Source organism: Pseudomonas sp. SCA2728.1_7 (assembly GCF_018138145.1).
GTDB classification, from domain to species: Bacteria; Pseudomonadota; Gammaproteobacteria; order Pseudomonadales; family Pseudomonadaceae; genus Aquipseudomonas; species Aquipseudomonas koreensis_A.
In genome coordinates this window covers 3,079,575-4,002,320 of sequence record NZ_CP073104.1, presented here as the reverse complement: position 1 = coordinate 4,002,320, position 922,746 = coordinate 3,079,575, and the positions used below count along the sequence as shown (strand labels likewise).

Annotated in this window: 763 protein-coding genes, 10 tRNA genes, 3 rRNA genes, 1 other RNA gene, 7 pseudogenes and 1 riboswitch (2 of these 785 running past the window's edge); of the genes and pseudogenes, 439 read left to right on the top strand and 345 right to left on the bottom strand. The window is 59.4% G+C overall.

The genetic code is table 11. From position 1 onward, the window contains the following. Nucleotides 1–12,167 carry the 5' portion of an immunoglobulin-like domain-containing protein gene (locus KBP52_RS17760; protein ID WP_212620657.1) on the bottom strand. The gene continues 5,872 nt to the left of window position 1, outside the view, so the window shows 12,167 of its 18,039 coding nt (coding positions 1–12,167); the start codon lies at nucleotides 12,165–12,167; its stop codon lies beyond the left edge, outside the window. A gap of 360 nt (nucleotides 12,168–12,527) precedes the next feature. On the opposite strand from KBP52_RS17760, the gene KBP52_RS17755 reads away from it, so the two are divergent. The 11 genes from KBP52_RS17755 (at nucleotide 12,528) to KBP52_RS17705 (ending at nucleotide 27,672) form a co-directional block, all read left to right on the top strand. Continuing rightward, nucleotides 12,528–13,877 (top strand): TolC family outer membrane protein, encoded by a 1,350-nt coding sequence (locus tag KBP52_RS17755; protein WP_016985554.1) that lies wholly within the window; start codon nucleotides 12,528–12,530, stop codon nucleotides 13,875–13,877. A 34-nt stretch (nucleotides 13,878–13,911) separates the two neighbouring features. Next, on the top strand, nucleotides 13,912–16,068 hold the full coding sequence (locus KBP52_RS17750; RefSeq protein WP_116029368.1) for a type I secretion system permease/ATPase: 2,157 nt from the start codon (nucleotides 13,912–13,914) through the stop codon (nucleotides 16,066–16,068). Further along, the gene (locus tag KBP52_RS17745; RefSeq protein WP_007918311.1) at nucleotides 16,058–17,425 is read left to right on the top strand and encodes an HlyD family type I secretion periplasmic adaptor subunit; all 1,368 of its coding nucleotides are present in this window, start codon (nucleotides 16,058–16,060) and stop codon (nucleotides 17,423–17,425) included. The genes KBP52_RS17750 and KBP52_RS17745 overlap by 11 nt, the downstream gene beginning before the upstream one ends. A 361-nt stretch (nucleotides 17,426–17,786) precedes the next feature. Next, nucleotides 17,787–18,683 (top strand): TauD/TfdA family dioxygenase, encoded by an 897-nt coding sequence (locus tag KBP52_RS17740; RefSeq protein ID WP_127925366.1) that lies wholly within the window; start codon nucleotides 17,787–17,789, stop codon nucleotides 18,681–18,683. Nucleotides 18,684–18,705: 22 nt separating this feature from the next. Further along, a complete protein-coding gene (locus KBP52_RS17735) occupies nucleotides 18,706–19,566 on the top strand; it encodes an ABC transporter ATP-binding protein (RefSeq protein ID WP_116029366.1) in 861 nt (286 codons plus the stop codon). 20 nt (nucleotides 19,567–19,586) lie between these two features. Next, the gene (locus KBP52_RS17730; protein WP_212620656.1) at nucleotides 19,587–20,453 is read left to right on the top strand and encodes an ABC transporter permease; all 867 of its coding nucleotides are present in this window, start codon (nucleotides 19,587–19,589) and stop codon (nucleotides 20,451–20,453) included. Between the two features lie 202 nt (nucleotides 20,454–20,655). Continuing rightward, complete coding sequence (locus KBP52_RS17725; protein ID WP_116029364.1) at nucleotides 20,656–21,573, top strand: LysR family transcriptional regulator; 918 nt, start codon at nucleotides 20,656–20,658, stop codon at nucleotides 21,571–21,573. A 223-nt stretch (nucleotides 21,574–21,796) separates the two neighbouring features. Continuing rightward, complete coding sequence (locus tag KBP52_RS17720) at nucleotides 21,797–23,335, top strand: MFS transporter (RefSeq protein ID WP_212620655.1); 1,539 nt, start codon at nucleotides 21,797–21,799, stop codon at nucleotides 23,333–23,335. A gap of 26 nt (nucleotides 23,336–23,361) precedes the next feature. Continuing rightward, nucleotides 23,362–24,432 carry an HlyD family secretion protein gene (locus tag KBP52_RS17715; RefSeq protein ID WP_212620654.1) on the top strand — a complete coding sequence of 357 codons (1,071 nt, stop codon included), beginning with the start codon at nucleotides 23,362–23,364 and terminating at the stop codon, nucleotides 24,430–24,432. Next, nucleotides 24,429–26,036 carry an efflux transporter outer membrane subunit gene (locus KBP52_RS17710; RefSeq protein WP_249122193.1) on the top strand — a complete coding sequence of 536 codons (1,608 nt, stop codon included), beginning with the start codon at nucleotides 24,429–24,431 and terminating at the stop codon, nucleotides 26,034–26,036. Before KBP52_RS17715 ends, KBP52_RS17710 begins: the two co-directional genes overlap by 4 nt. 55 nt (nucleotides 26,037–26,091) lie before the next feature. Next, a complete protein-coding gene (locus KBP52_RS17705; RefSeq protein ID WP_212620653.1) occupies nucleotides 26,092–27,672 on the top strand; it encodes a glycosyltransferase family 39 protein in 1,581 nt (526 codons plus the stop codon). Between the two features lie 5 nt (nucleotides 27,673–27,677). On the opposite strand, the gene KBP52_RS17700 is transcribed toward KBP52_RS17705, so the two are convergent. Further along, nucleotides 27,678–28,436 (bottom strand): slipin family protein, encoded by a 759-nt coding sequence (locus tag KBP52_RS17700; protein WP_212620652.1) that lies wholly within the window; start codon nucleotides 28,434–28,436, stop codon nucleotides 27,678–27,680. A 2-nt stretch (nucleotides 28,437–28,438) separates the two neighbouring features. After that, complete coding sequence (locus KBP52_RS17695) at nucleotides 28,439–28,987, bottom strand: NfeD family protein (protein WP_212620651.1); 549 nt, start codon at nucleotides 28,985–28,987, stop codon at nucleotides 28,439–28,441. A gap of 153 nt (nucleotides 28,988–29,140) precedes the next feature. On the opposite strand from KBP52_RS17695, the gene KBP52_RS17690 reads away from it, so the two are divergent. From KBP52_RS17690 to pgaD, 14 genes are all read left to right on the top strand, one after another. Beyond that, nucleotides 29,141–29,602, top strand: coding sequence for a YbaK/EbsC family protein (locus KBP52_RS17690; RefSeq protein WP_093440296.1), 462 nt, complete (start codon nucleotides 29,141–29,143; stop codon nucleotides 29,600–29,602). Nucleotides 29,603–29,730: 128 nt separating this feature from the next. Then, complete coding sequence (locus KBP52_RS17685) at nucleotides 29,731–29,976, top strand: DUF2789 domain-containing protein (protein ID WP_212620650.1); 246 nt, start codon at nucleotides 29,731–29,733, stop codon at nucleotides 29,974–29,976. Nucleotides 29,977–30,062: 86 nt separating this feature from the next. Further along, nucleotides 30,063–31,553 (top strand): Fic family protein, encoded by a 1,491-nt coding sequence (locus KBP52_RS17680; RefSeq protein WP_249122192.1) that lies wholly within the window; start codon nucleotides 30,063–30,065, stop codon nucleotides 31,551–31,553. A 117-nt stretch (nucleotides 31,554–31,670) separates the two neighbouring features. Then, nucleotides 31,671–32,099 carry a MarR family transcriptional regulator gene (locus tag KBP52_RS17675; protein ID WP_038367319.1) on the top strand — a complete coding sequence of 143 codons (429 nt, stop codon included), beginning with the start codon at nucleotides 31,671–31,673 and terminating at the stop codon, nucleotides 32,097–32,099. After that, complete coding sequence (locus KBP52_RS17670) at nucleotides 32,096–34,159, top strand: FUSC family protein (protein WP_212620649.1); 2,064 nt, start codon at nucleotides 32,096–32,098, stop codon at nucleotides 34,157–34,159. The genes KBP52_RS17675 and KBP52_RS17670 overlap by 4 nt, the downstream gene beginning before the upstream one ends. Continuing rightward, nucleotides 34,156–34,365: a DUF1656 domain-containing protein gene (locus KBP52_RS17665; protein ID WP_007917703.1), complete on the top strand. Its 210-nt coding sequence runs from the start codon at nucleotides 34,156–34,158 to the stop codon at nucleotides 34,363–34,365. The genes KBP52_RS17670 and KBP52_RS17665 overlap by 4 nt, the downstream gene beginning before the upstream one ends. Beyond that, entirely contained in the window at nucleotides 34,362–35,264 is a 903-nt protein-coding gene (locus tag KBP52_RS17660; protein WP_137219072.1) for an HlyD family secretion protein, read from the top strand. Before KBP52_RS17665 ends, KBP52_RS17660 begins: the two co-directional genes overlap by 4 nt. Next, entirely contained in the window at nucleotides 35,261–36,703 is a 1,443-nt protein-coding gene (locus KBP52_RS17655; protein WP_212620648.1) for an efflux transporter outer membrane subunit, read from the top strand. Before KBP52_RS17660 ends, KBP52_RS17655 begins: the two co-directional genes overlap by 4 nt. A 93-nt stretch (nucleotides 36,704–36,796) precedes the next feature. Further along, the gene (locus KBP52_RS17650; RefSeq protein WP_077570085.1) at nucleotides 36,797–37,432 is read left to right on the top strand and encodes an NADH:ubiquinone oxidoreductase subunit N; all 636 of its coding nucleotides are present in this window, start codon (nucleotides 36,797–36,799) and stop codon (nucleotides 37,430–37,432) included. Between the two features lie 292 nt (nucleotides 37,433–37,724). Beyond that, on the top strand, nucleotides 37,725–39,230 hold the full coding sequence (locus KBP52_RS17645) for a YdgA family protein (protein ID WP_212620647.1): 1,506 nt from the start codon (nucleotides 37,725–37,727) through the stop codon (nucleotides 39,228–39,230). A gap of 258 nt (nucleotides 39,231–39,488) precedes the next feature. Further along, entirely contained in the window at nucleotides 39,489–41,969 is a 2,481-nt protein-coding gene (gene pgaA, locus KBP52_RS17640; RefSeq protein ID WP_212620646.1) for a poly-beta-1,6 N-acetyl-D-glucosamine export porin PgaA, read from the top strand. Nucleotides 41,970–41,981: 12 nt separating this feature from the next. Next, nucleotides 41,982–43,979: a poly-beta-1,6-N-acetyl-D-glucosamine N-deacetylase PgaB gene (gene pgaB, locus KBP52_RS17635; protein ID WP_212620645.1), complete on the top strand. Its 1,998-nt coding sequence runs from the start codon at nucleotides 41,982–41,984 to the stop codon at nucleotides 43,977–43,979. Between the two features lies 1 nt (nucleotide 43,980). Beyond that, on the top strand, nucleotides 43,981–45,336 hold the full coding sequence (gene pgaC / locus KBP52_RS17630) for a poly-beta-1,6-N-acetyl-D-glucosamine synthase (protein ID WP_077570093.1): 1,356 nt from the start codon (nucleotides 43,981–43,983) through the stop codon (nucleotides 45,334–45,336). Continuing rightward, complete coding sequence (pgaD, locus tag KBP52_RS17625; protein WP_212620644.1) at nucleotides 45,333–45,866, top strand: poly-beta-1,6-N-acetyl-D-glucosamine biosynthesis protein PgaD; 534 nt, start codon at nucleotides 45,333–45,335, stop codon at nucleotides 45,864–45,866. Before pgaC ends, pgaD begins: the two co-directional genes overlap by 4 nt. Nucleotides 45,867–45,964: 98 nt before the next feature. Here the strand turns inward: pgaD and KBP52_RS17620 are convergent, their stop codons facing one another. Then, the gene (locus KBP52_RS17620) at nucleotides 45,965–47,488 is read right to left on the bottom strand and encodes an FAD-dependent oxidoreductase (RefSeq protein ID WP_212620643.1); all 1,524 of its coding nucleotides are present in this window, start codon (nucleotides 47,486–47,488) and stop codon (nucleotides 45,965–45,967) included. A gap of 139 nt (nucleotides 47,489–47,627) precedes the next feature. On the opposite strand from KBP52_RS17620, the gene KBP52_RS17615 reads away from it, so the two are divergent. From KBP52_RS17615 to KBP52_RS17595, 5 genes are all read left to right on the top strand, one after another. Beyond that, the gene (locus KBP52_RS17615) at nucleotides 47,628–48,188 is read left to right on the top strand and encodes a YbhB/YbcL family Raf kinase inhibitor-like protein (RefSeq protein ID WP_077570099.1); all 561 of its coding nucleotides are present in this window, start codon (nucleotides 47,628–47,630) and stop codon (nucleotides 48,186–48,188) included. A gap of 85 nt (nucleotides 48,189–48,273) precedes the next feature. Next, nucleotides 48,274–49,953, top strand: coding sequence for a VWA domain-containing protein (locus KBP52_RS17610; protein WP_212620642.1), 1,680 nt, complete (start codon nucleotides 48,274–48,276; stop codon nucleotides 49,951–49,953). Next, a complete protein-coding gene (locus tag KBP52_RS17605) occupies nucleotides 49,954–50,565 on the top strand; it encodes an RNA polymerase sigma factor (RefSeq protein WP_282961170.1) in 612 nt (203 codons plus the stop codon). Next, nucleotides 50,562–51,158, top strand: coding sequence for a hypothetical protein (locus tag KBP52_RS17600; RefSeq protein ID WP_212620641.1), 597 nt, complete (start codon nucleotides 50,562–50,564; stop codon nucleotides 51,156–51,158). Before KBP52_RS17605 ends, KBP52_RS17600 begins: the two co-directional genes overlap by 4 nt. 20 nt (nucleotides 51,159–51,178) lie before the next feature. Next, nucleotides 51,179–51,445 carry a hypothetical protein gene (locus tag KBP52_RS17595; protein ID WP_249122191.1) on the top strand — a complete coding sequence of 89 codons (267 nt, stop codon included), beginning with the start codon at nucleotides 51,179–51,181 and terminating at the stop codon, nucleotides 51,443–51,445. A gap of 77 nt (nucleotides 51,446–51,522) precedes the next feature. Here the strand turns inward: KBP52_RS17595 and KBP52_RS17590 are convergent. After that, nucleotides 51,523–51,599 (bottom strand) — tRNA-Arg (locus KBP52_RS17590). A 442-nt stretch (nucleotides 51,600–52,041) separates the two neighbouring features. Here KBP52_RS17590 and gabD point away from each other — a divergent pair. The 3 genes from gabD to KBP52_RS17575 all read left to right on the top strand — a co-directional run bounded on the left by gabD (nucleotide 52,042) and on the right by KBP52_RS17575 (nucleotide 56,300). Continuing rightward, nucleotides 52,042–53,484 (top strand): NADP-dependent succinate-semialdehyde dehydrogenase, encoded by a 1,443-nt coding sequence (gabD, locus tag KBP52_RS17585; protein WP_077570107.1) that lies wholly within the window; start codon nucleotides 52,042–52,044, stop codon nucleotides 53,482–53,484. 185 nt (nucleotides 53,485–53,669) lie between these two features. Further along, nucleotides 53,670–54,947 (top strand): 4-aminobutyrate--2-oxoglutarate transaminase, encoded by a 1,278-nt coding sequence (gene gabT / locus KBP52_RS17580; protein ID WP_007917687.1) that lies wholly within the window; start codon nucleotides 53,670–53,672, stop codon nucleotides 54,945–54,947. 141 nt (nucleotides 54,948–55,088) lie between these two features. Further along, nucleotides 55,089–56,300 carry a response regulator gene (locus tag KBP52_RS17575; protein WP_077570109.1) on the top strand — a complete coding sequence of 404 codons (1,212 nt, stop codon included), beginning with the start codon at nucleotides 55,089–55,091 and terminating at the stop codon, nucleotides 56,298–56,300. Nucleotides 56,301–56,436: 136 nt separating this feature from the next. Here KBP52_RS17575 and KBP52_RS17570 read toward each other — a convergent pair whose 3' ends face one another. Both KBP52_RS17570 and desA read right to left on the bottom strand, forming a co-directional pair. Next, nucleotides 56,437–57,426 carry a sensor domain-containing diguanylate cyclase gene (locus KBP52_RS17570; RefSeq protein ID WP_212620640.1) on the bottom strand — a complete coding sequence of 330 codons (990 nt, stop codon included), beginning with the start codon at nucleotides 57,424–57,426 and terminating at the stop codon, nucleotides 56,437–56,439. 143 nt (nucleotides 57,427–57,569) lie between these two features. Next, nucleotides 57,570–58,754, bottom strand: coding sequence for a delta-9 fatty acid desaturase DesA (desA, locus tag KBP52_RS17565; protein ID WP_116029347.1), 1,185 nt, complete (start codon nucleotides 58,752–58,754; stop codon nucleotides 57,570–57,572). 146 nt (nucleotides 58,755–58,900) lie between these two features. Here desA and dibA point away from each other — a divergent pair, with 146 nt between their 5' ends. From dibA to KBP52_RS17535, 6 genes are all read left to right on the top strand, one after another. Then, on the top strand, nucleotides 58,901–60,820 hold the full coding sequence (dibA, locus tag KBP52_RS17560; RefSeq protein WP_212620639.1) for a phosphodiesterase DibA: 1,920 nt from the start codon (nucleotides 58,901–58,903) through the stop codon (nucleotides 60,818–60,820). Between the two features lie 239 nt (nucleotides 60,821–61,059). Beyond that, complete coding sequence (gene oscA, locus KBP52_RS17555; RefSeq protein WP_007917682.1) at nucleotides 61,060–61,242, top strand: sulfur starvation response protein OscA; 183 nt, start codon at nucleotides 61,060–61,062, stop codon at nucleotides 61,240–61,242. A gap of 147 nt (nucleotides 61,243–61,389) precedes the next feature. Next, complete coding sequence (locus KBP52_RS17550) at nucleotides 61,390–62,403, top strand: sulfate ABC transporter substrate-binding protein (protein WP_038367242.1); 1,014 nt, start codon at nucleotides 61,390–61,392, stop codon at nucleotides 62,401–62,403. Nucleotides 62,404–62,573: 170 nt separating this feature from the next. After that, complete coding sequence (gene cysT, locus KBP52_RS17545) at nucleotides 62,574–63,392, top strand: sulfate ABC transporter permease subunit CysT (protein ID WP_008080019.1); 819 nt, start codon at nucleotides 62,574–62,576, stop codon at nucleotides 63,390–63,392. 12 nt (nucleotides 63,393–63,404) lie between these two features. Beyond that, nucleotides 63,405–64,277 carry a sulfate ABC transporter permease subunit CysW gene (cysW, locus tag KBP52_RS17540; protein WP_038367233.1) on the top strand — a complete coding sequence of 291 codons (873 nt, stop codon included), beginning with the start codon at nucleotides 63,405–63,407 and terminating at the stop codon, nucleotides 64,275–64,277. Between the two features lie 3 nt (nucleotides 64,278–64,280). Next, on the top strand, nucleotides 64,281–65,270 hold the full coding sequence (locus KBP52_RS17535; RefSeq protein WP_007963490.1) for a sulfate ABC transporter ATP-binding protein: 990 nt from the start codon (nucleotides 64,281–64,283) through the stop codon (nucleotides 65,268–65,270). A 108-nt stretch (nucleotides 65,271–65,378) separates the two neighbouring features. Here the strand turns inward: KBP52_RS17535 and KBP52_RS17530 are convergent, their stop codons facing one another. Continuing rightward, on the bottom strand, nucleotides 65,379–65,903 hold the full coding sequence (locus KBP52_RS17530; protein ID WP_077570120.1) for an Mpo1-like protein: 525 nt from the start codon (nucleotides 65,901–65,903) through the stop codon (nucleotides 65,379–65,381). A gap of 84 nt (nucleotides 65,904–65,987) precedes the next feature. Here KBP52_RS17530 and KBP52_RS17525 point away from each other — a divergent pair, with 84 nt between their 5' ends. Next, nucleotides 65,988–66,665: a Crp/Fnr family transcriptional regulator gene (locus KBP52_RS17525; RefSeq protein WP_212620638.1), complete on the top strand. Its 678-nt coding sequence runs from the start codon at nucleotides 65,988–65,990 to the stop codon at nucleotides 66,663–66,665. Between the two features lie 125 nt (nucleotides 66,666–66,790). Here KBP52_RS17525 and uraH read toward each other — a convergent pair whose 3' ends face one another. Together uraH and KBP52_RS17515 are read right to left on the bottom strand one after the other, a co-directional pair. Continuing rightward, nucleotides 66,791–67,201 (bottom strand): hydroxyisourate hydrolase, encoded by a 411-nt coding sequence (uraH, locus tag KBP52_RS17520; RefSeq protein WP_116029342.1) that lies wholly within the window; start codon nucleotides 67,199–67,201, stop codon nucleotides 66,791–66,793. 15 nt (nucleotides 67,202–67,216) lie between these two features. Next, nucleotides 67,217–67,699, bottom strand: coding sequence for a heme-binding protein (locus KBP52_RS17515; protein WP_212620637.1), 483 nt, complete (start codon nucleotides 67,697–67,699; stop codon nucleotides 67,217–67,219). Between the two features lie 136 nt (nucleotides 67,700–67,835). Here KBP52_RS17515 and KBP52_RS17510 point away from each other — a divergent pair, with 136 nt between their 5' ends. Next, nucleotides 67,836–68,516 carry a heavy metal response regulator transcription factor gene (locus KBP52_RS17510; protein WP_212620636.1) on the top strand — a complete coding sequence of 227 codons (681 nt, stop codon included), beginning with the start codon at nucleotides 67,836–67,838 and terminating at the stop codon, nucleotides 68,514–68,516. Then, nucleotides 68,506–69,891 carry a heavy metal sensor histidine kinase gene (locus KBP52_RS17505; RefSeq protein WP_212620635.1) on the top strand — a complete coding sequence of 462 codons (1,386 nt, stop codon included), beginning with the start codon at nucleotides 68,506–68,508 and terminating at the stop codon, nucleotides 69,889–69,891. The genes KBP52_RS17510 and KBP52_RS17505 overlap by 11 nt, the downstream gene beginning before the upstream one ends. Nucleotides 69,892–69,994: 103 nt before the next feature. Here KBP52_RS17505 and KBP52_RS17500 read toward each other — a convergent pair whose 3' ends face one another. After that, complete coding sequence (locus KBP52_RS17500) at nucleotides 69,995–70,999, bottom strand: AraC family transcriptional regulator (protein ID WP_016987596.1); 1,005 nt, start codon at nucleotides 70,997–70,999, stop codon at nucleotides 69,995–69,997. Between the two features lie 100 nt (nucleotides 71,000–71,099). Here KBP52_RS17500 and KBP52_RS17495 point away from each other — a divergent pair, with 100 nt between their 5' ends. Beyond that, entirely contained in the window at nucleotides 71,100–72,170 is a 1,071-nt protein-coding gene (locus tag KBP52_RS17495; protein WP_212620634.1) for a fatty acid desaturase, read from the top strand. 200 nt (nucleotides 72,171–72,370) lie between these two features. Here KBP52_RS17495 and KBP52_RS17490 read toward each other — a convergent pair whose 3' ends face one another. Genes KBP52_RS17490 through KBP52_RS17480 form a run of 3 tightly spaced genes read right to left on the bottom strand, consistent with a single transcriptional unit; the run spans nucleotide 72,371 to nucleotide 76,406 of the window. After that, nucleotides 72,371–73,981: an arylsulfatase gene (locus KBP52_RS17490; protein WP_212620633.1), complete on the bottom strand. Its 1,611-nt coding sequence runs from the start codon at nucleotides 73,979–73,981 to the stop codon at nucleotides 72,371–72,373. A gap of 14 nt (nucleotides 73,982–73,995) precedes the next feature. Continuing rightward, nucleotides 73,996–74,811 carry an ABC transporter ATP-binding protein gene (locus KBP52_RS17485; protein ID WP_123592903.1) on the bottom strand — a complete coding sequence of 272 codons (816 nt, stop codon included), beginning with the start codon at nucleotides 74,809–74,811 and terminating at the stop codon, nucleotides 73,996–73,998. Continuing rightward, a complete protein-coding gene (locus tag KBP52_RS17480) occupies nucleotides 74,808–76,406 on the bottom strand; it encodes an ABC transporter permease (RefSeq protein WP_077570140.1) in 1,599 nt (532 codons plus the stop codon). The genes KBP52_RS17485 and KBP52_RS17480 overlap by 4 nt, the downstream gene beginning before the upstream one ends. 391 nt (nucleotides 76,407–76,797) lie before the next feature. Between KBP52_RS17480 and KBP52_RS17475 the strand changes: the two genes are divergently transcribed. After that, the gene (locus KBP52_RS17475; protein WP_077570142.1) at nucleotides 76,798–77,811 is read left to right on the top strand and encodes an ABC transporter substrate-binding protein; all 1,014 of its coding nucleotides are present in this window, start codon (nucleotides 76,798–76,800) and stop codon (nucleotides 77,809–77,811) included. 95 nt (nucleotides 77,812–77,906) lie between these two features. Here the strand turns inward: KBP52_RS17475 and KBP52_RS17470 are convergent, their stop codons facing one another. After that, nucleotides 77,907–78,827: a LysR family transcriptional regulator gene (locus tag KBP52_RS17470; protein ID WP_064117472.1), complete on the bottom strand. Its 921-nt coding sequence runs from the start codon at nucleotides 78,825–78,827 to the stop codon at nucleotides 77,907–77,909. 181 nt (nucleotides 78,828–79,008) lie between these two features. Between KBP52_RS17470 and KBP52_RS17465 the strand changes: the two genes are divergently transcribed. Then, nucleotides 79,009–79,917: a TauD/TfdA family dioxygenase gene (locus KBP52_RS17465; protein WP_095113908.1), complete on the top strand. Its 909-nt coding sequence runs from the start codon at nucleotides 79,009–79,011 to the stop codon at nucleotides 79,915–79,917. Nucleotides 79,918–80,114: 197 nt separating this feature from the next. Here KBP52_RS17465 and KBP52_RS17460 read toward each other — a convergent pair whose 3' ends face one another. Both KBP52_RS17460 and KBP52_RS17455 read right to left on the bottom strand, forming a co-directional pair. Continuing rightward, nucleotides 80,115–81,731, bottom strand: a complete 1,617-nt coding sequence (locus KBP52_RS17460) for an alkaline phosphatase family protein (protein ID WP_212620632.1) — start codon at nucleotides 81,729–81,731, stop codon at nucleotides 80,115–80,117. Between the two features lie 190 nt (nucleotides 81,732–81,921). After that, nucleotides 81,922–82,866 carry a LysR family transcriptional regulator gene (locus tag KBP52_RS17455; protein ID WP_212620631.1) on the bottom strand — a complete coding sequence of 315 codons (945 nt, stop codon included), beginning with the start codon at nucleotides 82,864–82,866 and terminating at the stop codon, nucleotides 81,922–81,924. Nucleotides 82,867–83,031: 165 nt separating this feature from the next. On the opposite strand from KBP52_RS17455, the gene KBP52_RS17450 reads away from it, so the two are divergent. The 13 genes from KBP52_RS17450 (at nucleotide 83,032) to KBP52_RS17390 (ending at nucleotide 96,421) form a co-directional block, all read left to right on the top strand. Further along, a complete protein-coding gene (locus KBP52_RS17450; protein ID WP_212620630.1) occupies nucleotides 83,032–85,392 on the top strand; it encodes a TonB-dependent receptor in 2,361 nt (786 codons plus the stop codon). A gap of 23 nt (nucleotides 85,393–85,415) precedes the next feature. After that, nucleotides 85,416–86,759 carry an aryl-sulfate sulfotransferase gene (locus KBP52_RS17445; RefSeq protein WP_212620629.1) on the top strand — a complete coding sequence of 448 codons (1,344 nt, stop codon included), beginning with the start codon at nucleotides 85,416–85,418 and terminating at the stop codon, nucleotides 86,757–86,759. 189 nt (nucleotides 86,760–86,948) lie between these two features. After that, complete coding sequence (locus KBP52_RS17440; protein ID WP_137218308.1) at nucleotides 86,949–87,275, top strand: hypothetical protein; 327 nt, start codon at nucleotides 86,949–86,951, stop codon at nucleotides 87,273–87,275. A 379-nt stretch (nucleotides 87,276–87,654) separates the two neighbouring features. Next, a complete protein-coding gene (locus tag KBP52_RS17435; protein WP_212620628.1) occupies nucleotides 87,655–88,464 on the top strand; it encodes an energy transducer TonB in 810 nt (269 codons plus the stop codon). A 45-nt stretch (nucleotides 88,465–88,509) separates the two neighbouring features. After that, nucleotides 88,510–89,235, top strand: a complete 726-nt coding sequence (locus tag KBP52_RS17430) for a MotA/TolQ/ExbB proton channel family protein (RefSeq protein WP_123592911.1) — start codon at nucleotides 88,510–88,512, stop codon at nucleotides 89,233–89,235. Between the two features lies 1 nt (nucleotide 89,236). Continuing rightward, nucleotides 89,237–89,638: a biopolymer transporter ExbD gene (locus tag KBP52_RS17425; RefSeq protein WP_003220570.1), complete on the top strand. Its 402-nt coding sequence runs from the start codon at nucleotides 89,237–89,239 to the stop codon at nucleotides 89,636–89,638. Nucleotides 89,639–90,004: 366 nt separating this feature from the next. Then, nucleotides 90,005–90,586 (top strand): alpha/beta hydrolase, encoded by a 582-nt coding sequence (locus tag KBP52_RS17420; protein WP_212620627.1) that lies wholly within the window; start codon nucleotides 90,005–90,007, stop codon nucleotides 90,584–90,586. Nucleotides 90,587–90,640: 54 nt separating this feature from the next. Then, entirely contained in the window at nucleotides 90,641–91,573 is a 933-nt protein-coding gene (locus tag KBP52_RS17415; RefSeq protein ID WP_110720868.1) for a sigma 54-interacting transcriptional regulator, read from the top strand. 166 nt (nucleotides 91,574–91,739) lie between these two features. Next, nucleotides 91,740–92,537, top strand: a complete 798-nt coding sequence (locus tag KBP52_RS17410) for a MetQ/NlpA family ABC transporter substrate-binding protein (protein ID WP_007918708.1) — start codon at nucleotides 91,740–91,742, stop codon at nucleotides 92,535–92,537. A gap of 930 nt (nucleotides 92,538–93,467) precedes the next feature. Then, nucleotides 93,468–94,133 carry an amino acid ABC transporter permease gene (locus KBP52_RS17405; RefSeq protein WP_008083580.1) on the top strand — a complete coding sequence of 222 codons (666 nt, stop codon included), beginning with the start codon at nucleotides 93,468–93,470 and terminating at the stop codon, nucleotides 94,131–94,133. Continuing rightward, nucleotides 94,114–94,773, top strand: coding sequence for an amino acid ABC transporter permease (locus tag KBP52_RS17400; protein WP_007918714.1), 660 nt, complete (start codon nucleotides 94,114–94,116; stop codon nucleotides 94,771–94,773). Before KBP52_RS17405 ends, KBP52_RS17400 begins: the two co-directional genes overlap by 20 nt. Beyond that, complete coding sequence (locus KBP52_RS17395) at nucleotides 94,770–95,552, top strand: amino acid ABC transporter ATP-binding protein (protein WP_212620626.1); 783 nt, start codon at nucleotides 94,770–94,772, stop codon at nucleotides 95,550–95,552. The genes KBP52_RS17400 and KBP52_RS17395 overlap by 4 nt, the downstream gene beginning before the upstream one ends. Then, nucleotides 95,549–96,421, top strand: a complete 873-nt coding sequence (locus KBP52_RS17390) for a transporter substrate-binding domain-containing protein (protein WP_212620625.1) — start codon at nucleotides 95,549–95,551, stop codon at nucleotides 96,419–96,421. Before KBP52_RS17395 ends, KBP52_RS17390 begins: the two co-directional genes overlap by 4 nt. 262 nt (nucleotides 96,422–96,683) lie before the next feature. Here KBP52_RS17390 and KBP52_RS17385 read toward each other — a convergent pair whose 3' ends face one another. Beyond that, a complete protein-coding gene (locus tag KBP52_RS17385; protein ID WP_116029327.1) occupies nucleotides 96,684–97,880 on the bottom strand; it encodes an AAA family ATPase in 1,197 nt (398 codons plus the stop codon). Nucleotides 97,881–98,017: 137 nt separating this feature from the next. Between KBP52_RS17385 and KBP52_RS17380 the strand changes: the two genes are divergently transcribed. From KBP52_RS17380 to KBP52_RS17370, 3 genes are read left to right on the top strand one after another with little or no spacing between them, the layout of a single operon-like run. Continuing rightward, on the top strand, nucleotides 98,018–99,121 hold the full coding sequence (locus KBP52_RS17380; protein ID WP_123592915.1) for an efflux RND transporter periplasmic adaptor subunit: 1,104 nt from the start codon (nucleotides 98,018–98,020) through the stop codon (nucleotides 99,119–99,121). After that, a complete protein-coding gene (locus tag KBP52_RS17375) occupies nucleotides 99,118–100,182 on the top strand; it encodes an efflux RND transporter periplasmic adaptor subunit (RefSeq protein WP_127925420.1) in 1,065 nt (354 codons plus the stop codon). Before KBP52_RS17380 ends, KBP52_RS17375 begins: the two co-directional genes overlap by 4 nt. Beyond that, a complete protein-coding gene (locus KBP52_RS17370; RefSeq protein ID WP_212620624.1) occupies nucleotides 100,179–103,226 on the top strand; it encodes an efflux RND transporter permease subunit in 3,048 nt (1,015 codons plus the stop codon). Before KBP52_RS17375 ends, KBP52_RS17370 begins: the two co-directional genes overlap by 4 nt. Nucleotides 103,227–103,424: 198 nt before the next feature. Here KBP52_RS17370 and KBP52_RS17365 read toward each other — a convergent pair whose 3' ends face one another. The 12 genes from KBP52_RS17365 to KBP52_RS17310 all read right to left on the bottom strand — a co-directional run bounded on the left by KBP52_RS17365 (nucleotide 103,425) and on the right by KBP52_RS17310 (nucleotide 115,800). Beyond that, nucleotides 103,425–104,051 (bottom strand): class I SAM-dependent methyltransferase, encoded by a 627-nt coding sequence (locus tag KBP52_RS17365; protein ID WP_212620623.1) that lies wholly within the window; start codon nucleotides 104,049–104,051, stop codon nucleotides 103,425–103,427. Between the two features lie 170 nt (nucleotides 104,052–104,221). Next, a complete protein-coding gene (locus tag KBP52_RS17360; RefSeq protein WP_034151854.1) occupies nucleotides 104,222–104,866 on the bottom strand; it encodes a methionine ABC transporter permease in 645 nt (214 codons plus the stop codon). Further along, the gene (locus tag KBP52_RS17355; RefSeq protein WP_212620622.1) at nucleotides 104,856–105,977 is read right to left on the bottom strand and encodes an ATP-binding cassette domain-containing protein; all 1,122 of its coding nucleotides are present in this window, start codon (nucleotides 105,975–105,977) and stop codon (nucleotides 104,856–104,858) included. Before KBP52_RS17355 ends, KBP52_RS17360 begins: the two co-directional genes overlap by 11 nt. A 2-nt stretch (nucleotides 105,978–105,979) precedes the next feature. Next, a complete protein-coding gene (locus tag KBP52_RS17350; RefSeq protein ID WP_099757704.1) occupies nucleotides 105,980–106,789 on the bottom strand; it encodes a MetQ/NlpA family ABC transporter substrate-binding protein in 810 nt (269 codons plus the stop codon). A 118-nt stretch (nucleotides 106,790–106,907) separates the two neighbouring features. Further along, a complete protein-coding gene (locus tag KBP52_RS17345) occupies nucleotides 106,908–108,266 on the bottom strand; it encodes an LLM class flavin-dependent oxidoreductase (protein WP_212620621.1) in 1,359 nt (452 codons plus the stop codon). Beyond that, nucleotides 108,266–109,459 (bottom strand): SfnB family sulfur acquisition oxidoreductase, encoded by a 1,194-nt coding sequence (locus KBP52_RS17340; protein WP_077570180.1) that lies wholly within the window; start codon nucleotides 109,457–109,459, stop codon nucleotides 108,266–108,268. Before KBP52_RS17340 ends, KBP52_RS17345 begins: the two co-directional genes overlap by 1 nt. 25 nt (nucleotides 109,460–109,484) lie before the next feature. Next, nucleotides 109,485–110,726, bottom strand: coding sequence for an SfnB family sulfur acquisition oxidoreductase (locus tag KBP52_RS17335; protein ID WP_212620620.1), 1,242 nt, complete (start codon nucleotides 110,724–110,726; stop codon nucleotides 109,485–109,487). 268 nt (nucleotides 110,727–110,994) lie between these two features. Continuing rightward, complete coding sequence (locus KBP52_RS17330; protein ID WP_077570185.1) at nucleotides 110,995–111,759, bottom strand: hypothetical protein; 765 nt, start codon at nucleotides 111,757–111,759, stop codon at nucleotides 110,995–110,997. A gap of 471 nt (nucleotides 111,760–112,230) precedes the next feature. After that, entirely contained in the window at nucleotides 112,231–112,980 is a 750-nt protein-coding gene (tcyN, locus tag KBP52_RS17325; RefSeq protein WP_150692893.1) for an L-cystine ABC transporter ATP-binding protein TcyN, read from the bottom strand. 2 nt (nucleotides 112,981–112,982) lie between these two features. Further along, on the bottom strand, nucleotides 112,983–113,699 hold the full coding sequence (gene tcyL, locus KBP52_RS17320) for a cystine ABC transporter permease (RefSeq protein ID WP_249122190.1): 717 nt from the start codon (nucleotides 113,697–113,699) through the stop codon (nucleotides 112,983–112,985). Beyond that, a complete protein-coding gene (gene tcyJ / locus KBP52_RS17315; protein WP_077570189.1) occupies nucleotides 113,699–114,499 on the bottom strand; it encodes a cystine ABC transporter substrate-binding protein in 801 nt (266 codons plus the stop codon). Before tcyJ ends, tcyL begins: the two co-directional genes overlap by 1 nt. A 308-nt stretch (nucleotides 114,500–114,807) precedes the next feature. Continuing rightward, a complete protein-coding gene (locus KBP52_RS17310; RefSeq protein WP_212620619.1) occupies nucleotides 114,808–115,800 on the bottom strand; it encodes a D-cysteine desulfhydrase in 993 nt (330 codons plus the stop codon). Between the two features lie 189 nt (nucleotides 115,801–115,989). Here KBP52_RS17310 and epsC point away from each other — a divergent pair, with 189 nt between their 5' ends. After that, on the top strand, nucleotides 115,990–116,916 hold the full coding sequence (gene epsC, locus KBP52_RS17305) for a serine O-acetyltransferase EpsC (RefSeq protein ID WP_016983653.1): 927 nt from the start codon (nucleotides 115,990–115,992) through the stop codon (nucleotides 116,914–116,916). Nucleotides 116,917–117,383: 467 nt separating this feature from the next. Continuing rightward, nucleotides 117,384–119,345, top strand: coding sequence for a choline transporter BetT (gene betT, locus KBP52_RS17300; protein WP_176470116.1), 1,962 nt, complete (start codon nucleotides 117,384–117,386; stop codon nucleotides 119,343–119,345). Nucleotides 119,346–119,369: 24 nt separating this feature from the next. Here the strand turns inward: betT and KBP52_RS17295 are convergent, their stop codons facing one another. Beyond that, nucleotides 119,370–119,630 carry a hypothetical protein gene (locus tag KBP52_RS17295; RefSeq protein WP_077570197.1) on the bottom strand — a complete coding sequence of 87 codons (261 nt, stop codon included), beginning with the start codon at nucleotides 119,628–119,630 and terminating at the stop codon, nucleotides 119,370–119,372. Nucleotides 119,631–120,018: 388 nt separating this feature from the next. Here KBP52_RS17295 and KBP52_RS17290 point away from each other — a divergent pair, with 388 nt between their 5' ends. Together KBP52_RS17290 and KBP52_RS17285 are read left to right on the top strand one after the other, a co-directional pair. Further along, on the top strand, nucleotides 120,019–120,201 hold the full coding sequence (locus KBP52_RS17290; protein ID WP_026000492.1) for a type II toxin-antitoxin system HicA family toxin: 183 nt from the start codon (nucleotides 120,019–120,021) through the stop codon (nucleotides 120,199–120,201). A 59-nt stretch (nucleotides 120,202–120,260) separates the two neighbouring features. Next, a complete protein-coding gene (locus tag KBP52_RS17285) occupies nucleotides 120,261–120,662 on the top strand; it encodes a type II toxin-antitoxin system HicB family antitoxin (RefSeq protein WP_049802102.1) in 402 nt (133 codons plus the stop codon). A 5-nt stretch (nucleotides 120,663–120,667) separates the two neighbouring features. Here KBP52_RS17285 and KBP52_RS17280 read toward each other — a convergent pair whose 3' ends face one another. Further along, nucleotides 120,668–121,705 carry a LacI family DNA-binding transcriptional regulator gene (locus KBP52_RS17280; protein ID WP_212620618.1) on the bottom strand — a complete coding sequence of 346 codons (1,038 nt, stop codon included), beginning with the start codon at nucleotides 121,703–121,705 and terminating at the stop codon, nucleotides 120,668–120,670. A gap of 205 nt (nucleotides 121,706–121,910) precedes the next feature. On the opposite strand from KBP52_RS17280, the gene KBP52_RS17275 reads away from it, so the two are divergent. From KBP52_RS17275 to mgrA, 3 genes are all read left to right on the top strand, one after another. Continuing rightward, nucleotides 121,911–124,136, top strand: coding sequence for a TonB-dependent receptor (locus tag KBP52_RS17275; RefSeq protein ID WP_116029317.1), 2,226 nt, complete (start codon nucleotides 121,911–121,913; stop codon nucleotides 124,134–124,136). Nucleotide 124,137: 1 nt separating this feature from the next. After that, a complete protein-coding gene (locus KBP52_RS17270; RefSeq protein WP_212620617.1) occupies nucleotides 124,138–125,457 on the top strand; it encodes an LLM class flavin-dependent oxidoreductase in 1,320 nt (439 codons plus the stop codon). A gap of 110 nt (nucleotides 125,458–125,567) precedes the next feature. Further along, nucleotides 125,568–126,605, top strand: a complete 1,038-nt coding sequence (gene mgrA / locus KBP52_RS17265) for an L-glyceraldehyde 3-phosphate reductase (protein WP_123592928.1) — start codon at nucleotides 125,568–125,570, stop codon at nucleotides 126,603–126,605. Between the two features lie 228 nt (nucleotides 126,606–126,833). Here the strand turns inward: mgrA and tauD are convergent, their stop codons facing one another. The 7 genes from tauD to KBP52_RS17230 form a co-directional block, all read right to left on the bottom strand. Further along, nucleotides 126,834–127,676, bottom strand: coding sequence for a taurine dioxygenase (tauD, locus tag KBP52_RS17260; protein ID WP_212620616.1), 843 nt, complete (start codon nucleotides 127,674–127,676; stop codon nucleotides 126,834–126,836). Between the two features lie 142 nt (nucleotides 127,677–127,818). Then, nucleotides 127,819–128,658, bottom strand: a complete 840-nt coding sequence (tauC, locus tag KBP52_RS17255) for a taurine ABC transporter permease TauC (RefSeq protein ID WP_212620615.1) — start codon at nucleotides 128,656–128,658, stop codon at nucleotides 127,819–127,821. Then, a complete protein-coding gene (gene tauB, locus KBP52_RS17250) occupies nucleotides 128,655–129,449 on the bottom strand; it encodes a taurine ABC transporter ATP-binding subunit (protein ID WP_212620614.1) in 795 nt (264 codons plus the stop codon). The genes tauC and tauB overlap by 4 nt, the downstream gene beginning before the upstream one ends. Before the next feature lie 16 nt (nucleotides 129,450–129,465). Beyond that, entirely contained in the window at nucleotides 129,466–130,443 is a 978-nt protein-coding gene (gene tauA / locus KBP52_RS17245) for a taurine ABC transporter substrate-binding protein (protein ID WP_123592931.1), read from the bottom strand. 445 nt (nucleotides 130,444–130,888) lie between these two features. Beyond that, nucleotides 130,889–132,472, bottom strand: a complete 1,584-nt coding sequence (gene gshA / locus KBP52_RS17240; RefSeq protein ID WP_127925443.1) for a glutamate--cysteine ligase — start codon at nucleotides 132,470–132,472, stop codon at nucleotides 130,889–130,891. 269 nt (nucleotides 132,473–132,741) lie between these two features. Then, on the bottom strand, nucleotides 132,742–133,125 hold the full coding sequence (locus KBP52_RS17235) for a PaaI family thioesterase (protein WP_212620613.1): 384 nt from the start codon (nucleotides 133,123–133,125) through the stop codon (nucleotides 132,742–132,744). Beyond that, entirely contained in the window at nucleotides 133,125–135,449 is a 2,325-nt protein-coding gene (locus KBP52_RS17230; protein ID WP_016986272.1) for a Tex family protein, read from the bottom strand. Before KBP52_RS17230 ends, KBP52_RS17235 begins: the two co-directional genes overlap by 1 nt. 358 nt (nucleotides 135,450–135,807) lie before the next feature. Between KBP52_RS17230 and ompR the strand changes: the two genes are divergently transcribed. After that, nucleotides 135,808–136,548, top strand: coding sequence for a two-component system response regulator OmpR (gene ompR / locus KBP52_RS17225; RefSeq protein WP_064388985.1), 741 nt, complete (start codon nucleotides 135,808–135,810; stop codon nucleotides 136,546–136,548). Nucleotides 136,549–136,662: 114 nt separating this feature from the next. Continuing rightward, nucleotides 136,663–137,976, top strand: a complete 1,314-nt coding sequence (locus KBP52_RS17220) for an ATP-binding protein (protein WP_007917930.1) — start codon at nucleotides 136,663–136,665, stop codon at nucleotides 137,974–137,976. Nucleotides 137,977–138,322: 346 nt separating this feature from the next. Here KBP52_RS17220 and rimK read toward each other — a convergent pair whose 3' ends face one another. The 3 genes from rimK to KBP52_RS17205 are packed head-to-tail and all read right to left on the bottom strand — an operon-like array spanning nucleotide 138,323 to nucleotide 140,500. Next, nucleotides 138,323–139,228, bottom strand: coding sequence for a 30S ribosomal protein S6--L-glutamate ligase (gene rimK / locus KBP52_RS17215; protein ID WP_007949201.1), 906 nt, complete (start codon nucleotides 139,226–139,228; stop codon nucleotides 138,323–138,325). Further along, nucleotides 139,225–139,686 carry an ATP-dependent zinc protease gene (locus KBP52_RS17210; RefSeq protein WP_172604528.1) on the bottom strand — a complete coding sequence of 154 codons (462 nt, stop codon included), beginning with the start codon at nucleotides 139,684–139,686 and terminating at the stop codon, nucleotides 139,225–139,227. The genes rimK and KBP52_RS17210 overlap by 4 nt, the downstream gene beginning before the upstream one ends. Before the next feature lie 34 nt (nucleotides 139,687–139,720). Continuing rightward, nucleotides 139,721–140,500 (bottom strand): EAL domain-containing protein, encoded by a 780-nt coding sequence (locus tag KBP52_RS17205; protein ID WP_212623138.1) that lies wholly within the window; start codon nucleotides 140,498–140,500, stop codon nucleotides 139,721–139,723. Nucleotides 140,501–140,616: 116 nt separating this feature from the next. Between KBP52_RS17205 and KBP52_RS17200 the strand changes: the two genes are divergently transcribed. Beyond that, complete coding sequence (locus KBP52_RS17200) at nucleotides 140,617–141,024, top strand: S4 domain-containing protein (RefSeq protein ID WP_116029311.1); 408 nt, start codon at nucleotides 140,617–140,619, stop codon at nucleotides 141,022–141,024. Nucleotides 141,025–141,156: 132 nt separating this feature from the next. Here KBP52_RS17200 and KBP52_RS17195 read toward each other — a convergent pair whose 3' ends face one another. Then, nucleotides 141,157–141,957: a phosphatase PAP2 family protein gene (locus tag KBP52_RS17195; protein WP_077570224.1), complete on the bottom strand. Its 801-nt coding sequence runs from the start codon at nucleotides 141,955–141,957 to the stop codon at nucleotides 141,157–141,159. Between the two features lie 105 nt (nucleotides 141,958–142,062). Here KBP52_RS17195 and hslO point away from each other — a divergent pair, with 105 nt between their 5' ends. Continuing rightward, nucleotides 142,063–142,965: an Hsp33 family molecular chaperone HslO gene (gene hslO, locus KBP52_RS17190; RefSeq protein WP_077570226.1), complete on the top strand. Its 903-nt coding sequence runs from the start codon at nucleotides 142,063–142,065 to the stop codon at nucleotides 142,963–142,965. 181 nt (nucleotides 142,966–143,146) lie between these two features. Then, on the top strand, nucleotides 143,147–144,688 hold the full coding sequence (locus KBP52_RS17185; RefSeq protein WP_007917942.1) for a phosphoenolpyruvate carboxykinase: 1,542 nt from the start codon (nucleotides 143,147–143,149) through the stop codon (nucleotides 144,686–144,688). 117 nt (nucleotides 144,689–144,805) lie between these two features. On the opposite strand, the gene KBP52_RS17180 is transcribed toward KBP52_RS17185, so the two are convergent. The 7 genes and pseudogenes from KBP52_RS17180 to KBP52_RS17150 all read right to left on the bottom strand — a co-directional run bounded on the left by KBP52_RS17180 (nucleotide 144,806) and on the right by KBP52_RS17150 (nucleotide 148,234). Further along, the gene (locus KBP52_RS17180; protein WP_116029310.1) at nucleotides 144,806–145,405 is read right to left on the bottom strand and encodes a Fic family protein; all 600 of its coding nucleotides are present in this window, start codon (nucleotides 145,403–145,405) and stop codon (nucleotides 144,806–144,808) included. Further along, the gene (locus KBP52_RS17175; protein WP_007917944.1) at nucleotides 145,405–145,575 is read right to left on the bottom strand and encodes a YhfG family protein; all 171 of its coding nucleotides are present in this window, start codon (nucleotides 145,573–145,575) and stop codon (nucleotides 145,405–145,407) included. Before KBP52_RS17175 ends, KBP52_RS17180 begins: the two co-directional genes overlap by 1 nt. 137 nt (nucleotides 145,576–145,712) lie before the next feature. Further along, a pseudogene (locus KBP52_RS30760) lies at nucleotides 145,713–145,793 on the bottom strand (transcriptional regulator); the annotation flags it as partial. 75 nt (nucleotides 145,794–145,868) lie between these two features. Then, nucleotides 145,869–146,168 (bottom strand): hypothetical protein, encoded by a 300-nt coding sequence (locus tag KBP52_RS17165; protein ID WP_116029308.1) that lies wholly within the window; start codon nucleotides 146,166–146,168, stop codon nucleotides 145,869–145,871. A 323-nt stretch (nucleotides 146,169–146,491) separates the two neighbouring features. After that, complete coding sequence (locus tag KBP52_RS17160; protein ID WP_038359839.1) at nucleotides 146,492–146,674, bottom strand: hypothetical protein; 183 nt, start codon at nucleotides 146,672–146,674, stop codon at nucleotides 146,492–146,494. Nucleotides 146,675–146,721: 47 nt separating this feature from the next. Beyond that, complete coding sequence (locus KBP52_RS17155) at nucleotides 146,722–147,864, bottom strand: hypothetical protein (protein ID WP_212620612.1); 1,143 nt, start codon at nucleotides 147,862–147,864, stop codon at nucleotides 146,722–146,724. Nucleotides 147,865–147,958: 94 nt separating this feature from the next. Then, entirely contained in the window at nucleotides 147,959–148,234 is a 276-nt protein-coding gene (locus KBP52_RS17150; RefSeq protein WP_122599488.1) for a hypothetical protein, read from the bottom strand. A gap of 303 nt (nucleotides 148,235–148,537) precedes the next feature. Here KBP52_RS17150 and KBP52_RS17145 point away from each other — a divergent pair, with 303 nt between their 5' ends. The 4 genes from KBP52_RS17145 (at nucleotide 148,538) to KBP52_RS17130 (ending at nucleotide 153,155) form a co-directional block, all read left to right on the top strand. After that, nucleotides 148,538–149,041 (top strand): polysaccharide deacetylase, encoded by a 504-nt coding sequence (locus tag KBP52_RS17145; RefSeq protein ID WP_116029305.1) that lies wholly within the window; start codon nucleotides 148,538–148,540, stop codon nucleotides 149,039–149,041. Nucleotides 149,042–149,221: 180 nt separating this feature from the next. Then, nucleotides 149,222–151,156 carry an ATP-dependent DNA helicase RecQ gene (locus KBP52_RS17140; protein WP_212620611.1) on the top strand — a complete coding sequence of 645 codons (1,935 nt, stop codon included), beginning with the start codon at nucleotides 149,222–149,224 and terminating at the stop codon, nucleotides 151,154–151,156. Nucleotides 151,157–151,284: 128 nt separating this feature from the next. Further along, on the top strand, nucleotides 151,285–152,511 hold the full coding sequence (locus KBP52_RS17135; protein ID WP_212620610.1) for a 3-hydroxyacyl-CoA dehydrogenase: 1,227 nt from the start codon (nucleotides 151,285–151,287) through the stop codon (nucleotides 152,509–152,511). 218 nt (nucleotides 152,512–152,729) lie between these two features. Continuing rightward, nucleotides 152,730–153,155, top strand: coding sequence for a thioesterase family protein (locus tag KBP52_RS17130; protein WP_093429993.1), 426 nt, complete (start codon nucleotides 152,730–152,732; stop codon nucleotides 153,153–153,155). A 67-nt stretch (nucleotides 153,156–153,222) separates the two neighbouring features. On the opposite strand, the gene KBP52_RS17125 is transcribed toward KBP52_RS17130, so the two are convergent. From KBP52_RS17125 to KBP52_RS17110, 4 genes are all read right to left on the bottom strand, one after another. After that, nucleotides 153,223–153,705 carry a glycine zipper domain-containing protein gene (locus tag KBP52_RS17125; protein ID WP_077570246.1) on the bottom strand — a complete coding sequence of 161 codons (483 nt, stop codon included), beginning with the start codon at nucleotides 153,703–153,705 and terminating at the stop codon, nucleotides 153,223–153,225. 327 nt (nucleotides 153,706–154,032) lie between these two features. After that, nucleotides 154,033–156,381, bottom strand: a complete 2,349-nt coding sequence (locus KBP52_RS17120; RefSeq protein ID WP_034151893.1) for an FdhF/YdeP family oxidoreductase — start codon at nucleotides 156,379–156,381, stop codon at nucleotides 154,033–154,035. Further along, nucleotides 156,378–157,217 (bottom strand): formate dehydrogenase accessory sulfurtransferase FdhD, encoded by an 840-nt coding sequence (gene fdhD, locus KBP52_RS17115; protein ID WP_077570250.1) that lies wholly within the window; start codon nucleotides 157,215–157,217, stop codon nucleotides 156,378–156,380. The genes KBP52_RS17120 and fdhD overlap by 4 nt, the downstream gene beginning before the upstream one ends. A gap of 92 nt (nucleotides 157,218–157,309) precedes the next feature. Beyond that, the gene (locus KBP52_RS17110) at nucleotides 157,310–158,197 is read right to left on the bottom strand and encodes a LysR family transcriptional regulator (protein WP_077570252.1); all 888 of its coding nucleotides are present in this window, start codon (nucleotides 158,195–158,197) and stop codon (nucleotides 157,310–157,312) included. 136 nt (nucleotides 158,198–158,333) lie between these two features. On the opposite strand from KBP52_RS17110, the gene lysM reads away from it, so the two are divergent. After that, a complete protein-coding gene (gene lysM, locus KBP52_RS17105; RefSeq protein ID WP_016986405.1) occupies nucleotides 158,334–158,774 on the top strand; it encodes a peptidoglycan-binding protein LysM in 441 nt (146 codons plus the stop codon). Nucleotides 158,775–158,881: 107 nt separating this feature from the next. Here lysM and yrfG read toward each other — a convergent pair whose 3' ends face one another. Continuing rightward, complete coding sequence (gene yrfG / locus KBP52_RS17100) at nucleotides 158,882–159,544, bottom strand: GMP/IMP nucleotidase (protein WP_095120804.1); 663 nt, start codon at nucleotides 159,542–159,544, stop codon at nucleotides 158,882–158,884. A gap of 88 nt (nucleotides 159,545–159,632) precedes the next feature. Here yrfG and nudE point away from each other — a divergent pair, with 88 nt between their 5' ends. Both nudE and cysQ read left to right on the top strand, forming a co-directional pair. Next, nucleotides 159,633–160,199 (top strand): ADP compounds hydrolase NudE, encoded by a 567-nt coding sequence (nudE, locus tag KBP52_RS17095; RefSeq protein WP_077570256.1) that lies wholly within the window; start codon nucleotides 159,633–159,635, stop codon nucleotides 160,197–160,199. 11 nt (nucleotides 160,200–160,210) lie between these two features. After that, on the top strand, nucleotides 160,211–161,038 hold the full coding sequence (gene cysQ, locus KBP52_RS17090; RefSeq protein WP_212623137.1) for a 3'(2'),5'-bisphosphate nucleotidase CysQ: 828 nt from the start codon (nucleotides 160,211–160,213) through the stop codon (nucleotides 161,036–161,038). A gap of 204 nt (nucleotides 161,039–161,242) precedes the next feature. Here cysQ and KBP52_RS17085 read toward each other — a convergent pair whose 3' ends face one another. Genes KBP52_RS17085 through rfbC form a run of 4 tightly spaced genes read right to left on the bottom strand, consistent with a single transcriptional unit; the run spans nucleotide 161,243 to nucleotide 165,473 of the window. Then, nucleotides 161,243–161,698: a YiiD C-terminal domain-containing protein gene (locus KBP52_RS17085; protein WP_077570258.1), complete on the bottom strand. Its 456-nt coding sequence runs from the start codon at nucleotides 161,696–161,698 to the stop codon at nucleotides 161,243–161,245. Continuing rightward, the gene (locus KBP52_RS17080; protein WP_116029299.1) at nucleotides 161,695–163,080 is read right to left on the bottom strand and encodes a sigma-54 dependent transcriptional regulator; all 1,386 of its coding nucleotides are present in this window, start codon (nucleotides 163,078–163,080) and stop codon (nucleotides 161,695–161,697) included. Before KBP52_RS17080 ends, KBP52_RS17085 begins: the two co-directional genes overlap by 4 nt. Next, nucleotides 163,077–164,885 (bottom strand): ATP-binding protein, encoded by a 1,809-nt coding sequence (locus KBP52_RS17075; protein WP_077570262.1) that lies wholly within the window; start codon nucleotides 164,883–164,885, stop codon nucleotides 163,077–163,079. Before KBP52_RS17075 ends, KBP52_RS17080 begins: the two co-directional genes overlap by 4 nt. 42 nt (nucleotides 164,886–164,927) lie before the next feature. Next, nucleotides 164,928–165,473: a dTDP-4-dehydrorhamnose 3,5-epimerase gene (rfbC, locus tag KBP52_RS17070; protein ID WP_077570264.1), complete on the bottom strand. Its 546-nt coding sequence runs from the start codon at nucleotides 165,471–165,473 to the stop codon at nucleotides 164,928–164,930. 166 nt (nucleotides 165,474–165,639) lie between these two features. On the opposite strand from rfbC, the gene KBP52_RS17065 reads away from it, so the two are divergent. From KBP52_RS17065 to KBP52_RS17050, 4 genes are all read left to right on the top strand, one after another. Continuing rightward, nucleotides 165,640–168,552: an aminotransferase gene (locus tag KBP52_RS17065; protein WP_212620609.1), complete on the top strand. Its 2,913-nt coding sequence runs from the start codon at nucleotides 165,640–165,642 to the stop codon at nucleotides 168,550–168,552. Nucleotides 168,553–168,860: 308 nt separating this feature from the next. Beyond that, the gene (aguB, locus tag KBP52_RS17060) at nucleotides 168,861–169,739 is read left to right on the top strand and encodes an N-carbamoylputrescine amidase (protein ID WP_007909107.1); all 879 of its coding nucleotides are present in this window, start codon (nucleotides 168,861–168,863) and stop codon (nucleotides 169,737–169,739) included. Between the two features lie 5 nt (nucleotides 169,740–169,744). Then, on the top strand, nucleotides 169,745–170,851 hold the full coding sequence (aguA, locus tag KBP52_RS17055) for an agmatine deiminase (protein ID WP_134176225.1): 1,107 nt from the start codon (nucleotides 169,745–169,747) through the stop codon (nucleotides 170,849–170,851). Nucleotides 170,852–171,096: 245 nt separating this feature from the next. Continuing rightward, entirely contained in the window at nucleotides 171,097–171,309 is a 213-nt protein-coding gene (locus KBP52_RS17050) for a hypothetical protein (RefSeq protein ID WP_016986304.1), read from the top strand. 175 nt (nucleotides 171,310–171,484) lie between these two features. Here the strand turns inward: KBP52_RS17050 and KBP52_RS17045 are convergent, their stop codons facing one another. Further along, on the bottom strand, nucleotides 171,485–173,578 hold the full coding sequence (locus tag KBP52_RS17045; protein ID WP_212620608.1) for a TonB-dependent siderophore receptor: 2,094 nt from the start codon (nucleotides 173,576–173,578) through the stop codon (nucleotides 171,485–171,487). A gap of 252 nt (nucleotides 173,579–173,830) precedes the next feature. On the opposite strand from KBP52_RS17045, the gene KBP52_RS17040 reads away from it, so the two are divergent. The 6 genes from KBP52_RS17040 (at nucleotide 173,831) to KBP52_RS17015 (ending at nucleotide 178,546) form a co-directional block, all read left to right on the top strand. Next, nucleotides 173,831–174,499 (top strand): DsbA family protein, encoded by a 669-nt coding sequence (locus tag KBP52_RS17040; protein ID WP_212620607.1) that lies wholly within the window; start codon nucleotides 173,831–173,833, stop codon nucleotides 174,497–174,499. Between the two features lie 297 nt (nucleotides 174,500–174,796). Continuing rightward, the gene (locus KBP52_RS17035) at nucleotides 174,797–176,101 is read left to right on the top strand and encodes an OprD family porin (protein ID WP_077570275.1); all 1,305 of its coding nucleotides are present in this window, start codon (nucleotides 174,797–174,799) and stop codon (nucleotides 176,099–176,101) included. Between the two features lie 232 nt (nucleotides 176,102–176,333). Further along, nucleotides 176,334–177,080: a 2OG-Fe dioxygenase family protein gene (locus KBP52_RS17030; protein WP_034151909.1), complete on the top strand. Its 747-nt coding sequence runs from the start codon at nucleotides 176,334–176,336 to the stop codon at nucleotides 177,078–177,080. 79 nt (nucleotides 177,081–177,159) lie between these two features. Next, a complete protein-coding gene (locus KBP52_RS17025) occupies nucleotides 177,160–177,537 on the top strand; it encodes a GNAT family N-acetyltransferase (RefSeq protein WP_008080517.1) in 378 nt (125 codons plus the stop codon). After that, nucleotides 177,534–178,250 carry an AzlC family ABC transporter permease gene (locus KBP52_RS17020; RefSeq protein ID WP_077570277.1) on the top strand — a complete coding sequence of 239 codons (717 nt, stop codon included), beginning with the start codon at nucleotides 177,534–177,536 and terminating at the stop codon, nucleotides 178,248–178,250. Before KBP52_RS17025 ends, KBP52_RS17020 begins: the two co-directional genes overlap by 4 nt. After that, nucleotides 178,229–178,546, top strand: coding sequence for an AzlD domain-containing protein (locus tag KBP52_RS17015; RefSeq protein WP_007952614.1), 318 nt, complete (start codon nucleotides 178,229–178,231; stop codon nucleotides 178,544–178,546). Before KBP52_RS17020 ends, KBP52_RS17015 begins: the two co-directional genes overlap by 22 nt. On the opposite strand, the gene KBP52_RS17010 is transcribed toward KBP52_RS17015, so the two are convergent. Next, nucleotides 178,463–179,389 (bottom strand): LysR family transcriptional regulator, encoded by a 927-nt coding sequence (locus KBP52_RS17010; protein WP_077570279.1) that lies wholly within the window; start codon nucleotides 179,387–179,389, stop codon nucleotides 178,463–178,465. The two genes, KBP52_RS17015 and KBP52_RS17010, sit on opposite strands and share 84 nt — an antisense overlap. Nucleotides 179,390–179,752: 363 nt before the next feature. Between KBP52_RS17010 and KBP52_RS17005 the strand changes: the two genes are divergently transcribed. From KBP52_RS17005 to KBP52_RS16995, 3 genes are all read left to right on the top strand, one after another. After that, entirely contained in the window at nucleotides 179,753–179,965 is a 213-nt protein-coding gene (locus tag KBP52_RS17005) for a hypothetical protein (protein ID WP_212620606.1), read from the top strand. Nucleotides 179,966–180,247: 282 nt separating this feature from the next. Further along, nucleotides 180,248–180,655 (top strand): MbcA/ParS/Xre antitoxin family protein, encoded by a 408-nt coding sequence (locus KBP52_RS17000; RefSeq protein ID WP_212620605.1) that lies wholly within the window; start codon nucleotides 180,248–180,250, stop codon nucleotides 180,653–180,655. Beyond that, nucleotides 180,652–181,332, top strand: a complete 681-nt coding sequence (locus KBP52_RS16995; RefSeq protein ID WP_249122188.1) for an RES family NAD+ phosphorylase — start codon at nucleotides 180,652–180,654, stop codon at nucleotides 181,330–181,332. The genes KBP52_RS17000 and KBP52_RS16995 overlap by 4 nt, the downstream gene beginning before the upstream one ends. A gap of 43 nt (nucleotides 181,333–181,375) precedes the next feature. Here KBP52_RS16995 and KBP52_RS16990 read toward each other — a convergent pair whose 3' ends face one another. Next, nucleotides 181,376–181,657: a DUF3077 domain-containing protein gene (locus KBP52_RS16990; RefSeq protein ID WP_064388945.1), complete on the bottom strand. Its 282-nt coding sequence runs from the start codon at nucleotides 181,655–181,657 to the stop codon at nucleotides 181,376–181,378. 437 nt (nucleotides 181,658–182,094) lie between these two features. Between KBP52_RS16990 and KBP52_RS16985 the strand changes: the two genes are divergently transcribed. Further along, nucleotides 182,095–182,277, top strand: a complete 183-nt coding sequence (locus KBP52_RS16985; RefSeq protein WP_095190108.1) for a type II toxin-antitoxin system HicA family toxin — start codon at nucleotides 182,095–182,097, stop codon at nucleotides 182,275–182,277. A 31-nt stretch (nucleotides 182,278–182,308) separates the two neighbouring features. Then, nucleotides 182,309–182,734: a type II toxin-antitoxin system HicB family antitoxin gene (locus KBP52_RS16980; protein ID WP_212620604.1), complete on the top strand. Its 426-nt coding sequence runs from the start codon at nucleotides 182,309–182,311 to the stop codon at nucleotides 182,732–182,734. Nucleotides 182,735–182,944: 210 nt separating this feature from the next. On the opposite strand, the gene KBP52_RS16975 is transcribed toward KBP52_RS16980, so the two are convergent. The 10 genes from KBP52_RS16975 to KBP52_RS16930 all read right to left on the bottom strand — a co-directional run bounded on the left by KBP52_RS16975 (nucleotide 182,945) and on the right by KBP52_RS16930 (nucleotide 194,101). Further along, nucleotides 182,945–185,059 carry an alpha-ketoglutarate-dependent dioxygenase AlkB gene (locus KBP52_RS16975; RefSeq protein WP_212620603.1) on the bottom strand — a complete coding sequence of 705 codons (2,115 nt, stop codon included), beginning with the start codon at nucleotides 185,057–185,059 and terminating at the stop codon, nucleotides 182,945–182,947. 32 nt (nucleotides 185,060–185,091) lie between these two features. Further along, nucleotides 185,092–186,186, bottom strand: coding sequence for an AAA family ATPase (locus KBP52_RS16970; protein WP_212620602.1), 1,095 nt, complete (start codon nucleotides 186,184–186,186; stop codon nucleotides 185,092–185,094). Beyond that, on the bottom strand, nucleotides 186,183–187,001 hold the full coding sequence (locus tag KBP52_RS16965) for a hypothetical protein (protein WP_212620601.1): 819 nt from the start codon (nucleotides 186,999–187,001) through the stop codon (nucleotides 186,183–186,185). Before KBP52_RS16965 ends, KBP52_RS16970 begins: the two co-directional genes overlap by 4 nt. Before the next feature lie 987 nt (nucleotides 187,002–187,988). Beyond that, a complete protein-coding gene (locus KBP52_RS16960; RefSeq protein WP_212620600.1) occupies nucleotides 187,989–189,146 on the bottom strand; it encodes an AAA family ATPase in 1,158 nt (385 codons plus the stop codon). A 237-nt stretch (nucleotides 189,147–189,383) separates the two neighbouring features. Beyond that, nucleotides 189,384–189,459: transfer RNA gene (locus KBP52_RS16955), tRNA-Thr, on the bottom strand. Between the two features lie 429 nt (nucleotides 189,460–189,888). Then, complete coding sequence (locus tag KBP52_RS16950; RefSeq protein ID WP_077570289.1) at nucleotides 189,889–191,124, bottom strand: methyltransferase; 1,236 nt, start codon at nucleotides 191,122–191,124, stop codon at nucleotides 189,889–189,891. Next, nucleotides 191,105–191,794 (bottom strand): ABC transporter permease, encoded by a 690-nt coding sequence (locus tag KBP52_RS16945; RefSeq protein ID WP_007909164.1) that lies wholly within the window; start codon nucleotides 191,792–191,794, stop codon nucleotides 191,105–191,107. The genes KBP52_RS16950 and KBP52_RS16945 overlap by 20 nt, the downstream gene beginning before the upstream one ends. Beyond that, entirely contained in the window at nucleotides 191,791–192,486 is a 696-nt protein-coding gene (locus KBP52_RS16940; protein WP_077570291.1) for an ABC transporter permease, read from the bottom strand. Before KBP52_RS16940 ends, KBP52_RS16945 begins: the two co-directional genes overlap by 4 nt. 78 nt (nucleotides 192,487–192,564) lie before the next feature. After that, complete coding sequence (locus KBP52_RS16935) at nucleotides 192,565–193,314, bottom strand: ABC transporter substrate-binding protein (RefSeq protein ID WP_034153033.1); 750 nt, start codon at nucleotides 193,312–193,314, stop codon at nucleotides 192,565–192,567. A 13-nt stretch (nucleotides 193,315–193,327) separates the two neighbouring features. Further along, entirely contained in the window at nucleotides 193,328–194,101 is a 774-nt protein-coding gene (locus KBP52_RS16930) for an ABC transporter ATP-binding protein (RefSeq protein ID WP_007909167.1), read from the bottom strand. A 554-nt stretch (nucleotides 194,102–194,655) separates the two neighbouring features. Here KBP52_RS16930 and gabP point away from each other — a divergent pair. Then, entirely contained in the window at nucleotides 194,656–196,047 is a 1,392-nt protein-coding gene (gabP, locus tag KBP52_RS16925) for a GABA permease (protein WP_212620599.1), read from the top strand. 70 nt (nucleotides 196,048–196,117) lie between these two features. On the opposite strand, the gene KBP52_RS16920 is transcribed toward gabP, so the two are convergent. From KBP52_RS16920 to KBP52_RS16905, 4 genes are all read right to left on the bottom strand, one after another. Continuing rightward, nucleotides 196,118–196,570, bottom strand: a complete 453-nt coding sequence (locus KBP52_RS16920) for a hypothetical protein (protein ID WP_123592953.1) — start codon at nucleotides 196,568–196,570, stop codon at nucleotides 196,118–196,120. A gap of 6 nt (nucleotides 196,571–196,576) precedes the next feature. Then, complete coding sequence (locus tag KBP52_RS16915; RefSeq protein WP_212620598.1) at nucleotides 196,577–197,002, bottom strand: hypothetical protein; 426 nt, start codon at nucleotides 197,000–197,002, stop codon at nucleotides 196,577–196,579. Between the two features lie 28 nt (nucleotides 197,003–197,030). Beyond that, complete coding sequence (locus KBP52_RS16910) at nucleotides 197,031–197,972, bottom strand: alpha/beta fold hydrolase (RefSeq protein ID WP_212620597.1); 942 nt, start codon at nucleotides 197,970–197,972, stop codon at nucleotides 197,031–197,033. Between the two features lie 101 nt (nucleotides 197,973–198,073). Then, nucleotides 198,074–199,132, bottom strand: coding sequence for a PDDEXK nuclease domain-containing protein (locus KBP52_RS16905; protein ID WP_212620596.1), 1,059 nt, complete (start codon nucleotides 199,130–199,132; stop codon nucleotides 198,074–198,076). A gap of 259 nt (nucleotides 199,133–199,391) precedes the next feature. On the opposite strand from KBP52_RS16905, the gene KBP52_RS16900 reads away from it, so the two are divergent. Both KBP52_RS16900 and KBP52_RS16895 read left to right on the top strand, forming a co-directional pair. After that, nucleotides 199,392–199,841, top strand: coding sequence for a carboxypeptidase regulatory-like domain-containing protein (locus tag KBP52_RS16900; RefSeq protein WP_116029284.1), 450 nt, complete (start codon nucleotides 199,392–199,394; stop codon nucleotides 199,839–199,841). A 75-nt stretch (nucleotides 199,842–199,916) separates the two neighbouring features. Continuing rightward, a complete protein-coding gene (locus tag KBP52_RS16895; RefSeq protein WP_077570303.1) occupies nucleotides 199,917–200,207 on the top strand; it encodes a YceK/YidQ family lipoprotein in 291 nt (96 codons plus the stop codon). On the opposite strand, the gene KBP52_RS16890 is transcribed toward KBP52_RS16895, so the two are convergent. The 9 genes from KBP52_RS16890 to KBP52_RS16850 form a co-directional block, all read right to left on the bottom strand. Next, nucleotides 200,204–200,557, bottom strand: a complete 354-nt coding sequence (locus KBP52_RS16890) for a hypothetical protein (RefSeq protein ID WP_212620595.1) — start codon at nucleotides 200,555–200,557, stop codon at nucleotides 200,204–200,206. The genes KBP52_RS16895 and KBP52_RS16890 overlap by 4 nt on opposite strands. Then, nucleotides 200,554–201,435, bottom strand: a complete 882-nt coding sequence (locus KBP52_RS16885; RefSeq protein ID WP_212620594.1) for an alpha/beta hydrolase — start codon at nucleotides 201,433–201,435, stop codon at nucleotides 200,554–200,556. Before KBP52_RS16885 ends, KBP52_RS16890 begins: the two co-directional genes overlap by 4 nt. Then, on the bottom strand, nucleotides 201,432–202,223 hold the full coding sequence (locus tag KBP52_RS16880) for a TSUP family transporter (protein WP_007909181.1): 792 nt from the start codon (nucleotides 202,221–202,223) through the stop codon (nucleotides 201,432–201,434). Before KBP52_RS16880 ends, KBP52_RS16885 begins: the two co-directional genes overlap by 4 nt. Before the next feature lie 76 nt (nucleotides 202,224–202,299). Next, a complete protein-coding gene (locus KBP52_RS16875) occupies nucleotides 202,300–203,379 on the bottom strand; it encodes a hypothetical protein (RefSeq protein WP_212620593.1) in 1,080 nt (359 codons plus the stop codon). 580 nt (nucleotides 203,380–203,959) lie between these two features. After that, nucleotides 203,960–204,035: transfer RNA gene (locus KBP52_RS16870), tRNA-Phe, on the bottom strand. Nucleotides 204,036–204,139: 104 nt separating this feature from the next. Further along, a complete protein-coding gene (locus KBP52_RS16865) occupies nucleotides 204,140–204,412 on the bottom strand; it encodes an oxidative damage protection protein (protein ID WP_016986336.1) in 273 nt (90 codons plus the stop codon). Next, nucleotides 204,409–205,476: an A/G-specific adenine glycosylase gene (mutY, locus tag KBP52_RS16860; RefSeq protein ID WP_160054970.1), complete on the bottom strand. Its 1,068-nt coding sequence runs from the start codon at nucleotides 205,474–205,476 to the stop codon at nucleotides 204,409–204,411. The genes KBP52_RS16865 and mutY overlap by 4 nt, the downstream gene beginning before the upstream one ends. Then, nucleotides 205,473–207,698 carry an AsmA family protein gene (locus tag KBP52_RS16855; RefSeq protein WP_212620592.1) on the bottom strand — a complete coding sequence of 742 codons (2,226 nt, stop codon included), beginning with the start codon at nucleotides 207,696–207,698 and terminating at the stop codon, nucleotides 205,473–205,475. The genes mutY and KBP52_RS16855 overlap by 4 nt, the downstream gene beginning before the upstream one ends. Nucleotides 207,699–207,776: 78 nt before the next feature. After that, nucleotides 207,777–208,181 (bottom strand): acetyl-CoA sensor PanZ family protein, encoded by a 405-nt coding sequence (locus tag KBP52_RS16850; protein WP_077570315.1) that lies wholly within the window; start codon nucleotides 208,179–208,181, stop codon nucleotides 207,777–207,779. A gap of 224 nt (nucleotides 208,182–208,405) precedes the next feature. Between KBP52_RS16850 and KBP52_RS16845 the strand changes: the two genes are divergently transcribed. The 6 genes from KBP52_RS16845 to hisF all read left to right on the top strand — a co-directional run bounded on the left by KBP52_RS16845 (nucleotide 208,406) and on the right by hisF (nucleotide 213,396). After that, nucleotides 208,406–210,070: an OFA family MFS transporter gene (locus tag KBP52_RS16845; RefSeq protein WP_212620591.1), complete on the top strand. Its 1,665-nt coding sequence runs from the start codon at nucleotides 208,406–208,408 to the stop codon at nucleotides 210,068–210,070. 273 nt (nucleotides 210,071–210,343) lie between these two features. Then, nucleotides 210,344–210,937, top strand: coding sequence for an imidazoleglycerol-phosphate dehydratase HisB (gene hisB, locus KBP52_RS16840; RefSeq protein ID WP_007909204.1), 594 nt, complete (start codon nucleotides 210,344–210,346; stop codon nucleotides 210,935–210,937). Next, nucleotides 210,937–211,575, top strand: a complete 639-nt coding sequence (hisH, locus tag KBP52_RS16835; RefSeq protein WP_102899557.1) for an imidazole glycerol phosphate synthase subunit HisH — start codon at nucleotides 210,937–210,939, stop codon at nucleotides 211,573–211,575. Before hisB ends, hisH begins: the two co-directional genes overlap by 1 nt. Then, nucleotides 211,576–211,836: a DUF2164 domain-containing protein gene (locus KBP52_RS16830; protein WP_212620590.1), complete on the top strand. Its 261-nt coding sequence runs from the start codon at nucleotides 211,576–211,578 to the stop codon at nucleotides 211,834–211,836. 42 nt (nucleotides 211,837–211,878) lie between these two features. Further along, nucleotides 211,879–212,616 (top strand): 1-(5-phosphoribosyl)-5-[(5-phosphoribosylamino)methylideneamino]imidazole-4-carboxamide isomerase, encoded by a 738-nt coding sequence (gene hisA / locus KBP52_RS16825; protein WP_007909210.1) that lies wholly within the window; start codon nucleotides 211,879–211,881, stop codon nucleotides 212,614–212,616. 9 nt (nucleotides 212,617–212,625) lie between these two features. Beyond that, a complete protein-coding gene (gene hisF / locus KBP52_RS16820) occupies nucleotides 212,626–213,396 on the top strand; it encodes an imidazole glycerol phosphate synthase subunit HisF (protein ID WP_007909211.1) in 771 nt (256 codons plus the stop codon). A gap of 76 nt (nucleotides 213,397–213,472) precedes the next feature. Here the strand turns inward: hisF and KBP52_RS16815 are convergent, their stop codons facing one another. Then, the gene (locus KBP52_RS16815; RefSeq protein WP_212620589.1) at nucleotides 213,473–214,960 is read right to left on the bottom strand and encodes a serine protease; all 1,488 of its coding nucleotides are present in this window, start codon (nucleotides 214,958–214,960) and stop codon (nucleotides 213,473–213,475) included. Nucleotides 214,961–215,009: 49 nt separating this feature from the next. Next, nucleotides 215,010–215,273 carry a hypothetical protein gene (locus KBP52_RS16810; RefSeq protein WP_212623180.1) on the bottom strand — a complete coding sequence of 88 codons (264 nt, stop codon included), beginning with the start codon at nucleotides 215,271–215,273 and terminating at the stop codon, nucleotides 215,010–215,012. Between KBP52_RS16810 and KBP52_RS16805 the strand changes: the two genes are divergently transcribed. Further along, nucleotides 215,224–215,979, top strand: coding sequence for an ABC transporter substrate-binding protein (locus KBP52_RS16805; protein ID WP_077570321.1), 756 nt, complete (start codon nucleotides 215,224–215,226; stop codon nucleotides 215,977–215,979). The genes KBP52_RS16810 and KBP52_RS16805 overlap by 50 nt on opposite strands. Here KBP52_RS16805 and KBP52_RS16800 read toward each other — a convergent pair. The 5 genes from KBP52_RS16800 to gpmI form a co-directional block, all read right to left on the bottom strand. After that, a complete protein-coding gene (locus KBP52_RS16800) occupies nucleotides 215,960–217,336 on the bottom strand; it encodes a Vps62-related protein (RefSeq protein ID WP_212620588.1) in 1,377 nt (458 codons plus the stop codon). The two genes, KBP52_RS16805 and KBP52_RS16800, sit on opposite strands and share 20 nt — an antisense overlap. 117 nt (nucleotides 217,337–217,453) lie before the next feature. Continuing rightward, the gene (locus tag KBP52_RS16795; protein WP_212620587.1) at nucleotides 217,454–218,230 is read right to left on the bottom strand and encodes a divergent polysaccharide deacetylase family protein; all 777 of its coding nucleotides are present in this window, start codon (nucleotides 218,228–218,230) and stop codon (nucleotides 217,454–217,456) included. A gap of 2 nt (nucleotides 218,231–218,232) precedes the next feature. Continuing rightward, on the bottom strand, nucleotides 218,233–219,552 hold the full coding sequence (locus KBP52_RS16790; protein WP_016986344.1) for a S41 family peptidase: 1,320 nt from the start codon (nucleotides 219,550–219,552) through the stop codon (nucleotides 218,233–218,235). A gap of 31 nt (nucleotides 219,553–219,583) precedes the next feature. Beyond that, nucleotides 219,584–220,870: a murein hydrolase activator EnvC gene (locus KBP52_RS16785; RefSeq protein WP_077570329.1), complete on the bottom strand. Its 1,287-nt coding sequence runs from the start codon at nucleotides 220,868–220,870 to the stop codon at nucleotides 219,584–219,586. Between the two features lie 230 nt (nucleotides 220,871–221,100). Next, nucleotides 221,101–222,630 (bottom strand): 2,3-bisphosphoglycerate-independent phosphoglycerate mutase, encoded by a 1,530-nt coding sequence (gene gpmI, locus KBP52_RS16780; RefSeq protein ID WP_212620586.1) that lies wholly within the window; start codon nucleotides 222,628–222,630, stop codon nucleotides 221,101–221,103. A 153-nt stretch (nucleotides 222,631–222,783) separates the two neighbouring features. Here gpmI and KBP52_RS16775 point away from each other — a divergent pair, with 153 nt between their 5' ends. From KBP52_RS16775 to secB, 3 genes are read left to right on the top strand one after another with little or no spacing between them, the layout of a single operon-like run. Then, nucleotides 222,784–223,197, top strand: coding sequence for a rhodanese-like domain-containing protein (locus KBP52_RS16775; protein WP_077570333.1), 414 nt, complete (start codon nucleotides 222,784–222,786; stop codon nucleotides 223,195–223,197). Between the two features lies 1 nt (nucleotide 223,198). Continuing rightward, on the top strand, nucleotides 223,199–223,453 hold the full coding sequence (gene grxC, locus KBP52_RS16770; protein ID WP_038359971.1) for a glutaredoxin 3: 255 nt from the start codon (nucleotides 223,199–223,201) through the stop codon (nucleotides 223,451–223,453). A 57-nt stretch (nucleotides 223,454–223,510) separates the two neighbouring features. Beyond that, nucleotides 223,511–223,996 carry a protein-export chaperone SecB gene (gene secB / locus KBP52_RS16765; RefSeq protein WP_007909233.1) on the top strand — a complete coding sequence of 162 codons (486 nt, stop codon included), beginning with the start codon at nucleotides 223,511–223,513 and terminating at the stop codon, nucleotides 223,994–223,996. A 123-nt stretch (nucleotides 223,997–224,119) separates the two neighbouring features. Here secB and KBP52_RS16760 read toward each other — a convergent pair whose 3' ends face one another. Next, a complete protein-coding gene (locus KBP52_RS16760; RefSeq protein WP_007909235.1) occupies nucleotides 224,120–224,575 on the bottom strand; it encodes a tRNA (cytidine(34)-2'-O)-methyltransferase in 456 nt (151 codons plus the stop codon). Between KBP52_RS16760 and KBP52_RS16755 the strand changes: the two genes are divergently transcribed. Both KBP52_RS16755 and KBP52_RS16750 read left to right on the top strand, forming a co-directional pair. Continuing rightward, nucleotides 224,574–225,014: a hypothetical protein gene (locus KBP52_RS16755; protein WP_212620585.1), complete on the top strand. Its 441-nt coding sequence runs from the start codon at nucleotides 224,574–224,576 to the stop codon at nucleotides 225,012–225,014. The genes KBP52_RS16760 and KBP52_RS16755 overlap by 2 nt on opposite strands. A 190-nt stretch (nucleotides 225,015–225,204) precedes the next feature. Beyond that, a complete protein-coding gene (locus KBP52_RS16750) occupies nucleotides 225,205–227,193 on the top strand; it encodes a leucine-rich repeat domain-containing protein (protein WP_249122187.1) in 1,989 nt (662 codons plus the stop codon). A 975-nt stretch (nucleotides 227,194–228,168) separates the two neighbouring features. Here KBP52_RS16750 and ntrC read toward each other — a convergent pair. The 5 genes from ntrC to glnA all read right to left on the bottom strand — a co-directional run bounded on the left by ntrC (nucleotide 228,169) and on the right by glnA (nucleotide 233,737). After that, nucleotides 228,169–229,605, bottom strand: coding sequence for a nitrogen regulation protein NR(I) (gene ntrC / locus KBP52_RS16745; RefSeq protein WP_007909238.1), 1,437 nt, complete (start codon nucleotides 229,603–229,605; stop codon nucleotides 228,169–228,171). Further along, complete coding sequence (gene glnL, locus KBP52_RS16740; protein ID WP_007909240.1) at nucleotides 229,602–230,687, bottom strand: nitrogen regulation protein NR(II); 1,086 nt, start codon at nucleotides 230,685–230,687, stop codon at nucleotides 229,602–229,604. Before glnL ends, ntrC begins: the two co-directional genes overlap by 4 nt. Before the next feature lie 231 nt (nucleotides 230,688–230,918). Then, nucleotides 230,919–231,539, bottom strand: a complete 621-nt coding sequence (locus KBP52_RS16735; protein ID WP_212620584.1) for a DUF4124 domain-containing protein — start codon at nucleotides 231,537–231,539, stop codon at nucleotides 230,919–230,921. Continuing rightward, entirely contained in the window at nucleotides 231,536–232,048 is a 513-nt protein-coding gene (locus KBP52_RS16730; protein WP_212620583.1) for a DUF4124 domain-containing protein, read from the bottom strand. The genes KBP52_RS16735 and KBP52_RS16730 overlap by 4 nt, the downstream gene beginning before the upstream one ends. Before the next feature lie 282 nt (nucleotides 232,049–232,330). Next, nucleotides 232,331–233,737, bottom strand: a complete 1,407-nt coding sequence (gene glnA / locus KBP52_RS16725) for a type I glutamate--ammonia ligase (RefSeq protein ID WP_007909254.1) — start codon at nucleotides 233,735–233,737, stop codon at nucleotides 232,331–232,333. A gap of 328 nt (nucleotides 233,738–234,065) precedes the next feature. Between glnA and thiI the strand changes: the two genes are divergently transcribed. Continuing rightward, nucleotides 234,066–235,520: a tRNA uracil 4-sulfurtransferase ThiI gene (gene thiI / locus KBP52_RS16720; RefSeq protein WP_077570341.1), complete on the top strand. Its 1,455-nt coding sequence runs from the start codon at nucleotides 234,066–234,068 to the stop codon at nucleotides 235,518–235,520. Nucleotides 235,521–235,659: 139 nt separating this feature from the next. After that, the gene (typA, locus tag KBP52_RS16715) at nucleotides 235,660–237,480 is read left to right on the top strand and encodes a translational GTPase TypA (RefSeq protein ID WP_077570343.1); all 1,821 of its coding nucleotides are present in this window, start codon (nucleotides 235,660–235,662) and stop codon (nucleotides 237,478–237,480) included. Nucleotides 237,481–237,790: 310 nt separating this feature from the next. Here the strand turns inward: typA and KBP52_RS16710 are convergent, their stop codons facing one another. Continuing rightward, the gene (locus tag KBP52_RS16710) at nucleotides 237,791–238,228 is read right to left on the bottom strand and encodes a YkgJ family cysteine cluster protein (protein ID WP_038359983.1); all 438 of its coding nucleotides are present in this window, start codon (nucleotides 238,226–238,228) and stop codon (nucleotides 237,791–237,793) included. A gap of 260 nt (nucleotides 238,229–238,488) precedes the next feature. Between KBP52_RS16710 and KBP52_RS16705 the strand changes: the two genes are divergently transcribed. From KBP52_RS16705 to KBP52_RS16685, 5 genes are all read left to right on the top strand, one after another. Continuing rightward, nucleotides 238,489–240,939 (top strand): glycogen/starch/alpha-glucan phosphorylase, encoded by a 2,451-nt coding sequence (locus KBP52_RS16705; protein WP_034153001.1) that lies wholly within the window; start codon nucleotides 238,489–238,491, stop codon nucleotides 240,937–240,939. 254 nt (nucleotides 240,940–241,193) lie between these two features. Further along, complete coding sequence (locus KBP52_RS16700) at nucleotides 241,194–244,778, top strand: DUF2339 domain-containing protein (RefSeq protein WP_212620582.1); 3,585 nt, start codon at nucleotides 241,194–241,196, stop codon at nucleotides 244,776–244,778. Beyond that, nucleotides 244,775–246,139, top strand: a complete 1,365-nt coding sequence (locus KBP52_RS16695) for a DUF3999 domain-containing protein (protein ID WP_212620581.1) — start codon at nucleotides 244,775–244,777, stop codon at nucleotides 246,137–246,139. The genes KBP52_RS16700 and KBP52_RS16695 overlap by 4 nt, the downstream gene beginning before the upstream one ends. A gap of 331 nt (nucleotides 246,140–246,470) precedes the next feature. Next, nucleotides 246,471–247,481 (top strand): class 1 fructose-bisphosphatase, encoded by a 1,011-nt coding sequence (locus KBP52_RS16690; protein ID WP_007909265.1) that lies wholly within the window; start codon nucleotides 246,471–246,473, stop codon nucleotides 247,479–247,481. A gap of 3 nt (nucleotides 247,482–247,484) precedes the next feature. Further along, nucleotides 247,485–248,087: a DUF924 family protein gene (locus tag KBP52_RS16685; RefSeq protein WP_212620580.1), complete on the top strand. Its 603-nt coding sequence runs from the start codon at nucleotides 247,485–247,487 to the stop codon at nucleotides 248,085–248,087. A 182-nt stretch (nucleotides 248,088–248,269) separates the two neighbouring features. On the opposite strand, the gene KBP52_RS16680 is transcribed toward KBP52_RS16685, so the two are convergent. Further along, on the bottom strand, nucleotides 248,270–250,162 hold the full coding sequence (locus KBP52_RS16680) for a methyl-accepting chemotaxis protein (protein ID WP_212620579.1): 1,893 nt from the start codon (nucleotides 250,160–250,162) through the stop codon (nucleotides 248,270–248,272). Nucleotides 250,163–250,443: 281 nt separating this feature from the next. Between KBP52_RS16680 and KBP52_RS16675 the strand changes: the two genes are divergently transcribed. Both KBP52_RS16675 and KBP52_RS16670 read left to right on the top strand, forming a co-directional pair. Continuing rightward, on the top strand, nucleotides 250,444–250,698 hold the full coding sequence (locus KBP52_RS16675) for a hypothetical protein (RefSeq protein WP_003220802.1): 255 nt from the start codon (nucleotides 250,444–250,446) through the stop codon (nucleotides 250,696–250,698). A gap of 30 nt (nucleotides 250,699–250,728) precedes the next feature. Beyond that, the gene (locus KBP52_RS16670; protein WP_212620578.1) at nucleotides 250,729–251,298 is read left to right on the top strand and encodes a lipocalin family protein; all 570 of its coding nucleotides are present in this window, start codon (nucleotides 250,729–250,731) and stop codon (nucleotides 251,296–251,298) included. Between the two features lie 112 nt (nucleotides 251,299–251,410). On the opposite strand, the gene KBP52_RS16665 is transcribed toward KBP52_RS16670, so the two are convergent. Then, nucleotides 251,411–252,781, bottom strand: coding sequence for a formimidoylglutamate deiminase (locus KBP52_RS16665; RefSeq protein WP_123592969.1), 1,371 nt, complete (start codon nucleotides 252,779–252,781; stop codon nucleotides 251,411–251,413). Between the two features lie 146 nt (nucleotides 252,782–252,927). Between KBP52_RS16665 and hutC the strand changes: the two genes are divergently transcribed. From hutC to KBP52_RS16575, 18 genes and pseudogenes are all read left to right on the top strand, one after another. Beyond that, on the top strand, nucleotides 252,928–253,638 hold the full coding sequence (gene hutC, locus KBP52_RS16660) for a histidine utilization repressor (protein WP_212623134.1): 711 nt from the start codon (nucleotides 252,928–252,930) through the stop codon (nucleotides 253,636–253,638). 9 nt (nucleotides 253,639–253,647) lie between these two features. Continuing rightward, nucleotides 253,648–254,217 carry a HutD family protein gene (locus KBP52_RS16655; protein ID WP_077570359.1) on the top strand — a complete coding sequence of 190 codons (570 nt, stop codon included), beginning with the start codon at nucleotides 253,648–253,650 and terminating at the stop codon, nucleotides 254,215–254,217. Between the two features lie 461 nt (nucleotides 254,218–254,678). After that, nucleotides 254,679–256,346 (top strand): urocanate hydratase, encoded by a 1,668-nt coding sequence (gene hutU / locus KBP52_RS16650; protein WP_212620577.1) that lies wholly within the window; start codon nucleotides 254,679–254,681, stop codon nucleotides 256,344–256,346. 155 nt (nucleotides 256,347–256,501) lie between these two features. Continuing rightward, nucleotides 256,502–257,974 (top strand): cytosine permease, encoded by a 1,473-nt coding sequence (locus KBP52_RS16645; protein WP_212620576.1) that lies wholly within the window; start codon nucleotides 256,502–256,504, stop codon nucleotides 257,972–257,974. Between the two features lie 70 nt (nucleotides 257,975–258,044). Further along, nucleotides 258,045–259,013 carry an ABC transporter substrate-binding protein gene (locus KBP52_RS16640; RefSeq protein ID WP_116029262.1) on the top strand — a complete coding sequence of 323 codons (969 nt, stop codon included), beginning with the start codon at nucleotides 258,045–258,047 and terminating at the stop codon, nucleotides 259,011–259,013. 83 nt (nucleotides 259,014–259,096) lie between these two features. Then, a complete protein-coding gene (locus KBP52_RS16635) occupies nucleotides 259,097–259,948 on the top strand; it encodes a proline/glycine betaine ABC transporter permease (protein ID WP_007949591.1) in 852 nt (283 codons plus the stop codon). Continuing rightward, entirely contained in the window at nucleotides 259,945–260,775 is an 831-nt protein-coding gene (locus KBP52_RS16630) for a glycine betaine/L-proline ABC transporter ATP-binding protein (protein WP_150707971.1), read from the top strand. Before KBP52_RS16635 ends, KBP52_RS16630 begins: the two co-directional genes overlap by 4 nt. A 134-nt stretch (nucleotides 260,776–260,909) precedes the next feature. After that, nucleotides 260,910–262,433, top strand: coding sequence for a histidine ammonia-lyase (gene hutH / locus KBP52_RS16625; RefSeq protein ID WP_212620575.1), 1,524 nt, complete (start codon nucleotides 260,910–260,912; stop codon nucleotides 262,431–262,433). Between the two features lie 118 nt (nucleotides 262,434–262,551). Beyond that, nucleotides 262,552–264,084 carry a histidine ammonia-lyase gene (gene hutH, locus KBP52_RS16620; RefSeq protein ID WP_212620574.1) on the top strand — a complete coding sequence of 511 codons (1,533 nt, stop codon included), beginning with the start codon at nucleotides 262,552–262,554 and terminating at the stop codon, nucleotides 264,082–264,084. Between the two features lie 354 nt (nucleotides 264,085–264,438). Further along, on the top strand, nucleotides 264,439–265,644 hold the full coding sequence (hutI, locus tag KBP52_RS16615) for an imidazolonepropionase (protein ID WP_137218593.1): 1,206 nt from the start codon (nucleotides 264,439–264,441) through the stop codon (nucleotides 265,642–265,644). 10 nt (nucleotides 265,645–265,654) lie between these two features. Next, nucleotides 265,655–266,458, top strand: a complete 804-nt coding sequence (hutG, locus tag KBP52_RS16610; RefSeq protein WP_212620573.1) for an N-formylglutamate deformylase — start codon at nucleotides 265,655–265,657, stop codon at nucleotides 266,456–266,458. Nucleotides 266,459–266,699: 241 nt separating this feature from the next. After that, the gene (pip, locus tag KBP52_RS16605; RefSeq protein WP_008080611.1) at nucleotides 266,700–267,671 is read left to right on the top strand and encodes a prolyl aminopeptidase; all 972 of its coding nucleotides are present in this window, start codon (nucleotides 266,700–266,702) and stop codon (nucleotides 267,669–267,671) included. Further along, nucleotides 267,668–268,105: a D-aminoacyl-tRNA deacylase gene (gene dtd / locus KBP52_RS16600; protein WP_007909321.1), complete on the top strand. Its 438-nt coding sequence runs from the start codon at nucleotides 267,668–267,670 to the stop codon at nucleotides 268,103–268,105. The genes pip and dtd overlap by 4 nt, the downstream gene beginning before the upstream one ends. Nucleotides 268,106–268,379: 274 nt before the next feature. Further along, entirely contained in the window at nucleotides 268,380–270,191 is a 1,812-nt protein-coding gene (locus KBP52_RS16595; RefSeq protein WP_116029257.1) for a glucan biosynthesis protein G, read from the top strand. After that, nucleotides 270,184–272,798: pseudogene (mdoH, locus tag KBP52_RS16590) on the top strand (glucans biosynthesis glucosyltransferase MdoH). Before KBP52_RS16595 ends, mdoH begins: the two are co-directional and overlap by 8 nt. 316 nt (nucleotides 272,799–273,114) lie before the next feature. Further along, a complete protein-coding gene (locus tag KBP52_RS16585) occupies nucleotides 273,115–273,912 on the top strand; it encodes a transporter substrate-binding domain-containing protein (protein WP_034152980.1) in 798 nt (265 codons plus the stop codon). A gap of 125 nt (nucleotides 273,913–274,037) precedes the next feature. Further along, a complete protein-coding gene (locus tag KBP52_RS16580) occupies nucleotides 274,038–274,997 on the top strand; it encodes an amino acid ABC transporter permease (protein WP_077570383.1) in 960 nt (319 codons plus the stop codon). Beyond that, nucleotides 274,990–275,724, top strand: a complete 735-nt coding sequence (locus tag KBP52_RS16575; protein ID WP_077570385.1) for an amino acid ABC transporter ATP-binding protein — start codon at nucleotides 274,990–274,992, stop codon at nucleotides 275,722–275,724. Before KBP52_RS16580 ends, KBP52_RS16575 begins: the two co-directional genes overlap by 8 nt. 132 nt (nucleotides 275,725–275,856) lie before the next feature. Here KBP52_RS16575 and KBP52_RS16570 read toward each other — a convergent pair whose 3' ends face one another. The 10 genes and pseudogenes from KBP52_RS16570 to ubiE form a co-directional block, all read right to left on the bottom strand. Beyond that, nucleotides 275,857–277,773, bottom strand: coding sequence for a methyl-accepting chemotaxis protein (locus tag KBP52_RS16570; protein ID WP_212620571.1), 1,917 nt, complete (start codon nucleotides 277,771–277,773; stop codon nucleotides 275,857–275,859). A gap of 90 nt (nucleotides 277,774–277,863) precedes the next feature. Further along, nucleotides 277,864–278,571 (bottom strand): 16S rRNA (uracil(1498)-N(3))-methyltransferase, encoded by a 708-nt coding sequence (locus KBP52_RS16565; protein WP_212620570.1) that lies wholly within the window; start codon nucleotides 278,569–278,571, stop codon nucleotides 277,864–277,866. Beyond that, nucleotides 278,568–279,360: pseudogene (gene tatC / locus KBP52_RS16560) on the bottom strand (twin-arginine translocase subunit TatC). The gene KBP52_RS16565 and the pseudogene tatC overlap by 4 nt, the downstream one beginning before the upstream one ends. Further along, the gene (tatB, locus tag KBP52_RS16555; RefSeq protein WP_116029252.1) at nucleotides 279,357–279,830 is read right to left on the bottom strand and encodes a Sec-independent protein translocase protein TatB; all 474 of its coding nucleotides are present in this window, start codon (nucleotides 279,828–279,830) and stop codon (nucleotides 279,357–279,359) included. The pseudogene tatC and the gene tatB overlap by 4 nt, the downstream one beginning before the upstream one ends. 10 nt (nucleotides 279,831–279,840) lie before the next feature. Then, nucleotides 279,841–280,122: a twin-arginine translocase TatA/TatE family subunit gene (locus KBP52_RS16550; protein ID WP_003220847.1), complete on the bottom strand. Its 282-nt coding sequence runs from the start codon at nucleotides 280,120–280,122 to the stop codon at nucleotides 279,841–279,843. A 25-nt stretch (nucleotides 280,123–280,147) separates the two neighbouring features. After that, nucleotides 280,148–280,480, bottom strand: coding sequence for a phosphoribosyl-ATP diphosphatase (locus KBP52_RS16545; RefSeq protein ID WP_003220849.1), 333 nt, complete (start codon nucleotides 280,478–280,480; stop codon nucleotides 280,148–280,150). Next, a complete protein-coding gene (hisI, locus tag KBP52_RS16540) occupies nucleotides 280,473–280,874 on the bottom strand; it encodes a phosphoribosyl-AMP cyclohydrolase (protein WP_007909357.1) in 402 nt (133 codons plus the stop codon). Before hisI ends, KBP52_RS16545 begins: the two co-directional genes overlap by 8 nt. A gap of 81 nt (nucleotides 280,875–280,955) precedes the next feature. Then, the gene (gene ubiB / locus KBP52_RS16535; RefSeq protein WP_034152974.1) at nucleotides 280,956–282,560 is read right to left on the bottom strand and encodes a ubiquinone biosynthesis regulatory protein kinase UbiB; all 1,605 of its coding nucleotides are present in this window, start codon (nucleotides 282,558–282,560) and stop codon (nucleotides 280,956–280,958) included. Next, a complete protein-coding gene (locus tag KBP52_RS16530; RefSeq protein ID WP_034152973.1) occupies nucleotides 282,557–283,180 on the bottom strand; it encodes an SCP2 domain-containing protein in 624 nt (207 codons plus the stop codon). The genes ubiB and KBP52_RS16530 overlap by 4 nt, the downstream gene beginning before the upstream one ends. Then, nucleotides 283,180–283,950, bottom strand: coding sequence for a bifunctional demethylmenaquinone methyltransferase/2-methoxy-6-polyprenyl-1,4-benzoquinol methylase UbiE (gene ubiE / locus KBP52_RS16525; RefSeq protein ID WP_008080626.1), 771 nt, complete (start codon nucleotides 283,948–283,950; stop codon nucleotides 283,180–283,182). Before ubiE ends, KBP52_RS16530 begins: the two co-directional genes overlap by 1 nt. A gap of 166 nt (nucleotides 283,951–284,116) precedes the next feature. Between ubiE and KBP52_RS16520 the strand changes: the two genes are divergently transcribed. The 3 genes from KBP52_RS16520 (at nucleotide 284,117) to KBP52_RS16510 (ending at nucleotide 285,992) form a co-directional block, all read left to right on the top strand. Continuing rightward, nucleotides 284,117–284,392, top strand: a complete 276-nt coding sequence (locus tag KBP52_RS16520; protein ID WP_077570393.1) for a polyhydroxyalkanoic acid system family protein — start codon at nucleotides 284,117–284,119, stop codon at nucleotides 284,390–284,392. Nucleotides 284,393–284,635: 243 nt separating this feature from the next. Next, nucleotides 284,636–285,058 (top strand): phasin family protein, encoded by a 423-nt coding sequence (locus tag KBP52_RS16515; RefSeq protein ID WP_025110281.1) that lies wholly within the window; start codon nucleotides 284,636–284,638, stop codon nucleotides 285,056–285,058. A 10-nt stretch (nucleotides 285,059–285,068) separates the two neighbouring features. Beyond that, nucleotides 285,069–285,992, top strand: a complete 924-nt coding sequence (locus KBP52_RS16510) for a phasin family protein (RefSeq protein WP_212620569.1) — start codon at nucleotides 285,069–285,071, stop codon at nucleotides 285,990–285,992. A 257-nt stretch (nucleotides 285,993–286,249) separates the two neighbouring features. Here KBP52_RS16510 and KBP52_RS16505 read toward each other — a convergent pair whose 3' ends face one another. The 9 genes from KBP52_RS16505 to argS form a co-directional block, all read right to left on the bottom strand. Then, complete coding sequence (locus KBP52_RS16505) at nucleotides 286,250–286,870, bottom strand: TetR/AcrR family transcriptional regulator (RefSeq protein ID WP_212620568.1); 621 nt, start codon at nucleotides 286,868–286,870, stop codon at nucleotides 286,250–286,252. 30 nt (nucleotides 286,871–286,900) lie between these two features. Beyond that, entirely contained in the window at nucleotides 286,901–288,583 is a 1,683-nt protein-coding gene (gene phaC, locus KBP52_RS16500) for a class II poly(R)-hydroxyalkanoic acid synthase (RefSeq protein WP_077570401.1), read from the bottom strand. Nucleotides 288,584–288,722: 139 nt separating this feature from the next. After that, the gene (gene phaZ / locus KBP52_RS16495) at nucleotides 288,723–289,577 is read right to left on the bottom strand and encodes a poly(3-hydroxyalkanoate) depolymerase (RefSeq protein WP_034152967.1); all 855 of its coding nucleotides are present in this window, start codon (nucleotides 289,575–289,577) and stop codon (nucleotides 288,723–288,725) included. A 147-nt stretch (nucleotides 289,578–289,724) separates the two neighbouring features. After that, nucleotides 289,725–291,404, bottom strand: coding sequence for a class II poly(R)-hydroxyalkanoic acid synthase (gene phaC, locus KBP52_RS16490; RefSeq protein ID WP_102899527.1), 1,680 nt, complete (start codon nucleotides 291,402–291,404; stop codon nucleotides 289,725–289,727). 258 nt (nucleotides 291,405–291,662) lie between these two features. Then, nucleotides 291,663–292,034 (bottom strand): DUF971 domain-containing protein, encoded by a 372-nt coding sequence (locus tag KBP52_RS16485; protein WP_077570405.1) that lies wholly within the window; start codon nucleotides 292,032–292,034, stop codon nucleotides 291,663–291,665. Between the two features lie 143 nt (nucleotides 292,035–292,177). Then, the gene (gene hslU / locus KBP52_RS16480; protein ID WP_095120730.1) at nucleotides 292,178–293,515 is read right to left on the bottom strand and encodes an ATP-dependent protease ATPase subunit HslU; all 1,338 of its coding nucleotides are present in this window, start codon (nucleotides 293,513–293,515) and stop codon (nucleotides 292,178–292,180) included. 54 nt (nucleotides 293,516–293,569) lie between these two features. Next, complete coding sequence (gene hslV / locus KBP52_RS16475; RefSeq protein WP_016984593.1) at nucleotides 293,570–294,100, bottom strand: ATP-dependent protease subunit HslV; 531 nt, start codon at nucleotides 294,098–294,100, stop codon at nucleotides 293,570–293,572. 233 nt (nucleotides 294,101–294,333) lie between these two features. After that, nucleotides 294,334–295,050 (bottom strand): SPOR domain-containing protein, encoded by a 717-nt coding sequence (locus KBP52_RS16470; protein WP_007909385.1) that lies wholly within the window; start codon nucleotides 295,048–295,050, stop codon nucleotides 294,334–294,336. A 1-nt stretch (nucleotide 295,051) separates the two neighbouring features. Beyond that, a complete protein-coding gene (gene argS, locus KBP52_RS16465) occupies nucleotides 295,052–296,788 on the bottom strand; it encodes an arginine--tRNA ligase (RefSeq protein WP_212620567.1) in 1,737 nt (578 codons plus the stop codon). Here argS and KBP52_RS30700 point away from each other — a divergent pair. Next, on the top strand, nucleotides 296,787–296,909 hold the full coding sequence (locus KBP52_RS30700; protein ID WP_256579857.1) for a hypothetical protein: 123 nt from the start codon (nucleotides 296,787–296,789) through the stop codon (nucleotides 296,907–296,909). The two genes, argS and KBP52_RS30700, sit on opposite strands and share 2 nt — an antisense overlap. Nucleotides 296,910–296,999: 90 nt before the next feature. Here the strand turns inward: KBP52_RS30700 and KBP52_RS16460 are convergent, their stop codons facing one another. After that, nucleotides 297,000–299,219 (bottom strand): primosomal protein N', encoded by a 2,220-nt coding sequence (locus tag KBP52_RS16460; RefSeq protein ID WP_212620566.1) that lies wholly within the window; start codon nucleotides 299,217–299,219, stop codon nucleotides 297,000–297,002. Nucleotides 299,220–299,506: 287 nt separating this feature from the next. Between KBP52_RS16460 and rpmE the strand changes: the two genes are divergently transcribed. The 3 genes from rpmE (at nucleotide 299,507) to KBP52_RS16445 (ending at nucleotide 302,002) form a co-directional block, all read left to right on the top strand. Next, the gene (rpmE, locus tag KBP52_RS16455) at nucleotides 299,507–299,734 is read left to right on the top strand and encodes a 50S ribosomal protein L31 (protein ID WP_016984589.1); all 228 of its coding nucleotides are present in this window, start codon (nucleotides 299,507–299,509) and stop codon (nucleotides 299,732–299,734) included. 14 nt (nucleotides 299,735–299,748) lie between these two features. Continuing rightward, nucleotides 299,749–300,549, top strand: coding sequence for a thermonuclease family protein (locus KBP52_RS16450; protein WP_212620565.1), 801 nt, complete (start codon nucleotides 299,749–299,751; stop codon nucleotides 300,547–300,549). Between the two features lie 184 nt (nucleotides 300,550–300,733). Further along, complete coding sequence (locus tag KBP52_RS16445; protein ID WP_038360054.1) at nucleotides 300,734–302,002, top strand: malic enzyme-like NAD(P)-binding protein; 1,269 nt, start codon at nucleotides 300,734–300,736, stop codon at nucleotides 302,000–302,002. A 609-nt stretch (nucleotides 302,003–302,611) separates the two neighbouring features. On the opposite strand, the gene KBP52_RS16440 is transcribed toward KBP52_RS16445, so the two are convergent. Further along, nucleotides 302,612–305,059, bottom strand: a complete 2,448-nt coding sequence (locus KBP52_RS16440; protein ID WP_212620564.1) for a penicillin-binding protein 1A — start codon at nucleotides 305,057–305,059, stop codon at nucleotides 302,612–302,614. A 216-nt stretch (nucleotides 305,060–305,275) separates the two neighbouring features. On the opposite strand from KBP52_RS16440, the gene KBP52_RS16435 reads away from it, so the two are divergent. From KBP52_RS16435 to hemE, 11 genes are all read left to right on the top strand, one after another. Beyond that, nucleotides 305,276–306,340, top strand: a complete 1,065-nt coding sequence (locus KBP52_RS16435; RefSeq protein ID WP_077570415.1) for a pilus assembly protein PilM — start codon at nucleotides 305,276–305,278, stop codon at nucleotides 306,338–306,340. Continuing rightward, nucleotides 306,340–306,906 carry a PilN domain-containing protein gene (locus KBP52_RS16430; RefSeq protein WP_116029243.1) on the top strand — a complete coding sequence of 189 codons (567 nt, stop codon included), beginning with the start codon at nucleotides 306,340–306,342 and terminating at the stop codon, nucleotides 306,904–306,906. The genes KBP52_RS16435 and KBP52_RS16430 overlap by 1 nt, the downstream gene beginning before the upstream one ends. Further along, nucleotides 306,903–307,526: a type 4a pilus biogenesis protein PilO gene (gene pilO, locus KBP52_RS16425; protein WP_212620563.1), complete on the top strand. Its 624-nt coding sequence runs from the start codon at nucleotides 306,903–306,905 to the stop codon at nucleotides 307,524–307,526. The genes KBP52_RS16430 and pilO overlap by 4 nt, the downstream gene beginning before the upstream one ends. Further along, complete coding sequence (locus KBP52_RS16420; protein WP_137218565.1) at nucleotides 307,523–308,050, top strand: pilus assembly protein PilP; 528 nt, start codon at nucleotides 307,523–307,525, stop codon at nucleotides 308,048–308,050. The genes pilO and KBP52_RS16420 overlap by 4 nt, the downstream gene beginning before the upstream one ends. 13 nt (nucleotides 308,051–308,063) lie before the next feature. Continuing rightward, nucleotides 308,064–310,106, top strand: coding sequence for a type IV pilus secretin PilQ family protein (locus tag KBP52_RS16415; RefSeq protein WP_212620562.1), 2,043 nt, complete (start codon nucleotides 308,064–308,066; stop codon nucleotides 310,104–310,106). 4 nt (nucleotides 310,107–310,110) lie between these two features. Further along, entirely contained in the window at nucleotides 310,111–310,629 is a 519-nt protein-coding gene (aroK, locus tag KBP52_RS16410; protein WP_011332081.1) for a shikimate kinase AroK, read from the top strand. Nucleotides 310,630–310,781: 152 nt separating this feature from the next. After that, nucleotides 310,782–311,882 carry a 3-dehydroquinate synthase gene (aroB, locus tag KBP52_RS16405; RefSeq protein ID WP_212620561.1) on the top strand — a complete coding sequence of 367 codons (1,101 nt, stop codon included), beginning with the start codon at nucleotides 310,782–310,784 and terminating at the stop codon, nucleotides 311,880–311,882. 10 nt (nucleotides 311,883–311,892) lie between these two features. Then, nucleotides 311,893–313,485 carry an AAA family ATPase gene (locus KBP52_RS16400; protein ID WP_077570428.1) on the top strand — a complete coding sequence of 531 codons (1,593 nt, stop codon included), beginning with the start codon at nucleotides 311,893–311,895 and terminating at the stop codon, nucleotides 313,483–313,485. A 349-nt stretch (nucleotides 313,486–313,834) separates the two neighbouring features. Then, complete coding sequence (gltB, locus tag KBP52_RS16395; RefSeq protein ID WP_212620560.1) at nucleotides 313,835–318,280, top strand: glutamate synthase large subunit; 4,446 nt, start codon at nucleotides 313,835–313,837, stop codon at nucleotides 318,278–318,280. A gap of 33 nt (nucleotides 318,281–318,313) precedes the next feature. Next, a complete protein-coding gene (locus KBP52_RS16390; protein WP_007909438.1) occupies nucleotides 318,314–319,732 on the top strand; it encodes an FAD-dependent oxidoreductase in 1,419 nt (472 codons plus the stop codon). Between the two features lie 241 nt (nucleotides 319,733–319,973). Beyond that, nucleotides 319,974–321,041 (top strand): uroporphyrinogen decarboxylase, encoded by a 1,068-nt coding sequence (gene hemE / locus KBP52_RS16385; RefSeq protein ID WP_077570432.1) that lies wholly within the window; start codon nucleotides 319,974–319,976, stop codon nucleotides 321,039–321,041. Between the two features lie 178 nt (nucleotides 321,042–321,219). On the opposite strand, the gene KBP52_RS16380 is transcribed toward hemE, so the two are convergent. Beyond that, a complete protein-coding gene (locus KBP52_RS16380) occupies nucleotides 321,220–322,494 on the bottom strand; it encodes an MFS transporter (RefSeq protein ID WP_095047211.1) in 1,275 nt (424 codons plus the stop codon). A gap of 118 nt (nucleotides 322,495–322,612) precedes the next feature. On the opposite strand from KBP52_RS16380, the gene KBP52_RS16375 reads away from it, so the two are divergent. Continuing rightward, nucleotides 322,613–323,515 (top strand): LysR family transcriptional regulator, encoded by a 903-nt coding sequence (locus tag KBP52_RS16375; protein WP_099757784.1) that lies wholly within the window; start codon nucleotides 322,613–322,615, stop codon nucleotides 323,513–323,515. Between the two features lie 104 nt (nucleotides 323,516–323,619). Here the strand turns inward: KBP52_RS16375 and KBP52_RS16370 are convergent, their stop codons facing one another. Then, nucleotides 323,620–324,057: an excinuclease gene (locus KBP52_RS16370; RefSeq protein ID WP_212620559.1), complete on the bottom strand. Its 438-nt coding sequence runs from the start codon at nucleotides 324,055–324,057 to the stop codon at nucleotides 323,620–323,622. Nucleotides 324,058–324,353: 296 nt separating this feature from the next. Between KBP52_RS16370 and KBP52_RS16365 the strand changes: the two genes are divergently transcribed. Continuing rightward, the gene (locus tag KBP52_RS16365) at nucleotides 324,354–324,557 is read left to right on the top strand and encodes a transcriptional regulator (protein ID WP_116029237.1); all 204 of its coding nucleotides are present in this window, start codon (nucleotides 324,354–324,356) and stop codon (nucleotides 324,555–324,557) included. A 110-nt stretch (nucleotides 324,558–324,667) separates the two neighbouring features. On the opposite strand, the gene KBP52_RS16360 is transcribed toward KBP52_RS16365, so the two are convergent. From KBP52_RS16360 to KBP52_RS16260, 21 genes are all read right to left on the bottom strand, one after another. Continuing rightward, nucleotides 324,668–325,471, bottom strand: coding sequence for a hypothetical protein (locus KBP52_RS16360; protein ID WP_038360091.1), 804 nt, complete (start codon nucleotides 325,469–325,471; stop codon nucleotides 324,668–324,670). Nucleotides 325,472–325,496: 25 nt separating this feature from the next. Next, nucleotides 325,497–326,723: a beta-ketoacyl-ACP synthase gene (locus tag KBP52_RS16355; protein ID WP_016983866.1), complete on the bottom strand. Its 1,227-nt coding sequence runs from the start codon at nucleotides 326,721–326,723 to the stop codon at nucleotides 325,497–325,499. Next, a complete protein-coding gene (gene fabG, locus KBP52_RS16350; protein WP_212620558.1) occupies nucleotides 326,723–327,451 on the bottom strand; it encodes a 3-oxoacyl-ACP reductase FabG in 729 nt (242 codons plus the stop codon). The genes KBP52_RS16355 and fabG overlap by 1 nt, the downstream gene beginning before the upstream one ends. Beyond that, the gene (locus KBP52_RS16345; protein ID WP_077570446.1) at nucleotides 327,444–327,908 is read right to left on the bottom strand and encodes a hotdog family protein; all 465 of its coding nucleotides are present in this window, start codon (nucleotides 327,906–327,908) and stop codon (nucleotides 327,444–327,446) included. The genes fabG and KBP52_RS16345 overlap by 8 nt, the downstream gene beginning before the upstream one ends. Continuing rightward, nucleotides 327,905–329,101: a beta-ketoacyl-[acyl-carrier-protein] synthase family protein gene (locus KBP52_RS16340; RefSeq protein WP_077570448.1), complete on the bottom strand. Its 1,197-nt coding sequence runs from the start codon at nucleotides 329,099–329,101 to the stop codon at nucleotides 327,905–327,907. Before KBP52_RS16340 ends, KBP52_RS16345 begins: the two co-directional genes overlap by 4 nt. Beyond that, nucleotides 329,098–329,694, bottom strand: a complete 597-nt coding sequence (locus tag KBP52_RS16335) for a hypothetical protein (protein WP_249122186.1) — start codon at nucleotides 329,692–329,694, stop codon at nucleotides 329,098–329,100. The genes KBP52_RS16340 and KBP52_RS16335 overlap by 4 nt, the downstream gene beginning before the upstream one ends. Then, a complete protein-coding gene (locus KBP52_RS16330; protein WP_212620556.1) occupies nucleotides 329,694–330,419 on the bottom strand; it encodes a class I SAM-dependent methyltransferase in 726 nt (241 codons plus the stop codon). Before KBP52_RS16330 ends, KBP52_RS16335 begins: the two co-directional genes overlap by 1 nt. Further along, nucleotides 330,416–331,663: an NAD(P)/FAD-dependent oxidoreductase gene (locus KBP52_RS16325; RefSeq protein WP_077570452.1), complete on the bottom strand. Its 1,248-nt coding sequence runs from the start codon at nucleotides 331,661–331,663 to the stop codon at nucleotides 330,416–330,418. Before KBP52_RS16325 ends, KBP52_RS16330 begins: the two co-directional genes overlap by 4 nt. Beyond that, nucleotides 331,650–332,813, bottom strand: coding sequence for a sodium:proton antiporter (locus tag KBP52_RS16320; RefSeq protein ID WP_077570454.1), 1,164 nt, complete (start codon nucleotides 332,811–332,813; stop codon nucleotides 331,650–331,652). Before KBP52_RS16320 ends, KBP52_RS16325 begins: the two co-directional genes overlap by 14 nt. Beyond that, nucleotides 332,810–335,149 (bottom strand): MMPL family transporter, encoded by a 2,340-nt coding sequence (locus tag KBP52_RS16315; protein ID WP_077570456.1) that lies wholly within the window; start codon nucleotides 335,147–335,149, stop codon nucleotides 332,810–332,812. Before KBP52_RS16315 ends, KBP52_RS16320 begins: the two co-directional genes overlap by 4 nt. Further along, the gene (locus tag KBP52_RS16310) at nucleotides 335,133–335,735 is read right to left on the bottom strand and encodes an outer membrane lipoprotein carrier protein LolA (protein ID WP_212620555.1); all 603 of its coding nucleotides are present in this window, start codon (nucleotides 335,733–335,735) and stop codon (nucleotides 335,133–335,135) included. The genes KBP52_RS16315 and KBP52_RS16310 overlap by 17 nt, the downstream gene beginning before the upstream one ends. After that, nucleotides 335,732–336,157: an acyl-CoA thioesterase gene (locus KBP52_RS16305; RefSeq protein WP_137218546.1), complete on the bottom strand. Its 426-nt coding sequence runs from the start codon at nucleotides 336,155–336,157 to the stop codon at nucleotides 335,732–335,734. The genes KBP52_RS16310 and KBP52_RS16305 overlap by 4 nt, the downstream gene beginning before the upstream one ends. Continuing rightward, nucleotides 336,150–337,694, bottom strand: coding sequence for an aromatic amino acid ammonia-lyase (locus KBP52_RS16300; RefSeq protein ID WP_077570462.1), 1,545 nt, complete (start codon nucleotides 337,692–337,694; stop codon nucleotides 336,150–336,152). The genes KBP52_RS16305 and KBP52_RS16300 overlap by 8 nt, the downstream gene beginning before the upstream one ends. Then, a complete protein-coding gene (locus KBP52_RS16295; RefSeq protein WP_212620554.1) occupies nucleotides 337,675–338,622 on the bottom strand; it encodes a glycosyl transferase in 948 nt (315 codons plus the stop codon). Before KBP52_RS16295 ends, KBP52_RS16300 begins: the two co-directional genes overlap by 20 nt. Then, nucleotides 338,619–339,353 (bottom strand): glycosyltransferase family 2 protein, encoded by a 735-nt coding sequence (locus tag KBP52_RS16290; protein WP_212620553.1) that lies wholly within the window; start codon nucleotides 339,351–339,353, stop codon nucleotides 338,619–338,621. The genes KBP52_RS16295 and KBP52_RS16290 overlap by 4 nt, the downstream gene beginning before the upstream one ends. 77 nt (nucleotides 339,354–339,430) lie before the next feature. Further along, nucleotides 339,431–341,110 (bottom strand): acyl-CoA synthetase family protein, encoded by a 1,680-nt coding sequence (locus KBP52_RS16285; protein WP_212620552.1) that lies wholly within the window; start codon nucleotides 341,108–341,110, stop codon nucleotides 339,431–339,433. Continuing rightward, entirely contained in the window at nucleotides 341,107–341,652 is a 546-nt protein-coding gene (locus KBP52_RS16280; protein WP_077570470.1) for a hypothetical protein, read from the bottom strand. The genes KBP52_RS16285 and KBP52_RS16280 overlap by 4 nt, the downstream gene beginning before the upstream one ends. Further along, nucleotides 341,649–341,903 carry an acyl carrier protein gene (locus KBP52_RS16275; RefSeq protein WP_007909503.1) on the bottom strand — a complete coding sequence of 85 codons (255 nt, stop codon included), beginning with the start codon at nucleotides 341,901–341,903 and terminating at the stop codon, nucleotides 341,649–341,651. The genes KBP52_RS16280 and KBP52_RS16275 overlap by 4 nt, the downstream gene beginning before the upstream one ends. A 9-nt stretch (nucleotides 341,904–341,912) precedes the next feature. Continuing rightward, nucleotides 341,913–342,188 (bottom strand): phosphopantetheine-binding protein, encoded by a 276-nt coding sequence (locus KBP52_RS16270; protein WP_116029224.1) that lies wholly within the window; start codon nucleotides 342,186–342,188, stop codon nucleotides 341,913–341,915. After that, nucleotides 342,166–342,978, bottom strand: a complete 813-nt coding sequence (locus KBP52_RS16265) for a lysophospholipid acyltransferase family protein (RefSeq protein WP_123593002.1) — start codon at nucleotides 342,976–342,978, stop codon at nucleotides 342,166–342,168. Before KBP52_RS16265 ends, KBP52_RS16270 begins: the two co-directional genes overlap by 23 nt. Continuing rightward, nucleotides 342,954–343,679, bottom strand: a complete 726-nt coding sequence (locus KBP52_RS16260; protein ID WP_077570476.1) for a beta-ketoacyl synthase chain length factor — start codon at nucleotides 343,677–343,679, stop codon at nucleotides 342,954–342,956. The genes KBP52_RS16265 and KBP52_RS16260 overlap by 25 nt, the downstream gene beginning before the upstream one ends. Before the next feature lie 356 nt (nucleotides 343,680–344,035). On the opposite strand from KBP52_RS16260, the gene KBP52_RS16255 reads away from it, so the two are divergent. After that, nucleotides 344,036–344,806 (top strand): ParA family protein, encoded by a 771-nt coding sequence (locus KBP52_RS16255; RefSeq protein WP_212620551.1) that lies wholly within the window; start codon nucleotides 344,036–344,038, stop codon nucleotides 344,804–344,806. Nucleotides 344,807–344,935: 129 nt separating this feature from the next. Here the strand turns inward: KBP52_RS16255 and trxC are convergent, their stop codons facing one another. The 5 genes from trxC to KBP52_RS16230 all read right to left on the bottom strand — a co-directional run bounded on the left by trxC (nucleotide 344,936) and on the right by KBP52_RS16230 (nucleotide 354,267). Beyond that, the gene (gene trxC / locus KBP52_RS16250) at nucleotides 344,936–345,370 is read right to left on the bottom strand and encodes a thioredoxin TrxC (RefSeq protein ID WP_212620550.1); all 435 of its coding nucleotides are present in this window, start codon (nucleotides 345,368–345,370) and stop codon (nucleotides 344,936–344,938) included. An 80-nt stretch (nucleotides 345,371–345,450) separates the two neighbouring features. Next, nucleotides 345,451–346,914 (bottom strand): protein adenylyltransferase SelO, encoded by a 1,464-nt coding sequence (selO, locus tag KBP52_RS16245; RefSeq protein ID WP_212620549.1) that lies wholly within the window; start codon nucleotides 346,912–346,914, stop codon nucleotides 345,451–345,453. A 48-nt stretch (nucleotides 346,915–346,962) separates the two neighbouring features. Further along, a complete protein-coding gene (mscK, locus tag KBP52_RS16240) occupies nucleotides 346,963–350,316 on the bottom strand; it encodes a mechanosensitive channel MscK (protein WP_212620548.1) in 3,354 nt (1,117 codons plus the stop codon). Nucleotides 350,317–350,350: 34 nt separating this feature from the next. Further along, entirely contained in the window at nucleotides 350,351–352,093 is a 1,743-nt protein-coding gene (locus KBP52_RS16235) for a potassium/proton antiporter (RefSeq protein WP_137218538.1), read from the bottom strand. A gap of 548 nt (nucleotides 352,094–352,641) precedes the next feature. Then, a complete protein-coding gene (locus tag KBP52_RS16230) occupies nucleotides 352,642–354,267 on the bottom strand; it encodes a methyl-accepting chemotaxis protein (RefSeq protein WP_123593006.1) in 1,626 nt (541 codons plus the stop codon). 279 nt (nucleotides 354,268–354,546) lie between these two features. Here KBP52_RS16230 and KBP52_RS16225 point away from each other — a divergent pair, with 279 nt between their 5' ends. From KBP52_RS16225 to KBP52_RS16215, 3 genes are all read left to right on the top strand, one after another. Then, nucleotides 354,547–354,777 carry a hypothetical protein gene (locus tag KBP52_RS16225; RefSeq protein WP_016987570.1) on the top strand — a complete coding sequence of 77 codons (231 nt, stop codon included), beginning with the start codon at nucleotides 354,547–354,549 and terminating at the stop codon, nucleotides 354,775–354,777. Further along, complete coding sequence (locus KBP52_RS16220) at nucleotides 354,774–355,076, top strand: cell division protein ZapA (RefSeq protein WP_064117128.1); 303 nt, start codon at nucleotides 354,774–354,776, stop codon at nucleotides 355,074–355,076. Before KBP52_RS16225 ends, KBP52_RS16220 begins: the two co-directional genes overlap by 4 nt. A gap of 99 nt (nucleotides 355,077–355,175) precedes the next feature. Further along, nucleotides 355,176–357,128: a methyl-accepting chemotaxis protein gene (locus KBP52_RS16215; RefSeq protein WP_123593007.1), complete on the top strand. Its 1,953-nt coding sequence runs from the start codon at nucleotides 355,176–355,178 to the stop codon at nucleotides 357,126–357,128. A 206-nt stretch (nucleotides 357,129–357,334) separates the two neighbouring features. Here the strand turns inward: KBP52_RS16215 and KBP52_RS16210 are convergent, their stop codons facing one another. Both KBP52_RS16210 and putA read right to left on the bottom strand, forming a co-directional pair. Next, nucleotides 357,335–359,137 (bottom strand): acyl-CoA dehydrogenase, encoded by a 1,803-nt coding sequence (locus tag KBP52_RS16210; RefSeq protein WP_212620547.1) that lies wholly within the window; start codon nucleotides 359,135–359,137, stop codon nucleotides 357,335–357,337. Between the two features lie 244 nt (nucleotides 359,138–359,381). Beyond that, complete coding sequence (gene putA, locus KBP52_RS16205) at nucleotides 359,382–363,335, bottom strand: trifunctional transcriptional regulator/proline dehydrogenase/L-glutamate gamma-semialdehyde dehydrogenase (protein ID WP_212620546.1); 3,954 nt, start codon at nucleotides 363,333–363,335, stop codon at nucleotides 359,382–359,384. A gap of 457 nt (nucleotides 363,336–363,792) precedes the next feature. On the opposite strand from putA, the gene putP reads away from it, so the two are divergent. From putP to rlmJ, 5 genes are all read left to right on the top strand, one after another. Continuing rightward, on the top strand, nucleotides 363,793–365,277 hold the full coding sequence (gene putP, locus KBP52_RS16200; protein ID WP_212620545.1) for a sodium/proline symporter PutP: 1,485 nt from the start codon (nucleotides 363,793–363,795) through the stop codon (nucleotides 365,275–365,277). Between the two features lie 350 nt (nucleotides 365,278–365,627). Further along, nucleotides 365,628–367,643 (top strand): type VI secretion system tip protein VgrG, encoded by a 2,016-nt coding sequence (locus tag KBP52_RS16195; RefSeq protein WP_212620544.1) that lies wholly within the window; start codon nucleotides 365,628–365,630, stop codon nucleotides 367,641–367,643. Continuing rightward, entirely contained in the window at nucleotides 367,633–368,346 is a 714-nt protein-coding gene (locus KBP52_RS16190) for a DUF4123 domain-containing protein (protein WP_212620543.1), read from the top strand. Before KBP52_RS16195 ends, KBP52_RS16190 begins: the two co-directional genes overlap by 11 nt. A 320-nt stretch (nucleotides 368,347–368,666) precedes the next feature. Next, nucleotides 368,667–368,984, top strand: a complete 318-nt coding sequence (locus KBP52_RS16185) for a hypothetical protein (RefSeq protein WP_180698663.1) — start codon at nucleotides 368,667–368,669, stop codon at nucleotides 368,982–368,984. Nucleotides 368,985–369,467: 483 nt separating this feature from the next. Continuing rightward, nucleotides 369,468–370,307, top strand: a complete 840-nt coding sequence (gene rlmJ / locus KBP52_RS16180) for a 23S rRNA (adenine(2030)-N(6))-methyltransferase RlmJ (RefSeq protein WP_064117137.1) — start codon at nucleotides 369,468–369,470, stop codon at nucleotides 370,305–370,307. Nucleotides 370,308–370,436: 129 nt separating this feature from the next. On the opposite strand, the gene msrA is transcribed toward rlmJ, so the two are convergent. From msrA to aceE, 5 genes are all read right to left on the bottom strand, one after another. Next, nucleotides 370,437–371,102: a peptide-methionine (S)-S-oxide reductase MsrA gene (msrA, locus tag KBP52_RS16175; RefSeq protein ID WP_105705958.1), complete on the bottom strand. Its 666-nt coding sequence runs from the start codon at nucleotides 371,100–371,102 to the stop codon at nucleotides 370,437–370,439. 209 nt (nucleotides 371,103–371,311) lie between these two features. Further along, nucleotides 371,312–374,008, bottom strand: a complete 2,697-nt coding sequence (locus KBP52_RS16170; protein ID WP_077570503.1) for a GGDEF and EAL domain-containing protein — start codon at nucleotides 374,006–374,008, stop codon at nucleotides 371,312–371,314. A 252-nt stretch (nucleotides 374,009–374,260) separates the two neighbouring features. Further along, nucleotides 374,261–375,658 carry an alkaline phosphatase D family protein gene (locus tag KBP52_RS16165; RefSeq protein WP_123593015.1) on the bottom strand — a complete coding sequence of 466 codons (1,398 nt, stop codon included), beginning with the start codon at nucleotides 375,656–375,658 and terminating at the stop codon, nucleotides 374,261–374,263. 275 nt (nucleotides 375,659–375,933) lie between these two features. Continuing rightward, nucleotides 375,934–377,898 carry a dihydrolipoyllysine-residue acetyltransferase gene (gene aceF, locus KBP52_RS16160; protein ID WP_212620542.1) on the bottom strand — a complete coding sequence of 655 codons (1,965 nt, stop codon included), beginning with the start codon at nucleotides 377,896–377,898 and terminating at the stop codon, nucleotides 375,934–375,936. Between the two features lie 11 nt (nucleotides 377,899–377,909). Beyond that, nucleotides 377,910–380,555, bottom strand: coding sequence for a pyruvate dehydrogenase (acetyl-transferring), homodimeric type (gene aceE, locus KBP52_RS16155; RefSeq protein ID WP_007915682.1), 2,646 nt, complete (start codon nucleotides 380,553–380,555; stop codon nucleotides 377,910–377,912). A 384-nt stretch (nucleotides 380,556–380,939) separates the two neighbouring features. Here aceE and glnE point away from each other — a divergent pair, with 384 nt between their 5' ends. From glnE to KBP52_RS16095, 12 genes are all read left to right on the top strand, one after another. Continuing rightward, entirely contained in the window at nucleotides 380,940–383,879 is a 2,940-nt protein-coding gene (glnE, locus tag KBP52_RS16150; protein ID WP_212620541.1) for a bifunctional [glutamate--ammonia ligase]-adenylyl-L-tyrosine phosphorylase/[glutamate--ammonia-ligase] adenylyltransferase, read from the top strand. Between the two features lie 444 nt (nucleotides 383,880–384,323). Next, entirely contained in the window at nucleotides 384,324–385,358 is a 1,035-nt protein-coding gene (gene waaF, locus KBP52_RS16145; RefSeq protein WP_077570511.1) for a lipopolysaccharide heptosyltransferase II, read from the top strand. 1 nt (nucleotide 385,359) lies between these two features. Beyond that, entirely contained in the window at nucleotides 385,360–386,421 is a 1,062-nt protein-coding gene (waaC, locus tag KBP52_RS16140) for a lipopolysaccharide heptosyltransferase I (RefSeq protein ID WP_212620540.1), read from the top strand. Continuing rightward, entirely contained in the window at nucleotides 386,421–387,542 is a 1,122-nt protein-coding gene (locus KBP52_RS16135) for a glycosyltransferase family 4 protein (RefSeq protein ID WP_212620539.1), read from the top strand. The genes waaC and KBP52_RS16135 overlap by 1 nt, the downstream gene beginning before the upstream one ends. Next, complete coding sequence (gene rfaP / locus KBP52_RS16130) at nucleotides 387,542–388,348, top strand: lipopolysaccharide core heptose(I) kinase RfaP (protein ID WP_212620538.1); 807 nt, start codon at nucleotides 387,542–387,544, stop codon at nucleotides 388,346–388,348. Before KBP52_RS16135 ends, rfaP begins: the two co-directional genes overlap by 1 nt. Beyond that, the gene (locus KBP52_RS16125; RefSeq protein WP_116032047.1) at nucleotides 388,348–389,082 is read left to right on the top strand and encodes a lipopolysaccharide kinase InaA family protein; all 735 of its coding nucleotides are present in this window, start codon (nucleotides 388,348–388,350) and stop codon (nucleotides 389,080–389,082) included. The genes rfaP and KBP52_RS16125 overlap by 1 nt, the downstream gene beginning before the upstream one ends. Then, complete coding sequence (locus KBP52_RS16120; RefSeq protein WP_123593020.1) at nucleotides 389,079–389,831, top strand: lipopolysaccharide kinase InaA family protein; 753 nt, start codon at nucleotides 389,079–389,081, stop codon at nucleotides 389,829–389,831. The genes KBP52_RS16125 and KBP52_RS16120 overlap by 4 nt, the downstream gene beginning before the upstream one ends. Then, nucleotides 389,831–391,282: a lipopolysaccharide kinase InaA family protein gene (locus tag KBP52_RS16115; RefSeq protein ID WP_212620537.1), complete on the top strand. Its 1,452-nt coding sequence runs from the start codon at nucleotides 389,831–389,833 to the stop codon at nucleotides 391,280–391,282. Before KBP52_RS16120 ends, KBP52_RS16115 begins: the two co-directional genes overlap by 1 nt. A gap of 115 nt (nucleotides 391,283–391,397) precedes the next feature. Next, the gene (locus KBP52_RS16110) at nucleotides 391,398–391,733 is read left to right on the top strand and encodes a YceK/YidQ family lipoprotein (protein WP_077570527.1); all 336 of its coding nucleotides are present in this window, start codon (nucleotides 391,398–391,400) and stop codon (nucleotides 391,731–391,733) included. A gap of 171 nt (nucleotides 391,734–391,904) precedes the next feature. Continuing rightward, a complete protein-coding gene (locus KBP52_RS16105; protein WP_077570529.1) occupies nucleotides 391,905–393,659 on the top strand; it encodes a carbamoyltransferase in 1,755 nt (584 codons plus the stop codon). Next, a complete protein-coding gene (locus tag KBP52_RS16100; protein WP_212620536.1) occupies nucleotides 393,652–394,560 on the top strand; it encodes a glycosyltransferase family A protein in 909 nt (302 codons plus the stop codon). Before KBP52_RS16105 ends, KBP52_RS16100 begins: the two co-directional genes overlap by 8 nt. Nucleotides 394,561–394,698: 138 nt before the next feature. Next, nucleotides 394,699–396,075: a hypothetical protein gene (locus KBP52_RS16095; RefSeq protein WP_249122288.1), complete on the top strand. Its 1,377-nt coding sequence runs from the start codon at nucleotides 394,699–394,701 to the stop codon at nucleotides 396,073–396,075. Between the two features lie 3 nt (nucleotides 396,076–396,078). Here KBP52_RS16095 and KBP52_RS16090 read toward each other — a convergent pair whose 3' ends face one another. Beyond that, nucleotides 396,079–396,732, bottom strand: a complete 654-nt coding sequence (locus KBP52_RS16090) for a toluene tolerance protein (RefSeq protein ID WP_077570535.1) — start codon at nucleotides 396,730–396,732, stop codon at nucleotides 396,079–396,081. A 125-nt stretch (nucleotides 396,733–396,857) separates the two neighbouring features. Here KBP52_RS16090 and msbA point away from each other — a divergent pair, with 125 nt between their 5' ends. From msbA to KBP52_RS16055, 7 genes are all read left to right on the top strand, one after another. Next, entirely contained in the window at nucleotides 396,858–398,684 is a 1,827-nt protein-coding gene (gene msbA / locus KBP52_RS16085) for a lipid A export permease/ATP-binding protein MsbA (RefSeq protein WP_077570537.1), read from the top strand. Next, nucleotides 398,678–399,574, top strand: coding sequence for a GNAT family N-acetyltransferase (locus KBP52_RS16080; protein WP_116032040.1), 897 nt, complete (start codon nucleotides 398,678–398,680; stop codon nucleotides 399,572–399,574). The genes msbA and KBP52_RS16080 overlap by 7 nt, the downstream gene beginning before the upstream one ends. Nucleotides 399,575–399,578: 4 nt before the next feature. Next, on the top strand, nucleotides 399,579–400,979 hold the full coding sequence (locus tag KBP52_RS16075) for a PIG-L family deacetylase (protein WP_212620535.1): 1,401 nt from the start codon (nucleotides 399,579–399,581) through the stop codon (nucleotides 400,977–400,979). 64 nt (nucleotides 400,980–401,043) lie between these two features. Beyond that, nucleotides 401,044–402,465: a bifunctional D-glycero-beta-D-manno-heptose-7-phosphate kinase/D-glycero-beta-D-manno-heptose 1-phosphate adenylyltransferase HldE gene (gene hldE / locus KBP52_RS16070; protein ID WP_212620534.1), complete on the top strand. Its 1,422-nt coding sequence runs from the start codon at nucleotides 401,044–401,046 to the stop codon at nucleotides 402,463–402,465. Between the two features lie 130 nt (nucleotides 402,466–402,595). Continuing rightward, nucleotides 402,596–403,570 carry a glycosyltransferase gene (locus tag KBP52_RS16065; RefSeq protein WP_077570545.1) on the top strand — a complete coding sequence of 325 codons (975 nt, stop codon included), beginning with the start codon at nucleotides 402,596–402,598 and terminating at the stop codon, nucleotides 403,568–403,570. Then, entirely contained in the window at nucleotides 403,571–404,278 is a 708-nt protein-coding gene (locus KBP52_RS16060) for a hypothetical protein (RefSeq protein ID WP_077570548.1), read from the top strand. A 58-nt stretch (nucleotides 404,279–404,336) separates the two neighbouring features. Next, a complete protein-coding gene (locus KBP52_RS16055; RefSeq protein WP_212620533.1) occupies nucleotides 404,337–405,137 on the top strand; it encodes a hypothetical protein in 801 nt (266 codons plus the stop codon). Nucleotides 405,138–405,141: 4 nt separating this feature from the next. On the opposite strand, the gene KBP52_RS16050 is transcribed toward KBP52_RS16055, so the two are convergent. From KBP52_RS16050 to KBP52_RS16035, 4 genes are all read right to left on the bottom strand, one after another. After that, entirely contained in the window at nucleotides 405,142–406,104 is a 963-nt protein-coding gene (locus KBP52_RS16050; protein ID WP_077570552.1) for a metal ABC transporter ATPase, read from the bottom strand. A 31-nt stretch (nucleotides 406,105–406,135) separates the two neighbouring features. Beyond that, nucleotides 406,136–406,948, bottom strand: coding sequence for an aldo/keto reductase (locus KBP52_RS16045; RefSeq protein WP_212620532.1), 813 nt, complete (start codon nucleotides 406,946–406,948; stop codon nucleotides 406,136–406,138). Beyond that, entirely contained in the window at nucleotides 406,945–408,120 is a 1,176-nt protein-coding gene (locus KBP52_RS16040) for an FAD-dependent oxidoreductase (RefSeq protein ID WP_077570556.1), read from the bottom strand. The genes KBP52_RS16045 and KBP52_RS16040 overlap by 4 nt, the downstream gene beginning before the upstream one ends. 198 nt (nucleotides 408,121–408,318) lie before the next feature. Then, nucleotides 408,319–408,651 carry an SMR family transporter gene (locus KBP52_RS16035; RefSeq protein ID WP_007915730.1) on the bottom strand — a complete coding sequence of 111 codons (333 nt, stop codon included), beginning with the start codon at nucleotides 408,649–408,651 and terminating at the stop codon, nucleotides 408,319–408,321. Between the two features lie 109 nt (nucleotides 408,652–408,760). On the opposite strand from KBP52_RS16035, the gene KBP52_RS16030 reads away from it, so the two are divergent. Both KBP52_RS16030 and waaA read left to right on the top strand, forming a co-directional pair. Further along, nucleotides 408,761–409,657, top strand: a complete 897-nt coding sequence (locus tag KBP52_RS16030; RefSeq protein WP_212620531.1) for a LysR family transcriptional regulator — start codon at nucleotides 408,761–408,763, stop codon at nucleotides 409,655–409,657. Between the two features lie 11 nt (nucleotides 409,658–409,668). Then, the gene (gene waaA, locus KBP52_RS16025) at nucleotides 409,669–410,943 is read left to right on the top strand and encodes a lipid IV(A) 3-deoxy-D-manno-octulosonic acid transferase (protein WP_116032008.1); all 1,275 of its coding nucleotides are present in this window, start codon (nucleotides 409,669–409,671) and stop codon (nucleotides 410,941–410,943) included. A gap of 90 nt (nucleotides 410,944–411,033) precedes the next feature. Here the strand turns inward: waaA and KBP52_RS16020 are convergent, their stop codons facing one another. Further along, nucleotides 411,034–412,467, bottom strand: a complete 1,434-nt coding sequence (locus tag KBP52_RS16020) for a TolC family outer membrane protein (RefSeq protein WP_038360286.1) — start codon at nucleotides 412,465–412,467, stop codon at nucleotides 411,034–411,036. Between the two features lie 206 nt (nucleotides 412,468–412,673). Next, a riboswitch (TPP riboswitch) is annotated at nucleotides 412,674–412,779 on the top strand. A gap of 146 nt (nucleotides 412,780–412,925) precedes the next feature. Between KBP52_RS16020 and thiC the strand changes: the two genes are divergently transcribed. After that, on the top strand, nucleotides 412,926–414,815 hold the full coding sequence (gene thiC, locus KBP52_RS16015; RefSeq protein WP_116032005.1) for a phosphomethylpyrimidine synthase ThiC: 1,890 nt from the start codon (nucleotides 412,926–412,928) through the stop codon (nucleotides 414,813–414,815). Nucleotides 414,816–414,954: 139 nt separating this feature from the next. Continuing rightward, on the top strand, nucleotides 414,955–416,247 hold the full coding sequence (gene cytX / locus KBP52_RS16010; RefSeq protein ID WP_212620530.1) for a putative hydroxymethylpyrimidine transporter CytX: 1,293 nt from the start codon (nucleotides 414,955–414,957) through the stop codon (nucleotides 416,245–416,247). Here cytX and KBP52_RS16005 read toward each other — a convergent pair. Further along, nucleotides 416,216–416,962 (bottom strand): RsiV family protein, encoded by a 747-nt coding sequence (locus KBP52_RS16005; RefSeq protein WP_212620529.1) that lies wholly within the window; start codon nucleotides 416,960–416,962, stop codon nucleotides 416,216–416,218. The two genes, cytX and KBP52_RS16005, sit on opposite strands and share 32 nt — an antisense overlap. A gap of 228 nt (nucleotides 416,963–417,190) precedes the next feature. Here KBP52_RS16005 and KBP52_RS16000 point away from each other — a divergent pair, with 228 nt between their 5' ends. From KBP52_RS16000 to KBP52_RS15960, 9 genes are all read left to right on the top strand, one after another. Next, a complete protein-coding gene (locus KBP52_RS16000) occupies nucleotides 417,191–417,808 on the top strand; it encodes an NUDIX domain-containing protein (RefSeq protein WP_077570568.1) in 618 nt (205 codons plus the stop codon). Then, nucleotides 417,799–418,251 carry a DUF1249 domain-containing protein gene (locus KBP52_RS15995; RefSeq protein ID WP_016985685.1) on the top strand — a complete coding sequence of 151 codons (453 nt, stop codon included), beginning with the start codon at nucleotides 417,799–417,801 and terminating at the stop codon, nucleotides 418,249–418,251. The genes KBP52_RS16000 and KBP52_RS15995 overlap by 10 nt, the downstream gene beginning before the upstream one ends. A gap of 99 nt (nucleotides 418,252–418,350) precedes the next feature. Then, nucleotides 418,351–419,166, top strand: a complete 816-nt coding sequence (gene cpdA / locus KBP52_RS15990; protein WP_212620528.1) for a 3',5'-cyclic-AMP phosphodiesterase — start codon at nucleotides 418,351–418,353, stop codon at nucleotides 419,164–419,166. A 304-nt stretch (nucleotides 419,167–419,470) separates the two neighbouring features. After that, nucleotides 419,471–420,079, top strand: coding sequence for a YqiA/YcfP family alpha/beta fold hydrolase (locus tag KBP52_RS15985; protein WP_077570573.1), 609 nt, complete (start codon nucleotides 419,471–419,473; stop codon nucleotides 420,077–420,079). Between the two features lie 41 nt (nucleotides 420,080–420,120). Continuing rightward, nucleotides 420,121–422,028 (top strand): DNA topoisomerase IV subunit B, encoded by a 1,908-nt coding sequence (gene parE / locus KBP52_RS15980; protein ID WP_212620527.1) that lies wholly within the window; start codon nucleotides 420,121–420,123, stop codon nucleotides 422,026–422,028. Beyond that, nucleotides 422,028–423,017, top strand: a complete 990-nt coding sequence (locus KBP52_RS15975; RefSeq protein ID WP_077570577.1) for an esterase-like activity of phytase family protein — start codon at nucleotides 422,028–422,030, stop codon at nucleotides 423,015–423,017. Before parE ends, KBP52_RS15975 begins: the two co-directional genes overlap by 1 nt. Beyond that, entirely contained in the window at nucleotides 423,014–423,538 is a 525-nt protein-coding gene (locus KBP52_RS15970; protein ID WP_034151665.1) for a TIGR02281 family clan AA aspartic protease, read from the top strand. The genes KBP52_RS15975 and KBP52_RS15970 overlap by 4 nt, the downstream gene beginning before the upstream one ends. A gap of 7 nt (nucleotides 423,539–423,545) precedes the next feature. Further along, on the top strand, nucleotides 423,546–425,810 hold the full coding sequence (parC, locus tag KBP52_RS15965) for a DNA topoisomerase IV subunit A (protein WP_077570581.1): 2,265 nt from the start codon (nucleotides 423,546–423,548) through the stop codon (nucleotides 425,808–425,810). Between the two features lie 177 nt (nucleotides 425,811–425,987). Next, nucleotides 425,988–426,698 carry an ABC-type transport auxiliary lipoprotein family protein gene (locus KBP52_RS15960; protein WP_077570583.1) on the top strand — a complete coding sequence of 237 codons (711 nt, stop codon included), beginning with the start codon at nucleotides 425,988–425,990 and terminating at the stop codon, nucleotides 426,696–426,698. Nucleotides 426,699–427,375: 677 nt separating this feature from the next. On the opposite strand, the gene KBP52_RS15955 is transcribed toward KBP52_RS15960, so the two are convergent. Next, nucleotides 427,376–428,881 carry an AhpA/YtjB family protein gene (locus tag KBP52_RS15955; RefSeq protein ID WP_007915782.1) on the bottom strand — a complete coding sequence of 502 codons (1,506 nt, stop codon included), beginning with the start codon at nucleotides 428,879–428,881 and terminating at the stop codon, nucleotides 427,376–427,378. 134 nt (nucleotides 428,882–429,015) lie between these two features. On the opposite strand from KBP52_RS15955, the gene serB reads away from it, so the two are divergent. Next, the gene (serB, locus tag KBP52_RS15950) at nucleotides 429,016–430,230 is read left to right on the top strand and encodes a phosphoserine phosphatase SerB (protein WP_008079219.1); all 1,215 of its coding nucleotides are present in this window, start codon (nucleotides 429,016–429,018) and stop codon (nucleotides 430,228–430,230) included. A gap of 119 nt (nucleotides 430,231–430,349) precedes the next feature. On the opposite strand, the gene KBP52_RS15945 is transcribed toward serB, so the two are convergent. Further along, entirely contained in the window at nucleotides 430,350–432,104 is a 1,755-nt protein-coding gene (locus KBP52_RS15945; RefSeq protein WP_212620526.1) for a molecular chaperone, read from the bottom strand. 220 nt (nucleotides 432,105–432,324) lie between these two features. Between KBP52_RS15945 and KBP52_RS15940 the strand changes: the two genes are divergently transcribed. Next, a complete protein-coding gene (locus tag KBP52_RS15940; RefSeq protein ID WP_016985694.1) occupies nucleotides 432,325–432,726 on the top strand; it encodes a hypothetical protein in 402 nt (133 codons plus the stop codon). A gap of 67 nt (nucleotides 432,727–432,793) precedes the next feature. On the opposite strand, the gene asd is transcribed toward KBP52_RS15940, so the two are convergent. From asd to KBP52_RS15925, 3 genes are read right to left on the bottom strand one after another with little or no spacing between them, the layout of a single operon-like run. Then, on the bottom strand, nucleotides 432,794–433,654 hold the full coding sequence (asd, locus tag KBP52_RS15935; protein ID WP_141127346.1) for an archaetidylserine decarboxylase: 861 nt from the start codon (nucleotides 433,652–433,654) through the stop codon (nucleotides 432,794–432,796). A gap of 9 nt (nucleotides 433,655–433,663) precedes the next feature. Beyond that, nucleotides 433,664–434,488: a thiosulfate sulfurtransferase gene (gene rhdA, locus KBP52_RS15930; protein WP_137217702.1), complete on the bottom strand. Its 825-nt coding sequence runs from the start codon at nucleotides 434,486–434,488 to the stop codon at nucleotides 433,664–433,666. A gap of 42 nt (nucleotides 434,489–434,530) precedes the next feature. Then, the gene (locus KBP52_RS15925; protein ID WP_212620525.1) at nucleotides 434,531–436,069 is read right to left on the bottom strand and encodes an HDOD domain-containing protein; all 1,539 of its coding nucleotides are present in this window, start codon (nucleotides 436,067–436,069) and stop codon (nucleotides 434,531–434,533) included. Between the two features lie 166 nt (nucleotides 436,070–436,235). Here KBP52_RS15925 and motA point away from each other — a divergent pair, with 166 nt between their 5' ends. The 3 genes from motA to KBP52_RS15910 all read left to right on the top strand — a co-directional run bounded on the left by motA (nucleotide 436,236) and on the right by KBP52_RS15910 (nucleotide 439,422). Continuing rightward, entirely contained in the window at nucleotides 436,236–437,087 is an 852-nt protein-coding gene (motA, locus tag KBP52_RS15920; protein WP_007952169.1) for a flagellar motor stator protein MotA, read from the top strand. Between the two features lie 3 nt (nucleotides 437,088–437,090). Then, complete coding sequence (gene motB / locus KBP52_RS15915; RefSeq protein ID WP_212620524.1) at nucleotides 437,091–438,167, top strand: flagellar motor protein MotB; 1,077 nt, start codon at nucleotides 437,091–437,093, stop codon at nucleotides 438,165–438,167. A gap of 91 nt (nucleotides 438,168–438,258) precedes the next feature. Further along, nucleotides 438,259–439,422: a sterol desaturase family protein gene (locus KBP52_RS15910; protein WP_212620523.1), complete on the top strand. Its 1,164-nt coding sequence runs from the start codon at nucleotides 438,259–438,261 to the stop codon at nucleotides 439,420–439,422. 43 nt (nucleotides 439,423–439,465) lie between these two features. Here the strand turns inward: KBP52_RS15910 and KBP52_RS15905 are convergent, their stop codons facing one another. From KBP52_RS15905 to rsgA, 4 genes are all read right to left on the bottom strand, one after another. Continuing rightward, entirely contained in the window at nucleotides 439,466–439,951 is a 486-nt protein-coding gene (locus KBP52_RS15905; RefSeq protein WP_093430168.1) for a toll/interleukin-1 receptor domain-containing protein, read from the bottom strand. After that, the gene (locus tag KBP52_RS15900; protein ID WP_212620522.1) at nucleotides 439,951–440,910 is read right to left on the bottom strand and encodes a caspase family protein; all 960 of its coding nucleotides are present in this window, start codon (nucleotides 440,908–440,910) and stop codon (nucleotides 439,951–439,953) included. Before KBP52_RS15900 ends, KBP52_RS15905 begins: the two co-directional genes overlap by 1 nt. A gap of 2 nt (nucleotides 440,911–440,912) precedes the next feature. Then, the gene (locus KBP52_RS15895) at nucleotides 440,913–441,320 is read right to left on the bottom strand and encodes a TIR domain-containing protein (protein ID WP_077570603.1); all 408 of its coding nucleotides are present in this window, start codon (nucleotides 441,318–441,320) and stop codon (nucleotides 440,913–440,915) included. A gap of 212 nt (nucleotides 441,321–441,532) precedes the next feature. Next, entirely contained in the window at nucleotides 441,533–442,564 is a 1,032-nt protein-coding gene (gene rsgA, locus KBP52_RS15890; protein WP_034151654.1) for a small ribosomal subunit biogenesis GTPase RsgA, read from the bottom strand. Nucleotides 442,565–442,671: 107 nt separating this feature from the next. On the opposite strand from rsgA, the gene orn reads away from it, so the two are divergent. From orn to KBP52_RS15850, 8 genes are all read left to right on the top strand, one after another. Further along, a complete protein-coding gene (gene orn, locus KBP52_RS15885) occupies nucleotides 442,672–443,214 on the top strand; it encodes an oligoribonuclease (RefSeq protein WP_064593092.1) in 543 nt (180 codons plus the stop codon). 505 nt (nucleotides 443,215–443,719) lie between these two features. After that, nucleotides 443,720–444,739, top strand: coding sequence for a hypothetical protein (locus KBP52_RS15880; RefSeq protein ID WP_212620521.1), 1,020 nt, complete (start codon nucleotides 443,720–443,722; stop codon nucleotides 444,737–444,739). Between the two features lie 249 nt (nucleotides 444,740–444,988). Beyond that, nucleotides 444,989–445,600 (top strand): trimeric intracellular cation channel family protein, encoded by a 612-nt coding sequence (locus KBP52_RS15875; RefSeq protein ID WP_077570612.1) that lies wholly within the window; start codon nucleotides 444,989–444,991, stop codon nucleotides 445,598–445,600. 174 nt (nucleotides 445,601–445,774) lie between these two features. Next, nucleotides 445,775–446,806 (top strand): hypothetical protein, encoded by a 1,032-nt coding sequence (locus tag KBP52_RS15870; RefSeq protein ID WP_212620520.1) that lies wholly within the window; start codon nucleotides 445,775–445,777, stop codon nucleotides 446,804–446,806. A 186-nt stretch (nucleotides 446,807–446,992) separates the two neighbouring features. After that, entirely contained in the window at nucleotides 446,993–448,462 is a 1,470-nt protein-coding gene (locus tag KBP52_RS15865; protein ID WP_212620519.1) for a DUF6543 domain-containing protein, read from the top strand. Nucleotides 448,463–448,490: 28 nt separating this feature from the next. After that, nucleotides 448,491–449,423, top strand: a complete 933-nt coding sequence (locus KBP52_RS15860) for a leucine-rich repeat domain-containing protein (RefSeq protein WP_212620518.1) — start codon at nucleotides 448,491–448,493, stop codon at nucleotides 449,421–449,423. Between the two features lie 340 nt (nucleotides 449,424–449,763). Then, a complete protein-coding gene (locus tag KBP52_RS15855; RefSeq protein WP_116031941.1) occupies nucleotides 449,764–450,750 on the top strand; it encodes a hypothetical protein in 987 nt (328 codons plus the stop codon). Nucleotides 450,751–450,832: 82 nt separating this feature from the next. Beyond that, a complete protein-coding gene (locus KBP52_RS15850) occupies nucleotides 450,833–455,605 on the top strand; it encodes an RHS repeat-associated core domain-containing protein (RefSeq protein ID WP_212620517.1) in 4,773 nt (1,590 codons plus the stop codon). Between the two features lie 25 nt (nucleotides 455,606–455,630). Here the strand turns inward: KBP52_RS15850 and queG are convergent, their stop codons facing one another. Next, nucleotides 455,631–456,704 (bottom strand): tRNA epoxyqueuosine(34) reductase QueG, encoded by a 1,074-nt coding sequence (queG, locus tag KBP52_RS15845; RefSeq protein ID WP_077570622.1) that lies wholly within the window; start codon nucleotides 456,702–456,704, stop codon nucleotides 455,631–455,633. Between the two features lie 63 nt (nucleotides 456,705–456,767). Here queG and KBP52_RS15840 point away from each other — a divergent pair, with 63 nt between their 5' ends. The 12 genes from KBP52_RS15840 (at nucleotide 456,768) to KBP52_RS15785 (ending at nucleotide 471,764) form a co-directional block, all read left to right on the top strand. Next, entirely contained in the window at nucleotides 456,768–458,267 is a 1,500-nt protein-coding gene (locus KBP52_RS15840; protein WP_212620516.1) for an NAD(P)H-hydrate dehydratase, read from the top strand. Further along, nucleotides 458,255–458,725 (top strand): tRNA (adenosine(37)-N6)-threonylcarbamoyltransferase complex ATPase subunit type 1 TsaE, encoded by a 471-nt coding sequence (tsaE, locus tag KBP52_RS15835; protein ID WP_116031930.1) that lies wholly within the window; start codon nucleotides 458,255–458,257, stop codon nucleotides 458,723–458,725. Before KBP52_RS15840 ends, tsaE begins: the two co-directional genes overlap by 13 nt. Continuing rightward, nucleotides 458,726–460,156, top strand: a complete 1,431-nt coding sequence (locus tag KBP52_RS15830) for an N-acetylmuramoyl-L-alanine amidase (RefSeq protein ID WP_007915807.1) — start codon at nucleotides 458,726–458,728, stop codon at nucleotides 460,154–460,156. An 8-nt stretch (nucleotides 460,157–460,164) separates the two neighbouring features. After that, the gene (mutL, locus tag KBP52_RS15825) at nucleotides 460,165–462,066 is read left to right on the top strand and encodes a DNA mismatch repair endonuclease MutL (protein WP_175559558.1); all 1,902 of its coding nucleotides are present in this window, start codon (nucleotides 460,165–460,167) and stop codon (nucleotides 462,064–462,066) included. Further along, nucleotides 462,066–463,037, top strand: coding sequence for a tRNA (adenosine(37)-N6)-dimethylallyltransferase MiaA (gene miaA, locus KBP52_RS15820; protein WP_212620515.1), 972 nt, complete (start codon nucleotides 462,066–462,068; stop codon nucleotides 463,035–463,037). The genes mutL and miaA overlap by 1 nt, the downstream gene beginning before the upstream one ends. Before the next feature lie 94 nt (nucleotides 463,038–463,131). Further along, the gene (gene hfq / locus KBP52_RS15815) at nucleotides 463,132–463,392 is read left to right on the top strand and encodes an RNA chaperone Hfq (RefSeq protein WP_007902656.1); all 261 of its coding nucleotides are present in this window, start codon (nucleotides 463,132–463,134) and stop codon (nucleotides 463,390–463,392) included. 12 nt (nucleotides 463,393–463,404) lie between these two features. Continuing rightward, nucleotides 463,405–464,706 (top strand): ribosome rescue GTPase HflX, encoded by a 1,302-nt coding sequence (gene hflX / locus KBP52_RS15810; protein WP_077570632.1) that lies wholly within the window; start codon nucleotides 463,405–463,407, stop codon nucleotides 464,704–464,706. A gap of 96 nt (nucleotides 464,707–464,802) precedes the next feature. After that, nucleotides 464,803–465,975 carry an FtsH protease activity modulator HflK gene (hflK, locus tag KBP52_RS15805; RefSeq protein WP_077570634.1) on the top strand — a complete coding sequence of 391 codons (1,173 nt, stop codon included), beginning with the start codon at nucleotides 464,803–464,805 and terminating at the stop codon, nucleotides 465,973–465,975. Continuing rightward, nucleotides 465,975–466,844 (top strand): protease modulator HflC, encoded by an 870-nt coding sequence (gene hflC / locus KBP52_RS15800; RefSeq protein ID WP_077570635.1) that lies wholly within the window; start codon nucleotides 465,975–465,977, stop codon nucleotides 466,842–466,844. Before hflK ends, hflC begins: the two co-directional genes overlap by 1 nt. A 313-nt stretch (nucleotides 466,845–467,157) precedes the next feature. Further along, on the top strand, nucleotides 467,158–468,345 hold the full coding sequence (locus tag KBP52_RS15795; RefSeq protein ID WP_007915833.1) for an ATP phosphoribosyltransferase regulatory subunit: 1,188 nt from the start codon (nucleotides 467,158–467,160) through the stop codon (nucleotides 468,343–468,345). A 54-nt stretch (nucleotides 468,346–468,399) separates the two neighbouring features. Beyond that, nucleotides 468,400–469,689 carry an adenylosuccinate synthase gene (locus KBP52_RS15790; protein WP_007915835.1) on the top strand — a complete coding sequence of 430 codons (1,290 nt, stop codon included), beginning with the start codon at nucleotides 468,400–468,402 and terminating at the stop codon, nucleotides 469,687–469,689. Between the two features lie 140 nt (nucleotides 469,690–469,829). Continuing rightward, on the top strand, nucleotides 469,830–471,764 hold the full coding sequence (locus KBP52_RS15785; RefSeq protein WP_212620514.1) for a methyl-accepting chemotaxis protein: 1,935 nt from the start codon (nucleotides 469,830–469,832) through the stop codon (nucleotides 471,762–471,764). 91 nt (nucleotides 471,765–471,855) lie between these two features. Here the strand turns inward: KBP52_RS15785 and KBP52_RS15780 are convergent, their stop codons facing one another. From KBP52_RS15780 to KBP52_RS15765, 4 genes are all read right to left on the bottom strand, one after another. Next, a complete protein-coding gene (locus KBP52_RS15780) occupies nucleotides 471,856–473,421 on the bottom strand; it encodes an iron ABC transporter permease (protein ID WP_116031913.1) in 1,566 nt (521 codons plus the stop codon). Beyond that, a complete protein-coding gene (locus KBP52_RS15775) occupies nucleotides 473,421–474,431 on the bottom strand; it encodes an extracellular solute-binding protein (RefSeq protein WP_038360376.1) in 1,011 nt (336 codons plus the stop codon). The genes KBP52_RS15780 and KBP52_RS15775 overlap by 1 nt, the downstream gene beginning before the upstream one ends. A 180-nt stretch (nucleotides 474,432–474,611) precedes the next feature. After that, nucleotides 474,612–474,698: transfer RNA gene (locus KBP52_RS15770), tRNA-Leu, on the bottom strand. A 180-nt stretch (nucleotides 474,699–474,878) separates the two neighbouring features. Beyond that, nucleotides 474,879–474,965, bottom strand: a tRNA-Leu gene (locus KBP52_RS15765). 225 nt (nucleotides 474,966–475,190) lie between these two features. Here KBP52_RS15765 and rnr point away from each other — a divergent pair. The 7 genes from rnr to dnaB all read left to right on the top strand — a co-directional run bounded on the left by rnr (nucleotide 475,191) and on the right by dnaB (nucleotide 482,485). Next, nucleotides 475,191–477,821 carry a ribonuclease R gene (gene rnr / locus KBP52_RS15760; RefSeq protein WP_137217687.1) on the top strand — a complete coding sequence of 877 codons (2,631 nt, stop codon included), beginning with the start codon at nucleotides 475,191–475,193 and terminating at the stop codon, nucleotides 477,819–477,821. Continuing rightward, the gene (gene rlmB, locus KBP52_RS15755; RefSeq protein WP_016983783.1) at nucleotides 477,818–478,585 is read left to right on the top strand and encodes a 23S rRNA (guanosine(2251)-2'-O)-methyltransferase RlmB; all 768 of its coding nucleotides are present in this window, start codon (nucleotides 477,818–477,820) and stop codon (nucleotides 478,583–478,585) included. Before rnr ends, rlmB begins: the two co-directional genes overlap by 4 nt. A 306-nt stretch (nucleotides 478,586–478,891) precedes the next feature. After that, a complete protein-coding gene (gene rpsF, locus KBP52_RS15750; RefSeq protein ID WP_007915844.1) occupies nucleotides 478,892–479,311 on the top strand; it encodes a 30S ribosomal protein S6 in 420 nt (139 codons plus the stop codon). A 29-nt stretch (nucleotides 479,312–479,340) separates the two neighbouring features. Next, nucleotides 479,341–479,571: a 30S ribosomal protein S18 gene (gene rpsR, locus KBP52_RS15745; protein ID WP_002551829.1), complete on the top strand. Its 231-nt coding sequence runs from the start codon at nucleotides 479,341–479,343 to the stop codon at nucleotides 479,569–479,571. 36 nt (nucleotides 479,572–479,607) lie between these two features. Beyond that, a complete protein-coding gene (locus KBP52_RS15740; RefSeq protein ID WP_016983782.1) occupies nucleotides 479,608–480,501 on the top strand; it encodes a hypothetical protein in 894 nt (297 codons plus the stop codon). 19 nt (nucleotides 480,502–480,520) lie between these two features. Further along, nucleotides 480,521–480,967, top strand: a complete 447-nt coding sequence (gene rplI, locus KBP52_RS15735; protein WP_003186385.1) for a 50S ribosomal protein L9 — start codon at nucleotides 480,521–480,523, stop codon at nucleotides 480,965–480,967. Nucleotides 480,968–481,087: 120 nt separating this feature from the next. Continuing rightward, complete coding sequence (dnaB, locus tag KBP52_RS15730) at nucleotides 481,088–482,485, top strand: replicative DNA helicase (RefSeq protein WP_008078305.1); 1,398 nt, start codon at nucleotides 481,088–481,090, stop codon at nucleotides 482,483–482,485. A 42-nt stretch (nucleotides 482,486–482,527) separates the two neighbouring features. Here dnaB and KBP52_RS15725 read toward each other — a convergent pair whose 3' ends face one another. The 4 genes from KBP52_RS15725 to KBP52_RS15710 form a co-directional block, all read right to left on the bottom strand. Beyond that, nucleotides 482,528–486,949, bottom strand: a complete 4,422-nt coding sequence (locus tag KBP52_RS15725; RefSeq protein WP_249122185.1) for an NEL-type E3 ubiquitin ligase domain-containing protein — start codon at nucleotides 486,947–486,949, stop codon at nucleotides 482,528–482,530. A 347-nt stretch (nucleotides 486,950–487,296) separates the two neighbouring features. Beyond that, entirely contained in the window at nucleotides 487,297–489,894 is a 2,598-nt protein-coding gene (locus tag KBP52_RS15720; protein WP_249122184.1) for a hypothetical protein, read from the bottom strand. A 53-nt stretch (nucleotides 489,895–489,947) separates the two neighbouring features. Then, nucleotides 489,948–492,524, bottom strand: coding sequence for a hypothetical protein (locus tag KBP52_RS15715; protein WP_212620513.1), 2,577 nt, complete (start codon nucleotides 492,522–492,524; stop codon nucleotides 489,948–489,950). 47 nt (nucleotides 492,525–492,571) lie between these two features. Then, nucleotides 492,572–494,782, bottom strand: a complete 2,211-nt coding sequence (locus KBP52_RS15710; protein WP_212620512.1) for a hypothetical protein — start codon at nucleotides 494,780–494,782, stop codon at nucleotides 492,572–492,574. Between the two features lie 207 nt (nucleotides 494,783–494,989). On the opposite strand from KBP52_RS15710, the gene KBP52_RS15705 reads away from it, so the two are divergent. Beyond that, nucleotides 494,990–497,302, top strand: coding sequence for a YgiQ family radical SAM protein (locus tag KBP52_RS15705; RefSeq protein WP_064388640.1), 2,313 nt, complete (start codon nucleotides 494,990–494,992; stop codon nucleotides 497,300–497,302). Nucleotides 497,303–497,579: 277 nt separating this feature from the next. On the opposite strand, the gene KBP52_RS15700 is transcribed toward KBP52_RS15705, so the two are convergent. Then, nucleotides 497,580–498,721 (bottom strand): IS3 family transposase gene (locus KBP52_RS15700; RefSeq protein ID WP_212620511.1). Its coding sequence is split into 2 segments (ribosomal slippage): nucleotides 497,580–498,469 and nucleotides 498,469–498,721, totalling 1,143 coding nucleotides; the frame shifts between segments, so codons are not numbered across the junction. A gap of 485 nt (nucleotides 498,722–499,206) precedes the next feature. Between KBP52_RS15700 and KBP52_RS15695 the strand changes: the two genes are divergently transcribed. The 3 genes from KBP52_RS15695 to KBP52_RS15685 all read left to right on the top strand — a co-directional run bounded on the left by KBP52_RS15695 (nucleotide 499,207) and on the right by KBP52_RS15685 (nucleotide 505,947). Then, on the top strand, nucleotides 499,207–502,482 hold the full coding sequence (locus KBP52_RS15695; RefSeq protein WP_212620510.1) for a transglutaminase family protein: 3,276 nt from the start codon (nucleotides 499,207–499,209) through the stop codon (nucleotides 502,480–502,482). Between the two features lie 88 nt (nucleotides 502,483–502,570). After that, the gene (locus tag KBP52_RS15690) at nucleotides 502,571–505,057 is read left to right on the top strand and encodes a circularly permuted type 2 ATP-grasp protein (RefSeq protein WP_212620509.1); all 2,487 of its coding nucleotides are present in this window, start codon (nucleotides 502,571–502,573) and stop codon (nucleotides 505,055–505,057) included. Beyond that, nucleotides 505,057–505,947, top strand: coding sequence for a transglutaminase family protein (locus tag KBP52_RS15685; RefSeq protein ID WP_212620508.1), 891 nt, complete (start codon nucleotides 505,057–505,059; stop codon nucleotides 505,945–505,947). Before KBP52_RS15690 ends, KBP52_RS15685 begins: the two co-directional genes overlap by 1 nt. A gap of 205 nt (nucleotides 505,948–506,152) precedes the next feature. Here KBP52_RS15685 and KBP52_RS15680 read toward each other — a convergent pair whose 3' ends face one another. Together KBP52_RS15680 and KBP52_RS15675 are read right to left on the bottom strand one after the other, a co-directional pair. Beyond that, nucleotides 506,153–506,341, bottom strand: a complete 189-nt coding sequence (locus KBP52_RS15680) for a hypothetical protein (RefSeq protein ID WP_077570658.1) — start codon at nucleotides 506,339–506,341, stop codon at nucleotides 506,153–506,155. A gap of 67 nt (nucleotides 506,342–506,408) precedes the next feature. Next, entirely contained in the window at nucleotides 506,409–506,996 is a 588-nt protein-coding gene (locus KBP52_RS15675) for a TIGR00730 family Rossman fold protein (RefSeq protein WP_212620507.1), read from the bottom strand. A gap of 340 nt (nucleotides 506,997–507,336) precedes the next feature. Here KBP52_RS15675 and azu point away from each other — a divergent pair, with 340 nt between their 5' ends. Together azu and KBP52_RS15665 are read left to right on the top strand one after the other, a co-directional pair. Further along, nucleotides 507,337–507,783 (top strand): azurin, encoded by a 447-nt coding sequence (gene azu / locus KBP52_RS15670; protein WP_077570662.1) that lies wholly within the window; start codon nucleotides 507,337–507,339, stop codon nucleotides 507,781–507,783. 185 nt (nucleotides 507,784–507,968) lie between these two features. Continuing rightward, nucleotides 507,969–509,132, top strand: coding sequence for a hypothetical protein (locus tag KBP52_RS15665; RefSeq protein ID WP_212620506.1), 1,164 nt, complete (start codon nucleotides 507,969–507,971; stop codon nucleotides 509,130–509,132). A 109-nt stretch (nucleotides 509,133–509,241) separates the two neighbouring features. On the opposite strand, the gene nadE is transcribed toward KBP52_RS15665, so the two are convergent. The 3 genes from nadE to KBP52_RS15650 all read right to left on the bottom strand — a co-directional run bounded on the left by nadE (nucleotide 509,242) and on the right by KBP52_RS15650 (nucleotide 512,410). Further along, entirely contained in the window at nucleotides 509,242–510,069 is an 828-nt protein-coding gene (gene nadE / locus KBP52_RS15660) for an ammonia-dependent NAD(+) synthetase (RefSeq protein WP_212620505.1), read from the bottom strand. 4 nt (nucleotides 510,070–510,073) lie between these two features. Further along, nucleotides 510,074–511,294 carry a nicotinate phosphoribosyltransferase gene (gene pncB, locus KBP52_RS15655; RefSeq protein ID WP_077570668.1) on the bottom strand — a complete coding sequence of 407 codons (1,221 nt, stop codon included), beginning with the start codon at nucleotides 511,292–511,294 and terminating at the stop codon, nucleotides 510,074–510,076. Between the two features lie 213 nt (nucleotides 511,295–511,507). Beyond that, nucleotides 511,508–512,410, bottom strand: coding sequence for a LysR family transcriptional regulator (locus KBP52_RS15650; protein ID WP_077570670.1), 903 nt, complete (start codon nucleotides 512,408–512,410; stop codon nucleotides 511,508–511,510). A gap of 163 nt (nucleotides 512,411–512,573) precedes the next feature. Here KBP52_RS15650 and KBP52_RS15645 point away from each other — a divergent pair, with 163 nt between their 5' ends. The 9 genes from KBP52_RS15645 to KBP52_RS15605 all read left to right on the top strand — a co-directional run bounded on the left by KBP52_RS15645 (nucleotide 512,574) and on the right by KBP52_RS15605 (nucleotide 523,734). Continuing rightward, on the top strand, nucleotides 512,574–514,064 hold the full coding sequence (locus KBP52_RS15645) for an aldehyde dehydrogenase family protein (RefSeq protein ID WP_095121854.1): 1,491 nt from the start codon (nucleotides 512,574–512,576) through the stop codon (nucleotides 514,062–514,064). Nucleotides 514,065–514,221: 157 nt separating this feature from the next. After that, the gene (locus KBP52_RS15640; protein ID WP_212620504.1) at nucleotides 514,222–515,505 is read left to right on the top strand and encodes an FAD-binding oxidoreductase; all 1,284 of its coding nucleotides are present in this window, start codon (nucleotides 514,222–514,224) and stop codon (nucleotides 515,503–515,505) included. A 368-nt stretch (nucleotides 515,506–515,873) separates the two neighbouring features. Continuing rightward, a complete protein-coding gene (locus KBP52_RS15635; RefSeq protein ID WP_038360427.1) occupies nucleotides 515,874–517,007 on the top strand; it encodes an ABC transporter substrate-binding protein in 1,134 nt (377 codons plus the stop codon). Between the two features lie 240 nt (nucleotides 517,008–517,247). Then, nucleotides 517,248–518,162, top strand: coding sequence for a branched-chain amino acid ABC transporter permease LivH (locus tag KBP52_RS15630; protein WP_212620503.1), 915 nt, complete (start codon nucleotides 517,248–517,250; stop codon nucleotides 518,160–518,162). 3 nt (nucleotides 518,163–518,165) lie between these two features. Further along, nucleotides 518,166–519,467 carry a high-affinity branched-chain amino acid ABC transporter permease LivM gene (livM, locus tag KBP52_RS15625; RefSeq protein ID WP_123448415.1) on the top strand — a complete coding sequence of 434 codons (1,302 nt, stop codon included), beginning with the start codon at nucleotides 518,166–518,168 and terminating at the stop codon, nucleotides 519,465–519,467. Beyond that, nucleotides 519,464–520,336: an ATP-binding cassette domain-containing protein gene (locus tag KBP52_RS15620; protein WP_034151617.1), complete on the top strand. Its 873-nt coding sequence runs from the start codon at nucleotides 519,464–519,466 to the stop codon at nucleotides 520,334–520,336. Before livM ends, KBP52_RS15620 begins: the two co-directional genes overlap by 4 nt. Further along, nucleotides 520,333–521,049, top strand: a complete 717-nt coding sequence (locus KBP52_RS15615) for an ABC transporter ATP-binding protein (protein WP_007950655.1) — start codon at nucleotides 520,333–520,335, stop codon at nucleotides 521,047–521,049. The genes KBP52_RS15620 and KBP52_RS15615 overlap by 4 nt, the downstream gene beginning before the upstream one ends. A gap of 839 nt (nucleotides 521,050–521,888) precedes the next feature. Then, nucleotides 521,889–522,653: an SDR family oxidoreductase gene (locus KBP52_RS15610; RefSeq protein WP_116031839.1), complete on the top strand. Its 765-nt coding sequence runs from the start codon at nucleotides 521,889–521,891 to the stop codon at nucleotides 522,651–522,653. A 175-nt stretch (nucleotides 522,654–522,828) separates the two neighbouring features. Then, a complete protein-coding gene (locus KBP52_RS15605; RefSeq protein ID WP_077570685.1) occupies nucleotides 522,829–523,734 on the top strand; it encodes a cation diffusion facilitator family transporter in 906 nt (301 codons plus the stop codon). A 136-nt stretch (nucleotides 523,735–523,870) separates the two neighbouring features. Here KBP52_RS15605 and KBP52_RS15600 read toward each other — a convergent pair whose 3' ends face one another. The 7 genes from KBP52_RS15600 to KBP52_RS15570 form a co-directional block, all read right to left on the bottom strand. Next, nucleotides 523,871–525,004: an AGE family epimerase/isomerase gene (locus tag KBP52_RS15600; RefSeq protein ID WP_212620502.1), complete on the bottom strand. Its 1,134-nt coding sequence runs from the start codon at nucleotides 525,002–525,004 to the stop codon at nucleotides 523,871–523,873. Between the two features lie 183 nt (nucleotides 525,005–525,187). Continuing rightward, nucleotides 525,188–525,760 (bottom strand): HupE/UreJ family protein, encoded by a 573-nt coding sequence (locus KBP52_RS15595; RefSeq protein ID WP_116031833.1) that lies wholly within the window; start codon nucleotides 525,758–525,760, stop codon nucleotides 525,188–525,190. Nucleotides 525,761–525,787: 27 nt separating this feature from the next. Beyond that, nucleotides 525,788–526,402, bottom strand: coding sequence for an urease accessory protein UreG (ureG, locus tag KBP52_RS15590; protein WP_077570691.1), 615 nt, complete (start codon nucleotides 526,400–526,402; stop codon nucleotides 525,788–525,790). 12 nt (nucleotides 526,403–526,414) lie between these two features. After that, nucleotides 526,415–527,089, bottom strand: a complete 675-nt coding sequence (locus KBP52_RS15585) for an urease accessory protein UreF (RefSeq protein ID WP_212620501.1) — start codon at nucleotides 527,087–527,089, stop codon at nucleotides 526,415–526,417. Continuing rightward, on the bottom strand, nucleotides 527,086–527,586 hold the full coding sequence (gene ureE / locus KBP52_RS15580) for an urease accessory protein UreE (RefSeq protein ID WP_212620500.1): 501 nt from the start codon (nucleotides 527,584–527,586) through the stop codon (nucleotides 527,086–527,088). The genes KBP52_RS15585 and ureE overlap by 4 nt, the downstream gene beginning before the upstream one ends. Nucleotides 527,587–527,886: 300 nt before the next feature. Beyond that, on the bottom strand, nucleotides 527,887–528,519 hold the full coding sequence (locus KBP52_RS15575) for a TetR family transcriptional regulator (RefSeq protein WP_077570695.1): 633 nt from the start codon (nucleotides 528,517–528,519) through the stop codon (nucleotides 527,887–527,889). A 155-nt stretch (nucleotides 528,520–528,674) separates the two neighbouring features. After that, nucleotides 528,675–529,142 carry a hypothetical protein gene (locus tag KBP52_RS15570; protein WP_212620499.1) on the bottom strand — a complete coding sequence of 156 codons (468 nt, stop codon included), beginning with the start codon at nucleotides 529,140–529,142 and terminating at the stop codon, nucleotides 528,675–528,677. A gap of 384 nt (nucleotides 529,143–529,526) precedes the next feature. Here KBP52_RS15570 and KBP52_RS15565 point away from each other — a divergent pair, with 384 nt between their 5' ends. Beyond that, nucleotides 529,527–531,602, top strand: coding sequence for an AsmA family protein (locus tag KBP52_RS15565; protein WP_212620498.1), 2,076 nt, complete (start codon nucleotides 529,527–529,529; stop codon nucleotides 531,600–531,602). 93 nt (nucleotides 531,603–531,695) lie between these two features. On the opposite strand, the gene KBP52_RS15560 is transcribed toward KBP52_RS15565, so the two are convergent. Next, a complete protein-coding gene (locus KBP52_RS15560; protein WP_034151608.1) occupies nucleotides 531,696–532,229 on the bottom strand; it encodes a ferritin-like domain-containing protein in 534 nt (177 codons plus the stop codon). Between the two features lie 98 nt (nucleotides 532,230–532,327). Beyond that, nucleotides 532,328–533,275, bottom strand: coding sequence for a LysR substrate-binding domain-containing protein (locus KBP52_RS15555; protein ID WP_176091678.1), 948 nt, complete (start codon nucleotides 533,273–533,275; stop codon nucleotides 532,328–532,330). 108 nt (nucleotides 533,276–533,383) lie between these two features. Here KBP52_RS15555 and KBP52_RS15550 point away from each other — a divergent pair, with 108 nt between their 5' ends. The 3 genes from KBP52_RS15550 to KBP52_RS15540 all read left to right on the top strand — a co-directional run bounded on the left by KBP52_RS15550 (nucleotide 533,384) and on the right by KBP52_RS15540 (nucleotide 535,298). Then, nucleotides 533,384–534,022: an NAD(P)H-dependent oxidoreductase gene (locus KBP52_RS15550; protein WP_064388683.1), complete on the top strand. Its 639-nt coding sequence runs from the start codon at nucleotides 533,384–533,386 to the stop codon at nucleotides 534,020–534,022. Then, nucleotides 534,023–534,328 carry a multidrug efflux SMR transporter gene (locus tag KBP52_RS15545; protein ID WP_212620497.1) on the top strand — a complete coding sequence of 102 codons (306 nt, stop codon included), beginning with the start codon at nucleotides 534,023–534,025 and terminating at the stop codon, nucleotides 534,326–534,328. A 91-nt stretch (nucleotides 534,329–534,419) separates the two neighbouring features. Continuing rightward, the gene (locus KBP52_RS15540) at nucleotides 534,420–535,298 is read left to right on the top strand and encodes a triacylglycerol lipase (protein ID WP_137217663.1); all 879 of its coding nucleotides are present in this window, start codon (nucleotides 534,420–534,422) and stop codon (nucleotides 535,296–535,298) included. Nucleotides 535,299–535,412: 114 nt separating this feature from the next. Here the strand turns inward: KBP52_RS15540 and KBP52_RS15535 are convergent, their stop codons facing one another. Continuing rightward, nucleotides 535,413–536,300, bottom strand: a complete 888-nt coding sequence (locus KBP52_RS15535; RefSeq protein WP_034151603.1) for a DMT family transporter — start codon at nucleotides 536,298–536,300, stop codon at nucleotides 535,413–535,415. 96 nt (nucleotides 536,301–536,396) lie between these two features. Between KBP52_RS15535 and KBP52_RS15530 the strand changes: the two genes are divergently transcribed. The 3 genes from KBP52_RS15530 (at nucleotide 536,397) to KBP52_RS15520 (ending at nucleotide 539,034) form a co-directional block, all read left to right on the top strand. Next, nucleotides 536,397–537,191 carry a helix-turn-helix transcriptional regulator gene (locus tag KBP52_RS15530; RefSeq protein ID WP_123593074.1) on the top strand — a complete coding sequence of 265 codons (795 nt, stop codon included), beginning with the start codon at nucleotides 536,397–536,399 and terminating at the stop codon, nucleotides 537,189–537,191. A gap of 64 nt (nucleotides 537,192–537,255) precedes the next feature. Then, nucleotides 537,256–537,561, top strand: coding sequence for a PsiF family protein (locus KBP52_RS15525; protein ID WP_077570711.1), 306 nt, complete (start codon nucleotides 537,256–537,258; stop codon nucleotides 537,559–537,561). 459 nt (nucleotides 537,562–538,020) lie between these two features. Further along, complete coding sequence (locus KBP52_RS15520) at nucleotides 538,021–539,034, top strand: hypothetical protein (protein WP_077570713.1); 1,014 nt, start codon at nucleotides 538,021–538,023, stop codon at nucleotides 539,032–539,034. A 135-nt stretch (nucleotides 539,035–539,169) separates the two neighbouring features. On the opposite strand, the gene KBP52_RS15515 is transcribed toward KBP52_RS15520, so the two are convergent. Next, the gene (locus tag KBP52_RS15515) at nucleotides 539,170–540,444 is read right to left on the bottom strand and encodes an Hsp70 family protein (protein ID WP_077570716.1); all 1,275 of its coding nucleotides are present in this window, start codon (nucleotides 540,442–540,444) and stop codon (nucleotides 539,170–539,172) included. Nucleotides 540,445–540,735: 291 nt separating this feature from the next. Here KBP52_RS15515 and KBP52_RS15510 point away from each other — a divergent pair, with 291 nt between their 5' ends. Next, nucleotides 540,736–541,686 carry a DnaJ C-terminal domain-containing protein gene (locus KBP52_RS15510; RefSeq protein ID WP_116031808.1) on the top strand — a complete coding sequence of 317 codons (951 nt, stop codon included), beginning with the start codon at nucleotides 540,736–540,738 and terminating at the stop codon, nucleotides 541,684–541,686. Between the two features lie 23 nt (nucleotides 541,687–541,709). Continuing rightward, nucleotides 541,710–542,015, top strand: a complete 306-nt coding sequence (locus KBP52_RS15505; protein WP_212620496.1) for a chaperone modulator CbpM — start codon at nucleotides 541,710–541,712, stop codon at nucleotides 542,013–542,015. A 168-nt stretch (nucleotides 542,016–542,183) separates the two neighbouring features. Here KBP52_RS15505 and ureC read toward each other — a convergent pair whose 3' ends face one another. The 21 genes from ureC to cbiE form a co-directional block, all read right to left on the bottom strand. Then, nucleotides 542,184–543,884 (bottom strand): urease subunit alpha, encoded by a 1,701-nt coding sequence (gene ureC / locus KBP52_RS15500; protein WP_212620495.1) that lies wholly within the window; start codon nucleotides 543,882–543,884, stop codon nucleotides 542,184–542,186. A 203-nt stretch (nucleotides 543,885–544,087) separates the two neighbouring features. Beyond that, complete coding sequence (locus tag KBP52_RS15495) at nucleotides 544,088–544,393, bottom strand: urease subunit beta (RefSeq protein ID WP_127925651.1); 306 nt, start codon at nucleotides 544,391–544,393, stop codon at nucleotides 544,088–544,090. Then, nucleotides 544,393–544,926 carry a GNAT family N-acetyltransferase gene (locus KBP52_RS15490; protein ID WP_077570724.1) on the bottom strand — a complete coding sequence of 178 codons (534 nt, stop codon included), beginning with the start codon at nucleotides 544,924–544,926 and terminating at the stop codon, nucleotides 544,393–544,395. Before KBP52_RS15490 ends, KBP52_RS15495 begins: the two co-directional genes overlap by 1 nt. Nucleotides 544,927–544,931: 5 nt before the next feature. Then, complete coding sequence (locus KBP52_RS15485) at nucleotides 544,932–545,465, bottom strand: GNAT family N-acetyltransferase (protein ID WP_116031801.1); 534 nt, start codon at nucleotides 545,463–545,465, stop codon at nucleotides 544,932–544,934. A gap of 9 nt (nucleotides 545,466–545,474) precedes the next feature. Then, nucleotides 545,475–545,777 (bottom strand): urease subunit gamma, encoded by a 303-nt coding sequence (locus tag KBP52_RS15480; RefSeq protein WP_116031797.1) that lies wholly within the window; start codon nucleotides 545,775–545,777, stop codon nucleotides 545,475–545,477. 545 nt (nucleotides 545,778–546,322) lie between these two features. Beyond that, complete coding sequence (locus KBP52_RS15475) at nucleotides 546,323–547,162, bottom strand: urease accessory protein UreD (protein WP_212620494.1); 840 nt, start codon at nucleotides 547,160–547,162, stop codon at nucleotides 546,323–546,325. A gap of 43 nt (nucleotides 547,163–547,205) precedes the next feature. Then, the gene (gene urtE, locus KBP52_RS15470) at nucleotides 547,206–547,904 is read right to left on the bottom strand and encodes an urea ABC transporter ATP-binding subunit UrtE (protein WP_077570731.1); all 699 of its coding nucleotides are present in this window, start codon (nucleotides 547,902–547,904) and stop codon (nucleotides 547,206–547,208) included. 135 nt (nucleotides 547,905–548,039) lie between these two features. After that, a complete protein-coding gene (gene urtD, locus KBP52_RS15465; protein ID WP_007918913.1) occupies nucleotides 548,040–548,909 on the bottom strand; it encodes an urea ABC transporter ATP-binding protein UrtD in 870 nt (289 codons plus the stop codon). Continuing rightward, entirely contained in the window at nucleotides 548,906–549,985 is a 1,080-nt protein-coding gene (gene urtC / locus KBP52_RS15460; RefSeq protein WP_110719601.1) for an urea ABC transporter permease subunit UrtC, read from the bottom strand. The genes urtD and urtC overlap by 4 nt, the downstream gene beginning before the upstream one ends. Then, nucleotides 549,985–551,487, bottom strand: coding sequence for an urea ABC transporter permease subunit UrtB (gene urtB / locus KBP52_RS15455; RefSeq protein ID WP_123593080.1), 1,503 nt, complete (start codon nucleotides 551,485–551,487; stop codon nucleotides 549,985–549,987). The genes urtC and urtB overlap by 1 nt, the downstream gene beginning before the upstream one ends. 330 nt (nucleotides 551,488–551,817) lie before the next feature. Beyond that, nucleotides 551,818–553,083 carry an urea ABC transporter substrate-binding protein gene (gene urtA / locus KBP52_RS15450; protein WP_007914554.1) on the bottom strand — a complete coding sequence of 422 codons (1,266 nt, stop codon included), beginning with the start codon at nucleotides 553,081–553,083 and terminating at the stop codon, nucleotides 551,818–551,820. A 256-nt stretch (nucleotides 553,084–553,339) separates the two neighbouring features. Then, nucleotides 553,340–554,719, bottom strand: coding sequence for a PepSY domain-containing protein (locus KBP52_RS15445; protein WP_212620493.1), 1,380 nt, complete (start codon nucleotides 554,717–554,719; stop codon nucleotides 553,340–553,342). A gap of 165 nt (nucleotides 554,720–554,884) precedes the next feature. Then, nucleotides 554,885–557,005: a TonB-dependent copper receptor gene (locus tag KBP52_RS15440; protein WP_212620492.1), complete on the bottom strand. Its 2,121-nt coding sequence runs from the start codon at nucleotides 557,003–557,005 to the stop codon at nucleotides 554,885–554,887. A gap of 84 nt (nucleotides 557,006–557,089) precedes the next feature. Further along, on the bottom strand, nucleotides 557,090–557,536 hold the full coding sequence (locus KBP52_RS15435) for a DUF2946 domain-containing protein (protein WP_123593084.1): 447 nt from the start codon (nucleotides 557,534–557,536) through the stop codon (nucleotides 557,090–557,092). 21 nt (nucleotides 557,537–557,557) lie between these two features. Further along, nucleotides 557,558–558,037, bottom strand: a complete 480-nt coding sequence (locus KBP52_RS15430; RefSeq protein ID WP_123593085.1) for a copper chaperone PCu(A)C — start codon at nucleotides 558,035–558,037, stop codon at nucleotides 557,558–557,560. Between the two features lie 48 nt (nucleotides 558,038–558,085). Continuing rightward, on the bottom strand, nucleotides 558,086–558,484 hold the full coding sequence (locus KBP52_RS15425; RefSeq protein WP_123593086.1) for a DUF2946 domain-containing protein: 399 nt from the start codon (nucleotides 558,482–558,484) through the stop codon (nucleotides 558,086–558,088). Nucleotides 558,485–558,581: 97 nt separating this feature from the next. Beyond that, entirely contained in the window at nucleotides 558,582–558,872 is a 291-nt protein-coding gene (locus KBP52_RS15420; protein WP_007914567.1) for an addiction module antidote protein, read from the bottom strand. Between the two features lie 3 nt (nucleotides 558,873–558,875). Beyond that, complete coding sequence (locus tag KBP52_RS15415; RefSeq protein ID WP_122606498.1) at nucleotides 558,876–559,178, bottom strand: type II toxin-antitoxin system RelE/ParE family toxin; 303 nt, start codon at nucleotides 559,176–559,178, stop codon at nucleotides 558,876–558,878. 159 nt (nucleotides 559,179–559,337) lie between these two features. Continuing rightward, nucleotides 559,338–560,066 (bottom strand): cobalt-precorrin-6A reductase, encoded by a 729-nt coding sequence (locus KBP52_RS15410; protein ID WP_212620491.1) that lies wholly within the window; start codon nucleotides 560,064–560,066, stop codon nucleotides 559,338–559,340. After that, on the bottom strand, nucleotides 560,063–561,160 hold the full coding sequence (locus KBP52_RS15405) for a cobalt-precorrin-5B (C(1))-methyltransferase (protein WP_116031763.1): 1,098 nt from the start codon (nucleotides 561,158–561,160) through the stop codon (nucleotides 560,063–560,065). The genes KBP52_RS15410 and KBP52_RS15405 overlap by 4 nt, the downstream gene beginning before the upstream one ends. Beyond that, on the bottom strand, nucleotides 561,153–562,364 hold the full coding sequence (cbiE, locus tag KBP52_RS15400; RefSeq protein ID WP_123593089.1) for a precorrin-6y C5,15-methyltransferase (decarboxylating) subunit CbiE: 1,212 nt from the start codon (nucleotides 562,362–562,364) through the stop codon (nucleotides 561,153–561,155). The genes KBP52_RS15405 and cbiE overlap by 8 nt, the downstream gene beginning before the upstream one ends. A gap of 132 nt (nucleotides 562,365–562,496) precedes the next feature. Between cbiE and cobG the strand changes: the two genes are divergently transcribed. From cobG to KBP52_RS15375, 5 genes are all read left to right on the top strand, one after another. Then, nucleotides 562,497–563,792, top strand: coding sequence for a precorrin-3B synthase (cobG, locus tag KBP52_RS15395; protein WP_282961160.1), 1,296 nt, complete (start codon nucleotides 562,497–562,499; stop codon nucleotides 563,790–563,792). Then, entirely contained in the window at nucleotides 563,785–564,411 is a 627-nt protein-coding gene (locus KBP52_RS15390; RefSeq protein WP_077570758.1) for a precorrin-8X methylmutase, read from the top strand. The genes cobG and KBP52_RS15390 overlap by 8 nt, the downstream gene beginning before the upstream one ends. Further along, nucleotides 564,411–565,142 (top strand): precorrin-2 C(20)-methyltransferase, encoded by a 732-nt coding sequence (locus KBP52_RS15385; RefSeq protein ID WP_212623131.1) that lies wholly within the window; start codon nucleotides 564,411–564,413, stop codon nucleotides 565,140–565,142. The genes KBP52_RS15390 and KBP52_RS15385 overlap by 1 nt, the downstream gene beginning before the upstream one ends. Further along, the gene (gene cobJ / locus KBP52_RS15380; RefSeq protein WP_212620490.1) at nucleotides 565,142–566,842 is read left to right on the top strand and encodes a precorrin-3B C(17)-methyltransferase; all 1,701 of its coding nucleotides are present in this window, start codon (nucleotides 565,142–565,144) and stop codon (nucleotides 566,840–566,842) included. Before KBP52_RS15385 ends, cobJ begins: the two co-directional genes overlap by 1 nt. Before the next feature lie 493 nt (nucleotides 566,843–567,335). Next, the gene (locus tag KBP52_RS15375; RefSeq protein WP_249122183.1) at nucleotides 567,336–574,295 is read left to right on the top strand and encodes a TcdA/TcdB pore-forming domain-containing protein; all 6,960 of its coding nucleotides are present in this window, start codon (nucleotides 567,336–567,338) and stop codon (nucleotides 574,293–574,295) included. Between the two features lie 85 nt (nucleotides 574,296–574,380). Here the strand turns inward: KBP52_RS15375 and KBP52_RS15370 are convergent, their stop codons facing one another. Further along, nucleotides 574,381–574,977, bottom strand: a complete 597-nt coding sequence (locus KBP52_RS15370) for a MarC family protein (RefSeq protein ID WP_077571434.1) — start codon at nucleotides 574,975–574,977, stop codon at nucleotides 574,381–574,383. A 234-nt stretch (nucleotides 574,978–575,211) separates the two neighbouring features. On the opposite strand from KBP52_RS15370, the gene KBP52_RS15365 reads away from it, so the two are divergent. The 3 genes from KBP52_RS15365 to KBP52_RS15355 are packed head-to-tail and all read left to right on the top strand — an operon-like array spanning nucleotide 575,212 to nucleotide 577,404. Then, entirely contained in the window at nucleotides 575,212–576,012 is an 801-nt protein-coding gene (locus tag KBP52_RS15365) for a hypothetical protein (protein WP_077571435.1), read from the top strand. Between the two features lie 52 nt (nucleotides 576,013–576,064). Further along, nucleotides 576,065–576,766 carry a hypothetical protein gene (locus KBP52_RS15360; protein WP_123593093.1) on the top strand — a complete coding sequence of 234 codons (702 nt, stop codon included), beginning with the start codon at nucleotides 576,065–576,067 and terminating at the stop codon, nucleotides 576,764–576,766. Continuing rightward, nucleotides 576,763–577,404, top strand: a complete 642-nt coding sequence (locus KBP52_RS15355) for a hypothetical protein (protein WP_123593094.1) — start codon at nucleotides 576,763–576,765, stop codon at nucleotides 577,402–577,404. The genes KBP52_RS15360 and KBP52_RS15355 overlap by 4 nt, the downstream gene beginning before the upstream one ends. A 22-nt stretch (nucleotides 577,405–577,426) precedes the next feature. Here KBP52_RS15355 and KBP52_RS15350 read toward each other — a convergent pair whose 3' ends face one another. The 12 genes from KBP52_RS15350 to gcbA all read right to left on the bottom strand — a co-directional run bounded on the left by KBP52_RS15350 (nucleotide 577,427) and on the right by gcbA (nucleotide 593,650). After that, complete coding sequence (locus tag KBP52_RS15350) at nucleotides 577,427–580,201, bottom strand: hybrid sensor histidine kinase/response regulator (RefSeq protein WP_123593095.1); 2,775 nt, start codon at nucleotides 580,199–580,201, stop codon at nucleotides 577,427–577,429. Nucleotides 580,202–580,300: 99 nt separating this feature from the next. Next, nucleotides 580,301–581,596: a phosphoribosylamine--glycine ligase gene (gene purD / locus KBP52_RS15345; RefSeq protein WP_123593096.1), complete on the bottom strand. Its 1,296-nt coding sequence runs from the start codon at nucleotides 581,594–581,596 to the stop codon at nucleotides 580,301–580,303. A 155-nt stretch (nucleotides 581,597–581,751) separates the two neighbouring features. Then, the gene (gene purH / locus KBP52_RS15340; protein WP_212620488.1) at nucleotides 581,752–583,359 is read right to left on the bottom strand and encodes a bifunctional phosphoribosylaminoimidazolecarboxamide formyltransferase/IMP cyclohydrolase; all 1,608 of its coding nucleotides are present in this window, start codon (nucleotides 583,357–583,359) and stop codon (nucleotides 581,752–581,754) included. Nucleotides 583,360–583,442: 83 nt separating this feature from the next. Beyond that, a complete protein-coding gene (fis, locus tag KBP52_RS15335) occupies nucleotides 583,443–583,763 on the bottom strand; it encodes a DNA-binding transcriptional regulator Fis (RefSeq protein WP_002555375.1) in 321 nt (106 codons plus the stop codon). Then, nucleotides 583,760–584,770: a tRNA dihydrouridine synthase DusB gene (gene dusB, locus KBP52_RS15330; protein ID WP_123593098.1), complete on the bottom strand. Its 1,011-nt coding sequence runs from the start codon at nucleotides 584,768–584,770 to the stop codon at nucleotides 583,760–583,762. Before dusB ends, fis begins: the two co-directional genes overlap by 4 nt. A gap of 185 nt (nucleotides 584,771–584,955) precedes the next feature. After that, a complete protein-coding gene (locus tag KBP52_RS15325; RefSeq protein ID WP_116031732.1) occupies nucleotides 584,956–586,224 on the bottom strand; it encodes a DUF3426 domain-containing protein in 1,269 nt (422 codons plus the stop codon). A 30-nt stretch (nucleotides 586,225–586,254) separates the two neighbouring features. Next, a complete protein-coding gene (gene prmA / locus KBP52_RS15320) occupies nucleotides 586,255–587,133 on the bottom strand; it encodes a 50S ribosomal protein L11 methyltransferase (protein ID WP_212620487.1) in 879 nt (292 codons plus the stop codon). A gap of 268 nt (nucleotides 587,134–587,401) precedes the next feature. After that, nucleotides 587,402–588,760, bottom strand: coding sequence for an acetyl-CoA carboxylase biotin carboxylase subunit (accC, locus tag KBP52_RS15315; RefSeq protein ID WP_077570780.1), 1,359 nt, complete (start codon nucleotides 588,758–588,760; stop codon nucleotides 587,402–587,404). A 17-nt stretch (nucleotides 588,761–588,777) separates the two neighbouring features. Then, nucleotides 588,778–589,239: an acetyl-CoA carboxylase biotin carboxyl carrier protein gene (accB, locus tag KBP52_RS15310; RefSeq protein WP_116031728.1), complete on the bottom strand. Its 462-nt coding sequence runs from the start codon at nucleotides 589,237–589,239 to the stop codon at nucleotides 588,778–588,780. Nucleotides 589,240–589,287: 48 nt separating this feature from the next. Continuing rightward, nucleotides 589,288–589,740 carry a type II 3-dehydroquinate dehydratase gene (aroQ, locus tag KBP52_RS15305; protein ID WP_007914604.1) on the bottom strand — a complete coding sequence of 151 codons (453 nt, stop codon included), beginning with the start codon at nucleotides 589,738–589,740 and terminating at the stop codon, nucleotides 589,288–589,290. Nucleotides 589,741–589,981: 241 nt separating this feature from the next. Beyond that, complete coding sequence (locus KBP52_RS15300; RefSeq protein WP_212620486.1) at nucleotides 589,982–591,928, bottom strand: methyl-accepting chemotaxis protein; 1,947 nt, start codon at nucleotides 591,926–591,928, stop codon at nucleotides 589,982–589,984. Nucleotides 591,929–591,979: 51 nt separating this feature from the next. Then, the gene (gene gcbA / locus KBP52_RS15295; protein ID WP_127925682.1) at nucleotides 591,980–593,650 is read right to left on the bottom strand and encodes a diguanylate cyclase GcbA; all 1,671 of its coding nucleotides are present in this window, start codon (nucleotides 593,648–593,650) and stop codon (nucleotides 591,980–591,982) included. 435 nt (nucleotides 593,651–594,085) lie between these two features. Here gcbA and KBP52_RS15290 point away from each other — a divergent pair, with 435 nt between their 5' ends. From KBP52_RS15290 to KBP52_RS15260, 7 genes are all read left to right on the top strand, one after another. Continuing rightward, nucleotides 594,086–595,153: a DUF2333 family protein gene (locus KBP52_RS15290; RefSeq protein WP_016984927.1), complete on the top strand. Its 1,068-nt coding sequence runs from the start codon at nucleotides 594,086–594,088 to the stop codon at nucleotides 595,151–595,153. 3 nt (nucleotides 595,154–595,156) lie between these two features. After that, on the top strand, nucleotides 595,157–595,714 hold the full coding sequence (locus tag KBP52_RS15285; protein WP_123593101.1) for an NUDIX hydrolase: 558 nt from the start codon (nucleotides 595,157–595,159) through the stop codon (nucleotides 595,712–595,714). Nucleotides 595,715–595,902: 188 nt separating this feature from the next. Further along, the gene (locus KBP52_RS15280; protein ID WP_007914613.1) at nucleotides 595,903–596,274 is read left to right on the top strand and encodes a translation initiation factor Sui1; all 372 of its coding nucleotides are present in this window, start codon (nucleotides 595,903–595,905) and stop codon (nucleotides 596,272–596,274) included. Between the two features lie 219 nt (nucleotides 596,275–596,493). Next, a complete protein-coding gene (gene speA / locus KBP52_RS15275; protein ID WP_034151560.1) occupies nucleotides 596,494–598,407 on the top strand; it encodes an arginine decarboxylase in 1,914 nt (637 codons plus the stop codon). A gap of 233 nt (nucleotides 598,408–598,640) precedes the next feature. After that, nucleotides 598,641–599,984, top strand: a complete 1,344-nt coding sequence (locus tag KBP52_RS15270; protein ID WP_212620485.1) for a contractile injection system protein, VgrG/Pvc8 family — start codon at nucleotides 598,641–598,643, stop codon at nucleotides 599,982–599,984. After that, nucleotides 599,981–600,775, top strand: a complete 795-nt coding sequence (locus tag KBP52_RS15265; protein WP_077570793.1) for a DUF4123 domain-containing protein — start codon at nucleotides 599,981–599,983, stop codon at nucleotides 600,773–600,775. Before KBP52_RS15270 ends, KBP52_RS15265 begins: the two co-directional genes overlap by 4 nt. Before the next feature lie 17 nt (nucleotides 600,776–600,792). Then, the gene (locus KBP52_RS15260) at nucleotides 600,793–601,656 is read left to right on the top strand and encodes an alpha/beta hydrolase (protein ID WP_212620484.1); all 864 of its coding nucleotides are present in this window, start codon (nucleotides 600,793–600,795) and stop codon (nucleotides 601,654–601,656) included. On the opposite strand, the gene KBP52_RS15255 is transcribed toward KBP52_RS15260, so the two are convergent. Together KBP52_RS15255 and KBP52_RS15250 are read right to left on the bottom strand one after the other, a co-directional pair. Then, nucleotides 601,650–602,999 carry an MATE family efflux transporter gene (locus KBP52_RS15255; RefSeq protein WP_212620483.1) on the bottom strand — a complete coding sequence of 450 codons (1,350 nt, stop codon included), beginning with the start codon at nucleotides 602,997–602,999 and terminating at the stop codon, nucleotides 601,650–601,652. The genes KBP52_RS15260 and KBP52_RS15255 overlap by 7 nt on opposite strands. A 241-nt stretch (nucleotides 603,000–603,240) precedes the next feature. Then, on the bottom strand, nucleotides 603,241–603,534 hold the full coding sequence (locus tag KBP52_RS15250) for a hypothetical protein (protein WP_064388791.1): 294 nt from the start codon (nucleotides 603,532–603,534) through the stop codon (nucleotides 603,241–603,243). 235 nt (nucleotides 603,535–603,769) lie between these two features. Between KBP52_RS15250 and KBP52_RS15245 the strand changes: the two genes are divergently transcribed. The 5 genes from KBP52_RS15245 to KBP52_RS15225 all read left to right on the top strand — a co-directional run bounded on the left by KBP52_RS15245 (nucleotide 603,770) and on the right by KBP52_RS15225 (nucleotide 608,289). Then, on the top strand, nucleotides 603,770–604,072 hold the full coding sequence (locus KBP52_RS15245) for a MazG-like family protein (protein WP_007951009.1): 303 nt from the start codon (nucleotides 603,770–603,772) through the stop codon (nucleotides 604,070–604,072). Continuing rightward, nucleotides 604,072–604,821 carry a methyltransferase gene (locus tag KBP52_RS15240; protein ID WP_123593105.1) on the top strand — a complete coding sequence of 250 codons (750 nt, stop codon included), beginning with the start codon at nucleotides 604,072–604,074 and terminating at the stop codon, nucleotides 604,819–604,821. The genes KBP52_RS15245 and KBP52_RS15240 overlap by 1 nt, the downstream gene beginning before the upstream one ends. A 12-nt stretch (nucleotides 604,822–604,833) precedes the next feature. Next, the gene (locus KBP52_RS15235) at nucleotides 604,834–605,448 is read left to right on the top strand and encodes a DUF4136 domain-containing protein (protein ID WP_123593106.1); all 615 of its coding nucleotides are present in this window, start codon (nucleotides 604,834–604,836) and stop codon (nucleotides 605,446–605,448) included. A 54-nt stretch (nucleotides 605,449–605,502) separates the two neighbouring features. Continuing rightward, nucleotides 605,503–606,060 (top strand): DUF4136 domain-containing protein, encoded by a 558-nt coding sequence (locus KBP52_RS15230; RefSeq protein ID WP_212620482.1) that lies wholly within the window; start codon nucleotides 605,503–605,505, stop codon nucleotides 606,058–606,060. Between the two features lie 237 nt (nucleotides 606,061–606,297). Beyond that, nucleotides 606,298–608,289, top strand: a complete 1,992-nt coding sequence (locus KBP52_RS15225; RefSeq protein ID WP_212620481.1) for a pilus assembly protein TadG-related protein — start codon at nucleotides 606,298–606,300, stop codon at nucleotides 608,287–608,289. Here KBP52_RS15225 and KBP52_RS15220 read toward each other — a convergent pair. Together KBP52_RS15220 and KBP52_RS15215 are read right to left on the bottom strand one after the other, a co-directional pair. Next, complete coding sequence (locus KBP52_RS15220; protein ID WP_212623077.1) at nucleotides 608,286–611,021, bottom strand: ATP-binding protein; 2,736 nt, start codon at nucleotides 611,019–611,021, stop codon at nucleotides 608,286–608,288. The two genes, KBP52_RS15225 and KBP52_RS15220, sit on opposite strands and share 4 nt — an antisense overlap. Further along, complete coding sequence (locus KBP52_RS15215; RefSeq protein WP_212623076.1) at nucleotides 611,018–611,458, bottom strand: TadE/TadG family type IV pilus assembly protein; 441 nt, start codon at nucleotides 611,456–611,458, stop codon at nucleotides 611,018–611,020. Before KBP52_RS15215 ends, KBP52_RS15220 begins: the two co-directional genes overlap by 4 nt. A 75-nt stretch (nucleotides 611,459–611,533) precedes the next feature. Between KBP52_RS15215 and KBP52_RS15210 the strand changes: the two genes are divergently transcribed. Further along, on the top strand, nucleotides 611,534–612,004 hold the full coding sequence (locus tag KBP52_RS15210; RefSeq protein WP_212623075.1) for a prepilin peptidase: 471 nt from the start codon (nucleotides 611,534–611,536) through the stop codon (nucleotides 612,002–612,004). 124 nt (nucleotides 612,005–612,128) lie between these two features. Then, nucleotides 612,129–612,902: a response regulator transcription factor gene (locus KBP52_RS15205; RefSeq protein WP_077571436.1), complete on the top strand. Its 774-nt coding sequence runs from the start codon at nucleotides 612,129–612,131 to the stop codon at nucleotides 612,900–612,902. A gap of 32 nt (nucleotides 612,903–612,934) precedes the next feature. Here the strand turns inward: KBP52_RS15205 and KBP52_RS15200 are convergent, their stop codons facing one another. Together KBP52_RS15200 and KBP52_RS15195 are read right to left on the bottom strand one after the other, a co-directional pair. After that, a complete protein-coding gene (locus KBP52_RS15200; RefSeq protein ID WP_077570810.1) occupies nucleotides 612,935–613,351 on the bottom strand; it encodes a response regulator in 417 nt (138 codons plus the stop codon). 71 nt (nucleotides 613,352–613,422) lie between these two features. Beyond that, nucleotides 613,423–613,632: a Flp family type IVb pilin gene (locus KBP52_RS15195; protein ID WP_077570812.1), complete on the bottom strand. Its 210-nt coding sequence runs from the start codon at nucleotides 613,630–613,632 to the stop codon at nucleotides 613,423–613,425. A gap of 338 nt (nucleotides 613,633–613,970) precedes the next feature. Here KBP52_RS15195 and cpaB point away from each other — a divergent pair, with 338 nt between their 5' ends. The 9 genes from cpaB to KBP52_RS15150 all read left to right on the top strand — a co-directional run bounded on the left by cpaB (nucleotide 613,971) and on the right by KBP52_RS15150 (nucleotide 624,000). After that, complete coding sequence (gene cpaB / locus KBP52_RS15190; RefSeq protein WP_077570814.1) at nucleotides 613,971–614,918, top strand: Flp pilus assembly protein CpaB; 948 nt, start codon at nucleotides 613,971–613,973, stop codon at nucleotides 614,916–614,918. A 21-nt stretch (nucleotides 614,919–614,939) separates the two neighbouring features. Then, nucleotides 614,940–616,190: a type II and III secretion system protein family protein gene (locus KBP52_RS15185; RefSeq protein ID WP_077570816.1), complete on the top strand. Its 1,251-nt coding sequence runs from the start codon at nucleotides 614,940–614,942 to the stop codon at nucleotides 616,188–616,190. Beyond that, a complete protein-coding gene (locus tag KBP52_RS15180) occupies nucleotides 616,187–617,377 on the top strand; it encodes a pilus assembly protein (RefSeq protein WP_077570818.1) in 1,191 nt (396 codons plus the stop codon). The genes KBP52_RS15185 and KBP52_RS15180 overlap by 4 nt, the downstream gene beginning before the upstream one ends. Beyond that, nucleotides 617,374–618,645: a CpaF family protein gene (locus KBP52_RS15175; RefSeq protein ID WP_077570820.1), complete on the top strand. Its 1,272-nt coding sequence runs from the start codon at nucleotides 617,374–617,376 to the stop codon at nucleotides 618,643–618,645. The genes KBP52_RS15180 and KBP52_RS15175 overlap by 4 nt, the downstream gene beginning before the upstream one ends. A gap of 10 nt (nucleotides 618,646–618,655) precedes the next feature. Then, nucleotides 618,656–619,540, top strand: a complete 885-nt coding sequence (locus KBP52_RS15170; protein ID WP_077570822.1) for a type II secretion system F family protein — start codon at nucleotides 618,656–618,658, stop codon at nucleotides 619,538–619,540. Beyond that, a complete protein-coding gene (locus tag KBP52_RS15165) occupies nucleotides 619,537–620,427 on the top strand; it encodes a type II secretion system F family protein (RefSeq protein WP_077570824.1) in 891 nt (296 codons plus the stop codon). The genes KBP52_RS15170 and KBP52_RS15165 overlap by 4 nt, the downstream gene beginning before the upstream one ends. A 10-nt stretch (nucleotides 620,428–620,437) precedes the next feature. Next, the gene (locus KBP52_RS15160) at nucleotides 620,438–621,127 is read left to right on the top strand and encodes a tetratricopeptide repeat protein (RefSeq protein ID WP_212623073.1); all 690 of its coding nucleotides are present in this window, start codon (nucleotides 620,438–620,440) and stop codon (nucleotides 621,125–621,127) included. Between the two features lie 11 nt (nucleotides 621,128–621,138). Beyond that, entirely contained in the window at nucleotides 621,139–621,417 is a 279-nt protein-coding gene (locus KBP52_RS15155) for a DUF3613 domain-containing protein (protein ID WP_212623072.1), read from the top strand. 183 nt (nucleotides 621,418–621,600) lie between these two features. Next, a complete protein-coding gene (locus KBP52_RS15150; RefSeq protein ID WP_212623071.1) occupies nucleotides 621,601–624,000 on the top strand; it encodes an autotransporter outer membrane beta-barrel domain-containing protein in 2,400 nt (799 codons plus the stop codon). Nucleotides 624,001–624,144: 144 nt separating this feature from the next. On the opposite strand, the gene KBP52_RS15145 is transcribed toward KBP52_RS15150, so the two are convergent. The 4 genes from KBP52_RS15145 to KBP52_RS15130 form a co-directional block, all read right to left on the bottom strand. After that, nucleotides 624,145–625,815, bottom strand: coding sequence for a POTRA domain-containing protein (locus tag KBP52_RS15145; protein WP_116031685.1), 1,671 nt, complete (start codon nucleotides 625,813–625,815; stop codon nucleotides 624,145–624,147). A gap of 134 nt (nucleotides 625,816–625,949) precedes the next feature. Next, entirely contained in the window at nucleotides 625,950–627,587 is a 1,638-nt protein-coding gene (locus tag KBP52_RS15140; protein ID WP_212623070.1) for a collagen-like triple helix repeat-containing protein, read from the bottom strand. A 299-nt stretch (nucleotides 627,588–627,886) separates the two neighbouring features. Further along, the gene (locus KBP52_RS15135; RefSeq protein ID WP_212623069.1) at nucleotides 627,887–628,741 is read right to left on the bottom strand and encodes a MaoC/PaaZ C-terminal domain-containing protein; all 855 of its coding nucleotides are present in this window, start codon (nucleotides 628,739–628,741) and stop codon (nucleotides 627,887–627,889) included. Nucleotides 628,742–628,743: 2 nt separating this feature from the next. Continuing rightward, nucleotides 628,744–630,096: a 3-oxoacyl-ACP reductase gene (locus tag KBP52_RS15130; RefSeq protein WP_212623068.1), complete on the bottom strand. Its 1,353-nt coding sequence runs from the start codon at nucleotides 630,094–630,096 to the stop codon at nucleotides 628,744–628,746. Between the two features lie 284 nt (nucleotides 630,097–630,380). Here KBP52_RS15130 and KBP52_RS15125 point away from each other — a divergent pair, with 284 nt between their 5' ends. From KBP52_RS15125 to KBP52_RS15115, 3 genes are all read left to right on the top strand, one after another. Then, complete coding sequence (locus tag KBP52_RS15125; protein ID WP_212623067.1) at nucleotides 630,381–631,658, top strand: acetyl-CoA C-acetyltransferase; 1,278 nt, start codon at nucleotides 630,381–630,383, stop codon at nucleotides 631,656–631,658. 490 nt (nucleotides 631,659–632,148) lie between these two features. After that, the gene (locus tag KBP52_RS15120; RefSeq protein WP_007914672.1) at nucleotides 632,149–633,045 is read left to right on the top strand and encodes a PA4780 family RIO1-like protein kinase; all 897 of its coding nucleotides are present in this window, start codon (nucleotides 632,149–632,151) and stop codon (nucleotides 633,043–633,045) included. Between the two features lie 505 nt (nucleotides 633,046–633,550). Further along, nucleotides 633,551–634,759 (top strand): MFS transporter, encoded by a 1,209-nt coding sequence (locus tag KBP52_RS15115; protein ID WP_212623066.1) that lies wholly within the window; start codon nucleotides 633,551–633,553, stop codon nucleotides 634,757–634,759. Here the strand turns inward: KBP52_RS15115 and cueR are convergent. Beyond that, a complete protein-coding gene (gene cueR, locus KBP52_RS15110) occupies nucleotides 634,713–635,126 on the bottom strand; it encodes a Cu(I)-responsive transcriptional regulator (RefSeq protein WP_007914676.1) in 414 nt (137 codons plus the stop codon). The two genes, KBP52_RS15115 and cueR, sit on opposite strands and share 47 nt — an antisense overlap. Beyond that, nucleotides 635,123–637,516: a heavy metal translocating P-type ATPase gene (locus KBP52_RS15105; RefSeq protein ID WP_212623065.1), complete on the bottom strand. Its 2,394-nt coding sequence runs from the start codon at nucleotides 637,514–637,516 to the stop codon at nucleotides 635,123–635,125. Before KBP52_RS15105 ends, cueR begins: the two co-directional genes overlap by 4 nt. A 93-nt stretch (nucleotides 637,517–637,609) precedes the next feature. Here KBP52_RS15105 and KBP52_RS30565 point away from each other — a divergent pair. Then, nucleotides 637,610–637,702: pseudogene (locus tag KBP52_RS30565) on the top strand (metal ABC transporter ATP-binding protein); the annotation flags it as partial. A gap of 9 nt (nucleotides 637,703–637,711) precedes the next feature. Here the strand turns inward: KBP52_RS30565 and KBP52_RS15100 are convergent. Continuing rightward, on the bottom strand, nucleotides 637,712–638,095 hold the full coding sequence (locus tag KBP52_RS15100) for a hypothetical protein (protein WP_122606389.1): 384 nt from the start codon (nucleotides 638,093–638,095) through the stop codon (nucleotides 637,712–637,714). A gap of 147 nt (nucleotides 638,096–638,242) precedes the next feature. On the opposite strand from KBP52_RS15100, the gene KBP52_RS15095 reads away from it, so the two are divergent. Beyond that, nucleotides 638,243–638,440 (top strand): cation transporter, encoded by a 198-nt coding sequence (locus KBP52_RS15095; protein ID WP_034154772.1) that lies wholly within the window; start codon nucleotides 638,243–638,245, stop codon nucleotides 638,438–638,440. Nucleotides 638,441–638,529: 89 nt separating this feature from the next. After that, on the top strand, nucleotides 638,530–639,732 hold the full coding sequence (locus tag KBP52_RS15090) for a multidrug effflux MFS transporter (RefSeq protein ID WP_212623064.1): 1,203 nt from the start codon (nucleotides 638,530–638,532) through the stop codon (nucleotides 639,730–639,732). 6 nt (nucleotides 639,733–639,738) lie between these two features. Here the strand turns inward: KBP52_RS15090 and KBP52_RS15085 are convergent, their stop codons facing one another. The 3 genes from KBP52_RS15085 to KBP52_RS15075 form a co-directional block, all read right to left on the bottom strand. Beyond that, a complete protein-coding gene (locus tag KBP52_RS15085) occupies nucleotides 639,739–639,912 on the bottom strand; it encodes a hypothetical protein (RefSeq protein WP_007914687.1) in 174 nt (57 codons plus the stop codon). 160 nt (nucleotides 639,913–640,072) lie between these two features. Then, complete coding sequence (locus KBP52_RS15080) at nucleotides 640,073–641,086, bottom strand: zinc-binding alcohol dehydrogenase family protein (RefSeq protein ID WP_212623063.1); 1,014 nt, start codon at nucleotides 641,084–641,086, stop codon at nucleotides 640,073–640,075. A gap of 30 nt (nucleotides 641,087–641,116) precedes the next feature. After that, nucleotides 641,117–641,410 (bottom strand): putative quinol monooxygenase, encoded by a 294-nt coding sequence (locus KBP52_RS15075; protein WP_137217615.1) that lies wholly within the window; start codon nucleotides 641,408–641,410, stop codon nucleotides 641,117–641,119. Nucleotides 641,411–641,530: 120 nt separating this feature from the next. Here KBP52_RS15075 and KBP52_RS15070 point away from each other — a divergent pair, with 120 nt between their 5' ends. From KBP52_RS15070 to KBP52_RS15060, 3 genes are all read left to right on the top strand, one after another. Continuing rightward, nucleotides 641,531–642,460 (top strand): LysR family transcriptional regulator, encoded by a 930-nt coding sequence (locus KBP52_RS15070; RefSeq protein ID WP_077570859.1) that lies wholly within the window; start codon nucleotides 641,531–641,533, stop codon nucleotides 642,458–642,460. A gap of 317 nt (nucleotides 642,461–642,777) precedes the next feature. Next, the gene (locus KBP52_RS15065) at nucleotides 642,778–643,512 is read left to right on the top strand and encodes a helix-turn-helix transcriptional regulator (RefSeq protein WP_077570861.1); all 735 of its coding nucleotides are present in this window, start codon (nucleotides 642,778–642,780) and stop codon (nucleotides 643,510–643,512) included. Between the two features lie 125 nt (nucleotides 643,513–643,637). Then, nucleotides 643,638–645,020 (top strand): MFS transporter, encoded by a 1,383-nt coding sequence (locus KBP52_RS15060; RefSeq protein WP_212623062.1) that lies wholly within the window; start codon nucleotides 643,638–643,640, stop codon nucleotides 645,018–645,020. Nucleotides 645,021–645,138: 118 nt separating this feature from the next. On the opposite strand, the gene KBP52_RS15055 is transcribed toward KBP52_RS15060, so the two are convergent. The 3 genes from KBP52_RS15055 to KBP52_RS15045 form a co-directional block, all read right to left on the bottom strand. Next, a complete protein-coding gene (locus KBP52_RS15055) occupies nucleotides 645,139–646,092 on the bottom strand; it encodes an adenosine deaminase (RefSeq protein ID WP_008082147.1) in 954 nt (317 codons plus the stop codon). Between the two features lie 80 nt (nucleotides 646,093–646,172). Next, entirely contained in the window at nucleotides 646,173–647,138 is a 966-nt protein-coding gene (locus KBP52_RS15050) for a 2-oxoglutarate and iron-dependent oxygenase domain-containing protein (RefSeq protein ID WP_212623061.1), read from the bottom strand. Nucleotides 647,139–647,280: 142 nt separating this feature from the next. Then, complete coding sequence (locus KBP52_RS15045; protein ID WP_123594068.1) at nucleotides 647,281–648,354, bottom strand: BMP family ABC transporter substrate-binding protein; 1,074 nt, start codon at nucleotides 648,352–648,354, stop codon at nucleotides 647,281–647,283. A gap of 286 nt (nucleotides 648,355–648,640) precedes the next feature. On the opposite strand from KBP52_RS15045, the gene KBP52_RS15040 reads away from it, so the two are divergent. Next, the gene (locus KBP52_RS15040) at nucleotides 648,641–649,732 is read left to right on the top strand and encodes a calcium:proton antiporter (RefSeq protein ID WP_212623060.1); all 1,092 of its coding nucleotides are present in this window, start codon (nucleotides 648,641–648,643) and stop codon (nucleotides 649,730–649,732) included. A gap of 124 nt (nucleotides 649,733–649,856) precedes the next feature. Here KBP52_RS15040 and KBP52_RS15035 read toward each other — a convergent pair whose 3' ends face one another. From KBP52_RS15035 to KBP52_RS15025, 3 genes are all read right to left on the bottom strand, one after another. Beyond that, nucleotides 649,857–651,215 (bottom strand): 8-oxoguanine deaminase, encoded by a 1,359-nt coding sequence (locus tag KBP52_RS15035; protein ID WP_212623059.1) that lies wholly within the window; start codon nucleotides 651,213–651,215, stop codon nucleotides 649,857–649,859. 253 nt (nucleotides 651,216–651,468) lie between these two features. Further along, entirely contained in the window at nucleotides 651,469–652,152 is a 684-nt protein-coding gene (locus KBP52_RS15030; RefSeq protein WP_160038175.1) for an SDR family oxidoreductase, read from the bottom strand. Between the two features lie 25 nt (nucleotides 652,153–652,177). Continuing rightward, the gene (locus tag KBP52_RS15025) at nucleotides 652,178–652,528 is read right to left on the bottom strand and encodes a MerR family transcriptional regulator (protein WP_212623058.1); all 351 of its coding nucleotides are present in this window, start codon (nucleotides 652,526–652,528) and stop codon (nucleotides 652,178–652,180) included. 83 nt (nucleotides 652,529–652,611) lie between these two features. Here KBP52_RS15025 and KBP52_RS15020 point away from each other — a divergent pair, with 83 nt between their 5' ends. Continuing rightward, entirely contained in the window at nucleotides 652,612–653,028 is a 417-nt protein-coding gene (locus KBP52_RS15020) for a hypothetical protein (RefSeq protein ID WP_212623057.1), read from the top strand. A 59-nt stretch (nucleotides 653,029–653,087) separates the two neighbouring features. Here the strand turns inward: KBP52_RS15020 and KBP52_RS15015 are convergent, their stop codons facing one another. The 7 genes from KBP52_RS15015 to KBP52_RS14985 form a co-directional block, all read right to left on the bottom strand. After that, nucleotides 653,088–654,014, bottom strand: a complete 927-nt coding sequence (locus tag KBP52_RS15015; protein WP_077570879.1) for an ABC transporter permease — start codon at nucleotides 654,012–654,014, stop codon at nucleotides 653,088–653,090. Beyond that, on the bottom strand, nucleotides 654,014–655,120 hold the full coding sequence (locus tag KBP52_RS15010) for an ABC transporter permease (RefSeq protein WP_212623056.1): 1,107 nt from the start codon (nucleotides 655,118–655,120) through the stop codon (nucleotides 654,014–654,016). Before KBP52_RS15010 ends, KBP52_RS15015 begins: the two co-directional genes overlap by 1 nt. 13 nt (nucleotides 655,121–655,133) lie before the next feature. Next, on the bottom strand, nucleotides 655,134–656,681 hold the full coding sequence (locus tag KBP52_RS15005; protein WP_212623055.1) for an ABC transporter ATP-binding protein: 1,548 nt from the start codon (nucleotides 656,679–656,681) through the stop codon (nucleotides 655,134–655,136). A 618-nt stretch (nucleotides 656,682–657,299) separates the two neighbouring features. After that, nucleotides 657,300–657,881, bottom strand: coding sequence for a YigZ family protein (locus KBP52_RS15000; RefSeq protein ID WP_077570882.1), 582 nt, complete (start codon nucleotides 657,879–657,881; stop codon nucleotides 657,300–657,302). A 7-nt stretch (nucleotides 657,882–657,888) separates the two neighbouring features. Further along, entirely contained in the window at nucleotides 657,889–658,539 is a 651-nt protein-coding gene (locus KBP52_RS14995) for a TetR/AcrR family transcriptional regulator (protein ID WP_007914719.1), read from the bottom strand. A gap of 88 nt (nucleotides 658,540–658,627) precedes the next feature. Beyond that, nucleotides 658,628–660,016 (bottom strand): nucleobase:cation symporter-2 family protein, encoded by a 1,389-nt coding sequence (locus KBP52_RS14990; RefSeq protein ID WP_212623054.1) that lies wholly within the window; start codon nucleotides 660,014–660,016, stop codon nucleotides 658,628–658,630. 131 nt (nucleotides 660,017–660,147) lie between these two features. Further along, nucleotides 660,148–661,068: a LysR family transcriptional regulator gene (locus KBP52_RS14985; protein WP_064387741.1), complete on the bottom strand. Its 921-nt coding sequence runs from the start codon at nucleotides 661,066–661,068 to the stop codon at nucleotides 660,148–660,150. A gap of 138 nt (nucleotides 661,069–661,206) precedes the next feature. On the opposite strand from KBP52_RS14985, the gene KBP52_RS14980 reads away from it, so the two are divergent. From KBP52_RS14980 to KBP52_RS14920, 13 genes are all read left to right on the top strand, one after another. Next, on the top strand, nucleotides 661,207–662,556 hold the full coding sequence (locus KBP52_RS14980) for an aspartate aminotransferase family protein (protein ID WP_160038183.1): 1,350 nt from the start codon (nucleotides 661,207–661,209) through the stop codon (nucleotides 662,554–662,556). A gap of 76 nt (nucleotides 662,557–662,632) precedes the next feature. After that, nucleotides 662,633–664,126 carry a CoA-acylating methylmalonate-semialdehyde dehydrogenase gene (locus KBP52_RS14975; RefSeq protein WP_038360740.1) on the top strand — a complete coding sequence of 498 codons (1,494 nt, stop codon included), beginning with the start codon at nucleotides 662,633–662,635 and terminating at the stop codon, nucleotides 664,124–664,126. Nucleotides 664,127–664,703: 577 nt separating this feature from the next. Next, nucleotides 664,704–666,240 (top strand): 16S ribosomal RNA (locus tag KBP52_RS14970). A gap of 81 nt (nucleotides 666,241–666,321) precedes the next feature. Continuing rightward, nucleotides 666,322–666,398 (top strand) — tRNA-Ile (locus KBP52_RS14965). 30 nt (nucleotides 666,399–666,428) lie between these two features. Next, a tRNA-Ala gene (locus KBP52_RS14960) sits at nucleotides 666,429–666,504 on the top strand. Nucleotides 666,505–666,751: 247 nt separating this feature from the next. Then, a 23S ribosomal RNA gene (locus KBP52_RS14955) occupies nucleotides 666,752–669,645 on the top strand. A 165-nt stretch (nucleotides 669,646–669,810) separates the two neighbouring features. Then, nucleotides 669,811–669,926, top strand: a 5S ribosomal RNA gene (gene rrf, locus KBP52_RS14950). The 16S, 23S and 5S rRNA genes sit together here with 2 tRNA genes alongside, the layout of an rRNA operon. Nucleotides 669,927–670,080: 154 nt before the next feature. Beyond that, nucleotides 670,081–673,533: an exodeoxyribonuclease V subunit gamma gene (recC, locus tag KBP52_RS14945; protein ID WP_212623053.1), complete on the top strand. Its 3,453-nt coding sequence runs from the start codon at nucleotides 670,081–670,083 to the stop codon at nucleotides 673,531–673,533. Then, nucleotides 673,530–677,219, top strand: coding sequence for an exodeoxyribonuclease V subunit beta (recB, locus tag KBP52_RS14940; RefSeq protein WP_212623052.1), 3,690 nt, complete (start codon nucleotides 673,530–673,532; stop codon nucleotides 677,217–677,219). The genes recC and recB overlap by 4 nt, the downstream gene beginning before the upstream one ends. Then, nucleotides 677,216–679,324, top strand: a complete 2,109-nt coding sequence (recD, locus tag KBP52_RS14935; RefSeq protein WP_212623051.1) for an exodeoxyribonuclease V subunit alpha — start codon at nucleotides 677,216–677,218, stop codon at nucleotides 679,322–679,324. The genes recB and recD overlap by 4 nt, the downstream gene beginning before the upstream one ends. Before the next feature lie 119 nt (nucleotides 679,325–679,443). Next, on the top strand, nucleotides 679,444–680,019 hold the full coding sequence (locus KBP52_RS14930; RefSeq protein ID WP_212623050.1) for a YfiR family protein: 576 nt from the start codon (nucleotides 679,444–679,446) through the stop codon (nucleotides 680,017–680,019). Beyond that, nucleotides 680,016–681,284 (top strand): diguanylate cyclase, encoded by a 1,269-nt coding sequence (locus tag KBP52_RS14925; RefSeq protein ID WP_137218877.1) that lies wholly within the window; start codon nucleotides 680,016–680,018, stop codon nucleotides 681,282–681,284. The genes KBP52_RS14930 and KBP52_RS14925 overlap by 4 nt, the downstream gene beginning before the upstream one ends. Before the next feature lie 5 nt (nucleotides 681,285–681,289). Continuing rightward, a complete protein-coding gene (locus tag KBP52_RS14920; protein ID WP_077570902.1) occupies nucleotides 681,290–681,784 on the top strand; it encodes an OmpA family protein in 495 nt (164 codons plus the stop codon). Here KBP52_RS14920 and KBP52_RS14915 read toward each other — a convergent pair. Next, complete coding sequence (locus KBP52_RS14915; RefSeq protein WP_077570904.1) at nucleotides 681,781–682,728, bottom strand: LysR family transcriptional regulator; 948 nt, start codon at nucleotides 682,726–682,728, stop codon at nucleotides 681,781–681,783. The two genes, KBP52_RS14920 and KBP52_RS14915, sit on opposite strands and share 4 nt — an antisense overlap. A 149-nt stretch (nucleotides 682,729–682,877) precedes the next feature. On the opposite strand from KBP52_RS14915, the gene KBP52_RS14910 reads away from it, so the two are divergent. Both KBP52_RS14910 and mmsB read left to right on the top strand, forming a co-directional pair. Further along, the gene (locus tag KBP52_RS14910) at nucleotides 682,878–684,404 is read left to right on the top strand and encodes a CoA-acylating methylmalonate-semialdehyde dehydrogenase (protein ID WP_122843069.1); all 1,527 of its coding nucleotides are present in this window, start codon (nucleotides 682,878–682,880) and stop codon (nucleotides 684,402–684,404) included. A gap of 10 nt (nucleotides 684,405–684,414) precedes the next feature. Beyond that, nucleotides 684,415–685,317 (top strand): 3-hydroxyisobutyrate dehydrogenase, encoded by a 903-nt coding sequence (gene mmsB, locus KBP52_RS14905; protein WP_077570908.1) that lies wholly within the window; start codon nucleotides 684,415–684,417, stop codon nucleotides 685,315–685,317. 162 nt (nucleotides 685,318–685,479) lie between these two features. Here mmsB and KBP52_RS14900 read toward each other — a convergent pair whose 3' ends face one another. Continuing rightward, complete coding sequence (locus KBP52_RS14900; protein WP_003177747.1) at nucleotides 685,480–685,824, bottom strand: cupin domain-containing protein; 345 nt, start codon at nucleotides 685,822–685,824, stop codon at nucleotides 685,480–685,482. Nucleotides 685,825–686,336: 512 nt separating this feature from the next. Here KBP52_RS14900 and KBP52_RS14895 point away from each other — a divergent pair. Genes KBP52_RS14895 through KBP52_RS14845 form a run of 11 tightly spaced genes read left to right on the top strand, consistent with a single transcriptional unit; the run spans nucleotide 686,337 to nucleotide 701,025 of the window. Beyond that, complete coding sequence (locus KBP52_RS14895; RefSeq protein WP_077570911.1) at nucleotides 686,337–686,906, top strand: acyl carrier protein; 570 nt, start codon at nucleotides 686,337–686,339, stop codon at nucleotides 686,904–686,906. Between the two features lie 8 nt (nucleotides 686,907–686,914). Next, complete coding sequence (locus tag KBP52_RS14890; protein WP_212623049.1) at nucleotides 686,915–688,189, top strand: beta-ketoacyl-[acyl-carrier-protein] synthase family protein; 1,275 nt, start codon at nucleotides 686,915–686,917, stop codon at nucleotides 688,187–688,189. A gap of 1 nt (nucleotide 688,190) precedes the next feature. Then, nucleotides 688,191–689,249: a beta-ketoacyl synthase gene (locus KBP52_RS14885; RefSeq protein WP_212623048.1), complete on the top strand. Its 1,059-nt coding sequence runs from the start codon at nucleotides 688,191–688,193 to the stop codon at nucleotides 689,247–689,249. Then, entirely contained in the window at nucleotides 689,246–690,541 is a 1,296-nt protein-coding gene (locus KBP52_RS14880) for a beta-ketoacyl-[acyl-carrier-protein] synthase family protein (protein WP_212623047.1), read from the top strand. Before KBP52_RS14885 ends, KBP52_RS14880 begins: the two co-directional genes overlap by 4 nt. Beyond that, nucleotides 690,538–691,746, top strand: a complete 1,209-nt coding sequence (locus KBP52_RS14875) for a beta-ketoacyl synthase N-terminal-like domain-containing protein (protein ID WP_212623046.1) — start codon at nucleotides 690,538–690,540, stop codon at nucleotides 691,744–691,746. The genes KBP52_RS14880 and KBP52_RS14875 overlap by 4 nt, the downstream gene beginning before the upstream one ends. Nucleotides 691,747–691,800: 54 nt before the next feature. Beyond that, a complete protein-coding gene (locus KBP52_RS14870; protein ID WP_212623045.1) occupies nucleotides 691,801–694,671 on the top strand; it encodes an aminotransferase class III-fold pyridoxal phosphate-dependent enzyme in 2,871 nt (956 codons plus the stop codon). 9 nt (nucleotides 694,672–694,680) lie between these two features. Continuing rightward, nucleotides 694,681–695,418 carry a 3-oxoacyl-ACP reductase family protein gene (locus tag KBP52_RS14865; protein WP_212623044.1) on the top strand — a complete coding sequence of 246 codons (738 nt, stop codon included), beginning with the start codon at nucleotides 694,681–694,683 and terminating at the stop codon, nucleotides 695,416–695,418. Beyond that, nucleotides 695,415–696,179 (top strand): SDR family NAD(P)-dependent oxidoreductase, encoded by a 765-nt coding sequence (locus KBP52_RS14860; protein WP_212623043.1) that lies wholly within the window; start codon nucleotides 695,415–695,417, stop codon nucleotides 696,177–696,179. The genes KBP52_RS14865 and KBP52_RS14860 overlap by 4 nt, the downstream gene beginning before the upstream one ends. 2 nt (nucleotides 696,180–696,181) lie before the next feature. Further along, nucleotides 696,182–697,480: a DUF1302 family protein gene (locus KBP52_RS14855; protein ID WP_212623042.1), complete on the top strand. Its 1,299-nt coding sequence runs from the start codon at nucleotides 696,182–696,184 to the stop codon at nucleotides 697,478–697,480. Nucleotides 697,481–697,539: 59 nt separating this feature from the next. Beyond that, complete coding sequence (locus KBP52_RS14850) at nucleotides 697,540–698,376, top strand: outer membrane lipoprotein-sorting protein (protein ID WP_093442334.1); 837 nt, start codon at nucleotides 697,540–697,542, stop codon at nucleotides 698,374–698,376. A gap of 33 nt (nucleotides 698,377–698,409) precedes the next feature. Continuing rightward, complete coding sequence (locus KBP52_RS14845; protein WP_212623041.1) at nucleotides 698,410–701,025, top strand: MMPL family transporter; 2,616 nt, start codon at nucleotides 698,410–698,412, stop codon at nucleotides 701,023–701,025. A 69-nt stretch (nucleotides 701,026–701,094) separates the two neighbouring features. Here KBP52_RS14845 and KBP52_RS14840 read toward each other — a convergent pair whose 3' ends face one another. From KBP52_RS14840 to KBP52_RS14830, 3 genes are all read right to left on the bottom strand, one after another. Further along, entirely contained in the window at nucleotides 701,095–701,505 is a 411-nt protein-coding gene (locus tag KBP52_RS14840; protein WP_077570934.1) for a MerR family transcriptional regulator, read from the bottom strand. Nucleotides 701,506–701,704: 199 nt separating this feature from the next. Next, nucleotides 701,705–702,280, bottom strand: a complete 576-nt coding sequence (locus tag KBP52_RS14835; protein ID WP_212623040.1) for an NAD(P)H-dependent oxidoreductase — start codon at nucleotides 702,278–702,280, stop codon at nucleotides 701,705–701,707. 55 nt (nucleotides 702,281–702,335) lie between these two features. Next, nucleotides 702,336–703,217 carry a LysR substrate-binding domain-containing protein gene (locus tag KBP52_RS14830; protein ID WP_212623039.1) on the bottom strand — a complete coding sequence of 294 codons (882 nt, stop codon included), beginning with the start codon at nucleotides 703,215–703,217 and terminating at the stop codon, nucleotides 702,336–702,338. A gap of 216 nt (nucleotides 703,218–703,433) precedes the next feature. Between KBP52_RS14830 and KBP52_RS14825 the strand changes: the two genes are divergently transcribed. Further along, the gene (locus tag KBP52_RS14825) at nucleotides 703,434–704,198 is read left to right on the top strand and encodes a sulfite exporter TauE/SafE family protein (RefSeq protein ID WP_212623038.1); all 765 of its coding nucleotides are present in this window, start codon (nucleotides 703,434–703,436) and stop codon (nucleotides 704,196–704,198) included. On the opposite strand, the gene KBP52_RS14820 is transcribed toward KBP52_RS14825, so the two are convergent. Beyond that, nucleotides 704,188–704,502: a putative quinol monooxygenase gene (locus KBP52_RS14820; RefSeq protein WP_077570942.1), complete on the bottom strand. Its 315-nt coding sequence runs from the start codon at nucleotides 704,500–704,502 to the stop codon at nucleotides 704,188–704,190. The genes KBP52_RS14825 and KBP52_RS14820 overlap by 11 nt on opposite strands. Before the next feature lie 184 nt (nucleotides 704,503–704,686). Here KBP52_RS14820 and KBP52_RS14815 point away from each other — a divergent pair, with 184 nt between their 5' ends. The 7 genes from KBP52_RS14815 (at nucleotide 704,687) to KBP52_RS14785 (ending at nucleotide 711,806) form a co-directional block, all read left to right on the top strand. Beyond that, on the top strand, nucleotides 704,687–705,277 hold the full coding sequence (locus tag KBP52_RS14815) for an NAD(P)H-dependent oxidoreductase (RefSeq protein WP_077570944.1): 591 nt from the start codon (nucleotides 704,687–704,689) through the stop codon (nucleotides 705,275–705,277). Nucleotides 705,278–705,385: 108 nt separating this feature from the next. After that, nucleotides 705,386–706,297, top strand: coding sequence for a LysR family transcriptional regulator (locus KBP52_RS14810; protein WP_212623037.1), 912 nt, complete (start codon nucleotides 705,386–705,388; stop codon nucleotides 706,295–706,297). 103 nt (nucleotides 706,298–706,400) lie between these two features. After that, nucleotides 706,401–707,294 carry an NAD-dependent epimerase/dehydratase family protein gene (locus KBP52_RS14805; protein ID WP_212623036.1) on the top strand — a complete coding sequence of 298 codons (894 nt, stop codon included), beginning with the start codon at nucleotides 706,401–706,403 and terminating at the stop codon, nucleotides 707,292–707,294. Nucleotides 707,295–707,633: 339 nt separating this feature from the next. Further along, nucleotides 707,634–708,983, top strand: a complete 1,350-nt coding sequence (locus KBP52_RS14800) for a gluconate:H+ symporter (protein WP_212623035.1) — start codon at nucleotides 707,634–707,636, stop codon at nucleotides 708,981–708,983. 16 nt (nucleotides 708,984–708,999) lie between these two features. Continuing rightward, nucleotides 709,000–709,860, top strand: coding sequence for a MurR/RpiR family transcriptional regulator (locus KBP52_RS14795; RefSeq protein WP_212623034.1), 861 nt, complete (start codon nucleotides 709,000–709,002; stop codon nucleotides 709,858–709,860). Nucleotide 709,861: 1 nt separating this feature from the next. Beyond that, on the top strand, nucleotides 709,862–711,319 hold the full coding sequence (locus KBP52_RS14790) for a D-aminoacylase (RefSeq protein WP_212623033.1): 1,458 nt from the start codon (nucleotides 709,862–709,864) through the stop codon (nucleotides 711,317–711,319). A 118-nt stretch (nucleotides 711,320–711,437) separates the two neighbouring features. Next, nucleotides 711,438–711,806: a glyoxalase superfamily protein gene (locus KBP52_RS14785; RefSeq protein ID WP_077570955.1), complete on the top strand. Its 369-nt coding sequence runs from the start codon at nucleotides 711,438–711,440 to the stop codon at nucleotides 711,804–711,806. Between the two features lie 407 nt (nucleotides 711,807–712,213). On the opposite strand, the gene KBP52_RS14780 is transcribed toward KBP52_RS14785, so the two are convergent. Further along, nucleotides 712,214–712,579 carry a hypothetical protein gene (locus KBP52_RS14780; protein WP_212623032.1) on the bottom strand — a complete coding sequence of 122 codons (366 nt, stop codon included), beginning with the start codon at nucleotides 712,577–712,579 and terminating at the stop codon, nucleotides 712,214–712,216. Nucleotides 712,580–713,096: 517 nt separating this feature from the next. Further along, the gene (locus KBP52_RS14775) at nucleotides 713,097–714,113 is read right to left on the bottom strand and encodes an AraC family transcriptional regulator (RefSeq protein WP_212623031.1); all 1,017 of its coding nucleotides are present in this window, start codon (nucleotides 714,111–714,113) and stop codon (nucleotides 713,097–713,099) included. Between the two features lie 210 nt (nucleotides 714,114–714,323). On the opposite strand from KBP52_RS14775, the gene KBP52_RS14770 reads away from it, so the two are divergent. The 8 genes from KBP52_RS14770 (at nucleotide 714,324) to KBP52_RS14735 (ending at nucleotide 725,219) form a co-directional block, all read left to right on the top strand. Then, nucleotides 714,324–715,919, top strand: coding sequence for an FAD-binding oxidoreductase (locus KBP52_RS14770; protein ID WP_212623030.1), 1,596 nt, complete (start codon nucleotides 714,324–714,326; stop codon nucleotides 715,917–715,919). A gap of 5 nt (nucleotides 715,920–715,924) precedes the next feature. Further along, complete coding sequence (locus KBP52_RS14765) at nucleotides 715,925–717,517, top strand: glycerol-3-phosphate dehydrogenase/oxidase (protein WP_212623029.1); 1,593 nt, start codon at nucleotides 715,925–715,927, stop codon at nucleotides 717,515–717,517. Between the two features lie 20 nt (nucleotides 717,518–717,537). Continuing rightward, nucleotides 717,538–719,106, top strand: a complete 1,569-nt coding sequence (locus tag KBP52_RS14760; RefSeq protein WP_212623028.1) for an FGGY-family carbohydrate kinase — start codon at nucleotides 717,538–717,540, stop codon at nucleotides 719,104–719,106. Between the two features lie 241 nt (nucleotides 719,107–719,347). Continuing rightward, nucleotides 719,348–720,637 carry a phospholipase gene (locus KBP52_RS14755; protein ID WP_212623027.1) on the top strand — a complete coding sequence of 430 codons (1,290 nt, stop codon included), beginning with the start codon at nucleotides 719,348–719,350 and terminating at the stop codon, nucleotides 720,635–720,637. Between the two features lie 48 nt (nucleotides 720,638–720,685). Next, nucleotides 720,686–722,644, top strand: coding sequence for a DUF1302 domain-containing protein (locus tag KBP52_RS14750; RefSeq protein ID WP_212623026.1), 1,959 nt, complete (start codon nucleotides 720,686–720,688; stop codon nucleotides 722,642–722,644). A 163-nt stretch (nucleotides 722,645–722,807) separates the two neighbouring features. Next, complete coding sequence (locus KBP52_RS14745) at nucleotides 722,808–724,181, top strand: DUF1329 domain-containing protein (RefSeq protein WP_212623025.1); 1,374 nt, start codon at nucleotides 722,808–722,810, stop codon at nucleotides 724,179–724,181. A 157-nt stretch (nucleotides 724,182–724,338) separates the two neighbouring features. Continuing rightward, nucleotides 724,339–724,692, top strand: a complete 354-nt coding sequence (locus tag KBP52_RS14740; RefSeq protein WP_228759094.1) for a type II toxin-antitoxin system HigB family toxin — start codon at nucleotides 724,339–724,341, stop codon at nucleotides 724,690–724,692. Nucleotides 724,693–724,745: 53 nt separating this feature from the next. After that, nucleotides 724,746–725,219, top strand: a complete 474-nt coding sequence (locus tag KBP52_RS14735) for a transcriptional regulator (RefSeq protein ID WP_100846304.1) — start codon at nucleotides 724,746–724,748, stop codon at nucleotides 725,217–725,219. A 147-nt stretch (nucleotides 725,220–725,366) separates the two neighbouring features. Here the strand turns inward: KBP52_RS14735 and KBP52_RS14730 are convergent, their stop codons facing one another. Further along, entirely contained in the window at nucleotides 725,367–727,286 is a 1,920-nt protein-coding gene (locus KBP52_RS14730) for a methyl-accepting chemotaxis protein (RefSeq protein ID WP_212623024.1), read from the bottom strand. Nucleotides 727,287–727,539: 253 nt separating this feature from the next. Here KBP52_RS14730 and KBP52_RS14725 point away from each other — a divergent pair, with 253 nt between their 5' ends. Further along, nucleotides 727,540–728,211 (top strand): histidine phosphatase family protein, encoded by a 672-nt coding sequence (locus KBP52_RS14725; protein ID WP_212623023.1) that lies wholly within the window; start codon nucleotides 727,540–727,542, stop codon nucleotides 728,209–728,211. Continuing rightward, nucleotides 728,208–729,029, top strand: coding sequence for a phosphatase PAP2 family protein (locus tag KBP52_RS14720; RefSeq protein WP_212623022.1), 822 nt, complete (start codon nucleotides 728,208–728,210; stop codon nucleotides 729,027–729,029). The genes KBP52_RS14725 and KBP52_RS14720 overlap by 4 nt, the downstream gene beginning before the upstream one ends. A gap of 66 nt (nucleotides 729,030–729,095) precedes the next feature. Here the strand turns inward: KBP52_RS14720 and KBP52_RS14715 are convergent, their stop codons facing one another. The 3 genes from KBP52_RS14715 to KBP52_RS14705 all read right to left on the bottom strand — a co-directional run bounded on the left by KBP52_RS14715 (nucleotide 729,096) and on the right by KBP52_RS14705 (nucleotide 731,824). Further along, entirely contained in the window at nucleotides 729,096–730,535 is a 1,440-nt protein-coding gene (locus tag KBP52_RS14715; RefSeq protein WP_212623130.1) for a glycosyltransferase family 39 protein, read from the bottom strand. A gap of 69 nt (nucleotides 730,536–730,604) precedes the next feature. Next, on the bottom strand, nucleotides 730,605–731,192 hold the full coding sequence (rimJ, locus tag KBP52_RS14710) for a ribosomal protein S5-alanine N-acetyltransferase (protein WP_212623021.1): 588 nt from the start codon (nucleotides 731,190–731,192) through the stop codon (nucleotides 730,605–730,607). Nucleotides 731,193–731,452: 260 nt separating this feature from the next. Then, on the bottom strand, nucleotides 731,453–731,824 hold the full coding sequence (locus KBP52_RS14705; RefSeq protein WP_212623020.1) for a hypothetical protein: 372 nt from the start codon (nucleotides 731,822–731,824) through the stop codon (nucleotides 731,453–731,455). 325 nt (nucleotides 731,825–732,149) lie between these two features. On the opposite strand from KBP52_RS14705, the gene KBP52_RS14700 reads away from it, so the two are divergent. After that, complete coding sequence (locus tag KBP52_RS14700; protein WP_077570988.1) at nucleotides 732,150–732,836, top strand: hypothetical protein; 687 nt, start codon at nucleotides 732,150–732,152, stop codon at nucleotides 732,834–732,836. Nucleotides 732,837–732,865: 29 nt separating this feature from the next. Here the strand turns inward: KBP52_RS14700 and KBP52_RS14695 are convergent, their stop codons facing one another. Then, complete coding sequence (locus KBP52_RS14695; protein ID WP_212623019.1) at nucleotides 732,866–734,272, bottom strand: DUF2252 domain-containing protein; 1,407 nt, start codon at nucleotides 734,270–734,272, stop codon at nucleotides 732,866–732,868. A 273-nt stretch (nucleotides 734,273–734,545) separates the two neighbouring features. Here KBP52_RS14695 and KBP52_RS14690 point away from each other — a divergent pair, with 273 nt between their 5' ends. The 6 genes from KBP52_RS14690 (at nucleotide 734,546) to KBP52_RS14665 (ending at nucleotide 741,170) form a co-directional block, all read left to right on the top strand. Beyond that, on the top strand, nucleotides 734,546–735,586 hold the full coding sequence (locus KBP52_RS14690) for a DMT family transporter (RefSeq protein ID WP_212623018.1): 1,041 nt from the start codon (nucleotides 734,546–734,548) through the stop codon (nucleotides 735,584–735,586). Nucleotides 735,587–737,031: 1,445 nt separating this feature from the next. Continuing rightward, a complete protein-coding gene (locus KBP52_RS14685) occupies nucleotides 737,032–737,403 on the top strand; it encodes a hypothetical protein (protein ID WP_212623017.1) in 372 nt (123 codons plus the stop codon). After that, on the top strand, nucleotides 737,396–738,076 hold the full coding sequence (locus KBP52_RS14680) for a hypothetical protein (RefSeq protein WP_212623016.1): 681 nt from the start codon (nucleotides 737,396–737,398) through the stop codon (nucleotides 738,074–738,076). Before KBP52_RS14685 ends, KBP52_RS14680 begins: the two co-directional genes overlap by 8 nt. Before the next feature lie 62 nt (nucleotides 738,077–738,138). Beyond that, the gene (locus KBP52_RS14675; RefSeq protein ID WP_249122287.1) at nucleotides 738,139–738,945 is read left to right on the top strand and encodes a radical SAM protein; all 807 of its coding nucleotides are present in this window, start codon (nucleotides 738,139–738,141) and stop codon (nucleotides 738,943–738,945) included. Continuing rightward, nucleotides 738,942–739,232, top strand: coding sequence for a hypothetical protein (locus KBP52_RS14670; protein WP_212623014.1), 291 nt, complete (start codon nucleotides 738,942–738,944; stop codon nucleotides 739,230–739,232). The genes KBP52_RS14675 and KBP52_RS14670 overlap by 4 nt, the downstream gene beginning before the upstream one ends. Nucleotides 739,233–739,256: 24 nt before the next feature. Next, nucleotides 739,257–741,170 (top strand): caspase family protein, encoded by a 1,914-nt coding sequence (locus KBP52_RS14665; protein ID WP_212623013.1) that lies wholly within the window; start codon nucleotides 739,257–739,259, stop codon nucleotides 741,168–741,170. Nucleotides 741,171–741,340: 170 nt separating this feature from the next. On the opposite strand, the pseudogene KBP52_RS14660 reads toward KBP52_RS14665, so the two are convergent. From KBP52_RS14660 to KBP52_RS14645, 4 genes and pseudogenes are all read right to left on the bottom strand, one after another. Continuing rightward, nucleotides 741,341–741,460: pseudogene (locus KBP52_RS14660) on the bottom strand (IS5/IS1182 family transposase); the annotation flags it as partial. A gap of 425 nt (nucleotides 741,461–741,885) precedes the next feature. Then, a complete protein-coding gene (locus KBP52_RS14655; RefSeq protein WP_212623012.1) occupies nucleotides 741,886–742,473 on the bottom strand; it encodes a hypothetical protein in 588 nt (195 codons plus the stop codon). 89 nt (nucleotides 742,474–742,562) lie between these two features. Further along, nucleotides 742,563–743,690, bottom strand: a complete 1,128-nt coding sequence (locus KBP52_RS14650; RefSeq protein ID WP_048512733.1) for a hypothetical protein — start codon at nucleotides 743,688–743,690, stop codon at nucleotides 742,563–742,565. After that, nucleotides 743,687–744,664 (bottom strand): hypothetical protein, encoded by a 978-nt coding sequence (locus KBP52_RS14645; protein WP_212623011.1) that lies wholly within the window; start codon nucleotides 744,662–744,664, stop codon nucleotides 743,687–743,689. Before KBP52_RS14645 ends, KBP52_RS14650 begins: the two co-directional genes overlap by 4 nt. A 246-nt stretch (nucleotides 744,665–744,910) precedes the next feature. On the opposite strand from KBP52_RS14645, the gene KBP52_RS14640 reads away from it, so the two are divergent. Next, nucleotides 744,911–746,221 carry a hypothetical protein gene (locus KBP52_RS14640; protein WP_212623010.1) on the top strand — a complete coding sequence of 437 codons (1,311 nt, stop codon included), beginning with the start codon at nucleotides 744,911–744,913 and terminating at the stop codon, nucleotides 746,219–746,221. A gap of 396 nt (nucleotides 746,222–746,617) precedes the next feature. Further along, nucleotides 746,618–747,079, top strand: a complete 462-nt coding sequence (mobI, locus tag KBP52_RS14635) for a conjugative transfer protein MobI(A/C) (RefSeq protein ID WP_034074007.1) — start codon at nucleotides 746,618–746,620, stop codon at nucleotides 747,077–747,079. A gap of 380 nt (nucleotides 747,080–747,459) precedes the next feature. On the opposite strand, the gene KBP52_RS14630 is transcribed toward mobI, so the two are convergent. Together KBP52_RS14630 and KBP52_RS14625 are read right to left on the bottom strand one after the other, a co-directional pair. Beyond that, nucleotides 747,460–747,825 (bottom strand): hypothetical protein, encoded by a 366-nt coding sequence (locus KBP52_RS14630; protein WP_042926707.1) that lies wholly within the window; start codon nucleotides 747,823–747,825, stop codon nucleotides 747,460–747,462. Between the two features lie 541 nt (nucleotides 747,826–748,366). Next, nucleotides 748,367–749,335, bottom strand: coding sequence for an integrase (locus tag KBP52_RS14625; RefSeq protein WP_212623009.1), 969 nt, complete (start codon nucleotides 749,333–749,335; stop codon nucleotides 748,367–748,369). A gap of 226 nt (nucleotides 749,336–749,561) precedes the next feature. Between KBP52_RS14625 and KBP52_RS14620 the strand changes: the two genes are divergently transcribed. The 3 genes from KBP52_RS14620 (at nucleotide 749,562) to KBP52_RS14610 (ending at nucleotide 754,995) form a co-directional block, all read left to right on the top strand. Beyond that, entirely contained in the window at nucleotides 749,562–750,137 is a 576-nt protein-coding gene (locus tag KBP52_RS14620) for a recombinase family protein (RefSeq protein ID WP_212623008.1), read from the top strand. A 128-nt stretch (nucleotides 750,138–750,265) separates the two neighbouring features. Next, a complete protein-coding gene (locus tag KBP52_RS14615; RefSeq protein ID WP_212623007.1) occupies nucleotides 750,266–751,099 on the top strand; it encodes a hypothetical protein in 834 nt (277 codons plus the stop codon). Nucleotides 751,100–751,197: 98 nt separating this feature from the next. Further along, nucleotides 751,198–754,995, top strand: coding sequence for a hypothetical protein (locus KBP52_RS14610; protein ID WP_212623006.1), 3,798 nt, complete (start codon nucleotides 751,198–751,200; stop codon nucleotides 754,993–754,995). A 6-nt stretch (nucleotides 754,996–755,001) separates the two neighbouring features. Here KBP52_RS14610 and KBP52_RS14605 read toward each other — a convergent pair whose 3' ends face one another. From KBP52_RS14605 to KBP52_RS14555, 11 genes are all read right to left on the bottom strand, one after another. Further along, on the bottom strand, nucleotides 755,002–755,223 hold the full coding sequence (locus tag KBP52_RS14605) for a hypothetical protein (RefSeq protein WP_212623005.1): 222 nt from the start codon (nucleotides 755,221–755,223) through the stop codon (nucleotides 755,002–755,004). Nucleotides 755,224–755,371: 148 nt separating this feature from the next. Beyond that, on the bottom strand, nucleotides 755,372–756,427 hold the full coding sequence (locus KBP52_RS14600; RefSeq protein ID WP_212623004.1) for an AAA family ATPase: 1,056 nt from the start codon (nucleotides 756,425–756,427) through the stop codon (nucleotides 755,372–755,374). Next, entirely contained in the window at nucleotides 756,427–756,636 is a 210-nt protein-coding gene (locus KBP52_RS14595) for an AlpA family transcriptional regulator (RefSeq protein WP_249122286.1), read from the bottom strand. The genes KBP52_RS14600 and KBP52_RS14595 overlap by 1 nt, the downstream gene beginning before the upstream one ends. 468 nt (nucleotides 756,637–757,104) lie before the next feature. Next, nucleotides 757,105–758,310, bottom strand: coding sequence for an integrase arm-type DNA-binding domain-containing protein (locus KBP52_RS14590; protein WP_212623002.1), 1,206 nt, complete (start codon nucleotides 758,308–758,310; stop codon nucleotides 757,105–757,107). 173 nt (nucleotides 758,311–758,483) lie between these two features. Continuing rightward, nucleotides 758,484–758,872: a transfer-messenger RNA gene (gene ssrA, locus KBP52_RS14585) on the bottom strand. Nucleotides 758,873–758,968: 96 nt separating this feature from the next. Continuing rightward, on the bottom strand, nucleotides 758,969–759,247 hold the full coding sequence (locus KBP52_RS14580; RefSeq protein WP_095119546.1) for a hypothetical protein: 279 nt from the start codon (nucleotides 759,245–759,247) through the stop codon (nucleotides 758,969–758,971). A gap of 130 nt (nucleotides 759,248–759,377) precedes the next feature. Beyond that, a complete protein-coding gene (locus KBP52_RS14575; RefSeq protein ID WP_212623001.1) occupies nucleotides 759,378–762,188 on the bottom strand; it encodes an FAD-binding and (Fe-S)-binding domain-containing protein in 2,811 nt (936 codons plus the stop codon). Beyond that, nucleotides 762,185–762,856, bottom strand: a complete 672-nt coding sequence (locus tag KBP52_RS14570) for a lactate utilization protein (protein WP_212623000.1) — start codon at nucleotides 762,854–762,856, stop codon at nucleotides 762,185–762,187. The genes KBP52_RS14575 and KBP52_RS14570 overlap by 4 nt, the downstream gene beginning before the upstream one ends. Continuing rightward, complete coding sequence (locus tag KBP52_RS14565) at nucleotides 762,856–764,310, bottom strand: LutB/LldF family L-lactate oxidation iron-sulfur protein (RefSeq protein ID WP_212622999.1); 1,455 nt, start codon at nucleotides 764,308–764,310, stop codon at nucleotides 762,856–762,858. Before KBP52_RS14565 ends, KBP52_RS14570 begins: the two co-directional genes overlap by 1 nt. Beyond that, on the bottom strand, nucleotides 764,307–765,131 hold the full coding sequence (locus KBP52_RS14560) for a (Fe-S)-binding protein (RefSeq protein ID WP_099757966.1): 825 nt from the start codon (nucleotides 765,129–765,131) through the stop codon (nucleotides 764,307–764,309). The genes KBP52_RS14565 and KBP52_RS14560 overlap by 4 nt, the downstream gene beginning before the upstream one ends. A 161-nt stretch (nucleotides 765,132–765,292) precedes the next feature. Further along, a complete protein-coding gene (locus KBP52_RS14555; protein WP_212622998.1) occupies nucleotides 765,293–766,987 on the bottom strand; it encodes a lactate permease LctP family transporter in 1,695 nt (564 codons plus the stop codon). A gap of 262 nt (nucleotides 766,988–767,249) precedes the next feature. On the opposite strand from KBP52_RS14555, the gene KBP52_RS14550 reads away from it, so the two are divergent. Then, nucleotides 767,250–768,017 carry an FCD domain-containing protein gene (locus KBP52_RS14550; RefSeq protein ID WP_007915207.1) on the top strand — a complete coding sequence of 256 codons (768 nt, stop codon included), beginning with the start codon at nucleotides 767,250–767,252 and terminating at the stop codon, nucleotides 768,015–768,017. Between the two features lie 134 nt (nucleotides 768,018–768,151). On the opposite strand, the gene smpB is transcribed toward KBP52_RS14550, so the two are convergent. Continuing rightward, nucleotides 768,152–768,634, bottom strand: a complete 483-nt coding sequence (gene smpB, locus KBP52_RS14545) for an SsrA-binding protein SmpB (RefSeq protein WP_008088297.1) — start codon at nucleotides 768,632–768,634, stop codon at nucleotides 768,152–768,154. 118 nt (nucleotides 768,635–768,752) lie between these two features. Between smpB and KBP52_RS14540 the strand changes: the two genes are divergently transcribed. From KBP52_RS14540 to KBP52_RS14530, 3 genes are read left to right on the top strand one after another with little or no spacing between them, the layout of a single operon-like run. Next, entirely contained in the window at nucleotides 768,753–770,156 is a 1,404-nt protein-coding gene (locus KBP52_RS14540) for a sodium-dependent transporter (RefSeq protein WP_077571017.1), read from the top strand. 7 nt (nucleotides 770,157–770,163) lie between these two features. Continuing rightward, a complete protein-coding gene (locus tag KBP52_RS14535; RefSeq protein WP_016986510.1) occupies nucleotides 770,164–770,598 on the top strand; it encodes a type II toxin-antitoxin system RatA family toxin in 435 nt (144 codons plus the stop codon). Next, a complete protein-coding gene (locus KBP52_RS14530; RefSeq protein ID WP_212622997.1) occupies nucleotides 770,591–770,905 on the top strand; it encodes an RnfH family protein in 315 nt (104 codons plus the stop codon). The genes KBP52_RS14535 and KBP52_RS14530 overlap by 8 nt, the downstream gene beginning before the upstream one ends. Before the next feature lie 60 nt (nucleotides 770,906–770,965). Here the strand turns inward: KBP52_RS14530 and KBP52_RS14525 are convergent, their stop codons facing one another. Continuing rightward, nucleotides 770,966–771,493 (bottom strand): outer membrane protein assembly factor BamE, encoded by a 528-nt coding sequence (locus KBP52_RS14525; RefSeq protein WP_212622996.1) that lies wholly within the window; start codon nucleotides 771,491–771,493, stop codon nucleotides 770,966–770,968. A 97-nt stretch (nucleotides 771,494–771,590) separates the two neighbouring features. Between KBP52_RS14525 and fur the strand changes: the two genes are divergently transcribed. Continuing rightward, complete coding sequence (gene fur, locus KBP52_RS14520) at nucleotides 771,591–771,995, top strand: ferric iron uptake transcriptional regulator (RefSeq protein ID WP_003221515.1); 405 nt, start codon at nucleotides 771,591–771,593, stop codon at nucleotides 771,993–771,995. A gap of 75 nt (nucleotides 771,996–772,070) precedes the next feature. Here the strand turns inward: fur and recN are convergent, their stop codons facing one another. Further along, complete coding sequence (recN, locus tag KBP52_RS14515; protein ID WP_077571023.1) at nucleotides 772,071–773,744, bottom strand: DNA repair protein RecN; 1,674 nt, start codon at nucleotides 773,742–773,744, stop codon at nucleotides 772,071–772,073. Nucleotides 773,745–773,984: 240 nt separating this feature from the next. On the opposite strand from recN, the gene grpE reads away from it, so the two are divergent. The 8 genes from grpE (at nucleotide 773,985) to KBP52_RS14475 (ending at nucleotide 784,455) form a co-directional block, all read left to right on the top strand. Then, nucleotides 773,985–774,551: a nucleotide exchange factor GrpE gene (grpE, locus tag KBP52_RS14510; protein WP_007915219.1), complete on the top strand. Its 567-nt coding sequence runs from the start codon at nucleotides 773,985–773,987 to the stop codon at nucleotides 774,549–774,551. A 102-nt stretch (nucleotides 774,552–774,653) separates the two neighbouring features. Continuing rightward, nucleotides 774,654–776,570, top strand: a complete 1,917-nt coding sequence (gene dnaK, locus KBP52_RS14505; protein WP_007915221.1) for a molecular chaperone DnaK — start codon at nucleotides 774,654–774,656, stop codon at nucleotides 776,568–776,570. 297 nt (nucleotides 776,571–776,867) lie between these two features. Further along, on the top strand, nucleotides 776,868–777,992 hold the full coding sequence (dnaJ, locus tag KBP52_RS14500; RefSeq protein ID WP_016986506.1) for a molecular chaperone DnaJ: 1,125 nt from the start codon (nucleotides 776,868–776,870) through the stop codon (nucleotides 777,990–777,992). A gap of 9 nt (nucleotides 777,993–778,001) precedes the next feature. Next, the gene (gene dapB / locus KBP52_RS14495) at nucleotides 778,002–778,808 is read left to right on the top strand and encodes a 4-hydroxy-tetrahydrodipicolinate reductase (RefSeq protein ID WP_008088318.1); all 807 of its coding nucleotides are present in this window, start codon (nucleotides 778,002–778,004) and stop codon (nucleotides 778,806–778,808) included. A gap of 257 nt (nucleotides 778,809–779,065) precedes the next feature. Continuing rightward, nucleotides 779,066–780,202, top strand: a complete 1,137-nt coding sequence (carA, locus tag KBP52_RS14490; RefSeq protein ID WP_212622995.1) for a glutamine-hydrolyzing carbamoyl-phosphate synthase small subunit — start codon at nucleotides 779,066–779,068, stop codon at nucleotides 780,200–780,202. Between the two features lie 125 nt (nucleotides 780,203–780,327). Next, complete coding sequence (carB, locus tag KBP52_RS14485) at nucleotides 780,328–783,549, top strand: carbamoyl-phosphate synthase large subunit (RefSeq protein ID WP_077571025.1); 3,222 nt, start codon at nucleotides 780,328–780,330, stop codon at nucleotides 783,547–783,549. Next, entirely contained in the window at nucleotides 783,546–784,022 is a 477-nt protein-coding gene (greA, locus tag KBP52_RS14480) for a transcription elongation factor GreA (RefSeq protein WP_064119469.1), read from the top strand. The genes carB and greA overlap by 4 nt, the downstream gene beginning before the upstream one ends. 28 nt (nucleotides 784,023–784,050) lie before the next feature. After that, the gene (locus KBP52_RS14475; protein WP_077571027.1) at nucleotides 784,051–784,455 is read left to right on the top strand and encodes an MFS transporter; all 405 of its coding nucleotides are present in this window, start codon (nucleotides 784,051–784,053) and stop codon (nucleotides 784,453–784,455) included. Between the two features lie 9 nt (nucleotides 784,456–784,464). Here KBP52_RS14475 and KBP52_RS14470 read toward each other — a convergent pair whose 3' ends face one another. Next, complete coding sequence (locus tag KBP52_RS14470; protein WP_016771761.1) at nucleotides 784,465–784,773, bottom strand: YhbY family RNA-binding protein; 309 nt, start codon at nucleotides 784,771–784,773, stop codon at nucleotides 784,465–784,467. 101 nt (nucleotides 784,774–784,874) lie between these two features. Between KBP52_RS14470 and rlmE the strand changes: the two genes are divergently transcribed. The 16 genes from rlmE to KBP52_RS14390 all read left to right on the top strand — a co-directional run bounded on the left by rlmE (nucleotide 784,875) and on the right by KBP52_RS14390 (nucleotide 800,408). Continuing rightward, nucleotides 784,875–785,504 (top strand): 23S rRNA (uridine(2552)-2'-O)-methyltransferase RlmE, encoded by a 630-nt coding sequence (gene rlmE / locus KBP52_RS14465; protein WP_008088328.1) that lies wholly within the window; start codon nucleotides 784,875–784,877, stop codon nucleotides 785,502–785,504. Nucleotides 785,505–785,706: 202 nt separating this feature from the next. Continuing rightward, nucleotides 785,707–787,614 carry an ATP-dependent zinc metalloprotease FtsH gene (gene ftsH / locus KBP52_RS14460; protein WP_016986501.1) on the top strand — a complete coding sequence of 636 codons (1,908 nt, stop codon included), beginning with the start codon at nucleotides 785,707–785,709 and terminating at the stop codon, nucleotides 787,612–787,614. A gap of 8 nt (nucleotides 787,615–787,622) precedes the next feature. Beyond that, complete coding sequence (gene folP, locus KBP52_RS14455) at nucleotides 787,623–788,474, top strand: dihydropteroate synthase (protein ID WP_077571029.1); 852 nt, start codon at nucleotides 787,623–787,625, stop codon at nucleotides 788,472–788,474. Between the two features lie 16 nt (nucleotides 788,475–788,490). Beyond that, on the top strand, nucleotides 788,491–789,828 hold the full coding sequence (gene glmM / locus KBP52_RS14450) for a phosphoglucosamine mutase (protein ID WP_212622994.1): 1,338 nt from the start codon (nucleotides 788,491–788,493) through the stop codon (nucleotides 789,826–789,828). 65 nt (nucleotides 789,829–789,893) lie between these two features. Then, nucleotides 789,894–790,649 carry a triose-phosphate isomerase gene (gene tpiA / locus KBP52_RS14445; RefSeq protein WP_077571033.1) on the top strand — a complete coding sequence of 252 codons (756 nt, stop codon included), beginning with the start codon at nucleotides 789,894–789,896 and terminating at the stop codon, nucleotides 790,647–790,649. Between the two features lie 4 nt (nucleotides 790,650–790,653). Further along, nucleotides 790,654–791,040, top strand: coding sequence for a preprotein translocase subunit SecG (gene secG, locus KBP52_RS14440; RefSeq protein WP_016986497.1), 387 nt, complete (start codon nucleotides 790,654–790,656; stop codon nucleotides 791,038–791,040). Nucleotides 791,041–791,062: 22 nt separating this feature from the next. After that, nucleotides 791,063–791,148, top strand: a tRNA-Leu gene (locus tag KBP52_RS14435). A gap of 97 nt (nucleotides 791,149–791,245) precedes the next feature. Next, nucleotides 791,246–791,322: transfer RNA gene (locus KBP52_RS14430), tRNA-Met, on the top strand. Nucleotides 791,323–791,461: 139 nt separating this feature from the next. Beyond that, nucleotides 791,462–791,920: a ribosome maturation factor RimP gene (gene rimP, locus KBP52_RS14425; protein WP_077571035.1), complete on the top strand. Its 459-nt coding sequence runs from the start codon at nucleotides 791,462–791,464 to the stop codon at nucleotides 791,918–791,920. A 47-nt stretch (nucleotides 791,921–791,967) separates the two neighbouring features. After that, nucleotides 791,968–793,449, top strand: coding sequence for a transcription termination factor NusA (gene nusA / locus KBP52_RS14420; protein WP_077571038.1), 1,482 nt, complete (start codon nucleotides 791,968–791,970; stop codon nucleotides 793,447–793,449). Between the two features lie 27 nt (nucleotides 793,450–793,476). Next, nucleotides 793,477–796,008: a translation initiation factor IF-2 gene (gene infB / locus KBP52_RS14415; protein WP_077571040.1), complete on the top strand. Its 2,532-nt coding sequence runs from the start codon at nucleotides 793,477–793,479 to the stop codon at nucleotides 796,006–796,008. Nucleotides 796,009–796,168: 160 nt separating this feature from the next. Further along, complete coding sequence (gene rbfA, locus KBP52_RS14410; RefSeq protein ID WP_007915259.1) at nucleotides 796,169–796,570, top strand: 30S ribosome-binding factor RbfA; 402 nt, start codon at nucleotides 796,169–796,171, stop codon at nucleotides 796,568–796,570. Between the two features lie 4 nt (nucleotides 796,571–796,574). Beyond that, nucleotides 796,575–797,492, top strand: coding sequence for a tRNA pseudouridine(55) synthase TruB (gene truB, locus KBP52_RS14405; RefSeq protein ID WP_034154423.1), 918 nt, complete (start codon nucleotides 796,575–796,577; stop codon nucleotides 797,490–797,492). A gap of 142 nt (nucleotides 797,493–797,634) precedes the next feature. Next, nucleotides 797,635–797,904, top strand: a complete 270-nt coding sequence (gene rpsO / locus KBP52_RS14400) for a 30S ribosomal protein S15 (protein WP_003177875.1) — start codon at nucleotides 797,635–797,637, stop codon at nucleotides 797,902–797,904. A gap of 193 nt (nucleotides 797,905–798,097) precedes the next feature. Further along, nucleotides 798,098–800,203 carry a polyribonucleotide nucleotidyltransferase gene (pnp, locus tag KBP52_RS14395; RefSeq protein ID WP_053117036.1) on the top strand — a complete coding sequence of 702 codons (2,106 nt, stop codon included), beginning with the start codon at nucleotides 798,098–798,100 and terminating at the stop codon, nucleotides 800,201–800,203. A 129-nt stretch (nucleotides 800,204–800,332) separates the two neighbouring features. After that, nucleotides 800,333–800,408: transfer RNA gene (locus KBP52_RS14390), tRNA-Thr, on the top strand. 6 nt (nucleotides 800,409–800,414) lie between these two features. Here the strand turns inward: KBP52_RS14390 and KBP52_RS14385 are convergent. After that, nucleotides 800,415–800,909 (bottom strand): hypothetical protein, encoded by a 495-nt coding sequence (locus KBP52_RS14385; protein WP_123594497.1) that lies wholly within the window; start codon nucleotides 800,907–800,909, stop codon nucleotides 800,415–800,417. Nucleotides 800,910–801,184: 275 nt separating this feature from the next. Here KBP52_RS14385 and KBP52_RS14380 point away from each other — a divergent pair, with 275 nt between their 5' ends. Beyond that, on the top strand, nucleotides 801,185–801,484 hold the full coding sequence (locus tag KBP52_RS14380; RefSeq protein WP_034154593.1) for a DUF6388 family protein: 300 nt from the start codon (nucleotides 801,185–801,187) through the stop codon (nucleotides 801,482–801,484). Between the two features lie 89 nt (nucleotides 801,485–801,573). Here the strand turns inward: KBP52_RS14380 and nadC are convergent, their stop codons facing one another. Beyond that, a complete protein-coding gene (nadC, locus tag KBP52_RS14375) occupies nucleotides 801,574–802,422 on the bottom strand; it encodes a carboxylating nicotinate-nucleotide diphosphorylase (RefSeq protein WP_016986492.1) in 849 nt (282 codons plus the stop codon). Nucleotides 802,423–802,794: 372 nt separating this feature from the next. Here nadC and KBP52_RS14370 point away from each other — a divergent pair, with 372 nt between their 5' ends. The 5 genes from KBP52_RS14370 to KBP52_RS14350 all read left to right on the top strand — a co-directional run bounded on the left by KBP52_RS14370 (nucleotide 802,795) and on the right by KBP52_RS14350 (nucleotide 809,333). Continuing rightward, nucleotides 802,795–804,975, top strand: coding sequence for a DUF1631 domain-containing protein (locus KBP52_RS14370; protein ID WP_212622993.1), 2,181 nt, complete (start codon nucleotides 802,795–802,797; stop codon nucleotides 804,973–804,975). Nucleotides 804,976–805,039: 64 nt separating this feature from the next. Continuing rightward, complete coding sequence (gene ampD / locus KBP52_RS14365; RefSeq protein WP_077571048.1) at nucleotides 805,040–805,600, top strand: 1,6-anhydro-N-acetylmuramyl-L-alanine amidase AmpD; 561 nt, start codon at nucleotides 805,040–805,042, stop codon at nucleotides 805,598–805,600. After that, nucleotides 805,597–806,436 carry a regulatory signaling modulator protein AmpE gene (gene ampE, locus KBP52_RS14360; RefSeq protein WP_116029442.1) on the top strand — a complete coding sequence of 280 codons (840 nt, stop codon included), beginning with the start codon at nucleotides 805,597–805,599 and terminating at the stop codon, nucleotides 806,434–806,436. The genes ampD and ampE overlap by 4 nt, the downstream gene beginning before the upstream one ends. 228 nt (nucleotides 806,437–806,664) lie before the next feature. Next, a complete protein-coding gene (locus KBP52_RS14355; protein WP_212622992.1) occupies nucleotides 806,665–808,695 on the top strand; it encodes a methyl-accepting chemotaxis protein in 2,031 nt (676 codons plus the stop codon). 248 nt (nucleotides 808,696–808,943) lie between these two features. Then, nucleotides 808,944–809,333 carry a hypothetical protein gene (locus KBP52_RS14350; protein ID WP_077571054.1) on the top strand — a complete coding sequence of 130 codons (390 nt, stop codon included), beginning with the start codon at nucleotides 808,944–808,946 and terminating at the stop codon, nucleotides 809,331–809,333. A 7-nt stretch (nucleotides 809,334–809,340) separates the two neighbouring features. On the opposite strand, the gene KBP52_RS14345 is transcribed toward KBP52_RS14350, so the two are convergent. Together KBP52_RS14345 and cra are read right to left on the bottom strand one after the other, a co-directional pair. Then, complete coding sequence (locus KBP52_RS14345; RefSeq protein ID WP_212622991.1) at nucleotides 809,341–810,117, bottom strand: TatD family hydrolase; 777 nt, start codon at nucleotides 810,115–810,117, stop codon at nucleotides 809,341–809,343. 3 nt (nucleotides 810,118–810,120) lie between these two features. Next, nucleotides 810,121–811,116, bottom strand: a complete 996-nt coding sequence (gene cra / locus KBP52_RS14340) for a catabolite repressor/activator (protein ID WP_077571058.1) — start codon at nucleotides 811,114–811,116, stop codon at nucleotides 810,121–810,123. Between the two features lie 308 nt (nucleotides 811,117–811,424). Between cra and ptsP the strand changes: the two genes are divergently transcribed. From ptsP to KBP52_RS14320, 4 genes are all read left to right on the top strand, one after another. After that, the gene (gene ptsP, locus KBP52_RS14335; protein ID WP_212622990.1) at nucleotides 811,425–814,286 is read left to right on the top strand and encodes a phosphoenolpyruvate--protein phosphotransferase; all 2,862 of its coding nucleotides are present in this window, start codon (nucleotides 811,425–811,427) and stop codon (nucleotides 814,284–814,286) included. Next, complete coding sequence (gene pfkB, locus KBP52_RS14330; protein WP_212622989.1) at nucleotides 814,286–815,227, top strand: 1-phosphofructokinase; 942 nt, start codon at nucleotides 814,286–814,288, stop codon at nucleotides 815,225–815,227. The genes ptsP and pfkB overlap by 1 nt, the downstream gene beginning before the upstream one ends. Nucleotides 815,228–815,238: 11 nt before the next feature. Beyond that, on the top strand, nucleotides 815,239–816,972 hold the full coding sequence (locus tag KBP52_RS14325) for a PTS fructose-like transporter subunit IIB (RefSeq protein ID WP_212622988.1): 1,734 nt from the start codon (nucleotides 815,239–815,241) through the stop codon (nucleotides 816,970–816,972). A gap of 185 nt (nucleotides 816,973–817,157) precedes the next feature. Continuing rightward, complete coding sequence (locus KBP52_RS14320) at nucleotides 817,158–818,699, top strand: alkaline phosphatase D family protein (protein ID WP_212622987.1); 1,542 nt, start codon at nucleotides 817,158–817,160, stop codon at nucleotides 818,697–818,699. A gap of 383 nt (nucleotides 818,700–819,082) precedes the next feature. Here the strand turns inward: KBP52_RS14320 and KBP52_RS14315 are convergent, their stop codons facing one another. Continuing rightward, nucleotides 819,083–821,611: a sulfite reductase flavoprotein subunit alpha gene (locus KBP52_RS14315; protein ID WP_212623129.1), complete on the bottom strand. Its 2,529-nt coding sequence runs from the start codon at nucleotides 821,609–821,611 to the stop codon at nucleotides 819,083–819,085. Between the two features lie 236 nt (nucleotides 821,612–821,847). Next, nucleotides 821,848–824,166 carry a TonB-dependent siderophore receptor gene (locus KBP52_RS14310; RefSeq protein ID WP_212622986.1) on the bottom strand — a complete coding sequence of 773 codons (2,319 nt, stop codon included), beginning with the start codon at nucleotides 824,164–824,166 and terminating at the stop codon, nucleotides 821,848–821,850. Nucleotides 824,167–824,373: 207 nt separating this feature from the next. Between KBP52_RS14310 and KBP52_RS14305 the strand changes: the two genes are divergently transcribed. Beyond that, nucleotides 824,374–825,054, top strand: a complete 681-nt coding sequence (locus KBP52_RS14305) for a Fe2+-dependent dioxygenase (RefSeq protein WP_077571070.1) — start codon at nucleotides 824,374–824,376, stop codon at nucleotides 825,052–825,054. Beyond that, nucleotides 825,051–825,812 (top strand): tetratricopeptide repeat protein, encoded by a 762-nt coding sequence (locus KBP52_RS14300; RefSeq protein ID WP_212622985.1) that lies wholly within the window; start codon nucleotides 825,051–825,053, stop codon nucleotides 825,810–825,812. The genes KBP52_RS14305 and KBP52_RS14300 overlap by 4 nt, the downstream gene beginning before the upstream one ends. A 264-nt stretch (nucleotides 825,813–826,076) precedes the next feature. Here KBP52_RS14300 and KBP52_RS14295 read toward each other — a convergent pair whose 3' ends face one another. From KBP52_RS14295 to KBP52_RS14275, 5 genes are all read right to left on the bottom strand, one after another. Beyond that, nucleotides 826,077–827,240 carry a type III PLP-dependent enzyme gene (locus KBP52_RS14295; RefSeq protein WP_122598545.1) on the bottom strand — a complete coding sequence of 388 codons (1,164 nt, stop codon included), beginning with the start codon at nucleotides 827,238–827,240 and terminating at the stop codon, nucleotides 826,077–826,079. Nucleotides 827,241–827,886: 646 nt separating this feature from the next. After that, nucleotides 827,887–829,044, bottom strand: coding sequence for an ABC transporter ATP-binding protein (locus KBP52_RS14290; protein ID WP_034154441.1), 1,158 nt, complete (start codon nucleotides 829,042–829,044; stop codon nucleotides 827,887–827,889). Beyond that, on the bottom strand, nucleotides 829,041–829,694 hold the full coding sequence (locus tag KBP52_RS14285; RefSeq protein WP_007915307.1) for an ABC transporter permease: 654 nt from the start codon (nucleotides 829,692–829,694) through the stop codon (nucleotides 829,041–829,043). Before KBP52_RS14285 ends, KBP52_RS14290 begins: the two co-directional genes overlap by 4 nt. Nucleotides 829,695–829,707: 13 nt before the next feature. Continuing rightward, the gene (locus tag KBP52_RS14280) at nucleotides 829,708–830,613 is read right to left on the bottom strand and encodes a glycine betaine ABC transporter substrate-binding protein (RefSeq protein ID WP_077571073.1); all 906 of its coding nucleotides are present in this window, start codon (nucleotides 830,611–830,613) and stop codon (nucleotides 829,708–829,710) included. 21 nt (nucleotides 830,614–830,634) lie between these two features. Next, nucleotides 830,635–831,324, bottom strand: a complete 690-nt coding sequence (locus tag KBP52_RS14275; RefSeq protein WP_169844036.1) for an ABC transporter permease — start codon at nucleotides 831,322–831,324, stop codon at nucleotides 830,635–830,637. A 518-nt stretch (nucleotides 831,325–831,842) separates the two neighbouring features. Between KBP52_RS14275 and KBP52_RS14270 the strand changes: the two genes are divergently transcribed. From KBP52_RS14270 to KBP52_RS14255, 4 genes are all read left to right on the top strand, one after another. Beyond that, the gene (locus KBP52_RS14270; RefSeq protein WP_077571077.1) at nucleotides 831,843–833,426 is read left to right on the top strand and encodes a peptide chain release factor 3; all 1,584 of its coding nucleotides are present in this window, start codon (nucleotides 831,843–831,845) and stop codon (nucleotides 833,424–833,426) included. Nucleotides 833,427–834,519: 1,093 nt separating this feature from the next. Then, nucleotides 834,520–835,716 carry an MFS transporter gene (locus KBP52_RS14265; RefSeq protein ID WP_212622984.1) on the top strand — a complete coding sequence of 399 codons (1,197 nt, stop codon included), beginning with the start codon at nucleotides 834,520–834,522 and terminating at the stop codon, nucleotides 835,714–835,716. 160 nt (nucleotides 835,717–835,876) lie between these two features. Continuing rightward, a complete protein-coding gene (locus tag KBP52_RS14260; RefSeq protein WP_077571081.1) occupies nucleotides 835,877–836,137 on the top strand; it encodes a hypothetical protein in 261 nt (86 codons plus the stop codon). A 260-nt stretch (nucleotides 836,138–836,397) separates the two neighbouring features. Continuing rightward, nucleotides 836,398–836,850, top strand: a complete 453-nt coding sequence (locus KBP52_RS14255; protein ID WP_212622983.1) for a hypothetical protein — start codon at nucleotides 836,398–836,400, stop codon at nucleotides 836,848–836,850. A 161-nt stretch (nucleotides 836,851–837,011) separates the two neighbouring features. Here the strand turns inward: KBP52_RS14255 and KBP52_RS14250 are convergent, their stop codons facing one another. The 9 genes from KBP52_RS14250 to KBP52_RS14210 form a co-directional block, all read right to left on the bottom strand. Further along, nucleotides 837,012–837,992, bottom strand: a complete 981-nt coding sequence (locus KBP52_RS14250; RefSeq protein ID WP_127925811.1) for a peptide ABC transporter ATP-binding protein — start codon at nucleotides 837,990–837,992, stop codon at nucleotides 837,012–837,014. Then, the gene (locus KBP52_RS14245; protein WP_077571086.1) at nucleotides 837,992–838,960 is read right to left on the bottom strand and encodes an ABC transporter ATP-binding protein; all 969 of its coding nucleotides are present in this window, start codon (nucleotides 838,958–838,960) and stop codon (nucleotides 837,992–837,994) included. Before KBP52_RS14245 ends, KBP52_RS14250 begins: the two co-directional genes overlap by 1 nt. 10 nt (nucleotides 838,961–838,970) lie before the next feature. Continuing rightward, on the bottom strand, nucleotides 838,971–839,894 hold the full coding sequence (locus tag KBP52_RS14240) for an ABC transporter permease subunit (RefSeq protein ID WP_034154447.1): 924 nt from the start codon (nucleotides 839,892–839,894) through the stop codon (nucleotides 838,971–838,973). Between the two features lie 10 nt (nucleotides 839,895–839,904). Continuing rightward, entirely contained in the window at nucleotides 839,905–840,915 is a 1,011-nt protein-coding gene (locus KBP52_RS14235; RefSeq protein WP_008085273.1) for an ABC transporter permease subunit, read from the bottom strand. A 73-nt stretch (nucleotides 840,916–840,988) separates the two neighbouring features. Next, nucleotides 840,989–842,584, bottom strand: a complete 1,596-nt coding sequence (locus KBP52_RS14230) for an ABC transporter substrate-binding protein (protein ID WP_123594509.1) — start codon at nucleotides 842,582–842,584, stop codon at nucleotides 840,989–840,991. A 78-nt stretch (nucleotides 842,585–842,662) separates the two neighbouring features. Beyond that, nucleotides 842,663–844,099, bottom strand: a complete 1,437-nt coding sequence (locus KBP52_RS14225) for an OprD family porin (RefSeq protein WP_077571090.1) — start codon at nucleotides 844,097–844,099, stop codon at nucleotides 842,663–842,665. 176 nt (nucleotides 844,100–844,275) lie between these two features. Next, nucleotides 844,276–845,874 carry an ABC transporter substrate-binding protein gene (locus tag KBP52_RS14220; protein ID WP_077571092.1) on the bottom strand — a complete coding sequence of 533 codons (1,599 nt, stop codon included), beginning with the start codon at nucleotides 845,872–845,874 and terminating at the stop codon, nucleotides 844,276–844,278. 300 nt (nucleotides 845,875–846,174) lie between these two features. Next, the gene (locus KBP52_RS14215) at nucleotides 846,175–847,800 is read right to left on the bottom strand and encodes an ABC transporter substrate-binding protein (RefSeq protein ID WP_077571094.1); all 1,626 of its coding nucleotides are present in this window, start codon (nucleotides 847,798–847,800) and stop codon (nucleotides 846,175–846,177) included. Nucleotides 847,801–848,060: 260 nt separating this feature from the next. Then, entirely contained in the window at nucleotides 848,061–849,662 is a 1,602-nt protein-coding gene (locus KBP52_RS14210) for an ABC transporter substrate-binding protein (RefSeq protein ID WP_212622982.1), read from the bottom strand. Nucleotides 849,663–849,939: 277 nt separating this feature from the next. Here KBP52_RS14210 and KBP52_RS14205 point away from each other — a divergent pair, with 277 nt between their 5' ends. Continuing rightward, nucleotides 849,940–851,241, top strand: a complete 1,302-nt coding sequence (locus tag KBP52_RS14205; RefSeq protein ID WP_077571455.1) for an IS4 family transposase — start codon at nucleotides 849,940–849,942, stop codon at nucleotides 851,239–851,241. Nucleotides 851,242–852,169: 928 nt separating this feature from the next. Continuing rightward, nucleotides 852,170–852,526, top strand: coding sequence for a DUF6124 family protein (locus KBP52_RS14200; protein ID WP_123594939.1), 357 nt, complete (start codon nucleotides 852,170–852,172; stop codon nucleotides 852,524–852,526). A 172-nt stretch (nucleotides 852,527–852,698) separates the two neighbouring features. Here the strand turns inward: KBP52_RS14200 and KBP52_RS14195 are convergent, their stop codons facing one another. Next, a complete protein-coding gene (locus KBP52_RS14195; RefSeq protein ID WP_077571098.1) occupies nucleotides 852,699–853,415 on the bottom strand; it encodes an SIMPL domain-containing protein in 717 nt (238 codons plus the stop codon). A gap of 315 nt (nucleotides 853,416–853,730) precedes the next feature. On the opposite strand from KBP52_RS14195, the gene KBP52_RS14190 reads away from it, so the two are divergent. From KBP52_RS14190 to KBP52_RS14175, 4 genes are all read left to right on the top strand, one after another. Beyond that, a complete protein-coding gene (locus KBP52_RS14190; RefSeq protein ID WP_007915316.1) occupies nucleotides 853,731–854,993 on the top strand; it encodes an ATP-binding protein in 1,263 nt (420 codons plus the stop codon). Continuing rightward, on the top strand, nucleotides 854,986–855,546 hold the full coding sequence (locus KBP52_RS14185) for a response regulator transcription factor (RefSeq protein ID WP_003221630.1): 561 nt from the start codon (nucleotides 854,986–854,988) through the stop codon (nucleotides 855,544–855,546). Before KBP52_RS14190 ends, KBP52_RS14185 begins: the two co-directional genes overlap by 8 nt. A gap of 96 nt (nucleotides 855,547–855,642) precedes the next feature. Next, nucleotides 855,643–857,370 carry an ABC transporter ATP-binding protein/permease gene (locus KBP52_RS14180; RefSeq protein ID WP_212622981.1) on the top strand — a complete coding sequence of 576 codons (1,728 nt, stop codon included), beginning with the start codon at nucleotides 855,643–855,645 and terminating at the stop codon, nucleotides 857,368–857,370. 190 nt (nucleotides 857,371–857,560) lie between these two features. After that, complete coding sequence (locus KBP52_RS14175) at nucleotides 857,561–858,307, top strand: FadR/GntR family transcriptional regulator (protein WP_016984324.1); 747 nt, start codon at nucleotides 857,561–857,563, stop codon at nucleotides 858,305–858,307. Between the two features lie 7 nt (nucleotides 858,308–858,314). Here the strand turns inward: KBP52_RS14175 and KBP52_RS14170 are convergent, their stop codons facing one another. After that, nucleotides 858,315–858,662, bottom strand: coding sequence for a hypothetical protein (locus KBP52_RS14170; protein ID WP_139353565.1), 348 nt, complete (start codon nucleotides 858,660–858,662; stop codon nucleotides 858,315–858,317). Nucleotides 858,663–858,835: 173 nt separating this feature from the next. Continuing rightward, on the bottom strand, nucleotides 858,836–859,216 hold the full coding sequence (locus KBP52_RS14165) for a hypothetical protein (RefSeq protein WP_077571104.1): 381 nt from the start codon (nucleotides 859,214–859,216) through the stop codon (nucleotides 858,836–858,838). Nucleotides 859,217–859,513: 297 nt separating this feature from the next. Between KBP52_RS14165 and kdgD the strand changes: the two genes are divergently transcribed. The 5 genes from kdgD to KBP52_RS14140 all read left to right on the top strand — a co-directional run bounded on the left by kdgD (nucleotide 859,514) and on the right by KBP52_RS14140 (nucleotide 866,374). Further along, nucleotides 859,514–860,425: a 5-dehydro-4-deoxyglucarate dehydratase gene (kdgD, locus tag KBP52_RS14160; protein ID WP_016984321.1), complete on the top strand. Its 912-nt coding sequence runs from the start codon at nucleotides 859,514–859,516 to the stop codon at nucleotides 860,423–860,425. Between the two features lie 75 nt (nucleotides 860,426–860,500). After that, a complete protein-coding gene (locus tag KBP52_RS14155; protein WP_034154458.1) occupies nucleotides 860,501–861,946 on the top strand; it encodes an aldehyde dehydrogenase family protein in 1,446 nt (481 codons plus the stop codon). Nucleotides 861,947–862,093: 147 nt separating this feature from the next. Beyond that, a complete protein-coding gene (locus tag KBP52_RS14150; RefSeq protein WP_116029461.1) occupies nucleotides 862,094–863,458 on the top strand; it encodes an MFS transporter in 1,365 nt (454 codons plus the stop codon). Nucleotides 863,459–863,469: 11 nt separating this feature from the next. Beyond that, nucleotides 863,470–865,023, top strand: a complete 1,554-nt coding sequence (garD, locus tag KBP52_RS14145; RefSeq protein WP_137219254.1) for a galactarate dehydratase — start codon at nucleotides 863,470–863,472, stop codon at nucleotides 865,021–865,023. A 409-nt stretch (nucleotides 865,024–865,432) separates the two neighbouring features. Further along, entirely contained in the window at nucleotides 865,433–866,374 is a 942-nt protein-coding gene (locus KBP52_RS14140) for an AEC family transporter (protein WP_116029462.1), read from the top strand. Between the two features lie 108 nt (nucleotides 866,375–866,482). Here KBP52_RS14140 and KBP52_RS14135 read toward each other — a convergent pair whose 3' ends face one another. The 6 genes from KBP52_RS14135 to gatC all read right to left on the bottom strand — a co-directional run bounded on the left by KBP52_RS14135 (nucleotide 866,483) and on the right by gatC (nucleotide 871,702). Continuing rightward, entirely contained in the window at nucleotides 866,483–866,863 is a 381-nt protein-coding gene (locus KBP52_RS14135) for a carboxymuconolactone decarboxylase family protein (RefSeq protein WP_016984177.1), read from the bottom strand. Beyond that, nucleotides 866,860–867,921, bottom strand: a complete 1,062-nt coding sequence (locus tag KBP52_RS14130; RefSeq protein WP_212622980.1) for a calcium/sodium antiporter — start codon at nucleotides 867,919–867,921, stop codon at nucleotides 866,860–866,862. Before KBP52_RS14130 ends, KBP52_RS14135 begins: the two co-directional genes overlap by 4 nt. Nucleotides 867,922–867,967: 46 nt before the next feature. After that, nucleotides 867,968–868,342: a septal ring lytic transglycosylase RlpA family protein gene (locus KBP52_RS14125; protein WP_077571111.1), complete on the bottom strand. Its 375-nt coding sequence runs from the start codon at nucleotides 868,340–868,342 to the stop codon at nucleotides 867,968–867,970. Between the two features lie 148 nt (nucleotides 868,343–868,490). Continuing rightward, complete coding sequence (gene gatB / locus KBP52_RS14120) at nucleotides 868,491–869,936, bottom strand: Asp-tRNA(Asn)/Glu-tRNA(Gln) amidotransferase subunit GatB (protein WP_008085412.1); 1,446 nt, start codon at nucleotides 869,934–869,936, stop codon at nucleotides 868,491–868,493. Nucleotides 869,937–869,946: 10 nt separating this feature from the next. Further along, the gene (gatA, locus tag KBP52_RS14115) at nucleotides 869,947–871,398 is read right to left on the bottom strand and encodes an Asp-tRNA(Asn)/Glu-tRNA(Gln) amidotransferase subunit GatA (RefSeq protein ID WP_025109475.1); all 1,452 of its coding nucleotides are present in this window, start codon (nucleotides 871,396–871,398) and stop codon (nucleotides 869,947–869,949) included. Between the two features lie 16 nt (nucleotides 871,399–871,414). Next, nucleotides 871,415–871,702, bottom strand: a complete 288-nt coding sequence (gatC, locus tag KBP52_RS14110) for an Asp-tRNA(Asn)/Glu-tRNA(Gln) amidotransferase subunit GatC (protein WP_007915356.1) — start codon at nucleotides 871,700–871,702, stop codon at nucleotides 871,415–871,417. A gap of 211 nt (nucleotides 871,703–871,913) precedes the next feature. Between gatC and mreB the strand changes: the two genes are divergently transcribed. The 8 genes from mreB (at nucleotide 871,914) to tldD (ending at nucleotide 883,124) form a co-directional block, all read left to right on the top strand. Then, on the top strand, nucleotides 871,914–872,951 hold the full coding sequence (gene mreB, locus KBP52_RS14105; RefSeq protein WP_002555108.1) for a rod shape-determining protein MreB: 1,038 nt from the start codon (nucleotides 871,914–871,916) through the stop codon (nucleotides 872,949–872,951). Between the two features lie 141 nt (nucleotides 872,952–873,092). Then, entirely contained in the window at nucleotides 873,093–874,235 is a 1,143-nt protein-coding gene (gene mreC, locus KBP52_RS14100; RefSeq protein WP_077571116.1) for a rod shape-determining protein MreC, read from the top strand. Continuing rightward, on the top strand, nucleotides 874,235–874,726 hold the full coding sequence (gene mreD, locus KBP52_RS14095) for a rod shape-determining protein MreD (RefSeq protein WP_077571118.1): 492 nt from the start codon (nucleotides 874,235–874,237) through the stop codon (nucleotides 874,724–874,726). The genes mreC and mreD overlap by 1 nt, the downstream gene beginning before the upstream one ends. 37 nt (nucleotides 874,727–874,763) lie before the next feature. Next, a complete protein-coding gene (locus KBP52_RS14090) occupies nucleotides 874,764–875,360 on the top strand; it encodes a Maf family protein (protein WP_116029468.1) in 597 nt (198 codons plus the stop codon). Nucleotides 875,361–875,418: 58 nt separating this feature from the next. Next, entirely contained in the window at nucleotides 875,419–876,876 is a 1,458-nt protein-coding gene (rng, locus tag KBP52_RS14085; protein ID WP_034154470.1) for a ribonuclease G, read from the top strand. A gap of 75 nt (nucleotides 876,877–876,951) precedes the next feature. Then, nucleotides 876,952–880,758, top strand: a complete 3,807-nt coding sequence (locus KBP52_RS14080; RefSeq protein WP_212622979.1) for a YhdP family protein — start codon at nucleotides 876,952–876,954, stop codon at nucleotides 880,756–880,758. 58 nt (nucleotides 880,759–880,816) lie between these two features. Further along, a complete protein-coding gene (locus KBP52_RS14075) occupies nucleotides 880,817–881,677 on the top strand; it encodes a carbon-nitrogen hydrolase family protein (RefSeq protein ID WP_212622978.1) in 861 nt (286 codons plus the stop codon). Between the two features lie 4 nt (nucleotides 881,678–881,681). Continuing rightward, complete coding sequence (tldD, locus tag KBP52_RS14070; protein ID WP_034154473.1) at nucleotides 881,682–883,124, top strand: metalloprotease TldD; 1,443 nt, start codon at nucleotides 881,682–881,684, stop codon at nucleotides 883,122–883,124. Between the two features lie 51 nt (nucleotides 883,125–883,175). On the opposite strand, the gene yjgA is transcribed toward tldD, so the two are convergent. Further along, nucleotides 883,176–883,700: a ribosome biogenesis factor YjgA gene (gene yjgA / locus KBP52_RS14065; protein ID WP_007915377.1), complete on the bottom strand. Its 525-nt coding sequence runs from the start codon at nucleotides 883,698–883,700 to the stop codon at nucleotides 883,176–883,178. A gap of 102 nt (nucleotides 883,701–883,802) precedes the next feature. Here yjgA and pmbA point away from each other — a divergent pair, with 102 nt between their 5' ends. From pmbA to KBP52_RS14035, 6 genes are all read left to right on the top strand, one after another. Beyond that, nucleotides 883,803–885,155, top strand: coding sequence for a metalloprotease PmbA (pmbA, locus tag KBP52_RS14060; RefSeq protein ID WP_185057880.1), 1,353 nt, complete (start codon nucleotides 883,803–883,805; stop codon nucleotides 885,153–885,155). Between the two features lie 250 nt (nucleotides 885,156–885,405). Next, complete coding sequence (locus tag KBP52_RS14055) at nucleotides 885,406–885,801, top strand: FagA protein (RefSeq protein ID WP_077571124.1); 396 nt, start codon at nucleotides 885,406–885,408, stop codon at nucleotides 885,799–885,801. A gap of 253 nt (nucleotides 885,802–886,054) precedes the next feature. Next, nucleotides 886,055–887,437, top strand: coding sequence for a class II fumarate hydratase (locus tag KBP52_RS14050; RefSeq protein WP_212622977.1), 1,383 nt, complete (start codon nucleotides 886,055–886,057; stop codon nucleotides 887,435–887,437). Between the two features lie 27 nt (nucleotides 887,438–887,464). Further along, nucleotides 887,465–887,905: a hypothetical protein gene (locus tag KBP52_RS14045; RefSeq protein ID WP_016984162.1), complete on the top strand. Its 441-nt coding sequence runs from the start codon at nucleotides 887,465–887,467 to the stop codon at nucleotides 887,903–887,905. Between the two features lies 1 nt (nucleotide 887,906). Continuing rightward, entirely contained in the window at nucleotides 887,907–888,518 is a 612-nt protein-coding gene (locus KBP52_RS14040; protein ID WP_116029474.1) for a superoxide dismutase, read from the top strand. A gap of 30 nt (nucleotides 888,519–888,548) precedes the next feature. Beyond that, nucleotides 888,549–889,442, top strand: coding sequence for a ZIP family metal transporter (locus tag KBP52_RS14035; RefSeq protein ID WP_212622976.1), 894 nt, complete (start codon nucleotides 888,549–888,551; stop codon nucleotides 889,440–889,442). 94 nt (nucleotides 889,443–889,536) lie between these two features. Here the strand turns inward: KBP52_RS14035 and KBP52_RS14030 are convergent, their stop codons facing one another. The 10 genes from KBP52_RS14030 to KBP52_RS13985 form a co-directional block, all read right to left on the bottom strand. Then, on the bottom strand, nucleotides 889,537–889,812 hold the full coding sequence (locus tag KBP52_RS14030; protein WP_110719040.1) for an HPr family phosphocarrier protein: 276 nt from the start codon (nucleotides 889,810–889,812) through the stop codon (nucleotides 889,537–889,539). A 15-nt stretch (nucleotides 889,813–889,827) separates the two neighbouring features. Then, nucleotides 889,828–890,685 carry an RNase adapter RapZ gene (gene rapZ / locus KBP52_RS14025; RefSeq protein ID WP_038357533.1) on the bottom strand — a complete coding sequence of 286 codons (858 nt, stop codon included), beginning with the start codon at nucleotides 890,683–890,685 and terminating at the stop codon, nucleotides 889,828–889,830. 2 nt (nucleotides 890,686–890,687) lie between these two features. Beyond that, complete coding sequence (ptsN, locus tag KBP52_RS14020) at nucleotides 890,688–891,152, bottom strand: PTS IIA-like nitrogen regulatory protein PtsN (RefSeq protein ID WP_077571129.1); 465 nt, start codon at nucleotides 891,150–891,152, stop codon at nucleotides 890,688–890,690. An 11-nt stretch (nucleotides 891,153–891,163) separates the two neighbouring features. After that, nucleotides 891,164–891,472, bottom strand: coding sequence for a ribosome-associated translation inhibitor RaiA (gene raiA / locus KBP52_RS14015; RefSeq protein WP_077571130.1), 309 nt, complete (start codon nucleotides 891,470–891,472; stop codon nucleotides 891,164–891,166). Between the two features lie 73 nt (nucleotides 891,473–891,545). After that, entirely contained in the window at nucleotides 891,546–893,036 is a 1,491-nt protein-coding gene (locus KBP52_RS14010) for an RNA polymerase factor sigma-54 (RefSeq protein WP_077571131.1), read from the bottom strand. 187 nt (nucleotides 893,037–893,223) lie between these two features. Beyond that, on the bottom strand, nucleotides 893,224–893,949 hold the full coding sequence (gene lptB / locus KBP52_RS14005) for an LPS export ABC transporter ATP-binding protein (protein ID WP_008085069.1): 726 nt from the start codon (nucleotides 893,947–893,949) through the stop codon (nucleotides 893,224–893,226). Beyond that, nucleotides 893,949–894,494, bottom strand: coding sequence for a lipopolysaccharide transport periplasmic protein LptA (lptA, locus tag KBP52_RS14000; RefSeq protein ID WP_034154485.1), 546 nt, complete (start codon nucleotides 894,492–894,494; stop codon nucleotides 893,949–893,951). The genes lptB and lptA overlap by 1 nt, the downstream gene beginning before the upstream one ends. After that, a complete protein-coding gene (gene lptC, locus KBP52_RS13995) occupies nucleotides 894,481–895,053 on the bottom strand; it encodes an LPS export ABC transporter periplasmic protein LptC (RefSeq protein ID WP_038357537.1) in 573 nt (190 codons plus the stop codon). The genes lptA and lptC overlap by 14 nt, the downstream gene beginning before the upstream one ends. 8 nt (nucleotides 895,054–895,061) lie before the next feature. After that, nucleotides 895,062–895,586 (bottom strand): HAD family hydrolase, encoded by a 525-nt coding sequence (locus KBP52_RS13990; RefSeq protein WP_077571132.1) that lies wholly within the window; start codon nucleotides 895,584–895,586, stop codon nucleotides 895,062–895,064. Next, nucleotides 895,586–896,560 (bottom strand): KpsF/GutQ family sugar-phosphate isomerase, encoded by a 975-nt coding sequence (locus tag KBP52_RS13985; RefSeq protein WP_212622975.1) that lies wholly within the window; start codon nucleotides 896,558–896,560, stop codon nucleotides 895,586–895,588. The genes KBP52_RS13990 and KBP52_RS13985 overlap by 1 nt, the downstream gene beginning before the upstream one ends. A 275-nt stretch (nucleotides 896,561–896,835) precedes the next feature. Here KBP52_RS13985 and KBP52_RS13980 point away from each other — a divergent pair, with 275 nt between their 5' ends. The 10 genes from KBP52_RS13980 (at nucleotide 896,836) to hisC (ending at nucleotide 904,789) form a co-directional block, all read left to right on the top strand. Further along, on the top strand, nucleotides 896,836–897,645 hold the full coding sequence (locus KBP52_RS13980) for an ATP-binding cassette domain-containing protein (RefSeq protein ID WP_007912403.1): 810 nt from the start codon (nucleotides 896,836–896,838) through the stop codon (nucleotides 897,643–897,645). Then, nucleotides 897,645–898,442 (top strand): lipid asymmetry maintenance ABC transporter permease subunit MlaE, encoded by a 798-nt coding sequence (gene mlaE / locus KBP52_RS13975; RefSeq protein WP_007912402.1) that lies wholly within the window; start codon nucleotides 897,645–897,647, stop codon nucleotides 898,440–898,442. The genes KBP52_RS13980 and mlaE overlap by 1 nt, the downstream gene beginning before the upstream one ends. Further along, nucleotides 898,442–898,909 carry an outer membrane lipid asymmetry maintenance protein MlaD gene (mlaD, locus tag KBP52_RS13970; protein ID WP_007912400.1) on the top strand — a complete coding sequence of 156 codons (468 nt, stop codon included), beginning with the start codon at nucleotides 898,442–898,444 and terminating at the stop codon, nucleotides 898,907–898,909. Before mlaE ends, mlaD begins: the two co-directional genes overlap by 1 nt. 11 nt (nucleotides 898,910–898,920) lie before the next feature. After that, nucleotides 898,921–899,565, top strand: coding sequence for an ABC transporter substrate-binding protein (locus tag KBP52_RS13965; RefSeq protein WP_077571134.1), 645 nt, complete (start codon nucleotides 898,921–898,923; stop codon nucleotides 899,563–899,565). Next, a complete protein-coding gene (locus KBP52_RS13960; RefSeq protein ID WP_123594955.1) occupies nucleotides 899,562–899,867 on the top strand; it encodes an STAS domain-containing protein in 306 nt (101 codons plus the stop codon). The genes KBP52_RS13965 and KBP52_RS13960 overlap by 4 nt, the downstream gene beginning before the upstream one ends. Before the next feature lie 115 nt (nucleotides 899,868–899,982). After that, a complete protein-coding gene (locus tag KBP52_RS13955; RefSeq protein ID WP_016771670.1) occupies nucleotides 899,983–900,222 on the top strand; it encodes a BolA family protein in 240 nt (79 codons plus the stop codon). A gap of 22 nt (nucleotides 900,223–900,244) precedes the next feature. Then, entirely contained in the window at nucleotides 900,245–901,510 is a 1,266-nt protein-coding gene (gene murA, locus KBP52_RS13950; protein ID WP_007912385.1) for a UDP-N-acetylglucosamine 1-carboxyvinyltransferase, read from the top strand. Between the two features lie 124 nt (nucleotides 901,511–901,634). After that, the gene (hisG, locus tag KBP52_RS13945; RefSeq protein ID WP_007912384.1) at nucleotides 901,635–902,270 is read left to right on the top strand and encodes an ATP phosphoribosyltransferase; all 636 of its coding nucleotides are present in this window, start codon (nucleotides 901,635–901,637) and stop codon (nucleotides 902,268–902,270) included. A gap of 125 nt (nucleotides 902,271–902,395) precedes the next feature. Continuing rightward, the gene (gene hisD, locus KBP52_RS13940) at nucleotides 902,396–903,733 is read left to right on the top strand and encodes a histidinol dehydrogenase (RefSeq protein WP_212622974.1); all 1,338 of its coding nucleotides are present in this window, start codon (nucleotides 902,396–902,398) and stop codon (nucleotides 903,731–903,733) included. 3 nt (nucleotides 903,734–903,736) lie between these two features. After that, entirely contained in the window at nucleotides 903,737–904,789 is a 1,053-nt protein-coding gene (gene hisC, locus KBP52_RS13935) for a histidinol-phosphate transaminase (protein WP_212622973.1), read from the top strand. A gap of 206 nt (nucleotides 904,790–904,995) precedes the next feature. Here hisC and KBP52_RS13930 read toward each other — a convergent pair whose 3' ends face one another. The 3 genes from KBP52_RS13930 to algW all read right to left on the bottom strand — a co-directional run bounded on the left by KBP52_RS13930 (nucleotide 904,996) and on the right by algW (nucleotide 909,079). Then, nucleotides 904,996–905,715: a DUF4198 domain-containing protein gene (locus KBP52_RS13930; protein ID WP_212622972.1), complete on the bottom strand. Its 720-nt coding sequence runs from the start codon at nucleotides 905,713–905,715 to the stop codon at nucleotides 904,996–904,998. Between the two features lie 12 nt (nucleotides 905,716–905,727). Then, entirely contained in the window at nucleotides 905,728–907,833 is a 2,106-nt protein-coding gene (locus KBP52_RS13925) for a TonB-dependent siderophore receptor (RefSeq protein WP_212622971.1), read from the bottom strand. Nucleotides 907,834–907,921: 88 nt separating this feature from the next. Continuing rightward, the gene (gene algW, locus KBP52_RS13920) at nucleotides 907,922–909,079 is read right to left on the bottom strand and encodes a Do family serine endopeptidase AlgW (RefSeq protein WP_064387994.1); all 1,158 of its coding nucleotides are present in this window, start codon (nucleotides 909,077–909,079) and stop codon (nucleotides 907,922–907,924) included. Nucleotides 909,080–909,182: 103 nt separating this feature from the next. Between algW and KBP52_RS13915 the strand changes: the two genes are divergently transcribed. From KBP52_RS13915 to cysN, 3 genes are all read left to right on the top strand, one after another. Next, nucleotides 909,183–909,941: a Nif3-like dinuclear metal center hexameric protein gene (locus KBP52_RS13915; protein ID WP_077571140.1), complete on the top strand. Its 759-nt coding sequence runs from the start codon at nucleotides 909,183–909,185 to the stop codon at nucleotides 909,939–909,941. 249 nt (nucleotides 909,942–910,190) lie between these two features. Next, nucleotides 910,191–911,108 carry a sulfate adenylyltransferase subunit CysD gene (gene cysD / locus KBP52_RS13910; RefSeq protein ID WP_007912374.1) on the top strand — a complete coding sequence of 306 codons (918 nt, stop codon included), beginning with the start codon at nucleotides 910,191–910,193 and terminating at the stop codon, nucleotides 911,106–911,108. Between the two features lie 9 nt (nucleotides 911,109–911,117). Continuing rightward, nucleotides 911,118–913,016 (top strand): sulfate adenylyltransferase subunit CysN, encoded by a 1,899-nt coding sequence (gene cysN, locus KBP52_RS13905; RefSeq protein ID WP_137219263.1) that lies wholly within the window; start codon nucleotides 911,118–911,120, stop codon nucleotides 913,014–913,016. A gap of 198 nt (nucleotides 913,017–913,214) precedes the next feature. On the opposite strand, the gene KBP52_RS13900 is transcribed toward cysN, so the two are convergent. From KBP52_RS13900 to KBP52_RS13890, 3 genes are read right to left on the bottom strand one after another with little or no spacing between them, the layout of a single operon-like run. Further along, on the bottom strand, nucleotides 913,215–914,120 hold the full coding sequence (locus KBP52_RS13900; RefSeq protein ID WP_116029488.1) for an acyltransferase: 906 nt from the start codon (nucleotides 914,118–914,120) through the stop codon (nucleotides 913,215–913,217). Beyond that, the gene (gene pta / locus KBP52_RS13895; RefSeq protein ID WP_116029489.1) at nucleotides 914,121–916,220 is read right to left on the bottom strand and encodes a phosphate acetyltransferase; all 2,100 of its coding nucleotides are present in this window, start codon (nucleotides 916,218–916,220) and stop codon (nucleotides 914,121–914,123) included. A gap of 60 nt (nucleotides 916,221–916,280) precedes the next feature. After that, entirely contained in the window at nucleotides 916,281–916,607 is a 327-nt protein-coding gene (locus KBP52_RS13890; RefSeq protein ID WP_077571443.1) for a DUF3565 domain-containing protein, read from the bottom strand. On the opposite strand from KBP52_RS13890, the gene KBP52_RS13885 reads away from it, so the two are divergent. The 3 genes from KBP52_RS13885 (at nucleotide 916,576) to KBP52_RS13875 (ending at nucleotide 918,945) form a co-directional block, all read left to right on the top strand. Then, on the top strand, nucleotides 916,576–917,061 hold the full coding sequence (locus KBP52_RS13885; protein WP_007912368.1) for a peptidylprolyl isomerase: 486 nt from the start codon (nucleotides 916,576–916,578) through the stop codon (nucleotides 917,059–917,061). The two genes, KBP52_RS13890 and KBP52_RS13885, sit on opposite strands and share 32 nt — an antisense overlap. 123 nt (nucleotides 917,062–917,184) lie before the next feature. Beyond that, nucleotides 917,185–917,667 (top strand): glutathione peroxidase, encoded by a 483-nt coding sequence (locus tag KBP52_RS13880; RefSeq protein ID WP_064387988.1) that lies wholly within the window; start codon nucleotides 917,185–917,187, stop codon nucleotides 917,665–917,667. A 174-nt stretch (nucleotides 917,668–917,841) separates the two neighbouring features. Continuing rightward, on the top strand, nucleotides 917,842–918,945 hold the full coding sequence (locus tag KBP52_RS13875; protein WP_212622970.1) for an NADH:flavin oxidoreductase: 1,104 nt from the start codon (nucleotides 917,842–917,844) through the stop codon (nucleotides 918,943–918,945). Nucleotides 918,946–919,054: 109 nt separating this feature from the next. On the opposite strand, the gene KBP52_RS13870 is transcribed toward KBP52_RS13875, so the two are convergent. Both KBP52_RS13870 and cysZ read right to left on the bottom strand, forming a co-directional pair. Then, nucleotides 919,055–920,254, bottom strand: a complete 1,200-nt coding sequence (locus tag KBP52_RS13870; protein ID WP_212622969.1) for a glycosyltransferase family 1 protein — start codon at nucleotides 920,252–920,254, stop codon at nucleotides 919,055–919,057. Nucleotides 920,255–920,296: 42 nt separating this feature from the next. Then, complete coding sequence (cysZ, locus tag KBP52_RS13865) at nucleotides 920,297–921,049, bottom strand: sulfate transporter CysZ (RefSeq protein ID WP_007912358.1); 753 nt, start codon at nucleotides 921,047–921,049, stop codon at nucleotides 920,297–920,299. Between the two features lie 358 nt (nucleotides 921,050–921,407). Here cysZ and KBP52_RS30755 point away from each other — a divergent pair. Then, nucleotides 921,408–922,405 (top strand): annotated as a pseudogene (locus tag KBP52_RS30755) (site-specific integrase). A gap of 109 nt (nucleotides 922,406–922,514) precedes the next feature. Here KBP52_RS30755 and KBP52_RS13855 read toward each other — a convergent pair. Beyond that, nucleotides 922,515–922,746 (bottom strand): annotated as a pseudogene (locus tag KBP52_RS13855) (IS3 family transposase) (its annotated part continues 798 nt past the right edge of the window); the annotation flags it as partial.

The window sequence follows — 922,746 nt, the reverse complement described above, 5'->3', positions numbered from 1 at the left end:
TTTTCGTAGTTGCCGCCGGTCACGTTGGTGATCGCGTTGGTCAGTGGCGCATGACCGGTCAATGCATCGTTTGGCGCTGCGGTGGTTGCGGTGCCGGTGGTCTGGCCGACGCCAATGGTGATGGTCTGACCGTTCGACAGGGTGACCACGACTGGCGAGCCCGTCACTGGCGCGCCGACAGTTGCGGTGTAGACGACATTGCCGCCTTCAGCGGCAGTGGCGGTGGCAGTCAGCTTCACGGTGGTGGTGTCGATGGTATCGGTAACGCTGGTGATAGCCGGAGTCGTGCTCGGCACCAGATTCTCGAAGTTGCCACCGATGGCGGTGCTGATCGTCGCCTGCACGGTGCCGGCGTCTTTGTAGACGTCGTCGGCTGGCGCTGGAACGGTCACGGTGCCGGTGGTTTTGCCGGCGTCGATGGTAATCACGGCGCCGTTCGACAGGGTGACGGTCACTGGCGAGCCAGCGGCATTGGTCAATGTCGCCGTATAGACGATCGAGCCACCTTCAGCCACAGAGCCGGTCGCGCTCAGCGACAGGTTGGTGGTGTCGACGGTGTCGGTCACGTTGGTGCTGACTGGCGTCTTGTCGGCCACGAGGTTTTCGTAGTTGCCGCCGGTCACGTTGGTGATCGCGTTGGTCAGTGGCGCATGACCGGTCAATGCATCGTTTGGCGCTGCGGTGGTTGCGGTGCCTGTGGTCTGGCCGACACCGATGGTGATGGTTTGACCATTGGCCAAATTCACGACAACTGGCGAGCCAGTTACCGGTGCGCCGACAGTCGCGGTGTAGACAACATTGCCGCCTTCAGCCGCCGACTCGGTGGCCGTCAGTTTGACGGTGGTGGTGTCGATGGTGTCGGTGACGCTAGTCACGGCTGGCGTCGTGCTCGGCACCAGATTTTCGAAGTTGCCACCGGTGGCGTTGCTGATTGTGGCCTGCACGGTGCCGGCGTCTTTGTAAACGTCGTCGGCTGGTGCTGGAACGGTCACGGTGCCAGTGGTTTTACCCGCGTCGATAGTGATCACGGCGCCGTTGCTCAGCGTCACGGTGACTGGCGAACCAGCGGCGTTGGTCAGCGTGGCGGTGTAAACAATCGAACCGCCCTCAGCCACAGAACCGGTCGCACTGAGCGACAGGTTGGTGGTGTCGACAGTGTCGGTCACGTTGGTGCTGACCGGGGTTTTGTCAGCCACGAGGTTTTCGTAGTTGCCGCCGGTCACGTTGGTGATCGCGTTGGTCAGTGGCGCATGACCGGTCAATGCATCGTTTGGCGCTGCGGTGGTTGCGGTGCCTGTGGTCTGGCCGACACCGATGGTGATGGTCTGACCGTTGGCCAGCGTCACGACGACAGGCGAGCCGGTGACGGCTGCACCAACAGTGGCGGTGTAGGTGACCGTGCCACCCTCAGTTGCCGACTCGGTCGCAGTGAGTTTGACGGTGGTAGTGTCGATGGTGTCGGTGACATTGGTCACGGCCGGCACGGTGCTCGGTACCAAATTCTCGAAGTTGCCGCCGGTCGCGGTCGAAATGGTTGCTTCGACTTTGCCTGCATCTTTGTATACGTCATCCGCCGGTGCAGCGACGGTGACGGTGCCAGTGGTTTTACCCGCCTCGATGGTGATCACGGCGCCGTTGGACAGCGTCACGGTCACTGGCGAGCCTGCGGCGTTGGTCAGCGTGGCGGTGTAAACAATCGAACCGCCTTCGGCCACAGAGCCGGTCGCACTGAGCGACAGATTGGTGGTGTCGACGGTATCGGTGACCGTGGTCGAAACCGGTGTCTTGTCGGCTACGAGATTCTCGTAATTGCCGCCGGTTACACCGGTGATCGAGTTGGTCAGTGGTGCCTGACCGGTCAGTGCATCGTTAGGTGCCGTGGTGGTCACGGTACCGGTGGTTTTGCCGACTTCGATGGAGATGTTCTGGCCGTTGGCCAAGGTCACCACGACAGGCGAGCCGGTCACTGGAGCGCCGACAGTGGCGGTGTAAGTGACGGTGCCGCCTTCAGCGACCGACGTATCAGCCGTCAGTTTGACGGTCGAGGTGTCGATGGTGTCAGTCACTTCGGTCACGGCCGGAACAGTGCTCGGCACCAGGTTTTCGAAGTTGCCGCCGGTGGCGGTGGAAATCGTCGCTTCGACTTTGCCGGCGTCTTTGTAGACGTCATCAGCCGGAGCAGGAACGGACACGGTGCCAGTGGTTTTACCCGCCTCGATGGTGATCACGGCGCCGTTGGACAGGGTCACGGTGACTGGTGAGCCAGCCGCGTTGGTCAGCGTCGCGGTGTAGACGATCGAGCCCCCTTCAGCGACCGAGCCAGTCGCGCTCAGCGACAGGTTGGTGGTGTCGACGGTATCGGTGACGTTAGTCGAAACCGGAGACTTGTCAGCCACCAAGTTCTCGTAATTGCCGCCGGTAACACCGGTAATCGAGTTGGTCAGCGGCGCGTGGCCGGTCAGGGCATCGTTCGGTGCGGTGAAGGTCACGGTGCCGGTGGTTTTGCCGACTTCGATGGTGATGTTCTGGCCGTTGGCCAGGGTCACGGTGACCGGCGAACCGGTCACTGGAGCGCCAACAGTGGCGGTGTAAGTGACGGTGCCGCCTTCAGCCACGGAGGTATCGGCCGTCAGTTTGACGGTCGAGGTGTCGATGGTGTCAGTCACTTCGGTCACGGCCGGAACAGTGCTCGGCACCAGGTTTTCGAAGTTGCCGCCGGTGGCGGTGGAAATCGTCGCTTCGACTTTGCCGGCGTCTTTGTAGACGTCATCGGCTGGCGCTGGAACGGTTACGGTGCCAGTGGTTTTACCGGCCTCGATGGTAATCACCGCGCCGTTCGACAGGGTCACGGTGACTGGCGAGCCAGCTGCGTTGGTCAATGTCGCGGTGTAGATGATCGAACCACCTTCGGCCACAGAACCGGTCGCGCTAAGCGACAGGTTGGTGGTGTCGACAGTATCGGTGACGTTGGTCGAAACCGGTGTCTTGTCGGCCACGAGGTTTTCGTAATTGCCGCCGGTAACGCCGGTGATCGAGTTGGTCAGTGGCGCCTGACCGGTCAGCGCATCGTTCGGTGCGGTGAAGGTCACGGTGCCGGTGGTTTTGCCGACTTCGATGGTGATGTTCTGACCGTTGGCCAAGGTCACCACGACTGGCGAGCCGGTCACTGGAGCGCCCACAGTGGCGGTGTAAGTGACGGTGCCGCCTTCAGCCACGGAAGTATCAGCCGTCAGTTTGACGGTCGAGGTGTCGATGGTGTCAGTCACTTCGGTGACGGCTGGAACCGTGCTCGGCACCAGGTTCTCGAAGTTGCCACCGGTAGCGGTGGAGATCGTCGCTTCGACTTTGCCCGCGTCTTTGTAGACGTCATCGGCCGGAGCTGGAACGGTCACAGTGCCAGTGGTTTTACCGGCTTCGATGGTGATTACCGCGCCATTAGACAGCGTCACGGTGACTGGCGAGCCAGCCGCGTTGGTCAGCGTCGCGGTGTAGATGATCGAACCACCTTCCGCAACAGTGCCGGTCGCAGTCAGCGACAGGTCAGTGGTGTCGACGGTGTCGGTGACATTGGTCGAAACCGGCGTCTTGTCCGCCACCAGATTTTCGAAGTTGCCGCCGCTTACCTCGGTGATCGCATTGGTGATCGGCGCGTGGCCGGTCAATGCATCGTTCGGCGCGATGGTGGTCGCGGTGCCGGTGGTCTGGCCAACACCAATGGTGATGGTCTGACCGTTAGCCAGGGTCACGACCACAGGCGAACCGGTCACTGGCGCGCCGACGGTTGCGGTGTAAGTCACGCTGCCACCCTCGGCCGCCGATTCGGTCGCGGTGAGTTTGACGGTGGTGGTGTCGATGGTGTCGGTGACGTTGGTCACGGCCGGCACGGTGCTCGGCACCAGGTTCTCGAAGTTGCCGCCCGTTGCATCCTTGATCGTCACTTCGACTTTGCCGGCGTCTTTGTAGACGTCATCGGCCGGCGCAGCAACGGTCACGGTGCCGGTAGTTTTGCCAGCCTCGATGGTGATTACCGAGCCGTTGCTCAGGGTCACGGTTACCGGCGTGCCGGCCGGGTTGGTCAGCGTCGCGGTGTAAACGATCGAACCGCCTTCAGCCACCGAATCGGTTGCGGTCAGGTTCAGGTTGGTGGTGTCGGTAGTGTCCGAAACCACGGTGTCGGCGGACTTGCCGTCGACCGCGAGTTTTTCGTAGTTGCCGCCGGTGGCGCCGTCGATGGTGACGCTCAGCGAGCTGCCGCCGGCCAATGGGCTGTTCGGTGCAACGAAGTTCACCGAGCCGGTGGTTTCACCGACAGCGATGGTGATGGTCTGGCCGTTGGACAGGGTCACGACAACCGGTGAGCCAGTCACTGGCGCGGTCACGGTCGCGGTGTAGACCACGGTTTCGCCTTCGGCGACGTTCGCCGTGGCAGTCAGCGACACGGTGGAGGTGTCGATGGTGTCGTTGACGGTGGTGACGGCCGGGGCAGTGCTGGTGACGAGGTTTTCGAAGTCGCCACCGGTCGCGCCCTTGATGGTCGCTTCTACGGTGCCGGCGTCTTTGTAGACGTCGTCTTTCGGTGCGTCGACGGTCACGGTGCCGGTGGTTTTGCCAGCGTCGATGGTGATCACGGCACCGTTCGACAGGGTCACGGTGACCGGCGAGCCAGCAGCGTTGGTCAGGGTCGCGGTGTAAGTGATCTGGCCGCCTTCGTCCACCGCGCCGGTCGCGGTCAGCGACAGATTGGTGGTGTCGACGGTATCGGTCACGGTGGTGCTGACCGGAGTTTTGTCGGCCACGAGGTTTTCGTAATTGCCGCCGGAAACGTCGGTGATCGCGTTGGTCAGCGGTGCATGGCCAGTCAGCGCATCATTCGGTGCGGTGGTGGTCACGGTGCCGGTGGTTTTACCCACTTCGATGGTGATGTTCTGACCGTTGGCCAGGGTCACCACAACTGGCGAGCCAGTGACTGGCGCACCGACCGTGGCGGTGTAGGTGATGGTGCCGCCTTCAGCTGCAGACTCGGTGGCGGTCAGTTTGACCGTCGAAGTGTCGATGGTGTCAGTGACGTCGGTGACGGCTGGCGTGGTGCTCGGAACCAGGTTCTCGAAGTTGCCGCCGGTGGCGTCCTTGATGGTGACTTCGACTTTGCCGGCGTCTTTGTAGACGTCATCGGCCGGTGCAGCGACGGTGACGGTGCCGGTGGTCTTGCCCGCTTCGATGGTGATCACCGAGCCATTGCTCAGGGTTACAGTCACCGGGGTGCCGGCCGGGTTGGTCAGGGTTGCGGTGTAAACGATCGAGCCGCCTTCCGCCACGGTGCCGGTCGCGGTCAGCGACAGGTTGGTGGTGTCGACGGTGTCAGTGACGGTGGTCGAAACCGGGGTTTTGTCGGCAACGAGGTTCTCGTAATTGCCGCCGCTCACGTCGGTGATCGCGTTGGTCAGCGGCGTATGGCCGTTCAGCGCGTCGTTCGGTGCGGTGGTGGTGACGGTGCCGGTGGTTTTGCCGATTTCGATGGTGATGTTCTGGCCGTTCGCCAGGGTCACGACGACCGGCGAACCGGTGACTGGCGCGCCGACAGTGGCGGTGTAGGTGACGGTGCCACCTTCAGCCGCAGATTCGGTGGCGGTCAGTTTGACCGTCGAGGTGTCGATGGTGTCGGTGACTTCAGTCACGGCCGGAACAGTGCTCGGCACCAGGTTCTCGAAGTTGCCGCCGGTAGCGTCCTTGATGGTGACTTCGACTTTGCCGGCGTCTTTGTAGACGTCATCGGCAGGCGCCGCAACGGTGACGGTGCCAGTGGTCTTGCCCGCTTCAATGGTGATCACCGAACCGTTGCTCAGGGTCACGGTCACCGGCGTACCGGCGGGATTGCTCAGGGTCGCGGTGTAGATGATCGAACCGCCCTCGGCGACCGAATTGGTAGCGCTGAGCGACAGATCAGTGGTGTCGACGGTGTCAGTGACCGTGGTCGACACCGGGGTCTTGTCGGCCACCAGGTTTTCGAAGTTGCCGCCGGAAACGTTGGTGATCGAGTTGCCCAGCGACGCCTGACCGTTCAATGCGTCATTCGGCGCGGTGGTGGTCACGGTGCCGGTGGTTTTGCCGACTTCAATGGTGATGCTCTGGCCGTTAGCCAGAGTGACCACGACAGGCGAACCCGTGACCGGCGCGCCAACCGTGGCGGTGTAAGTGACGGTGCCGCCTTCAGCGACAGTGGTGTCGGCCGTCAGCTTCACGGTCGAAGTGTCGATGGTGTCAGTCACCTCGGTCACGGCTGGCGTCGTGCTTGGCACCAGGTTTTCGAAGTTGCCGCCCGTGGCGTCCTTGATCGTGACTTCGACTTTGCCGGCGTCCTTGTAGACGTCATCGGCCGGGGCCGCAACGGTCACGGACCCCGTGGTCTTGCCCGCTTCGATGGTGATCACCGAGCCATTGCTCAGGGTCACAGTCACCGGGGTGCCGGCCGGGTTGGTCAGCGTAGCGGTGTAGACAATCGAACCACCCTCAGCCACGGTGCCAGTCGCGCTCAGCGACAGGTTGGTGGTGTCGACGGTGTCGGTCACCGACGTCACGGCCGGAGTTTTGTCGGCCACAAGGTTCTCGTAATTGCCGCCGCTGGCGCCGTCGATTTTCACGCTCAGCGTATTGCCGCCAGCGAGTGCATCGTTCGGTGCGGTGAAGTTGACGCTGCCGCTGCTGGCGCCGACCGGAATGGTGATGGTCTGGCCGTTGGACAAGGTCACGACAACCGGCGAACCGGTCACCGGCGCGGTGACGGAGGCGGTGTAAACCACCACGCCGCCTTCAACGGTGCTGGCGGTAGCGGTCAGCGAAACGGTGCTGTTGTCGATGGTGTCGGTCACGTCGGTGACCGCCGGGGTCTTGTCGACCACCAGGTTCTCGAAGTTGCCGCCGGTGGTCTTGGTGATGCTCGCATCGACCTTGCCAGCGTCTTTGTAGACGTCATCGGCCGGCGCTGCGACGGTTGCGGTGCCAGTGGTCGCGCCCTTGGCGATGTTGATCACCGCGCCGTTGCTCAGGGTCACGGTCATCGCCGTGCCTGCCGGGTTGGTCAGGCTCGCGGTGTAGACGATCGAGCCGCCCTCGGCGACCGAAGCGGTGGCGCTCAGGCTGATATTGGTGGTGTCGACCGTGTCGGTCACGGTGGTGACCACCGCGGAACGGTTGGCATCGACCTGCTCGAAGTTGCCGCCGCTGTGGCTGGCAATCGCCGTCTGTACTTTGCCGCCGTCGATGTACGGGGTGTTCGCAGGGGCAGCGAAGTTCACCGAGCCGCTGGTGGCGCCAGCGGCGATGTTGATCACCGCGCCGTTGGCCAGGGTCACGGTCATGGCGGTGCCGGCCGGATTGCTCAGGGTCGCGGTGTAGGTGATCTGGCCACCTTCGCTGACGGTGTCGCTGGCGCTGAGGGTCAGCGTGGTTTTGTCGATGGTGTCATTGACGGTGGTGCTGACCGGAGTCTTGCTGACGTCGAGTTTCTCGAAGTTGCCGCCAGTGGCATCGGTCATGGTCACGGTGAGCTTGCTGACGTCTTTGTAGACGTCGTCGCTCGGCGCAGCGATGGTCACCGAACCGCTGGTTTTGCCAGCTTCGATGGTGATGGTCTGGCCGTTGCTCAGGTTGACGGTGACCGGCGTTTGCGCGGCGTTGGTCAGGGTCGCGGTGTACGTGATCGAGGTGCCTTCGAGCACATAGCTTTCAGCGCTGAGTGTCAGGTGCGTGGTGTTGATGGTGTCGGCGACGTTGGTCACCGCTGGCGTCGGATTGGCTACCAGGTTTTCGAAATTGCCGCCGTCGGTGCCCTTGATGGTCACTTCGACTTTGCCGGCGTCTTTGTAGACGTCATCGGCCGGGGCTGGGACGGTCACGGTGCCGGTGGTCTTGCCGGCGTCGATGGTGATGGTCGAACCGTTGCTCAGGGTCACGGTCACCGGGGTGCCGGCCGGGTTGGTCAGCGTCGCGGTGTAAACGATCGAACCGCCTTCGTTGACGTTGCCGGTGGCGGTCAGCGAAACGGTGGTGGTGTCGACGGTGTCGGTCACGGTGGTGCTGACCGGGGTTTTGTCGGCGACCAGGTTTTCGTAGTTGCCACCGGTAACGTTAGTGATCGAGTTGGTCAGCGGTGCATGGCCGGCCAGTACGTCGTTTGGTGCGGTGGTCGACACGGTGCCGGTGGTTTGGCCGACAGCGATGGTGATGCTTTGGCCGTTAGCCAGGGTGACTACGACTGGCGAGCCGGTCACTGGCGCGCCAACAGTGGCGGTGTAAGTGACGGTGCCGCCTTCAGCAGCAGTTTCGGTGGCAGTCAGCTTCACCGTCGAGGTGTCGATGGTGTCAGTGACGTCGGTCACGGCTGCAACGGTGCTTGGCACCAGGTTCTCGAAGTCGCCGCCGGTGGCGTCCTTGATGCTCACTTCAACTTTGCCGGCGTCCTTGTAGACGTCATCGGCAGGTGCAGGGACGGTCACGGTGCCGGTGGTTTTGCCCGCTTCGATGGTGATTACCGAGCCATTGCTCAGGGTCACGGTGACGGGCGAGCCTGCTGCGTTGGTCAGGGTCGCGGTGTAAACGATCGAACCGCCTTCAGCCACGGTACCGGTGGCGCTGAGCGTCAGGTTGGTGGTGTCGTTGGTGTCGGTCACGGTGGTGCTGACCGGGGTTTTGTCAGCGACCAGATTTTCGTAATTGCCGCCGCTGACCGCGGTGATTGAGTTGGTCAGTGGAGCATGACCGGTCAGCGCATCGTTCGGTGCGGTGGCAGTCGCGGTGCCGGTGGTCTGGCCGACGGCGATGGTAATGGTCTGACCGTTGGCCAGGCTCACGATGACCGGCGAGCCGGTGACTGGCGCGCCGACGCTCGCGGTGTAAGTGACGGTGCCACCTTCAGCAGCGGTCTCGGTCGCGGTCAGTTTTACCGTCGAGGTGTCGATGGTGTCGGTCACGTCGGTGACGGCTGGCGTGGTGCTCGGAACAAGGTTCTCGAAGTCGCCGCCGGTGGCGTCCTTGATGGTCACTTCGACTTTACCGGCGTCTTTGTAGACGTCATCGGCAGGTGCGGCAACGGTCACGGTGCCGGTGGTTTTACCGGCCTCGATGGTGATCACGGCGCCGTTCGACAAGGTTACGGTGACGGGTGAGCCGGCTGCGTTGGTCAGGGTCGCGGTGTAAACGATCGAACCGCCTTCAGCCACGGTACCGGTGGCGCTGAGGGACAGATTGGTGGTGTCGGTGGTGTCGGTGACGGTGGTGCTGACCGGAGTTTTGTCAGCCACCAGATTTTCGTAGTTACCGCCGGAAACCTCAGTGATCGAAGTGGTCAGCGGCGCATGGCCGGTCAGCGCATCGTTCGGTGCAGTGGCGGTTACGGTGCCGGTGGTCTGGCCGACCGCGATGGTGATGGTTTGGCCATTGGCCAAGGTCACGACGACAGGCGAACCGGTGACCGGCGCGCCAACGGTCGCGGTGTAGGTGACGGTGCCGCCTTCAGCCACGGTGGTGTCAGCGGTCAGTTTGACGGTCGACGTGTCGAGGGTGTCGGTCACTTCGGTAACAGCCGGAACGGTGCTTGGCACCAGGTTCTCGAAGTTGCCGCCAGTGGCGTTGTCGATGGTGACTTCGACTTTGCCGGCGTCTTTATAGACGTCATCAGCGGGTGCCGCGACGGTCACGGTGCCGGTGGTTTTGCCCGCTTCGATGGTGATCACCGAGCCGTTCGACAGGGTCACAGTCACCGGAGTGCCGGCCGGGTTGGTCAGGGTCGCGGTGTAAACGATCGAACCGCCTTCAGCCACAGAGCCGGTGGCGCTGAGCGAAAGGTTGGTGGTGTCGGCAACGTCAGTGACGTTGGTGGAGACCGGGGTTTTATCGGCGACCAGATTTTCGTAGTTGCCGCCCGAAACGCCAGTGATCGAGTTGCTCAACGGCGCGTTGCCGGCTAGCGCGTCGTTAGGCGCGGTGGTGGTCACGGTGCCGGTGGTTTGGCCGACGGCGATGGTGATGTTCTGGCCGTTGGCCAGGGTCACGACAACCGGCGAGCCGGTGACTGGCGCGCCGACGGTTGCGGTGTAAGTGACGGTGCCGCCTTCAGCCACCGAGGTGTCAGCCGTCAATTTCACGGTCGAGGTGTCGACGGTGTCGGTCACTTCGGTGACAGCCGGAACGGTGCTCGGCACCAGGTTCTCGAAATTGCCGCCGGTGACGTTATTGATGCTGACTTCGACTTGGCCGGCGTCTTTATAGACGTCATCGGCCGGTGCTGGAACGGTCACGGTGCCGGTAGTCTTGCCGGCGTCGATGGTGATCACCGAGCCATTGCTCAGGGTCACGGTCACTGGCGTGCCGGCCGGATTGGTCAGGGTCGCGGTGTAAACGATCGAGCCGCCTTCAGCAACGCTGCCGGTCGCTGACAACGACAGATTGGTGGTGTCGATCGAATCGGTAATGGTGGTGGTCGCTGGCGTGGTGTTCGGCACCAGATTTTCGAAGTTGCCACCGGTTGCGCCGGTAATCGTGGTGCTGACCGTGCTGCCATTGTTGTAGACGTCGTTGGCCGCTGTCGGCACGTTGACGGTGCCGGTGGTTTTGCCGGCTTCAATGGTGATGGTCGAACCGTTCGACAGGGTGATCGTCACCGGCGTTTGCGCGGCGTTGGTCAGGGTCGCGGTATAGGTGATCTGGCCACCTTCGACGACGGTGCCGGTGGCGGTGAGGCTGACGTTGGTCGTGTCGACCGAATCAGTAATGGTGGTCACTGCTGGCGTCGGGTTCGGCACCAGGTTTTCAAAGTTGCCACCGGTGGTACCGGTAATCGTAGTGCTGACGGTGCTGCCGTTGTTGTAGACGTCATTGGCCGGGGTCGGCACGTTGACGACGCCAGTGGTCTGGCCGGCTTCGATGGTGATGGTCGAACCGTTCGACAGGGTGACGGTCACCGGGGTTTGCGCCGGATTAGTCAGGGTCGCGGTGTAAGTGATCTGGCCGCCTTCGGTGACGGTCGAGCCAGCGGTCAGCGTGACCGTGGTGGTGTCGATCGAATCGGTGATGGTAGTCACCGCTGGTGTCGGGTTCGGCACCAGGTTTTCGAAGTTGCCGCCGCTGGCGCCGGTAATCGTGGTGGTGACGGTGCTGCCGTTGTTATAGACGTCGTTGGCCGGGGTCGGCACGTTGACGGTGCCGGTAGTCTGGCCGGCGCCGATGGTGATCGTCGAGCCGTTCGACAGGGTGACAGTCACCGGAGTTTGGGCCGGGTTGGTCAGGGTCGCGGTGTAAGTGATCTGGCCGCCTTCGGTGACACTCGGCCCTGCCGTCAGGGTGACGGTGGTGGTATCGATGGTGTCGGTGACCTGGGTCGTGGCCGGGTTGGTCGGCGGCGTCACGGTGATGCCATTGCCGCCGGTGGTGCCGGTGACGGTCACGTCGATCTGGCTCGGGTCGTTATAAACGGTGTCGTTCGGCGCCAGCGGCACGTTGACGGTGCCCGTGGTGGAGCCGGCTGGAATCACAATCACCGCGCCGTTGGAGAGGGTGATGGTCAGGTCGGTCAGCGGCGCCTGGGTCAGGGTCGCGGTGTACACCAGCACGCCGCCGGCTTCGGTGATGGTCGGCGTGGCGCTGAGGCTCAGGGTCGATTCACGCAGGGCGTTGGTGGTGGTATCGGTGGTCTGGCCGCCGGTAATATTTTGCGCGGCTTGACCGGCAGCGTTGATGCCTGCGGTCGGGAAACCAATGGTCGGGTCAACACGGCCAGCGGTGGCGTCGAGCATCACGAAACTGTGACCGCCACCGGCGGCACCGCCCGTGCCTGCGGCGCTCGGGCCGGCAGCGGTGGCGTCAAGCGCGGTAGTCGGGTCGACACCGGCGGCGATGGCTTGCTGCAGTTCGGCTACCGACGGCGCAGCCTGCGCGGTGGCCTCAGCCAGGTCCGTGCTGGAGTCGGGCGCGGTGGCGCTCCACTGGGTTTCGCGACCCAGATCGAGAGTGCGGCCATCTGTCAATTCCAGCGACACGGCGCCGGAGAGGCCGGTGTCGATCTGGTCGCCGACAAACAGGCGATCGCCTTCAACGAGTACGCGACGTACACCCTCAGGGGAGACTACAAATACCTGACCGACAATGCTTTTGACGATGGCAACAACACTGCTCATTGAAGACTCTCCGGGGGTGTCACGTTCAGTTGACTTCCATAGACCTGATGGCTTTTGGCGCCGACTCAGTCTGGACGTACTTTTAAAATTTGCGAATCAAGTTTGACGCGTCATTTCGTCAATAATTTGGCTAGATTCTTTCGCTATTAACTTTATGCCAAACTATTGACCTTCTGGGTGCCATCCTAAACAATCGCCCCACTAATGTCACATTGATATTTCCGCGGCGACCTGTCCTTCAGCGTGTGATCCAGTTCCTGTTTTGAACTTTCCGACATACGGTCAATCTGGTTGCCATCATCCGACGCAGCGCCACGTTTTGCTGTGATTCAAGACAAGAAGTTCTGGGAAATTCCTATCATGCGTTCGCCCCTGCTTTTCGCCGTACCCTTCGCTCTCGCCGCCTCTTTTGTACAAGCACAATCCTTACCAGAAGCCATGCAGCAGGCACTGGATGTCCATCCGGAAATCCAGGCGGGGGTCAACAGTCGTTTGGCGGCGGATTATCAATTAAGAGCGGCAAAAGGTGGATACCTGCCGAAGGTCGATCTGCTCGGCGGTTATGGCCGTGAAGGCACCGACAGCGTCACCACCCGCGCCAATTCCGGTAACCACTACGAAACCCTGAACCGCAGCGAGTCAAGTTTACGTCTCTCGCAAATGGTCTTCGACGGTTTTGCGACGTCCAGCGAAGTCGGGCGTCAACAAGCCACCGTTAACTCTCGCGCTTACTCGTTGCTCGGTACTTCCGAGCGCACCGCGCTGACCGTCGCCCAGGTTTATCTGGACGTGCTGACCCGCCGCGAATTCGTGCGTCTGGCCGAGGACAACCTCAAGAGCCACCAGCGCATCTACGACCAGATCCAGTTGCGCACCCAGCGCGGTGTCGGCAGCGGTGCCGACCTCGATCAGGCCGAAGCGCGGATGGCTCAGGCCCGTAACAACCTGATCACCGAGCAGACCAATCTGGCCGACTCGGAAACCAACTTCCTCAGCGCCGTTGGCCAGATGCCCGATCAACTCGAGCGTCCGGCGCCGTTCATGGCGATGATGCCGGCCAACCTCAATGAAGCGCGCCAGCAGATGCTGGAAAACAGTCCGATCCTGCGTTCGGCCGAGTCCGACATCGCCGCCGCCGAGAAGCAATACGAAACCGCCAAATCGACCTTCTACCCACGTTTCGACGCCGAACTGGGCCGTACCGCCGACAACGATCTCGACGGCCAGAATGGCCACAACAACGAATGGCAGGCGATGTTGCGCATGCGCTTCAACCTCTATTCCGGTGGCAGCAACAAGGCTGATCTGGAATCCAAGTCGTACCTGTCGAACCAGGCGTTGGACATCCGCAACAACGCTTTGCGTCAGTTGAACGAAGAGCTCGGCCTGGCCTGGAACGCCTTGAACAACGCCAACGCGCAGGTGCCGATCGCGCAGCAATACGTCGATCACAGCACCTCGGTGCGCACCGCCTACCAGCGTCAGTTCAGCCTCGGCGAACGCACCCTGCTCGATTTGCTCGACAGCGAAAACGAGTTGTTCACCGCTTCGCGGCGTTTGGCGGAAATCAAAAACATTCAGTTATTTACTCAGTACCGAATCAAGGCGACCATGGGCGAGTTGCTCAGAAGCCAGGGAGTGGTCGCACCGTTGGCATCCGTTGTGCAAAACGACGTCAAGCCCAAGGTCCAGCTGCCTGGGATGAATTGAGTTATCCCTTTTCAACTGTCAAAGAGTGTCGAGCGTGGAATCAGAAGTCAGTCGAGTTCAACTCAGTCATGATCCACGCGCGTTGCACGACGATCCGTTACTGGACGGCCTGCTCGCCCTTTGCATGCTGCATCAGAAACCCGCCAGCGCGGCGATGCTGACCACCGGCCTGCCGCTGCCCAAACAACGCCTGAGTGTCGAGTTGCTGCCCCGCGCGGCGGCTCGCGCCGGCCTGCAAGGTCGGGTGCTACAGCGCAAGCTGGAAGAGATTCCGGCGATCGCCATGCCGGCGTTGCTGCTGCTCAAGGATGGCCGCAGCGCCGTCCTGCTCGGCTGGCAGGGTGACAACGAAGCGCGGGTGCTGCTCAGTGAAACCGACGGTGGCGAGTCCATCGTCAGCCGTGAGCTGCTCGCCGACGACTACACCGGCAAAGTCTTCTTCGCCCAGCCGCAGCACAAATTCGACGTCAACCACGGCACGCTGATTCCACGTGCGCGTTCGTGGTTCCGCGACACCCTCAAGCGTTCGCGCTGGCTGTACGCCGATGCCATCGCCGCGAGTTTCCTGATCAACATCATCGCCATGGCCGCGCCGCTGTTCGTGATGAACGTCTACGACCGCGTGGTGCCGAACCAGGCCGAAGCGACCCTGTGGGTGCTGGCGCTGGGCATCACCGGCGCCTACCTCTTTGACCTGATCCTCAAGAGCCTGCGCAGTCTGTGCCTGGATCTGGCCGGGAAGAAAACCGACCTGATCATTTCGGCGACGCTGTTCGAACGCATCGTCGGCATGTCGATGAAATACCGCCCGGCGCGGGTCGGCAGCTTTGCGCAGAACATCCACGAGTTTCAGAGCCTGCGCGACTTCCTCGCCTCGCTGACCCTGACCAGCCTGATCGACCTGCCGTTCACCATCCTGATCTTTATTGTTATCGCCATTCTCGGCGGGCATTTGGTGTGGATTCCGGTGCTGGCATTCCCGATTGCCCTGCTGATCGGCTACGCCTTGCAGAAGCCGCTGGTGGCAACCATGGAGCGCACCATGGCCCTCGGTGCCGAGCGCCAGTCGAGCCTGATCGAAACCCTCGCCGGCCTTGACGCGGTCAAGGTCAACAACGCCGAAAGCGAACGTCAGTATCAGTGGGAACAGACCATCGGCACCCTCAGCCGCCTCGAGCTGCGAGTGAAAATGCTCTCCGGTCTGGCGATGAACATCACCCTGCTGATCCAGCAACTGGCCGGGGTGATCATGATTGTCTTCGGCGTGTATCAGATCATCGCCGGCAACCTGAGCATGGGCGGTCTGATTGCCTGCTACATGCTCAGCGGCCGCGCCCTCAGCCCGCTGGCGTCGCTGTCCGGTCTGCTGACCCGTTATCAACAAGCCCGGGTGACCATGACCTCGGTCGACCAGATGATGGAGCTGCCGCAAGAGCGCAATTTCGAAGAACGCCCGCTGAGCCGCAAGGTTCTGCAGGGTGCGATCGAATGCCGCCAACTCAGCTTCACCTACCCGGAACAACAGAATCCGGCGCTGAAGAACATCAACCTGGTGATTCGCCCCGGCGAGAAAATCGGCATCATCGGCCGTAGCGGCTCGGGCAAAAGCTCCCTCGCCAAATTGCTGGTTGGCCTGTATCAGCCGGATGACGGCGCCTTGCTGGTCGACGGTGTGGATATCCGCCAGATTGACGTCAGCGAGCTGCGCTACAACATTGGTTACGTGCCGCAGGACATTCAACTGCTGGCCGGTACCCTGCGTGACAACCTTGTCTCCGGCGCACGCTATGTAGAAGACGAGCTTGTCCTGCAGGCGGCCGAACTGGCCGGCGTCCACGAATTCGCCCGTCTGCACCCGCAAGGTTATGAGCTGCAAGTCGGCGAGCGTGGGCAGAACCTCTCCGGTGGCCAACGGCAGAACGTCGCGCTGGCCCGGGCGCTGTTGCTCAATCCACCGATCCTGCTGATGGACGAGCCAACCAGTGCGATGGACAACACCGGTGAAGAACGCCTCAAGCAACGCCTCGCCGCCGTGATCGAAAACAAGACCGTGGTGCTGGTCACGCACCGGGCTTCACTGTTGTCGCTGGTCGATCGTCTGCTGGTGATCGACCGTGGACAAATTCTCGCCGATGGCCCGAAAGCCGCCGTGATGGAAGCGTTGAAGAAGGGGCAGATCAGTGTTGCTTAAGTCGGGTTTCAAGGATTCGATCCGTCGCTACTTCAAGGGCTCGGCATCGCTGCAGGGCCAGCCGCTGCCGGAGGTCAACAAAGCGCTGATCGAAGACGCCCCGCGCGTCGTGCGCCTGACCATCTGGGCGATCATCGGCTTCTTTATCTTCCTGCTGCTGTGGGCCAACTTCGCCGTGATCGACGAAGTGACCAAGGGCGACGGCAAGGCGATTCCGTCGTCGAAGATTCAGAAAATCCAGAACCTTGAGGGCGGGATCATCTCTGAGCTGTTCGTCAAGGAAGGCCAGATCGTCGAAGCCGGCGCACCGCTGATTCGTCTCGACGACACGCGATTTGCTTCTAACGTTGGCGAAACCGAAGCTGATCGTCTGTCGATGCTGTTGCGCGTAGAGCGCCTCAGCGCTGAGGTTGACGACCGGCCGCTGAATTTCCCCGAGGACGTGCTCAAAGCCGTGCCGGGTCAGGCAAAAAGCGAAGAATCGCTGTACATCAGCCGTCGTCAGCAACTGCACGACGAGATCGGTGGTTTGCAGGAGCAGTTGATTCAGCGTCAGCAAGAGCTGCGCGAATTCGCCTCCAAGCAGGCGCAGTATCGTCAGCAACTGGGCCTGCAGCGCCAGGAAATCAACATGTCCGAGCCGCTGGTCGCTCAGGGCGCTGTGTCCCCGGTGGAAGTGCTACGTCTGAAGCGTGCCGAGGTGGAAACCCGTGGTCAGCTGGATGCAACGACGCTGGCCATCCCGCGTGCCGAATCGGCGATCAAGGAAGTGCAGCGCAAGATCGACGAGACGCGCGGCAAATTCCGCAGCGAAGCGTTGACCCAACTCAATGAAGCGCGCACCGACCTGAACAAGGCCAGCGCGACCGGCAAGGCGCTGGAAGACCGCGTCAGCCGCACGCTGGTTACCTCGCCGGTGCGCGGCATCGTCAACAAGTTGCTGGTCAACACCATCGGCGGCGTGATCCAGCCAGGCAGCGACATGGTCGAAATCGTACCGCTGGATGACACCTTGCTGGTCGAAGCGAAGATCCGTCCGCAGGACATCGCCTTCCTGCACCCGGGGCAGGAAGCGATCGTCAAGTTCACCGCGTACGACTACACCATTTACGGCGGGCTCAAAGCCAAGCTTGAGCAGATCGGTGCCGACACCATCACCGACGAAGACAAGAAAACCACCTACTACATCATCAAGGTGCGCACTGAGCGCAGCCACTTGGGCACCGATGAAAAGCCGTTGCTGATCATCCCGGGGATGGTTGCGTCGGTGGACATCATTACCGGCAAGAAGTCAGTGTTGAGTTATCTGCTCAAGCCGATCATTCGTGCGCGGGCAGAGGCGCTGCACGAGCGTTGATTTTTTAGTGACCTCACTGGCCTCATCGCGAGCAGGCTCACTCCTACAGTAATCGCATTTCTCCAGATGGAATGCGATTACTGTAGGAGTGAGCCTGCTCGCGATGGCGGCAGCCCAAACACCACATCTCTGTCAATAAGTGACAAAAACCGTCACTCAACACTCAGTCCATTCCTCACCAATCGCCATATCGTTATTCATTAACGGTATTTAATTTCCGATTCTTATAGCTATAAAGTCATCCCCCTGCGTACCTGCCGACCAATCGGCGCGCCGCACGACCTGAACCAACACGCAATCCAGCGTGAGTGTCTGATCGACGAGCGCGCCCGTGAGCGTGGCGTGCGTGGGAGATGGAAAGATGTCCGCAGCTACTGCTTCCCCAAGCGCCGCGACCGCCGCGCCGCAATCCTTTGAAATCCGCCCGTTCAGCGGTGCCGTCGGCGCCGAGATCATTGGCCTCGACCTCACCCGGCCGATCAATGATCAAGACTTCGCGCGCATCCATCGCGCGCACCTGGATCACCACGTCGTGGTGTTCCGCGACCAGCAAATCACCCCGCAACAGCAAATCGACTTCAGCCGCCGCTTCGGCGTGTTGCAGATCCATGTGCTCAAGCAGTTCCTGCTGGCCAATCACCCGGAAATCCTCATCGTTTCCAACATCGTCGAAAACGGCCAGAACATCGGCCTCGGCGATGCCGGCAAGTTCTGGCACTCCGACCTCTCCTATAAAGAGCTGCCAAGTCTCGGCTCGATGCTCCACGCGCAAGAGCTGCCGTCCGAGGGCGGTGACACGCTGTTCGCCGATATGCACAAAGCCTGGGACAACCTGCCCGAAGCATTGCGCAAAGCAGTCGAAGGTCGTAGCGCCGCGCATTCCTACACCGCCCGCTACAGCGAAACCAAATTCGAAGGCAACTGGCGCCCGACCCTGACCCCGGAGCAACTGGCTCAGGTCGCGGAAGTGGTGCACCCGGTGGTGCGCACGCACCCGGAAAACGGCCGCAAGGCGCTGTTCGTCAGCGAAGGTTTCACCACGCGCATCGTCGGCCTGCCGGAAGACGAGAGCCAGCAACTGCTGAGCGAGCTGTACGCCCACAGCGTGCTGCCGCAAAACATCTACCGCCATCAGTGGCAGCCCCACGATCTGGTGTTCTGGGACAACCGTTCGCTGATCCATCTCGCCGCCGGCTGCCCCGCGCACCTGCGCCGCAAGCTGTATCGCACGACCATTCAGGGCGACGCGCCTTTCTGATTCGCCGGAGATTGATCAAAAAATGAACGCTCCCTTGCAAGGCCACGCGGCCAGCAACCCGATCGCTCGCAGCGAAGCGCTGCTCGCGGTCGATCATGTCAGCCTCGAATACCGCACCCCGCAACGCGTGGTGCGTGCCACCCACCAAGTCAGTTTTGAAATCGACCCGGCCGATCGCTACGTGCTGCTCGGTCCATCCGGGTGCGGTAAGTCCACCTTGCTCAAAGCAGTGGCCGGCTTCATTCAACCGTGCGAAGGCGAGATCCGTCTGCAAGGCCAGCGCGTCGACGCGCCGGGTCCGGACCGGATTGTGGTGTTTCAGGAATTCGATCAGCTGCCACCGTGGAAAACCGTCAAACAGAACGTGATGTTTCCGCTGCTCGCTTCGCGCACGCTGAAGAAAAAAGAAGCCGAAGAACGCGCGCTGCACTATCTGGAAAAAGTCGGGCTGGCAGCGTTCGCCGATGCTTACCCGCACACCCTGTCCGGCGGCATGAAAGCGCGCGTGGCGATTGCCCGGGCGTTGGCGATGCAGCCGAAAATCCTCTTGATGGACGAACCGTTCGCCGCCCTTGATGCACTGACCCGACGCAAGATGCAGGAAGAATTGCTGCTGCTCTGGGAAGAGGTGCGCTTCACTCTGCTGTTCGTCACCCACTCGATTGAAGAGGCGCTGGTGGTCGGCAATCGCATCCTGCTGTTGTCGCCGCATCCCGGCCGAGTGCGCGCCGAAGTGCACAGCCATCAATACGACTTGCACAGCTTGGGTGGCGTAGCGTTTCAGGAGTCGGCGCGGCGCATTCATCGTCTGCTGTTCGACGAAGGCCAGTCGCCGGAAACCGAGCGTGACCACGACTTCAACGACATTCGCATCGCCTATTGAGCGGCCAGGAGGACTACCCGATGAGCCATTCATCATCTGTGCGTAAAGAATTCGAAATTGTGCTGGAGCCGTTGACCGAAGTGCCGGTCGAGCGTGAGTTGTCGCTGGGTACGCGGCTGTGGCAACAGGGCTGGTTGCGTAAAGGCCTGATCCTGATTGTGCTGGCGGTGTTGTGGGAAGTGGTTGCGCGGATCCAGAACAATGACCTGATGCTGCCGAGTTTCTTGCAGACCAGCCACGCGCTGTTCGAGGGGCTGCTCAGTGGTGAGCTGCTGGCCAAAGTGTGGATCTCGCTGGTGGTGCTGATCAAGGGTTACCTGATCGGCATCGTTCTGGCGTTTGCCCTGACCACGCTGGCGGTGTCGACGCAATTGGGTCGCGATCTGCTGAGCACGATGACCTCGATGTTCAACCCGTTGCCGGCGATTGCCCTGCTGCCGCTGGCGCTGCTGTGGTTTGGTCTGGGGCAGAACAGCCTGATTTTTGTGCTGGTGCATTCGGTGTTGTGGGCGTTGGCGTTGAACACTTATGCGGGGTTTCTCGGCGTTTCCGAAACCCTACGCATGGCTGGGCGCAACTATGGTCTGAAGGGTTTGCGACTGGTGCTGTTCATCCTGATCCCGGCCGCGCTGCCGTCGATTCTGGCCGGGTTGAAGATCGGCTGGGCGTTTGCCTGGCGCACGTTGATCGCCGCTGAATTGGTGTTTGGCGCTACCAGTGGCAAGGGCGGGTTGGGTTGGTACATCTTCCAGAATCGTAATGAGCTGTACACCGACAAGGTGTTTGCCGGGTTGGCGGTGGTGATTCTGATCGGGTTGCTGGTGGAGAATCTGGTGTTCGATACGCTGGAGCGGGTGACCGTCAAGCGTTGGGGTATGCAGCGGTAATTCTGTGGCGTTGCGGCTGGCCTCATCGCGAGCAGGCTCACTCCTACAGGGGATCTGCGTAGGACACAAAATCTGTAGGCACTGAAGATCTAATGTAGGAGTGAGCCTGCTCGCGATAGCGTCAGTCATGCCACCGCAATACTTGAAGAATGTTTGCTAGCATTGCGCCCAGATCAATCCTGATCAGCCATGAGTGCTCAGCATGCAACTCCCGGACATGAACCTTCTGGTCGCCCTCGACGCTTTGCTCGACGAGGGCAGTGTGGTCGGCGCTGCACGGCGGATGAACCTCAGCCCGGCGGCCATGAGCCGCACCCTGACGCGAATCCGCGAAGCCATCGGCGATCCGATTCTGGTGCGCGCCGGTCGGGGGCTGGTGCCGACTCCCAAGGCATTGGAATTGCGCGAACAGGTGCGCGATGTGGTCGAACAGGCTGCGCTTTTGTTCCGCTCGGCGGACACCGTGGAGTTGAGCAGTTTGCGCCGCCGCTTCAGCATCCGCGCCAACGACTTTTTCATCGGTGTCTACGGCGGCAAGCTGTTCGACACCCTCGACCAACTGGCGCCGCACTGCGAACTGCGTTTCGTTCCGGAAGGCGATGGCGATGATGAAGCCCTGCGAGAAGGGCGCATCGATCTGAGCGTCAGCAACACCCGCCCCATCACCCCTGAAGTCAAAGTGCAGAACCTGTTCTCGACGCACTTCGTGGGACTGGTGCGCGAAGATCATCCCTTGCTCGACGGCGAAATCACTGCCGAGCGCTATGCCGGGTTTTCCCACATCAGCATGTCGCGCCGTGGCATCGCCCGTGGACCCATCGATACGGCGCTGAATGCCTTGGGCCTGGAGCGGCGTGTGGCAGTGATTGCGCCGAGTTTTCATGCGGCGATGTTTGCCTTGCCGGATTCCGACCTGATCCTACCAGTGCCCAAGGAAGCGTTGCTCAGCGTCCGCCGGCTCGGGCTGAAACTGCGCTCGTTCGACCTGCCGATCCCATTGCCGACCTTGATGCTGACCCAAGCCTGGCACCCGCGTTTCGACAAAGATCCGGCGCACCGCTGGCTGCGCGAAACCCTCAAGGCCTGCTGCGACGAAACCTGGCTGGCTGCCCAGCCTTAATCTCCCAACCAGCACAAAACCCTTGTAGGAGTGAGCCTGCTCGCGATGGCGGTGTGTCATTCAATACATGCATCGACTGACACATCGCCATCGCGAGCAGGCTCACTCCTACAGGGGTTGATCGTTGTGTCTGGCGCACTTATAACCTGCCAATAAGTCAATTTTCGTCATTGCCAAGCCCGACTAAGATGCTCCGGTATTTTTCCCTCCGGAGTGTGTATTCATGACATCCCTGACGGCGGCAGCGCCCATCGCTGCGGCCAGCCCGGCGACGGCGGCCACGCCACCGGTGTTCGGGGCGCGGATCATCATTGGCCTGGTCGGCGTGCTGCTGGCGGTGCTGGTATCGGGCCTCAACGAGATGGTCACCAAGGTGGCCCTGGCCGACATCCGTGGCGCGCTGAGCATCGGTTACGACGAAGGCACCTGGCTGGTCGCCAGCTACACCGCCACCTCGGTCGCAGCCATGGCCTTCGCGCCGTGGTGTTCGGTGACCTTCTCGTTGCGCTGCTTCACCCTTTGCGCGATCGGTCTGTTCACGTTGCTCGGCGTGCTGTGTCCATTCGCGCCGAACTACGAAAGTCTGCTGCTGATGCGCATCCTGCAAGGTCTGGCGGGCGGTGCGTTGCCGCCAATGCTGATGACCGTCGCCCTGCGCTTTTTGCCGGCGAACATCAAACTCTACGGTCTGGCCGGCTACGCACTGACGGCGACATTCGGCCCCGGCCTCGGCACGCCGCTGGCCGGTTTGTGGACCGAATACGTCGGTTGGCAGTGGACGTTCTGGCAGATCATCGTGCCTTGCCTGATCGCCATGGCGATGGTCGCGTGGGGCATTCCGCAGGACCCGCTGCGTTTGGAACGCCTCAAATCGTTCAACTGGAAAGGTCTGCTGCTGGGCTTTCCGGCGATCTGCATGTTGGTGATCGGTTTGCTGCAAGGCAATCGACTGGACTGGTTCGAGTCGAGTCTGATTTGTGGATTGCTCGGTGCCGGTTCGTTGTTGCTGGTGGCGTTTCTGATCAACGAATGGTCGCAGCCGATTCCGTTTTTCAAATTGCAGATGCTCGGTATCCGTAACCTGTCGTTCGCCTTGATGACCCTGGCCGGCGTGTTGGTGGTGTTGTTGGCGGTGGTGCTGATTCCGTCGAGTTATCTGGCGCAGGTGCAGGGTTATCGCCCGGTGCAGACCGCGCCGATCATGCTCATCGCCGCGCTGCCGCAGTTGATCGCGCTGCCACTGGTGGCGGCGCTATGCAATCTGCGTTGGGTCGATTGTCGCTGGGTACTCGGGATTGGGCTGAGCATGTTGGCGCTGTCGTGCCTGGGTGGATCGCAGCTGACTTCGCAGTGGATTCGCGACGACTTCTACGTCCTGCAATGGCTGCAGATTTTCGGTCAGCCGATGGCGGTGCTGCCGTTGTTGATGCTTTCGACCGGCAGCATCACACCGCTGGACGGTCCCTTCGCATCGGCATGGTTCAACACCGTGAAAGGGCTGTCGGCCGTGGTCGCCACCGGGGTGATCGAGGCGCTGACCACTGCGCGTCTGCATTTCCACTCAAGCATGTTGGTCGACAGCCTCGGCAATTCGCCGCTGGCCGACCGCAGCGATCCGGGCCTCGCCCATCGCCTGCACGAGCAGGCCGTGGTGCTGACCTCTTCCGATCTCTACGTGTGCATGGCCGGCGTCGCGGTGGCGTTGATCCTGCTGATTTTCTGGCTGCCGACGCGGATCTATCCGCCGCGCGCGCCGACCTGATCGCTGTACTGAAACAGAAGGTTTTTATGACGACTCAAGCAAAGCAAAAACTCGCGGTGGCTGTGGCGGCCGCGCTGGCTGTAGGCGTGCTGGTGTATCTGGCGCTGCCCGGCGTGTTTGGCAAACGTACGCAGCAAAACACCAACGACGCTTTCGTCTCCGCCGACTACACCCTGGTGGTGCCGCGCGTGGCCGGTTTCATCAAGGAAGTGCTGGTGGAAGACAACCAGCAAGTGAAGGCAGGACAGTTGCTGGCGCTGATCGATGATCGTGATCTGCGTGCTTCAGCCGAGGCGGCGGATGCGCAAACCCTGGTGGCGCGAGCGCAGTTGCAGAACGCCAAAGCGACGCTGGAACGCCAGACGTCGGTGATCGCCCAGGCGCAGGCTTCGGTGGTGTCGGCCAAAGCTGAAATGGCTTTCGCTCAGCAGGAGTTGAATCGCTACAACCATTTGGCCGGCGTTGGTGCCGGCACTGTGCAGAACGCGCAACAGGCGCGCACGCGCATCGATCAGGCCACGGCTCATCTCGACACCGCCACCGCGAAACTGGCGGCAGAGCGCAAGCAGGTCGACATTCTTACCGCTCAACGAGATGCGGCCGAAGGCAGTTTGAAACACGCGCAAGCGGCGTTGGAAATCGCCAGTTTCGAACTCTCCTACACACGTATCACCGCGCCGCAGGACGGCATGATCGGCGAACGGGCCGTGCGCGTTGGCGCCTATGTGACGCCGGGCAGCAAGCTGCTGGCGGTGGTGCCGTTGCAGCAGGCGTATGTAGTGGCGAATTTTCAGGAAACGCAACTGACGGACGTACAGCCTGGGCAGGAAGTGCAAGTGCGTGTCGACAGCCTCGGCGGTGAGGCATTGAGCGGTCGCGTCGAAAGTATTGCCCCGGCGACGGGCGTGACCTTTGCGGCGGTGAAGCCGGACAACGCCACCGGCAACTTCACCAAGGTGGTGCAGCGGATTCCGGTGAAAATCATGCTTGAGCCTGGCCAGCCGCTGGCTGGACGATTGCGCGTGGGCATGTCGGTGGAGGCGAGCATTGATACCAAAAGCTCGGCGACATCGGTGCGTGAGGTGACTCAGCGATGAGCCGTGTTGATCGAACCGACACCTTCGCGAGCAGGCTCGCTCCCACAGGGAAAACGCAATCCAAAATGTGGGAGCGAGCCTGCTCGCGAAGAGGCGCGTGGCAGCCAATCACCTTGAGTGCCTTGCTCGCAGTAACTCTCACCGCTTGCACAGTAGGCCCTGACTTCCAAAAGCCTCAAGCCACACAAATCGCCGACTGGGCCAAACCCGCCAAGTCCGCCCCCAGCCAAGCCGTCAGCGAACCCCTGAACGAACGTTGGTGGGAAGTCTTCCACGACCCGCAACTGTCCGCGATCACTCAACGTGCGGTGCAGAGCAACCTCGATCTGCAACTGGCCAGCAGCCGTCTGCAACAAAGCCGCGCGGCTCGCCAGGTGATAACCGCTGACCGTTATCCGAGCACCGCCGCCACGGGCAGTTACGCGCGCAAACGCAACAGCGGCGAGGGCCTGAACGACCCGTCCGGGCACAACGGCGATTCCGCGTTCAACCTGTGGGACGCCGGTTTCTCCGCTTCATGGGAACTGGATTTCTGGGGCCGCGTGCGCCGCGAAACCGAAGCCGCCGACGCCAACCTCGAAGTCGCCGAAAATGACCGTCGCGGGGTGCTGCTGGCCGTGCTCGCCGACACCGCACAAAACTACATTCAACTGCGCGGCGTGCAGAACACCCGCGCCGTCACCGAGCAGAACCTCGACGTCGCCCGGCACAGTCTGAAACTCTCACAACTGCGCCTGGCCGACGGCGTTGCGACTGACCTCGACGTCGCCGAAGCCGCCGCGCAAGTCGCGGCCATCGAATCGCGCTTGCCGGCGCTGGAACAACGCCAATCGCAACTGATCAACGCGATCAGCCTGCTGATGGGCGAACCGCCGCAGGCATTGGCCAAAGAGTTATCCACAGACGCCGCCGTGCCGCAGTCGCCGCTGCAAGTCGCTATCGGCTTGCCGTCGCAACTGGCTGAACGCCGTCCGGACATCCGTCAGGCCGAAGCGCGCTTGCACGCCGCGACTGCCAATATCGGTGTGGCCAAGGGCGATTTCTATCCGCGTATTACCCTGTCGGGCAACCTCGGCTCGCAAGCCATGCAACTCAGCGATTTCGGCTCGTGGAGCTCGCGCGCCTTCGGCATCGGCCCACAATTCAGCCTGCCGTTGTTCGACGGCGGACGCCTGCGCGGCATGCTGCAACTGCGCGAAGCGCAACAACAGGAAGCCGCCGTCGCCTATCAGCAAACCGTGCTGCGCGCCTGGCATGAAATCGACGATCAACTGACCGCCTACAACGCCAGCCAGCGCCGCCGCGACAGCCTCGCCGAAGCCGTCCGCCAGAACCAGATCGCCCTGCGCACCGCGCAACAGCAATACGTCGAAGGCGTGGTTGATTTCGTCAACGTCCTCACCGTGCAAGGCGCGCTGCTGGCGACGCAGGAGCAGTGGGTGGAGAGTTCGACCGGCGTTTCGTTGGCGATGGTCGGGTTGTACAAGGCATTGGGCGGCGGTTGGGAGTCGGTGTATCCAGAGGCAAAAGTCGCCGTCGGGTTGCCGGGTGTCGTGAAAGCGCCAACCGGCATCGACGGTTCCGCCGTGGCTGACCTAAAGTGATGGGCAGGTTGGCGCGTCATACTCTCGTGGCGCTGCGGCGCGGCAAGAGGAAGCGATGGCGGTCAACAGAGTCACGCCAATGGGCGACACGCAAGACCCGTATGCCGCGCCCGGTTCCTGGTTCGGCAGCCTGCGCTGGGTGCGCTGGGTAAAAGATCACTGGCTGTGGCCAATTCTGGTGCTGGCCGCGTTCGTGCGTTTTTATGACCTGACGGCGGCGGCGATCTGGGGCGATGAAGGCTCCAGCCTGCTGCTGGCGCGCTATTCGCTGAGTGAAATCTGGCAGCACGCTGCATTTGATGTGCATCCGCCGCTGTACTTCATGGTCTTGCATGGCTGGATCGGGTTGTTCGGGGACGGCATCTTTGCGCTCCGCTGTCTCAGTGCGCTGGCCGGCATTGCGGCGGTCGGGCTGGGCGTGTGGCTGGTGGATCGCCTGGCCACTCGCCGCGCCGCGTTCATCGCCGGATTGTTACTCGCACTGTTACCGACGGCAGTGCGCTACAGCCAGGAAGTGCGCATGTACGCGCTGCTCGGTGCGCTGCTGCTCGCCGCGAGCCTGGCGCTGGTCTACTGGATCCGGCGCCCGCAACGCCGTGACTATCTCGTGGTTTACGTGGTGTTGATGAGTGCGGCGTTCTACACCCATTATTTCGCCGTGCTGGCCGCACTGTGTCACTGGGTTTATCTGCTCGGCATTCGCGTGCAGCGCGGTTATCGCTTCCGGCATATCCAGCGTGCGGACTGGTGGCTGGCAAATCTGGCCATCGGCGTGCTGTATCTGCCCTGGTTGCCAAAGTTGCTTGATTTGATGCAGCACATGCAACAACTCGAAGTCGGCGGCGATGTCGGTTGGGAGCCAGCGGTGACGTTGGGGTCGTTGCCGTCGATGATCTGGTCATGGCTGATTCAGGACGATGGCGAGAGTCTGCCGCTGCTGGTCTTTGGCGCGCTGCCGTTGGCACTGCTGGTGCTGGCAGTTGTGGCCGTCATGCGCGATCGCAGTGTGTCGCGCGGCAGCATTCTGCTGGCGCTGTACACCGGTCTTCCGCTGCTGCTGGTGTTCGCGGTGTCGTTCATCACGCCGGTATTCATTGAGCGATATCTGACGGCATTCGCCCTCGGTTTACCGATGCTCGCGGCGTTGGCCATTGATCGTTTGTATAGCCGCGTTCGCATGCTTGCTTTGGCGGTGCTGGTAGCGCTGGTCGGCGTGGAACTGGTCGGTGTGAGCAACAACGCCACGGTCGACACTCACGATCAGCTCGACACGGTCGTGAAGTACGTCAACCAGCATTTCCTTCCCGGTGACCGCATCGTCACCAGCGACATGCTCTGGTATCTGAGCTACGTCTACTACGATCGCAGCGGGGCGCAGGTGCGCCTCTTCACCCCACCGAAAGCCGATGGCCAATCGACGCGGCCAAATGAGTACGGGTTCGGCACGCTGGTGACGAGTGATGTCTATCTGAATAGCCTGACGGAGCTGCCAGCCGGAGGCCGGGTCTGGCTGGTCGGAACCGTCGACGAGCCACAAGAGTTCTCAGCGCTACCCGCAACCTGGCAGGCCAGCGCTGAAGTCCATGCGGGCGGGATGCAAGCACGCTTGTTCGTGCCCAAACCTGCGGGTGAATAGGCGGGTCATGACTTGCCGGACAAATCCGCCATACCCTTGAGCAATTCAATCGGCAACGGAAAGACAATCGTCGAACTCTTGTCCCCGGCAATCGAACTCAAGGTCTGCATATAGCGCAACTGCATTGCCCCAGGCTGGCGGCCGAGCATTTCCGCGGCTTGCATGAGTTTTTCCGAGGCCTGCAATTCGCCTTCGGCGTGGATCACCTTGGCCCGACGTTCGCGCTCGGCTTCCGCCTGTTTGGCGATGGCGCGGACCATCGATTCGTTGAGATCGACATGCTTGATCTCGACGTTGGCGACCTTGATCCCCCAGGCGTCGGTCTGCGCATCGAGCACCTGCTGAATGTCGATACTCAACTGTTCGCGTTCGGCCAGCAGTTCATCCAGTTCGTGCTTGCCGAGCACCGCGCGCAAGGTGGTCTGGGCCAGTTGGCTGGTGGCCGAGAGAAAATCCTCGACCTGAATGATCGCTTTCTGTGGGTCGAGCACGCGGAAATACAGCACGGCGTTGACCTTCACCGACACGTTGTCGCGGGTGATCACGTCCTGCGGCGGCACATCGAGGACGACCGTGCGCAGGTCGACCCGGACCATTTGCTGAACCACCGGAATCAGCAGAATCAAGCCGGGACCTTTGACTTGCCAGAAGCGGCCAAGCTGAAACACCACGCCGCGCTCGTACTCCCGCAGGATGCGAAACGTCGAACCGGCCAAGGCAATGACCAGCAACAGCAGCGCAACAAAACCGATTTGCAGACCCATGATCACTCTCCGAGCGGTGCCGCGTCAGTCGCGGCCACTTGCAGCAACAATCCCTTGCGCGCCACCACGCGTACCGGTTGCCCGGTGTGCAGCGGCGTGGCGCTGAGCACTTGCCAGCGTTCACCTTGCAGTTGCACCCAGCCATTACGGGCATCGCCCGGTTGCACCGTGGTGATCGCGGTCACGCTGCCGAGCAGGCCGGCGTCGCCACTGACAGCGTGGCGGGGGCGGGTTTTCAGGGCGCGGATCAGCAGCGCGAGCAACAGCAGGGCGCTGATCAGACCGAGGCCGATCATCATCGGCACCGGCAACTCGGCGTTGCTCAGAATCAGCGCGCCGATCACGAACATGATGATCCCACCCAGGCCAATGACGCCGTAATTGGGCAGTGCAGCTTCAGCGATCAGAAACACGATACCCAAGGTGATCAGCCACAAACCGGCCGGACTCATCGGCGGCAATGACGTGTCGGCGGCGGCTGAACCGCTGATCAGCAGGAGCAAGGCAAGCGCACAACATCGGCTGTTCACGTGACCCTCCGCGAGCGTCATGTCTGGTTCTTACAGTCTAGTTGAGGGTTGCAGTGGTTGAATTTTGATCAGTGTGAGGATGTGTCCGATGGGCGGAATTCTCTGCGCCACCCCCTCGCCGAACTAGACTCAAAGACACGGCAACCACCGTTCAGCGCAACACCGAGGTGCATCATGCGTATGGCAAGAAAGGTGCAGAGCAGCCTGAACCGGGCGCACTGCGAATACGACATCGTCGCTCACCGTCACTCGTCCAGCAGCCTGGAAACCGCACGGGTCGCCGGGGTGCCCGCCGAGCGCGTGGCCAAATCGATCATCCTCGACGACCACCACGGTCATTACCTGATGGCCGTGCTGCCGGCCAGTCGTCACCTGGACCTGAGCAAGGTGCGCACCAGCGGCGAATGGCAACTGACCCGCGAAAGCAATCTGGCGCACATCTTTGACGACTGTGAACGCGGCGCGGTGCCGCCGCTGGGTGATTCCTACGGGCTGGACATGGTCATCGACCCGTTGCTGACGCGGCAGAAGGATATTTATCTGGAGGCGGGCAACCACAATTATCTGCTGCATATGAGCATGCCCGAGTTTCTGAAAATGGTGCCGCATGCCGAGGTGCGGGAGTTGAGCGATTAGGCTTTGTGGCGCCGGCACTGACACCTTCGTGAGCAGGCTCGCTCCCACAGGTTGATCGCATTCCCCTGTGGGAGCGAGCCTGCTCGCGAATAATCTTCCAAACACCCCATTTTTGAAGGAACTCAGCAATGGAGCAACCAACCCACACTCTCCCATCCCTGTTCAAACAACTCGGCCTCGACAACGACCCGACCAGCATCGACCAATTCATCACCACCCATTCCCCGCTCAAACCCGAACTGCATTTGGCTGACGCGTTTTTCTGGACGAAGAGCCAAGCGGAGTTTTTGCGTGACGAGATTCTGGATGACGCCGACTGGGCGGAGGTAGTGGATCAGTTGGATGTGTTGTTGCGTAAGGGCAGAAAAGTGTAAAAAAAATTGTAGGAAAAGGCTGAAATGTAAAAAAAACATGCGCGATGTAAAAAAAACTGGGCTTTAATCGTCGCAGTGAATTTTTTATGTGGACGATGACGATGCCAACTGTTGGATATGCCCACCTGCGTGATGCGCTGAAGCTTAATGCATTTGCCCCCAAGCGCATTGCGATGATCAAACCGGTTACCCGGATTACCTTGATCGGTGAGTGTCTAGCGGTTCCAAACGGCGTCGCGCCGGCACAGGGTTCGACACTTGAGCACATCTTGTTTGCTCTGAAGCATGAGGGAATAAACCTGTGCATTCTTGCTCAGGCGCTTGAAACCGTTGAAGCGGACGAGTTGCTAGGTGAGTTGAGCCGATCACCTAACGGGGTATTTATCCGCAAAGCCTGTTTTCTTTGGGAAAGTTTCACGGGCAAACAGCTGGAATATTCCGTACCGGTTCGGGGCAACGTTGTCGCTTTGTTTGATCCCAAGCGTTATGTCACCGGGCCTGCAATTCGAAATAGTCGTTGGCGGGTAGATTTTAACGGGTTGGGGTCAATGCGTTACTGCGCCACAGTCGAGCGTACGACGGAGCTGCAGGCGCTGCTTGATCTGGACATCCTTGGTCGAGCCCAGGCTTTTATGGCGACGTTGCCGCCGGAAATGATGGATCGGGCAATCAATTGGGCCTATCTGCATGAGACCCGCGATTCTTTCGCTATTGAGAAAGAAGAGCCCAACGAAGAAAAGTCGCGTCGTTTTGTTCGGCTTCTCCGCCAAGCCCATGAGCGAACAGAGTTGAGCGAAGACTATTTGGTCGAGTTGCAGAACAGTACGGTTTCCAATCCTTTCGATAAAGCTGTGCTTTTCCGTCATGAACAGAACCATTTACACAACGGCTTGAGAGGCGCAGCTGGCGTCAGCTATGTCCCGCCTCCACCGCAATTGTGCAGGGAGTTGATGGACGAGTTGATGAGTTTTGCCAATCACTCAGCCAAGCAGGTTGATCCGTTGATAGCTGCAGCGGTTGTGGCTTTCGGGTTTGTCTTTCTTCACCCGTTCATGGATGGCAATGGTCGACTTTCACGTTTCCTGATTCACCAGACGCTTTGCCACTCTGGCGCTCTAAAAAATGGTTTGTTATTACCGGTTTCCGTAGCGATGAAACATGAAGAGTCTGGCTATCTCGAAGCGTTAAAGGAGTTCTCGAAACCAGCAAGAGAGTTCTGGAATGTCACTTGGCTGGACGCTGATCAGATGGCTTTCGATTTTATTGGGCACGACTCGATCTATCGATTCTGGGACGGGACTCAATGTGCAGAATTTACCTTGCAGATGGCCTTGCGAGCATTGGAAGTGGAGCTGCGCAAGGAGACCGATTTTCTTGAAAAATACGACTACGTCATCAAAGAGGTGAATGGGCGTTTTGACGTACGGGGGAGCGACCTCTCGAAATTGGTAATGATGTGTCTGGAAAACGGTGACAAAGTTTCAACGCATCGACGTAAGCAGTTCCAGTTCAGCGTGCCGGAGGAGGTTTTCGATTTCATTGAGCAGATTGCGGGTGATTTCGATTCGGTAGGCTAACCCTGAACAGGCAATTTGTTTCAAAACTTGACTGAAATTCCCCTCCAATGCAATATTGATAGTTAGCAAACTAACAGTGTGCATTTCCCCGTGCCGAACGAACTCGACGCTCTCCAGATGAACATCAGCAGTGCCATGGTGGTTGCCGCCAGGCATTGGCGGAAGATCTGCCAGACCACGCTGGTCAACTACGGAATCTCCGAAGCCTGCGCCGTGCCGCTGTTGATGATCGGCCGCTTGGGCGAGGGCGTGCGCCAGGTGCAAGTGGCGCAGGCGGCCGGGATGGAGAGTCCGTCGCTGGTGCGTCTGCTCGATCAGCTCTGCCATTCCGGCTACGTCTGCCGCACCGAAGATGCCCAGGATCGCCGCGCCAAATGCCTGAGCCTGACCGACACCGGGCGTGAACTGGTGCAAGCGGTGGAGATCGAACTGGTGCGCTTGCGTCACGAGGTGCTCGAAGGCATCGAGCAAAGCGATCTGGAAGCTACGCTTCGGGTACTCAGAGCTTTTGAGGCGGCCAACCCGCCATGGGTGGTTAATTCTTGAACGGTTTTTTCTCCGGCATTCCGCCAGCCCGCGACTGGTTCTACGGGGTGCGGACTTTTGCAGCGTCGATGATTGCGCTGTACATCGCCTTGCTCATGCAAATGCCGCGTCCGTATTGGGCGATGGCCACGGTGTATATCGTCTCCAGCCCGTTTCTCGGGCCGACCAGTTCCAAGGCGTTGTACCGTGCCATCGGTACTTTTCTCGGTGCGGCAGCGGCGGTTTTTTTCGTGCCGATGTTCGTCCAGAGCCCGTATGTGCTAGTGGTGGTCATCGCGCTGTGGACGGGGATTTTGCTGTTCCTGTCCCTGCAACTGCGCACGGCCAACAACTACGCATTGATGCTCGCCGGTTACACCTTGCCGCTGATTGCCTTGCCAGTGGTGGATAACCCGCTGGCGGTGTGGGACGTAGCGGAAGCGCGTACCGAAGAGATTTTCCTCGGCATCGCTGTCGCCGCCGTGGTTGGTGCGATGTTCTGGCCGCGTCGCTTGGCGCCAGTGTTCAACGACGCGGTGAGCAAGTGGTTCGCCGACGCAACGACCTACAGCCTGAAATTCCTCAGCCGCGATGTGCAGCCAGAAGAAGTCACTGCTCTGCGCATGGCCATGGTCGCCAACTTCAACAGCCTTGAATTGATGATCGGCCAGTTGCCCCACGAAGGCGCGCGACCGCAAACCGTGCGCAACACCAAGGAATTGCGCGGGCGCATGATTCATCTGTTGCCGGTGATCGATGCGCTGGAAGATTCGCTCTACGCCCTCGAACGGCGCACGCCGGAACTGGTGGAAAAATTCGCACCGCTGCTGGCCGCGACCCGCGAATGGCTCGCTCATCAGGACGCCGATCTCGATCGCTGGCAAGCCCTGAAAGATCAGCTCGAAGCCCAGCAGCCGAGCATCGAGGCACTTGAGGATCGCAGGCAGTTGCTGTTCTCAAATTCGATTTATCGCCTCGGCGAATTCATCGATCTGTGGCAAGACTGCCGCAGTTTGCAGGACGCGATTCTTTGCGAACGCCAGGACAGCTGGCGCGCGGTGTATCGCCACTGGCGCCTGGGTCGGCTCACCCCGTTTATCGATCGTGGGCTGATGCTCTACTCGGCGGCCTCGACCGTTCTGGCGATCATCACTGCCTCGGTGCTGTGGATTCTGCTCGGCTGGCCGGACGGCGGTAGCGCAGTGATTCTCGCCGCGGTGGCCTGTAGCTTTTTCGCCTCGATGGACGACCCGGCACCGCAGATTTACCGGTTCTTTTTCTGGACCGGCATGTCGGTGTTGTTCGCCAGCCTTTATCTGTTTCTGATTCTGCCCAACCTGCATGACTTCCCGATGCTGGTGCTGGCGTTTTCCATTCCGTTCATCTGCGTCGGCACGTTGACGGTACAGCCGCGGTTCTTCCTCGGCATGCTGCTGACGCTGGTCAACACCTCGTCGTTCATCAGCATTCAGGGCGCTTACGATGCGGATTTTTTCGCCTTCGTGAACTCCAACCTGGCGGGTCCGTTAGGGCTGTTGTTCGCGTTTATCTGGACGCTGGTCGCACGCCCGTTCGGTGCCGAACTGGCGGCGAAACGCCTGACCCGCTTCAGTTGGAAAGACATCGTCGACATGACCGAGCCGGCCAACCTTGCCGAACACCGCAAATTGGGCGTGCAGTTGCTCGATCGACTGATGCAGCACCTGCCGCGTCTGGCCCTCACCGGCCAGGACACCGGCATTGCCATGCGCGAAGTGCGTGTGGGCCTGAACCTGCTCGATTTGCTCGCCTACACCCCACGGGTGACCGGCGCGCCGAACGCGCTGTTGCAGCAAGTGGTCAGTGAAGTCGGCGAGTATTTCCGCGCCTGCCTCAAGGCGGGCGAACGCTTGCCGGCGCCAGCGCCGTTATTGATGACCCTCGATCGCACTCGCCGCGCACTCAATGGCCACGGCGACGATGAAACCCGTCTGAACCTGTTGCATGCCTTGAGCGGTTTGCGTCTGGCGTTGTTGCCCGGCGTCGAATTCGTCTCCAGTGCCGACTCCGAAGAACCGCTGCCCGATGGAGCGCCCCTATGATCGGTGATCTGGACATCAGCGGCATTTTCCTGCCGACCCTGCTGGTGTTGATGGGCATCACTTATGTGCTGTTTTTGCTGGTGCATGCCGTGCTTACGCGCGTGCACTTTTACCGTCTGGTCTGGCACCGGGCATTGTTCAACGTGGCCCTCTACGCGGTACTGCTGTACGGCGTGGACTCACTCAGTCGATACCTGATGACATGAAAAAACCGTTTTTGACCATCGGTCGCGTGGTACTGACCCTGCTGATCGTGACTTTTGCCGTTGTTCTCGTCTGGCGCATGGTGATGTATTACATGTTTGCGCCGTGGACCCGTGACGGCCACATTCGCGCCGACATCATCCAGATCGCTCCGGACGTTTCCGGGTTGATCCAACAGGTTGAAGTGAAAGACAACCAGTTGATCAAGCGTGGCCAGGTGCTGTTCAGCATCGACCAGGATCGCTTCAAACTGGCCCTGCGTCAGGCCAAAGCGGCTGTCGCCGATCGCGAAGAAACCCTCGCCCAGGCCCAGCGCGAAGCCAAACGTAACCGTGGCCTCGGCAACCTGGTGCCGGCCGAACAGCTGGAAGAAAGCCAATCGAAGGTTGCCCGCGCGCAATCGGCACTGGCCGAAGCCATGGTCACCGTGGACAGTGCTCAGCTCAACCTCGACCGCTCAGTGATTCGCAGCCCGGTGGACGGTTACGTCAACGACCGCGCGCCGCGTCCACAGGAATTCGTTACCGCCGGGCGCCCGGTGTTGTCGGTGGTCGACAGCAACTCGTTCCACATCGACGGCTATTTCGAAGAGACCAAACTCGACGGCATTCATGTTGGCCAGTCGGTGGATATCCGCGTGATCGGCGACCGCGCCAAACTGCGTGGGCATGTCGAAAGCATCGTCGCTGGTATCGAAGACCGTGACCGTACCAGCGGCAGCAACCTGTTGCCGAACGTCAACCCGGCGTTCAGCTGGGTGCGGCTGGCGCAGCGGATTCCGGTGCGGATTGCTTTTGACGATGTGCCGGAAGACTTCCGCATGATCGCCGGGCGCACTGCCACGGTATCCATTATCGATGACGCAAAAATCGACGATAAAAAGCAGGAGCCCGCGCAATGAGCAGGGCGCTGATGATCGCCGGGTTGGGCGTGATGCTCTCGGCCTGTCAGATGGTCGGGCCGGACTATCACGTGCCTGAGGATGCGGCGGTGCAGCGCAAGGATTTTCAGGGTGAACTGGCCGTGGCCGGCAAACCTGTAGTTTCGGCGCCGGTGCCGGCGGACTGGTGGCGGCTGTATAAAGATGCGCGGCTGGATCAACTGGTGCAGCAGGCCATGGCCTCCAACACCGATTTGCGCGTCGCGGCGGCGAACCTGCAACGGGCTCGCGCTCAGGTCGATGAGGCCGAAGCCGCGGGCGGCTGGAGCGCAGGTGTGAAGATGGGCGCGCAGCGTTTGCAAGAGTCTGGTCAGGCATTCTTGCTGCCGGAAAAAGTCCCGGTCGATAACGTCGGCGACATCGGCATCAGCGCTTCTTATCAGTTCGATCTGTGGGGCACCTTGCAGCGTGGCATCGAAGGCGCAAAGGCCAATGCCGACGCGACCCAGGCCGCGGCAGACACGGCGCGGATCACCTTGGTGGCGGATGTTGTTCGCGCTTACACCCAAGTCTGCGCGGCCAACGAAGAACGGGAGATCGCCCAGCACTCTCTCGACCTGCAATCGCAAAGCACCACGCTGATCCAGCGACTGCGCGACGCCGGCCGTGGCGATGAAACCCAGGTGACTCGCTCGCAAACCCAATTCAAATCCCTGCGCGCCGACTTGCCGCGTTATGAAGCCGCGCGTCAGGCCGGGCTGTTCCGTTTGTCGATGTTGCTGGCGAAACCGGTTGATCAGTTGCCCGCCGGCACCGCGACCTGCGCCGAGTTGCCGAAAATCGCCCAATTGGTGCCAGTCGGCGATGGCGCCGCGCTGCTCAAACGTCGCCCGGACATTCGTCAGGCCGAACGTCGTCTGGCCGCTTCGACCGCCGGGATCGGCGTCGCCACGGGCGAGTTGTATCCGGACATCAGTATCGGCGCGACCATCGGCACTGTTGGTCTCATCGATGACCTGGGTGATCCGTCGACCAACCGCTGGGGCTTTGGCCCATCGCTGAGCTGGAAAGTGCCGACCAACGGCGCCCGTGCGCGTATCCGCGAGGCTGAAGCCAGCACCCAAGGCGCACTGGCGCACTTCGACGGCGTGGTGCTCAACGCCATTCGCGAAACCCAGACCGGCCTGGCCCAGTACAGCGCGCTGTTGCAACGCCGCGATGCGCTGGCCGATGCCGAGCAGTCGGCGAAACTGGCCGCCGACCAGACTCACCGCTTCTTCCAGGCCGGCCGCGAGTCGTTCCTGGCTGACCTGCAAGCGACGCGCACCTACACCGATGTCACCGCGCAACTGGCCGCCGCCAACACCCAGGTTGCGATGAGCCAGATCGATTTGTTCCTCGCTTTGGGCGGCGGTTGGGAAAGCGGACGAACGAACGCTGCAAGCGCCAGCAAACCCTGAGGCCGTTGCTATGCTTTGAAGTGTTGGAAGGGCGCCCCGTGCAAAGCACCCTTCCAGCGCACATTGCTAGCGCTGGTCTAGGGGAAACCAATAATGAAAAACCCTTACGCTCTCGGCTTCTGGTGCGCCTTGGTAGCGTTGGTGCTGCTCTCGGCCACTTATTTCTACGGCATCATGCTGGCTCACCAGATCGACAAGGCCATGGTTTTCCTCGACAGCGCCGTCGCGCTGATTGCGGTCATGGCAATCGTCGTGGTCGCTTGGGCGTCGATCCAGGTGCAGCGTGTCAAGAAACGGCAACTTGAACAGGGCAAGACTCTGGTGCTGATCTGGGACACCAAAGTCGCTCTGCGCCGGGTCGAAACCGTGTTCGACCGGTATTTCTGGGGCAGTTACTGGCAGCCGGGGCGAACCTTCGCTGAAGTCATGGGCGAACTCACCGGCACGCCGTTGGAAAAGAGCCTCGAAGCGCTGAAAAAGCAGTGCCTGGAACTCGACAAGCAGATTGATGGCGAGGGCTGGCACTGGCTCAACAATGCCCGGGAGTTGTCCGATGTCGCCACAGCGATGGCTCGTGAACGCTATCAACTGGATTTCTGCGATCCGCGCGCCGACGGGGCGGGCGGGGCGGTGATCGATCGGGACTTCGAAGTGCTGGTGTACACCTGGACCGCGCGGCTGAAAAGCTTTGATCATCAACTGGATGAGATTGAGGTTCAGTATTCCTGAATCTCGGCTGAATCATCTGGCCCCTTCGCGAGCAGGCTCGCTCCCACAGGTACAGCGTTGTCCTTGTGGGAGCGAGCCTGCTCGCGAAGGCGGACTGAAAAACACCGAAACTCTTCCTGCCCGACCACTGTCCACAATTCCCATAGACACTCTTTAACCTTTAAACATTGGGCCAGCTCACGCGCCCGGTGCTAATCTCCACCGCTGAATTCAGCGGAGTCGAGCCGCGACCCGGTCACGGGTTCAGGGAAGACGACGACACTCACAGCCACGGAAATCGATCAGGTCATTCATGAATAAATCAGCAGGCGTGCTTCTCGGAATTGTTGTTGCCATCGGCGCGATCAGCGCAGGCGGGGCCTGGTACACCGGGACCAAGATCGAAGGCGTGCTGAACAACGCCGTCAGCAACGCCAACCAGGAGCTGCAAACCGCCATGGCCGGCTCCAACGGCACCGCGTCGCTGGAACTGGTGTCGCTGGAACGCCACACCTTCACCAGCACCGCGCACTATCGCCTCAAGGGTGAAGGCGAGATGTTTGGCGACAAACCAGTCGAATTGCTGTTCGTTGATCACATCGAACATGGCCCGCTGCCGTTCTCGCGTCTGGTTTCGCTGAAATGGCTGCCGGTCATGGCCACCAGCAACTATGAGCTGGAAAAGAATCCGGCCACCGAAAAATGGTTCGCCGCCACCAAGGGCGCCGCGCCGCTCAAAGGCGTGACCAGCATCGGCTACGACGAATCCACCACCAGCACCCTCGATCTGCTGCCGTTCGAAACTGCACTGGATGAGCAGTCGAGTCTGAAGTTTTCCGGCCTGACCATGAACATTTCTGCCAACGCCAAAGCGCAGAAGGTCAAGGCGGACGGCTACATGGACAACCTGAAACTGGTCACCGTTGCTGAAGATCAGGCTCCGGTGCAGGTCGAACTCAACGGTCTGACGCTGGCCAGCAACCTCGCCAAGAGCAGCTACGGCTACTACACCGGGGAAAACACCCTGGTGCTGACCAACAGCAAAACCACCTTCGGCACCAAGCAATCGGTGCTTGGCGTGAAGAACTTCGAAATGAAGAACCTCACCGAAGAAAACGGCAGCAATGCCTCGGGTCGTGCTGATTACAAAATTGGCGAAGTCAGCCTCAACGACAAGAAAGTCGGCTCGGCGAACATGGCCATGAGCCTGAAAAACCTCGACATCCCGTCGACCATGTCGCTGATGCAGGTCTACCAGACCAAATTGCAGCCGTACGAAAAAGCAGCCGCCGAAGCCGCAGCCCAAGGCTTGCCAGCGCCGGAGCTGAACCTCACCGAAGCGGAAAACGCCCAGGTCAAAGCCGACCTGCAGAAACTGCTGGCTGCCGGCCCGCAGTTTGCGTTGGAAAACCTCTCGTTCAACACCGCCAACGGCGAGAGCAAAGCCAATCTGGTGATCGACCTGACCAAGCCGCAATCGATGGACTTGCCGCCGGATCAACTGGGCAAACAACTGATCGCATTGCTGGATCTGAATATCCAGGTGTCCAAGCCGATGCTGGTCGATCTGCTCAGCGTGCAGGCACAGCTGGATGGTCAGACCGATGCCAAAGCCATCGTCGATCAATCCAAGGAAGCGGCCGACATGTTCGCCGGCATGGCCGTCGGTTCGCAGTTGGCAGTCGTCGACGGCAGCAACGTGGTGACCAAGTTGCATTACGCCGCCAATCAGGTCGAATTCAACGGCCAGAAGATGACCGTCGAGCAGTTCATCGGCTTCCTGATGAGCAAGTTCGCAGGCGTCACGCAAGTGCAGTAATTCTGCATTCTTGATAGCAACGCCCGGCCTCTGTATCGCACAGACGCCGGGCGTTTTGCTGTCTGGCGTTCGGGTTTTCGGTGTGCCGGCGGAGCCGCCAGCACGATTCTGAACAATTATTGTGTTCCGGAGATCGGTCTGCGCTTGCGTGCAAAACTGCCTGACTAAGCTTGGCCGTTGCATCTGTATTGGCGGCCACCGTTACGAAAGGGCAAGGAGGGCATTGCGACCCGGCTGGCCATGTAAGGATGCTGACGAATGCCGCGTATTGATGTTCCTGTATTACATCGTGGTTTACGCCCTTTGTTCCGAGTCGCGCTGTGCAGCCAATTGCTCTGGCCGGCACTGGCGTTTGCCGATACACCCTACGATCAGATGGTGCGTGACGCCCGTGCCGGGCAAACCACGCCGGCGCTGACGGTTTTGCGTCAGGTGCCTCCTGGCCAGTCGACCACCGGGCAGATCAGCGATCACCTGCAAATTGCCAGTTGGGCCGGCCTCGATGCCGAAGTGGCGCAGGTCTATGAAACCCAGGGCCGCGACCGCGTCCTGCCGGTTCAGGCGCTGACCGCCACCGCCCGTGCCTATCGCAACCTCAAGCGTTGGGATCAAGCCACGCAGGTCTACAACAAGGCCTTGGCGCTGGAGCCGGATAACGCCGACCTGCAACTGGGCCTGGCCCTGACCCAGGCGGATGCCGGTAAACCCGACGAAGCGGCGAGCCGCGCAAAGGCGCTGGTGGCGGCCAAACCTGATGATCCGTCGCGCCGTCTCGCCTTGGGCTACGCCCTGACCCGTGACAACAAACCTTACGATGCTCTGTTCGAATACGATCAGGCCTTCAAGCGCGCCGGCAGCAAACCGGAAGTCGCTCGCGAATACGTGGTTGCTCTGCAAAAGGCGCGTCTGCCGGAACCGGCGTTGCGTCTGGCCAATCAGCGTCCGGGCCTGATCGATCCGGTCACGTTGCGTCGCCTCGAAGGTGATCTGGCCGCCGAGCGCGTGCGTCTCGCCGAACTCGCCACCCGCAGTGAAAAAGAACGCTACGTCATCGCCGACCGCGCACTGGCCGACTACGACAAACTGCTCGCCACCTGGACACCGGACGCCACGGCTCACGACGACGTGATTCGCTGGCGCATCGACCGCATGGGCGCGCTCAAGGCCCGGGCGCGCACCGCCGACGTCATCACTGAATCCCAAAAGCTGCAAGCCGAAGGCGTGAAGATTCCGACCTACGCACTGCGTTGGGTAGCGGCGTCTTATCTGGATCAGCGTCAGCCAGAAATCGCTACCGACCTCTATCGCCAAGTGCTGGCGGCGCCGGATGCCGATGTCGGCGACCGACTCGTAGACACCACTGCGCTGTACTACTCGCTGCTGGAAAGCGACCGCGCTGACGAGGCGCGCAAAGTCGCCGAGGACGCCGCCAAGTCCCAGCGTCCGCGTGTCGAACTCAAGGGCTTGCCGATCGGCAACCCCAATGATGAATGGATGGACGCCCAGCAACTGGCTGCGCAGGCCGGCACTTACAGCGCTGACTTGCCCCATGGCGAGGAGCGCTTGCAGACGCTGGTCGATCAGGCGCCGGGTAACGTCGGTTTGCGTCTGGCTCAGGCCGATTTATACCTGGCCCGTAACTGGCCGCGCCGCGCAGAAATGCAGCTCAAGGAAACCGAGAGCATGGTGCCACGCGCCATGGGCCTGGAAATTGGCCAGGCCCACACCGCGATGGAATTGCAGGAATGGCGGCAAATGGATGCGCTGACCGACAACGTCGTCGCACGCTATCCGGATAACCGCCAGGTGCAGCGTCTGGCCCGTGAGCGCGAAGTGCATGACATGTCCGAGCTGCGCGTCGAAGCCTACGGCGGCAAGGCCAATGGTGGCGGTAGCGGCGATGCCGGAGCCGTCAGTGGCAGCCGCGATTTTGGCATCCAGACCACCCTGTACAGCCCGCCGATCGATGAAGACTGGCGCGTGTTCGCCGGGGCCGGGTATGCCACCGGCGACTTCGCCGAAGGCACCGGGCACCACCGCTTTCAGCGTGTTGGCCTGGAACGCCGCACTCGTGACATGACCCTTGAAGCCGAAGTGTCCAATCACGATTACGGTTTCGGCGACAAACAGGGCGCGCGGCTGGCGATCGCCCGTGACATCAACGATCACTGGCAGTACGGCGGCAGCCTCGAATACCTCTCGGCCGAGACGCCGTTGCGCGCGCTCAACAGTGACATCAAGGCCAATGGCGGCAGCGGTTTCATTCGCTGGCGCGCCAACGAAAGCCGCGAGTGGCGTCTGTCGGTCAGCCCGTCGCACTTCAGCGACGGCAACAACCGCGTCGAAGCCTTGCTCACCGGCCGCGAGGGCGTCTACAGCGCGCCGAACGTGCAGGTTGATGCGGGACTGGAAGTCGGCACCAGCCACAACTCCAAGTCCGATGACGTGCCGTACTTCAACCCCAAATCCGACTTCAGTGTGATGCCGCTGGTCAACGTCAATCACGTGCTCTACCACCGCTACGAAACGGCCTGGAGCCAACAATTCCAGGCCGGCGCGGGGACGTACAGCCAGCGTGAGCACGGCACCGGCGGCATGGCGTTGCTCGGTTACGGCCAGCGCTATGCCTGGAACGACGTGTTCGAGGTGGGCGGTTTGCTCAGTGTGATCAACCGGCCCTACGACGGGGATCGGGAGACCGATCTGCGTCTGCTCGTCGACCTCACTTTCCGCTTCTAGAAGAGTTTGAAGATGCCTTTGATTTCGCGTTTCATCCTTCTGCTGGGAGCGCTGCTGATCAGCGCCTGCGCCCAGCAAGCTCCGGCCTTCGCGCCGCCGTCCGAGCGTCCGCTGGCGGCCAGCGAAAAACCCTGGCCGAAAAATCACGTGCTCGGCATTGCCTATCACGACGTCGAAGACCGCGATCCTGATCAGGCCGTAGTTGCGGTGCGCACCGAGCGCATGATCGAGCAACTCGCCTGGCTGCGCGAGAACGGCTACAAACCGGTCACCGTCGACCAGATCATGGCCGCGCGCAAGGGTGGTTCGGAACTGCCGGCGAAAGCGATTCTGCTCAGTTTCGACGACGGTTATTCGAGTTTCTACACCCGCGTCCTGCCGGTACTGCGCGCCTATAACTGGCATGCGTTGCTGGCGCCGGTCGGCAGCTGGATCGACACGCCACTCAATCAACCGGTGGATTTCGCCGGTGCTCCGCGTGCGCGTTCCGACTTTCTGACCTGGGATCAGATCCGCGAAATCTCACGCTCCGGGCTGGTGGAAATCGCTGCTCACACCGACGCCAATCACAAAGGTATTCTGGCCAACCCGCAGGGCAACCTGCAGCCTGCGGCGGCCACCCGGCGTTATGACCCAGTGACCAAGCGTTATGAATCCGAGGCTGATTTCCAGGCGCGGATCCGCACTGACGTGAACAACATCTCGGAAAAAATCCGCAAGCTCACCGGCAACAAACCACGCGTCTGGGTCTGGCCGTATGGCGCGGCGGACGGCACATCGCTGACGGTAGTCGGCGAGGCGGGCTACGAAATGGCCCTGACCCTCGAAGACGGTCTCGACGCCCTCGACAATCTGATGAGCAGCCCGCGCTTTCTCGTCGCTTCGGATCCTGACGGCGAGCGTTTCGCCAACAGCATCGTCGACGTGCAGTCGGATTTCGTCATGCGCGTTGTGCATGTTGATCTGGACAACGTTTACGACCCGGATCCGGCGCAGCAGGACATCAACCTCGGAAAACTGGTGCAGCGCATCGCTGACTTGGGCGCCAACACGGTGTTCCTGCAAGCCTTCGCCGATCCCAAGGGCGATGGCCTGGTGCATTCGCTGTACTTCCCCAACCGTCACTTGCCGGTGCGTGCGGATATTTTCAACCGCGTCGCCTGGCAACTGCGTACCCGCGCTAACGTGAAGGTCTTCGCGTGGATGCCGGTGCTGAGTTTTGGTCTCGACTCGAAACTGCCGCGCGTGACCCGTTGGGACCCGAAAACCGGCATCACCTCGGTGGATCCGGATCAGTACCAACGCTTGTCGCCGTTCGATCCTGAAGTGCGACGGATCATCGGTGAAATCTACGAAGACGTGGCGCGCCTGACCTCGGTCAACGGCATTCTCTATCACGACGACGCGGTACTGTCGGATTTCGAAGATGCCGGTCCTGAAGCCTTGAAAGCCTACGCTGCCCACGGTTTGCCAGGTTCGATTGGCGCATTGCGCGACGATCCGGCAGCGATGCAGCGCTGGACGCGCTTCAAGAGCCAATACCTCATCGACTTCACCAACGAGCTGACCGCCAAAGTCCGTGCGATTCGCGGTCCGCAAGTGCAGACCGCGCGCAACATCTTCGCCGAGCCGATGCTCAACCCCGAGAGCGAAGCATGGTACGCACAGAACCTCGATGACTTCCTCGTGACCTACGACTGGACGGCACCGATGGCCATGCCGCTGATGGAAAAGCAGACCCAGGCAGAGTCCGGCCCGTGGCTGGAAGCGCTGGTGGCCACGGTCAAAAAGCGCCCCGGCGCGCTGGATCGTACGGTGTTCGAATTGCAGGCACGCGACTGGACGAAAAAGGATCAGGCCGACATCGACGGTGCCCTTCTGGCGGACTGGATGGGTCGCCTCAAGCGTCAGGGCGCGACCAGTTTCGGTTACTACCCGGACAACTTCCTCGACAACCTGCCGGACCTGAAAACCGTAAGGCCTGCACTCTCCAACAAATGGAATCCATAACATGCTGGATAGACTGTTAGCCCTGCTTGTTCTGGCGATCGTCCTCGGCGTACCGCTGGGGCTGATCTTCCTGGTGACCGGGCAGTTCCTGATGGACTTCGTGTTCTTCTACCCGTTGTTCATGTCCGGCTTGTGGATTGCCGGCGGCCTGTATTTCTGGCTGCACTGGGAGCGCCACTGGCCGTGGCAGGACGACACCTTGCCGCCACCATTGGAAGGCGAGCCGCTGATCTCGATCCTGATCCCTTGCTACAACGAAGGTGACAACGCCGCCGACACCATCCATGCGGCGCTGGCCCAGCATTATCCGAACATCGAAGTCATCGCGATCAACGACGGCTCCAAGGACAACACCGCCGAAGTGCTCGATGCGCTGGCCAAGGAAGACCCACGTCTGCGCGTGCTGCATCTGGCGGAAAACCAGGGCAAAGCTGTGGCCCTGCGCATGGGCGCCATCGCGGCACGCAGTGAGTATCTGGTGTGCATCGACGGTGATGCGCTGCTGGCGCCGAACACCGCAGCCTATCTGGTGGCACCGATGCTGGATAACGCACGCCTCGGCGCGGTGACCGGTAACCCACGGATTCGTACGCGTTCGACGCTGGTCGGGCGAGTGCAGGTCGGTGAGTTCTCGTCGATCATCGGGCTCATTAAGCGTACGCAACGGGTGTTCGGGCGGATTTTCACCGTCTCCGGCGTGATCGTCGCGTTCCGTCGTACCGCGCTGAACCGCGTCGGTTACTGGAGCCCGGACATGATCACCGAAGACATCGATATCAGCTGGAAGCTGCAACTCGATCACTGGAGCATCTTCTACGAGCCGCGCGCGCTGTGCTGGATCCTCATGCCGGAAACCCTCGGTGGGCTATGGAAGCAACGACTGCGCTGGGCGCAGGGCGGTGCCGAAGTGCTGTTCAAGAATATTCGTGGCATCTGGCAGTACCGCCATCGTTACCTGTGGCCGCTGCTCTTCGAATACTGCCTGTCGACCGGGTGGGCATTCACCTTCCTGTTGTCGGTGATTTTCTGGGCCGTCGGCAAGTTTGTGGTCATGCCGGAAGCCATCGCGGTGGATCATCTGATGCCGCCGGCGTTTACCGGATTGCTGCTGGCATTTGTCTGTCTGGTGCAGTTCGCGGTCAGCATCGTCATCGACCGGCGCTATGAGCCGGGGTTGGGCCGCACGATGTTCTGGGTGGTCTGGTATCCGTTGGTGTTCTGGCTTATCAGCCTGCTGACCACGTTGGTCAGCTTCCCCAAAGTGCTGTTCGGCCAACATCAGAAACGTGCGCGTTGGGTCAGTCCTGATCGGGGCATTAAACCGATCGGCGATGACGAAGAGGAGGTCATCAAATGAAAATCATCCGGACTCGCCAGCGGCCCTTTCTGGTAGTGATCGATGTGATCCTCACCGTGCTGGCCTGGGTTGGCCTGCTGTTTCTGCTGATCCGTGGCTTGTGGCCGCTGGTCGACACTCATGCGGGCGGGCCGCTGATCGATAAATCGGCGTTCGACGCGCTGGGTACCCTGCAGATTTATCTGTGGATTGCCTTGGTCAACGCGGTGATTCTGATTTCCTGGGCGCGTTATCAGCAGCGCAAGAGTCGCAGTTTTTCCCAGCGCAGGCTGCCGTCGCCGGTGATCGACGATGAAGGGCTGAGCAAGAGCTTCAAGCTTTGTGATGACCGCTTTCAAAAGCTGCGCACGCCCGGGGTGATGACCATTCACAACGATCAGGAAGGCGACATCAGCCATGTGGTGACGCATTTCTGGCCGGTGCAAAAGGAAGAATTGCCACCGCCGCTGGCACCGCTGGAGCACCCGTGCGTGATCTTTCTGCATGCTGAAGATGACGATAATCGCGAACCGGTAAACCGGCTTACCTGAGTGGCAAAGTCCCTGTAGGAGCTGCCGAAGGCTGCGATCTCTTGACGTTGAAGATCAAAAGATCGCAGCCTTCGGCAGCTCCTACATAGGGGTTTGTGTCAGTCGCGAACCAGCGCCCAGGCCTCTTCCATCAGCAGCGGCTGTTTCATATGCTCGGCGAGCATCGCCATCGCCCGTTCCTTCTCGCAAGCGACTGCAGCGACCAGAATGCCGTTTTTACCGAACAGACCAATAAATGGCGGATGTTCAGGCTCGCCAAGAAACTCCACCTCATCCCAGTGTTCGGCGTGGCCAAGGTAGTCGTAATTCTTGCCGAAATGCCAGGTCCAGAAGAACGGCACGTCGAGGTAATGTTCGTCGCCACCGAGCATATTGGCAGCGGCGATACGCGCGTGTTGTTGAGCCAGGCGCCAGTGCTCGATGCGTTGCAACTGGCCGTTCAACGGGAACGTGGCGATGTCGCCGATGGCCCACAGATTTTCGCTCACACGCAGGCCGTCATCGACGCGCAATGACTGATCCTTTTCCCTCGGCAGTGACGCGAAAGCTTCGGTGGCCGGGTGCACACCGATCCCGGCCAGTACCAGATCCGCAGAAAGCCGCAGGCCATTGTCCAGCAGCACCGCCTCGACTTTGCCGTCGCCGATGATCTCGGTGGCCTCGTGTTCGGTGATGAATTTCACCCCGTTCTTTTCGTGCAACGTGCGAATCGTTTTGCCCACGGCTTCGCCGAACTGGGCAGCGAAGGGAATCGCGTGCCGAGCCAGCACCGTGACGTCGAGGCCATATTGGCGCAGGGCCGAGGCGCATTCGAGAGCGATGAAACTGTCGCCGATGATCACCGCGCGTTGCTCGGGTTTGGCGGCATTCATTATTTGCTCTGCCTGGGCTTTTGAGCGCAGGACGAAGACCTGCGGCAGGTCGGCGCCGGGCAATTCCAAGGAATTGGGTTCACCGCCGGTGGCGAGCACGGCCGCGTCATAGCGCAGGGACTGACCGTCGCTCAGATGCAACGTCTGGTTTGCAGCATCCAGCGAGGTGATTTGGTTTTCCAGTCGCTCGATGCGCTGCTCTTTATAGAAAGTTTCATCTCGCAGCGGCGGCGCTTCCTCGGGTGGCATTTCCCCGGCGAGGACAAATTTGCTCAGCACCGTGCGGTCGTAACCGGCATCGGCCTCGCGGTCGATCATGACGATGCGGCCACCGAAACCCTTTTCCCGCAGCGCCGCTGCACACGCGGTGCCTGCCGCCCCGGCACCGACGATTACAAAAGTCCGCGAATCATCCGCTGGAGGTGCATGCGGATCCGGCAACGGCTGATCGTCGACCCAGACCTCCTCACCACGCAGTTCCAGCGGATAGCGCTTGAGGCCGTCGAGCGCCGGCGGTTCGCACAACGCGCCGTCCTCCGCGCGAAACGCAGCCTTGTGCCACGGGCAGATCAGGCGTCCGTGACACAACGCACCGTCAGCCAGCGGCGCCCCGGCATGTGGGCATTCGCCCTGAAACGCACGTAATTGCCCGCCAGCGCGCAGCAGCACAATCTTGCTCTCGCCGATTTCAACTTGCAGGCCACGGTCTTCAGGGACATCGGCAATACAGGCGACACGGTGCAGGGGCATGGTCGGCTTCCTCGCGGGCATTTCTCTTGTGAGTTTGCGCGGTAGTGCGAGGTTCAGCCATTTGCCACTGCCACGGCACGAACGGTACAGCTATAGTTTGCAGGCCGACGACGGCCCCACTGCACAAGGTGCTCCCGGAATGACCCGATTGACCTCTCTTAACCCATGGCTGGCGGCCCTCGCCGTCACCCTTTGCGTGCAGTTTCCGGCGCAGGCCCAGGAGCGTTTCACCCTGAACATTCCGGGTGTTTCCGATAACCGCCTGTTCACCTCGGCCGCGGCCAGCGATGCAGCCGGCTGCGGTGGCAAGAACCAGTCGCCGGCCCTGAGCTGGAACGCAGGTCCTGCCGGTACCCAGAGTTATGCGATCGTCATGCACGACCCGGACGGCCAGAAAGGCCTGGGCGTCGATCACTGGATTCATTACGGCATCAAATCCACCACGCGCCAGATCGCCGCGGGCGTCGGCGCCAAATCCGCGTTCGAAGGTGTCGGCGGCACCAACAGCAAGGGCAATACCCATTACATGGGGCCGTGCCCGCCAGTGGGCGACAGTGCGCACCACTACATCATCCAGATCTACGCACTGGATCTGGCCCCGGATGCCTTGCCGGCCGGTCTGACCCGCGCTGAGCTGATGGAAAAAATCAAAGGCCATGTGCTGCGTAACAGCAGTGCGGTGCGGCGTTATCACCGCTGAAATTTTTTCGCGGCGTTTAACCCGAACTGAAAGGGCTGCCCGTCTCAGTGGATGAATGATCAATTTCATCCCGAGGTCAGCCCCCATGTCTCATCCTCTCTTGCGTCCTGTTGCGGTTGCTGTGTTGCTGGCGCTCGCCGGTTGCGGTGCGTCGTCCACACCCGATTCCGCCGCTGTGCCAGCGCCGGCGCAGCCTGAGGTGCTGGTTCAGCAGGAAGCGGTCATGGCTGACACCTCAATGGCCAAGCGCGCGCTGTACAAGATGCCCAACGCGGGCAGCGCGCCGATGCCGTTGAGTGAAAGTTATCCACAGGGCTATCGCGATACGCAGCGCGAGCAGTATCAGGCGTTGGCCGACAACCCGATCCATAGCGTCGTCGAAACCCCGGTTTCAACGTTCAGTGCCGACGTCGACACGGGCGCTTATGCCAACGTCCGTCGCCTGCTCAATCAAGGCCGATTGCCGCCGGAAGGCGCGGTACGGCTGGAGGAAATGGTCAATTACTTCCCTTATGACTACGCGTTGCCGAGCGACGGCTCGCCGTTTGGCGTGACCACCGAACTGGCCGCTTCGCCATGGAATCCGCGCACCCGCTTGCTGCGCATCGGTATCAAGGCTTCCGACCGCGCCGCGGCGGAACTGGCCCCGGCCAATCTGGTGTTTCTGGTCGATGTCTCCGGCTCGATGGATCGCCGCGAAGGCTTGCCGATGGTCAAAAGCACGCTGAAATTGCTGGTCGATCAATTGCGCGATCAGGATCGCGTTTCGCTGGTGGTGTATGCCGGCGAATCGCGAGTGGTGCTGAAGCCGACTTCCGGACGCGAGAAAGCGAGAATTCGTACGGCCATTGAACAATTGACTGCGGGCGGTTCGACCGCCGGCGCTTCAGGTATTGAACTGGCTTACCAAATGGCGCAGCAGGCCTTCATCCCCAAAGGCATCAACCGCATCCTCTTGGCCACCGACGGTGATTTCAACGTCGGCGTTAGCGACTTCGACAGCCTCAAACAAATGGCTGTGGATAAACGCAAAACCGGGATTTCGCTGACGACCCTGGGTTTTGGTGTGGATAACTACAATGAACACTTGATGGAACAACTGGCCGACGCCGGCGACGGCAACTACGCCTACATCGACAACCTGCGCGAGGCGCGCAAAGTGCTGGTGGATCAGTTGAGTTCGACCCTCGCCGTGGTGGCAAAAAACGTCAAACTGCAGGTGGAGTTCAACCCGGCACAGGTCAGCGAGTATCGCCTGCTTGGCTATGAAAACCGAGCGTTGAAGCGTGAGGATTTCAGCAATGACAAAGTCGATGCCGGCGAAATCGGCGCAGGACACACGGTGACCGCGCTGTACGAAATTGTTCCGGCGGGCGAGAAGGGCTGGCTGGAGCCGCTGCGTTACGGCAAGTCGGAGCCAGTTGTTTCCGGGAAAAGCGGAGAATTGGCGATGCTGCGTGTGCGTTATCAACGTCCTGAGGGTGGGAAAAGTCTGCTGATCGAGCGGCCGATAGCCAATCAGACCGCGCCGGCTAGCGAGGATCTGCGTTTTGCTGCTGCCGTTGCCGCGTTTTCCCAGCAGCTCAAGGATGGCCGTTACACCGGCGACTTCAGCCTGAAAGACACGGAGACACTGGCCCGTGGCGCTCGTGGCGATGATCGCTTCGGTTTGCGCAATGAGTTCGTGCAACTGGTCGAACTGGCGCAGAGCTTGCGCAACTCAACCGCGTCGAACGCGTTGGCCACTGAACAACGGATTGAATAAGTGAGTCGTCTGAAAGGCTTCATCAGTCAGCTGTTTGCCTCGGCAGACAGCTCAACCGCCAGCAGCGATGAATCGCTGCTGGCGCGTTATCGCGAGGGCGACGGCGCCGCGTTCGAGATCTTGTACGCGCGCCATCGCCAAGGCCTGTACCGGTTTCTGCTCGGCTTGAGCGGCAAACCGGAACTGGCCGACGAAGTATTTCAGGAAACCTGGCTGAGCCTGATTCGCAGCGCCAGTCAGCTACAAGGCCGGGCGACATTTCGTACATGGCTGTTCCAGATCGCGCGCAATCGCCTGATCGATCACTGGCGCAAGCATGGCGCCCAGCAACCGCTGCACGACAGTTATGACGAACAAGCGCATGCCGTCAGCGACGAGGCGAACGATCCCGAACAACTGCTCAGCCTCAGCCGTGACAACCTGCGTCTGGAAAGCGCCCTGCAAACCCTGCCCGCCGACCAGCGCGAAGTGTTCCTGCTGCGCGCCCACGGCGACCTCGACCTGGCACAAATCGCCAGCCTCACCGAAGCACCGCTGGAAACCGTCAAAAGCCGCTTGCGCTACGCCCAGCATAAACTGCGTCGGCTGCTGGCCGAGGAGGTACTGACATGACTGACGCCCGCCAGACACCCGAAGATCCGCTGATCAAACATGTGCGCGAACAGCACAACGCCGAACCACCAGCGCACCTCGATGCGTTCATCCTCAACGCCGCGCAGCGTCAAACCCCTGCGCCGAAACCTAGCCTGTGGCAACGCTGGCTGGATATATGCCGCAAACCACGCTGGCAAGTTGCGTTCGCCAGTCTGGTTGGTGTGGCATTGATGCTGTCGCTGGTACAGCGTGCTCCTGAGCCGCTGCGTCAGTACGACTACATTCCTGCCCCCGAGCTAGCAGTGCCCATGACCGACACGGACTCAGCGCAACTGCACCGATTGTCGGCCCCGGCCGGCGCCATGCCTGCACCTGTGCCGATGATGGAAATGGCCGCGCCGATGCAAGATCAGGCCATCAGCGCCGATGAAGCCAAATTCAGCAAACGCGCCGCTGTCACGGCCAACGGCCTCGACGCGCAACTGCACGAAGTCCTGCGCCTGCGCGAATCCGGCCAGTCGCAAGCCGCCGACAGCCTGTTCAACAACCTGCACAAACGCTACCCGAACGCCGATCTCGATGCCCGACTTGAGCAGTTGCGGAAAAAATGACCACTTGATCCTCCAGCCATTTGGCATTGCCCCGCAAAAACGCGCACTATCGAGGCATTGCCGATGCGCTGGAGGACAACGTGGCAGCAAAAATTGACCGCATCGCCCAACTGCTCAACTGCCCGGAGAAGGGCGATGAGATGCGGCGAGCGATTACCGAGACGCGTAAGGAGTTTCTGCTTAATCAGTCGGAAGAGGATGTCGTCGATGAAGGCGACGTTTTTGAGGAGGTTGAGGAGGAAGACGACGACGATGATTACGACGAGTTCGACTGGACGACGGAGTGACGTCGTTCGAGAACCAGCGCATCGCCCACAAAAAAGCCCCGGACCATCACAGTCCGGGGCTTTCTCGTTTAAATCAATGGTGCACCAGGCGGGATTCGAACCCACGACCCCTGCCTTCGGAGGGCAGTACTCTATCCAGCTGAGCTACTGGTGCAGCGGGCGACATCATACCTAGGTCGACTCGGGGCGTCCATGCCGGGTTTTGGCGGGTATTGTCAGTGCGCATGTCCGCGCAAATCGCGGTATTCCATAAAGCGGTAACGTCCTGCAAAACCCTCGCTTGGCGCTTTCTCGGGACTGTTCTATGGTTTTGTTGCGGCTGAGGCTTTTGGCGCGTTGATCTGAAAAATTCCACAAACACGCCGTTTTTGTTCTTTTTTTCGAACGACCTATTGTCCTTTACCCCCTTTGATCCTACGATCCGTTTGAGATTTCAAACGCTCGTTGACTGGGCGTTGAAGCGCCGGTGTTTCGAATCGTGCACTGTCGATGCGCCACACCCGGTCACTGATTTCCCTGACGGCAGCCTTGCGAGGCGCCTTTCTACAATCATAATTTGCTCCGCGCAGGCCGCGGTGCTGTTAAGGAAAGCCGACATGCAGCTTAAAGACACCCTGTTGTTCCGCCAGCAAGCCTTCATTGATGGCGCTTGGGTCGATGCGGACAACGGTCAGACGATCAAGGTCAATAACCCGGCCACCGGCGAAATCCTCGGTACTGTGCCGAAAATGGGCGCTGCCGAAACCCGCCGTGCCATTGAAGCCGCTGACAAAGCGCTGCCGGCCTGGCGTGCACTGACCGCCAAAGAGCGCGCCGGCAAGCTGCGTCGCTGGTTCGAACTGATGATCGAGAACCAGGATGACCTCGCGCGCCTGATGACCCTTGAGCAGGGCAAGCCGCTGGCCGAAGCCAAGGGCGAAATCGTTTACGCCGCTTCGTTCATCGAGTGGTTCGCCGAAGAGGCCAAGCGCATCTACGGTGATGTGATTCCGGGCCACCAGCCAGACAAGCGCTTGATCGTGATCAAGCAGCCAATCGGCGTGACCGCGGCAATTACCCCGTGGAACTTCCCGGCGGCGATGATCACCCGCAAGGCCGGTCCAGCACTGGCTGCCGGTTGCACCATGGTGCTCAAGCCTGCTTCGCAAACGCCATTCTCCGCTTTCGCACTGGCCGAACTGGCCCAGCGCGCGGGCATTCCTGCGGGCGTGTTCAGCGTGGTGTCCGGCAGCGCCGGCGACATCGGCAGCGAGCTGACCAGCAACCCGATCGTGCGCAAGCTGTCCTTCACCGGTTCGACCGAAATCGGTCGTCAGCTGATGGCTGAATGCGCCAAGGACATCAAGAAAGTTTCGCTGGAACTGGGCGGCAACGCGCCGTTCATCGTGTTCGACGACGCGGACCTGGATAAGGCCGTCGAAGGCGCGATCATTTCCAAGTACCGCAACAACGGCCAGACCTGCGTCTGCGCCAACCGTCTGTACATTCAGGATTCGGTCTACGACGCGTTCGCCGAGAAGCTGAAAGTGGCTGTGGCCAAACTGAAGATCGGCAACGGTCTGGAAGACGGCACCACCACCGGTCCGCTGATTGACGAAAAAGCCGTGGCCAAGGTGCAAGAGCACATCGCTGACGCCGTAGCCAAAGGCGCCACCGTGCTGGCTGGCGGCAAGGCGATGGAAGGCAACTTCTTCGAGCCGACCATCCTCACCAACGTGCCGAAAAACGCCGCCGTGGCCAAGGAAGAAACTTTCGGTCCACTGGCGCCGCTGTTCCGTTTCAAAGACGAAGCCGAAGTGATCGCGATGTCCAACGACACCGAGTTCGGTCTGGCTTCGTACTTCTATGCTCGCGACCTCGGTCGTGTGTTCCGTGTCGCGGAAGCGCTGGAATACGGCATGGTTGGCGTCAACACCGGGCTGATCTCCAACGAAGTCGCGCCATTCGGCGGCATCAAGGCCTCGGGCCTGGGCCGTGAAGGCTCCAAGTACGGCATCGAAGATTACCTGGAAATCAAATACCTCTGCCTGGGCATCTAAGCCGGGAAAGGGATCGCTGCAAACGCAAAGGGCACGAGAGCGCTGTCCCTTTGCGTGGTTTCAAACCGGAATTTTCTCTGCGGCCAGGAACGCCGTGGCAGTCGATCATCGCATGCTGCCACCGTCGATTTCTCCCGCTTAATCCTTGAACCACGCCGCCCGATGAGCGGCGAATGAGGACTGTAATGAGCAAGACTAACGCTGAACTGATGGCCCGTCGTACCGCAGCTGTTCCACGTGGTGTTGGCCAGATTCACCCGATCTTCGCTGAATCGGCAAAAAACGCTACCGTGACTGACGTTGAAGGTCGTGAGTTCATCGACTTCGCCGGCGGCATCGCTGTACTGAACACCGGCCACGTGCACCCGAAAATCATCGCGGCCGTGACCGAACAGCTGAACAAGCTGACCCACACCTGCTTCCAGGTACTGGCTTACGAGCCGTACGTTGAGCTGTGTGAAAAAATCAACGCCAAGGTGCCAGGTGATTTCGCCAAGAAAACCCTGCTGGTCACCACCGGTTCCGAAGCCGTGGAAAACGCCGTGAAGATCGCCCGTGCCGCCACCGGCCGCGCTGGCGTGATCGCCTTCACCGGCGCCTACCACGGTCGCACCATGATGACCCTGGGTCTGACCGGTAAAGTCGTGCCGTACTCGGCCGGCATGGGCCTGATGCCAGGCGGCATCTTCCGCGCGCTGTACCCGAACGAACTGCACGGCGTGAGCATCGACGATTCGATCGCTTCGATCGAACGCATCTTCAAGAACGACGCCGAGCCGAAAGACATCGCCGCAATCATCATCGAGCCGGTTCAGGGTGAAGGTGGTTTCTACGTTGCGCCGAAGGAATTCATGAAGCGTCTGCGCGCGCTGTGCGACCAACACGGCATCCTGCTGATCGCTGACGAAGTACAGACCGGCGCTGGCCGTACCGGCACTTTCTTCGCCATGGAACAGATGGGCGTTGCTGCCGACCTGACCACCTTCGCCAAATCCATCGCTGGCGGCTTCCCGCTGGCCGGTGTTTGCGGCAAGGCCGAATACATGGACGCCATCGCGCCAGGCGGTCTGGGCGGCACCTACGCCGGTAGCCCGATTGCTTGCGCCGCTGCACTGGCGGTGATGGAAGTGTTCGAAGAAGAGCAACTGCTGGACCGCTGCAAGGCTGTTGGCGAGCGTCTGGTCACTGGCCTGAAAGCTATCCAGGCCAAGTACCCGGTGATCGGCGAAGTCCGTGCCCTGGGCGCGATGATCGCGGTTGAACTGTTCGAAAACGGCGACAGCCACAAGCCTAACGCTGCTGCTGTAGCGTCGGTGGTGGCCAAGGCGCGTGACAAGGGTCTGATCCTGCTGTCCTGCGGCACCTACGGCAACGTTCTGCGCGTCCTCGTACCGCTGACCTCGCCGGACGAGCAACTGGACAAAGGTCTGGCGATCATCGAAGAGTGCTTCTCGGAGCTGTAAGCCGCGCACTGTGTGATCGGATAGACAAAAAAACCCGCTTCGGCGGGTTTTTTTACGCCCCTTGAAACACATCGGAGGCTTTAGCGCTGTATCGAATGGCCAGCATTGGCTAAGGTTCAGGCATTGCAAGGGAGAGCGCGCATGACTGCCGTTGATTTACCCGCCGTACCCCGAGTGCTGATTGCCGAGGCTGATCCGTGGTCTCGCGATCTGCTCAAACAAGTGTTGCTGAACGTGCGTTGCGATGCGCGACTGGATCTGTGTGCCGATGGCCAGCAAGCCATGTCGATGCTCAGTGAGGTGCCGTATGACCTCGCTATCGTCGATTGGGAGTTGCCCGGCGTCGATGGTTTGAATGTGCTGCGCAGCGTGCGTCAGCGCAAACGCAATCCGCCGCTGCCGTTCATTCTGATGAGCAGCCGCAACGACAGCGCCAGTGTGCGCGAAGCGATTCCGTTGGCGCCGACGGCGTATCTGACCAAACCACTGAACATGGAAAACCTGACTGAGCGTCTACAGGGCTTGTTGCTGAATGCCGGTGAAGAGGTGTTCTGTGAAGTGCCGGCATTGGCCCCGGGCATGACCTTGTCGGTGTTTCTCGAGCGCCGCCGCGAGCAGGCCGACGGCGCACCGTTGATGACCGATGTGCAAGTGGCGGTCAAACGCAGTCTCAATCCCAACGGGCTGGATTTGAAGCTGCTGGAAGACGAGATCAAAACCGATCCACAAATCACTGCCGTGTTGATTGCTGCGGCCAACAGCGCGGCGCAGCACCATGGCGCGCCGGTGCAAACATTGGCGCAAGCCCTGCATCGCTTGGGCACCGGACAGAGCATGAACCTGATTCTGGGGTTGGCCCTCAAGCGCAGCGCCAAGCTCAGTGATCCGTGTCTGGCTGATTACGCCGAGCGTTACTGGGGGCTGTCGCTGCACACCGCTGAATATGCGCGCACCCTCGCGCGGCTGCTCGATCTCGATCAGGAGCGCTGTTACTGCGCGGGCATGCTGCATCGCTTGGGTGATCTGGCGTTGCTGCGTTGTCTGCAGGAATGGCAGCAGGCGGGTGGTGAGCTGGATGAGCTGGAGGAAGTTGGCGAGGCGTTGGCCGAGTTTGGCGCGGCGTATGGTTCGGCCCTGCGTACTCGCTGGCGATTGCCGCTGGAGCTGCGTGAGCTGATTGCGTCGGTCTATCAGCTCGGCGGTGGCGTGTATTCACGTGAGGCGCTGGTGATGAACATGGCGGCGCAGATGGCGCATCTGACTGAGCATGAAGGCGTTGAGGAACTGGCGAAGAGCCGCACGGCGCGGTTGCTCAAGATCGGCTTGCCGGAGTTGATGCGGATGCGCAAATAAACGACGTACACATTTCCAATGTAGGAGTGAGCCTGCTCGCGATAGCGGAGTGTCATACAACAATTGTTCGTTTGACACTCCGCTATCGCGAGCAGGCTCACTCCTACAATTGATCTCTGTGTGGTTGAAATAGGGGTCAGGCAGGAATGATGCGGTTCTTGCCCTGTCGTTTGGCCTCATACATGGCCGCATCCGCGCGGGCGAACAGGCTGTCGAGGCTTTCGTCTGCCTCGGTCAGACTGGTCAATCCCTGGCTGACAGTGATGCCGTACGTCTGCCCGTCATGGCTGAAGCTCAACCGCTGAATCTCCTGCTGCAGCCGTTCAGCCACTTGCATGGCCATGTCCGGTGCGCAACCCGGAAACACCGCCGCAAACTCTTCCCCGCCAATCCGCCCGAACAGATCACCGCGACGTAACGAGCCGCGCCCGCACTCGGCGATCCGCTGCAAGACGTTGTCGCCTTCGGGATGGCCGTAACTGTCGTTGATCACTTTAAAGTCATCGATATCGAGCAGCAAAAACGCCATGGGCGAACCCTGCACACGCGCCTCTTCGAACTCGCGGTTGGCGCACTCGAAAAAGTGTCGGCGGTTGCTGCTTTGCGTCAGCACGTCGGTGGTCGCCAAGCGATGCAGCTCGGTTTCCATCTGCTTCTTGTCGGTGATGTCCTCGGCGATGCCGACGATGATCACCGGTTGCCCCGGCTCGTCCTGACGGTTGATGAAGCACTTATCGCTGAGCCAGCGCACCTGACCGTCGGCGGCGATGATGCGGTATTCGCGATCCTCCACCGCGCCTTTGTGCAGGACTTCGGCGAGGCTGCGTTCGGCGTATTCCAGGTCGTCGGGGTAGATGCTGTCGCGCCATTGGTTGTAGTCGGCGAGCAGGAGGCCGGCGGAGCGACCGAAAATCCGTTCGTAGGCGGGGCTGACGTACAGCACCTGACGGGTTTCCCAGTTGAAAGCCCAGAGCACGGCATTGACGCTGACCAGCAATGAGCTGAACAGCTGCTCGCGTTCGCTCAAACGGGCGACCTCGCCTTGGGCGTGCATCAACGCCATGAGGGTTTGCGCGGCCTCGGGCCACTGCGGGAGGGATGAGTCTTTTTGATTGTTGTTGACCATCGGCACAGATCTCAAAGGACGTGCCGCAATTCGACAACGGCCACAGTACAGCCCGCCGGGATGGCGAAGTGTCTTTGAGATAGGCGATTTTTAGCGAAGTTCCGAAGGGTGCACCCGGGAGCCGGGTGCACCGATCAACGGTCTCAGACCGCCGCAGGGCGCAGCGAGTAGGTTTTCAGCTGGTCAGCGAATTCACGCAGGGACTGGATACCACTGGCTTCTGCCTCGTGAATCCATTCCTTGATGGCGGCGAGCATGTCGTGGCCATTTGCGCTGGTCTTGACCCAGATCTGCTGCAGGGCCAGGCGTTTTTCGTAAATTACCTTCAGCGCCTGACTGTGCTCGAGCATGGTCTGGATGCGCAAGTGATGCCGGTCTTCCAGCAGGCTGGTTTCCCGCGACAGCAGACGTTTGGCGCGGTGGAATTGGTGACGCACCGAATGATCGACCTTGGCCAGCTCTTGCTTGACCAGCGGGCCGATCACCAATTTGCGGTACTGGGCCATGATCTGAAAGCGGTTGTTGAGGATGGCCATGGCGGTGTCCATGTCCAGATTGCCCTTGCCTTCGACACGGTGGGCGATCGGCGCTACACGCTGAACCTTGGCCAGACGCAGGAAGCTGAAGACTTTGATCCACGCCCAACCGAGGTCGAATTCCCACTTTTTCACCGACAGCTTGGCCGAGTTAGGGTAGGTGTGATGGTTGTTGTGCAGTTCTTCGCCGCCGATCAGGATGCCCCAAGGCACCAGATTGGTTGCCGCGTCGCGGCATTCGAAGTTGCGATAGCCAACGGCATGGCCCAGACCGTTGATCACGCCGGCAGCCCACACCGGGATCCACATCATCTGGATCGCCCAGATGGTGATGCCGATGGTGCCAAACAACAGCAGATCGATAACGCCCATGATCGCCACGCCCAGCAGCGGGTAGCGGCTGTAGACGTTGCGTTCGATCCAGTCTTCGGGGCAGTTCTTGCCGTAGATGCGCAGGGTTTCCGGATTCTGCGCTTCGGCGCGGTACAGCTCGGCACCGGTACGCAGCACAGTGGAAAGACCTTTGATGACCGGACTGTGCGGGTCGTCTTCGGTTTCGCATTTGGCGTGGTGTTTACGGTGGATGGCGGTCCACTCGCGGGTGTTCTGCGCCGTGGTCAGCCACAGCCAGAAACGGAAAAAGTGCTTCAGACCGGCATTCAGCTCCAGCGAGCGATGGGCCGAGTAGCGGTGCAGATAGACCGTGACGGCAACAATCGTCACGTGGGTCATCAGCAGGGTGACTGCGACCAGAGACCAGGCCGACAAGCCAAGAAAACCTTCGTACCACATAGGCTATAGGGCCCTCGATAAAGATAAAAACAGCCGTTGCATTATCACCAAGCACACAGATAAAACCAGTCGCCCTTTCAGATAAGAGTCGCTGGATGTTTCTTGACCTATAATTCCAACCTTTTTGTAGGGACATGGACAGCCGAATGCCTGCCACTTACCGCGATGCATTGCGTGCAGCGCTGCTCTATCTCGTGCTTGCCGCTGTCTGGCTGCAAGGTACTGATCATTTATTAAACAATTTCTTCGATAACTCCGTCGATCTTGCCCGATGGCAACTGATCAACGGTTACGTCTTTGCGGCGCTCAGCGCCGGGCTGATTTTTCTGGCGCGGGCGCGCTTGTGTGAGTTTCTCGGGATTGGCGCGCGTTTGCGCGAGCGCCACGCTGATCGCGAACGCCTGCGTCAGGCCGCGGCGGTCTTCGATTGCACCCGCGAAGGGGTGTTGGTCACCAACCATCAAGGGCTGATCGTGCACGTCAATCGTGCGTTCATCGAGATCACCGGTTATCAACGCGAGGAAGTGCTCGGGCAGCAGCCGAGTCTGTTCAAATCCGGCCACCATCCGCCAGGGTTCTATCAGGCGATGTTCGCTACCCTTGAGTCGCAGGGCGAATGGAGCGGCGAGATCTGGAACCGGCGCAAAAGCGGCGAGATTTATCCACAGTGGCAGACCATCCGGGTCATTCACGATGATCAGGGCCGGCTCAGCCATTACGTTGCGGTGTTCTCCGACATCAGCGCGATCAAGGATTCCGAGCATGAACTCAAACACCTCGCACACCACGATCCGCTGACCGATCTGCCCAATCGTCTGCTGTTCAGCGATCGCGCCGAGCAGGCGCTGGCCTCGGCGCAAAACCACAAGCGCGGCTGTGCATTGCTGATGCTCGATCTCGATCACTTCAAGATGATCAACGACAGCCTCGGCCATAACGTCGGCGATCGCTTGCTCAAGGCCGTGGCGGCGCGTTTGCAAGCGCTGTTCGGCCCCGGCATTTCCCTGGCGCGGCTCGGCGGCGATGAGTTCGCGGTACTGGCGGAAAGTTGTCCACAGCCGGTGCAGGCGGCGGCGCTGGCGCAACGGATTCTCGATGCGCTGAAGGAGCCGTTCAGCATTGATGGCAATCAGTTGTTCATCAACGCCAGCCTCGGCATCAGCCTGTTCCCCAGCGATGCGCTAAGCGCCGAGCAACTGTTGCGCAATGCCGATGCGGCGCTGTTCAAGGCCAAGAGCAGCGGCCGTAACGGTTATGCCTTGTATACCGAAGAACTTACCGCCCACGCCCAGCAACGTGTGGAGATCGCATTCGAGCTGCGCCGCGCGCTGGAGCAGCAGGAACTGCGGGTTTACTACCAACCCGTGCATGACTTGAAAACCAGTCGCCTGATTGGCGTCGAAGCCTTGGTGCGTTGGCAGCATCCGCAACGCGGCCTGGTCTCGCCGGCGGAATTCATCCCTATTGCCGAGCGCACCGGGCTGATCGCCGAAATCGACGCTTGGGTCATGCAGCAGGCGTGTCGACAAATGTGCCAGTGGCAGCAGACCGGGCTGGTGCTGTCGTTTGTCGCGGTGAATGTTTCGTCACGATTGTTCGCTCGTCGTGAGTTGTACCAACAGGTTGCGCAGGTGCTGCACGACACCGGGCTGGATCCGGCGTATCTGGAGCTGGAAGTCACTGAAAGCGCGGTGATGGATGATCCGGAAGTGGCGCTGGAGCAGATGCACCGTTTGCGCGAGTTGGGTATTCGCCTGGCCATCGATGATTTCGGCACGGGCTATTCGTCGCTGTTACGGCTCAAGCGCTTGCCGGTGCAGAAACTGAAGATCGATCAGGGTTTCGTCGCCGGGTTGCCGTGGGATGAGGACGACGCGGCGATTGTTCGGGTGATTATCGCGTTGGCCCGGAGCATGGGCATGCAGGTGCACGCCGAGGGTATCGAACAGGTTGAGCAGGCGGCGTTTCTGCTTGAGCAGGAATGCGATCTGGGGCAGGGGTATTGGTTTGGGCGGCCGGTTCCGGAGCAGGAGATTGATTGGGCGAGAACTCCGGTGATTGGCTGAATTTGTTCCTTCATTTCGCGTGGGAATACCGCCCGGGGCGCTCCGCGTCCACAGCAAAATCGCGGCGCAGAGCGCCGCCGGCGGCATTCCTTTGCTGCGCGTGGGAACGATCAGTTTTTCAGTTATATAAACATTCTTAAATAGTCTTTTTAAGAATATCCGCGCCTCTCTTATATTGCTCCTACGCCGAACGCAGTGCCGCCCACTGCCAGGCAAATCCCATTCAAAGGAGCAGCACCATGAGCGCATCCCTTCGCAGCGTTGACGGTCAGGACGAAAGCACCATCTTGCGTGAAATCCAGAGCGCCCTGCGCGATCTGCGTTTCGGCGCGGTGGAGATCACTGTGCACAACGCGCAGGTCGTGCAGATCGAACGCAAAGAGAAATTCCGTTTGCAGCAACCGGGCAAACAACCGGGCTGAGTTGAAGATCAAAAGATCGCAGCCTGCGGCAGCTCCTACAGGGGGCTGTGCGTAGGAGCTGTCGAAGGCTGCGATCTTTGAACCGGCAACACGATTTCCGAAATACATAAGAAAAAGCCACCACCAAGAATTCCAGGAGCTTTCACCATGTCGTCGATTCGCCGTTACGCTTTGGCCGCCCTGGCCAGCGCTGTGTTTGCCGGTTCCGCGGTTGCCAAGGATTACGAACTGCTCAATGTGTCGTATGACCCGACGCGCGAGCTGTATCAGGACTACAACGCTGAGTTCATCAAGTTCTGGCAGAAAGATCATGCTGGCGACACCGTGAAAATCCAGCAATCCCACGGTGGTTCGGGCAAGCAGGGCCGTGCGGTGATCGACGGTCTGCGCGCTGACGTCGTGACCCTGGCATTGGCCGGTGACATCGACGAAATCGCCAAACTCGGCAAGACCCTGCCGGCCGACTGGCAGAAGCGTCTGCCGGAAGCGAGCACGCCGTACACCTCGACCATCGTCTTCCTGGTGCGCAAGGGCAACCCGAAAGGCATCAAGGACTGGGGCGATCTGGTCAAGAATGACGTCTCGGTGATCACCCCGAACCCGAAAACCTCCGGCGGCGCCCGCTGGAACTTCCTTGCCGCGTGGGCCTACGGCCTGAAAGCCAACGGCGGTGACGAAGCCAAAGCCAAAGAATATGTGCAGACCCTGTTCAAGCACGTGCCGATCCTCGACACCGGTGCACGCGGTTCGACCATTACCTTCGTCAACAACGGTCAGGGTGACGTGTTGCTGGCCTGGGAAAACGAAGCGTTCCTGGCTCTGAAAGAAGATGGCGGCGCCGACAAGTTCGACATTGTCGTGCCTTCGCTGTCGATCCTCGCCGAGCCGCCAGTGGCGGTGGTCGACAAGAACGCCGAGAAGAAAGGCAACGAGCAGATCGCCGAAGCCTACCTGAAGCACCTGTACAGCCCGGCCGGTCAGGAGATCGCGGCGAAGAACTTCTACCGTCCGCGTGACAAGGACGTAGCTGCCAAGTACGCCCAGCAGTTCCCGAAACTGGACCTGGTGACCATCGACAAGGACTTCGGCGGCTGGAAAACCGCGCAGCCGAAATTCTTCAATGACGGTGGCGTGTTCGACCAGATTTATCAGGCGCAGTAATCTGACCCACAACGAGCCTACTGTTTAGGCACACCACATGTGGGAGCGACGGTGCGACGATTCGACCTGCTCGCGAAGGCGGTATTTCAGGCGACAGGGATGTTGACTGATACTCCCTCTTCGCGAGCAGGCTCGCTCCCACATTGATGCGTTTTTAACCAAGGACTTTTATGTCGCGTCGTATCTCCCCCGTCATACCCGGCTTCGGGCTGACGCTGGGCTACACCTTGGTGTACCTCAGCCTGATTGTGCTTATCCCGCTGGCGGCGATGTTCGTCCACGCCGCCCAACTCACCTGGGATCAGTTCTGGGCGATCATCTCCGCACCGCGGGTGCTTGCGGCCTTGAAGCTGAGCTTCGGCACCGCGCTGTGTGCCGCGATCATCAACGGCATCATCGGCACGCTGCTGGCCTGGGTGCTGGTGCGCTACACCTTCCCGGGGCGCAAGGTGATCGACGCGATGATCGATCTGCCGTTCGCCCTGCCGACCGCGGTGGCCGGTATTGCGCTGACTGCGTTGTACGCGCCGGCTGGACTGGTCGGCCAGTTCGCTGCCGACCTCGGTTTCAAAATCGCCTACACCCCGCTCGGTATCACTCTGGCGCTGACCTTCGTCACCCTGCCGTTCGTGGTGCGCACGGTGCAGCCGGTGCTGGCCGACATTCCCCGTGAAGTCGAAGAAGCTGCCGCGTGCCTCGGCGCGAAACCGTTGCAGGTGTTCCGCCACATCCTCGTACCTGCGCTGCTGCCAGCCTGGCTCACCGGTTTTGCCCTGGCGTTTGCGCGTGGCGTCGGCGAGTACGGTTCGGTGATATTCATTGCCGGCAACATGCCGATGAAAACCGAGATCCTGCCGCTGCTGATCATGGTCAAACTTGACCAATACGATTACACCGGCGCTACCGCCATCGGCGTGCTGATGCTGGTGGTTTCCTTCGTCCTGTTGCTGCTGATCAACTTGCTGCAGCGGCGCATCGAAACCCCATAAGGAGGCGCGAACATGTCCCAATCGTCTATTGCGGCCGCCTCTTCGGCCAACGCTGCACGCCGTGGCAGTGCCACTTCGCGCAGAATCCTGATCGGCCTTGGCTGGCTGGTCTTTTTCCTGTTTCTGCTGCTGCCGTTGTTCATTGTGGTATCGCAGGGTTTGAAGAATGGCCTCGGTGCGTTCTTCACCGCGATCTTTGAACCGGATGCACTGTCGGCACTGAAACTCACCGTATTCGCCGTGTTGATTTCTGTGCCGTTGAACCTGGTGTTCGGCGTCAGCGCCGCGTGGTGCGTGAGCAAGTACTCGTTCCGCGGCAAGAGCATGCTGGTGACCCTGATTGACTTGCCGTTCTCGGTATCGCCGGTAATCGCCGGTCTGGTCTACGTGCTGATGTTTGGCGCGCAGGGCCTGTTCGGGCCTTGGCTGCAGGATCACGACATCCAGATCGTCTTCGCCCTGCCGGGCATCGTGCTGGCGACGATCTTCGTCACCGTGCCGTTCGTGGCCCGTGAGCTGATCCCGCTGATGCAGGAACAAGGCACACAGGAAGAGGAGGCCGCGCGTTTGCTCGGCGCCAATGGCTGGCAGATGTTCTGGCACGTCACCGTCCCCAACATCAAATGGGGCCTGATCTATGGCGTGGTGCTGTGTACCGCGCGGGCCATGGGTGAATTCGGTGCGGTGTCGGTGGTGTCCGGGCACATTCGCGGGGTGACCAACACCTTGCCGTTGCACGTCGAGATCCTCTACAACGAATACAACCACGTGGCCGCGTTCGCTGTGGCGAGCCTGTTGCTGATCCTGGCGCTCTTCATCCTGCTGCTCAAGCAGTGGAGCGAAAACCGTATCAACCGCCTGCGCGCCAGCGCCGCGGAGGAATAATTCATGTCGATCGAAGTGCGTAACGTCAGCAAGAATTTCAATGCCTTCAAGGCGCTGGACAACATCAGCCTGGACATCCACAGCGGTGAACTGGTCGCGCTGCTCGGCCCGTCGGGCTGCGGCAAGACCACGCTATTGCGGATCATCGCCGGTCTGGAAACCCCGGATAACGGCAATATCGTTTTCCACGGTGAAGACGTTTCCGGCCACGACGTGCGTGATCGCAACGTCGGTTTCGTGTTCCAGCACTACGCCTTGTTCCGCCACATGACCGTGTTCGACAACGTTGCCTTCGGCCTGCGCATGAAGCCGAAGAACCAGCGCCCGAGCGAAAGCCAGATCGCGACCAAGGTTCACGAACTGCTGAACATGGTGCAGCTGGACTGGCTGTCGGATCGTTATCCGGAGCAGTTGTCCGGTGGTCAGCGTCAGCGTATCGCCCTGGCCCGGGCCTTGGCGGTCGAGCCGAAAGTGTTGCTGCTGGATGAGCCGTTCGGTGCGCTCGATGCCAAGGTGCGTAAAGAACTGCGCCGCTGGTTGGCGCGTCTGCACGAAGACATCAACCTGACCTCGGTGTTCGTGACCCACGACCAGGAAGAGGCGATGGAAGTTGCTGACCGCATTGTGGTGATGAACAAGGGTGTGATCGAGCAGATCGGCTCACCAGGCGACGTCTACGAAAACCCGGCCAGCGATTTCGTTTATCACTTCCTCGGCGATTCGAACCGCTTGCTGTTGAGCGACGACAACCACGTGCTGTTCCGCCCGCATGAAGTGTCGTTGTCCAAGCATGAGCTGGAAGATCACCATGCTGCTGAGGTGCGTGATATCCGGCCGTTGGGCGCGACCACGCGGGTGACGTTGAAGGTAGAAGGGCAGACTGATCTGATCGAGGCCGAAGTGGTGAAAGATCACGACAGCCTGATCGGCTTGGCCAAGGGTGAAACCTTGTTCTTCAAGCCGAAGGTCTGGCAGAAAGTCGCCAGCCTTTAAGATCAAAAGCTTCGCGAGCAGGCTCGCTCCCACAGGGAATTCGGTCGGACATGAATTTTGTGTTCAGCACCAGTCCACTGTGGGAGCGAGCTTGCTCGCGAAAGCGATTCAGACAGCCGCACGATTCGGATTGACCCGCACCACCCCCGCCCGCGCCTCGATCTGCTCTTTCAACTCATGCCGCATCCCGAGCATGAACGCCAACTCGGCCACCACAAACAACGGCCCGACAATCAGCCCGCTGACATCGTCGACAAACGCCGGTTTGCGCCCTTCATAGTGATGCCCGACAAACTGGATCACCCAGCCAACGACAAACATCGCCAGCCCGCTGCTCAACCAGACCATGGTGCTCTGCTGCGCCAATACATGCCCGGCCCAGACCGACAGGCCCATCAGCACTGTCATCAATACCCCGAGCTTCAATTCCAGACGCAGGTAAAACCACGCCGAGGCCAGCGCCAACACAACCGCTGGCGATATCCACAACCCGCCCAGCGACCATTCTGGCCGCGACAACAAAACCGCCACCGCCACCACAATCAGCGGAATGCCGATAAAGTGGCTGGCGATGTTGCGCGGGTCACGGTGGTAGGCGGCGTATTGACTGAGATGGTCGACGAGGCTTTTCATTGTTGTTCCTCCGTTAGGGTTGATCGCATCATCCCTCGGGATCAGGGTTCGCTCTGTCAGGCAGGCGACAATCCAGGAGTGTTTATGCAAATGCGTTCGCGATTGATGAGTGGCCAATGGTTCAGTCATCTACCGGTGTCCTTTCAGGATAGTCTGCTCGCGGCGGCCCGGGAGCGGCGGCTGACGGCAGGGCAGCGCTTGTTTCAGCGTGGTGATGCGCCGTGCGGTTTGTACGCGGTGCTTGATGGCGCCGTGCGCATCGGTGCGGTGAGTGAGCAGGGTAAGGAAGCGTTGCTGAGTCTGGTGGAAGCGCCGCACTGGTTTGGTGAAATCTGCCTGTTCGATGGCCAGCCGCGCACCCATGACGCCTATGCGGTCGGGCCGTGCACACTGCTCAATATCCCGCAGGCAACTTTGCTGAAGTTGCTGGATGAGAACCCCGGGTACTGGCGGCATCTGGCGTTACTGATGAGCCACAAACTGCGCCTGACCTTTATCAACCTCGAACAACTGAGCCTGCTGCCAGCCCCGGCGCGTCTGGCTCATCGCTTGCTGATGATCGCCGAAGGCTACGGCGAACTCGACGCGCCACGCCGGGTACTGCAACTGCCGCAGGAGCAGTTGGCATCGATGCTGTCGCTGTCGCGGCAGACCACCAACCAGATTCTCAAGGATTTTCAGGGGCAGGGGATTATCGGGCTCGGGTATGGCGAGATCGAAATCCTCGACGCCGCACGATTGCGCGCCCTGGCCACGATCTAGGATCCAACGCCGAACCATTGTAGGAGTGAGCCTGCTCGCGATAGCAATCTGTCAGTTGATCAATCTGTGACTGACAGATTGCTATCGCGAGCAGGCTCACTCCTACAGGGGGATTTGTGTAGGGCTCAGGAACCGCGATAGGTCGAGAAACCGTACGGGCTGAGCAGCAGCGGGATGTGGTAGTGCTGATCGGTCTGCTTCACTTCAAAAATCACCGGGATTTCCGGGAAGAACGTATCGTGCTTGATCTTCTTGAAGTACTCGCCGGTCTTGAACACTACGCGGTATTCACCCGCTTCAAAAGGCTGTTTGGCCGGGAACAGTTCGGCAATCCGCCCCTGTTCATTGGTGGTGCCTTGGGCCAACGGCTGCCAGTTCTGGCCAACGTGTTTTTCCAGGGTCACGTCGATGCCCGGCGACGGCAGGCCATTTTCCAGATTGAGCACGTGCACGCTCAACGGATTACCGGCGGCGAGTGCAAGGCTTGAAAACGCGCTCAGGCCGAGCGCGGCAAGGGTCATGCGCATAGTCGTCATGAATGAAACTCCTTATTAGGAACGGGTTATGGCCAGACCGGTTTTCTCGGCAGCCTTGATCGCACAGTTTTCGTCTTGCTCACCGCCGCCGGAACCGGCCACGCCCATCGCGCCCACCAGTTCAGTGCCGAGGAACAGCGGGATACCGCCGCCAAGCAGCAGCAATTCATCGAGGGTGTTGAGGTTGGCGGTTTCCGGGTTGCTGCGAGCGCGTTCGGCGAACAATCGGGTCGCGGTTTTCGTCGACAGCGCGGTGTAAGCCTTGCGCTGGCTGGCAACAGTGTTGTGCGGGCCTACGCCATCGCCGCGCAGGGTCACTAGCAGATTGCCGCCCCGATCGAGCACCGACACCGTGCCGGTGCAATTGGCCATTGCCGTGTCGGCGAGAAGGCGTGCGGTTTTCAGGTCGAGGTCGGCGTGACGCGGTAGCTCAGGGCTGGCGACAGCGGCACCACTGAGGCCGATCATCAGGCTTGCAACGAGGAATTTAACGGTCATGGACAGCCTCCAAAAGCGAAGGTCGCCACCTTAATCGTCGATCCTCGTCAGAACCTCGTCAGTCTGATTACAAGTTTGTAATGGGCAACGCCGCCGAAGGCGCCTAGCCTGTGTGTCTGAATAATCGAGGTGTGCCATGCGTTTGCTGGTCGTAGAAGATGAAGCCAAAACCGCGAATTTCCTCGCCAAAGGCCTGGGCGAGTCGGGTTTCGCCGTGGACGTGGCGCTCAATGGCCTCGATGGTCGCTACTTTATCGAGCAGCAGGCATACGACCTGATCATCCTCGACGTGATGCTCCCCGGGCTCAACGGCTGGCAATTGCTGCAACTGATCCGCCAGCGCGGCGCCACGCCGGTATTGTTCCTGACCGCCAAGGACGCCATCGAAGACCGCGTGCGCGGGCTCGAACTGGGCGCCGACGATTACTTGCTCAAACCCTTCGCCTTCGCCGAACTGCTCGCGCGCGTGCGCACCTTGCTGCGGCGCGGGCCGATGCGCGAAGCCGAGTCGTACACCATCGCCGATCTGGAAATCGACGTACTGCGCCGCCGCGTCAGTCGCGGTGGCCAGCGCATTGCCCTGACCAACAAGGAGTTCGCCCTGCTGCAATTGCTCGCCAGTCGCCAGGGCGAAGTGCTGTCGCGCACGCTGATCGCCTCGCAGGTGTGGAACCTGAATTTCGACAGCGACACCAACATGGTCGAAGTCGCGGTGCGCCGTTTGCGCGCGAAAATCGATGACCCGTACATGCCGAAACTGATCCACACCGTGCGCGGCGTCGGTTATCAGCTGGAAGCCCCTGAAGATGCGCTCTAGGTCGATCGCCTGGCGCCTGGCGCTGGCGTTCGCATTGGTCTGCGCTTTGGTGTTGAGTGCGATTGGTGTGTTTCTCTATCGCTCGCTGGCCTCGGAAATCGCCTACCGCGACGACCTCGCGTTGCTCGGTCGACTGGAGCAAGTGCGCGCCTTGCTCGCCGACAGCGACAGCCTGGGGGCTTTGCAGGCACGCCCCCGGCTGTATCAGAACATGCTCGGCAATCTCGACAGCCTGTTGCTGGTGCGCCGCGCCGACGGTTCCAGCGTGATCGCCATCAATCCACGGCAACGCGAATTGCCGACGCTGAACGCGATCCCCCGCGAGCAAACCCCGCAGCGCCGCGACGTGTTGACGTGGCAAGCGCCGGACGGTGCCGAGCTGGCACTGTTGTCCGGCGAAGCGCAGGGGCCGAACGGCGAGCCGCTGACCGTCATCGCCGGCAAGGTGTTGAGCGAGCGCGAGCAGATGCTCGGTAGCTATCGCTTGCGCTTATATCTGTCGGTTGGACTCGGCGCTTTGCTCGCTTTTGCTTTGGGTTTACTGCTGCTACGACGGGGCCTGCAACCGCTACGTCAGTTGAGCGAAGCGGTACGCGGCATCGATCTGCGTAGCCTCGATCAACGCCTGCCCGCCAACGGCACGCCGGCAGAACTGCTTGAACCGGTACAGGCACTCAACGGCATGCTGGCACGACTGGACGACAGCGTGCAGCGCCTGTCGCAGTTCTCCGCTGACCTCGCCCATGAAATTCGCACGCCGCTGCACACCTTGTTGGCGAGCAACGGGCAGGCGCTGAATCATCCGCGCAGCACCGAGGAGTATCAGGAAGTACTGGCGTCGAACATGGAAGAGTTCGAGCGACTCAAACGCATGGCGGAGAACCTGATGTTCCTCGCTCGTGCGGAGCAGGCAGAACGTGCGCTCAATCTGCAATTGCTGGATCTGCACAGCGTTGGCGGCGAACTGTGTGATTACTTTGAAGCCTTGGCCGATGACCGAGATCTGCGGCTGGACAACCAACTGCAGGGTGAATTGCTTGCCGATCAGCAATTGCTGCAACGGGCGCTCGGGAATTTATTGGCGAATGCCGTGCGCCACGCTGACTCCGGAACCGTGATCAGCTTGCGCCGCCGCGACGAGTCGGGTTGGTGCCGGTTACAAGTGCACAACCATGGCCCGGCCATTGCCTCGGAGCATCTGGGCAAACTGTTCGACCGTTTCTACCGCGTTGATCCTTCGCGCGCGGAGCCGGGGGATTCGGGTGGGTTGGGATTGGCGATCGTACAGTCGATCATGCAGTTGCATGGTGGGCAGGTGTGGGTGAACAGTGATGCTGACGGCACCGTTTTTGAGCTGGGTTTTGCGTTGAATTAAAGGGCCCCTTCGCGAGCAGGCTCGCTCCCACATTTGGAATGCGTTCCCCCTGTAGGAGTGAGCCTGCTCGCGATGGCGCCAGATCAGGCAAACTGATTCTGGATCAGCGCAACCCATCACGAAACTGCCCCGGCGTCATCCCGGTCCAGCGCTTGAACGCGCGGCTGAAACTGCTGGTATCAGCAAAGCCCAGCAAATAACTCACCTCACTCAACGAACACTGCGGATCGCGCAGGTGCAGCAGCGCCAGATTTTCGCGGCTCTCATTCAGCAACGTATCAAATCGACAACCCTCATCCGCCAAGTGCCTTTGCAAACTGCGCAAACTCAAATGCAACGCCTGGGCAATGCGTTCAGCACTCGGCTCACCTTCCGGCAGTTGTTCTTCAATCGCATCGCGAACCTTGCGCTCCCAAGTCAGCGGCTGGAGCTGGGCCATGGTGCGTTTGAGCACTGCTTCATTGTGTTCAGCGAGTTCCGGGTTGGCGTCGTCGAGGTGGCTGTCGAAGTCGGCGAGGGCGAATTCCAGGCGATCTTCGGCACAGCCGAAATGCACCGGAGCGCGGAAGACCTTGTGCCATTGGTGCGCATCGCTCGGTTCCGGGCGGCGCAGGTACACGGCCAGCGGTGCGTAGTCGCGGCCGAGGCGATTGCGGCAGGTGCGCACGTAGATCGCGGTAAACGCATCAATGGCTTCGAAGGCTGGCGCCGGATTGCCTGACGGAATTTTCAGACGAAATTGATAGCGGTCGTCGCCACGACTCAGCTCCAGTTCCAGCGCATCGCTGACCACCGGGTGATAGCGCACGATACGTTCGAACACCTCACGCAGGCTGCCACTGGCGACCAGCGCATAACCGAGCGCATGGAACGTGGTCGGGCTGACAAAGCGAGACACGCGCAGACCAATCGCCGGGTCGCCACTGACCTGCACGGCAATTTCCCACAGGCGCGTGGTGCCGGACAGTGGATAGCGCGCGTTGGGGTCGTCCATCAAATTCGGGTCGAGCCCGGCCTGCTGGCACAGGGCAATGCTGTCCAGTCCCAACGCATCGAGTTGTTTGCGCAAGGCACGGGTCCAGCTGGCGAGGGAGGTCGGTTCCTTCATGCTGATTGGCGCTTCCGGTCAACAGGTTGGCGTTCTCGGCTACCGCAATTGAAGCCTTGGCGAGGCACGATGCGAACATCATAAACCCGAGGATGGAAGCATGGACGGTACTTCTGCAAGTCCCCAACGACACAATGCGGCCCAGCGATCAGCGCATATTCGCCAAGTGGTGCTGGCCAAAGGCGTCGAACTGCGCGAGCGCTACCCGATTCTCAAGCATCAGGATGCGCTGGGCGCGGGGATTCTGGCCTTTGCCCTGATCGGGATGATTGGCTCGGCGGCGCTGTACATCACCGGCCATATGGCGTGGTGGGTGTGCCTGTTGCTCAACGCGTTTTTTGCTTCGCTGACCCATGAGCTGGAACATGACCTGATCCACAGCATGTATTTTCGCAAGCAGCGTGTGCCGCACAATTTGATGATGGGCCTGGTGTGGCTGGCGCGGCCGAGCACGATCAATCCATGGATTCGTCGGCATCTGCACCTCAATCACCACAAGGTCTCCGGCACTGAAACCGACATGGAAGAACGCGCGATCACCAACGGTGAGCCGTGGGGGTTTGCGCGGTTGTTGATGGTCGGCGACAACATGATGTCGGCCTTCATCCGCTTGCTGCGGGCGCCGACCTGGGCGCACAAGTGGAGCATTCTGAAACGGGTTTTCAAAGTCTATGCACCGCTTGCGCTGGTGCATTGGGGCGCGTGGTATGTGTTTCTCGGTTTTCATGCAGCCAATGGCATCGCCTATCTGCTGGGCGCGCCGATCGAATGGTCAGCGACCACATTCTCGGTGATGCAGGTGATCGATATCGCCGCTGTGGTGATTATCGGCCCGAACGTGTTGCGCACGTTTTGCCTGCACTTCATCAGCTCGAACATGCATTACTACGGCGACGTCGAGCTGGGCAATGTGCTGCAGCAGTGCCAGGTGCTCAACCCTTGGTGGTTGTGGCCGTTGCAGGCGTTCTGCTTCAATTTTGGCAGCAGCCACGGGATCCATCACTTTGTCGTGAAGGAGCCGTTTTATATTCGTCAGATGACGGTGCCGGTGGCGCATAAGGTGATGCGTGAGATGGGGGTGCGGTTTAATGATTTTGGGACGTTTGGGCGGGCGAACCGGTTTGTTCGTCGGGATGAGGTTGTGGTGGCAGGGGAGGCGGTGGAGGCCTGACAGAAGGCGCCCTCACCCTAGCCCTCTCCCGGAGGGAGAGGGGACCGATTGGGGGATATTGGGGAAGTACGCCGACCTGAATGTTCCTCATTGAATCCATAATCGACCCGATTTTTCAGGTCGATGTTTGACGAAAGACACCTCGGTCAGTCCCCTCTCCCTCCGGGAGAGGGTTAGGGTGAGGGGCTCTTGATCCTGTATCAATCCGGCTGAAACGGCGACTCACTCAAAATCACCCCGGTCTCCTCGACATACTGCTGCCAATGCCCGATCAACGCGCTGAGCTTCTGCGGCTGACTCACCGCCAGATCATGAATCTCTCCCGGATCGCTGGCCAAATCATAAAGCTGCCAAGTCGCCGGCCCGACCGGTCCCGGGATCCACACCGCTTTCCAAGACCCTTGCCGAATCGCCCTTCGGCCAAACAATTCCCAACCCGTCACCGTGTGCTCGTCATGCACCTGCGCAGTCTCGCCGGACAAGAATCCCAACCACGATTTGCCACGCAACGGCGCCACCGGTTTACCGTGCCACAGCTTGCCCGGATGACGCACGCCAGCCAGATCGAGAATGGTTGGCGTGATATCCATCACCGTGCCGAAGCCATGGCTGATCTGTCCTTTGATCGCCAATTGCGGATAGTGCAACAGCGCCGGCACGCGAATCCCGCCCTCGGTGGTAAAAGCCTTGAACAGCCGCGACGGTGCGGTAGCCACTTGCGCCCAGTTCGGCCCGTACCAGACGTAAGAATTGGCCCGGCCAATGTTGTCGAGGCTGTTGTCGTAATGCTGGCTGAGGTACGTCACCAGTTCCGGGCCGAATTTGGGGAACGCTTCAAGCAGCGCACCTTCGGCACCGTTGTCAGACATGAACAGGATGAACGTGTTGTCGAGCTGCCCCTGCTGGCGCAGATAATCGACAACCCTGCCAATGTTCCAGTCCATGCGCTCGACCATCGCCGCGTAGACCTCCATCGCCCGCGCGGAAATCTGTTTTTGTTCCTCGCTCAATGCGTCCCACTGCTGGGTCAACTGAATCAAAGGATGCGGCTCGACGTCTGGCTCAATCAGGCCGAGGGCTTTGAGTTTTTCCAGTCGCTCCAAGCGCAGCACTTCAGGGCCGGCGTCATAGCGCCCAAGGTATTTCTCAACGATCTCGGCAGGCGCCTGCAACGGCCAGTGCGGCGCGGAGAACGGCAAATAGGCGAAGAACGGCCGGGTCTGGTCACGTTCCTTGAGGTACTGCAGCAACTTGTCGCCGAAGGCATCGGAGGAATAAAAGTCCTTCGGCAACTCATCAAGGAAAGTATCGTCCTCGATGTACAGCGCCGGAGTGGATTTCAGCAGACCGGGCGTTTGCTCATCGTAGGTCGGCTCGAAACCATAGTGATTGGCCGCGCCTGGCAGCAGCGAAAACGAGCGCTCGAAACCCCGCGCATGGGGCGCCAGTTCAGCCTTCAAACCGAGGTGCCATTTGCCGCTCATCAAGGTTTGATAACCGGCCTCGCGCAGCAACTCCGGCAGCGCCACCACGCGGTCGTTGAGGTAGCCCTCATAACCCGGTTTACCGATCAGTTCCGGCGTCAGCGTTTCGGCCATGGTGCCGATGCCGGCGATGTGGTGATCGGTGCCGGTGAGCAACATCGAGCGGGTCGGCGAGCAGGTCGGTGCGGTATGAAAATCGGTGAGGCGCAGGCCATTGTTGGCCAGGGCATCAAGGTGCGGCGTGGCGATTTCGCCGCCGAACGCGCCGATGTCGGAGAAGCCAAGATCGTCGGCCAGAATCACCAGAAAATTGGGACGTTGCGGCATCGCAAAACTCCTGTTCAGCAGGCAATGAACGTCAACGGCAGATCGCGGATCTGTACCGGTACGCTCGGTTGGTAATGGTCGTCACTGGTCAGTTCGTGCAGCAGCTCTTCACGCAACTGATGGAAGTCGAAACTGCTGCGCTGGCGCGGATGGGGCAGGGCGATGTCGACCACTTGCTTGATCCGCCCCGGGCGCGGCTCCATCACCACCACGCGGTCGGCGAGGAAGATCGCTTCTTCGACGTCATGGGTGACGAGGATCGTGGTGATTTTTGCGCGGTCGCGAATCGCCAGCAGTTCGTCCTGCATTTGCTGGCGGGTCAGCGCATCAAGCGCGCCGAACGGTTCGTCGAGCAGCAGAATTCTTGGACTGGCAACCAGGCCGCGAGCAATAGCCACACGCTGCGCCATGCCACCGGAGAGTTGGTGCGGATAAGCGCGGGTGAAGTCGCGCAGGCCCACCAGATCGATGAAGTCGTTGATCCGCTGCTGCTTTTGCGCAGTGCTCAGCGGCTCGTTGACCAGACCCAGACCGATGTTGTCGGCGACGGTCAGCCACGGGAATAAACGGTGTTCCTGAAAGACGATGCCGCGCTCGCCGCCAATGCCGCTGACGGCTTTGCCATCCACGGTGATCTGCCCGCGAAACTGCGTATCAAGACCCACCAGCAAACGCAGCAAGGTAGATTTGCCGCAACCGCTGGAACCGACAATGGCGACGAATTCGCCCTCGGCGATGTCCAGATTGAATTCGCGAATCGCCTCCAGTTCGAAACCGTCGACATCGAAGGATTTGCCTACGTGGGTGAAGCTGACAATCGGTGCGTTCATGCGTGTCTCCAGCGGGTCGCGCGAATTTCCAGGCGTTGGCCAATGAGGTTGAGCAGGGCGCCGGTGAGACCGACGAAAAGCATGCCGGCCATGATCAGATCCATGCGCAACAACTGTTGTGCGCCGATCATCTGGCTGCCGATGCCGCCGTTGGACGGCATGAAATATTCAGCACCGATGGTGCCGAGCCAGGCGTAGATCAGGCTCAGCCTGAGCCCTGCAAAAATCCCCGGCGCAGCGCCCGGCAACACCAGTCGACGCAGGCGTTGGCCGAGGCTGAGGCGCAGGACTTGAGCGGCTTCGTTGAGTTGTGGCGAGAGGTTGGCGACGCTGCGTTGCGTGGCGATAAACAGCGGAAAGAACGCGGCGAGGGCGACGAACACCCACTTGGCCAATTCGCCGAGACCGAACCATGCGGTAAGCAGCGGCACCCAGGCGAAAATGGCGATCTGGCGGAGGGCGGCGAGGGTCGGACCGAGCAGGCGTTCGCTGGTGCGCGACAAGCCCAGCAGCAAGCCGAGGGCGAAACCGAGTCCGCCGCCCAACAGCAAACCGCCGAGGGTGCGACTGAGGCTGAGCGCCATGCCGCTGATCAACGTGCCATCAAGCAGACCGTCCCATGCCGTGCTCAAAACGGCCAACGGGCTGACCAGAATGTTGGCATCGACCCACTGCAGTTCGTTTGCCAATTGCCACAGCGCCAACAAGCCCAGCGGCAGCAGCCACGGTTGCAGACGCTGCCAGCCTGCATAGCGCGGGCCGCGACGAATTTCGGCGGTGGCCGGATGCGGCCAGTGCACCAGTTTCTTGTCCAGCAGGCCGATGCCGCGATCCATCGCCACACCAATCAAACCGATCACCACGATGCAGACGAACACGATGTCGAGCATGAACAACTGCCGCGCCCAGACCATCAGGTAACCGATGCCTTCACTGGAGGCCAACAGTTCGACCGCCAGCAACGAAGTCCATCCGGCGGCCAGTGCCAGACGCACGCCAGCCATGAACGCGGGGAGGGCGGCGGGCAAGACCAGGCGGCGCACTAGCAAGTGCGGCGGCAGACGCAGAACCGCGGCGGCTTCACGCAACTTCGGTTGGGCGTCGCGTACGCCGACCAGCGTATGCAGGGTCACCGGCACCACTACCGCTTTGATCAGCACCACCAGTTTCAACACCTCGCCGATGCCGAAAAACACCATGAACAACGGAATCCAGGCCAGCGTCGGTATTTGCGAAAGTCCGGCGAAGGTCGGGAAGATCAGGCGTTCGAGACGTCGGCTAAAACCCAGCGCAGCACCCAGTACCGCGCCCGCCGAAATCCCTGCGAGCAAACCCCAGAACAAGCGTTGCAGGCTGATCCACAAATGGCTCCACAATTCGCCTTGCGACAACTCGACAGCGCTGTTCCACACCAGTGACGGCGCGGGCAGGATCTGTTCGCTCATCCACTCATTACGCGCGGCCAGCCACCACAGCGCGAACAGACTCAGCGGCAGCAGCCACGGCAACAGGCGTTGGTTCAGGCTGGGCCAGGTGCGGCGGCTTTTCAGCGGCGGCGCGGGGAGTGGGAGACTGAGCAAGGATTGGCGGGCCATGGGTGACCTCCGTTGTCGGGTTGGCTCAAGATCAAAAGATCGCAGCCTTCGGCAGCTCCTACGGGGGGAATGCGTCCTTGAATTGACCCCTGTAGGAGCTGCCGAAGGCTGCGATCTCTTGCGATATTAACTAAGAGCTAATGGTTATAAGTAATCTGTAATAAGTTGTTTTTAGAGATAAGCAGCGCCATTTAAGGCTTCCAGACCACACGCATCCAATGCATTCGAAGAATATTTTCGATGCTGTTAATGCATACGCCGCTGCAAGCCCCGTTAATGCTTGCTTAGCGTTAAAAGCTATAAAAATGTGCATTTATAGTATTTAAGCGAAGGTATTCATTCGGCCTACTTTCGGCTCCTCAACGCCCGTCGTGATCAAGGAGCTGCACCCATGAACCTCCCCTTCAAACGTGTTTTCAGTCTGTTTGCCGTTCCTGCACTGGCGGGCCTGCTGGCGTTCACCGCTCACGCTGATGAACTCAAGGAAATCAGAATCGCCGTGCCCGACCTGAGCGCCGGCACCCAGCACAGCGGCGGCGGTGTGGTCGACGTGTTGCGTGATCAGCAGATCTTCGAAAAAGCCTTCGCCGATCAGGGCATCAAGATTCAGTGGAGTTTCTTCAAAGGTGCCGGGCCGGTGATCAACGAGGCATTTGCCAATGGTCAGGTTGATTTGGCGTATCTGGGCGATCTGGCGGCAATCATCGGCAAGTCCAATGGCCTCGATACCCGCTTGCTCAGCGCCAGTGCCCGTGGCGTGAAGCAGTATCTGGGCGTGGTGCCGGGTTCGGGGATCAAGACTCTCCAGGATCTCAAAGGCAAGCGTGTGGCGATTTTCCGCGGTACCGCGACACAGCTCTCGTTTGACGCGGCGCTGGCCAGTCAGGGCTTGAGCGAGAAGGATCTGAAAGTCATCAACCTCGACTTCACCGGCGCAACCGCTGCGCTGGCAGCGAAGCAGATCGATGCATCGTGGGGCAGTTCCGGATTGGCGGCGCTACAGATCAAAGGCTTGGCCGAGTTGCCGCTGAACACCAAGGATCTCGGTGGTGCGGGCAGTGTGCAGTCGGTTCTGGTCGGCACCGGCAAGTTTGTCGATGCGCACCCGGAGGCGGTGGCGAAATTGCTCAAGGCGCAGCAGCAGGCGGTGGAGTGGCTGACCCAGGACAGCAACAAGGCTGCCTACGTGCAATTGGTCTCGGGGCTGGCGAGTTATCCGCCGGTGATCCTCACCGAGGATCTGAAGGATCAGAAATTGAGCGAAGTGTTCCCGTCGACGCTGGATCCGGTGTTCCTTGGCAGCTTGCAGGACAAAGTGGATCTGGCGGCGCAGCAGAAGCTGATTCGCAAACCGTTCAAGGTCAATGATTGGGTGGCGCCTGAACTGGCAGCGGCCAAACTCTGAATCTCTAGCGTTTGACCCGGTGCCATCGCGAGCAGGCTCACTCCTACATTTGGAATGCGTTCCCCTGTAGGAGTGAGCCTGCTCGCGATAGCGTACTAAACAGCGACACTGACTTCCTGCCGATCCACCGCCACCAATGTCTCAATCAGCGCCCGCGCCGCCGGCGACAGGCGAAACCCGGTGCGACTGACAATCCCGCAGCGCGCATTCATGCTCTCCAGGTTCTGCGGCAAATTGCGCCAGTGCAGCAACACCAGCGAACCCTTGGCAATGTCCTCGACAAACGCCTCTTCCGTACCGACGCCAATCGCATTCGATTGCAGCACCACTTTCACCAGTGCCGGAAAGTGCTCGGTCTCGATGGTCGGGGAAAAATCGATGCGCCCACTGAGGTTCGCCAATAATTTGCGAATCCCCGGCGGGATCAGCGTCGTCGCCAACGGGTAGTCGAACATGTCGTTGGTCGACAGGCTTTCCTTGGCCAATAACGGATGCCCCGGCCGGCAGAAAAATACCCCGCGCTTGGGCGTCAGGGCCTGGGTCTGGAAGTTCGGATCGGACTCGAAATGGCGGATGTCGGCAATGAAGAATTCGATCTCTTCACGGCTCAACGCGCGGCTGAGTTTTTCCCAGTTATCCACCTGAAAACAGGTGCGCACTTTCGGGTGCGCATTGATGAATTGCGCCACCGCATCCGGCACCAGTTTTACCGCCGGCGCCGGGCCGCAACCGAAGTGCACTTCACCGGCATCGAGCTTGGTCATCTGCGTCACTTCGGCACTGAGCAGCGCGGCGCCTTGCACCAGGCTCAGGGCGTGTTGCAGCACCACCTGGCCCTCAGGCGTGGGGCGCAAATCCTTGTTGCCGCGATCCACCAGCACGCAGCCGAACTCCTGCTCAAGCCCCTGAATGCTGCGGCTGAACGCCGGTTGAGTAATGCCCATCGCGTCCGCCGCGCGGACAAAACTGCGGTGTTCGTTGAGGGCGATGAAGTAACGCAACTGGCGAAGATCCATATGCTTTTCCGGCATCCTAAAAATAGCTCGAAGGCATTTGCGACGAGGGTTGTTAGAGGTTTTAAATGCAAGCTCTTATTCCGTCAACGAAGCATGTGAATATCTATTAGATGTAAATGGAATATAGATAGAGCGTTGTTTCGCTGCCGTCCAACCGTAAGCAGTCGATGAGGGCCTACCCATGAGCAATGCCGCACTCGCAGTAAAACCCGCTGTCCACGCGCTGGAAATTCATCCGGTGGCCGGTCGTATCGGCGCCGAGATTCGTGGCGTGCATTTGTCCGGTGAGCTGGACGCCGCCACGGTCGAAGCGATTCAGCAGGCGCTGGTTCAGTACAAAGTTGTGTTCTTCCGTGAGCAGACTCAGCTTGATGATCAGCGTCAGGAAGCCTTCGCCCATCTGCTCGGCGAACCGGTGGCGCACCCGACCGTGCCGTCGCGTGAAGGCACGCGTTATCTGCTCGAACTGGACGGCGCTGAAGGCCAGCGCGCCAACTCCTGGCACACCGACGTGACCTTCGTCGACGCCTACCCGAAAGCTTCGATCCTGCGCTCGGTGGTGGCCCCGGCCTTCGGCGGCGACACCCTGTGGGCGAACACCGCGACGGCGTACAACGGCTTGCCAACCGAACTGCGTGAACTGGCCGACAAACTGGTTGCCGTGCACAGCAACGAATACGACTACGCCAGCGCGAAGCCGGACGTCTCGGCAGAGAAGCTTGAGCGCTATCGCAAGGTCTTCACCTCCACCGTTTACGAGACTGAGCACCCGGTGGTCCGCGTGCATCCGATCAGTGGCGAAAAGAGCTTGCTGCTGGGGCATTTCGTCAAACGTATCAAGGGTTATTCGCAGGCGGATTCGGCGCACCTGTTCGGGCTGTTGCAGAGTCATGTGATCCGCCAGGAAAACACCGTGCGCTGGCGCTGGAAGGCCGGTGATGTGGCGATCTGGGATAACCGTTCGACGCAGCATTATGCGATTGATGATTACGGCACTCAGGATCGGGTGGTGCGTCGGGTGACGTTGAAGGGGGAAGTGCCGGTGGGCGCGAATGGGCAGCGTAGTCAGACCATCAAGGGTCGTGACTGAAGATCAACAGCCCCTCACCCCAGCCCTTTCCCAGAGGGAGAGGGAGCCGACCGAGTTGTCTTTCGGGATGCATCGACCTGAACAATCCGTTCGATGTTGGATTCGGCAAAGCAGAATCAGGTCGGCGTATAGCTAAAAAACAACTCGGTCAGTCCCCTCTCCCTCTGGGAGAGGGTTAGGGTGAGGGGCTCTTAAAGCTACCAAACACCAATCTGAACAACCTTCTCGGACTCCGGCTCTCCATAACGAAACCGTTGCCCACGCAAATCAATCTCCTGATGACTGATCGTCGTCCGTCGCTTCAACCCGCGCACCCACTCAAACAAATACCCCGAATGCTCCTCGCGCACCGCCGCATACGCCGGATCCTCGCCCAAATCCCGCAACTCCTGCGGATCATTCAACAGGTCAAACAACTGCGGCCGAAAGCCGTCGTACGCCAGGTATTTCCAGCGCTCGCTACGCACCATGGTCATGCGGCAACGATCAATCGGCTGGCCCAGACGCTCACGCGCCGGCGCTTGGAAGGCGTAGTCGTATTCGCTGATCGCATAGCGGCGCCAGTCCGGATGTTCACCGTGCAGAAGCGGGATCAACGAACGCCCTTCAAGCCGATGCTCCGCCCCCGGCAATCCCAATGCCTGAAGAAACGTCGGCAACGCATCAATGGTTTCCGCCAGTCGATCATCCACCGTTCCGCGCGTGACATCCGCCGCCGCCCGAGGATCGCGCACGATCAACGGCACGCCCACCGCCTGCTCCAGCAAAAACTCCTTCTCGCCTAACCAGTGGTCACCGAGGAAGTCGCCGTGATCGCTGGTGAACACGATCAACGTGTCATCCCAGCGACCGTTGCTCTGCAGAAAATCGAACAGCCGTCCGAGTTGATCATCCACCTGCTTGATCAGACCCATGTACGTAGGGATTACAGTCAATCGTACTGAATCGCGGGAAAAGTTGAGGCTTTCCTCATGCTGGCGAAAGGCAGTGTATACGGGGTGTTTGCTGGCTTCGGAGGGCGTCGCGCGGACCGCTTCAAGAATCGATTTCGTACTGTACAAGGCGTGGTACGGCGCTGGTACGATGTAGGGCCAGTGCGGTTTGATATAGGAAAGGTGTAAACACCACGATTTCTCGCCTTGCTCGGTGATGAAGTCGATGGCTCGATTTGTAGTGTAGACAGTCTCTGAGTGCTGCTCGGGAATTCGTGCTGGCAAATTCGCATGACGCATTTGCCAGCCGCTGAGGATTTCACCATTGGCGCCTTCGGCGGCGTTGGCCCAGTCGTGCCAGGGGTTTTTGCCGTCGAAGCCGTGTTCACGCAGGTAATGGGTATAGGGCGCGGATTCGCGTTTGTCATCGAACAGCGGGTCGTCGGGATAGATGCCGTCATGGCGCATGTACGGTTCGAAGCCGACTTCGTTGAGGATTTCGGCCTGTTCGCTTTCGGGATTGATCGCCAGGCGTTGCAAGGCATCGACATTCGCCGTGGCGTGGGTCTTGCCGACCAGCGCGGTACGAATGCCGTGCGGGCGCAGATAGTCGCCGATGGTCAGTTCTTCCAGCGGCAACGGCACGGCGTTCCACGCGACTTGATGGCTGCTGACATAGCGTCCGGTGTAAGCCGACATCCGCGACGGGCCGCAGATCGTGCCTTGGGTGTAGGCGTGGCTGAAACGTACGCCGGCGGCAGCGAGTCGATCGATGTTGGGTGTATGCAGATGCGGATGGCCGTAGCAGGACAGGTAATCGCGGCGCAGTTGATCGCACATGATGTACAGCACGTTGCGCACGGGGTTTGGCGGGGTGGGCATGGGGTTCACCGGTCAGAAGGACAGGCGAGGGTTTTCGCTTTCGGCGGGGGTGTTCGGCAAGTGCATTTGGGGAATGGGTTTTATGCAGGAAATGCATGGGTGGCTGTACTGGCGCTATCGCGAGCAGGCTCACTCCTACAGGGGAATGCATTTCAAATGTAGGAGTGAGCCTGCTCGCGATAGCGGTCGATCAGACGGCAAGTCTATCCAGCGAACACACCTCCTCATCCACCGCATCAATCGCCTTGATCTGCTCAATCATCGCCTCCGCCAACGGCGACAACCGATACCCCGCGCGGCTGACAATCCCATAACGCGTGTACAACTCCTCAAGATCATCCGCCAACCCTTCAATGCGCAAACACACCAACTCACCCTTCGCTTGATGCAGTGCATCGGAATATGCCCCGACAATCCCGATCGCATCTGAACGCAGCACCACACTGAGCAAACTGGAGCTGTTTTCACACTCCACATTCGGCGTGAAATCCGGCCGCCCACTGAGGTCGACAATGACCTTGCGCAGGTTCGGCGGACGAATACTCACCGCCAGCGGATAGCTCATCAATTGCTCGGCCGTGACCCGCTCAAACCCGGCCAAAGGGTGGCCGGCACGGCAGCAGAAATGCCACTTGCGCGGTCGCAACCGGTGGGTCAGGTAATCCGGATCTGCCTCGAAGTGCCGAGTGTCCGCGACAAAAAATTCAAACTCTTCGCTGAGTAACCGCTTGCTCAGACTCTGCCAGTCATCGACCTGAAACTGCACCCGCGCTTTCGGATAGCGCCCGATGAAGCAGCCAATCGCCCGAGGAATCAAACCCGCCGCCGGCGCTGGCCCACAACCGAAGCGCAATTCCCCAGCCTCAAGCCCGTTGAACTGGCTGATCTCGTTGGCCATCTGCTGCGCGCCACTGACCAGTCGCCGCGCGTGCTCGAGCAGCACCTGGCCCTGTTTGGTCGGCGGTAATTCCTTGCGCCCGCGATCAACCAACTGACAGCCGACGCTGTGTTCCAGCGCCTGAATGCTGCGGCTGAACGCTGACTGCGACAGGTTCACCGCCTGCGCGCCGGCGACGAAGCTGCGTTGTTCAGCCAGGGCGATGAAGTGACGAAGTTGGCGCAAGTCGATATGCATTTTTCACATAAAAAATATCCGGGAAATGCATTGGATATGCATTAGGTCGACTCCTTATAAAGGCAATCTCTTATGCAGTAAATATCTGTAAACACATAAATAAATAACTTAAAAGAATATGCAGCGCTAAAGATGTCTGTGTGTTTTTTGACCAGGAGCCGCGCCATGAGTCCGTTGAACCTTGCGTCACCCCTAACGCCACGACGGCTGAAACGCCTGCCTCTGGCCCTGTTGCTGGCAGGGAGCGCGAGCTGGACTCACGGCTACGCCGCCGATTCTGAAACCCCGGCGCCAGTGCCGGCTGGCAAGCCTGCCGCCAACAGTTCGCAACTGGAAACCGTGACCGTCACCACCCGCCGCCGCGAGGAAAGTTCGCAGGATGTACCGACGCCAATGAGCGTGGTCAGCGGGCAGAATCTGGAGACGCAGCGGGTCTACCGGATTCAGGATTTGCAGCAATTGGTGCCCAGCGTCAACGTCGCCTACATGCACGCACGCCAGTCCAGCGTGTCGATCCGCGGCCTCGGTAATAACCCGGCCAGCGATGGCCTGGAAGGCAGCGTTGGCTTGTACATCGATAACGTTTATCTGGGCCGTCCGGGGATGGCGGTGTTTGACTTGATGGACATCGAACAGCTCGAAGTCTTGCGTGGGCCGCAGGGCACCCTGTTCGGCAAAAACACCACCGCTGGGGTGATCAACATCAGCACCCGCGCGCCAAGCTTCACCCCTGAACGCAGCATAGAAACCTCGGTCGGCGAGGACGGTTATTTCCAGACCAAGGGCACGATTTCCGGCCCGCTCAACGATCAACTGGCCGGGCGTTTTTCGGCCTACCGCACCCGTAGCGACGGCGACATCAAAAACGAATACGACGGCCATGATTTGAATGGCGGCTCGCGCGAGGGCTTCCGCGCGCAACTGCTGTTCAAGCCCAACGAAGATTTCAACCTGCGCTGGATCGGCGACTACAACGAAGAGGATTCCAGCGCGGGCACCCGTGTGCTCTACAACACCGGGCCGACCATCAACGGCGTCAACCTGTACCAGTCGCGCGCCAACGCGGCCGGGGCAACGTTGGTCAACGGTTCGCACCGCAAGGTCAATCTGGACAACGACCAGCATGTCACCGTGCATCAGGGTGGCACCTCGGTGGAGGCTAACTGGACGCTTCCGAGCGATTTCACGCTGACCTCGATCAGCTCCTATCGCTTCTGGAATTTCACCCCGCGCAACGACGACGGCCTCAACGTGCCGGCGAGCTACAACGCCGGGGTGTCGGTGGAAGATAAACAGTACTCGCAGGAATTTCGCCTGGCCTCGCCCAAGGGCGAGTTCTTCGATTACGTCGTCGGCGCCTACTACTTCGGTTCGGATCTGGACAATAAATCCTTCGCTTATTACGGCCCGCAAGCCGATATCTGGAATGGCACCGCGCGCGGTGCGCTGGCCAACGTCACCAGCATTGGCAACGGCCATATCAAGACCGACAGTTTTGCGCTGTTCGCCCAAGGCACATGGCACCTCAGCGAACGCCTGGATTTCACCGCCGGGGTGCGTGGCACTTATGAAGAAAAATCCGCTTGGGTCACGAGGGATGCGCCGATTGGTGGCGCTGCTGTAACAGGCGCGGCGGCCACCGCACGACGTGGTCGTGCCGGCGCTTACGATTCCGGCGATTTGAATCAGTACAGCTCCAGTCCCTCCGGGCTGCTCAACCTCAGCTATCGCATCACCGATGATGTATTGGGTTATGCAACATTGTCCCACGGCGAGAAATCCGGCGGGGTTAACCTCGCCGTCGGTTCTGCGCCGGTGGCCGGCGCCGATTCGCTACTGATCGGCACTGAACGCGCGAACAACGCCGAACTCGGCTTCAAGAGCACGCTGTGGGATCACCGTCTGCAACTCAACGCCAACGTCTTCTGGACCCAGGTCAACGCCTACCAGACCAACGCCTACGACGCGGAAAACCGCGTGCAATACCTGACCAACGCCGGCTCCGTGCGTTCGCGCGGCGTCGAGTTCGAAAGTACGGTGATCCCGTTGCGCGGCCTGACTCTGAACATCAACGGCTCCTACAACGACGTCAGTTACCTCTCGTACAAAGATGCCCCGTGCCCGCCGGAAGTCAGTCAGGCGCCGGGTGCTCCAGCGTCTTGCGACCTTAGCGGCCATCAAGTGGTCGGCGCCTCGAAATGGATCGGCAACGCCAACGGCGAATACAAATGGAATCTGGATAACGGCTTCGAACCTTACGTCACCGCCAGCTATGCGTTCCGCTCCAAAGCCGTCGGTACGGTCGAGGATTCCGACTACGGCCAGATCCCGAGTTACGCCGTGGTCAACTTCTCCACCGGCCTGCGTGGCGACTTCAATCAGGGCCAGTGGGACGTGTCGCTGTGGCTGAAAAACGCTTTCGACAAAACCTATTACACAACCCTGTGGACGGGCGGCAATGGCGGCTATGAAGGCTTGCTCGGCACGCCGCGCACGTTGGGCGTCACCGGTCGCTACGACTTCTGATTCGTCACTCAAGGAGCTGCATCATGTTGCGTATCAAAACCGCTTTGCCGGTGTTGCTGTCCGGCGCAGTGCTCAGTGCCGGCGCCTTCGCCGCACCGAGTGTTTACCCGACGGGTGTCACCCGTTACGACCCGAACAAGGCGTTCAACCAGTACGTGATTTTCAGCGGCGCCGACAAACAGACGCACTTGATCGACATGAACGGCAACGAGGTGAAAACCTGGCCACAGGCAGGTTTCCCGTCAGCGATCATCGATCCAAAACTGGTCGGCGGCGAGCGCGGGCATGTGTTGCTGCAACTGAGTGACAAGGATCCCGGAAAACTCGGTTCGGCCGGCAATGGTCTGGGCAATCAGAGCGTCGGCGAGCTGGACTGGAGCGGCAAAGTCGTCTGGCAGTGGGGCGACAAGGCGCCCGGTGGCGCGGCGCAACAGCACCATGATCAGCGCCGTTTGAGCAACGGCAACACCGTGGTGCTGGCGAACAAGGTGCACAAGGTCAAAGGCTTCAAAGTGCCCGAGGTGATCGACGATGCGATCTATGAAGTCAGCCCCGACGGCGCGGTGAAATGGCAGTGGCTGGCCTCGGAGCATCTCAATGAATTCGGCTTCACCGCCGAGCAGTTGAAGCTGGTCCGTGCCAGTGAGAATCCGGACTACCTGCACATCAACAACCTCAGTCTGGTCGGGCCGAACAAGTGGTTCGATGCCGGTGACAAGCGCTTCAATCCGGACAATCTGCTGATCGATTCACGCAACGCGAACTTCATCGCGATCATCGATAAAAACAGCGGCAAAGTGGTCTGGCGTCTTGGCCCGAATTTGCCGCTGATCAACCCGAAAACCGCGCAGAAATTGCCGCGTCCGGTGGATCAGTTTGTCGGTCAGCATGATGCGCACATCATTCCGGCCGGATTGCCTGGAGCCGGCAACGTACTGGTGTTCGATAACCAGGGTTCGGCGGGTTACCCGAACGTCGCCCTTGGACTGATTTCCGGTTCGCGGGTATTGGAAATCGACCCGGTGAAAAACGAAATCGTCTGGCAGTACAGCGCGGCAAATTCGAAGCAGCCGGGCTGGGCGTTTTACAGCTCGTTTATCAGCAGTGCGCGGCGCTTGCCCAACGGCAACACGCTGATCGACGAAGGTATGAATGGACGGTTTTTCCAAGTGACAGCCAGCGGTGAAAACGTCTGGGAATACGTCAGCCCCTATCTCGGCAAGGCGCCAGGCAGCGACGCGATCAGCAACTGGGTGTATCGGGCACTGCCTGTGAGTTATGACTGGGTGCCAACGGGTACGCCACGCTCCGAGACGGCGGTTAATGCCCCGGTTGTCGGTGTGCAGCAAACCAATGCCAGTCGTTAGTGGAATTGGAATTAATGCTCGAACGAACGGCGATAAGTTATGAGCGAGTTGAACAGTGCTTATTGCAATTTGGTTAGTAACTCGCGTGGACAATAATTGAATGTCCAACCATCCTGACTGTCGTGAGTTTCCAGGAGGAAACTTGCTCTCATCGGAAGACACTTATCCAACGATAAAGGAAATCTCGTTATGTCGAGCATTAATGGCAATTATGTAAACGCTAACGCTGGCGCCAAACTGACGATTACCGATGGCAACGATTCCAACGGCACCTTCAGCGGAAAATTCAGCCAGAATGGCGTGAATTACGACATCGCTTATGGTCACTACCATTTCCAGAACAGCACCGGGCAGCCTACGATCATCACGTTCGCGGCGTTGAATGAAGGCACAGGCTATCAGTCCTGGACATTGTTCTCGCCGGATCACAATTACTCGAAAGTTCGTGCGGTTGGCTCGCGCACCAACTTTGACGGTGATGTTGTTGGCCTGGCAGGGGAGTTCCTCAAGCAATAACAGTTGATTAAACAAAAAGGCCGGTGCACGAAAGTGCCCGGCCTTTTTGCTGTTTCTGGAAAATAATAATCAATTATCTACTTGGTATTAGTCGTCCTGCAAAACCGGGTCAGGCGAATTTGATGCGTTGCATGAATACTTTCAATGCCTGAAAAGCATGCTCTTTTTCACGCATCGCTGCAGCCCGCGTGGCGCGTGGCTTTGGCAGAATTGATCAATTTTTATATTCCATAAAGACCTATGCATAACGTTAAAGATTACTTTCGGAGATAAGCGTCAAGCCCAATGATTCACCCATCGATTCGCCGTGGGGGATTCAACAAAACGGTTGATCGGCAGTTTTTGTAGAGAACGCAAAAAGACCGCAGGGAGTGAATCAATGGGCAATGTCCAGACCGCCGCCAGCGCAGAGGAATTGCTGTGGCGTCAGACGCCGGGTGGCGAGTTGGTCGATCTCGGCCGGCCGCATCGTGTGCCGTTGGGGCAGTTGCGTTTGCAGCGTGCGCCCAAGGGCATTCTGAGTCGGCGCGAAACAATTCTGCTCGGCGTGCTCGCGCTGGTGGTGCATGGCGCGGTGATCTACTGGATCAGCCAGAAGCCGACGCCAGTGCTGCCGATCGTGCCACCGGAAATTCCGCCGATGACCATCGAGTTCTCGCGCCCGGCACCGCCAGCGCCACCGGTAGTCGAGCCGCCGCCACCTGCGCCAGTGGTTGAACCACCACCGCCCGTGGAAGACGAACTCGCGGTAAAACCGCCGCCGCCCAAACCCGTTCCGAAACCTAAACCGGTGGTTAAACAGGCACCCAAACCAGCACCGAAAGCGGTTAAGCAACCACCGGCGCCGCCACAACCGGCAGCCCCGGTTGCAGCGCCAGCGCCACCTGCACCTCCCGCGCCGGCACCGGTAACCCCGGCCTCAGCGAATGCCGCGTACCTGAAAAACCCGGCACCGGAATACCCGTCACTGGCCCAGCGTCGCGGTTGGGAAGGCACGGTGTTGCTGCGCGTGCATGTGTTGGCCAGCGGCAAACCGGGTGAGATCCAGATAGCCAAAAGCAGCGGCCGGCAGCAGCTCGACGACGCGGCGCTGAACGCCGTGAAACGTTGGAGTTTCGTCCCGGCCAAGCAGGGTGATGTGGCCCAGGACGGCTGGGTCAGCGTGCCCATCGATTTCAAGATTCATTAAACCGAAACCAAATTCGCGCGAAACGTTTACACGAGGGAATACATCATGACGTTACTGGCATCTCCACTGGAATCCATCGAAAGCGCGGTGATCTGGCTGCTGGTGGTTTTTTCCGTCGCCACCTGGGGTCTGGCATTGCTCAAGGCTGTGCAGTTCGGTCGTCTGAAGGCACAGGATCGCAAGTTTCATAAACGTTTCTGGGCGGCGTCGAGTCTCGATTCCGCCGCTGAATTGAGCGAAACCCAACCCGGCGCTGCGGCCCGGGTGGCACAGGCCGGTTACGCAGCGATTCAAGTAGGTGAGGCGCCACAGGCCACGGATTTGAGCCAGGCGATCAACCATCAGGATCGACTGGAGCGCGCCCTGCGTCAGCAAATTGTCCGCGAACGCCGTTCGCTGGAAACCGGTCTGGCAGTGGTCGCCAGTATTGGCAGTACGTCGCCGTTCATTGGTTTGTTCGGCACGGTATGGGGAATCATGGAGGCGTTGAAAGGCATCAGCGCGGCTGGCTCGGCGAGCCTGGAAACGGTGGCCGGCCCGATCGGTGCGGCACTGGTCGCAACGGGCGTGGGTATCGCCGTCGCGGTGCCGGCGGTGCTGGTTTACAACTACTTTTTGCGCCGGTTGAAACTGACGGCGGCGGATCTGGATGACTTCGCCCACGACTTCTACAGCCTGGCGCAGAAGAGTGCGTTCCGCGTGTTGATTCATCCGACCGCGCACAAGGTCGCGGCAACCGGCAACGCGGCAAAAGTGAAGGAGGCGTCCTGATATGGCCTTCTCCACGCAAGACAGTGATGAGGTACTCAGCGAGATCAACGTGACGCCGCTGGTGGACGTGATGCTGGTGCTGCTGGTGGTGTTTATCGTCACCGCGCCGCTGCTGACCAATGCGATCCCGATCAATCTGCCGAAGACCGAAGCGGTGGCGCCGGTCGAGCAGAAGGATCCGCTGGTGGTGAGCATTGATGGTGCCGGCAAACTGTTTATCAACAAGGATGAGATTCAGCCGGACTTGCTGGAATTCAACCTCAAGTCGGCCAAGGCCAAGGACCCGGAAGTGCGCGTGCAATTGCAGGCCGATGACGGGGTGAACTACGGCGAAGTGGCGCGGGCGATGGCTTCGATTGAACGAGCGGGGATTACCAAGTTGTCGGTGATTACTGCGCGGTGACAGATTTAACGTTTTTCCGGGGCCGTCTCCTTGGCAGGGTGCGGCCCTTTTTTTATTTCTGGCAGGGAGAAAAGCCCCTCACCCTAGCCCTCTCCCGGAGGGAGAGGGGACTGACCGCGTTGTTTGGCCGCTATACGCCGATCTGAAATATCCAGTCGAACTCCAAATCTGAAAACCGCATAGATCGGCTCCCTTTCCCCCTCGCCCCCTTGGGGGAGAGGGCTGGGGTGAGGGGGAAAGGATCTAAAGTCATACACAATACTCATATTCATTTCAGATCTTAATAAATAGCTTCTTATTCCTTAACGAATATAAATCCCCTCCCTATACTCGTTCAGGAACAGACACGACGCAGGAGAGCTCCCCATGCGCAACGAATCAATCCGCTACCTGATTGTGCCGGGCTGGCAAGGATCGCCAGAAGATCATTGGCAAAGCCACTGGCAGAACAGCCTGCCGAACAGCGCGCGAGTCGAGCAGGACGATTGGCTGACGCCGCGTCGTGAAGACTGGGTCGCGGCATTGGCCGAAGCGATTGCTGCCGACAGCACGCCAGTGATCCTTATCGCCCACAGCCTGGGCTGCGTCACGGTTGCCCATTGGGCGGCCACGGCGCCGTTGCAATACCTGCGTCAGGTACGCGGCGCCTTGCTGGTTGCGCCGGCCGATGTCGAGCGCCCAGCGTGCGCGCCGGCGCTGCGCAATTTCGCACCGATTCCGACCGATCTGCTGCCATTTCCAAGCCAGGTGGTCAGCTCCGATAACGATGCTGCCGTCAGTGCACCGCGAGCGCTGGAGCTGGCGCGCAACTGGGGCGCCGAGGCGGGGATTCTCGCCGGTGCCGGACACATCAACGTCAAGTCCGGGCATCAGCGCTGGGAGCAGGGTTTTGCTTATCTCTATCGCCTGCAAAACCGCATGGAACACCACGCTCGCCGCCGCGCCTGATTTTTATTTCTTTCAACGCCCCCGTCTCCCGGCGGTTTTGGGCGGGAGTCTGCCATGAGTTTCGAAACCTTCGGTCAGCCATTGCTGACCTTTCCTGACGCGGAAAAAAGCCCCCTGAGCATTCGCGCCAAGGCATTGGTGTTTGTCGACCCACGCTCACGTCAGTTACGTGAAGAGCTGGAGCAATTGGCGCCGCGCTCGACCTCGGTATTGATCCGTGGCGAGACCGGTACGGGTAAAGAATTGCTCGCTCGCCACATCCATCGCGCCAGTGACCGCAGCGGCCTGTTCGTTTCGGTCAATTGCGGTGCGATCAGCCCGACCTACGCCGATGCCGAACTGTTCGGCTATGCCGCCGGCAGTTACAGCGGCTCGGCCAGCAGCCGTGCAGGCTGGTTCGGTTCGGCCAACGGCGGCACGCTGTACCTCGATGAAATCGGCGATTTGCCGCTGCCGATCCAGATCAAACTGCTCGCCGCCCTGGAGAACCACGAAGTCACCCGTGTCGGTGCGCATCAGCCGAGCCCGGTGGATGTGCGCCTGGTCGCGGCGACCAGCATCGATCTTGCGCAAGCAGTGGACGCCGGGAAATTCCACGAGCGGCTTTATCACTACCTCAGCGAAGGTCATCTCGAGTTGCCGGCGTTGCGCGCGCGTATCGGCGATATCCTCTCGTTGGCCGAGTACTTCCTTGGCATCTATAGCCAGCGCCTCGACCTGCCTGTGCCGCTGATCAGCGAAGCAGCGCAGCACGTGCTCGAACAACACAGCTGGCCGGGCAACACCCGCGAGCTGGAAAACGTCATTCACTTTGCCCTGCTGGTGAGTACCGGTGACGAAATTCTGCCGGAGCACCTGAATCTGCCCGAGGTGTCTGGGCCGCAGCTTCAGATCGAGCGACTGGTTGCACAAATCAACATCGGCGGCAGCGTCGATGAGCGTAAGGCATTGAAAGATTTGCTGATTCGTTTGGGTGAGGCGTTGTAACCGTTTCGTTCAACATGAACAAAATGGAATATGAAGCTGAATAAACGTTATTGTCCGGGAATAAAAAATCCCGGTATTGTCCGACCCACGCCAGCGATATCACTTCACTGGCACACGTATTAATGCCGTCGTCGATGACGACCGTGATTTTCGATAAGGACACTGCATGAAAAAGGTTCTGTTGTTTACCGCATTGGCGGCTGCTCTGACTGCTTCCCTGGCCAATGCCGGCGAGAAACTGGTGGTTGCCGCGACCCCGGTGCCGCACGCTGAAATCCTTGAGCTGATCAAACCGACCCTGGCCAAAGAAGGCGTGGATCTGGAAATCAAGGTGTTCACCGACTACGTTCAGCCGAACGTACAGGTTGGCGAGAAGCGTCTGGACGCCAACTACTTCCAGACCCTGCCGTACCTGAACAGCTTCAACCAGGGCAAATACAAGGACGACAAGTCCAAGTACCTGGTGACCGTGCAGGGCGTTCACGTTGAACCGTTCGGTGGTTATTCGAGCAAGTACAAGACCCTGGCTGAACTGCCGGACGGCGCCACCATCGCCATCCCGAACGAAGGCAGCAACAGCGGCCGCGCCCTGATCCTGCTGCAGAAGGCTGGCCTGATCGAACTGAAAGACCCGAAAAACGCTCTGGCAACGCCAAAAGACATCGCCAAGAACCCGCACAACTTCAAGTTCAAGGAACTGGAATCGGCCCTGCTGCCACGCGTTCTGAAAGAAGTTGACCTGGACATGATCAACACCAACTACGCGCTGGAAGCCAAACTGAACCCGCAGAAAGATGCGCTGGTGATTGAAGGCGCTGACTCGCCGTACGTGAACTTCCTGGTGGCCCGTGAGGACAACAAGAACAGCGACGCGATCCAGAAGTTGGCCAAAGCCCTGACCAGCCCGGAAGTCAAAGCGTTCATCGAGAAGAAGTACAACGGCGCGGTACTGCCGGCGTTCTGATCTGACGCTTGAGTGAACCCCTTCAAGGTGTGAAAACGCCGATGGCCAGTGATGGGCATCGGCGTTTTTGTGTGTGCGTTGAAAAAGCCCCTCACCCTAGCCCTCTCCCGAAGGGAGAGGGGACTGATTGGGGGATGCTGTAGAGGTACGCCGACGTGAAAGATCTCTGCTGAATTCATAATCGACTCGATGATTCAGGTCGACGTAATACGCCATACACCTCGGTCGGCTCCCTCTCCCTCCGGGAGAGGGCTGGGGTGAGGGGACTGATTGGGGGATGCTGTAGAGGTACGCCGATGTGAAAGATTTCTGCCGAATCCATAATCGACTCAGTCTTTCAGGTCGATGCAAAACGCCAGACACCTCACCCCAGCCCTCTCCCTTCGGGAGAGGGCTGGGGTGAGGGGACTGATTGGGGGATGCTGTAGAAGTACGCCGATGTGAAAGATCTCTGCTGAATTCATAATCGACTCGGTCTTTCAGGTCGATGTATGACGCAAGACACCTCGGTTAGCTCCCTCTCCCTCCGGGAGAGGGCTGGGGTGAGGGGCTTTTGACTTACGCTGCAGCCTTCAACGCCCGCCTCAACGCCACCAACAATTTCACAATCTCCTGCGGATCCAGTCGCTGCGGCACTTTTACGTCCATGTTTTCTTCCTTGTTATGGGTTTGGCCGGGGGAGTCTGGCCAAAAGCTGTTCGTCCTTGGAGGGCTTTCGTGAAAAAAAGATCCGTCCTACAGCGCAAAGGAAAATAGCCTTCTTATTCCTTCCCGGCAAACCCACAGGATAGTTTTTTGGGTGATATCAATATGCTTTAACGGTATTTAAATTCTTGTTTTTATACCTATAAAGTCGGTGCTTGCCGGACAGCCATCCGCTGTCCACGGACTGCACCACCGTCGCTTACCGAGCGGCGTCCAGGACGTTTCATGACTTTCGATTACGCATTTATCCTCAGCACCCTGCCGGCGTTTCTTAAGGCCGTGGGCGTGACGCTGCAGGTGGGTTTTATCGCCATTGGCACCTCGTTGCTGGTGGCGCTGCTCAACGCGACGATTCTGGTGTTCCGCACGCCATACCTGCAAAAACTGGTCGGCCTGTATGTGGAACTGGCGCGCAACACGCCGCTGTTGATCCAGTTGTTTTTCGTCTACTTCGCCTTGCCGGCAGTGGGGATCCAGGTTTCCGGTTTCACCGCCGCAATCATCACCATGACCTTTCTCGGCGGCGCCTACCTCACCGAAGTGCTGCGCGCCGGCGTCGATGCGGTGCCGCAGGCGCAACTGGAATCAGGGCGCTCTATCGGTCTGTCCCACGGCCAGTTGCTGCGCTATGTGATCCTGCCGCAAGCGGGGATCCTCAGCCTGCCGTCGCTGTTCGCCAATTTCATTTTCCTGCTCAAGGAAACCACCGTGGTCTCGGCGGTGGCGGTGCCGGAAATCCTCTACACCACCAAGAGCTACATCGCGCTGTATTACAAAACCTACGAAATGCTCGCCGTGCTGACGCTGATCTGCGTGCTGTTGTTCTTGCCGCTGTCGCTGCTGCTCAGCCGTCTGGAAAGGAGGCTCCAGCATGGCCAGTTCGGGTCTTGAATTGCTTTGGGTGTCGTTGCCGCAATTGGCCAAAGGCGCCGGGCAAACTCTGTCGATCTCTTTTCTGAGCATCGCCATCAGCACTGTCGGCGGCGTGCTCTACGGGGTGTTGCGCACGTTGAACGTGACGTGGTTGAACGCGATTCTGCGGGTGTACCTGGAGCTATTCCGGGCGATCCCGGTGCTGGTCTGGTTGTATCTGTTGTTCTTCGGTCTGCCGATTTTCTTTGGTCTGAGCATTCCGAGTTTCTGGTGCGCGGTGCTGGTGCTGTCCCTGTGGGGCGCCAGCGAGGTGGGCGAAGTGGCGCGCGGTGCGCTGCATTCGTTACCACGCGGCCAGCGTGAAGCGGGGCTGTCGATTGGTTTGAACGCCGCGCAACTCTACGGTTACGTGCTGCTGCCGCAAGCGCTGAAACGCATGACGCCGCCGACCATCAACGTCTACACACGGATCATCAAGACCAGCTCGCTGGCGGTGCTCATCGGTGTGGTCGACGTGATCAAAGTCGGCCAGCAGATCATCGAACGCACCTACGAATCGGTGCTGATCTACGGCGCGCTGTTCCTGTTTTTCTTTTTCATCTGCTACCCGTTGTCGGCCGCCTCGCGCGTGCTGGAGCGGCGCTGGACGCAAGCATGAGCGCATTGATCGAGTTTCACGGTTTCAACAAATTCTATGGCGAGCAGCAAGTGCTCAACGGCATCGACCTGCAAGTGCAGAGCGGTGAAGTGATCGTCATCCTCGGCCCCAGCGGCTGCGGCAAAAGCACCTTGCTGCGTTGCCTCAATGGTCTGGAGGAGGCGCACAGCGGCAGCCTGAAATTCCTCGGCCGTGAGCTGCTGGATAAGGCCACCGACTGGCGCGAGATCCGTCAGCAGATCGGTATGGTGTTCCAGAGTTATCACCTGTTCCCGCACATGAGCGTGCTCGACAACCTGCTGCTCGGCCCGCTCAAGGTGCAGAATCGTCAGCGCCGTGAAGCCCAGCAACAAGCCGAAGCGCTGCTTGAACGCGTGGGACTTTTGGACAAGCGCGATGCCTTCCCGCGTCAGCTCTCCGGCGGCCAGCAGCAACGCATCGCCATCGTCCGCTCGTTGTGCATGAACCCGCGGGTGATGCTCTTCGACGAAGTCACCGCCGCCCTCGATCCGGAGATGGTCAAGGAAGTTTTGCAGGTCATTCAGGGCCTCGCTCGCGAAGGCATGACCCTGTTGATCGTCACCCATGAAATGGCCTTCGCCCGCGCGGTGGCCGACCGCATCGTGTTCATGGATGCCGGGCGCATCCTTGAACAGAACCCGCCCGAGATTTTCTTTACGAACCCGCAAACCGCACGCGCGCAGCAGTTTCTGGAGAAGTTCTCCTTCGTGGCAACACTGCCAAAAACGAATCCGACAAAGGAACTGGAACTGTTATGAAAACTGCCGCTTTTTTACTGCCTCTACTGAGCCTCGCCTTGCTTGCCGGTTGCAGCAAAACCGAAGAACCGCCGAAGCCGAAAGTCGCCAGTGAAAGCACTGCGCCGGCCGGTTACCTGGACAAGATCAAGGCTCGCGACAAACTGATCGTTGGCGTCTTTACCGATAAGCCGCCATTCGGTTTTGTCGATGAGGCCGGGCGCTACGTCGGTTTCGATACCGACATTGGCCGGCGTTTCGCCAAGGATCTGCTCGGCGATGAAAACAAGGTCGAGTTCGTTGCCGTCGAGCCGGCAAGCCGTATTCCGTTTCTGCAAAGCGACAAGGTCGACCTGATCCTCGCCAACATGACCGTCACGCCTGAGCGCAAGGAAGCGGTGGAGTTCACCAACCCAAACCTCAAGGTCGCGGTGCAGGCGTTGGTGCCGCAAAGCAGCTCGGTGAAAAAACTCGATGATCTGGCAACCCGCACCACCATCGTCACCACTGGCACCACCGCTGATATCTGGCTTACCAAGAATCATCCGGACTGGAAACTGCTGAAATTCGAGAAAAACTCCGAATCGCTGCAAGCTTTGGCCAACGGTCGTGGCGATGCTTATGCACAGGACAACCTGGTGTTGTTCAGCTGGGCCAAGCAGAACCCGGGCTATCGCGTGCTCGATGAAAAGCTCGGTGCCGAAGCGCCGATTGCGCCGGCGGTGAAGAAGGGCAATATCGAGCTGCGCGACTGGGTGAATACTGAGCTGGCCAAACTGGGTGAGGAGAAATATCTGCTCAAGCTGTACGACCAATATGTGCGTAAAGAGCTGAGCGATGACACCAAGCCTGAGAGTGTGATTGTTGAAGGCGGCAAGTGGCAGGGGTGATTGTCTGTCAGGTCGGTGGTGAGGCCTGCCCCTCACCCCAGCCCTCTCCCGAGGGAGAGGGAGCCGACCGAGGTGTCTTGCATCAGACATCGACCTGACAAACCGAGTCGATTATGGATTCACAGACGCATTTCGCGTCGGCGTCACTTCGACTTTGGATTCACAGATGCATTTTCACGTCGGCGTCACTCTTGAGCATCCCCCAATCAGTCCCCTCTCCCTCTGGGAGAGGGTTAGGGTGAGGGGCTTTTGGCTTGAACGCTCAATCCGGCCAGTTCCACGCCGGCTCATCCAGCACCCGCTGCCCGACAATCCCGGTCTGCCCCAGTGTCTTCTCCAGCACAATGCAGTTGCACTCCGGATCTTCCTGCAACGCCGAAATCAACCGCCGTGCATGCGACACCACCCACACCTGACACTGCTCCGAGGCACGGACAATCAACCGCGCCAACGCTGGCAGCAGATCCGGATGCAGACTGGTTTCCGGTTCGTTCAGCACCATCAGCGACGGTGGCCGTGGCGTTAGTAATGCCGCGACGAGCAGCAGATAGCGCAACGTCCCGTCCGACAGCTCCGCCGCCGATAACGGTCGCAACAAACCTTCCTGATAAAACTCGATGGCAAACCGTCCACCGGCCTGCGCTTCGATATGCACCCGCGCGCCAGGAAACGCATCGGTAATCGCCGCACGCATCGCATCCCCATCGCCAATCTCGATGATCGTCTGCAACGCCGCCGCCAGATCACGGCCGTCGTGATGCAGCACCGGCGTGCGTGTGCCCAATTGCGGCTGGCGCACCGGTGCATCGGCATCGCTGCGAAAGTGATCGTAAAAGCGCCAACGGCGAATGAACTCGCGCATCTGAAACACTTCCGGCGAACTGCGCAGGCTGCCGACCTGATCGAACAGGCTGTCAAAGTTCGGCGTGTGCTGCGCCAGCACATCCCATTGGCGCTCGTTGCGTGTGCGGATCATCGGGCCGTCACGATCCACCAGCAGGCTGGCGGGGCGGTAAAGCGGGCCGGCCCAGATGCACTCGCGCTTGATCTGCGGGTCGAGGCTGAAGCGCGAGGGAATCGGTTGCGAATGCTCGGGCAGCATGAAGTGCCCGTTGGAGTCGGGCAGGCCGAGGCTGATCGAATAGCTGAAATCTTCCCCGGCGAACCCCAGGCGTAGACGCTTTACACCTCGGCGTACTGTCGACTGGATCGGCACCTCGCCGTTACGCATGCGCCGGCTGATGGTTTCCGGCCCGGCCCAGAAGGTTGACTCCAGCCCGCCTTCACGGGCCAGCGCATTGACCACGCCACCCTGAGCGGTTTCCGCCAACAGGCGCAAGGCCCGGTAGAGGTTGGACTTGCCGCTGCCGTTGGGGCCGGTGATCAGGTTCAGCCGGCCCAGCGGGATCACCAGTTTGTTGATCGAGCGGTAATTGGCCACTGCCAGAGTGTTGAGCATGGAATTCCTTCTCTTGAGACGCCTATTGTAGGTGCTGCCGCAGGAAAACATGGGGGACGAACGGGCGAACGTTGAACCCTGTTCTAAGCTCACAGTCGTATCGTCACTTGCACGTTCGTACACAGGAAGGAGTCTGCATGGCGAGTCCCGGTTTGAAAACAGCGGTCATGCTGAGTCTGTTCACTTTGCTGACCGCATGCGGCGAGAAAAAAGCTCCTGAGGAATACCTGCCCAGGGTCTTCGTACAGGAAGTGAAACCCACGGATTACGCGGCTTCGGTGACATTGACCGGTGACGTGCAGGCGCGCGTGCAGACCGAACTGTCGTTCCGCGTCGGCGGCAAGATCATCCAGCGCATGGTCGACGTCGGCGACCGGGTTACCGCCAAACAGGTGCTGGCCAAACTCGACCCCAAGGATTTACAGACCAACGTCGATTCGGCTCAAGCCCAGGTCGTTGCTGAACAAGCCCGGGTGAAACAGAGCGCTGCGGCCTTCGTGCGCCAGCAAAAACTCCTGCCCAAGGGCTACACCAGCCAGAGCGAATACGATTCCGCCCAAGCCGCGTTACGCAGCAGCCAGAGCGCCTTGAGCGCGGCGCAGGCGCAATTGGCCAATGCCAAAGATCAGTTGAGCTACACCGCGTTGATTGCCGATGCTCCGGGGGTGATCACCGAGCGCCAAGCCGAAGTCGGCCAGGTCGTGCAGGCCACTGCGCCGATTTTCAGTCTGGCTCGCGATGGCGACCGTGACGCGGTGTTCAACGTATACGAGTCGCTGCTGGCCGAGCGTCCTGCGGATCCCTCGATCGTCGTCAGCCTGCTCGATAACCCTGCCATCAAAACCACCGGCACGGTGCGTGAAATCACCCCGGCGGTGTCGGCGCAGTCCGGCACGGTGCAAGTAAAAGTCAGCCTCGACAGCCTGCCACAGGGGATGCAGCTGGGCTCGGTGGTCAGCGCCACCGCCAAGGGCAGCGGCAAGTCGGCAGTCGAACTGCCGTGGTCAGCGCTGACGAAAAACATCAGTGATCCGGCGGTGTGGATGGTCGACGATAAAGGTGAGGCGCAGTTGCACAACGTGACCGTCGGCCGCTACCTGATCGGCAAGGTCATCATCAGCGAAGGCCTCAAGGGCGGGGAGAAAGTCATTGTCGCCGGTGGGCAGTTGTTGCATCCCGGCATGAAAGTCGAAATCGCTGAAAACACCTACAAGGGTCTGCAACCGGGAGCACAGCCATGAAGCGTCTGGGGCTGTTATCCGTGGGTGTGTTGCTGGCGGCGTGCTCGAAAAGCGAGCCACCTCCGGAGCCGGTACGTCCGGTGTTATCGGTCAAGGTTCAAGCGTTGAGCGAGGAAAGCCTCGGGCGGTTCGCCGGCAGCATCCAGGCGCGCTATGAAAGCAACACCGGTTTCCGCGTCGGTGGCCGCATCGCCAGCCGCAACGTCGATGTCGGAACCGAAGTGCAAAAGGGCACGCTGCTCGCCACCCTCGATCCGTCTGATCAGCAGAACCAATTGCGTTCGGCCCAGGGCGACCTGGCCAAGGTTCAGGCGCAACTGATCAATGCCCAGGCCAATGCCCGCCGTCAGCAGGCACTGTTCGATCGTGGCGTAGGGGCGCAGGCACAACTGGACATCGCCACCACGGACTTGAAAACCACCCAGGCCTCGCTGGACCAGGCACGGGCGGCGGTCAATCAAAGCAAGGACCAGCTCGGCTACACCGAACTGCGTTCCGACCATAAAGCCGTGGTCACCGCGTGGAACGCCGAAGCCGGGCAAGTGGTGACGGCGGGCCAGCAGGTCGTGACTCTGGCGCAACCGGACATCAAGGAAGCGGTGATCGATCTGCCCGACACCCTGGTCGATCAGATTCCCTCCGACGTGGTGTTTCTGGTGGCCGGGCAACTCGACCCGAGCATCAACACCACGGCAACCCTTCGCGAGATCGAGCCGCAGGCGCAAAGCGCCACGCGTACTCGTCGCGCACGCCTGACGCTGGCCGAGACACCGGACGGTTTCCGCCTCGGCACGGCGATCAGCGTAACCCTCAGTTCAGCGATCAAACCGCGCATCGAATTGCCGGCTACCGCTGTGCAGGAGGTCGACGGCAAACCACGGATCTGGGTCATCGACACCCAGAGCAAAACCGTCAGCCCCCGCGACGTCAGCGTGATCAGCCGCACCGACAGCAGTGTGGTGCTTGCGGGCGGCGTGAAGAATGGCGAGCGCGTGGTCAGCGCCGGCGTCAACAGCCTCAAACCCGGACAATCGGTAAAACTTGACGAGGACAGTCAATGAAAGGCTCTTTCAACCTCTCCGAATGGGCCCTCAAGCATCAGTCATTCGTCTGGTACCTGATGTTCGTCGCGTTGCTGATGGGTGTGTTCTCGTACTTCAATCTGGGCCGCGAAGAAGACCCGTCGTTCACCATCAAAACCATGGTGATCCAGACCAAATGGCCGGGCGCGACCCAGGAAGAAACCCTCGCGCAGGTCACCGACCGCATCGAGAAAAAACTCGAAGAACTGGACTCCCTCGACTACGTGAAAAGTTACACGCGCCCCGGCGAATCGACGGTGTACGTGTACCTGCGCGACACCACCAGCGCCAAGGACATCCCGGAAATCTGGTACCAGGTGCGCAAGAAGATCGACGACATTCGCGGGCAGTTCCCCAAAGGTATTCAGGGGCCCGGGTTCAACGACGAGTTCGGTGATGTTTTCGGCTCGGTCTACGCCTTCACCGCCGACGGCCTGACCATGCGCCAGTTGCGCGATTACGTAGAACAGGCGCGGGCCGAGATCCGCAATGTACCGGGGCTGGGCAAGATCGAAATGATCGGCCAGCAGGACGAAGTGATTTATCTGAACTTCTCTACCCGCAAACTGGCGGCGTTGGGTATCGATCAGCGTCAGGTTGTGCAGAGCCTGCAATCGCAGAACGCCGTGACCCCGGCCGGTGTGATCGAGGCCGGTCCTGAGCGGATTTCCGTGCGCACTTCGGGGCAATTCGCCTCGGAAAAAGATCTCGCCGAGGTCAATCTCAAGCTCAACGACCGTTTCTATCGTTTGGCTGACATCGCCGACATCACTCGCGGTTACACCGATCCGGCTACCCCGGAATTCCGCTTTGACGGCAAACCGGCCATCGGTCTGGCGATTGCCATGCAGAAGGGCGGCAACGTTCAGGAATTCGGCAAGGCGTTGCACCAGCGCATCGATGAACTGACCGCAGACTTGCCGGTTGGCGTGGGTGTGCACACCGTGTCCGATCAGGCGGTGGTGGTGGAGGAGGCCGTTGGTGGCTTTACCAGCGCGCTGTTCGAAGCCGTGATCATCGTGCTGGTGGTGAGTTTTATCAGCCTCGGCGTGCGCGCCGGCCTGGTGGTGGCGTGCTCGATTCCGCTGGTGTTGGCGATGGTGTTTGTGTTCATGGAATACAGTGGCATCACCATGCAGCGGATTTCTCTCGGCGCATTGATCATCGCCCTCGGCCTGTTGGTCGACGATGCGATGATCACCGTGGAGATGATGGTCACGCGCCTGGAAATGGGCGAGAGCAAGGAGGAGGCCGCGACGTACGCCTACACCTCGACGGCGTTCCCGATGCTCACCGGGACGCTGGTAACGGTCGCCGGTTTCGTGCCGATCGGTCTCAACGCCAGTTCCGCCGGTGAGTACACCTACACGCTGTTTGCGGTGATTGCCGTGGCCATGATTGTGTCGTGGATTGTCGCGGTGTTCTTCGCGCCGGTGATCGGCGTGCACATTCTCAGCGCCAACGTGAAACCCCATGACGCCGAGCCGGGCCGCGTCGGGCGTGCGTTCAATGGCGGCCTGTTGTGGGCGATGCGCAATCGCTGGTGGGCGATCGGTATCACCGTGCTGCTGTTTGCCCTGTCGATTTTTTGCATGCGCTTTGTGCAGAATCAGTTCTTCCCGGCATCGGACCGCCCGGAAATTCTCGTCGACCTGAACCTGCCACAGAACGCCTCCATCGACGAAACACGCAAAGCCGTCGACAAGCTGGAAGAAACCCTCAAAGGCGACCCGGACATTGTGCGCTGGAGCACCTACATCGGTCAGGGCGCGATCCGTTTCTACCTGCCGCTCGACCAGCAATTGCAAAACCCGTACTACGCACAACTGGTGATCGTCAGCAAAGACTTCGAGGCCCGTGAGGCACTGAGTCAGCGTCTGCGCGAGCGCTTGCACAAGGACTTCGTCGGCATCGGCAGTTACGTCCAGGCGCTGGAAATGGGCCCGCCGGTTGGGCGGCCAATCCAGTACCGGGTCAGTGGCAAGGACATCGATCAAGTGCGCAAGCACGCCATCGATCTCGCCACCGAACTGGACAAGAACTCGCACATCGGCGAGATCATTTATGACTGGAACGAGCCGGGCAAAGTCCTGCGCATCGACATCGCCCAAGACAAGGCGCGGCAGCTCGGGCTGTCGTCCGAAGACGTCGCCAACCTGATGAACAGCATCGTCAGCGGCGCGCCGCTGACCCAGGTCAACGACGACATCTACCTGATCAATGTGGTCGGCCGGGCGGTGAATTCGGAGCGTGGTACGCCGGAAACCCTGCAGAATCTGCAGATCGTTACGCCCAACGGCACATCGATACCGTTACTGGCGTTCGCCACTGTGCGCTATGAGCTGGAACAGCCGCTGGTGTGGCGTCGCGACCGCTTGCCGACCATCACCATCAAGGCCTCGGTGCGCGACGAGATCCAGCCGACCGATCTGGTGAAACTGCTCAAACCGTCTATTGATGCCTTCGCTGACAAACTGCCAGTGGGCTACAAAGTCGCCACCGGCGGTACGGTCGAGGAGAGCGGCAAGGCGCAGGGGCCGATCGCCAAGGTTTTGCCGTTGATGCTGTTTTTGATGGCGACCTTTCTGATGATCCAGTTGCACAGCGTGCAGAAGATGTTCCTCGTCGCCAGTGTCGCGCCGCTGGGGCTGATCGGCGTGGTGCTGGCGCTGGTGCCGACCGGCACGCCGATGGGTTTCGTGGCGATTCTGGGCATTCTGGCGCTGATCGGCATCATCATCCGTAACTCGGTGATTCTGGTGACGCAGATCGATGAGTTCGAGAAGAAGGGCTACGCGCCGTGGGATGCAGTGGTCGAGGCGACCGAGCATCGACGTCGGCCGATCCTGCTGACTGCCGCTGCGGCGAGCATGGGCATGATCCCGATCGCCCGGGAAGTGTTCTGGGGGCCGATGGCGTACGCGATGATTGGCGGGATCGTGGTGGCGACGTTGCTGACGTTGCTGTTCCTGCCGGCGCTGTATGTGGCCTGGTACAAGATTCGCGAGCCGAAGAAGGATTGAGTCAACAGCGGCCCTAACCCTCTCCCAAAGGGAGAGGGGACTGATTGGGGGATGCCTTGGAGATACGCCGACCCGAAATATCTTCGCTGAATCCATAATCGACTCGGTCTCTCAGGTCGATGTATGAAGCGAGACACCTCGGTCGGCTCCCTCTCCCTGTGGGAGAGGGCTGGGGTGAGGGGCTTTTCCTGACTCAACTCAGTCCTTGCGCCAGACACTGGCCAACCAAGGCTGCTGCTCTCGCGGCAGCCCCGCCGGCCGGTAGTAATGCTCAAGCTCGACAAACCCCGCGTCCGTCAGCAACCCTTGCCACGCCTCAAGATCGTGATACGAGCCATAGCGCGGCCCGTTCCAGCCCTCACGGTTATCCCCGCGCGGATTTGAGCTGAAGAGCACGCCACCGGGCTTCAGGGCGCCATGCAATTGCTTGAGCACCCGCGGCAATTCCTGCAACGGCACATGAAAAAGCACCGCATTGGCAAAGATCCCGTCGAAGCGTTCAGCCGGCAGGTCGAGCTTCAGAAAGTCCTGTTGCAGCACCTCGCAACCACTGTCCTCACGGGCCATTCGCGCAAACTCTTGCGAACCATCCAGCCCGACGGCGATGTGCCCCATACGTGTAAACGTCTGCAAATCCCGCCCCGGCCCGCAGCCGAAATCCAGAATCGTGAGGGGCGCTGAACCGTGAATATGCCGCAACAAGGCATCGATGTTCTGGCTGACATCGTGGTCGCGGGTGCCTTCACGGAAGTCTTCAGCCACCGAGTTGTAGTGGCCGAGGGTGGTGGCGGTGATCTGTTCGAGATCGGTGGGGGTCTGCTTCATGGTGGGGATACGCGGGCAATTGGGGTTTGCCGAATATACGCCATCGAGTTCGGGGCTGCTGCGCAGCCATTCGCGAGCAGGCTCGCTCCCACAGGGGAACGCATTCCAAATGTGGGAGCAAGCCTGCTCGCGAAAGCGGTTTCAGAGGCACGGCATGATTCCGGATGAGCTCAGCGCTTGTTCAACCCCCGTGCCAACCGGTCCCCACCCAACTGAATCACCGCCACCAACGCCACCAGCAACACGATCACCGTCAACATGATCTGACTGTCAAAGCGCTGATAGCCGTAGCGATAGGCGATATCCCCCAATCCACCTGCGCCAATTGCCCCGGCCATCGCCGACGAGTTGATCATCGTCACCAGCGTAATGGTGAAACCACCGACAATCCCCGGCAGCGCCTCAGGCAGCAACACATGCCAGACAATGTGCCAACGCCGGCAGCCCATCGCTTGCGCCGCTTCGATCAAACCATGATCAACCTCACGCAGACTCACTTCGGCAATCCGCGCGAAAAACGGCGTCGCCGCAATCGTCAGCGGCACGACGGCAGCCCAGACACCGTACGTAGTACCGACAATCAACCGGGTAAACGGAATCAGCGCGACCATCAGAATCAGAAACGGGATCGAGCGGAACAGGTTCACGAACGCGCCCAAGGCACGGTTCAACACCGGCGCTTCGTAGATCCCGCCCTTGTCGCTGGTGACCAGGATCACCGCCATCGGAATCCCCACCAGCAACGCTATCAGCGACGACACGCCGACCATCAGGAACGTGTCGATAAAGCCCTGCAACAAGCGATCAAACCACATAACCCACTACCTCCACGCGTTGCGCCCACGGTGCAGCGCGCTCACGCAATTGCTCGGCGCTGAGCGCTGAGCCGCTGACGGCCAATAACAGTTGCCCCAACGCGTGACCCTGAATCCGTTCCACGCCACCCTGCAGCAATTTCACCCGACCGCCGAGCGCTGTGAAAAGCGCGGCCAGATCCGGTTCATCACTGGCGCTGCCGGTGAACTGCAAGCGCAGCACCACAGCGGCGTCGGAGGACGGCGCTTGGGCTTGCAAGCGGCTCTGCAATTCCTCCGGCAATGCATGTTGCAGCGGCGCGAGCAAGGTCCGGCTGACTTCGTGCTGCGGATTGCCGAACACTTCCCAGACCGGGCCTTGTTCGACCACCCGACCGTGCTCAAGCACGACAACGCGATCGCAGATTTCGCGGATTACCGCCATCTCGTGAGTGATCAGGACGATGGTCAGGCCCAGGCGTTTGTTGATCTCGCGCAGCAGGCCAAGGATCGACTGGGTGGTCTCTGGATCGAGCGCCGAAGTGGCTTCGTCGCAAAGCAAAATATCCGGGTCATGCACCAGCGCGCGGGCGATGCCGACGCGCTGTTTCTGCCCACCGGAAAGTTGCGCCGGATAGGCTTTGTGCTTTTCTTGCAGGCCAACCAGTTCGAGCAGTTCGCGCACCTTTTTTTCGCGTTGTTCTTTCGGCACACCCGCGACTTTCAGCGGCAGTTCGACGTTCTGCCACACGGTCTTGGCCGACATCAGATTGAAGTGCTGAAAGATCATGCCGATGCGTCGGCGCAAAGCGACGAGACGGTCTTCATCGAACTCGCCAATGTCGACCTGATCGATCAACACCCGCCCCGACGTCGGTTGCTCCAGACGATTGATGGTGCGAATCAACGACGACTTGCCGGCGCCGCTGCGACCAATGATGCCGAACACTTCGCCGCGCTGAATCGCCAGATCAATGCCCTGCAAAGCCGCGACCGGACCTTGCCGGCCGTTGTAGGTTTTGCCCAGACCGATGAAACGCACGTGGGCGCGATTCAACTCCGGGTGCAGCTCGGTTTTTTCAGCATTGTGTGGCTCTGGAATCTCCAGTCGCCGTTGGATCGCGGCCGTCATGCTCAGCTTTCCCAACCGGCTTGATACAGCTTGCCGTGGGCCTTATCCAGCGCCGCGCGAACGACCGGCGAGTGTTGGTAGATGTCGACGAATTTGATCAGGCGCGGATCGGTTTTGCTCTTCGGCTGGATGACGAACTGGATCACGTATTCTTTGTGGTCGAGACCGTCGAACAGCAGTGCCGAACCGGCATCGAAGGTCTTCGCCAGACGAATGTAGGCCGGGTAGCCCTGTACCAGGTCGGCGTCGTCATAGGCGCGCACCAATTGCACGGCTTCGACCTGGAGGATTTTGATCTTCTTCGGGTTGGCGACAATGTCATCTTCGGTGGCTTTGTAGCCAACACCCGGTTTCAGCGTGATCAAACCGGCCTTGGCCAGCAGCTGCAAACCGCGACCGCTGTTGATCGGATCGTTGGCGATGGCGACGCTGGCGCCTTCGGGCAGCTCATCGAAGCTTTTGTATTTTTTCGAGTAGAGGCCGACGTTGTTGATGATCCCCGGGGCGAACGGCACCAGGTCAAAACCGGCGGCGGCCTTGGCGTTTTCGAGGAACGGGATGTGCTGGAAGTAGTTCACGTCGATGTCGCCGGCAGCGAGGCTGACGTTGGGTGCGATCCAGTCGGTGAACTCCACCAGTTCGACTTTCAGGCCTTGTTTGGAGGCCTCTTCGACGGCGGCTTCCAGCGGAATGGCGAAGGCGGCGGTGGTGCCGATTTTCAACGGGGCGTCGGCGGCGAAGATGGCCGAGCTGAACAGGCCGAGGGCCAGGGCCAGTGCTTTGACTGGGTGGGACAGGCGTTTTTTGGTCATGATGGGTTTTCCAGTCAGTGCATAAATTTGTGGTGTTTGTTATGGCCTCATCGCGAGCAGGCTCACTCCTACATTTGGAATGCGTTCCCCTGTAGGAGTGAGCCTGCTCGCGATGCTTTTAGCGGCGAAACGCGGAGCCGGTGTGTTGCTCGGGCAACTGCGCCTCACCGTGAAACAGCTTCTCGCGCAAGCTGCCGCTGTCATACGCGGTCTTGTACGACCCACGCCGCTGCAGCTCGGGAATCACCAGCTCGATAAAATCGACATAGCTCTCCGGCGTAACAATCCGCGTCAGGTTGAAACCGTCGAGGCCGGTCTCGGCGATCCACGATTCCAGCTCATCCGCCACTTGCTCAGGCGAGCCAACCACCGTGATATAGCGACCACCGAGGGCGTGCTGGTCGAGCAATTTGCGCCGAGTCCAGTCGTTGTTCTGCAGGTTCTTGGTCGCCGACTGAATCGCATTGCTCTTCACGTACTGGATCGGTTCGTCGATCTCGTACTGGGAAAAATCGATGCCGGTCGACGCGGAGAAATGCGCCACGCCAGCCTCGGCGCTGGCGTAACTCAGGTACTCGGCGTGCTTGGCCCATGCCGCCTCTTCGGTCGCGCCGACAATCACATTCAGGCCCATGAACACCTTGATGTCGTCAGGATTACGCCCGGCTTCGACGGCACTGGCGCGGACCTTGTCGACTTGAACTTTGGTCGACGGCTTGTTCTGGCCACTGATGAACACGCACTCGGCGTGACGCCCGGCGAACAGCAAACCGCGATCGGAACTGCCGGCCTGAAACAGCACCGGCGTGCGCTGTGGCGAAGGCTCGCAAAGGTGATAACCCTCGACCTGATAGAACTCGCCCTTGTGCTCGACCTTGTGTACCTTTTCCGGGTCGGCGTAGATCCGTTGCTCGCGGTCGTTGAGTACGGCGCCGTTTTCCCAACTGCCTTCCCAGAGTTTGTAGAGCACTTCCAGGTACTCGTCGGCCTGATCGTAGCGACGGTCGTGTTCGACCTGTTCGCTGAGGCCCATGGCTTTCGCAGCGCTGTCGAGGTAACCGGTGACGATGTTCCAGCCGACGCGACCACGGCTCAAATGATCGAGCGTCGACATGCGTCGGGCGAACAGATACGGCGGCTCATAAGTGAGATTCGCGGTCAGACCGAAACCAAGATTTTTGGTCACGGCAGCCATGGCTGAAACCAGCAGCAGCGGATCGTTGACCGGCAACTGGATCGACTCTTTCAGCGGGACATTGACCGAGTTCTGATAGACGTCATACACGCCGACGATGTCGGCGATGAACAGCCCGTCGAACAGCCCACGCTCCAGCAATTGCGCCAGTTCCGTCCAGTATTCGAGGGTGTTGTAGCGCGTCGAGGTGTCGCGCGGATGCGTCCACAGGCCATGGTTGATGTGGCCAATGCAGTTCATGTTGAACGCGTTGAGCAGGATCTTCTTTTTCGCCGCGCTCATCAGATCGTCCCTCGCAACGGAGGGTTTTCGTCATTGAGGTAGTAGTTGCCCACCGCGTGATATTTCCAGCGCACCGGGTCATGCAGCGTGTGTACGCGGGCATTGCGCCAGTGACGGTCGAGACCGTGTTCGATCAGGGTCGCCTGGCTGCCGGCCAGTTCGAACAGCGTGCTGCCGGCGGCCAAAGAGATTTCAGTGCTGATCGCCCGTGCTTCGGCGACGGCAATCGAAGCCGCGGCGACGGTTTCTGCATTAGTCTCGGCTTGTGCGGCGTCGAGGAATTCGCCGGCCCGTTCAAGCAAGGCTTCGGTGGCGTGCAGACGAATACTCAAGTGGCCGAAGCTTTTCAGCGTCAGTGGGTCTTCGGTGGCTTTGTCGTTGCCGGAATCGATCCATGGGCGGGTTTTGCTGCGCACGAAGTGCAGGGCGTCTTCGTAAGCGGCGCGGGCGATGCCGGTGTCGATGGCGGCGTGAAGGATTTGTGCCAACGGGCCGACCGTGGTTGGCCGTTCGAAGGCGCTTTGGAAGGGCAGCACGTCTTCAGCCGCGACGAATACGTCTTCGAACACAACGGAGCCGCTGCCGGTGGTGCGCTGGCCGAAGCCGCTCCAGTCGTCGATCACGGTCAGGCCTTTGCTGTCACGCGGGACGAAGGCCAGTTGCTGCACACCGTTTTCATCGACCACGGAAGTCGGAATGCGCTGGGCGTAAATCGCCCCGGTCGAGTAAAACTTGCGGCCATTGATGCGATAGCCGTCACCGTCGCGCTTGAGGCTGGTGACGCGGTCGTGGGCGGTTTTTGTGCCCAATTCCGCCAAGGCATTGCCGAAGCGTTGGCCGGCGAGTACTTCGGCGTATAGCCGTTGTTTTTGCGCGTGGCTGCCGTTCACCCGCAGCACTTCCAATGCATAAAAATGGTTCTGCGGAATCTGTCCGAGCGAGCCGTCGGCCTGAGCGATCAGGGCGATGACGTTGGCCAGGGTTACGTTGGACACACCCGCGCCGCCGTATTCCTTGGGCACGCTGATGCCCCATAGACCGGAGCGGGAAAATACATCGAGTTCCGGCAGTGGCAAGCGACGTTCACGGTCGCGCAGGGCGCTGTCGCGCTTGAAGTCTTCGGCCAGGTCGCTGGCGACGATCAGGGCTTGCTCATCGCTGGTGATGACCGCGACGTGATGGGAAAAAGTCATAGGTTTCTCCAGATGTCTGGTCGTCTCAGATCCAGGAATGGCGAGCAGGCAAAGTGCCGTTGAGGCGATAGGCGCCGACCGCGTGATATTTCCAGCGCACCGGGTCGTGCAGCGTGTGCACGCGGGCGTTGCGCCAATGGCGGTCGAGATTGAATTCGGCGAGGGTCGCGCGGCTGCCGGCCAGTTCGAACAGCTTTTCGCTGGCGAGCAGTGAAATTTCGGTGGTCAACACTTTCGCTTCGGCCACAGCAATCGAGGCGCGGGCGGCAGAGTCGGCAGTGAGCGGCGCGGCGTGCACTTGATCCAGGACTTTGCCAGCCTTGCGCAACAACGCTTCGGCGGCGTGCAGTTCGATTTTCAGCTTGCCGATGTCAGCGATCACGTAAAGGTCATCGCTGGCCCGTTCGACCTTGGCGTCGATCCATGGCCGCGCACGGGTTTTGACGAACTCGATGGCTTCGTCAATGGCACCACGGGCGATGCCGGCGTCGATCGCGGCTTGAATCAGCTGTGATACCGCGCCTTGGGTATTCGGGGAGTCGTTGATCTTCCAGTTGTCGACGACCAGGCTCGACTCGACGCGCACGTTATTGAGCAGAATCGTACCGCTGGCGGTGGTGCGCTGACCGAAGCCCGACCAGTCATCAACGATGCGCAGCCCCGGCGTACCGCGACGGACGAAGGCCAGCACTTGCTTGCCGTCATCGTTGAGTGCCTTGACCGCCACCCAGTGCGCGAACAGCGCACCGGTGGAATAAAATTTCTGGCCATTGATCACGTAATCGTCGCCGTCGGCGGTGATTCGCGCTTTCAGTTCCAGGGTGTTTTTGGTGCCGCGTTCCGGGCCGGCATTGCCGATGCGCCAGCCTTCCAGAACACTTTGGAACAGCTGCTTTTTCTGCTCCTCGGTGGCGCTGCCGAGCACCAGATTGATGATGCCGAACTGGTTCTGCGGAATTTGCCCCAACGCCGGATCGGCGGCGGAAATGATCGCAAACACCTCGGCCAAAGTGACAAAGGAAACCTGCGGGCCACCGTATTCGCGCGGGATGGCGATGCTGCCTAATCCGCTGCGGGTGAACTGTTCGATTTCCGACCACGGCAGCTTGCGCTGGCGGTCGCGTTTAGCGGCCTGCACGCGGGCGACTTGCGCCAGCTCATGGGCAGCCTTGATGGCTTGGGCGTCGTTGCGCAAGACCTGCGCGGGCAACAACAACGGGGCGATGTCCAGATCCGACTGGACATTTGCGTCTGCCAGACTGGACATCAGTGCCGCTCCTTGGCTGCACGCAATGCCCTGGCGATCTGCACTGGGGTGATTGTGTTCCGGACCATACTACCTACCTCACATCTCATGAAAAACGCCGCAAAAGTGCGGCGAACGAAAGAATGTCCGGTGGTCCGGTTCATATACCCTAAGCGTGTATAAAAATTAAATAAACTAACTTTTAGGAATATGTATAGAAGGGGTGATGGTCTGATTGGTTAAGAGTTTTCAGGTGAGGGGGATAACCCCCCACCCTCGGCCAGACACATCAATCCTTGCGCGATTCGGCCGCCTTGAGTTCCTGCCTCAGAGGGACTTTCAGATAAGGATTTACACAGCCGATCTTCAAGGTACGTGGCGGCGCCCAGCGTGAGTTGTTACCGACTCGATCAAGGATGCAATACGTCACGTCCAGGCGCAGATCCTCGCCCGCTTCGACAATCACCGACGGTGGGACCCAGACCTGAATCGGCAAGCCGATATCCGCGGCGGTGACCGGCGCCAGATCCATGCGCACATCACCCCAGCGCAAGGTGATGGCGTCGTCCTCGGCCATGTTCAGGTACGGCTCGATGGTCAGCGGCACACCGCGTTTGATCTGGTTTGGATTTACACCCTGACGGCGAATGGTGTCGGGAATGGTCACCGGGGCCAGTTGCTGGTTTTCATCTGCGCTCAGTGTCGAGGGTTGCCCACCGGGGCAGTCAAGTTTGACCTGCACGCGTGTCGCTGCCGACAGCGCCGGACCCTGACCGACCTGCATCACCCGGTAGTGAATGCGCGCGGTACCGCTGGCGATGAAACTCTCCGGCACCCGTAGGCGCACTGCCGTGCCGATGTCATCCGCCGTCAGCACCCTGGAGGCGACATAGCATTTGTTCCAGAACAGCTCGATGAGGTCTCCGCTGTCCATATCGGGGTAGGGCGACACCTCGACCAGAAAATGTGCGGCGGCGCTCAGATTGATGCCGGTTTTTTGCGCAGGCGCCAGGATCGGCGCTGCCAGTTCGGGGGGATGCGAAGTGCGGGTCATCGATTTCTCTCCTTGAAGCCTTGCAGCGAAGTCCGTTTCTGGAAGAACAAAAGGCGTGAATAAACTGGCAATAAAGCTTTGAACTTTCATTCAGGTTGAATACGGGTTTATTGAACTAAGTGGTGCCAGTTGTCGACTAGATAAGAGTGTGCGTGATGGGGTGTCAATAGACGATATTAGCTAATCCGTGAATTACGAATTAATCAGAAGTTTCCTACGCTGCTGTGGTCATGTGCCTAGGCGGTCAGGAGAAATGAGCCACGGAACTCAGGGCTTTTTGGCGGGTTTTGCGCGGATTTATTCGAGCGTTGTCATGTCGGGTGGTGCGGGATTGAGGCCGGCATTATCTGTTGCAGAACATATATATGTACCGCTTCGGATATGTTTTGTATGGATAGGGTGTTGCTGAGGCGAGGCTTTAACAAAGGTAACTTCCATCCATGGAAGTTGCCGGTATAGCAATGAAAGCTCTCAGGCGTGATTCAAGAACTTGCTGAGAAACTGTTGAGTACGTTGTTCTTTCGGGTTGGCAAACAACGCTTTCGCTTCACCTTGCTCGACAATCACGCCTTTGTCGAAAAACACCACACGGTTGGCCACGTCGCGAGCAAACCCCATCTCATGGGTGACGATCACCATGGTGCGTTTCTCTTCAGCCAGGCCACGAATGGTCGCCAGCACTTCGCCGACCAGTTCCGGGTCGAGCGCCGAAGTCGGTTCGTCGAACAGAATCACTTCCGGCTCCATCGCCAGCGCTCTGGCTATCGCCACGCGCTGTTGCTGACCACCGGAGAGACGACGCGGATAAGCGTCTTCCTTACCGGCGAGGCCGACCTTGGCCAGCAGCTTTTTGCCCAATGCAACTGCCTCGTCGCGCGGCATCTTCTTGACCACGATCGGGCCTTCGATGACGTTCTCCAGTGCGGTGCGATGGGGGAACAGGTTGAAATTCTGAAACACGAAGCCAACGTGCTGGCGCAGGTTGCGCACCAGACTCTGCTGCTGGTTCAGCGGGCGACTGGTATCGATTTCGATATCGCCGACCTTGATCCGGCCGCTGGTGGGTTGTTCAAGGAAATTCAGGCAGCGCAGAAACGTCGTTTTCCCTGAACCACTGGGGCCGATGATCGCGACGACTTCGCCTTCCTTGACCTCCAGGTCGATGCCGTTGAGCACGACCTGACCCTTGAATTGCTTGGTCAGTTTTTCCACGACAATCATCGTCAGGACTCCTGGTCGTGCCGATTGACCCGCTCTTCCAACTTGTTCTGGAAGTGCGAAAGCACTGTGGCCAGAATCCAGTAGATCAGCGCGGCGGCAAGATACATGGTGAAGACTTCGAAAGTCCGGGCGGTAATCAGTTGCGCCTGACGGAACAGCTCCGGCACCTGAATGGTGGCGGCCAGTGCCGTGTCTTTGACCAGCGAAATGAAGCTGTTGCCCAGCGGCGGCAACGCCGTGCGCATCGCTTGCGGCAGGATGGCCCGGCGCAGGGTTTGCGCGCGGGTCATGCCAATACTCGCAGCAGCTTCCCACTGACCACGCTCGATCGAACCGATCGCGGCGCGCAGAATTTCACAGGCGTACGCGGCCATGTTCAGCGAGAAGCCGATCAGCGCTGCTGGTAACGGATCCAGTTCGATTCCCAATTGCGGGAAGCCGTAATAGATCACGAACAACTGCACCAGCAACGGCGTGCCGCGAAAGAACGACACGTAGACGCGCGCAAGCCAGCTCACTGATTTGAAGCGCGACAGGCGCATCAACGCCAGGCCGAAGCCCAGCAGCAAGCCGAAGAACATCCCGCCGAGGCTGAGGACTACCGTGTAGTACGCGCCCTTGAGCAGAAAGGGCGCGGAGTCCAGCAACAGCGCCGTGGTTTCGGCGAGTTGCTGGCTCAACTGCGGGAAGTGCGCTTCGAATTGAAATCCAGCTTCCATTATTTAGTGACGTCTGCGTTGAAGTACTTCTCGGACAGCTTCTTCAAAGTGCCGTCTGCACGCAGTTCGTCGATGGCCTTGTTCACCGCAGCCAGCAGTTCAGGTTCGCCTTTGCGCAGAGCAACACCGGCTTCCTGACGGGAGAAAGCTTCACCGGCAGCAACGGTTTTCGGGGCTTTCTTGGCATATTCAAGTGCAGCCAGACGGTCGATCAGGATGGCGTCGGTGCGGCCGTTGTTCAGGTCGGCGAACTTGGTCGGATCATCATCGTAGGTGCGCACGTCAGCGCCCGGCACGTTGGCGCGGACCCATTGCTCGTAGTTGGTGCCCAGGCCCACACCGACTTTTTTGCCGGACAGGTCATTGGCAGTCTTGATGTTCAGCGCCGCTTCTTTGCTCTTCAGTACCAATGCCTGAATACCGGAAACGGTGTACGGCTCGGAGAAGTCATACTTCTTCTTGCGCTCGTCGGAGATGGTCACCTGATTGACTACAACGTCCAGACGCTTGGATTCCAGCGCCGCGAGGATGCCGTCCCACTTGGTCGGCTGAATCTTGGCTTTGACGCCGAGTTTTTGCGCCAGCGCTTCAGAGAGTTCAACTTCGAAACCGGACAGTTTGCCGTCGGCATCGACGAAGCTGAACGGTGGGTAAGTGCCTTCCAGGCCGACGTTGATAACGCCTTTGTCCTTGATCTGTTGCAGCTGCTCACCGGCCACTGCCTGACCGATCAGACCGGCGCTCAGCGCCAGGCCCAGCGAACCCACCAGCAGATTGCGACGTAGTGCGGAAAAATTCATGACAAGCCCCTGTGTTTTCTTATGGAAGACGCTTAAGGAAAGTTGGCGAATGGGTGATTCGACGACAGCGCTATCCTGCCTTAAAGCAGCTTATGCGTCTTGCGCGAAATTCGCCTGCGGCGAGACTATAAGATGTCTGCTTTAGACTTGAAAATACTTAATATTTGAAATGTTATTCTTTATTGGAATATGAGGTTCGTTCCCACGCTCTGCGTGGGAATGCCTCTAGGGACGCTCCGCGTTCCAGCTCTCGAAGGGACGCAGAGCGTCCCGGGCTGCATTCCCACGCAGAGCGTGGGAACGATCAGTCAGAGGAAATTCTTGTAGGCAAATAGCGCTGGCGCCCCACCGGTGTGCAGGAAGATGATCGGGCCTTCATCAAAACGCTGACGACCAATCCCATCAAGCAAACCCGCCATGGCCTTGCCGGTGTACACCGGATCGAGCAACACCGCTTCCTGACTCGCCAGCAATTTCACCGCCGCCAACGTCCCGGCATTCGGCTCGCCATAACGCGGGCCAAAGTATTCGTCCCACAACTCGACCTTGAAACTGGCTGGCAGTTCGACGCCGAGCAGCTCTGCCGTGCGTTCCGCCAGACCCTGTACCTTCGGCCGCTGGTCTTCTTCGCTGCGCGAAACCGTCATGCCAATCACCGGTAATTGCGGCAGCACTTCGCTCAACGCCAACGCCAGACCACTGTGAGTGCCTGCACTGCCCGAGGCCAGAACCACCGCGGCAAACTCCAGCCCGGTGTCCTTGATCTGCTCGGCCAGTTCAAGCCCAGCGCGCACGTAACCCAAAGCACCGAGAGCATTCGAACCGCCCACCGGCACCAGATACGGCTTCTTGCCGTTGCTGCGCAAACGCACGGCGAGGGCGGCCAGTTGTTCGTCGGCGTTGTCGAGGTTGTCGACCAGTTCGACTTTGGTGTCGAACAGATCCAGCAGCAGGCGATTGCCGTTGCCGGTGTAATTGCTGTCGTCGCTGCCCAGCGGATTTTCCAGCAGCGCCACACAGCCCAGGCCGAGTTTGGCGGCCAGTGCAGCGGTCTGGCGGACGTGGTTCGATTGCAGCGCACCGGCGGTGATCAGCGTGTCGGCGCCTTGCGCCAAGGCGTCGGCGGCGAGGTATTCGAGCTTGCGCAGTTTGTTGCCGCCCATGGCCAGCGGCGTCAGGTCATCGCGCTTGATGTACACCTCGCGGCCGAGCCAGGTGGACAGGCGTTCGAGTTTTTCCAGCGGCGTCGGGTGGTTGAGCAGATCGAGGCGGGTAAAGCGGTCCAGCTGTTGTTTGATCATGAGTCCGTACTGGCTTGGAAGATGAAAGGACTATAGGCACGTGCTTTTGCAGGGGCAACCGCCAATCGCTTATAGCTAAATCGACTGAGCCCAGCACTATCGGTTCTTAATTCGCCCTCGCAGCCTTGCCGTAAAGTAGTCGCCGTTGACGCGGCCAGACAGTCCGGCCGCCCCTGAGGAGTCTTTACCGTGAGCGAGCGTTCCAGCCATTGGCAATTGCAGACCATCGTCAGTCAACTGCGCAGCGCGCGGGATCAGTGGCGGGCACAGAACGGCCGGGCGTCCGGCGAGCAGGGTGGTCGCGAGTTGCCGTCGCGGGCAGCGATGGCGGAGATTCTTGAAGCGCTGTGTGGCGCGCTGTTCCCGATGCGTCTGGGACCGGTGGATTTGCGTGAAGAGAGTGAAGACTTCTACGTCGGTCATACCCTTGATGTCGCACTGAATGCCTTGTTGGCGCAGACCCGTCTGGAACTGCGCTACGTCGCCCGCCATAGCGCGCAGGCCGACACCGAAGTCGAAGCCCGCGCGATTCAGATCGTGCAGGATTTCGCCCTCGCATTGCCGGGCCTGCGCACGCTGCTCGACACCGATGTGCTGGCGGCCTATCACGGTGATCCGGCGGCGCGCAGTGTTGATGAAGTGCTGCTGTGCTACCCGGGGATTCTGGCGGTGATTCACCATCGTCTGGCGCATCATTTGTATCGCGCGGGTTTGCCGTTGCTGGCGCGAATCAGCGCGGAAATCGCTCATTCGGCGACCGGCATTGATATCCATCCGGGCGCGCAAATCGGCCGCAGTTTCTTTATCGATCACGGCACGGGTGTGGTGATCGGCGAGACGGCGATCATTGGTGAGCGCGTGCGGATTTATCAGGCGGTGACGTTGGGCGCCAAGCGCTTCCCGGCGGATGAAGACGGCCAGTTGCAGAAGGGTCATCCGCGTCATCCGATCGTTGAAGACGATGTGGTGATTTATGCCGGAGCGACGATTCTCGGGCGGATCACCATTGGCAAGGGTTCGACCATTGGCGGCAATGTGTGGCTGACGCGCAGCGTGCCGGCGGGGTGCAATTTGACCCAGGCGAATTTGCAGCATGATGACGGGACGCAGAAGTAGGGCTTTAACGGCTTACCCTCATCGGAACGCCGCCCGCCCAGCCCTCTCCCAGAGGGAGAGGGGGCCGACCGAGGTGTTTTGGGTTATCCATCGACCTGAAATACCGAGTCGATTATGGATTCGGTACAGCAGGATCATGTCGGCGTATCTCCCCAATATCCCCCAATCAGTCCCCTCTCCCCTTGGGAGAGGGTTAGGGTGAGGGGCTATTGAACGAATCCCCCCAAACCCGCGTCATACCCATCCTTGAGCTAGCGTAGGAAAACTACCGCCTAGCCGTACGATTAGTCCTTACCCCCCCATCCATGTTTAACTTGAACGTTCATTCAAGTTAAACCGGTGGTTCGCTGCCCGCTCACAACAGGAGGCTTGCCTTTGCTGAGTCCGATCATTTCAGCCACGTTTCAACCCCTCGAGGTGCACGTTTCATGAGTGCATCGTCAACTCCCGCCAGCGGTCTGGTACGCATGAATCCGCCGGTGTTCTATTTCGCCGCGACGGTCATTCTGCTGTTTGGTCTCGTTGTTATCGCCATGCCTGAGCAGGCCGGCGCCTGGCTGCTGGAAGCGCAAAACTGGGCGGCCAATACGGTCGGCTGGTACTACATGCTCGCGATGACCCTGTATCTGGTCTTCGTGGTGGTCACCGCCTTATCCGGCTACGGCAAGATAAAACTCGGTGCCGACCACGACGAGCCCGAATTCAGTTACCTGTCCTGGGCCGGCATGCTGTTCGCCGCCGGGATCAGCATCACGCTGTTCTTTTTCTGCGTCTCTGAACCGCTGACCCACATGCTCCAACCGCCGCAAGGCGAGGCGGGCACGGCGGACGCGGCGCGTCAGGCAATGCAGATTCTGTTTCTGCACTGGGGCCTGCATGGCTGGGGCGTGTTCGCCTTTGTCGGTATGGCGCTGGCCTATTTCGCCTATCGCCACAACCTGCCGCTGGCGCTGCGTTCGGCGCTGTATCCGCTGATTGGCAAACGCATCAACGGCCCGATCGGTTACGCGGTGGACGGCTTCGGCATCATCGCTACGGTGTTCGGTCTGGGTGCCGACATGGGTTTTGGTGTGCTGCACCTCAACTCCGGTCTCGATTACCTGTTCGGCATCGCTCACACCCAGTGGATTCAGGTCGGCCTGATCACGCTGATGATGGGCGCGGCGATCATCGTTGCCGTTTCCGGCGTCGATAAAGGCGTGCGGGTGATGTCCGACATCAACATGCTGCTGGCTTGTGCGCTGCTGCTGTTCGTGTTGTTCGCCGGGCCTACCCAGCACCTGCTCAACACCTTGATCCAGAACCTTGGCGACTACCTCGGCGCCTTGCCGATGAAGAGTTTCGACCTCTACGCCTACGACAAACCGAGCGACTGGCTCGGCGGCTGGACCGTGTTCTACTGGGCCTGGTGGATTGCATGGTCGCCGTTCGTGGGCCTGTTCATCGCACGGATTTCCCGTGGCCGCACCATCCGTGAGTTCGTTTTCGGCGTGCTGTTGATTCCGCTCGGTTTTACTCTCGCGTGGATGTCGATCTTCGGCAACAGCGCCATCGATCAGGTCCTCAACCACGGCATGAGCGCGCTGGGCATGTCGGCCATCGACAACCCGTCGATGAGCATTTACCTGCTGCTGGAAACTTATCCATGGAGCAAAACCGTCATCGCCGTGACGGTGTTTATCAGCTTTGTGTTCTTCGTCACCTCTGCCGATTCCGGCACTGTGGTGCTCTCGACGCTGTCGGCCAAGGGCGGTAGCCCGGACGAAGACGGGCCGAAATGGCTGCGGGTGTTCTGGGGCGCGATGACCGCGCTGATCACCAGTGCGCTGCTGTTCTCCGGCAGCATTGATGCGCTGAAGTCAGCGGTAGTGCTGACCTCGTTGCCGTTCTCGCTGATTCTGCTGCTGATGATGTGGGGTCTGCACAAGGCGTTCTATCTCGAGTCGCAGAAGCAGATCGCTCAGTTGCATTCGCTGGCACCGGTCTCCGGTTCTCGGCGCGGCACGGGCGGCTGGCGACAGCGCTTGAGTCAGGCTGTGCATTTCCCGTCGCGGGACGAGGTGTACCGCTTCATGGACACCACGGTGCGCCCGGCGATTGAAGAAGTGACGGCGGTGTTCGTCGAAAAAGGCCTCAACGTGGTCACCCAACCGGACCCGGCGAATGACAGCGTCAGCCTCGAAATCGGTCATGGTGATGCGCATCCGTTCATCTATCAGGTGCAGATGCGCGGCTACTTCACGCCGTCGTTCGCGCGTGGCGGCATGGGTTCCAAGCAGCTCAACAATCGTCGTTACTATCGCGCCGAAGTGCACTTGAGCGAGGGCAGTCAGGACTACGATCTGGTCGGCTACACCAAAGAGCAGATCATCAACGACATCCTCGATCAGTACGAGCGGCACATGCAGTTCCTGCATCTGGTGCGTTGATCGGCGACTGGGCGCCGGGACGTTTTACGACTCGGCGCTCAGCACCATGAACAACACCATCGCCGCCACCGGCACGCCGAATACCGCACTGCCAATGGCTATTTCCGATCCCACGGACTGTCCGGCATGCACCACGCCCACCGCACCATTGATCACCGTCAACGCCAACCACAGCGCGGCGAAGCCGTAGCCCATGGTCTGGCGGCTGAAGCCGATGCGCTCGCCGATGTACAGCATCAGCGCGAGCAGGATCAGGCCGAAGAAGATGATGATGGCGGTGTGCATGGCGGGTTCTGCCTGATGAATGAGTATCGCCTGAAAGACCGCTATCGCGAGCAGGCTCGCTCCCACAATGGATCCCGGCTGGACATAAATTTCATGTACACAGGAAATCCCTGTGGGAGCGAGCCTGCTCGCGAAGGGGCCACCTCGGTGTTCTTTAGAGCATAGCCAATCCAGTCCCGCCACATCTCCACTGGACATATTTTGCGACCCTTACAGAGAGTCTGGCCGGCGACGTGTTTTTCTTGCTGGCCCAAGCCTGCCGTTGATCTGCCCCATAACCGAGCGATTGTTCAGTGAGCTAATATTTATCTGAGTGTGTATCGTGTGTATCAAAGGCTCCTGCGCCCTCTAGAGTAAATGGCTCTAGCTGTCGAACAGGGCAAAGGAAATGCGCAGTCGGGAAATGATCAGGATGATCGAAGACGACGGTTGGTATCTCGTGGCGGTGAAAGGCAGCCACCACCAATACAAGCATCCGCACAAGCCAGGAAGGGTGACGATCAAGCACCCTGATTCGGATCTGCCCAAGGGCACGATCAACAGCATTTTGAAACAGGCGGGCTTGAAATGAGGCCCGTTATTGGAAACGAAGGCCGTTTTATGGGCCTGTCAGAGGAAGGACTCACTCATATGAAATTCCCGGTCGTTCTGCACAAGGATGCCGACTCAGACTACGGAGTGATCATCCCGGATGTCCCGGGTTGTTTCTCCGCAGGCACTACGGTCGCTGAGGCGTTTGAAAATACTCAGGAGGCATTGGCGCTTCACTATGAGGGGTTGGTCGCCGACAGCGCGCCGTTACCGCAAGTGCGGGACATTGATGCTCATCTCGATAACCCGGATTACGCGGGAGGGATCTGGGGCGTGGTCGATTTTGATATCACCCCGTATTTCGGCAAGTCAGTGCGTTTTAACGCCACGCTGCCGGAGCAGTTGCTTGAGCGTATTGACCAGACAGTCCGCCGTGACCAGCGCTATCGATCCCGTTCCGGATTTCTCGCGGCGGCCGCCTTGCGCGAACTGTCGGTATAGCGAAGTCAGGTGCTTTCCCGTTCGATGACTTGGCACTGCAGCAGGTTCAGCCGCTGCACCTCGTCGCTCGGCAACACGCCAAGGCTTTCCAGCACGCGTGTTGCGGCGAGTACACCGATCTCCAGCGCCGGTGGTTTGATCGTGCTGAGGCTCGGCAAAAGCATCTCGGCGAACGGGTAGTCGCCAAAGCCAAGAACGGCGCAGTCTTCGGGGATTTTCAAACCCGCGCGTTGCCCGGCGAGCAGGCCGCCGGCGGCGAGGTTGTCGTTGGCGAAGATGATCGCGTCGGGGCGCGGTGAGGTGTTCATCAGGGCGTCCATTGCCTGTTTGCCGGCCTCGAATGGTGCGCGATCAGCGTCAGGGGCGTAGACCCAGGGTTCCAGGCCGGATTCTTTTAAAGTCGCCGCGTAACCGTCGCGGCGCTCCAGTGCGCTGAAGTCCCCCGGCGCGCTGTTCTGCACGAACGCGATGCGTCGGTAGCCTTTTCCCAGCAGATGTTTTGCCGCCGTCACGCCCACTTCAAAATGCGAAAAACCGATCTGCATCGGCTCGCGATCCGGTTGGTAATCCCACGTCTCGATCACCGGCACATCGGCCTCGGCGATCATCTTTTCCGTACCCGCACTGTGAAAGTGACTGGTCAACACCAGCGCCGCCGGCGACCAGCCGAGAAACGCCCGCACCGCATTTTCCTCCTGCTCGGTGCTGAAGTAACTCGACGCCAGCAACAGCTGATAACCGTGACGGCTGAGCGTGTCGCTGAAGCCTTGAATGGTATTGGCGAAGATCGGCCCGGAGATGTTCGGGATCACCATGCCGACGATTTTCCCCCGTGCCGAGGCCAGCCCGCCGGCCACCAGGTTCGGCACGTAACCCAACTCAGCCACCACCGCCGCAATCCGCTCGCGACGCTCGGGCGAAACCTGCTCGGGCTGATTGAAATAGCGCGACACGGTAATCGCAGAAACCCCGGCCTCACGCGCCACGGCATTCAGGGTCACACGTCCGGCGCCACGGCGTTTGCGCGGTTTTTCTTCGCTCAAGGCTCGATCCTTCTTAAAAACCAAATCGCATATAAAAGTAATTTTTCAGTATTGGACGCTCTATGTGCAGCTTGCCAATACTGTCGATGGTAGCGCTAACAAAGCGCGCTGTCTGCTACTCGCTCGAGCGAATGCCCAAGACACCGATTCAGGCGCTGTCGTCGCAGAACGGCAGCGGTTAAGGGCCAATTTCGAGTGGGCAAACATGCACAACATTCCTGGGGCGACACACACACTGACGCAATCGATCCGTGCGGCGGGCTGGTTATTCACGGGGTTGGCGGCACTGCCGCTGCCTAACGCATTCGCTGCCGAGAGCAGTGATCAGGAGCCAACACTCAAATCGGTGACCGTCACCGCCACCCGCCGCGAGGAGTCGCTACAAAAAGTGCCGGTCGCGGTGTCGGTGATCGACGGCGAGCAGCTCGAACGGGATAACCGCAACGGCGTGGCGAGCATTGTTCAGCAGGTGCCATCGCTGAACTTTCGCACCGGCGCATCGAACAAGGACACCTCGTTGTTCGTGCGCGGCGTCGGCACGATTTCCACCTCGCCGGGCGTCGAACCGACCGTGGCGACGGTGATCGATGGTGTGGTCTACGCACGTCCTGGCCAATCCACTCTCGACTTACTGGATCTGGAACGCGTCGAAGTATTGCGCGGGCCGCAAGGCACGCTGTTTGGCAAAAACGCCTCGGCCGGTGTACTCAACATCACCAGCAAAGCACCGACCGCCGAGACCCACGGCTACATCGATCAGTCGTACTACAGCGGTAACGAAAGTCGTACCCGTTTCGGCATTGGCGGCAGCCTGATTCCGGATACGTTGAAAGGCTCGATCAGCACGCTGTTCGGCACCTACGACGGCAACGTCGACAACCAGCACAACGGCCAGGAGGTCAACGGCTACAACCATCGCGGCGTGCGCGGCAAACTCGAATTCACGCCGAATGACGACGTCACTTTCACCCTGATTGCCGACTACATGCAGTCCCACGACGACGGCCCCAACGGCGTTGTCAGTAAATCGCTGACCCCGGCCTTCGCCAATGCGCTGAGCCCGGTCAATGCGAGCAGCCACAACCGCGACATCAACACCGACACCCGCTCCCATGTCGAAGACACCAACAAAGGTCTGTCCGGCCAGCTCGACTGGCAACTGGGCGATTACACCCTGACGTCGATTACCGCGTGGCGTGGCTGGGACAATACGCAGTATCAGGACGGCGACCGTCTCGGTACGGTGACGGCGGCGTTCCCCGGCACGGCGGACAAGGGCGATCTGGCCTTCGATCAATATTCGCAAGAGCTGCGTTTGGCCTCGCCGAAGGGTGAATTCCTCGAATACGTCGGCGGCCTGTTCTACATGCACGGCAAGGACGACGAGACCTATCAGCGCACGCTGACAACGACCACGCGCACCGACCGTGGTGTCGCCGATTACAGCACCACCAGCGACAGCTATGCGGTGTTCGGTGAGAGCACGCTGAACTTCACCTCGGACTTTCGCGGCATCGCCGGCCTGCGCTACACCCACGATGATCTCGAATACGATCACCGCCGCGTCTCGACTTCGGCGACCACCGTCAGCGGCATCCAACCGGCGACCAGCAGTTCCGGTTCGGTGGACGAAGACGGCTGGTCCGGCCGCCTCGGTGTGCAATACGACTTGAGCGATACGGTCACCACTTACCTGACCTACTCGCGCGGCTACAAAGGCCCGGCCTACAACGTGTTCTTCAACATGCAGCCGCGCGACACCGAAGCACTCAAGCCGGAGACCTCGAACACCTGGGAAGCGGGCATCAAAGCCACTTCCTGGAACAATCGCCTGACCACCAACCTCGCGGTGTTCCACAGCGATTACGACAACTATCAGGCGAACTTCTTCGACACCGTCGCCGGGCAAGTGGTGACGCGTTTGATCAACGCTGGCAGCGTCAGCACCGAAGGTGTCGAACTCGATTACGCCTTGCAAGCGACCCAGCAACTGAAACTGTCCGGCGCACTGGCCTACACCCGCGCACGGATCGACGAATTCGCCTGCCCGGCGGGCGCGGCGGCGTCGTGCAACGTCAACGGCAAACCGCTGCCGTTCAGTCCTGACTGGAAAAGCTACGTGCGCGCCGACTACAGCATCCCGCTGGATAACGGTCTGGATATCGAACTGGGCACCGACTACAGCTGGCAGAGCGAAGTGCAGTACGACATCAGCCAGAACGCCGACACCAAGCAGGGTGCCTACGGCCTGTGGAACGCTAGCGTCGCGCTGGCCGATTACAGCAATGGCTGGCGCGTGGCGCTGCTGGGCAAGAACCTTACCGACAAATCCTATTCGCCGTTGCTGGCCAGCGGTGGCAATTACATCTATCGCGCCGTGCCACGGGATGACGAGCGCTACTTCGGCGTGCAACTGCGCAAGGATTTCTGAGATGAGCAGACAGTTGAAACTCGGCGCGTTCCTTATGGCCACCGGGCACCACGTGGCGGCGTGGCGTCATCCGGATGTACCGGCGAATGCGGGACTGGATTTCGCCCATTACAAGCGGCTGGCGCAGATTGCCGAGGCGGCGAAGTTCGATGCGTTGTTTGTCGCTGACAGCGTCGCCGCGCCGACTCAGGACATCGCCAGCCGCATGGCGCGCTCTGATCACTTCGAACCGCTGACACTGCTCTCGGCGCTGAGTGCGGTGACCGAGCACATCGGCCTGATCGCCACGGCGACCACCAGTTACAACGAACCGTATCACGTGGCGCGCAAATTCGCTTCGCTCGATCATCTCTCGGGTGGGCGCGCGGGGTGGAATCTGGTGACCTCGGACAACGCCGCTGAGGCGCTGAATTTCGGGCGAGACGAACACATCGGTCACGCCGAACGCTACAGCCGCGCTCGGGAATTTCATCAGGTGGTCACCGGGCTTTGGGACAGTTGGGAGGATGATGCGTTTGCGCGCGACAAGGCCAGCGGGGCGTATTACGACCCTGCAAAGCTGCACGTGTTGGACCACGTCGGCGAGCACTTCCGGGTCAAAGGCCCACTGAACGTCGCGCGCTCGCCGCAGGGGCAACCGGTGATTGTTCAGGCCGGCTCTTCGGAAACCGGACGCGAGTTGGCGGCGCAGACGGCTGAAGTGGTATTCACCGCGCAGACTTCCCTGGCCAGTGCCCAGGCGTTTTACGCCGACCTCAAAGGACGCTTGCCCAAGTACGGGCGCAGCGCCGATTCGTTGAAAATCATGCCCGGAGTTTTTGTCGTCGTCGGCGGCACCGAAGCCGAGGCGCAGGAAAAGTGTGAAACGTTTCAGCAATTAGTCGAACCCGAGGTTGGCGTCGCCTTGCTTGGGCGTATGCTGGGCAACTTCGATTTGTCGAAGTACCCGCTGGATGGGCCGTTGCCTGAGCTACCGCTGACGGAAAGCGGTCAGCAGAGCCGGCAGAAATTGCTGACGGAATTGGCAGGGCGGGAGAACCTGAGCCTTGCGCAATTGGGTCGCAAGATTGCTGGCGGGCGCGGGCATTACAGCCTGGTCGGTACGCCCGAGCAGATCGCTGATCGCTTGCAGGAATGGTTCGAACAGGGCGCGGCGGACGGTTTCAACGTGCTGGTGCCGCACTTGCCCGGCGGGCTCGAAGACTTCGCCAATGGCGTGGTCCCGGAACTGCAACGGCGTGGGTTGTTCAGAACTGAATACGAAGGCCGGACGTTGCGCGAGAACCTTGGCCTGGCTCGACCCGGCAATCGATTTGTGTAACACCCTTCGCGAGCAGACTCGCTCCCACAGGGAAATGCATTCCAAAGGTGGGAGCGAGCGTGCTCGCGAAGCAGTCGACACCCATTTCAAGACAGACAAGAGAGGATTCGATGACTTACACCGCTGCCGAAAACCGCTACGACTCCATCCCTTACCGCCGCGTCGGGCGCAGCGGTCTGGTGCTGCCGGCGCTGTCGCTGGGCCTGTGGCACAACTTCGGTGACAGCACGCCGATCGACACCCAGCGCGCCTTGCTGCGCACCGCGTTCGATCTGGGCATCAACCACTTCGACCTGGCCAACAACTACGGCCCGCCGTACGGCAGTGCCGAGATCAATTTCGGCCGTCTGCTGCGCGAAGACTTCAAGCAGTACCGCGATGAACTGATCATCTCCAGCAAGGCCGGTTGGGACATGTGGCCCGGCCCTTACGGTCAGGGCGGTGGCTCGCGCAAATACGTGTTGGCCAGCCTCGACCAGAGCCTGCAACGCCTGGGGCTCGACTATGTGGATATCTTCTATTCGCACCGCTTCGACCCGGACACCCCGCTGGAAGAAACCGCCAGCGCCCTCGCCACCGCCGTGCAACAGGGCAAGGCGTTGTACATCGGTATCTCGTCGTATTCCGGGGTGAAAACCCGCGAGATCGCTTCGCTGTTGAAAGAGTGGAAAGTGCCGTTGTTGATCCATCAACCGGCCTACAACCTGCTCAATCGTTGGGTGGAAAAAGATCTGCTGGATACCACCGATGAACTCGGCACGGGCGTGATCGCTTTCACGCCGCTGGCGCAAGGTCTGCTCACCGACAAATACCTCAACGGCGTGCCGGCGGATGCGCGGGTCAATCGTCCTGGCGGTGGTTCGTTGCAGGCTTCGCACTTGTCCGAGGCCAACATTGCTCATGTGCGGGCGTTGAATGAAATTGCCAAGCGTCGCGGTCAGAGCCTGGCGCAACTGGCGCTGGCGTGGACGCTGCGCGATCCGCGGGTGACCTCGGCACTGATTGGTGCGAGCCGGCCGGAGCAGATTATCGAGAACGTTGGGGCGTTGAAGAATCTGAGCTTTAGTGCTGAGGAGCTGGCGGAGATTGACCGGTTTGCTCAAGAGGGCGGGATCAATCTTTGGGAGAGGCCTTCGACGGCGGAGTAATGAAGGTCGGGTTGGGTCAGCAAGATCCACCCCCCTCACCCCAGCCCTCTCCCGGAGGGAGAGGGAGCCGACCGAGTTGTCTTGCGCCATACATCGACCTGAAATACCGAGTCGATTATGGATTCAGCAAAGCAATATCAGGTCGGCGTACCTCTGAAGCATCCCCCAATCAGTCCCCTCTCCCTCGGGGAGAGGGTTAGGGTGAGGGGCTTTTGGCTGTAAAACGGCTCAACGAAAAAACGGCACATCCCCCAACACCGTCGCCCGCTGCATCACCCGCCGCTCCGGTCGGTAGTCATCTACCGCGTAATGCTGCGTCACGCGGTTATCCCAGAACGCAATATCGTCCTGCTGCCAACGCCAGCGAATGGTGAATTCCGGCCGCGTCGCATGGGCGAACAGAAACTTCAGAATCGCTTCGCTCTCGGTTTCCGACAGCTCATTGATCTTCGACGTGAAGCCTTCATTGACGAACAATGACCGCCGCCCGCTGACCGGGTGCGTACGAATCACCGGGTGCGACAGCGGTGGATTCTTGCGTCGTGCCTCTTCCCACTGCGCCAATGCTTCAGGCGTGTTGCCATAGCGCTCCAGCGGAAACGAGCGGGTGAAATCGTGAGTCGCGGTCAGCCCTTCGAGCAAGCCTTTCAGCGGCGCCGACAGCGCTTCATACGCAGCAATGCCGCTGGCCCACAACGTGTCGCCACCAAACTCCGGCAGCAACTTGGCGCTGAGCACCGCGCCCATCGCCGGGGTCGGCAGGAAGGTCACGTCGGTGTGCCAGATCGCGTTGTCACGCACGTCGGTGACGGCGGTGTCGAGGATCAGCACTTCCGGTTGTTCCGGCACGTTCGGGTAGATCGGGTGAATGTGCAGGTCGCCGAAGTAAGCGGCGAAACGAGCCTGTTGTGACGGCTCGATTGGCTGGTTGCGGAAGAACAGCACTTGATATTTGAGCAGCGCCTGCTCGATGGCGTCGCGGTGTTCCAGACTCAGCGGCTGGCTGATGTCGACGCCGCTGATCTGTGCGCCGAGGGCTGAGCTTAATGGGGTGATGTTGAGGCTGCTCATGGTCTTTCTCTTCGAATTCGGGGTTCAAGCTTTTGTAGGAGTGAGCCTGCTCGCGATTGCAGACTGGCAGTCAATGCTGTGGTGAATGACACACCGCAATCGCGAGCAGGCTCATTCCTACAGGGGGTTCATATGAAAGTTGTCAGTGGGCCTGGCCGTGCCACGGCACCAGTTTGCGCTGCAGGGCGCGCAGGCCCATTTCCATGGCGAAGGCGATCAGGGCGATGATCAGAATCCCTAGCACCACCACGTCGGTGACCAGGAATTGCGCGGCCGACTGCACCATGAAGCCCAAGCCACTGGTGGCGGCGATCAATTCCGCCGCGACCAATGTCGACCAACCCACCCCCAGACCAATGCGCACGCCCGTGAGAATGTCCGGCAACGCGCTCGGCAAAATCACATGACGAATCAGCTGCACGCGAGTCGCGCCCAGCGACTGCGCGGCACGCAATTTCGCTGGATCAACTGTGCGCACGCCGGTAGCGGTAGCAATGGCAATCGGCGCGAAAATCGCCAGATAAATCAGCAGCACTTTCGACAACTCACCGATGCCGCACCAGATCACGATCAACGGCAGATAAGCCAGCGGTGGAATAGGGCGGTAGAACTCGATCAGCGGATCGAGCACGCCACGGGCGATGCGGTTGGCGCCGATGGCAATGCCCACCGGCACAGCGGTCAGAATCGCAAAAACGAGGCCCAGACCGATGCGGCTCAGGCTTGCGCCGAGGTGCTGCCACAGCGTCGAATCCATGTACCCGGTAGTCGCCAGCAACCAGCCTTTTTGCAGCACGGCGGAGGGTGGCGGCAGGAACAGCGGCTCGATCAATCCGGTGGCGGTGACCGCCCACCAGATGGCCAACAAAGCGAACAGCGTCAGCAAGCTGATCCAGCGTGTGCTAAGGCTGCGGCGTACGGGAATCGCCGCCGATGCGCTGACCGGTTTTACCGCAGCCGAGGAAACGTCGTAACTGCTCATGCGCGCTCCTGCCGTTGCCCGGCGCTGCGTTGTGAGAACACTTTGCTCAATACGTGTTCGCGGGTTTCGATAAAACGCGGATCGGATTTGATCGCGCGGGCGGATTCGCCGGCGGCATAACGCTGACCGAAGTCTAGATGCAGGCGCTCAACGATCTGCCCCGGATTCGGCGCGAGCAGAATCAGGTCAGTGGCGAGGAACACCGCTTCTTCAATGTCATGGGTAATCAGGAAAACCGGCTTGGCCGTGCGCTGCCAGACTTGCAGCAACAGCTCCTGCATCTGTTCGCGGGTGAACGCGTCGAGGGCGCCGAAGGGTTCGTCCATCAGCAACACGCGCGGGTCAGCGGCGAGCGCGCGGGCGAGGCCGACGCGCTGTTTCTGGCCACCGGAGAGTTGCCAGATACGACGGTTTTCGAAACCAGAGAGATCAACCAGCGCGAGCATTTCCCGGGCGATTTTTTCGCGTTTGTCTTTGGCAACACCGGCCAGTTCCAGACCGAACGCGACATTGGCCAATACATCCTGCCAGGGCAGCAAAGCATCGTCCTGGAACACCACGCCACGTTCGGCGCTCGGGCCTTTGACCGGTACGCCGTCGAGGGTGATGCGCCCGGCACTCGGTTCGACGAAACCGGCAATCAGGTTCAACAGCGAAGTCTTGCCACTGCCGGACGGGCCGAGGGCGACCAGCAATTGCTGGGGCCCCAAGGTCAGAGAAATATCCGCCAGCACCGGCTCGGGGCTGCCCGGGTACTGTGCGCTGATGCGCTCCAGCTGTAGCAAGGCCATCGCAGTTAACTCCCGATCAGTTGGTGATGAATTTGGCGCTGACGTACGGCGCGTAGTCCGGCAGAACGGCTTCGACCTTGCCTTGCTCCTTGAGGAACGCGGCGGTGTCAGTGATGGCTTTGGTGGTCGGCGCGCCGAGGCTGACGACCTGATCAGCCGCGAGCGGGTAGACGTTGCCTTGCAGCAACAGCGGAATGTCGCTGGCCTTGGCGCCGGAAAGTTTCACCAGCTTGTCGACGTTGGACTGATTGGCGAGCCAGGCTTTCGGGTCTTTGCGGTAGTCGGCGTAGGCGTCGAGGGTGACCTTGGCGAACGCGGTGACGATTTCCGGGTGCTTCTCGGCGAAGTCTTTGCGCACGATCCACGCATCGAAGGTCGGTGCACCGAACTTGGCCAGTTCGCCGGAGGTGATCAGCACTTTGCCGTTTTCCTTGGCCACGCCCAGCGCCGGATCCCACACGTAAGTGGCGTCGATGTCACCGCGTTTCCACGCGGCGATGATCGCTGGCGGGGCGAGGTTGAGCACGGTGACTTTCGATGGGTCGATGTTCCAGTGCTTCAGCGCCGCGAGCAGGCTGTAGTGACCGGTGGAAACGAACGGCACGGCGATTTTCTTGCCGATCAGATCTTGCGGAGTCTTGATGCCGGAACCGTCACGGGCGACCAGTGCTTCGGCAGCGCCGATCTGGGTGGCGATGAGGAAGGTTTCGACCGGGACTTTGCGGGTGATCGCAGCGGTCAGCGGACTCGAGCCGAGGTAGCCGATCTGCACGTCACCGGAGGCGATGGCGGCAATGATGTCGGCGCCGTTGTCGAACTTGCGCCAGGCGATATCGGCTTTGGTGGCTTTTTCGTAAGCGCCGTCAGCCTGGGCGACTTTCGCCGGGTCAACGGTGGTTTGGTAGGCGACAGTGAGGTCGGCGGCCTGAGCCAGAAAACTCGCGGCAGCCAAGGAGGCTACGGCGAGCAGGCGAAGCGGGAAATTCAGTTTCATTGAACAGCTCCATATCAGGCGACCGAGCGTCGGCGTGAAAGGAGACTAAATGATCTAAGAATCGGTAAATAAATAACTTTTTCGAATGAGCTTATGAGCGGAAAAATCTAAGAGCGGGGGGAGTTTGTGGGCGTTTCGGATTTATTCGTTCGACGTTAGATCTTTGCCCCCTCACCCCAGCCCTCTCCCCCAAGGGGGCGAGGGGGAAAGGGAGCCGATCTGTGTGCTTTTCAAGGCCTGAGTTCGGCTCGGTATTTCACGTCAGCGTACTTCGCACCAACAACCCGGTCAGTCCCCTCTCCCCCAAGGGGGCGATGGGGAAAGGGAGCCGATCTCTGTGCTTTTCAAGGCCTGAGTTCGGCTCGGTATTTCACGTCAGCGTAACTTTCATGAGCACCTGGATCAGTCCCCTCTCCCTCTGGGAGAGGGTTAGGGTGAGGGGCTTTTAGTTACTGATCGCCAAAATACTCGCCTGATACGAACCGACAAATACATCAAAATCCCCAACCTCGTTCTGCTCCAGCTCAGCCTGCGCAGCCAAAGAAGTACGTGCCAACTCCTCAAACTTCGCCTGCTCATCCGCCGCCAATGGCTCGCTGCGGAAGAACTCGGCATGCGCCTGGCTCTGACGCAGGGAGAACTGCGCAAAGCTTTCCTTGTGCTCAGCCATCGCCGCCAACACCTGTGCGGATGGCGTCAGGGACGGATCACTGACCTTGGCCAGTTGCGCATCGAGCGCCTTGCTGTGCGCATCGCCGCCATGGCTCTGATCCAGCAACGCCGCCAATGGAGCAATCTGTTCCAGCAGCTCGGCCGCCCAAGTCTTCATCTCGACCGATTCACCGTCACGCTGCAATTGCAGACCCGGACGACGACCTTCCTTGACCACGCTGAGGAAGTTCGACGTCGCGTTGCCGCACGAAGTGTTGGTCAGCAACGGGCTGTCGTTCAACGCGCAGTACAGCAGAAACGCGTCGAGGAAGCGTGATTCAGTGAGATCGATGCCCATCGGCAGGAACGGGTTGATGTCCAGGCAACGCACTTCAACGTACTGAATGCCACGGGCCACCAGCGCCTGAATCGGCCGCTCGCCGGTGTAGGTCACGCGTTTCGGGCGGATGTTGGAGTAGTACTCGTTTTCGATCTGCAGGATGTTGGTGTTGAGCTGCACCCACTCGCCATCCTTGTGCGTGCCGACTTCAACGTACGGCGCGTACGGCGTGGCCACGGCTTTGCGCAGGCTGTCGGTGTAGCTCGCCAGATCGTTGTAGCACGGCGTCAGACCGGCCTGGGCGTTGCTCTGGTAACCGAGGTCACTCATGCGCAGGCTGGTCGCGTACGGCAGATACAAGGTGTCCGGATCAAGCTGTTCCAGCTGATGCGAACGACCACGCAGGAAACCGGCATCCAGCGCTGGCGACGCACCGAACAGGTACATCAGCAGCCAGCTGTAGCGACGGAAATTGCGGATCAGTGCGATGTAGGAAAACGACTGAAAATCGCGATCGGTGCCGACAAACCCTTCGGTCTCGCGCAGCAGCGGCCAGAGCTTTTCCGGCAGGGAGAAGTTGTAGTGGATCCCGGCAATGCACTGCATGGTCTTGCCGTACCGCAGGGCCAGGCCCTTGCGGTAGACGTACTTGAGCTGACCGATGTTGGAGGTGCCGTAATAGGCAATCGGGATATCTTCCTCGGCCGGCAACGGGCACGGCATCGATGGACTCCACAGGTACTCGTTGCCGAGCTTGCTGTAGGCAAAACGATGAATCTTGTCCAGGCTCGCCAGCGTATCGGCCGGATCCGGCAGGGCAGGCGTAATGAATTCCAGCAGCGACTCGGAGTAGTCGGTGGTGATCTGTTCGTTGGTCAGCGCGGAACCCAAGGCTTCGGGGTGCGGCGTTTGCGCCAGGCGACCTTCGCTGGTCACGCGCAGGCATTCACGTTCGATACCGTGCAGGCACTGCTCGAGCAGAGAGAGGTTAGCGCGCTCGCCGAGCAGAGCCAGGCGGCGGTTGAGAAGTTCGCTCAATTTGGATTCCTTCACGCGTCAGTCGCCCCAATATGGGGGTGGGCAGGACGGTCTACAAGGGTGAAGTTGAAACTGGCGTTTTCGCCTGGTTTTGTAGCGGCAGGCCATTTGCCGGTCAGTCAGGAACTGCACAATCCCTGTGGGAGCGAGCCTGCTCGCGAAGGCGGTGTGTCAGCCAACATCTGCATTGCTGATACACCCTCTTCGCGAGCAGGCTCGCTCCCACAGGATTCGTTGCGCCGAAATTAACTCAAATTGATGACCACAAGCTACAGGACAGCGAACGTGCCTTGCGCTTTTGCGACCAGTTTGTCGCCCTGCATCACGTCGGCTTCGACCACCAACGTGCGCCGGCCCGGGTGAATCACCCGCGCCGTGCACATCACCTCGCCGTCGGAAACGGCGCGGATATAGTTGATCTTGCACTCGATGGTCGCGCTCTGCTGATCGAAGCCGTGGGTGCTGGAACAGGCCAGCCCCATGGCGATGTCGACCAGACTGAACAGCGCGCCACCGTGCAATTTGCCGCCGCGGTTGCGCAGTTTCGGTTCCAGCACCAGGGCGACTTGCGCCACCCCGGTTTCCAGGCTGTGCAGGCGGCAGCCCAACAGCTTGAAAAACGCGCTCTCGACGAGCCCGGCTGGAATTTCCATCAGCGTTTCTTCAACTGCTTGGCATTGGCGAACAGCGAGGCCATCGCGTTGTTCACTGGTGCGGCGGTCGCGGTTTCCTTGCGTGGCGCGTTGTTCGAAGGCTGGCGCTGGGCCGAGCCCGGACGCGAGCCACGGGCGCCGTCGATTTTCTCGCCCGGGGTGTCGCCCATGCGCATCGACAGGCCAACGCGTTTGCGGGGAATGTCGACTTCCATGACCTTCACTTTCACCACATCACCGGCCTTCACCGCTTCGCGCGGATCCTTGATGAACTTCTCCGACAGCGCCGAGATGTGCACCAGACCGTCCTGATGCACGCCGATGTCGACGAATGCGCCGAACGCGGTCACGTTGGTCACCACGCCTTCGAGGATCATCCCCAGTTGCAGGTCTTTCAGATCTTCGACGCCTTCCTGGAATTCGGCGGTCTTGAACTCAGGACGCGGGTCGCGGCCCGGTTTTTCCAGTTCCTGGATGATGTCGGTCACGGTTGGCAGACCGAAGGTCTCGTCGGTGAATTTCTTCGGATCCAGACGCTTGAGGAAGCTTGCATCGCCGATCAACGAACGGATATCACGGTCGGTTTCAGCGGCAATGCGCTGCACCAGCGGATAGGCTTCCGGGTGCACCGCCGAGGAATCCAGCGGGTTGTCGCCGTTCATCACGCGCAAGAAACCGGCGGCCTGTTCGAAGGTTTTTTCGCCCAGACGTGCGACTTTCTTCAGCGCTGCACGGGTTTTGAACGCGCCGTGTTCGTCGCGGTGAGCGACGATGTTTTGCGCCAGCGTTGCGTTGAGGCCGGAGATCCGCGCCAGCAGCGCCACCGAAGCGGTGTTCACATCAACGCCGACGGCGTTCACGCAGTCCTCGACCACAGCGTCCAGACCACGCGCCAGTTTCAGCTGCGAGACGTCATGCTGGTACTGGCCGACACCGATGGATTTCGGGTCGATTTTCACCAACTCGGCGAGTGGATCCTGCAAGCGACGGGCGATGGACACCGCGCCACGGATCGACACGTCCAGATCCGGGAATTCCTTGGCCGCCAGTTCCGATGCCGAGTACACCGATGCACCGGCCTCGGAGACCATGACTTTGGTCATTTTCATCGCTGGGTATTTTTTGATCAGCTCGATCGCCAGTTTGTCGGTCTCGCGGCTGGCAGTGCCGTTGCCGATGGCGATCAGGTCAACCGAATGCTTGGCGCACAGGGCGGCCAGGATGGCGATGGTCTGATCCCATTTGTTGTGCGGCACGTGCGGGTAAACCGTGGCGTGATCGAGCAGTTTGCCAGTGGAGTCGACCACGGCGACCTTGCAGCCGGTACGCAGGCCCGGGTCGAGGCCCAGGGTGGCGCGCGGGCCTGCCGGCGCGGCCAGCAGCAAGTCGTGCAGGTTGTGCGCGAACACGTTGATCGCCTCGGTTTCGGCACCGTCACGCAGTTCGCCGAGCAGGTCGGTTTCCAGGTGCGTGTAGAGCTTGACCTTCCAGGTCCAGCGCACCACTTCGCCGAGCCATTTGTCGGCCGGGCGGTTCTGATTCTGGATGTTGAATTGCTGGCCGATCATGCCTTCGCACGGGTGCATGGTGCCCGGCAGCTCGTCGCCGACTTTCAGCGCGGAGCTGAGGATGCCTTCGTTGCGGCCACGGAAAATCGCCAGCGCGCGGTGCGACGGCATGCTTTTCAGCGGTTCGTCGTGTTCGAAGTAATCGCGGAACTTGGCGCCTTCCTCTTCCTTGCCGGCGATGACGCGGGCACTGAGGGTGGCTTCCTGCTTGAGGTAGTTGCGCAGTTTTTCCAGCAGGCTGGCGTCTTCGGCGAAGCGCTCCATGAGGATGTACTTGGCGCCTTCCAGCGCGGCTTTCACATCGGCCACGCCTTTTTCGGCGTCGACGAAGCGCGCGGCTTCGGTTTCCGGGGCCAGGTTCGGGTCGTTGAACAGGCCATCCGCCAGGTCGCCGAGGCCGGCTTCCAGGGCGATCTGACCCTTGGTGCGGCGCTTCTGCTTGTACGGCAGGTACAAGTCTTCGAGGCGGGTCTTGGTGTCGGCGAGTTTGATGTCGCGCTCGAGGGCAGGGGTGAGTTTGCCTTGCTCTTCGATGCTGGCGAGGATGCTGATGCGCCGTTCGTCGAGTTCTCGCAGGTAGCGCAGGCGCTCTTCCAGATGACGCAACTGGGTGTCATCGAGGCTGCCGGTGACTTCTTTCCGGTAACGGGCGATGAAGGGAACGGTAGAGCCTTCATCGAGTAGCGCGACGGCCGCTTCGACCTGTTGTGGGCGTACGCCGAGTTCCTCGGCAATGCGGCTGTTGATGCTGTCCATAAAACCACCTGACATAGTGTGAAATCAGGCTCGCAGGCACGGAAATAAAGGCCCGGAGTCTGGTTGAGCGGCTAGAAAATTGCCGCTGCCTGGGTCAAAAGGCAGCCCATTGACCCGTGAAATCGAACAATTACTGCGCACGACAGGAAAAAAAGCCTGCCACCTGCGGTAACGATTCAGACGTTGCCTGGCACAAAACGCCGCGCATTATAACCAGCGTTCTGTCATTCGGGGGCGTTGCAGTCTGTAGGCATAAACCCCGGTTTTCTGGCAGTGAAGGAAAAATCTGCTAACAATGCACACGGTGCGTATAACGGCAGCTACGCCATAATGCGCGCCGAGCTAAAAGGAGCATCCAATGAGCAGCACTGCACAAACTGCTGAAGGCGAAAAAATTCTCATCGTTGACGACGATCCGGGGCTGAGCAGCCTGCTGGAACGTTTTTTCGTCAGCAAGGGCTACCGTGCCCGTACCGTACCGAACACCGAACAGATGGATCGTCTGCTGTCGCGTGAAGTTTTCAATCTGGTCGTCCTCGACCTGATGCTGCCCGGCGAAGACGGTCTGACCGCCTGCCGCCGCCTGCGTGGCGCGAACAACCAGATTCCGATCATCATGCTCACCGCCAAGGGCGACGAGCTGAGCCGCATCAAGGGCCTGGAACTGGGCGCTGACGATTATCTGGCCAAGCCGTTCAACCCGGACGAGCTGATGGCCCGGGTCAAAGCCGTCCTGCGTCGTCAAGCCGCACCGGTACCGGGCGCGCCGGGCAGTGAAGATGAAAATGTCACCTTCGGTGATTACGTGTTGTCGCTGGCCACCCGCGAACTGAAGCGCGGCGACGAAGTGCACATGCTCACCACCGGTGAGTTTGCGGTACTCAAGGCCCTGGTGATGAACGCGCGTCAGCCGCTGACCCGCGACAAACTGATGAACCTGGCCCGTGGCCGCGAGTGGGATGCCCTCGAGCGTTCCATCGACGTGCAGATTTCCCGTCTGCGCCGCATGATCGAGCCTGATCCATCGAAACCACGTTACATCCAGACTGTCTGGGGCGTGGGCTACGTGTTTGTACCGGATGGCGCCGCCACCAAGTGATCGGCGATTTGTAGGAGCGGGTCTGTCGGGCCCGGGTTGAATGACCCGCCCCGCAGACTCGCAATCCGCAATATGCGAGCATTGCTCGCTCCTGCAAGTGTGTAGCGGTTATAGATGAAAACCCCTGTCTGGTTCCCCCAAAGTTTTTTCTCCCGCACCCTCTGGCTGGTGCTTATCGTCGTGCTGTTTTCCAAGGCGCTGACCCTGGTTTATCTGTTGATGAACGAGGACGTGCTGGTGGACCGCCAATACAGCCACGGCGTCGCCCTGACGCTGCGTGCCTATTGGGCCGCCGATGAAGAAAACCGCGCGAAGATCGCTGATGCCGCCACCCTGATTCGGGTCGTGGGCGCCGGTGTGCCGGAAGGCGAGCAGCATTGGCCGTACAGCGAAATCTACCAGCGACAGATGCAGGCGGAGTTGGGCGCCGACACCGAAGTACGCTTACGCATGCACTCGCCGCCGGCGTTGTGGGTCCGCGCGCCGAGCCTCGGTGACGGCTGGCTGAAAGTGCCGCTGTATCCGCATCCGTTGCGCGGCCAGAAAATCTGGAACGTGCTCGGCTGGTTCCTCGCCATTGGCTTGTTGTCGACGGCGTCGGCATGGATTTTCGTCAGCCAGCTCAACCAGCCATTGAAACGCTTGGTCTACGCCGCCCGGCAGCTCGGTCAGGGTCGCAGTGTGCGTCTGCCGATCAGCGATACACCGAGTGAGATGACCGAGGTGTATCGCGCTTTTAACCAGATGGCCGAAGACGTCGAGCAGGCCGGACGCGAGCGCGAGTTGATGTTGGCCGGCGTGTCCCATGACTTGCGTACACCGTTGACCCGCTTGCGGCTTTCGCTGGAGCTGATGGGCGATCGCAATGACCTGACCGATGACATGGTCCGCGATATCGAAGACATGGACGCGATTCTCGACCAGTTCCTCGCGTTCATCCGCGACGGTCGTGACGAGTCGGTGGAAGAGGTGGATCTGACTGACCTGGTGCGCGAGGTCGCGGCGCCGTACAACCAGAATGAAGAGAAAGTGCGTTTGCGTCTGGAGCCGATCCAGCCGTTTCCGCTGCGTCGGGTATCGATGAAACGCTTGCTGAACAACCTGATCGGCAACGCCTTGAACCATGCCGGCGGTCACGTTGAAGTCGCGGCTTATGTGTCCGGTGACGTCAGTGCGCCGTATGTGGTGCTGAGCGTGATGGACCGTGGTGCGGGGATTGATCCTTCGGAGCTGGAGGCGATCTTCAACCCGTTTACCCGTGGCGATCGTGCCCGAGGCGGCAAGGGCACAGGGTTGGGTTTGGCGATTGTGAAGCGGATTGCTTCGATGCATGGCGGCAATGTTGAATTGCGTAACCGGTCCGGGGGAGGGCTGGAGGCGCGGGTGAGGTTGCCGCTGGGGTTGATGTTACCAAGAGACGCCGTCTAACCCCCAAAAGCCCCTCATCGGAACGCCGCCCGCCCAGCCCTCTCCCGGAGGGAGAGGGGGCCGACCGAGGTGTTTTGCGTCATACATCGACCTGAAAGACTGAGTCGATTATGGATCCGGTAAAGCAAGATCAAGTCGGCGTATCTCTTAACCATCCCCCAATCGGCCCCTCTCCCGGAGGGAGAGGGGCAGACCGAGGTGTCTTGCGTTATACATCGACCTGAATGACCGAGTCGATTATGGATTCGGCACAGCAGGATCAGGTCGGCGTAGTTCTCCAATATCCCCCAATCAGTCCCCTCTCCCTTCGGGAGAGGGTTAGGGTGAGGGGCTCTTGCTCTTCGCTTTAGCCCTTGCCTTTGGTGCGGGTCATATTCGGCCCGCCATTCTTCTCAAGATGCTCAATGATGATCCCCGCCACATTCTTGCCGGTGGTGGTCTCGATCCCTTCCAGCCCCGGCGACGAGTTCACTTCCATCACCAGCGGCCCGTGGTTCGAGCGCAGGATATCCACACCCGCCACCGCGAGGCCCATGACCTTGGCCGCACGCAACGCGGTCATGCGTTCTTCCGGGGTGATCTTGATCAGGCTGGCGCTTCCGCCGCGATGCAGATTTGAACGGAACTCACCCGGTTTGGCCTGGCGCTTCATTGCTGCGATGACTTTGTCACCGACCACGAAACAACGAATATCCGCGCCGCCCGCTTCCTTGATGTATTCCTGAACCATGATGTTCTGCTTCAGACCCATGAACGCCTCGATCACCGACTCTGCCGCCGTGGCGGTTTCGCACAGCACCACGCCGATGCCCTGGGTGCCTTCCAGTACTTTGATCACCAGCGGCGCGCCGTTGACCATGTCGATCAAATCGGGAATGTCATCCGGCGAGTGGGCAAACCCGGTCACCGGCAGACCGATGCCGCGCCGCGACAGCAGTTGCAGCGAACGCAACTTGTCCCGCGAGCGAGCAATCGCCACCGATTCGTTGAGCGGGAACACCCCCATCATTTCGAACTGGCGCAACACCGCGCAACCATAAAACGTCACCGACGCGCCGATCCGCGGGATCACCGCATCAAAGCCTTCCAGCGGTTTGCCGCGATAGTGGATCTGCGGCTTGTGGCTGGCGATGTTCATGTAGGCGCGCAAGGTGTCGATCACTACCATTTCGTGCCCGCGCTCGGTTCCGGCTTCGACCAGACGGCGGGTGGAATACAGACGCGGGTTCCGCGACAGCACAGCGATCTTCATGCAACACCTGTGGAGGAGGTAGATACCGGGAACACCGGCTTGTCTTGTACATACTTGATGCCCGGATTGACGACCAGTTGGCCATCGATCAGGGCTTTGGAACCGAGCAGCAGGCGATAGCGCATGGATTTGCGGCAGGCGAGGGTGAACTCGATCGGCCAGACCCGATCACCCAAAGCCAGAGTGGTGCTGATCACATAGCGCTCCTGGGCATGGCCGTTGGAGCTTTTGATGGTTTTGCGCGTCACCAGTGGCGCTTCGCAGCGGCGGTGACGCAACTGCACCACCGTGCCCAGGTGCGCGGTGAAACGCACCCATTTCTCGCCGTCGCGTTCGAACGGCTCGATGTCGGTGGCATGCAGGCTGGAGGTGCTGGCGCCGGTGTCGATTTTCGCTCGCAGGCCCGCGACTCCCAGATCAGGGAGCGCCACCCACTCGCGCAGACCGACAACGGTCAAATGATCAAATGTCTTCAATAGAAAAAACCAACGATTAACGTGTCCAGGCCTCAGGTGAAACCTGGGCCAACGCTTTGAATGCAGGTTTGGCGAACCAGTAGCCCTGCATCAGAAATATTCCACAGTCCGCCAGGAAATCTCGTTCACCGGCGCTCTCAATGCCTTCGGCAATGACTGTAACGTCCAACTCCGCACAGATTGTGACAATCCCCCGAACGATCGCCTGACGAACACGGTCTTGATCGACATCGCGGATCAGCGCCATGTCGAGTTTGATCAGGTCCGGTTGGAAATCAGCCAGCAGATTGAGCCCCGAATAACCGGCACCGAAATCGTCGATGGCGGTCTTGAAGCCGAATTCGCGGTATTCACGCAGAATATTGGTCAAATGGCGATAGTTATCTACGTGCTCGCTTTCCAGGGTTTCGAAAATCAGCCGGTCGATAGGGAAATGATGTTTTTTTGCCGCCTCGAGCGTACTGCGAATACACAGCTCTGGACGATAGACCGCGTTGGGCATGAAGTTGATCGACAAGTGTGTCTGCATATTTAGATTGGCCGCGCCTTCGATGGCGCGGGTCCGGCAGAGCTGGTCGAAACGGTAGCGGTTATCTTCTGTAACCTGATCCAGCACACTGAGTGCGCCTTCACCGGCCACACCTCGAACCAACGCTTCGTGGGCGAAAACCGACTGGTCGCGCAGATCGACGATGGGTTGGTAGGCGAAGGCAAAATCGAAGCCCAGCGGCTCGCTTTGCTGGCAGCCCTGGCAACCGGCCTTGGGCGAGATTAATGAAGATGGAAATTTAGTCACTCGATCACTCCATGCCGATGCACCGGCCAAGATCACAGTCTATCTGGAGGGCTGAGTTCTTGCGCCCGACAGAAACGGTAGTACAGTTCCGACTACTGGCTGAACGAGGAATTCACATGGCGCAAAAACAGGAAGAGGACGACAAGGTTCGTCTCGACAAATGGCTGTGGGCTGCGCGTTTTTACAAAACCCGTGCCCTCGCCAAAGCAGCGATCGAGAGTGGCAAGGTGCATTGTCGTGGTGAGCGCTGCAAGCCTGGCAAAGAGCCACGCATCGGCGATGAGTTCGAGATTCGTACCGGATTTGAAGTGCGCTCGGTGAAGGTTGAGGCGTTGTCGATTGTGCGACGCGGCGCACCGGAGGCGCAGACGTTGTATGCGGAGACCGAGGCAAGTATTGCCAAGCGTGAAGCGGCTGCGGCAATGCGCAAGGCAGGGGCGCTGGGCGTTACCACGGATGGCAAACCGAGCAAAAAACAGCGGCGGGATTTGTTCAAGTTTCGAGGCGGCAGTAACGACGAGTAAGCGAGGCGTTTTTGCGTTGTTGGTGCTGGCCTCTTCGCGAGCAGGCTCGCTCCCACAGGAGATTGCATTCCAATGTGGGAGCGAGCCTGCTCGCGAATCGAGGGCGCAGCCCTCGCCGAAGACAGCTCGGAATCAGGCGCTACGCACCACACTCATCCGCGAAACCAGCGGCAACTTGCCCAGCAGCGCAAAGATCGGCGCTGTCACTTTCAGCCAAAAGTTCGACGCATGGTAGGCAAACGGCGTGTAGTAACCCCAACCCAACGCCCACACCGCCAGCAGCACACCGCCGATGTAATCGTCCTGACCCCAATGCGCGCCGGCCACCAGGCGCGGCAGCATGAACAACAGCGCCAGGCCCCAGATCGTCACAAACTGGCCAACCGTGCGACTGAACACCCCCATGAACAATGCCCAGATCAGCAACACCGAAGCGTGGTCACCCGGGAAACTCTGGCCCGAGCGATCCTTCAGCTCCCAGGTTTTCTCCAAGTGCGGGAAGTAATCGCTGATATGCACCGCGCCTTCCAGCACCATCGACGGGCTGCTGTGCTGCCAGTCCATATGGTCGGCGAACTTGGAAAACAGCGCGCGGATCACCACCATCAACAGCAGGATCGAGAAAAAACCGAAAAACGCGCGACGCACGTCAATGGCCTTGAACACCCAGTCGCCCTTGATCAGCAGCGTCAACAGAATCAGGCCGACGACGATGTCGAACGGACGCAGACTTGCAATTGCCCAGATGTGGAGCCATATCGGGTTGCTGGCCAGCGGTGCATTGAGCGAGCGGAACAGCCACTCGTCGAAAATCACACACAGCGCGTTGCCCGTAGGCCATAACCAGAAAGCCAGTAGCGCCAACGGCACTACGTTGCACAGAACCAGCCGGCCGAGGTTCCACCTAGATTGGAACAAACCCGGATTGTTCATAAAATGCCTCCCATGGCAGAGCAGTCGGCACCAAAAAGAGTGCCAAGAAGCGCAAATTTTCACGTCTTGTAACCATTTTGTCACCACATTCAGATACCCAAAATTATGACCGAGCTAGCGGATACCGATTTCACCCAACGTTTCATCTTCGATGACAGCGATACGCGCGGCGAACTGGTTGCGCTTGAGCGCAGCTACGCCGAAGTCCTTGCCAAGCACCCGTACCCGGAGCCGGTAGCGCAACTGCTCGGCGAATTGATGGCGGCGGCCTCGTTGCTGGTGGGCACCCTGAAGTTCGATGGTTTGCTGATTCTGCAGGCACGTTCGGAAGGCCCGATCCCGATGCTGATGATCGAGTGCTCCAGCGAGCGCGACATCCGTGGCCTGGCGCGTTACGACGCCGAGCAGATCATGCCGGACGCGACCCTCGCTGACCTGATGCCGAATGGCGTTCTGGCCCTGACTGTCGACCCGACTGTTGGCCAGCGTTATCAGGGCATCGTCGACCTCGACGGCGAAACCCTCTCCGACTGCTTCACCAACTATTTCGTCATGTCGCAACAGGTCGGCACTCGCTTCAAGCTGTTTGCCGACGGCCGTCGCGCCCGTGGCCTGCTGCTGCAGCAATTGCCGGCTGACCGTCTGAAAGACGAAGAAGATCGCGCCGCCAGCTGGCAGCACATCACCGCGCTGGCCACCACCCTGACCGCCGATGAATTGCTCAGCCTGGACAACGAAACCGTCCTGCATCGCCTCTACCATGAAGAGCAGGTTCGTCTGTTCGATGTGCAGAAACTGCGCTTTCGTTGCAGCTGCTCGCGGGAACGCTCCGGCAATGCGTTGGTCAGTCTCGGTCTGGAAGATGCGCAGCAATTGGTGGTCGAACACGGTGGCAACATCGAGGTTGATTGCCAGTTCTGTAACGAGCGCTACCTGTTCGATGCCACGGATGTTGCTCAATTGTTCGCTGGCGCAGGCGTCGACACGCCGTCAGATACCCGGCACTAAAACGGTTCAGCGCAGGTAAATTCACTGCGTAACGACGGAATTTCGCCGTTACGACGGGAGGACCCTACTCTTTTTGGGCTTTTCTGGCATAATCCGGCCCACTTTTTTCGCGGTAGTAGTGCACGACTTTCTACTACAAAACGTTTGGAGCACACTCGGCCACTGGCCGACGGGGAACCTCATGACGCAAGCCAATAACGCCGTGTACACCGATCTGAGTGTTGATGATCTGGTAAAAGAAGCCCTGAACCGCGGTGAGGGCGAGCTTGCCGATACCGGCGCTCTGGTTGTTCGCACTGGTCACCGCACCGGTCGTTCGCCTGTTGACCGTTTCATCGTTGAAGAGCCTTCCACCCAGGCCGCTATCGCCTGGGGCCCGATCAACCGCAAGTTCCCGGCCGACAAGTTCGACGCGCTGTGGGCTCGCGTTGAGGCGTTCAACAACGCGCAAGAGCACTTTGTGTCCCACGTGCATGTAGGCGCGGCGGAAGATCACTACCTGGCCGTGAAAATGACCACCCAGACTGCCTGGCAGAATCTGTTCGGTCGTTGCCTGTTCATCAACCCGGCCCAGTACAACCCGGCCGGTCGTGAAGAGTGGCAAGTGCTCAACGTGGCCAACTTCGAGTGCGTGCCTGAGCGTGACGGCACCAACTCCGACGGTTGCGTGATCCTCAACTTCGCACAGAAAAAAGTGCTGATCGCTGGCATGCGTTACGCCGGTGAGATGAAGAAAGCCATGTTCTCCGTGCAGAACTTCCTGCTGCCGGCCGCTGACGTGCTGCCAATGCACTGCGCTGCCAACATCGGCGAAGAAGGCGACGTGACCCTGTTCTTCGGTCTGTCGGGCACCGGTAAAACCACCCTGTCGGCTGACGAAAGCCGTTACCTGATCGGTGACGACGAACACGGCTGGGGCGAAGGCGTGGTGTTCAACATCGAAGGCGGTTGCTATGCCAAGTGCATCGACCTCTCCGAGAAGAACGAGCCGGTTATCTGGAAAGCGATCAAGCACGGCGCTGTGCTGGAAAACGTTGTCATCGACGACGCCAAGCACGCCGACTACGCCGATGTCAGCCTGACCCAGAACAGCCGCGCCGCGTACCCGCTGGAGCACGTTGCCAAGCGTTCCGAGCACAACCTCGGTGGCGAGCCAAACGCTGTGATCTTCCTGACCTGCGACCTGACCGGCGTCCTGCCGCCAGTGTCGATCCTCAACGAAGAACAAGCGGCCTACCACTTCCTGTCCGGCTACACCGCACTGGTGGGCTCGACTGAAATGGGTTCGGGCAGCGGCATCAAGTCGACCTTCTCCACCTGCTTCGGCGCACCGTTCTTCCCGCGTCCGGCTGGCGAATACGCCGAGCTGCTGATCAAGCGCATCCGCGGTTTCGGCTCCAAGGTCTACCTGGTCAACACCGGCTGGACCGGCGGCGGCTACGGCGTCGGCAAACGCTTCAACATCCCGACCACCCGCGCGGTGATCGCAGCGATCCAGAGCGGCGCGTTGATCGGTGCAGCCACCGAACACCTCGACACCATTAACCTCGACGTGCCACTGGCCGTACCGGGCGTTGAAACCAACCTGCTCAACCCACGCAACACCTGGGCTGACAAGGCTGCGTACGACGAGGCCGCGAAAGCACTGGCCGGTCTGTTCATCGAGAACTTCAAGAAGTTCGAAGTGAGCGACGCGATCAAGGCTGCAGGGCCGAAGTTGTAAGATTGGTTTGTAGCGAATGAAAAAGCCGCCCTTTGGGGCGGCTTTTTTGTGGGCGAAAACAAGACTAACTGGCAATATTCCCGCAGAAAATGGCCTTAACTACCAGAATACTGCCACTTAAAGAGCCAGCTTTTCGCCAATGCAGCGCTCAAAGATCGCCACTAGCCCCCGATAATCACATGACACAGCATCAATGTTTGCTGGGACCCAAGCGTCATCTTTAACCAGCCACCAATCGACTGGGAAGCCTGCGTTAATAATGATTTGTTCAAATAATAGGCGTTGCGCTCGGCCATTACCTTCGCGAAAAGGATGGATGACATTCAAATCGCCATAAGCCTCAGCGATGTTCACCACAAGTTCTGGTTTGCCCATTCCCGCGAACCACGCCGAGCGCTCCATCACGCTAAAGATTTTTTGCGCTTCTGGAAGAATTCGCTCTGCAGTGCAGAAAAATGTTTGTCCCTTTTTGATGTTAACGGTACGCAACTGCCCGGCCCAATCGTAAACATCGCAAAAAAGAGTTTTATGGGCGTGCTGCAGGACACTTAAATCATAAGGAGGGGGGAGAAGACGAAATCGACTGATCGCGATTTCCGAGAGCTCTCGCTCTGCTTTTTGCAGTTCTTCTTCAGAGTGGATGTCGAGCAAGTTACGCAGAACATCACTATGAGGGTAGCAATAGGGGTCTTGTCCGACCCCATATTTGTCCGTCATTAACGTGCAGTCTGACGATATTTTTCAATGACCGATTCCCTTGATGGAAGCGGTTTCTCGGCATCGGCACGGCTGGTATCGAAACCTTCCAGACGTAAGCTCGCCAGATAGTTTGACCGGCGTACTTTGTCGTAATAAGCCTGCTTCTGCTGGAACGTCAATTCGCTCATTTCATAGGCCTCTTGGTGCAGGACTCCAGTGTAGCGCAATCGTGTGGAGTGATAGGTCGGGATTTTCGATCCTTAAAGCGAGGCTGTTCATCGAGAGTCTGTTGGTTTTTTTGAATCATTTTGCCAGCCTTGGATATACGCGATGGTGCACATTCACCACGCAGAATTTCGTCCATTTCTCGCACGCTTTCCATCAGCTCATCAAAGAATTTGCTCATGGTTGCTCCCATGGTTGATTACCGTTTTTTTGATCGCTCTTACAGAGTGTAAAAGAGCGATACGATCACTCGATTTCAGGCTGGAGCCTTCCAGTTGAGCATCTGCTGCTGTGCGACTTGCAGCAGGTCACAGCCATCCTGCGTCAGCAGATAGAGGGCGTGGGTGATGTGGGGGATGTCTTCGACGTCGGCTTGTTTGAAGCTGAGGCAGTAGAGGGTGCGTAGCAGATCGGCGGAGGCGCGCAGGCGCTGGACGGCGCATTCGAGGATGTCTTGGGGGTTGACCTGGGTGTCGATGAGCAGAGGCTTGGTGTCGGTGAGGTTGGATTCGAGTGGGCGGTAGCGATCGGTGGTGAATTGATTCCATGTTTTCATTATTTTTGCCTCGTTTTTTGCGTCATGAGAATCCGCACCCACCGTGACCAAGCGATAGGTGGCGGACTGCGTTCGGGTTGGTCAACCGATGAGGCATTCACAACCGGCACGCCCGAAGGCGTCCCGAACACAGCCGCCATTAAGCGTGCTGACACAAAAAAGCGCCAGCAGCATACAACGACTGTGAATGCACATCTAATACGGGTGACCAAGCCCGAGTCGCTGAATTGGCAGCGACAGTCACGACTATAGAGACGAGCTACACGACGGCGATAGAAGACAAGGAGTCTGTCCTTGTAGGAACAGGACGTAGATTCAATAGGTCATTGCTGACAATCCTTCAGACGTCTTAAACGAGCGCGTTTATCTGCCATCAGTTTCCTGCTTACTTCATCGGAAATGCTTGGCCGAGGATCATCAATGCTGGCTTGGACCTGCCTGATGAACCATGCCTCGTAGGTTTCCTCGTCGCTAGCCTGCTCCGATTCATCGCTCGTACTGTTCATCGTTCTATTTCCTTCTTGGTTAAAAACCTATCGGTCGCCGCTCCGCCTCAACCAATAACCCGATACGCCGCCACATCCAGCACACTCGTCGTTAGCCCCGTAGCCGGCGCGTAGATCGCGCCTTTCACCGCCGAAAACGGCACGCCTTTGCTGCCCAGCGAAACATAGCGCTCACCTTTATCCAGTTCGGTGAAGTAGGTGTAGGAAATGCTGTGCATCTGCTTGTAGCGCGCTTCGTCGGCGACGATGGCGCCCGTCAGGCGCAGCAGATCTGTTTCGCTCAGGTTCAGGGTTTTGTTTAGTTGTACGCCCCAGCGCTTGAGGCAGGTTTCGGCGAGGTGGCGGACGATGCGGCCAGGTTCGACCAGCGCTTTCAGGTCGCCGCTGTTGGTGGGTACGCCACCGTCAGCTGTGGCGTTGCCGGCCATGGTCGCGTGGCGGCCGGCCATCGGGTAGACGCAGGTTTTGGTGCCGGTGGCGGTTTGCGGAATGACACAACTGAAACCTTTGGAGCGTTCATCGCGGGCATAGAAGGCGACATATTCTTTGACGTTGGCGCCGAGTTTGACGCGCGCATCCTGGAAGTTGCCGATTCCCGGGACTGGATCAAGGGCGAATATATTCACCGGGATATTGTTAAGTTGAGGATCATTTAACATCGCATTGGCCAGCATATGGCAACTTATCCCGCCGCGACTCCACCCCACTAGATTGACCTGAGTGGGAATAACGCCATCCTTGCGAAATGTCTTGATGATCTGCTCCTGTAATTTCTGTTGGGTCACGCTGCGATCACCGTAGTTATATTTACGCCAGAACCACGAACCCTCGACTTTTACATCTTCAATAGGAATGCCGGCGGCTTTGAGGCGGTTGTATTCTGCCTCGGTCAGTTGCTCGCGCTGCCAGTCGCATTTGCCCTTGATGACATTTAGGGCATGCGCCACGTTTTCTTCCCAGCCTTTGCCGAACAGTGTGCCGGACAGACCGTACTCCTTGGTCTTGGTGAACAGGTCGTCAGCTTGCAGGTTACCGCTGCCGGGTCCGTCGACGACGATCCATTCGGCGAACTCGCGGCCGGTATGGTTGGAAGCCAGCGTGGAAACCAGTTCGCCGTCCCAGAAATTTTCATGGGCGGTATCGAACTTGTTGGAACCCGTACCGCAAAAAAATATAGTTAAAACTGTCATGGTGTTGCTCTCGTTTAGTTGTAAGAGCAAACAAGTTAGTGTGAGTTTCATATATAAATAAAGAGTTCTGGTGTTTCCGAGTTTGTAGCAAATTTTAGTTATATGTTGTTTGTGGTGGTTTTTGTTTGGCAACTTCAAGCAAGTCGCAACTGTCCTGTACCAGTAAATAAAGGGCGTTGACGATGTTGGGGATATCCTTCACGTCAGCCTGTTTGAAACATAAGCAGTAGAGCGTTTCCAGCAAATCACCGGCCGCGCGTAAACGCTGATCGGCGGCATTGATCAGGTCGGTCTGGCTGGAGTGGCTGTCGATAAGCAGTACCGGGTTTTCGCTGTAGCAAGTCTTGAGTGGGCGATAGCGGTTGATCATGGTGAGGCGTGTCCTGTTCGAAGGCGCTGGGGCGGGCCGGTGCAGTGTATGCAGCCGCGGCGGCCACTATAGAAGGGCGTTTCTCTGTGGGACAAGACAGCCGCAATGGACAGTATTCGTAGGGGGTTTTCCGTGTTTTGAGGAAATGCCCTACGTGTTTTCGCAGCTTTTTCAGGCCAAAACCCTTAGGCGTAATAATTCCTACGTGATTGTCAGGCGATTCGCGGTAAACCGCTGTATCGTGCGCGCCAGAATCTGTAGGGCGTTTCCAAACGTCTGACACGCGCTTAAAGGGAATTAGGTATGCACTGGCTACGAATGGCCGCAATTTTATTGCTCGGGCTGGGCACTTGCCGTTTGGCCATGGCCTCGGACGTTGGCAATGCGTGGGTGCTGGATCGCCTCGATCGCACCGATTGGCCGGAGGCACTCATCAGCCAGGCGAGCGTGGACACGGCGTCGCGTGGTGAAGTGTTGATGTTCGCCAAAGCGCTGTTGGCCAGCGAAGCGCTGGATGAAGAGGGGCTTGAGCAGCGACTCGGTGTGCCCCACGTGCAGCTGAAGTCGATTCGCCACGTGCGCGACGGCCTCTGGGAGGGATTGCTGAGCACCTATCGCAACGCCAGTCAGAACTGTGATGAGCAACTGTTCTGTCCGCGTGTGCGCAGCGTCGCTGATCTGCGTCAGTTGGCGGCGGCATTCACCGGCGACATCAGCCCGGCCCATGCGTTGTGGGCGAGCAAGAGTCAGGGCGTGCATGAGCAGATGCTGAATGAGCAGTTGCGGGTGGCGGTGTTGCGCCCCTGAACTTCAGGATTTTGTATTGTTCTGAGTGGCCTCTTCGCGAGCAGGCTCGCTCCCACAGGGACCGTGGTGTTCAAGTAATCGCTGTATCATTCCGAATCGATTTGGCCCCGACCTTTTCTCGACTCGCTGCGATCGCCCGCTAGGCTGTTGGCATGGCAGCAGTCAATGGAGTGACAGCGAATGCACAACACCCTGGAACAGGTTTTTGGTTTTCCACAGTTTCGACCCGGGCAAGAAGCCGCGATCAGTGCGGTGCTGTCCGGGCGTTCGGCGGCGGCGATTTTTCCTACCGGTTCCGGCAAGTCGATTTGCTATCAATTGCCGGCGCTGCTGCTGCCGCACCTGACGTTGGTGGTCTCACCGTTACTGGCGTTGATGCAGGATCAACTGGCCTTCTTGCAGCGTCATGGCATATCCGCAGGCAGTATCGATTCGGCGCAGAGTCGCGATGATGCCAATGACGTGATGGCCCGCGCCCGTTCGGGTGAATTGAAGATTTTGATGATCTCGGTGGAGCGCTTGAAGAACGAGCGTTTCCGCAACTTTCTGCAGCAGGTGCCGATCTCGCTGCTGGTGGTGGACGAGGCGCATTGCATCTCGGAATGGGGCCACAACTTCCGCCCCGACTACCTGAAGTTGCCGGACTATCAGCGCCAGTTCAACATCCCGCAAACCTTGCTGCTGACCGCTACGGCAACACCGAAGGTCATCGCTGACATGCAGGCCAAATTTTCTATTGCTGCCGACGATGTGGTGACTACCGGTTTCTACCGGCCTAACCTCAATCTGTTAGTCGAACCGGTGCGCGGCCAGGACAAGCGCCGGCGTCTGGTGGAGTGGATGGCCGAGCGGCCGGGGCAACCGAGCATCGTCTACGTGACCTTGCAAAAGACCGCTGAGCACATCGCTGAACACCTTGAGCGCAACGGCATTCAGGCAGAGGCGTATCACGCGGGTTTAGCCCACGACAAACGCGAAGCGATCCAGAAACGCTTCATGGCCGGGCAATCCAATTGCATCGTCGCGACCATCGCGTTCGGCATGGGCATCGACAAGAGTGACATCCGCAATGTCGTGCACTTCGACCTGCCCAAATCCATCGAAAACTACAGTCAGGAAATCGGCCGCGCCGGCCGTGACGGGCAGCCGTCGGACTGCCTGGTATTGGCCAATCGCGACAGCCTCAATGTGCTGGAAAACTTTGTATACGGTGATACGCCGGAGCGTGATGGCATTCGCTATGTACTCGACGAACTGAAGGCCTCGGTGCCGGAAGGGCAGTGGGAGTTTCTGCTCGGGCCGCTGGCGGATCAGAGCAATATTCGCGCATTGCCGCTGAAGACCTTGCTGGTACAACTGGAACTGCGCGGCTTGATCGCGCCGCGCTACGCCTATTACGCCGAATACCGTTTCAAATACCTGCTGGAACCCGAAGCGCTGCTCGAGCGCTTCGACGGTGAGCGCAGGGATTTTGTCGGCGCGATCATTCAGACCTCGCCTCGTGCGCGCACCTGGGCCACGGTGAATTTCGAGGCGATGTATTCGCAATATTCCGCCGAACGCAATCGAGTGGTGAAGGCGCTGGATTACTTTCAGGAAAAGGGCTGGGTCGAGCTGGAAAGCAAGCAGATGACCGAGGTCTACAGCCTGCTGAATAGTGACTTTGACAGTGATGCCCTGAGCGCTGAGCTGCATGACTATTTCACCCGGCATGAGCAGGCCGAAGTGGCGCGCATCCACGCGATGCTTGAGGTTTTTGCCACCGAGCGTTGTCTGGGTTATCGCCTGGCCGAGTATTTCGGGGATCGCAATGCGCCTGAGCGGTGTGGGCATTGCTCGGTGTGTCATGGCCAGGTTGCACGGTTGCCGGCACCACCGGAGTTGCCAGCGCTTGTGGATAAAAACTTCGCGACGCTGTGTGGTGATTTTATCCACAGGCATGAGCAGCACACCGGGGTGATTCCGTCGGCGGAGCGGGTGACGCGGTTCCTGTGCGGGATCAGCGTGCCGTTGTTCACCAAGCTCAAGGCGCGCGCTATTCCCGGGTTTGCTGCGTTGGAGGAATATCCCTACGCCGAAGTCCGCAGATGGGCTGATGATCATTTGCTCGGTTGAGCAAGAGCCCACAAAAGCGGGGCTTTATCCATCCGCTGAATGTCGATCATCACGGTAATAAACTTCAAAAACCGTCGTTGGCTGACTATGGTTGAGGTCTGTCTTTGGATCGCCAACAAGAGAACAACATGAGCCAGACATCCTTCGATATTCAGCAGGCTGCGGTGATCGGCGCGGGCACCATGGGTCGGGGCATTGTCATGTGCCTGGCCAATGCCGGGGTGAGCGTGCAGTGGGTGGATAACAATCCACAGATGCTTGAACAGGCACTCGCCAGCGTGGCCGAGACTTATGCACATAACGTGCGCCAAGGCCGGATTGATCAGGCCGAGGCGGATGCGCGTATCGCACGGGTCAGTGCGGCGGCGGATTACGCGGCGATTCGCAATGTCGATCTGGTGATCGAGGCGGTGTACGAAAATCTTGAGCTGAAGCAGAAGATCTTTCGTGAACTCGATGGCTTGCTCAAGCCTGAGGCATTGTTGGCGAGTAATACCTCGGCGCTGGACATCGATGCGATTGCTGCCGCGACAAGGCGTCCGGAGCAAGTGTTGGGGCTGCATTTCTTCAGCCCGGCGCACATCATGAAACTGCTGGAAATCGTGCGCGGTGCGCAGACTTCGGCGGCGGTGCTGGAAGCGGCGCTGGCTCTGGGCAAGCGCATGGGCAAGGTCAGTGTGGTGTCGGGCAACTGTCACGGTTTTATCGGCAACCGCATGCTGCATCCGTATGTGCTGGAGGCGCGCAAGATGTTGCTGGAAGGCGCTTATCCACAGCAGGTCGATGCGGCGCTGCAAGGTTTCGGTTTTGCCATGGGGCCGTTTCGCATGTATGACGTGGTCGGCATCGATCTGGAATGGCGTGCGCGCGAATTGGCCGGCAAGGGTCAGGATGCGCCAGAGGTGCAGGTGGACAACCGCTTGTGCGAGCTGGGCCGGTTCGGGCAGAAGTCCGGCAATGGCTATTACCATTACGAGCCGGGCAGTCGTCAGGCTGAGCACGATCCTGAGGTTGATGCGCTGGTCCTGCAGGTCAGCGAAGGGCTGGGCTTCCAGCGCCGCGAGATCGGTCCGGAGGAGATTCTGGAGCGCAGTTTGCTGGCGTTGGTCAATGAAGGCGCGAAGATTTTGCAGGAAGGCATTGCCGAGTCTGCGCATGACATTGATCTGGTGTATCTGAACGGCTACGGCTTCCCGGCGGACAAGGGCGGGCCGATGGCCTGGGCGGATCAGCAAGGGCTGGCGGATATTCATCAGCGCTTGCTGGCGCTGGAAACGCGGCAGGGTGATCAGTGGAAACCGGCGCGGTTGATTGGTGAGTTGGTGGCGCAGGATAAGGGGTTTGCTCAAGTGTAATGTCGCGGCCAAAATCGTTCCCCCTCACCCCAGCCCTCTCCCCCAGGGGGAGAGGGGGAAGGGAGCCGATCTGCGTGGGTTTCAGCATCTGAGTTCGACTCGAAGGATCAGGTCGGTGTATTTCGAGAGAACACCTCGGTCAGTCCCCTCTACCTTTGGGAGAGGGCTAGGGTGACGGCAAGCGGCCTCACTGAAAACACAAGAGAATCAGCCCAACCATGTCCACCCCTCAGCGCACCGACTACCCCCACTTCCAGCCCATCACCACGCGCTGGCACGACAACGACGCCTACGGTCACGTCAACAATGTCACCTACTACAGCTTCTTCGACACGGCGGTGAACACCTACCTGATTCAGGTCGGTGGTCTGGATATCCATGACGGTGAGGTGGTGGGGTTTGTGGTCAGTTCGGCGTGTGATTACTTTGCCTCGATCGCCTTTCCGGATCTGATCGAGATCGGTCTGCGGGTCGGCAAGCTGGGCAACAGTTCGGTGCAGTACGAATTGGCGGTGTTCAAGGTCGGTGAAAGCGAGGCGTGTGCGGCCGGGCGCTTCGTTCACGTATTCGTCGATCGGGCGAGTAATCAGCCGGTGCCGATTCCTGCCGAACTGCGCCAGGCACTGGAATACCTGGTGGTGTAAACGGCAAAAAAAATCGCAGCCCTTGGGCTGCGATTTTGCTTTACCGGCCAGCGAGGTGTTTGAGACCTCAGTCGCGATAGTGCTTGTGATGTTTGCGGTGGCCATAAGCGTGGCCGCGGCCCGGGTGACGGTCGCGGTAATAACCACGGTCACGGTCACGACCGCGGTCGTAATGACGATCGTCGTCATCGCTTTTGTTACCCATATAGTTGCCCAGCGCGCCACCGGCGCCGCCACCTGCTGCGGAGCCGATCAGGCTGCCGGTGGTGCCGCCCATGCTGCGGCCGACTACGTTACCGCCGGCTGCGCCCAGCGCACCACCGATGGCGGCTTCGCCACGGCTGCGCTTGTCGGCGCCGACCGCACTACCACCCGCGCCGCCCAAGGCTGCGCCAATGGTGGAACCTGTATTGCCGCCTAAGGACTGACCGACGACCGAGCCAAGAACCCCGCCCAATGCGCCGCCCACACCTGCTTCGGTGGTGCCGCCTGCAGACGCCAAACCACTGACCAGGCCAAGGGACAACAAGAGAATCGAGGAGAACTTCATAGATGAGCCTCAAAGGGATGACGGCGCCGATCCTGAGGCTGTGTGACAAGCGTGACAATCGAAATCCGACGAATAACACGACTTGTATACAACTTTGCAAGTTGCTGTTTTTTCACCGGAACTTAACTGTTTTTTGCCGGTCTTTAGCTACTTCGGACAGGCCGCTTTTGTGAAAAAGCGGCCTTTTTTGTGGGCGGTTGAAAGCGTTTGAGCTTAGAAAGGTATTGTCTGAACCAACGCCTTCGCGAGCAGGCTCGCTCCCACATTTGAAATGCATTCCAATGTGGGAGCGAGCTTGCTCGCGAAGTGGCCGGTTCTGACATCGCGTTACGCGGATTTGGCCATGATCAACCCGGTCTCACTCGCCGCTTCCAACCGAATCGCAATGAACTTCGACGTCGGTGTATGGCTGCCATCCCCGGTGCTTTCCAGCGGCACCAGCGGATTCACTTCCGGGTAATAAGCTGCCGCTTGTCCCGCCGGAATATCAAATGCCAGCAGCGTGAAGCCCTTTACCCGACGCTCGCGGCCATCATCCCACAGCGAAACAATGTCAGCCTTCTGCCCCGGACGGAAGCCCAGACGAATGATGTCCGCCTCATTGGCGAACAGCACATCACGCTGGCCCTTGACCCCGCGATAACGGTCGTCGAGACCATAAATCGTCGTGTTGTACTGATCGTGGGAGCGCATCGATTGCAGGATCAGGTCCGGCAGTTGTCCGGTCGCGCGGGTGCGCTCGTGCACAAGATCTTTCGGCAGCATATTGGCGCGGAAATTGGCCCGGCCCGATGGCGTGTTCCACTTGCGTGCGCCGGCGCTGTTGCCGAGGTAGAAACCGCCCGGGTTTTTGATCTTCTCGTTGAATTCTTTGAAGTTGGGAATGGTGTCGGCGATCAGTTCGCGGATGCGCCCGTAATCGGCCACCAGCCAGTTCCAGTCCACCGGTTTGCTGCCCAGCGTGGCGGCAGCGATACCGGCGATGATCGACGGCTCGGAGCGCATCTGGTTCGACAGCGGCTGCAACTGACCGTTAGAGGCGTGCACCATGCTGAACGAGTCTTCCACGGTGACCGCTTGCGGGCCTTCGGTCTGGATGTCGATGTCGGTACGACCGAGGCACGGCAGGATCAGCGCGTCTTTACCGTGAGCGAGGTGGCTGCGGTTGAGCTTGGTGCTGATCTGCACGGTGAGGTCGCAATTGCTCAGCGCTTCGAACGTGCGCGGACTGTCCGGCGTGGCTTGGGCGAAGTTGCCGCCCAGACCGATGAAGACTTTGGCGCGACCTTCGGCCATCGCATGGATCGCCTCGACCACGTTGTGGCCGTTGTGGCGCGGCACCTTGAACTGGAAGCGTCGTTCCAGCGAATCAAGGAACGCCACCGGCGGACGCTCGTTGATGCCCATCGTGCGGTCGCCCTGCACGTTACTGTGGCCGCGCACCGGGCACAGGCCTGCGCCCGGTTTGCCGATGTTGCCGCGCAGCAGCATCAGGTTGGCGATTTCCTGAATGGTCGGCACCGAGTGGCGATGCTGGGTGATGCCCATCGCCCAGCACATGATCACGTTCTTGCCTTTGGCGTACATGCGCGCGGCTTGCTCGATCTCGACAAGAGTCAGGCCGGATTGCTCGACGATCTGTTCCCACGGTGTGTCATCGACCACGCCGAGATACTCCAGCACGTTGGCGCTGTGGGCATTGAGGAAGTCGTGATCGAACACGGCGGGTTCGCCAGCCTTCTGCGCGTCGCGCTCCCACTGCAGGAGGAACTTGGCCATGCCGCGCAGCAGCGCCATATCGCCACCGAGGGCCGGGCGGAAATAGGCGGTGTTGGTCGGCTTGTCACCGTTGGTGAGCATTTCGATCGGGTGTTGCGGGTGCTGGAAACGTTCCAGACCGCGTTCTTTCAACGGGTTGATGCACACCACTTGCGCACCGCGCTTCACCGCTTCACGCAGGGGTTCGAGCATGCGTGGGTGGTTGGTACCCGGGTTCTGGCCCCAGACGAAAATCGCGTCGGCGTGTTCGAAATCGTCGAAGGTCACGGTGCCTTTACCGACGCCAACGCTTTGCGCCAACGCCACACCGCTGGCCTCGTGGCACATGTTCGAGCAATCAGGGAAGTTGTTGGTGCCGTAAGCGCGCACGAACAGTTGATACAGGTACGCCGCCTCGTTGCTGGCGCGACCCGAGGTGTAGAACTCGGCCAGATCCGGGCTCGGCAGGCTTTGCAGGTGTTTGGCGATCAGCGTGTAGGCGTCGTCCCAACTGATCGGTTTGTAGCGATCGGTTTCGGCGTCATACACCATCGGCTCAGTCAGGCGACCCTGATACTCCAGCCAGTAGTCGCTCTGCTCCAGCAACGAAGTGACGCTGTGCTTGGCGAAGAACTTGGCGTCTACGCGGCGCTTGGTGGCTTCCCAGTTCACCGCTTTTGCGCCGTTCTCGCAGAACTTGACCATGCCGCTTTCCGGCGAATCGCCCCACGCGCAACCCGGACAGTCGAAGCCGCCGTTCTGGTTGGTCTTGAGCATCATGCGCAGGTTTTTCAGCGCGTTATCGCTGGTCAACCATGCCTGAGCCACACTGATCAGGGCACCCCAGCCGCCGGCGGCACCTTTGTAAGGCTTGTAGCGCGGGACAGGTTTCTGGTCGGCTTGATGATGTTGGCTCACGCTTGATTCTCCATCGCGGGGCTATACACCCGCGGCGCACTTTTCTGCGGCAGGTGGATGAGATTGAGGTTGTGTCGACGGGCCCATTGCACGGCAAGGCCCGTGGGCGCGGACAGGCTGACTAAAGTCTGGATGCCGGCGCGCAAGACTTTCTGGATCAATTCGAGGCTGCAACGGCTGGTGACAATCGCCAGGCCGCCTTCTGTGGATATCTTTTGCCGGATCAGTCCGCCGATCAGCTTGTCGAGGGCGTTGTGCCGGCCGATGTCTTCGCGGCCGAGCAGCAATTCGCCGCTGGCATTCATGAACACTGCCGCGTGCACCGCGCCGCAATGTTGACCGAGCGGTTGGAACGCACCGATGCGCTGGCGCAAACCGTCGAGCCATTCGATCGGTGGTAACGCTGCGCCGGCCAGGACTTTGAGATCTGGCAGCGCTTGCTCCACCGCTTCCACACCGCACAACCCGCAACCGCTGGTGCCAGCCATTTGCCGACGCTGTTGCTTGAGGTTCCAGAACGCACGGTTGGCGATGGTCACTTGCGCGTATTGCGCAGATCCAGCGCCGGTCAGTTGCAAGTCATAGATGTCGGTCGCGTCCTCGATGATGCCGCTGCCGAGGCTGAAGCCGACGATGAAGTCTTCAAGGTCGGTCGGTGTCACCAGCATCACCGCCTGACTGATGCCGTTGTAGGCGATCGCCAACGCGACTTCCTCGGCGAGCGCAGTGCTGGCCGATTCCTCGCGGGGCAAATCGCTGTAACTGTAGGTCTGGCTGGCGGCAGGCGCGGGCGTTTCAATTGCAGGCGCCGCGCAGGCTGGGCGCTTGGCGTTCATGGCATCACCGACGGTTTGATCAACGTTAAGACTAGGCGCGGCAAGTTGTCGCGTCTAATCGCTAGTGTCGATCTATCGATAGATGCCGTCGATCAAGAGGCTGTTGGTGATTCTCGATACAGCGCGAAACAGGCCTCCGCCAGCGCCGAGCGTGGCGCTCCGCGACGCATGATCAGGCCCAGCGGGGCGAGGGTTTGAGCGTTTTCGATGGGTTGCAGGCGCAGGTGGTCGGTGAGTTTTTCCAGACCACCGTCGAGCGGCATGATCGCGCAGCAGAACCCACCGTGCACGGCTTGTAACAATTGATGCACGGCGTCGGTTTGCAGCAAGGGTTGCGGGGTCAGACCACGGCTGTGGAAGTTGTGGTCGATGGACTGACGAAAATGCATGCCGCTGGTGAGCATGCCCAGCGGCAGCTCGATCAGTGACTCCCAACTCAACGGAGCATCGCCGAAGGTAAAGGTGCGCTGATCGTAGAGCAGGCCCATGCGCGTTTCACTGAAGGCCAGGGATTCGAAGCGCTCGTTATCCAGTCGATCAAGATAAGACACGCCGAGATCGATGCGGTTGTTCGCCAAATGCTCAAGAATTTGCTCGGAACTCAGCGCCGACATTTCAAAACGCAGATTCGGGTGGGCGCTGTGCAGGCGTTGCATCAACGGCAGCGGATCGAAACTCGACAGTGGCACCACGCCGAGTCGCAGCGTGCCGATCAGGTTGCCGCGACACGCTGCCGCTTCGGCGTGCAAGCCGTCATAGGCCGCCATCACCGAACGTGCCCACGCCAGCACCCGCTCGCCCGGCGCGGTGAAGCCTTCGAAACGCTGGCCCCGGTTGACCAGTGGCAGGTCGAGCTCTTCTTCAAGGCTGCGCAGGCGCATCGACAGGGTAGGCTGGGTGATATGACAACGCGCGGCGGCCTGGCCGAAGTGGCGGGTTTCGTCGAGGGCGATGAGGAATTTCAGCTGCTTGATGTCCATCTTCGCTCCGGGCGCTGGCAGGGGTGGGCGATTCTACCGCTTGCGCGGCGGCAGGGTCATTGGTCGGCTTGGAACCGGGTTTGTCCGTCGTGGTCTAGGCTTGGACGTCTGGAACCCAAATCAAGGAGTGTGCGCTATGAGTCTTTTGAGCTTTGTGAAAGAAGCCGGTGAGAAGCTGATCGATCTGCTAACCCCGGGCAACGCCAATGCCAGTGAGCAGTTGAAGGAACACATCAGCAAGGTCGGTCTGGGCAATCCGAATGTTCAGGCGACGGTGGATGGCGACAAAGTGACCGTCACCGGTGAGGTTGCGAGTCAGGAAGAGAAAGAGAAGATTCTGCTGGCGGTGGGCAATATTGCCGGGGTTGGCAGCGTGGATGATCAGATCACCGTGAGCGGGCCAGTTGTCACTGCCGCACAATTTGTCGTGGTCAAGTCGGGTGACACCCTTAGCGCGATTTCTCTGCGTGTGTATGGGGATGCCAACAAGTATCAGAAAATTTTCGATGCCAACAAACCGATGCTCAAGGATGTGAACAAAATCTATCCGGGGCAGACACTGCGTATTCCTGAGTAACCGATAAAACGCTTTCGTCGGAACGCCGCCCGGAGCAGGCTCGCTCCCACATTGGATCGCATTCCAAATGTGGGAGCGAGCCTGCTCGCGAATGGGGCAACTCGGAATCAAAGCCCTGCAATCAAATCCCGATAATCCTCAACCGCCGCAAACTCAGCCGTGTCCTTCGGCCCCTTGCGGCTGTCCGGCTCTTTCACCGCCAACAAATGCGCCACACCAAAATCCCGCGCACTGCGCAGAATCGGCAACGTATCGTCGATAAACAGACTGCGGGCCGGATCGAAGCCGATGTCCGCCTGCAAGGCATCCCAGAACTGCGGGTTCTCCTTGGGAAACCCGTAATCATGCGAGCTGATCAGCCGTTCGAAATACGGCGCCAGCTCAATCCGCTCAAGCTTCAGCGACAGTGAATCGCGGTGCGCGTTGGTGATCATGATCACCCGTTTACCGGCGCGTTTGATCGCTGCCAGAAACGTATCGGCATCCGGCCGCAGGGCGATCAGGTGCGCGGTTTCCAGCTTCAATTCCCGCACCGACAACTTCAGTTCGGCACTCCAGAAATCCAGGCAATACCACTGCAGCTGGCCGGCGTGGCGTTCGAACAACGGCTGCAATTCCATCTCGGCCATGGCCCGGCTGACCCCGTGCAGTTCGGCGTAGCGCTGCGGCAGGTGTTCCAGCCAGAAGTGATTGTCGAAGTGCAGATCCAGCAGCGTGCCGTCCATGTCGAGCAGAACGGTATCGATGTCGGACCACGGTAATGAAGGCATGGCAACGTCTCGAACGGTAGAAAGATATCCGACATAAACAATCGGGAAAGCCGCGTTATAGTAGCGCGTTCACGCCAAGGAGCTTTGCATGCGCCAGAAACCCACCGTACTTGCCCGCGAGATCGTCGCCACCAGTCGTCTGTTTTGCGTCGAAGAACTCAAGCTGCGCTTTTCCAACGGCGTGGAACGCACTTACGAGCGTCTGGTCGGCAAAGGTGCGGGCTACGGCGCGGTAATGATTGTGGCGATGCTGGATGCTGAACACGCAGTGCTGGTCGAGGAATACTGCGGCGGTACCGATGAGTACGAACTGTCCTTGCCTAAAGGTTTGATCGAACCGGGCGAAGACGTATTGGCAGCCGCCGAGCGCGAACTCAAGGAAGAAGCTGGTTTTGGCGCGCGGCAACTGGAACATCTGACCGAGCTGTCGCTGTCGCCCGGTTACATGAGCCAGAAGATCCAGGTCGTTCTGGCTACCGATTTGTACGAAGAGCGGCTGGAAGGCGACGAGCCCGAGCCGATGCGTGTCGATAAAGTGAACCTGCGCGAACTGTCGTCGCTGGCGCTCAATCCGCAATTTTCCGAAGGTCGCGCCCTGGCCGCCCTGTATTTGACCCGCGATCTGCTGACCCAGCGCGGATTCTTCCCAGCATGAGTGAAGTGTCGATGAATTTTCCCCACCCGTTGATGGCGCCGGTCGTTGAGCTGGCATTGCAGGCTGGCGAGGTGACTTTGCCGTTCTGGCGCTCCAGCGTTGAAGTCACGGCCAAGTCCGATGACTCGCCCGTGACGGCGGCGGATCTGGCCGCGCATCACCTGATTGTCGCCGGTCTGACGGCGCTGGATGCGAGCATTCCAGTGTTATCGGAAGAGGACGCCAACATTCCCCAGAGCGTACGCGCCGGCTGGCAGCGCTGGTGGTTGGTCGATCCGCTGGATGGCACCAAGGAATTCATCAGCGGCAGTGAAGAGTTCACCGTCAACATCGCGTTGATCGAAGACGGTCGAGTGGTGTTTGGCGTGGTGTCGATGCCGACCAATGGTCGTTTCTACGTTGGCGGTGCCGGGCTTGGCGCATGGCGCTGCGACAAGGGCGGCACGCCGGTTGCGATTCAGGTACGCGATGTGCCGGGGCCGGGTGAGGCGTTTACCGTGGTCGCCAGCCGTCGGCATTCGAGTCCCGAGCAGGAGCGTCTGCTGGCCGGGCTGAATGCGAGCCTGGGCGAGTTGCAATTGGCGAATATTGGCAGCTCGCTGAAATTTTGCCTGCTGGCTGAAGGCGCGGCGGATTGCTATCCGCGACTGGCGCCGACTTCGCAGTGGGACACGGCGGCGGCGCAAGGTGTGCTGGAAGGTGCGGGCGGTGAAGTGTTGGATCTGCGCGGGGAAGCGTTCAGTTATCCGGCGCGGGAATCGCTGCGCAATGAGTTCTTTTTGGCGCTGCCGGCGAGGGCAGCCTGGCGTTCGCGATTGTTGGAGTTGGCTCGCGGTTAAGTCGGCTGATCCGGCATCCCCTCACCCCAGCCCTCTCCCCCAGGAGAGGGAGCCGACCGAGTTGTCTTGCGTCATACATCGACCTGAAAGATGAGGTCGATTATGGATTCAGCAAAGCGCCATCAGGTCGGTGTACGTCTGAAGCATCCCCCAATCAGTCCCCTCTCCCTCGGGGAGCGGGCTAGGGTGAGGGGCTTTTGATCTTCAGCGGTGTAAAACATACTGCCCGGTAAATGTCACGGCGTCCTCGTTGCTGCCCTGATTGACGATCCGCGTATCGAGCACCAACCGCGCCCGCCCATAACGCTGATACATCGCCAGAAACTTCTTCCACACCTTCGCATCGGGCGCCGGGCAAATTGCTACGGCATCGCCGGTCACGGGCAGTGGATAACGGATCTGTCCCTCCTGAATCACAATGTGCCCGTCGGTGATTCCTTCTTCTTTCAGACGCAAATGCAACCAGCCCCAACCGGCCAGCACCGCGCCGCAGTAAAGGCTGCCGCCGAACATGGTGCTCTTGTGATTGACGTTCGGATCCAGCGGTAAATGCAGACTCAATTGCTGCTCGCGCCAGTCGAGCACTTTGAGGCCCATGTCGCGGGTCAGTGGAATATCGTGATGGAGCACGGACTCCAGATAGTGACTGTCGGTGCTCATTCGTTCTCGTCCCCAGGATTGCTGTCGCCAAAGTTGAGGCCATGCTTGCGCAACTTGTCATGCAGGGTCTTGCGCGGAATGCCCAGGGCTTCGGCGAGGCTGCGCACCGAACTGTGGGAGCGCGCCAGTTCGGCCGCGATCAAGGATTTTTCGAAGTTTTCCACTTGCTCGCTGAGGCCGCCGTTGATGACTTCGACTGTGGTGTTACCCCCACCTTCGGCGCCAGCGTTATCCAGCGCCAGTTCCAGGCCAAGGGCGAAACGTTCGGCGGCATTCTGCAGTTCGCGCACGTTGCCCGGCCAGGTGTGACGCAGCAGCAAGGCGCGTTGTGCCGGTTGCAGTTCGTGAGGCGGCAGGCCGTGGCGGGCGCTGGCTTCATCGGCGTAATGCTGGAACAGCACCAGCGCATCTTCGCCGCGTTCGCGCAGCGGCGGAATGCGCAGCGGCGCAACGTTGAGGCGGTAATACAAGTCGGCGCGGAAGCGGCCCTGATCGGCGGCCTGGCGCAGGTCTTCCTTGGTCGCGGCGATCACGCGGATGTCCAGCGGGATCAGTTGATTGCCACCCAGACGCTCGACCACGCGCTCCTGCAGCATGCGCAGCAACTTCACCTGCACGTCCATGCTCATGCTTTCGATTTCATCAAGAAACAGCGTGCCGCCATTGGCGAATTCGAATTTGCCGATGCGGCGTTTTTGCGCGCCGGTGAACGCGCCCGGTTCGTGGCCGAACAGTTCGCTTTCCACCACCGACTCGGCCAGTGCGCCGGCGTTGATCGCCACGAACGGGCCGTTACGGCGGCTGGATAAATCGTGCAGCGCACGGGCGACCACTTCTTTGCCGGCGCCGGTTTCGCCGAGGATCAGCACGTCCGCCTTGGTCGCGGCCAGCGCACCGATCTGCTCACGCAAGCGCAGCATCGGCGTCGAATGGCCGACCAGCCGCGCACTCAGTTCATTGCGGTCGCTCAGGGCCAGGCGCAGGCTGCGGTTGTCCAGCACCAGTCGGCGCAGGGCCAGTGCGCGACGCACGCTGTCGAGCAGCGCGTCGCTGGCAAACGGTTTTTCAAGAAAGTCATAAGCGCCGGCACGCATGGCCTGCACCGCCAGCGGCACGTCGCCGTGGCCGGTGATCAGCAGCACCGGTAGTTCGGGATCCTGCGCGTGCAGTTCGCTGAGCAATTCGAGGCCATCCATGCCTGGCATGCGAATGTCGCTGACCACCACACCCGGCCAGTCACGCTCAAGCTGTGCGGCCAGGCCTTTGGCTTCGGACAGCGGCAGAATTTTCAGCCCTGCCAGATCCAGTGTCTGACCAAGGGCCTGACGCAGGTGCGGATCGTCGTCGATCAACACCACCTGAATGCGATTGTCGATGGTCATGCACTTCGATCCTCGGACGGTTGCAGGCTGACCCCGGGCGCACCGGCGCGCAGCCGCAGGGTAATCAAGGCGCCACCTTGCTTGTGGTTGGCGAACGACAGTTCACCGCCGAAGGCGCGCATCAGCGTTTCACAAATGGCCAGACCCAGCCCCAGGCCCTGAGTGCGGGTCTTGGTGGTGTAGAAAGGCTCACTGGCGCGGCCGAGGGCTTCCATGCAGAACCCCGGGCCGTTGTCGCGAATGTACAGATTGACGCCCTCGGTGGTGGATTCGGCACTCAACCACAATTTGCGCGGCGGGCCTTTTTCGGTAAGGGCATCGAGAGCGTTGGCGAGCAGGTTGCCGAGCACTTGGCGCAGACGCGTTTCCCCGGCCTCGACCCACAGGGTGGCGGCCGGCAGATCGCGGATCAGCTCGACTTCCATGCTCCGGCGCCGTTTGGCCAGCAGTGCCAAGGCATCGTCGAGCGCCGGTTGCAGGGCAACGCTTTCCGGCGCGTGGCGATCACGGCGGGCAAAGGCGCGCAGATGGGCGATGATCGAGGCCATGCGCCCGGTCAGTTCGCTGATCAGTTTGAGGTTGCCGCGCGCATCGTCGGTGCGCTGATGATCGAGCAACACCTCGGCGTTTTCCGCGTAGCTGCGGATCGCTGCCAGCGGCTGATTGAGTTCGTGGCTGATGCTTGCGGACATCGTCCCCAGCGCCGACAGCTTGCCGGCCTGAACCAAATCATCCTGGGCGCGCACCAGCTCTTGCTGGGCCTGTTCACGCTCCAGCACTTCCTCCTTCAGGCGCCGGTTGAGGCCTTCGAGGTCGCTGGTGCGTTCCGCCACGCGGCCTTCCAGTTCTCGGCGTGCCTTGGCTTCAAAGGCAATGCGTTCGAGATAGTGGCGGCGGCGCTGCATCATCAGACCGAGCAACAACATCACCACCAGCAGCGTGGCGCCGCCGATCGCAACCACGGTGCGCACCGGACGGTCGATCAGCGTACGCGGCGCGAGGATGCTCACGCTCCAGCCGGTTTCGGCGATGTCGTGGGTCTGGATCAGCCACGCGCTGGGGCTGAGGTTCAATGGACGTGGCTCACGGGTAGGGTAAGGCTGGATGGCGGTGATCGCTGAGCGTTCGCCGTCGCTCAAGTTACGGGTCGAGCGAAAGCGCCATTCCGGACGCGAGGTGAGAATGACCACGCCGTTGTGGTCGGTCACCAGCAGTTGTTCCGGAGTTTTGCCCCACAGGCTTTCGGTGTGGTCGAGGTCGACCTTGATCACCAGCACGCCGATGATTTTTTCGCCGTTGCGCACGGCGGCGGCGAAGAAGTAACCACGCTTGGCCGAGGTGGTGCCGAGACCGAAAAAGCGCCCGAGGCGTCCGGCCATGGCTTCACTGAAATACGGGCGGAAGGAGAAGTTGCGACCGACAAAACTGTCGTGCTTGTCCCAATTCGACGCTGCCAGCGTCTGGCCGCTGGTGTCCATCAGGTACATGACTTCGGCGCCGGTCTGCGCAGCGATGTTCTTCAGCAGACGGTTGGCATTGCCTTGGGTGACGCCGTCGTCCGGTGCGCCGAGGACCGAGCGCAGGGCCGGCAGGTCGCCGAGAATCTGTGGTAACACTTCGTAGCGGTGCAGGGTGCCCAACAGGTTGGCGACGTACAGGTCGAGGGTCTGACGGTTCTGGCCGGCCAGTTCGCTGCGGTAATAGCGCTCGGCCAGATGTTCTAGCGGCCACAACAGCGGCGCCAGACACAGGGCCAGCAGGGCGAGGCTGCGCCAACGAGGTCTGCGGGGAAGGGTTGGTTTCATGAGCCGGATGCGCCTGAGATGTCAGGCGCATTATGCCTAGGCTCAGGCGAAGACGTCAGCGTCCTTGAGCAGCGCTGCGGCTTGATCCTTGGCGGACAGCTTCGGCGCTTCGTCCAGCTGCCAGTCGATGCCCAGAGCGGGATCATCCCAGCGAATGCTGCGCTCGGACGATGGGTCGTAGTAGTTGGTGGTCTTGTAGAGGAATTCAGCGAACTCGCTCAGCACCACGAAACCATGGGCGAAACCTTCCGGTACCCACAGTTGGCGATGATTGTCGGCAGAAAGACGTACCGCTACGGATTTGCCGAAGTGCGGCGAGCTGCGGCGAATATCCACGGCCACATCCAATACTTCGCCAACGGTCACGCGGACCAGTTTGCCCTGGGTGTTTTGCAGTTGGTAATGCAGGCCACGCAACACGCCTTTTTGCGAACGCGAGTGGTTGTCCTGGACGAATTGCGTGTCCAGACCGGTGGCGTCCTGGAACGCTTTGGCATTGAAGCTCTCGTAGAAAAAACCGCGCTCGTCACCAAACACCTTCGGTTCGATGATCAGGACACCGGGCAGGTCGGTGGTGATTACATTCATGAGGATTTCCATAGGCAGGTGTGAATGGCCGACATTCTTGCGCAAAGTGTCCAAGGGTGCGAGTGCCGGAAGAGAAATAGCCCCGATACCTTTACGCGGTTGGGGGTTGCGGATCCTGTGAAGCAATGGCGATATAGGCGCCTAATAAAATTTCAGGGGTCGTTTCATGCCGCTCGCCACGTTGATTCATCGCGCCAGTTTGCCCAGCCCGCAGGTTTCTGCGGAGCAGGCCCTGCAATGGTTGGCGGAGCATTACGGACTCAGCGGCACGTTGCAGGCCCTTGGCAGTCAGCAGGATCTGAACTTTCGCGTCGACAGCCCGCGCGGGCGGTTTGTGCTGAAAATCTGCCGTGGCGATTACGCCCTGGTGGAGCTGCAAGCCCAACACGCCGGTCTCAAATACCTGGCCGAGCATTCTGCGGTGACGGTGCCGCGGGTGATCGCGGCCAATAATGGCGAGGATCTGCTGTCGCTGGAAGTCGGCGGCGAAGCGGTTCATGTGCGGCTGCTGGATTACATCGAGGGCCAGCCGCTGACGCATCTCGATCACTTGGGTCGTGATGTGGTGGCGGGGTTCGGCCGGCTCTGCGGTGAGATGGATCTGGCGCTGGCCGGGTTCGACCATCCGGGCCTTGAGCGCACGTTGCAGTGGGATGCGCGCCACGCCAGCGCACTGATCAGCCATCTGCTGCCGGTGATCAAGGATGAGCAGCAACGCGCATTGATTGCCGATGCGGCAGAACAGGCCGAGCGCCGCTTGCAACCGTTGCAGGGCAAACTGCCGGTGCAGGCGATCCACATGGACATCACCGATGACAACGCTGTCTGGGCGCGCGATGCCCAGCGGCACTGGCAATTGCAGGGCGTGATCGACTTTGGCGATCTGGTACGCACCTGGCGCATCAGCGATCTGTCGGTGACTTGTGCGGCGTTGTTGCATCACGCTGGTGGTGATCCGTTTGTCATCCTGCCGGCGGTTCAGGCTTACCACGCGGTCAACCCGTTGCAACACGAAGAGTTGCAAGCGCTGTGGCCATTGATCGTCGCGCGTGCGGCGGTGCTGGTGCTCAGTGGTGAGCAACAGGTCAGCATCGACCCGACGAATATTTACAGCCGCGACAACCTCACCCATGAGTGGGAAATCTTCCGCGTGGCCACTTCGGTGCCGCAGGCGCTGATGGAAGCGGCGATCCTCACGGCCGTCGGTCACAGCTTGCCGGCGATCGACGGCGAAGGTTTTGCGCCCTTGCTGCCCGGTCTGGTCGGGCGTGAATTTGCCCTGATCGATCTCGGTGTCCTCAGCCCGCATTTCGAGGCCGGCAACTGGGAGCAGGCAGGCATCGATCAGCACCTGTTGAACGAAGCGGCAGCTGCCCATGGTTTGGCGGCAAGCCGTTACGGTCAGTACCGTTTGTCGCGCACTCGTCCCGACAGTGCCGTAGAGCCGGACACGTTCCCGCTGCACGTGGAATTGCGCGTGCCCGATGGCAGCACCGTGGAGGCGCCATTCGCTGGCGTCGTACATCAAGCCGCAGACGGTGTGCTGCAACTGGATGGCCCGCAACTCAGCGTGCGCCTGTGGGGCGTAACACCGTCGCTGCACAGTGGCGCGGCGCTGGTCAAAGGTCAGGTGCTGGGCGCGGTCAGCGGCCCGTTGCGGGTGCAGTTGTGCCGTGGCGCGCAACTCAATGCGCCGTTGTTTTGCACCCCTGCGCTTGCAGCGGCGTGGCAGGCCCTGTGCCCGTCGCCAGCGGCGTTGTTAGGACTGGCCTGCGATGCCGAGCCGGAGCTGGACGCGAAAACCCTGCTCGAACGCCGCGACGCCAGTTTCGCTCGCACGCAAAAGCACTACTACGTCGACCCGCCGCGCATCGAACGTGGCTGGCGCAATCACCTGATCGACATGCAGGGCCGTTCCTATCTGGACATGCTCAACAACGTGGCAGTGCTCGGTCACGGTCACCCGCGCATGGCAGCGGTCGCGGCTCGCCAGTGGTCGTTGCTCAACACCAACTCGCGGTTCAACTATGCGGCGGTGGCGGAGTTTTCCGAGCGCTTGCTGAAATTGGCGCCGGAAGGCATGAATCGAGTGTTTCTGGTCAACAGCGGCAGCGAGGCCAATGACCTGGCGATTCGTCTGGCGTGGGCCTATAGCGGCGGGCGCGACATGATCAGCGTGCTTGAGGCCTATCACGGCTGGACGGTCGGTGCCGATGCGGTATCGACGTCAATCGCCGACAACCCGAAAGCCTTGGAAAGCCGCCCGGACTGGGTGCATCCGGTACCTGCGCCAAACACGTATCGCGGTGAATTCCGCGGTCTCGATTCAGCGCCGGATTATGTGCGCAGCGTTGAGCACCACCTGGAAAAACTCGCCGAGCAGAAGCGCCAATTGGCCGGGTTTATCTGCGAGCCGGTGTATGGCAATGCCGGCGGTATCTCGCTGCCGCCGGGATATTTGAAACAGGTGTACGGGTTGGTGCGCGCGCAGGGCGGCGTGTGCATCGCCGACGAAGTGCAGGTCGGGTACGGGCGCATGGGGCATTTCTTCTGGGGCTTTGAAGAGCAGGGCGTGGTGCCGGACATCATCTGCATGGCCAAGGGCATGGGCAACGGTCAACCGCTGGGTGCGGTCATCACGCGGCGGGAAATTGCCGAGGCGCTGGAGGCCGAGGGTTATTTCTTTTCGTCGGCGGGCGGTAGTCCGGTCAGTTGCCAGATCGGCATGGCGGTGCTCGATGTGATGGAAGAAGAAAAACTCTGGGAGAACGCGCAGGTGGTCGGTGGCCACTTCAAGGTGCGACTCGAAGCGTTGATCGATAAACATCCGCTGGTGGGCGCGGTGCACGGCTCCGGGTTTTATCTGGGGCTTGAGTTGATCCGCAACCGCGAGACGCTGGAGGCGGCGACCGAAGAAACTGCGTTGCTGTGCGATCGCCTGCGCGAGTTGGGGATTTTCATGCAGCCGACCGGCGATGATCTGAACATTCTCAAGATCAAGCCACCGATGGTGACGTCGCGTCAGAGTGTGGATTTCTTTGTCGACATGCTTGATCGGGTCCTCAGCGAAGGCCTGTAAGCCCTCACGCTGACCTCCTGTGGGAGCGAGCCTGCTCGCGAAAGCGGTTTCTCATTCAACAACTGTGTTGATTGATCAATCGCCTTCGCGAGCAGGCTCGCTCCCACATTTGTTTTGGGTTTCTAATTCGATTTGTATCGGTATTTATTGAATTTATTTAGACGAAAGGCATTTAACAAGCTTCTAAAGCCGATATTTATCGGCTATAAAGTCGCCATTGCTCCGGCATGGCGATCTCATGTTCGGTGCGCGCGTTTTTCTTTTCGGTCGAATTGTCGACCGTCAAAGCACTTGCCCGGAGATGATTCATGAGCCGTATCGTTACCGTTGCCGCCACTCAGATGGCCTGTTCCTGGGATCTGCAAGCCAACCTCGAAATCGCTGAAAGGCTGGTGCGCGAAGCCGCCGCCAAAGGCGCGCAGATCATCCTGATTCAGGAGCTGTTCGAGGCGCCGTACTTCTGCCAGAAGCCAAACCCGGACTACCTGCAACTGGCGACGACGGTGGAAGAAAACGTCGCGATCAAACATTTCCAGAAAATCGCCAAAGAGCTGCAAGTGGTGCTGCCGATCAGCTTCTACGAATTGGCCGGCCGTGCGCGTTTCAACAGCATCGCGATCATCGACGCCGACGGCAGCAACCTCGGGATTTATCGTAAAAGCCACATCCCGGACGGCCCGGGTTACCACGAGAAGTACTACTTCAACCCGGGCGACACCGGTTTCAAAGTGTGGAACACCCGTTACGCGAAGATCGGCGTGGGCATCTGCTGGGATCAGTGGTTCCCGGAAGCTGCACGCAGCATGGCCTTGCAAGGCGCTGAAATACTCTTTTATCCAACCGCAATCGGCAGCGAGCCGCACGACAAAACCATCTCCTCGCGCGATCACTGGCAGCGCGTGCAGCAGGGTCATGCCGGCGCCAACCTGATGCCGTTGATCGCCAGTAACCGCATCGGCAACGAAGAACAGGACGGCTACGACATCACGTTCTACGGCTCTTCGTTCATCGCCAACCAGTTTGGCGAAAAAGTGCAGGAGCTGAATAAAACCGAAGAAGGTATTCTTGTGCACACTTTCAACCTCGACGAGCTCGAACACATTCGCAGCGCGTGGGGTTCATTCCGTGACCGCCGTCCGAACCTGTACGGCGCGTTGAAAACCCTCGACGGTTCCCTGGAGTCCTGATCCCGATGACCACCTTGAAAAGTACCCCGCGCGCCGACGGCTTTCACATGCCGGCCGAGTGGGCGCCGCAGACGCAGACCTGGATGATCTGGCCCGAGCGCCCGGACAACTGGCGTCTGGGCGGCAAACCGGCGCAAGCCGCACACGCAGCGGTGGCCAAAGCCATCGCGCGTTTTGAACCGGTGACCGTGGCCGTGTCCGCCGGCCAATACGAAAACGCCCGCGCGCGCCTCGACGTGCCGAATATCCGCGTGGTCGAGATGTCCAGCGATGACGCCTGGGTACGCGACAGCGGCCCGACCTTCGTCATCAACAACAGCGGCGAAGTGCGCGGTGTGAACTGGGACTTCAACGCCTGGGGCGGTTTCGACGGCGGTCTGTACTCGCCGTGGAATCGTGATTCGCAGGTCGGCGGCAAGATCCTCGAGATCGAGCGCAGCCCGCGTTATCGCACAGAAGGTTTCGTGCTCGAAGGCGGTTCGATTCACGTCGACGGCGAAGGCACACTGATTACCACCGAAGAATGCCTGCTCAACCGCAATCGCAACCCGCATCTGGGCCGCGAAGAAATCGAAGCGGTGCTCAGCGCCAATCTGGCTGTGGATAAAATCATCTGGCTGCCGGACGGTTTGTTCAACGACGAAACCGACGGCCATGTGGATAACTTCTGCTGCTACGTGCGTCCGGGCGAAGTGCTGCTGGCGTGGACCGACGATCCGCAGGATCCGAACTACCCGCGCTGCCAGGCGGCGATGAAAGTCCTGCAAAGCAGCACCGACGCCAAGGGTCGCCCATTCACGGTGCACAAAATGCCGATTCCGGGGCCGCTGTACGCGACCGAAGAAGAGTGCGCCGGTGTCGATCCGGTGGACGGCACCCAGGAGCGCAATCCGTCCGTGCGTCTGGCTGGTTCCTACGTGAACTTCCTGATCGTCAACGGCGGCATCATCGCGCCGAGCTTCGACGATCCGATGGACGCGCCGGCGAAAGAGATTCTGCAGAAGCTGTTCCCGCAGCACGAAGTGGTGCTGGTGCCGGGCCGCGAACTGTTACTGGGTGGCGGCAATATCCACTGCCTTACCCAACAGCAACCCGCGCCGCACAAAGAGTGAGTTGAGTCGTAACAGCTTGAGTTGTTTAACAAATCAGCCGGGCAGTGATTAGCTCGCTATACATCAACTGAGGCCCGCAGCCCGACAGGACTGCGGGCTTCTTTGTATCCGCTTGTCGACAAATGAGAAACCTTGGCATAGGTCTTGTATCCGACTAAGGGCACTAGGGAGGGGGAAGAACTTCAACAGTTCTGTCATAAACCTTGGATAACGTAGCCGCTCACGAACGGGGAGAGAGCGCTGAAATGAACGCCGAAGTGAACGTAGTCAGCGAGCGGACGTTGCATCCCATGGCCGTTAACGGCGAATCGCTCCAGATTGTCGCGCACTGGTTGAAGTCCAATGGAACGCGTCAGATCAGGCAACCTGATCCGCGCCGGATGATGATCGAGCGTTACCCCGCTGACCTGTTCAGCGAGGCCGAACTGGACGCGTTGTGGGCTGTGATGGAAGGATAAGAAGAACAACAGGGATTGGTAAAAGCGCTGCCGGGATGGCGGCGCTTTTTTATGCACGACACAAAACCCATTGTAGGAGTGAGCCTGCTCGCGATAGCGGTGCGTCAGTCGCCATCAACATTCACTGGCACACCGCTATCGCGAGCAGGCTCACTCCTACAGGTTTTGCGTTGAATCAGAAGGAATAGGTGCCGGTCATCACGACGCTACGTGGCGCACCCGGCTGGATTTGATACTGGCTGGTCGCCGACGCGTAATACTCACGATCGGTGATGTTGTTCAGCGCCGTACGCAAATCCCAATCCTTGAAGCGGTAGCCGACCAGCGCATCCCAACGGCCATAACCCGGCAACACGGTGGTGTTGGCGTTATCGGCATAGCGCTGGCCAACCAGGGTCAGACCGGTTTCGCCATACCAGCCCATCTCCGGTTTCCAGGTCAGGAACAGGCTGCCGTTGTGCTTGGCGACGTTATTGATGCGTTTGCCTTCCAGGCCGTTGTTGTCCTTCTCGATCTTCGCGTCCTGCATGCCGACGCCACCGCGCATGTACCAGTTGCCGACAATGTTGCCAGTGGCCGTCAACTCGATCCCGCGCGAGCGCTGCAGACCGGACATCACGGTCAAGGTCGGGTCGTTTGGATCGGTGGTGCGGCGGTTGTAGAGTTCCAGGTCATAGATCGCCAGCGTGGTACTCAAGCGGTCATCGAACCAGTCGCTCTTCACGCCGATCTCTTTCTGCTTGGTCAATTCGGGGCTGAGGTCGTTGGTGTTGCCGGCCGCGCCTGGGGTGATGCCGATCAAGCCGCCGCCCACTGGCGAAAACGTTTTGGACCATGAGGCGTAGAACGAATGGTTCTGCAGCGGCGTCCAGACCAGGCCGACGCGCGGGCTGGTGCTGTGGCTGTCGCGGTCTTCCGAGATGTTGCGCAGCTTGTTGGTCGACTCGATATCGAAGGTGTCGTAGCGTAAACCGGCGAGCAGTTGCCATTGGTCGTTCAGGCGCAACTGATCCTGCACGTACACCGCGCGGCTTTCGACTTCGGTGTGGCTGCTGCTGGAAACCTGCATGCTGCCGGTGTGGCGCAGATCGCGATTCGGGTTGTACAGGTCGAGCGACGGCACAGGCTGAGCGCCCGGGGTTCTGCCGGTGGCGGCGTTGTACAGCGTCGGATCGCGGCGCTGACTGCCGATCTCGATGCCGGTCAGCAGACGATGTTCAAGGCCGAAGGTATCGAATCCGCCCTCGAGTTCAACGTTGTTATAGACGTTGCGAGTGGTCAGATCCTGCTGCCAGTGCTGACGCGTGACCTTGTTGGTCGCCGGCGTGTAACCGGTGAGGTAGGTGTTGTCGAAATCGCTGTCGAGCTTGAACACGCCGAGGGTCTGGCGCAGTTGCCAGTTGTCGTTGATTTCGTAGGTGAGTTTCGAGCGCAGCGATTGCGACTTGTCATCAATGAAGTCGTGATCGTTGCCGTAGGTGGTGTCGCGACCTACGTCGGCCGGACGCCCGTTGACCCCAGGGATGCCGCGATCCGGGGTGCGGTTGTAGCGGCTGTATTCGTACTGCACCAGCCAGTTCAGATCCGGCGTCAGTTGCCAGCTCATCGACGGCGCGAATAGCTGGCGATTGCCGCTGACGCCGTCACGGAAACTGTTTTCATCCATGTTGCCCATGTTCAGTCGCAGGCTGATGTTTTCGCTCGGGTCGGTGCTGAGGTCGGCATAAAGACTGCGCAAATCTTCGCTGCCACCCTGCGCTTCGATGGTCGAGCGGCGGCCGAACTCGGGCATCTTGCTCACGCGGTTGACGATCCCGCCCTGACTGCCGCGGCCGTACAGCACGGCGGCCGGGCCTTTGAGTACTTCGACGCGTTCGATGTTGTGCAGGTCGCGCTTGTATTGGCTGTCGTCGCGGATGCCGTCGAGATAGAAATCGTTGCTGGCATCGAAGCCGCGAATGCGCAGGCTGTCGAAGCGAGTGTCGGCGCTGCTGCTGACGTTGGGCATGCCGCTCAAGGCGTCGGCGATGTCATTGGTGCCGTAGTTGGCGACGTTCGAGGTCTTGATCGAATCGATCGTCTGCGGCACATAGCGCACGGGTGTCGAGGTGCGGGTCGCGGTGCTGCTGAGCTTTACCCGTGGGTCATCGGCTTGCGCTTCGGCGCTGATCGCGGTGGCGGGTAACTCGGTCGCGGAGTAGGCAAAGCCGCTGGACAGAAAAGCAGAAAGCCCAAGAGTGACGGGCGTAAGACGGAACGGGGCAGGCATTGAACAGCGCATCCGAAAGGGTGGAAGAATTCGATCGCACGAATGGTAATGCTTTGCATTTACTTCCGTTAATTATTCCTTATAAGTTCCCTTGTCTGATTGTTTCAATTTGTGTCCATGTCGACACAATCTGACCGGTCGGCCCATTCGACCGATTCATGAAACAGACTGAAAGCCTTTCCAGCGTTTTTCCCCATGAGTGCAGGGACTAATCTGCCGCCATCGATTCCTCAGTTTTGCTGGAGCTTCCCCATGATTCTTCATTACGTCTACGACCCGTTGTGCGGTTGGTGCTATGGCGCCAAGCCGCTGATTGAAGCCGCACAACAGGTGCTGCCAGTGCTCGCCCATGCCGGGGGCATGATGAGTGGCGCCAACCGCCAGCCGGTCTCCTCGCAACTGCGCAATTACGTCATGCCCCACGACCGACGCATTGCCGAGTACACCGGCCAGCCTTTTGGCGAATCTTATTTCGACGGACTGCTGCGCGATCACTCTGCGGTGTTCGATTCGACGCCACCGATTGCGGCGGTCATGGCGGCCGAAGCCATCGACCGAGGCGGTTTGCGCATGCTGGGGCGGTTGCAGACAGCGCACTATGTGGAAGGGCGACGCATTGCCGATTCAGCCGTGCTGTTGGAATTGGCCATGCAGATGGGCTATGCGCAGGAAGATTTCCACATTGCGTTTGAGTCCGTTGATAGCGAGGGGCATATAAAAGCCAGTCGCCAGTTTTTGGCTCAATTGGGCGGTCAGGGTTTTCCAACGATTGCTCTGGAGCAGAACGGCACGTTCCAGTTGATCGACATCAGCCCCTGGCTGGGCAAACCGCAGGCATTTGCCGATTGGTTGCAGCAGGCAATCGTCCTCGATGAAACCGGTAAAACTTCTGCATTTTGTTCTATCGATGGTTGCGCCTGATACGCGCTGGATTCACTGGCTGTTTGCATTTCCCAGCAAGGACTCAGCGCAAAATTTACGTTTCTTAGACGATTTTTACCTATTTAAAGACGATTCTTGAAATTGACACATTGTTGAGGGCGCGGCTACGATTCGGCCCAACGCCTGTGGCCAACCGCCATGACTCAAAACAAGGAGCAGGCCCGCCATCACGTTATCGTGGGCGGGCCTTTTTGTTTCGGGGTGAATAAAAGAGTGCAAAAGCGCCGTTTCCGCCGTTCGACACAGCGCGTTTCAACCCGTAATAAGGAAAACAAAATGTTGAACAAGCGAATCAGTCTGATCGCACTGGGGATGTTGAGTGCCACTCAGGCCATGGCTAACGACCAGGCCGAGTCCAAGGGTTTTGTTGAGGACAGCAGCCTCAAAGTGCTGCTGCGCAATGCCTACATCAATCGTGATTACAAAGACGGCAACAAAGACAAAGCCGAGTGGGGCCAAGCGGCCATCGGTACGTTCTCGTCCGGCTTCACCCAAGGCACCGTGGGTGTCGGTGTCGACGCTTTCGGTCTGTACGCGCTGCGTCTGGATGGCGGCAAGGGCCGCAGCGGCGCCGGTGGTATCGATTTCTTCAAGCAGGAAAATGACGGTCGCGCGAACCATGACATAGCGAAGGGCGGTGCCGCAGTTAAGTTCCGCTTCTCCAACACCGTGTTGACCTACGGCGACCAGATGCCGGCCCTGCCGGTGCTGAACTACGACAACTCCCGCCTGCTGCCGGAAAGCTACACCGGTACCCTGATCACTTCCAAAGAGATCAAAGGCCTGGAACTGAACGCCGGTCGTTTCACCGCTGAATCGCGCAAGAGCGATGAAGGCCGTGACAGCGGTGGTCTGAAGTCGATCAACGTGTTGGGCGGTAGCTACCAGTTCACCGAGAACTTCAAAGGTGCGTTGTACGCTTCCGACGTCGAAGACGTATTGAAGAAACAATACGTGAACGCCAACTACGTGCTGCCGTTCAACAAGGATCAGTCGCTGACCCTGGACTTCAACGGTTACCGCACCAAGCTCGACAGCTCGTACGTTCGCGAAAACACCATTCCCGGCGAAAGCATCGTGACCGGTCGCGACAACAAGATCTGGAGCCTGGCTGCAACGTTCGCCACTGGCCCACACTCGTTCACCGTGGCCCACCAGCGTTCCACCGGCGACAGCAACCTCGGCTACGCCTACGGTGGTTACCAGAAAGATCAACATCGCGTTGGCGACGGTGGTAACACCATCTACCTGGCCAACTCCTACTGGTCCGACTTCAACGCTGAAGACGAACGCAGCTGGCAGTTGGGCTACGGCCTCGACTTCGGCGCTTTCGGCGTACCGGGTCTGAGCTACAACTTCGCTTACGTGCGTGGCGACAACATCACCACTTCCACCAGCGAAGGCGGCACCGAGCGCGAGATCTTCAACCAGTTCAAATACGTCGTGCAATCTGGCCCGGCCAAAGACCTGAGCGTGAAATTGCGCAGCTCGATCCTGCGTGTTTCGCAGAAATCCAGCGAGTACAACGTCAGCGGTAACGAACTGCGTGTATTCGTGGACTACCCGATCAACATCTTCTGATGCCTGATCAAGTGTAAGAAACATGAGAAAAACCCCGACTGGTTCGGGGTTTTTTTTCGACGGTTTTTCGATGAAAACCGGAAAAAACCCGTGTTTTTGTCATGTAAAAGTTGTTTTTGAGGCGCTGCAAACTCCGTTTCAAACAGGGCTTTAAATGCCTGAAATTCTTTCTCATGGACGCAAATTCTCCACCTAATAGATTAGGCCGCTCAACGCAGCGGAGAATTTGGTAATGATCGTTTTGAACAGAGAAGTGGGCGAATCGCTACGGCGCGACAAATATGTCAACGTCCAGGGTGGTGACTTCAATCTCTACGGTCATTTTGCCGACTTCGTCAGACTGACCAAAAGTTGGGAAAACATGGAGCCTGACAGCTACTACGGTCAGGCCGAAGCCGGCATGCGTTACCGTCGTTACAGCGACTTCGAGTACAACCCCAAGACTCGCGAGCTGAAGCAGCTCGAACATCGCGCCTACGTGCAGTCGAAAGAGAACAACGCTTATGTTGGCGGCCTGGTACGGCACTTCCAGGACTTCTCCGATGAAGTGATTACTTCACCGGTGATGCGCAGCCTGATCGACACCGATTTCGAAGTGTACAAAAGCGTGCTGCCGGAAGAGCTGCACGATGAAATCTGGCAGTGCCAGATTCATCAGATCCGCATCGAGATCAAACCCGGCAAACAGCTGGAAATCACCCCTGAAGGGATTCACTGCGACGGTTATCCGTTCAGCGGTGTGCACTTCTGGGGCCGCAATAACGTCGAGGGTGCGGAGAGTCGCTTGTACGACATCCACGAGCATCAACTGGCGTCGACCACCTACCAGGAAATTCTCGACACCACTTACTTCCTCGACCGCGACATGCGCCACTACGTGACCCCGGCGCGTAACACCCACACGCATGCCATGGCGTATCGGCAGATTCTGGCGATTTCCTTCTCGCGGCCCGGGACCGCTTTCGACATTGTTCGCTAATCAGATCACCCCAATCGACGGCGTCGAGTGCTCGACGCCGGTGGTGCTGCGACGCGCCACGGCCAAGGATGCGCAGCGCATGGAGCGCTTCTTCCGCCAGTTCGACGAAGTGTCCTTCTGCGAATGGCAGGACGCCAAGTGCCTGCGCGGCGTGCTGATCCAGAAAACCACCACGGCCTATCTCGCCTTCGACGTCGCTGGCGAAATCGTCGGTGCGGTGCTTGGTGGCATGCTCGGCAGTCGCGGCACCATCAACCACTTGGCCGTCAGCCCGCGCTATCGCAGCCAAGGCGTCGGTCAACGACTGGTTGAAGCGGCGTCGTCGGACATGAAACGTGTCGGTGTGTTACGGATGTTTCTGTTCGTCGACGATGCTAACCTCGCGGGCAAGCGTTTTTGGACTGCCCAGGGTTTTTGCGAGCCCCACGGCGAACGGACATTTGAGAGGGATCTATGAATGAAACGTCCGGCAGTGCGCCGCTGATGGCTGCCCATCAGCCATCGCGCACATTTGCCGAAGCCAGCCCGGTCGTCGCCGGTTACTTCACGGTGTCATTCGTGTTCGGGCTGATGGCCGTCAACGCCGGGCTGCCGATGTGGCTGCCGGTGGCGATGTGTCTGTTCGTGTATGCCGGCGCTTCGCAATTCGCCGCGCTGGCGCTGATCTCCAGCGGCGCCTCGCTGACCACCATTGTTCTGACCACGTTCCTGATCAACGCGCGGCATATGTTGATGTCGGTTTATATGGCCAAGGCCCTGCGCGCACTCGGTTTGAGCCGGATGGAGCGCTGGGCTTACGCCGGTGGCCTGACGGATGAATCCTTCGCTTTCCACAGCGTTAAACTCGGCACTGGCGCACCGGTCAACGTGCGTTATCTGATCGGCTTCAATCTGTTCTGCCACACCTCGTGGGTGCTCGGCGGTTTGCTCGGCGCGGTTTGCGCGCAGTACGCGGCGCACCTGATCAAATATCAGCTCGACTACGCCCTGACGGCGATGATGCTCTACGTGCTGGTGTCGCTGTGCAATACGCGCAACAAACTCATCGCCGCCGCCGCTGCCGTGGTCTGCATGGGCGCACTGAGTCTGGTCGGCAGTTCGCCGTTCAATGTGTTTATCGCCACGTTTGTGGGCTGCGGAGTGGGTGTATGCCTGACCAAACGTTCCTGATTCTGGTGGTCGCGCTGATGATGGCGGTGACTTTCCTGCCACGCGCGCTGCCACTGCAAGTCAACACTGAGCACTGGCCGCCGTTCGTTGCGCGGGCGCTGGAGTACCTGCCGGTGGCGATCGTCGCTGCGATCAGCCTGACACCCTTGTTGATCAAGGATCAGCACATACAGCTCGATCGCCCGGAATTTTATGCCGCGATTCCGACGTTGTTATGTGCGTATTTCAGCAAAAACCTCTTTCTCAGTGTGGCGGTTGGGACGGCTGCGTACATTGCGCTCGGCTCGTTCATGTAACGGCAGGTCAACAACGTCGCTGAGCGCCTGGTTCGACAACTCCGGATTGTTCACCGCCAGGCGCACTTCGAGGAAATCCTCGAAACCGGGGAAAATCGTCAGGCCGTTCTTCTGCGCGGCCTCCCGCGAAACCATGCCGACCGCGTCCATCTGCGTGATCAGCGACAGCGTCAGGGTCTCGCTGCACGAATAGACCATGCGCTGGCCGTTCTCGTGATTGCCCAGCCCGGCGTCGAGAAAACGCAAAAAGCTGTGGGAATACGGACAATCTTCCGCAGGACGAACCTGAAACTTGTTGCCCAGCAACGTCAGCGGATCGTTCTCCTGCCCGCAATGCGCACCGACGACTTGTACCTGCACCTCCGGCAAGACAATGCTCGGCAGCCCCGGCCGCTGCGGACCGATCAGCACCGCCAGGTCGAAGTCTTCATTCTTCAGCTTGCTGAGATTTTCCATCGACTCGGCGTAGCTGAATTCCATCTGATAATCGGGAAACACCTCGATCAGGCGTCCGATCATTCGCCGATTGAAATCAGGCGACAGGGTGTTGTTCAACGCAACCTTCAACGTGCGCTGCCCCGGCACTTTCAATGCCTCGACTTTCTCTTCCATCTGTCGCGTGGCAATCAGCACTTTGTCCATATACGGCGTCAGCTCGGTGCCTTGCGGCGTCAGCGTCAGACCTTTGTTGGAACGTCGAAACAAGCGGAAACCGAACTGCTCTTCGACCTTGTTCAACTGCGCGGCCAACGCCTGCACAGTCAGGCACGAATGCTCGGCTGCGGCCGACAACGAGCCGGTCTGCACGATGCGCATGAGGTTGCGTAAGGTTCTGCTATCCATGGGTAATGCCCTCTGAAGTGGGCTGGGTATTGTTGTTTACGAGACTGCCGGTCAGGCGCCATATGCTGGCTATATTCCTGCACCTGAGCATAGTTGTCGCGGGTTTAGTAGCGAATTGATGTCCTCGCCGATGGCTGGAGGCTGACACAGAATCGGGGTTTTTGGTGACGTGGGGGTGATGGGGGTCAAAAAAAGTGCGTGGTTTTGGTGCGAGGGGGCGATTTTTCACGGGGAAAAGGCTGACAACGTTAGTGGTTTTGGCCTGCGAAAAACGTGGATGCGTCTTAGGCTAACTTGCGACCGAGCTGATAGCGGCGACTCGTCAAAGCAGATGAAGTAGCAGTGGGAAGGCATCAAGCCTATATGGCTGCGGATCTGAATGAGGTGGGCGAATTGAGTGCATCACAAGAAGCGGTTGATCTGGACTGCCCAAATGGCACCCGGCAGCACCAGGTTATTGAGATTCGAGAGCGGCCTTCCGTTGCACGAATCCCTACGGATAAGACAGCTCAAACGATGTTGGAAGCACTGAATATTCTGCAGCGGTTTGAGTCGGTCGACGGAATGCTCAAATAATTGAGGCAATAAAAAACCGACATCGCTGTCGGTCTTTTTTTACTCCCCAAATAGGGAGAGAGGTCTCACCCGGACACTGATCCTCAGGTCATCAGTGGGGTTCCTAACGCCGACTATCGCCACCTGATAGCAGTCGGTTTCGCGCTCTTGGGCCGATTCTCGGCATCGCGAGTTAAGCTGTCAATCTGGGTTTGGATTATTGTCTCTACGCTTGCGAATCAGATTTATAAATTGGTTCATATCTGTACTAGTATGAAAGCAAATCAAATCAGGAGAGGCGCAATGACTACCTCATCCCCAGCCCTCATCCCACGTGAACAACTTGATGCCCCCGAAGCGGGCCGCGTCGCGCTGAAGTTCTTCTTCAACCTTATGGAGCGCTGGGGCTGTAGCGCCGAGCAGCAACGCACATTACTCGGCGGCGTCGGCAACACAACTTTCTATAAATACAAACATCTGCCGAACATACGTCTGCCTAACGACACCCTTGAGCGCATCTCCTACCTGATGGGTATTCACAAGGCGCTGAGTATCATCTTCAGCAACAGCCGCGAGCGCGCTTACACATGGGTCAGCAGCCCTAACACGGCGGCGCCGTTCAATGGGCAAACGGCGCTGGATTACATGCTGGCCGGACGCGTGGTCGATATCGCCGATGTACGCCGCTACCTTGATGGGGTGCGCGGTTGAAGGCGCCCGATTTGGTTGATGTGCCGTGGCCGCGAGCCTACCGGATCGTCAACAGCAGCTTCCCGCCGATTGCGTTGTTCGAAGACGTGCTCGATCCCGAAGACCTGGAAGTTGCCTACGCGATTGAAGCGCTGACCAACGATCGCCTGATCGAACAGGCCGGGGTTCTCGCCCGAGTGCGTCCCGAAGATCGACTTTCCGGCCCCGGATCGACTCCGGTGATGGCTGCATTTACTCATATCGGCAAACGCAGTCGTTTCTGCGACGGCACCTTCGGCGTTTACTACGCCGCGAGCAGTCAGGCTGCTGCCATCGCCGAGACCTGTTATCACCAGGAACGATTTCTTGTGGCGACTCAGGAAGCGGATCTTGAGTTGACCATGCGCACTTACGTCAATCGCGTGGTTAAACCGTTACACGATATCCGCCACGATCTCCCCGAGTTGCACAATCCGGATCCTGAGGCTTACGGACCGTCTCAGCTATTCGCCCGGCAACTGCGCGAAACCGAGTCGTGGGGACTGCTCTACAACAGCGTTCGCCTGCCGGGCCATGAATGCGTCGCCGCATTTCGACCTCCAGCGGTATCGATTCCGAAGCAGGGCAAGCATTTGCGGTATGTGTGGAGTGCGAGTCAGCAGAAGATTTCGTTTGTGTTTGAGATCAGTCAGGTCTGAAACGCAAAAAGCCCTCGTATCGGCGAGGGCTTCACGTGGCTGATTACATCAACGGCTTGTCCGGCGGCGCATCCATCACTTTCACGACATCATCGATCAACGCCTTGCTTAACTCCTGCAAATACTGCGAGGCATAAGCGTGAAGATCAGGATCGCGCGAGACTGACGTGTCCGCGGTGAGCAGTCGTGAAATGTGAAGCAAGTGCGAGGCGTGGGAAAGGGCGGCGATTACCGGTACACCACGGTTGGTGCGGAACATCGCTTGATTGGAGTGGAAGGAAAAGTGGGTGAGGCCGAGGGTTTTCAGATCTTGAGAATGGGTCATTTCGGTTCACCTGCCGTTCGAGATGGACGGACTTGAAGTGACCGGTGTGCTGACGGATCAATGCCTTTCATTTGTTAACTCCCTGTATCAAATGAGAGCTGCCATTTCGTTCTCAGGCGAAAAGGTGGCAGCTATGCGCAGGCTGAGAAACCGGAGATACAGGAACCCGGCAGACCCGAAGGTCTCCCACGCACAGCCGCCATTGCACGTGAATGCGGACACTCGTGGTTTGGGGCGCTGGTGCGCCTGCATCTTACGCGGGTTCTCAGGCCCGGTCGCTGAATTGGCAGCGACGGGTTTGACGGTAGCTTGGGGAGGACGGATGCGCAATCGTGGCCAGGTGGTGGCTGCTGGTGTTTCTTTGCAGTGCAACACTTATGTTGCATGTGCAGCAAATATGTTGCACATTCGCTTTACCGAAACGGCGAGTGATGCACATGAAGTACAGCGAGTTTCGGCGATGGTTGAAAGCCCAAGGCGTAGAGTTCCAAAACGGCAAGGGTAGCCACTTCAAGGTTTCCTTGAACGGCAAATCAACTGTGTTTCCCGACCACGGAGCCAAGGAAATGGGCGAAGGGTTGAGAAAATCGATAATCAAACAGCTGGGCCTCAAGGATTGAGGCCCAGCTGTACCCCATGAGAGGAATCGTGATGTTCGAATATGCGTTGGAAGTTCACGAAGAGCCGGACAGTGTCTGGTTGTCCTGCGCAGAAATTCCAGAGATGCACGCCGTTGGCGACACCCTTGAACAGGCGCTCGACAGTGCTATCGATGCCATCGAGACCGCCCTGTCGATATACGTCGATGATCGTCGATTGATTCCGACGGGTGATGCGGGGGAGCAGGAAAGTGACGCGGTGTTGCGGCTGCCTGCACTGACTGCGGCAAAGGTTGCGTTGTGGAATACGCTTCTGGAGTCTGGGGTCAGCAAAGCTGAACTGGCACGACGCTTGGGTGTACAACGGCCTCAGGTAGATCGGTTAGTCGATTTCCTGCATCACTCCAAGATCGAGAATGTCGAGCGTGCTTTGCAGCAGCTTGGGCGTCGGATTTTGCTTTCGGTTGAGGCTGCGTAGGATTGTAGAAAGCCCCCGACAGCGATTGCGTGCCTGCATCATGTCGGGTTCTCAAGCCCGGTCACTGAATTGGCAGCGACGGGAGGAGGTTTGCACCTGAGGTATAAATCATTATGCCTGTCAGAAAAGTCGTTTCTCGAAGAACATTTTTGACCGATCCAGAAAGCAACCCACTGACGGATTTTCTGGGCAGTAGGCTGGTTTTTGAAATCAGCTAATGTCAACTTTGCGAAAGGTCAAAGATATCCGCCGACCTCGAAGTTGTTTTCCCTCAGTTTTTCGCTGTGGAATTTCGTGCGTCCAGTCGTACCTTGACGATCCGTTCATGCATGCGGCGCTTCGACGCGGTAATAGCGTTTCATATTTCTCGTTGCGGCGACGGAATATCATTGACCAAGTTTCAATTAGGCTTATGGTTACGATAGTTCCTCTAAAGCAACTTGGACAATCTACGTGTTTGCTGATGCCTTGTCCTTCGATATATTCGTTGACTATTACCTGATCCGGTTTTTCAGAAACTAATCCGTGATCAACTAGGCGGGATGCCAAATTGTCTGCCCACTCTGGCAAAGGTCCTAGATAAGAAGAAGGTTGGATAGAGCGCGAGCGATAATCGTATTTCCATCCATAATGCTGGACGCGTCGACGGAGATCCCCTAGCCAATCGCTACTGTCAACGAGATTGATAAGTTTTTGTTCCTCATCCGTGCTGATGAATTCAGGAATAAGGCTTAAGCCCTGTGGGTTGCTATGGTTAGTTGGTACTTCAGCGTGAATCTCTCGTGGAGGATCTGTTAGCCTTTCTGAAATGGAACCTGAAGCAATCCAATTTTTGAAGCGCAAAACATCCAATGCGCGAGTTGCTTTAACATGTCCGATATCAATCAGTACTTTGCCTCTAGCGCTTACAGTCTTATTTTCAGAACTAACCATCAGTCTGCCGCTACCGCTGTAGGCGATGGTCAAGTCTGTGATATCTACATAGGAGCGCAGGGCTTCAGGATATTGTCTTTCAGCGATATCCTGAGCTATCTGTAATACATTTGAATCCTCATAATCGGCAGCAAACCAAAGACCTCGACTGCTGAGAGGGCGATCAATAATTACATCCTCACCAATCTGCAACCGTACGTTTGCCTGCTTGATATCGAGCTCTAGGGGAGATGATGTCGCACCCCATAACGGAAAACTCTTTGGTTTTTTTTCCGAGCGTTGCCATATTTGTAAGGCTGCAAGTCTAGAGGCAGCGATGCCGCCGCGAAAACGGATGTCTAGATTACGATAGCCTACAATCAATCCGCTGAGGATCGCGGCGGACCACCAAACAGCTGGTGGGATACTACGTAGATCGTTTTTCCAGGTGATAAATTGTTCAGGCTTAGGACGTAACAGTACTAGTTGCAGAGCCAGCCCTAGTGGATCTCGTTGCGATAGTGCTGAGTCGATGACACCGCGGTCATCTAAAATCGCAGCGGTATCCAAAAGTAAAGAGTCTAAAGATTCTGGATCTACACCAAAAATACGCGCTTTATCACATATTGACTCTAGGAGGTCGCTAGATTGCCAAGATTCCCGAATATTGCATTGCATGAAGACCTCAAGCATTGCACGCCAGAGCAGAGTATCTCGTGAGTCGCTTTCGCTGATCATCGTGAAGCACACCCAAGGAGCTTTTTCGAGCCAAGGCGCCCAAGGCATGGGTGTGGATTTCGTTTCACCGAACCATTCGCTGACCTTTTCAAGCCACGGGGTGATCTTTGGAACTGCCCACAGAGCCATTGCGGCGGCGCCACGCAGTGCGTTCCAATACTCAGGAGGTTGCAGAGGGAATTTCGGGGTCTTTTCCTTCAGATCTCGCGGGTGTAATCCGGAGTGCTCTTCTATAAAAATTTCTTGTTCCGGCAGTGCTAAGTTTGCAAAGCCTTGCGCCATACCTTGTAGGCGCACCTTCTGATCCTGCGAAGTAACCGAGAAGTGAGTAATTGCAAAAAGCGGAACTGGGCCAGGCCAAACCAGCTGTTTATCCTTAGGTTTTAAAGTGCCTAAGGCGGCATTGACCCATTCACTCTTACGCCAGATCATGACTTTTGCGTCGCTGGGCAGCTTTTGAGGATCGACCCAGGCAAGCACCTCTATTCGATCATCAGCTATAGGCGTCTGCACTGGTTGGTCTATACCAAATCGGACCCAAACTAAATCTCTTCTTATAGGCCACCACTCCTCCGCCAGCAAGCTAAGCCAGGCCCGATGGTCCATTGAGAAAGCAAGCCTCATAGGCGCAGCAGGTGTGGTTTCCGTCGAGTGCGGCTCATTTTCGAACTGCAAGGGTAAGGTCAAGCTGGGCTGCGATGGTTGGGTCATCGTGAGAGTAGAGTCGAGTCAGGAAGGCTTGAGAGTTGGGCTGTTGTCAGCGGCGACGGTTCATTCAATAGTATCAACGAGTCACGAGCCCTTGCGCAAAGCATATACATGCGACGGCATTGATCTTTGTCAACGCTCGGTAGGGAGCGCGAAAGATCCTGCAGGTAGACGCTGTCGAACTCTAGGCCGATAGCTGACTCGCCAGTCAATACTGTGATTCCTGCCTTCATTGGGTGGATATTCTGTTCAGCTCCCTTTGGCATTCGGTGGGTGTAAAGATCTACTCGGGTCTCAGGCGGCAGCGCAGATTTCAGCATCTGATGCACCGCTTGCGCTTTCGACACTGGATAGACGATAACGCCAATTGAGCCGCCCCGGTTGGTCAAGCGATTTGCAATAGAAGATATTGCGTCACTCCATTGTGTAAATGTTACAAGGCGTGGCATATCTCCGCTACGTGGCCTTTGTACCACGGCAGGTGGGAGAGTGCTTGATCTGTGAAAGTGTTCGGCCAACGCAGCTATTTCGCGAGTGTTCCGGTGGTTGGCTGATAGTCGGATCGGATCGGGCATAGGAGCAGCGAGAATATCCTCGATAGAAGCTCTTTGGCTATCGGTGGTTTGGTCCTCGTCCGCGAACACACTGACAGTTTTTGCACCATAACGTACAGCCCATGCGAAGAATCCAGCGGGTAGGTTCTGACCTTCATCAATCACCAAATGATCCCACTGTGGTTCAATATTGGCCCGTTCGTAGTTGGATAGCAGCGTAGGCCAATCGTATATGAATGGCCCATAAGGCTCGGGTGCGAAACAGCCAATTCTTTGCGAGTGATCGCTGCTAATAAAGGAGTGCATGGTGGTTACGTTGAGGGCTTGATTCCCAAGCTGTGAACCCAAAGAAGCTAGCAATCGATTTTTTGTAATGAGCAGGCACGAATGTCCTAGCGAGCGTAACAACTGCATCCGGAGTACTGCCAGAGAAGTTTTACCCGACCCTGGTGGTCCCAAGACAAACAATGGGGTCTCGGGATCAGCATCGTAGATATCCAATTGCTCATGAATAAGGTCATCTAGCAACGGAAGTTTCATAGGGCTTTGTCTCGTCGAATACTAAAATTCGCAGGCTTGAAGAAAAGAGCGTAGTGGACATCCGTGGGCGCTTTGACTGTTTCTGTGAACCTGTCGATATGGTCGATCACTAAATTAAACCCTGCTTCGATGAGAAGCTTTTTAAATTCTGGGAATTTGGCTCTGGCCTCTGCGCGGGCACTATTAGTATATAGCACAGCGGCAGGTCCCAAACTTGCCCTGGTGTGGGCGTTAACCATGTCTCGTACCAAATTTCCAATGTTGAGATTTGGGCTCGCTAGCAAATAAGATGCGACGAACAGAGTAAGGCTTCCTCGGATCGGGCCGAAATTTACCTGATTCAAATCTTGCAGGAATTGGTACTTCGTACGATCGTGCAACCCGCCATGAGCCCGAGTGGCGTTAGCTAATCGCAGGCCAAGATCTCTCATCGATTGGTAGTGGTCTACGCCGTAGTAATCAAATACGTCGTTTTTGCCTAGCGTTGCCGCTAGAGATAGCCCGGCTGTGAAAGGGCCACAGCCGAGATCGATCATCAAAGGGTCGCCATAGCTCTGCCCTGGTTGAAATAGCTGACGGAAAGCGTGTTTCAATTCGTCTAAGTGTCTAACTTGATTGTACTTTGCATAGAGTAACGCCCTATCAGCGCCACTGAGGTGTCCGATTGGTGCGTCAAAATCCGCTTGTCCACCCTCTATGACGTCGGTAAAAACAGTCTGTCTTGGCCAACCTAAAAATGTTGTTGGAGTGGTTCGGTCGTCAGAAGAAATTTGATCGTTAATTTCAACGTCCAGCACGGTTTGCAGCCATGGCATAAGCATCCCTCTAAGCTCTGCTGTCGACTATTCGGCATCAAAGAGTCGGAGTAGAACAGTCCATTTATTGGATTCAAGTTAGTGATTTCAAAGTGCCATGAATTGCTTGGCGACGTCAATGTCAGCTTGTCATTTGTCTTGCACCGAAGGCGGAGGGAGGGGAATCTTGAAAAAAGAGGAGGGGTTTTTCTATTTTGAGCGAAATTCGAGCGTTTGAAAAAAGGTGCAGAGGTGAGAGGTTGATTGCCGAACGCATGATCAGGAGCGTTAGGGTTGTCCACTTACGCGGGACTGACGGCTCCTTACGACCGGGAGCTTGGGCATCTCATGATCTGGCCTCCTGAACACCTCCGAAGAAGTGGGCGGGTAGAGGCTGCACTGGCTGACGAGACCAATGCCGCGAGAGCCTGAGTCGGGTGAAGGCAGTGAAGCGATGACCGGGGCATGCCTGACTGTCAGCCAGGTGCAGCCCATTCCCTGGACTGTGGCACCATCATCTGCATCGCTGTTGTTGATTACTTCGGTGTTTGTCACGCCGATTGTCACGGGGTGGAATGCCGCAAAGCCTCGTACGGGTTGGGCTGCAGCAGCGGTAGGAGCGCCCGTCTCTTTCCGGGAGAAAGAGACGGGCGCAGGTTGGCGCAATGAAATGGCCAAGCGGATAGGTTGCTGCAGGGCAGCTATGAAAGGGGATGAGTTGCCGCAGTGGGCACACTGATAAAAGTAGGCATTCATCACATCGCTGTGACCGTGCGAGCCGCCGGACGCTAATCGCACTTTGGGAGAACCATCACTGTGTTGCGTAGCCTTAAAGGTTCTGGCTACCTGGGTTGCTGTCGGCGACAGCGCTTTGCCCGATCTTTTCTGCGTCTGTGGATAGTTCGTCATCTTGACGGAGGAGTGACGTTCGCCCCGAACTGGCTCACTTACATGATTGCGTTAACTGCACGGCAGAAATGCCGTACTGAATCAAAATCAGCCTGCAGCCTAACTCCCCTCAATCAAAGCCCGCTCTTCCAACCAGATCTCTTGAACAAACTGATCTGTAATCGCGTAGATCCCATGCCCGCGTCGCATGATGATGTTCTCGGCAACCAGTGCAATTACCACCGGTTGAATCTCTTCGACCCGCACCTCTCGCCCGACTGACTTTGAATACTCAGCCGCTGCGTCAGTGGAGAAAATTCCGCGAGCATCGCCTTCTGTAGAGGCGATCTTGTTGAAAACGGCTTGAGCCAGGCTACCCAGTTGCTCGACTTTTTCCAGCTCGATGCTCGCCGCGGCCGAGCGTAATGTGCTGGCTATTACGGGTAGGAAAACATCGGGCTCGCCCTCTTGCTGCAAGAGTTGGCGTAGGGCCTTCAACATTTCTTCAGGGCGATTTCCCAAAGTGTTGAACGCTTCGACAGCGGCTTCGAGGGACGGCAACTTGTCCTTCTTCACTGTCATTGCGAGTCGGTTGAGCAGGAATTCAACGTAATCGCCTTTCAGCAATGGATAGGCTGCTGACGTGGCTCCGGAAAAGGCGTGGTTGCGTTTGGCGGTCAGTTCGCTGACTTGTGCTCTGTGCGAACCTGTTCCGATAAATAGAAAGTATCCCGGCGTTCTCGGACGAGGGTTGATTGCATCGCGGGCGGCCTTGAGTGCCAGGAGCAGCTGATTGCCGTCGTCTGAGGAAATGGCGTGCTGCACCTCGTCAATGATCAACACCAGATCCGTCTTGGCTTGATCTACGACTTCGGTGAGTGCTTGCGCCAGTGTTGGGCCGTCGACGTTGCCAATGCTGTCGAGTTTGAAGCCGAACTTGAATCCAGCGGCGCCGATTTCAACATTGCTGACTCGCTTGAATGTTTCCAAGGCAGAGGAGCCCGGCGTTTGCAGATCTTTCAGGGTTTCCCGGATGGCGTTGTGCACAAGCGTTGCCGGGTTGGCCAGAGTGTCGCTCCATAAGTCGACGTAGATGACCAAAGCACCTGCTTCTTCCAAGGCCGGGATAAGGTCGTTCCTCAGAAACGTCGTTTTGCCTGTGCGGCGCAGGCCAGATAGAAATAAACCTGAGCGCAGACCTTCGTCGAGCACACCTGGATTGAGAAGCTGGTTAGCCATTGACTCGGCCAGTTCTGGGCGCTGAAAAATGCTGCTCATACGATTACACCTTTTTATGTGTACACCATAATTATTGCTATTTCATAATTTAGCATAAAGATGGAAATGTGAACCGTTGGTTCAAAGTCCGCGCTTTCGAAGTGTGTAAGAGGAAGTGTGGCTAATCGCGCGAAGTGCGGGGGGAGAAGCTATTTTCACCGAGGGTAAAACTGCCAGGAATATAAACATCCCATAAACAACAAAGCCCCTGCATTTCTGCAGGGGCTTCGTTTTGTATGGTGCCGGCACCAGGAGTCGAACCCGGGACCTACTGATTACAAGTCAGTTGCTCTACCAACTGAGCTATACCGGCGTGTGGGCGACGATTATAGCGATTGGGAAGATCCTGTAAACCCCTGAATTCAGACTATTTTTGCATCGCAGCAAATTAAGCCCTGCGCAATGCGCAACGTAGGATTTGCGCCTTACGTACGATAGGGCTGTTTGACAGGGTGCACAGTTGAATTTCAGCTTTCTCGAGCGCCGCAATTATTCGCTCGGTAAGCCCATTATTCGGCGGTTATGTCGTTTTGATTGGCAGCTTATGCACAACTGAGAGCCACGAAATCGGACTCAGGCGGGGTTTTGTGAAGCCATTCTCATTTTGTTCGCAAATCCCTGTTTTACAGGTTTTTTATTCATGTGAACAAAAAATGACCAGCGCTGTTAACGCAGCGAAACAGGCGCAGATATTGGATCCATGGGAAAACCATCAACAGAGTTATCCACAGGCTGTGATGTTTTAAACGCGTTCGGCCAGTAGCAGCAAATTACGCGGAGTCAGCGGGGTGTCGCAGAAGGTGCCGAGGCGTACGGTGTAGCCCTGTTGTTCAAGGAAAAGCGCCCGATCCAGATTCAGCCAAAGCTCCAGCGGCCGTCGGAACAATCCGCGAAGCAATTCGAGGTTGCGAACTTCGGCCAATCGCTGCCAACCGGCTGCTTCGAGTGCGGACCAATCTGGCGAGCCGATTGTGGATAACTCTTTCAGCGCTGCCAGATCGCGGCAGTAATCGGCGAAGGTTTTGTCCAACCAGGCGCTGGGCAGAGAGGGCGTTGGCAGGTATTCGTCGACGCCACGCACTTGCCGTTGCAGCAGGTCGAAGGCCAGACGACGGGCCATCGAGGTGTCACGCTGGCGTCGGACGCGTGCCCCGGCGGTGACGGTTTCGCTCATCGGCAGCGCCAGATCTTCTACCGAGAGCTGTAGGAGCGATACCGATCCTTCGCAGGACAATGCCTGATATTCGCTGCGACTGATGCGGTTGTAGCAGCAGGGCGCAATCGCCATTTGCTGGCAACCTGCAGCGCTGGCCAGTTGCATCAAACGTACATGCAGATCCCCGCAGGCGTGGAGAGCGACGGGTGTATGGGTGGCGTTCAATACGGCTGGGGCGTCCGCCGCAAGCACATCCTGTTCGACATGCAGTGCATGTAAGTGATGACGCTGACTCAAGGTCTGACCGCTGGCGACCAACAGAGGGTCGTATTCAACGCAAGTCAGTTGTTGCCCCGAGTCCAACAAGCGCCGACCCAAATGACCCTTGCCCGAACACCAATCCAGCCAATGCGTCGGCTGCGAGGCAAAGGACAAACGACTGGCAAATGCCTCGATCTGCCGCCACTTGCGTCCCGGCACATCGACATTCAACCGATGCCCCGCAGCTTCCAGCGCATGCCCCGGCAACTCACCAACAGCACTCAGTTCAGCCGACAATGCCGCCAATGTAGCAAACGGCTCCGGCGCATCAACAAGATCAGCAGGTTGGTTGTGAGCGTTTTCCGCCTCTTCCAGCGACCGCCCGCGTAGCCACAAGGCCAGTTCCGGGTAGGACGCTTCCCAAGCAAGCGAAAGATGAGTGAACGGTCGAGGTTTCCACAGTGCCTGATGCTCAATCAAAAAAGCATCCAGCGCCGTGAAGCGGGCGAGTAAGTCCTCGCCCGTCAGCACGTAGGAAGTATCAACGCCCTTGGCAGGCATCGACGCGCAGCCAGCGCTCCAGCAGCTTGAAGCCGCGTACCAGCACGTAAGCCATCAACAGATAGAACACGCCCGCCGCGAAGAAGATCTCCACCGGCAGATAGGTGCGGGCAATGATCGTGCGCGCCATGCCGGTCAGTTCCAGCAAAGTCACGGTGCTGGCCAGCGCGCTGGCCTTAAGCATCAGGATCACTTCGTTGCTGTAGGCCGGAAGGCCGATGCGCGCGGCACGCGGGAGGATGATGTAGAACATCGCTTTCGGCTTGGACATGCCCAAGGCTCGTGCCGCTTCGATTTCGCCCGGCGGAATTGCTTGAATCGCCCCGCGCAAAATCTCGGCGATATACGCAGCGGTGTGCAGCGTCATGGTCACTGTCGCGCACCAGAACGGATCGCGCAGGTACGGCCACAACGCGCTTTCACGCACCGCGTCGAACTGCGCCAGTCCGTAATAAACCAGGAACAGCTGAACCAGCAACGGCGTGCCACGGAAAAAGAAGATGTAGGCGTAAGGCAGCGAGCGCACGTACCACAGCTTCGAAGAGCGGGCGATGCCCAGCGGAATTGCCAACAACAGACCGGCAATCACGGCGATGGCCACCAGCTCCAGGGTCAGGGTCGCGCCCTGCGCCAGTTTCGGCAGCCACTTGATGATCACTTCCCAGTTCATGAAGCGCTCCTCGCAAAGCCGCGAGCGGCGCGTTTTTCCAGGAAGTGCATGCCGGTCATGGCCAGCACGGTCAGGCCCAGGTACATGATCGCGGCGACCATATAGAAGGTGAACGGTTGTTTCGACACGGTCACGCCGATTTGCGCGTGACGCATGATTTCTTCCAGACCGATCACCGAGACCAGCGCAGTGTCTTTCATCAGGATCATGAACAGATTGCCCAGGCCGGGCAGGGCGATGCGCCACATCTGCGGCATGATCAGCCGGGTGAAGATCCGCCATTTCGACAGGCCCAGGGCCTGGCCGGCCTCACGGTGGCCTTTGGGAATGGCGAGGATCGCGCCGCGAAACACTTCCGTGGCGTAGGCGCCGAAGCACAGGCCGAGGGCGATCACACCGGCGGCGAAGGCGTTGAGTTGCAGGTCGGGGTTGCCGAAGTACTCACCGAGGGCGCGCATCAGGTTGACCGTACCGAAGTAGATCAACAGCACCCAGAGCAATTCCGGGACGCCGCGCACAAGGGTCGAATAGGTGCCGCCAAGCCATTGCAGCGGCTTGTACGGGGAAGTCTTGGCCAAGGCGCCGAGCAGGCCGAGCACCAGACCCAGGCATAGGGCGGTGAGGGCCAGTTGGACGGTCATCAGCGCGCCGGCAGCGAGCGCCGGGCCGAATCCGTAGAGGTCGATAATCATGGGTTTCTGTTCAAATTGCGGCAGGCAAAGTCGGGAGCCGGCGCCGTTGCATCACGGCGCCAGTCCCACAGGTCAGGATCAGTAGATGCTGAACGGGAAGTACTTGTCGTTGATCTTCTTGTAGGTACCGTCGGCGACGATTTCCTTCAGAGCAGCGTTCAACTTCTCACGCAGGGGGTCGCCTTTGCGCACAGCGATGCCGATCTTGTCGCTTTCTACGACCGGGTCACCTTTGAACTCGTAGTTCTTGCCAGCGTCGCTTTTCAGCCAGTCATAGTTGGCGTACTTGTCGGCGAGGATCGCGTCGACACGACCGGAAGTCAGGTCGAGGTAGGCGTTTTCCTGGGTGTCGTAGAGGCTGACTTTGATGTCATCGGCGTAGGTGTCTTCCAGCCAGGTACCGGCCAGAGTGGCGCGCTGAGTACCGATGGTCTTGCCTTTCAGCGAGTCCTTGTCGGTTTTGAAGTCGACGTTTTTCGGGGCGATGAACTGCAGCTTGTTCGAGTAGTACGGGTCGGTGAAGTCGACCGCGCCTTTGCGCTCTTCGGTGATCGACAGCGAGGAGATCAGGAAGTCGAACTTCTTCGCGTTCAGGGCCGGGATGATGCCGTCCCAGTCGGAAGTGACTACGGTGCACTCGACTTTCATCTTCGCGCACAGAGCGTCGCCGATGTCTTTGTCGAAGCCGACCACGTTGCCGCTGGCATCTTTGTTGTTGAACGGCGGGTAGGCCGCTTCGATGCCCATCTTCAGGGTTTCAGCCATGGCCCCGGCGCTGAACGCGAGGGTGACGGCGGCGGCCAGGAAGACCTTCTTGAAATTCTGCATGCATGTTGCTCCGTTAGCGGTTGCTGGACATGAATTGTTTGCAGCGCGCCGAAAGCGGGTTTTCGAACACCTGCTGAGGCGATCCTTGCTCTTCTATCAGGCCCTGATGAAGGAACACCACTTCGCTGGAGACCTGACGGGCGAAGCCCATTTCGTGGGTCACGAGCAGCATGGTGCGGCCTTCTTCGGCCAATGCGCGGATGACACTAAGTACTTCCTGAACCATTTCCGGGTCAAGCGCCGAGGTGGGCTCGTCGAACAGGATAACCTTCGGTTGCATCGCCAGCGTACGGGCGATTGCCGCGCGCTGTTGTTGACCACCGGACAATTGCGCCGGGTAGGCGTGGCGCTTGTCGGCGATGCCGACCTTGGCCAGCAGCGCTTCGGCGACTTCGATGGCTTCGGCTTTGCTCTGGCCGAGCACGCGGCGCGGTGCCTCGATGATGTTGTCGAGGATGCTCATGTGCGGCCACAGATTAAAGTTTTGAAACACAAAACCAATCTCGGAGCGCAAGCGGTTGATCTGCTTGCCATCGGCGGCAACCAGTTCGCCATTTTTGGCGGCCTTGAGCTTGAGTTCTTCACCGGCTACGAGAATCTGGCCCTGGTGCGGGTTTTCCAGCAGGTTGATGCAACGCAGGAACGTGGACTTGCCGGAACCGGAGGAACCGAGGATCGAGATCACATCGCCGTCGCGGGCGGTCAGCGAGATGCCTTTAAGCACCTCAAGCTGTCCGTAGCGTTTGTGCAAGTTGCGGATTTCAAGCGCGGGCGTGGCCTCAGCCATGTGCGTTCCTCATATATGTTGCGCTCCAGCTGTTGGATGGCCGTCCTGGCGAGGCGGCCAAGCTAGCATAGCGTTTCAATGGCAGCCAACAGCGCTACGAGCGGTTAACGGGTGGCATGTGGCAGGTTGTCGCATCGGCACAGCAGACTGTCGCCCCATCAACAACCGAACGGGTGTTTGATCGTGCAAACCCGCGGGTGTCGCGTAAAAAAAGGCGCGATGTTGCCAGCTTTGGCGGGGTGTTGGAAGCGCTATCCGGCCGAACGTTCCTGAATCGCCCTTTTATTGTGCATCCCACACTTTTTCAGTGTGTTTCTGGTGCGCGAATTCGTCCTGAAAGTGAGTCGCAGGGTAACGCTCTGGCGAATAGCCATTAATCTCAATGACTTGCGATGACTGTCCGGTCTCGCGCAAAACCGCAGCCCAGAAGAGTTTGAAACATTTTGGCGCATTTATTGCGTGCAGAATCCGGAACGCCCCGTTGGTTTCTTTTTACGAGAAAGAAAATTCCAGACGGGCCGGACGCAATCGCTTTCCTCGCAAAGGTAGTTTCGATGAGCAGTACCCCAAGCTCCAATGGCCTCGAACAGGGGCTCAAACCGCGTCATGTGACCATGTTGTCGATCGCCGGTGTAATCGGCGCCGGTCTGTTCGTTGGCTCCGGCCACGCCATCGCTGCCGCCGGCCCTGCCGTGCTGCTGGCTTACGCCGCCGCCGGTACCCTGGTGGTGTTGGTGATGCGCATGCTCGGCGAAATGGCCGTTGCCTCGCCGGACACCGGTTCGTTCTCGACTTACGCCGACCGTGCCATCGGGCACTGGGCCGGTTTCACCATCGGCTGGTTGTACTGGTGGTTCTGGGTCTTGGTGATTCCACTGGAAGCCAACGCCGCGGCAACCATCCTGCACGCCTGGTTCCCTGATGTTGGCATCTGGGCGTTCGCGCTGATCATCACCATGCTGCTGACTATCACCAACCTGTTCAGCGTGAAGAACTATGGTGAATTCGAATTCTGGTTTGCCCTGATCAAAGTGCTGGCGATCATTGGCTTCATCATCCTCGGTCTGGCGGCGATCTTCGGCTTCCTGCCGAACAGCCAGGTCAGTGGCGTTTCGCACCTGTTCGACAGCGGCGGCTTCCTGCCTAACGGCATGGGCGCGGTATTGGGCGCAATCCTGACTACCATGTTCTCCTTCATGGGTACCGAGATCGTGACCATCGCGGCCGCGGAATCGAAGAACCCGGGCAAGCAGATCTCCAAGGCCACCAATTCGGTGATCTGGCGGATCGGCCTGTTCTACCTCGTATCGATCTTCATCGTTGTGGCCTTGGTGCCTTGGAACGATCCTACGCTGGCCAACCTCGGTTCCTACCAGACCGTGCTTGAGCGCATGGGCATTCCTAACGCCAAGATGATCGTCGACATTGTGGTTCTGGTCGCGGTGACCAGCTGCCTGAACTCGGCGCTGTACACCTCGTCGCGCATGCTCTTCTCCCTCGGCAAGCGTGGCGATGCACCGGCCATGTCGACTCGCACCAACAAAAGCGGTACGCCTTACTGGGCGGTGATGCTGTCCACCGGCGCAGCGTTCCTGTGCACCTTCGCCAACTACGTGGCCCCGGCCGCCGTGTTCGAATTCCTGCTGGCCAGTTCCGGCGCGATCGCACTGCTGGTGTACCTGGTGATCGCTTTCTCGCAACTGCGCATGCGCAAACAGCGTATGGCGCGCGGCGAGAAAATCGTCTTCAGCATGTGGCTGTTCCCGGGCCTGACCTACGCGGTGATCATCTTCATCGTCGCGGCCCTGACCATCATGCTGTTCCAGGAAGCCCATCGCGTGGAAATCCTCGCGACTGGCCTGCTGAGCCTGATGGTGGTGGCAGCCGGTTTGCTGGTAGCACGTCGTCGCAAGCTGGAAAAACGTGGCGCGGTGGTGTTGAACTGATCCGTTACGCGTAATGCAAAACGGCCGCTGTCAGTGATGACGAGCGGCCGTTTTTGTTTACGAGCGTTGTTTATTCGCTCTTGCCTTCCCGTGCTTCCACCGACTTGCCATAAGCATCCAGCGCAATCCCGAAATCGGTGATGAACTGCGGTTCGCTCAGCCAGGCCTGGGCCTCTTCGATCGTTACGCCTTCGGCCCACATGCGGTAGTCGATCAACATGTCGGCGGCCAGGTGGGTGGCGGCCATGCCTTCGTTGTCGGCGTTTTCCATGTCCAGCAGCTCTGGATGGTCAACGATGACGAACGCCAGTTCGCGCAGCAGGGTCAGCAGCATTTCGTTGCGGCTGATGGCTTCGGCGTCGCGCATTTTGCTGAACATCGCCAGGGTGTATTCCGGGATCGGCTCGGCGAGGTGGTCGAGGTCTTCGTCCTGCTCCAGTGGCTTGCGGCCGACCATACGGATTTGCTTGGCTTTGGCCTTGGCGCGTTTGGCGCGTTTCTGTTGCTTGTTCAGGGATGCCATGGGAACTCAGTTCTTCTGTTGGGTTTGTGCGGCAATCGCGTCGGACGCCGCCACATAGTCGGCCTGGAAGGCCGGGGATTCGATCCACGCCAGCGCGCCGGCCTCGTCGGTTTCCTGCGACCACTGGCGATACTCGATCAGCGCGGCGAGGATGAAATCCATCGCGCCTTCTTCGCCTTCCTGTTCGTAAACCAGTTCCAGCAGCGGGTCTTCGAGGAACGCGCTGCACAGGGCCTGCTGGCTGATCTTCTCGGCGTCGATCATTTTCTTGAACAGTTCGGTCAGATCCACCGATTCGAAGTCGATGCGATCATCGTTCGGGTCCAACTCGACCGGCGCTTCGGCGCGTTTGGTGCGATTCTGCTTGGCCTTGGCCTTGGCCTTGGCTTTGGCCCGGGTGGCGCGTTTTTGCTGCTTGTTGGCGGAGGCCATGATGTGTTCCGTCGTGCGTTGAGAGGGCTCAGCTGCGCGGGACTTGCCGCCCCGGTGTGTCGGGTGCCAGTGCGCCGGTTTGCAGCCAGGTCAGAGCGATGGGCCATAGTGTGGCTTGGTATGCGCTGCGAAAAAAGGCGAAATGTCCGACTTGTTGTTCGCCGATGTCCTGCGGCTCGATGCGCAGATGGGTTTTTGCAGCGTTATTGAAGTAGTCGAGCAGGCGTTCGATGGCCGGAATCGTGCCGTAGGGATCGTCGCTGATGCTGATCGCCAGTGTCTGTGCGCGGACGTTGGCGAAGGGCAGGGCGCCGATCTTGTTCATCAGTGCGCGACCACTGGGGCGCAGTTCGTAACGTGCAGCAGGCGTGCTCCAATCGTGCACAACGCCTTTCGGCGTATCTTCCAGCCAGCCGAGTCGCTTGCCGGGGAAAAAGCCGCAGAACAGCGTCAGCAACGGCATCAGCACATGCCATTTGCCGAACATGCGCCAGCGCTGGTCGGGGGCGTAATCGCGCCAGAAGGCGAACTGCGCGCCAACGGTGACCAGCCGTCGGATAACCCGCCCGGATTCGCCGAGCCCTGCCGCGCAACCGCCAAAACTGTGGCCGACGACGTCAATTGGCTGACCGGGAAACTCCCGTTGCGCGCGTTTGAGCATCGCTTCGAAATCCAGTGCGCCCCAATCTGTCCACGAGGCGTTCAAGCCTTTGATCGACGCGGATCGTGATTCGCCGATGCCGCGGTAGTCGTAGGTCATCACGTCGAAGCCGTTTGCGAACAGATAAGCCGCGAAACGCGAGTAGTGGCGGCAATGTACCGACGTGGCGGCGCTGATGATCACTACTGGGCGTTGGCTATCAGGCAAGAACTGACGCCAAGTGAAACCGCCAAGTGCAAAACCGTCGGCGGCAGCTTCTTTGAAAGGCTCACCTTGCTCGGCAGTCAAGGTTGGCGACCCTGACTGCATGTCTTGCCTTGTGGGCGTGTCCTAACAGCTCATGACGCTCGACCTTGAAGAGTAAGCTGACAACGATAGTCTCAGCGCCGCCCGGCAACAATCCGCAAGTTTTACTCGGTGGATTGAGTGAGCCTGCGCTCCTCGATCAACGCCTGTTCGCGATTGAGTTCTGCACGCAGCTCTTCTTCACTCGGCAGGATCGTCTTGTAACTGCTGGCAAACAGTTGCTCATTGCCCTTGAGCATTGAGTAGCGCGCCACCGAGTCGTTGCTCTCGGCAGACAGAATAATCCCGACTGTCGGCTTGTCGCCCTCGCTGCGCATGAGTTCGTCGTACATGCGCACATACATGTCCATCTGCCCGACATCGCGGGCGCTGAGCTTGCCGCGTTTGAGATCAATGATCACAAAGCATTTGAGCAGGTAGTTGTAGAACACCAGATCGATGTACAGATCGACGCCGTCGGTACTGATGCGTTGTTGGCGGGCGACAAAGGAAAAGCCTTTGCCCAGCTCAAGCAGAAAGCCTTGCAAATGGTCGATAAGAGCTTGTTCGAGACCGCTTTCCCTGACCTTGCCTGCCGAGGGCAGACCGAGAAATTCGAGCATGACGGGATCGCGAATGAATTCACGCGGGTTGCATTTCAGCGCTTCGATGTTGGTGGTGGCTTCTTCGATCACATCGGCTTTGTCGCGACTCATGAGAAGCCGCTCGTAGTAGAGCGTGAGGATCTGGCGGTCGAGGGCGCGGCTCGACCAGTTCAGGTTGGCGCATTCATCCATGTACCAATGGCGGGCTTTTTCATTGGTTATTCCCAAAAGCCGACGATAGTGGGTCCAACTCAATTCGTGACGCAGTGCGTCACGAATTGGAAACGCCTGATAAAAGAGGCGCATATAACGCAGGTTGGAAGCGTCAAAACCCTTTCCGAATTGCGCCGTCAGATCTTTCGCCAACAACACGAGCAACTGTTTTCCATAGCCCGCACGCTGGGCTCCCTCTTGTTCAAACTCGACAATATGCCTGCCGATCTGCCAGCAGGTCTGCACTTGAATCGTATCCACCGCACGCAGCACTTTTTGCCGCGCCTGGCGAATCAGTTCGCCCAGCTCCCCCAGCAACGAATCGATTTTCGGGTCTTGCGTGTCAGCAGGTTTTAGCGGGCTCATCGGCTCTTCCACATCGTTGGATACAGGCGTCAAAGCATGCCAAGAGTCGCCGCGTGGGTATGTCGGGCGAGCCGGTTAAATGGGACGGAAGAAGGGATTGATGTTGCAGGACGTTGCCGCTGAAAGAGGCGTCAGAGAGTAATGGCCTGTAGTCCATTTCGTACACGTGCCAAGTTCCAAACAATCTAAAACCCGCCCCGATACGAAAAATCTAAAAGGAGTAACGGTTGGGTTCTGCAAGAACCCGGGAGTCGTGATCATGAAACGCGTTCTTTCATTCATGCTGCCCATCGCCGCCGTCGCTGCATTGCTGTTTCCGGTGATGTTGCAGGCAGCCAGTCTTGACCCTGTCGACAGTGCCGGGGTGCAAGTTCAGCAGCAACAACAGAACGGCGTCACTTATCTGGCCGGCGGGATCGGTGAGGATGAGGCGAAGGCCATTCAACAAACCGGCGGTTACAACCTGCACATGACGTTCGCTGTGGGCGCGCAAGACGAGTACACCGCTGATGTCGATGTGATGATTGAAAAGTCGCCAGGGCAAACCCTACTGACGCTTAACCAGACGGGCCCGTTGGTATACGTGCAACTACCGCCCGGCAAGTACACGGTGGTGGCCACGCGTAAAGGCGAAACGCGGCGCGACGTGACAGACGTTGGTGCAGGCGTTCCGCGCAATCTGGTGTTCCACTGGAATGACGCTGGATAGCGATGGATGTGATGGCGAAGCCGAGGCGCGCGTACAATCCCGCGCCTCATCTTTGTGACGTAAGGAAACGCTGGTTTGAAAGGGATTTTGCGTGCGGTTTGTGTCATCGGCCTGGTATTGCAGTTGAGCGGCTGCGGAACGTTTATCGGGCGCTTGAATGACGGCCTGTCCGATGCCCAGTATTACCGAGGGGTTGATGGCAGCCTTCACCTGCTGGGTGTGCGTGGTGGTGGTAGCGATGGCATGCCGGCGGCGATCGTCTGTTACATGATGATTGTCTGTCCGGTTATCACCGTCGTATCCCTGCCAGTGGATGCCGCTCTGGACACGGTTTTGCTGCCGGTGGATTACATCAATACGCTTTAGGTTTTCTTTGCGCGGCGCTTGCTCTTCGGCGTGTGCACGGGCTCTTGCACTTTGCGATAGATCCACACGCCGAACACTCCCACTGCCAGCAGAAACACTGTGCCAACGCTCTGCCAGAAAAACTCGAACCAGAACCGCCGAGGCTGCAGGGCCAGGGTGTAAGTGCTGCGCGGGCCGCGATTGTTGGTGGTGATAGAGCCGGTGATCCAGCTGTCGATCAGCATCCAGATCGACAACCCAATGGCGACAGTAATCAGCAGAGCAACGAGAACAGTCAGCCAGTAAGTCACCCGACTTGGGCGATAGGGCGGCGGGTGGGGCAGGGGGACGCGGGTTTTCCTTTGGTTCATGACGCTTGGGACCTGTTTCCGGTATTGATGAACTGCGCTATCTGGCTCGCCAATTCCATTGCGCGTGGCGGGTTTTCCCTGAGCCACGTCGATACAGCGTGGTCACACCCCGGCAGCACGATTTTTCTGAGCTGGTGGGGGGCCAGGCTCTTTTCAACGGCTTGGATGACTTCATACGGAATCGCGCTGTTGATCGCGCGCGCGCCCATTTGCTGCGCCCCGGCAGACGTCCCGGCGATCCCGCCAAAAGCAGTTGCCTGAAGACCGTCGTACTCGCCGATCACCAGCAAGACCTCGCCGTCGAACGTGCGCAGGAACTCCAGCGATGTCGAGTCGAGAAAACCGTAAGGCACAGAAATGGCACGTTTGAACGGTGGACCAAACGGTTGCTGCCAGGCCGCCTCCGCGTACAGGGCCGGACAGACCAGCACGATGCGCCTGACTGAAGCGCGATGCGCTTGCGCCACCTTGAGCGCGAGTGCGCCCCCCAGACTATGGCCGATCACCGTGCTGAGTTCGCCGCCAAGATGACCGGCAAACTGCAAAGCCTCCTGAAGGTTGTGCGTCAGTGAAGTCTCCTCCAGGGCGAGCTCAGCGCTTGGACCGTGGCCGGAAAGATTGAAGCTCAGGCTGGCAATTCCCTGCGCCTGCAAGGGATACAGGATGGCGTTGAGTCGCGAATAGTCAGAGCGGGCACCGTGAATGGCCAGCACCTTCGGTGTTGACGCTTGCGCGGCGGAGCCGGCCAATACGCGACCTTCCAATTGGTAGCCGGCGAAGGTTTGCGCAAAGAAAAACTCAGGGCCGGTTGGCGCCTCGTCAAACTGCAACCGAGAGCGAAGTCGCGACGCGCCGGTCAGCGCCAACCGATTGATCACAGGGCTGCCAGGGTGTGCAGGACCGCAACGCGCAATGGATTGGTCTCCACGCTCAGCAGCTTGATCGCCAGGGCGCAGCAGACCACGATCAACATGGGTTTGATCAAGCGTGGGCCGACGCGGACGGCCGCTCTTGCGCCCAGTTGTGCACCGAGGAAAGCTGCCAGAGCCATGGCAATTGCGATCGGCCAGATGATCACGCCTTTGGTGATGAAGACAGACAGCGAACCCAGATTGCAGGAGGCATTGGCCAGTTTGGTGAAACTCATGGCCCGCATCATGCCAAGCCCGCAGAGCAGCACGAAACCAACGATAAAGAACGAGCCTACACCCGGGCCGAAGATACCGTCGTAGAAGCCCAGGATCGGCGCCACGGTGAACGAGAAGAGCAGAATGCCGATTCTCTTGCGTCGATCCTCATTGGCCAGTTTCGGCGAGAGCGCAAAGTAGATCGCCACCAGAATAAGCATCACGGGTACGCACACTTCCAGATAGCGCTTATCAATAGAACTGACCAAGAGTGCCCCGCTGGCGCCACCCAGGAACGCGCAGATAACCAGGAAGCGCCCCTCGCGCCACTCAATCATGCCTTTGCGAGCGAACGTGACCGTGGCTGAAATAGTCGCCGACGCGGCCTGAAACTTGTTTGTGGCAATCGCACTGATCGGGTCGACACCGGCCAGAAACAAGGCAGGCAAAGTAATCAATCCACCACCCCCGGCAATCGCATCAAAAAAACCGGCGCAAAAAGCCACAAGCGCCAACATGCCAATTACATCCCAAGCCATTACATTTTCCCTTTTATAGTTATTGGCCAGACATCCACATGACTGGCCATGCTGCAGCTTCGACGTGCGCTAAGTATCAGCCCTGAATCAGCAGCGGATCGTCTGAGATGACAATGGGGGATGAGAACTTCGACAGGCCGAAGATGCGCACCAATACACGTCGGTTGTCTTTGATGACATCGCGACAGTGCAGCGCCCGGACGTTATTGATCACCATGGCCGACTCTTGCGTCAGTGTGTATTGCACCGGTGTTGCTTTACCCACGCTTTGGCAAAGCGCGGAGTACGCCTCTTTGACAAAGTCCGAGGCGTTGTCGTTGACCGAAAAACGGTACGAGTTGAATCGCGCGGCGAATCCGACGTTGTCATCGAACTCCAGAATCGAAACATTACGGCCATCCTCGCCCTTGCCACTGACGAAAGAGTCGCTGCGGGTGAACTGGAAGCTGCCCGTTGTGAGTGCGAGGCATCCGGTGACGCCGATTTCATCCAGCAGGGGTGGCAATGGAATCACCGAGGTGGGCTCCAGGCTTGGATTCCATAGCGCCGACAGGATCAACGACGAGGGCGAGGGCGAATGCCCGTCCTGCGCGTTCACAGCGCACCAGTACGGCGCTTCGGTGTGCGGGCCGAGCGCGAGACCGGAGTGAGAACTCAGCTCTTTGATTTCCGGTTCGTCATTGATTTTGGTCAGTCCGCCGCCCTTGAAGTTAGCGACGAGTCGGACCAGTTTGCCTTCGTTGTCCATGTCGTAGGCAAAGGAGCTGTTATCCACCAGTTTCAACAGAATCTGATTACGTGCCGCCAGACACAGTACGTCGTGACGATTCTCCAGAGCGACCAGCTCGGGAAGTTCATCCGGTGGGCTGGTCTCGGTGAATGTTTGCATCCCCTCAAAAATCAGCAGGGAAACCAAGCCGTCGGAATAAGCGCCAAGCAGTTCACATTGACCTTTGGAAAACGAAAACTTCAACTCGGTCGCTGCCAGCGAGGCCTTGGACTTGGCACCGGCGACTTGTGGCCCGCCCATGGCTGCCAGTTCTTCAGAGAAGGTGTGCAGCAGCTTGGCTTGTTGCGTGTCAAAACTGAAAGTTCTGACTTCCTGTTCAACTAAAGACTCAACGGTTTTATTGGTTTGTTGTAGGACTTCGGTCATTGGTTACATCCCTGTCGTATCGGCTCCCGTTATATTTTTTGTGGGAGCTGTTGGCTGTTTCGATGATTCAATGCGTGCCGAGCGCGCGCACAGATCCGGACGTGGGCGAGTTGATACAGGTCTGGTTTTTTCGGGAGGGCACAGGGCGCTGTGACGCGACAGTTCACACAAGTGTTGAATGCCGGGTCAATGTTTGCTGTCGCTTGCCTGACAGTTGAAACAACAGCAGATGACCTGCGCTGAGGTCTTGTCCTCCATGACAACTTGATGAGGGGGCTTGGTTCTGCGAGCGATCCTGCTCGCAGACGCAACTCTCCTGCTGCCTGCAATAACCTCGGTAGGTTCCGAGGGTTCCGGGCGCGGAGTGCGTTATTCGGGTAATGCGTTAAATGCCGGTCGTCAGGACTGAAGTACTCGGCGATTATTTTCGACAGTCAGCAATGACCTGCCGGAAAAAGCTGACGGAGCCTAACATCAAAATAATGGCCAGCAAAAGTACTGGAAGAGGAGGTGAGGTGCGGCTTATCAAATCGCAGGCATAAAAAAACCCTGAATCTTGCGATTCAGGGTTTTCGGTATTTGGTGCCCAGAGACGGAATCGAACCGCCGACACGGGGATTTTCAATCCCCTGCTCTACCGACTGAGCTATCTGGGCAACGGGGCGCATTAAAAGGGTTTTTCGGATTTACGTCAACGACTTTTTTAAAATTTCTTAAATTAATTCCGTCGCTTACGATCCGACCCCCGATTTTGCGGGGTTTACTCTGCAGGCGGAACGTAGCCTTCGGCCTTGGCGTATTCCTCGCCGGAGAAGTACTTGTCCATTTCGCCCTGAAGATATTTGCGGTCTTCGGCGTTCATCATGTTCAGACGCTTTTCGTTGATCAGCAGGGTCTGGTGTTTCTGCCAGTCAGCCCAGGCCTTGGCCGAGACGTGGTCGAAAATATCCTGACCTTTGGCGCCCGGGAAAGGAGCGCGGTCCAGCGCGGGCAGTTCTTCTTTGTACTTACGGCACATTACGGTGCGGGTCATGGTGACTCTCCTGCATTCAAGACGGCGGCCGCGCGTTCGAGCAAGGTTTTGACCGGGGCGGCGAGGCCCAGGCGCGGCGGGGTGGCGAGGTTATACCAGAGCCAGTCGGCCTCGGCCACGTGATGGGCGGCCTCCTGCACCTGAACCAGCCAGGGTTCGATGGACAGCTGGAAATGGCTGAAGGTGTGGACAAGGCTCGGCAGCGCCTGCTGCTCGCCCATGGTCAGCGAGTGCTGATCGGCGAGATGTTGCAGGTCGTCGAGGTCGTCGAGTTCCGGCAGGCTCCACAGGCCGCCCCACAAACCTGTTGAGGGTCGGCGGTAAAGCAGAATCGCGCCGTCGCCGTTGGCGAGCATCGGCATCAGCGTGCGCTTCTGCGGGATGGCTTTGCGCGGCTTGGGAATCGGGTAGCGAGTTTCGAGGCCGAGCATGTGCGCTTCGCAGCCACGCTCCAGCGGGCACAGCAGACAGCTCGGCTTGCTGCGGGTGCAGAGTGTTGCGCCAAGATCCATCATCGCCTGGGTATAGGCATTGACCCGATCGTGCGGCGTAAAGCGCTCAGCGTTGGCCCACAGCTGTTTGGCGACCTTCGGCTCGCCGGGGTAACCCTCTTGCGCAGTAAAACGCGCCAGCACGCGTTTGACGTTGCCGTCGAGAATCGGCGCGCGCAGGCCCATGCTGATGCTGGCGATGGCGCCAGCGGTGGACAGGCCAATGCCCGGCAGATCGGTGAGCTTTTCAACGTCACGCGGAAACTCGCCGCCGTACTGGCTGACGACGATCTTCGCGGTCTTCTGCAAATTGCGTGCGCGGGTGTAGTAACCGAGCCCGGTCCACAGATGCAGCACTTCATCTTCGGGGGCTTCGGCCAGCGCTTCGACCGTCGGCAGCGCGGCCATGAAACGGTCGAAATAGTTGAGCACGGTGCTGACCTGGGTCTGCTGCAACATGATCTCCGACACCCACACCCGGTACGGGTTGATGTCCTGCTGCCAAGGCAGATCGTGGCGGCCGTGGCGGTCGAACCAATCCAGCACCGCCGTGGAAAATTGCTCCGCTCTCATCGCTTGAACAGCCCCTTCAATGCGTTTTTCAATTCCGGGCTGACCTTGTCACCGAGTTTCTCGTCGATCTTCTCACTGAGCTTGTCGCCGGCCAGTTTGGTTGCGACCTGACCGAGGCGATCGTTGTCGACGCGGCAGGCCTTGGCGCCCAGCTCCAGCGGGCCACGGCAGCGCAGCGGCCATTCGACACCGACGAATTTTTCGCCGACCTGACACGCCGGATCCGGCATGGCGCTGGTGTCGCCCTCGACGATGATGCCGACGCGGTAGTCCATGCCGAGCACGCGCAGGTCGATGTCGCCGTCACCGTTGACGGTCATGCCGGGGATGCGCACTTTCAGGTCAGGGTTGCTGGCAATGCCGTTGCGAAAGGTCAGGTTGCCCTTGAGTTCCTGGAACGGCGTGTCTTTGCCGCGTGGCTCGCCGCTGAGGGTTTTGCGGTTGAGCGTGGCGATGCCTTTGCACAGTTGCTGCTCAAGGTTGGCGTTGAGCAGCACACCATTGTTGATCACGAAACCGGCGTTGCCGTTCAGCGTGTCGATCAATGCCTGCTGACTATTGCCGCTGCCGGTCACGTTGCTGGTGAGGGTCACCAGACCTTTGACGGGAGGGTTCTTGCCTTGGCTTTCGAGGATTTTTTCTACAGGCACGCGATTGAGCTTGGTCTGCAGGTTCAGTACCGGAGCGCTTGGGCGTACATCGAGGGTGCCGTTGGCTGCAAAACCACCGTTGTACAACTCGCCGCTCAGGTTGGTCAGGGTCAGCAAGCCGCCCTGGCCGCTAGCCTTGAGCGCTGCGTTCTGGATTGGCAGTTTGTCGAGGGTCAGTTGGCCAAAGGTCAGATCGGCATCGACGTCGAGTTTGGCCAGGCGTTCAACCGGCAACAGGCGCTCGGTACTCCAGGCGGTTTTGCTTGGTTTGTCCGGCAGAGGCGTGGAGCCGGCACCAACCATCGCATCGGCTTCGGTGCTGGCGACTTCGGCCTGGCGCGTTTGTGTGGCGTTGACGGCTTTTTCCGATTTTGGTGGCAGGTAACGGTCAGCGTTGAACGTGTCAGCCTTGAGGATCGCCCGCAACGATTGCTTGGCGAAGTCTTCGACGGCGATGCGGCCGCTGAAGCTGCTGTCGTCGAGTTTCAGGTTGATGTTGTCGAAGGCGATGCTGGTTGGCGTGGCCGCTACGCGGCTGACCAGTTCGACCTTGCTCAGACTGCCTTCGGCCATGGCCGGGAGCTTCTGGCCAACGCTGTCGACGAACTTCGCCAGATCGAACTGGGCGATGGAGATGCCGCCGGTGATCTGCGGGGTCTTGTCGAGGTCGTTGGCTTTCAGCTCGCCCAATGCGCGCAACTGGTTGGCGGAGATCTTGATGCCAGTCCATTCGGCGACGTTCGCAGCTTTATCGAGCAACAACTGCCCTTGAGCGGCGAAGGTCATGGTCTTGCCTTGCAACGGATCGCCAGCCAGTTCGCCGGAAAGCTTCAGGTCTTCAAACTTGTAGCGTTGCAGGGCGCGTTCGATACGCAGCTCGCCGGTGAGTTCGGTACGCACGCGCAGAACCGGCTGATTGGTACCGAGGAAGGCAGTGGCTTTCACCGGGATATTCGTCGAATCGTGTACCGGGCCGGTGCTCAGCTGGATACTTTCGGCACTGAATTGCTTGCCGGTCTTCTCGTCGTTGTACTCAACACGGGCGTTGTTGACGGTCAGGCTGTCGATGTCGAGGCGGATCGGCTGCGGCGGTTTTTCCACTGCAACAGGGGCTTCGCTGGCCGGCTGGCCCGGGGTAGCAGCTGGCGGCGTCGCACCGGCGGGTGCGGGCACCTTGCCGATGTCTTCCCAGTTGCCGTGGCCGTCCTTGTCGCGGTTCAGGCGCAGGTTCAGGCCTTCGACGCGCACGTCGCTCATCTGCACTTCGCGGCGCAGCAGCGGCAGCACGCGCACGGACAGACCGAGCATCTGCAAATCGGCAAACGGTTCGGCAGGTTTGACCAGGGTGGCGACGCTGGCCTCGTGCAATTCCAGGCCAAGCCATGGGAACAGGCTCCAGCCGATATCGCCATTGAGCGTCAGCTCGATGTGGGCCTTGTCGCGGGCTATCTGGCGGATCTCGTCTTTGTAGTCGTTGGGATCGAAGAGGTGGGTCAGGGCAAAGCCTGCCGCCACAATGATCAGCAACAGCCCGAGAAGTACCAGACCCAGGATTTTGCCGAACGCTTTCATGGGCGAGTCCTTGTAGTTAGTCGAATTCGTAATTTAGCCGGGGAGTATAGCGCTGCAACCACCCGGTTCGCTGTGACGTCATGTTGCCAGGACCTCCAGCGGCACCTGCAATTTGGCGGCGAGTGCCTGAGCCTCAAATTGTCCAATAGGAGCCAGCAAACGCAGTTCGGCCCCCGATTGCGACGCCATTTTCCGCGCTTGGTTCACCAGCCGCTCGGCTACCCCACGGCGGCGGGTAACTTTTCGTACGCATAAATGGGACAAGTACCAAACGTCGTGGTGCTTTTGCAGACGCGCTGCGCCAAGCAGGCGATCGTTGAAGCGTCCGGCAATCAAAGTCCCGTCTGCGAGGGCGCTTTCGATCAGTTCAGCCTCCCCGGAAAACGGCGCGAGCAGCCATTCCGGGGCATCGCGATAAATCTTCTGCAAATCCTGCTGATCCTGATAACTGGCGTCTTTCAGGGCTTGGACAACGATCGGCATGGCGTCTTCCTGAGTGGTACGAGAACAGATGACATAAAAAAGGTGATATCAGTTTGGTTTTTCTGTCACGTGCAAATGGTAACCTTCGCCCGTTCGTCCGTCCTTCTGCGACTTAACGTCGCGCCTTCAAGGAGCTTCACCCAAAAAAACGGTCATGCCTGCGTGCATAAAGGCCGGGGGTGAACAGTGGCTGGCGAACCATACTAATAATTGGGGGATACACAATGAGCACGAGCATCACGGCGGACGGCCTCAAAGCCGATCAGCCCGCGTTCCTGTCCAAGGAACGCATCATCGCCAAGCCCGGTTTCAACCGTTGGCTAGTCCCACCGGCCGCTCTGGCCATCCACCTGTGCATCGGCATGGCCTACGGCTTCTCGGTGTTCTGGTTGCCGCTGTCCAAGGCGCTGGGCGTTACTGCTCCGGTGGCTTGCGCACCGGACATGAGCTTCATCGCACAAGTGTTCTCGTCGCAATGCGACTGGCCGATCTCGATGCTCGGCTGGATCTACACGCTGTTCTTCATCTTCCTCGGCTGCTCGGCAGCGATCTGGGGTGGCTGGCTGGAACACGCAGGGCCACGCAAGGCCGGTGTGGTATCGGCACTGTGCTGGTGCGGCGGTCTGCTGATTTCGGCGCTGGGTATTTATACCCACCAGATCTGGCTGATGTGGATCGGCTCCGGCGTGATCGGTGGTATCGGTCTGGGTCTGGGCTATATCTCGCCGGTTTCGACCCTGATCAAGTGGTTCCCGGACAAGCGCGGCATGGCCACCGGCATGGCGATCATGGGCTTCGGTGGCGGCGCGATGGTCGGTGCACCGCTGGCAACCGCGCTGATGAGCCACTTTGGCTCGGCTGAAGGTGTTGGCGTCTGGCAGAGCTTCGTGGCCATGGCTGCTATCTACTTTGTGTTCATGATCGGCGGCGCTCTGGCTTACCGCGTGCCGCCAACCGGCTGGAAACCTGAAGGCTGGACCGCTCCGGCGAAAAAGGCTTCCAATTCGATGATCACTCATCGCCACGTGCACGTGAATGTGGCGTGGAAAACCCCGCAGTTCCGTCTGGTCTGGCTGGTGCTGTGCCTGAACGTCTCCGCCGGTATCGGCATCCTCGGCATGGCTTCGCCACTGCTGCAGGAGGTGTTTGGCGGCAAGCTGCTGGGTGTTGATGTGCCGTTTGGCCAGCTCGATGCCGGGCAACTGGCCTCGATCGCCGCGATTGCTGCCGGTTTCACCGGTCTGCTGAGCCTGTTCAACATCGGTGGCCGCTTCTTCTGGGCCTCGTTCTCGGACTACCTGGGGCGCAAAAACACCTACTTCGTGTTCTTCGCCCTGGGTTTTGCCCTGTACGCGCTGATTCCGAACATGGGCCATTTGGGCAACGTTGCGCTGTTCGTGGCGGCGTTCTGCATCATTCTGTCGATGTACGGCGGCGGTTTTGCCACTGTGCCGGCTTATCTGGCGGACCTGTTCGGTACACAGATGGTTGGTGCGATCCACGGTCGCCTGCTGACTGCCTGGGCTGCCGCTGGCGTGCTCGGTCCGGTGTTGGTGAACTACTTGCGTGAATATCAGTTGAGTATCGGCGTAGAACGCGCTGCCGCTTACGACATCACCTTGTACATCCTCGCCGGCCTGCTGGTGCTGGGCTTCCTGTGCAACCTGCTGGTGCGTCCGGTGGCCGACAAGTACTTCATGACCGACGCGGAACTGGCCGCCGAACAGGCGCTGGGTCACGACAAAGGTGCTGATGCCAGCACCGTTCTGGAGTGGAACGCCGCGCCGGGCAGCAAGCCGCTGGCAATCGCCGCGTGGTTGGCAGTGGGTATTCCGTTGGCGTGGGGTGTGTGGGTGACCCTGCAGAAGACGGCGGTACTGTTTCACTAAGGTGTTAGCTGAATAAACACCGAACCTGTGGGAGCGAGCCTGCTCGCGAAGACGGAGTGTCAGTCGACATAAATGTTGGCTGACCCACCGCATTCGCGAGCAGGCTCGCTCCCACATTTGTTTTTGCGCTGCCTGTAATGGCTTGTATGGACATGTCTACCCGCGACAGCCGGGCGTTCTATCCGTCAGCCATCTCACCTCTCGTGTTTCTGTTTCGGCCCCGCGTGCCTATAATGGCTGCCTTTTTCGCCCAATGATTTTGCGGAGCTGGTGATGGCCGAACGTAAGGCGTCTGTCGAGCGCGACACTCTGGAAACCCAGATCAAAGCCTCGATCAACCTTGATGGCACCGGAAAGGCCCGATTTGATATCGGTGTTCCTTTTCTTGAGCACATGCTGGATCAGATCGCCCGTCACGGGTTGATCGACCTGGATATTGAATGCAAGGGCGATCTGCATATCGACGACCACCATACGGTGGAAGACGTCGGTATCACCCTCGGCCAGGCATTTGCCAAAGCCATCGGCGATAAAAAAGGCATCCGTCGCTACGGTCACGCCTACGTGCCGCTCGATGAAGCGCTGTCGCGCGTGGTGATCGACTTCTCCGGTCGTCCAGGCCTGCAGATGCACGTGCCGTACACCCGCGCCACCGTGGGCGGCTTCGACGTTGATCTGTTCCAGGAATTCTTCCAGGGCTTCGTCAACCACGCACTGGTCAGCCTGCACATCGACAACCTGCGTGGCACCAACACCCACCACCAGATCGAAACCGTGTTCAAGGCTTTCGGCCGCGCGCTGCGCATGGCCGTCGAGCTGGATGAGCGCATGGCCGGGCAAATGCCATCGACCAAAGGCGTTCTGTAATGCAGACGGTTGCAGTTATCGATTACGGCATGGGTAACCTGCACTCGGTGGCCAAGGCTCTGGAGCACGTCGGCGCCGGTAAAGTGCTGATCACCAGCGATGCGGCGGTGATTCGCGAAGCTGACCGCGTGGTGTTCCCCGGTGTTGGCGCGATCCGCGACTGCATGGCGGAGATCCGTCGCCTCGGCTTCGATTCGCTGGTGCGTGAAGTCAGTCAGGATCGTCCGTTCCTCGGTATCTGTGTCGGCATGCAAGCGTTGCTCGACACCAGCGAAGAGAACGACGGCGTCGACTGCATCGGCCTGTTCCCGGGCGCGGTGAAGTTCTTCGGCAAAGACCTGCATGAAGACGGCGAGCACCTGAAAGTCCCGCACATGGGCTGGAACGAAGTGCAGCAGAAAGTCAGCCATCCGCTGTGGCATGACATTCCGGACATGGCGCGTTTCTACTTTGTGCACAGCTACTACATTGCCGCCGCCAACGCGCGGCAGGTGGTCGGTGGCGGTCATTACGGCGTCGATTTCGCTGCGGCGCTGGCCGATGGTTCGCGTTTCGCCGTGCAGTTCCATCCGGAGAAGAGCCATACCCATGGCCTGCAATTGCTGCAGAACTTCGCCGCGTGGGACGGTCGCTGGTAAATGGCTGCCAAGAAATCCAAACCGCCGATCCTGACCCTCACTCCCGAACAGGAGAACGAGGCCAATCGCAAGATTCAGCGGTTCATGGAAGACCGTTTCGAACTGGACCTGGGTTCGTTCGAAGCGGCGGAAATTCTTGAGCTGTTTACCCGCGAAATTGCTCCGCACTATTACAACAGGGCGATTTTCGATGTGCAGACCAACCTCAAAGAGCGGTTTGAAAGCATCGAAAGCGACCTGTGGGCGCTCGAGAAAAACTGATTTCCGAGCCAAGCTGAACATTCAAATTTGAAGGTTTGCCAGATGCTGATTATTCCCGCTATCGATCTCAAGGACGGTGCCTGCGTACGTCTGCGCCAGGGCCGCATGGAAGATTCCACAGTGTTCTCCGATGACCCGGTGAGCATGGCTGCCAAGTGGGTGGAGGGCGGTTGCCGCCGTCTGCATCTGGTCGATCTGAACGGCGCTTTCGAAGGCCAGCCAGTCAACGGCGAAGTGGTCACCGCAATCGCCAAACGCTACCCGACCCTGCCGATCCAGATCGGTGGCGGCATCCGTTCGCTGGAAACCATCGAGCACTACGTCAAGGCAGGCGTGAGCTACGTGATCATCGGCACCAAAGCCGTTAAAGATCCGGCGTTCGTCGCTGAAGCGTGCCGTGCGTTCCCGGGCAAGATCATCGTCGGTCTGGACGCCAAAGACGGTTTCGTCGCCACCGATGGCTGGGCTGAAATCAGCACCGTACAAGTCATTGATCTGGCCAAGCAATTTGAAGCCGACGGCGTGTCCTCGATCGTTTATACCGACATCGCCAAAGACGGCATGATGCAAGGCTGCAACGTACCGTTCACCGCTGCCCTGGCCGCAGCCACCAAGATTCCGGTGATCGCTTCCGGCGGTATCCACAATCTGGGTGACATCAAGTCGCTGCTCGACGCCAAGGCGCCGGGCATCATCGGCGCCATCACGGGCCGGGCGATTTACGAAGGCACCCTCGACGTCGCCGAAGCGCAAGCTTTCTGCGATTCGTACAAAGGCTGAGGACTGACCATGGCGCTGGCCAAACGCATCATCCCTTGCCTGGACGTGGACAACGGCCGGGTCGTCAAAGGTGTGAAGTTCGAAAACATCCGCGACGCCGGTGACCCGGTGGAAATCGCCCGTCGCTACGACGAGCAGGGTGCCGACGAGATTACTTTTCTCGACATCACCGCCAGCGTCGATGGCCGCGACACCACGCTGCATACCGTCGAGCGCATGGCCAGTCAGGTGTTCATTCCGCTGACCGTCGGCGGTGGCGTGCGTACCGTGCAGGACATTCGTAACCTGCTGAATGCCGGTGCGGACAAGGTGTCGATCAACACTGCGGCCGTGTTCAACCCGGAATTCGTTGGCGAAGCCGCGCAGCATTTTGGCTCGCAGTGCATCGTCGTCGCCATCGATGCCAAGAAGGTCTCCGGCCCTGGCGAAACCCCGCGATGGGAAATCTTCACCCACGGCGGGCGCAAGCCGACCGGCCTCGACGCGGTCGAGTGGGCGAAAAAAATGGAAGGCCTCGGTGCCGGCGAGATCCTGCTGACCAGCATGGATCAGGACGGCATGAAAAACGGTTTCGACCTCGGCGTCACCCGCGCGATCAGCGATGCGCTGGGCATTCCGGTGATTGCTTCCGGTGGCGTTGGCAATTTGCAGCATCTGGCTGACGGTATTCTCGAAGGCCACGCCAGCGCTGTGTTGGCGGCGAGTATTTTCCACTTCGGCGAATACACCGTGCAGGAAGCCAAGGCTTACATGGCCAAACGCGGCATCGTCATGCGCTGATCAGGCTGAGTTTGCGTACTACCGGGCGGAACTCCATGAGGGTTATTCACCGCCCGGCTTGTTGACGCGCGACGGCTCAAGGTTTTTGCAGTGTATCTGTACGCACAGTTGACGTATTGAAATCGCGATCCATGGTGTAGCTGCACAGCGTCAGTGGCAGGGCATCGTTGGGTACCAGAAAACTGTCGTCTATCTTGCTGTAACTTCTGGAATCGATGGCGGCACAGTCCGTTGAGTTCACAGCCCCAACGTATATCTGAGTCCAGATATTGCGATCTGTGGTTCCACGGTATTCGATCAACAGATCTTCAGTACCAGGTTTAATGTGCGGGGTTGGTTCAGGCAGTCGAATTCCTCCCGGATTGACCAATCGTGCCGGCAGAATTTGTGCATTGCGCAGTTTTCCCTCGATAATTTCTTGATCGACTGAGTCGACACCCATCAGGCACAGATAATATAAACCCGCTTCGCTGCCGATCGTTTTATTAATAAGGCCGGCACTGATATTAATCGGGTCGCTGTAGTGTTCTGGTAAGTAGCAGGCCTGTGCATCGCGCACATTTTTAAAACGAAAGAAGTCGGTGTTCATTGAAAACCTGACGTCCCAGGTTGGCCCATTTTCATGGCCTTTGTCCGGGGTTTTATAAAGAGTAACGTCTGCGTTGTTTCTGGCTCTGAAGTTAAAGTCGGGCTTTAGCGTACAGGCAGTTGCGTCCCTGTTGAAGCGACCCGCCGAGAAGCAGGACATCAGGTAATCGATGGGAAAACTTTGACTGGCCTGGTCAGGCAATATGGATTGACGGGGAGGGTTTGCACAGAGTCCATGCCAGAAGCACAAATCGTCTGCTGTGATGCCGTAGGTGGTTCCCGACATCACACCGGTGACTTCCCGTGTTGCGATGTCCATGACCGGGGAGCCGGATGAGCCCGGTTCGATGCCTTTGCAATCCTGCTTCTGATAATCGGTATGGACGGTCAGGTACTTGATCAGCGTGGTGTTTGCCGGCTCTTGTGTACAGGACGAAAGCCTGAGGCCCGGGGCGCTCAAGGGGGCGCCGATGACATTGACCGGCCCGGGTTTTTCAGGCGCGTTGCGTCCCAGCTTGAGTGGATTGATGCCGTCGTCGATCACCGCTTGCAGCGAAGTGTTCAATTCCATGACCGCGACATCGGTGCCGGCGAGGCTTGCCCACTTGACCTGATGAATGTCGTAAAGCCTGACATCGAGCAGAGTGTCCTGAAAATAGTTGAATTGCATTTGGCCCTGATAGGCCATATCAGCGGCTGTTCCAATCCAGATTGAGGCGCAATGTCCGTTGGTCAGGATATACGCCGGGCCGTTCGAGTTATTGTCAGAGTCGCGGGTGTCGATAAGAAAAGCGGTGCAATAGCGACGGTCTCCTTTGATGATCTGCCCGATGCCATTTAAATGATTGTTCTGGCCGTCAGCATTATTCAAAATAACAGGCTCCGCGGCTTCCGGAAAACTGTATGCGCAAGACGTCAGCGTGAATGTAATTGTTAGCAGTGCGAGAGTTGTTGTCAGTTTTGATTTGTAACTCATGACCGATCCTTGGTCTAGACTGAAAGTTATGTTGGTTGTTATTGAAACTTTAATTTAATTCGTTTTTTTGGTGTTGTTGGCGCTGTAGCAAAATGTGAGTTGCAGGCTCTTCAAAACTGGCTTTATTGGTTGAAAAACAACTGAAAAAATCGTCCTGCTGACGCTTGTCACTCGAGCGCAGTGCATTGACTCCGTACAGGCCAGTGGACAGCATGGCGCACCCAAGGCACTCTTGGGCACGCCATGGATTCCGGTAGCCCGACATGATCAAACGCCTGCTTCTTGTTTTCGCCAGTGCATCGATGTTGCTCATCAACACGGCCCGCGCCGAAACCAGTCCCGACACCGATCTGGTGCTCCTCACCGAAAACTTTCCGCCGTACAACATGGCGAAAGATGGCAAGAACTTCGCCAAAGGCGAGAACATCAATGGCATCGCCGCCGATATCGTGCGCGAAATGTTCAAGCGTGCCGGCGTCACTTATAGCCTGACCCTGCGTTTTCCATGGGAGCGAGTCTATAAACTCGCGCTGGAAAATCCCGGTTATGGCGCTTTTGTGATGGCGCGCCTGCCGGACCGCGAAAAACTCTTCAAATGGGTTGGTCCCATCGGCCCTGATGACTGGATCATGCTGGCCAAGGCTGACAGCAAGATCACCCTCGAGACTGTCAACGACGCACGCAAGTACAAGGTTGGCGCCTATAAGGGCGATGCGATTGCCGAGACGTTGGCCAAACAAGGCCTGAAGCCGATTGTGGTGCTGCGCGATCAGGACAACGCGAAGAAACTGGTCAATGGTCAGATTGATCTGTGGGCCACCGGTGATCCTGCCGGGCGCTATCTGGCGCGGCAGGATGGGGTCACCGGCCTGAAAACCGTGCTGCGCTTCAACAGTGCCGAGTTGTACCTGGCGCTGAACAAGGACGTCTCCGATGAAGTCGTCGCCAGGCTTCAGGCTGCGCTGGATCAGTTGCGCAAGGAAGGTGTGGTCGACGAAATCATGGCGCGCTATCTATAGCAACCGGCAGGTCCGGGGCTGGCTGTGCGCTAACGTTGGCGCCATCGATGTCCGGTTCTGCCGGGGTGTCTGTCGTCAGTGGCGGACATGCGCTGACGACCTCGACGGACTCCGGCGGATATTGCGTCAGCAGCACGCTTGAATCATCGGTGTAACCAAAGTCGACTGCCACTTGAGTGCCGTCTTCCCGTACCAACTCGTAATGGCTTTGCAGCTGATAAACCGCGACGGCTGTTTGCTTCGGCGCCATGCCAATTACCACTTGAGGTCGTAGCTCGTTCCAGCCGCTGGAAGACGTCTCGGTGCGGGTCAAACTCTTCGGCAGGCAGGCTGAGAATTTTGTCAGGCGGATATCGCTGAGGGGCATGGTCGGCCAGGCTTTGACGATTTCCATGGCGGTAAAACCATGGAACATGCGCATCGTCAGCGCGTTTTGCGCGCGCGACGCCATCCATTTAACGGCCCGATACTTGTCCGATTCATTGTGCTCGTGACCAATGAGCACGTATTCGTCAGTCCTTTTCAGTTCGTAGTAGGGCGAATTGCGAAATTGTTCGCCGGGATGAGCATGGTCTCGCACTACAAACCAAGGCAGGCGGGCAATCTGGGTGACAGTGGCAGGTTCGTTTACTACGGGCTTCGCGTACCCGGTCAGAGTCGGAATTGGCGGCGGTGCGCTGACTTGTAGCGGGATTTGCAGGCGCAGGCTGTACGCCGTCGGAGGTGCTACAGGCTTGCTATAACCCTGGATGCCAACGAAGGTGCAGGGCGCAAAATGGATGTCGCCTGCGGCGGCAGTCGGCGGTTCGATGCCAAAGGCGCTGAAACTGAGCTTGGCGCCGCTGCCCTTGTCATTCCAGATCAACTCGCCGACGTTCGCTGCGATCACCAGGTCGAGCCTGACGCAGCGCACCGAGTTCAACGAAGGTTTGCAGTGATCGTTGGAGCACACGAGCCCCAGAGCGACGTAACCGACAGGGGCCAAAGGTCGCCAGATCGACATGGGCGTGACACTGGGCGCCCCGGTTTCTTTCCAGACAAGTTCAAAGTCGACAGGGCGGGCCAGTGCCTTTCCTTTAGTGCTCTGGGCCCCTTCCATATCTTTCTCGCAGACCACGGCTGCGACCATTTCGCCATTGATATTGGTGCCGCCGGGAATGAGCACGTCGCCCAGCGGAAAGTAGCCTGGCAATGCATCCGGAGCAGGGGTGGGGCGCCAGAATGTGGCGGGTTTTGCTTTGGAACCGTTGGTGCTCCAGACCCGGTGAAACTCCGTGGTGAAGTTGATCAGCAGATTGTCCTGCGTGATCGGTTCCATCTGTTTGGGGTGGGCTGCGGTGTTGTCTTCGATAGTCATGATGATTCCTGATAGTTGAAAGCGACGCGAGGGCGTCACGACCTGTTGCAGGTCGCACTATCGGGAACGCAGATGGTTATCGGGTGGTAACTATGTATGTGTCAGTGTCACAAAGTGCTACCGATACACGCCGTCCTTGCCATGGCCTGCCATGGCGCGATTGCTGCGCAGGCTGATCATCTGTCTGATATCGATCCACTCGATGCCCTGAGCCTTCAACTTCGGCAGTTCGCGCTCGAGCACCGCCAGCGTTTGCGGATACGGATGGCCGATCATCACCGCCGAACCCTGTTTGCGCGCCAGGCTGATCGCAGTCTGCAGTTGCGTGTAGATCGCGGCTTCAGTGCGTTCGTCATCCAGAAATACATCGCGTGACACACTCGCCAGATCGATCTTCTGCGCCTGCTGCGCGGCGACGGTCTGGGCGCTGGTGCGGCTGTCGATGAAGAACTTGTGCCGGCGCTGCAATTCGCCCATCAACCATGCCATCGCCACTGGCTGCGCGGTCATGCGGCTGCCCATGTGATTGTTGATGCCTGCGGTATAGGGGACCATTTTGAACGCGGCGTTCAGGCGTTTTTCCAGTTCTTCGATGGGCAGTTCGGGGTGCCAGGCGTAGGGCCCGGTGGCCGGATCCATTGGCATGTGCAGGATGACGATTTTGCCGGCGCGGTGAGCCTCGCGGGCAAATTCAGTGGCGTGCGGGGTGTCGGGCATGATCGCCGTTGTCACCGGGCCGGGCAGGGCCAGCACGCGGCGATCCCGGGGCAGGTTCTGCCCCAGGTCATCGATGATCAGTGTCAGGTAGGCTTTGTGCGGCGTTGAGCTGGCGGGCTCCGCATGAGCAGCACCCGCCAGACAGCACAGCAGAACGAAGACGAAACGCAGAGACATCCTCAGCGGCCGGACGTAATGCTCAGCCCTTTGAGCAGGCTCAGGGCCTGGGCCAATTGGTAATCGTCATCCTGCGGCATGGCTTTGGGCTTGGCGCCGGAGCCGGTCGGTTTGTCCGCGCCGCCGTTGCCGTTGCCCAAGTGACCTTGCAGGTCGGCTTCCTTGAAGTAATCGCCATCGGCCTCGTTGGTGATCTTGGCCTTGCGTACTTCGATATCCGGAACGATGCCCTGTGCCTGAATCGAGCGGCCGTTCGGTGTGAAGTACAGCGCTGTGGTGATCTTCAGTGCGCGGTCGTTGTTCAGCGGCAGCACGGTTTGCACCGAGCCTTTGCCGAAACTGGTGGTGCCCATGACCACGGCGCGTTTCTGATCCTGCAGGGCGCCGGCAACGATTTCCGAGGCCGAGGCGCTGCCACCGTTGATCAGCACCACCATTGGCACCGCTTCGCTTTCGTCTTTGCCGGTGGCAGAGAAACGCAGTTCGGAGTTGGCGATCCGGCCTTTGGTGTAAACGATCAGACCTTTGGTGATGAAGTGGTCGACCACTTCCACCGCCGCCTGCAACACGCCGCCCGGGTTGTTGCGCAGGTCGAGAATGATGCCGTTGAGCTTCTTGCCGTTGTCCTTGCGCAGCTTGGCCAGGGCCTTGGAGACCTCTTCGCCGGTCTTGACCTGGAACTGGGTGATGCGGATGTACGCGTAGCCGGTTTCCAGCAGCTGCGCCTTGACGCTCTTCACCTGAATCACCGCACGGGCCAGGGTCACGTCGAATGGCGTGCCGCCATCGCGCACCAGGGTCAGGGTGATTTTCTGGCCAATCTTGCCGCGCATCTTGTCTACGGCTTCGGTCATGGTCTGGCCGCGCGTCGGTGCGCCGTTGATCTTGACGATGAAGTCGCCGGCCTGAATGCCGGCCTTCGACGCCGGGGTGTCATCGATTGGCGAGACAACCTTGATGAAGCCGTCTTCGGCGCCGACTTCGATGCCCAGGCCGCCGAATTCACCGCTGGTGCTTTCCTGCAGCTCGGTGAAGTCTTCCGGGCCAAGGTAGGCCGAGTGCGGATCAAGGTTGCTGAGCATGCCCTTGATCGCGTTTTCCAGCAGGGTCTTGTCGTCCACCGGCTCGACGTAGGCGGCTTTGATCCGGTCCATGACCTCGGCAAAGGTGCGCAACTCTTCCAGCGGCAACGGTGCCTTGGAGGTTGCGGCTGTGCCTGCCGGAGCGACGGCCGGGGCCGGTTGCGCGGCGAACGCCAGAGGCGCGCCGATCACCAGGGCGATCGTCAGGGCCAGCGAGGTAAGGCGGGACAAATGCAGCATGTCGAACGAACTCCTGAATTAGGCGGCACGCTTATCCTTGCGCGCGGCACCATTGCGCCGGATCACTCGGGTGACCCTGCTGACGAATTGCGAAATACAGCGCTGATGTGTCCTGACCGCCACTGTTACCGACAGTGGAAATGGACTCACCGGCTTTAACCACATCACCGGCCGACTTGAGCAGCGTCTGGTTGTGACCGTAAAGACTCAGAAAACCGTTGCCGTGATCAAGGATCACCAGCAACCCGGCACCGCGCAGCCAGTCGGCGAACACCACGCGACCACCGTGTACGGCATGCACCTGACTGCCAGCGGAGGCGCTGATCATCACGCCGTCCCACTTGGTCCGGGCATCGTCGCCACGGCTTTCGCCGAAGCGTGCCAGCAGTCGACCATCAACCGGCCAAGGAAGTTTTCCCCGGGTTGCAGCAAAAGGGCCACCGAAGGTCTCCCCGCTGCTGGAGACCAGCGCGCCGGGAGTGGATTTGACCGGTTTCCGTGGGGCGTCGCTGTTTTCAGCCTGCGCCTCACGCAAACGCTTTTTTTCCGCTTCCTGCTGGGCGATCAGCGCTTTCTGCCGCGCTTCTTCTGCCTCACGGGCTTGGCGGGCCAGGGTTTCTTCAATGGTTTTAAGGACTTTAGACAGGTCTGCCTGATCCTGCTCGCGGGCGGCCAGTTTCTGGTCGCGGGCTTTTACGTCATCGTTGAGCTTGGCGAGGACCTGCTGACGTTCCTTGCGGACATTTTCCAGTTCATCGCGCTGGGTATCGAGGCTGCTTTTCTGCACCAGCAATTGCGCCTGCTGGGCGGCAATGTCTTTTTCGACGTTGGCCAGCTGGCGCAGGGTTTCGTTGAAGTTCTTCAACTGCTCCAGGCGCGCCTGGCTCAGGTAATCGTAATAGGTGAGGGTGCGGGCGAATTTCTCGGGGTTCTGCTGGTTGAGCAGCAGCTTGAGGTATTCCTGGCGACCGTTCTGATAAGCCGCACGGGCCTGAATGGCGATCAGTCGCTGCTGTTCAGTGCGCGCGCTCTGGAGTTTTTTTTTCTCTGCATCGAGTCGCTGCAGCTCGGATTCGCTTTTCTGCAGTTCTTTCTGCAGTGCGTCGACCTGCTTCTGCAACTTGCCCAGCTCGGTTTCAGTGCCCTTGAGCTCTTTCTGTACGCCGGATTTTTCTTCCTGGACTTTGCTCAGCAGCTTTTTCAGCTCGGCAATGTCCTGACGCGTGGCGTCCAACTGCTGTTGGGTTTGCGCGCGCTCGTCAGCGAAGGCCGGTTGGAGCAGGCAGGTCAGAGCGAGGGCGATCAGGACGCGGAGCATAGAGGCGGGCGGCACCAGGGTAATGGACGGCCTAGTATGCCCGCCCGAGGCTGCAAAAAAAACGCCCAATTGGGGCTGTGTGATAACTGGCCTGAAAAACACCACAAACCAATGTAGGAGTGAGCCTGCTCGCGATGGCGTACTCACATTCAACAGAGTAGTCGACTGTCAGATGGCTATCGCGAGCAGGCTCACTCCTACAGGGTTTTGCGGTGTTTTCTGGACTCGGGTCAGATCAGAATCGAGGTGCCGGTCATTTCCGCCGGTTTTTCCAGGCCCAACAGCTTGAGCATGGTCGGGGCCACATCCGCCAGCACGCCGCCTTCACGGACTTTCAAATCACGCTTGCCGACATAAATGAACGGCACCGGCTCGGTGGTGTGCGCGGTGTGCGCTTGCCCGGTGGATTCATCGGCCATCTGCTCGACGTTGCCGTGGTCAGCGGTGATCAGCGCTTCGCCGCCAACCTTTTCCAGTGCATCAACGATGCGACCGACGCAGGTGTCGAGGCATTCAACGGCTTTCACCGCCGCATCGAACACGCCGCTGTGGCCAACCATGTCACCGTTGGCGTAGTTGACCACGATCACGTCGTAACGCTGGTTTTCGATGGCGTCAACGATGCGGTCGGTGACTTCTGGCGCGCTCATTTCCGGCTGCAAGTCGTAGGTGGCGACTTTTGGCGACGGGATCAGGATGCGTTCTTCGCCCGGGAACGGTTCTTCACGACCGCCGGAGAAGAAGAACGTCACGTGCGCGTATTTCTCGGTTTCAGCGATGCGCAGTTGGGTTTTGCCGTTCTTCGCCAGATAGTCGCCCAGCACGTTTTCCAGGCTGCCCGGGGCGAATGCCGACGGTGCCGGAATGCTGGCCGCGTATTGGGTCAGCATGACAAAACCGGCCAGTTTCGGCTGGCGTGCGCGTTCGAAGTCCTTGAAGTCATCTTCGACGAACACGCGAGTCAGCTCGCGGGCACGGTCGGCGCGGAAGTTCATGAACACCACGGCGTCGCCATCTTCAACTTTCACTGGCTCGCCGATGGAGGTGGCTTTAACGAATTCGTCGCTTTCGCCACGCGCGTAAGCGGCCTCGAGACCTTCCTGCGCGGTGGCGGCGTTGAACTCGCTGTTGCCGTCGACGATCAGGTTGTACGCCTGAGCGACGCGATCCCAGCGGTTGTCACGGTCCATGGCGAAGTAGCGGCCGATGATGCTGGCGATGCGGCCCTTGCCCAGTGCCTGGAAGGTCGCGTCGAGCAGTTCGATCGACGAAGTAGCGCTTTTCGGTGGGGTGTCGCGGCCGTCCAGGAAAGCGTGCAGGTAGATTTTTTCGGCGCCACGCTTGAAGGCCAGTTCGGCCATGGCGATCAGGTGATCCTGGTGGCTGTGCACGCCACCATCGGACAGCAGGCCCATGAAGTGCACGGCTTTGCCGGCAGCCACGGCTTTATCCACAGCGGCGCAGATGGTTGGGTTCTCGAAGAACTCACCGTCGCGGATCGACTTGGTCACGCGGGTGAAGTCCTGATAGACCACGCGGCCGGCGCCGAGGTTCATGTGGCCGACCTCGGAGTTGCCCATCTGGCCGTCCGGCAGGCCGACGTCCATGCCGCTGCCCGAGATCAAGCCGTTCGGCACGGTGGCCCAGAGGCGATCGAGAACAGGCTTCTTCGCCGCAAAAACGGCGTTGGATTCGGGGCTGTCGCTGTGACCGAAGCCGTCGAGAATCATCAGGACCAAAGGTTTAGGCGTGGTAGTCATGGAATCCACTCGTGGCTAATAAAGAAGAGGGCGATGGAAAAGGGAGTTGGAGTTTAAAGCTAAGTTCCGACCGCGTCACCGCCGGACGGGGTTTGGCCGACCATAGTGGCTGTGTATACTGGCCGACATTTTAACGCCCTGGAACCTCCTTCGATGGTTGCTCACCTGATTGAATTTGCCACTAACCACTACATTCTTGTCGGTATCTTCGTCGTACTGCTGGCTCTGCTGCTGGCGCACACGATGCAGGGCGGCGGTAAAAGCCTGAGCACCGGCGAACTGACTGCGCTGGTCAATAAAGATGCAGGCGTGGTGGTGGACATCCGTCCGGCCAAGGATTTCGCTGCCGGCCACATCGTTGGCGCGATCAACATTCCCCAGGACAAACTGGCTGCGCGCGTCGCCGAGCTGGAAAAGCACAAGGCCAAGACCATCATTCTGGTCGACGCCCTGGGCCAGACCGCCGGCACCCACGCCCGCGAACTGATGAAATCCGGCTTCACCGCCGCCAAGCTGTCCGGCGGGATCTCCAGCTGGAAAGGCGACAACCTGCCGCTGGTGAAGTGATATGAGCGAAGTCATCGTCTACTCCAGCGATTACTGCCCTTATTGCTCGCGAGCCAAGTACCTGCTCGAGAACAAAGGCGTGGCCTTCAAAGAGATCAAGGTCGATGGCAAGCCGCAGGTGCGCGCCGAAATGACCCAGAAAGCCGGGCGCACGTCCGTGCCGCAGATCTGGATCGGCAGCAAGCACATTGGCGGTTGTGATGATTTGTATGCCCTGGAGCGCGCCGGCAAGCTCGACGCGCTGCTCAAGGCCTGAACGGCTGCACCCACGTACAGCACTCCCTAAAAGACCCAAGATCGATAAGGATCTGAGATGACTGACCAACAGAACACTGCAGCCAGCGAAGAAGAAACCGCACCGCAATTCTCCTTGCAGCGCATCTACGTACGCGACCTGTCCTTCGAAGCCCCGAAAAGCCCGGCGATCTTCCGCCAGCAGTGGGATCCGGCGGTCGCGCTGGATCTGAACACTCGCCAGAAAGCACTGGAAGGTGATTTCTACGAAGTCGTGCTGACCCTGTCGGTTACCGTGAAAAACGGTGAAGAAGTCGCCTTCATCGCTGAAGTGCAACAGGCCGGTATCTTCCTGATCAAGAACCTTGATGCGGCTTCGATGAGCCACACCCTGGGTGCGTTCTGCCCGAACATCCTGTTCCCGTACGCGCGCGAAACCCTGGACAGCCTGGTGACCCGTGGTTCGTTCCCGGCGCTGATGCTGGCTCCGGTGAACTTCGACGCTCTGTACGCGCAAGAATTGCAGCGCATGCAGGAAAGCGGCGAGACGCCAACCGTTCAGTAAGACGGTTTAGCAACACCCCGTGTGGGAGCGAGCCTGCTCGCGATAGCGGTCTGTCAGACACATCAAAGTTGACTGACACTCCGTAATCGCGAGCAGGCTCGCTCCCACATTTGTTTTATGGTGTTACTTGAAGTCGTTCTGGCGCCAGGCTTCGTATACAGCGACGGCCACGGTGTTGGACAGGTTCAGGCTGCGGCAGCCTTCGCGCATCGGCAGGCGCAGGCGCTGTTCCGGCGGCAGCGCGTCGAGCACTTCCGGCGGCAGACCACGGCTTTCCGGGCCGAAGATAAACGCATCGCCAGGAACAAACGCGGCATCATGAAACGGCCGTGAGCCTTTGGTGGTGAACGCGAACAGCCGTGGATTGCCCAGGCTTTCCAGGCAACTGGCCAGGTCCGCGTGACGCTGCAGCGTGGCATATTCGTGGTAATCGAGACCGGCACGGCGCAAGCGCTTGTCGTCCATCTCGAAACCCAGCGGTTCGATCAAATGCAGGTGGCAGCCGCTGTTGGCGCACAGCCTGATAACGTTGCCGGTATTCGGCGGAATTTCTGGTTGAAAAAGGATGACGTGAAACATGCACGGCTCCGAAGGTAAAGATGAGCGGCATTCTACGCCGCCTGTGGACAACCGTTCGAAACTATTGCCGCGAGTCATCGGTTCGCTGGCGATTGTCGGCATGATGATCGGTTTGATGATCGGTCGACTGACCACGCCGGATCCGACGGTGTTGCAGCAGGTTGAAGTGACCAATGGTGGTTTGCTGGTGTGGTTCAACAATGAGCCGAAGCTGCACGGCGAGATCATCGACGGCACGGTGGCGCTGCTGTTTCAGGCCGAAGGCTCAGCACTGAAGGGGCAGCTCAAGCTCAACGGCAAGGACGTGAACTGGCGCACGCGCAGGAGCGACGGCGGGTTGCTGCTGACGGTGCTGGCGGCGCGACCGCTACAGGGGGAGTGGGCCGGCAGCAAGGTCGACGACCGCTGGCGGCTGGAGATTCGACTGCAAGCGAACTGAGCGGGGACCTACCGTCCTGCTGGTTCACTCCCACGCTTATTGACGTCTTTTCCCACTTCACAAGTCTGCCTTTCCGCTCTCCTTCATCGCCTGCGCACGCTATCGTGCGCTCCTCTTCAAACCGGCAGGATGCCGAAACCATCGTCCCTTGCGCGACAGCCAGGGGGCGAGTTCTTCAAGGATGAAAAACATGCCAGTAAAACCACCTCGTGGTGGCAGTGCCCACGTGGATGTTCCCGGAAGTCCGAGCCGATCGGTAGATGCGGACACTTCGCTCCCCGGCGCATCGGGCCGCCGAGGCGCCGATTCAGGTAATTCACTCGATAATTCACATCCGCAAGCTGGATCATCGGGCGACACAAGCGCCGATGCCATCCTGCCGGCTCCGGTCGTCGTGGTTCACGCGATCCCCGAGGGGGCTCGCCCTCCCGCAACCCCGCCATCGCTGGACAATTACGTAACCAACGCCCGGGCGATACTTCCACAGATCAACAGTGAAGGTTTACGGGTGATCAGCCGGCGCACTTACGCTGACCTGTCCGATGGCGACCTTGTTCTTGTTGCCGTGGATTCGGCTACGGGATTGTATCGAGCCCGACGGCCAAGCGAGTTGCTGCCTTCAGGCCCGGTACTGTTGCGCAACCCCGAAAGCGGCCTGTGGTACCCGCGCGAGGTCATTGAGCCAACCACCCGGGCGCATGTCCGGAAATACCTTCCGGAAGCGACCGATCAGGACGCGGATGCCTTCATCGCCCGGTTCAATGACAAGGACGTAGCAGAGCTTGAACTCAAGCGTATTCAGCTAGGACTTCCTCAGTTGGACACCCAACAAGTCAGCATCCCGCATCATCAACTTCGTGAGGCGCAGTCCCATGAGATTCAAGGGACGTTTGATATGTGGCGCACCCTGCGCCAATTGTACAAGTGGCAAGGTCAGCCTGATCAGCGGGTCTACCGTGATGGGCGACTATCGGGTTTCAAGCTGGATATCAATCTCACACTATGGCCTGTCGATAGGCTGCTTTCATTGAAATTCAAGTCGGTGGTTTCTCTTACTTTAAGAGGGCATGCGCCGCTGGACCCGGAGGTGTTTTTTGCGCAGTTTCCCAACATTGAAAGTCTGACGATAGCCAGCCAGGTGATCACCAGAAGAAACTCAGGGGGCGGACTGTTCCTTATGGACATGACTTATTCAAGACTCAGGGTGGATTCGCGCTTTACCGAGCAATTAAAGAGGCTCCCCCATTTACGAGAACTGAACCTGCAGGATTGTGACTTACAGGCTGATTTTTCGGTGAGAGGCATGACCAGACTGCAGGTGTTGAGGCTTGCTAATACACAGGGGCCAGCGGTGAATGATTTGCCCGGTGCGTTGCGGTTTGGGGTACCTGTTCAACGCCAGAACGATTTTTTGCAAACGGATCCTGATATTTCCGGAATGACCGAGTTGCGTGTGCTGGATCTGACAGGAACCGGAATACGCCGAATCCCTCTCGGGCTCGATGCCGACAACGGCCGGTCAAGCCTGGAAATACTGAGGCTTGGCAACAATGCGCTTTCTGTCGCACCTTCACTCAAAGCAATGACTGCGTTGCAGGAGCTGGATCTTTCCAACATGGGGTTAGACGGATTTCCGGAGGGCATCACCAACGAGATTCCCGGGAAAGTGCTGAATCTGGCGAACAATCGAATTACCTCGATCCCAGAATCCATTGAACTCCGTGCGGGCTTCAATCTCATCGGCAATCCAATAACGGATCCGGCCTCACTCCGGCGGCTGATACGTGCACGGATAACAACCGACTCCGATATGTGGTTGGGAGCAGAAAGCAATGATGTGTCGGCAAATCTTTGGCTGCAGCATGTGCCGGCAGAAGAAGTGCCTAAAAAACTGGAACTCTGGGACAGCGTTGCTCATCTTTCGAGCAGGCTCCGCAAACTGAGTCGTACGCCTGAGTTTCACGTTGAGTATCCGCTTCTGCAGCGGCGGGTCTGGTGGTTTCTCGAGGTCTACGTCAAAGCTGACGCCAGCGAAAAGGCACGGATGACAGACATTCTGATCAATGAACCCAGCCCCGGAAAGATGCTGGACAGACTGGAAGCGGCAATACGGGAATATGATGCAGGGCGGCAAAACCAGCCCCTGCACCATTTACCCAAACGTCCGAGGCTTGATTAACGCCGGGCTGAACGCCTCGGCGAGCGGTGTAAAAGCGGGAATCCCTGACCTGCCTGTATCAGGGTTCCCAAAACGGCTGGACTGCGCTGTGAGCGTCGGTCCGATATAAAGAGGGAACCCCCGGCCTGCCTGTACCAAGGATCCCAAAAGGGTGGGCGCATCGCTTGGCGATCTGCGCCCGGTGTAAAGAGGGGAATCCCCGGCCTGCCTGTACCAAGGTCCCCGAAACGGGTGGTGAAACGAATCACCTGCAAGAGGTATTGCAGGGGGCGTGCCAGGTTTTAATCTGCTGAAACAAAAAAGTTGGTCAGAAACACGAAAGCCCCGCAAATCGGGGCTTTCGTGTATTTGGATAATGGTTTTGTCGGTGTTTTCAGAATGAAGGGTGCAGATGCGGCTGTGCGCGATCGCGGGTCATTGTGCATTGATGCGGTGCACGGCGGCCCCTCACCCTAACCCTCTCCCTGAGGGAGAGGGGACTGACCGAGTTGCCCGGTCAAGTTACGCCGACCTGAAATACCGAGCCGAACTCAGTCCTTTAACATCACACAAATCGGCTCCCTTCCCCCTCTTCCATTGGGAGAGGGGACTGACCGAGTTGCCTGGTCAAGTTACGCCGACCTGAAATACCGAGCCGAACTCAGGCCTTTAACATCACACAAATCGGCTCCCTTCCCCCTCTTCCATTGGGAGAGGGGACTGACCGAGTTGGCCGGTCAAGTTACGCCGACCTGAAATACCGAGCCGAACTCAGGCCTTTAACATCACACAAGTCGGCTCCCTTCCCCCTCTTCCATTGGGAGAGGGGACTGACCGAGTTGCCCGGTCAAAATTACATCGACCTGAATACCCCGCCGAACTCAGGTCTTGAAAATCATACAAATCGGCTCCCTTTCCCCCTCTCCCCCATGGGGGAGAGGGCTGGGGTGAGGGGGATGGATCCTGAGTACACAACCACTCTCAAGCGAACAAGGTTTAACCCTCATCCCCCTCATCATCATCGCCACCATCCACCTTCATTCCCAATTCCTTGATCTTGCGCGTCAGGGTATTACGCCCCCAACCCAGCAATACTGCGGCATCACGCCGACGCCCGGCCGTATGCTTCAGCGCCGTCTCGATCATGATCCGCTCAAACGCCGGCACCGCACTGTCGAGCAAACTCGACTGACCACGCGCCAAGGCCTGATCGGCCCACTGACGCAACGCTTGCTCCCAGTTGGTCACCGGTGCCGAATCCTGCGGCAGGTTCAGCAGTTCTGGCGGCAGGTCGCTGATGTGCACTTCGCGCCCGGAAGCCATCACGGTGATCCAGCGGCAGGTGTTCTCCAGCTGACGCACGTTGCCGCCCCACGGCAGGTTCTTCAGGTATTCCTCGGTCTCGCTCTTCAACAGCTTCGGCTCGACCGCCAGCTCTTGCGCGGCGCGGCTGAGGAAGTGCTTGGCCAGGGTCGGGATGTCTTCGCGACGGTCCGACAGGCGCGGGATGTGGATGCGGATTACGTTGAGGCGATGGAACAAGTCCTCACGGAATTTACCGGCGTGTACCAGGGTTTCCAGATTCTGGTGGGTCGCGGCGATGATGCGTACATCGACCTTCACCGGTACATGACCGCCCACGCGATAGAACTCGCCATCGGCCAATACCCGCAGCAGGCGCGTCTGGGTGTCGGCCGGCATGTCGCCGATTTCATCGAGGAACAGCGTGCCGCCGTCAGCCTGTTCAAAACGCCCGCGACGCAGATTCGCCGCGCCAGTGAACGCGCCTTTCTCATGGCCGAACAGTTCGGACTCCATCAGATCCTTGGGGATCGCCGCCATGTTCAGCGCGATGAACGGCGAGGCCGCGCGCGGGCTGTGGCGGTGCAGGGCGTGAGCGACCAGCTCTTTACCGGTGCCGGACTCGCCGTTGATCAGCACGGTGATGTTGGAGTGGCTCAAGCGCCCGATGGCGCGAAACACTTCCTGCATCGCCGGCGCTTCGCCGATGATTTCCGGGGTGCGCGTCAGTGCTGGCACGACTTCCAGGCCTTGCTGTTCTTGTGCGTGCTGATTGGCGCGCTTGACCAGCGACACCGCTTCATCAACGTCGAACGGCTTCGGCAAATACTCAAACGCACCGCCCTGATAGGAGGCGACAGCGCTGTCCAGATCGGAGTGAGCGGTCATGATGATGACCGGCAACCGTGGGTGCTGCTCGCGAATCCGCGCCAACAGGTCCAGACCACTGGCACCGGGCATGCGGATGTCGGAAATGATCACGTCAGGCTGCTGACGGGCCAGGCGACTCATCACGCCATCGGCGCTGTCGAAGCTCTGGGTGGTCATGCCTTCCTGCTGCAAGGCCTTTTCCAGAACCCAACGGATAGAACGGTCGTCATCGACGATCCACACGGTTTCACTACGGCTCATGTCGATGTGGCTCCTTGTTCCAGTGGCAGAAAGATCGAGAAGGTGGTGTGGCCTGGATGGCTGTCACACTCGATCAGACCCTGGTGCTGGCTGATGATGTTCTGGGTAATGGCCAGGCCGAGTCCGGTACCGTCCGGACGACCGCTGACCATGGGAAAGAAAATGGTTTCCTGAAGTTCCGCCGGGATCCCGGGGCCGTTGTCGATGATCTCGATCTTGGTCACCAGACGATGGCGGACGTGGCCGATGGTGAACTGGCGCATGGTTCGGGTGCGCAGGCTGATGCGGCCCAGGCGCAGCTCGTTCTGGCTGCTGATCGCCTGCATCGCGTTGCGCACGATGTTCAACACCGCTTGAATCATTTGCTCGCGGTCGATCAGCACGTCGGGAATGCTTGGGTCGTAATCGCGCACCAGGGTGATGCAGCCCTGGCTTTCGGCTTCGACCAGTTGGCAAACGCGCTCGAGCACTTCGTGGACGTTGCACATCGCCAGCGACGGCAGTTTGTTCGAGCCGAGCATGCGGTCGACCAGATTGCGCAGACGGTCGGCCTCTTCAATGATCACGTTGGTGTAATCGCGCAGGCTGTCTTCCGGCAGCTCGCGAGCCAGCAGTTGCGCGGCGCCACGGATGCCGCCGAGCGGATTCTTGATTTCGTGAGCGAGGCCGCGCACCAGCATTTTGCTGGTTTCCTGTTTGGACAGTTGCGCCTCTTCCTTGGTGATCCGCAGCAGGCGGTCACGTGGATGAACCTCGAGCAGCAACATTGTCGCGCCGTTGCTGAGGATTGGCGTCACCGCGTAATCCACGGTCAGCGTCTGGCCGGTCAGTGCGGTGAGCATCGCTTCGCGTTTGGTAAACGGATGCGCCTGTTCCACCGCCTGGCGCAGGGAATTGAGCGCCTCGGTGGATTCGGTGAACAGCTCGCTGATGAATTGCCCATGGCTGCGCTGCCCGCTGATGGCGAGCAGCATCTCCGCCGCCGGGTTCATGTACTCAAGGCGCAATTCGGCGTCGAGCAGGATGGTGGCGGTGGTCAGGTTGTCGAGCAGCAAACGGTGGATTGCGTCGCTAATGGTCATCGGAGCCTCTTTTGGGGGCGGAGCGTGCGCAACAAGCAAGCGTCGGTATCGTGAAAATGCAAAAACCAAACCAAGGCTCCGAAAAGAAGCGCTTAACCCGTGAAACAGGCGTTTGACGCTCGTTTGCGTGGCACAGGGCCAGCTCTCGCGGGTAGTTTCGAACCAAAATGGGTTGGATTGTGGGTACGGTGCAGCCTGTTGCACCAATATAGTGCGCAAAGCTGAGCGGCGTTAGAAGAAACGCAGGAAGGGGTTTTTCGGTTCTTCAGGTTTGTCTTTCAAAGGGCATTCCGGGCGCACGCCGTAATCGTCCTTGGTGCAAGGTTTGACCTGGCGTTTCTGCGCGAGGGATATGCGCAGCATGTGGAAAGGCTGGTTGGCGGTGCGTTCGACGGTGCGGCCATCGGCATCAAGGATTTCCACGGACAGGTTGTGACTGCCACGGTCGATGTTGCTCAGCGGGAACACCGGACTTAGCCCAGGTTCGCCGGTGGCTTGGCCATCCAGCAGCAGGCGATAGCGGTGACCGCGTTGCAGACCGGGTTCGCTGGTGACGCTGACGATGATTTCGCCGGCGCTGCTGCGAATGGTTGCATCGGGTTCGGGCACCAGAATGCGCAGCATGTCGTAGTGGAACAGCGGTTGTTCCGTGGATTTTTTCGCGGTGTTGATCGGCGCGGCGGCGGGGTTGGCGGACATGCGATTGCTGGTCGCGATGGGCACTCGCTTGGCGTTGCTTCGGGGCTGGTCGGTGTAGACGCGATTGCCTTGTGCGTCGGTATAGGTGAAGACCTCGGCTGAGGCTTGCAGCGACATCAGCGCCGACAGGACGAACAACCACGCGCGGATCATGGCTTGTGCACCCGCTGCACGCTGAGGGCGACTGGCGGGCTTTGCTGGATGATTGTTTGCCCGTCAATCACCTGCACGGCGAGTCGGTGTTCGCCGCGATCGACGTTCACCAGTTGCAGGATCGGCACGTTGCTCGGTTGGCCGTAGGGCACATCGTCCAATACCAGCCTTAATTGATGCGGCGGTTGCAGGCGCGGCTTGATCAGCACTTGCACGGTGAACGTGCCGTTATTGGCGCGCAGGGCTTCTTCGGTTGGTAGGCCGGCCAGTTCAAGAATGTCGTAGGCGTTGCGCGCAGGCTCACGGGTTTCGGTGCTGGATGCTGGCGGTGTGCTCGGTGTTTGCGGCTCGACACGGTTGAGCGGCGGCAACTCCACCGGCTGCGCCTGCACGCCATCGGGCGAGTGATCGCTGTAGACCGTGTTGCCGTTGGCGTCAGTGTACTTGTAGATCTGCGCGGCGGCGGGCAGGGCGATCAGCAGCAGAATGTAGAGAAAGGTGCGACCCATGAAATCGACCGGGATTGAAAGCGATGGGGTGCAGCATAGGCCAGACGCGGCGGTTGGCCCAACTCGGTAAACATTCAGAGATCATTCAGACACCACAAATCCCCTGTAGGAGTGAGCCTGCTCGCGATGGCGTAGTGTCAGTCAGCATCACCTTCAATGATCCACCGCTATCGCGAGCAGGCTCACTCCTACAGGGATTTGCGTCGAGCCATAAATCGCAATAAAAAAGGCCTCCCGAAGGAGGCCTCTTTCACTCACGCCACGTAACGCGGCGCTACCGGATCAGCAGCTGTAGTACAGCTCATATTCCAGTGGGTGTACGAAGGTGCGAACCTTGATTTCTTCTTCCGATTTCAGCGCGATGTAAGCGTCGATGAAGTCGTCGGAGAACACGCCGCCCTTGGTCAGGAACGCGCGGCCCTTGTCCAGCTCTTCCAGGGCTTCTTTCAGGCTGCCGCAAACTTGCGGGATCTCTTTCGCCTCTTCAGGCGGCAGGTCGTACAGGTTTTTGTCGGCAGCGTCGCCTGGGTGGATCTTGTTCTGGATACCGTCCAGACCGGCCATCAGCAGTGCAGCGAAGGCCAGGTACGGGTTGGCAGCCGGATCCGGGAAGCGTGCTTCGATACGGCGGGCTTTCGGGCTCGACACGTAAGGAATACGGATCGAAGCGGAACGGTTGCGAGCCGAGTAGGCCAGCATTACCGGAGCTTCGAAGCCTGGCACCAGACGCTTGTAGGAGTTGGTCGCCGGGTTGGTGAAGCCGTTCAGGGCCTTACCGTGTTTGATGATGCCGCCGATGAAGTACAGAGCGGTATCGGACAGGCCGGCATAGCCTTCACCTGCGAAGGTGTTCTTGCCGTCTTTCCAGATCGACATGTGTACGTGCATGCCCGAACCGTTGTCGCCGTACAGTGGCTTCGGCATGAAGGTCGCGGTGCGGCCGTAAGCGTCAGCAACGTTGTGCACAACGTACTTCAGGGTTTGGGTTTCGTCGGCTTTCTTCACCAGGGTGTTGAACTTGACGCCGATTTCGTTCTGGCCGGCAGTCGCCACTTCGTGGTGGTGAACTTCAACGGTCAGGCCCATTTCTTCCAATGCGTTGCACATGGAGGTACGGATTTCGTGGTCGTGGTCGAACGGTGGCACCGGGAAGTAGCCGCCTTTGACGCCTGGACGGTGACCTTTGTTGCCGCCTTCGATGTCCTGGTCGGACATCCACGAACCTTGCTCGGAGTAGATCTTGAACATCGAGCCGGAGATGTCCGACTTGAATTTCACCGAGTCAAAGATGAAGAACTCAGGCTCTGGACCAGCGAACACGGTGTCACCGATACCGGTGGCTTTCAGGTGTTCTTCGGCACGCTTGGCGATCGCACGTGGGTCGCGGTCGTAGCCTTGCATGCTCGAAGGTTCGATGATGTCGCACACCAGGATCAGGGTGGCGTCTTCGGTGAACGGGTCGAGAACGGCAGTTTCGTCAACCGGCATCAGGATCATGTCGGAGGCTTCGATGCCTTTCCAGCCAGCGATGGAGGAACCGTCGAACATCTTGCCGACTTCGAAGAAGTCTTCATCCAGCGCATCGCGAGCTGGCATGGTCACGTGGTGCTGAGTGCCTTTGGTGTCCGTGAAGCGCAGATCAATCCACTTGACGTCATGATCTTTGATGAGTTGAACCGTCTTCGACATATGTCCTCCGGGTGGCTTCGGGCTTGGTAGTGGATGCCCTTGAATTTGGGTGATGCCGGCGCGAATACTCTGCCAAGGCAACCTGCCTCACAAGGGAGCAAATTGCATGCCAGTGCCCCAGCATGGGTTTTTTGCCCCAAATTCACGCTTATTAAGGCTTCAAACGCCTGAATGCTGAAAATCTCGCCCTCTAATGTAGCGTCTTGATTCGAAAATGACCTGTTTTGGTGCGTGCAAAACCTTCTGCACATTAACTGGTTAAACCTTGAGCAATTTCCGCTATAATCCGCGCCCCCCTTTTTCGGCTGGCCGTTCGCGCGCTGTTTTCATGAAACTAATCGTAAAAGTCTTCCCCGAGATCACCATCAAAAGCCGACCTGTCCGGACGAAATTCATCCGCCAGTTGGCCAAGAACATCCGCACCGTGCTCCGTGACCTGGACCCGGCCGTGGTGGTGAACGGTGTGTGGGATAATCTCGAGCTGGAAACCCGCGTTACCGACGCCAAAGCCTTGAAAGAGATGGGTGAGCGCCTGACCTGCATGCCGGGCATCGCGCACTTTCTGCAGATCGACGAGTACCCGCTGGGCGACTTCGACGACATCACCGAGAAGTGCAAAGAGCACTACGGCGCTGCGCTGGCCGGGAAGATTTTCTCGGTGCGCTGCAAGCGTGCCGGCAAGCACACGTTCAGCTCGATGGACGTCGAAAAATACGTCGGCAGCAAGCTGCGCCGTGAGTGCGGTGCTGCCGGTATCGACCTGAAAACGCCGGAAATCGAAGTCCGTATCGAAGTTCGCGACAAACGGTTGTTCGTCATTCATAGCCAGCACAACGGCATCGGCGGCTACCCGCTCGGCGCCCTGGAGCAGACGCTGGTATTGATGTCCGGCGGCTTTGACTCGACCGTTGCGGCCTACCAGATCATTCGTCGCGGCCTGATGACGCACTTCTGCTTTTTCAACCTGGGCGGTCGTGCCCACGAATTGGGCGTGATGGAAGTCGCGCATTTCATCTGGAAGAAGTACGGCAGCTCGCAACGCGTGCTATTTGTCAGTGTTCCGTTCGAAGAAGTGTTGGGCGAAATTCTCGGCAAAGTCGATAACAGTCATATGGGCGTCGTATTGAAGCGTATGATGTTGCGCGCGGCCTCCAACATCGCCGACCGTCTGCACATCGAGGCGCTGGTCACCGGCGAGGCGATCTCCCAGGTGTCGAGCCAGACGCTGCCGAACCTGTCGGTGATCGACTGCGTGACCGACAAGCTGGTCCTGCGTCCGCTGATCGTGGCGCACAAGCAGGACATCATCGACACGGCCAACGAGATTGGCACCGCCGATTTCGCCCGGCACATGCCGGAATACTGCGGGGTCATTTCGGTCAACCCGAAAACTGCCGCCAAACGCGGTCGCGTTGAGCACGAAGAGAAAGAATTCGACATGGCAGTCCTCGAGCGTGCGCTCGAAAACGCCAAACTGGTGCCGATCGATCGGGTGATCGACGAATTGGGCCAGGACGTACAGATTGAAGAAGTCAGCGAAGCACTGGCCGGCCAGATCGTGATCGACATCCGTCACCCGGATGCCGCCGAGGATGAGCCGCTGGAACTCGCTGGCGTAGAAGTACAGACGATGCCGTTCTACGCAGTGAACGCTCGTTTCAAGGAGCTGGATCCGACTCGCCAGTACCTGCTGTATTGCGACAAAGGCGTGATGAGTCGCCTGCATGCTCACCATTTGCTCAGTGAGGGGCATGCCAATGTGCGCGTTTATCGACCGAGCTAAGTGCCCGGGGCTGTTTGCCTGTGGCCTGCGTCACCGGCCCCCCGACACCGCCGTCAAGCTGTAACGGCCATGCCGGACACTACTGCTAATCGCTGCCAAGACTTGTCAGCAAACCGAATCCTCTGATCGAGATACACAAGTGATCGAAAATCTACGCAACATCGCCATCATTGCCCACGTTGACCATGGTAAAACCACCCTGGTAGACAAACTCCTGCGTCAATCCGGCACTCTGGAGCGCAACGAGCTCAACGACGAGCGCGTGATGGACTCCAACGACCAGGAAAAAGAGCGCGGTATTACCATTCTGGCGAAAAACACCGCCATCAACTGGAACGGCTACCACATCAACATCGTGGACACCCCGGGCCACGCCGACTTCGGCGGCGAAGTTGAACGTGTAATGTCGATGGTTGACTCCGTTCTGCTGCTGGTTGACGCTCAAGACGGCCCTATGCCGCAAACCCGTTTCGTGACCAAGAAGGCTTTCGAAGCCGGCCTGCGTCCAATCGTGGTAATCAACAAGGTTGACCGTCCAGGCGCGCGTCCGGACTGGGTTCTGGACCAGATCTTCGACCTGTTCGACAACCTCGGTGCTACCGAAGAACAACTGGACTTCCAGGTTGTTTACGCCTCGGCCCTGAACGGTATTGCCGGTCTGGATCACACCGCCATGGCGGAAGACATGACTCCGCTGTACCAAGCGGTAGTCGACCACGTTCCGCCTCCGGCTGTTGACCGTGATGGCGCGTTCCAGATGCAGATCTCCGCTCTGGACTACAACAGCTTCCTGGGTGTTATCGGCGTTGGCCGTATCGCTCGTGGCCGCGTCAAGCCGAACACCCCGGTTGTGGCGATCGGTGCCGACGGCAAGCGCCGTAACGGCCGTATCCTGAAACTGATGGGTCACCACGGTCTGCACCGCATCGACGTTGAAGAAGCTGCAGCAGGCGATATCGTTTGCATCAGCGGTATGGACTCGCTGTTCATCTCCGACACCCTGTGCCACCCGGACACTGTCGAGGCGATGAAGCCTCTGACCGTTGACGAGCCAACCGTTTCGATGACCTTCCAGGTAAACGACTCGCCATTCTGCGGTAAAGAAGGCAAGTTCGTGACGTCCCGTAACATCAAGGACCGTCTGGACAAAGAGCTGCTGTACAACGTTGCACTGCGCGTTGAAGAAGGCGACACCGCTGATAAGTTCAAGGTTTCCGGCCGTGGTGAGCTGCACCTCTCGGTACTGATCGAAACCATGCGTCGCGAAGGCTTCGAAATCGCTCTGGGGCGTCCGGAAGTGATCATTCGTGAAGTTGACGGCGTCAAGCAAGAACCGTTCGAAAACGTCACCATCGACATCCCTGAAGAAGCTCAGGGCAAGGTCATGGAAGAGATGGGTCTGCGTAAAGGCGACCTGAGCAACATGGTTCCTGATGGCAAGGGCCGTGTTCGTCTGGAATACAACATCCCTGCTCGCGGTCTGATCGGTTTCCGTAACCAGTTCCTGACCCTGACCAACGGTGCTGGCATCCTGACCTCGATCTTCGATCGCTACGACACCGTCAAGTCGGGCCACATGTCCGGCCGTCAGAACGGCGTTCTGGTTTCGGTTGAAACCGGCAAGGCACTGACCTACTCGCTGGAAACCCTGCAGGCTCGTGGCAAGCTGTTCGTAGAACACGGCCAGGAGATCTACAACGGTCAAATCGTTGGTCAGAACAGCCGCGACAACGACCTGGGTGTAAACCCAACCAAAGGCAAGAAGCTCGACAACATGCGTGCTTCGGGTAAAGACGAAACCATCGCTCTGGTTCCACCTGTTCGCTTCACCCTGGAACAGGCTCTGGAATACATCCAGGAAGACGAGCTGTGCGAAGTTACTCCTAAGTCCATCCGTCTTCGCAAGAAGATCCTGGACGAAAGCGAGCGTACCCGCGCTGCCAAGAAAGCCAAGGCGTAACTTAGCCCGCGCTTGAAAAAACGCCCCCGGTCGAGAGACCGGGGGCGTTTTTGTTTGTCTGGGGGATGTGCAGATTGGGCCTTGAAGATCAAAAGCCCCTCACCCTAGCCCTCTCCCAGAGGGAGAGGGGACCGAATGGGGGATATTCATGAGATGCATCGACTTGAAAGAATTCTGCTGAATCCATAATCGATTTGGTGGGGCTGTACCGAATCCATAATCGACTGGGTGTTTCAGGTCGATGTATGGCGCCAGGCACCTCGGTCGGCTCCCTCTCCCTCCGGGAGAGGGCTGGGGTGAGGGTAAGCGTTTAAAATTTCTCAATCGCACGGAAATTCTGCTCGCGCACCACTTCCTTCGGCTTGTAGGCGCAATACCCCGGACGCGGGCCGATCTTCGGGTGATTGCGGCAGGTATCCGGGCGCTTGTCATAAATGGTGCACAGGCGGCTCTTACGATCCAGGTAGTAGCAATCGTTGTTGCTCATGCGCTGCAGGGTGAAGATGCCGGACTTCTGATTGAAGCGTTCAACCAGACCTTCCTTCTGCAAACGCTTGGCGATGTTCTTTGGCGGATCGCCCAGTTCGAACTCGTCGACCACGCCGATACGCACCAGATCCTTGATCTTCACCTCAACCGGCAGCGTGCAGCAGCTGGACACGCAGGAACCGCACATCGGGGCTGAGTATTTCGCCCACGTATCGAGACGATCGATCTCGGCGGCGGCAATCAGGTTGGGCTTCATCATCGGGAGTTACCAGGTGTGTATGCATCAGGGCGCGCGATCATACCGGGACTGGTGGATTTTTGAACAACCTTTCGCCAGATTTTTTCTGCGTGCAGGCACATTGCCGGGCAATTCGGCACGGCCCCTGCATTCATTAGCTCACTCGCCAAGGTAATGCCGGGCTATCTCACAGTCTCGGGAAAAACTGCCGAACCAGAGCCGCTACCGTCGGTCAGACCGTCTAGGCTCAGACAATTCCCCGCTCGCTCGAGGTCCTATCGATGACTCAAGAACCACTAGTTCGCGAAGCAGAGGTGGCCGCATTCCGCGACGCCGTCCTGACCAAACTCACCTATGCGGTGGGCAAAGACCCCGATCACGCCTTCGACCATGACTGGTTCGAAGCCATCGCTTTGGCTGCGCGTGATCACATGGTCGAACACTGGATGGACCACACCCGGCAGATCTACCGTAAAGGCCAGAAGCGGGTGTATTACCTTTCGCTGGAATTCCTCATCGGCCGTTTGCTCTACGACAGCCTCAGCAACCTCGGTCTGCTCGACGTCGCCCGTGAAGCGTTGACCGAACTCGGTGTCGACCTGGAGCGTATTCGTTTACTGGAGCCCGATGCTGCGCTTGGCAACGGCGGCCTCGGTCGTCTGGCCGCATGCTTCATGGAAAGCATGTCGACCCTCGGCATCGCTGGACACGGATACGGCATCCGCTATGAGCACGGTTTGTTCCGCCAGGCCATTGTCGATGGCTGGCAGCAGGAGCAGACCGAGCACTGGCTGGATTTCGGCAACCCGTGGGAGTTTGAACGGCCGGAAGTCGTCTACTCCATCGGCTTCGGCGGCAGCGTTGAAACCGTCACCGACGTTTCCGGCAAGTCCAAACAAGTCTGGTCGCCGGCAGAGACCGTCCGCGCGATTGCTTACGACACACCGGTGGTCGGCTGGCGCGGGGCGAGCGTCAACACCTTGCGCCTGTGGCGTGCTCGCGCCATGGAAGATTTGCACCTAGAGCGCTTCAACGCCGGTGACCACTTGGGCGCCGTCGCCGAAGTGGCCCGCGCCGAAAGCATCTCCCGCGTGCTTTACCCGGCGGACAGCACCGAAGCAGGGCAAGAGCTGCGCCTGCGTCAGGAATACTTCTTCGTCGCCGCCTCGCTGCAGGATCTGCTGCGCCGCCATCGCAACATGCACACCTCGGTGCTGACCCTTGGCGATCACGCAGCCATCCAGCTCAACGACACCCACCCTTCGATTGCCGTCGCTGAACTGATGCGGCAATTGGTCGACGTCTACGATGTGGCGTGGGATGCGGCGTGGCAAGTCACCGTCGACACGCTGTCATACACCAACCACACGCTGCTGCCAGAAGCGCTGGAGACCTGGCCGGTGGGTTTGATGGAACGCATGCTGCCGCGACACATGCAGATCATTTACCTGATCAACGCTCAGCACATTGATTCGCTGCGGGCCAAAGGCATTCACGATTTCGACGTGCTGCGTGCGGTGTCGCTGATCGAAGAAGACAACGGTCGCCGCGTGCGCATGGGCAACCTCGCGTTCCTCGGTTCGCACAGCGTCAATGGCGTATCCGGACTGCACACGCAGTTGATGCGCAAAACCGTGTTCGCCGAACTGCACAAGCTCTACCCGGAGCGGATCAACAACAAAACCAACGGCATTACCTTCCGCCGCTGGCTGTATCAGGCCAACTCCGAACTGACTTCGATGCTGGTCGACGCGCTCGGCCCGGATCTATTGGATAACCCCGAAGAGCGTCTGCTCGATCTCGAGCCGTTCGCCGAAAAAACCGCATTCCGCAAAGCTTTTGCCGAACAACGGCTGCACAGCAAAAAAGCGCTGGCCTATCTGATTCACGAACGGCTGGGCATCGCGGTCAACCCGGCGGCTATGTTTGATGTGCAGGTCAAACGGATCCACGAATACAAACGCCAGTTGCTCAACCTGATGCACACCGTGGCGCTGTATCAGGCGATTCGCGCCGAACCGGAAGTCGACTGGGTGCCACGGGTGAAGATCTTCGCCGGTAAAGCGGCGGCGAGTTATCACCAGGCCAAACTGATCATCAAGCTGACCAACGACATCGCCCGGGTGGTGAACAACGACCCGACCGTGCGCGGCCTGCTGAAAGTGGTGTTCCTGCCCAACTACAACGTCAGCCTCGCGGAGAGCATCATTCCGGCGGCGGACTTGTCCGAGCAGATTTCCACTGCCGGCTTCGAAGCCTCGGGCACCAGTAACATGAAGTTCGGCCTCAACGGCGCGCTGACCATTGGCACACTGGACGGCGCCAACGTGGAAATGTGCGAACGCATCGGGGCCGAGCACATGTTTATCTTCGGTCTCAGCGCCCAGCAGGTGGAAGCGCGCAAACAGAACCACGAGTTCAGCGCGTTGCCGGACATCGCCGCGTCGCATCGTTTGAACGATGTGCTGCAAGCGATTCGCAGCGGGGTGTTCTCGCCGGATGACACCTCGCGTTATACCGGGCTGATCGATTCGCTGGTGGATTACGACCGCTTCCTGGTCTGCGCCGATTTCGACTCCTACTGGGAAGCGCAGAAGCGTGTTGAAGCGCACTGGCATGATTCCAACAACTGGTGGCGTTCGGCAGTGCTTAACACGGCGCGGATGGGCTGGTTCTCGTCTGACCGGACGATTCGTGAGTACGCCACGGATATCTGGAAAGCGTTGGAGTAATTTTCCGCCACAAATGTGCGTAAGGCCCAACGTTTGTTGGGCCGGATCGATATACTGAGCGCCGGTTACCGGTAGCTCCAGTCACCACCAATCCAATGTGGGAGCGAGCCTGCTCGCGAAGCGGTTGTCTTGTTAAACAGAAATGTTGGCTGACAAACCGCTTTCGCGAGCAGGCTCGCTCCCACAGGGTTTGTGCCTAGACTGAAGCAATCGCCGGACTCGCCCCGTCTTGGGGCTGCTTAGGGATATCGACCATGCAATGGATGTTCATGTTGATCGGGCTGGTGCTCGGCTGGCTGCTCGACGAGTCGTTCAGTGATGCGCTGTTGGGCGCGTTGCTGGGGCTGGCAATCGGGCAGGCGATCCGCATCGCTCGGCTTGGCTCGCAAGCGGCTGAGCAACAGCAGCAACTTGAACAGGCGAAAGTCGCGTTACAGGGCGTTGAGCAGCGGCTGTTTCTGCTGGAAGGCGCGCCGGTTCGTGCCGCGTCACCACCGAGTTCGGCGCCGGTTACCGAGCCTGTCGTCGAATCTATCAAAGCCGCCGAAGAAGCCCCGGCCCCCGAACTGGTCTGGGAACTGCCGCCCGAACTCGAACCGATTTCCGCCGTCGCCAGTGAAACCAGTCAACCGCTGCCCGCTGATGTCTGGCGCCTCGACGCCGTCACGCCCGAACCATCAAAACCCGCCGAACCCCGTGGCTCGAACCTGATCGAACGCGGCATCAGTGCTGCGCGCAACTGGTTGTTCGGCGGCAACACCGTGCTGCGTGTCGGCGTGGTGTTGTTGTTTTTCGGCTTGGCGTTCCTGTTGCGCTATGCCACCGAAGGCATGGTCGTGCCGATCGAATTGCGTTACGCCGGTGTCGCGGCGGCCGCGTTGGGCCTGCTCGCGCTGGGTTGGTGGCTGCGTCGGCGCAACAGCAATTACGCGTTGATGCTGCAAGGCACCGGGATCGCGGTGTTGTACCTGACGGTGTTTGCGGCGATGCGTCTGCACCCGTTGCTTGATCCATCGGCCGCGCTCGGCCTGCTGGTGGCGGTCACCGTTTTCTCGGCGATCCTCGCCATCACTCAGGATGCTTTAGGGCTGGCGGCTGCAGCGGCATTGGGCGGTTTCGCCGCGCCGATCCTGACCTCGACCGGCGCCGGTAACCATGTCGCGCTGTTCAGCTATTTCGCGCTGCTCAACGCCGGCATTCTCGCCATCGCCTGGTTCAAGGCCTGGCGCCTGCTCAACCTGATTGGCTTCGTCGGCACCTTCGGCATCGGTTTCGCCTGGGGCCTGCGTTCGTATGCGCCGGAGCTGTTGTGGAGCACCGAGCCGTTCCTGATTCTGTTCTTCCTGATGTACCTCGCTATCGGCCTGCTGTTTGCCCGGCGCAAATTGCTCGATATGTCTGATGCGCCGGCAGACAGCGACCGTGATGCCTTGCTGCACTGGTCAGCGCGCAAGGGCGATTACGTCGATGGGACGATGCTGTTCGGCCCGCCGATCATTGGCTTCGGTTTGCAGTTTGCGCTGGTCCAGCATCTGGAGTTTGCCGCCGCGTTCAGCGCGCTGGCACTCGGCATGATTTACATGGCGCTGGCCAAGGTGTTGATGGGCGGGCGCGCGATGTTGCTGGGCGAAACCTGTCTGGCGCTCGGGGTGATTTTTGCCAGCCTGGCGATTCCGCTGGGACTGGATGCGCGCTGGACGTCGGCGGCGTGGGCGGTGGAAGGTGCGGGGATTTTCTGGCTGGGGTTGCGTCAGCATCGGCCGTTCGCCCGGGCCTTTGCCTTGCTGCTACAACTCGGTTCCGCGCTGGCGTTCCTCAGTCAGTTGCGGGTTGGCGAGAGCAGTCTGCTCGACGGTGCTCCGCTGGGCGCGCTGATGCTGGGTATTGCCCTGCTGTTCAGTTTCGATCAATTGCGCAAGGCCGCGCCGGAACAGGCATCGCCTTGGGAGCGACAAGGTCTGCCGGTGTTGGCGTCTCTGGGCCTGACCTTCCTCTATCTGCTGGCACCGCTATTTTTCTTCGTTCAGGCCACGGCAATCAGTTGGGCGCTGGCCGGGCTGGCGACTCTGTTTGTCGGTCTGCGGATTCAATCGCGTACGTTCCTGTTCAGCGCATTTGCCGTGCAGCTGCTCGGCGGCGCTTTGTTCCTGCTACGTCTGCAAGGTGCAGGGGAAGATTCCGCCGCAGTGTTCAGCGCTGGCTGGAGCGGTTTGCTCAGTGCGGCGTTGATCGGTCTGACGTTGATCGCCGGCATGCTGTTGGCGGCTCGCGACGAGATGGTGCGTGGCGATGTGCGTCTGCTGCGCGGTTTGTCGGTGGTGTTGTTGGCCGGTCTGGTGCTGATCAATCTGGCGGTGCTGTTTGTGCTGCCGTGGCAAACCGCGAGTGCGGTGTGGGCGGCGAGTGGTTTGCTGATCATCTGGCTGAGCCTGTACCTCAAGCAGCGCGTGAGCTTTGTTTTCGGTCTGCTATTGCAGGTGATTGGTGGCGCGGCGTTTTTGCTGGCCGGCCCCGAGTTGCTTGGGCCGCTGTCCAGCGAAGGTCTGAAGCCTTTCGCCCATGGCGGATTCTGGACGCCGCTGGTGTTGGGGCTGGCGGCGATGATCGGTGCGTGGCGCCTGCAACTGGGCAATCATGCCTCGGCATTCGATGCGTTGAGTTTGCAGCGTTTGTCAGAAGTGTTGCTGGTGTGGGGCGCCGGTTGGTGGGCGTTGGCGTGGGTCAGCGAGGTGCTGCGCTTTGCATCGCCGACTCTGCAAGGCACCTTATTGCTGTTGGTCGCCGCCGTCAGCGTGGCGTTGTGGACTGTGTTGTCGCTACGTTTGAAATGGCCGGCGCTGGGCTTGCTCTGCACTTTGCTGATTCCGGCTGCCGGACTTGTCCTGATCGCCGCGTGGCACTCGCGTTATCACCCGGCGGCCGATTTCGGTTGGCTGGCGTGGGCAGCCGTGTTCGCCGTGCATTTCTTCAGCCTGCGACGTTTGGCGCCGATGCTGCCGGCGCGCGTCTTGAGCACGGCGCATGTGCTCGGCTGCTGGCTGCTGATCGGCGTGCTGGCGCTGGAGTTGCGCTACGGTCTGCTGCTGTTGTCCGAGCAATACAACGCCTGGCGCTGGCTGGGCTGGGCGATTCTGCCGAGCGTTTATCTGTTGCTGGCAGCGGCACCGCGCACTTGGCCATGGCCGGTCGCCACGTTTGCCCGCGAATACCGCTTATATGCCGCTGCGCCGTTGGCGGTGTTGATGCTGGCGTGGTTCTGGCTGGCGAATGGTGTCAGTGATGGCAATGCCGAACCGTTGCCGTACGTGCCCCTCTTGAATCCGCTGGAGCTGGGCCTGCTGTTCGCATTGTTCGGCGTCTATGTGTGGTCGCGCAGTGCGATTTCGCAGTTGTCGATCCGTCAGGACTACGCCGATTACGGCACACAGCTGATCGCCGGGATATCGCTGTTCGCCTTCTGCACTGCGCTGGTCACCCGCGCAGCGCACCATTGGGCCGGGATCCCGTTCGAGCTGGATACGCTGCTCGCCTCGATGCTGGTGCAGGCTGGCTTGTCGATCGTCTGGACGCTGATGGCGCTCGGGCTGATGATCGGCGGGCATCTGCGCCATCGCCGCGAGGTCTGGCTGATCGGCGCGGCGCTGATTGCGCTGGTGGTGGCCAAACTGATTTTTGTCGAACTGAGCAACCGTGGTGGCCTCGCCCGGATCGTCTCGTTTATCGGCGTTGGCGTGTTGCTGCTGGTGGTCGGCTATTTCGCGCCGCTGCCGCCCAAACGCGTTGAAGCTGAGCCGGCGGCGGACAAACCGGCCCCGGACACCGAAGGAGTTTCATCTTGAGTCGCATGCGAAATCTGGGTTGGTTGGCGTTGGGCGTGGTGATGGTGGCCGGCGCACAGGACAAACCGGCGGACTTTGCCACGCAGGTGCCGTTGTCGGTCAGCGGCAACGGTCCGTGGTACCGCCTCGAATTGCCGCTGAGCGTGCAATTGCAGGCGCGCCAGACCGATCTCAGTGATCTGCGTGTGTTCAACGCCGCCGGCGAAGCGCAGGCTTACGCCTTGGCACGCGAATCGGCACAGACCCGCGACGACGGTCAGTTGCACGAGGTGAAGTGGTTCCCGCTGTACAACGCCGCCGACGCCAGTGAACGCGCGCCGAACGTGCGCGTGCAATCGACCACCAACGGCACGCTGGTCGAGGTGCAGCCGTCCAGCCAGTTGGAGGCGGGTGAAGAGGTTCTGCGCGGCTGGTTGTTGGATGCGAGCGCGATCAAGGCGCCATTGCAGCAGTTGATCCTCGATTGGACCAGCGAGCGCGACGGCTTTCAGCGTTTCAGTATCGAGGCCAGCGATGACTTGCAGCACTGGCAGCCGTGGGGCGAAGGGCAGGTGGCACGGCTGACCTTTTCCGATGAGCGCATCGAGCAGCACGAGGTGACGTTGCCGGGACAATCGGCGCGCTACGTGCGGTTGCTGTGGGAGTCGCCGAACTCGGCGCCGATCCTGACGGCGGCCCAATTGAAAAGCAGTGATCCGCGCAATGTTCCGCTGCCGTTGGTCTGGTCGCAAGAGTTGGCCGGCAGCAGCGCCAAGGCCGGGGAGTACACCTGGCAATTGCCGATGGGGCTGAATGTCGAGCGGGTGCAGGTCGAAATCAAACAACCGAACAGTCTGGCACCGGTGACATTGGCGGGCCGACGTGAGAGCAGCTTGCCGTGGCAGGCGCTGAGCAGCGGTTTGCTCTATCGCCTGACCCAGAATGGTCAGGACGTGGTGCAGAACGAATTGCAGCTCTACGGGCAGACTGTGCAGCAGTTGAAGCTGACGGTGGATGAGCGTGGCGGTGGTCTGGGCGAGCAGGCGCCAAGCGTGAAATATGCGGTGCGGGCGACCCAAGTGATTTTCCTTGCGCGCGGGGAGGGGCCGTACAGTCTGGCGTTGGGCAACCCGAGTGTGAAGACAGCGAATCTGCCGTTGGCGACGCTGATTCCGGATTTCAAACCGGAGAAACTGGCGGCGTTGGGCAAGGCGTCGGTGCAGGGTGAGGCGGTGGTTACGCAGACTTCGACGGCGACCACGGCGGCGGTGGCTGAGACCAATTGGAAGAAGATCGGGTTGTGGGCGGTATTGTTGCTCAGTGTGGTGTTCCTTGGGGCGATGGCGTTTAGCTTGTTGCGCAAGCCTCCCGCTAAATCCTGAAAGGGCGGGTGCTGCGCACCCGATCGTGAGCAGGCTCACTCCTACAGTTGATCGCATTCCATCTGGAGAAATGCAATCAACTGTAGGAGTGAGCCTGCTCGCGATAGCGGCCTACCAGCCAATAAAAATACTCAAACTGCCGCTTCACTTAGCCACCACCCGTCCCGAACCGGTCTACGCTAAACCCGCTACCTGAACTCTCCACCCACATTCACGTCTCATGCAGGCAATTACACCCCAACGCACGTTACCGGGCGTCTTCGCTCGCTACGTTTTCAGACTCCCTGTAAACTGCGCGGGTTTTTAGCCCCCCATTCCACCGGAGCCGTCCATGTCCCGCGTTACCCTGAGTCGCTATTTGATTGAGCAGACCCGCAGCAATAACACTCCTGCCGATCTGCGTTTCCTGATCGAAGTGGTGGCGCGTGCTTGCAAAGAAATCAGCCACGCCGTGTCCAAAGGCGCCCTGGGTGGTGTTCTGGGCAGCATGGGCACTGAAAACGTCCAAGGCGAAGTGCAGAAGAAGCTCGACGTGATCTCCAACGAAATCCTGCTCGAAGCCAACGAATGGGGCGGTCACCTGGCCGGCATGGCGTCCGAAGAAATGGACAATGCCTACCAGATCCCGGGCAAATACCCGAAAGGCGCGTACCTGCTGGTATTCGACCCACTGGACGGCTCGTCGAACATCGACATCAACGCCCCGGTCGGCACTATCTTCTCGGTACTGCGTTGCCCGAACGAATACCTGAGCCAGAACGAGCCGCTGAACGAGAAAGCGTTCCTGCAGCCAGGCACTCAGCAGGTTGCCGCCGGTTACGCGATCTACGGCCCGCAGACCATGCTGGTACTGACCTTGGGCGACGGCGTGAAAGGTTTCACCCTCGACCGCGAAATGGGCAGCTTCGTGCTGACTCACGAAGACATCACCATTCCTGAATCGACCCAGGAATTCGCCATCAACATGTCCAACCAGCGTCACTGGGAAGCCCCGGTACAACGCTACGTGGGCGAGCTGCTGGCCGGTGAAGAAGGTCCGCTGAAAAAGAACTACAACATGCGTTGGGTCGCGGCGATGGTTGCCGACGTACACCGCATCCTGACCCGTGGCGGTCTGTTCATGTACCCGCGCGACAGCCGTGAGCCTTCCAAGCCAGGCAAACTGCGTCTGATGTACGAAGCCAACCCGATGTCGTTCCTGGTGGAACAAGCGGGCGGCGCGTCCACCGACGGTCACCAGCGCATTCTCGACATCCAGCCTGAAGGCCTGCACCAGCGTGTAGCGGTGTTCCTCGGCTCGAAAGAAGAAGTCGCACGCGCTACGGCCTACCACAAGGAATAAACCATGACCGCGCCCTGGCAGCCGTTGCTCGATTGGTGGTTCGGACAAGCCGAGTCCCCCGACGAGATATCGGCTGACAAGGGCAAGTTGTGGTTCGGTAAGCGAGACAGCCAAGACCTCGAAGCGCGTGAGCGTTTCGGGGTCTTTGTCGATCAGGCCCTGGCCGGCGAATTGACCGCGTGGACGCAACGTCCCGAAGGTTGGCTGGCGGTAGTGCTACTGCTCGATCAACTGCCGCGAATGATCTTTCGCGATACTCCCAAAGCGTTTTCCGGTGATCTGCGCGCGCAGAAACTCGTCGCCCAAGGCATTGCGGCGGATTTCGATCGGCAGTTGAAACCGATCCAGCGAGTGTTCATTTATCTGGTGTTCGAACACTGCGAAAACCTCGCGGTGCAGAACGAGGCCGTTTCCAGATTTATTGAGTTGGTGGTTGAGCAGCCAGAGTCGGAGCGGGCGGTGTTTGCCGACAATCTGGATTATGCCGAGCGACATCAGAAAGTGATTGCGCGGTTTGGCCGGTTTCCGCATCGCAATGCGGTGTTGGGGCGGGAGTCTACGGCTGAGGAGTTGGTGTTTCTTTCTGAGCCGGGGTCGCGGTTTTAAGGGCTTACCCTCACCCTAGCCCTCTCCCAGGGGGAGAGGGGACTGACCGAGGTGTCTGGGCTTGATACATCGACCTGAAATATCGAGTCGAACTCAGGTTTGAACAGCATGAAGATCGGCTCCCTTTCCCCCTCGCCCCCTTGGGGGAGAGGGTTGGGGTGAGGGGGTAAAGATCTTGATCTTTAAATCCTGAAACTACCCACCAATTGCTTCAACCGCGCCGCCTGCTGCTCCAGATCCGAACACGCCCGCAACGTCGCCTGCAAGTTCTCCACACCTTCCTGATTCAGCGTGTTGATCTCATTGATATCCACGTTGATCGACTCAACCACCGCCGTCTGCTCTTCGGTCGCCGTGGCCACCGACTGGTTCATCCCGTCGATCTCACCGATGCGCTGGGTCACGCTGCCCAACCGCTCGCCGGCCTGATTGGCGATGCCGACGCTGCTTTCGCTCTCGCGCTGGCTCTCGGTCATGATGCTCACCGCCTGACGCGCACCGACCTGCAGCTCTTCGATCATCTTCTGCACCTGCTGCGCCGAATCCTGAGTGCGGTGGGCGAGGTTGCGCACTTCATCGGCAACCACGGCGAAACCACGACCGGCTTCACCGGCACGCGCCGCTTCGATCGCGGCGTTGAGTGCGAGCAAGTTGGTCTGCTGGGAAATGCTGGTGATCACTTCAAGAATCTGACCGATGTTCACCGTGTTGCTGTTCAAGGTTTCGATGTTGCCGCACGAATCACTGATCTTCGCCGACAACTGCTGCATCGCGTGGATGGTTTTATCCACAACCTGCTGACCGTCGACCGCGAGGCTGCGCGCGTCGCTGGAATGCTGCGACGCGAGGGCGGCGTTCTGGGCGATTTCCTGTGCGGCGGCGCCGAGTTGGTTGATCGCCGCGGCCACGCTGTTGGTGCGCGAGGCTTGCTGATCGGAGTTGTACATCGACGAGTTTGACGCCGCGACCACGCGCAGGGCGACTTCGTTGACCTGGCCGGTGGCCGAGGATACTTCGCGGATCGAGGTGTGGATGCGCTCAACAAAACGGTTGAACGAAGTGCCCAGTGCGCCGAACTCGTCGTTGCCGTGAATCACCAAGCGTTTGGTCAGGTCGCCTTCACCTTCAGCGATGTCGTGCATGGCGCGGCCCATGGTCAGCAGCGGCTGCATCAACACACGGATGAGCATGCCGAGCAGGGCGATGATGATCACCACGGCAATGACCATGGCGATCAGCGCTGAGGTGCGGAATTCGCTGAGCATGGCGAATGCGGTGTCTTTATCCAGCACCAGCGCTACGTACCAGTCGGCCGACGGCACGCCGTTGATGTGGGTGAAGGAGATCAGTTGGGTCTTGCCGTCGAACTCGACTTCTTTCAGGCCCGGACTGACTTTCGGCGCACCGTTGGGGTAGGCCTCGGCGAGGGTCTTGAGCACCAGTTTGCTGTCCGGGTGGATCAGGATCTTGCCTTCGCTGCTGACGATGAACGCGTGGCCATGGCCGCCGAAGTTCAGCGAGTTGATGATCGCGCTGACGCTGGTCAGGTCGATGTCGGCACCGGCGACGCCGAGCATCTGGCCCTGACGCTGTACCGGGGTGGCAACGGTGATCACCAGTTTGCCCGAGGAGGCGGCGATGTACGGTTCGGTGACGATGGTCTGCTGCGCGCTGTTCGCTGCTTTGTACCAGCCGCGTGCACGTGGATCGTAGTCCGGCGCGCGGTTGCCGGCCGGTACCGAGAACATCACGCCGTCAGCTCCGCCGAAATAGCTGAGCTGGAAATTACCGGTATAGGCGGGCAGGTCGATGATGCGTTTCAGGCTGGCGGGGGCGTTGCCGTCGACCGCGACTTGCTGAGAGAGCGATTGCAGCAACTGAATGCGGCTTTCCAGCCAGGTCTGGATGTTGCTGGTGGTCAGGCTGCCCAGTTCCTGCATCGAGGCTTCGGTGCTCGTGCTCAGGGCTTCGCGCTGTCGATAGTCGTTGAAGAAAATGAAACAGGCGAACGCAACGGCCACCACAAGGGCGGCAGCCAACAAGATCTTGTGGCTGAATTTCATGTTTCTGGTCATCGAATGAACTACCGCGAAGGGGCTGGTCAAGAAAGGGCGGCAATTTGCCACACTCGGGGGCTTTGCGCTGCTCTTATTTCGACCGCGGCGCGCCAAAGATTAGGCGTCTTTGGTGAAAGGCGACGAAATGCTCAATAGCCCTACAAAGTGTCTGATTTACCGGCAAATGCCAGACGGGTGGGCTAATAAATAGCCGTTCCTCCACGGAACCAGATGAGGGTTTTCTCTTCTAAGCTTCTGGTTGGCACCATGCCATCCCCCCTCGTTCCAGGAGTTACACCATGTCGCTGCGATCTATCGCCCTTCTGACGTTTTGCGTGCTGTTGGCCGCATGCAGCAAGGTCAATCAGGAAAACTACTCGAAGCTCTCGGCCGGTATGGCCAAGGCCGAAGTCGAGACTCTGCTCGGCAAGCCCACCGATTGCTCGGGCGCGCTCGGCATGTCCAGTTGCACCTGGGGCGACAAGAACAGCTTTATCAGCGTGCAGTACGCCGGTGACAAAGTGCTGATGTTTTCCGGCCAAGGCCTGAAGTAAACCGGGGCTTCGCGCCCACGGAGAAGAAAAATGAAGCGGTTATTGCTGATCCTTTTTGCCGGCCTGGTACTGGCCGGCTGCGCCAGTTCCGGCGTCGACCCGTTGGCGCCGAAAACCGTCAACAGCGTCAATCTCAAGCGCTATCAGGGCACCTGGTACGAGCTGGCGCGCTTGCCGATGTACTTCCAGCGCAATTGCGCGCAGTCCGAAGCGCATTACACCCTCAAGCCTGACGGCAATGTCGCGGTGCTCAATCGCTGCCTGACGCCGGACTGGCAGTGGGAAGAGGCCAAGGGCACGGCTTATCCACAGGTGCCGGGCAAGACCGACAAGCTTTGGGTGGAGTTCGACACCTGGTTCTCGCGGCTGATTCCGGGTGTGGCGAAAGGCGAATATTGGGTGCTGTACGTCAGCGATGACTACAAGACCGCCATCGTCGGCGACCCGACCCGCAAGTACATGTGGTTGCTGTCACGCACGCCGACCGTCAACGGGGTGGTGCGTGAAGAACTGTTGAGCAAGGCGCGTCAGCAGGGCTATGACACTACGCGACTGATCTGGCGCGCGTCGGATCGGCAGATGGCCAAGACCTCAAATTAAGCATCGCCACAAATCAAATGTGGGAGCGAGCCTGCTCGCGATAGCGTTGTGTCAGAGCACAAATAAGTGACTGACACACTGCTATCGCGAGCAGGCTCACTCCTACATTTGGTTATGCGTCGCCCAGGAGGTCGCGCAGGACTTGGGTGAACGCGCGAGCACTGTCCTCTTCCCCGGCATGTCGACCATCGCGCACAACCCACTGGCCATTGACCAGCACATCGCGCACCTGACGATCGCCGCCGGCAAACAACCAGCGATTCAAAATCCCGTCACCGCTCGCCGTCGCCAGATACGGATCGTTGCCATCGAGCACAATCCAGTCGGCCCGCTTGCCCACCTCCAGCGCGCCAACCGGCTGCCCCATCGCCTGCGCACCGCCATCCAGCGCCGCGTCATACAACGTACGCCCGACCATCGGTTGATCCGCACCATACAAACGGTTACGTCGCTGATCACGTAGGCGCTGGCCGTATTCCAGCCAACGCAATTCCTCGACCACGCTGAGCGAGACATGGCTGTCGGAACCGATGCCCATGCGTCCGCCCTGGGCGAGAAAGTCCACCGCCGGGAAAATCCCGTCACCCAGGTTCGCTTCAGTGGTCAGGCACAGCCCGGCGATGGCGCGACTCTTGGCCATCAGCGTGACTTCTTCCGGGTTGGCGTGGGTCGCATGGACCAGGCACCAGCGCTGATCGACTTCGGTATTTTCGTAGAGCCATTGCAGCGGCCGACGACCGCTCCAGCTCAGGCAGTCGTCGACTTCCTTCTGCTGTTCGGCGATGTGGATGTGCACCGGGCATTGTTTGTCGCTGGCGGCCAGTACTTCGCTGATCTGCTGCGGCGTTACCGCGCGCAACGAGTGGAAGCACAGGCCCAGCGATTGCGCCTTTTGCTGCGCCAACACTGGCTGCAAACGCGATTGCAGATTCAGGTAATTTTCGGTGCTGTTGATGAAGCGGCGCTGGCCGTCATTCGGCGTCTGGCCGCCAAAACCGGAGTGGCTGTAGAGCACCGGCAACAGGGTCAGACCGATGCCGCTTTCACTCGCCGCCTGACTGATGCGCAACGCCAGTTCAGCCGGATCGGCATAAGGCTGGCCATTGCTGTCGTGGTGCACGTAATGAAATTCGGCCACCGAAGTGTAACCGGCCTTGAGCATTTCGATGTACAGCTGACGGGCAATCACGCCGAGCTGATCGGGGCTGATTTTTCCGACGAGCCGATACATCAGATCACGCCACGTCCAGAAACTGTCATTCGGATTACCGGCCACTTCGGCCAGTCCCGCCATCGCCCGCTGGAACGCGTGGGAGTGCAGATTCGGCATGCCCGGCAGCAGCGGGCCGCTCAGCCGTTCGGCGCCATCTGCGGTGGAATCGGCCTGGATTTGGGTCAGCAGGCCATCGGCGCTGACTTCAAGACGTACATTGTTGGCCCATCCGTTAGGCAGCAGCGCGCGTTCGGCAAAGAAGGCGGACATGGTTCAGCACCCCATCGTGTGTTATTTGTATATACATATACAGACGTTTGCCTGCTCGGTAAACTCCGGCAAGCTAGCCACTTTCATCCAAAGAACAGGGATCAACCGTGCCGACTCCGCCTCCAGTCTCCCCGTTGGCCGCGAACATGGGCGACAGTCCGGCGCCCTTGTACGCCCGCGTCAAACAGATGATCACCCAGCAGATCGACAGCGGAAACTGGCCGCCGCACTACCGCGTGCCGTCCGAGAGCGAACTGGTCAATCAACTCGGTTTCAGCCGCATGACCATCAACCGCGCGCTGCGCGAGATGACCGCTGACGGACTGTTGGTGCGCATGCAGGGCGTCGGCACCTTCGTCGCCGAACCGAAGAGCCAGTCCGCGCTGTTCGAAGTGCATAACATCGCCGACGAAATCGCTTCCCGTGGCCATCGCCACACTTGCCAGGTGGTCACCCTCGAAGAAGAGGCCGCTGGTTCCGAACGCGCGCTGGCGCTGGACATGCGCGAAGGGCAGAAAGTATTTCACTCGCTGATCGTGCATTACGAAAACGATATTCCGGTGCAAATTGAAGACCGTTTCGTCAACGCATTGGTCGCCCCGGAATACCTCAAGCAGGACTTCACTCTGCAAACGCCGTACGCGTATCTCAATCAGGTGGCGCCGCTGACCGAAGGCGAGCATGTGGTTGAAGCTATCCTTGCTGAGTCGTCCGAATGCAAGTTGCTGCAGATTGAAAAAGGCGAGCCGTGCCTGTTGATTCGTCGCCGCACGTGGTCGGGGCGTCAGCCGGTGACGGCTGCGCGTTTGATTCATCCGGGTTCTCGTCATCGTCTGGAAGGTCGATTCCATAAATAGAGAGCATAAATGAGTGCACTTAAGGTTTTACGCGCTGAAGGCTACCCGCGCATGCCGTGGAAAAACGGTGGCGGCAGCACTGAAGAAATCACCCGTGATGCCGGTGCAGGGCTGGACGGTTTTGGCTGGCGTCTGTCGATTGCCGATATCGCCGAGTCGGGCGGCTTTTCGACCTTCGCCGGTTACCAGCGGGTGATCACCGTGTTGCAGGGGGATGGCATGACCCTGTGCGTTGACGGCGACGACACGCGCGCGCTGTTACCGCTCGACCCGTTTGCCTTCAGTGGTGAAAGCCAGGTTTCGTGCACGCTGCTCGGTGGCGCGATTCGCGACTTCAACCTGATTTACGCGCCACAGCGTTACAGCGCGCGTTTGCAGTGGCTGGACGGCGAGCAGCGGTTCTTCAGTTCGGCGGGGACGGTGCTGGTGTTCGGTGTCAGCGAGTTGCTGGAAGTCCGGATCGGTGACAGTGTTTCGCAGTTGGGGCGACATGATTGCCTGCAACTGGACGGCAACAATGGCTTGGTTGAAGTGTCCGTCAATGCGGGTTGCTGCGTCATTGAACTGACTGCACGCTGATTCCGAAATCTTAAAAGATCGCAGCCTTCGGCAGCTCCAGGGTGTACATCAAACCCCGTGCAGGAGCTGCCGAAGGCTGCGATCTTTTGCTTTTGGGGTGTTCCCAACCCACGCACCAACTTGTTACCGAACGCCCCAGCGTGGCGCAAAACCACGCTCACGTAACAAAGTCCCGTCGCCCTAAATCATCCCCACGAAAAAATTCATCCACGCCCGAACCCTTGATTCAGGCGCTCTCCAGCCGTGCCCGTAATTTTTCTTGAATACCCCTCCAACAAGTTGGCCGCTTGATTGCATATGCTTGTATGTACAAGTAAAGACGTATGCGTATGAGTCGCTCGAGACTCTCCGCAGCGTCCACTGATTCGCTTGTCGCGCAGCGAAGCGCACAGGCTGCTTGCCCACTGCCAGGGTTGGTTTGAATTGATCGCTGAGGAGTCTCTTTCGTGACTGATAACAAAATGACTAAGTTTCGCGACGTCGAAATCCGTGCCGCACGCGGTAACAAGCTGACCGCCAAGAGCTGGCTGACCGAAGCGCCGCTGCGCATGCTGATGAACAACCTCGACCCGGAAGTCGCCGAGAACCCGAAAGAACTGGTGGTTTACGGTGGTATCGGTCGCGCCGCGCGTAACTGGGAGTGCTACGACAAGATCGTCGAGAGCCTGACCAACCTGAACGACGACGAGACCCTGCTGGTGCAATCCGGCAAGCCGGTCGGCGTGTTCAAGACTCACAGCAACGCCCCGCGTGTACTGATCGCTAACTCCAACCTCGTCCCGCACTGGGCGAGCTGGGAGCATTTCAACGAACTCGACGCCAAAGGCCTGGCCATGTACGGCCAGATGACCGCCGGCAGCTGGATCTACATCGGCAGCCAGGGCATCGTTCAAGGCACCTACGAAACCTTCGTTGAGGCCGGTCGCCAGCACTACAACGACAACCTCACCGGCAAGTGGGTATTGACCGCCGGCCTCGGTGGCATGGGCGGCGCACAGCCTCTGGCCGCAACCCTCGCTGGCGCATGCTCGCTGAACATCGAATGCCAACAGGTCAGCATCGATTTCCGCCTGAAAAGCCGTTACGTCGACGAGCAAGCCAAAGACCTCGACGACGCCTTGGCGCGCATCGACAAATACACCAAGGAAGGCAAAGCGATCTCCATCGCCCTGCTGGGTAACGCCGCAGAAATTCTGCCGGAACTGGTCAAGCGTGGCGTGCGCCCGGACATGGTCACCGACCAGACCAGCGCCCACGACCCGCTCAACGGTTACCTGCCAGCCGGTTGGACCTGGGACGAGTACCGCGCCCGCGCCAAGACCGAGCCGGCCGCTGTAATCAAAGCCGCCAAACAGTCGATGGCCGTACACGTCAAAGCCATGCTGGAATTCCAGAAGCAAGGCATTCCGACCTTCGACTACGGCAACAACATCCGTCAGATGGCGCAAGAAGAAGGCGTCGAAAACGCCTTCGACTTCCCGGGCTTCGTACCGGCTTACATCCGTCCACTGTTCTGCCGTGGTATCGGCCCGTTCCGTTGGGCGGCGCTGTCGGGCGATCCGCAAGACATCTACAAAACCGACGCCAAGGTCAAAGAGCTGATCCCGGACGACGCGCACCTGCACAACTGGCTGGACATGGCTCGCGAGCGCATCAGCTTCCAGGGTCTGCCGGCACGTATCTGCTGGGTCGGTCTGGGCCTGCGCGCCAAGCTCGGTCTGGCGTTCAACGAAATGGTCCGCAGCGGTGAATTGTCCGCACCGATCGTGATCGGTCGCGACCACCTCGACTCCGGCTCGGTGGCCAGCCCGAACCGCGAAACCGAATCGATGCAGGACGGTTCTGACGCCGTGTCCGACTGGCCACTGCTCAACGCTTTGCTCAACACCGCGAGCGGCGCGACCTGGGTTTCCCTGCACCACGGCGGCGGCGTCGGCATGGGCTTCTCGCAGCACTCGGGGATGGTGATTGTCTGTGACGGTACTGACGAAGCGGCCGAGCGCATTGCGCGGGTGCTGCACAACGACCCGGCCACCGGCGTCATGCGTCACGCCGATGCCGGTTACCAGATCGCCATCGACTGCGCCAGGGAACAGGGCCTGAACCTGCCGATGATTACTGGCAAATAAATGCAAAACCCCTGTAGGAGTGAGCCTGCTCGCGATGAGGCCGGCACAGTCAGCAAATTTGCTGACTGACACACCGCAATCGCGAGCAGGCTCACTCCTACAAAAGCAAAAGCCAAAAAAGAACAAAACCCGGAACAATCCACAGAGGTTGAATCATGGCTGTCAACACCGATCGTGCAGGCAACAAACCGTTGATCGAAAGGCGTTCGATCGACTACATCCCGGAAGCGGAAAGACACGGTCGTCTGTTTAGCCAGTTCACCCTGTGGATGGGTGCCAACCTGCAAATCACTGCGATTGTCACCGGGGCCTTGGCCGTGGTGTTGGGCGGTGATGTGTTCTGGTCGCTGATCGGTCTGTTGATCGGTCAACTGCTCGGCGGTGGCGTGATGGCGCTGCACGCGGCGCAAGGGCCGAAACTCGGTCTGCCGCAGATGATCTCCAGCCGCGTGCAGTTTGGCGTCTATGGTGCGGCAATCCCTATCGTCTTGGTATGCCTGATGTACCTGGGTTTCACCGCGACCGGCACCGTGCTTTCCGGTCAGGCGTTAGGCCAGCTATTCAATGTCAGCGACAGCGTCGGCATCCTGATTTTCGCCAGCGTTATCGTGCTGGTCACGGTGCTCGGTTATCGGGTGATCCACTGGATCGGCCGTGTTGCCAGCGTGATTGGCGTGATCGCTTTCGTCTTCCTGTTCTGGCGCCTGATGAGCCAGACCGACGTCGGCGCACTTCTGCAGATCCGTCACTTCAGCTGGAGCAGCTTCCTCCTCGCAGTGTCGCTCGCGGCCTCCTGGCAGATCGCTTTCGGCCCGTACGTGGCTGACTATTCCCGTTACCTGCCGAGCAACACCTCGGCGGTGAAAACCTTCTTCGCCGCCGGTGCCGGTTCAGTGGTCGGCGCGCAGGTGGCGATGATCCTCGGTGTGTTCGCCGCCGCTTCGGCCAACGGCCAGTTCGCCGGTCATGAAGTCGCCTACATCGTCGGTCTGGGCGGCACCGGTGCCACCGCTGCGCTGCTGTACTTCAGCATCGCGTTCGGCAAGGTGACCATCTCGACGCTGAACTCCTACGGCAGCTTCATGTGCATCGCGACCATCATCAGTGGTTTCAAAGGTCACCTGACCGTTACGCGTATGCAGCGTCTGGTGTTTGTGTTGGTGATCGTCGGCGCGGCGACCCTGATCGCGCTGCTCGGTCAGCACTCGTTCCTCGGTGCGTTCAAGTCTTTCATCCTCTTCCTGCTGGCGTTCTTCACACCGTGGAGCGCGATCAACCTGGTGGATTACTACTGCATCACCCGCGAGCGCTATGACGTGCCAGCTCTGGCCAATCCGAACGGTCGCTACGGTCGCTGGAACCTGCTCGGCATCAGCGTCTATGTGTTCGGTGTACTGGTGCAGCTGCCGTTCATCTCCACCAAGTTCTATACCGGTCCGCTGGTGGCCCCCCTCGGTGATGTGGACATTTCCTGGATCATCGGCCTCGTGCTGCCGGCCGTCGTCTATTACGTGTGCGCGAAAAAATGGCACAGCGCGGTACCCGATCAACTGATTCTGCCGGTCGAGCAGAACAGCGTTGTACAACCTAAAACAAGCGGGGCCGGTCGCGCTGCGGCGCAGGCCTGATTTGGACGTGGACAGGGCTGGATGCCTCTTGACTGCCGTAAGCCAATTCATGATTAGGAGCGTCACAACAATGAAATCGAACAAGACCCTGCTGACCACATTGCTGTCCATGGGCCTGTTGGCCAGTGCCGGTGCGACGCAAGCCGCCGGCTGGTGCGAATCAGGCAAACCGGTGAAATTCGCCGGGCTGAACTGGGAAAGCGGCATGCTGCTGACCGACGTCCTGCAAGTGGTGCTGGAGAAAGGCTACGACTGCAAGACCGACAGTTTGCCGGGCAACTCCATCACCATGGAAAACGCCCTGAGCAGCAACGATATTCAAGTGTTCGCCGAAGAGTGGGTCGGCCGCAGCGAGGTCTGGAACAAGGCCGAGAAGGCCGGCAAGGTCGTCGGTGTCGGCGCTCCTGTCGTAGGCGCTGTCGAAGGCTGGTACGTGCCGCGTTACGTGATCGAAGGCGACGCCAAGCGCAAGCTTGAGCCGAAAGCCCCGGACCTGAAAAACATCGCTGATCTGGGCAAATACGCTGCCGTGTTCAAGGACGCCGAAGAGCCGTCCAAGGGCCGTTTCTACAACTGCCCGGCCGGCTGGACCTGCGAACTCGATAACAGCGAAATGCTGAAAAGCTATGGCCTCGAAAGCAGCTACACCAATTTCCGCCCGGGCACCGGCCCGGCGCTGGATGCGGCGGTGTTGTCGAGCTACAAGCGCGGCGAGCCGATCCTGTTCTACTACTGGTCGCCAACTCCGCTGATGGGGCAGGTGGATCTGGTCAAACTCGAAGAAAAACCGGGCGTCGACAAGACCGTAAGCATCAAGGTCGGCCTGTCCAAGACCTTCCACGACGAAGCCCCGGAACTGGTCGCCGTGCTGGAAAAGGTCAACCTGCCGATCGACCTGTTGAACCAGAACCTGGGCCGCATGGCCAAGGAACGTATCGAGTCGCCAAAACTGGCGAAAATCTTCCTCAAGGAACATCCTGAGGTCTGGCATGCGTGGGTCAGTGCAGACGCAGCCAGGAAAATCGACGCGGCGCTGTAGGTCGATACCTCCCGGTCAACCGTGAGGCTGGCCGGGAGATATGCCGTAAACGCTTGATTGAGATTTCTGATTGAGAGCCGCTTATGTTTCCCGAAAGCTTTACCTTTTCCATCGCCGACTGGGTCAACGGTTGGGTCGATTCGCTGGTGACCAACTACGGTGATGTGTTCCGCCACATCTCGGACACCCTGCTCTGGGCCATCGTCAACCTCGAAGGCCTGCTGCGTGCGGCACCGTGGTGGTTGATGCTGGCGATCGTCGGTGTCGTCGCCTGGCACGCCACGCGCAAAGTCGTGACCACGGCGGTCATCGTCGGTCTGTTGTTCCTGGTCGGCGCCGTTGGCCTGTGGGACAAGCTTATGCAGACGCTCGCGCTGATGATGGTCGCGACGATCATTTCGGTGCTGATCGGCATCCCGCTGGGGATTCTTTCGGCACGCAGCAATCGCCTGCGTTCGGTGCTGATGCCGCTGCTCGACATCATGCAGACCATGCCCAGTTTCGTGTACCTGATCCCGGTGCTGATGCTGTTCGGTCTCGGCAAGGTGCCGGCGATTTTCGCCACGGTGATCTACGCCGCGCCGCCGCTGATTCGCCTGACTGATCTGGGCATTCGCCAGGTCGACGGCGAAGTGATGGAAGCGATCAACGCCTTCGGCGCCAACCGCTGGCAGCAACTGTTCGGCGTGCAACTGCCGCTGGCCCTGCCGAGCATCATGGCCGGGATCAACCAGACCACGATGATGGCCCTGTCGATGGTGGTGATCGCCTCGATGATCGGTGCCCGTGGCCTCGGTGAAGATGTGTTGGTGGGGATTCAGACCCTCAACGTCGGACGTGGCCTCGAGGCCGGTCTGGCGATCGTGATTCTCGCAGTGGTCATCGACCGCATTACTCAGGCGTACGGTCGGCCACGGCATGAGGTGAGCAAATGAGCAACGCAACCGTGAGCAAGATCGAAGTCAAAAACGTCTTCAAGATTTTCGGCAACCGCGCCAAGGATGCCTTGGCCATGGTTGGCCAAGGCAAAACCAAGGATCAGGTGCTGAGCGAAACCGGTTGCGTGGTCGGCGTTAACGACCTGTCGCTGAGCATCGGCACCGGCGAGATCTTCGTGATCATGGGCCTGTCCGGCTCGGGCAAATCGACGCTGGTGCGCCACTTCAACCGGCTGATCGACCCGACCAGCGGCGCAATCCTCGTCGATGGTGTCGACATCCTGCAATACGACATGGACGCCCTGCGCGAATTTCGCCGACACAAGATCAGCATGGTGTTTCAGAGCTTCGGCCTGTTGCCACACAAGACTGTGCTCGACAACGTCGCCTACGGCTTGAAGGTGCGTGGCGAGAGCAAGCAAATGTGCGCGGAACGCGCGCTGCACTGGATCAACACCGTCGGCCTCAAAGGCTATGAAAACAAATACCCGCACCAGCTCTCCGGCGGCATGCGTCAGCGTGTCGGTTTGGCCCGTGCTTTGGCGGCGGACACCGACATCATCCTCATGGATGAGGCGTTCAGTGCCCTGGATCCGTTGATCCGCGCCGAGATGCAGGACCAGTTGCTGGAGCTGCAAAAGACTTTGCACAAGACCATCGTCTTCATCACTCACGATCTCGACGAGGCGGTGCGTATTGGTAACCGCATTGCAATTCTCAAGGATGGGAAGTTGATTCAGGTTGGTACGCCGAGAGAGATCCTGCATTCGCCAGCGGATGAGTATGTTGACCGGTTTGTGCAGCGGCGGGCTGCGGTGGTTTAGGTAGATTTTTGTTGGCTGGGCGGGCCTCATCGCGAGCAGGCTCACTCCTACAGTTGGAATGCGTACCCCTGTAGGAGTGAGCCTGCTCGCGATAGCGTCGGTGAAGCTGCATCAATGTTCGGATGAGGTTAATGATGTCCCAGGCTGAAAAAATCGTTATCACCGGCGCCCCTCTGCGTTGGCAGGACGTGGTCGCCGTCGCCCGTCACGGCGCTCAACTCGAGCTGTCCAGCGACACCTGGGCGCGCATCGAAAACGCCCAAGGCATCGTTCAGCGCATCGTCGAAAGCGGTGAGCGCGCCTATGGCGTCAACACCGGCCTGGGCGGTTTGTCCAACGTTTCCCTGAAAGACGAACAGCTCAGCCAGCTCTCGCGCAACACCTTGCTCAGCCATGCCTGCGGCGTCGGCCCGGTACTCGCCGACGAGCAGACTCGCGCGATCATCTGCGCGGCAATCCACAACTACAGCCACGGCAAATCCGGCATTCATCGCCGTGTCGTCGAAGCGCTGCTGGCACTGCTCAATCGCGCCATCACCCCGCAAGTGCCGTCGCAAGGTTCGGTGGGTTATCTGACCCACATGGCGCACATCGGCATCGCGTTGCTCGGCGTCGGCAATGTCAGCTATCGCGGGCAGATCACCTCGGCGCAACAGGCGCTGGCCGAAGAAGGCCTGCAACCCGTGCAACTCGGCGCGAAGGACGGTTTGTGCCTGGTCAACGGCACGCCGTGCATGACCGGCCTCAGCTGTCTGGCGATTGCCGACGCAACGCGATTGGTGCAATGGGCCGACGTCATCGGTGCCATGAGTTTCGAAGCCCAGCGCGGCCAGATCGATGCGTTCGATGCGGAAATCATCGCGCTGAAACCGCACCCGGGCATGCAGCAGGTTGGCGTCAATCTGCGCGCCTTGCTCGATGGCAGTGAAGTGATCGCGTCGAGCAAAGGCATACGCACTCAGGATGCGCTGAGTATTCGCTCGATCCCGCAGGTACACGGTGCCGCGCGCGATCAACTCGATCATGCGATCAAACAGGTCGAAGCCGAACTCAATGGCTGCACCGATAACCCGCTGTTGCTGGGTACGCCGGACAACTTCCGGGTGATGTCGCAAGCCAACCCGCACGGGCAGTCGGTGGCGATGGCGGCGGATCTGCTGGCGATTGCCATGGCCGAAATCGGCTCGATCGCCGAGCGTCGCCTCGATCGTTTGGTGAACCCGCACGTCAGCGGATTGCCGGCGTTTCTGGTGGCCAATCCGGGGGTGAACTCCGGGATGATGATTGTCCAATACGTCGCCGCATCGCTGTGTGCGGAAAACCGCCAATTGGCGCAACCGGCGGTGCTCGACAACTACATCACTTCCGGCTTGCAGGAAGATCATCTGAGCATGGGCACCAACGCCGCGCTCAAGCTGCATCGCGCCCTGGAAAACTGCACGCAGATCCTCGCCATCGAATATCTACTGGCGGCGCAGGCGTTTGAGTTCCTCAAGGAACAACGCTTCGGCGCTGGCACCGATGTCGCTTGGCGACTGCTGCGTGAAACCGTCCCGGCCTACGATCAGGATCGCTGGCTGGCGCCGGATATCGCCGCCGCCGCGAGCGTATTGAAAAACCCGAATCTGCTGCACAACGTTCTATCGAATTTGCACTGAAAAACTACCCTGCCAGCGTGCCAAGGCGCCGGATGCCCACAAGGCTGAAAGCGACGGATAACGGAATGCTCCGGAGCGAATGGCAAGTTAATAACAAACTCTCAAAAGGAGCATTTAAATGACTGCGTTGAACCTGATTCCCGGCCAACTGAGCCTGGCCCAACTGCGTGACGTCTATCAGAACCCGGTCAAGCTGACGCTCGACAACAGCGCATCGCAGCAGATCGAAGCCAGCGTCGCCTGCGTCGAGCAGATCCTCGCCGAGAACCGCACCGCTTACGGCATCAACACCGGTTTCGGCCTGCTGGCCTCGACACGCATCGCCAGTGAAGACCTGGAAAACCTCCAGCGCTCGCTGGTGTTGTCCCACGCCGCCGGCGTTGGCCAGCCGATCAGCGATGAGCTGGTGCGGCTGATCATGGTGCTCAAGGTCAACAGCCTCAGCCGTGGTTTCTCCGGTATTCGCCGCGTAGTGATCGATGCGCTGATCGCGCTGATCAATGCCGAGGTCTACCCGCACATTCCGCTGAAAGGTTCGGTGGGCGCTTCGGGCGATCTGGCGCCGTTGGCGCACATGTCGCTGGTGCTGCTGGGCGAGGGCAAGGCGCGCTACAAGGGCGAGTGGATGGAAGCTGTCGAGGCGCTGAAAGTGGCCGGCCTGACGCCGCTGACGCTGGCGGCGAAAGAAGGTCTGGCGCTGCTCAACGGGACTCAGGTTTCCACGGCGTTCGCGCTGCGTGGGTTGTTTGAAGGTGAAGATTTGTTCGCCGGCGCACTGGCCCTGGGCGGTCTGACGGTTGAAGCGGTATTGGGTTCGCGTTCGCCATTCGATGCACGCATTCACGCGGCGCGTGGCCAGAAAGGTCAGATCGACGCGGCTGCCGCTTACCGCGATCTGCTCGGTGAGCGCAGCGAAGTTTCCGACTCGCACCAGAACTGCGAGAAGGTCCAGGATCCGTACTCGCTGCGTTGCCAGCCGCAAGTCATGGGCGCTTGCCTGACCCAGTTCCGTCAGGCTTCTGAAGTGCTCGCAGTTGAAGCCAACGCCGTTTCCGATAACCCGCTGGTGTTTGCCGCTGAAGGCGACGTGATTTCCGGCGGCAACTTCCACGCCGAACCGGTGGCCATGGCTGCTGACAACATGGCGCTGGCCATCGCCGAAATCGGCTCGCTGAGCGAACGCCGCATCTCGCTGATGATGGACAAGCACATGTCGCAACTGCCGCCGTTCCTCGTCGCCAATGGTGGGGTGAACTCCGGCTTCATGATTGCTCAGGTTACTGCAGCGGCATTGGCTAGCGAGAACAAGGCGTTGTCGCATCCGCATTCTGTCGACAGTCTGCCGACTTCGGCTAACCAGGAAGACCACGTGTCGATGGCGCCTGCTGCGGGCAAGCGTTTGTGGGAAATGGCCGAAAACACGCGCGGCATTCTCGCGGTGGAATGGCTGGCGGCGGTGCAGGGTCTGGATCTGCGTAACGGTCTGAAGACTTCGGCGAAGCTGGAACAGGCGCGGGCGATTTTGCGTAAGGAAGTGCCGTTTTATGAGAAGGATCGGTTCTTTGCGCCGGACATTAACGCGGCGACTGAGCTGTTGGCGTCGCGGTGTTTGACTGGGTTGGTTTCGGCGAAATTGCTGCCTAGTTTGTAAGTGTGTTTTCAGGGGGAGTTTTGTTGTTAGTGAAATCGATCCCCCTCACCCCAGCCCTCTCCCCCAGGGGGGAGAGGGGGAAGGGAGCCGATCTTCGTGGTTTTCAGAGCCTGAGTTCGGCTCAAGATTTTCAGGTCGATGTACCTCGACAGAACAACACGGTCAGTCCTGCTTCTTCCAGGCGAGAGCAGGGAGCCGATCTTCAAGGTTTTCAGAACCTGAGTTCGGCTCAAGACGTTCAGGTCGATGTATCTCGACAGAACAACCCGGTCAGTCCCCTCTCCCTCCGGGAGAGGGCTAGGGTGAGGGGCTTTTCAGGGCCGCCCACCAAACCAACCCCAACGGAGGCCAACAGTGAAAACCCTCTGGCAACACTGCCACGTCGCAACGATGGCGCAAGGCGTCTACTCGATCATCGAAGATGCGGCCATCGTGACGTCCGGTGCGCACATCGAGTGGATCGGCCCGCGCAATCAATTGCCCTCCGGCGAATACCCGGCGGTCAACGACCTGCAAGGTGCATGGGTCACGCCCGGCCTGATCGATTGCCACACCCACACGGTGTTCGGCGGCAACCGCAGCGGCGAATTCGAAAAGCGCCTGCAAGGCGTCAGCTATGCGGAAATCGCAGCGTCCGGTGGTGGCATCGCCAGCACCGTGCGCGCGACTCGCGAAGCCACTGAAGACGAGCTGTTCGCCAGCGCCGCCAAGCGTCTGAAAAGCCTGATGCGCGACGGCGTGACCACAGTCGAGATGAAATCCGGCTATGGCCTCGATCTGGCCAATGAACGCAAGATCCTCCGGGTCATCCGGCGCTTGGCCAAAGAGCTGCCGATCAGCGTGCGCAGCACTTGTCTGGCTGCCCACGCGTTGCCACCGGAGTACAAGGATCGCGCCGACGATTACATCGATCTGATTTGCTCCGAGATGCTCCCGGCCCTAGCGGCTGAAGGTCTGGTCGATGCCGTGGATGCCTTCTGCGAATACCTGGCGTTCTCCCCTGAGCAAGTCGAACGCGTGTTCATCGCCGCACAAAAACTCGGCCTGCCAGTGAAGCTGCACGCCGAACAATTGTCGTCGCTGCATGGCTCCAGCCTCGCCGCGCGCTATAAGGCGCTGTCCGCCGATCACCTGGAATTCATGGACGAAGCCGACGCCATCGCCATGGCCGAAGCAGACACCGTCGCGGTGCTGCTGCCGGGCGCGTTCTACTTTCTGCGCGAAACCCAGTTGCCGCCTATGGACGCCCTGCGCAAGCACAAGGTGAAGATCGCCATCGCCAGCGACCTCAACCCCGGCACCTCGCCGGCGCTGTCGTTGCGGCTGATGCTGAACATGGCCTGCACCTGTTTGCGCATGACCCCGGAAGAAGCCTTGGCCGGCGCCACCATCCACGCCGCGCAGGCGTTGGGCATGGCCGACACCCACGGTTCGCTGGAAGTCGGCAAGGTCGCGGATTTCGTTGCCTGGCATATCGATCGTCCGGCGGACCTGGCCTATTGGCTCGGCGGTGATCTGGACAAACGCGTCGTGCGTCACGGCGTCGAATCAAATCTGTAGGAGGGCGGTTGTGGATAAGGTTCTGAACTTCAAACAAGGGCGCGTGCCGTTGTTGATCAGCATGCCGCATGCCGGTGTGCGCCTGACCCCAGCGGTGGAAACCGGGTTGATCGCGGACGCGAAAAGCCTGCCGGACACCGACTGGCACATTCCGCAGCTGTACGACTTCGCCGAAGAATTGGGTGCGAGCACTTTGGCTGCCGAGTACTCGCGGTTCGTCATCGATTTGAATCGTCCGTCTGACGACAAACCGCTGTACGCCGGGGCGACCACCGGGCTGTACCCGGCGACGTTGTTCGATGGCATTCCGTTGTTCCGCGAAGGGCACGAGCCGTCGAAAGAAGAGCGCGCGACTTATCTGGAGCAGATCTGGACGCCATATCACCGCACGCTTCAGGAAGAGCTGGCGCGGTTGAAAGCCGAATTCGGTTACGCGCTATTGTTCGATGCGCACTCGATCCGTTCGATCATCCCGCACCTGTTCGACGGCAAGCTGCCGGACTTCAACCTCGGCACCTTCAACGGCGCCAGTTGTGATCCGCAACTGGCCAGTCAGCTCGAAGCAATCTGCGCCGGCCACAGCCACTACAGCCACGTGCTCAACGGACGCTTCAAGGGCGGCCACATCACCCGCCATTACGGCAACCCGGCCGAGAACATCCACGCGGTGCAGCTGGAGTTGTGCCAGAGCACCTACATGGAAGAGTTCGAACCGTTCCGCTATCGCGCCGACCTGGCCGAGCCGACGCGGGTAGTGCTCAAAGAGTTGCTGCAGGGCTATCTGGCGTGGGCAAAGTCTCGCTACACCGCATAACCCCTGTGGGAGCGAGCCTGCTCGCGAAGGCGTCCGGTCAGCCAACATCCACGTTGAATGACACACCGCATTCGCGAGCAGGCTCGCTCCCACAGGATGGTGTACACCCTGCGAAGTTCATGGCTGACAAACGGTGACTGCTCTGGAGCATGCTCATTGACGTAAATCGGGTTTATGATGCCCAACGGCAGAATAATAGAAGTCCCCCCAGGGATGACCTCGACCCCTTACGGAGCGCGCAATGCAGACTTTGTTTCCGCAGATCAAACCTCACGCCCGGCACGATCTGGCTGTCGATGACACCCATACGCTATACGTCGACGAAAGCGGTTCGCCGGAGGGTTTGCCGGTTGTGTTCATCCACGGCGGCCCCGGCGCCGGTTGCGACGCGCAGAGCCGTCGCTATTTCGATCCGAACCTGTATCGCATTGTCACCTTCGACCAGCGCGGCTGCGGACGCTCCACGCCGCACGCGAGCCTGGAAAACAACACCACCTGGGATCTGGTCGCTGACCTTGAGCGCATCCGCAAACACCTGGGCATCGACAAATGGGTGCTGTTCGGCGGCTCGTGGGGTTCGACCCTGGCGCTGGCTTACGCACAAACCCACCCGGAGCGTGTTCACGGTCTGATCCTGCGCGGGATCTTTCTCTGCCGTCCGCAGGAAATCGAGTGGTTCTATCAGGCCGGTGCCAGCCGTCTGTTCCCTGATTACTGGCAGGACTACATCGCGCCGATTCCGCTGGACGAACGCGACGACCTGCTCAGCGCTTTCCACAAGCGTCTGACCGGCAACGACCAGATCGCCCAGATGCACGCGGCCAAAGCCTGGTCGACCTGGGAAGGACGCACCGCGACCCTGCGGCCGAACCCGCTGGTGGTCGATAGGTTCTCCGAGCCGCAACGCGCGCTGTCGATTGCGCGGATCGAATGCCATTACTTCACCAACAACGCCTTCCTTGAGCCGAACCAGCTGATTCGTGACATGGGCAAGATTGCCCATCTGCCGGGCGTGATCATTCACGGTCGTTACGATGTGATCTGCCCGCTCGACAATGCCTGGGAATTGCATCAGGCGTGGCCGAACAGCGAACTGCAGGTGATCCGCGATGCCGGCCACGCGGCCTCTGAACCGGGCATTACCGATGCACTGGTGCGCGCCGCGGGCAACATGGCCCGGCGCCTGCTCGACCTGCCGCCCGAAGAAGCATGAAGGGGCTTTTACAGCGCGTTCGTGGTGCGCGGGTCGAAGTCGCGGGTGAGGTGGTAGGCGCGGTAGATCACGGTTTGCTGGTGCTGGTGGCGGTCGAACCCGACGACACGCGTACCAGCGCCGACAAACTTCTGCATAAACTGCTTAACTATCGGGTATTCAGTGATGCGGAGGGCAAGATGAACTTGTCCCTCGCCGATGTCGGTGGCGGGTTGCTGCTGGTCTCGCAGTTCACCCTCGCGGCCGACACCAAAAGCGGGTTGCGCCCGAGCTTTTCGACGGCCGCGCCACCTGCGTTGGGCGAGGAATTGTTCGACTATCTATTAAGCAGTGCGAAACAGGTGCATGGCACTGTGGCATCAGGTAGATTCGGCGCCGATATGCAGGTGCATTTGGTCAACGATGGCCCGGTTACCTTTTTGTTACAGACCTGAAAGCGCTTGAAACACCTTTTTGGGAAATTTCGACTGTTTTTAGGGTGTTTTCGCGATAAATACTTTGTTACCCCTGATGCGTTGTCATGCGGGCTACTAGATAATCGCGCGCACTGGGATCAGCGTTCGCTGATCCATTTTCACTTAGGTAGAGACTTGTCCGGATCCGATTGGGGAATCATTTTGCCCCAGCGGAGTCGGAACAATGCTCGCCAACCTGGCATATAGATAGCTGGCCGTTGGTTTTTTGATCTGTTTTCGGCGAGGGTTGCTCGTGATTGTTAGTCCCTGTAATGCAGCAAAAATGTCTGCCAAACGCATGCGAAGTGCCCTGGTAGCGGGTTCGGCGCTCCTGTGCCTGCTCAGCGCCGGTCAGCTTTGGGCGTTCAATCTTGACGATGTATCGGCGAAAGCTAAAGAACTGGCCGGGCAGAAGTTCGAAGCCCCGCGCAGCAATCTGCCGAACGAATTCCGCGACATGAAGTTCGCGGACTATCAGAAAATCCGCTTCCTCACCGAAAAGGCTGAGTGGGCTGATCAGAAGACCCCGTTCAAGCTGTCTTTCTATCACCAGGGTATGCACTTCGATACGCCGGTGAAAATCAACGAAATCACAGCGAACACCGTCGAAGAGATCAAATACGATCCGACGCGCTTCGATTTCGGCGACCTGAAATTCGATCCGAAAGCCACTGAACAACTGGGTTATGCCGGTTTCCGTGTGCTGTACCCGATCAACAAGGCCGACAAACAAGACGAAATCATGACCATGCTCGGCGCGAGTTACTTCCGCGTTGTCGGCAAGGGCCACACCTACGGCCTCTCGGCGCGTGGTCTGGCGATTGATACCGCGCTGCCGTCGGGCGAAGAATTCCCGCGTTTCCGCGAGTTCTGGATTCAACAGCCGAAGCCGGGCGACAAGCACCTGGTGATCTTCGCTCTGCTGGATTCGCCGCGTGCTACTGGTGCCTACCGTCTGATCCTGCGTCCGGGCAGCGACACCATTGTCGACGTCAAAGCGCAGATGTTCCTGCGTGACAAGGTTGGCAAACTGGGCATCGCGCCGCTGACCAGCATGTTCCTGTTCGGCGCCAACCAGCCGTCGAAAGTCCTCAACTACCGTCGTGAACTGCACGACTCCAGCGGTCTGTCGATCCATGCCGGTAACGGCGAGTGGATCTGGCGCCCGTTGAACAACCCGAAACACCTGGCCGTGAGCAACTTCAGCATCGAGAACCCGCGTGGTTTCGGTCTGCTGCAACGTGGCCGCGACTTCAGCCACTACGAAGACCTCGACGACCGCTACGACAAGCGCCCAAGCGCCTGGATCGAGCCGAAGGGCGAGTGGGGCAAAGGCACCGTTGATCTGGTAGAAATTCCGACCGCCGACGAAACCAACGACAACATCGTTGCGTTCTGGAGCCCGGAAAAAATGCCGGAGCCGGGTCAGCCGCTGGACTTCGCTTACCGCATGCACTGGACCATGGACGAAGCGGCGATTCATGCGCCGGACAGCGCTTGGGTTTCGCAGACTCTGCGTTCGACCGGTGACGTCAAGCAATCGAACCTGATCCGTCAGCCGGATGGCAGCGTTGCTTATCTGGTCGACTTCGAAGGTCCATCGCTGGCCGCGCTGACCCCGGATGCCGACGTACGCAGCCAGGTCAGTGTCGGCGACAACGCCGAACTGGTCGAGAACAGCGTGCGTTACAACCCGGAAACCAAGGGCTGGCGCTTGACCCTGCGCATGAAGATCAAGGACGCGAGCAAGTCGACCGAGATGCGTGCCGCTCTGGTTCAGCCAGTCGTGACCGCTGATCTGGCGAAATCGGTACCGGCGTCCAACTCGTCCGTTGCCAAGGCCGACAAGGTTGCCGCCAAGCAGCAAGAGAAGCTCGACAAGGAAGCCAAGGCCGCCGAAGCCAAACAGGCCGACGCCAAGCCAGCCGCAGATGCCAAGGACAAGGCCAACAAAGACGCCAAGCAGCCAGTGGCTGCGGACGCGGCCCCAGCCACACCGGAATCGGCACCGACTGAAGAAGTCCTGACCGAGACCTGGAGCTATCAGTTGCCTGCCGATGAGTAACTCTCAAGTACAGCCAGAGACTCTGTCCGAGTATCTGGCGCATCTGCCGATGACCGACGAGCAGCGCGCGGAACTCGCGGGCTGCCAGTCGTTCAGCGAGCTGCATGAACGCCTGTCGTCTTCAGCGTTCGACGCACCTGCCGAGGCCGCCCAGGCTTCGGTGGGCAAGCGCCTGACCCTGAGCACCGCCGAAGAACTTGAAGACGCGGAGATGCTGGTGCTCGACGCCAGTGGCCGCGTCAGCATGAAGGCGACGCCGCCGATCCGTCGGACCAAGGTCGTGCCGGAGCCGTGGCGCACCAATATTCTGGTGCGCGGCTGGCGCCGTATGACCGGTCGCACCAACCCGCCGCAGCCGCCGAAGGACGAAAACGTCTTGCCAGCCGCGCGCTGGCGCACCGTCGGTTCGATCCGTCGCTATATTCTGTTGCTGCTGATGCTGGGCCAGACCATCGTCGCTGGCTGGTACATGAAAGGCATCATGCCGTACCAGGGCTGGTCGTTCGTTGATCTCGAAGAAGTTCTGCATCAACCGCTGCTGCAAACCGCTACGCAAGTGCTGCCGTATGCGCTGCAAACCAGCATCCTGATTCTGTTCGGGATTCTGTTCTGCTGGGTGTCGGCCGGTTTCTGGACGGCGCTGATGGGCTTCCTCGAGTTGCTCACCGGTCACGATAAATACCGTATCTCCGGCAAAAGCGCCGGCAACGAGCCGATTGCCAAAGACGCACGTACCGCGCTGGTGATGCCGATCTGCAACGAAGACGTACCGCGCGTGTTCGCCGGTCTGCGCGCAACGTTCGAGTCGGTCGCCGCCACTGGTGATCTGGATCGTTTCGACTTCTTCGTTCTCAGCGACAGTAACGACACCGATATCTGCGTGGCCGAGCAACAGGCCTGGCTGGACGTCTGCCGCGAAGCCAAGGGCTTCGGCAAGATCTTCTATCGCCGCCGCCGCCGTCGTGTGAAGCGCAAGAGCGGCAACCTCGACGACTTCTGCCGTCGCTGGGGCGGTGACTATAAATACATGGTCGTTCTCGACGCCGACTCGGTGATGAGCGGTGAGTGCCTGACCAGTCTGGTGCGCTTGATGGAAGCCACGCCGGACGCCGGGATCATCCAGACCGCGCCGCGTGCGTCGGGCATGGACACGCTGTATGCGCGCATGCAGCAGTTCGCGACCCGTGTTTACGGCCCGCTGTTTACCGCCGGTCTGCACTTCTGGCAGTTGGGTGAATCCCACTACTGGGGTCACAACGCGATCATCCGCATGAAGCCGTTTATCGACCACTGCGCCTTGGCGCCGTTGCCGGGCAAAGGCGCGTTCTCCGGTGCGATTCTGTCTCACGACTTCGTTGAAGCCGCGCTGATGCGTCGTGCCGGTTGGGGCGTGTGGATTGCCTACGACTTGCCGGGCAGCTACGAAGAACTGCCGCCGAACCTGCTCGACGAACTCAAGCGTGACCGTCGTTGGTGCCACGGTAACCTGATGAACTTCCGCCTGTTCCTGGTGAAGGGCATGCACCCGGTGCACCGTGCGGTGTTCCTGACGGGCGTGATGTCGTACCTGTCGGCGCCGTTGTGGTTCTTCTTTCTGGTGCTGTCGACCGCGCTGCTGGCGGTGAACACGCTGATGGAGCCGCAGTACTTCCTCGAACCGCGTCAGCTCTATCCGTTGTGGCCACAATGGCACCCGGACAAGGCGATCGCGCTGTTCTCGACGACCATCGTGCTGCTGTTCCTGCCGAAACTGTTGAGCATCATCCTGATCTGGGCCAAGGGCGCGAAAGAGTTCGGCGGCAAGTTCAAGGTGACCCTGTCGATGCTGCTGGAGATGCTGTTCTCCATGCTGCTGGCGCCGGTGCGGATGATTTTCCACACCCGTTTCGTCCTCGCCGCGTTCCTCGGCTGGGCGGCGACCTGGAATTCCCCGCAGCGTGACGACGACTCGACGCCTTGGAGCGAAGCGGTCAAACGCCACGGCCCGCAGACTCTGTTGGGCTTCTGCTGGGCGCTGCTGGTGATCTGGCTGAACCCGAGCTTCCTCTGGTGGCTGGTGCCGATCGTCGGTTCGCTGATGCTGTCGATCCCGGTATCGGTGATCTCCAGCCGTGTCGGTCTGGGCCTGAAGTCCCGTGACGAGAGCCTGTTCCTCATCCCTGAGGAATACAATCCGCCACAGGCGCTGCTGGCGACTGATCAGTACACCCACGAAAATCGTTACCATGCGCTGAACGACGGCTTTGTCCGTGCAGTGGTCGATCCTCAGCAGAACGCTTTGGCGTGCTCGCTGGCGACCTCGCGTCACGGTCAGGCCGAGCCGATTGAATGGCTGCGTCAGGAACGTGTGCGTCACGCGATCAAGGTCGGCCCGGCCGGGCTGAACAACCATGATCGTCTGCAATTGCTGAGCGACCCTGTGGCGCTGGCGCGTCTGCATGAGCAGGTTTGGGCTGAAGGTCTCGCTGAGTGGCTGGATGCCTGGCGGGCTTCGGTGAAAGCCGATCCGCATGCGCCGCTGTTGCCGTTGCGACCGGTGAGCTTGCAGGCTCAGCCGGCCTGATAAAGAAACCCCGCGATGTTGCGGGGTTTTTTTTGACCTGCTGAAAAGCCCCTCACCCTAACCCTCTCCCAGAGGGAGAGGGGACCGACCGCGTTGAATATTCGAGATACGCCGACCTGAGATATCGAGTCGAACTCAAGTTTTGAATATTCCCCGATCTGCTCCCTTTCCCCCTCGCCCCCTTGGGGGGAGAGGGCTGGGGTGAGGGGGGAGCTCTTGATTGTTAAACAAATCGTCCATTAAACCTTGTGCAAAAAAACGAGTGCGTTAGCATCCGTCCCCGAATTGGCGCACCCGGGCTTTTTTGCCCGTCACTGTTGGTTTTCGCGCCGCACACGCAATGGTTTTGGGGACTTGAAGATGAAGAAGTATCTGTCGATGCTGCTGGTCGGCGTCACGGCACTGGTTGCAGTCAATGCGGCGCAGGCTGGCGCAATCGATGACGCGGTCAAGCGCGGCACGTTGAAAGTCGGTATGGATCCGACCTACATGCCGTTCGAAATGACCAACAAGCGCGGCGAAATCATCGGTTTCGAAGTCGACATCCTCAAAGCCATGTCCAAGGCCATGGGCGTCAAACTGGAACTGGTTTCGACCGGCTACGACGGCATCATCCCGGCGCTGATGACCGACAAGTTCGACATGATCGGCAGCGGCATGACCCTGACTCAGGAACGCAACCTGCGCCTGAACTTCAGCGAACCGTTCATCGTGGTCGGCCAGACCCTGCTGATCCGCAAGGAGCTGGAAGGCACCATCAAGTCCTACAAAGACCTGAACACTGCGGACTACCGCATCACCTCCAAGCTCGGCACTACCGGCGAAATGGTCGCCAAGAAGCTGATCTCCAAAGCCAAGTACCACGGCTACGACAACGAGCAGGAAGCCGTGCTCGACGTGGTCAACGGCAAGGCTGACGCCTTCATCTACGACGCGCCTTACAACGTGGTTGCGGTGACCAAGGTCGGCGCCGGCAAACTGGTGTTCCTCGACAAGCCGTTCACCTACGAGCCTTTGGCGTTTGGTCTGAAGAAGGGTGATTACGACAGCCTCAACTTCATCAACAACTTCCTGCACCAGATCCACGAAGACGGCACCTACGATCGCATCCATGACAAGTGGTTCAAGAGCACCGAGTGGCTCAAGGACATGGAATAAGCCCGGTCGCATAGACCGAGTCGCCCCATTCGCGAGCAGGCTCCCACATTGGAATGCATTCTCCTGTGGGAGTGAGCCTGCTCGCGAAGAGGCCCTCCAGAGCAACACAAAATCCGGAACCTGCAATGAAACATAAAAAAGCCCAATGGCCCTGGCACGTCCTCACCGTGCTGGTGCTGGTCGGCCTCGCGGGCGCGTTGTATTACGCGACGTCGCTGATGTCTTACGAATGGCGCTGGAACCGCGTGCCGCAGTACTTCGCCTATCAGGCTGAAGAAACCCAGCGTGCCACGGACATTTCCACCGTCACTGAACTGGTGCGCAAGGGCAGCAGCGCGCAAGTCACTTTGCGCAACGACGCCGGTGACGAGCAGCACCTGACCGTCGACGAAAACAGCCTGCAATTCGCTCAGGGCGACGATGTCGCCGAAGGTGACGTCGTGGGCGTCACTCGGCATTGGGCGGCAGGACCGTTGTTGTGGGGCCTGTGGACGACGCTTTGGCTGTCAGTTGTTTCCGGTGTCCTGGGTTTGCTGATCGGCCTGGTCACTGGCCTGTGCCGTCTGTCGAACAACCCGACCCTGCGCGACCTCTCGACGATCTACGTCGAACTGGTGCGCGGCACGCCGCTGCTGGTGCAGATCTTCATTTTCTATTTCTTCATCGGCACGGTGATGAACCTGTCCCGCGAATTCGCCGGGATCGCCGCGCTGTCGCTGTTCACCGGTGCCTACGTAGCGGAGATCATCCGTTCCGGCGTGCAATCGATTGCCCGTGGCCAGAACGAAGCGGCGCGTTCGCTCGGTCTGAGTGCCGGCCAGTCGATGCGCCACGTGGTGTTGCCGCAAGCGCTGAAACGCGTGCTGCCGCCGCTGGCCGGGCAGTTCATCAGTCTGGTCAAGGACACCTCGCTGGTGTCGGTGATCGCCATCACCGAGCTGCTGAAAAGCGGCCGTGAAGTCATCACCACGTCGTTCTCGCCGTTCGAGATTCTGTTCTGCGTCGCCGGTCTGTACCTGTTGATTAACCTGCCGCTGTCGAAAATCGCCAGCCGGCTTGAGCGGAGGCTCGCGCAAAGTGATTGAAGTCCGCGATCTGGTAAAAGTCTTCGACACCCGTGGGCAAGTGGTGCGTGCGGTGGATAACGTCAGCACCACAGTCGCAAAGGGCGAAGTGCTGGTGGTGATCGGCCCGTCGGGTTCCGGTAAGTCGACCTTCCTGCGCTGCCTCAATGGCCTGGAAGAATTCGATTCCGGTTCGGTGAGCATCGATGGCCTGCAACTGGCCGACCCGAAAACCGACGTTAACGCCTATCGTCGCGAAGTCGGCATGGTGTTTCAGCATTTCAACCTGTTCCCGCACATGACCGTGCTGGAAAACCTCTGTCTGGCGCAGAAAGTCGTGCGCAAGCGCGGCAAGAAAGAGCGCGAGGCCAAGGCGATGGAGTTGCTGAAAAAGGTCGGGATTGCACAGAAGGCCAACGAGTTTCCATCACGCCTGTCCGGCGGTCAGCAACAGCGCGTGGCGATTGCCCGGGCGTTGGCGATGGAGCCGAAGGTCATGCTGTTCGATGAGCCGACCTCGGCGCTCGACCCGGAAATGGTCGGCGAGGTGCTGGACGTGATGAAGAACCTGGCCGTGGAAGGCATGACCATGGTCTGCGTGACCCACGAGATGGGTTTTGCCCGGGAAGTGGCGGATCGGGTGTTGTTTTTCGATCACGGCAAGCTGCTGGAAGATGCGTCCCCGGCGGAATTCTTCGATGCGCCGAAGGATCCGCGCGCGCAGGCCTTCTTGCGTCAGGTCTTGTAATTTCAGCGTCTCCCAGGACGCCTTCGCGAGCAGGCTCGCTCCCACAGTTGACCGAGTTGTCCAATGTGGGAGCGAGCCTGCTCGCGAATGGCATCACCCGGGTCCACAGTGAACCGAGGCCGATGAATCACTTCAAACCTTGAATCGACCGACCAGCATCTGTAGATGCGTGCCAAGGCGCGCCAGCTCAACGCTGGACGCCGCCGTCTCTTCACTCGCCGCCGATGTCTGATCCGAGACATCCCGCACATTCAGCACGCTACGGTTGATCTCTTCAGCCACCGCGCTCTGCTGCTCGGCTGCTGCCGCAATCTGCTGGTTCATCGCCTGAATCGCCGACACGGTGCGCGTAATGCTTTCCAGCGAACCACCGGCACGACGGGTCAGCTCGACGCTGCTGTCGGTCAGGGTGCGGCTGTTGTCCATGATCGTCGCCACTTGCTGGGTGCCGTTTTGCAGGCCGACGATCAGCTCTTCGATCTCTTCGGTGGATTTTTGCGTGCGCTGGGCGAGGCTGCGCACCTCGTCGGCAACTACCGCGAAACCACGCCCGGCTTCACCGGCACGTGCCGCTTCGATGGCCGCGTTGAGGGCCAGCAGGTTGGTTTGCTGGGCCACGGATTTGATCACGTCGAGGACGCTGCCGATCTTGTCGCTTTCGCGCTTGAGTTCGCCCATGGCCTCGGTGGAGTGGCCGACTTCAAGCGCCAGACGCTCGATCTGCGCGATCGCTTCGCCCACCACTTTGTCGCCTTCGCGGGCCTGCTGGTCAGCGGCGACGGCGGCTTCGGACGCTTCCTCGGCGTTACGCGCGACTTCCTGCACGGTGGCGGCCATTTCGTTCATGGCGGTGGCGACCTGATCGGTCTCGATTTTCTGATTGTTGACCCCGGCGCTGGTCTGCTCGGTCACGGCCGACAGTTCTTCGGCAGCGCTGGCGATCTGGGTGACACCATCGCTGATGCCGCCCACCAGTTCACGCAGACCCTGGGTCATGCTCTGCATCGAGCGTTGCAGTTGGCCCAATTCGTCACGACGCAGGGACACCAGATTGTGGGTCAGGTCACCAGCAGCGACGCGCTCGGCGACTTTCAAGGTCTGGTTCAGCGGGATGATGATCTGGCGGGTGATCGCCCAAGCGGCCAACAATCCGAAGGCCACGGCCAGCAGGGTGGCGATGATCAGCATGTTTTTGGCGTGAGCGGCATCGGTGTCACGCACCACGGTTTGCGATTCAGTGAGTTTCTTGCTGACGTCGATGAGGATGTCGCCCTGCGTCGACATGCGCGCGGCGGCCTTGGCGTTGTTGACCTGGGAGTCGCGGAACTGTGCAACGGCGGCACGATAGGCTTTGATCGAATCAGTGGCCTGTTGCAGGTTGGCAATGTGCTGTTCCGGCAATTTGGCCGGCAGGCTGTCGAGGTTTTTCAGGGCGTTGTCGATGGCGTCGAGCGCCGGTTGCTCGGCTTCGGCCTTACCGCTGTAGGTGTAGCCGCGCACTTGGTAGCGGGCCTGCTGCAGCAGTTTGCTCAGCTCTATCACGCTGTTGAATTGCGCGACGCTATCACCCGCCAGCATGGATTTTTCCACTTCCGCGACTTTGGCCACGGCGTTGTCGGCACTCGCGCCAAGCTTGCTGCGGGCGTCTTCGCGCTGCACGGTGGCCTGGGTCATGTCGGCAAAAGCGCGCTTGTATTCGGCAACGGCGGCCAGTTGTTGATCGACCATCGCCGCGTCGGACGGCTGTTCAATCAGGCTGCGTGCGGTTTGCAGGCCGCTGTCGAGTTTGTTCAGCAGATCGGTGACCGCGCCCGGGCCTTGTTCGCCTCGGCGTGCTTCGTAGTCCAGACGCGCCAGGCGCAGGTCCTTGGTCAGCTCGTTAAGGCTGGAGATAAAGCCGAGTTTGTCACCACGGCTGATGATGCCGTTCATGCCGGTCCAGCCGGTGAAGGTGATCAACAGTGTCAGCAACAGCACCAGGCCGAAACCGATTCCCAGCTTGCGTTTGACGCTGACGTTTCCAAGATTCTCGGCTAACCAACGGTACATGCGACGACTCCCCGACCACTAATTGGACTTATGGAGAGGGTATCGGCCGAATGATGGCAATCTGTAACACCATTTATCTGGTGCGGAGAATCAGAACAGGCGGGCGAGCAGGGCGGTGACGGCGGTTTCGACGCGCAGGATGCGTTCGCCGAGTTGTACCGGTTGCAGGCCGGACTTGGCCAGCAGATCAATTTCGTAGGGGATCCAGCCACCTTCGGGACCGATGGCCAGGGTCACGGGTTCGTTGAGGGCGCGTGGGCACGGCGGATAGTTGCCGGGATGACCGACCAGGCCGAGGGTGCCCACGGTAATCGCTGGCAGCCGATCCTCAACGAAAGGCTTGAAGCGCTTCTCAATGATGATTTCCGGCAGCACGGTGTCGCGCGCCTGTTCGAGGCCGAGGATCAAATTTTCGCGAATCGCTTCAGGCTCAAGAAACGGTGTCTGCCAGAAACTCTTCTCGACCCGATAGCTGTTGACCAGAATCACCTTCGGCACGCCCATGGTCGCCACGGTCTGGAACACCCGGCGAAGCATTTTCGGACGCGGTAGGGCGAGTACCAGAGTCAACGGTAATTTGGCCGGTGGCGGCTGATCGAGGCTGACGCGCAGTTCGGCTTCACCCGCTTCCAGGCGCAGCAACTCGGCCGAACCCATCAACCCATCGATGCGCCCGACGCGCAGGCTGTCACCGACTTCCGAGCGGTGAACCTCCTGCATGTGCGTCAGGCGCCGATCACGCAGCACCACGCGGTCGGCCGCAATGAAATCGGCCTCTTCGAGCAACAGCAGATTCATGCCTGGGTCGCTGGCGGCTGGTCGTTGTGGTCGTCGGCCGGGTTCTCGTCCGGGCGTTCGCGCTTACTGATCAAGCCACCGAACAGAATGCCGATTTCATACAACATCCACATCGGCACGGCCAGCAGGGTCTGCGAGAAGATGTCCGGCGGCGTCAGGATCATGCCGACCACGAAGCAGCCGATGATCACGTACGGGCGGATTTTCTTCAGGTATTTGACGTCGACCACGCCAATCCACACCAGCAGCACCACAGCCACCGGGATTTCGAACGCCACGCCGAAGGCGAAGAACAGCGTCATGACGAAATCGAGGTAACTGGCGATGTCGGTCATCATTTCCACGCCGGCCGGGGTGGCCGCGGCGAAGAACTTGAAGATCAGCGGGAACACGAAGTAATAGGCGAACGCCATGCCGGTGTAGAACAGCAGAATGCTCGACACCAACAATGGCACCGCGATGCGCTTCTCATGCTTGTACAGGCCCGGCGCGATAAAGCCCCAGAATCTGATGCAGGATCACCGGGATCGCGAGGAACAGCGAGACCATCATCGTCAGCTTCAGCGGCGTCAGGAACGGCGACGACACGTCGGTGGCGATCATCGTCGCGCCGACTGGCAGGTACTGGCGCAGCGGCGTCGAGACGAAGGTGTAGATCTGCTGGGTGAACGCAAACAGCCCGGCGAAGATGATGAAGATCGCCGCCACACAACGCAGCAGGCGGGTGCGCAACTCGGTGAGGTGCGAAACCAGCGGCATGTGCTGGTCGTTTTCGGGGAGATCGCTCATGGGGCTCGCGGCGGCAGAGTGGAGTCGTGAGGCGCAGGTGTGGTCGGCGCGGCGTTTGGCGCAACGTGTTCAACAGAATGTTCCGCAACGGATGGCGCCGGTTCTGTCGATGCTACAACGGCAGCCGGTGCTGGTGCTGGTGCTGGTGCTGGTGTTGGAGCAGGTGCGGCAGGCGCATGAATCGTCTGCTGACCCACATGCTCAACCGGCGTCGGTTCCTGTTGAACCGGGCTGAAAATCTTCCGCGCCTCTTGCTCCAGCGACAGAATGTGCTCGTTGTGCAGTTGCCGACGGATCTCGTCGGCACCGATTTCACGTTCAACTTCCTGTTTGATCGCGTTGAAGCTGCGCTTCAACCGTCCGACCCACAGGCCGGCAGTGCGCGCAGCGCCCGGCAGACGCTCGGGGCCCAGCACCAGCAGGGCCACGAGGCCGACGAGCAGCAGTTCAGAGAAGCTGATACCAAACATTAGTCAGTGCTCACACGTCTTTGCGGATCGGCTCTTCGACTTTCTGCGCCTGCACGTCGATGGTGTGCGGCGGGTTGGCCTGAGCGGTGGCTTGCGGCTGCACCGGTGGCACCGGCTGCGCAGGCGTCACGGTTGGATCGGCAGCCGGTTTTTCATCGTCGTTCATGGCTTTGCGGAAGCCCTTGATCGACTCGCCGACGTCGGTGCCGAGGTTTTTCAGTTTCTTGGTGCCGAACACCAGCACCACGACAACCAGAATGACGATCCAGTGTTTCCAGTCAAAAATGCCCATGTTGCTGTTCCTCTCTAGAAATTGTTCAGGCGGACGGACGCGAGGCTTTCTCGACGTGTCCGGACAGGCCGAAGCGGCGATCCAGTTCATCCAGCACGGCCTGCGGATGCTGCCCCAGTTGGGCGAGCATGACCATGCTGTGGAACCACAGGTCGGCGGTCTCGTAGATCACATCGCTGCAGTCACCGCTGATGGCGGCGTCCTTGGCGGCAATAATGGTTTCGACCGACTCTTCGCCGACTTTCTCCAGAATCTTGTTCAAACCCTTGTGATACAGACTAGCCACATACGAGCTGTCGGCGGCTGCGCCCTTGCGCTCTTCAAGCACCTGAGCGAGGCGGGTCAGGGTGTCACTCATGTTTGTGTCCTGCGGAATAAATGGCGTGCGGGTCTTTCAGAACCGGGTCGACTGTCTTCCAGTCGCCGTTTTCGAAGACACGGTAAAAGCAGCTTTGACGGCCGGTATGGCAAGCGATGTCGCCGATCTGTTCAACCATCAGGATGATCACGTCGGCGTCACAGTCCAGACGCATTTCATGCAGCGTCTGCACATGGCCGGACTCTTCGCCCTTGCGCCACAGCTTGCCACGGGAACGTGACCAGTAGATTGCACGGTTTTCCGCAGCGGTCAGTTCGAGCGCCTCGCGGTTCATCCAGGCCATCATCAGCACGCGTCCGGTCTTGTGATCCTGGGCAATCGCCGGCACCAGGCCATCAGCGTCCCACTTGATCTCGTCCAGCCAGTTTTTCATCTTCGACTCCGACAGCGAACCCCACACTTCAATAGTCGGGTTCAGGCATTGAAACAGTGTGCCAGCCGATCACGAAACTGGCTATCGGCGAACGACCAGATACAAGCCGACTGCCACCATGATTCCCGCCGGCCAATGCCCCAATTCGTGCAGCGGGCCACCGAGGGCGAGGATCACCCCGCCGGCCAGATGCGCGCAACCGAGCAGGCGCAGGAACCAGTCATCCTTGCGTTTGTGCCACGGTGGTGGCGGGTCGTAGGCGTGCGGCTGGGACATGCGTTCGAGCAGATCGCGAGCCATGTTGGCCAAGTGCGGCAGTTGTTCGAACTGGCTCTGCACGTTGCCGAGCAAGGCTTTCGGGCTGACGCGCTCGCGCATCCAGCGCTCCAGGAACGGCTGCGCGGTGTTCCACAGATCCAGATCCGGGTACAGCTGACGGCCGAGGCCTTCGATGTTCAGCAAGGTTTTTTGCAGCAGAACGAGCTGCGGCTGCACTTCCATGTTGAAGCGACGCGCAGTCTGGAACAGGCGCATCAGCACCTGGCCAAATGAAATATCTTTTAACGGTTTTTCGAAGATCGGTTCGCACACGGTACGGATCGCCGCTTCGAATTCGTTGAGTTTGGTTTCCGCCGGCACCCAGCCCGAATCAATGTGCAGTTGTGCCACGCGACGGTAGTCACGCTTGAAGAAGGCGAACAGGTTGCGCGCCAGATAATCCTGATCTTCCGGGGTCAGGCTGCCGACGATGCCGCAATCGATCGCAATGTACTGCGGGCTCCACGGATTGACGGTGCTGACGAAGATGTTGCCCGGGTGCATATCGGCGTGGAAGAAACTGTCGCGGAATACTTGGGTGAAGAAGATCTCCACACCGCGTTCGGCAAGCATTTTCATGTCGGTGCGCTGGTCGGCGAGGGTCGCCAGATCGGTCACCTGAATGCCGTAGATACGTTCCATCACCAGTACTTTCGGCCGGCACCAGTCCCAGTAGACCTGCGGCACGTAGAGCAGCGGCGAACCTTCGAAGTTGCGTTTCAACTGGCTGGCGTTGGCCGCCTCGCGCAGCAGATCGAGCTCGTCGTAGATGGTTTTTTCGTAGTCCTGGACCACGTCGACCGGGTGCAGCAGCCGCGCGTCGGCGGAGAGTTTTTCGGCGGCGCGGGCAAGAATGAACAGCCACGCCAGATCCTGCGCGATGATCGGCTTCAGGCCCGGACGGATCACCTTGACCACGACTTCTTCGCCGGTTTTCAGCTGCGCGGCATGTACCTGCGCCACCGAGGCCGAAGCCAGCGGTTCGACGTCAAAGCGGCTGAACACGTCGCTGATTTTCTTGCCCAGCTGTTCTTCGATCAATTTGATCGACAGCTGCGAATCGAACGGCGGCACGCGGTCCTGCAGCAGCATCAGCTCATCGGCGATGTCTTCCGGCAGCAGGTCGCGGCGGGTCGAAAGAATCTGCCCGAACTTGATGAAAATCGGCCCGAGATCCTGCAACGCCAGACGCAAACGTGCGCCCCGGCTCAGGTCCAGCGGCTTGCGCGGGAACCAGCGCCATGGCAGCACATAGCGCAGCGCCAGGAGAAACCAGGGCAGCGGCAGATCGAACAGCAGGTCATCGAGGCGGTAGCGGATCACGACAGACTGGATGCGCAGCAGACGGCGGACGGCGAGCAGCTTCATGCGTTATCGCTTGGGTCGAGGGATCGGGAGAGGCGCTCGAAACGCGCCTCGAGACGTTCCAGATCAAGTTTGATCCGGTCCAGTTCGCTGAACCGCGCTTCGGCTTCGCGCTGCCCGACGAGGGTGCGCGATTCTTCGGCGAGGTATTCGGCGAGGTTCTGGTTGAGGCTGGCAAATCCTTGTTGATACCAGCGTGCGCGGCTGCGCAGGTGGCCACCGACCAGTTGCGTGGCAACCGGGCCGAGCCAGCGCGAGAGTTCGTACTCCCAGTCCAGCTCAAGGTCCTGCAGCACGCCGGCCAGCTCCAGCAGCACGCCGCTGTCGCCATCGAGCTCGACTTCCGGGGCGTGCAACACCGCGGTCTTGTCTTTGCTCACGGCCAGTTTGATCAAGCTCGAGGCCGGCGCACGCAGGGTGCAGTCGACAGCGGTTTCCCAGTGCGAGGCCAGCATCAGACCTTCGTCGCTCGGCAGGATGAACAGTTGCAGCGCCGGGCTGCGGCAGTCGACGGCAATCACCTTGCCGGTCAAATGCGCCAGTCGCGGCAGCGCCGTGCTGTCGAGACGCAGCACCCGGTTGAGGCCGAGTTCAACGCTGGCGAGCAGCCCGGTGAGCAACATCAGGGCTTGATGCCGCGATGCAGGGCGACAATGCCTGCGGTCATGTTGTGATAGGTCACGCGGTCGAAACCGGCGTCGACCATCATCGACTTCAGGGTTTCCTGATTCGGGTGCATGCGGATCGATTCGGCCAGGTAGCGATAGCTTTCCGAGTCATTGGTGATCAGCTTGCCCATCAGTGGCATGAAGGCGAACGAATAGGCGTCGTAGGCTTTCGACATCAGCGCGTTGGTTGGCTTGGAAAATTCCAGCACCAGCAGACGACCGCCAGGCTTGAGCACGCGCAGCATCGAGCGCAGAGCGTCTTCTTTGTGCGTCACGTTGCGCAGGCCGAAGGCGATGGTCACGCAATCGAAATGGTTGTCCGGGAACGGCAGTTTTTCCGCGTCCGCCTGAACGAACTCGACGTTGCCGGCGACACCCAGATCGAGCAGACGATCACGGCCGACCTTGAGCATCGATTCGTTGATGTCGGCCAACACGACCTGACCGGTCGGGCCGACCAGGTGCGAGAATTTTTTGGTCAGGTCACCGGTACCTCCGGCGATGTCGAGCACGCGGTTACCGCTGCGCACGCCCGACAGTTCGATCGCGAAACGCTTCCACAAACGGTGCATGCCGCCCGACAGAAGGTCGTTCATCAGGTCGTACTTGGCGGCTACCGAGTGGAAAACCTCAGCGACTTTTTCCGCTTTCTGGCTTTCCGGAACGTTTTTGAAGCCGAAGTGAGTGGTGGGTTCGGCATCGCTGCCTTTGCGCTGATCAGTCATATCGCTGTCACCAAAAGAGAATGCGCGACATTCTAATCCCCAAGCCATGCTTTGTCTTGGAATGGCTAAAGGTAAGATGGGCAACCCTCGGGACGATTTGCCGCAGCGGCGGTCAAGATTTACCGATACCTATTTATCGCCCCATTCAAAAAGCAGGAGTCAATCAATGGCCAAAATCACTGTTGAGCGTGCCCACAATCTGGGTAAGGAAGCCGCCCGCGAGAAGGCCGACAAGCTGGCGCAAAAACTCTCCGAACAATATGGCCTGGAGCCGCAATGGTCCGGCGACACCCTGAACCTCAAGCGCTCGGGCGTGAAAGGCGCGGTGCATGTGGCGGACGATTCGATCAAGGTCGACGTGGAACTGGGCATCATGATGTCGGCCATGAGCGGCATGATCAAAGCCGAGATCGAAAAAGCCCTCGATAAAGCCCTGGTCTGATTTCCGCCTGAAATACGATCCCCTGTAGGAGTGAGCCTGCTCGCGATAGCGGTCTGTCAGTCGACATCATTTTTGACTGATACACCGCTATCGCGAGCAGGCTCACTCCTACATTTGTTTTGTGTACGGCCTGAGGTTCATGTCAGTTGTTAGGGTGCCGTTTCTAATTTTTCTGCCTACTTTGTGCCTGAGCCCGACACTTTCGCGGGCAGTTCCTCAAACCTTCTGCGCGTGAGGTGCACCATGGCCAAAGTAATTTTGAAGAAAAAAATCGACGCTTCGACTTCTGCTCTGAGCGACGTCAAATCCTATGCCCGCAAGATCTGGCTGGCAGGCCTGGGTGCCTACGCCAAGGTCGGCCAAGAGGGCAGCGAGTACTTTCAGGAGTTGATCAAGGCTGGTCAAACTGTTGAAAAGAAAGGCAAAAAAGCCGTCACCGAAAAACTCGAAGCGGCCAACGCCGAGATCGATGAAGCCAAGAGCGAAGTGAGTTCTTTCAAAGGTCGTGTCGAAGTTCAACTCGACAAGGTCGAGAAGGCGTTCGACTCCCGCGTAGCAAGCGCCTTGAATCGTATCGGCATTCCGTCTAAACATGACGTTGAGACACTCTCTGCTAAGCTCGATGAGCTGACGGCATTGCTCGAACGCGTCGCGCGTAAATCTTAAGGAGAACGGGATGGCTGGTAAAAAGAACACCGATAAAGAAGGCAGCTCGTGGATCGGGAAAGTCGAAGACTACTCCCGAAAAATCTGGCTGGCTGGTTTAGGCGTGTACTCGAAGATCGACACTGACGGCAGCAAGCTCTTCGATACATTGGTCAAAGACGGCGAGAAAGCCGAGAAGCTCACCAAGTCTGCAGTCGGCAAAAAAGTCGATGCCGCCAAGGACTCCGCTTCTTCGGCCAAGTCGCGCATCAGCGGCGTGAAAGATCGCGCCCTGGGCAAATGGGACGAGCTGGAAGGGGCTTTCGACAAGCGCCTGAACAGCGCGATTTCGCGCCTGGGCGTACCGAGCCGCAATGAGGTCAAAGCACTGCATAGCAAGGTGGAAACCTTGACCAAGCAGATCGAAAAACTCACCGGTCTGAAAACCCAGCCTGTGGCGGCCAAAACCGCTGCGGCAAAACCGGCAGCGAAAACGGCTGCGGCCAAACCAGCGGCCAAGTCTGCTGCCAAGCCACTGGCCAAAGCGGCAGCTAAACCTGCTGCAAAAGCCGCGGCTAAACCAGCTGCGAAAACCGCCGCCGCCAAGCCGGCCGCAAAAGCTGCAGCCAAACCGGTTGCCGCCAAAGCCGCTGCCAAACCGGCAGCTAAACCTGCGGCCAAAACCGCAGCAAAACCTGCCGCCAAGCCAGCCGCGAAAACCGCTGCCGCCAAACCGGCTGCCAAGCCTGCGGCCAAACCGGCTGTGGCGAAGAAGCCAGCAGTGAAAAAACCGGCCGCGCCGAAAGCCGCTGCGCCGAAGCCAGCAGCACCTGCTGCAGCCAAGCCGGCCACTCCGGCGGCCCCGGTGAGCGCGTCGAACTCCGCCGCGGCACCGACTCCGGTGGCTACCCCGACTGTTGCATCGACGCCGTCGACGCCAACCAGTCAGTCCTGATTTTTCAGGGCAAAATAAAGCGCCCGGCCTGTGAAGGTCGGGCGTTTTTGTTTGTGCCGTTTTTAAAGCTTACCCTCACCCCAGCCCTCTCCCGGAGGGAGAGGGAGCCGACCGCAATGTCTTGCGTCATGCATCGACCTGAAAAACCGAGTCGATTATGGATTCAACAGAGAAATTTCAGGTCGGCGTAGCTCATCAGCATCCCCGGATCAGTCCCCTCTCCCTCCGGGAGAGGGCTAGGGTGAGGGGCTCTTGATTCACTCGTGATCTTCAAGGTATTGCAAAGCCATCCTTTCGGTCGCGACCTTCACCGGCGGCAGCAGATGCGGCGCCACCAGCATCATGATCTGGTACACAACCAACCTGACCTCACCCTCACGATCCAGAATCCGCTGATAATCCAGCGAAAACAGCAACGTCATGGTGATCTGCTCCACCAACTGCCCCAGCGCCTGCGTATCACTGACCAACTGCCCCGAAGCCTTCAACCGCGCCAGCAACGACGCCAGCGTGCGCTTCAGCGCATTGAGCAGATGTCGAATGCCCTTGGCCAGTTTCGGCAAGCGTCCGGCGAGGTTCGACAGGTCCTGAAACAGAAAGCGGTACTGCGCCAGCCGCTCGACGATCAAATGCAAAAACAGCCAGTAATCCTCGGGCGCCAGTTCCACATCCGCCGGCGGATCGAGCAGTGGCGCCAGTTCATTCTGGAAGCGTTCGAACAACCCGAGAATCAGCGGTTCCTTGCCGTGAAAGTGGTAGTAGAGGTTGCCCGGGCTGATGCCCATTTCGTTGGCCACCTCCATAGTGGAGACGTTCGGCTCGCCCTTTTCGTTGAACAGTTGCAAAGCACATTCGAGAATCCGGTCGCGGGTTTTCATCCAGTCTTCTTAGAAAAGTTCGGTTAAGCGTCAGCGCACACGCACGTAAGTACCGGGCGCTGCCTCCATCGGTGGATAGTTCGGATTGCCGAGGGTGAACGAGGTTTCGTGCTGCGCCCCCGAGCGTTGCTGAATCCACTCCAGCCACTGCGGCCACCAGCTGCCGTCAACGTGCTTGCCGTCGTAGTACCAGGCGCGCGGGTCGCTGCTCATCTTGGCGTTCTCGACGTACGCGGCTTTAGGGTTGCTCGGCGGGTTGAGAATGCTCTGCACATGGCCGCTGTTGGACAGCACGAAACGCCGTTCGCCACCGAGCAGCAGGGTCGAGCGATACACCGCATCCCACGGCGTGATGTGGTCGTTCATGCCGGCGACGCTGAAGCTGTCGACGGTGACTTTCTGCAGATCGATCGGCGTGCCACAGACTTCCAGTCCACCCGGATGGGTCAGCGGGTTGTGCTTGAAGAAGTCCAGCAGGTCACCGTGAAATGCCGCCGGCAGTCGGGTGTTGTCGTTGTTCCAGTAGAGGATGTCGAAGGCCGGCGGCTCTTTGCCCAGCAGGTAGTTGTTGACGAAGTAACTCCAGATCAGATCGTTGGGACGCATCCAGGCGAAGACTTTGGCCATGTCGCGACCGTCGAGCACGCCCTTTTGATACGAGCGGCGCTTGGCCGCTTCGAGGGTTTGTTCGTCGGCGAACAGCGTCGCCGAGGTTTCGATTTCACTGTCGAGCAGGCTGACCAGATACGTCGCGCTGGAGACGCGGCGCAGTTGCCGCTTGGCCTGCAAATGCCCTTGCAGCGCGGCGATGGTCAGCCCGCCAGCGCAAGCGCCCATCAGATTGACCTCGCGGGCGCCAGTGATCGCCCGGCAGATGTTCATCGCTTCTTCCACCGCTTCGACGTAGGTCGACAGGCCCCATTCACGATGGCGTACATCCGGGTTGCGCCAACTGATCATGAACGTCTGCAAGCCGTTCTTCAGGGCGTACTGGACGAAGCTGTTATGTGGGCTGAGGTCGAAAATGTAGTACTTGTTGATTTGCGGCGGCACCACCAGCAGCGGCTTGGCGTACTGCTTTTCGCTCATCGGCTTGTACTGGATCAACTCCAGCAGATCGTTGCGGAACACCACCGAGCCGGTGGTGGTGGCGACGGTCTTGCCGACCTCGAAAGCCTGTTTGGTCACCTGACGTGGCAGGCCGTCGTTGTGCAGCAAATCATCGAACAAATGGCTGAGACCGCGCACCAGACTGTGCCCACCGGAGTTGAACAGCTCCTTGACTGCCAGCGGGTTGAGCAGGGTGTTGGACGGCGCCACGGCGTCGTTGAGCAGGGTGAAGGCGAAGTGCGCACGGGCGCGATCGTCCGGGCTCATGTTGCTTTCATCGATCCAGCTTTTGACCTGTTTTTGCCAGGCCAGATAGGCCTGCAGGCTACGCCGGTAGAACGGGTTGAGGCTCCACGCCGGATCGGCGAAGCGGTTGTCGTTCGGGTTGGTCGGGTGCAGGGTTTCGCCGAGCAGCACGCGGCCCAGTTGGCCACCAAGTTTCAACGCGTGCTTCGCACTGTGGATTGGGTTGCGCAGGCCATGGGCGGCGACGCTGCGCAAGGTCGAAATCAAATCCCGCCCACGCAGGCCGGTGATCGCACTTTGTGCGTTGATGAACACGGCGGGGCTGGGCACAACGCCCGTCGCTGGTTTGTCGCGCATGACTCAACACTCCTTCGTCTTCAGGCCAAAAACAAACTCACCGAACCAGAACACCATAGACGCTGTTGCGGGTTGCTGCCTGCGCGGCGTCCTGCCGCGCACTCTTTGCCAAAGGCCTGCATAAAGCCTGCCGCCGGGATTAACCGCCGAGCGGTGTCGGATGCGGGTGCATCACCGCGCGCTGCCGTTCCTCCTGGAGAAATTTCATGATGATCGGCGCCACCGCTTCAGCGCGGGTAATCAGGAACAGATGACCGTCGTCGATGATGTGCAGTTGGGCGTTGGGAATGCGCCAGGCGAGCATGCGCATGTTGATCAGCGGGATCAGCGGATCGTCGTCACCGGCCAGCACCAGCGTCGGCTGATGGATCTTGTGCAGCCAGTGAATGCTGGTCCAGCCGAGGCCGGCGAACAGTTGCCAGTAGTAACCGAGCTTGCCGGCCGAACGCACTTTCGCGGCGTGGCTGGCGGCCAGGGTCGGATCGCGTCGGAACGAGCCGCCGTAGATCAGCGGCGCGATGCGGATCACATGGGAAGGCTGAATGTAGCGCCGCGGACTGGCCATCATCCACAGCACTTTCGGTTTGCCCGGCACCATCACGGCACCGGCCGCGGTCGCCGCCAGCACCAGTTTCTTGCAGCGCTCGGGGTAGTCGTAGGCGAACTGCTGCGCGAGCGCGCCGCCCCACGACACGCCAATGACGTTGACCTGACCGTAGTCGAGGTAATCGAGCATGCGCGAGGTCAGCTTGGCCAGACCGGGAAAGCGATATGGCCGGTTCGGCGTGGACGAGCCGCCGACACCGGGCACGTCGAAGGCGATCACTTCCAGATCCGGGTCCAGCGCCGCGACAAACGGAAACACCAGCTCCAGGTTGGCGCCGATGCCGTTGAAAATCAGCAAGGGCGTCAAGTGAGGCTTGCCGGGGCGTACCGCCGTGCGGAGGGTCTGGCCATCCAGATCGACGGTACGGAATATGAACGGTTGCGGCATGCTTCAGGCCCTGTGGATTAATTCATCCCCGATCCCTGTAGGAGTGAGCCTGCTCGCGATAGCGGACGTTCAGTCAACAGATTCGTTGAATATGCCGCCGTCATCGCGAGCAGGCTCACTCCTACAGATGGAATCGGGTGGTGTCAGTTACCGCTCGTGAACGTAAGTGCCCGGCGAGGCTTCACCGGCCGGATACGCCTTGTTGCCCAGTTTCACCGGGGCCTTTTTCAGGTTGCCCGAGCGCTCGGCCTGCCACGTCTGCCAGTACAGCCACCAGGAATCGGTGTGCTTGGTCGAGTTCTCTTGCCATTCATCGGCATTGGCAGCCACTTCTTCGCTGGTCATGTAGCGCGATTTCGGGTTGCCCGGCGGGTTCAGGATGCTCTGGATATGCCCGCTGCTCGACAGCACGAACTCGACCTTGCCACCAAACAACTGCGCCGACTTGTAGCAGGACTTCCACGGGGTGATGTGGTCGTTGGTGCCGGCCAGCGAGAAGATGTCGGCCGTGACCTGCTTGAGGTCGATCGGCGTGCCGCACACTTCCAGTGCATTCGGGCGAATCAGTGGGTTGTTTTTGAACATCTCGATCAGGTCACCGTGGAACGCCGCTGGCAACCGTGTGGTGTCGTTGTTCCAGAACAGGATGTCGAACACCGGCGGCTCGTTGCCGAGCAGGTAGTTGTTGACCCAGTAGTTCCAGATCAGGTCGTTCGGGCGCATCCAGGCAAAGACCTTGGCCATGTCTTTGCCTTCGAGCACGCCGGCCTGATACGAATGACGCTTGGCGGTCTCCAGAGTCTGCTCGTCGACGAATAGCGCGACGTCGCTGTCCAGCGTGGTGTCGAGCACGCTGACCAGCAGCGTGAGGGCATTGACCTTCTTCTCGCCGATCGCCGCGTAGTGGCCGAGAAGGGCGGTGCAGGTGATGCCACCGGAGCAGGCGCCGAGCATGTTCACATCTTTGCTGCCGGTGATCGCGGTGACCACGTCGACGGCTTCTTTCAGCGCGTCGATGTAAGTCGATAGACCCCACTCGCGCTGCGCCTTGGTCGGGTTGCGCCAGCTGACGATGAACGTCTGCACGTTATTGCGCAGGCAAAAGCGCGCCAGACTCTTGTCCGGGCTCAAATCGAATACGTAGAACTTGTTGATCTGTGGCGGCACCACCAGCAGTGGGCGCTCGTGGACCTGCTCGGTGATCGGCTTGTACTGGATCAGCTCCAGCACGTCGTTGCGAAACACCACCGCGCCTTCGGTGACACCGAGGCTCTTGCCGACCTCGAACGCGCCCATGTTGACCTGGCTCGGCATGCCGCCGTTATGCACCAGATCCTTGGCCAGATGCGAGAGGCCATCGAGCAGGCTTTTGCCGCCGGTTTCGAAGAAGCGTTTTACCGCGGCCGGGTTGGCGGCGGTGTTGGTCGGGGCCATGGCTTCGGTCATCAGGTTGATGACGAAGTGGCCGCGCGCGATGTCTTTGGGCGACAGGCTGCTGTCATCGATCCAGGCATGGAGTTCCTTGCGCCACGCCAGGTAGGTTTGCAGATAGCGTTTGTAGAGCGGGTTCTGGCTCCACGCAGGATCGGCGAAGCGACGGTCATCGCCAGCCGGTTGCAGTTCGGATTTGCCGAACAGCACGTTCTTCAGTTCGAGGCCGAAATGGGTGACGTGCTTGACGCTATGGATCGGTTGTCTGATGGCCTGTTTCAGCACCATACGAGCAGAGGCCAGCAGATCCTTTCCGCGTAGCCCAACGACGGGATTAAGCCCCAGGGTGTTTTCCGAGGCTTGGTACTTCAGGTCATCGTTATTCTTGTTACTCATCTACGACGCTCCATTGTCCTGAGACGAGTACCCGGTTTTCTGCTGTGCAGTTCCACAGCCAATGCCAGGTACTACTGCTCGGGTGACCGTTAATTCTGCATAGCTGCTTTACAGTCGTAGAGCATTGCAGGGAACTTGCCAGCTCCATTGGTTACCCGAGTTTAATTTTTTTCGCAAGCAGGCCGATCCTCGGCCACACAGCGGAGCATTCAAACAGATGAATTTAGAAAATGCCCTCTAATGAGCGCAAGGCACGGGCTAGAGCATCAGCTTGACGACTGACTCGTTCGGATCGCGGGTCTTGCCCGCCGCTTTGAGCTCGGCCAGATAATCGGCCCAGAGTGCGTCATAACGTCGCCCCAGCTCGTAGAGATAATCCCAGGTAAACAAGCCACTGTCGTGACCGTCGTCGAAGGTCAGTTTCAGTGCGTAGTGACCGGCCGGTTCCAGCTTGCTCAGACCGACGTTGAGCTTGCCGAATTGCAGGATCGGTTTGCCGTGGCCCTGGACCTCGGCGGAGGGGGAGTGCACGCGCAGAAACTCGGCGGGCAGGGTGTATTCCTCGCCGGACGCGTAGGTGAGCGTCAGGGTTTTCGAGGCTTTGTGCAGTTTGATGTCGGTGGGGATCATGAGCAGGTATCCGTCTGGTGCGGAACCTTGTGGGAGCGAGCCTGCTCGCGAAAGCGGTGGTTCAGTCAACACAAGGGTTGAATGTACTGCCGTCTTCGCGAGCAGGCTCGCTCCCACAGTTCCATTACATCTGTAAGTATGGCTTACAGGATATAACGGGACAGGTCTTCGTTCTGCGCCAATTCGCCGAGGTGGCTGTTGACGTATTCGGCGTCGATCAGAATCGGCTGCTCATCGTGGGTGCTGGCCAGATCGCCGGCGCTGAACGACACCTCTTCAAGCAGACGCTCAAGCAGGGTGTGCAGGCGACGGGCACCGATGTTCTCGGTCTTCTCGTTGACCTGCCAGGCGATCTCGGCCAGACGCTTGATACCTTCCGGCTGGAACTGGATGTTCAGGCCTTCGGTTTTCAGCAGCGCGCAGTATTGTTCGGTGAGCGAAGCGTGCGGTTCGCTGAGGATGCGCTCGAAGTCCGACGGGCTCAGGGCCTTGAGTTCAACGCGAATCGGCAGACGACCTTGCAGCTCAGGCACCAGATCGCTTGGCTTGCTCAGATGGAACGCACCGGACGCGATGAACAGGATGTGGTCAGTCTTGACCATGCCCAGCTTGGTGTTGACGGTGCAGCCTTCGATCAGCGGCAGCAGGTCGCGCTGTACGCCTTCACGGGAGACATCGGCGCCGCCGACATTGCCGCGCTTGGCGACTTTGTCGATCTCGTCGATGAACACGATGCCGTGCTGTTCAACCGCTTCCAGCGCCTTGGCTTTCAGCTCTTCTTCGTTGACCAGACGCCCGGCTTCTTCGTCGCGCACCAGCTTCAGCGCTTCTTTGACCTTGAGCTTGCGCGCCTTCTTCTTGCCCTTGCCCATGTTGGCGAACAAGGACTGCAACTGGTTGGTCATCTCTTCCATGCCAGGCGGCGTGGCGATCTCGATGCCGGCCACTTCGGCGACTTCGATTTCGATTTCCTTGTCATCCAGCTGACCTTCGCGCAGGCGCTTGCGGAACAGCTGACGGGTGTTGGAATCAGAGCTCGGCGCTTCTTCGTTGCTGAAACCCATGCGGGCCGGCGGCAGCAGTGCATCGAGGATGCGATCCTCGGCAGCGTCTTCGGCGCGATGGCGCACGCGGGTCATTTCCTGCTCGCGGAGCATTTTGATCGCCGCGTCGGCGAGATCACGGATGATCGATTCGACGTCACGGCCAACGTAGCCGACTTCGGTGAACTTGGTCGCTTCGACTTTGATGAACGGCGCGTTGGCCAGTTTCGCCAGACGACGGGCAATTTCGGTTTTACCGACACCGGTCGGGCCGATCATCAGGATGTTCTTCGGCGTCACTTCAACGCGCAGCTCTTCAGGCAGCTGCATGCGGCGCCAGCGGTTGCGCAGGGCAATCGCGACGGCGCGCTTGGCATCGTCCTGGCCGATGATGTGGCGGTTAAGTTCGTGGACGATTTCGCGGGGAGTCATGGACATAGTAATTGACGGTCCTCAAGCAGAAACAAGCCGTGGCACAGGGCCGCGTCAGGCTTATTCAGCGAGATCCTGCTCCTCAATGGTCTGGGTGTGGTTGGTGAATACACAGATGTCGCCAGCGATGCCGAGGGCAGTTTCGACGATTTCACGGGCCGACAGGTCGGTCTTTTTCAGCAGCGCGCTGGCCGCGGCTTGCGCATAGCCGCCGCCGGAACCCATGGCGATCAGGCCATCTTCAGGTTCGACCACGTCACCGTTGCCGGTGATGATCAGCGAGGCGTCTTTGTTGGCGACCGCGAGCATTGCTTCGAGGCGGCTCAGGGAGCGGTCGGTGCGCCATTCTTTGGCGAGTTCGACAGCGGCGCGCACCAAGTGGCCCTGATGTTTTTCAAGCTGGCCTTCGAAACGTTCGAAGAGGGTGAAGGCGTCGGCGGTGGCACCGGCAAAACCGGCGATGACCTGGCCGTGGTACAGGCGACGAACTTTTTTCGCGTTGCCTTTCATCACGGTATTGCCGAGAGAAACCTGGCCGTCGCCGCCCATGACGACTTTGCCGTGACGGCGGACTGAAACGATGGTGGTCAAGGGAAGAGTCTCCACACAGCGGGGCGAAAGTGCCTTATGCCCATTCATATGGGGGTGCTGGAGAGGATTTCAACCGGGGAGGGTGCGGAGGGACGAACGGCGGGGACTGATCAGGGGTATGTGGTGTTGCAAACATTGCCTTCGCGAGCAGGCTCGCTCCCACAGGGACAGCGCATATCCTGTGGGAGCGAGCCTGCTCGCGAATGAACGATGACGCGGTACTACTGGTGGAATCAGCGGCTCTGGCGTTGTTGTAACAACAGGTTGCTGAAGCCGGCGCCGGCCAGTTGTTTCTGCGCAGTAGTCAGTTGTTCACGGTTGCTGAACGGGCCGACCAAAACGCGGTACCAGGTTTCATCCTTCACTGTGCCGGACTCAACCGCCACCGCCTGACCGAGCAGAATGATCTGCGCACGGACCTTGTCGGCATCGGTTTCCTTGCGGAACGAACCCGCCTGCAAGAAGAACTTGGTCACCGGCGCGGCTTTGCTCACCGGTGGCGCTGGCGGCGGGGTAATCCCGGCCAAGGCTGCCTGCGCGCGCGCGGTGTCGATCTTCGCCGCTTCTGCCGGGGTCACCGGCGTGGTCGGGATGGCCGGCACTTGTGGCGTCGGCAGGGTCTTCTCCGGGACGGCGTCCGGCGGCACGATCACTTCCGATTCCGGCAGCAGCGTGTAGAAGTCGTACTTCGGCTTCACCGGTTGCGTCGGGCTCGGCGGGGTCTTGTTGGCCTCGGCGATCTTCGACGCTTTCTGCTGTTGCGCCTGTTCGACCTTCTCACGCTTGACCGTGTCGCTGCCCTTGCCCGGCTCCAGCTTCATCAGAAACACGATGAACGCGCCGACCGTCAGGCCGATGGCCATCCACAGCCAACCCGGAATCGGTTGCTTCGCAGGAGCTTGGTAACGGCTGGCGCCACGCTTGGGTGCAGGTTTTTTCTTGGCAGCCAACTTACATACGCTCCAGAGTTTCCAGACCTAACAGCTCCAGGCCTTGCTTGAGGGTGCGACCGGTCAGCGCGGCCAGGCGCAGACGGCTCTGCATCTGGGCCGGGGTGTCGGCGGCGAGGATCGGGCAGTTCTCATAGAAGCTGGAGAACAGACCGGCAACGTCGTACAGGTAGGTGCAGAGAATGTGCGGCGTGCCTTTGTCGGAGACGTTGTTCAGCACTTCGCCGAACTGCGCCAGTTTTGCTGCCAGCTCTTGCTCATGTGCGGCTTCCAGCACGATCTGGCCATCGACTTCGTTGAAGTCCTTGCCCAGTTTGCGGAACACACCGGCGACGCGGGTATAAGCGTAAAGCAGGTACGGCGCGGTGTTGCCTTCGAAATTCAGCATCAGGTCGAAGTTGAAGCTGTAGTCGCTGGTGCGGTGCTTCGACAGGTCGGCGTACTTCACCGCGCCGATGCCGACGACTTTGGCGATGTTGCGCAGTTCGTCTTCGGCCAGTTCCGGGTTCTTCTCTTTCACCAGGCTGTAGGCGCGTTCCTGCGCTTCGGTCAGCAGATCGATCAGCTTCACGGTGCCGCCGTCACGGGTCTTGAACGGACGGCCGTCGGCGCCGTTCATGGTGCCGAAGCCCATGTGCTCCATTTCCATCGGATGGGTGACGAACCCAGCCTTGCGCGCCACGGCGAACACTTGCTGGAAGTGCAGAGCCTGACGCTGGTCAACGAAGTACAGCGCACGATCAGCTTTCAGCTTGCCGCTGCGGTAGCGCACGGCCGCCAGGTCAGTGGTGGCGTACAGGTAACCGCCGTCAGCCTTGACGATAATCACCGGCAACGGGTCGCCGTCGGCATTCTTGAACTCGTCGAGGAATACGCATTGTGCGCCGTTGCTCTCGACCAGCATGCCAGCGGCTTTCAGGTCGTTGACCACGTTGATCAGGTCGTCGTTGTAGGCGCTTTCGCCCATCACGTCGGCCATGGTCAGTTTGACGTTGAGCAGTTCGTAGATCTTCTGGCAGTGCGACAGCGAGATGTCCTTGAACTTGGTCCATAGCGCCAGGCACTCGGCATCGCCGGCCTGCAGCTTGACCACCAGGCCACGGGCGCGGTCGGCAAAGTCTGCGGATTCATCGAAACGTTGTTTGGCGGCGCGGTAGAAGTTTTCCAGGTCAGACAGCTCGTCGCTGGTGATCGGGTTTTCCTGCAGATACGCCATCAGCATGCCGAACTGGGTGCCCCAGTCGCCGACGTGGTTCTGACGGATCACTTCGTCGCCAAGGAACTCGAGGACGCGGGCCACGCCGTCGCCAATGATGGTCGAGCGCAAATGGCCGACGTGCATCTCTTTGGCCAGGTTCGGCGCCGACAGGTCGACCACGGTGCGCTGCGCCGGGCCAGCCTTGCGTACGCCAATGTGCGCGTCGGCCAGCGCAGCGTCGAGGCGCGAGGCCAAAGCCTGAGTGTTCTGGAAGAAGTTGATGAAGCCCGGGCCAGCGATTTCGGCTTTGGTGACGTTTTCGTCAGCCGGCAGCGCGGCGATGATTTTTTCCGCCAGATCGCGCGGTTTCATGCCCGCAGGCTTGGCCAGCATCATCGCGATGTTGCTGGCGAAGTCGCCGTGGGTCTTGTCACGGGCGTTCTCCACCTGAATCGCCGGCGACAGGCCTTCAGGCAACACACCTTCGTTGACGAGTTGGGTGAGGGCTTGTTGGATCAGCTGGCGAATGGTGTCTTTCATGGTCTTCTCTTTCGACCGCAAGCGCGGCGGGCGCATCGATGCGCGGGTGGAAAAACTGGGCATTATCCGTTGCGAAGACGGGCTTGCCAACCTTAGCAGGCAGCTTATGGATATGTGGTGACAAATAGATCATTTTCGCGAGCAGGCTCGCTCTCACAGGTACAGCGCAGTCCTTGTGGGAGCGAGCCTGCTCGCGAAGGCGATCTCTCCATCAATACAAATCTACAGGGTCGACATCCAGCGACCAGCGCACCGCCCGCCCGCTCGGCATCTGCTCCAGCGCCAACAACCAACTGGTCAACAGCCGGTGCAATGGCGCCCGTGCCGACGCTTGCAACAACAGTTGCGCACGATAACGCCCGGCCCGTCGCTCCATCGGCGCCGGCACTGGCCCAAGCAGTTCAATCCCGCTCAGATTCTGCTCGGTCAGCAAGCGCTCAGCTTCGCTGCACGCCTCATCGAGAAAGCCCTCCGCCTGCCCCGGCTTGTGCGCTTCGGCACGCAACAACGCCAGGTGCGCAAACGGCGGTAACCCGGCAGCCCGGCGCTCGCTCAAGGCCTGCTCAGCAAAGGCGAAATAGCCTTGTTCGGTGAGTTGCACCAATAAAGGATGGTCGGCGAGGTGGGTCTGAATGATCACCTTGCCTGGCTCCTCGGCACGCCCGGCACGCCCGGCCACCTGCACGATCAATTGGGCCATGCGCTCGCTGGCGCGGAAGTCGCCGGAGAACAGGCCTCCGTCAGCGTCGAGGATCGACACCAGCGTCACCCGCGGAAAGTGGTGCCCTTTGGCCAACATTTGCGTGCCGACCAGAATGCACGGCTGACCTTTCTGAATCGTCGCGAACAACTGATTCATCGCGTCTTTGCGCGACGTGCTGTCGCGGTCGACGCGCAGCACCGGGTAATCGGGGAACAGAATCGCCAAGCGTTCTTCGGCGCGTTCGGTGCCTGCACCGACGGGGCGCAAATCAACCTTGTTGCACTTCGGGCACTGGCGCGGCGTGCGTTCGACGTAGCCACAGTGGTGGCAGCGAAGTTCACCGTAACGCTGGTGCACGGTCATCCGCGCGTCGCAGCGTGAGCATTCGGACATCCAGCCGCAATCGTGGCACAGCAGCGTCGGCGCAAAACCGCGACGATTGAGGAACACCAAAACCTGTTGCCCATTCGCCAGTGTCTGACCGATGGCTTGCTGCATCGGCCCGGAAATCCCGCTGTCCAGCGGACGGCTTTTCACGTCCAGACGCAGGAAGCGCGGTTGCTTGGCGCCACCGGCGCGCTCGTTCAGGCGCAGGAGGCCGTAACGACCGGTGTAGGCGTTGTGCAGGCTTTCCAGCGATGGCGTCGCGGAACCGAGCACGATCGGGATGTTTTCCTGCCGTGCACGGACCAACGCCAGATCGCGGGCGTGGTAGCGCAAACCTTCCTGCTGTTTATAAGAGCCGTCGTGCTCTTCATCGATGATGATCAGCCCGGGATTCTTCATCGGCGTAAACAGCGCCGAGCGGGTACCGATAATAATGTCGGCCTCGCCATCACGGGCGGCGAGCCAGGCTTCGAGGCGCTCGCGATCATTGACCGCCGAGTGCAGCAGGGCGATGCGTGCGTTGAAACGCTGTTCGAAACGCGCCAGGGTCTGCGGGCCGAGGTTGATCTCCGGGATCAGTACCAAGGCCTGCTTGCCGGCTTCGAGGGTTTCACGGATCAGTTGCAAATAGACTTCGGTCTTGCCGCTGCCGGTGACGCCGGCCAGGAGGAACGCGTGATAACTGTCGAACCCGGCACGGATCGCTTCGTAGGCGGCACGTTGCTCGGCGTTAAGTGGCAACTCCGGTTGTGCCAGCCAATGTTCGTGGCGCGCGCCTGGGGCATGGCGGCGGATTTCCACTTGCACCAGACCTTTGGCCAGCAGCAGGTCGAGGCTGTCCTTGCTCAGCATCAGTTTGCTCAGCAACTGATGGGCGACGCCGTGTGGATGCTGGGCCAGCGTGGCGAGTGCTTCACGCTGACGCGGCGCTCGAGCAATGCGCGGGTCTTCAAGGCTGGCGCCGGGCGTGGCTGACCAGAAACGCTCCTGCCGGGCCTCGGCCAGTTCGCCTTGGCGCAGCAGTACTGGCAGCGCCCAGCTCAGGGTGTCGCCGAGGCTGTGCTGATAATACTGCGACGTCCACAGGCACAACTTGAACAGCGCTGGTGGCAGCGGCGGCGTGGCATCAAGCAGGGCCAGCGCCGGTTTGAGTTTTTCCACCGGCACTTCGCTGGTGTCGGTGACCTCGACCAGAATGCCGATCATCTCGCGTCGGCCAAACGGTACGCGCAAACGCATACCCGGCTGCAATTGCTCGCGCAGCACGCCGGCCGGCGCTCGGTAGTCGAACAGGCGGCGCAAGGGTGAAGGCAGGGCTAGGCGCAGAATGGCGTCGGGCACGCGGGGGGATCTCTATAAACAGAACAAGGACATGACACATATCCAATGTAGGAGTGAGCCTGCTCGCGATAGCGGTGTGTCATTCAGCATTTATTTCTTCTGACACACCGCTATCGCGAGCAGGCTCACTCCTACAAGGGAATCGCGCAATGGGCCGGGAGCCTAGCAGACGGTCGGTCTCGGTGACAGCTTGCGTGTTTGAAAAGGTCTGGTAGAATCCGCGGCCTAATTACGTGCGGTATTCAACAATAGTGTTGGGTGGCGGCACGCTAGCTGAGGAAGACACCATGAAAGCTGATATTCACCCGAATTACCCAGTCATCGCTGTTACCTGCAGCTGTGGCAACAAGTTCGAAACTCGTTCGACTTTCGGCAAAGCTCTGCCAATCGACGTTTGCAACGAATGCCACCCGTTCTACACCGGTAAGCAGAAGACTCTGGACACTGGCGGCCGCGTTCAGCGCTTCGCAGACCGTTTCGGTGCTTTCGGCAAGAAACCTGCTGCTGCAGAGTAAGGTTGAAGGGCCCGGTGGGCTTTTCCTCGTTGCTGAAAAAGGCGTCCCTCGCGGGCGCCTTTTTTGTGTCTGCGATTTGGCTGTCCGGGGCGCAAGCCTTCTGCCCGGCACCTGCGGGGCTGACCAGCGTCACGGTGCAGCGCGTGGTCGATGGCGACACGCTGCGCCTGAGCGATGGTCGCAGCGTACGCATGATTGGCCTCAACACACCTGAACTGGGCAGGCAGGGCCGCAGCGACGAACCCTTCTCCGTGGCGGCACGCCAACACCTGCAAGCGCTGGTCGATGCCAGCGGCGGCCGTGTCGGATTACGTCCCGGCAAGCAAGCCAAAGACCATTACGGGCGTACGCTCGCGCATATTTACAGCGCCAGCGGCGCCAATCTCGAAGCGCAAATGCTCGCCGATGGCCTCGGTTTCCAGGTCGCGGTCGCGCCGAATGTCGATCTTGTTGCCTGTCAGCAAGCCGCCGAACGCAGTGCGCGATTGGCCGGGCTGGGCCTCTGGCGGCAGTCGCCTGTACTGAAAGCGGAGCAGATCCAACGCTCGGGTTTCGCCGTGATCAGTGGCCGTGTGAGCAAGGTTCAGCGCAATCGCGGCGGAATCTGGATCGAGTTAAAGGACGCACTTGTATTGCGCGTTGCACCCAATCTGGTCGGACAATTTGACAATGCACGGTTGCAGGCGCTGAAAGGCAAGCAGATCGAGGCTCGCGGCTGGATCGTTGATCGTTCGCGGCGCGGTGGATTGCAATCCGGACAGTCACGCTGGCTACTTCCGCTGAGCGATCCATCGATGTTGCAAACGCCGCGCTGAAGAAAAAATTGTAGACATTTTTTCTGTCGATTGTGAACAGTCCAGCCCTTGTGCGCCGTGGCTCTTGGCCCAAAGTCGTAGGGCAGGGCGCTTGACAGGGGTGACCGCTCAGTCTTGTGGGGACTTTGCGAGGCGCGTATCCTCGCTGACCAGTCTGTCCAACAGTAAAAAGCGGAATGCCAAAATGTCTGATCTGAAAACTGCCGCTCTCGAATATCATGCCAATCCTCGTCCAGGGAAGCTGAGTGTCGAGCTCACCAAGGCCACTGCTACCGCTCGCGACTTGTCGCTGGCCTACAGCCCCGGCGTAGCTGAACCAGTGCGTGAGATCGCTCGCGATCCTGAACTGGCCTACAAATACACCGGCAAGGGCAACCTGGTTGCAGTCATTTCCGATGGCACCGCGATTCTCGGTCTGGGCAACCTCGGCCCATTGGCCTCCAAGCCAGTGATGGAAGGTAAAGGCGTACTGTTCAAGCGCTTCGCCGGCATCGACGTTTTCGACATCGAAGTCGACTCCGAAAGCCCGCAAGCCTTCATCGACACCGTAAAACGCATCTCCATCACCTTCGGTGGCATCAACCTGGAAGACATCAAGGCGCCAGAGTGCTTTGAGATCGAGCGCGCTCTGATCGAGCAGTGCGACATTCCGGTGTTCCACGATGACCAGCACGGCACCGCGATCGTGACCGCTGCGGGCATGATCAACGCTCTGGAAATCGCTGGCAAAACCCTGCCGGACGCCAAGATCGTCTGCCTGGGCGCCGGCGCTGCTGCCATCTCCTGCATGAAACTGCTGGTGAGCATGGGCGCACGCATCGAAAACATCTTCATGGTTGACCGTACCGGCGTGATCCACTCCGGCCGTGACGACCTGAACCAGTACAAAGCAGTATTCGCTCACGCTACCGACAAGCGCAGCCTGGCTGACGCACTGGCGGGCGCTGACGTGTTCGTCGGTCTGTCCGGCCCGAACCTGCTGAGCGCTGAAGGTCTGCTGTCGATGGCGGCCAACCCGATCGTGTTCGCCTGCTCGAACCCGGATCCGGAAATCTCCCCGGAACTGGCGCACGCTACCCGTAGCGACGTGATCATGGCCACCGGCCGTTCGGACTACCCGAACCAGGTCAACAACGTACTGGGCTTCCCTTTCATCTTCCGTGGCGCCCTGGACGTTCGCGCCAAGCGCATCAACGAAGAAATGAAAGTGGCTGCCGCCAACGCCCTGCGTGAACTGGCCAAGCTGCCTGTTCCACAGGACGTGTGCGATGCCTACGGCGGTGCTCCGCTGGAATTCGGCCGTGAGTACATCATTCCGAAGCCAATGGACAAGCGCTTGATCACCCTGATCTCCGACGCTGTGGCCAAAGCCGCAATCGAGACCGGTGTGGCGACCCTGCCGTATCCGAAGAACTACCCGCTGAAAAGCGTGGATGACGTGTTCAACGGCTAAGTCGTTGTAGCGCTTCAAACAGAAGCCCCGGCTCGTGAGAGTCGGGGCTTTTTTGTTTTCGGGAATTCTCAGGATCGCATTTCATTTCGACGAGGGCCCTCACCCTAACCCTCTCCCAGGGGGAGAGGGGACTGATTGGGGGATGCTGGAGAGTGACGCCGACCTGAAAGTGTTGTGTTGAATCCATAGGCGCTGATGCGCTTTCAGGTCGGTGTAACTCGCGAATCTCCCGCGGTCAGTCCGCTCTCCCAGGGGGAGAGGGGACTGATTGGGGGATGCTGGAGAGTGACGCCGACCTGAAAGTGTTGTGTTGAATCTATAGGCGCTGATGCGCTTTCAGGTCGGTGTAACTCGCGAATCTCCCGCGGTCAGTCCGCTCTCCCAGGGGGAGAGGGGACTGATTGGGGGATGCTGGAGAGTGACGCCGACCTGAAAGTGTTGTGTTGAATCCATAGGCGCTGATGCGCTTTCAGGTCGACGTATCTCGCGAATTTCCCACGGTCAGTCCCCTCTCCCTCCGGGAGAGGGTTAGGGTGAGGGGCTCTTGATCTTCAGCCATAAAAAAGCCCCGCACTTCAATCGAAGGCGGGGCTTTTCAGTGTCAGCGGATCAGAACAAATCGATCGGCGCCTGTTCATCCGCCGGTAGCGGGCTGCCCGGCGCAGTGCCGTTGCCCAGCTCATTCACCGACGGTGGCGTATCTTCAGACTTGAACAGCTCGAAGTACGCGCCCGGCGTGCTCGGTGTCGCCGCACGGCCACTGACCGGATCCACACGCAGGCTCAGCAGGCCTTCCGGCTCAGGCTGAACATGTGGCGGCTTGTCCTTCAGCGCAGCCGACATGTAGTTCATCCAGATCGGCAGCGCCACAGTACCGCCGAATTCACGACGACCAAGGCTTTCCGGCTGGTCGAAGCCAGTCCACACCGTGGTCACGTAGTCGGCGTTGTAACCGGAGAACCAGGCATCTTTCGATTCGTTGGTGGTACCGGTTTTACCGGCGATATCGCTACGACCCATGGCCAGCGCGCGACGGCCAGTACCAAGCTTGATCACGTCCTGCAACATGCTGTTGAGGATGTACGTGGTGCGACCATCGACAATCCGCTCAGCCACTGCCGGCGTTTGTGGCACGGCTGCGTTGCCCGGTACTTCACCTGCAACCGGTGTGGCGTTGATCGTAAACGAATCGGTGTGCGGCGCGGCGATACCATCCGTCGCCGAACCACCCTGCGGCACGGTCGGTGGATTGGCGACGAACAACGTGTCGCCATTACGGCTTTCGATCTTGTCGATGATGTACGGGGTGATCTTGTAGCCGCCGTTGGCGAACGTACTCCAGCCGGTGGCAATCTCCATCGGCGTCAGCGTTGCGGTGCCCAGCGCCAGCGACAGGTTTGGCGGCAGATCCTGCTTGTTGAAGCCGAAGCGAGTGATGTAGTCGATGGTCTTGCCCACGCCCATCGCCTGCAGTAAGCGGATCGACACCAGGTTGCGCGACTTGTACAGCGCCTCACGCAAGCGGATCGGGCCGAGGAAGGTGTTGGTGTCGTTCTTCGGGCGCCAGACCTTGTCCAAGTATTCGTCGACGAACACGATTGGCGCATCGTTGACCAGCGTCGCAGCGGTGTAGCCGCTGTCCAGCGCAGCGCTGTAGACAAACGGTTTGAAGCTCGAACCCGGCTGACGCTTGGCCTGCATGGCGCGGTTGTAGTTGCTCTGCTCAAAGGCGAAACCGCCGACCAGCGAGCGAATCGCGCCGTTCTGCGGATCCAGCGATACCAGCGCACCTTGTGCTTGCGGGATCTGGCTGAACTTCAGCGAGTTGTCTTTCTGACGCTGCACGCGCACCAAGTCGCCTACCGCCGCGACATCCGACGGCTGACGCGGATTGGCGCCCATGCTGTTGGTGTTGAGGAACGGACGCGCCCATTTCATGGTGTCCCAGGCGACGTGTTCCTCGCCAGTGCGGGTCAGCACTTGCAGGCCGTTCTTGTCGACCTGGGTAACGATGGCCGGTTCGAGGCTGCTGATCGTGCGCTGCTTGGTCAGTTCGCTGGCCCAGGCCTCGCGGGTTTTGCCCGGCAGGCGCGACTCTGGGCCACGGTAGCCGTGACGCTGGTCGTAGGTCATCAGGCCTTCGTGCAGAGCGGTGTTGGCCATTTCCTGCAGGTTGCTCGGCACCGTGGTGGTGACGCGGAAACCTTCGGTATAGGCATCGCTGCCATAACGGCCGACCATTTCCGCACGGGCCATTTCGGCGATATACGGTGCATTCACTTCCGGGGTCGGCACGTGATAGCTGGCGTTCAGCGGCTCATTGATGGCGGCGGTGTAATCCGCCTCGCTGATCTTGCCGAGCTTGTACATGCGCCCGAGGATCCAGTCGCGGCGCTCTTTGCTGCGTGCGGGGTTGGCCAGCGGGTTGAAGCGCGACGGCGCTTTCGGCAGGCCGGCGATCATCGCCATTTGCGCCAGGCTGACGTCACGGATCGACTTGCCGTAATACACCTGCGCCGCCGCTTCGATGCCGTAGGCACGGTTACCCAGGTAGATCTTGTTCACGTACAGCTCAAGGATCTCGTCCTTGGTCAGCTGTCGTTCGATCTGCAGGGCCAGCAGAATTTCGGTGGTTTTGCGCGAGAAGCTGCGTTCGCTGGTCAGGAAGAAATTCTTCGCCACCTGCATGGTGATGGTGCTGCCGCCGGACTGAATGTGTCCGCTTTTGACCAGTTGGGTCGCGGCGCGCATCAGGCTGCTTGGGTCGACGCCATAGTGGTTGGCGAAATTGTCGTCTTCAGCACTTAGTAACGCATTAATGAAATTGGGCGGAATGTCGGCGAAACGGATCGGTGTACGGCGCATTTCGCCAAATTCTGCGATCAACTTGTTATCGCTGGAGTAGACCCGCAGGGGAATCTGCAACTGAATGCTTCGCAGAGCCTCCACAGACGGCAAACCCGGACTAAGGTAAAGAAACGCGCCGCTGAGACCTAAAAGCAGTCCGCAGAAAACGGCGACGATGGACCAACCGAAAAATTTCAGCAGACGAATCAAGGCGTTTGGACATCCAGGGCAAAGAATGAATTTGGCGACGGGGCTCCGGCTACACACAGAACCATCCGCGCTTGCAGTAAAAAGCAGAAAAAAACGCTGGGCATTATAAGCACTTTTCTGTTGGGGGCGTCATTTGCGCTTCTGTCAAGACGGGGTGAAGGAACGCAATGCGTATTACAGAGTCCGTAACTCACGGAAAGTCATAGGGAATTGGTAGTGCTGGGACTCTTCAATAAAAAAGCCAAACCGTTACTGGGGATCGACATCAGCTCCACGTCAGTGAAGCTGCTGGAACTGAGCCGTCAGGGTGATCGCTACCGGGTCGAGGCATACGCGGTAGAGCCATTGCCGGTCAACGCCGTGGTCGAAAAGAACATCGCCGAGCTGGAAGGCGTCGGTCAGGCCCTGAGCCGCGTGCTGGTCAAGGCGCGCACCGGGCTCAAGAGCGTGGCAGTGGCGGTGGCCGGTTCCGCCGTGATCACCAAAGTCATCGAAATGGACGCCGGGCTGTCCGACGACGAACTGGAAAACCAGCTCAAGATCGAAGCCGACCAATACATTCCCTATCCGCTGGACGAAGTCGCCATCGACTTCGAAGTCCAGGGCATATCACCGCGCAATCCCGAGCGGGTCAACGTGTTGCTCGCCGCCTGTCGCAAGGAAAACGTCGAAGTCCGCGAAGCGGCGTTGGCTCTGGCCGGGCTGACCGCGCGGGTAGTCGATGTCGAGGCCTATGCACTGGAGCGCTCATTCGGTTTGCTCGCGACGCAACTGGCCGCCTCGCAGGAGCGCCTGACCGTCGCGGTGGTCGACATCGGCGCGACCATGACCACTCTCAGCGTCCTGCACAACGGCAAGATCATCTACACCCGCGAACAATTGTTCGGCGGTCGGCAATTGACCGAAGAAATCCAGCGCCGCTATGGCCTGACCCTCGAGCAGGCCGGGCTGGCAAAAAAACAGGGCGGTCTGCCCGATGATTACATCAGCGAGGTCTTGCAACCCTTTCGCGAGGCACTGGTACAACAGGTGTCGCGCTCATTGCAGTTCTTCTTCGCCTCCGGCCAATACAACGCGGTCGATCACATTCTGTTGGCCGGCGGCACGGCGTCGGTGCCAGGGCTGGACCGCTTGATCGAGCAACGCCTGAAGACGCCAACGCAAGTGGCCAACCCGTTTGCCAACATGGCCTTGAGCAGCAAAGTCAACGCTGGAGCGCTGGCCAGCGATGCGCCGGCGCTGATGATCGCCTGCGGGCTCGCGCTCAGGAGTTTCGACTGATGGCGCGGATCAACCTCCTGCCCTGGCGCGAAGAGCGCCGCGAAGAACGGCGCAAACGCTTTCTGCTGGCCTTGATCGGCGTGTTGGTCGGCTCGGTGGGCGCGGTGCTGATTGCTGATCAGGTCATCAGCGCGGCCATTGAGCGGCAAGTGGCGCGCAACGACTACATCGGCAAGCAGATCGCCGTGGTTGACGAGCGGATCAAGCAGATCAGCGAACTCAAAGCGCACCGCCAGCAACTGGTCGAGCGCATGCGCATCATCCAGGACCTGCAGGGCAACCGGCAGGTCAGCGGGCGAATCTTTGATCAGCTGGCGCGTACGCTGCCGGACGGCGTGTATTTCACAGAAGTGAAAATGACCGGCAAAACCCTGTCGATCAGTGGCGCCGCAGAATCCAACAACCGCGTTTCGGACCTGATGCGCAATCTCGAGGCATCGGACTGGTTCGATGCGCCGAGTCTCAACGAAGTCAAGGCGACGACCGCCGGCCAAGTGGACCAGACCAACACGTTTGAACTGACCGTACGGCAGACCCAGCCGCATGCCGTGGAGGACGAGCAATGAAGCCGTCCGAATGGCTGCAAAGTCTGCGCGACATCGATTTCAACGATCTCGACACCAGCAATATCGGTTCCTGGCCGGCGGCGGTGAAATTTATCGCCGGAGCGCTGTTGATGGTGCTGGTGTTGGCGCTTGGCTATAACTTTTTCACCAGTGATCTGGAAAACCAGCTGGAGGCCAAGCGCGAAGAAGAGGCCATGCTCAAGGAGCAGTTCGCCAGCAAGGCGCGTCTTTCAGCCAACCTTGAGCTGTACACCCAGCAAATGAAGGAGATGGAAAACACCTTCGGCGTGTTGCTGCGACAATTGCCCAGTGATACCGAAGTGCCGGGGCTGCTCGAAGACATCACCCGTACCGGTCTGGGCAGTGGTCTGGAGTTCGAAGAGATCAAACTGCTGCCGGAGGTCACCCAGCAGTTCTACATAGAACTGCCGATTCAGATCACCGTCACCGGGGCCTATCACGATCTCGCCACCTTCGTCAGCGGCGTGGCTGGACTGCCGCGCATCGTCACCCTGCATGATTTCGAACTCGCTCCTGCCGATAAAGAAGGCGGGCCGAAGCTGCGCATGAGCATCCTTGCCAAGACCTACCGCTATAACGACAAGGGGCTGCAGAAATGACCCCGATTCGTTGTATCGCGTTGGCGATGACGCTGCTCGCGTTGAACGGTTGTGGTGGCAATGACGACTTCAGCGATCTCGACGCCTACCTGAATGAAGTGCGCCTGCGCCCGGCAGGCAAGATTGAACCAACCCCGACATTCCGGTCTTACCCAACATTCACTTACAGCGCGGCCAACCTGCGCAGTCCGTTCTCGCGCCAGGTGCGCGTTGATCTGGCCGGGCAGAAACACGGGTCACGCAACGTCAAACCCGACCCCAATCGGGTCAAGCAATACCTCGAAGGTTTCAACATCGAGCAGTTCGAGATGGTCGGCACGATTGCCAATGCTTCCGGCTCCTTCGCGCTGCTGCGCGGTGCTGGCGGCGTGCATCGGTTGAAAGTCGGCGATTACCTGGGGCGCAACGACGGTCGCATCGTCGCCATCAGTGCCACCCAGGTCGATGTGGTCGAGATCGTTCCCGACGGCGAAGGCGCCTGGTTGGAGCGTCCGCGCACCATTCCTTTGAAAGAGCACTCATAGTGGAAGTCGAACAATGAACAGGATTTTCTCCACCCTCGGTTTTTCGCTATGGATAGCGCTGATGTCGCCGATGGTACTCGCGGCCAATCTGAAGACGCTGGATGTGGCAGCGTTGCCGGGTGATCGCGTCGAGCTGAAGTTGTCGTTCGACGGCCCGCCGCCGCAAGCCAAGGGTTACACCACTGAGTCACCGGCGCGAATTGCGCTGGATCTGCCCGGTGTCGCCAGTCAGTTGGCCAGCAAGAATCTTGATCTGGGCAGTGGTAATGCGCGCACGGCCACGGTGGTCGAGGCCAAGGAGCGGACGCGGCTGATTGTCAGTCTCACGCAGCTGGCGCCTTACACCACGCGGGTCGAAGGCAATAACCTGTTCGTGGTGGTTGGTCAGGGCGCACCGGCAGCGGCGCCGCGTCCTGCACCCGCCAAGGCCTTTGTGCCGAAAAACCGCGCGATTCGCGGTGTGGACTTCCAGCGCGGTACGGCAGGTGAAGGCAATGTCGTCATCGATCTGTCCGACCCGACCATTGCCCCGGATATTCAGGAACATGACGGCAAGATCATCCTCAGCTTTGCCCGCACGCAGCTGCCGGACAAGCTGCGGGTACGCCTCGACGTCAAGGATTTCGCCACGCCGGTGCAGTTCGTCAATGCCGGGGTGACCGCTGATCGCACGGTTATTACCGTAGAACCCAGTGGTACTTACGAGTACTCGACCTTCCAGACCGACAACAAACTGACCGTCAGCATCCGCCCAATGACGGTCGATGACCTGCAAAAACGCAACGCTGACCGTCAGGCGTACGTTGGCGAAAAGCTTTCGCTGAACTTCCAGGACATTGATGTGCGCTCGGTGCTGCAACTGATCGCCGACTTCACCAATCTCAATCTGGTCGCCAGCGACACGGTGCAGGGTGGCATTACCTTGCGCCTGCAAAACGTGCCGTGGGATCAGGCGCTGGATCTGGTGTTGAAAACCAAAGGCCTGGATAAACGCAAGATCGGCAACGTGCTGCTGGTGGCGCCGGCCGATGAAATCGCTGCCCGCGAGCGTCAGGAACTGGAGTCGCAGAAACAGATCGCCGAGCTGGCGCCGTTGCGCCGTGAGCTGCTGCAAGTGAACTACGCGAAGGCGGCGGACATCGCCAAGCTGTTTCAGTCGGTGACAAGCGCCGAAGCAAAAATCGATGAACGTGGTTCGATCACCGTCGATGAGCGAACCAACAACATCATTGCCTACCAGACTCAGGATCGTCTCGACGAACTGCGGCGGATCGTGGCGCAACTGGATATTCCAGTGCGTCAGGTGATGATCGAAGCGCGAATTGTCGAAGCCAACGTCGATTATGACAAAAGCCTCGGCGTGCGCTGGGGCGGTTCGATCCAGAACAAGGGCAACTGGAACGCTTCCGGGGTCAACGGTTCATCGACGACCATCGGTACGCCAGGCAGCACCAGTACCAACTCACCGTTCGTCGACATGGGCACAGTGGGCAATACTTCAGGGATCGGCATCGCCTTCATCACCGACAACGTGCTGCTCGATCTCGAACTGACCGCGATGGAGAAGACCGGTAACGGCGAAATCGTCTCGCAGCCGAAGGTGGTCACCTCCGACAAGGAAACCGCAAAAATCCTCAAAGGCACCGAAATTCCGTATCAGGAAGCCAGCTCCAGCGGTGCAACCTCGGTGTCGTTCAAGGAGGCTTCGCTGTCGCTGGAAGTCACCCCGCAGATCACCCCGGACAACCGGATCATCATGGAGGTCAAGGTCACCAAGGACGAACCGGATTACCTGAACAAAGTGCAGGATGTGCCGCCGATCAAGAAAAACGAGGTCAACGCCAAGGTGCTGGTCAACGACGGCGAAACCATCGTGATTGGCGGTGTTTTCTCAAATACTCAAAGCAAGGTCGTAGATAAGGTGCCATTTCTTGGCGATGTGCCGTATCTTGGCCGCCTTTTCCGGCGTGATGTGGTTTCGGAGAAAAAATCCGAGCTGCTGGTATTTCTCACACCACGTATCATGAATAACCAGGCGATTGCTGTGAGTCGTTGATTCTGTGCGAAATTTGATTCTTGTAGGACCGATGGGTGCTGGCAAAAGCACCATCGGCCGGTTACTGGCCAAAGAGCTGCGCCTGCCGTTCAAAGATTCCGACAAGGAAATTGAACTGCGCACGGGCGCCAATATCCCGTGGATCTTCGACAAGGAAGGCGAACCCGGCTTTCGCGACCGTGAGCAGGCGATGATTGCCGAGCTGTGCGCGTTCGATGGCGTGGTGTTGGCGACCGGCGGTGGCGCAGTCATGCGCGATGCCAATCGCAAGGCCCTGCATGAGGGGGGGCGAGTGGTGTATCTGCACGCCTCCGTCGAACAGCAGGTCGGCCGCACTTCGCGTGACCGCAATCGACCGTTGCTGCGCACTGCCAATCCGGAGAAAACCCTGCGTGACCTGCTGGCGATCCGTGATCCGCTGTATCGGGAAATCGCCGATCTGGTGGTGGAAACCGACGAACGGCCGCCACGCATGGTGGTGCTCGACATTCTCGATCGTCTGGCGCAACTTCCTCCCCGTTAAAGCAGCGCTCGAAATGCGCTATCCTCGGCGTCCTGTCACAGCCCGTCGAGGTTGTGGCGGATGGCGTGCGAGCGGCGTCATACCCGCTATAGGCCGCAGATAACCAATAATTCAGGGCAGGACGCCTGCTTCCATCTTCACTGTGGGGACACATGCAGACACTCAAGGTCGATCTAGGCGAGCGCAGCTACCCGATTCATATTGGCGAAGGTTTGTTGGATCAGCCCGAGTTGCTGGCACCGCATATCCATGGGCGGCAGGTGGCAATCATCTCCAACGAGATCGTTGCGCCGCTCTATCTTGAGCGTCTGACTCGCAGCCTGGCGCAGTTCTCGGTGATCTCCGTGGTGCTGCCGGACGGCGAGGCCTTCAAGAACTGGGAAACCCTGCAACTGATCTTCGACGGTCTGCTGACCGCCCGTCATGACCGCCGCACCACCGTGATCGCCCTCGGCGGCGGGGTGATCGGCGACATGGCCGGCTTCGCCGCTGCCTGCTACCAGCGCGGTGTCGACTTTATCCAGATCCCTACGACGTTGCTGTCCCAGGTCGATTCGTCGGTGGGCGGCAAGACCGGCATCAACCATCCGTTGGGCAAGAACATGGTCGGCGCGTTCTATCAGCCGAACGTGGTGCTGATCGATACGGCGTCCCTGAAAACCCTGCCAGAGCGCGAGCTGTCCGCCGGTCTGGCCGAAGTCATCAAATACGGGCTTATCTGTGACGAGCCGTTCCTGACCTGGCTCGAAGAAAACGTCGATGCCCTGCGTGGGCTGGATCAGAAAGCCCTGACTTACGCGATCGAGCGCTCCTGCGCAGCCAAGGCTGCGGTGGTCGGCGCCGATGAGAAGGAAACCGGCGTACGTGCCACGCTCAACCTTGGCCACACCTTCGGCCACGCCATCGAGACCCACATGGGCTATGGTGTCTGGTTGCACGGGGAGGCGGTGGCGGCTGGCACCGTGATGGCGCTGGAGATGTCTGCGCGTCTGGGCTGGATCAGCGAGCAGGAGCGTGATCGCGGCATTCGTCTGTTCCAGCGCGCCGGTCTGCCGGTGATCCCGCCGACGGAAATGACCGAAGCCGATTTCCTGGAACACATGGCAATTGATAAAAAAGTGATCGACGGTCGTCTGCGCCTGGTGCTGCTGCGCCGGATGGGCGAAGCGGTAGTGACCGACGATTATCCGAAAGAGGTTCTACAGGCCACGCTGGGAGCGGATTACCGCGCCCTGGCTCAGCTTAAAGGTTAATAAGATTCCGATGACTAGTTTGCATGCCGACGAGGCGTTCCTCGGCCATTTCCAGTTAAGTCACGACCCGTTCGCGCCACGCGTGCCGGGCTTCAAGTTCTTCCCGGCCCAGCGCAAACCGGTACTGGGTCAACTGCACCATCTGGCGCGTTACAGCCAATTGCTGCTGGTGGTCACCGGGCCGCAGGGCAGTGGCAAGACGTTGTTGCGTCAGGCGCTGGTCGCCAGCACCAACAAACAGTCGGTGCAGAGCGTGGTGGTTTCCGCCCGTGGTGCCGGTGATGCCGCTGGCGTGCTGCGCCAGGTTGCGCAGGCACTGAACGTCGCTCAGGCCGAAGTTGGCGCGATTCTGGATCAAGTGGTGCAACTCGCGCTGACCGGCCAGGAAGTCTATCTGTTGGTGGATGACGCCGAGCAGCTCGATGAATCCGCCCTCGAAGCGCTGATGGCACTGGGTGCCGGCGCACCGGAAGGTCGCCCGCACGTGTTCCTGTTCGGTGAATCGTCGCTGATTGCTCAGCTCGAGGCTTTGCACCTTGAGGAAGAGCGTTTCCACGTCATTGAATTGCAGCCGTACACCGAAGAAGAAACCCGCGAGTATCTCGACCAACGGCTCGAAGGTGCTGGCCGGGGTGTCGAACTTTTCAGCGCGGATCAGATCTCTGATATTCACGAAAGTGCCGAGGGTTGGCCGGGCAACATCAACCAGGTCGCTCGCGATGCTCTGATCGAAGTCATGATTGCCAGCCGCTCAGCGGTCAAGCGTCCAAGTATGGGGTTCAACATGCCGAAGAAACACGTATTGGCGATTTCCGCCGTCGTTGTGGTCGCGGTCGCTGCCGCCTGGCTGATGCCGGGTCGCAACAAGGCGCCGACCACCGGTGCACCGGCCAATGAACAGGCACAGTTGCCATTGGGCCAGGGCGCAGCCAATGGCGGCGCACCGAACGTCGAGTTCGCCGGTAATACACAGCCGATGCCGCTGCCGCTGGTCGGCAACTCGCAACCGGTAATGCGCGGTCCGTTGGCCGAAGCGGCCGGTGGCATTACCGAAGGCGACGATGGCGTACCGCTGGAAGGTTCCAGCGACACCCCGCCGACCGTTACTACCTCCGCACCGCCTGCGGGCGTTCCGGCCGGCCCTGCGCCGACACCGGTTCCGTTGCCAGCGGCCAAGCCGACGCCGGCGCCGACGCAAGTTGCCACCGCCAAGCCTGCTCCGGCCGCGCCAGTCGCCAAACCAGCTCCAGCGCCAGCCAAGCCAGCCGCGGCTGCCAAACCGGCCGAGAAGCCGGTGACCGTCGCCAAGGCTGCTGGTGGCAGCTGGTACGCCGGCCAGCCGACCGGCAACTATGTGGTGCAGATCCTCGGCACCAGCTCCGAAGCCGCTGCGCAAAACTTCGTCAAAGAGCAGGGCGGCGAGTACCGTTATTTCAAGAAAGTTCTCAACGGCAAACCGCTTTACGTGATCACCTACGGCAACTTCGCCAATCGTGATGCAGCCGTTTCTGCCATCAAGGCCTTGCCAGCGAAGGTTCAGGCTGGTAAACCTTGGCCTCGCACTGTCGCCAGCGTCCAACAGGAACTGGCAACAACTCGCTGAAGATTCGGCGGCCTTACCCAGGCCGCCTCTCCAAGCACCTCAAAATTTCTACGAGTGCGCGCTTCCTTCCAGGTCGCGTGCCTTGTGGTGTCTGCGTCACAGTAGTCTTTGAGTCGTTGCGGTCAAAATTAAAAAAGTTTTGACTAGCACAGCAGATCGCTTTAAACCTTTCACAAATGCGACATGAATTTGCGACATTTCGTCGTCAAATTTGTGAGCCTCTGTGTCGCTGTGTACAATGACCACCCTTTTGCCCCTGCTAAGCTGGCGTACGTTCGGCGCGGGATGCAAGTGGTTGAATTGAAAAGAAATTTGCCTCGAAAAGAGGCAGCCTGGTGAGAAAGTGTCTATGAAAGCAGGTCTGTACCAACCAGATGAATTCAAGGATAACTGCGGTTTCGGCCTGATAGCCCACATGCAGGGCGAGCCCAGTCATACCCTTTTGCAAACGGCCATCGAGGCCCTGACCTGCATGACCCACCGCGGTGGGATTAATGCCGACGGCAAGACCGGTGACGGTTGCGGTCTGCTGATTCAAAAACCTGACGCGTTCCTGCGAGCCATTGCCCAGGAAACCTTCAGCGTCGAGCTGCCCAAGCAATATGCAGTGGGCATGGTCTTCTTCAACCAGGATCCGGCCAAGGCCGAAGCCGCTCGCGAGAACATGAACCGCGAGATCCTCGCTGAAGGCCTGCAACTGATCGGCTGGCGCAAAGTGCCAATCGACACCAGCGTCCTCGGCCGCCTCGCCCTTGAGCGCCTGCCGCAGATCGAGCAGGTGTACATCGGCGGCGAAGGCCTGAGTGATCAGGACATGGCCGTGAAGCTGTTCAGTGCGCGTCGCCGTTCGTCGGTGGCCAACGCAGTCGATTCCGACCACTACATCTGCAGCTTTTCGCACAAGACCATCATCTATAAAGGCCTGATGATGCCGGCCGACCTGGCCGCATTTTATCCAGACCTGAGCGACGAGCGCCTGCAAACCGCGATCTGCGTGTTCCACCAGCGCTTCTCCACCAACACCCTGCCGAAATGGCCGCTGGCCCAGCCATTCCGCTTCCTCGCCCACAACGGCGAGATCAACACCATCACCGGTAACCGCAACTGGGCACAGGCTCGTCGGACCAAGTTCACCAATGATCTGATGGATCTGGAAGAACTCGGCCCGCTGGTCAACCGTGTTGGCTCCGACTCCTCGAGCATGGACAACATGCTCGAACTGATGGTCACCGGTGGCATCGACCTGTTCCGTGGCGTGCGGATGATCATTCCGCCGGCGTGGCAGAACGTTGAAACCATGGACCCGGATCTGCGTGCGTTCTACGAGTACAACTCGATGCACATGGAGCCGTGGGACGGCCCGGCCGGCGTGGTGATGACCGACGGTCGTTACGCGGTGTGCCTGCTCGACCGTAACGGTCTGCGCCCGGCGCGCTGGGTCACCACCACCAACGGTTTCATCACCCTCGCCTCGGAAATCGGTGTGTGGGACTACAAGCCTGAAGACGTGATTGCCAAAGGCCGTGTCGGCCCTGGCCAGATCTTCGCCGTGGACACCGAAACCGGGCAGATCCTCGACACCGATGCGATCGACAACCGTCTGAAATCCCGTCATCCATACAAGCAATGGCTGCGCAAGAATGCCCTGCGCATTCAGGCGACCATGGAAGACAACGACCACGGTTCGGCGTTTTACGACGTCGATCAGCTCAAGCAATACATGAAGATGTATCAGGTCACGTTCGAAGAGCGCGATCAGGTCCTGCGCCCACTCGGCGAGCAAGGCTACGAAGCCGTTGGTTCGATGGGCGACGACACACCGATGGCTGTGCTGTCGCAGCGCGTGCGTACGCCGTACGACTATTTCCGTCAGCAGTTCGCGCAGGTCACCAACCCGCCGATCGACCCGCTGCGTGAAGCGATCGTGATGTCGCTGGAAATCTGCCTCGGTGCCGAGCGCAACATTTTCCAGGAGTCGCCGGAACACGCCTCGCGCGTGATCCTCAGCTCGCCGGTGATCTCGCCGGCCAAGTGGCGCTCGCTGATGAACCTCGACCGTCCGGGTTTCGAACGGGCGATCATCGACCTCAACTACGACGAAAGCGTCGGCCTCGAAGCGGCGATCCGCAATGTCGCCGATCAGGCTGAAGAAGCCGTGCGCGGCGGGCGTACCCAGATCGTCCTGAGCGACCGTCATATCGCCCCGGGCAAGCTGCCGATCCACGCTTCGCTGGCGACCGGTGCCGTACACCATCGCCTGACCGAAAAAGGCCTGCGTTGCGATTCCAACATCCTCGTTGAAACCGCGACCGCCCGTGACCCGCATCACTTTGCGGTGCTGATCGGTTTCGGCGCCTCGGCGGTGTATCCGTTCCTGGCCTACGAAGTGCTGGGCGACCTGATCCGTACCGGTGAAGTGCTGGGCGACCTCTATGAGGTGTTCAAGAACTACCGCAAAGGCATCACCAAAGGTCTGCTGAAGATCCTGTCGAAGATGGGCATTTCGACCATCGCTTCCTACCGCGGAGCACAATTGTTCGAAGCGATCGGCCTGTCCGAAGAAGTCTGCGATCTGAGCTTCCGTGGCGTGCCGAGCCGCATCAAGGGTGCGCGTTTCGTCGACATCGAAGCCGAGCAGAAAGCACTGGCCACCGAAGCCTGGAGTCCGCGCAAGCCGATCCAGCAGGGCGGTCTGCTGAAGTTCGTCCACGGTGGCGAATATCACGCCTATAACCCGGACGTGGTCAACACCCTGCAAGCCGCCGTGCAGCAGGGCGACTACGCCAAGTTCAAGGAATACACCTCGCTGGTGGACAACCGTCCGGTGTCGATGATCCGCGACCTGTTCAAGGTCAAGACCCTCGACACGCCGCTGGACATCAGTGAAATCGAGCCGCTGGAATCGGTGCTCAAGCGCTTTGACTCCGCCGGTATCTCGCTGGGCGCACTGTCGCCGGAAGCTCACGAAGCCTTGGCCGAAGCCATGAACCGCCTCGGTGCGCGTTCGAACTCCGGCGAAGGCGGTGAAGACCCTGCGCGTTACGGCACCATCAAGAGCTCGAAAATCAAGCAGGTCGCGACGGGTCGTTTCGGTGTAACCCCTGAATACCTGGTCAACGCCGAAGTGCTGCAGATCAAGGTCGCGCAAGGCGCCAAGCCGGGCGAAGGCGGGCAACTGCCGGGTGGCAAGGTCAACGGGCTGATCGCCAAGCTGCGTTACGCAGTGCCGGGCGTGACCCTGATTTCGCCGCCGCCGCACCACGACATCTATTCGATCGAAGACTTGTCGCAGCTGATTTTCGACCTGAAACAGGTCAACCCGAAGGCGCTGGTTTCGGTGAAACTCGTCGCCGAAGCGGGCGTCGGCACCATCGCCGCCGGTGTGGCCAAGGCCTATGCGGACTTGATCACCATTTCCGGTTACGACGGTGGTACCGGTGCTTCGCCGCTGACCTCGATCAAATACGCTGGCGCACCGTGGGAACTCGGCCTCGCCGAAACTCACCAGACCCTGCGCGGCAACGACCTGCGTGGCAAAGTCCGGGTGCAGACCGACGGCGGCCTGAAAACCGGCCTCGACGTGATCAAGGCTGCAATTCTCGGCGCCGAGAGCTTCGGCTTCGGTACTGCGCCAATGATCGCGCTGGGTTGCAAATACCTGCGTATCTGCCACCTGAACAACTGCGCCACCGGCGTTGCGACGCAGAACGAGAAGCTGCGCAAGGATCACTACATCGGTACCGTCGACATGGTGGTGAACTTCTTCACCTACGTCGCCGAAGAAACCCGTGAGTGGCTGGCCAAGCTCGGCGTGCGCTCCCTCGAAGAGCTGATCGGTCGTACCGATCTGCTGGAAATCCTCGAGGGCCAGACCGCCAAGCAAAACCATCTGGACCTGACGCCGCTGTTGGGCAGCGATCACATCCCGGCGGACAAGCCACAATTCTGCGGCGTTGAGCGTAACCCGCCGTTCGACCAAGGCCTGCTGGCCGAGAAAATGGTCGAAATGGCGTCGTCGGCGATCAACGACATGAGCGGCGCCGAGTTCGATCTGGACATCTGCAACTGCGATCGTTCGATCGGCGCGCGGATCTCTGGCGAAATCGCCCGCAAGCACGGCAACCAGGGCATGGCGAAAGCGCCGATCACCTTCCGCTTCAAAGGCACTGCCGGGCAGAGCTTCGGCGTGTGGAACGCCGGCGGTCTGAACATGTACCTCGAAGGCGACGCCAACGACTACGTCGGCAAAGGCATGACCGGTGGCAAGCTGACCATCGTGCCGCCGAAGGGCAGCGTTTACAAAACTCAGGAAAGCGCCATCATCGGCAACACCTGCCTGTACGGCGCCACGGGCGGCAAGCTGTTCGCCGCCGGCACCGCAGGCGAGCGTTTCGCCGTGCGCAACTCCGGTGCCCACACGGTTGTGGAAGGCACTGGCGATCACTGCTGTGAGTACATGACCGGTGGTTTTGTCTGCGTTCTGGGCAAGACCGGTTACAACTTCGGCTCTGGCATGACCGGTGGTTTCGCCTACGTGCTCGATCAGGACAACACCTTCGTTGACCGGGTCAACCACGAACTGGTGGAAATCCAGCGGATCAGCGGTGAGGCGATGGAAGCCTATCGCAGCCACCTGCAAAACGTGCTGAACGAGTACGTCGCGGAAACCGACAGCGAGTGGGGTCGTGAACTCGCCGAAAACCTCGATGACTACTTGCGCCGTTTCTGGCTGGTCAAGCCCAAGGCTGCCAACCTGAAATCGTTGCTTTCCAGCACTCGTGCCAACCCGCAGTGATATGCGCCTGAAGAGTTTGATGAGGTTTTAACAATGGCTGAACGTCTGAATAACGACTTCCAGTTCATCGATGTCGGGCGCAAAGATCCGAAGAAGAAACTGTTGCGTCAACGCAAGAAAGAGTTCGTCGAAATCTACGAACCGTTCAAACCCCAGCAGTCGGCCGATCAGGCCCACCGCTGTCTGGGTTGCGGCAACCCGTATTGCGAATGGAAGTGCCCGGTGCACAACTTCATTCCCAACTGGTTGAAGCTGGTGGCCGAGGGCAACATCCTTCAGGCCGCCGAGCTGTCGCACCAGACCAACACCCTGCCGGAAGTCTGCGGCCGGGTGTGCCCGCAGGATCGTCTGTGCGAGGGTGCCTGCACCCTTAACGACGGCTTCGGCGCGGTGACCATCGGTTCGGTCGAGAAGTACATCACCGACACCGCGTTCGCCATGGGCTGGCGCCCGGACATGTCCAAGGTCAAACCGACCGGCAAACGTGTCGCGATCATCGGCGCAGGCCCGGCGGGTCTCGGTTGTGCCGACGTGCTGGTGCGTGGCGGCGTGACCCCGGTGGTGTTCGACAAGAACCCGGAAATCGGTGGTCTGCTGACCTTCGGTATCCCCGAGTTCAAGCTGGAAAAGACCGTGCTGAGCAATCGTCGCGAAGTCTTCACCGGCATGGGCATCGAGTTCCGTCTGAATACCGAAGTCGGCAAAGACGTGACCATGGAACAACTGCTCGCCGAATACGATGCGGTGTTCATGGGCATGGGCACTTACACCTACATGAAGGGCGGCTTCGCCGGTGAGGATCTGCCGGGCGTGTATGACGCACTGGATTTCCTCATCGCCAACGTCAACCGCAACCTGGGCTTTGAAAAGTCGCCGGAAGATTTCGTCGACATGAAAGGCAAAAAGGTTGTGGTTCTTGGTGGCGGCGACACGGCGATGGACTGCAACCGCACGTCGATCCGTCAGGGTGCCAAGTCGGTGACCTGCGCTTATCGTCGTGACGAAGCGAACATGCCCGGCTCGCGCAAAGAGGTGAAGAACGCCAAGGAAGAAGGCGTGAAATTCCTCTACAACCGCCAGCCGATCGCTATCGTCGGCGAAGACAAGGTTGAGGGCGTGAAAGTGGTCGAGACCCGTCTCGGCGAACCGGACGCCCGTGGCCGTCGCAGCCCTGAGCCGATCCCGGGTTCCGAAGAGATCATCCCGGCCGACGCCGTGGTCATCGCGTTCGGTTTCCGCCCGAGCCCGGCGCCGTGGTTCGAACAGTTCGAGATCCAGACCGACAGCCAGGGCCGCGTCGTTGCGCCTGAGCAAGGTCAGTACAAGCACCAGACCAGCAACCCGAAAATCTTTGCCGGTGGCGACATGGTGCGCGGTTCCGACCTGGTGGTGACGGCCATCTTCGAAGGCCGCAATGCCGCCGAAGGGATCCTCGATTACCTGGGCGTCTAAACAAGCGACGCAATACCCTGTAGGAGTGAGCCTGCTCGCGATAGCGGTAGATCAGTCACCAGATCCATTGACTGACATTCCGCTATCGCGAGCAGGCTCACTCCCACAGTTGTTTTTTGGGGGCTGCAAACTCTGCATTCCAGCGCAATAAATTGACCCGATAGATAAAAGGCTGACCTGCATCCGTGCCTTTTGCGCCGCGCTCTGAGAAAATGCCCGCACTTTTTTTCCGGATGCCGACATGACTGCCCTGAAGAACGACCGTTTCCTCCGCGCCCTGCTCAAGCAACCCGTAGACGTCACCCCGGTGTGGATGATGCGCCAGGCCGGCCGCTACCTGCCGGAATACCGCGCCAGCCGCGCCAAGGCCGGTGATTTCATGAGCCTGTGCATGAATCCGGAATTCGCCTGCGAAGTCACGATGCAACCGCTCGACCGCTATCCACAACTGGACGCGGCGATCCTGTTTTCCGACATCCTCACCATCCCCGATGCCATGGGCCAGGGCCTGTACTTCGAGACCGGTGAAGGTCCGCGCTTCAAGAAAGTCGTCAGCACCCTCGCTGACATCGAAGCCTTGCCAATCCCTGATCCGCACAAAGACCTCGGCTATGTGATGGACGCAGTCAGCACCATCCGTCGCGAGCTCAACGGTCGTGTGCCGCTGATCGGTTTCTCCGGCAGCCCGTGGACCCTGGCGACCTACATGGTTGAAGGCGGCTCGTCGAAAGACTTCCGCAAGACCAAAGCGATGCTCTACGACAACCCGCAAGCCATGCACCTGCTGCTGGATAAACTGGCGCAGTCGGTGACCTCGTACCTCAACGGCCAGATCATGGCTGGCGCGCAAGCGGTGCAGATTTTCGACACCTGGGGCGGCAACCTGTCGGCGGCGGCGTATCAGGAGTTCTCGCTGGCTTACATGAAGAAAATCGTCAGCGGCCTGATCCGCGAACACGACGGGCGCAAAGTACCGGTGATCCTCTTCACCAAAAACGGCGGCCTGTGGCTGGAAAGCATCGCCGACGCTGGCGCCGACGCCTTGGGTCTGGACTGGACCTGCGACATCGGCAACGCCCGCGCCCGCGTTGGCGACAAGGTTGCCCTGCAAGGCAACATGGACCCGACCGTGCTCTACGCCAAACCGGAAGCGATCCGCACTGAAGTCGGACGCATTCTGGCCAGCTACGGCAAGGGCAGCGGGCACGTGTTCAATCTGGGTCATGGCATCACGCCAGAGGTTGATCCGGAGCATGCGGGTGCGTTCCTGCGTGCGGTGCATGAGCTGTCGGCGCAGTATCACGAGTGATCGCCACATCATAAAAAACGCCCGGTTAAATGCCGGGCGTTTTTGTTTGCACGATTCAATGTCGGCCGCGGACCAATTGTAGGAGTGAGCCTGTTCGCGATAGCGGTGAGTCAGTCGCTGAATGTACTGGCTGACACTCCGCTATCGCGAGCAGGCTCACTCCTACATGGGTTACGCGTCAGGCTTTGACACCGCTGAGAGGCGGCAACTTCGCCAGCTTCAATGCGACCAGCAGCGCGATCAGTAACAGCGCGCCGATAAACAAGCCGATGCCATTCCAGCCGCCGAGATGCCAGAACACCCCGCCCGCCGTGCCGGCAATGCTCGACCCGGCGTAATAACTGAACAGGTACAACGATGACGCCTGCCCCTTGGCCTTGGTCGCCCGCCGACCAATCCAGCTGCTCGCCACCGAGTGCGCGCCAAAAAAGCCAAAGGTGAAAATCAACATGCCGACAATCACCAGCAACAGCGGCGTAAACATGGTCAACGCCAGTCCGGCGAACATCAGCGCAATCGTCGCCCACAGCACTTTGCGTCGCCCCAGTTTGTCCGCCAGCGAACCGATCTTCGCCGAGCTGTAGATCCCCGACAGATACACCACCGACAGCAGACCCACGAACACCTGATCGAGGTTGTACGGCGCGGCTAGCAAGCGATAACCGATGTAGTTGAACAGGGTGACGAATGCACCCATCAGCACGAATGCCTCCAGAAACAGCAGCGGCAGACCGGCATCGCGAAAGTGCATGGTGAAGCCATCGAGCAAACTGCGCGGGTGCAGTGAGCGTGAACGGAAGTTGCGCGACTCCGGAAGAATCTTCCAGAACACCGCGGCGGCAATCATCGCCAGACCACCGATCACCAGCATCGCCGTGTGCCAGCTGACGAAGTCGATCAGCACGCCGGTGATCAAGCGCCCGCTCATCCCGCCAATCGCGTTGCCGCCGATGTATAAACCCATCGCCAGACCGATGTGTTGCGGATGGATCTCTTCACTCAGATAGGTCATTGCCACCGCCGCCAGCCCACTCAGCGACAGTCCGATCAGCGCACGCATGATCAGCACGCCTTCCCAACTCGGCATCATCGCGCTGGCCATGGTGCACAGCGCCGCTGCGAAAAGAGCAGTCACCATCACCGGTTTGCGCCCGACCCGATCGGAAATCGGCCCGGTGATCAACAGGCCGATAGCGAGCATGCCGGTGGCCACCGAGAGGATCAGGCTGCTTTGCGCCGCATTGATCCCGTACTCGTGGGACAGCAGCGGCATCATCGGCTGCACGCAGTAGAGCAGGGCAAACGTCGCGAAGCCGCCGCTGAACAGCGCCAGCACCGTGCGCATGAACATCGGCGTGCCTTTTTCGATGTAGATCTCTTGCAGCTCGGCGACGACATCGTCCGCCGCAGCAGGCGGGACTTCATGGGCAAGGGGCGCGACAGCAGTTTTCACTTCAGACCTCGGAGGGCACGGCCAGGCAGGCAATGAAAAAATCATATAGCTGGCTAATGTTTCTATCCAATATATTGTTCGACCTGTTTGATAGCTTTAACGACCTAATGGGGTTTCCATGGAATTGCGTCATCTGCGCTACTTCATCGCCGTCGCCGAAGAGCTGCATTTTGGCCGCGCCGCACAGGTGCTGGGGATTTCTCAGCCACCGCTGAGCCAGCAGATTCAGGCGCTGGAGCAAGAGGTTGGCGCGCGGCTGTTTGAACGGACCAATCGTCGGGTCGAGCTGAGTGAGGCCGGGCGGTTGTTTCTCGAAGAGGCGCGGCTGGTGCTGGCGCAGGTCGACAAAGCGGCGGACGTCGCCCGGCGTGCGCAGCTCGGTGAACTGGGCGAGTTGAAGATTGGTTTCACCTCGTCGGCACCGTTCAACTCAACTATTCCCCAGGCAATCTTTGCCTTTCGTCAGCGTTTTCCGGCGGTGCACCTCAACCTTCGCGAGATGAGTAGCACGCAAGTTGCTGAGGGCCTGGTGGATGAGTCGATCGAGGTTGGCATCATGCGCCCGCTGGGTTTGCCGGATTCGCTGAGTGTGGTGGAGTTGATGCGAGAGCCGCTGGTCGCCGTGCTCGGTTCCAAGCATCCATTGGCGCAGGGCAGTGAAGAAGGGCTGTTCCTCTCGGCGCTGGCGCTGGAGCCCTTCGTGTTCTTTCCGCGCAGTTACGGCAGCGGGCTGTATGCGCAATTGCTGAGTCTGGCGCGCGATGCCGGGTTCAGCCCGCACTTTGCGCAAGAGGCGGGGGAGGCGATGACCATCATCGGCCTGGTCGCAGCGGGGTTGGGGGTTTCGGTGCTGCCGGCGTCCTATCAGCGGATGCGCATCGACGGCGTGGTCTATCGCCCGTTGCTCGATCCGGAAGCGGTGTCGGCGGTGTGGCTGGTGCAGCGCAAGGATCAGAAATCGCCGATGGCCAAGGCTTTCGTAGATTTGCTCACGCGCAAAGTCGAACCTTCAAAGGCGTGATTGCTGCGCAATCAAATCGCGAGCAGGCTCACTCCCACAGGGGAACGCATTCCAAGGTGGGAGCGAGCCTGCTCGCGAAGGCGTCGGCCCAAACATCACAGATTTCAGGGCAACCGCACCAAATCCCCCTTCAACGCCACCCGCGTGACAAAAATCCCTGCCCGGCATTCATACGTATTCAAATCCTTGCGCACATGCTGGTCGTAGTAACTGACGATATTGACCACCGCATTCGCCCCGACCCGCTTGGCATCGGCCTGTAACTTGATCAGATTCGATTGCAGCACCCACTCGCAGGAATCGTGATCACTCTTGTTGAATCCGTTGGTCTTCAAATCACTGACCACCCCGCTGCGCAACAACTGCTGAGTCCCCTGTGGCCCATTACCGAGCAGATAGAACTTCACACTGCCATCCAGCCGCCCGGCGCGAACGGCGTCCGACAGCACGGTTTCGAAGGGCATATACATGAGATTGGTGGCGTGGCTGGCGCTGGGCAGTAGCGCGAAAAGCGCAGCGGCGATCAGGGCTTTCACTTGCATGGTCATCTCCTTGACGGTGAAAGAGAACCGCGAGTGCAGGGCTGATGGGCTCGCCGTTCCACCAGGCGCGGTGCGACGGCCTGTCAGGACGAGTGTAGATGCTGAAACGAGCAGGGCGCCGAATGGTGCCCTTGTGGCGAGAAAATTTATCCTCGCGTTATCGCGGATTTAAGGTGATTGCGATCTGGACTACACAAGGTCAGTGCATTCCCTACGAAAACTTCAGAAGTGAGTGCCTTGGATGAATAACCTAAGGACGCTAATTTTCTTAACGCCAGAAAACATCAAGAAAAAACATGATCGAAAAATTTACGAAATGGGACTCTATCGATTATTTGAAAACTGATGAGGACTTGGTGACCTATCTTGAGGTTTGCCTGGATCAGGCAGGGGACGATCTTCAGTTCATCGCCAAAGTGTACGGGACGATTACCCGTGCCCGCCTCAGGATGTTGGGCGACGCCCCAAAATGTTCCCGCAAGGGGCTTGTGAGACTCTGAGGATCCTGGATAACCAGCCATCGCAGAGCCAGACAGGTAATCGGCGATGACAAGCCAACCTGTTTGTGAAAGGGCGCCGAATGGCGCCCTTTGTCGTTTCTACAATCCCATCAATCCACGTGCGCCAGATCCCCGCGCAACGCCACACTCGACACCACCAGCCCGGCACGGCACTGGAATTTTTCGGTGTCTTTGTACAGATCACGCTGGTCGACGCTGGCGATGTTGATCACCGCGTTGGCGTCGGCTTTTTTTGCGGCGTTCTGCAGGGTTGCCAGCGCCGATTGCAGGGCCCAGAAGCAGGCGTCCTCGTCGGATTTGTTCGAGCCGTTGGTCTTGCGGCTGCTGCTCACGGTGTCGAGTTTGCGTACCTGTTTGGGCAGGGTTTCGCCGGCCAGGTAGAACTTCACGCTGCCGTCGAGCAGGCCGGCGTCGGTGGCGCGTTTGACGCCTTCACGGAAGCTCAGGTAAGTCGGCTCGTCGGCACCCTGTTTGATGATGCCGAGGTTGTTGACGGCTTCGATGTCCGGGTTGATCGACAGCTCTTTGAGCACGTTGTCGCGCAGGCGGTTGACCCAGCGGTTGTAGTTGCCGTGGATCTTGCCGTCCTTGGCGTCGAGGCCGTAGCTGCTGCGGTAGTCGATTTCGAACGAGGTCGGGGTGAACGGAATATCGACTTCGGCGTGATGGCGACCGCGTACAGTAATCGCCGCTTTGATCATGCCCGGACGTACCGATTGCACGACCCATTGGCGATCGTTCAGCGCAGTGACGATGGCGCGGCTCATCTGTTGCTGGGTGAAACCGAGGTTGGGCGAGAACTCTTCCTTGGCGTTGTAAACCGGTTTGCTGGTGCAACCGCCGAGCACAAAAGCCAGTGCCAACAGAGCGGCGATGCGGTGAAACTGAGTCATTCCCTTCACTCCAAACGTGTTGCGGTCAGTGCCAGCGGCGGAAAATCAACGAGGTATTGACGCCACCAAAAGCGAAATTGTTGTTCATCACGTAGTCGTGATGCATCTGGCGGAATTCGCCGCGCAGGTAATCGAGTTTGCCGCAGTGCGGATCGACCTCGTCGAGGTTGAACGTGTGCACGTACAGGTCGCGATTCATCATCTCGATGCTGAACCACGACTCCAGTGCGCCGCAGGCGCCGAGTGTGTGGCCGAGGAAGCTTTTCTGCGAACTGATCGGCATGCGCTCGCCGAACAAACTGCTGGTTGCCAGTGTTTCGGCAATGTCGCCCTGTTCTGTAGCGGTGCCGTGGCCATTGACGTAACCGATGGCGTCCGGCGTCAGGCCGGCGTCTTCCAGCGCCAGTTCCATTGCACGACGCATGGTCACTTGTTCCGGGCGCGTGGTGTGCTGGCCGTCGGCGTTGCTGCCGAAGCCGACGATCTCGGCGTGGATGTGCGCACCACGGGCGAGGGCGTGTTCCAGCTCTTCGAGCACGAGCATGCCGCCACCTTCACCGATCACCAGACCATCGCGGCCCTTGTCGTACGGGCGTGGACTGGTCTGTGGCGCATCGTTTTTCAGGCTGGTGGCGTAGAGCGCATCGAAGACCATGGCCTCGGTCGGGCACAGCTCTTCGGCGCCGCCGGCGAGCATCAACGGCAGACGCCCGAACTTGATCGCCTCGTAGGCGTAACCGATGCCCTGACTGCCGCTGGTGCAGGCGCTGGACGTCGGGATCAAGCGACCGGTGAGGCCAAAGAAGATGCTGATGTTGGCGGCGGTGGTGTGCGGCATCATCCGCACGTAGGAGTTGGCATTGAGGCCTTCGGCGACCGAGTTGAGCAGCATGTTGCCGAACGCTTTGATCTCGTCGGTGCTGCCGGTGGACGAGCCGCAAGCGACGCCCATCCGCCCATCCTTGATCGATTCGTCACCGAGCAAACCGGCGTCAGCCAGGGCGTTTTCTGCCGCACGAACCGCCAGCCGCGATACCCGGCCCATGCTGCGCAATTGCTTGCGCGTCCAGTGCGCCGGCACTGCAAAATCATCGATCGGCCCGGCCAGGCGCGTGTTGAGTTCGCTGAAGCGATCCCACTCGTCCATCCGGCGGATGCCGCTGCGGTTGGCCGCGAAATTGCCGGCGATGGTCTCCCAGTCGCTGCCCAGCGAGGTGATGCCGGCCATGCCGGTGACGACGACGCGCTTCATCAGCACAAGCCTCCGTTGACCGCCAGGACCTGGCGGGTGATGTACGAGGCTTCCGCCGACATCAGGAAATTCACCGCACTGGCCACCTCTTCCGGGGTGCCCATGCGTTGCGCGGGGATCATTTTCATCAATTCTTCCACCGGCACGTTTTCGTCGAGCATCGCCGTGTCGATCAGGCCCGGTGCGACGCAGTTAACCGTGATTTTGCGCTTGCCCAGCTCGATCGCCAACGCCTTTGCCGCGCCAATCACGCCGGCCTTGGAGGCGCTGTAATTGACCTGGCCACGGTTGCCGATCAGCCCCGACACCGAGGTGATGCAGACAATGCGACCCGCGGCGCGACGGCGGATCATCGGCATCATCACCGGGTGCAGCACGTTATAGAAACCGTCGAGGTTGGTGCGCAACACCACGTCCCAATCGTCGTCGCTCAGCGCCGGAAAGGCACCGTCGCGGGTCAGCCCGGCGTTCAACACCACGCCGTAATAGGCGCCATGGCTTTCGACGTCGGCTTCCAGAATGGTTTTGCAGGTTGCGCGATCGGCAACGTCGAATTGCAGGATCCGCGCCTTGCGCCCCAAGGCTTCGATTTCACCCTGAACGCTTTGCGCTTCGGTCACGCCGCTGCGGCAATGCAGGACGATATCGTGCCCGGCCTGCGCCAGACGCAAGGCAATGGCGCGGCCAATGCCACGGCTGGAGCCGGTGACCAGTACGGATTCAGTCATCGTTCGACTCCTGTGTCTGTTGCAGATATTGAGTGACCTGGGGTGGGCGGAACACGTTCAGCCGCGCGCTGGCATGGATGCCGGCGCCGTGGATATGACATTCGAATACGCCCATGCCGTTGTCGTCTTCCAGCGAACGCAGACCATGAATGGTCAGATCGCTACCGGCGGGGAACGCTTCGACGTTGCACTCGAACTTGCGTGTGCCGAGCAGGAACCCCAGCTCCACCGGATTGCCTTTGAGTCGCGCGTGGCAACCGGCAAACGCGGCGACGCTCTGTGCCATCAGTTCGACGCCGACCCATGCCGGCAGGCTGCCGTCGGGCAGGCTGAACAAGCCTTCGGGCTTGACCGTGAGGCGGGTGAAAATCTGCTCCTCGTCAAAGCTGAGGATGCTGTCGATCAGAATCATGTCGCCCGCGTGGGGCAGCAGTTCGGCGAGCGGCCAGGCCGTCATGGGGCGTCTCCGATAATCAGGCTGACGTTGTTGCCGCCGAAGGCAAACGAGTTGCTCATCAGGTAGCGGGGTGCAATGGACGTCAGGCGTTCGCTCGCGGTCACCCACTTCAGCGGCGGCAGCGCGGGATCGGGCTGAGCGTCCCAGACATGTGGCGGCAAGGCGTGGTCGGGGTTGTCGGTGCTCAGGCTCAACCAGCAAAACGCTGCTTCCAGTGCGCCGGCCGCACCGAGGGTGTGGCCGGTCATCGGTTTGGTCGATGAGCAGGCGACGCCCTCGGGAAACAGTTCGGCGACCGCCAGACTTTCCATCGCGTCGTTGTGTTGAGTGGCGGTGCCGTGCAGGTTCAGATAGCTGATTTGCGTGGCATGCAGGTGCGCGCGGTTCAAGGCCTTGTGCATTGCTTGCAGCGCGCCGCGCCCGGTCGGCTCAGGGGCGGAAATGTGATGCGCGTCGGAACTGGCGCCGGCGCCGAGCAGGGCAATGGCCGGGCCTTCGCCTTGCTGTTTGCTCATGACGAACAGCACCGCCGCTTCGCCGATGTTGATACCGCTGCGGTTGGCCGAGAACGGATTGCAGCGCTCGTCCGACACTGCTTCCAGCGACGAAAAACCGTTAAGCGTCAGCTTGCACAAACTGTCGACGCCACCGCACAGCACGGCGTCGCACAAGCCCAGATCGAGCAGGCGCTGAGCGCTCATCAGGGCGCGGGCGCTGGAAGTGCAAGCGGTGGAAATCACGTAGGCCGGGCCGCTCAGTTGCAGCCAGTCAGCGAGGAAATTTGCGGGCGCGCCGAGTTCCTGCTGACGGTAATCGTATTCCACCGGGAACTGCTGCTCGCGAATGTAATGCGCCAGACCACGGCTGGCCTCGTCGATGCCCGAGGTGCTGGTGCCGAGCACGACACCGATGCGGTCGCGGCCGTAGGTCTGGATCGCTTGATCAATGTCATCGCGAATCTGCAACGCCGCCTCCAGCAACAGCTGATTATTTCGACTGCGCTGATCGGCGAGTTCTGCCGGGATCGGCGCCAGTTCGCCGTGGACGGCGGCCACCGGCAACTCACGTTCCGCCACCCAGCCAGACTCGCGGCGCATGCCCGAGCAGTCGCCGGCGAACAGGTTGCGGGCGATTTCCGACTTGTCGCGACCCAGCGCGCAAATCACCCCGAGGGCATTCAGGTAAGCGGTCATGGCGTCGGTTCACCCAGCGGAGAAACACGATAGTGCGGGCCTTGAGGCAAGTTCAATTCGAAGCTCAACGGTTGTGCATAACGGATGTCCCAATGCGCCGGCAGAGAGCGTTGCTGGCCCTGTTGCTGCGCGGTGGGGTAATTGCGCAGCAGCTCGCCGGATGGGGTCAGGGCGAACAGCAGCGCAGCAAACAACTCGCGGGCTTCCAGGTTCGGCGGCAGCAGCCCATCAGCTTGCCAGTGGCCGTCGATCAGTTGCTGACGTGCCTGGGGAATGCCCAGCGGATCCATCATCGACCAGCGGATGCCCGGGCCTTCGCGCTGGATCACCAGCAGCCAGTCCTGGCGTTGTTCGGCTTGTTGGCGTTCGATGTGCAGTTGCAACGGCAGGGGCAAAGTCGGGTTGCCCGCAGGCAGCGGCGCCTGGCTGGCGCAGGCACTCAACAGAAGCACCATGCCAAACACAAAAAAACGCCACACCGCGGACACTGTAGGAGTGAGCCTGCTCGCGATAGCGGTCGCACATTCAAAATACAGGTTGGCTGACCCACCGCTATCGCGAGCAGGCTCACTCCTACAAGGATTTGTGTACATCAGGAAACCTCTGCCAGAGGCTTGCGCGCAACGACATTCACCAACGTCTCTTCGCGCTGCCCGAACGGCTTGGGTTTGAGTAAGCCAAACCGCTCCAGCAAACCAAAATCCTTCGACCGGCTCCACCACAGATACGGGTAGGAAACATTGCGTTCGCCAAACTCAAACCCCTGCCCGCGAATCATCTGCAGATACTGCGCCGCACTCTTCTGCACGTGCATCGGATGACGGAACAGCCAGCGAATCACCCACGTATCAATGTATGCCTCGGTGGACTCGGCGAACAGCAGATAGCCACCCGGTTTCAGTACCCGATAAAACTCGGCCAGGGCCTTTTCCTGCTCGACCAGATGATGAAAAGTCTGGTGGCAGAACAGCAGGTCAACACTGGCGTCCGGCACATTGAGCGTCGCACAATCGCTGCCGATCAGTTCCACGTCCAGATCCAGACGCGTCGCTTCTGCGCCGCTCAATTCAAGGCTGTGCGGGTCAGCATCGACGCCGATCAAACGCTGGGGCGCGAAGGTCTGGCGCAGATGACCGAACGACTTACCTTGCCCGCAACCGGCGTCCAGCAACACCGGATGTTCCGGCGGCACTTCACTGAACAGTCCGCGCAGATCATTGATCGCCACCCGCAGCACATGGTGCTGCCAGGTGTGGCTGCGCAGGAACCAGAAGCCGAAGCGGGTTTCCTCGACGTAGCTGTCGCTCAAGTAATTCATGTGGCGTCCTTTGCACAGAGTTCGGAAATCATCTTCAAGCGGCGGCGCGCTTCGCTGACGAACGGATTGCGCTCATCCCAGGCGTAGCCGGCGAGGATCGAACAGATCATCCGACGGATTTCCGCTTGGCTGTCTTCATAGAAAATCACGTCCTGAAAGGTGCCGGCGTACCAGCCCTCGACGTAGCAGCGGAAGGTGTCGACGCCGCGCTTGAGCGGCTCGGCGAATTCGCTCTGCCAGTCGACTGTTTGGCCCTGCAACTGACGGTGCAAAACCGCTGCTGCCATGCTCGCCGAACGCATGGCGATGGTCACACCGGAGGAGAACACCGGGTCAAGAAATTCTGCCGCGTTGCCGAGCAAGGCAAAGCCTGGCCCGTGCAGGCTTTTCACATTGGCCGCGTAACCGCCGAGCGTGCGCGCCGGGATGTCCCACACAGCATTGTTGAGTACGCCGGCAAGGCTCGGGGTTTCGGCGATGAAACCGCGCAGACAGGCATCCAGATCGCTGTCGCGATCCTTGAAATGTTCTTCAGCGGCGACCACGCCCACCGAGCAGCGGCCGTTGCTGAACGGGATCGTCCAGAACCAGATATCGCGATGTTCGGGATGCGTGGTGACGAGGATTTTTTCGCGGTCGAACGCCGGGTTGTCGATGTGATCTTCAACGTGGGTGAACACCGCTTGGCGCACCGGGAAATTCGACGGTGCTTCCAGATCCAGCAGTCGCGATAACACGCGGCCGTAGCCGCTGGCATCGAGGACGAAACCCGCTTCGACGCGGTACTCACTGCCGTCCTCGCGGCGTACGTCGAGCAACGGTTTTGTCCGCTCGAAATCGACGCTGACGATGGCATCGCCGTAGCGGATTTCCGCGCCCTGCAACGCCGCTTGATCAGCCAGCAGTTTGTCGAAGTCGGCACGTTGCACCTGGAACGTGGTCGGTTTGCCGCCGGTAAAGGTGTCACCGAAATCGAAGGCGCTGTAACGCTCGCCCCAGGCGAATGCGGCGCCGGTCTTGCGCTGGAAGCCGGCGGCATTGACGGCGTCGAGCATGCCAGCCTCTTCGACGAAATCCAGGCAATGGCTGAGCAGGCTTTCGCCGATCGAAAAGCGCGGAAAGTGCTGGCGCTCGAGCACCAGCACATCGTGGCCCTTGCGTTTGAGCAGCGCGGCGGCGATGGCGCCGGACGGGCCGGCACCGATGATCACGACCTGACGGGATTCCATTTCAACGATTGGCACGTGAACTCCGGGGCAAAGGATGTTGCAGATTCAATGGCGCGCGATGCAGGCCGATCAGGGCCGGTAGCAGCGTCGCGATCAGGCCCATCAGCATCAGCGCGAAGTACAGCGCCGGGGTGATGAGTTGTTGTTGCAAGAGCAGATTGAGAAAGACGATTTCGCTGAGGCCACGAATGTTCAGCAGCACGCTTTCACGCCAGCGGCTGGCGCCTTCGAACGAAGCGCCGGCCCAGCCGAGACCGAGCCAGTTGCCGAGCAGTTTACTGGCAATCGGCAACAGCAGCAGCGCCGCCCATTGCGCCGCGCCGAGGCTGGCGAGGGCGCTGTGTACATCGATCTGCACAATGCCGAACGTGAGGATCAGCGGAATCGCCAGCCACGTCTGCAAACGGTTCATCCAGCGCGCCGGCAACGGCAGCACCAGCGGTACTTTCAGCGCGGCCATGCACAGCAGATAACCGATGCCGAAGATCAGCGCGTTGAGTTTGTAATGCTCGGCCATCACCAGCAGCGCAAAGAACCCGAGGCTGTAGGTCAGTGGTCGGCGTACACCGATGACGCGCAGCAACAGCGGCACACAGGCGAGGCCCAGCGGCAGCAACAGACTGCTCAGGTGCAGACTGCCCTGGGCGAGGCCGAACAGTGTCCAGCAGGTCAGATCAATGAGGATCGCGGTTTGCACCAGACGCCGGGTGGCGGCGGGCGGGTAATCGATGTGGCGCAGATACAGGTACAGCACCGGGATCGCAGTGATCGCGAACACCAGGCCGATGGCCAGCGAGTTGAGCCACGGTTGCGTTGGCAGTAGCCAGTAAGCCGCCGCCAAGCCGCAAGTGAACGGCACGGCAAAACTCGGCACGGCGATTTTCACGCTCTGGCGATCGAGTTTCAGATCAATTACATCACTGAGGATATGTCCGAGCAGCAAGGCAAAACTCAGGCTGTAGAGGTTTTTCAGCCAGTCTGGCGCGATCAGTTCGGCGCCGCTGAGCTGCCAGCCCGGTTCGATCCAGAAGTACATCAGCAGCGGCAAGCCGAAGCTCGCCAGGAGCAACTGGCTGACAATCGGGATCAGGCCGAAGTGGCGCCCTATGCGCGTGGCCACGGCGAACAACGCCAAGGCCAGCAGCCAGAAACCGACGACCATCATGCTGCTGGCTCCGCGACTGTCGCGGTGTGTTCGTGGCGTCCGGCCCACGGTGCGAGCATGAAGCTGAACGCCAGACCAAGGCTCACCGACAGACCGAAGTTGCTCACCGCAGGTGTGCTGGAGACCGCCAGCAAACCAAACGACAGCCACGTCGTCACAGCGGCCAGCAAGGTGCCAAGCAGGCTCACCGCCGCGCCACCGACTTGTTCACGCATGAGAATCGCGTAATCGACGCTGATTGCCGTCACCAGCAGCAGGCCGAACAGGCTGAACAGAGTCAGCGGCTGACCGAGCCAGCCCAGACTGGCGAGGCTGCACAACGCGGCGAGCAACGGCAGGGCAACGATACGCAGCGCCCCGCCGAGACCGAACGGCAACATCAGCACCAGCACGATCAATGCGCAGGAAGCGAGTTTCAGTTCAGCAGCGCTGATCTGCGTCGCGGCAAACACTTCATTCAATTCCCCGAGGCGATCGACCAGCATTACCCCCGGCAAGTCCAGCGCTTGCACGCGCAACAGCGCCGGGTTGTTCAAACCTTGCAGGCTGGTCATCGCCGCCACGCCGTCTTCGCTCGGGCCGAGCCAGAGCGTGCGATAAGGCTCGCCGAGCGGGCCGGCCAATGCCGCGTCGATGTCTTCGGCGGGCACGGTCTGCAGCTGTTGCAGTTCGCTTTGCAGCGCGGCGAGCGGTACACCGAGGTCGAGCAGTGGCTGCCAGTATTGCGGCAGTCTGTTCAGCGCCTCGCGCACCTGTTCTTGCTGGTTCGGCGGGCTGACCAGTTGATCGAGGGCCAGATAACCTTGCAGCTTGTCGAGGTTGACCAGTTGCTGCAGACGCTCGCTCAGCGCGGCCTGCCGCTCGAGCAATTGCTGCTGATTGTCGGCGCGCACGAGGAAAAACTGGCTGGTCGGCTGATAGCCGGTGATGCGCGCGATGGCTTGCGCTTCGTCGGTCAGATGTTGCGGTGCGCCGACCCATTGGCGGATGTCATTTTTGCTTTGCAACTGCACCAGACCGCCCACACAGAAGGCGATCAGTAGCGCCAGCAACACTGGCGTGCGTACGCGTTCGAGGAGTTTTTCGCGCAGGTTGAGCATTCGCTCGGCCAACCGCAGCGGCCATTGCGCGGGGCGCAGTTCGACGTTTTTCAACAGCGCCGGCAACAGGCATACCGCCGACAAATACGCGCCGAGCAGGCCGGCGGCAGAGAACACGGCGATTTGCGTCAGTGCCGGGAACGGCGTCCACGCCAGCGCCAGATAACCGATGGCGCTGGTGATCAGACTCAGGGTCAATCCGGACAAGGTCAGGCGCAAGGCTGGCCAACTGCGCCACGGCTTCAGGCTCCAGCTCTTCGACAAATAGTGCAGCGGGTAATCCACCGCCACGCCGATCAGGCTGGAGCCGAGCACCAGCGTCATCACATGCATATGGCCGAACAGCGCCACACAGGCCACCGCGCCAAACAACATGCCGACCAGTACCGGCACGAACGCCAGCAACACGCGCCAGCGGCGGAAAGCGAGCAACAGCAACAACAGAATGCCGACAGTGGCGCCGCCGCCAACCCAGGTCATTTCACGAGTCGCTTGCTGCTGACCGTTGGCCGCGTACAGCAAGCCGCTGGCGGCGAGCAGTTGCACGTCGGATTTCGCGGCTTGATCACGGCTTTGTTGCAGCAGTGCCGCGACTTGCAGTGGCAGGTTCATGTCGAAGGCATTGCCGGTGGTGCGTGCGCGCAGCAGCACCCAGCTCTTGCCGTCGGCATCGGCAATCAACGCGCCGCTGCCGATGTCCAGTTGCACCGAACCGTGCTGCGGCTGGCTGTTCTGAATGCGCCCGGTCAGGCCCAGCCAGTCGTCCTGACTCGGCACCAGACTGAAACCGCTGAACGGGTCGAACAGGGCTTGTACACGTTGCTGAATGAACGCGTCGGGGTGCTCGATCAGCAGTTGCCGGTCATCCGCCGAGAGCATCGCCAGTCGCCCTTGCAGCAGTTGCGTGCGCAGGGCCGGCAGGTCTGCTTGCAGGTTCCACTGCACCTTTTCGAACAACCCGCTGGCCTGCCATTGCTCACCCAGGGTCTGCGCCATGGTGACGGCCTGCTGGCGATCGGCGTGGCCGACCAGCACCAGCATTTCGCGGTTGAGCGGTTCCTGCATACGCTGCTCGGCGCGCTGTTCAAGGGCGTCCGGGTGGGTGCCGGGCACCAGTTCCATCAGGTTCGCTGATAGCGGCGCACCGTCGCGCCATTGCCAACCGGCCAGCGCGACGACTGCCAGCAGCAGGATCAGAAACAGCCAGGGCAGCCTGCGTTCACTCGGCAAAGTCATGTTGCTCCGCGTCGCTCAACGGTTGACTGGCGTTGCTGTCCTGCATGCGCAGCACAGTGCTGTCGCCTTGGGTTTCCAGCAGTTCGATGGTCTGCACCAGCGCGCCGCCGTCGATGTTGATCTGGTTGAACACTTGCTTGAGCAGCAGCGAGCGCGGGGTCAGGGTGAGTTTCCACTGTTGTGCATCGCCGCTCAGCGCCAATTCGAAATCCCGTTGCAGGCCACTGCTGTCGCCTTGCAGCACGGCGAGAAACAAGCGGTTCTGCTCGGCACCGGCACTCTTGTTCGGCAGCAATTGCCAGCCGTTATCGTCGCGGCGGGCGATGCCTTTGGCGCTGATGCGGTAGTCCTGCTGCAGCGGGGTTTTCAGCAGCCAGAGCAGTCCGTGATTTTTGGCGAGAACAAAACTGCCCTTGCTGATCAGCGGCTGGGGCAGGGCGCGCAGGTGTTTTTCCTGGACGAACTGACCGTGGATCACCTCCGGTTTCGCCAGTTGTGCGCTGAGTTGTTGCAGGTCGAAGGCGTTGGCCAGCGCCGACAGCGTCAGCAGCGCCAACACGCTCAGGCTTTTAACAAATACATTCATCGCAGCATCCTTTCCACGGCATTGGTGAAGACCTTCGGCGAAGCCAGCTGCATCTCGCGACTGCTCACTTCAACGGCGACCTGCACCGAGCTGGCGCGGGTCAGGCGCTCGCCGCTGTGCAGGTCGGTGATCAGGTAATTGATCTTCAGCCGGTTTTCCCACTCGACCAGACTGGCGCGCACATTCAGCCGTTGACCGAACACCGCGCCGCGCACATAGCGCAGTTGCAGGTCGATGATCGGCCAGGCGAAGCCTGACTCGACCATCTGCGTGTAGTTGTGGCCGATCTTGTCCAGCAGCGCACAACGGGCGACTTCGAGGTATTTGACGTAATGGCCGTGCCAGACGACGTGCATGGTATCGACGTCGAAAAACGGCACGAGGATTTCGGTGTCGGCGTGAAGCACTCCGGCGCTACGCATGCAGCCTCCAGTGTTGCGCGGCGATGCGTTGCAGGCACAGGCGCAATTCGCCTTCCAGCGCGCGGTCTTCGATCACCGGCGGGAAGTCCTTGGCGAGTTCTTCGTGCATTGCCGCCAGTGACGGTGGCAGCGGTCGCGCGTCTTCAGCCTGAGCGCGCAGCCATACGCCTTGATTGGCGGCCAGCAGGGTGGCGGCGGCGACCTGTTCGGTCAGCTCCAGCACACGAATTGCATCGCGGGCGGCGATGGTGCCCATGCTCACCTTGTCCTGGTTGTGGCACTCGGTGGAGCGCGAGAACACGCTGGCCGGCATGGTGTTTTTCAGCGCTTCGGCGGTCCAGGCGCTGGTGCCGATCTGCACGGCTTTGAAGCCGTGGTTAATCATTGCGCGATCCGCCGGGGCACCGGAAAGGTTGCTCGGCAGACCGTGGTTGTAACGCTCATCCACCAGCAAGGCGAGCTGCCGGTCGAGCAGGTCGGCGACGTTCGCCACCAGGTTTTTCAGGCTGTCCATAGCGAACGCGATATGGCCGCCGTAGAAGTGCCCGCCGTGCAACACGCGCTCGGCTTCGGCGTCGATGATCGGGTTGTCGTTGGCGCTGTTCAGTTCGGTCTCGATGAACGAACGCAGCCAGTTCAGGCTGTCGGCCAACACGCCGAGCACGTGTGGTGCGCAGCGCAGCGAATAGCGATCCTGCAGGCGATGCAGCGGTGCGGTCGGCGCGTCGATCGCCAGATCCTTGCGCAGCCACGCGGCGACCTGCATTTGCCCAGGATGCGGTTTGGCGGCGAACAGGCGCTCGTCGAAGTGCTCCGGGTTGCCTTGCAGTGCGACCACATTGAGCGCAGTGATGCGCGTGGCCAGTTGCAGCAGATAGTCGGCGCGGGCGAAGGCCAGGCAGGCGAGGCCGGTCATCACCGCGGTGCCGTTCATCAGTGCCAAGGCTTCTTTCGGGCGCAGCACCAAAGGCGTCCAGCCCAGTTCGCGATGCACATCGGCCGCCTGACGGCGCTCACCTCGAAACATCACTTCACGCTCGCCGGACAAGGTCGCGGCGACGTAAGACAGCGGCGTCAGATCGCCGCTGGCACCGACCGAGCCTTCTTCGGGAATCAGCGGCAGGATGTCGTATTCGAGAAACGCGTGCAGACGCTCGAGCAGTTCCACGCGTACTCCGGAAACGCCGTGGCACAACGACTGCAACCGTGCCGCGAGCACCGCGCGAGTGGCTTGCGCATCAAGCAGCTTGCCCAACCCGCAACCGTGGAAGGTGTAGAGATGACGCGGCAACGCTTCGACGTGATGCAACGGCACCGCGACCACGCAGGAGTCGCCGTAACCGGTGGTGACGCCGTAGATCACGCCTTCCTTGTCCAGCAGCGAATCAAGGAACCGCGCGCCCTTGGCGATGCGCTCGCGATAGTCGGCGTCGCTCTGCAACTGCACGGGCGCCTGACGGTTGGCCAGGGCCAGCACGTCTTCGATGCGCAGTGGGCGTTCGCCGAAGGTTACCGGCTCATGGGTTGGCGTCGTCATCGGTTTTCCAGAAAGGATAAAAGTTGAACCATTGTTGCGGCGCTTCGAGGCAATAGTGACTCAGGCGTTGCGCATAGCGGGTGGCCCACTGATGAATGACCTGCTCGCGCTCGCTACGCTTCCACACCACGGCGTCGGCGAAGGGCTCGAGGGTCAGGCGATAGTGGCCGTCTGGTTGCTTGAGGCACATCAGCAGATTGACCGGGCATTTCAGCAGGCCGGCGAGCAGCCACGGGCCTTGCGGGAACGGCGCTGGACGGCCGAGAAAGTCCACGGTCACGCTACGCCCGCCGTGCAGCGGCACACGGTCGCCGGCAATCGCCAGCCACTCGCCGCGCTCCAGCCGTTCATGCAGTTGCAGCATGATCACCGGGTCGAGTTCGCTGACCTGAATCAGGCGCAGATTGGTCGCCCCGGCCTCGCCCAGCAAACGGTTGAATTGCTCGGCGTGCTTGGTGTGCACCAGCACATTCATGGTGACTTTTTCGCCGATCTCCGCCAGTGCGCGACAGACTTCGAGATTGCCCAGGTGAGCGCCGACCAGCAGTTGCCCGCGACTGCCGCGTAACTGATTGCGCAGCAGCGCCGGGTCGATGATTTCGATTTGTTCGATACGCAGCTTGCCGTTCCACACGTCAAGCTTGTCGAGCATCGAGTCGGCGAAGGCCATGAACTGACCGAACACGCGCCAATGCGTCGGGCGCAACGCGTCGCGCTGACTCCATGCGGCCAGGCGTTGCTGGTATTGCCAGGCACTGCGCCGTGCGGTGCGGCCGAACAGGAAAAAGTACAGAACGATGCCGTACAGCAATGGGCTGAGCAGGCGTCGGCCAAGGACCTTGGCGGCGAGCGCGGTGAATTTCATCAGCAGGAAACTGCCGCGTTCCTCGCGGTCAGCCCAGTGCTTCTTGTCAGTCTCGCTGGTCATGCGCGCCACCGCCGCCAGAGGATTAGCGGAAAGCGCAGCAACATGCCGAGAAACAGCCGTGTGTGCATGCTGGAAATCAGTGCGTTGTCGTGGAACAGACGGAAGTGCGACACACCGTCCAGCGGGTAGTGCACGCTGGTTTGCAGCCAGCGCATCGGCTGATTGCGCCACGACAGGCGCACGAGAATGTCCGAGTCGAAATCCATGCGCTTACCGACTTTCGCCGAGTCGATCACTGCCAGTGTCGGGGCCAGCGGATAGACGCGAAACCCGCACATCGAATCGCGGATCTGCAGCGACAGCGTGTTGATCCAGACCATCACGTGGGTCAGGTAGCGCGCGTACAAACGGCCTTTCGGCACACTCTCGTCGAACAGCGGATAACCGCAGATCATCGCCTCGGGATGCGCACGGGATTCCTCGACGAAACGCGCCACGTCGTGCAAGTCGTGCTGGCCGTCGGCGTCGACCTGCAATGCATGGGTGAAACCCAACAGCGAAGCTTCGCGCAAACCGGTCATTACCGCGCCGCCCTTGCCCTGATTGGCGGTGAGACGGACGAGATGCACGTTGTCACGCTCGGCCAGTGCGTCGAGCACTCTGGCGCAAGATGTCGTGCTGGCGTCGTCCACCAGAATGCACGGCAGGCCTTGCGCGAGCAAAGCGTCGACCACCGTGGTGATCGCGGTTTCGTGGTTATAAACCGGGATCACCGCGCAAGGGTTATGCATAACAGTTCTCCATTGGAAAACCGCGATCCCTGTAGGAGTGAGCCTGCTCGCGATTGAGTGCGCAGCACTCACCAAGGTCAACCATGCTCAATACCCAAAAGAATCCGCCCACTGGAACAGGTCGCCGTGTCATTGCGATAAGCGAAATACAACTTGCGGCGCTCAGGATCAAAGCGCAGGTGCAGCTGAATTTCATCTCCCGGCCGCACCAGTTGCTGGAACTTCAGCACTTCCATCCCGGCAAACGGGCCGGTCAGATTCAGCAACTGCCGCCCAAGGTTCAGCGCCCATTCCACCTGCACCACGCCGGGCAATACCGGGGCTTTAGGGAAGTGGCCGCTGAAATAAGCCAGATCCGGCGGCACGCTCAACTGCAGACTCCATTCACCCTCAGTTTCGACCTGTTCCAGCACTTCCGGCGCTTTCGCTCGCGGGGCAATCAGCAACGCTTCGATATCGGCCTGCGGCAGCTTGCCTTGGCTGTTCAACGGCAATTGCCGCACCAGTCGCCAGCGTCGGGGCAGGGCCAGGGCTTCGCAGTGTTGGCGCAAATGCTGGCGCAGGGTTTCAGTCAGGCTGCGACGGCCGTGCTCACGCAAGGCAAACAGGCCGTCCTCGCTGAGCACCAGCAACGCACCGAGGGAAGCACGGTTTTCCTGAACCACACCCAAGCGTGCTTCAGCGACCCATTCGTGGGCAACCAAGGCTTGTTCGAGCATGGGCAGCGAGATGCGTTTTTCTTCCAGTTTAACGATGCGGTCCAGCCGTCCGAGCAGTTCGAAGCGGCCATCGGCGGCGATGCGCGCAGCGTCAGCGGTGTGTTCGACGTGCCCGGCGGGCAGGTAAGGTGAAGCGATCAGCAGGGCGCCTTCACTGTCTTGGCTCAGTACGACATCGGCGAACGGTTGCCACAGTTGTTCGCCCTGACGCCAGGCAATGCCGCCGGTTTCCGAACTGCCGAGGATTTCCGTCGGCCATTGCTGCAAGCGTTGTTGCAGGCTCTGCGCAGCTTCAAAGGGCAACGCGCCACCGGAGGAAAACACCCGGCGCACGGCGCTGAGGGCCGGCCAGTCGAGGTTGTCGCCCATGCGTTTGAGCAGCGCCGGGCTGGCGATCCAGGCGAAAGCCGGATGTTCGCGGCTGGCACGCTGCAAGTCCTCGGGAAAAGCCAGTTGCTTGCGCACGAACGGGCGCCCGGCGCACAGCGGCCACAGCACGCGAAACAGCAAACCGTAAATATGTTGGGTGGCGACGCTGCCGATGATGCAGGCCTCGCCGAGATCCGCGCCCCACAGTTGCTCCAGCGCTTGGACTTCGTTGGCCAGTTGGCGCAGGGTCTTGTCGATGCGCTTGGGCTCGCCGCTGGAACCGGACGTGCACAGGCTCAGACGGCACTGGTCGAGGTCCAGTTCGGCGCCGGCGAGCGGCTGCTGCTGAACCTCGCTCAGTTGCGCGTCATCGGCTTGATCCGTCAGCCACAGATCGACTTCAGCGGACCAGCGCTGGCGGGTTTGTGCTTGCAGATCCGAAGGCAGCAGAACGCTGACGCCGGCACGCCATGCGCCCAGCAAAGCGATGGCCAGTTCGGCGGCATCTTCCAGGTGCACAGCCAGGCGCTTCACGCCTTGCGCTTGCAGACCGGCAGCAACGCTCAGCGCCTGTTCGCACAGCTGCGCGTGATCGAGGGCCGGTGCGTGGCTGATGGCCCGCGCCGGCAGAGGCTTGAGCAACAGCTGCTCAAGTTTTATCCAGTTCATGTACGGCCTCTTACCCGTTGTCGTATCAGCCATTCAATGGCAAACATCAGGCCGATCAATCCATAGGAGATCAGGCCGGTGTACAACATCCACCAATTCAGCGGCGCCCACAGGGTCAGCAGGGCGGCGCACAAACCGTTGCAGAAGAAAAACACGCTCCAGGCCACGGTGACCTTTCGTGTGTAACGAATAGCGTTTTCCGGTAGTTCTGGCTCACGCAACCGCGCCATACGTTCGACCATCGGCGGGCCGTATTTCAGGCTCAGGCTGAACAGCACCAGCATGAAGCCGCTGATCAGCACCGGGTACCAACGCAGCAACAGCGGACTGTCGAACAGCGCCAGCAGCAGGCAAAAGGCGATCGCCACACAGGCCATCCACAGGCTGCCGGGCTTGCGCTCGCCGGTCAGTGCCCGCGCCAGCCACAAACTGCCCAGCAGCAGTCCGAACTGCCACGGGGCAAAATGCTCCATGCCGAAATACACCGCAAAGGGGTACAGCAGACCGGCCAGCAGCAGGCCGAGGCCGATCAGTCGGCTCATGCGGCCGGTTGAACCAGACGGTAGACCGCCTCGACCACGTCACCGACCGTGCGCACCGATTTGAACTCTTCGGCGGCGATTTTCTTGCCGGTCTGGCGCTTGATGTGATCGATCAGATCGACCGCGTCGATGCTGTCGATTTCCAGATCCTGATACAGGTTGGACTCCAGGCTCACACGGGCCGGATCCAGTTCGAACAGCTCGACCAAGGCATCGCGCAGGGTGTTGAAAATATCGTCACGAGTTTGCATGGTCCGGTCTCAAGCTGCCTGTTTTGCCGTGACGAATGCCGCAAGGCTGGCCACGTTGGTGAAATGGTTACGGGTGTCTTTGGCGTCGGCGTCGATCTTGATGCCGTATTTTTTCTGGATCGCCAGACCCAGTTCCAGCGCGTCGACGGAATCCAAGCCCAGGCCTTCGCCGAACAGCGTCTGCTCGTCGCCAATGTCGTCGGCGCTGATGTCTTCAAGGCCAAGGGCATCGATGATCAGCAGTTTGATGTCACGCACCAGGCTAGGGGTGTTCAGATCGCTCATCTTCGGCGAGCTCCTTAATAAAGTAAGAGTGCAAATAATCGTTGAGCTTGCGCGAGGCTTGCGGTGCAGGCCCCTGCGCGGCGAAGGCTTGTGGGTCTATATCGGCCCCGACGCGAAAACTGAAGTGCACGCGGCGGCTGGGAATCCGATACCAGGGTTCGGCTTTGGTCAGCGTGGTCGGGCTGACCTTGATAATCACCGGCGTGAGAATTTTCGCACCGCGCAGGGCAATCGACGCAGCACCCCGATGAAAGGCTGGCGCCTGGCCCGGCTGGGTGCGCGTACCTTCGGGGAAAATGATCAGTGTCTGGCCGTTTTGCAGGGACTGCGCGGCGGCATCGAGCATGTCCATGCTGCCGTCGTTGCTGATGTATTCGGTGCTGCGCAACGGGCCACGGGTGAAGGGGTTTTCCCACAGGCTTTTCTTCACCACGCAATTGGCCTGGCGCACCAGTCCGATCAGGAACACCACGTCGATCAGTGACGGGTGGTTGGCGATGATCATCTGCCCGGAACGACCGAGACGTTCGGCGCCTTGAATGTCGTAGGTCAGCACGCCCGCGCGGGCCATGAAACGCACGAAAAACCAGAACAACCGGCTGACGGTCTGTCGCGCGCGTCGACGGTGCGCAAGGGCGTCACCCGGCAGGCAGCCCAGCAGCGGAAACACCAACACACGCAGGCACAGCCCGCCCAGCCCGAACAGGGCGAAACTTGCGGCAGTGGCCAGCAGGCGCCAGTAATAGGCGTCGCGGTTTTTCTCGGTCACGGGTTGCGTTGCCAGGTCCATACACGATTTTTCCAGGCATGTTGGCAATGGGTTTGCTGGCCGAGCAGGGTTTGCAACAGATTCAGCGCGTGGGGCCAGTGCGCTTTTGACCGTGTTTCTGTGGTGCTGTTCAGGGTCAGCCGCCAGTCGGTACCGGGGGTCAGCAAGAGACCGAGCGCGTAGGGAAACGGCACATCGTCAATCCACGCTGAGTACGCTTCGGGTGGTTGTTCTTCGGTAATGATCAGCAGCACCGCCGGTGCGCCTTCATCGAGCAGGGCGGCGGCTTCGAGCATGCCGTGTTCGAGGCCGTCGCCGGCAGCGGCAAGCGCGCTCATTTCACTGGTTTCGCCACGCATGATCGACCACAGGCCAATGATCGCGTTGTGCACCGACAGACTGAACTGCGTCGGTGACAGCGGCTGCTCGGTCGCCAGATCGCTGAGGATCTCGTAAGTGCGCGGGGTTTCGCCGTGACGTGAAACAAACACTAGCGGCAGATTCTCCCGTCCGTCGGCGAGTGGCCAGCCGACGCTGAACGCCATGCGTGCCAGTCGGCTGAGGCGGCGGCGTTGCATGGCCGGCAAAAACGACACATCGGGCGCGGCATCACTGCTCTGGAGCACGACCGGTTGTCGGCTCCAGGCCTGCCAGGCGTCCACGCTGTCGAGGCCAGGGGCCCACGCGCGCCATTGGGCGATGTTGAAGTTGATCACGGACATTCATCCCGCCCCTGCGGGCTTGTGTTGACGCGTTTGGATGCCAAAGCTGCAGCAGGCCTGACGTGGCGCTTGGCGCCGGGTGGCGCGCATTATCCCGGTGCGACGAGTGTGTAGCAAATGCTGGTTACATTTTGTGCAATGAAATGTACCGAGTGGTTCGCAAGAAAACTGTCACTTGGCCATTATCCAGATTGTCAGCGGCTTGTCTGTCGGGCTTCTCGCCGATCAATGGCGGTTATTGCGCTATCTGTCCGTGGATATTTGCACCTGACTTTGTAGTCCGTGTCCATGAAGGTAGCGAAGCAAGGTCGCGCACATCTACACTCGGTCATTCTTTGATACACGGAGGTTTGGTCATGCGGCGCGTGGTGTTCAATCAGAAAGGTGGCGTAGGCAAGTCGAGCATTGCCTGCAATCTGGCGGCGGTCAGCGCCAGCGAGGGTTATCGCACGTTGTTGGTGGACCTTGATGCCCAGGCCAACTCCACTCAGTATCTGACCGGGCTCACCGGCAACGACATCCCGATGGGCATTGCCGACTTCTTCAAGCAGACGCTGTCCTCGGGGCCGTTCTCGAAGAAGAATCAGGCCGATATCTACGAAACCCCGTTCGACAACCTGCACATCATTACCGCCACCGCCGAGCTGGCCGACTTGCAGCCCAAGCTCGAGGCCAAGCACAAGATCAACAAGCTGCGAAAGTTGCTCGATGAGCTGTCCGAGGATTACGACCGGATCTACCTCGATACGCCGCCAGCGTTGAATTTCTATGCGGTATCGGCGCTGATTGCCGCTGATCGTGTGCTGATTCCTTTTGATTGCGACAGCTTCTCGCGTCAGGCTCTGTACGGCCTGATCGCCGAAATCGAAGAGCTGAAGGACGACCACAACGAAGGTCTGGAAGTAGAAGGCATTGTGGTCAATCAGTTTCAGGCCCGGGCAAGCCTGCCTCAGCAGATGCTCGATGAGTTGATTGCTGAAGGTTTGCCGGTATTGCCGGTGTATCTGAGCAGTTCGGTGCGCATGCGCGAATCGCATCAGGCCAGCATGCCGCTGATCCACCTCGACCCGCGACACAAGCTGACCCAGCAGTTCGTCGAACTGCATAACTTGCTCGAAGATCACTGATCTCCCGAGCTACGCAGACCCCCTGTAGGAGTGAGCCTGCTCGCGATAGCGCCCTGTCAGCCACCACTTGAGTGACTGAAAGGAAGCTATCGCGAGCAGGCTCACTCCTACAATTGGATTTGTGTTGGGTCAGATACCCTGACTGCGCAACCACGCCATCAACTGCGGCAACGGAAACGCACCACTCTGTCGCGCCACTTCCTTGCCGTTCTTGAACAGAATCAAACTCGGAATCGAGCGAATCCCCAGCTGCGCCGACAACTGCTGATTGGCCTCGCTATCAAGCTTGGCCAAGCGGCACTTGCCGGCCAGCTGCGCCGCCGCCTGCTCGAACACCGGCGCAAACGACTTGCACGGCCCGCACCACTCCGCCCAGACATCCACCAGCAACGGCAGATCACCCTTGATCTGGCTGGCGTAATCGCCTTGCTTGAGTTCGAACGGTTTGCTCAGCAGCACGGCGGATTTGCAGCGTCCGCACTTGGGCTGATCCGCAAGGCGCTCGGCAGGGATGCGGTTGAGGCCGTTGCAGGAGGGGCAGGGGATGAGGAGTGGGTCGGTCATATTCGGCTCGTTGGCGTTCAGCGTTTCGTACGACTTATCTGGAGCCGTACGAACTGGTTATCAAGATGAGGCATTGGCACTCAGGAAGAACAACTGATCTCCAAATGCTTGCCCCACTCCGGCGGCCGCTCTGCATAAGCCTCCATCCCTGGTTGCTGCTCAAACGGTTTGCTCAACACCGCGTGCAGCCGGCGTACCTCCGAGTAATCCCCTTGCTCAGCCGCATCGATGGCTTTTTGCGCCAGATAATTGCGCAGGATGTACAGCGGATTGACCGCATGCATGCGGGTGCGGCGTTGTTCCTGATCGGCGTCGCCATCGCGTGCAACCCGGGCGACATAGCGTTCGCCCCAGGCGTCGAAGCCTTTGATGTCGACGAAATCGTCGCGCAAACGGGCGACGGCTTGTTCGGCGGATTCTTCACCGAGTCGACGGAAGAACAGCGTGTAATCAACACCGCTGTTTTGCATCAGTTGCAGCAGATCCTCCAGCAGTTTCTGGTCTTCGTCTTCAGCGGTAGTGAAGCCGAGGCGGCGGCGCATCAGGTCGAGGTAGTGCGCCTGGAACAATGGCAGGTACAAGCCGAGGGTTTCGCGCAAGGCTTCGACGCTGATGAACGGCGTCAACGCTTGAGCCAATGCACTCAGGTTCCACTGGCCCACCGGCACCTGATTGCTGAACGAGTAGCGGCCCTGATCATCCGAGTGATTGCAGATGAAGTTGGCGTCGAAATCATCGAGGAAGGCAAACGGGCCGAAGTCGAAGGTGATGCCGAGGATCGACATGTTGTCGGTGTTCATTACGCCGTGACAGAAGCCATAGGCCTGCCACTTGGCGATCAGTTCGGCGTTGCGCTCGACGATCTCGCGGAACATCGCCAGATACGGTTCCGGTTGCTCCAGGCACTCAGGGAAATGCATCGCCAACACGTGCTCGCCGAGCTGCTTTTGCTGCTCGGGGCGTTTGGTGTAGTAGAAATATTCGAAGTGGCCAAAGCGGATGTGGCTCGGCGCCAGACGCAGCACCATCGCTGCGCGTTCCTGCTTTTCACGCCAGACCGGGGTGTCGGAGCCGATCACGCACGCCGCGCGCGACGAAGGGATGTTCAGCGCGTATAGCGCCTCGGAGGCAAGGAACTCGCGGATCGACGAACGCAGCACCGCACGGCCATCACCCATGCGCGAAAACGGCGTCTGCCCGGCGCCCTTGAGGTGCAAGTCCCAATGCTCGCCGGCCGCGTTGTACACCTCGCCGAGCAGCAAGCCACGACCGTCACCCAATTGCGGCGTGTAGCCGCCGAACTGATGCCCGGAATAGACCATTGCCCGCGGTTCGGCATCGGCCCACAGCTTGTGGCCGCCGAACAGTTCGGCAAATTCCTGAGTTTCAGCGGTCGCCGGGTCGAGATCCAGCAAGGCCAGGGCCGCCGGGCTGGCGACGACCAGACGCGGATTGTCGATCGGCTCGGGCAGCACGTGAGCAGAGAACGCATCGCCCAGGCGGGCGAAGCGATTATCGAAGGTCAGTTCGTCGAGGGCTTTCAAGGGCCGGCTCCAGCAGAATGTCCGAGCATTCTGCTGGGTATAGACCGGTTAGTCGAGTTTGGCCGGCGGCGGCTCTTGCAGCGGTTTCTGATCGTCGGCGATCGGCACGATGGTTTTGGTTTCCGGCTCGATCGGCACCATTTTGTATTCCTGACCGTGAAGGTTCTTCAGGTAAACCTCCATCTGGCGGAACGAGATGTTGATGTGCTGCTTCTTGAACTCGCGGTTGATAAAGCGGTTGACCTCATCCAGCACCGGGTTGCGGTCACCGAGGTCGCGCACGTGCATGCGCAACTCGTGGTCGAGGGTGCTTTCGCCGAAGTTGAGGAAATACACATGTGGCTCAGGCTCCTTGAGCACGCGTGGGTTCTCGCGGGCAGCCTTGAGCAGCAGTTCCTTGACCAGATCCAGATCCGAGCCGTAATCAACGCCGAGTTTCAGCGTCACGCGGGTGATGGTGTCGGTCAGCGACCAGTTGATCAGTTGCCCGGTGATGAACGTCTTGTTCGGGACAATGATGTCCTTGCGGTCGAAGTCGGTGATGGTCGTGGCGCGGATGCGGATCTTGCTCACCGTGCCCGACAGGTTGCCGATGGTGATGGTGTCACCGATCCGTACCGGGCGTTCGAAGAGGATCATGATGCCGGAGATGAAGTTCGCAAAGATCTCCTGCATGCCGAAACCGAGGCCGACCGACAGCGCCGCCACCAGCCATTGCAACTTGTCCCAGCTGACGCCGAGGGTCGACAGGGTCGAGACGAAACCGACGCCGGCGATCACGTAGGACAGCAACGTGGTGGTCGCATAAGCGCTACCCTGGGCCAGATTGAGCTTGGACAGCACAAACACTTCCAGCAGGCCGGGCAAGTTGCGCGCGAGGGCGAAGGTAATGCCGATGATGATCAGCGCGCCAAGCATGTCGCCGATGCTGATCGGCACCATGCTCATGTTGGCGCCGGTGCCGCTGGTGTATTCGTAGAGGGTGATGTTGTCGAGGTACGAGAACACCGAAATCAGGTCCGACCAGACCCAGTACAGCGCGGCAATGAAACCGCCGAGCAGGGCCAGACGGATCAGGCGCAGGGACTGCTCGTTGACCTTTTCAATGTCCAGCGTCGGCTCTTCGATCACCGCTTCGCCGTCGCCGGCTTCTTTCGCGGCCTGACGTTTGGCCAGGGCACGCTGGTAGGCCAGACGTCGTGCGGCAACGCTCAGACCGCGGACGAAGGTGGCTTCGATCACCAGCCAGAACATCAGCAGGTACAGGGTGTTGATCAGTCGGTCGCTGAGTTTCAGCGCGGTGTAGTAGTAGCCGAAGCACACTGCCACAAACAGGGCGATCGGCAGCAAGGTGAACATCACGCCGACCGCTTTACGGAACAGCGAAGTATTCTCGTGGGCCGGGCTGCTGATCAGCAGGCGGCTGAGCAGCCACGCCATCAAGGCGTAGCAGGTCAGCACCACCGGCATGCCGAGCACATCGTCGGCGAGTGCGGCTGGTTGCAGTTCGGCCACGGCGACAATGGTCACCAGCGCCATGACCACCAGACCCAGTCGACGGATCCAGCCCTGGAGGAATTCAACCTGCGGCTTTTCCCAGCGGAAGTGCAGTTCTGCCACACCACCCGGCGCGAGAATCCGGTAAGCGGTATAGAACACCAGCCACGCCTGACCCATTTGCAGCAGCGCCGCGCCCATATTGGCGTTCTGCCCGCGCGCGTCGATCTGCAACGCCAGACCACACAAGGCCAGGCCCAACGCGACCGGCATCGCCAACAGAATATTGATCAGAATCGCCTGCGGCGTGTGCCACTGGCTGTCACGTTTGAAGTGACCGATGTCCTGGTGAACCTTGTTCAGCCGCGCGTACAGATTCTTGCGCCGCCACAGCAGCGCGCCGATCAGCAGTGCCAGCGGCAGGAACAGCAACGGGCGCTGGGTCAGACCGTCGGTCAGCTCGCTGAGGCTGGACGCCCATGGCAGGGTGTCGACCTGACGCTTCAGGCGCTCCGGCACCGCGCGCATCCATTCCAGATCCAGCGGCTTGTTGCTTGGAATCCAGAACATCTGCTCATCGAGCGTCGCACGCAGACCTTGCGCGGTGCTCAGCAGTTGTTTCTGGTTGAGTTGCAGGGTGATCGACTCGTTGAGCATGGCGCTCAGTTCGCGGTTCAACCGTTCCAGCAGATCGGCGCGGGTGTTGGCCAGATCCAGCAGGTTTTTGCGCAATTGCGGCGTGACCTGTTCCGGCGGCTGCGTGGATAGCAGGTTGTCGACATAGGCGGCCGGATTACTCAGCTGCTCACGCTGCTGGCTGACGTCGAATTGCCACAAGCGAATGTCGGCGATCTGATCCGCCAGGTCGCGGTCGACCTTGAGGCGCGGCAGGGCTTGTTTCTGTTTGTAGAGAATCTTCGACAGCAGCAGGCTGCCCTTGAGCACGCTGATCTGCTCGTCCAGCGCTGAATCGCTTTGGGTCAGGCTGTCGAGTTGCTGTTTGGTCTGCAGATTCTGCTGGGTGACTTCGTTGAGGCGGTCAGTGCTTTTGAGCAGATAGTCGGAGAGCTTGAGGTTGGCCGTGCTTTCGATGGCCAGCAGACTGCTGCTCCCGGCCTTCTGCGCTTCGATCGACTGCTGGGTAACGGTTTCCTGCGATTGCGCCAGACGCTTCTGGTTGATCAGGGTTTGCAGTTCCTGAATCTCGCGGTCGAGGCGATCGGACTTCTCCGAGAGCAGGTCATGCTGAGCGTTGCCCAGATCCTGCAACTGGCTGTTGCCGGCCAGTTCCTGACGGCGCAGCGGAATCAGCGCATTCAGCGCCGCCAGTTCGGCGTTCAACTGGTCGCGCTGCTCGGCGGTGACGGTTTTGCCCGCGTCCTTGCCGGACTTGAGGGTGTTGTTGATCTGCTGAATGCGCGTCTGGCTGGCGGAAATCTCTGCCTGAGCACGCTCGGGGCGCGTCTGTGCGGTGATGATCAGGCTGTTGGCGTCGGCGAGGGTTTTTTGCAGATCACTTTGCTGGGTCGAGCGATCGGTGAGGATCTGCTCCAACTGCTGGATCGACTCCTTGGGGAAGCGCTGCGCCACCGGCACCGCGGCCGTAGCCTTGAGGCGGGTCAATTCGCGGGTGCTTTCAATGGTCTGCTTGGGCGCAGTGGCCAGCTGCTGCTTGAGATCGATCAGCTTCTGCTCGTAATCACGCTGGTTGTTCAGCTGATTGAGCGTGTTCTGCAGGACGGTCTGCAGGGTCTTCTTATCGGCATCCGGCAGTTTGCTGTCGGCGAGTTTGTCGAGGCTGGCCTGCACGGCGTCGCTGGACGGTGGTTCGGCGGCGTAGATCGGGCCGACAGTGAGACTCAGGCCCAGCAGGGCCGCGACGAAAAAGGAGCGCAGGGTAGGCATAGAGACCGGTCAAGCAAGTGAGAGTGGACGCAGTTTAGAGGAAGAGCCCGGGGCCCGGGCGACTTCCTTCGGGGAATCTGACGCCCACTTTGCCGATCTTGTTCCCGTCCATGACCGCAACCGTCCAGTGGGTGTTGTTCCACTCCACCTGGTCACCGACGATGGGCGCACCGCCGACTTTCTGCGCGATGAAGGCGCCCAGGGTCATGTCCGGATCAATACCATCGGCGGGTAGGCCATAGAGCGCCGCAACCGCTTTAAGCTGGGCGTCTCCTTCAAGCACGAAATCACCGAAGAAGCGTAGATCGAGGCCGCGTTGCGGCGCCTGGCTGAAGAGTTTTCCGAGGGCACCGAGGTTGTGTTCATGGCCGATAACACACAGCAAATCATCGACTTCCAGCACCGTACTACCCGACGGATGGAGCAATTGCTGGCCGCGAAACAGTGCGGCGATACGTGTGCCTTCGGGCATTTTCAGCTCACGCAGGGGCGAACCGATGCACCATTTCTCCGCGCCGAGCTTGTAAACGAACAACTCCCACTCGCTGGTGACGTGGACTTCCAGTGCCGCCCGGGAAATCGGCGCCGGCTCCGGCGGTACGGTCACCTTCAACAGCTTGGCCACCCACGGCAGGCTCGTGCCCTGCACCAGCAATGACACCAGCACGATAAAGAACGCGAGGTTGAAGTACAGCTGCGCATTCGGCAGCCCGGCCATCAGCGGGAACACCGCGAGAATGATCGGCACCGCGCCGCGCAGGCCGACCCAGGAAATAAACGCTTTCTCGCGGCCATGGAACGCTTTGAACGGCAGCAGGCCAACCATCACCGACAATGGCCGCGCAAACAGAATCATCCACAGTGCCAGACCGAGAGCGGGCAGGGCGATCGGCAGCAAATCGTGCGGCGTGACCAGCAGGCCGAGCACAAGGAACATGCCGATCTGCGCCAGCCATGCCATGCCGTCGAGCATGTGCAGAATGCCGTGGCGGCTGCGCACTGGGCGGTTGCCGATGACCAGACCGCACAGGTAAACGGCGAGGAAGCCGCTGCCATGCAGGGCGTTGGTCAGGGCGAACACCACCAGACCGCCGGCGATCACCAGAATCGGATACAGCCCGGCGGCCAGATTGATGCGGTTGACCAGTTGCAGCATCAACCAACCGCCACCGAGGCCGATCACGCCGCCGATGCCGAACTCGCGGATCAGGTGGGTCAACAGGCTCCAGTGCAAACCGGTCTGGCCGCTGGCGAGCATGTCGATCAGGGTCACGGTGAGAAACACCGCCATCGGGTCGTTGCTGCCGGATTCGATTTCCAGGCTGGCGGTAACCCGCTCGTTCAGGCCTTTGCCGCCGAGCAGCGAGAACACCGCTGCAGCGTCGGTCGAGCCAACGATGGCACCGATCAACAAGCCTTGAATCAGATTCAGATCGAACAGCCAGGCAGCGGCCATGCCGGTCAGCCCGGTGGTAATCAACACCCCGACCGTGGCCAGCGATAACGCCGGCCATAACGCCACGCGGAAACTCGACACCCGCGTACGCAAGCCGCCGTCGAGGAGAATCACTGCGAGTGCGAGGTTGCCGACCAGATAGGCCGTCGGGTAGTTATCGAAAATAATCCCGCCGCCATCGACCCCGGCGGCCATGCCGACCGCAAGAATAATGACCAGAATCGGAATGCCGAGACGGGAAGAAAGAGAACTGACAAGAATGCTTGCGCCTACCAGCAACGCGCCGATCAAGAACAGGCTGTTGATGGTCGTCGCATTCAAAGGCAGTACTCCAGAAGCGTAAAGACGGGCACAAACTGACCATGCAGTCTGCGTGCCAGCGATTCTAACCTGTTGAAATGTGATGCTGTCAAAAAGGTTTTTACGCTGGCGTGTTCGGAATTTTAGTTCGGCGGAAGATTGCAGCCCTCACCCTAGCCCTCTCCCGGAGGGAGAGGGGACTGATCGAGGTGTTTGTGCGAGGTACGCCGACCTGAAATTCCGAGTCGAGCGCAGGTTTTGAAAAACACGAAGATCTGCCCCCTTTCCCCCCCTCTCCCGGAGGGAGAGGGGACTGATCGCGGTGTTTGTTCAAGTTGCACCGACCTGAAATTTCGAGTCGAGCACAGGTTTTGAAAAACACGAAGATCTGCCCCCTTTCCCCCCTCTCCCGGAGGGAGAGGGGACTGATCGAGGAGTTTGTTCAAGTTGCACCGACCTGAAATTCCGGGTCGAACTCAGGTTTTGAAAAACACGAAGATCTGCTCCCTTTCCCCCTCTCCCTCTGGGAGAGGGCTGGGGTGAGGGGCTTTTGATCTTGATCTAAAAATTTACAGGCTGAACCGCCCAACCATGTTGTTCAGGTCCAGCGCCAACCGCGACAGTTCATTACTCGCCGCACTGGTCTGATTCGCGCCGGTCGCCGATTGCACCGACAAATCACGAATATTCACCAGATTGCGATCCACTTCCCGCGCCACCTGCGCCTGCTCTTCAGCCGCGCTGGCGATCACCAGGTTGCGCTCGTTGATCTCGACGATGGCGGTGTTGATGGTGTCCAGCGACATCCCGGCGCCGCGGGCGATGTTCAGGGTCGACTCGGCGCGCTCGGTGCTGTTGCGCATCGAATCCACGGCGTGTTCGGTACCGCTCTGAATGCTGCCGATCATCCGCTCGATTTCGCTGGTCGACTGTTGAGTGCGGTGCGCCAAGGCACGTACTTCGTCTGCCACCACGGCAAACCCGCGACCCGCTTCACCGGCACGCGCCGCTTCAATCGCCGCGTTCAGTGCCAGCAGATTGGTTTGGTCGGCCAGACCACGAATCACGTCGAGCACTTTACCGATATCACGGGATTCATTGGCCAGATCACCGATCAACGACGCAGTGCTCTGCACATCGGCGCTCATGCGTTCGATGGCGCTGACGGTTTCCTGCACCAGGTCACGACCGTCGCCGGCGGAAGTGGTGGCGTTTTTCGAGGCTTCCGAAGTGCTCACGGCGTTGCGTGCGACTTCCTCCACAGCGCTGGTCATCTCGTTGACGGCAGTGGCCGCCTGTTCGATTTCATTGTTCTGCTGAGTCAGGCCACGCGCGCTTTCGTCGGTGACACTGTTCAGTTCTTCAGCGGCCGAAGCCAGCTGAGTGGCCGAACCGGAAATGCGCTGCAAGGTGTCACGCAGCTTCGATTGCATCTTCGCCATTGCCGCCAGCAGGCGACCGGCTTCGTCCGTGCCATCAACATGGATCGGCTGGGTCAGATTACCTTCGGCGATGGTTTCCGCCGCTTCCAGTGCTTTCGAAATCGGTTTGGTGATGCTGGTGGTCAGCAGCCAGGCGAACAGGAAGGTCAGGCCAGTGGCGATTACCAGGAGAGTCACGACCAGATCAAACGCCGAAGAGTACTGATCGGCCGCTTGCTGATTGGTCTCGCTGATCTGCTCGCCGTTGATCTGCATCAGACGGTTGAGCACGCTGTTCACTGCTTCGGAGTTGTTCAGCAACTCGGTGTTGAGCAGGGTGCGCAACTCATCGACTTGATTGTTGCGCGACAGGCTCTTCATGCGGTCTTCGATCTGGCGGTATTGGCCGAGCAACTGCACGTACTGGTCGTACGCTGCACGTTCCTCAGGGCTGCCGATCAGTGGCTCGTAGGCCGTTTGAGCCGCGCGAATCTGCTGGTTGCGCATGTCCAGCAACTCAACGGTTTTCTGCTGCACGTCCGGTTCACGGTTGACCAGCAAGCGGTACGACAGCACGCGCAGGCGCAGGGTCAGCTGGGTGAACTCGTCGAGGTTCTTGATGCTCGGCACGCTGCTGGACGAAATGTCTTCGGCGGCGCCGCGGATTTTGCTCATCTGGTTCAGGGCGAACACACCGAGAATCAGCATCAGGCCGCCGATCAGGGCGAAGCCGGTAAACGCCCGTGGGGCGATATTCATATTGCGAAGGGACATGGGGCGGATACCAAGAGAGGGCCGCTTCCATGCGGGCTGAGACTGCGATATGGATGACTTATCGGTCATACGACTAAAGTCTTGAGGCACTGTGCGTATTTGTCGCAGAAGGGCCGGGGCGACGAAGTGCAGGAACCAGATCGGCAGATCACAGTCTTTAAAACTCGCAGGAACGATCCGCCACCAGGAAAATCAAGGCTTTGCGCCGGTTTAACCCTGGCATCCGTGGTGACTTTTCTTTATCGTACGCGCCCTTTGAAAAACGCTTGGAAGATCAAAATGTTGGAAGCATCCCTCAGCCAATTGGAACAGCTCGTCAGCGACCTGGTGCAACAGAACCAGAGCCTTGCGCAAACCAACCAGACCCTGTCCACGGAACTGGCCCAGGCCAAGGATGAAAACGAAAGCCTGCAACTGAACCTGATGGAGCAGGAAGAAAAGCACGGCGCCACCGCAGCCCGCATTCAGGCACTGGTTGATCGCGTCAACGCAGGTCCGGTCAGCGCATGAACCACCACACAGCAGGGGTAAAAGTCGTCTCCATTCTCGGGGAGGACTATTCGATCAAGGCACCGGCCGGGGAAGAACAGACCCTGCTGGACGCGGCCATGATGCTCAAGGCAGCGCTGGATGACACCAAGCGCAAATACCCGACACTGATCGGTGACCGCTTGCTGGTGCTGGCGGCGATGAATCTGTGCTCGCAGCAGATTGAAATGAAGAAGCAGCACAAAGAAGAACTCGACCGTTACCAAGAGCAAGTCAGCGCCACGGTCGACACAATTGCCAAGACCATCAATCAGGGTTGATGAAGCTGCGCACAACCAAAGAATAGATTGTCGACTGGGTTGTATACAATCGGCACGGCTGTTGCATTGTTTCGGCCACTTATTCTTTGGGGGTGCTCCATGCAGTTGTGGCGACGCAGTATTCAATGGCAGCTGATTCTCAGCATGGGCACCGCCCTGCTGGTCAGTATCCTGATCGTGGTTGGCATTTATACCCTGGTGGTCAACCGTCTCGCCCAGAGCTATCTGGTCGAACAAGCACTGCCGTCGAGCATCGAAGCGACGCGCAACGATATCGAGCGCATCCTCGTGCAACCGCTGACGGCGGCCAAAGATATCGCCAGCAATACGATGGTCCGCGACTGGCTCGCCTCAGGCGAAGACAGCAGCAAAACAGCGGGCTTCGCGCAGTATCTGGAAGGCATCCGCGCCGAACATAAAGCCTTCACCGCTTTGATCATCGGCACCGAATCCAATCATTACATCACCGAAAAAGGCCTGGATCGCACCCTCAGCCGTTCAAAACCGGCTGACGCGTGGTTCTATTCCTTCCTCGACAGCGATCAGCCGCGCACTCTGAATATCGACAACGACGGGGCGACCGGAGAGTTGGCGCTGTTCATCGATTTGAAGGTCGAGCAGGCCGGCAAAGTGGTCGGTGTGGCCGGGCTCGGTTTGAGCATGAAAGAGCTGTCGGAGCTGATCCACAATTTTAGCTTTGGTGAGCGCGGCAAGGTCTATCTCGTGCGTTCCGACGGTTTGATCCAGGTGCATCCCGAGGCGCAGTTCAGCGGCAAACGCACCTTGAGCGAGCAGATCGGCGCCAATGCAGCGCAGGCCGTCATGGGCCAGCTCTCTACCTCAAAGGCTGCCGCCGTCAGCAGCAGCTTCCAACGGGATGGCGAAGACTTCCTCGCCTTCAGCCTGCCGTTGCGTGGTCTAGGCTGGACCCTCGTGGCCGAAGTGCCGCAATCGCAGATCTACGCCGAGGCGCGCAAAGCCATGTGGATGAGCGGCGGTATCGGTCTGGCCGTGGCATTGGTTTGCCTCGCTTTGGTGGTGTGGCTGGCGCAAGGTTTGGTGCGACCGATTCGCCAGGTAACAGCTGCGCTGGTAGCAATCGGTAGCGGCGGTGGAGATTTGACCCACCGGTTAGATTCCAGCCGTGCCGATGAGCTGGGCGACCTCGCTCGCGGCTTCAACCGTTTCCTCGATAGCCAGCGCGGCATGATCGGTGAAGTGCTGACCACCAGCGAGCGTCTGCGCACGGCCGTGGGGCAAGTGGCGAAAGTGGTGGAGAACACCGCTGAACGTTCCGGCCGTCAGCAGGAGATGACCGACATGGTCGCGACCGCTGTTCACGAAATGGGTCTGACGGTTCAGGAGATTGCGCAGAACGCTGGTAATGCGGCGCTGGCCTCGCAAACCGCGCGGGATGAAGCGATGCAGGCGCGGGAAGTGGTCGGTGGCTCGATCAAGCATATTGAAAGCATGTCCGATGAGATTGGTGTGGCGGCGGGGGCAGTGGGTGAGTTGGCGCATCAAGTCGCGTCGATTGATTCGGTGCTGGCGGTGATTCGCGGCGTGTCCGAGCAGACCAATCTGTTGGCGCTCAATGCCGCCATCGAAGCGGCGCGAGCCGGGGATATGGGTCGCGGCTTTGCGGTTGTTGCTGATGAAGTGCGTACTTTGGCGCGACGCACTCAAGCGTCTACTGACGAGATTCAACAGATGATCGGCAGCCTCAAGCAAGGTGCGGAAAACGCCGTGTCGTCTATGCGCACCGGTCAAGCCGCAACCGGCACCGGGGTTGAGTCGAGCCAGCGTACCGGGGCGTCGTTGACCGCGATTACGGGGCAGGTCGAGCGCATCAGCGACATGAACCATCAGGTGGCGACGGCGACGGAAGAGCAGTCGGCGGTGACTGAAGAGATCAACCGTAATGTGCAGGGGATTTCTGATTTGGCGCGGGCGACGGCGGGGGAGGTTCGGGCGTGTCGTGAGGATTGTCAGATGTTGCAGAAGCTGGCGGATGATCTGGCGCGGCAGATGGGTGGGTTCAAGTTGAGTTGAGTTGAGTGTTGAGCCAGAAAAGCCCCTCACCCTAGCCCTCTCCCGGAGGGAGAGGGGACTGACCGAGGTGTCTTTCGCTATACATTGACCTGAAAACGCCAGTCGATTATGGATTCGGTGAACCTCTTTCAGGTCGATGAAGTATTCAAGCATCCCCCGGTCGGCCCCCTCTCCCTCCGGGAGAGGGCTGGGGTGAGGGTCGGCTTTCAGAACCACGCATCCTGCATCGCCAGGCACGTATCATCCCGCGCCTCCAGCAACGTCAGTTCATGGTGGCAAGCCGGCACTTCCCACGTCAGAAAATACCGCGCCGCCTGCAGCTTGCCCTTATAGAAGTCAGCATCCGCCAAATTGCCCTTGGCCAACCCTTCCTCAGCACGAATCGCCTGCTCCAGCCAGCGCCAGCCAATCACCGTGTGCCCGAACACCTTCAGGTACAACGCCGAGTTCGCCAGACTGCTATTGACCTTGCCCTGTGCCAGATCGGTCAACAAACCAATGGTCACCGTTTGCAGGCGCGCCACCAGTTTCTCCAGTGGCTCACGCAATGCAGTCAGCGAGTCGTACGCCGTTGCGCGCTCGGCCGTGCTGGCGATCAGTCGAATCAATTGTTTCAGGCCAGCACCACCGTTCTGCGCCAGTTTGCGCCCGAGCAAGTCCAGCGACTGAATGCCGTGAGTGCCTTCGTGAATCGGGTTCAAGCGGTTGTCGCGATAGTACTGTTCCACCGGATATTCGCGGGTGTAGCCGTGACCGCCAAGAATCTGGATCGCCAGTTCGTTGGCCTTCAGGCAGAACTCCGATGGCCAGGATTTGACGATCGGTGTCAGCAGATCCAGCAATTCATGCGCCTGTTTACGCTCGGCTTCGCTCTCAAGTGTCGTGGTGTCATCGAACAAGCGCGCCGCGTAAAGGCCGAGGTCAAATGCACCTTCAACGTAGGACTTCTGCGTCAACAGCATACGTCTGACATCGGCGTGCTGAATGATCGCCACCGGTGCGGTGGTCGGATCCTTGCTGTCCGGCACCCGCCCTTGTGGACGCTCGCGAGCATACTCCAGCGAATACAGATAACCGGCATAACCGAGCATCACTGCACCCATGCCAACGCCGATCCGCGCCTCGTTCATCATCTGGAACATGTAGCTCAAGCCACGGTGCGGCTCGCCGACCAGATAGCCGACGCACTCACCGTTATCGCCGAAGTTCAACGCCGTGGAGGTGGTGCCGCGCCAGCCCATCTTGTGGAACAGCCCCGCCAGCAGCACGTCGTTGCGTTGGCCCAAGCTCCCGTCATCGTTGACGAGAAATTTCGGCACGATAAACAGCGAAATGCCTTTAACGCCCGCAGGTGCGTCGGGCAGCTTGGCCAGCACCATGTGCACGATGTTCTCCGACAGCGGGTGATCGCCGCCGGAAATGAAGATCTTGTTGCCCTTCAGACGATAGGTGCCGTCGGACGCAGGCTCGGCGCGCGTACGAATATCCGACAGGGACGAACCGGCATGGGGTTCGGTCAGGGCCATGGTGCCGAAGAAGCGGCCATCGATCATCGGTTGCAGGAAGCGTTGTTTCTGCTCCTCAGTGCCGAAGCTCTCGATCAGGTTCGCCGCGCCCATGGTCAGGAACGGGTAGGACGTCGAAGCGGCGTTGGCTGACTGGAAATGCGCGAAGCAGGCTTGCGATAGCAGCGTAGGAAGTTGCATGCCGCCGGCGTCGAAACTTCTCGCGGCGTTGAGGAATCCGGCTTCAAGGAAGGCATCCACCGCTGGTTTCACTTCAGGAATCAGAATCGCCTGACCGTCCTCGTAGCGCGGCTCGTTCTCGTCGCCCTTGCGGTTGTGCGGCGCAAAGTACTTCTCGGCAATGTTGCGCGCGGTGCCGATGGCGGCGTCGAAGGTCTCGCGGTTGTGCTCGGCAAAGCGCTCACGCCGGGTCAGGCCCTCGGCATCGAGGACTTCATACAGCTCGAAAGCCAGATTGCGGGAACTGAGCAGCGTCTCGGACATGGCGGCCTACCTGAAATTGGGGTTGGGCCGAGTCTAGGCGTGCTGATAAAGGCTGAACAGGATGATTGATGAGAGTGATGCAGAGGTGAGGGCGACACTAATCAAATGTAGGAGTGAGCCTGCTCGCGATAGCGGTCTGTCAGACACATTTATTTTGACTGACAGACCGCTATCGCGAGCAGGCTCACTCCTACAGGGAAGTGCATTCCAGGCGACCGTTGCGGTCGCCTGGAGTTACAGCGGTTTAGCCGATGGTCATCAAGCTCGCATTACCACCCGCCGCAGCCGTGTTAACGCTCAACGCCCGCTCAATCACCAGGCGCTCCAAGGCAATGTTGGTCTCGCCCTGGGACAAGCCCTGAACCCCAACGATTGCGCCGGCACGCTTGGCAATCTGCTGGCAAACGCCGCGCAACTGGTCGGAATGGCCGTGATGCAGAACCGCATCGAACACCACCTCATCCTTGTTCCAGTCAGCAACCAGCTTGATCCGCGCCTGAATCTCCTTCGGCAAGCGTGCGAACAGTGCCTTGCTGATGTCGGATTCCGGCCATACCGCCGAACCGCCTACCGCCAGCACCGCAGCCAGTTGCGTCAGCAGATCACCTTCAACCTCGGCCAGGCAGAGCACGTGCTCGCGCGGCAGGATGGCGTAGCTGTTCTTCTCGCCGGTCGGGCCGGCCAGCACGCGGGTGATGCCGCTCTGCGATTGCGCAGCGTACTGCACGCACAGCGTGCTCAGGTCGGCGTACTTGTTGCTTTCAGCCCAGGCTTTCAAGGCATTCAGCGGTTTGCTCATGGCGTCGCGCAAACGAACGTCCGGAGCGATAACGGCATCACCGCGAGCGAAGGATTGTTCGATGGCGTCGGTAGGGCGTGTCGCCAGCAAACGGTACAGGTACAGCGGGCCACCGGCTTTCGGGCCAGTACCCGAAAGGCCTTCGCCGCCGAATGGCTGCACGCCGACCACGGCGCCGACGATGTTGCGGTTAACGTAGACGTTACCGGCATTGACGTTGTCGATCACCTTGGCGATGGTCTCGTCGATGCGCGTGTGTACGCCCAGCGTCAGGCCATAACCGGAAGCGTTGATCTGAGCGATCAGTTGATCGATCTCTTTGCGCTTGTAGCGCACCACGTGCAGCACCGGGCCGAAGATCTCGCGTTGCAGCTCGTCGAAGCTTTCCAGTTCGATCAGGGTCGGCATGACGAAGGTGCCGCGTTTGACTTCTTCGGTGTCAGCGATGGCCACTTGGTAGACGTTGCGACCTTTGTCGCGCATGCCCTGGATGTGCTTGTCGATGCCCGCCTTGGCTTCGGCGTCGATCACCGGGCCGATGTCCACGGACAGGCGCTCCGGGTTGCCGAGACGGCTTTCGGCCATGGCACCTTTGAGCATTTCGATGACGCGATCAGCGGAATCTTCCTGCAGGCACAGTACCCGCAGCGCCGAGCAACGCTGGCCGGCGCTGTCGAAGGCCGAGGACACTACGTCGATGACGACTTGTTCGGTCAGTGCCGAGGAATCGACGATCATCGCGTTCTGCCCGCCGGTTTCGGCGATCAGCGGAATCGGACGGCCCTGGCTGTCGAGACGGCCAGCGATGTTGCGTTGCAGCAGACGCGCGACTTCGGTAGAACCGGTGAACATCACGCCTTTGACGCGCTCATCGCCAACCAGGCCGGCGCCGACGGTTTCACCTCGACCCGGCAGCAGTTGCAGCACGCCTTCCGGAATCCCGGCTTCGAGCAGTAAGCGCACGGCTTGAGCCGCCACCAGCGGAGTTTGCTCGGCAGGCTTGGCCAATACCGGGTTACCGGCAGCCAGAGCGGCAGCGACTTGACCGCTGAAGATCGCCAGCGGGAAGTTCCACGGGCTGATGCACACCACCGGACCCAGTGGGCGGTGGGCGTCGTTGCTGAAATCGTTGCGCGCCTGCACTGCGTAATAACGCAGGAAGTCGACCGCTTCACGGACTTCGGCAATGGCGTTGGCGAAAGTCTTGCCGGCTTCGCGAGCCAGCAGGCCCATCAGCGGCTGAATCTCGCCTTCCATCAAGTCAGCGGCACGCTCCAGAATCGCGGCGCGTTCGGCGGGCGGGGTGGCCTGCCAGATCGGTGCGGCGTTCAGCGCGCATTGAATGGCGTTGTCGACGTCTTCGACGGTGGCTTCTTGAACGTGGCCGACCACATCACGGTGATCTGCCGGGTTCAGCACCGCTGCCGGCGTTTCATTGCTGGAAGCGCAACCGAGCATCGGCGCGGCTTTCCAGTCGTTGTGCGCGGTGGCGAGCAGGGCGCAGGACAGCGAAGCCAGGCGATGTTCGTTGGCCATGTCGATGCCGCTGGAGTTGGCGCGTTCGGCACCGTACAGGTCACGCGGCAGCGGAATGCGCGGGTGCGGCAGGCCGAAGCCACCTTCCACAGTCGCCATCTGCTCGATCTGCGCCACCGGATCGGCCACCAGCTCCTGAATCGAAATCGACTGGTCGGCGATGCGGTTGACGAACGAGGTGTTCGCACCGTTTTCCAGCAAGCGACGTACGAGGTACGCCAGCAGGGTTTCGTGGGTGCCGACCGGTGCGTACACGCGGCACGGACGGTTCAGCTTGCCGTCGGCAACTTTGCCTACAACTTGTTCGTAAAGCGGTTCGCCCATGCCGTGCAGGCACTGGAATTCGTACTGGCCGGGGTAATAGTTCTGACCGGCAATGTGGTAAATCGCCGACAGGGTGTGGGCGTTGTGCGTGGCGAACTGCGGGTAGATGACTTCCGGCACCGACAGCAGTTTGCGGGCGCAAGCGATGTAGGAAACGTCGGTGTACACCTTGCGGGTGTAGACCGGATAGCCTTCGAGGCCTTCGACCTGGGCGCGCTTGATTTCGCTGTCCCAGTACGCGCCCTTCACCAGACGGATCATCAGGCGATGACGGCTGCGGCGAGCCAGGTCGATCACGTAGTCGATCACGTACGGGCAACGCTTCTGGTACGCCTGGATGACGAAACCGATGCCGTTCCAGCCAGTCAGTTGTGGCTCGAAGCACAGGCGCTCAAGCAGATCCAGCGACAGTTCGAGACGGTCGGCTTCTTCGGCGTCGATGTTCAGGCCGATGTCGTATTGCTTGGCCAGCAGGGTCAGCGACAGCAGGCGCGGGTACAGCTCGTCCATCACACGCTCGTACTGCGCACGGCTGTAACGCGGGTGCAGTGCCGAGAGCTTGATGGAAATGCCCGGGCCTTCATAAATCCCACGGCCGTGGGACGCTTTGCCGATCGAGTGAATGGCTTGTTCGTACGACGCCAGGTACTTCTGCGCATCGTGTTCGGTCAGTGCCGCTTCACCGAGCATGTCGTAGGAGTAACGGAAGCCCTTGGCTTCGAACTTGCTCGCGTTGGCCAAGGCTTCGGCGATGGTTTCACCGGTGACGAACTGCTCGCCCATCAGGCGCATGGCCATGTCGACGCCCTTGCGGATCATCGGCTCGCCGCTCTTGCCGATGATGCGGCTCAGCGAAGAGGTCAGGCCCGCTTCGTTGTGCGTCGAGACCAGTTTGCCGGTCAGCAGCAGGCCCCAAGTGGCGGCGTTGACGAACAGCGACGGGCTGTTGCCCAAGTGCGGATGCCAGTTGCCGGTGCTGATCTTGTCGCGGATCAGGGCATCGCGAGTGCCCTTGTCCGGGATACGCAGCAGTGCTTCGGCCAGGCACATCAGTGCCACACCTTCCTGGGACGACAGGGAAAATTCCTGCAGCAGGCCCTGAACAATGCCTGCGCGACCGCCGGCACTTTTCTGGTTACGCAGTTTTTCCGCGATGGAGGCGGCGAGTTTGTTGGTGGCTTCAGCCATGGCTACCGGCAGGCGAGCCTGTTCGATCAGCATTGGCACCACTTCCGGCTCAGGGCGACGGTAGGCAGCGGTGATCGAGGCGCGCAGAACTGACTGCGGCAGGATGCTTTCAGCGAATTCGAGGAAGCATTGGTGGGCGTGATCGGTGTGGACTTCGCCCGCCTCATCGGCGTCCTTGGCGGTCAAACCGTTCAGCTCGGTCAGGGTTGCACCACCCTCGAGTTTTTCCAGGTAATTGAAAATTGCCTGCTTGATCAGCCAGTGCGGTGTGCGATCAATCGAGGTCGCGGCCGCCTTCAGGCGCTCGCGGGTCGGGTCATCGAGTTTGACCCCAAGGGTGGTGGTAGCCATATTTTTATCCTCATGGTTGCCACAGTTGCGTGGCATCAGCTGGCGGCAAGATTAGCCGTGCGCTGAGAGAGGTGCAACCGGGTGCAACCCTTTTTTTGTCGGAAAAATAAACGCTTCGTCAGGAATTATTTTCTGGTACGCAAATGCCGCACTTGCTTGGTGCTTTTACTTCTAGCAACACCCTCTGACTGCGCTAAAAGGGAGCAAAAACTGCCTGTTTCTCGGAATATCCGACTAGGTGCAACTAATTCGCGCGAAACTGGTTGCACCTTTTTTGGTTTGTTGCATAGCATTCGCGCCCTAGGTGCAACCGGGATAACCCGGTGCATCGGCTGGTGGCTTTCCTGGGGAAACATCAGTCCTAAATGCGCGGGATCTGAAATCGTCTGCCAAACGTCGTCGTTTGCGCGCGGTTCATCACCGCTGCTACATAAAAACAAAGCCAGGGCGTAACTTAATGAGCGTAAGCAATCCAACACTGATCACGTTCGTGATCTACATCGCAGCAATGGTGCTGATCGGCTTCATGGCCTATCGCTCCACCAATAACCTGTCTGACTATATTCTTGGCGGCCGTAGCCTGGGCAGCGTCGTCACCGCGCTGTCTGCCGGTGCTTCCGACATGAGCGGCTGGCTGTTGATGGGCCTGCCGGGCGCCATCTACATGTCCGGTCTGTCCGAAAGCTGGATCGCCATCGGCCTGATCGTCGGTGCTTATCTGAACTGGCTGTTCGTCGCCGGCCGTCTGCGTGTGCAGACCGAGCACAACGGCGATGCCCTGACCCTGCCGGACTACTTCTCCAGCCGTTTCGAAGACAAAAGCGGCCTGCTGCGCATCATTTCGGCGATCGTGATTCTGGTGTTCTTCACCATTTACTGCGCATCCGGCATCGTCGCTGGCGCGCGTCTGTTCGAAAGCACCTTCGGCATGTCCTACGAGACAGCGCTGTGGGCCGGTGCTGCAGCGACGATTGCCTACACCTTCGTTGGCGGTTTCCTCGCGGTGAGCTGGACTGACACCGTACAAGCCACGCTGATGATTTTCGCGCTGATCCTCACGCCGATCATCGTCCTGCTGGCTACCGGCGGCGTCGACACCACGTTCCTCGCCATTGAAGCCAATGACCCAAGCAACTTCGACATGCTCAAAGGCACCACTTTCATCGGCATCATCTCGCTGATGGGCTGGGGTCTGGGCTACTTCGGTCAACCGCACATCCTCGCCCGATTCATGGCGGCGGATTCGGTGAAATCGATCGCCAAGGCGCGTCGCATTTCCATGACCTGGATGATCCTGTGCCTGGGTGGCACCGTGGCCGTGGGCTTCTTCGGTATCGCGTACTTCTCGGCGCACCCGGAAGTTGCCGGTCCCGTGACCGAGAACCACGAGCGTGTGTTCATCGAACTGGCCAAGATCCTCTTCAACCCATGGATTGCCGGCGTGCTGCTGTCGGCCATTCTGGCCGCTGTGATGAGTACTTTGAGCTGCCAGTTGCTGGTGTGCTCGAGCGCCCTGACCGAAGACTTCTACAAAACCTTCCTGCGTAAATCCGCTTCGCAACTGGAGCTGGTCTGGGTCGGCCGCGCCATGGTGCTGTTGGTTGCACTGATCGCGATCGCCCTGGCGGCCAACCCGGAAAACCGCGTACTGGGTCTGGTGTCCTACGCTTGGGCCGGTTTCGGTGCTGCGTTCGGTCCGGTTGTGCTGATCTCGGTTATCTGGAAAGAAATGACCCGCGACGGCGCACTGGCCGGTATCCTGGTCGGCGCGATCACCGTGGTGGTGTGGAAGCATTTCGAGGTGATGGGTCTGTACGAAATCATCCCGGGCTTCATCTTCGCCAGCCTGGCCATCTACATCGTCAGCAAGATGGGCGAGCCGACCAGAGGCATGGTGCAGCGCTTCGAAGCAGCGGAAAAAGATTTCCACTTGAACAAGTGATTGTTCTGAGCTGAAGCTCACCCGAAAACGGCCCGTTTCCTACAGGAGACGGGCCGTTTTTTTGTGCCCATGTTTTCTCTGATTCACCGCGCTCCCCTGTAGGAGTGAGCCTGCTCGCGATAGCGGTGTATCAGTAACGAAAATGTTGACTGTCACACTGCTATCGCGAGCAGGCTCACTCCTACAAGGTTCGGTGGTGGTTTTGGAGACTTGTCTGTAGTTGAAGGCGCCGCTTTTTGCAGGTTTTTTCGTCAATGAGGGTAGGGCAAATCTGATTTTCCCGTCACCCATTCATCACCCCTTGCCCCTCATGCAGAATCGCCCGCCCTCACACTGCAGAGAGACATCGGATGTTCGCGCCTGCCAATCAACCGCGTTTCACGTTGACCCTCGAAGGCGCCCAACATGACCTCAAAGTCCTTGAGTTCACGGGCAAGGAAGCCATCAGCCAACCCTTTCGTTTCGAGCTGGAACTGGTCAGTGAGCGACCGGACCTTGACCTCGAAAGCCTGCTGCACTGTCAGGCGTTTCTGAGTTTTGATGCTCAGGGTTCTGGTGTTCATGGTCAGATTTATCAGGTCGGGCAGGGCGATTCGGGGAAACGTCTGACGCGCTATCACTTAAGCCTCGTGCCACGTCTGACGTATCTGGGACACCGCATCAATCAGCGGATTTTCCAGCATCAGAGCGTGCCGCAAATTGTTGCGCAGGTGCTTAAGGATCACGCGATCCTTCGGGATGCTTTCGAGTTTCGGTTAGGCAGCGAATACCCGGTTCGCGAGTATTGCGTGCAGTACGCCGAGAGCGATCTGGCGTTTATCCAGCGTCTGTGTGCCGAGGTCGGCATTCATTACCACTTTCAGCACAGCCCGCAAGGTCACCTATTGGTGTTCGGCGATGACCAGACCGTGTTCCCGCGTCTCGCCGAGTCGACGGTGTATCTGCCGGGCAGTGGCATGTCCGCTGGTGCGCCGGCAATCCAGCGTTTCAATGTTCGCGTGGAAACCCGCACCAGCGTGGTCAGCCGGCGCGATTACAATTTCATCAAGCCGCGACTGCAGTTGGAAAGTCGTGTCGACGCTGAGCAACGCCCAGTGCTGGAGGACTATCACTTCCCCGGACAATTCAACGATCGTGAAACCGGCAAGCATCTCGCCCAGCGGGCACTTGAGCGACATGTCGCCGATTACCGTCAGGCCGAAGGCATCAGCGACGAATCCGCACTGGTTTGCGGACATTTCCTGCAACTGACCGAGCATCCGCGCCACGACTGGAATGACCTGTGGCTGCTGACTGCCGTTGAACACCATGGCCGCCAGCCGCAAGTGCTGGAGGAATCGGTGACCAGCGATGGCGAGGGATTTCAGGGCTACCGGAATAGCTTTCTCGCCACGCCGTGGGACGTGTTCTTTCGCCCGACGCTGGGGCCGGAAAAACCACGCATGCCCGGTTATCAACCAGCGGTTGTGACCGGGCCGAAAGACACCGAAATCCACTGCGATGAGTACGGCCGGGTCAAGGTGCAACTGGCCTGGGATCGCGACGGTGAATTGAACGAGCATTCCAGTTGCTGGCTGCGCGTTGCCAGCGGTTGGGCCCATGACCGTTACGGCAGTGTGTTGATTCCGCGCGTGGGAATGGAAGTGCTGGTCGGTTTCATCGATGCCGACGCCGACAAACCTTTGGTCGTGGGCTGTCTGCCTAACGCCGCGACGCCGATCCCGCTGGATCTGCCGGCGGACAAGACTCGTAGTATTTTCCGCAGTCAGAGCAGCCCTGGCGGTGGTGGCTACAACGAACTGCGCATTGAGGATCGCAAGGGCGCCGAAGAAATCTACCTGCGCGCCCAGCGCAACTGGACGCAGCATGTGCTGAATGATCAACAGGTGCAGGTCGACAACCAGCGCAGCATCGTCGTCACCGGCACCGCCCGCCACGAGTTGAAGGCTGATGAGCAACGCATCACTCATGGTCAGCGGCAGACCGAAGTGAGGCAGGACGATCATCTGAGCGTGATCGGCGATCGGCATATTCGCGTGAGCAATCAGGCGATCAGCGCCAATGGGCAATTCCACGTCAGCGCCGGTCAGCAAGTGGTCATCGACGGTGGTGCGAGTGCGACGATTCAGGCGGGCGGGCAGTGGATCAACATCGGCCCCGGCGGCATTTTCAGCAGCGTGCCGATTGTTGTGGGTGGTGCGCCGATGGCGGCGATGAGTGCCGCGCCGGTTGTACCGGGATTGCCGGAGAAACTCGCCGCCGCGCCGGCTGCCATGCTCACCGCTGCACAAATCATGAGTTTCAAGGGTGATGCGCCATTCTGCGAAGAGTGTGAGCGTTGCAAGGACGGTCTCTGTGCAGCCTGATTTTCTTTTGCCTGCCGATTGGTTGGCGCGCGAACCTTTGCAAGCATCCGAGCAATTGTTCGCGGTATTCAGCAATGCCAGCGAGGCGAAGCCGCTTGAGGGTTGGCCAGACATGGCGAGTCCGATCTGGGCCGAGACGATCTATGCCGAGTGGGATGCGGTGATGCCTTACGTGGGAATTGTCGCTACTGACAGTGAGTTACTGCATTGGGTCGCCACTACCGAATCGCGGGATTGGGGATGGTTGGCGGTGTCTTCGGCGAGTCTTGAAGAGGTGCTGGCGCACTTTCGCAGCCTGACCCAAGTGCTGATGCCGGACGGCAAAACGGTGTTTTTTCGTTTTTGGGATGGGCGGTTTCTGTTGCCGATTTTGCAGGCCGATGAGGTGGGCGCGGCGCAGCTGTTCCCGCTGATCGGGCGTTGTTTGATCAATGGGCAGGCGCTGGAGGTTGGTGGCAGGGCGCAGGTTTCGGGGCGGATATTTCCTTGGTGGCAGGTGCCGGAATCGGTGTTGGCGCAGCAGGGTAATGACGTTCGAACGGCTAATGCGTTGCAGTGGTTGAGCGAAGAATATCCGGTTCTTTTCGAGGCCTTTCCCGAGGCGGTTTTGCGTTGCAAGGTGAGGCGGTTTTTTCAGGTTTCAATGTCGGAAGATTCGTCGCAATCGGCGTTACTGGCGTTTTTGCTGGCAGAGTCGGAGTGAGTTTTCGGGGCGAAGGTCTCGGACGATTCCTTCGAGTTGCGGCGGTTCATGACTGGTGGGGTTGCAGGGATAGTCTTTTCGTTGTCACTGCGAGAGTGGTGACAGGGTGTAGGAGCCCTCTACCTATGGTGCATCAGCGCTGTTGTTTGAATTGCGGCACGTAACTTGTGTGAGCAATGTCGTCAGCGGCGGCTGTGTGCGGGACACGCTTCGGCGTGGCCGAATTCCATGGGTCGGTTTCCTACTCCCGTGCACGGCTGCCACCCAATCCCGTAGGAAGGAATGCGGCAGTTCACTTTTACACTCTATGGAAGATAGAAATGACGACAATACGAACGGCTCCACCCTACGAAAAAATCATCCCCCATCCCGACAACCGCTTCATGGCCCTGACCGGCAATTGCAGCGACATGCCCACCCTGTTCATCGACACCCACGTGCCCCTCGACATCCTCATGGACGCCGCCAACCACCGCTTGCGCGCCGTGATCCAGGTGCTGGAAAACATGTGCATGCGCGGCTCGGTCGAATGCGACTCCGTCATCCTCAGCGACTTCGCCCAGCTCTGCGTGATCCCCTTGCGCGACGGCTGTGATGTGCTTGATGTCATCGGCAGGCGCCTGCGCAGCATGCCCTAAAAGCAAAGCCCCTCACCCTAGCCCTCTCCCAGAGGGAGAGGGGACTGACCGAGTTGTCTGGCTGATCTACGCCGACCTGCGACTTCAGTGGTGAACTTGGCTTGGCCAAGCCTGGGTGGTGGTGTTTTTTCGGGGGGGGGACTGACCGAGGTGTCTGGGTGATGTGCGCCGACTTGCGACTTCAGTGGTGAACTTGGCTTGGCCAAGCGTGGATATGCGTTGTTGTTTCGGGGGGGGGGGGGGGCTGGCCGAGTTGTCTGGGTGATGTACGCCGACTTGCGACTTTTGCGCTGATCTTCGCTTGGCCAAACCTGAGATCACGCCGATCTTTCAGGTCGATGTAACTCGCAAGATCACCACCGTCAGTCCCCTCTCCCTCCGGGAGAGGGCTAGGGTGAGGGAAAGGCTTTTGTCCGCTCAGCCGCCAACCCCTGACTTGCCGCCCGGTAAAAGGTAAACTTTGCGCCCTTCGCAGGAGCAGCCATGAATTATCGTCACGCCTTCCATGCCGGCAATCACGCCGATGTGTTCAAACACCTGACCTTGACCCGCCTCATCGCCCTGATGTCGCGCAAGGAGCAGCCGTTTGCCTATCTCGACACGCACGCCGGCATCGGTCTGTATGACTTGCAGGGCGATCAGGCGAATCGCACCGGCGAGTACCTGGAAGGCATCGCGCGCTTGTGGGAGCAGCCGGATCTGCCGGCGCTGACCGCCGACTACATGAAGGTGCTGCACGAGATGAACCCGGACGGCCAGTTGCGCTACTACCCGGGTTCGCCGGAGCTGGCGCGGCGCCTGACCCGCCCGCAGGATCGGGTGATGCTCAACGAGAAGCACCCGGAAGACGGCGTGCTGCTCAAGGACAACATGGCCGGTGATCGTCGGGTCAAGGTTCATCTCGGCGAAGGCTGGCACGTCGCGCGGGCGATGTTGCCGGTGCAGGAAAAGCGCGCGGTGATGTTGATTGATCCGCCGTTCGAACAGCTCGATGAAATGCAGCGTTGCGCGGCATCGTTGAAAGAAGCGATTGGCCGCATGCGCCAAACCGTGGCGGCGATCTGGTATCCGGTAAAGGACCAGCGCGCGTTGCGTCGGTTCTATCAGGATCTGGCCGGCACCGGTGCGCCGAAGTTGCTGCGTGTGGAATTGCTGGTGCATCCGCTGGATACGCCGAACAGCCTGAACGGCTCGGGCATGGCGATTGCCAATCCGCCGTGGGGGCTGGAGGAAGAATTGCGTGAGCTGCTGCCGTGGTTGTCGAAGAAGCTGGGGCAGACCCAGGGCGGCTGGCAGATGGATTGGCTGATTGCCGAGAGCTGATCAACGGCAAGATCAAAAGATCGCAGCCTGCGGCAGCTCCTACACTGTTCGGCGTCGTCCACCAATGTGCGGACGATCACTGATCTCCTGTAGGAGCGGCCGAAGGCTGCGATCTTTTGCTTTCAGGATTTAATTGCCTGCCAGGCTCGGTGGCATGCACACGCCGGTGCCGCCAATCCCGCAGTAACCCTCAGGATTCTTCGCCAGATACTGCTGGTGATACGTCTCGGCGAAGTACACGGTCGGCGCCTGTTCGATCTCGGTGCTGATCTCGCCCAGACCGGCTTTCGACAGCTCGGCCTGATAGGTCGCCTTGCTCTTCAGCGCCGCATCCAGATGCTCAGGCGAGGTCGCGTAGATCACCGAGCGGTACTGCGTGCCGATGTCATTGCCCTGACGCATGCCTTGCGTCGGGTTGTGCAGTTCCCAGAACATCGCCAGCAACTCTTCGTAGCTGACTTTTGCCTTGTCATACACCACCAGCACCACTTCCGCGTGGCCGGTCAGGCCCGAGCAGACTTCTTCGTAGGTCGGGTTCGGCGTGAAGCCGCCGGCATAACCGACGACCGTGCTGACCACGCCTTCACGCTGCCAGAAACGGCGCTCGGCGCCCCAGAAACAGCCCAGACCGAAGATCGCAAAATCGACGTCCTGGAAAAACGGGCCAAGCAGCGGGGTTTCTTCGAAGACGAAGTGCTTTTCAGGCAGGGTCATCGCGGTTTCGCGGCCGGGCAGAGCTTGTTCTTTAGTCGGGAGCACGTTTTTGTTCACCAGAATTTCCGAGCGCAGAACCATGATCGTTCCTCTCAGTCAGGATGGGATGTAAAAAGTCAGACCGCCAGTGTGCCGAATGATGCCCGGTTAATCACTACCCAAAATGTGCGGGTACTCGCACAACATTGTAGGAGTGAGCCTGCTCGCGATAGCGGTGGGTCAGTCAGAGGGTTTGTTGCTGACACACCGCTATCGCGAGCAGGCGAAGGCCTACAAGGGATTTGCGGTGTTTATAGGCACAACGGGCCGCGCGGGTAGCGCTTCAGCGCCTGGATCAGTTCGCCGCCGGGGATCGGCCGGTCAAACAGGTAACCCTGTCCGACATCGCAACGGTGGCGACGCAGGAACGCCAGTTGTTCGGCGGTCTCGATGCCTTCGGCCACGACCTTGAGTTTCAGGTTGTGCGCCATGGCGATCACCGCCGAGGTGATTTCCATGTCGTCCTGGTTATCGGGAATTTCGTGGATGAAGCTGCGATCGATCTTGATGATGTCGATCGGGAATTTCTTCAGATAGCTCAGCGACGAATAACCGGTGCCGAAGTCGTCCATGGCCAGGGTCAGGCCGAGACGCTTGAGCTGGTCGAGTTGCAAGTGCGTGTCTTCGGTGGCTTCCAGCAGCAGGCCTTCGGTCAGTTCCAGTTCGAGCAGATAGGCCGGCAGCGCTTCTTCCTTGAGGATGTTGGCGATGGAGGCGACCAGATCCGGGTCGGAGAATTGCTTGGGCGACAGGTTGATCGCCACTTGCAGATTGCCCATCCCGGCAGCAGTCAGCGCTTTGCTCATGCGGCAGGCCTGACGGGCGATCCACTTGCCGATCGGAATGATCAGACCGGTTTCTTCGGCGACGCTGATGAACTGGTCCGGGCGGATCATGCCGCGTTCCGGGTGATTCCAGCGCAACAATGCTTCCATGCCCAGCAGACGACCGCTGCGCAGGCACAGCTTGGGCTGGTAGAACACGTCCAGTTCGTTCTGGGTCAGGGCGCGGCGCAGGTTGTTCTCGACGAACAGTTTGTAACTGGCCTCGGCATTCAACGCTTCGGTGAAGACCTGCACCTGATGTTTGCCGTTGGCCTTGGCCTTGTGCAGTGCCAGACCGGCGTTGCGCATCAGCGTTTGCGGGTCGCGACCGTGCAGCGGCGCGCAGGCCAAGCCGACCGAACCGGTGACGCTGATCAACTGGTTGTCGACGAACATCGGCTTGTCGAGGGTCGCCAGCAACTGGTTGGCGATCTGCTGGCCGGTCGCCAGATCGGTATCGTCGAGCAACACCGCAAACTCGTTACTGGCGAACCGCGCGAGGCTGCCGCTCGGACTCAGGCTGTTGCGCAAACGCCGAGCGAGGCTGATCAGCAATTTGTCGCCAGTCTGGTGACCGAGGCTGTCGTTGATCCGCTTGAAGTTGTCGATGTCCACCAGCAACAGGCTGATCGGCGTATCGCTATCGCGGGCGAAGCGTTCGTCGAGATTGCGGATAAACGCCGGCCGGTTGCCGAGGTTGGTCAGGTTGTCGGTGTAGGCCAGACGCTCGATGCGCTGTTGCGCCAGTTTGGTCTGGGTGATGTCTTCGTAGATGCCGATGTAGTGCGTCAGCTCACGGTTATCGCCATAGACCTTGGAGATCGACAGCTGACCCCAGTACGGTTCGAGATTCTTGCGGCGGCTTTTGAATTCGCCCTGCCAGCTGTTGCTCTTGGCCAGCGCCGAAGGCGCGTCGAACAGCAGTTCACTGAGGTTTTCCAACGCCGGCAGCTCGGACAGGCGCTGGCCGTGAACTTCTTCGGTGGTGTACTGGGTGATCGCGGTGAAGCTCGGGTTGACGTACTCGACCACGCCGTCGCAATTGACCAGCAAAAACGCGTTGGCGCTTTGCTCGACTGCACGCTGGAACAGGTGCAGGGCGCTGGTGGCGGTGCGGCGGTTGTGGTTGTTGATGACTTGTGCGAACTGGTCGGCCAGCTCGCCGGCAAAGGCGATTTCGTCGGACTGCCAGGCGCGGGTGACGCCGGTCTGTTCCAGACACAGCACGCCGACCACTTGGCCATCGACGCGAATACTCGCATCGAGCATCGCGTTGACGTCGCGCGGGCGCAGGGCTTCGGCCATCTCGCGAGTGCGCGGATCGCGCATCGCGTTGTGTGCGTCGATGGCGCGGCTGCTGTGCAGCGCTTCCATGTAGTCGGGGAAACTGCTGATGTCGATCACGTCCGGTAGGATGTATTCCTGGGTCGCGCGGTGGTACGCGGAAATCGGCACCAGATGCTGGCCTTCGAGGTTCCACAGGCTGGCGCAGTCGATCTCATAGATATCGCAGGCGCAGCGGGTGATCAGCTCGGCGGCTTCCTGCAGCGAGTTGTGCGTGCTGTAACGCTGACGAGCGAGCAACAGAATCAAGTCCTGCTGGGCGCGTACGCGTTCCAAATGCTGCAGTTGTTCCTGCTGCGCCCGTTGGTTGAGTTCAAGGGCGATTTGCAGGCGCGAATTCTGCGTTTCGAGGTCAACGGAGGGCAGTGGCGGTGCTTCGTCGAAGACGTGATCGACCGCCAGCAGATAGCCGCGCAGCAGATGACGGTTGTGTTGTTTGTAGGCTTCGCCCAGTTCCAGAATGTTCAGCGCACCGGCAGCCGTGTGCAGGGTGTATCGCACCAGATAATGCGGGCTGGCGGTCAACTGTTGCTGGATCGCGTCGTGCAGTTGATAACGCGCTTCGGGTTCCATCAGGCTGGCGTAGGGTGAGCCGACCAGCGCGCAAAGCTCGACGGCCGGCTGACCGAACTGGCGTTCGCAGTTGGGATCGAGAAACAGCATGGCCCAACTGGCTTCATTCAAGCGCTCGAAACGCAGCATGCCGAGCCGCGAGGGCACAGGCAACTGCGTCACTACCTCGGCCGCCATACGGCTGGCGGCATCGGGTTGGCTCTTCATGAAGGGAACTCGCTTGGAAATATGCTGAACGCGCCGGGCTCGCGCCCTCTTTACTGTTGCCTGCGGCAAGGTTGCATCATTGCGGCACCGACTGACAAGAGAGATGAAGGCCAAGTGCTATAAGAATATGTCGGCTGCACTGAACATTTCTCCAGCCCGTGGCTGAAAAGAGCCAAAGATCGCAGCCTTCGCCAATATCTACAGGGCAATGCGCCCTCTGCAGGAGCTGCCGAAGGCTGCGATCTTCAAGGCTTAGCGCAGTTTTATGGCGATCGACTGCAGCTGTTTGCCATCGCGGTCGTGGTAATTGACCTGAATCTGCCCGGCCTCGACCACCAGGTGGGCGAAATTGTCTTCACTGACCACCGTGCTGCTCAGCTCATGTCGATAATCGCCGGCCGCCGTACGCACCAGCGGCTGATCAAGAATGAACGTGGACGCTTTGGCATACGGCAGCAGTTTGCTGTTGCACAGCGGTGAGGAGACCACGGTGTGGACTTCGAAATCCGGGTCTTCACTGTGACTCAGGCGAGCCGTCAGCGAGCCATGCACGTCCCCGGAGATGAACACGACATTCTTGATGCGCCGGGTGCGGATGGTTTCCAGCAGGCGCAGGCGCTGCTCGGGGAAGGCTTTCCAGGCGTCATCGCCGTTAAGTTTGCGATCCGGATAGAACATCACGCTGGTGACCACGAACTTGACCCGCGCCGTGCTGTGACTCAGCCATTTGAGCAGGGCCTGTTCCTGTGCCTCGTCGAGGATCCGTCGATCATCGCCTGACAAGTGGCGGCGGGTGCGACTGTCAGTGACAAACCATTCGATATCGCCGTCGCTGAATTGATACCAGTAATGCTCAAGTGTCGAGTGATCTACTTCGCCGTTAGTTGTCAGTGGGTGTGCCGGGCTGTGACTGGCCTGATACAACTCATAAGCGGCCATGGCGTTGCGATATAAATCGCCGTCGGACTTGCTCGCATTGGCGGGCCAGTTATCTTCGATTTCGTGATCGTCGAGAATCATGTAAGTCGAAGTGCCGGACATCAGTCGTTTTATATTCGGCTGGGAAAAAGCCGCGCGATACTTGCTTAGGATATCTTTATAGTCGCGATCCGGTGCAAGTAGATTCAAATCGTCGACGTAAATTTGATCGCCGGTCATCAATACCGCGCTGATCGGCGGTTGTATGCCTTCGATCACCTGATTGATGGACGCGAAGATACGATCGCCCAATTGCGGCAGGACGGCGACACCGGCGGTCATGCGCAGGTAGCGGCAGGAGCCGACGATATAGGCTCTGGGCTGCAGGACCTTGCTGGAGCGGGTGCGCAAGCGGTAGATCTCTCGCGGCCATTGCAGCGGCAGTTCAGCGACGCTGTCCGGCGTGTGCACCGGATTCATCGGACTGAACCAGCCGGCCTGATATTCATATTCGGTGTCGCTGCTCAAGTTGTTCAGGGCGAATACTTGCGACATATCGCGTAATTCGCTCAGGCGTGCGAAGTTGCCGTTCGACCATTGTTGTGTGCCGGAACTGCGAAAACGCACCCCGGCAAATACCGGCGCATTGTTGCGCCGCTCGCCACGCATGAATATGCGCGCATGATTAGTTGTAACGTGGCCGACAATCGGGCCGATAGTGGGTTTTAACATGTCGAATCCATTCGAATGAATTTTAATGAGTATGAGTTTTCGCGAAGTTTGCTTAGTTAAATTGGCTGCGCTTAGGTTAGTTGCGTGACGAATAAAAAAGATCGGCGCCAAGTCGACCAGGCTTGTGGCCGATATCAGCGCAACATGTGGGAAAAAGACCGGAAGGATTTTTCAGGCAAAAAAAAGCCCCGCCAAACTGACGGGGTTGAGGTACGAGCGTGTGGCGCTCGAAAGGGTGCAGCAATCGGCCCTCCGTTGCCGGAGGGCCGATCGAGTTACAGCAGGATCGTGCGGATGTCCGCCAGCAGGCTGCCCAGACGCTGGGTGAAGCGTGCGGCAGCGGCGCCGTTGATCACACGGTGATCGTAGGACAGCGACAGTGGCAGCATCAGTTTCGGCTGGAAGGCTTTGCCGTCCCAGACTGGCTGGATGGTTGCCTTGGAAACACCGAGAATCGCCACTTCCGGCGCGTTGACGATCGGCGTGAAGCCGGTGCCGCCAATGTGGCCGAGGCTGGAAATGGTGAAGCAGGCGCCCTGCATGTCGTCAGCGGTGAGCTTCTTGTCGCGGGCTTTGGCGGCCAACGCAGCCGCCTCAGCCGCAAGCTGCAGAAGGCTCTTCTGGTCGACGTTCTTGATGACCGGTACCAGCAGGCCATCCGGAGTGTCGACGGCGAAGCCGATGTTGACGTATTTCTTGCGGATGATCGCTTTGCCGCTTGGCGCCAGCGAACTGTTGAAGTCCGGCAGTTCCTTGAGCATGTGCGCGCAGGACTTGAGCAGCAGCGGCAGGATGGTCAGCTTGACGCCGGCCTTCTCTGCAACGGCTTTCTGCGCGACGCGGAAGGCTTCCAGCTCGGTGATATCAGCCGAATCGAACTGAGTCACGTGCGGGATGTTCAGCCAGCTGCGGTGCAGGCTCGACGCGCCGATCTGCATCAGACGAGTCATCGGCACTTCTTCGATTTCGCCGAAACGGCTGAAGTCGACGACCGGAATCGGCGGGATGCCCGCGCCACCGGTTGCGCCAGCAGCAGCGGCCGGTGCTTCCTTGGCCTTCTGCATCATCGCTTTGACGTAAACCTGCACGTCTTCTTTCAAGATACGACCGTGCGGGCCGCTGGCGCCGACCGCGTTCAGCTCGACGCCGAACTCACGGGCCAGTTGACGCACGGCTGGGCCGGCGTGAACTTTCGCGCCCGGCTTGGCCGGTGCGGCGGCTGGAGCGGCAGCAGGTGCAGCGGCAGCCGGAGCAGCAGCGGCAGGTGCCGGAGCGCTCGGAGCAGCAGCGGCGGCAGCTGGAGCCGGGGTAGCAGCAGGCGCTGCGCCTTTGACTTTCAGCTTGAGGATCAGGTCGCCGGTACCGACTTCGTCATCCAGCTTGATGGAAACGCTTTCCACCACGCCAGCGGCAGGCGATGGGATTTCCATGCTCGCCTTGTCGGATTCCAGGGTGATCAGCGACTGGTCGGCTTCAACGCTGTCGCCAGCCTTGACCAACACTTCGATGATCTTGGCTTTGCCGGCCGAACCGATGTCCGGAACGTGGATGTCCTGAACGCTGTCAGCCACCGGTGCAGCTGGAGCGGCTGCCGGAGCAGGCGCAGCGGCAGCAGCCGGAGCAGCAGCTTGAGCTGGAGCGGCCGCAGCAGGGGCCGCAGCACCCGCCACTTCCAGATCCAGAATCAGGTCGCCAGTGCCGACTTCGTCGTTGAGCTTGACGCTGATGGCCTTGACCACGCCAGCGGCAGGCGACGGGATTTCCATGCTCGCCTTGTCGGATTCGAGGGTGATCAACGATTGATCAGCTTCGACGGTGTCGCCGACCTTGACCTGAATCTCGATGATCTGCGCCTTGCCCGACGAACCGATGTCCGGCACGTGCACTTGCTGAACCGAAGCGGCAGCAGGGGCAGCAGCTGGCGCGGCAGCTGCAGGAGCGGCAGCCGGTTTGGCTTCAGCTTTTGCAGCCGGCGCAGCAGCCGGAGCAGGGGCCGCTTCAGCGGCGCCCTCGACTTCCAGCTCAAGCAGTTCGTCGCCTTCTTTCAGACGGTCGCCCAGCTTCACTTTCAGGCTCTTGATGACACCGGCTTTCGGGGCCGGCACTTCCATGCTGGCCTTGTCCGATTCCAGGGTCAGGATGCTCTGGTCGGCTTCGATACGGTCGCCGACCTTCACAAACAGTTCAATTACTTCACCTTCACCGCTGCCGATGTCAGGTACGCGAATGAGTTCGCTCACAAAATGTCTCCTCAGCAGTCCAGTGGGTTGCGTTTTTCCGGGTCGATGCCGAACTTGACGATGGCCTCAGCCACCACCTTAGGTTCGATATCACCACGGTCAGCCAGTGCTTCCAAGGCTGCCAACACCACGAAATGACGGTCGACTTCGAAGAAATGACGCAGTTTCTTGCGGCTGTCGCTGCGGCCGAAACCGTCGGTGCCGAGGACTTTGAATTCCTTCGACGGTACCCACTGACGGATCTGCTCGGCGAACAGTTTCATGTAGTCGGTAGAGGCGATGACCGGACCTTTACGGCCGTTCAGGCACTCTTCGACGTAGCTCAGCTTAGGCTTCTGGCCCGGCTTCAGACGGTTGCTGCGCTCTACAGCGAGGCCGTCGCGACGCAGTTCGTTGAAGCTGGTAACGCTCCAGACGTCAGCGCCAACGTTGAACTCTTCACGTAGAATCTTCGCCGCTTCACGGACTTCACGCAGGATGGTGCCGGAGCCCATCAGCTGGACGTGATGCGCCGCATCGCGAGTGTCTTCTTCGAGCAAGTACATGCCTTTCTTGATGCCTTCTTCGGCACCGGCCGGCATGGCTGGCTGCTGGTACGACTCGTTCATCACGGTGATGTAGTAGAAGATGTCCTGTTGCTCTTCGGTCATCTTCTTCATGCCGTCCTGAATGATCACCGCCAGCTCGTAGCCGTAGGTTGGATCGTAGGTGCGGCAGTTCGGGATGGTTGCAGCCAGCAGGTGGCTGTGACCGTCTTCGTGTTGCAGACCTTCACCGTTCAGGGTGGTCCGGCCGGCGGTGCCGCCGATCAGGAAGCCACGGGTACGGCTGTCACCAGCGGCCCAAGCCAGGTCGCCAATACGCTGGAAGCCGAACATCGAGTAGAAGATGTAGAACGGCAGCATCGGCTGGTTGTGGCTGGAGTACGAAGTACCGGCAGCGATGAACGAGCTCATGGCGCCTGCTTCGTTGATGCCTTCTTCAAGGATCTGACCTTTCTGGTCTTCCTTGTAGAACATCACCTGGTCTTTATCGACTGGCTCGTAGAGCTGGCCGACGGACGAGTAGATGCCGAGCTGACGGAACATGCCTTCCATACCGAAGGTACGGGCTTCGTCCGGGATGATCGGAACGATGCGCGGGCCGATTTCCTTGTCCTTCACCAGTTGCGCGAGGATTCGCACGAACGCCATGGTGGTGGAAATTTCACGGTCGCCGGAACCGTCAAGGATGGCCTTGAGGGTGTCCAGATCCGGAGTCGGCACGCTGAAGCTTTGTGCGCGGCGCTGAGGCACGAAACCGCCCAATGCAGTGCGACGCTCGCTGAGGTAGCGGGCTTCGGCGCTGTTTGGCTCTGGCTTGAAGAACGGCAGGTTCTCCAGCTCTTCGTCCTTGACCGGGATGTCGAAACGATCGCGGAACAACTTCAGGCTGTCGACATCGACTTTCTTGGTGTTGTGCGCAGTGTTTTTCGCTTCGCCGGCACCGGTGCCATAACCCTTGATGGTCTTGGCCAGAATGACGGTTGGTTGTTCTTTGTGGTTGACCGCTTCGTGGTAAGCCGCATAGACCTTGTACGGGTCGTGGCCGCCACGGTTGAGTTTCCAGATCTCGTCGTCGGACAGATCAGCAACCATCGCCTTGAGTTCTGGCGTGTTGAAGAAGTGTTCACGGACGAACGCGCCGTCTTTGGCTTTGTAGTTCTGGTACTCGCCGTCGATGACTTCGTCCATACGACGTTGCAGGATGCCGTCGACGTCTTTGGCCAGCAGTGGGTCCCAGAAACGGCCCCAGATGACTTTGGTCACGTTCCACTGAGCACCGCGGAACACGCCTTCGAGTTCCTGGATGATCTTGCCGTTGCCGCGAACCGGGCCGTCGAGGCGCTGCAGGTTGCAGTTGATGACGAAGATCAGGTTGTCGAGCTTCTCGCGGCCGGCCAGGGAGATGGCGCCCAGGGATTCCGGCTCGTCGCACTCGCCGTCGCCCAGGAAGCACCAGACTTTCTGTTTGCCCGGCTGGATGAAACCGCGGTGTTCCAGGTACTTCATGAAGCGTGCCTGGTAGATCGCCTGGATCGGGCCCAGACCCATCGATACGGTCGGGAACTGCCAGAAGTCAGGCATCAGCCAAGGGTGTGGGTAGGACGACAGGCCCTGACCGTCGACTTCCTGGCGGAAGTTGTTCATCTGGTCTTCGGTGATGCGGCCTTCCATGAACGCACGGGCGTAAACGCCTGGCGAGGTGTGGCCCTGGAAGTAGATCAGGTCGCCGCCGTGTTCGTCGGTCGGGGCCTGGAAGAAGTAGTTGAAGCCGATGTCATACAGGGTCGCACTGGAAGCGAAGCTGGAGATGTGACCACCCAGGTCAGAATCTTTCAGGTTCGTACGCATTACCATGGCCATCGCGTTCCAGCGTACCAGCGAGCGAATGCGGCGTTCCATGAACAGGTCGCCAGGCATGCGTGCTTCGTGGGTTACCGGGATGGTGTTGCGGTAAGGCGTGGTGATGGCGTAAGGGAGCTGCGAGCCGCTGCGGGTCGCGAGTTCGCCCATACGGGTCATCAGATAGTGAGCACGGTCTTCGCCTTCTTTGTCGAGAACCGATTCCAGGGCGTCCAGCCATTCCTGGGTTTCGACGGGATCGAGGTCTTGCATGGCTTGCTCCAGGGCGGAAAGGCTTCCAGAATCGGTTGCCTGAGTTTGCGACTGGCCTTGTGGGCAGACGATTTAAAATTCTTGGATTGCCGATAGGTTGTTCCGGCGGCGTGTAGTTTTACTACAAATCTTCCGGCATTTCAGCCTTTCGAATGTATAGACGAGTAGTAAAACTACAGAAGAATGGCTTGTGGCCTCCGGCTGCGTTGTGAGAATAATCGTTAAGGTTGGTCTTTTACCATCCGAAAAAGGTGAAACTTTGATGTTCGCTGCCAAAGAGAAAGAAATTTCAGCTATTTCTAACTTTTGTTCGACAGTCCTCCGGGTAGCGGCTTTTCACCAATCACTACAAGCGGCCATTTACACGCCGATCAAGGATAGACCATGACCCTGCCCGTGCTTGCCGAACTGCCCGCCATTCTCCTGCCGTTGGTCACTCGATCCGAGCAGTCGTTCCGTACGGCTGTCGCCGCGCTGGAAGACGATCACGGCTTGGCGAACTGGACGCCAGAGCGCTGGGCGCAGTTCGCCCGCGTCACCGCTGCCAGCGAATTCGTCATTGAACAGAGCGTTCGTGACCCTTTGATGTTGCTTGCGCTGGTGCAGTCCGGCGAACTCGACCGGGCCTTTGCGCCGGGTGAATTGTGCGCGCAGATTGCCGCCGCGGTGAACGCCGCCCAGAGTGAAGACGAACTCGGTCGCGCCTTGCGTCGTCAGCGTGCTCGCCATCAAGTGCGAATCATCTGGCGTGACCTCACGCGTCAGGCCGATCTGGTGCAGACCTGCCGCGATCTTTCGGACATGGCCGACGCGACCATCGACCAGGCTTATCAATGGTTGTACAGCCGCCATTGCGAACAGTTCGGTACGCCGACCGGCCGCCGCAGCGGTGAGCCGCAGCAAATGGTTATCCTCGGCATGGGCAAGCTCGGCGCCGTCGAGTTGAACCTGTCTTCCGACATCGATTTGATCTTCGCTTACCCCGAGGGCGGTGAAACGGTGGGCGTGAAGCGCTCGCTGGATAATCAGGAATTTTTCATTCGCCTCGGCCAGCGCCTGATCAAGGCGCTGGACCCGATGACCGTTGACGGTTTCGTCTTCCGTGTCGACATGCGCCTGCGCCCGTACGGCTCGTCCGGCGCGCTGGTGCTGAGCTTCAATGCGCTGGAGCAGTATTACCAGGATCAGGGCCGCGACTGGGAACGCTACGCGATGATCAAGGCGCGGGTGGTGGCCGGCGATCAGGTGGCGGGCGCGCAGTTGCTCGACATGCTGCGCCCGTTCGTTTACCGCCGTTACCTCGACTTCTCGGCGATCGAAGCGCTGCGCACCATGAAGCAGTTGATCCAGCAGGAAGTGCGGCGCAAGGGCATGGCCGACAACATCAAACTTGGCTCGGGTGGCATCCGTGAGGTCGAGTTCATCGCTCAGGCCTTTCAGTTGATCCACGGTGGCCGCGACTTGAGCCTGCAACAGCGTCCTCTATTAAAGGTGCTGAGTACGCTGGAAGGGCAGGGCTATCTGCCGCCGGCAGTGATCAGTGAATTGCGCGAGGGCTACGAATTTCTCCGTTACACCGAGCACGCCATTCAGGCGATCGCCGACCGCCAAACGCAGATGCTGCCGGATGGCGCGCAGGATCAGGCGCGCATCGCCTTCATGCTCGGCTTCGTCGGTTGGGATGCTTTCCACGAAAAACTGATGTTCTGGCGCGGTCGTGTCGCTTGGCACTTCGCTCAGGTGATCGCCGATCCCGATGAAGATGAAGGCGCCGAAAGTGAAGTGGTGGTCGGCGGTGAATGGCTGCCACTGTGGGAAGAGGCGCAGGACGAAGAAGCGGCGTGCCGGCAGTTGGAGGAGGGTGGTTTTGCTGACGCGAGCAAAGCCCTGAAAGCGCTGGCCGGATTGCGCAGCAGCCCGCAATTGCGCGCGATGCAGCGGTTGGGGCGTGAGCGGCTCGATGCGTTTATTCCGCGTCTGTTGGCGCAGGCAGTTGAGCACGCCAACCCGGATCTGGTACTTGAACGTGTGCTGCCGCTGGTTGAAGCAGTGGCTCGGCGTTCGGCTTATCTGGTCTTGTTGACGGAGAACCCCGGTGCGCTGCGGCGCTTGCTGACGTTATGCGCGGCGAGCCCGTGGATCGCAGAGCAGATCACTCGCTTCCCGCTGCTGATGGATGAATTGCTTAACGAAGGGCGTTTGTTCAAACCGCCCTTGGCGCCAGAGCTGGCCGCTGAATTGCGCGAGCGGCTGACGCGGATTCCCGAAGATGACCTCGAACAACAAATGGAAGCCCTGCGCCATTTCAAACTGGCGCACCGCTTGCGCGTCGCTGCTTCGGAAATCGCCGGCAGTCTGCCGCTGATGAAAGTCAGCGATTACCTGACCTGGCTGGCCGAGGCGATTCTTGAGCAAGTGCTGGCTCTGGCCTGGCGCCAGACCGTGGCCAAGTACGGTACGCCGCTGCGCACCGACGGCACATTGTGCGATCCCGGCTTCATCATTGTCGGTTATGGCAAGGTCGGCGGTCTGGAACTGGGGCATGGTTCGGACCTGGACCTGGTGTTTATCCACGACGGCGATCCGCAGGCGGAAACCGATGGGCCGAAGTCGATCGATGGCGCGCAGTTCTTCACGCGACTCGGGCAGCGGATCATTCACCTGCTGACGGCGCAGACCAACTCCGGTCAGCTCTATGAAGTGGACATGCGTCTGCGCCCATCCGGTGCTTCAGGGCTGTTGGTGAGTTCGCTCGGCGCGTTTGCCCGCTATCAGGAAAATGAAGCCTGGACGTGGGAGCATCAGGCTTTGGTGCGTGCGCGGGTGCTGGTCGGCAGTCAGGATGTCGGTCAGGCGTTCGAGAAGGTTCGTGCCCAGGTGCTGGGCAAGCCGCGTGATCTGGCGAAGCTGCAACAGGAAGTCAGCGAGATGCGCGCAAAGATGCGCGACAACCTCGGCACCAAGAGCACCGCAGCCGGGACGGCAGCAAATGCCTTCGACGCCACGGCGCCATTCGACCTCAAGCAGGACGCCGGTGGTATCGTCGATATTGAATTTATGGTGCAATACGCGGCTCTGGCGTGGTCGCAAAGCCACCCGCCACTGCTGCGCTGGACCGATAACATCCGCATTCTGGAAGAGCTGGAGCACGAAGGGCTGATGCCTGCCGAAGATGCCAGCCTGTTGCGCGAGGCCTATAAAGCCTACCGCTCCGCCGCCCACCGGCAGGCCTTGCAGAAGGATGCCGGGGTGATACCGGGCGATCAGTTTGTCGAAGAACGGCGGCAGGTTTTGCGGATCTGGCGTGAGTTGGGGCTAAGCTGATAGCGCGCCAATGAAGGCAATGAGATTCAAAGGTGGGAGCGAGCCTGCTCGCGAAAGCGAAGTGTCAGTCAACATCAATGTTGAATGTGCCGGCCCCTTCGCGAGCAGGCTCGCTCCCACAGTGATCTGTGGTGAGTCGCAGATGTTGGAGTGAATGCAAAACCTGTAGGAGCGAGCCTGCTCGCGATAGCGGAGTATCAGACGACAACAATGTTGAATGTAACGACCCCATCGCGAGCAGGCTCACTCCTACAATGGATCTGTGGTGAGTCGCAGATATGTGAACAGATGCAAAACAATGTGGTAGCGAGCCTGCTCGCGATAGCGGAGTGACAGTCGACAGTCATGTTGAAGGTAATGACCCATCGCCAGCAATGCCGCTCCCTCAGTGATTATCGAGGCGGGGAGGCGTAATTGCCTCCCCGGTTCGTTTATGGAAACCACATGAATATTCTGATCGTTGGGCCCAGTTGGGTCGGTGACATGGTGATGGCGCAGACACTGTTTCAGTGTCTCAAACAGCGCCACCCGCAATGCGAAATCGACGTGCTGGCCCCAGAGTGGAGCCGGCCGATCCTTGAGCGCATGCCCGAAGTACGCAAGGCTTTGAGCTTCCCGCTCGGCCACGGCGCGCTGGAATTGGCGACGCGTCGGCGCATCGGCAAATCCCTGCGCGGCCAGTACGATCAGGCGATCCTGCTGCCCAACTCGCTGAAGTCGGCGCTGGTGCCGTTTTTTGCCGGCATCCCGAAGCGCACCGGCTGGCGCGGCGAATTCCGCTACGGCTTGCTCAATGATGTGCGCACTCTCGACAAAGAACGTTATCCGCTGATGATCGAGCGTTTCATGGCTTTGGCCTACGAAGCGAACGCCGAGCTGCCGAAACCGTATCCACGTCCGAGCCTGCAAATCGACCCGGTGACCCGCGAAGCGGCGCTGGCCAAATTTGCTCTGACCCTCGATCGTCCGGTGTTGGCCCTGTGCCCCGGCGCCGAGTTCGGCGAGTCCAAGCGCTGGCCGTCCGAGCATTACGCCAAAGTCGCCGAGGCGCGCATTCGCGAAGGCTGGCAGGTGTGGCTGTTCGGCTCGAAAAACGATCACGCCGTCGGCGAAGATATACGCGCACGTTTGATCCCGGGCCTGCGTGAAGAATCGGTCAACCTCAGTGGCGGCACCTCGCTGGCCGAGGCCATCGACTTGATGTCCTGCGCTGACGCGGTGGTCTCCAACGATTCCGGTCTGATGCACGTTGCCGCCGCGCTGAACCGGCCACTGGTCGCCGTCTACGGCTCGACCTCGCCGGGTTTCACTCCGCCGCTGGCCGAGCACGTTGAAGTCGTCCGTCTGGGCCTCGATTGCAGCCCGTGCTTCGACCGTACCTGCCGCTTCGGCCATTACAACTGCCTGCGCCAGCTGATGCCGGACGCGGTCAACGATGCCTTGCAGAAGTTGCAGGGCTCTGTGGTCGAGGTTCATTAAGTTGCGGGTACTGCTGATCAAGACTTCATCGCTGGGCGACGTGATTCATGCGTTGCCGGCGCTGACCGACGCCGCCCGGGCCATCCCCGGGATCAAGTTCGACTGGGTTGTGGAAGAAGGCTTCGCCGAGATCCCGACCTGGCACCCGGCCGTTGGAAAAGTGATTCCGGTGGCGATCCGCCGCTGGCGCAAAAACATCTGGAAAACCATCACCAGCGGCGAATGGAAACGCTTCAAGCAAAGCGTGCGCGCGAACAAATACGATTTGGTGATAGACGCCCAAGGCCTGCTGAAAAGCGCCTGGCTGACCCGTTACGTCAAAGCGCCGGTGGCCGGTCTCGACAAAGGTTCGGCCCGTGAGCCGATGGCTTCGCGTTTCTATGATCGCAAACTGGCTGTCGCCCGTGGTCAGCACGCCGTCGAGCGCGTGCGGCAGTTATTCGCCATCGCCCTCGGTTATGACCTGCCCAAAGGCCTTGGCGATTACGGTCTGAACGTCGAGCGTCTGGTCGAGCTGCCGCGCAGAAACGCCTTTGTGGTGTTCCTGCACGGCACCACGTGGGACACCAAACACTGGCCTGAAAGTTACTGGCGCGAACTGACTGAACGCGTCGGTTATCTCGGCGTCGGTGTGAAACTGCCGTGGGGCAACCCGCAGGAAAAGGCCCGCGCCGAACGCATCGCCGCGGGTTTCAAACACGCCGAAGTGCTGCCGAAACTGAATCTGGCCGGCGTCGGCAAAGTTCTCGCCGGAGCGCAGGCTTGCGTGGCGGTGGACACCGGTCTCGGCCACTTGGCCGCGGCGCTGGATGTGCCGACCATTTCGCTGTTCGGCCCGACCAATCCGGGCCTGACCGGCGCCTACGGCAAATTGCAGATTCACCTGGCCAGCGATTTCCCGTGCGCGCCGTGCCTGCAAAAGAAATGTACCTATCAACCGACCGCGCAGGATGCCCGTCAGTTTGACCTGAAGCGTGAACAGCCATTGTGCTTCACGCGTCTGAACCCCGAGCGTGTCGCCAGCCGACTGAGCACGTTGTTAATGGCTGAGGAGCTGCGCTGATGCAATTGGCATTCGTCCTGTACAAATATTTCCCGTTCGGCGGTTTGCAGCGCGATTTCATGCGCATCGCCCTCGAATGCCAGAAGCGCGGGCATCAGATTCGCGTCTACACGCTGATCTGGGAAGGCGACGTGCCGCCCGGTTTTGAGGTGCTGGTGGCGCCGGTCAAGGCATTCTTCAACCATCGTCGCAATGAAAAACTCAGTGCGTGGATGGAAGCGGATCTGGCCAAACGCCCAGTCGATCGCCTGATCGGTTTCAACAAGATGCCAGGGCTGGACGTCTATTACGCCGCCGACGGCTGCTTCGAAGACAAGGCGCAAAACCTGCGTAACTCGCTGTACCGCCGCTGGGGCCGTTATCGTCACTTCGCCGAGTACGAGCGCGCGGTGTTCGCCAAAGACGCGAAGACCGAAGTGTTGATGATTTCCGAAGTGCAGCAACCGCTGTTCATCAAGCATTACGACACGCCACTTGAGCGTTTCCATCTGCTGCCGCCAGGCATCGCCCAGGATCGTCGCCGCCCGGCGGATGCCGATGAGATTCGCGCCGGTTTTCGCGCTGAATTCAACCTCAAGGACGACGAACTGCTGCTGGTGCAGATCGGTTCGGGCTTCAAAACCAAAGGCGTCGATCGCAGCCTGAAAGCGCTGGCCGCATTGCCCGCTGAACTGAGAAAGCGTACCCGGCTGTTTGTAATCGGCCAGGATGACCCCAAATTGTTCCAGATGCAGAGCGCCACTTTGGGTCTGGGCGATAACGTCACGTTCCTGAAAGGGCGCAGCGATATCCCGCGCTTCCTGCTCGGCGCCGATCTGTTGATCCACCCGGCCTACAACGAAAATACCGGCACGGTGTTGCTCGAAGCGCTGGTCGCCGGTTTGCCGGTGCTGGTCAGCGCGGTCTGCGGTTACGCCCATTACATCGCCGAGGCGGACGCCGGGCGAGTGCTGGACGAGCCGTTTGATCAGGCGCAGCTGACGCAATACCTGACTGAAATGTTGAATGATGACGCTGCACGCGCGGCCTGGAGCCGCAATGGTCTGGCCTTCGCCGAGACGGCCGACCTCTACAGCATGCCGCAGCACGCGGCCGATGTGATTCTGGCGGAGCACGCTTAATGAAGTTGATGCTGGCTGAACCGTTCAAAAGCCTTTGGGCCGGGCGCGATCCGTTCGCCGAGGTCGAAGGCTTGCAGGGCGAGGTATACCGCGAGCTGGAAGCACGCCGGACACTGCGCACGGAAGTCGACGGCAACGGGTTTTTCGTCAAGATCCACCGTGGCATCGGCTGGGGCGAAATCTTCAAGAACCTGCTGACCGCCAAGCTGCCGGTACTCGGCGCGGGTCAAGAGTGGAAAGCCATCCAGCGTCTGCAGGAAGTCGGCGTGCCGACCATGACTGCCGTTGCGTACGGCGAGAAAGGCAGCAACCCGGCAGATCAGCACTCGTTCATCGTCACCGAAGAACTGGCGCCGACCATCAGCCTGGAAGACTTCAGCATCGACTGGATCAAGCAGCCGCCCGAGCCCAAGCTCAAGCGCGCGCTGATCGCCGAAGTCGCACGCATGACCGGCATGATGCACCGCGCCGGTGTCAATCACCGCGACTGCTACATCTGCCACTTCCTGCTGCACACCGATAAACCGGTGACGCCGGAAGATTTCAAACTCTCGGTGATCGACCTGCACCGTGCCCAGACCCGCGCGAAGATCACTCAGCGCTGGCGCAACAAGGATCTGGCGGCGCTGTATTTCTCCGCGCTGGACATCGGCCTGACCCGCCGCGACAAGCTGCGCTTTCTCAAGGGCTATTTCCAGCAGCCGCTGCGCCAGATCCTGGCGGAAGAAGCGCCGCTGCTGAACTGGCTCGAAGGCAAAGCCAACAAGCTCTATGAACGTAAGCAGCGTTACGGGGATGCGCTCTGATGGCGGGTTGGACTCTCGAGCCGCAATACAGCGAGCTCGCCGAAGACTTCGGCAGCCTCGAAGCGGTATTTGCGTTGCAGGGCGAACGCCTGACCCGTGACCCGCTGTCGGAAGTGATTCGCGTGCAGCGCAACGGCGTCAACTATTACGTCAAGCGCTATGTCGGCGCCGGTAAAGGCTTGCGCCGCTACCTCGGCAAGCCGCGAGTGAAGATGGAGTGGCAGAACCTCAAGCGCTTTGCCAAGTGGGGCATTCCCACCGCTGAAGTGGTGGCCTGGGGCCTGGAACGACGCGGTGCGGCGTATGACCGTGGCGCGATGATCACCCGCGAACTGCCGCACACCGAAGACCTCTCGGCGCTCGCTGAGCGCAAGGATCCGAAACTCAAGGATCGCGCCTGGGTCGACGCTGTCAGTCGGCAACTGGCCGGTTATACCCGGACGATGCATGATCAGCGATTTACCCATAACGATCTGAAATGGCGCAACCTGTTGATCGATGACCAGGCGCGGATATTTCTGATCGATTGCCCCAACGGCGAGTTCTGGCGCGGCTTCTGGCTCAAGTATCGGATCACCAAGGATCTGGCCTGTCTCGATAAACTCGCCAAATACCACCTGTCCAATACCCAACGCCTGCGCTTTTATAAGCAATACCGCCAGTGCGATCGGCTTGATAGCGCTGACAAGAAACGGATCCGGCACGTGGTGAGATTTTTCGAGGGACGCGAATGACTGATTTTCTCGCCGCTGAAGACCGCGCACTGCTTGAGCGCCATGGTCTCGGCACTTTCGACGCATTGTGGGCTAAACAGCTTGAAGCTGTGGATGAACCCAATACCGCCCGTGGTGGCTGGAGTAGCGTCTTCCGTCTGGACCTGGAGGGGCAGGGGTATTACCTCAAGCGCCAGAGCAATTACCTGACGCGCACTTTGCACGCGCCTTTCGGCGAGCCCAGTTTTGCCCGTGAGTTTCGTAACATCAGCCGCTATCGCAAGCTCGGCATACCGGCGCTGCAAGCGGCGTTCTTCGGTGAGCGCAAAGTCGACGGCGAAGTCCGCGCGATCCTGCTGACCCGGGCGCTCGATGGCTGGAGCGATCTGGAATCGCTGTTGCAGCGTTGGGCGCAACTCAGTGCTGCACAGCATTCAGCCATCCTCAAGGCTTGTGGCTTGCTGGCTCGGCATCTGCACGGTGTGCGTCAGGTGCACGGCTGTTTCTACCCCAAGCATATTTTTCTGCGGGCCACCGGTGACGGATATCAGGCGCAATTGATCGACCTGGAAAAAACCCGTCCTTTATTGTTCGGCATGCGTGACCGGATCAAGGATCTGGAGCCGCTGCAACGCCGCGCGCCGGAATGGAACGAGGCGCAGCTGCGTGAATTGCTCGCGGCTTATCTCGACCAGCCAAGCGATAGCTCGCTGCTCGACAGCTGGCTCGCCCGGCTGACCGCGCGCCGCAGTCACAAGGAGACGCGCTGATGCAATTGTCCGAGCTGGCCGGTGTCGGGCGAACCCCGCAACTGCCGCTGACGGTGACTCTGGCCGATGCCGCTGGCAGTGCGGATCTGCAATTGCTCAGTCTGCTGCGAGTCCTGCCGGGGCAGCGTTACGTCGGCGCCGGTATCTGGCGCGGGCGTCCGGTGCTGGCCAAATTGCTGGTGGGCGGCAAGGCCGCGCGGCATTTTCAGCGTGAGCTGGAAGGCGTGCGCTTGCTGGCGGCGCAAGGTATGACGACACCGCTGCTGCTGGCCGATGGTTTGCAGAATGGCGAAGGTGGCTGGCTGCTGTTCGATTTCCTTGAAGGTGCCGAAAGCCTTGGTGATGCCTGGGCGAAAGTCGAGTCGCTGCCGGTACTGGCCGACGAGCAATCGGCGGTGTTGGCCGAGGCGCTGGGCGCCATTGCCCAGTTGCACGGCAAAGGGCTTTGGCAGGAAGACCTGCATCTGGACAATCTGCTGCGTCACGGCGGCCAGTTGTACTTGATTGATGGTGCCGGTATTTGTGCCGAGACCGCCGGTCAGCCGCTATCGCGGCAAAAAGTCCTGGAAAACCTCGGAGTGTTTTTCGCCCAGTTACCCAAGGCGCTCGAGCCGTACACTGAAGAATTGCTGGTGTATTACCTGTTGAGCAACAGCGAGCACGCGCTGCCGCTGGAAGCCTTGCAGAAGCAGATCGACAAAGTGCGCCGCTGGCGTTTGAAAGACTTTCTGATCAAGGTCGGTCGCGAATGCACGCTGTTCAGCGTGCAGCGTGGAGCGTTCGGACTGCGCGCGATTCGTCGCGAAGAAGAACCGGCCATGCTGCCGGTGCTTGCGCAGGCCGATGCGTTGCTTGATCAGGGGCATCTGTACAAGACCGGTGGTGCGGCGAGCGTCGGCAAGGTTCAGGCCGGTGCGCGTACGCTGGTGATCAAGCGCTACAACATCAAGGGCTTTGCCCATTGGCTCAAGCGTTTCTGGCGCCCGAGTCGCGCCTGGCATTCATGGCGCGAAGGCAATCGCCTGGCGTTTCTCGGTATCGCCACACCGAAACCGCTGGCGGTACTGGAGAAACGCTTTTTCTGGCTGCGCAGTCGGGCGTATCTGGTGACCGAGTACCTCCCCGGGCCGGACATCATCGAGCGTTTTGCGCCGTACGTTGAGAACGGTGACGCACCAGAAATGGAGCTGCAGGCGCTGGACCGATTGTTCGCGCGCTTGATTGACGAGCGCATCAGCCATGGCGACTTCAAGGGCCACAATCTGTTCTGGCAGCAGGATCGCTGGGCGCTGATCGATCTGGATTCGATGTGCCAGCATGGGTCTGTGGGCGGTTTTGCCCCGGCCTATGCCCGTGACCGTGCGCGATTCATGCGTAACTGGCCGGAAAGCAGCGCGTTGTATCAGGTTATTGATCAGCGTTTGCCGAAAGACATTTCCAGCGCGGCCTGAATAAAACTCCGGAGGACAAGATTTAGCGACTTGTCCTACGGCTTCTACAGAAACCGTGAACTGTGCCCTGTCCAGTCCCGATGCTAATTTGCCCAACGACCTTGGAGGGCGAATCTTGACCATCAAACAGGCTGCAACGCTGGGTATATTTTCATGGGTTCTGGCTGGCTGCGGCAGCGCCATGACCGTCTTGCAAGACGATGCCGACGTCGCTCGGGACATGCGCAAACAAAAAACCTACTGCCAATCCATTCCGCGTATTTACAGCGGTCTGGCCTTCGACTTCTGCGTGTTGAACGCGCCTCCCGATCCCAGCGGATTTCTTGTACCGTTCGTGCTGCTGGATCTGCCATTGTCCGGTGTATTCGATACAGTGGCGTTGCCCTATACGGTTTATCGTCAGGTCACCGACGGTAATCTTGGTATTTACTGGCGCAAGGGCGGTTATTGAGTCGTAGGGCCAGGTTTCTTCAAACCATTCACCCTGGGGCAATCGCGCAGGGTAATTCCCCACTCGTTTACGCTATAATCCCGCCCTTTAGCTGTCACTCGCCCTGTGCGAGGGCACATCAATATTCAAGGCGCATCGCGCCTGCACGCAGACTAAAGAGGCTAGACCCCTGTGGCATTGACGATTCTTGGCCTGTCCGGCGCCCTTAGCCATGACCCTTCAGCAGCCTTGTACATCGACGGCAAGCTGGTGGCGGCGGCTGAAGAAGAGCGTTTCGTACGTGATAAGCATGCAAAGAACCGCATGCCCTACGAATCGGCGAAGTTCTGTCTTGAACAGGCCGGCATCAAGCCGTCCGATGTTGACGTGGTTGCGATTCCATTTGCCCCGATCAGCCTGTTCGGCAAGGCGCGCTGGCACTACGCCAAGCGTTACTGGTACGCGCCGGATCGTGCCCTCGATGCGATCCTGATGGGCAACCGTCGCTACAAGCGCTATCGCAACAAGATCGTCTGGTGCCTTGAGCAACTGGGTTTCGATCCGAAAAAAATCAAGATCGAGCCGGTCGAACACCACTTGGCTCACGCCTCCAGCGCTTACCACTGCTCCGGTTTCAAAGAAAAAACCGCGATCCTCGGTATCGACGGCAAAGGTGAGTACGCCACGACCTTTTTCGGCTACGGCGAAAACGGCAAGATCCACAAGATCAAGGAATTCTTCGATCCTGACTCGCTCGGCGGCCTGTACGGCGCGATCACCGAGTTCCTCGGTTTCGAGATGCTCGACGGTGAGTTCAAGGTCATGGGCATGGCGCCGTACGGCGATGCCAGCAAGTACGATTTCTCGCGTCTGGCCTCGTTCGAGAACGGCGAACTGGTGATCAACACCGACTACGCCAACGTCATCGGCCTGCGTCGCTACAAAGAGAAGGGCAAAGGCTTCTACTTCTCGCCCAAGCTGATCGAGTGGCTGGGGCCGAAGCGCGAAGGCGACATCGCTGACGAACCGTACATTCACTACGCCGCGAGCATGCAAGCGCTGTTCGAGAAACTGGCGTTGCAGATGATCGACCACTACCTGGGCGATGTGCTCAAGGAAACCGGCAAGCTGGCATTCGCCGGTGGCTGTGCGTTGAACGTCAAACTGAACCAGAAAATCATCGCCCGCGACGACATCAAAGAGCTGTTCGTGCAGCCTGCGTCCGGCGATGCCGGCACTGCGGTCGGCGCCGCTGCCTACGTGTCTCACGCTCGTGGCGTACCGGTCGAGAAGATGGAACATGTCTACCTCGGCCCGTCGTACAGCAACGAAGACGTCATCGCCGCGTGCGCCCGTCACGAGAGCAAGCCGACCTGGCGCAAGCTCGACAACATGCCGGAGCAGATCGCCAAGATCATGGTCGATGGCAACCCGGTGGCCTGGTTCCAGGGGCGCATGGAATTCGGTCCGCGTGCATTGGGTGGTCGTTCGATCATCGGTTGCCCGAGCGTGGCCGGTGTGGCTGACCGGATCAATCACCAGATCAAGTTCCGCGAGCGCTGGAGGCCTTTCTGCCCGTCGATGCTCGACACCGTTGCGCCACAGATGATCAAGATCGATCACCCGGCGCCGTTCATGACCTTCACCTTCGAAGTGGCGGAAGAGTGGAAGACCCGCGTGCCGGAAGTTGTCCATGAAGATGGCACCTCTCGCGCCCAGGTGCTCAAGCGCGAATACAACCCGCGCTACTACGACATGATGAAGGCGCTGGAAAATCTGACCGGTAATGGTGTATCGCTGAACACCTCGCTTAACCGTCGTGGCGAACCGATGATCTGCTCGCCGACCGACGCGTTGAACATGTTTTTCGGTTCGGACCTGGAATACCTGATCATGGAAGATATTCTGGTCGTAAAAGAGGGTGTAAAAGGATACGAACTTGACTGAAACACTGATCAGCGTCGTCATTCCGGTTTACAACTATGCGCGAACCCTGCCACGAGCAGTGGAGTCGGTATTGGCGCAACTGGATGAGGCGACGGCGGATCTGCTGGTCATCGACGACGGGTCGACGGACGATACGCCAGAGGTAGTGGAACAGCTCCTGCTCAAGCATGGCGGGCGTTTTCGCGCACTGCGAAAAAGCAACGGCGGTTTGTCTTCGGTACGCAATCGTGGCCTTGAAGAAACAACCGGGCAGTATCTGGTGTTCCTCGACTCTGACGACGAAATGGCCCCCGGTGCATTGGCTGAGCTTTCACAGCACATTGCGAGTCATCCGCAAAGCCTGATGGTGATCGGCGCGCACTGGTCGGTTTTCGCTGACGGGCGACGCAGCTTGCAGGCGGCCAGGCCTTTGCCTGTGACCCCTCGCCAGCGCCTGCAGGGTTACCTGCTGAACAAGACGGTGTCGATTTCAAACGGTGCCTGCGCAATGCATCGCGATGTGTTCGTTTTGGGTAATTACCCGGAACATTTGCGTAATGTCGAAGACCTGCCGGTGTTTGCTCAAGTGCTGGCGCGTTACCCTTGCAGCGTTCTGGACAAGCCTTTGGCGTTGATCTACAAGCATGCCGATAGCATGCGCCATGATTTACGCCAAAGTCTTGCCGCCGGTACGGAGCAGGTCGTCAGCGAAGTTTTCTCCGCACGACGCATGCCCGAGGAAATGGGGGATCTGCGTCAGGCGTTCCTGGCGCAGCGCTGTCTATCGTTGTTTCGCGACTGTTATTCCCATGGTGAGTACAAGCTGGCCAAGTCGTTCTATTTTCAGGCCTTGCGTGCTGACTGGCGTACGTTTTCACGCTGGTCATATACCCGCAAGGCTTTGCGGTTGCTGTTTCGGTAAGCGGGTCGCGGCGACGTGCGCGGACCTTGTAACGGATGTCGGTGAGGTGGCTGGGTGAAAGGTACGGGCGGTAGCGTGGCAACTCGAGTCTCCAGAATCATCGACGAATACCCGGTCTGGCTGGCGTTTTTGGGCAGTGTGCTGCTATCGCTGATAGCGGTATTGGGCACCGCGACAGTGGGGCGTGATGCCGCGCTGTACATTGATATTGCGCAACAGGTCACCGAGCACGGGCCCAATGTGGCCTGGGCTGCTTTCGACTGGCCCTGGTTTTCCTTTCTGCTTGCCGGTACGCATACCGTCCTGCATTTGCCGCTCGAACTGAGCGCCTATCTTTGGTGCGCGCTCTTTCTGGCCGGCACCAGCGCGCTGATGGTGGACTGCGTTCGCCAGCGATCTGCGCAGATCACCCGTTGGGCGTGTCTGGTGGTATTGGCCATGCCGGCGGTGAATGCCTTTCGAAATGACATCATCCGTGAATGCGGTTTCTGGTTCTTCTGCACACTGACGCTCTGGCTCGCGCTGCGCTGGCAGGCTCGGGGTGGCTGGCTGCGGGCGGCATTCATTCACCTGGCCATCGTCGCGGCAGCCTTGTTCCGGCTGGAAGCCTTGCTGTTGGTGCCGGCGTTAGCCCTGTGGCAGTTGCCCAATCTGTGGTCGTCGACCCGACGGATACAATTCTTCCAGTTTTCCCTGCTACCGATTTTGGGGCTGCTGGCCGTTTCGGTCTCAGGCGTGCTCATGTCGGCGCGCGTGATGCTGTATCTGGACATGATTGCGCCGCACAGTGTGTTTGCCTCCTTTCAGATGCTCTGTGATCAGTTTGCCAGCACGCTTGTCAACAAGTACTCCCAGGATGAAGCCGGGCGGATCATTTTCTTTGGCATCCTGGGGACCATGGCCATCAGTTTCGTGAAGTTGATGGGACCATTCGTCGTTCCCTTCTTCCTGCGGCGCAACTGGGGGGTTCTGGGTATCTACTGGCGCGACTATCGTCCTTTTGCCTGGGCGGCGTTGCTGTATCTGGTGGTGCTGGTGCTGTTTTTCATCAAGCAGCAGTTCATGAACGCGCGCTATCTGAGCTTTCTGAATCTGTTATTTGTGCCCGTGCTGGCGATGGGGCTGGCGGCGTTCGTTCGCGAGTTTCCGCGTTGGGGCCGGTGGCTGGTGATTCTGGGGCTGTTGGTGATGCTGTCGAACGTCATTTCCACCGGGGCCGGCAAAACGCATTACATCGAGGCAGGCCGCTGGTTATCCACCCATGTCGAGCCAGGAGCGAACACCTATTTCGAGGATGGGCGGATCAGCTATTACGCCGGTCGCGGCTACGTGATGCCGGTACTGACCGCAGAGGAAGCGATGTCGGCTGCCCACGCTGACGACTATCAGTATTTCCTCATCGAGGCCAAAGGCGACGAGCCGTGGCTGAGTGATTGGTTGGCGGCGCACAAGTTGCGCATCATTGAACATTTCGCCAATCGCAAAGGTGCCACCGTAGTGGTCATCGGCCCCTGAGGATTAACCGAGCAGCGGACGCAGGCGTGAGATCAGCGGCGCTTGTCGATTGCTCGGCAAGGCCTGCCGGTAACCTTCGATAAACGCGTCGCCGGCGTCATCGCCGAGCAGCCATTGGCGGTCTTCCTTGTAGCGCAGCAAGTGCGCGAAGTTGCGCAGGCGTTTGCTGTCGCTGAGCGCGCGCTTCTGGCAGCGCAGGTCGGCGATATCGATCAGGCCCAAATGGCTGTCCGGGGTGAGCACGACATTGCCGAAGTGCAGCGATCGAAAGTACACACCTTTTTCGTGCAGCAGTGCGAAGTACCCGCCCAGCTGGAATCGCAGTGAGTCAGCCTCTTCGCCAGTGCTTTGTAACTGACGCACCGTATTGCCTTGCAGCGGGCTGTAATACACGCAGTCACGTTCGATGCTCGGGATGCGATACACCGCGATCACTTTCGGGCAGAGAATGCCGCGTTGTTCGAGTGCCCGGGTGTTGTCGGCAAAGCGTTGTGCATAGGGGTAGAACAGCGCCGAACTGAGCAGCCGCTTGCGGCGGAACAGTTTGAGCATGCGTCCATCGGCCAATCTGAGCACCTTGTCGCCGGAACCGTCGGCCTCCAATACGTGTGCACCTTTGCGCAGTGCCTCGTAAGTGCTGTGATCAATCGCTTGCATGTCCGGCTCCCCATCATTAGCGGGGTATCTTAACCGACTTGGTCGAAGGCTGGCTTGAAGTCATGTTTATCGGGGCAAAAACGCGTGTGATATCATCGCCGCCTCACTGAATTGCGCGGATCACCATGAGCAGTCCTGAACCGAAAGCCCAGTCCACGCTGGCGATCTATTTCCGCCTTTTGGCTTACGTGCGGCCTTACGCCGGCCTTTTCCTTCTCAGCATCGTCGGGTTTCTGATCTTCGCATCGACTCAACCGATGCTCGCCTACATCCTCAAATACTTTGTCGACGGTCTGGCCAATCCTGAAGCCAGTCTGTTTCCGGGCAACCCGTATCTGGGCAAGCTGCAGTTGCTCGAGTCCGTGCCGCTGATGATTGTGTTCATCGCGCTGTGGCAGGGGGTGGGCTCGTACCTGGGCAACTTCTTCCTGGCGCGGGTTTCTCTGGGCCTGGTGCATGACCTGCGGGTGGTGCTGTTCAACAAATTGCTGGAGTTGCCCAATCGCTTCTTCGACAAGAACAATTCCGGTCACCTGATTTCCCGGATCACCTTCAACGTGACGATGGTCACCGGTGCGGCAACCGATGCGATCAAAGTCGTCATCCGTGAAGGCATGACCGTGATTTTCCTGTTCTGCACGCTGTTGTGGATGAACTGGAAGCTCACTCTGGTGATGGTCGCCATCCTGCCGTTGATCGGTTTGATGGTGAACAGCACCAGCAAGAAATTCCGCAAGCAGAGCAAGAAGATCCAGGTCTCGATGGGTAACGTCACGCACGTCGCGTCCGAGACCATTCATGGCTACCGCGTTGTGCGCAGCTTCGGCGGCGAGCAGTACGAAAAGGATCGCTTTCGTGATGCCAGCCAGAGCAACACCGACAAGCAGTTGACGATGACCAAGACCGGCGCCGTTTATACGCCGATGTTGCAACTGGTGACGTACAGCGCCATGGCCGTGGTGATGTTCCTCGTACTGTACCTTCGCGGCGACGCATCGCCGGGCGATCTGGTGGCCTACATCACCATGGCCGGTCTGTTGCCTAAACCGATTCGTCAATTGTCGGAAGTCAGTTCGACTATCCAGAAGGGCGTCGCCGGTGCCGAAAGTATTTTCGAGCAACTGGATGAGCCGGCGGAAGTGGATCAGGGTACGGTCGAGCAGGATCGTCTCGAAGGCCGTCTGGAAGTGCGTAACCTCAGCTTCCACTATCCCGATACCGAAAAACCGGTACTCAACGACATCAGCTTCGTCGTCGAGCCGGGGCAAATGGTCGCTTTGGTGGGGCGTTCGGGCAGTGGCAAATCGACCCTGGCCAGCCTGATTCCGCGCTTTTACCAGCATGATCATGCCCAGGGCCAGATCCTGCTTGATGGCGTGCAGGTGCAGGATTTCACCCTGCGCAGCCTGCGTCGGCAGATTGCTCTGGTGACCCAGCAGGTCACGCTGTTCAACGATACGGTGACCAACAACATCGCTTACGGCGATCTGGCCGGCGCACCGTTCGATGAAGTAAAGCGCGCGGCTACAGAGGCCTATGCCGACGAATTCATCATCAAGATGCCGCAAGGCTATGAAACCATGGTTGGCGAAAACGGCGTGCTGCTGTCCGGTGGCCAGCGCCAGCGCATCGCCATCGCGCGAGCACTGCTCAAGGATGCGCCGCTGCTGATTCTCGACGAGGCCACTTCTGCGCTTGATACCGAGTCGGAGCGGCATATCCAGGCCGCGCTGGATCATGTGGTGAAAAACCGCACGACCCTGGTGATCGCCCACCGTTTGAGCACCATCGAGAAAGCCGACCTGATTCTGGTCATGGATGAAGGGCGCATCGTTGAACGCGGCTCTCACGCGCAATTGCTCGAGCAAAACGGCTATTACGCCCGTCTGCATGCCAAAGAGTTTGAAGAGGGTGACGAGCCACAACCGGCGCACGTGACCAACGTATGCTGAAAATGTTTCGCAGCTTTCGCGAGCGTGGCTGGACTGAAATCGATCGCGACAGCTACGCCCAGGCCTGGCAGCATTTCGGCGGCAGCTTTGCCACGCATCCCGAAGTCGTCGAGCGCTTGTCGACATTTCTAGGCATCGAATTGCGTTACCTGGGCTGGATCGTTGGCGGTGAGGTGCTGGCCGCCATCCCCTGCTGGGGCCGGCATGTCGCCTTGTCCAAGGAAGTGCTCAAGCGCGAGGGCAAGCGTGGCTTGCTGGACATGGGCAATGCAGAAATCATTCTGCCGATCGCGCCAGATATCAGCGTGCCGGTGCGCCAGCGCATGGCTTATGTATCGCAGCTCAATGCCGAGCAGATCAGCACGTTGAAGCCGCAGCCTGAGGGTTTGGCCCTGGCCCGGTTGCCGGAAGAATATTCGAAGAAGTTTCGCTACAACCAGCGTCGCGAACAGCGCCTGCTGGAAGAGGCGGGCGGATCGCTGGTGCCGATGTCCGACTTTACCCCGCAGGAACAGGCTGCCGCTTATGGCGATTTGTTCCAGCGTCGCTGGGGCTTCGAGGTGCCGGGCAAGGCCGGGCTGGTTGAAGTCTTTACCTTGCTGCGCGAATTCATGACCGGTTCCGTGGCGATGCTCGATTCGGCGCCCGTGGCCATTCAGGTGCTGTACCGCGTCGAGGCCCCGCAATGGGTTTCGCTGGAATACATCAACGGTGGCGTTGACCCGCAGAGTCGCGAGTTCAGTCCCGGCAGTGTGCTGAGTTTCGTCAACACCCAAGAGGCCTGGGCGCACGCGCAAGCGCTGGGCAAGCCTTTGCGTTATTCATTCGGTCGCGCCGACCGTGAATACAAGGATCGCTGGTGCCACACGGTGCCGGTCTACAAGGTCTGATTTCATGAGCGCTCGCAAGCAACAGCTTCTCAAGGCCCATCGGCGCAACAAGCGTCTGTTCCTGATTGCCTTTCTGGTGGGGTTGTTGCTGATCGGATGGCTGGTTGCGTGGTGGCTGGTGCCGTTGTTGCTGGCGCTGGCCTGGGTCGCACACGAGGCCTGGTTTGCCGACCATTTGTTCTACCGGCCTGCTGACGACTATCACTATGACTTTCCGGCGCAAACCGCGCGGCAGGCCGTGAGCCTTGAGGGCGGCGTGGTGCGCCTGAGCGAGCCGCTGGCGCAGGGCGAGACGCTGGTGCTCGAGCTGAAAGTGAAATCCACATGGCTGGGGCGCTGGCTCGATCCCTGCGTTGAGGTGGGTGATGATCGCCAGGACTTCGAGCGTGGCGTCAAAGGGCGGCGTTTCCTTAATCTGTCCGGTCAGGCCGATGCGCTGGCGCAAGGGACTCTGGCGCTGCGTGGCCGATATTGCGTACCCGCTGCGACGGGCGTGTTGTGGGTCATGGCCAATCCTGAGTATTCCCGCCAGCGGGTGATGGTCATTGCGCCCCATGCCGATGATGCGGAACTTGCTGCATTCGGCCTGTACAGCCGATGCGAAGACGTCAGTATTGTCACCCTGACCCAGGGCGAGATCGAAGCTGAAGACTTTCAGCGTCTGGGCCTTGATCAAGCAGCCGCCGCACGTTTGAAGGGTCGTTTGCGCAGTTGGGACAGTCTGGTGATCCCGCTGTGGGGGGGCGTGCCTGCCGATCGCTGTGTGCAATTGGGTTATTACTGCCTGCAACTGCCCTCGATGGCCGAAGCGCCTGCGAAGGCGTTCGGCTCCCGTGAGTCGCAGGAAAACGATGTGCGCAGCGTGCGCCGGCACAATCCGTTGACCCTGCCCGCCGACATCGATGGGCAGCCGACCTGGCAAAATCTGCTGGGCGACCTGAAGGCCCTGCTTGAGCACTATCGTCCAGAAGTGGTGGTGACGCCCCATCCTGAACTCGATCCTCACAGTGATCATGTAGCGTCTACCCAAGCGCTGCTTCAGGCTATCGCGCTGAGTAGCTGGAAACCGGCCACCCTGCTGATGTACGCCAATCACCTGCACGACAACGATCGCTGGCCGATGGGGCCTGCCGGTGCGGGGATTGCGCTGCCGCCAGCCATCGAACCGTTGCCGGCTGACCGGCTATGGAGCCCGCTGTTGTCAGCGGATGTGCAACTGGACAAAGCCATGGCCCTGGCCATGGAGCACGATCTGCAGGGGGGGCAGGCGTTCAAGCGGCAATTGCGCCGCTGGATCCAGCAAGGTCTGGCGGGTCGCCGCTGGCCTGACACAGGCAGTAACGAGTTTTTCCGCAAAGCGGTCCGGCGTCACGAATTGTTCTGGGTACGCGACCTTTCAGATTGAGGCGGACGGCGCTTTACCCTGTGTTAATATCGCGCCCCTGTTCATTTTGTATGTGGGTTGCTCCATGAAGTTGTCCATGCCGCGTTTCGATCAAGCCCCGGTCTTGGTAGTCGGCGATGTCATGCTCGACCGTTACTGGCATGGCGGAACCTCACGGATTTCCCCTGAGGCGCCGGTGCCGGTCGTTAAGGTCGAGCAGATCGAAGACCGTCCGGGTGGCGCCGCGAACGTTGCCTTGAACATTGCCGCGCTGGGTGCGCCGGCGTCGCTGGTCGGTGTGACCGGCGACGACGAAGCCGCCGACAGCCTGAGCAACAGTCTCAAAGGCGCGGGCGTACGCGCTCTGTTCCAGCGCATTGCGCACCAGCCAACCATCGTCAAGCTGCGGGTCATGAGCCGGCACCAGCAACTGCTGCGTATCGACTTTGAAGAACCGTTCGCCACCGACGCGCTGGCCCTTGGCTCGCAGGTCGTTGATCTGCTCGAAGGCATCAAGGTGCTGGTACTTTCCGACTACGGCAAAGGTGCCCTGAAAAACCATCAGGCGCTGATCCAGGCCGCCCGCGCGAAGAACATCCCGGTGCTGGCCGACCCGAAGGGCAAGGATTTCTCGATCTATCGTGGCGCCAGCCTGATTACCCCGAACCTCAGCGAATTCGAAGCCATCGTCGGCGGTTGTGTCGACGAGCATGAGCTGGTGAGCAAGGGCGCCGCCCTGATGCACGACCTCGAACTCGGCGCGCTGCTGGTAACGCGCGGCGAGCATGGCATGACCCTGTTGCGTCCGGATCAGCCGGCGCTGCACCTGCCGGCGCGTGCCCGCGAAGTGTTCGATGTCACTGGTGCCGGTGACACGGTGATTTCTACCCTGGCCGCAGCGATTGCTGCCGGTGAAGACCTGCCTCACGCCGTTGCGCTGGCCAATCTGGCCGCCGGCATCGTGGTTGGCAAACTCGGTACTGCCGCCATCAGTGCTCCGGAACTGCGTCGCGCCATCCAGCGTGAAGAAGGTTCCGAGCGTGGTGTGCTGGGTCTTGAGCAGTTGCTGCTCGCCGTGGCCGATGCCCGCGCGCACAACGAAAGGATCGTTTTCACCAACGGCTGCTTCGACATCCTGCATGCCGGGCATGTCACCTATCTGGAGCAGGCACGAGCACAGGGCGATCGTCTGATTGTCGCGGTCAACGATGATGCTTCGGTCAGCCGCCTCAAAGGCCCGGGCCGTCCGATCAACAGCGTTGATCGACGCATGGCGGTTCTCGCCGGCCTCGGCGCGGTGGACTGGGTGATCAGTTTCCCTGAAGGCACCCCGGAAAACCTGCTGCGCGAGGTCAAACCGGACGTGCTGGTCAAGGGTGGCGATTACGGCATCGAACAGGTGGTCGGCGCCGATATCGTCAGCGCTTACGGCGGTACCGTGAAGGTCTTGGGACTTGTGGAAAACAGCTCGACAACTGCGATTGTCGAGAAGATCCGCAGTCGTTGATCAGATGAATTTTTACCGTTGTGTACTGCGTGTGAACGGATTTTGCCTTGGGGATTTTACCGTTTCCGTTGATGTAGGCAGCTTTGAATCCGATGCGCTTGCCTGCCTACGTCGCGTGGTCAATTAACTTATGAAAGTCATGCTCCTGGTGATGGACGAGCAGCGGGTCATTCTCGACCGGCTCTACGACATCGTGCAGCAGAACTGTGATGAATGTTTCATCTATCGTTTGAGCAAACAGCAGCAGTTGAATCTGGGGTCGTTTCTGGCCTCGGTCGATTACCAGACCTTTGATCGCGTGGTGATTTTCTCCCGGGTCAAGCGTCTGGCCACGCAACTGCAGGTGCTCAAGTGCATTCCCGGGCTGGTGTTTCTCGAGCACGATGCCTACCAGAACTACATGCCGGCGAGTAAATATCGGGGCGTGTATTCACGGCTCTATCGTCGTCTGCCAAGTTGTCGGGCGCTGGTGTCCGGTGCCGTGGTCGCACGCAAGATGCTCGCCGAAGGCATCGACACGGTGTTCGTTTCCAAAGGCTATGACGAGCAGATGCTGCACAACACCGGCGTTGAGCGGGACATTCCGATCGGCTTTCTTGGCAGCCTGAAAAGCACCGAGTATGCCGAGCGCAAAGCCATGCTCGAGTCGCTCTCCAAGCGCACCGGTATGCTGGTGACCCGCACCAAGTCGGGTGAGGAGTACCTGCAGACGCTCAATCGCATCAGGATTTTCGTCAGTGCCGACATCGGCATGAACGAGTTCATGATCAAGAACTATGAGGCCATGGCCTGCGGCTGTGTGCTGCTGGCCTGGAGTCAGGGCGAAGAAGACCGCTTGCTCGGTTTTGAAGACATGCACAACACCGTGTTCTACCGCAGCGAAGAAGAAGCGGTGGAAAAAATCAAGCTGCTGCAAAGCGATCCGGAACTGGCAGAGCGCATTGCCCGCAACGGCCAGGAGTTCGCGCAAAGCCGCTATTCCTTCGCCCGTGTCGGTCAGGCACTGGCCACGGAAATCCAGCGTGAGATGCGCCCATGGCAGCCGCCTTCGGCGTTCACAAAGTTCTGGGTGAAACTGCGTTACGGGATGAAGGTGCCAGCCTGAATGAAGGATCATCAATCGTCGCAACCCGGCGAACACATGGCGCTGGATGCGCTGCCCGGTGGTGACCAGTCCGTTCTGGGGGCTTTGCCCACAGAATTTCTCGACTGTCTGAGCCGCGCGCCCCGGGTCGTTTTGATTGCCAACAATCCGGCGATCACGGCGGCAGATTTTCAGGCGCTGAACATTGGCGTCGATGACGTCGTCGTCAGCTTCAATACCTGCATCAAGGCAGCGCTGCTCAACCAGCACAGTGTCAATGTCTTCGTGCATGGCTACAACGCGCCCGACGCGTATTTTTTTGGTCTGCCTTACGCACCGCCGGTACAGCGGATGTTCGAACAAGCGAGCGAGCGCTGTTTCAGCATGCTGGTGGGCTGCGCCGCACCGATGTGTCCACTGCCACGTGTGGCCATGTACTGGGATCGCATTCCACTGCCGCCGCTGTGGAACTACCCGGTCGATCGGCCGGGCGGCAAGCGCTATGTCGGCCCTTCCACCGGCTTCAACACGCTGGTGCTGTTCGACTGGTTGCGCGGTCACGCCGGTTATAGCTATCAGCTCATGACCCTCGGGTTTTCCAACGAAGCAGGAAAGCTGTGGGGTGGCCATGCGTGGGATTACGAGCGCGACTGGCTGCAGAAGTCGGACATCATCGTGGTGCCATTGCAGCCCCGGCGCTGGTGGCAAAAGCTGTTTCGGCAAAAGTAAGTCATGTCGTGAATCCGGTTGCCAGCAGGCCCGATCTACTTTCAAAAGGTGCTGTTGAGTGTTGAAAATTGCCGTGGCTTTTTTCGGGATCCCGAGGAATTCGCCGATCTGTTTCCCCTCCATCGAACAGAACGTGCTGGCGCAGTTGCCTGCGGGCAGCGACGTAAAGTGCTTCTACCACCTGTACCAGATCGATGAGGTGCAGAACTCGCGTTCCGGCGAGAAAGGCGAGCTGACGGCGGATAATTACCAGCCCTTCGAATCCATGACCGGCACGCTGACCTCGACCGAGGGGGTGCTGGAGCGCTGGGATTTCGAGCAGGTCAAAGCGCAGGGCGATACCTGGGCTGATGACTATGCGTCGCTGCGCAATCTGATCTATCAGCTCAATTCGCTGCACACCGTGACCACCATGATCGAATCCTTCAACCCGGATTTCGTCGTGTTCGTGCGCCCCGACAATTTCTTTCACAACGCATTGCCACGCTATGTCTTCGCTCATCCTGAGGTGCGCAAGCACAACGCTTATATTCCGGACTGGCAGTGGTGGGGCGGCTTGAACGACCGGTTTGCGATTTGCGGGCGCGATACATACGTCGCGTACGGCAAGCGGATCGAGCGCATTTTCGATTTCTGCAAGGCGACAGGCCGAAAGCTGCATTCCGAGCGCTTGCTCAAATATGCCCTGCAGCAGGTCGATGCCAAAATCTGCACGCTGCCGACCCAGGCATCACGGGTGCGCATTACCGGTGCCTTTGCCGAAGAATCGTTTTCGCCCAAGCGCGGCATGGGCAAGCGCGAAAACCGCTACTTCCATTTCTTCGCCGGGTTGCGCACCTGGTGGGATCGCCGGCGCTAAACCGCTATTTGGCGGTTTTTTTACCCAGCCCGACTAATCGCAGCGCCTTGATACTCAGCTGCTTGAGACCCTGACGCGGGGCTTTCGCCGGTTGCAGGCCCTGTTGCACCAACCAGTCCTTCCAGCGTATCCGCTCCTCGCGCACGACCCAGCCGGTTTGGGTGGCAAAGCTCTCGGCCAGATACAGACCTCGGGTGCTGGCCGGTATGAGTTTGTCGCGCTTGAGCGTGTACAACTCGGCCAGTGGCGCGCCGTCCTTGAGTGGCATCAAGTACAGGTCGGGGCGCTTGCGGTCGAGTCGGGCCACCAGTTGATCACCCTCAAGACGCTCGTCAACGTGGAACAGGCTCAAGGATTTTGCTTCCTTGGGCACATCCAGGCGCAGATCGTAGATCAATTGCAATGAGGCGGTCGGCAGGTGCACGTAGGCCCGAGGCCGTTCGAGCAATTGCAGATTGGCGCTGCGTATGGGGCGCGCCGAGCCGGACAATGGCGTCAGGCGAAACGGCAAAGCCTCGCGGTAGTGCAACGCCGCCGAGTAGGGCGCCGGCAGCCAAGTGTCGTTGAAGCGTCCGCCGAGCCAGCCTTCTGGCGTCTCGAGCAAACACTCTTCGGCAATTTCCTGAATGGCGGTGTGCAGCGGAATATTCAATTCGTGGGCCGGCACGTAACCGGAAATCAACTTGAGCACGACGTCGCCGCGATCCTGTCGGCGTTGGCGCACCAGCACCCAATAGTCGCGATTCTGCCAATGCAGGGTCAGGCGTACCGAAACGCCGAGGTTGGCCAGTTCCAGCGAGAAGCGCTCGGTATCGGCCACGCTCACCGGTTTGCGCCGCTGCAAGGTCTGCGCGAAGTTCAGCGGCATGCCGACGCTCTGATAGGTCAGGCCTTCGGGGGTGGCTTCGACGAACAGCGGCAGGGTCTTGAAGTTGCTTGGGTTCTTTCTGATGAGCGTGCGCGGCATATCGGCTCCTGCTTAAGGCCGCGAGGCGGCGTCAGTGACCACGTAGGACCTGGGCAACGGTCGCAACGTTGTGGGCGAGGTGCAGCGGATTGATCGTGCCGACAATAGCACTGGCCACGCCAGGCTGCGCGAACAGCAATTGGAAGCTGGCGCGCACCGGATCGACGCCGGGGCTCAGGCAAACATGACCGCTGGCCAAGGCTTTTTTCACCAGAATGGCTTTGCCGTGGGCAGCAGCATAGTCAATGACAGCTTTCTCGTTTTGTTCGTTCAGATTGTAGGTGACCATCGCGCAGTCGCCTTGCTCCAGTGCTTTCAAGCCACCTTCGACGGTTTTGCCGGAGAAACCGAAGCCGCGAATCTTGCCTTCGGCCTTGAGCGCCGCGAGTGTCGCGTAAACCTCTTCGTGCTCGAGGATGGCCATGTCGTTGCCGTCGGAATGCACCAGCACCAGGTCGATAAAATCGGTTTCAAGACGTTGCAGGCTGCGTTCCACCGACATCCGTGTGTGTGCTGCACTGAAATCGTGCTGCGACAGACCATCGGCGAATTCTTCGCCGACCTTGCTGACAATTACCCAGTCTTGCCGCTGGCCGCGTAGCAACGGGCCAAGGCGTTCTTCGCTGCGGCCATAAGCCGGGGCGGTGTCGATCAGGTTGATGCCCAGATCGCGCGCCTGACGCAGCAGCATGCGCGCTTCGTCGTCGCCGGGAATCTGAAAACCGTTGGGGTATTTCACGCCTTGATCACGGCCGAGTTTGACCGTGCCCAGACCCAGTGGCGAAACCATCAGGCCGGTGCTGCCCAATGGGCGATGAAGGTTGTGCAGGGTGGCGATAGTCATGGCAGCAACTGCTCCCAGGCGGGAACGCCCATTGGGGGTTTTGGCAGCGCCGGCAAAGGTTCGGCGGCTTGCGGCTGAATACCGTCGCGCTCAAGGGAGGCGATGACTCGGTCAGCAAAGTCTGGCGCCAACGCCAGTTTGGTCGGCCAGCCGACCAGCAAACGGCCCTGTTCGGCGAGGAACGCGTTGTCCGGGCGCGTGAGGCCGGTTTGCAGTGGCTCGGCACGGTCGACACGCAGGGTCGCCCATTGTGTGGTGCTGAGGTCGATCCACGGCAACAACTGTGCGATCTCTTTCTGCGCGGTGGCGATCTGCTCGGCCGGTTCGCGATTCACACCTTCGCTTTCGGCGATGTCGCCGCCCATGTACCAGACCCACTGACCGTCAGCGGCCGGGTGGGTGGTCACGGTGATGCGCGGTTTGGTGCCGCCACCCAGGCAGTGCGCGTACAGCGGTTTGAGGCCTGGGCCTTTGGCGATGATCATGTGCAATGGTCGGCGTTGCATGGCCGGCTGGCTGAGGCCGAGGTGTTCGAGCAGTTGCGCGGTGCCGGCGCCGGCGCTAAGGACGATGCGCTGCGCGCGGATCTCGCGCCCGTCGACTTTCAAGCCGACCAGCACGCCCGCTTCCAGCAGTGGCTCGATGGTTTGCCCGGCGAGCAGGCCATCGCCGGCCAGATCGGCCAGACGCTGAATCAGGCTCGGCACGTCGACCACCAGTTCGGCGAGGCGGTAAACCTTGCCCTTGAAGCGTTTGTCTTGCAGGGCCGGCGGCAGTTGCTCGCCCTTGACCTGATCGACCCGGCCGCGCACGGCTTTGCTGGCGAAGAAACTGGTGAGGTTGCCGGCCAGAGTGCCCGGCGACCACAAGTAGTGAGCTTCGGACAGCAGGCGCACACCGGACAGATCCAGTTCGCCATTGCCGGCCAACGCTTCACGCCAGCGCCGCGGCATGTCGGCGATGGCTTCCGAGGCGCCGGTCAGCGCACCGTGTAGCGCGTACTTGGCGCCGCCGTGGATGATGCCCTGGGACTTCACACTCTGCCCGCCGCCGAGGCTGGCGCTTTCCACCAGCACGGTCGAAAAACCCTGACGGCGCAGACGCGCGTTCAGCCAGAGGCCGGCGACACCAGCGCCGACAATCAGAACGTCGGTGGAAATAACGGATGGCATGCAGCGACCTCAGTGTTCAAGACGAGGGCGCAGTATACAGACTCGGGAAAGGGGCGGATTTGTCGATGATCAACAGAGGGAATGCAAACCTGTAGGAGTGAGCCTGCTCGCGATAGCGGTCTATCAGACGACATAAATGTTGAATGACAGATCGCTATCGCGAGCAGGCTCACTCCTACAGGGGGATGTGTTTTGTCTTTAGTGGCCGGCAGTTTTCGAGAACAGCTGGATCACGACGACGCCCAGCACGATCAACGCCATCCCCAGCATCGCCGGGATATCCAGTTTTTGCCCGTAGATAAACAGCGCCGCGACACTGACCATCACGATGCCCATGCCGGCCCAGACCGCGTAGGCGACGCCGACCGGAACGGTGCGCACCACCAGCGTCAGCATCCAGAACGCAATCGCGTAACCGACGATAACCAGCACCAACGGCAGCGGCGTGCTGATGCCTTTGACGGCTTTCATCGACACGGTGGCGATCACTTCGGCGCAGATGGCAATGGCCAGGTAAGCGTAGGCGTTCATGGTTCAAATCCTCAAGGTGAAACGTTGTTGGCTGAGCCGCATTCTAGAGATTCGCCAGATGGGGTAAAGTCATTACCTATCTGTTAACAAGATGGGTTGGTGAGTCAGCATGCAATGGAATCTCGATCAACTGCGGGTGTTTATCGGCGTTGCCGAGCAGCGTTCGTTTTCGGCAGTGGCCCGCCAGCAGCGCAAAGCGCAGTCGGCGATCAGTAGCGCGATTGCCATGCTCGAAGAGGATTTGGGCGTCAGCCTGTTCGAGCGTAGCAGCGGCCGCCAGCCAACGCTCACCGAGGCGGGCGAAGCGTTGTTGGAAGAGGCGCGGGAAGTCCTGCGCCAATGCGAGCGTCTGAATGGCCGGGCGATGGCGATGATGCGTGGCCAGGAAGCGCAACTGCGCGTGGCCCAGGACGAGGCGATGCCCTATCAGGCATTGGTGGAAAGTTTCGGTGAACTGGCCGAGCAATTCCCCAGCCTTGAAGTGCAACTGACCAGCGCCGCCCAAGGCGAAGTCGCACACAAACTGGTCGAGCGCCGGGCCGATCTCGGTCTGCTGTTCTATCACGATGAAATCCCCGAAGCGCTGGAGCGCCGCGTGCTCGGCAGCGTGGAAATGGTCACGGTTTGCGGCATCAATCATCCGCTGGCGCAACAGTCTTACGTGACCTGCCAGCAACTGGCGCAACACCGGCAATTGCTGATGTCGACGCAAACCAGTGTCTATCCCGGCAACGAACCCGCCAGCCCGCAAGTGTGGCGCGCCGACAGTTTTTACGTCATGTCCGAATGGCTGGTGCGTGATCTCGGCTGGGCCTGGTTGCCCCGGCATGTGGTGCAGTACTCGGCCTATCAGGGCTTGATGGTCGAACTCGACAGCGAATGGACGCCGCCGGCGCTGGTGGTCGAACTGGTCTGGCGCCGTGACGAACCGCTCGGCCCGGCCGCGCGTTGGCTGGCCGAACGTTTTGCCGTGCACTTGCGGGCGATCGGCGAAAAAAGTCGATAAACTCCGCCGCCATGAATAGAACTCTGTACACCGCGCTGTTTTACCTGGGGCTGCCATTGGTGGCGATTCGGCTATGGCTGCGTGCGCGCAAGGCACCGGCGTATGCCCGGCGGATTGGCGAACGTTTCTCCTACGGCATGCCGACGCTGCAACCCGGCGGCATCTGGGTGCACGCGGTGTCGGTGGGCGAAAGCATTGCTGCGGCGCCGATGATCCGCGCCTTGCTGCAACGTTATCCGACGCTTCCGATCACCGTGACCTGCATGACGCCGACCGGTTCGGAGCGGATTCAGGCGCTGTTCGCTAATGAACCGCGCATTCAGCATTGCTATCTGCCGTATGACTTACCGTGTGCGGCGGCGCGTTTTCTTGATCGCGCTCAGCCCAAGCTTGCGGTGATCATGGAAACCGAGCTGTGGCCCAATCACATTCATCAGTGCGCCAAACGCGGTATTCCGGTGGCGCTGGCCAATGGACGTTTGTCCGAGCGTTCGGCGCGCGGCTATGGCCGCTTCAGCAAGCTGACCGCGCCGATGCTCGCCGAAATGAGTTTGTTCGCCGTACAGACCGAAGCTGAAGCCCAGCGCTTCCGTAATCTCGGCGCGCGTGCGGAGACAGTCGAAGTCACCGGTTCGATCAAGTTCGACCTGACCATCGACCCGCAACTGCTGCAACGCGCCGCTGAACTGCGTGGCCAATGGCAGGCGCTGGAGCGTCCAGTGTGGATCGCCGCCAGTACCCACGAAGGCGAAGATGAAGTGGTGCTCGATGCCCACCGTCGTTTGCTGGCTAATCACCCGGATGCGCTGCTGATTTTGGTGCCGCGTCACCCGGAACGTTTCAACTCGGTGTTCGAACTGTGCCAGCGCGAAGGCTTCGCCACGGTTCGGCGTTCGACTGGGGCCAATGTCGATGCGCAGACTTCTGTTCTGCTCGGCGACACCATGGGTGAGTTACTGTTTCTTTATGCCTTGGCGGACAGCGCGTTTGTCGGCGGCAGCCTGGTCGCCAACGGTGGGCACAACCTGCTGGAGCCGGCAGCCTTGGCGAAACCAGTGATCAGCGGCCCGCACCTGTTCAACTTTCTCGACATTGCTGCGCAATTGCGCGAAGCCGGAGCGTTGGCGGAAGTGGATGATGCCGAAGGGCTGGCGGTGGAGGTGCAGCGCTTGTTCGAATTGCCGCGCGATGCGCAGCGTATGGCCGACGCCGGGCTGGCGGTGATGCGCCGCAATCAGGGCGCATTGCAGCGTTTGCTGGATGGGTTGGGCCGACTGATCAAGTAAAGCAAAAAGATCGCAGCCTTCGGCAGCTCCCACATTGGAATACGTTTCCTGTAGGAGCTGCCGAAGGCTGCGATCTTTTGCTTTTAAGGCTTAGGGCCGGGCTTTTAGCTGCGCCTCGGCAGCCTTGGCCAGATCCGGCGGGAGGAAATCCTTGTCCGGGTTGTAGTCAGCCTTCAGATAGCGCCGCAGATCTTCCAGATCACCCGGATTCAGCGTTCCCGCCGCCTGCTTCAGACGCAGGTTGTCGAGGATGTAGTCATAACGCGTGTTGTTGTAGTTGCGCACCGAGGTGTACAGCTGACGCTGCGCATCGAGCACGTCAACGATGTTGCGCGTGCCGACCTGATAACCGATTTCCGTGGCTTCCACCGCGCTCTGGTTGGAGATGATCGACTGGCGGCGCGCCTGCACTTGCTCGACATCGGTGTTCACTGCGCGGTGCAGGTTGCGGGTGTTTTCGACGATCTGTCGACGCAGCGATTCGCGCTGTTGTTCGCTCTGATTCAGTTGCTCATACGACTGACGCACTTGCGAGCTGGTCAGTCCGCCGCTGTAGATCGGGATATTCAGTTGCAGACCGACCGTGCTCTGCTCGACGTTGTCACGGTACGGCACGCCAAAAGCGTTCGGGTTGGAAAAGCCGAGGGCGTCGTTGTCACCCTTTTCGTATTTGGCCACGGCATCGAGGGTCGGCAAGTGGCCGGCCTTGCGTTGCTTGAGCGTTTGCTCGGCAGAGCTGACCGCGTAGTTGCTGGCGAGCAGATTGAGGTTCTGCCGCGCCGCCGTGTCGACCCAGGATTTCGCATCGTTCGGCGCCGGTGGCAGGATCGGCAACGTGTGGACGATGCCTTGAATCGAGTTGTACTGACGGTTGGTCAGGGTAATCAGCGCTTCGAATGCATCGTCGACCTGGCGTTGCGCAACGATGCGGTTGGCCCGTGCGGTGTCGTAACTGGCTTGCGATTGCAGCACGTCAGTCTTGTCCGACAGGCCGACGTCGAAGCGTTCGTTGGATTGGTCGAGCTGGCGCTTGAACGCCGCTTCTTCGGCCTTGGTCGACGCGAGGTTGTCCTGGCTGCGCAGCACGTTGAAATAGCTTTCGGCCGATTGCAGGATCAGGTTCTGCTCAGTCGCCGACAGTTGCAGCGCGGCTTGCTCATTGACGTCTTTGGCGGCCTGGTACTGGAACCAGCGATCGGCGCGGAACAATGGTTGGGCGAGGGTCGCCTGATACGAGTGAGCGCTGCGATTGGCCGTGGCCGAAGGCTGATCGATCGACGTCCGTACATTGGCCACTTCGGCACCGCCGGACAAATTCGGCAGCAGCCCGGCACGCGCCTGCGGCACCACTTCTTTCTGCGCGCCGTACTGGGCGCGGGCGGCGGCGAGGTCGGCGTTGTTGTCGACCGCCTCCTGATAGACGCTGACCAGATCGGTTTTGGTCGACAAGGGCGCTTCTGCTGCCCAAGCCATTGCGTTGGACGCACAAGACACGGCAACAGCCAGTGAGAGTTTGCGCAGCATGAGGCGATCCCTAGCATTAATATTATGGAAGTAATCCGGGCGCCAAAGGTAAGGCGCAGGCCCCGCAGCGTCAAGGCGTCGCGGGGCAAAGCGAGTGTAGTTGCGCATTTGCCTCACAACAATCGGGCGAACCTGTGTATTTGCGCCATTCATCATGGTGATTGCTGCGGTGTTGGCGTTCTTTGCCGGTTGTGTCTAGACTGGCCGGGTTCTTGTCGGGGTGCCTTGCTATGAGGCTGAGATCGAATAATTTCGGATCCCGTTGAACCTGATCAGGTTAGCGCCTGCGTAGGGAACAAGATTTCTCGTCACCCGGCGAGTCCTCTTGTGCTTCGTCCGGGAAATTGTTCGACAATCGAACGCTCGACGACGATGCACAGCACCGGTCCTGGTGCGTCCGTGCCTTTCAGGTTCTGCTCCGACAATCCACTGCCTGGATGCTGTCTGGAGAGCCCGTGATGAATACAAAATCAAAAAACGCGATCAACCTGAGTGACTCGGCCAAGGTCGACGAGCAATCGGTCAAGCCGTTCACCCGTTCGCAAAAAGTCTACGTTCAGGGCTCGCGCCCGGACATCCTCGTGCCGATGCGCGAAATCACCCTTGACGTGACCCCGACCGACTTCGGCGGCGAAATCAACGCGCCCGTCACCGTCTACGACACCTCGGGCCCGTACACCGATCCGAACGTGGTGATCGACGTACGCAAAGGCCTGGCCGATGTGCGTTCGGCGTGGATCGACGACCGTGGCGACACCGAGCGTCTGGCCGGCCTTAGTTCCAACTTCGGTCGCGAACGCCTCGCCGATCCGGAATTGACCAAACTGCGCTTTGCCCACGTCAACAATCCGCGCCGCGCCAAGGCCGGTGGCAATGTCACGCAGATGCACTACGCGCGTCAGGGCATCATCACGCCCGAGATGGAATTCGTCGCCATCCGCGAAAACATGAAACTTGAAGTGGCCCGCGCCGCCGGTCTGCTGGATCAGCAACACCCGGGCCACAGCTTCGGCGCCAGTGTGCCGAAAATCATCACCCCTGAATTTGTCCGTGAAGAGATCGCCCGTGGCCGCGCGATCATTCCGGCCAACATCAACCACACCGAACTTGAACCGATGATCATCGGCCGTAACTTCCTGGTGAAGATCAACGGCAACATCGGCAACAGTGCCTTGGGTTCGTCCATCGAAGAAGAAGTGGCGAAACTGACCTGGGGTATTCGCTGGGGCGCGGACAACATCATGGACTTGTCCACCGGCAAGCACATTCACGAAACCCGCGAGTGGATCATCCGCAACTCGCCGGTGCCGATCGGCACGGTGCCGATCTATCAGGCGCTGGAAAAAGTCGGCGGCGCGGCCGAAGACCTGACCTGGGAGCTGTTCCGCGACACGCTGATCGAGCAGGCCGAGCAGGGCGTCGACTACTTCACCATTCACGCCGGCGTATTGCTGCGCTACGTGCCGCTGACCGCCAAGCGCGTGACCGGTATTGTTTCCCGTGGCGGTTCGATCATGGCCAAGTGGTGCCTGGCGCATCACAAGGAAAACTTCGCCTACACGCATTTCGAAGAGATCTGCGAAATCATGAAAGCCTATGACGTCAGCTTCTCGCTGGGCGATGGCTTGCGTCCGGGGTCGATTGCCGACGCCAACGATGCCGCGCAATTCGGCGAACTGGAAACCTTGGGCGAACTGACCAAGATCGCCTGGAAGCACGACGTGCAAACCATGATCGAAGGCCCGGGCCACGTGCCGATGCAGTTGATCAAAGAGAACATGGACAAGCAGCTGGAGTGCTGCGACGAGGCGCCGTTTTACACCCTCGGCCCGCTGACCACCGACATCGCCCCGGGCTACGATCACATCACCTCGGGTATCGGTGCGGCGATGATCGGCTGGTTCGGTTGCGCGATGCTTTGCTACGTGACGCCGAAGGAACACTTGGGCCTGCCGAACAAGGATGACGTGAAGACCGGGATCATCACCTACAAGATTGCTGCCCACGCAGCGGACTTGGCGAAAGGGCATCCGGGCGCACAGATTCGCGACAACGCCTTGAGCAAGGCGCGTTTCGAATTCCGTTGGGAAGACCAGTTCAACCTCGGCCTGGACCCGGACACCGCGCGTTCGTATCACGATGAAACCCTGCCGAAGGATTCGGCCAAGGTCGCGCATTTCTGTTCGATGTGCGGGCCGAAATTCTGCTCGATGAAGATCACCCAGGAAGTCCGCGAATACGCGGCCAACCAGCGGATCGACGCGGTCGACGTGGACGTCGCCCAAGGCCTGGCGGAACAGGCCGAGCGGTTCAAGAAGGAAGGTAGTCAGCTGTACAAAAAGGTTTGATCTGACCTGAAAGGGTGGGCCTGCAAGGGCCCCTTCGCGAGCAGGCTCGCTCCCACTTTGGAATGCATTCAAATGTGGGAGCGAGCCTGCTCGCGAATGCGATCAACACAACAACAAATGTCCCTCTGAGATAACACCCTTGAGCATTCAACCCAGCACTTATTCTCCCGACCTCGCCGTGCCCGCCGACAAGCGTGTATTTGGCGGTCGCGATCTGTTTTCCCTGTGGTTCTCCCTCGGTATCGGCCTGATGGTTCTGCAGACCGGTGCATTGCTCGCGCCAGGTCTGGGCCTGTCCGGTTCGCTGCTGGCGATTTTCCTTGGCACGCTGGTCGGCGTGCTGTTGCTGGCCGCCGTCGGCGTGATCGGCAGTGACACTGGCCTGTCGTCGATGGCCGCGCTGAAACTCAGCCTTGGCCGCAAAGGCGCGAGCCTGCCGGCGCTGCTCAATCTGCTGCAACTGATCGGTTGGGGCTCGTTTGAAATCATCGTCATGCGCGACGCCGCGAGCCTGCTCGGCACCCGTGCGTTCAGCGAAGGTTCGCTGTGGTCGAACCCGATGTTGTGGACGCTGTTTTTCGGTGCTCTGGCAACCTTGCTCGCGGTCAGCGGGCCGCTGACTTTCGTCCGGCAGATCCTGCGCAAGTGGGGCATCTGGCTGCTGTTGGCGGCGTGCCTGTGGCTGACCTGGAACCTGTTTGCCAAAGCCGATCTGGCCGATCTCTGGTCGCGTGCCGGTGACGGTTCGCTGCCGTTCGCCGTGGGCTTCGACATCGCCATTGCGATGCCGCTGTCATGGCTGCCGCTGATCGCCGACTACTCGCGTTTCGGCAAGCGGGCGAAGAATGTTTTCGGCGGTACTGCCGTTGGTTTCTTCATCGGCAACTTCTGGCTGATGAGCCTCGGCGTCGCCTACACCCTGGCCTTCGCGCCGAGCGGTGAAGTCAACGCGCTGCTGCTGGCTCTGGCCGGTGCCGGTCTGGGCATTCCGCTGTTGCTGATTCTGTTGGATGAGTCGGAAAACGCCTTCGCCGATATTCACTCGGCGGCGGTTTCCAGCGGGATTCTGTTGCGCCTGAAAGTCGAGCATCTGGCCTTGGCCATCGGCGTGATCTGCACGCTGATCGCACTGCTGGCGCCGTTGGCGCAGTACCAGAATTTCCTGCTGCTGATCGGCTCGGTGTTTGCGCCGCTGTTCGGCGTGGTGCTGGTGGATCACTTCATCCTGCGCAAACGCAGTGCTCAGGTCGCGTCGGCCGCATTGCGCTGGCCGGCGTTGTTGGCGTGGCTGGGGGGCGTGAGCACCTACCATTTGCTGGCGAATCTGTATCCGGATGTCGGCGCAACCCTGCCGGCGCTGGTGCTGGCAGGGCTGTTGCAGCTAGTGCTGGGCCGGGCCTTCAGTTACGGCCGGGAAACAGCTCGGGCTTGAGAATGCTGTTCAGACGCGGATAAGGAATCTTCAGTTCGACGTGGCCCAGCGCGTAAGGCGCAATGGTGGTCACGTCGTACTTGAGGATCACGCCGCCGTAGGTCAGCGCCACGTTCGGGGTTTTCACGAACGGCCAGTTCGCCACGAACTCCGGCTCCTGATCGAGCTTGGTGCTGATCAACCAGCTGTTGTGCGCGACTTGCGCTGCCTTCCAGAACGCCTCTTCCTGACCCGGCATCAGCATGTCGGACAGGTTCAGCACTTTGTGCTGCTGGCGCGAATAGTTGATGAAGCCGCGACCCGGGGTGCCATGCGCGCCGCCGGTGTCGAGGTAGCTCGACAACTCGATGATCACCAAGCCGTCATGCTGCTCACGTACTTTCGCTTGCAGGTAGCTGCTGTTGCGTGGGCCGGCGCTGGCCAAAAACTGATCGCGGTAGGCCGCCAGGGTCGGCGCTACCGGGGCGTTTTTCTCGGTGCGGGTCATTTGCAGCAGACGTTTTTCGATGATGCCGTCCAGCGCAGGTTCGGCCGGGAAGCGCAGGGTGTCGATGTTCACCAGCGGGCAATCCGGGTTGGAACAGCCCGGTTTCAGTTGTTCCGACGCATCGCGGGTGGTTTCCAGCGGCGTGCGGTAATTGGGTTGGAACAGGCTGGCGCACGCGCCCAGGGTCAGGGCAATGGCGGCCACGGAGGCAATTTTGAAAAGCGACATGGGCGTCCTTTCGAAAGCAGGGGAAGGCAAAAAGATATCCGCTTCGACTCTCGCAGAAGCAGTCAGTTCGCCACTAAGCTAATTAGAGTGGGTTTCGCCTCCACCGTCCATCCCGCTGACGGTAAAGGGGCTGCATCAAACCGTTCGGGCGCGTTAGGATGGCGCGAAGTCGAGGTTGCCAGTCACACAGAGCAACCTGGTAATGGATCTGCAGTAAAGAGGATGCTCATGACTGATTTTGCCAACGCCATTCCGACCGCTGTCGATATCGTGCGGCGCGAAAAATGCTACGAGGGCTTTTACAAGCTCGACCGTGTTCACCTGCGCCATGAATTGTTCGCCGGTGGCATGAGCCGCGAAATCAACCGTGAAATCTTTGTCCGTCACGATGCCGTGTGCATGCTGCCGTACGATCCGCAGCGCGATGAAGTGGTGCTGATCGAGCAGTTCCGCATCGGCGCCATGGGCAAGACCGACAATCCATGGCTGGTCGAGCTGGTCGCTGGTCTGATCGATAAGGATGAACAGCCGGAAGAAGTTGCTCACCGCGAAGCGCAGGAGGAAGCTGGGCTGGACATCAAGGCCCTGTGGCCGATGACCAAATATTTCCCGTCGCCGGGTGGCAGCAACGAGTTCGTGCATTTGTACTTGGGGCGTTGCAGCACTGACGGCGTTGGCGGCCTGCATGGCCTGGAAGAAGAGGCAGAAGATATCCGCGTCACGGTCTGGGCCTTTGAAGATGCCTTGCAGGCCGTCCGTGACGGACGCATTGCCAACGCGGCGAGCATCATCGCTTTGCAATGGCTGGCGCTGAACCGCGCCGAAGTGAGGGGGTTATGGTCGTAAACAAGTTGCGCGATCGCTATCGAGTCGACCTCGTGGGGCTGCAAGCCGCCTGCGAGGCCAACTACGCGCGCCTGATGCGACTGCTGCCGGACATGCGCAACGAGCCTGAGGCGCGGCGCATCGCCGTGACCCAAGGCGAGCAGATGCTCGGCGTGCTGGCCCTCGAAGTGCTGCAAACCTGCCCATACACCACAACGTTGCAAGTGCGCCAGGAACACAGCCTGCCGTGGTTGCCGGTGCCGCAACTGGAAGTGCAGGTCTATCACGACGCGCGCATGGCCGAAGTGGTCAGCGCCGAACATGCACGACGCTTTCGTGGCATCTATCCTTATCCGAATGCGGCGATGCATCAGCCGGATGAAAAGGCTCAGCTCAATCTGTTTCTGGGGGAATGGCTGAGTCATTGCCTGGCGTTGGGGCACGAGTACGAAGTCGTACGCTAGTTGTGAACTGCGTCCGGTTCGGCGGTTTCCTCTTTCTGTCATCCCCCAGCATAATTGCGGCACTCGATCGATTCCGTGCTTTTGCCTTGGGAGAACGCCTTGCCGAGCGTATCCACGTTGACCACCGCCGATCCGGCGTTGCTGGTGCAGTTGTCCGACAGCCATTTATTCGCTGAAGCGGACGGCACGCTGCTGGGCATGAACACCCGCGACAGCCTGCAAAAGGTCATTGAGTTGGTGCTGGGGCAGCAGCCGCAGATCGATCTGATTCTGGCCACCGGCGATATCTCCCAGGACGGCACGCTGGAGTCGTATCAGCAATTTCGCCAGCTGAGCGCGCAGATCGCTGCCCCGGCGCGGTGGATTCCCGGTAATCACGACGAACCACAGATCATGGCGGTCGCCGCCGTTCAAAGCGCATTGCTGGAACCGATTGTGGATATCGGCAACTGGCGGGTGACGATGCTTGATTCGGCTGTGCCGGGTTCGGTGCCGGGGTATTTGCAGGACGATCAACTGCAACTGCTGGCCCGCTCGCTGAGCGAAGCGCCGGAGCGTCATCATCTGGTGTGCTTCCACCATCATCCGGTGTCGATTGGTTGCGCATGGATGGAGCCGATTGGCTTGCGCAATCCTGAAGCATTTTTCGAGGTGCTGGATCGTTTTCCACAGGCCCGCGCGGTGTTGTGGGGGCATGTGCATCAGGAGGTTGATCGCGAGCGCAATGGCGTGCGCTTGATGGCTTCCCCTTCGACGTGCATTCAGTTCGAGCCGGGGAGTGAGGATTTCAAGGTCGGGGAGCAGGCGCCGGGGTATCGCTGGTTGCGGTTGTTGCCGGATGGGCGGTTGGAGACTGGCGTGGAGCGCGTGACTGGTTTTGCTTTTACCGTTGATTACGGTTCCGAAGGTTACTGATTTTCGATCAAGAGCCCCTCATCGGAACGCCGCCCGCCCAGCCCTCTCCCGGTGGGAGAGGGGGCCGACCGAGGTGTCTTTCGCAATCCATCGACCTGAAGCAGCGTTGTCGATTATGGATTCACAGCAAAGCGTTCAGGTCGATGTAGTTCGCAAATATCCCCCATTCGGTCCCCTCTCCCTCCGGGAGAGGGCTAGGGTGAGGGCAGCTCGTGCTGTCACACCAAATTATCAAGCCCACCCCCAATCCGCTCTTCTCTCCCTGTAAACTCCGCAAACCCAAACCGACACCCAGGGAGCTCAAATGTCCGGTTCGATCCTCTATATCCACGGTTTCAACAGCGCCCCAGCCTCGAAAAAGGCCTGTCAGCTGGTAACGGTGATGGAGCAACTGGGTTTGAGCGACAAACTGCGTGTTCCGGCCCTGCATCACCACCCGCGCGAAGCCATCGGTCAGTTGGAACAAGCGATTGCCGAACTGGGCAGCCCGCTGCTGGTGGGAAGCTCACTCGGCGGCTACTATGCGACTCACCTGGCCGAGCGCCATGGCCTGAAAGCCCTGCTGGTCAACCCGGCGGTCAGCCCGCACCGGATGTTCGACGGCTATCTGGGCACGCAGAAAAACCTGTATACCGATGAAACCTGGGAATTGACCCACGACCACGTCACCGCTCTGGCTGAACTGGAAGTGCCGGCGCCTCAGGATGCCCAGCGCTATCAGGTCTGGTTGCAGACCGGCGATGAAACACTGGATTATCGCCTCGCCCAGCAGTATTACCGGGCCTGTGCCTTGCGCATTCAGGCTGGCGGCGATCACAGTTTCCAGGGGTTTGCCGGGCAATTGCCGGCGTTGCTGAGTTTTGCCGGCATTGGCGCCGATGTGTATCAGGCAATCGATTTCACCGCACTGTGAAGTCTTGCCCCTATTTCATGAATGACTGACGACGAGACCTTATGGCCACTCCCAGCGCTAGCTCTTATAACGCCGACGCCATCGAAGTCCTCTCGGGCCTCGACCCGGTGCGCAAACGCCCCGGCATGTACACCGACACCAGTCGGCCGAACCACCTCGCCCAGGAAGTCATCGACAACAGCGTCGACGAAGCCCTGGCCGGCCACGCCAAATCGGTGCAGGTCATCCTGCACGCCGACCACTCGCTGGAAGTCAGCGATGACGGCCGTGGCATGCCGGTCGACATCCACCCGGAAGAGGGTGTGTCGGGCGTTGAGCTGATCCTCACCAAGCTCCACGCGGGCGGCAAGTTTTCCAACAAGAATTACCAGTTCTCCGGCGGTCTGCACGGCGTGGGTATTTCTGTGGTCAACGCCTTGTCGACCGAAGTCCGTGTGCGCGTAAAGCGTGACGGCAGCGAATACCAGATGACGTTCGCCGATGGCTACAAAGCCACCGAGCTGGAAATCGTTGGCACCGTCGGCAAGCGCAACACCGGCACCAGCGTGTACTTCGCGCCGGATCCGAAATACTTCGACTCACCAAAATTCTCCATCAGCCGCCTCAAGCACGTGCTCAAGGCCAAGGCCGTTTTGTGCCCGGGCCTGCTGGTCAGCTTTGAAGACAAAGGCACTGGCGAGAAAGTCGAGTGGCATTACGAAGACGGCCTGCGCTCCTATCTGGTCGATGCCGTCAGCGAATTCGAACGCCTGCCGAACGAGCCGTTCTGCGGCGCTTTCGCCGGTAACAAAGAAGCGGTCGACTGGGCGCTGCTGTGGCTGCCGGAAGGTGGCGACGCGGTGCAGGAAAGCTACGTCAACCTGATCCCGACGGCGCAGGGTGGTACCCACGTCAACGGTTTGCGTCAGGGCCTGCTCGATGCGATGCGCGAGTTCTGCGAATTCCGCAGCCTGCTGCCGCGCGGCGTGAAGCTGGCGCCGGAAGACGTCTGGGAGCGCATCGCGTTCGTCCTGTCGATGAAAATGCAGGAGCCGCAATTCTCCGGCCAGACCAAAGAGCGTCTGTCATCCCGTGAAGCGGCGGCGTTTGTCTCCGGTGTGGTCAAGGACGCCTTCAGCCTGTGGCTCAACGCCAACCCGGAAACCGGTCTGGCGCTGGCTGAACTGGCGATCAACAACGCCGGTCGTCGCCTCAAGGCCAGCAAAAAGGTCGAGCGCAAACGCGTCACTCAGGGCCCTGCATTGCCGGGCAAACTGGCGGACTGCGCCGGGCAGGATCCGATGCGTTCCGAGCTGTTCCTCGTCGAAGGTGATTCCGCTGGCGGTTCCGCCAAGCAAGCGCGGGACAAGGAATTCCAGGCGATCCTGCCGTTGCGCGGCAAGATCCTCAACACCTGGGAAGTCGACGGCAGCGAAGTGCTGGCCAGCCAGGAAGTGCACAACATCGCCGTGGCCATCGGTGTCGATCCGGGCGCGGCGGACATGAGTCAGCTGCGTTACGGCAAGATCTGCATCCTCGCCGACGCCGACTCCGACGGACTGCACATCGCAACCTTGCTGTGCGCGTTGTTCGTCCAGCATTTCCGCCCGCTAGTGGATGCCGGTCACGTCTATGTGGCGATGCCGCCGCTGTACCGCATCGACCTCGGCAAAGAGATCTACTACGCCCTCGACGAAGCCGAGCGTGACGGCATTCTCGATCGTCTGGTCGCCGAGAAGAAACGCGGCAAACCACAGGTCACCCGATTCAAAGGTCTGGGTGAAATGAACCCGCCACAGCTGCGTGAAACCACCATGGACCCGAATACTCGGCGTCTGGTGCAACTGACGCTGGGTGAAGACTTCGCCGAAACCTCGGAAATGATGGACATGCTGCTGGCGAAGAAACGCGCCGGTGACCGCAAGACCTGGCTCGAATCCAAAGGTAACCTCGCCGAGGTGCTGGCCTGATGCGGTTTGGCTGGGCCTTGGCGGGTGCGTTGCTGCTGAGTGCGATGAGCGTGTCGGCCGAGCCGTTGCAGGAATTGCGCGTGCTCTCCGAGCACCCGGTCGACGGCATGCGCGGCGGCAACCTGTCGGGGCTGGCCATGTGTGGCGGCGAGTTGTGGACGGTGTCGGACCGCGATGACGATCAGATCTATCGGCTCAATACCGCCGATCAGGTCTGGCAGGCCGAAGCCTTGCACATCGACGTACCCCTGGTGCCGGACACCGGTTTGCCGTGGGGGTTGCGCTCGCGCAATTGGGCCGCGTCGTTCGTGCGCGGTGGCGATCTGGATTTCGAAGGCATCAGCTGCGACAGCGCCGGTAATCGCTACATTGTCAGCGAGGGTCATGCGGCGGTCTTGCAGGTGCCCGTCAGCGGCCCGGTCAACTGGCTGAAGATCTCGCCGATGATGGTTCGCGAAGCGCGGGCCAGCGGCATGCTCCTGCATTTCAATGCGATCTTCGAAGGCCTGGCGATCAGCCCGGCGGGCGATCAGATGTGGCTTGCCGCCGAGCGGCAAAGCCGTGGCTTGCTGCTGATCAAGCGCCAGCAGACGGTGTGGGATTGCGACGGTCGTTGCGTGCTGCTCAGCGAGGGCGGCAAGGAAATGCAGCCGCCGCAGTTTCCGAAGGCCAGAGCGGTCGACCGAGACTTTTCCGACCTTTCGTTGTTTAACGGCAAATTGTTTACCCTTGAGCGCAACGCCTTCCAGATTTGTCGGCGCGATGCGCAGACCGCCAAGGTCGAGCGTTGCTGGTCGTACGCCGCGGAACTGTTGCAGGCCAACCGCCGTTACTCGCAGAACTTCGGGTTGGAAGAGGCGCTGATCGTTGACGCTGATGGTGCATGGGTCGGCGTCGACAACAATTTCGGCCCGCGCGCCGACGGTGAGGTTCGGCCGATCGTCTGGCGCTTCGCTGCACCTGACGGTGGCTGGAGCGCCAAGCCATGAGCCAGCAACCGCCGGGCAAGCGCGCCGGTCGGGTGCTGATGATTCTGGCGTGGTGCGCGGCACTGTTTCTGGCGACGCGGTTTTTCGGCCAGTGGGAGCAGCGCCAGCAGAATCCGAACGTGGTGGTCACGTCGGAGCAGGGCGAAGGTTTTATCGAGGTGAAACTGGCCGGCAATGCCCAGGGGCATTTTGTCGCCAGTGGTCAGATCAACGGTGAGCCGGTGGAGTTCATGCTCGACACCGGCGCAACCGATGTAGCGATCCCGGCTGATCTGGCCAAACGTTTGAAGCTGGAAGAAGGTTTCGGAGTGACCCTGAGCACGGCCAATGGCTTGAGCCAGGGCTATCGAACCAAAATCGACCGCCTGCAACTGGGCGACATCGTGCTGCGGGATGTTCGCGCACTGGTGGCGCCGGGGCTGCATGGCGATCAGGTGCTGCTCGGCATGAGCGCCCTGAACAAACTTGAATTTACTCAGCGCGGTGGCACCATGCTGCTGCGCCAGACAACGAACCGATGAGGCCTGCATGAGCAACCCCCTTGATCTCAGCCTGGACGGTGTAGAACGCCGCTCGTTGGCCGACTTCACCGAAAGTGCCTACCTCAACTACTCCATGTACGTGATCATGGACCGTGCCTTGCCGCATATCGGCGACGGCCTGAAACCAGTACAGCGTCGCATTATTTATGCGATGAGCGAGTTGGGCCTGGACGCCGATTCCAAACACAAGAAATCGGCGCGTACCGTCGGTGACGTGCTCGGTAAGTTCCACCCGCACGGTGACTCGGCTTGCTACGAAGCGATGGTGCTGATGGCCCAGCCGTTCAGCTATCGCTACACGCTGGTCGACGGCCAGGGCAACTGGGGTGCGCCGGATGATCCGAAGTCCTTCGCCGCCATGCGTTACACCGAAGCACGCTTGTCGCGTTATTCCGAAGTACTGCTCAGTGAACTGGGCCAAGGCACTGCCGACTGGGGCCCGAACTTCGACGGCACCTTGCAGGAGCCGCTGGTGCTGCCAGCGCGTCTGCCGAACATTCTGCTCAACGGCACCACCGGCATCGCCGTGGGCATGGCCACCGATGTGCCGCCGCACAACCTGCGCGAAGTCGCCACCGCTTGCGTGCGTCTGCTCGATGAGCCGAAAGCCACGGTTGAACAACTCTGCGAACACATTCAGGGCCCGGATTATCCGACCGAAGCGGAAATCATCACGCCGCGCGCCGACCTGCTGAAAATGTACGAAACCGGCAAGGGTTCGGTGCGCATGCGCGCCGTGTACCACGTCGAGGACGGCGACATTATCGTCACCGCGCTGCCGCATCAGGTGTCCGGTGCCAAGGTGCTGGAGCAGATCGCTGCGCTGATGCAGGCGAAACCGTCGAAAGCGCCGCAGATCGCTGACCTGCGTGACGAATCCGACCACGAAAACCCGTGCCGCATCGTCATCATCCCGGTCAACAGCCGCGTCGATCACGAAGCGCTGATGCAGCACCTGTTCGCCAGCACCGAGCTGGAGTCGACCTACCGGGTCAACGTCAACATCATCGGTCTGGACGGCAAGCCGCAGCTGAAAAATCTGCGTGCCTTGCTGGTTGAATGGCTGGAATTCCGCGTGCAGACCGTGCGTCGCCGCCTGCAATTCCGCCTCGACAAGGTCGAGCGTCGCCTGCACCTGTTGGACGGTTTGTTGATCGCTTACCTCAACCTCGATGAAGTGATCCACATCATTCGTACCGAGGAGCACCCGAAAGCCAAGCTGATCGAGCGTTTCGCCCTCAGCGAGATTCAGGCCGACTACATCCTCGACACGCGTCTGCGTCAGTTGGCGCGACTGGAAGAGATGAAGCTGCGCGACGAGCAGGACGAACTGCTCAAGGAACAAGCCAAGCTGCAAGCCCTGCTGGGCAGCGAAGCCAAGCTGAAGAAGCTGGTGCGCACCGAGCTGATCAAGGATGCCGAAACCTATGGCGACGACCGTCGTTCGCCAATCGTCGAGCGCAGCGAAGCCAAAGCGCTGACCGAACACGATCTGCTGCCGAACGAGAAAGTTACCGTCGTCCTATCGGAAAAAGGCTGGATCCGTTCGGCCAAAGGTCACGAGATCGACGCGACCGGCCTGTCGTACAAGGCGGGCGACGGCTTCAAGACCTCGGCGGCGGGGCGCTCCAACCAGTCTGCCGTGGTGATTGACTCCACCGGCCGCAGCTATTCGGTTGCTGCGCATACGCTGCCGTCGGCACGTGGTCAGGGCGAACCGTTGACCGGTCGTCTGACGCCGCCGCCGGGAGCGACCTTCGAATGCGTGCTGATGCCGGAAGACGACGCGTTGTACGTGATCGCCTCCGACGCCGGTTACGGTTTCGTGGTGAAGGGCGAAGACCTGCAAGCCAAGAACAAGGCTGGTAAAGCCCTGTTGAGCCTGCCGAACAACGCCAAAGTGATCGCGCCGCGCCCAGTGGCTGATCGTGAGCACAACTGGTTGGCCTCGGTCACGACCGAAGGTCGCCTGCTGATCTTCAAAATCAGCGATCTGCCACAATTAGGGAAGGGCAAAGGCAACAAGATCATCGGTATTCCCGGTGAACGTGTGGCCAGTCGCGAAGAATATGTCACGGACATCGCCGTCATTCCGGAAGGCGCCACCTTGGTGCTGCAGGCCGGAAAACGCACACTGTCGCTGAAGGCCGACGACCTTGAACACTACAAAGGTGAACGTGGACGTCGTGGCAACAAACTTCCAAGGGGCTTCCAGCGGGTCGATGCGCTGCTCGTCGAAAACCTCAATTAGGCGTCCTAGAGAGCTCGGTCCACGATTTAACGCGTAGATCGACGCTTTGGCGCTGGAGTCGGAACGCATATTCACGGATGATATGCCCTTTCCAAGCGCCGGCGTGGCCGAGCGTTCTTCATATTTATTGAGTATTTTCACTGTGGTCAGCCTTGTGGCGGCCACCTGGACGGGATGATGACTGCTCTGCGCCCCCTTATTTTCCTGCTCGCCGGCGTTCTTGGCCTGGCGGGTTGCAGCGTTCACCAGCCGGTGTCGCTGTATCAACTGGACAGCGGAAGTCCGGTTCAGCCTGCGCAAAGCGCTGGCATGGCGGTTTTGTTGGGCCCGGTAGTCGTAGCCGATTACCTGCAACGTGAGACATTGCTGCAACGTCAACCGGACGGCAGTCTGCAAGCGGCGACCGACGGTCGTTGGGCTGGCAGCCTTTCGTCGGATATTGATCAGTTGCTGATGCGTCAGGTGGCGGGTCACCTGGACAGCCAACGTGTGGTGCTGGCACCGGCCACCGGTGGGTTCACCCCGGATGTGCAGGTATTGCTGACTATCACGCGTCTGGACTCCGGCGCGAAACAGCCGGCGATTCTTGATGCGCAGTGGCGCTTGATTGATCGCCGTGGTCAGGTGCGTGATAACCGCATCGTGCATCTGCAGGAGCTGCATGCCGGCAGCACGGCTTCGCAGGTGCAGGCGCAGGGCATTTTGCTGCAGCGTCTGGCCGAGCAATTGTCGGTAGCGCTGAAGCCTTTGGCCAATCAGCCGCCGGTGGCCGAGGCACCACGTAAATCGGCACCGAAACCGGCCGCGCCGGCAGCGGAAGCCGAGAAGCAGCCGAAAATACCGATGGCATCGCCGATTCGTACCGATATGGAAGTGTTCCGCTTCTAAGCTGGAACGAGTCAGAACAGAGCCCGCCTTGTGCGGGCTTTGTTGTGTCTGGGGTTTGGCAGGCAAGATCAAAAGCCCCTCACCCCAGCCCTCTCCCAGAGGGAGAGGGAGCCGACCGTGGTGTCTGGAGTTATACATCGACCTGAAAGAGCTTGGCGATTATGGATTCGGTAGAGCAGGGACTGACCGAGGGGGCTGGCTATACATCGACCTGAAAGATCTTGGCGATTATGGATTCGGTAGAGCAGGGACTAACCGAGGGGGCTGGCGCTATACATCGACCTGAAAGAGATTGGCGATTATGGATTCGGTAGAGCAGGGACTGACCGAGGTGTCTGGCGCTATACATCGACCTGAAAGAGATTGGCGATTATGGATTCGGTAGAGCAGGGATTGACCGAGGGGTCTGGCGCTATACATCGACCTGAAAGATCCTGGCGATTATGGATTCGGTTGAGCAGGGGCGGACCGAGGCGTCTGCGTCATGCGTCGACCTGAAAGAGCTTGGCGATTCTGGATTCACAGCAGGGCGCTCAAGTCGGTGTAGCTCTCCAATATCCCCCAATCAGTCCCCTCTCCCTCGGGGAGAGGGCTAGGGTGAGGGGCTTTTCAGTCATCCACAAAAAAGCCCGCAGACAATCACTCATCTGCGGGCTTCTGTGTTTCTGACTTAAGGCCTACGCCCGACGCTCATGCATCCGCGCCAGTTGCCGCTCAAGCATCGACGGATAAGGCTCCATCAACCGCTCCACGCAGCAAGCACCCTCAGGGCTGGCAATCGGGCGGATCCGCGCACGCTGGCGGATCAGCGCATCGTCACTGATCTTGCGCTCAACCAGCAGCAGGTTGCGGCTGTGCTGCGACAGGGCCAGTGCATCCTGCGCCGAATCGGTCAGCAGCAGATCAATCTGACTCAGACCGAACAACTCATCGCCCAAAGTCAGGCCCAATTGCAGTTGCAGGGTGATGCCACTGTCTGCGACTTCAATCTGCAACTGATGACCCAGCGCCCGCAGCAGTTCGCCGCAGCAGATCGCATTGGTCAGGTAATCGTCGCCGCTGTCTTCGGTGTGGAACAGCATCAGCGTGCTGCCGTCGTTCAGCGTTTCGATTTCGCCCTGATACAACGAAGCGGCCTGATCGAGGCAGTCGCGATAGCGTTCCTGCAATTCTTCCAGGCGTGCCCGTGGCAAGCGGCGCAGTTGCTCCTGCGAGCCCAGTTGCACGGCCAGCACGGCGGTGTGCTGCGGCACGCTTGGCGACGGTTGGCGGACGACAGGTTGCGGCGCGCCATTGAGCGACTCGTCGCGCAGGTCGGCGAATGCGTCATCGTCATCATCGTCTTCGACGGTGCTGACCAGATGTCGCGGCGCCGGCTTCTGCGCGGCCATCGGACGGGTTTCGTCGAAACTCGGATCACGCAAGTTGCGCACCTCGAATTCCGGCTCGTCTTCTTCGTCCTCGAATTCCGGCTCCGGTTCAGGTGCAGGCTCCGGCGCGTAGTTGGCGTGCAGCTGACGCGCCAGATCGCCGATTTCATCCTGACGATCGATGCCCGGTGTGTGTTCGTCGATGCGGCGCAACCAGACGCGCAATTGCAGCAGCGGCGTCGACAGATAACGGCCCATGCGCAGGCTCAGGGCCAGCGACAGCGCCAACAGGATTCCGCTGAGAATGCCCATGCTTTGCAGGCTGATGGTCATCGGCTGCTGGAACTGATCCATGTCCAGGCTGATGCGCAGTTGCCCGGCGGTCACGTCCTGGAAGGTGATCTTGCTCTCGTACATGCCTTCGGCTTCGCCCAGCAGGCTGTGCTTGGGCCGCTGACCGGACTCGGCGAGGATGCGGTTATCCACGCTGTAGATCGCCGCGTGGGCCACCAGTTTGTTCTTGGTCAGGTTGTTGAGCAGCACGTTGAGGCTGAGGATGTCGTTGGACACCAACAGCTCGGTGGCAGAGGTCGCGGTCTGCGTGGTCAGGCTTTCGCCCAGCGCATCGGCCTGCTGGTGCATGGCCTGCTTGAATTGCAAACCCATCACGCCGGCATAGATCACCAGGGCCAGAGCGACCAGGATCACGTTATGGCTGGCAATGCGCAATGCAATCGGTACACGGCGGTGGCGCAGTGCACGGAAGATCAGCAGGAAGAAGTTATCGGTTTTAACTGGCGTGGGCCGGTTCACTGAGCTCGGCTCTTTTGTCCGTGAAGTTGACGCGCAGTATAGCGACAGGCCCTAGACCGGCAAAGCGCTCGCGGTGCCCGATGGTCACTGAAAGTGGGTAGAATGCGGTTTTTTTCCAGTTGCGGGGGTGCGCGTTGCGCGAAATCGTCCTGATTAACATCACGGGAGTCGACCGTCCGGGTCTGACGGCAGCCATTACCGGTGTTCTGGCACAGGGTGGTGTGAACATTCTCGACATCGGTCAGGCGGTGATCCACGACACCCTGTCGTTCGGCATCCTCGTGGAAATTCCCGATTCGGAGCAGGGGAAATCCGTGCTCAAGGACATCCTGTTCAAGGGCTACGAGCTCGACCAGCAGGTGCGCTTCACTCCGGTGTCCGAAGAGGATTACCAGCAGTGGGTGGGCAATCAGGGCAAGAAGCGCCACATCGTCACCCTGCTGACACGCAAAGTGACCGCCGGCCAATTGCAGGCCGTTAGCTCGATCACCGCCAAATACGGTTTGAATATCGACCATATCGACCGTCTGTCGGGTCGCATGCCGCTGGACACGCCGGCCGATAAAGGCAAAGGCTGTATCGAGTTTTCCGTACGTGGCGAAGCTGCCGATCCGCAGGCGCTACGTGCCGAATTCCTCAGCGTTGCCCAAGAGCTGAACGTCGACATCGCCTTCCAGGAAGATTCGTTGTTCCGTCGTAATCGTCGTCTGGCGGTGTTCGACATGGACTCGACCCTGATTGAGGCCGAAGTCATCGACGAACTGGCCAAGGCTGCCGGTGTGGGCGAACAGGTATCTGAAATCACCGAACGCGCCATGGCCGGTGAGCTGGATTTCCGCGCCAGTTTCAAAGAGCGTCTGGCCTTGCTCAAAGGCCTCGACGTCAGCGTACTCGACTCGATCGGCGCTTCGCTGCGTCTGACCGAAGGCGCCGAAACGCTGTTCGCCGAGCTCAAGCGTCTGGGCTACAAGACCGCGATCCTCTCCGGCGGCTTCACCTATTTCGCCAAGCAATTGCAGGCCAAACTCGGCATCGACTATGTGTTCGCCAACGAACTGGAAGTGGTCGACGGCAAGTGCACCGGCGTAGCAATCGAGCCGATCGTCGATGCGCAGCGCAAGGCTGATCTGTTGAAGGAACTCGCGCACAAGGAAGGTTTGCGTCTGGAGCAGACCATCGCGGTCGGCGACGGCGCGAATGACCTGCCAATGCTGGCGATTGCCGGTTTGGGCGTGGCATTCCGTGCCAAGCCGTTGGTGAAGCAGTCGGCGAAGCAGGCGATTTCCACCCTAGGGCTGGATGGCGTGTTGTATCTGCTGGGTTTCCGGGATCGTGACGGGCAGCTCTGAGATCTCTATCGCCTGACTTGGCCTCTTCGCGAGCAGGCTCGCTCCCACATTTGAAATGCATTCCAATGTGGGAGCGGGCCTGCTCGCGAAGGTAACGCCGCCGATCCATCGGCGGGTACTTAAAGCGACTTCCACAGCGAATCAAAATCTTCCTCGCTCCCGCCATTCTGCGCGGCCTCCAGCGAGCGATAGGCAAACTGATTGAAACTGTGCGTACTCGCCACCCGGCGATCCAGCCCGGCGCGGTGCTCCTCGCCCAGGGTGTTGATCATCACCTTGTTGCCTTCCTGAAACGGCAATCGCGGCGCCAGCAAGGTTGCCGGCACATCGATTGCACTGATCTCCGGCAACAATAATCCGCGCAGATACTGACTGTGATCGTCCCGCGAGCGCACCAGTTGCAAACCGCAGGGCTGCGCATGTGGCGCCACCAGTTCAATGCCCATTTGCGTGCCGCCACCGCGCACCTGACGGATCCAGCGGATCACCGCAATGCTCCAGCCCAGACTGACACTGTCGTGTATTCCGAGCATTTCTCCGGCCTGCAGTTCGGCGGGCACTTCCTCTGGCCATGCCAGGCAATAACCGCCGGGGCTGTGGTTGATCACCGGCAGGGCATGGGTCGGGTAATGGGGTGTGCTGTCGGTGCCGCTTTCATCCTCGAGCAAATGGTCGTACTGAATTTCCTCGTAGGGCAAAAACTCATCAGCCTTGCTCTGCGGTGCTGCATCGAATGCCTGACTCCAACTGTCCTTTTCACCTTCCGCGACGGCACGGCTGAAATTCGCCGAGCGCGCACCGGGATGCTTGAGCAGTTCGCTGAAACTGCGCTCGCCGCCGAGGTAGAAGTGCAGGGCGCTCATGCCGACGCACACGGTCAGATTGCCTTGGCCGACCGTGCGTTGAAAGCTGCGTTCGGCAGCCTGACCCCAGGCTGCATGCAGGTGCTGCAGGGTATCGAAGCTCAGCCCGGCCGGGACGGGCAGCGGCGTTGACGTGTCCTGATGCAGCAAATGCGCTTCGATGACATTCACCAGCGGCTGTGGATCGAAGCCGAGCAATCCGGGCTTTTGTTCGCTGCGAAACATGTTGCGGTAGCGGGGGCCTGTATCCAGTTCTGAGCTGATTGCCAACAGGCCAGCGCCCGGGCTTGCGGGATGCAGTTTGAGCAATGCACTCCACGGCTCCAGCACTTCGGCGAGCCGGGCGATCTGGTTCTGGCGCAGTTGATTGCAGCGCGCACTGCCCAGGAGCAGGGCGGCGATGTAGGTCTGTTCAAGGCTCAACTCCGTGGTCAGGCTGGCCAGATCGTCATGCACGCGCCGCTGTTGCAGCTGCAACTCACACGCTGTGCGATAGAGCTGATGCAATTCAAACCACAGATGCTCCGGCGGTGAGCTGTACAGCTGGGTGGCGCGAACCAGTTGCCCCTTCAACGCATGTGTCGCCCGTTGCAAAGCCAGGCCGACCAGCGCTGCACGATCCTTGCTGTACTTCGGTGCAATGCGTAGCACGATCTGTTTGTAGCCGATCGCCAAATGACTTTGCAGGGCCTGACACAGATTGCTGATCTTGCGCGAACGCTCGTCGAGCATGATCGCCTGATGCAGGAAATGTCGCTCCAGATGCTGGCAGACGAAATACACCTCGGGGCGTATCAGCTCCAGCAGGTTGAGGCGGTTATCGCTGGGCGTGAGCAACAGGTTGAGTTCGCCCAAGGCTTGATAAAGCAGGCGGGCGGTTTCGCCGATGTTGGCCTTGGGCAGGTCGGCAATCCAGCGCTTGAGGTCACGCGGAGTCGCTTCGCAAAACGACAGGCGCGTTTGCGACGGAGTTGGCGCGCTCAGGAAGGCTTGGGGGCGAGACTCACTCATGCCGTAAATGGCTCCGGCGGCGAAATGGGCAATGCCCAAAACTCTAGCAGCTGTGGCTTGTTTCGCCGGATGGCGTCAGGTTTTTTGACCGCTGGTCTGCTGGCCGGATGCCATTTCACAAGCCCTACTAGTCTCTCAGGCGTGCGATCGGAAACGCACGGTTGCACGGCCTGCCGTCAACCTCGGGCAGGTCTCCCGAAACTTCAAGGAGATGAGGTTCATGTCTAAATACGCAGTGGCAAATCAATGGGGTGGCAGTTCGGCGCCGTGGCATCCGGGTGGAACCTGGGTGTTGGGTGGGCGGGACAACCAGAATGTCGTCGCTATCGACATCAAGTCGCACGATGACGGCAAAACGTTCACCGGCACCATGACCTACGCCGGGGAAGGTCCCATTGGCTTCAAAGCGCAACGCACCGGTCAGAACCAGTACAACGTCGAGAATCAGTGGGGTGGCAATGATGCCCCATGGCATCCGGGCGGCAAGTGGGTGATTGGCGGCCGGGACAATCAGAACGTTATCGCGTTGAGCGTCACGTCCAGTGACGGAGGGAAAAACCTCAGTGGCACCAATACCTATGTCAACGAAGGCCCGATCGGCTTCCGTGGGCAGATAGAGTAACGGCACCACCGAGTCGTATCCGCCCTTTCGCAGACGTGCGAACGGGCGGATCAGTGGCTCACAGCATTCAGGCGTTTGGCAGCGCCAGGCCTTGGCCCATCTGCACTGGCGAACCCGCCGCCAGTTCTTCAGCCCATTTAACCTGATCCGGCCCGAACAGCACGATCGCCGTCGAACCCAGCTTGAAGCGACCCAGTTCAGCACCTTTCTCCAAGTGGATCGGCGCACGGGCGGCTTCGTCGTAGCGGAAGGTTTTCAGTTCGCGCTTTGGCGGGGTGACCAGACCGGCCCATACGGTTTCGATCGAAGCGACAATCATCGCGCCTACCAGTACAACGGCCATCGGCCCGCGCTCGGTGTCGAATATGCACGCCACGCGCTCGTTGCGGGCGAACAGCTCCGGGACATTTTCTGCGGTGGTCTGGTTGACCGAGAAGATCCGGCCCGGGATGTAGACCATTTCGCGCAGGGTGCCGGCCAGCGGCATGTGCACGCGGTGGTAGTCCTTCGGCGACAGGTAGATGGTGGCGAAGTCGCCGCCCATGAACGGCGCTGCGTTGGCCGCATCACCGCCGAGCAGTTCCAGCACGCTGAAGCTGTGGCCCTTGGCCTGGAACACTCGACCGTGCTCGATCGGGCCGAGCTGGCTGACCGCACCGTCGGCCGGGCTGAGGATCGCGCCCGGGGTTTCGTCCAGTGGCCGCGCGCCGTCTTTCAGGGCACGGGTGAAGAAGGCGTTGAAGTGTTCGTAAGCGGTCAGGTCTTCGACCAGCGCTTGCGACATGTCCACCTGATAGCGCTTGGCGAACCATTGGGTGAAGGCATTCTTGAACCAGCGCACGCGGCATTCGGCAATGCAGCCGGCCAGGCGCGACAGCAGGTGATGAGGCAGCAGGTACTGGCTGAGGATAAACAGACGCTCTTTCATTAGTTGTCCTTAAAAACCTTGAATCTCGACAGGCGTGTCAGGGTGGTTACCCCATTCGCCCCAGGAACCGGCGTAGCCCTTGACCCGCGGATAACCGAGGGACTTGGCCACCAGATAAGTGAAGCCCGACCGGTGATGGGTCTGGCAGTGGGTAATGATTTCTTTGTCCTTGGTGATCCCGAGGTCTTCGAGGATCTGCGGCATGTCCGTACGGATGCGCAGCTGACGCGCCTTGTCCATGCCGGCAGTCCATTCGAAATTGACCGCGCCCGGAATATGTCCGGCCTTGGCGGCCAGGACTTTCTCGCCGGAGTACTCCAGCGGACCGCGCGCATCCCAGATCGCCAGATCGGCAGCACCGAGACGGCTTTGCAAGTATTCGCGGGTGGCAGTCGGCTCGTCGTGCAAAGTCAGCGCAATCGGGCCGCCAGCCGCTGGTGGTACCTGGATCGACATCGGCATGCCATCTGCCAGCCACGCCGGCAGACCACCGTCTATATAGTGGTATTTGTCGTGACCGATGACGTCGAGCAGCCAGATGAAACGTCCGGCCCAGCCGCCGCCTTCGTCGTCATAGACCACGTAGACCGCGTCTTTGCGATGGCCCAGCTCACCGAACAACGCCTCCAGATCAGCTTTGGCCGGCAGCAGGCCCGGCGCCGGCGGCTGGCCGAGCTGGGTGCGTTTCGGGTCGACAAAGCGTGCGCCGGGCAGATGACCTTCGGTGTAGCGGGCAGCGCTGGTCAGATCCACCAGAATCAGTTCAGGGGAATCGAGGCGCGGGAGCAGGTCGCTCGGCTCGATGACGAGCGGCAAGCCAGAGAAGTCAGACATGTGAGGTCTCCAGGGCACAAAGGGGAGGATTGTAGCGCAGCCTCATCGGCCACGGCTGCTAAAGCTGTGCAGGGCTTTCTCGATGCACTGCGCGGTTTTGCCAAAGGCTTGCACGGTGATGTCGGCGAACGGCCCGCCGCCCTGATCGGCAACCACAATCATGATCACCCGGCCGTTATTCACCAGTGAACGCAGGAACAGATGCTCGCCGCGAAACAGCGTGCGCAGGCTCGGTGGCAGCAGGGCGGAGAATTGTGCGTTGTTGTCCGGGGTAATCCGCACTTGCGCTTGTTGTGCCAACAGCCGTTGCAGCACGCTGCTCTGGCTGACGACAAAATTCAGCGCCGCCGCTTCTTTCGGCAGCCCGGCGGTTTGATTCACGCGCAGATTCGACTGCGTGCGGTCGGCCATCAGGATCATCACCCGGCGCATGCCGCTGGCGACCAGCGCATCGCGAGCGGCGACGGTCAGGCTCATCGCATTGGTGAAGCGGCTCGGTTCGGCGAGCAGTTCGGCGCATTGGCGGCGCCATTGGCCAAGGTCTTCAGCGCTCGGCGCAGCGGCCGGCAACATACCCGCCGGCAAACGGTGCGTGCCCCATGGCCACAGTAGCGAAACCGCCGGGTGCCACAGATCGGGCATTGCATGCTGGCGTGCACTGTTGGCAGCCTGCTGGTGCAGTTGTTGCTGCACTTCGTCCATCGGGATTTGCAGGTAAAGGCTGGTCAGGTACTGCCAGCGTTCGCTGTGCGGACTGTCCCAGGCTTGTTGTGCCGACAGCGCCAGACCGTTGGCCAGCAGCACGGTGTTGGCTGGCTGATTGAGCCAGCGGCGCAGGGTCGGGTCATCGTCGAGGCGATTCTGCTGTCGCAGTGGGTGTTCGCTGTCACGGGCGATGCGCAGGACTTTCACCAGTTCGCGCTGTTCACTGAGCAGCAATTTATAACCCTGCTGCACCCAGATCGGCAGATGCCAGGTTTGCACCAGCGCTTCTGCGATTTTCAGCAGGCGTACACCAAACAATTGTTTTTCGACTACGCGGGCTGACTCACCCTTGTGGATAACCCGCAGCTCCCATTCTTCGAGCAATTGCGGATACGTCAGCGCCAATGGCCACAGCGGCGACAGAAACAGCAGGCTGCCCCAGTGAATGTCCTGCCACAGCCGCGCCAGGCGACTGGCGAAAAAACCGTTGGCCTGTTGCGTCGCGTGCTGGCTGATCATTTGCAGTTGGCGCAGGGCCTTGGGGACTTGCATCTGCGGCTCGGCGGGCAACCGCGCCAGCAGTTCTTCTGTGCGCGCAAGGCCGAGGCGATTGATCGCCACCTCAAGATTTTCCGCCGGTGCGGCCATTGTGCCGTGGGTGTGACGATTCGCCTCACGGATAATGCTCAAGGCCAATGCCGGGCTGTCCTGCATCAGGTCGGCGATGTCACGCAACGAGCTGCGGTTATCACGAATCGCCCGACAAACCTTGTCGTGAGACTCTTGCGGCACGGGCAGTCGCACGCCATCGAGCAGCTTTACCCAGCCGTCGAGGGTGGTCGGTTTTGCGTGTGGGACGTTCGTTTCATTAGCCATGTCTGGAGGTGATCTTCACTGACTGTAGACGCGCCCGGCATGGGCTAAATTGGCTTTTCGCCTGAACTGGCTATAGTCTGGCGCAGTTTTGCCGATAAGTAGAAGAAGAGATTTTTTAACTTCCGAATATGACCTTGAACCCGACTTAAATAAGTACTTTCTACCTATGGCTAAAATTATCGGCATCATCGTCGTATTCGCGAGCGTGCTCGGCGGATACGTGCTCTCCCACGGCAAGATTGCCGCCCTGATCCAGCCTTTCGAGGTGATGATCATCGGTGGTGCGGCACTCGGTGCATTCCTGCAGGCCAACCCCGGCTACATGACGATGCACGTGCTCAAGAAATCCCTGAGCATGTTCAGTTCGCGCTTCAGCCACACGTTCTATCTGGAAGTGCTCGGGCTGATCTACGAGATCCTCAACAAGAGCCGCCGCGAAGGCATGATGGCTATCGAAGGCGACATCGAAGATGCTGCCGCGAGCCCGATCTTCGCCAAGTACCCGGCCGTGCTCAAAGACGAACGCATGACCGCGTTCATCTGCGATTACCTGCGCATCATGTCGTCCGGCAACATGGCCCCGCACGAGCTGGAAGGCTTGTTCGACATGGAGCTGTACAGCCTTAAAGAAGACCTCGAGCATCCATCCCACGCGGTGAACGGTATCGCCGACGCCATGCCGGGTTTCGGTATCGTTGCGGCGGTACTCGGTATCGTGGTGACCATGGCCTCGCTGGGTGAAGGCGATCAGAAGTCCATCGGTCTGCACGTGGGTGCGGCACTGGTCGGTACCTTCTTCGGTATTCTCGCGGCGTACGGTTTCTTCGGCCCGCTGGCGCATTCCCTGGCCCACGATGCCAAGGAAGAGCTGAACGTCTACGAAGCCATCAAGGCCTCGCTGGTCGCTTCGGCTTCCGGCATGCCACCGTCGCTGGCGGTCGAGTTCGGTCGCAAGGTGCTGTACCCGGCCCACCGTCCAAGCTTTGCCGAGCTGGAACAAGCTGTTCGCGGTCGCTAAGTCATGGAAAATAATCAGCCGATTATCATCAAGCGCGTCAAGCGCATAGCCGGCGGGCATCACGGCGGGGCGTGGAAAATCGCCTTCGCCGACTTCGCCACGGCGATGATGGCGTTCTTCCTGGTGTTGTGGCTGCTGTCCACCGCCACGCCGGAGCAGAAGATCGCCATCGCCGGTTACTTCAAAGACCCGGTCGGCTTTTCCGAAAGCGGTACGCCGTACATCATTGACCTGGGCGGTACGCCGACTCTGGCGCCGGAAAACACCCTCAACCCGGAAGTGAAGTCGCAACCGCAGCCTGACAAGGTCACGGTCGACACCGAGCAGGTTGAAGGCATGGCCGAGCAGGTCGAGAAGGAGCGTCTGGAACTGCTCCTGCAAGAACTGCAGAACAAGGTCGACGAGAACCCGCAACTGCAGAAGTTCAAGGACCAGATCCTCTTCGAGATCACCCCGAACGGCTTGCGTATCCAGATCATGGACGCCGAGAACCGGCCGATGTTCGACTCGGGTTCTGCACGCCTGAAACCGTACTTCGAAGACATCCTGCTGGCCATGGCCGACACCATCAAAGCGGTGCCGAACAAGATCAGCATCAGCGGCCACACCGACGCCAAGCCGTACACCGGCACCGGTGATTTCGGTAACTGGGAATTGTCGGCCAACCGTGCCAACGCTGCGCGTCGTGCCTTGATCGCCGGTAGCTATCCGGATGCGCAAGTGGCGCGGGTCGTCGGTTATGCCTCGTCGGCGCTGTTCGACAAGGAAAACCCGTTCAACCCGGTCAACCGCCGCATCGACATTGTGGTGCTGACCAAGAAAGCCCAGGCGGCCATTGAAGGTGCGCAAGGTGCGGATCCGGCGAAACCGGCGGATCAAGGTCAGAACGGCGCCGCTCCGGCAGCGCCGGTTGACCCGAATGCACTGCCGGCGGATCAGCAACCGGTGCCTGCGCACGAACTGCGCGAACGCCTGAACCTGTTCGACGACGCCGCACCGAAACCGGCTGAACCGGGGAGCGCGGCGCCTGCCTCCGCTACTCCGCCAGCCACTGCCCCGGCCCCCGCGCCGAAGCAGTGATCCACAAAAAGCCACGGTCACCGTGGCTTTTTTGTATCTGCCTGCGTCGCAATGACCAGTCGCAGTTTTCGCAATCACGGAAGATCAGTTAATGGAAAGACTCAAAGCCTATTTTCAACGGCATGGCAACGCACCCTTCAAATTTGGCGAGGGGCGGGTCAGTGGCTATATTTCCGCCACCCTCGGGCTGTTGAGCCTGCTGGCGGTGTTCTGCTTTCTGTTTCCCGAATGGCTGACCACGGCCGAACTGCGCAAAGTCTATGACGAGCAGTTCGCGCGCACCACGCTGTTGCTCGGTCTGGTGCTGTCGTTCAGCCTCGGCACCCTGAATATCCTGCTCAACAAACGCAAACGTCTGGGGATTACCGGATTGGTGGCGTCGGGGCTGGCGGTATTCCTTGGTGGCACCAATGTCCAGGTCAGTTCGATCGGACAGACACCTTATTCGCTGGGGCTGGACTGGTTTGTCCTGGCACTGCTGGTGTCGGCGATCGTGTTCATTCCTCTGGAAAAGCTCTACTCCAAAAATCCCGAGCAAAACATCCTGCGCCCGCACTGGCGCACCGACCTGACCTACTTTTTCGTCAGCCACATGCTGGTGCAGTTCATCCTGATCTTCATCACCGCCTCTTCGAGTTACATCGCCGGTTGGGCGATGTCGCCGAGTTTGCAAGCCAGCGTGCAAAGCCTGCCGCTCGTTGTGCAGTTTCTGTTGGCGATTCTGGTCGCCGATCTCGGCCAATACTGGCTGCACCGGCTCTATCACGTGGTGCCATTTCTGTGGCGCCTCCACGCGGTGCATCACTCCAGCACACACATGGACTGGCTCGCGGGTTCGCGCGTGCACTTTATCGAAATCCTGCTGACCCGCACCGGCGTGCTGGTGCCTCTGATGTTGTTGGGCTTCGCGCCTCAGGCACTCAACGCCTACGTGATTCTGGTCGGCGTACAGGCAGTACTGGCCCACGCCAACGTGCGGATCAACGGCGGCTGGCTGAACTATCTGGTCGTGCTGCCGCGTTACCACCATTGGCACCACGCCCGGCACAAGGATTACATCTACAAGAACTACGCGATCCACACGCCACTGGTGGACATGCTGTTCGGCACGTTCAAATTGCCGCCCAAAGAATGGCCGGTGCGTTATGGCGTGTTTGGCAAGGAATTGCCGGGCGGGATTGTGCGTCAGCATCTGTATGCGTTTCAGAAACCTGAGCCGAAAATGGTCGTGCCAAAACCGCCCGCCAGCGTTTGAGGCAAAAAAAAGCCGCGAGATGATCGCGGCTTTTTTACGTCTGTCAGAACCCGCGCCGAATCCGGTTCTTCAGTTGTTCGTGGAAAATCTCGGCGTTGCGCTTATAGGTACCGCTAAAGGATTCATTGCTCGAATCCAGCGTCATCGAGCGTTTGTTCGACACTTCCTCGCGATACGCGTCGATAAAGAAATTCAGATCACTGTCCGTGCTCAGCTTCGGCCACTTGTCCAGATACAACGGCAGCTCCGTCGGCCCGGTCTTGAACGAACAGATCCGGCGGTTGCTGATAGTCGCCTCACCAATTTCGAACGGCACCCACCACGACAACGCGGTCTTCTCCGACACCACCGCCAGCAAGTGCGTGCACTCGGTGATGTTGCGGGTGATGACGCCGGTGATGTCATCGGTGGTTTGCGATTCAGGATCCAGCACGTCGAGGTAGGTTTTGATGTTGGCCTGAATCAGGCGGCTGTTGATGGCGATGGCGTGGGCGCGATCCATGTGGCGGTAGCTGATGAAGACAGGCATCAGAAGTGTCCTTTGAGGGCGAGTTCGCGGTAGTAGGCGCCGAGCGCGGTGAGGCGGCAGCCGGTGGAGTGGATGGCGGCGTAATACATGTGTTCGGCGTCCACCGGTTCGACCAGGCTGTGGCGGTTGCACATTTGCAATTGTTTGAAGATGTCGCCGTGATCGGAATCGAACGAGGGTTCTGTGGGCTCGTAACTTGGATCGAGCCTGAAGACGAAACTCGGCTCGGGGAACCAGTCCTTGAGTTTGCGCAGGGTTTCTTCGGCGATCAGCGGCGCGACCTCGCGTAGCGGCACAAACTGCGAGACATTGGTCTTGAATACCGGACGCTGTTCCCAGGCTCCCAGTGCATTGTCGACAAAAGAGTAAACGCTACCGGGGGTGACCTTGCCGAGTACGTTGGCAGCGCCACCATGCAGCGCTTGCAGCAACAGATCCGTGAATACACCGTGACCGCGGCTTTCCAGGGCGTACTGTTCTTTTTTGCAGGCGGTGAGAATGGTCACGCCTTCGCCGATCACACTGCTGCCACCGCGCAGGTTGCGCAAGGCGCCTGCTGCACCGGCCTGGCAGCAATCGAGAATGATGATTTTATTCTTGATGTGCGGGGCCTTGTCCGCCCATTCCAGAATGTCGCTGATACGGATACCGTCTCCGCCAGGCTGATAGTCCTGGGGAATCAGTAGTCCTTCGTCGATGCTGGTGTCGAACTGCCCATGACCGGCGAAGTACAGCAGTGCCACGTCACAGTCGCCTGAGAACAGGCTCTGGATCTGTTGTTTCATGTATTTGAGCGTGAGTTGTTCTTCGGCCGACGTCAGCACTTTGCTGCTGAAGTTCGGGCGCCCGTTGGCGTGACGTTCCAGCACCGAAGCCATGGCCATTGCGTCGTTGTTACAACCGCTCAATGGCGAGACGTAGTCGTAGTGGTTGATGCCGATAAACAGTCCCTTACGCATGGTTACACCGCCGTATGCAAGCGAATCGCGCTAACGATGCTGTTGGTGTTCCATGCGCATTCGGCGTTCGCGGCGTTGCGAACGACCGTGGAAATACGCTCGGCGCCGAACGGTTTGATCGCGATGATCACCTTGCCCATGCGCTTGGCGATCTCGATTTCCTTGTTGATCCACTTGCTGTAAGTCGAGTACATGCCAGCCATGATCAGCACTGCCGAGCAAGGACGGATCTTGTTCTCGATGGCTTCTTCGAGCTGCCTGTCGGTCTGCGCGCCCATGATCGGGTTATGTGGCGGCACGGAAAAATTCTTGAAACTGAAATCCGGTTTCGCGCCGAGCAGACGGACCAGATTGTCGTGGGCGTGGGAGTAGTTCCACGAGTGGCTGATGAACAGGTGATAGGTCTGCATGGGGTTCCTCGAGGGTCGCGAAGGTGCGAAGGAGGACCCCAATCTAGGCATCTGGAGCTTGCCTACAAGGGTTGGGCGGTGAAAGAGAAATGTCCTGCAAGCAGGCGTGTGCGGGTCTGTCAGAAAAGTCTGATGTTTGGCAGAGTCGGGGGTTTGTCAGGCGCGGTCCGACATCCGGCAGCCCTCGGGCGAGGTGCTGCCGGTGCAGATGTTTAGTAGCCGTTTTCCGGCAGGCTGGCGATGATCGAGCGGTAGCTGTTCATGCGCTGCTGCTGCACGCGGCCATCTTCCAGCGCCTTGAGCAACGCACAGCCCGGCTCACGGTCGTGCTTGCAGTCGCGGAAGCGGCAGGTGCCGAGCAGGTCATCGAACTCGATGAAACCGGCTTCAACGTCGGCGCGGCTGACGTGGCCCAGGCCGAATTCACGGATACCCGGGGAGTCGATCAACTCGCCACCGCCGGGGAAGTGGAACAGGCGCGCAGTAGTCGTCGTGTGCGTGCCCTGGCCCGACAGCTCGGACAACGGCCCGACGCGGGTTTCAACCTCAGGCAGCAGGCTGTTGACCAGCGACGACTTACCGACGCCGGACTGGCCGACGAATACGCTGATGCGGCCGTCGAGCTGCTGTTGCAGTTGTTCCATGCCGTTGCCGTGGTGCGCCGACACTTCCAGTACCGGATAGCCGAGGGTGCGATAAACCGCCAGCAGGGCATTGAGCGCCGGGGCGTTCTGCTCGTCGATCAGGTCGAACTTGTTCAGCAGCAGCAGCGGACGGATGCCGGCGTGTTCGGCAGCAACCAGATAACGGTCGATCAGGTTGGCGTGAGGCTCGGGCAGCGGTGCGAAGACGATGACGATCATGTCGACGTTGGCGGCTACCGGTTTGAGCTGGCCACGGCTGTCCGGGCGGCACAGTTCGGTGGTACGCGGCAGTTGCGCGACGATCACACCAATGCCCTGATTGCCGGCACGCCAGACGACGGTGTCGCCGGTTACCAGCGCGGGCAGGTTGGCGCGCAAGTGGCAGCGGAAGACCTGGCCGGCCTGATCACCGTCAACAGCTTCGACCTCGACCTGTACACCGAAGTGGGCGATCACCAGACCTGTTTGTTCCGGGCCCAGATCGCCGCCCTCAAGGGCTTCGACAGCCGAGGACTCGCGTTTGGCGGCGCGTGCGGCGCGCTCGCCCTGAATCTTTTCGATGCGCCAGTTTTGACGACGATTGAGTTGGCGTTTGGCCATGGGTGTTCCGTCTGAAGAATGCAGCGATTAGGTAAAACGGCCGCGAGTTTAGCACGCCCGGCCACCGGCCTAGGCTAAACTGCGCAGCATTGCCTAGGAGCCGACATATGCAAAACCCGCAGAACCTGATCTGGATCGACCTGGAAATGACCGGTCTGGATCCGGAAAACGACGTCATTATCGAGATGGCCACTATCGTCACCGACAGTGATCTCAACACGTTGGCCGAAGGCCCGGTGATTGCCATTCACCACAGCGACGAAGTGCTCGCCCGCATGGACGAGTGGAACACTCGCACCCACGGCAACTCCGGCCTGACCCAGCGCGTGCGAGACAGCCGCATCAGCATGGCCGAGGCAGAAGCCGAAACCATCGCCTTCCTGGAAAAATGGGTACCGAAGGGCAAATCGCCGATCTGCGGCAACAGCATCTGCCAGGATCGCCGCTTCCTTTATACGCACATGAAGTCGCTGGAAAGCTATTTCCACTACCGCAACCTCGACGTCTCCACGCTCAAGGAACTGGCCGCGCGCTGGGCGCCGGACGTGCGAGACAGCTTCAAGAAGGGCAGCACGCACCTGGCGCTGGACGATATCCGCGAATCGATCGCCGAGTTGCAGCACTACCGCAAGCATTTCATCAAGTTTTAAGGTGTTTGTGCAGGAGTTGCCGCCGACCGGGATTTTTTTTGCGCTTGTTGTGCATTCGCAAATATTCAAGATCGCAGTCCGTGGCAGCTCCTCAATTGAAACGTGCGGCACACGCTCTGTCGTGCCAGTGCGAAATGGTGTAGCGGTATTTGCGCTGACCGCTGCATCTCGTGCGACATCTGTGCAATGACCTCCCGCTGACCTTTCGAAACGAAGTTATACAAACTCTATCGTTGCACCCCTCTCATTTATATATTGTGCCTTTGGCTAATATTTCGAGCGGCCACGCCAGGCTGTGTTTGATCTTGCTTATTTATTGTCATGCCCGGTAAAACAATGCGTTGGGGAGTTTGATTTTAGGGGGATTTTTCTTCAGAACTAAAGTTGTGAATAATTATTTTATTTACACTTTTGCGTGAGAGGTTTTTCTGGGCGCATGTTTTACTGTCACTCCATACTTCGAATCTTGGAGTGTTCGGGTTTATGTCTATCAAGGAAGAAGTTCATGAGTGAAGAACATATTGCGTCACAGGATCAATCCCATGAAGCAGGCGCGGCGGAAAGTATCGGTAGTATTGCCGTAAAGTTTGACGCGGGTGCATCCAGTCGAAATAAAGTGCTATACGCCAATGGGCGCATGCAGGTTAAGGTCCAGGTTGTCGTGACGGGTCTGGATCGCGATGGTAACGTCGTTGCTGTTTCCGACGAAGTCATGGAGAGTATTCGTCTTATTCACTACGATAGCGGCAAAACCTTGCGCAATGGTTGGCGAGCCAGCACGGAACAGGGCCGTTTCACCCTGGCGGTAGCGCACTCCACCACGGTTGTGGAGGATGATGGAGACGAGGATCTTTCCGGCCAGCGCCGGGTACGAGCGTTCTGGGTATCCAGCGAAAATGTTGAAACCGTCCAGATCGGTGCTTCTATAAAATTCGATAACACGGTCATCCGCAGTAATGGAACAACTCTGTCGAGCAGGCACGACAGCAGTATCAGTCTTGAAGCCATCCTGCCGGTAACCTATGCGATTGAGCAGTTTCGTTGGGAAAACGTCTGGTATGAGGGCGGGTTTAAAAATCAGCGTATTTACAAATACTATCTCGGCTTATATCCCAATGCACAACAAGTAAAGTTGGTGGAGTGGATTGCTGAGGGTTCTGATGACAGCGTTGTATTCGCCTTCGGTAATAAAGTCGATGGATGGAAAGCAGCGTTTCAGGCAGGCGTTCTGATCCATCCGGACCTGCACACGTTTAACCTGTCGTTACCGTTTATCGAGGCTTCCGGTGTGGTGCCAGAGGCCATTAGGTATATTTATCATGAAAAGGACTATAAGGTTGAAGTCAACGATCGCATCGGAGAACTGACGGTTGTCCAGGCACTGTCCCCAGGCGTACGAAATCAACCGCCCGTCGACAGATCGGAAATTTTCCGTTTCACCGCTCTGGATCAATTTGGCACTAAACATGAGCTGGCTATCCGCACTAACTTTAAAGAGCGAAGCTTTAGGCTGGAGCGAGGCTGATATTTCATTTTTTCTACAATACAAAGAGACAAATTGCCTTTAAGCATTTGTACAAGAAACCTCGGAGTTGCAGATTGTAGTGGTTACTCTGGATGCAGTTTACCGATTCGACGTGACGCTGGTGGTGACTCCGGCTATCCATTCCTTGATCAATGACGGCGGTTTCAAATTGACGCGATGTTAGCGTCTTCTCTGTTGGTGCCGGCGCGTAGTGGCTAAACTGCGCGCCTCACTGCCAGGATCGCCACCATGTTGCTGATGCTCTATCTGATCGCCATTACCGCCGAAGCCATGACTGGCGCCCTCTCTGCCGGGCGGCGCGGCATGGACTGGTTTGGCGTAGTGCTGATCGCCTGCGTGACAGCTTTGGGCGGTGGTTCGGTGCGCGACGTGCTGCTCGGCCATTATCCGCTGACCTGGGTTAAACATCCGGAATACCTGGTGCTGACCTCGGCCGCAGCAATGTTCACGGTGTTCACCGCGCGTTGGATGCGCCACTTGCGCTCGCTGTTTCTGGTGCTCGACGCCGTCGGCCTGGTGGCGTTCACCCTGATTGGCTGCATGACCGCCCTGGAAATGGGCCACGGCATGCTGGTGGCGTCGGTCAGCGGTGTGATCACCGGGGTATTCGGCGGCATCTTGCGTGATATTTTCTGCAACGACATTCCGCTTATTTTTCGGCGCGAACTTTATGCGAGTGTCTCGTTCGCTGCGGCGTGGTGCTACATGCTGTGTCTTTATCTGAATGTGCCAAGCGAGCAAGCCATTCTGATCACTCTGTTCGGTGGATTTTTGTTACGTCTGCTGGCTATCCGTTTTCATTGGGAAATGCCCAAGTTCGTTTATAACGACGAGCATTGATACTTGATGCAGGAAGATAGTGGTTTGCCGGGTAAGCCTGTAAGCCGCTAAAGATATTGCAAGTGTATGTTTTTTACATTTTTCGCTTTGCTGTTTATTTGAAAGTTCTGTAGTTTTTTTGTTGGCACATTTTTGATGTCAATATTTAAATATAACTCTTCAAAGGAATAGATCATGAGCGAAAGCATGGATGCTACACCCGATCAGCAAACCAGTCTGCCCACTCTTGCAGGCCTTTCCAGTATGAAGGTCAAGTTTGATGCCAGCGACAGTACTCGTAGCAAATCGCTGTTCGGTAACGGCCGGATGCAGCTGAAAGTGCAGGTTCTGGTGTCCGGGGTAGACGCCAATGGCAACGCCATTCACGTACCTGCAGATGTAATGGAAAGTATCGAACTGATTCATTACAACACTGGCAGGACGTTACGCGATGGCTGGGCCGCGAGCACCGTGCAAGGGCGTTTTACCATTGAGGCACGACCTTCACAGACTGCCGGCGAGGTTCACGACGATGATCTGGAAAATGACAACGTCCACCCTCAAGTACGCACGTTCTGGGTATCTTCATCGAGCGCCGGGACGACCCAGATCGGTGCGCGCCTGACGCTGAACGGTGAGAGGATTCTCAGCAACGGAACCACACTTTCCAGTGTTCAGGACAGCAGCATAACCATCGAAGCACAACCTCCTTCGGCGTATTCCATGGAAGAATTTCGCTGGTATCAAACCAGGCGCGGCGATGAATTGCCGGGCAATCGTATCTTCAACCATCGTCTGGGGCTGTATCCGCGAGGGCAGCAGATCAAGCTGGTCGATTGGGTTGTAGACGGTATAGAAGAAGGCGTTGACCATGATTTTGCGGGAGGCAACAGACTTAATGAAATAAAAACCAACTATATGAAGGTCATTCTTGTTCGCCCCGAAACCCATAAAGTGACTGTGTCATTGCCGGCCAATGGCGATCCGTTTGTATTCGCTTTTTTTCCTGATGCCCATACATGGAGTGAGCAGAATTATTCTGTAAGGATCCAGAGCGACGGAGAGCTGACCGTCGTGCAAGCCCTGTCCGAATACTCGAAGATGGGTAAAAAAATCAAATATGGAAACAAACTTCACTTTCTCGCCATTGATGAACACGGTACAGAACATAAACTGGCAATTCGTGTGAATTTCTATGAGCGTAATTTGTATCTGGAACGAGGCTAAGTATCACTTTCGCTGATGCAGTTTCGGTGGATGTAGTAGATATCTATGCTTTTTACTATGGCAACTAGCTATAAGCTGTGGTGTTCATTTATCAGGTAATCGCACCCGAAGTGCTTTTACTTATATCAAGTGTTGGCCCTTCAGTTACGCAGGGCCAACACAACCACATCTCAAGGATGAGTCGTCATGACTGGCAAACCGCCAAAGGTCAAACCTGTAGCTGCTCGAACCAAAACTCCCGATTTCAGCGTCGAGGGAACTCATCGCCTACCTTCCGCTGCTTCAGTAATGCTCCAACCGCCTAAACCGCATCGCCTGGAATCCTTGCATCCTTCCTTCGGGCCTGACTCGGTAGCAGTGACACCAACGATCAGGGTGAGCGTGAACCCGAGGGCCTCCGCAATCGGCGAGTTCGCGAAGCATGCCGCGAAGTCCTCACTGGCAGATTACTGGATACCCACACCCAAAAGCTTCGGCGAGATCAATGCGCAAGGCATTCGGGTAGTGCAGCAGCGTCAGTATGTCGCCGTAGCCGATGGCCATGTCGTGCAAGTGGTGCTGGACGCCAAGAGTGGCCTGTTTCGCGCGACGCTGGCCAGTGAACTCAACCCCTCCGGCCCGCTATTGAAACCGGACAGCGAGGGCCGACTCTGGGTCCCGCTGGACAGCGATGTCGCCACCTTCACTGATTCAATATCCGTACAAACCGCACAGCTTTTTCGCCGGATGGGCCGTTCCGTAACGCAGTTTTCCGACTCCATGGTGGACCACATGCTGGCAGTGAGCGGGGTCAATGAATCAGTGCTGCGCGATGTACTTATTAATGATCGCCCTGTGCCTTTTTTACTGGAGGACACCATCAGGCGATTCGAACTTGATCAGAAGATTCAGGCGCAGGGACTCGGGGGCGCACCTGATCGGTTTACGCGGTTCAGGGATCTGGAAGATGCATTCGAATCCGATTGCGATGAAAACACTTTGCGGATGCGCCAGGTATTTCCAGGTCTACCGAAAACGGCTGCGCTGGCGATATGGCGCAATACGAGCGCTGCCGAGCGATTGCATATGCACAACCAACCGGGCATGCCGCAGCGAGTGGCGAAAGAGGCACTGGTGGCGCTGCGAGACATTCGCCTGGCAAGGGCCGTGGAAGGCATTTATTTAGAGGCGATAGCCAACCCGGACAGTGATCGGTTAGTGCTGCGTATGCTCGGAAATCTCGCGAATTGGCCGCGGCAGACTCGTATCGAGATTCGCCAAGGGGCGGTGGACGGGGATGTCCTGAGTGCTATCGGCGATGCCCGGTCGCCGATTTTTCAAGTGTTGATTCGTCAGGATGATGGCTATGTCATCCAGAGCAGTGACGCCCAATTACTTCAAGGATCGAAGGATCTGTATTCAACCCTCTGGCTTCTGTTGTCGCCCAGGCATCGTCAGTTACTGGGTGTGACAGAAGGTGGTGGTGCGGCACTGCAACAGTTGATCCGTGCACAGCCGTTGCCGCCCCGCCAAACCGTGAGCGAGTTGCTGGGGCTGGCGCCGCTTCCGGTTACCGTTGATCCTGCCACTGCGCAATTCAGGCAAGCGGGACACTTGCGAGGGGGGGAGCGACAACAACCCGGTATCGCCAAAATCCGTGATAGAGCGTGTACGTGATCTTTATCCGCATCTTCGAGATGAGGACGTGACGGCATTTATCAACGAGCGCTTGAAGAGTGATCCATCAGACGTTTTGTTTCGTCTGGAAACGGAGCTTGCGACGTTACGTGATGAACTGGCGATATGGACTGCCGATGGGGAGTCACCTCATGCGCAGACGTCGGAACCAGAACGCGTGCCGACATCCGTCGAACGACGCCAGACTCGCGAGCAGTTCAGCGCTAAGTTGCAGGATATCTGGCAGCGCAAGTCGGTTTCGAAGTGGGAGGAAGGAGACTATCAGTTTTCTCACTATGTAGATTTTTCGGGTGAGCTACCAAGGTTGTCCGCCCGATTTGAATATGTAACAGAGTTGTTACTGACCGCAAATGAACCGGGCGCACGGATAGGCGCGTTTCTTGACAGTTTTCCCAATATTCAATGTTTAGGGATCTTTGGCATAAAAATGGAAGAATTCCCGTCAGGAATATTTCAAATGCGCCAGTTAAGCGAGCTTACGTTGGACGGGTGTTCACTAAAACTGTCCGACGTAACAGTTGAAGGATTGTCCAGAATCGAAATGCTTACCCGGTTGAATTTGGCAAACAATCCGCTGACAGTTGCTCCGCATGTAGGCTACATGGCAGGTTTAACCGGATTGATGCTGAGCAACGCCAATCTATCCAGCGTTCCCTCAGGCATAGATACGCTCAGTAAACTGGGTGTCGTGGCATTGCATGATAATAATATTTCCGACGTGGGATATGAACTGTTCGATATTCCGGATACACAGGAGTTGTTTGTTGGCTTGACGAATAACCCGCTGAGTGATGCGTCAAGGAAACGGATCAGTCAGTATCTTGAAAATTCCAGTATGGATCGGAAGGTGGAAATCCAGACGGAGGATGTAGTTTCAGAATCTGACTCCGATAGTGAGTCCTCAGAGAGCGGATTCTCGACAGGTTCAGAAAGTGACTGAATGTTGATGGAAGTAACAGTCTCTTTGTTTTTCTCACATGACCTGACATGAATATACTGCTCGGCGGCTCCCCTTTTGATTCTCTGAAACGTAGGTCAAAAGGGGAGAGCGATAGTTGAGTGCTGGAATCAATGGGGCGAGAAGAGTGTTGTTGGTTTGCGTATCATGAAGTTGGCGATTTTTGAATATATTAATATTTGTGTGAGATGCTGGAGGGGGTGTTGAAATATTACACCCTCACAATTTGTCTAATGTCGCTGCTGTTTTTATTTAAATCGATCTTCAATACTTTGCTGAGTCCTAAAAGGGCGAAATCTATTAATCAGCAAGGTGCTTTTAAATGTTTGATGATCAAATTGGTATTTCCCGCATCGAGGTGAAACTCGATGCCACAAGGTCTGGCCAGCATAAAGTACTTTATGCCAACGGGCGTATGCAGGTGCGTGTTTTAGTGCTCCTGCACGGGATCGATAACAATGGCGACGGTGCATCACTGCATGGACATCCTGCGTTGCAGTCACTGCGTTTGATCGCCTATAACGGCGCGCGGCCTCTGGAGGGAGACTGGAGTGTATCGCTTCAGGAGAATCGTTATGCTCACGAAATGTCGGGTGGGGCAACGCGGCTGTCAGAAGTCCCGCGTACCACGCATAACCGGATAAGCGAGGATTCTGATCCGGTACAGATTTTTCAATTCTGGGTTGCGGCTTCCAGGCCTGGAATCATGGAAGTTGCCGCTGAGATTTCCATGGACGGCGTCATATTGCGAAGCAACGGAATTGGTTTCGACAGCAGTGTTACGCTGGAGGCGATTCCGCCGAAAAAATATAATCAGAACAGTTTTTCTCTTCATAAGTACGGTGCGCTCACCGAAAGAGTATACGAAGAGCGAATTCAATACTTTCATCTTGGTCTGCACGCTGATGGTCGTCAGATTCACCTGCTTGACTGGTACAGCAAGGATATAAAGCTTAACCCCTATGATGCTGAAGATGCGGTAATGGTGTACTCGTCAGGCACGATAAACCTCTACAGTGGCGGTGGCAGAAGTTTTTATGGCTATCTGGCGCCGATCTATGGGCGATCGGCCTCGGTCAAAACGAATCTCGGTTATATCACTTTCCCGATTAACGATGTGCCGGGGGTGTTGACACTATTGCAACGCATTACTATCCAAACAGAGGAAAAGCCGGCAAACGAAGGTGCGTTCGAACTCGCTGTTATTGATGAGTTCGGTACGGAGCACTGGCTTGGTATTGATGGTGATAAAGAGACGCGAACTTTTATTCTGGGTGAGTCGAAACGGGCTACAAAACAATTTGCCTGATTGTATTTCTGTGGCCGGCGAATTTTCGCAGGCCGACTTGACCTGCTCTTGTCTATATCTGGAATAAAGGAGATTTTTTTCTATGGAAAGTAATTCGTCTTCCGCTGTTCAATCAAACGCTTTTAACTTCGGTGAGTTTGTTTCCGGAGGTGTTGATCCGCGTACGGGGATATATACGTGTTCATTTTCCTTGGGAAAGTTGCATTCGGCGGATCTTAACGGCCCTGAGTTTGCACTTTCACTGGGTTTTAATCCGCTTAGTCAGACAGATGTCGGGTTCGGCATTGGCTGGTCTTTGACCCTGACAAATTACGACTTGCGCAGCAAAGTCATGACATTGTCCAACGGTGAGCGCTACAAGGCTGTCGAGACGTCTACCGGTCTGAAGTTCAAGGAAATGAAGCTGCAGACGGCCAAGGTGTTGGTGACCGGGGCCGGGCGTTATGAAGTTCGATACAAGGATGGTCGGCGTGAACTGCTAAAAGTCCTGGCTGGCACTCAGGTCGCCGTAGCGGAAAAAATAATCGCGGCGAACGGTGTGAGCATCGCTTTGAAGCACGAGTTGTTCAACCAGTTTCCCAGGTTGAGCGAAGTCCGTGACAGCAAACGATGCTTGCTGAGAATTACACGCAATGCGGGTCAGGTTACATTGACCCGGTGTCCCGATACCTTGTCCAGCGTCGACTACAAGTTAATCTTGAAAAACGCTCGGGTGACGGCAATCGAGCTTCCGGTCGGTAAAGGATGGGAACTGGAATATGAAGTCATTGATGAGGCCAGCTATCTGCACCGCGTCGTCAATCCATTGCGCGGCGTGGAAATCATTCGCTACAAGCGTCAAGGTCATAGCTTCGTAAATGGCGTGGAACAGACACTGCCGTTTGTTATCGCTCACGATATCTATCCTGGGCGCGGTCAACCCAGACTCTGCAAGACCTACACGTACTCCGACCATAACTTCCTTGGGCAGGGCCTGCTCCCGGCCAGGGATAATGACCTGGATCCGCTCTATCTGGCACCCGGCAACTACGTCTACACCTCGGACGAGCAGTTGTTATTGAGCGGCAAAGTGCATACGCGCATTAAACGCACTTACAACAAATTCCATCTGTTGGTGGCTGAGGTTACAACCTGTGGTGACGCCCAGATCGCCACCGCCACGGAGTATCACTGTTCCGTCACCAAGCCTTTCAATGAGCAGGTGGCTCAGTTCCGTATGCCGAAAGTCCATAGGGTGACTCACCTTGATCGGCGCACCCAACAGCAGCGTGTGGAAACCACCGTCACCGAGTTTGATGGCGAAGGAAACTTGCTCAAGCATATTGAGCCAAGTGGGGTGACGACTTCGACGGAATTTTATCCGGCAAGTGGTGGCGATAGTTGCCCGGAGGATCCGCTGGGTTTTTCCAGGTTTCCGAAAAAGAGGACGGTCACCGCTGCCGCGGCGGGTGGTGCTTCGACTGTCACGTATTACGACTATGCGCTACATACCGCATTGGAAGGTACGGAACTGGCATCTGTGTTACCGGTTGAGGAGCGTTTTTACGAAGTTGTGGAAGGTGTTGAGGTTTTGCGCTCGAGAACCGAACGCAGTTACCTGAATACGCCCAAGGACCCACTCAAGCACGGGGCCACGAAACAGCAAAGTATCATTCTCAATGATAAAAAAACCTCTACCGAGTTTTCCTATGAACTTGAGGGTGACAGGTTGCGGGTCAAATCCAGTACACGCGGATTTGACGGCGCGCTGCAGACCACTGAGAAAGTGCTTTCGACGCTAACCGGATTACCGGTGTCAGAGGTCGGTGTCGATGGCGAGCACATCGAGCATGAGTACGATGCGATCGGCCGGCCAGTGCGCAAAACGGTCGCTTCCGGCACCCCTTATGCGGCCGCTACCCGGTGGGCTTATCTGGCCGCCAGCAAACAGCGGCCGGCAACAATGGTGACCATGGATCCCTCCGGCGGTGAGCAGAAAGTGAGCTATGACGGCCTGGAGCGGGTAATCACCGTTCAGGAAAAGGACTGCGACCATCCAGCCGAGGACGGGCTCATCCCGACTCGTACGCTTTATTCTGCCCTGCATGATTCGGTCGGTCACACGGTGGAAGTGACGCTGACCGATTGGCGTGATGGCAAGCCTTATCCGGTCAGCACCCGCTACGAATTCGATTCCTGGGGCCAAGTCAGCAAGACGTTGCATGCCGATGGGCGTATCGAATACAGCGAGACGGATCCGGTCCTTCGCCAGCAAACCCATTGGTTCCAGGGGATGGGCAAGACACTCACTCTCGTCAATGATTTCGGTAAACCGCTCAGTGTCGAGAGCTTCAATCTGAACAACAAGAGTCTCGGCAAAAGCGTTTACACCTATGACGGGTACGGGCGCACAACCAGCGCGACAGATCCTGTCGGCAATATCACTCGATATGAATACGACGTTTTCGACCGGATGATCCGCACTGTCCTGCCCGACACCAGTGTGGTCGTGACCGACTACGCCGAGCATAGCGATGAAGGTCTACCGATCGGCATCAAGGTCGGTGACAAAGTGTTGGGGCAGCAAACTTATGATGGTTTGGGGCGTTTGATACAAAGTACCGTGGGCGGACGAAAGTCCGAGGCGGGTTATGAAGCGGGGTTCACTCAGCCGCAGTGGTACAAGAGTGCTGATGGCAAAAAAACCGAATTCACTTATTTGCGCGAGCTGGGCGGGTTACTGACGGAGCGCAAGGCCGGTGCATTGCTCACGACCATGACTTACAACCCCGTCAGTGGCAATCCCCTGACCTGTACCGAAAACGGCAGGGAGCGCAATTTCACCTACTACCCCTCCGGGCGCCTCAAATCCGAAAGGACGACCTTCGGCGCTATCACGAAAGCAACATTCAGTACCTGGTCCCTGCAGGGGCGACCGGTCACCCATGTCGATGTGCTCGGAGCCGAAAGCAGATCCGAATACGATCAGCATGGCCGCCTGCTATCCACCTCACAGGGCACGCTGAAAACCGAGTTCCACTACAACATCCAGACGGGGATGCTGGACTGGACGAAAACCGCAGAAACGTCGATCAAGCGGCAGATGATCACCCGGTTTGCCTATGACGATATCGGTCGTGAAACCCGTCGTACATTCGAGATTCAGGGGCAGCCTGACCAGACGCTGGAATCGACTTACACCCTCGCTGGCAAACTGGCGCAGAAAGTCTCCAGGCGGGGCACGCAACTGTTGCGCGATGAACAATTCACCTACGATGTGCGTGGGCGTCTGATCCAGTACGACTGTGCCGGCATCCAAAAGCCCCGCGATCCGTATGGCAAGGAAATTGTCCAGCAGACGTTCACCTTCGATGCGCTGGACAACATTCTGACCGTGCAGACCAAGTTCCCGCTGGGCGTGAATCTGACCACCTTCAGTTATGACAATCCCGATCCTGCCCAGCTCAGCGCTGTCAAACATTCCCATGTCGACTATCCACCGGCAGTGACGCTGGAGTACGACGCCAACGGCAGGATGATCAAGGACGATCAGGCGCGAACTCTGGCCTATGACGCGTTCGGACGTCTTGAGCAATTATCCGGCGCAGGCGGATCCGTCATTCGTGGCTACCATTACGACGGCTTCGACGATCTGGTTGAACTGTCGCAACCCGGAAAGGTGACTGCGCAGCGTTACTACTATGCAGGCCGGGTCGCCAATGAGGTGAGTGGTGAGAATTCATCCAGTGTCGTGCGTCACGGTGGCGCGCTTGTGGGGCAACAGCAACTCGGTTTGAACGCCGGCGCGCAGTTGTTTGGTACCGATCAGCAGCAAAGCGTGCTGGCAACGCTGGGCAAGGAACAGCTCACCGATTGCGCCTACAGCCCTTACGGGCATCGTCCTGCCGAAGGTGGCCTGTTCAGCCTCGCGGGATTCAACGGCGAGCAGTTGGATCCGGTGACCGGGTTGTATCTGCTGGGTAACGGTTACAGAGCCTATAGCCCGACATTGATGCGATTCCTCGCCCCCGACAGCATGAGTCCGTTTGGCGCGGGTGGATTGAATGCCTACAGTTATTGCCTGGGCGACCCTGTCAATCGTGTCGACCCGACCGGGCATATCTCTTGGCAATCGATCCTGGGCATCGGGCTCAGTATCCTCGGGGTTGTCGCCAGCGTGCTGACGATGGGCGCGGCGACGCCATGGGCAGCGGCTGCGTTGGGACTGGCAGTGACTTCAGGCTTGGCAGGTATTGCCAGCGAAGTGGTCGACGGGCTTGCACCGGGTTCTCAAGCAGGCGAGATATTGGGCTGGATCAGCTTCGGTCTTGGGCTGGCGTCACTCGGTGCAGGTTTGGCGGCGGGTGCAAAAGCTGCTGTGAATGCTGGCAGGAAGATGGCTTCAGCCTTTAGCAAAGGTCTTAGTCCCGACGGCAAGGACACAGCCAAAGCGGCAAAACATTTCAAGAAGCCTGGAAAAGGTGCCAAGGCTGCGGCCAAAAAAACCAATGCGCCCGTGGAGGATGTGGCACAAGAGCCTTGGCAATTGCAGTGGGTCGAGCCAGACAACTTCTTGCATGTAGGAAATGCGAATAAGGCTGAAGGCTTCTACGGCCTTGTGAACAGCAATAAGTCCCCCCGCCAGGCAGCCTTGGACTCCAGGTTGATGTACGAGGAATTCGGACCAGCCGGCGATGGAAGAAAACTAACGCATGTTTTGACTGCGTTCAAGAAAGGACGAGGTGAACGTATTTACCTTCTAGAGGACAGTAATACGAGAGTTTGCAAAGTCATCCAGGCGGGCGGCCATTGGGACGAAGGAGAAACCAGCAAAATAATGAAAAATGCTAAAAGCATGAAAACAACACGCGTGTAAGCGGCTTGAGTACTTTGCTTGCCGCTTATGGGTTTGAAGGTCTGGAGTGCCGCTCCAGCGCCCACTCCACATGCTCTCTAACCAACTCTGACGGATAATCCCGTCGCGCCTTCAACGCTTCCAGTACCGGAATCGTTGAAGGCGCATTGCCCAGCCCCACCGCCAGATTCCTCAACCAGCGCTCATACCCCGCACGCCGCAACGGCGAACCTTCGGTGCTGCTCAAGAACTTCTCTTCATCCCACAAAAACAGCTCAGCCAATTCGGCATTGTCGAGATTGTGCCGTGGCTTGAAATCGCTTTCCCCGGAAGGCTTGGCGAAACGGTTCCACGGACAGCAAATCTGACAGTCATCACAGCCGAACACGCGATTGCCGATCAGCGGTCGCAAATCCTCGGGAATGGCGCTTTTCAGTTCAATGGTCAGATAGGAAATGCAGCGCCGCGCGTCCAGCACATACGGGCCGACGAAGGCGTTAGTCGGGCAAATGTCCAGGCACGCGGTGCAGCGGCCGCAATGTTCAGTGCTGTGCGGCTCATCCACCGGCAACGGCAGGTCGACGAACAGTTCGCTGAGAAAGAAATAACTGCCAGCCTTGCGATTCAGTACCAGAGTGTTTTTACCGATCCAGCCCAGCCCGGCCTGTTCGGCGATGGCTTTTTCCAGCACCGGGGCGCTGTCGACAAACGCACGGAAACCGAACGGTCCGATCTGCGCCTGAATCTTGTCAGCCAATTGCTGCACACGTTTACGGATCAATTTGTGGTAATCGCGGCCCAAGGCATAACGCGACACGTAGGCTTTTTCCGGTTGCGCGAGCATTTGCGCCATTTGTGTGTCGCCGGGCAGGTAGTCCATGCGCAGCGAAACCACGCGCAACGTGCCCGGCACCAGCTCTTCGGGGTGCGAGCGTTTGCTGCCATGGGCGCCCATGTAGTCCATTTCGCCGTGGTAGCCGGCCTCGAGCCAGCGCTCCAGGTGCTGCTCATGCTCGGCCAGATCCAGGCCACTGATGCCGACTTGCTGGAAGCCCAGCTCGCGGCCCCAATCCTTGATCGATTGGGCGAGGGCGGGCAGGTCTGTGGTGATGGCGGACATGAGGCGAGAGAAACCGGAGCTGAGGTGCGTATAATTCTGCCAGACATCGGAGCCCGAAGACGCATGCCGCACACGAAAGATCAATTACCCGACGCGCTGTATGGCGCCGCACAGGTGCGCGAACTCGATGCACGGCTGATTGCCGCCGGTACGCCGGGCTTCGAATTGATGCAGCGCGCCGCGCATGCGACGTGGCGCGCGCTGGTTCGGCAATGGCCTTCGGCGACTGAACTGACGGTGCTGGCCGGGCATGGCAACAACGCCGGTGACGGTTATCTGGTCGCAACCATGGCGCAGCGAGCCGGTTGGCGGGTGCGGGTGTTGGCGGTCGGCGATCCGCAGCGTTTGCAAGGCGATGCCGCGCTGGCCCATGCCGAGGCATTGGCTGAAGGTGTTGCGGTGCAGGGCTGGCAGGCTGAACGCGAATTGCGCGGGGTCATTCTCGATGCATTGCTCGGCACGGGTCTGAGCGGGGATGTGCGCGAGCCTTACGTGTCGGCGATCAAAGCAATCAACGCCAGCGGTTTGCCGGTGATAGCCGTTGATATCCCTTCAGGTCTGAGCGCCGACTCCGGGCATGTTCTGGGCGCCGCTGTGCAGGCTGATCTTACGGTGACCTTTATCGGGCTGAAAATCGGCCTGTTCACCGGCGACGCGGCGGATCATGTCGGCCAATTGGTATTTAACGATTTGCACGCCAGCGCCGACATCTATCGTGACATTCCTGTCATCGCCCAACGGCTCAACACGGCTAATCTTCCGAGGCTGGCGGCGCGCGCACCGACTTCGCACAAGGGCCGTTTCGGCCATGTGTTGCTGATCGGCGGCGATCACGGGTTTGGCGGAGCGATTTTGCTCAGCACGGAAACGGCCCTGCGCACTGGCTCGGGCATGGTGTCGCTGGCGACCCGTCCTGAACATATCCCCGCAGCGCTGAGTCGAGTGCCGGAAGCCATGGCGCTCGGCGTGTCTTCTGCCAATCAGTTGATGGGTTTGCTGGAGAAGGTTTCTGTGCTGGTGGTCGGCCCGGGACTGGGGCAGGCCAGTTGGGGCCGCGCACTGTTGTCGGCGGCCGCCAACGCAGCATTGCCGCAAGTGTGGGACGCCGATGCGCTGAACCTGCTGGCCAGCGGTTTCGTTGAGTTGCCCAAGGATTGCGTGATCACCCCGCATCCGGGCGAAGCCGCGCGTTTGCTGGGAATCAGCACCGCACAAGTGCAGGCGGATCGTCCGGCGGCGGCGCTGGCATTGAGCAAAAAATATACAGCGGTTGTGGTATTGAAAGGCGCCGGCAGCCTGATCGCGCATACCGATGGACGCCTGGCGCTGTGTCATCAAGGTCATCCCGCCATGGCCACAGCCGGGTTGGGTGATGTGCTGGCCGGTTTGATCGGTGCGCTGCTGGCGCAAGGCATGGACGCCTTCGATGCCGCCTGCCTGGCCGTCTGGCTGCACGCCAATGCCGGTAGGCAACAAGGAAAATTCGGCCGTGGGCTGGCGGCCAGTGATCTGATTCCAGCCATTCGTCAGTTGTTGGAGGAGCAAGCACCGTGTCTGAAGTAACCCTGTACCTGGCCGATGAACAGGCCATGAGCGACTTTGGCGCACGGATCGCCCGCGTGACCCAGGGTCATGGCCTGATTTTTCTCGAAGGCAACCTGGGCATGGGCAAAACCACCCTGTCGCGGGGCATCATTCGAGGCTTGGGCCACGTTGGTTCGGTAAAAAGTCCGACCTTCACTTTGGTCGAACCTTACGAAATCGGTGACATCCGCGCCTTCCACTTCGACCTGTATCGCCTGGTCGATCCGGAAGAGCTGGAGTTTCTCGGCATCCGCGACTACTTCGAAGACGACGCGATGTGCCTGATCGAATGGCCCGATAAAGGTGCAGGCTTTTTGCCAAAGCCTGACCTGACCATTACCATTAGCCCGCAAGACAGCGGGCGTTCGCTGAAAATTTTATCCCAGGGCTCGCGTGGCGAGGCCTGGTGTGCCGCTTTGGCATTGGAATCCAATTAAATGATGGGGTTAGGTATGCGCTTTCGCGCGTTGGTGGCTGCCGCTGGACTGTTGTTGATGGCAGTAACCGTCAACGCTGTGGCCGATTCGAAGGTCAACAGCGTGCGCCTGTGGCGGGCGCCGGACAACACGCGACTGGTCTTCGACCTGAGTGGCCCGGTGCAGCACAGCGTCTTCACCCTGACCTCGCCGGACCGGCTGGTGATTGACATCAACGGCGCCACCCTCGGCGCACCGCTGAATGTGCAGACCGCGAACACGCCAATCACCGCAATGCGTTCGGCCCAGCGTACGCCGACCGACCTGCGCGTGGTCATCGACCTGAAGAAGGCCGTCACGCCGAAAAGCTTCTCGCTGGCGCCGAACGCGCAGTATGGCAACCGTCTGGTGGTCGATCTGTTCGACAACCCGGCCGACGCCGCACCGCCGCCTGCGCCAACGCCGCAGGTGGCGACCGTGCCAGCGGTGCCGGTAACCCCGACCGAACCTGCGATCAAGCTGCCGCCAGCTCCGGCCGGCAAGCGCGACATTATTGTCGTGATCGACGCCGGCCACGGTGGCGAAGACCCGGGTGCGTCCGGCTCGCGCGGTCAGCGTGAAAAAGACGTGGTACTGCAGATCGCCCGCGAGTTGCAGCGTCAGGTCAACGGCATGAAAGGCTTCCGCGCCGAACTGACCCGTACCGGCGACTACTTCATCCCGTTGCGCGGCCGTACCGAGATCGCTCGCAAGAAGGGCGCCGACCTGTTCGTCTCGATTCACGCCGACGCCGCGCCGTCTGCTGCCGCCTTCGGCGCTTCGGTGTTTGCCCTGTCTGATCGCGGCGCAACTTCCGAGACCGCGCGTTGGCTGGCTGACAGCGAAAACCGTTCCGACTTGATCGGTGGTGCCGGCAACGTCAGCCTCGACGACAAGGACCGCATGCTCGCGGGCGTGTTGCTCGACCTGTCGATGACTGCCTCGCTGACTTCCAGCCTCAACGTCGGCCAGAAAGTTCTGACCAACATCGGTCGCGTCACGCCACTGCACAAACAGCGTGTGGAGCAGGCCGGGTTCATGGTGCTGAAGTCGCCGGACATCCCGTCGATCCTGGTCGAAACCGGCTTCATCTCCAACGCTAACGAAGCGAACAAGCTCTCGGCATCGAGCCACCAGCAAGCGCTGGCGCGTTCGATCAGCAGCGGCGTGCGCCAGTTCTTCCAGCAAAATCCGCCACCGGGCACGTACATCGCATGGCTGCGTGATTCCGGCAAGATCGCCCAAGGCCCGCGCGACCACCGCGTTGGCCCGGGTGAAACGCTGGCAATGATCGGCGTGCGCTATCAGGTGTCGCCGGCCACGTTGCGCGCGGCCAACAACCTGAAAAGCGATGAGTTGAAAGTCGGTCAGCACCTGACCATTCCAGGCACCGAACTGGCGTCCAAAGAATGAACGAAGTGCTGAACGCCGCTGCCCGCATCGAACTGCTCAGCCCACGGCTGGCGAACCAGATCGCCGCGGGTGAAGTGGTTGAACGCCCGGCCTCGGTAATCAAGGAATTGCTGGAAAACAGCCTCGACTCCGGCGCCAAGCGCATTGATGTCGACGTCGAGCAGGGTGGCGTCAAGCTGCTGCGTGTGCGCGACGATGGCAGCGGAATTTCCGCCGACGACCTGCCGCTGGCCCTGGCCCGTCACGCCACCAGCAAGATTCGCAATCTGGAAGACCTTGAGCAGGTGATGAGCCTCGGTTTCCGTGGTGAAGCACTGGCTTCGATCAGCTCCGTGGCGCGCCTGACCCTGACCTCGCGCACGCGCGATGCAGACCAAGCGTGGCAGGTGGAAACCGAAGGCCGCGACATGGCGCCTCGGGTGCAACCGGCAGCGCATCCGGTCGGCACTTCGGTGGAAGTTCGTGACCTGTTCTTCAACACCCCGGCGCGGCGCAAATTCCTCAAGACCGAAAAAACCGAATTCGATCACCTGCAAGAAGTGATCAAACGTCTGGCGCTGGCGCGTTTCGATGTGGCATTCCATCTGCGCCACAACGGCAAGACCATCCTCAGCCTGCACGAGGCCCACGATGATGCGGCCCGCGCCCGGCGTGTGGCGGCGATTTGCGGCTCGGGTTTCCTCGAGCAGGCGCTGCCGATCGAGATCGAGCGCAACGGCTTGCACTTGTGGGGTTGGGTCGGTTTGCCGACGTTCAACCGTAGCCAGGCGGATTTGCAGTATTTCTTTGTGAACGGCCGGGCGGTGCGCGACAAACTGGTCGCCCACGCGGTGCGTCAGGCTTATCGCGATGTGCTGTTCAATGGTCGCCACCCGACCTTCGCACTGTTTTTCGAGGTTGATCCGGCGGCGGTCGACGTCAACGTCCACCCGACCAAACACGAAGTGCGCTTCCGCGACGGGCGCATGGTGCATGACTTCCTTTACGGCACCTTGCACCGCGCGTTGGGCGATGTGCGTCCGGAAGATCAGCTTGCCGGTTCCGTGACCACAGCCGTCGTGCGGCCGACAGGACTTGATGCCGGTGAGTTCGGCCCGCAGGGTGAAATGCGTCTGGCGGCCAATGCGCTGCTGGAGCAACCGCAGGCGCAACCGGCGTTCAATACCTCGTCCGGTGCCAGCGCTGGCGGCGCCTATCAGTATCAATACACGCCGCGTCCGCAATCGGCCGTGCCGCCGGCGGCTGAGGCTCAAGCAGCGTATCGCGAGTTTTTCGCGCCGCTGCCTGAGGCCAATGCCAACGCATTGCCGGCCGGTCAGGAAGATATTCCGCCACTCGGTTACGCACTGGCGCAACTCAAGGGCATCTACATTCTTTCCGAAAACGCCCAAGGGCTGGTGCTGGTGGACATGCACGCCGCTCACGAGCGGATCATGTACGAACGACTGAAAATCGCCATGGCCAGCGAAGGCCTCAGTGGTCAGCCATTGCTGGTGCCGGAGTCGCTGGCGGTCAGTCAGCGCGAAGCCGATTGCGCTGAAGAACACGCCGCATGGTTCCAGCGCCTTGGCTTTGAATTGCAGCGTCTGGGCCCGGAAACCCTGGCGATCCGGCAGATTCCAGCCTTGTTGAAGCAGGCCGAAGCCAACCGCCTGGTCGGCGACGTGCTCTCGGACCTGATGGAATACGGCACCAGCGACCGGATTCAGGCGCACCTCAACGAACTGCTCGGCACCATGGCCTGTCACGGCGCGATTCGCGCCAACCGGCGCCTGGCCCTGCCGGAAATGAACGGCCTGCTGCGTGACATGGAAAACACCGAGCGCAGCGGTCAATGCAACCATGGCCGACCGACCTGGACCCAATTGGGCCTGGACGATCTGGACAAACTGTTCTTGCGCGGTCGTTGATGAGCCAGCTCCCTCCAGCGATTTTCCTGATGGGCCCGACCGCTGCGGGCAAGACCGATCTGGCCATCGAGCTGACCAAGGTGTTGCCGTGCGAGTTGATCAGTGTCGATTCGGCGCTGGTTTATCGCGGCATGGACATTGGCACGGCCAAGCCTTCGAAAGAACTGCTTGCCGAATATCCGCACCGTTTGATCGATATTCTCGACCCGGCTGAGGCTTATTCGGCTGCGGATTTCCGTCGCGATGCCCTGCAAGCCATGGCCGAGATCACCGCGCGCGGAAAAATTCCGCTGCTGGTCGGCGGCACAATGCTCTATTACAAGGCTTTGGTCGAAGGCCTGGCAGACATGCCGGCCGCCGATCCTGACGTCCGCGCGCAGATCGAAGAAGAGGCTGCACGCCTTGGCTGGCAAGCCCTGCACGACCAATTGGCGATCATTGACCCGGTGTCAGCGGCGCGGATTCACCCGAACGATCCGCAGCGCCTGAGTCGCGCGCTGGAAGTTTATCGAGTCAGCGGTCAGAGCATGACAGAGCTGCGCCAGCAACAATCTGCGCAAAGTACTGAAGCAGCCGCTTCGGGACTGCAACAATTGCCCTATACTGTCGCGAACTTGGCCATTGCCCCGGCGAATCGTCAGGTACTGCACGAGCGCATTAAACAAAGATTCACAAATATGTTGGAACAGGGGTTCATCGACGAGGTCGTAGCCCTGCGTAAAAGAAGTGACCTGCATTCAGGGTTGCCGTCTATACGTGCGGTAGGCTACCGCCAAGTCTGGGACTACCTGGATGGCAAGCTGACGTTAGCCGAAATGCAGGAGCGCGGCATCATCGCCACGCGCCAGTTGGCCAAACGCCAGTTCACCTGGCTGCGCAGCTGGGAAGATCTACACTGGCTGGACAGTCTTGATTGCGACAATCTGCCACGCGCCTTGAAATACCTTGGGACCATCTCCATATTGAGCTGAGTCCTTGCAATTGCCGTCTATCCTTGGGGGTGTGACGGCCAAAGCCATCTGAATTACCTATTTTTATTATTGAATCCTTAAAGGAGTGCGGCACATGTCAAAAGGGCATTCGCTACAAGACCCTTACTTGAATACTTTACGTAAAGAGAAAGTTGGGGTTTCCATCTATCTGGTCAACGGTATCAAACTGCAAGGCACGATCGAGTCGTTCGACCAGTTCGTGATCCTGCTGAAAAACACCGTAAGCCAGATGGTTTACAAACACGCTATCTCGACAGTAGTGCCGGTTCGTCCAATTCGTCTGCCTAGCGCAACCGAATCCGAAGCAGGTGACGCTGAGCCAGGTAACGCCTGATAGGAGTCTCCTTTGTTCTTTGAGCGCCACGGTGGTGGTGAGCGAGTGATCCTCGTTCACTTGGATGGACAGGACCCTGAGGCGCGCGAAGATCCGCAGGAGTTTCAGGAATTGGCTAATTCGGCCGGCGCCGAGACCGTTGCGTTTTTTAACGTGCCGCGTCATCGGCCAACCGCCAAATATCTGATCGGCAGCGGCAAGGTCGAGGAACTGCGCGACCTGGTCAAGGCTGAAGAAGCCGATCTGGTGATTTTCAATCACATCCTCACGCCCAGTCAGGAACGTAACCTCGAACGTGTTTTCGAGTGTCGCGTGATCGACCGTACGGGTCTGATTCTCGATATTTTTGCCCAGCGCGCCCGCACCCATGAAGGCAAGCTCCAGGTTGAACTGGCCCAGCTTGACCACATGAGCACGCGGCTGGTTCGCGGCTGGACTCACCTTGAGCGTCAGGGTGGCGGTATCGGCATGCGCGGTCCGGGTGAAACCCAGCTGGAAACCGACCGCCGTTTGCTGCGGGTCCGCCTGCGCCAGATCAAGGGCCGGCTGGAGAAGGTGCGCAGCCAGCGCGAGCAATCGCGCCGCGGCCGTTCCCGTGCCGATATTCCGACCGTGTCTCTGGTGGGATATACCAACGCCGGTAAGTCCACACTCTTCAACAACGTGACGAAATCCGACGTCTACGCGGCCGACCAATTGTTCGCCACGCTGGACCCGACCTTGCGCCGTCTCGACATTGACGACCTGGGGCCGATCGTTCTGGCGGACACGGTGGGCTTCATTCGTCACTTGCCGCACAAGCTGGTCGAAGCATTTCGGTCTACCCTCGAAGAGTCGAGCAATTCCGATCTGCTGTTGCACGTGATCGATGCGGCCGAACCGGATCGCATGTTGCAGATCGAGCAGGTGATGGTAGTGCTGGGCGAGATTGGTGCCCAGGACTTGCCGATCCTCGAGGTCTATAACAAACTCGATTTGCTTGAAGGCGTTGAGCCGCAAATCCAGCGCGACGAAAACGGCAAGCCCCAGCGGGTCTGGCTGTCGGCGCGTGATGGCAGTGGTCTGGAATTGCTTGAGCAAGCCATCGCTGAATTACTTGGCAGTGATTTGTTTATCGGTACCTTGCGCTTGCCGCAACGATTCGCCCGACTGCGTGCGCAGTTTTTCGAACTCGGTGCGGTGCAGAAAGAAGAGCATGACGAAGAAGGCATCAGTCTGCTGGCCGTTCGTTTGCCCCGTGTCGAGTTGAATCGACTGGTAAGCCGCGAAGGATTGCAGCCGATGGAGTTCATCGAGCAACACACTTTGCAATAAAAGCCTGACAAAGCGGTTGTGCCGCAACGGCAGGCATTCTGTAGCATTGGTCGGCGCGCCGTGGGTGCGTCTTTGCTTTATCAGATGGAGAGCGCTATGGCTTGGAATGAGCCGGGTGGCAACTCGAATAATCAGGATCCTTGGGGTGGCAAACGCCGCAATAACGGCGACCGCAAGGGGCCACCGGATCTCGACGAGGCCTTCCGAAAGCTGCAGGAAAGCCTGAACGGGTTGTTCGGTGGTGGTAAGAAACGTGGTGATGACGGCGGTGGTTCGGGCAAGAGCAGCGGCGGCTTCGGCGGTCTGCTCGGCATCGGCCTCGTCGTGCTGGCGGCTGTCTGGCTGTACAGCGCGGTCTACGTGGTGGACGAGCAGGAGCAGGCCGTGGTGCTGCGCTTCGGCAAGTATTACGAGACTGTCGGCCCGGGCCTGAACATCTACTTCCCGCCGATCGACAAGAAGTACATGGAAAACGTCACGCGTGAGCGTGCCTACACCAAGCAGGGCCAGATGCTGACCGAAGACGAGAACATCGTCGAAGTGCCGCTGACCGTGCAGTACAAGATCAGCAACCTGCAGGACTTCGTGCTGAACGTCGATCAGCCGGAAATCAGCCTGCAGCATGCGACCGACAGCGCCCTGCGCCACGTGGTGGGTTCCACCGCCATGGACCAGGTGCTGACTGAAGGTCGTGAATTGATGGCCAGCGAAATCAAGGAGCGTCTGCAACGTTTCCTCGATACCTATCGCACCGGTATCACCGTCACTCAGGTCAACGTACAGAGCGCAGCGGCACCGCGTGAAGTGCAGGAAGCCTTCGACGACGTGATCCGCGCCCGTGAAGACGAGCAGCGCTCGCGCAACCAGGCTGAAACCTACGCCAACGGTGTCGTGCCGGAAGCGCGTGGCCAGGCCCAGCGCCTCCTTGAGGATGCCAACGGTTATCGTGACGAAACGGTTTCGCGCGCCAAGGGTGAGGCTGATCGCTTTACCAAACTGGTTGCCGAGTACCGCAAGGCACCTGAAGTTACCCGCCAGCGTCTGTACCTGGACACCATGCAGGAAGTCTTCAGCAACACCAGCAAGGTACTCGTGACCGGCAACAAAAACGGCCAGAGCAACCTGCTTTACCTGCCGTTGGACAAAATGATTCAGAACAGCTCGGGCAGCAATGCACCGGTTACCGGTTCGGCTGCCGCCAGCAACAACACGGACGCCACGCCGCATGTCACTGACCTGCCGCAGTCGCGCACAAGGGAGACCCGCTGATGAGCAATAAATCGCTGATCGCCCTTATTGTTGGCGTCGTTGTCGTGCTGGTGGGCTGGAACTGCTTCTACATCGTCGCTCAGACCGAGCGTGCGGTACTGCTGCAATTCGGTCGTGTAGTTCAGGCGGATGTTCAGCCAGGTCTGCATGTGAAAGTGCCTTACGTTAACCAGGTGCGTAAATTCGACGCGCGTCTGATGACGCTGGATGCACCGACACAGCGTTTCCTGACCCTGGAAAAGAAAGCCGTGATGGTCGACGCTTATGCCAAGTGGCGCGTGAAAGATGCCGAGCGCTTCTACACCGCAACTTCCGGCCTCAAGCAAATCGCCGACGAGCGTCTGTCCCGTCGTCTGGAATCCGGTCTGCGTGACCAGTTCGGCAAGCGCACCCTGCACGAAGTGGTGTCGGGTGAGCGTGACGCACTGATGGCTGACATCACTGCTTCGCTGAACAAAATGGCGGAAAAAGAGCTGGGTATCGAAGTGGTCGATGTCCGGGTCAAGACCATCGATCTGCCGAAAGAAGTAAACCGCAGCGTGTTCGAACGTATGAGCACCGAGCGTGAGCGTGAAGCACGCGAGCACCGCGCCAAGGGTAACGAGCTGGCTGAAGGCATCCGTGCCGACGCCGATCGTCAGCGTCGCGTGTTGCTGGCTGAAGCCTATCGTGAATCCGAAGAGATTCGCGGTGACGGCGACGCCCAGGCCGCTGCGATCTATTCCAAGGCCTACGGTCAGGATCAGGAGTTCTACAGTTTCTACCGTAGCCTGCGCGCCTACCGTGAAAGCTTCGCGAACAAATCCGACGTATTGGTCCTCGACCCAAGCAGCGACTTTTTCCATTACCTGGAAAAAGCCAAGCCTTGATACGCCGTTGACCTGAATCATTCCGCCCGGCGGCTAAAACCTCGGGCGGGGTGATCCTTTGGGAAAACGTGTGTATGATGCGGCAGCCGGGAAATTCCCGGCTTTTTTGCGTCTGCACGTTTGATTGCTGTTTTTTGTTGCAGGCATCGGGTTGAATGGCCCGAGAGTATTTCGAGGAAAGTGATGGGCGAAGCCGGTAACAGGCCTTTCGCCGCGTCGTTCATGCGCGTGCGTTTTGAACGGTTCAGTCATTTTCTGCTTCACTCAAGGCTCGCCCGCAGGCTGGCCGCCCGGATCAAAGGGGAATGGCGTAATGGCAACGGTAGACCGCTGGCTGCTGCCAGATGGCATCGAAGAAGTACTGCCACCGGAAGCGGCGCGCATTGAAGTCGCGCGTCGTCAGGTGTTGGATCTGTTCCAGAGCTGGGGTTACGAGTTTGTCGTGACTCCCCATATCGAGTACCTGGAATCCCTGCTGACCGGCGCGGGCCAGGACCTGGATCTGCGTACCTTCAAGGTCATCGACCCGCAATCGGGTCGGCAGATGGGTTTCCGTGCCGACATCACGCCGCAAGTGGCGCGCATCGATGCGCATACCCTGCGTCGCGAGGGCCCGAGCCGTCTGTGCTACGCCGGCAGCGTGCTGCATGCCCAGCCGCGAGCACTGTCGTCCTCGCGCAGCCCGATCCAGTTGGGTGCCGAGTTGTACGGCGACGCCAGCCCGAGCAGCGACGTTGAAGTGATCAGTCTGATGTTGGCCATGCTGCAACTGGCCGACGTGCCGGATGTGCACATGGACCTTGGTCATGTCGGTATCTATCGTGGTCTGGCGCGTGCCGCCGGTCTGTCCGGTGAAGTCGAGCAGCAGTTGTTTGATGCATTGCAACGCAAGGCCATCGACGAGGTCATTACCTTAACCGAAGGCTTGCCGGCCGACCTGTCCGGCATGCTGCGCGCGCTGGTTGATCTGTGCGGCGGCCGTGAAGTGTTGAGCGCTGCCCGCGAGCGTCTGGCCAATGCGCCGGCGCCAGTTCTGGCGGCACTGGAAGATTTGCTGGCGATCGCCGAGCGTCTGTCGGCGCGCTTCCCGGAGCTGCCTTTGTACTTCGATCTGGGCGAGCTGCGTGGCTACCACTACCACACCGGTGTGGTGTTCGCGGTGTTCGTGCCGGGCGTTGGCCAGTCCATCGCTCAGGGCGGTCGTTACGACGACATTGGTGCCGACTTCGGTCGCGCCCGTCCAGCGACAGGCTTTTCCACCGATTTGAAAACCCTGGTGACCCTGGGGCGTGCTGAGATCGAGCTACCGTCTGGCGGTATCTGGATGCCTGACAGTACGGATGCGGCACTCTGGCAGCAGGTTTGCCAGTTGCGCAGTGAGGGTCAGCGTGTCGTTCAGGCGTTGCCTGGGCAACCTTTGGCCGCCGCCCGTGATGCGGACTGCGACCGGCAATTGATTCAGCAGAACGGGCTTTGGCAAGTATCGCCACTGGCTTCTTGAGTTTTCCTGCCGGCCATCGCCGGCACCAAGTTTGCGCGAATGAGGACAAGTGTTATGGGTAAGAATGTCGTAGTCCTGGGCACCCAATGGGGTGATGAGGGCAAAGGCAAGATCGTTGATCTGCTGACCGAACATGCTGCAGCCGTAGTGCGCTACCAAGGTGGCCACAACGCTGGCCACACACTGGTGATCGACGGCGAGAAAACCGTCCTGCACCTGATCCCGTCGGGCGTGCTGCGCGAAGGCGTGCAGTGCCTGATCGGCAACGGCGTGGTGGTTGCACCTGACGCCCTGCTGCGCGAGATCACCAAGCTGGAAGAGAAAGGCGTACCGGTGCGCGAGCGTCTGCGTATCAGCCCGTCCTGCCCGCTGATCCTGTCCTTCCACGTGGCGCTGGACCAGGCCCGTGAAAAGGCCCGTGGCGAGCTGAAGATCGGTACCACCGGTCGCGGCATCGGCCCGGCGTACGAAGACAAGGTTGCGCGTCGTGGCCTGCGTGTTGGCGACCTGCTGAACATGCCGCGCTTCGAAGACAAGCTGCGTGAACTGGTGGATTACCACAACTTCATGCTGGTTGGTTACTACAAAGAGCCGGCCATCGAGTTCGAAAAGACCCTGGCCGAGTGCAAGGAATACGCTGAGCTGCTGAAGCCGCTGATGCTCGACGTGACGGCTGAGCTGCACGACCTGCGTCGTGCCGGCAAAGACATCATGTTCGAAGGCGCCCAGGGTTCGTTGCTCGACATCGACCACGGTACCTACCCGTACGTGACCAGCTCCAACACCACCGCGGGTGGCGTGGCGACCGGTTCGGGCGTTGGCCCGATGTTCCTGGATTACATCCTGGGCATCACCAAGGCTTACACCACTCGCGTTGGTTCGGGCCCGTTCCCGACTGAGCTGTTCGACGACGTCGGTGCGCACCTGGCCAAGCAAGGTCACGAGTTCGGTGCGACCACCGGCCGTGCCCGTCGTTGCGGCTGGTTCGACGCCGTTATCCTGCGTCGCGCGATCGATGTGAACAGCATCTCGGGTATCTGCCTGACCAAGCTGGACGTGCTCGACGGTCTGGAAACCATCAACATCTGCGTCGGCTACAAAGACGCCGAAGGCAATGCCGTTGCGCCGACCGACGCCGACAGCTACGTAGGCCTGCAGCCTGTGTACGAAGAAGTGCCGGGCTGGACCGAATCGACCGTGGGTGCCAAAACCCTGGAAGAGCTGCCAGCTAACGCTCGTGCCTACATCAAGCGCGTTGAAGAGTTGATCGGCGCGCCGATCGACATTATTTCGACGGGCCCGGACCGCAACGAAACCATCGTTCTGCGTCATCCGTTTGCTTGATAAGTCGTTGATGTAAAAACACAAAGGCCCCTTCATCGGGGCCTTTGTCGTTTATGCCTGTTGGACGGCATGACCTTTGCTGTGAATCTGTCTACAAGAGTGCCATCAAATTAATGGCGTCAGAAGTAGAGGTATTCACAGTGTCGGCCGTTCTCTCACTGTTACAAAGCCGTTTGTTGCGGCCCGTGTTCGTTACCCTTGGTATCGCCCTTTTGGTGCAAGTGTTGGTGGCGGTCGCCCTGACGCGGAGCACCGTCACGGCGCTGGAAGCAGATTTGGCGGTGCGCCTCGGCGCCGACAGCCAGAAACTCTCCGGCGAGCTGGAGCAAGCCGGGCGTGAAGTCACCTCGAGCCTCGATGCTTTGTCTGCCAGTACCCGTCAGCGGCTGACTGCCGGCCTGTCTTCGCGACTGAAAGACGAGCAGGCGCAATTGCGTGCGACGCTGGAAAAGGATCTAAAGGATTCGGCCAATGACATGGCGCAGTTGCTCGCCTCGGTGGCGCCGCGTGCCATGTGGGACAGCGACGTGCCGACCCTGTCCGAGTTCGCCCGGCGGGCCCAGCGCAATCCCAACGTGCTGTTTGTGGTGTACGACGATGCCACCGGTCAGCACCTGACCCGTTATCTCAACCGCGAAAACCCGATCAACAAGGCCCTGTTGGAAAAAGGCCAGGGCGAGCGTGCGCTGGATAAAGTGCTGGATGCGGCGAAAAACGATCCATCGGTTTACTACCTTGAGGCATCGATCAATCCCAATGGCGTGGAAATCGGCAAAGTGCTGATGGGTGTGTCCACGGCCTCGGTGGAAACCGATCTGGCGGCACTGGACAAGCGCTTCTCGGCGTTGATCGCCAGCAGTGATCAGTTGGTCGGCGACAGCCTCAAGGGCGCCGCAGCGGACAGCGCCAAAGCCATGCAGGCGCGCCTGCAATCGGCGCAGTCCACCGCGACCGAGATGAAATCCAATACTGCCAATACCGTTCAGGAAGCAGCAGCAACCTTGCGCTGGCGTATTGGCCTGGGCCTGGCGCTGGTCGGTTGCGGCGTGCTGCTGTTGCTCGCGGTCGTGCTCGGCCATCGCGTGGTCAATCGGCTGAAGATGCTCAACGCCGCGATGGATGATCTGGCGGCGGGCGAGGGCGACCTGACCAAGCGAGTACAGATCAACAGCAAGGATGAAATCGGCGACATGGCTTCGGCGGTCAATCGCTTTGTGGATAAGTTGCAGCCGATCGTGCGCGAGGCGGGCGATGTTGCGCAGCGCACCGGCGTGGAAATCGGCGCGATGACGCTGCGCAATGCCGGTGCGGATGCAGCGGCAGGTATGCAGCGTGATGAAGTAGCGGAGAGCCTGCGCGCGCTATCGCAGATGGCCGATGAGGCGCAATCGGAAAGCCACGCGATGCAGGCGGCGTTGAAGCAAGTGGTGGATATTCGTCAGGCTACTGATGAAAACACCCGCACCTCCGCCAAGGTCGGTGGCTTGATCGAGGCGCTGGCCGGGCAGGTCGATACCGGGGCGAAAGTCATCGAACGACTGGCGCAGCAGAGCGAGCAGATTGAAGTGGTGCTGACGGTGATTCACGGGATCGCCGAGCAGACCAACTTGCTCGCATTGAACGCCGCTATCGAGGCGGCACGTGCCGGCGAAACCGGGCGCGGCTTTGCGGTTGTGGCCGACGAGGTGCGGGCGCTGGCGAGCAAGACGCAAAGCTCCACCGGCGATATTCAGGCGCACATCGTCGCGTTGCAGCAGGGCGCGCGTGAGGCGGTCGAGGCAATCGGTCAGGCCGGGCGCCAGGCCAGCGAAGGTTTGCTGGTGTTGCGCGACAGTGCGCGGTTGCAGCAATCGGTGCAGGCGTCGGTCGAGCAGGTGCATGCGGCGATTGGTCTGGCGACGCAGGCGGCTGCGCATCAGGCGCAAGGTGCGCAGGCAGTGCGTGGGCGAGTCGAAACGATTCATGCACAGGCCGAGAAAGCGGCGCAGGCGGTGGTGGAAACCACGGCGAGTGGCAAGGTGCTGGATGGTTTGGCGGCGCAGCTCAAGGCCAGCCTGGGGCAGTTCCGGGCTTGATGTTGTCTGGGCGGGCCTCTTCGCGAGCAGGCTCGCTCTTACAGGGGAAACGCATTCCAATGTAGGAGTGAGCCTGCTCGCGATAGCTGTTTCAGCGGCTCAGATACATCCGCGTCGTCAGTAAATAAACCGGCAATCCCGATACCAAAATCAACAACGCCGCATAAGGCGCCGCCGCCGCAAACTCGACATTCGCGGTATGCGCCCAAACCTCAGTCGCCAGCGTATTAAGCCCGGTCGGACTCAGCAACAACGTCGCCGTCAATTCCTTCATCGCATCCAGAAACACCAGGGCAAACGCCGCGCCCAATGCCGGGAAGATGATCGGCAGCGTCACCCGACAAAACGCCGTAAACGATGAAGCGCCCAGCGTACGCGCAGCCTCTTCCAGCTGCGGCGCAGCCTTGTTCAGCGCCGTACGAATCGGCGCCTGCGCCAGCGGTAAAAACAGCAGCGCATAAGCAATCAGCAACAACCCGGAAGTCTGGTACAGCGCCGGCACGTAATGCAGGGCGAAATACACCAGCGTCAACGCGATCACCAATCCTGGCAGTGCATGCAGCAGATACGGCAAGCGCTCGGCCCAGATTGCCAATTGGCCTTTGTAACGCACCACCAGCAAGCCGACCGGCACGGCCAGCACCAGGCACAATGCCGCACCGCCAAGAGAAAGCGCCAAAGACGAGAGCAGGGCTTCAGTAATCGCGGCCACCGGAAAAGCCGCCGACGAACCGACCGCCAGCCAGTACGCCAGCATCCCCAGCGGAATCCCGCTGCCAACCACCGCCAGCATCAGGCAGTACAACTGGCCGACCGCTGCCCATGGTCCGAGTCGAACCTGTTCAGCCTGCCGCGCTGCACCTTGCCCGGTACGTACATGTCGACCTTTGCCGCGTACCCGCAACTCCAGCCACAGCAGCACCAGACACAGCGCCAAAAGCACGGCCGACAGCATCGCCGCGTTGGCGTTGCTGAATTCCAGTTCGAATTGCTGATAGATCGCGGTGGTGAAGGTTTGCAGGCCGATGATCGACAGCGCGCCGAACTCCACCAGCATGTGCAAGGCAATCAGCAACGAACCAGCCAATAGCGATGGCCAGAGCAAAGGTAAGGTGACACGGAAAAACACGCCCCAGCGATTTTGCCCGAGGGTGCGGGCCGATTCTTCAAGGGACGGATCGAGATTGCGCAGCGTCGCCGCCACCGGCAGGAAGATCAGCGGGTACTTCGACAGGCTCATCACCAGAATCGCCCCGCCGAGCCCTTCGAACTGCGCGCTCAAAGAGACCCAGGTGAAACTGCTGACAAATGCTGGTACTGCGAACGGCAGGCACAGAATCACGCCCCACAAGCGTCGCCCCGGCAAGTTGCTGCGCTCCAGCAGCCAAGCCAGCGACAGGCCGATCACGCCGCACGTGAGGGTTACGCCAACCATCAAGGCCAAGGTGTTGCGCAGCAGGCCGAATACATACGGGCGCCACAGCAAATGCAGCGCCTCGGCCCAGCCGGCCTGCCAGGCTTTGAGCCCGACATAGGCCAGCGGCAACAGGCTCAGTACCACCAGCAACAACACCGGCAGCACCAGCCAGATCGATGGCCGCTTGCGCTTTGGTACGTAACCCCCGCGCGCGGCGGGGGCGGATAACGATGCGGTCATCAGTTCAAGCCAACTTCACGTTCCAGCTCCAGTGCTTCTTCGGCATTGCCCAGATCGGCTGGCGTGACGTTCGGCGCTTCCAGTTCGCTGAACGGCTTGAGCCCGCGATCCGATTCCATGCCTTTGTGCAGAGGGTACTCGGCGGTGGTCTGAGTGATCACGCGCTGGCCTTCTTCGCTGGCCATGTAGGCGAGGAATTGCTGGGCTTCTTTTGGATGTTTGCTGGATTTCAGCACGGCAGCGCTGGATACAGTGATCAAGCCGCCGACGTCGCCGCCGGTGAAGTAATGCAGTTTCGAATCCAGTTTGCCTTTTTCGCGCTGCAGGGCGAACCAGTAGTAGTTGTTCACCAGCACGGTAGCGACTTCGCCGTTTTCCACGGCTTTGAGGGCGACCATGTTGTTGCTGTAGGTCTTGCCGAACGCGCGCAGGCCGGTCAGCCATTCTTCGGCGGCATCGCGACCGTGCATCTTGATAATGGCCACGGCTTGTTCCTGGAAGGCGCCGCTGGTCGGTACGAAGCCGACTTTGCCTTGCCATTGCGGATCGGAGAATTCCATCACCGATTTCGGCAGGTCTTTTTCATCGACCAGTTTCGGGTTGTAAGCGACCACGCGAACGCGGGCAGTCACGCCGATCCAGGTGCCGTTACCGGCCACATATTTTTCCGGAAGCACGGCGAGCGTGGCGTCATCGGTCTTGGCCAGCAGGCCCAGTTCGCCGAGATTGTTCAGCGGCGGCGACTCTTCGGTGTAGATCACGTCGGCAGGGGAGCGGTCGCCTTCTTCGATGATCTGGCTGGCGAGCTGATTGCTGCTGCCTTTGCGCACATTGACGTGAATGCCGGTCTTGGCTTCGAAGGCTTTGGCGATCGCGTCGCCGACTTCCTTGTGCTGGCCGTTGTAGAGAGTCAGGGAAACCGCGTCGGCAGCCTGGGTGAGGGGAGTGGCGAGCGCCAGGCCGAGGAGGGTGAAGGTCAAGCCTCGGCGCAGGGTATTTCGAAACGTCATTCGCAGGGTTCCTCACTGTCGCATTGCAAAAACTTGCAACAATGATAAACGATATTGTTTCTCAAGTGCGCCTTGCGAGAGGCTCTGCGTTCCTGTAGGGGGGATTCAGGAGGCCAGAAACGCAAAAACCCGCTTTCGCGGGTTTCTGTGAAATCCAAGGTCGTAACCTTGAATTTGAATTGGTGCCCAGAAGAAGACTCGAACTTCCACGACCGTAAGGTCACCAGCACCTGAAGCTGGCGTGTCTACCAATTTCACCATCTGGGCAATCATCGCGAGCGTTGCCGCTGTTGATGTGGCGCACTATACGGAGCGCCTTTTGATCTGTAAACCCCTGATTTAATTTTAATAAATCAGTTTTAAGAAAACCCGGGCTTAGAATGCAAAAAACCCGCTTTCGCGGGTTTTGTGTGAGCCTTGAAACTGATCTAGTCTCAAACTCGAAATTGGTGCCCAGAAGAAGACTCGAACTTCCACGACCGTAAGGTCACCAGCACCTGAAGCTGGCGTGTCTACCAATTTCACCATCTGGGCAGTATCGGCAACGCTGTGCGTCGTCGATGGCGCGCACTATACGGAGCGTCTTTTTAACTGTAAACCCCTGTCAGCAAAAAATATGATTTTTTTTACCAGCGGTGGTCAAAACGGCGTTCAGGGGTCGATACAAGGCCTCAGTTGGGCCTTATATAGTCGGAAATTTCCCGTTTCATGGCGCCTATGCCAAACTAACCCGCATATAGACAAGGTGAAAACTCTCTAATGGCCGATTGGCAGTCCCTCGATCCCGAGGCCGCTCGTGAAGCGGAAAAATACGAAAACCCTATTCCTAGCCGCGAACTGATCCTGGCGCACCTCGCCGATCGTGGTTCGCCTGCTGCCCGCGAGCAACTGGTCGAAGAGTTTGGTCTGACCACAGAAGACCAGATCGAAGCCCTGCGCCGCCGTCTGCGCGCCATGGAGCGCGACGCTCAATTGATCTACACCCGCCGTGGCACTTACGCGCCGGTCGACAAGCTCGACCTGATCCTCGGCCGTATCAGCGGTCACCGTGACGGTTTCGGCTTCCTGGTGCCGGACGATGGCAGCGATGACCTGTTCATGAGCCCGGCGCAAATGCGTCTGGTGTTCGATGGCGACCGTGCACTGGCGCGTGTTTCCGGTCTCGACCGTCGCGGTCGCCGCGAAGGCGTGATCGTCGAAGTGGTCTCCCGTGCCCACGAAACCATCGTCGGCCGCTACTTTGAAGAAGGCGGTATCGGCTTCGTCGTCGCCGACAACCCGAAGATTCAGCAAGAAGTGCTGGTGACGCCGGGCCGCAACGCCAACGCGCAGATCGGTCAGTTCGTCGAGGTGAAAATCACCCACTGGCCGACGCCGCGCTTCCAGCCGCAAGGCGATGTGGTCGAAGTGGTCGGCAACTACATGGCGCCGGGCATGGAAATCGATGTCGCCCTGCGCACCTACGACATTCCGCACGTCTGGCCTGAAGCCGTTCTGAAAGAAGCCGCCAAGCTGAAGCCGGAAGTCGAAGAAAAAGACAAAGAGAAGCGCGTCGACCTGCGCCATCTGCCGTTCGTCACCATCGACGGCGAAGATGCCCGCGACTTCGACGATGCGGTTTATTGCGAAGCCAAACCGGGCAAGCTGCGCCTGTTCTCCGGCGGCTGGAAGTTGTACGTGGCGATTGCCGACGTTTCCAGCTACGTGAAGATCGGTTCGGCGCTGGATAACGAAGCGCAAGTGCGCGGCAACTCCGTGTACTTCCCGGAACGTGTCGTACCAATGCTGCCTGAGCAACTGTCCAACGGCCTGTGCTCGCTGAACCCGCACGTCGATCGTCTGGCCATGGTTTGCGAGATGACCATCTCCAAATCCGGCGAGATGACCGACTACTGCTTCTATGAGGCGGTGATCCACTCCCACGCTCGTCTGACTTACAACAAAGTCAGCGCGATGCTGGAAACGCCGAAAATCACCGAGGCGCGTCAGCTGCGCGGTGAGTACAACGACGTTCTGCCGCACCTTAAACAGCTGTATGCGCTGTACAAGGTGCTGCTGGCCGCCCGTCACGTCCGTGGCGCGATCGATTTCGAAACGCAGGAAACCCGGATCATCTTCGGTACCGAGCGCAAGATTGCCGAGATTCGTCCGACCACCCGCAACGACGCGCACAAGCTGATCGAGGAGTGCATGCTGGCGGCCAACGTGGCCACTGCCGAATTCCTCAAGAAGCACGAAATTCCTGCGCTGTACCGCGTCCACGACGGTCCGCCACCGGAGCGTCTGGAAAAGTTGCGTGCATTCCTTGGCGAGCTCGGTCTGTCCCTGCACAAAGGCAAGGACGGCCCGTCGCCGAAGGACTACCAGGCCTTGCTGGCGAGCATCAAGGATCGTCCGGATTTCCACCTGATCCAGACCGTGATGCTGCGTTCGCTGAGTCAAGCGGTGTACAGCGCTGACAATCAGGGTCACTTCGGCCTGAATTACGAAGCCTATACCCACTTCACCTCGCCGATCCGTCGTTATCCGGACCTGCTGACGCACCGCGCGATCCGCAGCGTGATCCATTCGAAACAGGACACCCCGCACGTTCGCCGTGCCGGTGCGATGACCATTCCGAAGGCGCGCATTTACCCGTACGACGAAGCGGCATTGGAGCAACTCGGCGAGCAATGCTCGATGAGCGAGCGCCGTGCTGACGAAGCGACCCGCGACGTGGTGAACTGGCTCAAGTGCGAGTTCATGAAGGACCGCGTAGGCGAATCGTTCCCGGGCGTGATCACCGCGGTGACCGGTTTTGGCCTGTTCGTCGAGCTGACCGATATCTACGTCGAAGGCCTGGTGCACGTCACCGCGCTGCCGGGCGATTACTACCACTTCGATCCTGTGCATCACCGCCTGGCGGGCGAGCGCACCGGTCGCAGCTTCCGTCTCGGCGATACCGTTGAAGTGCGCGTGATGCGCGTTGACCTCGACGAGCGCAAGATCGATTTCGAGATGGCCGAAAAAACCATCAGCGCGCCGATCGGTCGGAAAAAACGTGGCGCCGAAACCGCTGCGCCTGCTGCCAAGGCTTCGGAAGAAAAGGCTCCGGCAAAAACCGCCAGCCGTCGTCCGGCCAAGGAAAAGGCTGCCGAAGCCTATCGCCCTAGCGATGCCGTGGCGAAAAACGCCGAGCTGCGCAAAAGCCGTGAAATGAAGAAAGCGCTGCTTTCCGACGCGAAAAACGGTGGTAAAGCGGCGTCCGGGGGAAAGACCGGACGGTCGGCGCCTGAAAAGGCCTCCGGCGGCAAGCCAGCCAAACCGAGCAAACACCGTAAAGGCCCGCCAAAAGCGGGTTCTGCTCCAGCCAAAAGTGGCGGGGCACGTAAACCGAAGGCGAAGTCATGAGTCAGTTGGAAAAAATCTACGGCGTTCACGCGGTAGAAGCGTTGCTGCGTCACCACCCGAAACGCGTCAAGCAGATCTGGCTGGCGGAAAGCCGCAACGATCCGCGTGTGCAGACCCTGGTTGAATTGGCCAACGAGAATCGTGTTCAGGTCGGTCAGGCCGAGCGTCGCGAAATGGACGCTTGGGTTGAAGGCGTGCATCAGGGCGTGGTCGCGGAAGTCAGCCCGAGCCAGGTCTGGGGCGAAGCCATGCTCGACGAACTGCTCGATCGCACTGAAGGTGCGCCGCTGTTGCTGGTGCTCGACGGCGTGACCGATCCGCACAACCTCGGCGCCTGCCTGCGTTCGGCCGATGCGGCCGGTGCGCTGGCGGTGATCGTGCCGAAAGACAAGTCGGCAACCTTGACGCCGGTCGTGCGTAAAGTCGCTTGCGGCGCGGCGGAAGTGATTCCGCTGGTGGCGGTAACCAACCTCGCGCGTACGCTGGAAAAGCTTCAGCAGCGCGGTCTGTGGATTGTCGGCACGGCAGGTGAGGCTGAAGTCAGCATTTACGACCAGGATCTGACTGGGCCGACCATTCTGATCATGGGCGCTGAAGGCAAAGGCATGCGTCGCTTGACTCGCGAACACTGCGACTATCTGGTGAAACTGCCAATGGCCGGTAGCGTCAGCAGTCTGAACGTTTCCGTAGCCACTGGCGTGTGCCTGTTTGAAGCGCAGCGTCAGCGCGGCGCCAAAGCCAAGGCTGCCGCGAAGAAATCCTGATCTGCTGCAAATCCCCTGTAGGAGTGAGCCTGCTCGCGATAGCGGTGCAACATTCAGCATCAAAGTTGAATGTTACCCCCTCATCGCGAGCAGGCTCACTCCTACATTGTTTTGTGGGAAGGCGAAGATCGGTGATTGTTCAAATAATCACCAATTGCCTTGCACGTCCTCTATCCCTTCTCTACAATTGCGCCCCTTGCTGTGACGGCAGGCACGCATGTGCCCCGCGCCAGCAAGTCCATAAGTGTCATTCACTCCTTGTCTGACCGTTTTTGAGCGGCAGGCTACAACCCGTAAGGAGCATTCATGCGTCATTACGAAATCATCTTTTTGGTCCACCCGGATCAAAGCGAGCAAGTCGGCGGCATGGTTGAGCGTTACACCAAGCTGATCGAAGAAGACGGCGGCAAAATCCACCGTCTGGAAGATTGGGGCCGTCGTCAACTGGCCTACGCAATCAACAATGTTCACAAGGCTCACTACGTGATGCTGAACGTTGAGTGCACTGGCAAGGCCCTGGCCGAGCTGGAAGACAACTTCCGCTACAACGATGCAGTGATCCGTAACCTGGTCATCCGTCGCGACGAAGCCGTTACTGGCCAGTCCGAGATGCTCAAGGCTGAAGAAAACCGCAGTGAGCGCCGTGAGCGTCGCGATCGTCCTGAGCACGAAGGCGCTGAAAGCGCTGAAGGCGAAGAGAACGACAGCGATAACGCTGACGAGTAATCCACGGACCTTATTAAGGAGCCTATCAAATGGCACGTTTCTTCCGTCGTCGTAAATTCTGCCGTTTCACCGCTGAAGACGTGAAAGAGATCGATTACAAAGATCTCAACACTCTGAAAGCTTACGTATCCGAGACCGGCAAAATCGTTCCAAGCCGCATCACCGGTACCAAAGCTCGTTATCAGCGTCAGCTGGCCACCGCTATCAAGCGCGCCCGCTTCCTGGCCCTGCTGGCCTACACCGACAGCCACGGCCGCTGAGACCGGGCAGTCGACAAGTAGCAAAGGATTGAATGCATGCGTGCCTTAGCTGAGTTCATCATGCGAGGCCGTATGCAGGCCACTCTCGTGGTGGCCGGATGTGCAACATTGCCGTTGTTGTATTGGTTGGGCGCTGCCGCGGGGAGCCTTGTGCTGCTGCGGCGCGGACTGACGGACGCCCTGGGTGTTCTGTCTCTGGGGCTGCTGCCGGCATTGATCTGGTGGCTGTACGCCGATGACCCACGGGCACTTCTGGTGCTGCTGGGGTCTTCGGGACTTGCGTTGGTTTTGCGCGCAAGTGAGTCCTGGGTTCGCACGCTGCTGGTCAGCGTAGTGATTGGAGTGGTGTTTTCGGTGGTGCTCGGGGCTGCGTTTGCGGCCCAGATCGAGATGCTCGCGCAGGCCTTGATAAAGGTCATGCCAGCGCTTCTCGGTGAGACCTACAAGCAATTGTCGGTCGATGAGCAAGCGCGTTTCGCGTCCCTGATTGCACCGGTCCTGACCGGACTGATTGCGGCTTTGTTGCAAATCGTCAGCGTGCTGAGCCTGATTGTCGGGCGGCATTGGCAGGCGTTGTTGTACAACCCGGGTGGTTTTGGTCGCGAGTTTCGCGCCATCCGGATCCCGCTGGGGCCGGCGATGTTACTGCTGGCGTTGATGCTTCTGGGCCCGAATCTCGGTGCACAGATGGCCATGTTGACGCCGTTGTGCAGTGTACCGCTGGTGTTCGCCGGACTTGCCCTGATTCACGGGCTGGTCGGGCAGAAGCGACTGGCCGGTTTCTGGCTGGTGGGGTTGTACGTCACGCTGCTGTTGTTCATGCAGCTGATCTATCCGTTGCTCGTGGTCCTGGCCATTGTCGACAGCCTGATTGATTTTCGCGGTCGTCACGTGTCGAAAGACACCGATAACGCGAACGGTGAAGGTTAAAAGTTAAGAGGATTTCCACATGCAACTGATCCTTCTGGAAAAAATCGCCAACCTGGGCAACCTGGGCGACAAAGTAAACGTTAAGGCCGGTTACGGCCGTAACTACCTGCTGCCTTTCGGCAAAGCTACCGCTGCGACCGCTGCCAACCTGGCTGCGTTCGAAGAGCGTCGTGCTGAGCTGGAAAAAGCTGCCGCAGACCGTAAAGCATCGGCTGAAAGCCGTGCTGCCCAACTGGCCGAGCTGGAAGTGACCATCACTGCCACCGCTGGCGACGAAGGCAAGCTGTTCGGTTCGATCGGTACTCACGACATCGCTGACGCACTGACCGCCTCCGGCGTTGAAGTTGCGAAAAGCGAAGTTCGTCTGCCGAACGGCACCATCCGCAACGTGGGTGAATTCGACGTGGCTGTGCACCTGCACGCCGAAGTTGAAGCCACCGTACGCGTTGTCGTGGTAGCAGCTTAAGTAACACCTGATCGGCTGGCGGCTTGTCCGTCAGACGGTTAACATCGGGCACGATCCTGTTTACAGGTCGTGCCCTTTGTCTTTCTGAACTCCCTGTTTTTCCAAACAACACAAGTGGCCATGAACGATATCTCCGCTCCCGAGCAATACGATCTGCAAACCGCTGCCCTGAAGGTGCCGCCGCATTCCATCGAGGCCGAACAGGCTGTACTCGGTGGTCTGATGCTGGACAACAACGCCTGGGAACGCGTGCTCGATCAAGTCTCCGACGGCGATTTCTATCGACATGACCACCGTCTGATCTTCCGTGCGATCGCCAAACTGGCCGATCAGAACTCCCCAATCGACGTCGTGACCCTTGCCGAGCAATTGGACAAGGAAGGTCAGACCTCGCAAGTCGGTGGCCTCGGTTACCTCGGCGAACTGGCGAAAAACACGCCATCCGTCGCCAACATCAAGGCCTATGCGCAGATCGTCCGCCAGCGTGCGACGTTGCGCCAACTGATCGGCATCAGCACCGAGATCGCCGACAGCGCCTTCAACCCGGAAGGCCGCACCGCCGAGGAAATTCTCGACGAAGCGGAGCGGCAGATCTTCGCGATTGCCGAGGCCCGCCCGAAAACCGGCGGCCCGGTGGGCGTGAATGACTTGCTGACCAAGGCCATCGACCGCATCGACACCTTGTTCAACACCGACAACGCCATCACCGGCCTGTCTACCGGTTACACCGACCTCGACGAGAAAACCAGCGGCCTGCAACCGGCCGACCTGATCATCGTCGCCGGTCGTCCGTCGATGGGTAAAACCACCTTTGCGATGAACCTGGTGGAAAACGCCGTACTGCGCAGCGATAAAGCGGTTCTGGTGTATTCGCTCGAGATGCCAGGTGAATCGCTGGTCATGCGTATGCTCTCCTCGCTAGGCCGCATCGACCAGACCAAGGTGCGTTCCGGTCAGTTGGAGGATGACGACTGGCCGCGCCTGACCTCGGCAGTCAACCTGCTCAATGACCGCAAGCTGTTCATCGACGACACCGCCGGTATCAGCCCTTCGGAAATGCGTGCGCGTACCCGGCGTCTGGCGCGTGAACACGGTGAGATCGGCCTGATCATGATCGACTACCTGCAACTGATGCAGATTCCGGGTTCCGGCGGCGACAACCGAACCAACGAAATTTCTGAAATCTCGCGTTCCCTGAAAGCCCTGGCCAAGGAATTCAATTGCCCGGTGGTGGCGCTGTCTCAGCTCAACCGTTCCCTCGAGCAACGGCCGAACAAACGTCCAATCAACTCCGACCTCCGGGAATCCGGAGCGATCGAGCAGGACGCCGACGTGATCATGTTCGTCTACCGCGACGAGGTGTATCACCCGGAAACCGAACACAAGGGCATCGCCGAAATCATCATCGGCAAGCAGCGTAACGGCCCGATCGGTTTTATCCGTCTGGCGTTTATCGGCAAGTACACCCGCTTCGAAAACCTTGCGCCGGGCAGTTACAACTTCGACGACGACGAGTGATAGCAGGCCGAAATCATTCGGCCTGCTGTCACGCTGTATCGATTACACCGTTGCGTCGCTCGGTCGCGGAGTTTCATCTGCAGGCGTGACGTTGGCAGGAGACGCCTCGATGGTTGTTCGAGGCTGCAGTTCCTGACGCGTCAGCGTCTGAATCAAAGTCGCTTCGACAATCGCCAGTTGCGCGGTCACATCATCGGTTTGTGAATTGTATTGAGCCTCGCTCAGCAGGCGTTGCGCCGACTGACCGTCCAGAACCGCTTGACGGTCTTGAAACGGCTGACGACCCGCATCGAATTGCGCCTGGTACTTGTGAATGATGAAGTCTTGCCAGAAATCCATCGATACCAGCGCCTGAAACTCTTCGGGCGAATCATTCAATGCGATGACTTTTCGATAGGCCACATCCAGCATGGCTGGAGTCACGCCGGCCATACCGATAAACGAGAGTGTCTGCGGCTGAAACGGCAGTTGCAGCCGATCCTTGAGGCCAAAGCGGTAGGCCATGGTCATTTCATGGGGGTCGCGTATGCGCAGGCCAAGGCTGTTTCGCAGCTCCAGGGATGTCGCCGGATCGTCGATGATTGCCCTGCTTGAGGCGATCTCTGCCGCCGCAAAGTCGTCAACCTGCTTCAGACGAAACAAGCCTTTGGACAATTCCACCAATGGCGCGCCATTCATATCCTGACCGGCCTGCACGCGAGCCTTGTGAGTCATGGCCAGTACTTGCAGGTCGGTGAAAGTCGCTGCGGCGAGATCAGTGCAGCCGGCTTCGCACGCACGATCGAACAGCTCCCTGCGCAAGGTGCGCGTCTGCGCAGTGTCCCCGGTGATGACATCGATTACGTCCCAGGCCTGGCGCCGGAAATCGGCATGGTGAACGCGGCTCGCCAGAATGTTGAAGAAACCGTCCGAACCTTCCTGCTCGCGCAACGCGCGCCATTGAGCTTTTCTGGCGGTTACCTGATCGACGGTTAATCCCGCCGTCCATCGCGGATCCGGCTCCATGGCGTCTCTTGCAATGGGGCGTCGTGCAACGGTGGCAGACGTCGAGATCAGGTTGGGTGTTCGGTTCAGTGGCGTGCCGACTAACCTCAGTCGCTCGCCATAGGTTCGCAACTGCAGGCGGCTGGCGTCCGACAACGGATTGTTGCTCACCAGAGTGCCACTGTTGACCTGAACCGAATGCGCCAGGCGCTCCAGGGTCAGTGGAATGACAAAGTCAGGAATCGTGGTGATCTGATTGTGACTCAGATCGATTCCGGTCAGTAATGGCTGATCAAACAGACCGGTCGGCCATTGGCTGATACCCGTTCTCGCCAGATTGACCTCGCGCATATCGGTGATCTGGCTGAAATCCGGTATCACGCCGAGTTGCGGGTTGTTGTCTATCCAGAGTGCCCTGAGCGTTGTGCGCCCGGCCAGTATCCGCGCTGTTTCTGCATTGAGCTCCAGTTGATTGTGTTGCAAAAACAGGCGCGTCATCCCATGCATTTCGCCCACGGCCGGGGGCAAGTCCCTGAGCCGGTTGTTCGACATGTCCAGCCAGCGCACATGGCGAAAACGGGTGAGAAAACCTTCCGGAGATGCGGTCAGGTTCATGCCGCTCAACCGCAGTGAGCCAACATGGCTGAAGTCTATGCTCAGGTCTGGCAGGGTCGGCAATGTCAGGCCGCTCAAGTCGAGTTCCAGACCGATTGGCGTGCCGTCGAAAGCGTGCTTCTGCTCTGTTTCACGCCGCCAGCAACTGATGATCCGATCCCGCGCTGAGTTGCGTTCATTGCGGGTTGTAGCGTTGATTTGCAACTGATTGGCACGCACGTAACGCAGGCGATTGCCGCCTCCGGAAAAGACCCAATCGTCGAGCTGACTTTTCAGCAACTCGAACTCTTGTTCCAGCGCGAGCAAGCGTGGTGCAACGGTGCCGCTGGCTTGATTCCAGATAAATTCCCTGCACTCTTTGATGCTCTTGGTCGGGTACAGGCTTCGATAACGCTGCGCCCTCGAGTTCTCGCTATCGAATACGGCGGGATTGGCTGGCTCCAGCAGTTCAGGATGAGACTCTTTCAAGCGTCGCCAGTAGGTGTCGAATTTTCTCCAGTAAGCGGAGGGAAAGTCGTTGCCCTCAAGCAGCGTGACATTGTTGATTCGCGCGACGGTGGACAGAGTCTCGGGTGTCGGGTTGAGGTTCGGCTGGGGGACCTCGCTCAAGCGATTGTCGCGCAGGTCCAGGCTGGTCAAACCGGCTTTGTCCAGTAGTCCGGCCGGCCACTGACGGATGCCGGTGTTTTTCAGATTCAAGACCTGCAACCCGGACATGGCGCTGAAGTCGGGCACTGTGCGCAACTGATTGCTGGACAGATCGATCTGTTTCAACTGGTGTAATCCGCTCAGCGCCAAAGCGCTTTGATCATCCAGTTTTATCAGGTTCGAACTCAGGTTCAGATGGGTGAGTTTGTCCATCTCGGCTATTTTGTTCGGCAATTTATCAATGCCGGACCGGATGATGGTCAGGCTTTCCAGGTTCGGGCAGTTGGACAGAAGCGTATTAGCGGTGTCGGACCAGATAACCGAATCGAGAGTGAGCGATTTGACGTGACTGAAATCCACGGTCAGCAAGGGCAGCGGGCCGTATATCGGTGGCAGTTTCAGGATGCCCTCCGATTCGCCCAGCCAGCAGCCTCTGATGATTCTTGCCAGGCGGGTTGCGTTGATTCTTTCCGGGCCTTTGATTCTGGCAGGGCCGGGCTGACTGTCGGCTATGTAGGCTTGCAGTTGCGTTTCCAACAAATCGAAACCGGCAATGCGTTGAGCTATCTGACTTTCGGCGCCATCGCCCAGGCCGATCAGATACTCCCTGGCGGCTTGCAGATCTTTGTCCGGGTACATGCGCCGCACCATCGCAACTTCAGGAATGTCTCCATCCAGTCTGAATGCGTCGGCCCGAGAGCCGGTGCGCATTGCCGGATAATCGGCCACCACACGCCGCCAATACACTTCGAGCGATCGCCAATAACCGTTAGGGAAGGGGTTGCCTTCTATCAGCGTAACCGCGTTGATACGGGCGATGGCCAAGAGCTGATCGCTTGGCGGGTTGAGGATCGTCTGCGGAATTTCGCGCAGTTGGTTGTTGCGCAAGTCGACCAGCTCCAGCGCCACCTGCTCGTGTAAACCGCTGGGCCAGTGATCCAGTCGGGTGTTGTTCAGGTTTAATGACCGAAGTTGCGACATGCCACTGAAGTCAGGTGTTTTACCAAGCGGGTTGCTCGATAGATCGAGGTTCTCGAGCTGGTTGAGCGCACCCGGTTTCACCGCTGCATGTTCATTCAGCTCAATGCGATTGGAGTTCAGATCCAGAGTCTTGAGAGCGGACATCTGTGCGATACCCGGCGGCAGCTTGTCCAGGGTGGAGTGGGTCACCGCCAGTTTTTCCAGGTTGGGGAAACTGCCAAGGAAGGTGTCGGCGGTGTCCGACCAGGCAACCGCGGTCAGCTCCAGCGTGCGTACATGGCTGAAATCAGCCGTCAGGGGCGCAAGGATCGCATCCCCCAGATCCAGTTTCAGCGTCGTCCCGGTCTGCCGTTTCCAGCAGCGCTTTATTTCTTCGACGGCACGCTCCACGGAGGGGTGTGCAGGTTCGGTGGGCGACTCTGAGGACGTCTTCTTGATCCAGGCTGCAAGGTCTGCCTTGAGCGACTTGTATTTGGCTTCTCGCTGGTCCAGATAATTGCGCACGTCATCCCCCTGTGAGCGCAAAAGCTGAGTGATCTCCTCTTTCTTGAGGTCCGGAAACAGTCTCCCCGCGCGGGACTCGGGTGTGCGCAAGCGATTGATCGCCGTCGCAAAACGTTGCAGCAGATTTGGCTGGGCGGGGCTGCCTGACTCGCTGCGGAACATCCCGCCGGCACCACCGACCTCGGTTCCCAGCCAGCCTTCGTGAGCATCGAAAATTATCGGTTCCGACCGTCCCGGACGCGTTGCGATATAAGTATTGGTGCTGTCGCCGGCAACCGGATCTTGCGCACGGACAATACGCATCACCGGAGTCGATGGGGTCGAGGCATCGATGTCGTGCAGTACCTGATAGGTGTGGTTGTCGATCACCGCATAGAGTTTGCCGTTGAAGCGGTGGAGTCCATCGTTGCCGCGTTGCACGCCGCTGAAGTCCAGTTGCGTACGGAAGGCCTCCAGGCGGGTGGGCGACAACGGCACGCCGATCGGCTCGAACTGCTCCAGTTCATGCCAGATACCTGAGCTGGATTCACGCAGCAGTACCGGGCCCGAGGGCCTGGACTCACTGGGCAGTCTGGCTCGATACAGTCCGGTTTGCGGATCATTGCCAACCAGTACGATGCCACCGGGCACATCAGCGTATTGGCGGCCCTTGTGCGTTCTCAAGCCGTCTGCGTTGCGATCCGACAAACCGGTGGCGGATGGAACCCAGTAATGCTCCAGGGAATCACTCACGGAGCGCGGAGTTTCAATCGACCCCGTGGGTGGATGAACCGTGATGGTCGGTGCCGGCTCTATCGCATCGAGGTCAGCTTGCGTCCCCGATCTGCCGGGTCGTGGCGAATGGCCTCCCGGCGTCGGGATCTCGACATCTGCGCGCAGTGGCAGGTCGAGGCGCGGAGTGTCGATGTCTGGCAAAGGGGTTTGTCGAACGGAGGTATTTGCGGAATGGTTGCCTTTGGGAGGCGATTTAACGGGCATGTCTTTCTATCCTTGTAGAGTTTGCACATCGGCTCGCATAGACAGGAACTGATGGCAGGGGCGGCGTCATTGCCTGGTTGATCGTGTAAGCCCAATACCCTTCACTCGGGTTTGGGGGGCACGGCAGCGGGGCTGGCCAGTGCAAATATTTTTGTCGCGGTCTTGCCGTCGAAGGTCTGCCGCCAGATGGCCACGTGCGGTAGGCCGGCCTGTTCATCGCGGCGCTGAGACTCGATGCCGCGTCTACTCTGTGCGAGCGTTTTGAGGTGACCCCCTCTTGTCTTGAAATTCAGGGGCAGAGCGTCGTGTTGGTCATAGTGGAAATGGGCTTCCCACAAGGGTGTGTCGTCGGCACGGTCACGGAGCGAATAAACGTCGAGAAACGACTTGCTTTCGCCTTTGCCCAACTGCTTGCGGTCAACGGTCTTGATCACATTGAGCTCGTCGGCGTCCATCAAATAGTTCACGCGCATGATGTCGAGCTCGTGCTTGTTTTTGTACATGCGCACCAGAACGCTTTGGCCTTGAGTGGTCAGTAAATCAGCCGCGGTTCGCAGGCGTGCAGTCAGGTCGAGGATTTCGCCTTCATCGGGGGCGGCTTCGAGGCTTTGCAGGCGTCTTGCCTGCTCGGCCAGGCTTTCCGAGGCTTTATCCAGGTCGTCCAGTATCTCGCTCGGATTGGTGTTTTTTGTCTCATCCATCCTGGCCTTGGCAACGTGTTGTTCGACTTCTGCCAGCAACTGTCTGGCCTCGGCGATAAGTTGTGGCCGGGGTGTTCGAGTAATGGGCGAGCGCACACGCAACCATTCGCCTTGTCTTTTTTCGTAGCGCGCAGAGGGAGAGTCGGGGCGCAGTGGATCGGGTACCTTGACGATGACGTTGCCGTCCTGAGTCGTTTCCATGTCCCCGACCAGTACCCGGTAAGTGCCATGCTGACGGACACGGAAAACTTTCCTCGGCGGTACCGGGCGAGCATTTTCGGAAGGGTCGGGCTGCGGTGGAACAAAATCGAAATCGATGTCGTGGTTGACGCTTGGCAGCGCGGTGTTGCGATCAAACGAGTCAAGAATTTCGCTTAGCCTGTTTTCGATGCGCTTCTCGAATGGACCGATCAGGTTGAGAATTTCCCTGATGTAGTCGGTCCTGGAAGCATCGGTGGCCGCCAGTTGCATTTCAAAGCGGGACTTGTCTGTCCTTATCTGATCAAGGGTTAACAACAACGCCATCGGGTGATCGCGCTGCGGAACGTTTTTCAAATCGCCGGTGATCAAGTCGATGGACGCAAGCGAGGGCATGGTTGTATTGGGCGCATGGTCGGGCGTACCCGCAAACAAGTGAACGAAGAGCGTCAACTTGTTGAAGTTGATGCGCTCGGCCGATGGCACTTGCTGCCTGATTTCTTCGAGTGTCGGGACCGCTCCGGGATCGGCTTTTCTGATTTCAGCCATGACCACTTCCCGCTCCTCGATAAACCGGAGTTTCTTGTTCAAGTGGGGGATGATCTTCTTGCAGCTGTCGGCGTCGAGTCTTGAGACCGTGGGCTTGACCCTCAGGTCCATGGCCGCCATGAGCCGGTTCAGAAACTCCGCACGTTCTATTCGGAAGGTGTGCAGTTCCTGCTTGAACAGCCCGCTTGCTTTCGCGTGGATCAGCCAGTTCTTGTTGAGAAGAAGCGACTCCACGAAGTCCGCTTGCTTGTGAATGTGCTTGAGCAGATTCACTTCAACGTTGAGCAGCCTCGCGTTTCTCTGCGCACTGCCCTCAGGCAATTCTCTGGCCCCAGCCCACAGGTAGTTATGACGGTCAGACGAATGTTTCAGCTCCGCATGGGCCTGCTGAAAAGGCTCATACATCTGCAACAGAACCTCTTTGCTTAACCGGGCAATCTCCGCGTCCTGGATGCCACCCTTCAGGGGTGGCAAATGATAGACCCAACGGTTTGTCTCATCGCGCCGGACAGTTCGCGTTTCGCCGATGCGGCTGGCCCGGTAGATGTTCGCGCTGTCGATTGCCACGGGGTCTTTCGGGTTGACGATACGCCACACTTTTTGTGTCGAGGTGGAGGCGCTCACGTCGTGCATGACCTGATAAACATGATTGTCGATGGTCAGGTACAACCGGCCTTCGTGGCGAAATACGCCTTCGCCGACGGCCCTGGTGCCTGTGAAGTCCGGATTCGTGCGAAGCGTCTGCAGGTGAGTATCGAACCCGGCAACGGCGTCACCGTCATTGAGCGAATGCCAGAGACCGCTGTCGGCGTCGCGCAGCAATAGCGGCCCTGATGCAATCCGTTCGACGGCGAGTCGGGCGCGGTAGAGGCCCGTCTGCGGGTCTACGCCGACCATAACGATGCCGTCGTAGGCCACGTCGACATATGCGCGTCCCTTGAGCATCCTCAAGCCTTCAGGATTGGCCGGCGGCATACGATCAGGTACCGCGAGCCAGTAATGCTCCAGCGGTTGAGGCCCTGGTGTGCCGGTTTTTTCTAATGTCGAATGCGCGATGACGACGGTTGACGGTCTGATCGCGTCGAGGCTGGCCATGCTGTGGGGGGGGACCGGTCGCGTCTGGGAACCAAGAGCAAACGACGATTTCAGTGTCGTACGCGGTGCTTGCCCCGTGTGACCGTGCAGCGGTGCATCCGGACGAGAAGGACCGTCGGCATGGGTGGTGCCCTTGACGGTTTTTTTGGGAGCCATGTTTTTCATCCTTGAAAAAAATCCCTCAGCCCCTGGTTCGGGGAGAGGCTGCTTTATGAAGCCAACTGGAATATTTGCTGCGCTGTCGACAGGTCGATGTCTTCACGCCAGATCCGCACGTGTGCTCGACCGGCCTGTTCATCCCGGCGCTGGGATGACGTGCCGAGCCTGCTTTGCTGCAGGGTCTTCAGGTGGCCACCCTTGGCAGTGAAGTTCAGCGCCGGGCTGTCTTTGTCTGCGTAGTGAAAATGGGCGTGCCACAACGGCGTATCGGTTTGCCTGTCGTTCAGGGTGTAAACATCGAGAAAGTCTTTTTTGTTGCCTTTCCCCAGCTGCACCCGGACGTGGGTTCTGGTAGCGCTGAGATGCCCGTGGTTGATCAGGTACGCCACTCGATCAATGCTCAGATAGGCCGGGTCTTTGTACAGCCGCAGGCGAATCTCTTCGCTTTCATTGAGCAGGCGCTGGCTGTCGTATTCCAGACGCTGGAGCAACGTGGCCGTATCAACGGCACCGGGATTCGGGGCTTGTTCTATTTGCCGGGTGACGTCAGTGAGGTCGTCGGCCCGGTCACTGAGGAATTCGACGATGCTGGTGGCGTTGCGTTTCGCGCGCTCATCGCGCCAGGCCGTGTGCAAGTGAGAATCGGTTTTTTCCAGAAGCTGTTCGGCCTGGGTGGTCAATGTCGCCAGATTTTTTTCTTGCCGGGCAATCTGGCGGCGCCATTCGCCTTCCCTGCGTTCGTAGGTCTGCAAGACTTCCGTCGGATCATGTGGGTTGATGACATCTATCAACTCTTCGCCGGCAGCTGTACGGCGTGGCCGACCGACACGAATCCTGTAGACACCGTGGTGTTTGCTGCGAAACATCTTGCGCGGTGCGGCGCTCGGCTGGTTCCGGTTTTGCACAGGGATAAAGTCGAAATCAATCGGTTGCTCGTGGGGCGGCAGCGCTGACGTCGTGTCCTGCTCTTGGTGGAAACGGTTCAGGTGCTCTTCCAGCGTACCCTCGAAGGTGCGGATGGCCGCGACGATTTCTTCTCGTGACCGGCTATGGTGCGCGCCGTTCGGCAGTTGCAGTTCCTCGTAAGAGACTCTGATTGCCGACGTCTGATCCAGCAGATCGCTGAGCAATGCAATGCGCGCTTGCTCAGGGATGCTGCCGAACGCACGGAAGGCAAACGTGACTTCGCCAAAACAGAACCCGAGGTATCGGGCGTGGGCGTTGTTGACGTCGACTGTAGCCTCCGTATCGACGAACATCCGGCTTTTGGCGTAAACCCAGAAGGCCACGGTATCGTGCAGATCCATCGGCTCGAACGCTGCATCATTCAACTCGCTTTGCGACAAGCGCCACTTGTTCAGCAGTTCATCGGCAATGGCCTGACGTTGTCTGAGAAGCTCCAGCTTGCTCGACAGGTGGGCTGCGACCTTGGCGTGGTCTGAAACCGGACCGCCGAAGATCGGTCCGTCGAGGAGTTGCCGCGAATCATTGGCGATCATCAGTTGGTTGAGCGTCAGCAGTCGGCCTTTTTGCAGCATGATGACTTTCTTGCGGTAGGTCGTGCCGCCTCTGGCCGCGACGATCTGCTCCCTTTGTTCAGTGTGCACGCCGAGGGTTTTTTCGAGTATCGACAGCTCCCGTTGATGGTGTCCTTCGAGTTGCTCCAGTACGTTGCGCTCGCCATCGGTGCCTTTCAGCGCCCGCCAACGGTTTTGTAACTGCTCGCCCTTGGCCATCGCCTGGTCGAACTCCAGATCCAGTGCCTGCAGTTCGAATATCAGGTCGGCCACGCGCGCGGCTTCCGTTGGCTTTGCACTGCGACGCATGCCCCCCGCACCACCCACCAGCGTGCCCACCCATCCGCGCCGAACATCAAAGGCAATCGGCTCCGATCTTCCCGGACGAGTAGCGACGTAAACATTGCCGGGATCGGCAGCCACGGGATCGGCAGGACGGACGATCCGCATTACGGTCAATGCCGGCGAAGACGCATCGAGATCGTGCAGGACTTGATAGGCGCGGTTTTCGATGACGACATAGAGCTTGTTGGCGTATCGATGCACGTGGTCCTGGCCGGCTCGCGCAGTGCTGAAATCCAGCTCGGTGGCGAAGGCTTGCAGGCGCGTTGCGGACAAGGCAAAGGTGACAGGTTCGAGCACCTCCAGTGGATGCCAGAGCAAGTCCTGGGGATCACGCAGAAGCGTCGGCCCGGAAGGCATTCGCTCACTGGGGAGTCTGGCCCTGTACAAGCCGGTTTGCGGATCTGCCACGACAGGCACGACGCCGCCGGGCACATCAACGTAGCGACGGCCCTTGAATATCCGCAAGCCCTCTGCGTCGGCAGCAGGCAGCTGGACCTGTTCATCGATCCGGTAATGCTCCAGCGGCAGGCTCCGCGCCGATGCCTGGCTGACGGCCGGGGGCGCATGGCTGATCATGACCGAAGGTGCCGGGGTAATTGCGTCCAGGTCAGCTCCCGCCAGGGTGCTTTGGTGCGAGTGCACGGCGCGGGTGGGCGTTGCGTTGGGTGGCACAAACCGGTGCGGCAAAGGCACGCCTGGCGGTTCGCTGGGACGTGGATGGACATCGACGGTGACGATGCCCCTGATGGGCGATTTCGGTGACATTTTCTTCATCCTTGAAGAAGCGGTGGAACAGCTGTTCAGCCAGGGTTTCACGACGCCAGGTCGAAGATTTTCTGCGCTGTCTTGCGATCGAGGGTCAGTCTCCAGATGGCGACATGCGGACGCCCGGCCTGTTCATCCCGGCGTTGGGACGAGACACCTGCGCGGGCTTGATCAAGCGTTTTCAGATGACCGCCGCGGTCTTTGAACTCCAGTGCCGAAGAGCCAGTTTTCGGATAGTGAAAATGGGCCTCCCATAATCCCTCACCCGTATGCTTGTCGCTGAGCAGGTAGGTGTCCAGAAACTCTTTGTTCGCGCCCTTGCCCAGCGGCTGCCGGCTTTTGTTGCGTTTGACGCGCAGCTCGTCGAGGCTGATCAGGTGCACCACCCGGTCGGCGCTCAGGTAGCTTTTGTCCTTGAACAGCCGGATGCGGATTGCTTCGGCTTCGTTGCGCAATCGCTGGCTGTCTTGCCTGAGTCGCTGCACGACAGGTTCAACATTGATGTCAGAAGGGTTTGGCGCTTTTTCTATCTGTGGAATGAGGTCATCGAGCACGATGGCTTTGCTGACCAATTCATCCACAATGCCTGATGCATTGTGTTTTGCCGCCTCTTGTTGCCAGGCCGCGCGCAAGTACTGATCGGACATTGCCAAGTGCTGCTCGGCTCCGGTGGTCAGCTTCGACAGGCTTTCTTCCAGGGGCGCTACACGGCGGTGCCACTCTCCCTCGCGCCGTTCATACGTCTGCAGGATCTCGTCGGGTTGGTGTGGGTGCATGACATCCATCAGTTCCTCGTCAGCGGCACCTCGTCGCGGTTGGCCGAGGCGGATCTTGTGAACGCCGTTCTGTTTGCTGCGGAACATCCTTGTCGGCATGGATGCCGGTTGGTTTGCACGTTGAGCCGGTATGAAGTCGAAGTCGATGGACTGATCGGACGAGGGTAGTAATGGAAGGCTTTCCAGATCACGGTGATAGAGGGCCAGCCGATCTTCCAGCGTACTCTCGAATGACCTGATGGCGTCGATGATCTCTTGCCGGGACGTGATGTGGGCGGAAGGGAACTCAAGGTACTCAAATGAATTCCTGATCGAGGTGCATTGTTCCAGCAGATCGCTCAATACAGGAATGCGGGCCTCCTGCGGGATAGCGTCGACATCGAGAAAGGCGCGCGTCAGTTCTGAAAACGGCAATGAAAGGAATACCGGCATGCGACTACCCTGTTCGGCGGCCAGCACCTGACACTTTGAATGCAGCCAGTCGGCAGTGTCTTTGTGTATTTCCATAGGGTCGTAACCCCACTCGGAAAAATCGTTTTGGTTGTATTGCGATTTCTGCAGTAGTTCCTCGGCAATGATTTGGCGCTTGCGTAAAAGCGCCAGTTTGCTCTTCAAGTAACCGGCGTTCGAACGATGTTGTTCGAGAGTGACCGCCGTCCCGGGCTGCGTTTCGATCAGTTTGCGCCGATCACTGGCCTGCATGATTCGGCAAAGAACTTCGAATCGCTTTAGTTGAATCTTGAACAGTTCTGCCTCGTAAACGCTGATGCCTTTGTAGATCAGCAGTGAGACCTGTTCCTTGAGGTAGAAATCGAAGCATTTGTCCACAGCGGCCAGATGTCTGTGGTACTGAAGCTCATATTTGACGATTGCAGTTCGTTCGCCCTCTTGACCCTTCGATTCGAACCAGACGCTGTGCAGTTCTCTGGCGAGAGCGGCAGACTCATCCATCATTTTCTTATGGCCATCCAGCCCTCCGTTCAGGTCAGTGATAGAGCGAATCGACGGCATGCCCTCCAGCGGCCTCCAGAGTTTGCTCTGCGGGTCAAGCTGCAGCAGCGGGCCGGAAGGATTTCGCTCACTCGCCCGCGTGGCTCGATAGAGGCCCATTTTCGGATCGATCGCCACCAGGACGCAGTGACCGTCCGGCACATCGACGTAACGGCGTCCCTTGAGGATGCGAAAACCCTGCGTGTCGGCAGCAGGCAGGCGGATGTCGGCGGGAATCCAGTAATCCTCCAGCGGTCGTCGCGCAGGTGACGACACCATGGCCGCCCCGGACGCTGACCGGCTGACTGTTACGCGAGGCTGCAAATCGGGTCTGACCGGGTTGCCCGATGTTTCTCCAGAGCTGCTGGTAGATGAACTGGCGAGCACGGGTTGCTGGTTGTGGGGCGCCCGCGGATTAGGGGGGGGCGACTGCGTGGCTCGTGTGGTGGTGTTGCTGGTAAGCGGGCCTTTGGCAGGCAATTTTGGTGACATTTCTTCATCCTTGAAGGGTTGTCACATCAGCCAGCTTCAGCACTGGCCGATGAGTATGTGATTTGAATGGTGATTTTCGTGTCCGGTTATCGGGTAAGTCACGTACCGCGACGGCTGTGAGAGAAACCGACCATTGCCGTCGGAATTGGTCAAAATTTGTGCTATATTCCGCGCCCGCGATTTTTCACTTCAACACCGGTCGTCGACATGCAAGCAGCCAAGCCGTTATTTGACTATCCAAAATATTGGGCCGAATGTTTCGGGCCAGCGCCATTCCTGCCGATGAGCAGGGAGGAGATGGATCAGCTTGGCTGGGATTCCTGCGACATCATCATTGTTACCGGTGATGCCTACGTCGATCACCCGTCGTTCGGCATGGCGATCATCGGCCGGCTGCTGGAGTCGCAAGGCTTCCGCGTCGGGATCATCGCGCAGCCGAACTGGCAGTCCAAAGACGACTTCATGAAGCTCGGCGAGCCGAACCTGTTCTTCGGCGTTGCAGCGGGCAACATGGACTCGATGATCAACCGCTACACCGCGGACAAGAAAATCCGTTCCGATGACGCTTACACGCCAGGCGGTATGGCCGGCAAGCGTCCGGACCGCGCAAGTCTGGTCTACAGCCAGCGCTGCAAGGAAGCCTACAAGCACGTGCCGATCGTCCTCGGCGGCATCGAAGCTTCCCTGCGCCGCATCGCCCACTACGACTATTGGCAGGATCGCGTGCGTAACTCGATCCTGATCGACGCCAGCGCCGACATTTTGCTGTACGGCAACGCCGAGCGCGCGATTGTCGAAGTTGCTCAGCGTCTGTCCTACGGGCACAAGATCGAAGACATCACCGACGTGCGCGGCACCGCGTTCATTCGTCGCGATACGCCGAAAGACTGGTACGAAGTCGACTCGACGCGTATCGACCGTCCGGGCAAGGTCGACAAGATCATCAACCCGTACGTGAACACTCAGGACACCCAGGCCTGCGCCATCGAGCAGGAAAAGGGTCCGGTCGAGGATCCGCAGGAAGCCAAGGTCGTGCAGATCCTGGCCAGCCCGCGCATGACCCGCGACAAGACCGTGATTCGTCTGCCGTCGGTTGAAAAGGTCCGTGGCGATGCGGTTCTGTATGCCCACGCCAACCGCGTGCTGCACCTGGAAACCAACCCGGGCAACGCCCGCGCGCTGGTGCAGAAGCACGGCGAAGTCGACGTCTGGTTCAACCCGCCGCCGATTCCGATGACCACCGAAGAAATGGACTACGTGTTCGGCATGCCGTACGCGCGTGTTCCGCACCCGGCGTACGGCAAGGAGAAGATCCCGGCCTACGACATGATCCGTTTCTCGGTGAACATCATGCGTGGCTGCTTCGGTGGCTGCACCTTCTGCTCGATCACCGAGCACGAAGGCCGGATCATCCAGAACCGTTCCGAAGAGTCGATCATTCGCGAAATCGAAGAGATCCGCGACAAGGTTCCTGGTTTCACCGGCGTCATTTCCGACCTCGGCGGCCCGACCGCGAACATGTACCGCATCGCCTGCAAAACCCCGGAAATCGAATCCGCGTGCCGCAAGCCGTCCTGCGTGTTCCCGGGCATCTGCCCGAACCTGAATACCGACCACTCGTCGCTGATTCAGCTGTACCGCAGCGCTCGTGCCTTGCCGGGTGTGAAGAAAATCCTGATCGCCTCCGGCCTGCGTTATGACCTCGCAGTCGAGTCGCCGGAGTACGTCAAAGAGCTGGTGACCCACCACGTCGGTGGTTACCTGAAGATCGCCCCGGAACACACCGAGGAAGGTCCGCTCAACCAGATGATGAAGCCGGGCATTGGCAGCTATGACAAGTTCAAGCGCATGTTCGAGAAGTACACCAAGGAAGCGGGCAAAGAGCAGTACCTGATTCCGTACTTCATCGCCGCCCACCCGGGCACCACCGACGAAGACATGATGAACCTCGCTCTGTGGCTCAAGGGTAACGGCTTCCGCGCCGACCAGGTGCAGGCGTTCTACCCGTCGCCGATGGCCACCGCCACCGCGATGTACCACTCGGGCAAGAACCCGCTGCGCAAGGTCACTTACAAGAGCGACGGCGTGACCATCGTCAAGAGCGAAGAGCAGCGTCGTCTGCACAAGGCGTTCTTGCGTTATCACGACCCGAAAGGCTGGCCGATGCTGCGTGAAGCGCTGATCCGCATGGGCCGTGGCGATTTGATTGGCCCGGGTAAGGATCAACTGATCCCGACCCATCAACCGGCGACCGACAGCTATCAGAGCGCCCGTCGCAAGAACTCGACGCCAGCCGGCAGCCATAAAGTGGCGAAGGAAGGCAAAGAGAAGACCACCAAGATTCTCACTCAGCACACCGGTCTGCCGCCGCGTGCCAGTGATGGTGGTAATCCTTGGGACAAGCGTGAACAGGCCAAGGCAGCGGCGTTTGCCCGCAACCAGCAGGCGGCCAAGGAGCGCAAGGACGCCGCGAAAGGCAAAGGGCCGAAGCCGACGCGCAAGCCGGTCGTGCCGCGCTAAAGAAAAACGCCAACCTTCGGGTTGGCGTTTTGCATTTTCGGGGGATGGATTTTTGTCGTCTGCAAGATCCATCCCCCTCACCCCAGCCCTCTCCCCCAATGGGGGCGAGGGGGAAGGGAGCAGATCTCCATGCTTTTCAAAACTTGAGTTCGACTCGAGACTTTCAAGTCGGCGTATCTCCAACATCCAACGCGGCCAGTCCCCTCTCCCTCCGGGAGAGGGCTAGGGTTGATCTGGTCAAACGATACTGGACACGGTTATAGGGTTTTACCCTTTTTCATGCCGCCAGGGCCTCCATGTCCACCGGAGTTCGGTAGCCATTGTGACTGTGCAGCCTGATCCGATTGTAATAATGGGTCAGGTAGCGCAATACATCGGTACTGGCCTCATCTTCGTTTCGGTAGCCAGCCTTGGGTATCCATTCAGATTTCAAACTGCCAAAGAAACGCTCCATCGGGGCGTTGTCCCAGCAGTTTCCTCGTCGACTCATGCTTTGTTTTATGCGCATGTCCGCCAGCGTTTCACGAAACACTTTACTGCTGTAATGACAGCCCTGATCCGAATGGAACATTAGGTTTTCAGGGCGTCCTCGCGACTCGAAAGCCATCTTTAACGCTCGACAGGTCAGAGCTGAATCCGGACTTCTGGACATCGCCCAGCCGACGATGCGGCGGGCATGCAGATCAAGTACAGCAGCCAGATAAACCCAGTAAGTAACGGCCCAAATGTAAGTCACGTCGCCACACCACACTCGATTGGGGGCCTCGACTTTGAATTTACGCTCCAAATGATTGGGGGCGTATTGCGCCTCCGCACCGCTGGGTTTGTACCGATGCCTGCGCCGTTGCTGGCTCTTCAAACCGAGCTCGCGCATCAGGCTACGAGCCATGTAACGACCTACCGACTCTTTTTCGTTACACAGCGCTTTTGACAGGCTGCGCGCGCCCATTGAGCCGCGACTTTGCTCATGTAATTCGGCAGCCTTGATCTTTAGGCGATCGCGCCCGACATGCACTTTCGCCCGCTGTTTCAGACGCTCGTAATAACTGCTGCGGTTGATACCAAACACGCCACACAACTCGGATCCTGGATATTGCTCGCTTAACTCCTCGACCAGCCTTACCGATCGAGGGAATCCGACATCAAGAGAGCTGTAGCCTTTTTTAAAATTTCCTTCTCGCGCTCAATCCGTCGAATTGTTGCTTCCAGTTCCTGGATGCGTTGTTGGTCAACGGTCATGGCCTTGGACTTCTCAGGCGTCTTGCCACTGCGCTCCGCACGCAGTTGCTCAACCCAGCGACGCAGAGCTGTAGGGCCCACGCCCATTGCTTCGCAGGCTTCACTCACCGAATAGTCTTTATCCAAAACCAGGCAAGCCGCATCCCGTTTGAAATCTGTGGAAAAATATCGTCTGGTCAAATCACACCTCTTCGTTGGGCGTAGATTAACGCCCTTTAGGAGTGTCCAGAATCATTAAGCCAGATCAGGTGAGGGGCTCTTCGCTACAGATCTCCTTGCTTTCCAAAATCCGGGTTCGACTCAAGACTTTCAAGTCGGCATATCTCGAACATCCAACGCGGTCAGTCCCCTCTCCCTCCGGGAGAGGGTTAGGGTGAGGGGCTCTTCGCTACAGACCTCCTTGCTTTTCAAAATCCGGGTTCGACTCAATACTTTCAAGTCGGCATATCTCTAACATTCACCTCGGTCAGTCCCCTCTCCCTCGGGGAGAGGGTTGGGGTGAGGGGCTCTTCGCAACATTTACGTGCAATCAGCCCAAACCATTTCCCCGCATCGCCCGATTTTGGTGCTGTACTGCCCTAAGCATTCCGGGAAAGCGCCCAAGCCTCTGCATGGCATAAGTCTTGCGCGCTTTCGAATACGCTTAGGCTCGCAGGAGGCACGCCGTGTCGATTCATGTCGCATTGCATCACGTCACGCACTACCGCTACGACCGCGCTGTCGAACTCGGCCCGCAGATCGTTCGCCTGCGCCCGGCTGCCCACAGCCGCACGCGGATTCTGTCGTATGCGCTGAAAGTCTCGCCCGAGCAGCATTTCATCAACTGGCAGCAAGACCCGCAGGGCAACTACCTCGCCCGATTGGTGTTCCCCGAGAAAACCAAAGAATTGCGCATCGAAGTCGATCTGCTCGCCGAGATGGCGGTGTTCAATCCGTTCGACTTCTTCCTCGAACCCTATGCCGAGAAAATCCCTTTCTCCTACGCCGCCGATGAGCGCAAGGAGCTGGCGCCGTACCTCGAAACCCTGCCACTGACGCCGAAATTCAAAGCCTATCTGGACGGAATTGACCGCACGCCGCTGCCGGCGGTGGACTTCCTCGTGGCGCTCAACCAGCGCTTGAGCGAAGACATCGGTTACCTGATCCGCATGGAACCGGGCGTGCAGACGCCGGAACACACCCTTGAGCATGCCTCGGGTTCCTGCCGCGACTCGGCGTGGCTACTGGTGCAGTTGCTGCGTAACCTCGGCTTGGCTGCACGATTTGTCTCCGGCTACCTGATTCAACTCACGGCAGACGTGAAGAGCCTCGACGGCCCGTCCGGCACTGAAGTCGATTTCACCGACCTGCACGCCTGGTGCGAGGTGTATCTGCCGGGCGCGGGCTGGATCGGCCTCGATGCGACTTCCGGGCTGTTTGCCGGTGAAGGGCATATCCCGTTGGCCTGTAGTCCCGATCCGTCCTCGGCGGCGCCGATCAGTGGCTTGGTCGAGCCCTGCGAATGTGAGTTCAGCCACGAAATGTCGGTGGAACGGATCTGGGAGGCGCCGCGCGTCACCAAGCCCTACACCGATGAGCAGTGGCTGGCGATTCAGGCGCTCGGCCGGCAGATCGATGCCGACCTGCTGGCGGATGACGTACGCCTGACCATGGGCGGCGAGCCGACCTTCGTCTCCATCGATGACCCGGATGGCGCCGAGTGGAATACCGCTGCGTTGGGCGCGGATAAACGTAGGCTTTCCGCCGAACTGTTCCAGCGCATGCGCAAACACTACGCACCGAAAGGCCTGGTGCATTTTGGTCAGGGCAAATGGTATCCCGGCGAGCAACTGCCGCGCTGGTCGCTCAATTGCTACTGGCGTCGTGACGGCGTGCCGATCTGGCACAACGATGCCTTGATCGCCGACGAGCAACAGGATTACGGCGCCACTGGCGAATTGGCCGGGCGCTTCCTCGCCAGTGTCGCTGAGCGCCTGAAGTTGCCTACACGTTTTGTGTTCCCGGCCTACGAAGACAATTTCTATTACCTCTGGCGCGAGGGAACATTGCCGAGCAACGTCAGCGCCGAAGATTCGCGTCTTGAAGAGCCGCTTGAGCGCGCACGCCTGCGCAAAGTCTTCAGTCAGGGCCTGAATAAAGTCATTGGTCAGGTGCTGCCGCTGGCGCGCACGGCCAAGGGCGATCAGTGGCAGAGCGGGCGCTGGTATCTGCGTGATGAGCACTGCCGGCTGGTGCCGGGAGATTCGCCGCTGGGCTATCGCTTGCCGCTGGGTTCGCAGCCGTGGGTGAAAGCCGCCGAGTATCCGTTTATTCATCCACAGGACCCGAATCAGGATTTCCCCGAGTTGCCGCAAACTGCGCTGCTCAATAGTCCAGGCGAACCGGCAGCGGCTGACGAACGCGTGCCGAAGACCGACGAATCTGCCGACTGGCTGACCCGCACCGCATTCTGCGCTGAGGCACGCGAAGGGCGTTTGTACTTGTTCATGCCGCCGCTGGAGCGGGTCGAGGATTATCTGGAGCTGGTGGCCGCCATCGAGGCCACCGCCGAAGAACTGCATTGCCCGGTGTTGCTGGAAGGCTACGAGCCACCGAGCGATCCGCGTCTGAGCAATTTCCGTATCACCCCGGATCCGGGCGTGATCGAAGTCAACGTGCAGCCGTCGGCAACATGGGACGAGTTGGTCGAGCGCACCGAATTTCTATATGAACAGGCGCGCCAGACGCGGCTGACCACCGAGAAATTCATGATCGATGGTCGCCACACGGGTACCGGTGGCGGTAACCACTTTGTTCTCGGCGGTGCGACGCCGGCCGACTCACCGTTCCTGCGTCGCCCCGATCTGCTGCGCAGCCTGATCAGTTACTGGCATAACCATCCGTCACTGTCGTATCTGTTTTCCGGCTTGTTCATCGGCCCGACGTCTCAGGCGCCGCGTGTCGATGAGGCGCGCAATGACGCCCTGTACGAACTGGAAATCGCCTTCGCGCAGATGCCCGAGCCAGGCGAGGAATGCGCACCGTGGCTAGTCGATCGACTGCTGCGCAATTTGCTGATCGACGTCACCGGCAATACGCACCGTGCCGAGTTCTGCATCGACAAACTGTACTCGCCGGACGGCGCCACCGGACGTCTTGGCTTGCTGGAATTGCGCGCGTTTGAAATGCCGCCCCATGCGCGGATGAGTCTGGCCCAGCAGTTATTGCTGCGGGCGCTGGTCGCACGTTTCTGGCGTGAGCCTTATGCACCGCCGAAACTGGCGCGCTGGGGCACCGAGCTGCACGACCGTTTCTTGCTGCCACACTTTATCGAACAGGACTTTGCCGACGTCATCGTCGAACTCAACAGCGCTGGCTATCCACTGCGCGCGGAATGGTTTGCCGCGCATCAGGAATTTCGTTTTCCCAAGGTCGGCGATTACGCCGTTAACGGTATCGAGCTCGAATTGCGTCAGGCGCTGGAGCCATGGCATGTCCTGGGTGAGGAGGGCGCGGCAGGTGGCACAGTGCGTTACGTCGATTCATCGCTGGAGCGCCTGCAGGTCAAGCTCAAAGGCTTGCCGCCGCAGCGTTATCTGCTGACCTGTAATGGCATCGCCGTGCCATTGCATCCGACCGGACGCGTGGGAGAGTTCGTCGCCGGGGTGCGTTATCGCGCGTGGCAACCGGCTAACTGCTTGCAGCCGACCATCCCGGTGCACGCGCCGCTGGTGTTCGACCTGCTCGACACCTGGATGGGGCGGTCGCTGGGCGGTTGTCAGTACCATGTCGCCCATCCGGGCGGGCGCAATTACGAGACATTGCCAGTCAACGCCAACGAAGCGGAGAGCCGGCGGATGGCGCGATTCTTCCGCATCGGACACACGCCGGGGAAACTTCCTGTACCGAATGTAGAAATCAGTGACGAGCTACCGATGACAATCGATTTGCGACGTTTCTAAGGCCTACGCGACACGCGGATTTTTCGTATATCCGCGCGTCATCTGCCTGCGTTAGTCTGACCGTTCCTTGCTGTCTGCCGAGTTTTCCATGCCTGACCTGCTAGACCGCTACCCGCTTACGGCGGGCACTTATCATGAACTGCTCGAAGGCAGTGGTGCGGTGCGCCCGCACTGGCGGCGGCTGTTCGATCAGTTACAGCGCAGCACCCCGGCGCAACTGGTGCAGCGTCAGGCATTGCTGGCACGGCAGATTCAGGAAAACGGTGTCACGTATAACGTCTATGCCGATCCCAAAGGCGCGGATCGGCCTTGGGAACTGGATCTGCTGCCGCATGTGATAGCCGCCGATGAATGGCAGCAATTGTCGGCAGGCATCGCTCAGCGTGCGCGCCTGCTTAATGCTGTGTTGGCGGACTTGTACGGCCCGCAACGGCTGATCAGCGAGGGTTTGTTGCCGGCAGAGCTGGTGTTTGGTCACAACAATTTTCTCTGGCCGTGTCAGCATATCGCGCCGCCGGAAGAGATATTTCTGCACCTGTACGCCGTGGATCTGGCACGTACGCCGGACGGGCGCTGGTGGGTGACTGCCGATCGCACACAAGCGCCATCGGGCGCCGGGTATGCCCTGGAAAACCGCACCATCGTGTCCCGTGCCTTTCCCGAGTTGTACCGCGATCTGAAGGTGCAGCATCTGGCGGGTTTCTTCCGCGCATTGCAGGAAATCCTCGCGCGTCAGGCGCCAAGTGACGATGAGGCGCCGCTGGTGGTGCTGCTCACACCGGGGCGCTTCAACGAAAGTTATTTCGAACATTTGTATCTGGCTCGTCAGCTTGGTTACCCGCTGGTCGAGGGCGGTGACCTGACGGTGCGCGATGCCACGGTCTATCTGAAAACCCTCAGTGGTCTGCGTCGGGTGCACGCGATCATGCGCCGGCTCGATGATGATTTCTGCGATCCGCTGGAGCTGCGCACGGACTCGGCGCTTGGCGTACCCGGGTTGCTTGAGGCGGTGCGTCAGGGCCGCGTGCTGGTGGCCAACGCATTGGGCAGTGGCGTGCTGGAGTCGCCGGGATTGCTTGGGTTTCTGCCCAAGATCAATCAATACCTGTTTGGCGAAGAACTGATCCTGCCGTCGATTGCGACGTGGTGGTGCGGTGAGGCGCCGGTATTGGCGCAAGCCCTGGAAAAACTGCCCGAACTGCTGATCAAACCGGCGTTCCCCTCGCAAAGCTTCGCACCTGTGTTCGGCCGTGATCTGAGTGAAAAACAGCGTCAGGTGCTTGCCGAGCGCATGCAGGCACGCCCTTATGCTTATGTGGCGCAAGAATTGGCTCAGTTGTCCCACGCGCCGATCTGGCAGGCAGAAAATGGACAACTGCAACCACGGGCGATCGGCATGCGTATGTACGCCGTGGCCAGTGGTGAGGGTTATCGCGTGCTTCCCGGTGGTTTGACCCGGGTGGCCGCCGAGGCCGATGCCGAAGTGGTATCAATGCAGCGCGGCGGCGCCAGCAAGGACACTTGGGTGCTCGGTGATCGCCCGCCCAGTGGCGAGCAATGGAAGAGTCAGCGAAGCGTCGGCGTGCACGATCTGGTGCGACGCGACCCTTATCTCCCGTCGCGAGTCGTTGAGAACCTGTTCTGGTTCGGCCGTTACTGTGAGCGCTGTGACGACAGTGCGCGGCTGCTGCGCATCATGCTTGCGCGGTATGTCGATGGTGATGACCCGCAAGCGTTGCAGGCGGCGGTCGACCTCGGTGAGCGGCTGACGTTGCTGCCGGACGAAGGTGAACTTCCTGAGCGCCTGTTGGCAGCGCTGCTGGGTGAGGATTGGTCGTTCAGTCTGCGTTCCAACCTGCAGCGTTTGCAGTGGGCGGCCTCGCAGGTGCGTGGCAAGCTCTCGCGCGAGAACTGGCAGGCGTTGGTGGAGTTGCAGCGCGAAGCGATGGACCTGGACACCGACGAACCCGACTTCGGCGAGCTGCTGGATTTCCTGAATCGGCTGGTGATGTCGCTGGCGGCGTTGTCCGGGTTTGCCCTCGACGACATGACTCGCGACGAAGGCTGGCGGTTTCTGATGATTGGCCGGCGCATCGAGCGACTGCAGTTTCTCAGCAGCAGCCTCGCGGCATTTCTGCGTGGTGCCGGCGCATTCGATCAGGCTGGGCTGGAGTGGCTGCTGGAGTTGGGCAACAGCAGCATCACCTACCGCTCACGTTATCTGGCCGTGGCGCAATTGATTCCAGTGCTCGACCTGTTGCTGCTCGACGAGCAGAACCCGCACGCGGTGTTGTTCCAGTTGAAACTGGTGACCCGCACGTTAAAGCGCTTGAATGATGATTTCGGTGTTCCACGGGAAGCGGGGTTGCCGCAGTTGGTCGAGCGTCTTGCGCGTTTTGATCTGGGTTGCCTGGAGAACCCATTGTTCGGTGAGTCCAGCGTACGAGCGGCTCTGAATGGTCTGGCGGATCTGCTGCAAGAGATTGCAGATGCCAGCGGTCAGGTCTCGGATCGTCTGGCCCTGCGCCATTTCGCCCATGTCGATGACGTCAGCCAACGCACGGTGTCTGTCTGATGAATGCTCGATACCAGATCTTCCACGACACCTGTTACCACTACGACAGCCCGGTGTCCCTGGCGCAGCAACTGGCGCACTTGTGGCCGCGAAAATGCGAATGGCAGCGCTGCACCGATCAGCAATTGCTGATCAGTCCGGACCCGACAGCACGCCGTGATGAGCTGGATGTGTTTGGTAATCCGTTGACCCGGCTGGCCTTTGAGCGGCCGCATGACGAATTGCAGGTCAATGCACAACTCACCGTTGAAGTGCTGGCGCGGCCGGCGCTGGACTTCAAGCAGTCACCCGCGTGGGAGCTGACCCGCGATGCGCTGAGTTACAGCAGTCAGCCGTTGTCCGCTGAATTACTCGAAGCCTGTCGCTACCGGTTTCAGTCACCGTACGTGCATCTGAAGCGCAGTTTCGTCGAATTCTCGCAATGTTGTTTTCCGCCGGACACGCCGTTGCTGCTGGGCGTGCAGGACTTGATGCAGAAGATCTTCAGCGAATTCACTTTCGATGCCGAGGCGACTCAGGTGGCGACACCGCTGGTGGAGGTGCTGGAGCGACGACGCGGGGTTTGTCAGGACTTTGCGCATTTGATGCTGGCGTGCGTGCGCTCGCGAGGCTTGGCGGCGCGCTACATCAGTGGTTATTTGCTGACGCAGCCGCCACCGGGGCAGCCACGCTTGATCGGCGCCGATGCGTCGCACGCCTGGGTGTCGGTGTTTTGTCCGGTGCTGGGCTGGGTGGATTTCGATCCGACCAACAATGTGCAGCCGGCGCTGGAGCACATCACGCTGGCGTGGGGGCGGGATTTTTCCGACGTGTCACCGTTGCGCGGGGTGATCCTTGGCGGCGGCAATCACGACCCGGAAGTGCGCGTTACCGTAATGCCCCTGGATTAACGCCGATCAAACTGTAGGAGTGAGCCTGCTCGCGATAGCGGTGTGTCAGCGGCAAATATTTCAACTGACACACCGCTATCGCGAGCAGGCTCACTCCTACAAGGAAATTGGGGTGTTTCTGAGAGGGCTGTGAGGGCCGGCAGTGAAACCGCCAGCCCCGTCACAAATCCGCAGGGTCTGATTCGATCATCAAACCCGGTGGGGTTCAGGCGTCGGGCGCCTGATCTTTCGGTGTTTCAGTTGCATCAACATCATCTTCCGGTGCCACTTCACCCTCAGGGTTCAGTGCTGCTTCTTCAGCGGTTTGTTTCTTGCGCTGAAGCTTTTCCTCTTTCTTCTGTTCCTTTGCCAGGTCTCGTTGACGTTTGGCGAAGGAGTAATTGGGTTTGGCCATGGGCGTTCCTCTTGGTCGAAGGTGAGGTTGAGCGGCGCGTATTCTGCCCTGTATCGGTGCCCGGTGGTTAGCCGGGTTTTTGGTCGACCCATTTGGGCGTGACGGTCGGCTTCCAGTTATCCAGGGCATCGAGCAGTGTTTGCGGCGATTCGCTCACTTGCAGCATGTCACGGTGTGGCGCCCGAACGAAGCCTTCGCCGACGATACGGTCAAGAAAAGCGGTGAGTTTGCTGTAGAAACCATTCACTTCCAGCAGGCCCAGCGGCTTGCCGTGGTAACCGAGCTGGCCCCAGGTCCAGACTTCGAACAGCTCTTCCAGTGTGCCGAGACCACCGGGCAGGGCGATGAACGCGTCACTCAGTTCAGCCATGCGCGCCTTGCGCGCGTGCATGCCATCGACCACTTCCAGACGCGTCAGGCTCTTGTGGCCGATTTCCTTGTCCATCAGGCTCTGCGGGATGATGCCGATCACTTCACCGCCAGCGGCCAGCGCGGCATCGGCGACAATGCCCATCAAGCCCACAGCACCACCGCCATAGACCAGGGTCAGTTTACGTTCAGCCAAGGCCCGGCCAAGGGCAATGGCGGCTTCGGTGTAAGCCGGATCAGTGCCCGCATTGGCACCGCAAAATACACATACGGATTTCAGAGACATGCCTTCCTCCTGGGTCAATCCGTCACAGGGTAATGGCTGGCACGCCGTGATCCAAGGCCTAAACTTCGCGTTCCGGTGATTCAAAGGTACCGCTGGCGCCACAGGCGTAGGCGGCAAGCAAACTGCACAACAGACCGTTAAAGAACATGACAGGCACTCCGTCTCAGTAGATGCGCCGATCATAGGGCCGGCCGGAGAATCTGGCCGTTAGATTGTGTCGATGAGTGTCATAGCCTGAAAGTTGTATACAATTTTTGACTCAAGTCATAGGAACTTGCGAAGATTTCAGGCAGTCTTTCCACCATTCGTGTTTTTGTTAACCCTGCCTTGGAGATTCACCATGTTTTCCAAAGTTGTTGCGGTATCCCTGCTGGCGCTGGCCAGCAGCCAATTGATGGCTGCCGAGTGCAAAACCACCGTTGACTCCACCGATCAGATGTCCTTCAGCACCAAAGCCATCGAAATCGACAAGAGCTGCAAGACTTTCACTATCGAACTGACTCACTCCGGCAACCTGCCGAAGAACGTCATGGGCCATAACCTGGTGATCAGCAAAGAAGCTGACATGCAGCCAATCGCTACCGCTGGCCTGGCCGCCGGTATCGACAAGAACTACCTGCCCGAAGGTGACGCGCGCATCATCGCTCACACCAAGATCATCGGCGCCAAGGAAACCGATTCGGTGACCTTTGACGTATCGAAGCTGGACGCCGCTGAAAAATACGGCTTCTTCTGCTCGTTCCCTGGCCACATCTCGATGATGAAAGGCACTGTCACCCTCAAGTAAATCCGGGTTCAAGTATTGCAGGAAACGCCGCTGCGCGATGATCGCCAGCGGCGTTTTTGCGTCCGGCGCTAAACTACCGTTCGTCCGAATTAGGCGCCTACCTGTTATTTCTGACAGTAGACCACTGCTTCAAAGTCGGGCTTACATGAGTCTTCTTTCCAGACGATTGCAAAGAGGATTTCCACATGAATGCCAAGAGCAAAAACTCGACCTTAGCCGACCTGAAAATCGTTAACGTGTTTTCAGGTGGGCAGGACGTTCCCGACGGCGGCGCGATTTTTTCCGCAAGAGCCAACTTCACCGTCACCGGGCCTGGCGACGCCATTCTGCAGCTCCTTATCGATGATGTGCCGAAATACCGCGGCCAGACAAACAATGCGGGCGACCTGTCTTTTTTGATAGATGATCTTCCGGATGGACCGCACAAATATCGGCTGGCCCATGAGGAGGAGCGCACCGATCCATTTACCTTGAATGCGGTTGCGACCAAACCCTTCATCAGAGCGTTGATAGATTCCACAGGGGATGTTGAGAACGGCGGTTCGACCGAAGAAACCGCCCTGAAGATCAATGGTTTGTGGAAGCAAGGTCAGATATGGATCTTGAACGGTGCTGCTGAACCGATTGCTATGTTTCTTGTGGGCAGTGACCGTAGTTGGGGCGGCGATCTCACGCTTGCCGCGGGAAAAATCCATACGCTGAAAGCCAGAGCGGATGATCGATCGGAGTCCAATCTCTATATCGTGACCGTCGGCGAGGTCTCCGAAGGCGAGGTGAAGATCACTTCGCTGAAGGACTCGAAAGGTGAAGTAGCAAGCGGTGGGACGACCACCGACACCCAATTGACGATCGGCGGCTCGGCGAAGGACGGCGAGGTCAAATTGCTGGAGGGTGATAACACGACGCCGATTGAAACGTTTACGGCAGCGGATGGCACTTGGGGTGGCGAAATCGAGCTCACGGCGGGTAAAACCTATGTGCTGAAAGCCGAGGACGTAGACGGCGAAAAATCCGAGACCCACACCGTGATTGTCAGCGATGAACCCGAAGTCGAGTTAGAGATCACTTCGCTGCAGGATTCGAAAGGCGACGTAGCAGACGGTGGGGCTACCGACGACACCACTCTGACGATCGGCGGCACGGCAAAAGACGGCGAGATCGAGTTGCTGGAGGGTGATAACACGACGCCGATTGAAACGTTTACGGCGGCGAATGGCATCTGGGGTGGCGAGTTCGTCCTCGCAGCTGACGCAACCTATGTGCTGAAAGCCAAGGATGCAACTGCAGAGTCTGAGACCTACACCGTGACTGTCAACGCGGCGCCCGCTGAAACTCGCGTGAAGCACTGATTGCAAGTCTGCGGATACCGCGGCGAAGCTGGCGCAGGCAGCGATCTTCGATTGTCATCCTCGAAACCGGGATCGCCGTCTGCGACAGTTTTTGCCGTTTTGTACCCGCTCAGGGTGCGAACGGCATCACGCGTTTGTGATGGGTCTTGTTGTAGGTCGCGACGATGATGTCGAACGCTTCCTGACGCACCGGCTCACCGTGCAGGAACGCATCGATTTCGGCATAGGTCACACCATGGGACGCTTCGTCCGGTTTGCCCGGCGACAGATCCTCAAGGTCCGCAGTTGGCACTTTCTCGACCAGTGACTCTGGCGCACCAAAGCTGCGCGCAATCGCCCGCACCTGATTCTTCACCAGACCACTGAGCGGTGCCAGATCACAAGCGCCGTCGCCGAACTTGGTGAAGAAACCCATCACCGCTTCCGCCGCATGATCGGTACCGATCACCAAGCCGTGCGCCGCGCCGGCGATGGTGTATTGGGCGACCATGCGCATGCGTGCCTTGGTGTTGCCGAGCACAAAGTCCACCGACACCGCGTGCTTGCCTTCAAACGCCGCGACTTCACTGGCCAGCGATTTCACCGCCGGGCCGATGTTGACGGTGTGTCGCTCGTCCGGAGCGATGAAATCCACCGAAGCCTGAGCGTCGTGTTCATCGAACTGGGTTTCGTACGGCAGGCGCACGGCGATGAATTTGTAGCTGTTGTCGCCGGTCTGGTCGCGCAGCTCACGCATCGCGCGCTGGGCCAGCAGGCCGGCGGTCAGCGAATCGACACCGCCGCTGATACCCAGCACCAGCGTTTTGAGCCCGGAATTGACCAGGCAATCCTGAATAAAGGTAATGCGCCGGGCGACTTCGGCCTGCAGAGCCTTGTAGTCGGCGAACGGCGGTTGCACCTTGAGCTGTTCAGCAATCTCACGCTGTACGGCTTGCATGAATTCACTCCTTGCTAGATAGAGGATCGGCAGGAACCTGGAACACGTGTCGCAAGTAGGCGACGAAATTCGGGTCTTTGCAGTGGGACTTGCCTGGCTCGTCGGAGATCTTCGCCACCGGTTGGCCGTTGCAGGCGGTCATTTTAAGCACGATGCTCATCGGTTCGACACCCGGAATGTCACAGGTGAGGTTGGTACCGATGCCGAAGCTGACGTTGATCCGCCCGTGCAGCGCGCGGAAGATCTCCAGCGACTTGGGCAGGGTCAGGCTGTCGGAGAACACCAGGGTCTTGCTCATCGGGTCGATGCCGAGCCTGTGATAGTGGGCGATGCATTTTTCGCCCCACACCACAGGATCGCCGGAGTCGTGGCGCAGGCCGTCGAACAGCTTGGCGAAGAACAGATCGAAATCGCCGAGGAAGGCATCGGTGGTAATGCAGTCGGTGAGGGCAATCCCCAGCAGGCCACGGTATTCGCGGACCCAGCAATCGAGCGCGGCGATCTGGCTGTCGATCAGCCGTGGGCCGAGTTGCTGGTGGGCCATGATCCACTCGTGAGCCATGGTGCCCAGCGGTTTCATGTCCAGTTCACGGGACAGGTGCACGTTGCTGGTGCCGACGAAGCGTCCGGGGAAGTCGTGCTTGAGCACATTCACCACTTCTGCCTGCACGCCATACGAAAAACGTCGGCGGGTGCCGAAATCGGCGACTTGCAGTTGCGACAACTCATCGGCCGAGGCATTGGCGGTCAGCCAGTCGAATTTGCGATAGAGCTGCTCGCGCGCCTGTTCCAGCACGGTTTCGCGGTAGCGATAGCGGTTGCGCACTTCGCTGACGATCGCCAGCAACGGCACTTCATAGAGAATCACATGCAGCCACGGCCCGCGCAGACGGATGAACAGCTCGCCGTTTTCGATGCCGGTGTGCACGTAGCGCAGGTTGAAGCGGAACAATCCGAGAAAACGCAGGAAATCCGGTTTGAGGAAGCTGATCCGTTCAAGAAAACTCAGTTGATCGGCGCTCAGGCTCAGTTCGGCCAGGCGCTCGATCTGAAAACGGATCTCGGCCAGATACGGGCGCAAATCTTCGCTATTACGGCAACGAAACTCCCATTCGACTTCGACGTTGGGGTAGTTGTGCAGCACCGCCTGCATCATCGTCAGTTTGTAGAAGTCGGTGTCGAGCAGGTTCTGCACGATGCGATCGGCAAACACACTCTCGCTCATAACGGGGTCTCCAGGTGCGCCGCGCCTGTGCGCGGTCTCAAACAATGGCGCTAGTGGCGCATATCAACGGTGCGGATTGCCAGCATTTTTTGACAACGGATCAGATCCATTGTGGGAGCGAGCCTGCTCGCGAAGGCGTCATTTCAGTCAACATTGATACTGAATGTGCCGGCCTCTTCGCGAGCAGGCTCGCTCCCACAATTTTCAATCGAGTCAAATCTCCGGGCTGTCGATCTGCTCCAGCATCCACTTCACAAAATCCCGCACCTTCGGCACTTCCGCCGCATGCTCCGGGTACGCCAGGTAATAGGCATCAGTGCTGGGCATGGCATGCTCAAAGGGAATGACCAGTTTGCCGTCGGTCAATTCCTCTTCCACCAGAAACCTCGGCAACAACGCCACACCGCAGCCAACCTGCGCGGCACGGATGCACATATAAAAGGTTTCGAAACGCGGGCCGTGGTAGCTGTGTTCGGTCTGATAACCCTGACTGTCGAACCAGTCGTGCCATGCCTGTGGGCGCGAGGCATTTTGCAGCAGGACCAGATCGGTGAGTTGCGTCGGGTCAGTAAACGGTGTGTCCGGCAGGCTGCCCGGCGCGCAGACCGGTACCAGCTCTTCGCCGAACAACTTCAGGCATTCGGTGCCGGGCCGTGAACCCTGGCCGAAGTAGAACGCCAGATCGCTGCGCCCTTGCAGCAGATCATCGGCTTCCTGCTCGTTGCACAAGTCCAAATGAATGGAAGGATGGCGCAGCCGCCAGCCTTTCAGGCGCGGCACCAGCCAGCGCGCGCCGAAGGTCGAAGGCGTAGAGACGCGCAGGACTTCAGTTTCGCCGCCGTAGGAGCGCAGGTAATGCGTCGACATCTCCACTTGCGAGAGAATTTTTCTTACTTCGACCAAGTACAAATCCCCGGCCGGGGTCATCTGCAAGCGCCGACGCACGCGGCGGAACAACAAGTGCTGCAACAGCTCTTCCAGCTGCGCGACCTGTTTACTCACCGCGCTCTGGGTAAGGTTCAACTCCTCGGCGGCGCGGGTAAAGCTCAAGTGCCGGGTCACGGCCTCGAAGCACTGCAACGCGGTGATCGAGGGCAAGTGGCGTTTGTTCAGCATGGCCGATCCTTTTCTTGTCTTTCTGTGCGCAGCATGAATAAACGGAATGATATCTCGCGTAAAGGTCGTTTGTTGCCTTGCCATTGTGACGCTACAACTAAAGGCCTGCCCGGTCGCGAAACAGTGGCCGCACACATTCAGTTTTTTGCTTGAGGAGTGACCCATGGTTGCCGCATTGCTTGATCGTCTTGGTGTGAACCCGGCCCTTTATCAGAACGGCAAAGTGCCGGTGCATTCGCCGATCGACGGCAGCCGCATCGCCGCCGTCAACTGGGAAGGCCCGGCCGAAGTCGAGCAGCACATCAGTCGCGCAGATCATGCGTTCGAGCAGTGGCGCAAGGTGCCGGCCCCGCGTCGCGGCGAACTGGTGCGTCAATTCGGTGAAGTGCTGCGCGAATACAAGGCTGATCTTGGCGAGCTGGTTTCTTGGGAGGCTGGCAAGATTACTCAGGAAGGCCTGGGTGAAGTGCAGGAGATGATCGACATCTGCGATTTCGCCGTCGGCCTGTCTCGCCAGCTGTACGGTTTGACCATTGCCTCCGAGCGTCCGGGCCACCATATGCGCGAAACCTGGCATCCACTGGGCGTGGTCGGGGTGATCAGCGCGTTCAACTTCCCGGTCGCGGTGTGGGCGTGGAACACCACGCTGGCGCTGGTCTGCGGCAACCCGGTGGTGTGGAAACCGTCGGAGAAAACCCCGCTGACCGCGTTGGCCTGTCAGGCGCTGTTCGACCGCGTGGTGAAGAACTTCACCGATGCGCCGGCGAATCTTTGCCAGGTGATTATTGGTGGTCGCGATGCTGGCGAAGCCTTGGTCGATGACCCGCGTGTTGCGTTGATCAGCGCCACCGGCAGCACGCGCATGGGCCGTGAAGTGGCGCCGAAAGTCGCCGCGCGTTTTGCCCGCAGCATTCTGGAACTGGGCGGTAACAACGCGATGATCCTCGGCCCAAGCGCCGATCTCGACATGGCGGTGCGCGCGATTCTGTTCAGCGCCGTCGGCACTGCTGGGCAGCGTTGCACTACGCTGCGTCGTTTGATCGCCCATGAGTCGGTCAAAGAAGAAATCGTCACTCGCCTCAAGGCTGCCTACTCGAAAGTGCGCATCGGCAATCCGCTGGAAGGCAATCTGGTCGGCCCGTTGATCGACAAACACAGCTTCGAAAACATGCAGGACGCACTGGAGCAGGCGTTGAGCGAGGGTGGTCGGGTGTTTGGCGGCAAGCGCCAACTGGAAGATCAATTCCCTAACGCCTATTACGTGTCGCCGGCCATCGTTGAAATGCCGGAGCAAAGTGATGTGGTCTGCAGCGAAACCTTCGCTCCGATTCTCTACGTGGTCGGTTATAACGATTTCCAAGAAGCGCTGCGCCTGAACAACGCTGTACCTCAAGGCCTGTCGTCGTGCATTTTCACCACGGATGTGCGTGAAGCCGAGCAGTTCATGTCGGCGGTTGGCAGCGACTGCGGCATCGCCAACGTCAACATCGGCCCGAGCGGTGCCGAAATTGGCGGCGCGTTTGGTGGCGAGAAAGAGACCGGTGGTGGTCGTGAGTCGGGCTCCGACGCATGGCGCGCGTACATGCGCCGCCAGACCAACACCGTGAACTACTCGCTGGAGCTGCCGCTGGCGCAGGGCATCACTTTCGACTGAGTGCTCCCGTCAAATGGAGATCCCCTGTGGGAGCGAGCCTGCTCGCGAATACGGTGGGTCAGTCGACATTGATGTTGGCTGATACGCCCCTTTCGCGAGCAGGCTCGCTCCCACAGGATCAGCACTGTGTTTGGCAGGTTTCTGTTGGAGTCTGGCAATGCCGTTACGCGAAGAATGTCTGTGGGAAAAGCTCACGCCGCAAAGGCCGGATAACACCGCGCTGCGGGGCGAAGTGAAGGTCGATGTCTGCGTGATCGGCGCCGGGTTCACCGGTTTGTCGGCGGCGCTGCATCTGTTGGAAAAAGGCAAAAGCGTCTGTGTGCTGGAGGCTCATCGCGCCGGTCACGGCGGTTCGGGGCGCAACGTCGGGCTGGTCAATGCCGGCATGTGGATCCCGCCGGACGAGATCGAGGCCGGTTTCGGCGAGGCGGTTGGCAGCCAGCTCAACCGCATGCTCGGGGCCGCACCAGCGCTGGTCTTCAGCCTTGTGGATAAATACAACATCGATTGCCAGCTACGCCGCGAAGGCACGCTGCACATGGCGCACAACGCCAAGGGCGAGGCGGATTTGCGCAGCCGCGAGCAACAATGGAAACGTCGCGGCGCACCGGTTGAACTGCTGACCGGCAAGGCCTGCGAGCAAGCTACCGGCACGCAAAAAATTGCCGCCGCATTGCTCGATCGTCGCGCCGGCACGCTCAACCCGATGGCTTATGTCACCGGGCTGGCCAACGCGGTGAGTGGTCTCGGCGGGCAAATGTTCGATCATTCGCCGGTCACTCGCCTTGAGCGTCAGGGCGCGAACTGGTCAGTGCAGACCGAACGCGGTTCAGTGCTGGCCGAGCAAGTGGTCATCGCCTCCAACGCCTACACCGAAGGCGACTGGACCGAACTCAAGCGCAACTTCTTCCCCGGTTACTACTATCAGGTCGCTTCGGTGCCGCTGACCGAGGACGCCGCGCAGGAAATTCTCCCGGGCGGGCAGGGCTCGTGGGATACCCGCCAAGTCTTGAGCAGCATCCGCCGTGACAAAGAAGGGCGGTTATTGCTCGGCAGCCTCGGCAATGGCAACCAGAAACCGACCTGGTTTCTCAAGGCCTGGGCCGACCGCGTGCAGCAGCATTACTTCCCCAATCTGAAACCGGTCGAGTGGGAATGCACCTGGACCGGGCGCATCGCGTTCACGCCTGATCACCTCATGCGCCTGTTCGAGCCTGCGCCGGGACTGGTGGCCGTCACCGGTTATAACGGCCGGGGCGTCACCACTGGCACCGTGGTTGGCAAAGCCTTCGCCGACTATCTGTGTAACGGCGACCCTCAAGCTTTGCCGATTCCCTTTGCACCGATGCAGCCCTTGGCGGGTGTGGGCTTGCGCAGTTGCCTGTACGAGGCCGGGTTCTCGCTGTATCACGCGGGCCAGTGCCTGCGCATCGTCATTTGAGTGTTGAAATATGTTGCCGGAAGCGGCGCTTTTCGATGCAGCGACTAGCCTGTAATGGTGCGGGTTGTAGCAGTCCCGCACCAGCAGTGTGCAGTTCGGTGACGCGGGCTGTTACAGGCTGGTTGCACGTCGTTTGGCGCCGCGGTTGCAATGATGGCGCGTGCGGGTTGCGCCTGAAAAAATAAATGGTTTCACCTTCCGCGGTTTAGACGGTTGCACGCCCAATGAAAATGGGAACGAAACAGTCGAAATAACAAGAAAGCAGCGACTTTTTGAAGAATAAAAAACCGATGGCACGGCCCTTGCTCAGAGCATTCAGTGAAGTGAAGTCGCAGTGCCAACTAAAAAAAACCTTGGAGCACCACCTCATGTCCCAGACGTTTTACAAGAAAGGCTTTCTGGCCCTCGCAGTGGCTACTGCGTTGGGTGTTTCTGCGTTTGCTCAAGCTGATGTGAAAATCGGTGTAGCGGGTCCAATGACTGGCGCCAACGCGGCATTTGGCGAGCAGTACATGAAGGGTGCACAGGCAGCGGCTGACGCAGTCAACGCGGCGGGTGGCGTCAACGGGGAGAAAATCGTTCTGGTCAAAGGCGATGACGCCTGCGAGCCGAAGCAGGCCGTGACGGTCGCCAAGGACCTCACCAACCAGAAAGTCGCCGGCGTGGTCGGTCACTTCTGCTCCTCTTCGACCATTCCAGCGTCGGAAATCTATGACGAAGCCGGGATCATCGCGATCACTCCGGGTTCGACCAACCCGCAAGTCACCGAACGTGGCCTCAGCGCCATGTTCCGTATGTGCGGGCGTGACGACCAGCAAGGCATCGTGGCCGGCGACTACATCGTCGACGTGCTCAAGGGCAAGAAAGTCGTCGTGCTGCACGACAAGGATACCTACGGCCAAGGCCTGGCGGATGCCACCAAGGCGCAACTGGTCAAGCGCGGCGTAACGCCCGTGTTGTACGAAGGCCTGACCCGTGGCGAAAAAGACTTCAGCACCATCGTCACCAAGATCCGTGGCGCCGGCGCCGACGTCGTCTACTTCGGCGGCCTGCACCCGGAGGCCGGCCCGCTGGTTCGCCAACTGCGTGAACAAGGCCTGAAAGACGTCAAGTTCATGTCCGATGACGGCATCGTGACTGACGAACTGGTGACCACCGCCGGTGGCCCGCAATTCACCGATGGCGTGCTGATGACCTTCGGCGCCGACCCGCGTCTGTTGCCTGAGAGCAAGACCGTAGTGGACGCATTCCGCAAGGCCGGTACCGAGCCTGAGGGCTACACCCTGTACGCCTACGCTTCGGTGCAGACCCTGGCTGCCGCGTTCAATGGCGCGAAGTCCAACAAGGGCGAAGAGGCCGCGGCCTGGCTGAAGAAAAATCCGGTGAAAACCGTCATGGGCGAAAAAACCTGGGATTCCAAGGGCGACCTGAAAGTCTCCGACTACGTGGTTTACCAGTGGGACAAGGATGGCAAATATCACCAGTTGGAAAAACAGAAGTAAGGGCTGACGCGATCAGCTGATCCGCACCAATCCCTTGTAGGAGTGAGCTTGCTCGCGATGACGGAATGACTGCCAACACATGTGTTGAATGATCGACCGCATTCGCGAGCAGGCTCACTCCTACAGGGACGATGTGGGATGTGCTGATCGTGGCTGACATTGCTCCGACGTAAATCTGTATTTTTCCTAGAAGAACCGCACACCTCGGGTGTGCAGGTTCTCACTGCGTGAGATTGCGTTATGGATGGTATTTTCCTGCAGCAACTGGTCAACGGCCTGACCCTCGGGTCGGTCTATGGCCTGATCGCCATCGGCTACACAATGGTCTACGGCATCATCGGCATGATCAACTTCGCCCACGGCGAGGTTTACATGATTTCTGCTTACCTGGCGGCAATCAGTCTGGCTCTGCTGGCTTACTTCGGTATCGAATCTTTCCCGCTGCTGATGCTCGGCACACTGATCTTCACCATCGTCGTCACGGCGGTGTATGGCTGGGTCATTGAACGAGTCGCCTACAAACCCCTGCGCAACTCCACCCGACTGGCTCCGTTGATCAGCGCCATCGGCATCTCCCTGATCCTGCAAAACTACGCACAGATCGCACAAGGCGCCAAACAACAGGGCGTGCCAACCCTGCTGAGCGGGGCGTGGCGTGTCGACATCGGTACCGGTTTCGTGCAACTGACCTACACCAAAGTCTTCATTCTGGTGGCCGCATTCGTCGGCATGGGCCTGCTGACCTACGTCATCAAGTACACCAAGCTCGGACGCATGTGCCGTGCGACCCAGCAAGACCGCAAGATGGCTTCGATCCTCGGCATCAATACCGATCGGGTCATTTCCTATGTGTTCATCATCGGTGCAGCCATGGCGGCGCTGGCCGGCGTGCTGATCACCATGAACTACGGCACATTCGACTTCTACGCCGGCTTCATTATCGGCATCAAGGCGTTCACCGCGGCGGTGCTTGGCGGGATCGGTTCACTGCCTGGGGCAATGCTCGGCGGGATCATCCTCGGCATTTCCGAGTCGCTGTTCTCCGGTCTGGTCAACTCCGACTACAAAGACGTGTTCAGCTTCTCGCTGCTCGTACTTGTTCTGGTCTTCCGGCCGCAGGGCCTGTTGGGCCGTCCTCTTGTGTCGAAGGTGTAAGCGATGTCTTCAACCACTCAAAAATCCATCGATATCAAAAAAAGCCTGGTTGAGGCGATTCTTGCCGGCCTGATTGCCTTGATCGTTTTCGGCCCGATTGTCGGCGTTGTGCTCGAGGGTTACAGCTTCAATCTTGAGCCGACCCGCGTGGCCTGGATCATCGGCATTGTCATGGTCGGTCGCTTTGCCCTCAGCCTGTTCCTGCAAACGCCCAAGGGCCTGAAAATTCTCGACGGATTCGAGAGCACCGGTTCCGGTGTGCATGTGCTGCCTGCCGATCACAAATCCTCGCTGCGCTGGATTATCCCGCTGCTGATTGTGCTGGCGGTCATTGTGCCGTTTGTCTCCAACTCCTATCTGCTGGGCGTGGTCATCCTCGGTTTGATCTACGTGCTGCTGGGGCTGGGGCTGAACATTGTGGTCGGTTTGGCCGGTCTGCTCGACCTGGGTTACGTGGCGTTCTACGCCATCGGCGCCTACGGTCTGGCGCTCGGTTATCAGTACCTCGGCCTGGGTTTCTGGACGGTATTGCCGCTGGCGGCGATCACGGCGGGGCTGGCCGGTTGCATCCTCGGTTTTCCGGTGCTGCGCCTGCATGGCGACTATCTGGCGATCGTGACGCTGGGCTTCGGTGAAATCATTCGCCTGATCCTCAACAACTGGTTGTCGCTGACGGGCGGCCCGAACGGTATGCCGGCACCGCTGCCGACGTTCTTCGGTCTGGAGTTCGGCAAACGGGCGAAGGATGGCGGGGTGCCGTTCCACGAGTTCTTCGGCATCGCCTACAACCCGGACGTGAAGTATTACTTCATCTACGCGGTGTTGTTCCTCGTGGTGCTGGCCGTGCTGTACATCAAGCATCGTCTGGTGAAGATGCCGGTCGGCCGCGCCTGGGAAGCTCTGCGTGAAGATGAAATCGCCTGCCGCTCGATGGGCCTCAACCACGTACTGGTGAAACTCTCGGCGTTCACCATCGGTGCATCGACAGCCGGTCTCGCCGGGGTGTTCTTCGCCACCTACCAAGGCTTCGTCAACCCGACCTCGTTCACCTTTTTCGAATCGGCGCTGATCCTCGCCATCGTCGTGCTCGGCGGCATGGGCTCGACCATTGGCGTGGTGATCGCTGCATTCGTGCTCACCGTCGCCCCGGAATTGCTGCGCGGCTTCGCCGAATATCGCGTGCTGCTGTTCGGCATCCTGATGGTCTTGATGATGATCTGGCGACCACGCGGGCTGATTCGCATCAGCCGAACCGGGGTCACTCCACGCAAAGGTGCCATTCACTATGAGAGGACTGCGCCATGAGTGAAGTCGTACTCTCTGTTGAAAAACTGATGATGCATTTTGGTGGCATCAAGGCCTTGAGCGATGTCAGCCTGAAGGTCAAACGCAACTCGATCTTCGCCCTGATCGGCCCCAACGGCGCCGGCAAGACCACGGTGTTCAACTGCCTGACCGGGTTCTACAAGGCCTCGGGTGGCAAGATCGAACTCAACGTGCGCGGCCAGCAGACCAATGTCATCCAGTTGTTGGGCGAGTCGTTCAAACCGACTGACTTCGTCTCGCCGAAGTCATTCCTCAGTCGTCTGTACTACAAGATGTTCGGCGGTACGCACCTGGTGAACCGTGCAGGCCTGGCGCGGACATTCCAGAACATTCGCCTGTTCAAGGAAATGTCGGTGCTGGAAAACCTGTTGGTGGCCCAGCACATGTGGGTCAACCGCAACATGCTCGCCGGTATTCTCAACACCAAGGGCTACCGCAAGGCGGAGAGCGACGCACTGGACGTCGCGTTCTACTGGCTGGAAGTGGTTGATCTGGTCGACTGCGCCAACCGTCTCGCCGGTGAGCTCTCGTACGGCCAACAACGCCGTCTGGAGATCGCCCGGGCCATGTGCACGCGGCCGCAGATCATCTGCCTTGACGAACCGGCCGCCGGCCTCAACCCTCAGGAAACCGAAGCGCTGAGCGCGATGATCCGGCTGCTGCGCGACGAGCACGATCTGACCGTGGTGCTGATCGAACACGACATGGGCATGGTTATGAGCATTTCCGACCACATTGTGGTGCTGGACCACGGCATCGTCATCGCTGAGGGCGGGCCTGAAGCCATCCGTAATGACCCGAAAGTGATCGCCGCCTACTTGGGCGCCGATGAAGAGGAACTGGTATGACCCAACCGATCCTCGAACTCAAAGACCTCGACGTGTTCTACGGACCGATCCAGGCGCTCAAAGGTGTTTCGCTGCAGATCAATGAAGGGGAAACCGTCAGCCTGATCGGCTCCAACGGCGCCGGCAAATCGACGTTGCTGATGTCGATCTTCGGTCAGCCACGGGCGGCGGGCGGGCAGATCCTCTATCAAGGCGTCGACATTACCCACAAGTCCTCGCATTACATCGCTTCCAACGGCATTGCGCAGTCGCCGGAAGGACGGCGGGTGTTCCCCGACATGACCGTCGAGGAAAACCTGCTGATGGGCACCATCCCGATTGGTGACAAGTACGCCAAAGAGGACATGCAGCGCATGTTCGAGCTGTTCCCACGGCTTGAAGAGCGGCGCACGCAGCGAGCGATGACCATGTCTGGCGGTGAGCAGCAAATGCTTGCCATTGCCCGGGCCTTGATGAGTCGGCCGAAGTTGTTGCTGCTCGATGAGCCTAGCCTTGGGTTGGCGCCGATTGTGGTGAAGCAGATCTTTGCGACCCTGCGCGAGTTGGCGAAAACCGGCATGACCATTTTCCTTGTCGAGCAGAACGCCAACCATGCGCTGAAGCTGTCGGACCGGGCGTATGTGATGGTCAACGGCGAGATCCGCCTGACGGGCACGGGTAAAGAGTTGTTGGTGAACGAGGAGGTGCGTAACGCTTATCTGGGCGGGCACTGATTCCTCGACGTTATGCACAGCCCCGGCGACGCGAGTTCCGGGGCTTTTTTATATCCCAAATTCACCGCAAACCCCTGTAGGAGTGAGCCTGCTCGCGATCGCGGTTTCCCATTCGCCATCACCGGTGACTGATATACCGCTATCGCGAGCAGGCTCACTCCTACAGTTGATCTGCGCCGGATTTCAGAATTGTGGAAAACAAATTCCCATAGCTGCCAAAGCGCGACATATAGACGCTGCAAATGGCTGTTTTTCCACAGTTTTGACTTGTCCCCGTTTGCTGTGGAGCTGGCTGTGAATAACGTGGGTGTATCTGGCTGCGCGCCATGTAAACCGTGGCCTGCAAGTGTGTGGTTGTTTTTTGATCAAGCGTTTTTGCGGGTCTTGAAGTCGTTGTTGTCAACCTTTTTATGGCGTCGCGGATAGCAGCGATTCCGTGTGAACAAGCCTGTGGATAAGTCTGTGATTAAACTCTGGAAAGACTGCGCTGAGGGCCGTAATTACTGGCCTCGCGCAATCACTGCGTTGACGCGTCAGTCGTGCAAAATGCCATCTCCGGCACATCCGCGGCTTCAGGGTCAAGCAAAAAACTTTCTATTTCGCCCGCAAAGCCTTGTGTGGCGCGGCTTTGCGCGTTTGCACTTGCCCCCGGAAACTGTGGAAGGGACTGTGGATAACATGCGTGCACATGGCTACAGGCCACGGTGGCTATGGCGTTGGTGCGGTTGGTCGTTTTTTGTACAGCTTGTGGGTGTTGCCCGTGAATGCGCGGGCGGGCATGCTGCCTGCTGATTTTCTATTCCAAGGGCTGCCCCGGCGGCCGAAGCAAGGAGAACACGATGTCCAACACCCTGTTTATCACCGGCGCGACGTCCGGATTTGGTGAAGCCTGTGCCCGCCGTTTTGCCGAGGCTGGCTGGAAACTGGTGCTGACCGGTCGTCGTGAAGAACGCCTGAATACGCTGTGTGCTGAATTGTCGAAGCAGACTGAAGTGCACGGTCTGGTGCTTGATGTGCGTGACCGCAAGGCGATGGAGGAGGCGATTGCCAATCTGCCGCCGTCGTTCGCAAAGCTTCGCGGGCTGATCAACAACGCAGGTTTAGCGCTGGGCGTGGACCCGGCGCCGAAGTGCGATCTGGACGATTGGGACACCATGGTCGACACCAACGTCAAAGGCCTGATGTACGCCACGCGCCTGCTGCTGCCGCGCCTGATCGCCCATGGCCGTGGCGCTGGCATCGTCAACCTTGGCTCCATTGCCGGCAACTATCCGTATCCGGGCAGCCATGTGTATGGCGCGACCAAAGCGTTCGTTAAACAGTTCTCGCTGAATCTGCGTTGCGACTTGCAGGGCACCGGTGTGCGGGTCAGCAACATCGAGCCTGGGCTGTGCGAAAGCGAGTTCTCGCTGGTGCGCTTCGCCGGTGATCAGGAACGTTACAACGCGACCTACGCCGGTGCCGAGCCGATCCAGCCACAGGACATCGCCGAGACGATTTTCTGGGTGATGAATGCGCCGGCGCACATCAATATCAACAGCCTCGAGTTGATGCCGGTGAGCCAGACCTGGGCTGGTTTTGCCATTGAGCGGAATAAGGCTTAAGACCGCGCTGAAGCCATTCGCGAGCAGGCTCGCTCCCACATTGGAATGCATTTCAAAGTGGGAGCGAGCCTGCTCGCGAAGAGGCCAAAAAGGCCAAAACAGGGCGATAAGGTAAACTCCCCTCGCAACAACCCAACCGCACCCCGCGGTTTTCAAGGTTTTTCGAGGAGTCAAAGTGAGTAACCGAGGTGAGCAGGCACTGCTCAAACAATCGACCATTCTGATGTTGGCGGTGGCGATTGCCGGGATCGTCACCGGTTTTGTTTCAGGTTCGCAATCCATCCTGTTCGATGGTTTTTTCTCGCTGATCGCAACGTTCATCAAAGTCCTGATGCTGATCACTGCCAAGCTGATCGCCAAGCAAAGCAATCACCGTTTCCAGTTCGGGTTCTGGCATCTGGAGCCGATGGTGCTGCTGATCGAAGGCAGCTTCCTGATGTTGATCGCGATCTACGCGTTTCTCAACGGCGTGTTCGGCATCATCAACGGTGGCCGCGACATCGAGTTGGGCCTGGTGATCATTTATGCCGCTGTGTTTACCGTGGTCGAGTTCGCCTACTTCTTCTACGTACGGCAGCGTAACCGCAAGCTCAAATCCAGCCTGATCCAGTTCGACAACATCAGCTGGCTGGTGGACGCGATGCTGTCCGTAGGCCTGTTGATAAGCTTCCTTGCGGCGCTGCTGCTCAAGTCTCAGGGCTATGGCCAGTGGGCGGTGTATGTCGACCCGTTGATCCTGATCGTGCTGGCCCTGACCATGTTGCCGCCGGCGTTCAAGATCCTTGGCCCGGCCTTACGCGATGTGCTGGGGATCGCCCCGGACACGCTGGATGATCAGGTCCGGCAGGTGATGGACGCGGCGAAAACCGAACACGGCTTCGACGATTACGTGTCGTACGTGCAGAAGCACGGGCGGGCACGGTTTATCGAGATTCATGTGGTGTTGCCGGCGGATTATGCGCTGAGCAATGTCGGGCAGCTGGATGCGTTGCGCGAGAATATTTCGGCGAAGCTGGGCAAGCCGGATGCGGCGCGCTGGTTGACCATCAGCTTTACCGGGGACAAGAAGTGGATCGCCTAGCGACCGCATAACGGCCATTCGTCGGATCGCCGCCCGGAGCAGGCTCGCTCCCACATTGAATTGCGCTGAACACACTATTTGTGAGCGGCGCAAATCAACTGTGGGAGCGAGCCTGCTCGCGAAAGCGATCTATAAATCAGCGAAGATATTCAGCCAGACCGTGGTAGCAAGTCGCCAAGTGATAAGGCGTAGTCGAAGGCATGTCCTTGCGACTGACTTCCCCCAACTCATCCCGACACTCATGCCAGCCACCCGCATGCAGAAACCGCTGCTGCAACGCCTGCAACTGACGCAGCACCACCGCCTCACTGCCCTGACGCAAGGTCAGCGCGCGCAGATATTCCGCCTGAGCCCAGATCCGTTGAGTCGAGTCTCGCGGGCGTCCATCCGTTTCCAGATCGAGCATCGCCCGCACCGCGCCGGATGGCTGCACCACACCGTATTGCTCGGTGAAGGCAAACGCCCGGTCAAGCGCCGCGTGCAATTTCGAACCGCGCAACAACGGCGACGACTCGAGCAGGAAATACCATTCGAACTGATGCCCCGGCTCATACCAGTTATCCACAGCGCCGAGCGGCTTTTCCATCAACACGCCATATTGCGGATCGACGAACTGCTTGTGCATGGCTGTGCATAACTCCAGCAATGCCTTTTGCGTCTGGGCATCTTTGCGAACCGCCAGGGTGGCCAGAAACGCTTCGGCCAGATGCATCAACGGATTCTGCAGCGGACCGGTTTGCAGGGTGATCCAGTCGCGTTCCAGGCAGGCTTCGTACAAGCCATCGCCGGTGGCAAAGCGCCGGCCAATGATTTCCAGCGCCGCGTTGAGCGTCGACTCGGCCAACGGATCGCCGGACTTTGCCCAGTAATGCGCGCAGGCAAACAGGATGAAGGCGTGGGTGTAGAGGTCTTTGCGCTGATCCAGCGGCTTGCCTTGTGCGTCGATGCTGTAGAACCAGCCGCCGTGTTCGGCATCATGGAAGTGCCGTTGCAGCGAGCGGAACAGCGCCGCGGCGCGGACTTCAGCGTTATCCACAACCCCGATCAGGCTGGAAAACAGATACAGCTGCCGTGCACAGGCCATCGCTCGATAGCGTTGCGGTGGCAGCGGTTGATGCGCGGCGTCCAGCGCCTCGTAGGGCAACGCCATGTCGGCGTTCCAGCCCGGGCCTTGCCAGAGGGGCACGATCACTTTGACGAAGTGCTGCTGCACAGCGCCGAACAGGGCGGTCAATTCGGGCAGGGAGGTGGGGCGGGAAGCGTGGGGCATGGGCGGACGTCGTCACGGGCTGGGGCGATTGCGCGACATGGTAGCAGAGAGACCGGCCTGAGCGATGTGGTGTCTGTCAGACCGCCTTCGCGAGCAGGCTCGCTCCCACAGTGGATTTGCAGCGTACACAAAACCTGTGGGAGCGAGCCTGCTCGCGAAGAGGCCAGTGCAGGCGCTAAAAGATCAGCCGGCCAGCAACCAGGCCCCAGTCACTGCCGAAGCCGCTCCGGCCAAGCGCACCAACGGCGCAGCCGCCCGAGGCAGGAAACGCACCACGGCATAACCCGCCGCATGCAGCGCAGCCGTCGCGGCGACAAAACCCGACGCATACGCCCAAGGATTGCTCATGTCCGGCAACTCCAGCCCATGCGCCACACCATGGAACAACGCAAACAGCGCCGTCGCCGCCACCGCCATGACCAACGGCGGACGCACCGCCAGCGCTACCGCCAGACCCAACGCCAGCACCGACGCAGCAATCCCGCTTTCCAGCGCCGGCAATTCCAGCCCTTCAAAACCGAGCAGGCCGCCGATCAGCATGGTGCCGACAAACGTGCACGGCAGCGCCCAGCGCGCCGCGCCCTGCTGCTGCGCCGCCCACAAACCGACTGCCACCATCGCCAGCAAATGGTCGAGGCCGCCGATCGGGTGGCTGATGCCGGCGATCAAGCCACTGTCGCCATGTCCCGGGTGTGCGAAGGCCAGCGCCGGCGTCAGCAGCAGCGCCACGGCGCCAAGAATACGTTTGAGTGTCATGGATAAGCTTCCTTGTTGATCAGTGAATCAGGCTGCGGTCAGCAGGCCCTGGCGTTCGATGAAGGCGATGATTTGCTCAAGGCCCTGACCGGTTTTCTGGTTGCTGAAGACGAACGGCTTGCCGTTGCGCATGCGTTGGGTGTCGCTGTCCATCATCTCCAGCGAAGCACCGACCAGCGGCGCGAGGTCGATCTTGTTGATCACCAGCAGATCGGATTTGCAGATGCCCGGCCCGCCCTTGCGCGGCAGCTTGTCGCCGGCCGAGACATCGATCACGTAGATGGTCAGGTCGGACAGTTCCGGGCTGAACGTCGCCGAAAGGTTGTCACCGCCGGACTCCACCAGAATCAGGTCCAGTCCCGGAAAGCGCCGGTTCAGTTGATCGACCGCTTCCAGGTTGATCGAGGCGTCTTCGCGGATCGCCGTGTGCGGGCAGCCACCGGTTTCCACGCCGATGATCCGCTCGGGCGCGAGGGCTTCATTGCGCACGAGAAAATCGGCGTCTTCGCGGGTGTAGATATCGTTGGTGACCACGGCGAGGTTGTAGCGCTCGCGCAGGGCCAGGCACAGGGCCAGGGTCAACGCGGTTTTGCCGGAACCGACCGGGCCGCCGATGCCGACGCGCAGAGGTTGTGTGTTCATCGAGTGTTTCTCCTAAGAACGGAAGAGGCGGCTGTACTGGCGCTCGTGGGCCATGCACGCCAGGGACAGACCGAACGCGGCACTGCCCATGTGTTCGGGATTGATTCGGCTGGCGTCCTGCTGCGCCTGTTGCAGCAGCGGCAGCAGTTGGCTGGTCAGGCGCTGGGCGGCTTGCTGGCCCAGTGGCAGGGTTTTCATCAATACGGCGAGCTGGTTTTCCAGCCAGCTCCACAACCACGCGGCGAGCGCGTCCTGCGGGTTGATGCTCCAGGCACGCGCGGCCAGCGCCCAGCACAGGGCCAGATGCGGTTCAGTGCATTGATCAAGAAAGCTGCGGGCGGATGCGTCGAGTTCTGGCAAGCCATTGAGCAGTTGCTGCAACGAATAGCCCATCTGCCGGCTCTCCAGATGCAACTCGCGGGTCTCGCGGCTGGCGCGATGGCTTTCGCAGAGGATCAGCAACTCGCTCCAGTTTTCATCCGCCGCCGCCTGACAATGCGCGAGCAACAGCGGCGCTTCAAAACGCGACAGATTGAGCAGCAACTGATCGCTGATCCAGCGGCGGGCGTCGTCCGGGTTTTTCACCCGGCCGTTATCCACCGCCATTTCCAGGCCTTGCGAATAGCTGTAGCCGCCAATCGGCAATTGCGGACTGGCCAGGCGCAGCAGCGCCCAGGCCGGATTCACAGGCGTACGCCGAACTGATGAAGTTTCGGCGCGTAGTTGAAGTCTTCGTCGCCGTGGCGTGAATGGTGATGGCCGCCGCCATAAGCGCCGTGCTCTGGCTGGAATGGCGCTTCGATCGCTTCGACCTGTGCGCCGAGTTGTTCAAGCATTGCTTTGAGCACGTAGTCGTCGAGCAGGCGCAGCCAGCCATCGCCGATTTGCAGGGCGACATGGCGATTGCCCAAGTGATAAGCGGCGCGAGTCAGTTCGAAGGCATTGGCGCAGGTGACGTGCAGCAATTGCTCGGGGCGGGCGCAGATGCGGACAATGCGGCCGTCTTCGGCTTGTAGGCATTCGCCGTCATACAGCGGCGGCTGACCGCGCTCCAAAAACAACCCGACGTCTTCGCCCTCGGCACTGAAACAGCGCAAACGGCTTTTGCTCCGCGCTTCGAAGGTCAGGTGCAACTCGGCGGCCCAGACGGGTTGAGGGTCGATTCTGCGGTGAATCACCAGCATCGGAAAGCTTCCAGCTATGGACAATACTCTGGCTAGAGCAAGGGCCTTGCCAATCGGACGAGATGTAGGAAATCCCTGTCGGAGCGTAGTGGATGTTTCAAGATGTTGCGGGAATATGGAAGGTTTTGGTGCGTGAAGAATTTTTAATGCACCAAATGGAGGCTGATGCGCCGCACCTTTGTAGGAGTGAGTCTGCTCGCGATGGCAGTGTGTCAGTCAGCAACTATTTGACTGATAGACCGCTATCGCGAGCAGGCTCACTCCTACAGGGGACCGGATGTATCAGTAAGGAAGAGGTTGTTACTCGGTACTGCCTAGGCCTTGCCAGTGCTTGAGGCCAATAAAGATAAAGCGCAGTTGCTGGGTGATCTTCGCCTGTGGCGTCAGATGCTCCGGCAGGGCTTCGGCGGGCGGGTCGATGATGTCGGGGAGGGTGGCGAATACCGATTTGACGATCAGATCGGCCATCACGCTCAGGCCCTCGGCGTCCAGATGCTGAAGCTTGGGCATCATCGTCAGGTCGGCAGCCAGGTCGGAACTGATGTTCTCGCGCAACCGGCCGATTGCCTGACGCACCGGCAGCGAGCCGCCGTACTGCTCACGGGCGAGAAACAGGAATTGCGAGCGATTGGCGCTGACCACGTCGAGGAAGATCCGCACCGAGGCATCGATAATGCCGCCCATGACGAATTCGTTGTGCCGCACCAAGCGGATGGTTTCGCGGAAGGTCTGGCCGACTTCACTGACCAGCACCAGGCCCAGCTCATCCATATCGGCAAAATGCCGGTAGAAACCGGTGGGCACGATCCCGGCGGTTTTGGTCACTTCGCGCAGGCTCAGGCTGCCGAATCCTCGGCCGCTTTCCATAAGGTGGCGGGCAGCGTCCATCAGGGCGTTGCGGGTCTGTTGTTTCTGTTCGGCGCGGGGCAGCATCGCAGGATGTGTTCTTTGGCAGGACAAGCGCCGCACTCTAGCAAATCGGCTTTGTCGGCGTCGAACGGGAGGGCATGCAGCGAAAGATTTTATCGGGCCGGAAAAGTCAAAAGCCCAATCCGGTGATTGGGCTTTTTTTCGAGGCCGCCATGGGCTTAGCTCAAGGCGCTGTTGCGTTCGATTACAAGGTCACCACCACCTTCGGCAAGGGTTTGGCCTTGTGGAGTGCGGTCGCCGCCATCAGAAGCCAGGGTTTGGCCTTGTGGGGTGCGGTCGCCGCCGTCAGATGCCAGGGTTTGGCCTTGTGGAGTGCGGTCGCCGCCATCGGAAGCCAAGGTCTGGCCTTGTGGAGTGCGATCGCTACCGTCGGAAGCCAGGGTCTGACCTTGTGGAGTCTTGTCGTAACCGTCTTGAACCAGACCTTTCTCTTCCAGACGTTCACGGCCGCCTTCAGCCAGGGTCTGACCTTGTGGAGTGCGGTCGCCACCATCAGCGGCTACGGTTTGGCTGAATACCGAGTGGCTGGATTTCACTTGCGGGGTAGCTTGGTCGGCAGCGGGCAGGGCAAAAGCAGTGCTGGCTAGCATCGACAGGGTAAGGCTGAGCAGTAATTGGCGTTTCATGATGGGTTGCTCCTTGGGAGGGCGATAAAGTGGGTACGAGGGCAATGCTACTCTCGATAAGTCGATATAAAAGTTCATAAACGCAATGGTAATAATCAACAGAATTGATTGTTCTGCCGGGAGGCTCTAGATCGCGCCTTTGCGGGCGACGGTTTTGCACCGGGGTGGGTATTTCCGACTCACTCGCGCCTCGCAAAAGTGAGGGTCGCGGTAACACTGTTCGACTGATTGGTCAGATTTCGCGCGGCTTTTTGCGTATTAATCGGCCTTCGATTAAACCTGCGGCTGGTTTGCCAGTCGTAGATTTCATGAGGGCCGCTTTGGCCCGCCGTTTCAGCCGTGCGCCGCAGTCTTTGCGTGCGGTCGTGATCAGGAGCTTTGTGCATGACGCGCACTGGAAAAATCTTCAGCTGGACCTTCGCCATCCTCGTGCTGCTACTGGCCGTGCTGGTGTTGATCATCGTGTTCTTCGACTGGAACCGGATCAAACCGCCGCTCAACGCCAAAGTCTCGGAAGAACTGCATCGACCGTTTGCCATCAATGGCAACCTCGCGGTGATCTGGCAGCGCGAGCCGGACGAGGGCGGCTGGCGTGCGTGGGTGCCTTGGCCGCACGTGGTTGCCGAGGATTTGAGCCTGGGCAACCCTGACTGGTCGAAGAAGCCGCAGATGGTCACGCTCAAGCGCGTTGAGCTACGTATCTCGCCATTGGCGCTGTTGGCGCAACGGGTGGTGATTCCGCGCATCGACCTGACCGAACCCAATGCCGAGTTGCAGCGCTTGGCCGATGGCCGCGCCAACTGGACGTTCAACTTCGACCCGAAAGATCCGAACGCCGAGCCGTCGAATTGGGTGGTCGACATCGGCGCCATCGGTTTCGACAAGGGCCACGTCACCCTTGACGATCAGACGCTCAAAACCAATCTCGACGTGCTGATTGATCCGCTGGGCAAACCCATCCCCTACAGCGACATCGTCGGTGCCAAAGCGGCGAAAACCGCGCAGGACAAGGGCGGCTCACCGCAGGATTATGCGTTTGCCTTGAAGGTCAAAGGCCAATACCACGGCCAGAGCCTCACAGGCCAAGGCAAGATCGGCGGGCTGCTCGCCTTGCAGGACGCGAGCAAGCCATTCCCGCTGCAGGCTCAGGCGAAGATCGGCGACACCCGCATCGAACTGGCCGGCACGCTGACTGATCCGCTGAATCTTGGCGCCCTCGATCTGCGCCTGAAACTGGCCGGCGCCAGCCTCGGCAATCTCTATCCGTTGACCGGTGTGACCCTACCGGACACGCCGCCGTATGCCACCGACGGCCATTTGATCGCCAAGTTGCATGACGAGGCCGGGGCGAAATTCACTTATGAGCAGTTCAACGGCAAGATCGGCAGCAGTGATATCCATGGCGACCTGACCTATGTCGCCAGCCAGCCACGGCCGAAACTCAGCGGCGCGTTGCTCTCCAATCAACTGTTGTTCGCTGACCTCGCACCGCTGATCGGCGCCGACTCCAATGACAAGCAAAAGGCCCGCGGCGGTGAGAGCAAACAACCGGCGGACAAGGTGCTGCCGGTCGAAGAGTTCAAGACTGATCGCTGGCGCGCGATGGACGCCGACGTCGAGTTCACCGGCAAGCGCATCGTCCACAGCGAGAAGCTGCCGTTCAACGACCTCTATACCCACCTGAAACTCAACGATGGTGAACTGAGCCTGGAGCCGCTGCGCTTCGGCGTCGCTGGCGGCAATCTCGATGCACAGATTCGCCTCAACGGCCGCACCGAGCCGTTGGAAGGCCGGGCCAAACTGACCGCGCGCCGCTTCAAGCTGAAAGAGCTGTTCCCGACGTTTGAGCCGATGAAGACCAGTTTCGGTGAACTCAATGGCGACGCCGATATCAGCGGTCGCGGCAACTCGGTGGCCAAGCTGCTGGGCGGTGCCAACGGCAAATTGAAGATGCTGATCAACGACGGCGCGATCAGTCGTGAGCTGATGGAACTGGCCGGGCTCAACGTCGGTAACTATGTGGTCGGCAAGATCTTTGGTGACAAGGAAGTGAAGATCAACTGCGCAGCAGCGGACTTCGACATCAAAAGCGGTCTGGCGACCACCCAGCTGTTTGTCTTCGATACCGAGAACGCGATCATCTATATCGACGGCACGGCGAACATGGCCACCGAGCAGTTGGATCTGACGGTGACCCCGGAATCCAAGGGCTGGCGGTTGATTTCCCTGCGTTCACCGCTGTATGTGCGGGGCAAATTCATCAAACCGGATGCCGGCGTGAAGGCTGTGCCGCTGATGCTGCGCGGAGCGGGGATGGTGGCGTTGGGCGTGATCGCAGCGCCGGCGGCGGGGCTGTTGGCGCTGGTGGCGCCGAGTGGTGGTGAGCCGAATCAGTGTGCGCCGTTGCTGGAGCAGATGAAGGCGGGCAAGGCGCCGGTGACCGTAAAACCTACCAAGTAATCTTCAGCGTTAATAAAGACGCCATCGCGAGCAGGCTCACTCCTACATGGGAACGCATTCCAAATGTAGGAGTGAGCCTGCTCGCGATAGGGGTTAAAGGTCGTTCAGGATGTCAGCCATGTCATCGGCATGCTCTTCTTCCTGCGCCAGGATATCTTCGAAGATACGCCGCGTAGTCGGGTCTTTCTCGCCGATGTACTGGATGATCTCGCGATAGCTGTCGATGGCGATGCGCTCGGCAACGAGGTCTTCGTAGACCATCTCTTTGAGGGTGTTGCCGGCCACGTATTGCGCGTGGGACATCTTCGACAGCAGGTCGGGGTTGAACTCAGGCTCGCCGCCCAATTGCACAATGCGCTCGGCCAGGCGGTCGGCGTGCTGGGCTTCCTGGGTGGCGTGCTCGAGAAACTCTTCGGCGGCCACATGGGCTTTGACGCCATTGGCCATGAAGTAGTGGCGCTTGTAGCGCAACACGCAGACCAGTTCAGTGGCCAGCGATTCATTGAGCAAGCGCAGCACCTCTTCACGGTCGGCGCTGTAGCCCTCGGTGACGGCGCCGTTTTCGACGTGTTGGCGTGCACGGTCGCGCAAGGTTTGAACATCTGACAGATGCAGGTCGTCGCTCATTTCGATCTCCTGGAGGCTAATCCGATGGGCGCCACGTTCTGCGGACGCGGTCGCTACCTAAGCTGTGAGTCATGAGCGTTGCAAAAAGTTTTATTGGTTTACGCAACCCCTGCAGGAGCTGCCGAAGGCTGCGATCTTGGCGCCAGCCCGGACAAAACTGCTTCCTCGCGCAACCAGGCAAAAAACGCCCGCACCGGCGGATGCCGCTCGCGCCCCGGCACGCACAACGCGCTGTAGCCGGCGCCATCGACTTGAACCTGGCCCATGAACGGCACCAGCAAACCGCTGGCGACACTCTCCGACACCAGAATATTGCTCGCCAGCACCAGCCCTTGCCCGGCGATTGCCGCTTGCAGGGCGTAATGCTCTTCATCGTATTCGCGGATCGCCGGCTGCGGGTTCAACCAGTTTTCGCCAGCCTTGGCGCACCACGCTTCCCAGCCATGGGCATACAGTTTCGAGTTATGCCAACGCACGCTGATCAACGTCGGTGTGCGTCTCGCGGCCAGCGCCACTTGCTCGGGCGAGCCGTAAACGCCGAACGATTCATCGAACAGGCACAGACCATAGAGGTTCGGGTAATCGTCGAGGCTATAACGCAAAACCAGATCGACACTGGCGTCCTGATGCAAATCGATGACTTCACAGTGAGTATCGAGGCGCACGTTGATGTTCGGATGCTGTGCATAAAACCGCCCGAGGCGCGGCACCAGCCACAGCGCGGCGAAGGCGGCGGTGGTCGATAGCGTCAGCGTGCTGGCGTTGCGCTGCGGGCGCAGGGTGTCGACGCTTTGCGCCACTTCCAGCAAGGCACCGTGCAGGCTGCGAAACAGGCGCTCGCCGCCTTCGGTCAGGCGCACCTGACGCGGCAGGCGTTCGAACAGAGCGATGCCGAGCCAGTCTTCCAGCGAGCGAATCTGGTGCGAAATCGCCGTGGGCGTGACCGACAGCTCTTCGGCGGCAGCCTTGAAACTGAGCAGGCGTGACGCCGATTCAAAAGCGCGCAGAGCGGTGAGGGGCAACGAGGCAAACATTGAAAGCTCCACGGATGAAACCAATTCATCCAGACTGACTTTTGCTCATTTGAGGCTTAGGCGTGACGCCTGCAATCTGCAGCGACACAGCAATCAAAGTCTAGCCTCAAGGAGTTTCAGATGAGCAAAATTCTTGCGATCCATGCCAGCCCCCGTGGTGACCGTTCCCACTCGCGGCGTCTGGCGGAACATTTTCTCAGTGCCTGGCAGGTGCGTCATCCGCAGGCGCAAGTCACTCGCCGCGAGGTCGGACGGGCGCTGATTCCGGCGGTCAACGAAGCCTTTGTCGCTGCCGCGTTTCATCCACAGCCTGAAGCACGTCCACTGTCGATGCAGGCCGATCTGGCCCTGAGTGATCAACTGGTCGGTGAATTGTTCGATCACGACCTGCTGCTGATTTCCACGCCGATGTACAACTTCAGTGTGCCCAGCGGCCTCAAGGCCTGGGTCGATCAGATCGTGCGGCTGGGCCTGACCTTCGATCACACGCTGGACAATGGCGTCGCCCAATACACGCCGCTGTTGCAGGGCAAGAAGGCGCTGATCGTCACCAGTCGCGGCGGTTTCGGCTTCGGACCTGGAGGCGAACTGGAAGCCTTGAACCACGCCGATCCATGGCTGCGCACGGCGCTGGGTTTCATCGGCATCAACGACGTCAGCGTGGTCGCGGCTGAGGGCGAAGAATCCGCCGAACGCACCTTCGCGGTGTCGGTGGCCGAGGCCGAGCAGCGTTTGCTCGACCTCGCCCGGGTGTTCTAAATGGCCTGGTTGTGTTTGCTGATCGCCGCCGGGTTTGAAGTGACCTTCGCCATGGGCATGAAGTACGCCGAAGGTTTCACCCGGCTCTGGCCCTCACTGATCACCGTGGTCGCGGCAATCGGCGGGATCTACTTCCTGACACTGGCGATGCGCGAACTGCCGGTGAGCATCGCCTACCCGATCTGGACGGCGATTGGCTCACTGGGCACGGTGTTCCTCGGCTTTGCCCTGCTCGGCGAGAGCCTGACCCTGGTCAAACTGGTTTCGGTAGGGCTGATTGTGGCGGGGGTGGTGGGCCTGAAGTAGGCTGGTCGATGAGTTGTCATCATCACGGAGGATGCTTGGCGGGCGTTTTGCACGTCTTGCATCCACTCACCGACCACAAGGATGTTTGCCCATGTCGACGCGTTATCCATTGGTGCTGGTGCCCGGAATGCTCGGGTTTATCCGGCTGGTGCTCTATCCGTACTGGTACGGCATCATCAAGGCATTGCGCCGTGGTGGTGCGACGGTGATTGCGGTGCAGGTATCGCCGCTCAACTCCACAGAGGTACGCGGTGAGCAATTGCTCGTGCAGATCGATGAGATCTTGCGTGAGACCGGGGCGCAAAAGGTCAACCTGTTCGGCCACAGTCAGGGCTCGCTGACGGCGCGCTATGCGGCGGCGAAACGACCGGATCTGGTGGCCTCGGTGACATCGGTGGCCGGACCGAATCATGGTTCCGAGCTGGCCGATTATCTGGAAAAAAATTATCCGGCGGACAGCGCCAAGGGCCGACTGCTTGAGGTGTTGCTACGGTTTGTCGGCTGGCTGATGGCGCTACTGGAAACCGGTTACCACGGGCCGAAATTGCCAGTGGATATCCACGCCTCGCATCAATCGCTGACCACTGAGGGCGTGGCGCTGTTCAACCAGCGTTATCCACAGGGTTTGCCTGAAACCTGGGGTGGGCACGGGCCGGAGGAGGTTAACGGCGTGCGTTATTACTCATGGTCAGGGACGTTGCAGCCGGGCAAGACCGATCGTGGCGGGAATTTGTTTGACGGTACCAATCGCAGCTGTCGCTTGTTTGCGAAAACGTTTGTGCGTGAACCGGGGCAGTGCGATGGGATGGTCGGGCGGTATAGCTCGCATCTTGGGACGGTGATTGGCGATGACTATCCGTTGGATCACTTCGACATTGTTAACCAGTCGCTGGGGCTGGTCGGCAAGGGCGCGGATCCGGTGCGGCTGTTTGTCGAGCATGCGGCGCGGCTTGAGGCTGCCGGCGTTTAGCCCTGAGACCGCGTCATCGTTCTTCGCGAGCAGGCTCGCTCCCACAAATGACCGCATTCCTTCAGTTGAAATGCAATCCAATGTGGGAGCGAGCCTGCTCGCGAAGAGGCCGGATCAGGCGACGCTTAATTTGCGGCCCAACACGGTGGTCCAGCGCTCGGAAAGGATCACCCCGCCCAAGGTCAACAACCCGCCCACCAGGTGATACATCGCCAACTGCTCCTTCAACACCACCGCCGCAATCAGCGCGGTAATCAACGGCAGCAAGTTAAAGAACAATGTTGTGCGGCTCGGACCCAGACGCTGCACCGCCTGCATCCACGCCAGCGGCGCGAGCATCGACGCCAACAGACACGCATACAACACCAGCGGAATGTTCTGCAGGGTCAAACCGGTCTTCGGCGAAGCGGCATACAGTGGAAACAGCACGACAATCGCCACCAGCACCTGCAAATACAGCAGCACCAGCGGCGGCAGGCGCAACTGCCATTTTTTCAGCAGCGTGCTGTAGATCGCATAGGCCAGGGTCGCGATCAGCATCATCGCATCACCCATGTTCACGCCGTGTTGCAGTAACGCGCCGAGGCTGCCGGACGACACCACGACCAATACGCCGGCAAACGACAGAACCGCACCGACCAGCGCACCGGCGGTCAGGCGTTGCCCGAGGCTGATGATCGCCATGGCCAGCGACATCAACGGCATCAGGGACAGGATGATGCCCATGTTGGTCGCGGTAGTCAGGGTCGCGGCGAAGTAGGCGAGGCTTTGATAGACCGCCATGCCGAGTACGCCGAGGATGAAAATCTTGCCCAGGTTCGGGCGGATCTGCGGCCAGTGCGCGATCACCGCTTTGAGCATGAACGGGGTGAACAGCAAACCGGCGAGCAGCCAGCGGTAGAAACCGATCTCGGCGGGGAAAATCGCCCCGACCGCCAGTTTGTTGATCACGGTATTGCCGGCCCAGATAAAAATCGCCAGCAGCGGAAACGCGTATTGCATGAGTCGAAACCAGTACGTTGATGAAGGGCAATTATCCCTTGTCTGGATGCAGGCCTATACTGCGAACCGGACAACCTGCCTCTGAAACCGGACAGCATGAACAGTAAACACATTGATCTGCTGGATTTCAGCGAACTGCCATCGGCAGTGTACTTCCGCTATGCCGATTTCAACGCCCATGAATACGCCGCGCCGCACCGCCATGCATGGGGCACGCTGGAGTACGCCGCCCACGGCGTGCTGCACATGGATGTCGACGGCAGCCGATTCATGTCGCCGCCGCAATACGCGGTGTGGGTGCCGCCGCAGGTCGAGCACAGTTTTTACAGCCATCAACCGGTCAACTACCGCGCGGTGTGCCTCGACCCCAAGGTCTGCGCCGAACTGCCAATGCGCGCCTGTACCCTGGCGATCAGCGACATCCTCAAGGCGATTCTCAAGGACTTCGCCGCCCGCGACGTGAAGATTCCCGAACTCGATGCCGACCAGCGTCTGGCGCAAGTGTTGGTCGATCAATTGCAGCAGGCACCGGTGCATGAGTGTTATCTGCCCTACGCGAGCAGCCCGGGTTTGCTGGCAATCCTCGAAACCTTGCAGGCCGAACCGGGCAACAATCAGCCGCTGGCGCATTGGGCGCTGCAAGTGCATGTCAGCGAACGCACGCTGGCCCGGCAATTCGTTCGTGAGCTGGGAATGAGTTTCGGCGAGTGGCGTCAGCGCTTGCGCTATCTCGCCGCGATCGAGGCGCTGGAAACTTCGCGTAGCGTGCAGGAAATCGCCTTCGATCTCGGCTACAGCAGTGGCTCGGCATTCATTGCCATGTTCGCGCGGCAGGCCGGGTGTACGCCGGAGCAGTATCGCCGCAGCCATCTGGAAGGCAGGAAGGTGTAACAGGATTTGGCTACACTCCAGCAGAGGCCGCCCCCCCTCGGTGCGGCGCCAAGGAGAAAACTCCATGAAGATGTTGCGTGTGCCGTTGTTGATGATTGGTTTGCTCCTGTGTTCCCAGGGTTTCGCCGCCACGGCGCAACAGAACAAGATGACCACCTGCAATGCCGATGCGACCGCCAAGAGTCTGAAAGGCGATGAGCGCAAAACCTTCATGAGCACCTGCCTCAAGGCAGCGCCAGCGGCCAACGATGCCAAGGCCCTGACCCCGCAGCAGCAGAAAATGAAGACCTGCAACGCCGATGCCGCCACCAAAGCCCTGACCGGCGATGCGCGCAAGACGTTCATGAGTGATTGCCTGAAGAAAAAATAACCTGGTTCTGTGGGGTGACTGGTTTAGGCGTTCGCTTGAGATTTGCCCTCACCCTAACCCTCTCCCGGAGGGAGAGGGGACTGACCGCGGTGTTTTCAGATATCCATCGACCTGAACTATCCGGCCGATTCTGAATTCACTACAGCACTGGCAGGTCACCGGATTTCTTCGCCATTCCTTGATCGGTCCCCTCTCCCGGAGGGCGAGGGGACTGACCGCGGTGTTTCAAGATATTCGTCGATCTGAAAAAAACGGGCGATTATGGATTCCATGGCGCTGTCTCCGGTCACTGGATATCCAGAGCATCCCCAATCGGTTCCCTCTCCCTCTGGGAGAGGGCTAGGGTGAGGGCTGGATCTCAAGCCGTGCACTAAAAGTTGAAGCACCGCTTATACCTAGTGCTCACCCCGGAACGCTGGCAGACTGCCAATCCTTTTACGCCGTTCGTTTTGAGGCTGTATGCCAACGTTTTCTGAGCGTCATGTAGTGTTCTGGGTCAGTTGCATCATCATTTTCGGCGGTTTGCTGCTGGTGCTGCCGCTGCGCTTGTTGCCCAGTCTGTTGGCCGGTTTGCTGGTGTATGAACTGGTCAACATGCTCACTCCGCAACTGCAACGGCTGATCGAAGGCCGCCGCGCGCGCTGGCTGGCGGTGGCGTTGCTGGGGACGTTGGTCGTCAGCGTTCTGGCGCTGATCTTCGCCGGCGCGATCAGTTTTCTCCTGCACGAAGCAGAAAACCCCGGCGCTTCCCTGGACAAATTCATGGGCGTGGTCGATCGCGCACGCGGGCAATTGCCACCGTTCATCGACGCCTACCTGCCGGCCAGTGCTGCGGAATTTCGCGTGGCGATCGGCGAGTGGATGAGCAAGCACTTGTCGGACCTGCAACTGGTCGGCAAGGACGCGGCGCACATGTTCGTGACGTTGCTGATCGGCATGGTCCTCGGCGCGATCATCGCCTTGCAGCGCATCCCCGACGTCACCAAACGCAAACCGCTGGCCGCGGCGCTGTTCGACCGTTTGCACCTGTTGGTGCAGGCGTTCCGCAACATCGTCTTTGCGCAGATCAAGATTTCCCTGCTCAACACCGTCTTCACCGGGATTTTCCTCGCAGTCATCCTGCCGATGTTCGGCATCAAACTGCCGCTGACCAAAACCCTGATCGTGCTGACCTTCCTGCTCGGCCTGTTGCCGGTGATCGGCAATCTGATGTCGAACACCCTGATCACCATCGTCGGCCTGTCACTGTCGATCTGGGTAGCGGTGGCGGCGCTGGGTTATCTGATCTTTATCCACAAGCTCGAGTACTTCCTCAACGCGCGGATTGTCGGCGGGCAGATCAGTGCCAAGTCGTGGGAGTTGCTGCTGGCGATGCTGGTGTTCGAGGCCGCGTTCGGTTTGCCGGGGGTGGTGGCGGGGCCGATTTATTATGCGTATCTGAAGAGTGAGTTGAAGCTGGGCGGGATGGTTTGATCCAAGCCTTGTAGCGCTTGAACGGGCCTCTTCGCGAGCAGGCTCGCTCCCACATTTTGAGCGCATTCCTTCAGTTGAAATGCGACCCACTGTGGGAGCGAGCCTGCTCGCGAATGGCGCGCCGCCGATTCTGGATCAGGCCATCGAACCGTAGCGTTTCATCGCTTCAATCGCCAAACCGCTGCCAATGCTGCCGAAGATATTCCCTTCGACATGTCGCGCATTTGGCAGCATCGCCGAGACGCTGTTGCGCAGCGCCGGAATCCCGCTCGAACCGCCAGTGAAGAACACCGTGTCGACCTGATCCACCGCCACACCGGCATCGTTCAACAGCTGCGTAACACTGCCGCGCACCCGCTCCAGCAGCGCATCGATCGCCGATTCAAACAGCGCACGGGTCAGCTCCACACTCAACCCGGCTTCGATCCGATCCAACGGCACATGGCGGCTGTCGGTGTGGGTCAGTTGAATCTTGGTTTCTTCGACTTCCATCGCCAGCCAGTGCCCGGCGCGCTGTTCGATCAATTTGAACAGGCGATCGATGCCACCGGTGTCTTCGATGTCGTAGCGCATGCTGCCCAGCGCCAGGCTGGATTTCTGCGAGTACACCGAGTTGATGGTGTGCCAGGTCGCCAGGTTCATGTGGTGGCTGGTCGGCATGTAGGCGCCGCTCTTCATGCGGCTGCCGTAGCCGAACAGCGGCATCAGGCCTTGCAGGCTCAGCTGTTTGTCGAAGTCAGTCCCGCCGATGTGCACGCCGCCGGTGGCGAGGATATCGTCGTGACGGTTGTCGTAACCACGCCGCTCCGGCGACAGGCGCACCAGCGAGAAGTCGGAGGTACCACCGCCGATGTCGACGATCAGCACCAGCTCTTCTTTCTCGATGGTCGACTCGTAGTCGAAGGCCGCAGCGATCGGTTCGTACTGGAACGAGACCTCTTTGAAGCCGATCTTTTTCGCCACATCGACCAAGGTGTCTTCAGCTTCCTGATCCGCCAGCGGATCGTCATCGACGAAGAACACCGGACGACCGAGCACAACCTGCTCGAATTCCCGACCGGCGGCGGTCTCGGCGCGGCTTTTCAGTTGACCGATGAACAGGCCGAGCAAGTCCTTGAACGGCATCGCGGTGCCGAGCACGCTGGTGTCGTGCTTGATCAGCTTGGAACCGAGCAGGCTTTTCAGCGAGCGCATCAGCCGGCCTTCGTAGCCTTCCAGGTACTCGTGCAGCGCCAGACGACCGTAAACCGGGCGGCGCTCCTCGATGTTGAAGAAGACCACCGACGGCAGGGTGATCTTGTCGTCTTCCAGCGCGATCATCGTTTCCATGCCGGGGCGCAGCCAGCCGACGGTGGAGTTGGACGTGCCGAAGTCGATGCCGCAGGCACGGGCTGGAGAGGCGTCTTTCATGTCTTTCGGTTCCGGTCAAAAAAACGGCCGCGCAGTGTATGTCAGTGCGCGCCAGATTCGAAGGCCGGTCATCTGCTATTTCACGACTAAACTGCTTGAAACTCGCAGCTTTGCCCCAAACTTGCTGGCATGGGCCGGCAGAACCACCGGCGGTCGCAAGAACCGCCGTCCACTGCCGATAAACTTCTGCAGCGCCACCCGGTCACAACCTTGAGATCGGTCAACCCGGCACGCGCGAATCGGCGCATGCTGGCATCGGCGCGAAATCGATAACGGATGGTGATTCCTTCAATGGACTTCAAAGACTATTACAAGATACTCGGCGTGGAGCCGACAGCAGACGACAAGGCAATCAAGGCTGCCTATCGCAAGCTGGCGCGCAAATACCACCCCGATGTCAGCAAGGAAAAGGACGCCGAGGCGAAATTCAAAGACGCCTCGGAAGCCTATGAAGCGCTGAAAAGCGCCGACAAACGCGCCGAATACGACGAGCTGCGCCGTTATGGTCAGCACGGTCAGCCGTTCCAGGGCCCGCCGGGCTGGCAGAGCCGTGGCGGCTTTGGCGGCGGTGGTGGCGACACCGGCGACTTCTCGGACTTCTTCAGTTCGATCTTCGGCAATCGCGGCCCCGGTTTCGGTGGCGGCGAAGGTCGGCAACAACGCAGTGCAGGGCGCCGAGGGCAAGACGTGGAAATGGAACTGCCGATCTTCCTCGAGGAGACGCTCGCTAACGAGTCGAAGAAAGTCACCTTTCAGGTGCCGCAATACAACGCCAACGGCCAGCACGTCAGCAACACCAGCAAAAGCCTGAACGTGAAGATCCCGGCGGGCGTGACCGACGGCGAGCGCATCCGCCTCAAAGGCCAGGGTGCACCGGGCGTCGGTGGCGGGGCCAATGGCGACCTGTACCTGACCATTCGTTTTGCGCCGCACCCGAAATTCGATGTCGAAGGTGAAAACCTGATTATCACTTTGCCACTGGCGCCGTGGGAACTGGCGCTGGGTGCCGAAGTGGCGGTGCCGACCCTGACCGGCAAGATCAACCTCAAGGTGCCCGCCGGTAGCCAGAACGGCCAGCGCATGCGTGCCAAGGGACATGGTCTGAAAAACAAGGCCGGCGAGCGCGGTTATCTGTTCGTGCAGCTCAAAGCGGTGATGCCGAAAGCGGCCGACGACGAGGTCAAGGCGCTGTGGCAGGAACTGGCGAAGAAAGCCGCCTTCAACCCACGCGAGAACTTCTGAATTCGACGACGGAGTAGCCCATCATGAGCAGCCCCCTGATCGTTCAACTGGACCTGGCAGAATTCTGTGAGGCGGCCGATTTGTCGGACGTCTACGTGATCGAAATCGTCGAACACGGCATCCTCGAACCTCAGGGCGCGCAGCCCCGGGAATGGCGTTTCACCGATTACGAATTGGCCTTGGCCAAACGTGCGGCGAAGTTGCGCCGTGATCTGGAGCTGGAGTGGGAAGGGGTTGCGCTGGCGCTGGATCTGCTGGAAGAGGTGCGTAAATTGCGTGCCGAGAACCGCATGTTGCGCCAGCGGTTGGGGCGGCTGGTGGTGGAGTAGTCGGTCAGAGGTTTCCGGTTGGCTGATCGGGCCTCTTCGCGAGCGGGCTCGCTCCCACATTGGGCCTGTGCATACCGATCAAATGTGGGAGCGAGCCTGCTCGCGAAGAACGATGACGCGGTAGTTCTGACTCAAAATTGAAAAGGCCCCGAAGGGCCTTTTTTGTGTTCAGAACAGGAAGTACCGCTGCGCCATCGGCAGTGTTTCCGCCGGCTCACACCACAGCAGCACACCATCAGCCTTGACCTGATACGTCTGCGGATCGACATCGATGTTCGGCAGATAGTCGTTGTGGATCAGGTCGGTTTTCTGCACATCTCGGCACCCCTTCACCACGGCGATTTTCTTTTTCAGCCCCAACGCTTCCGGCAACCCTGCCTCCTGCGCGGCCTGGCTGATAAAGGTCAGGCTGGTGGCATGCAGCGAGCCGCCGTAACTGGCGAACATCGGGCGGTAGTGCACCGGTTGTGGCGTCGGGATCGAGGCGTTGGCATCGCCCATCAGGCTGGCGGCAATCGCGCCGCCCTTGAGGATCAGCGTCGGCTTCACGCCAAAGAAAGCCGGGCGCCACAGCACCAGATCCGCCCATTTCCCCACTTCCACCGAACCGACTTCATGGCTGATGCCATGGGTGATTGCCGGGTTGATGGTGTACTTGGCGATGTAGCGTTTGGCGCGGAAGTTGTCGTTGCCTGCGCCGTCCTGCGGCAGTGGCCCGCGTTGTTTTTTCATCTTGTCGGCGGTTTGCCAGGTGCGCGTGATGACTTCGCCGACGCGGCCCATGGCTTGGCTGTCGGAGCTGATCATCGAGAACGCGCCGAGGTCATGAAGGATGTCTTCGGCGGCAATCGTTTCGCGGCGGATACGGCTTTCGGCGAACGCGACGTCTTCGGCGATGCTCGGGTCGAGGTGATGGCAGACCATCAGCATGTCGAGGTGTTCGTCGATGGTGTTGCGCGTGAACGGCCGGGTCGGGTTGGTCGAGCTCGGCAATACGTTCGGGAAACCGCAGGCCTTGATAATGTCCGGCGCATGACCGCCACCGGCACCTTCGGTGTGATAGGTGTGGATGGTGCGACCCTTGAAGGCGCCGAGGGTGGTTTCGACGAAACCGGACTCGTTGAGGGTGTCAGTGTGGATCGCCACCTGCACGTCGAACTGGTCGGCAACGCTCAGGCAGTTGTCGATGCTCGCCGGCGTGGTGCCCCAGTCCTCGTGCAATTTGAGGCCGATGGCGCCGGCCTTGACCTGTTCGATCAGCGGCTCCGGCAGGCTGGCGTTGCCCTTGCCGGTGAGGCCAATGTTCATCGGGAACGCATCGGCGGCCTGGAGCATGCGCGCCAGATGCCATGGCCCGGAGGTGCAAGTGGTGGCGTTGGTGCCAGTGGCTGGGCCGGTGCCGCCGCCGATCATGGTGGTGACGCCGCTCATCAGCGCTTCTTCGATCTGCTGCGGGCAGATGAAGTGGATGTGCGTGTCGATGCCACCGGCGGTGAGGATCATGCCTTCGCCGGCGATCACTTCGGTACCGGCGCCGATGGCGATGGTCACGTTGGGCTGCACGTCGGGGTTGCCGGCTTTGCCGATGGCGGCGATGCGGCCGTCCTTGAGGCCGACGTCGGCTTTGACGATGCCCCAGTGGTCGATGATCAGTGCGTTAGTGATCAGTGTGTCGACCACTTCGGCGGCCAGCAGTTGGCTCTGGCCCTGGCCGTCGCGGATGACTTTGCCGCCACCGAATTTCACTTCTTCGCCGTAGGTGGTGAAGTCTTGTTCGACTTCGATCCACAGCTCGGTGTCGGCCAGGCGCACCTTGTCGCCGACGGTGGGGCCGAACATGTCGGCGTAGGCTTGTCTGGAGATTTTCATGCAGCGTCCTTCAGGAAAATAGTGGTGAGCCATCGACCCTCACCCTAGCCCTCTCCCAGAGGGAGAGGGGACTGTACACGGTGGGCCGGCAATCGGTGATCGGCTCCGCAGAGGGGGACTGGTCGCGGTGGGGCGGTTATCGGTGATCGGCTCCCTCTCCCTCGGGAGAGGGCTGGGGTGAGGGGCAGCGGTGCACGCAGATATCAGAGATCACCCATGATCCGTCCGGCAAACCCGAACACCCGCCGATGCCCGGCATAATCCACAAGCTCAACCTCACGACTCTGCCCAGGCTCAAAGCGCACCGCGGTGCCCGCCGGAATATTCAGGCGCATGCCACGGCTCGCGGCGCGATCGAAGGTCAGCGCGTCGTTGGTTTCAAAAAAGTGATAGTGCGAACCGACCTGGATCGGCCGGTCGCCGCTGTTGGCGACTTTCAGGCTGAGGGTGCGGCGGCCGACGTTGAGTTCGATGTCGCCGGGCTGGATCTGGTACTCGCCAGGAATCATCACTGGGCTCCTTGCAGAATCTTGTAATAGAGGGCGGTCGGCCGATAAGTGCCGGTCGGGTCGCAGGCGTAATCAGGAATCTGGCCCGCGCGGGTGTAACCCAGCGCCTTGTAGAAATCCTCGGCGGGCGAACCGGCCTCGGTGTCGAGGTAGAGCATGCCGCGCTTGTGTTTTGGCGCTTCGAGTTCCAGCGCACTCATCAATTGCTGACCGAGACCGCGACGCCGTGCGTGTTCGCGCACCAGCAGTTTCTGCACCTCGGCGCGGTTGAGACCGTTAGCCTTCTGGCACAGACCCAACTGCACACTGGCCAGCACCTGCTCATCCTTGACCACCACCCAGAGCAGCACGCTGCCCTTGTTGACGTTGTCCTGCACCTCATCGAAATACGTGCGCGCCTGCGCAGCATCGAGGTCGGCCATGAAGCCGACGCTGGCGCCGTACCCCACGGCATCGAGCAGCAGGTCGATCAGGCCCTGACGATAATGCGCAAAACTTTCAGCATTGACGCGGCGCAGCTGGGCGGCGTTCATCGGTGTCACTCCTTGTTGGCGTCAGGCGGCTCCGCGCCGGGGTTGAGGGTCAGTTGCATGAAGGTCAGATCGAGCCAGCGGCCGAACTTGGTGCCGACTTGCGGCATCTGCCCGGTAATGCTGAAACCGGCGCGCTCGTGCAGGCGAATCGAGGCGGCATTGCCGCTTTCAATGGCGGCGACCATCACATGCTTGTCGCAGGTCTTCGCCCGTTCGATCAGCACAGTCATCAGTTGCGGGCCGAGGCCGTTGCCGCGCTGATCGCTGCGCACGTAGACCGAGTGTTCGACGGTGTGACGGAAGCCGTCGAACGGCCGCCAGTCACCGAATGAAGCGTAGCCGAGCACACTGTTGTCGGCGTCGACGATCACCAGAATCGGATAGGCCTGAGCCTGACGCGCGCTGAACCATGCCTGACGGTTGCCGAGGTCGACGGCTTGTTCATTCCAGATCGCCGTGGTGTTGAGTACGGCGTCGTTGTAGATGTCGCGGATCGCCGGCAGATCGGCGTGGACGGCATCACGAATGGAGTAGGTCATGGCGCGGCCTCAGACGATCGGTTGGTGGACGGTGACCAGTTTGGTGCCGTCGGGGAACGTCGCTTCGACCTGAATCTCCGGGATCATCTCCGGGATGCCTTCCATCACTTGTTCGCGGTTGAGCAGGGTGGTGCCGAAGTGCATCAGCTCGGCCACGGTCTGACCGTCACGCGCGCCTTCGAGCAGCGCTGCGGAGATGTAGGCCATGGCTTCCGGGTAATTGAGTTTCACGCCGCGCGCCAAACGCCGCTCGGCGACGAGGCCGGCGGTGAAAATCAGCAGCTTGTCTTTTTCGCGTGGGGTCAGGTCCATTGTGGGATTCCGTCAGGGCAGTTTTGTGAGGTTCTTGCGGGCGCGGGGGTGTCAGTTGGAGCAACCCCTCACCCTAGCCCTCTCCCGAGGGAGAGGGGACTGATCTCGGTTGTTTTCAATGGCCGGTTCAGTCAGCAGTATTCGTTCAGGCAGTTAAATTCATTTCAAACGACTCGGTCGGGCTCTCTTTTTCGAAAGAGAGGGGACTGATCTCGGTTGTTTTCAATGGCCGGTTCAGTCAGCAGTATTCGTTCAGGCAGTTAAATTCATTTCAAACGACTCGGTCGGGCTCTCTTTTTCGAAAGAGAGGGGACTGATCTCGGTTGTTTTCAATGGCCGGTTCAGTCAGCAGTACTCGTTCAGGCAGTTAAATTCATTTCAAGCGACTCGGTCGGGCTCTCTTTTTCGAAAGAGAGGGGACTGATCTCGGTTGTTTTCAATGGCCGGTTCAGTCAGCGGTATTCGTTCAGGCAGTTAAATTCATTTCAAACCACTCGGTCAGGCTCCCTCTCCCTCCGGGAGAGGGCGGGGGGTGAGGGGCTTTTTCAGGTACTCCATATTCTGGGAGAAATCGCGTCACGCCCGAGCAGGGCCGGTCTGAGCAAGCGCCATAAATCGATGAGCCACGCACGGGCGAGCAGTGCTTCAGACGCCAGACAGCGAGCCACCAAAAGCCCAGGCAACTGGCTCAAATCCCCACGCACTTCATGCCCCAGCGAACGACAACGCTCCAGCAACTCAGCATCAATTTCACCGGTGACCAACAACGTCGCAAACACCGGATTGCCATCCAGCCCGATCGGCGAATCAAGCAAACCGTCGCCACCGACAATGCGCTGGCGCTCATGCCAGAGCAATCGGCCATCGCGGCGAATATCCAGGTGCGCCTGAAAATGCCCGCGGTCAAAACGCTCGCCACTGGCCGGACGACCCAGCGCCACCACGTCCCAGTAAAACAGCCGCGCATCACCTTCAAGATCAATCGAAGTGCTCAGTTCAGCCTGCGCGGCGCTGTAGACGATGGTCTCCTGCGGCAGCCATTCCAGCGTCGCCCCGGCCGCTACTTTCAAATCGAGCTTCTGATAAGCCGGCCCACCGGCGCGATACCACTTGGCCGCGCCGGGGCTGGTGATCTGCGCCCAGGCGTCATGCTCGACGCGGGCGCTGATGTCCAGTCGATCACCGCCGGCAATCCCGCCCGGCGGGTGGACGATGATGTGCTGGCAGACCTCGGGGCCTTCGGCGTACAGGTGCTTTTGCACCCGCAGCGGGCCGAGGTGTCGGCGCATGACCGGGCGCGTGCAGTCGCCGAAACGGGCGTAAGCCAGTTCCAGCTCGGCGTGCCAGCTCGGGGTAAACAGGGCAGGTGCAACAGTCGAATTCATGGTGTGTAATTATCGTTAGGAAGCTACAGATTAGTTCGTTGTACTAGATCGTTACCAGCCCGCGTACACCCTCGGCCTCCATATTTTCACCGCGACCCTGCTGCACGATCTCGCCTCGGGACATCACCAGGTATTGATCGGCCAGTTCCGCGGCGAAATCGTAGAACTGCTCGACCAGCAGAATCGCCATGTCACCGCGCGCCGCGAGTTGCTTGATCACCGCGCCGATCTCCTTGATCACCGAGGGTTGAATGCCTTCGGTGGGCTCATCGAGGATCAGCAAGCGCGGACGGCTGGCCAGTGCGCGGCCAATCGCCAACTGCTGTTGCTGACCGCCGGAGAGGTCACCGCCGCGACGCTGCTTCATTTGTAGCAGCACCGGGAACAGTTCGTAGATGAAACTTGGTACCTCTTTGGCTTCGCTGCCGGGGAAGCGTGACAGGCCCATCAGCAGATTTTCTTCCACGGTCAGGCGTCCGAAGATTTCCCGGCCCTGTGGCACGTAAGCGATCCCGGCGTGTACGCGCTGGTGTGGCTTGAACGTGGTGATCGGTTTGCCTTCCCAATTCACCGCGCCTTCTTTGGCCGGCAGCAAGCCCATCAGGCATTTGAGCAGGGTGGTTTTGCCGACGCCGTTACGGCCGAGCAGGCAGGTAACTTCGCCGACCTTAACGTCGAAGCTTAAGCCGCGCAGGATGTGGCTACCGCCGTAGTACTGGTGCAGCTTGTCGACTTGCAGCATGTCAAAAGTCTCCTCAAATCCCTTTGTAGGAGTGAGCCTGCTCGCGATAGCGGTGTGTCAGTCAACATCTGTTTGTCTGATACACCGCTATCGCGAGCAGGCTCACTCCTACAGTTTTGATCGGTGTTTGCAGCTTTAGCGGCCGAGGTAGACCTCGATCACGCGCTCGTTTTCCTGCACCTGTTCAAGCGAGCCTTCCGCCAGCACGCTGCCCTGGTGCAACACCGTCACATGGTCGGCAATCGAGCCGACAAACCCCATGTCATGCTCCACCACCATCAGCGAATGCTTGCCCGCCAGGCTCTTGAACAGTTCAGCGGTGAACTCGGTTTCCGCATCGGTCATCCCCGCCACCGGCTCATCGAGCAGCAACAATTGCGGGTCCTGCATCAACAGCATGCCGATCTCGAGAAACTGCTTCTGTCCATGAGAGAGCAACCCGGCCTGACGATTGACTGACGTGGTCAGACGAATCGTTTCCAGCACTTCGCTGATCCGGTCCTTCTGCTCGCCACTCAGCCGCGCACGCAAACTGGCCCACACCGACTTGTCGGTTTTCTGTGCCAGCTCCAGGTTTTCAAACACGCTCAGCGCTTCGAACACCGTCGGCTTCTGGAACTTGCGACCGATGCCAGCCTGGGCGATCTGCACTTCGCTCATCTGCGTCAGGTCGAGGGTTTCGCCGAACCAGGCTTTGCCGTGACTCGGCCGGGTCTTGCCGGTGATCACGTCCATCAGCGTGGTTTTGCCCGCGCCGTTGGGGCCGATGATGCAGCGCAATTCGCCGACGCCGATGTACAGGTTGAGATTATTCAGCGCGCGGAAGCCGTCGAAGCTGACGCTGATGTCTTCCAGGGTGAGGATCGTGCCGTGACGGGTATCAAGGCCCGGCCCGACGCGCTGACCGAGGCCGATCGAGTCGCGGCTGGTGCCGGCGTCCTTGTTCGGTTCGACGGGAAAGAAGGCCGGTTCCAGCATGAATTCCGCGCTCGCTGTGACTCTCATTGTTCACCTCGTTTCTTCAGCAGGCCGATCACGCCTTTGGGCAGGTACAGCGTCACGACGATGAACAGCGCGCCGAGGAAGAACAGCCAATACTCGGGGAACGCCACGGTGAACCAGCTCTTCATGCCGTTGACCACACCGGCGCCGAGCAGTGGGCCGATCAGCGTGCCGCGACCGCCGAGGGCCACCCACACCGCCGCTTCAATCGAGTTGGTCGGCGACATTTCGCTCGGGTTGATGATGCCCACTTGCGGCACGTACAACGCCCCGGCCAGACCACACAACACCGCACTCAAGACCCACACGAACAGCTTGAACCCGCGTGGGTCGTAGCCGCAGAACATCAAGCGGTTTTCCGCATCGCGCAGCGCCGTCAACACACGACCAAATTTGCTTTGCGCCAGGCGCCAGCCGATGAACAGACTCGCCACCAGCAGCAACACCGTGGCCAGAAACAGCACCGCGCGGGTGCCCGGTTCAGTGATGCCGAAACCGAGAATCGTGCGGAAATTGGTAAAGCCGTTGTTGCCGCCAAACCCGGTTTCGTTGCGGAAGAACAGGAGCATGCCGGCAAAGGTCAGGGCCTGGGTCATGATCGAGAAATACACGCCTTTGATCCGCGAGCGGAAGGCGAAGAAACCGAACACCAGCGCCAGCAAGCCCGGCGCCAATACCACCAGACACATCGCCCAGAGGAAGCTGCTGGTGCCGGTCCAGTACCACGGCAATTCGCTCCACGACAGGAAAGTCATGAACGCCGGCAAGCCATCACCGGCAGCCTGACGCATCAGGTACATGCCCATCGCATAACCGCCGAGCGCGAAGAACAGGCCGTGGCCCAGCGACAGCAATCCGGCGTAACCCCAGACCAGATCCAGCGCCAAAGCGACGATGGCGTAGCAGAGGATTTTGCCAACCAGCGTCAGCGTGTACGCCGACACCGACAGGGCATTTTCCGCCGGCAACAACGACAGCAGTGGCAGGGCGATCAGCAGCGCAAGAATCACCGCGCCGACCGCGATCGTGACTTTCGGCCCGGCCTTTTGTGTGGCCGTGACTAACAGAGGCTGGTTCATCAGTCGATCACCCGTCCTTTCAGTGCGAAGAGGCCTTGCGGACGTTTCTGGATAAACAGAATGATCAGCGCGAGGATCAGGATCTTGCCGAGCACCGCACCGATCTGCGGTTCAAGAATCTTGTTGGCGATACCGAGGCCGAACGCGGCGAGCACGCTGCCGGCCAGTTGGCCGACGCCGCCGAGTACCACCACCAGAAATGAATCGATGATGTAGCTTTGGCCGAGGTCCGGGCCGACGTTGCCGATCTGGCTCAGCGCCACACCGCCGAGGCCGGCGATGCCCGAACCGAGGCCGAAGGCGAGCATGTCGACGCGACCGGTCGGCACACCGCAGCAAGCCGCCATGTTGCGGTTCTGGGTGACGGCGCGGACGTTGAGACCAAGGCGGGTTTTGTTCAGCAGCAGCCAGGTCAGCACCACCACAAACAGGGCGAAAGCGATGATGACGATGCGGTTGTACGGCAGCACCAGATTCGGCAGCACTTGAATACCGCCGGACAGCCACGCCGGGTTTGCCACTTCAACGTTCTGCGCACCGAACAACAAACGCACAAGCTGAATCAGCATAAGGCTGATGCCCCAGGTGGCGAGCAAGGTTTCCAGTGGGCGGCCGTAGAGATGGCGAATCACCGTGCGCTCCAGCGCCATGCCGATCGCCGCCGTGACAAAGAACGCCACCGGCAGTGCGATCAACGGATAAAACTCGATGGCTTGGGGGGCGTAGCGCTGGAACATCAACTGCACCACGTAGGTCGAGTAGGCACCGAGCATCAGCATCTCACCGTGGGCCATGTTGATCACGCCGAGCAGGCCGAAGGTGATCGCCAGACCGAGTGCGGCGAGCAGCAGAATCGACCCGAGCGACATGCCGCTGAACGCCTGACCGAGCACTTCGCCGATCAGCAGTTTGCGTTTGACCTGAGCGAGGCTGGTTTCAGCGGCGGTGCGCACGCCGGCATCGCTCTCGATGCCGGGTTCGAGCAGGCCTTCGAGGCGCGTGCGTGCCAGCGGATCACCGGTTTCGCCGAGCAGGCGTACTGCGGCGAGGCGCACGGCCGGGTCAGTGTCGACCAACTGCAGATTGGCCAGCGCCAGGCTCAGGGCGGCATGCACGCCTTCATCTTTTTCGCCAGCGAGTTGCTGGTCGAGGAATTTCAGCTGCGCGGGTTTCGCGCTTTTCTGCAATTGCTGCGCGGCAGTCAGACGGATTTTGGCGTCGGCGGCGAGCAACTGGTGGCTGGCCATGGCGGTATCGATCAGACCCCGCAGGCGATTGTTCAGGCGCAGGGTTTTCGCTTGGCCGTCGATGGTCAACTCGCCTTGTTGCAGGGCGTTGATCAATTCGATACGGGCCGGATCGGGCTGCGCGGCCCAGGTTTCCAGGAGTTTCGCCTGTTGCACGGGATTGGCCGCGACGAAGTCTTCGGCGTCGCCGGCGTGGGCCAGCATTGGCAGCAAGAGTGCGATGGCTATGAGAAAGCGGTGTATGGCAGTGGGCATTAGTGGTGTCCTGTTCAACCGCCCCCTCACCCTAACCCTCTCCCGGAGGGAGAGGGGACTGACCGAGGTGTCTGGACGATGTGCTGCGACCTGCGAATTCGAGCCGAACTCAGGCTTCGAAAAGCATGAAGATCGGCTCCCTTTCCCCCTCACCCTCTTGAAATTGAGGGGACTGACCGAGGTGTTTGGACGATGTGCTGCGACCTGCGAATTCGAGCCGAACTCAGGCTTTGAAAAGCATGAAGATCGGCTCCCTTTCCCCGTCTCCCTGAGGGAGAGGGCTGGGGTGAGGGGGGAAATCTAAAGCCCACCTCAAAAACTGAATCCGCCTCAGTTGCTCTTCACCGCATAATCCGGCTTCTTGTCGTTGCCCTGAATGAACGGGCTCCACGGTTGCGCGCGGATCGGTCCTTCGGTCTGCCACACGACGTTGAACTGACCATCGGCCTGAATCTCGCCGATCATCACCGGTTTGTGCAGGTGGTGATTGGTCTTGTCCATGGTCAGGGTGTAACCCGACGGCGCGGCAAAGGTCTGCCCGGCAAGGGCTTCGCGGACTTTGTCGACGTCGGTGGATTTGGCTTTTTCAACTGCCTGCGCCCACATGTGGATGCCGACGTAAGTGGCTTCCATCGGGTCGTTGGTCACGGCTTTGTCGGCGCCCGGCAGGTTGTGTTTCTTCGCGTAGGCTTTCCAGTCAGCGACGAATTTCTTGTTCTGCGGGTTCTCGACGGATTCGAAGTAGTTCCACGCCGCGAGGTTGCCCACCAGCGGTTTGGTGTCGATACCGCGCAGTTCTTCTTCGCCGACCGAGAACGCCACAACCGGTACGTCGGTGGCCTTCAGGCCCTGATTGGCCAGCTCTTTGTAGAACGGCACGTTGGAGTCGCCGTTGACCGTCGAGATCACCGCAGTTTTGCCACCAGCGGAGAATTTTTTGATGTTGGCGACGATGGTCTGATAGTCGCTGTGACCGAACGGCGTATAGACCTCTTCGATGTCCTTGTCGGCCACGCCTTTGGAGTGCAGGAACGAACGCAGGATCTTGTTGGTGGTGCGCGGGTAGACGTAGTCGGTGCCGAGCAGGAAGTAGCGCTTGGCGCTGCCACCTTCTTCGCTCATCAGGTATTCAACCGCCGGAATCGCTTGCTGGTTTGGCGCGGCGCCGGTGTAGAAGACGTTCGGCGACATCTCTTCGCCTTCGTATTGCACCGGGTAGAACAGCAGACCGTTGAGTTCTTCGAACACCGGCAACACCGATTTACGCGACACCGACGTCCAGCAACCGAACACCACGGCGACCTTGTCCTGAGTCAGCAACTGCCGGCCTTTTTCGGCGAACAGCGGCCAGTTCGATGCCGGGTCAACCACCACCGGCTCAAGCATCTTGCCGTTGACGCCGCCCTTGGCGTTGATCTCGTCGATGGTCATCAGCGCCATGTCTTTGAGCGACGTTTCGGAGATCGCCATGGTGCCGGACAACGAATGCAGAATCCCGACCTTGATGGTCTCGGCGGCCTGGACAGTCCAGGTCATGCCCATCGCGGCAATGGATGCCGTGAGTGTGAAAGCCTTGATCAAACTGCGACGCTTCATTGTGCGATCTCCATGAACATTTGAAGTTTTTCTGGTTGGCAGATGCGGACGACTGAAGGGTGTTTTGCAAGGGCTGTGCCCGGTCGGGTTTTGGCAAGAAAATGTCGTGTTAGAGCGGTTGGCTGCGCAGCGCATGCACCACGAAGGAACGCCCATGGCGCATTGGTGCAGGCCGCCGCGCCAGATTGGGGCGCAAAAAAAATCCCGTGCAGGGGAGCCCGCACGGGATTGGCGTTGAAGAAGTTCGAGTGCGGTTTCAGGATGAAGTCGACGCAGACTCGGTTTGCCGGTTCATCCGCGACAGCAGCACTCGGTCCAGCAACCACACCACCACCAACGAAGCCCCCACCAATGGGAACACCACCGCCAGTGCGAGCATGATCACCACGCCGGTTTTCCACTTCGGCAAGTCATGGCGCAGCGGCGGTACGCCGAATTTGCCCTGTGGCCGACGCTTCCACCAGATCACCACACCGCTGACGGCGCTGAGCAGAATCATCAGGCAGATCAGCAGCACGACGATCTGATTGAAGGTGCCGAACATCTTGCCTTCGTGAAGCATCACGCCGATTTCCGTGGCGCGGGCGACGCTGCCGTATTGCTCGAAACGCACTTCGGCGAGGACCTTGCCGGTGTACTGATCGACATGCAGGGTGGCGTCGTTGCGTGGGTCATCGGCGAACACGGCAATGGTGAACACGCCGGTGGCGGTGGTCGGCAGGGTGATGCTGTAACCCGGCTCGACCTTGCGCTGGGAGGCGATGTTCTGCACGTCTTGCAGGCTGATGGCGGGTGCTGCGGGGCCAGCATTGGTGGCGCCGTGGTTGATGTGTTCGGCGTGGTCGCCGGACATCGGCATCGGCGTGTTTTCCATCGCCCATGGCACGGTCTGGCGCGAGGCGGTGTTCAGGCTGCGCGCCTCGACGTCGGAGGTCGGCACGTTGTCCCACATCGCCGCCGGGAACACGTTCCACACCTGGGCGTATTGCTTGCCCCAGAAACCGGTCCAGGTCATGCCGCTGAGCAACATCACCAGCAATAGTGTCGCGCCCCAGAACCCGGTGACCGCGTGCAGATCACGCCACAGCACGCGGCCGCGACTGTTCAGCCGTGGCCACAAAATGCCCGCTGCCTGACCGCGCGGCCACCACAGGAACAGGCCGGACACCACCAGCACCACGCCCCAACCGGCAGCCATTTCGATAAGGCGGTCACCGACGGTGCCGATCATCAATTCGCCGTGGATGGCGCGGGCGATGGCTTGCAGGTTCTGTTTGGCATCCTGTTCGCCGAGGATGTCGCCGTGGTACGGATCGACGAAGATGTTGAGTTCGTGACCGGCGTTTTTCACCACAAACTGTGCGCTGCGTTCGGCGTTGACCGGTGGCAGGTATTGGGTGATCTGGCCTTGTGGATAAGCGCTTTTCACTCGTTGCAGCAGGTCATCGGCCGGCACCGTGTGATGGCCGGCCGGGACATTGAGCAGGCTGCTGTACATCAGCGAATCGAGCTGCGGTTTGAACAGATAAATGATGCCGGTCAGGGCCAGCATCACCATGAACGGGGCGACGAAGAGGCCGGCGTAAAAATGCCAACGCCAGGCCAGGTTGTAGAAATTCGGTTTGGGCTGTTTCATCACGTGTGCTCCGCTTGGCTTGGATCTTCTAGTTGTTTTGCAACCCTGTGGGAGCGAGCCTGCTCGCGAAGGCGTCGTGCCAGACGACATCAACGTTGGATGTGCCGTCCCCTTCGCGAGCAGGTCGAATCGTCGCACCGTCGCTCCCACATGGGTGGGTGATTGTTAGAAACTCATGTCGACCTTGGTCCAGAGCGTGCGCCCCGGTTCATTGATCGCTTGCGGGTCGTTGGCCGGGTAGCCGAACCCGGCGTTGCCCGCCAGGTTCAGGTGTTCGGCGTAAGCCTTGCCGAACAGGTTGTCGACGCCGCTGCTGACCTTCCAGTTCTTGTTGATCCGGTAGGCACCGTTGAGTGAGAACACGCCGAAGCCCGAACTCTTGTCGTAATCCTTGCCGACCACGTTGCCCTTGTTCTGGTCGATACGGTTTTGCGCGGCGACTACTCTCCACAGTGCCCCGGCGCTCCAGTTGTCTTGGCTATAGGTCAGACCGAAACGTGTATCCAGTGGCGGCATCTGCGGCAGTGCCGAACCGTCGCTGCTGTTCTTGCCCCAGGCGTAGGCCAGGGTCGCATCGGCTTTCCAGTGGTCGGTGAGTCTGTACGCGGCACCGAGTTCACCGCCCATGATTCGCGCGTCGATGTTCTCGGCGCGCGAGGTGCTCATGCCCATCATTCCGGGCGTGTAGTCGAAGAGGATGTAGTCGCGGACCACGCCGATATAACCCGAGGCCCAGGCTTCGAGGTCGGCGCTCTTGTAGTTCACGCCGAAGTCGAACTGAGTGGTCTTTTCCGGTTTGATCGAATCGAACGCGTTGACCGATCCTGCCGGGCCGGACTTGGGCGAAAACAGCTCCCAGTAATCCGGGAAACGCTGCGCATGACCGAGGCCTGCATAGAGCGTGGTCGGGCTGTCAGCGAGGTCATGCTCGTAGCGGATGAAACCGCTCGGCAGGGTGTCGGCGCGGGTGTCGTCGGCGGTCGGGTTCGGGCGAGTCATCATTCCCGAGCCGGTGGTTTGCCGGTAATCCTTGGCCGAAGCGCGGTCGACGCGGGCGCCAGTGATCAGGCGATCACGGTCGGCGGCGTACCAGGTCATTTCGCTGAACACGCCGTAGTTATGGAAGTCGGCGTCCTTGCTGTAGGGCTGATCCTTGTAGGTGTCGATGCCCATGCCGCTGCGTTGGCGGTGTTCGTTGGTCTGCGCGTCGAGGCCGGTGATCAACTGAATATCAGCCCAACGCCAAGTGGCTTTGATCCGTGCTCCGAGGGTGCGGCGGTCGACATTGGACGCCATCGGCCCCGCCATCATGCCGGTGCCGGACGGTGTGCGCAGGGTGTAGTTGTCCATCACGTGGTCGGCGTAGTTGTAGTAGACCTGCGCTTCGAGTTTCTCCAGCACGTTGGTGATGTTGGATTTTTCGAAACGCAGGCCGAGGCTTTCGCGCAGGAACTGCGAGCCGTCCATGCCGCGCCCGGCGTAGCGTGCTTCACCATCGCCCTTGCCGGCGGTGAGTTCGATCAGGGTGTCGGCGTCCGGGGTCCAACCCACCGCGATGTCACCGTTCCACTTGTCGTAGCGCGAGGCGACGATGTCGTTGTTGCCGTCGCGGTAATCGTCGGAATGCGCAGTGTTGCCGATTACTCGCACGTAGCCTAACGGCCCGCCGGCAGCGGCATCGACGACTTTGTCGAAGCGTCCGTGGGAGCCAGCCAGAATGCTCGCGTTCACGCGGGTGCCGAGTTCGCCGAAGCTTTCCGGCTCGCGATCAAACAGCACCGTGCCCGCGGATGCGCCCGGTCCCCAAAGCACGGTTTGCGGGCCTTTGATCACGGTCAGTTTGTCGTAGGTCTCCGGTGAGATATACGAGGTTGGTGCGTCCATCCGGCCGGGGCAGGCGCCGAGCATCATGCTGCCGTTGGTGAGGATGTTCAGGCGTGAACCGAACATGCCGCGTAGCACCGGATCGCCGTTGGTGCCGCCATTGCGTACCAGTGCGAAGCCGAGAATGGTCTTCAGATAATCGCCGCCGTCACTGGCCGGCACCGGTTGGCGCGGATCCTTGGGGTTGGTGACGATGGTCAGTGGTGAGCTCGGCGCAATCGCGGTGATCACCGTCGGGCTCAGTTCTTCGTTGTGGCCGGCGTGATCATCGGCCAGCACCAGCGGGGACAGCAGGACGCCGCAAAGGACGGCGGTAGCGTGCCTGAAACGAATCCGCGATTCGTTCAAAGCGAAGGACGCCGGGGCAGTGCCCGAGCGTGAAACAGCAGCAAACCTGGACATGACAATTTCCATCAAACAGTCGTAAACGACACGGCCGGCAGCCTGAAGCTGTCTTCTCAACCGTGTGCAATCAAAGGTGCGTGTTTACGCTGCGACGGGCGGGGCGCGGCTGCGGGCGCCGGGGAAGAAGGTCTGCCGGGCGTGGCCCAGGCGTGGGGCGGGTGGGGTGAAGGTGTTCAGCGGCGGGATATTGAAAGCGACGAAATCGCCGCCACCGGTCAGTGCCGGGCAATTGAACAGCAGGCTGCAATAACCGCACTTTTCCCAGAGCACGTGGTGCGAGGATTGCGGCGGGCAGTGTTCTGCCGTCGGTTGTGCATCATGGCCGCTGTGATCCATGCCCGGCATGTCCATCGACATGTCCATGCGCATTGGCATCGATGTCGAGGCGTGTTGATCCATCGGCATCGACTGAGAAATCAGTGGGCCGATGGAGATCATCAACATGGCGAACAGGGCGATCCAGCTGCCGCGAGTCAGGTGTTCAGTCTGACGGCGTTGCCGGGAGGGCCTGGCGCTCAGCGGGCGCATGGGCGGAGTCTGCCGGAAGGCTTACTGGGCGTGCGCGTGGGCCTGCGTGGTTTCCGGCGGCTTCTTCTGCACCGAGACGTCGACGGTGACGTCACCAGCCTTCTCGAAATGCAGTGTCAGCGGGAAGTGCTTGCCGTCGCTGAGCAGGCTGCGATCGCTCGGGTTGAGCAGCATCACGTGATAGGCCATCGGCGCAAACGTCACGTTGCCGCCGGCGGGAATGGCCACGCTCGGCACTTGCTGCATCTTCATCAGATCGCCCTGCATGACGTGTTCGTGCAGTTGCGCTTCGGGGGCGATGGGCGAATCGACGCTGAGCAGGCGGTCGTCCGTCTTGCCTCCGTTGTGAATGACGAAGTAGGCGGCAACCGTTGGCGCATTCGGCGGCAGCTCTTGCGACCACGGATGAGCGATTTCCAGCTCGCCGGCCTTGTATTCGTGGGCATGGGCAAAGCACGCCGGCAACAGCAGCGCAGCGACGACTATGAGTTTGTTCAACATGGCAGTTCTCCAGAACGATTTGAAACGCAGGTCAATTGCGCGAACAAATCAAACCAGAGGGGAAGCGCGGGGATTGAGACTCGGCCATTGCTGACGCGGCGTCGGTGTTTGCAGCAAGGCGGGCGCCACACTGCGATTGCTTTCATAGCGAGCGAAATACAACTGCGGCGAATGTCCCGGCAACGCGACCAATGGCGCCGAGCCTGAGCAGCACCAGCAGTGCTGCATGTTCGAATGGCTGTCGTTGGTCGGGGCCTTTTGCTCGGTGGTGCCGATGTTGATCGCCACCATCTTGGTCCCGCTGCCGGTGCAGAAACTGCTCCAGAGCAATTGCTCGGCCGGTGAATTGGCCGCCTGCGCCATCGCCCCGGTCATCGGCATGGCGAGCATGTTGAACAGCACTGCAAAGCAGGCGATCCAGGCAATTGCTAGCCGGTGTCGGTTCATGGGACAGATCCATTGGGTGGGCGATCAGGCGCGGCTATTTAGCCTGATCAGGGCCGATAAGTAAAAAAGCGTCGTGCGGTTTGGTGTCGCAGCGCGTTCACAGTGTTACGGCATGCAATCGCAAACCCAGAGCCTTCATGACTTTCATGATAGTTGCGAATTCGGGATTGCCAGTGCTACTCAGCGCTTTATAAAGACTTTCGCGGCCCAAACCTGCATCCCGCGCCACTTGTGTCATGCCTTGAGCCCGGGCGATGTCATTGAGCGCTGCACGGATAAGGACGCCGTCGCCTTCATCGTCGTCAAAACAGGCATCCAGATACGCCGCCATGTCCTCGGGAGTTTTGAGGTACTCAGCGGCGTCAAAACGGGCGAATTCTTCGGTCATGATTTACTCCTCATTTCCGATGTTATGAGCCATCTGCACGGCGCGTTTGATATCTCTTTTTTGTGTCGATTTGTCGCCCCCGATCAGCAGCAGATAAATCACTTCGCCTTTGCGTGTGAAGTACATCCTGTAACCGGGGCCGTAATGAACACGCATTTCATAAACAGTGTCACCGACGAACCCGCAATCACCGAAGTTGCCATTTTCGGCTGTTTTAATTCTGGAGATGATTCGGCCTTTCCCTTTGATGTCTTTCAAGGAGTCGAGCCATTCGGAAAATATGCGGGATCGTTCAAAAGCGATCATGTCGGGATCGTATTCCTTGGGATACAAGCTGGCAAGCCGCTTTTCTTGGCTGTCTGCTTGTCGGGATTAAAGGAACCGAAGTATTGGGGTGAGGATGTAGTGAAAAACAGTCGGCTGCGTCCTCAAAAATTGCAGGTAAATTCGCTAATAAACTCGAAGTCAGGAAAAGTCTGACGTCGTCAGGGCTTCAAGGACTTCAGACGCTGATCGAAATTTCCGATCAACCCCCGGCAACCCCGGTCGCTTCAACACAACCACCGGCACCCCACGCTCACGCGCCACTTCCAGCTTCGGCTCGGTGGCGGTGCTGCCGCTGTTCTTGCTGATCAACACATCGATCTGCCGCCGCTCGAACAGTGCGCGCTCATCCCCAAGCAGAAACGGCCCACGCGCACCGATCACTTCGCAGCGTTCGTTGCCGGGGTAGACGTCGAGGGCGCGCAGGGTCCAGAACTGGTCGGCGGGGATTTCATCAAGGTGCTGCAGCGGTTCGCGGCCGAGGGTGAACAGCGGTCGGCGAAACGGCTTGAGGGCAGTGATCAGCTCGGCCCAGTCGCTGACTTCACGCCAATCATCACCGGGCTGCGGCTGCCAGGCCGGACGGCGCAGGGCCCAGCAGGGGATGCCGGTCAGCCGCGCGGCGGTCGCGGCATTCTGGCTGATTTGCGCGGCATACGGATGCGTGGCGTCGAGCAGCAGATCGATGCCTGCGTCGCGGATGAATTGCGCCAGACCTTCAGCGCCACCGTAACCACCGACACGCACCTGACAGATCAGATCCGTCGGCACCCGGCCAACACCGGCGAGGCTGTAGATATGTTCTGGCCCGAGTGTGCGGGCAATCGCCAGCGCTTCCGTGACGCCGCCGAGCAGCAAAATTCTTTTCATGCAAAACCTCCGGCATGCCCGACAACTCCGCCCTGACGATCAATCGCAAACACCTCGACCTGCACCTGCGCGGGCACCACGCTGCGGGCGAAATTCAACGCATGGCGACAGACTTCATCACCGAGGGCGATCCCTGCTGCACTGGACATGGCCAGCGCCTGTTGACTGGTATTGGCTTCACGAATGCCTTGCTGCAAAGCCTCATCGGCGCCAATCGCCGCGGCCCACTCCGCCAGTTGCGGCAAGTCGATACTCGAATGCCGCGAATGCAGATCCATGTGCCCGGCGGCCAGTTTGCTGATCTTGCCGAAGCCGCCGCACAGGCTGAGTTTATCCACAGGCACTTTGCGCAGATGCTTGAGCACCGCACCGACGAAGTCGCCCATTTCGATCAGGGCGATCTCCGGCAGGTTGTAGACCCGGCGCATGGTGTCTTCACTGGCGTTGCCGGTGCAGGCGGCGATGTGCAGATAGCCGTTGGTCTTGGCGACGTCGATACCCTGATGAATCGAAGCGATGTAAGCCGCGCAGGAAAACGGCCGGACAATGCCGCTGGTGCCGAGGATCGACAGCCCGCCAAGAATGCCCAGTCGCGGATTCATGGTTTTCAGCGCCAGCGCTTCGCCGCCCTCGACGTTGACGGTGACGTCGAAGCCGCCGCCGTAACCGGTCTCGGCGGCGAGCAGCGTCAGGTGATCGCTGATCATTTTGCGTGGCACCGGGTTGATCGCCGGTTCGCCGACACCCAGCACCAGTCCCGGCCGAGTCACGGTGCCCACGCCCGTACCGGCATTGAAACGAATGCCCGGCTCACTCAAAAGCCGTACCCGCGAATAGAGCAGCGCACCGTGGGTCACGTCCGGGTCGTCGCCGGCATCCTTGATCGTTCCGGCCTCGGCGCCGTCATCGGTCAAACGACAGAACTCCAGACGCATCTGCACCTGTTTGCCTTTGGGCAACACGATCTGCACCGCATCCGCCGACAGCCCGCCGAGCAACAGACGCGCGGCGGCGAGGCTGGTGGCGGTGGCGCAACTGCCGGTGGTCAGGCCGCTGCGCAAGGGCGCGGGTTGTTCGGCGGTTTCGTCACGCATCGAGGGGTTTGACCAGATCGAGCAGGGTGATCGGCAACGCCTGACGCCAGGTGTCGAACTCGCCAAGTGGCTGCGCTTGGGCGACATGGATGCGCGTCAGTTCGCCGCCGAAGCGCTCGCGCCAGTTCATCAGCGCCACTTCACTTTGCAGCGTCACTGCGTTGGCGACCAGACGGCCACCGGGCTTCAGGTGTTCCCAACAGGTTTCGAAGACGCCCTCACGGGTCACGCCGCCGCCGATGAAAATCGCGTCCGGGCGCTCCAGCCCGGCCAGTGCCAGCGGTGCTTTGCCGCGAATCAATTGCAGGCCAGGCACACCCAGCGCATCGCGGTTGTGTTCGATCAATTGCTGACGGCCGTCATCGGCCTCGATGGCCAAGGCGCGGCAGCTCGGGTGCGCGCGCATCCACTCGATACCGATCGAACCGCTGCCGGCGCCGACATCCCAGAGCAGTTCGCCGGGGGTCGGGGCAAGGCGGGCGAGGGTGATGGCGCGTACGTCGCGCTTGGTCAACTGGCCGTCATGCTGGAATGCCGAATCCGGCAATCCGGCGAGACGTGAAAGACGCGGAGCCTGTGCGTCGGCCAGACATTCGACGGCGATGACATTGAGGTCGGCTATCGGCGCGTTGTCCCAAGCGTTGGCGGTGCTGTCGATGCGCCGCTCGGCGTCACCGCCGAGATGCTCGAGAACGGTAAAACGACTCGAGCCGAAGCCGCGCTCGCGGAGCAATTGCGCAACCGCCGCCGGGCTCTGACCGTCGTTGCTCAGCAACAACAACCGCACGCCGCTGAATAATTGGGCATTGAGCGCCGCCAGCGGTCGGGCCACCAGCGACAGCGTCACCACCTCCTGCAGCGGCCAACCGAGGCGGGCGGCGGCCAGTGAACAGGACGACGGCGCTGGCAGGATCAGCATCTCGTCGCTCGGCACCTGGCGGGCGAGGCTGGCACCGACGCCGTAGAACATCGGGTCACCACTGGCCAATACGCAGACCGCTTCGCCACGCTGTTCGAGCACAGGCGCGAGGGAAAACGGACTCGGCCACAACTGCCGTTCACCGCGAATGCACACCGGCAACAAATCCAGTTGACGCTGGCCACCGATGATCCGCGAAGCGCCCAGCAGGGCACGCCGGGCGTTTTTGCCCAGGCCCTTGAAGCCGTCTTCACCGATTCCCACTACCGTCAGCCAGGGTGACATCTATATTCCTCTAAACACGCCGTTCCGACGGGCAGTCTTTTCATGCCAGCGGACAAAGCAGGCATAATACCGCGCCTTCGCCCGCGAAGCGCCTTTCCCACGCAGCCGGTCAGCCCCTTGAACGAACGCCCGATGTCCAACGCTCTACGCCCCTCGGCCTGCCCGGGGTTGCTGCGTATCGTCCAGGCACTGGACGGCGGTATCTGCCGGATCAAGCTCAATGGCGGCTCGATCAGTGCCGATCAGGCCGACGCGGTGGCCGATGCCGCCGAACAGTTCGGCGCGGCGATCGAGGCGACCAACCGCGCCAATCTGCAGATTCGCGGGATCGGTGAGCAATCCGCAGCGCTGATCGAGCGTCTGCTCGCCGCCGGTCTCGGCCCGCGTACGGCGGCCGCTGACGATGTGCGCAACCTGATGCTCAGCCCCGCTGCCGGGATCGATCGGCAGATGCAGTTCGACACGCGCGGCCTTGCAGGGCAGATCATCGACACGCTGCAAAGCCATCCACGCTTCCACGAGTTGAGCGCCAAGTTCGCCGTGCAACTCGATGGCGGTGAAGCGCTGGCGATGCTCGAACACTCTCATGACCTGTGGTTGTCGGCGTTCGAGCGTGACGGTGAAACTTTGCTGGCGTTCGGTCTGGCCGGATGCCCGACGGATCGCGCGATCGGCGCGGTGGCGCTGGAACATGGCCATGCGCTGGTGGTGGCAGTGCTGGAGCTGTTCCTGGCGTGGGCGCGTCCCGAGCAGACGCGCATGCGCCATTTGCTCGAGGAATGGCCGATGTTGGCAATTCTCGAACAACTGAGAACGTGTCTGCCGATCAAGGCAGTCAGCCATTGGCAGCGCACGGCCGTGGCGGACGATCTGCACATCGGCGTTCATCCACAGAATACGGCGGGTCAGGTGTACATCGGTGCGGTGCCGGCGCTCGGCCGTCTCGATCCGGCAATGCTGCGCGGGGCTGCGCAACTGGCCCGCCAGTTCGGCAATGGCAGCTTGCGTTTCACACCTTGGCAAAGCCTGCTGCTGCCGGATGTCAAAGCAAGCGATGCGGCTCAAGTGCTGGAGGGACTTGAGCAACTGAGCCTGCTGACTTGCGCTGCCGAACCCCTTGCACGCCTGATCGCCTGCACCGGCTCCAATGGCTGCGGCAAAGGCCTGGCCGACACCAAGCAGGACGCCCGCCATCTGGCGACGTTGCTGCCCTCGGCCCTCAACGTACACCTCAGCGGCTGCACGCGCTCTTGCGCCGCCGCCCACTGTGCCCCGGTGACGTTGCTGGCCGTCAGTCCCGGTCATTACGACCTCTATTTTCGCGATGCAACGCTGCCGGGTTTCGGCGCGCTGCACGCTCGCAACCTTACTATTGAAGCGGCCGCGACCCTGCTCGACGCCCGCTCTCGGAGCCCCATTGATGCTTGATTACATCCGCGATGGTCAGGAGATTTATCGCAACTCCTTCGCGATCATTCGCAGCGAGGCCAATCTGGCGCGCATCCCGGCCGATCTGGAAAAACTCGCGGTGCGGGTGATTCACGCCTGCGGCATGGTCGAGGCGATCGACGGTCTGCAATTCTCCGAAGGCGCGGGCAAGGCCGGGCGCGACGCGCTGGCCGCCGGTGCGCCGATCCTCTGCGATGCGCGAATGGTCTCCGAAGGCGTGACCCGTGCGCGCCTGCCAGCCAACAACGAAGTGATCTGCACCTTGCGTGATGAGAGCGTGCCGGATCTGGCGCGTGAACTGGGCAACACCCGTTCCGCCGCCGCACTGGAGCTGTGGCGTCCGCATCTGCAAGGCAGCGTGGTGGTGATCGGCAACGCGCCGACCGCACTGTTTTATCTGCTGGAAATGCTCGACGCCGGCGCACCGAAACCGGCGCTGATCCTCGGCTTCCCTGTCGGCTTCGTCGGCGCCGCCGAATCGAAAGCCGCCCTGGCCGCTGACAGCCGAGGCGTGCCGTTCGTGATCATGCAAGGCCGCCTCGGTGGCAGCGCCATGGCCGCCGCCGCCGTTAACGCCCTCGCCACGGAGATCGAATGATGCAGGCCAAAGGACGTTTGATTGGCCTGGGCGTCGGCCCGGGTGATCCGGAACTGATTACTGTCAAAGCCCTGCGCCTGCTACGTGAGTCGCCGGTGGTGGCGTACTTCGTCGCCAAGGGCAAAAAGGGCAACGCCTTCGGCATCATCGAGGCGCACCTGCAAGAAGCGCAGAACCTGCTGCCGCTGGTCTACCCGGTGACCACCGAAGTGCTGCCGGCGCCGCTCTCCTATGAGCAAGTAATCAGCGATTTCTATGATGAAGCTGCCGAGACGGTCGCCGCGCATCTGGATGCCGGTCGCGATGTCGCGGTGATCTGTGAAGGTGATCCGTTCTTCTACGGTTCCTACATGTACCTGCACGACCGCCTCGCCACTCGCTACGAAGCACAAGTGGTGCCGGGCGTGTGCTCGATGCTCGGCGGCGCTTCGGTACTGGGCGCGCCGCTGGTGTATCGCAATCAGAGTCTGTCGGTGCTATCGGGCGTGTTGCCCCATGAAGAATTGAAACGCCGACTGGCCGATGCCGACGCGGCGGTGATCATGAAGCTGGGGCGCAATTTCCCGAAAGTGCGTCAGGTGCTGGAAGAACTCGGCCTGGCCGAGCGCGCGCTGTACGTCGAGCGTGCAACCATGGCCAATCAGAAGATTGTGCCGATGGATCAGGTCGAGCCGATGTCGTCGCCGTACTTCTCGCTGATCATCGTGCCGGGCGAACGGTGGCAAGGCTGATGACTCAATCCATCCCCGCCATCGTCATTCTCGGTCAGGGCAGCCTGGCCACCGCGCGGCGTATTCAGCAGGTCTATCCGGCGGCGCAGATCCACGGCCTCGCCGGGCGCGTCGAAGGCGCCGATTGCACGTATCGGGAATTCGGCGAGACCCTGCGCGCGCTGTATCAGCAGGACACGCCGATCATCGCACTGTGCGCCGCTGGCATCGTCATCCGCACGCTGGCGCCGCTGTTGCTGGAGAAGGGCGCCGAACCTGCGGTACTCGCCGTGGCCGAAGACGGCAGCGCCGTGGTGCCGTTGTTGGGCGGCCTCGGCGGGGTCAATGTCATGGCGCGAGACATCGCTGCCGGGCTGCAAGTCGCAGCGGCGATTACCACCAGCGGCGAGTTGCGCTTCGGCACGTGCCTACTCAACCCACCGAGCGGTTACGCACTGGGTGATCTGGAACTGGGCAAGCGTTTCGTCTCCGATCTGTTGGCTGGCCACAGCGTGCGCATCGAAGGCGCGGCGCCGTGGCTGGATCAGGCGCAATTGCTGGAAGATCCGCAGGCGCAGCGCTCGATTCATGTCGGCAGTGCCGCGCGTGAGGCGAGTGCCAGTGAATTAATGATCTATCCACGCAGCGTGGCGGTGGCGGTGAGTGCTGAAACGGCGGACCTGGCGAATGCCGTTCGCAGCGCGTTGCAGCAGGCGAAGATCGCCGTGCAGTCGCTGGCCTGTCTGCTGGCCAGCGAGACGCAAATGGCTTCGCCACTTTTGCGTGAAGCGGCGCTTGAGCTGGGTGTGCCGCTGCGCTTTGTCGCGGCACAAAGCAACCTCGAAACCCTGGCGCGTTTCGCAGTGCCAGCGGCAACGGTCCTGACTGGCCACGGCATGGCAATCGCAGTCGCCGAGCAGCCTTTGGAGGTTTCCAGCATTGGCCGGCCACGCGGTCGTCTCGCCGTGATCGGCCTCGGCCCCGGCGCTGCCGAGCTGATGGTGCCGGCGGTAAAAGCCGAACTGGCTCGCGCGACCGATGTGCTCGGTTACGAAACCTACGTGCGCATGGCCGGGCCGTTTCGCGCCGATCAAGTGCAGCACTGCACCGACAACCGTGAAGAAATGCAACGCGCCCGTCACGCCTTCAGACTGGCCGCCGAGGGACGCTCGGTGATCGTTGTGTCCTCGGGCGATCCGGGTGTGTTCGCCATGGCTGCCGCAGTGCTCGAAGCGTTGCACGAGTCGGCCGATCCGGCGTGGCACAGCGTCGATCTGGAAATCCTTCCGGGCGTTTCCGCTTCGCTGGCCACCGCCGCGCAAGCCGGCGCACCGCTGGGTCATGACTTCTGCGTGATGTCGCTGTCGGACAACCTGAAGCCCTGGTCGATCATCGAAAAGCGTCTGGATCTGGCCGCTGAAGCGGATCTGGCCTTGGCGTTCTACAACCCGATCTCCCGCGCGCGGCCATGGCAACTGGGCCGGGCGCTGGAGATTGTCGCGCAGCATCGCACGCCGCAAACACCGGTGGTGTTGGGCCGCGACATCGGTCGTCCCGGCCAGACTCTACGCACCACGACACTGGGCGCGTTGACCCCGGAACAAGTGGACATGCGCACCATGGTGCTGATTGGTTCTTCGACCACCTGCACGTTTGCGCGTGCCAGCGGTGGTGATTGGGTTTACACGCCGCGCTGGTACGGCGAAAAGCCGCTTTCCTGAGTGCCGAGCCGAGGCAAGTTGTAAATAAGTTGCCTCGGTGTGACATCAAGTCGAACTTCATTACCGGACGATTAAGTTTAAAACACGGCGGCGCATCCGTTGCGCGCGCCGCTTCGTTTGTTTATCGAACGACTTGTCATGCACCTGTTTATTACCGAATTATGCGCGGAATCAACTTGTCTGTTGTTTGATGTTTCTTGGGAAACTATTTGAATTTTGTGCTTTTTGAAGTTGCCCCACGAGCAGACTAACTTCGTTGAGGATTCTCTCAACGAATAAAGGATGAAGTCTGATGGGTGTCATGGAGCAATATGTTGACGAATTTAATTTTATTTCCGCTGATGAATACTCCGGGTTAAAGCGCGCATTCAAGGCGTTTTCCGCTTCTGCCGAATATACAACGTTGCTGGCGCTTTACGAGAATGCCGGCCAAGCCACGAGCCTTGCTCAAAAGCTGCAGGTTGTAACACTCTTTCTGGAAAATTTTGAACGCTTGGCAAAGCGTAACTCCGCGCCCGCGATAGCGTTGATCGATACCGTCAAAGAAAAATTACGCGATTACGCCGCCCGTTTGGCGGGCACTGTAAACATGCTCAGTGAGGTGCCCAGTCCGATACCCAAAATCATGCATTTTGTCTGGGTGGGCGGCAGTGAGGTTGGCAATATCCAGCGCGATTACATGAATATCTGGCGTCAGGTGCTGGCTGCCGAGAGTTACCAGTTCAATCTCTGGTACGACAGCGATGCGTTACTAGCTTTCGAAATGAATCGGGTTATATCCGATAGCGCCAGAGTTGCTGCGATGGAGTCTGGCGGGGACACCGTGACCAACCCCGATGAACTTGCAAAGATGATCGAAGATCGTGCGCGTGTATTGAAGCGCGAGATGTTCGAGTACCTGCAACAACCGCAGTGGCGCGGGAAAGCTGATCAGGCCCGGATCGACCTGATGGTGCGTGCTTACGGCAAGGACCGCACGACGCTGGAAGCCTTTCGTCATCGCTGCTTGCAAAGCCATCTGCAAATGGCCGGCGGCGACTTGCAGTTGCGTGATGTTCGGCGGGATTTCGCCGGGCACTTTCTAGAGGATGTCTATCAACGCGAAGTGGTAATGCGCGGTAACTTTGCGGCGGCAAGTGACGTTGTTCGCTTGCAGGCCGAATATGCCGAAGGCGGGCGTTACAGTGACATGGATTACTTGCCGCCGCTGGCTGACAGACTGGGCGGTGTCGACATCAGTGGGTTCAGTGACGAGCAACGGCTAGGGGTTTTGCAGCTTTTGCTCAATCATGATGAAACGTTGATGCCCGGTCGCGATCGTCTGCGCTACACCGATCACACGGATGCATTGCCTGCCGCACATCGCGAGGCACTGCTGGTCTTTGCCCGCAGCAAGCCCGGCGTCGAGCCTATATTTGTCGCACCGCGTGAAGTCCACAGTCCGCAGCATGGCCTGCGTATGGGCGCGCAATTCAGTAGAGAGATGAACGCTTATCTGCTGGCACAACCGCAAAGCGAGATGACGCTCGCGGTCATGCAATTGATCCGGTTCAACTATGACTGCCTGCAGGCCGTTGAACAGTCGGCCATCGCGTCGTCCGTAGACTGGTCACAGACTGAACGATTGCTCGACGTCATAGAAAACGTCATGAACGAGAAAATCGAGCAGGGGCAACTGACGCGCACGCTGCAGGATTTTCTGGGTAAGTTGAGCGAGGCGATTTTAAGTTACTACCGTGACGGCATTCGCGTCGGATCGCGCGGCACCATTGCGCTTACCGGGCCGGGTGCGGCGGTTACCGGGTTGAAAAACTATGTCGAGACTCACCTCCTGCCGCACAACGAGGTTACGGTTCAGGAGCGCTTGCGACTGGCCGAGGGTTACAACGTGCAGACCGAGGAGGAAGCGATCTCCGGTTGGACCGTCAATGATGACGCCGAGCAATGGCTGGCCAAAGAGCAGGAAAAGTGGAAAACCGGCAAACTCAAATCACGCTACACCGGCCAACTGGCGGATCTGCTTCAGCCGCAACAGACGCTGACGTTCAAACAAGGCTGGCCCGTAGTCGGCGGTAAAGCAGTGCTGCTGACGTCGGTCCTGCAACAACTGATGGATGATCTGGGCGAACCCTTTGTGCGAGCCATGAGGGACAAGCTCAGCGGTGATATTACCTTCACCCAAGCCTTTTCCATCGGCTTCGATAATCGTCAGTTGATCCTTGCGCAACCTGTGCGCGAACTGCCCGTTTCCCATGGCGCCGAATCCTCAAGCAACCTCAACGAACTGCTCAGCCGCATTGCCCATGATTCCCTGCCGCTGGAACAACTCAGCCCGTTGGTACGCGTCATGCTCGGGGGGATTTTCGGCGCGACAAGTCTGGACGACGCGAGTTTTGCCAGCGTTTGGCAAACCGTGCGCGACCTCGCTGTCGAAACTGACGGCGACGGTACTTTCGCTCGTTATGATGCGGTTGAAAAAGCCCTGCGTCAGCGGCAGTCGCCCGCCTTCGAGGCCGCGCTGGCGCGTGGACAGGTGCATGGCCTCCTGACGGCCCGCGAACTCAAGGTTCAGGCACTGTTTGAAGCACTGACCTTGCGCCAATGGGGCGAACGTATCGGGCAGATCACGCGCACGGCGCAAGGTGAATACCGTTCGCGGATTCTTCAGCGCAGTGCGCTGGTGCGCGAAATGTTCGTCGAGGCCGGCGCGACCTCGGCCCGGCAACTGTCGCAGGATTTGCTGATGCACACGAGCAGTGATCCGGGACGTCGGTGTTATCCGCTGGCGTTGCTGATGGGCGCAGCGGTGGCTGCCGGCGAGTCGGCCGAACGGACATTGGTGGGGCATGTCGCCACGGCCAACGTCAACCATCAGGAACCGAGTTCACAGGCTTTGCTCAGTGCGTTGAGTGAACTGCGGGCCTTGCCCACCCGTGCTATTGGTGAATCCCGCGGCTTGCAGAGTCTGGACTCGGTCATGCAGACACTGGAGGCGAAAAGTGCGACCACCGTCCTGTTGCTCGACACCGGCGATCACGCCTTGCTGGTGGCCAAAGTGCAGGCTGGAGACCAATTCGTCTACCGCTTCTATGACCCGAACTTTGCCATTTACGCGTTCGCCAAAGGCGCGCAGGTGAAACTTGGCATTGAGCGTTATCTGAGTGCAGGCGACAGTGCCCTGGCCAGGCTCTACGGTCTGGGCGAGATGGCCGGGGCGCGATTCAACGTGATCGAGTTGAACACCGAGGCGATGGCAGCCCGCAAGCTATCGAGCGGTTTGCGTCTGGACAGTTTTTTGCACATTCCTTCAAGTGATTCACGCCGTGTCGCTGTCTGGGCAAAACAGGCCGTGGCGCGCCAGCGTTCGCTCGGTGAAAACGCGCGGATGGGGGCCAGCCTGGCACAGGTGGATGCGCGCTATTGGGCGCAGGCGTTTGATCAGGCCATGCAGCGGTTGCGCAGTGAACACTCGCTCGGGCGTGAATATTTGCCATTGCTGGAAACGCTCAAATCGCAGGCGGACGGCGGCTTCTCGCTGACGTTGGTCGATGCACAGAATCCGCATCAAGTGCGAACAGTGACCACGGCCGACCCGCGCTTCACTCAGCTCAAGCAGCATTTGCATCAGCGGGTGAAGGTAGGCAAACCGAGTGCTGCGGCCGAGGCGGATGGCGGCAGCCGCTTGAGTTTCGCCTTTGCGATCCAGACGCTGATCAGTGAAATGCGCCATCGTGAATACCAGGCCGGTGATCAGTTGCCAGCCTTGTCGATCGCGTTGCAGGTCCAGGTTTACGTCAGCTATGCGCAGTTGGGTTTTGGCGTACTCAGCGATACCGCGCAGATGATCAACCTGGTGCGGCAGGCGGTGGCCAGTGAACAGGCGCTGCTCTTGCGTCAGTCGTCGTTGTCCGGCCGTGTACTCGGTCGCGCGGCCACGGGTGTTGGTTTTGCGTTTTCGCTGGCCAACATTGGCTTCGACATTCATAACCTGGCATTGGCGCAAAATCACGAGCAGCGCTCGCGGTTCTCTACGTCTCTGGCGTTCAACACCGTGGCGTTAGGCCTGGATGTTGTGGCATTGGCGGCAGGCGGAACGGTTGGCGCTGCGGCGGCGTTTCTGTCTGTGCCGTTACTCGGTATCGGCATCGGTGCCACGGCCATCGCCAGCAATCTTGGGCAGATTGCCGACAAGGCAACAGCGGTCGGCAATCATTTGCGTGCCATCTACAACGCTTACAAACCGGGCGCTTTCACTGTCGCGGAGGGTGTATTGCAGTTCCCGCCAGAAGCCGTGATCACCCATCTGGATTTGCAGGACCGGCGGGTGCGCTTTGACAGTCAGCGCTTTTATCCGTGGGGCGGCGGCGCACTCGAGTTGCCGCAATACAACGATGATCCGCAGCAGATACACCGTTCCCTCAACATCCGGCAGGCTTTCGGTCTACCCGAGAGCACAGCGCTGAATATCCCCGGGACAGCTTCACTGCATACCGTGGTGTTGCCTTGCACACCACTCTGCTATTACGGCTACGAATATCAACTGGGAGGCGCGGGCTACGTCTACGAGCCTCTGCCGGGAGAGCAGGTCGAGCCTCGCAACGCCAGTGAAACACCTGTACCAGAGTGGTACTCGTTGTTCAATCCATTCACGGCACTGGGCGATACGCTGACGAGCCATCTGGATAAGCGCATCCACACACGCTATCCGCAATTGCGCAACAGTGCGGCGGACAAGCTGGAATACGACAAGCAGGGCAACCGGCGTTTTTATCTGCACAGCACACCCTCTTTCAAACACATCCTCTACAAACTGCATCCGGTCTATAAACCGACAACGATCAGTGTGGTGCTGGACGAGCAGGTGCGCCAGCTAGCGGTTCCGACTTTGCCGATGGAGTGCCAGCAAAAGCTGTCCTACGAAATCAGCGCCACGTCAGAGCGCTGCCAGCTTCGTCTGACGCCGGGATTGAAAGCGGTGAAATTCAATGGCAAGGCCCAATGGCTGGTGCATGCCCCTTGGGCCAGCATCGAGCAGATCAGCTTTGATGATGCACCCAAGATGGATGACGGCGCCCCGCAGACATACCTGGCGGGGCGTCAACTGACGGTCGACGGTATCGTGCTGTCGGCGTTCGAGGGGTTGATTGAACTGGCCGGGGGAGAGTTGTTTCAACTGGATTGGCAACGCCAGGCGCTGCGCCTGCTTTCCATCACCCTCAACGATGCTAAAGACAACCCGCGTGATGTCCTTGCCCATCTGCGCCAGCGAGACAATGAAGGGCGCCTGGGCACTGGTTACGTCACGCTTAACCGGTTCAGGGTACCGTTCAGTCCGGCCAGCCACGCTGTGCGCACAACGGCCTTTTACGACATCGCTCAAAAACGTTTGTTATTTGCGCGCGATCTGCCGCGCGAAGTCAACGACGGCCTGATGCTGGGCGCCGCCAACGCTGCTCATGCGTGGTTTTATCATCCCGACCATGCCACGGTCTGGCGCGTCGCTGTGATCAGCGGCCTGGTCGTGCATCGTTATCGGTTACTGAGTGTGGAACCCGGTACGAAAATCAGCGCTTTCGGGCAACTGGCGGACGGCACTCTGCGAGTTTCGCAGCAGTTGGTAGAACAAAAGTCCATGAGTGTGCGCACGACGCTGGAGTTTCATCTGACCGACCGCGAAGTGACCCTGACGGACATCCACATGTGGTCGCCCGGTCTGGAAAACTCTTTTCTCAAGCCCGAGGAGGGCACGAGAATCGGGTTTTTCCGCCATCGCCAGAAACAGCGTCGTCCCTACACGGACGAGACACCCGGCATGGCTTCGCCCATCAGCACCTGGACCTACGCGCCATACATTCACGCCCGTGCCTGGTCCTTCGATCAACTGCTTGAGCGGGCATGGATTGCCGCGCATCACGACAGGTACTTCCGGGCTGACGCCGACATTGAAGCAGACAGGGTGTTGCTGATGCCTCGATCCTCTGATCCCGCCGCTGCGCTGCTGTTTTACAGTCGGCAAAGTCAAATGCTCAGTCATGGCATCCAGCTGCGTGACGACGTGGTGTGGCACGAGGCGCTTGCGAAGGGTGTGATCGACGTTACGCGCGTTGGCGAAAGCTTCCTGGCCACCCAAGACGATGGGCGAATGTTCGAAATCGACCTCGGCGCCAAGGACGACAACTGGCTGTCCGAGCTGGATAGACCTGTGCTGAAGTTTGTCGGCCTCGGCCAGCGTTGGCTGCAACAAAACCCCGATTGGCTGGCGGCATTACCGGCGCTTGCCAGGGAATACAGCAGCGCCGCATTTGCCATCATCGGCCTGCGTGCCCAAGCGGGTCAGACGTTTCTGCCAGTGTGGTGTATCGACGAAAAGCTTGTGCTGATGGACGCCATGGGCAACCACGAGCTGACGTTGCTGGGGCTGACGCCCGACCGGCAAGGGGTTTGGCTGCTTGATGTTTCTTCCGGACAGCTGTGGCGCCAGACGCTGGTCTCCCTCGAGCAACTGCGCACGGCGTTCGGCAACGGCAGCGTGTTGCTGCATCGCCAAGTGTTGCCACAGGCCGAGCGAGTATGGGCGTCGTGGGCGTTTTGCGAAGTGCTGCCGCATGGCGACGGGCTGCTCGGGCGTACCCGCGAAGGTGTGACACTGCAACTGCAGGATCAGCAACCGGCGCGAATTGTCGGCATGGAAAACCGCTGGTCATACGTTCCCGGCCAGACGCCAGCGCAATTGCAGAAGCGTTTAAAACTGCGGCTGGACGGGCAAGACCATGCCGCGTTTCTCCCCGTTGAAAATACTGGCAATCGCTACCGATACTACGTTCCGAAGCTTGATCGACTATTCGAGGTGTCTGCTCGGGACGATGGAAAATGGCCGACGTTCCTCGGTACGCGTGATGCGGCCAATCCGCTGCTGTTCGACCCGATTGACCCATTGATCTTCAGCGCCGGGACGGTCGATGGCGTCTGGTTGCCGGATAGCTACGCGCACCGTGACGAGGAGGTCATGGTGCTGGAAGTGAGTGATGACCTTACCGAGGTGCAGCCATTGCTTGCTGACAATATCGAAAGGTTGATTCTGACCTTTGGTTCGCACACAGAGGGTTATCGGATATCGGCCGCAACCTGGCAGCGTCTGGATTGCATCGTTGTTGATGTACGGCGCCCATCCGGTGAGCAGGAGACGGAACCTGGCTTGTTGGTGCTGGATATGCCTGAGTGTGGGCATTGGCTGATGTCGCGGGTCGATGGCCACCTGGTACTCGCCGACCCGGACAATGGCCACAGTCTGATCGTTCGCGGGATTGAGGAGCAGGGGGCATGCGAACTGGTTGTCAAAATCGCTGGCCGTGAGTACGTGTTCGCACTCGAACAATGGTTGAAGGCCTTTGCGAGTGTGCAGGGCGATGACGCAACTGCCAGCCTGGCGGTGCTGGCTGAGCATTTGTCCTGACCGGTGAATTCGTCTGAAAAGCAAAACGCCGCGAACGTTGTCGTTCGCGGCGTTTTAATTTGGCCGGCGCGCTCGGGGGGCGGCCTCAGGGCACCAGATAGCCTTTAATCCCGGTAAAAATGATCTGCGCCGCCAGGGCGCAGACAAACAATCCCATCAAACGACTGACGATCTGCAATCCCTGATCCCCCAGAATCCGCTCGATACGATTCGACAGGTACAGCACCACGCCAACCGTGAAGCTGGCCAGCGCGATACTGATGATCGCGGTGAGCTTGTCGTCCCAATGCGGCTGGCTGACGCCCATCACCAGCAAGGCACCGATGGTGCCCGGGCCAACCGTCAGCGGGATGGTCAGCGGCACGATGGTGACGTCCTGCTGCACGTTGTCGGCCTGCACCGCCGGTTTTCCCTGCGCCATGCCCAGCGCCGAAATGAACAGCACACTGCCGGCACCAATGCGGAATGCATCCACGGTGATGCCGAACACATCGAAAATCACCCGCCCGAACAGATACAGCAAGACGCTGGAAACCAGCGTCGCCAACGCCACTTTCCAGGCCAGGCGCCGTTGCTCCTTGCGCGAGTAACCACGGGTCAGGCTGATAAAGCAGGACAACACGAAGAACGGGCTGTAGAGCACCAGCATCTTCAGGTAAACGCTGAACAACACGTGGAGCATGGTCATGTCTCGCAGGGAAGGAGAATGGGGATGGAGTCTATCAGCGCTTTACGGGGTTGGGGTATCGACTTTTAAAAGACTGGTTGTTGTCAGTTTAGTTGTTTGTTAGTTGTGGTATTTGTTGTTTTGGTAATTGGTGTTACATGTTTTGGTTTGTTGGGGGTTGGTATCTTTGGTTATGGTTGTTTTCGCAAGTTAATGATGGCTTGCTTGAATGATGATAAGGAATTCAAAGTGAATAACCCAGTAATGCAACAACTCTATGTCGCCAACTGCATTAGTGCTTTGCAGCAATATGAAATTGATGAAGTTCCAACTATTCAAGGTCGTGGTGTTGCCTTGACCCTTGACTCGGGTGACGCCGTGGAAGCGCCGACAAAGGCGGCAGTTGTTGGCGAGGGTCTTTTGGCATTTTCTGCCCATCTGACGGATGACAATCGGACCGACGCACAAAATGCCTTTCTTTTCGCGACACTGGTAGCCAACAAGAAATTCCCGCTCGAAAGCCAGGGCCTGGAGTGGTATCTGCTGTTTCGCGAGGTCATGACCAACTCAGGCTGGACGCCTGTCACCAAGTACTACAACGATCTGGAGGTTGCGGGCACCAGCGTACGGATGGATAAACTGGTCCTGGAAATTCTCGGCTCGGTGGTCGCGGGTCTTGCGGTGCCTGGTCCTGCAACTGCGCTGATGCTGAAGACGGCGGGCGACGCGATCGCCGCTCTGAAAAAACGCGACACCGCATTGACTCTGTATGAACGCAATCTGCTGAACCACGGCGTTGGCGGCATCACCGCTGGCGTCTGTACCGAAGTTAATGGCGAAGCCATCATGGCCGTCGGAGCTGTGCGTTTTCTGCGTCGCAATACTTCCACTAAAGTTATGTTTGTCGATGTGGATATTCGCAATGTGAAGTTGTACACCGGTGAAACGATCTTTGCCAAGAATACCGAGGTTGCTGATAAGGCGCGCCTGGCCATCAGGACCAAGCTAGGTCTGAACGTGGTATCGAAAATCGAAGAGTATGAAATCTGATTAAGAAGAAGGGCAGTCATGGCGACTGCCCTTTTTATTACGGAGGCCTAACATGGATGAAGAATGTTTAGTTCTGGTTGTCGGGGCTTGCGTGGTGATTATTCCCGATGGTGAGCGGCTGGAAGTTTATCGCGATCTGGTCAACTCGGTTTTGCTGGCGCAACTGGTTGCCAATAAGAAACGTGAAAAATCCCTGTCCCCGGATTGGTACGGCACGTACGTGAGTGTCCTTGATGATTTCTGGTTACGCCATCAGAAGTCGAAGCAGACATGGCCGGTCAGCAATCCCGGAAGTCAGTCGGCGCTGGAGTTTTTCAATACCGCGTTAAGCAATGATGCGATGCCTGAAACCCGAATAATGGGCGCAGTTCTGCAGCGAATGGCACACATACCGGGCGACGAACTCGCCATCCAGCGATTGCGCAGTTTCATGAAAATATCGGCTACGGCCAAGTCGGACAGCATGCCAGCGCCGTTGGCGAAGGTGCATCTACTGGTGATTGTCGCGAATGCTGCCGATTCGATCGCAAGCGCGTTTGTTGAGTTCGAGACGTCACTCGAGTTAAGCCAGAATCCATTTCAACAGTTGTATCAACGCGAAGAGGTTCAAGGCTTGGTCCATGTGCATCACGCCCGGGCAAGTCTGTCCGACATTCGCTACAGCGGCGCGCGTGAGGCGATTGCCAGGAAAGTCAGGGACAAACTTGCGGGCAGCGTGGCCGTGCTGAGTCTGACCAAGGAGATTACGGCATGAAGGACTTGATTACACCGCAGGCTGCGGTGGTGGGCGGCAGTGTCGTGGCGTTTGCCGGTGGCCTGCCTGCGAGCCATCGAGACGACATCTACATGAGCACCGCCTATGCGCAAAGAGCAACGCGTGCGGCGTTCGAGGACGGGCTATCGGGGGACTGGTTCGAGTACTACAGGAATGTCCTGAAATTTGTCGGATGGGACGTGCCGAAACCGCAAACCTTGACGCCGTCGCGCAACAATCTGATGGCCGGTCAGGCAACGCAGCGTATCGCGGCGGTATTGGGTGAGCAGTTCTGCGAACCCATGCGGCGTGCGCTGCAGGTGATGGAACGTAACACATTGGCACTCAGGCTGTTCGAGTCCACGAGCCTGCGTGCCAATGTCGGATATTTTCAAATGATCCCCTGCGTGATGAGTGGCCCGAACAAAGTGAAAATGGGCATCTATCACCGTCAATTCCAGATCGTTAGAGAAACCAGCGGTTTCTTGTTCAGCGAGGATGAAACACTTATCCACAACAGCGTTGAACAAATGGCTGCCATTACATTCAACACGCTGCATTACGCACAGTTTCGCGAAAAGGTGAAAAACTCCGTCATCACCGGCTCACTCAAATATATTGATGGCTTGGAGATCTGATCGAATAACCATACGATCCTGCTCAGAACGTCGACGCCGTCCGATTCTGCTGATCTCGCTGAGCAACCCAATGCTCGATCAGCTCGCGCAATTGCGACAACTCCACCGGCTTGGACATATGCCCATCCATTCCGGCCTGACGCGCGCGCTCCTTGTGCTCGGCGAGAATGTGCGCCGTCAACGCCACGATCGGCGTGCGGATGCGTTGATTGCTGACTTCCCAGGCGCGCAATTGCTGGGTCGCCGAGAAACCATCGAGGATCGGCATTTCGCAGTCCATCAGCACCAGGTCGTAACGCTGGGCTTTCATCGCTTGCAGCGCTTCTTCGCCGTTGGCGGCGGTGTCCGGTTGCAGGTTGAGCTTGCCGAGCATGCCGCGAATCACTTTGGTCGAAATCGTGTTGTCTTCGGCAACGAGGATGCGGAAGTCGCTTGGCACTTTGGCAGCTGTGGCCGGGGTGACCACTTGCGGCTGAAACACCACCTGGCCTTTATTGCGCTGATTGAGTTCGTCGGCCAGGGTGGTCTTGAGCGTGTAGCCGGCCACCGGTTTGGCGAGGATACGTTTGATCCCCGAGTTGCGCGCGATGATCTTGCTCGGCGCATTGCTGATGCCGGTGAGCATGATCAGCAGGATGTCGTGGTTGAGGCTTGGGTCTTCCTTGATCTTGGCCGCGAGCTGCATGCCGGTCATGCCCGGCATGTTCTGATCGAGCAGCACCACATCAAAGTAATCACGCAGGTGCGCTTTGGTTCGCAGCAAGGCCAACGCTTCCTTGCCGGAAGGCACCGCGCTGACATTCAACCCCCATGCACTGCATTGCTGGACCAGCACTTTGCGGCAGGTGTCGTTGTCGTCGACCACCAGCACCCGTGCGCCTTGCAGCGGACTGTCGAGATCGGAAGTCGGGTGTTCGAGGCGATCGGGGTCCAGTGGCAGGGTCAGCCACAGCGTGCTGCCCTGACTGGCGCCGCTCTTGATACCGAATTCGCCCTGCATCAAACGGATCAGTTGCCGCGCGATGACCAGCCCCAGATTGCCGCCCAGGCGGTTGGCCGAGAGGAAGTGTTTGCTGTGCAGTTCGGCGTGCATCAGTGCGTCGCGCTCTTCCTGCTCCATTGGCGCGCCACTGTCCTGCACGGCGATGCGCAGGCGTGGCTTGCTGCTGCGTTCGTCGAGCGCGACGACGATCAGCACTTCGCCTTCGTCGGTTTTCTTCAGGGCGTTTTCCAGCAGGCTCAGTAGGGTCTGGCGCAGGCGTGTCGGGTCGCCGCTGATTACGCGCGGCACTTGCGGCTGGATAAAGCTGATCAGCTCGACGTTCTGTTGTTCGGCCTTGGCGCGGTAGATGCTCAGGCAGTCATCGATCAAGGCGTTGAGGTCGAACTGCACGTCGTCCAGTTCGATCTGCCCGGATTCGAGCTTGGAGATGTCGAGGATCTCGTTGATCAGTGTCAGCAGTTCGTTGCCGGCGCTGTGGATGGTCTGCACGTAGTCGCGTTGCTTGACCGACAGCGGCGTACCCAGCAGCAGTTCGGTCATGCCCAGCACGCCGTTCATCGGCGTGCGGATTTCGTGACTGATCTTGGCGAGAAATTCGGCTTTGGCGTTGATCTCTGCATTGCTCGCGGCAAGGTCGCGGCTGACGCTGAAACGGCTTTCGGTGATGCTGCGCTGACGTTCACCCAGAGCGATGCTCATCAACAGACCGCTGATGCAGATGAATGCCATCAGGGTCATGATCAGGCCTTGCGGTGACACCAGCGTCAGCCCCAGCAAGGCAGGCAGAATGATCAATGTGCCGATGTTGAACACCACCATCGCCGCGACGAACAACCGCGCCGGACGGTAGCCCTTCTGCCAGTGATAGAACGCGACGAACAACATGCTCAGGCCGGCCAGCGCCACCAGTGCATAAGTGATGATGTTCAGCGGCAGGGTGTTGACGAACAACAGCAACAGGCTGCAGGTCACGATAAACAGGATGTCGCCAATCAACAGTTTGTTCAGCGGGTGCGGGCCAAGCGGAGCGAAGAAGCGATAGGCGAACATCAACCCGGCCGGAGCGGTCAGCAGCAACGCGAGATAGGCGCCCGGCGTCTGCACCGCATGCCAGTTCGGCAGCCAGGGACCGGCGAGGTTGAGCAGCAGCAACAGGCTCAGGCCCAACAAGCCTTCGCAGACCGCCAGCCACAAACTGCTGCGCGAGCGGGAATAGGCGTAGCGCACCAGGTTGTGCAACAGCAGCATGCCGAGGCAGCCGAACAGTAAACCGAAGACCAGCGTCTGGTTATGGTTGGCCGCGCTCATCACCGCTGATTGCAGAGTCACGTGCGGGCGCAACTGATGATCGGAGACCAGACGCAGATAGACGTCGAGAGGTTTGTCGCTCTGTGGCAGTGGCAGCATGAAGTCGCTGCTCGGCAACGGTCGTTCGGCCTGTGGCTGATCGGTGCCGGTGTTGCGTTGCTCGATCAGCTGGTCGCCGTCGAGCACGTAGAGACTGAGCTTTGACAGGTCAGGGGCGAAGATGCGCAGCACTTGTTCGTGCTTGCCCGGCGCCAGCCGGAAACGCAACCACAATGCGCCATCGGGCTCGGACGCAGTGAGGCGGTCAAGGTCGATGGGGCTGAATTGATTGGTGTAGCGAGCGGAGCGGATATCGCTCAGTTGCAGATTGCCCTGATCGTCGAGCAATACCGACCAGCCACTGCCTTGCGCGGCCTGGGCCGTGAGCATGCAGAGCAAGGTCAGCATCGTGACGGTGAAGCTTATGGCAATCCTGAGCCAGCGCACGGCGAAATCCCTTCGTAGGTTGATGCCAGAATATAACGATGCGCGGCGGCGGAACAGCCCGGCGAGGAACGGTATCCCTCGCCGGACTTGATCGACAGCTTATTCCTGGGTTTCGCCACGTTCACGGGCAATGGCGCGGTAGCCAATGTCCTTGCGGTAGAAGCAGCCTTCCCAGTCGATGGCGGCCGCCAGCTTGTAGGCTTGCTGCTGCGCTTCACCGACGCTGGCGCCCATTGCAGTGGCGCAGAGCACGCGACCACCGGCAGTGACAACCTGAGCGTCTTTCAGTGCGGTGCCGGCGTGGAAGACTTTGCCTTCCAGCTTCGCCGCAGCATCGAGACCGTTGATCGCGGCGCCCTTGGCGTAGTCGCCCGGGTAACCGCCAGCAGCCAGCACGATACCGACGCTCGGACGTGGATCCCACTGTGCTTCAATCTTGTCCAGCGCTTGCGCCAGAGCGGCTTCGACCAGCAGCACCAGGCTCGATTGCAGACGCAGCATCACCGGTTGGGTTTCCGGATCGCCGAAGCGGCAGTTGAACTCGATAACCTTCGGGTTACCGGCCTTGTCGATCATCAGACCGGCGTAAAGGAAACCGGTGTAGACATTGCCTTCATCGGCCATGCCGCGCACGGTCGGCCAGATAACCAGATCCATCACGCGCTGGTGCACGTCGGCGGTGACCACCGGGGCAGGGGAGTAGGCACCCATGCCGCCAGTGTTCGGACCGCTGTCGCCGTCGCCAACACGTTTGTGGTCCTGGCTGGTGGCCATCGGCAAAACGTTTTTGCCATCGACCATGACGATGAACGAAGCTTCTTCGCCGTCGAGGAATTCTTCGATGACCACACGCGAACCGGCGTCACCGAAAGCGTTGCCAGCGAGCATGTCACGCACGGCGTCTTCGGCTTCAGCCAGGGTCATGGCGACGATCACGCCTTTACCGGCGGCCAGGCCATCGGCCTTGATCACGATCGGTGCGCCTTTTTCACGCAGATAAGCCAGAGCCGGCTCGATCTCGGTGAAGTTCTGGTAGTCGGCGGTCGGGATCTTGTGGCGCGCGAGGAAATCCTTGGTGAAGGCTTTCGAACCTTCCAGCTGCGCAGCACCAGCGGTCGGGCCGAAGCAGTCCAGGCCACGGGAGCGGAACAGATCGACAACGCCAGCCACCAGTGGCACTTCCGGGCCGACGATGGTCAGGGAAACGTTTTTCTCGGCAAAGTCGGCCAGTTGCTCAAGGGCCAGCACGTCGATGGCGACGTTTTCGCACTTGGCTTCGATGGCGGTGCCAGCGTTGCCCGGTGCAACAAAAACCTTCTGCACACGCGGATCCTGAGCCACTTTCCAGGCCAGGGCGTGTTCACGGCCACCGCTGCCAATGATCAAAACATTCATTTCAAAAACCTCGGATGACGCTAATTCTGTTGAGCGCCGCAGGGACGCTTTTCTGTAGGAGTGAGCCTGCTCGCGATTGCGGTGTGTCAGTCACTGCAGCTTTGACTGATCAATGGCTATCGCGAGCAGGCTCACTCCTACATTGGAACGTGTTCTTAGTGACGGAAGTGGCGCATGCCGGTGAAGACCATCGCAATGCCAGCCTCATCGGCTGCAGCAATCACTTCCGCATCACGCATCGAGCCACCCGGCTGGATCACCGCAGTGATCCCAACCTTGGCCGCGTTATCCAGGCCGTCGCGGAACGGGAAGAACGCGTCGGAGGCCATCACCGAACCGGCGACTTGCAGACCGGCGTGCTCAGCCTTGATCGCGGCGATACGTGCCGAGTTTACGCGGCTCATCTGGCCAGCGCCGACACCGATGGTCTGACGGTTCTTGGCGTAGACGATGGCGTTGGACTTGACGTACTTGGCAACTTTCCAGGCGAAGATCAGGTCATGGATTTCCTGTTCGGTCGGCGCACGTTTGGTCACGACTTTCAGGTCATCGGCGCTGATCATGCCGATGTCGCGGCTCTGCACCAGCAGACCGCCGTTAACGCGCTTGTAGTCCCACGCAGCGGCGCGGTCAGCCGACCACTCGCCGCAGGCCAGCAGGCGCACGTTGGCTTTGGCTGCGACAATGGCGCGAGCTTCTTCGCTGACGCTCGGGGCGATGATCACTTCAACGAACTGACGCTCGACGATCGCTTTCGCGGTCTCGGCATCCAGTTCGCGGTTGAAGGCGATGATGCCGCCGAATGCCGATTCAGTGTCAGTCGCGTAAGCCAGTTCGTAGGCCTGACGGATACCGCCTTCAGCGTCCGGGCTGACTGCCACGCCGCACGGGTTGGCGTGCTTGACGATCACGCAGGCTGGCTTGACGAAGCTTTTCACGCATTCCAGTGCGGCGTCAGTGTCAGCCACGTTGTTGTACGAGAGTTCTTTGCCTTGCAGTTGGGTCGCGGTGGCGATGCCGACTTCGGCAGGTTTGGCTTCCACGTAGAACGCCGCGCTCTGGTGCGGGTTCTCGCCGTAGCGCATTTCCTGAGCCTTGATGAACTGGCTGTTGAAGGTGCGCGGGAATTCGCTGCGGCCTTCGGTGCTCAGGGTTTCAGCGGCCTTGTTCACGGTGCCCATGTAGTTGGCGATCATGCCGTCGTAGGCAGCAGTGTGTTCGAACGCCTTGAGCATCAGGTCGAAACGCTGGGCGTAGGTCAGGCCACCGGCCTTGAGGCCTTCGAGGACACCGGCGTAGTCGCTGGCATTCACCACGATCGCTACGTCTTTATGGTTTTTCGCTGCCGAACGGACCATGGTCGGGCCGCCGATGTCGATGTTCTCGATAGCGGTCGGCAGGTCGCAGCCTGGCTTGTTGATGGTGGCTTCGAACGGATAGAGGTTAACGGCGACCAGATCGATCGGCTTGATGCCGTGCTCGCTCATGATCGCGTCGTCGATACCGCGACGACCGAGGATGCCGCCGTGGATTTTCGGGTGCAGGGTTTTCACCCGACCGTCCATCATCTCGGCGAAACCGGTGTAATCCGCGACTTCCACTGCGGCAACACCGTTGTCGCGCAGCAGCTTGAACGTCCCGCCGGTGGAGAGGATCTCGACGCCCAGAGCTTCTAGCTCCTTGGCGAATTCGAGGATCCCGGTCTTGTCGGAAACGCTGATCAAGGCGCGGCGGATCGGCAGGCGGGTAGTCTGGTCGGTCATCTCAATTTCCATCAAAAGCAAAGGAAGTCAGCAAAAAAGGCGACCGTTTTTTACGCGGGCGCCTTTCTGGTTTGATTGAATGCTTACAGCAGATCGTACTGCTTGAGTTTCTTGCGCAGCGTGCCGCGGTTAAGTCCCAGCAGCTCACTGGCCTTGGTCTGGTTGCCCTTGACGTAGTTCATCACGCTTTCGAGCAGGGGAGCCTCGACTTCGGAGAGCACCAGGTTGTACACATCCGTGACGGACGCGCCCTCAAGGTGGGCGAAATAATTGTGCAGCGCCTTCTCGACACTCCCGCGAAGGGTCTGACCTTCTTCGCTCGGGGTATTGAGGTGCTGTTTCAAATTCACGTTGTCGCTCACGGGTGTTGTTCCACTCACTAAAGTCTCGGTCATCATCGTCATGCGGCCACCCCTTCTTCGTCCCCTGTCAGGCTCTTGTAACGCTCGGCGAAGAACTCCCGAACGTTGGCGCATTGTGTTTCCGTACCATCCAAACGATTGAAGTGGGCGCGAAACTCCCTGGCGCCCGGCAAGGTTGCGAGATACCAGCCCACATGCTTGCGCGCAATGCGCACACCCATCACATCCCCATAGAAAGCGTGAAGGGCGGCCAGATGCTCTAGCAGTATGCGTTCCACCTCGATCAGCTCCGGCGCCGGCAATTTCTCGCCGGTACGCAGGAAGTGTTCGATCTCGCGAAAAATCCATGGCCGCCCTTGGGCGGCGCGGCCTACCAACAGGCCATCGGCACCGGTTGCGTCAAGCACGTAACGGGCCTTTTCCGGCGAATCGATATCGCCATTGGCAAACACCGGGATCGACACCGCCTGCTTGATCGCGGCAATCGTGTCGTACTCGGCTTCACCCTTGTACAGATCGGCGCGCGTGCGGCCATGCACTGCCAGCGCGGAGATCCCGGCCTGCTCGGCGATCTTCGCCACGGTCAGACCGTTCTTGTTGTCGCGATCCCAACCGGTGCGGATCTTCAGGGTGACCGGCACATCAACCGCAGCCACAACGGCCTGCAGGATCTCGGTGACCAGTGCTTCATCTTTCAACAACGCGGAACCGGCGGCCTTGTTGCAGACCTTCTTTGCCGGGCAACCCATGTTGATATCAATAATCTGTGCGCCCAGTTCGACGTTGGCCCGGGCTGCATCCGCCAGCATCTGTGCATCACCACCGGCAATCTGTACCGAGCGTGGCTCGGGATCGCCTTCGTGGATCATGCGCATGCGCGACTTGCGGGTGTTCCACAGGCTCATGTCACTGGTGACCATTTCCGAGACTACAAGCCCTGCGCCCAAACGCTTGCACAGCTGACGAAAGGGCTGATCGGTGACGCCCGCCATCGGGGCGAGAATCAAGCCGTTCTGCAATGTGTATGGGCCGATGCGTACCGCCGACATAGGACTTCCCTGAGGTGGGGCCGGATCATGAGAGTTCGAAAAAGGGTTGGCATGATACCCGCTCTCGATGACTGGATAAAGGCTGAATTGAACAAAATCTGAACAGTTATTCTGTTATCGCCACCGGTTTGGTTGTGCGTGACAAAGTCAGAAAACCGCCGTCAATTCGAAAGCGATGAAGCGCGTCACTCGGGCGAGTGGAAACTCAGGCTGTAATTCACCGCTTTCGGGCCTGGATCGAGAATATCCAGCGCGATGTGGATCGGCGTCTGCGGCGGCATTTCCGCCAGGCCTTCGAGGTCTCCTCTCAGGTATTCGCCGGGTTTGAAGCGACGACTGGCGATCAGGTGGCCGTTGAGGTCGGCGAAGCGCAGCTCCAACAATGGAAATGGCTGGGAGAACGTCGCACGGTTGTAAATGATTGCATCGACCACCAGCGCACCGTTGAACTCCGGATGGCTGCGCACCACCAGATTGCTGCTCTTGATTCGGGCGATGTCCACTTTGGACGGCACCGTGCAGCCGATCTGCGGGCAGATTTGCTGGAACCACGGGCGGTATTGATCCTGTCGGGCCAGTTCATCGAAGTGATAAGAGATGTACTGCGCAGCCAGCCCACCTGCCGCCAGCAAGACCAGCACCAGCCAAAGCAAGCGACGACCCCACGGCGAGCGGCGTTTCTGCCAGTCCAGTTGCAGCGGGTCGTCGGTCAGGTCCTGCAGAACTTCGGCGCGTACGCCGGGTTCTGCGCGCTCGCGCTTTTTGCGCAGCGGCTCAATCGATGGCAAATCGTCGTCATCGGGTTTGTCATTGGCCGACAAGCGTTCGCGGCGGGCATTGGGGTCGATCGGGTCGTGCAGGCGCAGGTGCGGGATCGCTGGCTCGTCATCCAGATCCACCGGTTCCAGCGACAGCGAAGGCTCGGTGCGCTCGGATTTGACCGTTTCAATGTCGTCGATCGGCGGCTCGTCGTCCGGCTCAGGCAGCCGCTCGTCGGCAGGTTCGCTGAACAGACTGCCTGGCCATGCCGCGTCATCCGGCTCCGGGCTGTCGCGACGGGCACTCAGGGAGTCTTCGCGCGCGCGTCCGAGTTCGGTGGCGGGCTGGATTTCCCGTTGTTCGAGACGTGCGAGCTCTTCGTCCAGATCGAGGCTGTCGAGATCAAGCGCCGAGGCGCTCCACTGCTTTTGGCTGATGGCGCGCGGCTCGGGCTGCTCGATGGTGGGCGGTGGCTCGAAAGCCGACGGCGCTTCGTCCGGCAGCGCAACCATGGGCGGCGCAACCGGCGTCACCGCGTCCTTGCCGGCGTGTTGTTCCAGCAGCTGTTTGGCCGCGTTGAACACTTGCAGGCAGGAGCCGCAGCGAACCACCCCGCGGGCCACGCTCAATTGAGCATGGCTGACACGGAAACTGGTTTGGCAATGCGGGCACTGGGTGACGAAACTGTCGGTCATGCGGCGATCCGGTTTATGCAGGCGGACATATTAGCGCCGACGGCCGGTGATGCGCACCCAGCCATCGCGATTAGCGATCGGGTCGAGGTCGAAGTCCTGAGCGTAAGCAGCAGCCACTTCGTCACCCTGTTCGGCGAGGATGCCCGACAGCGCCAGACGGCCACCGGATTTCACCAGGCTGGAGAGTTGCGGCGCCAGCGAAACCAGCGGGCCGGCGAGAATATTGGCGACCAGCACATCGGCTTGAACCTGCGGCAGATCTTCCGGCAGGTACAGCGGGAACAGTGCTTCAGCGATGTTGTTGCGCCCGGCGTTGTCGCGCGAGGCTTCCAGCGCCTGCACGTCGATGTCGGTGCCGACCGCTTCTTTCGCACCGAGCAGCAGGGCTGCAATCGCCAGAATCCCCGAGCCGCAGCCGAAATCCAGCACGTTGCAGTCTTTCAGATCCTGACCGTCGAGCCATTCCAGGCACAGGGCGGTGGTCGGGTGGGTGCCGGTACCGAAGGCCAGGCCCGGATCCAGCAGCAAGTTGACCGCATCAGGTTCCGGCGCGGCGTGCCAGCTCGGCACGATCCACAGGCGCTGGCCGAAACGCATCGGCTCAAAACCGTCCATCCAGCTGCGTTCCCAGTCCTGATCTTCGATGACTTCGCTGTGATGCTCAGGCAGCGGGCTGCCGGTCAGCAGTTCCAGATGGGCCAGAACCGGTGCCGGTTCGGTGCCGCCTTCGAACAGCGCCAGCAGGTGCGTGTGTGGCCACAGCGGGGTGGTGTTGAGTTCCGGCTCGAAGATTGGCTGATCTTCAGCGTCCATGAAGGTCACCGACACGGCGCCCACTTCAAGGAAAGCGTCTTCGTAGGTTTCGGCTTGTTCCGGGCTGATGGCGAGACGTACTTGCAGCCAAGGCATGGCGGGCACCTTTGAAAAATATTGATTGCAGCCTAGCGGCCGGCGAGAAGCGCGCAAGTTTACGCGAGCGCAGGCGGTTTGTGGGAGCTGGATTTGTAGCGCCAATCCGTTGTAGGAGTGAGCCTGCTCGCGATGGCGATGTTGCCGTCAACATAAATGCTGAATGTGCCAGCCTCATCGCGAGCAGGCTCACTCCTACAGGGTTTTGTGAAATCTGCAGAAACAACAAAGCCGCCCGAAGGCGGCTTTGTCTGGTGCGGGCTGAAGCTTAGTGCTTCTCGCCAGCCAGCTTGTGCTCGAGGTAGTGAATGTTCACACCACCCTTGCAGAAGCCTTCGTCGCGAACCAGATCACGGTGCAGCGGGATGTTGGTCTTGATCCCGTCCACCACGATTTCGTCCAGGGCATTGCGCATGCGGGCCATGGCTTCGTCGCGGGTCGCGCCGTAAGTGATCAGCTTGCCGATCAGCGAGTCGTAGTTCGGTGGCACGGCATAGCCACTGTACAGGTGCGAGTCGACGCGAACGCCGTTGCCGCCTGGAGCGTGGAAATGCTTGACCGTACCCGGGCTCGGCATGAAGGTTTTCGGGTCTTCAGCGTTGATCCGGCATTCCAGCGAGTGACCACGGATCACCACATCATCCTGCGTGAACGACAGTTTGTTGCCAGCGGCGATGCTGAGCATCTCCTTGACGATGTCGATACCGGTGACCATTTCCGAAACCGGGTGCTCCACCTGAACACGGGTGTTCATTTCGATGAAGTAGAAACGACCGTTCTCGTACAGGAACTCGAAAGTGCCGGCGCCGCGGTAACCGATGTCGATGCACGCCTTGACGCAGCGAGCCAGTACTTCTTCGCGAGCCTTCTCGTCGATGCCCGGTGCCGGCGCTTCTTCGAGAACTTTCTGGTGACGACGTTGCAGCGAGCAATCGCGGTCGCCCAGATGGATCGCATGACCCTGGCCGTCGGACAGAACCTGCACTTCCACGTGACGTGGATTGGTCAGGAATTTTTCCAGATAGACCATCGGGTTGCCGAACGCCGCGCCAGCTTCGGTGCGGGTCAGTTTGGCGAAGGCGATCAGGTCTTCTTCCTTGTGCACCACGCGCATGCCGCGACCACCGCCGCCGCCAGCGGCTTTGATGATCACCGGGTAGCCGACTTCGCGACCGATGCGCAGCGCCGTTTCTTCGTCTTCCGGCAACGGGCCGTCAGAACCTGGAACGGTCGGTACGCCCGCTTCGATCATCGCGTGCTTGGCCGAGACCTTGTCGCCCATCAGGCGAATGGTGTCGGCTTTCGGGCCGATGAAGGCGAAGCCGGAGTTCTCGACCTGCTCGGCAAAATCGGCGTTTTCCGCGAGGAAACCGTAGCCTGGGTGAATGGCGGTAGCGCCAGTCACTTCAGCAGCCGCGATGATGGCCGGGATGTGCAGGTAAGAGTGCGCGGCAGAAGCCGGGCCGATGCAGACGGATTCGTCTGCCAGACCCAGGTGCATCAGCTCTTTGTCGGCCTTGGAGTAAACGGCGACGGTCTTGATGCCCATCTCTTTGCAGGCACGCAGAATCCGCAGGGCGATCTCACCGCGGTTAGCGATCAGAACTTTTTCCAACTTCGCAGTCATCAAAGGCTCTCCGCAGTTCAAACGATGGTGAACAGCGGTTGGTCGTACTCAACCGGCTGGCCGTCTTCGACGAGGATGGACTCGATCACACCGCTGGTTTCAGCTTCGATGTGGTTCATCATCTTCATGGCTTCGACGATGCACAGAGTGTCGCCTTTCTTCACGGTCTGGCCAACTTCAACGAAGGACGGCGAGGTTGGCGAAGATTTACGGTAGAAGGTGCCGACCATCGGCGAACGGGCAACAGTGCCGTTCAGCGCTGGGGCAGCAGCGGCAACCGGGGCTGCAGCAGCAACCGGAGCAGCAGCGGCAGGTGCAGCGACCGGTGCTTGCATCGGCGCCGGTGCGTAGTACTGCTGAGCCGGGGTCTTGCTGTGACGGCTGATGCGTACGGACTCTTCGCCTTCCTTGATCTCGAGCTCGTCGATGCCGGACTCTTCCAGCAATTCGATCAGTTTCTTAACTTTACGGATATCCATGAATCATCAACTCCCAAGGGTCGGTCAGGGGCGCTTAACGCTTGTAGTTCAAGTCGTTGCCTGTGTTTCAAGCTGTTCTAGTGCAGCCTCCAGGGCCAGTCGGTAACCGCTGGCGCCAAGGCCGCAGATCACTCCCACCGCTACGTCGGAGAAGTAAGAGTGATGGCGGAAAGGTTCGCGTTTGTGCACGTTGGACAAATGCACTTCGATGAATGGGATGCTCACTCCCAGCAACGCGTCACGTAATGCGACACTTGTGTGCGTAAAAGCTGCTGGATTGATCAGAATGAAATCGACGCCTTCGCCGCGCGCGGCGTGGATGCGGTCGATCAATTCGTACTCGGCATTGCTTTGCAGATACAGCAGATGATGGCCGGCTTCACGGGCGCGGCGCTCCAGATCCTGATTGATCTGCGCCAGGGTCGTTGAACCGTAAGTGCCGGGTTCGCGGGTGCCGAGCAGGTTCAGGTTGGGGCCGTGCAGCACCAGTAGGGTTGCCATCTGCGTAGTCCTTGTTATGAATGAGCAATCGTCAGAACCCGGCGACTATGCCGCAAAGACTTTGTGACTGTCCAGTTCTATGCAATAGCCAGCACGATGGCCGATGTTTGCGCGAAATATGTGACCAAGTGACTGGATCCGGTCATTTGCGGTGACGGGGCGGGCCTCTTCGCGAGCAGGCTCGCTCCCACATTGAAATATGTACCCCTGTGGGAGCGAGCCTGCTCGCGAAGGCGGTCTATCAGACGCGAAATGCCTGAACAGCTGTATGCAATTGCCCGCCCAATACCAGCAGATTCTCCCCCTGCTCACGCCCACGACCGATACGCACCAGATTATCCCCGCCCAACTGATGAATCCGCTCACTGTGATCGCGGATCTCGCTGACCGCGCCACTCTGTTGCGCAGTGACATCGGCGATGCGGATCGCCGTGTCGGAAATGGTCTGGATCGCGCCGACGATTTTATCCAGCGCACCGTCCGCCGCTTGCGCCTGATTGGCGGTGGCTTCGGCGTGTTCGACCTGCGCGCGCATGCCTTCGACCGATTGACGAGCAGCGGTTTGCAGGCCGGCGATCAGCGTCTGAATCTCGGCTGTCGCGCCTGCGGTGCGTTGTGCCAGTGAGCGCACTTCTTCGGCCACTACGGCGAAACCCCGACCCATTTCCCCGGCACGCGCCGCTTCGATCGCCGCGTTCAGCGCCAGCAGGTTGGTTTGATCGGCAATCGAGCGAATCACCGTCAATACGCCACCAATGGTCGCCGACTCCTCGGCCAGGTGTTCGATCATCTGCGCGTTGCCTTGTACTTCACCGACCAACGCGTGCAGGCCGGTGAGGCTTTGGCCAATGACCGTCTGCCCATGCTCGACGGCCAGTCCGGCATGGCGGCTGGCATCCGCTGCCTGCTGTGCGTCACCGGCCACTTGCTGGATTGTCGCTTCAAGTTCGCCGAGGGAATCACGGATCAGCGCGGTGTCGCCAGCCTGATGTTCGGCGCCGCTGTGCAAGTCGTTGCTCAGCTCGGCGAGGGTACGGCTGCTGCCCGCGACTTGTTCGGCATTGCCGCGAATGGTCCCGACCAGATCCACCAGATAGGCGCGCAAGCGATTCAAAGAGGCTTCGATGTCGTGCAGTTCACGGTTGGTTTTGCCCAGGTGAATATCGCGGCTGAAATCGCCTTCTGCCCAGGTCGACAGCGCAGGCGCGAGATTGGTCAGCGTACGGGCCAGTCGGCGTTGCAAGGTGTCGATCAATAGCGCGATCAGCAGAATCAAACCGATCATCACGCCCTGCATCAGTCGCACTTCGCCCTGAATCTGTCCGTGCTGGGCGCGCACCACCGGCTCAAGCCCGGCGATGGCTTGCTGTACGGCGGCGATTTTCTGGTGAGTGGCAGTGCTCAGGTCGGTGCGTTTCTGAATCTGATCGCGGGTGCGCTCAAGCTCCGCCGGATAACGTCCGAGCAAGCTGTTGAGTTCGCGCTTGAGGCCGACGCCAGCATCTTGCGCGACAGTTTTTTCCGTGTTTTCGATGCCCATCATCGCCGCGAAATCGTCGCTGCCCGATTCACTCTTGGCCACAACGCCGAGCAAGGGCAGGGCATCAATCACTTGAGCCTGCGAGCGGATATTGGTGACTTCGCGCTCAACATCGGCGGCTAGCTCACTGCGCCCGCTGCTGACCAGTTTGTCCCGCGCCAGCGACAGTTTGCCCAAGTGCTGCGCAGCGGCGAGCAGCGGTGCCAGATAAGCCGCGTTACCGTTGGCGTAAGTGCTGAGCTGATCGAGGCTGGCGCTCAATTCGCGCTCGGCCTGCAACAGCAAGGCCTGCGGATCACCGGCCAGTTTGCCGGCCGCGAGCAGGTCGGTTTTGCTGAATTCTTCCAGCCCCGTCAAGCTCGGGCGCAGGGTGTCGGCCAGCGCCGGGGGCAATTCACCGAGGTCTTCGCGCAAACCGTCGATGGCCTGGCCGGCGCTGCTCAGGCGCAGGGCATCGCCACTGCCGAGGTAGTCCTCGACGTTGCGCGCCACCTCGTTTTGAAATTGCTGCGACAACCCCAGATACCGCTCCATCAACAGATACGGGCGTTCGAGGGCTTTTTGTGACCACCACAGCGTGGCGCCGAGTGCGAGGCACACGGCGACCAGCAGCAGCGTATTGAGATTGGTGAGCAACTTCAGGCGCATGACGGCTACCAACGGCAGAAATGGTAAGTGCCTGAATTTATTTCGGTTCTGTTACAGGGTTATGACCGAATCAGTGGAATCCGATGAAAAAGTGGCACTTTGCTTTGACTCGCGCGCAGTCTGCACGCGATTGCGCCCGGCACCCTTGGCGCGGTACAGCGCCTCATCGGCCTGGCTGGCCATCATCAGGCTGTCGCAGTCGTCGTGCATTTCCACCACGCCGGCACTGAAGGTGCACCACAAATCCTGCGGCTGCGCCGGGTAATGGATTTCGGCGAAACGCTGGCGGATTTCGTCGAGCACTTTATGCGCGGCTTCTATATCGGTGTCGGGCATGACGATGGCGAACTCTTCACCGCCGTAGCGGCCGATGAAGTCGGTTTTGCGCAAACGCTGTTTGAGAAACAACGCCAGGCTTTTGATCACCCGGTCGCCCATTGGGTGGCCGTGGCTGTCGTTGACCCGTTTGAAGTGGTCGATGTCGAGCATGGCAAAGCTCAGCGGCTTGTTCTCGCGGCGGGCGCGGAACGAGCAGTCTTCGAGCAATTGCAGAATGTGCGTGTGGTTGTACAGACCGGTGAGGCTGTCGCGGACCATCCGTGCCTTGAGATTGCGTGCGCGGGCGGCGCGGTTGCGCACGGTGGTGATCAGGTGACGCGGCTTGATCGGTTTGGTCAGGAAGTCATCGCCGCCCTCGCTCATGGCGTCGAGCTGCTTGTCCAGATCGTCTTCGGCCGACAGGTAAATGATCGGCACGCTGACATAGCGGTCGTTGTGGCGGATCACCTTGGCCAGTTCGGTACCGGTGCAGGCCGGCATGTACATGTCGAGGATGATCAGGTCGGGCTGGAAATCCGCCAGTTCGGCCATCGCCTGAATCGGTTCGATCAAGGTGCGGGTGACGATGCCGGCGCTGTTGAGCAGGCGCTCGGTGTGCAATGCCTGCGCACGCGAGTCGTCGATGATCAACACTTTATAAGGCTCGTACTGCGCGACGCAGGTGAGGACTTCGATCTTTTCCAGCAGGCTCGACGCTTCGAGGGTGCCGGTGAGAAATTCCTGGCCACCGGCACGCACCGCCGCGAGACGGGTCGGCGTGTCGGTTTCATGCAGGCTGAAGAACAGCAGCGGCAGTGGCTCCTCGAGCCCGACCTGGGCTTCGGCGGCGAGTTTCAGGCCGATGCCGGCGCCGCTGAAATCCACGTCCATGACGATAGCTGCCGGCAGGCGCTCGACCATCGAGGAGCGAAAGGCCGAAACACTGTCCAGCGCCTGTGCGCTCAGACCGAAGAATTCAAGTTGTTTGGCCAGCCGTTCGGCGCGGTCGTGATCCTGCAGCATCACGTAGATCGGTTTGCGCAGTGGCGGCAGGAAGGTCTGGTCGAGCTGATCGCCATGGCGCAGGCCGGTGCGCGACAAGCGCTGCATCAAGCGATTGAGGTCAGTGATCAGGCCACTGCTGAGGCGGCCGCGGTTGGCGTCTACCGCTTCCAGCGACTGGCTGATGTGGCGCGCGAGTTGAGTGTGTTCCGGCTGTTCGAAGCGCTCGGCAAAACGCAGCAGGCGCAGGTTGGCCTCGCTCAGTTCGGCGAGGTCGACAGTGGACCACTCACTGCGTTGCAGGCGCTGCCATATCTCAAGAATCTGACGTGCCTGATGAATTACCCGCTGGGCAAAGTGGTGCTTGAGACGCTCACGGCTGGGGTCTTCTGGCTCGGTCATATCCTGACTACTAGTTAGGCTGCATGCTGAGATCGACTGGTGGCTCTATGCTAGCACCTCTTTTCCCTTACACGAGTGTCGTACGTCAATAATCTGCAATGCGTCACCATTCAGTTTCTGACCGAGCGGTTTTGTTTTCGACCTTGTCGTCGCTCAAACCCCCATGGTACGGGCAGTCCCTGATTGATCAGGGCGATATGGATGAGTTGTCAGGCGTAATTTCATGCGCGCGATGAATGAGCTTTGCAAGGGTTTTCAATAGCCTGCCATTCGAATCGCTGAGGCGCGGGCATCGGGGATTCCCTTAGTCAGCGTCGAAGCGTCATTCGCCCACATGATTTGCGGCTTATCGTTACGCGCGGGTGCCCGGCTCTGGCACGTTGTTGTATGGTTGTGGTCGAACCGTTGAACCCAAGTGATTGAAAGGATATCGCCATGCTGGACTGGAAAAACCGCGCGGGCAGCGCGCCTGAACGAGCCGCCGAGCCCAAGTCGGCCACCCGCAGCTATGTTGGCGGGCTGCTGTTCAGCCGTGCCCTGGCCACGCTGATCGGCATTTATCTGTTGGTGACCATTGGCCTGGGCTGGTACTGGAGCCAGGAGCCGGCGCTGTTTCCGGTCGCACAAAACGCCCAGGTGGCTGCCGAGAAAGAAGGCAAGCAGATGGTGATCGGCTACACCACGGTTGAAACCCTGAAGACCGTTGCCGGCACCTTGCTCAACAAGCCGGGCGGCTACATCTCCAATGACCGCTTCCCGCCAGGTCTGTGGATGGACAACACGCCGAGTTGGGAATACGGCGTACTGGTGCAGGTGCGTGACTTGACCCGCGCTCTGCGCAAAGATTTTGCCCGTTCGCAATCGCAGTCGGCGGAAGATGCCGATCTGGCCAAGGCCGAACCGCGCTTCAACTTCGACAACAAGAGCTGGATCCTGCCGTCGAGTGAGTCGGAGTACCAGGAAGGTATCAATTCGTTGAGCCGCTATCAGGCGCGCCTGTCTGATCCAACCCAGAAAAACGCGCTGTTCTATGCCCGCGCCGACAACCTGAACAACTGGCTCGGCGATGTCGGCACCCGTCTCGGCTCGCTGTCGCAACGCCTGTCGGCCAGTGTTGGCCGGGTCAAACTCAACACTGCACTGAAAACCGAAGTGCCGGCCATCGGCGAAGTGCCGCAGGTTGACGAGGAAGTTGTCGAGACTCCGTGGATGCAGATCGACAACGTGTTCTACGAAGCACGCGGTCAGGCCTGGGCACTCTCGCACCTGTTGCGCGCCATCGAAGTCGACTTCGCCGATGTCCTGGCGAAGAAGAACGCCACCGTCAGCGTGCGTCAGATCATCCGTGAACTGGAAGCCTCGCAGGAACCGGTCTGGAGTCCTATGATTCTTAACGGCAGTGGCTTCGGCGTGCTGGCCAACCACTCGCTGGTCATGGCCAACTATATTTCCCGTGCCAACGCTGCTGTGATCGATTTGCGTCAACTGCTCAATCAGGGCTGATACATGAGCCAGAACGCCAAAGAGGCGGCCCATCGCGCCGCCTCGGATGCTGAACAGATCGCCTGGGTCGACGAGCAGGACAACCTGCTCGGCGCTCTCGTGCGCGCCGATTTACGCGAGCGCGGGCTGATCGGCCGTGGCACGTACATCATGTTGTTCAATTCCGCCGGTGACCTTTGCGTGCACCGGCGCACGTTGAGCAAGGCAATTTACCCGGGTTACTGGGATGTCGCGGCAGGCGGCATGGTGCAGGCCGATGAGACTTACGCCGAGTCGGCGGCCCGAGAGCTGGAAGAAGAGTTGGGTGTCAGCGGCGTCGAGTTGACGGCCCATGACCATTTCTACTTCGAGGACACCGGCAATCGCCTGTGGTGTTCGGCGTTTTCCGCTGTATGGGACGGTCCGCTCAAACTGCAGCCGGAAGAAGTCCTCGAAGCACGCTTTATTCCGGTCGAGCAGGTCATGCAGGAAATCGAGCAAAAGCCTTATTGCCCGGACTCTCTGGCCGCGTTGAAGCGCTATCTGAAGGCGCAGCAAAGCGACGTCGCAAAGAACACATGAATTGGCGCCGATTGGCACTTAGCAAGTCGCATTTTTGCCGTTACACTGCGCGACCTTTTCAAGCTGCACCGTCCTGCTTTTATTGAAGCATCCGGTGCAGTAGCGCTGCCCCTGCCTGAGTGGGGCTTCGCGGTCGCTGACCTTGCCCAAGGTTGCGATCAGTCTTTGTCCTCCCAAGAGGATTGCCGGTGGCCAAAAAAGCCGCATCCTTCGCCGCCTTAGGTGGCCTGGTATTTTCCACCGACGCAGGTCGTCATTGCCCGGAATGCAGCAAGCCGGTGGACGCCTGTATCTGCAAACAAACCGTGATCCCGGCCGGCGACGGCATTGCCCGCGTGCGACGCGAGAGCAAGGGCCGTGGCGGCAAGACGGTGACCACCATCACCGGCGTGCCTCTGGCCGAAGACGCGCTCAAAGAGTTGGCGACAACGTTGAAGAAACGTTGCGGCACCGGCGGGGCGTTGAAAGACGGCATCATCGAAATCCAGGGCGATCATGTCGAGCTACTCTTGGCTGAGCTGATCAAGCACGGTTTCAAAGCGAAAAAGTCCGGCGGCTAGCAGCCTCTGTGAAACCCACCTGCGGCTTGATCCGGCGCTGAAGCAGTTCAGATCCGGCGTCGCCTCCATGGTTTTCACAGAGCCTGTTCATGACCGGTTTCTAAACTCCACGCAGTCAGTGCGGTCTACCGCCGCGCTGACGAACCGTCATTTTCATACTTTAGACTGCGCCGGCCTGCGATCAGGCGACGCACTATGACTTCTTTATAGGGGACTTCGATGTCCGTACGACGCACACGCAAAGACGATGGCAGCCAATGGACAGTTGCGGACAGCCGCAGTGTTTACGGGATTCGCCATTGGGGGGCCGGGTATTTCGCGATCAATGACGCCGGTCGCGTCGAAGTTCGTCCGAACGGCCCGAGCAGCTCGCCTATCGACCTGTTCGAGCAAGTCGACCAACTGCGCAAAAGCGGTTTGTCCTTGCCGTTGCTGGTTCGCTTCCCCGACATCCTGCAAGACCGTGTACGCCAGTTGACCGGCGCTTTCGATGCGAACATCGAGCGCCTGGAATACCAGAGCAAGTACACCGCGCTGTACCCGATCAAGGTTAACCAGCAAGAAGCGGTGATCGAGAACATCATCGCCACCCAGGACGTCTCCATCGGCCTGGAAGCCGGTTCCAAGCCTGAGCTGCTGGCCGTGCTGGCACTGGCGCCGAAGGGCGGCACCATCGTTTGCAACGGTTACAAGGACCGTGAGTTCATCCGTCTGGCGCTGATGGGCCAGAAGCTTGGCCATAACGTCTTCATCGTCATCGAGAAAGAATCCGAAGTCGGTCTGGTGATCGAAGAAGCCGCCTCGCTGAAGGTCAAGCCACAGGTCGGCCTGCGCGTGCGTCTGTCGTCGCTGGCGTCGTCGAAGTGGGCAGACACCGGTGGCGAGAAATCCAAGTTCGGTCTGTCGGCGGCGCAACTGCTGTCGGTGGTCGAGCGCTTCCGCGCCGCTGGCCTGGATCAAGGCATTCGTCTGCTGCACTTCCACATGGGTTCGCAGATTGCCAACCTCGCTGACTATCAGCACGGCTTCAAAGAAGCGATCCGTTACTACGGCGAGCTGCGCAACCTCGGTCTGCCGGTCGATCACATCGACGTCGGTGGCGGTCTGGGTGTCGACTACGACGGCACGCACTCGCGCAACGCCAGTTCGATCAACTACGACATGGACGATTACGCCGGTGTCGTGGTCGGCATGCTCAAGGAATTCTGCGACGCGCAGGCCCTGCCGCATCCGCACATCTTCTCCGAAAGCGGCCGTTCGCTGACCGCACACCACGCCATGCTGGTGGTGCAGGTGACCGACGTCGAGAAACACAACGACGAGATCCCGCAGATCGAAAACAAGGAGTCGCTGCCGGAAACCGTGCAATGGCTGGTTGACCTGCTCGGCCCGACCGACATTGAAATGGTCACCGAAACCTACTGGCGCGCCACCCACTACATGAGCGACGTGGCCGCGCAGTACGCCGACGGCAAACTGACCCTGGCCGAAAAAGCCTTGGCCGAGCAGTGCTACTTCGCTGTTTGCCGTCGCCTGCACAACTCGCTGAAAGCCCGTCAGCGTTCGCACCGTCAGGTGCTCGACGAGCTCAACGACAAGCTGGCCGACAAGTACATCTGCAACTTCTCGGTATTCCAGAGCCTGCCGGACACTTGGGCGATCGATCAGGTCCTGCCGATCATCCCGCTGCACCGTCTCGACGAAGAGCCGTTGCGCCGCGCGGTGCTGCAAGACCTGACCTGCGACTCCGACGGCAAGATCAACCAGTACGTCGACGAGCAGAGCATCGAAACCAGCCTGCCGGTACACGGTTTGAACGAAGGCGAAGACTACCTGCTGGGCGTGTTCCTGGTCGGCGCCTATCAGGAAATCCTTGGTGACATGCACAACCTGTTCGGTGACACCGACTCGGTGAACATCTACCAGAACGCCGATGGCAGCGTGTACCACGCTGGCATCGAGACCCACGACACCATCGAAGACATGCTGCGTTACGTGCACTTGTCGCCGGAAGAACTGATGACTCACTACCGCGACAAGTGCGCCAGTGCCCGCATCAGTGCCAGTGAGCGCACGCAATTTCTCGATGCCTTGCGTCTGGGCCTGACCCGCTCCTCCTACCTGTCTTCCTGAGGCCAGGTGGCGATCTCGCCGGGTTGTGTGAATTTTTCCTGTAGGTGGCGGAAAATTCGCATGACCCGGTGGGATATCTCCCAATATCTTTGCGAAAGGCTTGGCATTCCCGGCCAGAAAAGTCATCCGGTCTGCTTTTCGCGTAGGTCATTTCCTAAGTTGTACTTCAGCTCTCTACTCGGCCATGGCTCTCGGCGAGAATCCCCGGCCGCCCCTCCTGTAGAGATCCGCCCATGTTCGAACCAGTCAACGAGTCGTCGTTTCGTCTCGATGTAGCGGGCCTGTCCGACCCCTTCGAAGTCCTGGCCTTTACCGGTAGCGAAGCCCTCAGCGAATCCTTTGCGTTCGAGATCGATGTGTTGATCGACGATCCGCACCTGGATCTCGCCGGCCTGCTGTACCGTTCGGCGTTCCTCTGTTTCGGGCCGTCGGGGGAGGGCGTGCACGGGCAACTGCTGAGCCTTGTCCAGCATGAGCACGGACAAGGCTTGCAGTTGAGCCGGATTCGTCTGGGGCCGAAGCTGGGTTGCCTCGCGCTGCGCTTCAGTCAGCGCATCTTCAGTGGTCGTTCGGTGCCGCAGATCATCGAGCAAGTGCTCAGGGAGCACGGGATCGTCGGTGCTCAGCGCCGTTTCCAATTGCATGGCAACTACCCGGCCCGGACGTTCTGCACGCAATACCGCGAGTCCGATCTGCAACTGGTCCAGCGCTTGTGTGCGCAGGCGCGGATTCACTATTACTTTGAACATGACCGCGACCGGCATTGCCTGGTCTTTGCCGATGATCCGGCGCAGTTGCCATTGGCAGGTGCCGTGCGTTATCGGTGCGAAGACAACGCCGACGGTTCTGCGGCCTTGCACCAGTGGCAATTGCAAAGCACAACTGCGGCCAATGCATCAGCTGTGCATCGCGCGGAAGGTCGCAGTGATCTGGCAGCGTTGCGCAGCGGCCATTGGCTGCGGGTGACTGGGCACCCCTTCGCCGAATGCAATCGCCCATGGTTGCTGACACGCATTGAGCATCGCGCCGATCCATCCCACGAACCGCCGTACGCCAACCGACTGTTCGGCGCGGTGCAGGTACCGTGTGCCTCGGCCAAAGCGCTATCGCGCCTGCGCATGCACAGCCTGCAACGCGCCTGGGTGGTGGCGGTCGATGAACCACAACCCGACCGCTTGCGCCCGGTGGCGGTGCAATTCGACTGGCTGTATCAAGGCGAAGGGGCGGCGCCGAGTCACTGTTGGCTGCCGCTCGCGCCATCTCTGGCACAGGCGCCCATGGCCGCGCTGAGCGATGGGGTCGAGGTGGTGGTGAGCTTTTTCGAGGGCGATCCGGATCAACCGATGATCAGCGGTGTGCTGCAGCCGCCCATCGCCGCCGACAGCGACTGCAACGAGGTCCCGGCGTTGCCACTGCCCGACAGTCTGGTCAGTGACGGCCTGCAGCAACGGCTGATGTCGGGTGAGCCTTTGCTGCTGTTGTGCCTGATCCCTGGCGGCGGCAGTTTCAACCATTGCTCCCAGTCGGTGTGCAGTTGTCGACTGGTCACCGCGCTTGAACAGAGCGGCGCAACATGAGTGGCGCGATACTCGAGTCCATGGCGCAGTGGCTGTTGCTCGATGGCCCGGATGCACCGCAGGCCTTGCTGATCTTGCGCCGGGCGTTTGCCGACGTGCAGTGCTTCAATCTGTTCGATGGCACTGAGTTCGAACCGGTCAGCGAGCACGGCCCGGTGCTGATCGATTTGCGCGATTGCCCGGCATTGGCCGCGTTGTGTCACAGCGACCCGAACACCTGGCGCGGGTTGCTGCTGGGTAGTGAGGTCTGTGCTCAACGGTTGCTGAGCCACTTGCAACGCATGCTCACGGTGTCGTTCGGCTTGAGTCATCGGGCCTTGCTCAGCTATTACAACCGACAGACTGCGAGCTATTTTTTCGACGCCTGCGACGCCGCTGAGTTGAGCCGCTGGCTCGGGCCGATCCGTCAGATGCGCTGGTTCGGCGGGACCTGGGCCGACCGTGCAATTGGCAGTCAGGGCTGGCAGCAGTTGCGCAATCCGGGGCTTGCCGTCGAACCGCTGAGCATCGAAGAGAGCCTGACCCGACGCCAGCGCGAACGCTTGCAAACCTGCCTTCTGGAGCAACATGTCTGGCGCTGGTGCCAATCGCTGGGAACCGATTACGCGACGATGTCCTCCCATGTTCAACAAGGCCTGGCGTTGGGATTCAGCGACCGCACCGTGCTCGATGGCTGGTTATGGCTACGCTTGCTGCATCCGCGTGCCGTGCTGGTGCCACCGCCGGTGGGTCTGACCCAGCAACAGCGGCTTGACCATGTACGACGGCAGTGGCACGGCGATCAGTCCTGAAGCGAGGTTCGGCGCGTATGGCAGGTTTATTCCGGCATGGGTTGGGCATCGTGTTGCTGCTGGTGTTGAGCGGTTGCTCGCCTGTGCAGTTACTCAATGCGCTGACCCCGGACAGTACCTACGACAAAACCGTGGGCATCGCTTATGGCGACGACCCTCGGCAGAAGCTCGATGTGTATGTACCGCATCGGCCGATGCCCGGCGCGCCGGTGGTGGTGTTTTTCTATGGCGGTAGCTGGAACAGCGGTTCGCGCGTCGACTACCGCTTTGTCGGCGAAGCGCTGGCGTCGCGGGGAATTGTCACGGTGGTGGCGGATTATCGCTTGTATCCGCAGGTGCGCTATCCGCTGTTTTTGCAGGACGGCGCGCGGGCGGTGGCGTGGGCCAAAGCGCATATCCGCGAGTTTTCCGGCAACCCGCAGCGCTTGTATGTGATGGGGCACAGCTCTGGCGGATATAACGCGGCGATGCTTGCGCTGGATGGTGAGTGGCTCGCGGCGGTGGGCATGTCGCCACGGGACTTGCAGGGCTGGATCGGTCTGGCCGGGCCTTATGACTTTCTGCCAATCAAGAATCCCGAGGTGCGCCCGGTGTTTTTCTGGCCGGACTCGCCGCCGCAATCGCAGCCGATCAACCATGTCAGTCGCGGCGCACCGCCGGCTCTGCTGATTGCTGCAAGCAAAGATGATCTGGTCAACCCGACGCGCAACACCGGTGGTCTTGCGAGCAAACTCCGCGCGGCCGGGGTGCCGGTGCAGGATTTGTATTACTCGCGGCCCAATCACATTACGTTGGTGGCAACCTTGTCACGACCATTGCGGCAACTGGCGCCGGTGCTCGATCAAGTCGTCGGGTTTATCGCGCACACGCCGGCTCAGTGAACGCCGCCACTGAACCAGCCATCGTTGCGCTTCAGCCACCAGGCTTGCGCACCGAGGGTCAGGCTGCGCAGCACCATGAACAGCAGAAAAGATATCCACAGCCCGTGATTGCCGAAACCTTGCAGCGCCCAGGCGAACGGCAGCAGCAAAACCACGGTGATCAGCATGCCGTTGCGCATTTCCCGCGCGCGGGTGGCGCCGATGAACAGGCCGTCGAGCAGGTAGCTCCAGACCGCAATCAGCGGCAGTACAGCGAGGTAGGGCAGATAGACGAACGCGGTATCGCGCACGCTCTGGATGTCGGTCTGCATCTCGATGAACAGGTGCCCGGCCAGCAGAAACAGGCTGGCGAAACCGAGGCTGGCGATCAGCGACCAGCCGCCCGCCACCACCAGCGAGCGACGCAGGGCCAGACGATCACGGGCGCCGATGGCGTGTCCGCACAAGGCCTCGACGGCATGGGCCAGACCGTCCAGCGCATGTGCGGTCAGCAGCAAGCCATTGAGCAGCAGCGCGTTGGCGGCCACCGTCGAATCACCCAGCCGCGCGCCTTGCACGGTGATCAGGAAAAACACCGATTGCAGCGCCAGGCTGCGGATGAAGATATCGCGGTTGACGGCCAGCAACGGACGCCAGCTCTGCCAGATTTTCAACGCCGCCCAGACGATGTGCCCCGGGTACGCCCGCAACGCCTTGCGAGTCAGCAGCAGGCCGAGCAGGGCGCCGCTCCATTCGGCGATCACCGAGGCCCGCGCCGATCCGACCACGCCCCAGTCCAGGCTGATGACGAACCACAGATTGAGGACGATGTTGATCAGGTTGGTGCTCAGCAGAATCGCCAGCGGCGCCCGGGCGTTTTGTGTACCGAGGAACCAGCCGACCAGCGCATAACTGGCCAGCGCCGCTGGCAGGCCGAACAACCGCGTGTGGAAAAAATCACGAGTGAGCTGATCCAGCTCCGCCGACGGTTGCATGAAGTGCAGCGCAACCCCACTCAGCGGCACACCCAACGTGCCAAGCACCAGTGCCAGTCCCATCGCCAGCAGCAGGCCCTGCAACAGAATCTGCCGTAACGCCGCGCCGTCGCTGCGCCCGGCAGCCTGAGCGGCGAATCCGGTGGTGCCCATGCGCAGAAAACCCATGGCCCAGGCGAGAAAGGTGTACAGGCTGGCACCGACCGCCACCGCGCCCAATTGATGGGCGTGGGGCAAGTGGCCAATGACAGTGCTGTCGACCAGCGCCACCAGCGGTACGGAAATATTCGAAAGAATCATGGGCGCGGCGAGTGCCCAGACCTTGCGGTGAGTCGGGCGGTCGCGCCAGTCGGCGATCAGAGTGGACATGCGGGCTCCTTAGGGGAGCGGGGATTGTAACGATTCATGGAGGATTTGCTGTGCCTGTCAGAAGCAACCCCCTCACCCCAGCCCTCTCCCCCAAGGGGGCGAGGGGGAAAGGGAGCCGATCTTCATGCTGTCAGAAGCTTCGGTTCGACTCGGTATCTCAGGTCGGTGTACATCTCGAAAACACCCCGGTCAGTCCCCTCTCCCTCCGGGAGAGGGCTAGGGTGAGGGGCTTTTATAAGGCCTAATGAATAATCCAGCTAAGCAACCACAATCCCAGCAACAACCAGATGATCCCGGCAATGATCGAGGCATTCATGAACGCCCGGATCGCCGACCACAACAACATCAGGCCAACGATCAGCGCGATGATGCTGATGATCGAGGTGTCCATGCCCAGCGTCTTCGCCAGCCCGTCGACAAAGTTGCCGCCGGCATTGCTCAGAATGTTGAACAAGCCACTGAGGCCATCGACGATAAAGCGGATGATCGAACCGAGCGCCTGCCCGAGCCATTCGAAAAAGCTTTCTACCTGCATGTGTGCATCCTGATGAAAGAGCTGAGCCTTGGGCCACAACGCGGGTGGCCGAGTTCCCTGCATGATAGAAGGTTTGCACCGCCCTTGTAGGAGTGAGCCTGCTCGCGATAGCGGTGTGTCAGTCAACGATGATGTTGAATGTAATGGCGTCATCGCGAGCAGGCTCACTCCTACAGGGTTTACGCTTGCCTTCAAGTCGTATCCCCCCGAAGCTATACGCCTTCAGGAGAGCCCGATGAACCTTGTTGAACTGACCGAACGCCTGCACGCCATTCGCGACCGCAATGACTGGCGGCAATTTCACAGCCCGAAAAACCTCGCCATGGCGGCTAGCGTCGAGATGTCCGAACTGGTGGAAATCTTCCAGTGGCTGACCGAAGACCAGTCGCGCCAGTTACCCGCTGACAAACTCGCTCATGCAGGGCAAGAAGTTGGCGATATCGTCCTGTATCTGTTGCTGCTGTGCAGCGAGTTGGGGCTGGACATGAATGAAGTGGTGCGCAGCAAGCTCGCCGACAGCGAACGGCGGTTCAGCTGATGAGCGACCGGCATTTCGATCAGTTGGCGACGCGGTTCGCCGAAAAAATCTACGGTGGCGCCAAAGGTGCGATCCGTCTCGCGGTGTTGCAGGCTGACCTGTCCGAAGCGCTGCCGGATCGCCCGTTGCGGGTGCTCGACATTGGCGGCGGCCTCGGCCATATGTCGCTGTGGCTGGCCGAGCGCGGCCACGACGTGACCTTCACCGAACCGGCCGCACCGATGCTCGAAGGCGCGCGCCAGCGTTTCGCTGAAGCCGGGCAAACCGCGACGTTCATTCAGGCGCCGTGGCAGGAACTGCTCGGGCAACTCACCGAGCCTTACGATCTGGTGATCTGCCACGCCGTGCTGGAATGGCTCGCCGAACCCCACGCGATCCTGCCGGTACTGCATCAACTGACCAAACCCGGTGGCTGGTTGTCGCTGGCGTTCTACAACCGCGATGCGCTGATCTATCGCAACCTGCTCAAAGGCCATTTCAAGAAAATGCGCAAGAACGTCATGGCCGGCGAAAAGCAGAGCCTGACCCCGCAGCAGCCGCTCGATCCAAGGGAATTGGCAACGCAACTCGACGGCCTGTGGCAGGTCGAAAGCCAGAGTGGGATCCGGGTTTTCCACGACTACATGCCGGTGGAATTCCAGGCCCGCGCTGAACTTGTGGATTTGCTTGAGATGGAGCTCGCTCACCGTCGTCACCCAAGCTTCGCCGGGCTTGGGCGCTATTTGCACTGGATCTGCCGGCCGATCTGATCGGAGCGCGACATGAAAGCTCAATCCGGGTTACTGCTGATGTGTCTGGGGTTGGCTGCTTGCCAGAGCAGCAACCCCTACGTGGCGCAATCGCGGCCCTTGCCGCCGGCGCCGCCACAGGCCGCCACCACCTTCGATCGCAGCGCGTACCCGGCGCCGCCGCGCGATTATGGGCGTTATCGCAGTTGGGCGTGGCTCAACGGGCAACTGCCACCGGGCACGGCGTGGGCTGATTCGGCGCAAGTGGCCGAAGCGGTGAGCAATGCGCTGGACCAACGCGGTTTGCGCCCGTTGCACGACCATCGCCCGGCCGACCTGCTGGTCAGCGCCAATCTAAGACTGGAAACCCGTTTGCGTCAGGTTCAGGACGACTACGGTTATTACGGCGGCGGATATGGCGGCTATGATCATTATGGTCGCGGTTACGGCATGTACAACACGGTGCCGATCGTGCGTACGTATTCCGAGCAGGTCGTGGTGGTGCAGGTCGATCTGTTTGATGCAGGCACTGGGCAACCGGTCTGGAGTGCCAGTGCCGAAACCGCGAACAAGGGCAGCGAAATCGATCGCACCGATTCGATCCGCGAGGCTGTGGAAAAGGCCATGTCGGCGTATCCTCCCAGTTAGCTTCCTGCCAATCAGAAGCTGCCGCAGGTTCATGTCTTCAATCGGAGAAAAACCATGTTCCGCCGTCTCGCTCTACTGGTCTTGGCCACACTGCTCAGTGCCTGCGCCGCCAACCAGGTCAATCATGACTTCGACGCCAGCCGCGATTTTGCCGCCTATCGCAGCTGGAGCTGGAAAGACCCCGCCCTGCAATATCGCCCCGATGATCCGCGAATCAAAAGCGACCTGACCGAGCAACGCATCCGCCAGGCCGTCGCCGATCAACTCGACCAGCGCGGTCTGCGCCCGGCCACTGCGGGCGCCAAGGGCGACCTGAATGTGCAGACTTACCTGATCGTCGAGGATCGCCAGCAGCAAGTGACGACCAATTACGGCGGCGGTTGGGGTGGCCCGTGGAACGGCTACTGGGGCGCGCCGATGTACAACGAAACGCGCAACATCACCTACAAGGTCGCAACCATCCAGATCGACCTGCTCGACGGCAAGGACGGCAAACTGGTGTGGCGCGGCAGTGATGAGCAGATGCTCTCCAGCAAACCGAATCCGCAGGATCGCAGCAACGCCATCCGCGAGACGGTCACGCGGATTCTGGCCAACTATCCACCGCGCTGAATCCGTTAAAAGGTGGGGGCTGTTGAGCTCCCATTTTTTTGTTTCACCCTGAATTCCAATGTGGGAGCGAGCCCGCTCGCGAAAGCAGGGTGTCATGCAACTGTTATTTGTCTGACGCGACGCCTTCGCGAGCAGGCTCGCTCCCGCAGGGATGTTTGTCTGTTCGAAATGGCGCGTTGCCATTAGGCGCGTCTACACTCATTTGCATCAATGGAGGTAACGGCAAAGGAGTGCGCCATGTCGCCTCGTTCCCGATTCAATGGCCCGGTCCGTCAGCGCGGAGCGATAGGTCTGATGGCGGTACTGACCCTCGGACTGGCGCTGGTGTGCATGGTGCTGGTGGTCGACAGCGGTCGTTTGTACATGGAGCAACGTCGCCTGCAGCGGGTGGTTGATGTCGCGGCGCTGGAGGCCGTTTCCCGGGGTGGCGATTGCTTGCCCGGTGCCAGCGCAGCCCAATACGCGGCAGCCAGTGCGGCGCGCAACAATTTCACCGTGGCGCAGAATGTCACCACCCTTGTCGTAACCTGCGGCACCGTGCAAACCGGTGCCAACAACCTGCGCGGCTTCTCCGCCGACGCCACGAAGAAAGAAGCCATCAGCGTGGTCGCTACCCGCGTCGTGCCCACCAGTGTGGCCGCCGCGCTGTACGCGTTGGTTGCGCCGGGCGGCGTCACGCCGACCACTCGCCTCGGCGCCACAGCTGTCGGCGCTTCGGCGATTCTGCCGCCCCAGGCGCAATTGACCATCGGCACCACGCTGACCACCGTGGATGCCAGCAAGTCTGCGCTGCTCAACGCGATATGGGGAGGACTGCTCGGCGGCAACCTCAACCTCAGCGTCGCCGGATGGCAGGGGCTGGTGCAGACCAATATCAACCTGCTCGGTTATCTCAATCAGTTGGCCCTCGATGTCAACGTCGACGCCGGCAACTACACCCAGCTGCTGGCCAAGAACATCAAGATCGGCCAACTGCTCGACACCGCCATCACCGTGCTGACCAAGGGCGGTACCACAACCAGCATCGCGGTCGAGGGCCTGGTCGGACTGAAAGCCGTGGCCGGTAGCACCGAAGTGGCGCTCGGCAAATTGTTGCAACTGCAGACCGGCGCTACGTCGGCTGCGCTCAATGCCAATCTGCAGTTGTTCAAACTGCTCGAAGCCGTCGTGCAAGTGGCCAACAGTCAGAACGCACTCGCAGCGACGGTGCCGCTCAGTATTCCGGGGCTGGTCAACGGCTCGGTCAAAGTCAAAGTCATCCAGCCTCCGCAATTGTCGGCGGTGGGCAATCCGGTGCTGGCGAAGGCCGACCCGATGGGCGCCAATCGGATCTACGTGAAAACCGCGCAGGTGCGCACGTTGATCTCGCTGAATCTGCCCGTGCTGTCCGGCGTGGCCGGGCTGGCCAGCGCTATTACCAGTACGCCCTTGGTGGGCGGGCTGACGGACACCCTCAACAACCTTTTGCACCTGAACATTGCCGGCACGCTGAACTCGTTGTTCTGCACCTTGGGTGGCACGTGTGAGCGCACCAATCTGCAGATTCTGCCCACGTCTTCCATCGATATCTTGCTGGAGGCCGCTGCTGCCGACAGCCATGTCACCGATTTCAACTGCATCAGCGATGCGAGCAAAAGCCTGACCACCCAGACCAACTCCTCGCTGGTCAAACTCAAGGTCGGCAAGATCGACGCGAGCAACGCGTTTTCATCGGTGGCGGATGTCACGGTGCAGCCGCTGGCGTTGATTGATGTCGGCGTGATCACTTGCACCATTCCCCTGCTGGGCCTGGGTTCGGCGACCTGTGACCCGAACTCGCGCAAACCGTTTTACGGCGGCGGTCTCGGCGTGAGGGTCGACACCACGGTGGCCAGCACTCAGAACATCCATACCTACAACCAGCCGCCGGACATCAAGCAAACGCCGCAGACATACAGTTTTGGCACGCAAGGTGTGGTCAACAGCCTCAAAGGCACGTTGAGCGGGGTTCAGGTTCAGGCCTACAAACCTACCGGCTCCAGCCTGCTGGGCGGCTTGCTCACCACCACCGCCGATGTGCTGGCCGGCGTCAACAACACGCTGGGTGTGGTGATTGATAATCTGTTGAGCCCGGTGCTGGATCCGATACTGGATAATGTGCTCGCCGGCTTCGGCATCACCCTGAACCGGGTCGATGTCGGTGCCAACCTCAGTTGTCGACCGCCCGGACAACCGACGCTGGTGATCTAATAGCTCAGTGCAATCGGCAGCTCGATGCAGAACCGCGCACCCTCATCGCCATTGCGCACGCTCAGACGACCGCCCATGTTTTCGATGATGCCGTAGCTCACCGACAAGCCCAGACCGGTGCCGACGCCGACCGGTTTGGTGGTGAAGAACGGCTCGAAAATGCGTTCCAGCAGGCGCGGATCAATGCCCCCGCCGTTGTCCTCGACCCACAGGCGCACGACGTGTTCATCGCACTCGGCATGCACGGCGATCCACGGCTGGAAGTCGCGATCGGCTTCGCGCTTGCCGAGCAAGGCGTCGCGGGCGTTGACCATCAGGTTGATCAGCACCTGCTCGAGTTGATCGACGTAACCGCGCACCTCGACCTGAAAACCCGCCTCTTTGATTCGCAGCTCGACACCTTTGCCGCGCAGCCCTTCGGACAACAGCGACAACGTGCCTTCAATCGCCTCGAGCGGGTTGAACGGATGTTGTTCGATTTCCGAGCGGCGCCCGAACACGCGCATGTGATCCACCACCCGCGCAGCCCGTTGCACTTGCGCGTCGATGCGATTGAGCTTGTCGGTCAGATAATCGATCTGTACATCACCGTTGCCCAGGCGCTTGAGCACATTGACGATGGCCATGCGCATCACATTCAGCGGTTGATTGATTTCATGAGCCAGGCCCGTCGCCATTTCGCCGAGGGTGGCCATTTTTGCGCTCTGCGTCAGTTGTTGCTGGGAGCGCCGCACCTCGGTGTTGTCACGGCCCACCGCTTGCACTTCGACCAGGTGCCCCTGTGCATCGAACACGCCGCGATCCGACCAGACCCACCAGGCATGTTCGCGACCGGGCAGGCGCAGATTGATTTCGGCGGTGCTCACCGGCAGTTGCGGGGTCAATTGGCCGATGCGCAGGAGGAACGCTTCGCGCTGATCGTCGGACATCCAGCTGCCCAGATTGACCCCGGGCAATTGCTCCGGAGGGCATTCCAGATACGTCGCCAAAGGCCGGTTGCCGAAGGTCAGCGTCAGGTCCGGGCGATAGCGGCAGATCATCGCCGGTGAGTCTTCGACCAGAATCCGGTAGCGCTCTTCGCTCGCCTTGACCTGTTCGGCGGCGAGCGTGGCCTCGGTGACGTCCAGCCACAAGCCAACCGCTTCCACTGGCAGGCCGAGATCGTCGCGCAGCAGCCTGGCTTCATCGAGCAGCCAGTGGGCGTTGCCGTCGCGGTCGAGCACTCGATAACGCGTGCTCACCGAGCCTTCGCGCAGCAACTGGCGGGTGCGTTCGAAGTAGCGCGGGCGGTCTTCGGGGTGGACGTGTTCCACCAGTCGGCCATCGTCGCAGTCGCTGAGATTCCAGCCGAGCAACGGCTGCAGGCTGGCGCTGAAGAATGTCGGTTGCAGCGCACCTTCGACATAGCGCTGCACGTAGATCACGGCGGGTGAGCTGGCGATCAGGTTATCCAGCCGCGCATGGGCGGTCGCGGCCTGGTGCTGCTGATTCTTGATGTCGCTGATGTCGAGCATGAAACCGACTAACCGGCGTCCGGCGCCGATGCCCAGCGAGCGCCCTTGCAGGCGATACCACAACGGCAATGCTTGATCGCTGCCTTGCAGGCGCACGCACAACTCCAATGGGCTGCCTTCATCCTGCAGCGATTGCAGGCGACTGCGCAGTTCATCGCGGTCGGCGGGATGCACCCGATTGAACCAGTCCTGAATCGGCAGCCGCTGCGCCGCCAATCCCAGGCTGTCAGCGAGTGTCGGTGCCAATTGCATCTCGGCACGGTCGCTGCTGATTTCCCACCAACCGGTACCGAGCAGCGCTTGCAGCACATCCAGGCGCTCCAGTTGCTGATGGTGGCGATGCTCGCGCAGGCGTTCCAGTAACGGCGCGGCGACTGCCGCGGCCAGCAACAGCCAGTCGTGATCGTTCAGGTCCGGGGCCTGTTGCTGCGGGTTGTAAGCGGCGCACAGCAGCCATGCGGCCACGCCTTGGGCGTCGCGATAGGGCACGGCGAAGCCTTCGTTCGGGCCGAGCAAGGCGCTCAGGCGCGGTTGTTCGCCAGGTGACAGGCGTTGCGGCAACGCGCCGTTGAGACTGTCGAGACTTGTGCCCAGTGCTTGCTGGTCACGCCATACCTGCGGCGCATTCGGCGCCGCGTAATGTTGATGGATCTGCCAGCCCTGGCCCTGTTCGTCGAGCAATGCCACCGCCAGGCAGGGCATGTGCAAATGCTGACTCAGGCGTTGCAACTGTTCGCCCAGCACATCAGGCAGACGGGCTAGGCTGCCCAGGCGCAAGTGGTCGCGTACCTGCGTGGCCAACAACTGGCATTGCTCGCGGCTGCGTGTCTGCCGTCGTTCGCCGAGCAGGTCGCCGATGTCCAGCAATTGCAGCAACCAGCCATCGCCCTGTGCCTGCAGCCATCCGCGCAAATGCAACGGCGGACCGGCCAGGCTGAAAAAATCCAGGTCGAGCACTTGTCCCTGCCAGTCGGCGGGGCTGCCCTCGAGCGCAAGGCTGCTGTGCGCAAAGACGTATTCAAGCAGGTGCGCGGGGTGGCTGGCGGCCAGCCGCTGCGCGAGGACATGGCGCAGCGGCCCGCTCAAATGATTGACCTGGCCGGCGCCATCCAGATACAGCTGCAGGCCAACACTCGACACCTGAGTGCTGTCCAGCGGAGGGACGGTTTCCGGGTGGCGATTGAGCAGGCGACCGAACAGCTTGTCAGCGGAACTCAAAATTGCAGGCTCGACGAGGCGCGCAACGTCGCCGGCAGGCGCGGCACCGAACCGATACCCGGCAACACCAGAAACGGCAGTACCTGATTCAATTTACTGGTGGGGTAGTTGATGGTCACCGTCAGCACGCCGCCGACATAGGTGATGTTGCTGTCGGAGGCGGCGTTGAAGTTCAGCGCGCCCGGCAGCCAGGCCAGTTGCCGGTTTAGCTCGGCTCTGGCTGTGGCGGTGACAGCGGCGGGGTAATTGGCGGTGGCCGGATCAAGTGCAACGCTGCGGCGTACCGCCTCGGCCGTCGATTCATTGAATGACTGCATCAGCAACAGCGGCAGGCTGTAGCTGACCAGACCATAAAACACGGCAAAAAAAATGATGAACACCAAGGCGAATTCGATGGCGACGGCGCCTTTCTGCTTGCGGGGGAGGCCGGATTTCATGAGTGCGTCTACCCTGACATTCACTACGTAATATCAGCATAGAATCATTCAGCCAAAACGGACGTTTTTTACCGCATGCACAGCGTTGTCTTACTTATCTGGCTGACACTCTGCGCGGCGCAGGATGCCCGGCAGCGGCGTATCGGCAACAGCCTGACCCTTGGCGTTGGCGGGTTGGCGCTGGTGTACCTGCTGATTACCCGCAACACCTGGCTCGGTGCCGACATGGCGCAGGCGGGGTGGGCGTTGCTGCTAGCCCTGGCGCTGACTCTTCCCGGATATATCCTGAAACGTTTTGGCGCCGGCGATGTGAAACTAATGACAGCCTTGGCCCTTGCGACGAACGGCACTGTGCTGCTCGGCGCGTTTATCGGCGCGGCCGTGTCCAGCGTCATCTGGCTCCTGCTGGCGCCAAAACTCTGGCCGCATATGGGTCAAGGGCTTAGAGAACATCTTCGATATCTGGCGCCAACCCTGTCAAAAAAGCTGCCATTTGCGCCGTTCGTGCTGATCGGCACAATCCTGACGCTGTATTGGATCCATTAGTCGCGCGGCGGCACTACTGCTATGTACATAGTAGGAAAGTGGGTCTACTTTCAAATCAACGTTATACAGCCTCGCGCTGTCAGTACAGGAACGGTCAGCCTTTGACCTGGGCATGGAGTGGCAAGTGAACAAGCTTACGTCTGCGATAAAGGTTCTGGTGGTCGACGATCAGCCGCTGATCGTCGAGGAACTCTGCGAGTTCATCGAAAGCAGCGGCTACCACTGCGTGCCTTGCGAATCGAGCAAGCAGGCGATCGAGCAGTTCGTCGAAGATCCTGCCATCGGCCTGGTGCTGTGTGACCTGCATATGCCGGACATGGACGGCATTCAACTGGTGCAGGAACTGCAGCGGCTGTCCGGCAAACATCGGGTATTCGAAGCCATCATGCTGACCGGGCGTGCCGACAAGCAGGACGTGATCAAGGCCTTGCGCGCCGGGATCGCCGACTACTACCAGAAGCCGATCGACCTGGATGAACTGCTTGAAGGTCTGCAGCGCCAGGAAGCGGCCTTGCAAGAACGGCAGAAGACCCTGCATCTGGGGCATCTGAATCAGAAGCTGCAATACCTCTCCGAGTCGATCGATGACCTTTACCACGACCTCGATAAAGTACGCCGTGCTCCCGCGCCCGTGAGTGACGAAGCGCCGGGTGATGGCGAAGGTGTGGAGATACCGGCGATTTTCAATCAGCTGTCGCCACGCCAGCTCGATGTCGCCCGGTTGGTGGGCAAGGGCCAGACCAACTATCAGATCGCGTGTGAGTTGGGCATTACCGAGAACACGGTGAAGCTCTATGTCTCGCAAGTGCTGCGTCTGACGCACATGCATAACCGCACCCAATTGGCGCTGGCGTTGTCACCTGGCAATTCGGGACGGCAACGGGTCACCGCGCACTGACGGCGACTGCATGACCCCGGCACCGACCGGGGTCATTGACCTTGAACAAGATTGAGCTTGGGCTTGGGAAACAGGTTGTCCAGGGTTTCCAGCAAACGTACGTGATAGATCGGTTTGCGGAACAGGTCCAGCACCTGCAGGCGCAGCATATCGCTGACATCCTCCATGTCGGCATGCCCGGACGTGACGATCACTGGCAAGTGCTGACGCGAAGTGTGTTCACGCAGACGCTTGATCAGCGACATGCCGCTTTCTTCCGGCATGCGCAAATCGGTGATCACCAAGGCGATATCGGGATGCCGGGTCAGGTGATGCAAAGCGAGTTTTACCGACGTCGCGGTGTGGCAGGTGAAGCCTTCGCCCTCCAGCAACTCCGCCAGCTCCAGCAGTGCGTCCTCCTCATCGTCGACGAGGAGCAACTGCTGGCGCGAAGTGAGTGAAGAGTTCATGGGCAACACCTGCAATGGACTGAGTGCTGACGGTAGAACCCAATGGCCGCATTGACAAGTCATCGGTCCGATCAGGGTGCCGGGGTCAGTGCGGTCTGAATCGCGGTCAGGATCGAGTTGACTTGAGTGCCGATGCCGTTACCGAAGGTGGCAACCACCAGCGCCACCAGGCCGACCACCAGCGCATATTCGATCGCTGAGGCGCCTTCGGTGTCTTTGGCCAAACCTTTGAAGAACGCGATCTCGGCTTTGATTTTTGCAACAACGCGGGAATACGACATGAGGATTCTCCTTGAGCACGCCAGGTGTTGCGCGTTCGCAACATGATTTCCCTGTGCCAGCATCAGCATTGTCGGCATTCCTCGCCCCTACAACTGTAAGAACGGATTAACACCTAAGTAGTAGTCGGCCGATTAACGGCAAAAAACCACGTTTGGCGCTTTAGGCCTCTACTTTCGTTGGATATTTCCACCTTCGTAATGGCGTTTTGTTCGGCCTGCGCTACCGTCAAATAGCGAAATAGTTACTTGTTCATAGCTGCCTGATTGCGAAGTTATCTCGTTGGAAGCCACGGGTCATTGCATGAGAGACAAAGCGCAGCGGGAAAGGGAGAGCCGTCATGAACAGTCGCGTCACTTTGGGTCTGGCCGGGTTGTTCCTGGTGGGCGCCATCATCGCCGGATATTGGGGACTCTCATTGAGCCGGCCGCCAGTGACCGAACCGGTTGCTGCACCCGTCGCGGCGCCTGTCGTTGCGCCTGCTGTCCAGACTGAACCTGTGGAAGACCCCACGCGGCAACCCGTCGTCGTGCTGCTGCGCGATATTGCGCCATTCGTGAAAATCACCGCAGCTGACGTTGCCGTGGAAAAACTGCGCACAGCGCCCGCCGGCAGTCTGGGCAAAATCGAACAGGTGGTCGGCCGGACGCCGTGGCGGCCGTTGAGCGCCGGCAGTTGGCTGAATGATGAAAGCTTCGAGCCGGGCAGCCAACTGGCGCGCATGATCCGCCCCGGTGAGCGGGCTCTGGCTGTGGCCGTGGATGAAGTGATCACTGCTGGCGGGCAGTTGGCGCCCGGCGATTACGTCGATGTGCTGCTGTTTTTGCGCAGGGATGAAAGCAATCCGCAGGCCTCGGCGCAACTGGTGGTGCCGGCCGTGCGCGTGCTCGGTGTCGGCAGTCAGATGGGCCTGACCAACGATGGTCAACCTGCCGGCCCGGCGCGCAGTGACGACGAACGCCTGAAGCAGGAACAACAACGCATGGCCGCGCGCAGCGTGGTGCTGGCGGTGCCTGAAACGTTGCTCAGCCGCTTGATGCTGGCGTCGGGTGCCGGTGTCTTGCGCCTCGCGGTGCGCAGCGCCGATGAGCAGCAACTGAGCAAGTACTGGTCCGGCGAAAACGATGCCGCCACACGCCTCGACACGCCGCGGCGAGAGCTACTGGAATTCAACCAATTGTCCCTGGCGGCGCCTCCCAGACCGATGGCCGTGGCCGGTCAACCGGCTGCGCGCAAACCCGCCGTGGAAGTCATCCGCGGTGTCGAAAACGCTCAACCCACTCCCTGATTCGAGCAAGGACGCCTTTACATGCGCACACGCTTTACGCCCCTGTTCAACGGCTTGCTGCGAGCCTCGCTGCTGAGCGTCGCCTCGATCGGCAGCGCCGTCGCCGCTGCAGGCAACTGCGCGGCGCTCGGCCCGCTGCCCGCGACGCTCGAAGTCGGTGAAGGCTTGCAACAGGCACTGCAATCCCCCGTGGCGATCACCCGGGTGGCGGTGGGCGACCCGAAAATTGCCGACGTGCGTGTGACCGGCGATCAGGGCATTCTGCTCACCGGCGTTGCGCCCGGCGCCACTACGCTGATGATCTGGAGTGCCTGCGCAAGCACCCCGCGCCAGAGCATGGTGTTCGTGCAAGGCAAGGCGAGTGCGGCGATGACGGCCGTTGCGCTGCCGGCGACGGGTGATCCGGCTTTGCCTTCGCAAGTGCAGACCGACATCCGCTTCGTCGAAGTCAGCCGGACCAAACTGAAAGAGGCCGGCACTTCGATTTACGGCAAGGGCTCGAACAATTTCCTGATCGGCGCTCCCGGTACGGTGCCAGGCATCGGTGTCAGGCCCGGTACAGTGCCGATCATTGCGCCGAATATCCCGTTGGCCAACGACATGTTCAACATCGTCTGGGGCGGTGGCAGCAGCAAATTCCTCGGCATTGTCAACGCGCTGGAGGGCAGCGGATTCGCCTATACATTGGCGCGGCCGAGCCTGGTGGCGTTGAGCGGGCAAAGCGCAAGCTTCCTGGCCGGTGGTGAAATCCCGATCCCGGTGCCCAGCGCCAACAGCAACAGCTATTCCATCGAGTACAAGGAGTTCGGCATCCGTCTGACCTTGACCCCGACGGTGGTCAGCAACGACCGCATCGCCCTCAAAGTCGCTCCGGAAGTCAGCGAGCTGGACTACAACAATGGCGTGACCATCGGCGGCACCACGGTGCCGGCGTTCAACATTCGCCGCACCGACACCAGCATCTCCCTGGCAGACGGTGAAAGCTTTGTCATCAGCGGTTTGATCAGCACCCGCAATGCCTCTGAAGTGAACAAATTCCCCGGTCTTGGCGACATCCCGGTGCTCGGTGCGTTCTTTCGCAATTCATCGATCAATCGCGAAGAGCGTGAACTGCTGATGATCGTCACCCCGCACCTGGTGCAGCCACTGGCGGCCAATGCGCCGCTGCCGTCGCTGCCAGGGGAAAAACTGCGCAACTACGACCCGAACTGGTATCGCCTGTACTTCCTCGAAAACGGCAACTTCGATAAACGCAGTGGGTTATCGCAATGAGCCAGAGCCTCAGTCAGACCTTCCTCGCCATCACCCGCAACGACACCGATCTTGAGTGGCTGCAAGGTGCGCTGGCGCCCCTCGGCCAAGTGGTCAGCGCCGGTGGCGGCAGCCTTGACGAGTTGCTGGCGCTGGTCGACGTAACCTTCGCCAGCCTGGTGTTCGTGGGGCTTGATCGCGATCATCTGGTCGCGCAAAGCGCCTTGATCGAGGGTGTACTGGAAGCCAAGCCGATGCTCGCCATCGTCGCCCTCGGCGACGGTATGGATAATCAGTTGGTACTTAACGCCATGCGCGCTGGCGCTCGGGATTTCGTCGCCTACGGCTCGCGTTCCAGTGAGGTCGCCGGGCTGGTGCGGCGCTTGAGCAAACGCCTACCGCCGGTGACACCGAATGCCCAACTCGGCGGATTGACCGTGCTCTACGGGGTGCAAAGCAACGCCGACGGCGCGCTGCTCGCCAACCACATGGCGCTGGTGGTGCAGAAGAGCGGCCAGCAAACCTTGCTGCTGGATCTGGGCTTGCCGCGCGGCGACAGCCTGGCCCTGCTCGGGCTTGAGAGCTCGTTCCACTTCGGCGATGCATTGCGCCACTTGCGGCGACTCGACGCGACCCTGATCGACAGTGCTTTCACCAGCGCCGAAGCGGGTCTGCGCATTCTCGCTTACGCCGCTGGCGACGAGCCGCTGGAGCGCACCAGCGCTGCCGAGTTGTACATGTTGCTCAGCGCCTTGCGCCAACACTTCCAGCACATTGTCGTCAACCTTACCGGCCAGCCCGACAGTGAAGCGCTGCGCACCTTCGTCAGTCATTGCGACAAGCTATTGTGGTACACCGACCAGAACGTGCTCGACTGCCGTCGCAACCTCGCCGTGCTCAATCTGTGGCGCGAAAAAGGCATGAAACTCGATCACGGCCGGCTGCTGGTGGATCGCTATCTGCGCAACGTCACACCGGACTCCGACACCCTCGGCAAGACCTTCGGCCTGGAGGTGATCGCCGTGCTCGCCTACAGCCCCGAGATTCGCCTCAACGCCAAGAACCAGGGCGTCACCCTCTTCGAGCTGGCCCCGCGTGAAGCCATCAGCCAGAGCTTGCGCACCCTCGGCGAACGCCTGGCGAAACGCTCCGAAGGCCTGGCCAAACCCAAGGCCAGCTGGTTCGATCGCTTGCGAGGCACATCATGAGCAGCGAGCAACTGTTCGGCGGGCCGCAACGTCATGCCGCCGGCAATACTGACCACGACGGTTTGAAACTGGTGTTGCACCGCTACATCATCGACGCCATCGAAGAGTCCGGGAAAAACCTGCTGGAGGGTTCGCGGCAGGTGCTTTCGCAGTTCGTCATCGACAAGGTCGCCGAGTACATCGCGCGCCTGCACCTGGCGATTTCCCGTTACGAGATGGAGCGTCTGGCGGAAGAAATCGTTGATGAGCTGACCGGCTTCGGTCCGCTGGAAGTGTTGCTGCGCGACAATGCGGTCACCGAGATTCTGGTCAACGGCCCGCACCGGGTATTCATCGAGCGCGAGGGCGTGCTGCATCTGAGCGACTTGCGCTTTATCGATGCGCATCACGTCGAACGGGTCATGCAGCGCATTCTTGCACCGCTCGGGCGGCGTCTCGACGAGTCATCGCCGATGGTCGATGCGCGCCTGCCGGATGGCAGCCGGGTCAACGCGATCATCCCGCCGATTGCCCTCGACGGGCCGTGCCTGTCGATTCGCAAATTCCGCAAGGACATGCTCAAGAGCACTGACCTGATGGCGATGCAAACCATCGATCAGGCGATTTACGACTTCATCCAGGAAGCGGTGGGCAAGCGCTGCAACATCCTTATCAGTGGCGGCACCGGCACCGGTAAAACCACCTTGCTGAACATCCTCAGTCAGTTGATCGATCCTCACGAACGCCTCGTCACCATCGAAGACGTTGCCGAGTTGCAACTCGGCCACCCGCACGTGGTGCGCCTGGAAACCCGCCCGCCGAACGCCGAGGGCCATGGCGAGGTCAAGGCCAGCGACTTGATCCGCAACGCCCTGCGCATGCGTCCGGACCGGATCATCCTCGGTGAGATTCGCGGGGTCGAAGTGGTCGACGTGCTGACGGCGATGAACACCGGTCACGATGGCTCGATGAGCACCGTACACGCCAACAACGCCCAGGACGCCTTGTTGCGTCTGGAAACCCTGGTTGGCCTGACCGGCCGCACCATCGCCGAACGCACCCTGCGGCAGATGATCTGTGCGGCGCTGGATGTGGTCATTCAACTGACACGCATGCCAGACGGGCGCCGCTGTGTCAGCGAAGTGGTGGAAGTGGTGGGCGTGCGCGATGACGTCTACGTCACCAACACCCTGTTTCGCCTTGATCGGCGCAGCGGCTTCGGTTTTCTGCGCGAAGCGCTCAACCCGGCGGGCGACAAGTTGCGCCGCGAACCGACGCTTGCGCACTGAGGGCCACGGCATGCTCAAACCGCTGTTGCTGATCGTGATTTGCCTGACCTTGCTCGGGCTGTCACTGCGCCTGTTCTACAACGGCTTGCGTCAGAGCGGCGCCGAGCGCGTGCTTGATCGGCTCAATCAGGGGCAACCGCAAATGACCGCACCGGCGTCGCGCTGGGCGGGGCTGGAACGGGCCTTTTTACGCGCAGGACTGGGCCGGCCGACAGACCGTCTCGGTCTCTGGTTGCTGCTGTGGGCGTTGGGGATGTTGCTGGGTTTCGCCCTGCTCGGATGGATCGGTTTGCTCGTGTTGCTGATGGTGCCGCCGCTGGCCATGCGCGGCTATGTCAGTTGGCGTTACCAGCGCCGTTTGCGGCGCATGATCGAGCAATTGCCGCCGTTGCTCGACCACACCGTGCGCAGTCTGAAGTCCGGGCGCACCCTCGCCGACGCGGTGCTCGGCGCCATTGAAGCCAGTGACAATCCGCTGCAAGACGCGATGGGGCGGATCCAGCGCAACGTCCAGTTGGGTGTGAGCCTGCCGGACGCCGCATCGGATCTGGCTGAGCTTTATGAGCGCGATGAGTTTCGCCTGTTCGCCCTCGGTCTCAAGGTCAATCATCGCTATGGCGGCAACGCCAGCGAGCTGCTGGAAAACCTGATCAAGATGATTCGCGAGCGCGACCAGGCCTCGCGGCAGTTACGTGCCATGACCGGTGAAACGCGCCTGACTGCGTGGGTACTGGGCCTGCTACCGATCATCATGGCCGGGTACTTCCTGATGGCCAATCCGGTTTATCTGGTCGCCATGTGGCACGACCCGTCAGGGCAGCGCATGCTGGCCACGGCGTTCGGCATGCAGGTGGTCGGCAGTCTTTTACTCTGGCGGATGTTGCGCAGCCTATGACGACGCCCCTGATGATCAGCGCCTTGCTGTTGCTTGGCGCGGCACTGTTACTGCTCAGCAGCCTGTTCGAACAGCGCCGCCGTGCCCGCCAGATCAGCCGTCGACTGGAAGGTGACCTGCTGCGGCAAAACCGTTTCGGCAACCTCCTGCAAGTGTTGGGTGACAGCAAAGTCGGCCAGCACAGCGTCAAACTCGATAACGAAACCCAGGCCCTGCTCAACCGCCTCGGATGGCGCAGCGCCCGTCAGCGTTCGTTGTTCGCCGCCTGCCAGATCGGCGCGCCGCTATTGCTGTTGGCGCTGACGTTGCTGGTGCAATCGGTGTTTTTTCCCGCCGTGGAAAGGCAGTGGATCGCGCCGCTGTTTGCTCTCGGCGTCGGTTACTTGTTGCCCAAGCGGCTGCTGGTGATTGCGGTCGGCCGGCGGCAGAAACAACTGGCGACCGAGATTGGCACCTTCATTCCGCTGCTGCGCATCCTCTTCGAATCCGGCATGGCCGTGGAGCAGGCACTGCGGGTGCTCAGTCACGAAGGCCAGGCCTTGCTGCCGGTGCTGACCCAGGAACTGCGGCTGGTACTGGCGCGGGTCGACTCCGGCCTCGAGTTGGGTGAAGAACTTAACAAGGCCACGCAATTGCTGGCGGTGGATGAGTTCACCGACACCTGCGTGATCCTCCAGCAATTGCTGTATCAGGGGGGCGGTGCGATGAAGTCGCTGCTGTCGCTCAAGCAATTGCTCGATGACCGGCGCCTGACGCGCCTGCAGGAATACATCTCGAAGATGTCCGCAAAAATGTCCGTCGTGATGATGTTGTTTCTCTTCCCGGCGTTATTGATTGTCCTCGCCGGCCCGGGCTTCACCGCCCTGGCGAAAGCGTTGGGTGCCTGAAGGAGTGGTAATGAAAGCAATGATTGCGGGTGCATGTCTTCTGTTGCTCGGTGGCTGTGCCAACACCGGGCAGAACCCTTGGGAGGCGCTGACCAGCAGCGCCAGTTGCGGCAAATTGAGTTCCGATCAGCAGTTGTCGCTGAACCTCGCCGATGACATGGCCAATGACGGCAAGCTGCACGCCAGCCTGGCCAACCTGCAAAGCCTGCCGGATAACCTCGCCGATGTGCGTTTGCGCAAGGCCAAGGTCTACCGATTGCTCGGCCGCAGCGAGGCCGAACCGTTGTATCGCAGCTTGCTCGGCACCTGCCTGGCCGCCGAGGCCGAGCATGGTCTGGGCCAGCTCGCCGCCGCCAGATCCGACTACGGTCAGGCTCAGGCGCACCTGCAACGCGCGGCACGACTGGCCCCCACCGACGAAAAAATCCGCAACGATCTGGGCGTGGTGTACCTCAACCAGTTGCGCATCGAAGACGCCCGGTTCGAATTCCTCACCGCCATGGAACTCAAGCAAAGCGATCAACTGGCGGCGCTCAATCTGGTGACGCTGTTGCTGTATCAGGATGACTGGAACCGCGCAGCCGAACTGGTCAGCCGTCTCGGCTTGAGTCCGGCGCAATTCAGCGAGGCGCAGAGCCGCGCGGAAAAACTCAAAGTGCCGGGCCGCTCCACCGCTGCCATCACGGCGATGCTCAAATAAGGAGAATTGCGATGAAAGCCACGCTGCTTTGCCTCGGCCTGCTGGCCTTGCCGCTCGCCAGCCACGCCATCGACGCCGGCCCGGCCTCGGCCCAGCAACAGGAAACCGAAGGCTGGCTGCAACTGCAGGCGCGCAACAAAGTGGCCTCGCCGAAGATCCAGACCGTCACGCCCGCGGAACGCGAGGAGGCCATGCAGCGCTGGCTGAAAAGCTACCAGCATGAGATCCCGCAGTTTTTCGATCAGGAGCAGGGGGGTAAGGTCGACAGTGGCTCGGGAGGCGGTGGCTGAGCCCTTCCGTCGGGGTATCTGAAAATTGACGCCATCTCGTTGACTTTTCGATGGTGTCGAAATGATGGCTCGTGTAAATTTCCCCGCGCTCAGGCCAGGCAATCTGGCGGGCCGGTAGGGATGCCTGAACGAATATGTGAACCCTGCTGAAACTGTTTTTCATGTTTTGGAAGGGACTTTCCTTTGAATACCGCTCGCTTGCGCCATTCGTTACTGGCGCTGTCTATTGCTGCCGCCACCCTGCATGCCGGCTGCGCCGCTGCCGATTACCATTTCGACATCAGCAGCGCGCCGTTAAACAGCAACCTGCTGAACACGACCAATCTGGTCGACGTACATGGCAACTTGAACGCCACGCCGGTGGCCGCGCCCGGGCTGACTTACGGTGCACAGTTCATGGGGCTCAGAGCGCGGCAGTTGCGCAACAACGACAGCATCCGCATCGAAGGGGCTACGAATGGCGTGGGGTTCAACATCGGCGCCTCCGGTGCAGTGGCGACCAACATTACGCTGGGCTTGATCAACAGCGGCTCGATTGCGGTCCACGGGTTGACGGGGAGCGGAAGCTCCACGGGGATTTCCGATGTGGGCAGCACACTCGGTAGCTCCGTTATGAACGATGGCAGCATCAATGTCAGTGGCAGCAATGCCAGCGGCGTGATGCTGGTCCATACCAATACGAGCGGATTCAACAACAGCGGCACGGGCACCATCAATGTCAGCGGTACGGATGCCGTCGGGGTGTTGCTCGACGGTGTCACTGTCCAGAGCGCGATGAGCAACTACGGCACCATTCGCGCCACTGGCAGCAATGCCGAGGCGCTCACGCTGGAGGGGGTCAGCTTCACTCGTTCGCCGAGCCAGAGTCTCACCATGCTGTACAACAACGGCACGATTTCCGGCGAGTCCATCGGTGTGCACGTGAGTGATCAGGTGGTGGGTGGCAATCCCTTCAGGATCTACCAGTTATACGGCCTGATCGAAGGCGGCACAGCGGCCGTTCAGGTGGATGACGGCGAGAGTTATTTCGACTTCGTGGGCGGCACCGTCAAGGGCGATCTGCTGGGGCTGTCCGGGGTGAAAATCGATGGCGATGCGATCTTTGACGGTTCGCTCATCAAGTCCGGTTACGTCACGATCCAGGAAGGCACGCTGACCCTGGTGCGCCCACACACCACCATCATGGGCGACTTCGACATGGAGGAAGCCAATTCGGTGCTGGAGATGTACCTGGGCAACGACACCCATCCAGCGCTGCCGGTGTTGAAGGTCACTGGCACCACCGATATCGCCCCGGGCGCGCAACTGCGTTTGCTGGCGCGCTCCAGTGATTTCCGCGTCACGCCCGGCGGCACGCGCTACACCTTGATCAGCTCGGGCAATCTGCTCGGTGGCAGCAACCTGACCGTGACCTCTTCTTCTGCCTTGCTCGATGTGAAGAGCTTCGGCGTACAAGGCAATGACATCACCACGGTAGTGACGGCCAAGTCCGACCAGACGCTGGCCGACAACACCCTGGCGGTCGGTGGCAGTCAGAATGCGGCGACGTCTGTAGGGCGCGTGTCGGCTGTGATGTCGCGTATCGACGAGCAGGATCCGCTGTTCCAGGCCTTCGCCAATACCGGCACCGATGTCGAACTGGCGCGCCTGTCCGAATCGCTCAGCCCGGACGTCAGCCGCGGCGTGCTGCGCGCGGCCACCAACAGTCAGACGCTGGTGTCGGGTGTGATCACTGAGCGTTCCAGCCGTGCGCGCCACGCCAGCGGTTCGACCGACAAAGGCGTATGGCTGCAAGCCTTGAGCAGCGATGCCAATCAGGACGAGCGCCGCGGCGTTGCCGGCTATGATGCCGACAGCCACGGGATTGCCGTGGGCGCCGATGGTCAATTGAACGCCGACACCACGCTGGGTCTGGCCTACAGCTACCTTGATACCGACGTGAAATCCGACCTCGGCAGCAAAACCAAAGTCACCGGCCACGCTCTGACGGCCTACAGCAACTGGACGCATGACAACTGGTTCGTCGACACCTCGCTGATGTACGGCTGGAATGACAACGAGTCCAAGCGCTACATCGCCGGCACACGCGCCAAGGGCGATTACGACAGCAATGTATTTGGCGTCTCGGCGCTGGCCGGTTACACCGTACAGTGGATGCCCGAGGTGGTGCTGGAGCCGCAGGTCGGTGCGCGTTACGCCAACGTGGGCATGGATTCCTATCGCGAGAAGGGCAGTTCGGCAGCGCTGAACGTCGGCAGCCAGCGTTACGAAGTCGGTGAGTTGGGTTTCGGTGCGCGCCTGGCCGCAGATTTTGCGCTCGGCACCGGCAGTCTCGAACCTGAGGCGAAAGTCATGGCCTGGCATGACGTGATTGGCGACAAAGTGACGACTTCATCATCGTTCGTACTCGGCGGCGACTCATTCACCAGCCGCGGCACCACGCCGGTGCGCGACAGCTATGAACTGGGCCTGGGCGCCAACTACCGGATGGGTGCGTGGAGTGTCGGCGGTTCGTACAACTACGTGACAGCCAGCGGCTTCAATGCTGACGGTTTTACCGCGAAGGTGCGTTACGCGTTCTGATCCGCACCACGCAAAACCTGTGGGAGCGAGCCTGCTCGCGAAGGCGGCGTGTCAGTCGACAGACTTGTTGGCTGACCCACCACTATCGCGAGCAGGCTCGCTCCCACTTTGGTTTTGACTCAGGGCTGGAATGTCTTCCCGGCCCTACAACTGATAACTGAAACTGATGCTGTACCGCGGCCTGCGATTGAACGTGTCCAGGGCTTCATCCGACATCGCCTTCGCCGCTTCCAGTGCAATGTTGTAGTACTTGGCATCGCCAAACCGCAGCCCGATTGCTGCCGATGACAGATTGTTGGCCTTTACCGGCAGTTCATTGAACCAGCTGCGCGAGCGGTCGAGCACCACGTACGGTTGCAGGATGCGCACCCAGTTGCCGTCGCGGTTGAAGCTGTAGTTGACCTCGTACGCCACGCCCCAGCCCTTGTCGCCGGACGCTTGATCGTCGGGATAACCGCGACCGAAATTCTGCCCGCCGAACACCGCGCGCTCGCTGTCGGGCAGGCTGTCGTCGCTCCAGTACAGCGCGGCGGACAGCACGCCTTGCCAGTTATCGAGGAACTTGTTGCTCTGCACCCCGGACAGGCGTACGCGGAAGAAATCGAGATCGATGCCGTCGTAGTTGGTATGCGCGCCCAGGCTGTCGAAACCCTGATACACGCCGCCACTGAGAATCCGCAGTTGCCGGGCATCGGCCTTGCGCCAGTCGCCTTCGAAAGCCAGAGCGCGTATGTCGGTGCGGAACTCGGTGCTGAACGGGAAGTTGATGCCGTTGTAGCGGGTCTTGTCATCGACGGCGTACAGGCGCGAGCCGGCGGTCAGCAATTCGTTGGAGGCGGCAATCAACGGCAGGGTGAAACCGATGGAGTAGCGGTCGTTTTCACGATGGGTGCTGAGTCGACCACCGCCGTCGATGAGCACTTCGGTACTGGGATCGGCGCGGTAGCGTGAAGCGGACAAGGCAAGTTGCGCGCCCTCGTCATTGAGGAACTGGTTGTAGTCGAGGCGGTAGTAATGTTCGTGATCATCACCCGGTGGAAACAGACCGCTGAGGGTCAGTTGTTCGCCCATCGAGGTTTGCGAATTGCTACTGACGCCGAGCAAAGCCTGGGTGCCGTTGCGGTTGTCTTCGGTGGTGCTCAGCGTGCTGGTGAAGGGTTTGCGACTGGCCTGGGCGACCAGCGTTGTCGCGCCGTCGGTGGTGCCAGGCGGTGGCACCTGGGCCTGGATCGTGACGCCGGGGATGCGCGTCATCAGCGTGGTGTAGCGCTCGAAGGTCTTGCGGGTCAGTGGTCGTTCGGCCTGGATCTTCGCTGCCAGTTTGTCGAGCAGCGCTCTGACCCGGCCGACATCGCCCTCGATCTGGATATCGCGAACGTAGCCTTCCACCAGCACCACGCGCGCTACGCCGTCATTGAAATTTTGCTGCGGCAAGAACGCGTAGGACAGCAGGTAACCGTCCTGCTGATAGCGTCGAGTGATGTTGCGCGTGGCTTCGATCAGGTCGGCGAGCGTGGCTTGGCGGCCGATCAGGGGTTTGTAGATTTCGGCGAGCTCGTTGAGCGGATAGAGGGTGCCGCCTTCGATCTGCACGGTTTGCAAATTGATCTTGGTATCCATCAGTAGCGGTTGCGCAGCGGCGGCACCGGCGTCCGGCACTTGCACGGGCGTAGCGCTCGGGCGATAGGCGTCGGCCGGCAGGTTGGGCACGGGCAGGTTGCGGATGGTTTCGTTGCTGTTGAGAAAACTGGGCAGGGTGTCGGCGAGGGCGGCGGAACTGATACTCAGGAACAGCAGGGATGCCATTACGCGCATAGGACACTCCATGGTCAGATCACAGCACTGGGCTGAATTCTCCTAAGAAAAAAGGCGGAAGACTCGTGGGAATCTTCCGCCCTCAACCAAGCGTAGGCGCTGTAGGTGAGGCCGTCGAATCGGCCAGGTGCAATTTAGCGTTGGTTACCTCCCAAGGCGCCGGTCAGACCGCCGAGTACACCGCCCAGACCGCCACCGGTGGTACCTCCGGTGGTACCTCCGCTGGTACCCCCGCTGGTACCCCCGCTGGTACCGCCGTTGACCAGACCACCGACGGCGGCGACGGTACCGCCGACGTTGTTGACCAGTCCACCGACCGCCGTGGTGACCGGGTTGTTGGTCGCGGCAATGGTGGTGCCGATACTGCTGACCGCACCGCCAACCTGGCCGGTGAGGCTTGCGACGGGTGATCCGATACCGGTCGCTGCGCCGACTTGTTGAGTCACGTTGGTCACAGCGCTGGTGACCGGATTCACACTCGTGCCCAAGGTGGCGCCAACCGTGGCCAGAGGTGAGGTTGTCGCGGTGATCGGCGTGCCCGATCCGCCGAGTACGGTGTTGAGCGAAGCGACGGTATTGCCGAGGCCGGTAGCGGTAACGCCGCCGGCGCTGACGACGCCATTGGTATTGCCGGCATTCAGCCCTGCGCCGACGTTGACCACGGCACCGCCGACGGTTTGCAGCAGGCCAGTACCACCGAGGCCGCCACCCAGACCACCACCCACGCCACCAGTACCCGAGCCGGTGCCGTTGGACACCAGACCGCCAGCCTTGCCGACCGCGGTGCCGGTATCGCTCAACGCGCCGCCGAGGGTGTTGGTCAAGGCATTGCCGTTACCCGCATCGGTGAGCCTGCCGCCCAAGGTGTTCACCGAAGTGCCGACTTGCGAGATCGCGCCTTTGAGTGGATCGCCGAGCCCGGTGGCAGTGCCGAGTTTGTCCGTGGTGCTTTCGACCATCGCGATCACGGGTACCAGACTACCGCCGACTTTGTTCGTCAGTTGGCTGGTCGGGCCGTTGGTCAGCGTGGTGTCGAGGGTATTGCCGAGCATGGTGACTTTCTCGCCGACACCATCAAGCAGCGGCGCGACTTTGGTCACAACACCGCCCACCACCGGAACGCTGCCGGTCGCGGTTGCCAGTTTGCCGCTGAGATCAGAGACGCCGTTACCCACATCGGTCACCACGCCGCCGACCGAAGCGACGGTGGTGGTCAGGCCTTTAGGGTCGGTCGCCAGCTTGCCTACGCCATTGGCGACACCGTCACCCAAGGTGCTGACGACATTGCCGGCGGTGTTGGCCGCACTTTGTACAACGCCACCGACAACAGGAACGCTGCTCAGCGAGTCACCGATCTGGCCAACGCCATCGCCGACGCCAGCGACGGTATTACCGACATCCTGCACCAGCGTGGTGGTCACCAACGGTGTGGTGGTTGGATTAGTCGGGTTGGTGGGGTCGGTCGGATCTGTCGGGTTGGTTGGATTGGTCGGATCGGTGCCACCAGTGCCACCCGTTCCGCCAGTATTGCCAGTACCACCGGTCCCACCGGTCCCGCCAGTCCCGGCGGTATCACCGCTGCCACCCGTGCCACCTGTGCTCCCCGTGCCGTCACTACCCGATGTGCCGCCAGTACCCGCCGTACCATCCGCCGAAGAACTGCCGGAGCTGCTCTTATGACCGCCACCACCGCTGCTGCACCCGGTGAGGCCAAGGGAGAGAATCAATGCCAGAGCGATTGCCGATTTGCACCATACGCCTTGAGTTTTCATGATCGTAATTCCTTGCACCTGTCACAACGTTCGTTGACTTCGATGGCTCGCCGATCTGTCGTCGGTGATGCCTTCGACCGTTGTGCTCAATCTCAGTCCAGGGGCGGGTTTCAGACCATTCTCAAGTTGGTATTAACGCCTTTATATAGAGGGCGAAGTTCAGCGCCTAAGGACTAATACCCACGATATAGCCGCACAAAAAAAGGCCTTGATAATCAAGGCCCGGTTTTTTTCAGTGGAAGGAGGAAGGACGGCGAAAACTTAAGTTATATACACACAATTAACGGTGTCCCGCGTGCTCAGGCAATCGGTTGCCACTGCCCGACCATGTGCTCCAGGTCTTGTGCACCGATCAGCCGCAACTCACCACTGGACCCCGCCGCACTCGCCAGCAGCGTCACTTCACTGGGCAGGCGCACCGGTTTGCGAAAGTGCACGGCGATCTCGAGGTTAGCCTTGGGCAAATGATCACCCAGCGCCGCCAGGGTCCGAGCCTTGTTCCACAAACCATGGGCGATGGCTGTTGGAAAGCCAAACAGCTTGGCGCTGGCTGCACTCAGGTGAATCGGGTTGTAGTCTCCGGAGACTTTGGCGTATTGCCGACCGATATCGGCCGGCGCTTTCCAGCGCGCCACCTCCACCAGCGATTGCGAGGGTTCCCAGGTTTGTTCGACAGCTTCACCCTCAAGCTTCACGCCGCGACAGAGCATCTGGCTTTCGGCTTCCCACAACGGCCCGAGCTGGTCATCCAAGGTGGTCAGCAGATCGAACGTCGCACCTTTGGGATGCGCTTGCAGGTTGGTCACGCGCACGCTCACCTGCGCCCGACCGATCCCGCCCATCGGTCGCAACACGCGAATGCGATTGCGCAGATGAATCAACCCTAACAGCGGGAACGGAAATGCTTTGGCGGTGAGCAATTGCATCTGCAAGGCAAAGGCGAGGATATGCGGATACGTCGGTGGCAGCAGACCGTCATCGACGAATCCGCAGACCTTGCGATAGGCCGCCAAGCGTTTGCCATCGACATCGACCCAACAGCGCAAACCACTGTCGGGCAACCGGGTGCCGGTGATTTTCCGTCGCGTCGCCGCCCGTGCATACAGCCCGGGCAGACTCGGCTCGCGATCCAGCGTGTGCCATTCGATGCTCATGCCTAAGCCCCCAGAACACTTTGTCCACAGACCCGCAACGCCTGCCCGGTAAACGCGCCGCTGCCCGGTTGCGCCAGCCACGCGACCGCTTCGGCGACGTCTTGCGGCAAGCCGCCCTGACCCAGCGAACTCATGCGCCGCCCGGCCTCACGCAGGCCGAACGGAATGTGCGCGGTCATCTGCGTTTCGATAAAACCGGGGGCAACGGCGTTGATGCTGATACCGCGTGCCAGCAGCGTGGGTGCCCAGGCCTGCGCCAGACCGATCAGCCCGGCCTTGCTCGCGGCGTAGTTGGTCTGCCCACGGTTGCCGGCGATGCCACTGATCGAGGCCAAAAGAATCACCCGCGCGTTGTCGTGCAGCGTGCCGCTGTCGAGCAGCGCTTGGGTCAGCACTTGCGGCGCGTTGAGGTTGACCGCCAGCACCGCGTCCCAGAACTCCGGTGTCATGTTTGCCAACGTCTTGTCGCGGGTGATACCGGCGTTGTGCACCAGAATGTCGAGGCCGTCAGGCAGATGTTCGACCAGCTGCGCGGCGGCGTCTTCGGCGCAGATATCGAGGGTGATGGCGCGCCCGCCGAGGCGCGCGGCGAGGGCTTCGAGATCGGTCTTGGCCGGGGGCACATCGAGCAGGATCACCTCGGCGCCATCGCGGGCCAGTGTTTCGGCAATGGACGCACCGATGCCGCGTGCAGCGCCGGTGACCAGCGCCTTGCGCCCGGCCAGCGGCCGTGTCCAGTCATTCACTGGCGTCGCACAAGCGGTCAGGCGAATGACTTGTCCGGACACGAACGCGCTTTTTGGCGAGAGGAAAAACCGCAGCGGACCTTCCAGTTGATCTTCAGCGCCTTCGCCGACGTAGATCAGTTGCAGCGTGCCGCCGCTGCGCAGCTCCTTGGCCAGCGAACGGGAAAACCCTTCCAGCGCTCGTTGCGCACTGGCGGCAAACGGATCGCTGAGGCTTTCCGGGGCGCGGCCAAGAATCACCAGGTGCGCGCTGTGGTCGAGGTTTTTCATCAGCGGCTGGAAGAATTCGCGCAGTTGCTTGAGCTGGTCGGTGTGCAGCAATTCACTGGCGTCGAACACCACGGCTTTGAGTTTCGGGCCGTGGCCGGGAATCCATTCAGTCGCGGTCGTCGGTTGCTCGCCGTAGCGGTAGATACTCTCGGTCAAACGGTTGGCGAAAGCGCTGACGCGTTCGGCCAGCGGCCCGCCGCCGATCAGCAGCGCACCTTCCACTGGCCGCAGGCGCCCGGCCTGCCAGCGTTCCAGTCGCACCGGCGACGGCAGGCCCAGCGCCCCGACCAGACGATGGCCGATGGACGAGTTGGCGAAGTCGATATAGCGGTCAGACATGGAACGCTCTCCAGAAGTTGGGGTTCAAAGTGTGGACTGTCGATGGCAATCAATCGTTCGATCCACGCAATAAGGCCTACGCTTGAACAGCAGAGTAGTTTGCCCCCGGCGTTTGTGTTGCCGAACGCACATTCATAAACACAGCTGACCCCCTGTAGGAGTGAGCCTGCTCGCGATAGCGGTGTATCAGTCAAGAAATGTTTATCTGACCCACCGCTATCGCGAGCAGGCTCACTCCTACAAGGGATTGGCGTGAATTCAGACCTTTGGACAAGGAGTTATTCATGAGTCAGCTGCGCCGCGTCGCGATCATCGGCGGTAACCGTATCCCTTTCGCCCGTTCCAACGGCCCGTACGCCACCGCCAGCAATCAGGCGATGCTGACCGCCGCCCTCGAAGGCTTGATCGAACGCTATAACCTGCACGGCCAGCGCCTCGGCGAGGTGGTGGCGGGCGCGGTGCTGAAATTGTCACGAGATATGAGCCTGACCCGTGAATGCGTGCTCGGCTCGCGTCTGTCTCCGGCGACGCCCGCCTACGACATTCAGCAAGCCTGCGGCACCGGCCTGGAAGCGGCGATCCTGGTCGCAAACAAGATCGCCCTCGGCCAGATCGACTGCGGCATTGCCGGTGGCGTCGACACCACCTCGGACGCACCGATCAGCGTCAGCGAAGGCCTGCGCAGAATCCTCCTGCAAGCCAACCGCGCCAAGACCACCGGCGACAAACTGAAAACCTTTCTGCAATTGCGGCCCAAACATCTGATTCCGGATTTCCCAAGCATCGGTGAACCACGCACTGGTCTGTCGATGGGCGAGCACTGTGAATTGATGGCGCAGACCTGGCAGATCCCGCGTGAAGAGCAGGATCAACTGACCCTCGAAAGCCACCAAAAACTGGCTGCGTCTTACAGCGAAGGCTGGCACAACGACTTGATGACGCCGTTCCTTGGTCTGACCCGCGACCACAATTTGCGTCCGGACCTGACCCTGGAAAAACTCGCGACGCTGAAACCGGCCTTCGAAAAAAGCGCAAAAGGCACATTGACGGCAGGCAACTCCACACCGCTGACCGATGGCGCGTCGGTGGTATTGCTCGGCAGTGAGGAATGGGCGAAGGAACGGGGTTTGCCAATTCTCGCGTACCTGCGCGATGGCGAAGCGGCGGCGGTGGATTTCGTCAACGGTGCCGAAGGGCTGCTGATGGCGCCGGTGTACGCTGTACCGCGTTTGCTGGCGCGCAACGGGCTGACCTTGCAGGACTTCGACTACTACGAAATTCACGAGGCTTTTGCTGCGCAGGTGCTGTGCACGCTGAAGGCTTGGGAGGATCCGGAATACTGCAAAACCCGCCTGGGCCTCGATGCACCGCTGGGCTCGATCGATCGCAGCCGACTGAATGTGAAGGGCAGTTCGCTGGCGGCTGGGCATCCGTTCGCCGCGACTGGCGGGCGTATCGTCGCCAATTTGGCCAAGCTACTCGATGCGGCAGGCAAGGGCCGGGGTCTGATCTCGATTTGCGCCGCGGGCGGGCAGGGCGTCACCGCCATTATCGAACGCTAACGCTAGAAGAGCCCCTCACCCTAACCCTCTCCCGGAGGGAGAGGGGACTGATTGGGGGATGTTTGAGGGATACGCCGACCTGATCGAGCTTTACCGAATCCATAATCGACGGTGTTTAACTCAGATGTTTGGCCCGGTCCATAATCGACGGTGTTTCAGTCAGATGGTTAGCCCAATCCATAATCGACGCGGTATTTCAGGTCGATGTATAACGCCAGACACCTCGGTCGGCTCCCTCTCCCTCCGGGAGAGGGCTGGGGTGAGGGTAAAAGGGCTGAAACCGCAGATGTCAGATTCTGTCGCAAATGCCCTCAACGGCCGATACCAACAAACAGGCAAGGCTCGGCTATGATTCGCAGCGGTCGATTTTTCGGCACAGTGTGTGCATTCACAGGTTCACAGGTCGGCAACCCCTCCCCGTAATGCGAGGATTGCCGTATAACGAGTGACATTCGCGTGTTTGGTAATAAAGGACCCACAATAAAAGCTGATGAAGACTCCAAAACGCATTGAACCCCTGATCGAGGACGGTCTGGTCGACGAAGTGCTGCGCCCACTGATGAGTGGTAAAGAAGCAGCTGTTTATGTGGTGCGCTGCGGCAATCAGTTACGTTGCGCAAAGGTCTACAAGGAGGCGAACAAACGCAGTTTCCGCCAGGCGGCCGAGTATCAGGAAGGCCGCAAGGTCCGCAACAGCCGACAGGCTCGCGCGATGGCGAAAGGCTCCAAGTTCGGTCGCAAAGAGACCGAAGATGCCTGGCAGAATGCCGAAGTGGCGGCGCTGTTCCGTCTGGCCGGTGCCGGTGTGCGAGTGCCCAAACCGTACGACTTCCTCGATGGCGTGCTGTTGATGGAACTGGTGGCCGACGAATTCGGCGATGCCGCGCCGCGTCTCAATGATGTGGTGCTGGAGCCGGATCAGGCGCGCGAGTATCACGCGTTCCTGATCTCGCAGATCGTGCTGATGTTGTGTACCGGTCTGGTGCACGGTGACCTCTCGGAGTTCAACGTGCTGCTGACGCCGACCGGCCCGGTCATCATCGACCTGCCGCAGGCCGTCGACGCTGCCGGTAACAACCACGCGTTCAGCATGCTGGAGCGCGATGTCGGCAACATGGCTTCGTACTTCGGGCGCTTTGCGCCGGAATTGAAGCTGACCAAGTACGCCAAGGAAATGTGGGCGTTGTACGAAGCCGGCACCTTGCACCCGAACAGTGTGCTGACCGGTGAGTTCGATGATCCGGAAGACCTGGCCGATGTGGGCGGGGTGTTGCGCGAGATCGAAGCGGCGCGCCTCGACGAAGAGCGCAAGCAGGCCATCCGTGCTGCGGACGACGAGCCGAAAGGCAAGTCCGACGAACCACCGCCGCCACCGTGGATGCAGTGATCGCTTGACGAGAAACCCGGCTTCGGCCGGGTTTTTTGTTTGAATCAGAAGCCTTGGAAGCCCAGAAGCCCCTCACCCCAGCCCTCTCCCGGAGGGAGAGGGAGCTGACCGAGATGTCTGGCGTCATACATCGACCTGAAACACCGGGTCGATTATGGATTGGACGAGGTCAGCATTTGGAATTGTCTGGATTCGGTAAAGAAATTTCAGGTCGGCGCATCTCCACAGCATCCCCCAATCAGCCCCCTCTCCCGGAGGGAGAGGGGGCCGACCGAGATGTCTTGCGTCATACATCGACCTGAAACACCGGGTCGATTATGGATTGGATGAGTTCAGCATTTGGACCTGTCTGGATTCGGTAAAGAAAATTCAGGTCGGCGTATCTCCACAGCATCCCCCAATCAGTCCCCTCTCCCCCTGGGAGAGGGTTAGGGTGAGGGCTCTTTCGGATCAACGCAATTTCACGTCTACTGTCCACCGCTCCAACCACACTCAAGGACTGAATGTGACTACCCCGCGCAACACCCACCTGATCGTCACCGCCCGCCTGATCTCCGATTTCGGCGCCTTCCTCAACATGGTCGCGCTGGCTACCTACGTCTACCTGCTGAGCAACAGCGCCATGAGCGTCGGGATCTTTCTCGCCAGTCGTGTGGGCGGAGGGATTTTTGCCAGTCTGATCGGCACCGCGTTTTACCGCCGCTGCAGTGGGCGCGCACCGCTGATCGCGTTCGATCTGCTGCGCGCCAGTGTGCTGGGTCTGTTATTGGTTGTGCCCGTCAGCCAGCAGGCCCTGCTGTTGCCGGTGATTGCGTTCGGCCTGGGCCTGGGCAACTCGATGTTCGCCATCGGTCTCAACAGTCAATTGCCGCGTTTGATCCCCACTGATCAATTGCTCAAGGCCAACGCCTGGATCACCTCAGCGTCATCCGCTGCGATGGTCGGTGGCAGTCTGGTTTCAGGTTTGCTGGTGGCGGGTTTTGGTTTTGAAACGGTATTCGCCCTGAATGCGCTGACCTATTTGCTGGCAGCGTTATTGATCGTGCCGCTGCGGTTCGCCCCCGCGACCGTCAACGACGAACCCGAACGGGGCGAATGGACAGCACTCAAGCAAGGCCTGCGCGCGGCACCGGTGATTGCCGCGATGCTTGCGGTGACGATGGCCGACACCCTGGGCAGCGCCGCACACAACGTCGGCTTTCCGATTATTTCCAAACTGCTCACACCGGATTCTGCGAGCACCACGCTGGGCCTGATGCTCGCGGTGTGGGCCAGCGGCAAATTGCTGGGTGCGCGAATCGCCAGCCGTCTCAAAGGCTCGGACAACATCCACCTCGAACGACGGTTTTTCTTCGGTGTGGCACTGATGTCCTGTGGCTTTATCCTGATGTTCCAGCAACACAGCCTCTACGGTCTGCTGCTGTTTTCCTTGCCGGCGGGACTGGGTGACGGCTTTTCCGAAGTCGGGCTGATGTCGCGTCTGCAACGCGAACCCGAGCGATTGCGGCTGCCGATTTTCAGCGTGCTGACCTTGCTGCAGATGACCGGGTTCGGCATCGGCATGCTGATCGCCGCGCCGTTCTACGGGTGGTGGACGCCGGGTGCCGTGGTCATGCTGTTCCATGGCATTCCCCTCGGCACCTTGCTCACGGTGAAAGTGCTCGCCCTCAAGCGCGGGCGGGTTGCGCGCAGCAGCCCGACGCCAGTTCCTTGAGGATCGGGCAATCAGGGCGGTGGTCGCCGTTGCAGTGCTCGACGAGGTCTTGCAGGGTGTCGCGCAATTCGCCGAGTTCGCGGATCTTCTGATTCAACTCGTCGATGTGCTGGCGGGCCAAGGCCTTCACATCGGCGCTGGCCCGTTGGCGATCCTGCCAGAGGGTCAGCAGTTTACCGACCTCTTCCAGCGAAAAGCCGAGGTCCCGCGAGCGCTTGATGAAGGCCAGCGTGTGCAGGTCATCGTCACCGTAGAGCCGGTAACCGCTGTCGGTGCGATGGGCCGCTTTGAGCAGGCCGATCGACTCGTAATAGCGGATCATTTTTGCGCTCAGGCCACTGTGTTTGGCTGCTTGACCGATGTTCATCGGTGCTCCTCCAGGTCCTTGGGTTTCCAGGTTTTCAACAGTAGCGCATTGCTCACTACGCTGACGCTCGACAGCGCCATGGCTGCACCGGCCAGCACCGGGTTGAGGAAACCGAACGCCGCCAGCGGAATGCCGATCAGGTTATAGACGAAGGCCCAGAACAGGTTCTGACGGATCTTCGCATAAGTCTTGCGACTGATCTCCAGCGCCGCCGGCACCAGCCGTGGATCCCCGCGCATCAGGGTAATGCCCGCCGCGTGCATGGCCACATCGGTGCCGCCGCCCATGGCGATGCCGATGTCCGCCGCCGCGAGGGCCGGGGCGTCGTTGATGCCGTCACCGACCATGGCAACCACGCCGGTTCTTTTCAGCTCGGTGATGGTGGCGGCTTTGTCCGCCGGCAGCACTTCGGCGTGAACATTGCGGATGCCCAAGGCCTCGGCGACGACTTTGGCGCTGCCGCGATTGTCGCCGGTCAGCAGATGGCTGTGGATATCGCGGGCGGCGAGTTGTTGCACGGCTTCCAGTGCGCCGGGTTTCAGAGTGTCACCAAAGGCGAACAAACCGAGCACTTGCGGTTCAGGACTTTGCTCGATCAACCACGACAACGTGCGGCCTTCGGTTTCCCAGGCGCTGGCGGATTCGGCAAGGTCTCCAGCGCTCAAGCTGCTTTCGTCCAGCATGCGCCGATTGCCCAGTGCCAGACGACGACCATCGAGACTACCGGCGATGCCACGACCGGTCAGCGACTGGCTGTCGCTGATATCCGGTACGTGCAGTCCTCGTTCCGCTACGGCATCGAGCACCGCTTTGGCCAACGCGTGTTCGCTGCCGCGCTGCAGGGCTCCGGCCAGTTTCAGCAGCTTGTTTTCATCACCATCGATGGCGCTGAAATGGGCAATACGCGGGGTGCCAGAGGTCAGCGTGCCGGTCTTGTCGAACACGACGCTGCTGACTTCATGGGCGCGTTCCAGTGCTTCGGCGTCCTTGATCAGAATGCCGTGGCGCGCCGCTACGCCGGTGCCGGCCATGATCGCCGTCGGCGTCGCAAGACCCAGTGCACACGGGCAAGCGATGACCAGAACAGCGACCGCATTGATCAGCGCAGTTTCGATTGGCGCGCCGTAGAGCCACCAGCCGATCAGAGTCGCCAACGCTAAAACCAGCACGGTGGGCACGAACACCTGACTGACTTTATCCACGAGTTTCTGGATTGGCGCTTTGGCGGCCTGAGCGTCTTCGACCAGTCGAATAATCCGCGCCAGCACGGTTTCCGCACCGAGCGCCTGAGTGCGCACCAGCAAGCGACCCTCGCCATTGATCGCGCCGCCGGTGACCTTGTCCCCGGGTTGTTTCGGCACCGGCAGACTCTCGCCGCTGATCAGTGCTTCGTCGGCATGACTCTGGCCTTCGATGACTTCGCCATCGACCGGGAAACGTTCGCCGGGTTTGACCAATACCAGATCGTTCAGGCGCAACGCGCTGATGGCGACATCCTGCTCGCGGCCATCGATCACTTGAATCGCCCGCTCCGGACGCAACGCTTCCAGCGCGCGGATGGCGCTGGCAGTCTGGCGTTTGGCGCGGCTCTCCAGGTATTTGCCGAGCAGTACCAAGGCTATGACCACCGCCGACGCTTCGAAATACAGATGCGGCATGCGCCCGGCAGCGGTGGCCCATTCGTAAAGGCTCAGGCCGTAACCGGCGCTGGTGCCGAGGGCGACCAGCAAGTCCATATTGCCGGCGCCAGCACGAACGGCTTTCCACGCCGCTACATAAAAGCGTGCACCGAATATGAACTGCACCGGCGTGGCGAGGGCGAATTGCGCCCAGGCCGGGAGCATCCAGTGGATGCCGAACGGTTGCAGCAACATCGGCGCCACCAGCGGCAGGGCGAGGGCGATCGCGCAGATCAGTGCCCAGCGTTCATGTTTCAGGCGCTGTTGTTGGTTATCGGTTTGTGGGTGTTCGGCTTGCCAGACGCTGGCCGAGTAGCCGGCCTTGTTCACGGCGTCGAGCAAGGTTTGTGAGTCGACCTGACCGAGCAATTCGAGGTGCGCACGTTCGTTGGCCAGGTTGACGCTGACGCTTTTCACTCCGGGGACTTTGTTCAGCGCACGCTCGACGCGACCGACGCACGACGCGCAGGTCATGCCTTCGATAGTCAATTCGATGGTTTGCTGCGGGACGCTGTAACCGGCACGTTCGACCGCGTCCATCAACGCCGGCAAGCTGTCGCCCGGCGCCTGCACACGGGCCTGCTCGGTGGCGAGGTTGACGCTGACGGCACTGGCGCCGCTGACTTTGCTCAAGGCCCGCTCGACACGCCCGGCACAACTCGCGCAGGTCATGCCGGCAATCGGCAGGTCGAAAGTGATGGAATCGGACATCGGTCGTACTCCCTGTAGTAGATGCCTACAAGGATCAACCTTGCCATGCGGGCAAGGTCAAGCGCCATTCTTTGACTCGCCGCAAAACCAACTGTGGGAGCGAGCCTGCTCGCGAAAGCGGCGGGTCAGTCAACATCATCGCTGAATGACACACCGTATTCGCGAGCAGGCTCGCTCCCACAGGTTTGTATTTGCTTAATAGCCGAGATCGGCGCGCTTCAGGTACATGCCTTCCTGTGTCATCGCGATCCGGTACTTCTGCACATCGCCCGCCTGCAGTTTTATTTCCTGCGAACCCGGTGCGAGCAAGCCCGGATTGCAACCCGGTACCTGCCCCGGCAGTAGTTTCAGACGTAGCGAAACAGTGCCAGGTGGCAAGTTGAAAGATGTGCTCTGTTCCTGAAACAGGCGTGCCGACAGCTGATCCTGGATATACACACCGATCTCGCAGGAGGTTGCCACTTCCAGACGCTCACGGGAGATGATCAGAACGCCGTAATCCTCGCCGGCAGCTTGCACTTGAGGAACGGCGGCAAAGAGACTGAGAAAGCCAAACAGGCTGAAAGCTGACCAGCGCATGGCTGAATCTCCTGAATCGAGTCATTGATGTACGCAGCTTGGCCGAGCGCGGCGCCGATTGCCAGCCCGGCAGTTTATTGAAGAACTTGACCTTGCCATCGTGGCAAGCTCGAAACTGCCGGCAACCTCACTCAAAGGAGTCATTCCATGCAAGTGTTCAACGTTCAAGGCATGTCCTGCGGTCACTGCGTCAAAGCCATCACCAACGCGGTTCAGGCCAAAGATCCGGCGGCCAGCGTGCGGGTTGATCTGGCTGCGAAAGAGGTCGGCGTCGAAAGTGCGCTGAGCGCCGAGCAGGTGATTGAGGTCATCAGCGAAGAAGGCTACGCGGTGAAACTCGTCTGAAGTTTTATAGTTAGCGAGCTATCGGAATGTTCAAGGCGTCCGGGCGCGGCTAGACTGTCGGGCTGCCGACTTGCCAACCTGGATGCCTGATGAACTTCCGTACCATTCTGATTCTCGGTGCCTTGACCGCCTTCGGGCCCTTGGCGATCGACTTCTATTTACCTGCATTTCCCTCGATGGCGCTGGCGTTCGGCACCGACGAGAAACACGTGCAGATGACGCTGGCGGCATATTTCGCCGGGTTGTCCATCGGCCAACTGGCTTACGGCCCGGTGGCGGATCGTTTTGGCCGACGTATTCCATTGCTGGTCGGCCTCACGCTGTTCACCCTGGCATCACTGGCCTGCGCTTATGCGCCAAACCTGGAATGGCTGATCGGTGCGCGCTTCGTCCAGGCGTTGGGCGGTTGCGCGGGGATGGTGATTTCTCGGGCGGTGGTCAGCGACAAGTGCGACGCGGTGGGCTCGGCGAAGGTCTTCTCGCAATTGATGCTGGTGATGGGCCTGGCGCCGATTCTGGCGCCGATGCTCGGCGGTCTGCTGGTCAACACCACAGGCTGGCAGTCGATCTTCCTGGTGCTCACCGGGTTCAGTGCACTGGCCGGATTGGCGGTGGCGCTGGGGCTGCCGGAAAGTATGCCGGCGCACATGCCGCGCCAGCCGTTGTCCGGCGCACTGCGTCAGTACGGGCGCTTGCTCAAGGATCGGGTTTACCTCGGCCATGCCCTGACCGGCGGCATCGCCATCGCCGGGATGTTTGCTTATATCGCCGGCTCGCCGTTCATCTTCATCAAACTGTATGGCGTGCCGGCCGAGCATTTCGGCTGGTTGTTCGGCACCAACGCGGCGGGTTTCATTCTGGTGGCGCAGGTCAACGCGCGGATGTTGGCCAAGCGCGGCCCGGCCTTCCTGCTGTCGCGGGCGGTGTGGGTGTATTTCGCCGCCGGGCTGACGCTGCTCGCGGTCAGCGCAATGCACACTGAATCCTTGTGGCCGCTGCTGATTCCACTGTTCATCTGCGTATCAAGCCTGGGCTGCATCAGCCCGAACGCCGCAGCCTGCGCGATGAACGGGCAGGGCGCGCGCGCCGGCAGTGCCTCGGCGCTGCTCGGCTGCATGCAATTCAGTGTCGCTGCCGGGGCTTCGGCAATGGTCGGGGTGTTGCACGACGGCAGCGCCGTGCCGATGGCAATCGTCATCAGCCTGTGCGGTTTACTGGTGGTGTGCGTGGCGCTACTCACCCGCCGTCTGCAGAATGCCCGGGCACTGGCGCAAGCTCAGGCCGAGGCATAAATAACCTCAGCCGGCGGCGCGCTGCTGGCTGCGATCGGGAATCTGATGGGGCGCGCAAAGTCGCGCTTCAAGGGTGCGGGTGAAGGCCAATGCTTCGGCTTCACTGCGGAATGTCACGGCGTGTTGGTCCAGACGAACCTGCCATTGAGACTTTGCCACTTCTTTTATCAGGATCTTCATTGCTGACCTCCCTTGCGTAAAAGATGTATCGCAGAGGCTTCGATTGTAGACCTGAATACGATCGCAATTGTGACAACGGTCAAGCATCGGACTGACGGCAAAAAACAGCGCAGCCCCGCCGACCGCTCTAGGTCCGGCGAAGGCTGCGCTGTGCGGTTTTTTAGAAACCTTCTAAAACAATTTTCCCCTTGGCTTTGCCACTTTCCAGCAGCTCATGGGCGCGACGCAGGTTCGCGGCATTGATCGTGCCGAAGTGCTCGCCCACCGTGGTCTTCAACGTCCTGGCATCAATCAGCTCAGCCACGCGATTGAGCAGTTTGTGCTGCTCGATCATGTCCGGCGTTTCGAACAGCGAGCGGGTGTACATGAACTCCCAGTGCAGCGACAGGCTCTTGCGCTTGAGTTTGCTGATGTCCAGCGACTTCGGATCGTCGATCAGTGCCAGTTTGCCTTGCGGCGCCAGCGCCTCGACCAGTTGATCGAGGTGCTGATCGGTCTGAGTCAGACTGGCGACGTGGCTCACGCTGTCGATCCCGGCGCGCTTGAGTTCTTCGCTCAGCGGCTGGCTGTGATCGATGACCAGGTCGGCGCCCAGTTCTTTGACCCAATCGCGGGTCTGCTCGCGGGATGCGGTGCCGATCACCTTCAGCCCGGTCAGTTGCCTTGCCAATTGCGTGAGGATCGAGCCAACCCCGCCGGCGGCACCGACGATCAGCAGGCTCTGGCCTTCATCGGTTTTGCCTTCGCGGATTTGCAGGCGCTCGAACAGCAATTCCCACGCGGTGATCGCGGTCAGCGGCAGTGCGGCGGCTTCGGCAAAACCGAGGGATTTTGGCATATGGCCGACGATGCGCTCATCCACCACGTGCAGTTCGCTGTTACCGCCGGCACGGGCGATGGAGCCGGCGTAGAAGACTTTGTCGCCAGCCTTGAACAACGTCACGTCGCTGCCAACAGCCTTGACCACACCGGCAACGTCCCAGCCCAGCACTTTCGCCGCGCCGTTTTCCGGTGCCATGTTCTGGCGCACTTTGGTGTCGACCGGGTTGACCGAGATGGCTTTGACTTCCACCAGCAGGTCGCGCGGGCCGGCGACCGGTTCTGCCTGTTCGATGTCTTGCAGGGATTTGGCGTCGCTGATCGGCAGGGAAGCGTAATAGGCGATGGCTTTCATGAATGGCTCCGTACAGTTAATAGTAGAAGATCAGGCAATCGCGCCGAGGCGCTTGAGCTGAAAGTGTTCGATGGCGTGACCGGCGCTGGCCTGGAAATGCTGGAAGTGTGCGCTGGCGTTGTGCGCCTCGAGAATCGCTTCGCTGGCCCAGTGTTCGATCACATAAAACACCTGCGGGTCGGCGAGATCGCGATGCAAGTCGTACTGGCTGCAACCGTCTTCGGCGCGACTCGGTTCAACCAGGGCGCGCAGTCCCTGTTCAAGAAGATCCTGTTGGCCCGGTTTGGCGACCAGGGTGGCGATAGCGGTGAATGGCTTGGACATGCTCGGCTCCTAGAGAGGCGGTATGAATGCGATGGAGAGATGATTGGCTATTTCTCTGCGAGATAAAACCGGCTAAAAGAGCAGTCTCTTTCAATATTTTTTTGATAATCGAGGCTGAGCATGCTGCGTTTTGACGACTTGCAGTTGTTTGTCCGGGCGGCGGATCTGGGCAGTCTGTCGGCGGCCGCGCGGGTGATGGACATGTCCGCTGCCGTGGCCAGTGCGGCGTTGAAACGGATCGAACAGCAGCTCGGTGCGCGGTTGCTCGCGCGTTCGACCCGCAGTTTGCGTCTGACGGCCGAGGGTGAGGGCTTTCTCGAATACGCCCGCGCAGCGTTGAGCAACCTCGATGAAGGCCGGCGTCTGCTGGCCAGCGGCCAGGATCAGGTCAGCGGGGTGTTGCAGTTGTCGGCGCCTTCGGACTTCGGCCGCAACCTGTTGCTGCCGTGGCTCGATGAGTTCCAGCGCGAACACCCCAAACTGACCGTGCGTTTGCTGCTTGGCGACCGCATCGCCGATCTGTTTCGGCAACCGGTGGACATCGCCTTGCGCTATGGCGAGCCGGAAGATTCAAGTCTGGTCGCCTTACCCATCGCCCCGCAAAACCGCCGCGTGCTGTGCGCCTCGCCGGCGTATCTGGCCCGGCACGGCGAGCCGCGTCAGCTCGAGCAACTGGCTCAGCACAATTGCCTGCTGTACATGCTCGGCAGCCGGGTTCATGACCACTGGAGTTTTCACGACGGCAAACGTGAAGTCGGGCTGACTGTCAGTGGCGACCGCTTCAGCGATGACGCTGACGTCGTGCGCCTGTGGGCGGTGGCCGGCGCCGGAATTGCCTACAAGTCGTGGCTCGATGTGGGCGCCGATGTGCTCGCCGGACGCCTCAAAGTGCTGCTGCCAGAGCTGCTTTGTGAGCGCGCACCGCTGAATTTGCTGTGCGCCCATCGCGCACAATTGAGTAAGCCGGTGAACCTTCTGAGGGAAATGCTCGCCAGCCGATGCGCTGATTTGAGTAGTCAATTTCCCGTTTTTCCGAAAGTTGATCATTAGTCGCAGGTAAATAGAGAAATTTCTGTCAGGAACAATCACCACCTGCGCAGGCCCCGGCGCGGGACGCGGGGGCTAACCCGCTTATACTAGCGCCCGCCTCATGCCAGCACCGACACCCCGGCCCGGAGACCCTCGCAGCGCGTCGCCAGTCTTCGAGTGACGGTCGCGCATCTGCTGCGGGTTCTGTGCCGGAGCAGGCTGCGTCAGCGGCTTGCCTCGCCCCGGTTCATGGCGATTTTCGCGTCTTGGCCGATGACTCATTACCGGCCAAGATGTCTCCGAGCAGTAGACGATACGATTCAACAGGGAGTGAACACATGGAACATGCACCTTGCATCAGCCAGATTGCCACGCTGCTGGCCGACCCCAAGCGCAGCGCGATGATGTGGGCGTTGATGGATGGCTCGGCCCGGCAAACCGAGGAGCTTGCGCTACTGGCAGGGCTGTCGCCGTCGTCGGCCAGCGCACATCTGGCGCGGCTTTCCACGGGTGGTCTGTTGAAGGTCGAAGTCCGTGGTCGCAAACGCTTTTTCCGTCTCTCGGCACCGGAGGTCGGGGCCGCGATAGAAGCATTGGCCAGCGCCACCATCGCCAGTGCTCCAAGGGAAATTCCCGAAGTATTCAAACGCACCACCCCCATGGCCAAACCCCAGACCGCGCCGTCCTCGTTGTTGCGCGCGCGTTTTTGCGATGACCACCTCGGCGGCACGCTGGCGGCGGATCTGTATCAGCGGCTGCTTGATGCCGGCTGGATCGAGCAGCTTGAACAACGTGTCGTGGTGACCCACAAAGGGGCGAAACTGTTGGCCGGGCGCGGCGTGTTCATTCAGGCGCTGGCTCATCGCAACGTACAAGTGGCGTGCGCTTGCCCGGACTGGAGCGAGCGCCGTCCGCACATGGGTGGCTCGCTCGGCGCGGCTTTGCTGCAGCTGTTCATGCAGTCCGGTTGGCTGACGCTGCCCAACGACTCAAGAGCCCTGCAATTGACGGCCACCGGCCAGCGGGAACTGCACCGGTTCGCCAAGGAAACCGAGCTGGAAATGGCGTTGTAGAGCACTGGCTTTCGACGTCAGCACTTCTGGCGTCGTCCACGGTTGCGAACAGGTCGCATCCAGCACGAACGCGGTGTCGCTATCGCGCACACTCGATCCGGGGACATTTCGGATAGGGGGGCGGCATGGACACTCACGGCTACAGCGCGGCAGAACGCTTGGAACGACTGCCCATCAGCGGTTATCACCGGATCATTTTCATCATCATCGCCCTGGCGTTTTTCTTCGACTCCATGGACCTGGCGATGATGACGTTCCTGCTGGGCTCGATCAAAGCCGAGTTCGGTCTGAGCAGTGCGCAAGCGGGGTTGCTCGCCAGTTCGAGCTTTTTCGGCATGGTGCTGGGGGCGTCGCTGTCCGGCATGCTCGCCGATCGCTTCGGGCGCAAACCGGTGTTTCAGTGGAGCATCGTGTTGTGGGGCGTGGCCAGTTATCTGTGCTCGACGGCGCAAACGGTCGAGACGCTGACGCTGTTCCGCATCCTGTTGGGGATTGGCATGGGCATGGAGTTTCCCATCGCCCAGTCGATGTTGTCCGAGCTGATTCCGGCGCAACGACGCGGACGTTACATCGCGTTGATGGATGGCTTCTGGCCGCTAGGTTTCGTGGCGGCCGGCGTGCTGTCTTATTTTCTGCTGCCGTTGATCGGTTGGCGCGACATCTTTCTGGTGTTGGCAGTGCCAGCAGTGTTTGTGCTGGCGATCCGTTTTTTCATTCCCGAGTCACCGCGCTGGCTGGAGCAGGCCGGCAGGCATGACGCGGCAGACAAGGTGTTGAACGGCATCGAGGCGCGGGTGCGGTCGTCGCTGGGCGGTGCGGCGCTGCCGGAACCGATTCGTTTGCCGCGCACGGTGACGCCGCCGGGCAACTTCTTTGCGGCGCTCAAGCAGATCTGGTCGCCGCAATATCGCCAGCGCACGACGATGCTCTGGAGTCTGTGGTTCTTTGCGCTACTCGGGTTTTACGGGCTGACCTCGTGGCTCAGTGCGTTGCTGCAACAATCGGGATTCGCCGTGACGCAGTCGGTGTATTACACGGTGCTGATATCTCTGGGCGGGATTCCCGGCTTTCTCATGGCCGCGTGGCTGGTCGAGCGTTGGGGGCGCAAACCGGTGTGCATCGTCACTTTGCTGGGTGGCGGGGTGATGGCGTTTCTGTATGGGCAGAGCGCGGTGTTTGGCGGCAACGTGGCGCTGCTGATCGGCACCGGGCTGCTGATGCAGTTTTTCCTGTTCGGCATGTGGGCGGTGCTCTATACCTACACGCCGGAGCTGTATCCGACCTCGGCGCGGGCGACAGGCTCGGGGTTTGCCTCGGCGATTGGCCGCGTGGGTTCGTTGCTCGGGCCGTTAGTGACCGGACTGGTGTTCCCGATTACCGGGCAGGGCGGGGTGTTCGCGCTGGGCGCGGCGTGTTTTGCGATCGCGGCGGGGGTGGTGTGGCTGTTCGGGATGGAGACGCGGGGGAAAACTCTGGAGGAGCTGACTGAAACCCAATCCATCGGCTAACACCTATCCAATGTAGGAGTGAGCCTGCTCGCGATTGCGTTCTGTCAGCTAACACATCTGTGGCTGACACTCCGCTATCGCGAGCAGGCTCACTCCTACAAGGGTTTTGCGGTGTTGCTTACGGTTTTACCAGGCGCGCATCCAGGCTGTTCTGCGCCAGGCGCTTAGCCTGATCCTGGGTCATGCCCAAATGCTCATGCAGCGCGTAGAAGTTCTCGGTCACATAACCACCAAAGTACGCCGGGTCATCGGAGTTCACCGTGACCTTCACGCCACGTTCGAGCATGTCGAGAATGTTGTGCTGCGACATGTGATCGAACACGCAGAGTTTGGTGTTCGACAACGGGCACACGGTCAGCGGGATCTGCTCGTCGATGATCCGCTGCATCAGGCGCTCATCTTCGATGGCGCGCACGCCATGGTCGATGCGCTGGATTTTCAGCAGGTCGATGGCTTCCCAGATGTACTCCGGCGGGCCTTCTTCGCCAGCGTGGGCAACGGTCAGGAAGCCTTCGTGACGGGCACGATCAAACACACGCTGGAACTTGCTCGGCGGGTGGCCCATTTCGGAGCTGTCGAGACCGACCGCGACAAACGCGTCACGGAACGGCAGCGCCTGATCGAGGGTTTTCTCGGCTTCTTCTTCGCTCAAGTGGCGTAGGAAGCTGAGGATCAAACCGCTGGTGATGCCCAGTTGCTGCTCGCCATCCTTCAATGCCGCGGCGATGCCGTTGAGCACTACTTCGAACGGAATGCCGCGGTCGGTGTGGGTCTGCGGGTCGAAGAACGGTTCGGTGTGAATCACGTTCTGCGCTTTGCAGCGCAGCAGGTAGGCCCAGGTCAGGTCGTAGAAATCCTGCGAAGTGCGCAACACGTCCGCGCCCTGGTAATACAGGTCGAGGAACTCCTGCAGATTGTTGAACGCGTAAGCCTTGCGCAGGGTTTCCACGTCATTCCACGGCAGGGCGATCTTGTTGCGTTCGGCCAGGGCGAACAGCAGCTCGGGCTCCAGCGAGCCTTCCAGGTGCAGGTGCAGTTCAGCCTTGGGCAAGGCGTTGAGCCAGTCGTACATATTCTTTTCTCATCAGGTGCAATGGCGGCATTCTACAGATGCTCGCCGAAACAATTGGCAAAACCTGACCAAGCGATCCATCAAACGGCTTCCTGCTCACGGCGATAAGCGTAGGTATCGGCGAAGCGCGACAGCAGGAATTCGGCGCAAGTGGTGGTCGGATATTTCGCTGGATGCTGTGCGTCCTGACATCCGGGCAGGCATTCGATGCGCGTGTCCGGGTGTGGCTCGGCAAAGAACGGCATCGAGTAGCGGTCCACGCCGAGCGGGCTGATCACCCGGTGCGGGGTCGAGCGATAACGGTCGTTGCTCCAGCGCGCCATCATGTCGCCGAGGTTGACCACGAAGGTGCCGTCGATCGGTGGCGCATCAATCCATTCGCCTTTGACGTTTTTCACTTGCAGGCCGCCGGCGCTGTCCTGATAGAGCAGGGTGATGCAGCCGTAATCGGTATGCGCGCCGGCGCCTTGCTGCTCGGCGGAGCTGGCGGTGTGGCGCGGTGGGTAATGGATCATGCGCAGCACGCTGACGGGGTCGTTGAAACGGCTGTCGAAGAAGTCGCGTTCGATATTCAGTGCGAGGGTCATCGCCCGCAACAAGGTTTGCGCGAGGGCCTGCATGTCGAGGTAGTGCTGCTCCATCAACTCAGCCCATCCGGTTTGCGCTGGATGCCGGTTCGGCCCGCGCAACGGTTTTTCGGCGAGCACGTCGGGATGGTTGGCCGGCAGGTGCAGGCCCATGTCGAAGGTTTCTTTGAGGTCGCTGGGCTTGCTCGGGTCGAGTTGCTCGGTGGCGATGGCGCCGTAGCCGCGATGGTGGCGCGTCTGGGTGATGTCGATCTTGAGTTTTTCCGCTGCGGGCAGGGCAAAAAAACGCTGAGTCTGATTGAGCACGGCGTCGATGCGCTGCGCCGAAATCGGGTGACCCTTGATGTAGAAGAAACCCCACTCGCGGCAGGCCAGGTCGATTTGCCCGGCCACGGCGGGCCAGGCGTTTTCGTCGGCGGAATAGAGCGGGCTGATGTCGATGATCGGAAGCTGATCCATACACAATCCTTGAGAGCGCTGAAGATCAAATGTAGGAGTGAGCCTGCTCGCGATAGCGGTGTATCAGGCGACACTTTTGCTGAATGACCCACCGCTATCGCGAGCAGGCTCACTCCTACAAGGGACGGTGGTATGACTGGGATTACTTCGGCATCTCAGCCTTCATGCCTTCAACGTAATAGTTCATCGACGCCAGTTCCGCAGTGGTTGCGCTTACACCTGCGGGGATTTTCTCGACCCCGGCCTGATCCTTGATCGGCCCGGTGAACGGCTGGAACGCACCGCTCTTGATGTCGGCAATGATCTGCTCGGCCTCGGCTTTCACTGGTGCCGGCACCAGGTCGCTGATCGGCAGTTCAACCGTGCCTTCCTTCAACCCGCCCCAGTAATCCTGGGATTTCCAGGTGTGATCGATCACGCTTTGCGTCGCTTGAATATAGTGCGGCGCCCAGTCGTTGACGATCGAGGTCAGCACGGCTTTCGGGCCGAAGTGCGCCATGTCCGAGGCGTAACCCACCGCGTACACGCCACGACGTTCGGCGGCCTGAATCGGCGCCGGGCTGTCGGTGTGCTGGAACACCACGTCGACGCCCTGATCGATCAGCGCGTTGGCGGCATCGGCTTCCTTGCCCGGGTCGAACCACGAGTTGACCCACACCACTTTGATCTCGGTGCCTGGGTTGTACTTGTTCAAGGCCAGTTGAATCGAGTTGATATCGCGGATCACCTCGGGGATCGGGAACGAAGCGACGTAACCGATCTTCTTGGTCTTGGTCATCTTCGCCGCGAGGAAACCGCCGACGTAGCGCCCCTCGTAGGTGCGCGCCAGGTAGGTGCCGAGGTTCTTGTCTTGCTTGTAGCCGGTGGCGTGTTCGAAGGTCACCTTGGGAAATTGCTTGGCGACCTTCAGTGTCGGATTCATGTAGCCGAAGGAAGTGGTGAAAATCAAGTCGTAGTTGTCCTTGGCCATATTGCGGATGACCCGCTCGGCGTCGGCGCCTTCAGCAACGTTCTCGACGTAGTTGGTGGTGATCTGCGTACCTAGTTTTTCTGCGAGTGCCTTGCGCCCCTGCTCATGCTGATACGTCCAGCCGTGATCACCGATCGGGCCGATGTAAACGAAACCGACCTTCAGCGGATCGGCAGCGCTGGCGCTCAGACTGATCCCCAGACCGAGGGCGGCGCACAGCAGTTTGTGCAGCGGACGTATTTGCATGAATTGGAGCTCCATTTTGTTGTGTGTGGTCAGGGCCAATGCAAATTGCTGACCAACAGGACAACAAACAATCCGAAATCGCGTAACGGCCATCGCGAGCAGGCTCACTCCTACAGGGGAATGCGGTCAACTGTAGGAGTGAGCCTGCTCGCGATAGCGCCCTCAAGGCCAATAAAAGTGCAACTGCCAAAAGCCCTGCCAGCGCTTGGTGCGCTAAGGTGTAACGAAACGTTAGCGCCGCCCCGCAGTCAGTAGCTCATTCGCACTCTTCGGCAAAAGGCCCGCCATGTTCACAATCCTCAAGCAAGAAAGCTTTCTGCTCCTGGCCGTCATCGCCGCCTGCGTCGCCTATCCGTTGGAACACTGGATGCTGCACAGCGGCCAGATCGTCGCGCTGACTGCCGGCCTGGTGCTGATCGCTTTCATCGTCGCCGCCTCGATGCGCGTCGCCCATCACGCCGAATTGCTCGCGGAAAAGGTCGGCGACCCTTACGGCACGATGATCCTCACCCTCGCGGCTGTGCTGGTCGAAGTGGTGATTCTCGCGATCATGATGAGCAACGAAGCGTCGCCCACGTTGGTGCGTGACACGATCTATTCGGCGGTGATGCTCGACATCAACGGCATCCTCGGCCTCGCCGCGCTGATGGGCGGGATCAAGCACGGCGAACAGTCGTACAACGACGATTCCGCGCGCAGCTACAGCGTGATGATCCTCACCGCCATGGGCGTATCGATGGTGGTGCCGGAGTTCATTCCCGAGGCCAACTGGAAGATTTATTCGGCGTTCACCATCGGTGCAATGGTGGTGCTTTACGCGCTGTTTCTGCGCATGCAAGTCGGCCCGCACAGTTACTTTTTCAGCTACAGCTACCCGGACAAACGCCGCAAGAAAGAACCGCAGGACGCGCAGGCGAAAGCGCCGGGCATCGGCCTGTCGATCGGCATTCTGGTGTTTGGCATTGTGGTGATCGGCGCATTGGCCGAAGTGATGTCGAAGACCCTCGATCTGGGCCTGGAAGGCACGGGCGCACCGCCGGTGATCACGGCGATTCTGGTCGCGGCGATTTCTGCTGCGCCGGAGATTTTGACCGCGTTGCGTGCAGCGTTGGCCAACCGTATGCAGTCGGTGGTGAACATTGCGATGGGCGCGTCACTGTCGACGGTGATCTTGACGGTGCCAGTGATGGAGGCGATGGCGCTGTACACCGGCCAACCGTTTCAGATGGCGATGACGCCGGTGCAGACGGTGATGATCTTCATCACGCTGATCGTCAGCGCGATCAACCTGAATGATGGTGAGACCAATGCCATTGAGGGCATGACCCACTTCGTATTGTTTGCGACCTTCATCATGCTGTCCCTGCTCGGTCTTTAGGGCTGGCAGATACCCATGTGGGAGCGAGCCTGCTCGCGAAGGCGGTGTGTCAATCAACAAACATGTTGCCTGACATTCCCGCTTCGCGAGCAGGCTCGCTCCCACAGTTTTGAACGATGGTGGATCAGGTACCGGCGATCAACTGGCGAGCCGCCTGGCTGTGATCGGCGATCAGGCCTTTCAGGTCCAGTCCTTCGACTTGGCCATCGACCACACGCCACTTGCCGCCAATCATCACCCGATCCGCACGATCCGCGCCGCACAATAGCAACGCCGAAATCGGATCATGGCTGCCCGAGAAACGCAGCTCATCAAGCTTGAACAACGCCAGATCCGCCTGCTTGCCCACAGCAATCTCACCAATATCAGTACGGCCCAACAAGCTCGCCGAACCCTTGGTCGCCCAGCCCAGGACGCGTTCCGGCGTAATCTTCTCCGCGCCATAACGCAGACGCTGGATGTACAACGCCTGACGCGCTTCGAGAATCATGTTCGACGCATCGTTGGACGCCGAACCATCGACGCCCAGACCAAACAGCGCACCGGCGTCAGTCAGATCGATACTCGGGCAAATGCCGGAAGCCAGACGCATGTTCGAGCTCGGGCAATGGCAGATACCGGTGCCCGCCTCGCCGAGACGAGCGATTTCGTCCGGGTTGAAATGGATGCCGTGGGCCAGCCAAGTGCGCGGGCCGAGCCAGCCGACGCTGTCGAGATAATCGACAGTGCGCAGGCCGAAACGCTGCAGGCAGAAATCTTCTTCGTCGAGGGTTTCGGCCAAGTGCGTGTGCAGGCGCACGTCGAGCTTGTTCGCCAACTCAGCACTGGCCGACATGATTTCCGGGGTCACCGAGAACGGCGAGCACGGCGCCAGGGCGATCTGGATCTGCGCGCCGTCGCCACGTTCGTGGTACTCGTGAATCAGGCGCTGACTGTCGTCGAGAATCACCTGACCTTCTTGCACGGTCTGCTGCGGCGGCAGGCCGCCGTCCTTCTCGCCGAGGCTCATCGAACCACGGGTAAGCATGGCGCGCATGCCCAGTTCGCGGACAGTTTCGACTTGCACGTCGATGGCGTTTTCCAGGCCGTCCGGGAACAGGTAGTGATGGTCGGCTGCGGTGGTGCAGCCCGACAGCAACAGCTCGGCCAAAGCGACTTTGGTGGCGAGGGCGAGTTTTTCCGGTGTCAGGCGCGCCCACACCGGGTACAGGGTTTTCAGCCACGGGAACAACGGCTGATTGACCACCGGCGCCCAGGCGCGAGTCAGGGTTTGATAGAAGTGGTGGTGGGTGTTGATCAGGCCCGGCAGGATCACATGCTCGCGGGCATCGAACACTGCATTGCACGGCGCCGACGGCTGCTGGCCAGCGGCGAGGACTTCGACGATGACACCGTCTTGCACGACTAGACCGCCACGGGCATCAAGCGCGTTGGAAGTGAAAATGGCGAGGGGATTTTTTAACCAGGTACGGGTCGCGGGCATGTTGCCGGCTCCTCTGAAAATGGGGTTCAGGGTTGCCAGCTCAGTGATGCCCTGTCTGCTGATCCAGGGTCGCCGCGGGGACGAGGTGCGCAGTTTCAAACAAATTGTTGCAGCGGGCAAGCCCAACCCGACCGGACAACACGGTCCCTTGTAGGAGTGAGCCTGCTCGCGATAGCGGTGTATCAGGCAACACTTTTGCTGAATGACACACCGCTATCGCGAACAGGCTCACTCCTACAGGGGATTTGCGTGCTTACCAGGGAATAGTTTCACCCTTGTAATTGATGAAGTGATGCCCGCCCTTGCCGGTATACGCATTCACCTGATCGACCAGCCCACGGGTGCTGGTTTCCACGTCAAGGTCCGCCCCTTCGCCGCCCATGTCGGTCTTCACCCAACCCGGATGCAGCGACAACACGGTCATCTTCTGCTCGCCCAATTGCGTGACAAAACTGTTGGTCATCGAATTCAGCGCAGCCTTGCTCGCCTTGTACAGCGCCAGCTCCGGCGCGTCCGGCACGGTCACGCTGCCCAGTCCGGAACTCATGAACGCCAGCACACCGCTGCCGTCACGAATCTGCCCGGCAAAACGCTGAGCCAGATTGATCGGCGCCACGGCGTTGGTGAAAAACAACTGACCGACTTCAGCGAGTGTCGCGCCACCCGGGGTTTGATCGGCCGGGCCTTTGACCCCGGCGTTGACGAACAGCAGGTCGAAGGTGTCGCCCTTGAGCTGTTGGCTCAGAGCAATGACCGCTTGCTGGTCGTCCATGTCGAGCTTCTCGATCCGCACCTTGCCCAGCGCTTCCAGTGCCTGAGCATTGGCAGGATTGCGCACGGTGGCCGTGACTTGCCAGCCGTCGGCCAGCAGGGTTTTCACCAGACCGAGGCCAAGGCCTCGGGAGGCGCCGATGATCAGTGCGTTTTTTGCAGACATGAAAGGCTTCCTTGATGAATGAGGATCATGGATTCAATGGACAGGCCTGACCGAGGCGAAGTTGCAACTCCTGCCGCAGCGCATCGAGTTCGCGCATGCGGGTTTCGATCAGTTGCAGTTTGTCGCGCAGCAACTGCGCCACGGCGTTGTCCGGATCGGGTGCGTTCCACAGCGCCGCGACGCTGTCGCCGATCTCGCCGAGGGTAAATCCCAGACGCTGCGCCGTTTTGATATAGAGCACCAGTTGCACCATCTCCGGCGGATAGTCGCGGTAACTATTGGCACTGCGCTGCGCCGCGATCAACCCGCGCTGCTCATAGAAACGCAGGGTGTCACGGCTGACGGCACTGGCCTGGGCTAATTCACCGATGCGCATGCGGGCTCTCAAAAGGGCTATTGACCCTGGAGCATACTCCAGGCTTTACCGTGGAGGCTCCCTGAATTTCTGGAGCATGGATGATGTGGACTTCAACGCAGTATCGCAATGTGGTGCGCGGCAGCGCCTGGTATGACTTGATCGTCACGGCAGCGTTTGCCACGCCGTGGAGTTTTGCGCTTGTGCATGGATTGTTGAGCGGACTGGATTTGCCCGGCGAGCTGCCGGTGTTTCAGCCTGTGCATATGTTGATGGCGAATCTGTTGGGGTCGGTGGTGTGTGTTTGGGCGGTGCTGCGTATTCGTGATCCGCAGGCGCTTTATGGACGGTATGACGCGGTGGCCAGGTTTTTGTTTGCGGCTTGGCAGGGGTATGCCTTGCTGCATGGCGCCAGTTCGATTCTGATTGTTTTCCTGGTCTTCGAACTGGCGTGGGGCGTTGCTCAAGTGTTGCCTGTGAGTAAGTCTTCGCGAGCAGGCTCGCTCCCACAGGGAATCTGATTGAACTCGGTCAAATGTGGGAGCGAGCCTGCTCGCGAAGAGGCCCGCCCAAACAATAATTAATGCCCCGCCTGCCAAGGCTGCCCAAGCGACACCGGCGCATACAACCGCGTCCGCAGCGCATCCCGCGACAACAACACCAGCACCACAATCGTCGCCACATACGGCAGCATCGCCAGCAAACTCGACGGAATCGCCAGCCCCAACCCCTGCGCCACCAAATGCAGGATGCTGGCGAGGCCAAACAGATATGCCCCGAGCAACAACCGCCACACTCGCCAACTGGCAAACACCACCAGCGCCAGCGCGATCCAGCCACGCCCGGCAGTCATGTTTTCCGCCCACATCGGTGTGTACGCCAGCGACAGATAAGCCCCGGCCAACCCGGCCATCGCCCCGCCGAACAGCACCGCCAAGGTGCGCACGGTCAACACCGGCAAGCCCATCGCACTGGCCGCATCCGGGTTCTCACCCACAGCTTGAATGATCAGCCCGACACGACTTTTGATGATCACCCATGCCACCAGCGCAAACAGCGCGAACGACAGATACACCAGCAAATCCTGAGCAAACAGCATCCGCCCGATCAGCGGGATTTCACTCAGCCAAGGAATCGCCAACGGCTCAAAACCCGCCAGCGGTTTACCCACCCAAGCCGCGCCGACAAAGGTCGACAGCCCGACACCAAAAATCGTCAGGGCCAACCCGGTCGCCACCTGATTGGCGTTGAACACCAACGCCACCAGCGCAAACAGTGACGACAGCAACATGCCGGCAAGCATCGCCAGCAACACGCCCAGCCACAGGTTGCCGCTGTTCAGCGCGACGATAAAACCGATCACCGCGCCAAACAGCATCATCCCTTCCTGCCCAAGATTGAGCACGCCGCTCTTTTCGCAAATCAGTTCACCCAGTGCCACCAGCAACAGCGGCGTGCCGCACCGCACCATGGCGTAGAAAATATTGCTCAACAGATCGATATCCATCACAGCGCTCCGGCGGTTACGGCAGTGGTCGAGGTGCGCTTCACCCAGCTCAGGTTCAGGCGTGGCCGATAGAGGATCAGCACGTCACAGGCGAGCAGGAAAAACAGCATCATTCCCTGAAACAACTGGGTGATCGCCTGCGGCAGATTCATCGTCATTTGCGCGCTCTCGCCACCGATGTACAGCAGCGCCATCAGCAGGCTCGAAAACAGAATCCCGATCGGATTCAGACGCCCAAGAAACGCCACGGTAATCGCCGCGTAGCCATAACCCGGCGACACCTGCGGCACCAATTGGCCAATCGGTCCGGTCACTTCGCAGACACCCGCCAGCCCGGCCAAGCCGCCGCTGATCAACAGCGCCAGCCAGATCAACTGCTTCTCGCGAAAGCCGACAAACCCCGCCGCACGCTTGTCCAGCCCGAGCACTTTGATCTGGAAACCGACAAAGCTTTTCTGCAACAACACCCACACCGCAACCAGTGCGAGCAGGGCGAAATACACCCCGGCATGCACGCGGCCATCCTCCATCAACAACGGCAAGCGGCTGGCATCGCCGAACATCGCCGATTCGGGAAAGTTGAACCCGGCGGGATCTTTCAACGGCCCGTGCACGCAGAACAGCAGCAGGTTCAGCGCGATGTAATTGAGCATGATGCTGGTGAGGATTTCGTTGGCGTTGAAGCGCGTGCGCAACCATGCGGTCAGCCCGGCCCATGCGGCGCCGGCGAGGGTGCCGGTGAGCAGAATCAACACTAGCGCCCAGCGGCTTTGCAGGTCGATGATATTCACCGCCAAGGCACTGCCGGCGAGTGCGCCGAGGAGCAATTGACCTTCGGCGCCGATGTTCCAGATTCGCGCCTGATAGGCCACTGCCAAGCCCAGTGCGCAGAGCAGAATTGGCAGCGCTTTGACCAGCAATTCGGAGACGCCATACAAGTCGCTGACCGGAGCGATCAGCAGCGTGTGCAAGGTTTGCAGCGGCTCATGGCCAAGGGCGATAAACAACAGCGAGCCACAACCGAGCGTCAGCGCCGCCGCCAGTAACGGCGAGCACCACAGCATCAAGCGCGATTGCTGGCCACGGGGTTCGAGGGAAAGCAGCATGTGTATAACTCCGTTAAACCGTGGCGGTTAAAGGTGCGTGGTCGAACTGGCCGGCCATCCAGCCGCCGACATCGCTGAGTTGGGTATCGCCGGTGTTGTGCAGCGCCGACAGACGCCCGCCACACAACGCGCCGAGGCGATCGCTGATCTGGAACAGTTCGTCGAGATCTTCGGAAATCACCAGAATCGCCGCGCCGGCATCGCGCAGCGCGATCAGCGCACGTTGAATGGTCGCGGCAGCACCGACGTCGACGCCCCAGGTCGGGTGCGCGGCGATCAGCAGTTTCGGTTGCTGGAGGATTTCCCGGCCGAGGATGAATTTCTGCAGATTGCCGCCGGACAAACTGCGCGCGGCAGTTTGCGTGTCCGGGGTTTTCACGCCGAAGCGCTGAATGATCTGTCGGGCGAGGGCTTCGACTTTGCCGCGTTCGATCAAACCGTGGCTGACCAAGCCTTGTTGGAACGCGGTAAGCAGAGCGTTATCGGCCAGACTCAATTCCGGCACCGCGCCATGGCCGAGACGTTCGGCGGGGACGAAAGCCAGGCCCAGTTTGCGTCGCGCATCCGGGCGTAAATCAGCGACGTGTTGTTCGGCGAATCGAATGGTCGCGGCTTGCGCCCGAGGCAAGGTTTGTTCGCCACTGAGCAGGGCGAGCAATTCATCCTGACCGTTGCCCGCGACCCCGGCGATGCCAACGATTTCACCGCTGCGCACTTGCACATCAATGTCCGTCAGCGAGCAGCCGAACGGATCCGGGTTGTGCCAACTCAATCCCTTCACCTGCAAAAACGCCGCGCCACCGCTGACCTTCGGATAGTCGCCAATCAACGCCGCCGCTTCGCCAACCATCAACTGCGCCAATTGCTGATCCGAACACTCCGCTGGCAGGCAATGCCCGGCCACTCGACCACCGCGCAGAACTGTCGCGCTGTGACACAGCGCCCGAACCTCGGCGAGTTTGTGGCTGATAAACAGAATGCTGCAGCCTTCGGCAGCGAGGCGACGCAGGGTGATGAACAACTCATCGGCCTCCTGCGGCGTCAACACCGAAGTCGGTTCGTCGAGAATCAACAGGCGAATGTCCTGCATCAGGCAGCGAATGATTTCCACGCGCTGGCGCTCACCGATCGACAGGCTGTGGACAAGTCTTTCAGGCTCCAGCGCCATGCCGTAACGGCGTGACACTTCGCGAATTTTCGGTTCCAGTTGTTTCGGTGTGCCGGCCGCAGCGCCCATCGCCAGCGCAATGTTCTGCGCGACGCTGAGGGTTTCGAACAGCGAGAAATGCTGGAACACCATGCCGATGCCCAACTGCCGCGCCTGTGCCGGATTGCGGATGTTGACCCGCTGACCTTGCCAGAGCATCTCGCCCGAATCGGCCTGGGTAACGCCGTAGATAATCTTCATCAGGGTGCTTTTGCCCGCACCGTTTTCACCGAGCAGGGCATGGATTTCCCCGGGTGCGATGCTCAGGTCGATGGCGTCATTGGCCAGACAACCGGGGTAGCGTTTACTGATATGGCGCAATTGCAGGCGCGGGAGGGGAGGAGCGATTGGCATGACAGGCTCGACTTGCTTGGAGTTGTGCCTGTGGATAAAGCAATTTCCTGGCCATTGAGTCAGGAACGCGGGCGGGCCGCGTGTCGAGGTGCTTGGCGCAGAGCATTCAGGAGTGAATCACGCGCGACGGCGGCACCAATTCAGAGCAAAGCCGTTGAACGGGCGCCAGTTTTGCCCGTCGGCAACTGATCAAAAAACGAGCAAAACCTTGTGGACTAGGCGGGACCTGCGACTGCGCCAGCCATGAACGGGTTATCCACAGGTTGCTCCACAGTTATTGTGCGCAAGCTGCAAACCCGGGCATAAGCACTGCGGTGCTTTCTTCTAATGGTGATAAACCGCGCTAACTGACTGTTTCTGTTTGAAAATTTCGTTTCGTCGGGTGAATTGAACGAAAAGTGAACAAACCGCGCAAAGCCACGTGACAGAAGGGTTACAGCGAAATGTACTCAGGTTATCCACAGTCGGGTGCACAGCCGATGTGGGCAACTCTGTGGAATAAGGAAATTCGGGATCGCCCCAAAAGATCGCAGCCTTCGGCAGCTCCTACAGGGGAACGCATTTCAAGTGTAGGAGCTGCGGAACGCTCGGGCCGCGATCGGACGATCTTTTGATCTTTTATCGTTGAAGCAAAATCCGCCCACGGCTCAAATCAGCAAGTTGCGTTTGCAAGACCTCGATCTGCGCTTCCCCCACAGCCAACTTCAACTCAACGCCGTTTGCCGTGAAGTTTTCTTCGACAACCAATCCACCCAAGTCCGCAACCCGCAACTTCACCAACGCCAACTCGGCAAACCCGCACGCACAACTCAACGGCACCCGACTGATCAACTCAATCTTCGCCGCCGTCTGTAAACATTTGTTCGCCCCACCGCCATACGCTCGGGCCAACCCACCAGTGCCAAGTTGAATGCCGCCATACCAACGAATCACCAGCACCGCGACCTGATCACAATCCTGCGCTTCAATCGCCGCGAGAATCGGCCGACCCGCCGTGCCGCCCGGTTCGCCGTCATCATTGCTACGGTATTGATCGCCGAGCTTCCACGCCCAGCAATTGTGCGAGGCGTTGAGATCGCTGTGTTGTTCGAAAAAAGCCTGCGCCTCGGCAGGGCTGCCGATCGGCGTGGCGAAAGTGATAAAGCGGCTTTTGCGAATCTCTTCGCGGTACTCGCAAAAACCGCTGAGGGTGAAAGGCATAAACGTCTTATAGAGAAGGAGTGAGGCCGCAGCCTTTGAGAATGATGCGGATCAGGTTGTTGCCGGCGTCTTCCATGTCCTGCTTGGTCAGCTTGCTGCGACCGCTGACGCGACAGATCTGCGTGGCGAAATCCGCGTAATGCTGAGTGCTGCCCCACAACAGGAAGATCAGGTGCACCGGATCCACCGGGTCCATTTTGCCGGCATCGATCCACGCCTGAAACACCGCTGCGCGGCCAGTGAACCAGGCGCGGTAATCCTGATTGAAATATTCGGTGAGGCATTCGCCGCCGCTGATCACTTCCATCGCAAAGATCCGCGAGGCCTGCGGCTGACGACGGGAGAACTCCATCTTGGCGCGGATGTAGCGGGTCAGCGCTTCGGCCGGATCGTCCTCGGCCGTTAGCGTGTTGAAGGTGCTGTCCCACAACTCGATGATGTTGCTCAGCACCGCCACGTACAAACCGAGTTTGTTGGTGAAGTAGTAATGCAGGTTCGCCTTGGGCAACCCGGCATTCTGGGCGATGGTGTTCATGCTGGTGCCTTTGTACCCGTGACGGGCGAACTCGTCTTCGGCGGCTTTGAGGATGGTCTCTTCGTTCTTCTGACGAATGCGGCTGGCGGGTTTGCCGCCATGGGCTGGGACTTCAAAGGTCATAGGCACTTCCGGGTTTGTCTGTGGGTGCAACCAAGTGCGTTGATAGCGCACCCACAGGCATCCGACAAGTCTTTGCGCGATAAAACCGTTACGCCTGTTCGATCTTGTTCAGCGATGCGTGCGCTTCAGCGGCCTCGGTTTTCGACTCCGGCAGCAGCAGGCACAGGACGATTGCGGTCAGGCCGCCGCTGGTGATCGCCGAATCGAACAGGTTCTGCACCAGTTTTGGCAACAAGTGCAGCAGGTTCGGCTGCGCGGCAATGCCCAGGCCGACGCCGAACGATGTGGCGATGATCAACATGCTGCGTCGATCCAGTGGCGACTGCGCGAGGATGCGCACGCCGGCAGCGGCCACCGCGCCGAACATCACCAGGGTCGCGCCGCCGAGCACCGGTTTCGGAATCTGTTGCAGCACCGCGCCGATCATTGGAAACATACCCAGACAAAACAGGATCGCGCCGATGTACAGCCCGACGTAACGGCTGGCGACGCCGGTCAACTGGATCACGCCGTTGTTCTGCGCAAACGTGGTGTTGGGGAAGGCGCTGAAGGTCGCGGCGATCATGCAGCTCACGCCATCGCCGAGTACGCCACCGCGCAAGCGGCTTATATAAGAAGGGCCGCTGATCGGTTGGCGAGCGAGCATGCAGTTGGCGGTGAGGTCGCCGACGGTTTCGATGGTGCTGATCAGATAAATCAGCGCGACCGGCAGGAAAGCCGTCCAGTCGAAGCTGAAGCCAAACTTGAACGGCGTAGGAAAGCTCACCAGCGGCAAGTCAGGCAATGGCTGCGGCAGCAGTTTCCCACTGAACCACGCGGCCAGGCTGCCGAGCAGCAAACCGATGATGATTGCCGACAAACGCACCCATGGCGTGTTCGAGCGGTTGAGCAGAATGATCGTCAGCAACACAAACACGCCCAGCGCCAGATTGCCCGGCGCACCGAAGTCCGGCGCATTGAAACCACCACCCAGATCGGTGATGCCGACTTTGATCAGACTTATGCCGATCAGGGTGATAACGATCCCGGTCACCAGTGGCGTGACCACGCGACGTAGTTGACCGATGAAACGGCTCAAGACGATCTGCACGATCGCGCCGAAAAAGCACACACCGAAAATCATCGCCAGAATGTCTTCCGGGCTGCCGCCACGTTGCTTGACCAGAAACCCCGCCGACAGCACCGCGCCGAGAAAGGCGAAACTGGTGCCTTGCAAACAGATCATCCCCGCGCCGATGCCGAACGGCCGCCGGGCCTGAATGAAGGTGCCGACACCGGAAACCATCAACGCCATGCTGATCAAGTAAGGCAAATAGGCGGTCAACCCGAGCGCCGAGCCAATCACCAGCGGCGGCGTGATGATGCCGACGAAACTGGCGAGCACGTGTTGCAGCGCGGCAAGGGTGGCAGCGAGTGGTTTGGGGCGGTCATCGAGGCCGTAGATCAGGTCGCTGGACGGTGCGGAATCTGGCTGCATGGCTGAAGGCTTCTTATCAAAGGAACGAAGTAATTCTTCCTCTGCAAAAACCTGTCCACTTGCTCAGCTTTGTCGGCAAATAACCCGCAAATGTAGGAGCTGCCGCAGGCTGCGATCTTTTGATCTTGCCTTCAACGCGTCGCCGCCAGACTCTCCAGAAAGCTTTCCAGCACCAAATGAGGGCGCCGCCCCTTGCGCGTGACCGATGCGAGGCTCAGGTCGTAGAAACGTGTTTGCGATTTCAGCGCACGCAAGCGACCTTGCTGCACCCAAAGGCTGGCGTAATGATCCGGCAGATAACCGATGTAGCGTCCGGTCAGGATCAGAAACGCCATGCCTTCACGGTCAGAAGCACTGGCCGTGCAATTGAGCGCCTGGTAATGCGCCTGAATATCCGCCGGCAAACGAAACGTCGGCGCAATCGCGTCCTGACTGTTCAGGCGTTCGTCATCCAGTTGCTTGTCATCGACGTAAAACAACGGATGGCCCACCGCGCAATAAAGCAGCGAGCGCTCGCTGTACAACGGTTGATACTCCAGCCCCGACAACGCGCTGGCCTGCGGCACTACGCCGACATGCAGACGCCCATCGAGCACGCCTTGCTCGACTTCATTCGGCGCAATCATGCGGATCTGAATCTGCACATCCGGCCCGCGCTCCTTCAACTGGGCGAGGGCGTGGGTGATACGCATGTGGGGGAGGGTGACGAGGTTGTCGGTCAGGCCGATGATCAGCTCACCGCGCAAATGCTGGTGCAGACCGTTGACCTCGGTGCGGAAACTTTCCAGCGCACTTAACAGTTGCAGCGCCGATTGATACACCTCGCGACCTTCTTCGGTCAGCGAAAACCCGGCGCGACCACGCTGGCACAGACGCAAACCGAGGCGCTGCTCCAGGTCGCTCATCTGTTGGCTGATCGCCGAACGACCGATGCCGAGCACGGTTTCCGCTGCCGAGAAGCCGCCGCATTCCACCACGCTGCGAAAAATCCGCAGCAGGCGAATATCAAAGTCACTGACCTGGGCCAGCGGATCGGGGCGGCGGCTGCTCATCTTATTGTTCTCATTGTTTAGCAAAGTTCTAACTGAAGGTTAGAAGAGTTGAATTTCACCGACTTTATCGCCGTGGCAATTTAGCTGCAACAACGCTTTTTATCTCCCTGACGCTTATGCCCTGCGAGGTTTTGCCCGATGAACATGCCTGAAAACGCGCCGTCGCCACTGGCCAGCCAACTGAAGCTGGACGCGCACTGGATGCCGTACACCGCCAACCGCAACTTCCAGCGCGACCCGCGTTTGATCGTTGGTGCCGAAGGCAGCTGGCTGATCGACGACAAGGGCCGCCGGGTATATGACTCGCTGTCCGGTCTGTGGACCTGCGGCGCTGGCCACACTCGCAAGGAAATTCAGGAAGCGGTCTCGAAACAGTTGGGCACCCTCGATTACTCGCCGGGCTTCCAGTACGGCCACCCGTTGTCGTTCCAGTTGGCCGAGAAAATCACCGAGCTGACCCCGGGCAACCTCAATCATGTGTTCTTCACTGACTCGGGTTCCGAGTGCGCTGACACTGCGGTGAAAATGGTCCGTGCCTACTGGCGCCTGAAAGGCCAGTCGACCAAGACCAAAATGATCGGCCGTGCCCGTGGTTACCACGGCGTCAACATCGCCGGCACCAGCCTTGGCGGCGTCAACGGCAACCGCAAGCTGTTCGGTCAATCGATGATGGACGTCGATCACCTGCCGCACACGCTGTTGGCCAGCAACGCCTTCTCCCGTGGCATGCCGGAGCAGGGCGGGATCGCGCTGGCCGATGAGCTGCTGAAGCTGATCGAGTTGCACGATGCTTCGAACATCGCCGCCGTATTCGTAGAACCTATGGCCGGTTCCGCTGGTGTACTGGTGCCGCCGCAGGGTTATCTGAAGCGTCTGCGCGAGATCTGCGATCAGCACAGCATCCTGCTGGTGTTCGACGAAGTGATCACCGGTTTCGGCCGTACCGGCAACATGTTCGGCGCCGACACCTTTGGCGTTACTCCGGACCTGATGTGCATCGCCAAGCAAGTCACCAACGGCGCGATCCCGATGGGCGCAGTGATTGCCAGCTCCGAGATCTACCAGACCTTCATGAATCAGCCGACCCCGGAATACGCCGTGGAATTCCCGCACGGTTACACCTACTCGGCGCACCCGGTAGCGTGCGCCGCTGGCCTGGCGGCACTCGATCTGCTGCAAAAGGAAAACCTGGTGCAGAGCGTCGCGGAAGTCGCGCCGCATTTTGAAAACGCGCTGCATGGCCTGAAAGGCTCGAAGAACGTTATCGACATCCGTAACTTCGGCCTGGCCGGTGCGATCCAGATTGCCGGTCGTGACGGCGACGCCATCGTGCGTCCGTTCGAAGCGGGCATGGCCCTGTGGAAAGCCGGGTTCTATGTGCGCTTCGGCGGCGACACTCTGCAGTTCGGCCCAACCTTCAACAGCAAGCCGCAAGACCTCGATCGTCTGTTCGACGCGGTCGGCGAAGTGCTGAACAAGCTCGACTGATTTTTCCTTCTATATAGCTATGCAAATAGCAGGCGCCTCTTGCGGGCGTCTGCGCACAAGAATTCAGGAGTTTTCGATGAGCGTTATCCCGCATTTGATCAACGGCGAACTGGTGACCGAGAACGGTCGCGCGGTAGATGTGTTCAACCCGTCCACCGGTCAGGCTATCCACAAGTTGCCACTGGCCAGCCAGGCAACCATCCAGAAAGCCATCGATGCCGCCAAGGCTGCGTTCCCGGCCTGGCGCAACACGCCACCGGCCAAACGTGCGCAGGTGATGTTCCGCTTCAAGCAACTGCTGGAGCAGAACGAAGCGCGCATCTCGCAATTGATCAGCGAAGAACACGGCAAGACTCTGGAAGACGCCGCCGGTGAATTGAAGCGTGGTATCGAGAACGTCGAGTTCGCTTGCGCAGCGCCAGAAATCCTCAAGGGCGAGTACAGCCGCAACGTCGGCCCGAACATCGACGCATGGTCGGACTTTCAGCCGCTGGGCATCGTTGCCGGGATCACCCCGTTCAACTTCCCGGCCATGGTGCCGCTGTGGATGTACCCGTTGGCGATCGTCTGCGGCAACTGCTTCATCCTCAAGCCGTCCGAGCGTGATCCAAGCTCGACACTGCTGATCGCTCAGTTGCTGCTGGAAGCCGGTCTGCCGAAAGGCGTGATGAGCGTGGTGCACGGTGACAAGACTGCAGTAGACGCGCTGATCGAAGCGCCGGAAGTCAAAGCGCTGAGCTTCGTTGGTTCGACGCCGATTGCCGAGTACATCTACGCCGAAGGCACCAAGCGTGGTAAGCGCGTTCAGGCACTGGGCGGCGCGAAAAACCACGCAGTGCTGATGCCGGATGCCGATCTGGACAACGCGGTCAGCGCACTGATGGGCGCGGCCTACGGTTCGTGCGGTGAGCGCTGCATGGCGATTTCGGTTGCCGTGTGTGTTGGCGACCAAGTGGCAGATGCGCTGGTGGCGAAACTGGTACCGCAGATCCAGGCGCTGAAAATCGGTGCCGGCACTTCGTGCGGTCTGGACATGGGCCCACTGGTAACCGGTCAGGCGCGCGACAAGGTCAGCGGTTACGTGGATGACGGCGTGGCAGCGGGCGCGACCCTGGTGGTCGACGGTCGTGGTTTCAGCGTGGCCGGTCACGAAGAAGGCTTCTTCCTCGGCGGCTGCCTGTTCGACAACGTCACCCCGGAAATGCGCATCTATAAAGAAGAGATCTTCGGTCCGGTCCTGTGCATCGTTCGCGTGAATAGCCTGGAAGAGGCGATGCAACTGATCAACGATCACGAATACGGCAACGGCACCTGCATCTTCACCCGTGACGGTGAAGCCGCGCGTCTGTTCTGCGACGAGATCGAAGTCGGCATGGTTGGCGTTAACGTGCCGCTGCCGGTACCGGTGGCTTACCACAGCTTCGGCGGCTGGAAGCGCTCGCTGTTCGGCGACCTGCACGCTTATGGTCCGGATGGTGTGCGCTTCTACACCCGTCGCAAGGCGATCACTCAGCGCTGGCCGCAGCGTGCCAGCCATGAGGCTTCGCAGTTCGCCTTCCCTAGCTTGTAAGTAGAAGGGCGATGCAACGAAGGCCGACCTCATTGAGGTCGGCCTTCGTGTTTTCGGGGTTTTTTGACCGATGTGACAGAATTATGAAAATAGGTGTTGACGGCAGATTTCAGATGTCTATAATTCGCCCCACTTCCGGCGCAGTCGAAACGGAAAACTCCTTGAGATTCAATGAGTTATGTAGGTTTCGGCAGCAGGTTGCTTCAGTTGATCGAAGCCGAAAGGAAGTTGAAAAAGAGGTGTTGACAGCAGCGTGTAACGCTGTAGAATTCGCCTCCCGCTGACGAGAGATCGGAAGCGCAAGTGGTTGAAGTTGTTGAAGAATTCTTCGAAAACTTCTGAAAATAATCACTTGACAGCAAATGAGGCTGCTGTAGAATGCGCGCCTCGGTTGAGACGAAAGATCTTAACCAACCGCTCTTTAACAACTGAATCAAGCAATTCGTGTGGGTGCTTGTGGAGTCAGACTGATAGTCAACAAGATTATCAGCATCACAAGTTACTCCGCGAGAAATCAAAGATGTAACCAACGATTGCTGAGCCAAGTTTAGGGTTTCTTAAAAACCCAAAGATGTTTGAACTGAAGAGTTTGATCATGGCTCAGATTGAACGCTGGCGGCAGGCCTAACACATGCAAGTCGAGCGGATGACAGGAGCTTGCTCCTGAATTCAGCGGCGGACGGGTGAGTAATGCCTAGGAATCTGCCTGGTAGTGGGGGACAACGTTTCGAAAGGAACGCTAATACCGCATACGTCCTACGGGAGAAAGCAGGGGACCTTCGGGCCTTGCGCTATCAGATGAGCCTAGGTCGGATTAGCTAGTTGGTGAGGTAATGGCTCACCAAGGCGACGATCCGTAACTGGTCTGAGAGGATGATCAGTCACACTGGAACTGAGACACGGTCCAGACTCCTACGGGAGGCAGCAGTGGGGAATATTGGACAATGGGCGAAAGCCTGATCCAGCCATGCCGCGTGTGTGAAGAAGGTCTTCGGATTGTAAAGCACTTTAAGTTGGGAGGAAGGGTTGTAGATTAATACTCTGCAATTTTGACGTTACCGACAGAATAAGCACCGGCTAACTCTGTGCCAGCAGCCGCGGTAATACAGAGGGTGCAAGCGTTAATCGGAATTACTGGGCGTAAAGCGCGCGTAGGTGGTTCGTTAAGTTGGATGTGAAATCCCCGGGCTCAACCTGGGAACTGCATTCAAAACTGTCGAGCTAGAGTATGGTAGAGGGTGGTGGAATTTCCTGTGTAGCGGTGAAATGCGTAGATATAGGAAGGAACACCAGTGGCGAAGGCGACCACCTGGACTGATACTGACACTGAGGTGCGAAAGCGTGGGGAGCAAACAGGATTAGATACCCTGGTAGTCCACGCCGTAAACGATGTCAACTAGCCGTTGGGAGCCTTGAGCTCTTAGTGGCGCAGCTAACGCATTAAGTTGACCGCCTGGGGAGTACGGCCGCAAGGTTAAAACTCAAATGAATTGACGGGGGCCCGCACAAGCGGTGGAGCATGTGGTTTAATTCGAAGCAACGCGAAGAACCTTACCAGGCCTTGACATCCAATGAACTTTCCAGAGATGGATTGGTGCCTTCGGGAACATTGAGACAGGTGCTGCATGGCTGTCGTCAGCTCGTGTCGTGAGATGTTGGGTTAAGTCCCGTAACGAGCGCAACCCTTGTCCTTAGTTACCAGCACGTCATGGTGGGCACTCTAAGGAGACTGCCGGTGACAAACCGGAGGAAGGTGGGGATGACGTCAAGTCATCATGGCCCTTACGGCCTGGGCTACACACGTGCTACAATGGTCGGTACAAAGGGTTGCCAAGCCGCGAGGTGGAGCTAATCCCATAAAACCGATCGTAGTCCGGATCGCAGTCTGCAACTCGACTGCGTGAAGTCGGAATCGCTAGTAATCGTGAATCAGAATGTCACGGTGAATACGTTCCCGGGCCTTGTACACACCGCCCGTCACACCATGGGAGTGGGTTGCACCAGAAGTAGCTAGTCTAACCTTCGGGAGGACGGTTACCACGGTGTGATTCATGACTGGGGTGAAGTCGTAACAAGGTAGCCGTAGGGGAACCTGCGGCTGGATCACCTCCTTAATCGACGACATCAGCTGCTCCATAAGTTCCCACACGAATTGCTTGATTCATTGAAGAAGACGAAAGAAGCAGCCCGAAATTGGGTCTGTAGCTCAGTTGGTTAGAGCGCACCCCTGATAAGGGTGAGGTCGGCAGTTCGAATCTGCCCAGACCCACCAATTTTGTGTGGGAAACGCCTGTAGAAATACGGGGCCATAGCTCAGCTGGGAGAGCGCCTGCCTTGCACGCAGGAGGTCAGCGGTTCGATCCCGCTTGGCTCCACCACTACTGCTTCTGAAGTTTGAAAGCTTAGAAATGAGCATTCCATCGTTGTGATGATGAATGTTGATTTCTAGTCTTTGACTAGTTCGTTCTTTAAAAATTTGGGTATGTGATAGAAAGATAGACTGAACGTTACTTTCACTGGTAACGGATCAGGCTAAGGTAAAATTTGTGAGTTCTCTTAGTTGAGAAATTCGAATTTTCGGCGAATGTCGTCTTCACAGTATAACCAGATTGCTTGGGGTTATATGGTCAAGTGAAGAAGCGCATACGGTGGATGCCTTGGCAGTCAGAGGCGATGAAAGACGTGGTAGCCTGCGAAAAGCTTCGGGGAGTCGGCAAACAGACTTTGATCCGGAGATGTCTGAATGGGGGAACCCAGCCATCATAAGATGGTTATCTTGTACTGAATACATAGGTGCAAGAGGCGAACCAGGGGAACTGAAACATCTAAGTACCCTGAGGAAAAGAAATCAACCGAGATTCCCTTAGTAGTGGCGAGCGAACGGGGACTAGCCCTTAAGTGGCTTTGAGATTAGCGGAACGCTCTGGAAAGTGCGGCCATAGTGGGTGATAGCCCTGTACGCGAAAATCTCTTAGTCATGAAATCGAGTAGGACGGAGCACGAGAAACTTTGTCTGAATATGGGGGGACCATCCTCCAAGGCTAAATACTACTGACTGACCGATAGTGAACTAGTACCGTGAGGGAAAGGCGAAAAGAACCCCGGAGAGGGGAGTGAAATAGATCCTGAAACCGTATGCGTACAAGCAGTGGGAGCAGACTTTGTTCTGTGACTGCGTACCTTTTGTATAATGGGTCAGCGACTTATTTTCAGTGGCGAGCTTAACCGAATAGGGGAGGCGTAGCGAAAGCGAGTCTTAATAGGGCGTCTAGTCGCTGGGAATAGACCCGAAACCGGGCGATCTATCCATGGGCAGGTTGAAGGTTGGGTAACACTAACTGGAGGACCGAACCGACTACCGTTGAAAAGTTAGCGGATGACCTGTGGATCGGAGTGAAAGGCTAATCAAGCTCGGAGATAGCTGGTTCTCCTCGAAAGCTATTTAGGTAGCGCCTCATGTATCACTGTAGGGGGTAGAGCACTGTTTCGGCTAGGGGGTCATCCCGACTTACCAAACCGATGCAAACTCCGAATACCTACAAGTGCCGAGCATGGGAGACACACGGCGGGTGCTAACGTCCGTCGTGAAAAGGGAAACAACCCAGACCGTCAGCTAAGGTCCCAAAGTTATGGTTAAGTGGGAAACGATGTGGGAAGGCTTAGACAGCTAGGAGGTTGGCTTAGAAGCAGCCACCCTTTAAAGAAAGCGTAATAGCTCACTAGTCGAGTCGGCCTGCGCGGAAGATGTAACGGGGCTCAAACCATACACCGAAGCTACGGGTATCACCTTCGGGTGATGCGGTAGAGGAGCGTTCTGTAAGCCTGTGAAGGTGAGTTGAGAAGCTTGCTGGAGGTATCAGAAGTGCGAATGCTGACATGAGTAACGACAATGGGTGTGAAAAACACCCACGCCGAAAGACCAAGGTTTCCTGCGCAACGTTAATCGACGCAGGGTTAGTCGGTCCCTAAGGCGAGGCTGAAAAGCGTAGTCGATGGAAAACAGGTTAATATTCCTGTACTTCTGGTTATTGCGATGGAGGGACGGAGAAGGCTAGGCCAGCTTGGCGTTGGTTGTCCAAGTTTAAGGTGGTAGGCTGAGATCTTAGGTAAATCCGGGATCTTAAGGCCGAGAGCTGATGACGAGTGTTCTTTTAGAACACGAAGTGGTTGATGCCATGCTTCCAAGAAAAGCTTCTAAGCTTCAGGTAACCAGGAACCGTACCCCAAACCGACACAGGTGGTTGGGTAGAGAATACCAAGGCGCTTGAGAGAACTCGGGTGAAGGAACTAGGCAAAATGGCACCGTAACTTCGGGAGAAGGTGCGCCGGTGAGGGTGAAGGACTTGCTCCGTAAGCTCATGCCGGTCGAAGATACCAGGCCGCTGCGACTGTTTATTAAAAACACAGCACTCTGCAAACACGAAAGTGGACGTATAGGGTGTGACGCCTGCCCGGTGCCGGAAGGTTAATTGATGGGGTTAGCTAACGCGAAGCTCTTGATCGAAGCCCCGGTAAACGGCGGCCGTAACTATAACGGTCCTAAGGTAGCGAAATTCCTTGTCGGGTAAGTTCCGACCTGCACGAATGGCGTAACGATGGCGGCGCTGTCTCCACCCGAGACTCAGTGAAATTGAAATCGCTGTGAAGATGCAGTGTATCCGCGGCTAGACGGAAAGACCCCGTGAACCTTTACTATAGCTTTGCACTGGACTTTGAATTTGCTTGTGTAGGATAGGTGGGAGGCTTTGAAGCGTGGACGCCAGTTCGCGTGGAGCCATCCTTGAAATACCACCCTGGCAACTTTGAGGTTCTAACTCAGGTCCGTTATCCGGATCGAGGACAGTGTATGGTGGGTAGTTTGACTGGGGCGGTCTCCTCCTAAAGAGTAACGGAGGAGTACGAAGGTGCGCTCAGACCGGTCGGAAATCGGTCGTAGAGTATAAAGGCAAAAGCGCGCTTGACTGCGAGACAGACACGTCGAGCAGGTACGAAAGTAGGTCTTAGTGATCCGGTGGTTCTGTATGGAAGGGCCATCGCTCAACGGATAAAAGGTACTCCGGGGATAACAGGCTGATACCGCCCAAGAGTTCATATCGACGGCGGTGTTTGGCACCTCGATGTCGGCTCATCACATCCTGGGGCTGAAGCCGGTCCCAAGGGTATGGCTGTTCGCCATTTAAAGTGGTACGCGAGCTGGGTTTAGAACGTCGTGAGACAGTTCGGTCCCTATCTGCCGTGGACGTTTGAGATTTGAGAGGGGCTGCTCCTAGTACGAGAGGACCGGAGTGGACGAACCTCTGGTGTTCCGGTTGTCACGCCAGTGGCATTGCCGGGTAGCTATGTTCGGGAAAGATAACCGCTGAAAGCATCTAAGCGGGAAACTTGCCTCAAGATGAGATCTCACTGGAACCTTGAGTTCCCTGAAGGGCCGTCGAAGACTACGACGTTGATAGGTTGGGTGTGTAAGCGCTGTGAGGCGTTGAGCTAACCAATACTAATTGCCCGTGAGGCTTGACCATATAACACCCAAGCAATTTGCGTCGAAAGGCCAAGTTGCGGTGTGTGAAGACGAAACGAACCGAAAGTTCGACTGCACTTAAAAAAGCAGCACAAAACACCGAAAACTACCACATACCCAATTTGCTGAAGCGAGGCCATCTGGTCACGACTCAGTACCCGAATTTCTTGACGACCATAGAGCGTTGGAACCACCTGATCCCATCCCGAACTCAGCAGTGAAACGATGCATCGCCGATGGTAGTGTGGGGTTTCCCCATGTGAGAGTAGGTCATCGTCAAGATTAAATTCCGAAACCCCAATTGCGAAAGCAGTTGGGGTTTTGTTTTGCCCGCAGGAAAGTTCTTACAGCATTCACAGGCGCCGTCCGGCTGTCACAACCTGTCGACAATGCTAAGGTTCTGCCCTGGCTTTTGTACTTTTCCAAGGAAACCCTTATGCCGGACGCCCAGTCCCTCAACGCTGCATTCATGGTGGTCCAGAGCAATAGCCTGGACGAACTGCGCAGCCTTGTGATCAGCATAATGCGACGTTATCCACTGGCTCCCCTGGAAAACGAAATAGCGCTGGTACAGAGCAATGGTATCGCCCAATGGCTCAAACTGGCCTTGGCTGAAGACCCTGAGGAAGATGATCTCGGCGGTTGCGGTATCGCGGCGGCGATTGATGTGCAACTGCCGGGTAGTTTCATGTGGCAGCTGTACCGCATGGTACTGGGCCGAGATGAAATTCCTCCCAAATCCCTGCTCGATAAAGCCCCGCTGACCTGGCGCCTCATGCGCCTGCTCCCGCAGGTTATTGATCGCCCGCATTTCGAGCCGTTGCAACGTTTCCTTACCCATGACACCGACCTGCGCAAGCGCTATCAATTGTCCGAACGTTTGGCGGATCTGTTCGACCAGTATCAGGTTTACCGGGCCGACTGGCTGGAGGACTGGGCCGAAGGTCGGCATCAGTTGCGTAGCGTCAGGGGAGAAGTAAAACCACTGCCTCCGACCAGTTGCTGGCAGGCAGAGTTGTGGCGTGCGCTGTTGGATGACGTGGGGGAACAGGGGATGGCACAGAGTCGTGCCGGCGTTCACCAACGGTTCATCGAACGCATCAACAATCTTGCCGAAGCTCCCGCGGGACTGCCTTCGCGGGTAATCGTTTTCGGGATTTCTTCGCTGCCAGCCCAGGTGCTTGAAGCACTGGCTGGCCTTGCGCGTTTCAGTCAGGTCCTGCTGTGTGTTCACAACCCGTGCCGACACCACTGGGCCGATATTGTCGCCGACAAGGATCTGCTGCGGCATCAATACAAGCGGCAATCGCGCAAGACTGGAATGCCCACAGTGCTAGACCCTGATGCACTGCATCAACACGCCCATCCGCTATTGGCGGCATGGGGTAAACAAGGCCGGGACTACATCAACCTGCTCGACAGCTATGACGATCCCAATAGCTATCGGGCGGCTTTTCGCGATGGTCGCATAGACCTGTTCAGCGACACTCAGCCACATAACCTGCTCAATCAATTACAGGACGACATCCTGGAGTTGCGCCCACTCAATGAAACCCGCGAACACTGGCCCGCTGTTGATCTGGTACATGACGAGTCGATCCGTTTTCACATTGCCCACAGCGCTCAGCGTGAAGTCGAAATACTGCACGACCAACTCCTGTCGCGCTTCAGCGCCAACCCGGATCTGCGTCCTCGCGATGTGATCGTGATGGTGCCTGACATTGATAGCTACGCACCGCATATCCGCGCTGTGTTTGGTCAGCTTGATCGCCACGATGCGCGGTTCATCCCTTTCACATTGGCCGATCAGGGGCAGCGTGGTCGGGATCCATTGCTGATCGCGGTCGAACACCTGCTCAAGCTGCCCGACAGTCGTTTTCCGGTCAGTGAAATCCTCGACCTGCTCGACGTGCCTGCACTTCGCGCGCGCTTTGGTGTTGAGGAGCGCGACTTGCCAACACTGCACCAATGGATAGAAGGCGCGGGCGTGCGTTGGGGCATGAGTGCCGAGCAACGCGCGGGCCTGGGTTTACCCGACGAGCTCGAACAAAACAGCTGGCATTTCGGTCTGCGCCGCATGCTTCTGGGCTACGCCGTAGGCAGCGCCAATGCGTGTGAAGGGATTGAACCTTATGATGAAATTGGTGGACTCGACGCTGCACTGATCGGGCCGTTGGTGGCCCTGCTCGATGCCTTGGAACTTGCCCATCAGCAGTTGACCCAACCCGCTCAGCCCAAGGAGTGGGGATATCGATTGCAAGCGCTGATGCAACTGTTCTTCAAAGCCAGCAACGAGCATGACGACTACTTGTTGACCCAGTTGGAGGAGCTTCGCGAAACCTGGCTGGAAACGTGTGAGGCTGTAGGTCTGACGGATGAGCTACCACTGACCGTGGTTCGTGAAGCCTGGCTCGCGGGGCTGGACCAAGGGCGTTTGTCTCAGCGCTTTCTGGCCGGTGCCGTGAACTTTTGTACGCTGATGCCCATGCGCGCCATTCCATTCAAACTGGTCTGCCTGCTGGGGATGAACGACGGCGATTACCCCCGCGCACAGCCGCCGCTGGACTTTGATCTCATGGGCAGCGATTACCGTCCTGGAGATCGCTCGCGGCGAGAAGACGACCGTTACCTTTTGCTCGAGGCGCTGTTGTCTGCACGTAACCAGCTCTATATCAGTTGGGTCGGCCGCAGCATCCGCGATAACAGTGAGCGACCGGCCTCCGTGTTGATCGGCCAGTTGCGCGATCACCTCGCCAGCGGTTGGCGATTGCTCGATGAAAACCGCGATCTGCTTAGTGCCATGACGCAAGAGCACCCGCTGCAGCCGTTCAGTGCGCGCTATTTTCATGAAGGCGATCAACTCTTCAGCTATGCCAGCGAATGGCAGGTTCTGCATCAACAGCACGAATCTCAAAACGAAGCACAGTTACTCAGCCCTTATGTGCAAGAGGAACCGTTGAGCCTCGCGTTGTTGCAGGACTTTTTGCGCAACCCGGTTCGGCATTTTTTCACCCAACGCCTCAAAGTGTATTTCGAGGCCGCCGAAGCACCGCTGGCCGACGAGGAACCCTTCGTACTGGACGCATTGCAGCGCTACACACTCAGCGACAGTCTGCTCGAAGCCGCACTCAGGCAGCCGGACAATGTCGATCAGGCGCTGACTGCCCAGGCCCGACGCCTGCAGAACAGCGGTCTGCTACCAATGGCCGGGTTCGGCGAGTGCCTGCAACGTGAGCTGATCGAACCTTTGCCGGATTTGCTACAGCGTTATCAACAACTGCTGACGCTCTGGCCTGTCCCTTTGAGCAGCGCGATGCCGGTCAACCTTGAATTGCACGGTTTGCGTCTGGAAGGATGGCTTGCGGGTTTGCATCAGCGCGCCGACAGTGGCCTGTTGTCGGTCACGACCATTCCCAACAGCATTGGCTCGATCAAAAGCCGAAAATGGCATCGCCTGACCAAACCGTGGGTCAATCATCTGGTGGCCTGCGCCAGCGGGCTTTCCTTGAGCACTGCATTGGTAGCCAGCGACGATACGTTGTTGCTTGAACCCATGGCGCCAGAACGAGCGATACGTTTCCTTGGCGATCTGCTCCTCGCCTGGCAGGCAGGCATGCGACAGCCACTGCCGATCGCTGTAAAAACTGCCTTCGCGTGGCTCTCTCAGAGCGACCCGCTGAAGGCCGAAGCAGCAGCGCGTAAAGCCTATGAAGGTGACGGGCAAACCAGCGAAGGTGAGCGCCGCGAGAGCCCGGCGTTGTCCCGGCAATACGCCGACTTCGATGCATTGCTTGAGGACGAAACATTCTCCGGTTGGTGTGACGCATTGTATCGCCCCCTGCTTGAAGCACCGTGGCGTTCACTGTCCACTGAAGGGGCTCGCGCATGAGTACCAAGACACCCCTTGCCCTGGCCTTTCCGTTACAGGGCAGCCAGTTGATCGAAGCCAGTGCCGGTACCGGTAAAACCTTCACGATTTCTGCGCTCTACCTGCGGCTTATCCTGGGGCACGGTGACGAGTCGAGCGGGTTCGGTCGCGAATTGTTGCCGCCGCAGATTCTCGTGGTGACCTTCACCGATGCCGCGACCAAGGAACTGCGTGAGCGCATACGCACGCGCCTGGCTGAGGCCGCTCGATTCTTTCGCGACGAAACGCCAGCGCCCGACGCGCTGATCGCCGAATTACGTGATCAGTTCGACGCTCAACAGTGGCCCGGTTGTGCCAACCGCCTCGATGTCGCTGCGCAATGGATGGACGAGGCCGCCGTTTCGACCATCCACAGTTGGTGTCAGCGCATGCTGCGTGAGCACGCGTTCGACAGCGGCAGCTTGTTCACTCAATCCCTGGAAACCGATCACAGCGACTTGCTCGGCGAAGTGTTGCGCGATTACTGGCGGCTGTTCTGTTACCCGATGCAGGGCGATGCCTTGAATTGGGTGCGTAGCAACTGGGGCGGCCCGGCGGCCTTGTTGCCTCGCGTGCGTGGCCTGTTCGCCAGTGAGCGTGACAGCGACGAAGGAAGGGCTCCCGCAGAGCTGATCGATGAATGCCTGCAAGAACGCCGTGCAGCGCTGATCGAACTGAAAATGCCATGGCGTCAGTGGGCAGACGAATTGCTCGCCATCTGCCATCAAGGTGTTGCGAGCAAGTCCGTCGACGGGCGCAAAATGCAGGCGCGTTACTTCGAGCCCTGGTTTGAAAAGCTCAAGGCATGGGCCGAAGACGAGTCCCTGGAGCAACTGGATATCGGCACCGGTTTCACCCGACTGACCCCCGACGGCATGGCCGAGGCGTGGAAAGGTCAGGCCCCGAGCCACCCAGGCCTGGACGCCATGCCAAAACTCAAGTCGAGCCTCGATGCATTGCCGAGCCCCGACGCCGCTGTGCTGCAACATGCCGCCAAATGGGTAGGCGCACGCTTTGAAGAAGAGAAGCGGCGTCGCGCCGAGATGGGCTTCGATGACATGCTGTTACGCCTGGATGCGGCTTTGCAGTCCGACGGGGGCGAGCGTCTTGCGACGTTGATTCGCGAACAGTTCCCGGTCGCGCTGATCGACGAGTTCCAGGACACCGACCCGGTGCAGTACCGAATCTTTGAAAGCATCTATCGCATTGAGGAGAACAGTCCTGACACCGGGCTGTTTCTGATCGGTGATCCGAAGCAGGCGATCTACGCTTTTCGCGGTGCGGACATCTACACCTACCTGCGCGCACGTCAGGCCACTACTGGCCGGCTGCATACCCTGGGCACCAACTTCCGCTCCAGCCATGGCATGGTCAACGCGGTCAATCATGTATTCGCACGCGCCGAGTCCCGAGAGCAGGGACGCGGTGCGTTTTTGTTCCGCGAGAAAAGCGGCGACAACCCGGTGCCGTTCCTTCCCGTGCAATCTCAAGGCCGCAAGGAGCGCCTGCAGGTTGCCGGGCAAGATGTCGCGGCGTTGAATGTCTGGCAATTGTCCAGCGACCAGCCACTGTCCGGCGTGGTCTATCGTCAGCAATTGGCAGCCGCGTGCGCCAGCGAAATTACCGCGCTGCTCAATGGCGGGCAAAGCGCTGACGCGGGGTTCGTGCAGGATGGCAAAGACTTCAGGGGTCTGAAGCCGTCCGACATTGCGATTCTCGTGCGCGACGGCAAAGAAGCCCAGGCCGTACGCAGTGAACTCGCCGCCCGCGGCGTGCGCAGTGTTTATCTGTCGGACAAGGATTCGGTGTTCGCGGCGCAAGAGGCTCACGACCTGTTGTCCTGGCTCAAGGCCTGTGCCGAACCGGATGTCGAACGTTCCCTGAAAGCCGCACTGGCCTGTATCACCCTGAACCTGCCATTGGCAGAGCTGGAACGTCTGAACCAGGACGAGCTGGTATGGGAAACCCGGGTCATGCAGTTCCGTGGCTATCGCGAGCTATGGCGCAAACAAGGTGTACTGCCGATGTTGCGCCGCCTGCTGCACGACTTCCATCTGCCGCAAACCTTGATGACGCGCACGGATGGCGAGCGGGTACTGACCAACCTTTTGCACCTGTCGGAATTGATGCAGCAAGCGGCTGCGGAGCTGGACGGGGAACAAGCGCTGATTCGTCATCTGGCCGAACTGCTGGCAGTGTCCGGTCAGGCCGGCGAAGAGCAGATTCTGCGTCTGGAAAGTGACGAGCAACTGGTCAAAGTCGTGACCATCCACAAGTCCAAAGGCCTGGAATATCCCTTGGTGTTCCTGCCGTTCATCTGTTCGGCGAAACCCGTGGATGGCAGTCGCTTGCCGTTGCATTACCACGACGGCGCGGGGAAGGCTCAGATAAGTCTCAAGCCAACCGCCGAACTGATTGCGCAAGCGGACGACGAACGCCTGGCTGAAGACCTGCGCCTGCTCTACGTTGCCCTGACGCGGGCGCAGCACGCCTGCTGGTTGGGTGTGACGGATCTCAAACGCGGCAATAACAACAGCTCGGTGCTGCACCTTTCGGCGCTGGGTTATCTGCTCGGTGGCGGCGCATCGCTGGGCGAGTCCAGTGAACTGAAACGCTGGCTGCAAGACCTGCAACAAGACTGCCCGGCCATTCACATCGATGAAATGCCACAACCCACCGATGAGCATTACCAGCCGCCACGCAATGACGCCGTGTTGAGTGCGACGCTAGTGCCCAAGCGCAAGGCCAGCGAAAACTGGTGGATCGCCTCCTACAGTGCATTGCGCATCAGCGACGTGTTGAGTGTCGGCAGCGATGAAGCACCGGACAGTCCACAAGCGCAAAAACTATTCGATGATGAGCGCCTCGATCCCGATGCTCCGCGGGAAATAATTGCCGGTGGCGCCGATATCCATCGCTTTCCTCGTGGCCCCAATCCAGGAACGTTTCTTCACGGTTTGCTGGAATGGGCCGGTGATGACGGCTTTGCCGTTACCCGCGAGGCGCTGGAAGATGCGATTGCCCGTCGCTGTAACTTGCGTGGCTGGGAAGGCTGGATCACCACTCTGAGTGATTGGCTGCAGCATCTGCTCAAGTCGCCTCTGCCAGTTGCAGGCGGGCAGCCGCCTGTTGTTCTGGAACAGCTGAAACAGTACCGGGTCGAGATGGAGTTCTGGTTCGCCAGCCATAAAGTCGATGTCCTCAAACTCGACGAACTGGTGCGTCAGCACACTCACAGGGGCGTAGCCCGTGTGGCGGCAGAACCGGTGCAACTCAACGGCATGTTCAAAGGCTTTATCGACCTGACCTTTGAACACGATGGCCGATATTACGTGGCCGACTACAAGTCCAACTGGCTTGGCGTGGATGATCTGGCCTATACCGAGCAGGCCATGGAACAGTCGATCCTCGACAACCGTTATGACCTGCAATACGTGTTGTACCTGCTGGCGTTGCACCGCCAGCTCAAGGCCCGGCTGCCTGATTATGAATACGACTGGCATATCGGCGGGGCGTTGTATCTGTTTCTGCGCGGTACTCGCGCCGACAGTCGCGGTGTCTATTTTGTACGTCCGCCGCGTGAGCTTATCGAGCGCCTCGACCGGATGTTCCAAGGCAAACCCGAACCCAAGACCGAACCCGCCTGGGAACAGGGAGTCCTGCTATGAGCCGCACCTTTGCCGATCTGCTCCCTACGCCGCTGGCTGCTGACAGTCTGTCGAAGTTATCGCCCCTTACCAGCGCCGATGACCTGTTGATCTTGTTGACCCGGTGGGTCGAGCGCGGCTGGCTGCGTGCGCTGGACAAAGCATTCGTCGCGTTCCTTCACGAACTTGATCGCGATACGGATCCGCTGGTGTTACTCGCTGCTGCCCTGACCAGTCATCAACTTGGCCACGGTCATGTCTGTCTCGATCTTTATGAAACCCTGAAAGCGCCCGACTTCGCGCTGTCGCTACCCCCCGAAGGAGACGTGCAAGGTGGTGTCTTGTTGCTGCCTTCGCAATTGCTCGAGGCGCTCGATGGTGCTCACTGGTGCAAGGTGCTGGCGGGCAGCTCTCTGGTCGCATTGTCGGCGGATACCAGCGATTCAGCACAACAACGTCCGTTGGTAATCTCGGGAAAACGCCTGTATCTACGACGCTACTGGACGTACGAACGGCGCATCGATACGGCGTTGCGCCAGCGTCTGCAGCAAGTCGAGCCAACGCCGGTCGATCTGCCGCAGCGCTTGAACGAGCTGTTCGGATCAGCCAGACCCGGAGAGGTGATCGACTGGCAGAAACTCGCCTGCGCCCTCGCCACTCGTGGCGCTTTCAGCATTGTCACCGGCGGACCGGGCACCGGCAAAACCACCACCGTGGTGCGTTTGCTGGCCTTGCTTCAAGCGCCCGCAGTCGCCGCAGACCAACCGCTGAGGATTCGTCTGGCGGCCCCGACAGGCAAGGCTGCGGCGCGGTTGACCGAGTCCATCAGCCAGCAAGTGCAGTCGCTGGAAGTCAGCGAAGCGGTGCGGGCGAAAATACCTTGCGACGTCACCACCGTGCATCGCTTGCTGGGCAGCCGTCCCGGCACCCGACACTTCCGTCACCATGCCGGCAACCGCCTGCCACTGGATGTGCTGGTGGTCGACGAGGCCTCGATGATCGACCTGGAAATGATGGCCAACCTGCTGGATGCATTGCCCACGCATGCTCGACTGGTTTTACTCGGCGACAAGGATCAATTGGCCTCTGTGGAGGCCGGCGCGGTGCTGGGGGATTTGTGCCGAGACGCCGAAGGTGGCTGGTACAACCCGCAGACCCGACAGTGGCTGGAGTCGGTCAGCGGTGAGTCGCTGCAGGACAGTGGCTTGCATGAAGACGTCGATGGCACCCACCCGCTGGCCCAGCAAGTGGTGATGTTGCGCCACTCCCGGCGCTTCGGCGAGGGCAGTGGGATTGGTCAGCTCGCGCGTCGGGTCAACCAACAGTTGCCGGATGAAGCGCGGCAGTTGCTCACTGCCGGGCACTATGACGATGTGTATTCGCTGCCGCTCAAGGGCGAACACGATCACAAGCTCGAGCGCCTGTTGCTGGAGGGGCATGGCGACGGCCCACAAGGCTATCGCCATTATCTGAGCGTGCTGCGTGATCAGCGTCCACCCTCGGGCCGGCCACTCGAACATCCGGACTGGGTCATTTGGGCCCGCGAAGTCTTGCAGGCGTTCGACACCTTCCAGTTGCTGTGCGCCGTGCGCAAAGGGCCGTGGGGCGTCGAAGGTCTGAATCAACGGATCACCGCCGCGCTGCTCAAAGCACGTCTGATTGAAAACGATCAGCAATGGTACGAAGGCCGGCCCGTGCTGATGACCCGCAATGACTACGGTCTGGGCTTGATGAACGGCGACATCGGCATCGCCCTCAAACTGCCCGAGCGCGAAGGACCCGACGCCGGCAAACCGGTGTTGCGCGTGGCGTTCCCGCGCAACGACGGTCAGGGCGGCGTGCGCTTCGTATTGCCGAGCCGCCTCAATGACGTCGAAACCGTCTATGCGATGACGGTGCACAAGTCCCAAGGCTCGGAATTTGCCCACACGGCGCTGATTCTGCCCGACGCCTTGAATCCGGTGCTGACCAAAGAACTGATCTACACCGGCATCACCCGCGCCAAGCATTGGTTCACCCTGATCGAATCCCGCCCGGGAGTGTTCGAGGAGGCAGTGCAGCGCAAGGTCAAACGCCTGAGCGGGTTGATGCTGGAACTGGAGGAGGGGGGCGCGCCTCTGGGGTGAAGAACCAGAAGCTTGGCGGCGATTACTGACCAACCGGTCAGAGGTCGCTGTCTCGCTGGCGTTTCACTGCTGTGCTATCGTTGCGGCATCATCCCGCTACGATCCAAGAGAATCCCTGCATGAAGGTGTCTGTCTGGGCGACAGGGCGCGTAGCTGTCTGCAAGCACGCGTTGCTTGTTGCGCTGCTCTGGTTGTTGACGGGTGCAGCTGTCGCGCAACCACAAGCGCCGACAGGCATGGCCGAACAACGGGCCAAATCTGTCACGCAGGTAGTTCTTGGCATTCTCAGCTACGCGCGCTGGCCGGTGGAACCGGCGCAATTGCGCCTGTGTATCGTCGGTCCCACCGAATACACCGACGACCTGGTCAAAGGCACCACTCAAGCCACCGGCCGGCCGGTTACCGTACGTCGCCTGCTGGCCGACAACCCGGCCATCGTCAGCGAATGCGATGCGGTGTACATCGGCAAACTCACGCCCGATGAACGCACTCGCTTGTTCGCTTCGCTGATCGGTCATCCGGTGCTGAGCATCAGCGAAGGTGGCGATCAATGCACGGTCGGCAGCCTGTTCTGTCTGCGCGTTGGTGATGAGCAAGTGTCCTTCGAGGTCAATCTCGACTCCGTTGCCCGCAGCGGCGTGCGCATTCACCCCAGCGTGCTGCAATTGTCGCGTCGCAAACCGGCGGCGCCATGAACCTGTTCAGATCGAATAGCCGCCCAACGTTGGGCTCGGTCATTGGCCGAGGGCATTTGACGGTCGCGCTGGTGGGCGTGGCGATGGCCAGCGTTTCGCTGACGCTGCTCGGCGTACTGGCTTTACGGGTGTACGCCGATCACAACCTGCACTTGATCGCCCGTTCGATCAGCTACACCGTGGAAGCCGCGGTGGTGTTCAACGACAAGACCGCCGCCAATGAATCGCTGGCGCTGATTGCTTCCTCCGAAGAGGTCGCTGACGCCCAGGTGCTGGACAGTCAGGGACAGCTGCTCGCGCATTGGCAACGCCCGGAAAACGGTTTGTTCTCTGAGCTGGAAATGCAGATCACCCGCGCCATCCTGGAAAAGCCTGTCAGCCTGCCGATCGAGCATCAGGACCGTGAAATCGGTCGTGTACTGCTCACCGGCCATGGTGGCAGCCTGATGCGCTTTCTGCTCAGCGGTCTGGCGGGGATCATCCTCTGTACCGCGATCAGCGCCTGGGTTGCGCTTCATCTGGCGCGCCGCCAGTTACGCGCGATCACCGGTCCTCTGCGCAGTCTGGCCAATGTGGCCCACGCCGCGCGCAGCGAACGAGCGCTGGATCGCCGCGTGCCGCCAGCGCAGATCGCCGAACTCGACAACCTCGGCAATGACTTCAATGCCTTGCTCGACGAACTGGAGTCGTGGCAAACCCATTTGCAAAACGAAAACGAAACCCTCGCTCACCAGGCCAGTCACGACAGCCTTACCGGTCTGCCGAATCGTGCTTTTTTCGAAGGGCGCTTGATCCGCGCGTTGCGCAATGCCAGCAAGCACGATGAGCGTGTTGCCGTGTTGTTTCTCGACAGTGACCGCTTCAAAGGTATCAACGACAACTTCGGCCATGCGGCGGGTGATGCGGTGCTGGTGGCGGTGGCCAATCGCGTTCGTGCGCAGTTGCGCGAAGAGGATCTGGTGGCGCGGCTGGGCGGTGACGAGTTCGCCGTGCTGCTCACGCCGCTGCACAAGGTCGAAGATGCCGAGCGCATTGCCGACAAGATCCTCGCCAGCATGGACATGCCCATCGCGCTGCCGGGCGACACCAGTGTGGTGACCTCGCTCAGTATCGGCATTGCGGTTTTCCCCGATCATGGCGCCACGCCCGGGGCCTTGCTCGATGCCGCCGATGCGGCGATGTATCAAGCCAAGCGCCTGTCGCGCGGCGCCCAATTCACGGCCGGGGCGGAGCACCCGGTCGATTCCGTTCAAACCAGGAGCTGATTCTCGTGTTCACACTGTCCATTCGATCTTTTTACGCTGTGTTGTTGATGGCCGTACTGGCCCTGACCGGTTGCCAGACTGCGCCGCAAAAAGGCCTGACGCCAGCGCAGGTCGCCGTTCTCAAACAACAGGGTTTTGAACTGACCGACGAGGGCTGGGAGTTTGGCTTGTCCGGCAAAGTACTGTTTGGCAGCGACGTCGAAAGCCTGAACCCGCAAAGCACCGAGATCGTCGAACGCATCGGCAAGGCATTGCTGGGTGTCGGCATCGAGCGCGTGCGGGTCGATGGCCACACCGACGCATCGGGCAAAGAGACGTACAACCAGCAACTATCGCTGCGTCGTGCGAAAAGTGTCGCCAACGTGCTGGGCACGGTCGGCATGAAGCAAGAGAACATCCAGTTGCAAGGCCTGGGCAGCAAAGAGCCGGTGGCGTCCAACGATACGGCGGCCGGTCGCACGGAGAACCGCCGGGTGTCGATTGTGGTCAGCGCCGACTAATCGGCGAACTGCATCTCGCGGGTCTGTCCCATCAGCAACGCCTGATTACGCTCAGTCACCTCCCTGATGTAATCCCACAACAGGGTGATCCGTTTCAACTTCCTCAGATCCTCCCGGCAGTACATCCAGAACTGCCGGGTGATGTCGATTTCCTCTGGCAACACCGGCAGCAGGCGCGGATCCTGCGCGGCGAGGAAGCACGGCAGAATCGCCAGCGAGCGCCCTTGCTGCGCGGCGACGAACTGCGCGATCACGCTGGTGCTGCGCAAGTTGGCGCTGGCGCCGGGCAACACGTTCGCCAGGTACAGCAGCTCCGAGCTGAACGCCAGATCATCCACATAACTGATGAATTGATGCTTGCTCAAGTCTGCCGGGCGGCGGATCGGTGGGTGTTTGTCGAGATATTCCTGAGTCGCGTAGAGCTGCAAGCGGTAGTCGCAGAGTTTGCAGCAGACGTAAGGCCCATGCTCCGGCCGTTCCAGCGCGATAACGATGTCGGCCTCGCGCTTGGACAGGCTGATGAAGTGCGGCAGCGGCAGGATGTCCACCGAGATTGCCGGGTAGGCGTCGACGAAATGGCTTAGCTGCGGGGTGATGAAAAAGCTGCCGAAACCTTCGGTGCAGCCCATGCGCACATGTCCGGACAGTGCCACACCGGAACCTGAAACCTGCTCGCAGGCCATGTGCAATGTGCTTTCGATCGACTCGGCATAACCGAGCAAACGCTGGCCTTCGCTGGTCAGGACGAAGCCGCTGGTCCGCGACTTCTCGAACAGCAAAGTCCCCAGCGCGGCTTCCAGCGAACTGATGCGCCGCGACACGGTTGTGTAGTCGACGGCCAGCCGTTTGGCCGCGGTGCTGGCCTTGCGGGTGCGGGCGACTTCGAGGAAAAACTTGAGGTCGTCCCAGTTCAGCGAACCTAGTGAGGTGATGTTTTTTTGCATGATGGACGGGCTTATATGTGCGTTCTTATTAGAAGTTTGCACATCTATACTCCAAAAACAGTCCGACAACCAATTCGTGACACACGCCTCATCTCAAGGCGAACCTTTCGCCTTGGCTCCTACGATAAAAACAAGTTTCGGAGACCAGCATGAACGCATCGCTTACGCCCAACGACACCACGCTGCAGAAAGTCAAACTGCTGATCGACGGCGAATGGGTCGAGTCGCAGTCCACCGAATGGCACGACATCGTCAACCCGGCGACCCAGCAAGTGCTGGCGAAAGTGCCGTTCGCTACCGCCGCTGAAGTCGATGCTGCCGTCAGCGCTGCTCAGCGTGCCTTCCAGACCTGGAAACTGACCCCGATCGGCGCGCGCATGCGCATCATGCTCAAGCTGCAAGCGCTGATCCGCGAACACTCCAAGCGCATCGCCGTGGTGCTCAGTGCCGAGCAGGGCAAAACCATTGCAGACGCCGAGGGCGATATTTTCCGTGGCCTGGAAGTGGTCGAGCACGCCTGCTCCATCGGCAGCCTGCAAATGGGCGAATTTGCCGAAAACGTCGCCGGCGGCGTTGATACTTACACCCTGCGTCAGCCAATCGGTGTGTGCGCCGGCATCACACCGTTCAACTTCCCGGCGATGATTCCGCTGTGGATGTTCCCGATGGCCATCGCCTGCGGCAACACCTTCGTCTTGAAACCGTCCGAACAGGATCCGCTGTCGACCATGTTGCTGGTCGAGCTGGCAATCGAGGCCGGCGTTCCGGCGGGCGTGTTGAACGTGGTTCATGGCGGTAAGGACGTGGTCGATGGCCTGTGCACGCACAAGGACATCAAAGCCGTGTCCTTCGTCGGTTCGACCGCTGTCGGCACCCACGTTTACGACTTGGCGGGAAAACACGGCAAGCGTGTGCAATCAATGATGGGCGCGAAGAACCACGCTGTGGTGCTGGCCGATGCCAACCGCGAGCAAGCGCTGAATGCCTTGGTCGGCGCCGGTTTCGGTGCGGCCGGGCAACGTTGCATGGCCACCTCCGTGGTGGTGCTGGTCGGCGCGGCGAAACAATGGCTGCCGGATCTGAAAGCGCTGGCGCAGAAACTCACCGTCAACGCCGGCAATGAGCCTGGCACCGATGTTGGTCCGGTGATCTCGAAGAAAGCCAAGGCGCGAATTCTCGATCTGATCGAAAGCGGCATCAAGGAAGGCGCCAAGCTGGAACTGGACGGTCGCGACATCAAGGTACCGGGCTACGAGCAAGGCAACTTTGTCGGCCCGACCCTGTTCTCGGGCGTGACCACCGATATGCAGATCTACACCCAGGAAATCTTCGGCCCAGTGTTGGTGGTGCTGGAAGTCGATACCCTTGATCAGGCCATCGCGCTGGTCAACGCCAACCCGTTCGGCAACGGCACCGGCCTGTTCACCCAGAGCGGTGCGGCGGCGCGTAAATTCCAGACGGAAATCGACGTCGGCCAGGTCGGCATCAATATCCCGATTCCAGTGCCGGTGCCATTCTTCAGCTTCACCGGTTCGCGCGGTTCGAAACTCGGCGACCTCGGCCCGTACGGCAAGCAAGTGGTGCAGTTCTACACGCAGACCAAAACGGTCACCGCGCGCTGGTTCGATGACGACAGCGTCAACGACGGCGTGAACACCACCATCAACCTGCGCTGAGGAATCGATCATGAAAATCGCATTTATCGGTCTGGGCAACATGGGCGCGCCGATGGCGCGCAACCTGATCAAGGCTGGCCACTCGCTGAGTCTGGTCGACCTGAACAAAACCGTGCTGGCGGAACTGGAGCAACTGGGCGGGACCATTCGCGCTTCGGCGCGTGAAGCGGCCGAGGATGCCGAACTGGTGATCACCATGCTGCCGGCCGCGGTGCATGTGCGCAGTGTCTGGCTCGGTGAGGACGGTGTGCTGGCTGGCATTCGCCAAGGTGTGCCAGCGGTGGATTGCAGCACCATCGATCCGCAGACTGCCCGTGATGTAGCGGCCGCCGCGGCGAAACAGGGTGTGGCCATGGCCGATGCGCCGGTGTCCGGTGGCACCGGCGGTGCGACCGCAGGCACGCTGACCTTCATGGTCGGCGCCACTCCGGAACTGTTCGCCACCCTGCAACCGGTGCTGGCGCAGATGGGTCGCAACATCGTGCATTGCGGTGAAGTCGGCACCGGGCAGATCGCCAAGATCTGCAACAACCTGCTGCTGGCGATCTCGATGGTCGGCGTCAGCGAGGCGATGGCGCTGGGTGATGCGTTGGGCATCGACACCTCGGTGCTGGCCGGGATCATCAACAGCTCGACCGGGCGCTGCTGGAGTTCGGAGATGTACAACCCGTGGCCGGGAATTGTTGAAACGGCGCCGGCTTCGCGGGGTTATACCGGCGGGTTTGGCGCGGAACTCATGCTGAAGGATCTGGGGCTGGCGACCGAAGCGGCGCGTCAGGCACACCAACCGGTGGTGCTCGGCGCGGTGGCGCAGCAGTTGTATCAGGCGATGAGTCAGCGCGGTGACGGCGGGAAGGATTTCTCGGCGATCATCAACAGCTATCGCAAGCCTGCAATAGACGGACAGCGCTGAACAAATTGTGGGAGCGAGCCTGCTCGCGATGACGGCGGTTGCTTCAACAAGGAAGGACTGACGGTCCGCTTTCGCGAGCAGGCTCGCTCCCACAGGGGATTTGCGTATAACAGACATTGTTTGCCGGGAAATCACGTCAGGTGATCTCCCGGCTTTTTTGCATCAGGCGAACACGAAATATTTGCGCACGGTCTCAACCACTTCCCACGTGCCTTTCATGCCCGGTTCAACCACGAAGATATCGCCGGCGCGCAGATGAATCGGCGCCATGCCGTCCGGGGTGATCACGCAGTAGCCTTCCTGGAAATGGCAGTACTCCCACTTCACATAATCGACGCGCCATTTGCCCGGTGTGCAGATCCATGTGCCCATGATCTTGCTGCCGTCTTCGCTGGTGTAGGCATTGAGGTTGACGGTGTGCGGGTCGCCTTCGAGTTTTTCCCATTTGCAGGCATCGAGTACCGGCAGCGGATGGGTGTCGCGTAGAACGGTGATAGGGGCGGTCATGTGTCGGCTCCAGACAAGGCGATCAAACGGAAGCTGCACCCTATAGCGCCGCGCCTTGGCCCAGATGTCTGTGTTCGACATGCAGATATCCATAAACGCTGCCAGGTTTTACGGATCGGGGAGTAAACCTTCCAGCAAAATCAATTAACGGCAGTACTGACCTAAAACAAAGGTTATGAAGTTATAACTATTTTACTTGTCTGGTTTTTACTTTTAGTACGTCTGTTCCGTTGCGTCCTTAGTTGCTTTCGATAGTCAGCCTGCCTGTTACCGCGGGCGCCCCACCTTACCCCGTATTTGTTAAGTAAATAAGTCGTTCATCGCACCAAGGAGGTGCGGTCTCAGTGGGGTTTTGCAGACTTTTTTCGAGTTGTAAAAAAACCTTGAATAGTTCGTTGACTCTCCCCTTAAGGGCAGAGTTTAGATTCCCGCCGCGTGAGAAGTTGCTGTGGGAAAAGTTACTTTTCATAAGTCGAATTCATGAAGTAGTCACGACATATAGGGAGATAGAAATGAACAATCCATTGGACTTGGAACATGTCGTTGCCAGCACTCGCGAAATCCTCGCACAGCTGTTGGTGATGGATGCGAATGACATCGAAGAAAACAGCAGCATCGTCGAAGACCTCGGTGCCGACTCGCTGGACATCGTCGACCTGAGCTTCCAGCTGGGCCGCCAATATGGCTGCACACTGCCGAAAACCAGCGTGCTTGACCATGCGGTGGCGGTTTGCGGTGATGCCAGCGAGTTTCTCGCCAACGGTCGCATTACCGAAAGCGGCAAGCGCCTGCTTGAGCAAAGCCTGAGCGCCTACACCCCGGATCAGCTGAAGGCGGGCATGCAACCGGCTCAGGTGTTCGCCGCGACCACCGTGCGTAACTGGGCCAACCAGTGCCGCAATCTCTTCAACTACCTGCCGGCGACCTGCCCGGATTGCAACGCTCACCAAGCTGTTCTGAACGAGCGCCAACAAGTGGTCTGTGGCGCGTGCAGTGCGCGTCTGGTGCCGGCGGATGGCGATGAAGTGTCCCGTCAATTGGTTGAGCAGTTTGTCACCACTCACGCCAAAGAAGCGGTGTAGGAGTTCTCATGCGGGCACGAGAAGTCTATGTGAGCGGGTTCGGTCTGGTGGCGCCCATGGCGCTGGACGCTGCCACGTTGTTCGAGCGGATTTGCCGGAAGCAATCCTGTGTCCGCGAACATCCGCGGTTCAAGGCGTTGGGATTCAACAACAGCGCCGCCGGATTTATCGACGATACGCAGTGGCAGCGCATCGCTGCCGGTTTCGGCGGCAACGCGGCGCTGCACCCACGGCAAAGTGTGCTGGCCGAATACGTCGCCCGGCAGGCGCTGGAGCACGCCGGCCTGACGCCGGCAGACTTTGCCCACAGTCGCAGCGGTCTGTTTCTGGGGGCCAACAAGTACTGTGCCGATAGCCAAGACCTGCTGCGGGTCAGCCGTTGCATGGATGAGGCCGGACGCGTCGACCTCGACCGTCTGCTGGACAGTCCGGCAGCGTCCAGCGCGACTTTCATCCGGCGGGTCGATCAGCAGACGCAACACCTGGCCGATCGGCTCGGCATCCGCGATCACATCTCGACCCATTCCGATGCCTGTGCCGCCGGCACCATGGCCATCGGCAGTGCTTACCGGGCCATCGAGCGCGGCGAGATCGATCTGGCTATTTGCGGCGCCGTCGAACTGATGGCCAACGAACTGCCTTATTACATGTTCAACAGCCTCGGCGCGCTCTGTCAGGCCGACCTGCCGGCGAGCGAACAGAGCCGCCCGTTCATGCCTGACCGTAGCGGTTTTGTCCTCAGCGAAGGCTCGGCGATGGTCATTCTCGAATCCGCTGAACACGCCCAACGGCGCAAGGCTGCGCCACTGGGCCGGGTGTTGGGTTACGCGAATGTCTGCGAGGCGCAGAAAATGACCTCCAGCAGTCGCGACGGCAGTAAATACGAGGAATGCATGGAAGCAGCAATCGAAGACGCCGGGCTGCTGCGCAGCGCCGTGCAACACGTCAACACCCATGGCACCTCCACGCAGGCCAATGACAGTTGTGAAGCGTTGGCGCTGCAGCGTCTGTTCGGCGGCTGCCAGGACTTCATGACTTTCACCGCCAACAAATCCGCCATCGGTCATTCGTTGGCAGGCAGTGGTGCGATCGAAGCAGTGCTGTCGCTGATGAGCCTGCGTGACGGTGTGCTGTTGCCCACCCTGAATTATGACCCCGAGCGTGCCGAATACCCTTCGCTGAAGTTCTTGAGCGAGCCGGTGCGCCAGCCGATCAGCGTAGTGATGTCCAACTCGTTCGGCTTCGGCGGCATCAATAGCTCGCTGGTTCTGGGGAGGGCATGACATGAACCGAGCCATCTATCTCAATGCCGCTGCGGTGCTGAATGTGGCGGGCAGTGAATGTGCTGACTTGCTCGGCACACCCTGCGCGGCGCAACCGCTGGCCTTTGACGCACAGCGTCAGGCATTTGCCTTGCCGACGCCGCGACTGGCCAGTGACCTGTTTGATCGCAAGATCCAGCGCAGCGTCGAACCGCAGGGCTTGCGCCTGTTGCATTGCGCCGCACGGCTGGCGCCAGCGCTGTCGGCGCTGCAATTGCCCGCGTCACGCATTGCCCTGACAGCGGCCATTCCCGAAGTCGATGCGCCGAGTCCTTGCTGGGATGCGGTGCAGGCGATCATCGAACAGCCGCAAAAACAACTGGCGCAGTTATTGGCCAACACCCCCCCTCTGCATGCGCTGACCCTGCTCAACAGCAGCGTGATGGCCTATGTGGCTGAAGCGCTCGAATGCCACGGGCCAATGGGCGGGTTCTGTTCCCAGGACAACGCCGGGCTGGATGCGCTGATCGAAGCCTGCCAGCAGATTGGCGAGCGGCATGCCGACGCCGCGTTGGTGGTCAGCAGCAGTCCGAACCTGACCCCGGCCCTGTACCTGCGCGAGCCCGACCCGGCGAGCGAACCGATTTTCGGTGAGGGCGCCGCCGCGCTGTTGCTGGCGTCGACACCTGCGCCGGGCGCGGTACACGCCGTGCGCATTGCCGGGTTTGCCCGTGGTTACAGCACGGATCCGCAACGATCTGTGGCGGTGGGTCGGCGCGTGATCGACCAGGTGCTGAGTGTCGAGAAACTGCGGGTCGGCGACGTCGAGCATATCGTCGGCAATTGCGCTGACGGGCAAGTGATGAAGTTGCTCGAAGCCTTCCCGCGCGAGATTCGCAGTACCCGCGCCATGACCGGTGAACTGGGCGCCAGCGCCTTGCTGACCGAGGTCGCACTGACCTTGCACCTCAGCCGTGAAGTCGCGGCGACGCCGGGCTACACGTTGCTTGTCAGCCACACTCGCGCCGGTCACTGGGGCGCATTGCTGTTGGCCAGTGAAACCATGGAGAAGCACGCATGAGTGCGACACGGATTGTGATCACCGGATTGGGCGCCGTTACCGGGTTCGGTTTCGAATGGCAGACCCTCTGGGAAAAAATGCTCGGCGCCGAACATTGCGTGCGGGCATGGCAGCCGGACGACGTGCAAGAGGCGTCGTTCGCGGTGCGTTATGCAGCGCCTGTCGACATGCGCCAGTTGCCGGAAAAACTGCACAGCCATCCGGCCTGGACGATGCCGCTGGAAAAGCGCAGTCGGTTTGGCTGGGTGGCTGCCACGCAGGCCGTCGGTGACAGCGGCTTGCAACCAGAACAGTTGCGGGGCGCGGCGGTGCTATGTGCTTCGGGAGCACCGCAGCACATGCTCGCCGACATGCTGCTGACTGAAGCGCCGAATGGCGGCACCCCGAGCTGGTCATACCTGATGCCGCGGGCCGGGCAAGTGAATGCCGATGGCTCGCTGCGTCAGAGCAATGACCGTCTGGCGCGGGTAATCGCCGACGACCTGGGCTGTGAAGGGCCGGTGATCAACATCAGCAGTGCCTGTGCCGGTGCTTCACAAGCCATTGGCAATGCCTTTCAGATGATTCGTCGCGGCGAAGTCAGCGTAGCGCTGGCGGGTGGCGCCGACTCGGTGCTCAACCTCGACACCATGGCTGCGTTGTATCTACTCGGTGCTGCGTCCGGCGAGCAGCGCTGGGGCGCGGATCTGTGTCGCCCGTTCGATCGTGATCGCAGCGGTCTGATTGCCGGCGAGGGCGGTGGTTTCGTCGTGCTGGAAAGCCTCGAACATGCCTTGGCTCGTGGCGCCACGCCATATGCCGAGGTGTTGGGTTTCGGCAGCAGTCTGGACGCCTACAAAGTCACCGCACCGCAACCCGAAGGACGCGGTGCGGCACTGGCGATGCAGGCCGCGCTCGACGATGCCGGGCTACGCCCGCAGCAGATCGATCTGATCAACGCCCACGGCACCTCGACACCGCTCAACGACGTGGCCGAAACCCTGGCGATCAAAAGCGTGTTCGCCGAGCACAAGCATTATCGAGCCCTGGCCGTCAGCGCTAACAAATCACAGTTCGGTCACCTGATCGCGGCCGCTGGCGCCCCTGAATGCATCGTCACCGCGTTGGCCTGCCTCAACGATCTGGTCACGCCAACGGTGAACCTGCATGACGCCGACGAACAGTGCGATCTGGATTATTGCGCCGGGCAAGCCGTCAGTCGCCGAGTGGATTACGCGCTGAGCAATTCCTTCGGTTTCGGTGGCCTCAATACCTCGCTGGCCCTTGGCAAATATCGGGAGCATGGACAATGACTGACGCCACTGTACGTGTCGCGATCGCCGGCAGCGGTTGTGTGTTGCCCACCGGCTGGGGCGTTGAGGGTTTCTGCTCGGCGGCCCGCGAAGGGCGTAGCGCGATCTCGCCCCTGAACTCGTCGTTGTTCCACAGCGAGCGTGTCATCGCGTTCGGGCACATCGCTGATCGAGACCATCAACGTAGCCGTCAGGACATTGCGCAAAACCTCCAGCGTTACTGCCCGCCGGCGGTGATCTGGGGCGTCAGTGCCGTGCGCCAGGCGTTGGCCGAGGCCGGGCTTGAACCGGGCCGCGACAACGTGCGTTTTGGTCTCTATTGCTGCCAGGGCGGTTACACCCATCCGTCGCTCGCGTCTTACGGCGAACTGTTGCACGAGTGTCAGACCGAGACCGGTGCCGACATGCAGCGTCTGGCCAAACGCGTGTTGCAGGAGCGCGCGCTCGATCCGTTTCTAGTCCTCAAAAGCCTCAGCAACGGTTTGCTCGGCGTCGTCAGTCTGGCCTTGAAGCTCGAGTGCGAATGCAACGCCTACATGCAAGGCGTGGCCGGCAATCTGGCGGCGTTGCGCGAAGCCTGCGCGGCGTTGCAGAGCGGTCGGATCGACGCAGCCATTGTGGTGGGCGCGGGCAGTGAACTGGATCCGCTGGCGCTCGCCGCACTGGCCGAGGCTGGCGTAATCAGCACCGATGCTTCGCAAAGCCTGCGCGCCTTCGATCGCCAGGGCAGTGGTGGTATTGCCGGCGAAGGTGCGGCGGCACTGGTGTTGCGCCGCGCCGATGATGTGCCGGCCGGGCCGCAAACCTGTCTGACCGCTCTGTTCGCACACCCGCGTCTGGATTCACTGAACCTGCCGGACAAACAGGTGGATCTGCTGATCAGCAGCGCCACGGGCGATCCGCACAAGGATGCCGATCTGGCCCGCACGCTGGCGCGAACCGGCGCCGCGCACATCACCAGCAGCACACCACTGACCGGCATTCTAAGTGGTGCACCGAGTCTGGTTGACCTGATCTTTGCCCGGCAGGCCTTGCAGGCGCAAAGCATCCCGCCGGTCAGTGGCCTGGAGCAACCGCTGGATGCGCATCTGCCGTTTGTGATCGGTGGGCCGCGCGATGCCGTGCTGCACGATTGCCTGGTCATCAACCGCGACGACAACGGTTTCAGCGCCGGTTACCAACTCGAATTTCACGCGGCCGACTGACCGTCGGCACGCAACGAAACGCAGCTGATTTTTTACTTAAGGGATAGCACTGTCATGGATTACCGCGATTACGTACGGCCGAAATTCGTTGAATTGATGCAGGCTCTGGGCCTCGAATGTCAGTTCCACAGAGCACTGGGCAGCAAACTGTTTTACCGCGACCGCCAGGGCGACGAAGTGACCGTCACCGACTTCCTCGGTGGTTACGGCGCCGCGCTGTATGGCCACAACGATCCGCAATTTGTCGATCAACTCGTCGACCTGCTGCGCGCCGATGTGCCGTTCAACGCGCAGATGTCGGTGCGCGGTGCGGCCGGGCAGTTGGGGCGTGAACTCAGTGAAGCCTTCAACCGTGAACTGAACAACAGCGAACGCTACATTTCGACCTTCTCCAACAGTGGCGCCGAGTCGGTGGAAATCGCCGTCAAGCACGCCGAATACCGTCGTCAGAAAAACCTGCAGAAGCAATTCGACGAGCGCGACTTCGCCCTCGCCAATCTGGTTGCCAGCGACAAGGCTTATGTCGAGCTGGACGTCGACGATCTCGATTTGCCAGCCGGCCTGCTGCCGCAGAATCTGTCCTGCGTCACCGTGCGCCAAGTGGCCGAAGCGGTGCGTCAGCACAACCTGGCGCAGCTGCATGTCGAGCCGGTGTTTCTGGCGGTGCGCGGCAGCTTCCACGGCAAACTGGTGAACACCGTTCAGTTGACCTATGGCAAGCAGTACCGCAAACCGTTCGCCCGTTTCGGCCTCAACGTCGAGTTCATCGACCCGCAACAGCCACAGCAATTGCAGGAGCTGCCGGCCCGTCATATTCGTCACTGGCTGAGCCTGGAATGGCGCGGCGAAACCCTGCAAGTGCGCCGCGAAGCATTCAGCGCGATCACGGCGGTATTGCTTGAGCCGATTCAGGGCGAGGGCGGCATCAACGAGTTCGCCAATGAGTTTTATCTGGGCCTGCGGCGTCTGTGCAACGAGCAGCAATGCCCGCTGATCATCGATGAAGTGCAATCGGGTTTCGGCCGCACCGGCACCTTGCTCGGCGCCAGCCATTTCAACTTGCAGGGTGATTACTACTGCCTGTCGAAAGCCTTGGGCGGTGGCCTGATGAAGATTGCCGCGACGGTGATTCGCGCCAGCCACTACGAAAACGATTTCAGCTACATCCACAGTTCGACCTTTGCCGAAGATGACGCGTCCTGCCATATCGCCCTGTCGGCCTTGCGCCGTCTGTTCGAGAACGACAGCGCGATGCTCAAGGACGTGAACAAGAAGGGCGAGTACCTCAAGGCGTCGCTGCTGGAACTGAAGTCTGCCTACCCGGACGTCATCGCCGACGTGCGTGGTCGCGGCTTGCTGCTGGGCTTCGAATTACACGATCTGACCGGCACCAGCTCACTGGTTCAGGCCTCGGCGCAGTACAACGATGCGCTGGGCTACATCATTGCCGGCTACCTGCTGCAATTCGAATCCCTGCGCGTGGCGCCGTCGGGCAGCAACGCCAATGTGATCCGTCTGGAGCCGCCGGTGTGCATCACCTTCGAAGAAATCGACGGCTTGATCGCCTCCTTGCAGAAAGTCTGCGACATGCTGCGCCGCCGCGATGCCTTCCCGCTGGCCGCCGGTGTGTGCGCCGACAGCATCGCTGACGTACCGGCGCGCGAAGTCAGCTTCAAGGAGAGCGAAACCCGCCCAAAGTCTGACGAGAACGTGCGCGTGGTGGCGCGCGTGGCGTTCATCAACCATTTGATTGATTCGGACATGCTCAGCGACGTCGATCCTTCCCTGTCGACCCTGAGCTCCGAGCAGAAACGCGAGTTCATCAAGCGCATGGCGCCCGAGCGCCGAGCCGCGCCCATCGGCCCGGTGCTGATTCGCTCGAAACTCGGCACCGCCGTGGAATTCACCCTGTACCCGCTGTGCATGGATTCCGATGCCATGGCGGCGTACATCGCCAGCGGCGATCTGCAAACCATCCGCGAAGAAGTTGGCAACCGCATCAAGGATGCCCGCGCAGATGGCTACACTGTCGCCGGGCTGGGCATGTACACCTCGATCGTCACCAACAACTGCCAGGCGCTGCAGATCCCCGACATGGCGCTGACTTCCGGCAACGCCCTGACCATCGGCATGGGCCTGGAAGCCATCGAACAGGGCTGCAAGCAGCAAGGCCTGGAACTGGGCGAGCAGACCGCGGCAGTGGTCGGTGCGGCGGGCAATATCGCCTCGACCTACGCCTCGTTGTTGTCGACCAGCGTCGAGCACTTGATCCTCATCGGTAGCGGCCGCGACGGTTCCCTGCGTCGTCTGGAAAAAACCGCTCAACAGATTTACGCCGAAGCCGCTCGCGCGATCCTCAAGGGTGTCGCCGAACACGATCGCCTCGCCCGTCGTCTGCAGCAAATCGACGGCATCGATGCGCTGTTGCAGGCCCATGGCAGCAGTGCCGATCTAGGCCTGCGCGTGGCGAAACTGGTCGAAGAACGCTTGGGCGCGAACGCTTTCATCACCGTCAGCAACGATCTTGATGTGCTGAAACAGGCGCGCATCGTGCTCTGCGCGGCGAACGCACCGCAGCCGTTTCTCTTTGCCGAACACTTCGCCGAAAACAGCGTGATCTGCGACATCGCCGTGCCGCTGAACGTTGACCAGAACCTCGCCAGCCAACGCAGCGACGTGCTCTACATGCACGGCGGCATCGTGCAGACCCCGCTGGGTGATGGCCTGGTGAAAAACGTACGGGCCTATCTCAAGCAAGGTCAGTTGTACGCATGCATGGCCGAGTCGGTGCTGATGGGCCTGTCCGGGATGAAACAGCACTACTCCTACGGCGACATCAGCCGCGAGCAAGTGCAGCAGATTCGTGCACTGGCGGCGACTCACGGTTTCACCCTCGCCCAGTTCAAAACCGACAACTCGCTCTAAGGAACGGTCATGCCGAATAAAGTAGCAGTGGTGACCGGTGGCAGTCGTGGCATCGGTCGGGCGATTGTCCTGGCCCTGGCCGGGGCGGGTTATCAGATCGCGTTCAGTTACGTGCGCGATGAAGTCGCGGCGATGGCCTTGCGCGATGAGGTTCAGGCGGCGGGAATCGATTGCCTGGCGTTGCAGTGCGATGTCAGCAGCGGCGACAGCATCAAGGCGTTTTTCCAGCGGGTCGATCAGCATTTTCAGCGTATCGATCTGCTGGTTAACAACGCCGGCATCACTCGCGATGGTTTGCTCGCGACCATGTCGGCGCGCGACATGGTCGAGGTGATCCAGACCAACCTGATCGGCACGATGCTCTGCTGTCAGCAGGTGGTGCCGGGCATGTTGCGCCAGCGCAGCGGTTGCATCGTCAACATCAGTTCGGTGGCGGCGCAGAAGCCCGGCAAAGGCCAAAGCAACTATGCCGCCGCCAAGGGCGGGGTCGAATCGTTGACCCGTGCCTTGGCGGTGGAGCTGGCGCCGCGCAACATTCGCGTCAACGCGGTCGCCCCGGGCATCGTCAAGACCGAGATGAGCACGGCACTGATCGGCAGTCAGGAAGAAGAAATCCAGTCGCGCCTGCTGATCAAACGCTACGCGGAACCTGAAGAAATTGCCGAAGCGGTGCTGTACCTCGCCGATCGCGGTTTGTACCTGACCGGGGAGGTCCTGTCGGTCAACGGCGGGTTGAAAATGCCATGAGCCGGACCATTCTGATTACCGGAGCGGCGAAAGGCATCGGTCGCGCGGTCGCCGAAAATTTTGCCGCCGACGCCGACAATCGCCTGATCCTGCTGGATCTCGATCTGGCCGAACTGCAACGCTGGGTCGATGAGCAACAGGAGCAGATCAAGGCACGGGTCGAGACCCATGCGGCGAACATTGCCGACCTGCCGGCCATGGAGGCGTTCTTCAAGAAACTCGGCTCGCAAGTCGAGTACGTCGACGTGCTGGTCAACAGTGCAGGTATCTGCAACGAGAACGAACCGGAGGATCTGCACAACTGGCACAAGGTGATTTCGGTCAACCTCAACGGCACGTTCTACGTGACTTCGCTGTGTCTGGCGCTGATGCCCGACCGTGGGCGGATCATCAATATGTCGTCGATCCTTGGCCGTGCCGGCAAGGTGCGCAACACCGCGTACTGCGCGTCCAAGCACGGCATCGTCGGCATGACCAAGGCGCTGGCGCTGGATCTCGCTTCGCGGCAGATCACCGTCAACGCGATTCTGCCGGCGTGGATCGATACGCCGATGTTGCAGGGTGAACTGGCGACGCAAGCGGCAATTGCCGGGCTGACCCAGGAACAGATCGTGCGCAACGCGAAGAAGAAACTGCCGATGCGCCGTTTCATCCAGAGCGAAGAGGTGGCGGCGATGGTGCGTTACCTGGCCAGCCCCGAGGCTGGCGGGGTGACCGCCCAGAGTCTGGTGATCGATGGCGGTGTCGGGTTGGGAATGTAGCGATGCCTCGATTTCACAACAGTCACATCGTGGGTGCGGTGTGGGCGTGCATGGCTGCGCCCGCCGCGATGGCCGAATTTACTGTCGCTGATCTGAAGCCTGATTACGCCGACGGTGAAGTCGGCGTGGCCACGGCCATGCGTCTGCATGGCGACGATCAGGTCACGCAAAAAGCCGTGTATTTCAAGGCCAACCTGGAAGACAACTGGGAGGGCGGTTACTACAAGGCCAAGGGCCGCGTGCGTTATGACGCGCGCTATGACGGCAACAATCCGTACAGCGAGCGGGCGCGGGACAAGTACCGTTTCGACGCCGATTGGCGGCACCTCTACGTCGGCCATTCGCTGGGTGACGGAGAGGTGACGGTGGGCTGGCAGCAGGTGGTCTGGGGTCGCGCGGATGAATTGCGCGTGCTTGATCAGATCAACCCGCTGGACTATCGCGATGGTCTGACGCCGCTGCTCGAAGACAGCCGCATCGCCGTGCCCATGGTGCGTTTTGCACAACCGGTGGGCGAGTGGGAACTGGAGGCGCTGTGGATCACTGACTTCGTGAAAAACCGGGCGCCGGTTGAGGGCAGTGAATTTGCCGCGCCACTGTTTGCTGCGCCGGACCCGCAGTATTTCCTGCTCGACTCCAAGCCCGGCTATGACGGCGACAAGGGCTATTCCTATGGCCTGAGCGCCAACGGCCGGATCGGCGCGGTGGACACCAGTTTTGTTGCCTTGAGCGCCCGTCAGCAAGACCCGGTGTACGCCGTCGAAGGCCTCGCCGATGACGGCCGCACGCGGCTGGAACGGCAGTTTCCTCGTTACACCATGGGCGGTGCCGGGCTGGCGATCGATGTCGGGCACAGCATCGTGGTACGCAGCGAGGTGGCGTATTTCGACAATTGGCGAGTGACCAATCCGACCCGCGCCTACGGTGCGGACAGCACGCCGATGGTCAAGTCGCTGCTGGGTGTCGACTACCTGTTGCGCGACTGGCTGATCTCCGCGCAGTGGCAGGAGCAGGTGTTACTCGACTGGCAGGACGGCATGTTGCAGGACAAACACGAACCGCTGTTCACCCTGTCGGCCGAAGGCACCCATTGGCAGGACCGCCTCAAGAGTCGTCTGGTGGTCGCTGGCTCACCGCCGTTTCAGGACGACGCCTTGCTGCAAGGCATCTTCACCTACAAGCCGGTCGACTACATCAAGCTCGGCCTGGAAGTCGACGTGTTCTTCGGCAAGCCCGAGAAGACTTTCGGCGAGTACAGCAAGCGCGATCAAGTGCGGCTGTCGGCCGGCTATCTGTTCTGACCCATCACGCCTGCCGCTCTCGCGCGCAGGTGCATTCATCCAACGAAAAGGAAGTTGTTATGTTGCCGTTTTTGAAAAGTCTGACCACCGCCGCACTGATCCTTGGCAGCGCTTGCGCCAGTGCCGCCGAGGCCGGCAATGCCGATGAGATTATCCGTCAGGTGCGCGATCGCAATGACGGGAACAGCTTCATGTCCCAGGTTTCGCTGATCCTGCATGACAAGAAAGGCAATACCCGCGTTCGCGAGTTCACCTACCTGCAAAAGGATTACCCGGACAGCGACAAATTCAGCATGTACTTTTCCGCGCCGACTGACGTGCGTGACGTTGCCTTCCACATCGAAAACCCGCACGAAACCCTCGGCCTGGAAGACAGCCAGTGGATGTACCTGCCGGTCAGCCGTCAGACCCGCCGCATCTCCACCACCGACAAGCGTGGCTCGTTCATGGGCAGTGAGTACTCGTACGCCGATCTGGACAAGATCCGCGTCAAAGACTATTCGCAGAAACTCGTCGGCGAAGAACAGATCAAGGGCCGCGACTGCTACGTGATCGAGCGCGAGCCGGCGTCCCCTGAGGTGCTGGCCAAGACCGGTTACAACAAGCTGAAGGTGTGGATCGACAAGCAGAACTTCCTGGTCATGCGTCAGGACTTTTTCGACGTCAAAGGCGTGTTGATCAAGCAGATGCGCACGCAGAAAGTCGCGACCATCGACTCGATCGACAGCATCGTCCTTAGTGAGACCGAGCACTTTATCGACGGCACGCGTTCGGAAATGCGCTTTAACCAGTTGCAGTACAACGTTTCTCTGGAAGACCGCCTGTTCACCCAGACCGCCATCAAGCGCGGGCTGAAAACCGGTGACCTGCCGGACTTTGCCGTGTCTGCCCGCTAAGCGCCGACCCCGACCACCTGGAACCGCATGATCATGGAAAGATATCTGAATTTCGTCGAGCGCTATGCGCGGGCGATTGTTTTCCTGCTGGTGGCGATTACGGCGTATTTCACTTATACGCTGGGCGCGCTGGTGTCCGACACCAACCCTTACCTGCTCAAGGAAAGTCACCCGGCGCGCAAGACCATCATCGATTTGCAGGGTGAATTCACCGGCACGTTCGACTCGGTCATGGTGGCGCTGAACAACCCGCAAACGGTGTTCAACAAAAACACGCTCAACGCGCTGTTTTCGATGTCGCAGTCGGTGCGCAAGATGATCCTGGCTAACGATGCCGACAAGGAGCAGTTGGCGCAGATTGTTGCCCGGCACCCGGACGACAGTCGTGCGCAGTTGTTGACCCGGGACATTCTCGAGGGTGGTTTTTCGCAGAACGATTACGCCAACGCCAAGGCCTTGCGTGATCATGCCCAGAGCCAGAGCTGGGATTCCCATGATCAGCTGTTCCTGACCTTTCTCGCGGAACGGATCAACCCGATCCGCGAAATGGCCTCGATGGGTGATCTGGAAAACATCGTCCTGACCGACGACGGCGAGCTGTTGATCCACAAAACCCTGAATGCCTATGACATGGACCCGGCGCTGGTCGAGTCGCAGATCATGGGCAACGAGTTGATGGTCGACGGGGTGGTATCAAAGGACAAGAAAGTCGCGATGCTGGTGGCCGAGCTCGGCACCAAACAGGACGACGCTCAGGCGCAACTGCGGGCTTATCAGATCGTGCGCGGCATCGTCGCGCAATATCAGGCCGAGCACCCGGAGTACAAAGACGAAATCTTCATTGCCGGCATGCCGATCTTCATCGCCGCGCAGCAGGAGATCATCGATCACGACCTGGCCGTGCTGTTTCCGATCGTGTTTCTGTTGATTACCTTGCTGCTGATTTTCTTCTTCCGCAAACCGCTGGGCGTGCTGCTGCCGCTGTTCAATATTCTGTTCTGCACCATCTGGACCTTGGGCCTGATGGCGCTATTGCGCGTGCCGTTCGACCTGCTGACCAGTGTGCTGCCGGTGTTCCTGTTCACCATTTGCTGCTCGGATGCGATCCACGTGATGGCTGAATATTACGAGCAGAAAAACGCGGGCAAGAGCAATCGCGAGGCCAACCGCGAAACCCAGCGCTTGATGGTGGTGCCGGTGGTGTTGACGACCGTGACGACCATCGCCACGTTCATGATTTCCACCACCAACAACATTGTCAGCATCCGCAATTTCGGCGTGTTCATGTCGATCGGTCTGACCGCGGCGCTGATCATTTCGCTGTTGCTGATTCCGGCGTGGATCTCCATCTGGGGCAAGGATCAGCCGCAGCAGGCCAAGGCTGAGGTGCACCAGGAATCGATCATCTCGCGGTATCTGGTGGCGTTCTGTGCCTGGATGATCCGCTTTCGCAAGCCGATCCTGATGGTCATGCTGCCGCTGTTGGCACTGGCCACCGTGTTCACCTTCCGCGTCGATATCGAAGACTCCGGCATTGCTTACTTCAAGCCGGAAAGCCACATTCGCGTGTCCGATCAGTTCATCAACCACGCCAAAGTGGCGGGCACGGCGCCGGGCTGGATCGCCATCGACAGCAAAGAGCCGCGCGGCGTGCTGACCACCGAAGTGGTGCAGTTCATCGATAAGCTCGACCACTTCATCAAACAGCAACCGAACGTCAGTTACGGCTACTCGCTGGCCACTTACGTCAAGCGCATGAACCTGGTGCTCAACGACATGAACCCGGAATATCTGCGGGTGCCGAATGCCGTTGAGAAGGTCACTTCGATCAATGACGACGGGCAGGTCGAGCAGTTTGAAGTGCCGGGCAATTCGCTGATCGAGCAGCACGTGATGCTGTTCGAAAACGGTGGTGGCTCTGACCTGAACAACGTGCTCAACGCCGATTTCTCCAAGGCCTTGACCCTGTACACCATGACCTCGTCGGTCGCCAGCGACTATCAGGGCATGCTCGACCGTCTTGATGCCTGGTTGCTGGTGAACAAACCGGCCAACCTGGAAGTGACCCACGCCGGTACGCCGTTGATCTGGACCGGGGTGTTGCAGGAAATCACTCAGGGCCAGGTGCTGAGTTTTTCCCTGGCCTTGCTGGTCGTCACGCTGATGATGATGTACTGGCTGAAATCGGTACGCTTGGGAGTGCTGGGCATGTTGACCTTGCTGACCACCTCGGTGACGGTCTACGGCTTCATGTTCCTGTTCGGCATTGAGCTGAACATCGGCACGACGCTGGTGACGTTCCTGGTGGTCGGCGTGGTCGATTACGCGGTGCACCTGCTGTCGCGCATCAAGTTGCTGGTGCAGCAGGGTATCGAGATCGACGCGGCTATCTTGCAGGCGATGCACAGCGTCGGCCGCTCGACGGTGATCAACGTGGTGATCTTCTCCGTGGGCTTCATGGCGCTGCTGTTTTCCGACTTCAAGCCGATTGTCGATCTCGGCGCACTGGTGGCGATGGCGCTGTTTTCCAGCGGGGTCATGACCATTGTCCTGGTGACGCTGGTATCGCCGTGGTTCTTTGCGGCGATTGCGCCGGTGCATGCGCCGGTTCAAGCGGTGCGCACAGAAGGGGAGGCGGTACCGGGCTGACTCGCCAACGACCGGGCGCACCTTTCCTGAGACGACAGGCGAACCCGGTCATACGGCGCAGCAGGGTTTTCAGTTCAGTGTATTGACCGGGTTTTTTTCGCCATAACGGGCAATGCGCTCGAACTGACATTCCTGTCGCGCATCGTTGAGGTTGTTTTCGAACGCTTCGAGGCCGTCGTGCAACTGCTGCAAATCGCCGATCTGGGTCACCAGTTCGGCTTTTTTTTCGGCGATGGCTCGTTGCGCCATGTCCCACGGGAATTCGTCGCCGCGGTAGTTGTTGAGGATCACCTGCAGCTCTTTGAGCTTGAAGCCCAGTTGCTGGGCGCACTTGATGAACGTCAACACTTCGACACTTTGCTGGCTGTAGATGCGGTATTTGCCTTCACGCTTGGGCTCGGGCAACAGGCCGATTTCTTCGTAATGGCGAATGCTTTTGACTGTGGTGCCCGACAGCTGGGCGGCTTTGCCGATATACATAAGGTCCGTCTCGATGGTCAAACATAGCGTAGCGCGATCGGGCGTCATGCCGGATCGGCGGCGATTATATGTCCAATACCATCAGAAAATTGCAACTGCGCGTAAATGACGTGCACAGGCGACGGACGGGCTCATGAAGGGAACCCGAGAAGGCACTGACGGCGGCGGGTGCACCGTCAGTTGAGGCGGCTGGAAAACCTTAGACGGCGGCGGTCACGCGCGCCTGTTCCAGCCAGGCATCGCGCTGGTTTGGCTTGGAGCCGAGGATCGGCCCGAAGGTCAGCGTCTTCAGTGGCTTGATGCCGCAGAATTCCAGCGTGGTCTTGCGCATCTGATTCAGCCCGGGCATGCCATAGATCCATTTGTAGTACCAGTACGGCGTGTCCATGGTCACCAGCAAATGCGCGGTGCGGCCCTTGAGCAGCTTGTCGGGGAAGGCTTTGCCCTCGCGGTATTTGAAGGCGAAACCCGGCAGGAAAATCCGGTCGACGAAGCCCTTCAGCAGTGCCGGAATCCCGCCCCACCAGATCGGATAGACGAATGTCAGGTGCTCGGCCCAGGTGATATCGGCCTGGGCTTGCAGCAGATCCGGTTCCAGTGGCTGCACCTTGTTGTAGCCTTCGTGCAGGACCGGGTCGAACTCCAGCGCATCCAGACGCAGCAGCCGCACCTCATGCCCGGCGTCCTTGGCGGCCTGAACGTAGGTGTCACTCAATGCCCCGCAAAAGCTGTCGGTGGAGGGGTGACCCAGTATCACGAGCATTCGTTTGCTCATCGTGTGTACTCCTGAAATGAAGCTCACAGGATAGAGTCTGCCCCTAGCGGTAGAGTCAAGGCACCAGCGCATCAAACAAGGCCCGGGCGTAACCGGGCAGGTGGTCGAAGTCCCGTGCGCACAGTTGCAGAGTGCGATGCGCCCAGACTTCGTCCAGCGGCCGGCACGTTATCGAGTGCACCGCCGCCCAGCGCTCGATGGCCACCTTGGGCACGATGGCCAGCCCCGCACCTCGCGCTACCATGCGCATGACGCCCTCGAAGCCATCGGCACGGATCCTGATCGACATGCGCTGGCCGATGTGCAGCGCTTGTTCCTCCAGGTGAATCGCCAGCGCGCTGTGGCTGCCAAGCGCGACATAGTCGTGCGCCAGGGTTTCACCAAACGTCAGCGACGCCTGACTCGCCAAAACATGCTCGGGGGGCAGGATCAGCACCAATGGATCATCGCGAAAGGGCCGGGTTTGCAGGCCATGGGTGTCGACCGCATCGGAGACGATCCCGAGGTCCGCCGCGCCTTGGCGCAAGGCGTGCGTGATGCGCGCGCTGGGCAGCTCCTGCAAATCGATGTCGAGATTGGGGTGATCGCGCAGGAAGTCCGCGAGTACTTCCGGCAGGTATTCGGTGATCGCCGTGGTGTTGCACAGCAAGCGCACCTGACCTTTGACGCCTTGGGCATAGTCGGCCAGATCCTGCTGCAGGCGTTCGGCCTGTTGCAGGAGTATGCGCGCGTGCTGGGCCAGCGCCTTTCCGGCGGCCGTCGGGGAGACTCCACGGCGCCCGCGCTCAAGAAAATCAACGCCAAGCGAGGCTTCCATGGCGCGGATTCTGGCGCTGGCGGCGGCCAGGGATAAATGGCTGCGGGCGGCGCCGGCGGTGATGTTGCCGGTGTCGAGGATGTGCAGGTAGAGGCGCAGGTCGGTGAGGTCGAAGTGCATGGTGGGCAGCCTCTGGTTTTTGTGGTGTTCGGGCTGGCCCCTTCGCGAGCAGGCTCGCTCCTACATGGGATCTGTGGCGAACGCAAAACCTGTAGGAGTGAGCCTGCTCGCGATGAGGCCAGAAGCCTCAAAAATATATCAGCCTCTTGTCAGGGCAGAGGCACCCTCAGTATATGGCAGATTTTCAGCCAACCCCGACTGGCGCACAGTAGCGCCATGAACACACTCACAGATTTCTACCAGCACCTCGGCCTGGCCCTGTCCTTGTTGGTCATCATGACCTTCATCCTCGCCGGCCTGATCAAAGGCGTCATCGGTCTCGGCCTACCCACCGTCGCCATGGGCTTGCTCGGTCTGGCTATGGCACCGTCGCAGGCAGCCGCGTTGCTGATCATCCCGGCAACCTTGACCAATGTCTGGCAACTGGCATTCGGCGGGCATTTGAAAGGACTGATCAAACGCCTCTGGCCAATGCTGCTGATGATCTTCCTCGGCACCGGCGTCGGCACGTTATGGATCGGCATGGCGGGCGGGCATTGGGTGGTGCGCGGATTGGGCGCGGCGCTGTTGCTTTATGCGTTGAGTGGCTTGTTTCTGCCAACGCTGAGCGTCAATCCGCGCCATGAAGGCTGGCTGGGTCCGGCGTGCGGTTTGATCACCGGCGTAATGACCTCGGCCACCGGCGTCTTCGTGATTCCGGCGGTGCCGTACTTGCAGGCGCTGGGCTTGAATCGCGATCAACTGGTGCAGGCGCTGGGCCTGTCCTTCACCGTTTCAACGTTGGCGCTGGCCGCCGGATTGCTCTGGCGCGGCGCCCTCGGTGGCGGCGAACTGAGCGCTTCGCTGCTGGCGCTGATCCCGGCCATTCTCGGCATGCTGCTGGGCCAATGGCTGCGCGAACGTATCAGCGCCGTGCTGTTCAAGCGAGTGTTCTTTATTGGTATGGGCGCGCTTGGCGCCCATTTATTGATCAGCGGTTAGCCGAGGCTTCGCTGAGCATTTCGATCTGGCGGATATCAAAATCGCGCTGCAGATAATCCATGCGCCGCTCAAAGAATGCCTTCATGTGCGGCAGGTTCGAATGTACATCCAGATGCGCTTGCGACGCCCAGATCTCGTAGAAGATGAACAGCGTCGGATCTTCCTTGTCGCGCAGCATGTGGTACTCGATGCAGCCCGACTCCGCGCGGCTCGGCTCAACGTAAGCGCGGAACAACGCCTCGAAAGCTTCGGCTTTTTCCGGGCGGGTCTTGGCGTGCAGGATAAAACCCAAGCGTTCACTCATCACAACGACTCCTCAAATTCAGAATGCCGCGGATGTTATTGCAACAATCGGCAATGGATTCGTGCCTTTTGATCAAATGTATTTTGCGCAAAACTGGCTTATTCCGCGCGAGGCGGATCGCTAATCTGCCGCCATTCCAGTTTCCCTTCTCCATCCAGCCCTGTGGCTGCGCCGAGGCTTTCTCATGAAAAAAGTGCTGTTGCTCAATGGCGGTAAAAAATTCGCTCACTCCGACGGTCGCTACAACACCACCCTGCACGAAGCTGCGCTGAGCGTGCTCGATCGCGGCGGTGTCGATGTGAAAACCACCTTCATCGACGAGGGCTACGACGTTGCTGAAGAAGTCGCAAAATTCCTCTGGGCCGACGTGATCATTTATCAGATGCCGGGCTGGTGGATGGGCGCGCCATGGACGGTAAAAAAGTACCTCGACGAAGTCTTCACCGAAGGCCACGGCAGCCTCTACGCCAGCGACGGCCGCACCCGTTCCGACGCCTCGCAGAAGTACGGCAGCGGTGGCCTGATTCAGGGCAAGCAATACATGCTGTCGCTGACCTGGAATGCCCCGCAGCAAGCCTTCGATGACCCGACTGATTTCTTTGAGGCCAAAGGTGTTGATGCGGTGTACTTCCCGTTTCACAAGGCCAATGAGTTTCTCGGTATGACCGGGTTGCCGACGTTCCTCTGTGTCGACGTGATGAAACGGCCGAACATCGAGGCTGATGTGGCGCGTTATGAGCAGCATTTGACTGAGGTGTTTGGTCTCAAGGCCTGAATGGTTTCGGGCTACTATCGGTGGTAACAGCAAAAGATCGCAGCCTGCGGCAGCTCCTACAGGGAGTTGCAGTCATCTGCGATCTTGGCGATCTCAAAGAGGACACCCGTGAAAGCCAGATCCGATGAGTTGCAGATTTTCGTCTGCGTGATCGAATGCGGTTCGATTTCCGCCGCCGCCGAACAGGTCGGGCAGACGCCTTCGGCGGTCAGCCGCACGTTGTCGAAGCTGGAAGCCAAGCTCGACACCACGCTGATCAATCGCACCACGCGGCGCATGGACCTGACCGAGGAGGGCAAGTATTTCTTCGAGCAGGCCAAGCTGATTCTCGATCAGATGGAGCAACTCGAAGAGCGTCTATCTTCACGTCAGCAAACCCCGTCCGGGCGCCTGCGGATCAACGCGGCATCGCCGTTCATGCTCCACGCAGTCGTCCCGTACATCGACGAATTCCGCCGGCTCTACCCGGACATCCAGCTCGAACTCAACAGCAATGACCTGATCATTGACCTGCTGGAACAAAGCACTGACATCGCCATCCGCATCGGCACCCTCGCTGACTCGACGCTGCACGCGCGCTCGCTCGGTTGCAGTCCGCTGCTGATCGTCGCCAGCCCGGCCTATCTGGAAAAGCACGGCGCGCCGCAGCAAGTGGCGGACTTGAGCGAACACACCTTGCTCGGCTTCACCCAGAACGAAGGCCTCAACCAATGGCCGCTGCGCTATGTGCACGGCGATCGCTGGCCGATCACCCCGGCGATCAGCGCTTCCAGTGGCGAGACCGTGCGCCACTTGGCGCTGGAAGGGCAGGGCATCGCTTGCCTGTCGCACTTCATGACCATCGACGACATTCGTGCCGGGCGATTGAAAGTCATGCTCGGCGAATTCAACAGTGGTTATCGCCAGCCGATCAACGCCGTGTACTACCGTAACTCGCAATTGGCACTGCGCATTCAGTGCTTCCTCGACTTTATCCAGAGCAAACTCGCCGCTTACGCCAGCGCCGATTTCAAGGGCTGATTCGTGACCTCTGCGCAAGAGTGAATTGGGCGGGGACGGGTTTTTCCCTCGGACCCACAGGCCGATACTCGTCCCATCACTTACTCACGCAGGGAGTTTCTCCATGAACGTATTCGTCACCGGCGCTGCCGGATTTATCGGTGGCTCGATTGCTACCGGTCTGGTCAAGGCCGGGCACAAAGTCACCGGTCTGGTGCGCAGCCCTGAACAGGCTGAAGAGCTGAAAGCCATCGGGATCACCGCGGTCATCGGCACTCTTGACGACAAAGCGCTGCTCGCTGAGCAGGCCCGCGCTGCCGATGCCGTCATCAACGCCGCCAGCAGCGACCATCGCGGTGCGGTCGAAGCGTTGCTCGATGCCTTGCGCGGTACCAACAAAGTCTTCTTGCACACCAGCGGTTCGAGCATCGTTGGCGACGCATCGGGCGGTAAGTCCAGCGACGTCATCTACTTTGAGGACAACCTGCCGGAACCAACCGTCGACAAAGCCGCGCGCGTGGCCATCGACAATCTGATCCTCGCCGCTGCGCAGGACGGCGTGAATTCGGCAGTGATCTGCAACACGCTGATCTATGGCCACAGCCTGGGCGTCAATCGCGACAGCGTGCAACTGCCGCGACTGCTCAAGCAGGCACGCAAAAGTGGCGTAGTGCGCCACGTCGGCCCAGGCCAGAACATCTGGTCCAACGTGCACATCGAAGACGTCGTCAGCCTGTACCTGCTGGCGCTGACCAAGAACGTACCGGGTACTTTCTACTTCGTCGAAAGTGGCGAAGCCTCGTTCATCGACATGACCACCGCCATGGCCGAAGCCCTGAACCTGGGTCAACCGCAAGACTGGCCGTTGAAAGACGCTGAAGCCGAATGGGGCTACGAAATGGCCAACTACGGCCTCGGCTCCAACAGCCGCGTACGCGGCAAACACGCCCGCGAATTACTGGGCTGGGCACCGGAGCGCACCTCGGTGGTTGAATGGATTCGTAACGAAATGGTGTGAGTCGTCCACCAGCTCCCAGAGGTTTTGCGCATTCTGTCTGGAGGAATGCGATCAAAACTGTAGGAGTGAGCCTGCTCGCGATAGCGGTCATTCAGCCAATGAAGATATTGACTGTTACGGCGCAATCGCGAGCAGGCTCACTCCTACAGGGGGCTGTGTTGGCTGTAAAAGCATGTAAATCCCGCCCTACGATTTTCATTAATCACGACAAGACATATCCATCAGCGACACGCCTTGCCTCTCCACGAAAATTACTTTCATGCGGTTTGAAATCTCGATCTCGAAATGATTTATGAGTTTCACAACCCATTCGAACGTGACCCTTTCGAGGAGTACCGCATGACGCCTTCCTTCGGCTATTGGCTGCTGGTCTATGCCGCCGTTGCCATCATTGCGCTGATCGTGTTGATCGCCCGTTACCGGCTCAATCCGTTCATCGTCATCACCCTGATTTCCATCGGCCTGGCGCTGGTGGCCGGGATGCCGCCATCGGGTGTGGTCGGGGCGTATGAGGCCGGGGTGGGCAAGACGCTGGGGCATATCGCGCTGGTGGTCGCGCTCGGGACAATGCTCGGCAAGATGATGGCCGAGTCCGGCGGCGCCGAGCAGATGGCGCGCACGCTGATCGATAAATTCGGCGAGAAGAATGCGCATTGGGCGATGGTCTGCATCGCCTTTCTGGTTGGTCTGCCGCTGTTCTTCGAAGTCGGTTTCGTCTTACTGGTGCCGATTGCGTTCACCGTGGCGCGCCGCGTTGGCGTGTCGATTCTGATGGTCGGTTTGCCGATGGTTGCCGGCCTGTCGGTGGTGCATGCGCTGGTGCCGCCGCACCCGGCGGCGATGCTCGCGGTGCAGGCCTATCAGGCGTCGGTCGGGCAGACCTTGCTGTACGCGATTGCCATCGGCATTCCCACCGCGATCATTGCCGGGCCGCTGTACGCCAAATTCATCGTGCTGCGCATTCAATTGCCGGCGGATAACCCGCTGGAAAAACAATTTCTCGACCGCGAACCGCGCGACAAACTGCCGGGTTTCGGCATTACCATGGCGACCATTCTGTTGCCGGTGGTGCTGATGCTGATCGGCGGCTGGGCCAACCTGATTTCCACCCCGGGCAGCGGTTTCAATCAGTTTCTGTTGTTCATCGGCAACTCGGTGATTGCGCTGCTGCTGGCGACTTTGTTGAGTTTCTGGACGCTGGGCATCGCCCAGGGTTTCAACCGCGAATCGATCCTCAAATTCACCAACGAATGCCTGGCACCTACCGCCAGTATCACCTTGCTGGTCGGTGCTGGCGGTGGCTTGAACCGCATTCTGGTGGAGGCTGGCGTCACCGATCAAATCGTCGGCCTCGCCCACGAATTCCAGCTGTCGCCGCTGATCATGGGCTGGCTGTTCGCCGCATTGATGCGCGTCGCCACCGGTTCCGCGACCGTGGCCATGACCACCGCGTCCGGCGTGGTCGCGCCGGTGGCCATTGGTCTGGGTTATCCACACCCTGAACTGTTGGTGCTGGCGACCGGCGCTGGCTCGGTTATCTTTTCCCACGTCAACGACGGCGGCTTCTGGTTGATCAAGGAATACTTCAACATGACGGTCGCGCAGACGTTCAAGACCTGGACCGTGCTCGAGACGCTGATCTCGCTGGTCGCGTTCGGCCTGACCGTCGGCCTTTCTTACCTGCTGTAACCGGAGCCCGCCGCCCATGGACATCCTCTACCAGATCCGCGCCCGTCAGGATTCCTTCAGCGCCGGCGAAGGTCGCATCGCTCGGCTGATGCTCGACGACGTTGGTTTTGCCGCCAGCGCCAGCCTCGAAGACCTCGCGCAACGCGCTGAAGTCAGCACCGCCACGCTGTCGCGTTTTGCCCGTACGGTTGGCTGTCGTGACCTGCGTGATCTGCGCCTGCAACTGGCTCAGGCCAGCGGCGTCGGCAGCCGTTTTCTCGACCCGGCGGGCACGCCTGAGCAGTCGGCGTTCTATGGGCAGATCGTCGGCGACATTGAAACCACGCTGCGCCAGCATCTGGCCGGATTCGATGAATCACGCTTCGCCGATGCGGTGAAACTGCTCGGTCAGGCACGGATGATTCACGCCTTCGGCATGGGCGGTTGCTCGACCCTGTGCAGCTACGAATTGCAGGTCCGCCTGGTGCGCCTCGGCTACCCGATTGCGGTGTGTCACGACGCGGTGATGATGCGCGTCACCGCCGCCAGTCTGAACGCCGAGCAAGTGCTCATCGTCTGTTCGCTGACCGGCATCACTCCGGAGTTGTTGGAGACCGTCGAACTGGCGCGCAACTACGGCGCACGCATTCTGGCGATCACCCGCGCCGATTCGCCGCTGGCGCAACTGGCCGACATCGTCCTGCCGTTGCAAGGCGCAGAAACCTCGTTCATCTACAAACCGACGGCGGCGCGTTACGGCATGCTGCTCGCCATCGACGTGCTCGCCACCGAGCTGGCGCTGGCCTGTCCTGAAGACAATCAAGAACGTCTGCGGCGGATCAAACTGGCCCTCGACGAATACCGTGGCGGCGACGATCACCTGCCGCTGGGAGACTGACATGCTGTACGACACCCTGATTCGCAATGCCCTGATCATCGATGGCAGCAACGTGCCCGGTTACCGCGCCGATGTGGCGATTCGCGAGGGCCGCATCGAGCGTATCGGCGACTTGCACGACGCCACCGCCAGCGAGGAAATCGACGCCGCTGGCCGCGTGCTGGCGCCGGGTTTCATCGATGTACACACCCACGACGACACCGTGGTGATTCGTCAGCCAGAGATGCTGCCAAAACTCAGCCAGGGTGTGACCACGGTGATTGTCGGCAACTGCGGGATCAGCGCTTCGCCCGTGAAATTGAAGGGCAATCCACCGGATCCGATGAACCTGCTCGGTACAGCGGCGGCGTTTGTTTATCCACGCTTCAGTGATTATCGTGCGGCGGTGGAAGGGGCCAATACCACGTTGAACGTTGCCGCGTTGGTCGGCCATACGGCGCTGCGCAGCAATCATCTGGATGACCTGTTCCGCAGCGCTACGTCTGAAGAAATCGCGGCGATGCGCGAGCAACTGCGGGAAAGTCTGGAGGCGGGCGCGTTGGGGTTATCCACAGGCCTGGCGTACGCCAGCGCCTTCAGCGCCTCCACCGATGAAGTCATGCAACTGACCGAAGAACTCACAGCGTTTGGCGCGGTATACACCACGCACCTGCGCAGTGAATTCGAACCGGTGCTGGAGGCGATGGATGAAGCGTTCAGCATCGGTCGACACTCGCGTTCTCCGGTGATCATTTCCCACCTCAAATGTGCTGGTGTCGGTAACTGGGGGCGCAGTCCGCAACTGCTCGCGTCATTGGAAGAGGCCGCCAAAACTCATCCGGTCGGTTGCGATTGCTACCCGTATGCGGCGAGTTCATCGACGCTGGATTTGAAGCAAGTCACCGACGCGCACCGCATTACCATCACTTGGTCGACGCCGCACCCGGAAGTCAGCGGCCGCGACCTGATCGACATCGCTGCCGAATGGAACGTGCCGTTGATTGACGCGGCCAAACGCCTACAACCGGCGGGTGCGGTGTATTACGGCATGGACGAGGCGGATGTACGAAGAATCCTCGCCCATCCGTTGTCGATGGTCGGGTCTGACGGACTGCCGGAAGACCCGTTCCCGCATCCGCGCCTGTGGGGCGCTTTCCCACGGGTTCTCGGACATTTCAGTCGTGACGTCGGCCTGTTTCCGCTGCACACCGCCGTGCACAAGATGACCGGTCTGTCGGCGGCACGGTTTGGTTTGAAGGAGCGCGGTGAGATTCGTGAAGGCTATTGGGCAGATCTGGTGTTGTTCGATCCGGCGACGGTGCGTGATGTGGCGGACTTCAATGATCCGCAACGGGCTGCGCAGGGGATTGATGGGGTTTGGATCAACGGTGTATTAAGTTATCGCGACGGGCAGGCGAATGGGCGCAGGGAAGGGCGTTTTCTCGCTCGACAGGGTGATCTGCGCGACAACTTTCACTGAGGTTTCGCGGACTGCGTCACAGTGGTGGCACATTGCAATTAAAGAAAGCCATCAACAGGCCGAATTGCTGACATCCACCCCGTCTACACTGTGGGGCCAATCAGTCAGGGAGCACCCCATGAGCTTCGGCAAAACCACCCCGATCCTGCGGATCTTCGATGAAGCCAAAGCTGTCGAGTTCTACGTCGATTTTCTGGGTTTCAAGATCGACTGGCAGCATCGCTTCGAAGCGAATTTTCCGTTGTATCTGCAGGTGTCGCGTGGCGAGTGTGTGCTGCATTTGTCCGAGCACCATGGCGATGCGTGCCCGGGTTCGGCGCTGCGGATCGAGACGGATGAGCTGGAGGCGTTTCAGCAGCAGTTGGAGTCCAAGGATTACAAGTTTTCGCATCCGGGCATTCAGGCGATGCCGTGGGGGAGTCAGGACATGACGATCGTTGATCCGTTTGGTAATCGGCTGGTGTTTACCAACGCGATTTGTCTCTGAGCTGAAAAGCCCCTCACCCTAGCCCTCTCCCAGAGGGAGAGGGGACTGACCGAGGTGTCTGGCGCTGTACATCGACGTGAAAGATCTGCAGCGATTATGGATTCACGGCAGCACTTTCAGGTCGGTGTATTTAGCGAAGATCCCACGGTCGGCCCTTCACCCTCACCCTAGCCCTCTCCCGGAGGGAGAGGGGACCGATCTGATCTGGGAATGCTTGAGAGATACACCGACCTGAACCTGCTCGGTCGAATCCATAATCGACTCGGTCATTCAGGTCGATGTATAGCGCCAGACACCTCGGTCGGCCCCCTCTCCCTCCGGGAGAGGGCTGGGGTGAGGGGAAATGGCCCACCGCAAAAAAGAAGCCCGCCACCTAACCATCACAGTTAGGGGCGCGGGCTTTTTCGTTACTCGGTCGGCACGAACTTATCGAGCACCTGATTGACCGCCATTTCCGCCACCATCACCACTTGCGCGATGCCTTGCAGGGTCTTGCGGTGCGAACCTTCGAGCACGGCGGCGAAGTCGTTGAGCATCACCGAGGCAGAACCCAGTGTTTCGCAGGCGTCGACCAGCAAGGGCTCGGTCGCGGATGCCGGGTTGGCCATGTAGAGGCGGTTGGGTCGGTAAGGCGTGGCCATGATCTGCGCGGTGGGTGGGGCGAGATAGTGGTCTAGAGCGCGCTCGGCGGCCTCGTGGAATTTCTTCGAATCGGCGGATTCGTAGGGGGAGGCCGGGTCGGTGACCGGCGGGTTTGGCGTTATCTTGAACATAGCTGTGTTCCCTTTGTTGAGCGGCCACCCTTTGGCTACTAAACGAAAGGGTGGCGGCTGTACGCAGGTTAGTAGACCGGGGAACTCAGCTAAAAGCCGGCGCGCCGAAGCGCCCTGCGTACAGCCACCATAAAGCTCAGATACGCGAGTACCTGTGATGAATGTACGACCAGCAGAATTACCACCGGGCTACTAAACCCGATCACTGGGAATCAGTGACCGAATCAAGTTACGCAGCATGCTCAGGGCGCACAAGCCGGCGGATTCTGGCGCAGGCGTAGGCAGTGGCGCAAGGATTTGTGGGCTGTTTCGCGTAACGCTGAGTGTCTTTAAACACCTGTAATGCGGGATGTTTATTGCGCTCAAGTATCGAAGATTTACCTGTAGGAATCGGGTGCGGCAACTGGCGCATTCGCGAGCAGGCTCGCTCCCACATTGGGTCGGCGGTGAACATCAACTTTGTGAACAACGGAGATCAACTGTGGGAGCGAGCCTGCTCGCGAAGGGGCCGGAACATTCACCCCCGATGCATCTGCCGAAACTCCCCCGGCGGCATCCCCCGCCGACTCTTGAACGTGCGGTGAAACGAGCGCGGTTCGGTAAACCCCAGATACTGCGCAATGTCCTGAATCGGCAGCGTACTGTTGAGCAAATAATGCTCAGCCAGTTCCTGGCGCAAATCATCGAGAATCTGCTGATACGACGTCCCCGCCTGATGCAACTGCCGCTGCAACGTCCGCACGGAAACGCTCAGTTGCTCGGCGACTTGCTCCTTGCGCGGCAGACCTTCCTTGAGCAACTGCCGCAGGATGTTCTTCACCTGCTGCTCCAGCGACGCATCCTCCAGCGTCGCCATCAATCCCATCGCGTGTTCTTCCAGCGTCCGCAGCAATTGCGCATCCGCCTGACGCAACGGCAGCTGCAAATACGCCAGCGGCACGACCAGCGCCGAATACGGCTGATCGAACAACACCGGGCAATCGAAAAACGCTTCGTACTGCGCCGGCGTGGCCTCTGCCGGGCACGAATGTTCCAGCCAGACCCCGGCCGGCGACATCTGCGTATCGGCGATCCAGCGTGCATATTGCAGCCACGACCCCAGCACGTTTTCCACCAGATGCCGGCGGATTCGCGGACGCTGATAACGGCAGGTCCAGATCAGATGCACATGGCCGTCCTGCACCTCGGCGCGGCTCACGCCCATGTCCCCCACCAGTTTCTCGAACGGCATGATTCGGCTCATCGCATCGCCCAGCGTCGCGCAGTTCATGGTGATGTAACCAAGCACGCTCCACGAATTGGGCAGGACGAAATTCGCCGCGTTGAGCCCGAACAACGGATCGCCCGAGTGTTCGCAAAAATACTCCAGCAAGCGTTCATGCGCCTCACCGGGCAAACGCAGGGTGTTGTCGCTCAACTGCTGCGCCTGCAAACCCGCCGCCGCCAACGCAGGCTCGATATCCATACCCAGTTGTTCGGCATGGCGCAGGTACTTGAGCATTGGCGGAACTGAAGTGAAGCCAAGCGATTGCATGATCCCATTCCTTTGATCAACGGCAGCGGAGGCGGACGAATAGCCTGAAAGGTAATTTGAAACCCCGACTAAAGTAAATGGCTGACGCTTGCGCGACGTTTGACTCAATTGGCTACACGAACTGGCCGGATGCGACCGTGACACTTTGCGGCCGCTGGCTAGTATGGGGGCCTGAAATATCACTGATCTGACGGTTAGAAGGACACACGCATGCGACGCTGGAACGGCTGGGGAGATGCAACCACGGTGGTCGAACTGCCGGCCCAGGGCGCGGAGTTTCTTCATGAACGACTGGGCGAGGGGCGAGCGCTGCCCGATGCCACGCTGGAATCCGCATTGGCCCGGGTGCCGGCCTCGCGATTGCCTGCACACGCGTTGTACAGCGTCGATGCCCATGACCGCTTGCTGCATGCGCGGGGCCAGAGCCTGCCGGACTGGCTGGCGTTGCGCGAAGGTGCGCTGGGCAATTATCCGGATGCGGTGGCGTTCCCCGAGACCGCTGAACATATTCGCCAGTTGCTGGCACTCGCCCACGAGCAGGACCTGTGCCTGATCCCTTATGGCGGCGGCACGTCGGTGGCCGGACACATCAATCCACCAAATTCTGTGCGACCAGTGGTGACGGTGTCGCTGGCGCGGATGAATCGCCTGATCGACCTTGATGAACAGAGCCTGCTGGCAACGTTCGGCCCCGGCGCGAGTGGGCCGCAGGTCGAAAGTCAGTTGCGTGCGAAAGGCTACACGCTGGGGCATTTTCCGCAGTCCTGGGAGCTGTCGACGCTGGGCGGTTGGGTCGCCAGCCGTTCCAGCGGTCAGCAGTCGCTGCGCTATGGCCGGATCGAGCAGTTATTCGCTGGCGGAGCCCTGGAAACCTTCGCCGGGCCGATGCGGATTCCAACCTTCCCGGCTTCGGCTGCCGGGCCAGATTTGCGCGAAGTGGTGCTCGGTTGCGAGGGCCGTTTCGGGATCATTTCCGAGGTCAAGGTGCGGGTCAGCGCATTGCCTGCTGATGAGCGTTTCTACGGTGTGTTTCTACCCGACTGGCCGCAGGCACTCAGTGCCATTCGCCAATTGGCCCAGGCACGCGTACCGCTGTCGATGCTGCGTTTATCCAACGCCGTGGAAACCGAAACGCAACTTGCGCTGGCCGGTCATCCCCAACAAATCGCCTGGCTGGAAAAGTACCTGAATCTGCGTGGCGCGGGTGCGGGCAAATGCCTGCTGACCTTCGGCGTCACCGGCAATCGCCGACAAAACGCATTGTCGCTGACACAGGCACGGCAACATTTAAAGGCCTTCGGCGGCGTCTTCACCGGCACCTTGCTCGGCAAGAAGTGGGCGCAGAACCGCTTCCGTTTCCCTTACCTGCGCGAGAACCTGTGGAATGCCGGTTACGTGGTCGACACCCTCGAAACAGCCACCGACTGGAGCAACGTCGACAACCTGCTCAACCTCATCGAAAACAGCCTGCGCGATGCCCTGGCCGCCGAAGGCGAACGCGTGCACGTGTTCACCCACCTGTCCCACGTTTACGGCGAAGGTTCGAGCATCTACACCACCTACGTGTTTCGCCCGGCGGCGGACTACCCCGCGACGCTGGCGCGCTGGAAAGCGCTCAAACATGCGGCCAGCCAGACCATCGTCGACAACCACGGCACCATCAGCCACCAGCACGGTGTCGGCAAGGATCACGCGCCGTACCTGCTGCGCGAGAAGGGCGCATTGGCGATGGACACCTTACAGGCACTGAGCAAACATTTCGATCCGGCCGGGCGCCTCAACCCCGGCACGCTGTTGCCGGAGTGACGGCCATGAGTCAGGACTGGAACGCCGCGTGGCGCCAGCAGATTTTGCCGACGCTGGCCGAGGAAACCTGGGATCTGATCGTCATCGGCGGCGGCATCAGCGGCGCCGGAATCCTGCGGGAAGCGGCGCGTCGAGGTTGGCGCTGCCTGCTGCTGGAACAACGCGATTTCGCCTGGGGCACCTCCAGCCGTTCCTCGAAAATGGTCCATGGCGGTTTGCGTTACATCGCCAAAGGGCAGTGGCGCCTGACCCGTGATTCGGTACGCGAACGTCAGCGCTTGCTCGACGAAGCGCCGGGGTTGGTCGAGCCGATGAGTTTCATGATGCCGCACTATCGCGGCGGCTTTCCCGGGCCACGGGTGTTGGGTGGTTTGCTGAGTGTTTACGACGCTCTGGCCGGGCGTCGCAGCCATCGCTTTCATGATGCGCAACAACTGCGTTATCTGGCGCCGGGGGTGAAGGAAAACGACTTGCTCGGTGGCACCTGTTTTGTCGATGCGCTGACCGATGATGCGCGGCTGGTGATGCGTGTGTTGAGCGAAGCTCGGGCGGATGGCGCGGACGTGATTAACGGCGTTCGCGTGGAGCATTTGCTGCGTGAAAATGGGCGAGTGTGTGGCGTTCAGGTCGAGGATTGCGAGGCCGGCACGTCACTGCAATTGCGCTGCGGCGTGCTTGCTGTGGCCACCGGCGCATGGGCCGAGCGCTTGCGGCCGACGGAGGCACCACGGCAATTACGGCCGTTACGCGGCAGTCATTTATTGCTGCCGGGTTGGCGTCTGCCGGTGGCGCAGGCGTTCACGTTTCTGCATGAGCGCGACCGGCGTCCGGTGTTTGTTTTTCCATGGGAGGGCGCGACAGTGGTCGGCACCACGGACCTCGATCACCGTGAGGATCTGGATCAGAGCGCGAGCATCAGCGGCGAAGAACTCGACTATCTGCTGGCGGCCTGCACGCAACAGTTTCCCGGTGCCGAAGTGAGTGCGGCGGATGTGCTGTCGACCTGGTCCGGCGTGCGTCCGGTGGTGGGCAGCGCAGGTGCGCATCAAGACAAACCGTCGAACGAAACCCGTGAACATGTGCTGTGGCAGGAGCCCGGTTGCGTGACCTTGGCCGGCGGCAAACTCACCACGTTTCGCCCGCAAGCCATCGAAGTGCTCAAGGCCTGCGCGGCGATGCTCGAACGTCCTTTCGTCGATGACGCCGCGCCCGTGTTTGCCGCTGTTCCTGTGCAGGCGATTCCTGAGTTGAGCAGCCATCAGTGGCGACGTCTGACCGGGAGGCATGGTCGAGATCTGCCGAAGTTGGCGCAATTGATCAAAGAAATCGGCCACGCCACGGTCGGCGCTACGGACACTCTGTGGGCCGAACTGGCTTTCGCCTGTGAGTCGGAAATGGTTCTGCACCTCGACGATCTGCTCCTGCGCCGCACACGTCTCGGTCTGCTGTTGCCGCGCGGTGGCGAAGAATATTTCGCCGCCATTCGCCAACTCTGCCAGCCACGACTGGCCTGGAGCGACGAACACTGGCAGCAAGAAATTCAGCGTTATCGGGCGTTGTGGCAACGCCATCACGGTCTGCCGGATGCCACGCCTTGATGCCCCTTGAAGAGAGCTCCATGGATAACCACCCGAACAAGCGTTACCTGCTGGCCATCGACAACGGCACCCAGAGCGTGCGCGCGTTGCTCTTCGATCTGCAGGGCAATCTGCTCGGCAAAGGCAAGGTTGAATTGCAGGCGTATTACTCGACGCAACCGGGCTGGGCCGAGCAGGATCCGGAGTATTACTGGGCAAAATTGGGGGAGGCGTGCCAGCAAGTCTGGGCGCAGACCGGCATCGACCGTTCGCAGATTGCCGGCGTTTCCCTGACCACGCAGCGCGGCACGGTGATCAACGTCGATGCTGAGGGTAAACCGTTGCGCCCGGCGATTCTGTGGCTCGATCAACGTCAGAGCGAAGTCGAGGGCGGGATCAAAGGGCCGTGGGGCTGGCTTTTCAAACTGGTCGGCGCGCAGGGCACCGTGGATTATTTTCGCGCTCAGGCTGAGGCTAACTGGATAGCAAAACACCAGCCTGAAGTGTGGGCGGCGACTGACAAGTTTTTGCTGCTCTCGGGGTTTCTCACCCATCGATTGTGCGGACGGTTTGTCGACTCGGTCGGTTGTTGCGTCGGCTATCTGCCGTTCGACTTCAAACGGCTGAAATGGGCCGCGCCGAGTGACTGGAAATGGCAGGCGCTGGCGGTACGCCCCGAGCAATTGCCGAGCCTGCACAAACCCGGTGAAACCCTCGGCCACATTACCGCCGAGGCCGCTCGTCATACGGGTATTCCCGAAGGCTTACCGCTGATTGCTGCCGGCGCCGACAAAGCGTGCGAAGTGGTCGGTGCCGGCGTGGTTGATGCGAGCACCGTATGCCTGTCTTACGGCACCACAGCGACGATCACCAGCACCCGCTCGCGCTATCTGGAAATCGTCCCGTTGATTCCGCCGTACCCCTCGGCAGTGCCGGATCAGTTCAACTGCGAGGTGATGATTTATCGCGGTTACTGGATGGTCAGCTGGTTCAAGAACGAGTTCGGTCTGCGTGAAATGCAGCAGGCCAAAGAGCAGGGCATCGAGCCGGAGCAATTGTTCGACGCACTGGTCGATGCAGTGCCGCCGGGCTCGATGGGCTTGATGTTGCAACCGTATTGGTCGCCGGGTATTCGTGAGCCGGGCGTGGAGGCGAAAGGCGCGATGATCGGCTTCGGCGATGTGCACACCCGCGCGCATATTTACCGGGCGATTCTTGAGGGGCTGGCGTATGCGTTGCGTCAGGGCATGGAGAACATCGAGCGGCGTTCGAAGGTGTCGGTCAAGCGTTTGCGCGTGGCCGGTGGTGGTTCGCAGAGTGATGCGGCGATGCAGCTGACGGCGAATATTTTCGGCCTGCCAGCGGAGCGTCCGCATGTGTATGAGGCGTCGGGTCTGGGTGCGGCGATTTGTTGTTCAGTAGGGTTGGGGTTGCATGCGGATTTCCCCACGGCGATCGCTTCAATGACCAGAGTAGGGGCTGTCTTCATCCCACAACCCGATGCGCAAAAAATCTACGAGCAACTGTACAAAGAGGTCTACCTGCGCATGTACCGCCAGCTCAAGCCGCTATATCAGAGCATCCGCAAAATCACCGGTTACCCCGCCTGAAAGAACACCACAAATCCCCTGTAGGAGTGAGCCTGCTCGCGATAGCGGTGTGTCAGCCAACATCTATTTGACTGACACACCGCTATCGCGAGCAGGCTCACTCCTACAGGGGGCGGTGGTGTTTTTGATATCGGGTAATTGGCGCCATCGGAGAACTTTTCTGGTGAGATCGGACAGTGTCAGCGGCGGGGTCGGTTGTTAGGCTCATCCCCCACGGCACTTCCAATAAGAACGAAAAGCAATGAAGCTGACTTTCCTCCTGTTGCTGCTTTGTGCAACGGCCCCGAGCGCTTGGGGCTGGTCGAACCACACGGTCGGCAGCTATCTGGCGTTGCAGGATCTGCCGGCGTTGCGCGATGCGCCAGCGGTTGAAGTCGAGCCACTGGAGCAGTTTCTCACCGAGCAATACCCGGCCGTGCTGGCGCTGTTGGAGCAACAGGAAAGCTTCGCCCGCGAACACTTCAGTCAATACCCGCCACGCCCCGATACCCTGAAATTGCCGGCGGTGCCGAGTGACAATCCGCGCCACGACTTCCTCACGGCGCTGCGCATCAATCCCGAGATTCATCTGGCGATGGTCATCCAGCCATTGCCCGGCAAAGACCTGCCCGAACGTGAGCACTTGCAGGCCAATCAAGTCATGGTCGAGCAAACCCTGTCACCGTGGAATCGCCAGCGCTTTATCCTCATCGCCGAGCACGAAAAAGTCGCAGCCCTGGCCTTGCTCGCCAGCGCCGCCGACGAGCCGGATTACGGTCACGACATCAATCTGTTCAGCGACAACCCCGGCAACGTCGGCGCGATCTACGGTTTCGGCCCGCAACCGTTCGGTGATGCGCGGTTCCAGTACAGCTCGCAGGCGCCGTTCCACATGGGCTTCTTCCATGAAAGCGCGGTGGTCTACGCCGCTGCCGGTTTCCTCGAACGCAGTTGGCCGGACTGGCGCGCGTATCAATACCTGGGCCTGGCGCGACTGGCATTTGCCAGCGGTCATCCGTATTGGGGTTATCGCTTTCTCGGCTGGGGCCTGCACCACATTCAAGACCTGACCCAGCCGTATCACGCCAAGCCGTTGCCGGGCGTCGACCTTGCCAATCTTCTTCTGCTGGAAGGCAAGGCGCTGGCCGGTTTCGCCGCTGACAAACAAGCCTCGATCGAACGCGTCGCCACTCGACATATGGAAGTTGAGAAGTACCAATCGACTTGGCTGCGACGCTTGCTGCGCACGGGGCAGCCGCATCCGATGCTTGATGCTTACTCCGATGTAACCCAGGACAAAATCTACCCGCCGTACTCGGTCGACTACCTGCGCGAAGTGGTCAGCGCCGAAGCGGTCAACGACTCCGCAGCCTTCGACGAAGCCATCGGGCAGTGGCTGGAAACGGCGCCGGTCAGCAGTGATTTCAGCAGCGGTAATCAACTTCATAGCGAAGATTTCGACCACCCGGCACTCAACCAGCAGTTGTTCAAGCTGCTTGGGCATTTCGGCGCGCACAGCCGGATTTATGTCAGCGCGGGATTGGCGCCGTAGCGCGGCAACGTACACCAAAACAATAAAAACACAGGGAAGGAGGAAAAGATGATCAACACTCGATTGCGCCTGACGGGCGCCGCGCTCCCCGGTGTCGGCCTGGCCGGGTTGCTGCAACTGTGCGCAGTCGATGCGGCGCACGCGGTGGAATTCAGCTTCATGGACAAACAAGTGACCGGCTCTGTCGACACGACCTTGTCCTACGGCCGTTTGTGGCGAGTGCAGGGCCGCGACAAAACTAATGATGACGTCAACACCAACGACGGCAATCGCAACTTCGACACCGGGCTGGTTTCCGAGGTGTACAAGATCACCTCCGAGCTTGAAGCCAACTATCAGAACTATGGCGTGTTCGTGCGCGGCACCGCGTTCTACGACACGCAACTGATGGACAAGCGCAACGACTACTACGACAACAACCGCCCGTCGCAACCGAGCCAGAGCTACCCGCAGGACGACCATTTCACCAGCCAGACCCGCGACATCGCCGGCAGCCGCATCGAGATGCTCGACGCCTATGTGCATGGCAGTTGGGACGTTGCGCAGATGCCGGTGACGGCGCGAGTCGGTCGGCAGGTGTTCAACTGGGGCGAGGGGATTTTCTATCGCGGCGGGATCAACACCACCAACCCGGTGGACGCCGCCAAGTACCGCTTGCCCGGCGCCGAAGTGAAAGAAGTGCTGGTGCCGGTCGAGGCGCTTAGCTTCAACATCGGCCTGACCGATTCGCTGACCATGGAGAGTTTCTACCAGACCAACTGGAAGGAAACCCGTATCGATCCGGTCGGCACGTTCTACTCGCAAACCGACCTGTTCGCCGACGGTGGCAACACCGGTTACAACAACTTCAGCGGCACGGCGCTTGATACCTCAGTGCCGGGGTTTGGCAACGTCATCGGTTTGTACAGCGCGCTGGGCAACAACCCGTTGCTGAGTTCGGCCCTGCAAAGCACCGGGTTGTACGCCAACGGCGTGACCCCGGCCTACGGCAACACGCTGAAAGTGGCGAGCGTCGGCAAGGACTACAACGCGCGCAACGATGGCCAGTTCGGCTTTGCCTTTCGCTACATCGCCGAACAACTCAACAGCACCGAGTTCGGTTTGTACCTGGTCAACTACCACGCCAAGGAACCGACCATCGCAGCGGACCTGGGCGGCTACAAAGGCATCGACATGGATGCGCTGACCAACCTGTTGTCCGGTGTTGCCGGCAGTCAGGCCGGGGCGCTGGCCAATGGTCTGGCCACCGCTGATGTGATGGGTAATATCCAGGCGCATCGGCGCTATGCCGAAGACATCCGCATGTACGGCTTCAGCTTCAACACCACGCTGGGCGAGGCCTCGGTGTTTGGTGAAATCGCCTATCGGCCGAACCTGCCGATCGGTGTCGCAGCCACCAACGATTTGATCGGTGACCTGGCCAACGGTGCTGCTGTGGCGGTGACAGGCAGGTCGATCAACGTCGGCGGGCAGATGGTCAATCTCAACAGCGAGATCAACAACGCCGAACGTGTCGAAGCGTTCAACACCTCGCTCGGCACTATTTACAACTTCGGCCCGACCGCTTCGTTCGACTCACTGTTCGGCATTTTCGAACTGGCCTCCAAGCACCTGCGCGGCAGCAGTCTGCAATACACCGCGTATGACGGCAGCCGACGTTATTACGCCGGCACCGGTAACTATTCCTATGTGTCGGGCGGTGATCGCGACGATCAGGTCAACCGTGATTCCTACAGTTACACGGCGATGCTCAACGGCACCTGGAACGACGTGTACGCCGGGGTCAACGTTTCGCCCTACATCGTTTACAAGGACGATTTCGAGGGCAACAGCTACCAGGCCGGCAACACCATCGAAGGTCGCAAGGCCTACACGCTGGGGATCAAGGCCAACTACCAGAACAAGCTCGAAGCCGAACTGCAATACACCGAGTTCTACGGCGGCGGGCAAAACAACGGCATTCGCGACCGCGATAACGTCGGGTTCAATCTCAAGTATTTCCTTTGATACCCAGAAAACAGGCGCACCTCCTGTAGGAGTGAGCCTGCTCGCGATAGCGGATTTTCAGTCGCTGTAGATGTTGTCTGACACACCGCTATCGCGAGCAGGCTCACTCCTACAGGGGATCTACGGTGATTTGCAGACCTCACTCCCGTTTCGGAGATCGATCATGTTTCATAATTCAAAATTGACCAAAGCTTCGCTAGGGCTTGTGTTAGGCCTGGCCGCCGGCACCGCTCTGGCCGCCATCACCCCACAACAAGCCGAACAACTGAAAACCACCCTGACCCCCATGGGCGCCGAGCGCGCGGGCAATGCCGCCGGCACGATTCCCGCCTGGACCGGCGGCATCACTCAAGCCCCGGCCGGTTACAAACCGGGTCAGCATCACCCAGATCCTTTTGCCGCAGACAAACCGCTGTTCACCATCACCAAAGCCAATCTCGACCAATACAAAGCCCACCTCAGCCCCGGCCAGATCGCGCTGTTCAACAGCTATCCCGACACCTTTCAGATGCCGATCTACCCGTCCCGCCGCTCCGGTTCAGCGCCGCAATGGCTGTACGACAACACCCTGAAAAACGCCACCTCGGCCAAGCTGCTCGAAGGCGGCAGCGGTTTCTCCGATGCCTACGGCGGCGTGCCATTCCCGGTGCCCAAGGATGGCGTTGAAGTGCTGTGGAACCACATCACCCGTTATCGCGGCATCTACGTTGTACGCCGCGCCTCCGAAGCGCCAGTGCAACGTAACGGCAGCTTCGCGCTGGTGACCTCGCAGCAGGAAGCGCTGTTCAACTACTACCGCCCGAACGGCCAGTTTGCCGATCTGAAAAACATCCTGTTCTACTACCTCGCCTTCGTGAAAAGCCCGGCACGGCTGGCTGGCGGTGCCGCCCTCGTGCACGAAACCCTCGATCAACTCAAAGACGCACGCCAAGCCTGGATCTACGACGCCGGCCAACGCCGCGTGCGCCGCGCACCGAACCTCGCCTACGACACGCCGATCGCATCCTCCGATGGCCTGCGCACCGCCGACGACACCGACCTGTTCAACGGCTCGCCGGACCGCTACGAGTGGAAGCTCAAGGGCAAACAGGAAATCTACATCCCCTACAACAACTACAAAGTCGCCAGCCCCGACGTGAAATACGCGCAGTTGCTCACCCCGGGCCACCTCAACCCGCAATACACCCGCTATGAACTGCACCGGGTCTGGGTGGTGGAAGGCAACTTGAAACCGGGCTCGCGACACATCTATTCCAAGCGCGTGCTGTTTCTCGATGAAGACAGCTGGGGCGCCGCGCTGGTCGATCAGTACGATGGGCGAGGGGAGTTGTGGCGCGTGTCGATGGCCTACCTGAAAAACTTCTACGACCTGCCGACGACGTGGAGTGCGCTGGATGTTTTCCACGATTTGCAGGCGCGGCGTTACTACGTGCAGAACCTCGATAACGAAGAGGCGGAGACAGTCGATTTTGCGCAGCCAGTGCCGGAGGATGCTTACTTTATGCCGTCGGCGTTGCGGCAGCGTGGCACTCGGTGATGGCTGAAGTCTAAGTCCACCACTGACAGAAAAAGTCCGAAGCCACTGATACATTTGGCTTCGGGTTTGTTCTGTGGAACTAAAAATATCTGCTTTACAGATATCTGTATTTGAGATAATTTGGCTGCATGTAGGGATACCAGAACCGAAAAATTGTATGAGAGTGATCACAAAAGCGGCGGTTGCGCGGGCCATTGAGACTCATGGTCAGTGGAGAGATCCTCTCACCTTGTGGCTAACCATCTTCGACAGAGCATCGCTGCGCTTCGAGTCGTTTGAGAAGCTTCGTCAAGACTGGGCCAGCGCCTCAGGTTGGAACGTCGATCGTATCCCTCACTCGAAGCTGAGGCTGACGAGCAAGAAAGGCCCGCTTGATATTTACGTTTTTGATATCAAGAAAAACGAGTGCCGTGTCATTACGTGGATCAACACGAAGACTGGCACTATCTATATCAAAGACATTCTTCCCCATGCCGGATATGACAAATGGTGGAAGGGTGATGTCAAGTAGTTGGCCAGAATGAAATACGCTATTTATGTTTAACGAAAATACAGGTGATCTCAATGAAGCGTAATAAAGTCGAAGCGACAGGACTGGATTCCTTCATAGCCGATATTTCACCCATGCTTGAGGGACTGGGCGATCAGCTAGCGACTTTGTCCAAGTTGTTGTCTGCCTGCCATGATCCGATAAAAAATGATGACGATCTGCAAGTGCGAATGGCCCTGATTGATGAGCTTTATTCCCACGCAAGCACCGAGGATCATGCTGCGGCACGATTTGCGGAGTTTGTGGCTGATCGGGTTTATGAGTACGAAAATGAAACGGTGTTGATTGCTTATTCGTCCCAATCTGAAGCGCTGGCGTTTCTGCTGTCGGAAAGAGGCGTTAAACAGAAGGACTTGTCTGAGATCGCAACTCAGAGTGCTGTTTCAGAGATATTGAATAACAAGCGAAAAATGACCGTTGCCCAGATAAAGGGATTCGCCGAGTTCTTTAAAGTGCCAGTCGAGTTTTTTATGCACGGTGTGGTTTGACGGGATGCCGTGACAGGTCTAACGCAATCGCGAGCAGGCTCACTCCTACAGGGGATTGGCGTCGTTCACATAATCTGTGATCAACACCATTTCTTGTAAGAGTGAGCCTGCTCGCGATGCGGTTGTAGCTTCAGCGCTGAATCAGGATCAAACGCGGAAGTGGCTGACCATCTGCTGCAACTGACCACCCAAACGCGCCAGTTCAACACTCGACGCTGCCGTCTCATCACTCGCCGCTGCGGTCTGTTCCGACACGTCGCGTACGTTGATGATGCTGCGGCTGATCTCTTCGGCCACGGCGCTCTGCTGTTCTGCAGCGGCGGCGATCTGCTGGTTCATCGACTGGATGTTCGACACCGTGCGGGTGATGTTTTCCAGTGATGCGCCAGCCTTGCGCGTCAGCGCCACGCTGCTGTCGGTCAGGGCGCGGCTGTTGCTCATTACCGCCGAAACCTGCTGGGTGCCGTTCTGCAGACCGGCGACCAGGCCTTCGATTTCTTCGGTGGATTTCTGCGTACGCTGAGCCAGACCACGAACCTCGTCGGCGACCACGGCAAACCCACGACCGGCTTCACCGGCACGGGCTGCTTCGATCGCGGCGTTGAGCGCCAGCAGGTTGGTCTGTTCGGCGACAGCCTTGATCACGTCCATGACGCTGCCGATCTTGTCGCTTTCCTGTTGCAACACGCTCATCGCTTCGGTGGAACGCACCACTTCGCTGGCCAGACGTTCGATCTGCGCGATGGCTTCGTTGACCACTTTGTCGCCTTCACGGGCTTCACCGTCAGCGGCGGCAGCAGCTTGCGAGGCTTCTTCGGCGTTGCGCGCAACTTCCTGCACGGTGGCGGTCATCTCATGCATCGCGGTGGCGACCTGATCGGTCTCGACTTTCTGACTGTTCACACCGGCGCTGGTCTGCTCGGTCACGGCCGAGAGTTCTTCGGCGGCGCTGGCAATCTGGGTGACGCCGTCGCGGATGCCGCTGATCAAGTCACGCAGGGTCACACCCATGCGGGCGATGCCTTGTTGCAGTACGCCAAGTTCGTCACGGCGGGTGACGGTGACGTTCTGGGTCAGGTCGCCGCTGGCGATGCGCTCGACCACGGCCAGGGTTTCTTGCAGCGGACGGGTGATCTGACGGGTGATGATCACCGCAGCAATCACGCCAACCAGCAGCGCCAGCAGGGTGCTGATCAACTGGAAGGTGCGCGCCTGGGCACTTTCGATGTCGCGACGGTCGAGTTGGATCTGATAAAGCTGCTCGCTCGTGGTAACGATGGCGGCGCCCTGATCGGTCATTTCCTTACGGGCCTGCACCGCGTCGGTGTTGGCATTTTTATACGCCATCAATGCGCTGCGATAATTGATCAATGCGGTTTCCAACTGACGCAGGGCATCTTGCTGAGAATCAGCGAAATGCACGTTCAGTTGCTTGAGGCTGGCGATCGCGACATCCACCTGGCCGACGGCTTTCTGCTCGGTGTCGGCGTTGGTGGTGGCGGTGTAACCGCGAACTTCGTAGCGCGCGAGGATGAACGCTTCCTTGGCGGCGGTGATCGCCTGGAACTGTTCGAAACGCTGTTCGCTCATGTCCATCTGCTGCACGCGTTTGCTGATCGATTCGATCTGGTTGTACGCGGTCTCGGCACTCACGCTCATGCTGTCGCGGGCGCTGTTGCCGGTGCGGTAGGCGTTGCGCATTTTGTTCAGCGACGTCTGGTATTCAGCGATGGTCGCTGCCTGCTCCTTGAGCAGTTTGACGTTTTCCGGGCTCTTGAAGCTATTGATCAGCTTCTGTTGCTGCGCGGCGAAGCTTTCGAGGGTGGTCTGCACATTCTGTGCGGCGGTTTCATCGCCATTGGTCAGCATGTATTGCAGACGCACTACGCGCAGTTTGGTCAGACCGGCGTTGAGCTGGGTGATGTCGCTCATCCAGTTGCTGCGGTCGATCAGGCCACCGAGGCTGGTCCAGCCTGTCAGGGCCAGCACGCAGGTCAGGGCCAGCACGAGGCCGAAGCCCAGGCCCAGTTTCATGTTCACGCTGATGTTGCCGAACCAGCTATTCATCAAAAATCCTCCAGAAACGTTGGGTTTCTTGTCGTCGGTTAGGCTGGAAGATTGTTGTTTTTTTGAGCCAGCAAGGGTGTTAGCAGGTTTGTATCGGCCGCATTTCCCAGAGCTGAAAGGATTTTGTCCTACGGAATTTGTAACATCGGATCCCAAGACTTTTTTCACATGGGTTTCACTGGCTGCCCACGCGCGCCTCTGTACCTTCGCCGCATCGAATGAACCCGAGATGCACAGTGGCGAGGCGGTTTTTGTGGAATTGAGACTGAGTCTGTTCGGCGTCAAACGCTCGATCGATCTGAGCTTTTTGGCGCGTTTTCGCAACACTTGGGTGGTGTTGGCGGCATCGGTATTGGTGATCCCGCTGACCCTGTGGTTGCTGGCGCCGGCGGCAGTGCCGGATCTCGCCCATGGCAATGTCTCCGGTGCGCAGGCGCTGGCAGCCGGTTGGGCCAAGGGCGAGATGATCGTGCTGGTGCGTCATGTCGAACGCTGCGATCACTCCAAAGCGGCGTGCCTGAGTGGCAATGACGGCATCACCGATCGCTCGCGCAGTGTCGCGGTGGCGGTCGGTGCACGGTTCGAACAACTGGGCCTGAACAACGCCGACATCTACAACAGCCCGTCGATGCGCACGGTGCAGACCGCCGGTTACATGTTCAACCATGCCGCCAGCGGTGACGACTGGTTGATCAACTGCCGGGGCCGCATGTTGCAGGACGCGTTGGCCCATAAGGTTCCCGGTCGCAATCTGGTCCTGGTGACCCACAGCGAATGCATGGCGCAAATCGAGAAAGACCTCAAAGTGCCGACCTCGGACATGGGTTATGGCTCGTCATTGTTTGTTTCCGCTGCCAGCCCGGCGGCTCCCAAGATGCTCGGCTTTATTGAAGCCTCCGACTGGCGCACGGTGACCACCCGATGAAATCCCGTTTCTACCTTTATAACTTCGGCATTCCGCTAGCCTGCGCGGCGCTGGTGTTCCTGATGTTCGACATGACCAAGATCGACATCGCCTTCAGCAACCTGCTGTTCGATCCGCTGACGCAGTCCTTCCCGCTCGACAAAATCCACTTCTTTGAGAAGCTCACGCACAAATGGGCGCGGATCATTCCCAACTGGACGGCGGAAATCGCCCTGATCGGCGCGCTGCTATCGGTGGTCTGGCCATTGGTCAATCCGCACAAACGTCCGCGCCTTGGTGCGATGCTGGAGCGCAGCAAAGTCGCGCCAGTACTGCGATTTGCCGCTGAACACCGTAGGGATTTTCTGTTTGTGGTGGTCGCATTTGCCGTTTGCACTGGGGTGATTCACTTCCTCAAATCCCACACCAGCGTTTACTGCCCGATCGAAACCACGCTGTACGGCGGAAAAATGGCTCACGTCGAGTGGTACAGCAACTTTCAACTGTTCCATGAAGCGGGTAGTGGCCGGTGCTGGCCGGGTGGTCATGCGTCGGGCGGCTTCACCATGCTGGCGCTGTATTTCGTGGCGCGGCGCTATCAATGGCGTTTTTCCAGTGCCATCTTGTGGGGCTCGCTGTTGCTGGGATTCGTTTATGGCACTACTCGCGTCCTGCAAGGCTGGCATTACATGTCCCACACCTTCTGGGCCGGAATCTTCGTCTGGGTGGCGTGTTTGCTGACAGCGCTGGCCTTCTACGGACGGGCGCGGCTGGATGTGCCGGTGCTGAGCAAGCGTGAGCAGAAAGCGTTCAGTGCTCAACCCGAGGTTTCTCTCTGAACCCGTTCGGATGAAATGAAAAACCCGCCAATCATCGGCGGGTTTTTTTATGCGGCTGCGCAGGCCTCAATAGCCGACGAAGTAATACGCCTGACGTCCGACCATCATGGTTTTGAGCACTTTCAGGGGGGGCGCGGGTTCGCTGTCGCCGGCCATCACCACGACATGCGAGGGTGATGCTGTGAGGAAGTCTCGCAACTGCGCCTCGGTATCCAGCCCTTTGAGTACTTGCTGGGTATAGAAGACCGTGGCGCCGCCGACCCGCTCATTGGCCTGAAAAAGTGCGACTTGATGCCCGGCAGTTTGCAGCGTCTGAATCTCTGCACTCAATGGCAGGAACGAAAGCTTTTTGTCGGCGTGGGGCAGTGCCCATTGCGCGGCCGCGAGATAACTGCCGATCACCAGCGTGAGCACACCCATTGCCAGTGTCTGACGATGACGGGCGATTCGGCTTACGAATCCATTGCCGGATTCGTACTGCTTCAATCGTTCAAACAACACGCCTGCATATTCTGCCGCGATCACCGCAGCGGCTGGCGTCATCGACATCAGGTACACCGTGCGCTTGCTCGACGCCAACGTCAGCATCACGAACTGCGCAACGATCCACAGGCTGAAAAACAGCAAGTAGCGGTTGGCCTTCAATTGTTTGCGGAAATGCCAGAGCCCCAGGTACACCAGAATGTTCCACGGCAGGAAGGCTTCCGGTAGTTTGGCGAGGTAGTAATAGAACGGTTCATAGTGTCCGGCTTCGACGAACGATCCGCTGAAGCGTCCGACGCTGTTGGTCAATAGCACTTCTCTGACGGCTTGTGCGCCGCCGTGCTGAAAGAGGATGACGAGCCAGATCAACAGCGGAATCAAACCGATCAGGGTCAGTAAGCCCGGTCGCAGCCAATCCGTGATTTTCAGGCGCCTGTCCATCAGGTTGTCAGTCAGCAGATAGGCAAAAATCACCACCCCCGGCATCGCCAGCCCGAGCACACCCTTGCTCAAGGTGGCGATGGCGATCCCGACGACAAACAACAGCGAGTTGCCCGCGGTCGACGTCCGTTGCGCCTGGAAAAAGGCCAGCAATGCCGTGGTCACGCCGAGGGCGAGCAATGCATCTTCACCGACGCCGCGCACATTGCTCCAGTAACTGGCCATGGTCGCGAGCAGAATGCCCGCCGTCCAGGCAATCATTTTCGGCCGTTCAAAGCGGCGCAACATGCCGTACAGCAGCATCACACTGAGCAAACCGGCCACCGCCGACGCCAGTCGCACAGCCCACGGTGAAACGCCGAACACGCGCATCGCGCCGGCATCCAGCCACAGGCTCAGTGGTGGTTTTTCCAGAAACGGTTCACCGAACAGGCGTGGCGTCACCCAGTCGTCGTCCAGATGCATCTCCATGGCGATGCCGGCGACGCGGGCCTCGGTGGAGCCTTGCAATTGGTGGTTGCCCAGCGCGAAGAAAAATAGCAGGGCGGCAAGCAGAAACAGCGAAGTGACGGCACGCGACATAGGTTTCAGGCAACCGGAAGGGGCGGGAGGCCTGAGCATACGACGGCAATCCTTAACGAATTGTGAAACTCACGCCAAAGGTTTCGACCAGCGCTTTTCCGGTGTTTCGAACCTCGAATTGACCCGCGCCGTCAGCACGTGATCCTGCCAGCGCCCGGCAATGTTCAGATACGCCTTGGCGTAACCCTCGCGCTCGAAGCCCAGGCGCTCAAGCAAGCGCGCACTGCGCTCGTTGCCGGGAATGTAATTGGCCATGATCCGGTGCAGGTTCTGGGTATCGAACATGTAGTCGATGCCAGCCTTCAGCGCTTCGTGCATCAAGCCCTGTCCCTGTTGGGCCTCATCGATGTGATAGCCCAGATAACACGCCTGAAACGCTCCGCGAATGATGCCGCTGAAGTTGCAGGCGCCGATCATCTGCTGGCCGTCCGGGGTCAACAGCGCGAAGTGCATGGCCAGCCCGGCCTCGAATGCGCTGGCCTGTATTTCAAGGCGCCGGCGAATCTGCTCGGTGGAAAAATATTCGGTGGTGCGGATGGGTGACCATGGCGCGAGGTGGCGCTGGTTACGTCGGTAGAACTCGCTTTCGAGCTCGGCCTGCTCTGGAGCGAGTATTGCGAGCGTCAGGCGTTGGCAGGGCAGGGTCAACAGCGGCATCGGGCGCTCCGGCGTGTGGGATCTGCAGGCAGAGTCGCGCAATCACCGGGGTCACGGCAAGTCGTGGCGAATAAGGGACTTTGTTTCAGACAAAAAAAAGCCCGCAGGAGCGCGGGCGAACCGTAGTTTCTTGAATGAGCGAGCGGACTGTACAAGGCTTGGCCGCGCAGCTGCAGTGAAGAAAAATTCATCTCGATGGGCGGCTCGGCGTTGGCCGATGCTCACCCGAGCGATGGGGCGACTCGTACAGGTTTCACCCGTCAATGGCGGGTTTCAGGCCCGCAGGTTTGCGGTCCCTGCGGGTCAAGATTGTCCCGCGCCCGGCAGACCAGGATCTCGGCCAGTGCGCTCAGTTGCTTCATTGCCACCGCCACATGGCGTTTGGAGCCGTCGAACTCATCGGCAAGGTTTGCGCTGATGGCGACGAGGGAGTCGAGGATCTCGCTGGCGTGGGTAAGCAGGGTCAGTGTGTCGACATCGTCGCGCACCCTGATGAGCTGATTGAGAGGAACATTCCGCCGCCGACGGGTCGCCGCGGCGCGTGCGGTGGTGTTCGACTGAGGTTGGGTGCTGGAAGCGTGTGCGTCGGAAGGTGCCGAGCCAACCAGCGAAAGTTGTGGGGTCTTTTTCATGACGTAGCTCCGTGGAGTGAACATTCACTGCAGTTGCGGCTGCCAAACCGTCCGTTGGATGGCAGTGGTCGTGGAGGGTAACGTCCTGAGGAACCGTCCACCAGTTCACCAAAGTCGACGCGTGTTGCAGGAATTTTCCTAGGACGTTCGGTGTGGGAAGGAGGGCGAACCGCGAATAAAAAAAACGGGTGTCGCCGTGCTCTCGGGCGGTCATTATGTTCAACGGAAATCATGGCGGGCTTCTCTGACACACGGTGCAGTGCCTCCCTTTAAAGCAAACACACGTCGATAAATCGGGAAGCTTTTTCTACAAGGAGTAGAAGGTATGCTGAATCACGTTATCCCCCTGTTCCTGGCTGCGTTAGCTTTTGGCGCGCAGGCAGATGTCCAGATCCAGGTCATGCCCATTCCTGAGGATTTGAAAAATCTGAAGCCCGTCGCTGTTGCGCAGAGCGATGTGGAGGCGCAAAAGCGGCTTGATCGAATCGACTCGATAGTTCAGCGGTTCCGCCTGAAAAAAGATGAAAAGTTCATCTATACAGGTCACTACACATCCAGTCTTCTATTGGCGCCTCTGGTTGTTGTCTACAAGGTTTATCCAGAAGAAGTCCCCTTGAAAGTGGTCATGCTCAACATGCAAAGGGGCGATGCGCGCGTTTATACCGTTGATGTCGACGATATCCGGCCCTATTCAAGCTTCACAGCAGGTCCCCTCGACGGCAGGATCGCCGACGATGTCCTTAATCCAGGCGCCTCGGCGGCGCGATCCAAAGCCTATTACAAGGAACGCTATGACACTTATCAGTCGTCGAGAATCAAGCTCGCTAGAAAAGTGGTAGCAAGCGACGCTTGTGAGACGGTAACGAGTGTTGACCTCTACAACTTCAATCGCGAAGTGTTCACGGCGTTCTGCGGGAACGGCATGACCTTCAGTCAAACTCCGGCTGAAATAGAATCCGGGCAAGCAATAGACCCAGTCCTAAAAACGTGGATGGTTAAACGGCCGCAGTAGGTCGGAAGCTCGATGCCGGTGCGCCCGGCTCAAGGCATATGGTCAGCGGCAAAATCAGCTTCTGACCGGGCGCGCAAACGGCCCTTGCGACAAGCCACCTGGAAACGCTCGAAGTCGCGTTCGTTCTGCGCGGTGTAACTTTGCGCGTACTTCAGCAGCGCATCGGCCAGCGCATCGCCTTTGCCAATGTAACCGCTGATTTGCGCCGCGAGGCCGGATGCCTTGGCATGTGCCCGGGCGAGGGCTCGGCCGCACACTCGTCCATAGGCGGCGAAGGTTTCGGCGTCGAAGGTCTCAAGCTCAGCGGAAATTTTCATGTCGCGCAGTTGCCGCACATAGAAGTGCCGACCGCTGGGGCCGGTGGTCCAGCCGAGAAACAGATCGCTGGCGGCCTGCATCAACCGCTGCCCCTCGACCACGCGTTGGCCTTCGTGGCGCGTGCGCGATTTGACTTTGACGTAATCGGCGAGCACCGAACGTCGCGCTTCCTTGAACTGCAGAAACAACGGAAATTCCTGATCGTCGGTCAACAGCGCCACCAGGCAGCGCGTACCTACACTGCCGACGCCGACCACTTTGAAGGCCAGGTCCTGGGCGTGAAACCGTGAGAGCAACTCGCGACGGTCGGGTTGCAGAGTGTTTCGATAATCACGCATGAACGCGTCGTAGAGCGGGCGCCAGTCCGACAACCGCAGCCAGTCATCGTCGGCGTCCAGCAGCGTGGTGTTTTTGTGCAGGTGGAAAATTTCCGGCAGGTCATCGCGAATAATCAGACGACCACTGGCATCGCGCTCACTGATTTTGGGCAGCAGCTCGGCGTGGGTGCGCCGCTCAGCCTTTTCGATGGCGCGCTCCACATGTTCGAGGGTACTTTTGCGCGCCTGCGCAAGCAGATCGTTGTAGCTGATGGACTCGTACCAGTTTTCCAGCGAACTCTGTTCGGCGCATTCCAGCAGCGTCGTTTGATAGGCGCCGACCATTTCACGGCACACCTGTTCCTCGACCGACTCGCCGTGGCGCAAATCGCGGGCGGCCACCACGAAACTCGCCGCGAGACGCTTGAGATCCCACTCCCACGGTCCGGGATGCGCTTCGTCGAAATCGTTGACGCTGAACAGCAAATTACGCTCAGGCGTGGCGAAACCGCCGAAATTCATCAGATGGCAGTCACCACAGATGGGCAAGTTCAGGCCCATGTTCGCCGTGCCCGACAAATCGTGCGCCTGCAACAAGGCATTGCCGCGAAAGAACGTGAACGGCGATACCAGCATGCGCCCGTAACGCAGTTCGACCAGCGCCTCGACGCGGCCCTGGCTGGAGGCCTTGATCAACGGAATCGGGTCACGGTTCATCTTGCCGGTGGATGCCTGAGCGCTGCGCGGGCACTTCTTGCGCGCGTCTTTGCCTTGTTGCATGCGGTCTTTGAGAGAGGTCATGGGGGCTCGGTGTGGCGTAAGGGGCGCTGTGAGTGTAGAAGCGCTTTTGGGGTTTATCCGCTGGCGTGAGTCCGGTGACAATCCCCATCTCGATGTTCGCAACATAGAGGCTGTGTCGCCCCTGCGCCCTGGATAGCGCGGATCAAATGTTGCTGGAGGGGCGTGTGAGCTTGAAGGAGAGGGGATCCTTCAGGGAACGGTTCACATAATTCTCACCTGAGTTTTGCCATGATCGTTGCCAATATTTCATCGGCCCGAGCGAGTGATCCCGTCATGAATGTGAGCGTGCTCTACGCGTTGGTTGCGGCAGCGTTGTTTGGCGCCAGTACGCCACTCGCCAAGCTGCTGGGCGTACAGATTTCACCGATTTTATTGGCCGGATTGCTCTATCTGGGCAGCGGGCTGGGTTTGACCGTCCTGCGTGTTGCCCGCGATCGAGGCTGGCAGCGTTCCGGACTCGGAGCCGGCGAATGGCCGTGGCTGGTCGGAGCAATCGGCTTCGGCGGCGTGCTGGCGCCAGTGGCATTGATGTTCGGTTTGACCAGAACGTCCGGCGCGAGCGCGTCACTGATGCTCAATCTGGAATCAGTGCTCACAGCGCTGCTGGCGTGGGTCGTGTTCAAGGAGAATGCCGATCGGCGAATCGTGATCGGCATGCTCGCCATCGTGGCCGGCGGTGTCGTGTTGTCCTGGCCGCAACAGGCCGTATCGTCGCAAGACTGGACAGGCCCGCTGGCCGTCGCCTTCGCCTGCTTTTGCTGGGCCATCGACAACAACCTGACGCGTAAGGTCTCCGCCTCGGATGCACTGTTTATCGCGGGCAGCAAAGGTCTTGTGGCGGGGGTGGTCAACTGCAGCCTCGCCTTGTTCATTGGCACACAACTGCCCGCCGCCGCCTCGCTGGTGCCCATTCTGCTGGTCGGGTTTCTCGGTTACGGCGTCAGCCTGGTGATGTTCGTCCTCGCCCTGCGCGGACTGGGCAGTGCGCGCACCGGCGCGTATTTTTCCACAGCACCGTTTCTGGGCGCAGGTATCTCGATTCTGCTGCTGGGCGAGTCGGTATCGCTGATGTTCCTGCTCGCTGCCGCGTTAATGGCCGTGGGGGTATGGATTCATCTGATGGAGAACCATATTCATGAGCATCAGCACGAACGGCTCGAGCATGAACATCGCCACGCACACGACGAGCATCACCAGCATACACACGGGTTTGAATGGGATGGAACGGAGCCGCACAGCCATCCGCATGTGCATACGCCGATTCGGCATAGCCATGCGCATTTTCCGGATGTGCATCATCGGCATGAGCATTGAGGTGTGTGGGGTAGGGATTGGTTTTTGGCGGTAGGGGCTGGATGGGACGGCCAGATGCGACAAAGCCCGCATTTGGCGGGCTTTGTCGTTGAGAGTTGGTGGAGCCGGGGGGATTTAAAATCTATGTATAACCTATTGTTTTTTATTAATTTAGTTACAAGTTTATTATTAGGTGCCCCCATAAGTGCCCCCGTGCACATATTTCCGATGAGCGGCTATTTGAGGAGTTGAACTGGCGTCCTGAATTCTCGTTTTGCGACTGGGCGAGGCCAATCAACCACAGGGGAGCATTCAATAGAATCGTTCGTGTACAGCATAACCTTGGTTGCCTGGCCAGGAGGGTTTGATGTCCAGCTCAGACCGGGTGCTGGGTAGATGTCAGGTCACGCGGTTGGGTTTTTTCCGCGGTAGCGCACCATGGGCTCATCTAGGACGATTTGAGCTGAGGTGCTGTATGAGACACTCGATGGTTACCTGCCACAACTGTGGCAAAGCGATGGTTCCGAGGGCGTCATATAGCCGTGGTTTCTGGGGGTATTCGCCTTCGTCCAATCATTGCCCCTTTTGCCTGAGTGAGAACTGGCACGGCGGAAACCCAGGGTTAGGGGCTCGGCTGTTCGCTTTGGTTGGCCTGGCTCTTGGTGTTCTGGCCTGCGTGTTGGTGGGAGCTCTTTTGTTCAAGGTGCAGTGGTGGCTTGGTGTCGAAGGACAGTGGCCTCTATTGACGCTGGGCACATGTGCTGTGTCGGTTAGCTCGGGTTACCATTTTTACAACTGGTTTGTAGATTGCTGACAACCAGTGATAATGCTGTGGAAGGCGGTAATCGGCCAAAAGTGGCTGTTGCAGAGATCTCCAGGTTGTTCTCCCATTCTTAGTAGCTAGCTCCTTGGCGTCATCCGCTGTCACGGGGCAGGCTTATCGCAACTTTAGTTGCTGTCAGCGGCGTCATAGCACGCTGTGGCACATCAGCCCGCAAGCCTGTGAGGCTCGGTTGAGTGCTTAAAGCCGTGTCCACTCGCTGGGCAAGATCAATCAAGGTTACGTTCGTTCCTAGGGCTACATAGCAGCCTTAAGGCGACACTGAATCTCGCTGCTCGGATACGATTCGAAAGCGACAGCAAGCGGGCGCGGCCCCTCAGCAAGCCAGACAGCTGCCAAGCATGTCGTGGGAGGAGCGACGACGGGACGATTCACAGAAAAACACTCTCGCACTGTGCTCGAATAACCACAAAGCGGCCATCGGGTGATTTCTGCCGACGGTCAGGTGCGTAGTGGGTGCTATGAGTCAGATGGTGAAGGTGAAAAAGCGGTGGATCGCTTTCTCTCAGATATCTAAACTGGAAGGCTACGCTGTGTCGTGGACAGCGAGCCTTACACATTAGTCGTGTGTGAATAAGCTATCCGTGACAAACCAGTACAAAGACAGCCGAAAGAGGTTCAGCACATGAATTCAGCCCCCGACTCCTCTATGAGTCTTAGGAAAAAGCTACTGTCCCAATGGTCACAGCTGGGGGGGCAGAACGTTAGTGAAAAAGAATCATTAACGTTGACTCGCTCTCAGGAGCAGCTATTGCTGGACTGGTATAACGCGGCTCTGCGCAAGCACGGCTTTCAGCCAGCAGAGCAGCCCACTCCTACGTTAATTCAGCTGGCTGCTTGGAGTGTGTTCGGTACCGCTGAGCTGGATACTGCCTCGCGTGAAGCGCGTGCTCTTGAATATCAGCGGACGGCCAATGAGTTTTCTGTCGATCCTTCGATCTTGTCCTCGCTGATCTGCACTGCCTATCGCCTAGAGGCAGAGGAAGGTCATGCCTAAGCCAAGCATCATTGCATTTGAAGGCATCGACGGTAGTGGCAAAGAGACGCAGTGCAAGCTCTTAGCAGAGCACTTGAGGGCGCACGGCAAGCGCGTTTGGATCGCTGATTATCCTCGGTATGATCAATTTTTCGGCCGAGAGATTGGCAAGCTTCTATCCGGGCAGGACCTAGGACGCTCTGCCAGCACCTTAGATCCCAAGTCTATGGCGCTTTGGTACGCACTTGATCGACGCAGCGACTATGATCGGACCTCCGAGCAGTGGTTGGCTTCTGACTATGTGTTACTCAATCGTTCCACACTCTCTAGTATGGTTTACCAGTCGCTGCGGGCTGCGGATCCAGAGCACATGCTCAACTGGATCGAGCAACTAGAATTTGAGGAGCTGGGCATCCCGCGACCTGATTTGTTTCTTGTGTTTGACGTTTCCCCCAAATCGTCGGCCTCGAACATGCAGAAGAAAGGTGTGCGCGAATACACCGCCAGCGAGCTTGATGTATACGAAGGCGATCCAGACCTTCAAGTGCGTTCTTGGAGGCTCTACCATGAGTTGTGTAGGGATAGAGCAGACGCGGCACTGGTGCAATGCGAGGGCGAGCAGGGTCAATTGCTTGAAAAAACAGTCATTCTAAATTCGGTGCGCGAGATACTAATCAAGAGATCATTGCTTTGATCTACGATTCAGAGCGTAACGTTTTTTACCCTGGCGACTCGGATTGCGTCCTACCTCATGTTATGTGGCACATAACAGATGTGTGTCCGCTAAGCTGCCCGTACTGCTTTTCGCCAAAAACAGAGCAAACCGTGCTCCCTGAGGCGATAGATCGTATCTTGACTATTTTTGAACAACTGGGAGTTCAAAAAATTGATATCGGCGGTGGTGAGCCTTTGGTTTATCAACATTTGCCGATGCTCATCGAAAAAATCCGGGCACAAGGGATATGTTGTACCCTCACTACCAGCGGTGTGGGGCGAAGAGACAACCTTGAGTTCCTTCCCTCGTTAGCCCCGCATCTCACAAGGTTAATCATGAGTCTGGATGCATATGGTGGAGCTCATGACCGGTTAAGGGGGAATATCAACGCCTGGAAAAATGTCAATGATATTGTGCGGCAACTTGATGAGACAACACGTCGGCAAAAACTGCGTATAAACACAGTGGCAACCAGTTCCTTCGAGTTTGAGTCGACTTTTGAGCAGTTAGCAAAATGGGTTGATCAGTCTGGTGTCCGAGAGTGGTGCTTGATTCAACCTCACCCAGCCAATCAGAAAGAAACCTACAAAGACTACCACCTCAGTGAGCGCCAATTCGAGGCCGTGGTTCAGCGTGCCAGGCAGCTTTTAGAATCAGAGGTCGCGCTGATTGTGCGCAAGTCTAGCCTCTACAGTGATTACTGGGTTTTACATCCTTCGGGGCTTCTACAAAAGCACACCACTGGCGCGGTCGATGGTGTTGGGATAGATGTAGCACTAAATGATATTGAAGACATCACGGCCGTAATCTTATCGTCTGGCGCAAGTGCGCCATTGGAGGAAAAATGAAAATAGTTGTAAAGCCCGATGCGGTCACTCCTGTGAGCAGTGCATTGTTGGACGAAATTTCGGCAAGCATTGCTCAGCGCGGTTGGGGCGAGGTCAAAAGCGAGTCCAACAGCGTTGCGAATAGTAAAGGTGATTTAGTGTCAAGTATCATCATTGGGCTGGCGCTAAATGTCACCTCCAATGCCGTATACGATCTAATCAAAATGTTGATCAGCAATGCGAAACAGGCTGCTGAAGCTCGCGGTCAGACACTGCCTGAGATCACGACTGAGGAGCATGAGGAGTAATTGCTATTTGGCGAGGAGCGTTTCGTGAGTTTTCCTACGCGGATCATTTTTATCGGGTTTGGTGTCTCAAATTACCGATCCAGGGCGCCTTTATCTGGTCCCATTAAAGACCCTTTTTTGCTCTATGAAGCGCTTCGTCTTGCCGCAGCGTCTACTTTTCTTGAAGAACGCAGCATTGTGGTGCTTGACCCGACCGGCGCGCAGTTTATCGCTACCATTGAGTCCGCGATGGGAAGTTGCCTACCCAATGATTTACTTATTTTGTATTTCAGTGGGCATGCTGAGATAAAGTTGGGTCAACTTGAACTACTCTTGATCGATGACCCTGCATTTCAAGGGCGATGCTCAATCGATCGACTGCTTGATACTCATCGTTTGGCCAATCGTCCAAAAATTTTGTTACTACTTGATTGCTGCTATTCCGCCACTGCAGCAACAGCTATATTCAAAAACTCGTCTGCCGGGTGGCTGATTAATGTGGAACTGTTGACTCCCACGGCGGCCTATGAATTGGCAGAGGATGCAGAGGATGGCAGTCCTTTTGCCCATGCACTACGGCAAGCTCTTGGTACCTTAGTTAACCAAAACGAGCCGGTGACGGTTAATCGGTTGGTACAAAATGTAAATCGACTAACAACCGGCAGCACTGAGTTGCAGCATCATAGAGTAGATGGCGTCTTAGACTTGAACATTGCAAAAGCTCAAGTTCAAGACGATGACTTTGTTAGACTGATCGAAACCACATATCAGCGTATCGTAACGGGACGGCAGTCAGAACGAGAGACGCTATGGTTTGCATTGAGCGATGAGCCAGAAAAACTCACTCTTGAAATTTTTTCCCGCATCGAGCGTGACCGGTACTTGGAGCCCAGTTGGCTAGTGCGTCGTGCAATGGGCAGTTCACTGAGTACTGTAAAATACTTACGGGAGCAGTCCCGGCGGCATGTGATGAACCTAATTAGATCTGGTTTGTGGATGAACGTAGCTGTTGGGTTGAATGCCGCTAAGCGAGTTTTTGAAGCGTCGATAACCATAGAGCATTGTATCGATTTACTTAACTCTGACATGCCCATGGATATAAAATGGCTCGCCGCCTTATATCTAAATGATGTGGATCCTGAATATCGCGTTGATTGGGACTCAGCGTTGTCAGATGGCTTTCGCGATTCAGGTTGGGGACTCTACGAATTAACTCGAGTCCTAAAGCTCACCGTTCCCTCAGAGGTCGTGACACATTCCAGGCAGAATGCCACGCATCAAAGTGATCCAGTCGCCTATCTGCTCTTTATGAGCGAATTAGACCAAGCTCAGGATGAAAAAGTCGGTCTGAACGTGCTCAAAAATTATAGCGGCATAACGAAACTTCCTCTTCTGAAGGCTGCGTGGAAGCTGCACTCTAGTAAACCTCGAGGTACGACCAGTGCGTTCGGATCTCGGAAGTGGTTGCGCTCGAAACTATATGGAGCTTGGCGTCAGGCGATTAGTCTTGATATCGGGCGCGATCTCCTCGGGCATATGAAGTTGTCTGATAGGCATGAATTTTTAGCTGCTATACCCAAGTTGGTGCCCAGCGTCCCTCATCGCATGGCTGTTTTTGAAGGGGGGGGGCCAGGCGTTGGTGATTTGGATCACTTGTGTTGGGCTGCCATTGACCCTCATCCTTGGGTGCGCCGGGCATTTTTAGAATACCTATGCCGTCATGACTTTGAGCAGTGGCAGAGACAGGTCAATGAGCTGAACTGGACGGAAATATTGGACGTCAATCGCGACCAGTATCCAGGTCAAGTTGACCTTTTATTGCAGGTGGCCATAACTTTACGTTATCAACCCCTTACCAGCACAGCAGCGCAAGCGTTGAGAAAGTGTATAGAGGGGCTGCCGGCTAATGAACAGGAGTTCATAAGCCAAGCGTTAAAGAACGAGGGCGTTGTATTCTAAGAGCTTCCTTTTCTGGCTTTCTAGGGACCCTCTGAAGTGGCCTTGCATTCCTGGCCGACTTCAGCACCCACTGATTTTGAAAGCGGTAAATCGATCAAAAACGATCAGATCACTCGCTGATTTCTATGTTTCTAATCGCCGCGAGCACCTCGCGGCGGCTATTGCCCATATTACGGGCGCACCTCTCCCGTATTCGTAAGTAAATGTCTACGTGTCATCCACAGATTTGACAGCGCGAACAGCGTCACCAGTTGCGCGGTATTCTTAGCCTGACCACGGAAGCGAGCCTTCACATTGTTGCCCAGAATCAAGGCATCCGTCGTCATCTACTGTGCATCCTTTTCATCTCATGTTTTTCTGCGTCTGATATGTCGTCATCTGTCGACCATCTGATGCAAGGCAAGGTGATATCGTGAGCGAGACCTCCCACTTTCGGTAGATTTCCGGCGATAAAACCGTCTGAAATCGAATTCGGGGTGGTAAACAGTCGGTCACCATTTTGGTTCTTACAGCAAAGAGAGCCTTGGTCATGAGTAAATGTCGGCGCTGATTGAAAAACTGACCCAACATAGATTTCTGACTAATCATTCCCGCTCAGAACGCCGGGTAGGAACCGGCCATAAACAATCCTCGATTACTTGCGTAGGTTTGCTGGACTGCAATTTATGCTCTAGCGGGCCGGTATCCCTCTTCTATAGCGATATCTGGCGACTGCTCAACTGATGTTGCGAGGAAAGGACGTTCGTAGATGACGTAGAAGATCGCTCGGTAGCGCTGAAGGTAGCTTCGCGGTGCCTTTGTTGGACAGCTGAATGGCAACGGTTTTGTTAAAGTCCGAGAATTTTACTTGGACTTTTTCCAGCACATGTTTGCGGCCGGCCAGAAGAATATCGGTGGCATCGCGCACATCTTTTACCCCTTTGAGCAAAATTTTCCCTGTCACCCCTTCATCTATTTCGACACCGGAGACTTGGAGCGAGTCGACGGTGACTGTCTGATCTACCGCGTCCTGCAGAGCCGAGACCCATTCGATCAGGTTTACCGAAGGAGGCGTCACTATCAGGTTGAAATTGCAGGCTTCAAGCAAGCGGCTGATCAGTTCCTTGAGACTGCGCGGGTAATTTCTGAGCTCAATGTGGGGAGGCGAATCGAAAAGCGTGAACTCCGTCGTCCGATACCCTATTCGATCAAGTACCTCCTCACTCCCAAAAGGGGTCGATATCACCTCCTGGTAACTGTACTTTTCGATGTAACGCCCCTCGATGAAGTCATCCCTGATTCGCTCGATAGCGAAGCCATCCATGCTCTCCTCCGTGAATGGCATATCGATGAGCTTCTTCCCTACTGATCGAATCGATGAAGGCCATTGGGCATTCAGCCACCTCACCCTGTTCATGCTAGCTCTCCTTGCATTTCAGTACCTGCTTGAGCTTGCACTCTGAGTTCCTTGATAACCTTCGCAGCGGTTTCTTCGATGATGCCCAGATAGGTTTCTTTGTCTCCGGCGGTGACCGGCCGGATCGTCTTGGTGTACTCGAGTTCTACCAGCCGGTAGGCACCTCGGACGAAGTACTTGAAACCTTTTCCTTGCATCGGTTCCTCAAACGCTGCCTCAAATTCAACCATTGGCTGTGGTGCCTTGTGCAGCACGGAGCGCCAGATAATCGAGGTGATGAAGAAACCCTTCTTGGTCAGGCTCTGGTACTCCTCGGACGCTAGTAGCGTCTCGCCTTTTAGCGCTACGTTCTTGACCAGCGCCAATGCCTCTTCTTTGGCCACCTCCGCTTCTTGGTCATCGTCTAGGTCGAGCTCGTCCTCCTCTGGTTCCTGAGGCAGGCGCTCCACCTTCACGCTGGTTACGTTCTTCAATGAGAAGCCCGCTAGATTGCTGATCAGGGATGTAAAGAACTCTGTACGCAGGGCAGGGGACTGGAACTCGCCGAGCTCGATGCGGATGGCGGGGATTTCAGCTTTGGCCTTGGTATCCAGCTTGTGCTTGAGCTTGGAGTAGATGGTTTTCACACGATCATTGGCAGGCATCCGAATGACCGTCTTGTCTGCTGAGACGTGAAACTCGATCGAGGCCTCTTTGGGGGTGCGCTGGACAAGCCGTGTTTTGCCATAGTCGACGTCGGAGTACTTAATGTTGGCGACGACTTGGTTGCCGTCCTTTATTTGCTGAGTAACCTTCTCGTCCTCGGGAGACTCCTCAATGTATTCGCGGAGCACTTCCCGGATTCCTTCCACGGTCAGCGCAGTTGGCAGCGTCACGGAGGTGAGCTTTTCCTGTCGGCCGGAGTGCTCTCGCTGTTCCAATAGGGTGTTCAGATCATGATAGTCATGAGGGAGGAGAGAGATGGCGCTGACCAGGTCGTCCCGGCTGTCTTTGGCGGAGTAGAAAATCCCCCTGTCCTTTGCCAGTTCAAGCAGAACCTTTTCATTGATTTTCTGCTTGGCCGACATCAAAGCGTCGTGAATTTCCTTGTCCGTCGCACAGTACTGAAGCGCATTTTTGATCATTGGCGGGAGAGCTCCAGTTCACAGAAAGTGGTGCGTACGTGTTCAAGTTTGCCGAAGTCAATAGCATCCAGTATTTGCCTGAGATCGTCCCCGCCTTGATAGTCAGTTATGTACTGGTCTTTTGCCTTGGCGAAATTAGCAGAAGCGTTTTGGTGTGGGTCAACCAGGCGGATCGTGACCTCTGTTTCGGCCTTGATTACTTGGTAGTGCATCAGGTACTCAATGAGGTAAAGAAACTCATCGGTCGTGATTCCCCTCTTACGCATGAAGATCACGAAGCCCTGCTTGCTTCCCTTTTTTGGGTTCACGTAGGACAAAATAATCCAAGGCGCGGTCAGCATATCTAGCGTCGCAGCTTTGGCGTGTTCGAGCTGGACGTTCTTCCTGCGAACCAGATGGGGATAATAGAACTTACAGTAATCCCGCTCTGGTAGTAGACCGGCACCGCCGCGCAGATGGATGATCTCGTGGTGAACGTTGTTCAGCCAGTAAATATCCTCAGGGCCCATCACAACGATCTTGGAGCCCTTTGGGATATCCAAGTCTTCGCATTTCACCTTTTCAAGGATCTTGGCGAAGTCCTTGTCATACTCGTTATCGTGGTTGTAGACGAAAAGCAGTCCCTGGATATTCGCCGATACATCCGGATGGATGTAGGTGTCGCTGAACTCCTGGCTGATCTCGGCGCACCGCAGGCTCCTGGCTAGGCTCTCGATTGCCTCCCGGATGGCCTGTGTTTTGATGGTGCCCTTCGCGTAACTCTTGAGGTCGCAGTTCACATAGGTGCGAGACTGGGAGTACGGCTCGTTATACCAAAAGACGACATCGGAGGGATGGGTCTTGACCTCGTGGGTTTCTTGATGCTCGCACGGCCAATTGATATTGGTGTGCTCCATGCGACCCCAGAGAAACTCGTTGAAAATTCCCTTCGATAGCTTTTCTGCCATCTTCGCGATGTTTATCGTCTCGGCCATAATTCCCTGGGCTCTTTAATGTTGGTCAAAGCGGCGCTAGCACCGTGATGGCACTTATAATAGCGCAGTGAACACGATGGATAAGCCGAGTACAAGGTGATTACCTGTTCGCTTGGTATCACGCCTCTGCGCAGGATCAATCCGACACAAAAAATCGGGGACTCGATGAGTATCTTTGTTGGACAGCAAACGCCACAGACCCGTCTGCGAATCTGGTCCCAGTACGCCCCGGCCATTGAGCGGCACATGCGCGCGGCCGCCGAAGAGGCACGACACGACTATTTTGAGTATCTGTACGTACATCGTGACGATAGTCGACGGACGATCCAGCTGTTCGCCGGCAACCACCCGATATCGGCGAACGATGACGGAAGTCCCCTGACGGAAGGCGGTGCGGCGCTCGTGTTGTCACAGGACATCCAGTTTGGCCACGTCGCGGCCTTAATCTATCCCTACGAAACGTCCCTAGGCGCAGGGAAGCCAATTTTCTGGGGCTTCTTCGACAGTCCGACGGATGCCATCGCAGGTAAATGGCTCGATCGCGCAGCGCATGACTTCGCCCGTTGCTGCCGCGCATCCAGCATCGTAGACCAGACGGCTTATCCTTCCGATCGGTTGCGAATGCGGTGGCTCAAATTTCGAAGCTGGGCGCTCTGTTTTCGCGGCCGCTTCCCCGGTGGTACGAAGCTGATCTGCGCCAAGCCGTCGTGGGGCCGGAGGATCATAGCAGGCATTTTTGTCGTCCTTACCACGGTAACCGCGTTGCTTAATCTGCCGAGTATGGTGGCGACGTTATCAGGCTACACCGTGCCTAGGTTATGGGCTTTGTTGCATGATGGGCCTGCAGTTGACAGCGCCCCTCCTTCTGGATCAGAAGTGTCAGGCTCTGTGGCATCCCCGGCAGCAAACAGTTCCCAGAAAGCAATTCCGCGCCAGACAGAGCCAGCTATTACGCCAGCAGTGATAGGTGTTGAGATGCCCGTCATTTCCGGCTGGTACACGTTCTGTCCAACCTCGGCTGACCAAGGTAGCCCAAAACTTCTGGATCTCCTTTATGACGTAAGAGCGAATGCCGGCAAAGTGGCCTTCTTCGATATACAGGTGGACGTCGACTGCATCTTGGGTAGGCAGCCGGACTATGAGGCTGCGTTCAGCAGGATCGAGGACGCAGACGAGGTAATTTACCTCTTGCGCGTGCCCCTAGTAATGGACGGCGCTCCTGTCACGCCCGGGCAATGGATTAGTGGTAAGCGCGATCCCTCCGTTCTGCGTGCCATGTACAGCGACAATGGTTCCGCGATAGCGATACACAATGGGAACGACAGTCGTAATCCTCTGTCACGTTTCCAGCCCCATGTTGAGGGAAGCAGCGACATCCTCTTCGGGCCCTATGCGATAAAGGAAAGCTCCGACGACGATGCCATCACGTTCGATCTGAACGCTTCGTTTCTTGACAGTGCCGCTCTGCAGCAGGCGACCATTATCGCGGAAGAACTCCGTGCTACCCGTGCGCTGCCTACGACTTTGCCTTCGCCAGTTGGGAAAGGCGGGTCATAACCGTTTTTTCTGCGCAACTGCCATTCTGCTTGTGGTTGGGAATGTTTGCGAACCAACAGGGTAATGTTCGAAGTGCGAGCTGCAAAGATCCGACGTGGGGCGGAAGCCGTCGATCAGAAGGACCAGCTCTTGGCCATTACCTGCCTATCGTCACTTTGACATTCGTTGATTCCGTTCAATTTTGAGCCAGAGCATCCGTCGTCGTCTGTTATGCATCCTTTGCGCGTAATGTTGCTGTACGTCTGCAATGTCATCATCTAACACGCGGCAGAGCGGCAGCGGTGCATTACCAACTCCGCTTCCGTAAGTTTCCGACGATAAAACCGTCTGAAATCGAATTCCGGGTGCTCAGCGATCCGTCACCATTTGGCTCTTACAAAGAAGAGAGCCTTCGTCATGAGCAAAGAAGCACAAGCGATAGTCACCCTGCTGGATCAGCAGTACGAGCAGTTGCTTACGGACGCGAGATGCCTGGTAGCAAGCTATGTGGATGCGTCCATGAAGCTGTACAAAAAGACCGGGGTCAAATCTGTTGTGGCCGGCGTATCAATCAAGCAGGTGAGCCCGAATGCGTATTCGATCTACTGGTGCAAGCTGGTGCCGCTGCAAGGACAAAAAAACAAATTCGCGCCCCTGACTATTGCCAAGGGGAATGGCAAACATAAATACCCGGCTTCCTCGTTTGAGTTTGTTGAATATCCATACCGTCACCTCGTTCTGCAAGTTGAGGGGCGGCTTGCGGAGATTCGCCGCGTTGCGAGCGAGAATCGTCAGCTACGTCGGACGTTGGTCGCTTATGAGAAGAAGCTGTCTAGATACCAAGCGCTTAATCATGGCGACCTCTATTCGGCAGGGTAGCGGCTGAGTACCTATAAGCAGTGCCGAACAGATTTGACCCGATTGTAAATCCCGAAAGCCCCGTGCAGCTTGGTCTGGCGGGGCTTTTTCGTATCAGCAGTGAACTACGGCGAGATATATTGCTGCGCTTGATCAGGGAAGGCGACGGGTTCGGGCTATAAGCAGTGTAGGGCGCTAAATCTATTCGCTGTCAGCCAGCAGGCCCATGCAGGCGGGGGGCGGAGGCCGTATTTGCTATTAGCAGTGACGCTTAAGACCAAGTCAGCCGGCCAGCTTTGATCTGTATTAGTAGTGAAAGGCTTCACTTTCATAAAATAAACATTGGTAGGTGCCGTTCCAACTGGTACCTGTGTCGCGCAGCGGGTGGTGACGGTAACGCGCTACCCCTCGCTGCCTCGCTGCTGTTCGAATGCAATACGGTTCATTACGCAGATGGGGATGGGGTAGCCCTGGATGTGGGTCGTGAGAGCCTCGTTGCCTGCGATCACCATGATGCAGGATAGGCCTCTGCGAAAGCGCATCCCTCGTCCCGAGTAGTTGCGCGGGATGATCTCCCATGATTCGTCGTCGTAGTAACAACCAACGATTTCTGACCAGCGTAATTGGATGCCCGCGCCCATGATGCCTACTGGGGCCAGGCAGAAAATTTCTACCTGGGTTTCCTGCCCAAGAGGTACAGCGTAAATCCGACCGTTTGGTGCAATAGGTGGGAAGTACTGCCCGTTACCAAGGTGACGAAATTCCATGGTGCTGCTCCGGTTAGATGAGGTCGCTAAACACTCTCCGGTAGCTTTCGGAAAACCCAAGATGAGATGCTGCCCATGAGTCCGCGCACGGGTTTTAGCGTACTCGGCAAGCTAGCTCGCCACACGGAGGGCGTGCATGTCGCTGATCTAAACGCCTCGGCGCTCCGGTCACTTTCGCTTTGGTGCGGAGATTAACAGCCCTTCCGAAGTCATCCCATGACCTCATAGGCTTGAGGAAATACTGCGTATCGCCGCGGTAGGGGGCTTGTCGATGGATTGGGTAAGCGCCCGCTGCCAAGGGGCAGCGGGCAGTTTGTTGCAGGTATCTGGTCGCTCCGCTGAAGGCTCAATCGTCGCTGTGCTTCTTGTCCAGGTACGCTGCGACCATATAGCCAATTACACCTGCGATCGTCAGCGCACTGATGACGGCAAGCACGGCATATACAAGCAATTCAAAACGATCCATACCCTGACTCCTTTGTTTCGAGGTCTGCCAAGGTTAAGGGCGTCTGATCTAAACCCAAATCTGCTGTGTGATGGCTTAGCGATTGGTACCGGCGGCTTCCTTCCTCAGGTTGGCTCGGGCACCGACGTACGCATCAGTTTCCCAGACACGCATAATCCCGAGCTCGTAGGCGACGTGATTCCGGGCCTCCAGATCCTCATCGTGGGGAGCTTTTCCCTCTAGAATCGGGGCGTGGTGACCAGACAATCGCCGGTAGAGCTCGCAGGCATATGCCGCGCGACAATCATCAATATTTAGTCCGTGAGAAAGTAAAAGCTCTTGCGCGGCAGGTAGGTTCTTTAATTTCCATGTACGCCAAGCTGCTGGTGTCGCGTGACTGCTGCCCTGAAGTTTTTGAAATGCCGCGGCCTTCTCCAAAATTACAATTTGCTCAGGGGCAGAAATATTAATGATCCGATGCTCATGTTTATCTTTGCTGAACACATAAAAGATGCTTTCTTCTTCGGCGTCCTTGTGAGCATCTTCTGCGTTGAAGAAAAAAGCCTCAAGCAATGACATGCCAAGGTATCGAACTGACCTGATTAATGTTGCTAGCTGCTCTGAGTAGAGAGCCTGAATATCCACCATCGCGGCTTCAAACTTAGTTCGGTCAAGACTGCGCGGTACGGTAATCCGTGCATGGCTTGGAAAGCCAAGACGGCTACCGACGTTAGCCGCTGCGCCTTTCCAGCGCCCATTAGTTGCGAAGCCCATCACTGCATATACAGTCTCAAGCAGGCCTGACACGCTTTCCAGCGGGAGATTTCCTTGGTATGCCTGGATATATAGCTCTTCCCCGTACTCCCTCACCAATTTTTTATTGACGAATTCCAGGATATCTACCTCATGAGACTCGTTGGCATAAACACTAAACTGCGCCCATTGCTGTTCGTGGATCATGGCCTCGTGCTGACTGAGAAGCCCGCGTCGGACTGCCTCCCTGAGAATTGCCGAGCCGGCCTTGGTCAAGTCCCGATCAAAATGTCCGTGGAAACTCTGCTTCATGGTCATTCCTCCATTCAGCTCAGGTGCTGAGCTGCTGAAGGAAATGTTGAGCGAGGAAAAATATTCTGGGGTTCGTTTTCGGTCGCTTTCAGCGTCTGAAATTGACGAGCGCATCCGTCCCGTAAACGGTCGTTTACGGCACACATATTCCAGCTGATCTTTTGGACTTGGGATTTACCGCTTTCCTGTCACTTTTCCCGTACCGAAATCAGTGAGAGAAAAACGTATGGGAAAGCGGATTGGATATGCCCGAGTGTCGACTGATGATCAGAACCTCGACCTGCAGCGAGATGCACTTGCTCTGGCTGGGTGCTCAACAGTCTACGAGGAGACCATGAGCGGCAAGTCGGCGGACAGGCCGGAGCTGGGGCATTGCCTTAAAGCTCTGCGTAACGGTGACACTCTGGTTGTCTGGCGACTGGACCGCCTCGGTCGCTCTTTGCCTGACTTGGTTGGGATTGTCAGTAGCTTGGAGCAGGAAGGGGTGGCCTTCGAATCCATAGCCGAACGAATCGAAACCACCAGCGCTGCCGGCAAGCTGATCTTTCACGTGTTCGCTGCCCTGGCTGAGTTTGAGCGCAACCTCATTCGAGAACGAACTCGTGCAGGACTGGCTGCGGCTCGTGCCCGTGGGAGAAAAGGTGGACGCAAGCCTGCGCTGGATGATCGTCAGGTGCGTGAGATACGAGCTCTTCTCAGAGATCCTGAGATACAGGTGACCGATGTTGCCCGACGGTATGGCGTTTCTCGAACAACGCTTTACCGCTACGTCGGTTCGCCGAAATCATCTGCGGTCGTTTAAGTGGTGCTGGTATTTTCCGCTGAAGTTGCTCAGATAATTTTGGGCGCTATGACCTGGCAGGCAAGTGAAGGATGTCTCCGGCGTTCTACGTGTGCCGGACTACCACTGAATAAAAATAGGGAGTTTTCATGTCGGTGCTTTTTTCTGTGAAGGGATGCGTTGGTACCTTGCTGTTGGTTGCGTTGGTGGGTTGCTCCAGTACCCCGAAGGTCACGTTGCCAGAACCTAAAGATGTTCCTCGCGAAAAATGGTCCGATGCCATGTTGGTTCTGGAAGCCATGCGCATCGATGGTCAGCGCGATATTCCAAGGGTAATGGTCGGGAATGAAGTAGATAACCTGAGCGCGCCGCGATCTTCGGGAAGCTCTGGAGGTTTAGCAACGGCGGGTTTGGGATACGTGTCGCCTCCAACTGGTTTTAGCAGCGCAGGCGCAGCCTCTCTTGGCGTCGGGTTATTCTTGCTGGGTGGTGGCAGTGCTGGCCCTGTCTATCACTACCAGGTTGCTGCGTGGGTGCCTGAGGAACTCGCGTCTAACCCAAAGGAGGCATCTGCGTTGGTCAGGTCGGCCTGGCTTGATGCGAGAGAAAAATACTTTGGTGGAAAAATCTCAAAGTTGCGTCATGAGCCGGCTAAGTACGCTGACGGATCAGGCAAGAAATACGACAGGCTTGCAGATTTGGCTGCTGGGAACCCTACGCCGTTCGACGCTCCGGCGAGCGTTGCGCCAGCATTCATTTCGGCCGAGAAAGCCTACGGCCCGATTTTCCTGACCGATCCCTCAGGCGAACTATTTGCTGACGCTAACAGAGCTGATAAGGACGGCATGGATGCGCTGGCGGGTATTGCTCGCCACCTGCCCGAATGGATGTATGCATACTATCCTGGACGGAATTGGCCTAAGGACTTCCGACCTGCCGCGATTTACAACAAGAACGGCAATCTCTATTTCATTGGGAAGTAGTTTTTAGCTGAACTGCATGGCTGGCGGTGAGCCTGTAAATCACGACAGGCTCTATCTACGCGATCATTGACTGAATCTACCTAGGAAGGCCGGGGAAAATGCTCGAAGTAACAGGTGCCGATATCACCAATCTGGGCGATGCCGATTTGCGCACCCTCGTCGCCCGTCTTGCACTGGCGGAGCTGCGAAAACAGGGCTGTCCCCTGTCGGCGGTCACCGCAGGCGGCAATCAGGACGCTGCGGATGGCGGACTCGATGTGCGCGTGCAGTGTCCCGCGCCGATTGCAAACCCCGACTTCGTGCCGCGGTCATGCACCGGCTTTCAGGTGAAGAAGCCGGACATGCCAGCAGGCGCCATCGAAGGCGAGATGCGGCCGAAGCCCAAGGGTGGCGTCGACGGGAAGCTGCGGCAGGTCATCTGCGAGCTCGCCGCAGAATCCGGCGCCTACATCATCGTCAGTTCGCAGGGGTCTGTCGCAGATAAGCCGCTTGCAGATCGGCGTTCGGCGATGCGCGCCGCGCTGCACGATCTTCCCGAAGCCAGTGATCTCCATACCGACTTCTACGACCGCGATCGCATCGCGACCTGGGTCAACGAATATCCGGGCATCGCCGCCTGGGTCCGCAACCGCGTCGGCCTCGGTCTGTCGGGCTGGAGCAGCATCGGGGGATGGACCGGAACGCACGTTGCCGAGGATACTTCCTATCTATCCAACGACAAGGCTTGCCTGACCGATGAACGCTCGCGTGAACGCGAGCAACTGACGATCGCCGAAGGTATCAAGGGTCTTCGCGCCGCGCTTCGCACCCCGAAGCAATGTATCCGGTTGATCGGCATGTCCGGCTTGGGCAAGACGCGTTTGGTCCAGGCGCTGTTCGAGAGCGAGGTTGGTGAGGAGCCGCTCGATCCGAGCCTCGCAATCTATACCGACTATTCGGCCGAAACCCATCCCACCGCGCACGACATGGCACGACAGCTCGTTCTGCGCGGGCAACGAGCCATCCTTATAGTCGATAATTGCAATCCGGCAACTCACACCGAGCTCACTCGCATCTGCTCGGAAAGCACGAGCACCGTCAGCCTTCTCACCGTCGAATATGATGTTCGCGACGACGAGCCCGAGCGAACCGAAGTCTTCCGGCTGCAGTCCGCCTCGCCCGACCTGGTCGCAGAATGGCTCGAGCGATCCTTCCCGGACGTGTCCGAGATCGACCGGCGAACCATCGCTGACTTCAGCGATGGCAACTTCCGCGTGGCACGCGCGCTGGCAGAAACGCTCGGTAAGGGTGAGACACTGGGCAAGCTCAAGAGCCGCGAGCTGTTCGAGCGAATCTTCCAGCAGCGCAATCAGCCCGATCAGAATTTATTGAATGCGGCGGAAGAGTTGTCGTTGCTCTATTCGGTCAACGGCGAGGACACCTCATCCGATGGCGAACTCGCGCGCATCGGCGGCCTGCGATCGGTGAGCGCGGCGACGCTTTACGCCGCACTTGCGGAGCTTCGCCGACGCGGCATCGCACAAGTGCGCGGCCGCTGGAAGGCGATCCTCCCACACGCGATTGCGAACCCGCTTGCCACATTCGCGCTCCAACGGATACCGCCGTCGGACTTCGAACGGTTCAGCGCCTCGCTGACGCCACGCATGCAGACGTCGCTCTCCCGCCGTCTGGGCTATCTTCATGATAGCCCAGAGGCTCAGGCAGCGGTCGCGCGCTGGCTGCGAAGCGATGGGCCGCTCGGGGACCTCGTGACGCGTGGCAAAGAAGGCCTCGAGATCCTGACCAATATCGCCCCAGTTGCGCCAGAGGCGGTGCTGGCGAAAATCGAACACGAACTGGATGGTCCCAACGGGGCAACATTGCTGTCGTCGAACGAGCCGACCCGGTGGCAATGGATCCGCCTCATCAAGACGCTCGGCTATGAGCAGCACATGTTCGAGACCGCCGCGACGCTGCTCGCCCGCTTCCTCGCCGCCGAGCCTGCCGACCAAAATCAAAACTCCGCCCGCGACGCGTTTGCCGAGCTCTTCCACCTGTATCTATCCGGGACCCAGACTCCACCCGAGCAACGGCGCGCGTTAGTGCGTCTGCTGGCGAAATCCGGTGATGCAGACAAGCGCCGCTGTGCATCCGTCGCGCTTGACGCGCTTCTGACCGCGCACAATTTCACCTCGTCGAGCAGCTTCGATTTCGGAGCACGGTCGCGCGACTGGGGATGGCGTCCGAAGCTGAACAAGGACGTGTGGGATTGGTACGACAGCGCTATCGATCTCGCCGTCGAGCTGTCGTCAGTCCTGAATGACGCGCGTATCACGCTTGCCGGCAGTGTGCGCGACCTTTGGCATTTTGGCGCCTGCCACGACGCCTTGGATCGCGCGGCGAGCACGTTCGTCAAGGTGAAGCCCTGGATCGAGGGCTGGATCGCATTCCGCACCTGCCTCCGCTTCGAAGGCAACGCGATGCCCGAGCCAGTGCGAAAGCGGCTCGAGGCGATCATCCAACGGCTCAAGCCGTCCGACCTCCTCCATCAGGCGCGCGCGGTCGTGCTCAATCGTAGCATTGGCGGCTGGGAAGTTGCGGACGGCGAGCCGGACGATGGGGATGTGATGAAGCCGTGGCACAGGGCCGCCCAAATGGCTCAGGATGTCGGCCGGCAATTGGCGCACGATTCCGAGACGCGCGCCGAATTCCTGACCGAGCTGATGGTCGAACCCCATGCCCAGCGCGCGCTCGAGTGCGGACGCGGCCTCGCCGAAGGTGCGAGTGACCTTGCCGAGATCTGGCGCGATCTGGTCGGTCATTTCGAGGCGGCGGAGTCTAAGAGCCGCAATGCGACTGTGCTCGGCGGGTTCATCTACGAAGCGCATCAGCGTGACACTGGCTTTGCCGAAACCAGCTTGGAAGCCGCGATCGAGAACCCGGCACTGGCCCGCTCGCTTCCTTATCTTCAGGCGCGGATTGGGATCGACGAGGCAGGAATCGCGCGGCTGCGACGCGCGATCGAGAAAGGGGCACTTCAGTCCTTCGACTTCATGAGCATCGCCAACGGCACCGTTGGCGATTCACCGCCGGAGGCATTAGCTCTCCTGCTGCTCGATATTGCGGATCTGCCGGACGGGGTCGAGATCGCGCTCGATATCCTGCACATGCACTTCTATCGCGACCGCGAAGCCGGCCGGCAGCGCAATCCGACGTTGATCGCGCTCGGCCGCAACCTGCTGCGCCGCACCGATTTCAGCAAGAAGGGCACTTTGCGCGACTATGGCCTGCACACGATCATTCGGGTTTGCTGTACGGGGAGCGACGGTGAAGCGACGGCTCGCGATGTCTGTGCAAATATCCGCGGCGCGATGGAGGTCTGCTATCTTTCCCGTCATGATTTGAGCCATGTGCTGAAGGCGCTGTTTGAGACCCACCCCGCTGCGGGGCTCGATATGTTCCTCCTACCTGAGATGACATCGCGAAACCACCGGCTGTTCGATGCGGACTTCAGCTTCGGCACACCGGTCGAGAACATGGACCCGGCGGTCCTGCGCCAATGGGCGGACCAGGATGCGGCGACGCGCTATACGTTGCTCGGCCGTGCCATCTCGATGTTCAGGCGAAAGATCGACGACGAGGAGGATAACGGCATCTCGCCGCTGTTTCTCGATATGCTCAATTATGCGCCGGACAAGCGCGCCTTTCTCGGCGATTTCTGGACTCGTCTCCATCCTCGGAGCTGGAGCGGCTCGCTTGCCGACATCCTTGCCCGTCGCAAGGCTCAGGTGTTGACGTTCCGCGAAAGCCCGTATGCCGATGTCCGGCAATGGGTGGATGCCATCCTCCCCGAGCTAGACCGGCGTATCGATCATGAGCGCAGCCGCGACCGCGAGGGCGAGGAAAGTTTTGAGTGACGTCGTTCAGAACTGGAACAAGCTGTACAGGTCGCCGTCACCTCCGTCGCCGAACGCGCGCGTCATCGAATATTCCTGCGCCTTGAGCGTCGTCGCCTCTGCGCGAATGGCGTCGAGCGTCAGCAGGGCATGGTCGCCGCCAGCGATCGCGATCTCGAGTTCTGACTTCGTTTGCCGCATGCGCAATGACGACGACTGCTTACGCCCATTCGGCAAAGCGGCTTTCACCACCGCTAGCCGCTTCGCTCTTTGTTACGACTGCGCATTCTCGGGCTGCGTCCATATTAGGATTTCCCTGGTCGTGAGGCGAAGGCGCTCAATAAAACGAAGGTGCTCAACACTAGTATTGAGCATCTTCGGGGGGAGGTGAGCACCTTCAGAGGGCGGTGGGCAGCTCCCATACCCATCCGCCTTGCATGCCCACCTTGCATGAGCGGATACCTAGCTGTTTCTGCGCTCTACGTATTGATGCCCAAGAGATGCATGACTCCTCAGCTAAAGACTGCAGCGCAGTGATCGAGACAGGGCCTGCTTGCAGCGTGGCTTCAAGAAAGCTGCAAGCTTCTTGAGTCGCTGATACTGGTCTCGCTCCACCCGTTCGCTCGATATCCGCCAAAATAGTTTCAGCGCTTCCTTCGACGGCCTCTCCCCACCGGATGCAGGTTGTTTCCAGCTGCTCGCCTATCACGATGGGCTTAACGAAATACTCTATCCCCCCTATATCGATCGAAACGTTCGACTTGGCCCGGACAAGCACCCGAGCTTCAGAGTTATTAGCTTTCCCGGCCACCAGTACCGTGCGAGCAAGTGCTGAGAATGCCTGGCTGCCGATGACTCGATCAGCTACAGAGGACTGAGAGGCGCTTTTGCTGAGGTGAGATATACCGAGCACGGAGCAGCAATGCTGTTCGGCAAAATCCACCACCATCTGTAGTCCCTGCCGAACTTCGTTGGCTCGGTGCATGTCCCCACGGATGAGATTGATCAGTGGGTCGAAAATCAGCAATGAAACGCCGTCAATCCGTGCGGCTGCCTCATTTAAAAGGGTAAAGTTGGCTGCAGGATCAAACTGTCGCCTGTTCCCACGCTGATCACTGAGCCCCTCGATGATGTGCACGCGGGTTAGGTCGGCATCTGCAGCCGTAAGGCGAGGAATGATCGTGTCAGCTATACCATCCTCGCCGCTCCAGATTACGATGTTGCCTGCGACCTCACATTTGCTGCCGTCTGGCCAGTCACCACCTCTACTGAGCGTGGCGGCCAGCGATATCGCAAGCGTGGTTTTACCGCATCCACCTGCGCCGGCAAGAATGGATAGCTTTGCCCTTGGCAACCAGCCTGGCCATATCCACTGGATTTTTTCCACTGGAATATCTACTGCCGCTGTGAGTTCTACCATCCAGCCCGGCTGTTGAGGTGTTCGGCGCTGCATTACAGCGCCTCCCTTTGCCGAATCCAAGCCTGGATTTCACTGTTCCGCCAGCCGACGCTGGAGCCGCACAAAAGGCGTTGGCGCGGGAAATGGCCCTCCGATATTTTGCGATAGATTGTTGAGCGTTTTAGGCCGACGATTGACTCGACATCGCGTAAACGAAGAATTTTGTCATCGTCGCTGACGTCGTCAAAGTTGCTAACGTGCATTGCCATAGGTTTGAGTCCTAGGTCCTGAAGCGTGAGGTAGCGCCCTCCGGCACTACTGCTAAAAAGGGTAAAAGACGGATATCGGCTGGCTATATAGCGAGCACGGGCATTTGCCACACGCATAGGTATATGCGCGTTTCCGAGATTAATGTTCGGTAGCGTCGGAGGTCGTTGTGGGCTACAGAAATTCTAGGGCCGTGAGGCTTCTAGGGGCAGAACGGACTGAGGGCGTTCATGCCAGATGCGCAAATCAACCGATGGCAGTTGATGCGGCCCGTTCAGCGAATGCGAACGAGGCGAAAGTTTTTAACGTCGTTACCAGGGCGACGTGGCGGACCGTTGCGGATCAATAGGGATCGCTAGGGACGGACGATTTTTAACATGCGAGTATGTTCGATAGCAACTCGCATGTTCCTCTCCTTGGTTGGGTAGGTACTGGCCCGACCAAGGACACAGTTGACAGAGCATTCAGCTCTTTATCGAGTCCAAATAGTCGGCCCAGATCTGCATCATTTCATGGCGCTCCGGCAAGAAGGTGGTTCGATCGTATGCACGTCCCAGCGGATTTTTTACCGTATGAGCAAGCTGATGCTCCAAGAGATCGGGACGAAACCCCAGCACCTCCGCACCTATGGTTCTCGCTGTCGCACGAAAGCCGTGCCCAGTCATTTCGTCGCCGCTGATGTCCATGCGGCGTAATGCGCTGAGTACGGCATTGTTGGACATCGGCCGGTCGCCTCCTCGGGCTGAGGGGAAGGCATATCTATGTCTGCCAGTGAGTGGTTTCAGCTCGCGCAGAACTGCGACTGCTTGTTGGCTGAGGGGAACCAAGTGATCTGGGCGATCCTGTTTGGTCGCAGTAAGGCCCTTCATTTTGTGGCCAGGAATCAACCACTCGCCAGCATCCATATTGACCTCGGACCACTCCATGTGGCGCAGGTCACCGGGCCGGCAGAACAACAACGGGGCCAGTTTGAGTGCACAACAAACAGGCAGTGTTCCCGTGTAGCTATCCAGTGCTTTGAGCAGTGCGCCGAGTTTTTCAGGATCGGTCACGGCAGCAAAGTGTTTCACCCGCTTGGCTGGGAGCGTCCGTGAGAGATTCCCTATCTGGTTGGGCGGGGTGATACCGGCAGCTTCGGCGAACTCGAAAATCTGTTTGTAGATTTGAGCTACACGACGTGCCGTCTCGCGAGCACCGCGCTTGATGATGCGCTGCAGGTTTTCGACCAGCATGGGCGTGCTGATGCTGCTGATCGGGAGTTTTCCCAACCAGGGGTAGGCATTGAGTTCAAGGCGCTGCCGCACCGTGCGGGTGTATTCCGGATCCCAGGTTGATTCGCGAATAGTGAGCCATTGCTCAGCGACCGATTCAAAGGTGTGTTGGTGATCGAGCTGGCTGACTACCTTGGCCATGCGTCTTTGCAGCGAAGGGTCTTGGCCGCTGGCGAGCTGGACACGAGCATCATCACGCTTGCGTCGTGCCTCCTGCAGGCCGACCTCAGGATAAACACCAAGCGCCAGGCGCTTTTCCTTTCCCAGAAAGCGGTACTTCAAGCGCCAGTAACGGCCTCCGTTGGGCTGCACTTCAAGGTACAAACCTTGTTCGTCGTACAGGCGGTATGGCTTGTCCTGGGGCTTGGCGTTGCGGCAGTTGGTGTCTTTCAGGGGCATTGGGGGCACATCCTCTCCGAGCGAGCAGATGAGCGTTTTATGCCCCCATATATGCCCCCGTCAACCGTGGGATGCCCTGGGATTAGGTGGGAAAACGCGGGCAAGAAAAAAGCCGTAAAGCTTTGATTTCTCTAGGCTTTACGGCTTTTTTGGGTCTTCCTGGGAAGACTAATTGGTGGAGCCGGGGGGATTTGAACCCCCGTCCGCCAGTACTCCGCTGTCGGTACTACATGCGTAGCCGTGTCTATTAAGTTAACCCTCAGCGACCCGACGGGCAGGGTGCTTTGGGCGAGTTGTGTAAGTTTTAGCCGCTTCGTCCACAACGTACTGCACGGCGATTCTGTTCTATATGACAATCATTTTGGGTTTACAGACATCCCCTGATGATTGCTGGACCCGAAGGTACCAGGAGCATTGTCAGCTGCAATTAAGCAGCGAGAGCAACACCGTATTGGTCGTCATTGGCAACTATAAGTAGTTGCAACAGTGGATTTACGACTTCTGTTACCAAGTCGGCATGCACCTAGAGTTTCGCAACCGGCGTCGAATCCTAAACGGCCCCGAACTCATTGCTCAGTACAGCGGTTTGAGCAACAAGCGTGTGCAGTGTACGCCAATCGGCCCCCAAGGCCAACCCGAAGGTTGGCCTTGGTTTCGATCAGTTGTTGGTGCCGGCTGCCTTTTGAAGGTCCGAGATGAGTTGCGAGGTTTCCGCAACGCAGTTATCGATTTGACCTTTGGCCTTGAGGTCGTGTGCTCTGGTCACAGTGGCTTCAGCCTTTTGGCTCAGTTCTGGCTTCGCTGACAGCTGACCCTTCATATTATTGATGGTCTGAATATTGGCATCACACAGGTCCGCAGGCTTGTCAGCGGCGAACGAAGCGGAAGCCATCATCGATGCAGTAACGAACAGACCTAACAGTACAGAACGTTTCATGTGTATCTCCTTGAACCGAGTGGGTCCAGACTTCGCTGGCCGTCAGGACGGGCAACCGTATGGAAGAAAAACCCCGATCAGTCGGGGTTATTCTGTGGACTACAGTCGACCTCAAGGGTTCTATTTTTCTTCAGGAGGCCCTTGCCCGGGTCACGCGATCCACCAGATAGACCAACCCGTGGTAGTCGATTCCGCCATGTTGCGTCAGGCCGATCTCACAGGTGCGGCTGGTGGAAACTCCCTCGCTGCAATGCTGAACGGCATCCTTGAGCGTGCGCAGCGAATGGCTGTTCAGCTCAGGCGTGGTGAAGCCTTTGTCGCCAGCAAACCCACAGCAATGAATGCCTTCCGGGATTACCACGGTTTTGCTGCACTTGCGCGCCAGATCGATCAACGCCTGGCTTTCGCCCAGATGTTGTGTGCTGCAAGTCACGTGCACGGCAATCGGTGCGTCTTGTGGCGTGAAGTCCAGTCGATTGAGAAGGTGCGTACGGATGAATCGCACCGGGTCGTACAGATCCAGACGGGTTTCTCCTACGTCCTGCACCAGCCGCAACGTGCACGGGCTGGTGTCGCAGTAGATCGGATCAAGCCCGCCGCGACTGGCATGCAGCAGTGCGCTGATCAGCTCCTGACGTTTGTGTTCGGCCTGTTCGGCGTAGCCTTTTGAGGCGAAGGGCTGGCCGCAGCAGAGGTTGTCCTGATTGTCCGGGAAGACCACTTGGTAACCGGCCTTTTCCAGCAGCCCACGGGTTTTGTCGTACAGCGACATTTGCTCTTTATCACCCGCCGCTGGGCCCATGACTCGCGACACACAAGCTGCCAGATAGACAACACGCGGGCGTTCATCCGAGACGCTGGGGCTGAAGCGAATGGCCTTCTCCGGTTGCGGCATCGCATTCGTCCACAGCGGCACCTGGCCTTTGGACAGGCGCGTAATCGTTGCCGAAAGTTTCGCCAGACGCGGTGCGCCGAGCAGCATTCGCGCGCCGTTGGCCACGTGCAGGGTGAAGCGTGCGCCTTGCAGGGTCTTGGCGAAATTTCCTTCTATCCAGTCAGCGGTTTTCTGATGCGTCGCGTGCCGGGCTCGGAGTTTTTTCACCAGCTCACCGGTATTGATGCCTACCGGGCAACGCTGTGCGCACAGACCGGTGGCGGCGCAGGTGTCGATGCCTTGGTACTCGTAGGCTTCTTCCAGTTCGCGGGTGTCGATGCCCGCACGTTTTTTCGCCTGAATATCGCGCCAGATGACGATGCGCTGGCGCGGGCTGAGGGTCAGTCCTTTCGACGGACAGACCGGTTCACAGAAACCGCACTCGATGCACTTATCGACAATCTCGTCGGCTGCCGGCAGCGGTTTCAGATGTTTGAGGTGGATCTGTGGGTCTTCGCTGAGCACCACGTCCGGGTTAAGAATGCCGTTAGGGTCGAGTAGACGTTTGAGCTGCCACATCAACTGATAGGCGTCGCTGCCCCATTCCAGTTCCACGAACGGCGCCATGTTGCGGCCGGTGCCGTGTTCGGCTTTCAGTGAACCACCGAATTCCACGGCGACCAGTTGCGCGACGTCGTCCATGAACGCTTGATAGCGTGCGACTTCTTCCGGATTGTTGAAGCCTTGGGTGAAGACGAAGTGCAGATTGCCTTCCAATGCGTGTCCGAAAAGGATCGCTTCGTCGTAGGCATGTTTATCGAACAACTCGATCAAGCGGTTTACACCGATGGCCAGTTGTTCGACCGGGAAGGTCACGTCTTCGATGATCACCGTGGTGCCGGTTTTGCGCACGGCGCCGACAGCGGGGAAGGTGTCCTTGCGGATCGCCCAGAGCTTGGCGTTCTCGGCAGGGTCTTCGGTGAAGTCGACCTGCTTCTCCACCGGAAAACCACTGAGCGAAGCCATGATTTGCGCCAGTTGTTCCTGCAGCAACGTGGAAGATGCAGCGCGGGATTCGATGAGCAGCGCGCAGGCATTGTTCGAAAGCTGTTGTACGAAAGCGGGCATGCCCGGTTTGTCCTGCACCGAGCGCAGGCTGCGTCGATCGAGCAATTCCACGGCTGACACCGGTTGGCTTTTCAACACGGTGACGGCATTGCAGCAGGTCTCCACATTCGGAAACACGATCAGCGCCGAGGCCTTGTTCGGGTGATCGATCACGGTGTCATAGGTCACTGCGCTGATGAAGCCGAGGGTGCCTTCGGAGCCGACCAGCAGGTGGCTCAAGATATCCACAGGCTCATCGAAATCCACCAAGGCATTCAGAGACAGGCCGGTGGTATTTTTCAGACGGTATTTGTGGCGGATTCTTGCAGCCAGTTCGGTGTGGGCGCGGGTCTCGCGACCTAAAGTCGCCAAGCGCTCAAGCAGATCGCCGTGGCTTACGCGGAATGCCGCGACACTGGCAGCGTCTTCGGTATCCAGACGCGTGCCATCGGCCAGTACAAGACGAATCCCGGCCAGCGTGTGGTAGGTGTTTTGCGCGGTGCCACAGCACATGCCGCTGGCATTGTTGGCGACGATACCGCCGATCTTGGAGGCGTTGATCGACGCCGGATCCGGGCCGATCTTGCGCCCGAACGGTGCCAGCCAAGCGTTGGCTTGTGCGCCAATCACTCCCGGTTGCAGGCGAATCTGCATGCCTTGGTCGCGAATCTCGCGGGCGTTCCAGTTATCCCCAAGCACGATCAAAACAGAATCGCTGATCGCCTGACCGGAAAGGCTGGTGCCGGCCGCACGGAAGGTCACCGGGACATGGTCGCGCTGAGCCAGTTTCAGCAGGCCCACGACTTCGTCTTCGGATTCGACGCGGATCACCAGTTTCGGGATCAGCCGATAAAAACTCGCATCGGTGCCGAAAGCCAGCGTCGATAACGGATCATCAAAACGGCGCTCCGCCGGAATCAGTTGCTGCGCATCACGCAGGAAGTTCGCTGGAAGCGTCATTGGTCCTCCAGAATCAGAACCACCAGATCTTTCGGGCCGTGGGCGCCGTAAGCCAGTACTTGCTCGATGTCAGCGGTTTTCGAAGGGCCGGACACCAGCAACGCGTTGGTCGGCATGCCTTGCGCCCATTCGAACTCCTGCTGCACCTGATAGAAGTTGTCGCGGATTTCACTGGCCTTGAGCAGGGCGAAATGTACCGGCGGCACCAGGCTCATCAACCGTGGTTCCTCGCGGGTTGGCCACAGGATCAGGCTGCCGGTGGCGGCAATCGCACCGAGGGTGCCGGTGAGACTGGCCGGCGTGTCGTTGAATAGTTCGGCTTTCCACTCTTCCATCGGACGGTCGTAGGATTTCAGCGTCGGCAGATCAGGATTGTTCGCCCAGTGCTGTGTGATTTTCTGCCCGTGCGCTGTCGTCGGTGCGATCAACAGGCTCGGCAACTGACGATCGCGCAGCAATTGCGCAAGCAGCGCCGGCCATTCTGCGCCCGAGGTCAGGTGGATTTCGGTGTGCACTGCTTCCATCAATTTGCGCAGTTGCGGGATACGTTGTTCGGCGCTGTAGGTGTAAGGCTGCGTCACCAGATCGACGTCGAAGTCGTCGGCAATCGGCGTTGTGCCAGTCAGACTTTTCCGCAGTTTGCCGAGGATATTTTGCTTGGCGCTCATCAGCGGTCTCCCTGTTTGGCCAGATGCTCGCGGGCCATGTCGTGCAGCGAGCGGGCGGCGGGTTTCGGCGCGCTGTGGTTTTGCGTCCACGGGCCAACGTTGCTCGGGGTCAGCGCACGCAGGCGCGTGGCGAAGAAACCGAACAATCGATACAAAGTCGGCGAACTGTTGAGCTTGGCCCAGGCGTTCCAGATAAAGCGTTCCTTGCGCGAATACTTGCTGCCCTGACCGCGCATCACCTGATTCGGGCTGTCCGGGGCTTTGACGTTTTCTTCGCGCAGGCGCCGCAGGATCGCCGGGATCGGAATTTTTACCGGGCAGACTTCACCGCAGGCACCGCACAGCGACGAAGCGCTCGGGTGATCCGGAACCTTGGCCAGACCGACCATATGCGGGGTGATGATTTTGCCGATCGGCCCCGGATACACCTCGCCATAGGTGTGACCGCCGACGCGGGTGTAGACCGGGCAATGGTTCATGCAGGCGCCGCAGCGAATGCAGTTCAAGGTCTGACGCAGTTCACTGTCAGCGAAGGCCTGGCTGCGACCGTTGTCGAGCAGCACCAGATGCACTTCCTGCGGGCCGTCGAGTTCATCTTCCTTGCGCGGGCCGGAGATCATGTTCACGTAAGTGGTGATCGGAATGCCCAGCGCCGAGCGGGTCAGCAGTGACAGCAGCGGCACCACGTCACGCAGGTTTTCCACGACTTTTTCGATGCCGGTGACGGCGATGTGCACCGGCGGCACGGTGGTGGTCATGCGCCCGTTGCCTTCGTTTTCCACCAGCAGCAGGGTGCCGGTTTCGGCCACGGCGAAGTTGACACCGGAGACGCCGATGTCTGCTTCGAAGAATTTCTGCCGCAGGACTCTGCGACCGATCTGAATGAGTTGGTCAACGTCCTTGGTGTATTCCACGCCAAGTTTGTCGTGGAACAAGGACGCGACCTGACCGGCATTCTTGTGGATCGCCGGCATAATGATGTGTGAAGGCTTCTCGTGGTCGAGCTGGACGATGTATTCCCCCATATCGGACTCCAGACATTCAATGTCCCGAGCCTCGAGGAAATGGTTCATCTCCATCTCTTCGCTGACCATCGATTTGCCCTTGATCACTTGCCGCGCCTCGTGAGCGCGGATGATCGATAAGACGATGCCATTGGCCTCGTCCACCGTTTCCGCCCAGTGCACTGTCACACCGTTGCGGGTCAGGTTCTGTTCCAGTTGCTCGAGCAGGTCGGGCAACTTGGACAGCGCGCGGGCCTTGATCGAATTGCCCAGTGCGCGCAAATGTTCTCTTTCGTGGGCATCACTGAAAGCGGCTGCCCGCTTGACCATCAGTGAGTCCATGGCAGTGCGGAAGTTGTTCCGTAGCTGCTGATCGCCCAAGGCATTGTGTGCCCGGGTGCGGAAATCTTCTTCTACGGCGACCGTAGGAATAATCGCGGAAGTGCTCATTGCGCACCTCCGGTTCGTTGCCACAGAAAGCTGGCGAGATGTTGCCCGCGCAGCGCTTCTTTTTGTTTCTCCAATGCGCCGTTGATGTTCATCAAACAGCCACAGTCGGCGCTCAACACCTTGTGCGCGCCGGAATCCTTCAACGCTTGGGTCTTGTCAGCCACCATCGCGCCGGAAATGTCTGGCATACGGACGCTGAATGTCCCACCGAAGCCACAGCATTCGCTTTCGTGGTCATGGTTGACCCGTTCCACGTTGCTCAACTGCGCCAACAACTCGCGGCCGTGCAGGTGGGTGTTCATTTCGCGGCGTGCCGAACACGAAGTGTGCAGCGCGACTTTGACCGGTTCGCCGCTGTCCTTGAGCTGCACTTTGCAGACGAACAGCAGAAACTCGGCCAGTTCATAGGTGCGGGCCGCAAGGGCCTGAACCTGTTTCAACGTTTCCGGCTCGTCCTTGAACAAGTCGGCGTAATGCTCGCGCAGCATGCCGGCGCAGGAACCCGACGGCACCACCACCGGATAATCTCCGGCAAACAGCGCCAGTTGCGAGCGCGCTACCGTCCGCGCCTGCTCGGTGTAACCCGAGGTGTAGGCCGGCTGGCCGCAGCAACTCTGCCCTTGCGGATACTCGACCCGAATCCCTTCGCGCTCCAGCAAGTGGATCGCGTCCATCCCGGCTTCGGGGTAGAACAGGTCGACCACGCACGTGCCGAACAGGTAGACCCGCGACGGTTTCTCGCTAGGGTATTGCCGAGGTTCGGGCAGTGGCGGGGCCACACGGGTCGCGTTTGGCACGGCGTTGTAAAAAAGCTCGCTCATCAGGCGTGTCTCCGGGTGGGCCCGGTTATCCGTCTGTGGCGGCTGCTGAATATAAAGACCGTTGCTTTCAGCAGCCTTACAGACCGGGTTGTGAATTGCTGACGCCGAAATCACGGATCGGCGTCGGTTTTTTCCATGCTTCTTGTAAGCGTCTCGTAGGTTTAGTGCACCAGCATGCCGGTGAACCAGTAGGCCTGAGCCAGCGTGATCAAGCCGACAATCGTTGCAAAGAATAGGCTGTGCTTGAGGGTGAAGCGGAACAGATCCGATTCCTTGCCCACCAGACCGGTCGCTGCGCAGGCCACGGCGATCGATTGTGGCGAGATCATTTTGCCGGTCACGCCGCCGCTGGTGTTCGCTGCGACCAGCAGGGTGTCATTGACGCCGATCTGGTGTGCTGTGGTCGCTTGCAGCGAACTGAACAGCGCGTTGGACGAAGTATCCGAACCGGTGAGGAACACACCGAGCCAGCCGAGGAACGGCGAGAAGAACGGGAACGCTGCGCCCGTACCGGCGAGTACCAGCGCCATGGTCGAAGACATGCCCGAGTAGTTGGTAACGAAGGCAAACGCCAGCACCATGCCGATAGACAGGATTGGCCAGCGCAGTTCGTAGAAGGTCTCTTTCAAAGTGGTCAGACCAGTTTTTAAATTGATCTTAAGTACCCACATCGAGATCAGCGCGGAGAAGAAAATCGCCGTGCCGGTCGCGGAAATCGGATCAAGTTTGAACACTGCCGGGATTGCCGTTGGAGCAGCCACGATCGGTGCGGTTTTGATCACCAACTGATCAAGGTGCGGGATCGCGAAGTTGAACACCCAGCTGTACATCGAGCCGCCGGCGGCGAACATCGCTTTGAAAGGCTTCAGGGTCCAGATGGTCACCAGCACGGTGAGGATCAGGAACGGCGACCAGGCTTTGAAAATTTCCCCGAGGCTGTAAGGCGAAGCCACGGTGGTGCGTTTCTGACCGAAACCGCCGACGCTGGCGGTGATCGCTGCACTCGATGTGGCACCAGCGATTTGCGCACCTGCGGTGCGTTTCGGCTGCCAGACTTTCAGGAACAGGGTCAGGGAAATCAGGCTGGCCAGCGCCGAAGTGATGTCCGGCAGCTCCGGGCCGATGAAGTTCGAGGTGAAGTATTGCGTGATGGCAAAGCTCAGCCCCGCGACCAGTGCAGCCGGCCAGGTTTCGCGCACGCCGCGCAGGCCGTCCATCATGAACACCAGCCAAAACGGCACGAACAACGACAGCAGTGGCAGTTGGCGACCGGTCATGGCGCCGATCTTGAACGCGTCGATGCCGGTGACTTGGCCGGCAACAATGATCGGAATCCCCAGTGCACCGAACGCAACCGGTGCGGTGTTGGCGATCAGGCACAGGCCAGCGGCGTACAGCGGGTTGAAGCCCAAGCCGACGAGAAGTGCCGCAGTAATCGCCACGGGCGCGCCGAAACCGGCGGCACCTTCCAGGAACGCACCGAAGCAGAAACCGATCAGCAGCACTTGCAGGCGCTGGTCGTCAGTAATCGATAACACCGAGCTGCGAATGACCTCGAACTGACCACTTTTGACCGTCAGTTTGTAGAGGAACACCGCCGCGACAATGATCCAGGCAATCGGCCACAGACCATAGGCGAAACCATAACCCGCGGCGGCGAAGGCCATGTCGACCGGCATCTGGAACGCGAAGATCGCTACGGCAATCGACAGGGCGAGGGTGATGCTCCCGGCCACGTGGCCTTTGAGGCGGAACACCGCTAATGCGAGGAAAAAGAACACGATGGGGATGACGGCCGCGAGTGCGGATACGCCGAGACTGCCGAGCGGGCTGTAGAGCTGTTGCCAGGTTTGCATATGGGGTGGCCCCTAATTGTTGTTGGTCAGGCACTGTCAGCGTTCTTGGATAATTGGTAAGACCAATTTACAATCGCTGTTGGCTAGGGTAAAAGCCTTGATGTCGGTGTGTCAATTTGTCGCCCTGAAACTTTTGTCGAACAAGCGGTGCAGAGCGCATCTGATCCGGTTTCGGCAAGTGGCGTCTGGTAGGTGTCGGCGAGGCGCCGATAGGCCAGAATAGAGAGCCCGGCGAGCGGTCGGGATCGTGGAGAAATGAGTTATGGGGTTTGATCAGATACGTCAGCGCCGTTTGTCTGACGACATTGTCGAGCGACTTGAGGGGATGATCCTTGAGGGCACGCTGAAGTCCGGTGAGCGGCTGCCGGCGGAGCGCACGCTAGCCGAACAATTTGGCGTATCACGGCCGTCGCTACGCGAAGCGATTCAGAAACTGGCGGCGAAAGGCTTGCTGGTCAGTCGCCAGGGCGGCGGTAATTATGTGGTGGAAAGTCTGGGCTCGACGTTCAGCGATCCGCTGCTGCAGTTGCTCGAAAGCAACCCCGAGGCACAACGCGATCTACTGGAATTTCGACACACTCTGGAGGCATCGTGTGCCTATTACGCAGCATTGCGCGCGACCGATGTTGATCGCGAGCGGCTGACGGCGGCGTTCGAAGAGTTGCAGGATTGTTATTCACGCCATGACGAAGTGAGTCGGGCTGAGGAGGGCGCGGCGGATGCGAAATTTCATCTGGCGATTGCCGAGGCCAGTCATAACGCCGTGCTGTTGCACACCATTCGCGGGCTGTTCGATCTGCTTAAGCGCAACGTCGTCACCAACATCGGCGGCATGTACAAGCAGCGCACGGAAACCCGCGACATGCTGATTACCCAGCATCGGGAATTGTATCTGGCGATTATCGAAGGTCGTGCGGAGCAGGCGCGAGAAGTCTCCAGCCGACATATTTTGTATGTGCAGGAAGTGCTGGAAGAGGTGCGGCAGGAAGTTCAGCGCATGGCTCGGGCGGAGCGGCGCAAGGGGATGTGATCAGTTATTTCTGCGTTGATGCTGCTATAGCTTTCGCGAGCAGGCTCGCTCCCACAATTGGAATGCATTCCAAGGTGGGAGCGACGGTGCGACGATTCGACCTGCTCGCGAATACGCTCTAAAGGCAGAGAAAATTAATCTTCCTTGCCCTTGTTGCGCACTGCGCGCTGCAGCTCACGGCCGGCATCGCGCTCGCGCTCGGTGTCACGCTTGTCGTATTCCTTCTTGCCCTTGCCCAGAGCGATCTCGCACTTGACCATGTGCTTGCTCCAGTACCAGGACAGGCAGACGCAGGCGTAACCCTTTTGCTGCACCATCGCTGCAAGCTTTTCCAGCTCGCGGCGGTTGAGCAGCAATTTGCGTGTGCGCACCGGGTCAGCGATGACGTGGGTGCTTGCGGTCATCAGAGGCGTGATGTGGCTGCCGAGCAACCACGCTTCGCCATCCTTGAGCAGGACATAGCTGTCGACCAGCTGTAGCTTGCTTGCCCGCAGACTTTTTACTTCCCAGCCGGCCAGGACCAGACCAGCCTCGAACTTATGCTCGATGAAGTAATCGTGTCGCGCCTTTTTGTTCTGCGCGATGGTCCCTGTTGGGTGTTTCTTCTGTTTAGCCATAGGGGCGGCATTATATGGAGATAAACCGCTGTCGGCTACGGTGATGCTGCGTGCTTGAGCAGGTTGAGTGAATCCCGGACAATGCGGCCTCTTTTCTAACGCTTGGGCGTGATAAACGATGTCGACAGACAAGGTTTCTGTCCACGGCAGTTGGGCTAGCCGCTGGGTATTCATACTCGCCGCGACCGGTTCGGCCGTGGGACTGGGTAGTATCTGGAAGTTCCCCTACATGGTCGGGGTCTACGGCGGCGGTGCGTTTGTACTGATGTTTCTGGCGTGCATCGCACTGATCGGCATCCCGGTCATGCTCGCTGAAACCCTGATCGGCCGGCGCGCCCGGCAAAGTCCGGCGAACGCCTTGAAGGTGCTGGCGCTGGAAGCCGGGCACTCGGGAAAATGGTCGTGGGGGGCATTTGCCGGGATGATCACGGCGTTGCTGATCCTGTCTTTCTATAGTGTGGTCGGCGGCTGGTCGCTGGATTACATCGTCGACATGGGCCGCGGTGATTTCCAGGGCGCCACGGCCGATCAGGTCGGTGCGTATTTCGGTAATGTCATCTCCAATCCATGGCGTCTGACACTTTGGCACACGATTTTCATGCTGCTGTCGGCCTTCGTCATCGCCAAAGGCGTGGTTGCCGGGCTTGAGCGCAGCCTGCGCATCATGATGCCGCTGCTGTTTGTGATGATCCTGGTATTGCTGGGTTACAGCATGACCACCGGGCATTTCATGGAAGGCGTGCATTTCATGTTCGACTTCCACCCGGAAAAAGTTCTCGACGGCCTGTTGCCAGCGATGGGGCACGCGTTCTTCTCGCTGAGCGTCGGTGTCGGCTCGATCATGATTTACGGCGCTTACATGCCGAAGAGTTCGTCGTTGTCGGGTACGGTTGTCGGTGTAGCGCTGCTGGATACATTTGTGTCGCTGGTCGCCGGTCTGGCCTTATTCCCGATTGTGTTTGCCGGTGGCCTGAATCCTAGTGAAGGGCCTGGCCTGATGTTCGTCAGCCTGCCATTTGCCTTTGGTAACGTGGCTTTCGGTCAGTTGATGGGCGTGGTGTTCTTTGTGCTGGTGGCGATTGCGGCATGGAGTTCGGCGATCTCGCTTCTGGAGCCGATGGTTGCCTATCTGGTTGAGCGCACGAAAGTCAGTCGCGCGTGGGTGACTTTCTGGCTGGCGTTCATCTGCTGGTTCGTTGGTCTGGGCACAGTGTTCTCCTTCAATATCTGGAAGGAGGCCAAGTTTTTCGTGAACGAAGGCGGGATGTTCCACCTCTACCAATGGGGGGCGCAGAGCGGTCTGGACTTCTTTGGCGTGATCGATTTCTTCACCTCGCGGATCATGTTGCCGCTCGGTGGCCTGTGTTTTGTATTGTTCGCCGGATGGGTGATGGGGCGTGAAGCGGTACGCGACGAGTTGTCGATCCGCAACCCGGCACTGTTCGCCCTATCCTTGTTTTTGATGCGCTACGTGGCGCCCATCGGCATTGTTGTAGTGTTTGCCGCTCAGCTCTGGAAGTAACGCTCACATGACGACACATATTCAACGATCGGCATTGCTGCCGTACCCGGCGCAATTTCTCTACGACCTGGTAAACGACGTAGCGCGTTACCCGGAATTTCTGCCGTGGTGCTCTTCGGCTGAAGTGCTGGAAAGCTCGCCGGAGCATATGCGCGCCAGTGTTGGCGTGGCCAAGGGCGGCCTCAGCCAGCATTTTGTGACGCGCAATACGCTGGTGCCAGGGCAGTCGATCGAGATGAACCTGGAAGAAGGTCCGTTCAATCAATTGCACGGCGTCTGGGTGTTCAAGGTGCTGAACGAGAAGGCCTGCAAGATCAGTCTGGATCTGTCGTTCGATTACGCCGGGCCGCTGGTGCGCGCGACGTTGGGGCCGCTGTTCAATCAGGCGGCCAATACGCTGGTGGACGCGTTCTGCCAGCGCGCCAAGCAGATGCATGGTTGAGTCGGTGATCGAGATAGAGGTGGTATACGCGGCCGTGGATCGTCAGGTATTGCGCTCATTCAGCGTCAATGAAGGCGCGACGGTGCGGGCTGCGGTGCTTGCATCGGGTATCGATAGCGAGTTTTCTGAGTTGAATCTGGCGGAGTGTCCGTTGGGTATCTTCGGCAAAGTGGTGGCTGACCCGGATACGCGGGTGATTGAGGCAGGGGAGCGCATCGAGATTTATCGTCCATTGCTGGCCGATCCGAAAGAGGTACGACGCTTGCGGGCCGCCAAGGCTGCCGAAGCCAAAGCGCGAAACGCGTAAAAAGCCAAATCGCGGACAATAAAAAACCCGGAGTTTCCGGGTTTTTTATTGTCTCGCCAATTATTGCGGCGAGGTGTCCAGCGGCTCTGGTGTTGGAACCGGAACGGTTTCTACACCATCGACGTCCTTCTGGATCTGATCCAGCAAGGAACCTGGCTTGACCGGTTTTTCCGGTGTTGGCTTCTCGGCGTTTTCAGCAGGAGCGGACACGGTCGTGCCACTGTCCTTGCCGAGAATGGCTTCGTCACGGCTTACGCCCGGCATAAAGTCACCGGACAGGCTGACAAGCTGGTCGTTTGAGTTGAAAATAACGCTGACGCGTTCCTGTTGGCGTTCACCGCCACCCGGTTGCAGGCTGTACAGATAATCCCAGCGATCGGCATGGAACGTGTCGACAAGCAGAGGGTTACCCATGATAAACCGTACTTGCGGCCGGGTCATTCCCGGGCGTAACTGGTCTATCATGTCCTGCGTGACGACATTGCCCTGCTGGATGTCGATTTTGTAAACCCCGGGGAATGAACAACCGGCGAGTGCGAGCAGTCCCACAAAGGTGAAACTGGTTAGCAAGAGCTTGGTGTTTTGCATCGGTGGGCGACTTCCACTATCTTGGCTGGGACAACGTAAACGCCGATCATACCCGCATTAAGAGAAGCTGCGAAGCAGCATCGCGAGAAAGCTGACCATGGTTGAAAATAGCGAACTACGCAAAGCCGGCCTTAAAGTGACCCTGCCACGGGTCAAGATCCTGCAAATGCTCGACTCTACCGAGCAGCGTCACATGAGTGCCGAGGACGTCTACAAGGCGTTGATGGAAGCTGGCGAGGACGTCGGTCTGGCCACGGTTTACCGTGTTCTGACCCAGTTCGAAGCGGCTGGCCTCGTGGTCCGTCACAACTTCGACGGCGGCCATGCGGTATTCGAGTTGGCCGACGGTGGCCACCATGACCATATGGTCAACGTGGAAACCGGTGAAGTCGTCGAATTCGTCAGCCCGGAAATCGAAAAGCTCCAGAAGGCAATCGCCGAGGAGCACGGTGTGGATCTGGTAGATCACAATCTGGTGCTGTACGTGCGCAAGAAAAAGTAAGCATGTCGCGCGAATTTCACATTCGCGAAACGAACGAAGGCGACCCAAGGGTCGCCTTCGTGCTTTCTGTCGTTGTCAAACCTTGGCGGTGACGACCATTTTTTTCGCGTGAGCCAGGGATTCCTTGGTCAGATCGATGCCGCCGAGCATGCGCGCCACTTCTTCTATACGGTCGTTCTTGCTCAGTTTGGAAACGGCGGTGTGAGTCGCCTCTTCACCGCGCACTTTGTGCACAAACAAATGCTGATGACCCTGCGCTGCCACTTGCGGCAAGTGCGTGACGGTCAATACCTGGCCGCGATCGCCGAGACGGCGCAACAGTTGGCCGACAATTTCAGCCGTCGGGCCACCGATGCCGACGTCCACTTCGTCGAATACCAGTGTCGGAACGCGGGATGTCTGCGCGGTGATCACCTGAATAGCCAGGCTGATCCGTGACAGCTCGCCGCCGGAAGCGACTTTTGCCAGCGCCTTTAGCGGCTGGCCCGGGTTGGCGCTGACCAGTAATTCGACCTGTTCCAGTCCGTTGGGCAGCAGTTCGTCGCTGCTGTTGGCCTTCAATTCGATAGTGAAGCGACCACCCGGCATGCCCAGTCGCTGAATCTCCTGCTCAACCGCACTGGCGAGACTGCCGGCGGCCTGATGCCGCAAATCGCTCAGTTCTCGCGCCTTCTCTTGATAGTGGCGGGCATACGAGGCCAGCTCATCACCCAGGCGCTCGATGGATTCGTCGTTGGCGTTGAGGGTTTCGATCTCATCCAGCAGTTTCTGCTGCATTTCACCCACTTCGGTGGGTTGAATCCGATGCTTGCGCGCCAAGGTGTAGATCGCGTCGAGACGTTCTTCCAGATATTGCAGGCGCGCCGGATCGGCATCGAAGTTATCGAGGAAGCGATTGAGTTCGCCGACGGCCTCCTCAACCTGGATCTGCGCGCTGGTCAGCAAACTGCTGGCTTCGCCCAGGGCTCCGACGGAGTTGTTCACGCTCGACAGGCGATTGAGGCTGGCGGTCAGCGCGTTCAACACATTGCCGGAATCGCTTTCGCTGCATTGTTCGACCACTTGCCGACAAATGCCCAGCAGGGTTTCTGCGTTGGTCAGGTTTTTGTGTTCCTGCTCCAGTTGCTCCAGCTCGTTATCACCGAGACCGAGGTTTTCCAGCTCTTCGAGCTGATAGCTGAGCAATTGGTGGCGCGCGCGTTGTTCATCACCGGAGTTGGAGAGGCGCTCGAGTTCCTGGCGAGTCTGGCGCCAGCGCTGGGCGGCGAGTTGAACCTGGCGGGCCAGATCGGTAGCGCCGGCGTACTCGTCCAGCAAGCGGCGATGAGTATCGGTTTTCAGCAGGGACTGATGTTCATGCTGGCTGTGGATATCGATCAGCAATTCGCCCAGCGACTTGAGGTCGCCGAGTGGGCAAGGGGTGCCGTTGATGTAGCCGCGTGAACGACCCTCCGAGGTGATCACCCGACGCAGAATGCACGGGCCATCGGTCTCCAGATCGCGCTCGGCCAGCCATGCGCTGGCTTCAGGAATGTCAGCCAGATCGAAAGTCGCGAGGATGTCGGCCTTGTCAGCGCCGGGGCGAACCACGCCGCTGTCGGCGCGATCGCCCAGGGTGAGGCCCAGCGCGTCGAGCATGATCGACTTGCCGGCGCCGGTTTCACCCGTGATCACGCTCATCCCGCGATCGAGTTCGAGATCGAGATGTTCAACGATGGCGTAGTTATGTACGGACAGGTGCACCAGCATAAAGGCCGCTCCCAGGCTTTAGGTCTGGTTATTTATACAGTGTTTTGTTTCAGGCTGACAATGCCCGCCCTTAGCTCGATTTGCTTGAACTTCAAATCTGCTTAGCGCATTGAGGAATGAAGATTCGACACTTTTTTGTAGGGTTAATGTTTGCAGGCCCTTGAAGCCTGATTTTGCGGCCCCATATATCGGGGCAGAAGCGCGAGTCAGGCTCGCGGACGAAATTGAAAGGAGAATTCTATGGCTGACGAACAGACAGTAGATACGCAAAACCCAGAAGCCAATCAGGCGCCCGAAGGTTCGGGTGATGACCTGGCGACCCGTGTACAAGTGCTCGAAGAGCAATTGGCCGCCGCGCAGGATCAATCTCTGCGTGTTGCTGCCGATCTGCAGAACGTCCGTCGCCGTGCTGAGCAGGACGTCGAGAAGGCGCACAAGTTTGCCCTGGAAAAATTCGCTGGCGACCTGTTGCCGATCGTCGACAGCCTGGAGCGCGGCCTCGAGCTGTCGAACCCGGACGACGAAAGCATTCGCCCGATGCGTGAAGGCATCGAGCTGACGCTGAAAATGTTCCACGACACGCTCAAGCGTTATCAGCTGGAAGCGATCGACCCGCATGGCGAACCGTTCAACGCCGTTCAGCATCAGGCGATGGCCATGCAGGAAAGCGCCGACGTAGAACCGAACAGCGTTCTGAAGGTGTTCCAGAAGGGCTACCAGCTCAACGGTCGCCTGCTGCGTCCGGCCATGGTTGTGGTCAGCAAGGCGCCTGCGCCAATTTCGCCTTCGATTGACGAGAAGGCTTGAAATTAGCCGCAAGGCCCCCATTTAGAAGTCAAGCGTTTAAGTATTACCGCAGTCAGCCACCACTACTGCGGCAAAAAAATCCAAAGTTTCGGGAGAGTTAACATGGGCAAAATTATCGGTATCGACCTGGGGACTACCAACTCCTGCGTCTCCGTGCTGGAAAACGGCAAAGCAAAAGTTATCGAAAACGCTGAAGGCGCGCGTACCACGCCGTCGATCATCGCTTACGCCAACGATGGTGAAATCCTGGTAGGTCAGTCGGCCAAGCGTCAGGCTGTAACCAACCCGCACAACACCCTGTACGCAGTTAAGCGTCTGATCGGTCGTCGTTTCGACGAAGAAGTTGTGCAGAAAGACATTCAGATGGTCCCTTACAAGATCGTCAAGGCTGACAACAACGACGCCTGGGTTGAAGTGAACGGCCAGAAAATGGCACCGCCACAAATCTCGGCTGAAATTCTGAAGAAGATGAAGAAGACCGCCGAAGACTACCTCGGCGAGACCGTGACCGAAGCGGTGATCACCGTTCCGGCCTACTTCAACGACAGCCAGCGTCAGGCGACCAAAGACGCCGGCCGCATCGCGGGTCTGGACGTAAAACGTATCATCAACGAACCAACCGCAGCCGCTCTGGCTTACGGTATGGACAAGGCCAAGGGCGATCACACCGTGATCGTTTATGACCTGGGTGGCGGTACTTTCGACGTTTCCGTGATCGAGATCGCTGAAGTTGATGGCGAGCACCAGTTCGAAGTTCTGGCCACCAACGGTGACACGTTCCTCGGCGGTGAAGACTTTGACATTCGTCTGATCGACTACCTCGTTGACGAATTCAAGAAAGAAAGCGGCATGAACCTCAAAGGTGATCCGCTGGCCATGCAGCGCCTGAAAGAAGCCGCTGAGAAAGCCAAGATCGAGCTGTCGTCCGCTCAGTCGACCGACGTCAACCTGCCGTACATCACTGCAGACGCGACCGGTCCTAAGCACCTCAACGTGAAGATCTCGCGTGCCAAGCTCGAAGCACTGGTTGAAGACCTGGTTCAGCGCACCATCGAGCCTTGCCGCATCGCCATGAAAGACGCCGGTCTGGACGTTGGCGCGATCAACGACGTGATTCTGGTCGGTGGTCAGACCCGTATGCCGCTGGTACAGAAGCTGGTTACCGATTTCTTCGGTAAAGAAGCTCGCAAAGACGTTAACCCGGACGAAGCTGTTGCCATGGGTGCTGCGATTCAGGGCGCCGTTCTGGCTGGTGACGTGAAAGACGTTCTGCTGCTCGACGTCAGCCCGCTGACCTTGGGTATCGAAACCATGGGCGGCGTGATGACCGCGCTGATCGAGAAAAACACCACGATTCCTACCAAGAAATCGCAAGTGTTCTCGACTGCTGACGACAACCAGGGCGCTGTGACTATTCACGTGCTGCAGGGCGAGCGTAAGCAAGCCACTCAGAACAAGTCCCTGGGCAAGTTCGACCTGGCCGACATTCCACCTGCTCCACGTGGCGTGCCGCAGATCGAAGTGACCTTCGACATCGACGCTAACGGCATCCTGCACGTTGGTGCGAAAGACAAGGCTACCGGCAAGACCCAGTCGATCGTGATCAAGGCCAACTCCGGTCTGTCCGACGAAGAAATCGAGCGCATGGTGCGTGACGCCGAAGCCAACGCTGAGGAAGATCGCAAGTTCGAAGAGCTGGCCGCTGCCCGTAACCAGGGTGACGCACTGGTTCACTCGACGCGCAAAATGATTGCTGACGCGGGCGACAAAGTCACCGCCGAAGAGAAGACTGCGATCGAAGCCGCTGTGGTTGCTCTGGAAGCCGCTGTCAAAGGCGACGACAAGGCTGCTATCGAAGCGAAGGTTGAAGAGCTGTCGAAAGTCTCCGCTCCGGTTGCTCAGAAGATGTACGCCGAACAGGCTCAGCCAGCTGATGGCGCAGCTCCGCAAGGCGAATCGGCTGAGAAGGCTGACGACGTTGTCGATGCAGAGTTCGAAGAAGTCAAAGACCACAAGTAAGTTGTTGGTCGGCCGGTTGACTGCCTTTAGGCAGTGACTGGTAGGATGTCGCCGCGCGGGAGCTAGCTCCCGCGTTGGCGTATCTGGAATACGCGAATTTTTACAGCATGCGACAAGCCTCGGATGTTGGCGGTATGGCCGGGAATGCTCCTGCTTTTCGTGCCGCAAGTACCGCAAGAAACAAAGACCAGGATCGTTGAATTGACGTGAGTTGGGTCCGGGCCTGTATTGGGGCTCAACGAGTTTGGCCATCCTCAGGAGGGGTTTGCCGAACGTCCTCAAGAGTGCAGAAGACTTATGGCAAAGCGTGACTATTACGAAGTGTTGGGTGTTGAGCGCGGCTCAAGCGATGCGGACCTGAAGAAGGCTTACCGTCGTCTGGCGATGAAGCACCACCCGGACCGTAATCCCGATGACAAAGCGTCGGAAGAAATGTTCAAAGAGGCCAATGAGGCCTATGAAGTGCTGTCCGATTCCAGCAAGCGCGCGGCGTACGACCAGTACGGTCATGCCGGCGTCGACCCGAGCATGGGCGGCGGCGGTGCCGGTTTCGGTGGTCAGAACTTCTCGGATATCTTTGGCGATGTCTTCAGTGATTTCTTCGGTGGCGGTCGCGGCGGTTCCCGTGGCGGCGCTCAGCGTGGCAGCGACTTGCGCTACACCCTGGAGCTGAATCTGGAAGAAGCGGTGCGCGGTACGTCGGTGAATATCCGCGTTCCGACACTGGTCAACTGCAAGCCGTGCGACGGTTCGGGTGCCAAGAAAGGTTCCTCGCCTTCGACTTGCCCGACCTGTGGTGGCATTGGTCAGGTGCGCATGCAGCAGGGCTTCTTCTCGGTGCAGCAAACCTGCCCGCGTTGCCATGGCCAAGGCAAGATCATTTCCGATCCGTGCGATTCCTGCCACGGTGACGGTCGCGTTGAAGAGTACAAAACCCTGTCGGTCAAAGTGCCGGCCGGTGTCGATACCGGCGACCGCATTCGTCTGTCCGGCGAAGGTGAGGCGGGCACGCAGGGCGGTCCGACGGGCGACCTGTATGTGGTCATCAATGTCCGCGAGCACGATATTTTCCAGCGCGATGGCAAGCATCTGTTCTGCGAAGTGCCGATCAGCTTCGTCGATGCGGCGCTGGGCGGCGAGCTGGAAATTCCGACCCTCGACGGTCGCGTCAAACTGAAAATCCCCGAAGGCACCCAGACCGGCAAGCAGTTCCGCGTGCGCGGCAAAGGCGTGGCCCCGGTGCGTGGCGGTGGTGCGGGCGACTTGATGTGCCGTGTGGCAGTCGAGACTCCGGTGAATCTGAACCGTCGTCAGCGCGAATTGCTGGAAGAGTTCCGCAGCTCGCTGGCCGACGACAATAGCCACTCGCCGAAAACCACCGGTTGGTTCGACGGTGTGAAGCGCTTCTTCGGCGATCTGTAAGGAGTCGGCATGCGACGTATAGCTGTGATGGGCGCTGCTGGGCGCATGGGCAAGATTCTGGTCGAAGCCGTGCAGCAGCGCGCGCCGCTGACCGGTTTGACCGCTGCGGTGGTTCGTCCTGGCAGTACGCTGATCGGCGTCGATGCCGGTGAGCTGGCCTCGTTGGGTCGTATCGGCGTGCCGTTGTCAGGGCATATCGAGGCGGTGGCTGAAGAGTTCGATGTGTTGATCGACTTCACGCTGCCGGAAGTGATGCTGAAAAACCTCGCGTTCTGCCGCAAGGCCGGCAAGGCCATGGTCATCGGCACCACCGGTCTGGACGCTGCGCAGAAGCAGTTACTGGTCGAGGCGGGCAAGGATATTCCGATCGTGTTCGCGGCTAATTTCAGTGTCGGCGTCAATCTGTCGCTGAAATTGCTCGATATGGCGGCGCGCGTGCTGGGTGATGAAGCGGACATCGAAATCATCGAAGCGCATCACCGGCACAAGATCGATGCACCGTCGGGTACGGCGTTGCGCATGGGTGAAGTGATCGCCAGTGCACTGGATCGTGATTTGCAGAAGGTCGCGGTGTACGGGCGCGAAGGTCATACCGGCGCTCGTGAGCGTGAAACCATCGGCTTCGCCACCGTGCGTGGTGGTGATGTGGTGGGTGATCACACCGTGTTGTTCGCCTGCGAAGGTGAGCGCCTGGAGATCACGCACAAGGCGTCTAGCCGTATGACGTTCGCCAAGGGCGCGGTGCGTGCCGCGCTGTGGCTGGACGGTCGCGAGCCGGGTCTGTATGACATGCAAGACGTGCTCGACCTGCGTTGATACACTGCTGAACCCGGCGCAAACGCCCTGTTTGCGCTGGTTTTTCTCCGCTTGGCGACGACCTGTCGCATTCTCCGGCCTTTTCGGCTCTTTAGCGGTGGACCAAAAAAGCCTTTTTCTGTAAGCTACAGCTTTAGTGTGTCCACTAAAAGCGCGCAGAATAATTCAGTGAAGAAGCGGGGTGACGTGTCCATACGTCACTCCGCTTTTTTACAACCTGCGATCGCCCTTTCATGCGTTATTTACGGGAGGTCTTCTTGACTAAGCCAGCCATACTTGCCCTTGCTGATGGCAGCATTTTTCGCGGCGAAGCCATTGGTGCCGACGGTCAAACCGTTGGTGAGGTGGTGTTCAACACCGCAATGACCGGCTATCAGGAAATCCTTACCGATCCTTCCTACGCCCAACAGATCGTTACCCTGACTTACCCGCACATCGGCAACACCGGCACCACGCCGGAAGACGCCGAGTCCGACCGCGTCTGGTCCGCTGGCCTGGTCATTCGTGATCTACCGCTGGTAGCGAGCAACTGGCGTAACACGATGTCCCTGTCCGATTACCTGAAAGCCAACAACGTTGTGGCCATCGCCGGTATCGACACCCGTCGCCTGACCCGCATCCTGCGTGAAAAAGGCGCACAGAACGGCTGCATCATGGCCGGCGACAACATTTCCGAAGAAGCGGCCATCGCCGCTGCGCAAGGTTTCCCGGGCCTGAAGGGCATGGATCTGGCGAAAGTCGTCAGCACCAAGACTCAATACGAGTGGTGCTCGACTGTCTGGGATCTGAAGACCGACAGCCACGCGACCATCGACGCTTCCGAGCTGCCTTACCACGTGGTTGCCTACGACTACGGCGTCAAGGTCAACATCCTGCGCATGCTGGTCGAGCGCGGCTGCCGCGTCACCGTGGTGCCTGCGCAGACGCCAGCCGCTGATGTGCTGGCACTGAAGCCGGACGGCGTGTTCCTGTCCAACGGCCCTGGTGATCCGGAGCCATGCGACTACGCGATCAAGGCGATCAAGGAAGTCCTGGAAACCGAAATTCCGGTATTCGGCATCTGCCTCGGTCACCAACTGCTGGCACTGGCCTCCGGCGCCAAGACCCTGAAAATGGGCCACGGCCACCACGGTGCCAACCACCCGGTGCAGGATCTGGACACTGGCGTCGTAATGATCACCAGCCAGAACCACGGTTTCGCGGTAGACGAAGAAACCCTGCCAGCCAACGTGCGTGCGATCCACAAATCGCTGTTCGACGGCACCCTGCAAGGCATCGAACGCACCGACAAGAGCGCGTTCAGCTTCCAGGGCCACCCTGAAGCGAGCCCGGGCCCGAACGATGTCGCGCCACTGTTCGACCGCTTCATCAACGAGATGGCCAAGCGACGCTAAGCGTTCGCCTTGAGACTGTAGAGAGAAGCCCTCGAGGGCGGCCCCGACACCGGCGGCCCCCTCTGGACTTCAGAAATCGATCAAGACGGCTTGCCGACTGACCTGCGGATTTGAGTGACAAACCCATGCCAAAACGTACAGACATTAAAAGCATCCTGATTCTCGGCGCTGGCCCGATCGTTATCGGCCAGGCCTGCGAATTCGACTACTCCGGCGCCCAGGCCTGTAAAGCCCTGCGCGAAGAGGGTTACCGCGTCATCCTGGTGAACTCCAACCCGGCCACCATCATGACCGACCCGGACATGGCCGACGCCACCTACATCGAGCCGATCAAGTGGCAGACCGTTGCCAAGATCATCGAGAAAGAGCGTCCGGACGCGGTACTGCCAACCATGGGCGGCCAGACGGCTCTGAACTGCGCCCTGGACCTGGAACGCGAAGGCGTTCTGGAGAAGTTCGGCGTAGAAATGATCGGCGCCAACGCTGACACCATCGACAAGGCTGAAGACCGTTCGCGTTTCGACAAGGCGATGAAATCCATCGGCCTGGCGTGCCCGCGTTCCGGTATCGCGCACAGCATGGAAGAAGCCAACGCGGTTCTCGAAACCCTCGGCTTCCCGTGCATCATCCGTCCGTCCTTCACCATGGGCGGCACCGGTGGCGGTATCGCGTACAACCGTGAAGAGTTCGAAGAAATCTGCGCCCGTGGTCTGGACCTGTCGCCGACCAAAGAGCTGCTGATCGACGAATCGCTGATCGGCTGGAAAGAATATGAAATGGAAGTTGTCCGCGACAAAAAGGACAACTGCATCATCGTCTGCTCGATCGAAAACTTCGACCCGATGGGCGTACACACCGGTGACTCGATCACCGTGGCTCCAGCACAAACCCTGACCGACAAGGAATACCAGATCCTGCGTAACGCCTCCTTGGCGGTACTGCGCGAGATCGGCGTCGAGACCGGTGGTTCCAACGTTCAATTCGGTATCTGCCCGAACACTGGCCGCATGGTCGTGATCGAAATGAACCCGCGCGTATCGCGTTCCTCGGCACTGGCTTCGAAAGCCACCGGTTTCCCGATCGCCAAAGTCGCGGCCAAGCTGGCTGTGGGTTACACCCTCGACGAACTGTCGAACGACATCACCGGTGGCAAGACCCCGGCGTCCTTCGAGCCGTCGATCGACTACGTCGTCACCAAGTTGCCACGCTTTGCCTTCGAGAAATTCGCCAAGGCTGACGCACGCCTGACCACGCAAATGAAGTCGGTCGGTGAAGTCATGGCCATCGGCCGGACTTTCCAGGAATCCCTGCAGAAAGCTCTGCGCGGTCTGGAAGTGGGCGTTTGCGGTCTGGACGAGAAGCTCGACCTGAGCAACCCGGAAAGCATGAGCGTGCTCAAGCGCGAACTGACCGTGCCGGGCGCCGAGCGTATCTGGTACGTGGCGGACGCTTTCCGCGCCGGCATGACCGTCGAAGAAATCTTCGCCATGAACATGATCGACCCGTGGTTCCTGGTGCAGATCGAAGATCTGATCAAGGAAGAAGAGAAGGTCAAGACCCTTGGTCTGTCCGCGATCGACCGCGACCTGATGTTCAAGCTCAAGCGCAAAGGCTTCTCCGATCAGCGTCTGGCCAAGCTGCTGGGTGTGACCGAGAAGAACCTGCGGACTCACCGTCACAAGCTGGAAGTGTTCCCGGTTTACAAGCGCGTTGACACCTGCGCCGCCGAGTTCGCCACCGACACCGCATACCTCTACTCGACTTACGAGGAAGAGTGCGAAGCCGCGCCGTCGGGCCGCGACAAAATCATGATTCTGGGTGGCGGTCCGAACCGTATCGGCCAGGGCATCGAGTTCGACTACTGCTGCGTTCACGCTGCCCTCGCTCTGCGCGAAGACGGCTACGAAACCATCATGGTCAACTGCAACCCGGAAACCGTTTCCACCGACTACGACACTTCCGACCGTCTGTACTTCGAATCGGTAACCCTGGAAGACGTGCTGGAAATCTGCCGCGTCGAGAAGCCGAAAGGCGTGATCGTCCAGTACGGTGGTCAGACTCCGCTGAAACTGGCGCGAGCTCTGGAAGCGGCTGGCGTGCCAATCATCGGCACCAGCCCTGACGCTATCGACCGTGCCGAAGACCGTGAGCGCTTCCAGCAAATGGTTGAGCGCCTGAACCTGCGTCAGCCGCCAAACGCCACCGTGCGCAGCGAAGACGAAGCGATTCGTGCCGCCAGCAAGATCGGCTACCCACTGGTAGTGCGCCCATCCTATGTCCTGGGTGGTCGCGCGATGGAAATCGTTTACGAAGAAGAAGAGCTCAAGCGCTACCTGCGTGACGCGGTGAAAGTGTCCAACGACAGCCCGGTGCTGCTCGACCACTTCCTCAACTGCGCCATCGAGATGGACGTGGATGCGGTCTGCGACGGCAAAGATGTAGTGATCGGCGCGATCATGCAGCACATCGAACAGGCTGGCGTTCACTCCGGTGACTCCGCGTGCTCGCTGCCGCCGTACTCGCTGCCGGCGCACATCCAGGACGAGATGCGCGAACAGGTCAAGAAAATGGCTCTGGAACTGGGCGTTGTCGGCCTGATGAACGTGCAGCTGGCTTTGCAGGGCGAAGATATCTACGTCATCGAAGTCAACCCGCGTGCTTCCCGTACCGTACCGTTCGTATCGAAGTGCATCGGTGTTTCCCTGGCCATGATCGCTGCCCGCGTGATGGCCGGTAAGACCCTGAAAGAAATCGGCTTCACCAAAGAAATCATTCCGAACTTCTACAGCGTGAAAGAGGCGGTGTTCCCGTTCGCCAAATTCCCTGGCGTTGACCCGATCCTCGGCCCAGAGATGAAGTCGACCGGTGAAGTGATGGGTGTAGGTGACACCTTCGGTGAGGCATTCGCCAAAGCCCAGATGGGTGCCAGCGAAGTGCTGCCGACCGGCGGTACTGCGTTCATCAGCGTACGCGACGACGACAAGCCACTGGTTGCAGGCGTAGCCCGTGATCTGATCAACTTGGGCTTCGAAGTGGTTGCCACTGCCGGTACTGCCAAGCTGATCGAAGCGGCAGGCCTGAAAGTGCGCCGTGTGAACAAGGTGACCGAGGGTCGTCCGCACGTGGTCGACATGATCAAGAATGACGAAGTCACCCTGATCATCAACACCACCGAAGGTCGTCAGTCGATCGCTGATTCGTACTCCATTCGTCGTAATGCCTTGCAGCACAAGATTTACTGCACCACCACCATTGCTGCTGGCGAAGCTATCTGTGAAGCGCTGAAGTTCGGTCCGGAAAAGACCGTGCGCCGCTTGCAGGATCTACACGCAGGATTGAAGGCATGATCAAATACCCAATGACTGTCCAGGGCGCTAAAGCCCTGGAAGAAGAACACGCTCACCTGACCAAGGTCGTTCGTCCGAAGCTCAGCCAGGACATCGGTACGGCCCGCGAGTTGGGTGACTTGAAGGAAAACGCTGAATACCATGCTGCACGCGAACAGCAAGGCATGGTCGAAGCGCGGATTCGTGACATCGAAGGCCGGATTCAGAATCAGGTCATCATTGACGTCACGTCGATTCCGCACACCGGCAAAGTGATTTTCGGTACTACCGTCGAAATCGCCAACGTCGAGACCGACGAAAGCGTCACTTACCACATCGTGGGTGAGGATGAGGCTGACTTCAAACTCGGCAAGATTTCGGTTGGCTCGCCTTTGGCCCGTGCCTTGATCGGCAAGGAAGAGGGCGATGTGGTCGCCGTGAAAACGCCGAGCGGCGTGATCGAGTACGAGATTGTCGAAGTCCGTCACATCTGAAAAAGGGCGCCCGCTGCATGCGGGCGCCATGCTTTGGCAGCTGACCCAGATGCTTTGGGTCGGCGGTCTATGGCTGATACATCTCGGTTTGCAGCCGGCGCTGGGCAAGATTGGCCTGGCACCGTTGCTGATTGATGAAGTGGCCAGTGCATTTGAAGTGCTGGTGGTGGGATTTTCCGCCGCATGCGTTACTTTTCAGGCTTTGGTGCTGGTACAGGCCGAGGGCCTTGCCAGTCTATGGCGAGATTTTCGCGGTCAGGTGCTGCTGATGGCGTTGTATGCGTGTGCGATGTTTGTCGCAGTGCGTGTCGGCTGGCCGGATGCGCAGCGCTGGCAGGTATTCAGTTATCTGGTTCTGGGGTTTTCCGGGCTGGTGCTGGTGATGCAGCCGGTGCCGGGATGGAGTGGCAGGGTGCGCCAGGCACACCCGTGACCCTTTTCATCACTTGAAGCGATGAACGTTCGACAGCTGCTTGTTCGCGCTGAAATTCTTGCGGTAAACCAGTGCCATCTTGCCGATGACCTGTACCAGATCCGCTTTGCCAACCTTGCACAGCTCTGCGATGTGCGCCAGGCGCGATTCGCGATCGAGGATATTGAGCTTGATTTTGATCAGCTCGTGATCCGCCAAAGCGCGTTCAAGTTCGGCTAAAACACCTTCAGTCAAACCGTTGTCAGCCACCGTCAAAACCGGTTTGAGGTGGTGGCCAATGGATTTGTACTGTTTCTTCTGCTCTGGAGTGAGCGGCATAATCTGACCCTTTCGTCTGGATTCTGTAAAATGGCGGCCATTTTACCCGAGGGCTCGTGGATCCGCCCAATTAATCACGACTCTTATTATCGAGGTGCCCAATGGCGCGTTCCAAGACAAGCCTTGGTTGGCTGAAGCGACATGTCAACGATCCCTATGTGAAGCAAGCGCAGAAGGATGGCTACCGCTCGCGTGCGAGTTACAAACTTCTGGAAGTCCAGGAGAAATACAAGCTGATCCGTCCTGGCATGAGCGTTGTCGACCTCGGTGCGGCACCTGGTGGCTGGTCGCAGGTCACCAGCCGTCTGATCGGCGGTCAGGGGCGTTTGATCGCTTCGGACATTCTGGAAATGGACAGTATCCCTGACGTGACCTTTATTCAGGGTGACTTCACCGAGGACGCAGTGCTCGCGCAGATTCTTGAAGCGGTGGGTAATTCGCAGGTGGACCTTGTGATTTCCGATATGGCCCCCAATATGAGTGGTACGCCTGAAGTGGATATGCCGAAGGCCATGTTCCTGTGCGAGCTGGCACTTGATCTGGCGGAGCGGATCCTCAAGCCGGGCGGTAATTTCGTGATCAAGATTTTTCAGGGCGAAGGGTTTGATGTTTACCTGAAGGATGCTCGCAAGAAGTTCGACAAGATCCAGATGATCAAGCCGGACTCTTCTCGTGGCAGCTCCCGCGAGCAATATATGCTGGCTTGGGGTTATCGCGGGCGTAGCGAGTAAAACGAGGTTTTTGTGCAGGGTGATAGGTTTTTAGTATTTCGCCCGGCGAGCATTAACGAATATTGTGTAGAAAGTGTTTCACAAAGGGTTACAGACGGCGCCTGCCAGAGTCGTAGGTAATGTAGTAAGTTAGGCCGGTGAATATCATGCGAAGCGCGCGCCAGTAGCGGAGCTTGCTTCAGAGGGTAGTTAATTGAACGATATGGCAAAGAATCTGATCCTGTGGTTGATCATCGCGGCTGTCCTGGTGACGGTGATGAACAACTTCTCCAGCCCTAACGAGCCGCAGACCCTCAACTATTCCGACTTCATCCAGCAGGTCAAGGATGGCAAGGTCGAGCGCGTAGCGGTTGATGGCTATGTAATCACCGGCAAACGCAATGATGGCGACAGTTTCAAGACCATTCGTCCGGCAATTCAGGACAATGGCCTGATCGGCGATCTGGTCGACAACCACGTTGTGGTTGAAGGCAAGCAGCCTGAACAGCAAAGCATCTGGACCCAGCTTCTGGTGGCCAGCTTCCCGATCCTGGTGATCATCGCGGTGTTCATGTTCTTCATGCGCCAGATGCAGGGCGGTGCCGGTGGCAAGGGCGGACCGATGAGCTTCGGCAAGAGCAAGGCGCGCCTGCTCTCCGAAGATCAGGTGAAAACCACATTGGCTGACGTTGCCGGTTGCGACGAAGCCAAGGAAGAAGTCGGCGAGCTGGTTGAATTCCTCCGTGACCCGGGCAAGTTCCAGCGCCTGGGCGGCCGCATTCCTCGCGGCGTGTTGATGGTCGGTCCTCCGGGTACCGGTAAAACCTTGCTGGCCAAGGCGATTGCCGGCGAAGCCAAGGTTCCGTTCTTCACCATTTCCGGTTCTGACTTCGTCGAAATGTTCGTCGGTGTTGGTGCCAGCCGTGTTCGTGACATGTTCGAACAGGCCAAGAAGCACGCGCCGTGCATCATTTTCATCGACGAAATCGACGCCGTCGGTCGCCATCGTGGCGCCGGCATGGGTGGCGGTCACGACGAGCGTGAGCAGACTCTCAACCAACTGCTGGTTGAGATGGACGGCTTCGAGATGAATGACGGCATCATTGTTATCGCTGCAACCAACCGTCCTGACGTACTCGACCCTGCGCTGCTGCGTCCGGGCCGTTTCGACCGTCAGGTTGTCGTCGGTCTGCCGGATATCCGTGGTCGCGAACAGATTCTCAAGGTTCACATGCGCAAAGTGCCAATGGGTGACGACGTTGCTCCGGCCGTTATCGCGCGTGGTACCCCGGGCTTCTCCGGTGCTGATCTGGCAAACCTGGTCAACGAAGCGTCGCTGTTCGCTGCACGCAGCGGCAAGCGCATCGTTGAGATGAAAGAGTTCGAACTGGCCAAAGACAAGATCATGATGGGCGCCGAGCGCAAATCGATGGTCATGTCCGAGAAAGAGAAGCAGAACACCGCTTATCACGAAGCAGGTCATGCCATCGTTGGTCGCGTCGTGCCTGAGCATGATCCGGTGTACAAGGTGTCGATCATTCCGCGCGGCCGTGCGCTGGGTGTGACCATGTTCCTGCCGGAAGAAGATCGCTACAGCCTGTCCAAGCGTGCGCTGATCAGCCAGATCTGCTCGCTGTACGGCGGCCGTATTGCTGAAGAAATGACCCTTGGCTTCGACGGTGTAACCACTGGCGCCTCTAACGACATCATGCGTGCCAGCCAGATTGCGCGGAACATGGTGACCAAGTGGGGTCTGTCGGAAAAACTCGGTCCGTTGATGTACGCCGAAGAAGAGGGTGAAGTATTCCTCGGTCGCGGCGGTGGCGGCCAGGCTGCCAGCTTCTCCGGTGAGACAGCCAAGCTGATCGACTCCGAGGTGCGCAGCATCATTGACCAGTGCTACGGCACGGCCAAGCAGATCCTTACGGACAACCGTGACAAGCTTGATGCCATGGCTGATGCCCTGATGAAGTACGAAACGATCGATGCTGAACAGATCGACGACATCATGGCAGGTCGTACACCTCGCGAGCCTCGTGACTGGTCAGGTGGCACCGGTACGCCGCCGCCACCAGTGGTTCGAGACGAGCGTCCGGAAACACCGATTGGCGGCCCGGCTGCTGACGTTTAAGGTTTGAAATGACTTCTGTACAGTCCCTGACCCGGTTGCCTTGCGGCAACCGGGTTCTTGATTTGGCCCAGACGCATGTCATGGGTATTCTCAATGTCACCCCTGATTCTTTCTCCGACGGCGGCCAATACAGCCAGCTGGATGCAGCCTTGCGTCACGCTGCCGCCATGGTTGCAGCCGGTGCGACGCTGATTGATGTTGGTGGCGAATCTACTCGTCCTGGCGCGCGAGCAGTGTCCCCGCTCGAAGAGCTTGAGCGTGTGGCGCCGATCGTCGAGCTGATCAATCGTGAGCTTGATGTGATCATTTCGGTGGATACCTCCACACCCGCCGTGATGCGCGAAACCGCGCGCTTGGGGGCCGGGTTGATCAACGATGTGCGTTCGCTGCAGCGCGACGGCGCACTGGATGCGGCGGCGGCTACCGGTTTGCCGGTGTGCCTCATGCATATGCTCGGCGAGCCCGGAGATATGCAGGACAATCCGCATTATCAGGATGTCACGCGCGAAGTGGGCGACTTTCTCGCTGAGCGCATGACGCAATGTGCGGCTGCCGGTATTCCTGCCGAGCGAATCATTCTCGATCCGGGTTTCGGTTTCGCCAAAACCCTGCAGCACAATCTAAGCTTGTTCAAGCACATGGAAGCCCTGCATGCGTTGGGCAGGCCCTTGTTAGTGGGTGTTTCTCGAAAGAGCATGATCGGGCAGGCCTTGAATCGTCCTGTCGGCGAGCGGCTGCATGGCGGACTTGCGCTGGCGGCTCTGGCGTCGGTGAAAGGTGCGCGTATATTGCGCGTCCATGATGTTGCGGAAACGGTAGACGTGGTGCGCATGATCGCAGCCGTGGAATCAGCCGAATAAGAATGACGGAGCACTTATGAGCAAGAAATACTTTGGTACTGACGGCATTCGTGGTCGCGTCGGTGAATACCCGATTACTCCAGACTTCATGCTCAAGCTAGGCTGGGCGGCCGGCATGGCCTTTCGCAAGATGGGTGCCTGCAAGGTGCTGGTCGGCAAAGACACGCGGATTTCCGGTTATATGTTCGAATCGGCGCTTGAGGCCGGCCTGACGTCGGCGGGTGCCGATGTGATGCTGCTGGGCCCTATGCCGACGCCGGCTATTGCCTATCTGTCGCGCACGTTCCAGGCTGAGGCCGGTATCGTGATCAGTGCTTCGCACAATCCGCATGACGATAACGGCATCAAATTCTTTTCCGGTAAAGGCACCAAGCTGCCGGATGAACTGGAGCTGATGATCGAAGAGCTGCTCGACACCCCGATGACCGTGGTCGAATCGAGCAAGATCGGCAAAGTATCGCGAATCAATGATGCGTCGGGGCGCTACATCGAATTCTGCAAAAGCAGCGTGCCAACCGGAACCAGTTTTTCCGGCCTCAAGATCGTTATCGACTGTGCACATGGCGCGACCTATAAGGTGGCTCCGAGCGTCTTCCGCGAGTTGGGCGCGGAGGTCGTCGTTCTGTCGGCGCAACCTAATGGTCTGAACATCAACGAAAATTGCGGCTCGACCCATATGGAGCAGTTGCAGGCTGCGGTACTCGCTGAGCACGCCGACCTGGGTATTGCTTTCGATGGTGATGGCGATAGGGTTTTGATGGTCGACCACACTGGCGCCATCGTTGATGGCGACGAATTATTGTACATCATCGCTCGAGACCTGCATGAGCGTGGCAAATTGCAGGGCGGCGTGGTTGGCACCTTGATGAGTAATCTGGGGTTGGAGCTCGCGCTTGCAGAGCTTTCGATTCCATTTGTTCGTGCCAATGTCGGCGACCGTTACGTGATCGCCGAGTTGCTTGAGCGCAACTGGCTGGTAGGTGGCGAAAATTCGGGGCATATCGTTTGCTTCAATCACACCACGACCGGTGATGCGATCATTGCCGCACTGCAAGTGTTGATGGCGCTGAAGACCCGTAATGAAGGTTTGGCGCAAACGCGTCAGGCATTGCGCAAGTGCCCTCAGGTGCTGATCAATGTACGTTTCGGTGGTGGCGAAAGTCCGCTCGAGCATCCGGCTGTCAAGGAAGCCAGTGCGCGAGTCACCCAGGCAATGGCGGGGCGCGGTCGCGTGCTTTTGCGCAAGTCCGGGACAGAGCCGTTGGTGCGCGTAATGGTCGAAGGCGAGGATGAAACTCAGGTTCGCAACTATGCCGAAGAGCTGGCAAAACTGGTAACTGAAGTTTCTGCCTGATTCGGCTTGCAAGCCATGATTGTGTTGGGTAACATCTGCGCCCACTTTGACCGACGAGGTACAGCATGCGTCGCCCTATGGTAGCTGGTAACTGGAAGATGCACGGTACCCGCGCCAGCGTCGCTGAGCTGATCAACGGCCTTCGTCATCTGGCCTTGCCAAGCGGTGTTGATGTCGCGGTATTCCCGCCTTGCTTGTATATCAATCAAGTGATTGATGGCTTGAAAGGCAAGTCGATTTCGATCGGCGCGCAGAACTCTGCGGTGGAATCCATGCAAGGTGCATTGACCGGTGAAATTGCTCCGAGTCAGTTGGTGGATGCAGGTTGTTCCCTGGTACTTGTCGGGCACTCCGAACGCCGCCAGATAATGGGCGAGCGAGACGGGATGCTGAATCGCAAGTTCGCAGCGGCACAGGCATGTGGCTTGATTCCGGTGCTGTGTATAGGGGAGACCCTTGAGCAGCGTGAAGCCGGGAAAACTCTTGAGGTTGTCGGGCGTCAGCTGGGCAGCATCATCGAGGAGCTGGGTGTCGGTGCTTTTGCCAAGGCAGTCATTGCTTACGAGCCTGTCTGGGCCATTGGTACCGGACTGACTGCAACGCCGCAACAAGCTCAGGATGTGCATAAAGCCATCCGCGAGCAGTTGGCGGCAGAGAATTCTGAAGTCGCACGAGGTGTGCGGCTTCTATACGGCGGCAGCGTGAAGGCGGCCAATGCGGTCGAACTGTTCGGCATGCCGGATATCGATGGGGGGCTCATTGGTGGAGCTTCCCTGAATGCAGATGAGTTCGGTGCGATCTGTCGCGCCGCGGGAAACTGAAAAAATGCTGGAAACAGTCGTAGTCGTTTTTCATCTGCTGGGTGCATTGGGCGTAGTTGCTCTGGTTTTGCTGCAGCAGGGTAAGGGTGCGGACGCTGGCGCGTCTTTCGGAGCAGGTGCTTCAAATACTGTGTTCGGAAGCCAAGGTTCCTCTACCTTTCTTAGTAAGTTTACTGCTATACTTGCCGCCGGTTTCTTCATAACCAGCTTGGGGTTAGGTTACTTTGCTAAAGAGAAGGCTCATCAGCTGACTCAGGCAGGTCTCCCAAATCCAGCAGTGTTGGAAGTACCTAAGCAACAACAACCGGCTTCTGATGATGTACCGGTGCTTCAAGAGCAAAAGTCGGCTACTCCAGCGACTGACGTACCTCCAGCTCAAGAGCAGAAGTAAGAAGGGTTTCAAACGTAGTTTTGCCGAGGTGGTGGAATTGGTAGACACGCAACCTTGAGGTGGTTGTGCCCATAGGGTGTAGGGGTTCGAGTCCCCTTCTCGGTACCAATTAGTCAGGAGAGCCCGCTGTTGCGGGCTTTCTTGCAGGTGGAAGGTTACATTGACCCTATAAGGGATCGGTCGTATACTTCCGCCCCAGCTTTGTCGCGGGGTGGAGCAGTCTGGTAGCTCGTCGGGCTCATAACCCGAAGGTCGTCGGTTCAAATCCGGCCCCCGCAACCAGTTTAAGGAGCCCCTTTTCAGGGGCTTTTTGTTAGCTGGACACTTTCAACGCCGCTGTTCGACGGCGTTTCAAGGATGGGCGTTATGCCCATTTTTTTATTTTGCAAAGCATGCACATATCATGCACTAGGGGGTTCAGGTGTCGAGCAAGCTAGAAGAGTTGCAGGCCTTGCTGGCCCCGGTGGTCGTGGCCCTGGGCTATGAATGCTGGGGTATCGAGTTTTCGGCTCAGGGTCGCCACTCGATGTTGCGCGTTTATATCGATAAAGAGGGCGGCGTGCTGGTGGACGATTGCGCCATTGTCAGCCGTCAGATCAGCGGTGTACTGGATGTTGAAGATCCGATCGCCGTTGAATACACCCTCGAAGTTTCCTCGCCTGGCATGGAGCGCCCACTGTTCACTCTTGAGCAGTTTGCAAAGTTTGCCGGTGAACAAGTGAAGATCAAGCTGCGCTCGCCTTTTGAAGGTCGACGCAACTTTCAGGGCCTTCTGCGCGGTGTAGAAGAACAGGACGTCGTGGTGCAGGTAGATGACCATGAGTTCCTGTTGCCGATCGATATGATCGACAAGGCCAACATTATTCCCAGTTTTGACTGAGACGCGGATCCCGCGGATCCAATGGCTTGCGAAAGGCGAGGCGTACGATGAGCAAAGAAGTACTGCTGGTTGTTGAGTCGGTATCCAATGAAAAGGGCGTACCGGCAAGCGTAATTTTTGAAGCGCTGGAGCTGGCTTTGGCCACTGCTACCAAAAAGCGTTTTGAAGACGAAGTTGACCTGCGTGTGGAAATTAACCGCCACACCGGGGCATACGAAACATTCCGTCGCTGGACGGTCGTCGAAGAGAATGATCTCGACGATCCGGCCATCGAAACCTGGCCAAGCAAGGTTGCCGAAACGCATCCGGGTGCCAAGGTTGGCGACGTTGTCGAAGAAAAGATCGAATCCATCGAGTTCGGCCGCATTGCTGCGCAGACTGCCAAGCAAGTCATCGTGCAGAAAGTTCGCGAAGCCGAGCGCGCTCAAGTGGTTGACGCTTATCGCGAGCGCCTGGGAGAAATCATCTCCGGCACCGTGAAAAAAGTCACCCGCGACAACGTGATCGTCGATCTGGGTAACAATGCTGAAGCGTTGCTGGCCCGTGAAGACATCATTTCTCGCGAAACCTTCCGTGTCGGCGTGCGTCTGCGTGCGCTGCTCAAGGAAATCCGCACCGAGAACCGCGGCCCGCAGCTGATCCTGTCGCGTACTGCGCCGGAAATGCTGATCGAGCTGTTCCGCATCGAAGTGCCGGAAATTGCCGAAGGCCTGATCGAAGTAATGGCAGCGTCCCGTGATCCGGGTTCGCGCGCCAAGATCGCCGTTCGCTCGAAGGACAAACGCATCGACCCGCAAGGCGCTTGCATTGGTATGCGCGGTTCGCGCGTCCAGGCAGTGTCGGGTGAGTTGGGCGGTGAGCGTGTTGATATCGTCCTGTGGGATGACAACCCGGCTCAGTTCGTGATCAACGCCATGTCCCCGGCTGAGGTTGCGGCAATTATCGTTGACGAAGATGCCCACGCAATGGACATCGCCGTTGGCGCAGACAATCTGGCTCAGGCCATCGGTCGCGGTGGTCAGAACGTGCGTCTGGCGAGCCAGTTGACTGGCTGGACCCTGAACGTGATGACCGAATCGGACATCCAGGCTAAGCAGCAAGCAGAAACCGGCGACATCCTGCGCAACTTCATCGACGAGCTGGAAGTCGACGAAGACCTGGCACAGGTGCTGGTAGATGAAGGCTTCACCAGCCTGGAAGAGATTGCCTACGTACCGTTGGAAGAAATGCTCAACATCGACGGCTTTGACGAAGATACCGTCAACGAGCTTCGCGCTCGTGCCAAGGATCGTTTGTTGACCAAAGCCATCGCTACTGAGGAAAAGCTGGCAGACGCCCATCCGGCCGAAGACCTGCTCTCGCTTGAGGGTATGGACAAGGATTTGGCGATGGAACTGGCGGTGCGCGGCGTAATTACCCGCGAAGACCTGGCCGAGCAGTCTATTGACGACCTGCTCGACATCGACGGCATTGACGATGATCGTGCCGGCAAGTTGATCATGGCCGCCCGAGCCCACTGGTTCGAGTAATTAGGCGCGGCCTGAGGAGAGAAGTGCATGACGCAAGTCACGGTGAAACAACTGGCCGATGAGGTCAAAACACCGGTAGAGCGCCTGTTGCAGCAGATGCGTGAGGCAGGTCTGCCGCACACCGCCGCCGAAGAAAATGTGACTGACAGTGAGAAGCAGTCCCTGCTGACTCACTTGAAAAGCAGCCACAAGGCGAAAGTGGAAGAACCACGCAAGATCACGCTGCAGCGTAAAACCACCAGCACCCTGCGTGTTGCTGGCAGCAAAAGCATCAGCGTTGAAGTCCGCAAGAAGAAAGTTTTCGTACAGCGCAGCCCGGAAGAAATCGAAGCCGAGCGCAAGCGTGAACTGGATGAGCGTCGCGCAGTAGAAAATGCTGCCCGTCAGAAGGCTGAAGAAGAAGCCAAGCAACGCGCCGAAGTAGAAGCGCGTAATCAGCCTGCTGCTGCGCAGACCGCTACCAGCGACGCCGTTGCGGCGCCGGCTGCAGTTGCCGAACCTGTTCGCGAAAGCGCACCGGTAGTTGCCGCTGCTCCAGCTCCGTCTGCTGACGTTCGCAACAAGCAGAACGAACAGCGCCGTCCGGACAAGCCACGTGCCGACGACAACAATCGTCGCAGCGGTGGTGGTGATGGCGAGCGCAAAAACGCTCCGCATCGCGCCTCGGTCAAAGAAAAAGCGCCGGCTCCACGTGTGGCGCCACGCACTACCGACGAAGAAAGCGATGGCTTCCGTCGCGGTGGTCGCGGCAAGGCCAAGCTGAAGAAGCGCAACGCTCACGGTTTCCAGAGCCCAACCGGCCCTGTCGTGCGTGATGTGCAGATCGGCGAGACCATCACTGTTGGCGATCTCGCCAATCAGATGTCGGTCAAGGCTGCTGAAATCATCAAGTTCATGTTCAAACTGGGTACTCCAGCGACCATCAACCAGGTGCTTGATCAGGAAACTGCTCAACTGGTAGCCGAAGAACTGGGCCACAAAGTGACCCTGGTCAGCGACACCGCCCTGGAAGATTCCCTGGCCGAGTCCCTGAAGTTTGAAGGTGAGTCGTTCTCCCGTGCGCCAGTCGTGACCGTAATGGGCCACGTTGACCACGGTAAAACGTCCCTGCTCGACTACATCCGTCGTGCCAAGGTAGCTGCTGGCGAAGCCGGCGGTATCACCCAGCACATCGGTGCATACCACGTTGAAACCGAACGCGGCATGGTCACCTTCCTCGATACCCCTGGTCACGCCGCGTTTACCGCAATGCGTGCTCGTGGTGCCAAGGCGACCGACATCGTGATCCTGGTGGTTGCAGCGGACGACGGCGTGATGCCGCAGACCATTGAAGCTGTTCAGCACGCAGTAGCGGCTGGCGTTCCACTGGTTGTAGCCGTGAACAAAATCGACAAGCCGGGCGCCGATCTCGATCGCATCCGTAGCGAACTGTCGGTTCACGGTGTGACTTCCGAAGAGTGGGGCGGTGATACGCCGTTCGTACCGGTTTCGGCGAAGGTCGGTACTGGCGTGGACGAGCTGCTTGAAGCCGTTCTGCTGCAAGCTGAAGTTCTCGAACTGAAAGCGACCCCATCGGCTCCTGGCCGTGGCGTTGTGGTTGAATCGCGTCTCGACAAAGGTCGTGGCCCGGTGGCAACCGTTCTGGTTCAAGACGGTACCCTGCGCCAAGGCGACATGGTGCTGGTCGGTTCGAACTATGGCCGCGTTCGCGCCATGCTCGACGAGAATGGCAAGCCAATCAAGGAAGCCGGTCCTTCCATCCCTGTCGAGATCCTCGGCCTGGACGGTACCCCGGACGCTGGCGACGAGATGAGCGTGGTTGCCGACGAGAAGAAAGCCCGTGAAGTGGCTCTGTTCCGTCAAGGCAAGTTCCGCGAAGTCAAACTGGCTCGCGCTCACGCCGGCAAGCTGGAAAACATCTTCGAAAACATGGGTCAGGCCGAGAAGAAGACGCTCAACATCGTCCTCAAATCCGACGTCCGTGGTTCGCTGGAAGCGTTGAACGGTGCCTTGAATGGCCTGGGTAACGACGAAGTACAAGTGCGCGTAGTTGGCGGCGGTGTCGGTGGTATCACCGAGTCCGACGCTAACCTGGCACTGGCTTCCAACGCTGTACTGTTCGGCTTCAACGTGCGTGCCGATGCTGGCGCACGGAAGATCGTCGAGCAGGAAGGTCTGGACATGCGTTACTACAACGTGATCTACGACATCATCGAAGACGTCAAGAAAGCCCTGACCGGCATGCTCGGCAGCGATGTTCGCGAGAACATCCTGGGTGTGGCAGAAGTGCGTGACGTGTTCCGTTCGCCGAAGTTTGGCGCGATCGCTGGCTGCATGGTGATCGAAGGTGTTGTGCACCGTAACCGTCCGATCCGTGTGCTGCGTGAAGACATCGTTATCTTCGAAGGCGAGCTGGAATCCCTGCGCCGCTTCAAGGATGACGCTTCCGAAGTACGTGCCGGCATGGAATGCGGTATCGGCGTGAAGAGCTACAACGACGTCAAAGTCGGCGACAAGATCGAAGTCTTCGAGAAGGTTCAGGTTGCTCGCAGCCTCTAACTCGCGCACTTCAGGAGCCGTGATGGCCGGCCACACTCACCAGTGTGGCGCATCACCCGGACTCTAAACGCAACGCCCGGTCTGGCTTTTGTCAGGCCGGGCGTTTGCCGCTTTCAGACCTTGCGGGTTTCACCGCTGGGCAGTAACAGGTAACAAAATCATGGCAAAAGAATACAGCCGTACCCAACGTATCGGCGATCAGATGCAGCGTGAGCTGGCCCAACTGATCCGTCGCGAAGTCAAAGATCCACGTGTGGGTCTGGTCACCATTACCGCTGTTGAAGTCAGCCGTGACGTCGGTCACGCGAAGATTTTCATCACCGTAATGGGGCAGGACAACGCTGAAGACATCGCACAAAGCATCAAGGTGCTCAACGCCGCCGCAGGCTTCCTGCGTATGCAACTGGCCCGTGAAATGAAGCTGCGCAGCGTGCCGCAACTGCATTTCCACTACGACGAATCCGTCGTACGTGGTGCGCATCTGTCGGCCCTGATCGAGCGTGCGGTTGCTGAAGACAATCAGCATCCGGTCGCTGCTGAACCTGAAGACACCAAGGAGTAATTCGGTGGCTCAGGTCAAACGTATCCGTCGTAACGTCAGTGGCATCATCCTGCTCGACAAGCCGTTGGGGTTCACCTCCAACGCCGCGTTGCAGAAGGTTCGCTGGCTGCTGAATGCCGAGAAGGCCGGTCACACCGGCAGCCTCGACCCGCTGGCCACCGGTGTTTTACCGTTGTGCTTTGGCGAAGCGACCAAGTTCTCGCAATACCTGCTCGATTCCGACAAGGGTTATGAAACCCTGGCGCAACTGGGCAAGACCACCACCACGGCGGATGCCGAAGGTGAGGTTTTGCAGGAGCGCCCGGTGACCGTTGGTCGCGCCGATGTCGAAGCGGCATTGCCGAAATTTCGTGGGCAAATCAGTCAGATACCGCCGATGTACTCGGCGCTCAAGCGTGATGGCCAACCGCTGTACAAGCTGGCTCGTGCAGGCGAAGTAGTGGAGCGCGAACCGCGTTCTGTTACTATTGCGCGCTTGGAATTACTGGCCTTCGAAGGCGATACTGCGCGTCTTGCGGTGGATTGCAGCAAGGGCACCTATATTCGCACCCTGGTGGAGGATATTGGTGAGCAACTCGGTTGTGGTGCGTACGTCGCTGAATTGCGCCGTACCCAGGCCGGGCCTTTTACCCTGGCGCAAACGGTTACCCTCGAAGAGCTCGAAGCAGTACATGCCGAAGGCGGCAACGAAGCAGTTGATCGCTTCCTAATGCCATCGGACAGCGGCCTGCTGGACTGGCCGTTGCTGCACTTCTCGGAAGCGAGCGCGTTCTACTGGCTCAACGGCCAGCCGGTACGTGCCCCGGATGCTCCGAAGTTCGGCATGGTACGGGTACAGGATCACAATGGTCGCTTCATCGGTATCGGTGAAGTGAGCGAAGACGGGCGTATTGCGCCACGTCGACTGATTCGGTCGGAATGACCGAAACCGGTCTGTGTCAAAGCAGGCTGGCGAGGGTGGCTGTTAACAGGCACGGTCACTACTCATTTATAGATACAGGGATTTGTCCCTGGCCTGTTGAAACTGTTTCTTTGAAACAGTTTCCTGATAAAAGGATTGCCTCATGGCTCTCGACGTTCAAGAAAAAGCTCAAATCGTTGCTGACTACCAGCAAGCTGTTGGTGACACTGGTTCGCCAGAAGTGCAAGTTGCACTGCTGACCCACAACATCAACAAGCTGCAAGGTCACTTCAAGGCCAACGGTAAAGATCACCACTCCCGTCGTGGTCTGATCCGCATGGTAAACCAGCGTCGCAAGCTGCTGGACTACCTGAAAGGCAAGGATCTGGGTCGTTATCAGACTCTGATCGGTCGCCTGGGTCTGCGTCGCTAATCAGCGATTGCGCTATGAGGTTGGTTGTCTGTCGGACGTCTGCGGTTTACCGCCGGCGGCTTGCAGGCTCCCAGCCTCAAGTTTTATCTGGATACACGTTTTACCCCGGACAACGGTTGGGCCGATTCCCGACATTGCCCAAGAATTCGCAAGAAACCAGTTCCCCCAAGAGCCACAAAGAAGGTAGGACACCGTGAACCCGGTAATCAAAAAATTCCAGTTCGGTCAATCGACCGTTACCCTCGAGACTGGCCGTATCGCCCGTCAGGCCTCCGGCGCAGTATTGGTCACCGTTGACGACGACGTCAGCGTATTGGTGACTGTAGTTGGCGCAAAACAAGCTGATCCAGGCAAGGGCTTCTTCCCTCTGTCGGTTCACTACCAGGAAAAGACTTACGCTGCCGGTAAGATCCCTGGCGGTTTCTTCAAGCGTGAAGGCCGTCCTTCCGAGAAAGAAACCCTGACTTCCCGACTGATCGACCGTCCGATCCGTCCGCTGTTCCCGGAAGGCTTCATGAACGAAGTGCAGGTTGTCTGCACCGTCGTTTCCACCAGCAAGAAGACCGATCCGGACATCGCTGCGATGATCGGTACCTCGGCTGCCCTGGCCATCTCGGGCATTCCGTTCGACGGCCCGATCGGCGCCGCTCGTGTAGCTTTCCACGAAAGCACCGGCTACCTGCTGAACCCGACTTACGAGCAGCAAGCTGCTTCGAGCCTGGACATGGTCGTTGCCGGTACTTCCGACGCTGTGCTGATGGTTGAATCGGAAGCCAAAGAGCTGACCGAAGACCAGATGCTGGGCGCGGTACTGTTTGCTCACGACGAATTCCAGGTGGTGATCAACGCTGTTAAAGAACTGGCCGCTGAAGCTGCCAAGCCAACCTGGAACTGGGCTCCGGCGCCAGAAGCCACCGAACTGCTGGGCGCTATCCGTGCCGAGTTCGGCGAAGCAATCTCCCAGGCTTACACCATCACCATCAAGGCCGACCGTTACGCTCGCCTGGGTGAGCTGAAGGATCAAGTGGTTGCCAAACTGTCCGGTGAAGAAGGCCAGCCTTCGTCCAGCGAAGTCAAAGCCGCTTTCGGCGAAATCGAATACCGCACCGTTCGCGAAAACATCGTTAACGGCAAGCCACGTATCGACGGCCGCGACACCAAGACCGTACGTCCGCTGAACATCGAAGTCGGCGTTCTGCCGAAGACTCACGGTTCGGCGCTGTTCACCCGTGGTGAAACCCAGGCTCTGGTAGTCGCGACTCTGGGCACCGCCCGTGACGCACAGCTGCTGGACACTCTGGAAGGCGAGAAAAAAGACCCGTTCATGCTGCACTACAACTTCCCTCCGTTCTCGGTAGGCGAATGTGGTCGCATGGGTGGTGCTGGTCGTCGTGAAATCGGTCACGGCCGTCTGGCCCGTCGTTCGGTTTCGGCCATGCTGCCAGCCGCTGACGTGTTCCCGTACACCATCCGTGTGGTGTCGGAAATCACCGAATCCAACGGTTCGAGCTCGATGGCTTCCGTTTGCGGTGCTTCCCTGGCCCTGATGGACGCTGGTGTGCCGATGAAGGCGCCGGTTGCCGGTATCGCCATGGGTCTGGTTAAAGAAGGCGAGAAATTCGCCGTCCTGACCGACATCCTCGGTGACGAAGACCACCTGGGCGACATGGACTTCAAAGTTGCCGGTACCGCCAAAGGTGTTACCGCGCTGCAGATGGACATCAAGATCAAGGGCATCACCGAAGAGATCATGGAAATCGCTCTGGGCCAAGCCCTGGAAGCGCGCCTGAACATTCTCGGTCAGATGAACCAGATCATTGGCCAGTCGCGTACCGAACTGTCGGCCAACGCTCCGACCATGATCGCGATGAAAATCGACACCGACAAAATCCGTGACGTTATCGGTAAAGGTGGCGCGACCATCCGTGCGATCTGCGAAGAAACCAAGGCTTCGATCGACATCGAAGACGACGGTTCGATCAAGATCTTCGGCGAAACCAAGGAAGCTGCTGAAGCTGCACGTCAGCGCGTTCTGGGCATCACCGCTGAAGCCGAGATCGGCAAGATCTACGTCGGCAAGGTTGAGCGCATCGTCGACTTCGGCGCATTCGTCAACATCCTGCCTGGCAAGGACGGTCTGGTGCACATCTCGATGCTGAGCGACGCTCGCGTAGAGAAAGTGACCGACATCCTGAAAGAAGGCCAGGAAGTGGAAGTGCTGGTACTGGACGTGGACAACCGCGGCCGTATCAAGCTGTCCATCAAAGACGTAGCAGCGGCCAAGGCTTCGGGCGTTTAATCAGCCCAAAGCGTTAGCGCAATAAAAATGCCCCGCCGTGAAAACGGTGGGGCATTTTTTTGTCTGCGAAATATCGAGACATTCTGCGAAGTTGCCGGACTTCAGAACCGGTGCTAGGTTTAGCCCACCGCCCGTGTAGCTCAGCCGGTAGAGCAGCGCACTCGTAACGCGAAGGTCGCAGGTTCGATTCCTGTCTCGGGCACCACCTCTCTTATTTCACCTTGCGGCTCAGATCCTCGACGGTACGTTTGAGCTGTTCCATCGCCCGATCCTGATCGTTGATTTTCTGCTTCAGATTCGAAATCTCGCTGCTGTTCGAGTTGGAACTGGAGCCACTGTTGCGCTTGAGGTCTTCGACCTGACGACCGAGCGTGTCCAGTTCACGGTCCTGGTCTTTGACCTTGTTTTTCAGATCATCGATTTCCTTGCCGCTGGAGCTTGAGCTCGAACCGCTGCTGCGTTTCAGTTCTTCGATCTGGCGCGATTGCTCGCTGATGGTATCGCGCATTTTTCTCAGGTCATCGATGCTGACATCGCTTCTGATCACCACGTCTTTGCCGTAGTCGTTGTGAATCAGTGAAACCTTGTCGCCGTAGGAAGCGCTGCTGTTACTCAATTCAACAGCCATTGCACTGGCCGGCAGAACCAAAGTGGCGATCAGAGCGGTGGCAGACACAACAGAAGAAATTTTCGAAAAGCTGCGCATCACTGGGTTTCCTTGTGAACAGCGAAGAAGTGCCGAAGTGGCACATCGCTATGACTCGAAATCCGCATTTATGTTCCGCAGGTCAGCTTTTTGTGAGAGAGATGTAAAGAGCCGTGTAATTCGTCATGCAAACGTCCTATATTCGGAGCCTGCATGAGCATCGCCCAGCAGTTTTCAGATGATCCCGAATGGTTCCGAAGTCCGGACAAATCCGCGTCAGAGAGATCCTTGATGATCCAGATCCATCCTCCATTCTTACGATCAGCGAGAACGCCATGACCGAATTAACTCAAGAGCAACGTCACGAACAGGCGCTGGAAAAGTACATTCTGGACGTACCGGACCTGAAGGAAGAGATCAAGGACCTGAGTCCTGATGATCAGAAAGACCAGATTCAGTGGGCCTTCGAAGATGAGGCTGAAGCCCAGGGCCTGCAGCCGTGGGAACTGACGCTCAAGTACACGAGCACGCCGGAGGAGTTCGAGGCGCAGCGCCTTGTGCTGCACAAAGAGGCGGCTGAAGTACTGGGTGTCGAATGGGACGAGTACTGCGAGATGAATAATCTCGTCGTATAAGAGCAGCTACGAGTTTCAAGCGGCAAGCTGCAAGTCAAAGCAAAGGCATTGTGGCTTGCAGCTTGTAGCTCGCATCTTGTCGCTGCTGTTTAAAGGCTGAGTCGCATCGACAGATCCACCGCTTTGACATCCTTGGTCATCGCACCGATCGAGATGTAATCCACCCCGGTTTCGGCGATCGGCAGCAGCGTGCTTTCGTTGATGCCGCCGCTGGCTTCCAGTTTTGCCTTGCCACCGTTCAGGCGCACGGCTTCGCGCATGTCGTCCAGGCTCAACTCATCAAGCATGATGATGTCGGCGCCAGCAGCCAGCGCTTCTTTCAGTTCATCCAGACTTTCCACTTCGACTTCCACCGGTTTGCCCGGCGCAATCTTGTGCGCAGCGGCAATGGCTTGTGGAATGCCACCGCTGGCGGCGATGTGGTTTTCCTTGATCAGGAACGCGTCGTACAGACCGATGCGATGGTTGTGGCAGCCACCGCAGGTCACCGCGTATTTCTGCGCCAGACGCAAGCCCGGCAGAGTTTTGCGGGTGTCGAGCAGTTTGACCTGAGTGGTGCCGACGAAATCGGCCAGGTACTGCGCGCGCGTGGCTACGCCGGACAGCAGTTGCAGGAAATTCAGCGCACTGCGCTCACCGGTCAGCAGCGAACGGGCCGGGCCTTCGAGGTGAAACAGCGGCTGATTGGGTTTCACCCGTTCGCCATCGACTACCTGCCAATGCACCGCGACCCGCGGATCAAGCTGACGGAACACGGCATCAACCCACGCGGTGCCGCAGATGACAGCCGCGTCGCGCGTAATGATGGTGGCTTTGGCCAAGCGTTCGGCCGGGATCAGTTGCGCGGTGATGTCGCCGCTGCCGATGTCTTCGAGCAACGCACGGCGCACGTTGGCTTCGATTTCGGCGGTCAAATCGGCGAGACGTAGATTCGGCATAACGGGCTCCACAAACAAAGTGGTTCGATTATAGGGGCATGGCGCGAGCCAACCCAAGGCGAGAACGCGCGTGCTTGCCTGCATCCGGTCGATTTTCTTTGAGCAAACCCGGCCAGTCGTGGTCACTGAAAGGGGCGGTATAGGGGAAACCCTGACGGCTATGGCGCCGGGTGCAAGTTATGAAAGATAATTCGCCTTGCATTTGACGTCATAGCTTTGACGTCCTGATTGAACTTGTGCGAGCGAACCTGCTCGGAAATGCATGCTCTCAGTGACATTGCTGCGGCTGATACACCGCCATCGCGAGCAGGCTCGCTCCCACAGGGGGCCGGGTTGGCTTGACCGAACGAATCACCGTTTCAGGAGGCTTGGATGCACAACGACGGGAAAGTGGTGCCTTTGCACAAAGGCACTGCCGATCAGGCGAATCACTCGCCGCTCGCCCGCCTGCCTGTGATTCTGCTTCAGGTTCGCGACAAGGCTGCCCAGCAACTGCGCCACGGTTTGCAGGAGCTGTTCGATAACGCCGACGACACGCTGTTTGAAATGGCCGACCGGGCGCGCAACGATGTCGAACAGAATATTTTTTTCGAAGCCATGCGCGACCTGCGTCTGAAGCGCAAAAACATCGAGCGTGGTTTTCTTGAGCAGTTTTTTGAAGCCTTTGTCGGCCTGACTCAATACGATCCCACGCACCACACGCTGCCCCATGCCCTGATATATGACGAGTTGGCGCCACGCAGCGACGACATGGAACGCAGTGTGGCGGTCGAGACCATGGTCGGTCGCGTACTCAAGCGTGACGGCTTCGCGCTCGATCAACTGACCGCGCGGCTCAACGCGCTGCTCGGCAATACCCTCAATCATCAGCACAACCCGCTAGGCCCGGCGCTGCTCTGCGAGTTTTTCCTGCAGGCCGGACGTAACCTGGGCGTGGAAATCAAGGTCAAGCTGATCCTGCTCAAACTGTTCGAGCGCTATGTCTTGGCCGACACCGAACAGCTCTACGCCGAAGCCAATCAGTTGCTGCTTGCCACCGGTGTGTTGCCCGAATTGAAAGCAGCCCCGGCACGTCGCGCAATTGATCGTGCGGCAGCCGATGTCGACCGCGAGGAAGGCCACGACCCGGCGCCAGTCGAGGAAGGTGTACAGGAAGTTTTCGCGGCATTGCAGGAGTTGCTTTTGCATGTGCGCGGCAGTGTCGCACCAACGCTGGAGTCCAGCGCAGCGGCGCAGCCGATTTCCACTCGCGACCTGTTGCGTCTGCTCTCGCACCTGCAACAGTACGTGCCGGCGCTTGCGGCTCAGGATGACTTCGATCTGCGCAATCAGCTCGAGCAACTGCTGACTCGAGTCAGCGTCAGAAGTGGCAAATCGCGCATCGTCGGCGATGCGGACGAAGACGTGATCAACCTGATCGCCATGGTCTTCGACTGTATTCTTGAAGACCGCAATGTGCCGGATTCGCTCAAGGCCTTGATCGCGCGGTTGCAGATTCCGATGCTCAAGGTCGCGGTGCTCGACAAGAGTTTCTTCAGTCGCAGCACCCATCCGGCGCGGCGCCTGCTCAATGAAATCGCCGAGGCGGCCATGGGCTGGGGCGATTGTGACGGTGACGCGCGTGACAGCTTGTACCTGCGTATCGAACAAGTGGTGCAGCGACTGCTGACTGACTTTGTCGATGATCCGGCGATTTTTTCCGAGTTACTGGCCGATTTCCTCGCGTTCACCAGCGACGAACGCCGACGCAGTGAGTTGCTTGAGCAACGGTTGCGCGATGCCGAAGAGGGGCGGGCAAAAACCGAACTGGCCCGGCGCCGGGTCGAACGGGCGCTGAATCAAGCGTTGCTGGGTAAAACGCTGCCGCCGACCGTGGTCACCTTCGTCCAGGACGCCTGGAGCAAAGTACTCCTGCTGACCTGCCTCAAGCATGGCGATCAGTCAGCCGAATGGCAGGCCGACGTGCAAACCATGGAGCAATTGATCTGGAGCGTGCAGCGTCATGACGACACTGAATCCAGTCTGCGCTTGCTGGCACTGGTGCCGGGCTTGCTCAAATCGCTGCGTGATGGCCTGAGCAGTTCGGCGTTCGATCCATTCGCCACCAGTGAATTTTTCAGTGCACTGGAAGCCCTGCACGTACGGGTGCTGGAGCGTTCCGTCGAGGCGGATCCGGCCGCACCGATGATCGAGGTGTCGCAGCAGATCATGCTGCAAACTGCCGACGAGGGCAGCATGGCGCTGACGTCGGTACGCTTGCCCCATGACGCTGCGGGTCTGCGCCAGGTCGAGCAACTGCGCCTGGGCAGCTGGGTGGCGTTTCAGGAAGACGAGGAAAACAGTCTGCGCTGCAAGCTGGCGGCAATTGTCGAAGCCACCGGCAAGTATGTATTTGTCGATCGCACCGGGATGAAGGTGCTGGAGCGCAGCCGCATTACGTTGGCCTTGGAATTCGAGCGCGGTGTGGTGCGTGTGCTGGACGACACCTTGCTGTTCGACCGGGCGCTGGAGTCGGTGCTGGGCAATCTGCGGCGACTCAATCGCGGCAAGTGATCGCGCGCCGGGGGCCGATCACGGCATACTGGGCGCCAACACAGTCGGCGTTGAAGGAATCGGTATGCAGTTGGATCCCGCTAGCGGGTGGTGTCACGGGGTGCAGGTCTGCCCATCGCCCAACTTCAATGAACGCCCTGCGGGCGAAATTTCCCTGTTGGTCATCCACAACATCAGCCTGCCGCCGGCGCAGTTCGCCACGGGCAAGGTGCAGGAATTTTTCCAGAATCGTCTGGATGTCACCGAACATCCCTACTTTGCAGGGATCGCCGACTTGCGCGTTTCGGCGCATTTTCTGATTGAACGTGACGGCAAGGTCACCCAGTTTGTCTCCTGTCTTGAGCGGGCTTGGCATGCCGGCGTGTCGATGTTCGAAGGGCGAGAAACCTGTAACGATTTTTCCGTGGGCATCGAGCTCGAAGGCACCGATGATCTACCGTTCACCGACGCGCAGTATCAGGCGTTGACGGCGCTGACCCGCCAGTTGCAGACAGCATTTCCGGCCATCACCGGCGCGCGCATTTGTGGGCACAGCGACATAGCACCCGGGCGTAAGACCGATCCTGGCCCGGCATTCGACTGGGCACGTTACCGCGCAGCCCTGGCACAAGAGGAAGGACAATGAGTTTTCTGGTGTTACTGCTGGCGCTGTGGATCGAGAAGTTTTCGGCCCTGCGTCATCGGGTTCAACGCGATGGCGGATGGATCCGCGAACTGAACAAGCTGGAAAGCAGCGAGCGGCTGGCCAAACAGCCGTGGCTGGTGCTGAGCATTCTGGTGCTGTTTCCAGTGGCGTTGCTGGCGCTGTTGCTGGTGGTGCTGGAGCCGGTGGCTTACGGCTTGCTGGCGTTGCCGGTGCATTTGCTGGTGGTGATTTACAGTCTGGGGCGCGGCGACTTGCTTGGCGGCCTCGGGCCCTTTCGTGATGCCTGGCGCCGTGAGGATCTGCAAGCAGCGGCACATGTGGCCAAGCGCGATCTGAATATCTGCGCCGACAGCGGCGAGCAGTTGCTTGAAAGCGTGCAAGGGCATCTGCTGTGGCAGGCCTATCAGAGCTTTTTTGCGGTGATCTTCTGGTATTTCGTACTTGGCCCGGTGGCGGCGTTGGCGTATCGCCTGTTGGCGCTGGCGCAGGAACATGGCCAGAACCCGGCATTGGTGGAGCGCGCTGCGCAACTGCGGCATGCCTTTGACTGGCTGCCGGTGCGCTTGTTGGCGGCGAGTCTGGCGCTGGTCGGCAATTTTGTCGCGGTCAGCCGGGTGATGCTGCATGAACTGCTCAACTGGAACATCAGCGCGGCGCAACTGATCAATCGGGTCGGTTTGGCGGCGGGTGAAATTCCACCTCCAGTGGTCGGGCCGGAAGGCATAAACACCCTCGATTGCCTGTGGGAACTGCTGCTGCGTGCGGCGGTGCTGTGGTATGCCGGGTTTGCCTTGTGGACAGTCCTGATCCACTGATTTCACTGATTTAAAGAAGGATCAAAAGATCGCAGCCTGCGGCAGCTCCTACACAGGGATTGTGTGTTTCCTGTGAGAGCTGCCGCAGGCTGCGATCTTTTTGTCGTTAACCTTAAGTTACAAAACCTCCCTTCGATTTGAGCTATACAGAGATGGCGCCCGATAGTGGCTATCTGCTGTCGCCCCGCGCCTGCCAATAAAAACAAGAAAAACCAAGGGAGACTTCCAGTGAAGAGCTTGCTCTATCCCGCTGTCTCGCTGATGAACCGTCTGAGCTTCGGCATGAAGTTCAGCCTGATCAGCGTGCTGTTCCTGGTGCCGATGCTGGTGACCAATTTCTATCTGGTGCGCGATTCCTATCGCGAATTCCAGGGCACCCGCGTCGAACTGCAAAGCCTCGATCTGCTGGGCAGCAGCCTGGCCTTGCGCCGGGATCTGGAAACCCTCAACAATCTGGTGCAGATCAACGTCACCCTCGGCCAGTCCGGCAAGGCCGGCAATGTCGAGGCGCAAATCACCACCCTCGAACAAGCGGTACTGGCCCACCTGCAAGGGCTGACAGCGATGACCGACGACCCTGAGCAGGTCCAGGTATTCGATGGCAAGCGCGACGAAATGATCGCTGCATTAAAGGCCCAGCAAGCGGAAAACTCGCTGCAGAGCAAAAGCGCGTTGATCGGCAAACTGCTGGCCAGTGCGCAGATTTTCAGTCAGATCATCACCAGTCAGGCCGGACTGAGCCGCGATAATCAGAGCGACATCCGTCAGCTCAGCGAACTGATCACCCTGATCACGCCGAGCGTCACGCAAACCCTCGGCGAAGGCCGGGCGATGGGCTCGTATTCATTGGGCCAGGGGTTTCTCAACAGTTCTTCGAGTACCCGTTTTGATGAGCTGCTGGTGCAGATCGAAAAACTCCAGGCCGAATACGGCTTGAAACTGCAGGACGCCCTCGGCTCCAGCAAAGCCGCGCGGGACAACCTCAGCACGGCGGCCGAGAGCAGCAAGGGCTCGCTGAAACAGGCCAGCGAGCTGTTCGAAGAACAGGTGGTGATGGCCGACACGCTCGATGCGCCGTGGCAGGCTTTTTACGATCAGGTCACTGGGCTGATCGGCAAGACCTATGAGCTCAACGAAGCCACGCTGAAATTCCTCGACACTCAATTGCAGCAGCGTCTGGCGCAGAACCGCACGCACATGGTCTTGCAGGCGGTGGCGCTGTCTGTGGTGTTCGTGCTGATTTTCTATCTCTACGGTGGTTTTTACGCCTCGACCAGAACCACGCTGAAACGCCTTGGAGCAATGATGGACAAGGTCGCGGCCGGCGACATGACGGTCAACTTCAAGGCCAGCAGTCGCGATGAGTTAGGTGAATTGGGCGAAGTGTTCAATGGCACGGTGAAGAAGATTCACGACTTGATCGAGCGGGTAGGCCAGACCGTCGGCGAGGTCGAGCGTCAGGCCGGACAGGTTGAAAACGTTTCGGCGCAAAGCAACCAAGCGGTCGCAGGGCAACGTACGCAGATCGAGCAAGTGGCGACGGCAATGAACCAGATGTCGGCGACCTCGCTGGAGGTGGCGCGCAGTGCCGCCGCAGCGGTGAGCAGTGCCCACAGCGTGAATGACGAGACCATCAGTGGTCGTGGCCTGGTCGAGTCACAGCAGGGCAGCATTGCCGCGCTGGCCAGTGAAATCGATCAGTCGGTACGGGTGATCAACCAGTTGGCGAGCGACAGCCAATCGATCAGCCGCGTACTGGAAGTGATCAAGAGCATCGCCGAACAGACCAACCTGCTGGCGCTGAATGCCGCGATCGAAGCGGCGCGTGCCGGCGAGCAGGGGCGTGGTTTTGCCGTGGTGGCGGACGAAGTGCGCACGCTGGCCAAACGCACCCAGCAATCGACCGAAGAAATCGAACAGATGATCGCCAAACTGCACGGCGGCGTTGGGGCGGCGGTGAAAGCCATGGGCGTCAGCCATCAGATGGCCAGCGGCACGGTGGGGCAGTCGGAGAAGGTCCAGCAGGCGCTGGAAAACATCCTCGGCGCGGTGGGCATGATCGTCGATCAGAACCAGCAGATCGCCGCTGCCGTTGAGCAGCAAACGGCGGTGGCCCATGACATCGACCAGAACATCGTTGAGATCAACCGCGCCGGCGAGCGCACGGCGCAAGGTGCGCATCAGACTGAAGATGCCAGCCGTGCGCTGTCAGCCCAAGTGGTAGAGCTCAAACAACTGATCAGCGCCTTCCGCGTCTGAAACAAGCCGGATCAGAATGTGGGAGCGAGCCTGCTCGCGAATGCAATCTGTCAGTGACATCGCTGTCACCTGACACACCGCCTTCGCGAGCAGGCTCGCTCCCACAGGGTTTTGCGTTTTATCAGAACCTTTTGTAGGACTTTTTCACTTCGGCCCGTAAGCCCAATCCTGTTTCTCTGCAGACTCTGGCATTTCCCCAGCAATGATCCAGTATCCATACCCAATCGTTCGCGTAGAGGAGGCCGCTCATGTCTGCCGCAACTCTGGGAGTCCAGGGCCGTTGTGCTCATTGCCAGACCACGCTGCTGCTCAAACCGTGGCAACTCAATGCCATTTCGATCAATGAACCGTTTACCTGCGAGCATTGCCAGCAAACGCTGGAATTGCGTTGCCCGCAACAGATCAAACGCTTCAAATCCCTTGATTCGCTTGCACTGCTGCGTTTCAGCGCTTCAGTAACAGTCTGCACCGCATTGCTGGTGGCGTTGGTAATGGAATGGGTGGGGCTGCTGAGCGTCACCGAACAACTGAACGCTTCACTGATCACGATTTTCGTGTACTTCGTGGTCGTCCGTTACGCACGCCAGCGTCAGCATCTGATGCTGATTCTGGAGGCCGCCAAGGCGCACGCCGACTGAGGGCTTGTTACCAGCCGAATACTTCACAGCTGTTCGCGGTGCTGGCAGCGGCCAGTCGCTCCGGGCTGATCTTCATCAGCTCGGCCAAGGTCTTACAAATCGCCGGCAAGTGCGCCGGGCTGTTGCGCTGACCGGGAAACATCGCAGGCGCCATGTCCGGTGAATCGGTTTCCAGCACGATCGACTCCAGCGGCAGTTCCGCCAGTACCCGATGCATGCGCAACGCCTGCGGCCAGGTCGGTGCACCGCCCAGGCCCAGTTTGAAACCGAGTTTGATGTACTCCCGCGCTTCTTCACGGCTGCCGGCGAAGGCGTGAATGATCCCCGCGCGTTTGAGCTTGAAGCGTTTGAGCGTAGCGATGATCGCCGCATGACTACGGCGAACGTGGATTAATGCCGGTAATTGGAAATCCGCCGCCAATTGCAGTTGCGCTTCGAACAGCGCTTGTTGCCGCTCGCGATCCAGCGTTTCGATGAAGTAATCCAGACCGATTTCGCCCACCGCACACAATTGTCGATGACCGCGCAGCCGGTTCAGCCAATCACCGAGCGCTGATACATCTTCAGGACGATGCTGATCGAGATACACCGGATGCAGACCGAACGCCGCGTACAAGTCCTTGTCGCTCTGCACCAGATCCCACACCCGTTGCCAGTTACCCTCATAAACCCCCAACACCACCATCCGCCGCACTCCGAGGGCGCGGCATTCGGCGAGCAACGCCGAGCGATCGGCGTCGAAGTCGGGGAAATCGAGGTGGGTGTGGCTGTCGATCAGCTCCACGGCTCAGTCCTGGTGGATACGCTGCTTGAAGGTCCGCGCGATGGCCTGCACACCGGGCTTGTACTCCGACTGCTCGACGGCGGCCAGCGCCAGTTCCAGCGCCTTGTCGGCGATCAACTGGTGCTGCTGGGCCATGGCGTTGACCGGCAGCGGCAGGAAATCCAGCAACTGCGTATCGCCGAAGGTGCCGAGGCGCAGTGGTCGCGATTTCAACGGGAAGTCATGCAACGCATCGAACACACCCTGTAGCAGCACGTAGGACGTAGTCACCAACGCATCGGGCAAATGCCCCAGACGCTGCAGGAGTTCTTCCATCAGTTGCTTGCCGCACTCACGGCTGAAGGATTCGGCGTGTTCGACCAGCACTTCGCCTTTGAAATCGACCAGAGCCTGTTTGAAACCGGCGGCACGTTCCTGGCTGATGCTCAGTTCCGGACGGGCGCCAAGCAGTACGATCTGCTTCGGTTGCGGATCGAGCAGGCTCTGGGTCAGGTGCAGGCTGGCTTCGCGGTCGTCACTGATCACCGAGCAGAAGTGCTCGGGTTCCATGACCCGGTCGATGGCGATGATCGGCAGACCTTTGGCCTGTAGCTGCCGATAGCTGTCATCGCCGGCCGGCAGGCAACTGGCGACGATCAGCGCATCACAGCGACGCGCGCGGAACAGTTGCAATAACTGGCGCTCGCTGTCGGGCGCATCGTCGGAGCTGGCGATCAGCAATTGATAACCGCGTGCCCGCGCACCTTGCTCGAGCAGCTTGGCGATCCGCGCGTAACTGGGGTTCTCCAGATCCGGCAGAATAAAGCCCAGCGTGCGCGTATGCCGGCTACGCAGTCCAGCCGCTTGAGGGTTCGGCGTGAAGCCGTGCAGATCGACCACCGCCCGCACCCGCTCGACGGTGGCGGTGCTGATGCGTTGCTGTTCGGCCTTGCCGTTGATGACGTAGCTGGCGGTGGTCACGGACACTCCGGCCAACCGCGCGATATCACTGAGTTTCAACCCGGTATTTCCTTGTTTTTTCGAGCTTGCCGCGACATTTTCGCCAATCCTACCCGATTAGGGCAGGCGACTATTGTCGCAGCGCATCCGACAAGTTGGACTTCAAGGATGGGACATTATCGAGTAACGTGCCGATCAATCTAGATTAAACGTTTCAGCAAGCGTATTTTCTACGTTTTAGACGTCTTTGGCCGGTTCTGCCGTGAAACCGCCAAAACTGCCGCTGAAAAGCAAAGCGGTAAAGCGCCTAAGCTGCAAACCATCCAAAACAATACCTGGCACTCATATAGCGCCAAAAAGGAGATCGCATGCTCGAGCTCACTATAGAGCAGATATCCATGGGCCAATCGGCTGTGGATAAACCCGCTGCCCTGCAACTGCTGGCCAATCACCTGGTGGCCGATGGTCTGGTTGCCGACGGTTACCTCGCCGGATTGCAGGCCCGGGAAGCCCAGGGCTCGACCTTTCTCGGTCAAGGTATTGCCATTCCCCACGGAACCCCGGAAACCCGCGATCAGGTGTTCGCCACTGGCGTGCGCCTGATGCAATTTCCTGAGGGCGTGGATTGGGGCGATGGCCAGATCGTTTATCTGGCGATTGGCATCGCCGCCAAATCCGACGAACACCTGCGCCTGCTGCAACTGCTGACCCGTGCCCTCGGCGAGACCGATCTGGGCCAGGCCCTGCGTCGCGCCAGTTCACCTGAGGCGCTGCTGAAATTGCTGCAAGGCGCGCCGCAGGAACTGGCGCTGGACGCGCAGATGATTGGCCTCGGTGTCTCCGCCGACGATTTCGAAGAACTGGTCTGGCGTGGCGCACGTCTGTTGCGTCAGGCCGATTGTGTAAGCAACGGTTTTTCTGCGGTGCTGCAACAGGTCGAAGCACTGCCGTTGGGCGATGGTTTGTGGTGGTTGCACAGTGAGCAAACCGTAAAGCGCCCGGGCCTGGCGTTTGTAACCCCGGACAAACCGATGCGCTACCTCGGCCAGCCGCTCAGCGGACTGTTCTGTCTGGCCAGCCTTGGCGAAGCGCATCAGGCGCTGCTTGAACGCCTGTGTGCGTTGCTCATCGAAGGTCGCGGCCATGAACTGGGCCGGGCCACCAGTAGCCGTAAAGTTCTTGAAGTGCTTGGCGGTGAATTGCCCGCCGATTGGCCGAGCGCACGCATTGCCCTGGCCAATGCCCATGGTCTGCACGCGCGTCCGGCGAAGATCCTCGCGCAACTGGCGAAGAGTTTTGACGGCGAGATTCGCGTGCGCATTGTCGATGGTCAGGACAGCGCCGTGTCGGTGAAGAGCTTGAGCAAACTGCTCAGCCTCGGCGCCCGTCGCGGTCAGGTGCTGGAGTTGATCGCCGAGCCGAGCATTGCCGCTGATGCCTTGCCGGCCTTGCTCGCTGCTATCGAAGAAGGGCTTGGTGAAGAAGTCGAGCCGCTGCCCGCCGTCAGTCAGCAACGCGAAGTCATCGCCGACATCGCCGAAGTACTGATCGCTCCGGCATCCGGCGCTCAGTTGCAAGCAATCCCGGCCGCCCCCGGCATCGCCATCGGCCCGGCGCATATTCAAGTGCAACAAAGCATCGATTATCCGTTGCGGGGCGAGTCCGCCGCCGTCGAGCGCGAACGTCTCAAGCAAGCGCTCAGCGACGTGCGCAGTGACATCCAAGGCCTGATCGAACGCAGCAAAGCCAAAGCCATCCGCGAGATTTTCATCACCCATCAGGAAATGCTCGACGACCCGGAACTCACCGACGAAGTCGACACCCGCCTCAAGCAGGGCGAAAGCGCCGAAGCGGCGTGGATGGCGGTGATCGAGGCGGCGGCCAAACAACAGGAATCGCTGCAGGATGCCTTGCTTGCCGAGCGTGCGGCGGACCTGCGAGACGTCGGTCGTCGCGTGTTGGCGCAACTGTGTGGCGTGCAGACGCCGAGCGAACCTGAGCAACCGTACATTCTGGTGATGGACGAGGTCGGCCCGTCCGACGTCGCGCGGCTGGACCCGGCACGTGTCGCGGGGATTCTTACCGCTCGCGGCGGCGCCACCGCGCACAGTGCAATCGTTGCGCGCGCCCTCGGCATCCCGGCGCTGGTCGGCGCTGGCGCGGCGGTGTTGCTGCTGGCGCCGGGCACGCCGTTGCTGCTCGACGGTCAACGCGGTCGTCTGCATGTCGACGCTGATGCGGCGACCCTGCAACGCGCTACCGAAGAACGCGACAGCCGCGAACAACGCCTGAAGATTGCCGCCGAACAACGCCATCAACCGGCACACACCACCGATGGCCACGCCGTCGAAGTGTTCGCCAACATCGGCGAAAGCGCGGGCGTGATCAGCGCAGTGGAGCAGGGCGCCGAAGGCATCGGTCTGCTGCGTACCGAACTGATTTTCATGGCCCATCCGCAAGCGCCGGACGAGGCCACGCAAGAAGCCGAATACCGCCGCGTGCTCGATGGCCTCGCCGGTCGACCGCTGGTGGTGCGCACGCTGGATGTCGGCGGCGACAAACCGCTGCCGTATTGGCCGATCGCCAAGGAAGAAAACCCGTTCCTCGGCGTACGCGGTATTCGCCTGACCTTGCAGCGGCCGCAGATCATGGAGGCGCAATTGCGCGCCTTGCTGCGTTCGGCCGACAACCGTCCGTTGCGGATCATGTTCCCGATGGTCGGCAGCGTTGAAGAGTGGCGTCAGGCCCGCGACATGACTGAACGTCTGCGCCTGGAAATCCCGGTTGCTGATCTGCAACTGGGGATCATGATCGAAGTGCCGTCCGCCGCGTTACTCGCGCCGGTATTGGCCAAGGAAGTCGACTTCTTCAGCGTCGGCACCAACGACCTGACCCAGTACACACTGGCCATCGACCGTGGCCACCCGACGCTGTCGGCGCAGGCTGACGGCTTGCACCCGGCGGTGCTGCAACTGATCGACATCACCGTGCGCGCGGCCCATGCCCACGGCAAATGGGTCGGCGTGTGCGGCGAACTCGCAGCTGATCCGTTGGCAGTTCCGGTACTGGTTGGCCTCGGTGTCGATGAACTCAGTGTCTCTGGGCGCAGCATTGCTGAAGTGAAAGCGCGCATCCGCGAACTCAGCCTGACTCAGGCGCAAACCCTTGCTCAACAGGCCCTGGCCGTGGGCAGCGCGAATGAAGTGCGCGCACTAGTGGAGGCCCTGTAATGGCCAAGATTCTTACCCTGACCCTCAACCCGGCGCTCGACCTCACCGTTGAGTTGCCACGGCTGGAGGCCGGTCAGGTCAATCGCAGCGACGAGATGCACACCCACGCCGCCGGTAAAGGCGTGAACGTCGCGCAGGTGTTGGCCGATCTGGGGCATCAACTGACGGTCAGTGGTTTTCTCGGCGAAGACAATCTGCAAGCGTTCGAAACCCTGTTCGCCAAGCGCGGTTTTGTCGACGCGTTTATCCGTGTGCCGGGTGAGACGCGCAGCAACATCAAAGTGGCGGAGCAGAGTGGACGCATCACTGACATCAACGGCCCGGGGCCGGTGGTCGATGCCGCCGCGCAGCAGGCGTTGCTCGAGCGTCTGCTGCAGATTGCACCGGGTCACGATGCGGTGGTGGTCGCCGGCAGTTTGCCGCGTGGCGTGACGGCGCAGTGGTTGCGTGAATTGATCGAACGGCTCAATCAACTTGGCCTGAAAGTCGCTCTCGACTCCAGCGGCGAAGCATTGCGCGAAGCCTTGAAAGCCAGTCCATGGCTGATCAAACCGAACACTGAAGAACTCGCCGACGCGCTCGGTTGCGAGGTGGTTTCCCACGCGGCGGAAGCGCAAGCAGCGGCGCGCTTGCATGCGCAAGGCATCGAGCACGTGGTGATTTCCCACGGTGCTGACGGCGTGAACTGGTTCAGTGTCGGTTCGGCACTGCACGCCACGCCACCGAAGGTCAGCGTCGCCAGCACGGTCGGTGCCGGTGATTCGTTGCTGGCCGGCATGCTCCACGGTTTGCTCAGCGCCGACACGCCTGAACAAACCCTGCGCACGGCCACCGCGATTGCGGCGATGGCGGTGACCCAGATCGGTTTCGGCATCAACGATGCGGCGCAACTGGCGCAGCTCGAACAGGGCGTGCGCGTGCGTCCCCTGACAGAACAATAAGAGGGTTTGTCATGAAATTAGCCATTGTTACGGCTTGCCCGAACGGCATGGTCACCAGTGTGCTGTGCGCGCGTCTGCTCGATGCGGCGGCGCAGCGTCAGGGCTGGAGCACCAGTGTTGAAGTGATTGATGCGGCGCACCCGGAACGCGAGTTGTCGGCGGCGACCATTGCCGCGGCCGAGTGGGTTTTGCTGGTCGCCACAGGCGCGGTCGACATGACGCGTTTTGTCGGTAAACGTGTTTTCCAGATTGCCCCGGCGCAGGCGTTGCAGGATGTTGAAGCGGTGCTGCGTCGTGGCGCTGAAGAGGCTGAGGTTTACGTCGCCAGCGCGGCAGAACCGGTTGCCGATGCGCCGCGTGCGCCACGCATCGTCGCGATTACCGCGTGCCCGACCGGTGTCGCCCACACCTTCATGGCCGCCGAAGCCTTGCAGCAAACCGCTAAGCGTCTGGGTTACGAACTGCAGGTCGAAACCCAAGGCTCGGTGGGCGCGAAAACCCCGTTGAGCGCAGCGGCGATTGCTGAGGCTGACGTGGTGTTGCTGGCGGCGGATATCGAAGTCGCCACCGAGCGTTTCGCTGGCAAGAAAATCTATCGCTGCGGCACCGGGATCGCCTTGAAGCAGTCCGAAGCCACGCTGAAAAAAGCCTTGGCCGAAGGTGCAGTGGAAAGCGCCGCGAGTGACGGCAAGGCACCGTCCAAGCAAGAGAAAACCGGCATCTACAAACACTTGCTGACCGGCGTGTCATTCATGCTGCCGATGGTTGTGGCCGGCGGTTTGATGATTGCGCTGTCGTTCGTGTTCGGCATCACCGCGTTCAAGGAGGAAGGCACACTGGCGGCGGCATTGATGCAGATCGGCGGCGAGACCGCGTTCAAACTGATGGTGCCGTTGCTGGCGGGTTACATCGCTTATTCGATTGCCGACCGTCCGGGCCTGGCGCCGGGGATGATTGGTGGCTTGCTCGCGAGTACGTTGGGCGCGGGTTTTATCGGCGGCATCGTCGCCGGGTTTATCGCCGGATACGCGGCGAAGGCGATCAGTCGTTATGTCGCCTTGCCGCAAAGCCTTGAAGCACTGAAACCGATTCTGATCATCCCGTTGTTCGCCAGTCTGTTCACCGGTCTGGTGATGATCTACGTGGTCGGCAAACCGGTCGCTGGCATGCTCGGGGCGCTCACGCACTTCCTCGACAGCATGGGTACCACCAACGCGATTCTGCTCGGCGTGCTGCTCGGCGGCATGATGTGCGTCGACCTTGGCGGGCCGATTAACAAAGCCGCGTACGCGTTCTCGGTGGGGCTGCTGGCGTCGCAGAGTTATGCACCGATGGCGGCGACCATGGCCGCGGGCATGGTGCCGCCGATTGGTCTGGGCATCGCCACGTTCATTGCGCGGCGCAAGTTCGCCCAGACTGAACGCGAGGCGGGTAAAGCGGCGCTGGTACTGGGGCTGTGTTTTATCTCCGAGGGGGCGATTCCGTTTGCGGCGAAAGACCCGTTGCGGGTGATCCCAGCGAGCATTGCCGGCGGTGCGCTGACCGGTGCGTTGTCGATGTACTTCGGCTGCAAACTGATGGCGCCGCACGGTGGCTTGTTTGTGCTGGCGATTCCGAATGCGATCAATCATGCGTTGTTGTATTTGCTGGCGATTGTTGCCGGGAGTTTGTTGACCGCGATTGTGTACGCAACGGTCAAACGCCCGGAAGCCGCAGAGCTGGCGCTGGAACCGGCCAAGGCCTGACTGACGCGACAAACCCCTTGTAGGAGTGAGCCTGCTCGCGATAGCGGTCTGTCAGTGACATGAATGTTGGCAGATTGACCGTCATCGCGAGCAGGCTCACTCCTACATTGGATTTGTGGTGTGTCCGGTGTCATTTCCGGGTCATGTGAGCGTGCTTAAGTTTTCCTTTTTTCAGGGAGAACACCATGAGCGATTTCAACCCCGGTCGCCGGCGTGTCATGCAAGTCGTTGGCGCCGGTCTGCTGATGCCAAGCCTGGCGCCGGCGGTGATTGCCTCGGTCAAGGACCGCCCGCAACTGACCGATGGCGTGCAGTCCGGCGACCTGCAAGGCGACCGCGCAATGATCTGGAGCCGCAGCGATCGCCCGGCGCATATGGTGGTCGAGTGGGACACCCGCAGCCAGTTTCGTCACCCGCGCCGGGTGGTCTCGGCGCTGGCCGATGCCCGCAGCGACTTCACCGCCCGCGTTGAGCTCACCGGACTGCCTGCTGATCAGGCGATTTTCTATCGCGTGTATTTCAAGGACGCGCAAACCGGCGTTGCCAGCGAACCATGGCTGGGTCATCTGCGCAGCGCACCGACGGCGCGGCGCAATATTCGCTTCGTCTGGAGCGGCGACACCGTCGGCCAGGGTTTCGGCATCAACCCGGACATCGGCGGCATGCGCATCTATGAAGCCATGCGCCTGCGCCTGCCGGATTTCTTTATCCACAGCGGCGACACGATCTACGCCGACGGCCCGGTGCCCGCTCAGCTCACCACTGAAGGCGGGCGCATCTGGCGCAACCTCACCACCGAAGCCAAGAGCAAAGTCGCGCAGACCCTCGACGACTATCGCGGCAACTATCGCTACAACCTGATGGACGAAAACATCCGCCGCTTCAACGCCGAGGTGCCGCAGATCTGGCAGTGGGACGACCATGAAGTGGTCAACAACTGGTCACCGGGCAAGCAGCTCGACGAGCGCTATCAGGAGAAAGATATCCACACCCTGGTCGGGCGCGCACGCAAGGCCTGGCTGGAATATTCACCGATGCGTTTGCAGGCTGCCGACGGTGGTGGGCGGATTTATCGCAAGTTGAGTTATGGGCCGATGCTCGATGTGTTCGTGCTCGACATGCGCAGCTATCGCGGCGCCAATGACGACAACCTCGGCGCGGCGAAACCGTTTCTGGGGCGTGAGCAACTGGACTGGCTTAAACGCGGTTTGAAGAAATCCAAAGCTCAGTGGAAGGTCATCGCCGCTGACATGCCGATTGGTCTTGGTGTGCCGGATGGCGAGGTCAGTCCGGGTGTGGCGCGTTGGGAGGCAGTGGCTAACGGTGATCCGGGACCGGCGCAGGGGCGCGAGCTGGAGATCGCCGAATTGCTCGGTTATCTGCGCGCGCAGCAGGTGCGCAACTTTGTCTTCCTCACGGCCGACGTGCACTACTGCGCGGCGCATCACTATCACCCGGATCGCGCGGCGTTTCAGGATTTCGAACCGTTCTGGGAGTTTGTCGCGGGACCGCTGAATGCCGGGAGTTTCGGGCCCAATCCGCTGGATAAAACCTTTGGCCCGGAGGTGGTGTTCGAGAAGGCACCGCCGGCGCAGAACACTTCGCCGTTTGCCGGGTTTCAGTTTTTTGGCGAGGTGAATATTGAAGGGGGGAATGGGGAGATGAGCGTGGTGTTGCGGGATTTGAATGGGGTGGCGGTTTTTGAGAAGAAGTTGCAGCCGGTTTGAAGATCAAGAGCTAACCCTCACCCCAGCCCTCTCCCGGAGGGAGAGGGGGCTGACCGAGTTGTCTTGCGTCATACATCGACCTGAAAGAACGTGTCGATTATGAGATTGGACACAAAGCCTTTCTCGATTCTGGATTCGGTGAGGGACGTTCAGGTCGGCGTATAGCGTAAATCTCCCCCAAACAATCCCCACCCCGGAGGGAGAGGGGGCCGACGGAGGTGTCTTGCGTCATACATCGACCTGAAAGACCGTGTCGATTAGGAGATCAGCACAAAGCCTTTCTCGATTATGGATTCGGTAAAGCAGTCGCAGGTCGGCGTACATCTCAAGCATCCCCCAATCAGTCCCCTCTCCCTCTGGGAGAGGGCTAGGGTGAGGGGCTTTTAATAGACATCACGCCGATATCGACCCTGCTCAATCAACCGCTCGACTTCGGCGCTGCCGAGAATGTCGTTAAGCACCTGATCAACCCCCGAAGCCATTCCCTGCAAGCTGCCGCAGATATAAATCACCGCCCCCTCCGCCAGCCATTTCTTCAACTCCTCAGCCGACTCACGCAAACGATCCTGCACATAAACCTTCTCCGCCTGATCCCGCGAAAACGCCAGATCCAGCCGCGCCAGATCGCCATTGATCAACCACTCTTCCAGCTCCGCGCGGCAGAGGAAATCGTGTTGACGATTGCGCTCGCCAAACAACAACCATTGGCGCTGTTGGCCATCGGCGATCCTCGCCTTGAGCAAACTGCGCAGCCCGGCCAGACCGGTGCCGTTGCCCAGCAGAATCATCGGCAGCGGTTCGTTCGGCAGATGGAAACCACTGTTACGCCGCACCCGCAAACTGATGCTGCCACCCACCGGCGCATGCTCGGTCAGCCAGCCGGAACCGATGCCAAGGCTGCCATCCGAGTGCTGTTCCTGACGCACGATCAACTCCAGCACGCCGTCAGCGGCAATCGAGGCGATCGAGTATTCGCGCATGGCCAGCGGCACCATCGCATCGACCAGCGATTGCGCATGCAAACCGACCAGATGTGCACGGTGCTCGGGCAATTGCCGCGAGGCCAGCGCCACTTCCAGGGGTTCGTCGAGGCCGTTGATTTTCACTGTGGTCTCGCCACGAATGCCGAGGCCGTCGAGGAAGTGTTCGATGGCCCACGGGCAGTTGCGCGGCAGCACCTCGACCAGGTCGCCGGCCAGCCAACTGCTGGTGTTCGGTGCGCTCAAGCCCAACAGATAAACCGGTGCACCGCTGCTGTCCGGGTTCATCAGTTCGCGGCGGACCAGCGTCCAGTTGTCGTAACTCGGCGCCTGCCAGGTATCGACCGGTGCTTGCCCGGTGAGCAGGCCGAGTTGGGTTTGCCAGTGACGCAGGGCATACGGATCACCGCTGTCGACTTCCACCGGGGCAAACAATGTCTTGCCGCCGTGCTCAGCCAACCATTGGTGCAGGCGTTTGGCGAAACCGCAGAAGTGCTGATACTGACGATCACCGAGGCCGAGCACCGAGTAATTCAGACTGTCGAGCGTTGCAGCCTTGCTTAACACTTTGCGCTCAAAACCGCGCGCGCTGTCCGGAGCTTCGCCGTCGCCGAACGTGCTGACCACAAACAGCGCGTTGTTCGATTGGTGCAAATCCTGTTCGCTGACATTGGCCAGTGGCTGCACTTTCACCGGCAATCCGGCGGCCTGCAATTGCCCGGCGGTTTGCCACGCCAGTTGCTCGGCAAACCCGCTCTGGCTGGCGAAACCGATCAGCCACGCCGAAGCATCGCCGGCCGGTTGAGCGAGGCCTTTGCGCGCATCCTTGATCTGCTTTTTCTTGCGCCGACGATCGAGGTACAGCAGCCATCCGGTGATGAAAAACAGCGGCATGCACACCGCTGCGAGCGTGATGATGATCCGCCCGACCAGGCCGAAGTAACTACCGACGTGCAGCGCATAAATGCTGGTCAGCAGTTGCGCCTTGAAGCTCTTGTCAGCGTAGCGGTCGACACGTTTGACGATGCCGGTGGCCGGGTCGAGGGTGATCTGGTTAAGCGCGCGATCGTGCGGCGAAGTTTCCAGCAGATAGAAAACGGTCGCCGGTTGACCGGCCACTGGCGGCATCCGAATGTTGTAGGCAGACAAGCCGGGACCGGCAGCGCTGTAAATGCTGCTCCACATCGCCGCGTAATCGACGGTCGGTGCCGGGCCTTCCGGCGCTGGGCCGCGACCACCGCGCACGCGCTCGTTTTGCGGTGCGTCGGAAAGCAGCTTGGTCAGGCCTTTGTTGTACCACTCGTACGACCACGACAACCCGGTCAACGCCAGCAGCAGATAGACCAGCAGGCACCAGGTACCGGCCACCGAGTGCAGGTCCCAGTTGAAGGCGCGGCCCTTTTTCTTCCAGTCCAGCGTCAGCCAGACGCGCCAGCTGTTCCACTGACGCGGCCAGCGCAGATACAAACCAGAGAGGCAAAAGAACAGCAGGATCAGCGTGCAGGCGCCAGTGATGTTGCGCCCGGTGTCGCCCATCGCGAGGAAGCGGTGCAGTTGCAGCATCAGGCCGAAGAAATCCTGGCCGACCGCGTCGCCCATGAACTCGGCGGTGTACGGATCGAAGTAGCGCATCTCACCGCGACGTTCACCCTTGGGCGGGGTGAAGAAGACTTTCGCCGCGCTGCCACTGTCGGTCTCGACCCAGAGCATCGAGACCTTTTTGCCGGACGTGGCTTCGATGCGCTCGACCAGTTCCACGGGCGGCAGGACGCCGGCGACTTGTTTTTCTACTTGCAGGACGGACGGATTCAGCGCCCGCAGGATCTCGTCCTGAAACGAATAGGCCGCGCCGGTGATGCCCATCAACGCCAGCACCAGGCCTGCGGTGATGCCAAAAAACCAGTGCAACTGGAACAGGGTTTTCTTCAACACGTCACTCGCCGTCCGTTCGAAAATTGTCTTCACGGCGCGCATTATGCCGTGGGTTATCGAGAAGCGTTCTTTCTTACGCAGAAAAGCCCCGTTCAATTGAATGAACGGGGCCAAGCCTTGCGGCGTATTCCCTGTAGGAGTGAGCCTGCTCGCGATAGCGGTGTGTCATCCAATCAATTTGCTGACTGACACAACCCCATCGCGAGCAGGCTCACTCCTACAGTTTCCAATATCGGTCAGAAGTGGAAGTTGGTGCTCAACAGTGCCGTACGGCCAGCCGCCTGATTGGCGAAGTGGGTCGAGAAGGCTTTGTCGTAATAGGTTTCGTTGGTCAGGTTCTGCACGTTGAATTGCAGGTCGACGTTCTTGGTCAGCTTGTACGCCGCCATCGCGTCGTAACGAACATACGAGTCAACCATGGTGGTGTTGGCCACGCTGCCGTACACGTCGTCGACGTAGAACGCACCGCCACCGATGGTCAGCTTCGGCGTGACCTGGTAAGTGGTCCACAGGCTGGCGCTGTTTTTCGGGGTGTTAGGCAGCTCGTTGCCATCGTTGGCCCGGCCCAGTGGACCGCCATCGACTTGTTCGCTGTCCATGAAGGCGTAACCGGCGAACACTTGCCACTTGTCGGTGATCTTGCCGCTGGCCGACAGTTCGACACCTTGCACACGGGTCTTGCCGGCGTTTTCGTACGAGGTGGTGTCGACTTGCACACGAGCGTTTTCTTTCTCGGTGCGGAAGATATCCGCAGTCAGCGACAGGCGATCATTGAGCAGATCCCACTTGGTACCGATTTCATAGTTCTTGGTGGTTTCCGGTTCCATGTCGCTGCTCAGCAGGTTGCCGCTGCGATCCGCGGTGCCGCCCAACGGATTGCCTTCCTGACCTTCGCCCAAGGTGTTGCCCGGCGGCGTGGCCGAGGTGGCGTAGGAGGCGTAGATGCTGCCGTTTTCTGCAGGCTTGTAGACAACGCCGAACTGACCGGTGACGAACTCGCTGGTGTCATCACCCTTGGACGTGGTGGTGCCGGCAGCGTTGTAGGACTTGTAGTCGGTGTCGAAGTGGTCGTAACGCAGACCCATGTTCAGCAGCCACTGCTCGTTCAGCTCCAGGGTGTCGAACACATACAGTGCGTAGGTGTTGGCCTGGGTGTCGGTGCCGGCGTAGTTGCGCGAAATGGCGCCGTTCCACGGATCGTTTGCGTTTGGATTCGACAGCGAGGTGCAGTTGTAGCCACTCGAAACGCCGACCAACGACGGGGTGCAGTTAGTACTGGAGTTGCCCGGTGTGCGCGGCGTGGTGTCGGTGTTGACGTTATACGAGGACTTCTGGCTTTCCTCACGGGTGTACTCGACGCCGGTGGAGAAGCTGTTCTTGAAGCCGGCGACGTAGAAGTTGCCGAACAGGTCAGTCTGATTGGTGGTGGTCTCGGTATTGCTCACCCGCGTATTCGCCCGACGCCAGACCGTGCCGTTGTTGACGTTGCCCTTGCTGTCGTCCGGCTGGGTCAGGATGTAATCCTGCATGCTGGTGCCGTGGCGCAGGGTGTTCTTGATCGTCAGCGAGTCGCTCAGGTCATGCTCGATGGCGAAGGTCGCGGTGTCGGTGCGGCCCTTGCGGAAGTCGCGATCCAGGCCGTAGAAATTGCTGTGGTCACCGCCAGCGTAGGGCTTGTCCGGATTGGACTTGGTGCGCGCAGCGGAGCCGCCGGCCGGAATGGTGTACGGCACGCCCGAATCCGGGGTGTCGTTGCTTTCGAGATGGTAGTAGTCGAGGTTGACGCGGGTGTCGGTACCCAGGCCAAACGCCAGGGACGGAGCGATACCCCAGCGGTCGTAGTCGACTTTGTCGCGACCGGCGACATTGCTCTCGTGGCTCATCAGGTTCAGACGGCCGGCGGCGGTGTCGCTGAACTGGTAGTTGCCATCGAGGGTGTAGCGCTGGGTCTGGTCGGAGCCGTAGGTGAAGCCGCCGTCGAACGAGTTGCCCAAGTGCGCTTTCTTGCTCACCAGGTTGATGCTGCCGCCTGCCGCGCCACGACCGCCGATGGCGGAGTTCGGGCCCTTGCTGACTTCAATGTTTTCCACGGCGAAGATCTCGCGGCTCTGCGAACCGGTGTCGCGCACGCCATCGAGGTAGGTGTCGCCCTGGGCGTCGAAGCCACGGATGAACGGACGGTCGCCCTGTGGGTTACCGCCTTCACCGGCGCCGAAGGTGATGCCCGGCACGGTGCGCAGCGCGTCCTGCATGTTCAGCGCGCCGGTATCTTTCAGAACTTGTTGCGGAATAACGGTGACCGAGCGCGGCGTGTCGACCAGCGGCGCGGTGTACTTGGGCGAGGAGGCTTTTTCGACCTGGTAGGACGTCGAGTCCTGCGCTTCGCCGGTGATGGCGGTGGCGTCCAGGGCGATGGCATTGCCGGCGGCTTTGCTGTCGGTTTTTTCCGCGGCGAAGACCATCTGGCCAGCGGAGCCGGCGGTGATTGCCACACCGATTGCAGAGGCGAGCAGACGTGGTGAACTGACCGGTAATTGTGCGTGTTGACGTGCCATTTTTATTCCCCTCCCCAAGGATTTGAGGCCGCGGAATATAGGGTAAACAGGTATTCGTATCAATTGCGAAACATTGTTATTCGCACTGAATTTACATTCTTTACAATTTAACCTTACGGTTTTTGCCAGTTCATTCGTCTCTCGGGTTTTACACGGTCAATAAGAATCAATACCATTGCCGCCTCTTTGCCATCAGGTGACATCGCCATGCTGCTGCACATCCCCGCACTGTTCGCGAAAGAAGAAGTGCAGCGCATTCGCCAGGCTCTGGAACAGGCTGACTGGGCCGATGGCAAGATCACCGCTGGCTTCCAGTCGGCCAAAGCAAAGCACAATCTGCAACTGCCTGAAGGTCATCCGTTGGCCAAGGAAATCGGCGCGGCGATGCTGGAACGGCTGTGGAAAAATCCGCTGTTCATGTCCGCCGCGCTGCCGCACAAAGTCTTCCCGCCGTTAGTGAACTGTTACACGGCCGGTGGCAGTTTCGATTTCCACATCGACAACGCCGTGCGCCAACCCAAGGGCAGTATCGAACGGGTGCGCACCGATCTGTCGGCGACGCTGTTCTTCAGCGAACCTGAGGATTACGACGGCGGCGAGCTGGAAATCCAGGACACCTACGGCACGCAACAGGTGAAACTGCCGGCAGGCGATATGGTTTTGTACCCCGGCACCAGTTTGCACAAGGTCAACGCGGTCACTCGCGGTGCGCGTTATGCGTCGTTCTTCTGGACGCAAAGCCTGGTGCGTGAAGACAGCCAGCGCGCGTTACTGTTCGAAATGGATGGCGCGATTCAGCAACTGACTCAAGACATGCCTGATCATCCTTCGCTGATCCGCCTCACCGGTACGTATCACAACCTGCTGCGGCGCTGGGTCGAGGTATGAGCTTCCTACTGCGCCGCGAGGAAGTCCTCAGCGGCGAACAACTTAGCGCCATGCTCGGCGAAAGCCCGGCCCGTGCTGCGCAGGCGATTTTGCTGGCGGCGGGTGAGGGCGAAGTCGAAGCGCAGGCCTTGCTTGGGCAGATCCTGCTCGACGGCCAGGGCATTGCGCAGGATCAAGCGCTCGCGCTGCGCTGGTTTGGCATCGCCGCCGGGCGTGGGCATCTGATGGCGCGCAATATGCTCGGGCGTTGTCATGAGCATGGTTGGGGGATTGCGGCGGATGCGTCGGTTGCTGCGCAGCACTATCGGATTGCTGCGCAGCACTATCGGATTGCTGCGGAGGCCGGACTGGATTGGGCGATGTACAACCTCGCCAATCTGCTGGCGACCGGGCGCGGTGTCGTGGTGGATCACCTGCAGGCGCTGGCGCTGTATCGGCGTGCGGCTGAACTGGGCCATGCGAAATCGATGAATCTGCTGGGGCGCTATCTGGAGGAAGGGCAGGTGTGCCCGGCGGATCCTTTGGCGGCGCGTGAATGGTATCGGCGCTCGGCGGAGGCTGGGGATTTCCGCGGGCAGTTCAGTTTTGCGGCGGTGTTGGCGGGTGAAGGGCGGATTGATGAGGCTGTGGTTTGGCTTGAGAAAGCGCTGGTCGGCGGTAATTTGAATTTCTTGCGGGTGGCGAGTCAGGCGTTGGCGAGTGCTGTAGATCCGAAGATTCAGGCGTTGGCTGGGCGGTATGCGCTTCGGTGCCAATAGCCCTCACCCTAACCCTCTCCCAGAGGGAGAGGGGACTGACCGAGTTGGATGTTCCTGGTACACCGACCTGAGATATCCAGTCGACCTCAGGTTTTGAAAAGCCCCCGATCTGCTCCCTTTGCCCTCGCCCCCTTGGGGGAGAGGGCTGGGGTGAGGGGGATAGATCGAAAGCACACCACAAATCTCAAAGCCAGACACAAAAAAGCCCATGACACGTCATGGGCTTTTCACTTGCAGCTAGCAGCTTGAAACTCGCAGCTGCTCTTACACGTAAAACGACTTCAACGGCGGAAAGCCATTGAACTCAACCGCGCTGTAACTGGTGGTGTACGCACCGGTCGACAGCCAGTACAGACGATCACCGATCGCCAGGTTCAGCGGCAGACCGTACTTGTAGTTCTCGTACATGATGTCGGCGCTGTCGCAGGTCGGGCCGGCGATCACGACTTCTTCCATCTCGCCTTTTTTCTCGGTCCAGATCGGAAACTTGATGGCTTCGTCCATGGTTTCGATCAGGCCGGAGAACTTGCCCACATCGGTATATACCCAACGCTCGACGGCAGTGCGCGACTTGCGTGCAACCAGCACCACTTCGCTGACCAGAATACCGGCGTTGGCGATCAGCGAACGGCCCGGCTCGAGAATGATTTCCGGCAAGTCATCACCGAAGTCTTCTTTGAGGAAGCGGATGATTTCTTCGGCGTAGGTTTCCAGGCTGTTGGTGCGGGTGATGTAGTTGGCCGGGAAGCCACCGCCCATGTTGATCAGCTTGAGGTGGATGCCGTCTTCTTCTTTCAAACGCTCGAAGATCACTTTGACCTTGGCAATCGCTGCGTCCCAGACGCTGATGTCGCGCTGTTGCGAGCCGACGTGGAACGAGATGCCGTAAGGCACCAGGCCGAGGTCGCGAGCAAGAATCAGCAGGTCCATGGCCATGTCGGTCTGGCAGCCGAATTTGCGCGACAGTGGCCAGTCAGCCGTGGTCGAGCCTTCGGTGAGGATGCGCACATAGACTTTCGAGCCCGGTGCAGCCTTGGCGATGTTGCGCAGGTCGGCCTCGGAGTCGGTGGAGAACAGGCGCACGCCCTTCTCGTAGAAGTAGCGGATGTCCTTGGATTTCTTGATGGTGTTGCCGTAGCTGATACGGTCCGGGCTGACGCCACGATCCATCACCTTGTCCAGCTCGTAGATCGAGGCGATGTCGAAGCTCGAACCTTTCTCTTTGAGCAGGTCGATGATCTCGACAGCCGGGTTGGCCTTGACCGCGTAGTAGACCTTGGCGAATTCGAAACCGGCGCGCAGGTCATCGTAGGCCTGGCTGATCATCGCGGTGTCGATCACCACGAACGGGGTTTCCTGTTTGTCGGCGAACGCCTTCATTTTGTCGAATGTAGCGCGCGCGAAATAGTCTTCGACCTGGATCGACATACTTGGGACTCCTAGTGGCAAACGTCGTTAATCAATGGGTGCAAATGAACGTCCTCCGTATCCCCACTTTGGTTCGCCTACTTCCCAAGGCATGTCGCCGAAAGCAAAAAGGCCATGGGGCGTAGCCCTTGGCCTTGCTGTCTCGTCGTCAGTACTTGAGCCGGATGGATCGTTTCCAGCATGGACGTTCGGCGCGAACTTTAGGGCGTGAGGGGCGTGAGATCAACTAAAAATGTCGCGTTTTTGCACGCTTCTGACGTGCATCGCGTTCATCACTCTTTGTAGCCGACCGAGATGACGGGCAGATGTTCCCCGAGAATTTTTGAGTGTTAAAAATACCTGCACGTTCGCGGATTATGTCGGCGAAGTCGTGGGTAAGTGTGAAGGCGGCAATATCGGCGACGTTGGCGGCGAGAGGAGGGGGTGAGGGGGATTTTGGTTGTTTGGAAGGCTGTCCAGGGCATGCTGTCTGATTCTCAGGTGTTGAGATTCTTTTCCGCCTTGTGAAGGACTTGGTAACAACCCCGGTCCTGTAGGAGCGAGCCTGCTCGCGATGACTTTTTTTCAGCCGACATCTTCATTGACTGATATTGCGCTATCGCGAGCAGGCTCACTCCTACAGGGATTTGTGTTTCCTATCCGAAAATCAGGCGACCACTGCTTCAGCCGGCGAGACTATGCTGGTCTTCATCCCGCGCGAACGCCCCGAACTCAGATAAGCCGCAATCGACTCCTGCGTCACCTCACCGAGGAACACCCGCTCGGCGTCCATCACCGGCAACCACGAGCGGTTGAATTCATACATGCGCGACAGCAGGATGCGTAGATGCTCGTCGTACGCCGCCGTGGCGTTGAACTCACGCAGGAACTGCGCGCAAGTACCGGTCTGGCGATGCAGATCACGACGACGCACGTAGCCCAACGCCTTGTTCTCGGCACAGGTGACCACCACGTAGCGACGGTCATGCTCGTCCATCAATTCCAGCGCATCGGCCACCGGCGTCTCCGGGCTTACCGACGGCGCGTTGTCCGCCGCATCTTCTGCTTTGACCAGCAGCAGGCGTTTGAGCGTGCTGTCCTGGCCGACGAAGTTGCTGACAAAGTCGTCCGCCGGGTGCGCGAGCAGCGTGTCCGGATGATCGATCTGCAGCAGTTTACCAGCGCGGAAAATCGCGATCTTGTCGCCGAGTTTGATCGCTTCGTCGATGTCGTGGCTGACCATGATCACGGTCTTGTTCAGCGCGCGCTGCATCTCGAAAAACTCGTTCTGGATCATCTCGCGGTTGATCGGGTCGACCGCGCCGAACGGTTCGTCCATCAACAGCAGCGGCGCATCCGCCGCCAGTGCGCGGATCACGCCGATGCGCTGTTGCTGGCCGCCGGACAATTCGCGCGGATAACGATGCAGATACTGCTTGGGCTCGAGCTTGATCATGCTCATCAACTCGCGGGCGCGGTCGTGGCATTTCTGTTTGTCCCAGCCGAGCAGTTTCGGCACGACGACGATGTTCTCTTCGATGGTCATGTTCGGGAACAGACCGATCTGCTGGATCACATAACCGATGTTGCGCCGCAGCGTTACTTCGTCGAGATCGGTGGTGTCTTCGCCGTTGATGAGGATCTTGCCCGAGGTCGGTTTGATCAGGCGATTGATCATCTTCAGCGTGGTGCTTTTGCCGCAACCCGATGGCCCGAGGAACACACAGATTTCGCCTTCATTGACGGTCAGGCTTACCGAGTCCACGGCTTTGACATCTTTGCCGTTGCTTTGGAAAGTTTTGCTGAGGTTTTGAAGTTCGATCATTTGAGCAGTCCTTTTGGAGTCAACGAGCGTTGCAGCCATTGGAGAAACAGGTCAGCGAAAATGGCCAGAAGACTGACCAGCAGCGCGCCGACGATGAGCATCGACATGTCACTGCGGCTGATGGAAGCGAGGATCAACACACCGAGGCCGCCGGCGCCGATGGTCGCGGCGATGGTCATCACGCCGATGTTCATCACCACGGCGGTGCGCACGCCGGCGAGGATCACCGGTACGGCGATTGGCAACTCGACCATGCGCAGACGCTGGCCGAAGGTCATGCCGATACCGCGTGCGGCTTCACGGATGCCCGGTTCCACGCCGGTGAGGGCGAGGTAGGTGTTGCGCATGATCGGCAGCAGTGAATAAAGGAACACCGCGGTGATCGCCGGCATCGGGCCGAGGCCCTGGCCGAACTTGGAGTAGAACGGCAGCAGCAGACCGAACAGGGCAATCGACGGCACGGTCAGCAGCACCGTGGCGCTGGCTTGCAAGGGGCCAGCGAGGGTCGGAAAGCGTGTCATCAGAATGCCCAGCGGCACGCCAACGACAATCGCCAGGGTCACGGCGATGCCGACGAGGGTGATGTGCTGCCAGGTCAGGTGCATCACCTGCTGCCAGTCGAGATGGGAAAAGGCGTTCAGGAATTCCATGACTTCTCCTCTCTTAATTCAGCGGATGTTGGCGCAGGAAATCGGCGGCAACTTTCGATGGGCTTTCGTGATCGACGTCGACCCGCGCGTTGAGCTGGCGCATGGTTTCGTCATCGAACAGTTCGGCCAGCGGCTTGAGCTGTTCGGCCAGTTGCGGGTGCTTATCGAGATAAGCCTGACGCACCACCGGTGCGGCGGTGTAGTCGGGGAAGTAGTGCTTGTCGTCTTCCAGCAGTTTCAGGCCGAAAGCGTTGAGGCGACCGTCGGTGGTGTAAACCAGACCGGCAAACACCTGGCCGTTGCGCAACGCCGTGTAAACCAGCCCGGCATCCATCTGGCGGATGTTTTTGCGGGTGAGGTTCATGCCGTACAGATCGACCATGCCGATCAGGCCGTCGGAGCGGTTGGCGAATTCGGTATCCAGCGCCACCAGGTGATTGGTCTTGGCCTCGGCGCGCAGCACTTCGTTCAACTGGCTGATGTTGTTGATCTGCGGATATTCCTCGGCGACCTTTTCAGGGAGGGCGAGGGCGTAGGTGTTGCTGAATTTCGACGGGGTCAGCCAGACCAGGCCTTTTTTCGCGTCGAGTTCTTTTACCCGGGCGTAGGACTGGGCGCTGTCGAGTTTTTCGGTGACATGGTTGTAGGCCACCAGCGACACGCCGGTGTATTCCCAGAGCATGTCCAGCTGCCCGCTTTCGTGGGCGCTGCGGGCAAGGTTGCTGCCCAGACCACCGGTGATCTGTGCGTCGTAGCCTTTGCTGCGCAGGTATTGCGCGGTGATTTCCGCGAGCAGGGTCTGCTCGGTAAACACTCGGGCGCCGAGGCGAATCACGGGCTTCTCGGCGGCTTGCGCGATTCCTGCGAACAGCAGGACGCAACCTACTATCAATCCCAAAGACGAGCTAAATCGTTTCATAAATATTCCTTCGCAAAAGCCTTAAGACGGGCGCAAACCGCGTTCCAGCCAGAGGCGGCTGGCGAGGGTGACCACGCCATCGAGCAGCAAGGCCAGCAGCGCGGTGCACGCGGCGCCGAGCAGCAGTTGCGGCTGATTGTTCAGGGCGATGCCAGGGAAGATCAGGCTGCCGAGGCTGTTGGCGCCGATCAGGAACGCCAGTGGCGCGGTGCCGACATTGATCGCCAAAGCCACGCGCACGCCACCGACAATGATTGGCACGGCGTTGGGCAATTCAACTTTCCACAGCACTTGGCGCGGGGTCATGCCGATGCCGACGGCCGCTTCTTTCAGCGAGCCCTGCACGTTTTTCAGGCCTTCGTAGGTGTTGCGCACAATCGGCAACAGGGAGGCGAGGAACAAAGCGAAGATCGCCGGGCCACTGCCGATGCCGAGGACGCCCAGGGCAATCGCGAGCACGGCCAATGGAGGCACGGTGTTACCGATATTGAAGATCTGCATGAAGCGTTCGGCGCGTCCGACCATGGTCGGGCGACTGAGGAAGATGCCGGCGGGGATGCCCACGACAAGGGCGGCCAGCATTGAAGCGAGGACGAGAATCAGATGAGCTTGCAGGTAAAACAACAAATCGTCGCGGTAGTGTTCGATCGTGTTGATGCCGATCCAGTGGACCAGCAGGGCCAGGAGCGCGATCACCACCGCACCTCCCATCAGCCCTTTGCCATAGCGGATAGCCACAGGCGGACTCCTTTTTTTGTAGTCGGCGAACGCAGTCCCGTGTTCAGTGGCCGGGGTGGTCAATTTTGTTAGCCCAACTTCGGCGCCAGAAGTTCATACCCTGCGTTGCTGTTCCTCGCCATAGCGAGCTATGACTCGTCACAGCGCCTTGGCTATGAACTTCTGGCATCCGAATTTGAGCCAACAAAATTGACCACCCCGGCCACAAGCCAAGCCTTGGCTGCCGGGAGCGTCGTTCGCGAAAAGTAGCCGTTTTTCAGCGCCGCAAAAGGGGGCTGAAAGCGAGCCATGAGCGCAGCCTCGTCAGGCTAACTTGCTGATTTTTCAGCCCCTGACGAAAATTCGTAACAGGGGATGGACGTCTCCGTGCTTTAAAAGGTTCCCATCTGCGGCAGCATTTGGCCACCCTTAATGTGCTCAACGGTTCGGTTATTGCATCGAGTTGGGCTATAATCGCGGCCCTTTTTTGAATCACCGCCAGGCGATTTCCCATGACCAACCAGGCCGCCGAAGTCGCGAAACGCCGCACTTTCGCCATTATTTCCCACCCCGATGCCGGTAAAACCACGATCACCGAAAAGCTCCTGTTGATGGGCAAGGCGATTGCAGTGGCCGGTACGGTGAAATCCCGTAAATCCGATCGCCATGCGACATCCGACTGGATGGAGATGGAGAAGCAACGGGGTATTTCCATTACCACGTCGGTCATGCAGTTCCCGTATCGCGAACACATGATCAACCTGCTCGACACCCCGGGCCACGAAGACTTCTCCGAAGATACTTACCGCACCCTGACGGCGGTGGACTCGGCATTGATGGTTCTCGACGGCGGTAAAGGTGTCGAGCCACGGACCATTGCGCTGATGGACGTCTGCCGTCTGCGTGACACGCCGATCGTCAGCTTCATCAACAAACTCGACCGTGACATCCGCGACCCGATCGAACTGCTCGACGAAATCGAAGCTGTTCTGAAGATCAAGGCCGCGCCGATCACCTGGCCGATTGGTTGCTACCGCGACTTCAAGGGCGTGTACCACCTGGCTGACGACTACATCATTGTCTACACCGCCGGTCACGGTCACGAACGCACCGAAACCAAGATCATCGAGAAGCTCGACTCCGACGAAGCCCGCGCGCATTTGGGCGACGAGTACGAGCGTTTCATCGAACAGCTGGAACTGGTGCAGGGCGCCTGCCACGAATTCAACCAGCAGGAATTCCTCGACGGTCAGTTGACTCCGGTGTTCTTCGGTACTGCTTTGGGCAACTTCGGTGTTGACCACGTATTGGACGCCGTCGTTGATTGGGCGCCGCGTCCATTGGCCCGTGTCGCCAACGAGCGTACCGTCGAGCCGGTGGAAGAGAAGTTCTCGGGCTTCATCTTCAAGATCCAGGCGAACATGGACCCGAAACACCGCGACCGCATCGCCTTCATGCGCATTTGCTCCGGCAAGTACGAGAAAGGCATGAAGATGCGCCACGTGCGCACCGGCAAGGACGTGCGCATCGGCGACGCCTTGACGTTCTTCTCCTCCGAGCGTGAGCAGCTTGAAGAAGCCTTTGCCGGCGACATCATCGGTCTGCACAACCACGGCACCATCCAGATCGGCGACACCTTCAGTGAAGGTGAGGCCCTGGGCTTTACCGGTATCCCGCACTTCGCCCCGGAGCTGTTCCGTCGTGTGCGTCTGCGTGATCCGCTGAAGTCCAAGCAGTTGCGTCAGGGTCTGCAGCAGTTGGCCGAAGAGGGTGCAACGCAGGTGTTTTTCCCGGAGCGCAGCAACGACATCATTCTGGGCGCCGTCGGTGTGCTGCAGTTTGATGTGGTCGCCAGCCGTTTGAAGGAGGAATACAAGGTTGAGTGCTCGTATGAGCCGATTACTGTGTATTCCGCGCGCTGGATTGAATGCAGTGACAAGAAGAAGCTTGAGGAATTCTCTAACAAGGCTGTGGAGAACCTGGCGGTCGATGGCGGGGGGCACCTGACTTACCTGGCGCCGACGCGGGTTAACCTTGCGTTGATGGAAGAGCGTTGGCCGGATGTGAAATTCCGTGCGACGCGTGAGCATCATTAAGTTCTGAATTGGTTTGTCCGAAGCCCTCTAGGTGCATGCCTAGGGGGCTTTTTTTCGCCCTGGTATTGGCGGCCTCTGGGCCGACCATGCTATTGGGTTTTTGGGTGTATATCCGTTGCTGCGGGTGTTGCTGATTAGGGTTCCGCCCTTACGGCGGGTCACCTTTTCCAAACGCCGAAAAGGTAACCCAAAAGGCTTGCTCCTGCGTGCGGCCCGCTCGCTGGGGCTCGGGGTTCCTTCGCTGCGGGATCGATCCGGGCGCAGCGCCTACGGTTTGCTTCGCTGCACCTCCTCTCGCTGTGTTTGGCTGCGCCAAACGGTCGCTGCGCTTCCACGCCCGGATCAATCCCTCCACTCAGCCTTCCGACGTCGCCCGTGGATCAAGATCAAGAGCAGGCGAGCTGACACTCGGCCTATTGAGTGGTGAGGAGCACAGCGTGGTCGGCTTTGGATTTGTGGTGTTGCTTCCCCTCACCCCAGCCCTCTCCCCAAGGAGAGGGAGCCGATTTGTGGGCTTTTCAAGATTTGAGTTCAACGCGGTATTTCAAGTCGGCGTAACTCTCCCAAACACCTCGGTCAGTCCCCTCTCCCTCCGGGAGAGGGCTAGGGTGAGGGGCTTTTGATCTGTTTCAGAATCTGAGTTCGACTCGGTATTTCACGTCGGCGTAGCTCGCCCAAACACCTCGGTCAGTCCCCTCTCCCTCCGGGAGAGGGTTAGGGTGGGGCTTTTGATCTGTTTCAGAATCTGAGTTCGACTCGGTATTTCAAGTCGGCGTAGCTCTGCCAAACACCTCGGTCAGTCCCCTCTCCCTCCGGGAGAGGGCTAGGGTGAGGGGCTTTTGATCTGTTTCAGAATCTGAGTTCAACTCGGTATTTCACGTCGGCGTAGCTCGCCCAAACACCTCGGTCAGTCCCCTCTACCTCTGGGAGAGGGTTAGGGTGAGGGGCTGTTGATCTTCGGCACGGTTTTATCGCGCGCAATGGCTGTAGGACGACTCCGTTTTTCGTGATCTCGATGTACTTGAACGCGACAACCAGCCTGCTGACCGTTAGTGTTCCAGCTCCACCCAAGTCGCTCTGAGAGGTCAATGGAATGACGAGTCGCCTGACTCACTTGCTACGACTGGACGGCTATTTCAGCGTAATGGCCTGGGTGCTCGCGGCGCTGTTGTTCATCAATCGCTTGAGCAGCATGGTCAAGCTGTTCATGGCGTTGTACCTGCGTCAGGAAATGGGGCTGGCGATCGAGACGGTTGGCTGGTTGCTCTCGGCGTACGGCGCGGGTTTGCTGGTCGGTTCGATGCTCGGGGGCTGGCTCAGTGATCATGTGCGCACGGCGCGGCTGACGGCGGCGTTGTTCTTTATTTCGGTGTGGGTGCTGATTCTGCTGGGGCTGGTGACGCAGGTGCCGTTGCTGGCGGCATTGCTGTTGCTCAGCGGAACCATCGACGGGGCTATTCGCACCCTGCATCAGCGGTTGATCATGGAATATTGCGAAGTCACTCAACGTTCGCGTGCGCAGGCCTTGAGCCGGGTGGCGCGCAACCTCGGCATGGCGGCCGCCGGCGTTGCGGGCGGGGTGTTGGCGCAGACCGATTTTCGCTGGGTGTTTTTCGGCAGCGCGGCGATGACGTTGTTGGCGCTGCTCTGGTTTGTTCGCACCACGTGGCAGCGACCGGTGCTGATCAATGACGAAAAACTCACGGATGACGCAGGTTCCGCGGTGCCGTATCGCGACAAACCGTTCCTCTGGTTACTGGCGGCGACTGCGGTGCTTGGCATCGCGTTCGACACGGTCTACAGCACACTGGGCAACTATCTGCGTGATTACTATCAGTTGAGCACCGAGGCCATTGGCTGGCAGTTCGGGCTCAATGCGTTGCTGGTGATTGCCCTGCAGATTCCGCTGTCGCATTGGGGCGAGCGTTGGGGCACGCGGCGGCAAATGCTCGCGGGGAGTTTGCTGCTGGCGTGCGGACTGGGCATGTTGCCATTCGGTTCCGGGTTGGCGTTCGTCTGTCTGTCGACGGTGATCTGGACTCTGGGCGAGGCGTTTTTCATGCCGCCGCTGAATGTGCTGGCGATGCAGTTTGCGCAGAGTGGCAAAAGCGGTCAGTACTTCGGCCTGTTCTTTATGAGCTGGAGCGCTAGTGCACTGTTGTCACCGGTGCTTAGTGGCCAGTTGTATGGTCAATTCGGGGGCCACAGTGTGTGGCTGGCGAGTGCGCTGATGGTGTTGATTTCCATGCCGCTGACGTGGCAGGCCACGCGATCACGCGGCGGCCCTTAGCTGTTGCGGCTATGAGCATTATTCGAAAACTGTCTTTCCATGAAGGGCATTTCTGCCCGCTCCTTAGCGTCCTATCTGGTGAACCCGATGGATCGGAACTAGATTTCACACAGCGCCAGTCAGGCACGAATGTCTCACCTGAAAATGGATGGAGTCGGCTATGAAAAGCAGGTTGCTACGGGTTTTATTGCTGTTGAAAGTGATGGTCATGCTGTCCCTCGGCACCGCGACGGCCTGGGCCGAGTGCGAGGATCACGATTCCCAGGCGTTCAACGGCCAGGTCGGGCATAGCGGCTTGATGCTCGCCAAGTCCGAGTCCGAGCCGGGCGATCAGGGGCAGGGCGGCAGCGCCGATGATGACGACTCGACCACTGACGAGCCAGATACTGATGATTCGGACGAAGGGGATAGCCAGACTTAGATGTGGACAAGGACTTATCGCTCCTCACTTGCTGATGTCTGGTTGAAGTGGGGAGGGAGAGTCCTCCGCGAACGTAACTTTGGTTTTGCCGTTTATCCTCTACTTATGTCCAGTTATGCCTTCTCTGTAAGTCAGGCTTTTTTCTTATCGCAATTTAATCTCGTACACCTGTCAGAAGTGACAGTAGACGCTTCGTCATGCGCCCCCTATAAATATGTTTCGTTAATCACTTTTGTTAAATAACGGAAAGGAATCGCATGATGAGTAATAAAACAACCAAGACTGAAGGAAAGTTGCAGGCCTCGGGGACTTCAGTGTCGGGCTTCTCTAGTACAAATGTTTCCGCTCAGAAAAATACGTCCGACAAGGGGTATACGTTTGAAGGCGTCAGCACCAAAGATGAACACCTAGTGTTTTTCGTTCGCTCGTCGGAGATAACACAAGGTAAAAGCTACCCTATTGAACAATATGGGCAGGATGGGACTGCTGTCGCGGTTTTTATAGATAAAGAAAAAAACGTATACAACGGGCAGTCTGGAAAAATTAATTTTGAACGGTTCGATGCTGAGTCTGAGATAGTAGAAATTGTCGCCAAGTTTGTCATGTCCAATGGATCGGTTGAGAAGAGTGTAGAGGCTCGCGGAGAGTTTGAGGGAATTGAGCAAAGTAATAAGAAAGTGCTGGATGAAAAAGGGGCTTTCAAAGTGGGGTAATTGCGGCTCTCTGATGGTGGGCCGCGCGTATACCTCGCTATTAGCCGTCGTGAGTTGTTCGCGATTATAGCTGGCAGCAGTAGTCACTTCGTCCCGGAATTCGCCAGGAATAAAGTGACCACTGAATAACAGGAAAAGCCCACGTTTTCGTGGGCTTTTTTTTACGCCGCGCCGTCGAGGAACTGCTCGGCGTAGTGGCAAGCCACCTGCCGGCTGTCGAGCTGACGCAAGGCCGGCTCTTCGCTGCTGCAACGCTCGGTCGCATACGGGCAGCGCTTGTGGAAAGCGCAGCCCGGCGGCGGGTTCAGCGGGTTAGGCAGTTCGCCGACGATCTTGATTTTCGGCTTGTTCGGATCCGGGTGAATGGTCGGGGTTGCCGACAGCAGCGCCTGGGTATACGGGTGCAGCGGACGCTCGTAAATATCGTTCTTCGGACCTAGCTCCACCGGGCGACCGAGGTACATCACCATCACGTCATCGGCCACGTGTTGCACCACCGCGAGGTTGTGCGAGATGAACACGTACGCGGTGTTGAACTCCTGTTGCAGATCCATGAACAGGTTCAGCACCTGCGCCTGAATCGACACGTCCAATGCCGAAGTCGGTTCATCCGCCACCAGCACTTTCGGTTGCAACATCATCGCCCGAGCCAGGGCGATACGCTGACGCTGACCGCCGGAGAACATGTGCGGATAGCGCTGGTAATGCTCAGGACGCAAGCCAACCTGCTTCATCATCGCCTGGACTTTCTCGCGACGTTCGGCAGCGCTCAGGTTGGTGTTGATCAGCAGCGGCTCGCCGAGCTGGTCACCGACTTTCTGCCGTGGGTTCAACGACGCGTACGGGCTTTGGAACACCATCTGCACGTCTTTGCGGAGTTGCTTGCGCTGGGCCTTGTCGGCGCCGGCGACTTCCTGGCCGGCGATTTTCAGCGAGCCGGACGACGGATCTTCAATCAGCGTCAACGCACGGGCGAGGGTGGATTTGCCGCAGCCCGATTCGCCTACAACAGCGAGGGTCTTGCCGGCTTCCAGTTCGAACGACACGCCATTCAGCGCGCGTACAGTCGCGTGGCCCTTGAACAGGCCACGGGAGACTTCATAGTGACGGGTCAGGTCGCGGGCGGTAAGTACGACGGCCATTACGCCACCTCCTGGTTCAGCGGGAAGAAGCAGCGGGCGAGGCTGTGGCTTTTCGGATCAAGGCCTGGACGCTGCGCGCGGCAGCTGTCCTGCACGTACGGGCAGCGCGGCGACAGCAGGCAACCCTGCGGACGGTCGTAGCGGCCCGGAACGATGCCCGGCAGGGTCGACAGGCGTGCGGCGCCGAGGCTGTGCTCGGGAATCGCCTTGAGCAGCGCTTCGCTGTAGGGGTGTGCCGGGACGTCGAACAGTTGCGGCACCTGACCGACTTCAACAGCCTGGCCTGCGTACATCACGCAGACGCGCTGGGCGGTTTCAGCCACGACCGCGAGGTCGTGAGTGATCAGCACCAGGCCCATGTTCTGTTCTTTCTGCAACGCCAGCAGCAGATCCATGATCTGTGCCTGAATCGTCACGTCCAAAGCCGTGGTCGGTTCGTCGGCGATCAGCAGTTTCGGCTCGCCGGCAATCGCCATGGCGATCGCGACGCGCTGGCTCATACCGCCGGACAGTTGATGGGGGTAGGCATCCATACGGCTGGCGGCGCCCGGGATTTCAACTTTTTCCAGCAGCTCGATCGCACGTTTGCGCGCTTGCTTGCCGGACATTTTCAGGTGCAGACGCAGCACTTCTTCGATCTGGAAACCGACGGTGTAGCTCGGGTTCAGCGCGGTCATCGGATCCTGAAAGACCATCGACAGGTCTTTGCCGACGATCTGCCGACGCTGACGGTTGCTCAGCTTGAGCATGTCCTTGCCGTCAAAGCTGAGCGAGTCAGCGGTGACGATGCCGGGATGCTCGATCAGGCCCATCAGCGCCATCATGGTCACGGATTTACCCGAACCCGACTCGCCAACGATGGCCAGTACTTCGCCTTTGTCGACTTTCAGGTCGAGGCCATCGACCACTGGGGTCGCGGTCTTGTCGCCGAAGCGAACGTTGAGATTCTTGATTTCTAACAGTGACATGGGAATCTCCTCAGGCGGCGTTCTTGAGTTTCGGGTCGAGCGCATCGCGCAGACCGTCGCCCATCAAGTTGATTGCCAGCACGCTGAGCAAAATGGTCAAACCAGGCAGGCTCACTACCCACCAGGCGCGTTCGATGTAGTCGCGGGCCGAAGCGAGCATGGTGCCCCACTCAGGGGTTGGCGGTTGTACGCCAAGGCCGAGGAAGCCCAGTGCGGCGGCATCGAGAATCGCCGAAGAGAAGCTCAGGGTCGCCTGCACGATCAGCGGCGCCATGCAGTTCGGCAGCACGGTGATGAACATCAGGCGTGGCAGACCGGCACCGGCCAGGCGCGCGGCGGTCACGTAGTCGCGGTTCAGTTCGCCCATCACCGCAGCGCGGGTCAGACGCACGTAGGACGGCAAGGACACCACCGCAATGGCGATCACGGTGTTGATCAGGCCAGGGCCGAGGATGGCGACAATCGCCACTGCCAGCAGCAGCGACGGCAGGGCCAGCATGATGTCCATCAGACGCATGATGGTCGGGCCGATCATTTTCGGGAAGAAACCGGCGAACAGACCCAGCAGGATCCCCGGAATCAGCGACATCACGACCGACGACAAACCGATCAGCAGCGACAGGCGCGAGCCCTGGATCAGACGCGACAGCAGGTCACGACCGAGTTCATCGGTGCCGAGCAGGAACTGCATCTGCCCGCCTTCGAGCCACGCCGGCGGCGTCAGCAGGAAGTCGCGGTATTGCTCGCTCGGGTTGTGCGGCGCGACCCACGGCGCGAACAGTGCGCAGAAGATCACCAGCAACATGAACAGCAGGCCGGCAACCGCGCCTTTGTTTTTGGAGAAGGCTTGCCAGAATTCTTTGTACGGTGACGGGTACAGCAGGCTTTGATCCGCGTTGGCGGCGGTGGCTACTGAGGATGTTGGAGTGCTCATGGTATGGACCTCAGCGCTGATGACGGATGCGTGGGTTGGCAAAGCCGTAGAGGATATCCACTACGAAGTTGACCAGAATCACCAGGCAGGCGATTAACAGGATGCCGTTTTGCACAACCGGGTAGTCCCGGGCGCCGATGGCTTCGATCAGCCATTTACCGATGCCGGGCCAGGAGAAGATGGTTTCGGTCAGAACTGCACCGGCCAGCAGGGTGCCGACTTGCAGGCCGACCACGGTGAGTACCGGAATCAGTGCGTTGCGCAGACCGTGGACGAACACCACGCGCGACGGCGACAGGCCCTTGGCCTTGGCGGTGCGGATGTAGTCTTCGCGCAGCACTTCGAGCATCGACGAACGGGTCATCCGCGCGATCACCGCCAGCGGAATGGTGCCGAGCACGATGGCTGGCAGGATCAGGTGATGCAGGGCATCGAAGAATGCGCCGACGTCATCGGCCAGCAGCGTGTCGATCAGCATGAAACCGGTGCGCGGCTCGATGTCGTAGAGCAGGTCGATCCGTCCGGAAACCGGGGTCCAGCCCAGGCTCACCGAGAAGAACATGATCAGGATCAGGCCCCACCAGAAGATCGGCATCGAATACCCCGCGAGGGAGATGCCCATCACCCCGTGGTCGAACAGCGATCCTCGCTTGAGTGCCGCGATCACCCCGGCCAGAAGCCCGAGAATGCCGGCGAACAGCAGGGCGGCCATGGACAGTTCCAGGGTCGCCGGGAAGAGGGAGGTGAACTCGGTCCATACGCTCTCACGCGTACGCAGGGATTCGCCGAGATCGCCGTGGGCCAGTTTGCCGATGTAGTCCAGATACTGGGCATACAACGGTTTGTTCAGACCTAGGCGTTCCATTGCCTGAGCGTGCATTTCGGGGTCGACCCGACGTTCGCCCATCATCACTTCCACGGGGTCGCCCGGAATCATGCGAATCAACGCGAAAGTCAGCAAGGTGATGCCGAAAAACGTGGGGATCAATAACCCCAGTCGGCGGGCAATAAAACTAAACATCTTGTGTGGTACCTCATCAGCCGGTTAGGCGTGCCCGGCATCCCTGGGGTCAGGGACGCCGGGAGTTTCTTATCTACTTCACCTGGGTAGTGGCGAAGTTATTAGTGGTGAGAGGGCTGATGTGATAGCCCTCTACATTGTTACGCATTGCGGTAAACATCCGGGTGTGGGCCATGCTGATCCACGGTTGATCCTGATTAAACAGGACCTGAGCCTGCTCATAGAGTTTCGCGCGTTCGGCCGGATCTACTTTAGCCCGTGCTTCGTCGAGCAGTGCCTGGAATTTCTCGTTGCACCAGCGCGCGTAGTTTTCGCCGTTCTTGGCAGCTTCGCAACTGAGCATAGGCGTCAGGAAGTTATCCGGGTCGCCGTTGTCGCCCGCCCATCCGGCCGACACCATGTCGTGCTCACCGGCCTTGGCGCGTTTGAGCATTTCGCCCCATTCCATCACGCGAATATCGATCTTGATCCCGACTTTCGCCAGGTCAGCCTGCATCATCTGCGCGCCGAGCATCGGGTTGGGGTTGGTCGGGCCGCCGCCGTTGCGGGTAAACAGGGTAAACACGGTGCCGTCCGGAACCCCGGCTTCCTTGAGCAGGGCGCGAGCCTTGTCGAGGTCACGTGGCGGGTTCTTCAGGTCGTGGTTGTAGCCGAGCAGGGTCGGCGGGTACGGGTTGACCGCGACCGACGCATTGCCTTTGCCGAACAGCGCGTTGACATAGGCTTCCTTGTCGAAGGCGATGTCGATGGCTTTGCGTACGCGCACGTCGCTCATGTACTTGTGCTGGGTGTTCATGGCGATGTACGAGACGGTCATCGCGTCCAGCTCGTCGACTTTCAGGTTGCTGTCTTTCTTGATGCTCGGGATGTCGTCCGGTTTTGGATACAGGGCGATCTGGCACTCGTTGGCCTTGAGCTTTTGCAGGCGCACGTTGTTGTCGGTGGCGATGGCCAGGATCAACGCGTCAGCCGGCGCCTTGCCACGGAAGTAATCCGGGTTGGCCTTGAAGCGCACCTGAGCGTCTTTTGCGTAGCGCTGGAAGATGAACGGGCCGGTGCCGATCGGCTTGTTGTTGAGGTCGCCGGTCTTGTTAGCCTTGAGCAACTGGTCGGCGTATTCGGCCGGATAGATCGAGGAGAACGCCATCGCGATATCGGCCAGGAACGGCGCTTCGCGGCGGGTCAGGGTGAACTTGACGGTGTTGTCGTCGACTTTTTCGACGTTTTTCAGCAGTTCCTTGAAGCCCATGCTTTCAAAGTACGGGAAGCCCACGCTCGACAGTTTGTGCCATGGGTGATTCGGGTCCAGCTGACGCTGGAAGCTCCAGACCACGTCGTCGGCGTTCATGTCGCGGGTCGGCTTGAAATATTCGGTGGTGTGAAACTTGACGCCTTTGCGCAGGTGGAACGTGTAGGTCAGGCCGTCTTCGCTGATGTCCCAGGACTCGGCGAGAGCCGGGATCACTTCAGTGGTGCCAGGCTTGAAGTCGGCCAGGCGGTTGAAGATGGTTTCGGCCACAGCGTCCGCCGTGACTGCAGTTGTGTACTGGACCATATCGAAGCCTTCCGGACTGGCTTCGGTGCAGACCACCAAGGGTTTGGCCGAGACGCCAACAGCGACACTCAGCAACGCAGCCGCGATGGCCGCACGTAGGGGAAGCATTTTCATCGATAACCCTCTGCAATCGGTTGAAGACAAAAAACCGAACGGCCGACTCATCATGAGTCAGCCGTCGGTTGGCGTTTTTTACAGGATGTTGAATGGAATCGTGGTCACGAGACGGAACTCGTTGATGCTGCCGTCGGACTGGAATTCGCTCGCACGGTGCGCGGTGTAAGTGCCGCGAATGGTGGTGGCTTTCAGAGGACCACTTTGTACGGCATAGGTCGCCCCGATTCCGTATTCATAGTGATGCTCGCCGTCCTGCTCCTGAATACCGTCATAGCCCTTCTTGGCGACGCCTTTGTTGCCGTCGTAGTGAGTACCGTCGATACCCCAGCCGCGCGCCTGATAGATGTTGAACTTCAGACCAGGCACACCGTATTCAGCCATGTTGATGGCGTAGGAAACCTGGAAGGATTTCTCGTTCGGGCCGTTGAAGTCGGACAGCAGGGAGTTGGCCAGGTAGATGCCGTTGGTTTCGTGCAGGTAGTCGAAGTACTCGTTACCGTTCACTTGCTGGTAAGAGAAGGTCAGGTTGTGTGCCTGGTGAGTCAGGCCGAACGACAGCGAGTAAGTATCGTTGTCGATGTCGCCCAGCAGCTTTTTGCCTTCATCCACGGTTTTGTAGTAGTTCAGGCCGGTGGTCAAGGCGAGGACACTGCTGTCACCCAATTCATGGGTGGCGCCAAAGTAATACTGGTTCCACAGGTCTTCGACCTGAGTGCCCCACAGGCTGGTTTTCAGGCTTTCGAGCGGCTGATAGCTGATGCCAGCGGTGTTGACCTTGTCCGATTCAACACGGCCGTTGGCGTACTCGGCGCGGAATTTTTGCAGGCTTTGTTCCGAACGTGGCGATACGCGATCGAACGTGGCCAGGTCGAAGGACAGGTTGTTCAGTTCTTCACTGTGCAGGGCCACACCCTCGAAGCTCGAAGGCAGTGCACGGTTACCGATCACGTCGACTTGCGGGCTGCTGAAGCCCATACGGCCGGCGGTCAGGGTGGTGTTGGACACGCGGGCCTTGATGTTAGCGAGACCGACTTTGCTCCACTGATCGACGGCTTCACCGTTGTTCTTGTGCGTCAGGGTACGGTTGTTGCCAGAGCCGTCGCCGGTCTTTGGCGCACCACCGTTGGCCGATGCCAGATTCTTGCGGTCACGTTCCAGCGCCACAGCGTTGTACGCCGCCACTTCGGTGCTGAAACCTACGGTGCCCTCGGTGAAGCCCGAGTTGTACTTGACGATGGTGCCCTGAACCCAGTTGATCCGGCGGTCGGTTTCGGCCAGCGAACCATTCTTCTTGTAGGCGAACTTGCCGCCACGCTTCAGTTGTTCGTTGGCGTACCAGTTACGCGTGGTACCGGTGATCGACTGTCCTTCGACGAAGCCGGTCGCTTCTGCCTGGGCGCTCTTGGTGTTCACGGTCACCGGGGTGAACGCCTGGCTTTGGGTTTCTGCGTACGCCGTGGCGGTGATGCTGCTGATGGCCAGGGCCAGTATCGCGGTGCTGCTCAGTTTCATGGGTGAAGCTCCTTTACTTTCTTTTTATGCCGGCTTTTTTTGGTATGCCGGTTATTGGTTTAGAACTCATTCACACATCGCAAACGTTTGCCAATGGTCGGATTGGCGAATTTCGGCAAAGCGCTTGCGTGAGGGGCTAGACAGCGCCCCTCAGCGTTGCGGCTAAATCGGTTGGTTTAATCGATACCGACACCCGAGAACACGTTGCGACCGAACGGGCTGACTTTGAACCCTTCGATCCTCGCGCTTAACGGCTGGTTGACCGTCGAGTGGGCGACAGGCGTGATTGGCACTTGCTGTTTAAGCAATTGCTGAGCCTGTTTGTAGAGCACGGTGCGCTGGTCGCGGTCGGTGACGACCTTGGCCTGTTTGATCAGCTTGTCGTACGCCGGATCGCACCACATGGAGTAGTTGTTGCCGCCAATGGCATCGCAGCTGTACAGCGTGCCGAGCCAGTTGTCCGGATCCCCATTGTCACCGGTCCAGCCGATCAGGCTGATGTCGTGCTCGCCATTTTTGGTGCGCTTGATGTACTCGCCCCATTCGTAGCTGACGATCTTCACTTTCAGACCGATCTTGGCCCAGTCCGCCTGGAGCATTTCGGCCATCAGTTTGGCGTTCGGGTTGTATGGACGCTGCACCGGCATCGCCCACAGGGTGATCTCGGTGCCTTCTTTGACGCCAGCAGCCTTGAGCAGCTCTTTGGCTTTTTCCGGGTTGTAGGCGGCGTCTTTGATGCTGTCGTCGTAGGACCACTGGGTCGGTGGCATGGCGTTCACGGCCAGTTGGCCGGCGCCTTGATAAACAGCATTGAGAATCCCTTGTTTATTTACCGCCATGTCCAGCGCCTGACGCACTTCGAGCTGGTCGAAGGGCTTGTGACGCACGTTATAGGCGATGTAGCCGAGGTTGAAACCCGGCTTGGAAATCAGTTGCAGTTTCGGGTCGGCCTTCAGCGCTTCCACATCGGCAGGGCGCGGATGCAGGGTGATCTGGCATTCGCCGGCCTTGAGCTTCTGCACGCGCACCGAGGCGTCGGTGTTGATTGCAAAGATCAGATTGTCGAGTTTGACCCGGCTCGGATCCCAGTAATGTTTATTACCGGTGTAACGAATGTTCGAGTCTTTCTGATAACTCTTGAACACGAACGGCCCGGTGCCGATCGGTTTCTGGTTGATATCGCTCGGCTTGCCTTCGGCCAGCAGTTTGTCGGCGTATTCGGCGGACAGGATGGAGGCGAAGCTCATGGCGATGTTCTGAATGAACGCGGCGTCGACGCTGTTGAGCGTGAACTCCACGGTCAGCGGCCCGGTCTTTTCGACCTTGGCGATGTTCTTGTTCAGGCTCATCCCGTTGAAGTACGGGAATTCGGTGGGATAGGCCTTACGGAAAGGTTGCTGGGCATCGAGCATGCGATTAAACGTGAACAACACGTCATCGGCGTTGAAATCGCGGGTCGGCTTGAAGTACGGCGTTGTATGAAACTTCACACCTTCACGCAGGTGAAAGGTGTACTTGAGACCATCCTCGGAAATATCCCACTGGGTTGCCAGGCCAGGTACAACATTGGTCGCACCTTTTTCGAACTCGACCAAGCGGTTGTACAGCGGTTCGGCGGCATCGTTATCGGTGGCCGTCGTGTACTGCGCGGTATCAAAACCCGCCGGGCTGCCTTCAGAGCAGAACACCAGACTTTTGCTGGCGGCGAAACTGGCGGACGAGGCGGCCAACAGGCCGGCGCCCAGCAATGCGGAAAAAATCAAGGTATGGCGCATGACGCTCCCTCTTTTTTAGTGTTGTTCAACGCGCCGTCGTCTCATCCGGAGACGTTTTGGCAGCATTGAGCTCAATCCAGTACGTGCAGCAAACCGGTGGCCCACGCAGAAACTGGTCAGTACCCGACGGTAGGGGCCGCGGTCCTGGCAGTAAATGCGTAAATGCCTTAAAGCTCGTAGGAAAAGGCGACGCGTCCTATACCACTGTGGTAATCCGCAGCGGAATTGGCTGTAGGCAATTTCCTAACTTCCCGGCAGGTAAAACAACGGCGACGTCAAAAACGTCGCCGTTGCAGTGCCTTATTTGCTGACGCTGACGCCGTAGAAGGAGTTCAAGCCGAATGGGCTGATCTTGAAGTCCTGCACGTTGGCGCGCATGGGTTGGTACACCGTCGAGTGAGCGATAGGTGTCATCGGGACTGCATCTTTGAGGACGTGTTGTGCCTCTTTGTACAGTTCGGTGCGCTTACCTTGGTCGGTTGTGCGCTTGGCTTCTTTGACGAGGCCATCGAACTTCTTGTCGCACCACTTGGAGAAGTTGTTGCCGCTGAGCGAGTCGCAACCGAACAGCACGTTCAGCCAGTTGTCCGGATCACCATTGTCACCGCTCCAGCCAATGATCATGGCCTGGTTCTCGCCACCTTTGGAGCGCTTGATGTACTCGCCCCACTCGTAGCTGGTGATCTTCACTTTCAAGCCGATCTTGGCCCAGTCGGACTGGAGCATTTCAGCCATCAGTTTGGCGTTCGGGTTGTATGGACGCTGCACCGGCATCGCCCACAGCACGATCTCGGTACCTTCCTTGACGCCGGCTTCCTTGAGCAGCTGTTTGGCTTTCTCGGGATCGTACTTGGCATCTTTGATGGTGGTGTCGTAAGACCATTGGGTCGGCGGCATGGCATTGACGGCCAGTTGGCCGGCGCCCTGGTAAACCGAGTCGATGATCTGCGGCTTGTTCACCGCCATGTCCAGCGCCTGACGTACACGCAGGTCTGCCAGCGGGTTGGCTTCGTTGCTGCCCTTGACCTTGTCCATCACGTTGTAGGCGATGTAACCCAGGTTGAAACCAGCCTGGTCAGGCATTTTCAGGGTTTTGTCTTCTTTAAGCGCTTTCAGGTCGGCTGGACGCGGGAACAGGGTGACCTGGCACTCGTTCTTTTTCAGCTTCTGAATACGTACCGACGGGTCGGTGGTGATGGCGAAGATCAGGTTGTCGATCTTCACATCCTCAGGCTTCCAGTAATCCTTGTTGCCGGTGTAACGGATGTTGGAATCTTTCTGGTAGCTCTTGAACACGAACGGACCAGTGCCGATCGGCTTCTGGTTGATGTCGGCAGCCTTGCCTTCTTTCAGCAGCTGCGCTGCGTACTCGGCGGACTGCACCGAGGCGAAGCTCATCGCCATGTTCTGGATGAACGCGGCATCCACTTCTTTCAACGTGAACTTGACGGTGTGGTCGTCGACTTTATCGATCTTGGTGATGTTGGTGTCCATCCCCATGTCGGTGAAGTACGGGAATTCGGTCGGGTACGCCTTACGGAACGGGTCATCCTTGTTAATCATGCGATTGAAGGTGAACAGCACGTCGTCGGCGTTGAACTCACGAGTCGGCTTGAAATACGGGGTGGTGTGGAACTTGACGCCTTCACGCAGGTGAAAGGTGTACGTCAGGCCATCATCGGAAATGTCCCACTTGGTCGCCAGACCAGGAATCACGGCGGTGCCGCCGCGCTCGAACTGGGTCAGGCGGTTGAACATGGTTTCGGCTGAGGCGTCGAAGTCGGTTCCGGTGGTGTACTGGCCTGGGTCGAAACCGGCCGGGCTGCCTTCGGAGCAGAACACCAGGTTAGTCGCAGCGGATGCGAAAGGTGCGGAGGCTAACAAGCCTGCGCCGACTAAAAACGGAATGACCGCGTGTTTAAGCATGTTGGCCTCATGATTTGTTGTCATTTTTTAGTTGTGAGGTACGACCTCGTGAGTCGTGCCTGCGGATACTTATGCAGGGGCCATACCCATTGCAAGATCCAGAGTGACTGCCGGCCTCAAAGCGTGGCACGAACGTACCTTAATGTCGCATCTGTATAACTTCTGACGCATTTGACCGTTTGCGGGTGGTTTTTACGGTGCAAATGAAGCCCCAAAACGGTGCGTTGGTCACGTTGTGCGCGCCGCCTTGGGGCTTGGTGTTACTTATTTATACCCACGCCATAGAACGGGGTTAGACCGAACGGGCTGATCCGGAAGTCGGTGACTTCCTTGCGCAGCGGCTGGAACACCGTGGAGTTGGCAATCGGCGTGATCGGCACCTGCTGTTTAAGGATCAGTTGCGCCTGTTGATACAGTTTTACCCGTTGATCTTTGTCGGTGGACAATTTGGCCTGTTGCACCAGTTTGTCGTAGGCCGGATCACACCATTTGGCGTAGTTGCTGCCTTTTACCGCCGCGCAGCTGTAGAGCACGCCAAGCCAGTTGTCCGGGTCACCGTTGTCACCTGTCCAACCATAGATCATGGCGTCGTGTTCGCCATTTTTCGCGCGTTTGATGTACTCGCCCCATTCATAGCTGACGATGTTGGCCTTGATGCCGATTTTCTCCCAATCCTGCTGGATCATCTGCGCCGACATCCGCGCATTCGGGTTCGACGCGCGTTGCACTGTCATTGCCCAAAGGTTGATGGTTGTACCCGGTGCAACCCCTGCTTCTTTCAGTAGCACCCGCGCTTTTACCGGGTCGTAGGGCGCATCCTTGATGTTCGGGTCATACGACCATTGCGCCGGCGGCAAAGCGTTTTGGGCCAACTGGCCGGCGCTTTGGTAAACGGCTTTGATGATTGCCGGTTTGTCGATGGCCATGTCCAGCGCCTGTCGAACCTTGAGCTGGTCGAGCGGGGCGTGGGTGGTGTTGTAGGCGAGGAAACCGAGGTTGAAACCGGCCTGCTTGAGCACACGCAGGTTTGGGTCTTTTTCCATCACTTCGATGTCGGCCGGGCGTGGGTAGCCGCTGACCTGACATTCGCCGGCCTTGAGTTTTTGCAGGCGTACGGCGGCGTCGGGGGTGATCGAGAAGATCAGGTTATCGATTTTGACGTCTTCGGGTTTCCAGTAGGCCGTGTTGGCGGCGTAGCGGATTTGCGAGTCCTTCTGGTAGCGCTTGAACACGAACGGGCCGGTGCCGATCGGCTTTTGGTTGAGGTCGGCGGCTTTGCCTTCCTTCAACAGTTGGGCGGCGTATTCAGCCGATTGCACCGAGGCGAAGCTCATGGCGAGGTTTTGCACGAAGGCGGCGTCGACGTTGTTGAGGTTGAAGCGCACGGTTTGCTCGTCGAGTTTTTCTACCGATTTGATCGTGGTGTTCAGGCCCATGTCGGTGAAGTAGGGGGATTCGGCGGGGTAGGCCTTGCGGAAGGCGTTGTCCGGGTCGAGCAGGCGCTGGAAGGTGAAGAGCACGTCGTCGGCGTTGAAGTCGCGGGTGGGTTTGAAGTAGTCGGTGGTGTGGAATTTTACGTTTTGGCGTAGGTGGAAGGTGTATTGCAGGCCATCGTTGGAGATGTCCCATTTTGTTGCCAGGCCGGGTTCGATGTCGGTGCCGCCGCGTTTGAATTGGGTGAGGCGGTTGAAGACGGTTTCGGCGGAGGCGTCGAAGTCGGTACCGCTGGTGTATTGGCTGGGGTCGAAGCCTGCCGGGCTGGCTTCGGAGCAGTAGACCAGGGTGGTGGCGGCGTTTGCCAGTGGGGCGGTTGTGGCCAGGGCCAGGGAGATCAAGAGCGGTTTGAGGGTGAATCTTGGCATGGAGTCCCCGGGGAGATTGGAGGTGGTTGTTGGTTGAGGTTAGCGGGGATCTGGGGGTGTTCGGAAATATCGTTTTTCTTGGGGAGGTGTCTAACTCGGTATATCTGGGGTTTTGTGGGTATATCCGTTGCTGCGGTTTGGGCTGCTTAGGGTTCCGCCCTTACGGCCATCCCTTTCAAGGTCTTCGGTAAAATCCCCTGAAATTTCATTCAGGGATCCCCAAACGATGTGGGCCGATGTTCTAGCGCGTTTCGAGAAAAAAGCACCTGCCAGTGTCATGGCTAAATTGGCTCTGGAGCAGGCTATTGCCCCTGAGTGGGTCGATCAGGTTTTCGAAGAGCATCGGCAACGGCAGTATTCTCGTGAGCTGCTGTTCTCGACCATCATCAAGCTGATGTCCCTTGTTTCATTGGGCCTGAAGCCATCCCTGCACGCCGCCGCGCGGCAACTGGAAGATCTTCCTGTCAGTTTGGCGGCTCTCTACGACAAGATCAGTCGTACCGAGCCGGCGCTGTTGCGCGCCCTGGTTACGGGCTGCGCTCAACGCCTGACTCCAACCATAAAAGAGCTGGGTTGCACGACGATGCTGCCGGGTTGGCAGGTTCGGGTAGTGGACGGTAATCACTTGGCATCCACTGAGAAACGTCTGGGAGCTTTACGTCACGAGCGCGGCGCCGCTCGTCCCGGTTTTTCGGTGGTGGCCTACGACCCCGACCTCGATCAGGTCATCGACCTTCAGGCGTGTGAGGATGCCTACGCAAGCGAGCGTGTTTGCGTGCTGCCGCTGTTGGCTGATGCCGAGCCGGGCCAAGTGTGGTTGGCTGATCGACTCTATTGCACGCTCCCGGTCATGGAAGCTTGTGAGCAGGCCCAGACCTCCTTTGTCATTCGCCAGCAAGCCAAGCATCCACGCTTGATTCAAGAAGGTGAGTGGCAAGAGCCGGTGCCTGTGGAAACAGGCACTGTGCGTGAGCAGATCATCCAGGTCAGAGGCGGTTACCAATGTCGGCGTGTCGAACTGACGCTTCATTCGCCAACGGACTCGGGAGACAGCAGCTTGATGTTCTGGAGCAACCTACCCCAAAGCGTCAGTGCACAGCAGATCGCAGAGCTCTATCGCCGCCGCTGGAGCATTGAAGGTATGTTCCAGCGACTGGAAGCGATTCTGGAAAGTGAAATCGAAACCCTTGGCAGCCCAAAGGCTGCCTTGCTCGGGTTCGCCACTGCGGTATTGGCCTACAACGTCCTGGCCGTCCTCAAACGAAGTGTCGAGCAAGCTCACCGGGAGACTCAGCCTGAAGGATGGGAAGCCTCCATCTATCACTTGGCGGTTCAGGTCAGGAGTGGTTATGAGGGAATGCAGATTGCGCTGCCCTCGGAATATCTTCCCGTTGTCCCTCTGGAGCAACTGGCCCAACGCTTGTTGGAGCTGGCCAGAAACATCCAGCCCAAACAAGTTGCGAAAAGCCCCCGCGGCCCCAAGGTGCCTAAACCCAAGACATGGGTTCAAGGTACAGCGGTCCATGCTCATGTCTCAACGGACAGAGTTATCAAGGCTGCCAAAACGAAAAGACCTTGAAAGGGATGGCCCTTACGGCGGGTCACTTTTTCCAGACGCCGAAAAAGTAACCAAAAAGGCTTGCTCCTACGTGCGGCCCGCTCGCTGGGGCTCGGGGTTCCTTCGCTCCGGGATCGATCCGGGCGCAGCGTCTCCGGTTTGCTTCGCTGCACCTACTCCCGCTGTGTTTGGCTTCGCCAAACGGTCGCTGCGCTCCCACGCCCGGATCAATCCCTCCACTCAGCCTTCCGACGTCGCCCGTGGATCAAGATCAAGAGCAGGCGAGCTGACACTCGGCCTATTGAGTGGTGAAGAGCGGGGCGTGGTCGGCTTTGGATTTGTGGTGGTGCTGCCCCTCACCCCAGCCCTCTCCCGAGGGAGAGGGAGCCGATTTGTGGGCCTTTCAAATCTGAGTTCAACGCGGAATTGCACGTCGGCGTAGCTCTCCCAAACACCTCGGTCAGTCCCCTCTCCCTCTGGGAGAGGGCCAGGGTGAGGGGCTTTTGATCTGTTTCAGAATCTGAGTTCAACTCGTATTTCAAGTCGGCGTAACTCTCCCAAACACCTCGGTCAGTCCCCTCTCCCTCTGGGAGAGGGCTAGGGTGAGGGTTGGCTTTTGGCTGTTTAAATCTGTGTCAGATAACCAGAACCTTCCCACAAGGTTTTCAGGTTGTCCGTCGGACGTGCGCTCTTTAGGCTCTGGGTGTCGCTGAAAACTCAGCGATCGGGAGGTGAGATTCCCGGTTATTGAATTTGGAAACCTGCACAAGCCCCTCCATAATCGCCGCCAGCTCATGCTGTCAGCAGTTTTTATGGCGGCTATGTACGGGCGGACTTTGTCCGGCCGGGTTGGTTTCCTTACCGGTAATCTCACTCCGTACATAGTTGCCACCTCATTTCTCGAGTGAGATCGGAAATGAATGGCGTCAGTTCATAAGGAAATTTTTTCATGGATAAATTGATACCTGACCCACCCCTCGATACCCCACTCGAAGACGCCATCCGCGCAGACGACCAGATCAAAACCCGCGAAGCCATCAAGCGCGCCCTGGATTTCTACCTCAGCCCCGAACCCCTCAAACCCCGCCAACCCAGCACGATGTTCCTGATCCAGCCGAACATCGACACCGAAAGCCTGCTGGCGCATGCCTGTGAATCACTCGCGTCGGCGAACACGCTAACGGGTAATTTTGCCGATCAATTGGGCCGGCCTGAGCGTCATACGGCTTTGGCGATTCAGCAGATCATCATGCTGGCCGAGCTGGCGGTGAATCGGGCGTTGGATCGGGTTGATCCACAGACTTGATAACGCGTTATCGTTCATCGCGAGCAGGCTCACTCCTACAGGGGAATGCATTCCAAAGTGTAGGAGTGAGCCTGCTCGCGATGGCGACGGAACATTCAACACAAAATTTGCGGGCACAAAAAAAACGCCGACCCTTCACAGATCGGCGGTTTTTTATTCAGCTCGAATCACATCACTGCATCAACACTTCAATCGAACCATCAGCGGTCATGCTGACCTGGCTCGTACCCGCTTCAACTTCCGGCGTCACCGGCGCCGAGTCCATGGCCGCCGCTTTCATCATCATCGGTGCGCGCAGGTACGGTTGTGGATAACCGTTGCTGTTGAGGTTCAGGTTGACGATTTTGTATCCCTTGCCGCCCAGTGCGTCGGTAGCCAATTGCGCGCGGGCCTTGAAGGCGGTTACGGCTTCTTTGAGCAGGGCGTCTTCACTGGATTTGCGGGTCGGGTCGGCGATGGCGAAGTCCATGCCGCCCATTTTCAGGTCGCCCAGCAGTTCGCCGGTGAGTTTGGACAGCGCGGCGAAGTCAGAGCTTTCCAGGCGCAGTTCGGCGCGTTCACGCCAGCCGGTGATCTTCTGGCCCTTGGTGTCGTAGATCGGGTAGCTGTTGCGGCTGCCTTGGCGCAGGGTGATGTCTTTGACTTGCTTGGCCTGGGCCAGAGCCTTGTTCATGGTGGTGCTGACGTCGGCGGCGAGTTTCGCCGGGTCGGTGTTTTGCTCTTCGGTGTAGAGGGTGACGATCATCAGGTCGCGGGCGACTTCCGTGCTGACTTCGGCGCGCAGGGAAATCTGGTTGTAGTGCAGCTCATCGGCGGCGAGGGCCGGAAGGCTGGCGACGCTGCCGATGGTGAGGGCGAGAAGGGCGGCGCTGCGGCGAAATGTGTGCATGAAAGCTCCTTGATGAGGGCGCAGGTGATGATTCGGGGGCCTGCGTGAAACCATCAGACTCTAGCTTTTATGATCCGGTTCGCCCAGTTACAACTTCTATACAGATGGCCGGGGCTGCTGCGCAGCCAATCGCGAGCAGGCTCGCTCCCACAGGGGAATGCATTTCAAAGGTGGGAGCGAGCCTGCTCGCGAAGAGGCCCTTATAGCCGCCGAAGATGTTTTCGCCATGTGGTCGTTTGCCGCACTTTCGCCTCTCAAGCCCGCGGCTTGGTTATACTCCGTGCGATCCGCCTGGAGCGCTCATCAGGAGAGCTCATGCTCGCCCCCGTACAACTGACTTCCGCCACTCGCCAGAACCTCTGGCGGCTGACTTTCATCCGCACCCTGGTGCTCGCCGCGCAGGCTGGCTCCGTAGGCCTGGCCTACTGGCTGCAACTGCTGCCGTTGCCGTGGGTGCAACTGGCGATGACCCTTGGCTGCTCGACGCTGCTTTGCGTGTTCACCGCCGTGCGTCTGCGTACTTCGTGGCCGGTGACCGAACTCGAATATGCGCTGCAACTGGCCTGTGATCTGGTGATCCACAGTGCGCTGCTGTACTTCTCCGGCGGTTCGACCAACCCGTTCGTTTCTTATTATCTGGTGCCGCTGACCATCGCTGCGGTGACGCTGCCGTGGCGCTATTCGGTGATTCTTTCCGGCATCGCGCTGGCGCTGTACACCGTGATGCTGACGCGTTTCTATCCACTGGAAACCTTGCCCGTCGCCCGCGAGAACCTGCAGATCTACGGCATGTGGCTGAGCTTTGCGCTGGCTGCTGCGGTGATCACCTTCTTCGCTGCACGCATGGCTGAAGAGTTGCGCCGTCAGGAAGAATTACGCGCGATCCGCCGTGAAGAAGGCCTGCGCGATCAGCAATTGCTCGCCGTCGCCACCCAGGCCGCTGGGGCTGCCCATGAACTTGGCACACCGCTGGCGACCATGAGCGTGTTGCTCAAGGAAATGCAGCAGGACCATCCCGACCCGATGCTGCAGGATGATCTGAAAGTGCTGCAGGATCAGGTCAAACTCTGCAAGGAAACCTTGCAACAACTGGTGCGTGCCGCCGAAGCCAATCGTCGCTTGGCCGTCGAGATGCAGGACGTCACTGACTGGCTCGACGAAGCGCTGAACCGCTGGCACCTGATGCGTCCGGAGGCCAGCTACCGTTTCCATCGCCTCGGCCAAGGCACCGTGCCACGCATGGCGCCGCCGCCGGACCTAACTCAGGCGCTGCTGAATCTGCTCAACAACGCCGCCGATGCCTGTCCGGAAAACCTCAAGGTAACCCTGGACTGGGACGTCGAGAACCTGACCATCAGCATTCGTGACCACGGTGCCGGTGTGCCGCTGGCCATCGCCGAACAGATCGGCAAACCGTTTTTTACCACCAAGGGCAAAGGTTTCGGCCTGGGCCTGTTTTTGAGCAAGGCCAGCGTGACACGCGCCGGCGGCTCAGTGAAACTCTATAGTCATGAGGAAGGCGGCACGCTCACCGAGCTGCGCCTGCCCCACGGCGCCCGAGGAGACCAACATGAGTGACGAAATCCAAGTCGAAGGCGAAGAACTGCCGCATTTGCTGCTGGTCGACGACGACGCAACGTTCACCCGAGTGATGGCCCGTGCCATGGCTCGGCGTGGCTTTCGCGTCAGCACTGCCGGCTCGGCCGAAGAAGGCCTGACCATCGCCCAGGCCGATCTGCCTGATTACGCCGCGCTCGACCTGAAAATGGACGGCGATTCCGGTCTGGTGCTGTTGCCCAAACTGCTGGAGCTGGACCCGGAAATGCGCGTGGTGATCCTCACCGGTTATTCGAGCATTGCCACCGCGGTCGAAGCGATCAAGCGCGGTGCGTGCAACTACCTGTGCAAACCGGCTGACGCCGACGACGTGCTGGCCGCGTTGTTGTCCGAGCACGCCGATCTCGACAGTCTGGTGCCGGAAAACCCGATGTCGGTCGATCGCCTACAGTGGGAACACATCCAGCGCGTGCTCACCGAGCACGAAGGCAACATCTCCGCCACTGCCCGCGCCCTGGGCATGCACCGCCGCACCCTGCAGCGCAAACTGCAGAAGCGCCCGGTTCGTCGCTGAACCTGCGCTGAACGACTATCGCCAGCCCTCGCGATAAAACGCACCGATCATCTATGATCGGTGCGTGTCTGTTCTTTTCTATATCGAGCCTTATCCATGAATCAGAACGCTGAATATTCCGCGGTCAACGATGCTGTGCGCGGGCAGTTTTTTCGCAAAGTGTGGGCGATCATCACGCCTTATTGGCGCAGCGAAGAGAAGGGCAAGGCCTGGACGCTATTGATTGCGGTGATCGCGCTGTCGTTGCTCAGCGTGGGCATCTCGGTGTGGTTCAACACCTGGTACAAGGATTTTTACAACGCCCTGCAAAAGAAGGATGAAGTGGCGTTCTGGCGTTTGATTCTGTATTTCTGCGGGATTGCGGCTGTGGCAATTGTCGGTGCCGTGTACAGGCTCTATCTGACGCAGATGCTGACGATTCGCTGGCGGGCCTGGCTCACTGAAAAGCATTTCTCGCGTTGGCTTACCGACAAGAATTATTACCAGCTGGAGCAGGGCGGTTACACCGATAACCCGGACCAGCGGATTTCCGAAGACCTCAACAATTTCACCTCCAACACCCTCGAACTGGGCATCGGGCTGCTGCGCAATATCGTCAGTCTGGTGTCATTCTCGATCATTCTCTGGGGCGTGTCGGGTAGCATCGAAATCTATGGCATCACCATTCCCGGCTACATGTTCTGGTGTGTGCTGGTGTATGCGGTGGTGGGCAGTTGGCTGACGCATTTGATTGGTCGTCGCTTGATCGGCCTGAATAACCAGCAACAACGTTTCGAAGCCGACCTGCGTTTTTCCATGGTGCGGATTCGCGAGAATGCCGAAAGCATCGCGTTGTACAACGGTGAGCCGAACGAAAATCGTCGTCTGAGCGCCCGCTTCGGCAATGTCTGGCACAACTTCTGGGACATCATGAAAGTGTCCAAGCGCCTGACCTTCTTCACCGCCGGTTACAGCCAGGCGGCCATTATCTTTCCGTTCATTGTGGCTTCGCCGCGTTACCTTTCCGGCAAGATCGAACTGGGTGAACTGATGCAGATCAGTTCGGCATTCGGCAACGTCCAGGAGAGTTTCAGCTGGTTCATCAGTGCGTACCAGAGCCTCGCTTCCTGGCGCGCCACCTGTGATCGTCTGCTGAGTTTCCGTCAGGCCATGACCGACAACGAAGAGCGCACGCCAGCGATCGACGTGCAGAATCAGGGCAACGAATTGAAGGTGCACAACCTCGGTCTTGATCTGGCCGACGGTCGTCATCTGCTGACCAGTGCCGATATGACTGTGGAACCAGGTGAGCGAGTGATGCTCAGTGGGCGTTCCGGCAGCGGCAAGTCGACGCTGCTACGGGCGATGGGGCATTTGTGGCCGGCGGGGCACGGCAACATTCGTTTGCCGGCGGCGCGTTATCTGTTCCTGCCACAGAAACCGTATCTGCCGATCGGCACCCTGCGTGAAGCCTTGAGTTATCCACAACCGGGCGACACCTACGCGTCGGAACGTTATGCACAAGTGTTGGAAACCTGCCGCTTGCCGCATCTGGTCGCGCGGCTGGACGAGGCCAATCACTGGCAACGCATGCTTTCGCCGGGCGAACAGCAACGACTGGCCTTCGCTCGCGCGTTGCTGTACGCACCGCAGTGGCTGTACATGGACGAAGCGACTTCGGCGATGGATGAGGAAGACGAAGCGACGCTGTATCAGGCGTTGATTGATCAGATACCGGGGTTGAGCATTGTCAGCGTCGGCCATCGCAGCAGCTTGAAACGCTTCCACCCACGGCATGTGCGGATCGACAGCGGCCATTTGGTTGAACAGACCGTGACCGCCTGATCACCGCTAAACCCCTGTAGGAGTGAGCCTGCTCGCGATAGCGTAGGGTCAGTCACATTGATGCTGAATGTGCGGACGTCATCGCGAGCAGGCTCACTCCTACATAAAGCGATGTAAACCGGAAAGTGATCGTACAACCCGCTTGAGCTATCATGCCTCCAAGCCGAATTTTCGAGACTAGATGCACACCATGGAAAACCTGATCGAAACCCCGCGTCTCCCGCGCAAGCGCCGCAGCCTGGCCCAGGAACTGGTGACGGTGCTGAGCGAGCAGATCCGCGATGGCCTGCTCAAGCGCGGTGACAAACTGCCTACCGAGTCGGCGATCATGGAAGCCCATGGCGTCAGCCGCACTGTGGTGCGCGAGGCGATTTCCCGTTTGCAGGCTGCCGGCCAGGTGGAAACCCGCCACGGCATCGGCACCTTCGTACTCGACACGCCGAGCCCGAGTGGTTTCCGCATCGACCCGGCCACCGTCGTCACCCTGCGTGATGTGTTGGCGATTCTCGAATTGCGCATCAGCCTTGAAGTGGAATCTGCCGGCCTTGCCGCACAACGCCGCAGTGCCGAGCAACTGGCAACCATGCGCGCCGCCCTCGATGCGTTAAACGAAAGCGCTGCCCATGCCAGCGATGCGGTAGCTTCAGACTTTGCTTTCCACCTGGAAATCGCGCTGTCCACCGGCAACCGCTACTTCACCGACATCATGACCCACCTGGGCACCAGCATCATTCCGCGTACGCGGCTGAATTCGGCGCGACTGGCCCATGATGATCAGCAGCACTACATGAGCCGCCTGAGCCGTGAGCACGAAGAAATCTACGACGCGATTGCCCGTCAGGATTCCGATGCGGCGCGTGCGGCGATGCGTCTGCACCTGACCAACAGCCGTGAAAGACTGCGCCAGGCCCATGAAGAGGCGCAGGCGCAGGGGTGACGGGTAATTAAAGCTCGAGTTGAACTGTCAGCACTGGCGACACCGAAATATTACCGGCGCGGGTAACGCTGTAGCGAAGGCTGGCGGTTGCACCTGGAACGAGTTTTTTCTCAAAAACATCTTTGGGAATGGCGAAGAGCAGTAGCTTTCCTACCGTCGCTGCAGTCAATGTGGTTTGGTCTTTGAAGTTGTTGCCGGTAGTAGTTTCTACGTGCAGCGTAACTACGTCTCCGACAGCTGAGTTGTCGTAGGTCACTTCGCCGTGAGCTTTTCCCTCCAACTTCCCGACATAAAGAACTCCTTTAACTGCTTCTCGGAGTACTGGTGCTGCGAGCGCTTTTACTTGTGCATTCATGAGTAAATTCCTTTTCGTTATCTCTTCTAACCGTTTTAGGGGCGCAAGCGACGGCATGCGCTGTCGGAGCCGGTTCGTTAGCTCCTGCGTCATTAACGCCAAATCCGTGATCGCCTGGCACCTGTAAGAAATACCAGTTCCGACGAACGGTAATCGCTCCCGCACGACCAGGTTCAGCCCTCGATCCGCAACCTCAACACCTGCGAAAACGGTTCCATACTCGACTCATCACAAAACTTGTAGCGCAATTCAACCTCTCTGTTCAGGTACGGCCGCAACGCCTCTTTAGGCATCTGCAACTCGATTCCCGTCAGTTTCTCCATCTCGTCTTCAGCATCGTCCCAAGTGCCGGTGTTCACTTCCTCACCTTCCCACTCTGGCTCTTCCGGGTCATCGCCGAGAATCGGGTAGACGCTCCAGTTCGCCGGAAAATCGCTGGAGTCGGGGACCTGGACGATCATCACATCGGGCAGCATCGATAGCTGAAGTGTGAGGGGGTCGGAGGCCGAGGCGGCAATTTGCGAAAGGGTAGGGGCAGCGTAATTCATCGACATTTTGGCTTCCTTCGAATGGTCCGCCACGATCCTTCGTGGCAGTCGTCGCACCTTACCCGGCGTTTCTCCAGCGCTCAGTAAACGAATCTTGACCAGACATTTCTGCGCGAAAACCCTTTAAATACGGGCTTTTGCGACGATTCCTGCCAAGCCTTAAACAGCTTTGTCCGACAAAAAAACACCCACAACGATGAAATGCAGTTGACGGTTATTATTTAAGTTGTACGATGACCTACAACTTCAGCGAAGGCTGAACGGACCAATCACAAAAAACGTTGCTACCAGGGTGTTCGAATAATGAATCCACAAGAACTGAAGTCCATCCTCTCTGCCGGCCTGCTGTCTTTTCCGGTGACCGATTTCAACGCGCAGGGCGATTTCAACCGCGCAGGCTACATCAAACGTCTGGAATGGCTGGCCCCGTATGGCGCCTCGGCACTGTTCGCCGCGGGCGGCACCGGTGAGTTCTTCTCCCTGGCGGCCAGCGAATACTCGGAAATCATCAAGACTGCCGTCGACACCTGTGAAACCAGCGTGCCGATCCTCGCCGGTGTCGGTGGTTCGACCCGTCAGGCCATCGAATACGCTCAAGAAGCCGAGCGTCTGGGTGCCAAAGGTCTGTTGCTGCTGCCGCACTACCTGACCGAAGCGAGCCAGGACGGTGTTGCTGCTCACGTTGAAGCCGTGTGTAAATCGGTCAACATTGGCGTGGTCGTTTACAACCGCAACGTTTGCCGCTTGACCGCGCCGCTGCTGGAACGTCTGGCCGAGCGCTGCCCGAACCTGATCGGTTACAAGGACGGTCTGGGCGATATCGAGTTGATGGTGTCGATCCGTCGCCGCCTCGGTGATCGCTTCAGCTACCTGGGTGGTCTGCCGACCGCCGAAGTCTACGCAGCTGCCTACAAGGCGCTGGGCGTGCCGGTTTACTCCTCGGCGGTGTTCAACTTCATTCCGAAAACCGCGATGGACTTCTACCACGCGATCGCCCGTGAAGATCACGCCACCGTCGGCAAGATCATCGACGACTTCTTCCTGCCGTACCTGGACATCCGCAACCGCAAGGCCGGTTACGCCGTGAGCATCGTTAAGGCAGGCGCAAAAATCGCCGGCTATGACGCAGGCCCGGTGCGGGCACCGCTGACCGATCTGACTGGCGAAGAGTACGAAATGCTCGCCGCGCTGATCGACAAGCAAGGTGCGCAGTAACACCCGACAAAAACGCGGCCGCTGAGTAATCAGCGGCTTTTTGCGTAAAGGCTTTTAGTTTTGAGGGCTGCCCCTGTGACAAATGCAAAACGCTACGACAACTACATCAACGGCGAATGGGTTGCCGGTGCCGACTATTCGGCCAACATCAACCCGTCGGAACTGAGCGACACCATCGGCGATTACGCCAAGGCTGACCTGACTCAGGTTCACGCCGCCATCGACGCTGCCCGCGCCGCGTTCCCGGCCTATTCGACTTCGGGTATTCAGGCCCGTCACGACTCGCTGGATAAAGTCGGAACTGAGATTCTGGCTCGTCGCGAAGAACTCGGCACCCTGCTGGCCCGGGAAGAGGGCAAGACCCTGCCCGAAGCCATCGGCGAAGTGACCCGCGCCGGCAATATCTTCAAATTCTTCGCCGGTGAATGCCTGCGCCTGTCCGGTGACTACGTGCCGTCGGTGCGTCCGGGCGTCAATGTTGAAGTGACTCGCGAAGCACTGGGCGTGGTTGGTCTGATCACTCCGTGGAACTTCCCGATCGCCATTCCTGCATGGAAAATCGCCCCGGCGTTGGCCTACGGCAACTGCGTGGTGTTGAAACCGGCCGATCTGGTGCCGGGTTGCGCCTGGGCACTGGCGGAAATCATCTCCCGCGCAGGCTTCCCGGCCGGCGTGTTCAACCTGGTGATGGGCAGCGGTCGCGTAGTTGGCGATGCGCTGGTGCAGAGCCCGAAAGTCGACGGCATCAGCTTCACCGGTTCGGTGGGCGTGGGTCGTCAGATCGCGGTCAACTGCGTGTCGCGTCAGGCCAAGGTTCAGCTGGAAATGGGCGGCAAGAACCCGCAGATCATTCTCGACGACGCCGACCTCAAACAAGCGGTCGAGCTGTCGGTGCAGAGCGCGTTCTACTCCACCGGTCAGCGTTGCACCGCGTCGAGCCGTTTGATCGTCACCGCCGGGATTCACGACAAGTTCGTTGAAGCCATGGCCGAGCGCATGAAGTCGATCAAGGTCGGCCACGCACTGAAATCCGGCACCGATATCGGTCCAGTGGTTTCGCAAGCGCAGCTGGAACAGGACATGAAGTACATCGACATCGGCCAGTCCGAAGGTGCGCGTCTGGTCAGCGGCGGCGGTCTGGTAACTTGCGACACCGAAGGTTACTTCCTCGCGCCAACGCTGTTTGCCGACAGTGAAGCGTCGATGCGCATCAGCCGCGAAGAGATCTTCGGCCCGGTGGCCAACATCGTTCGCGTGGCTGACTACGACGCGGCGCTGGCGATGGCCAACGACACCGAGTTCGGTCTGTCGGCGGGTATTGCAACCACCTCGCTGAAGTACGCCAACCACTTCAAGCGCCATTCGCAAGCCGGGATGGTCATGGTCAACCTGCCGACCGCTGGCGTGGATTACCACGTTCCGTTCGGTGGCCGTAAAGGTTCATCCTATGGATCACGTGAGCAAGGCCGCTATGCGCAAGAGTTCTACACGGTCGTGAAGACCAGTTACATCGGCTCCTGATACACGCAATACCCCTGTAGGAGCTGCCGAAGGCTGCGATCTTTCAAGATCAAAAGATCGCAGCCTTCGGCAGCTCCTACAGGGAATAGATGCAAGACCAAAGAAGATTCACCCGCGCATAAAAATAATCAGTGGGAGTACATCTACATGCAATCGTCCAAGCCGACTCACGTCCGCTATTTGATCCTGCTCATGCTGTTTCTGGTGACCACGATCAATTACGCCGACCGTGCCACGATCGCCATTGCCGGCTCCAGCCTGCAAAAAGATCTGGGCATCGACGCAGTCACCCTCGGCTACATCTTCTCCGCATTCGGTTGGGCCTACGTGGCCGGGCAAATCCCCGGTGGCTGGCTGCTCGATCGCTTCGGCTCGAAAAAAGTCTATGCCCTGAGCATTTTCACCTGGTCGCTGTTCACCGTGCTGCAAGGCTTTGTCGGTGAGTTCGGCATGTCCACGGCCATCGTTGCGCTGTTCATGCTGCGCTTCCTGGTCGGTCTGGCTGAAGCGCCATCGTTCCCCGGCAACGCGCGCATCGTCGCCGCTTGGTTCCCGACCGCTGAACGCGGCACCGCTTCGGCGATCTTCAACTCGGCGCAATACTTTGCCACCGTGTTGTTCGCACCGCTGATGGGCTGGATCGTTTACTCCTTCGGCTGGGAACACGTGTTTATCGTCATGGGCGTGTTCGGCATCGTCTTCTCTGGCATCTGGCTGAAGGTTATCCACAGCCCGCGTCAACACCCGATGGCCAACGAAGCCGAAGTGCAGTTCATTGCCGACAACGGCGGCATGGTCGACATGGACGTCAAGCAAGGCAAAAAGGCTGATGGCCCGAAATGGGATTACATCCGCCAGTTGCTGACCAACCGCATGATGCTTGGCGTGTATCTGGGCCAGTACTGCATCAACGGCATCACCTATTTCTTCCTGACCTGGTTCCCGGTGTACCTGGTGCAAGAGCGTGGCATGACCATTCTCAAGGCCGGTTTTATCGCCTCGTTGCCGGCAATCTGCGGCTTCATCGGCGGCGTGCTCGGCGGGGTGATTTCCGATTACCTGCTGCGCAAAGGCCACTCGCTGACCTTCGCCCGTAAAGCACCGATCATCGCTGGCCTGCTGGTTTCCAGCAGCATCGTGGCCTGCAACTATGTCGATGTGGAGTGGATGGTGGTTGGCTTCATGGCTCTGGCCTTCTTCGGCAAAGGCGTTGGCGCACTCGGCTGGGCGGTGGTTTCCGACACCTCGCCAAAACAGATCGCCGGTCTGAGCGGTGGCCTGTTCAACACCTTCGGCAACATCGCTTCGATTACCACGCCGATCGTGATTGGCTACATCATCAGCTCCACCGGTTCGTTCAAATGGGCGCTGGTGTTTGTCGGTGCCAACGCACTGGTGGCGGTGTTCAGCTATCTGGTTATCGTCGGCCCGATCAAACGTGTGGTACTCAAAGAGCCGCCAACCAACGGCGGTACTGAAGCCAGCGGTAAATTGTCCCAAGCGCATTCCTGAGGAGCGGCGTCATGCAGTTGATTGAACATTCCGACTCGCCGCGCCACATCCGCCTGCACGAGCGGGACAATGTGGTGGTAGTGGTCAACGACCAGGGCGCACCGGCCGGCACTGAATTTGCCGATGGCCTGGTGACGCTGGAATTTGTGCCGCAGAGCCACAAGGTCACCCTTGAAGACATTCCCGAGGGCGGCCAGGTGATTCGCTACGGTCAGGTGATTGGCTACGCGTTGCAGCCGATTCGCCGAGGCAGTTGGGTCAAGGAAGATCAACTGCGCATGCCGACCGCGCCGCCGCTGGACAGCTTGCCGCTGTCCACCGAGGTGCCGGACGCGCAGGCACCGCTGGAAGGTTTCACCTTCGAGGGTTATCGCAACGCCGACGGTACCGTCGGCACGCGCAATATTCTTGGCATCACTACGACCGTGCAGTGCGTCACCGGCGTGCTTGATCACGCGGTGAAACGCATCAAGGACGAGCTGCTGCCGAAATACCCGCACGTCGATGATGTGGTGGCGCTGACTCACAGTTACGGCTGCGGCGTGGCGATTACCGCCACCGACGCCTACATCCCGATTCGCACCGTGCGCAATCTGGCGCGCAACCCGAACCTCGGTGGCGAGGCGTTGGTGATCAGCCTCGGCTGCGAGAAATTGCAGGCCGGGCAGGTCATGCACGAGGACGATGCTTCGGTGGATCTCAGCGATCCGTGGCTGTATCGCTTGCAGGATTCCAGTCACGGTTTCACCGAGATGATCGAGCAAATCATGGAATTGGCTGAAGTCCGTTTGAAGAAACTCGACCAACGCCGCCGCGAAACCGTGCCGGCGTCCGAGCTGATCCTCGGCATGCAGTGCGGCGGCAGCGATGCGTTCTCCGGGATAACCGCCAACCCGGCGCTGGGCTACGCTTCGGACTTGTTGTTGCGCGCGGGGGCGACGGTGATGTTTTCCGAAGTCACCGAAGTGCGCGATGCGATTTACCTGCTGACTTCACGTGCCGAAAGCAAAACCGTTGCCGAGGAATTGGTGCGTGAGATGGACTGGTACGACCGTTACCTGGCCAAGGGTGAAGCGGATCGTAGCGCCAACACTACGCCTGGCAACAAGAAGGGCGGGCTGTCGAACATTGTCGAGAAGTCGCTGGGTTCGATCGTCAAATCGGGCAGCAGCGCGATCAACGGCGTGCTCGGCCCGGGCGAGCGGTTCAAACAGAAGGGTTTGATTTTCTGTGCGACGCCGGCGAGTGATTTTGTCTGCGGGACGTTGCAGTTGGCGGCGGGGATGAACCTGCATGTGTTCACTACCGGGCGTGGCACGCCGTATGGTTTGGCGATGGCGCCGGTGGTGAAGGTCTCGACGCGGACGGAGTTGGCGCAGCGTTGGCCGGATCTGATTGATATCGATGCCGGGCGGATTGCGACCGGGCGCGCGACGATCGAGGAATTGGGTTGGGAGTTGTTCCACTATTACCTGGATGTGGCGAGCGGCAAGCAGCAGACCTGGGCGGAGAAGCACAAGCTGCATAACGACATTACGTTGTTCAACCCGGCGCCGATTACTTGATGGTTTTGGGGGTAGGTCAAAAGCTACCCTCATCGGAACGCCGCCCGCCCAGCCCTCTCCCGGAGGGAGAGGGGGCCGATCCGGGAATATTTAAGAAGTACATCGACCTGAAAGTGCTTTGCCGAATCCATAATCGATTCGGTCTTGCAGGTCGATGTACAACGCAAGACACCTTGGTCAGTCCCCTCTCCCTCCGGGAGAGGGTTAGGGTGAGGGGCTGATCGAGTTGTCAGGCGCTATACATCGACTTGAAATACCGAGTTGATTATGGATTCAACGAAGTCATTTCAGGTCGATGGATTTCTGCAATATCCCCCGATCGGTTCCCTCTCCCTCCGGGAGAGGGCTAGGGTGAGGGGCTTTTGCTTTATCATTGGCCCCTAACGACGCTCACCCAAGGCTCCCCGGCATGCTGGCAATCTTCCTCGAAACCCTGAACATCACCGCGCCGGTGTTTGCCATGCTGTTTCTCGGTGTGCTGCTCAAGCGCATCGACTGGATCAACGACAACTTCATCCACACCGCCTCCTCGCTGGTGTTCAACGTCACCATGCCGGCGCTGCTGTTTCTCGGCATTCTGCATGCCGACCTGCACGCCGCGTTGCAACCGTCCCTGCTGATCTACTTCTCCCTCGCTACGCTGGTGAGCTTTGCCCTGGCCTGGGGTTGGGCGATTTTCCGTTGCCCGCGTGAAGATCGCGGCATCTACACCCAGGGCGCATTTCGCGGCAATAACGGCGTCATCGGGCTGGCGCTGGCGGCGAGCATGTACGGCGATTACGGGATTTCCCTCGGGGCGATTCTCGCGGCTTTGGTGATCCTGTTCTACAACACCCTGTCGACCATTGTGCTGGCGGTGTACAGCCCGGTGATCAAGTCCGATCCGTGGAGCATCTGCAAAAGCGTGTTCAGCAATCCCCTGATCATCAGCGTGATTGCGGCGGCGCCGTTTGCCTATTTCAAGATCGGTTTGCCGGGCTGGCTGGAGACTTCCGGGCAGTATCTGGCGCAGACCACCTTGCCGCTGGCGCTGATCTGCATCGGCGGCACGCTGTCACTGGCGGCGCTGCGCAAGAGCGGCAATATGGCGCTCAGTTCCAGTCTGGTGAAGATGGTCGGCTTGCCGGTGCTGGCGACGCTCGGCGCGTGGTTGTGGGGATTTCGCGGGGCGGAACTGGGGATACTGTTTCTGTATTTCGGCAGCCCGACGGCGGCGGCGAGTTTTGTCATGGCCCGCGCGGCGCAGGGCAATCATGAGCTGGCGGCGGCGATTATCGTGATGACCACGTTGATGGCGGCGATTACCACCAACGTCGGGATCTTCGTTTTGCAGTGGGGTGGGTGGATCTGATTTTGATGTTGTGGTGTTGCTCAGGGCCTCTTCGCGAGCAGGCTCGCTCCCACATTTGAAATGCAATCCAATGTGGGAGCGAGCCTGCTCGCGAAGGCGTCAGTTCAATCACTCAGGTTTCTGGTAGGTATCGATCACTTCCTGCGCCGCCCGAAACGCATCAATCGCCGCCGGCACGCCGGCATACACCGCGCAATGCAGCAGCGCCTCACGAATCTCATCCACGGTGCAGCCATTGTTCAGCGCACCGCGCACATGGCCCTTCAGCTCTTGCGGGCACTTCAGTGCTGTCAGCGCGGCGAGGGTGATCAGGCTGCGGGTTTTCAGCGGCAGGCCTTCACGATTCCACACGCCACCCCAGGCATGTTCATTGACGAAATCCTGCAATGGCTGGGTGAACTCGGTGGCGTTGCCCAAGGCGCGATCAACAAACGCATCGCCCATTACCTGGCGGCGGACTTCAACCCCGGACTTCTTCGATTCGGTCATGGTTTATCACTCTTGTGGTGTTGGCGGCGCCAGGCGCGGATCGACGTGAACAGCAGAAACGTCAACAGCGTCGGCAAGACATAAAACAGCATCAGCCGCTCAAGCTTGCCGGCCAGTGGCATGCCGGTGGTGAACGACACCACGTGCAGTCCGTACGCCAGATACAAACCGAGCAACAGCAGACCTTCGGCGCGGGTCACGCGGTAGCCTGAATAGAACACCGGCAGGCACAGCGCGGCGACGCCGAGCATCACCGGCAGGTCGAAATCCAGTGCGTTCGGCGACACCGACAGCGGCGTCGGTGCGATCAATGCGGTCAGGCCGAGTACCCCGAGCAGATTGAACAGGTTGGCGCCGATGACGTTGCCGACAGCGATGTCACGTTGTCCGCGCAATGCGGCGATCAGCGAGGTCGCCAGTTCCGGCAGCGACGTGCCGACGGCGACTACGGTAAGGCCGATTACCCGCTCGGAGAATCCAAGATCAGTGGCCACCACGACAGCGGCGCCCAGCAGCAGATGCCCGGCAAACACCAACATTGCCAGACCGATAACGATCATCAGCAGGCTGCTGAACCACGAGGCCTGTGCCGTTTCGGGTTGTTCCGAATGCGGTCGCGCCGAGTGCCGCGATTGGCGTAACAACAAGCCGAGATACAACGCCAGTGCCGCCAGCAACAGGACGCCGTCGAAGCGTCCGATCTCTTCATTCCACGCCAATACGAACACCAGCAGACTGGCGCCGATCATCAGCGGAATATCCAGCCGCACCAGTTGCCGCGAGACGCGCAGTGGAATGATCATCGCTGACAAACCGAGGGTGACGAGGATATTGAAGATACTGCTGCCGACCACGCTACCGACCGCGATGTCGGGATTGTGTGCCAGCGCAGCTTGCAGGCTGACGGCCATTTGCGGTGCGCTGCTGCCAAGGGCGACGATGGTCAGACCGATAATCAATGGCCGCACATGCAGGCGCGCCGCCAGACGCACCGCCGCGCGCACCATCAACTCTGCGCCGAAGATCAGCAGGCATAGGCCAGCGAGCAGTTCGATCACGCTGATCAGGGGTAAATCGGCTAATCCGAAAATGGTCAGCGCTCCATCAGTCGTCGAGGGCCTGCACGCGAACCCGCGCGGTGCCGCTGCGCAGCATGCCGAGTTGTTCGGCGGCCTCGCGGGACACGTCGATCAGGCGTCCACGGGTGTGCGGGCCACGGTCGTTGATGCGGACCACGACAGATTCATCGTTTTTCAGGTTGGTGACCTTCACCCGTGTGCCGAAGGGTAGCTGGCGGTGGGCGGCGGTCAGGGAATTCTGGTTGAACGGCTCGCCACTGGCGGTGCGTTTACCGTGGTGCTTGGCACCGTAATAAGAAGCGACGCCGGTCTGGTCGTAACCGTGCGGGTCGATGGTGTCGGTGCTGGCGCAACCGGCCAGTAAAGAGAGCAGGGCAAAAAGGCTGAGCAGACGCTTCATTCAAGGTTTCCCGAAAACAAATGTAGGAGTGAGCCTGCTCGCGATAGCGCAATGTCAGACACCGGAAAAGTGACTGTCAAATCGCTATCGCGAGCAGGCTCACTCCTACAGGGGATGGAGCCAGGCTGTTTGTCTGGCTCCATTTTCATCAGCCTTCGAGCTTGCTTTTCAGCAGTTCGTTCACTTGCTGCGGGTTGGCTTTGCCTTTCGACGCTTTCATCGCCTGACCCACAAAGAAGCCGAACATCTTGCCGCGCTTGGCTTCATCAGCCGCACGGTATTGTTCAACTTGCTCGGCGTTGGCCGCGAGCATTTCGTCCAGCACCGCCGAGATCGCGCCGCTGTCGGTAACCTGCTTCAGGCCACGTTTTTCGATGATCTCGTCTGCGCTGCCTTCACCGTTGGCCATCGCTTCGAACACAACCTTGGCAATCTTGCCGGAGATGGTGTTGTCCTTGATGCGCAGCAGCATGCCGCCCAACAGTTCAGCGGAAACCGGCGACTCGTCGATGTCCAGGCCTTGCTTGTTGAGCAGGCTGCCCAACTCGACCATCACCCAGTTCGCCGCCAGTTTGGCGTCGCCGCCGATGCTCGCGACTTTCTCGAAGTAATCGGCTTGTTCGCGGCTGGTGGCCAGCACGCTGGCGTCATAGACCGACAGGCCGAATTGCTCCTGGAAGCGCTCGCGTTTCTGCGGTGGCAGTTCCGGCAGGGTGGCGCGCACCTCGCCGAGGAACGATTCTTCGATAACTACCGGCAGTAGATCCGGATCGGGGAAGTAACGGTAGTCGTTGGCTTCCTCTTTCGAACGCATCGGACGGGTTTCGTCCTTGTTCGGATCGTATAGACGGGTCTGCTGGATCACTTTGCCGCCGTCTTCGATCAGCTCGATCTGACGCTGGATCTCGGAGTTGATCGCCTTCTCGATGAAACGGAACGAGTTGACGTTCTTGATCTCGCAGCGCGTGCCGAATTCAACCTGGCCTTTCGGACGGATCGACACGTTGCAGTCGCAACGCAGCGAGCCTTCGGCCATGTTGCCGTCGCAGATGCCCAGATAACGTACCAGCGCGTGGATCGCCTTGACGTAAGCCACGGCTTCCTTGGCGCTGCGCATGTCCGGTTCGGAAACGATTTCCAGCAGCGGCGTGCCGGCACGGTTCAGGTCGATGCCGGTGGCACCGTTGAATTCTTCGTGCAGGCTCTTGCCGGCGTCTTCTTCCAGGTGCGCGCGGGTGATGCCGACACGTTTGACGGTGCCGTCTTCCAGGGCGATATCCAGGTGGCCTTTGCCAACAATCGGCAATTCCATCTGGCTGATCTGGTAGCCCTTCGGCAGATCCGGGTAGAAGTAGTTTTTACGCGCGAACACGTTGTGCTGACCGATCTCGGCATCAATCGCCAGACCGAACATCACCGCCATACGCACCGCTTCCTGGTTCAGCACCGGCAGAACGCCGGGCATGCCCAGGTCGATCAGGCTGGCCTGGGTGTTCGGCTCGGAACCGAATGTGGTGGAACTACCGGAAAAGATTTTCGACCGGGTAGTGAGCTGAGTGTGAATCTCCAGCCCGATCACGACTTCCCATTGCATGTGTGTCTCCTCAGAAGCCGGTTGGGGTGCGGGTGTGCCAGTCAGTGTTGAGCTGATACTGGTGGGCAACGTTCAACAGGCGACCTTCCTGGAAATACGGCGCGAGCAACTGCACGCCCACCGGCAGACCGTCGACAAAACCGGCCGGCATCGACAGGCCCGGCAGGCCCGCGAGGTTGGCGGTGATGGTGTAGACGTCTTCCAGATAGGCAGCGACCGGGTCACTGTTCTTGGCGCCAAGCTTCCAGGCCGGGTTCGGCGTGGTCGGGCCGAGGATGATGTCGACTTCATTAAAGGCAGCCATGAAGTCGTTCTTCACCAGACGACGGATCTTCTGCGCTTTCAGGTAGTAGGCGTCGTAGTAACCGGCGGACAGCGCGTAGGCACCGACCATGATCCGACGCTGCACTTCCGGGCCGAAGCCTTCGCCACGCGAGCGCTTGTACAGGTCGATCAGGTCTTTCGGTTGCTCGCAGCGATGGCCGAAACGCACGCCGTCGAAACGCGACAGGTTCGACGAGGCCTCTGCTGGCGCGATCACGTAGTACGCAGGAATCGCGTGCTGCATGTTCGGCAGGCTGATTTCCTTGATCACGGCACCGAGCTTCTGCAGCTCTTTGATGCTGTTCTGGATCAGCTCGGCGATGCGCGGGTCGAGACCGGCGCTGAAGTATTCCTTCGGCACGCCGATGCGCAGGCCTTGCAGCGAGTCGCCGAGGCTTGCGGAGTAATCCGGAACCGGCTCATCGATGCTGGTCGAATCGTTCTGATCGAAGCCGGCCATACCTTGCAACAAAATTGCGCAGTCTTCGGCCGTGCGCGCCAACGGCCCGCCCTGATCGAGGCTGGAGGCGTAAGCGATCATGCCCCAGCGCGAAACACGACCGTAGGTCGGTTTCAGGCCGGTGAGGTTGGTGAACGCTGCCGGCTGACGGATCGAACCGCCGGTGTCGGTGGCGGTTGCCGCTGGCAACAGACGCGCGGCAACTGCCGCCGCCGAACCACCGGACGAACCGCCCGGCACGTGTTCCAGGTTCCACGGGTTTTTCACCGCGCCATACCAGCTCGACTCGTTGGCCGAACCCATGGCGAATTCGTCCATGTTGGTCTTGCCCAGGGTCACGGCACCGGCAGCGGCCAGTTTCGCGACCACGGTGGCGTCGTACGGGGCTTTGAAGTTGTCGAGCATCTTCGAGCCGCAGCTGGTGCGAATGCCCTGGGTGCAGAACAGATCTTTGTGAGCGATCGGCGCGCCGAGCAGGGCGCCGCTCTCACCGTTGGCGCGGCGTGCATCGGCAGCTTTCGCCTGCTCGAGGGCCAGCTCTTCGGTGAGGCTGATGAAACTGTTGAGCTGCGGATCGAGCTGGGTAATGCGTGCCAGCAGGACTTTGGTCAGCTCTTCGGAGGAAAACTTTTTATCGGCGAGACCGCGGGCGATCTCGGCCAGAGTCATTTGATGCATTGCAGGCTCTTTCCCTTTAGTCGATGACTTTCGGAACCAGATACAGGCCGTTTTCGACCGCTGGTGCGATGGACTGGTAGGCCTCGCGGTGATTGCTCTCGGTCACGACGTCGGCGCGCAGGCGCTGACTGGCTTCCAGCGGGTGGGCCAGAGGCTCGATTCCGTCGGTATTAACAGCCTGCATTTCGTCGACCAGACCGAGAATGCTGTTGAGAGCGGAAGTAATGTGTGGAAGATCGGCATCATTAAGGCCAAGGCAGGCCAGATGAGCGATTTTTTCCACGTCGGAGCGTTCTAGCGCCATCGGGATTCTCCTGTGGAAAACAGAACGGACGGCGTCCGTGTGTTAGATTGTCGGAACACTACCGCACTTCTACGGTCATAAGGCCGCGATTGTGGGGCTTGGTGCACAGAAAAGCGGCCAATTTAACATATTGGCGCCTTGCCCAAAATCCCTGTCGTTGTTAGAGTTTGCCGCACTTTTTTACCCACGCGTTGCCTAGGGTCCCTTTCCCATGTTCAAGAAACTGCGTGGCATGTTTTCCAGCGATCTTTCCATTGACCTGGGCACTGCCAACACCCTTATTTACGTGCGCGAGCGCGGTATCGTCCTGAATGAGCCATCGGTTGTGGCCATTCGGACACACGGTAACCAGAAAAGTGTCGTTGCTGTCGGCACCGAGGCCAAGCGCATGCTCGGCCGTACGCCGGGCAACATTGCTGCCATTCGTCCGATGAAGGACGGCGTGATCGCCGACTTCAGCGTCTGCGAAAAGATGCTGCAATACTTTATTAACAAGGTTCACGAAAACAGCTTTCTGCAGCCTAGCCCTCGTGTGCTGATCTGCGTTCCATGCAAGTCCACTCAGGTTGAGCGTCGTGCCATCCGTGAATCGGCCCTCGGTGCCGGTGCCCGTGAAGTGTTCCTGATCGAAGAGCCAATGGCTGCTGCGATCGGTGCCGGCCTGCCGGTCGAAGAAGCACGCGGTTCGATGGTCGTGGATATCGGTGGTGGTACTACCGAAATCGCGCTGATCTCCCTGAACGGTGTGGTCTATGCCGAATCCGTCCGCGTTGGCGGCGACCGCTTCGACGAAGCGATCATCACCTACGTGCGCCGTAACTACGGCAGCCTGATCGGTGAATCCACCGCTGAGCGCATCAAACAGGAAATCGGCACGGCCTACCCGGGCGGCGAAGTTCGCGAAGTCGACGTTCGCGGTCGCAACCTGGCCGAAGGCGTTCCACGCGCATTCACCCTGAACTCCAACGAAGTACTGGAAGCTCTGCAAGAGTCTCTGGCGACCATCGTTCAGGCTGTGAAAAGCGCTCTGGAGCAATCGCCGCCGGAACTGGCTTCCGACATCGCCGAGCGTGGCCTGGTGCTGACCGGTGGTGGCGCGTTGCTGCGTGACCTCGACAAGTTGCTGGCCCAGGAAACCGGTCTGCCAGTCATCGTTGCCGAAGATCCGCTGACCTGTGTTGCTCGCGGCGGTGGCCGTGCATTGGAAATGATGGATAAGCACACCATGGATCTGCTTTCGAGCGAATAAGTCGCCGATTGCAATACGTGGGTGAGCGCGCAGGCAGCACTTTGCAGTGCTGCCTGTTGGCGTTTATCTTCTGTCAGTCTTCATCCAGGCCGGTTTGATGCCGTATGAATAAACAGAACATTTGCCTGGGAGGAGCGGCTTATTAAACCGCTTTTCGCCAAAGGCCCTTCGTTGGGTGTGCGCCTGCTGGTGCTGGCCGTGCTGTCGGTCGCGCTGATGGTGGTCGATGCCCGCTTCGACCTGCTCAAGCCCGCGCGCAAACAAGCGTCGCTGGTGTTGATGGACGCCTACTGGATCACTGACCTGCCCGGACGGCTGTGGGAAGGGATTGCCAGTCAGTTCGGCAGTCGCACCGAACTGGTCGCCGAAAACGAAAAACTCAAGACCGAAAATCTGCTGTATCAGGGCCGCATGCAAAAGCTTGCTGCACTGACCGAGCAGAACGTTCGGCTGCGCGAGTTGCTCAACTCCTCTGCGCTGGTCAATGAAAAGGTCGAAGTGGCCGAGTTGATCGGCATGGACCCCAACCCCTTCACCCATCGCATCATCATCAATAAAGGTGAGCGCGATGGCGTGGTGCTGGGTCAACCGGTGCTCGATGCGCGCGGCTTGATGGGCCAGGTGGTCGAGTTGATGCCGTACACCTCGCGTGTACTGCTGCTGACCGACACCACTCACAGCATTCCTGTACAGGTGAACCGCAACGGCTTGCGTGCGATTGCCAGCGGCACCGGTAACCCGGAACGTCTGGAATTGCGTCACGTCGCCGACACGGCAGATATCAAGGAAGGCGATCTGCTGGTCAGCTCCGGGCTTGGCCAGCGCTTCCCGGCCGGTTACCCGGTGGCCACGGTGAAGGAAGTCATTCACGATTCCGGTCAGCCGTTCGCGATCGTCCGCGCCGTGCCGACGGCCGCACTCAATCGCAGCCGTTACCTGCTATTGGTATTCAGCGACAACCGCACCGCCGAAGAGCGCGCCAACGATGTCGCGCAAGCCCAGGAAAATCTTGATGCCTTTGGCGGCGGCCCGATTGTTCCGGCCACTGTGCCGAAAACCGTGACACCGCCTGCAGCGGCTGCGACGACGCCAGCAACGCCTGCCGCACCGGCCGCTGCCACCAGCACCACACCGGTCAAACCCGCAGCAAGCAAACCGCCAGCAGCGGCCAAACCACCGGCAGCGACGCCGGCGGCCAGCAAACCTCCAGCTGCCCAGCCCGCTGCACGACCTGCGGCAAAACCGCCCGTCAGTGCGCCGGCGACAACCGGGAGACAAGAATAATGGTCGGGGCTACCGCATCGCGAAACGGCTGGATTGTCTGGCTGACGTTTCTCATCGGCATGTTGCTCAGTGTCTCGCCGTTGCCGCAATTCATGGAAATCCTGCGTCCGCTGTGGCTGGCACTGCTCCTGACATTCTGGGCGCTGTACATGCCGCAAACGGTCGGCATGGTCACGGCGTTCTGTCTGGGCCTGGCTGAAGATGTGCTCTACGGCACGCTGCTGGGGCAGAACGCGTTGATCCTGACGCTGATCACTTTCCTCGTGCTGTCATTGCAACAACGCCTGCGGATGTTTCCGATGTGGCAGCAATGCCTGGTGATCCTAGTGATTTTCGGCCTCGCGCAACTGGTGCAGTTGTGGCTCAGTGCCTTGACCGGTAACCGTCAACCCACCCTGGCGCTGGTTCTACCAGCACTGGTGAGCGCCTTGCTCTGGCCTTGGGTCAGCTTTGCCCTACGCGGATTGCGCCGACGCTACAAAATCAATTGAGCCGGTGAAGCTGGGCACTGAACAGGGAGATGTTTTGATGAAGCCGCTTTACCTCGCCTCCGGATCGCCGCGCCGCCGTGAATTGCTCACGCAGATCGGCGTTGCGTTCTCCGCCATCAGTGCGGATATCGACGAAACTCCATTGCCCGAAGAATCGCCGTCGGCCTACGTCGAGCGTCTGGCGCGCGGCAAAGCCGAGGCCGGGCGGCGCACAATCGTGCCCGCTCAGCCATTCTGCGTGCTGGGTGCCGACACCGCCGTGGTGCTTGACGGCAAAATTCTTGGCAAACCGGTGGACGAAGCCGATGCATGCGCCATGCTGATGATGTTGTCTGGCAAGGAGCATGAAGTCCTGACCGCTATCGCTGTGCTGGAAGGCGAGCGCTGTGAGTCGCGGGTGGTGCGCAGTCTGGTGCGGTTCCGGCCTATCAGCGGGGATGAAGCCGCCGCCTATTGGGCCAGTGGCGAGCCGCGGGACAAGGCCGGCGGTTATGGCATTCAAGGGCTCGGCGCGGTGTTTGTCGCCGGCCTCAATGGCAGTTACTCGGCAGTGGTCGGCTTGCCGGTTTGCGAAACCGCAGAACTGTTAGGCCATTTCGGCATACCCTGTTGGCAAAACCTGAACGCGCAATAAGCGTCGTACGAATCCAGATGCGGCCATTATCGTGAACACGCCTGAACGAGATCCTGCCATGAGTGAAGAGATTCTGATCAACATCACGCCGATGGAGTCGCGCGTGGCGGTGGTCGAAAACGGTGTGCTGCAAGAAGTCCACGTTGAGCGCACGCAAAAACGCGGGATCGTCGGCAACATTTATAAAGGCAAGATTGTTCGCGTGCTGCCGGGTATGCAGGCAGCATTCGTCGACATCGGCCTGGATCGCGCGGCATTCATTCATGCGGCGGAAATCTCTCTGCGTGAAGGCCCAGCGGTGGAAAGCATCAGCGCGCTGGTGCATGAAGGCCAGAGCCTGGTGGTGCAGGTCACCAAAGATCCGATCGGCTCGAAAGGCGCGCGGTTGACTACGCAGCTGTCGATCCCGTCGCGCTATCTGGTGTACATGCCACGCACCGCCCACGTCGGCATCTCGCTGAAAATCGAAGACGAAGCCGAACGCGAACGCCTCAAACAGGTGGTCAGCGATTGCGTGGCCAAAGAAGGTATCAAGGAGGCCGGCGGGTTTATTCTGCGTACCGCCGCCGAAGGCGCTGGCGCCGATGAAATCCTCATGGACATCCGTTACCTGCGTCGCCTGTGGGACCAGATCAACGAACAGATCAAAACCATCTCCGCGCCGAGCGTGATTTACGAGGACCTCGGTCTGGCGTTGCGTACGCTGCGTGATCTGGTCAACCCGAAGATCGAGAAGATCCGCATCGATTCCCGGGAAACCTTCCAGAAAACCACACAGTTCGTCGCCGAACTGATGCCGGAGATAGCCGATCGTCTGGAACACTACCCAGGTGAGCGACCAATTTTCGACCTGTACGGCGTCGAAGACGAAATCCAGAAAGCCCTCGAACGCAAAGTGCCGCTGAAATCCGGCGGTTATCTAGTGGTCGATCCGGCGGAAGCCATGACCACCATCGATGTGAATACTGGCGCGTTCGTCGGCCATCGCAACCTCGAAGAAACCATCTTCAAGACCAATCTCGAAGCGGCTACCGCGATTGCCCGGCAGATGCGCCTGCGCAATCTGGGCGGGATCATCATCATCGACTTCATCGACATGGAAGATGAAGAGCACCAGCGCCAGGTGCTGCGCACTCTGGAAAAACAGCTGGAGCGCGATCACGCCAAGACCAACATCATCGGCATCACCGAGTTGGGCCTGGTGCAGATGACCCGCAAGCGCACCCGTGAAAGTCTCGAGCAAGTGCTGTGCGAACCGTGCAGCAGTTGTCAGGGGCGCGGCAAACTGAAAACCGCGGAAACCATCTGTTACGAGATCTTCCGCGAGATCCTCCGTGAAGCGCGGGCCTATCAGGCCGAGGGTTACCGGGTGCTGGCGAACCAGAAAGTCGTCGACCGCTTGCTCGACGAAGAATCCGGTAACGTTGCCGAGCTTGAAGGTTTTATCGGGCGCACCATACGCTTCCAGGTGGAAACCATGTATTCCCAGGAACAATATGACGTGGTGCTGCTCTGATCCCCTGCGTCACGTTAATTCCACCGCGGCTGGCCTCAGCTTTTCGCAGTATTTTTGCCATGGGAGCCAACTGACATGGAGCGTCTGACACGCATTCTGGCCGCACTCACCCGTTGGGGGCTGGGCCTGTGCGCGTTGGTTCTGGTGTTGATGGCGTTGTACGTCAGTCTCGGCCGTGAGCTGACGCCGTTGGTGGCTGAATACCGCGCTGACATCGAAGACAAGGCCAGCGCCGCCCTAGGTATGCCGTTGCAGATCGGCGAGCTGGAAGGCAACTGGAGCGGTTTCGCACCGATCCTGCTGGCCCATGATGTGATGGTCGGCGACGGCGCCAATGCGCTGCGTCTGGATCGGGTGCGGGCGGTGCCGGATCTCTGGGCCAGTCTGTTGGCGCGTGAAGTGCGCATTGCCCATCTCGAACTCAACGGCCTGAAAATCAGCCTCAAGGAGGCCGAAGACGGCACTTGGGCGCTGGAAGGTCTGCCGGTGCAGAACGATCAGCCGCTCGATCCGCAGCAACTGTTCAAGCGCTCGCAGATGATTCAACAACTGTCGGTGCTCGACAGTCAGGTGACCTTGCAGCCGCAGGATCACGCGCCGCTGACGCTCACCTATGTCGGCCTCAATCTGAAAACCGGCGCCAGCCGTCAACGGCTCGATGCGCGTTTGACCTTGCCCGATGGCCAGCCCGTTGCGTTGAGTCTGCGCACGCGAATTCGCCCGGAGCAATGGCAGGACAGTGTGGTGGAGGGGTATGCCAGCCTGCCGCAAAGCGACTGGTCGAAGTGGCTGCCGGAGCGTCTGACCCAACAATGGAATTTTTCCGAGATCAAGGCCGGCGGCGAACTCTGGGTCAATTGGGCCAAGGGCACGCTGCAAAGTGCGGCGCTCCGTTTGAACGCGCCGCAACTGACCGGCGCTTACGCCGATCGCAAGCCGATCCAGATCAATAATCTGGCGCTAAACGCCTACTACGAGAACAGTGCGGCGGGCGCGACCGTTACCCTCGATTCGCTGGCGATGAGTTTCGGTGAAAACCGTTGGGAGTCGCATGTACAGCTGAAGCAGACGCGCGCGACCGACAAGGTGGACGAGCTCTGGCACTTGCAGGCGGATCGCCTCGATCTGACCCCGATCACTCCACTACTGAACGCCTTGGGGCCGCTGCCGCAAGGATTCGCCACGGCCGTTGATCATTTGAATGTCACCGGTGGCCTGCGTAACGTGCTGCTGGATTTTCGCCCCAACGCCACCGATGGCAACAAATTCAGCTTCGCCACCAACCTGGATAACGTCGGTTTCGACGCCTATCACGGCGCCCCGGCAGCTCGAAACGTCAGCGGCAGCCTCAGTGGCAACCTCGACGGTGGCGAGTTGCGCATGGACAGCAAGGATTTTGTCCTGCACCTCGATCCGATTTTCGCCAAGCCATGGCAGTACCTCCAGGCCAACGCACGCCTGACCTGGAAACTCGATAAAGACGGCTTCACCCTGATCGCCCCGTACCTGAAGGTGCTCGGCGAGGAGGGCAAGATTGCCGGCGATTTCCTGATTCGCCTGCATTTCGATCATAGCCAGGAAGACTACATGGACCTGCGGGTCGGTCTGGTCGATGGCGATGGTCGCTATACGGCCAAATACCTGCCCGAAGTGTTGAGCCCGGCGCTCGACGAGTGGCTGCGTACGGCGATTCTCAAAGGCGCGGTCGATCAGGGTTTCTTCCAGTATCAGGGCTCGCTGAGCAAGAACGCCGGGGAGGCCGATCGCAGCATCAGTCTGTTCTTTAAGGTGCACGACGCTGAACTGGCCTTCCAGCCAGGCTGGCCGCACGTGAGCAAGGTCAGTGGCGACGTGTTCATCGAAGACAGTGGCGTGCGGATCTGGGCTGACAAGGGCCAGTTGCTCGACACTCAGGTCAGCGATGTCTTCGTCAATATTCCCCACGTACCGGCCGGGCAACACACGCACATGTATCTCGATGGCGGCTTTGCCGGCGGCCTCGGTGATGGCCTGAAAATTCTGCAGGACGCACCGATCGGCACCGGTGAAACCTTCGCCGGTTGGGAAGGCGCGGGCGATCTGCAAGGCAAGCTCAAGCTCGATATCCCATTGGACAAGGGCGGCGACCAACCGAAAATTCTCGTCGACTTCAAAACCGCCAATGCGCGCCTCAAGCTGGCCGAGCCGAAACTTGAGCTGACCCAGCTCAAGGGTGATTTCCGCTTTGACAGCGCCAAAGGTCTCAGCGGGCAGAACATCGCCGCGCGTGCCTTCGATAAACCGGTCACTGCGCAGATCTTCGCCGACGGCAGTCCCGGCAAGCTCAAGACCCGGGTCGCGGCATCCGGGCAGGTCGAGGTGAAGAAACTCACCGACTGGCTGGGCGTGACGCAGCCATTGCCAGTGTCCGGGACGATTCCGTATCAGCTGCAGTTGAATCTGGACGGCGCCGACAGCCAGTTGCTGGTCAGTTCCAGCATGAAAGGTGTGGCGGTGGATCTGCCAGCGCCGTTCGGCATGGCGGCAGATGTCGGGCGCGATACCGTGTTCCGCATGACCTTGCAGGGGCAGGAGCGGCGTTACTGGGTCAATTACGACCAACTGGCCAATTTCACTTTTGCCGCGCCGCCGAGCAATTTTGCCGAGGGCCGTGGCGAGCTGTTCCTCGGTGCCGACGAAGCCGTGCTGCCGGGTGCCAAAGGCCTGCGGATTCGCGGGGTGCTCTCGGAGCTGGACGTCGCGCCGTGGCAGGACCTGGTGAACAAATACGCTGGGCAGGATCCGGGCGGCAGCGCCAAGCAATTGCTCAACAGTGCTGATTTCAAGGTCGGCAAGCTCACCGCGTTCGGAACCACGCTGGATCAGGCGTCGGTTCAGGTCAATCGCAAGCCGGGCGCGTGGAATCTGGCGCTCGACAGCCAGCAGGCCAAAGGTTCGGCAAGCCTGCCAGACGCCAAGGGCGTGCCGATTGCGGTCAATCTGCAATACGTGAAACTGCCGGCGCCGGACCCGACGGTGCAGGCTGACGAGAATTCGCCGGATCCGTTGGTATCGGTCGATCCGACGAAAATTCCGGCACTGGATATCACCATCAATCAACTGTTCCTCGGCCCGGATCTGGTCGGCGGCTGGTCGCTGAAGGTGCGCCCGACTGCCAAAGGCATCGCCCTGAACAACCTCGACATGGGCCTCAAAGGCATCCTGTTGCAGGGTAACGGCGGTTGGGAAGGCACGCCGGGTGCGACCAACAGCTGGTTCAAGGGCCGTATTGGCGGCAAGAACCTCGCTGATGTCCTCAAGGGCTGGGGCTTTGCCCCGAGCGTGACCAGCGAAGAATTTCACATGGACGTCGATGGCCGTTGGCCGGGCTCGCCGGCATGGCTGGCGACCAAGCGCTTCTCCGGCACCCTCGATGCGTCGCTGAACAAAGGCCAGTTTGTTGAAGTGGAGGGCGGCGCCCAGGCGTTGCGGGTGTTCGGTCTGCTCAACTTCAACTCGATCGGCCGCCGTTTGCGTCTGGACTTCTCCGATCTGTTCGGCAAAGGCTTGAGCTACGACCGGGTCAAAGGCTTGCTGGTGGCAAACAATGGTGTGTATGTCACCCGTGAGCCGATTCGCCTGACCGGCCCTTCGAGCAACCTTGAGCTGGACGGCACTCTGGATCTGGTCGGCGACAAGGTCGACGCCAAATTGTTGGTGACCTTGCCGGTGACCAACAACCTGCCGATCGCAGCGTTGATCGTCGGCGCACCAGCGGTTGGCGGCGCACTGTTCCTGATCGACAAGCTCATCGGTGATCGTGTGGCGCGCTTTGCCAGTGTGAAATACACCGTCAAAGGCCCATGGAAAGAGCCGAAAATCACCTTCGACAAGCCTTTTTGAACAGCCAGCCTCTGAACCGATGGAGTAGCATGGCCGCATACCTCTTGCGGAGTTCGCCATGTCTTTAGCGGTGATTCAAATGGTCAGCCAGAGCGACGTGCTGGCCAATCTGGCTCAGGCCCGACGCCTGCTCGAGCAGGCTGCTGCCGGCGGCGCGAAGCTCGCGGTGCTACCGGAAAATTTCGCTGCCATGGGCCGTCGCGACGTCGCTGATATCGGTCGCGCCGAAGCAATGGGCGAAGGACCGATCCTGCCATGGTTGAAACAGACCGCCCGCGACCTCAAGTTATGGATAGTGGCCGGTACTTTGCCCTTGCCTCCAGTGGATCAACCGATGGCCAAGGCCAATGCCTGCTCGCTGCTGGTCGATGATCAGGGCGAAATCGTTGCCCGCTATGACAAGTTGCATCTGTTCGATGTCGATGTGGCGGACAATCGCGGCCGTTACCGCGAATCCGATGACTATGCTTATGGCAGTGGAGTGGTGGTGGCGGATACACCGGTGGGCCGACTTGGCCTGACCGTGTGTTACGACTTGCGCTTTCCCGAGCTGTACAGCGAATTGCGTGCTGCCGGTGCTGAACTGATTACCGCACCGTCAGCCTTTACTGCGGTGACCGGCGCAGCGCATTGGGATGTGCTGATTCGCGCGCGGGCCATCGAGACACAATGTTATGTGCTGGCCGCCGCGCAGGGCGGGATCCACCCGGGACCGCGGGAAACCTTTGGCCACGCGGCGATTATCGACCCGTGGGGCCGCGTCCTGGCGAGTCAGGATCAAGGTGAAGCGGTGCTGTTGGCCGAGCGCGACAGCAATGAACAAGCGTCCATCAGGGCGCGAATGCCGGTGACCAGTCATCGGCGGTTTTTCTCGCAGGGCGCACAGCGGCCTGCTTCAGAACATGAATTTAAGGCGTAAACCTATGAGCGAGTTGTTGTCCTCAGTCAGTGATCACCTGTTGGCGCCCGGCGGCGTGACGATCGAGAGTCTGCAAGGCGTGCTCGGTGATCTGGCCGGCCCCGGCATCGATGCAGCCGACCTGTATTTCCAGGGCCAGATCTCCGAGTCTTGGGCGCTGGAAGACGGCATCGTCAAGGAAGGCAGCTTCAACCTCGACCAGGGTGTCGGCGTGCGCGCGCAGTCCGGTGAGAAAACCGGTTTCGCCTACAGTAACGCGATCACCCTCGAAGCCCTCGGCGCAGCGGCCCGTGCCGCGCGTTCGATCTCCCGTGCGGGTCAGAACGGCACGGTGCAGGCGTTCACCACGCAGGATGTCGCGCAACTGTACGCGCCGGACAACCCGCTGGAAGTGCTGAGCCGCGCCGAGAAGGTTGAACTGCTCAAACGTATCGATGTGGCTACCCGCGCACTCGATCCGCGTATCCAGCAGGTCAGCGTCAGCATGGCGGGTGTGTGGGAGCGGATTCTGGTGGCGTCGACCGACGGCGGTCTGGCGGCGGATGTGCGGCCACTGGTGCGCTTCAACGTCAGCGTCATCGTTGAACAGAATGGTCGCCGCGAGCGTGGCGGGCATGGCGGCGGCGGGCGAACCGATTACCGTTATTTCCTCGCCGAAGACCGCGCCATGGGCTATGCCCGTGAGGCGCTGCGCCAGGCGTTGGTGAATCTGGAAGCGATTCCGGCACCGGCCGGTACGTTGCCGGTGGTGTTGGGTTCGGGCTGGTCTGGGGTGCTGCTGCATGAGGCGGTCGGCCACGGTCTGGAAGGCGATTTCAACCGCAAGGGCAGTTCCGCCTACAGCGGTCGCATGGGTGAAATGGTTGCCTCGAAACTTTGCACTATCGTCGATGACGGCACCTTGAGCGGCCGTCGCGGTTCGCTCAGCGTCGATGACGAAGGCACCCCGACCGAGTGCACCACGCTGATCGAAAACGGCGTACTCAAGGGCTACATGCAGGACAAGCTCAACGCGCGCCTGATGGGCGTGGCCCGCACCGGTAACGGTCGTCGTGAGTCCTATGCGCATCTGCCGATGCCGCGTATGACCAACACCTACATGCTCGGTGGCGAAAGCGATCCGGCGGAAATCATTGCTTCGGTGAAGAAAGGTATCTACTGCGCCAACCTCGGCGGCGGTCAGGTCGATATCACCAGCGGCAAGTTCGTATTCTCCACCAGCGAGGCGTACCTGATCGAAGACGGCAAGATCACTGCGCCGGTCAAAGGCGCGACGTTGATCGGCAACGGCCCCGAGGCGATGAGCCGGGTGTCGATGGTCGGTAATGATCTGGCGCTGGACAGCGGTGTGGGCACGTGCGGCAAGGATGGGCAATCGGTGCCGGTAGGCGTCGGTCAGCCGACGTTGAAGATCGATGCGATCACCGTGGGTGGCACGGGCGCATAAGAAGAGGTGGAGCTTCGGGTGGCGCGCAGGGCGGCCACCCGGTGGCGAATATCAACGCAGACCGCGTTGAGTCTCGTCCAGCTCACGGATGTACTTGAAGATCTTGCGGCTGGAAGCAGGAGGTTTGTTTTGCGCAACCTCGTGCTGAGCCTGACGGATCAGGGAACGCAATTGCTGGCGATCGGCGTCCGGGTACTCGACGACGAATTTTTCCAGCACGGCATCGTCGCCCGCGATCAGGCGATCACGCCAGCGTTCGAGATTGTGGAAACGCTCGTTGTACTGGCGAGTGGAGGCATCAAGTTGATCGAGCAAGGTCAGAATCGCGTCAGTGTCCTGATCGCGCATCAGTTTGCCGATGAACTGCAAGTGCCGTTTACGCGCGATGTTCGCGGTGTGCTTGGGCGCATCGGCCAAAGCCCGGCGCATGGCGTCGGTCAGCGGCAGTTTTGCGATCAAGTCAGGCTTGAGTGTGGTCAGGCGCTCGCCAAGGTCAACCAGAGCATGCAGCTCGCGTTTGACCTGAGATTTGCTTTTTTCTCCCGTATCGAGGGAGTCGTCGTAAGAATCAACCATGGTGGCAGTCCGCAAAGAAACGCCGCCATGATAACCAGTCGGGGGCCGCTTGTCCGGCCCGGTCGCTCGATGACCCTAGCCGAAAGCAGAATTTGAGTGGAGATGAGCATGAGTGCAGTTCAAAGCGTCGGCCCGCAGGCATTGCCGGCACTGCAGGAACAAGTCGAGCAGATCATCGCCGAAGCCAAGCGTCAGGGCGCCAGCGCCTGCGAAGTAGCCGTGTCGCTCGAGCAGGGTCTGTCGACCTCAGTGCGTCAGCGCGAAGTCGAAACGGTCGAATTCAACCGCGATCAGGGCTTTGGCATCACGCTGTATGTAGGTCAGCGCAAAGGCTCGGCCAGCACCTCGGCAACCGGCCCGGATGCGATTCGCGAGACCGTTGCTGCGGCGCTGGCCATCGCCAAACATACCTCGGAAGACGAAGCCTCGGGCCTGGCTGACGCTGCGCTGATGGCCCGCGAGCAGCAGGATTTCGATCTGTTCCATGAATGGGACATCACTCCGGAGCAAGCTATCGAGAAGGCTCTGCTCTGTGAGGCGGCAGCATTCGATACCGATGCGCGGATCAAGAACGCCGATGGCACCACCCTCAGCACCCATCAGGGCTGCCGCGTTTACGGCAACAGCCACGGTTTTATCGGTGGATATGCCTCGACTCGGCACAGCCTGAGTTGCGTGATGATCGCCGAAGCTGATGGCCAGATGCAGCGTGATTACTGGTATGACGTGAGCCGTCAGGGCGAATTGCTGGCCGATCCGGTGAGCATCGGTCAACGTGCTGCGCAACGGGCGGCAAGCCGTCTCGGCGCGCGTCCAGTGCCGACCTGCGAGGTGCCGGTGCTGTTTTCCGCAGAGCTGGCGGGGGGGCTGTTTGGCAGTTTCCTTTCGGCGGTGTCTGGCGGCAGTCTGTATCGTAAATCGTCGTTTCTTGAAGGCACTCTGGGGCAAAAGCTGTTCCCGGAATGGCTGACCATCGATGAGCGTCCGCACCTGATGCGCGCAATGGGCAGTGCTTCGTACGACGGTGATGGTCTGGCGACGTATGCCAAACCTTTCGTCGAAAAAGGCGAGTTGGTGTCGTACATCCTCGGCACTTACTCCGGACGCAAACTGGGTATGCCGAGCACCGCTAACGCGGGTGGCGTACACAACCTGTTCGTCACCCATGGCGACGAAGACCAGGCGGCGCTGTTGAAGCGCATGGGTCGCGGGTTGCTGGTCACCGAACTGATGGGCCATGGCTTGAACATGGTCACCGGCGATTATTCGCGTGGTGCAGCAGGTTTCTGGGTCGAGAATGGCGAAATCCAGTTTGCGGTTCAGGAAGTGACCATCGCCGGCAACATGCGCGACATGTTCAAGCAGATTGTTGCCGTGGGTAATGACCTGGAACTGCGTAGCAACATTCGCACAGGTTCGGTGTTGATCGAACGGATGACGGTGGCGGGTAGCTAAACCCCATTCGTCAAAACTAAAAAGGCGCGCCACCCCATCGGGTGGCGCGCCTTTTTTATTGGCTCCACACAAAACCCTGTGGGAGCGAGCCTGCTCGCGAAAGCGATTTAACAGCCGACCGCAGCGGTGACTGACAGGACGCCTTCGCGAGCAGGCTCGCTCCCACAATGGAGTCTGTGTAACTAGGCACTCTTGTTTTGGTTCTCATTATCATCTAATAATAAATCTCATTATCGGATGGGCCCGGATCATGAGTTCTGCCTTGCACGAGCAGCCGTACCTCGAAAGCTGGCGCTGGATGAGTCGCCAGATCCGTTGCGCGATGGATCCCGACGAGCCGCGCCTGATCGAACACTATCTGGCCGAAGGCCGGTATCTGGCCTGTTGTACGGCAACTTCTCCTTGGACCATCGCTGAAACTTCCTTCCGTTTGCTGCTCGACACGGCCACCGACATCGCCTTGCCGTGGCACTGGCGCAGCCTCTGTCTCGATCAAGCCTGGCGCCCGCTGCGTGAAATGGAGCGCCTGTCCCTGTGCAAATGCCGGCTCAACCGCTGGCAGCGCTACACCTGGCAGCTCGCCACTTGCGAACTGCTTCCCTCGATTCCTCTCATTGAATTAGTCCAAGGATTTACCGATGAGTAGGGTCTGCCATCAGTTATTTCCTATGCCGCGCCGCGCCTGCTGTTGCGCAGGGCAAGGCGCGAGGAGTGAGGTTTGGTCGTTCCAAATAAGCTCCGAGCAACGCAGCCCTGCGCAACAGCAGGCGCGGCCCTCCGGGTTGTGTCTGAAAGCGGGCCAGACTGCGTTGCAGTCCTTGGCAAGGGAAAAACCATTACCAGCGGACTGCGCCTTGCCTGGCCCGCTTTCATACACAACGCGACATAGGAAATAACTGATGGCAGACCCTCAGACACGTATTGAGCGCGACAGCATGGGCGAACTGCAGGTGCCGGTGGACGCTCTCTACGGCGCGCAAACCCAGCGCGCAGTGGATAACTTCCCGATCAGCGGCAAGCCGATGCCGACGCAATTCATCCGCGCGCTGATCCTCGCCAAAGCCGCTGCAGCCCGCGCCAACGTCGAACTCAACCAGATCACAGCCGCGCAGGGCAAAGCCATCAGCGATGCCGCGCAAGGCTTGCTCGAAGGCGATTTCATGCGGCATTTCCCGGTGGATATCTTCCAGACCGGTTCCGGCACCAGTTCCAACATGAACGCCAATGAAGTGATCGCCACCCTGGCTAGCCGTTTGCTCGGCGAGCCGGTCAACGCCAATGATCACGTCAACTGCGGCCAGAGCAGTAACGACATCATCCCGACCACCATCCACGTCAGCGCCGCGCTGGCCCTGCACGAACAATTGCTGCCGGCGCTGCTGCACCTGGTGCAAGTGATCGAGCACAAAGCCGAGCAGGTACATCACCACGTCAAAACCGGCCGCACGCATTTGATGGACGCGATGCCAGTGCGCATGAGCCAGGTACTCAATGGCTGGGCGCAACAGCTCAAGGCCAACATCGGCCACCTGCAGGATTTGCTGCCGAGTCTGCAATCGCTGGCGCAGGGCGGCACGGCGGTGGGCACCGGGATCAACGCACATCCTGAGTTCGCCGCGCGTTTCAGCCGTCAGTTGAGCCAGTTGACCGACGTGCAGTTCACCCCGGGCAAGGATCTGTTCGCGCTGATCGGTTCGCAAGACACCGCCGTCGCCGTCTCCGGTCAGCTAAAAGCTATCGCCGTGTCGCTGATGAAAATCGCCAACGACCTGCGCTGGATGAACTCCGGCCCGCTCGCCGGCCTCGGCGAAATCGAACTCGAAGCCCTGCAACCGGGCTCGTCGATCATGCCGGGCAAGGTCAATCCGGTGATCCCGGAAGCCACCGCCATGGTTGCCGCGCAAGTGATCGGCAATGACACGGTGATCACCATTGCCGGCCAGTCGGGCAACTTCGAACTCAACGTGATGCTGCCGATCATCGCGCAAAACCTGTTGAGCAGCATCGAACTGCTGGCCAACTCCAGCCGCCTGCTCGGCGACAAAGCCATCGCCAGCTTCAAGGTCAACGAGTCGCGCTTGAAAGAGGCGTTGTCGCGCAACCCGATTCTGGTCACCGCGCTCAACCCGATTATCGGTTACCAGAAAGCCGCTGAGATCGCCAAGCAGGCCTACAAGGAAGGTCGCGCGGTGATCGACGTCGCCCTCGAACATACCGACCTGTCGCGCAGCCAGCTGGAAGAGTTGCTCAATCCCGAGAAACTCACCGCCGGCGGCGTGTAAAACCTGCAACCGCTTTGGAGGCTCACCATGGAGCACTGGAAACGCACGATCGAACGGGCCAATCGCTGCTTCATGCTCGGCGAATTGATCGACGCCCGTGAGGCTTACCTGCAAGCCCTGGCCTTGGCGCAAGTGTTGTTCGAACGCTGGGCGGATGCCGACGAAGCAGTGGCGGCCTGCGTCATTTCTCACCACAACCTGGCGGATCTGCACTTGCGCCTGAACCAGCCGGAGGAGAGCGCCGAATACCTCTGCGCGATCCATCAACGACTGTTGCAGACCATGCAGGACGAACGTCAGCGCCTGGCGTTGCGGGAAGCGGCGCTGCGCCAGAGCAGCAAGACCTACGTCGAGCTGCTGAATTTCATCAGCGAACACGGCGAATACCCGCGCACCCAGCGCCTGCTGCACCCGGATACCGGCAATGCGCGCCGTGCGCCTGCCCCACATCACCATGGAGTCCATTGAAATGGCTTTTACCTTGCCTGCCTTGCCTTACGCCTACGACGCCCTCGAACCGCATATCGATGCGCAGACCATGGAGATTCACTACACCAAGCACCACCAGACCTACATCAACAATCTCAACGCCGCTGTAGAAGGCACTGAATACGCTGAGTGGCCGGTAGAAAAACTGGTCGCCAGCGTTAAGGATCTGCCGGAAAAACTCCGTGCGGCAGTGATCAATCAGGGCGGCGGTCACGCCAACCATTCGCTGTTCTGGGAAGTGATGGTGCCCAACGGTGGCGGCAAGCCGGATGGCGCGCTGGCCAAGGCCATCGATGAACATCTGGGCGGCCTCGACAGCTTCAAGGAATCCTTCACCAAAGCCGCACTGACTCGATTTGGTAGCGGCTGGGCCTGGCTCAGCGTGACCCCGGAGAAAAAACTGATCGTGGAAAGCAGCGGCAACCAGGATAGCCCTTTGATGAATGGCAACACGCCGATTCTCGGTCTCGACGTCTGGGAGCACGCCTATTACCTGCGTTATCAGAACCGTCGTCCGGAATACATCAATGCGTTCTACAACGTGATCAATTGGCCTGAAGTGGCTGCGCGCTATCAGGCCGCACTGGTTTAAGTCTTCTATAAAAACAATCCAAGGCTGACTATGGGCACTGAGACACTGGCGATCGGAAGTGGGCGTATGTTTCGTTACGCAGTGGGATCGCTGTTGCTGTTGGCGGGCATGACCTTGCTGGTCGCCCACGGGCTGGAATGGCTGGATCTCGAGCCGAGGCTGTCGCGGGCGTTGCAGGGCGGCGCGATCTGCGCCCTCGGCACGGCGCTTGGCGCGGTGCCGGTGCTCGTGATTCGGCGCATGCCGCAGGCACTCAGCGATACTTTGCTGGGTTTTGGTGCCGGGGTGATGTTGGCGGCGACGGCGTTTTCGTTGATCGTGCCGGGCATTGCCGCCGCTGAAAGCCTCGGCCTGACTCCGTGGGGCGCCAGTGGCCTGATCTGCTTCGGCATCATGCTCGGTGCGTTTGGCTTGTATCTGGTCGATCGCCAGGTTTCCGGCGCGTCCCCGGAAATGCTCGTCGGCACTGTCGAGCATCCGGTTATTCCGCCGCGGATCTGGCTGTTCGTGTGCGCCATCATTGCCCATAACATCCCGGAAGGCATGGCCGTTGGCGTCTCTGCCGGCGGCGGCATGCCGGATGCGGACAGCCTGGCCATGGGCATTGCTTTGCAGGATGTGCCGGAAGGTCTGGTGATTGCGCTGGTATTGGCCGGGGCAGGAATGTCGCGGGTCAAGGCGTTCCTGATCGGCGCGGCGTCAGGTCTGGTCGAACCGGTGTTTGCGTTGCTGTGTGCGTGGCTGGTCGGTCTGGCGCAGGTGCTGCTGCCATTAGGTCTGGCACTGGCGGCGGGGGCAATGTTGCTGGTGGTGACCCACGAGGTCATCCCGGAATCACGACGCCATGGTCATGACAAACTGGCCAGCCTTGGCCTGTTGATCGGGTTTTGTCTGATGATGGTGATGGATACGGCGTTGGGCTGAAGCAGATCAAAAGATCGCAGCCTTCGGCAGTTCCTACAGGGAACGCATTCCAATGCAGGAGCTGCCGCAGGCTGCGATCTTTTGATTTTGGCTGTCAGCCACCTTCGTCGAAATAGTTGTTGATCAGCGCCACCAGCGCATCCAGCGCTTCCTGTTCCTGATGCCCTTCAGTACTCAGATAGATCCTGGTGCCCTTGCCAGCTGCCAGCATCATCATTGCCATGATGCTTTTACCGTCAACCGTGGTCTCTGGCGTGCGACCGACTCTGATCGAGCAATCCGGAAACTGCCCGGCCACGCCAACGAACTTGGCCGATGCGCGGGCATGCAGGCCCAGCTTGTTGATGATTTCGATTTCCAGAGCAGGCATCGCGGTGTGAATCCTTTAAGTGAGGTCGCGGTGGCGAACCTGGACGTTCTTCAGGGTTTTCTGCAGGGCCTGACCCAGGCGTTCGGTCAGGTAGACGGAGCGGTGATGTCCGCCGGTGCAGCCAATGGCAATGGTGACGTAGGCACGGTTGCTCGCAGCGAAGCGCGGTAGCCATTTGTGCAGGTAGGTGAAGATGTCCTGAAACATTTCTTCGACCTCCGGCTGTGCGGCCAGGTACTCGGCCACTGGCGCATCAAGACCGGATTGCGCACGCAGTTCCGGCTTCCAGTACGGATTGGGCAGGCAGCGCACGTCGAACACCAGATCTGCATCCACCGGCATGCCGCGCTTGAAGCCGAATGACTCGACCAGAAACGCGGTGCCCGGCTCTGGCTGATTCAGCAGGCGCAGCTTTATGGAGTCGCGCAGCTGATACAGGTTCAGATTGGTGGTGTTGATCTTCAGGTCGGCGAGGTCGGCGATCGGGCCGAGCAGGGCGGTTTCATCCTGGATCGCTTCGGCCAGCGAGCGATTGGCGTTGCTCAGCGGGTGGCGACGGCGGGTTTCGGAGAAACGCTTGAGCAAGGTTTCTTCGTCGGCGTCCAGATACAGGACATCGCACTGGATGTGCTTGGCCCGGACATCTTCAAGCAACTCGGGAAAGCGCGTCAGATGACTCGGCAGGTTGCGCGCATCGATCGATACGGCCACCAGCGGTTGCGCCAGCTCAGTGTGAATCAGCGCGCGTTCGGCGAGTTCCGGCAGCAAGCCTGCGGGCAGGTTGTCGATGCAGTAATAGCCGTTGTCCTCAAGGACATCCAGAGCCGTACTTTTACCCGAGCCGGAACGGCCGCTGACGATGATCAAACGCATGATTAATGCCCGTTCTGCTCGCTCAGGACGACCTGATACAAGGCTTCGCTACTCGGTGCGCTACGCAGCTTTTCGCGCACTTCCTTACGATCCAGCATGCTGGCGATCTGACGTAGCAACTCCAGATGCGCATCGGTGGCGGCTTCCGGGACCAGCAAAACAAACAGCAGGTCAACCGGAGCGCCGTCAATGGCGTCGAAATCGATCGGAGCGTCAAGGTGCATCAGCGCGCTGATCGGCGCTTGGCAACCCTTGAGGCGGCAATGGGGGATGGCGATGCCGTTACCAAAACCGGTGGAACCGAGTTTTTCACGGGCAATCAACGCCTCGAAGACATCCTGCATGGCCAGATCCGGCACTTCGCGGGCGATCAGGTTGGCAATTTGTTCGAGGGCTTTCTTTTTACTGCCGCCCGGCACGTTCACAAGGGAACGGCCGGGGGTCAGGATACTTTCAAGTCGGATCATGGAATGGGGGGTTATCGACCTGTCGCGCCCTGGAGGAGGCTTTGGGTCTTTTCCTTATGCTTTTTGAGTTGGCGATCCAGCTTGTCGGTCAGTGAGTCGATCGCAGCATACATATCAGTATCTTCTGCGTTGGCGACCACTTCGCTGCCGGGAATATGCAAGGTGGCTTCGATTTTCTGCTTAAGCTTTTCGACGCACATCGTGACTTGCACGTTGGTGATCTTGTCGAAATGGCGCTCCAATCGTTGAAGTTTCTCATTGATGTAGTCGCGCAGAGGTTCGGTCACTTCCAGTTGGTGTCCACTGATGTTGACTTGCATACAGCTTCTCCTTCGTTGCCAGTGCATAAAGCGGCAGGCTGGATAGCCTGCCACTGGAACGCTGTAACGTGGCTTACATCAACCGCTTGCGTTCGCTCGAAGGCGCGATCCCGAGGGATTCGCGGTACTTGGCGACGGTGCGGCGAGCCACCTGAATGCCTTGTGCCTCCAGTAAACCAGCGATCTTGCTGTCACTCAACGGCTTTTTCTGATTTTCCGCAGCAACCAGTTTTTTGATGATCGCGCGGATCGCCGTGGACGAGCATTCGCCGCCTTCGGAGGTGCTGACGTGGCTGGAGAAAAAGTATTTCAGCTCATAAATACCGCGCGGGGTATGCATGAATTTCTGCGTGGTCACCCGTGATATCGTCGATTCGTGCATGCCGACCGCTTCGGCGATGTCATGCAGGACCAATGGCTTCATCGCTTCGTCGCCGTACTCCAGAAAACCGCGCTGATGCTCGACGATCTGGGTGGCAACTTTCATCAAGGTTTCGTTGCGGCTCTGCAGGCTCTTGATGAACCAGCGGGCTTCCTGCAACTGGTTGCGCATGAAGGTGTTGTCGGCACTGGTGTCGGCGCGACGGACGAAACCGGCGTACTGGGCGTTGACGCGCAGCCGTGGTACCGATTCCTGGTTCAATTCGACCAGCCAGCGTTCGTTGTCCTTGCGCACGATCACGTCGGGCACGACGTATTCGGCTTCGGTTGACTCGATCTGCGAACCCGGGCGCGGATTGAGGCTTTGCACCAGCTCGATGACCTGACGCAGTTCGTCTTCCTTGAGCTTCATGCGCCGCATCAACTGGCTGTAGTCGCGGCTGCCGAGCAGGTCGATGTAATCGCTGACCAGACGTTTCGCTTCAGCCAGCCAAGGTGTCTTGGCCGACAACTGGCGCAATTGCAGCAGCAGGCATTCGCCGAGGTTGCGCGCGCCGATGCCGGCCGGTTCAAACTGCTGGATGCGGTGCAGGACGGCTTCGATTTCGTCCAGTTCGATGTCCAGTTCCGGGTCGAACGCCTCAAGGATCTCTTCGAGTGTTTCGTCCAGGTAACCCTGATTGTTGATGCAATCGATCAGGGTCACGGCGATCAGGCGGTCGGTGTCGGACATCGGTGCAAGGTTCAGTTGCCACAGCAGGTGGCTTTGCAGGCTCTCGCCGGCGGACGTGCGCGTGGTGAAATCCCACTCGTCATCGTCGCTGCTGGGCAGGCTGCTGGCGCTGGTCTGGTAGACGTCTTCCCAGGCCGTGTCGACCGGAAGCTCGTTGGGGATGCGCTCGTTCCATTCGCCGTCCTCGAGGTTGTCCACCGTCGGCGCGGTTTCCTGATAGGAGGGTTCCTGGATTTCGGTGGGCTTCTGTTCGGCGTTGTCGGCCATGGGGTCGGAATTGTCGAAGTCGTCGCCTTCTTCCTGGCGTTCGAGCATCGGATTGGATTCCAGCGCCTCCTGGATTTCCTGTTGCAGATCCAGGGTCGACAATTGGAGCAGGCGGATGGCCTGTTGCAGCTGCGGTGTCATCGTCAGCTGCTGGCCCATTCTCAAGACTAGCGATGGTTTCATGGCAGGGGCTTAACACCTTATTCGCCGGCGCTATGCGCCATCCACTACAGGGCGCCGGAGCGCCAAACTTAAGCAAATTATATGCCTGAAACTGAAGTGTTTGCCTAGAGCGCTGTAACAATTAAAGCGTATTAAATCCTGCTTGAATCGATACAGCGCCCGGGCGGCGCACCGGGCACTGTTGCGCTTACAGGCGGAACTCGTGGCCCAGATACACTTCCTTGACCAGATCGTTGGCCAGGATGGTTTCTGCATCGCCCTCGGCAATCAACTGACCATCGTTGACGATGTAAGCGGTTTCGCAGATATCCAGCGTCTCACGAACGTTGTGGTCGGTGATCAGCACACCGATGCCTTTGGCCTTGAGGTGGTGGATGATCTGCTTGATATCGCCGACCGAAATCGGGTCGACACCGGCGAACGGTTCGTCGAGCAGGATGAATTTCGGTGCCGTTGCCAGCGCGCGAGCGATTTCCACCCGGCGGCGTTCACCGCCGGACAGGCTCATGCCGAGGTTGTCGCGGATGTGGCTGATGTGGAATTCCTGCAGCAGGCTTTCCAGCTCTTTGCGGCGACCGGCCTTGTCGAGCTCCTGACGGGTCTCGAGGATGGCCATGATGTTGTCGGCCACCGACAGTTTGCGGAAGATCGACGCTTCTTGCGGCAGATAGCCGATGCCAGCCTTTGCACGGCCGTGCATTGGCTGGTGGCTGACGTCCAGATCATCGATCAGTACGCGGCCCTGATCGGCCTGTACCAAGCCGACGATCATGTAGAAGCAGGTGGTCTTGCCGGCACCGTTCGGGCCGAGCAGGCCGACGATCTGGCCGCTGTCGATCGACAGGCTGACGTCACGCACGACCTGGCGGCTTTTATAGGCCTTGGCCAGGTGCTGAGCTTTCAGAGTTGCCATTACTGGGTTTTCTCGTCGGTTTTCTTCTTCGGCTGGATCACCATATCGATGCGCGGACGCGCCTCGGTAACCTTGCTGCCGGTAGCGCGACCGGCGCTGGCCAGTTTCTTCACGGTGTCATAGACGATTTTCTCGCCTTGCGTCGTGTTGTTGTCCTTGTCGACAACCTTGGCCTTGTCGATCAGCACAACGCGATTCTGCGCGGCGTGGTACTGGATCGTCACGCCCCAGCCCTGAACCGGCTTGGTGTCGCCAGCGGTCTGCAGTTGTTCGAAGTAGGCAAGGTTGCCCACCGAAGTCACCACGTCGATATCGCCGGCCGGGGTGCGGGTGATGGTCACGGTATTACCGGTCACCTTCATCGAGCCTTGGGTGATGATCACGTCGCCCTTGTAGGTGGCGATGCCGTTCTTGTCATCCAGTTGGGCGTCGTCGGCCTGAATGCGGATAGGTTGCTGCTGATCGTTCGGCAGAGCCCAGGCGCTCACGCTTCCCAGTGCTGCGCCCAGACTGAGCAAAATAGGGAGGGTTTTAACGAGCCTCATACTGTCCTCTTACGTTCGATAGCAGGTGTATCCTGCTTTCCTTCAGGTACGCTTTCATTCCAACGCCAGTCGATACACCGCCAGCGCCGTCGATTCTAACGGGTTGCTCGGTCTGCGCATATTCCTGCTGCGGGAACACGGTCATGCGAGTGGACGTGATCAGGATGTCACGCTTCTTTTCATCGGTGCGCGCAACGCGTACCGAATCGATCAGTTCGACTTCGGTGCCGCCTGAGTTCACTTCGCCGCGCTCACTGGTCACGTGCCACGGAAATTCCGTTCCGCGATACATGTTCAGGTCGGGTTTGGTCACGAGCGTGACGTCGGTTGCCTTCACGTGTTCGGCTTTTTCGGACGTCATTTCATACTGCACCTTGCCATCCGGCAGGTATTGCAGGGTATGCGTGTTGGTTGCATACCAGTCGATAGGCGTTTCCACCGAGGTGACCGGTGGTTTGTCGAGAAAGCGTTCCGGGCTGATATTCCAGTAGCCGACCGCTGCGAAAATCGCAGCGATGCAGCCGAACAGCAGGAAGTTACGAAATTTTTTGCTGAACATGGCTTGGCTCACAGGTACGCGGCGTTGGCCGCATCGAGGTGGCCTTGGGCGCGCAGGATCAGTTCGCAGAATTCGCGGGCGGCACCTTCACCACCGCGGGCTCGGGTAACGCCATGGGCGTGTTCGCGGACGAAGTCGGCCGCGTTGGCCACGGCCATGCCCAAGCCTACACGGCGAATCACCGGCAAGTCAGGCAGGTCGTCACCGAGGTAGGCGACCTGTTCATAGCTTAGGCCCAGTTGCTCCAGCAGGCCGTCAAGAACGACCAATTTGTCTTCGCGCCCCTGAAACAGGTGCGGGATGCCGAGGTTTTTCGCTCGACGCTCGACCACCGGCGTTTTGCGGCCGCTGATGATGGCGGTCTGCACGCCTGCGTTCATCAGCATCTTGATGCCCTGACCGTCGAGGGTGTTGAAGGTCTTGAATTCGCTACCGTCTTCAAGAAAGTACAGACGCCCGTCGGTAAGGACGCCATCGACGTCGAAAACCGCCAGTTTGATCGCTTTGCCGCGTTGCAGCAGATCGTTGCTCATTACATGACTCCTGCGCGCAGCAGATCGGAGAGGTTGAAGGCGCCGACCGGGCGATCTTCCTCGTCTACGACTACCAAAGCGTTGATTCGGTTATCTTCCATGATTTTCAGGGCTTCGGCGGCCAGCATTTCCGGGCGGGCAGTCTTGCCGTGAGCCGTCATCACCTGGTCGATAGTGGCGGTGCGAATGTCGATGCTGCGATCCAGTGTGCGGCGCAAATCGCCGTCAGTGAAGATCCCGGCCAGTTTACCGTCAGTTTCAAGGATGACGGTCATGCCCAGGCCCTTGCGGGTCATTTCCATCAGCGCGTCTTTGAGCAGTGTGCCGCGTTGTACTTGCGGCAACGCCTGACCGCAATGCATGACGTTTTCCACTTTCAGCAACAAGCGACGGCCGAGGGCACCGCCAGGATGGGAGAAGGCGAAGTCTTCGGCGGTGAAGCCGCGGGCCTCAAGCAGCGCGACGGCGAGGGCGTCGCCCATGACCAGGGCCGCAGTCGTCGAAGAGGTCGGCGCCAGGTTCAACGGGCAGGCCTCGTGCTCGACGTGCACGTTGAGATTGACTTCGGCAGCTTTGGACAGCGGCGATTGCGGGTTGCCGGTGACGCTGATCAGCTGGATGCCCAGGCGCTTGATCAGCGGCAGCAGCGTGACGATTTCGTTGGTCGAGCCGGAGTTCGACAGGGCCAGGATTACATCGTCGCGAGTGATCATGCCCATGTCGCCATGACTGGCTTCGGCCGGGTGAACAAAAAAGGCCGGAGTGCCGGTGCTGGCCAGCGTGGCGGCAATCTTGTTGCCGATGTGTCCTGATTTGCCCATGCCGACCACGACTACACGGCCCTTGCTGTTCAGGATTGTCTCGCAAGCGCGTACGAAATCGGCGTCGATATGGGGCAATAAGCCTTGTACGGCTTCCACTTCGAGTTGGATGGTGCGTTGTGCCGATTGAATCAGATCGCTGGATTGGCTCATGTCAGAAATCGTTTAGCCCGATGAAAAGGCGGCGATTATAGCGGTTATGTTGCAAAGCCTCACGCTAGTTCGTCGTGCTTTGTCATTCCTGGTTACCAAAACCCGGCAAAAGAGCCTGCGCACCTGTCATATCGCCGAACTCAGGCAGGTACAAGCCTTGGGCGCGTAGCCTTTGCAGTGATATAGTTCGCCGCCAGTTCGGCCTGCCCGGGATGTACGTACTTTTTAAGTAAAGACAGGCGTCCGAGTGAGAGGCTGCATCGCAAGGAGTTTAGATGAGTGCCGATAACGCCTACGCGGTCGAGCTGAAGGGAGTTTCCTTCAAGCGCGGTGCGCGCAGCATTTTCAATAACGTCGATATTCGCATCCCGCGCGGCAAGGTCACCGGCATCATGGGGCCTTCCGGGTGTGGCAAGACCACGCTGCTGCGATTGATGGGCGCACAATTGCGCCCTGCCAGCGGCGAAGTCTGGGTCAACGGCCAGAACCTGCCTGCGCTTTCGCGCAGCGATCTGTTCGATGCGCGAAAGCACATGGGTGTGCTGTTTCAAAGCGGCGCGCTGTTCACCGATCTCGATGTATTCGAGAACGTGGCTTTCCCCCTGCGTGTTCATACCGATCTGCCGGAAGAAATGATCCGCGACATCGTCCTGCTCAAACTGCAGGCGGTCGGTCTGCGCGGTGCCATCGAGCTGATGCCGGACGAGCTGTCCGGTGGCATGAAACGCCGCGTCGCACTGGCGCGGGCGATTGCGCTCGATCCGCAGATCCTCATGTACGACGAACCGTTCGTCGGGCAGGACCCGATCGCCATGGGCGTGCTGGTCCGATTGATCCGTCTGCTCAACGATGCGCTGGGGATTACCAGTATCGTGGTGTCACACGATCTGGCTGAAACCGCGAGCATCGCCGACTACATCTATGTTGTCGGTGATGGTCAGGTGCTGGGGCAGGGTACGCCGGACGAGTTGATGAACTCGGACGAGCCGCGTATCCGTCAGTTCATGACCGGCGATCCCGACGGCCCGGTGCCGTACCATTTTCCAGCGACGGATTACCGCGCAGATCTTCTGGGGAAGCGCTGATGCGCAGAATTTCATTAATAGAACGCGTGCGCCGGTTCGGCGAGGCGGCGATCGACGCCGTCGCGGTGTTCGGTCGTGCGACGCTGTTCCTGTTTCATGCCTTGCTGGGGCGTGGCGGGATCAGCGGAGGTTTCAGTCTGCTGGTCAAGCAGCTGCATTCAGTCGGCGTCATGTCGCTGGTGATCATCGTCGTTTCCGGGATCTTCATCGGCATGGTGCTGGCGCTGCAGGGCTTCAGCATTCTGTCGAGCTACGGTTCGGAGCAGGCGGTGGGGCAGATGGTTGCACTGACCCTGTTGCGTGAACTCGGTCCGGTGGTGACGGCATTGTTGTTTGCCGGTCGTGCCGGTTCGGCGCTGACCGCCGAGATCGGCAACATGAAATCCACCGAACAGCTTTCCAGTCTGGAAATGATCGGCGTCGATCCGCTCAAGTACATCATTGCCCCGCGCCTGTGGGCCGGTTTCATTTCCCTGCCAGTGCTGGCGATGATTTTCAGCGTGGTCGGGATTTGGGGCGGTTCGTGGGTGGCCGTCGACTGGCTGGGTGTGTATGAAGGCTCTTATTGGGCGAACATGCAGAACAGCGTGAATTTCACCAGTGACGTGCTCAATGGCGTAATCAAAAGTATCGTTTTCGCCTTTGTCGTGACCTGGATCGCCGTATTCCAAGGCTATGACTGTGAGCCCACTTCCGAGGGCATCAGTCGCGCCACCACCAAGACCGTGGTATTTGCCTCGCTGGCAGTGCTCGGCCTGGACTTTATTCTGACCGCTTTGATGTTTGGAGATTTCTGATGCAAAACCGCACCCTGGAAATCGGTGTCGGCCTGTTCCTGCTGGCAGGGATCCTGGCTTTGTTGCTGCTTGCTTTGCGGGTCAGTGGTCTGTCTCCGACGTCGACCACCGACACCTATAAACTGTATGCCTATTTCGACAATATCGCCGGTTTGACGGTCAGAGCCAAAGTGACCATGGCCGGTGTGACCATCGGCAAGGTCACGGCGATCGATCTGGATCGCGACAGCTTCACCGGTCGGGTCACCCTGCAAGTGGATAAAAAGGTCGACAACCTGCCGACTGACTCCACAGCGTCTATCCTGACCGCTGGTCTGCTGGGCGAGAAGTACATCGGTATCAGCGTCGGCGGGGAAGACAAACCGCTGAAGGATGGTGGAACCATTCACGACACCCAGTCGTCACTGGTACTGGAAGACCTGATCGGTAAATTCCTGCTCAATACCGTTAGCAAAGACGCCAAATGAGGAGCTTTTGAATGATTTCTACCTTGCGACGTGGCCTGTTGGTGTTGCTCGCGGCATTGCCACTGATGGCTAACGCTGCGCCTGGGCAATCCGCGCATGAACTGGTGCAGGACACGACCACCCGGTTGCTGGCCGATCTGGCTGCCAACAAAGAGAAATACAAGCAGGATCCGACTGATTTCTACGCGGCGCTCAACAGCATTGTCGGTCCGGTGGTGGATGCTGAAGGCATTTCCAAGAGCATCATGACGGTCAAGTATTCGCGCAAGGCCACGCCGGCGCAGATGCAGACCTTCCAGGAAAACTTCAAGAAAGGCCTGTTCCAGTTCTACGGTAATGCCTTGCTCGAGTACAACAACCAGGGCATTACCGTTGATCCTGCCAAGGACGAATCGGGCGACCGCACCAGCGTCAACATGACCGTCAAGGGCAGCAGCGGCGCAATCTATCCTGTGCAGTACACGCTGGAGAAGATCAACGGCGAGTGGAAACTGCGCAACGTGATCATCAATGGCATCAACATCGGCAAACTGTTCCGTGATCAGTTCGCCGACGCGATGCAGCGCAATGGCAACGACCTGGACAAGACCATCAATGGTTGGGCCGGGGAAGTGGCCAAGGCCAAGGAAGCCACCGAAAAGAACCCCGCGCAATGAATGAGGCCGCAGTTCGTATGAGTGATGTCGACGAGCTTCTGCTCAGCGGAGTGCTGGACTATCGCACCGGCGCTGACCTGCGCAAGCAAGGCCAGACGCTGATCAAGTCCAGCAAGGCTGCTTCGCTGGTGATCGATTGCTCGGCGGTGAAGAAGTCCAGCAGCGTCGGTTTGTCGTTGCTGCTGTGCTTCATGCGCGATGCCAGCGCGGCCGGCAAGGCTGTGAGCATCCGTGCGATGCCCGAAGACATGCGCGAAATTGCTCAGGTCAGTGAACTGACCGAACTGTTGGCGCACCCCTGAACCCGCATCTATAAAGAAGCCCCCCGTCAGAGTCCTGCCATGCGGGGTTCGCAGGCGCGGGGCTTTTTTGTATGATGTCCGACCCGTGCGCACAGGGCGCCGATTGAGGTTGAGCATGCAGGCCGTAGAAGTGAAGAGCTTCCTTGAAGGAAAGCTGCCCGGAACGTTGGTAGAAGTTGAGGGCGAAGGCTGCAATTTCCAGCTGAACGTGATTAGCGATGAACTGGCGGCGTTGAGCCCGGTGAAGCGTCAGCAGCAGGTCTATGCCCATTTGAACCCATGGATCACCGATGGCAGCATCCATGCGGTCACTATGAAATTTTTCAGCCGCGCGGCCTGGGCCGAGCGCACCTGAGCCTAAGGGCGTCGAGATTCTTATGGATAAATTGATTATTACCGGTGGCGCTCGTCTTGATGGCGAGATCCGCATTTCCGGCGCAAAAAACTCCGCCCTGCCGATCCTGGCTGCCACCCTGCTGTGCGATGGCCCGGTGACCGTTGGCAACCTGCCGCACCTGCACGACATCACCACCATGATCGAGCTGTTCGGTCGCATGGGCATTGAGCCGGTGATCGACGAGAAACTCAGCGTCGAAATCGACCCGCGCACCATCAAGACCCTGATCGCCCCGTACGAACTGGTGAAAACCATGCGTGCGTCGATCCTGGTACTGGGCCCGATGGTTGCCCGTTTCGGTGAGGCCGAAGTCGCACTGCCTGGCGGTTGCGCCATTGGTTCGCGTCCGGTCGACCTGCACATCCGTGGCCTCGAAGCCATGGGCGCGGTGATCGACGTCGAAGGCGGCTACATCAAGGCCAAGGCGCCGGAAGGCGGCCTGCGCGGTGCGCACTTCTTCTTCGATACCGTCAGCGTGACCGGTACCGAGAACATCATGATGGCCGCTGCTCTGGCCAAGGGCCGCAGCGTGTTGCAGAACGCCGCTCGCGAACCTGAAGTGGTTGACCTGGCGAACTTCCTCAACGCCATGGGTGCCAAGGTTTCCGGTGCTGGCACCGACACCATCACCATTGATGGCGTCGAGCGTCTGGGTTCGGCTTTCTATAAAGTCATGCCTGACCGTATCGAGACCGGCACCTACCTGGTTGCTGCTGCCGTGACCGGTGGTCGCGTCAAGGTCAAGGACACCGATCCGACCATCCTCGAAGCCGTTCTGGAAAAACTCCGTGAAGCCGGCGCAGAAATCACCTGTGGTGAAGACTGGATCGAGCTGAACATGCATGGCAAGCGTCCGAAAGCAGTCAACGTGCGCACCGCGCCGTACCCTGCATTCCCGACTGACATGCAAGCGCAGTTCATCTCGCTCAACGCCATTGCCGAAGGCACTGGTGCGGTGATCGAGACGATCTTCGAAAACCGTTTCATGCACGTGTACGAACTGCACCGCATGGGCGCCAAGATCCAGGTCGAAGGCAACACTGCCATCGTTACCGGTACTGAAGTCCTCAAAGGCGCGCCAGTGATGGCCACCGACCTGCGTGCTTCGGCCAGTCTGGTGATCTCGGCGCTGGTTGCCGAAGGCGACACGCTGATCGACCGCATCTACCACATCGACCGTGGTTACGAGTGCATCGAAGAAAAACTGCAGATGCTGGGCGCCAAGATCCGTCGCGTTCCGGGCTGATAGCTGCATTGGGACACAGGGACGTGTCCACTGATTTTAAGAGTCGAGCCGGTTTCCGGCTCGATGTGTGTCCGGCGCCGATTGCGACCGGACATGAGTACCTTGATAAGGACTGACGTTTCCCATGTTGACCATCGCACTGTCCAAGGGCCGCATCCTTGACGACACCCTGCCGCTTCTCGCCGAAGCGGGCATCGTGCCGACCGAGAATCCGGACAAGAGCCGCAAGCTGATCATTCCCACGACGCAGGACGACGTTCGTCTGCTGATCGTGCGTGCCACCGATGTGCCGACTTACGTTGAGCATGGCGCGGCTGACCTCGGCGTTGCCGGTAAAGACGTGTTGATGGAATACACCGGTCAGGGCCTGTACGAGCCACTGGACCTGCAAATCGCCCAGTGCAAGCTGATGACCGCCGGCAAGATCGGCGCGCCTGAGCCCAAGGGCCGTCTGCGCGTGGCGACCAAGTTCGTCAACGTTGCCAAGCGTTATTACGCCGAGCAGGGCCGTCAGGTCGACATCATCAAGCTGTACGGCTCGATGGAGCTGGCACCGCTGATCGGTCTGGCCGACAAGATCATCGACGTTGTCGACACCGGTAACACCCTGCGCGCCAACGGCCTGGAACCTCAGGAACTGATCGCCACGATCAGCTCGCGCCTGGTCGTCAATAAAGCTTCGATGAAAATGCAACACGCCCGAATCCAGGCGTTGATCGATACCCTGCGCAACGCAGTGGAATCGCGACACCGCGGCTGATTTACCTGCGCGGCCCCAGGTCGCGCCGTCTATCCGCCTCATAGCCAGAATTCTCAGGTGCCTAAGCGGATCGAATGATAGTTTCGGGCGCCTGAGTTTTTTGCCATTCCTATGAGGCTCTCGCTATGACCGCACCGACTGCAATTCGCCGACTCAACGCTGCTGACCCGGATTTCGCGCATCATCTGGATCATCTGCTGAGCTGGGAAAGTGTGTCTGACGACTCGGTCAATCAGCGCGTGCTGGACATCATCAAGGCTGTGCGCGAGCGCGGTGACGCGGCGCTGGTCGAGTTCACCCAGAAGTTCGACGGCCTCGAAGTCGCGTCGATGGCTGACCTGATCCTGCCACGCGAGCGTCTGGAACTGGCTTTGACCCGCATCACCGTGCCCCAGCGCGAAGCCCTGGAAAAAGCCGCGGCCCGTGTGCGTAGCTACCACGAAAAACAGAAGCAGGATTCCTGGAGCTACACCGAGGCTGACGGCACCGTGCTCGGCCAGAAGGTCACGCCGCTGGATCGCGCCGGTCTGTATGTGCCGGGCGGCAAGGCGTCGTACCCGTCGTCGGTGTTGATGAATGCGATTCCGGCCAAGGTCGCCGGCGTGACCGAAGTGGTCATGGTCGTGCCGACCCCGCGCGGTGAAATCAACGAACTGGTGCTGGCGGCTGCGTGCATCGCTGGCGTCGACCGGGTGTTCACCATCGGCGGTGCGCAAGCCGTCGCTGCGTTGGCCTACGGCACCGAAAGCGTACCGAAAGTCGACAAAGTCGTTGGCCCGGGCAACATCTATGTCGCCACCGCCAAGCGTCATGTATTCGGACAGGTCGGCATCGACATGATCGCCGGCCCTTCGGAAATCCTTGTGGTGTGCGACGGCCAGACCGATCCGGACTGGATCGCCATGGACCTGTTCTCGCAGGCCGAGCACGACGAAGATGCGCAGGCGATTCTGGTCAGCCCGGACGCCGAGTTCCTCGACAAGGTCGCCGCGAGCATCGACAAACTGCTGCCGACCATGGACCGCGCGACGATCATCGAAACCTCGATCAATGGCCGTGGTGCGCTGATTCACGTACGCGACATGGCTCAGGCCATCGAAGTCGCCAACCGTATCGCTCCGGAACATTTGGAATTGTCGGTCGCTGACCCACAAGCCTGGCTGCCGCAGATCCGCCACGCCGGTGCGATCTTCATGGGCCGTCACACCTCCGAAGCGCTGGGCGACTACTGCGCAGGCCCGAACCACGTACTGCCGACGTCCGGCACTGCGAGGTTCTCTTCGCCGCTGGGCGTGTACGACTTCCAGAAGCGTTCGTCGATCATCTTCTGCTCCGAAGCCGGCGCTTCCGAGCTGGGCAAGACTGCATCGGTGCTGGCCCGTGGCGAATCGCTGAGCGCACACGCGCGCAGCGCCGAATACCGCATCAAAGACGAAGACTTTCTACAAGGGCAGGGGAACTGAGCGATGAGTAAATTCTGGAGCCCGTTCGTCAAGGATCTGGTGCCGTACGTGCCGGGCGAACAGCCGAAGCTGACCAAACTGGTCAAGCTCAACACCAACGAAAACCCCTACGGCCCATCGCCAAAAGCCTTGGCGGCGATGCAGGTCGAGCTTAACGATAACCTGCGTCTGTACCCGGACCCGAACAGTGACCTGCTGAAAACTGCCGTCGCCCAGTATTACGGCGTGCAGAGCAATCAGGTGTTCCTCGGCAACGGTTCGGACGAAGTTCTCGCGCACATTTTCCACGGCTTGCTGCAACACGATAAGCCGCTGTTGTTTCCGGACATCAGCTACAGCTTCTATCCGGTTTACTGCGGTCTGTACGGCATCGAGTTTGATGCGGTGCCGCTGGACGTGCAGTTCCAGATCAACCCGGCAGACTATGCCAAGCCGAACGGCGGGATTATTTTCCCGAATCCGAATGCGCCAACCGGTTGCCTGCTGGCGCTGGAGGCGGTCGAGCAAATCCTCAAGGCCAGCCCGGATTCGGTGGTGGTCGTAGACGAGGCCTATATCGACTTCGGCGGCGAAACCGCAATCAGTCTGGTGGACCGTTATCCGAACCTGCTGGTGACGCAAACCCTGTCCAAGTCGCGTTCGCTGGCTGGTTTGCGCGTGGGTTTCGCAGTCGGACATCCGGATCTGATCGAGGCGCTGGAGCGGATCAAGAATAGCTTCAACTCTTATCCGCTGGATCGTCTGGCGATTGTCGGGGCGGCAGCGGCGTTTGAAGATCGCGAGCATTTCGACAAGACCTGCCGACTGGTGATCGAGAGCCGTGAGTGGGTGATCGCGCAGTTGCAGGCCAAGGGTTTTGAAGTGTTGCCATCGGCGGCGAACTTCATCTTCGCCCGGCATCCGCAGCATGACGCGGCGGGGCTGGCGGCCAAACTGCGCGAGCAGGGTGTGATTGTGCGGCACTTCAAGCAGGAGCGGATTGCGCAATTTTTGCGGATTTCGATTGGTACGCCGGAGCAGAATCAGGCGCTTATCGATGGACTTGGCGACCTCTAAAAGCAAGAGCCCCTCACCCTAACCCTCTCCCAGAGGGAGAGGGGACTGACCGAGGCGCACTTTAGAGATACACCGACTTGAGATATCGAGTCGAACTCTGGTTTGAAGAGCAAACAAATCTGCCCCCTTTCCCCCTCGCCCCCCTGGGGGAGAGGGTTGGGGTGAGGGGGTAATTTTCGGATTCAACAAATATCTCGAGACACCACTTATTCGTGATGCGGCTCGCCAAGGAACGTCAGTGAGGTGAACAAGCCGCGACTATCCACATCTGCGCTGCCTTTCACCGGCACTTCTATCTGCGCCGCAATCACATTCAACCCTTCATTCCTCACCAATACCTGCGCCCGACCCTCCTTGTCAGTCTCGGTGCTCAACGTGTTCGGCGCACTGCGATAGTCGCCAATCAATTTCACCCCAGCCGCCGGTTTACCATCGAGCAACACCCGAACTGGCAATGACTTGCCCGGCCCAACCGTCAGCGGATCAACCTCCGGCAGAATCAGCAACTTGATCTGATCGAGCTTGGGCAACTTCGCCCCCGGCTGATAAATCGCCAGGCTGTATTTGAATGTCTCGGTGGCCTCAATGGCGCCAGGGACTTTGCTGCGACCTTGGTTGATCCACTTCTTGTCAGCCGTTTGCGACCACATGCCGTTGTTCAGCGCCACGGCCATCACCGCAGGCGACTTCAGCGGCTTCAAACGTGCATGATCCGCCAGACGCTCGATGCTGACCGGAATCATCTTGCCGCCCGCGTCATAAGCCCACGCGCCGCTGATTTTCTGCGCCTTGAACGCATTGTCCTCAGCGCCATGACCGTAGACCACTTCGATATTGCCGCGCCGTTGCTCAGTCCACAGGCCATGGGCCGAGACCTGACCGGCGAACAGCGCGGCGATGAGTACAAGGGATTTGCCGTATTGCATGGTGACGTCCTTTTACAGGTTGAGAGTCAGGCTGACGGTGAAATTGCGCGGTTCGCCGGGGTTGACCCAGTAGTTGCTGTAGGAGCGCTCGTAATACTTTTCGTCGAAGAGGTTGTTCAGGTTCAGGCCGACGGTGACGTTGTCGCTGGCCTTGTAATGCGCGAGCAGGTCGACGGTCTGGTAGGCCGGCAATTCAAAGTCGCTGCCGGACTCTCCCGAGCGGTCACCGACATAGGTGAACGCAGCGCCGACATCCGAGCCGCGTAAATGGCCATCCTGAAACTCATAAACCCCGAGCAGGCTACCGCTGCGTTTGGCCACGCCGAGGATGCGACTGCCGGTGGGAATCACTGCGTCGCCCTGGGTCACCTCGGCATTGATGTAAGCGAAGGCGCCGATCAGCCGCACTGCGTCAGTCACTTGTCCGGTGACTTGCAGATCGAAACCGCGACTGCGCGCCTTGCCCATCGCCCGGCTGGTGTCGCTGGCCGGGTCGAGGGCGAGGACGTTTTCCTTGTCGATGTGGAAGAAGGCGAGGGTGCTGCTCAGGCGCTCGTCGAATAGCTCGTTCTTGATCCCGACTTCGTAGCCGACGCCTTCTTCCGGGTCGAAGGATTTGCCGGAGGCGTCGAGGCCATTGTTTGGTTTGAACGAGGTCGAGGCATTGGCGAAGAGGCCGGTATCCGGCGTCAGTTGATAGAGCAGGCCGACGCGTTGGATGAGGGCATCGTGACGTTGGTTGCTGGTGGCGTTGCGGCTGTGGTCGTCAATGTGCTGATCGAAGTGCTCGAAGCGCGCACCGATCATCCCGCGCAGTTTGTCGGTGAAGACGATCTGATCCTGCAGGTTCAGTGCATGACTTTCGACGTGTTCGAAAAAGTCGCTGCCCGAGCGTGCGCCGTTGGGTTTTGGCTGGCCGTAGACCGGCTTATAGATGTCGATGGCGTAAGGGCCGCCGGCAATCGTGGTGACGCGCTCGTTCTTGCGGAAGTTTTCATACTCGGTGCCGATCAGCAGTTCGTGCTGCCACGGGCCGAGGTCGAACAGGCCGCGCAGTTCCAGTTGGGTAATGCTGTCATGCCAGTTGGTATCGCGCTCGCGATAGCGGCGGTTGACGGTGTGACCGTCGGCGTTCAATGGACGATTCTCGGAGGCGTAGCCCCAAAGTTTGCCTTCCTTGTAGTGACTTGCCAGACGCAGTTTCCAGCTGTCGTTGAGGTGATGTTCGAGCGTCGCCTGCAGCAGATTGTTGTGGTTGTCGATGTTGCCGTCGTTGGGTTCGCCGAGGAAGGTCGAGCGCGACACGCCGCTCCACTTGTTGTTCGGTGCGACGATGCCGCGATCGAAGGTGGAGCTGTGACGGACGATTTCGCTTTCCACCAACAGCGACGTGTCCGGGTTCAATTGCCAACTGATCGAAGGCGCGACGAATACGCGCTGGCTGTCGACATGATCGCGAAAACTGTTGTTGTCTTCGACCGCAAGGTTGATCCGCGAGAGCACATCGCCCTGATCATCCAGCGGCGTGTTGACGTCCAGTGCGGTGCGATAACGATCCCAACTGCCGGCGCTGGTTTGCAGGGTAGTGAAGGCTTCGGACTGCGGTTTCTTGGTGACGATGTTTACCGTGCCGCCGGGATCACCTCGGCCATACAGACTGGCGGCGGGGCCTTTGAGCACTTCAATGCGCTCGATGTTGGCCGCATCCGGTGTGCTCGGATAGCCGCGATTGGCGCTGAAGCCATCCTTGTAGAACTCCGAAGTGGTGAAGCCGCGCACGCTGTATTCGTACAGCGTCAGGCCGCCGAAGTTGTTTTGCTTGGATACGCCACCGGCGAAATCCAGCGCGCGCTCGACACTGGTGCTGCCCAGATCCTTGAGCACGCTGGCGGGCACAACGCTGATCGCCTGCGGGATATCGCGGATCGCGGTGTCGGTTTTGGTTGCACTGGATGAACGTGTGGCGCGATAGCCCTTGACCGGGCCGGTCGGCGATTCGTAGTCGGAGATGACGCTGATGGCGTCGAGTTCGAGGGGTTTGGGCTCTTCGGCGAAGGCTGGATCGACCAGCAGACCAAGGCTCAGACCGAGCAGGGAAGCCTTTGTTCGAGACGACATGTTATGTTGTTCCAATTCTTAGAATTGAAACAATATAACATGCCTGTTGAGAATGTCTTTTATTCGCGCGACTGGCGCGAAAAAAGTTTTATTCTTCTTTTTCTTTCACCGGCGCCGGTGGCGGACGCAGGCCGATTTCTGCGGTGAGCTTGAGCTCTTTGCCGTTGCGCATCACCTGAATCGTCACTTTGTCCGTCGGTTTGATCCGCGCGACCTGGTTCATCGAACGACGGCCATCACCGGCCGGCTCGCCATCGATGCTCAGAATCACGTCGCCCAATTGCAGGCCTGCCTTCTGTGCCGGGCCATCGCGGAAGATCCCCGCAACGACAATTCCCGGACGCCCGGACAGACCAAACGACTCAGCCAGTTCCTGTGTCAGCGGCTGCACTTCAATGCCCAGCCAGCCACGAATCACCTGACCGTGCTCAATGATCGACTTCATCACCTCCATCGCCAGTTTCACCGGGATCGCAAAGCCAATGCCTTGCGAGCCGCCGGACTTGGAGAAGATCGCTGTGTTGATGCCGGTAAGGTTGCCGTTGGCATCAACCAGCGCGCCGCCGGAGTTGCCCGGGTTGATCGCCGCGTCGGTCTGGATGAAGTCTTCGTAGTTGTTCAGCCCCAACTGGTTACGCCCGGTGGCGCTGATGATGCCCATGGTCACGGTCTGGCCAACGCCGAATGGGTTGCCGATGGCCAGCGCGACGTCGCCGATACGAATGTTGTCCGAGCGGCCGACGGTGATCGCCGGCAGGGTTTTCAGATCGATCTTCAACACTGCAAGGTCGGTTTCCGGATCGCTGCCGATGACGCGGGCGAGGGTTTCGCGGCCATCCTTCAGCGCCACGACGATCTGGTCGGCACCGCTGGTCACGTGGTTGTTGGTGAGGATGTAGCCTTCCGGGCTCATGATCACCCCGGAGCCGAGGCTCGATTCCATGCGTTTCTGCTTCGGCGAGTTATCGCCGAAGAAACGGCGGAACTGCGGATCTTCAAACAGCGGATGCGCCGGCTTGTTGATAACTTTGGTGGTGTACAGATTGACCACCGAAGGCGCAGCGATGGTCACCGCGTCCGCATAGGACACCGGCCCCTGCTGCACGCTGGTGGTTTGCGGGGCCTGTTGCAGGTTGACGTCGAGGCTCGGCAGCCCGACCCACTGCGGGTAACGCTGAATAATCAACAGAGCGATAAGCACGCCGGCCAACAACGGCCAGCCCATAAAACGCAGCGCCTTGAACATTAAGCACGTCCTGGAAGAGTTGCAGGCGGGGTCAGACCGCCCATAATGTCGCGCATTATACGAGGCCGCGCGTGCCTCTGAACGGGATATTTAGGAGTCTTTCATGGCCGTTGCCCTCAGCACCCTCGTCGAAGAAGCCGACCGTTACCTTGGCAGTGCGAAAATTGCCGATTATTGCCCCAACGGTTTGCAGGTCGAGGGCCGTCCGCAGGTGATGCGCATCGTCAGCGGCGTCACGGCCAGCCAAGCGTTGCTGGACGCTGCCGTCGAGGCCGGGGCCGATCTGGTGCTGGTGCATCACGGTTACTTCTGGAAGGGCGAGAACCCGTGCGTTACCGGCATGAAGCAGCGTCGACTGAAGACCTTGCTCAAGCATGACATCAGCTTGCTGGCCTATCACTTGCCGCTGGATCTGCACCCGGATGTCGGTAATAACGTGCAGCTTGCTCGCCAATTGGACATCACTGTGGAAGGCCCGCTGGACCCGGACAATCTGAAAATTGTCGGTCTGGTCGGGTCTTTGAAAGAACCGCTGACCGCCCGCGATTTCGCCCGCAAGGTGCAAGAAGTGATGGGCCGCGAACCGTTGCTGATTGAAGGCAATCCGATGATTCGTCGGGTCGGCTGGTGCACCGGCGGCGGTCAGGGCTATATCGATCAGGCCGTCGCGGCGGGCGTCGATCTTTATCTCAGCGGTGAAGCGTCCGAGCAGACCTTCCACAGCGCCCGCGAAAACGACATCAGCTTCATCGCCGCCGGCCATCACGCCACCGAGCGCTATGGCGTACAGGCACTGGGCGACTACCTGGCGAAACGCTTTGCCGTCGAGCACATCTTCATCGACTGCCCCAACCCGATCTGAAAACCACCGCAAATCCCCTGTAGGAGTGAGCCTGCTCGCGATAGCGGAGTGTCAGTCACCGCTATGTCGAATGTGACAACGCTATCGCGAGCAGGCTCACTCCTACAGGGGGCATCGCCCAAACGAGTGGGCATATTCATATACCCTTTCGATCTAGTTGGCGTCCTGATTAGAAGAGGCCGCTGTGCTAGGATTTCCCGCTCGAACACGGCCCGCTGGCCGTTCATAAGAAAGTTTTCGTGAGTAGCCATGGTCGACAAACTGACGCATCTGAAACAGCTGGAGGCGGAAAGCATCCACATCATCCGCGAGGTGGCCGCCGAGTTCGATAACCCGGTTATGCTGTACTCCATCGGTAAAGACTCCGCCGTGATGCTGCACCTGGCACGCAAGGCGTTCTTCCCGGGCAAACTGCCGTTTCCGGTGATGCACGTCGACACCCGCTGGAAATTCCAGGAGATGTACAAGTTCCGCGACAAGATGGTCGAAGAGCTGGGCCTGGACCTCATCACTCACATCAACCCGGACGGCGTGGCGCAGAACATCAACCCGTTCACTCACGGCAGCGCCAAGCACACCGACATCATGAAGACCGAGGGCCTGAAACAGGCACTCGACAAGCATGGTTTCGACGCAGCGTTCGGCGGCGCTCGTCGCGATGAAGAGAAATCCCGTGCCAAAGAGCGCGTGTACTCGTTCCGCGACAGCAAGCACCGTTGGGACCCGAAAAACCAGCGTCCAGAGCTGTGGAACGTCTACAACGGCAAGGTCAACAAGGGCGAATCCATTCGTGTATTCCCTCTGTCGAACTGGACCGAGCTGGACATCTGGCAGTACATCTACCTCGAAGGCATCCCGATTGTGCCGTTGTACTTCGCCGCCGAACGCGAAGTGATCGAGAAGAACGGCACGCTGATCATGATCGACGACGAGCGCATCCTCGAGCACCTGTCCGACGAAGACAAAGCGCGCATCGTCAAAAAGAAAGTGCGTTTCCGCACCCTTGGCTGCTACCCGTTGACGGGTGCCGTGGAGTCCGAGGCCGAAAGCCTGACGGACATCATTCAAGAAATGCTCCTGACGCGAACTTCCGAGCGCCAGGGCCGAGTCATCGACCACGATGGCGCCGGCTCGATGGAAGATAAAAAACGTCAAGGCTATTTCTAAGGGGCTGTCATGTCGCACGTATCTGATTTGATCAGCGAGGACATCCTCGCCTACCTGGGCCAGCACGAACGTAAAGAGCTGCTGCGCTTTTTGACTTGCGGTAACGTCGATGACGGCAAGAGCACCCTGATCGGGCGCCTGCTGCACGACTCGAAAATGATCTACGAAGATCACCTCGAAGCGATCACTCGCGACTCGAAGAAAGTCGGCACCACCGGTGACGACATCGACCTGGCGTTGCTGGTCGACGGCCTGCAGGCCGAGCGGGAGCAGGGCATCACCATTGATGTTGCTTACCGCTATTTCTCCACCGCCAAGCGCAAATTCATCATCGCCGACACTCCCGGCCATGAGCAGTACACCCGCAACATGGCCACCGGTGCCTCCACCTGTGACCTGGCGATCATTCTGGTCGACGCGCGTTACGGCGTGCAGACCCAGACCCGTCGCCACAGCTTTATCGCCTCCCTGCTGGGCATCAAGCACATCGTTGTCGCCATCAACAAGATGGACTTGAAGGGCTTCGATGAAGGCGTGTTCGAGTCGATCAAGGCTGACTATTTGAAGTTCGCCGAAGGCTTGAAGATGAAGCCGACCAGCATGCACTTCGTGCCGATGTCTGCCCTCAAGGGCGACAACGTGGTGAACAAATCCGAGCGCTCGCCTTGGTACAAAGGCCAGTCGCTGATGGAAATCCTCGAGACCGTGGAAGTCGCGGGCGATCGCAACTTCACCGATCTGCGTTTCCCGGTGCAGTACGTCAACCGTCCGAACCTGAACTTCCGTGGTTTCGCCGGCACGCTGGCCAGCGGCATCGTGCACAAGGGTGACGAAGTCGTGGTGCTGCCGTCGGGCAAAAGCAGCCGGGTGAAATCCATCGTCACTTTCGAAGGTGAACTGGAACACGCCGGTCCAGGTCAGGCCGTAACGCTGACCATGGAAGACGAAATCGACATCTCCCGTGGCGACCTGTTGGTGCATGCCGACAACGTGCCGCCGGTCACCGACAGCTTTGAAGCGATGCTGGTGTGGATGGCTGAAGAGCCGATGCTGCCGGGCAAGAAATACGACATCAAACGCGCCACCAGTTACGTGCCGGGCTCGATTGCCAGCATCGTTAACAAGGTCGACGTCAACACCCTTGAAGAAGGCCCGGCGAGCGCGTTGCAGCTCAACGAAATCGGCAAGGTAAAGATCGCGCTCGACGCGCCGATCGCCCTCGACGGTTACGAAAGCAACCGCACCACCGGCGCGTTCATCATCATCGACCGTTTGACCAACGGCACTGTTGGCGCCGGCATGATCGTCGCGCAGCCAGTGACCCATGGCACTGCCACGCACCACGGCAAACTGGCGCACGTGGCCACTGAAGAGCGCGCTCAGCGTTTCGGTCAGCAACCGGCCACTGTGCTGTTCAGCGGCCTGTCGGGCGCCGGCAAAAGCACGCTGGCCTACGCGGTCGAGCGCAAGCTGTTCGACCTGGGCCGTGCGGTGTTTGTACTGGATGGCCAGAACCTGCGTCACGACCTCAACAAAGGTCTGCCACAGGATCGCGCCGGGCGTACCGAGAACTGGCGCCGTGCCGCACACGTGGCGCGTCAGTTCAACGAAGCCGGTCTGCTGACCCTGGCTGCGTTCGTTGCACCGAGTGCTGAGGGGCGCGAGCAAGCCAGGGAGCTGATCGGCAAGGATCGTCTGCTGACGGTCTACGTGCAGGCCTCGCCGGCTGTCTGCGCCGAGCGTGATCCGCAAGGTCTGTATGCCGCCGCTGGCGACAACATCCCGGGCGAATCCTTCCCGTACGACGTGCCGCTGAATGCCGATCTGGTGATCGACACGCAGACGCTGAGTCTGGAAGACAGCGTCAAGCAAGTGCTGGATCTGCTGCGTCAGCGTGGCGCGATCTAAGCCCTGAAGCAGCGACAAGCTTCGAGTTTCAAGCTGCAAGAAAAAGCCCGCCGATGAGCAATCACCGGCGGGCTTTTTTATTCGGGCATACGGCGATCAAAACTGTGGGAGCGAGCCTGCTCGCGAAAGCGTTATCTCATTCAACATCTTTGCAAGCTGATCCACCGCTATCGCGAGCAGGCTCACTCCTACAAGGGATCAGTGTTTGGCTGGGTATTCGCGGTGCATCTGTTCCAGCAACGCATCCTTGTCCAGCCACAGCTGGTTGATCCAGCCCTGAAACTGCAATCGATACTCGCCGTCCTGATCGTAATTCTTGCCGATGAACTGCTGGGGAATCTTCAGCTCTGCAAAGTGCACCACCACATCGCGCACATTGCCGCAGAGCAAATCCCAGAACCCCGGACGCCCGGCCGGATAGTGGATGGTCACGTTGACGATCGACTCAAGCTGTTCGCCCATTGCATCCAGCACAAAGGCAATCCCGCCAGCCTTGGGCTTGAGCAGGTATTTGAACGGTGACTGCTGCTGCGCATGTTTGCCTTCGGTGAAGCGCGTGCCTTCGACGAAGTTGAAAATCCCCACCGGGTTATTACGAAACTTCGCACACGTCTTGCGCGTGGTTTCAAGGTCTTTGCCTTTCTTCTCCGGGTGTTTGGCCAGGTACGCCTTGGAGTAGCGCTTCATGAACGGAAAGCCCAACGCCCACCACGCCAGACCGATTACCGGCACCCAGATCAGCTCCTGCTTGAGGAAGAATTTCAGCGGCTGAATTCGACGGTTGAGCACGTATTGCAGGACCAGAATATCGACCCAGCTCTGGTGGTTGCTGGTGATCAGATACGAGTGCTGATAGTCGAGGCCTTGCAGACCGCTGATGTGCCAGCGCGTGCGCCGCACCAGATTCATCCAGCCCTTGTTGTTGCTGATCCACGCTTCGTGGGTGTGGCTCATCAGCCAGAGCGAGGCGCGTCGGGCGAGGTCGAACGGCAACACTTTGATCAGCGCCACGCAGAACAGAAACGAGCACAGCAGAATCGTATTGAGTGCCAACAGCAGCGAGGCGATCACGCCGCGCAGCGGTGCAGGTAGAAAATCCAGCATTTACACATCCATAGGTCGGTTGGCGGCTTGAATCGCGGTGAGGGCGATGGTGTAGACGATGTCATCGACTTGCGCGCCGCGCGGCAAGTCGTTCACCGGTTTGCGCAGGCCTTGCAGCATCGGCCCGAGGCTGACGCAATCGGCACTGCGTTGCACCGCTTTATGAGTGGTGTTGCCGGTGTTCAGATCGGGGAACACAAACACCGTGGCGCGACCGGCCACCTGACTGTTCGGTGCCAGTTGCCGGGCGACTTCGGCGTTGGCCGCGGCGTCGTATTGCAGCGGGCCGTCGATCAGCAGTGAGTGCTGTTGTTCGTGGGCGAGGAGGGTGGCCTCGCGGACTTTCTCGACTTCTTCGCCGGTGGCTGATTCGCCGCTGGAATAACTGATCATCGCTACGCGCGGAGTGATACCGAACGCCGCTGCCGAGTCGGCGCTTTGCAAAGCAATTTCCGCCAGCTCGGTGGCGCTCGGGTGCGGGTTCATCACGCAGTCGCCGTACACCAGCACTTCTTCCGGGAACAGCATGAAGAACACCGACGACACCAGCGTGCAGCCCGGCGCGGTCTTGATCAGCTGCAAGGCCGGGCGGATGGTGTTGGCGGTGGTGTTGATCACGCCGGAAACCAAACCGTCGACTTCATCCAGCGCCAGCATCATGGTGCCGATCACCACGGTGTCTTCCAGCTGCTGCTCGGCCATCGGTGCATTGAGGCTTTTAGTTTTGCGCAGGGCCACCATTGGCTCGACGTAGCGCTCGCGGATCAGATCCGGATCGAGAATCTCCAGCCCCGGCGGCAACACAATGCCTTGAGCGCGAGCGACGGCTTCGACGTCTTCCGGTTTGGCCAGCAACACGCAACGGGCGATCCCGCGTTCCTGACAGATCGCCGCCGCTTGCACAGTGAACGGCTCGCTGCCTTCGGGCAGGACGATGCGTTTGTTCGCCGCTTGCGCGCGCTGAATCAACTGATAGCGGAATACTGCCGGCGACAGGCGCATTTCCCGAGGCGTACCACAGCGCTGGTGCAGCCACTTGGCGTCGAGGTGACTAGCGACGAAGTCGGTGATGATTTCCGCACGTTCGCGGTCGTCGATCGGAATTTCCTTGTTCAAACCGTTGAGCAGGTTGGCGGTGTCGTAGGAACCGGTGCTCACCGACAACACCGGCAAACCAGCCTGCAAGGCGCCACGGCACAAATCCATGATGCGCGGATCGGGCAGGGTGTCGCTGGTCAGCAGCAGGCCGGCCAGTGGCACGCCGTTGATCGCCGCGAGGCTGACGGCGAGGATGATGTCGTCGCGATCGCCCGGCGTCACCACGAGTACACCGGGCTTGAGCAGCTCGACGGTGTTGCGCATGGTCCGTGCGCAAATGATGATTTTGGTCATGCGCCGGGTTTCGTAGTCGCCGGCGTTGAGCACTTGCGCGCCCATCAGGTCGGCGACGTCGCGGGTACGTGGCGCGTTGAGTTCCGGCTGATAGGGAATGCAGCCGAGCAGGCGGAAATCACCGCTGCGCAGCAACGGCGAATGCTCTTTCAGACGCGTGGCGAAGGCGTCCATACTCTCGTCGGTTTTGACCTTGTTGAGGATCACGCCGAGGACTTTCGGGTCTTTCGGGCCGCCGAACAATTGCGCCTGCAATTCGACCCGGCCGGAGAGCTCGGCGAGCACTTCGTTTTCCGGCGCCGAAACTAGAATCACCTCGGCATCGAGGCTTTTGGCCAAGTGCAGGTTGACCCGCGCGGCATAGCTGGCGCTGCGGGTCGGCACCATGCCTTCGACGACCAGCACGTCTTTGCCGACGGCCGCCTGTTGATAAAGGGTGATGATTTCTTCGAGCAGCTCATCGAGCTGACCATCGCCGAGCATCCGCTCGACGTGGGCCAGGCCGAGCGGTTGCGGCGGTTTCAGGCCGTGGGTGCGCGCCACCAGTTCGGTGGAACGCTCAGGGCCGGTGTCGCCCGGGTGCGGCTGGGCAATCGGTTTGAAGAAACCGACTTTCAGGCCCGCTCGCTCAAGCGTGCGCACCAGCCCGAGGCTGATGGAGGTCAGACCCACGCCAAAATCGGTGGGGGCGATAAAAAAAGTTTGCATGCGAATTCTCTAAGGGTGCATGGCAATGGCGGTCGCTTATGGCTGACGACCTACCGAAATTCAGTCGCCAAGGTTAGCGCTAACCGAGCCTTGTGCGCACCAACCGCAGGCAAAGGGTTGGCCTATTTTTTCAATACGTTGCGCCGGGTCGAGCACCCAGGCACGTGATTGCCACGGCGGCTGATGGCGCAGGTGCTGGGTGTGGCCACAGGAAAGCTCGGCTACCCAATGACCCTCTTCGTCCTGATGGAAGCCTGCGATCGTCGAAACCCGTTTGTCCGGGTTGTGTTCGCTTTCGCGCGTTTGCTTCGCTAAACTTGGCCTTTCTATATTCTTCTGCAAAAGGTCTCGCCCCATGCTGATCGCCGCCAATAAGGCTGTCTCCATCGACTATACCCTGACCAACGACGCTGGTGAGGTCATCGACAGCTCCGCCGGCGGCGCTCCGCTGGTCTACCTGCAAGGCGCAGGCAACATCATCCCGGGCCTGGAAAAAGCTCTGGAAGGCAAAGCTGTTGGTGACGAGCTGGAAGTTTCCGTTGAACCGGAAGACGCTTACGGCGAATACGCCGCTGAGCTGGTCAGCACCCTGAGCCGCAGCATGTTCGAAGGCGTTGACGAGCTGGAAGTCGGCATGCAGTTCCACGCTTCGGCGCCGGACGGCCAGATGCAAATCGTCACCATCCGTGACCTCGACGGCGACGACGTGACTGTCGACGGCAACCACCCACTGGCCGGTCAGCGCCTGAACTTCAAAGTGAAGATCGTTGACATCCGTGACGCCAGCCAGGAAGAAATCGCTCATGGTCACGTCCATGGCGAAGGTGGCCATCACCACTGATTTTCTGCGCTAAGCTTCGAGTACTGGAGAGGCGCCTGCGGGCGCCTTTTTAGTCCGCGGCTGTCCTTGGTGACCTCGCCAAGTGGCTGTTTCGAGTAGAACACGGGAATCTTGGAGTTCGTCATGAGTGCTTTTCACGACCTTAAGTTGACAGCCCTGGATGGTCAGGAGCTACCGCTGGCGCCGTTCAAGGGCCAAGTCGTGCTGGTGGTCAACGTCGCCTCCAAATGCGGCTTGACCCCACAGTACGCGGCGCTGGAAAACCTCTATCAGCAGTTCAAAGGCAAAGGCTTCAGTGTGCTGGGCCTGCCGTGCAACCAGTTTGCCGGTCAGGAACCTGGCAGCGAAAAGGAAATTCAGGATTTCTGTAGCCTCAACTATGGCGTGACGTTTCCGTTGTCGAGCAAGCTTGAGGTCAACGGTCACGAGCGGCATCAGCTCTACCGTCTGCTGGCGGGCGAGGGCGCGGAGTTTCCCGGTGACATCACCTGGAATTTCGAGAAGTTTCTGCTCGGCAAGGACGGCCGGGTGCTGGCAAGGTTCTCTCCGCGCACGGCACCGGATGATCCGACCATTGTTCATGCGATTGAAAAAGCGCTGAGCTGAAACAGCAAGATCAAAAGATCGCAGCCTTCGGCAGCTCCTACACGGGATTGTCGGGGCTGCGATCTTTTGCTTTGCGTCTTTTAATCCTTAATCACCGAAATCAATAATGCTGTTCAACGGCTTGGGCTCTCCATATTATCGCCGTCATAAAGTCATTCCCTGTGGAGCCTTCCAATGCCGGTTCAAGCCTTGTTCAAACCGTTCCATCTCGGTGCCCTCGAACTGCCGACCCGTGTGGTCATGGCGCCGATGACTCGCTCCTTCTCTCCGGGTGGCGTGCCTAATTCGAAAGTCATCGAGTACTACCGTCGTCGCGCAGCGGCCGGTGTCGGCCTGATCATCACCGAAGGCACCACCGTCGGCCACATCGCCTCCAACGGTTACCCCAACGTGCCGCAGTTCTTTGGTGACGCGCCATTGGCCGGTTGGAAAAAAGTTGTCGACGCTGTTCACGCTGAAGGCGGCAAAATTGTTCCGCAGCTGTGGCATGTCGGCAGCGTGCGCCGCATCGGCACCGAGCCGGACGCCAGCGTGCCGGCTTACGGCCCGTCGGAAAAACTCAAGGACGGTCAGGTCGTGGTGCACGGCATGACCCAACAGGACATCAAGGACGTGATCGCCGCGTTCGCCCAAGCCGCCAAGGATGCACAAAGCATCGGCATGGACGGCGTGGAAATCCACGGCGCGCACGGTTACCTGGTCGACCAGTTCTTCTGGGAAGGCAGCAACCAGCGCAGCGACGAATACGGTGGCAGCCTGGCCAACCGTTCGCGTTTCGCCATCGAACTGATTCAAGCCGTACGTGCGGCCGTAGGCGAAGGCTTCCCGATCATCTTCCGTTTCTCGCAGTGGAAACAGCAGGATTACACCGCGCGTCTGGTGCAAACCCCGGAAGCGCTGGGCGAACTCCTCAAGCCATTGTCCGACGCTGGCGTGGATATTTTCCATTGCTCGACGCGGCGCTTCTGGGAGCCGGAGTTCGACGGTTCCGATCTGAACCTGGCAGGCTGGACGCGCAAGCTCACCGGCAAGCCGACCATCACCGTCGGCAGCGTTGGCCTTGATGGCGAGTTCCTGCAGTTCATGGTCAACACCGACAAGGTCGCGCAACCGGCCAGTCTGGAAAACCTGCTGGAGCGCTTGAACAAGGAGGAATTCGATCTGGTGGCGGTAGGGCGTGCGCTGCTGGTTGATCCGGATTGGGCGCTGAAGGTTCGTGAAGGGCGCGAGCAGGATATCTTGCCGTTCAGCCGTGAGGCGTTGATGACGCTGGTTTAATCAGCGGCTGTACTGACGCCATCGCGAGCAGGCTCACTCCTACAATTGGAATGCATTCCACCTGTAGGAGTGAGCCTGCTCGCGATGGCGGTCTCCAAGTCACCTGGATTCAAGGCAATGTCTGCGCATTCGGGACAACCTGCTCCCCCAAACAAGCCCCGCGCAAATGCTTTTCAAACTGCTCGATAACCGCCGGCCAACCCTGGCGACTCGCATGTTGCCGCGCATTCAAACGCACGCAACGGAACGTCTCGTCCTCTTCCAGCAACCACGCCGCCGCCTCGCAAAAGGCCTGCTCATCACCAGGCATCGCCAGCACGCCGTTGTAGCCATGGCGAATGTGCTGCGCCGCCGCAGCCTGATCGTAAGCCACCACGCCCAACCCTGAAGCCAACGCCTCCAGCACCACGTTGCCGAAGGTTTCCGTCAGGCTCGGAAACAGAAACAGATCCCCGGACGCATAGTGCGCCGCCAACGCTTCACCGCGCTGCGCACCGCAGAAGATCGCTTCGGGCAAATCCTTTTCCAGCGCCAGCCGTTGCGGCCCGTCGCCGACGACGACCAGTTTCAAATTGCGCTGTGGATAAGTGCTACGCAGTGTTTCGACACTGCGCTTGAGCAGGCCGAGATTTTTCTCCGGCGCGAGCCGTCCTACGTGAATCACCGCAATGTCCTGCTCGGACAGGCCCCATTGCTCACGCAAGGCATTCAGCCGTTTGCTCGGATGAAACAACTGGCTGTCGACACCGCGCGACAACAGCGCCAACCGCTCGAAATGGCGCCGCTCCAGTTCCAGGCGCTGGCTGACGCTCGGCACTAACGTCAGCGCCGAGCGATTGTGAAACCAGCGCAGATAATGCGTCAGCATTCGCGTCAGCAGTCCGAGTCCGTACTGACTGGTGTATTGCTGAAAGTTGGTGTGAAACCCGCTGACCACCGAAATGCCCAAACGCCGCGCCGCACGCAGGGCCGATAACCCGAGCGGTCCTTCCGTGGCGATATACAGCACATCGGGACGCTGACGTTTCCAGCGTCGCAGCAGTTTGTGCATCGACGACTGGCCCCATTGCAGCCCCGGATACCCCGGCAATGGCCAGCCCCGACACAGCAACAGCGAGTCATCCTCACTGCGCTGCGGATCACCGGCCTGACGCGGTCGCACCAGTTCAACCTGATGCCCACGCGCGCGCAACCCATCGCACAAGCGGCCAAGGGTATTGGCCACGCCGTTGATTTCCGGTGGGAAGGTTTCGCTGATCAGGGTGATGTGTAGAGCTCTCGTCATGGCCTCAGTATCGGCTGAGGCCATGTCGTGCTTGTGACGTTCGGATGATGGATTTGTGACGTCGCGTTAGCGCTGAGTCACCAGATTCTCTGCGCCACGTTCACGCACCCAGAACAACGTCGCCCCGGCCACAGCCGCCGGCATCATCAGGATGTTGACCACCGGTATCAGCAACACCAAATAGACGATTCCGCCAAAGCTCATGCTCTGCCAGCGCTTCTGGCGCAGCCAGGCGAGCATTTCGTTCCAGCCCAGTTTGTGGTTGTCCGCCGGGTAGTCGATGTACTGGATCGCCATCATCCACACACCGAACAGCAGCCACAGCGGCGCGGCGATGATGTTCACCACGGGGATGAACGAGAGGATGAACAGGCCGATGGCGCGGGGCAGGAAGTAACCGAGTTTGCGCATTTCCCGGGCGAGGGTGCGCGGGACCATCGCGATCAATTCTCCCCAACTGAACGCCGGGAAGTCATCAGTGCCGCGCACCACCACTTCGACTTTTTCCGCAAGGAAACCGTTGAACGGTGCGGCGATCACGTTAGCGAGCATGGTGAAGGTGAAAAACACCATCAATGCCACCAGCACCACGAACAAGGGCCAGAGGATGTAGCTGAGAAAGCTCAGCCATTCCGGAAGCGACGGCATCAGCGTATCGACCCACAGGCTGAACTGGTGGCCGGCCAGATAGATCAATCCGACGAACAGCACCAGGTTGATCGCCAGCGGCAACAACACGAACAGGCGCAAGCCAGGGCTGAGAACCAGTTTCAGGCCTTCGCGCAGGTATTGCGGGCCGGACAGAACGGGGGCGGGCATAAGGTGCTCCGAGCAAGGGAAAACGCGCCGACCTTACCGACTTTGCAACGGCGGCGAAAGCGCGGTAGAGCGATCGACATTCACCGTAACAAAGATCCGAGGGGGGCATTCGTTAGCGGATCGTTTACAGTCGGCAGGGCTCTTTGTGGGGGGATCATAAATGGTCATGGTTAGGTCCCGAGATAAATTCTGAGTTGGTATGTAGGTCTGCTCTATGAGGCTGGTGTTCGCAACAAAGGATCTTTCGTTAGCGGGTCGATCCTTTGAGGGGTTCCCGTTGTTGATTGGGTTAGATGGTTGGCCAGTTGAGCCAGTTCAAACTTTTTTGTGGTAAGTACTTGGCGAATCAGGTGAAGCGCTGAGTCCCTTAACCTGGGAGGCCTATGGGCGCCGGTTGTTTGACTACTTTGCATTTCTAGAGGCCAACGATTTGGCTTGGGATGAACAGAGTGTCGCCCCCGGATTAAGTGTGTTGGCGAGGTATAGAGACTGGTCGAGTGGGGAATTGGGACTCGACTCCAGTACGGTCAATAAACGGCTAGCACTGATCGTTCGCTTTTATCGCTGGGCCAAATTACGTGGTCTTGTATCGCTACTGCCCTTTAGTGAGAAAAGGGTGAGAGTTGCAAAAAATTTGGGTTTGCTAAGTCACACCACTTGTTCAGCGCCGGAGAGCACGAAGCCTTCAGTGATGGTCCGGGAGCGTACGCGTTTAACAAAATCCCTAACTAAGAGTCAGGCAAAGGTTTGCCTCGCTTTAAACACTGATCCGAGCCATAAAATTTTGTTTCATCTCATGCTGCGCACAGGGCTTCGCTCTTGCGAGGCGCGGAGCTTTCCAGTGAAGTATGTGTTCAATCCTCGGTTGAAAAAAGGTCTTCGCCAAGGGCAGATGATTAGCGTGGCTCTTGAGCCCAATGATATGTACATAAAGTTTGGCCGCCCTGGAACTATAGATGTCCCGTGGTCGCTTATGGAGGCGATGTGGTCTTATTCGCTCCATCAGCGTGAGATACGAAAATCGCACGGTGATGGAAATGTAAGTGCGCTGCTGCTTACCAAGGAGGGGCGGAAATATTCAAAAGACTCCGTTGTCGATGTTATGAAAGCATATGAAAAAGATGTGGATTTTACGTTCGTGCTCACATGCTTCGTCACCCCTATGGGACTTACACTCTATGTGCTTTGCGGAAAAGTAAGAGCTTTGGGGGAGATCCGTTGTTGTATGTCCGAGATAGAATTGGGCATTCGGATGTACAAACAATAATGATTTATCTACATGTAATGAATCAGCTTGAGGCTCAGTCAGTTCTTGCTCATGAAGACGAAATAGACATGATGTTTCTCGCTGAATAAATTTGCGTACTAAATTCAGTTAATATCCTGAATTTTTAAGCATGACCAAAAGTACCAAACTGCGTGAGCAAAAAGGCGCGCGCGACCCGATCCGGGGGCTCATGCATTTCGGCCGAATCCAGTTGTAGCGATACATCAAAAAATGGCTGATATCGCGCTGTGCTTCCTGCGCAGTTCGATTGCCCACGGTCGGTATCCATTCTGTTTTCAAGCTGCGAAATACGCGCTCCATCGGCGCGTTATCCCAGCAGTTTCCTCGTCGACTCATGCTTTGTCGCATGCGGTATCGCCACAACCGCTGGCGAAAGAGTCGGCTTGCATATTGCGGTCCTTGGTCTGAG

Coding starts and splice junctions, on each gene's coding strand:
- KBP52_RS17755 (WP_016985554.1), top strand. CDS start 12,528: ATGCGTTCGCCCCTGCTTTTCGCCGTACCCTTCGCTCTCGCCGCCTCT.
- KBP52_RS17740 (WP_127925366.1), top strand. CDS start 17,787: ATGTCCGCAGCTACTGCTTCCCCAAGCGCCGCGACCGCCGCGCCGCAA.
- KBP52_RS17735 (WP_116029366.1), top strand. CDS start 18,706: ATGAACGCTCCCTTGCAAGGCCACGCGGCCAGCAACCCGATCGCTCGC.
- KBP52_RS17730 (WP_212620656.1), top strand. CDS start 19,587: ATGAGCCATTCATCATCTGTGCGTAAAGAATTCGAAATTGTGCTGGAG.
- KBP52_RS17725 (WP_116029364.1), top strand. CDS start 20,656: ATGCAACTCCCGGACATGAACCTTCTGGTCGCCCTCGACGCTTTGCTC.
- KBP52_RS17720 (WP_212620655.1), top strand. CDS start 21,797: ATGACATCCCTGACGGCGGCAGCGCCCATCGCTGCGGCCAGCCCGGCG.
- KBP52_RS17715 (WP_212620654.1), top strand. CDS start 23,362: ATGACGACTCAAGCAAAGCAAAAACTCGCGGTGGCTGTGGCGGCCGCG.
- KBP52_RS17710 (WP_249122193.1), top strand. CDS start 24,429: ATGAGCCGTGTTGATCGAACCGACACCTTCGCGAGCAGGCTCGCTCCC.
- KBP52_RS17705 (WP_212620653.1), top strand. CDS start 26,092: ATGGCGGTCAACAGAGTCACGCCAATGGGCGACACGCAAGACCCGTAT.
- KBP52_RS17700 (WP_212620652.1), bottom strand. CDS start 28,436: ATGGGTCTGCAAATCGGTTTTGTTGCGCTGCTGTTGCTGGTCATTGCC.
- KBP52_RS17695 (WP_212620651.1), bottom strand. CDS start 28,987: ATGACGCTCGCGGAGGGTCACGTGAACAGCCGATGTTGTGCGCTTGCC.
- KBP52_RS17690 (WP_093440296.1), top strand. CDS start 29,141: ATGCGTATGGCAAGAAAGGTGCAGAGCAGCCTGAACCGGGCGCACTGC.
- KBP52_RS17685 (WP_212620650.1), top strand. CDS start 29,731: ATGGAGCAACCAACCCACACTCTCCCATCCCTGTTCAAACAACTCGGC.
- KBP52_RS17680 (WP_249122192.1), top strand. CDS start 30,063: ATGTGGACGATGACGATGCCAACTGTTGGATATGCCCACCTGCGTGAT.
- KBP52_RS17675 (WP_038367319.1), top strand. CDS start 31,671: ATGAACATCAGCAGTGCCATGGTGGTTGCCGCCAGGCATTGGCGGAAG.
- KBP52_RS17665 (WP_007917703.1), top strand. CDS start 34,156: ATGATCGGTGATCTGGACATCAGCGGCATTTTCCTGCCGACCCTGCTG.
- KBP52_RS17660 (WP_137219072.1), top strand. CDS start 34,362: ATGAAAAAACCGTTTTTGACCATCGGTCGCGTGGTACTGACCCTGCTG.
- KBP52_RS17655 (WP_212620648.1), top strand. CDS start 35,261: ATGAGCAGGGCGCTGATGATCGCCGGGTTGGGCGTGATGCTCTCGGCC.
- KBP52_RS17650 (WP_077570085.1), top strand. CDS start 36,797: ATGAAAAACCCTTACGCTCTCGGCTTCTGGTGCGCCTTGGTAGCGTTG.
- KBP52_RS17645 (WP_212620647.1), top strand. CDS start 37,725: ATGAATAAATCAGCAGGCGTGCTTCTCGGAATTGTTGTTGCCATCGGC.
- pgaA (WP_212620646.1), top strand. CDS start 39,489: ATGCCGCGTATTGATGTTCCTGTATTACATCGTGGTTTACGCCCTTTG.
- pgaB (WP_212620645.1), top strand. CDS start 41,982: ATGCCTTTGATTTCGCGTTTCATCCTTCTGCTGGGAGCGCTGCTGATC.
- pgaC (WP_077570093.1), top strand. CDS start 43,981: ATGCTGGATAGACTGTTAGCCCTGCTTGTTCTGGCGATCGTCCTCGGC.
- pgaD (WP_212620644.1), top strand. CDS start 45,333: ATGAAAATCATCCGGACTCGCCAGCGGCCCTTTCTGGTAGTGATCGAT.
- KBP52_RS17620 (WP_212620643.1), bottom strand. CDS start 47,488: ATGCCCCTGCACCGTGTCGCCTGTATTGCCGATGTCCCTGAAGACCGT.
- KBP52_RS17615 (WP_077570099.1), top strand. CDS start 47,628: ATGACCCGATTGACCTCTCTTAACCCATGGCTGGCGGCCCTCGCCGTC.
- KBP52_RS17610 (WP_212620642.1), top strand. CDS start 48,274: ATGTCTCATCCTCTCTTGCGTCCTGTTGCGGTTGCTGTGTTGCTGGCG.
- KBP52_RS17600 (WP_212620641.1), top strand. CDS start 50,562: ATGACTGACGCCCGCCAGACACCCGAAGATCCGCTGATCAAACATGTG.
- gabD (WP_077570107.1), top strand. CDS start 52,042: ATGCAGCTTAAAGACACCCTGTTGTTCCGCCAGCAAGCCTTCATTGAT.
- gabT (WP_007917687.1), top strand. CDS start 53,670: ATGAGCAAGACTAACGCTGAACTGATGGCCCGTCGTACCGCAGCTGTT.
- KBP52_RS17575 (WP_077570109.1), top strand. CDS start 55,089: ATGACTGCCGTTGATTTACCCGCCGTACCCCGAGTGCTGATTGCCGAG.
- KBP52_RS17570 (WP_212620640.1), bottom strand. CDS start 57,426: ATGGTCAACAACAATCAAAAAGACTCATCCCTCCCGCAGTGGCCCGAG.
- desA (WP_116029347.1), bottom strand. CDS start 58,754: ATGTGGTACGAAGGTTTTCTTGGCTTGTCGGCCTGGTCTCTGGTCGCA.
- dibA (WP_212620639.1), top strand. CDS start 58,901: ATGCCTGCCACTTACCGCGATGCATTGCGTGCAGCGCTGCTCTATCTC.
- oscA (WP_007917682.1), top strand. CDS start 61,060: ATGAGCGCATCCCTTCGCAGCGTTGACGGTCAGGACGAAAGCACCATC.
- KBP52_RS17550 (WP_038367242.1), top strand. CDS start 61,390: ATGTCGTCGATTCGCCGTTACGCTTTGGCCGCCCTGGCCAGCGCTGTG.
- cysT (WP_008080019.1), top strand. CDS start 62,574: ATGTCGCGTCGTATCTCCCCCGTCATACCCGGCTTCGGGCTGACGCTG.
- cysW (WP_038367233.1), top strand. CDS start 63,405: ATGTCCCAATCGTCTATTGCGGCCGCCTCTTCGGCCAACGCTGCACGC.
- KBP52_RS17535 (WP_007963490.1), top strand. CDS start 64,281: ATGTCGATCGAAGTGCGTAACGTCAGCAAGAATTTCAATGCCTTCAAG.
- KBP52_RS17530 (WP_077570120.1), bottom strand. CDS start 65,903: ATGAAAAGCCTCGTCGACCATCTCAGTCAATACGCCGCCTACCACCGT.
- KBP52_RS17525 (WP_212620638.1), top strand. CDS start 65,988: ATGCAAATGCGTTCGCGATTGATGAGTGGCCAATGGTTCAGTCATCTA.
- uraH (WP_116029342.1), bottom strand. CDS start 67,201: ATGACGACTATGCGCATGACCCTTGCCGCGCTCGGCCTGAGCGCGTTT.
- KBP52_RS17515 (WP_212620637.1), bottom strand. CDS start 67,699: ATGACCGTTAAATTCCTCGTTGCAAGCCTGATGATCGGCCTCAGTGGT.
- KBP52_RS17510 (WP_212620636.1), top strand. CDS start 67,836: ATGCGTTTGCTGGTCGTAGAAGATGAAGCCAAAACCGCGAATTTCCTC.
- KBP52_RS17505 (WP_212620635.1), top strand. CDS start 68,506: ATGCGCTCTAGGTCGATCGCCTGGCGCCTGGCGCTGGCGTTCGCATTG.
- KBP52_RS17500 (WP_016987596.1), bottom strand. CDS start 70,999: ATGAAGGAACCGACCTCCCTCGCCAGCTGGACCCGTGCCTTGCGCAAA.
- KBP52_RS17495 (WP_212620634.1), top strand. CDS start 71,100: ATGGACGGTACTTCTGCAAGTCCCCAACGACACAATGCGGCCCAGCGA.
- KBP52_RS17490 (WP_212620633.1), bottom strand. CDS start 73,981: ATGCCGCAACGTCCCAATTTTCTGGTGATTCTGGCCGACGATCTTGGC.
- KBP52_RS17485 (WP_123592903.1), bottom strand. CDS start 74,811: ATGAACGCACCGATTGTCAGCTTCACCCACGTAGGCAAATCCTTCGAT.
- KBP52_RS17480 (WP_077570140.1), bottom strand. CDS start 76,406: ATGGCCCGCCAATCCTTGCTCAGTCTCCCACTCCCCGCGCCGCCGCTG.
- KBP52_RS17475 (WP_077570142.1), top strand. CDS start 76,798: ATGAACCTCCCCTTCAAACGTGTTTTCAGTCTGTTTGCCGTTCCTGCA.
- KBP52_RS17470 (WP_064117472.1), bottom strand. CDS start 78,827: ATGGATCTTCGCCAGTTGCGTTACTTCATCGCCCTCAACGAACACCGC.
- KBP52_RS17465 (WP_095113908.1), top strand. CDS start 79,009: ATGAGCAATGCCGCACTCGCAGTAAAACCCGCTGTCCACGCGCTGGAA.
- KBP52_RS17460 (WP_212620632.1), bottom strand. CDS start 81,731: ATGCCCACCCCGCCAAACCCCGTGCGCAACGTGCTGTACATCATGTGC.
- KBP52_RS17455 (WP_212620631.1), bottom strand. CDS start 82,866: ATGCATATCGACTTGCGCCAACTTCGTCACTTCATCGCCCTGGCTGAA.
- KBP52_RS17450 (WP_212620630.1), top strand. CDS start 83,032: ATGAGTCCGTTGAACCTTGCGTCACCCCTAACGCCACGACGGCTGAAA.
- KBP52_RS17445 (WP_212620629.1), top strand. CDS start 85,416: ATGTTGCGTATCAAAACCGCTTTGCCGGTGTTGCTGTCCGGCGCAGTG.
- KBP52_RS17440 (WP_137218308.1), top strand. CDS start 86,949: ATGTCGAGCATTAATGGCAATTATGTAAACGCTAACGCTGGCGCCAAA.
- KBP52_RS17435 (WP_212620628.1), top strand. CDS start 87,655: ATGGGCAATGTCCAGACCGCCGCCAGCGCAGAGGAATTGCTGTGGCGT.
- KBP52_RS17430 (WP_123592911.1), top strand. CDS start 88,510: ATGACGTTACTGGCATCTCCACTGGAATCCATCGAAAGCGCGGTGATC.
- KBP52_RS17425 (WP_003220570.1), top strand. CDS start 89,237: ATGGCCTTCTCCACGCAAGACAGTGATGAGGTACTCAGCGAGATCAAC.
- KBP52_RS17420 (WP_212620627.1), top strand. CDS start 90,005: ATGCGCAACGAATCAATCCGCTACCTGATTGTGCCGGGCTGGCAAGGA.
- KBP52_RS17415 (WP_110720868.1), top strand. CDS start 90,641: ATGAGTTTCGAAACCTTCGGTCAGCCATTGCTGACCTTTCCTGACGCG.
- KBP52_RS17410 (WP_007918708.1), top strand. CDS start 91,740: ATGAAAAAGGTTCTGTTGTTTACCGCATTGGCGGCTGCTCTGACTGCT.
- KBP52_RS17405 (WP_008083580.1), top strand. CDS start 93,468: ATGACTTTCGATTACGCATTTATCCTCAGCACCCTGCCGGCGTTTCTT.
- KBP52_RS17400 (WP_007918714.1), top strand. CDS start 94,114: ATGGCCAGTTCGGGTCTTGAATTGCTTTGGGTGTCGTTGCCGCAATTG.
- KBP52_RS17395 (WP_212620626.1), top strand. CDS start 94,770: ATGAGCGCATTGATCGAGTTTCACGGTTTCAACAAATTCTATGGCGAG.
- KBP52_RS17390 (WP_212620625.1), top strand. CDS start 95,549: ATGAAAACTGCCGCTTTTTTACTGCCTCTACTGAGCCTCGCCTTGCTT.
- KBP52_RS17385 (WP_116029327.1), bottom strand. CDS start 97,880: ATGCTCAACACTCTGGCAGTGGCCAATTACCGCTCGATCAACAAACTG.
- KBP52_RS17380 (WP_123592915.1), top strand. CDS start 98,018: ATGGCGAGTCCCGGTTTGAAAACAGCGGTCATGCTGAGTCTGTTCACT.
- KBP52_RS17375 (WP_127925420.1), top strand. CDS start 99,118: ATGAAGCGTCTGGGGCTGTTATCCGTGGGTGTGTTGCTGGCGGCGTGC.
- KBP52_RS17370 (WP_212620624.1), top strand. CDS start 100,179: ATGAAAGGCTCTTTCAACCTCTCCGAATGGGCCCTCAAGCATCAGTCA.
- KBP52_RS17365 (WP_212620623.1), bottom strand. CDS start 104,051: ATGAAGCAGACCCCCACCGATCTCGAACAGATCACCGCCACCACCCTC.
- KBP52_RS17360 (WP_034151854.1), bottom strand. CDS start 104,866: ATGTGGTTTGATCGCTTGTTGCAGGGCTTTATCGACACGTTCCTGATG.
- KBP52_RS17355 (WP_212620622.1), bottom strand. CDS start 105,977: ATGACGGCCGCGATCCAACGGCGACTGGAGATTCCAGAGCCACACAAT.
- KBP52_RS17350 (WP_099757704.1), bottom strand. CDS start 106,789: ATGACCAAAAAACGCCTGTCCCACCCAGTCAAAGCACTGGCCCTGGCC.
- KBP52_RS17345 (WP_212620621.1), bottom strand. CDS start 108,266: ATGAGCGCGGCGAAAAAGAAGATCCTGCTCAACGCGTTCAACATGAAC.
- KBP52_RS17340 (WP_077570180.1), bottom strand. CDS start 109,459: ATGACTTTTTCCCATCACGTCGCGGTCATCACCAGCGATGAGCAAGCC.
- KBP52_RS17335 (WP_212620620.1), bottom strand. CDS start 110,726: ATGTCCAGTCTGGCAGACGCAAATGTCCAGTCGGATCTGGACATCGCC.
- KBP52_RS17330 (WP_077570185.1), bottom strand. CDS start 111,759: ATGACCCGCACTTCGCATCCCCCCGAACTGGCAGCGCCGATCCTGGCG.
- tcyN (WP_150692893.1), bottom strand. CDS start 112,980: ATGATTGTCGTGGAAAAACTGACCAAGCAATTCAAGGGTCAGGTCGTG.
- tcyL (WP_249122190.1), bottom strand. CDS start 113,699: ATGGAAGCTGGATTTCAATTCGAAGCGCACTTCCCGCAGTTGAGCCAG.
- tcyJ (WP_077570189.1), bottom strand. CDS start 114,499: ATGAATTTTTCCGCACTACGTCGCAATCTGCTGGTGGGTTCGCTGGGC.
- KBP52_RS17310 (WP_212620619.1), bottom strand. CDS start 115,800: ATGATCAAACAACAGCTGGACCGCTTTACCCGCCTCGATCTGCTCAAC.
- betT (WP_176470116.1), top strand. CDS start 117,384: ATGAATCCGCCGGTGTTCTATTTCGCCGCGACGGTCATTCTGCTGTTT.
- KBP52_RS17295 (WP_077570197.1), bottom strand. CDS start 119,630: ATGCACACCGCCATCATCATCTTCTTCGGCCTGATCCTGCTCGCGCTG.
- KBP52_RS17290 (WP_026000492.1), top strand. CDS start 120,019: ATGCGCAGTCGGGAAATGATCAGGATGATCGAAGACGACGGTTGGTAT.
- KBP52_RS17285 (WP_049802102.1), top strand. CDS start 120,261: ATGAAATTCCCGGTCGTTCTGCACAAGGATGCCGACTCAGACTACGGA.
- KBP52_RS17275 (WP_116029317.1), top strand. CDS start 121,911: ATGCACAACATTCCTGGGGCGACACACACACTGACGCAATCGATCCGT.
- KBP52_RS17270 (WP_212620617.1), top strand. CDS start 124,138: ATGAGCAGACAGTTGAAACTCGGCGCGTTCCTTATGGCCACCGGGCAC.
- mgrA (WP_123592928.1), top strand. CDS start 125,568: ATGACTTACACCGCTGCCGAAAACCGCTACGACTCCATCCCTTACCGC.
- tauD (WP_212620616.1), bottom strand. CDS start 127,676: ATGAGCAGCCTCAACATCACCCCATTAAGCTCAGCCCTCGGCGCACAG.
- tauC (WP_212620615.1), bottom strand. CDS start 128,658: ATGAGCAGTTACGACGTTTCCTCGGCTGCGGTAAAACCGGTCAGCGCA.
- tauB (WP_212620614.1), bottom strand. CDS start 129,449: ATGGCCTTGCTACAGCTGGAGCGCATCAGCGCACAGTACCCGGGCAGC.
- tauA (WP_123592931.1), bottom strand. CDS start 130,443: ATGAAACTGAATTTCCCGCTTCGCCTGCTCGCCGTAGCCTCCTTGGCT.
- KBP52_RS17235 (WP_212620613.1), bottom strand. CDS start 133,125: ATGGAAATTCCAGCCGGGCTCGTCGAGAGCGCGTTTTTCAAGCTGTTG.
- KBP52_RS17230 (WP_016986272.1), bottom strand. CDS start 135,449: ATGGACAGCATCAACAGCCGCATTGCCGAGGAACTCGGCGTACGCCCA.
- ompR (WP_064388985.1), top strand. CDS start 135,808: ATGAGCAGCACTGCACAAACTGCTGAAGGCGAAAAAATTCTCATCGTT.
- KBP52_RS17220 (WP_007917930.1), top strand. CDS start 136,663: ATGAAAACCCCTGTCTGGTTCCCCCAAAGTTTTTTCTCCCGCACCCTC.
- rimK (WP_007949201.1), bottom strand. CDS start 139,228: ATGAAGATCGCTGTGCTGTCGCGGAACCCGCGTCTGTATTCCACCCGC.
- KBP52_RS17200 (WP_116029311.1), top strand. CDS start 140,617: ATGGCGCAAAAACAGGAAGAGGACGACAAGGTTCGTCTCGACAAATGG.
- KBP52_RS17195 (WP_077570224.1), bottom strand. CDS start 141,957: ATGAACAATCCGGGTTTGTTCCAATCTAGGTGGAACCTCGGCCGGCTG.
- hslO (WP_077570226.1), top strand. CDS start 142,063: ATGACCGAGCTAGCGGATACCGATTTCACCCAACGTTTCATCTTCGAT.
- KBP52_RS17185 (WP_007917942.1), top strand. CDS start 143,147: ATGACGCAAGCCAATAACGCCGTGTACACCGATCTGAGTGTTGATGAT.
- KBP52_RS17180 (WP_116029310.1), bottom strand. CDS start 145,405: ATGACGGACAAATATGGGGTCGGACAAGACCCCTATTGCTACCCTCAT.
- KBP52_RS17175 (WP_007917944.1), bottom strand. CDS start 145,575: ATGAGCGAATTGACGTTCCAGCAGAAGCAGGCTTATTACGACAAAGTA.
- KBP52_RS17165 (WP_116029308.1), bottom strand. CDS start 146,168: ATGAAAACATGGAATCAATTCACCACCGATCGCTACCGCCCACTCGAA.
- KBP52_RS17160 (WP_038359839.1), bottom strand. CDS start 146,674: ATGAACAGTACGAGCGATGAATCGGAGCAGGCTAGCGACGAGGAAACC.
- KBP52_RS17155 (WP_212620612.1), bottom strand. CDS start 147,864: ATGACAGTTTTAACTATATTTTTTTGCGGTACGGGTTCCAACAAGTTC.
- KBP52_RS17150 (WP_122599488.1), bottom strand. CDS start 148,234: ATGATCAACCGCTATCGCCCACTCAAGACTTGCTACAGCGAAAACCCG.
- KBP52_RS17145 (WP_116029305.1), top strand. CDS start 148,538: ATGCACTGGCTACGAATGGCCGCAATTTTATTGCTCGGGCTGGGCACT.
- KBP52_RS17140 (WP_212620611.1), top strand. CDS start 149,222: ATGCACAACACCCTGGAACAGGTTTTTGGTTTTCCACAGTTTCGACCC.
- KBP52_RS17135 (WP_212620610.1), top strand. CDS start 151,285: ATGAGCCAGACATCCTTCGATATTCAGCAGGCTGCGGTGATCGGCGCG.
- KBP52_RS17130 (WP_093429993.1), top strand. CDS start 152,730: ATGTCCACCCCTCAGCGCACCGACTACCCCCACTTCCAGCCCATCACC.
- KBP52_RS17125 (WP_077570246.1), bottom strand. CDS start 153,705: ATGAAGTTCTCCTCGATTCTCTTGTTGTCCCTTGGCCTGGTCAGTGGT.
- fdhD (WP_077570250.1), bottom strand. CDS start 157,217: ATGAACGCCAAGCGCCCAGCCTGCGCGGCGCCTGCAATTGAAACGCCC.
- KBP52_RS17110 (WP_077570252.1), bottom strand. CDS start 158,197: ATGGACATCAAGCAGCTGAAATTCCTCATCGCCCTCGACGAAACCCGC.
- lysM (WP_016986405.1), top strand. CDS start 158,334: ATGAGTCTTTTGAGCTTTGTGAAAGAAGCCGGTGAGAAGCTGATCGAT.
- yrfG (WP_095120804.1), bottom strand. CDS start 159,544: ATGCCTTCATTACCGTGGTCCGACATCGATACCGTTCTGCTCGACATG.
- nudE (WP_077570256.1), top strand. CDS start 159,633: ATGCGCCAGAAACCCACCGTACTTGCCCGCGAGATCGTCGCCACCAGT.
- cysQ (WP_212623137.1), top strand. CDS start 160,211: ATGAATTTTCCCCACCCGTTGATGGCGCCGGTCGTTGAGCTGGCATTG.
- KBP52_RS17085 (WP_077570258.1), bottom strand. CDS start 161,698: ATGAGCACCGACAGTCACTATCTGGAGTCCGTGCTCCATCACGATATT.
- KBP52_RS17080 (WP_116029299.1), bottom strand. CDS start 163,080: ATGACCATCGACAATCGCATTCAGGTGGTGTTGATCGACGACGATCCG.
- KBP52_RS17075 (WP_077570262.1), bottom strand. CDS start 164,885: ATGAAACCAACCCTTCCCCGCAGACCTCGTTGGCGCAGCCTCGCCCTG.
- rfbC (WP_077570264.1), bottom strand. CDS start 165,473: ATGAATGTAATCACCACCGACCTGCCCGGTGTCCTGATCATCGAACCG.
- KBP52_RS17065 (WP_212620609.1), top strand. CDS start 165,640: ATGCCGCTCGCCACGTTGATTCATCGCGCCAGTTTGCCCAGCCCGCAG.
- aguB (WP_007909107.1), top strand. CDS start 168,861: ATGAGCCGTATCGTTACCGTTGCCGCCACTCAGATGGCCTGTTCCTGG.
- aguA (WP_134176225.1), top strand. CDS start 169,745: ATGACCACCTTGAAAAGTACCCCGCGCGCCGACGGCTTTCACATGCCG.
- KBP52_RS17050 (WP_016986304.1), top strand. CDS start 171,097: ATGAACGCCGAAGTGAACGTAGTCAGCGAGCGGACGTTGCATCCCATG.
- KBP52_RS17045 (WP_212620608.1), bottom strand. CDS start 173,578: ATGCCTGCCCCGTTCCGTCTTACGCCCGTCACTCTTGGGCTTTCTGCT.
- KBP52_RS17040 (WP_212620607.1), top strand. CDS start 173,831: ATGATTCTTCATTACGTCTACGACCCGTTGTGCGGTTGGTGCTATGGC.
- KBP52_RS17035 (WP_077570275.1), top strand. CDS start 174,797: ATGTTGAACAAGCGAATCAGTCTGATCGCACTGGGGATGTTGAGTGCC.
- KBP52_RS17030 (WP_034151909.1), top strand. CDS start 176,334: ATGATCGTTTTGAACAGAGAAGTGGGCGAATCGCTACGGCGCGACAAA.
- KBP52_RS17025 (WP_008080517.1), top strand. CDS start 177,160: ATGGAGCGCTTCTTCCGCCAGTTCGACGAAGTGTCCTTCTGCGAATGG.
- KBP52_RS17020 (WP_077570277.1), top strand. CDS start 177,534: ATGAATGAAACGTCCGGCAGTGCGCCGCTGATGGCTGCCCATCAGCCA.
- KBP52_RS17015 (WP_007952614.1), top strand. CDS start 178,229: ATGCCTGACCAAACGTTCCTGATTCTGGTGGTCGCGCTGATGATGGCG.
- KBP52_RS17010 (WP_077570279.1), bottom strand. CDS start 179,389: ATGGATAGCAGAACCTTACGCAACCTCATGCGCATCGTGCAGACCGGC.
- KBP52_RS17005 (WP_212620606.1), top strand. CDS start 179,753: ATGGCTGCGGATCTGAATGAGGTGGGCGAATTGAGTGCATCACAAGAA.
- KBP52_RS17000 (WP_212620605.1), top strand. CDS start 180,248: ATGACTACCTCATCCCCAGCCCTCATCCCACGTGAACAACTTGATGCC.
- KBP52_RS16990 (WP_064388945.1), bottom strand. CDS start 181,657: ATGACCCATTCTCAAGATCTGAAAACCCTCGGCCTCACCCACTTTTCC.
- KBP52_RS16985 (WP_095190108.1), top strand. CDS start 182,095: ATGAAGTACAGCGAGTTTCGGCGATGGTTGAAAGCCCAAGGCGTAGAG.
- KBP52_RS16980 (WP_212620604.1), top strand. CDS start 182,309: ATGTTCGAATATGCGTTGGAAGTTCACGAAGAGCCGGACAGTGTCTGG.
- KBP52_RS16970 (WP_212620602.1), bottom strand. CDS start 186,186: ATGAAACTTCCGTTGCTAGATGACCTTATTCATGAGCAATTGGATATC.
- KBP52_RS16965 (WP_212620601.1), bottom strand. CDS start 187,001: ATGCCATGGCTGCAAACCGTGCTGGACGTTGAAATTAACGATCAAATT.
- KBP52_RS16960 (WP_212620600.1), bottom strand. CDS start 189,146: ATGAGCAGCATTTTTCAGCGCCCAGAACTGGCCGAGTCAATGGCTAAC.
- KBP52_RS16950 (WP_077570289.1), bottom strand. CDS start 191,124: ATGCCTGCCAAGGGCGTTGATACTTCCTACGTGCTGACGGGCGAGGAC.
- KBP52_RS16945 (WP_007909164.1), bottom strand. CDS start 191,794: ATGAACTGGGAAGTGATCATCAAGTGGCTGCCGAAACTGGCGCAGGGC.
- KBP52_RS16940 (WP_077570291.1), bottom strand. CDS start 192,486: ATGATTATCGACCTCTACGGATTCGGCCCGGCGCTCGCTGCCGGCGCG.
- KBP52_RS16935 (WP_034153033.1), bottom strand. CDS start 193,314: ATGCAGAATTTCAAGAAGGTCTTCCTGGCCGCCGCCGTCACCCTCGCG.
- KBP52_RS16930 (WP_007909167.1), bottom strand. CDS start 194,101: ATGGCTGAGGCCACGCCCGCGCTTGAAATCCGCAACTTGCACAAACGC.
- gabP (WP_212620599.1), top strand. CDS start 194,656: ATGAGCAGTACCCCAAGCTCCAATGGCCTCGAACAGGGGCTCAAACCG.
- KBP52_RS16920 (WP_123592953.1), bottom strand. CDS start 196,570: ATGGCATCCCTGAACAAGCAACAGAAACGCGCCAAACGCGCCAAGGCC.
- KBP52_RS16915 (WP_212620598.1), bottom strand. CDS start 197,002: ATGGCCTCCGCCAACAAGCAGCAAAAACGCGCCACCCGGGCCAAAGCC.
- KBP52_RS16910 (WP_212620597.1), bottom strand. CDS start 197,972: ATGCAGTCAGGGTCGCCAACCTTGACTGCCGAGCAAGGTGAGCCTTTC.
- KBP52_RS16905 (WP_212620596.1), bottom strand. CDS start 199,132: ATGAGCCCGCTAAAACCTGCTGACACGCAAGACCCGAAAATCGATTCG.
- KBP52_RS16900 (WP_116029284.1), top strand. CDS start 199,392: ATGAAACGCGTTCTTTCATTCATGCTGCCCATCGCCGCCGTCGCTGCA.
- KBP52_RS16890 (WP_212620595.1), bottom strand. CDS start 200,557: ATGAACCAAAGGAAAACCCGCGTCCCCCTGCCCCACCCGCCGCCCTAT.
- KBP52_RS16880 (WP_007909181.1), bottom strand. CDS start 202,223: ATGGCTTGGGATGTAATTGGCATGTTGGCGCTTGTGGCTTTTTGCGCC.
- KBP52_RS16875 (WP_212620593.1), bottom strand. CDS start 203,379: ATGACCGAAGTCCTACAACAAACCAATAAAACCGTTGAGTCTTTAGTT.
- KBP52_RS16865 (WP_016986336.1), bottom strand. CDS start 204,412: ATGACCCGCACCGTAATGTGCCGTAAGTACAAAGAAGAACTGCCCGCG.
- mutY (WP_160054970.1), bottom strand. CDS start 205,476: ATGAGAGCGGAGCAATTTTCCACGGCGGTGCTGGATTGGTTCGACCGC.
- KBP52_RS16855 (WP_212620592.1), bottom strand. CDS start 207,698: ATGAAAGCGTTCGGCAAAATCCTGGGTCTGGTACTTCTCGGGCTGTTG.
- KBP52_RS16850 (WP_077570315.1), bottom strand. CDS start 208,181: ATGCCGATCGTTGTCCAAGCCCTGAAAGACGCCAGTTATCAGGATCAG.
- KBP52_RS16845 (WP_212620591.1), top strand. CDS start 208,406: ATGAGCACGAGCATCACGGCGGACGGCCTCAAAGCCGATCAGCCCGCG.
- hisB (WP_007909204.1), top strand. CDS start 210,344: ATGGCCGAACGTAAGGCGTCTGTCGAGCGCGACACTCTGGAAACCCAG.
- hisH (WP_102899557.1), top strand. CDS start 210,937: ATGCAGACGGTTGCAGTTATCGATTACGGCATGGGTAACCTGCACTCG.
- KBP52_RS16830 (WP_212620590.1), top strand. CDS start 211,576: ATGGCTGCCAAGAAATCCAAACCGCCGATCCTGACCCTCACTCCCGAA.
- hisA (WP_007909210.1), top strand. CDS start 211,879: ATGCTGATTATTCCCGCTATCGATCTCAAGGACGGTGCCTGCGTACGT.
- hisF (WP_007909211.1), top strand. CDS start 212,626: ATGGCGCTGGCCAAACGCATCATCCCTTGCCTGGACGTGGACAACGGC.
- KBP52_RS16815 (WP_212620589.1), bottom strand. CDS start 214,960: ATGAGTTACAAATCAAAACTGACAACAACTCTCGCACTGCTAACAATT.
- KBP52_RS16805 (WP_077570321.1), top strand. CDS start 215,224: ATGATCAAACGCCTGCTTCTTGTTTTCGCCAGTGCATCGATGTTGCTC.
- KBP52_RS16810 (WP_212623180.1), bottom strand. CDS start 215,273: ATGAGCAACATCGATGCACTGGCGAAAACAAGAAGCAGGCGTTTGATC.
- KBP52_RS16800 (WP_212620588.1), bottom strand. CDS start 217,336: ATGACTATCGAAGACAACACCGCAGCCCACCCCAAACAGATGGAACCG.
- KBP52_RS16795 (WP_212620587.1), bottom strand. CDS start 218,230: ATGTCTCTGCGTTTCGTCTTCGTTCTGCTGTGCTGTCTGGCGGGTGCT.
- KBP52_RS16790 (WP_016986344.1), bottom strand. CDS start 219,552: ATGCTGCATTTGTCCCGCCTTACCTCGCTGGCCCTGACGATCGCCCTG.
- KBP52_RS16785 (WP_077570329.1), bottom strand. CDS start 220,870: ATGCTCCGCGTCCTGATCGCCCTCGCTCTGACCTGCCTGCTCCAACCG.
- gpmI (WP_212620586.1), bottom strand. CDS start 222,630: ATGACTACCACGCCTAAACCTTTGGTCCTGATGATTCTCGACGGCTTC.
- KBP52_RS16775 (WP_077570333.1), top strand. CDS start 222,784: ATGGTTGCTCACCTGATTGAATTTGCCACTAACCACTACATTCTTGTC.
- grxC (WP_038359971.1), top strand. CDS start 223,199: ATGAGCGAAGTCATCGTCTACTCCAGCGATTACTGCCCTTATTGCTCG.
- secB (WP_007909233.1), top strand. CDS start 223,511: ATGACTGACCAACAGAACACTGCAGCCAGCGAAGAAGAAACCGCACCG.
- KBP52_RS16755 (WP_212620585.1), top strand. CDS start 224,574: ATGCACGGCTCCGAAGGTAAAGATGAGCGGCATTCTACGCCGCCTGTG.
- KBP52_RS16760 (WP_007909235.1), bottom strand. CDS start 224,575: ATGTTTCACGTCATCCTTTTTCAACCAGAAATTCCGCCGAATACCGGC.
- KBP52_RS16750 (WP_249122187.1), top strand. CDS start 225,205: ATGCCAGTAAAACCACCTCGTGGTGGCAGTGCCCACGTGGATGTTCCC.
- ntrC (WP_007909238.1), bottom strand. CDS start 229,605: ATGAGCCGTAGTGAAACCGTGTGGATCGTCGATGACGACCGTTCTATC.
- glnL (WP_007909240.1), bottom strand. CDS start 230,687: ATGACCATTAGCGACGCAATCCACCGTTTGCTGCTCGACAACCTGACC.
- KBP52_RS16735 (WP_212620584.1), bottom strand. CDS start 231,539: ATGATCCGCGCGTGGTTGTTCGTCCTGTCGGCGCTGATGTCGCTGCAA.
- KBP52_RS16730 (WP_212620583.1), bottom strand. CDS start 232,048: ATGGGTCGCACCTTTCTCTACATTCTGCTGCTGATCGCCCTGCCCGCC.
- glnA (WP_007909254.1), bottom strand. CDS start 233,737: ATGTCGAAGACGGTTCAACTCATCAAAGATCATGACGTCAAGTGGATT.
- thiI (WP_077570341.1), top strand. CDS start 234,066: ATGAAACTAATCGTAAAAGTCTTCCCCGAGATCACCATCAAAAGCCGA.
- KBP52_RS16710 (WP_038359983.1), bottom strand. CDS start 238,228: ATGATGAAGCCCAACCTGATTGCCGCCGCCGAGATCGATCGTCTCGAT.
- KBP52_RS16705 (WP_034153001.1), top strand. CDS start 238,489: ATGACTCAAGAACCACTAGTTCGCGAAGCAGAGGTGGCCGCATTCCGC.
- KBP52_RS16700 (WP_212620582.1), top strand. CDS start 241,194: ATGCAATGGATGTTCATGTTGATCGGGCTGGTGCTCGGCTGGCTGCTC.
- KBP52_RS16690 (WP_007909265.1), top strand. CDS start 246,471: ATGTCCCGCGTTACCCTGAGTCGCTATTTGATTGAGCAGACCCGCAGC.
- KBP52_RS16685 (WP_212620580.1), top strand. CDS start 247,485: ATGACCGCGCCCTGGCAGCCGTTGCTCGATTGGTGGTTCGGACAAGCC.
- KBP52_RS16680 (WP_212620579.1), bottom strand. CDS start 250,162: ATGACCAGAAACATGAAATTCAGCCACAAGATCTTGTTGGCTGCCGCC.
- KBP52_RS16675 (WP_003220802.1), top strand. CDS start 250,444: ATGTCGCTGCGATCTATCGCCCTTCTGACGTTTTGCGTGCTGTTGGCC.
- KBP52_RS16670 (WP_212620578.1), top strand. CDS start 250,729: ATGAAGCGGTTATTGCTGATCCTTTTTGCCGGCCTGGTACTGGCCGGC.
- KBP52_RS16665 (WP_123592969.1), bottom strand. CDS start 252,781: ATGTCCGCCTTCTTTGCCGAACGCGCGCTGCTGCCTAACGGATGGGCC.
- hutC (WP_212623134.1), top strand. CDS start 252,928: ATGGGCGACAGTCCGGCGCCCTTGTACGCCCGCGTCAAACAGATGATC.
- KBP52_RS16655 (WP_077570359.1), top strand. CDS start 253,648: ATGAGTGCACTTAAGGTTTTACGCGCTGAAGGCTACCCGCGCATGCCG.
- hutU (WP_212620577.1), top strand. CDS start 254,679: ATGACTAAGTTTCGCGACGTCGAAATCCGTGCCGCACGCGGTAACAAG.
- KBP52_RS16645 (WP_212620576.1), top strand. CDS start 256,502: ATGGCTGTCAACACCGATCGTGCAGGCAACAAACCGTTGATCGAAAGG.
- KBP52_RS16640 (WP_116029262.1), top strand. CDS start 258,045: ATGAAATCGAACAAGACCCTGCTGACCACATTGCTGTCCATGGGCCTG.
- KBP52_RS16635 (WP_007949591.1), top strand. CDS start 259,097: ATGTTTCCCGAAAGCTTTACCTTTTCCATCGCCGACTGGGTCAACGGT.
- KBP52_RS16630 (WP_150707971.1), top strand. CDS start 259,945: ATGAGCAACGCAACCGTGAGCAAGATCGAAGTCAAAAACGTCTTCAAG.
- hutH (WP_212620575.1), top strand. CDS start 260,910: ATGTCCCAGGCTGAAAAAATCGTTATCACCGGCGCCCCTCTGCGTTGG.
- hutH (WP_212620574.1), top strand. CDS start 262,552: ATGACTGCGTTGAACCTGATTCCCGGCCAACTGAGCCTGGCCCAACTG.
- pip (WP_008080611.1), top strand. CDS start 266,700: ATGCAGACTTTGTTTCCGCAGATCAAACCTCACGCCCGGCACGATCTG.
- dtd (WP_007909321.1), top strand. CDS start 267,668: ATGAAGGGGCTTTTACAGCGCGTTCGTGGTGCGCGGGTCGAAGTCGCG.
- KBP52_RS16585 (WP_034152980.1), top strand. CDS start 273,115: ATGAAGAAGTATCTGTCGATGCTGCTGGTCGGCGTCACGGCACTGGTT.
- KBP52_RS16580 (WP_077570383.1), top strand. CDS start 274,038: ATGAAACATAAAAAAGCCCAATGGCCCTGGCACGTCCTCACCGTGCTG.
- KBP52_RS16570 (WP_212620571.1), bottom strand. CDS start 277,773: ATGTACCGTTGGTTAGCCGAGAATCTTGGAAACGTCAGCGTCAAACGC.
- KBP52_RS16565 (WP_212620570.1), bottom strand. CDS start 278,571: ATGAATCTGCTGTTGCTCGAAGAGGCCGATTTCATTGCGGCCGACCGC.
- tatB (WP_116029252.1), bottom strand. CDS start 279,830: ATGTTTGGTATCAGCTTCTCTGAACTGCTGCTCGTCGGCCTCGTGGCC.
- KBP52_RS16550 (WP_003220847.1), bottom strand. CDS start 280,122: ATGGGCATTTTTGACTGGAAACACTGGATCGTCATTCTGGTTGTCGTG.
- KBP52_RS16545 (WP_003220849.1), bottom strand. CDS start 280,480: ATGAGTGACACCCTGACCCGCCTCGCTCAGGTGCTTGAAGAGCGCAAG.
- hisI (WP_007909357.1), bottom strand. CDS start 280,874: ATGAAAAACTGGCTGGACGAGATCAAGTGGGACGCTGATGGCCTGGTG.
- ubiB (WP_034152974.1), bottom strand. CDS start 282,560: ATGAAGCTGCTCGCCGTCCGCCGTCTGCTGCGCATCCAGTCTGTCGTG.
- KBP52_RS16530 (WP_034152973.1), bottom strand. CDS start 283,180: ATGTTGCTCACCGGGCTGCTCGCCAGCGTTGAACTCGGCCTCAACCGG.
- ubiE (WP_008080626.1), bottom strand. CDS start 283,950: ATGACTGATCAGCGCAAAGGCAGCGATGCCGAACCCACCACTCACTTC.
- KBP52_RS16520 (WP_077570393.1), top strand. CDS start 284,117: ATGGCCAAAATCACTGTTGAGCGTGCCCACAATCTGGGTAAGGAAGCC.
- KBP52_RS16515 (WP_025110281.1), top strand. CDS start 284,636: ATGGCCAAAGTAATTTTGAAGAAAAAAATCGACGCTTCGACTTCTGCT.
- KBP52_RS16510 (WP_212620569.1), top strand. CDS start 285,069: ATGGCTGGTAAAAAGAACACCGATAAAGAAGGCAGCTCGTGGATCGGG.
- KBP52_RS16505 (WP_212620568.1), bottom strand. CDS start 286,870: ATGAAAACCCGCGACCGGATTCTCGAATGTGCTTTGCAACTGTTCAAC.
- phaC (WP_077570401.1), bottom strand. CDS start 288,583: ATGCGCGACAAACCAGCGACGGGCGTTGTGCCCAGCCCCGCCGTGTTC.
- phaZ (WP_034152967.1), bottom strand. CDS start 289,577: ATGCCGCAACCGTTCATATTCCGTACCGTCGATCTGGATGGCCAGACC.
- phaC (WP_102899527.1), bottom strand. CDS start 291,404: ATGAGTAACAAGAATAACGATGACCTGAAGTACCAAGCCTCGGAAAAC.
- KBP52_RS16485 (WP_077570405.1), bottom strand. CDS start 292,034: ATGATCCCCACCGACATCAAACTGCACAAAGCCTCGAAAACCCTGACG.
- hslU (WP_095120730.1), bottom strand. CDS start 293,515: ATGTCCATGACTCCCCGCGAAATCGTCCACGAACTTAACCGCCACATC.
- KBP52_RS30700 (WP_256579857.1), top strand. CDS start 296,787: ATGGTCTTCTCTTTCGACCGCAAGCGCGGCGGGCGCATCGATGCGCGG.
- argS (WP_212620567.1), bottom strand. CDS start 296,788: ATGAAAGACACCATTCGCCAGCTGATCCAACAAGCCCTCACCCAACTC.
- rpmE (WP_016984589.1), top strand. CDS start 299,507: ATGAAAGCTGATATTCACCCGAATTACCCAGTCATCGCTGTTACCTGC.
- KBP52_RS16445 (WP_038360054.1), top strand. CDS start 300,734: ATGTCTGATCTGAAAACTGCCGCTCTCGAATATCATGCCAATCCTCGT.
- KBP52_RS16430 (WP_116029243.1), top strand. CDS start 306,340: ATGGCGCGGATCAACCTCCTGCCCTGGCGCGAAGAGCGCCGCGAAGAA.
- pilO (WP_212620563.1), top strand. CDS start 306,903: ATGAAGCCGTCCGAATGGCTGCAAAGTCTGCGCGACATCGATTTCAAC.
- KBP52_RS16420 (WP_137218565.1), top strand. CDS start 307,523: ATGACCCCGATTCGTTGTATCGCGTTGGCGATGACGCTGCTCGCGTTG.
- KBP52_RS16415 (WP_212620562.1), top strand. CDS start 308,064: ATGAACAGGATTTTCTCCACCCTCGGTTTTTCGCTATGGATAGCGCTG.
- aroB (WP_212620561.1), top strand. CDS start 310,782: ATGCAGACACTCAAGGTCGATCTAGGCGAGCGCAGCTACCCGATTCAT.
- KBP52_RS16400 (WP_077570428.1), top strand. CDS start 311,893: ATGACTAGTTTGCATGCCGACGAGGCGTTCCTCGGCCATTTCCAGTTA.
- gltB (WP_212620560.1), top strand. CDS start 313,835: ATGAAAGCAGGTCTGTACCAACCAGATGAATTCAAGGATAACTGCGGT.
- KBP52_RS16390 (WP_007909438.1), top strand. CDS start 318,314: ATGGCTGAACGTCTGAATAACGACTTCCAGTTCATCGATGTCGGGCGC.
- hemE (WP_077570432.1), top strand. CDS start 319,974: ATGACTGCCCTGAAGAACGACCGTTTCCTCCGCGCCCTGCTCAAGCAA.
- KBP52_RS16375 (WP_099757784.1), top strand. CDS start 322,613: ATGGAATTGCGTCATCTGCGCTACTTCATCGCCGTCGCCGAAGAGCTG.
- KBP52_RS16370 (WP_212620559.1), bottom strand. CDS start 324,057: ATGCAAGTGAAAGCCCTGATCGCCGCTGCGCTTTTCGCGCTACTGCCC.
- KBP52_RS16365 (WP_116029237.1), top strand. CDS start 324,354: ATGATCGAAAAATTTACGAAATGGGACTCTATCGATTATTTGAAAACT.
- KBP52_RS16360 (WP_038360091.1), bottom strand. CDS start 325,471: ATGACTCAGTTTCACCGCATCGCCGCTCTGTTGGCACTGGCTTTTGTG.
- KBP52_RS16355 (WP_016983866.1), bottom strand. CDS start 326,723: ATGAAGCGCGTCGTCGTCACCGGCATGGCCGGCATCACCTCGCTGGGC.
- fabG (WP_212620558.1), bottom strand. CDS start 327,451: ATGACTGAATCCGTACTGGTCACCGGCTCCAGCCGTGGCATTGGCCGC.
- KBP52_RS16345 (WP_077570446.1), bottom strand. CDS start 327,908: ATGACGGCCTGGCCGCTCGCCGAACTGCTGCCCCACGCGGGCGACATG.
- KBP52_RS16340 (WP_077570448.1), bottom strand. CDS start 329,101: ATGACCGCTTACCTGAATGCCCTCGGGGTGATTTGCGCGCTGGGTCGC.
- KBP52_RS16335 (WP_249122186.1), bottom strand. CDS start 329,694: ATGTACACAAATCCTTGTAGGAGTGAGCCTGCTCGCGATAGCGGTGGG.
- KBP52_RS16330 (WP_212620556.1), bottom strand. CDS start 330,419: ATGAATTACTTGAGCGACAGCTACGTCGAGGAAACCCGCTTCGGCTTC.
- KBP52_RS16320 (WP_077570454.1), bottom strand. CDS start 332,813: ATGATGGTCGTCGGTTTCTGGCTGCTGGCCTTGGCGTTGTTCGCCGTG.
- KBP52_RS16315 (WP_077570456.1), bottom strand. CDS start 335,149: ATGACTTTGCCGAGTGAACGCAGGCTGCCCTGGCTGTTTCTGATCCTG.
- KBP52_RS16310 (WP_212620555.1), bottom strand. CDS start 335,735: ATGAATGTATTTGTTAAAAGCCTGAGCGTGTTGGCGCTGCTGACGCTG.
- KBP52_RS16305 (WP_137218546.1), bottom strand. CDS start 336,157: ATGCGTAGCGCCGGAGTGCTTCACGCCGACACCGAAATCCTCGTGCCG.
- KBP52_RS16300 (WP_077570462.1), bottom strand. CDS start 337,694: ATGACGACGCCAACCCATGAGCCGGTAACCTTCGGCGAACGCCCACTG.
- KBP52_RS16295 (WP_212620554.1), bottom strand. CDS start 338,622: ATGACCAGCGAGACTGACAAGAAGCACTGGGCTGACCGCGAGGAACGC.
- KBP52_RS16290 (WP_212620553.1), bottom strand. CDS start 339,353: ATGCATAACCCTTGCGCGGTGATCCCGGTTTATAACCACGAAACCGCG.
- KBP52_RS16285 (WP_212620552.1), bottom strand. CDS start 341,110: ATGAACTGGATAAAACTTGAGCAGCTGTTGCTCAAGCCTCTGCCGGCG.
- KBP52_RS16280 (WP_077570470.1), bottom strand. CDS start 341,652: ATGAGCCGACTGATCGGCCTCGGCCTGCTGCTGGCCGGTCTGCTGTAC.
- KBP52_RS16275 (WP_007909503.1), bottom strand. CDS start 341,903: ATGCAAACTCGTGACGATATTTTCAACACCCTGCGCGATGCCTTGGTC.
- KBP52_RS16270 (WP_116029224.1), bottom strand. CDS start 342,188: ATGAGCGATCTGAACACCCCTAGCCTGGTGCGTGACATCAAACTGCTG.
- KBP52_RS16265 (WP_123593002.1), bottom strand. CDS start 342,978: ATGGACCTGGCAACGCAACCCGTGACCGAGAAAAACCGCGACGCCTAT.
- KBP52_RS16260 (WP_077570476.1), bottom strand. CDS start 343,679: ATGTCCGTGATCAACTTCAACATCGCCCAATGGCGCGCGTGGGCCCCT.
- KBP52_RS16255 (WP_212620551.1), top strand. CDS start 344,036: ATGCGGCGCGTGGTGTTCAATCAGAAAGGTGGCGTAGGCAAGTCGAGC.
- trxC (WP_212620550.1), bottom strand. CDS start 345,370: ATGACCGACCCACTCCTCATCCCCTGCCCCTCCTGCAACGGCCTCAAC.
- mscK (WP_212620548.1), bottom strand. CDS start 350,316: ATGCCTACCCTGCGCTCCTTTTTCGTCGCGGCCCTGCTGGGCCTGAGT.
- KBP52_RS16230 (WP_123593006.1), bottom strand. CDS start 354,267: ATGTCCCTTCGCAATATGAATATCGCCCCACGGGCGTTTACCGGCTTC.
- KBP52_RS16225 (WP_016987570.1), top strand. CDS start 354,547: ATGTTGGAAGCATCCCTCAGCCAATTGGAACAGCTCGTCAGCGACCTG.
- KBP52_RS16220 (WP_064117128.1), top strand. CDS start 354,774: ATGAACCACCACACAGCAGGGGTAAAAGTCGTCTCCATTCTCGGGGAG.
- KBP52_RS16215 (WP_123593007.1), top strand. CDS start 355,176: ATGCAGTTGTGGCGACGCAGTATTCAATGGCAGCTGATTCTCAGCATG.
- KBP52_RS16210 (WP_212620547.1), bottom strand. CDS start 359,137: ATGTCCGAGACGCTGCTCAGTTCCCGCAATCTGGCTTTCGAGCTGTAT.
- putA (WP_212620546.1), bottom strand. CDS start 363,335: ATGGCTACCACCACCCTTGGGGTCAAACTCGATGACCCGACCCGCGAG.
- putP (WP_212620545.1), top strand. CDS start 363,793: ATGAGCGTAAGCAATCCAACACTGATCACGTTCGTGATCTACATCGCA.
- KBP52_RS16195 (WP_212620544.1), top strand. CDS start 365,628: ATGTTCGCGCCTGCCAATCAACCGCGTTTCACGTTGACCCTCGAAGGC.
- KBP52_RS16185 (WP_180698663.1), top strand. CDS start 368,667: ATGACGACAATACGAACGGCTCCACCCTACGAAAAAATCATCCCCCAT.
- rlmJ (WP_064117137.1), top strand. CDS start 369,468: ATGAATTATCGTCACGCCTTCCATGCCGGCAATCACGCCGATGTGTTC.
- msrA (WP_105705958.1), bottom strand. CDS start 371,102: ATGGTTCTGCGCTCGGAAATTCTGGTGAACAAAAACGTGCTCCCGACT.
- KBP52_RS16170 (WP_077570503.1), bottom strand. CDS start 374,008: ATGAAGAGCCAACCCGATGCCGCCAGCCGTATGGCGGCCGAGGTAGTG.
- KBP52_RS16165 (WP_123593015.1), bottom strand. CDS start 375,658: ATGTTAAAACCCACTATCGGCCCGATTGTCGGCCACGTTACAACTAAT.
- aceE (WP_007915682.1), bottom strand. CDS start 380,555: ATGCAAGACCTCGATCCCGTCGAAACCCAGGAATGGCTGGACGCCCTG.
- glnE (WP_212620541.1), top strand. CDS start 380,940: ATGACCCTGCCCGTGCTTGCCGAACTGCCCGCCATTCTCCTGCCGTTG.
- waaF (WP_077570511.1), top strand. CDS start 384,324: ATGAATATTCTGATCGTTGGGCCCAGTTGGGTCGGTGACATGGTGATG.
- KBP52_RS16135 (WP_212620539.1), top strand. CDS start 386,421: ATGCAATTGGCATTCGTCCTGTACAAATATTTCCCGTTCGGCGGTTTG.
- rfaP (WP_212620538.1), top strand. CDS start 387,542: ATGAAGTTGATGCTGGCTGAACCGTTCAAAAGCCTTTGGGCCGGGCGC.
- KBP52_RS16125 (WP_116032047.1), top strand. CDS start 388,348: ATGGCGGGTTGGACTCTCGAGCCGCAATACAGCGAGCTCGCCGAAGAC.
- KBP52_RS16120 (WP_123593020.1), top strand. CDS start 389,079: ATGACTGATTTTCTCGCCGCTGAAGACCGCGCACTGCTTGAGCGCCAT.
- KBP52_RS16115 (WP_212620537.1), top strand. CDS start 389,831: ATGCAATTGTCCGAGCTGGCCGGTGTCGGGCGAACCCCGCAACTGCCG.
- KBP52_RS16090 (WP_077570535.1), bottom strand. CDS start 396,732: ATGCAAGCGATTGATCACAGCACTTACGAGGCACTGCGCAAAGGTGCA.
- msbA (WP_077570537.1), top strand. CDS start 396,858: ATGAGCAGTCCTGAACCGAAAGCCCAGTCCACGCTGGCGATCTATTTC.
- KBP52_RS16080 (WP_116032040.1), top strand. CDS start 398,678: ATGCTGAAAATGTTTCGCAGCTTTCGCGAGCGTGGCTGGACTGAAATC.
- KBP52_RS16075 (WP_212620535.1), top strand. CDS start 399,579: ATGAGCGCTCGCAAGCAACAGCTTCTCAAGGCCCATCGGCGCAACAAG.
- hldE (WP_212620534.1), top strand. CDS start 401,044: ATGAAGTTGTCCATGCCGCGTTTCGATCAAGCCCCGGTCTTGGTAGTC.
- KBP52_RS16065 (WP_077570545.1), top strand. CDS start 402,596: ATGAAAGTCATGCTCCTGGTGATGGACGAGCAGCGGGTCATTCTCGAC.
- KBP52_RS16060 (WP_077570548.1), top strand. CDS start 403,571: ATGAAGGATCATCAATCGTCGCAACCCGGCGAACACATGGCGCTGGAT.
- KBP52_RS16050 (WP_077570552.1), bottom strand. CDS start 406,104: ATGCCGCGCACGCTCATCAGAAAGAACCCAAGCAACTTCAAGACCCTG.
- KBP52_RS16045 (WP_212620532.1), bottom strand. CDS start 406,948: ATGACTATCGCCACCCTGCACAACCTTCATCGCCCATTGGGCAGCACC.
- KBP52_RS16040 (WP_077570556.1), bottom strand. CDS start 408,120: ATGCCATCCGTTATTTCCACCGACGTTCTGATTGTCGGCGCTGGTGTC.
- KBP52_RS16035 (WP_007915730.1), bottom strand. CDS start 408,651: ATGAACGCCTACGCTTACCTGGCCATTGCCATCTGCGCCGAAGTGATC.
- KBP52_RS16030 (WP_212620531.1), top strand. CDS start 408,761: ATGCAATGGAATCTCGATCAACTGCGGGTGTTTATCGGCGTTGCCGAG.
- waaA (WP_116032008.1), top strand. CDS start 409,669: ATGAATAGAACTCTGTACACCGCGCTGTTTTACCTGGGGCTGCCATTG.
- KBP52_RS16020 (WP_038360286.1), bottom strand. CDS start 412,467: ATGCTGCGCAAACTCTCACTGGCTGTTGCCGTGTCTTGTGCGTCCAAC.
- thiC (WP_116032005.1), top strand. CDS start 412,926: ATGAATACAAAATCAAAAAACGCGATCAACCTGAGTGACTCGGCCAAG.
- KBP52_RS16005 (WP_212620529.1), bottom strand. CDS start 416,962: ATGTCGCTTTTCAAAATTGCCTCCGTGGCCGCCATTGCCCTGACCCTG.
- KBP52_RS16000 (WP_077570568.1), top strand. CDS start 417,191: ATGACTGATTTTGCCAACGCCATTCCGACCGCTGTCGATATCGTGCGG.
- KBP52_RS15995 (WP_016985685.1), top strand. CDS start 417,799: ATGGTCGTAAACAAGTTGCGCGATCGCTATCGAGTCGACCTCGTGGGG.
- KBP52_RS15985 (WP_077570573.1), top strand. CDS start 419,471: ATGTCCGGTTCGATCCTCTATATCCACGGTTTCAACAGCGCCCCAGCC.
- parE (WP_212620527.1), top strand. CDS start 420,121: ATGGCCACTCCCAGCGCTAGCTCTTATAACGCCGACGCCATCGAAGTC.
- KBP52_RS15975 (WP_077570577.1), top strand. CDS start 422,028: ATGCGGTTTGGCTGGGCCTTGGCGGGTGCGTTGCTGCTGAGTGCGATG.
- KBP52_RS15970 (WP_034151665.1), top strand. CDS start 423,014: ATGAGCCAGCAACCGCCGGGCAAGCGCGCCGGTCGGGTGCTGATGATT.
- parC (WP_077570581.1), top strand. CDS start 423,546: ATGAGCAACCCCCTTGATCTCAGCCTGGACGGTGTAGAACGCCGCTCG.
- KBP52_RS15960 (WP_077570583.1), top strand. CDS start 425,988: ATGACTGCTCTGCGCCCCCTTATTTTCCTGCTCGCCGGCGTTCTTGGC.
- KBP52_RS15945 (WP_212620526.1), bottom strand. CDS start 432,104: ATGAGTGAGTCTCGCCCCCAAGCCTTCCTGAGCGCGCCAACTCCGTCG.
- KBP52_RS15940 (WP_016985694.1), top strand. CDS start 432,325: ATGTCTAAATACGCAGTGGCAAATCAATGGGGTGGCAGTTCGGCGCCG.
- asd (WP_141127346.1), bottom strand. CDS start 433,654: ATGAAAGAGCGTCTGTTTATCCTCAGCCAGTACCTGCTGCCTCATCAC.
- rhdA (WP_137217702.1), bottom strand. CDS start 434,488: ATGTCTGACTTCTCTGGCTTGCCGCTCGTCATCGAGCCGAGCGACCTG.
- KBP52_RS15925 (WP_212620525.1), bottom strand. CDS start 436,069: ATGGCTAATGAAACGAACGTCCCACACGCAAAACCGACCACCCTCGAC.
- motA (WP_007952169.1), top strand. CDS start 436,236: ATGGCTAAAATTATCGGCATCATCGTCGTATTCGCGAGCGTGCTCGGC.
- motB (WP_212620524.1), top strand. CDS start 437,091: ATGGAAAATAATCAGCCGATTATCATCAAGCGCGTCAAGCGCATAGCC.
- KBP52_RS15910 (WP_212620523.1), top strand. CDS start 438,259: ATGGAAAGACTCAAAGCCTATTTTCAACGGCATGGCAACGCACCCTTC.
- KBP52_RS15905 (WP_093430168.1), bottom strand. CDS start 439,951: ATGCCTGTCTTCATCAGCTACCGCCACATGGATCGCGCCCACGCCATC.
- KBP52_RS15900 (WP_212620522.1), bottom strand. CDS start 440,910: ATGCGTAAGGGACTGTTTATCGGCATCAACCACTACGACTACGTCTCG.
- KBP52_RS15895 (WP_077570603.1), bottom strand. CDS start 441,320: ATGCAGACCTATCACCTGTTCATCAGCCACTCGTGGAACTACTCCCAC.
- rsgA (WP_034151654.1), bottom strand. CDS start 442,564: ATGGCCAAACGCCAACTCAATCGTCGTCAAAACTGGCGCATCGAAAAG.
- orn (WP_064593092.1), top strand. CDS start 442,672: ATGCAAAACCCGCAGAACCTGATCTGGATCGACCTGGAAATGACCGGT.
- KBP52_RS15880 (WP_212620521.1), top strand. CDS start 443,720: ATGAGTGAAGAACATATTGCGTCACAGGATCAATCCCATGAAGCAGGC.
- KBP52_RS15875 (WP_077570612.1), top strand. CDS start 444,989: ATGTTGCTGATGCTCTATCTGATCGCCATTACCGCCGAAGCCATGACT.
- KBP52_RS15870 (WP_212620520.1), top strand. CDS start 445,775: ATGAGCGAAAGCATGGATGCTACACCCGATCAGCAAACCAGTCTGCCC.
- KBP52_RS15865 (WP_212620519.1), top strand. CDS start 446,993: ATGACTGGCAAACCGCCAAAGGTCAAACCTGTAGCTGCTCGAACCAAA.
- KBP52_RS15855 (WP_116031941.1), top strand. CDS start 449,764: ATGTTTGATGATCAAATTGGTATTTCCCGCATCGAGGTGAAACTCGAT.
- KBP52_RS15850 (WP_212620517.1), top strand. CDS start 450,833: ATGGAAAGTAATTCGTCTTCCGCTGTTCAATCAAACGCTTTTAACTTC.
- queG (WP_077570622.1), bottom strand. CDS start 456,704: ATGTCCGCCATCACCACAGACCTGCCCGCCCTCGCCCAATCGATCAAG.
- KBP52_RS15840 (WP_212620516.1), top strand. CDS start 456,768: ATGCCGCACACGAAAGATCAATTACCCGACGCGCTGTATGGCGCCGCA.
- KBP52_RS15830 (WP_007915807.1), top strand. CDS start 458,726: ATGATGGGGTTAGGTATGCGCTTTCGCGCGTTGGTGGCTGCCGCTGGA.
- miaA (WP_212620515.1), top strand. CDS start 462,066: ATGAGCCAGCTCCCTCCAGCGATTTTCCTGATGGGCCCGACCGCTGCG.
- hfq (WP_007902656.1), top strand. CDS start 463,132: ATGTCAAAAGGGCATTCGCTACAAGACCCTTACTTGAATACTTTACGT.
- hflK (WP_077570634.1), top strand. CDS start 464,803: ATGGCTTGGAATGAGCCGGGTGGCAACTCGAATAATCAGGATCCTTGG.
- hflC (WP_077570635.1), top strand. CDS start 465,975: ATGAGCAATAAATCGCTGATCGCCCTTATTGTTGGCGTCGTTGTCGTG.
- KBP52_RS15795 (WP_007915833.1), top strand. CDS start 467,158: ATGGCAACGGTAGACCGCTGGCTGCTGCCAGATGGCATCGAAGAAGTA.
- KBP52_RS15790 (WP_007915835.1), top strand. CDS start 468,400: ATGGGTAAGAATGTCGTAGTCCTGGGCACCCAATGGGGTGATGAGGGC.
- KBP52_RS15780 (WP_116031913.1), bottom strand. CDS start 473,421: ATGACCGCATCGTTATCCGCCCCCGCCGCGCGCGGGGGTTACGTACCA.
- KBP52_RS15775 (WP_038360376.1), bottom strand. CDS start 474,431: ATGACGTTTCGAAATACCCTGCGCCGAGGCTTGACCTTCACCCTCCTC.
- rnr (WP_137217687.1), top strand. CDS start 475,191: ATGGCCGATTGGCAGTCCCTCGATCCCGAGGCCGCTCGTGAAGCGGAA.
- rlmB (WP_016983783.1), top strand. CDS start 477,818: ATGAGTCAGTTGGAAAAAATCTACGGCGTTCACGCGGTAGAAGCGTTG.
- rpsF (WP_007915844.1), top strand. CDS start 478,892: ATGCGTCATTACGAAATCATCTTTTTGGTCCACCCGGATCAAAGCGAG.
- rpsR (WP_002551829.1), top strand. CDS start 479,341: ATGGCACGTTTCTTCCGTCGTCGTAAATTCTGCCGTTTCACCGCTGAA.
- KBP52_RS15740 (WP_016983782.1), top strand. CDS start 479,608: ATGCGTGCCTTAGCTGAGTTCATCATGCGAGGCCGTATGCAGGCCACT.
- rplI (WP_003186385.1), top strand. CDS start 480,521: ATGCAACTGATCCTTCTGGAAAAAATCGCCAACCTGGGCAACCTGGGC.
- dnaB (WP_008078305.1), top strand. CDS start 481,088: ATGAACGATATCTCCGCTCCCGAGCAATACGATCTGCAAACCGCTGCC.
- KBP52_RS15720 (WP_249122184.1), bottom strand. CDS start 489,894: ATGGCTCCCAAAAAAACCGTCAAGGGCACCACCCATGCCGACGGTCCT.
- KBP52_RS15715 (WP_212620513.1), bottom strand. CDS start 492,524: ATGTCACCGAAATCGCCCATCAGGGGCATCGTCACCGTCGATGTCCAT.
- KBP52_RS15710 (WP_212620512.1), bottom strand. CDS start 494,782: ATGTCACCAAAATTGCCTGCCAAAGGCCCGCTTACCAGCAACACCACC.
- KBP52_RS15705 (WP_064388640.1), top strand. CDS start 494,990: ATGCAAGCAGCCAAGCCGTTATTTGACTATCCAAAATATTGGGCCGAA.
- KBP52_RS15690 (WP_212620509.1), top strand. CDS start 502,571: ATGCCTGACCTGCTAGACCGCTACCCGCTTACGGCGGGCACTTATCAT.
- KBP52_RS15685 (WP_212620508.1), top strand. CDS start 505,057: ATGAATGCTCGATACCAGATCTTCCACGACACCTGTTACCACTACGAC.
- KBP52_RS15680 (WP_077570658.1), bottom strand. CDS start 506,341: ATGGCCAAACCCAATTACTCCTTCGCCAAACGTCAACGAGACCTGGCA.
- KBP52_RS15675 (WP_212620507.1), bottom strand. CDS start 506,996: ATGTCTCTGAAATCCGTATGTGTATTTTGCGGTGCCAATGCGGGCACT.
- azu (WP_077570662.1), top strand. CDS start 507,337: ATGTTTTCCAAAGTTGTTGCGGTATCCCTGCTGGCGCTGGCCAGCAGC.
- KBP52_RS15665 (WP_212620506.1), top strand. CDS start 507,969: ATGAATGCCAAGAGCAAAAACTCGACCTTAGCCGACCTGAAAATCGTT.
- nadE (WP_212620505.1), bottom strand. CDS start 510,069: ATGCAAGCCGTACAGCGTGAGATTGCTGAACAGCTCAAGGTGCAACCG.
- pncB (WP_077570668.1), bottom strand. CDS start 511,294: ATGAGCGAGAGTGTGTTTGCCGATCGCATCGTGCAGAACCTGCTCGAC.
- KBP52_RS15650 (WP_077570670.1), bottom strand. CDS start 512,410: ATGCTGAACAAACGCCACTTGCCCTCGATCACCGCGTTGCAGTGCTTC.
- KBP52_RS15645 (WP_095121854.1), top strand. CDS start 512,574: ATGGTTGCCGCATTGCTTGATCGTCTTGGTGTGAACCCGGCCCTTTAT.
- KBP52_RS15640 (WP_212620504.1), top strand. CDS start 514,222: ATGCCGTTACGCGAAGAATGTCTGTGGGAAAAGCTCACGCCGCAAAGG.
- KBP52_RS15635 (WP_038360427.1), top strand. CDS start 515,874: ATGTCCCAGACGTTTTACAAGAAAGGCTTTCTGGCCCTCGCAGTGGCT.
- KBP52_RS15630 (WP_212620503.1), top strand. CDS start 517,248: ATGGATGGTATTTTCCTGCAGCAACTGGTCAACGGCCTGACCCTCGGG.
- livM (WP_123448415.1), top strand. CDS start 518,166: ATGTCTTCAACCACTCAAAAATCCATCGATATCAAAAAAAGCCTGGTT.
- KBP52_RS15620 (WP_034151617.1), top strand. CDS start 519,464: ATGAGTGAAGTCGTACTCTCTGTTGAAAAACTGATGATGCATTTTGGT.
- KBP52_RS15615 (WP_007950655.1), top strand. CDS start 520,333: ATGACCCAACCGATCCTCGAACTCAAAGACCTCGACGTGTTCTACGGA.
- KBP52_RS15610 (WP_116031839.1), top strand. CDS start 521,889: ATGTCCAACACCCTGTTTATCACCGGCGCGACGTCCGGATTTGGTGAA.
- KBP52_RS15600 (WP_212620502.1), bottom strand. CDS start 525,004: ATGCCCCACGCTTCCCGCCCCACCTCCCTGCCCGAATTGACCGCCCTG.
- KBP52_RS15595 (WP_116031833.1), bottom strand. CDS start 525,760: ATGACACTCAAACGTATTCTTGGCGCCGTGGCGCTGCTGCTGACGCCG.
- ureG (WP_077570691.1), bottom strand. CDS start 526,402: ATGAACACACAACCTCTGCGCGTCGGCATCGGCGGCCCGGTCGGTTCC.
- ureE (WP_212620500.1), bottom strand. CDS start 527,586: ATGCTGGTGATTCACCGCAGAATCGACCCTCAACCCGTCTGGGCCGCC.
- KBP52_RS15575 (WP_077570695.1), bottom strand. CDS start 528,519: ATGCTGCCCCGCGCCGAACAGAAACAACAGACCCGCAACGCCCTGATG.
- KBP52_RS15570 (WP_212620499.1), bottom strand. CDS start 529,142: ATGAAACGCCAATTACTGCTCAGCCTTACCCTGTCGATGCTAGCCAGC.
- KBP52_RS15565 (WP_212620498.1), top strand. CDS start 529,527: ATGACGCGCACTGGAAAAATCTTCAGCTGGACCTTCGCCATCCTCGTG.
- KBP52_RS15560 (WP_034151608.1), bottom strand. CDS start 532,229: ATGAGCGACGACCTGCATCTGTCAGATGTTCAAACCTTGCGCGACCGT.
- KBP52_RS15550 (WP_064388683.1), top strand. CDS start 533,384: ATGAGCAAAATTCTTGCGATCCATGCCAGCCCCCGTGGTGACCGTTCC.
- KBP52_RS15545 (WP_212620497.1), top strand. CDS start 534,023: ATGGCCTGGTTGTGTTTGCTGATCGCCGCCGGGTTTGAAGTGACCTTC.
- KBP52_RS15540 (WP_137217663.1), top strand. CDS start 534,420: ATGTCGACGCGTTATCCATTGGTGCTGGTGCCCGGAATGCTCGGGTTT.
- KBP52_RS15535 (WP_034151603.1), bottom strand. CDS start 536,300: ATGCAATACGCGTTTCCGCTGCTGGCGATTTTTATCTGGGCCGGCAAT.
- KBP52_RS15530 (WP_123593074.1), top strand. CDS start 536,397: ATGAACAGTAAACACATTGATCTGCTGGATTTCAGCGAACTGCCATCG.
- KBP52_RS15525 (WP_077570711.1), top strand. CDS start 537,256: ATGAAGATGTTGCGTGTGCCGTTGTTGATGATTGGTTTGCTCCTGTGT.
- KBP52_RS15520 (WP_077570713.1), top strand. CDS start 538,021: ATGCCAACGTTTTCTGAGCGTCATGTAGTGTTCTGGGTCAGTTGCATC.
- KBP52_RS15515 (WP_077570716.1), bottom strand. CDS start 540,444: ATGAAAGACGCCTCTCCAGCCCGTGCCTGCGGCATCGACTTCGGCACG.
- KBP52_RS15510 (WP_116031808.1), top strand. CDS start 540,736: ATGGACTTCAAAGACTATTACAAGATACTCGGCGTGGAGCCGACAGCA.
- KBP52_RS15505 (WP_212620496.1), top strand. CDS start 541,710: ATGAGCAGCCCCCTGATCGTTCAACTGGACCTGGCAGAATTCTGTGAG.
- ureC (WP_212620495.1), bottom strand. CDS start 543,884: ATGAAAATCTCCAGACAAGCCTACGCCGACATGTTCGGCCCCACCGTC.
- KBP52_RS15495 (WP_127925651.1), bottom strand. CDS start 544,393: ATGATTCCTGGCGAGTACCAGATCCAGCCCGGCGACATCGAACTCAAC.
- KBP52_RS15490 (WP_077570724.1), bottom strand. CDS start 544,926: ATGAACGCCGCCCAGCTGCGCCGCGTCAATGCTGAAAGTTTTGCGCAT.
- KBP52_RS15485 (WP_116031801.1), bottom strand. CDS start 545,465: ATGACCTACTCCATTCGTGATGCCGTCCACGCCGATCTGCCGGCGATC.
- KBP52_RS15480 (WP_116031797.1), bottom strand. CDS start 545,777: ATGGACCTGACCCCACGCGAAAAAGACAAGCTGCTGATTTTCACCGCC.
- KBP52_RS15475 (WP_212620494.1), bottom strand. CDS start 547,162: ATGAATTCGACTGTTGCACCTGCCCTGTTTACCCCGAGCTGGCACGCC.
- urtE (WP_077570731.1), bottom strand. CDS start 547,904: ATGCTGCAAGTCGACAAGCTGCACCAGTACTACGGCGGTAGCCACATC.
- urtD (WP_007918913.1), bottom strand. CDS start 548,909: ATGAGAGTCACAGCGAGCGCGGAATTCATGCTGGAACCGGCCTTCTTT.
- urtC (WP_110719601.1), bottom strand. CDS start 549,985: ATGAACCAGCCTCTGTTAGTCACGGCCACACAAAAGGCCGGGCCGAAA.
- urtB (WP_123593080.1), bottom strand. CDS start 551,487: ATGCCCACTGCCATACACCGCTTTCTCATAGCCATCGCACTCTTGCTG.
- urtA (WP_007914554.1), bottom strand. CDS start 553,083: ATGAAGCGTCGCAGTTTGATCAAGGCTTTCACACTCACGGCATCCATT.
- KBP52_RS15445 (WP_212620493.1), bottom strand. CDS start 554,719: ATGAAACAGCCCAAACCGAATTTCTACAACCTGGCCTGGCGTTGGCAT.
- KBP52_RS15440 (WP_212620492.1), bottom strand. CDS start 557,005: ATGTCCAGGTTTGCTGCTGTTTCACGCTCGGGCACTGCCCCGGCGTCC.
- KBP52_RS15435 (WP_123593084.1), bottom strand. CDS start 557,536: ATGCGCCCGCTGAGCGCCAGGCCCTCCCGGCAACGCCGTCAGACTGAA.
- KBP52_RS15430 (WP_123593085.1), bottom strand. CDS start 558,037: ATGTTGAACAAACTCATAGTCGTCGCTGCGCTGCTGTTGCCGGCGTGC.
- KBP52_RS15425 (WP_123593086.1), bottom strand. CDS start 558,484: ATGAACCGACACCGGCTAGCAATTGCCTGGATCGCCTGCTTTGCAGTG.
- KBP52_RS15420 (WP_007914567.1), bottom strand. CDS start 558,872: ATGACCGAAGAATTCGCCCGTTTTGACGCCGCTGAGTACCTCAAAACT.
- KBP52_RS15415 (WP_122606498.1), bottom strand. CDS start 559,178: ATGATCGCTTTTGAACGATCCCGCATATTTTCCGAATGGCTCGACTCC.
- KBP52_RS15410 (WP_212620491.1), bottom strand. CDS start 560,066: ATGAAAAGAATTTTGCTGCTCGGCGGCGTCACGGAAGCGCTGGCGATT.
- KBP52_RS15405 (WP_116031763.1), bottom strand. CDS start 561,160: ATGCGTGACGAAACCGCCGAACAACCCGCGCCCTTGCGCAGCGGCCTG.
- cbiE (WP_123593089.1), bottom strand. CDS start 562,364: ATGTCACCCTGGCTGACGGTAGTGGGAATCGGTGAAGACGGCTTCAAG.
- cobG (WP_282961160.1), top strand. CDS start 562,497: ATGTCCAACGCTCTACGCCCCTCGGCCTGCCCGGGGTTGCTGCGTATC.
- KBP52_RS15390 (WP_077570758.1), top strand. CDS start 563,785: ATGCTTGATTACATCCGCGATGGTCAGGAGATTTATCGCAACTCCTTC.
- KBP52_RS15385 (WP_212623131.1), top strand. CDS start 564,411: ATGCAGGCCAAAGGACGTTTGATTGGCCTGGGCGTCGGCCCGGGTGAT.
- cobJ (WP_212620490.1), top strand. CDS start 565,142: ATGACTCAATCCATCCCCGCCATCGTCATTCTCGGTCAGGGCAGCCTG.
- KBP52_RS15370 (WP_077571434.1), bottom strand. CDS start 574,977: ATGCTCCACGTGTTGTTCAGCGTTTACCTGAAGATGCTGGTGCTCTAC.
- KBP52_RS15360 (WP_123593093.1), top strand. CDS start 576,065: ATGGATGAAGAATGTTTAGTTCTGGTTGTCGGGGCTTGCGTGGTGATT.
- KBP52_RS15355 (WP_123593094.1), top strand. CDS start 576,763: ATGAAGGACTTGATTACACCGCAGGCTGCGGTGGTGGGCGGCAGTGTC.
- purD (WP_123593096.1), bottom strand. CDS start 581,596: ATGAATGTTTTGATCATTGGCAGCGGTGGCCGTGAACACGCCCTGGCC.
- purH (WP_212620488.1), bottom strand. CDS start 583,359: ATGACCGACCAGACTACCCGCCTGCCGATCCGCCGCGCCTTGATCAGC.
- fis (WP_002555375.1), bottom strand. CDS start 583,763: ATGACGATGATGACCGAGACTTTAGTGAGTGGAACAACACCCGTGAGC.
- dusB (WP_123593098.1), bottom strand. CDS start 584,770: ATGTCGGCGGTACGCATCGGCCCATACACATTGCAGAACGGCTTGATT.
- KBP52_RS15325 (WP_116031732.1), bottom strand. CDS start 586,224: ATGACCGACAGTTTCGTCACCCAGTGCCCGCATTGCCAAACCAGTTTC.
- prmA (WP_212620487.1), bottom strand. CDS start 587,133: ATGCCTTGGCTGCAAGTACGTCTCGCCATCAGCCCGGAACAAGCCGAA.
- accC (WP_077570780.1), bottom strand. CDS start 588,760: ATGACTGCGAAGTTGGAAAAAGTTCTGATCGCTAACCGCGGTGAGATC.
- accB (WP_116031728.1), bottom strand. CDS start 589,239: ATGGATATCCGTAAAGTTAAGAAACTGATCGAATTGCTGGAAGAGTCC.
- aroQ (WP_007914604.1), bottom strand. CDS start 589,740: ATGGCAACCCTACTGGTGCTGCACGGCCCCAACCTGAACCTGCTCGGC.
- KBP52_RS15300 (WP_212620486.1), bottom strand. CDS start 591,928: ATGCGCCTGAAGTTGCTCACCAATCTCAATACGCTGCTGCTGGTCGCC.
- gcbA (WP_127925682.1), bottom strand. CDS start 593,650: ATGACCGAGCCAGAAGACCCCAGCCGTGAGCGTCTCAAGCACCACTTT.
- KBP52_RS15290 (WP_016984927.1), top strand. CDS start 594,086: ATGCTGGACTGGAAAAACCGCGCGGGCAGCGCGCCTGAACGAGCCGCC.
- KBP52_RS15285 (WP_123593101.1), top strand. CDS start 595,157: ATGAGCCAGAACGCCAAAGAGGCGGCCCATCGCGCCGCCTCGGATGCT.
- speA (WP_034151560.1), top strand. CDS start 596,494: ATGTCCGTACGACGCACACGCAAAGACGATGGCAGCCAATGGACAGTT.
- KBP52_RS15270 (WP_212620485.1), top strand. CDS start 598,641: ATGTTCGAACCAGTCAACGAGTCGTCGTTTCGTCTCGATGTAGCGGGC.
- KBP52_RS15265 (WP_077570793.1), top strand. CDS start 599,981: ATGAGTGGCGCGATACTCGAGTCCATGGCGCAGTGGCTGTTGCTCGAT.
- KBP52_RS15260 (WP_212620484.1), top strand. CDS start 600,793: ATGGCAGGTTTATTCCGGCATGGGTTGGGCATCGTGTTGCTGCTGGTG.
- KBP52_RS15255 (WP_212620483.1), bottom strand. CDS start 602,999: ATGTCCACTCTGATCGCCGACTGGCGCGACCGCCCGACTCACCGCAAG.
- KBP52_RS15250 (WP_064388791.1), bottom strand. CDS start 603,534: ATGCAGGTAGAAAGCTTTTTCGAATGGCTCGGGCAGGCGCTCGGTTCG.
- KBP52_RS15245 (WP_007951009.1), top strand. CDS start 603,770: ATGAACCTTGTTGAACTGACCGAACGCCTGCACGCCATTCGCGACCGC.
- KBP52_RS15240 (WP_123593105.1), top strand. CDS start 604,072: ATGAGCGACCGGCATTTCGATCAGTTGGCGACGCGGTTCGCCGAAAAA.
- KBP52_RS15235 (WP_123593106.1), top strand. CDS start 604,834: ATGAAAGCTCAATCCGGGTTACTGCTGATGTGTCTGGGGTTGGCTGCT.
- KBP52_RS15230 (WP_212620482.1), top strand. CDS start 605,503: ATGTTCCGCCGTCTCGCTCTACTGGTCTTGGCCACACTGCTCAGTGCC.
- KBP52_RS15225 (WP_212620481.1), top strand. CDS start 606,298: ATGTCGCCTCGTTCCCGATTCAATGGCCCGGTCCGTCAGCGCGGAGCG.
- KBP52_RS15215 (WP_212623076.1), bottom strand. CDS start 611,458: ATGAAATCCGGCCTCCCCCGCAAGCAGAAAGGCGCCGTCGCCATCGAA.
- KBP52_RS15210 (WP_212623075.1), top strand. CDS start 611,534: ATGCACAGCGTTGTCTTACTTATCTGGCTGACACTCTGCGCGGCGCAG.
- KBP52_RS15200 (WP_077570810.1), bottom strand. CDS start 613,351: ATGAACTCTTCACTCACTTCGCGCCAGCAGTTGCTCCTCGTCGACGAT.
- KBP52_RS15195 (WP_077570812.1), bottom strand. CDS start 613,632: ATGTCGTATTCCCGCGTTGTTGCAAAAATCAAAGCCGAGATCGCGTTC.
- cpaB (WP_077570814.1), top strand. CDS start 613,971: ATGAACAGTCGCGTCACTTTGGGTCTGGCCGGGTTGTTCCTGGTGGGC.
- KBP52_RS15185 (WP_077570816.1), top strand. CDS start 614,940: ATGCGCACACGCTTTACGCCCCTGTTCAACGGCTTGCTGCGAGCCTCG.
- KBP52_RS15180 (WP_077570818.1), top strand. CDS start 616,187: ATGAGCCAGAGCCTCAGTCAGACCTTCCTCGCCATCACCCGCAACGAC.
- KBP52_RS15175 (WP_077570820.1), top strand. CDS start 617,374: ATGAGCAGCGAGCAACTGTTCGGCGGGCCGCAACGTCATGCCGCCGGC.
- KBP52_RS15170 (WP_077570822.1), top strand. CDS start 618,656: ATGCTCAAACCGCTGTTGCTGATCGTGATTTGCCTGACCTTGCTCGGG.
- KBP52_RS15165 (WP_077570824.1), top strand. CDS start 619,537: ATGACGACGCCCCTGATGATCAGCGCCTTGCTGTTGCTTGGCGCGGCA.
- KBP52_RS15160 (WP_212623073.1), top strand. CDS start 620,438: ATGAAAGCAATGATTGCGGGTGCATGTCTTCTGTTGCTCGGTGGCTGT.
- KBP52_RS15155 (WP_212623072.1), top strand. CDS start 621,139: ATGAAAGCCACGCTGCTTTGCCTCGGCCTGCTGGCCTTGCCGCTCGCC.
- KBP52_RS15145 (WP_116031685.1), bottom strand. CDS start 625,815: ATGCGCGTAATGGCATCCCTGCTGTTCCTGAGTATCAGTTCCGCCGCC.
- KBP52_RS15140 (WP_212623070.1), bottom strand. CDS start 627,587: ATGAAAACTCAAGGCGTATGGTGCAAATCGGCAATCGCTCTGGCATTG.
- KBP52_RS15135 (WP_212623069.1), bottom strand. CDS start 628,741: ATGAGCATCGAATGGCACACGCTGGATCGCGAGCCGAGTCTGCCCGGG.
- KBP52_RS15130 (WP_212623068.1), bottom strand. CDS start 630,096: ATGTCTGACCGCTATATCGACTTCGCCAACTCGTCCATCGGCCATCGT.
- KBP52_RS15125 (WP_212623067.1), top strand. CDS start 630,381: ATGAGTCAGCTGCGCCGCGTCGCGATCATCGGCGGTAACCGTATCCCT.
- KBP52_RS15120 (WP_007914672.1), top strand. CDS start 632,149: ATGAAGACTCCAAAACGCATTGAACCCCTGATCGAGGACGGTCTGGTC.
- cueR (WP_007914676.1), bottom strand. CDS start 635,126: ATGAACATCGGTCAAGCAGCCAAACACAGTGGCCTGAGCGCAAAAATG.
- KBP52_RS15105 (WP_212623065.1), bottom strand. CDS start 637,516: ATGTCCGATTCCATCACTTTCGACCTGCCGATTGCCGGCATGACCTGC.
- KBP52_RS15100 (WP_122606389.1), bottom strand. CDS start 638,095: ATGCGCTGGTCAGCTTTCAGCCTGTTTGGCTTTCTCAGTCTCTTTGCC.
- KBP52_RS15095 (WP_034154772.1), top strand. CDS start 638,243: ATGCAAGTGTTCAACGTTCAAGGCATGTCCTGCGGTCACTGCGTCAAA.
- KBP52_RS15090 (WP_212623064.1), top strand. CDS start 638,530: ATGAACTTCCGTACCATTCTGATTCTCGGTGCCTTGACCGCCTTCGGG.
- KBP52_RS15085 (WP_007914687.1), bottom strand. CDS start 639,912: ATGAAGATCCTGATAAAAGAAGTGGCAAAGTCTCAATGGCAGGTTCGT.
- KBP52_RS15080 (WP_212623063.1), bottom strand. CDS start 641,086: ATGAAAGCCATCGCCTATTACGCTTCCCTGCCGATCAGCGACGCCAAA.
- KBP52_RS15075 (WP_137217615.1), bottom strand. CDS start 641,410: ATGTCCAAGCCATTCACCGCTATCGCCACCCTGGTCGCCAAACCGGGC.
- KBP52_RS15070 (WP_077570859.1), top strand. CDS start 641,531: ATGCTGCGTTTTGACGACTTGCAGTTGTTTGTCCGGGCGGCGGATCTG.
- KBP52_RS15065 (WP_077570861.1), top strand. CDS start 642,778: ATGGAACATGCACCTTGCATCAGCCAGATTGCCACGCTGCTGGCCGAC.
- KBP52_RS15060 (WP_212623062.1), top strand. CDS start 643,638: ATGGACACTCACGGCTACAGCGCGGCAGAACGCTTGGAACGACTGCCC.
- KBP52_RS15055 (WP_008082147.1), bottom strand. CDS start 646,092: ATGTACGACTGGCTCAACGCCTTGCCCAAGGCTGAACTGCACCTGCAC.
- KBP52_RS15050 (WP_212623061.1), bottom strand. CDS start 647,138: ATGGATCAGCTTCCGATCATCGACATCAGCCCGCTCTATTCCGCCGAC.
- KBP52_RS15045 (WP_123594068.1), bottom strand. CDS start 648,354: ATGCAAATACGTCCGCTGCACAAACTGCTGTGCGCCGCCCTCGGTCTG.
- KBP52_RS15040 (WP_212623060.1), top strand. CDS start 648,641: ATGTTCACAATCCTCAAGCAAGAAAGCTTTCTGCTCCTGGCCGTCATC.
- KBP52_RS15035 (WP_212623059.1), bottom strand. CDS start 651,215: ATGCCCGCGACCCGTACCTGGTTAAAAAATCCCCTCGCCATTTTCACT.
- KBP52_RS15030 (WP_160038175.1), bottom strand. CDS start 652,152: ATGTCTGCAAAAAACGCACTGATCATCGGCGCCTCCCGAGGCCTTGGC.
- KBP52_RS15025 (WP_212623058.1), bottom strand. CDS start 652,528: ATGCGCATCGGTGAATTAGCCCAGGCCAGTGCCGTCAGCCGTGACACC.
- KBP52_RS15020 (WP_212623057.1), top strand. CDS start 652,612: ATGTGGACTTCAACGCAGTATCGCAATGTGGTGCGCGGCAGCGCCTGG.
- KBP52_RS15015 (WP_077570879.1), bottom strand. CDS start 654,014: ATGGATATCGATCTGTTGAGCAATATTTTCTACGCCATGGTGCGGTGC.
- KBP52_RS15010 (WP_212623056.1), bottom strand. CDS start 655,120: ATGCTGCTTTCCCTCGAACCCCGTGGCCAGCAATCGCGCTTGATGCTG.
- KBP52_RS15005 (WP_212623055.1), bottom strand. CDS start 656,681: ATGCCAATCGCTCCTCCCCTCCCGCGCCTGCAATTGCGCCATATCAGT.
- KBP52_RS15000 (WP_077570882.1), bottom strand. CDS start 657,881: ATGCCTTTCACCCTCAGCGGTTTTTGCGAGTACCGCGAAGAGATTCGC.
- KBP52_RS14995 (WP_007914719.1), bottom strand. CDS start 658,539: ATGACCTTTGAAGTCCCAGCCCATGGCGGCAAACCCGCCAGCCGCATT.
- KBP52_RS14990 (WP_212623054.1), bottom strand. CDS start 660,016: ATGCAGCCAGATTCCGCACCGTCCAGCGACCTGATCTACGGCCTCGAT.
- KBP52_RS14985 (WP_064387741.1), bottom strand. CDS start 661,068: ATGAGCAGCCGCCGCCCCGATCCGCTGGCCCAGGTCAGTGACTTTGAT.
- KBP52_RS14980 (WP_160038183.1), top strand. CDS start 661,207: ATGAACATGCCTGAAAACGCGCCGTCGCCACTGGCCAGCCAACTGAAG.
- KBP52_RS14975 (WP_038360740.1), top strand. CDS start 662,633: ATGAGCGTTATCCCGCATTTGATCAACGGCGAACTGGTGACCGAGAAC.
- recC (WP_212623053.1), top strand. CDS start 670,081: ATGCCGGACGCCCAGTCCCTCAACGCTGCATTCATGGTGGTCCAGAGC.
- recB (WP_212623052.1), top strand. CDS start 673,530: ATGAGTACCAAGACACCCCTTGCCCTGGCCTTTCCGTTACAGGGCAGC.
- recD (WP_212623051.1), top strand. CDS start 677,216: ATGAGCCGCACCTTTGCCGATCTGCTCCCTACGCCGCTGGCTGCTGAC.
- KBP52_RS14930 (WP_212623050.1), top strand. CDS start 679,444: ATGAAGGTGTCTGTCTGGGCGACAGGGCGCGTAGCTGTCTGCAAGCAC.
- KBP52_RS14925 (WP_137218877.1), top strand. CDS start 680,016: ATGAACCTGTTCAGATCGAATAGCCGCCCAACGTTGGGCTCGGTCATT.
- KBP52_RS14915 (WP_077570904.1), bottom strand. CDS start 682,728: ATGCAAAAAAACATCACCTCACTAGGTTCGCTGAACTGGGACGACCTC.
- KBP52_RS14910 (WP_122843069.1), top strand. CDS start 682,878: ATGAACGCATCGCTTACGCCCAACGACACCACGCTGCAGAAAGTCAAA.
- mmsB (WP_077570908.1), top strand. CDS start 684,415: ATGAAAATCGCATTTATCGGTCTGGGCAACATGGGCGCGCCGATGGCG.
- KBP52_RS14900 (WP_003177747.1), bottom strand. CDS start 685,824: ATGACCGCCCCTATCACCGTTCTACGCGACACCCATCCGCTGCCGGTA.
- KBP52_RS14895 (WP_077570911.1), top strand. CDS start 686,337: ATGAACAATCCATTGGACTTGGAACATGTCGTTGCCAGCACTCGCGAA.
- KBP52_RS14890 (WP_212623049.1), top strand. CDS start 686,915: ATGCGGGCACGAGAAGTCTATGTGAGCGGGTTCGGTCTGGTGGCGCCC.
- KBP52_RS14885 (WP_212623048.1), top strand. CDS start 688,191: ATGAACCGAGCCATCTATCTCAATGCCGCTGCGGTGCTGAATGTGGCG.
- KBP52_RS14880 (WP_212623047.1), top strand. CDS start 689,246: ATGAGTGCGACACGGATTGTGATCACCGGATTGGGCGCCGTTACCGGG.
- KBP52_RS14875 (WP_212623046.1), top strand. CDS start 690,538: ATGACTGACGCCACTGTACGTGTCGCGATCGCCGGCAGCGGTTGTGTG.
- KBP52_RS14870 (WP_212623045.1), top strand. CDS start 691,801: ATGGATTACCGCGATTACGTACGGCCGAAATTCGTTGAATTGATGCAG.
- KBP52_RS14865 (WP_212623044.1), top strand. CDS start 694,681: ATGCCGAATAAAGTAGCAGTGGTGACCGGTGGCAGTCGTGGCATCGGT.
- KBP52_RS14860 (WP_212623043.1), top strand. CDS start 695,415: ATGAGCCGGACCATTCTGATTACCGGAGCGGCGAAAGGCATCGGTCGC.
- KBP52_RS14855 (WP_212623042.1), top strand. CDS start 696,182: ATGCCTCGATTTCACAACAGTCACATCGTGGGTGCGGTGTGGGCGTGC.
- KBP52_RS14850 (WP_093442334.1), top strand. CDS start 697,540: ATGTTGCCGTTTTTGAAAAGTCTGACCACCGCCGCACTGATCCTTGGC.
- KBP52_RS14845 (WP_212623041.1), top strand. CDS start 698,410: ATGGAAAGATATCTGAATTTCGTCGAGCGCTATGCGCGGGCGATTGTT.
- KBP52_RS14840 (WP_077570934.1), bottom strand. CDS start 701,505: ATGTATATCGGCAAAGCCGCCCAGCTGTCGGGCACCACAGTCAAAAGC.
- KBP52_RS14835 (WP_212623040.1), bottom strand. CDS start 702,280: ATGAGCAAACGAATGCTCGTGATACTGGGTCACCCCTCCACCGACAGC.
- KBP52_RS14830 (WP_212623039.1), bottom strand. CDS start 703,217: ATGCACTTCGACCTCACCGACCTGCGCCTCTACCTGCACATCCTCGAC.
- KBP52_RS14825 (WP_212623038.1), top strand. CDS start 703,434: ATGAACACACTCACAGATTTCTACCAGCACCTCGGCCTGGCCCTGTCC.
- KBP52_RS14820 (WP_077570942.1), bottom strand. CDS start 704,502: ATGAGTGAACGCTTGGGTTTTATCCTGCACGCCAAGACCCGCCCGGAA.
- KBP52_RS14815 (WP_077570944.1), top strand. CDS start 704,687: ATGAAAAAAGTGCTGTTGCTCAATGGCGGTAAAAAATTCGCTCACTCC.
- KBP52_RS14805 (WP_212623036.1), top strand. CDS start 706,401: ATGAACGTATTCGTCACCGGCGCTGCCGGATTTATCGGTGGCTCGATT.
- KBP52_RS14800 (WP_212623035.1), top strand. CDS start 707,634: ATGACGCCTTCCTTCGGCTATTGGCTGCTGGTCTATGCCGCCGTTGCC.
- KBP52_RS14795 (WP_212623034.1), top strand. CDS start 709,000: ATGGACATCCTCTACCAGATCCGCGCCCGTCAGGATTCCTTCAGCGCC.
- KBP52_RS14790 (WP_212623033.1), top strand. CDS start 709,862: ATGCTGTACGACACCCTGATTCGCAATGCCCTGATCATCGATGGCAGC.
- KBP52_RS14785 (WP_077570955.1), top strand. CDS start 711,438: ATGAGCTTCGGCAAAACCACCCCGATCCTGCGGATCTTCGATGAAGCC.
- KBP52_RS14780 (WP_212623032.1), bottom strand. CDS start 712,579: ATGTTCAAGATAACGCCAAACCCGCCGGTCACCGACCCGGCCTCCCCC.
- KBP52_RS14775 (WP_212623031.1), bottom strand. CDS start 714,113: ATGCAATCGCTTGGCTTCACTTCAGTTCCGCCAATGCTCAAGTACCTG.
- KBP52_RS14770 (WP_212623030.1), top strand. CDS start 714,324: ATGCGACGCTGGAACGGCTGGGGAGATGCAACCACGGTGGTCGAACTG.
- KBP52_RS14765 (WP_212623029.1), top strand. CDS start 715,925: ATGAGTCAGGACTGGAACGCCGCGTGGCGCCAGCAGATTTTGCCGACG.
- KBP52_RS14760 (WP_212623028.1), top strand. CDS start 717,538: ATGGATAACCACCCGAACAAGCGTTACCTGCTGGCCATCGACAACGGC.
- KBP52_RS14755 (WP_212623027.1), top strand. CDS start 719,348: ATGAAGCTGACTTTCCTCCTGTTGCTGCTTTGTGCAACGGCCCCGAGC.
- KBP52_RS14750 (WP_212623026.1), top strand. CDS start 720,686: ATGATCAACACTCGATTGCGCCTGACGGGCGCCGCGCTCCCCGGTGTC.
- KBP52_RS14745 (WP_212623025.1), top strand. CDS start 722,808: ATGTTTCATAATTCAAAATTGACCAAAGCTTCGCTAGGGCTTGTGTTA.
- KBP52_RS14740 (WP_228759094.1), top strand. CDS start 724,339: ATGAGAGTGATCACAAAAGCGGCGGTTGCGCGGGCCATTGAGACTCAT.
- KBP52_RS14735 (WP_100846304.1), top strand. CDS start 724,746: ATGAAGCGTAATAAAGTCGAAGCGACAGGACTGGATTCCTTCATAGCC.
- KBP52_RS14730 (WP_212623024.1), bottom strand. CDS start 727,286: ATGAATAGCTGGTTCGGCAACATCAGCGTGAACATGAAACTGGGCCTG.
- KBP52_RS14720 (WP_212623022.1), top strand. CDS start 728,208: ATGAAATCCCGTTTCTACCTTTATAACTTCGGCATTCCGCTAGCCTGC.
- KBP52_RS14715 (WP_212623130.1), bottom strand. CDS start 730,535: ATGTCGCGTGCCGTCACTTCGCTGTTTCTGCTTGCCGCCCTGCTATTT.
- rimJ (WP_212623021.1), bottom strand. CDS start 731,192: ATGCCGCTGTTGACCCTGCCCTGCCAACGCCTGACGCTCGCAATACTC.
- KBP52_RS14705 (WP_212623020.1), bottom strand. CDS start 731,824: ATGAAAAAGACCCCACAACTTTCGCTGGTTGGCTCGGCACCTTCCGAC.
- KBP52_RS14700 (WP_077570988.1), top strand. CDS start 732,150: ATGCTGAATCACGTTATCCCCCTGTTCCTGGCTGCGTTAGCTTTTGGC.
- KBP52_RS14695 (WP_212623019.1), bottom strand. CDS start 734,272: ATGACCTCTCTCAAAGACCGCATGCAACAAGGCAAAGACGCGCGCAAG.
- KBP52_RS14690 (WP_212623018.1), top strand. CDS start 734,546: ATGAATGTGAGCGTGCTCTACGCGTTGGTTGCGGCAGCGTTGTTTGGC.
- KBP52_RS14685 (WP_212623017.1), top strand. CDS start 737,032: ATGAATTCAGCCCCCGACTCCTCTATGAGTCTTAGGAAAAAGCTACTG.
- KBP52_RS14680 (WP_212623016.1), top strand. CDS start 737,396: ATGCCTAAGCCAAGCATCATTGCATTTGAAGGCATCGACGGTAGTGGC.
- KBP52_RS14675 (WP_249122287.1), top strand. CDS start 738,139: ATGTGGCACATAACAGATGTGTGTCCGCTAAGCTGCCCGTACTGCTTT.
- KBP52_RS14670 (WP_212623014.1), top strand. CDS start 738,942: ATGAAAATAGTTGTAAAGCCCGATGCGGTCACTCCTGTGAGCAGTGCA.
- KBP52_RS14655 (WP_212623012.1), bottom strand. CDS start 742,473: ATGGATGGCTTCGCTATCGAGCGAATCAGGGATGACTTCATCGAGGGG.
- KBP52_RS14650 (WP_048512733.1), bottom strand. CDS start 743,690: ATGATCAAAAATGCGCTTCAGTACTGTGCGACGGACAAGGAAATTCAC.
- KBP52_RS14645 (WP_212623011.1), bottom strand. CDS start 744,664: ATGGCCGAGACGATAAACATCGCGAAGATGGCAGAAAAGCTATCGAAG.
- KBP52_RS14640 (WP_212623010.1), top strand. CDS start 744,911: ATGCGCGCGGCCGCCGAAGAGGCACGACACGACTATTTTGAGTATCTG.
- mobI (WP_034074007.1), top strand. CDS start 746,618: ATGAGCAAAGAAGCACAAGCGATAGTCACCCTGCTGGATCAGCAGTAC.
- KBP52_RS14630 (WP_042926707.1), bottom strand. CDS start 747,825: ATGGAATTTCGTCACCTTGGTAACGGGCAGTACTTCCCACCTATTGCA.
- KBP52_RS14625 (WP_212623009.1), bottom strand. CDS start 749,335: ATGAAGCAGAGTTTCCACGGACATTTTGATCGGGACTTGACCAAGGCC.
- KBP52_RS14620 (WP_212623008.1), top strand. CDS start 749,562: ATGGGAAAGCGGATTGGATATGCCCGAGTGTCGACTGATGATCAGAAC.
- KBP52_RS14615 (WP_212623007.1), top strand. CDS start 750,266: ATGTCGGTGCTTTTTTCTGTGAAGGGATGCGTTGGTACCTTGCTGTTG.
- KBP52_RS14610 (WP_212623006.1), top strand. CDS start 751,198: ATGCTCGAAGTAACAGGTGCCGATATCACCAATCTGGGCGATGCCGAT.
- KBP52_RS14600 (WP_212623004.1), bottom strand. CDS start 756,427: ATGCAGCGCCGAACACCTCAACAGCCGGGCTGGATGGTAGAACTCACA.
- KBP52_RS14595 (WP_249122286.1), bottom strand. CDS start 756,636: ATGCACGTTAGCAACTTTGACGACGTCAGCGACGATGACAAAATTCTT.
- KBP52_RS14590 (WP_212623002.1), bottom strand. CDS start 758,310: ATGCCCCTGAAAGACACCAACTGCCGCAACGCCAAGCCCCAGGACAAG.
- KBP52_RS14580 (WP_095119546.1), bottom strand. CDS start 759,247: ATGAAACGTTCTGTACTGTTAGGTCTGTTCGTTACTGCATCGATGATG.
- KBP52_RS14575 (WP_212623001.1), bottom strand. CDS start 762,188: ATGACGCTTCCAGCGAACTTCCTGCGTGATGCGCAGCAACTGATTCCG.
- KBP52_RS14570 (WP_212623000.1), bottom strand. CDS start 762,856: ATGAGCGCCAAGCAAAATATCCTCGGCAAACTGCGGAAAAGTCTGACT.
- KBP52_RS14565 (WP_212622999.1), bottom strand. CDS start 764,310: ATGAGCACTTCCGCGATTATTCCTACGGTCGCCGTAGAAGAAGATTTC.
- KBP52_RS14560 (WP_099757966.1), bottom strand. CDS start 765,131: ATGAGCGAGCTTTTTTACAACGCCGTGCCAAACGCGACCCGTGTGGCC.
- KBP52_RS14555 (WP_212622998.1), bottom strand. CDS start 766,987: ATGCAAACCTGGCAACAGCTCTACAGCCCGCTCGGCAGTCTCGGCGTA.
- KBP52_RS14550 (WP_007915207.1), top strand. CDS start 767,250: ATGGGGTTTGATCAGATACGTCAGCGCCGTTTGTCTGACGACATTGTC.
- smpB (WP_008088297.1), bottom strand. CDS start 768,634: ATGGCTAAACAGAAGAAACACCCAACAGGGACCATCGCGCAGAACAAA.
- KBP52_RS14540 (WP_077571017.1), top strand. CDS start 768,753: ATGTCGACAGACAAGGTTTCTGTCCACGGCAGTTGGGCTAGCCGCTGG.
- KBP52_RS14535 (WP_016986510.1), top strand. CDS start 770,164: ATGACGACACATATTCAACGATCGGCATTGCTGCCGTACCCGGCGCAA.
- KBP52_RS14530 (WP_212622997.1), top strand. CDS start 770,591: ATGGTTGAGTCGGTGATCGAGATAGAGGTGGTATACGCGGCCGTGGAT.
- KBP52_RS14525 (WP_212622996.1), bottom strand. CDS start 771,493: ATGCAAAACACCAAGCTCTTGCTAACCAGTTTCACCTTTGTGGGACTG.
- fur (WP_003221515.1), top strand. CDS start 771,591: ATGGTTGAAAATAGCGAACTACGCAAAGCCGGCCTTAAAGTGACCCTG.
- recN (WP_077571023.1), bottom strand. CDS start 773,744: ATGCTGGTGCACCTGTCCGTACATAACTACGCCATCGTTGAACATCTC.
- grpE (WP_007915219.1), top strand. CDS start 773,985: ATGGCTGACGAACAGACAGTAGATACGCAAAACCCAGAAGCCAATCAG.
- dnaK (WP_007915221.1), top strand. CDS start 774,654: ATGGGCAAAATTATCGGTATCGACCTGGGGACTACCAACTCCTGCGTC.
- dnaJ (WP_016986506.1), top strand. CDS start 776,868: ATGGCAAAGCGTGACTATTACGAAGTGTTGGGTGTTGAGCGCGGCTCA.
- dapB (WP_008088318.1), top strand. CDS start 778,002: ATGCGACGTATAGCTGTGATGGGCGCTGCTGGGCGCATGGGCAAGATT.
- carB (WP_077571025.1), top strand. CDS start 780,328: ATGCCAAAACGTACAGACATTAAAAGCATCCTGATTCTCGGCGCTGGC.
- greA (WP_064119469.1), top strand. CDS start 783,546: ATGATCAAATACCCAATGACTGTCCAGGGCGCTAAAGCCCTGGAAGAA.
- KBP52_RS14475 (WP_077571027.1), top strand. CDS start 784,051: ATGCTTTGGCAGCTGACCCAGATGCTTTGGGTCGGCGGTCTATGGCTG.
- KBP52_RS14470 (WP_016771761.1), bottom strand. CDS start 784,773: ATGCCGCTCACTCCAGAGCAGAAGAAACAGTACAAATCCATTGGCCAC.
- rlmE (WP_008088328.1), top strand. CDS start 784,875: ATGGCGCGTTCCAAGACAAGCCTTGGTTGGCTGAAGCGACATGTCAAC.
- ftsH (WP_016986501.1), top strand. CDS start 785,707: ATGGCAAAGAATCTGATCCTGTGGTTGATCATCGCGGCTGTCCTGGTG.
- folP (WP_077571029.1), top strand. CDS start 787,623: ATGACTTCTGTACAGTCCCTGACCCGGTTGCCTTGCGGCAACCGGGTT.
- glmM (WP_212622994.1), top strand. CDS start 788,491: ATGAGCAAGAAATACTTTGGTACTGACGGCATTCGTGGTCGCGTCGGT.
- tpiA (WP_077571033.1), top strand. CDS start 789,894: ATGCGTCGCCCTATGGTAGCTGGTAACTGGAAGATGCACGGTACCCGC.
- secG (WP_016986497.1), top strand. CDS start 790,654: ATGCTGGAAACAGTCGTAGTCGTTTTTCATCTGCTGGGTGCATTGGGC.
- nusA (WP_077571038.1), top strand. CDS start 791,968: ATGAGCAAAGAAGTACTGCTGGTTGTTGAGTCGGTATCCAATGAAAAG.
- infB (WP_077571040.1), top strand. CDS start 793,477: ATGACGCAAGTCACGGTGAAACAACTGGCCGATGAGGTCAAAACACCG.
- rbfA (WP_007915259.1), top strand. CDS start 796,169: ATGGCAAAAGAATACAGCCGTACCCAACGTATCGGCGATCAGATGCAG.
- rpsO (WP_003177875.1), top strand. CDS start 797,635: ATGGCTCTCGACGTTCAAGAAAAAGCTCAAATCGTTGCTGACTACCAG.
- KBP52_RS14385 (WP_123594497.1), bottom strand. CDS start 800,909: ATGCGCAGCTTTTCGAAAATTTCTTCTGTTGTGTCTGCCACCGCTCTG.
- KBP52_RS14380 (WP_034154593.1), top strand. CDS start 801,185: ATGACCGAATTAACTCAAGAGCAACGTCACGAACAGGCGCTGGAAAAG.
- nadC (WP_016986492.1), bottom strand. CDS start 802,422: ATGCCGAATCTACGTCTCGCCGATTTGACCGCCGAAATCGAAGCCAAC.
- KBP52_RS14370 (WP_212622993.1), top strand. CDS start 802,795: ATGCACAACGACGGGAAAGTGGTGCCTTTGCACAAAGGCACTGCCGAT.
- ampD (WP_077571048.1), top strand. CDS start 805,040: ATGCAGTTGGATCCCGCTAGCGGGTGGTGTCACGGGGTGCAGGTCTGC.
- ampE (WP_116029442.1), top strand. CDS start 805,597: ATGAGTTTTCTGGTGTTACTGCTGGCGCTGTGGATCGAGAAGTTTTCG.
- KBP52_RS14350 (WP_077571054.1), top strand. CDS start 808,944: ATGTCTGCCGCAACTCTGGGAGTCCAGGGCCGTTGTGCTCATTGCCAG.
- ptsP (WP_212622990.1), top strand. CDS start 811,425: ATGCTCGAGCTCACTATAGAGCAGATATCCATGGGCCAATCGGCTGTG.
- pfkB (WP_212622989.1), top strand. CDS start 814,286: ATGGCCAAGATTCTTACCCTGACCCTCAACCCGGCGCTCGACCTCACC.
- KBP52_RS14325 (WP_212622988.1), top strand. CDS start 815,239: ATGAAATTAGCCATTGTTACGGCTTGCCCGAACGGCATGGTCACCAGT.
- KBP52_RS14320 (WP_212622987.1), top strand. CDS start 817,158: ATGAGCGATTTCAACCCCGGTCGCCGGCGTGTCATGCAAGTCGTTGGC.
- KBP52_RS14310 (WP_212622986.1), bottom strand. CDS start 824,166: ATGGCACGTCAACACGCACAATTACCGGTCAGTTCACCACGTCTGCTC.
- KBP52_RS14305 (WP_077571070.1), top strand. CDS start 824,374: ATGCTGCTGCACATCCCCGCACTGTTCGCGAAAGAAGAAGTGCAGCGC.
- KBP52_RS14300 (WP_212622985.1), top strand. CDS start 825,051: ATGAGCTTCCTACTGCGCCGCGAGGAAGTCCTCAGCGGCGAACAACTT.
- KBP52_RS14295 (WP_122598545.1), bottom strand. CDS start 827,240: ATGTCGATCCAGGTCGAAGACTATTTCGCGCGCGCTACATTCGACAAA.
- KBP52_RS14290 (WP_034154441.1), bottom strand. CDS start 829,044: ATGATCGAACTTCAAAACCTCAGCAAAACTTTCCAAAGCAACGGCAAA.
- KBP52_RS14285 (WP_007915307.1), bottom strand. CDS start 829,694: ATGGAATTCCTGAACGCCTTTTCCCATCTCGACTGGCAGCAGGTGATG.
- KBP52_RS14280 (WP_077571073.1), bottom strand. CDS start 830,613: ATGAAACGATTTAGCTCGTCTTTGGGATTGATAGTAGGTTGCGTCCTG.
- KBP52_RS14275 (WP_169844036.1), bottom strand. CDS start 831,324: ATGGGAGGTGCGGTGGTGATCGCGCTCCTGGCCCTGCTGGTCCACTGG.
- KBP52_RS14270 (WP_077571077.1), top strand. CDS start 831,843: ATGACCAACCAGGCCGCCGAAGTCGCGAAACGCCGCACTTTCGCCATT.
- KBP52_RS14265 (WP_212622984.1), top strand. CDS start 834,520: ATGACGAGTCGCCTGACTCACTTGCTACGACTGGACGGCTATTTCAGC.
- KBP52_RS14260 (WP_077571081.1), top strand. CDS start 835,877: ATGAAAAGCAGGTTGCTACGGGTTTTATTGCTGTTGAAAGTGATGGTC.
- KBP52_RS14255 (WP_212622983.1), top strand. CDS start 836,398: ATGAGTAATAAAACAACCAAGACTGAAGGAAAGTTGCAGGCCTCGGGG.
- KBP52_RS14250 (WP_127925811.1), bottom strand. CDS start 837,992: ATGGCCGTCGTACTTACCGCCCGCGACCTGACCCGTCACTATGAAGTC.
- KBP52_RS14245 (WP_077571086.1), bottom strand. CDS start 838,960: ATGTCACTGTTAGAAATCAAGAATCTCAACGTTCGCTTCGGCGACAAG.
- KBP52_RS14240 (WP_034154447.1), bottom strand. CDS start 839,894: ATGAGCACTCCAACATCCTCAGTAGCCACCGCCGCCAACGCGGATCAA.
- KBP52_RS14235 (WP_008085273.1), bottom strand. CDS start 840,915: ATGTTTAGTTTTATTGCCCGCCGACTGGGGTTATTGATCCCCACGTTT.
- KBP52_RS14230 (WP_123594509.1), bottom strand. CDS start 842,584: ATGAAAATGCTTCCCCTACGTGCGGCCATCGCGGCTGCGTTGCTGAGT.
- KBP52_RS14225 (WP_077571090.1), bottom strand. CDS start 844,099: ATGAAACTGAGCAGCACCGCGATACTGGCCCTGGCCATCAGCAGCATC.
- KBP52_RS14220 (WP_077571092.1), bottom strand. CDS start 845,874: ATGCGCCATACCTTGATTTTTTCCGCATTGCTGGGCGCCGGCCTGTTG.
- KBP52_RS14215 (WP_077571094.1), bottom strand. CDS start 847,800: ATGCTTAAACACGCGGTCATTCCGTTTTTAGTCGGCGCAGGCTTGTTA.
- KBP52_RS14210 (WP_212622982.1), bottom strand. CDS start 849,662: ATGCCAAGATTCACCCTCAAACCGCTCTTGATCTCCCTGGCCCTGGCC.
- KBP52_RS14205 (WP_077571455.1), top strand. CDS start 849,940: ATGGCTAAATTGGCTCTGGAGCAGGCTATTGCCCCTGAGTGGGTCGAT.
- KBP52_RS14200 (WP_123594939.1), top strand. CDS start 852,170: ATGGATAAATTGATACCTGACCCACCCCTCGATACCCCACTCGAAGAC.
- KBP52_RS14195 (WP_077571098.1), bottom strand. CDS start 853,415: ATGCACACATTTCGCCGCAGCGCCGCCCTTCTCGCCCTCACCATCGGC.
- KBP52_RS14190 (WP_007915316.1), top strand. CDS start 853,731: ATGCTCGCCCCCGTACAACTGACTTCCGCCACTCGCCAGAACCTCTGG.
- KBP52_RS14185 (WP_003221630.1), top strand. CDS start 854,986: ATGAGTGACGAAATCCAAGTCGAAGGCGAAGAACTGCCGCATTTGCTG.
- KBP52_RS14180 (WP_212622981.1), top strand. CDS start 855,643: ATGAATCAGAACGCTGAATATTCCGCGGTCAACGATGCTGTGCGCGGG.
- KBP52_RS14175 (WP_016984324.1), top strand. CDS start 857,561: ATGGAAAACCTGATCGAAACCCCGCGTCTCCCGCGCAAGCGCCGCAGC.
- KBP52_RS14170 (WP_139353565.1), bottom strand. CDS start 858,662: ATGAATGCACAAGTAAAAGCGCTCGCAGCACCAGTACTCCGAGAAGCA.
- KBP52_RS14165 (WP_077571104.1), bottom strand. CDS start 859,216: ATGTCGATGAATTACGCTGCCCCTACCCTTTCGCAAATTGCCGCCTCG.
- kdgD (WP_016984321.1), top strand. CDS start 859,514: ATGAATCCACAAGAACTGAAGTCCATCCTCTCTGCCGGCCTGCTGTCT.
- KBP52_RS14150 (WP_116029461.1), top strand. CDS start 862,094: ATGCAATCGTCCAAGCCGACTCACGTCCGCTATTTGATCCTGCTCATG.
- garD (WP_137219254.1), top strand. CDS start 863,470: ATGCAGTTGATTGAACATTCCGACTCGCCGCGCCACATCCGCCTGCAC.
- KBP52_RS14140 (WP_116029462.1), top strand. CDS start 865,433: ATGCTGGCAATCTTCCTCGAAACCCTGAACATCACCGCGCCGGTGTTT.
- KBP52_RS14135 (WP_016984177.1), bottom strand. CDS start 866,863: ATGACCGAATCGAAGAAGTCCGGGGTTGAAGTCCGCCGCCAGGTAATG.
- KBP52_RS14125 (WP_077571111.1), bottom strand. CDS start 868,342: ATGAAGCGTCTGCTCAGCCTTTTTGCCCTGCTCTCTTTACTGGCCGGT.
- gatB (WP_008085412.1), bottom strand. CDS start 869,936: ATGCAATGGGAAGTCGTGATCGGGCTGGAGATTCACACTCAGCTCACT.
- gatA (WP_025109475.1), bottom strand. CDS start 871,398: ATGCATCAAATGACTCTGGCCGAGATCGCCCGCGGTCTCGCCGATAAA.
- gatC (WP_007915356.1), bottom strand. CDS start 871,702: ATGGCGCTAGAACGCTCCGACGTGGAAAAAATCGCTCATCTGGCCTGC.
- mreB (WP_002555108.1), top strand. CDS start 871,914: ATGTTCAAGAAACTGCGTGGCATGTTTTCCAGCGATCTTTCCATTGAC.
- mreD (WP_077571118.1), top strand. CDS start 874,235: ATGGTCGGGGCTACCGCATCGCGAAACGGCTGGATTGTCTGGCTGACG.
- KBP52_RS14090 (WP_116029468.1), top strand. CDS start 874,764: ATGAAGCCGCTTTACCTCGCCTCCGGATCGCCGCGCCGCCGTGAATTG.
- rng (WP_034154470.1), top strand. CDS start 875,419: ATGAGTGAAGAGATTCTGATCAACATCACGCCGATGGAGTCGCGCGTG.
- KBP52_RS14080 (WP_212622979.1), top strand. CDS start 876,952: ATGGAGCGTCTGACACGCATTCTGGCCGCACTCACCCGTTGGGGGCTG.
- KBP52_RS14075 (WP_212622978.1), top strand. CDS start 880,817: ATGTCTTTAGCGGTGATTCAAATGGTCAGCCAGAGCGACGTGCTGGCC.
- tldD (WP_034154473.1), top strand. CDS start 881,682: ATGAGCGAGTTGTTGTCCTCAGTCAGTGATCACCTGTTGGCGCCCGGC.
- yjgA (WP_007915377.1), bottom strand. CDS start 883,700: ATGGTTGATTCTTACGACGACTCCCTCGATACGGGAGAAAAAAGCAAA.
- pmbA (WP_185057880.1), top strand. CDS start 883,803: ATGAGCATGAGTGCAGTTCAAAGCGTCGGCCCGCAGGCATTGCCGGCA.
- KBP52_RS14055 (WP_077571124.1), top strand. CDS start 885,406: ATGAGTTCTGCCTTGCACGAGCAGCCGTACCTCGAAAGCTGGCGCTGG.
- KBP52_RS14050 (WP_212622977.1), top strand. CDS start 886,055: ATGGCAGACCCTCAGACACGTATTGAGCGCGACAGCATGGGCGAACTG.
- KBP52_RS14045 (WP_016984162.1), top strand. CDS start 887,465: ATGGAGCACTGGAAACGCACGATCGAACGGGCCAATCGCTGCTTCATG.
- KBP52_RS14040 (WP_116029474.1), top strand. CDS start 887,907: ATGGCTTTTACCTTGCCTGCCTTGCCTTACGCCTACGACGCCCTCGAA.
- KBP52_RS14035 (WP_212622976.1), top strand. CDS start 888,549: ATGGGCACTGAGACACTGGCGATCGGAAGTGGGCGTATGTTTCGTTAC.
- KBP52_RS14030 (WP_110719040.1), bottom strand. CDS start 889,812: ATGCCTGCTCTGGAAATCGAAATCATCAACAAGCTGGGCCTGCATGCC.
- rapZ (WP_038357533.1), bottom strand. CDS start 890,685: ATGCGTTTGATCATCGTCAGCGGCCGTTCCGGCTCGGGTAAAAGTACG.
- ptsN (WP_077571129.1), bottom strand. CDS start 891,152: ATGATCCGACTTGAAAGTATCCTGACCCCCGGCCGTTCCCTTGTGAAC.
- raiA (WP_077571130.1), bottom strand. CDS start 891,472: ATGCAAGTCAACATCAGTGGACACCAACTGGAAGTGACCGAACCTCTG.
- KBP52_RS14010 (WP_077571131.1), bottom strand. CDS start 893,036: ATGAAACCATCGCTAGTCTTGAGAATGGGCCAGCAGCTGACGATGACA.
- lptB (WP_008085069.1), bottom strand. CDS start 893,949: ATGGCAACTCTGAAAGCTCAGCACCTGGCCAAGGCCTATAAAAGCCGC.
- lptA (WP_034154485.1), bottom strand. CDS start 894,494: ATGAGGCTCGTTAAAACCCTCCCTATTTTGCTCAGTCTGGGCGCAGCA.
- lptC (WP_038357537.1), bottom strand. CDS start 895,053: ATGTTCAGCAAAAAATTTCGTAACTTCCTGCTGTTCGGCTGCATCGCT.
- KBP52_RS13990 (WP_077571132.1), bottom strand. CDS start 895,586: ATGAGCAACGATCTGCTGCAACGCGGCAAAGCGATCAAACTGGCGGTT.
- KBP52_RS13985 (WP_212622975.1), bottom strand. CDS start 896,560: ATGAGCCAATCCAGCGATCTGATTCAATCGGCACAACGCACCATCCAA.
- KBP52_RS13980 (WP_007912403.1), top strand. CDS start 896,836: ATGAGTGCCGATAACGCCTACGCGGTCGAGCTGAAGGGAGTTTCCTTC.
- mlaE (WP_007912402.1), top strand. CDS start 897,645: ATGCGCAGAATTTCATTAATAGAACGCGTGCGCCGGTTCGGCGAGGCG.
- mlaD (WP_007912400.1), top strand. CDS start 898,442: ATGCAAAACCGCACCCTGGAAATCGGTGTCGGCCTGTTCCTGCTGGCA.
- KBP52_RS13965 (WP_077571134.1), top strand. CDS start 898,921: ATGATTTCTACCTTGCGACGTGGCCTGTTGGTGTTGCTCGCGGCATTG.
- KBP52_RS13960 (WP_123594955.1), top strand. CDS start 899,562: ATGAATGAGGCCGCAGTTCGTATGAGTGATGTCGACGAGCTTCTGCTC.
- KBP52_RS13955 (WP_016771670.1), top strand. CDS start 899,983: ATGCAGGCCGTAGAAGTGAAGAGCTTCCTTGAAGGAAAGCTGCCCGGA.
- murA (WP_007912385.1), top strand. CDS start 900,245: ATGGATAAATTGATTATTACCGGTGGCGCTCGTCTTGATGGCGAGATC.
- hisG (WP_007912384.1), top strand. CDS start 901,635: ATGTTGACCATCGCACTGTCCAAGGGCCGCATCCTTGACGACACCCTG.
- hisD (WP_212622974.1), top strand. CDS start 902,396: ATGACCGCACCGACTGCAATTCGCCGACTCAACGCTGCTGACCCGGAT.
- hisC (WP_212622973.1), top strand. CDS start 903,737: ATGAGTAAATTCTGGAGCCCGTTCGTCAAGGATCTGGTGCCGTACGTG.
- KBP52_RS13930 (WP_212622972.1), bottom strand. CDS start 905,715: ATGCAATACGGCAAATCCCTTGTACTCATCGCCGCGCTGTTCGCCGGT.
- KBP52_RS13925 (WP_212622971.1), bottom strand. CDS start 907,833: ATGTCGTCTCGAACAAAGGCTTCCCTGCTCGGTCTGAGCCTTGGTCTG.
- algW (WP_064387994.1), bottom strand. CDS start 909,079: ATGTTCAAGGCGCTGCGTTTTATGGGCTGGCCGTTGTTGGCCGGCGTG.
- KBP52_RS13915 (WP_077571140.1), top strand. CDS start 909,183: ATGGCCGTTGCCCTCAGCACCCTCGTCGAAGAAGCCGACCGTTACCTT.
- cysD (WP_007912374.1), top strand. CDS start 910,191: ATGGTCGACAAACTGACGCATCTGAAACAGCTGGAGGCGGAAAGCATC.
- cysN (WP_137219263.1), top strand. CDS start 911,118: ATGTCGCACGTATCTGATTTGATCAGCGAGGACATCCTCGCCTACCTG.
- KBP52_RS13900 (WP_116029488.1), bottom strand. CDS start 914,120: ATGCTGGATTTTCTACCTGCACCGCTGCGCGGCGTGATCGCCTCGCTG.
- pta (WP_116029489.1), bottom strand. CDS start 916,220: ATGCAAACTTTTTTTATCGCCCCCACCGATTTTGGCGTGGGTCTGACC.
- KBP52_RS13885 (WP_007912368.1), top strand. CDS start 916,576: ATGCTGATCGCCGCCAATAAGGCTGTCTCCATCGACTATACCCTGACC.
- KBP52_RS13890 (WP_077571443.1), bottom strand. CDS start 916,607: ATGGAGACAGCCTTATTGGCGGCGATCAGCATGGGGCGAGACCTTTTG.
- KBP52_RS13880 (WP_064387988.1), top strand. CDS start 917,185: ATGAGTGCTTTTCACGACCTTAAGTTGACAGCCCTGGATGGTCAGGAG.
- KBP52_RS13875 (WP_212622970.1), top strand. CDS start 917,842: ATGCCGGTTCAAGCCTTGTTCAAACCGTTCCATCTCGGTGCCCTCGAA.
- KBP52_RS13870 (WP_212622969.1), bottom strand. CDS start 920,254: ATGGCCTCAGCCGATACTGAGGCCATGACGAGAGCTCTACACATCACC.
- cysZ (WP_007912358.1), bottom strand. CDS start 921,049: ATGCCCGCCCCCGTTCTGTCCGGCCCGCAATACCTGCGCGAAGGCCTG.